This window comes from Xanthomonas citri pv. citri (genome assembly GCF_000961215.1).
GTDB lineage: Bacteria > Pseudomonadota > Gammaproteobacteria > Xanthomonadales > Xanthomonadaceae > Xanthomonas > Xanthomonas cissicola.
In genome coordinates, this window is record NZ_CP008998.1 from 2243594 (window position 1) to 3166339 (window position 922746).

Below are 922746 nucleotides of genomic sequence, written 5' to 3' on the forward strand. Positions count from 1 at the left end.
TGCACGCGAGACCTTCGCTGGCGAGCGGCGGTTGCGTTGCTGACGTCCCAGACGTGTCTTGGCATAGAGCACCAGACGGCAATCGAGTGGATCACTGCGATTGGCCTGCATCGGTGGCAATTCGCATGCACGGTTGGACGCCAATGCATGCAGGCGTCGGCTATCGATCCATTGCGCTGCATCATCGGGCACGTCTTGCGGTTTGACCTGCGTGCGTCCGCGAAGACGCCCGACCCAATCCCAGCCCATCGCCGACACCGCGCGAAACCATGGCGTGCGGAATCCGGCGTCCGTGACCAGGATCGGACGCACATCGTCTGGAATCATTCGCCTGAGCTGTTGCAAGAAGCGTTTTTCCGCGCCGGGCGATCCCTGCTGTTTCCCGGCAACCACCATGTCCAGCAAGGTGAGTGTGCGTCCACCGATCGGCACGGCTGCGCGCAGCAGACACCATGACTTGTCCGGCCTCAAATCGCTCCAGTCGATGACGATCACCGGCTGGTCGCCGCGCAACAGCCAATGCGCCATGTCCCGCTCGATCATGGATCGCTCGGCCTGCAACGTGCGATTGCACAGCAGGCGGTCGCATGCCTTGAGGGGCGCACGTACCCGCGTCGCGCCAGGCCACGCGCGTGCGATGTCGATCAGCGTCAGTCGGCCCCCGTGCACTAGCGCTTCAACCGCGCCCAGCAAGGTACGTTGGCGTAACGCATGCATCCCGGAGAGTGAGTTAGACAGGCACTTCTGCAATACTTCGCTGGCGCGCATGGTCGGCACTCTTCTCTGGCTTAATCACCTTGAAGCGTGCCCCATGCGCGCACCTTCTTCCACCGCCTGGCCCACCAAGCGCTTGATCTCGCAGGAAGAAATGTGGGGAAACCTCAGTTCCAGGTTCACTTGCACGGCAGCTTGACCGTCACCAAACCATCGCGCCCATGCCTGCGCGCTTGGCGACATAGATCGGCAGCGATGCCGGTAGTGAAACGACAACGGCCGCAGTACGCGGCCGTTGTCGTTAGATCAGGCATCCTGGATCGTCTTGACGATTCCCGATTCCCGATTCCCGATTTCCCAATCCCGAATCCCGAATCCCGAATCCCGAATCCCGAATCCCACAAATCAATGATCGCTGGAACGCAGCCCATCCACATCCAGGATCAGCGCCATGCGGCCGTCGCCGATCAGGGTGGCGCCGGCGTAGCCGGGTAGGCCGCGTAGGGCGCGGGGCAGGGGCTTGATCACCACTTCCTCGCGGCCGCGGACCTGGTCCACCACCAGGCCGAAGCGGGTTTCGCCGGCCTGCAGCAACACCACGGTCAGCAGCGGCGGTTGTTCGGCCGGTACGCCCAGCCAGCGGCGCAGGTCGATCAACGGCAGGGTGTGCGAGCGGCGGTCGAGCACGGCGCGGCCGTCGAACCAGCCCAGCGAGGTCTGCGGTGCGTGCAGCACTTCGACCACGCGGGCCAATGGCAATGCGTAGACCGCTTCGCCGGCCTGCACCAGCAGGGTCGGCAGAATCGCCAGCGTCAGCGGCACGCGGATCATGAAGCGGCTGCCACGGCCCAGTTCGGACTGGATCTGGATCTGCCCGCTGAGTTCGCGGATACGCGACTGCACCACGTCCATGCCGACGCCGCGGCCGGAGATGTCGGTGACTTCCGCCTTGGTCGAGAAGCCCGGCATGAAGATCAGATGCAAGCACTCGTCAGTGCTCAGGCGGGCGGCGGCTTCGGCGTCGATCAGGCCCTTGTTGCGGGCGATTTCGCGCAGGCGCTCGGGGTCGATGCCGGCGCCGTCGTCCTGGATTTCGATGCTGACGTAGTCGCCTTCCTGCTGCGCCGACAGGCGCACATGGCCGCTACGCGGTTTGCCGGTGGCTTCGCGCAGGGCCGGCGATTCGATGCCGTGGTCGATGGCGTTGCGCACCAGGTGCACCAACGGGTCGGCCAGGGCTTCGACCAGATTGCGGTCCAGCTCCGTTTCGGCGCCGATCAGTTCCAGTTCCACTTCCTTGGACAAGGTGCGCGCCACATCGCGGGCCACCTTGGGGAAGCGGGCGAACACCTTGCTGACCGGTTGCATGCGGGTGCGCATGACCGCGGTCTGCAGGCGTGCGGTGGCGATGTCCAGCGTGCTGACTGCGCGGTCCAGTTCTTCGTCGCGCAGGCGGGTGCGCAAGGTCTTCAACCGGTTGCGCGAGAGCACCAGTTCGCCGATCAGGTTGACGATGGCGTCCAGGCGCTTGGTGTCCACGCGCACGGTCTGTTCGGCTTCGGCGCCGGTCTTGGCCGCGCCCTTGCCGGCCGCCTTGGGGGCGGGCGCATGCGCATCGTCGCCGTGTGCGGCAGCAACCGGCTTGGCAGCGGCCGCCTGCGGCGCGGCCTTGATCGCCGGCGGGGCGCTCTTGGCGTCGAACTGCGCGATCAACGTGGCCGGCGCGTGCGGCACGGCTTCGCCCGAGCCCATGGCGTCCAGCATGGCCTGCAGATAATCCAGCGATTGTTGTGCGGCATCGAAGTGATGCGCCTGCAGCACCGCCTGGCCCGAGCGCGCCATGCCTAGGGTTTCTTCCGCGGCGTGGCACAGCTCCACCATCGGCTTGATTGCCAGGAAGCCGGCGCCGCCCTTGAGCGTGTGGAAGCCGCGGAACACCGCGTTGAGCTGGTCGGCTTCTTCTGGCGCCTGTTCCAGCGACACCAGCTGTTCGCCGAGGCGATCCAGGATTTCCTGGGCCTCGACGATGAAATCGGCAGCAATATCGTCTGGAACAGCACTCATGGTTACAGCCCCAATCCGGACAGCAGGTCGTCGGCATCGTCCTGCGACACCGCGTGACGGTCCAGGCCCTTGACTGCAGGACCGGCAAGACCGCCGTCGTCTTTCTTCGGTTCGATGTTCTTCGGCGGCAGGCCGAGCGCACCGAAGCCTTCGTGCACGCGCCGCACGATACCGGCCACGCGCCGGATGATCTGGCCGCTCAGGTCCTGGTAGCTCTGCGCCAGCGACAGCTCGGTCAGGTTGTGGCGCATCTTTTCCAGCAGCGCGCCCTGGTCCTGATTGAGCCCGCCGTTGCGCAGCTGGTTGGCCAGCTCGCGGCATTCTTCGACCAGATCCAGCGTGCGATGGCTGGCCTTTTCGGTCATTTCCACCACGTGGTCCAGGCGCGAGCAGGCATCGTCCAGTTCGCCGGCTTCTTCAGGGATGGTGGGCAGCTCGCCCAGCGCCTGGCCGAGTTCGCGGGCGAGCCGGCTCAGGCTCTGCATCATCGGGCGCGTGCGCAGGGCGGCGAGATGATCCACCTCGCGACGCCAGGCGACCTGGTCACCGCTTTCCAGTGCATCGAGTGCGTTCTGCAGGCGCTCGATCAACGCGGCACGTTCGGCATCGGTTTCCATGGTCGCGTTCATCAGGCGGTCGCCGCCAGACGTTCGAACACCTTGCCCAGCTTTTCTTCCAGCGTCTGGGCGGTAAACGGCTTGATGATGTAGCCGTTCACGCCGCACTGGGCCGCTTCGATGATCTGCTCGCGCTTGGCTTCGGCGGTCACCATCATCACCGGCAGGTGCTTGAGCTTGGCGTCGGCGCGGATGTTGCGCAGCAGGTCGATGCCGGTCATGCCGGGCATGTTCCAGTCGGTGACCACGAAATCGAACGGGCCGGCACGCAACGCCGCCAGGGCGCTGTTGCCGTCTTCGGCCTCTGCGGTATTGGTGAAGCCGAGATCGCCCAACAGATTCTTGACGATACGTCGCATCGTCGAGAAGTCGTCCACGATCAGGATCCGCATGTTCTTGTTCACATCAAGCTCCTAACACAAAAAATTAGTCGTCAATTTCGACACCGGCATCGGCCAGTTCGAAGACTTTGAGGCGGCCACGCAAACGCACCACCGCCTGGCCGTGGATCTGGCACACGCGCGATTCGCTGACGCCCAGCACGGCGCCGATTTCCTTCAGGTTCAATTCCTGTTCGTAGTACAGCGACAGCACCAGTTGCTCGCGCTCGGGCAGTTGGCCGATGGCCTTGCCCAGCTCGCGGCCGAATTCGCCACGCTCCATCATCTGCTGCGGATTGGGGCCGCCCTTGGCGGTGGTGTCCAGCTCGCCGTGGTCTTCGATGCGCGATTCCAGGCTCAGCACCTGGCCACGTGCCGCATCTTCCATCAGGCGCAGGTAATCGGGCAGCGGCATTTCCATGGCGGCGGCCACTTCGGTGGCGGCGGCGGCGCGGCCGGTGTTCTGTTCGATCTTGCGCACGGCGGCGGCGGCATCGCGGGCGCGGCGGTGCACCGAACGCGGCACCCAGTCGCCCCTGCGAATCTCGTCGATCATCGAGCCGCGGATGCGGATCGAGGCATAGGTTTCGAACGACGCGCCCTGTTCGGAGTCGTAGCTGCGCGAGGCTTCGATCAGGCCGATCATGCCGGCCTGGATCAGGTCGTCCACTTCCACGCTGGCCGGCAGACGCGCTGCCAGATGGTGGGCGATGCGGCGGACCAGGTCGGCGTGCTGGGTCACCACGTCGTTGGCGTTGTTGCGCTGCACGGCGCGGTACTGGGCGCTGGCCGTGGTTGCGGTAGCGGTGCTCATGCGGCCACTCCCCGTTGGATGATGCGTTCGACAAAGAACTCGACGTTGCCGCGCGGCACGGTCGGGGCCTGCCAGCGCGAGGTACGGCGTGCGATTTCCGCGATGGCCTGCGCCGACGGACTGGCGGGGTAGGCCTTGATGACCGGTTGCTGGCGCTGCACCGACAGGCGCAGCCAGTCGTCCTGCGGCACATGGCCGAGATAGTTCAGCGAAACATCGCCCAGGAACTTTTCGCACACGCGCGAGAGCTTGTCGTACAGCAGGCGACCTTCGTTGGGGTCGCGCACCATGTTGGCGATGATCTGCAGGCGGTCCACGCCGCGTTCGCGCGAGAGCACCTTGATCAGCGCGTAGGCATCGGTGATCGAGGCCGGCTCGTCGCAGACCACCACCACGGTGTCCTGGGCGGCCTGGCAGAAGGTCAGCACGCTGTCGGTGATGCCGGCGGCGGTGTCGATGACCATCACGTCCAGGTCGCGTTCCAGTTCGGAGAACACGTTGACCAGGCCGATGTGCTGGGCCGGGGCCAGTTCGGCCATGTGGCGGCGACCGGAGGCGGCCGGCACCACCAGCACGCCGCCGGGACCTTCGATGATGACTTCATCGAGCGTGCAACGGCCGGCGATCAGGTCGGCCAGGGTGTACTTGGGCGCCAGCCCCAGGACCACGTCCAGGTTGGCCAGGCCGAGGTCGGCGTCAAGCAGCAGCGTGCGTTTGCCCATGTCGGCAAGCGCCACGGCCAGGTTGGCGGAGATGTTGGTTTTCCCCACGCCGCCCTTGCCACCGGTCACGGCAATGGTGCGCACCGGGCCCAAAGGCTCGGGACGGGTCGCCGACAGGGGGAAGGCGTTGGTCAGCTTGGCGTATTCACGCGACTGCATGGTTGTGCTCCGGAGTACAGGGCTTATCGGCAGCGCGCCGCAAATCTTCAAGGCGAAGAACGAGACTGGCGGCATTGGCGCGGTGCAGGTCGTCAGGGACCCGCTGTCCGTCAGTCACCCAGGTGATGGGCATTTGGTGATCGACCACCACCGACAAGGCGCTGCCGAAGCGGCCGGTCTCGTCGAGTTTGGTCAGCACCACGCCTTGGGGTTTGGCGTGGGCGAAGCGGCGTACGACCTCGTCGAGGTCGGAAAAATGGGCGTTGGCGGGCAGCACCAGCAGCGAGGTGACCTGCTGGGCGGCGCGCAACCAGTTCAGCTGGGCGGCCAGGGCGCGGTCGCGCTGGCCCATGCCGGCGGTGTCGATCAGCACCAGCTTGTAGTCGCGCAGGCGCTCGAGCAGGTCCAGCAGGCTTTCGGCGCTGTCGGCCTCGTGCACCGCGATGCCGAGCTGGCGGCCGTAGCTGTGCAGCTGTTCGCGGCCGCCCACGCGCTGGGTGTCGGTGGTGACCAGGGCCACGTCGCGCGGGGCGTGCTGGGCGGCGAAGCGCTGGGCAAGCTTGGCGATGGTGGTGGTCTTGCCGGCGCCGGTCGGCCCGACCAGGGCGATCACGCCGCCACGTTCCAACGGGTCGACCGGGGCCACCGGCAGACGCTTGGACAGCAGGCCCAGCATCAGGCCGCGGCCACGGTGCAATTCGGTATCGGCCGGGATCTGCAGGGCGATATCGCGGGTCAGGCCGGCGTCGAAACCGTAGTCGTCCATCAGTTCCAGCGCCTGGGCGCGCACCGGCGAGCCACGCAGGCGCTCGTCGGTGAGGCGGTTCATCTCGCGCTCGATCATCTGCCGCATCAGCGCCAGTTCGCCGCGCAGCTGCTTGAGTTCTTCGTCGTTCTGCGGCGCGGGCGTGGCGGCAACCGGCACGGCGGCCAGGGCCGGCGGGGCGGGCGGGGCGACCACGATGGGCGGCAGCGCGGCCGGCGGCAGGATCTGCGGCAGGGCATCGTCCAGATCGAAGTCGGCTTCATCGGCGAAGGCGTCGTCGTCCCGGCCTGCGGCAGCGAAGGCCGGGGCGTTGGCCATTGCCACCGCGACCGGCGCGGGTGCCTGCACCGCCGTGGCCGGGACGGCCGGGCGCTGCACCGGGGCAGTCGTCAAAAAGTCGGCGAACAACTGTTCCGGCACGGCCGACAGCGCGTGTTCCTGGCGCGGCGCAGCGGTGACGGCAACCGCGTGGGCGAGTGCCTGGGCAGCGGGCGAAGGAATGCTGGCGGTGCGCACCGGAGCGGCGACCGGCGCCTGGCGCGGCACGCTGACCGGCTGGCGCAGCGCCATGGCGGCGATCATGTCGTCGGCGGCGCTGGCCACGCGCTGGCGCTGGCTGGCCTCGGCGTCGGCAGACGGCTTGAGCAGCGCGTGCACCGGTGCAGCGGGCTTGGCCGGGACTTGCGGGGCCGGCGCCTGCTGCGCGGGAGCCTGCTGGTGCTGTGCGGAGGCCGGGGTGTCCGAGCGCGCGGTTTCCAGGGCGCGCTGCACGAGCTCTTCGTCGTAATTGCTGGCAGCGACGATCTCGATGCCTTCGGCGGTGCGACGGTTGGACAGGATCACCGCGTCCGGGCCGTGTTCTTCACGCACCATGCGGAATGCGGTGCGCATGTCCGGGGCGACGAAGCGTTTGATTTTCATGCGAAGTGCCTCCAGGAACGGGACCCGCCGGACGCCGGACGGGTATGCGATGAATGTGGGTGTGTTGCCAGCGTCATGAGTTGCCTGTCCCGTTCGTTCGTCCAGTTCCGCAGCGGTGGTGCTGGCTGTGGTCTCGGCAGAGCTAATGCATGCGGTGTGCCAAAACGCGGTGCCGGGGTTCCGGCGCGTGGAGCTGGAGCATTGGGGCAGGGTGGGCGCTGTGCGTGTGATCCGGTCCGAACGTTTCAAGTCGATGGATTGATTGACGTTTTTCCGGAAGGGCCAGGCGCAGACGCCTTCGGGCGGGCGGATGCGCTCGCAGGCCGGAGGCCGAGCCGGGCGCGCCTGGAACGCCCCGAAGCGGCCGGCGCCACGCAATCGATTGGAGGTCCGGGCCGGTGGCGGCTTTCCGACGCCGGCTAGGGTCGTCGGTTGCCGGCAGGTATCCATCGCTGACCGGCATGCGGCCGGGCGCGGGAATCGCTTGGTAGGAGCGCACCTGGGCGCGATAGGCCGTTCCGGTAACGCCGGTCGCGCCCAGGCGCGCTCCTACGGGGGTGTCGCGTGGGCGGCATTGCCTTCAATGTCGTAGGAGCGCACCCGGGCGCGACGGGCGGCCCCGGCAAACCCGGCGCGCGACGGGTGCGTGGTTGCCGGGGCGGTCTCAGCTGATCGTGCCCACCAGCTTCAGGCGCTTGTCTTCCGGGACTTCGCTATAGGCCAGCACCGATAGGCTGGGCACGCTGTGGCGGACCAGGCGGGCAAGTGCGGCGCGCACCTGCCCGGGGACCAGCACCACCGCCGGTTCGTTGCGGGCTTCCTGCTTGCCCACGCAATCGGCCAGGCTTTGGTGCAGGCGTTCGGCCAGCCCGGGCTCCAGCGCCACGCCGTTGCCGTGGGTGGATTCCTGCAGGACGCGCTCCAGCTGCGGGGCCAGGGTGAACACCGGCAGCTCGGCCGACATGCCGGCGATTTCCTGCACGATGAAGCGGCCCAGCGAGGTACGCACGGCGGCGGTGAGGGTGGCCGGGTCCTGGCTATGCGGGGCGTGTTCGACCAGCGCTTCGACGATCTTGCGCAACTGCCGCACCGGGATTTTCTCGATCAGCAGGTTCTGCAGCACGCGCACCACCACCGACAGCGGCAGCGCCTTCGGGGTGAGGTCTTCGACCATCTTCGGCGCGGTCTTGGCCAGGGTCGCCAGCAACTGCTGGACCTCCTCGTGGCCGAGCAGTTCGGGGGCATGCTCGCGGATCAGGTGCGACAGGTGGGTGGCGACCACGGTCGCCGGGTCGACCACGGTGTAGCCCATCGATTCGGCATAGGCGCGCTGGTGCGGCTGGATCCAGGTGGCGTCCAGGCCGAATGCCGGGTCCTTGCCGGGGATGCCGTCGAGCTGGCCGAGCGCACCGCCCGGGTCCAGCGCCAGTTCGCGGTCGGAATAGATTTCTGCGGTGGCCACCGGCACGCCATGCACCAGTAGCCGGTAGGCATTGGCCGACAGTTCCAGGTTGTCGCGGATGTGCACCGGCGGCACCAGGAAACCGATGTCCTGGGTGAGCTTGCGGCGCACGCCCTTGATGCGCGCCATCAGCTCGCCGCCCTGGTTCTTGTCCACCAGCGGGATCAGCCGATAGCCCACTTCCAGGCCCAGCGGGTCGATCGGGCGCAGTTCGTCCCAGCTCAGTTCGGCGCTGGCCTGGGCGGCGGTCGCAGCGGCGGCCGCCTGCGGATCGGCCGCCGGATCGCCGGACGCCGGTTTTGCCAGGCTGCGCTTGTACAGCTTCCAGGCGATCACGCCCAGGACCAGGCCCAGCGTCAAAAACGCGACGTTCGGCATGCCCGGCACCAGGCCGACCAGCCCGAGGATGGCCGCAGCCACCGCCAAGGCGCGGTGCTGGCCGAACACCTGGCTGACCATGGCCCCGCGCATGTCCTGCGCACGCGAGGCGCGGGTCACCAGCAAGGCGACCGACGAGGAGACCAGCAAGGCCGGCAGCTGCGCCACCAGGCCGTCGCCGATCGACAGCAGGGTATAGGTGGAGGCGGCGTCCATGAAGCTCATGCCGTGCTGGAGCATGCCCACCGCCATGCCGCCGATGAGGTTGATGAACAGGATCAGGATGGCGGCGATGGCGTCGCCGCGGATGAACTTGTTGGCGCCGTCCATCGCACCGTAGAAGTCGGCTTCCTCGCGCACTTCCTCGCGGCGGGCCTTGGCCTCCTCGCGCGTCAGCAAACCGGCGTTGAGGTCGGCGTCGATGGCCATCTGCTTGCCGGGCATGGCGTCCAGGATGAAGCGCGCGGTCACTTCCGACACGCGTCCGGCACCCTTGGTGATGACCACGAAGTTGATGATGGTCAGGATCGCGAAGACCACGATACCCACGGCGTAATTGCCGCCGATCACGAACTGGCCGAAGGCCTCGATGACCTTGCCGGCGGCGGCGTGACCGTCCTGGCCGTTGATCAGGATCACGCGGCTGGAGGCGACGTTCAGCGCCAGCCGCAGCATCGTGGTCATCAACAGCACGATCGGGAAAATGGTGAATTCCAGCGGGCGCTGCACGTACACCACCGCCAGCAGCACCATCAGCGAGATGGCGATGTTGAAGGTGAACAGCGCATCCAGCACCGGCGCGGCCAGCGGCACCATCAGCATGGCCAGCATGGCCATCAACGCCAGCGGGGCGCCCAGGCCGTTGCGCAGCAACTCCATGACGCGGCGGGCATTCATCGGCGCTGGGCGGGCGCTCATGCGCTGGCTCCCTTGCCGAACTCGTCCACCTCAAGCGACGGCAGTTCCGGCATCGGGCCGCCGTTCCAGCCACGCAGCTGGTAGACGTAGGAGAGCACCTGGGCCACGACCGAATAGAGTCTCACGGGAATTTCCTTGCCGATTTGCGCTTCCCTATACAAGGCGCGTGCCAAAGGCGGCGCGGTGACGATCGCCACCCGGTGCTGTTCGCCGGCTTCGCGGATGCGGAAGGCCATTTCGTCCACCCCCTTGGCCACCACGATCGGGGCGCGCATCTTGCCGCCTTCGTACTTGAGCGCCACCGCGTAGTGGGTCGGGTTCATCAGCACCACGTCGGCCTTGGGCACCGCTTCCATCATCTGGCGCTGCGACATCTGCATCTGCATCTGGCGGATGCGGCCCTTCACTTCCGGGCTGCCCTCGCTTTCCTTCATCTCGCGCTTGATCTCTTCGCGCGTCATCTTCAGCTTCCGCAGCCAGTTCCACTTCTGGTAGGGCGCGTCGATGGCGGCCAGCAGCACCAGCGCGCCGGCGGTGTAGAACAGCAGGCTCTTGGTGAAGTCCAGCCCGTTGCCGATGGCCTGTTCCAGCGGCTGGTTCACCAGCGAGCGCAGGCCGTGCAGGCCCCTGGAAATGCAGAAGCTGGCGGCCAGCCCGACAAACAGCAGGCGCAGCACCGACTTGATCAGCTCGGCCAGGCTATTGCTGCCCCACATGCGCTTGATCCCGTTGGCGGGATTGAGCTTGGTGAGGTCGGGCATGATCGCTTTGCCGGAGAAGCGCAGGCCGCTCATCATCAGCGGGCCAGCCAGCCCGGCAGCCAGGCAGATGCCGATCAGCGGCAGCATCACCCACAGCAACTGCAAAAGCAGATCGCCGAAATGGCCGAACAGCGCCATCGGGTTCTCGCGCATCTTCGGGTCCGGGCTGAGCGCGGTCTTCATCCACACCGCAGCGCCATCGCCGATGCCGCGGGCCAGCACCATCAGCGCGAACACGCCGGCACCGAACACCGCCGCGGTCGACAACTCGCGCGACTGCGGGATGTTGCCCTGCTCACGGGCCTCGCGCAGGCGTTTTTCGGTGGGAAGCTCTGTACGCTCGCCGCCGTCTTCGGACTCGGACATGGAGGTGCCGGTGGGGGATCAGCCCAATCGATGCAAGCGGCGTTCCAGTTTGTGGAGCTGGGAATCGGGATTGGGCATGGGGGAATCGGCACAGCGGGGGCCGCGGTGAACCGGTGGCGCGAAGTCGGGGCGGCAGTGAGCGGCTCAGCTGGCCAGGCGGCGCGGGCCGTCGCGCTGGGCGACCACGGTGGCGATGAAGCGTTCGGCGTCCATCGGGCGGCCCAGCAGATAGCCTTGCAGCTGGTCGCAGCCCAGCCGTTCCAGGGTGTTGCGCTGGGCGAGGGTTTCCACGCCTTCGGCCACCACTTGCAGGCGCATGGTGTGCGCCAGCGCGACCACGGCCGCCACGATGGCGATGTCTTCGGCGCTGCCATCCATGGCCTGGACGAAACTGCGGTCGATCTTGAGCTCGTGCGCCGGCAGCTTGCGCAGGTAGAGCAGATTGGAATAGCCGGTGCCGAAGTCGTCGATGGCGATGCGCACGCCCAGCGCATTGAGCTGGCCCAGGGTGCGCAGGCAGGCCTCGGCGTCGCGCATGGCCATGGTTTCGGTGATTTCCAGGGTGAGCTGGCCAGGGGCCAGCGCATATTCGCTCAGCGTGGTGGCCACTTCGTCCAGCAGGCTGGGCGAGGCCAGCTGGAGGGCCGACAGGTTGACCGCCACCCGCCAGTCGCCGTGCCCGGCCTGCCGCCAGTCGCGCATCTGGCGGCAAGCCTGCCGCAGCACCCAGCTGCCGAGCAGGCCGATCATGCCGCTGCGTTCGGCCAGCGGAATGAAGCTGTCCGGCGGCACCAGGCCGCGTTCCGGGTGCTGCCAGCGGATCAGCGCTTCGGCGCCGATCGGGCGGCCGTCCTCGGCGCAGTACTTGGGCTGGTAATGCAGCACGAACTGTCCCAGTTCCAGCGCGCGCGGCAGTTCCTGCAGCAGCTGCAGGCGGTCGCGGGTGGTGGCCGTCATCGAGCGTTCGAAAAAGCTGTAGCGGTTGCGGCCGGCATGTTTGGCATGGGTCATTGCCGCATCGGCATGCGTCAGCAGCTGGTGCTCGCTACCGGCGTCTTCCGGGTACAGCGCAATGCCAATGCTGCTGCTCAGGCGCAGCTCGTGGTTGGCAACCAGGAACGGTACCGCCAGCGCCTGCACCAGATGCGCGGCCAGCGCAGCGGCATCTTCCGGGTCTGCGATGTCGGCCACCAGCACGAATTCGTCTGCGCCCAGCCGCGCCAGGCTGCCATGCGCGCGCCGGTGTGCGTTCAAACGCTCGGCCACCACCACCAGCAGGCGGTCGCCCAACGCATGACCATAACCGTCGTTGATCACCTTGAAGCCGTCCAGGTTGATCAGCATGACCGCGAAGCGCTGCCCCTGGCGCTGGGCGCGTTCGATGTTCTGCACGAGATGCTCGTGCAGCAGGATGCGGTTCGGCAGCCGGGTGAGTGGGTCGTGCAGCGTCGCCAGTGCCAGTTCGGCATTGGCCTTGGCCAGCGATTGCGCCAGCACATCGGTGCGCTGCTGAAAGCGGCGCGACAGCAACGAAATGACCAGCGCCAGCATCAGCAGGACCAAGGTCACCAGCACCACCACCGCCGTCAGCCACGACAACGGTAGATGCGTCTCGGCAACCGCGCCGCACACGCTACCGGGCGCGAACCGGGCGGCGGCCATGCCGGTGTAATGCATGCCCACGATCGCCACGCCCATGATCGAGGCGGCGATCAGGCGCAGGCTGGAGCGTTGCCCAGCGTGGCGCAGCCGGAACGCGATCCACAACGCGGCGCCGGAGGCGCCGATGGCGATGGCGATCGACAGCCCGAACAGCAGCGGGTCGTAGCGAATGGCCGGCACCATGCGCAGCGCATCCATGCCCATGTAATGCATCAGCGCGATGCCAAGCCCCATCAACAGCGCACCCAGGCCCAAGCGGAGCAACGGCAGGTTCGCGCGCGAGGTCAGCCAGAGCGCCAGCGCCGAGGTCAGGATCGCCGCCAGCATCGAATAACACGTCAGCGCCAGGTCGTAGCCCACCGGAATCGGCAGGCGGAACGCCAGCATGCCGACGAAGTGCATCGACCAGATGCCGATGCCCATGGCAATGGCGCCGCCCATCAGCCAAGCGGCCGCGATGCCGCCGCCACGGGCAGTGGTGCGTGCGGCCAGATACAGCGCGGTGTAGGAAGCCAGCACGGCCACCACCAGCGACAGCATCACCATGCCAGGGTTGTAGGTTCCGACCACCTATCCAGTTCCTACGTCGAAAGACGCGTTGCCCAAGACCTAGCGACCCCTTGCGCGACTTCTTGAGCGCGGGGAAGCGGCCAATGCCATCAACCCCGCGTTGCCGCCAAAGACGGCACGCTTCAAGGTCCTGCGGCCGCCCGCGTACGCAGCCGGCGTACGCAATCGCGGCATGTTCGCCCACATCGACTGCCGGCGCGCCGTGGCTTGCCAATGGGACGCGTGCGCTTCCTCCCTGCGCGCGCCGGCATGGCCTGGCCGCCGGCGCGACTCATGCCACCGAACTTTCCGGTTCCTCCGGTTCGATGCGGTTACGGCCCGAGCGCTTGGCCCGATACAGCGCCTCGTCCGCACGCGCCAGCAGCGAGGCGGCGGTGTCGCCGACGCGGAACCAGGACACGCCCACCGAACAGGTCACCTGCAGCGGGCGTGCGGCACCCACCTCGTACGGAGCAAGGCTGAGCGCTTCGTGGATGGCGCGCAGCCGGTGCTGGCTCTGTTGGCTCATGCCTGGCAGCAACAGCAGCAATTCTTCGCCGCCGTAGCGGCCAACCTTGTCCGAATCGCGCAGGCAGGCCGTCAGCCGCGCGCCCACCTTGGCCAGCACCGCATCGCCGACCAGGTGCCCATGTTCGTCGTTGACCTGTTTGAAGTGGTCCAGATCGATCAACACCACCGCCAGCGGATGCTCGCCGTGCGCGCAGCCCTGCAGTTCTTCGGCCATCGCTTCCAGGATGCCGGAGCGATTGAGCAGGCCGGTCAGCGCGTCGTGGCTGGCCTTCAAGGCCAGCGCCGCACGCGCGTTTTCCAGTTCGCGTTTTTCGCGCTCCAGTTGGTAAGTGCGCTCGGATACCAATTCGGCCAGCATGCGTTCGCGCGCCACCAGATGGCGGTGCCGCCAGCGCCACAGGCCGATCAGCAGGCCGCCGCCGATCAGCACATACAGCGCGATCGCCGGCGGGCTGCGCCACCACAGTGGCGCGACCGCGAAGGGCAGGTCGACGATCGGCGAAGCGGTGCGACGGTAGCGGTCCAGCACCTGTACCTGCAGACGGAAATGCCCGGAGGGCAGCGGTGGCTGGTCGATGGACAGGTTGTCGCTCTGGATCCACTGGTCGTGCAGGCCGAGCAGGCGATAACGCACCGTCAGGCGGGTGGGGTCGTCGTAGACCTCCATCGTCGACAGCTCGATGTGCAAGGGCTTGTCGCTCCAGCCCAGCAGCTGCCCGCGCTGCACCGGCATGCCGCCGCGGCTGACGCTGTCGATGCGCACGCTGGGCTGGCGTTCGTCGAACAGGCGCGCCGGGTCGCTCACGTGGCTCACGCCGCGTGCGGTGCCGATCCACACCGAACCATCCGGATCTTCGGCAAACGCAGCCTCGGAAACGTCATCCCAGATCAGCCCCTGCGACTGCGACAGATGCGCCCAGCGCTCGCCGTCGTAGACCTCGACGCCGCGTGCATGGCCGACCCAGACCCGGCCGACGCTGTCGCCGCGCAGCAGGTACACGCCGACATCGCGCAGCGCCTCGTCGCTGATTTCCTGCAGGTCAAGGCCGTCGTGCAGCAACATGCCGTGCCACAGGCCGGGGCGATAGAACGCCAGCCACACCTCACCGCTGTCGCTGATGTGGAACTTGGCGATCCATGGCTCCGGCGTGCCGCCGTTGACCTTGACCTTGACCTTGACCTTGGACCACTGCCCATCGCGCAGCCGGAACAAGCCGTTGGAGCTGGAAATCCACAGCGTGCCGTCGGCGGTTTGCTGGATGTCGGTGTAGGCGATGGCAGGCACGTCGGCCACCTCCTGCAGGCTGCCGCCGTCGAGCGGGCGTTCGATCACGAACAAGCCGCCGACGCTGAGCATCCACAGCCGGCCCTGGCGGTCGATCAGCAGGCGACGCGCAGTGCGCGGCAGCTTGGCGATCTGCGCGCTGTGCCCGTCCGGCCAGGTGCGGCGCAGGATACCTGCCGAATTCAGCGTCCACAGGCTGCCGTCCTGGCTGCGCTGCATGCCCACCACCTGAATGCCCGCGCTGTGTAGGGCTGGGACGAAGCGCTCATCCGGTTCGGCCTGGCGGCCGATGCCGTGCTCGTTGCCGACCAGCAGCGCGCCTTGCGCGTCGCGGGCGATCGACCAGGTCGGCGCGGCCGGCATGCCTTGCGAGGCGTCCCAGTTTTCGATCCATTCGTAGCCGGCCCAGCGCACCAGCCCTTCGCCGTCCACGGTCATCCAGATATCGCCATCGCGGTCCACCAAGATCGCATCGCTGCTGCCGGGCGGTAGTCCATTGTCTGCGCCGAACGTGCGCCAGTGGCCATTTTCCCAACGCGCCAGGCCGTCGTTACGACGCACCAGCACGCGTCCTTCGCGGTCCATCACCAGCGATGCCGGCCGCCCGACCGTGCTGCCATCCAGCAGCGGCAGCGAGCGAACACTGAAGGCGGTCGTCCCGCGCGCGCGATAGAGCACGGTGCCCGCACCGCGCACCCACAGCCCGCCATCGTGGTCGCGCAACACGCTGTACCACCGGTCGTCCGGCACTCCGTGTTCGGGCCCGAACACCTGCACCTTGCGCTGCGCATCGATGGCGCACAGCTTGCGTGCGCAGCCCACCCACAGCGTGTCGCCGTCCACCGACAGGCTCAGCGACTTGGACAACTCGGGAACGCGTACCCGGGTTGCCGTGTCCAGCAACGGTTCGCTGTGCCAGCGATCGTTGGCGCGGCCCTGGAGGATTTCCAGCGTGCCGCCATTGGCCAGCACCGTGCCCCAGGGCAGGCTGGCGAGCTGCATCTGCTCCCCGAGGTGCTCGGCTTCATCCGGCCGCAGTTTGCGGAAGCCGTGCTCGTCGCCGACGAACAAGGCCTGGAAGCCGGCCACCCATAACCGCCCATCGGCGGTTTCGGCGATCGAGGTGGTGGGCTCGTTGCGCAGGCCATCCAGCGGGACCTGTTGGAAGATGCGCCCGTTGTAGCGATACAGCCCGCTCTCGGTGCACACCCACAGCAAGGTGGCGCGGGTCTGCAGCAGGCAGGTGCCGGCAAGACCGAGCAGGCCCTGGTCGTGGGCATAGCGGCGGATGCTGGCGCTTTGCGCACCGGCCAGATCGGCCAACGACAGCAACGCAAACAGCAACACCATGGCAAACGGTGCACGCCGGTGCGACGACCTCCATTGGCGGTGCTCAAACCCCACGGACGTTGCAGTCTCCCACGCATCGGCAATGCGGTCCGCGCCCCTCGCGCGGTGTCTCAGGCTTGCCTCGGCAACCCCCCATCGCAGGCTGCATTGGAACAACTAGCGGCGGCCGACGCGTATTTCTTTAATGCTTCAGCGAGCATGACGGCGTGAGGATCTGGCGAACGCGGTTGTTTGCTCGCGTGTTGTAGGACGCTGGTCACACGTTTGCGCAAGCACGATTCACCTGCAATCCCTGCAGGGCTTTCCGCGCGTGGTCATTGGCAGGAGCAGCTGGTGTTGATCGAAGGCTGCACTCGGTTGTCAGCGCTCAGGTGCCTTCAGCGTCCGCATTGAACGGGTGCGGCGCGCGGCTTAAGTCACCTGCGCTGCCGTCACACCTGATCGAGCGTGTCCAGCGGCACGTGGTCGTAATCGACACGATTGCGGCCACTGCGCTTGGCCCTGTACAGCGCCGCGTCGGCGCGCGCCAGCAGTTGCTCAAGCGTTTCGCCACGCTGAAACCAGGCCACGCCGACCGAACAGGTGACATGCAGCCAGCCGCCATCGATGGGGTAGTCGCCGCAGATGCCGCGGTGCAGGGCGTCCAGCCGATGCGTGGCATCCAGGTTCAGGCCTGGCAGCAGCGCCAGCAATTCTTCGCCGCCGTAACGGCCGATGCGGTCGTCGCCGCGCATCAGCGTGTCCATACGGCGGCCGACCCCAGCCAGGACGGCGTCGCCGGCCAGATGGCCATGCTGGTCGTTGACCAGTTTGAAGTGGTCCAGATCGATCAACACCACCGCCAGCGGACGCCCTTGGTGTTCGGCATGCAGCAGCATCTCGCGCAACGCGGCCAGGATGCCGGCGCGGTTGAGCAGGCCGGTGAGTTCGTCGTGGGTGGCCTTGAGCGAGAGTTCGGCGCGCGCCGCTTCCAGATCGCGCTTGTCCTGTTCCAGCTCGGCGGTGCGCTTGGCCACCAGCTGCTCCAGTTCGCGCTTGCGCCGCAGCAGTTTGGCGGTGCGCCAACGCAGCAGAGCGATCACCGCCGCGATGCTCAGCAGCACGTATCCGACAATGGCCGGAACGCCCCGCCACCACGGTGGCACCAGCTCGAACCCGAAGCGGGTGATCGGGCTGCTGCTGCGCTGGTAGGCATCCATTGCCTGCACTTCCAGCGTGTAACTGCCTGGCGGCAGCAGCGGGTAGGTCAGGTGGCTGAGCGAGGTGCTGGTCCAGCTGGCCTGATGGCCTTCGACCCGGTAACGGAAGCTGACGCGGTCCGGGCCGCCCTCCGCCCCCGGGGTGCTGAGTTCCACATCCAGCGGCACCCGCGACCACGCCACCCGGGCTTGCGGCAGCAGCGGTTGGCTGCCGCGGCGCACATGCAGGATGTCCACCCGCAGCGGCGCCGCGGCGAACACGCGCATCGGATCCAGCAAGTGGGTCAGGCCACGGCTGCTGCCGAGCCAGACGCTGCCATCGGTATCTTCGAAAAATGCATTGGCCGACATGTCGTCCCACAACAGCCCTTCCGTGCGCGTGGCCCGCGCCCAACGTCCGTTTTGGTACACATCCAGGCCCTGGCTGCTGCCCAGCCACAGCCGGCCCCTGCTGTCGTGACGCAGGATGAAGGGCATCACCCGTGCCACCAGCGGGTCGTCCACGGCGGCAAGCGTCAATATGCCGTCGGCCTGCAGCCGGCCATGCCACAGCCCGGTATCGCGCAGCGACAGCCAGACCTCGCCATCGGCGCTGAAATCGAGCAGGAAGAAATCCTGGCTAGGCAGGTCGCCGCGCACCTGCACGCGCTGCCAGTGGCCGTCTTTTGCCTGCAGGAACAGGCCTTCGCGCGTGCTGGCCCACAGCCGCCCCTGCGGATCCAGGTCGATATCGCCTACGAAGGCCGCCGGCAGCGCCGTTTCGCGCTCGGCTCTCGGCGGGGTGCCGCGCTGTACGCGGTACAGCCCGCGCGGGGTAGTGATCCACAAGGTGCCGGCCGTATCGAACATCAGCCTGTTGATCGGCAGGTCGAGCTGCAGCACATCGGTGGTCTTGCCGCTGCGCGGGTCGCGCCGCGCCACGGCCCCGGACGAGCGCGCCACCCAGGCCGCACCATCGTCCGGCGACAGCGCAATGGAAATGGACTGCAGCAGGGGTTGGCCGTTCTCCAGCGTCCACGGCTGCATGCGCCCGCTACGCGGATCGAGCACATTGGATCCCGCATCGCCACCGACCAACAGCTCACCGCTGGGCAGCCGCTGGCTCACCCAGGTCGGCGCTTCGGCCAGGCCCTGGCTTTCGTCCCAGTGTTCGATGGCGCCGTAGCCCAGCCAGCGCTGCACGCCCAGGCCGCGCGTGCCGATCCACAGCTGGCCGGTGCTCTGCATCATCAGCGGGCCGACCATGGGGCTGATCTGCAGCCCCTGGCTTTGGCCGAAGTAGCGCCAATGGTCGCCTTCCCAGCGCACTAGGCCGCGGTCCGAGCGCGTCAGCAGGCGGCCCTGCGCATCTTCCGACAGCGTCGTGGCACCGGAGAGGGTGTCGAATCGGGTGCCCGCTGGCGCCGGACGATTGCGGAACACGTGCTCGCCGGCAGCACGTGAGAGCACCAGCCCGCCACCGCGCAACCACAGGGTGCCCAGGCGATCGCGAAAGATCGCGCGCCATTGCCGTTCGGGCACGCCGTCGTTCTCGGCCAGCAAGGTGATCTTGCCGCCGGCATCGATCCGGCAGACGTGCTGGCCGCAGCTGGCCCATAACGCGGTTCCATCGGCCAGCAAGGCCCTGCCGGCCGGCAAGAGGCGTCCATCGTCCAACTGCAAGGGCAGGGGGTGGACCGACCAGCCGCCTGCGGCACTGGGCGACAGCCGCAGCAGGCTGTTTTCGCTGACCACCACCACGCCATCGGCGTAGGCGGCAACGACATTGCCGCTGTCGGCGCGGATCGGCTTGCCATCGCGCAGCACCTGCACGAAGTCGTTACCCTCGCGCACGAACAGGCCATTGGCGCTGGACACCCACAGGCGTCCGGCCGCATCCAGCCCGAGCGCGCGGATATAGCGCGCATCCAGCCCGCTCTCCTTGCCGACCGGGGTAAAGCGTTCGCGTTCGAAACGGTGCAGCGCCAGCTCGGTGCCGACCCAGACCACGCCCTGGCGGTCTTCGAGCAAGCTGTTGACGGTCATGCCCTGCAGGCCATCGGCCTGGGCGTAATCGCGGAAGCTGTAGGTTTGCGCCCAACTGGTGCCGCAGATCAGCACCGCCGCCAGCAACAGCCACGCCCTTGCATGCAGGCGAGCGCCTTGCAATCGCATCGGGGCCAACAGCGCAGGCACAGTAAGCATCGATTTCCGTGGATGGGTAAGTGTCGGACGACGATACGCAGCGTCAATCGTGTAGGGGCTTTAACGGCTGCGCGGCCAGAAAATTGAGGTGTGTCACGGTTTGGGGGTGCAGGATGGGGAGGCCCGTCGTAGTGGCGTCGGCGCCGGCAACTTGGCGGCCTGCCGTGCTTGCAGTGGTCGACCGTTGTCTAGTGTGGATCAGGCCGTCAGCTCTCTTGCGGCATCGAAGGCGGTATCGAACATGCGTTGCACCGGCGGGGCGAACTCGCTGGCGAAACTCGACAGCAGGAACAGCCCCAGCAATACCGTCAGCGGCAGGCCCAGTTGCATGGGGTTCAATGCCGGCGCCGCCTTGGCCAGCGCGCCGAAGGCCAGGTTGACCGCCAGCATCGCCACCATCATCGGCAAGGCCAGGGTCAACCCGCCGCGCAGGATCTGCAGGAACAGGGTGGGCGCCACTTCGGCGAATGCGCCGGCATCGGGCAACGCGGTCCCGATCGGCAATGCCTTGTAGCTGTCCACCAGCAATGCGATCACCGCCAGATGCCCGTTGGCCGCGAAGAACAGCAGCCCGAAGCCGATGTAGAACCACTGCGCGATCACCCCCGACGTCACGCCGCGCATGGGGTCGGACATCTGCGCGAACGACAGGCCGGTGGACTGCGACACCAGTTCGCCGGCCAATGCGCCGGCTTCGAACATCAGCTTCAGCATGAAGCCCATGCTGGCCCCGACCGCCAGCTCGCGCGCAATGCTCAGCACCGCCTGGGCGGTAAAGCCGTCCCACTCCGGCACCGGCGGCAGGATCGGCGCCAGCACCATCGCCAGCGTTCCGGCCAGCATCACCCGCACCCGTCCGGGCACCGCCCGCGTCCCGATCAACGGCATTGCAGTCAGCAACGCACCGGTGCGCAGCATGGTCCACATGATCGCTCCGACCATCGCGAACGCGCGCTGGCCATCGATCACCATCTGGGTTGCAGAATCCATCCGCTCTGGCCCGCTAGCCGATCAGATGCGGAATGCGCTGGAACAGCGCAATGGTGAACTCCACCAGATGCCCCAGCAGCATGCTGCCGGTGGCGAACAGCGTGGCCGTCAGCGCCACTGCCTTGGCCACGAAGGCGATGGTCGGTTCGTTCAACTGGGTGGCGGCCTGCACCACGCCGATCACCACGCCGACCACCAGCACGGCCAGCAACATCGGTCCGGCAATCCACAGGACGGTGACCAGGCCACCACGCAATTCAGTCAGGGCGATTTCAGGGCTCATGGGAGGTGCTGATGCAAGTGGGATGCCAAAGGTGTGGGATTGGGGATTGGGGATTGGTTGGCGAACGGGGATCTGAGTTGCCTCGTGTTGCACTGGCTGTCGCTGTCGCTGTCGCTGTCGCTGTCGCTGCGCTCTGGCTTTAGTTTGCTGTTGCTCTGCTTTCGGCTTTTCGGGCCCCCATACCGCAGCGGCAGGCCACGTGGGTCAAACCCCGAAGGGGCGGCGCGCAAGGATGCGCGACGTTTTTCTAAGGGACATGGATGTCCCTTAGAAAAATTCCCACGTGGACTGCGTACCCGGAGCGCCTTGGCGCGGAGGGGCGCGAGGACGGGGTGTGTTTCTTTGGTTACTTTCTTTGCACAAGCAAAGAAAGTGACTCGTTCCCCGAAGGGGAGCGAAAGCCCTGTACTTGCGTTTGCTCGGTTTGCAGTTTCGTTTTTAGTGTGAGACAGAGAAATCAACGGCTTTCACGCCCTGCGGGCGCGAGTCACTTTTCTTTGCTTGTGCAAAGAAAAGTAACCAAAAGAAAGCACACCCCGTCCTCGCGCCCTCCGCGCTACGCGCTCCAGGTCCGCAGGCCATCCGGGAATTTTTCAAAGGGACGTCCATGTCCCTTTGAAAAACGTCGCGCATCCATGCGCGTCGCCCCTGCGGGGTTTGACCCGAATGGCCTGCCGCTGCGGTATGGGGCCCCTGAGAAGCAAGAACCTAGAAGCAAGAAGCAAGAACTAAGCACTAAGCCGCAAGCGCCTGGGCACTACAGCTGTGCTGTGCGGCGGCTCCAACAAACACACTCAACCGGCTGGCAAGTGCTACAGCGCGCAACGCACGCCACCCCTACGACGCGTTAAAGCTCGCAGCCAGCGTCCCCACCACCAGCACCCAACCATCCACCAGGATGAACAACAGAATCTTGAACGGCGCGGAGATCAGCATCGGCGACAGCATCATCATGCCCATCGACATCAGCACGCTGGCCACCACCAAGTCGATGATCACGAACGGGATGAAGATCAGAAAGCCGATTTCGAAAGCGGTCTTCAGCTCGCTGGTCACGAACGAGGCCACCAGCACCGGGAATGGTACCGCGTCCGGGCCGGCGTACTTGCCGTCGCCGGCCATGCCGGCGAAGGTCATCAGATCGGTCTCGCGGATCTGCGCCAGCATGAAAGCGCGCAGCGGCTGCGTGGTGAGCGTCCAGGCAGTGGAAAAATCGATCTGGTTGTTGAGGTACGGCTGTAGCCCGGCGCCCCACATCTTCTGCCACACCGGCATCATCACCAGCGCGGTCAGGAACATCGCCAGGCCCAGCAGCACCTGGTTGGACGGGGTCTGGCCGGTGCCCAGCGCCTGGCGCAGCAGGCCCAGCACGATGGTGATGCGGGTGAAGGCGGTCAACACCAGCAGCATCGACGGCAGCAGGGTGATCGCCGTCATCAGCAGCAAGGTCTGCAGCGGCAGGCTCACGGGCTGGTCGCCGATGCGGCCCACGCTCACGTTCGGCAGCGACGGCAACTGGTTGGAACCGGCCGGTACCGCGGCAGGGGTCGCCGCCGGTGCCGCGGCCTGCGCCATTGCCGGCAGCGCGGCCGGGCTGGCCGCGGCCAGCAGCGGGCAACTCATCACCAGCAGGATCAGCACCAGGCGCACACTGCGCCCCCAACGATTCCAACGGCTCAACATGTCACGGGTCCTTGCGCAGCTTCTGGGCGAGCAGCTGGGCGAAATTGGGAAGTTGCTTGAAAGCGGGCAGGGTGGGGGCGGGCGCGGTCGGCAGCGGCTCGGGCAGGGTGTGCAGGGTGCTGATGCCGCCGGCGGTCACGCCGAGCAACAACTGCTGGCCGTTCACCTCCACCACCACCACACGTTCCTTGGCACCGACTGCCAGGCTGGTCACCACACGCAGGCCCTCGGTGCTGCGGAATCCGCTGCCGGGCATGCGCTTGAGCAACCAGCCCAGGCCGACGATCAGCGCGAGCACCAGCAGCAATGCAAAGACTGCGCCAAACAGGCTGGGCGAGGACGGCGCCTGCGCGCCGACCTGGGTCGCCTTGGCCGCGACCGGCGCGGCAGCGGCCAGCAGGCCGATCACCGCAGCCTCCGGATCCGCTCGCTGGGGCTGACCACGTCGGTCAGGCGAATGCCGAAGCGGTCGTTGATGACGACCACTTCGCCGTGCGCGATCAGGGTGCCGTTGACGTAGACGTCCAGCGGTTCGCCGGCGCCGCGTTCCAGTTCCACCACCGAGCCCTGGTTGAGCTGCAGCAGGTTGCGGATCGGAATGCGTGCGCGGCCCACTTCCAGCGACAGGGTCACCGGCACGTCCAGGATCACGTCCAGGTTGAGGTCGGCCGCGTTCTGGTCCTGCTCGGCCTGCAGGCTGTCGAAGGTGGCAGGCGAGGCGTCGAGGATGTCGGAGTTGATCATTTGCTGGAGTCCTGGGAGGGAACGGCGCGTGGGGCTTGCACGCCGGGCGGGCGTACGGCGGTGATCTTGACGGCGTTGTTGCCATTGGAAACGCCGAATTCGCCGGTGAATAACGGGATGTCTTCCACGCACAGCGGCACCTGGGCGGGCAGGTCGATCGGCAGGATGTCGCCGACCTTCAAACCGGTGAGCTGGCGCAGGCTCATGCGCTTGCTGGCCAGCACGCTGGACAGGGTCACCTCGGCGGTGTCCAGCTGCTCGCGCAGCATCACGTTCCAGGAGTCGTCGCGGTCGTTGCGGTCGCTCTGGATGCCGGCATCGAGCAGTTCGCGGATCGGCTCCAGCATCGAATACGGCAGGGTGATGTGGATCTCGCCGCCGCCGCCTTCCAGCTCCACATGGAACCGGCACACCACCACGTACTCGCGCGGGGTGACGATGTTGGCGAAGTGCGGGTTGATCTCCGAGTTGATGTACTCGAAGTCCACGTCCATCACCGGCGCCCAGGCTTCCTTCAGGTCGGCGAAGGTCTGCTTGAGCATCAGCTGGATCACGCGCATCTCGGTGGCGGTGAATTCGCGGCCTTCGATGCGGGTGTGGAAGCGGCCGTCGCCACCGAAGAAGTTGTCCACCACGGTGAACACCAGGGTGGGTTCGAACACGATCAGGCCGGTGCCGCGCAGCGGCTTGAACCGAATCAGGTTGAGGTTGGTCGGCACGTACAGCGAGTGCATGTACTCGTTGAACTTGACCAGGTCGATGCCGCGCACCGACAGGTCGGCCGAGCGCCGGATCAGGTTGAACAGGCCGATCCGCCACAACCGCGCGAAGCGCTCGTTGACCATCTCCAGGGTCGGCATGCGCCCACGGATGATGCGGTCCTGGCTGGACAGATCGTATTGGCGCGCCTCGCCGGGCAGCGGCTCCGGCTCGGTGTTGACCGCGCCCGAATCCACGCCGTGCAGCAGGGCATCGATCTCGTCCTGGGAAAGCAGATCACTGACGCTCATCGGGCAGGCCTTACTGGGTCACGAAACTGGTGAACAGCAATTCTTCGACGCACTTCTTGCCGGTCTCGCTGGTCATGACCTTCTGCGCTTCGGCCAGGGCAGACTTCTGCAGCTTCTGCTTGCCGGCCAGGTCGGCCACGTCGGTGGCCTTGACCTGCGACAGCAGCATCAGCAGGTGCGCGCGGATGGCCGGCGCGTTCTCGGTGATGAGCTTGAGCTCTTCGGGGTCGCGGGTGACCAGCTGCACTTCGACCTGCAGGTACTGCGGGCCATCGCCGGGGTCGGCCAGGTTGACCACGATGGCCGGGTCCATGGGGAAGTACTGCGCCGGCTTGGGCACTTCGGCCACCTTGGGGGCATCGTGCTTGCCGCCCTTTTCCTCGCCCTTGTGGCCCAGGAAGAACCAGGCGCCGCCGCCAGCGGCTGCCAATACCACCACGCCGATGGCGATGAGCAGGATGGGCTTCTTGCCGCCCTTCTTCTTCTCGCCCTTGTCGTCTTTATCGTCGGTCTTCTTGGGTTTTTCAGCCGCTGCCACAGTCTGCTCCAGGGGAATGCTTACCCTGTCGATGCAACTGGCATGCCAAAACCGCGTCGGTTTCCTGGCGCAGGCGGTGTGGAAACCAAAAAGCCCCCGCAGCCCTTGCGCTGCGGGGGTGGAGGGGCGTCATCGGCTACCGGCCGAGCGCGCGGATCGGCGGCGCCGGGGTATGCCCGGTACGTCGTTTCAGGCGTAGGCGTCCAGCAATCCACGCTGGCGTAACACCACCGACGGAATTCCGACGGGCGGGGCGTCGTCCAGGGTCAGGCCGTTGCCGTTGTCGTTGCCGCCATTGCGATTGCCCGCCGAATTCTGCTGTTGCTGACCGACATCGGCCTGGCCAAGTTGAAAGCCGTTCTGGCCGAGCATTTCGCGCAGCCGCGGCAGGCTCTGTTCCAGTGCCTGGCGGGTGTCGGCATTGGCGGCGGTGAAGCTGGCATTGACCTTGTCGCCCTCCAGATGCAGGCGCACCTCGACCGGACCCATCTCGTTCGGCGTCACCTTGATGTGGGCATGACCGATCTTCTGGTCGGCCAGCCAGCTCATGCGCGCGCCGATGGCGTCGTCGAAATTGTCGCTGCCCAGGTCCGGGGTGGGCGTGGGCGAGGCGCTGAAGATCGGTGCCGCTTCCTGCAGACGGGTCAGCGCCGGTGCGGTAGTGGTCGGCAACACGAACGCCGGGGCATCCGGCGTTGCCGGGGCGGCGCTGTCGTCGGCAGCCGGTTCCAGCGCCTTGGCGGCCATGCTCATCAACGCGGCGGTCTGCGCGTCGCCGCTCACGGCGGTGGTCGAAGTCGGCTTGGCGCCTGCGACGGCAGTCGGCACCAGCGCTCCCAGCGCGGGCAGGGCGGTGCCAGCGTTTGCAGTGGCGGCTGCGGTTGCATCGGTGGGCAGTGCGGTGGCCGTCGCGGTAGCGCCGTTGGCACCGGCCATGCTGGCCGTCAGTGCCGCCGCTGCGGCCGCCAGCACATCGCCACCCGGCAGCGCCTGTGCCAGCAGGCCCATGCCGAAGCCACCCAGCCCAGCCGGCGGCCAGCCGGCATCGGTCGCGGTGGCTGTCTCTGCGGGCGCGTCTTCGCTGGTAGCGGTGGCCTTGGCGGGTTTGCCCGTCTTGGTGGCGGTGGCCGCCGTGCTCTTATCGGTCGTTGCCGCGTCCTTGGCGGTACTTGGCTTGGCCTGCTTGGCATCGCCGTCCTGCGCCCGCGGCCGGGCGGTGGCATCGCCGGCCGCATCGTCGCGGGTGTCCTCGTCGCTGCGGTTCTTGTCGGACTGGTTGGGCTTGGGCGCGGACTGCTTGGCAGGCACGCGTTCGGGTGCCTGCGGCGGGGCCTGGTTCGGCGTGTTGGCCGGATTGAGCATGCGCGCAAACTGGTCCTGGCCTGCGTCCGGTTCGGACGACGGGTCGCTGTAGCTGGATTTCTTGCCGGTGCCGGCAAGCGCACCAAGGCCGGCGGCGAAGGCGGACAAGGGATTCATGCGGATTCTCCGTGGGTGTCTTGGCTGCGGGCCAGGCGCGAACGACGCGCGCCGAGATCGTCCATCTCACGCTGGTCGCGGCGTTCGATCACTTTGTTTTCCTGGGCGCGGTAGCTGGCGGCCAATTGCTCCAGCACCTGCTTCTCGCGGCTGGCCAGCAGCAGGCGGGTGCGCTCGGCTTCGACCTTGGCGATATTGCTTTGCACGGTCTGCGCCTGCTGCAGCACGGCGCTGTCCAGCCGGTCCAGGAAGGCGCGGCGGTTGCTCAGCGCCACCGCGCTGGTGCCGGCCATCTGGCTGTTGGCGTATTCCTCGGCGTAGCGGCGCAATTCTTCCAGGCGCGACTGGTGGGTTTCCAGGACGCGCTGGCGCTCGGCCAGATCGCGGGCGACCTTGTCTTCCTGTTCCTGCGCGCGGCGCAGCAGTGGGTCGATCCGTTTGGACTGCATCATGGATTAGTTCTCGGGTTCGACCAGTTGTTGCAGGGCGGACAGGCTGTCGCTCAGGAGCGAGGCCTTGTGCACGTCCTGGCCGAGGAATTCGACGATCTCCGGCCAGCGCGCCAGCGCTTCGTCGGTGGCCGGGTCGCTGCCGCGCTGGTAGGCGCCGATGGCGATCAGGTCGCGGTTGGCGGTGTAGGCCGAAAGCAGCCGCTTGAGCTTGCGGATGCGCAGGCGCCAGGTGTCGTCGGCGATGTCCTGCACCACGCGGCTGACCGAGGATTCCAGGTCGATGGCCGGATAAAGGCCGCTGTCGGCAACCCGACGCGAGAGCAAGATGTGGCCGTCGAGAATGGCGCGGGCGGCGTCGGCGATCGGGTCCTGCGGGTCGTCGCCTTCGGTCAGCACGGTGTAGAAGGCGGTGATCGAACCGCGGCCCTTGGCGCCGTTGCCGGCACGTTCCACCAGCGCCGGCAATTTGGCGAACACCGACGGTGGGTAGCCGCGGGTGGTCGGCGGCTCGCCGACCGACAGGCCGATCTCGCGCTGCGCCTGGGCGAAGCGGGTCAGCGAATCCATCAGCAGCAGCACGTTCAAGCCCTGGTCGCGGAACCATTCGGCGATGGCGGTAGCGCGGTAGGCGCCATGCAGGCGTGCCAATGGCGGGCGGTCGGCCGGCGCCGCCACGACCACGGCGCGGCGCAGGCCTTCTTCGCCCAGGGTGGTTTCGACGAAATCGCGTACTTCGCGGCCACGTTCGCCGATCAGCCCGACCACGATGACGTCGGCCGAGGTGAAGCGGGTCATCATGCCCAGCAGCGTCGATTTACCGACACCGGAGCCGGCGAACAGGCCCACGCGCTGGCCGCGGCCGATCGGCAGCATGGCGTTGATGGCGCGCACGCCGACGTCCAGCGAGGTGGTGATGGGTTCGCGCGCCAGCGGGTTGATCGACACGCCCGCCATGCCGATGCTGCCTTCGGCGCGGATCGGGCCCTTGCCGTCCAGCGGGGTGCCGTCGCTGTCGATGACGCGGCCGAGCAGGCCTTCGCCCACTTCCACGCCGCCGCGGCGCCGCGAGGGCACCACGCGCGCATTCGGCAGCAGGCCATGCAGTTCGGCGCTGGGAATCAGGTAGGTACGTTCGCCGGCGAAGCCGACCACTTCGGCATCGACCCAGCCGCCATCGACCTCGACCTTGCAGGTGGCGCCCATCGGCGCCTCGCAGCCGGTCGCTTCCAGGGTCAGGCCGACCGCGCGTCGCAGGATGCCTTCGCGGATCAGGGTGCGGCCGGCGGTGGGCTCCAGGCCGAGGGTGCCCAGGCGCGTGGCCAGGCGCAGATTGCGTGCATCCAGCCAATCGGCCGGGGTGGCGCCGAACAGGGCGCTCACAGACCCGCTCCGGATTTGCGCATGACCGTCTCCAGCGCAGCTCGCAGGCGTGCGTCCAGGGTGCCGTCGATGCGCACGCTTTCGGCGTGCACACGCAGGTCGCCGCGGCTCAGGCTCATGTCCGGGGCCACGCGGGTGGTGCTGCTGGGCGCCAGATGCGGCAGCAGCGCGGTGATGTCGTCCGGGTGCAGGCGGACTTCGACTTCGCGGCCGGCACCGCCAACCGCATCGACTGCCTCGCCGACCAGGTCGGCCAGCAGCTGCGGGTCGGCCTGGTAGGCACGGCCGACCAGCTGGCCGGCGATGCGCACGGCCAATTCGCCGAGCGCGCCGACCACTTCGTTTTCCAGCCGCGCCAGCGGGCGGGTGAAGTTGTCCAGGATGCCGTCGATCTGCGCGGTGAGCCGGCGCACTTCCGACTGGCCCTGGGCGAAGCCTTCGGCATGCCCGCGCGCGAAACCTTCGTGCTGGGCGGCATCTTCGATGGCCTGGATCGCTTCCAGGGTCGGCGGGCGCAGCACCGGCTCGAGCATGGCCGGTTCTTCGTAGTCCGGCTCCGGCAGGGCCGGGGCAAGCTGCAGGTCCGGGGCCAGCCAGCGGGTGACCACCTCGTTCATACCATGGCCTCCGCACCGGCGCCGCCCAGGCTGATGGCGCCCTCGTCAGCCAGGCGGCGGACGATGGTGAGGATTTCCTTCTGTGCCGCTTCCACGTCTGCAAGGCGCACCGGGCCGCGCGCTTCCATGTCCTCGAGCAGGATTTCGGCCGCGCGCTGGGACATGTTGCGGGTGATCTTTTCGCGCACCTTGACGTCGGCGCCGCGCAAGGCCAGGCCAAGGCGCTCGCCGGAGACTTCGCGCAGCAGCGTCTGCAGGCCGCGGTCGTCCAGGTCCACCAGGTTGTCGAACACGAACATCAGGTCCTGGATCTTGCCGGCCAGGTCGGCGTCGATCTTGCCGATCTCGCCCAGCACGCCCTGATCGGCGCCGGTGTCCAGGAAGTTGAGGATGTTGGCCGCCACCTTGATGCCGCCCACGTTGGACGACTTCAGGTTCTGGTTGCCAGCGAATTGACGCTCCATGATGTCGTTGAGCTCGCTCAGCGCATTCGGCGGGATGCCGTCCAGGGTGGCGATGCGCAGCAGCACGTCGGCGCGGGTGCGCTCGGGCAGCAGCTTCAGCGCCTCGGCGGCCTGGTCGCTGTCCAGATGCGCCATGACGATGGCGATGATCTGCGGGTGTTCGTTGCGCACCAGGTCGGCAACCGCACGCGGGTCCATCCACTTCAAGGTGTCCAGGCCGGTGGTGTTGCGGCCCAGCAGGATGCGGTCGATCAGGCCACCGGCCTTGTCGGCGCCCAGCGCCTGGATCAGCACATTGCGGATGTAGTCGTCGGCGCCCACGCCCAGCGAGGTCTTGCCCGCCAGTTCGCCGTTGAACTCGTCCATCACCTTTTCGACCTGGTCGCGCGAGATGCCGGTCATGGTGGCCATGGCGATGCCGATCTTCTGCACCTCCTTGGGATCCATGTGCTTGAGCACTTCGGCCGCGTCGCTCTCACCCAGCGACAGCAACAGCACCGCGGCGCGCTGTACTCCGGTCATCGGTTGTGTATCAGGCTTCACTGGCGACCCATCCCTTCACGACTTGTGCGACACGTTTTGAATCGGCTTTGACTGCCTCGCGCGCCAGGCGCATGCGCTCTTCGTAGGCGTCTGGCAGAGCGATCGGGGTCTTTTTGTCCTGACCGATCTGCGCGGTGTCTTCTTCCAGGCGGGGCATCAGGTCGTCATCGTCGTCGACCATCCGCACGTCGGCGCTCTGTGGAGTGCCATCCTTGCCAGCCTTGCCTTGCTTGTCCTTGACCGCGGTCACGCCGGTGAGCTGACGCAGGGTGGGGCGCACCACACCGAACAGCAGCGCCAGCACCACCACCGCGCCGACCAGCAGGCGCAGACCGTTCTGCACGCGCGGATCTTCCCACCACTTCGGACCTTCTTCACCAGCCACCGCTTCGCGCACGAACGGGGCATTCATCACCGACACCGTGTCGCCGCGTGCCGCGTCGAAACCCACTGCCTGCTTGACCAGGCCTTCGATACGGGTGAGCTCGGCGGCGGTGAGCGGCTGTTCGACCATCTTGCCCTTGGCGCCCGGGCGCGGGACGTTGTCCAGCAGCACCGCCACCGAGACGCGCTTGATGCGACCGGCCGGCTGGCGGGTGTGTTGCAAGGTTCGGTCCAATTCGTAGTTACGGGTGGCGCTCTTGGAACTTTCGGTGGGCGTGGCTGGGGCGGCGGCCTGGCCGTTGGCGGCCGCCGGAGTGCCCGGCGCGCCGGCGACTGCCGGTGCCGGCGGCTGGCCGGGGCTATTGCTGGTGGCGCCCGGAGGGCCCTGCGGGCCGGTAGCGCTGGTGCTGGTGTCGCTGACCTGCTCGCTGCGCAGCTTGGCCGGCTCGCCGTTGTAGAGCTCGCGGGCCTCTTCGACCACCGAGAAATCCATGTCCACGCTGGTTTCCGGATTGACCCGGCCCGGGCCGGTCATCGGCTCCAGCAGTTCGCGGATGCGCTGGTTGTAGGAGCTTTCCTGGCGGCGCACCTGTTCGAACTGGGCAGCGTGCTGCGCCGCATCGCTGTTCGGGTCGGCGATGGAGAGCATGCGGCCGCTCTGGTCGACCACGGTGACGCGTTCGGGGGTCATGTCCGGAATGCTGGAGGCCACCAGATTGACGATGGCATCGACCTGGTTGCGCTCCAGGCCCTGGCCGCCGCGTAGTTCCAGCACCACCGAGGCGCTGGCCACATCGCGCTGGCGGGTGAAGGCGCTGGGCTTGGGAATGGCCAGATGCACACGGGCCTCGCGCACCGGGCGCAGGGTGCCGATGGTGCGCGAGAGTTCGGTTTCCAGCGCGTGCTGGTAGCGGGCGTTTTCCACGAACTGGCTGACGCCGAAGCCCGGGTCCTTTTCCATCAGTTCGAAGCCGCCGCCGGTTTCCTTGCCGGTCAGGCCGGAGCCGGCCAGCTTGAGGCGGGCGTCGTACAGACGGTCCTGCGGCACCGAAATGGCGCCGGTGCCCTGGTCGATCTTGTAGGGAATCTGCGCGGTGCGCAGCAGGTCGGCCGCTTCGGCATTGCCCTTCTCGTCCAGGCCGGTGTACAGCGATTGATAGCCAGGCTTCTGCGACCAGAAGAACACCGCCAGACCGGCCGCGACCGCCAGGGCGATCATCGCCATCATGGTCAGCTTGCGGGTGATCTGCAGGCTGCGGACACGGTCGAACCATTGCCCCGCCTTTTCGGCGTTCTGGTTCATGTTTTCTTTGCTGATCGCGAGTGCCATGTGTCGTCAACCTTTACAGCGGCATGTTCATGACGTCCTGATAAGCCTGGACGAGACGGTTGCGGACTTCCACGGTGGCGCGGAAGGCCACCTGGGACTGCTGGGAGGCGACCATGACCCGTGCCAGATCGGCCTTGGGGTCGCCCATTTCGAATGCTTTGGACAGTGCGCCGGCCTTCTGCTGGGCCTCGTTGACGCCGCCGATGGCGCCGCGCAAGGTCTCGCTGAAGCTCGGTGCCTGCGTCGCCGGTGTTCCCTGCGTGCCGGCCAGTCCCTGGATCTGGTTGCCACGCGCCGCATCGCCTACCGCGCCCATCGAGCCTTGGCCCATCTGCGTCTGGTAGCTGCGGATCTGCGAGAGGATGGAGGTAACGGAGTCGCTCATGGGTGCGGTCAGCCAGGGAGGCAGTGACACCAATGCAAGCGGCGTGCCGAAATGGCGCCGGGATTCCGGCGCGGGTACGTTTCTGTCGCGCCTGTCGTGGCCGGGGCGCAGCGTGATGGCCCCCGTCCTCCCTTCGGGCACCTTCCCCCGCAAGCGGGGACGGGAGCCGGTGGATGGTCAGTTGCAGTGCAACCGACAGATCAAGCGCAGCCGGGCATTTCTTCACGCGGCGCCAGCGTGCGGACCCACGCGCCCATCCGCCCTTCTGGCACCTTCCCCCCGCAAGCGGGGGACGGGAGCCGGTGGATGGTCAGTTGCAGTGCAACCGACAGATCGCGTGCAGCCGGGCTTTTGCAGTACACCCTGAAAATCAAGCGCACCCAGGCTTTCCTTCTCCCGCTAGCGGGAGAAGGTGGCGCGCAGCGCCGGATGAGGGCAACACCGTCAAAACCAGCGTAACCGCGCGCTAGCCCGGCAACCAGGCGGCGCGCCAGGTATCCAGATGGCTGCCGCTCAACATCCAGTCGCGGTGCACCGCCTCGCGCAACGCTGCGCCTTTCGCCGCTGACGCGTCCGGGTCGGCCAGATGCTCGCGAATGGCGCCGATCCAGTCGCGGTAGCGGTTCTTCACCAGCGTCACCGGCAGGCTGCCCTGGTAGCAGCGCACGTCGCTGGCGATCACCGGATACCCGCAGGCCCCATATTCGAGCAAGCGCAGATTGCTCTTGCACTCGTTGAACAGGTTTTGCTCCACCGGTGCCAGCGCCAGATCCAGGTCCAATGCTGCCAGCGCGGCCGGGTAGCGGTCGATCGGCACGCCGGGCTGGAAGTGATGGATGTGCTGGCGCAGCGCGAATGGGTACATCCCCATGAACACCCATTCCACTTCGTCGGCCAATTCCCGCACCACATCGGCGATCAGCTCCAGGTCGCCGGTATGGCTGGCGCCGCCGGCCCAACCCACCCGCGGCTTGCCACCCTGGCGCTCGCCTCGCGCCGGCAGATGTTCCCACCAATGGGGCGGCAGGCGGTTTTCGGCCACCCGGATATCGCTGTGCAACCCGGCGAACGCCTCGGCCAGGGCAGGGGTGGACACCACGAAACGGTCCACCATGCTGAGCCCGCGCCGCACCGTCTTCAGGATGTCCTTGGGCATGTGCTCGCGGTGCGCGTTCTTCAGCGGCAGATTGGGCAGGTAGTCGTCCAGTTCGTACACCTTGAACGCGCGCGACAACGACTTCATCCGCCGCATGGCGTCCAGCCGCGCTTCGCCGACCTGGCGTTGCAGGATCACCACGTCCGGATCCTGGCGCGCCAGCTCGCTGATCTCCAGGTAGCCGTTGAACAACACCCCTTCGGCCATTCCGGCCTCCCGCAAGGCGCGCAGTGGCTGGATCACCCGGTAGTGGCCGCAGCCTTCGATATCGGCCGGCAACGCGATCACGCTCGGCAGCGGTCGCCACGACTGCAACGGCCGCCAGCTCGCGCGCGGGTCGGCCAGCGCGAAGCCGGCACCGGGGTCCAGCGAAAATCCCGGGTTATAGGCTGGGTCGTTGGCCATCATCGGCAGCCACCGCGCGTACATCGCTTCCTCGTCGAGTGACGTGGCGGGCGTGGTGTCGAACGGATCGATCAACAGCTGCGCACGTGCCGCGAAGACATTGAGATAGCCGGCCTGCTGCAAGCGCAGGCACAGGTCGACATCGCTCCACTGCGCCAGCGCCGGCTCCAGGTCGAAGCCGCCTGCGTCCACAAACAGCTGGCGCGGCAGCATCAGGCATTCGCCACTCAACGCGCTGTAGTTCTGGTCCAGTTGCAGACGCTGCAGATAGCCCGATTCATCGAATGCCGCACCTTCGAACGCGCGCGCTGCAGGTGCCCCCAGGCCCAGTAGCAGTCCGGCGTGATGCACGGTGCCGTCGCCGCGCAGCAGCTTGCCCGCGACCGCACCGATCTCCGGGCGCAGCGCGTGGTTGAGCAATTGCTCCAGCCAATCGGCCTTCATCACCGCCGCACCCGCTGCCAGCCACAACACCACCTCCCCACATGCGTGCTCCACCGCGGCATTGCATACCGCCTCACGCGGTGGTTCGGCGGCAAAGCGCAGCACGCGAATCTGCTGCATGCCCAGATTCTCGATGCCGCTCAGCCAGCCATGCAGATCCGGCTCGGTGGTGCCGCGATCCAGCAGCAACACCTCGTAATGCGGATAGCTGGTCTTGGCAAGAATGCTTTCCAGGCAGCGCTGCACCTGCAGCAGCCGGCCATCGACCAGCACCATGATGCTCACCAGCGGTTGCTGCGCATGGCGGTAGTCCACCGCATGCCGGCCGGGACCGGCGCTGTGCACCACGGCGTCCACGTAACCGCGTTCGGCGAGATGGCGCGCAATCGCCCGGCGTTCGTCTTCGTCGTCGTGCTGCGGCGTGGCCGATGCGATCAGGATGGGTTCTGCAATATGACGGATGCAGGCCAACCCGTAACGCTCGATCAGGCCGAGCTGGTAATCCAGCTCGAATGCCGCGCCGGGCCCGGTGGGAAAACCGCCATCGGCCAACAGCGCGCGGTGCCGGAACGCCCAGTGCCGCGAAAGCGTCGCCGGTGCGCTCAACAGCATGTCCAGATACAGCGCCGGCCGCAGCGCCAGCCCCAACTGTCCGTTGTCCAGCGCCATCACTTCATCGGCGTAGACGGCTTGGCAGTCGTCGGGTAACGCCAGCATTTCCAGCGCCAGCATCATCAACCCGCTGGCGGTGAACAGGGTGCCGGCAGCGACCAGCAGCACCCAATCGATCGCATCCTGTGCGGCGATCACCCGGTTGAGCGTTGCTGCCAGGCCGTGCGCCTCGATCAGCACACCACGCTCGCCGTGCGCGGCAACCTGCTGCGGCGAGCTGCTGACGACCCAGGTTCGATGCTGTTGATAGCAAGCGACCGCCTCCAGGCTGTCGCGCGTTGCAGCGACCGCTGCGGCATCGCCGTGACGGTCGATCAGCAGCACCGCGATGCGCGGCCCGCCGGAATGCGCCCGCAGGCGCGCCTGGATCAATGCACGTTGCACCGTGCTCGGATGGCGCACGCCCAGCCAGGTCGTCGGCGACACGCGCTCGGCCATGCCGGCGCTTTGCATCAACGCATTGACCAGATCCACCGGCTTGAACACGCGCGCCTTGTGCGGACTGAGCGGGGCCACGCGCACCTGCCGGTTATCGCCGCTCTCGCGTCGCCAGCCGAGCTGGCGGATGCCCTGGCGCAAGTCTTCATGCCCCTGATCGCCGATGCCGGGCTGGTCGCGCCCCCCTTGACTGAACTGCGCACTGGAGACCCGAAACTGCGTGAGCGGGCTGGCCAGCATCGCCAGGTTGCCGTGGCGCAGCAGCTTGACGTAGATCGCCAGATCGCCGACCCAATGGATGGCCTTGCCGTTCAAGGCCATCAGGTCGTTGCCCAACGCCAACAGATCCGCACGCCGCGCGAGCACGCAACTCGGCTCACCGATGAAATTGATGGTGTGGTCGGCCAGAAACGACACCAGCTCCGGCCCGTCGATCAGCACGTCGTCGGCAAACGGGAAGCAGGTGGCCAGAATGTCCGGCAGCGGCTGCCCGTCGTCATCGATGCGCACCCGTCGCGACGATGCCATCGCCGTGCCCGGGTTGCGCTCGATCGCCTCGACCAACTGCGCAATGCAATCGGACTGCAGCACATCGTCGTCATGCAGGAACTTGATGTACTCGCCCTGCGCCAGGCCAATCCCCTTGATTTTGCTGCCGAGCTCGCCAAGGCGAACTGGATTGCGGAAATAGCTGATCGGAAAAGGACATTTCAGCGAATGCCCTGCGACGCACTGTTCGATCAACGCATCGGCACTGTCGTCGCAGACGATCAGTTCGAGCCTTGGGTAAGACTGCAGAACTACGCTCCTAAGCGCTTCATCGAGATAGCGCAGCTTGTAGGCAGGCATCACGACGCTGACAAGCGCATAGTTGGCGGAGCGATCTTCTGGCTGGTGCATCACAGCTCAATGAGTAGTTCGAAACATAAGGGGCTTAGCAGAATCAGTAGCGCGCATGGCAAAAAATATCCGGACACGCAGTAGCGGTCTACATCATGGCGTGGAGGCGATTTGGCGCCTTCCACCATTGCCTTATCTTCCTGGTAGTGAATTCTCCAGGACCTACTCCGCCCAAGGCGGCGGTGCGGCACCGGCGACGGGGGATGCATACAACACGAGATCGTAGTAGTGGCCGGGAGAGTGCTGGCGTAGGCGGAAATGATAGCCCTCCACCAATTTATCCAGTTGTTCCACGATATCCAATAAATCCTGGGCGTAGTGGTAGACACAAATAGCCATGCGGGGGAGCTGGGTACGGATGAGGTGAGATGCGCCTTCCAGTGCCCTGGCTTCAAATCCTTCGATGTCCAACTTCAGCAGCGTCAGCTTTTCCAATTCGTCGTCCAGGCGTGTGGTCGCCACGGAGATTCCGCCATCCGGCGATACATGGCTGGAGACGGTGCCTGTCTCCTCGAAGCGCAGCGTTGTCTGTTCGTTGGAGATGGCTTTTTTTAGTGCCTTGAAATTGTGTGGAGGAAGGGGGAGGGCGCTCGCAATGCTCTCCAATTTCTGAAAGTTGATGCGATCGGGTTCAAAGGCGGTGATGCTTTCGTAGCAGTGGCGGGATGCCTCGAGAAACTTGTGCACGATGGGTCCCTGGAAGGCACCGCCATCGCAGAAATGTTCACGCTGGCCAAGCTGGAACGTGCTGGTGTCTGCGTATTCTGAAAAGTACTCGTTGATCGGCGTCGCCCAGCAGTCCAGCAGCAAGCTGGAATCGTAAGTCAGGCGGAACAACAGGTTGCTGTAGAGCGTAAAAACGCTGAGATCGTCGTCCAGTCGATCCGCAATACGCAGAAATTCGTCCAGGCGCAGAAGCGTCCGCTGACGGTATACCTGGGCAGGCTCGTATACGGCGGGAAGCCCGCAGTGCGCAACGGCAAGGCAGGCACCGACCCTTTCAATGCCTGCTTGTTCGCAGAGCTTGCGGGCCAAGCCCGACTCTCCGGGGCTGTAAGAAAAATCGATGGCCAATGCCTGGGAATGCTGGGCCGCTTGTTCGATGAACTGGCGCGAACTCCAACGCGGCACCCCATGAACGGTATCGCTGTCGCTTGGCTCGTCATCAATGGCGGCAATGACATGACTGGAGCGCTGGACAATCTGTGGGCCATAAATGTTGCCAAGGCCCGAGCGCGGCTGAAGCAGAAACAGGGGGCGCTGTTCGAAACCTGGGATCGGCGGATCCACGGAAGGCGCAACGCTCAATTGCTCAATGTCCGCGCTTGCGCACAGGTCATTTGCAAACGCCCGTCCGCGCGGACTGCAAGAGAAATCGATAGCGATTGCATCGGCATACTGGCCTGCCTTGGCCAGGAACTCCTGGCTGCTCCAGCGCGGCGCGCCGTGGATGTGGTCCAGATGGATGCTTTGGTCATCAATTGCGGCAACAACATGGTGCAGGTCGGCAACGACCCGGGGACCGTGCACCATGCCGACATGGGACTCGGGAGCGACGAGGAACACGGGGCGGTTGGCGATCGCGGGTAGGCGCGCAATGACATCCTCGAGTGCAGGGCGCTCCTGCTCCGCAATACGTAGAATCCGTTGGCGAAGCTGCTCATTTCTTGAGTTCATGAACGTCATGTCCCGAAGGTATGAATGGGGTTGTGGTAACGGGCGTCGAAATAGGTTTTGGCAGGCACGTCCTCGCAGTAGACACGCGGCCACCCAAGTTCGCAGCTTCGTCCCACCTTGATGCCTCCGCGCACGATGGCGCCGGTTCGCAGGATGCTATTGCCGCCGATCTCGACGCCCGCGCCGATTTGCACACCATTCTCGATCCAGCATGACGATTTGATGCGGCATGCCGTTCCGAGGTGCGCGCCGGCATGGATGACGGTGTTGTAGTCGATCTTGCACCCGTGCCCGACGACAGCATGGGCACCCACGAATGTGTTGAGCCCGATGACTACGTCAGTGCCGATAGCTGCGCTGGAGTGGATGTAGGACTCCAGCTTGAAGCCGCGTTCCATCGCTGCCTGCATCAGTTCTACGCGCTTGAAGTTGCCGAAGCGTTCGTCGAACGCCACGAACATCGCCCCGTCGGTCGGATTCAATCCATCCAGCACGCCAAGATCGAATTCATGTTCGGAGTCTTGTGGCACCTCGATCCTGATGACCGTCTCGTCCTGACGCGCCTGCTTCCAGGCGTGAAAGGCCAGGTCGAGGTATTCGCTGCGGCCGATGATCCACCTAGATTTCATGTTCGGTCTCCATCAGCAGCGTGTACCAGCGTTCGACCAGTCGATTCATGGATTCGTAGGCACCCTGGGTTGGCAGGGGCGCGTCTGTGTGCAAGGCCGCCTGCACCCGCTCCATGATGTCAACGTCTTCGCCCACTACCACCCTGCTGCCGTGCATCTGTGCCAGTAGCACTTGGTTGGAAGAAACATAAGGCTGTTTCTTCCGTGCGCTAAACCAATAAATTTCAAGGTCGGTGCGGTCCGGCGCGACGGGGATGTGGTGTTCCAGCGTGAAGGAATAGCCGCCGTTGGAACTGGCGATATGCATGTTCGGAAAGGCCAACCAGTTGAAGTAGGCATTCTGCTCGCCCCAGCGTTCCACTTTATCGTGCCAGCCGAAGTGTTGAAGGTTGGGAATGGGTGCTTCCGGGCCGCCGAAACTGAAGCGGCGCATCTCGTGCCTCAAGGCAGCGGGTGAGCTGTCTTGCAAAGCTTTCATGGACTCCTTGGCTTGTTCCTCGTCTACTTGGGGAACGAAGCTGACGTTCTTGGCCAGGGTCTTGGGGTGGACAAAGCGCGGGTGGTTCGCGTCCCGCAGATTCTCGTAGGCCAGCTTCCAGTTGTACCGGCCATGCCAGGTAGTCACCATGACCTCGGTGTCATAGGCGTTGGAACTACTTTCGAGCAAGGCGATGAAGTCAGGCGAAAACTGATCCTGAATCGGCATCGGGTCGGGATCGAGGTTGACGAACACCAGGTTTCCCACCTCATGCAAGGCGAACTCCCGCAGTTGGAGGCCGCGTCTTTCCTCCTCGCCGAAGCCATAAACGGCATCGCATTCGGGGATGTTCTCGACCCGACCGTCGGCATCGTACTTCCATGCATGGTAAGGGCAGACCAGCGACCGCTTTCCCACCGGCGCTGTCTGGAGCAGTGCGCTGCGGTGCAGGCAGACGTTCTCGAACGCGCGCAGGCGACCCTGGAAGTTCTGGATCAGTACCGGAATGCCGGCAAGGCTGCGGGTGATGAAGCAGTTGTTATCGGGCAGCAGCGTCTTGAGGCCGGCGAACAGCCATACCTTGCGGAAGATCTTGCGCTGTTCGCGGGCGAAGATGTCCGTGGACAGGTAGTAGCCGGGGTGCATTCGCGATCGCATTGGCGGGCTTCCTCAGGAATCCTTGTGGTAAATGACCCGCGCAGGGTTACCGAATACGCTGGCACCGGCCGGCACGTCCTTGACCACGACCGAACCGGCACCGACCACTGCAGCGTCGCCGATATGGATGCCGGGCAGGATGGTGGCGTGTGGGTGCACGATCGCATGCTTACCGATGCGCGCGCCGCCGCCGACGAAGGCCATTGCCCCGATGTGCGCGTAGTCGCCGACATGGACATCGTGCCCGAGCATGGTGTTTGCCTGCACGTTGACAAAGTCGTCCAGCCAGACGTTGGGGCTGAGCTGCACGCGGTGGCACAGGAAGCAGCCCTGGCCGATGTGCACACGCGGGCTCAAAAACGCGCCGGTGAGGATGGGGATGAACTGCGCGCCTTGTTCCAACAATGGCTGCGCATAGCGCTGGCGCGCATGCGGATCGCCGATCGCGCAGACGAAGCGTTCTTCGTCCTGCGGCTGATATGCGAGCGGGCTGCCGACGATGGTCAGATCGCAGTCCAGACCATCCAATATCTGCGGGCGCGTGTCGAGAAAGCCCACCGGATACCACTGCGTTCCGCATGCTGGATCGCCCTGCATCTGCGCCAGGACCTCGCGCCCCCATCCGCCGGCACCAACGATCAACACCGGGTGGATCATAGGATCGAGCCGCCGTCCATCACCAGGCTAGTCCCGGTGACCCAGCGGCTGGCATCGGCTAGCAGATAGATCGCGGCGTTGGCCACGTCCTGCGGCTCGCCCAGGCCTAGAGGATGCCGTGCCTTCTGCGCATCGAGTTGATCTGCGCCCCACATCGGCGTGGCCACAGCGGATGGAGAAATGCCGTTGACCCGAATCCTGCGTTTGGCTTGTTCTAGCGCCAGGCATTTGATGATGCCGATGAGGCCCGCCTTCATTGCTGAATATGGCCCTACGCCGCGCGTGCCGAGGTGTGCGGCAGTGGAGAGCATGAACACGATCGATCCCTGTGAAGCGATGGCATTTGCGTGCAGCAGGCGCTGCGTCAGCATCACAGGAGCGAGAAAATTGACCGTGTACATCTCGGTCATCGCCGCTTCGGTCAACTGCCGGATCGGGCAATGCTTTTGCATGCCAGCGCAGTGCACCAGACCATGTAACGTCGCACCCGCTGCAGCAGCCAGTGCTTCGCGATCGGCGGTACCCGTGAGATCGCCGAGCACGCTAACGTGGCCCGTGCCCTGCAGCTGCGCCTGGGTCTGCGCGAGACGGTCTTTGTCGCGGCCGGCGAGAACGATGCGGGCACCTCGCTGTGCGCAGGCGATGGCGATTTGCCGGCCCAGCCCCGACGACGCTCCCGTCACCAGGATCGTCTTTCCGTTGAGCGAAAACGCACTGTGAGCCGGCGTGTTCATGCGTAGATGTCCATCGGCACGGTGAGGCCACCATCCACCACGAAATAGTTGCGCGTGATCCAGCGACTTGCATCGGCCAGCAGGAACGCGACGGCGTAGGCGACGTCCTCCGGCTCGCCCATGCCGAGCGGTGTCAGTTCGAAAAGCCCTTCCATATTGCCGCCGCTGCCTTGTAGGCCGTCCAGCAGCGGCGTGCGCACGTAACCCGGCGCAATGCAGTTGGCGCGGATGCCGTTCTTGGCAACTTCCTGCGCCAGCGATCTCACCATACCGAGCAGCGCGCTTTTGCTGGCCGCATACGCGCTACTGGCCATCGGCCCGATATGCGAGGCGACCGAAGCGACGAACACCAGCGAGCCTTGCGCGGCGATGCGTTTTTTTGCCAGCAGTCCCCGGGTCAGCAGCATCGGCGCGAACGTGTTGCTGGAGAACATGTCGTCCAAATGCGCCCGATTGACCAGGCGCAGCGGAACCAGCCGAGAGATGCCAGCCGCGTGCGCCATCCCATCCAACACGCCAACGTGGGCGACCAAGTGATCGATGTCCTCCTGCCGGTCAAGGTCTGCCGCGATCGTCACGTGTCCTTCGCCTGCCAACGCCTCTAGGGTCGAGGCCAGTCGCGCGCGGTCGCGCCCGCTGATTGCCACCTGGGCACCGAGCTCGGCGCAGGAAATGGCGATCTGGCGGCCAATACCCGAGGATGCGCCAGTGACGAGGATGCGCTTGCCGGCAAGCGAGAAAGGGTCGGGGGGGATACTCACGATTCGATCAGATCCGGAAAAACGGCCCCTTCGATGTCGAGCAGACAGCTGCCCCACGACAAGCCAATGCCGAAGCCGCACAGCAACACGCGCTTGGACCCGGATTCGAGCTCCTTGTTGATGCGCGCGGTCATGGTCACCGGCAGCGAGGCGCCGCTCGAGTTGCCGAAGTCGCGCAGCGTCGAAGGCACTTTTTCCACCGGCAGGCCGAGTTTCTTGCGAATGGTCTCGTTGATCATGCGGTTGGCTTGGTGGAACACAAAGTAGTCGATCTCATCCTTGGAAGCGCCGGTGTAGTCGAGCAGTTTCTGTACCGCTGGCGGAATGCGCTGAGTGGAGAAGCTCAACACCGCCACGCCGTCCAGGATCAGATCCGTGCCGCGTCGCCACGGGCCGTTGGGTTCTTCGCGGAACGGCATCAGATGCTGTATGGCAACCGGTTCGCGTTGGCCGCCGACCGGCAAGATGATTGCCTTATAGCCGCTGCCGTCGCTATTGAGGTCGAAATACATCGGCGGCGCGTCGGCGCTGAACTCCAAAGCGGTGGCAGTGCCCGAGTCGGAGAAGATCGGGTCTTCCAGGTTCGCGCTACGGTCGCCGACCAGTAGCAGGCCTTTCTTGACGCCGCCGGCGGCGATCATCGAGCCGAGCAGGTTGATGCCGAACGGGTAGGCCGAGCAGCCCAGGTTGACGTCGAAGGCGACGGTGGCATGCGACAGCCCCAGCCTGTCTTGCAGGATGATCGCGGTGGCAGGAATCGGATAGTCCGGCGACTGCGTCACCACGATCAGTGCATCGATCTCCTCGCGCTTCCACTGCAGACGCTCCAGCAGCACCTCGGTCGCGTCGAAGGCCAGATCGGAAAAACATTGCCATTCAGAGGCCATGCGGCGGGTCTCGATGCCGATGTTGCGCACCAGCCGCTCGCGCTCGGTGCGGATTTGCGGGCGGCAATCGGTGAGATTGGACACCACGCGCTTGGGCACGCAGGTCGCCATACCGGCAAAGCGGACGTTATGCAGCGTGGAGGTCGGCATGGTGCTTACGCCTCGGTCAGTTTGTAGAGATCGCCGACGGTGATGGCAGCGTTGAGATCTTCGCCGGTGATGGTCTTGCCGTATTCCATATCGAACATCACGATCACGCCCAGCGCAGCCAGCGAATCCCACTCAGGCAAGTCGGCCAGCGCGGTGTCCATGGTGACCTCCACCGGCTCCTGGAAGTCGGTGGCGGAGAGGAAGTTCTCGATAAATGTTGCCTGGGTCATGCGAGCTCGCCTGGGTGCCTGTTGTGGAGATGTGAGGTTGAAATGCAGGTGCAGCGTTGTACGGTCATGTCGCCTGTTGGCCGGCGATGAGATCGGCGATGGTATCGACCTGATCGCGACTCAAGCCAGGAAAAATCGGCAGGCACAATACCTGCGCCGCCACTGAGCGCGCCACCGGCAACCATGCCGGCGCCGACGAGGGCAGAGCACGGTACATCGGGAAGTCGCTGATCAACGGATAGAAATAGCGCCGCACCAGAATGCCGTGCTCGCGCATCAGTTGGTACAGCGCATCGCGCGACAGCGGGTAGTCGTCCTGCACCAGTACCGGGAAATACGCATAATTGGGGCGGGAATGTGAGGGCCGCGCAACGCAGCGGATGCCGCGCACATCGCTCAACCGTTGGCGGTATTGCGCATCGATGGCGCTGCGCTGGGCGATGGCGTCGTCGATGTGCTGCAGCTGCAGCAGGCCGAACGCCGCGCTGATCTCGTTCATCTTGCCATTGATGCCCGGTGCCACCACCGTGGTTTCGTCGACGAAGCCGAAGTTCTTCAGATGCCCGATGCGCTGGTAGCTCCTTTCGTCGGGACAGACGATCGCGCCGCCTTCGAAGGTATTGAAGACCTTGGTCGCATGGAAGCTCAACACGCTCAGGTCGCCATGGCGCAGGATCGAGCCGCCGTCGTCGCGCACACCGAATGCATGCGCAGCGTCGTAGATGACCTTGAGGTTGTAGATGTCGGCGATACGCGTGATGGCTGTCGTATCGCAGGCAGTGCCGTAGCAATGCACCGGCATGATCGCGGTGGTCTGCGGGGTGATGGCCGCTTCGATCTTCGAAGGGTCCATGTTGAGCGTCACCGGGTCGATGTCCACGAACACCGGCGTGATGCTTTTCCACAACAGCGAATGCGCGGTGGCAACGAACGAGTAGGGCGTGGTGATCACTTCACCGGTGATGCGCAGCGCCTGCAGCGCGGTGATCAGGGCGGTAGTGCCGTTGGTCAGCAATGCCAGGTGCGGCACCCCCAGGTACTCGCACAGTGCGCGTTCGAGTGCATGGTGCATCTCGCCACCGTTGCTGACGATGCGGCTGGTCCATATCCGCTCCAGATAGGGCAGAAATTCTTCCAGCGGCGGCAGCAGCGGACTGGTGACGGGGATGGGCATCAATGCCTCGGCAAGTGCTGGTGAAGGTCGGGATTCCGTTCGCAGCCGGCGGCTGCGAACGGAGTGATCCTGCTGAAGCAAGCGCTATGCCAGCGAGCCGAACCTGAGCGCGTGCTGGCTCAGTTGGCCAGCTCGGTCTGCTCGCGATCGATGCCGTACTTGCGCAGCTTCTCCACCAACGTGGTGCGGCGCAGGCCCAGCAGCTGAGCGGCATGCGCCACCACGCCCTGCGTGCGCTCCAATGCTTCGTTGATCAACGCCAACTCGATATTGGCCATATGCCCACGCAGATCGATGCCGTCGTCCGGCAGGCTGGACGTCGCCGCCGGCTCGGCATCGGCGGTCTTCGGTTGCAGCGTCACCACATTGCTCGGCAGTGCGCTGACCTCCACCGGTGCGGCCACCAACTCCGGCTCCGGCGGCAGCTCGACCGGAATGGCCGAAGCGAAATCGCCGCGATAACGCGCCGGCAGATCCTGCACCCGCACCAGCCCGCCGGGATGCAGCACCGCCAGGCGCTCGACCAGGTTGGTCAGCTCGCGCACATTGCCTGGCCAATCGTAGCTGCGCAGCGCCTGCAGGGCCTCGTCGGCAAAGCGCACTTCGCCGCGACCGGTGCGTGCCAGCTGGCCTGCAATGGTCTGCACCAGCATGGCCAGATCGTCCACGCGCTCGCGCAGTGCCGGCATTTCGATCGGAAACACATTGAGGCGATAGAACAGGTCCTCGCGGAACTGGCCATCGCTGATGCGCGATTCAAGATTGCGGTGGGTCGCGGCGATCACGCGCACGTTGCAGCGGATGGTCTGCCCGCCGCCGACGCGCTCGAAGCTGCGCTCCTGCAGCACGCGCAACAACTTGACCTGCATCGGCAGGCTCATGTCGCCAATTTCGTCCAGCAGCAGCGTGCCGCCTTCGGCCATCTCGAAGCGACCCTTGCGGGTGGTCAGCGCACCGGTGAAGGCGCCTTTTTCGTGGCCGAACAATTCGCTTTCCAGCAGATCCGGCGGGATCGCGCCGCAATTGATCGCCACGAACGGCCCGTCGCGCCGCGGCGAGTGCTGGTGGATGGCGCGTGCCACCACTTCCTTGCCGGTGCCGGATTCGCCCAGCACCAGCACTGTGGTGTCGAATGCGGCCACCTGGTCGATCAGCCGGCGCAGGCGGGTCACCGCCTCGCTGTTGCCGGTTGGGCCGGAGTCCTGCTGCACGCCGGCCTGATGCTCGGCGTCCAGCCGCTTGAGGCTTGCGCGGCGCAGCAACGCTTCCAGCTGCGCATGACGCAGGGGAGTGTCCAACGCCCACACATTGGCTTCGTGCAGGCCGTGGGTCTGCGCAAACGCGCTCGGGCTGCCCTCCATCAGCAACACCGGTGGCGGCAGCTTGGCATCGGCCAGCCAGTCGAAGAATTTGTCGGCCTGTGCGGCGTCCTGCGCCGAGCCCACCATCACCGCCATCCACTCATCGTGGCGGTGACGGCCAGGATTGATGTCGGCGCCGTCGGTGACCCAACGGGGATTGAAGTCCATGAACTCAAGCAGAGACACGGTGCGCTCGGCGCGCACGGCGTCACTGTCGATCAACAGAATGCGGGACTCACTCATTCCTGGCTCCTTCCGTCAGGCCCTCCAGGATTGGCATGACTTCCTGGATATAGGACAGCTTGCTGACAAAATTGTCAGCACCCGCGCGAAGAGCGTGTTCACGATGCTCGGCATCGTCGAAGTGGCTCGCGATGACAATATACGGCGGATCGTCCTGCGTCTTGATCAGACGCGTGGCCTGCAGCCCACCCATCTCCGGCATGGCCAGGTCCATCAGCACGACATTGGGGCGCAGCGACTCAGAGCGCTCGATCGCTTCCAGCCCATTGGCGGCACTGCCCACGATATTGAGCCAGTCGACCTTGCGAAAATGACGCATAGCAGCGTTGATGAAGCCCTCGTGGTCATCGACCAGCAGCACGGTGAGTTTGCTCATAGTAGTCCTTATCCTGCCCGGGCAAGCAGCGGTTTAGTGGTGCGGCGGCGCTCGCGTGCCGGTGCGATATCAAGTTGTTCGCGATATTTGGCCACGGTGCGGCGCGCGATGTTAACGCCTTGCCGCGACAGCAATCCGGCAATCGCCTCGTCGGCCAGCGGCCGGCCGGCCGGCTCGCTTTCGATCAAGCGGCGCACCATCGCCTTGACGGCCTGGCCGGAGACGCTGGCGCCTTCCAGCCGCACGGCGAAGAAGTGCTTGAGCTCGAAGGTGCCGCGTGGGGTCTGGATGTACTTGCCGGTGGTGATGCGCGAAATAGTCGATTCGTGCATGCCGATCTCGTCGGCGATTTCCTTCAGCGTCAGCGGTGCCATCGCTTCTTCGCCACGCGCCAGGAAGGCGGCCTGGCGTTCGACGATGGCGCGCGTAGCGCGCAGCAGGGTCTCATAGCGCATCGACAGCCCGCGGGTCAGCCAGCGCGCTTCCTGCAGCATGTCGCGCAACGGCTGCGCGGCCTCGCCGGCGTCGGCCAGCGCGCGTTCGTGCACCGGGTTGATGCTGACGCGATGGGTGGTGGCCGGGTTGAGTGCGACGCGCCAGCTGTCGTCGGCATGCCAGGCGAGCACATCCGGGATCACGCTGGCATTGCTTTCCTGCAGCAGGTCGTCGCCCGGGCGCGGTTGCAGCGACAGGATCAGCCGCACCGCTTCGCGCGCATCGTCCACTTCGGCATCGTGCGCGCGCGCCAGTACCGTGTAGTCGTGCGCGGCCAGCAGCTCCAGATCGCCGTCGAGGATGCGCGCAGCCAGATGGCGTGCCGGCACGCGGCCGGGCAGGGCGCTCAACTGGGCCTGCAGACACTCGCGCAGATCGCAGGCGGCCAGACCGGCCGGGTCGCCGTGCAGCAACCGCTGCCGGATCGCTTCCACCGCCTGCGCGGTCATGCCCAGACGGGTGGCGCCCAGCTGTTGCAGCGTCGACAGCGCTTCGGTCAGATAACCGGCGTCGTCGGTCTGCTCCAGCCAGAACGCAGCGGCCCCCAACGCCGCCTCGTCCAGGTCCAGCGCCAGCTCGCGCAGGATGCGCACATGCGGGTCGGTCGACTCGCCGGCCGCCACGCGCTGCATGCGATCGTCGTCCCCATCGTTCCAACTGCTGCCCTGCACGTCCCACATCGTGCTTTCCGGCAGCTCGTCGAACGCGGCGATATCGCTGGCGCCATCGTTGTTGGTGGCGGTCTCGTCCCCGTTATCGGCCAGCTCTTCCAACTCCAGCAACGGATTGGTTTCCAGGGCACGACGGATTTCCAGTTCCAACTGCATGCCGTCCAACTGCAACAGACGGATCGACTGCAGCAACTGCGGGGTGAGGTGCAGTTGCTGGCCAAGCTGGGCGGAAATGGTCGTCTTCATGGAAGCGCTTCCGATGGGCGCTGCACACAGCAGCGATGGAATGCATCTTGCAGGACAACGCGACGGGTTTCTAATCAGGGAGTCGGGTGAGGTGACTCGTGATTTTCCTGACAGCCTGTCGGGAACTTCCCGACGTTTCCGGCGGGCTCAAGCATGCCCGCCGGAATCCCGTCACTGTTTTAACCGTCGCTGGCCCACGCGTGCCCGGCGGGAGCGTCAGACCAACTCGTTGTGATGTTTGGCGGCCAGGAGCACCAAGTCGTTGGCGCGCCGGCACCCGAGCGACTCCATCATGCGGGCGCGGTGGGTTTCCACGGTCTTGACGCTGATGCCCAAATCGGCCGCGATTTCCTTGTTGCTCTGGCCGCGGCCGATTTCACGCAGGATCTCGCGCTGACGCGGCGACAGTGCGGCAATGCCGACCGGCTTCTCGCGGCCCAGCATCGGCGCAATCATCTTGGACGAGATCTGCGGGCTCAGGAACACCTGGCCAGCGGCGGCAGCGCGCAACGCCAGCTCTAGTTCCAGTGGCGCGGCGTCCTTGACCACGAAGCCGACGGCGCCGCGATCGAGCGCGTCGCGCACATGCACCGGGTCGTCGTGCATGGACATCATCACCACATGCGTACGCGGCGCGGCGCGCAGCACGTCGGTCATGGCATCCAGGCCGCTGCGGCCGGGCAAAGACAGGTCCATCAGCACCAGATCGGGCCGGTGCAGGGACGTCATGTCCAGGGCTTGTTGCGCGTTGCTGGCTTCGCCCACGACATCGATGCCGGCGAAGGTTTGCAGCAGCCTGGACAGGCCGGCACGGACAAGGGTGTGATCGTCGACGATGATGACTCGCACGGCGCAGAAGAGACCTTTTTCAGTAAAGGGCACCTTAGCCGACCCGGCGCCCCGCGCCAACCATCGGATCAACGCTGGCGGCGGGCGTCGGCGATCTGACGGCGGTGCAAGCGAAACAGGTGGCGTTCCAGGGCGTCCTGCAGTCCCGGGGCGAGCGGTGCAAACCGCAGCCACAACCAGACATCATGGCCATCGCTCGCGTTCGCCAGCACGGTGGCAGGAAGCTGTACAAGTTCAGGAAGCCAGTCGGACGGCTGCAGGCAAACGCTGCCGGTTGTGCCCGGTGGGTGGCTGGTTGCGCAACTCAGGCGGATGCCGCGTACCGACCAATGCACCATGCCCTGGCTCAGCCCGCTGTCGCCCTGGCGCACCAGGCGGCCGATCAGCGCCAGCATCAAATCCAGTTTGGCGTCCATGCGCTGCACCAGCAGCGGTAGTTCGCCGCGGTCTTCGCCGGTTTCTTCGCTACGCAGGTCTTCGACCTGGCCGAGACTGCGCAACAGGGTTTCTGCGGCGCTTTGCGCGCCTGCATCGCTCCCGGCGCGGAAGCCGGCCGGTAACTGCAATTGGCAACTGAGCGTGTCGGCAAACAGTTCGGCATCGGCGGATGGCGCGAGTGTGCCGAGCGCGCTCATCAGATCCGTCCGACCCGCGCGTAGGCGCGGCTGGCCGACGATGAGGTGCGCTGTGCGCGGATCAGCTCCAGCAGCTTGCGCTGCCGCTCGCGCATCATCCGCATCAAGTCCTGATGCATGGCGAGCAAGGCCTGCAGCGCGTCGCGGTCCTGCTGGATGTCTACCTGCTGCGCGTATTCGCGCAGGTGCAGGTCGTGGTTGTCCAGCATTTGCGGCATTGCCTCGAATTCCTCTTGCGCCATGGCCAGGCGGAGGTCGGCGATTTCTGCTTGAAGGCTTTGCACGCTATGCATGGCAGGACTCACGAAACGGCGGTAAGGCCGCGTTGTTCGAGGGGGATGGAGTTCCACGCCGAGTCGATTTCGCTGAGCAATCCCAGCGCTTCGGTCAACGCGGTCTCGTCGTTGTGCAGGTTGGCCGCGGTCAGTCGCTGCATCACGTAGTCGTACAGGGCCGAAAGGTTACCAGCGATCTCGCCACCGGCTTCGTGATCGAGCGAGCCGTTCAAATGACCGACGATCGCGCACGCCTCGCCAATGGCCTTGCCCTTGCGCGCCTGGTCGCCCTGCGCCAGGCAGGCCTGGGCCAGACGAATGCGCTGGCAAGCACCGGCAAACAGCAGCGAGACCAGCTTGTGCGGATCGGCTTCGGTCACGCTGGTGGACACGCCGACCTTGCGATATTGCTCGGCATACTGACGATTGGAACCGTACATGGATGACTCCTCAATGGGCTGACCTTCGCTGGTCCCGGAGCGCTGCGCTCCTGCGACGACGCTCCTGCCGGAAGGCAAGGCCGAAATCACGATAGGCCTTACTTGTATCGGCAATACCCTGACAGGACTTGAGGATCGTCATCACGGAAATCAGCTTGTCAGCAGGCTGCTGAGCGAGCTGGTGCTGCTCTGCAACTGGGTGATCATGGTTTCCATTGCGGTGAATTGGGCGGTGTAGCGGTCGCTGAGTTTCTCCATGCGCGCATCGAGATCGTCCAGCTCCGACTCATAGCCCTTGATGGTCTTGTTCAAGCTGTCCGAACGCAGGGTCAGCGTGCCGTTGGTGACATTGACGTTGCTATCCAGCACCTTGCTCAGGGTGCCGCTGAACTTGCTGTCCTTGCCGAACACCTCGGCCGCGGCGCCACCATCCGACGCGATGGCGGTGTCGAACTTGGCGCCGTCGAAACTCATCACGCCATCCTTGTCGATGGTCAGGCCCAGGGCCTTGAGTTCGTTGACGTTGCCGCTGACCTGGCCGCGCAGTTGTTGCTGCAGATTGCGCACCAGCGAATCGCCGGTCAGCGCCGAAGCGGTCTTGGTAGTGGCGTCGTAGCTGCTGCTCTTGGCCAGCAATGTGTTGGCGGTGTTGTAGGCCGCGGCGAACGCGGTGAGGTTGCCCTTGAGGCCGCTGGTGTCGGCTGCCACGCCCAGATTGAACTTGGTGCCTTCAGCGGCCTTGGTCAGGGTGAGCACCACGCCGGGCACGAGGTCGCTGACGGTGTTGGAGCTGGACGTGCGCTCGAAACCGTCAACGCGTACCAGCGCGTCGGCGGCGGCGACGGTCTGGTTCAGCCCGCCGGTGACGCCGGGGCCGTAGCTCAGGCTGCTCAGGCTAGGGTCGCTGGCGCTGATGGTCAGTGCGCCCTTGGTGCCGGAATCGACCGCATTGAAGACCAGGTGCTGGCCATCGTTGGCGGTGACCACGCTGGCGGTCACGCCCTTGCCGCCGGCAGCTTTGTTGATGGCCGCGGCGATGTCGGTGAGCTTGTCGGTGCCGCTGATGTCTACGGTGACGCTCTGATCGCCATAGCCGATGGTCAGCGTGCCGCTGCCCACCGTGGCATCGGCAGTGAACGCACCGGAGGCCAGTTTCTGCGAGGTCGCCAACGAGACCACTTCCACCGAATAGTTGCCCGGCACCGCCGAGCTGGTGGTGGTGGCGGTGAAGCCGGCATCGGTTGGCACCGTGGCCTTGTAGGCGTTCGTGTCGGCGCTGCTGATCACCTTGTCCAGCGCAGACTTGAGCGTGGTCATGCTGCTCTTGATCTGGCTGATCGCCGACAACTGCGTGGTCGCGGCGGTGCCGGCCTTGTTGATGCGTGCCTGCTCGGGGTCTTTCTGCCGGGACACCAGCGTGGACACCACGGTAGGGATGTCCAATCCGGAGCCAGAAGTGCTGATCACCGATGCCATGTTGCATTCCTCGTCTGGGCGCCCGAAACAGACGGACGCATGGGATTACGTGACGGGTATCGGCCGCATCCGCGAGGACTTTAGCGGCAGCGACGGGTCACGCACGACGGCTATCGATGCAAGTTCCATGCCTGCCGAATCGGCGGCGCGCGTCAACAATCCGTCCAAGGCTGGCGCGGCCGGGCTGCGGCCACAAAAAAGCCCCTCCGAAGAGGGGCTCTGGACTTGCTGCGGAGCGCTGCCGCATTGCTGCGGCAGGTAACTGCCAGTTACTGCAGCAGGCTCAGCACGTTCTGCGGAACCGACTTGGCCTGGGCCAGCATCGCGGTACCGGCCTGCTGCAGGATCTGCGTGCGGGTCAGTTCGGCGGTTTCCTTGGCGTAGTCGGTGTCGCGGATACGGCTACGCGAGGCAGACAGGTTTTCCGAGGTTGCGCTCAGGTTGGCGATGGTGGAGGTGAAGCGGTTCTGCACCGCACCCATGTCGGCGCGCGATGAGTTGACCGCGGTCAGCGCCTTGTCGACGATTTCCAGGGCCTGCTGCGAGCCTGCGAAGGTGGAAATATCCAGGTCGGTCAGGGTCACGGCGGTGGAGCCGGAGGCGGCCGAGGCAGTCTGCAGGCCTGCACCGACGGTGACGCCGGTAGCGCTGGAGGTGCCCATGGTCAGGGAGGTGAAGTCCTGGCCGGCCTTCAAGGATTCCAGCTTCAAGTTGCCGCTGGTGTCGATGGAGGCGTACATGCCGGTCTGGTCCAGCTTGTCGTTGATCGCCGATGCGACCTTCTTGTTGATCGTCGCTGCGTCGTCGCCGTTGGCGATCTTCACGTCGCCAATGGTGACGGTCTTGGCGGTGCCGCTTGCGTCATTGAAGGCCAGCGAGATGCCGGTGATCGAACCCGAAGCGGTGGCGGTGCCGGTGACGCCGGCGCCGGAAACGGCGGCAGCGAAGTTGGCCTTGCCCAGCGAATCGACGTTGGCGTCGACGATGCTGTTGATGCCGATGGTCTGGCCGGCGTCGGCGCCGACCTGGAACAGCGCGCCGGAGAACGAACCGTCCAGCAGCTTGGTGCCGTTGAAGTTGGTCTGGTTGGCAACGCGGTCGATTTCAGAGGTCAGCTGCTTGACTTCCGAGTTCAGCGCCTCGCGATCGGTGGCCGAGTTGGTGGCGTTGGACGACTGCACCGACAGCTCACGAATACGCTGCAGGTTGTTGCCGATTTCCACCATCGCGCCTTCGGCGGTCTGGGCCAGCGAGATACCGTCGTTGGCGTTGCGCGAGGCAACGTCCAGGCCGCGGATCTGCGTGGTGAAACGCTCGGAGATCGCCAGACCCGCGGCGTCGTCCTTGGCGCTGTTGATGCGCAGACCAGACGACAGACGCTGGATGCTCGTCGACATGCTGGCGCTGCTGGTGTTGAGGTTCCGCTGAGCGTTCAGCGACATTACGTTGGTGTTGATTACCTGTGCCATTTTGATTTCTCCTAAGCGATTTTTCCGGCAAGGGGGACTTGCCTGGAGCCTCCGCAGGGGGGCCATCAAGTTGGCCGTTGCCGCTGCTGAGATGAATAACGGCGTTGCGTCGGGAACCTTTAGCGAAATTCAGTATTTTTTACTGTCTTTCTGCGTCGGGACGAAATACGTAAGCGTTGCGTATCAAGGGGTTTGGTTTATTCGGCAGCACCCCGCCAATCTTTAGCGTTGGTATAACTCTTCGAAAAATAAACTCCGTCCGCCTGCGCAAGTGCGCACCCGCAGGAGCGAAGAAAGCCCAAGTTTTCTGCGGCAAAATCAGCGGATGATGTTGAACAACGACGACGACTGCATCTGCTGAAAAATCGTTTGAGCGGCCTGCAACGAGGCCTTCTCCAGTTGGTACTGCCCGATCGCCGAGGCGTAATCCAGGTCGCGGATCGACGACAGGCTGGTCTTGAGGGTGACTTCGTTGGATTCGAGCAATGAGTTGGCATTGTCGATGGCCGACAACTGAGCGCCGCCGGAGGCGCGCGCATCGATCATCTTCGAGGACGCCTGCGTGATGTCGCGCATCGACGACTGCAGCGTGTTGATCATCGCTGCCTTCTGCGGCGCGGTCAGCGTGTCGGAATTGAGCGCGCCGACCAGGTCGTCGATGGTGGAGAACACATCCTTGGTACCGGAGGCGCCAATCTGGAAACTGTCGCCCACCGCCGGTGCGCCGCTGATGCGCATGCGCACGCCGGCGGCGTTGATGTCTTCGCCCTCTTTGTACGTGCCGGTGCCGACCACCGTATTGGTGCTGTCGCGCACTTCATAGGTGTCGGCGGCGGTGAACTGCACGCTGTAACTTCCGCCGTTCCAGCTGCCGGTGCTGGCATCGCGGCTGAAATCCAGCAGCAAGCCGGTCCCCGTGTTGGCGGCGTTGGCGTGCGCATCCACGGTGCCGTCGCCGGTGCGGATGCGCATGAAGATTTCGCTGCCGGGCAGGGTGTCGCTGACGAAGGTGTCCGGCGCCACTTCGACCTGCTTCTGGGTCTGGTCGCCGTTGTAGGTGACGCTGCCATTGCTCTTGATGAAAGGCGCACTGCCATCGGCGGTGCCGCCGAACAGGTAGCGCCCGGTGCCGTCGGTGCTGTTGGCCAGGCTCACCATGCTCTCGCGCAGCGCAGTCAGTTCCGAGGCGATCGCCTTGCGATCGTCGGGGCTGAGCGAAGAATTGCTGGCCTGCACCGCCAATTCGGTGACGCGCGCCATTTTGTCGCCGGCTTGCGAAAGCGCGTTTTCCTGCAGCCCAAGCCGGTTCTGCACGTTGTTGGCGTTTTCGCCGAAGCGCGTGATCGCCGCCAGGGCGCGGTCCAGGCCGACCGCCGTGCCTGCAGCCACCGGGTCGTCCTTGGCGGTGACCAGGCGCTGCCCACTGGAGAGCTGCGATTCGAGCTGGTTCAGCCGCGACTGCTTGGCGCCCATCGAGGCGACCGACTGGCTGTACATCATGCTGGTGGAGATACGGTCGGTCATCAGCGTACGGCACCCAGGATGGCTTGGAAGATGGTGTCGGCGGTAGAGATCATCTGTGCGGCGGCCTGATAGGCCTGCTGCAGTTTCAGCATGTTGGCGGCTTCCTCATCGAGGTTGACGCCGGAAATCGAATCGCGGCTGGCCTGCGCCTGGTCGTTGATGACCTTTTGCGCATCGGCCGAATAGCTGGCCGCACGCGCGGCCGAACCCACCGAGGTGGTCAAGCCGGAGAGCGCGCCATTGAGGGTCACCGTGCCACCGCTGAGCGCCTTGGCATCGTCGATGTTGGCCAGCAATTTGGCATTGCCGTTGTCGCTGGAGCCGGCGCCCATCGGGCCGACGCCGAAGGTGTCGCCGGCCTTGGGTGCGCCGTCCAGCGCGAAGCTCCAGCCATTGGCGCTGATGGTCTGGCCGGCGGTATAGGCGAACGGGCCGGCGCCATCGATGGTGTACTGGTTGGCGTCGATGAACTCGATCGACGAAGGGGTCAGCAGCGCGGGGTTCTGCGCATTGGTGACCTTGACGTCGCTGATCTTGCCGGTGCCCAGGTTGGCGACCGTGGCGGTGGCCTTGACCGGAGTGGCCGCGGCGATGCGCGAGGGATCGGTAATGGCGACCGACAGGCTGCCAGCCAGCCCGGCGGTGGGCTGCAGCAGGAACTTGTCGCCGCTGGCCGGCGTGCCGCCCACCACCATGCTGACGCCATTGAGCACCAACGGGTCGGCGGCGGTGCCGGTACCGGTCATCGGCACGGCAGAGCCGGTACTGGCGTTGATGGCCTTCCAGTTGGTGCCGTCGAAGCTGAGGGTGACGTTCTGGCCGTCCACGGCACTGACGTTGCTGAAACTGGCGCTCAGCGATGCGCTGCCGGCATTGCTCGGATTGGCGGCAACGGTGGGCGAACCGATATTGAAGAAGTTGCCGCCCATCGCGCCATACAAGTCCATCCCCTGGCTGTGGCCGGCATTGAAGGTGCTGGCCATGCCCACGGCCAGCCGGCCGAGTTCGGCCTGGGTCGGCTCGAGCACGCTGCTGCGGAATTCCAGCAGACCGCCAATCTGGCCGCCCAGCGAACTGGCGCTGAGGCTGACGTTCTGGCCTTGGGTCTGCATCGCCACCTGCAGCTTGGTCGGCTGATAGGGGTCGGCAACGGTGGTGAGTTTGGAAGAGGTGGTACCGACCACCAGCGGTTGGCCGCCGGCGGTGAAAACGTTCATGAAGCCGCCATCCTGGATTACCGCGGTACCGCCGGTAAAACCGACCAGCTTGCTCACCAGCGCGTCGCGCTGATCCAGCATGTCCGGCGCTGCCGCCTGGGCACTGCTGCCGATGGTGCCGTTGAGCTTGGCGATCTGCTGCGTCAAGCGATTGACTTCGTCCACCGAGGAGGTCAATCCGCTGTTGACTTCGTTGCTCAGGCTGTCCATCTGCCCGTTGAGCTGCTTGAAGCGCGTCGCCAGCGAATTGCCGCTGTCGAGCATGCTCTGGCGCTCGGCGGTGGAAGAGGCGTTGGACGACACCGCGCTGGTGGAATCGAAGAAATTCGACCACAGCCCGGCCACGTTGGTGGCGGTGTTGGAGTACAGCGCGTCGACGCGGTTGGACAGCGAGGACAGCTGCTGCAGGCGCGAGAGTTCGCCGCCGCTGTCGAGCAGGCGCGAGATGGCCAACTGGTCGGCCACCCGGCCCACATCGGTGATCTTGGCGCCATTGCCCACGAACGCGTAGCCCATGTCGGTGGGCGTGCGCGTTGCAAATTCCACACGTTGGCGGCTATAGCCTTCGGTATTGATGTTGGCGACGTTATGGCTAACGGTCGACAACGCCCGTTGGAAGGCGATGAGCGCGCTGGTCCCGGTGGACATGATGGACATGAGCGTTTACCTCAGCGACGGATGGTGCCGAGTCCGGCCGGCTCGGCGGTACTGGCATAGCGGTTGGACAGATCGGCCGCCGCGTTGCCGATGGCGGCCACCGCACGGTCGATGGTCGGGCCGTTGGCGATCGCCGCGATCTTGGCCGCATAGCCCGGATCGGTGGCGTACCCGGCTTGTTGCAAGCCGCGTGCAAAACCCTTGATATCGGTGCCGGCCTGCAGCGCGGTCTGGTAACGGCTGTTGTTCTTCAGCAGCCGCACGTAGTCGGCAAAGCTCTCCTCGGCCGAGCCATAGGCGCGGAAATCGGCGGTTTCGGTGGTCTTGACGCCGTTGACGTATTCGTGGGTGCCGGTGGTGACCTTGTCGCCGCTCCAGCCGGTGGCCTTGATGCCGAACAGGTTGTTGGAGTCGCCACCGTTGCCGATGCCGCGACGGCCCCAGCCGGTTTCCAATGCGGCCTGTGCCACCAGCGCGCGCGGGTCCACCCCCAGTTCGCGCGCGGCTTTTTGCGCATGCGTCCAGATCTTGGCGACAAAGCCTTCCGGCGTGCGCTCGCCCAGGCTGGCAGCGGCGCTGCTGGCGGCACTCGCATTCACCGCGGCATTGGCATCGGCCGCATCGCTGGCGGCTACGTCGGCCCAGCGATCGTTGGCCGACGGCCAGCTCAGCGCGGCAGCATCGTCGCTGCCGGCTTCGCCAGCGCCGGTACGCCCGGCAATCAGATCCAGCACCTGGCTCATGCCGATGCCGCTCAGGTTGCCTGCGCCCAGGGCCGCCTTCGCCACGCTGCTGGTCGTGGTGCCGGTGGCCGCACCATCGCGGGCGGGCAGCGGCAACGAGGCATCGCGCTTGCCGGCGACCAGGGCGTACGCCTTGGCCGCTTCAGCGGTGTTCAACGAAGTGTTCAAGGCCGGGCCGCCCGTGTCGCCACTGAGCTGCTTGGAAATCATCGCCGACAGACCCAGCCCCTTGCCGTCGGTCAACGCCTTGGCCATCTGCTGGTCGTACATTTCGCGGAACATCTGGTTCTGGCCCGGAAACATCGGGTCGCCGGAGCTCGCATCGCGCATGCTCTTGACCAGCATCTGCGCGAACTGACCTTCGAGCTGACGGGAGACCTTGTCGATCTTTGCGGGATCGGCCTTGGTGCTCGGGTTGAGATCAATGGGCGAGGCTGCGATACGCATGTCAGATCACCTCTAGCTCCGCGGTGAGCGCACCGGCTTGCTTGAGCGCTTCCAGGATGGCCACCAGGTCGCCGGGCGCGGCGCCCACTTCGTTGACTGCACGTACGATCTGATCGAGCGTGGTGCCGCCTTCGAACTTGAACATGCGGCTGCCTTCGGAGGTGGCCGTAATCGTCGATTGCTGGGTCACCGCGGTGCGGCCGCCACTGAAGGCGCCCGGCTGGCTGACGTTGGTGTTTTCGCTGATGGTGACGGTCAGCGAGCCATGCGCGATGGCGGCCGGCATCACCCGCACCAGCTGGCCGATGACCACGGTGCCGGTACGTGCATTGACCACCACCTTGGCCGGTGCATCGCCAGGGGAGAGTTCGACGTTTTCCAGTCGCGACAACAGGCCGATCCGCGCACCCGGGTCGGTCGGCGAGCGCACCGCCACGGTCACGCCGTCGACCGCACGCGCGGTGCCGGCGCCGAAGCTGCTGTCGATCGCCGCGACCATGCGCGAGACGGTGGTGAAATCGTTCTGATGCAGGTTGAGGGTGATCTCGCCGGTGCCGGCGAACACGTCCGGCAACGCACGTTCGACGGTGGCCCCGTTGGGAATGCGACCGACGCTGGGCACATTGACCGAGACGCGCGAGCCGTCCTTGCCCTGCGCACCGAAGCCGCCGACCACCAGGTTGCCCTGGGCCATCGCATACACCTGGCCATCGGCGCCTTTCAGCGGCGCCATCAGCAGCGAGCCGCCGCGCAGCGAGACGGCATTGGCGATCGAGGAGACGGTGACGTCGATCGGCTGGCCGGGTTTGGCGAACGGCGGCAATTCGGCATGGATGGCCACGGCCGCGACGTTTTTCAGCTGCGGGTTGACGTTCGCCGGAACATTGACGCCCAGTTCGCCAAGCAGGTTTTTCAGGCTCTGCACGGTAAAGGGCGCCTGGCTGGTGCGGTCGCCGCTGCCGTCCAGGCCAACCACCAGGCCGTAGCCGACCAGCGCATTGCCGCGCACGCCGCCGACCTGGGCAAGATCCTTGATGCGCTCGGCGCTGGCCGGCGCGGCAATCGCGCACAGCGCGACGGCGGCAGCCAGCAGACGGAAGGGCAGGGAAGACAGGTTCATGGTCGCAGGCTCAGTAGGGCGACAGACGGGAATTGAAGAAGCGGCTCAGCCAGCCCATCGCATTGGACTGCGCGATTGCGCCGCGGCCGCCGTAAGCGATGCGGGCGTCGGCCACCTTGCTGGAGGGCACGGTGTTGTCCGGGGCGATGTCGGCGGCGCGCACGATGCCTTGCACCTGCACCAGTTCGTCGCCCTGGGTCAGGCGCAGGTTCTTCTGCCCCTGGATCACCAGGTTGCCGTTGGGCAGGCGTTGCATCACGGTGACGGTGACGCTGCCCTGCATGCGGTTGCTCTGCGCGGTGTTGCCCTTGCCGGCAAAGCTGCGGTCGCCGCTGGTGCTGTTCTCAAGCACGTTCAAGCCACCGACGGTGAGCGGCGCGCCCAGCAAGGTCGGCGCGGCCATAGTGGTGGCGTCCTTCTTGCTGATGCTGGTGTTGGCGGTGGACGAGGCGGTGGTGCTTTCGACCAGGTTCACCGTCAGCAGATCGCCGACATCGCGGGCACGGCGATCGCCATACAGGTTCAGGCCGGGGCCGGCGGCGTAGATCGCACCGGCCGTCGGCTGCGCCACCGGTGCCACGACCGGCACAATCGGCGCCATTTCGGCGAACGGACGTACATCGCCGGCGGCCACGCAGCCACCCAGCAGCGCGCTGCAGGCAATGGCGAGGCACGGGCGGGAGAGAGAAGGCAGGCGTGACATGGCGTTGATTCCTGAGAGGGCGAGGAGCGGCGAGCCGATCAGACGTTGTTGTTCAAGTAACCGAGCATCGAGTCGGTGGTGGAGATGGCCTTGGCATTCATTTCGTAGGCGCGCTGCGTCTCGATCATGCTCACCAGCTCTTCCACCGTATTGACGTTGCTGCCTTCCAGTGCGCCCTGCACGGTGGTACCCAGGCCGTTGAGGCCGGGGGTGCCGTTTTGCGCGGGGCCCGAAGCGGTGGTTTCGACGAACAGGTTCTCGCCCTTGGCCTGCAGGCCCGAGGGGTTGATGAAGTCGGTCAGCGTCAGTGCGCCGATTTCCTGCGCGGCGGCCTGGCCGGCGAGGGTCACGCTGATAGTGCCGTCGTTGCCGATGGTCAGCGACTGCGCGCCTTCCGGCACCTGGATGCCGGGCTGCAGCGGGTAGCCGCTATTGGTGACCAGTTCGCCCTGGGCATTGATCTGGAAGGTGCCGTCGCGGGTATAGGCGGAGGTGCCATCGGGCATCTGCACTTCGAAGAAGCCGCGGCCGTTGACCATCACGTCCAGCGCGCGGCCGGTCTGCTGCTGGCTGCCCTGGTCGAAGCCCTTGAACGTGGACACCACGCGCACGCCGGTACCCAGTTGCAGGCCGGTCGGCAGCTGCGTCTGCGCGGAGGTCGAGCCGCCGGGCGCACGCACCTGTTGGTACAACAGGTCTTCGAACGCGGCACGGTCGCGCTTGAAGCCGGTGGTATTGGTATTGGCCAGGTTGTTGGAAATGACCGACATGCGCGTCTGCTGCGCATCCAGTCCGGTTTTGGCGACCCACAAAGCCTGATTCATGACCCGATTCCTCGTTAGACCCGGGGATGTGTTCCGGGCACGGCTGGGTATATGCACGTGCCGTGCCAAACCCGCGTCGAATTTCTGCCGGGTGTGCGGTGGGTCACGTGGAGTGGGGTTGCTGCGGGCGCGTAGGGCAGGGGCGGCAGCTGGGAGCAGGTGTCAGCGGCAGCGGTGGGGCTGGGCATGGATCCGCTTTGAAATCTGTTGCCGGTTGCGCGCCCGATCAGGGGCGGACGCGCGCTTGGCGGCAAGCGGGTGCGTTGTTGGCCGTGTCTTGCTTGAGCTTGGTCCGGGCTTGAGGCAAAAGCTGGGTCTGTCGAGGGCGCGGTGCCCTCACCGTTTGCGGGACACACCGTGAACCCATCCATGGGGGCGCGATGGCGGCATCCATGCCGCCAACGGTCCCGCAAGCAGCAAGGGCACCGCACCAGACAGTTGGCTGGTGGTTCTACCGAAGAACGAAGACACCGCGTTGCACGGTTTGCCTACTGCTTTGTTGAAAGCTCGACCCATCGACCAACTGACTGGTCCTTGCCCGCCCACCGTCGTGGGACCCTTGGCGGCTTGGATGCAGCCATTGAGCTTGTAGGGACCTACTTGCCGCGTGTCTGGCGATGGTGGGCGGGGGCAAGGGCCCTGCAGCGAGGGCGAAGATCAGCTCGTCTGCAGCGTAAGCCCAGATCATTCGCTCTGCAGAAAACCTGCCAAGCTGGCTTTCGATTGCCAACAGCGCTGGCTGGCACGAAGGCGCAGCCCGCATGAGCTGCGCTTAGCCGCTCACCCGCAACAGCGAATTGGCCGATTGCGCGTTGTCGTCGCCGTTCTTGATGATCTTGACCTGCATTTCGAACTGCCGTTGCAGCTGGATCATTTCCACCAGTGCGCCGGCCGCGTCCACGTTGCTGCCTTCCAGCATGCCGCTGTTGATGGTCTTGCCGGTGGCTACCGCAAATGCCTGCGCCGGGTCGGTGCTGGTGTTGCGCATCAGCCCGTCGGGGCGCCGCGTCAAACGGTCGGCGGGCGCATCCACCACCTTCATCTTGCCGACGATGGCCATGGTCTGCGGGCCTTCGCCCTGCGGAATGATCGAAATACTGCCGTCGCTGCCGATCTCCATCGCCTGGTGCGGCGGGATCGTCATCGGGTTGCCGCCTTCGTCCAGCACCGCATGCCCGTTGGCGGTAACCAGTTGGCCATTGGCGGTAAGCGCCAATTCGCCGTTGCGGGTGTAGGCCTCGCTGCCGTCGGGCGACTGCACCGCCAACCAGCGGTCCTGCTGCAGCGACACGTCCAACGGGTTGCCGGTGACCTTCTGATGGCCCTGGCTACGATCGAAGCCCTGGTCCACATGCAGCGCATCGATCCGCGACGGATAGCCCTTGCCCTGGATCTTGAACGCCTCGGTGTTGGCCAGCGCGGCCTTGAATCCCACCGTATCGACGTTGGCGAGATTGTGCGAGACGGTGCCTTGCGCCTGCAGGGAGGCGCGGGCACCGGTCATCGCGACGTAGAGGGCTTTATCCATGGGACACCGGGAATCGGGAATGGAGAATCGGGAATCGCAAAAGCGGGATTGCGGGGGCTGGGAGGGTAGGGGAAGACCGGCATCGGTGACGCGCGACGCCGGCTCTTACGATTCCCTACTCCCCATTCCCCATGCCCGGCTTTTAACGAATATTGATGATCGTTTGAGTGACCTGGTCCTGGGTCGAGATCATCTGCGAGTTGGCCTGGAAGTTGCGCTGGGCCACGATCATGTTCACCAGCTGCTCGGTCAGGTCCACCGTGGAGGCTTCCAGCGAGCCGGATTCGATCTGGCCCAGGTCCGAGGTGTCCGGCGCGCCGGTGCGGGCGGCACCGGAGGTGTAGCTCTCGGCCCACATGTTGTTGCCCTGCGACTGCAGGCCCTGCGGGTTGACGAAGCTGCTCAGCGCGACCTGGCCCAGCGGTTTGTCGGCGCCGTTGGAATAGCGTGCGAACACCACGCCGCTGGTGTCGATGCTGATTTCGTTGAGCTTGCCGCTGGCGTAGCCGTCCTGGCGCGTGTCGCGCAGGGCGAAGGCTTCGCCGTACTGGGTGGAGCCAGTGACGTTGAGCTGCATGTTCAGCACGCCTGCGCCGGTGCTCGGGGTGAACGGGTCCATCGCGATGATGCCGTTGGCCGGGGTGGTCAGCGCGCCGGTATCGGAGAACTGCAGGGTGGTCGGGGCGCCGACCGCAGCGCCGTCCACGTAGTTGTAGACCTGCCACTCGTTGGGGTTGGCGGTCTTGACGAAGTAGGAGGTCTGCACATGGCTGACGCCCAGCGAGTCGTAGACATTGATGCCGCCGGTGGAGTGGCTATAGGTCTTGTCGTCGGCCGGATTGAACGGGGTCACCGTCGGCGCGGTGGCATTGCCGGGCAGGGTGAAGGCCAGGTTGACCGTGGAGGTGGATTTCGGCGGGCTGTCGGTGGTCAGCAACTGCAGGTCCGACAGGCGGCCCACGTCGAAACCGTTGCCGCTGGGGTTGGGTGCGAATACCTGCAGGCGTGCGCCCTGCGGGTTGACCACATAGCCGTTGGCATCGGTCTGGAAATTGCCGGCGCGGGTATACATCTTGGCGCCGTTGGACGAGACGGTGAAGAAGCCTTCGCCGGAGACCGCCAGGTCCAGGCTGCGTCCGGTCGGGTCGATATTGCCCTGCGAGAACTGCTGGGCCACGTTGCTGACGCGCACGCCCGAACCGACCGCATTGCGCGACAGGCCGTAGCTGGTGCTCTGGAACATGTCGGCAAACTCGGCGCGCGATTCCTTGAACCCGGTCGTGTTGACGTTGGCGATGTTGTTGGAGGTGACGTTCAGATCGGCATTGGCTGCGTTGATGCCGGACAAAGAGGTATTGAAGCCCATGGACGAGTTCCTTTAGGTGTTGGTTGCCGGCTCAGCTGACGCGGAGCACGTTGGCGAGCGGGGAAGTGCCTAGCCCGGTCAGGTTGAGATACAGACCGTCCGAGCCGATCGTGACGCTGTCCACCGGTGCCTGGACATAGGTAGACAACTTGCTTTTGGAGCCGGCGGTGTCGGTCTGGGTGGCAGTCACGCCGTACTTGCCGGCCGCCATGCGATTGCCGTTTGCGTCGGTGCCATCCCAGTCAAACGACACCTCGCCGGCAGCGCTGGCCGGCACGCTGATCTGTTTGACGAAGGTGCCGTTGGCGTCGGTGATTTCGAAATTGACGAAACCGGCCGAGGTCGCGGCGACCACGCCCTTGGCCGAGCCGGTGGCATCGATCGCGACCTGCGCCGAGGGCACCAGCACGTTGTGGCCAACCAGCGCTGCGCCCTTGAGCACCTGGTCGCTGTTCATCGAGTCGGAGAAGTTGCTGACCTTGGTATTGAGGTCGCCAATGCCCTGCACGGTGGAAAACTGCGCCAATTGCCCGAGAAACGCGCTGTTTTCCATCGGTTTGAGCGGGTCTTGATGCTGTAGCTGTTCGGTCATCAATTTGAGGAAGTCGGCCTGGCCGAGTGCATCCTCCTTCTTGGCGACGGTGCTGCTGGTACTCAGGCCAAGGCTTTTGTAGAGATCGCTGCCGATCGTGCTCATGTGGAGTGTTCCGTTGGTGAGGGTCAGCTAGGAAGGGTCAGCGACCCATGGTGAGGGTCGCGAGCGCCAGTTCCTTGGCGGTATTGAGCATTTCCACGCCTGCCTGGTAATTGCGCGAGGCGGAAATCATGTTGACCATCTGCGAGACCGGGTCCACGTCGGGCGAGAACACATAGCCCTCGGCGTCAGCCAGCGGGTGGCCGGGTTCGTAGCGGCGGATCGGCGGCGCATTGGTGGTGGTGATCTCTTTGACGTTCACCGAGGTCAGGCTGGGGTCCTGGCGGCTTTGCTGGGCCTGGAAGATCGGCTCGATCGGCTTGTAAGTGGCCTCGGCCGAGCCTGCGACCGAATCGGCATTGGCCAGATTGGACGCGATGGTGCTCAGGCGCACCGACTGCGCGTGCAGGGCCGAGCCGGCCACATCGAAGATGGGAAGATTGCTCATGACTTATTGGCCCGTGATCGCGGTGAGCATCGAGCGCACCTTGGATTCGAGGAAGCTCAGCGACGCGCGGTATTCCAGCGCGGCGCGGCCGTAGGCGGCGCGTTCGGCATCGGGATCGACGGTATTGCCGTCAAGGCTGGGCTGATCGGCTTCGCGGGTGAACTGGAAGGGGTTGAGCCCGGCGCCGCCGCCTACTTCGTAATGCTTGGCGTCGGTGGTCTGCAGCAGACCGCCATCCTGCTCGCCCTGCGCCGACTTCAGCGCCGCCTCGAAGTTCAGGTCCTTGGCCTTGTAGCCGGGCGTGTCCACATTGCTCAGGTTGCTGGCAATGAGCTTCATGCGCTGCTCGCGCAGCGTCAACGCGTCGCCATGGACGCCGAGGAACGAAGAGAAGGGACTGGACACGGTGCTCTCCCGCGAAGTGTTGCCAGGGAGGAAGCAATGTTTGTGCCAAATCGAGGGGGGGCAGGGGCCGCGCCGGGAGAGCACCCGAACCAGCGGAAAAACGGGCTTGGCAGGCAGAGATCGCGACGTAGGTCGCCCGCTAGGAAGCTGCAGGTGTTAGCTGGGCAATTTGCAGGCCGACCAGACTGTCTGGCAGGAATCAGGACCTAGCGAGGGGGGCTCACGCCGCCGCAATTCCGCCACCAGGCGCCCTTGTGCGGGGAACAGGCGCGGGAGATGTCCGCCCGCGGCTCAGCGACTGCACGGCCCGAACGTATGATCAGGCCGCTTCGGCGACCACTTTCAGGCGGGCCAGCACATAGTCGGCCAGTTCATGGGCGCTGTACTTGGCCACGAAGGCGTTCGCGCCCACCTGCTCGACCATGGCGTTGTTGAACACGCCCGACAAGGAGGTGTGCAACAGCACATACAGGCCTTGCAGGCCCGGGGTGCGCCGGATTTCCGTCGTCAGCGTATAACCGTCCATTGCCGGCATCTCGATGTCGGAGATCACCATGGCGTAGCGGTCGGCCGGGTTTTCGCCCGAGGCAGCCACCTGCAGCAGGTGGTCCAGCGCCTGGCGGCCGTCCGACAGCAGGGTCGCCGAAACGCCCAACTGGTCGAGCACGCTGCGGATCTGCTGGCGCGCCACGCGCGAATCGTCCACCACCAGCACCTGGAACTGGCGGTCGTAGGCCACCAGCTGCAGCGAGGGATCCAGTTGCACGTCCTTGCTGACCTTGGCGATATCGGCCAGCACGCTCTCCACGTCGATGACCTGGATCAGTTCGCCCTGGAAGCGCGTCACCGCCGTCAAATAAGTGGCTTCGGCGCCCAGTTCCGGCGGCGGGTGGATATCTTCCACCGCGATATTGACGATGCGCTCCACTCCGCTGACCAAGAAGCCCTGGACCGAGCGGTTGAACTCGGCAACGACCAGATAGCCGGGACCGTTTTCCGAATGCGAGTCGCGTTCCGGGTGGCCGATGGCCAGGCCCAGATCCAGCACCGGCACCGAGCGCCCGCGCACGTCGGCCACGCCGGCGAACTCGGTCGGCAAGCCAGGCACCTGGAACAGTTCCGGCCGGCGCAGCACTTCCTGCACCTTGAAGACGTTGACGCCAAAAAGCTGGCGTCCGCCCAGCCGGAACAGCAGCAGGGCCAGTCGATTGTGGCCAGCCAGTCGGGTGCGCTGGTCGATGCGGTTGAGCAGATCGTGGGTCATGGGGCAGATATCGACAGCGCCCTTGGAAAACTTGAGTGGTTTTACGGTTGGCGTGGGGCGCTGTCGGGAATGGGGAATGGGGAATCGCAAAGGCATTAGGACTTCCCGCAGCGAGCCCGAGGCGAAGGGCCGTGCTCTGACGTCCTTACGGTGTTCGCTAAGCAAATCGCACAGCAGCAACGAAGGCCGACCCAGACCCAGTCCCCCCGACCGCTTCCCGCTTCCCGCTTCCCGCTTCCCGATTCCCGCTTCCCGATTCCCGATTCCCGATTCCCGATTCCCGATTCCCGATTCCCGATTCCCGATTCCCGATTCCCAAACAGGCACACCCCTTGCATCACAGCTCCCGTCTTCTTCCGGATCCGGTCCCATGCGCCTGCTCCTGCTTGTCATCTTGTTGGCTGCCGCTCCGGCCTGGGCCCAGAGCTATCAGTCCGTCGATTCCATCCGTGCTGCGGCGCTGGCGACCGTTGGCCCGGACGCCGAAGCCGAGGCCACGCTCGATCCGGGCCTGCGCATGCCGGCGTGTCCGGTCGCGCTGCAGGCGCAGCCCACCGGCACCAATACGGTGGAAGTGGCCTGCCCGCAGCCTGCCGGCTGGCGCTTGTTCGTGCCATTGAAGGTGCGTCGCAACCAGGACGTGCTGGTCTTGCGGCGCGGCATCGGCGCTGGAGAAACCATCTCGCTGGCCGATATCAGTATCGAGAAGCGTGACGCCGCGCGCATCGTCGGCGCGGTGCTGGCCGACCCGGTCGCTGCCGTGGGCAAGACCGCCCGTCGCATCCTTCCGGCCGGCTCGCTGCTTTCGGCCAACGATCTGGTCACGCAGCGGCTGGTCCGGCGCGGCGACACCGTGCCGCTGGTCTCGCGCAATGGCGGGCTGGAGGTGCGCATGACTGGGCGCGCCCTGTCGGACGCCGGCGAAAACGAGCGCGTGTCGGTGGAAAATTCGTCCTCGCGCCGGGTGGTGCAGGGCATCGTTGAAGCGAGCGGAACCGTTGTGGTCTCCAGGTAAAAAATTTCTATAAAGTTTTTTTTCTGGGTGCCGTTATCCCCTACGACCTGTAGAGGAGTTCCTGACATGACCCAGAAAATCGAAGGCAATCTACCGACCGCTGCCACCCTTCGCACCACGGCCACCAGCAGCAAGATCGCTTCGGCCGGCGAAGATCGCGCGTCCCCGGTTGCCGCAACCCCGCCGACCGACAGCGTCAAGTTGACCGGCGAAGCCACCAACCTGCAGAACCTGCAGCGCGAGCTTTCGCAGTCCTCGGCGATCGACACCGGTCGCGTCCAGGCGGTGAAGGATGCATTGCAGAACGGCAGCTATTCCATCAACCCGGACGCCATCGCCAGCCGCATGATGGATCTGAATCAGCAACTGGCGGGTTGATCCCCGACTGAAAGGATGAACGTGAACGAGTTCCTGCAACGTCTCAGCGATGCGCTGGCCGGCGAACGCCAGGCATTACTCGAGAACGACATCGACGGGCTGATGCGACACACGCAGGACAAGCTCTCGGCGCTGCAAGCGCTGGAAGCGGCGATGCCTGCAGGCGAAGAAGAGCGGCTGCGTGAGCTGGCCGAAGCCAATCGCGCCAATGGTGCGCTGCTGGCACGCCGGCGCCGCGAAGTGAACTGGGCGCTGCGCCACCTCGGCCGCACCGAAAGTGCGCCGTCCTACGATGCCAAGGGGCAATCGAGCGTACTGCGCGGCGGGCGTTCGTTGGCCGTGGCCTGAGTTGCACGCTGTTTCGTGGCACACCCGGTGGCAGATGGTGAGGCAGGCTTAGGCGAGCAGGCAGGTGCCGTTCGCTCTGCGACGCGCCGCCGGCTAATGCAAAACGACAATACGGAGCGTCAATGGTTCGGCGTATATTGAGGCATCCTCTACGCCGCCTGCTCCCGTGACCGCCAAGTTTTTTCTCAATCAAGCCTTATTGCCGTCCCCGGATATCCTGCGCGCCTTCGGCGACCAGATGATGGAGGGGCTGCTGCTGTTCCGCGCAGACGGAAAGCTGATTCTGGCCAATGCCATCGCACGCCAGAGCCTGTGCAAGGAAGACCCCACCGACGATCGCAATCTGGGCGAGCGCATCTCGCAGGTATTGCCATCGGACGCACTCAATCAAGCGCGCAGCAAGGGCAGCTGGACCGGCAGCCTGCCGGTCGCCGACCGGGTGGTCATTGCGCACCTGTATTACAACGAAGAGTGCGGGCCCGGGCATTTTCTGGCGCTGTTCCACAACATCGAAGGCCAGCAGGATTACGAGCGCGAGCTGCAACAGCGCCACGCCGAATTACGCCAGGCCTATCTGCGCTTGAACGGTGCGCAGGACAAATTGCTGCAATCGGAAAAAATGGCGTCCATCGGCCAGTTGGCCGCAGGCGTGGCGCACGAAATCAATAATCCGATCGGTTATGTGCACTCCAATTTGGGCAGCCTGCAGGAATATCTGCGCAGCCTGTTCACCCTGATCGAAGCGTATGAGCGCGCGCTGCAGGCGCCGGACCCCAAGGCGCTGATTCCGGAAATCGACGAGATCCGCAACCGCGCCGACATCGACTTCATCAGCCGCGATCTGCCGCAACTGATGGCCGAATCGCGCGAAGGCATCGAGCGGGTGACCCGCATCGTGCGCGACCTCAAGGACTTCTCGTACTCGGACCGGTCCGAGTCGTGGAAGATGGTCGACCTGCATGCGGGCCTCGAATCCACCATCAACATCATCTGGAACGAGCTCAAGTACAAGGTCACGCTGGAGCGCAACTACGCCGAGCTGCCGCTGGTGGAGTGCCTGCCATCCGAGCTCAACCAGGTCTACATGAACATGCTGCTCAATGCCGGCCAGGCCATCGTCGAGCGCGGCACGATCGCCGTGACCACCGGTCGCGACGAAGCAGAAAACGTCTGGATCCAGTTCCAGGACAGCGGCGCCGGCATTGCCCCGGATCTGCTGCAGCGCATCTTCGACCCCTTCTTCACCACCAAACCGGTCGGCAGCGGCACCGGCCTGGGTCTGTCGATTTCCTACGGCATCATCAACAAGCACCACGGCCGCATCGACGTGGAAAGCACGCCGGGGCAGGGCGCCAGTTTCAGGATCACGCTACCGATCCGGCAGCCGCGGTAGCGCTGACGCGCTGGGAATGGGGAGTTGGGAAATGGGGAATCGGGAATCGGTAAAGCAGCTTTTCGCTCGCTTGATCTGGCTGCGTGTCTGAGAAGCAACAAGACGCAGAGGTCTGCTCTACCGATTCCCCAATCCCGATTCCCTATTCCCGGCCGTTACGCAACTCATCATGCGTGCGGAACGCCTGGCGAATATGCTCGCGCAGTTCGTCGTCATTCCAGGGTTTGGTCAGGAAACGGTAGATCGCGCCGCGGTTGATGGCCTCGGTGACGGTGGCCAGGTCGGTGTAGCCGGAGAGCACCAGGCGCACCGTGTCGGGGTAGAGCATCTTGACCCGTCCCAGGAATTCGGTGCCGCTCATGTCGCTCATGCGCTGGTCGGACAGGATCACCTGTACATCGTTGGTGGCCAGCAGGTCGAAGGCGTCGCGCACGTTGCCGGCCGCCAGAATCCGGTAACCGTCGCGGCGGAACAGGCGCACCAGCGAGCGCAGCACGTTTTCTTCGTCGTCCAGCAGCAAGAGCGTGCGGTCGGGGCGGCTCTCGGCGAACGATTCCGGGCGCAGGTAGCGCCGCCGTAGTGCCATGCCCGCCGACTCGGCCGACATCGGCTCGCCGAACAGGTAGCCCTGGAAGATGTCGCAATCGTTACGGCGCAAAAAGCCCAGCTGCGCCTGCGATTCCACGCCATTGGCAATCACCGTCATGCCGAGCTGGTGGCCCATGGCGATGATGGCGCGCGCGATCGCCGCCTCGCGGCTGCCGGCCGGTGCGCTCTTGATGAAGCTGCGGTCGATCTTGAGCCGGTCCACCGGGTAGCGCACCAGCGCGCTCAGGCTGGAATCGCCGGTGCCGAAGTTGTCCAGGCTCAGGCTGATGCCTTCGTTGCGCAGGTTGGCCATCGTCTCGTGGACGAAGTTGACGTTGTTGGTCAACGCGCTTTCGTTGATCTCCAGCGTGACGAACTGCGCCGGTACACCGGCAGTCTGCAGCATCGCCATCACTTCGTTGAAGAAGCCCGGGCGCAGCAACTGCAGCGTGGAAACATTCACTGCGATGCTGAAATCGTCGAAACCCTGGTCGCGCCACAGCCGCGCCTGGCGCACCGCGTTCTGCAATACCCATTCGCCGATCTGCACGATCACGCCCAGGCGCTCGGCGGTACGCATGAAGCGCTCCGGCACCAGCATGCCCAGGGTGGGCGATTGCCAGCGCAGCAGCGCTTCCATGCCCACGATGCGGCCATCGCGCGCACTCACCAGCGGTTGGTAGCGCAGGCGCAATTCGCCGTGCGGAATCGCATCGACGATCTGCCGCGCAATGATGCTTTCGCTATGCGCGTTGGTGGCCGAGTTGCGCGTGTACAGCCGCACCGTGTTGCCGCCTTCGCGCGCGGCCTGGTAGCTGGCTTCTTCGGCGTAATCCAGCAGCGTGGACAAGGAGGTGGAATGTTCCGGACACAGGCTGATGCCGACCTTGCCGGTCATGAACAAGGTATACGGCAGCACCGACAGCGGCAGTTCCAGTTGCTGGCGGATTTCCTCGGCAAAATCTTCCGGCAAGGGCGTGTCGTCGCGGCGCACCGCCACAACCACCATTTCATCGCTGCCGTGGCGCCACAGCTTGCCGCGCGCGCCTAGAAATTCCTGCAGCCTGCGCGCTGCCAGCGTCAGCGCCTGGTCGCCGACCTCGCCACTCATGTTCTCGTTGATCGAGGCGAAGTGATCGATATCGACGTGGAAGATCATCAGCGGCGGACCGCCGGACGCGGCCGCATCCACCAGGTGCAGCAATTCGGGATTGCCCGCGCCAAGCCGGGTGGGCTTGACGATTTCCAGTCCGGGCGGGATTACGGGGCTCCACATGACTCAACGTCCACCATCGTCGTGGACGGACTCGCCGACCGGGTGATAGGGCAGGCGCAACGTCACGCGCGTGCCTGCTCCGGGAGCCGATTCTATCGCGAGCGTGCCGCCGACGGTTTGCGCACGCTCACGCATCACGATCAGCCCCAGCCCACGCGGACCCTCCGGCTCGAAGCCATCGCCGTCATCGCTGACTTCCAGGCGGAAACTGTCGCCGTCGATCGAATGCAGACGCAGGTGCACTTCGCCGGCGCAGGCGTGCCGCAACGCGTTGGTCAGGCTTTCCTGCGCGATCCGGAAGCAGGCCTGTTCGATCTCGTTGCCCGGCCGTTCGTCGAGCGCCTGAATATCCAGCTCCAGCCGCACTTGCGAGGCGCGGAACAGCATCGACGCCTGCCAGCGCAGCGCTGCCTCCAGGCCCAGGGCATCGAGTTGTGGCGGGCGCAACAGCATCGACAGATTGCGCAGCTTGGTCACCGTGGTATCGGCCAGCGACACCACTTCCAGCAAGTCCTCGCGGCGCGCGTCCGCGTCCGGCTCATCCAGGGCCGCATGCGCGGACAACTTCATCGCGGTGATCGCTTGCCCAATGTCGTCATGCAGGTCGCGCGAGATGGCGCGCCGCTCATCTTCCTGCAACGAAAACAGACGTTTGGCCATCGCCTGCAGCTCGACATTGCTCTCGGCCAGGGCATCGCGCATGCGCTCGGGTTCGCCCAGATCGCGCACCACCAGCAACTTGCAGCTGCGTCCGCCATAGCGGATGTCGCCGGCCGACAGACCTGCGTAGAAGGTGCTGCCGTCGCGACGACGCATCGCGCGTGCGCTGGAGACCGGCTCATTGCGATCGCTGCCTGCGCGCAGGTAGTCGCGCACCACCGGCAGGTCGTTGTCGCCCACCAGGGTCTGCAGCGGTTCGCCCAGGATGGTTTCGCCCTGGAAGCCGAACTGGGCCGAGCCGGCCGCGTTGGCGTACATCACATGCTCGTCGGCGAGAATCAGCACCCCGTCGGGCAGCACGCGCACCAGTTCGCGAAACTGCTCCTCGCGTTCGCGCAGCAGCCGGCGCGATTGCTCGCGTTCGCTCACATCCTGCAAGGTGCCGTGCACATGGCGCACGCCGCTGGGGCTGGTCACGCTTTCGGCGCGCAGATGCACCGTGCGCGGTTGCGAATCGCCACCGGTCAGCGGCAGCAGCACATCGATCTGCACCTGGCCACCGGTACACATGTCTTCGATCATGCGTTCGATGCGCGCCTGGGTCGCGCTGTCGGAGGCGGTCAGCAATTCTTCCAGCCGATGCTCGCGACGATGCATCGGTACGCTGCGCCCCAGCAGGCGGTAGACCGCTGGCGAATAGCGGCCCAGGCCGGTCGTGCGATCCAGTTGCCAGGAGCCCAGCCGCGCGATGCTCTGCGCCTCCTCCAGCCGTTCGAGTGCCTCGTCGCGCAGATCTTGCGCCTGGCGCTCTTCGCTGCGGTCAACGGTGACGACCAGGCGGGCAGGGCCGCTGGCCAGATGCAGCTGGTTGCTCCGCACCTCGACATGCCGCGTGCCGCTGCGCGTCATCAGGTCTTCGTTCAACACGCAGGTGGCATCTCCCTTGCTGCGGATCTGCGCAATGATCTCTTCCAGCCGCTCGCCATCGGCATTGGGCCAGATCGCCTGCAGCGTCTGCTGCAGGAACTCGTCGCGTTCCCAGCCGAAGAATTCCAGCGCCGCCGGATTGGCGTCGAGGATGCGCATGGTGGCCAGGTCGTAGATGAAGGCCGGGCTGGGCAGTGCCATGAACTTGGCTTGCAGCAACGCCTCGGACTGCGCCAGCTGGGCGTACTCGTCCACGATCAAGCCCGTGAAGCGGCGCAGCACCAGGTGGATGACGATGCTGGACAGCACCAGAAAGCTCGCATCAGACCAGCGCTCCGGCATGGCGGCGCCGGCCAGGTAGAGCAACCGGTTGCCCAGCAGCAGCCAGATCACGCCAACCAGCAGATACAGGCCGGTCAGGGTCCACAGGCCTTGGTGCAGGCGCTCGGCGAGACGAAGACAGGAGACGGGGGCTGACGAAAATGCGGGCGCGGCGACGGGCTGTTGCATGGATCCGCGGACGACCTTGAGTGCTGGCGATGCGGCCATCTTAGCCGTAACTCGGGCCGGTTCGGTCCAGCTCGCAACAGGTGGCTCAACTATTCGCCGGCACTGCCGTTATCCATTGCGACCCCGAAGGCCGGGGTCGATTCTTCGGAGTGTTCCAGAGTGGACTCAGGCGTCATTGCAAGCATGCTGCAGCACCCGCTGACCTCGGCGGTGGTGTTGTTGGATGCGCATGGCCAGCCTCTGGCGGCCAACCGCGTTGCGCAATCCCTCGGATTGCCGGCAACCCTTGGCGCATACGCCGATGTGTTGGAAAGCAGCCGTGCCCAGCTGGCCGACAGCGGGGGCATGGCGCCCTGCGTGTTGCCGGGCAGCGGCGGCGGGCGGCTGGAGGGCTGGCTGCGCGCGGTCTGCGACGAGCAGGGCCAGATCATGGCGTTCACCTTGAGCATTCCAGAACCGAAGGGTGCCGATGGCACCAGTCGCTGGGAGATGGGCCTGGACAGCGCCGACCACGGCTTGTGGGATTGGGATATTCCGGCCGATGTGGTGTATCGCTCCGAGCGCTGGACACGCATGCTCGGTTATTCCGAGCAGCCGCTGCCGAACAATCTCACTGCCTTGTCCGGGCTGATTCATCCGGAAGACCACGCGCATGTCAGCGCGGCGGTGCAGGCGCATCTGGAAGGCCGCACCGATACCTATGTGGCCGAATTCCGGCTGCGCCAGCACGACGGCCAGTGGCGCTGGATCTTGGATCGCGGCCGCGTGGTATCGCGGACCGCGGACGGACGTCCATTGCGCATGGTCGGCACGCATACCGACGTGCACCATCAAAAATTGCTCGAGCAGCAGCTGCGCGATCAGCAGGCACAGCTCGAAGAAGCACAGCGCATCGCCAGCATGGGGAGCTGGAGCTGGGATTCGCATCACGATGCCCTGTGGGTGTCGCAGGATTTCCTGCAACAACTGGGCATGACCCATGTTCGTCTGCAAGGCATCCGCGACATCCTGCGCCTGCTGGCTGGGCCTTCGGTCGCGCAACTGCGCAGCGCCTGGCGCAAGATCAAGCACGAAGGCATGCCGGTGCATTTCGAACTGGAAATCAACGGCCTGCTCGGTGCCAACCCGCATCATCTGCGGGTGTGGGCACAGCCGGTGTTCGATGGCGACGGCAGCATGGTGCGCGTGCTTGGCCAGCTGCAGAACGTCACCGAACAACGCCAGACCGACGCGCTGATCCGTTGGCGCACCGAATTGCTCAATCGCGTGTCCGCGCTGGGCAAGATCGGCGGCTGCGAGATCGAGGTCGACACCCGGCGCATGCAATGGACCGAGGAGTGCTATCGCATTCACGGCCTGCGCAAGGAAAACATCACCCTGGAGCAGGCGCTGTCGCTGTATACGCAGGATTCGCGCGACGCCTTCGAGGCGGCGCTGCTGCGGATCTCCGATGGCGGACTGCCCGAACAGCTGGAGCTGTGTTTCTATCGCAACTCCGGCCAGCGTGTCTGGGTGCAGGTACTGATCGAGCTGGATCGTCGTGAGGGCTTGCCGCCGCGGTTTGTTGCCTTGTTCCGCGATATCACCCGCGAACGCGAAGCCAACGAGCGCATCGAGCTGCTTGCCCATTACGACCGCCTGACCGGTTTGCCGAACCGCTTCCTGTTGCGCGAGCAGGCAGAAAACGCCATTCGCGAAGCGAACGAGCGCGGCCAGACACTGGCGATGCTGTTGATCGATCTGGATGGCTTCAAAAGCATCAACGATTCGTTTGGCCATGCCACCGGCGACAACCTGCTCAAGCTTGCCTCGGCGCGCCTGCATCAGCATCTGCGTAATAGCGACCTGTTCGGCCGCTTCAGCGACGACGAATTCATCGTGCTGCTGCGCGATATGTCCGAGCCCGAAGATGCCGGCCACGTGGCGCGCAAACTGATTGCTGCGCTCGGCGAGCCGCTACGCAAGGAGCACGTCACCCTCAAGCTCGGCGCCAGCATCGGCATCGCGCTGCAGGGCGAAGGGCTATCGGATTTCGACAGCCTGCTGCGCGCCGCCGACGCGGCGATGTACGCAGCCAAGGAGTCCGGGCGCAATACGTACCATTACTACAGCCAGGACGTGCTGCTGCGGGCGCAGCGCCGCCTGGAGCTGGAGCATGCGCTGCAAGGCGCGCTCGACCGCGAAGAATTCACGCTGGTCTATCAGCCGCTGGTCAACACCGTGGACGATGCATCGCCGGCGATCGAAGCGCTGATGCGCTGGAATCGCCCTGGCCATGGTCCCTGCAGCCCGGTCGAATTCATCCCGATTGCCGAAGAATGCGGCGAGATCGTGCGTCTGGGCGAGTGGGTCATCGGCGAAGCGTGCCGTCAGGCCGTGGTCTGGGATCGTGCCGGCCTGCATTTCAGCCGCGTTGCGGTGAATGTGTCTGCCGTGCAATTGCGCGAGCGCGGTTTTGCCGAGCGCGTGCTGGAAATCTGCCGCGACAATGGCTGGCCGCCGTCGCGCCTGGAGCTGGAGCTGACCGAATCTGCCCTGATTCGCGACTCCGATTCGCTACGCCGCTGCTTCGAATTGTTCGAACAGAATGGCGTGTTGCTGGCGGTGGACGACTTCGGTACCGGCTTCTCGAATCTGCATTACCTCAACCGGTTCCCGGTGCAGCGTTTGAAGATCGACCGCAGCTTCGTGCAAGGCATGCTCGACGACGCCAATACGGCCGAAGTCACCCAAGCCATCGTGCATCTGGGGCATGCCCTGGGCATGCAGGTGGTCGCAGAAGGCGTTGAAACCGTGCAGGAAGATGCGTTGCTGCGCCAGCAGGGCTGCGACGAAATCCAGGGCTATTTCTACTCACGTCCGTTGTCGCCACGCGACATGGCGCAGTGGTTGCGCGAAGCCGACGCCGGCATCCGGTTGGGCGCGCGTCTGGTCATCGCCAACTGACGCAGTGTGCAGCGTTGCGTGCTTTGAGCCGCAGCGCAGTCGTCGTGCAAGTCGTCGGTGTGTACTGCCCAATGGCTTGAAGACATCAGAGCTGGCGAGCCGTAGCGGCGTTCGAATGCCGCTCATCACTTGTTGGGTCGAGCACGCAGCGCCTCACCAGCGACGGGGCAAACCATGAGGGCGTCCACACATGGTTTGTGGCGGCATCAACGACGCCCAAGCTGACGCTAGCTGCAGGACCATCAACAACGTACTAGCGTCGAAGGCGGCGCTTGGCCTCACCGCGCGCGGGACCCGGTGTGGCCCATCTATTGAAGCTCAATGGCCGCATCCATGCCGCGCCGGCGGTCCCGCACTGGGCGAGGCATCGCACCGGAGAGTTGGCTGGTCGATAAGTGAAAAGCAGGGATCGATGCCACGCACATCGCGCACCGACCATCTCGATAGTCGCTGCCCGCCCAGCGTTGCGGTACCTCGAACGGCATGGATGTCGCATGAGCTCTACAGGGTGTAGTTGCATCTGTCCTGCGATGAGGCGCGCAAGGACCCCGAAGCCAAACTACGAATCAGCGTCGCTGCAACCGACGGGGCCACGTCCACCGCTGGACTGATTCGGGTCGCTCAGGCGGCAAAGACGCACTTCGAGTGTGCACCGCAATAGAGAGAAGGAGTTCTGCAGCCACGTAGCAGACGCGCAATTCCCTTGCACATGCTCATTCCAATATTGCCGTACCGATCGAAGACTCACGTCAGTCATAAGAATCGCTGAGCAGACGGGCAGGGGAGAGCTCACCTTGACGCTGCAGTCGATCAGTGCCGCGCGCGCAGGGCACTGCTTATCGGTACGGCATGATGCAGAACCACCTTGGCGGCAAGGCGTGGCGCAATCGCATCACTCTCGGGCAGTGGAGACAACCAGCGGGGCGCCTGCCGAGGCACGCCCCGCTGTACGGCGCTGGGCTTACCGCGCCGATCCGCTGACCGCGGCACCATCCAGACCCAAATCCCAGGCCACCGTGGCGAACAACAGCTCCTCTTCGCTGCATGCGCGGCGCGGGTTGATCAATGCCAGCAGCTCTGCGCGTGCGCTGCTTTCCAGCCGTTCCAGCGCGGCCGGTATGCGCACACGTCGCAGTGCAGGCCTGGCCGAATCGCTTTGCGCGATGCGCTCGGCCTGTGCGGCTGCCAGGGCAGCGGCCTGCAGTGCGGCGGTAGGGGCGTCGATGGTCGGGGCAAGAAGTGTCATGGGCGGAACACCAGGTCGTAACGGAACGACAAATCCCCGGAAGGCCGGGGAATGTCGGAATCAGCAGCTGCGTGGCGGCATCGGTCTCAGAACAACTCGACCGTGCCGGCGCCCATGCCCTGCTGTGCCACCGGCTTGTGCGGCGGGCGTTCCCACTCCACGCGCATGTCGCGCAGGCGGTTGGACACCTTGGCCAGCGCGGCGACCAGGTCGCTGTCGTACACGCCGCCATTGCGATGCAGCAGTTCCTGCAGCGCCACCGCTTCGCGGTTGATCGCGGTCAGGCGATCCAGGTGGGTGTGGATGCCACTGAGCGTCTGGGTGGCGATGTCCTCGAACTGCAGGGCACGCACCGCTTCTGCCACGCTGCCATCGATCGAGCGTGCGCATTCGGAGATCTCGCGCATGCCATCGCCCAACGAGGCGTTGATCTGGGCGACGTTCTCCAGCATGGCGGCCGATTCATGGCGCGCCTCGCGGGAGCGGTCCATATGGCGCGATGCCAGCTGCGAGACCGTTTCACGCACCTTGGCGATCGATTCCTTGGAGCTGTGTGCCAGCTTGCGGATCTGCTCGTTGAAGGTGGTGGAACGCTCGGACAGGTTGCGCACTTCGTCGGCAACCACGGCGAAGCCGCGACCGGCTTCACCGGCACGCGCTGCTTCGATGGCGGCGTTCAGGGCCAGCAGGTTGGTCTGGTCGGCGATCGACTTGACATCTTCCAGCAGCGCGAAGATGCCATCCAGATGCTGAGCCATCTCGTCGATGTGATGGACGGTATTGGTGCTCTGGCCGCTCACCTGTTCCAGCGCTTCCACCAACTGCTCCATGCGGGAGCTGGCATGCTGGGCGAAGCGGGCGACGTCGACGCCGGCGCTGCCATCGTCGCCGGCGCGGTCGACGATGCGGGCCAGTGCCTGGCTTTGCTGACGCGATTTGCGATTCATCGCTTCGAAGCTGCCACCCAGGCCGGACACGGCCTGGCGGATCAGTTCGCGGGCACGCTCGACTTCCGAGCGCGATCCGTCGACTTCGTTGCTGACGAACGTACGCAGTTCGTTGAGCAGTTGGTCCTGCTCGCGCAGGATGCGGGCCTGGTCCGGATTAGGCCGGAACTGGGAATACGTCACCCAGGCAGCGAAACCCAACCAACTGAGGGTCATGGTCGCCAGGATCGCCCAGCGCACCGAAGCGGGCCAGTCGAATCCGACAGCGAAGGGGAACAGCAAGGTCAGAGCCAAAGGAGCGGCTAGACGGATGAGTGGACGTGAATACATGGGCGTTCTCGGCAGAGTCACGGTTGCTGTATCGGCACTGCCCCCATTGTCTTTAGCGACGATCGCCACATCGCCTGGTCCATTCGACCGCCGTTGGCGCGCCTCAGCGGCCGCCAGCGCGCAGATGTAAGCGGTTTTTCGCGCCGATTAGCGCAGCGCGCGGTCCACCGCCTCGATCATCGCGCGTTTGGCGAACAGGAAATCCCACAGGCTGCCGCCCATCTGCCGCCACAGCACCGCCGAGCGCAGTGCCGCCAGCAACAGTGCGCGGATCTCCGCGACCACGCCAGCCTGGCCCAGGTAGTGCGGGTTGCCTTGCACCATGACCTTGGGCCGCAAGTGGCTGATGGTCTGCGCGTACAGCCCGCCGAGCGAACCCAGCACGTCGGGATGGCTGCTGTCGCCCAGCTGCTGGGCCTGACGCGCTGCCGCGTCGATTCCGCTGGCAACAGTGGCGACGGTGCTGGCATCGCGCACGAACCGGCGCTCCAGCTGCAGCACGGCCAGTGCCAGACGCGGCAGCACCTCGTCCTGGCCCTGATTGCGGAAGTAGTTGTGCAGCAGGCGCAGGCCGGGCGCCAGCGCCGCTGCCGAGCCATAGACGGCCTCTGGCGAGGCGGCGTCCACACGGAACACGCTGTCCATGGCAGTGCGCACCGTCGCAGCTTCCGAATGCCCGGTCTCGGCGATCCGCCGCACCTGTTGCAGGGCCTGAGCGACGCCGGCAAGCGCCAGCACACGATGATCCATGGAAACACTCATCAAGCCACTACCTCAGAGGAAAAAGAAGATCCCGCCAACTGGCGTTCCAGCGGCGCGTCGGTGGCGGCGATGACCGCGCCGCCCAGGCACTCCTCGCCGTCGTACAGCACCAGCGACTGCCCCGGCGTCACCGCCCGTTGCGGCCGTTCGAAGCGCACCTGCACGCTGCCATCGTCCTGCACATCCACCGTGCAGGACTCGTCGGGCTGACGGTAGCGCGTCTGCGCGGTGCAGCTGAACCGGCGCGCCGGCGGCGCCCCGGTCACCCAGTGGGCTTGTTCGGACTGTAGCCAGCGCGATTGCAGCAGCGGGCTGTCGCGGTCCTGGTCCACATACAGCACATTGTTCGCCACATCCTTGCCGACCACGTACCACGGCGCGGCCGCCCGCCCGCGCACGCCGCCGATGTTCAGCCCCTCGCGCTGGCCCAGTGTGAAATAGAACACCCCCGGATGCTCGGCGATGCGCTGCCCCTGCGGGTCGCGGATCTCGCCGGTGCGCGCCGGCAGGTAGCGGCCCAGAAACTCACGGAAATCGCGCTCGCCGATGAAACAGATGCCGGTGGAATCCTTCTTGGCATGGGTCGGCAAGCCGGCATCCTGGGCGATCCGGCGCAACGTGCTTTTTTCCAGGTCGCCGATCGGGAACAGGGTGGCGGCCAACTGCGTCTGCCCCAGTTGATGCAGAAAATAACTCTGGTCCTTGCCGCGGTCGGCGCCACGCAGCAGGCGCCACCGCCCACCGCGATGCGCCACCTGCGCGTAATGGCCAGTGGCGATGCGCTCGGCACCCAGCGCCTGTGCTGCATCCAGAAAATGCTTGAACTTCACTTCGCGGTTGCACAACACGTCCGGGTTGGGCGTGCGTCCGGCCGCATATTCGGCCAGGAAATGCTCGAACACGTCGCTCCAGTATTCGCCGGAAAAATCGCGGAAATGAAACGGGATGCCCAGCACGCCGCACACCGCCACCGCATCGCGGCGATCGTCTTCGGCGCGGCAGTCGCCGCTGCCGTCGTCGGCCCAGTTCTGCATGAACAGCCCCGCGATTGGCTCGCCCTGCTGCGCCAGCTTCCACGCCGCCACCGACGAATCCACGCCGCCGGACACACCCACCACAATGCGCGGCGTACTCATGCGACGTGCCGCACCAGGGAGAGTGGATGACGCTGCCCGGCCAGGTAGTCGGCAACCACCTCCCACACCAACGGGCTGCGCAGGCGCTCGATCGAGGCGCGTAGTTCATCCGGGGTCATCCACAGCGCGCGCACCACGCCGGTATCGAGGCTGCGATCGGGGTGATGGGTCAGCGCATCGGCAACGAACGCAAAGCGCAAGAAGCACTGCCCATTGGGCGCAACCCATTGGTAGGTGCCGATGAACTGGGTCAGGCGCACGTCCCAGCCGGTCTCCTCCAGGGTTTCGCGCACGGCCGCGTCCAGCAGGCTTTCGTTCGGCTCCAGATGTCCGGCAGGCTGGTTCAACAGCAAGCGGCCGCCGATGGCTTCTTCCACCTGCAAAAAGCGTCCATCGCGCACCACAACTGTGGCAACCGTCACATCGGGATGCCAGCGTTGCTCGGTGACACTCATCAAATTTGCTCCAGCGCGAATGGTGGCGTGTGTGCTGCCTCTGCAGCGGGACTAGCACCGCGGTGCCACCCTGGCACGGTTGCGCCGTCGTCTGCCGTGCGCGTCCGGGCATCGGCGGTAGACGGCGGCGCCAGCAGCGGCGCGGTCATAGAATCGGTCATCAAGGGCCAGCCAGGAAATTGGACACAAATTGTGCGGGGCACAGCGCAAATCGTCCAATGCATGCAAGGTTGAACCGTATAATGGCCGGATGCCTCGGAATACCTCACACGAACACGACCACGGCCTGATGGTCGAAGCCAGCAAGCCCGAAGTGGCGCCACCGCCGCGCTACCAGGTGCTGTTGCTGAACGACGACTACACCCCGATGGACTTCGTGGTGACCGTCCTGGAGCAGTTTTTCAACCTGAACCTGGAGCAGGCCACGCAGATCATGCTGCACGTCCACACCCGCGGGCGCGGCGTGTGCGGGGTCTACAGCCGTGAGGTTGCAGAGTCGAAGGTGGCCCAGGTCAACGAATTTTCGCGCATGAACCAGCACCCGCTGCTGTGCACGATGGAACAGGCCTGAGACGCGCTGTAGATCATTCCAGCAGCGCAACAGTGTGGCTGCGATCACGTGCTAACGCTGTCTGAACATGCCTATCCGATAGGGTTGTGGAAAATCCCAACAAAAGCCGCATATTGTTGGCAACAGCCGTGCGGAGTTACCAATGTTCAGCAAAGACCTAGAGCAAACCATCGGCCAGTGCTACAAGCGAGCACGCGAGGCGCGTCATGAGTTCATGACCGTCGAGCACCTGCTGCTCTCGCTGCTGGACAATCCTTCCGCCCAGGCCGTGCTCAAGGCCTGTGGCGCAGACCAGGTGCGCCTGCACAATGACCTGGAGCAGGCAATCGAGGCCTCGGTCTCGCGCCTGGCCGAGGACGACGGGCGCGACACGCAGCCTACCCTGGGATTCCAGCGGGTGTTGCAACGCGCCGTCTACCACGTGCAGTCCTCGGGCAAGAAGGAAGTCACCGGCGCCAACGTGCTGGTCGCCATCTTCGGCGAGAAGGACTCGCACGCGGTGTACTTCCTGAACCAACAGGACATCACCCGTCTCGATATCGTCAATTACCTTTCGCACGGCATTGCCAAGCTGGGTGAAGACGGCGAACAGCCGTCCGCGCCGGACGGCGAGTCCAAGAGCGAAGGTGGAGAGGGCGAGGCCAAGGGCGACGCGCTGGCCGAGTTCGCCAGCAATCTCAACGAGCAGGCGCGCAACGGCAAGATCGACCCGTTGGTCGGCCGCAGCGACGAGATCGAGCGCACCATCCAGGTCCTGTGCCGCCGGCGCAAGAACAATCCGCTGTACGTGGGCGAGGCCGGCGTCGGCAAGACCGCGATTGCCGAAGGTCTGGCCAAGCGCATCGTCGACAACGACGTGCCGGAAGTGCTTGCCGATGCAGTGATTTACTCGCTGGATCTGGGCGCACTGGTGGCTGGCACCAAGTATCGAGGCGATTTCGAAAAGCGTCTCAAGGGCGTGCTGGCCGCGTTGAAGAAGGTGCCGAATGCGGTGCTGTTCATCGACGAGATCCACACCATCATCGGTGCCGGCTCGGCGTCGGGCGGCACCATGGACGCCTCCAACCTGATCAAGCCCGCGCTGTCCTCGGGCGAGCTGCGCTGCATCGGCTCGACCACGTTCCAGGAATATCGCGGCATCTTCGAGAAGGACCGTGCGCTGGCGCGTCGGTTCCAGAAGATCGATATCGTCGAGCCGACGGTGGGCGAAACCTTCGAGATCCTGCAGGGCCTCAAGCCCAAGTACGAGGCGCATCATGGCGTGACCTACGCCGACGACGCGCTACAGGCGGCCGTTGACCTGTCGGTGAAGCATATCGGCGACCGCTTGCTGCCGGACAAGGCGATCGATGTGATCGACGAGGCCGGTGCGCGTCAGCGTCTGCTGCCGGAAGGCACGCGCAAGGAGCTGATCGATATCGAAGAGATCGAGACCATCGTGGCCAAGATGGCGCGGATTCCGGCCAAGCAGGTCAGCGCGACCGACAAGGACGTGCTGCAGCACCTGGAGCGCAATCTGAAGATGGTGATTTTCGGGCAAAACCCGGCGATCGAAACGCTGGCCGGTTCGATCAAGCTGGCACGCTCGGGCCTGGCGAACCCCGAAAAGCCGATCGGCAATTTCCTGTTCGCCGGTCCCACCGGTGTCGGCAAGACGGAGGTCACCAAGCAGCTCGCGCTGCAGCTGGGGATTGAACTGGTGCGCTTCGACATGTCCGAGTACATGGAAGCGCATTCGATCAGCCGTCTCATCGGTGCTCCCCCGGGCTACGTCGGTTTCGACCAGGGCGGTTTGTTGACCGAGAAAATCGTCAAGACGCCGCACTGCGTGCTGCTGTTGGACGAAGTGGAGAAGGCGCACCCGGACATCTTCAACATCCTGTTGCAGGTCATGGACCGCGGCATCCTCACCGATACCAACGGGCGCGAGGCCAACTTCAAGAACGTGATCCTGGTAATGACGACCAATGCCGGCGCCACGCAGGCGTCGCGGCGTTCGATCGGCTTTACCAAGCAGGATCATTCCACCGATGCGATGGAATCGATCCGTCGCGGCTTCACGCCCGAGTTCCGCAACCGTCTGGATGCGATCGTGCAGTTCCAACCGCTGGCGTTCGACCACATCCTGCGGGTGGTGGACAAGTTCATCATTGAGCTGGAAATGCTGTTGCAGGAAAAGCACGTCTCCCTGTCGGCCACCCCGACCGCGCGCGACTGGCTGGCACAGCATGGCTTCGATCCGCTGATGGGTGCGCGGCCGATGTCGCGGGTGATCCAGGAAAAGATCAAGCGCCCGCTCGCCGACGAACTGCTGTTCGGCAAGTTAGTGGACGGTGGCCGGGTCAACATCGACGTCAAGGATGGCGAATTGGTGGTCGAGGCGCATCCGGAACCGGAGCGCCTGCTGCCCGCGACGGTGGACTGATCGCCATAGGATGTTTGGCAGGTAAGAAAAGCCGCTCGAGAGAGCGGCTTTTTACGTTTTCAGCGGCCCTCGCAATCACGCGTGCCGACGATGGCAGTGCTTGACGCGAGTGCCGGATGCGGGACGCAGCACATGGTGCAAGGCACCGACCGAAGAACCGCCGCCCTGTCTCGCACCGGTTGCTCTGCGGAACTTGCCGGCAGTAGAAACGCATCACTGCTCGAATTATGGGCACGACAAAAAGCGGCCAATGGCCGCCTCGCGCCTCGGCACCAGAACCGCTTACTTCATGCGGTAGGTAATACGACCCTTGGTCAGGTCGTAGGGAGTCATCTCAACTTTGACCCGGTCGCCGGTCAGGATGCGGATGTAGTTCTTGCGCATACGGCCGGAGATGTGGGCGATGATTTCATGCCCGTTCTCCAGCTTGACCCGGAACGTGGTGTTGGGAAGCGTCTCGCTGACGCTGCCTTCGAATTCAATGGAGTCGTCTTTCGACATGTAATCCTGTGCAATCACGGCTGGCCCGGCAGGGCCGTAAGGGACGGCATTTTACGCGCCATCTCCCCGTGGTGCAAATTTTATGTTAAGCGGGCTTCACCAAGTGAGCTGGCGGGGCGTTGTCCGTAGCGTCCGGACCACGTGCCGGGCAGGGCGGGGCGGGCGACCTGCAACTGTACCTGTTGCAGAAACTGCGCGCGCGGCAAGCGCTGCGCTCCCAGGCTGAGCAGGTGCGGGTTTTCCACTTGCGCGTCGAGCAGCGGCCAACCTTCGGTGTGCAGATGCATCGCTAGCGCGGCCAGTGCCACCTTGGAGCCGCCGCTTTGGGCGCTGAACATGCTTTCGCCGAAAAACATCTGGCCGATCGCCACGCCGTAGATGCCGCCCACCAGGCGCGTGCCGTCGAACACTTCCAGTGAGTGCGCATGGCCCAGCTCGTGCAACGCGATGTATGCCTGCTGCATCTGTGCGGTGATCCAGGTGCCGTCCTGGCCAGCGCGCGGAACCGACGCGCAAGCGTCGATGACTTGTTCGAAGGCGGTGTCGGCACGTACGGTCCAGCTGCTGCTGCGTAGCTGACGCCTGAAACGCGACGACAGGCGCAGCGCATCGGTGCGAAACACCATGCGCGGGTCCGGACTCCACCACAGGATCGGCTGGTCCTGCGAAAACCACGGGAAAATGCCATGCGCATAGGCATTGAGCAGCCGCTGCGGCGCCAGGTCGCCGCCGATGGCGAGCAGGCCGTCCGGGTCGCGCAGGGCCTGTGCGGCCGGCGGAAACGGTGCCGTTGGATCGGCATCGAGCAGAAAGGGGAGATGGCGCGCCATCTGCGCAGTGTAGGGCAGCTGGCAAGCCGACTGCGCTGACCGCGGCACGAGCCTGCCGCAAGGTGAGTCTGCGACCGTTTCACGGAATCGGCGTGCACCGGAGCGCAGACTCCGGTTCCTGCGCACCGTCCGCGTCCACCTGGCGACTGCCCACGCGGTTTGTCGGTCGCTCCAGCGTGTGCGCTGCTCGACGATTGCGCCGTGCATGCACGCCGCAATCGTCGAGCATTCAATCAACGTCGCTCATACCGCCTGACTTGGATCAATCGCGAAAAGGGCTGCGCTCGGACAGTTCCCGTGCATGTTGGGCCACAGCATCGCGCTCGTCCGCACACCACTGTGCCAGGGGTTCGCGAAAGCCCGGGTCGGCGATCCAGTGCCTGCTGCGCACCAGCGTTGGCAGAAAGCCGCGCGCGATCTTGTGCTGGCCTTGGGCGCCAGGCTCGAAGCGGGTCAGGCCTTCGCGCAGGCAATATTCGATGCCCTGGTAATAGCAGGTCTCGAAATGCAGGCCGGGCAGCGCTTGTCCGCCCCAATAGCGGCCGTACAGCGTGTCCTGTCCGCGCAGGCATAGCGCGCCGGCGATGGGGTGCCCCTCGAGCTCGGCCAGGAACATCACCAGCTGGCGCGGCATGGCCGTCGCCAAGTGCTGCAGGAACTGCGGCGTCAACGCGGGCGAATTTCCGTATTCGTTGAACGTCTTGAGATAGAAGCCATACATCGCATCCAAATCCGCATCGCTGGCCTCATCGCCATGCACCACGCGCAGTTGCACGCCAGCGCGTTGCACCTTGGCGCGTTCCTGGCGAATGTTCTTGCGGTGCTTGTGATCCATCGCCGACAGGAACGTCTCGAAGTCGTTCCAGCCGCTGACGTTGTGCCAGTGGTACTGCAGGTCGTTGCGCTCCAGCCAGTCGGCATCGAAGCCGGCATCTTCATTTGCAGGATAAAAGTTCACATGCGCCGACGACAGCCCGCTGCGCTCCACCAGCTCGCGCATGGCAGCCAGCAAGTGGCCGCGCCACTTGGGTGCACCGAGCAGACGCGGGCCGGTGACGGGCGAGTAGGGCACCCCGCACAGCCACTTGGGAAAGTATTCCTGGCCATAGCGCTCGTACGCATGCGCCCAGGCGTGGTCGAAGACGAACTCACCGTGCGAATTGTTCTTGAGGTACCCGGGGGCCGCGGCTACCAGGGTGTCGCCCTCCCACAAGGTCAGGTGCAGCGGGTTCCAGCCCCAATCCGGGCGCAGGCAGCCCTCACGTTCGAGGCCTTGCAGAAATGTGTGGCTGATGAAGGGATGCGTGCCATCGTGCAGCGCATCCCAGGCGCCGGCCGGCAACTCGTCCAGCTGGCGACACCAGCGGGCGGTTATGCCCATGCCGGCAGCCCTTTGGCGATGCTGGCCGCGTGGCGCGGCCGGCAATCAGGCGCCATCTCAGGCGCTCTTGTCGAGGAAGCGTTCGGCATCCAGCGCGGCCATGCAGCCGAAGCCGGCCGAGGTGATGGCCTGACGGTAATGCTGGTCGGCCACGTCGCCGGCGGCGAACACGCCGGCCACCGAGGTTTCGGTCGCCGCGCCGTTCAGGCCGGAACGAATCTCCAGGTAGCCGTTGTTCATTGCCAGCTGGCCATCGAACAACTGCGTATTCGGGTGATGGCCGATCGCCACGAAGAAACCATGCGCATCGATATCGCGGGTGCTGCCGTCGATGGTGGACTTGACCCTCACGCCGGTGACCCCGGCATCGTTGCCCAATACTTCGTCGATGGCATGGTGCCAGACGGTCTCGATCTTGCCGGCGGCCACCTTGGCGAACAGCTTGTCCTGCATGATCTTTTCCGCACGCAGGGTGTCGCGGCGATGTACCAGGTAGACCTTGCGGGCGATGTTGGACAGGTACAGCGCCTCTTCGACCGCGGTGTTGCCGCCGCCGACCACCACCACATCCTGGTCCTTGTAGAAGAAGCCGTCGCAGGTGGCGCAGGCGGAGACGCCGCGGCCCTTGAAGGCTTCTTCGGTGGGGATGCCCAGGTACTTGGCGGTGGCGCCGGTGGCGATGATCAGTGCGTCGCAGGTGTACTCGGCACCGTCGCCGATCAGCCGGAACGGGCGTTGCGACAGGTCTGCCGTGTGGATATGGTCGAAGATGACCTCGGTCTCGAAGCGCTCGGCATGCGCCTGCATGCGGCTCATCAGGTCCGGGCCCATCAGGCCATGGGGGTCGCCCGGCCAGTTGTCCACTTCGGTCGTGGTCATCAGCTGGCCGCCTTGTTGCAACCCGGTGATGACCACCGGCTTGAGGTTGGCGCGGGCGGCATAGACCGCGGCGGTCCAGCCGGCCGGGCCGGAGCCCAGGATCAGCAGGCGGGAATGCTTGGCGGGGCTGGCAGAAGAGGCGCTCATGTATACTCGCGATCTAGGAATTGGTGGGGAAGGCGAAGTCATTCGCGTCCCCGTGGCGGCATAGAGTGGCGGTCCCCACCTGGTGAATCAAGGCGGCGCGATGGAACTGCTTGAACCGCAGATGGCATGGTCCGCTCAAACCACGTGCTCGACGCCGCCTTGTGCGGCGTTTTTCGTTGAGCCGCGCCTGGCTGCATGACCAGGGGGCATGCAACTGCTGAAACCGTGGCTCCGGTCGTTTATTATCAAACACTAACAGCATTTTTCTAAGGTCTGGCTACAGGTGGCAAAGCAGGTTCCCGAACGCAGCAGCAAGCCCGCAGAGGGCAAATCGTCGTCGCGCAAGACGGCGGCGGCGGACAATCCGCGGCGGCAGAAGCTCTGGCGCGATCTGGCCTTGATCGCGGTGGCGCCATTGCTGCTGTATCTGCTGGCCAGCCTGTTCACTTATTCGGCGACCGATCCGGGTTGGTCGCGCACCGGCAATCTGGTCGCGCCCATCCACAACATGGGCGGCCGATTCGGCGCGCTGGCGGCGGATGTGCTGCTGCAGCTGTTCGGGTATGTGGCCTTCCTGCTGCCGGTACTGTTGGGGGCGGTGGCCTGGATCGCCTTGATCGGTGACCGCGAAGAGCAGACCCAAAGCGATCTGGGGCCGGCGCTGCGCCTGGTCGGCATGGTGGGGTTCCTGATTTCGTCGACCGGCTTCCTGCACCTGCGCCTGTTCCAGGGCGAGGTGGCCGAGGCCGGCGGCATCCTGGGCAAGTTGGTCGCCGGCTCGCTCAGCTCCGGCTTCGGTGCCTTGGGCGCGAACCTGTTCGTGCTGGTGCTGCTGCTGGTCTCCATCACCCTGGCGACCGGCTTGTCGTGGTTTGCGGTGATGGAGCGCATCGGCAAGTGGGTGCTGGCGCTGGGGCCGCTGATGCAGCGCAAGACCCATCAGGCCACCGAGTGGCAGCAGACCCGGGTGATGCGCGAGGAACGCGAGGAAGTGCGCAAGGTCGATGCGGTCAAGCAGGCCAAGCGCGAACCGGTGAAGATCGAGCCGCCGCCAGCGCCGGTAGTGGAAAAAAGCGAGCGCGCCAAACGCGACACCCAGATTCCGATGTTCCAGGGCGTCAGCACCGACGGCTCGGACTTGCCGCCGCTGGCGCTGCTGGACGACCCCAAGCCGCAGACCAAGGGCTATTCCGAAGAAACCCTGGAAACGCTATCGCGGCAGATCGAGTTCAAGCTCAAGGACTTCCGCATCGAGGCACAAGTGGTCGGCGCCTATCCGGGACCGGTGATCACCCGTTTCGAGATCGAGCCGGCGCCGGGCATCAAGGTCAGCCAGATCAGCTCGCTGGACAAGGACATCGCCCGCGGGTTGTCGGTGAAATCGGTGCGTGTGGTGGACGTGATCCCTGGCAAGTCGGTGATCGGGCTGGAAATACCCAACGTCAGCCGCGAGATGATCTTCCTCTCCGAATTGCTGCGCTCCAAGGAGTACGACAAGTCGGCCAGCCCGCTGACGCTTGCCCTGGGCAAGGACATCGCCGGCCGGCCGACCGTGGCCGACCTGGCGCGCATGCCGCACTTGCTGGTCGCAGGTACCACCGGCTCGGGCAAGTCGGTGGCGGTCAATGCGATGGTGTTGAGCCTGCTGTTCAAGGCCTCGCACAAGGAACTGCGGATGCTGATGATCGACCCGAAGATGCTCGAGTTGAGCGTCTACCAGGGCATCCCGCACCTGCTGGCGCCGGTGGTCACCGACATGAAGGAGGCCGCCAACGGCTTGCGCTGGTGCGTGGCCGAAATGGAGCGCCGCTACAAGCTGATGAGCGCGGTGGGCGTGCGCAACCTGGCCGGCTTCAACAAGAAGGTCAAGGACGCCATCGACGCCGGGCAGCCGATGATGGACCCGCTGTTCAAGCCGAACCCGGAACTGGGCGAAGCGCCGCGGCCGTTGGAGACGCTGCCGTTCATCGTCATCTTCATCGACGAATTCGCCGACATGATGATGATCGTCGGCAAGAAGGTCGAAGAACTCATCGCGCGCCTGGCGCAGAAGGCGCGCGCGGCCGGCATCCATCTGATCCTGGCCACGCAGCGGCCGTCGGTGGACGTTATCACCGGCCTGATCAAGGCCAATATCCCAACCCGCGTGGCGTTCCAGGTCAGCTCCAAGATCGACTCGCGCACCATTCTGGATCAATCCGGCGCCGAAGCGCTGCTGGGCAACGGCGACATGCTGTATCTGCCGCCAGGCACGGCGCTGCCGGATCGCGTGCATGGCGCCTTCGTCAGCGACGAAGAGGTACATCGCGTGGTCGAGCATCTCAAGGCGAGCGGGCCGGTGTCCTACGTCGAAGGCGTGCTGGACGAAGTCCAGACCATGGGCGATGGCACCGTGGTCGGTGCGACCGGCTTGCCGGAAAGCAGCGGCGGCGGTGGCGACGAGTCGGACCCGTTGTACGACGAAGCCTTGCGCATCGTCACCGAGACCCGGCGTGCCTCGATTTCCGGCGTGCAGCGGCGTTTGAAGATCGGCTACAACCGCGCCGCGCGTCTGATCGAAGCGATGGAAGCGGCCGGCGTCGTCAGCCCGCCCGAGCACAATGGCGACCGTACCGTGCTGGCACCGCCGCCGCCCAAGTAGGCGCCGGCGATGTCGTGACGCGTTTCAGGTGCAGCCCCCGGTTGGGCGCCTGCAGCAATGCCGCATTGTTGGAAGTCCGTGCCTGTCATTGCCGGGCACAACGGCTACCCTGTGGGCGAGGGCCGCTCCGGCCCGCCGTGATCGAGACCCATGTTGCATCGTCCCTCGTTAGTGCTCGTGCTGCTCCTCTGTATTCCGCTGCTTGCCCAGGCACAGCAACGGCCCGCACCCGCTGCCAGCGCTGCAACACGCACGCAGGCCGACACCAATTACAGTTTCGTGCGCTACCGCGCCGACTACGAGGTGCGCGCAGACGCCAGCAGCGTTGAAACCGACGAGTACGAGATCCTGCTCAAGACCAAGTCGGCCGTGGAGCAGTTCAGCCAGGTCCGGTTGAGCTATAGCGAGAAGATGGAAACGCTCGAAGTGCTGCAGGCGTATACCGTCACGGCCGAAGGGCTGCGCCAGGACGTGGCGGCCGACAAGATCTATACCCAGGAAAGCTATTCCAGCGCCTCGGCAGCGATGTATGCCGACCGCAAGGTGAAAGTGGTGGTGTTCCCGAATCTGGCGCCGGGCGCGCGCATTGTGTACCGCGTGCGGCGGGCGCAGAACACGCCGTATTTCCCCGGTTACTTCAGCCTGTGGGAGACCTTCAGCGTGTTCGCGCAGTACGACGATGCCGTGATTACGTTGGTCGCGCCCAAGGGTCTGCCGATGCATCTTTCTGCACGCGGGCTGCAGGGCGGCACCAAGCCAGTGGTGCGCGGCGACCAGGCACGCTGGGAGTGGCGCTACCAGCGCAGCGCGCCGATGAAGAACCAGAACTGGAGCGCGGCCACCTGGGAGTTCAGCCCGACCTTGATGGCCAGCACCTTCGATAGCTGGTCGCAGATGGGCCTGGCTTACCACGTCAAAGGCGGGCGCGCCGCGGCGGTGACGCCGGCGATCCAGGCGCTGGCCGATGAGGTCACGCGCGGTATCGATGCGCCGCGCGCGCAGGCTGCCGCGCTGTATGCATGGGTGGCGCGCAATATCCGCTATGTGGCGGTGTATCTGGGCAATGGCGGGCTGGAACCCAACAGCGCAGAGAGCATCCTGGCCAACCATTACGGCGATTGCAAAGACCACACCGTAATTCTGGAGGCCCTGCTTGCGGCCAAGGGAATTGCCAGCACACCGGTGCTGATCGGGGCAGAGGGTGGCCCGACCTTGCCGGAAATCCCGGTGCTGGGCCGCTTCAATCACGCCATCACCTACATTCCCGCATTCGATCTGTACGTGGACTCGACCAACCCCTACGCGCGCTTCGGCCAGTTGCCGGCCGGCGATCTCGGCGCGCCGGTGGTGCATACGCGCGATGGCAAGGTCACGCAGACGCCGCCGAACGACCGCAAGGTCAATCGCTATGTCGCCCGCACCGACTACCGGTTCACGCCGCAGGGCGATCTGCAGGGCACCACCACGCTCGACAGCGGGCAGACCGGCGAAGTGGGCTTGCGCGCGATGTTCGTGCAGCTCAATGCGCAGAATCGCAACCGGATCGAAGGGTCGATCCTTGCCCAGTCCGGTTTCGACGGCACCGGCGATCTGCTGATTCAGGGCGACCCGCTGGATCTGGATGCACCGTTCAACTACCGCTACACCTTCCAGGCCAAGGACGCGGTGGATTTCTCGGTGGTCGGCGGCATGACCTTGCCGGACATGCCCGGCGCCGAGTCAACGCGCGCCATCTACACCACCACCTCGGCCGAAAACAATCTGACCCCGTTTTACTGCAACGACAGCGTGCGCGAGGAAACCTACGTGGTGACCTTTCCCGAGACGGTGCCGATCATCGCCATTCCGCGCAGCAGCACCTTTCGCAATGCCGCCGGCCAATACCAGGCTGAGTGGACACGGCAGGGACAGACGGTCACCGCCGTGCATCGCCTGCAGCGCGCCGCCGTGCGCGGGCCTCAGGCGCTGTGCCAGCCGCAGGATTACCGTGCGTTTCGCGAACTCTATCAACAGGTGAGGCGCGGCTTTCGTGGGCAGATCGTCTATGGCGATCTGACCAGGGTGCAGACGGCACAATGAGGCGGATTGCCGCGCACACGCTGCCATCTGAACACGTCGTGCGATAGCGCTCGCCCATTCATCTATGAAGTATCAGAATCTACGCATTCCCTTCTGGAAGACCGCGATGCATCGCCAGCTCCGTTATGCCGTCCTTGCCACTGCTCTGTTCGCCAGCACTGCGTTTGCCGGTGCGCGCCAGGAGCTGGATACCTTCACGCGAGGGTTGAAGGGTCTGGATGGGCAGTTCAGTCAGCGCGTGACCGACGCGAATGGCCGGGTCAAGGAGACCTCGAGCGGGCGGGTTGCACTGGCAACGCCGCGCCAGTTCCGTTGGGAATACGCCAAGCCCTACAAGCAGCTGATCGTGGCCGATGGCAAGAAGGTCTGGGTATTCGACCCGGATCTGGAGCAGGTCACCGTGCGCGCACAGGGCAGCGAAGAACAGAACAGCCCGCTGGTTGCGTTGATCGACCCGGCGCTTCTGGACAAGAAGTACGACGTCAGCGAAGAAGCCGCGCCACGCGACGGCCTGCAGTGGCTGTCGCTGACGCCCAAGGTAGACACCGACGCCAGCTTCCAGATCGCCTCGCTGGGGTTCGGCAGGGAAGGCCTGGCCAGGATGGAAGTGGTAGACGCGGTCGGCCAGCGCACCGCGATCGGCTTTAGCGGCTGGAAGCGCAATCCGGCGTTTGCTGCAGACACCTTCCGCTATACGCCGGCCAAGGGCGTGGATGTGGTGGGCGACGCGCAGTAAAAGCGTCTGCGGCACGCTCGGATGAAGGCATGGCGTAGCGAGCGGCGGCTGTGCCTGTGAGGGCCGCGGCAGTCGCTGTGGCTCGACCGAGACGCCCTACACAGGGGCGATGCCGGCAGCGCTACGGGACTGGCTCGTACGGGATCCACTGACCGACCGTCCGCATCGCCTCCGCTGCCTGGTTGGTCTGGCGTTTGATGAAGAAATCGATGCCACGCTCGCGCTGGCGTTTGCCCTTTTCGCGCAGGATCAGGATGGTCGGTTCCCAGATGCCTGGGTGGCTGATCAGCTCATCGAAGGCGCGATCGGCCTCCGCCGCCTGCGCTTCGCATCCGGCGACCCGCAATAGCTGGGCCTGCGCGCGCAATGCGTCCAGGTGCGGTGCAGCCTCCGCCTGCAGCACCCAGTCCACGATCAGCGAGGCGAACTTGTTGTCTTGCATGTGGAGGCGGACCCGGTCGATGAAGTCCTGTAACTGGCGCTCGGCCACCATATAGAGCCGCTGCTCGTCGACCTTGCCCTGCAGTTTGGAGATTCCGTAGTGGGTCCATAGCTGCCAGTTGCGTTTCACCTCGCGTTCGAATGAGGCGAAGTTGAAGAATTCGAAGCCACGATCCGTGCGCACAGGATCGATTTCGTTGTTGAACATCCACAAGGTGGAGAACGTATTGCTGCCGGCCGAGCGCAGTTCCCTGCTATAGCCGAGATCGAGCGTGGCCATGGACAGCCGCGCCACTGGCGTGGGCGGCGCATTGCCGGTGCTTGGGTGCGTCCACTGCTGGGCGACGAGACTGGCCGATGCGCGTCCTGCAATCTCCACCCTGGATTGCGCGCTCGAATCCTTCAGCACCATCGTCATGTAGCCTTCGATCGGCGTCTGCGAACGGGAGGTTTCCCGCCGTGCTTTCAGGCCGAGCGATGCCCCCAGGGTGGCGCGGCGCGGTCGGCCGTCCATGTTTCCCACGCGCACGCCGGCAGCGACGCTGAGGCTGGATTCGGTGGCCGTAGCGTTGCGCTCGGCATGGCCGATCAAGCCGACGGTGATGCTGGGGTGGTGCGCCAGCAGCTCCCCCAGAAAGTCGCGCTCGCTCAACTGGCCTGCATCGCCGCCGGATTGCTCGGCGAGTTGCAGCAAGTGTTCAAACATGGCCAGGAATTGCGCGCGCTGCTCCAGCTCCTGGCCCTTGCCCCGCCGTGGTACGCGGATCTGCACGCCGTGCTCGATGCCCGATTCCTTTTTCATGCGCCACTCGGCTGCGCCTGTGATGCCCACCGGTGCGTGTTCGGTACCCGGCAGCAGCACGCCTGCGCTAATGCCGGTGCTGGCGTTGAACTGCCGCGCCTTCTGCCGCCCGATCTGCAGCGACAGCCCGGTTCGCCCCATGTAAATCTCCACCGAGCGATCGGAACTGGTCTGGCCGCCCGCGGAGAGTTTCAGTCCCAGGCCGCTGGGGATGATCGCAAGCGCAGCCGACAGCGGCGTCGTATTGAGTCCGATCACACGTTGCTCGGTGAGACGCAGCTTGTCGCGCCATTCCAACCGTTCCATCAGGTTGCGCAGGCATTCGAATAGCGCGCGTGGCGACTTGACGCGGGAGGTGTCGCCTTCATGCAGAAAGCGACTGGCATGACCCACGGCCCGATGAAAGTGGTCGCGCGCGACCGACGCCAGTTCTTCGTCCAACGGCGCTGCACCGACCGGCAGGTCGCTCGGCTGTCCGGCGTGGTCGAGCAGGCCGCGTTGGATCAGACGCAGCGTTTCCGGCAGACGCATGCGGCCCGCGCGTAATGCAGCCCAGGCGGACGCGATCGCTGGATGGCACGCCGCCGGCTGCAGGTCGTCGGCCTCGTTCACGGAGGCAGCCACCGAGCGCTGAAGCTCCTGGGCACGCCGTTCGATCGTGCCCAGCACCTTGGCAGTGAAGGTCAGGTCGGTCGCGTTCTGCTCGTGTGGGAGCCATTGCGCGTATTCCAGTAGCGCCTGCATTGCCAGTTCGTCCTGCGACGGCATTCGCCCGCCCGCCCGCTGGATCTGGCGGCGCGCGACGAGCCAACTGGTCAAGTGGCCGGCCGCCTCTCGGAAAGCGTCGTTGGCACGCCGCTCAGCGGTAGGAAGCGCTTCGGAGGCCCCAACCTTCATTCCCAACGCAAGTGCGTTGAAGGGATTGAGGGCGCGCTTGCCGCGCGGTGCGCTGCCTGCTACCGCCCATTGCGCAAACATTTGCAGGCATGCGTTGACGCGCGCATAGGGTGAACCTGCTCCGGTGGTTTCGTAGCCGTTGCGGAACGCATGAAAGGCGCCGCGCTGGGCATCGGTTGCAGACTGCAGGCCCTGCAGCGGCGAGTCTCCATGCACGGCATGGCGCGCTCCCATTTGCGCATCGCCCAGCCAGGTGCGTTCAGCCTGTTCTGCGTCCGGGGTGAGTGCAAGCCGGTGGCTTGCACGCAGGTGGATCTGCGCCGCCTCCAACCATTCCCTGGAGGGGGGCGTGGGTTCTTCGCGCAGCATGTGCGAAAGAACCTGCATGCCGCGCGGAACGCTGGCCAACAGGCCGACGCAGGCGGTGACCGTCTCCATCGTCGGGACCGCCTCGGCAGCGATGGAGACCTGTGGCGGCGGGATCAGCTCACGCAACTGCACCACGCCCAGGCGTTGCAGCGTGCTGGCCGCTGCCGTGGCATCGCCGTCGCTGGCGATGGCCAAGGCTTGCAGGGCGATGCGCAACGCGTCGACCGGCTGCAAGGCGTCGCTCCCGAACGCAGCGCTGCGGCCATGCAGACCGTCAGCCCAGGCGCGTAGTACCTGTCGATTCACGGGGTCGATGGTTTGCTCGCGAAAGCCGGGTAGGGCCTCGAGCAGTGCCTCCATGGTGTCGGCGACGATATCGGCAGCGACGGGCAGGGCCTCATCGGCCGGCGGATGTGCGGCTGCATGTTCCACCACGCGCTGCATGTCGCCGTTCGCTGCTTCCAGCGCGCTGACCGTCTGTTCGTACTGCCACAACTCCTCTGTGTTGATTCGCGACGAATGCCGCGCCTGCTGCAGTTTCGCGTCGACCTGGGCGAGGCGCTCCTGTAGGCGCCGCGCATTTCGCTGACAGCGCTCGGCATGCGTGCGTTGCAGGGTCAGCATGTTCTCGTCGCGTCCCAGCCGTGTGCGCAGTGCCTCGATTTCCCGGTTTCGCTCTGCAGCAAGGTGCGAGCCGAGCGTGCGAGGCGCCGGCCTGTTGGCAGAGCTGCTTGCTTGATCCGACTGCAACGCATCGCGCGCTTGCGCATACGCGCTCCGCAATTGATCGATCTCCGCGTTAGCATCCGCAAGTGCTTGCTCTGCTTGTGCTGCCTGCGCCGAGCCGCGGCCGAAAAAGACCGCTTTGGCCAGCGTATCGCCGCGCGCGCGCGCCTGCTGCACTGCGTGTTCGAGCCGAGTGCAGGTGCGCCGCAGCTGTAAGCGATCGACGCCTTGCTGCGCGTCGGCCGAGGATGGGCCCGCGTGCGCTGCGACAGCGCGCGACGGCTGATCGTCCGGTAGCGCGTTCAATGTCGCGCGTGCGGAGAGGATGTCCGACTCGAGATCGTGGATTGCGGCCGCCACTGCATCAGTTTGCAGATGACATCCCTGCAGCTGTCGCAGCAGTTCGGCGCGTTCGCGCGTCAGCACGTGGATGCTGTCGCTGAGGTTGGCGGCGCGCCGGGCTCTCAAGGCCAACTGCCCGCGTGCAGCCTGTAGCGTTTGTGCATGTGCGTAGATCAGTTCGTCCTGGCGACGCCGGGAGATGCGTGCGGCCAGGTCGTTGTTGGATTGCGCCAGGCGGGCGATCAGCGCCTCATTGAGATCCTGGGTGGCATTGGACAGTAACGGGGCTGCTTGCAGATCACGGGCGGTAGTGGCGTTGCGATCCGATTGGCCGGCTGGTGTGTCCCGCTCGTACTGCACCGAGGAATAGCGCAGCAGGCTCGTATGTGGTTCTGGCGAACCGCTACTGAGCCCCAATTGCTCTGCGGCCTTCCTGCAGGGCCGCAGGAGAGCGTGTTTGCGTTTGGGAGCGGCTTTCAATCCTGGGTCGACGACACTTGGCTGTCTCGCTTGCTCAAGCAGCGTCGCGGACCAACCCAGCGGATCGTCCTGGGCCTGGATCAGTTCCGCCTCGAACGCGCATGGGTCCGGAGTCGCCAATTTGTTGTGCGTCTGCCGCCGCGCAGAAGGCTTGGATGGATGCGAGATGGTCTCGGCCATCCCTGGAAGGCAAGCGGTGATGGCAGAGGGGCGAAGCGGAATGCGGGGCATGGTGAAATCCGTACGCTGAACGTGCCGCTTGCGCTGGCGCAGCTCGTGGCCGATGCGAGGTGCAGGCAAGCGATGACATGCGATGACTCGTTACTCAGTAACAGTATTGCGCTGCGCAGTCGATGCGGTGCACCTGCGCGAAGTGGTCGCTTGGAAAGAGAACGTCGACGTCCCTGCCAGCGACGGCCGAACACTGCGTTGTGGAACGTCCATCAGGCGCAGGCGGTAGAATAAAGGGGTGAGCAAAGCCAAACGTCCCGACTCGATCACACCCGATCTGCTGCATGTCGATCGCAGCGCCATGGGGCCCCTGGCAGAGCGGATGCGGCCGCGCACGCTTGACGAGATGGTGGGGCAGAAACGATTGCTGGCTCCCGACAGCGCCTTGCGGCGCGCGGTCGAATCCGGGCGCGTGCACTCGATGATCCTGTGGGGTCCGCCGGGATGCGGCAAGACCACATTGGCCTTGTTGCTGGCGCACTACGCAGACGCCGAATTCAAGGCGATCTCGGCCGTGCTGTCCGGCCTGCCGGACGTGCGGCAGGTGCTGGCAGAGGCCGCGCAGCGTTTTGCCGGTGGCCGCCGCACCGTGTTGTTCGTCGATGAGGTGCATCGCTTCAACAAGGCGCAACAGGATGCGTTCTTGCCGCATATCGAACGCGGCACGATTCTGTTCGTCGGTGCGACCACTGAAAACCCGTCCTTCGAGTTGAACTCAGCGTTGTTGTCGCGCTGCCGCGTGCATGTGCTGGAAGGCGTGTCGCCGCAGGACATCGTCGAAGCCTTGCAGCGTGCCTTGCGCGATGCCGAGCGCGGCTTGGGGGCCGAGACGATCCAGGTCAGCGAAGCATCGCTGCTGGAAATCGCCAGCGCCGCCGACGGCGATGTGCGTCGGGCCCTGACGCTGTTGGAAATTGCTGCGGAACTGGCGGCAGGCGAGGGTGGCGAGATTACGCCGCAGACGTTGCTGCAGGTGCTGGCCGACCGTACGCGCCGCTTCGACAAGAACGGCGAGCAGTTCTATGACCAGATTTCGGCGTTGCACAAGTCCGTGCGCAGCTCCAACCCGGATGCAGCGCTGTACTGGCTGACGCGCATGCTCGATGGCGGGTGCGACCCGGCGTATTTGGCGCGTCGCTTGACCCGCATGGCGATCGAGGACATTGGCCTGGCCGATCCGCGCGCGCAGAGCATGGCGCTGGAAGCCTGGGACATCTACGAGCGCCTCGGCAGCCCGGAGGGCGAGTTGGCATTCGCACAGCTGGTGCTGTATCTGGCCAGCACTGCCAAATCCAACGCCGGCTATGCTGCCTTCAATCAGGCCAAGGCCGAAGTGCGCGCCACCGGCACGCAGGAGGTGCCGCTGCATCTACGCAACGCACCGACGAAGCTGATGAAGACGCTGGGTTACGGCCAGGATTATCAGTACGACCATCATGCCGAGGGCGGTATCGCGCTGGATCAGACCGGCTTCCCGGATGCGATGGGCGAGCGCGTGTACTACAACCCGGTGCCGCGCGGAATGGAGATCAAGCTGAAGGAAAAGCTCGATCGGCTGCGCGAGGCGCGCGCGCAGGCACGGGCTGACAAGGCCGGCAAGCCCACGGCATAATCGGCCGCACAGGAGATGGCATTCCTCCTCGAACCGCACGCACCCGCGCGCTGATGATGCCTGCCCACCCCGCCGGGGCGGCAGGTCTGTGCCCCGGCATCGCTCTTGACTCAGGAAGGATGACGCCGATGTCGCACACTATTTTTTCGAAAGCACGCTCCGGTCGCGGGGTGCGCGCATGAATGCACCGGTGTGGTGGCAACAGCTGTTGCTGGCGATGACCGGTGGTGCGCTGGGATCCGGTTTGCGTTTTGCGATCGGTGCCTCGTTGATCCAGCGCTTCGGTAACGTCTTCCCGTGGGGAACGCTGACGGTGAACCTGCTCGGGTCGTTCGTTGCCGGCGTGTTGCTGGTCTGGCTGGATGCACGCGGGCCATCGAGCTGGCCGCTGCGGGCCTTGTTGATCGTTGGGGTGATCGGTGGGCTGACCACGTTTTCGTCGCTGATGATGGAGTGCCTGGTATTCGCGCGCACCGACCGCTCGACGATGATCGGCATCTATCTGGCGGTGACCTTGCTGGCTGGACTGGCGCTGGTCTTCGCAGGTGCGCGGACCGGTCAATGGCTGGTGACGCGCTGAGCGCGACCGCCTGGTCGCGGTGTGTGCGGCGTGCCCATTGCCGTATCTACATCGCCAGCTTCAATCGCCGCGGCGAGATGACCGATGCAGCAGAATGCAATGCATCGCGTTTCAATGACGCGGGGGGATATGCGTTGGATCGCCTCGCCGCGACGTTGGCGAGACCGCGTTGACCGGCAGAGCAAAGGGCGTGCTTGCGCACGCCCCTTTGGCGACAGCATGGAAATTTGATCGCTGACCTGATATCCGCAGGTCGATGACACCGATGGAGACACCAGATCGACCCGGAAGGCCGACCCGGCGCTCCAGCGCGCCTTACAGCGCTTCGATGATGCCCGCAGCGCCCATGCCGGTCCCGATGCACATGGTGACCATGCCGTACTTCTGCTGACGACGGCGCAGGCCATGCACCAGCGTGGCCGCACGGATCGCGCCGGTGGCGCCCAGCGGGTGGCCAAGGGCGATTGCGCCGCCCAGTGGGTTGACCTTGGATGGATCCAGCTCGCTGTCGCGGATGACCGCCAACGCCTGTGCCGCGAAGGCTTCGTTGAGCTCGATCCAGTCCAGCCGGTCCTTGGTCAGGCCGGCCTGCTTGAGCGCCTTGGGAATGGCGGCGATCGGTCCGATACCCATGACTTCCGGGCGCACGCCAGCGACCGAGAAGCTGACGAAGCGGGCCAGCGGAGTCAGGCCGTAATCCCTGATCGCCTGCTCGGAGGCCAGCAGCACCGCGCCGGCACCATCGCTCATCTGCGACGAATTGCCGGCGGTGACGCTGCCGCCGAACTGGCCGTTGCGGAACACCGGGCGCAGCTTGGCCAGGCCCTCGAGCGAGCTGTCCGGACGCGGACCTTCGTCCGTATCGACCAGCTTCTTGCGCAAGGTGATGACGTTGCCGGCCAAGTCGGGCTGGTGCGAGTGGATTTCGTACGGGCTGATTTCGTCGCGGAACTCGCCGGCCGCAATCGCCGCGATCGCTTTCTGGTGCGAGGCCAGCGCGAACGCATCCTGGTCTTCGCGCGACACCTTCCACTCTTCTGCGACCTTCTCGGCAGTGATGCCCATGCCGTACGCAATGGCCACATGGTCGTCGGCGAACACGCTTGGCGACATCGCCACCTTGTTGCCCATCATCGGCACCATCGACATCGACTCAGTGCCGCCGGCCAGCATCAGGTCGGCATTGCCCAGACGAATCTGATCGGCCGCCATGGCGATGGCCTGGATGCCGGACGAACAGAAGCGGTTGATGGTCTGACCGGCCACCGAATTGGGCAGGCCCGCCAGCAGCACGCCAATGCGCGCCACGTTCATGCCTTGCTCGCCTTCGGGCATCGCGCAGCCGATGATGGCGTCGTCGATGCGCGAGGTATCGATGCCCGGCGCCTGCGCGACCACGGCGCGCAGCACGTGCGCCAGCATGTCGTCGGGGCGGGTGTTGCGGAACACGCCCTTCGGCGCCTTGCCTACCGGCGTACGTGTGGCGGCGACGATGTAGGCTTCTTGAATCTGTTTGCTCATTTGGCTATCTCCGAAAGCCGGGAATGGGGAGAGGGGAATCGGGAATCGCAAGTGCGGATTCGCCTGGGTTCGCCATCTTCATCACCCGGCAGATAATTGGGAGAAGCGGGGAGTAGGCTGGGCTTTTACCCATTCCCGATTCCCCGCTCCCGATTCTCAGTTCCTCAACGGCTTGCCCGTCTTCAACATGTGCCCAATCCGGGCCTGGGTCTTTTCCTGCTGGGCCAGTTCGACGAAGTGCTTGCGCTCCAGCTTGAGCAGCCATTCTTCATCGACCAGCGCGCCGCGATCGACTTCGCCACCGCACACCACCGTGGCGATGCGGCTGGCGATTTCATAGTCGTATTCGCTGATGAAGCGACCTTCCAGCATGTTGACCAGCAGCATCTTGAAGGTGGCGATGCCGACGTCGCCGGCAACCTGGATATGGCGTGCCGGCAGCGGGGCGCGGTAGCCGCCCTCGGCCAGTGCGCGCGCTTCGGCCTTGGCGATGTGCAGGCTCTCGTAGCTGTTGAACACCACTTTGTCGGTGGCGCGCAGCAGGCCCAGTTCCTTGGCATTGACCGCCGAGTTGGAGACCTTGGCCATTGCCACGGTTTCGAAGGTCTTTTTGAGCTCGGCAAACACGTCGCCGCCCGGGCCTGCGGCGATCGATGCACGTACCGCGATTTCCTTCAGGCCGCCGCCGGCCGGCAGCAGGCCGACGCCAGCTTCGACCAAGCCGATGTAGCTCTCCAGCGAGGCCACCGTCTTGGCGCTGTGCATCTGGAACTCGCAACCGCCGCCCAGTGCCAAGCCGCGCACGGCCGAGATCACCGGCACCTGCGCGTACTTGATGCGCTGGCTGGTGGCCTGGAAATTGGCGACCAATGCTTCGAAGGCATCGACCTTGCCAGCCTGCAGCAGGCCGAGCGCGCCGGCCAGATCGGCGCCGGCGGAGAAGGGCTCCTTCTGCTGCCAGATCACCAGGCCAGCGAAGTCCTTCTCGGCGCGGCCAACGACGTCCTGCAAGCCGTTGAGCACGTGGTCGGAAACGGTGTTCATCTTGGTCTTGAAGCTGACCACCGCGATGTCGTCGCCGTCGTGCCACATGCGCACGCCGTCGTTTTCGAACACGGTTTCGCCCGGCGAGAACTGCTCGCCAAGCAACGGATCGGGGAAGCGCTGGCGTTTGTACACCGGCAGCGACGAGCGCGGCAGCTTGGCGTCGCGCGCCGGGCTATACGAGCCTTCGGCGCCATGCACGCCATCGCGACCGTCGAACACCCAGTTAGGTAACGGTGCGCTGCTCATGCTCTTGCCGTTGGAGATGTCTTCGGCGATCCACTGCGCCACCTGCTTCCAGCCGGCTGCCTGCCAGGTCTCGAACGGGCCCAGCGACCAACCGTAGCCCCAGCGAATCGCCAGATCCACATCGCGTGCGGTCTCGGCGATATCGGCCAGATGGAAGGCGCTGTAGTGGAACAGGTCGCGGAAGCTCGCCCACAGGAACTGCGCCTGCGGATGCTGGCTCTCGCGCAGCTTGGCGAACTTCTCGGCCGGATTCTTGATCTTTAGGATCTCGACCACTTCCGGCGCGGCACTGCGATCGGCGGCGCGGTAGTCCTGCTCGTGCAGGTCCAGCACCACGATGTCCTTGCCGACCTTGCGGAAGATGCCGGCCCCGACCTTCTGGCCCAGCGCGCCCTTGGCGATCAGCGCCTCCAGCCACTTCGGCGACTTGAAATACTGATGCCACGGGTCGTCCGGCAAGGTGTCGCCCATGGTCTTGATGACGTGCGCCATGGTGTCCAGGCCGACCACATCGGAGGTGCGGTAGGTGGCCGACTTGGGACGGCCGACCAGCGGGCCGGTCAGCGCATCGACTTCGTCGAAGCCCAGGCCGAATTCCTGCGTGTGATGGATGGTGGACAGGATCGAGAACACGCCGATGCGGTTGCCGATGAAGTTCGGCGTGTCCTTGGCATACACCACGCCCTTGCCGAGCGTGGTGACCAGGAAGGCTTCCAGGCCCTCGAGCACGGCCTTGTCGGTGCCCTTGGCCGGAATCAACTCGGCCAGGTGCATGTAGCGCGGCGGGTTGAAGAAGTGCACGCCGCAAAAACGATGGCGCAGCTGCTCGGGCAGCACATCCGACAGCTTGTTGATGCCCAGGCCGGAGGTATTGGATGCCAGCACTGCATGCTCAGAGACGAACGGGGCGATCTTCTTGTACAGGTCCTGCTTCCAGTCCATGCGTTCGGCGATCGCTTCGATGATCAGATCGCAGTCGCGCAGTTGCTCCAGACCGCTCTCGTAGTTGGCTGGCGTGATCGCCTCGGCCAGCGCCTTGCTGGCGAGCGGGGCTGGGCTCAGCTTGCCGAGATTGGCGATCGCCTTGAGTACGATGCCGTCGGCCGGGCCTTCCTTGGCAGGCAGGTCGAACAACACGGTGTCGACACCGGCATTGGTGAGGTGGGCGGCGATCTGCGCGCCCATGACGCCGGCACCGAGCACGGCGGCACGACGGACTAGCAACGGGTTGGACATAGCGATAGGCCTCTTGTGGAACGTTTACGGTGTGGAATGAGCACGGAAACCGGGTTCCGCGAAACGAATGAGTTCTCGCGCCGCGCGCGCGCGGTGGTCGGCCTCGCTGACGCCCGCAGGCCGCTTGATGAGTCCGAAGTCGGCCATGGCATAGGTCAGTGCGCCGGCAAGAAAGTCCAGCCGCCAGTACAGCTCTTCCTTGCTCAGGCCCGGCACGCAGCCGGCAATGGCCTTGCCGAATTCGCGCAGGACATGCCCGTAGTGGTCGGACAGGAACTTGCGCAGGTTGTCGTTCTTTTCGGCATACGCGCGTGCGATCACGCGTACGAACGCGCCGCCGTTCTGGCGGTCCTGCGCCATCGCCAACGCCGGCTCGACGAAGGCAGCGAGCACGGCCGTCAGCTCGCCGGGCTGCGACTTCTTCGCCGTTTCCAGCTGCTGCAGGCGCGCTGCGGTCATTTCGTCCATGCGCCGGCGGAACACCTCGTTGACCAGGTTTTCCTTGGAGCCGAAGTGATAGTTGACCGCGGCGATATTGACGTCGGCCTGCGTGGTCAGCTGGCGCAGCGACGTGCCTGCAAACCCGTGCTGGGCGAACAGCTCCTCGGCCGCACCGAGAATGCGGTCCTTGGTGGAGAAGTGGGCGGGCTTGGGCATGCGCGAAGACAGGACTCAATCAAACGATTGTTTGAGTCTACGGGCTCGCCCGCTGGCAGGTCATGTCGCAACGCAGCACGATTCAGGAGGCGGTGTGCAAACGCGGCGTTGACGAGATAGAATTGACCATCGCAAAGAAGCCTAAGCCCGCGTTTTGTCGCGGGTTTTTTTCATGATAACCTCGGGCCTTCAGTGGCCCGCCCAACGGAGAACTTCCCATGGCGCTGGAGCGCACCCTGTCCATCATCAAGCCCGACGCCGTTGCCAAGAACGTCATCGGCGAAATCTACAGCCGCTTCGAAAAGGCTGGCCTGAAGGTCGTGGCCGCCAAGTACAAGCAGCTGTCGCGTCGTGAAGCCGAAGGCTTCTACGCCGTTCATCGCGAGCGTCCGTTCTTCAACGCGCTGGTCGAGTTCATGATTTCCGGCCCGGTGATGATCCAGGCGCTGGAAGGCGAGAACGCCGTCGCCGCACACCGTGACCTGCTGGGCGCGACCAATCCCAAGGACGCTGCGCCGGGCACCATCCGCGCCGACTTCGCCGATTCGATCGATGCCAATGCTGCCCACGGCTCGGATTCGGTCGAGAACGCTGCCAACGAAGTCGCGTATTTCTTTGCCGCCACCGAAGTGGTCTCGCGCTGAGGCCGAGTGAGTCGAATCGTGAATGAGGTCGTGATCCCTTCCGTGCTGCAGGACGGCTCCGTCCGTACCCCGGAGCCGCGCAAGCAGAACCTGCTCGACCTCGATCGCGAGGGGCTGGAGCGCTTCTTCGCCGATACGCTTGGCGAGGCGCGTTACCGTGCCCATCAGGTGATGAAGTGGATCCATCATCGCTACGTCACCGATTTCGACCAGATGACGGACCTCGGCAAGGCGCTGCGTGCGAAGTTGCACCAACACGCCGAGGTCCTCGTCCCGAACGTGGTGTTCGACAAGCCTTCGGCCGACGGCACCCACAAATGGCTGTTGGCCATGGGCACCGACGGCAAGAACGCCATCGAAACCGTGTACATCCCCGACAAGGGCCGTGGCACGCTGTGCGTGTCCTCCCAGGTCGGCTGCGGCTTGAACTGCAGCTTTTGTTCGACCGCTACCCAGGGCTTCAACCGCAACCTCACCACGGCCGAAATCATCGGCCAGGTGTGGGTGGCGGCGCGCCATCTGGGCAATGTGCCGCACCAGCAGCGCCGTCTCACCAATGTGGTGATGATGGGCATGGGCGAGCCGCTGATGAATTTCGACAACGTCGTGCGCGCGATGAGCGTAATGCGCGACGATCTTGGCTACGGGCTGGCCAGCAAGCGGGTCACGCTGTCGACCTCCGGCCTGGTGCCGATGATCGACCGGCTCTCCACCGAAAGCGACGTCTCGCTGGCGGTCTCGCTGCATGCAGCCAACGATGCCCTGCGGGAAAGCCTGGTGCCGTTGAACAAGAAATACCCGATCGCCGAGTTGATGGAGTCGTGCGCACGCTACTTGCGCGGCAGCAAGAAACGCGATTCGGTGACATTCGAATACACGCTGATGAAAGGCATCAACGACCAGCCGGAGCATGCGCGCCAGTTGGCCAGGTTGATGCGGCAGTTCGACAACGCCGTGCAGTCCAAGGACGCCGGCAAGGTCAATCTGATTCCGTTCAATCCGTTTCCTGGGACGCGCTATGAGCGCTCGGGCGAGACCGAGATTCGCGCGTTCCAGAAGATCCTGCTCGATGCGCAGGTGTTGACGATGGTTCGCCGCACCCGTGGCGACGACATCGACGCCGCATGCGGGCAGCTCAAGGGGCAGGTCATGGACCGTACCCGTCGCCAGGCGGAGTTCCGCCGCACATTGGAAGGGCAGGCCGATCGAGATGCGGCAGCGTGAACTCGCGTTAATGGCGGCCGTGGCGATCGCGCTGAGCGCGGTCGGTTGCGGTGGTCGCAATGCCAAGGCCGGCTCGGCCAAGAGTGTGGAGGAAGTCGCGCCGGTGTATTCGTTCCGCGACGACAAGGCCACCAAGAATCGCCTGGCCGTCCAGGAGAAATTGGGTCTGGCCCGCAACCGGCTGCAGACCGGCGATTACGCCAGTGCCGAAGAGCAGGTGCGCGCCGCCTTGAAAAAGGACCCGCAGTCGGTGGATGCCATCGGCCTGCTGGCGCTGATTCAGGGCGCCAGGGGCGATGCGGCGGCAGCTGGTGCGTCGTACCGGCGGGCCGCAGAAATCGCGCCGCAACGCGGCGACGTGCTGAATAACTATGGCGCCTGGTTGTGCGCGAATGGCTCGCCCAGCGAAGCGTTGACCTGGTTCGATCGCGCACTGGCCGACCGGACGTACGCTTCGCCTGCGTCTGCATTGGGCAATGCCGGCGGTTGCGCGCTTAAGGCAGGACAGCCTGAGCGAGCAGCAGGCGATCTGCGCAAAGCGCTCGATCTAGACCCGAATAATCCGTATGCGCTCGAATCGATGGCACGTCTGGAAGCCGGGCGCCGCAATTATTTCGAAGCCCGCGCTTTTATCGAACGCCGCCTTGCGGCTGCACCGGCAACTGCTTCCGTGTTACAACTCGCCATTCAGATCGAGCAAGGGCTAGGCGACAAGGTAGCTGCCGGCCGTTACCAACAGCGGTTGGTCAAGGAATTCCCTGACGCAGCGACCGCTACTCCCGGGGCCAATGCATTGTGATCAGTGATTCCAATCCGAACCTTTTCGAGCAGGAAAAGGGCTGCGGACAGCATTTGCGCGAAGCGCGCGAGGCGGCAGGCCTGAGTGTGGACGAGGTGGCCGGCAAGTTGCGCATGCCGGCACACGTGGTGCACGCGTTGGAGCAGGAGGACTGGCAGCGGCTGGGCGCGCCGGTGTTCGTACGCGGGCAGCTGCGCAGCTATGCGCGCTTGTTGCAGGTCGATCTGGAGCCGCTGTTGCGGCAGGCCACGATTGCGCCGATCGAGCCGGTCAAGCTGGTGAGTCACACGCATACGCCGCGTGCGCGGCGCATTCTCGAAAGCACCGCGCGCAAGGCCATGTATGTGGTCATTACCGGCGTGTTTGCGGTACCGGTCTGGTATGCGACGCGCTCGCATCTGGATGGCAAGGCGCCAAGCACGGTGTCCTTGGACAGCATGCCGGAGGCTGCAAAGTCCGCTGCGCCACGCAATCCAGCAACGCAGGCCGCCGCAGCGCCGCGCGAACAGCCGGCGCCGTATATCGCATCGATGACCCCGGTGCCGCGTGCTACCGCCGACGTCCAGGCGCCTGCGGAGGCAGTTGCTCCTGGCGGCAGTTTGTCGTTGAGTTTCAGCGGCGACAGCTGGGTGCAGATCCTGGCGCCGGATGGCAGTGCGGTCGAAAAAGCCCTGATACGTGCCGGTGAACAACGCACGTATTCGCCCGGTCAGGTGGGGCGCATCGTGCTCGGCAATGCTTCGGCGGTACAGGTTCAGCAAGGCGGCAGTATCGTCGACGTGAAACCGTTCCAGCGCGCTAACGTGGCCCGTTTTGCGGTATCCTCCGACGGCTCCGTGGTACCTGCTTCCGAGTGAAGCGGACTGCGGTTTTTCATTTATCCCTTTTGATGTTCCGCGCCTCCGGGATGACGGAGCGAGAGTACGCATGGCGATCGACGATCTGCTGGACGAACACGAACAAGGTGAACGCGTTCGTTCCTGGTTGAGAAAGAATGGCGCGGGTCTGGTGGGCGGTGTCCTGCTTGGTCTGGCGCTGATCCTGGGTTGGCAGTGGTGGCAGACGCGCACCAACACCGCATTGGTCGAGGCCAATGGCCGCTACGAGGCGGTGGTGAAGTCGATTCAGGCCAAGGACCTGGACAAGGCCGCCAAGGACATCGTGGCGCTGGACGACGGCAAGGGCGGCATTTACGCCGAGCTGGCGGCGCTGCGGCTGGCCAAGGCCCAGGTGGATGCCGGCAAGAATGACGAGGCGATCAAGACCTTGCGCGACGTGCCCGCCGAAGGCGAGCTCAAGCAGATCGTGCAGCAGCGCCTGGCGCGCCTGCTGACTGAAAGCGGCAAGCCCGACGAAGCGATCAAGCTGCTGGCCGATGCGCAGGATCACGCCAGCCTGGAGATCCGCGCCGACGCGTTGGTCGTGCAGGGCAAGCCGGATGAGGCGCGAGCGCTGTACGCCAAGGCCCTGACCACGGTGGATGTGGCCTCGCCGCAGCGCCGGTTGCTGGAAACCAAGCTGATGGATGTGGGCGGCAAGGTGCCCGATCCGGCGGAGCAGATTTGATGAAGCAGGTTGATATGTACAAGCGCATTGCGTTGATTGCCGTGATGGGTCTGTCGCTGGCTGGCTGCAGCACCGTCAAGGGCTGGTTTGCCGGGAAGGATGCTGCCGCCAAGAAGGCGCAGGAACCTGCCGAGTTGGTGAAGTTCGAGCCATCGGTCAAGGTCGAGAAGATCTGGTCTGCCGGCGTCGGCAAGGGTGAAGGGCATATCGGCGTCCGTCAGCGCCCGGCAGTGGCCGACGGCAAGGTATATGCAGCGGCGATCACCGGTGGCGTGGAGGCACTCGACCTGCAGACCGGCAAGCGCGTCTGGGAATACAAGCCCAAGAAAGAAGAGCGTAACGACCGCAAGTTCAAGCAGCGTCTGTCCGGTGGTCCCGGTGTGGGCGAGGGCCTGGTGGTGATTGGTAGCCTGTCCGGCGATGTGATCGCCCTGAACCAGGCAGACGGCACTGAAAAGTGGCGGGCCAAAGTGCCGAACGAAGTGATCGCTGCGCCGGCCATCGCACAGAACCTGGTGCTGGTGCGTAGCAACGACGGTCGGGTGACCGCGTTTGATGCCGCAACCGGCGAGCGTCGCTGGTTCCACGCCGAAGAAGGCCCGACCTTGTCCGTCCGCGGCAATGCGCCGATCGTGACCGGCCCGGGCGTGGTGTTCGTCGGTAACGACAGCGGTACCTTGAGTGCGCTGGCGCTGCAGGACGGTCGCCCGTTGTGGGAGCAGGCCATCGGCGTGCCGGAAGGCCGTACCGAGCTGGAGCGCATGTCCGACGTCGATGGCGCGCCGGTGCTGGATGGCACCACGCTGTACGCGACCAGCTTCAAGAATGAAACCCTCGCACTGGAAGGCCCGAGCGGCCGTCCGCTGTGGACGCGCGATCATGGCGGCGCCGGCGGCGTTGGTGTGTCGTCAGCGGTCGTGGTCGTATCGGACAATGCCGGATCGGTGTGGGGGTTGGACAAGAGCAGCGGTGCGGCGATGTGGTCGCAGGCTGCGTTGGCACGCCGTTCGCTGACCGGTGTGGCCATCCAGGGCGATTACGCCGTGGTCGGCGACTACAAGGGCTATCTGCACTGGCTGAAACTCAGCGACGGCGCACTGGCTGCGCGCGCACGTGCCGGACGCGATACGCTGCTGGCGCAGCCGCAGGTGGTCGACGGCATTTTGCTGGTACAAAACACCGACGGCGATCTCACCGCCTTCCGGTTGGCACAATAAGGACCTTGCGATGCTGCCCCTGGTCGCCCTGGTTGGACGGCCCAATGTCGGCAAGTCCACCATCTTCAATGCGCTGACGCGCACCCGTGACGCGCTGGTTCACGACCAGCCAGGCGTCACTCGCGACCGCAACTACGGGGTCTGCCGTCTCGACGAGCAGCAGCCGTTCATCGTCGTCGATACCGGTGGTATCGCCGGCGACGAGGAAGGTCTTGCCGGGGCCACGGCCCGCCAGGCACGGGCCGCCGCCGGCGAAGCCGATCTGGTGCTGTTCGTGGTCGATGGCCGCGAAGGCGCGTCCTCGCTCGATGACGAGATTCTGGCCTGGTTGCGCAAATTGGCGCGGCCGACCGTGCTGGTGATCAACAAGATCGACGGCACCGACGAAGAAACCGTGCGCTCGGAATTCGCGCGCTACGGCTTCTCCGACGTGGTGGCGTTGTCTGCTGCGCATCGGCAGGGCATCGACGAATTGCTTGACGAGGTGGGTGCGCGCTTGCCCGAGGAAGGGGCCGGCGAGCTGCTGGACAACGACCCGGCGCGCGTACGCATCGCCTTCGTGGGGCGCCCGAATGTGGGCAAGTCGACCCTGGTCAATCGCCTGCTGGGCGAAGAACGCATGATCGCCTCGGAAGTGCCGGGTACCACGCGCGATTCGATCGCCGTGGACCTGGAGCGCGATGGCCGTCAGTACCGCCTGATCGACACCGCCGGCCTGCGACGGCGCGGCAAGGTGGAAGAGGCGGTCGAGAAATTCAGCGCGTTCAAGACGCTGCAGGCGATCGAACAATGCCAGGTCGCGGTGCTGATGCTGGACGCCACTGAAGGCGTGACCGATCAGGACGCGACGATTCTCGGCGCAATCCTGGATGCCGGGCGTGCCTTGGTCGTGGCGATCAACAAATGGGACGGGCAAAGCGATTACCAGCGTGCGCAGGCCGAAGATCTGCTGTCGCGCAAGCTGGGCTTCGTCAACTGGGCCGAGGCGGTGCGGATTTCCGCATTGCACGGCTCGGGCATGCGCGAGCTGTTCCAGGCGATTCACCGCGCCCATGCATCGGCCACGCATGAGTTCAGCACCAGTGAAGTGAACCAGGCGCTGGAAATCGCTTATGAGACCAACCCGCCGCCGAGCATTCGCGGGCATGTCTCCAAGCTGCGGTATGTGCACCCGGGCGGCGCGAATCCGCCGACCTTCATCGTGCATGGCACGCGCCTGAAGGTGCTGCCGGAATCGTACAAGCGCTATCTGGAAAACTTCTTCCGGAAGCGTTTCAAGCTGGTTGGTACGCCGGTGCGTTTCATCTTCCGTGAGGGCGCCAATCCGTACGAGGGCAAGAAGAATCCGCTTTCCGATCGTCAGGTGGCCCGCAAGCGGCGCCTGATGCGGCATGTCAAAGGGAAGTAACGGCGCGCAGGCCGCCTGAGGCGTGATGTCCAGGCGGTGCGGGAGGCGTGTGGCTCTGTGGCCTGTGCGCGGTAAGTCGTTCTTAGAGCCCGGGATTTGCACGTTCCGTGCATCTTCCTGAGCGTCCGATCGAGGCCGTATGCAGTCCTGCCGCATGCACGCGGTCGTTTGTGGGCACGGGTGGCGGCGCGCGTGCAGGTGCAAGCGAAAGTCGCTCGTAGCGCAGCGCGTCATTAAGGCCCATCTCCTGCTTCGGCGGCCGAGTGATGCCGCCATCCTTCGCGTTGGCGATGCGCTGGTATCCTGCGCGGCATGACCGATTATCCTTCCCGCATTCCGTACGCGCAGGCGCTGCAGATTCTGCACAGTGTGGCGACCAGCAACCGTTCGCCCGATGAAAACATCGCCATCTCGCGTGCCGATGGGCGGATCTCTGCAGGCGACCTGATCGCACCGCTGGCGCTGCCGCCATTCGCCAACAGCGCGATGGATGGCTTTGCGCTGCGGCACGCCGATATTGCGGCCGGCGACGCGTCGTTGCAGCTGGTTGGCGAACAGTTTGCCGGCGAGCGCTGGGCTGGCACACTGGCTGCCGGGCAATGCCTGCGTATCACTACCGGCGCGCCACTGCCCGATGGCGCCGATACCGTGATTCCCAAGGAAGATGCCGACGAACGCGACGGCATGGTGCGGTTTCAGACCGCGCCTGCACCGGGCGCAGCTGTGCGCCTGGCCGGCAGCGACGTACGCGCCGGCGATCTGGTGATCCAGGCCGGGCAGGTGCTGACGCCTGCACGCATCGGTCTGGCTGCTGCGCTGGGGGTGTCGCGGCTTGCGGTCGCGCCGCGCCCGACCATTGCGGTGCTGGCCACGGGCGATGAGCTGATCGAACCAGGCATGCCGCTCGGCCCGGGACAGATCTACAACAGCAACCGCGACATGCTGATGGCGCAACTGCGTGCATTGGGTTACGCGCCGACCGCCTGGCCGACATTGCCGGACGACCCGCAACGTATCGGCACCATGCTGGAAGATGCGGCCGCGGCGTTCGATGTGGTGATCACCTGCGGCGGCGTTTCTGCTGGCGAAAAGGATTATCTGCCGCGTCTGATCGGCGAATTGGGGCGCATCCATTTCTGGCGTGTGCGAATGCGCCCGGGAATGCCGGCGGTGTTGGGGCAGATTGGTCGCTGCCTGGTCTTGGGCCTGCCGGGCAACCCGGTCTCGGTGCTGGCAACGCTGATTGCCTACGGCGTGCCGTTGCTGGATGGATTGCAGGGACGCAGCGAGCCGCACCCGGTCTGGCATGCGGCCTTGGCAAGCCCATGGGAAAAGCGCCATGAGCGGCTGGAATTCCTGCGTGGGCGATTGGAATGCGGCGAAGATGGGCGGCTGACCGCACTGCCGCACCGCGGCGACGCCTCACATCTACTGCGTGGCGCGGCCGACAGCAATGCATTGATCGTGCTGCCCGAGCAGGCGCGGCGCTTCGAGGCCGGCGAAATCGTGCGGGTGATTCCGTACGCGTTGTGAGCGCTTGCTTGATCGATAGTGCCCGGCAGGATGACGCGCGCCTGGTTGGAGTGTTTACGCAATGCGCAGGGCATGCGACGTGCGGGCGCGACGCGTCAACGTGCAGGATAGTTGCGTAAGCGTTTTGGTCACGGCGTAAAAGCGAACGCTTCGAAAAAGCGAACGCCTCGACATTGAGAGCGAATCGCTCGATAGCCGCTCTCGGCAGGAGAAGGGTCGGGTGAGGGGACGGCGAAAGACAGCCGTCCACGCCCACCTCGCCAAATACTCAACGCAGCGATACACCTCGTTGCTTCGGTGGCAAGGCAATCGGCCAACCGACCGACACCACGCCACCGCTGTGAGCTGAACTCAACCGACCGCACTACCGCAGAACGCCGCGTAATCCGCATAACCGGTAAACACAGCGCCAGGCGCACAGACCGGGCAGTGCGGGTCCGGCGGCAAGCGGATGTCGCGGAAGCGCATCGCCAACGCATCGAAACTGAGCAGGCGGCCAGTGAGGCCGTCGCCGATGCCGAGCAGCAACTTGATCGCTTCGGTCGCCTGCAGGAGTCCGATCACCCCGGGCAGTACGCCGAGCACTCCAGCTTCGGCACAACTGGGCGCGAATTCCGGCGGCGGCGGTTCGGGAAACAGGCAGCGGTAGCAAGGCGCATGACCACGGTGGCGGCCGGCATCGAATACGCTGACCTGTCCTTCGAACTGCTGCACGGCGCCGTAGACCAGCGGTTTAGCGAACTTGACGCAGGCATCGTTGAGCAAATACCGCGCGGGAAAATTATCTGCGCCATCGACCACCACATCCACGTCCTGCAGCAGCGCTTCGACATTGTCGGCCGCCACGCGCGTTTGCACCGCCTCGATGTCCACGCGCGGGTTGAGCGCGGCGATGCGCCGTGCGGCGGAGTCGACCTTTGCAGTGCCGACGCTGTCTTCGGTGTGCAGAATCTGGCGTTGCAGGTTGCTGCGGTCCACCACGTCGTCGTCGGCTATGCGTAGATACCCCACACCGGCTGCGGCGAGGTAGAACGCTGCAGGCGAGCCTAGTCCGCCTGCGCCGATCAGCAACACCCGTGCACGTGCCAGGCGCCGCTGACCTTCCAGGCCGACCTGCGACAGACGCAGATGGCGTGAATAACGCTCAAGAAAATCCTGCTCGTCCGCCGGCAATGTCGGGCGTACCAGGGGCAGGCCGGCGCTGGCCCATGCGCTGGTGCCGCCGGCCACCGATGCCACGTGCGCATAGCCGTGCGTGCGCAAGATGGCGGCCGTATGCGCCGAGCGTTTGCCGCTCTGGCAGATCAATACGATTGCGCGGGTTTGCTCGGGCAGATGGACTGCAGGCTCCGTTTCCAGGGAGTTCTGTGCGATCGCCAACGCGCCTTCGGCCTGGCCGCTGGCGCGCTCATGCAGTTGCCGGATGTCGACCAGCAAGGCGCCCTGCAGGGCGCGAGCACGGGCGTCGGCGGGAGAGATGTCGTGGCTGCTCATGCGGCCATTGTCGCGCAAACGCAGCAGCTGCGATGTGCAATCTTGCCCACGACACGCACGCACCTCGCTGCCGATGAAAGGCGCGTCATGATCGCGGCGCGATGGCGGATGCGATCACGCTGCACTGCGAGCGGCACCGCTGTAATTCGGCCTTGTTCAACACCTCGCGGCTCGTCCGGCCCGGTTTGCCTGTCTTGCGCAGCGCGCCCAGCCGCGTCGTCGCAGTGCCTGCCTCAGGAGGCCATGATGCTTATTCCATCCCAGCACGCGTACGTTGCGCGACGTGCCAACACGTATCGACCGCTGGGTTTGTGCATCGGACTGGCCCTGAGTTGCAACGCGGCGGCGCAACAGGCCGCGTCCAACGCCGATGGCGCGGCGCCGGCCACGTCCACGTTGGAGACGGTGCAGGTCAAAGGCGTGCGCAGCAGCGTGGAAAGCGCCATTGCGATCAAACAATCGAATGCGGAAATCAGCGATTCCATCGTGGCCGAAGACATCGGCAAGCTGCCCGACAACAGCGTGGCTGCGGCCTTGCAACGCGTGACCGGCGTGCAGGTGGCGCGCGCTGGCGGCGAAGTGGGGCAGGTGCTGGTGCGCGGCTTGCCGAACGTCATCACGACCCTGGATGGGCGCAACGTCTTCACAACGGTGGGGCGCGACATGGAGCTGGCCGATGTTCCGGCCGAATTGCTGCGCAGCGTGGAGGTGTACAAGACCACCGGCGCGCAATTTCAGGAAGGTGGCATCGCCGGGGTGGTCGATGTGCATCTGCGGCGACCGTTCGATTTCGATCAGGACAGCACGATTGCCGGCAGCGTAAGCGCGTTGCGGGGCGATCAGTCCGGCAAGACCGTTCCCAATGGCAGCCTCACCATCAGCCAACGCCGCGACACCGCGATGGGCCGCATGGGCTGGATGGGGAGCGTGTCCTATCAACGCCGCCCGTATCAGGAATCCAACACGTTGTATGGCACTTACGATGCGAAGCCGAACCCGCTCGATCCGGCCCAGCAGATTTACGAGCCTTACAGCGCAGGGGGATTGATGGCGCGTGGGGATCGCAAGCGCAAGTCGGCGAATTTTTCGTTTCAATGGGCGCCGAGCGAGAACAGCGAGGTGTATTTCGACACGCTGTACATCGGTTACGACAACCGGCCCCAAGTGAATTACTGGTTGCCATTCCCGGGGCTGGCGACGCCAGAGAACACCGAATCGGTCGGTCTGCGGCCGGGCAGTGATGTGCTGGCCGGCCTGGTGGCGCGCGACATGCGCACGCTCTCCAGCACGCAGGCGCACAAGAACGCATCGGACACCTACCAAGCTGCGCTGGTCGGGCGTTGGAGTGGCGAGCGCATGCGTGCGAGCAGCGAGCTCGCCTATACCTATACCACCGCCGAGAACCGCTCGTTCACGCTGGACATGAACACGCAGGCGCCGCGATTGAACATGCGTTCGGCGGGAGGCGCTGCAGATGTCTGGATTACCCAGGCCGATGGCAGCGCGTACGACATCACCGCGCCAGGCAATTGGGAACTGAGTCAGTACTACGACAGCTGGAACGCCCAGAAAGGCGAGGAGTGGGCGTGGCGGGCCGATGCCACCTTCGATCTGGAGCTGGGGCCGTTGCGATCAGTGGACGTGGGTGCGCGCGCAAGCAGGCGGACGGCGACCAATCATTCCGGGGATACCGGCGCGCGCGACAATCCGAGCGGCGCACCGATCTACTTGAGCGACGTGCCCGGCCTGGCATCGGTAACGCCCGGCAACATGCTCGACGGTGCGCGTGCATTCACCAGCGATCGCTGGGCATCGGCCAACCAGGATTTTCTGCTGCAGCAAAGCATCCAGGTGCGTACCTCGATGGGGCAGCCGCCGGGCCCGCCCGATGAAAACCCTGACTTGTTCTTCGACGATCGCGAAGACAGCTATGCGATCTACGCGCAGGTGAATTACGGTTTCTCGCTTGGGTCCATCCCTGTGGATGGACGTGTCGGCGCGCGCGCGACGCGATTGGATTCGCAATTGCAGGGCAGCCAGTCGCTGGATGGCGTGCTGAGCCCGGTCAGCATCGATCGGCGTATCGACAAGGTGTTACCCAACTACAGCGCCAACCTCAGCTTGCATGAAAACCTGATGCTGCGGCTCGCCGGCAGCACGACGATCACGCGACCGGAATTTGCCGATCTCAATCCGCAGCTGGCCTTGTACCAGTCCACCGAATCGTTGCCGGCACGCGGCAATGGCGGGAACCCGCAGCTGCGTCCGGTGGAATCGCGCAATGCCGATGTGTCGCTGGAATGGTATTTCCGCCCCGGCTCCTTGCTGTCGGTTGCCGGCTTTCATCGCAAGATCGATGGCTATATCCAGAATTACGCAGCCGATGAATCCATCGATGGCATCGTCTATTCGATCAGCCGACCGCGCAATACCGGCGAGGGCAGCTTGAAGGGCGTGGAGGTGGGGTATACGCAGTTCTACGACTTTCTGCCGGGTTGGTGGTCCGGCTTCGGCAGTCAGCTCAACTACACGTATCTCTCGGCCGAGGCCGATTCGCCCGAGGGTATCGGCCAGCCGTTGACCAACGTGTCCAAAAATTCCTACAACGCGATCCTGATGTACGAATACGCGCGGTTCTCGGCGCGGGTCGCCTACAACTGGCGCGGCGACTATGTGGTGAGTTTCAACAGCTCAGGCGATCAGCCCGAGCAGATCAGTCAGGGGCGGGAGAAGTGGCTGGATGCGGCCTTCAATTACGAGCTCAACAAGCATGTGACCTTGTTCGCCGAGGCCACCAATCTGCTCGGCACCACGACCAACAATTATTTCGGTCAGCGGCATGGCGACTTCCCGCGCGAGATCGCATCGCCCGAACGCACTTACACGCTGGGTTTTCGCTTCCGTTTGTGATGCGGATAACGCGGTCTGCGCGAGACGTTGGCATCAGGCTCACCGGCGCAACGGTAGCGTGAGCCCAGCAGAGGAGACCGTGATGACACCTGACATCGATGCACAACTGAAACAGCTTGCCGAAGGATTGCCGGACATGCGCAGTCAGCACCCGGACGACTTCTGGGATGTGTTCCGAGCCCGTTCCGAGAAAATCACCGGCGCGGCGCAGTCGCAGGAGCAGGCCGCGCAGATCGTCAAACGTATCGACGAGATATTGGCCGCCAACCAGCTGGGACCGGCCGATCCTGGGGCGTGACGCGGAACTGCTGACGGGATGCGGTAGGTCGAGCGAATGCCGTGAAGTCGACGTTGCAGCGCTGCAGCGCGAGGTTCACTTGAGGTGGCTGTGCAGGTGATGCGGGGCAGGCCGGCTCGTGGTGCGCATGCAAGCGATTACGTCCTTCCGGAACAGGATCTTCGTTACCCGATGACGCGTTTCCCGCGTTGCCGCGCGGTGGCGTGTTAGTCCGCGAATTCAAGGCTGGAGAAAAAACGTCAGCTGCACGACCTTCGCACAATGTGACGATGCGTTGCGCTGCAGCAGGCGTCCTTCGCCAGGTCTCGACGCTGGCGCGACGATCGAATCACGCAGCGAAGCCCAGCATCGAGCCACATCATCCAGCTGGAGACTTCCATGAGCACGCGCCGCCCGATCATTCTTGTCCTGGCCTTGTGCGTTGGCGTTGGCGTATCTGCGCAGGCGCAGAACGCGACACAGTCTGCAATGGCCGCTGGGCAGCAAACCGCAGGTGCAGCGACACCTGGCGAGCGCGAGGCGCTCGGCATCTTGAGTGCCATCAACACCAGCGAAGTCAACGCGGCAAATCTGGCATTGCAGAAGCAGGTGCAGGGCGGCGCGCGCGACTACGCCACGCGCATGGTCAAGGAGCATACCGACAACAACCAGAAGATCGCCAAGTGGCAACCGGACACGTCCGCCACGGGGGCAAAGCTGCAAATGACAAAGGGCAAGGCGGAATTGGCCAAGCTGCAGAAGCTGGACGGTCATGCGTTCGAAACCGCCTATATCACCGCGATGGTGAAAGACCACAGCGATGCATTGACGGCGCTCGACAAGAAGCTGATCCCGCAGGCGAAGACTCCGCCGGTGCTCGAACACCTGCAGACCACGCGCCATCACGTCGCCGATCACCTGAGCACTGCCAAGGCGCTACAGGCCACCGGCAAGAACGTAGGAGCCCTTTGAGCCATGGCTGCTTTATCGATCAATCCGGTACGCACCGACGATGAAGGCACGCACATCGTGCGCAGCATGACCATTCGTGCCGAACCTCACCAGATACTGGATGCCTGGTGTGATGCAAATGTGCAGCAACGCGTGCTGGAAGGCGCCGCCGAGCTGGTCTCCGGCGACGGCCAGGCGTCACGCTGGAAGCTGCATGCACCACTGCATCAGGATGTGGAGGTGACCCTGCGCCGCGCCGATGCGCGGCTGGGCGAGTCGGTGCGTTACGACGCCGAGGGCGAGCATGGGCTGCAACTCACCATCGTATTGCAGGTGCACCCTGCACGTGGGCGCAAAGCCAGCGAAGCGACGCTAAGTCTGCACTACGCGGTTGAAGGCGTGCTGGCGCAGGTGTTGACCAAGCTGGTGAATCCCGCGCCGTACGTGCTGGCCGGCAAGGGACTACGGCGACTGCGCGCATGGCTGGAAGCCGGCGAGGTGCCGACCTTGTTGCATACCCCAGCGGCGCGTGCGTCGACGCACGCGCATTCTTAAGGAGGGCTTTTCCATGCGAGCACTTTGCTGGAATGGCGTTAACGATTTGCGCGTGGAAACCGTGCCCGACCCGGCGCTGGTCAACCCACGCGATGTGATCCTGAAAGTCGGGCTTACCACCACCTGTGGTTCTGATCTGCATTTCATCGACGGCTACCTGCCAACCATGCGCGAGGGCGATGTCATCGGCCACGAATTCATGGGTACGGTCGTGGAGATAGGCACCGCGGTGAAGAACGTGCGTGTGGGTCAGCGCGTGGTGGTACCGTCGTTTATCTCCTGTGGCGGTTGCTGGCATTGCGAGCGCAAGGAATTTTCGCTGTGCGACAACACCAACCCTAACTGGGAGATGCAGGAGCCGCTGCTTGGGCATCCAACTGCCGGCATTTACGGCTATACGCACGCCTTTGGCGGCTACGCAGGGTCGCACGCCACCTACATCCGCGTGCCGCACGCGGATGTCGGGTGTTTCGAGGTGCCTGATGGTGTGTCCGATGAGGACGCGCTATTTCTGTCGGATGCGGGGCCGACCGGTTTCATGGGCGCAGACTTCTGCGATATCCAGTCCGGCGACACGGTGGCGGTCTGGGGTTGTGGTGGGGTGGGGCTGATGGCGCAGCAAAGCGCACGCATCCTGGGCGCAGAGCGGGTGATCGGCATCGACCGGTTACCTGAGCGTCTGGCGATGGCGCGCGATGTGTTAGGTGTGGAAGTGATCGACTATTCGGCGGTCGACAGCGTGGTGGATGTCCTGCGCGAAATGACCGGAGGGCGTGGTCCGGATGCGTGTATCGATGCGGTCGGCATGGAGGCGCATGGCACCGGCATCGGCCACACCTACGATCGGGTCAAGCAGGCCTTGCACTTGCACACCGATCGCGGCCAGGCGCTGCGCGAGGCCATCCTCGCCTGCCGCAAAGGCGGCATCCTGTCGGTTCTGGGCGTGTACGGGGTGATGGACAAGTTTCCGCTGGGTGCGGTGATGAACAAGGGCCTGACGGTACGGACCGCGCAGCAGCATGGGCAGCGATACGTGCCCAAGTTGCTGGACCTGGCGCAGGCTGGACGATTGAAATCCGGCTTTCTGCTGACCCATAAGATGCCGTTGGAAGACGCCGTGCGGGGCTACGACATGTTCAAGCACAAGCACGATGGGTGCGTGCGCGCGGGGTTTGTTCCCTAGCGCCAGAGGCCTTGGCAGCACCGAGTTGCCCTGCGAGCGCGGCAGGGAATCGCTTGCCATCTGCGTGCGTAACAAGCGCATGGTGCGCGCATGCTGCCAGCTGCATCGCGAGTTCTTCATGACTTGAATGCATTGCCAAGCACGTGCACCACGTCTGAGCCTGCTGCACGTGTGCAGCAGGGCCTCTTCTGGGCTCAAGGGTGGTTGCCCCTTGCGTCCGTGACGCCAGGAATGGGTTGGGCATCTGGAAAATGTGCATGCAATGCATCCACGCCCTCTTGTGGCTTTGCCAGCGGCACAAGATCTTGACGGTTGGCGCGGCGTTCTGCGGTGGACACCGAGACGGCCCGGTCGCGTTGTGCAACCAACGGCTGCTGCAGTTCCCCATCGCGATTGAACGACCACGCCAGCATCGGCTCGCCCAGCGGCAAGGTGTCGCCGGGCGTGGTGCCCTTGCGCGAATGCCAGGTGTGCCAGGTCTTGCCGTAGCTATTGATCTTGCTGCGCATCAATTCCTTCTCGGCGAACTGCGGCAGGTTGGGGGCGGAAAGCTGGCCAGAAAGGATTTCCCCGTTATGCGGATGCCAGAAGCTGCGCTCGTGTTCCGGCAACTGCGCAAATGACGTCTCCGAGATGATGTATTCGATACCGGTGAGGTTGGCGCGGTCGGTGTTGCCGTCGTAGAGCGCGCATTGCGCAAGATCTTCGTTGACCTGCTGGCAATAGTGATGGGCCTGCATTTGCTCATCTGGTGCGTCCTTCATCGGATGAAAGCCAACCAGGTAGATGTCCAGCTTGCCGACCGGGCCGCTGGGTTGCAGCACTTTCGCGCCGGCTTCCAGCACATTGGTCTTGGCACTTTCCGGTGCGCCCGGCGGGGTGACCGACGGCGGGCTGCGCGAGCAACTGGCGCAGAGCGCAACGCAGATCAACAGTGCGGAATGTCGCATGGCGCTTCCCATCAATGAGTGTGCTTCAAGCTAAGATCGCGGGCGGTCTGCCAGGCGTGAGCGCGGGCCGTGTCACGCAGTGCAGCTTCACCTCGCTTGAGCATCGGCTTCATCAGGCGGCGGTCATGCTGTTGCACCACGGAAGCGGCCCCTTGCATGCCCATGTCAGGCACCTCACGTAAGATCGCGACGTTCAACGTCAATGGTATCGCCAGCCGTCTGCCGCACCTGCTGGAATGGTTGCAACGCGATCAGCCGGACATCGTGGGCCTGCAGGAATTAAAGTCGACACAGGTTGCGTTTCCTGAGCAGGCGATTCGCGATGCCGGGTACGGTGTGATCTGGCAGGGCGAAAAGTCCTGGAATGGCGTGGCACTGCTTGCGCGGGGTATCGAGCCAGTGGAGATTCGCCGCGGGTTGCCCTGGGATCCGCGCGACACGCAAAGCCGCTATCTGGAGGCGGCGATTCATGGCGTGGTGGTGGCCTGCCTGTATTTGCCCAACGGCAACCCGCAGCCCGGGCCGAAGTTCGACTACAAGCTTGCATGGTTCGAGCGCCTGATCCGGCACGCGAAAACGCTGGTGGACCTGCCGCATCCCGTGGCGCTGATCGGCGACTTCAATGTGGTGCCGACCGATGCGGATATCTACGACCCCAAGGGCTGGCGCAAGGATGCCCTGCTGCAGCCGGAAAGCCGTGCGGCCTACCAGACCCTGCTAGCGCAGGGGTGGACCGATAGCTTGCTGGCAATCCACGGCCAGACGCCGATCTATACATTCTGGGATTACTTCCGTCAGCACTTTGCGCGCGACCGTGGGTTGCGCATCGATCATCTGCTGCTCAATCGCACGCTGGCGCCCGGCTTGCAAGATGCCGGCGTCGACAAGTGGGTACGTGCGCTGGAGAAGGCCAGCGATCATGCACCGACCTGGATCAGCGTGCGCGTGCCGGATGCGCCCGCTGAAGCGGCGCCGGATACCACGCCTATGGCGAAGGTGCGCAAGCCGGGCGCAGCGAAAAAGGCGGCCGTGCCCAAGGCGGCGGCCAAGAAGACGTCCAGTGTCACTGCAAAAAAAGCGGTGAAGAAGATCGTCGCAAAGAGGGCCACAGCCGGATCGGCGACACCACGCAAGTCGGCGAAAAAGAACAGCTGACTAGCTCACCGGCCGGCCGGAGTCGACGCAGCCTATCTACGCTGCGCGTTCGAGCTTGCGGCGCTTGACCCGCTGCAATGCGTAGCCGGTCAGGGCCGTCAGCAGGATCAGCACGTTGCTGACGATAAACACCGCGTTGCCAACCAGATAGCTGTAGAGGATGAACAACACCGAGGCGCTGATCTGGCCGAGGAACAACCAGCGCGAGACGCCCTGCGCGGCATCGGAGCGCCATTGTTTGTAGATCTGCCGGATCAAGGTGGCGATCAGGATGATGCTGGCGAGCCAGCCCAGGACGTCGACGACTTGCATATGTGCGGTTGATCAGTGACGGCCTGCAACCTTGCAGCGCACACTGTCTGCGTACCGTTCGAGCAGCTTCAAGCGTGGTGCCCCGTGATGCACACCACGATCGCTAGATACACGACGGCGCCGCATTAGCCACGCCTGTACCTGCTGCGCCAGGGGCCGGTATCCTAGCCGGGTCATCCATTGGTCGGCACTGTCCTGCACATGATCAGCTATGCCGAAGCACTCGCGCTGGTCCACGCGCACGTCGCAACCCTGTCCAGCGAGTGGGTGGCAAGCGACGATGCCGAGGGCCGCGTGCTCGCCGACGCCTTGTCGAGCCAGGCAGAGTTGCCGCCCTTCGACAACAGCGCAATGGATGGGTTTGCACTGGCGACCGCGGGCATGGGTGCGTTGGCAGACAGCGAGCACGTGGTGAGCGGCACCGTTGCGGCAGGGCAGGATGCCGGTGCGGCCGCGATCGGCGCGGCCTGGGAAATCATGACCGGTGCCGGCGTGCCCCCGGGTGCCGATGCGGTGGTGCCGATCGAGCAAGTGCAGATCCTCGAACACGACGGCGAGCGCCCCAGCCGCATCCGCCTGCATCGGCCGGTGCGTGCGGGCCAGCACATCCGTCGTCGCGGCGAAGACGTGCGCTTGCACGATCGCGTGATCGATGCCGGCACCGTACTGCGCGGTGCGCATCTGATGCTGCTCGCCGGCCTGGGCTGCGCGCAGGTGCAGGTGCTGCGGCGACCGCGCGTGGCCTTGATTGCCACGGGACGCGAGCTGATCGGCGACCCCGCACAACCTCTGCAGCCGGGCCAGATCCGCGACGGCACCAGCAGTTATCTGCTGGCTCGGTTGCGTGCCGCCGGCGCCGATGTCGTGTGGCGTGGGCAGGTGGGCGACGACGATGCTGCCTTCGATGCGGCACTGGCCCAGGCCCGCCATGCCGGTGCCGATCTCATCCTGAGCACCGGCGCCGTTTCGCGCGGTCGTTACGATTTCATCCCGGATGCGTTGGCACGCCACGCTGCGGAAGTGCTGTTTCATAAGGTCGCGGTGCGACCGGGCAAACCGGTACTGTTTGCACGCTTCGGCGATGGCGCGCTGTACGCGGGCTTGCCCGGCAACCCGATGGCCAGTGCGGCCGGGCTGCGCTTTTTTGTCGAGCCGGCATTGCGCGGTTTGTTGGGCATGCCGGTCGAGCGTGGCTTGCGCGTCGCGTTGGAGGCGCCGATGCAGGCCCGGCCGCTCTGGCGGCAGCATCTGCGGGCACGGCTGCTGTGCAGCGTGGCCGGCGAGTTGTCGGTGCAGATCCTGCCGCAGCAGGAATCCTTTCGTGTGGCGCCGTTGCTGCAGGCCAACGTCTGGGCCGTGCTGGAGCCGCAGGACGAAGGCGCCGCAGCGAGCACGCATGCCGAGGTCTTCGGCTTGGGCCATCTGCAACCGGCCGCGCCGGCCATCGCGCCATGAACCTGCCTGTGCGTGCCATCCATCCTGGGGCTGTTGCATGACGCTGCTGCGGCCGTGGACGGGCGTAGTGCTGGCCGGTGGACGTTCGTCGCGCATGGGGCAGGACAAGGCGTTGCTGCCCTGGCATGGGCGCCCGTTGCTGGAACAGATGCAGGCGTTGCTACGCCGGGCCGGTGCGCAGCACGTGGTGGTCAGCGGCAACCGGCCTGAGTACGCCGGCATTGCCGACCTCCAGCCCGATCTGGGTCCACTCGGCGGGCTGGCGAGCGTGATCGCGGGCGCGAACGACGCGACCACGCTGGTGGTGGTGCCGGTGGATATGCCGCTGTTGTCGGCCGCGTTGCTGGGCAAGCTGCTGGCGCCGTCGCAGCACCGCTGTGTGGCCTTCGAGGACCAGATGCTGCCGATGTGCCTGCGCCTGGATGCCGGCGTGCGCGAGGCGTTGGCGGTGTTGATGGCGGGCGCTGCATCGTCACGCTCGCTGCGCGCCTTGCAGCATTCACTGCAGTGCCATCGCGTGACTGTCACTGCCAGCGAACGCGCCGCGTTCGTCAATTGCAATACGCCCGAGCAATGGAGCCGGCTGATCCATGAAAATCCAGATTGAAGGCCAACATCTGCGCTTTCGTATCGACGAAGACGAGCTGGCCAACCTGCTGGCCGGGCGCAGCGTCGACAATCTCAGCCGGTTGCCGAGCGGGCAGGGCGCACGATTGGTCAGACACAGCGTGAGCCTCACCGGCGGTCACGCCGCGTGCAATTGCGCGACCGATCATTGGCAGCTGGCGATCCCGCGCGATGCGCTGGAGGAACACGCACGCCAGTTACCGCGCCGCGACGGGCTTCAGTTCAGATTCGATGCGGGCGCTGGGCATGCCGAGGCGATGACCTTGCAGGTCACCTTCGACGTGGATGTGCGCGACAGCACGCGCAAGCGATTGCCGCGGGAGTGATGACTTGAGGCGTCGCTCCGCGCTCCGGCGATCGGTGTGGCGAATGCACGCGCCGGCAGCAGCGCACGGCGCGCCGAGCGTTGCTCGCGAGCCGTGCGCAGTCGCGTCCAAGCGCGTCGAACCCGGATCTATCAACTGCAAGGTGCAGATATGAGCGCACCGTCGATACGGCCAGACAACAAGCTGTCTGAGTGCGTGAGCTGTTCTTGTACGATCCCTAACGCCAGATCAAAAAAGGCCGGCTCTCTCGAGCCGGCATCTCGCTGATCCATTCAACCTCGATCAGGCTTTTGCGAACGCCAACAGATCCTTGTTGAACTGGTCCGCATGGGTGACGGTCAGGCCGTGCGGCGCGCCGGCATAGATCTTCAATTCTGCATTCTTGATGATCTTGGCCGACATCTTGCCGGACGCATCGATCGGCACGATCTGATCGTCGTCGCCGTGTACCACCAGCGCCGGCACATCGATCTTCTTCAGGTCGGGCGTGTAATCGACTTCGGAAAATTCCCTGATGCAGTCGTACTGGCCCTTGTGCCCACCCAACATGCCTTGCAGCCAGAACGCATCGCGCATGCCCTGGGTAACCTTGTTGCCATCGCGGTTGGCGCCGAAGAACGGCGTGGTCAGGTCCTGGTAAAACTGCGACCGATCCTTGGCCACACCGTCGCGAATGCCGTCGAACACGCTCATCGGCAGGCCGCCCGGGTTGGTCGGGCTCTTGACCATCTGCGGCGGCACGGCGCCCACAAGCACCACCTTGGCCACGCGCTTGCTGCCATGCCGGCTGACGTAATGCGCCACTTCGCCACCGCCGGTGGAATGGCCCACCAGGATTGCGTCTTTCAGGTCCAGCGCCTCGATCACCGCAGCCAGATCGTCGGCGTAGGTATCCATATCGTTGCCGTCCCAGGTCTGCGATGAACGGCCGTGGCTGCGGCGGTCATGCGCAATCACGCGATAGCCGTGCTGGCCCATGAACAACATCTGCGCATCCCAGGCATCGGCGCTGAGCGGCCAGCCGTGCGAAAACACGACCGGTTGGCCCTTGCCCCAGTCCTTGTAGAAAATATTGGCGCCGTCGGGACGTTTGACGAAATTGGACATCTGCTTGACTCCGTGAGTGGACGAGTGGGGCGGCGAGGTGGATGGCATGCGCGTGGCCGCGGCAGCGCTGGCGAGATGTGGCAGCGATAACGCTGCCACGGCTGCCGTGCCGGAAATGAGAAAGTGGCGGCGCCCGGCATCGGCCGGATGCGCCTCGAACGGATCCATAAGAACTCCTGCGGGCGAGGGCATGCAGCCCGGCGGTCGCATGCGCGCGTTGGCGCGTCATGTCAGGCATGCCCAAGCAGCGCAAGGCCACTGCAGACAACGGACAGACCGGTGCATGCGCCAAGTAGAGCGCGTGAGGCACAAGGCAGATTGCACGCGCGTGCGCAGTGCACCCACTAGCGCAGAATGTAATCGATTCGCGCGATGCGCGGCCGTAATGGAAGAAGCGTAAACATGCGCACAGCGCTTGCAGCTGCCTCAAGCAAGTCCGGCGCGGTACTTCGCTCTTCAATAAGGTCACCGACACTTGTCTGGTTCGGCGTGCGCGCTGCTTGCAGGACCGTTGGCGGCATGGACGCCGCCATCGCGCCTACACGGACGTACCTGCGGCGTGTCCCGCGAGCGGCGATGGCACCGCGCCCTGAACTCAGTCGAGTTCGCTGAAGAGACCTTGCTCACCCATCCTTGCAGGACACGTTTTGTAATCTCTCAAGCATCACCAATAGCGATCGTGCGCGTTGAAGGGAAGAAAGCGCGACATCGTCTTCCACTTGTCCGGGCGATACGAAACAATTGATCGAACGCTGGCGCAATACCCGCGCCGATGCCGCATCTCAATGCAGCGCGGTATCCCACAGCAGCTTCAGATTGAGGCATACGATCACCGCAGCGATCACCCACGCGATGCGTACCAGCCATGCTGGCGCTACCAGCGCGCCCATCAACTGCCGATCGGACACGAAGCGCACCAGCGGAATCACCGCAAACGGCAGCTGCATCGACAACACCACCTGGCTGAGTACCAACAACCGCGCGGTACCGGCTTCGCCATACAGCCAGGTCACGATGACCACCGGCACGATCGCGATGCCGCGGGTGAGCAAGCGCCGTATCCATGGCGGCAGGCGTAATTGCAGGAAGCCTTCCATCACGATCTGCCCGGCCAGCGTTGCGGTCACGGTGGAGTTGATGCCCGAGGCGAGCAGCGCCACCGCAAACAGCGTCGAGGCCAGGCCGACGCCCAGCATCGGCGCCAGCAACGCATGCGCCTGTTCGATCTCCTGCACGTCGGTGCGGCCCTGCGCATGGAACACCGCCGCGGCCAGGATCAGGATCGAGGCATTGATGAACAGCGCGAACATCAACGCCACCGTGCTGTCGGTGACCGCCCAACGCAGCGCGGATTTCCGGCCGACATCGGTCCGTGGATACGCGCGCGTCTGCACGATCGACGAGTGCAGATACAGGTTATGCGGCATCACCGTCGCACCGATGATGCCGATCGCCAGATACAGCGCCTGCGGGTCGGTGACCACCTGCGCACGCGGGATGAAACCGCCCAGTACCGCCGCGATCGGTGGCGCGGCCAACGCGATCTGGATCCCGAAACACGCGAAGATGATCAGCAGCAGCGCGATCACGAAGGCTTCCAGCGCGCGGAAACCGCGGTTCATCAGCAACAACACCAGCACCACATCCACCGCGGTGATGATCGCGCCCATGGTGAGCGGAATCCCGAACAACAGCTTCAACGCAATCGCGGTACCGATGACCTCTGCCAAGTCGCAGGCGATGATGGCCAGCTCGCAAATGCCCCACAAGGCCAGATTGACGCCACGCGGATAACGCGCGCGACAGGCCTGCGCCAGGTCCAGCCCGGTGGCGATACCCAGCCGCGCCGACAGGCCTTGCAGCACGATCGCCATCAGGTTCGACAACAGGATCACCGACAGCAGCAGGTAGCCGAACTGCGAGCCGCCGGCCAGATCGGTGGCCCAGTTGCCCGGGTCCATATAGCCCACCGACACCATGTAGCCCGGTCCCAGGAAGGCCAGTAGGCGGGACCACCAATGGCCGCTGTTGGGCACAGAGACGCTGGCTTGGTGGTCGCCCAGACCGCCGATGGCGGTGGTTGACGATGGCGCTGAGGCGGCGGTGTCGGCGGACATGCACTCGGGTCGAAACGGGTTAAGCGCATGATATAGCAGTTGCTATGCTGTTGAGCATTGGCAATTTCAATCGTATTGATCTGCTGTGTGCTTCAAACTATGCGTCCCGGCATCGACGCCGGCGACGATGACGAGGAAGAGGGTGGGCAAGAGCGAAAAGGTGGAAGCGGCCGCGCCGGTCCTGATCGATGCGCAGGTGCACATGGAGAGCTTCCGTCAGGTGCGCGAAGCGCGCCGCGCCGAGCTGGTCGAAGACTACGTAGAGCTGATCTCGGATCTGCTGGTGGATGGCGGCGAGGCACGTCAGGTCGATATCGCTGCGCGCCTGGGCGTAGCGCAGCCCACCGTGGCCAAGATGCTCAAGCGGCTAGTGCGCGATGGTTGGGTCGTGCAGCGGCCCTACCGTGGGGTGTTCCTGACCCCGGCCGGTGAGGCGCTGGCCGCATCCAGCCGGCAGCGCCACCAGATCGTGGAGCGCTTCCTGCTTGCGCTGGGCATCGATGAAGCCACCGCGCGTCGCGACGCGGAGGGCATCGAACACCATGTCAGCGAAGCCACGGTTGCCGCGTTCGCCGCGTTCCTCGACCGCCAGGGCGGTTCGGCCACGTGAGCATGCCCACCGATGCGCCGACCGATACGCCGCACGCGGCGATCGACGTGCACTGGATGCAGCACGCCTTGCAATTGGCCGAGCGTGCCGAGCGCGACTATGACGAAATCCCGGTCGGCGCAGTGCTGGTCGATGCGCAAGGCAACGTGCTCGGCGAAGGCTGGAACTTCAATATCGCCAGCCACGATCCCAGCGCGCATGCCGAAATCGTGGCGATGCGCGAAGCCGGGCGCCGGCTGGCCAATCACCGCCTGATCGGCTGCACGCTCTACGTCACCCTGGAGCCGTGCGCGATGTGCGCGATGGCGATGATTCATGCGCGGATCGCGCGCGTGGTGTTCGCCGCCAGCGATCCCAAGACCGGCGCCTGTGGCAGCGTCTTCGACCTGCTGGCCGACCCGCGCCACAATCATCGCGTGCAGGTGTGCGGTGGCGTGCTGGCGGCCCAGGCGAGCTTGCGGCTGACCAACTACTTCAGGGCCAAGCGCGGCAAGCCGCCACTTGCGCCCTGAGCGACGTGGCCGCGGTATGATGCGCGCCCTCTTCAGCATCCGGCCGGCGACGGCCTCCACAGGACGGCGATATGGCAGAGAACCTTGCAGGCAACGACCGACTGATCTGGATCGATCTGGAAATGACCGGCCTGGATACCGATCGCGATTCCATCATCGAGATCGCCACCATCGTGACCGATGCGCAGTTGAACGTGCTTGCCGAGGGACCGGAACTGGCCATTGCGCATCCGCTGGAAACCCTGGAAGCGATGGACGAATGGAACCGCAATCAACATCGCCGTTCGGGTCTGTGGCAGCGCGTGATCGACAGTCAGGTGACCCACGCGCAGGCCGAAGCGCAGACGGTTGCATTCCTGAGCGAGTGGATCCGTGCCGGCGCCTCGCCGATGTGCGGCAACTCGATCTGCCAGGATCGCCGCTTCCTGCACCGCCAGATGTCGCGCCTGGAGCGCTATTTCCATTACCGCAACCTGGACGTGTCCACCATCAAGGAACTCGCGCGACGGTGGGCGCCGACGGTGGCCAACGGGTTCGCCAAGAGTTCGGCCCATACCGCCCTGAGCGATGTGCGCGATTCGATCGACGAGTTGCGCCACTATCGTCAGTTCATGGGTGCGCTTGGTGGCGATACCGCAGCGGGTGTGGAGAACTGAGAATCCGCAGGCATGTGTTGCGCACTGAAGTTCGAGCAGCAGGGTGGATCGTGTCGTCGGATGAAGTGTGCAGTGGGCGCACTTGAAGCACTCTCAGCATCGCTCTGCGCATTCCCGCACATACGAGCCTGAGCTATCCACACTCACAAAAAGGCCGCATCAATCGATGCGGCCTCTGTTTTTTCTACTGCGGTAATGCTGGGGACGCCGCATCAACGCGCCAGCGACGGCCCCTTGCTCAGGTCGCCATCGTCGGCGATGCCTTTCAGCAACAGGCCGGAGATCGGCTTGCCATCGGCATCGTGGTGATACACGTGCAGGTCGCGCTGCGGGTAGGGGATGTTGAGTCCGTTTTCCAGCAACTGGTTGCGGATCTGCTCCAGCGTGGTGCTCTTGGCGGCGCCGAAGTTGCCGTTGGTCGCATACGCGAACAACATCAGGTCGACCGTACTCTCGCCCAGGTTGGTCACCTGCACGAATGGTGCAGGCGACTCCAGGATGTTCGGGTTGTCCTTGGCGATCTGCAGCAACAACTGCTGCGCTTTCTTCAGATCGTCTTCATAGCCCACGCCGACCGTCACTTCCAGGCGGCGGTTGGGCAAAGTGCTGTAGTTGACGATGGGGGCAGTGGTAATCGTGCTGTTTGGCAGGGTGATCATGCGTTCGTCGAACGAACGGATCCTGGTCTGGAAGATCCGGATCTCGTCGACGATGCCTTCCTGGCCGGCAATCAATACGTGGTCGCCATCGCGCATCGGCCGCAGCACGATGAGCATCACGCCAGCAGCGATGTTGGACAGCGAATCCTTCAGCGCAAGGCCGACCGCCAGGCCTGCTGCGCCGAGCACTGCGATCAGTGAGGTCGGTGGCACACCGATCTGACTCAACGCGCTGACGAACACCAACACCAGCAACAACGCGTACATCACGTTGCGCAGGAAGTTGGTGAGCGTGATCTCGACGCGTGCGCGGGTAAGCGCGCGGTGCAACCACTGACTGAGTTGCCGGGCCAGCCACATGCCGACCACGACGATCAGCAGTGCCACCCCCCAATTGACCGCGTACTGCGCCCACGGGATGGCGGCCCAATTGAAGGCCGGCTCGCTGGTCGCGGCCGGCTTCGCGGCTGCCGCTCCTGCTGCCGCAACCGGTTTTGCAGCAGCTGCTCCTGCAGCTGCCGCCCACATTGCACCCATCGGTCCCATCAGCCCTCGCTCTTGAGCTTGGCCAGACGCAGCCAGGTGTCGACCACGGTATCGGGATTCAACGACACCGATTCGATTCCTTCCTGCATCAGCCACTCGGCCAGCTCCGGGTGGTCGGACGGCCCCTGGCCGCAGATACCCACGTACTTGCCCTTGGCGCGCGCCGACTTGATCGCCATCGACAGCAGCTTCTTCACCGCCGGGTTCCGCTCGTCGAACAGGTGCGCGACGATCGACGAATCGCGATCCAGGCCCAGGGTGAGCTGGGTCAGGTCGTTGGAGCCGATCGAGAAGCCGTCGAAGATCTCCAAGAACTCGTCGGCCAGCAGCGCGTTGGACGGCAGCTCGCACATCATGATGATCTTCAGCCCGTTCTCTCCCTGCTTGAGCCCGTTCTGCTCCAGCACTTCGATCACCTTGCGACCTTCTTCCAGCGTGCGCACGAACGGGATCATCACCCAGAGGTTGTCCAGGCCCATCTCGTTACGCACCTTCAGCACCGCCTTGCACTCCAGCGCGAACGCCTTGGTGAAGGAGGGATCGACATAACGGCTGGCGCCGCGGAAGCCGATCATCGGGTTTTCTTCATGCGGCTCGTAACGCGAACCGCCGATCAGGTTGGCGTATTCGTTGGACTTGAAGTCCGACAGACGGACGATCACCGTATTGGGCGCAACCGACGCGGTCAGCGTGGCGATACCTTCGGCCAGGCGATTGACGTAGAAGCTCACCGGATCGCCGTAACCGGCAATCTTGGCGTCGATCTTCTTGCGGACGTCGGCGTCCTGCTTGTCGTATTCCAGCAGCGCGTTCGGGTGGATGCCGATGTGCGCGGCGATGATCATCTCAAGACGCGCAAGACCAATGCCGGCATTGGGCAACTGGCCGAAGTCGAAGGCCCGCTCCGGGTTTGCCACGTTCATCATGATCTTGAGCGGGGCAGGCGGCATGTTGCCCAGATCGGTGGTGGTGCGCTCGAACGGCAGCAGGCCATCGTAGATGAAGCCGGTGTCGCCTTCGGCGCAACTGACCGTCACTTCCTGGCCGTCGCTGAGCACGTCGGTGGCATTGCCCGAGCCCACCACCGCCGGCACGCCGAGCTCACGCGCGATGATCGCTGCATGGCAGGTGCGGCCGCCGCGGTTGGTGACGATGGCAGAGGCGCGCTTCATCACCGGCTCCCAATCGGGGTCGGTCATGTCCGCGATCAACACATCGCCAGCCTGGACGCGATTCATGTCGTCCAGCGAGCGCACCACGCGTGCCACGCCGCTACCGATCTTGGCACCGACGGCGCGGCCTTCGGCCAGGATCTTGGCGCCCTTGGCTTCCAGCGCAAACCGTTCGATCTGGGTCGCATGACTGCGCGACTTCACCGTCTCCGGACGCGCCTGCACGATGAACAGCTTGCCGCTGACCCCGTCCTTGGCCCACTCGATGTCCATCGGGCGGCCGTAATGCTTTTCGATCACCAGTGCCTGCTTGGACAGTTCCTGCACGTCTTCGTCGCTGATCGAAAAGGTGCTGCGCAGTTCCACCGGCGTGTCTTCGGTGCGCACCCGTTCGCCGGGCACATCCGAATAGACCATGCGAATGGCCTTGCTGCCGAGCGAGCGGCGCAGGATCGCCGGCTTGCCTGCAGTGAGCGTGGGCTTGTAGACATAGAACTCGTCCGGGTTGACCGCGCCCTGCACGACCATTTCGCCCAGGCCGAAGCTCGATGTGACGAACACCACGTCGCGGAAACCGGATTCGGTGTCCAGCGTGAACAACACGCCTGCCGCGCCTACGCCCGAGCGCACCATCAACTGCACGCCGGCCGACAGGAACACGTCTTCATGCTTGAAGCCGTGATGCACGCGATAGGCAATCGCACGATCGTTGTAGAGGCTGGCGAACACTTCCTTGACCTTGTGCACCACATCGTCGGCGCCGGTCACATTGAGGAAGGTCTCCTGCTGGCCTGCGAACGAGGCGTCCGGAAGGTCCTCGGCGGTTGCCGAGGAGCGCACGGCCACGGCAACGTCGCCGCCGCCGTTCTCGGCGCACAACTGGGCGTAGGCGCTTCGGATGTCGCGGTCCAGGTCCGGCTGCAGTGGGGCATCGATCACCCAGCCGCGGATTTCCTTGCCGGCCAGCGTGAGTGCATTGACGTCTTCGACATCCAGCGTTGCCAGCCTGTCGAAGATGCGCTTGGACAGATCGTTGTGCGCGATGAAGTCCTTGAAAGCTTCCGCGGTGGTCGCATATCCACCAGGAACCGAGACGCCCAACCCAGCCAGGTTGCCGATCATCTCGCCAAGCGAGGAATTTTTACCGCCCACGCGGGCCAGGTCGGCCAGGCGTAGCTCATGCAACCACAGGATATTCTCGTTCAAGCGCGATGCTCCGTAAGGCCATCGCCCGAGCGGGCTGAATGGCCGCGACCGTAGGAAGAAGCCGCTATGATGCAGTGCACAGCGGAACCTGCACAAGCATGAATCCGTAAGTTTTGGACACCAGTTCAAAGAGGTGGTCTTGATGTCAACAATTCGGCCGGTGTTTTACGTCTCCGATGGAACCGGTATCACCGCTGAAACGATTGGGCATAGCCTGCTCACGCAGTTCAGCGGTTTCAACTTCGTCACCGACCGCATGTCGTTCATCGATGATGCAGATAAAGCGCGCGATGCGGCCATGCGCGTGCGCGCCGCAGGCGAGCGGTACCAGGTGCGCCCGGTCGTGGTCAATTCGTGCGTCGATCCACAATTGAGCATGATCCTGGCCGAAAGTGGCGCGCTGATGCTGGATGTCTTCGCACCCTTCATCGAGCCGCTGGAGCGCGAGCTCAATGCGCCGCGTCATTCGCGTGTGGGCCGCGCGCACGGCATGGTCGACTTCGAAACCTATCACCGCCGCATCAACGCAATGAACTTCGCGCTGAGTCATGACGATGGCATTGCGCTCAATTACGACGAGGCCGATGTGATCCTGGTGGCGGTGTCGCGCGCGGGCAAGACACCGACCTGCATCTATCTGGCCTTGCATTACGGCATTCGCGCCGCCAACTATCCGCTCACGGACGAAGATCTGGAAAACGAGCAGTTGCCCCCGCGGTTGCGTAATTACCGCAGCAAGTTGTTCGGCTTGACCATCGATCCTGAGCGGTTGCAGCAAATTCGTCAGGAGCGGCGCGCCAATTCGCGCTACAGCGCGGCAGAGACCTGCCGGCGCGAAGTGGCGATCGCCGAGCGCATGTTCCAGATGGAGCGCATTCCCTCGCTCAGCACCACCAATACCTCGATCGAAGAAATCTCCAGCAAGGTGTTGTCCACTCTGGGCTTGCAGCGCGAGATGTTTTGATCGGGGATCAGGCTTGGCAGCCGCCTCGCGGGTCTTGCGAGCGTGCGCATCGGATGGAGATCTAAAGATGCCATTGCGCGGCGGCTGGGAGAGCAAAGCGGGCGGGGCAGTGCTCCACCAAGGTAGGCCTGTCGTTGGGCCCCCGTCAATGCTGCCCGTGCGGCGGCGCAGCGTGTAGGATCGGTCCATGGCGCAAGCACTGAGCAAACTCGAACGTATTCCCAAACTGAGCCGCTTCGGCTGGCTGATGGGCTTGTACGCAGAAAACTTCCAACATCTGACCCGGTTATTTGCCCCGGCCGATCTGGCGCCGGGCTCCTACGTGTCCTCGATCGGCGATGGCCTGAACCTGCGGCTGGACGTGATCGAGTGCCACCGCTACACGGTGGAACTGCGCCTGACTTACGACCTGTGCGACCCGGTCACCGGCGAGCCGGACCCGTCGGCGTATGTGAGGCTGTACCGCGATGCGCGCCAGGCCGAGACCACGCATTGCTATGTCGGTCGGCGCTGGCAGGACGTGATGGGCATGTTCCCGCCGCCGGCCGAGCTGATCAGCCACCGCATGCGCATGAATACGTTCCTGGGCAAGTGGCTGGAGTACCTGGCCGAACGCGGACACGGCGTTGCGACCCTGCACCTGGATACCGATCGCGTGGCACCGCCGCGCCCGAACCCGCGGGCCGCCGTCGGCTGAGCCGGCGTTGCCGCCGCGTGCGGCGTGCCGCTTCAGTCATACTGATGCGCTTCGTGTCAGATCGCATGCCATGCCCTATACCCCGATTGTCGCCACGCTCGGCTACCTGTTGTCGCCGGACGGCACCCAGGTGCTGATGATCCATCGCAATGCCCGCCCCGGCGACCAGCATCTGGGCAAATACAACGGCCTGGGCGGCAAGATGGAGCCGGACGAAGACGTGCTGGCTTGCATGCGCCGCGAGATACGCGAGGAAGCCGGCGTCGACTGCGGCCGGATGCAGTTGCGCGGCACCATCAGCTGGCCGGGCTTCGGCAAGCAGGGCGAAGACTGGCTGGGCTTCGTGTTCCTGATCCACAGCTTCGAGGGCACACCGCACACCTCCAATCCGGAGGGGACGCTGGAGTGGATCGCGATCGAGCGGATGGATCAGGTGCCGATGTGGGAAGGCGACCGCAATTTCCTGCCGCTGGTATTTGATGGCGACCCGCGCCCGTTCCACGGCGTCATGCCGTATCGCGACGGGCGCATGCAGTCGTGGACATATTCGCGGATCTGATCGCTGCACGTGCACGGCACGTGGAGTGCGTGCCGCCGGCACTGCGCCGGCAGATATCTAGCCGGGCCCGACTGCTGTAGATCGACGTCCTCGGTGCGGGAGATAGATCGGCGCACCAGCGCTTGACGTCCGATCGGCGAGCCGTGCTGGCTGGCAGCGCAGCACCCAATGCCAGCCAGGCTCAACCTTGCGGCGTTGAACATTGAGCGTCGGGGAGCCTCTCGGTTTTCCGCGGAACGGCAGGCCTCGCCCACTTCTCCACACCCCCTGTGGATGGACGCTGCGCAAGTCTGTGGACAAGTGCGCGGCCCCCTTATGCCATCTGGTACGCGTGGCGGCTGGTCAAAATTTCGCCAGCGTGATCATTGTGCCGTCCAGCCCCCATCGATGGCGAGGGCTTGCCCGGTGATATTGCGGGCGGCATGCGACATCAGAAACGCCACGGTGCCGGCCAGCTCGTCGTAGTCGATGAAGGCGCCCTTGGGCATCGGCTTGAGCATCACATCGCGCACCACGGCGTCCTCGGTGATGCCGCGGATGCGCGCCTGATCGGCAATCTGCCGTTCCACCAGCGGCGTACGCACATAGCTGGGGCAGAGCGTGTTGACGGTGATGTCGCAATCGGCGGTTTCCAGCGCGATGACTTTGGCCAGGCCGACCAGGCCATGCTTGGCGGCCACATACGCACTTTTGTATGGGCTGGCCACCAGCGAGTGGATGCTGCCGATATTGACGATGCGGCCATAGCCGGCCGCGCGCATGCCGGGCAGCACGGCGCGACTGAGGCGTGCGGCGCCGGTGAGCATCACATCCACCAGCAGCGCCCACTGCTGCATCGGGAACTCCTCAAGTGCGGCCACATGCTGCAGGCCGGCGTTGTTCACCAGTACCTGCGGGGCGCGTGATGCACTGGCCAGTGCCTGCGCGATGCTGTCTGCATCGGTCACGTCCAACGCCAGCGCCTCCGCCGAGCCGCCTGCCTGGCGCAACGCATCCGCCGTGCGCTCGGCGGCCGCCAGCTGCACATCGCTGACGAGCAGATGATGGCCGTCGGCCGCCAGTTGGGTGGCGATACCGGCGCCAATGCCGCTGCCCGCGCCGGTGATCAGGATGCTGTGCATCGGATGTCCTCGTGAAGTCGTGCGCGGCCGGGAGCGGTCACGCGGATCGCCAGCCTAGCCGAGTGCAGCGAAACGGTCGCCTGCATGGCGCGCGCGCGTTACCCTTTGTGTCTTGCTCACCTTAGGTTCCGCATGAAACGCCATTTTTCGATGCTGCGCGATTTCCAACTCGCGGACTGGTTCACGCTTGCCAACGCGTTCTGCGGCACCGGCGCGGTGTTTGCGGCCATGCGGTTCCTGCAAGAGGGGCATCGCGGCGATCTGCTGCTTGGCATGGCATTGATCCCGCTGGCGTTCGTGTTCGATGCGCTGGATGGGCACGTGGCGCGCTGGCGCAAAGCGTCTTCCACGCTGGGCCGCGAACTGGATTCGTTGGCGGACGTGGTCTCCTTCGGCGTGGCGCCGGCGGCGCTGGGCTATGCCTGCGGCATGCGCGGCGGTTGGGACTGGCTGGTGCTGAGCTATTTCGTCTGCTGCGGGGTCAGCCGGCTGGCGCGCTACAACGTCACTGCCGAAGAGATCGCTGGCGAGGCCGACAAGGTGCCGTACTTCGAAGGCACGCCCATTCCGACCAGCCTGGTACTGGTGATCCTGCTCGCGGTTGCCGCCAGCAGCGGGCATATCGGCGACACCTTGTGGTGGGGCCAATGGCAGCTGGGGCCTTGGCAGTTGCATCCGCTGGTGCTGCTGTTTGCGGTGTCCGGCTCGCTGATGATCAGCAAGACGCTGCGTATCCCCAAACCCTGAGCGGCACACCGCTACGCACGCGGTAGGATGGCTGGGTAGAGGTCACTGGATGGGATGATGGCAAGCAGCGGTTCGGACAACGGCAACTTCGACGACAAGGCGCGCCAATACTGGGCTGCCTGGGGAGATGCCATGCGCCACGGCCAGGCCGGCGCCGCTGCGCAACAACCACCGCCCACGTCCGGTAGCGACGCCCCGCAGGATTGGCGCAAGGCCGTGGATTGGTGGTCGCAATTGCTGCCCACCCAGGCCGCCCCGCAGGCGCAGGAGGCCATCGACCGCTTTCGCACCCAGGCCGGCGACTGGTTTGGCACCATGCAGCAGGTGGCCGCGCAGTTTGCCGGGCGCGACACCTCGGCCAATGAAGTCGCCGATGCCTGGCGCCAGGCCGTACAAGGGCAGGGTGAGCAGCTGATGCAGTGGACGCTGGGTTCGCTGCGCGGCGGCAGCCCGGGCGGGTTCGACCCGTGGCTGCAGGACGCGGCGCAAGCGCTGCAAAAGTGGCGCGAGGAAAATGCGCCTTGGCTGGACATGCCGGCGTTCGGGTTGAACCGCAACCACCAGTCGCGCCTGCAGAAACTGGCACGCGCGCAGCAGGAGTTCCAGGCCCAGTCGGAGGCCTATGGCGAGCAACTCAAGGCGGCGATCGAGCAGGCGTTTGCGCGCTTCGCGTCCAGGCTGAGCGAGCACGAGAGCAGCGGCAGCCAGTTGACCAGCGCCCGCGCCCTGTTCGATCTATGGATCGAAGCGGCCGAAGAGTCCTATGCCGATGTTGCCTTGTCGGAGCAGTTCCGCAAGGTGTACGGCGGCTTTGCCAACGCGCACATGCGCCTGCGCGCTGCGCTGCAGGAAGAGGTCGAGCAACTCAGCGAACGCTTCGGCATGCCCACACGTTCGGAGATGGACGCCGCGCATCGCCGCATTGCCGAACTGGAACGCCTGGTCAGGCGGATGCTGCGTAACGCAGCTTCGCCGGCGAGCAAGCCCGCTGCAGCGGCGCAGCCTGCACCGGTGACACCGGCAGCGGGCAAGCGCGCGTCGTCCGCCGGGGCCAGCGCTGTTGCGCGGCCGGCCGGGGCAGAACGGGCAGTCAAGCAGGGTGCATCGAAGAAGGCACCCGTCGACAAGACCGCGACGAAAAAGGCGGCTCCGAAAAAGGCGCCAGCCGTTTCTAAGCCGACGAAAACGACCTCGCCCAAGAAGCATGGTGGCGCGACATCCTCGCCCGAGCTTGCGGCCCGCAAACCCGTCGCAGCTAAAAAACGTGGAGCGCAGGCATGAAAGGTCCGTTGGGATTCAGCGCCGAAGACCTGATGCAGGAAACCCTGTCGATGCAACGCAAGTTGCGCGAAGGACTCAAGCTGCTGCCGGGCGTGGACGATGTGGATTACGGCGTCACCGAGCGCGAAGAAGTCTGGCGCGACGGCAAGGTGGTGCTATATCGCTTCATCGGCGAGCAGGCGCCGGTGGCCAAGACGCCGCTGCTGATCGTCTATGCATTGGTCAATCGCCCCTACATGGTCGATCTGCAGGCGGATCGCTCGCTGGTGAAAGGGCTATTGAGTCACGGCCAGGACGTCTACGTGCTGGATTGGGGCTACCCGGACCGCTCCGAGCGCTACCTTACCCTGGAAGATTATTTGCTGCGCTACATCGACGGCGCGGTGGATCATCTGCGCGCGCAGTCGGGGTTGCAAGCGGTGGATGTGCTCGGCATCTGTCAGGGCGGAACGTTCTCGTTGTGCTACGCCGCGCTGCAGCGCGACAAAGTGCGCAACCTGATCACCATGGTGACGCCGGTGGATTTCCATACTCCCGACAACATGCTGTCCAACTGGGCACGCATGGTCGATGTGGATCTGTTCGTGGACACCATGGGCAACGTGCCCGCGGATCTGATGAACGCCAGTTACCTGATGCTCAAGCCGTTCCGGCTCAACCTGCAGAAATACGTGGGCCTGCTCGACATCCTCGACGACAAGCAGGCGCTGGAAGATTTTCTGCGCATGGAAAAGTGGATTTTCGATTCGCCCGACCTGGCGGGCGAGGCTTTCCGCGAATTCGTCACGGTGTTCTATCAGCGCAACGGGCTGGTCACCGGGCAGGTGAGCATCGCGGGGCAGGCGGTCGATCTGCAGGCGCTCGACATGCCGGTGCTGAATATCTACGCCGAACACGACCACCTGGTGCCGCCGGACGCTTCACGGGCGCTAGGAGGACTGGTCGGCAGCGACGACTACAGCGAACTGAGCTTCCGTGGCGGGCATATCGGAATCTACGTCTCCGGGCGTGCGCAGCGCGAGGTTCCAGTGGCAATCCATCGCTGGCTGCAGGCACGTGGCGGCAATGCCTGAGATCGCTGCCTGCACGCCGTGCAGGTGACGCTGCGCTGAGCAGGCCAGACGGCCGTCACGATCCGCAGCGGCCGCGTTTTCTAGACTGTTGGCTACGTTCTGCAGGAGGCTTGCCATGTCTACCACCACGCTGTCCCGCTCCCTCAACGACCGCATGATCGCCGGCGTCGTTGGCGGCATTGCGCGCCGTTTTGGCTGGAGCTCCACGCTGCTGCGCATTTTGTTTGTGATCGTATCGATCGCCTCGGCCGCGTTTCCCGGCATCCTGGTCTATCTGATCCTGTGGCTGCTGATCCCCAACCAGGCCGATTGAAGCCGGTAATGCGCGGGCTGCCTGCATTGCAGGCGCTTGGCGCGGTATGGACGCTGCCCAATACCTTGATCGGGCTCGCGATCGGCGCGGCCGGGTGGAGTTTTGGTGCGCGTCCCGTCTGGTCGCCGCAGGAACGCGCCGTGGTCTTCCACGCCTGGCCATGGGGCCCGGGTGGCGCGATGACATTGGGCAACGTGATCCTGCTGAAAGGTGCATCGCTCGACCTGCAGTGCAGTACCTACGCGCACGCTGCAGGCCGTTGCCAGCATCCACCGGTGCGCTTGGGCGACCACGAGCGCGCGCATGTCTATCAGTACATGCTGCTGGGGCCACTGTTTTTGCCCGTGTATTTTCTGTGCGGCGGCATCCACGTGCGCAACCCGCTGGAGCGGGCTGCCGATACGTATGCGATGCATGGCCATGGTTGGTGGCCGTGGGGGCCTCAGCCCAGGCGCGAGAAGCCGAACAATCCGGACAGCGCATGAGGCGTGCCCTCCAGTTGTGCGCGCAATAAGCCCGCACCAATGGCGCTATAGGTAATTCCGTTGCCGCCATAGGCCATCGCGAACGACACGCGCGGCCCGAGTTCGGCATGCGGCCCGAAGAACGGCAATCCATCGGCAGTCTCTGCGAAAGTGCCGGCCCATGCGAACGCTGGGCGCAGTCGCATATCGGGCATGGTCTTGCCAATTTTCTTCAGCAGCGTCTTGAGCTTGCTCTGCACGCGTGCGTCGCGGCGCGCGGGAATGTCGATGTTGTCGTCTTCTCCGCCAGCGACCACGCGCCCGTCCGGTGTGCTGCGCACGTACAGATACGGGCGCGCGGTTTCCCACATCATGGTGTGCTTGAGCGCGCCCATGTCGCTGTCGTGCAGGGGGTCGGTCACGAAGGCGTAGCTGCTGCGATTGCGCGCCACCGGCTGCGAGAGCCAGCGCTGGTTGCCATAGCCGGCCGCCAGGATCACGTGACGGGCACGCACGCTCACACCGTCTTCGGTGCGCAGGTCGACGTGCGGGTCGTGCGGTTCGATCGAGGCGATGGCGGTGCGGTCGTGGATGCGTGCGCCGTACTGCTCGCACTCGGAAAACAGGCGGTAGCAGAGGCGGTACGGGTCCACGCTGGCGGCCAAGCGGCTCAGGATCGCGCCATCCGAATGCACGCCGTAGTTGTGCCAGAGCGGCTCGCGTTCGATCCATTCCACCGGCAGTTTGTGCGCCTTGCGGGTCTCCAGCTCGTTGCGCAGGTCTTTTATGTCGCGCGGGCGGCTGGCGTAGTACAGGCTGTCCTGGCGCGTGAAGTCGGTGCCGCCGAGGGTATTGCACAGGCCCTGCAGGTCGAGGATGGCTTGCGCGCAGGCGCCATACGCCAGCGCCGCGGCGGACATGCCGTACTGCTTGGCCAGTTCGATCATCGGCGTATCGATTTCGTACTGCAGCAAGGCGGTGCTGGCCGAGGTGCTCCCCCAGCCGATGTCGCGCTGTTCGATCACTACGACTTCATGGCCGTGGCGCAGCAATTCGTGCGCGATCAGCGCGGCGGTGACGCCACCACCGACGATGGCGACCTCGCATTGGGTGTCTTGCTCCAGGCGCGGGTAGGCGCGCATCAAGCCGTTGCGGATCGACCAGAACGGGTAGCCACTTTTGAGGTCCATGCGGTGTCGATCAGCGAGCAGGCGGATGGCGATTGACGGCCAAGCGGGGTGAAGCGGCCGTGAGGCGAGCCCGGCCTTGCCGCCGTCACCAAACGGCAAACAGCCGGCGTTAACGTGCGTGGAAAGCTCCTCACGGCGAGCTGGGTATCCTCCCGCCACAACGCAGCAACAGCAGCAGAAGAGGGTGTGGGTATGTCGATTGTCCTGTACGTCGGTGGCAGTAAAGATGGCGACAAGGGCGTGGTGCCTTACGGTTTCAGCAAGTCGCGTGCGATGACCGATGCTGGCCCGGAGGTGTATGTCGAACGCATGGTGCCGCTGAAGGATATGGGCAAGGTGCGCGTGATGGCGCTGGAATCGCTGCAGGAAAGCATTCTGGTCGAACGTGCCGCCACCCATTACGCACGTCAGGTCAGCTGAGCGCGGCTGCATAGGTTTACGGCGGCGTTGTCAACGGGTTTCCGTGGCGGGCCGGCACTGCGAAAATGCATTTTTCAGTGAAGCGGTTCACGCCGCGCCGTCATGCACGATAGCCAGCTTGCCCAGCAGATTGCTCGCACCATCGCCGATGAGATCGGTGCCCAACCCGCACAGGCGCACGCCGCCATCGCCCTGCTCGACGAGGGCGCCAGCGTCCCCTTCATCGCCCGCTACCGCAAGGAAGTGACCGGCGGCCTGGACGATACGCAACTACGCAATCTGGAAATGCGCCTGACCTATCTGCGCGAGCTGGAAGAGCGCCGCGCGGCGATCCTGTCCAGCATTGGCGAGCAGGGCAAGCTCAGCGACGAATTGCGCAACGAGATCGTGGCGGCCGACACCAAGTCGCGGCTGGAAGACCTGTACCTGCCCTACAAGCCCAAGCGCCGCACCCGCGCACAGATCGCGCGCGAAGCCGGGCTGGAGCCATTGGCCGATGGCCTGTTGGCGGACCCGACGCAGTCCCCGGACGTGGCCGCAGCAGCCTTCATCGATGCCGAAAAGGGCGTTGCAGACAGCAAGGCGGCGCTGGAAGGCGCGCGCGCCATCCTGATGGAGCGCTGGGGTGAAGATGCCGCACTGGTCGGTGAGCTGCGCAGCTGGCTAGGCGACAACGGCGTGATCCGCGCACGGGTCGCCGAGGGCAAGGAAGAGGCCGGTGCCAAGTATCGCGATTACTTCGATCACGCCGAAACGCTGGCGAAGATTCCCTCGCACCGCTTGCTGGCGCTGTTTCGCGCACGCCGCGAGGAAATCCTGTACCTGGATCTGGATCCGGGCAGCGACGCCGAGGCCGGGCACCAGTACGCCGAAGGCCGCGTGGCGCGCAATGCCGGTATCTCCAACGAAGGCCGTCCGGCCGATCGCTGGTTGCTGGATGCGTGCCGGCTGACCTGGCGCGCCAAGCTGCATATGCACTTGCTGTTGGACCTGTTCAATCAGGCGCGCGAGAAGGCCGAGGCCGAGGCGATCGCGGTGTTCGGCGACAATCTCAAGGACCTGATGCTGGCGGCGCCGGCAGGCCCGCGCGTGGTGCTTGGGCTGGATCCGGGCATCCGTACCGGTTGCAAGATCGCCGTGGTCGATGCCACCGGCAAGCTGGTGGCCACCGAAACGATTTATCCGCACGAGCCGAAGCGGCAGTGGGATCAGTCGCTGCAGACCATCAAAAAATTGTGCATGCAGCACAACGTGGAGCTGATCGCGATCGGCAACGGCACCGCCAGCCGCGAGACCGACAAGCTGGCCGGTGAGGCGATTGCGCTGTGCGGCGCGGCCAAATTACAGAAGGTGGTGGTGAGCGAGGCGGGCGCATCGGTGTATTCGGCCTCGGAGTTCGCGGCCAAGGAATTTCCGAATCTGGATGTATCGCTGCGTGGTGCCGTGTCGATCGCGCGCCGTCTGCAGGATCCATTGGCCGAACTGGTGAAGATCGAGCCCAAGGCGATCGGCGTGGGCCAGTACCAGCACGATGTGGATCAATACCGGCTGGCCAAGGCATTGGAAGCGCGGGTGGAGGACTGCGTCAACGCGGTCGGTGTGTACGTCAATACCGCCTCGGCGGCGTTGTTGTCGCGCGTGTCCGGGTTGTCGGGCACGGTAGCGGAAAATATCGTGCGTCACCGCGACGACAATGGCCCGTTCAAGCGTCGCAAGGACTTGCTCAAGGTGCCGCGGCTGGGCGACAAGACCTTCGAGCAATGCGCCGGTTTCCTGCGCATTGCCGATGGCGACGAGCCGCTGGACGTGTCGGCGGTGCATCCGGAAGCGTATCCGGTGGTCGAGCGCATCGTGAGCAGCACCGGCAAGCCGATCAAGGCATTGCTGGGCGACGGCAGTTTTCTGCGTGGCCTGAAGGCGGAGATGTTCACCGACGACCAATTCGGTGTGCCGACGGTGCGCGACATCCTCAAGGAGCTGGAAAAACCCGGCCGCGATCCGCGGCCCGAGTTCAAGGCGGCGCAGTTCGCCGAGGGCATCGAGGACATCAAGCACCTCAAACCGGGCATGGTGCTCGAAGGTGTGGTCAGCAATGTGGCCGCGTTCGGTGCGTTCGTCGATATCGGCGTGCATCAGGATGGACTGGTGCACATCTCGGCGTTGTCGGAAACCTTCGTCAAGGATCCGCGCGATGTGGTCAAGGCCGGCGACATCGTCAAGGTCAAGGTGCTGGAAGTGGATGTGGCGCGAAAGCGCATCGCGCTGACCTGCCGTTTGTCCGATACGCCGCCAGCGGCGGGTGGCTCTGCGCAACCGCGCGACGCTCGCGGCAGCGGTCCGGGGCAGGGCAGGCGCGATGGTGGTGGACGCGGTCAGGCGCAGGCCAACAGCAAACCGCGGATCACCGCACCGCCGGCAGACAATGCGCTGGCAGCGGCATTCGCGCGTGCCAAACGTAGCTAAGTCGCGCTTTTGATGGTTTGGTTGATCGGCGTGGTTCGGTGGCGTGGCATGGATCTAACGTCGTAATGGGCTGATCTGCGGTTTGGCTTAGATGTCTTAGCCGCAGATCATGATGAGATAGGTGTCGAGCCCCCCTAGTTGGTTTCTTTGGTAGCGGGTATGCCGCCCAAGGTCCTTGGGGGGATCTGCGGCTTGGCTGCAGGGCCCTTGCCCGCTCACCATCGCAGGACACGCTGCAAGTACGTCCTTGTAAGCTCCTTGGCGCATCCATGCCGCCAAGGGTCCCGCGACGGTGAGCGGGCAAGGACCAGTAGAGTTGGTCGGTATGCAGAGTTTTCAAAGCAGCTAACAACCAACGACGCGGTGTTCCTCGCTTTTCAACAGGCCCAGCAAACTGTCTGGTGCGGTGTCCTTGCCGCTTGCAGGACCGTTGGCGGCACGGATGCCGCCATCGAGCCCCCAAGGACGGGTTCACGGCGTGTCCTGCGAGCGGCGAGGGCACCGCGCATTCGGCCAAGCAAGCTTTTCACTCTCTCAGCGCTGTAGAAAGTGAACGTACCCGATGCCGCGAGGTTTCGTTGATTTGGTCGATCAACGACAAGGTGCTGGCCAGCCATGCTCTGGCGCTATCAGGCCTCATCTCGTACTGCGCGTCGGCAAGATCACGCGTTCGATCAGATCGACCAGGCCGGGTGGTTCCACCGGCTTGCCCATGTGCGCATCGAAGCCGGCCACTACCGCGCGGTCGCGGTCTTCTTCGCGGACATAGGCGGTGAGGGCGACGGCCGGAATATGCCGTGGCAGATCGGCGCGGCCCGAACGCACCGTGCGGATCAGATCGTAGCCATCGCGCAACGGCATCGCGATATCGCTGACCAACACATCGAAGTGCGCGCTCGCCAGGCAGTGCTCGGCCGCGTCCACCGACCCGGCAGCCTGCACCTGCGCGCCGGCCAGCATCAGGAACTGCATCACCGCTTCGCGCGAATCCTGATCGTCGTCGACCAGCAGGACGCGCACACCAGCGAGGCGGTCGCGGCATTCGTCCGGCAGCGCGCCCACGTGGGTGGTATCTGCCGAGGCAGGGCGCAGGTCGCTGACCCCGTGCTGGAACGGCAACACGATGGTAAATAGCGCACCCTGGCCTTCGCCCGCGCTGGAGGCGCCCAGGCTGCCGCCATGCAGGTCCACCAACTGACGCGAGATCGACAGGCCCAACCCCAGGCCGCCCACGCGCCGGGTAGTGCCTGCATCGGCCTGACGAAAACGGTCGAACACATGCGGCAAAAAATCCGCCGCAATGCCGATCCCGGTGTCCTGTACGCACAGGCGCAGGCGCTCGTCTTCGACGTCCATCGTCACTCGCACCGTGCCGCCGGCAGGGGTGAACTTCAGCGCATTGCTGAGCAGGTTGGTCAGCACCTGCTGCAGTCGCCCGGCATCGCCGAAGAACCACAATTCGCCATCGCAAGGCGCATCCAGCTCCAGTGCGATCTTGCGCGTCAACGCGGCCGGCTGCATGAGTTCCAACACGCTGCGCACCAACCCTGCGATATCGAAATGCTCGGCCTGCAGGCGGATCTTGCCGGACAGGATCGCGCTCATATCCAGCAGGTCGTCGATGATCTGCGTCTGCGCGCGCGCACTGCGTTCGATGATCACCAGGCCCCGGCCCAGATTGGCCGGATCTGCGATGTCCGATTGCATCAACCGGGACCAGCCCAGGATCGCGTTGAGTGGCGTGCGCAACTCATGGCTGAGCGTTGCCAGGAATTCGTCCTTGACCCGGTTGGCATGCTCGGCCTGCGCGCGCGCGGCGGTTTCCGCCTGCAACGACAGCTTGAGCTTGGCATCCACCCGGGTGCGTTCGATCACGATGCCGGCCAGGTGCGAAGCCGAGCGCGCCATTGCCTGCTCGCGCAAGGACGGTAGGTGAGGGCGGTCGTAATAGATATTGAGCGTGCCCAACACCTGTCCGTTGCTGGCCAGGATCGGGGTGACGCAACACGCCGCGATGCCCATCGCCGCCGAGATCGCATGGTGGGCGCTGAAGCTTGCATCGGCCTGGATATCGCTGCAGATCACCTGACGACCCAGATGTGCAGACAGGGCGCAGGGCGGACCCTCCGGCCCGATTGGCGAGGGCTCGAAGTGCCCGCGGTACTCGATCGGAAAATGCGGTGCCGAGCCGAAACTCAATGTATGGCGGACCTCATCGCGCACCATCACCGAGCAGTACAACGGGATTTCACCGCGCGCCTCCACGCTCAATGCGATCGCATCCAGCACCACCGGCAACGGCGCACCGGTGGTGATCAAACTCAGGATCGCCCGGTCGGAGGCGGTGGCATCTTCGATGTGCTTGCGTTCGGAGATGTCGGTGAGCGAGCCGATGTGTCCCAGAAAACGTCCGTCGCTGGCGAAGTGCGGCGATGCGGTGTCGATGCACCATCGGTATTGCCCGTCGTGGCGGCGCACGCGGTATTCGGCGAGGAATTCGCCGCGTTGCTCGAGTGCCTGTTCGAAGGCATGCCGCACGCGTGCTGCATCGTCGGGATGCATCACATCCCACCAGCCCTGGTCCAGTGCCTGGTCTTCCCCCTGTCCGGTGAAGTTGTACCAGCGCGGATTCCAGTACACGCAATCGCCTTGCGCGTCGGCCATCCAGATCATCGCTGGCACCGTCTCGCAGAGCGCACGGAAGCGCACTTCGCTTTCGCGTAGTTGCTGCTCGAATGCGCGCCGGTCATGAATGTCGGTGTAGGTACCGATCCACTCGCTGATGCTGCCATCGTCGCCGCGCACCGGTAGCGCGCGCACCAGGTGCCAGCGCGATTGCCCATCGTGACGCAGCAGTTCGCACTCCACCTCGAGAGCGCGCTGGCCCTTCAATGCCAGGCTCCAGGCGTGCTCGGACAGGCGCAGACCATCGGCAGTGTGCGCGCGGTGCCAGGCGGCATCTTCGTTGTTGGAAGGATCCAGGCCGGTGTACTCGTACCAGCGCTGGTTGAAGTAGTGCGGCCGTCCGTCCGGATCGGCGATGAAGATGATCTGCGGGAGCGTATTGGCGAGGCGGCGCAGGCGCGCTTCGTTGGCCGCGAGTTGCTGCTGCGCCTTGGCCCGTTGCATCGATTCCCAGCAGCGTGCCACAACCAATCGCACCAGTTCGATCTCCGCCGACAGCCAGCGCCGCGGTGCGCGTTGATGGACGCCGATCGCTGCCACCAATCGGTCGTGCTTGTGCAACGGAATGGCCAGCGAGGCGCGCAAGCCCGAGCGGCGGTACTGCTCGGCCACATAGTCTGGCGCACCCGGCGCCAGCGCATCGGTCGTGAACCAGGGGCGGTTTTCCAGCAGCGCATCGCGCAGGCCCCGTGCCGCCTCCAGTGGGAAATCGCCTTGCAGGCTCGGCATGTCCTGCACATGGTCGCTGATGACATGCATGGTGCTGCCATCGGCAGCGACCAGGCCGAATGCGCAACGGTTCGCCTGCAGATGCTCGCCGAGCAAGCGCACGCTGGTGTCGATGATCTGCCGCGGATCGGACACGTGCTGCAGTGCGTCTTCGAGCATCAATAAAAAACTGTCGCGGCCATCGCTGCGGCGTTGTTCGTCGACATCAGCCGTTGAAACAGCAACCCCGATGTAGAGCGCGCCCAACTGCTCGCCCGTTTGCAGCACTGGGCTGCATGACCAGCTTGCCAGATCCAGGGCGATTGTCGCTGCTGGCTCGCCATCGCCATCGGATGCACATGTCAGCGCCGCAAGCGGCTGCCCGAAGGCCGCCGGATGGCGTGGCCCCAGTCGTGCAATGCAGGCATCGTTGTAGATGCAGCGGTCGTCGCGGCCCCATACGAGCAGCATCGGAACTTGCGCATGCAGGCAGATCGATAGTGCTGTGCGTAGCGCAGGGCTATCGCCCAGCAGCGCGTCCGCAGGATGCACTGACGCGGCTAGCATTGCTGCGGTTTCGCTCGTCTCCGGCAGCAAGCCGGCCAACGGCGACACGGCGATATCCATCCAGCGACCCGCCCGTCATTCTTCGATGGCAAATTCTAGTAGCAACCGGCCCGGCGCCGCTGATACCGCGCAAACGGCGATTCAGCTAATCGCTGCCCGTACACCCAAAACAGCGCGTCGGTGGCAGGATGAGGGGGTGTTAGAGACGGCATGCGTGCCGCACCGGGCGGTGGCACCTGGGCGGGCTGGCAGGTGCGCCCGTGCTGCTGCTCAGCCCTCAGCGCCGCGCGACTCGCGCGCTTTGGACAATGCGCCAACCAGTTCTTCGGACAGATACGGCTTGATCAGGATGACGCCACGTTCGAAACCGCTCGGGATGCTGCCGATGGCAACGCCGGTCGCCAGTACGAACGGAATACCGCGCTCCGACAACAGGCGTGCGACCGGTTCGCTGGTTTCGCCATTGCCCAAGCGATAGTCCAGCACTGCGATATCCGGTGCGTCGTCGGCGATCAGTTGCAAAGCATCGCGCACCTCGCCGACCGGGCCCATGACGACGGCACCCGCCTGAACAAGCTGCAGATCGAGCAGCATGGCATTCATGTCATCGTTTTCGACCACGAGTACCCGAACTCCACGCAACACCGACATTGCTTACTCCTTCACTAAGTCGGCCAGTATATCGGGACTGCCTGGACACAGCGCTGCAGACCCCGCTTGCACCTGAATTCGTCAGGCGCAAACTGACACTGTTCGTTTCAACAACAAGTCGCTATACTGCGCAGCCACGCCGAAGTGGCGGAATCGGTAGACGCAGCGGACTCAAAATCCGCCGCCCTTAAAAGCGTGTGGGTTCGAGTCCCACCTTCGGCACCAAGTTGTTGCAGCACCAGCGAAAGCCCTTCTGGAGAAGTCCGGTGGGGCTTTTTGCTGTGTGGCGTTTCGGCGGGGTGTGGGGCTTGATCGCGGCGCGGACAGCGAGGCTGGCGACCGTCAGTGCGGTCCAGCTGAGCGCCAAGGCGGGACGTGATCGGCGCGCGGTGCAGGACTGGCTGGCGCCGGGGGCGATTCGCTTGCAAGTGCACCTGCGTGGCGCAGATGCCTGATTGTCCGCACGCCCACGCATCAGGCACACAACTGCCGTGCGCCATGCGGTGCGCAGGTCACGGATGACGTTGCAGGCACGCGACCATCACGCCGCTTGCGTACCTTGGGAGTTTCTTTTGAACAGGTGGCCCCATGGACTTCGATGCTTCGCAACAGCTACGCATCCTGCGCGACATCCACGACACCAAGCCGGTAGCCGACGAAGAGGGAAACTGGGCGGTACGCGCCGGCTATGCCACGCAAGCCGAAGATGGCGACATCGACCTGACGCACGAGGGCCGCAAGGCGCTGGATAGCGGGCAGACCTGAGGTGTTCGGCAGAGTGCACTGCATGGCTGGCTTCGAAATCGAACAGAAACTCTACTCATCTCATCGCAATAGCGTGCGATGGGCCCTGCGCCGCACTCGGAACGGATTGCGAGGTGGCGATGATTGGCTAGCGATGTAGCGGCTTGCGAGTGCGTAGAGAAGTGTTGCATGCGGGCTTCATCAGCGAGAAGCGCTCGCACGACTACTGATCCCACTTCGCAATGGACGCGACATACGTCGTAGACGCAGGTCAGGGACAGGCAAGAAAAAACCCCGGCAGTGCCGGGGCTTTAGATGATTGGCGTCCCCACGGGGATTCGAACCCCGGTGTCCACCGTGAAAGGGTGGTGTCCTAGGCCTCTAGACGATGGGGACGCGTATCAAAACCTCGTTATCCACTTGAGACGGCCTAATGTCTGAAATGGTGGAGCCAGGCGGGATCGAACCGCCGACCTCCTGCATGCCATGCAGGCGCTCTCCCAGCTGAGCTATGGCCCCGCGTTGCTGCGAGCCGGCAATCATAGCGACATCGCCACGCGATGGGAAGTGGCTGGGCAAAAATTTGCAGCAAGAGCGCATCTGCCAGGGCAACTGCAAGGCCGCCCGCGTCGGGTGCGGCGATTGAACGGCAGTGGCGCGCACCCGGAACGCTTCAAGCCGTCAGTCTTTGGTGTTCGCGGCGCAATGAATCGCTGTGACAGCGATATCGGCGCACTGGATGCGTCGATGCCAGTGTGCGCGTGATTCGACAGCTGTCGATTTGCGAGCCAACGGCTCTGACGGGCCGGGCGTCAGGTTCGCTGCATCTGGTTTACAAGCAACACCCGATCTCGCGTCCCTCGCTCGTCGTCATCGACGGCATGCGTGAGCGCGATCATCGCGCACACTGCGCTTTCGGCGTGGCGATCCTTAGCGACGCCGCTGGCAACGTCGCAACGTGGCAACCGCGATGGCGGGCAGAGACATCTCCGGTAGCAAAAAAATCCGCGTGCGAACGCTCATCGGTTTGAGTAACACCGCAACTCGTCAAGCGCTGTGATCGAGCAGGCGTTGGCAAGGGCGGTAATGGTCCGCCGAATGGCCGTGCGCGCGTACCGATGTGTGCACCAGGCGCTACGCTCGCCGCGGCATGGATTCAGCTCTTCTATCCGCTGCATGATGCCAATGAGCCAGGGCATGCCCAACGTTGCGCACAACTGGATTCGGCCCGCTGACAGGCAAAAAAAAGCCCCGGCAGTGCCGGGGCTTTCAGATGATTGGCGTCCCCACGGGGATTCGAACCCCGGTGTCCACCGTGAAAGGGTGGTGTCCTAGGCCTCTAGACGATGGGGACGCATATCAAAACCTGAGTTGTCATTCAGACGGCCTAATGTCTGAAGTGGTGGAGCCAGGCGGGATCGAACCGCCGACCTCCTGCATGCCATGCAGGCGCTCTCCCAGCTGAGCTATGGCCCCACGAAACTGAGAACGAAATGATAGCGGCCTGTTAATGTTCGCGCAAGCGCTTTTTCATTCCGAATGAGACGGTGTGGCGTCGCCTCAGACTCAGTTGACGCCGTGCAGATCGCGCAACTGCGTCTGCCGCGCGCCGAAGTACGCTGCCAGGTCGGCGATGTCCTGATCGCTCAGCGCGGTGGCCTGGGCGGTCATCAACGGATGCTGACGGTCGCCGCTACGGTAGGCCTGCAGCGCATGCGCAAGGTAGTCGCCGTATTGGCCGCCCAGTTTGGGATAGCTGGGATCGATCGGCGCATTGCCATCGGCACCGTGGCAGTCCACGCAGCTCTGGCCGGTCGCCTTGCCCTTGGCATGGGCGAGTTTGTCGCCGGCGTCGGCGCGGCCGGTGGGCAGACCTGCCGACGAGCCGGAGCCGTGTTCGCCGCTGGCGTGACCGGGATCGCCAGCGGAGTGATCGGTGGACTCAACCTGGGATTGGGAGCAGGCCGCCATCATCAGGGCAGCGACCAGGGCGATGGCTAGACGCGGAGCGTGCAGGGCGTTCGGCATGTGGGCGCTTACTTGAGGGTGGACAGAAAGGCGGAGATGTCGGCGATGTCCTGCTCGGAGAAGCTCTGCGCCTGTGCCTGCATGGTTGGATGTTTGCGCTTGCCCTGGCGATATTCGGTCAACGCCTGGGTCAGATACTGGCTGGTCTGGCCGCCAATCTTGGGCACCCGATAACTGGGGTAGGCGTTCTTATAGCCGGTGACGCCGTGGCAGCCCTGGCAGGTATAGGCGAGCAAGCGCCCATTTGACGGATTGCCGGTCGGCGCGGCAGGGGTTGCCGCCGCGGCAGCAGGCACCGGGGTGGCCGGAGCTGCGGGTGTGGCTTGCGGTGTTGCTGATGCGCCCCCAAACGGCAGGAAGACGACCAGAGCGATACAAGCGGCGAGCGGCTGCGGGCGCATGGTTTCGTATCCGGAAGACTGATTGAGCGTCCGCACGTGGGGGCGTGGCGGAACCGGACCGAGTATGCCTGCGATTTGGCGCGGCGCAAACCGGGTGAATAGGCCAACTTGAATAGACCATGACCTTTGGCGCATTGGCGGCATGTGCATTTGGGTGGTCTACTTGCCTACAACACCTGTTCACGCATCCACTAGGACACGACGATGTCGCCATTCTCCTTCTTGCCGGGTCGCAGCGGAACCTGCGCCGCTGCATTGTTGATCACCACGAGCCTGCTGCTGGGCGGTTGCAAGGCAGGAGAGGGGGAGGCCAAGGCGGCCGAGGAAAAGAAGGCGGTGGATGCCGTGCCGGTGGAAATCGCCAAGGCCGCGCGCCGTGCGGTAGCCGCCAGTTACACCGGCACCGCTGCGCTGGAGCCGCGCGCCGAGGCGCAAGTGGTGGCCAAGACCTCGGGCGTTGCGCTGTCGGTGATGGTGGAAGAAGGCCAGAAGGTGTCGGCGGGCCAGGCGCTGGTGCGCCTGGATCCGGATCGCGCGCATCTGGCGGTGGCGCAGAGCGAAGCGCAGCTGCGCAAGCTGGAAAACAGCTATCGCCGCGCCACGCAGTTGGTGGGGCAGCAGTTGGTCAGCGCCGCAGATGTGGACCAGCTCAAATTCGATGTCGAAAACAGCCGTGCGCAGCACCGGCTTGCAGCGTTGGAGCTCTCTTACACCACGGTGCAGGCGCCAATCTCCGGCGTGATCGCATCGCGCTCGATCAAGACCGGCAACTTCGTGCAGATCAACACGCCGATCTTCCGCATCGTCGACGATTCGCAGCTCGAGGCCACGCTCAACGTGCCCGAACGCGAACTGGCCACGCTCAAGTCGGGCCAGCCGGTGACCTTGCTGGCCGATGCGCTGCCTGGCCAGCAATTCGTCGGCAAGGTGGACCGCATCGCGCCGGTGGTGGATTCAGGCAGTGGCACGTTTCGTGTGGTCTGCGCGTTCGGCCAGGGGGCCGAAGCGTTGCAGCCGGGCATGTTCGGGCGCATCCGCATCGATTACGACCAACGCAAGGACGCATTGGTGATTCCGCGCCTGGCGTTGTTGGACGATGGCGAACCGGCAGTCTTCGTGGTGCGCAACGGCAAGGTCAGCCGCGTGCCGGTGAAGCTGGGCTATGCCGAAGGGCCGTGGCTGGAAGTGCGGCAGGGCCTGAAGGAAGGCGATCAGGTGGTGACTGCCGGCAAGGTGGCGCTGCGCGACGGCACTGCGGTGCAAGTGATCGGCCAACCCGATCGCAAGCCGGTCGCGGCCAAGGCCGCTGCGCCCGCACATGCTGAGACGCACGCATGAGCGAGAACGGCAACCCGCACGGACCCGTGCATGATCCGCACGCGCCGCTGCCTGGCGGCGGTGGTCTGGTGGCCTTCGCCACGCGGCGGCGTGTGACCATCGCCATGATCACCGTGACCATGCTGCTGTTCGGGCTGATCGCGTTACGCAGCCTCAAGGTCAATCTGCTGCCCGATTTGAGCTATCCCACGCTCACCGTACGCACCGAATACACCGGCGCGGCGCCGGCGGAAATCGAAACGCTGGTGACCGAGCCGGTGGAAGAAGCCGTCGGCGTGGTCAAGAACCTGCGCAAGCTCAAGTCGATCTCGCGCACAGGGCAGAGCGATGTGGTGCTGGAGTTCGCCTGGGGCACCAATATGGACCAGGCCAGCCTGGAGGTGCGCGACAAGATGGAAGCCTTGTCGCTGCCGCTGGAAACCAAGCCGCCGGTGTTGCTGCGTTTCAATCCCTCTACCGAGCCGATCATGCGGCTGGCGTTGTCCCCCAAGCAGGCGCCGGCCTCCGATACCGATGCGATCCGCCAGCTCACCGGCTTGCGCCGCTATGCCGACGAAGACCTGAAAAAGAAGCTCGAACCGGTGGCCGGCGTGGCGGCGGTGAAGGTCGGCGGCGGTCTGGAAGACGAGATTCAGGTCGACATCGATCAACAGAAGCTGGCCCAGCTCAACCTGCCGATCGACAACGTGATCACCCGGCTCAAGGAGGAGAACGTCAACATCTCCGGCGGCCGGCTGGAAGAAGGTTCGCAGCGCTACCTGGTGCGCACGGTGAACCAGTTCGTGGATCTGGACGAGATCCGCAACATGCTGGTGACCACGCAGAGCAGCAGCGGCAGCGCGGCCGAAGCGGCGATGCAGCAGATGTATGCCATTGCGGCGTCCACTGGTTCGCAGGCGGCCCTGGCGGCAGCGGCTGAAGTACAGAGCACCTCCTCGTCGTCCAGCAGCAGCATCGCCGGCGGCATGCCGGTGCGGCTGAAGGATGTGGCGCAGGTGCGCCAGGGCTACAAGGAGCGCGAGGCGATCATCCGCCTGGGCGGCAAGGAAGCGGTGGAGCTGGCGATCTACAAGGAAGGCGATGCCAACACCGTGTCCACGGCGGCGGCGCTGCGCAAGCGCCTGGAGCAGCTCAAGGCGACCGTGCCGGGCGATGTGGAAATCACCACCATCGAGGACCAATCGCACTTCATCGAGCATGCGATCAGCGATGTCAAAAAAGATGCGGTGATCGGCGGTGTGCTGGCGATCCTGATCATCTTCCTGTTCCTGCGCGATGGCTGGAGCACGTTCGTCATCAGCCTGTCGTTGCCGGTGTCGATCATCACCACGTTCTTCTTCATGGGCCAGCTCGGACTGAGCCTCAACGTGATGTCGCTGGGCGGTCTGGCGCTGGCCACCGGCCTGGTGGTGGACGATTCGATCGTGGTACTGGAAAGCATTGCCAAGGCGCGCGAACGCGGCTTGAGCGTGCTGGACGCGGCCATTGCCGGCACCCGCGAAGTGAGCATGGCGGTGATGGCGTCCACGTTGACCACCATTGCGGTGTTCCTGCCGCTGGTGTTCGTCGAGGGCATCGCCGGGCAGTTGTTCCGCGATCAGGCATTGACGGTGGCGATCGCGATCGCGATCTCGCTGGTGGTGTCGATGACGCTCATTCCGATGCTGAGCTCGCTCAAGGGCGCACCGCCGATGGCGTTCCCGGACGAGCCGAGCCATCCGCAGTGGCAGCCCGAGCAGCGCTGGCTCAAGCCGGTGGCGGCCGGCCGGCGTGGTGCAGGTGCGAGCATGCGCTATGGCTTTTTCGGAGCGGCATGGGCCGTAGTGAAGGTGTGGCGCGGGTTGAGCCGCGTGGTGGGGCCGGTGATGCGCAAGGCCAGCGACCTGGCGATGGCGCCGTATGCTCGTGCCGAGCGTGGCTATCTGGGGATCTTGCCGGCGGCGCTGCGGCGCCCCTGGTTGGTGCTGGGACTGGCCGCGGCGGCGTTCATCGGGACGGCGTTGCTGGTGCCGATGCTGGGCGCGGATCTGATTCCGCAGCTGGCGCAGGATCGCTTCGAAATGACCGTCAAACTGCCTTCCGGCACGCCGCTGGCGCAGACCGATGCAGTGGTGCGCGAGTTGCAGCTGGCGCACGACAAGGACCCGGGCATCGCGTCGCTGTACGGCGTCAGCGGCAGCGGCACGCGGTTGGACGCCAACCCCACCGAGAGCGGCGAGAACATTGGCAAGCTCACCGTGGTGATGGCCGGCGGCGGTAGCCCGGCGGTGGAAGCGGCAGCGACCGAGCGGCTGCGCAGCAGCATGGTCGGGCACCCAGGCGCGCAGGTGGATTTCGCGCGACCGGCGTTGTTCAGTTTTTCGACGCCGCTGGAAGTGGAACTGCGCGGCCAGGACCTGGGCGAGCTGGAACGCGCCGGGCAGAAATTGGCGGCGATGTTGCGCGCCAACGGCCACTACGCCGACGTCAAATCGACGGTGGAAGAGGGCTTCCCGGAGATCCAGATCCGTTTCGATCAGGAGCGCGCTGGCGCTTTGGGGCTGACCACGCGCCAGATCGCCGATGTCATCGTCAAGAAGGTGCGCGGCGATGTGGCCACACGCTACAGCTTCCGCGATCGCAAGATCGATGTGCTGGTGCGTGCGCAGCACAGCGACCGCGCCAGTGTGGACGCGATCCGTCAGCTGATCGTCAACCCGGGGAGCAGCCGGCCGGTGCGCCTGGCGGCGGTTGCCGAGGTACTGGCGACGACGGGGCCGAGCGAGATCCATCGCGCCGACCAGACCCGCGTGGCAATCGTGTCGGCCAGCCTGAAGGACATCGACCTGGGCGGTGCGGTGCGCGAAGTGGAGACGATGGTGCGCAAGGACCCGCTTGCAGCCGGCGTAGGCATGCACATCGGTGGGCAGGGCGAGGAACTGGCGCAATCGGTGAAGTCGCTGTTGTTCGCGTTCGGGCTGGCGATCTTCCTGGTCTATCTGGTGATGGCTTCGCAGTTCGAGTCGCTGCTGCATCCGTTCGTCATTCTGTTCACCATTCCGCTGGCAATGGTCGGTGCGGTGCTGGCCCTGCTGATGACCGGCAAGCCGATCTCGGTGGTGGTGTTCATCGGCCTGATTTTGCTGGTGGGCCTGGTGACCAAGAACGCGATCATCCTGATCGACAAGGTCAATCAGCTGCGCGAAGACGGCGTGCCCAAGCGCGAGGCGCTGATCGAAGGTGCGCGCTCGCGCCTGCGGCCGATCATCATGACCACCTTGTGCACCTTGTTCGGCTTCCTGCCGCTGGCGGTGGCGATGGGCGAGGGCGCTGAAGTGCGCGCGCCGATGGCCATTACCGTGATCGGTGGATTGCTGGTCTCGACCTTGCTGACCCTGCTGGTGATACCGGTGGTGTACGACCTGCTGGATCGCCGCGCCGATGCGTATTACCTGGGGCGTGGCCGGCGCATGGCCGGGCAACGCGCGCAGGCGGCAGGCAACGCCGACGGGCTGGAGGCGCTATGAGCGTTGCCGCCTTCAGCATCCGTCGCCCGGTCACCACCATCATGTGCTTCGTGTCGCTGGTGGTGGTGGGCTTGATCGCGGCGTTCCGGCTGCCTTTGGAGGCGCTGCCGGATATTTCCGCGCCATTCCTGTTCGTGCAATTGCCCTACACCGGCTCCACGCCGGACGAGGTGGAACGCAACCTGGTGCGGCCGGCCGAGGAAGCGCTGGCGACGATGACCGGCATCAAGCGCATGCGCTCGACCGCCACCGCCGACGGCGCGAACATCTTCATCGAATTCTCCGACTGGGACCGCGATATCGCCATCGCCGCATCCGATGCGCGCGAGCGATTGGACGCGGTACGCGACGATTTCCCGGAGGATCTGCAGCGCTTCCAGGTCTTCAAATGGTCCAGCAGCGACGAGCCGGTGCTCAAGGTGCGCTTGGCCAGCCAGACCGATCTGACCGGCGCCTACGACATGCTCGATCGCGAGTTCAAGCGGCGCATCGAGCGCATCCCGGGCGTGGCCAAGGTGGAAATTTCCGGTGCGCCGCCGAACGAGGTCGAAATCGCGATCGCGCCGGATCGGCTCACCGCGCACGACCTCAGCCTCAACGACCTGAGCGAGCGCTTGGGCAAGCTCAATTTCTCGGTGTCTGCAGGCCAGATCGACGACAACGGCCAGCGCATCCGGGTGCAGCCAATCGGTGAACTGCGCGACCTGCAGGAATTGCGCGAGCTGGTGCTCAACGCCAAAGGCGTGCGGCTGGGCGACATTGCCGAGGTGCGGCTCAAGCCGACGCGCATGAATTACGGGCGGCGCCTGGATGGGCGCCCGGCCATCGGCCTGGATGTCTACAAGGAGCGAAGCGCCAATCTGGTGGAGGTGTCGAAGGCGGCGTTGAAAGAGGTTGAAGACATCCGCGCCCAACCGGCGCTGCGCGACGTGCAGGTCAAGGTGATCGACAACCAGGGCAAGGCGGTGACCTCCTCGCTGGCCGAACTGGCCGAAGCCGGCGCGGTGGGTCTGCTGTTATCGATCACGGTGTTGTTCTTCTTCCTGCGGCATTGGCCATCGACGCTGATGGTGACCTTGGCGATCCCGATCTGCTTCGCCATTACCTTGGGTTTCATGTATTTCGTCGGGGTCACGCTCAACATCCTGACGATGATGGGGTTGCTGCTGGCAGTGGGTATGTTGGTGGACAACGCCGTGGTGGTGGTGGAAAGCATCTACCAGGAACGCGAGCGCATGCCCGACCAACCGCAGCGTGCCGCGCTGCTGGGAACGCGCAGCGTGGCCATTGCGCTCAGCGCCGGCACCTTGTGCCACTGCATCGTGTTCGTGCCGAACCTGTTCGGCGAGACCAACAACATCAGCATTTTCATGGCGCAGATCGCCATCACCATCTCGGTGTCGTTGCTGGCGTCGTGGCTGGTGGCAATCAGCTTGATTCCGATGTTGTCGGCACGCATGAAAACGCCGCCGATGGTGACCTCCGAGCACGGCGTGATCGCGCGGCTGCAGCGTCGTTACGCCACGTTGCTGGCATGGACGTTGGCGCATCGCGGCTGGAGCGTGGCCGGCATCATTCTGGTCAGTGCGATCAGCCTGGTACCGATGAAGCTGACCAAGATCGACATGTTCGGTGGCGACGGCGGCAATGAGGCCTTCATCCAATACCAGTGGAAAGGCTCGTACACGCGCGAGCAGCTGGGCGAGGAGATCGGCCGTGTCGAAAACTATCTGGAAGCCAATCGCGCCAAGTACCACATCACGCAGATCTACTCATGGTTCAGCGAGGTGGAAGGCAGCAATACGGTGGTGACCTTCGATGCGAGCAAGGTCAAGGACCTGCCGCCGCTGCTGGAAAAAATCCGCAAGGAGCTGCCGCGCTCTGCGCGTACCGATTACAGCATCGGCAACCAGGGCGATGGCGGCAATGGCAACCAAGGCGTGCAAGTGCAGTTGGTCGGCGATTCGACCGATGCACTGAAAGCGCTGGCCGACGATGTGATTCCGCTGCTGGCGCGGCGCAAGGAGTTGCGGGATGTGCATGTCGATACGGGCGACCGCACCAGCGAGCTGGCGATTCGCGTCGACCGCGAGCGCGCAGCTGCATTCGGGTTCAGTGCCGAGCAGGTGGCCAGCTTCGTCGGGTTGGCATTGCGCGGTACGCCGCTGCGCGAGTTCCGCCGCGGCGACAACGAGGTGCCGGTGTGGGTGCGGTTTGCCGGCGCCGAGCAGAGCAAGCCTGAAGATCTGGCCAGCTTCACCGTGCGCACCAAGGATGGCCGCAGCGTACCGTTGCTGAGTCTGGTGGAGGTGCAGATCCGTCCGGCCGCCACGCAGATCGGGCGCACCAATCGGCAGACCACGTTGACCATCAAGGCCAATCTCGCCGAGAAGGTCACCGTGCCGGAGGCGCGTGCGGCGATGGAGGCGCCACTCAAGGCGATGCGTTTCCCGGCCGGCTACAGCTACACCTTCGACGGCGGCGATTATCAGAACGACGGCGAGGCGATGGGCCAGATGGTGTTCAATCTGGTGATCGCGTTGGTGATGATCTACGTGGTGATGGCGGCGGTGTTCGAGTCGCTGCTGTTCCCGGCGGCGATCATGAGCGGGGTGCTGTTCTCGATCTTCGGAGTGTTCTGGCTGTTCTGGATCACCGGGACCTCGTTCGGCATCATGTCCTTCATCGGCATCCTGGTGCTGATGGGCGTGGTGGTGAACAACGGCATCGTGATGATCGAGCACATCAACAATCTGCGCCGCCGCGGGATGGGGCGCACGCAGGCCCTGGTCGAAGGCTCACGCGAGCGCTTGCGGCCCATCATGATGACGATGGGCACCGCGATCCTGGCGATGGTGCCGATTTCGCTGACCAGCACCACGATGTTCAGCGATGGCCCGCCGTACTTCCCGATGGCGCGCGCCATCGCCGGTGGCCTGGCGTTTTCGACGGTGGTGAGCCTGCTATTCCTGCCGACGATCTACGCGATCCTCGACGACATGAGCAGTGGTGCAGCTGCCCTGGTGCGGCGCGCGCGCGGTGTGCCGAAGACGAGGCCGTCGAGCGCTGCGTTGGAGTCTTGAAACCACAACAGCGCTGAAGTCCCAAACGACATAAGGCGCGTTAAGCCCCTCTCCCCTCGGGAGAGGGGTTGGGGTGAGGGTTAGGTTTCGCCGGCCGGTACAAAGCGCCACCGTGTCAAAGCACCTGTCCATCGGTCGCCGGCTTCGGAGAGTAGGAGCGGCAGCATGGCCGGGAATCGGCTCTTCGGCGCGACAGACATCCTGTCTGACGCGCCGTCGCGGCACATCCCTGTGCCGCTCTCCGCCAATCCCAGGCCGCGCTGCCGCCTCGGTATGTCGTCGCCATGGCTTCGAGTAGAAAAGCCGCGCGTTCAAGGATGCCTGGAAAGATTTTTTCTCGGGCCTACGAGCGAACACTGCAGTGATCGCCGTCGTGCAGGATTACTCGATCTTCATGCCGTCATCGGCGAATCAGCACATCTGTATCGACATGCAGATTCGAAGCCATCCAACGATCGACCTGCCGGATATGGCGCCCAGCCAATCAGCCCGCCCGCACCTGCCGCACGATCGCCGCCGCCTTGGCCGAACTTTCCTTGACCTTGTCCCATTGGCCCTGCGCCAGCCAGTCCTTGGGGACCATCCACGAACCGCCGATGCACAGCACATTCGGCTGCGACAGGAACTCGGCCGCGTTGGACTCGCTGATGCCGCCGGTGGGGCACAGTTTGAGCTCGGACAACGGGCCAGCCAGGCCCTTGAGCATCTGCAGACCGCCCACGGCGGTGGCCGGGAACAGCTTGCAGACGCGGAATCCCAGGCCCATCAGGGTCAGCAGCTCGGTCGGCGTTGCTGCGCCAGGTACGGCGGGAATCGGTGCGTCGGCCAGCAGGCGCGCCAGCGGCGCGGGCGTGCCCGGGGTCACCAGGAAGTCTGCACCGGCATCCACCGACTGACGCAGCTGCAATTCGCTCAGCACGGTGCCCGCGCCGATCACGATGTTGGGCAACTCGCGCTTGAGCATCGCCAGCGCGTCGATCGCAACCGGCGTGCGCAGGGTCAGCTCGATCGCGGGCAGGCCGCCTTCGAGCAGCGCATCGGCGACGCGGCGCGCCTGGTCCAGCGTGTCCACGGTGACCACCGGCAGGATGCCGGCATCGCGCAGCAACTGTTCGGCGGTGTTCTGGGTCTGGGCAATCGTCATTGCAACTCCGGGTGACGGCGACCAACGGAGCGGTCGCAGAGAGGGAAGGGGATCAGGCGTCCTTGGACTCGTGCGGTGCCGCGGCGGCTGCGGCATCGGCACCGAGTTCGTACTCGGCGTCGTAGCTCCACAGCGCACCGTCCGGATGCGTCGGGCCGCATGAAATCGAGATCGCGCCCTGGTCGGCGGGGCCGACGACCTGGCGGTTGATGGCGAACAGATTGCGGCCCAGGTCGTTGCCGGCGACGGACGTATTGGGTGCAACCTCGCGCGATGCCCATTCTTCGGCCGAGACCAGCACTTCCAGGGTGCCGGCTTCGCCGTCCAGGCGCACGATGTCGCCTTCGCGTACGCGGCCGATCGGGCCGCCGCGCGCCGCTTCGGGCGTCAGGTGGATTGCGGCCGGGAACTTGCCCGAGGCACCGGACAGGCGACCGTCGGTGACCAATGCCACGCGCCGGCCCTGGTTCTGCAGCAGGCCCAGCAGCGGCGCCATCGAATGCAGCTCCGGCATGCCGTTTGCGCGCGGGCCCTGGTAGCGCAGCACCACCACGAAATCGTGCGGCAACACGCCGGCGGCGTGCAGTTTGTTGAGCACCTGCGGTGTATCGATCACCACGGCCGGCGCCTGGATGCTGCGGTGCTGCGGCTTGACTGCCGACAGCTTGATCAACGAGCGGCCGAGGTTGCCGCGCAGCAGGCGCAGCCCGCCTTGCGATTCGAAGGCATCGCCGACCGGACGCGCCACGCTGTCGTCGGCGGTGGTGGCGGTGCCCGGCACGTAGGTCACCTTGCCGTCCTGCAGGCGCGGCTCATTGATGTAGGCGCGCATGCCGCCTTCCACCACGGTCGGCAGGTCGTCGTGCATGTAACCGGCGTCCATCAGCTCGCGGAACACGAATGCCGTGCCGCCCGCGGCCTGGAAGCGATTCACGTCGGCTTCGCCGTTCGGGTAGATGCGCGTCAGCAGGGGCACCGTCTGCGAGATCAGGTCCATGTCGTCCCAGGTCAGTACGATGCCGGCCGCACGCGCCACTGCGATCCAGTGGATGGTGTGGTTGGTCGAGCCACCGGTCGCCATCAACGCGACCACGGCATTGACGATGGCGCGCTCGTCGATCAGGCGGCCGAACGGACGGAAGTCCTCGCCCAGCGCGGAGATCGCCAACGCGCGCGCGGTGCCTTCGCGGGTCAATGCATCGCGCAACGGCAGCTCCGGATTGACGAACGAGGCACCGGGCAGCTGCACGCCCATCGCTTCGAGCAATACCTGGTTGGAGTTGGCCGTGCCGTAGAAGGTGCAGGTGCCGGGCGAGTGGTAGGACGAGGCTTCGGCTTCGAGCAGCTCGGCGCGGGTGGCTTCGCCAGCGGCGTAGCGTTCGCGCACTTCGGCCTTCTGCTTGTTCGGGATGCCCGGCGTCATTGGGCCGGCCGGCATGAAGATCGCCGGCAAATGGCCGAACGCCAGCGCACCGATCAGCAGGCCCGGCACGATCTTGTCGCATACGCCCAGGTACACCACGCTGTCGAACATGTCGTGGCTCAGGCCGATGGCTGTCGCCTGGGCGATGTTGTCGCGCGAAAACAGCGACAGCTCCATGCCGGCGCGGCCCTGGGTCACGCCGTCGCACATCGCCGGCACGCCACCCGCCACCTGTGCGGTAGCACCGAGCGTGCGGGCAGTCTCGCGAATCAGCTGCGGGTAGTGCTCGAACGGCTGATGCGCCGACAACATGTCGTTATAGGCAGTGATGATGCCCAGGTTGGGCGTGGCCGCACCGCGCAGGCGCGATTTGTCGCCCGGCTCGGACGCAGCGAAGCCGTGCGCAAGATTGCCGCAGCTCAACCGGCTACGGAACGGGCCCTCACGCAGGGCGGCATCGAGACCGGCCAGATACGCCGCGCGCGAGGGAGCGCTGCGCTTGCGGATACGGTCGGTGACGGCTTGGATATTCGGATGCAGGCTCATTGGCTACCGGCTATGAGAAACGGGGGAAGAAAGCGTTTTTCTTAAATCCCCGCACAAGGATGTGCGGGCTCTTGCGAGGGACTCGCACTCAAGCGCACCAATGCACCCGCAACCGCGGACCGGGCTGCTGCAGCGCCACGCGGATCGGATACTCATTGATGTCGTCGCCGGCCAACGCGGCCTGCAGCACGTCCAGCTTCTGCTTGCCACGCAACAGCAGCAGGCGCGTTGGAATGCTGGCAAGCCCTGCGGGCGTCAGGGTGATGCGCAACGGCCATTGGTTCGAGCCCGGGCAGCCGGTGGCATCCAGCGATGCGTACGGCTGCGGGCTGGCGAGCGCCTTCGGCAGGTCGGTGGCACCCGGGAACAACGACGCGGTGTGCCCGTCGCCGCCCATGCCCAGCACTGCCAGGCAGGCCGGTTCGGCATGCCTGGCCTGCAGGTTGGCGGTGTGCACGCATTCGGGCAGTTGCTTGCCCGGACGGACCAGCGGAATGAAGGTCGCGGCCGATGCGTGGGTCAGGAAGCTGTGATTGACCAGCCAGGCATTGCTGTCCTGATCCTGCGGCGACAACCAGCGTTCATCGACCAGGCCCACTTCCACCCGCGACCAGTCCAGCGGCCGGTGGGCGAGGGACTCGTACACCGGCGCTGGCGTGGTGCCGCCGGACAGCAGCATGCGTGCTTGGCCACGCCGGGAGATCTCCTGTTCCAGCAGGTCGGCCATTTCGCTGGCCACCGCCTCGGTCCATTCGGCCGGGTCGTCGTAGCGCACCAGGGTGATGCGCGGGTTGTCCTGCAGATTCATCGCTGCTCCCCGGGGTGCTGACGTTGTGCATCCACCGCGTAGGCGGCGGCGCCCAGCAGGCCGGCATGCGGGTGCATGACCGCCAGCGATGGCACCTTCGACATGATCGCGGAGAAACGGCCCTTGTGTTCGAAGCGCTGGCGAAAGCCGGAATGCTGCAGCGAATCCAGCACCTTGGGCACCAGCCCGCCGGTGAGGAACACGCCGTCCCAGGCGCCCTGCATCAGCACCATGTCGCCGGCGATCGCACCGAAGATGGCGCAGAACAGATCGATGGTGCGCGAGGACCGCGGGTCGCCCGCAGCCGCGCGTGCGGTGATGTCCTTGGGTTGCAGCGGGCCCGGATCGACCCCCGCGATCTCGCTCAACGCGCGATGGATATTGACCAGGCCCGGACCGCAGATCAGCCGCTCGTTGGAGACCCGGCCGAACTGCTCGGACAGGATTTCCAGGATGCGGATTTCTTCCGGCGTGCCGGGCGGGAAGCTGACATGGCCGCCTTCGGTTTCCAGCGGAAAGCAGCGCCCGTTGCGGATGATCAGGCCGCCCACGCCCAGGCCGGTGCCCGGGCCGATCACGCCATAGTTGCGCGCTTGATCGATCGGTGCCGGACGCCAGCTGGCGCCGCCTACCTGCACCACGTCCTGTGGACGCAGCAGGCTGATCGCCATCGCCTGCGCGGCAAAGTCGTTGATCAGATGCAAGGTACTGAAACCCAGCATGGTGGCGGTGCGCGAGCGCGAGATCACCCAGGGATGGTTGGTGATGCGTGCCTCGTCGCCGTCCACGCGGCCCGCCACGGCGAACACGCCCTGGGTGGCCTGCACGCCGATCTGGTCCAGGTAATAGCGCGCCGCTTCGCCCAGCGAACCGAAATCCACCACCGCAAATTCGCGCGAGGTGTCATCCAGCAACGGCACCGAGGCGTCGACATCGGCCAGCGCGAAGCGCGCATTGGTACCGCCGATATCGGCAACCAGCACCGGCTTGGAAGGAGCGGTCATGCGTTGTTTCCCTGTGCGTCGGTGGCCGGGGGCAGGAAGTGGGCGGCCGATTCGGGACCCCAGCTGCCGGCCGGGTAGGGCTGCAGCGGCAGCGCGGCGTCTTTCCAGGCGTCGCTCACGCTGTCGATCCACGACCACGCCGCCTTGACCTCGTCGTCGCGCACGAACAGCGCGGGGTTACCGTTGAAGGCGTCGACGAACAGACGTTCGTAGGCGATACGACGGTGCAGGCCGGTCGGCACCGACAGTTCCAGTTCCAGCGGCTGCAGTTCGATCGCACCCCATTCCGGGCCAGCCAGGCTGCTCATCAGGCCGAGCTCGATGTTTTCCTGCGGCTGCAACTGGAAGGTCAGGCGGTTCGGCACCGCGTTCTGGCGGTCGGGGCGTTCGAACAGCCAGTGCGTCACCGGCTTGAGCGTCACCACGATGCGGGTGGAGCGCTCGGCCAGACGCTTGCCGGTGCACAGGTGGAACGGCACGCCGGCCCAGCGCCAGTTATCGATATGCGCGGTGACGGCGACAAAGGTTTCCACGTCGCTGCCTTCCGGCGGGTGGTAGGCCTGCGCCGGCTGGCCGTTGATGCTGCCGGCGGTGTAGCGGCCGCGCACGCAGTCGTGCGCGGCGTGCTCGGCGGTCATCGGGCGCAGGGCGCGCAGCACCTTGACCTTCTCATCGCGGATGCGGTCGGCTTCCAGCGAGGCCGGCGGCTCCATTGCCACCAGGCACAACAGCTGCAGGATATGGCTCTGCACCATGTCGCGCAGGGCGCCGGAGCGGGCGTAGTAGGCATCGCGCCCGTCGACGCCTTCGCTTTCGGCGACCAGGATCTGCACCGACTCGATGTAGGTCCGGTTCCAGACCGCCTCCAGCAGCGTGTTGCCGAAGCGCAGCGCGATCAGGTTCTGCACCGCTGCCTTGCCCAAGTAATGGTCCAGGCGGAACACGCGGTCTTCGTCGATCAGCGCGCCGATCGACTGCAGGATGTCGCGGGCGCTGTCCGAGTCGTGGCCGATCGGTTTTTCCAGCATCAAGCGATGCGGTGCCGCCAGGGCGCCACCCAGCGCCAGGCCCTGGCAGGTGCTGATGTACAGGCCCGGCGGGATCGCCAGATAGCTCACACACCGACGGCTGGCCAGTTCGCGGACCGCGTCGGCCACCGAATCGGCATTGCGCAGATCCACCGAGCGATAGTCGACCCGTTGTAGCAGCGTGTCGATCTGTTCGGCGGTCGCGATCGGCAGCGCTTCGGTCAGGCGCGGCCGCAGCACGTCGCGAAATGCATCGGTGTCGTGCGGCGACAGCGCCAGCGCACGGATGCGGAAGTCCTCCGGCAACAGACCGTCGATGAACAGACGCAGCAGGGAAGGAAAGAGATAGCGCTGGGCAAGATCGCCGGTGGCGCCGAACAGGATCAGGGTGTTGTGCATGGACCGCGTTTCAGATTCTGGAGACATCGTTATCAGCAGCTTGGCGGAAAGGCGCCGGTCGGCCGGCGGTCGGTACGTCTGTTCCTGAGCGACACTTGCGTGCGCGCAGCGGGGGATGGACGCTGACACCCAATCCCGGATTGTTGCAGCAACTGGCGATCAGCGGTTAGCGCCATGGCGGCATAGCTGCACTTGCGTGATGGCATGCCATGCTGCGTGCGGCGAGCTGCACTGCAGGCAATGGCGTCATGACTGAGTGGTGGCATGCTCCTCCGGCGATCGATGTTGCCATGTGAAAACGATTACATGTCAGAATAAACCAATGCATTCGTTTGCAGGAAGTTCCTTGCAAGCGCATGCGGCGTCACCGCCATCGGGAAGGCCGAGGGCAGGGCGCACAACTTACGTTGAGGCCGAACGATGGCGAAAGTGCAGTTGGAAGGTGTCCGCAAGGTCTACGACAATGGCCAGGTGGCGGTGCAGGGCGCGAGTTTCGAAGTGGCCGATGGCGAACTGATGGTGCTGGTGGGACCGTCCGGCTGCGGCAAATCGACCCTGTTGCGCATGATCGCCGGTCTTGAAGACATCAGCGCCGGCACGCTGAAGATCGGCGAGCGCGTGGTCAACGACGTGGCGCCAAAGGATCGCGACATCGCCATGGTGTTCCAGAGCTACGCGCTGTATCCGCACATGACCGTGGCCGAGAACCTGGCGTTCGGGCTCAAGCTGCGTGGGCATCCGAAGCAGGTCATCGCCGAGCGCGTCAACAACGCCGCAGAGTTGTTGGGCCTGACCCCGATGCTGGACAAGCTGCCCAAGGCGATGTCCGGCGGTCAGCGTCAGCGCGTGGCGCTGGGCCGGGCGATGGTGCGTGAATCCTCGGTGTTCCTGCTCGACGAACCGCTGTCCAACCTGGACGCCAAGTTGCGCCACAGCGTGCGCACCGAGATTGCGCAGCTGCACCGCAAGCTTGGCACCACCATGATCTACGTCACCCACGATCAGGTCGAAGCGATGACGCTTGGCCAGCGCATCGTGGTGCTCAAGGATGGCGTGATCCAGCAGATCGACAGCCCGATGGCGCTGTACGACCGTCCGGCCAATCTGTTCGTCGCCGGTTTCCTCGGCAGCCCGGCGATGAACGTGCTGCAGGGGCGTTTGGACCCGCACGACGGCCTGCACCTGGTCATGGCCGATGGTTGGCGCGTCCCGCTGGGCGCGGCGCGGGTCGATGCGGGTTGGTTCGGCCAGGACGTGATCGTCGGCGTGCGCCCGGAGCACTTGCAGCCGTCCGACGATGCGGTGCTGGGCTTCGATGCGCGTGTCGATGTGATCGAGCCGGTCGGCAACGAGATCTTCCTCAATCTCGACCGTGGCGGTCAGCCGCTGGTGATCCGTGTCCCGCCGCAGAGCTTGCCGGCGGTGGGCCAGCCGTTGCGCCTGGCATTGCGCAGCCAGGCCTTGCACTTTTTCGATCCAGCCACCGGGCAGCGGCTGGAGGCCGCGTAGGCCGACTGGTCAAACAGCGACGCCGCCAGACGGGCACGGCGGGCGTTCGGAATCGGTGGGTGTCGCTTTGTCACTGAGGTGCTGCACGACGTCGACGCCCGCCTGGCACGGCTCGCGACGGTTTTCGCTGCTAGCGCTCCAGCCCCGTCGTAAGTGCGCGCGGCCGGGCGCCATGCCTGCCCGCCTGCAACGCGGTACCGGCGTCCAGCGTCAACTCCAACGGCAATACCGCCAGCGCAAGGTTCCCGGCCACGCTCACCACTGTGCCGATCGCGCTACCGTCCAACGCGACGGCATCGCCTGCATCCACGGCAGCATCGGTTTCCAGCAACTGCAACGCGCGCTTGGCCTTGCCCAGGAAGTGCGTCCGCGCCACGATTTCCTGGCCCGGGTAGCAGCCTTTCTTGACGCTGTACGCCTGCAGGCGGTCCAGTGCCAACTGCTGCGGCGTCCATTGTTCGCGCTGGCCCTCGACCAGGCGGGCGAGCCCCAGTTGCAGATCGGTCGTCCGCCACTGCGCATCTGCACTCGGCAGTTCGATAGGCGTCGCCAATGCATCCGCGCTGTAGAGCAATAACGTGCGCGGCAGCGCGGTGCTGCCCAGATCCAGCTCGATACGCTGCGTTCCGATCTCGGCCCGTGCGGCATGCGCGTGCTCCGGTGCTGCGAAGCCGCCGTAGGCAAACAGCGTGGCAATACCGATTTTCAGCTTGCGGCGGAACACGAAACGGCTGAGTTGCGTGGCGATCTCGGCCGCGTTGCCGTCCGGCAACAGCATCAGTAAGTGTGCGTCGTCCTCACGCAGGAGTGCGAAGATGGCAATCACGCGCCCTTTCGCCGTCAGCCACGCGTTCCACTGCCACTGCCCGATCGCCAGCGCCTGTACGTCGTTGGCAAATTGGGCATGCGCAAACGCCACTGCATCCGTACCGGCCAGTCGGACGTATTGCATGTCGTGCAGGGAGCCAAAACCCTGCGGAATAAGATTCAGGTTGTCAGCCACGGAAGGGGAGGACTAAAATCGCCAAGTTGTGAGAGCACTATGATAGGCCATCCAACCCCCACCCCAGCGCAGGATTCCGAGACGCAGCCTTCTTCTCAGGAGCATATTCCCGAGAAAAAGCCACTGCCGAAGGAGATTGGTGGGCGCGACGGCCCCGAGCCAACGCGCTACGGCGACTGGGAAAAAAATGGACGCTGCATCGATTTTTGAGCAGCTTTTAGCCACAGCGGCCTAGTGCCGCCCAGCCGAGAAAACGAGCCCAGCGAATGGCGATCCGCGAACGTCCTCTCTCCCCGCATCTCCAGGTATACCGTTGGCAGATACAGATGGTGACCTCGATTCTCAATCGAGCCACCGGCATCGTACTGACCGTCGGCGCACTGGCGATTGCCGCCGCCTTGCTGACCTTGATGCTTGGCCCCGACCATTGGAATTGTTTCCGCGCTCAGGCTGCAACCTGGTATGGGCAGGTCTTCCTGTTCGGCTGGACCTGGTCGTTCGCCTTCCACCTGTTCGGTGGCCTGCGTCACATGCTGCAGGACTTCGGGCAAGGCTACGCCGTGCGCTCGTTCATCAGCATGGGTTGGTTGTCGGTGGTTCTGAGCCTTGTGCTCACCGCTGCCATCTGGGCTTACGTACTGCTGTCCGGAGGTGCCGTATGAGCCGCTACCGTACCCCGCTGAAGAATGTGCGCGGCCTGGGTGCCGCCAAGACCGGTACCGAACATTTCGTGATCCAGCGCTTGACCGCGGCCGCATTGGTGCCGCTGTCGATCTGGTTCCTGGTCTTCGTGCTGAGCCTGATCGGTGCCGATCACGCTGCCGCCAGCGCGGCAGTGGCCAAGCCGTGGAATGCGATTCTGCTTGTCGCCTTCCTCATCGCCTCGTTCTGGCATGCGCAGCTGGGCATGCAGGTGGTACTGGAAGACTACGTGCACGACTCGTTGCTCGCGCTGATTGCGCAGACCCTCGTGCGTTTTGTTGCCGTGCTGGGCGCCATCGTCAGCGTGTTTGCCGTGGCGCGTATCGCGCTGGGCATGAGCTGAGTCGTCAGCGACCAAACAGGAACCCATAATTCGATGTCCGCTTACAAGATCACAGAACACAAGTACGACATGGTCGTGGTGGGCGCCGGTGGCGCCGGCCTGCGCGCCACGTTCGGCCTGGCCCAGAAGGGCCTGCAGACGGTCTGCCTGACCAAGGTCTTCCCGACCCGTTCGCACACCGTGGCAGCGCAGGGCGGTATTTCCGCAGCGCTGGGCAACATGGGCGAAGACGATTGGCGTTATCACTTTTACGACACCATCAAGGGTTCCGATTGGCTGGGCGACCAGGACGCGATCGAGTACATGTGTCGCGAGGCGATTCCGGCCATCATCGAACTCGAGCACTACGGCGTGCCGTTCTCGCGGACCGAAGAGGGCAAGATCTACCAGCGCCCGTTCGGCGGCATGACCACCAAGTATGGTGAAGGCCCGTCCGCGCAGCGTACCTGCGCCGCAGCCGATCGTACCGGCCACGCCATGCTGCATACCTTGTATCAGCAGTCGTTGGCGCACAACGCACGCTTCATGATCGAGTACTTCGCGCTCGATCTGATCTTCGACGAAGAAGGCGTTTGCCGTGGCGTGCTCGCACTGGACATGGCCGAAGGTTCGCTGCATCTGTTCCGCGCCCACGGCGTGGTGCTGGCGACCGGCGGTTACGGACGTGCCTACTTCAGCGCCACCTCCGCACACACCTGTACCGGTGATGGCGGCGGCCTGGTGATGCGTGCGGGCCTGCCTGTGCAGGACATGGAATTCGTGCAGTTCCATCCCACTGGCATCTACGGTGCGGGCTGCCTGATCACCGAAGGCGTGCGCGGCGAAGGCGGCATCCTGCGTAACAGCAATGGCGAGCGCTTCATGGAGCGCTACGCACCGCATTACAAGGACTTGGCTTCGCGCGACGTGGTGTCGCGTTCGATGACGGTGGAAATTCGCGAAGGCCGCGGTGTAGGCGAGCACAAGGATCACATCCTGCTCGACCTGACCCACCTTGGGCCGGAAGTGATCAACGAAAAGTTGCCCGGCATCGCCGAAAGCGCACACATCTTCGCCGGTGTGGACGTGACCAAGCAGCCGATCCCGGTGCTGCCGACGGTGCACTACAACATGGGCGGTATTCCGACCAACTTCTACGGCGAGGTCGTGCGCAAGCGGGGCGACGATGCGGATGCCGTGGTGCCGGGCCTGTATGCCATCGGCGAGGCGGCGTGCGTCTCGGTCCATGGTGCAAACCGTCTGGGCTCGAACTCATTGCTGGACCTGGTGGTGTTCGGTCGCGCGGTCGCCAACCGCTGTGCCGAAACGGTCAAGCCCAATCAGCCGCACAAGACCTTGCCGTCCGATGCCTGCGACAAGGCCCTGGGCCTGCTGGACAAGCTGCGTCACGCCAACGGCTCCACGCCGACGGCCGTGATCCGCGACAACATGCAGCGCACCATGCAGTCGGACGCCGCCGTGTTCCGCACCAGCAAGACGCTGAAAGAAGGCGTGGACAAGATGGCCGAGATCTTCGCCACCTTCGAGGACGTCAAGGTGTCGGACCGCTCGCTGGTGTGGAATTCGGACCTGATCGAGACCTATGAATTGAACAACCTGCTGCTCAACGCGGTGGCGACGATCAATTCGGCCGAACAGCGCAAGGAAAGCCGTGGCGCGCATTCGCACGAAGACTTCCCGGACCGCGACGACGTCAACTGGCAGAAGCACACGTTGGTGACCGTCGACGACAAGGGCAAGTGCGAGTTCGACTACCGCCCTGTGCACATGTACACGCTGAGCAAGGATGTGGACGTGGTCCCGCCGAAGCCGCGCGTTTACTGATCGATGCGCATGCAGCGACCCACCGTTGCCTTGTCATGGCTCGCCATCGCCTCTGCGCGTGGCAGCGAGCCGGTGCAGCAGTTTGGTCGTCGCATGACCCTGGAGCAGCGCCGGCAGGTGGCCGGCCGCTGCGCGACTGTTTCGGCAGTGGCATCCGTCATCTTTACCTTCATGCGCACGGTGCGGTTGTCGTCCGCACCGCGCATCGCCTGAGCCAACGAGAGCAGCTATGGCAGAGTTCACCCTCCCCAAGAATTCAAAGATCGGCAAGGGCAAGCATTACCCTGCAAAGGGCGCCAAGAACACGCGCACCTTCAAGGTCTACCGCTGGGATCCGGACGTCGACGCCAACCCGCGCACCGACAGTTACGAGATCGATCTGGATAAATGCGGCCCGATGGTCCTGGACGCGCTGATCAAGATCAAGAACGAGATCGACCCGACGCTGGCGTTCCGTCGCTCCTGCCGCGAGGGCATCTGCGGCTCGTGCGCGATGAACATCGACGGCACCAATACGCTGGCCTGCACCAAGGCGATTGCCGCGTGCGGCAAGTCCGAGGTGCCGATCTATCCGCTGCCGCACATGAGCGTGATCAAGGACCTGGTGCCGGACCTGACGCACTTCTATGCGCAGTACGCGTCGATCAAGCCGTGGATCCGCACCCAGACGCCGCCGCCGCCGGATCGCGAGCGCCTGCAGTCGCCGGAAGACCGCCGCAAGCTGGATGGCTTGTACGAGTGCATCCTGTGCGCCTGCTGCTCGACCAGCTGCCCGAGCTACTGGTGGAATGGCGAGCGGTATCTTGGCCCGGCCATCCTGCTGCAGGCCTACCGCTGGATTATCGATTCGCGCGACGAAGACACCGGTGCGCGTCTGGACGATCTGGAAGACCCGTTCAAGCTGTATCGCTGCCACACCATCATGAACTGCGCACGGACCTGCCCGAAGGGCTTGAATCCAGCGCTGGCGATCGCCGAAATCAAGAAGTTGATGATGGCGCGTCGCGCCTGATCGCACGGCATTGATTCCCCGCCACGGGGATGTGGTTCGCAGCGGCACCGGCCCTTGGGTCAGGTGCCGCTGTCGTTTTCGGACCGCCATGCGGTGCGGTGGAGAGTGAGATGGACGAACAAACCCTGCTGAAAAAGTTGCGCTGGCGTTGCCGGCGCGGAATGCGCGAACTCGATCAATTGTTCGGGCGCTACCTGGATCAACGCTGGGCGCAGGCCCCCGACGCCGAGCGCGCGGTTTTCCTACAGCTACTGGATTGCGAAGACGATAAGTTGTGGCGCTGGTTCATGGGATACGAGGCCTGCCCCGATGCCGCCAACGCCGCACTCATCGCCGATATTCGCGCCCTGCCGGCTTGAGTGGCGACCCTCGCGCTGGCTGATCTGCGCATTCGGCGTGTTGGTGGCGCTCGCCGTGTGGGCGGTGTGGCGCAGCGGCGTACCGCTGTGGTTGGCCCTGTTGTTGTCTGCCTACGCGGTGCTTGCAGGCGGGCGAGCAGTGCGTCAGCTGTTGCGTTCGCCAGTGAGGCAATTGCTGGTGCCATGGACGCAAACGCCCGCCAGCATTGACGGTGTGGAGGTGGAAGAGCTGCAGGTACGCTGGCGCGGGCCGCTTGCGGTGGTGTCTTGGAAGCGGGCGGATGGTCGGCGCGAGCGCCTGCATTTCTGGCCGGACACCTTGCCGGCGCCGCAACGACGTGAACTGCGTCTGGCCGCTCAGGCCCACGCCATTTCGTCCGGGCGGCCGCTAGTGGCACCATAGCGTCCCTTTCCCGGTTGAACCGCATGTTCAAACCTATTCCGGTTGCCATCGGCTTGCGCTATCTGCGTGCCAAGCGGCGCAATGGCTTCATCTCGTTTATTTCGATGGCGTCGATCCTGGGCATCGCCCTGGGCGTGACCGTGCTGATCACCACGCTTGCAGTGATGAGCGGTTTCCAGAAGGAGATCCGCGACCGCCTGCTGCAGATGGCTGCCCACGCGACCGTCAGTGCAGAAGGCGCGCCGATGCGCGATTGGCAGCATGCGGTCGAGGTCGCCATGTCTGATTCGCGCGTGGCCGGTGCCGCGCCCTACATCGAAACCGAATCCTTATTGCAGGGCCCGCGCAAGCAGCCGGCCATCGTGCGCGGCGTGATTCCTGCCGAAGAAGGCAAGGTGTCGGTGCTGGCCAAGAAGATGCAGCAGGGTTCGGTCGACAGCCTGACGCCTGGGTCGTACAACATCGTCATCGGCAAGGAGCTGGCGTTGTGGCTTGGCGTGGATGTTGGCGACAGCATCGTCGTGTTGCTCAGCGACACCCAGGCGACGCCGCTGGGCGCGATGCCGCGGCTCAAGCGCTTTACCGTGAGCGGTATTTTCGAGGCCGGATACAACGAAATCGACCGCGGCCTCGCCGTGGTGAACATGCAGGACCTGGCGCGCGTGCTGCGCATGGATGGCGTCACCGGCGTGCGCCTGCGCCTGCATGACATGGATCAGGCCTGGCCGGTGGCGCGCGATCTGGCGGTGAGGTTGCACGGCCCGTATCGGGTCAGCGACTGGACCCAGGAAAACGCCAACCTGTACCACTCGTTGAAGATGGAAAAGACGGTGATGGGCATCCTGCTGTCGCTGATCGTGGCGATGGGCGCGTTCAACCTGGTGTCCTCGCAGGTGATGCTGGTGACCGATAAACAGGCCGATATCGCCATCTTGCGCACCCTCGGGCTGTCGCCGGCCGGGGTGATGCAGGTATTCATGGTGCAGGGCTCGTTGATCGGCTTCATGGGTACCTTCATGGGCGTGATCGGCGGCATCGTGCTAACGCTCAATCTTGAACGCATCCTCGGCGTGATCGAAACGATTTTCAGCGTCAAGTTGCTACCCGAAGACGTGTACTACATCACCGGCCTGCCGACCGATATGCAAACCCAGGACGTGGTGGTGATCACCGTGGTGGCATTGGTGATGAGTTTCCTTGCGACCTTGTACCCGGCGTGGCGCGCTTCGCGCACCCAGCCGGCGGAGGCGCTGCGTTATGAATGAGATCCGGGAAACGCTCGTGCAAACACCAAAAAAGGCAACTGCGGTGATCCGCGCCGAAGCGCTGGCCAAGACCTACGCCGAAGGCAAGATGCGCACGCCGGTATTCGATGGCCTGGATCTATCGGTGGCCACCGGCGAAACCGTGGCCATCGTCGGCGCCTCCGGTGCCGGCAAGAGCACCTTGCTGCATCTGCTCGGCGGGCTGGATATTCCCACCTCCGGCGAAGTGTATGTGGCCGGCGAGCGCATGTCGGCGCTGTCCGACGCGCAGCGCGGCAAGCTGCGTAACCAGGCGCTCGGCTTCGTCTACCAGTTCCACCACTTGTTGCCGGAATTCACCGCGTTGGAGAACGTGATGATGCCGGTGCTGTTGTCCGGCGAGGATGTGGCCGTTGCCAAAAGTCAGGCGCTGCAATTGCTGGAATCGGTCGGGCTTGGGCATCGCGTCGAACACAAGCCCAGCGAACTCTCCGGCGGCGAGCGTCAGCGCTGTGCGGTGGCGCGTGCACTGGTCAACAAGCCGGGCTGCGTGTTGGGCGACGAGCCCACCGGCAATCTTGACGACAAGACCGCGGGTACCGTGTTCGAGCTGATGCTGGAACTCAACCGCGCCCAGCGCACCAGCCTGGTACTGGTGACGCACGACCGCGGCTTGGCACGGCGCCTGGACCGCGTGCTGGAGCTGCACCAGGGCAAGCTGCGCGAATTGGCGCCGTCTGCGGTGTAAGCACATGGCGACGCGGTCGATCGGCAGACCGATCGCGTTGCGGATGAGCGTGGCATTTGCAGTGGACCCTGGTGCCGTGCCCGGTAGTCGAAATGGTGGCGCATTTTGAAGTGCAGTGGCAGCGAACGATCGCATGCAGCGCGACTGCCAGGGCACATGCCGCACGATCTCCGCAGGCCAGTGCGGCCTGCGGAGATGCCACAGCATCGGTCAAGGAATGATGCGCAGTGCCCGCAGGCGGGTAAACAGTTCGAAGAACGAGGCGCGGCTGTCGTAGAAGTCGAGGAAGCCCAATTCACGGCTCTTGGTCATGTCGTTGACGCACTCGATCTCGCGGCCCAGGTCGGCATCGGTATGCCACCACGATGCAAGCCGGTTGACGTCGGACTCTACCAACGTGTGTTGCGCGGCCACCTCTGCCCACAGGGCAGGTGCGGTCTGGCTCATGCGTGCTTCCAGCGGTTCCGGCACAGCGGGGCAGGGCGCAGCGTCGAGCTCGAAGAACTTCGCAATCTCACCCCACATCCAGCGCCAGCGGAATACATCGCCATTGACGGTGTTGAAGGCCTGATTGCGCGCCGCGGGGCTAAGCCCGGCCCAGGCCAGTTGGCGGCCAAGCAGCCCGGCATCGGTAAGGTCGGTGAGGCTGTTCCATTGCGCTTGCGACCCTGGGAACACGAACGGTTGCCCGGTGTGCTTGCACAGCGATGCATATACCGCCAGCGTCACGCCCATGTTCATGGCATTACTGCCGTTGGCCATGCCGACCATGGTGTGCGAGCGATGGACGCTCCAGCCGAAACCATGCTGCTCGGCATGCGCGAACAGCAGGTCTTCCAACGTGTAGTAGAAATTTTCGCCCGGCTGGCGCGGCTCGCTTTCGCGAAACGGCGTCTCGGCCTTGCCGCTGCCGTAATTTTCGAACGCGCCCAGGTAGTGTTTGGTGCCGGTGACCAGCGCCATGTGCTGCAGCGGCGCATCGCTGAGCGCATCGCACAGGTGCCGCATCATCGCGCCGTTGGCCTGGACGTTCTCGCGCTCGGTATCGCGACGCGTCCAGGTGCAGAAGAACACGTGGGTAATCGGTAGACCACGCAACGCGTTGTTCGTGCTCTCGGCGTCCAGCAGATCGGCGGCCACCGGAATGACACCGTCGTGGGGCAGTGGCCGACGTGCAAGGCCGTACACGGTCCAGCCGTCGGCGAGCAGCACGTTGGCAAGGTTGTAACCGGAGATGCCGGTCACACCGACGATCAATGCAATGCCTTTACGCATGGGGGAGGCTCCTGAAAAAATGGATCTCACCATAGCGGTGACACCATGAAATCGGGGCGAACGCTGGGCCAGAGGGCGTGCTGCACCGTTGACCGCTCGATCTGCCGCGGCATGCATCTTCACGTGTGCACTGTGCTACGCACCGCATCAAGTGATTGCGGCGTGCCGCAGGACGTCGCTCGTATTCATAATCAGCGACCGCCGCAGCAGTGTTCTTCCTACCCAGGCTTGGGTAGATCTCCGCTGTGCGTGGAAGGTGTCGCGATCTAAGGTGAAGACGTTGATCGATAGGGTCCATGATGGTGACCGACAGCATGGAGGTGTCAGCGCACACGGCACCGCCGCAGATGGGATCGGCGGTGGTCATCGCGGCCGCGTTATTGCTGGGCGTGGTGGCGTGCGCCTGGTCGCCCATACTGCTGCCGCGCATGGTTTATGTCGGCTGCGTGTGCGTTGCGTTGCTGGGCAGCGGCGCGACGGTGTGGCTGCGCCCGTGCTGGAGTGCGCTATTGCTGGCCGGCGCTGCGGCACTTCTTGGATTCGGAGCGATGGGATGGCAGGTGACTGGCGCGCTGCAGGCGCAGTTGCTTCCGCAGGATGAAACACGCGATGCCACCGTGCGCGGGCAGATTGTCGGGCTACCGATCGCCGAGCAACGCCGTACCCGCTTTCAGCTGCGCGTGGACGAGGCTCCGGCCCAGCCGGCGGCACTGCGTGGCAAGCTCCTGCAGGTGGCCTGGTACGACGACTTTGATGCCGAGCGCATCGGCCCGCGCGCGGCGCTACATGCAGGTGCGCGCTGGCAGCTGCGGCTCAAGCTGCGTGCGCCACGCGGCTTGCGCAATCCCGGAGGCTTCGATGCCGAGCGCCAGGCACTGGCGCAGCGCATCGCTGCGACGGGCTATGTGCGCATCCCTGCAACCGCACACCAGACCGTACCGCCGCAAGGCGTGGATGCCTGGCGCGAACGGATGTCGCAACGCATCGCCGAGCGTGTCGGCGGCCCCTCTGCGCCGTACCTGCGGGCGCTCGCGCTCGGAGATACCCGGGGGCTGGACGATACGGCATGGGCAACGTTGCGCGCGACCGGGCTCAGCCATCTGATCGCCATCTCTGGATTTCATGTCGGGCTGGTCGGGGCATTCTTCGCGCTGCTGATCGCTGGCATATGGCGCTGGCAGCCGCGACTGGGCACATTCATGCCGCGTCTGCATGCGGCATCGATTGCCGCGCTACTCGGCGCTGCGGCCTACGCGCTACTGGCTGGCCTGGCGCTGCCGACGGTACGCACCGTATTGATGATTGCGGTGGTGGCCCTCGCCAGGGTGCTGCGGCGACGCGCCTCGACCGCGCATGTGCTTTCGCTCGCCTTGTTGGCGGTGGTGCTGTGGGATCCGCTCAGCGTGCTGGTTGCTGGCTTCTGGCTCAGCTTCGCCGGCGTGGCATGGCTGGTCTGGTGCCTGCCGTCTGACGATCGCGCCATCGTGCGCGGCTTCCTGTCTGCGCAGACCGTGGCCACCGTTGGCCTGCTGCCGTTGACGGTCAGCTTGTTCGGGCAGGCGTCGCTGGTCGGGCCATTCGCCAATTTGGTCGCCATTCCGTGGTGGACTTTCGTGGTGGTACCGCTGTGCCTGTTGGGGACCGCACTTGAGGCGATCTACCCGGGGACCGGCATGTGGGCATGGCAGCTTGCGGGCTGGTGCTTTGAGCTGACCTGGCCGGGGTTCGTCTGGCTTGGGCAGACCGCGTTGGCGTTGTGGTGGGTGCCCGAGTCCGATGGGGTTGCCCTGATCGCCGCCTTGCTCGGTGCGTTCTGGCTGTTGCTGCCGCGCGCGACGCCGGGTAAATCGTTGGCGGCGCTGCTGTGGTTGCCGCTGCTCTGGCCGGATCGCGAGCTACCGGCCGCAGGCGAGGCGGAAGTGCAGGTGCTGGATGTGGGTCAGGGCTTGGCGGTGCTGGTGCGCACGCAACGCCATGCGCTGTTGTTCGATACCGGTCCGGCGGTGCGCGACGGCTTCGATGCCGGCGAGCGCGTCGTGCTGCCGGCGTTGCGCGCGCTTGGTGTGCGCCGGCTGGACGCCATCGTGCTCAGCCATGCCGATGCCGATCATGCTGGTGGCTATGCCGCAGTGCGCACGGGGCTGCCGGTGGCACGCACGGCTGCGCCACCGGGTGCGCCGTTGGACGTCACCGCACGCTGCCGCGCCGGGCAGCAGTGGGAGTGGGACGGGGTGCGCTTTCGCTTCCTGCATCCCGGCGCGGGTTTTCCTTACCTGCGCAACCAATCCAGCTGCGTACTGCGGGTCGAAACCGCGTATGCGAGCGCACTGTTGCCGGGCGATATTGGCGACATCGTCGAGCGCCGCCTGCTGCGCGGGCACGCCGCGGACCTGCGTGCCGAGCTGGTGATCGTCCCGCACCACGGCAGCGCCGATGGCTCGCAAGCCGGTTTCATCGCCGCCACCGGAGCACGCCTGGCGTTGGTGTCGTCCGGTCATGGCAACAGATTCGGGCATCCGCGCGCCGAGGTCGTGCAACGTTGGAAGTCAGGCGGGGCAGAGGTGTTGGACACCGCCCAGGCGGGAGCGATCCGGGTTTGGCTCGGTGCCGCGGGCCTGCAACTGCGCGAGCGACGGCGCTGGCAGCCGCGGCTATGGGATGCTGCGGAACGGCGGCGGTCGGCTGCTATCCTATCGGTCAGCGAACAGGCGGCCGCGTTGCCGGAGGAATCGAATCGTGTTGGAGCTGGTCAAGGCAGGCGGTTGGCCGATGGTGCCGTTGCTGTTGCTGGGCGTGATCGCCCTGGCGATCGTGCTGGAGCGTATGTGGAGCCTGCGCCGCAATGAGGTGACGCCGCCGGGCCTGGGTGAAGAAGTGCGCAATTGGGCCGCGCGCGGCAATCTGGATCCCACCCACATCGAGTCGCTGCGCCGCAATTCGCCGTTGGGCGCCTTGCTGGCCGCGGCGCTTGACGTTCGTGGCCGCCCGCGTGACGTGATCCGCGAACGTATCGAGGACACCGGCCGGCATGTGGTGCATCGCATGGAGCGCTATCTGAACGCGTTGGGCACGATCGCATCGGCTGGGCCATTGTTGGGTCTGCTCGGTACCGTGGTCGGCATGATCCAGATGTTCATGGGCATCCTCGATCACGGCGTAGGCGATGTGAATCAGCTCGCCGGCGGCATTGGCAAGGCGCTGGTGTGCACTGCCACCGGCATGATCATCGCGGTTCCGGCATTGATGGCGCATCGCTTCTTCAAGGGGCGGATCGCCGGTTACATCGTCGAGATGGAGCAGGAAGCCATCTTGTTGCTGGACACCATGGATGGCCGAGTCGTGCCGGCAGCCTTCGCGCCGGCTGCAGCGGGCGGCAAGCCTGTCACGGCAAAGGGTTGACGGATGCGCATCGGCAGCGACCGAAGCCAGGACGAGCCGCATATCGACCTGGTGCCATTGATTGACGTCATCCTCGTCCTCATCATCTTTTTCGTGGTGACCACGACCTTCGACGCACGCTCCACGCTGCAATTGCAGCTGCCGACCGCCAGCGACCAACACAGCAGCACACCGCCACGTTCGCTGAGCGTGCTGGTCAATGCCGATGGGCGTTATTTCATCAACGATCAGGAAGTGCTGCGTTCGGACGTGGGCTCGCTCAAGCAGACCATCGCCCAGATCGCCGGCGATGACCGCGAACAGACCGTGCTGATGCGCGCCGATGCGCGGACCCCGTATCAGGCCGTGGTGACCGCGCAGGATGCGCTGGGCCAGCTCGGCTTCCGGCGCATCGCCATCGCCACCGCGCCTCCGGCCAGCGCCACCGGTACGACTGGCAAGACAAGCACCAACGGAACCCGCCAGTGACCATCTCCATCGACCGCCCGGCGCCAGTGTCTTCCTGGCGCACGTACCGTCGCCTGCTGGCGTTTGCCAAGCCGTATCGTTTGTTGCTGGTGGCCGCGCTGATCGCTGCGTTGATCGAAGCGGCCGGCACCACCGGTTTTCTGGCGTTGATGAAGCCAATCACCGACGAGACCTTCATCTACAAGAACGCCGAGGTCAGTCGCTGGTTGCCGGTGCAGATCATCCTGCTGTTCGTGGTGCGCGGCGTGGCCGGCTACATCACCGACATGGCGATGGGCAAATCCGCACGCAGCATCGCGCGCGATCTGCGCATCAAGGTGATGGCCAAGTATCTGCGCCTGCCAGGGTCACGCTTTGATTCGGAGCCGGTGCCGTCGATGTTGATACGCCTGGGCTCGGATTCGGACCAGGTTGCGCAGGCCGCAGTGGATGCGGTCAAGGTCATGATCCAGCAATCGCTGCAGGTGATCGGTGCGCTGGCGCTGATGCTGTGGCATAGCTGGCAGGTGACATTGACCATCCTGGTGCTGGCCCCGGTGCTGGCCTGGGTGATGGACAAGGTGGCGCGGCGCTACCGGCGTATCAGCCACAGCATCCAGGAAAGCGGTGCGCAGCTGCTGCAGGCCGCCGACCAGACCTTGTCCAGCCATCAGGAGGTCAAGATCTACGGGGCTCAGCAGACCGAAATGGAGCGCTATGGCGCGCTGGCCAATCGCAACCTGCGCCTGGCGATGAAGGTCGAATCCACCCGCGGCATTTCCACTGCCACCGTGCAGATGATCGGCGCGATCGGCTTGTCGGCATTGCTGTTCGTGGCCGGTGCGCAGGCCTTGGCCGGGCGACTGACGGCCGGCGATTTCGTCGTGCTGATGACCTCGATGCTGACGATCATTCCTGGCCTCAAGCAGCTGACCAATGTGCAGAACATGGTGCAGCGCGGCCTGGCATCGGCCGAGCGTCTGTTTTCGGTGCTCGACAGCCCGGACGAGCCGGATCAAGGTACCGTGCCGCTGACGCGTGCCAAGGGCTTGATCGAATTTCGCGATGTCACGGCGCGCTACCCCGGCCAGGTCAATCCGGCGCTGGCAGATGTCAGCTTCGTTGCGCAACCGGGCACCGTCACCGCCATCGTCGGGCGTTCCGGGAGCGGCAAATCCAGTCTGATCAAGTTGATTCCGCGTTTTTACGAAGCCGAGGCCGGGCAGATCCTGCTCGACGGGCATCCGGTGCAGGCGTATGCGTTGGCGGATCTGCGTCGGCAAATTGCGCTGGTCGGCCAGCAGGTGATGCTGTTCGACGGCAGCATCGCCGATAACGTGGCGTTCGGCGAAATGCGCAACGCCGATGCCGGCAAGTTGGAGCGCGCGATTCTGGGAGCCAATGCAATGGAGTTTGTCGCGCAGCTGCCCGAAGGTCTGCAGTCGCATGTCGGCACCAAGGGTGGGCGCCTGTCCGGCGGCCAGCGCCAGCGTCTGGCGATCGCACGCGCCATGCTCAAGGACGCGCCGGTCCTGATTCTGGACGAGGCCACCGCAGCGCTGGACAACGAGTCCGAACGACTCGTGCAAGATGCGTTGCACAAGCTGATGCCTGACCGCACCACGCTGGTCATCGCGCATCGTCTATCCACCATCGAGCATGCCGATCAGGTGCTGGTGATGGACCAGGGCCGGATCGTCGAGCGTGGTACGCATCACCAATTGCTGGCGCAGGGCGGCTTGTATTCGCACCTGCACGGCATGCAATTCCGCGAACGCCAGGCATGAGCAAGCGCGGCACCCGCACCCCGGGTTACTGGTACGACAACACGCCGATTCCGCTGCCGGCGCGCATCCTGGCACCGGTCTACGGCGCTGCGATCGCGTTGCGACGGGCGCTGTATCGCCGCGGCTGGCGCAGGCGCCACGGTGTGCCGGTGCCGGTGATCGTGGTCGGCAATGTCACCGCCGGCGGCACCGGCAAGACGCCGCTGACGATTGCCTTGGTCGCGAAGCTGCAGGAAGCCGGCTGGACCCCTGGCGTCGCCAGCCGTGGCTACGGCCGCGATGACGCCGGTACCGCCCGCTGGGTCGAAGCGGACACGCCGGTGGCGCTCGGCGGCGACGAGCCGGTGTTGATCGCCTGGAAGACCGGTGCGCGCGTGCGCGTCGACAGCGACCGGCTCGCTGCTGCGCGGGCGCTGGTCGAGGCGGGCTGCGACATCGTGATCTGCGACGATGGCCTGCAGCATTACCGTCTGGCCCGCGATGTCGAAATCGAAGTGGTCGATGGCCAGCGGCGCTACGGCAACGGACGCCTGTTGCCTGCTGGGCCGCTACGCGAACCGGCCGCGCGGGCGCAGGATTGCGATTTTCGCGTGGTCAATCTCGGCCAGGCCAGTGCAACTGCCACACCGCAGGCGCCGGATGATGCCGGTTTCGGCAAATGGCAGATGCGTTTGAGCATCGACAGCGTGCAGCCAATGGACGGCAAGCGTGCGCAGCCCTTGAGCATGCTTGCCGGACAGCGCGTGCATGCCGTGGCGGGCATCGCGCATCCGGAACGTTTCTTCGCCATGCTGCGCGCGCGCGGCATTGGCGTGGTGCCGCACGCGTTTGCGGATCATCACGTCTATCGCGCCGCGGATTTCAGCTTCGGAAGCCGCCTGCCGGTGCTGATGACCGAAAAGGACGCGGTGAAATGCCGTCCGTTCGCCGACGAGTGGCTGTACAGCGTGCCACTGAAGGCGGAACTGCCGGCCGCGTTCTGGGTGAGCCTGCTGGACCGATTGAACAAATTGGCGAGCCGGCAGGGCGTGTGAGCGAGTCAGCTTGCAGTTGGACGGTTGCTGGCCAAGCATCCCGAGCCAGGCGTTGAGTGCGCTCTTGCGGCTGCGATGTGTCATCCATGCTGGATGACACATCGCACCACTCGGGTAAAGGTCTACCCGAAAATATTGGTGCGCATCGGTGCAATCAGGGCGCGCGGCGCGGTTTGATGTCGTGCAGCGCAGCGCCAACTGAATACCGCCACTTCGCTCAATCACACATCGGCATCAAGCGATTCGGTTCTCTCGCTTCCCCTACTTCCTACTGCATCCAGAGCGCGCACGTATGACACCCACCACGCCTGCCGATTTCGTTGTCGCCATTCCCGCCCGTTACGCTTCCACGCGGCTGCCGGGTAAACCGCTGCAACTGATCGGCGATCGACCGATGATCCAGCACGTGGCCGAGCGTGCATTGCTGGCGGGTGCGCGCGAGGTGTGGGTGGCCACCGACGACGCGCGTATCGTAGCGGCGATCGAGCATCTGCCAGGAGTGCATGTGGCGATGACCGGCACCGCGCATCTTTCCGGCACCGACCGCCTTGCCGAATGCGCGCGCATTGCCGGATGGGACGACCAGGCCTGCGTGGTCAATCTGCAAGGCGACGAGCCGTTTGCGCCGGCTGCGGGCATCCGCGCTGTTGCAGATCTGCTGCAGCGCTCCGGTGCCCAGATGGCCACGCTGGCCGCGCCGGTGGACAACGCGCACGACCTGTTCGATCCCAACGTGGTGAAGCTGGTGCGCACGGCCGGCGGCGACGCGCTGTATTTCAGCCGTGCGCCGATTCCCTGGCACCGCGACAGCTTCGCCAGCCAGCACGATAGCGTGCCTGCAGAAGGTCAGTGGCTGCGTCACATCGGCATCTACGCCTATCGCGCAGGCTTCCTGCAACGCTTCGCAGCCATGCCGCCCGGCATGCTGGAGCGCACCGAATCGCTGGAACAATTGCGCGTGATGGAAGCCGGCTATCGCATCGCCGTGGCGGTGACGCCTGAGCCGTTTCCGCCAGGCATCGATACCGCGGACGATCTCGTTCGCGCGCAGATGCGGGTGGCTTCTGCATGAAGGTGCTGATCGTCTGCCTGGGCAATATCTGCCGGTCACCGATGGGCGAGGGTGCCTTGCGTGCGCAACTGGACAAGGCACGGCTGTCGCGGCGCATCGAGGTCGATTCGGCCGGGACCGGGGATTGGCATGCCGGCGATCCGCCGGACCCGCGCGCGATCCGCTGCGCGGGCGGTCACGGCGTGGATATTTCGGGTCTTCGCGCGCGCCAGGTGAAGCACTCGGATGTCGAGCATTTCGATTGGCTGCTATGCGCAGACGGCAGCAATCTGCGCGATCTGCAGCGGCTGGCCCCGGCAGCGCAGCGCGACAAGCTCGCCTTGTGGCTGCCCTGGGCCGGCATCGACGCGCGCGATGAAATCCCCGACCCGTATACCGGCAGCATGGATGACTTCGAGCAGGTATGGCAGCTGGTCGACACTGCCGCGCGCCTCACCGTTGCCAGACTCACCCGCGGCTAATCGCGCTTGGGCATAATCACCGCATGAACGCCCAGCTCACCCAGGAACTGCCGGAATTTCCCACCTGGCTCAATGCCAGGCCCTCCACCTTGCAGGAGCATCGCGGGCGTGCGCTGGTGCTGGCGTTCGTCAACGCCAGCTCGGTGTGGTGCGCAGAACGCCTGGCCGAGCTTGCCCACTGGCAGGCGCGCAGCCCTGGCCGGCTCCAGGTGATCGTGGTGCAGGTGCCGCGTTTCGACAGCGAACGCCTGCCGCAACGCTCGCTTAAACAACTGCGCGGACACGGCGTGAGTGCGCCGATCCTGCTCGACAAGGACTGGGAAACCTGGCGTCGCTTCGGTATCGAATCCTGGCCCACGCTGGTGCTGCTGGATGCCTACGGCCGCGAGCGGCAGCGCCTGGTGGGCGTCACCGGCGATCTGGACAAGGCCCTGACTGCCCTGTGCGAAGGCCAGCCGCCGCCGTCTGACGCCGACCTGCACGGCGTGGCCGAGCGCGAGCCCGAGCCGCATCTGGCATTGCGCTTTCCTACTGGTTTGGCGGCGACCGAAGACCGGTTGTATGTCGCCGATACCGGCCACCACCGCGTGCTCGAGTGCACGCACAGCGGGCGCGTGCTGCGCCAGTTCGGGCATGGCAATGCTGATCTCATCGACGGCGGTGTCGGCGAGGCGGCATTTAGGCGTCCGCAAGGTTTGGCGTTGGAACGTGATCAACTGTATGTCGCCGATACCGGCAACCATGCGCTGCGTCGTATCAACCTGCGCAGCGGGCAGGTGGATACCTTGTGCGGCACCGGTCGTTCCGGCGAGCCGGTCGAAGGCCCGCTGGCGTCGCCCGGTGGCTCTGCGCTGAACTACCCGCAAGGTCTGGCCATCGCCGACAACCAGGTGTTGATCGCCATGGCCGGCGATAACCGGATCTGGAGTTATCACCTGGGCCGCGCCGCGCTGACCGCGCGCGCAGGCACCGGTGCCCTTGAAATTCGCGACGGCAGCGGCCATCTCGCTGCTTTCGCACAGCCGGCCGGCTTGGCGTCGGTGCAGCAAGTGGCCTATGTCTGCGACGGACTGGGCTCGTCGATCCGCACCATGCAACTGCGCGGCGATCTGGTGCAGACCTTGGTGGGCGGGCAGGGCACCTGGCAATTTGGAGATCAGGACGGCCCGCGCAGCACGGCGCGTCTGCAGTTCCCACAGGCCATTGCATTGGCGGCCGATTCGCCGCTGCTGTGGATCGCCGACACCGGTAATGGCCGCCTGCGCTGCCTACGCCTGGGCGGCGGCGAATTGACCACGGTCGCGCTGCCGCGTCGTCTGCATGGCCCTGCCGGTCTGGCGGTCGCCGCCGGTGCGGTCTGGATCGCAGAAACCGATGCACATGCCATCTTGCGGTACGACCTTGCAAGCGGCGCACTGAGTGATGTTTCGATAGACGAATGAGCGTCAGACCCCAAAACGATTTCGATGGAAAAGCGTTTGCTGCGCAACTGAGCACCGCGCCTGGCGTCTATCGCATGTATGCGGGCGACGACACCTTGTTGTACGTCGGCAAGGCGGGCGCGCTGCGCAAGCGCGTGGGAAGCTATTTCAACGGGACGCCGAAGAACGCCCGGTTGACCTCGATGCTGTCGCAGGTCGCGCGCATGGACGTCACCGTCACCCGCAGCGAAGCCGAAGCGCTACTGCTGGAAAACCAGCTGATCAAATCGTTGTCGCCGCGCTACAACGTTTCGTTGCGCGACGACAAAAGCTACCCATACGTGTTGCTGACGCGCGAACAATGGCCCCGTATTGCCTTGCATCGCGGTCCGCGTGCGGTGCAAGGGCGTTATTTCGGCCCTTACACGGGCGTCACCGGTGTACGCGAAACGCTGAGCCTGATGCATAAGCTCTTCAAGCTGCGCAGTTGCGAGGACAGCGTGTTCCGCAACCGTTCGCGGCCATGCCTGCAGTATCAGATCGGGCGTTGCAGCGGCCCGTGCGTGGATTTGGTGGCGGCTCCGGATTACGCCGAATCGGTACGCCGCGCTACCATGTTTCTCGAAGGCAAGAGCGATCAGCTCGGCGAAGAGATCATGCACTCGATGCAGCAGGCCAGCGAGGCGCTGGAATTCGAGCGCGCCGCGCGTTTGCGCGATTTGCTCTCGTCGCTGCGCAGCATGCAGAACCGTCAATACGTCGACGGCCGTGCAGCGGATCTGGACGTGCTGGCCTGCGCCACGCAATCCAGCCAGGCGTGCGTCCTGTTGCTGAGTTTTCGCGATGGCCGCAATCTCGGCACGCGCTCGTTCTTTCCCAAGACCAACGGGGAAGATAGCGCCGACGAAATTCTTGGCGCGTTCGTATCGCAGTACTACGCCGAGCACTCTCCCCCGCGCGAAATCCTGCTCGACCGCGAGATTCCGGAAGCCGAGCTGATCGAAGCCGCGCTCAGTACGGCCGCCGAGCACAAGGTGGCGCTGAAGTGGAACGTGCGCGGCGAGCGTGCCGGCTATCTGCTGCTGGCCACGCGCAATGCGCAGCTGACCCTTGTCACCGAGCTCACCAGCCAGAGCGCGCAGCATGCACGCAGCGAAGCCTTGCGCGAGCTGCTTGGACTTGCCGAGCCGGTCAAGCGCGTGGAGTGTTTCGACATCAGTCACACCATGGGCGAAGCGACCGTCGCCTCGTGCGTGGTATTCGACGCCAGCGGCCCGGTGCGTGGCCAGTACCGGCGCTTCAATATTTCCGGCATCACGCCGGGCGACGACTACGCAGCCATGCGGCAGGCGATCGAGCGCCGCTTCCGTCGCGCCGTGGAAGAGAACGGCGTGATCCCCGACGTGCTGCTGATCGACGGTGGCGCCGGCCAGCTGGCACAGGCCCAGGCCGCGTTGGCCGATCTCGGGGTCGAGAACGTGTTGCTGGTCGGCGTGGCCAAGGGCGAAGAGCGCCGGGCAGGGCACGAAGCGTTGATCATGGCCGACGGGCGCGAGCTACGGCCGGGCGCGGCGTCGCCTGCGCTGCAATTCATCCAGCAAGTGCGTGACGAAGCGCACCGCTTTGCGATCACCGGCCACCGCGGGCGCCGCCAGAAGGCGCGCATGACCAGCAAGCTCGAGGATATCCCCGGCATCGGCCCTCGGCGCCGCGCGAGCCTGCTCAAGCATTTCGGAGGACTGGTCGGGCTCAAGGCCGCTGGCGAGGCCGAGATTGCACGGGTGGAGGGGGTCAATGCCGCACTTGCCGCGCGAATCTACGCTAACCTGCACGGGCTGGCGCTTCCCGATGCGGCAGGCGAGGCAAGTCCGCAATGAAGTTGACCATCCCCACGTGGCTGACACTGCTGAGGATCGTGATGATCCCGGTGTTGGTCGTGGTGTTCTACCTGCCCTACACGTGGACGAACTTCGCGTCCGCCGGCGTGTTTGCGCTGGCCGCCATCACCGACTGGCTGGATGGCTGGGTCGCGCGGCGTTATCACCAATATTCCGCATTCGGCGCATTTCTGGACCCGGTCGCCGACAAGTTGATGGTCGCGGTGGCGCTGTTCCTGATTGTGCAGGGCCATCCCACGCCGTGGATGGCGTTCTGGGCGGCAGTCATCGTCGGACGCGAGATTGCCGTCTCTGCACTCCGCGAATGGATGGCCGAGATCGGCCAGCGCGCCAAGGTGCGCGTGGCGGCCATCGGCAAGATCAAAACCACCGCACAAATGGTGGCGTTGCTGTGCCTGTTGTATTCGGTCACCCCAGGGCAGATGCCTACGCATGAAATCTGGCTGGGCAACCTGATTTTTCGTGCGGGCTACTGGACGCTGGCCATTGCGGCCTTGCTGACGCTGTGGTCAGGGTTTCAGTATCTGCAGGCCGCGTGGCCAAGCCTGCGCGCCGACGAGAAAGCAGCGATCAGCAACAAGCCGAAAAAAATCGAAAGCAACAGTTGACAGCTATCCCGTTCACTGTAGAATTTCGCCTCCCAAGCGGGAATAGCTCAGTTGGTAGAGCGCAACCTTGCCAAGGTTGAGGTCGCGAGTTCGAGTCTCGTTTCCCGCTCCAGATGTAGACAGGATCCCGCGTCAGGGGTCTCGTTGTTTCAAGGCAGGATGCCTTGGGTTTGATGTTTCGGCCTGGTGGTAGAGTGGTTATGCAGCGGACTGCAAATCCGCGTACGCCGGTTCAATTCCGGCCCAGGCCTCCACATCGCATGCGGTATTCCTGCCATTGATAACGACGACAGGGCTAGCGCAACGAAGTAATACGCTGTACAATTTTGCTCCACGCGGGAATAGCTCAGTTGGTAGAGCGCAACCTTGCCAAGGTTGAGGTCGCGAGTTCGAGTCTCGTTTCCCGCTCCAAATTCAAGGTGCCGTTCAATGCATCTTCAAAAAAGGACCTTCGGGTCCTTTTTTGTTTGCTGGTGGCAGGCGCTAGGACGGATGGTGTGGCTGTTGCGCGATTCGCGGATCAGCGAGCGCGTCATGCGTGTCGCAGCAACTGTGCTGAGTGCATCAGGGAAGGAGACATCCGTGCAGACGCCTCCTGGCGGGATGACGATGCGGTCCAACGGCAGGCCGCCTGCAGTGTTTTGGTTTTGGGCTCATGCCGTCGTGCTCAGTCGCCGTCTTGATTGCGGGGCCGGGCCGTCGAGGTGTCGCTAGCCGGCGGTCTGCCTGCATGGCAGATCGACCTGATGGCTGTGTGCAGTGGAGGCTAGCTGGAATCGCAATGATTCGGTTGTAGCTATAACGCTAGCATTGCGTTCAATACCTCTTTGCACTTGGGTGCAGGAACGGGCGGTATCGCGCGATTACCGTAGTGTGGGACACGTCCGATCTACAGCAACTGCATCAACGGTCGTTGATGCGTTTGCAAGAGCCAGCAAGTCTCGTCCACTGGCGCCGATGCACGTTTACGCGTGCCGTCAGCTCGGCACTGGGATCAGGTGCTTGAGGAACGCACCTGCGTGGCTCTCTATGCCGAGACCTGCATACGATTTTTTGGCTGCCCTTCGAAACGATGGGTGCACTGTCTTTGCTGCGCCGTGCGGCTATGTGTGGCATCGCTGATGGCGCTAACAGTGGTCAAGCGTGACGCACGAAGAATATGCGACGGTCGTGACGAATGGTGGGAGCTGAATGGGTGGGGCGCTAGACCCTGCGTCCAGTGAGTAATCTTGTTATCACATCGGCAATCGCTCGACCGAGATCTCCAGCCAATCGAGATAAGTTTTGCGCAAAGCGGCCTCGCACGATGGCGCGGTCTGCGTCATACATGCTTGCTTATTATGATTGAGTTTTACCAGACATCATTAATAACAATACGTCGGCCATCCGTACCCCTCGGAAGACAGATCTTCTTCTGATTGCCAGTCGAGCAAAAATGTGACGAACACACAACCATCTATGCTCAGATCTACGCGATGGCCATAAAAATCCGGTGCGAAGCAATCTGATTGATGGCGCAAAGGATTTTCCTGGAAATCGATAAGAAATAAGAAGCACCGGTGGAGTGTGCTTGCGCGACGTTTTTTGTCATTGACGTGCTATCAATGGCGCCGCTCGACACGTGCGATACCCGCCACCGAATCCTTTTGAAGATGCGATTACCATGATCGATACATCGATGGCATTGCCCGCGCCACTCGATAAAGTGAAGTTTTCCAATAGAAAATAAGGGAATGACCTCTCGATGGTGCCAGATCTCGTTCTGGGAGGGTAACTGTGCCTCAATCAAATGGGCAGGCTGGAATATAAAAAAGTAGCGCCCATCATCTCCCCTATCACTTGGGCAACAGTATTCGGTCGCCGCATTCTTCATGCGGAGCGTCACGGGACGAACTGTACCCATCATCAAGGACTATGCAATGCAAACGACCGATCGGTCTGTCTTTCCGCTGAGCAGTCCTCAGAGAGAGATCTGGTTGGAACAACTGATGCTCGGGCAGTCGGTTTCTTCCAACATCGGTGGCTATATCGAGATCGATGGCGATATCGATGTCGGATGCTTGCAGCATGCGGCACAAACATTAGTCGATCAATGCGAAGTCCTGCGGATGTGCATAACGGAAGACGTGGACGAGGAGGGAATCCCGCTGCAGTGCTTCGCTGAGACGATGCATCTGCCCGTGCCATTCGCCGATATTACGTCTGTGCAGGACCGTCAGGGATGGCTGGAGCAATGGATCCAGGAGCACATGGAGACGCCGTTTCAGTTCGACGGCACGCCGCTGATGCGCCTTTCGTTGTGCCGCTTCGATGCTGGCAAGTGGTATCTGATGGTGAGCCTGCACCACATCCTGATGGATGGCTGGTCCTTGTTCCTGACGATAGAAACTCTGGGCCGCCTCTACAGCGAAATGCGTGAGGGCCGTCCGGCGACAGTGGACGTCAGATCCTACCGTGACTTCATCGAGAGCGATCGTTCCTACCAGCACTCCGCGCAGTACGAGACCGATCGTCAATACTGGCTGGCAAAGTATTCCGTGCTTCCAGAACCCCTGTTCTCCACTGCCCCGGGGGCAATGTCCACTGCGGAGGTGTCGGGTGTCAGCGTCAACCTTGTTCATGAATTTCCTGCCGATCTGCTGGATCGACTGACACGGCTAGCCACCGATCACGGCGTATCCCAGTTTCAGATCCTCCTTGTCCTTCTCTATGCCTACTTCTCTCGCACGCAACAGCGTGAAGAGTTGGTCGTCGGCGTGCCGATCCTCAATCGTGCCGGTCACCAGTTCAAGAATTCGATTGGACTGTGCGCACAGATAAATCCGGTGCGCATGCGCTTCGACCCTGCGATGCCTTTCATTGATGCGGTGCGACTAGTGTCGCGAGAATTGCGCAAGGACTACCGTCATCAGCGCTTTCCTGTCAGCGAGATGGGGCGTGCCTGTGGATTGTGGAAGAGTGGTGCGACGCGCTTTTTCGAGATGGTGTTTTCCTTCGAGCAAACCGGACACGTGTATCGCTTCGGAGTCGCGCGAGGAGTTTTTGTCAAGGCATCCAATAATCGCGAATACAATCCGTTGTCGTTGTACGTCAGGCGCAACGCCAATGACGATATTGCTTGGCTCCATGCGATCTACAACAAGGGCTATTTTGCTGCCGACCAGGTAGCACAAATGACGCAGCGTCTGGTCCAGCTCATGATGCAGGTGGTGGCGCACCCGAGCCGTCCTTTGAACCAGATCGAACTATGTACCGCCGATGAGCTGGCATGCCTGGATACCTGGAGTCGCGGCAGGAAAACGCAGATGCCGGTGGCGACGCTGCCTGCGATGTTCGAGGCGCAGGTAGAGCGGACACCGGATGCGATAGCAGTGGCCTTTGGTGACTTGCGCCTGACCTATGCCCAGCTCAATGCAAGGTCGAATCAGCTTGCGCATCACTTGATTGCACTTGGGATTGGGCCGGACCAGCGCATCGCCTTGTGCATGGAGCGCTGCCCCGAATTGGTGGTGGCGTTGCTTGCGGTCCTGAAGGCAGGCAGTGCCTATGTTCCGCTGGATCCGCGTTATCCGTCCGAGCGTCTGGCTTACATGCTGTCCGACAGCACACCGCGTGCGCTCATCGTCCATTCGGCAACGCGCGATCTGTTGGAGGACACAAACGCCATCCTGATCGATGTGGATACGCCTGAGTGGCTGCATCGGCCCACCGATACTCCGCTGGTCGCAGGGTTTGCGCCGTGCCATCTGGCGTATGTGATCTATACCTCCGGCTCCAGCGGTCGTCCGAAGGGGGTGATGGTTCCCCACGACGCCCTGAGCAACTACCTGCATTGGGCGATCGACCACTATCACCCCCGGCAAGGCGCAGTGGTGTCGTCGTCGCTTTCGTTCGATGCAACCGTCACCAGTCTATACCTGCCTTTGCTATGTGGCGGTACCACCGAACTGCTTCCTGAGCGGGACGAGATCGAGGCCTTGTTGAAGCGAGTCTGCGCCGATCAGCCACTGTGCTTGGTCAAGATCACGCCGGCCCACCTGGATGTCTTGACGCAGCAGCTGGCTGCCTGTGGCGGTACTCCGTCGGTGTCGTTGTTTGTAGTCGGTGGCGAGGCCTTGCACGCATCGACGGTCAAGCGATTGCGTCAGCTTGCACCTCATGCGCGCGTGGTCAATGAGTATGGGCCGACCGAAACGGTGGTCGGATGCGTGGCGTATGAAATCCCACTGGATTGGGACGCAGGCACATTAGCCACCATTCCGATCGGGCGGCCGATCGACAATATGCGTGTCTATCTGCTGGATGCGAATAGGCAGACGGTTCCTGCTGGTGTGGCCGGAGAACTGTGCATCGCTGGCAGCCAGGTCACGCGTGGCTATCTCAATCGTCCAGAGTTGACCGAGCAACGCTTCGTGGTCGATCCATTCGGCACTGGGCCGGAGCAACGAATGTATTGCAGCGGCGACCTGGCGCGCTGGATGCCCGACGGAACGCTCGAGTACCTCGGGCGTAACGATGACCAGATCAAATTGCGCGGTTTTCGGATCGAGCCTGCGGAGGTGAGCTCCAGGATCCTGGACAACCCGTTGGTGGCCGATGCGGCGGTGGTGATTCACACTGCCGCATCGGGAGAAAAATGTCTTGTGGCGTACTACGTGAGCGACGCGCCCGAGGTGACTGCCGAGCGTCTGCGCGAGCAGCTGCAGCAGCGGCTTCCCGATTACATGGTGCCTGCGGTTTACATCCGCATGGACCTATTGCCGATGACACCCAATGGCAAGTTGGATCGTCATGCCTTGCCTGCGCCCGATGCACAGGCGTATGCCCAGCAGGGGTATGTGTCGCCTGAGGGACCGACCGAACAGTTGCTTGCCGTTCTATGGAGCGATGTCCTGAAGATCGAGCAAGTCGGTCGATACGATCACTTCTTCGAGCTTGGCGGGCACTCCCTTCTAATCGTCGCGTTATTGGAGCGGATGCGACAGCATGGCCTTGAAGCCAATGTAAAGTCCCTGCTTGCTCGACCCACCGTGATGGGGATGGCGGCGGCGGTTGGCGCCAGTCGCGACGAGAAGATTCCCGAGCCGCGCATTCCAGAAGGGTGCGACCGCATCACGCCGGATCTGCTTCCGCTGGTGGAGCTGTCACAGCAAGCAATCGATACCATCGTCAGCACGGTGCCCGGTGGTGCGCGCAACGTGCAGGACATCTATCCGGCGGCACCACTGCAGGAAGGCATTGCCTACCATCATTTGACAGCGACTCAGGGCGATCCCTATCTGCAATATGCGCTGTTCGTTTTTTCGGATCGGGCTCGCCTGGATGCATTCGCAGCCGCGCTCCAGTGCGTGGTCGCACGTTACGACATTCTGCGCACTGCGTTGATCTGGGAGCAGTTGGATGCGCCGCTCCAGGTGGTCTGGCGGCAGGCGACCGTGCCGATGATCGAGATTGCGGTGGGTCCTGCTGAGGAGGATGTCCTACAACTGCTGCGTGCCCACCTGGATCCGGCGCGCCAGCAACTCGATCTGCGGCAAGCTCCCTTGCTGCGTCTGTGCTATGCCTACGATGGCGTCGGCCAACGTTGGGTGGGCGGGCTACTGTTCCACCATTTGGTCGGAGACGCTGCGTCCCTGACAGGGTTGCTGGAAGAGATCGACAGCCATCTGCGCGGAGACGGCGCACGATTGCCGCCGCCGTTCCGGTATCGCACCTATACCATGCATGCCCGCCGCGATCAGCACGCAGAGGAACACGCGCGCTTTTTCAAGGAAATGCTCGGCGATGTGTGCGAGCCGACCATTGCATTCGGGTTGCAGGATCAAGGTGTGGTTGACCAGCAAGTGCGCAAGGCAGTCATCCAGATCGACGCCTCGATTGCGCAGCGGTTGCAAGTACAGGCGAGGCGATTGGGGGTTAGCGTTGCCACGTTGTGTCACGTCGCCTGGGCGCAGGTGCTTTCCGCAGCGTCGGGGCAGCAGGACGTGGTCTTCGGCACCGTCATGCTGGGGAGAACGCAGGGAAAGGAGATCGAACGTGCCATCGGAATGTTCATCAACACGTTGCCGATCCGGGTTCGCTTGGGTCGGGCCAGCGTGCGTGCCGTCATCAAGCAGACGCATGCCTGGCTGAGTGAGCTGTTGGCGCATGAACACGCTTCGCTGTCGCTGGCGCAGCGTTGTAGCCGCATGTACACACAGCGCGTGTTGTTCAATGCATTGTTCAACTATCGCCGGCTGAGTCGGGCCAATCTCAATGGCACCGTGCTGCAGGCGTGGCCGGGGATTGATGTTCTGGGGGGAGAAGAACGTAGCACCTATCCGGTGAGCCTCTCCATGGATGATCTTGGCGATGGTTTCCAACTGACGGCGCAGGCCTCGGCAGACGGCGTGCCCGCCAGAATGTGTGCCTACATGCAAACCGCATTGCAGCAGCTGGCCGACGCGCTCGAGCATGAGCGGGAGACGCCGATCAGCCAGCTGTGCGTGCTGCCGCCAGCAGAGCGCCAGCGTTTGCTGGGCTTCAACCTGCAGCATCGCGCGGCTGAGGCAGTGGATTCGTTGGCGCCGTGACCAGGTATCACCGTGTTGCAGACGCAGGGAGTCAATCACTACCCGGTGGTGCTCGACGTAGAGGAAATGGATGACGGGATTCGCCTGACGGGTTATTTGCCAACTGGGTATAGCGCGCTACGGCTGTGCACCTACATGCGATCGGCATTGCAGCAGCTGGCCGACGCGCTCGAGCATGAGCGGGAGACGCCGATCAACCAGCTGTGCGTGCTGCCGCCAGCAGAGCGCCAGCGTTTGCTGGGCTTCAACCTGCAGCATCGCGTGCCGGAGCGGATGGACACCGTGCACGGGCTGTTCGAGCGGCAGGTCGCGGCGACACCTGAGGCGGTGGCGCTGGAGTGCGACGGCCAGCGCCTGCAGTACCGCGAGCTCGATACGCGGGCCAACCAGCTGGCGCATCGGTTGCTGCAACTGGGCATCGGGCCGGACGAGCGGGTGGCGATCTGCGTGCAGCGCAGTGCGGAGCTGATCATCGGCCTGCTGGCCATTCTCAAGGCGGGCGCAGCCTATGTGCCCCTGGACCCGACCTATCCGGCCGAGCGGCTGGCGTATCTGCTGCACGACAGCGCCCCGCGCGCGGTGCTGGTGCATGCGCCCACCCGCTCGGCGCTGGGCGCTGCGGCGCTGCCATTGATCGACATCGACAATGCCGCCGCAGGCGAGCTGCCGTGCACCAATCCGCAGGTTCCCGGCCTGACCGCCGCGCATCTGGCGTATGTGATCTACACCTCCGGTTCCAGCGGCCAGCCCAAGGGGGTGATGGTCGAGCATCGGCAGCTGGCGCAACTGGTGGCCTGGCACACGGCGGCCTTCGGGGTGGGCGAGGGGACGCGCAGTTCCAGCCTGGCCGGTCTGAGCTTCGATGCGGCGGCCTGGGAGATCTGGCCAAGCCTGTGCAGCGGTGGCGTGCTGGTGATGCCCAGCGCCGCGCACAGTGCGGATGTGGCATCCCTGCTGCAGTGGTGGCGTGCGCAGGAGCTGGATGTGAGCTTCCTGCCCACGCCGATCGCCGAGCATGCGTTTGCCGCCGGCATGACGCCCCAGCGTCTGCGGTGTCTGTTGGTCGGTGGCGATCGTCTGCGGCAGGTGCCCGAGGGCCTGCCGTTTAGCGTGTACAACAATTACGGTCCGACCGAGACGACGGTGGTGGCCAGCAGCGGCGTGGTGCCCCCTGGGGTGCCTAACCCGTCCATCGGTCGACCGCTGCCGTACCTGCGCGCGTATGTGCTCGATGCCCAGGGGCAGCTTGCGCCGTTGGGTGTGGTGGGTGAGCTGTATCTGGGCGGTGCAGGGGTGGCCCGCGGGTATCTGGGGCGTGAGGCACTGACGGCCGAGCGCTTCATCGGCGACCCGTTTTATCCGGGCGCGCGGATGTACCGCACCGGCGATCTGTGTCGCTGGCTGGACGATGGCCGGCTGGACTATGTCGGCCGCAACGATGCGCAGGTCAAGATCCGTGGCCGACGCATCGAGCTGGGCGAAATCCAAGCGCATCTGCTGGCCCATCCACAGGTGCGCGAAGCGGTGGTGCTGGCCCGCGAGGACGTGGCGGGCGAGCGGCGGCTGGTGGGGTATGTGATCGCCACCGCCGAGGCGCCGACAGCGGCCGAGCTACAGCGGCATTTGCGCGTGCACTTGCCGGAGTACCTGGTGCCCGAGGCTTTTGTGCCAGTGGACGCGTGGCCGCTGACGGCCAACGGCAAGCTGGATCGGCACGCATTGCCTGGGCCCGATGCCGCGCAACGCAACCTGCAGACGTATGAGCCGCCTGCCAATGCGCTGGAGCAGCAGCTGGCCGAAATCTGGCAGGCGGTGCTGGGGGTGGAGCGGGTCGGGCGCCACGATAATTTCTTCCAGCTCGGCGGGCACTCCCTGCTGGCGGTGACGCTGGTGGAACGGCTGCGCCAGCAGGGTCTTGGCATGGATGTGCGGGCACTGCTGGGACAGCCCACCTTGGCGGCAACGGCCGCAGCGCTTGGCCGCAGCCAGGAACTGGAGGTGCCGCCGAACCTGATACCGGCCGGCTGCGCACGCATTACCCCGGAGCTGCTGACACTGGTGGAGTTGTCGCAGGCCACGATCGATCGCATCGTGGCCACAGTGCCGGGTGGGGCGGCAAACGTGCAGGACATCTATCCACTGGCACCGCTGCAAGAGGGGGTGTTGTATCACCATCTGATGGCGCGCCAGGGCGACCCCTATCTGCTGCAGGCACAGTTGGCCTTCGACGACAAACCGTGCCTGGACGCGTTCGTCGCACTCCTGCAGCGCATGGTCGATCGACACGACATCCTGCGTACCAGTGTGGCCTGGGAGGACTTGGCTGCGCCGGTGCAGATCGTCTGGCGACAGGCACGTGTAGTTTGCGATCCGGTGCAGTTGAACCCGGACGATGGAGATGTGCTGGAGCAACTGCAGGCGCGATTCGATCCATGCCAGTACCGTCTCGCTCTCACCCATGCACCCTTGCTGCAATTGCATTACGCGCAGGATCCGCACAATGGCAGGCTGGTGGCGTTACTGCTGTTCCATCACATCGTGCTGGATCACAGCGCACTGGCGGCGATTCGCGAGGAAATGCAGCACCTGTCCGCAGTCGGTGACGCCGGCCTGCCAACGCCCACGCCCTACCGTACGTATGTGACCCAGGCGCTGCGGGGCAAGACCCAGGAGGAGCACGAAACCTTCTTCAGGCAATGCCTGGGAGACATCGATACGCCAACGCTGGCTTTCGACACAGAAGATACGCCCGGCCATCTGCAACCGCTGCAGCAGTCCGACGTACTGCTCGATCCCATGCTCGCCAGTCGGCTTCGCCGGCAGGCGCGAGATCTGCATCTGAGCGTCGCAAGCCTCCATCACCTGGCCTGGGCGATGGTGCTGGGATCGGGCGTGGGTCGCGATGATGTCGTCTTCGGCAGCGTCTTGCTCGGGCGCATGCAGGGCGGCCCCGCTGCCGATCGCGCCTTGGGCATGTTCATCAATAGCCTGCCGATCCGGGTCAGACTCGACGCGCCTGCCGCGGCCGCCGCGCGGCGCACGCACGATGCCTTGACGGCGCTGATGGCACACGAACATGCATCGCTGGCATTGGCGCAGCGCTGCAGCAGCATTCCCGCTTCGACGCCGCTGTTCAACGCATTGCTCAATTATCGGCATAGTCCGCCGCTACCGGCAGACGCGACGACATCCGCTGCCTGGCATGGCGTGCATGCACTTGGCAGCAGCGAGCGCACCAATTATCCGCTGCTGCTGAGCGTGGATGATCTTGGAGACCAATTCGCGCTGAGCGTGCAAACCCGTGCGGACATCGGTGCCGAACGCATGTGCGCTTTCATGCAACGCGCACTTGCGCAGTTGGTCGATGCGCTCGAGCAGTGCTCGGACCTGCCGGTCGGTCAGCTGTGCGTGCTGCCTGCCGACGAACTCGGACAGCTGCTGGACACCTTCAACGCCACCGATCGCGACTATCCACATGCACAGACCGTGCATGCGCTGTTCGAGCAGCAGGCGGCACTGACGCCGGAGGCGCCAGCCGTGATCGATGGAGCGCATCGGTGCAGTTATGCAGCGCTCAACCGCAAGGCCAATCAGCTTGCGCATTACCTGATCGGCCTGGGAGTAGGGGCGGGCCAGTACGTGGGCATTCGCCTTCCACGTTCGCTGGAGTTGGTGGTCGCGCAATTGGCCATCAACAAATGTGCCGCAGCGTATCTGCCGCTGGATGTGCAGTCGCCAGACCAACGTTTGCAGCAGATTCTCGATGAAAGCGCAGCGCGCTGGGTCGTCAGTCGTAGCGACCAGCCGCTTCCCGATGGTGCTGCACGATTGGACATGGATCTGCTCGACTTGAGCGCATCGCCCACGCACGATCCGCAGTTGTCCCAGTCCAGCGCGTCGGACGCCTATGTGATGTACACCTCCGGCTCGACCGGTGTTCCTAAAGGCGTGCGGATCGCGCATCGGGGCATCAATCGGCTGGTGTGCAACAACGGCTATGCCAAGTTCCAGCCCGGCGATCGGGTGGCCTTCGCTGCCAATCCGGCCTTCGACGCCAGTACCCTGGAAGTGTGGGCGCCGCTACTCACCGGCGGCTGCGTAGTGGTGATTGCGCAGGACATCGTGCTGTCGCCAGACCGGCCGCGGGAGTGTTTGCAGAACCAGGCCGTCAACGTGCTGTGGCTGACGGCCGGGCTGTTCCATCACCACGCAGCCGTGTTGCTGCCGGCCATTGCGCAGCTGCGTTATCTGATCGTGGGCGGTGACGTCCTCGACCCGGCAGTGGTAGCGCGGGTGTTGGCCGAAGGGGCGCCGCAGAGGTTGCTCAACGGATACGGGCCGACCGAGACCACGACCTTCGCAACCATCCACTGCATCACCGAAGTCTCCGGCCCCATTCCGATTGGCCGCCCCATCGGCAATACCCGTGTCTATGTGCTGGATGCGCATGGCACGCCGCTGCCGATCGGCGTGGCGGGCGAGTTGTACATCGGCGGCGATGGTGTGGCGCTGGGATACCTGCATCAACCGACGCTGACCGCCGAGCGGTTTATTGCCGACCGCTTCAGCGGCAAGGCGGATGCGCGCCTGTATCGCAGTGGCGATCTGGTGCGCTGGCGGGCGGACGGTGTGCTCGAATACCTGGGCCGCACCGATGGGCAGGTCAAAGTGTGCGGTTTCCGTGTTGAATTGGGAGAAATCGCGTCCGCGCTCCAAACGCATCCGGCGGTTGCGATTGCGGCGGTTGTGCAGCGTGAAGATGTGCGGGGGTCGAAACAGCTGGTGGCTTACTACCAGGTAGACGTGGCAGCGAACCTCGCTCACGATGCACAGGCGTTACGCATGCATCTGTTGACCCGCGTACCGGATTACATGCTGCCGTCTGCGTATGTACAGATGGAGCAATTGCCACTGACCGCCAACGGCAAGCTGGATCGGCATGCCTTGCCGCTGCCGGCACGCAATGATCATGCTGGCCACGACGACACGCCGCCACAAGGCGAGCTGGAAACATTGCTCCATACGCTGTGGTCGCAGTTACTTCGCATCGATCGCATCGGGCGGCACGACGATTTCCTCGCACTGGGCGGTCATTCGCTGCTGCTGGTACGCCTCAATGGCCTGCTGAAGCGGGCAGGGACGGCGGTGCCGTTATCTGTGCTGAGTGCGCATACCAGTCTGGCGGCGATGGCGACAGCGATCGAGCGGTGGCGGGAGACCTCAACGCCACCGGGCGTGGTCACCGTGCGGATGGGCGGCGACAAGCGCCCGCTGTTTTTGGTACATGACTTCAGCGGTCTGGATCTGTATTTTGCGCCCCTGGGCGAGCACCTTGCTCCGGATGTGCCGGTCTATGGGCTGTCCGCTGTTGCGTTGGGCGCGCCCCAGCCACGTACCGTGCAGGAACTTGCGGCGCGTCTGTTACGTCATCTGCGCGCGGTGCAGCCGCACGGACCTTACCGGGTTGCCGGCTGGTCATTCGGCGGGCTGTTGGCGTACGAGATTGCCACCCAATTGCTCGCTGTAGATGAGCTGGTCGAGTTCGTTGGTTTGATCGATACCTATCATCCCTCGCAACTCGATCTCGGTCCAGCCTACATCGATCCTGCGCACGCGCCGCAGCGCCTCCTGCTGCAGCACTGCCTGGCCGCGCTGCCGGATGATGAGCAACGTGCCTCTGCCCAGGCCAACCTGCAGGCACTCGCGGCGCAGGTTGGCCAGTGGGAAGACACGGCATTGATCAGACTGTGCCGCTCGCGCGGCTGGTTGCCGTCCGCGTGGGCCGACCAGGACGACGCCAGCCTGCCGCAATCGCTGGCGCGCGAGTTCGCACACGGCTATGCACAGCGACACTACCTGCCGATGGCCATCCATATGCCGGTCCATCTGTTCGCTGCGGCGCAGGCCCTGGCGCCCCGGTCGGCCAGCGATGCAGCGCTGGCATGGCAAGCGTTGCTTGGCGCAGACATGCTGACCTGCATCACCGTGCCAGGGGATGGTAATCCCCCCACTTCTAGCGGTCGCCAGAAGTGGAGCTAAGCGGCCATCGCCAACTTCATGGCAGGCGTGATGCCGCCGAGCGCCATATTCGGGCGCTCGTGGTTGTACGTCCATAGCCAGCGGGTGGCTTTGTCCTGCACCTGGTCGATGGTGTCGAACAGGGTGCGGGCGAGCCAGGCGTAGCGGATGGTGCGGTTGTAGCGTTCAACGTAGGCGTTCTGCTGTGGCTTGCCCGGCTGGATGTGCTCGACCCGGATGCCAAGCCGCTGTGCCCAGGACAGCAACGCGCCACTGATGTATTCAGGGCCGTTGTCGCAGCGGATCACGGCGGGCTTGCCGCGCCACTCGATGATCTGCTCCAGCGATCGGATCACCCGGGCTGACGGCAGCGACAGATCCACCTCGATCCCCAGCCCCTCGCGATTGAAGTCGTCGAGCACATTGAACAGCCGGAAGCTGCGGCCGTCGGCCAACTGGTCGTGCATGAAGTCCATCGACCAGACCTGGTTGATGGCCTCCGGCACCGCCAGAGGCTCGGGCCGCTCACGCACCAGCCGCTTCTTCGGCTTGATCCGCAGGTTCAACTCCAGCTCGCGGTAGATCCGGTAGACCCGCTTGTGATTCCAGCCAAAGCCCTTCACGTTGCGCAGGTACAGGTAGCACAGGCCAAAGCCCCAGTCGCGATGGGCGCTCGTCAGGCGGACCAGCCAGTCGGCGATCCGGGCGTTCTGCTCGCTGGCCTTGGCCTGGTAGCGGAAGCAGGTCTGGCTCACCGCGAAGGTCTGGCAGGCGTGGCGGATGTTCGTGCGCCCGCTCGTGACTGCCGATTGGGCCATCTCGCGTCGCTGAGATGGCCTCACCATTTTTTTGCGAGCGCTTCCTTCAGCAGGTCGGTACTGAGCTGCGCCTCGGCGTACATCTTCTTGAGCCGGCGGTTCTCCTCCTCCAACTCCTTCATGCGTGCGACCATGGACACGTCCATGCCGCCGAACTTGCTACGCCACTTGTAGAACGTGGCCGAGCTGATGCCGTGCTCGCGGCACAGCTCCGGCACGGGCGCACCGGCCTGGGCCTGCTTGAGCACGGCGATGATCTGGCTGTCGGTAAAGCGGGACTTCTTCATGGAACCTCCTCGGGAAAGGGTACGAGAAAATTCCACTTCTGGCGTCTGCTAATGGGCGGGGGGATTACCTAGACAGACCCCTGGTCCGAATGAACCAGGCAACCAGCGCTGGGTTTGCGCCGCCACACCGCCGACAGCAAGGCCTGCACGACCAACTCGGTATCGGCTCGATCGCGCATCGCCCAGCCGACGACCTGCCTGGAAAACAGATCGATCACCACAGCCAGGTACATCCAGCCTTCATGCGTACGGATGAAGGTGAAGTCGCTCGCCCAGGCCGTGTCCGGCTCGGTCACGTCGAACTGTCGATCCAGCAGGTTGGCTGCCGCCTTGCACGGCGTTCCGCCATGGAAGCGCGGCTTGCGGCCATAGCCCACCTGGGCACGCAGTCCCTCGGTGCGCATCAATCGATGCACCCGATGGCGACTGCAACGCTCACCCAGATCGCGTAGATCCTTGGCAATCTTGCGATGCCCATAGACACTGCCGCTGGCCAACCAGTGGTGCTTGATCAGCCCCAGCAGGCGTTCGTCTTCCTTGGCGCGTTCACTGTCGGGCGACTTTAGCCACGCGTAGTATCCAGCCCGGTTCACCCGCAAAACCCGGCACATCGCGCACACCCTGAATTCTTCGCGGTGGACTTGCATGAAGAGGTACTTTGCCTTTACCCCTTGGCAAAGTACGCGGCGGCCTTTTTTAGGATGTCGCGCTCCTCCGTCACCCGGCGCAACTCGATCTTCAGCCGCCGGACTTCGGCGCTCTGGTCCGCCTCAGCGCGCTGTACTACGCCGGGCTTGCCGAACTTGCGCAGCCAAGCGTACAGGCTGTGCGTGGTGACACCCAGTCGCTCGGCGACCTCTGCCACCTTGAACCCACGATCGGTCACTTGCCGGACCGCCTCGATCTTGAACTCATCCGTATACCGCTTACTGCTCATGGACACCTCCGAATCAGCCATTTTCCATGGCCTTGAGATGTCTAGGAAATCCTGGGCGTATCAATCACCTAATCCCGCCGACACACACGCTGCGCGCCATGGCTTATCGAGCATAGGACCAGTGATCGGAAAGATTGGACCGGTTGTGCGAGCCATGGCCTGAAGCATTTGCGTAACACCGGTAGCTAACGGAACCGTCCTGTTCTCTCCATTCTTGGTGTCGATGAAGCGCGCGGTACGCCTGTCAAGGTCCACGTGTTCCCATTGCAGTCCTAGTAGCTCTCCACGCCTTGCACCGGTAGCCAACGCCAGCCGGACCAAAGGGGCGAGGGGAGCGCAATCCGACGCGTCGCATGCTGCCAACAGCGCCAATCGCTCCGGCTCGCTAAGAAACCGCTCGCGTCCCTTACTCTCCTGCATGCGGGTGACGTTGGGTACTGGGTTCTTGGTCAGCCAGCGGATTGCGGCAATCTTGGCGGGAGTCAATCCAACAAGCGGCACATCGCCGATTTCAGCTTTCCACCAAGCCAGCATCTGAACTTGCTTGGCTGCATCCTTTTGACGCTTGGCAGGCAGTGTCACTTCTAGGTAGCGATCAATGGCATCGCCGACAGTGCGCTTTCGAACTTCTGTAGAAGGTACGAAATCGCCCACGTCTAATTTGTGTTCGATACCGCGTGCCCACTCTTGTGCGTCTGCCTTCCGATCAAACGATTTCGTGAGCCATGGGCCGGACTGCCGCCGCACGCGCACGCGCCAAGTGACCTTGCCACTTGTGCCGGTACGTTTTTCAAAGGTTGCCATTGCCTACTGTCCCAAAGTGTCCCAATGGGGAGTGACGATAGCTCTGCACTTGACTGCACACAAGCGCAAGTCGTTGATTTTCGTGGTGCCCGGGGCGGGGGTCGAACCCGCATAGCCTCACAGCTGAGGGATTTTAAGTCCCTTGCGTCTACCAATTTCGCCACCCGGGCATTGCGATAGCGTGCCTGATTGCGCGGCGATTGTGAATCTTTGCAGCGTACTTCCTGCACTGCCTGGCTCATGCGGCCTGCGTTATGCTGCCGCCGCATAGCGCGCCGCCACCGGCTGCGCACCATTCCAAGGAACCGCATGTCCGGCACCACACTTCTCGGCCCCGCACAGGGGCGCATCGCCGTCATCGGCTTAGGTTACGTCGGCCTGCCATTGGCGGTTGCATTCGGGGAGCAACGCGACACCGTGGGCTTCGACATCGATGCGCAGCGCGTTGCGCAACTGCGCGATGGCCACGATGTCACGCTGGAACTGGACGATGCCGAATTGGGTGCCGCAACGCACTTGCGCTACAGCGCAAACGCTGCGGATCTGGCTGGGTGTCGCATTTTCATCGTGACCGTGCCGACGCCGATCGATAGCTTCGAGCAACCGGATCTGGAGCCGTTGCGTAGCGCCACGGCCTTGATCGCCGCCGCCCTCAAGCCCGGCGATCTGGTGATCTACGAATCCACGGTCTATCCAGGAACCACTGAAGAAGTTTGCGTGCCCTTGCTCGAAGCAACCTCCGGGCTGCGTTTCAACCACGACTTCTTTTGCGGCTACAGCCCCGAGCGCGTCAATCCCGGCGATCGCCAGCGGCGTCTGCGTGATATCCGCAAGATCACCTCGGGCTCGACGGCAGACGCCGCCGATGCCGTCGATGCGCTATACACCAGCATCATCACTGCCGGCACCTGGCGCGCTCCGTCGATGCGCGTGGCCGAAGCGGCAAAGGTGGTCGAAAACATCCAGCGCGACGTCAATATCGCGCTGGTCAACGAGTTGGCGTTGATTTTCGACAAGTTGGGAATCGACACCCTCGATGTGCTCGAGGCCGCAGGAACCAAGTGGAATTTCCTGCCATTTCGCCCTGGCCTGGTCGGCGGGCATTGCATCGGGGTGGATCCGTACTACCTGATGCACAAATCCGAAAGCGTGGGCTATCACCCGGACCTGATCCACACCGCGCGGCAGGTCAATAATCGTGTCGGCCGACATGTAGCCGAGCGCGTGTGCGGCATGCTGGCCATGCGTGGCGTCGCGCTTGCGCAGGCGAGGGTGCTGGTACTGGGCGCGACATTCAAGGAAAACTGCCCGGATCTGCGCAACAGCCGCGCCCTGGAATTGGTGCAGTTGCTGCAGGCCGCGGGCGTGCAGGTGGACACCTGCGACCCGTGGGCAGACCCGGCTGAAGCGCTGCAGCACGGCGGTGTGCGCTTAAGCGAGATGCCGGAAGATGGCGCCTACGATGCCGTCGTGCTGGCTGTGGCGCACGCGCAGTATCGCGATTACGACGTGGAGCGGATCGCCGCGCTCGGCAAACCGGGCGCGGTGGTGTACGACGTCAAATCGGTGTGGCCGCGTGCGGCGGTCAGCGATCGCCTGTAGCGCGTACGTCGCGCTGCGCTAGCCATTGCACAGCGCCGCGTGCGGCGCGTCGGCCGCTGGCGAAACAGGCGGTGAGCAGATAGCCGCCGGTTGGCGCTTCCCAATCGAGCATTTCGCCGGCGCAAAACACGCCAGGTTGCGCGAGTGCCATCAGCTGGTCGTCCAGCGCTTCCAGTCGTACGCCGCCCGCCGAACTGATCGCTTCGGCGAGCGGACGCGGCCGCAACAGGCGCAGCGGCAACTGCTTGAGCGTGCGTGCGACCAACGCCACATCGTCGCCCGCCTGCTTGCCGAGTTCTTCGTAAAGGAGAGCCGCCTTGACGCCATCGATGCCGACCTGTCGGCGCAGATGCTCGCTGAAACTGCGTCCCTTGCGCGGTTGGGCCAGTTCGGCATGCACGCGTTCGAACGAGCGGCCGGGAATCAGATCCAGCACGAGTTCGGCAACGCCGTGCGCATCGATCTGCGCGCGCAGGTCCGCGGCCAAGGCATAGATCAAGCTGCCCTCGATGCCGTTCGCTGTGGCCACGCATTCGCCCTGCAATGCATGCTGCATGCCGTTGCTGTCCTGCCAGTGCGCAACGACCGGTTTCAGCGGCGCACCTGCATGACGCTGCACGAAGTGCGCACTCCAATCGATATCGAAGCCGCAGTTGGCCGGCACCAGGGGCGCTACCGCGATCCCGCATCGCTGCAATGAGGCTTGCCACTGCCCGTCGGAACCAAGCTGCGGCCAGCTGCCGCCACCAAGCGCCAGCACGACTGCCTCTGCACTGCACTCCACCGTGCCGGTGGGTGCGTCGAAACGGAGTGCGCCGTTTTCAGACCAGCCCAGCCAACGGTGCTGCACATGAAACACGACGCCCTGTTCCTTGAGCCGGCGCACCCAGCCACGCAGCAGGGGGGCCGCCTTGCGATCCATCGGAAAGACCCGGCCGGAACTGCCGACGTAGGTCTCGACACCGAGCTCTCGCGCCCAATCGCGCAGCGCATCAGCATCGAAGTCCTGCAACCATGCGGAAACCGGTTGTTGACGTTCGCGATAGCGTTGCGCAAACAGCGGCATCGAATCGGAATGCGTGAGATTCAAGCCGCCTTTGCCAGCGATCAGGAATTTGCGTCCCACCGAACCCTTGGCATCGTACAGATCCACTGCCAGGCCCGCCGCGCAGGCCACTTCCGCCGCCATCAAACCGGCCGGCCCACCGCCGATCACGGCCAGCCGCTGCCTGCTCAGATCAGTCATCATCAGGCACTCAACGCGGCTGCACGCCCAGCAATTCCACATCGAACACCAGCGATGCACCGGGCGGTATCACGCCACCGGCGCCGTTGTCGCCATAGCCGTAATCGGGCGGGATCATCAAGGTGCGCTTGCCGCCGACACGCATGCCGGCCACGCCATCGTCCCAGCCGCGGATGACCTGGTGGCCGCCCAATACGAATTGGAACGGCTCGGCGCGATCCAGCGAGCTGTCGAACTTCTTGCCATGTTTGTCGGCGGCTTTTTCGTCGTACAGCCAGCCGGTGTAGTGCACGGTGACCATGGCCCCTGGTGTGGCCTCTGCGCCGGTCCCCAGGTTGCGGTCGATCCGCTCGAAACTGGCGATGGTCCCGCCGGAGGGCGGCAGGGTGGGTGCGCAGCTTGCGAGCAACAGGGCGGCGACGAGCGTCAACAAAAGGCGCATGGCAGGGTCCATGAAGAAAGGCGGCCATTATCGCACCTGGCTCCCGGTATCATCGCGGCATGGCCAAGCTGCTGCTCAATCTGCGCAATGTTCCCGACGACGAAGCCGACGAGGTGCGGGCGCTGATGCGCGAGCAGCGGGTGCAGGTCTACGAAACGCGCCCCAGCAACTGGGGGATTTCCGCCGGCGGTATCTGGCTTAGCGACGATGCCGACTATCTACGCGCCAAGGCGGCGATGGATGCCTACCAGGCGCAGCGCGGCGCGATTGCGCGTGCCCAGCGACAGGAAGAACTTGCAGCCGGCACTGCGGAGACCTTTGGCGCATTGCTGCGCAGGCGACCGGTGTTCGTGATCGTGACGCTGATCGGCATGCTGATCGTCGCCTCGCTGGTGTTGCTGCCGTTTGTGCTGTTGCGCGGCTGAGTGCGCAGCAGGACGCGGTTGCAGGCGCGCTGCTGCACCGCGTTGGGCGCCCCGCTCACGGCGCTCGCTAGGGGCTGCCCGCGGCTCTAAAATAGCCGCATGATGACCAATACCGCCGCCTACCAGTTCGTGACCATCCGGGATCCGCAGACACTTGCCGCCAGCGTGCTCGCGCAAGCCGAACAGCACGCGCTGAAAGGATCGGTGCTGGTGGCCGAGGAGGGCATCAACCTGTTTCTGGCAGGCGCTGCCGAGCAGATCGGCGCGTTCTATACCTGGCTGCAGGCCGATACGCGGTTTGCGCAGATGCGCATCAAGTACAGCGAAAGCAAGCATCAGCCGTTTGCGCGGCTCAAGGTCAAGATCAAGCGGGAGATCATCAGTTTTCGGCGCGACGATGCATCGCCGCTGCAAGGTCGTGCGCCTTCGGTGACGCCTGCCGTGCTGCGCAAGTGGCTGCGTAACGGGCAGGATGATCGCGGCCGCCCATTGGTGTTGCTGGACACGCGCAATGCGCAGGAAGTGAGATACGGAACCTTCCAGGGGGCGTTGACGCTGCCGATCGACAAGTTCACCGACTTGCCTGGCGCGCTGGAACCGCATCGTGCTGCGTTGGCCGACGCCACGGTGGTCAGCTTCTGCACCGGTGGCATTCGTTGCGAAAAGGCCGCGCTGTGGATGCAGGCCGATGGCATGGACAACGTGCTGCAACTGGAGGGCGGAATCCTCGGCTACTTCGAAGAGGTCGGCGGCGAAGGCTACGACGGTCGCTGCTTCGTCTTCGACGAACGCGTTGCGCTGGATCCCGAATTAAACCCCTTGGTGGACGCCGACCGTACCGCCTAGCCAGTGAAAATCTGACCGAGCGCGACTGCATTGCCCGATGCAACGCTCGCCCAGGCCCCCGCATCATCGGCACACGTTGCAGCATCTTGCCTTGAGACATCGCGCCACGCGCACGTCATGCATGCTCTATTGACGCTGCATAACGCTCTAACTTGGGCGTAATACGTCGCATCGAGCTTGCCCTGAATTATTCACGGAGATAGGCTGCACCAGCCAGCCGCTAGCGAGGAAAACAAGGATGACCATCAGAGTTTTTCTGATCGACGATCATGCACTCGTGCGTACAGGCATGAAGATGATTCTGTCCAAGGAAGTGGATGTCGATGTGGTGGGTGAAGCAGAGAGCGGCGAAGCTGCATTGCCGCAGATTCGTCAACTCAAACCGGACATCGTGCTGTGCGACCTGCATTTACCCGGCGTCAGCGGCCTGGAAATTACCGAGCGCATCGTCAAGGGCGACTACGGCACGCGGGTCATCATCGTCTCCGTGCTCGAAGACGGCCCATTGCCCAAGCGTTTGCTCGAGGCAGGCGCCTCCGGTTATGTGGGCAAGGGCGGTGACGCGCACGAGTTGCTGCGCGCGGTGCGTGAAGTCGCATTGGGACGGCGTTACCTCGGCAACACGATCGCGCAGAACCTGGCTCTGTCCAATCTGGAAGGTGGCGGTTCACCGTTCGATGCATTGTCGCCCCGCGAGCTGGAAGTGGCGTTGCTGCTGACCCAAGGGCTGCGCCAGGAAGACATCGCCAAGCGCCTGAACCTCAGCGCCAAGACCATCAACACGCACAAGGCACGCCTGTTTGAGAAGGTCGGCATCCAGGACAACATCGCGCTGGCGCGGCTGGCCAATCAATACGGTCTGACCGATCCCTCCCGGGTGCTGTGAACCGTTACCTTGGGTGCGCCGCACTGGCTGCGCTGCATCGCAAGGTCGGGGCGAACAACATGGCAGAGAGAGGGCTCATAGCGTGCTCAGAAGCGCGCTTTACGTCGGAACCAGGCGGCGTGCGTCCTGAGGTCCCATGCAATGAGCATGAACACAGGTCTCGCACAGGGATCTTTCCGCGACGATGGTCTTCATGTGCCAGCAAGTTCTGGCGTCGTCGCAATTCCTGGTCGAAGGGTTTTTGCAACCGCTAGGCACGAGCGGCGAAAAACGTCGACCGCTCATGTGGAAGAACGTGGAGTAGATGCCTCACCGGGATCACAGCCGGCGGATGCGGCTTCGCGTTAGTGCAGGTGGCGCATAAAAAAACAGCGGCCCGAAGACCGCTGTTTTCGATGTTGACATGGCCTGCTATCCAACCAGGCCAGCCGATCGGGTCACCTGGCGATCAGTGATCGCCACGCGGCTTGTTGCTGTCGTCATCCCGCGGCCGGTCGGCTTCGGCCGATGGAGCAACTGGCTTGACTGCTTCGGACACAACCACCGTCGGCTTGGGCTTGTCTGCCTGCGATTCCTGCGCTGCTGCAGGGGCTGCCGGAGGCTTGCTGGCCGAGGAGGCCGCTGGCGCAGCCTCGTTCGGGCTCAGCGCATCGAGCATGGTGGTCTGCACCGGAGCATATGGCCTGCGCACGGGCGCGGTGTCTGCACTCGGGCTTGCCTGCACAACCGTCGAGGTAGAGGTCGTTGCCACCTCGGAAGATGGCGCCTGTGAAGCAGACTGCTCGGCGTGCGGCGAAGTGACCGTGACCACCGCGGCCTGCGACGCCGGGGAAGCTGCCGCAGGTGCCGATAGGTCCTCAGCAGGCGTTGCACGTGCCGGCTGCACCGGAGTGGCTTGCACCGAAGGCGTTTCGACGTCCGCCGACGCAGCGGGTTGCTGTTGGTCGGGCTTCGCGGCCTGGGCAGCGGCAGGCGGAGCCGCACTGGCCGGCGCCGAAGGCTGCTGCGGGCTGCTTGTCGCCGCATTGCTGGTCACAGGCGATGCGACAGCCGGTGCCGGAGCCACGGCAGCCGCGACCGGTGCCGTCCCGGCGGCGGGAGCCACTGCAGCTGCCGGAGCGGATACCCCTGGTGCGGGAGCGGCAATCGGTGCCGGGGTAGCGGATGCCTGCTGAGCGATCGTTGCGGGGCGCTGTTCCGCAGCCTGCGCTGCCGCACCCTCGGTGCCGGCAACCGTCGACGCTGTGGCAGCTGGCGCGGGTTTGGCAGTTGCGTCCGTAGCCGCGACGGGCGCAGCAGGGCGCTCGCGGGCGGCGTCAGCGTTGGCAACGGGTGTTGCTGACGGCTGCGATGCCGGCACGGTATTTGAAACCGGCGCAGTGGTCGAGGCCGTATCACTGCCGACCTGTGGCTCTGCACGCTCCTTGGGAACCGGACGCGGCTTGGCGGTTGCCTGGACCGCGGGTTCTGGCTTGGCGCGCACCGCGGGTGCCGGTGCGTCGTCGTCGAAGTCGAATTCCGGCTGGCCAGCGCGCGGTGCGGCCGAGGCATGCGCATGCATACCAGCGTCGTCACCTTCGCTGTCGCCATCGAGATCGTTGTCGGCATCGCTGTCCAGATCGTCGCCCTCCAGACCATCGACGCTGGCACCACCTTCTCCGTTGGCGCCAGCGCCACGACGACGACGGCGGCCACCACGACGACCGCGGCGACGGCGGCTTCCGCCTTCCCCATTGGCTGCATCGTCGCCTGCGGCCTCCTGAGCCGGTGCAGCCGCATTCGCGTCGGCACCGCGATCAGCGGTGGATTCGCTCACTGTGACATCGACCGGATGCGCCTGCGCCGCTTCATGAGCGTTGGTCTGCGCATTGGTGGGTGGAGCGGCAGCGGCATCGGCAATGGCGGACACCACGCTCGACGTGGTTGCCGTTGCGGCAGTGGGGGTCGGGGTCTGCGCCGCTGCCGTGCCTTCATCCTGGCGTGCCGGACGCGGCTGACGCTCGGCCGGCGCGCCATCCTGCTGTGCAGGCGCACGTGGCGGACGCGGGCTCTGGTTCTGCGGCTTGGGCTTCTGCTGCTGCGGCTTTGGCGCCTGCGCTTCGTTGCGCGGCGGCTTGGGCACCTGCACCTGCTGCTGTGCCTGTGCGCCATTCTGCGCGCCCTGGGCGTTGGCAGGCTGACGACGCTCGTCACGGCGTTCCTTGTTGGCGCCGTTGCCGTTGCCGCCATTGCCACGTTGCTGGTTGCCACTGTTGCCGCCGTTGCGGGCATCGCGGCCATCGCGGCGCTGACCGCCACGCTCGCCGCGCTCGCTACGGTTATTGCGGCCGGCATCGTTCTGGCGCGGACGCGGGGTCGACTCCGGGGCCGGGGCAACCGGTTCGACGCCGCCGAAGATCCGCTTCAGCCAGCCCACCACGCCAGTGACCGGTGCCGGAATGGGCACGGTCACCACCGGCACCGGAGCAGCGACGGGCGCGACCGGGGCAGGGGCTTCTTCGCGCACCGGTGCCGGTTGGCTCGGCTTGATCGACGTGACCGCCGGAGCGGCAGGAATGTTCAACTGCGCCTTGGTCAGTGCATGCACCGGAAGCTTGCGCGGGGTGCCTCGCTGGTAGCTCGGCTTGCCGCTCTCTTCGCCCAGCTCGTTCTCGCGCAGGCGCGTGACTTCGTAGTGCGGGGTGTGCAGTTGCTCGTCGGCGACGATGATGATCGGCGACTCATGGCGCTGCTCGATTTCACGCAGCGCACTACGCTTTTCGTTGAGCAGGTAATTGGCGATTTCCACCGGCGCCTGGACCAGCACCTGCCCGGTGTTTTCCTTCATGGCGTGTTCTTCGGCCACGCGGATGATCGACAGCGACAGCGACTCGACGCTGCGCATGCGGCCATGGCCGTCGCAACGCGGGCAGACGATCTGGCTGGATTCGCCCAGGCTCGGACGTAGCCGTTGACGGCTCATTTCCATCAGGCCGAAACGCGAGATACGGCCCAACTGCACGCGCGCACGGTCGTACTTGAGCGCGTTCTGCAACCTGTTTTCGACTTCGCGCTGGTGCTTGGACGAGGCCATGTCGATGAAGTCGATGACCACCAGGCCGCCCAGGTCGCGCAGGCGCAGCTGGCGTGCGACTTCTTCTGCCGCTTCCAGATTGGTCTGGAACGCGGTTTCTTCGATATCGCTGCCCTTGGTGGCGCGCGAGGAGTTGACGTCGACGGCGGTCAGCGCTTCGGTCTGGTCCACCACGATCGAGCCGCCCGAGGGCAGGCGCACGTTGCGCTCATAGGCGCCTTCGATCTGCGATTCGATCTGGAAGCGGTTGAACAGCGGGATATCGTCGGTGTAGTGCTTGAGCTTGCGCAGGCTCTGCGGCATCACCTGCTTCATGAACTCCTGGGCGTCGGCGTACAGCTCCGGCGTATCGACCAGGATCTCGCCGACATCGGCCCGCAGGTAGTCGCGCAGGGCGCGGATGATCAGGCGCGATTCCTGGTAGATCAGGAACGCGGCCGGCTTGCTCAGCGCAGCTTCGGCAATCGCCTTCCAGGTCTGCAGCAGATAGTCCAGATCCCACTGCAGTTCTTCGGCATCGCGGCCCACGCCGGCGGTGCGGATGATCACGCCCATGTCGTCAGGAATGTCGAGCTTGTCCAGCGCTTCCTTCAACGCGGCGCGGTCTTCACCCTCGATGCGGCGCGAAACGCCACCGGCGCTCGGCGAATTGGGCATCAGCACCATGTAGCGGCCGGCCAGCGAGATGAACGTGGTCAGGGCGGCGCCCTTGTTGCCACGCTCTTCCTTGTCGACCTGCACCACGATTTCCTGGCCTTCGCGCAGAAGCTCGCGAATGGTCGACTTGTTATGGTCGACGCCGGCCTGGAAATAATCGCGGGAAATTTCCTTCAACGGCAGGAAGCCATGACGCTCGGCGCCGTAGTCCACGAACGCCGCTTCCAGGGAAGGCTCAAGCCGGGTAATACGGCCCTTATAGATGTTGGACTTCTTTTGTTCCTTGGACGGCTGTTCGATGTCGATGTCGTACAGGGTCTGGCCGTCCACAATCGCCACGCGCAGCTCTTCGGCCTGCGTTGCGTTGATCAGCATTCGCTTCATTGTTGCGTTCCTCACGCGCTCTACCGCGCGGAACGCCGTGACGTTTCGCCTCTGGAACAGCTTGTCGGCCCTTCGCGCAACGCGCGGACAGGCCTGACCAGAGTTTCCAGCGCTGCAACACCACGGCAGGCCGCGGGAGCGCTTGTTTAAGTTTTATAGGTGTTTCAGGGCCGGCAGCCGCGTCCGGACGAACCGGGGCAGCGCACGGGACATGTTCAGCGCAGCGGTCAAAAACCGCCGGCGATGGCCGGGTAGGCCGGTGAGCCGCTAACATGGCCGCCCCGGGGGCGGTGGTCGCGCACTGTGCCGGAATCATCGGAAGTCAGGCTTCTGGCCAATCAACTTCCAACAAAATCAAACCCTTATCTCGCTCGCCGAGTGTAACAGAATAAAGAGCCGGATGACCGACCCCCAGCCCCCCAAGCCGCCGGCCGACCGCGTCGGCGTGCGCATTCTCAAAGTTCCGGAAGACCGTGCTGGGCAGCGGCTGGATAATTTCCTGCTTGGCCAGCTCAAGGGCGCCCCGCGCAGCCTGATCTACAAGCTGGTCCGCAGCGGCCAGGTACGGGTAAACGGCGGGCGGGCCAAGGCCGAGCGCAAGCTCGAAGGCGGCGAAGAGGTGCGGATTCCGCCGGTACGCATCAACGACGAGGACGACAAGGCAGCGCCACCGTCCTCGTTCATGGCGCGGCTGGAAGCGGCGATCGTGTTCGAGGATGCGCGCCTGCTTGCCCTCAACAAGCCGTCCGGAGTCGCCAGCCATGGCGGCAGCGGGATCAGTTTTGGCGCTATTGAGACGCTGCGGGCGCTGCGGCCGAACCAGAGCCTGGAACTGGTGCATCGGCTCGATCGCGATACATCGGGCCTATTGATCGTGGCCAAGAAGCGCTCGGCGCTGACCGAGCTGCAGGCCCTGATGCGTGAAGACGACCGCGTCGAAGGGCGCGGTATCACCAAGCGCTACCTGACCCTGCTGGTGGGCCGCATGCCCGACGGCGTGATGACCGTGGACGCGCCGCTGCACATCGGCCTGCGCCAGGGAGGCGAGCGGCATGTGCAGGTGAATGCGATCGGCAAGCCGTCGCTGAGCCATTTCAAGTTGCTGGAACGGCGCGGCGGGCATTCGTATTGCGAAGTGCGCATCGAGACCGGCCGCACCCATCAGATTCGCGTGCATGCCCAGCACCTGGGGCACCCGGTGGCAGGGGACGATAAATACGGCGAGGCGGACGTCAACAAGCGCCTGCGCGACCAGCTTGGATTGAAGCGGCTGTTCCTGCATGCCGCATCGCTGGAGTTCGCGCTGGATGCCGGCAAGACGCCGTATGTATTGAGCGCGCCGCTGGCGCCAGAGCTGGCCGAGGCGCTGGACCAGCTCGGTCGCTGACGCAGCCGTGGCGGCTGCGCCAGCGCGCTGGTTCAGCCCTCGTGGCGGTGGTCGTGATGTTGCGGCTGCGCCGACGGATGCGGGCGTTGCTGGTGCATATCGGCCTGATGTGTCGGAGCGGCGCGCGGCGGGACGAAGGACGCCATCCGCTGCATGTGCTGCTGCGGCTCTGCCTTCATGACCGGGCGCGGTTCGTAACGCGGCTGCGACTGCTGGGCATGTTCCACACGCGGCAATGCTGCGGATGCGAATTGCTGATGGGGCGGCAGCTGCCGTTGCTCTTGCACAAGCGGCTTCCATTGCGCAGGTTGGGCTTGCGCTCGGAACTGGCTGTCGCGGGTGTCGCGGCTCGCGAATGCATCGTGCGGCGGCATGCCGGCATGTGCGCGGGTGGCTGCAGCTGCTTGCTCCTGCGCTGCCCGCGAACCTGGGTGCATCTGCGCCACGCGCTGCTGTGCGGCCTGCAGGTCATTCACCCGCGCAGGCGCTGCAGCCGATGCGAATGCCGGCGCTTGCACGCGCGGCGAACGCATCCCAGAGGGCAATGGCTGCATCGGACGGGCCGCAGTTATCAGGGGCCCAGCATGCGGCGACTGCGACGCGTTCAGGGCTACCGGGCGGCCTGGCTGCAGCATCTGCGCACTGAAATGCGGTGCTGCCAGATGCGCATAGTCGGGCGGGCGATGCAGCTGGGCGGGCGAGGGCGCCGGCGTGGTGGCTCCTGCAAACCCACCAGGCCCACGTGCGTTGGCAACCGTTGCCGGTAGAGCGGCCACCTGCGCTGCGTGGAAGCTGGCCGGAGACATCCCGGCCGCAGGCGCGGATGTCGGATTGGACCAATGGCGCCGATCCTGATTCACATAGGAGCGCGTATCGATATAGGTATTTCGGTTATTGATGATGGTGGTGCGCGGCGCATAGACATGGTTCTGGTAGACCACGTAATGCGATGCGGCCGGCGGCGCGTTCCAATCCACACCCCAGCTGTTCCAGCCCCAGCGGTGCCAGACAGGCGCCGGCTCGACCCAGCCGAACCAACCGTGATGGTGCTCGAGTGCGCCGCCCACCAACACGCCGACGCCGAACGACACCAGGCCGGTGGTGACGACGTCGCCTTCGTCGTACCGGCGGACCGGGCGGTAGCGATACTCCCGATAGACATCGACCGGCGTGCCGTAGACCACGCCGGGATCGTAGCGCGGTACGTACACCACGTCCGGCTGCGCTGGTTCGATGGTGATCACCTGCGCGGGCGGCGGGATGCGGCCCTCATCCAGAATGGGCGTCACCACCACATGGCGCGCCACCTGCACCTGCTGTTGCGGGGTACTGCGCAGATGGCCGCTGGCCTGAGCGCGTTGGCGCATGATCTGCACCGCGTTGAGCACATCGTTGGGGTCGTGGGCATAGGCATCGCCGAGCGCACGCGTCCAATCCAGATTGCCGGCCAGTTGGGCCACCACATCAGGAAAGGCGGTCAGTGCCTTGATACTCGGATCCCACGATTGCGACACCGTGGCCTGCGCGCGATCGGCAGCACTCAAATCGCTATTGCTGCGTAGCCATTCCTGCGCAGTGGCCACTTGATCGGGATAGACCGACGCCGCCAGCGTTTGCGCCAGCAACTTATCTGGAAACAGGGCAATCGGCGCGACCAATTGGTAAAGCTGGTCCGCCGTGGGCGGCGTGTAAGCCGGCGTTGCCATCGCGCTGGGAGGCGGCGGAGGCTCGGCGGCGGCCGGCGCCGGTGAGTCAGTACGTTGGCACCCGCCAAGCGCGATCAGTCCGGTGGATGCGATCGACAGCGCCAAGGCAAGGCGCCCTTGTGACCATGTGCGTTGCATACGGCACCTCGCTGTGTGCGCGTTGATGACGCGCGTACCATGCGCCGGTTTGAATGTCTGGAACCTTTCTAAAACTGCGCTTCAGTCGACCAGGCGCGACGGTGTTCAGCAGAAGTGCGGGAAGCCATCTGCCACGAAGGTGCGCCGAAACGCACGCGGTTGATTTCAAGCAGGCTGCGCGCATCGACTCGTCATCGACAAGACAGCGATGGTGTCGCTGAAGACGGCTGTCAGCCCCTGGCGCAGCAGACTTTGCGGCCAGGTCATCATGAGATGCCAGCGCACGACGCGCTTCACGGCGTTGCGAAGCGGAACAACACCAGGCTGATCGCCAGCGTTCCCATGCCCGAGACCAAGCCGTACACGGTCTCGTGACCCTGGGCGTAACGCTTGGCAGCCGGCAGTAACTCGTCCAGTGCCAGAAACACCATGACCCCGGAGATCAGCCCGAACACGGTGCCGAAGACCGCGTCCGAGAGCACGCTGAACAAGGCCAGATATCCGATGCCTGCACCGACCGGTTCGGCCAGCCCGCTGAGCAGGCTGGCGCCCACCGCATAGAACTTGTTGCGCGTGGCGAAATACACCGGCACCGCGATCGCAATGCCTTCGGGAATATTGTGGATGGCGATCGCGAACGCCAGCGGCATGCCGACCGCCGGGCTTTCGAGCGTTGCGAAGAAAGTCGCCAATCCTTCCGGAAAATTGTGCGCGGTGATCGCGACGGCGGTCATCAGGCCAACCCGGCGGATATAGGCCCGGTTGTCTTCGCGAAACTGCGGATCGTCGCTGGACAAACTCTGGTGCGGATTCGGCACCAGGCGGTCGATCACCATGATCAGCAGCATGCCGCCCAGAAAGGTCAGTGTGCCGAAGGTAAAGCCGAGCTTGTCGTTGTAGGCCTGGGAAAACGCGGCGATCGACTTGTTGAGGATCTCGGTGAGCGACACGTACACCATTGCGCCGCCGGCGAAGGCCAGACCGAACGCCAACAGCCGCGGATTGGGCTTTTTGGCGAACACCACCATGAGGCTGCCGAGCCCGGTCGCCAGCCCGGCGGCCAGCGTGACCGCAAGCGCGATCCAGAGATTGTGCGATGACACTGCAAGCATGTGGCGCGACGTCCTGGTGGAATGAAGAACTTCCTGCGGAGAGCGTGGCAACTGCAGCTCGCGAGATACGCACGACCTCCGGGGAAGCAGGATGGCCATGCCGCGATGACGAAGACGTGGTGTTGAAGACGAAAAGTAGCGCATCTGCGCCAGCGTCACCCAGGCGCGAAACTCAAGCGCGCCCGAACAGGGCGCTGGCGCTCATGCATTTGTGCCGGTGCGCTCGTGCCGTGCAGAAACGAGGCGTCAGCGACCTGCGCGGTCCTCAGCCGCCGCGGCGTGCGCGTTCCTCGATGGCGAAACATTCGTTTGGACGCGGCACCGGCGGCTTGAACGAGACCGGCACCTGGATGGTCTGCGACACGGCCTGGCCATTGCGGGTGGCAGCCTTGAACTGCCATTCCCGCACGCGCTTCTGGGCCGCTTCGTCGAGCACGGGCTGGCCGCTGCTCTGTGCCACCGACACGTCGGTGGGGGTGCCTTGAGCGCCGACCACGACTCGCAGCACGGTGGTGCCGCCGATACCGGCGCAGGCCAGCTGCGGCGAATATTCCGGCGGTGGCGTCTTCAGGGCAGCCAGTTCGGTGGGCGCGACGGTGGGAGCAGAGGCCTGCTGTGGCGACTTGCCGCAGCCGCCAAGGCCGGTGGCGACGATGAGACCGGCGAGCGCAGCGCGATACATGTTCATGCAGTGATTCCCTGATCGTAGAGCTGCGCGGTCTTGGCCGCGCAGATGAAGTCGTTCTCGCTCAGCCCGCCCACGTCATGGGTGGAATAGCGCACCACGACGCGGTCGTAATGCACGCCCAGGTCGGGGTGGTGGTCTTCGCGGTGGGCGATCCAGGCCAGCGCATTCACAAAGGCCAGGGTGCGGTAATAGTCGGCGAAGCGGAACGTGCGCGTGAGCGCCATGCCGGCCTCGGCCAGCTCCCAGCCGGGCACCTGCGGCAGCAGCTCGGCCAGGCGCGCCTCGCCCAGCTTGTGGTCGCTGCCTTTGCGCGGGAGGCAATGCGCCTGCTCCAGGGGAATCAGATCGGTCATGACGGTCTCGCAGGGGTGGCGGACGGTGCGCCCACCAGGATCACGGTGTTCCATGAGCGAGGGCGCTTTGAGCGGTAGAATAACCCGCATGATCCAGATATCCGACAAAGCCCAGACCTATTTCCGCAAGCTCATCGAACGCGAGGGCGTGCCCGGCATGGGCGTGCGCCTGAGCGCGGTGGATGCGGGCACCCCGCGCGCCGATGCACGGCTTGAGTTCGCCGAACCGGCGGACCTGAGCGGCGACGAATGGGCGATCGACTGCGACGGCTTCACCTTGTATGTCGTCGCCGCCAGCGTGCCCTGGATGGATGGCGCCGAAATCGACTACGTCACCCAGTCCACCGGCAACCAGCAGCTCACCATCAAGGCGCCCAAGATCAAGGGAGAAGCGCCCGCAGAGTCGGCTTCGATGGTCGAGCGTGTGCGCTGGGTGGTGGAAAACGAGATCAACCCGCAGCTGGCATCGCATGGCGGACGCGTGGCTGTGCAGGAAGTCTCCGCCGAGGGCGTGGTGTTGCTGCGCTTCGGCGGCGGTTGCCACGGCTGCGGCATGGCCGACGTGACCTTGAAGCAGGGCATCGAAAAGACCCTGATGGGGCGCGTGCCCGGCGTGACTGCGGTGCGCGACGCGACCGACCACGCCACCGGCGACGCCCCCTACATTCCGCGCGACAGCGCGGCCTGATTCCGCACCACCGGTGACAACGGCTGCCGATCTGCTGCAGGCACTGCGCGCGCGCATGCCCGGCAAGCTCATTGTGGATCGGCGCACCGGCCTTCCGTATGGCTGGGGCATCTGGATGGGCAACCGCAAGCACGTGGCTGCGCCATTCAACGACGACCAGGTCATGGATGTGCTGTTGGCGCGTGGGCAGCCGGCCCGGGGCGGTGTGGCCGGCGTCTCTCTCCTGTCGCCATTCCAGGCGTTCCGCAGCCTGTGGTGGCAACACTGGGACCCGCGCCCGAAGGATCAGCGTCGGCAGCACTGGTTGGCGATGCTTGGCAGCTTTCTCATCCACCTCGGGTTTATCGCGCTGCTCGTCTGGGTGGTCACCGTGCGCTGGGCGCCGGAGGAAACCACGCCCGGCGACGATTCGCGAGTCCGCATGACCTTGATCGGCGATGGGGCGGAGGAGCAGGGCGGCGGGGAAGGGCAACCTGCGGCTGAGGCATCGACGCAGGCGGCTGCAGCTGCGGCGTCTTCGCCAGCGCACGCGGGTGCATCGGCGGCGAAAAGCGAGCCAGCTCCATTGTCGACACCGACACCGACACCAGCGCAGCCAGCGGCCGATCCTGTCGAGCGCCCCGACACGGCCCAGGCACCGGAACATGCGCCGGAACCGGTGCAAGCTGCCAGCGAAACCGTCGCCGCGGATATTCCGCAGGTGACGGTACAGGTGCCGTCGGTGACGATCGAATCGCCGCTGCAGGTCACCGAAACCCAGGTCGCCACCACCGACTTTGTCGTACCACCGCCGCCAACGATCACGCTGACGCCGCGTGCGATCGAACGCGCAGCACCGCAGGTCGAGGTGCGTCAACGCGACATCCAGACGGTGACCGAACGTCCGCAGGTGCGCGAACTGCAACGTCCGGCCACGGATGTAGCGATGCGCACCGCCACGGCCCCAACGGTGCGCGAGCGCGACATCGTCATCCCCGAGCGCCCGCAAATCGCCGCGCCGGCTGCACGCCTGCGTGAGATCTCGCCGACGGTGCGCATGCCTGACGTCGCGGTGCGTCCTGCAGAGCTGCCGAACGTACCGGATCCGACGCCTGCGCCAGTGGCGACACCTGTCGTGCCAGCGGCGCCTGCGCCTGCGCCTGCGACTCCCGACCCGCAGCCGGCCACCGTGGCGGCGCCATCCGCGCAAGCAGCCGCGCAACCTGCGCAGTCGCGGGCCAGTCCTGCTCAGTCCGAGCGTTCCAGCAGCGCGGCGGCCGCTGCATCGTCGCCCGTCAAGCCCGCCGCCAGCAGTCATGCCGGCCCGACGCCTGCCGATCGCAGCGGCGGGTGGGACGTGGCCGCCAACGCCGACGACTGGAGCAAATCCGACCGCAATCGGCAAGGCGACACGACAGGTGCCAACACCCAGCGCAACGGCATGTTCAATGCCGATGGCAGCGTCAAGGTGGCCACCGGAACCGGTGATGCCGGCAAGGCGACAGGTGACCGCGGACCACCAGGCAGTGAGACCGATACCTGGACCCGCGACCAGATTGCGCAGGGCGGCACCTGGCTTAAACGTCCGCCGTACGGCTACACGCCGACATCGCTGGACAAGTACTGGATGCCGAACCAGACGCTGCTGCAGGAGTGGGTGCGGCGCGGCCTGAAGAAGATCGAGATTCCGATTCCGGGCACGACCACCAAGATCAGTTGCGTGGTGTCGCTCCTGCAATTCGGCGGCGGTTGCGGCCTGAGCGACCCCAACCTCAACGATCAACCGGCAACCGCACGCCCACCACCGGACGTGCCGTTCAAGCGGGAGCTGCAGGAAGACAAGGGCGCGCTGCCCCATAACGGCGGGTGAGCGTGACGCACGATGAGGTGCGGCGCTGTCTGCCTGACCGCAGAGATTCGGTGCCTGCGACCCTTCACTCGACGGTGTGCTGGCTCGTCTCGGTGCGCCAGCTGGATTGGATTTCGCAGTGGCGATCCAGTGCATTCGGCCTGCGATCAGCGCAATTTAAAGAAAGTAGGGCAGGCAACTTCGAGCCCGCTGGAAGTGGTCGCTGACGCAAGATGCGGATCGTAGCCTTCAGGGCCTGCTTGACTAGCGACCGCCTTGGAATGTGAAGGTGAAGCGTGCCGCAGCGCGTGCGGCGGTTTCCGGGGCGATGGGCGGGGGCGTGGCATCCACCAGCGTCAATATCCCATCGGCAATCGGGACCGGGATGCCTAATGTGAGGTCAACCTGTTTTGACCATCCGCCACCCAGGACCGTCGCACTCACGATCAGTCGACCTTCCACGATGCATCGAACATCGGCAGGGCAGCGGCTGTCTTCCACCACTCGATCTGGCCGCACTCTGGGACCATCGACCGCCGCAATCTCCCCTAGGCGCACAGGGCCTTCAATGAGATGACCCGTCGCCCGGGGCGTTGTGGCGCATCCGCCAAGCGACATGACGGCGAGCACTGCCAGAGGCAGTAAAGGGACGCGATGGAGGTCATCCTTGCCGACGTTCATCGTCTGGCGTGATTGAGGGTGCGGGTAGCCTTGGAGCGATGCGCGCATTTGTCGACTTCCTTCAGGTGAAACCGCGGTCACGTCTTCGGCCAGCCACTGCTTCAGCGTCAGCGTCTTCGCGCGCCGTCCATCGGATCCACGGGCCTGCCAGCATGGCACTGCACGAGCCGAGGCGGGTGAGCATGCTGGCCCATGGACGCACATCGCCGCTATGTATAATCAAATTGTAATTCCTCCATTGCCAACCGGTGTGTCGCGCCCCGATACTGGCGCTCGCAGCGACTTCAGGAGGAGCCGGCGCTGACGACTCTGCAGCAATGGATCTTGGATCAGATCACCTATCGAGATGGGTTCTTGGCAAATCCACCGCTGCAAGCCATCGTTTACGTGAGCGAGGTGCGTCGTCCCATGTCGATGGGGGAGGTCGACCGACTGCTTGTCTCTTCCAGTGCACACAACTCGCTGGCCGCCATCACTGGTGTCCTGCTCTACGACGGCGATCGATTCTTCCAGTATTTCGAGGGCCCACCTGCCGGAGTGCAGCACACCTATGATCGCATCAAGCGGTCTTCGCGCCATCACCTGATTGCGGAGGTCTACAACGGTTCCATCGTCGAGCGTTACTTTCCCGACTGGCAGATGGCGTGCCGGAAAGTGCTCCCCGGGTCGATCGTCGAGCTCAGTGCGCAACGCTGGTCGCGCACCCGCCTTGCGCTGTCGTCTGCGGGAAACAAGCCAGAGCCTGTGTGCCGGTTGCTGGAGTTCTGGGAGGGGGCCATGCCGCCGGCAGCTGATGTATGACCAGGCGCGCGTAAACGGGCTGTCGCATCGCCAGGGCGCCCAGCCTGGGAGATTCCTGCAGCTGGCTTGCGTGCGCCATGCCTGCAGTGCTCTTGAGGCAAGCGATATCGAAAGCGACGCAGAGCGTTATTTTCGGCGAATAGCAAATAGCGAATAGCGAGCACTCTGTATCAGGCAGGCGCGTCGCGCATCCGGTTCGCTCGCATCACGGTGCAGTGCACTAGGCGTTGAATGGCGATGCCAAGGCCATGGCACACACTGCATCAATCAACAGACGGTCAAGGCATGCGCACGTTGCGGGATTTGAAAGAGGAACTGTCGCGCTTCGGGGCCGACAACGATGCGGTGGAAACCGCGCGTGGCAAACGCATGTTGAATATCACCCCAGAAACCGGCGAACTGCTCGCCCTGCTCGTGCATGCGACGGGGGCGCGGCAGGTGGTAGAGGTGGGCACTTCGAATGGCTACTCCACGCTATGGCTGGCCGAAGCTGTCATCGTCGTCGGTGGACACGTCATCACGCTGGAACATGCCGAGGACAAGGCCGCCCTGGCGGCTGCGAACTTCGTGCGTGCCGGACTACGGGCACACATCACACAGGTGCTGGGCGATGCAGGCGCATGGTTGGAGACTGTCGACGATGGCAGCGTCGACCTGTTGTTCTTGGACGCGGACCGCGGTGCCTATGCGCGGTGGTGGCCGCAGCTGCGCCGTGTGCTCAAGCGCGGTACTGGCCTGTTGGTGGTGGACAACGCCACCTCGCACGCGACGGAGATGGCAGCTTTCATGCAGGCTGTCCGTGCCGACATATCCTTCCGATGCAGCGAGCTGCCGGTCGGCAACGGACAGTTCATGGCAGTGCGCGTCGCAGACTGAATGGCTAGCGGCGTCCGCACGGCGGCTAAGTGCTCGATGATTCCAACCGGTGCTGTTGCGTGGTTGTTCTGCTGAGGGGCAGTCCGTCGATTCTTTGCGGCTCGAAGCGACATTCGGTAGCACGATCGATCATCCGTCTCGGATGAGTCCGGTGACGACGCGTCGCAAAAACTCTGTTCGCTGCCCTTAAACGAACGCAGACACGGCGTGACATTTCTTACGCGCGGTATTGCGATCGGTGCTGATTGTTGAAGCCACGCTCGCATCGTCGACTCGCGTCCCTCGCCAAGCAGCCAAGCACTCTTCCCATCCGGCTGCGGTCGCGGTGAGGGAATTGGTCATCGGCTCACTTGGGATTGACGAGCGATCGCCTAGGTTGAGCTATGTATCAATCAGCACTCGCCCGCGACGATCTGCCGGGCACACCTTCGATATCGCCAAGTCCAGCGCTCGCGCAATGCGTGCGTGAGTACTTGCGACTGACGCCGCAACTTCCCAACCCTGGCGCAGGACGCACGTACGCTCGCTGGCAGGCGCTGAGCAGGCTGGGCGCTGCGAGCTTGCCGCTTGCCAAGGTGCTGGAAGCGCACTACGACGCGGTGTCGATTTTTTCCGAGGCCGGCCAGCCATTGCCTTCGAATGGAGACGTGTGGGCAGTGTGGGCAGCGGGTGGGCCGCATGACACCGTGACGTATGAGGCGAGCTCAAGCACCGTGTCCGGTATCAAACCGTGGTGCAGCGCAGATTTGGACGTTGTGACACACGCACTGGTGACCGTCAGAAAAGGTGATCGGCAGCCGCTTGCCGCAGTGACGCTAGGGCGGGGATGCTTCGAGCTCGATGCAAGTCAGTGGCACGGACCAGGCATGCTCGGCATTCCAACTGGCAACGGCCATTTCGCGAGTGCGCCGGCAAGTTTGCTGGGTGAGCCGGAATTCTATTTGCAGCGGCCGGGTTTTTGGCATGGCGGGGCAGGCATCGCGGCCTGCTGGTATGGCGCCGCCGCAGCCATTGCCGAGCATGTCCGCCGCTCGTTACGCGTGGCAGGCAACCCCTTTGCCGCAGCACACCTGGGTGCCATCGACGAACAGCTGACGGGTGCACGGCTGATGTTGCAAGACCTGGCGAATGCGATCGACAACGCTCCAACCCAAAGCCATCAACTGGCTGTCATTCGGTTACGGAGCGTAATGGATCGCATCTGTCGGGACGTAATCGAACGCGCCGCCTTGGTCCTGGGGCCTGCCTCACTGTGCTGCGATGCCGTGCACGCGCAACGGTGCGCCGACCTGGCTGCCTTCATCCGCCAGTCCCACGGCGAAAAAGACGAGCAGTGGCTGGGGGAGCAGCTGCACGCACGCGAGGTCAACCCATGGCTGCTGTGAGGGGCGAGCAGATCGCAGGGCAAGGCGTCAGCGAACAGCGCTGGCATGCATCGCGTCAGTTGAATGCGCTGCTCACCAGCAGCCTCGAACAGTTGCTGGGCACCGCGACACGTGTGGTGGTGGTTTCTCCGCATCCCGATGACGAGGTGCTGGGGTGTGGCGGGCTGCTTGCGATGGCGATCGCATCGGGAAGGCAGGCCCTGATCGTTTCCGTTACCGATGGCGAAGCGGCCTACCCGCAGGACGACGCATGGCCGCCCGCGCGGCTAGCAGCTGCGCGTCGTGAGGAGTTGCGTGATGCGCTGGCGCGCCTGGGCATCGATCCATCCAGCATCGTCAGGCTGGATGCGGGAGATGGCCAGGTACGTGCGGGAGTCGACGCACTTGGCGCGCGGCTGGCCGATCTGCTGCAACCACGCGACGTGGTGCTGGTGACGTATGCGCGCGATGGACACCCCGACCACGAAGCTTGCGCTGATGCGGCGAGCAACGCAGTTGCACAATGCGGAGCGCGGTTGATCCAGTTTCCGATATGGGCATGGCACTGGGACGACCCCGACCACAGTCAGATGCTGGCATCGGCCACGCGTCTGGTGCTTTCTGCCGATGCTTACGCTGCAAAGATGCAGGCGATGTCCGCGTTCAAGACGCAGACCGGTCACCTCACGCCTGCGCTGCGCAATCCCATCCTTCCCGACTGGGCGCTGGCCAGGTTTCAGCGCGACTTCGAGGTCTTTCTCCCATGAACGCCCAGGCCAACGCCGATTATTTCGACAGCATCTACCGGCAGCTCGATCCGTTCGGCTATGGGACGCGTTGGTACGAAAAGCGCAAACGCGACATCCTGCTGGCAACCTTGCCTCGGCAGGGATTTGCACGGGGATGGGAACTGGGGTGTTCCAACGGCGAAGCAACCTGTGGACTCGCTGCCCGCTGCGAACGCTTGCTGGCAACCGATATGTCGGCAGCTGCGGTGCAACAGGCAAAGCAACGCGTAGGAGAGCGAAGCAATGTCGAAATCGTGCAGGCTTGCCATCCGCAGCAGTGGCCGGAGGGAAGTTTCGACCTGATCGTGCTGAGCGAGATCGGCTACTACCTCGCCGCGTCCGAACTCGACGAGCTGATCGCGCATCTGCAGCAGGCGCTTACGCCGGAGGGACTATTGGTGGCCTGCCACTGGAAGCATCCTTTCGAACAGGCACATCAAGATGGAATCGCGGTCCATGCCGGTATCGCCCGACTGCTCACCTTGCCGCTGAGTTATCGCTATGAAGACAGCGATTTCCTGTTGGAAGCGTGGACCGCGCAACCGTTGTCGGTGGCGCAGCACGAAGGCTTGCGATGATCGCCGTCATCATTCCGGCGCATAACGAGGCCGAATGCATGGCCGCCTGCCTCGCATCGGTCTTTCTCGCCGCGTCGCACCCCGAACTGCGCGAGCCTGTGGAGGTGATCGTCGCAGTGGACCGTTGCACGGATGCAACAGCAGCGCTGGCACAGGCGTTGGGCGCGCGCGTGATCGATGTACCCGTTCCCGGAGGCGTCGGCATTGCGCGGGCCGCAGCAGCCTCCAAGGCCATTGCACTGGGCGCCGATTGGCTGGCCGTGACCGACGCTGATTCCCGCGTTCCCGCCGATTGGCTGGTTGAGCAGCGCAGGGCCGACGCGGATGTGTTCTGCGGTGTCGTGCAGGTGGAGGATTGGCTGGACTATTCCGATGAAGTGCGTTGCAGGTTCGAGCAGACCCAGGCAACTGGACAAGGCCATGGTCGCATTCACGGCGCCAACCTCGGTGTGAGCGCCGCGCTCTATCAACAATGCGGTGGGTTCCCTGCCGTGACCTGCAGCGAAGACGTTGCGCTGGTGCACGCGCTGCAGGCGATCAACGCGTCGATCGCCTGGTCGCCACGCTCGGTGGTGTGGACCAGCGCCCGCAGGCAGGCACGGGCAATTGGCGGTTTCTCGGATTTTTTGAAAAAGCTGGAAGCCTCGACCTGTGTGCCTGCGTAGACGGTAGCGCAACGCTTGGAACTGTCCTTTAGGATGTCATGGCCATGCCGCTTGTATTTGATTCGCTCAGCAGATGCCCTTCAGCCAAAAGGGGCTTCGCTTCAACGACTGCAGGGCTACGGTCTTGCGAGACCGCGATTTGAGTTGCATCCGCGCCGTGTCCATCGCCGCAGTTGAACCACGGCATCTGGCCAACTAATGCCTGACAACTGCTAACCGGCTGTCGACCTCATCTGCACGGGGCGTGGACGAAGCGTGCGCCACCATGCCGAACCGACACACAAGGTGCGACATGGCCAAGCCAACGTTGTTCTTCCTGCATGCCCTCGGCGCCAGCCGGCATGAGTGGAGCCATGTCATCGCACAGTTAGGTACCCGCTTCGACTGTATTGCCCTGGACATTCCTGGATTCGGCGATGCGCCTGCGCTGAGCCACTGCAACACGAACGCGCTTGTTGACTGGTTTAGCGCTGAAGTCATCAAGCGGCAACCGGCATGCTGGTTTGCAGTAGGGCACAGCATGGGCGGGAAGATCGCCACCTTGACGGCGGCTCGGGCGCGCGACGGTGTGGCGGGCCTTGCCGGTTTGGCGGGCGTGGTGCTCGTTGCCGCGTCGCCCCCGGCACCCGAACCGATGCAGGAGTCGCGGCGCCGCACCATGCTTGCCTGGTTCGAAACAGGGCAGCCTACGCGCATGGAGGCTGCACAATTCGTGGATGCCAACTGCGCCGCTCCGCTGCCTGATGAACGCAGGGACGCCGCGATCAACGACGTTCTGCGCACCGCCGCCAGTGCATGGATGGCATGGCTCACCCGCGGTAGCCGCGAAGACTGCACCGCGCAGGCCGGGTGCATCGGCGTGCCGGCAGTGATTGTCGCAGGTGGCCAGGATGGCGATCTGGGCGAGGCTGCGCAGCGGCGCTTGAATGCGCCGCACTACGCGCATGCGCAGCTCGCCATCGTGGCCAACGCCGCGCACCTGATTCCCTATGAGCAGCCGCAGGAACTGGCGCAGTTGGTCGCAGCGCACGTGCACCGCTGCATTGAGAACTGCCTGCCTGAGGACTTCATTGCCCTGCTGAACTCCGAGCGCGTCGCGCCGCGCATGCGCAAGACCTTGCTCGCCCGACACGCGGGTCCACCGGCCTCCGGCAAGGGCGTGTTGAACCCGCGGCAGATGAACGTGCTCGCGGCCGTGGCTGCACGCGTGCTGGATGGCGCGGGCGATGCGGCGCAGATTGCGCGGCGTATCGACCTGCAGCTCGCAGAAGGCGCGGGAGATGGATGGCGGTACGCAGACTTGCCAGACGATCGCCTGGCGATTGCGCTTGGCCTGGATGCACTCGATTCACTGGCCGGGGGTTTTGCCGAACGGTCGGCAGAGGAACAGGACCGTTGGCTGCAGGAGATCGCGTACGCGGTGATGGGCAACACCTCTGCGCACGACCTGGATGCTGGGCAACTGGCGCATTGGTTCGAGGATGTACGTGCCGATGTGGTGCGCACCTGGACCAGCCTTCCCGCCACCATGGCCGCGCTGGGCTACGACGGTTTTGCTGTCGGCAACGACACGGGCAATGGCCCCGTGGGCTATGTAGAGACGGCAGCGGGTCGGGATGAGCACTGGCAATTGCGTGCGCCCGAGACTGCCCAATGAGCAACGCTGGTGGTCAGGACAGCGTCGATGTGGTGGTGGTCGGCAGCGGAGCGGGGGGAGGCCCGCTCGCAGCGCGGCTTGCGCAAGCCGGCGTTTCGGTGGTCGTACTGGAAGCCGGCGCGGCATTTACGCCGGATTCGCACATTCCCGATGAGTTGACCACCGGCATCTATTGGATGGACGAGCGCCTGAGCGGTGGGCAAACGCCCACTGCGTTCGGGCCGAATAATTCGGGCTCCGGGCTCGGTGGTTCGACGTTGCATTGGGGCGCTTTTTGTCCATGGCCGGACAAGCGCGATCTCAGCCTTCTGACCCAGACAGGGCAGGGCACCGACTGGCCGATCCCGCATCATGAGTTGGTCGCTTACGTTCGTCGCGTGGAGACCTTCATCGGGGTCTCCGGTCCCATGCATTATCCGTGGGACCCCGAGCGCAGCTATGCGTATCGGCCACCACAACGCAATGCGTCGGCCACGGCCATGGAACGCGGTTGCGGCGCACTTGGCATCCGGACCACCGATGCACCCGCCGCGTTGGTCACCAGGCCGCATCAGCAGCCGCATTGGGGCCAGCGTGCGGCTTGCAACAACTGTGGTGCCTGTCACCAGGGCTGCAGCAACGCCGCCAAGGTGAGCGTGGACATCACATGGCTGCCGTTGGCCAAAGCGCATGGTGCGCAATTGCGCACCGACAGCCGGGTAGTCGATCTTGAACGCGACAGCCACGGCGCAGCGACTGCGGTGACCTATCGCCAGCATGGGCAGGAGTATCGCCAGCGCTGCAGCACCGTCTTCCTGTGCGCAGGAGGTGTGGAGACACCGCGCTTGTTGCTCAACCTGGGGCTGGCCAACTCCAGCGGGCAGGTGGGGCGCAATTTCATGGCGCACGTGGCGACCCAGGTGTGGGGTGAGTTCGACGCAGACATGCGCATGAATCGAGGGTATCCATCTTCGCTCATTACCGAAGACATGGTGCGCCCGGCGGATGCCAGCTTCATCGGCGGCTATCTGGTGCAGAGCCTGGGCGTACAGCCGGTCACGCTCGCGAACACGCTGGCGCGCGGTGCCGGCCTGTGGGGCAGGGACCTGGTCGCAACGCTGCTGCGCTACAACCGTCTGGCAGGTATCGGCATCAATGGCGAATGCCTGCCGCAGGACGCCAATCGCCTGACCTTGTCCGACGAACGGGACGCCTTCGGGCAGCGCAAGGCGCGCATCGATTTCAGTTACGGTCCCAACGAGCAGGCCATCGACGCCCATGCGCGCGCATTGCTTCAATCGGTCTGGCAAGCCGCAGGCGCCCGCAACATCTTCGCGGCTGCGCGCTCGGCGCATACGCTCGGTACCTGCCGCATGGGGACCGAACCTGCACAGGCCGTGGTCGATCCAGATGGCCGCACCTTCGACGTGCCGAACCTCTACATCTGCGACAACTCGGTGTTTCCCAGCGCACTGGCAGCCAATCCGGCACTGACCCAGATGGCACTCGCGCTGCGCACCGCAGAACGTTTCCTTGCGCGCTAGCAGCACTGCGCCACCACGTACTCAACGACCAGGAGCTCAATATGGATCTCGGAATCAAACAGCGGATCGCCCTCATCAGTGGCGGCGACTCCGGCATGGGCAAGGAGACTGCGCGCCAGCTGCTCGAAGCCGGCGTGCGCGTGGCGATCACCGATCTTCCCAATGGCACGCTCGACCAGGCAGTGGCCGAGTTGTCCGGCCTGGGGGAGATCATCGCCATCGAAGGCGATGTGACGCAGGAACAGGACGTCATCCACATCTGGACCCAGGTGCGCGCGCAACTGGGGGAACCGGATATCTACGTCAACGCCGCCGGCGTCACCGGCGATTTCCTGGAGGTCAGCGATGCCGGCTGGCTCGAAACGCTGGACATCAACCTGATGGGCGCGGTGCGCATGTGCCGCCAGGCCATTCCTGCCATGCGTCGCAAGCAGTGGGGGCGGATTGTGTTGTTCGCGTCCGAAGATGCAGTGCAGCCGTACGTGGATGAGTTGGCCTACTGCGCGTCCAAGGCCGGCATCCTGAGCCTGGCCAAGGGGCTGTCAAAGGCCTATGGCGCCGACAATGTATTGGTCAACACGGTGTCGCCCGCGTTCATCGCAACGCCGATGACCGACAAGATGATGCAAAAACGCGCACACGAGAACGGAACCAGTGTCGAAGAAGCCATTGCCTCGTTCCTGGATGAAGAACGCCCCGGCATGGCGCTGAAGCGGCGCGGCCGGCCAGAGGAAGTGGCCTCCGTCGTCGCATTCCTGTGCTCGGAGCGCGCAAGCTTCATCAACGGCGCCGGCGTGCGCGTGGACTCGGGCTCGGTATTCACCATCGCTGGCTGAGGCGGGCGGCGCGGTGCAGCGGCAAGTGAAATCAAAGAGAAGCACGAACAATATTTGACATAATATACATTATGCGAAGCTCCGAACTGGATCGTCAAAGCGCCTGTGTCTACCAGGTGTCTACAGGGTGTCGACACATCCGGGACCTTTTCACCGGCTGGGCCGCTCAATAAGAGCTCCGTTGTCCTCGATCACCGCACGACCTTCGCAGCTGCAGCCGGCCGACCGCCGGTTGGCCCGAGCAGTAACACGGGCCAAAAGTCTCACCGGAGCCAGGCATGACCGCCGAGGCCCCTACCTCAGCCCGAAAGACCGCTCCCAACGTCCGCTTGGTCGAGCCGCTGAAGAGCGAGGCGTCAGCCAAAGCCAAGTCGCTTGGGATCTCGCTCAACGCGCTTGTCTCGATGGCTGTCCGGCAGTACCTCGATGGCCAGTCCGGCGACCCTGGGCGTGATCCTCTTGTAGCTGCGCTGCTGGCTGAAGTCGACAAGGAGCTTGCTAAGGCACCTGCTCCTCAAAACCGGGCGCCGCGACTGGTCCCTGGAGGGACGATCGGGTCCGGGCGCGGCGCGCGGCCCATCAGAAAGCCACGTAAGGGCGTCTACATCTGTTCACCTCGTCAGGGTTCCCGCCTTGAAATCTTCCTCACCTGTTCCGCTCGCTTCGTCCCGGGCGGCATCCTCGGTGCCTCTTTTCACGTCGAGTACCTCAGAGCCTGGTCGTACTCCGAGCGCCTATGGAACTCCAAAGGCGGCGGCCCCGCTCTTCAGCGTCACACTATCCGTTACGGCACCGACGTCTGATTCCGTGACGCATCACTAAAGGGGGAATCATGCATCCGCGCACCCGATTTCGCGCTCGTTGTCATCGCCGCTTACGCAACTATCGCTATGGTGTTTTGGGCTTCTACGGCTCAGTCACGTTCCCTATCCGCAAGCCTCATTGGTGGGCAATGTGCAAGTTCACGCGGATCTTCTTTTTCTTCTACAAGACGGCCGGTCGACCAGACCTGGCACTTAGCTTCGGTCGCATCTGGCCAGCCAAGCTTGAGATGTGCGTCAAGGTGCTCAACGACGACGGCGATCACCGCGTCGTATTTTTCTGACGCGTCACGAAATTATCTACTCTGGGGTGCGGGGTTCCCCCGCGCAAAGCAGGTCTAAATCCCAATGCCCGCCTCGGCAACGACGCGGGCATTTTCTTGGGCGAAGCACTGGCAAAAACCCGCACCCTGCAGACGTATTTTAATTACGTGACGCGTCACGATAATGCCGATTAAGTGACGCGTCACGAAATTATTTACTCGGAAGATTTTGCATGTGTCGACACTTTGATTTACTCTCAATCCCGCCAAGGGGTTAACCGATGCGACCTATAACTTCCAGATATACATTATGCGAGATTGGCCGTGTTGACGCTCCTGTGCGCCCTGGCGGCCTATCACTGCTGGTCCCTCCACAGGAAGCGGACCGGACAATGACGCTTGATTGCCGCGCAGGAAATGCCCCCGTTCCCGCAGGCATACACCCCATTTGCCGCGGACATACGCCGCACATTTCTCGGAGCCTGGACAAGTCGCCACAGCTTTGATGGAACGACGGAAAAAACGCCCCGGAGTTGACCAGAACAACCGCCAGTACTGAAATCTGGACCTTAAGTTCCAGTTCCTGCAGCTCTGGACCTGGTTCATCAGCGAGCTTCTATCGCTTCGCGGCGGCTTCGATCGCAGCGTGTGCGCGCCATCACTTGGTCGTGCGAAATCGTCGGCCGCGTGTCGGCCACGGCGCGCTCGATCTTCGCCCGGAACTACCAGTCGTAGTCCTCGGCGGCTTCGGTCGACTCAAATTCGGAAACAGGTGGTCGAGTGATACGCCCAGGGTTCCGTAGACACTCAAGACCCTCGTTGCGCGTAGCGCCGTTCAAACTCTACAGGGGACAGGTCGCCAGTTGAACCATGACGGCGTTGTGGGTTGTAGAACATCTCGATGTAGTCGAACACCTCGGCGCGTGCGGCGTCCTTGGTGGGGTAGATCCGCCGCCTGATCCGCTCGCGTTTGAGCAGACCAAAGAAGCTCTCCACCGGTGCGTTGTGCCCCAAGGGCAGGCTTCGCGCTCGTGGCAGTTGCCACGCCGACTCATGCTGCACACCAAGCCATGGGACGCCAGGAAACTGCGCCAGTCATCGCTGGTGTAGACAGACCCCTGGTCCGAATGAACCAGGCAACCAGCGCTGGGTTTGCGCCGCCACACCGCCGACAGCAAGGCCTGCACGACCAACTCGGTATCGGCTCGATCGCGCATCGCCCAGCCGACGACCTGCCTGGAAAACAGATCGATCACCACAGCCAGGTACATCCAGCCTTCATGCGTACGGATGAAGGTGAAGTCGCTCGCCCAGGCCGTGTCCGGCTCGGTCACGTCGAACTGTCGATCCAGCAGGTTGGCTGCCGCCTTGCACGGCGTTCCGCCATGGAAGCGCGGCTTGCGGCCATAGCCCACCTGGGCACGCAGTCCCTCGGTGCGCATCAATCGATGCACCCGATGGCGACTGCAACGCTCACCCAGATCGCGTAGATCCTTGGCAATCTTGCGATGCCCATAGACACTGCCGCTGGCCAACCAGTGGTGCTTGATCAGCCCCAGCAGGCGTTCGTCTTCCTTGGCGCGTTCACTGTCGGGCGACTTTAGCCACGCGTAGTATCCAGCCCGGTTCACCCGCAAAACCCGGCACATCGCGCACACCCTGAATTCTTCGCGGTGGACTTGCATGAAGAGGTACTTTGCCTTTACCCCTTGGCAAAGTACGCGGCGGCCTTTTTTAGGATGTCGCGCTCCTCCGTCACCCGGCGCAACTCGATCTTCAGCCGCCGGACTTCGGCGCTCTGGTCCGCCTCAGCGCGCTGTACTACGCCGGGCTTGCCGAACTTGCGCAGCCAAGCGTACAGGCTGTGCGTGGTGACACCCAGTCGCTCGGCGACCTCTGCCACCTTGAACCCACGATCGGTCACTTGCCGGACCGCCTCGATCTTGAACTCATCCGTATACCGCTTACTGCTCATGGACACCTCCGAATCAGCCATTTTCCATGGCCTTGAGATGTCTAGGAAATCCTGGGCGTATCACCTTCATCCATGCGCAGTTTTCCGGGCTCGGCTGGGAGTTCCCACGCATCATCCAAGCGATGGAAAAGGTGGACGATTTCTACTTCGATGTGCTGCGTCAGGTACGGATGCCACGCTGGTCAAACGGACGAGTGGTGCTGACCGGCGACGCGGCTTGGTGCCCCACCGCCCTCTCGGGCATCGGCACGACGCTTGCGCTCGTGGGTGGCTATGTTCTTGCCGGAGAGCTTTCCAAAGCGGATACGCCGTCAGCCGCATTTGCCCGCTACGAGCAGATCATGCGACCGTTCGTCGAAGAGGGACAGAACATTCCCAAGCTGCTTCCACGCCTGCTGTGGCCGCACACACGCGTTGGGCTGGCGGTGCTGCGCGGTGCCATGCATATTGCTGGCAGTCCGGTCTTCAAGAAATTCATCAACGACCGATTCTCGCGGGACTCCAGATCGATCGTGCTGCCGCGCTATGAGTAGATCGCTGCGGATGGCCTGACCAGGGCACATCGGCCTCAGCAAACAGCCGCGGTGCGCCTGCTGCCTGATCGGTGATGGCATCGGGATGGCGTCTTTGAAGATCGCGTGCAGAGGCGCCGTGGCCCCCCTGTCGAAACAGGTAACACACGACCATCTCAGCGCGTTGTCGACCTGCCTTGGCCGCTCACAAACACGCGATCAATCAAGATTGGGCTTGATTCGTATCATGCTGCTGTCACCGACTTTTTCCCAAGGCTGCCCTTGACCTATTTCTCGCTCTTTGTCGTGTCGCTGATTGCCGCTACCCTGCTGCCGGCGCAATCGGAGGCCGTGCTGGTGGCATTGCTGCTGGACGGCGGTTCCGCGGTTGGCCTGGTGGTGGTTGCAAGCCTCGGCAACGTCCTGGGGTCGTTGATCAATTGGTGGATCGGGCGGGAGGCGGTGCGTTTCCAGGGGCGCCGGTGGTTCCCCATCAAGCCCGACGCCTTGCTGCGTGCGCAAGCCTGGTACCGCAGGTATGGCAAGTGGTCGCTGCTACTGAGCTGGATGCCGGTCATCGGCGACCCGCTCACGCTGGCTGCCGGGGTCATGCACGAGCCGCTGCGTGCGGTGGTGCCGTTGCTGGTCGTTGCCAAGACCACGCGTTATGCCGTGGTTGCATGGGCGACCCTTGCGGTTGCCTGATGACTGGCTGCCTTTGCAGATGCTGCCTGACCTGAAAGCGCCGGATTCCGGTGCCCACGAGCGCTTAACGCAAACCACCTATGCTGTCGGCGCTGCGGGGTAGCTGCAGCGCATGAGCGGCACGACAAAGGAGATTGTATGAAACAGCGACAGACGATGATCCTGGCTGGTTGCCTGATGGCGTCAAGCTCGATCGCCTACGCCGAGGTTGCCAACCTGACCAACAGCGCCGAAGGCGCCAATCGCGATGCGGGCATCGCGGCGGTGAAGAAGAAATTGCAGGAGGCCTGCACATCGCGTAACGGCACGCCGGATCTGGGCTCGTTTGAAGTGGTGTTCGAGAAGACCAGCAAGAATCCGGATGTTCCCAAGCCGTATTACGTCGACGGCAAACTCAAGTGCGATCTACCGCAATAACTTCGGCGCCATTTGCTTGCCCCGTAACGCTGGCTCACTGGAACGTGCAACTGGACTGGCGCCCCTGTTTTGGTGGGGGCGCCTTTTCATGATCTTGACATGCGGGACATGCGCGAGACGCTCTCTCGGACGAAAGATTCATGCTTGTCGCACGAGAATAATCACAGGCCGTTCTACAATTTTCTTGGAAGAAACAGCCGATGCATGCGTGCAGAGCATTACGCATTGGTCGGAGATGCTCGCTTCAATCCTGTCTCCGAAGGGCAGCGGGTTCCTGGATAGATGGCCGCCCTGCCCCATGCGTCGGCGCAGCGGGTTACGGCCCTACACCATCCCTAGCTGCGACCGCGCCACGTCCAATGTCGTCGTGATCTGTACGATCTCGTCGAGCGGGTGCAGCGGCGATTCCATTAGGCCCTGGCCGATATAGCGAGCAGCCGCAGTGGCTTGCCAGGAGAGCGCGCGATAACCACTAACGCCGGTGGGGTCGGTCCAGAGCAGTGGCTCGGTGGCGTAGTCGTTGCCGACCAGACGTAGCGTGGTCGGGTTATGGAAATCGCCTGCCAGATCGATACGGCCAGCGCTACCGGTGACATAGGCGGTGGAGCTGCTACGGGCCACGATGGAACTGATCAGGGTGGATTGCGCGTGCCCGCCATGCGACAGCACCACGGTCGAATAGGCATCGACACCGGTTTCGGTGAGCGCGCCCACGGCCGTGATTGCGCTGGGCGCGCCCAACACCATTGAGGAAAACTGCACGGTGTAGACGCCCAGGTCGAGTAACGCACCGCCACCCAGTGCTGCGTTGCGTTGCCGATGCAATGGATCGCGAGGCCCCGATTGACTCAGGTCTGCGAACACGTGCCGGACTTCGCCCAACGCTCCATCGGCCAGCAGCTTGCGCACTACCGAGATGTGTGGAAGATAACGGCTCCACATGGCCTCCATCAGGAACAGTCCGCGCGCGCGCTTCCTGCACCAGGATGCGGGCATCCTGCGCGCAGGTGGTCATGGGTTTTTCGATCAGGACATGCTTGCCCGCGCGAAGTGCGAGCAGGCCATGTTCCAGATGTTCGCTGTGTGGGGTCGCAATGTAGACGATGTCGACGTCCGGGTGGCGGACGAGCGCCTCGTAGCTGTCGTAAGCGTGTTCCATCGCCCAGGTGTCGGCGAACGTCTGCGCACGTTCGCGGCTGCGCGAGGCTACCGCGAATGGACATTGGCGGGTATTGCGACGCAAGGCATCGACGAATGCGGATGCGATCTTGCCAGGCCCCAGCACACCCCAGCGCAATACAGGTTCGCCGTGGCCTGGCAAGAACAAATCCGGCGTCGGGAATGTCGTCGGCAGCATGATGATGTGCTCTGCATCGGTGATGTTGCGATGCTAGCAAAGTGCCGATGATGTCAACGACGAAGCACCGAGGATGCGTTGCTTACAGGCCATCGATGCCTGCGCGAGCGCCTAGTACCTCAAGGTATGACGATGCATGAAATCGACATCGTGACCTGTTGGAAGCAGCAACCAAGGTTACCGACTGCAGCGACGATCCCCGAGCGTGCACACCGGGATCGTCCCTGCACGGCTGGTCCCGCCTACTGCGGCGCAGCGGCCGTAGTGTCTGGTGTGATGCGCCAGACGATGTTGGCCAGATCATCGGCAACGATCAACGCACCACGCGGGTCGACCGTGACACCGACCGGCCGGCCGCGGGTCTTGCCATCTTCGCCATGGAAGCCGGAAACGAAGTCGATCGGGTCGCCTGCCGGGCGACCGTCGCGGAACGGCACGAACACGACCTTGTAGCCAACCGGCGGATCGCGGTTCCAGCTGCCGTGCTCGCCGACGAAGACACCATCGGCGAACTTGGCGCCCATCGCGCTGGAGGAAAACGCAACGCCAAGTGCGGCGACATGCGAGCCCAGGGCATAGTCAGGCACGATCGCCGATGCCACCTTCTGCGGATCTTGCGGCATGACGCGCGTGTCCACGTTCTTGCCCCAATAGCTGTAGGGCCAACCGTAGAAACCGCCTTCGCGCACCGAGGTGAGGTAGTCCGGCACCAGATTGGGGCCGATTTCGTCGCGCTCGTTGACCACTGCCCACAACGCACCGCTACCGGGCTGGATGGCCAGCGCCGTGGGATTGCGGATACCGGTCGCGTACGGCTTGTGCGCGCCGGTCGCGGCATCTACCTGCCAGATCTGCGCGCGATCGAGCTCGACCGCCATGCCGCGTTCGGTGATGTTGCTGTTGGAGCCGATGGCCACATACAGATAGCGGCCGTCGGCGCTGGCAGTGAGCGCCTTGGTCCAATGGTGATTGATGGCCGACGGCAGGTCGGTCACTTTGGTGGGCGCCCCACTCGCCTGGGTCTGGCCCTCGCGATAGTCGAAGCGCACCAACGCATCCTGGTTCGCCACGTACAGCGCGTTGCCAATCAGCGCCAGCCCATAGGGCGCGTTGAGCTTGTCGGCGAACACCGTTTTCAATTCGTAGGTGCCATCGCCATCTGCATCGCGCAGCAAGGTCAAGCGATTGCCGCTCTTGGCCTTGGAGGTACCCTTGGCCTTGATCGCACCGGCAATGACATCCTTTGGCTTGAGGTTCGGCGCGCCGCCGCCACGGCCTTCTGCCACCAGGATGTCGCCGTTGGGCAACACCAGTGTCTGGCGCGGAATGCCCAGATCCTTGGCGATCGCGGCGATGCGATAGCCTGCCAGCACCGTGGGCTTGCGCTCATTCCAGGCGGTTGGCTCGGCAATCTTCATGTCGGGCAGCAGACCGCGATCCGGCTCCGGTAGTTCCGGCGTTGCGCCGCGCTGACTGACCTCCGGTGCCTTGCCGCACGCGGCCAGCGCTGCAGCAAGAATGGAGACGGTGATGAGGCTGGTGGCCTGACGCTTCATCGTGCACCTCCTACACGTAGACCGGACAATCCTGCCCAGGTCGCAACCAACGCGAACAACGTCGCAATCGCGGACAGCGCCAGGGCTGCCGGCATGACGGCCCATGCGTCGCGGGCATGATGCAAGGCGTCGAAAAAGCCCACGATCCACGCAGCGATCAGCGCAATGATGTAGATCAGGTTACGGCTTCCGCGCACAAGCGCGACGATGGCGCATACCAGCGCGATCGTGGTCAATACCATCGCGCCGACCAACAGCCAGGACGCGAAGTTGCTCCACTGGATCTGATAGCTGCTCCAGTAGGCGTAATCGCTCAGCAACGCGCCGAGAAACAGCGGCCACACACCGCCGAGCACGGCTGCGTGGAATGGGTGGACGGCCCATGGACGGGCCGGAACGGTCGTTGAATTCATAGCGGACTCATTGGGGCAATGGCGAAACGTGCCCCGATGCTGACAGCTTGCATGTGATGAGCGGCGTGATATTTGCGCGATTCATGCGCCTGCAGATGACGGTAGCTGGCGCTGCCTTGTGCCTATCGCACGAACGCAGGGCTGCTCCTGTTGTCGCGTTCGATCCCTGGGCAGCCTGTTGGCAGGACAGCGGCAGCATGCAGGGGTGCACCGCACGCACCTGTAGCGCCCACACCCTGACAACACGCGATGCCCGGCCACGTGCAGCGCAGACCTCCGCTCACGGCGCCTGCTCATCCGCTCCAACGACCGTTCGATGCCCGTCCCGACCGCACGTCATGCATCGCTGGGCGCTGCGCGGCTCCGCTCCCAAGCTGCGCTCCATCCACTGAAGGAGCAGGTTTATGAAGACAATTGCGATGATGCTGCTGGCCACCGCGCTGAGCATGGCTGGCACGGTCCGCGCGACGGAGACCACACCGCCGGCATCAGCCACGGTCGAATTGGCGCGCGAGGCCGCGGCGTTTTTCAAGGACAGCCAGCCCGGCGGCGTGGTGCTGGTGACGCGCGCTGATCAGGTACTGCTGCGCCAGGCCTACGGCATGGCGGACATCGAAAATGGCGTGGCCATGCAACCGGACGCGGCATTGCGACTGGCCTCGGTCAGCAAGCAGTTCACCGCCTTGGCGGTCCTGCAGCTGGTGCAGGCGGGCAGGTTGCAACTGGATGCCTGCTTGGAGTCGCTGGACCCGGCGCTGAGCGGCCCGCTCGCCAAGGTCACCGTGCAGCAGCTGCTCACGCATACCTCCGGCATCAAGAATGTCAGCAGCATCGCCGCCTCGCGCGCGGCGCGGCGGGAGGACACCGATGCGCGGAGCCTGATGAACTACTTCAAGGACCTGCCGCTGGAGTTCGCTGCGGGCACGCGCTTTCGTTACAGCAACTCCAACTACATCGTGCTGACCTATCTGATCGAACGCATCACCGCTCAGCCCTACCCCTTCTACATGCAGCGGTCGGTCTTCCAGCCGTTGGGCATGCTGCATACCCGCTACGATAACCATCTCACCGTGATCGCCAAGCGGGCGCATGGCTATCGCCGCGCCCAGGGCCAATTGCAGAACGCGGACTTCATCAGCATGTCGCAGCCGCAAGGCGCGGGCGGTCTGATCAGCACGGTGGACGATCTGGCGATCTGGCACCGCGCATTGCGCGACGGCTTGCCGGTGTCGGCATCGCTGCTGGCGCAAGCGATGCGCAAGACCACGTTGGCCGATGGCAGCGCCTCGCCCTACGGCTTCGGCTGGATCATCGGCCAGGTAAACGGCATGGCCGACGTAGAGCATGGCGGCTTCATCAACGGCTTCAACAGCTATGTGGTGCGCGTGAGACAGCCGGACGTCTTCGTGACCGTGTTGACCAATGCCGAGTTCCTGGATCCGACCAACCTGAGCGTGCGTCTGGCCGCCATCGCCGCCGGGCATGCCTATGCGGCGACGGTTGCACTGCGCAGCCAGGACCGCGCATGGCTGGGCCGTTACCACTTTGCTGCAGACGATGTACGCGTGCTTGCAGAAGTGGACGGCGCACTGCAACTGCAGCGCGAGGGAGAAGACCCGGTTGCAGTGCTGCCGCATGCCGACGGCCGTTACTACCTGGGCGAGAGCCTGGATGCGTTGAGCTTCAAGAACGGCGGCGATGGCAAGGCAGTCATGACAATGCACGATCGCTTGATGGGTGACAGCAGCGGCACCCGCGAATCGAACAAGGGCAACTGACAAACCAGTGCACAGCTGTCCTCCGGCGTAACCGGTGCCCGGAGTCCGCATATGCCACACGCATGCTCGGTGGTTCCTGTGCGCCATCCACCCTTAGCTGGGCACTGGCAGTTACGTTTGCCAGCCACTGAGAAGCGGCTGGACGCTAAAGGCTAAGCAGCTCTCTGAAGCGCACGCTCTGGCGGCGGGACACGTCCACTTCCAGCCCACCGCGCAGGGTCAGCATCAGGCCACCGTTGCTCCACGGTGCGACCTGCTCCACGAAGTCGAGATTGACGATGTACTTGCGGCTGGCGCGGAAGAATTTGTCCGGCGCCAGTTGCGTTTCAATCGCGCCGAGCGGCCGGTACAGCAATGGCGCATGGTTCTGGAAGTACACCCGGCTGTAGTTGCCGACCGCCTCGATCAACCGCACATCACGCGGCTTGACCAGGAAGCAGTGCTCGCCGTCCTTGATGAAGATGGCACTGTCCATCGCGCGCCGCACCGGGGGGGTGGCAACCGCGTCGCCTAGTTTCTCGATCGCCTGGGCAAGCCGCTGCGGTTCGATTGGCTTGAGCAGGTAGTCCACCGTGTTGTAACCGAACGCCTTGAGCGCATGCGCGTCGAAGGCGGTGGTGAAGATGATGCGCGGTACCCGGCTCAGGCGCTCCAGCACATCGAACGCGTTGCCGCCGGGAAGGTCGATATCCAGAAAGACCACCTCCGGCGTAGCCGATTCGATCAACTGCACCGCACTGTCCACATCATCGGCGTGGCCCAGCACACGCAGCTGCGGGTAGCCCTTGAGCTGGTGCTCCAGTTCGAAGCGGGCCAGCTCAGAATCTTCCACGATCACCGCTTCAATCACGCGCCTTCTCCAATCCATACATGTGCCACCACCCACGTGCCTTCTTCATGTAATTCCAGACCGGCACGTGATCCGAACGAGAGCCGCAGGCGTTGCCGCAGATTCGCAAGACCCGTGCCTCCGCTGCAGCCGGCTTGCAATCGCCCGCTGTTACGCACACGGAGATGCAGCGCATCATCTTGCACCGCAATGCCTACCTGCAGGTCGCCAACGCTGCTGCTGAGTCCCAGGCCGTGCTTGATCGCGTTTTCCACCAGCAGTTGCACACAGAATCGTGGCACCCGTCGCAGCAATGCGGCTGCGTCCACTTGTTCGGCATAGCGCAGGCGCTTGCCGAGTTGCATGCCGACCAAGCCCAGGTAGTCGCGCACGACCCCCATTTCTTCGTCCACGCTCACCAGGGCTTCTTCGCCGCCGGTGAACTGGTAGCGCAGCGTGCCGGCAAAGCGGGTGATCTGTTCGCGTGCCAGCGCTGGATCGATGAGGATGAGCGCTCGAATATTGTTGAGCGTGTTGAAGGTGAAATGCGGGCTGATATGGCCGAGCAGACGTTGCAACTGCGCCTCCTTGAGCGCCAGCCGCAGATCGTTCTGGTGGCGGGTCGCTTCGGCTAGCCGCGTCTGTCTGCTGATCGACAGGTACAGCAGGCTCCAGGCGATGTAGGCCGGCCATAGCAAGGCCGTGCCCGAGATCATCGGCTGCGCCTCGGACAGCGCCATCCACCCCGGCGAGAATCCGCGCAAGCCCAGCAGCACGCTGTGGACCGACACATCCACGCCCAGCGCCGCCAGCAGGCTGGCAACCAGCAACAGGCCCAGCCAACGCACTTGGCCATAGCCATCGGCTTGCAGCGTTCGATAGAGCCGGCGCAGCAGCAGGCTGCCCAACAACCCGCCCACGCTAAAGCCAGCCACTGCGGCCAACTGCAGCCCATCGGGCACCGCGTCCTCGCTGGGCCGAGCCACGTAGGCAATCGCCAGGAACAGCGACCAGCCCAACGTCTGCATCAGCCAGAACATGGGCCCTACTCCACGCATGCCGGGTCTTTCCTTGTCTCTGTCACGCGGCCTCATCTCTGTCCGGCATGCCAGCGACGCATTGCCGCTGATGCCGAGGCCGAGGCCGAGAATAGGGCCGAGTGAAGGCGATTGCACGAGGTGGATGACTGCCGATGCGTTGCTCACCGCAGCGCCGGTCAAACCGGTCGCCAACGCAGTCGCCGTATGCTGGCGTTTGCGCGCTAACCCTGTACGTGATTGGGCGAGGTCGAGCGCGGGCGCGTTTGCTTCTTCAGCAATTCGCCGATGTATTGCTCGGCCAGTTTGCTGCCGATGTCCACGGCGGCCTGCAGCGAACCGAAGGTGGGCGAGCCCAGCAACGGCACCGACTGCCCGCCTACCTGCAAGGTATCCAGGACCACGCGCTGGCGCTCGAGCTGACGGGCCACCACGGCATAGGCAATGCCATGCAGCGTGCCTTCCATCGTCAGCAGATCCTCGGGCGATGTGGTGCTCATCCGCATCGAGCATAACGACGATCGGCCCGGGTGGCAGCAGCACACTTTGAACCGTTTACACGATCGCAACCCGCGCTGCAGCGAGTGTCGCAACCTGGCGCCGGCACAGGTAGCGCTGCGGCGATCGGCCTTGCGTGATGTAGAACCGCGATGGGGCGAGGCAACACTCGGCCGCCAGCGTGCGCCGAACGGCGACACCGGACGCAGCCGCGCAGCGGCAGGCGATGCGCTCCCAGCCCATAACGGCAAGCGCCATCGCTGGCGTTTGATCCAGTCTGCCGTCGGGGAATGGACCTGCGCGTGTCGGAATTTAAATCCACACGTGGAAAAAAATACGCGCCATTCAGCTGCGTCTCCGTCTGAAATATCAACGACCTACAGCTGCTCGCTTTATTTGAAATTCCCGCCCGATCTTTAATCAGAGTGGCGAACTGGTGAATTTGACCCGCCTAACGCACCGGATTACGCACAATGGGCGTCTGCACCTGACCTCGCTTGGTATATTCCCAGAAATATATTGAATGAAACAAAAAAGGGAAATGAGCAAATTAGTATAATTTTGCGGCCAGCAATCTCGCCGCGAAGGCGCAGCGCTAGAGTCCGTTAGATCCGCTAACCTGCGCTTGAATTCGCTACCAGCGTAGTGATTTCACTGACAACGCTGATGCCATTCCCTGATTCACGAAGACCGCAGTCGCATTTAGGATAGCCGCCCCCCGAGATTTGTGATGCCTTATTGTTGAGTACGCTCCCACACCAATCTGCGAACTGACCTGCCAGTGCACTCCTAATTCGTTTTGGCTATGGATTAAATCGGCAGAGCCTATGTGCGCGAATTTTCTCTGAATAGCAACTGTCCATTCACATTTTAGAGAACGTGGACAGCGCCGTTAAACAATCCGCAAGCACTCGGCTAATGCCGAACGCAATATCCGATGCTCCGCGAGCGCATTCCGTAGGAACGAAGGCGCGGCGGTCGAGAATGAATAACGCGTGAAATTAACGCCTTCGCTGGCGATCGTCGGCGCGGGGACCTTCTGCGCCAAATTTGAATCACCAGCAGTAGCGGCGCACTCAATAAACTGGAATCGACAAACCAATGAATCGCTCGCTACTCGCAACCACCATCGCCTCTTGCCTCATCCTGACCGCCTGCGGCGGCGGTGGCGGTGGCGGCAACGTCCGTAGCGACGCGCCGCAGACCACCGTGATCGCACCGACACCGACGACCCCGCCGCCGGCAGCGGATCCGCTGCCCGCGCCCGCACCCGCACCGACGCCGGCCCCGCCACGCTACCAGGGCGTGGGCAGCAATCTGCTGGTGCCGACCAATGCGGATCTGGCGCAGCAGGCTGGCGCGCGTGGCCAGGGCGTGAAGCTGGCGGTGCTGGACGACAACCTGGTGCCGAGCTACGCGCCGATCAGCGGCAAGGTCGACAGCTTCAACGATTACACCGCCAGCCCGGGCACGCCCGAATCGTCGGCCAATGCCCTGCGCGGCCATGGCACGATTGTGTCTGCGCTGGTGCTGGGCTCCGCGCAGGACGGCTTTGCCGGTGGCGTCGCGCCGGATGCGGACCTGTTCTACGCGCGCATCTGCGCCGAAAATTCCTGCGGCACGCAGCAGACCCGTCGCGCGGCGGTGGACCTGGCCGCGGCCGGCGTGCGGATCGCCAACCTTTCCATCGGTGCCTCCTACCCCGATGCCGCCGCCAGTGCCAACGCTGCGCTGGCCTGGAAGTACGCACTGACCCCGTTGGTGCAGGCCGATGCGCTGATCGTGGCCTCCACTGGCAACGAAGGGGCGGCAGAAGCCTCCTACCCGGCCGCAACGCCGGTGCAGGAAGCCAGCGTGCGCAACAACTGGCTGGCCGTCGGTGCGATCAATATCGATAGCGCCGGCAATGCCGCCGGCCTGACCAGCTATTCCAATCATTGCGGCGCCGCTGCGCAGTGGTGCCTGGTCGCGCCGGGCAGCTATACCGCCCCGGCCCTGGCCGGCACCGAATTGCAGGGCCAGATTGCCGGCACCTCGTTCTCCACCGCCGCCGTCAGCGGTGTCGCTGCGCAGGTGCTGGGCGTGTATCCGTGGATGAGCGCTTCCAACCTGCAGCAAACCCTGCTGACCACCGCCACCGACCTGGGCGACCCGGGCGTGGACGCGCTGTACGGCTGGGGCCTGGTCAATGCGGCCAAGGCGATCAAGGGCCCGGGCCAGTTCGCAAGCAACTGGGCGGCCAATGTGACCGCTGGCTACGACAGCACCTTCAGCAACGACATCTCCGGCGCGGGCAGCCTGACCAAGAGCGGCGCAGGCAAGCTCACCCTGAGCGGCACCAATACCTATAGCGGCGGCACCACGATTCAGGATGGCGTGCTGTCGCTCACCGGCAGCCTGCGTTCGGATCTTCTGGTGGCCAATTCGGCCACCTTCGAATCGCGCGGCGGTGTCGTCAACGGCAACTACAGCCTGGTCAACGCGACCGGCACCACGGCCATCGAACTGGGCAAAGGCCTCGCCGTCACCGGCCAGGCCAGCCTGAAGGGCAATCTGCTGTTGCTGCCGGAGGCGGCCGGCTACACCGTCGGCAGCACCGAGAAGATCGTCAAGGCGGGCGTCCTGCAAGGCACGTTCGACCGCGTGCAGTACGCCAACAATTTCTTCTGGACCGCGGCACTGTCTTACGACCCGACCACCGTCACCGCGACCCTGACCCGCAATGCCTCCGCGGCCAGCGCACAGGCGGCCGGTGCGCCGCAGTCGGTGGTCAACGGTGCGAACCAGGCCGACGCGCTGGTCAAGGTGCTGGATACGCGGGTCGCCTCGGGCGACACCGACAACCTGGGCGGCCTGATCAGCGCCACCGGTTCGCTGATTGCAGCATCCGATGCGCAGGTTGCTGCATCGCTGCCGACCCTGACCGGCCAGGTGCACGGCATCGAGCGTACGCTGGGCTTCCAGTCTGCGCTCAACGACGCACGTGTCGCCGCCGACCGCCTGCCCTACCTGGCCGATACCACCACGCTGACCACCTGGATGCAGGGCAGCTACCTGGACGGCGATCTGGGCCGTAGCGGTTTCGATTCGGCCGATTACACCCAGCAGGCCACCACCTTCGGCGTGGATCTGCCGATGGGCAACGCCGGCACCATCGTCGGTGCGGCCGTGACCTCCGGCCAGGACCGTGCGCACATCGCGGCGTCTTCGAGCCGACTGCGCTCGGACCGGTATGCGATGACCGCCTACCTGTACCAGCCGATCGGCCGGGCGTATCTGTCGGCGACCGGTTCGTACGGCATGAGCAACGTCGAAACCGAGCGCAACGTGCAGGCCGGCAGCATCGGCGAGCGCCTGCAGGACCGTCGCCACGACACCAACTGGTCGGCACGCGCGGAAATCGGCCTGATGCCGCAGGCCGGGTTGTCGCCGTTCGTGGCCGCCGGTGTGGTGAGCCAGACCCAGGATGCCTTCAGCGAAGCCTCGGTCACGGGTCTGGGCTTGAGCGCGAACAGCGACACCCTGCGCGCAGGCTATGGCGAGGTGGGTGTGCGTGGCCATCTGGCACGCGGCAAATGGGGCTTCGATGGTCTGGTGGCGTATCGCTCGCTGCTGGGCAACCCGAATTCCGACTTCTCGGCGTGGTTCACCGGCTTGCCGGAAGCGCGTTTCAATGTCGCCGGCGAGCCGGTGTCCAAGCAGTCGCTGCGCGCCTCGGTCGGCCTGCGTTACCAGCTCAACGATGCGTTCTCCATCTACGGCAACGTGGGTGCCGAGCGCGGTCGTTCGGACACCAACAGCATCAATGCCAACGTCGGCCTGCGCTGGCAGTTCTGATCGCAGCCGATGCAGCGGTGCTGCAGGTGACGCACGTGATGATGTCGCGCCCACGGCTGCGCGACAGATAGAAGAAAGGCCCCGGCATGTCCGGGGCCTTTTCGTTGACGGCCGCATGCGAATGCCGAACTGCCAAGCGCTTGGCTGACACGGCGTCCTGCGTGCCGACCGCGCGCAGGCGATACGAAGGTATATCGATGCGATGTCCATGGACTGGCGAAAACGCCCAAAAACCCCTGGTTTCGCGCACTGACGGCTGGCACCATGCACGCCATCGACGCGGCTGCAGCACGCGTTGCAACTGCCCCAGCCCCGATGGCTGGCGCGCAACCTCACACCTGTGGCGATGCGCCATGGGTGCCAGGCGATGCCGATGGACGCCGCTGCCGGCAGCGAGCGTAGATCCCTCGCCGATGCAACCGCGCCCTGCGTTCGCGCATCGCCGACCGCGGGTGCAAGGCCTTCCCTCTCCCCGTTCGAGTCATCGCATGCCGTCCCCCTTCCCGCGTTCTACGCTGGCAGCTGCCTGTGTGTGCAGCTTGCTCGCTGGCTGCGGAGCAACGCCGCCGCCGGCCGCTCCCTCGCCGCTGCTGATCCACACCAACATGCAGGTGATGGTGCCGGCGCACTCGCCCTTGCGTGCCAGCCTGCGCGTGCAGGCGGTGCGCAGCCAACCCATCGCACCGCTGCTGCAGATGCCGGCCGTGATCGAGGTCTTGCCCGAGCGGCTGGTGCGGGTCGTGCCGCCGTTGGCCGGGCGCGTGGTCGCACTGCCCAAGACCCTGGGCGACACCGTGCGTGCTGGCGATGTGCTGTGCGTGCTGGATTCTGCCGAACTTGCCAGTGCCTACAGCGATGCCGGCAAGGCGCGCGCCACGCTGGAACAGGCACGTCTGGAACTTGCCCGGCAGAAGGCGCTGGCAGCGGACAGCATTTCCGCTGCACGCGATCTGCAGGCAGCGCAGCAGGCCTTCGACAGCGCGCAGAACGATGCACGGGCGGCCAGCGATCGCCTGGCCCAGCTGGGTGTTGCTGCGCAGGCGAGCTCGCACCGGCGCTATGTCGTGCGTGCGCCCATTGCAGGCCGCTTGGTGGACCTGAGCGCTGCGCTGGGCGGCTTCTGGAACGACACGTCAGCGTCACTGATGACGGTGGCCGATATCTCGCAGGTGTGGCTCACCGCCAGCGTGCCGGAACGCGAGATTGGCCAGGTCTTCGAAGGTCAGCCGGTCACTGCCAGCCTGGAGGCCTATCCAGCCCAACGCTTCGTCGGCCAGGTGCAACACCTGGATGATTTGCTCGACCCCGCCACCCGCACATTGAAAGTCAGGGTGGCCTTAGAGAACCGCGATGGCCTGCTCAAGCCGGGCATGTTTGCGCGCGCCCAGTTCCACTCGCGTCCCCGACAGGCCCTGCTGGTGCCCGACAGCGCGCTCTTGCAGATGGGACTGTACACGCGGGTGTTCATCGAAACCGCGCCGTTCGCTTATCGCTCGCGCATCGTGGCCACCGGCCGCGCGATGGATGGGTATACCGAGATCCTGTCCGGCCTGAAGGCCGGCGAGCGTGTGGTGATCAAGGACGGAGCCTTGCTCAATGATTGAGGCGATCACCACCACCTGCTTCCAGCGGCGCGGCATCGTCTGGCTGGTCTTCGTACTCATTGCGTTATACGGCACATGGAGCTGGACGCAGCTGCCGGTGGAGGCTTACCCGGACATCGCCGATGTCACCTCGCAGGTGGTCACGCAGGTCCCGGGCCTGGGTGCGGAAGAAGTGGAACAGCAGATCACCGTGCCGCTGGAACGTGCGTTGATGGGCACGCCCGGCCTGCATGTGTTGCGCTCGCGCAGCCTGTTCGCTCTTTCGTTGATCACGCTCGTCTTCGACGATGGAACGGAAGGCTACTTCGCGCGGCAGCGCGTGCTGGAACGCATACAGGCGGTCACCCTGCCCTACGGCGCGATTCCCGGGCTCGACCCATATACCTCGCCCACCGGCGAGATTTATCGCTACACGCTGGAATCGAAAACACGCAGCCTGCGCGAGCTGTCCGATCTGCAATTTTGGACGGTGATTCCGCGCCTGCAGAAGGTGCCAGGCGTGGCCGATGTGACCAACTTCGGCGGCCTTACCACGCAGTTTTCGCTGGCGCTGGAGCCGGACCGCTTGACCCGGTACGGGGTGTCGCTGCAGCAGGTCAAGAGCGCCATCACCAGCAACAACGCCGATGGCGGCGGCAGCGTGATGGACCGTGGCGAACAAAGCTACGTGATCCGCGGCATCGGCCTGCTGCATTCGTTGCAGGACATCGGCAACGTGGTGGTGAGCAGCGGCAATGGCGTGCCGGTCCTGGTCAAGGACCTGGGCGAGGTGCGCTACGACAATGTCGAGCGACGCGGCATTCTGGGCAAGGACGGCAACCCGGACACGATCGAAGGCATCGCGTTGCTGCTCAAGGACAGTAACCCCTCGGTGGCCTTGCAAGGCATCCACAGCGCCGTGGAGGAACTCAACAACAGCGCGTTGCCCAAGGACGTCAAGGTGGTGCCGTATCTGGATCGCACCGCGTTGATCGACGCCACAATGCACACGGTGAGTGCCACGCTGACCGAAGGCATGCTGCTGGTGTGCGTGGTGCTGTTGATCTTCCTGGGTAGCCCGCGCGCGGCGGCGATCGTGTCGTTGACCATCCCGCTGTCGTTGTTGATCGCCTTCATCGTCATGCACCACCTCAAGATTCCCGCCAATCTGTTGTCGTTGGGCGCGATCGACTTCGGCATCCTGGTCGATGGCGCAGTGGTGCTGGTGGAAAACGTCTTGCGCCTGCGCGAAGAAAACAGCCAGCGTGCATTGACGGCGCGCGATGCCATCGACGCCACCCTGCAGGTGGCGCGGCCCATCTTCTTCGGCATGGCGGTGATCGGGTGTGCGTACCTGCCGCTGCTGGCATTCGAGCGCATCGAATACAAGCTGTTTTCGCCAATGGCCTACGCGGTGGGCGCGGCCTTGATCGGTGCGCTGCTGGTGGCGCTGGCACTGATTCCTGGCCTGGCGTGGCTGGCGTTCCGCAAGCCGCGCAAGATGCTGCACAACCGCGTACTGGAAGAACTTGGGCAGCGCTATCGCGCAGTGCTGGAACGCAGCGTGGGCCGACGCGGTTGGCTGCTGGCTTGCGCCGCGCTGGCGCTGTGCGTGCTGGCATTGTTGGGGGGCAGCATCGGCCGCGACTTCTTGCCCTACATCGATGAAGGATCGCTTTGGCTGCAGGTGCAGATGCCGCCGGGCATCACCCTGGACAAGGCCGCCACCATGGCCAATGCCTTACGCAAGGCCACGCTGGAATTTCCAGAGGTGTCGTACGTGGTCACCCAGACCGGGCGCAACGACGACGGCACCGACTACTGGACGCCTTCGCATATCGAAGCGAGCGTGGGCCTGCGTCCCTACAAGGAATGGCCCGCCGGCATGGACAAGCAGGCATTGATCGCTGCGCTCGGCGCACGTTATGCACGGATGCCCGGTTACACGGTGAGCATGATGCAGCCGATGATCGACGGCGTGCAGGACAAGCTCTCCGGCGCGCACAGCGACCTGACCGTGAAGGTGTTCGGCGACGATCTGCAGCAGGTTCGCGGCGTTGCCGACCAGGTGGCCTTCGCCTTGCACAAGGTGCCCGGGGCTGCGGACATCGCCGTGGATGTAGAACCGCCCCTGCCCAACCTGCAGGTGCGTTTCGACCGCGAGGCGGCAGCGCGCTATGGCATCAATGCGGCCGATGTGTCGGATCTGATTTCCACCGGCATCGGCGGCAGCCCGATCGGGCAGATGTATCTCGGTCAGAAGAGTTACGACCTTACCGTGCGCTTTCCGCAACGGTATCGCAACGATCCGCAGGCCATTGGCGCGTTGCGCCTGCGCACCGCTGCCGGCGCCGAGATACCGCTCTCGGCGGTGGCCAACATCGCGACCACCAGCGGCCAGAGCGTGATCGTGCGCGAGATGGGCCGGCGCAACATCATCGTGCGGCTCAACGTGCGCGGCCGCGATCTGTCCAGTTTTCTGAGCGATGCGCAGGCCACGCTCGCGCGGCAAGTGCACCTGGACCCGCAGCACATGCAGCTGGTGTGGGGCGGCCAGTTCGAGAACCTGCAGCGCGCCCAGGCGCGCTTGCTGGTGGTGCTGCCGACCACCTTGTGCATCATGTTCGTGTTGCTGTTCGGCGCGTTCGGCAACCTGCGCCAACCGACATTGGTGCTTGCCGCCGTGCCGCTGGCCATGATCGGCGGATTGGCTGCACTGCATCTGCGCGGGATGACGCTCAATGTCTCCAGCGCGGTAGGTTTCATCGCCTTGTTCGGGGTCGCGGTCCTGAACGCGGTGCTGATGCTCGCGCAGATCAACCGGCTGCGCCAAGACGTGGGCATGTCCTTGCGCGAGGCGGTGGTGGCCGGCGCGGTGAGCCGCATGCGTCCGGTCCTGATGACCGCGACGGTGGCAGCGCTCGGCCTGGCACCGGCGATGCTCGCCACTGGCCTGGGCAGCGATGTGCAGCGCCCCTTGGCCACGGTGGTGGTTGGCGGCTTGGTCACCGCCACGCTACTCACCTTGGTGTTGTTGCCATCGCTGTACTACCTGATGGAAGCCTTCGTCGCAACGCGCCAGGGCCGTCAGGGGACGACACCATGACAGACGTTCGCAACGCATTGCTCGCCAGTGCCGTGGCGGCATCGCTCGCCGCCTGCGCAGTAGGACCGGACTTTCAGCGCCCCGCTGCGCCTGCTGCCGATCGCTACACCGCCAACGCGTTACCGGTAACGACCGCAGCCGCCGACGTAGCACATGGTGGTGCGCAAGAGTTCGAGCCTGGGCAGGAACTGCCGGCCGCCTGGTGGCGCGCATTCGGCTCGCCGCAACTGAATGCTGTGGTGGAGCGGGCATTGCGTGCCAATCCGGATCTGCAAGCCGCCGACGCAGCGCTTCGCCAGGCGCAACAGACGCTGGCCGCGCAACGCGGTGCCTGGCGACCGCAAGCGGATCTGCGTGTGGATGCCAGCCGGCAACGCGACTCGGTGGTGCCGGCGCCGGATGCCGGCATCGACACACCGTATGCGCTACGCACCGCCCAACTCAGCGTCAGCTATACGCTGGACGTGTTTGGCGGCACGCGGCGGCAAGTGGAAGCGGCGGGTGCGCAGGCACAGGCGCAGCGCGATCAGCGCGATGCGGCGTACCTGAGCCTCACCGCCAACGTGGTGAACGCGGCCATCGGCGAAGCGGCCGTGCGCGCGCAACTGGATGCGGCGCGCGCGCAGGTCGCCATCGCCAAGCAGCTCTGCACGCTCACCGCGCGCCAGCAGGCGCTTGGCGCACTCGGCGCAGCGCAGGTGCTGGCCCAACGCACTGCGCTGGCACAGGCGCAGGCCGCGGTGCCGGCACTGGAAAAGCAGCTGGAACAACAACGGACCCTGCTCGCGATTCTGGGCGGGCAACTGCCTGGCGACGCTGCGGGTGAGGCATTTACGCTGGATACCTTGCAGCTTCCGGCGCAACTGCCGTTATCGTTGCCCTCGCGGTTGCTCGATCGCCGCCCGGACATCCGCGCCGCCGAAGCGCAGGCGCATGCTGCCAGCGCATTGATCGGCGTGGCGGCGGCTGCGCGCTTGCCGTCCATTAGCTTAAGTGCGGCCAGCGGCGGCTCTGCATCCGGTGTCGGGCGCATGTTCGCGGCCGGCAATACGCAATGGTCGGTGGCCGGCGGCCTGCTGCAGCCACTGTTCCATGGCGGCGCACTTGCGCATCAGCAACGGGCGGCCGAAGCTGGCTACACGCAGGCCATGGCGCAGTACCGCAGCGTGGTGTTGAACGCATTTGGCGAGGTTTCCAACGCGCTCACCGCGCTGCAGAGCGACGCGCAGAGCCTGCACGCCTGTGCCGATGCGCAAGCGCTGGCGGAGCGCACGCTGGCGCTGGTGCGACGTCAACAGGCGGTTGGTGCGGTGGGCATGGCGGATCTGCTGCAGGCGCAGCAGGCCTACCAGAGCACGCAGGCCGCCACGGTCCAGGCACAGGCCGCGCGCTACACCGACACCGTGGCGCTGTATCAGGCCCTGGGTGGCGGGCCGTGGTGGTCGCCAGCGGCCCGCACGCCCAAGCCCGCGGTTCCATGAATCACGCGCTGCATCCAGCGCCGGTTGCGTAACGGCGGCGCCGCCAGCTGAGACAATCGCCGCCATGCGCATGACCTCTCTCTTCCGCTCGCCACCCACGCGTACCGACCTGCTTGGCATGGTCGGGCTGGTGGCGGGCATGGCGGCGATCTTCGTGGCCGATACCTTCACCGACTATGCGGTGGCGGCTGCCTTGTTCTATACGTTGGTGGTGCTGCTGTCGGTACGTCTGCTGACGCGCACGGGCGTGGTGCTGTTGGCGGGCACCTGCCTGGTGCTGATCGTGCTCAGCTTCCATCTCACCCCGGCCGGCAGCTACCGGGTGGGCGTGATCAACTCCTGCATCAGCGCGGTGGTGGTGGCGGTCACCACGTATCTGGCGGTGCAGATGGAAGCGGCCAAGGCCAGCGCACATGCCGCACAGGCGCGGCTGTTGCGGCTCACCCGCAGCGGCAGCATGGGCGGGCTGGCCTCATCGATCGCGCACGAAGTCAATCAACCCTTGGCCGCCATCGTGACCAGTGGCAATGCCTGCCAGCGCTGGTTGGCGCAGCAACCGCCCAACCTGGCCAAGGCCGCTGCCGCACTGGAACGCATGCTCGCCGACGCCGGCCGCGCCAGCGCCATCATCGCGCGCATGCGTGCGCTGGCGCGTGGCGAAGCCAGCCAACGCCAGCCGCTGGATCTGAACCGCACCGTGCTCGACATGATCGCCCTCACCCGTGGCGAAACCGAGCGTCATGGCATCGCGCTGTCGCTGGAGCTGGACCCTGCCCTGCCCGCGGTGCTGGCCGATGGCGTACAGATCCAGCAGGTCATCGGCAATCTGTTGCTCAACGCAGTGGAGGCACTGGCCACCTTGCCGGACGAGGCGCGCAGCATCCAAATACGCTCGCACATCGATGGTGCGTGGGCATGCCTGTGCATCGACGATACCGGCCCGGGGTTGTCCGACGACGCACTGGCGCATGTGTTCGAGGCATTCTGGAGCACCAAGGACGATGGCATGGGCATTGGCTTGAGCATCAGCCGCACCATCATGGAAGCCAACGGCGGGCAGATCTGGGCCGAGCCGGCCGGTGTACGCGGCGCGCGCTTCGGCCTGCGTTTCCCCTTGGTCGCGACGGAGCGCAGGCAATGAGCGAGCTGGCTCCGGTGGTGTATCTCATCGACGACGATGCCTCGATGCGCGCCGCGCTGGAGGATCTGTTCGCCTCGGTCGGCTTGCAGGTCTATGCGTTCGGTTCCACCGATCAATTCCTCGCGCATCGGTTGCACGAGGCACCCGCCTGCCTGGTGCTCGACATCCGGATGCCGGGCCAGAGCGGGATGGAGTTCCATCGGCGCATGGTCGACTCCGGCTTCGCCCTGCCCACCATCTTCATTACCGGCCATGGCGATATCGCGATGAGCGTGGAGGCGATGAAGAACGGCGCGATCGAATTCCTGACCAAACCGTTCCGCGATCAGGCCTTGCTGGACGCGATTCAGGACGGCATCCGCCGCGACCGCGTGCGTCGCCAGAACGAGGCGGTCGCCGCAGAACTGCGTGCACGTTGGGAGTCGCTGAGTAGCGGCGAGCAGGATGTCACGCGATTGGTGGTGCAAGGCCTGTTGAACAAGCAGATTGCCGCGCGCCTGCATCTGAGCGAGATCACCGTGAAGGTGCGGCGTGGCCAAGCCATGCGCAAGATGCAGGCTGGCTCGTTGGCCGAACTGGTGCGCCTGGCCGAACGCATCGGGCTGTGATGCGCGCGATGTGACCGGTGTGCGAGCGTGCTGTGCTGCATGCCCGCGCACGCGCCATCGGCGGGCATCCCGCCGCCGTGACGGCCTGCGTGCTCCCGGATGACAGCGCGCCATGAAGCGGCACCCACGCAGCGTTTTTTCGGCTCTCGATGTCATGCATTGACCTGGTCACCGCAACGCACACGAATGTTCCGGTGCGCATCTTGCGACGCGCGCGACAGGCACAGGAATGCAGGCAAAAAAACGCCCCGGCATCCGGGGCGTTTTTCTCATTTCCAGTGTCAAGCACGCCGCAAGACAAGGCTCAGAAGCTTACTCCCCAGGTCACCTGACCACCGTACGCCGTCTGCCCGTCGCCGCTGAGTCCTTGCAGCGACAGTGCCAGCCGGCTGCGGGGCGAGGTGATCAGGCTCACGCCCAGCTCGCCGATGGCCGCGTTCTTGGCCAGGGTGACGCTTTGCACCGAGAACTCCGAGGCGGTGCCGACGAAGCCGGCCGAGCGCTGCACGGAACGGTCGCCGAAGGCATGCCGCCAACCTGCCGACGCATACAACGCCGCCTTCTGGCCGAGGTCCCAATGACCACGCATACCCAGCGTGGCGGTACTGAAGGTGTCGCTGGCACTATCCACCGAGAGCCCGGAAATTCCGCCGCGTTCGGTGAAACCGTCGGTCTTCAGGCGGGTGTAATCGGCCGCGATGAACGGGCTGTACACCGCGCCGTTGGTAAGCAGATTCCAGGCCGCTTCCACCGACACCGTCACCGCGGTGGCGTCGTAGCTGCTATCCAGGCGCTCTTCGAGCACGCCGGGCAACATCACCCGGCGCGTGCTGTCGACGCGATAGCTGGCGTAATCCACCGCACCTCGCAGCGAGAACGCAGACCAGTCGGCCCAGCCATACACGCCGGCATGCGTGCCGTCCACGTCGGCACGGTCGCCCCATTCGCGCGACCAGCTCTCGATATCCTGGTTGCCGACCGCAATGCCCACCACGCTGCGTTCGCCGAAGCGACGTTCCGCACCGGCCATCACGCCGTTGTCCTCGCGACGTACCGACACCGCATTGGCATCGCCATCGACGCGGTTGGGCAGGCTGCGCCCGGTGATCCACACCGTGGTGTCGCCGACCAGCGTGTCCTGGCTGTCGCCACGCAGATGGTTACCGATGCCGCTGTTGAGGAAGCGGCTGTCCAGCAACGCGGTTGCGGTGCTGGCATGGCTTTCGCCCGACAGCGAGGCGAACGCGGTGCGCACCGCTTCCGGGTCGTCGGGCAAGCGCACGACGGCCTGATAGATCGGGCTGGTGTTCGGCAGGCCGTCCACAGCCGCCGCAGCGGACTGCTGGTTCGGCGTGGTGACCGCGTCCACCATGCCCACCGTATTGCGCCCGAACGTCACCGACAACGCAGTGGCGGTGGTGCTCACATTCGGCTCGATAAACGCGTAGTCGGAAACGACGTTGGTGAACTGCCCGGTTAGGCCACCGCCGGCGCTGATCACCGGAATCTCCGTAAACAGCGGCAGGTCGGTCGCACGCACCAACGCCAGGGTGGTGCCGGTGGCCACGGTGGCTGCGCCACCGACCGTCACCGGCGTCACCACACCGCCGTCGCCGGGCGTCACCTGCAACGTAGAGCCTGGCGCAAACGTGGCGTTGCCGCCGACGCTGATGGTGCCACCGGCACCGCCGATGGCGACCGTGCCCGACGACACCAGGCTGCCCACACTGCCGCTGCCGGTGAGCGTGCCGCCCGGACCCACCGTCACCGGTCCGCCCAGCGCGGCGCCCGGGTTGGCGGGGTTGCCGACACTCAGGGTGCCGGCATTGACCTCCGTCGGGCCGGTGAAAGTGCTGCTGTTGGCGGTGAGCAACAGCGTGCCGGTCCCCAGCTTGATGAAGCGACCGACACCGAACAATCTGCCTGCATAGCTGCCGGCACTGTTTTGCAGGAAGGTCAGCGTGCTGTTGTTGGTGATGTCGCCCTGCAGGCTGGCGGTGTTGCCAACCAGCGTGCCCGCGTTGACGGTCGTACCGCCCAGGTAACCGTTGACGCCATCCAGGGTGAGCGCACCGGTGCCGTTCTTGACCAGCACGCCGCTGCCAGTGACGTTGCCGGCGTAGGTCCCATCGGTCGCCTGATCGAACACCAGCACTGCGTTGTCGACAATGTTGCCCTGCAGGCTGTCGGTCGTGCCGATCAGGCTGCCACTGGCGATGGTGGTGCCGCCGCTATAGGTGTTGGGCGCCACCAAGGTCAACGCGCCGGCGCCTTGCTTGATCACGCTACCGGTGCCGCTGACCACGCCGGCGAACGCGCCGTCGCTGGCCTGATCGAAGATCAACGTCGCGTTGTCGACCACATCGCCCTGCAGGCTGGTGGTGTTGCCGACCAGGCTGCCGGCGCTGATGACGGTGCCGCCGGTATACGTATTGGCGCCAAGCAATTGCAGCACGCCACTGCCAGTCTTTTCCAGCGAGCCACTACCGCTGACCGCGCCGGCATACACGCCGCCGGCGGCCTGGTTGAACACCAACGCTGCATTGTTGGTGATATCGCCCTGCAAGCTGGCGGTGTCGCCGACCAGGGTGCCGGCCGCAATGGTGGTGCCACCGGTGTAGCCATTGGCGCCGTTGAGCAGCAGTGCGCCGGCACCCTGCTTGATCACAGTGCCAGTGCCGGTGATCGAACCGGTAAACACGCCATCGGCCACCTGGTTGAACGCCAAGGTTGCGTTATCGACGATGGCGCCTTGCAGGCTTGCGCTATCGCCCACCAGCGTGCCGGCGGCGATCGTGGTGCCACCACTGTAAATATTGTTGCCGTCGAGCGTCAGCACGCCGGTGTTGGTCTTGATCAAGGTCCCGCTACCGCTGATGTTGCCGGCAAGCGTGAGGTCGGCCGGGTTGTCGACGGTAAGCGCCGCGCCCAGCGTGACCGCGTTGCCCAATGCCGCGGCAACCGCATTGCTCAGCACCGAATCGCCGGTGACCGACAAGGTGCCGCTCCCCAGGGCGCTGTTGCCGGACACCGCCAAGCTGCCATCGCTGAGCACCGTGCCCCCGGCATAGCTGTTGTTGCCGCTGAGCGTGAGCGTGGACGTGCCGTTCTTGATCAAGCTGCCTGCACCGCTGATCGCACCGGTCAATGCCAGATCGTTGCTGCCCGGCAGCGTCAGCGCGCCATCGAGCACCACCGCGTTGCCGAGCGCCAATGCTTGGTTGGTATCGAGCGTGGTGCCCGCTGCGGCAGTCAGCGTGCCGGCGCCCAGCGCTTGCGCATTGCCCAACACCAGGCTGCCGCCGCCGAGCGCGGTGCCGCCGGTGTAGGTGTTGGCGCCAGACAGTACCAGCGTGCCGGTGTCGAGCTTCTGCAGGGTGCCGGTGCCGCCGATGGCGACATCGATGGTGCCGGTCACGCCGGGGTCGACACGGATGATGGTGTTCGCTGCATTGGCGCTCAATGCGCCACCGCCTGCATCGCTCAGCACATAGCCATCGGTGATGAATTGCATGCCGGTGATGCCCTGGGTGCCTTGCACGCCCACGTTGCCCGCGGCGCCTGCGAAGACCGCAAAGCTGTTCTGCCAATCGCTGTTGGTCAGCCCATCGACCGACGTCCAATTGGTGGCGCCGGCGGTCCACACGCCGGTGCCGCCATCGGCGCTGCCGTTGGCGACGGTCTGCGCGCCATCCCAGAACTGCACGTTGCTGCCAGAAGCCAACAACACCACATTGACCTGCTGCGCCAACGAGGTCTGCAGCGTGAGCTGGGTGGGATCGACCGTGCCCGGCAGTGTGCCGAAACCCATGCCATTGTTGGTCAAGGTGCCGGTGTAATCGATCAGGCGATACACGCCAGTGCCGAAGCCGCCGATGTCGGTGATGTTGAGCGTGCCCCCCAGCGTGAGGTCGCCGTTGACCGCAAGTACCCCGGTCTGGCTGGGAATTCCCAGGAACGCATCGAGCGTGGCATTGGACGCCATGCTCAGGCTGCCGGTGGTCAGCAGCGCACCGCTGGTCACCACCAGGCGGCCACCGTCATTTACCGTGACCGCGGCGTTGACCACGCCGCTGCCGCTCAACGTGCCGCCGGTGCCCACGGTGACGCCACCGGCACTGCCCAGCGTGCCGTCCACATCCAGCGTGCCCGCCGTGATCTGCGTGGTGCCGCCGATCGCGCTGGTGCCGGTGAGCTGCACGTTGCCGGTGCCGACTTTTTCAAGATTGCCGGCGTCGTTCAACCCACCTGCGAAGGTGCTGCTGACGTTGCCAACGCCCAGTTGCAAGGTGCTGCCACCCTGGATCGCGACATTGCCCAGGCCGGTCAGGCTGCTCAACGCGGTATTGCTGCCGAGCGACAGCCCTGCCCCTGCCGCAACATCCACGCTGGCGGTCGTCCCCAACGTGCCGGTGGCGGTGGTGGCAAGCACGCCGCCCTGCACCGACACCGGGCCACTGAACAGGTTGCTGCCAGACAAGGTCAAGGTACCCAGGCCCGTCTTGGTCAGCGCGCCCGCGCCACTGAGCACGCCGGTCAACGCCAGATCATCCGCACTGGCGATGGTCAGGTTGGCGCCCAGGTTGACGTTGTTTCCCAGGGCCAGGGCGATGGCATTGATCAACGTCGCGTCGCCCAGCACCGACAGGCTGCCTGTGCCGAGTGCGGCGTTGTTGCCCACCGCCAGCGTGCCGGCATTCAACACGCTGCCGCCGAGATAGCTGTTGCTGCCATCCAGCGTGAGCGTGGAGGTGCCGTTCTTGATCAAGCTGCCGGCACCGCTGATGGCGCCGGTCAGTGCCAGATTGTTGCTGCCGGGCACGGTCAACGCACCATCGAGCACCACCGCGTTGCCGATCGCCAACGCTTGGTTGGTATCGAGCGTGGTGCCCGCTGCGGCGGTCAGCGTGCCGGTGCCCAGCGCTTGCGCATTGCCCAACACCAGGCTGCCACCGCCGAGCGCGGTGCCACCGGTGTAGGTGTTGGGACCACTCAGCACCAGCGTGCCGGTGTCGAGTTTCTGCACGCCGCCGGTGCCGGTGATGGCCACATCGATGCTCGCCGTGGCACCCGGGTCGACGCGGATGGCGGTCAACGGGTCGATTACCGCCAGTGCACCCGCGCCGGCATCGGTCAGCTGATATCCATCGGTCACGAACTGCAAGCCGCCGATGTTCTGCGTGCCCTGCACGCCCACCGTGCCCGCCGTACCGGAAAACACTGCGAAGTCGCCTTGCCACGTGCTGTTGGCGCTACCGTCCTGGCCGGTCCAGTTGGTGGCCGCACCCCAGGTGCCGGCGCCGCCATCGACAGTGCCATTGGCCGTGGTCTGCACACCATCCCAGAACTGCACGATGCTGCCCGGCGCGGTCACCACAAGATTGAGTTGCTGACCGATGGCGGTCTGCAGGGCGAGCTGGCTGATGTCCACGCTGCCCGGAAACAGGCCGATCAGCATGCCGTTATTGGTGAGCGCGCCGGTGTAGTCGATCAAGCGATACACGCCGGTGCCGAAGCCGCCGAGATCGGTGATGTTGAGCGTACCGTCCAGGGTGAGATCGCCATTGACGGCCAGCAAGCGGGTTGCGCTTGGCGCGGCCAATGCCACATCGACGAATGCGCCGGGTGCCAGCGTCAACGCGCCCACGCTCAACGACGAACCGCTGGTGAGTGCGAGCCTGCCGCCATCGCTGACGGTGACCGCCGCACCCACGTTACCGGCGGCGCCGGTGCCGGTCAGCGTGCCGCCCGATGCAACGTTCAAGACGCTGGTGCCGAGACTGCCGACCACATCGAGCGTGCCCGCACTGACCTGCGTGCTGCCACCGATCGCACTGCTACCGAGCAAACGCACGGTGCCGGTCCCCACCTTGTCCAGGTTGCCGCCACCTCCCAGGCTGCCGGCGAAATCGCCGCCGCCCAATTGCAGCGTGGCGCCGGTAGCGGTATCGACGTCGCCCGCACCGCTGAGCGCGTTGATCAGGCCGCCGTTGGCCAGATTCAACAGCGCGCCTGCCGCGACATCGACAGTGCTGGCGTTGCCCAATGAGGCCGAAGTGCTGGCCACGACGGTACCGGCCTGGATCGCCAGCGGGCCGGTGTAGCTGTTGTTGCCGCTCAAGGTCAGCGTGCCGAGGCCGGTCTTGATCAGGCTTCCGCTTCCGCTGATGGCACCGCTGGCCAGCATGTCTGCGGCGTTATCCACGGTGAGCGCGGCGCCCAGCGCGATATCGTTGCCTAGCGCCACGGCGACGGCATTGCTCAATACCGAATTGCCGAGCACCGACAGGCCGCCGGTACCGAGCGCATTGTCGGCTCCCACCGCGATGGTGCCTGCGGTCAGGCTGGTGCCGCCGCTGTAGCTGTTGTTGGCAGTGAGCGACAGTGTGGTGGCGCCATTCTTGATCAGGCTGCCGGTGCCGCCGATGCTGCCGTTCAAGGCCAGATCGTTGCTGCCGACCAGCGTCAGTTGATCGTTCAACACGACGTTGTTGCCTACCGTCAACGCGGCAGTGGCATCCAGTTCGGCAGGGCCGTTGACCAGCACGTCACCCGCGCCAAGCGCCGCATTGTTCCCAAGCACCAGCCTGCCTGCGTCCAGCGCAACGCCGCCGGTGAAGGTATTGGCGTTGCTCAACGTCAAGGTGGCGTTGCCCTGCTTATCGATGCCACCGATGCCGCTGACCACGCCGTTGAGCGCAATATCCTGCGTGCGTGGCAGGGTCAACGTGCCATTCAAGGCGACTGCATTGCCCAGCGCCACGGCGGTGCTTGCATCCAGTGCGGTACCGCCTGCGGCGGTCAAGGTGCCCGCGCCCAACGCCGTGTTGCTGCCAACCAGCAACGAACCGCTCTGCAATTGCAGCCCTCCGCTCCAGGTGTTGTTGCCGTTGAGGGTCAGTGCTTGCGCGCCTGTCTTGATCAAGCTGCCGGCGCCATCGATCGCGCCGTCGAGCGTGAGGTTTTGTCCATCGATCGTCAGCGCACCGTTGGTGGTGAGCGCGTTCTGCAAGGTCACCGCAGCCGCTGCGGTGAGCAGCGTGCCGTTGGCGGCAGTGAGTGCCCCGCTACCGAGCGCGGTATTGCTGCCCACGACCAGGGCGCCGTCGTTCAACACGGTGCCGCCGGCGTAACTGTTGTTTCCGTTGAGCGTGAGCGCTCCGGTGCCTTGCTTGACCAGGCTGCCAGTGCCGCTCACGGTGCCGGTCAAGCCCAGGGTGTTGTTGCCGATCAACGACAACGCACCATTCAGCACCACATCGTTGCCAAGCGTGGTTGCCGCGGTGGCCTGCAGTTGCGTGCCGCCGGCTGCGGTCAACGCACCGCTGCCCAGTGCCGCGCCGCTGCCGATCGACAAGCGACCCGCGTTGAGATCCATACCGCCAGCGAAGGTGTTCGCGCCGGTCAGCGTCAGCGCTGCAGCGCCGTCTTTGATCAGGCCACCGATGCCGCTGATGCCACCAGTGAGGGTCAGGTCCTGGCTGCCGCCAAGTTGCAGATCCGCATCCAGCACCACGTTGTTGGCCACCACGCGTGCAGCGGTGCTATCGAGCAGGCCGCCACTCACGTTCAGGCTGCCCGCCCCGAGTGCGCTATCGCTGCCCAGAATCAGACTGCCTGCCGTCAGACGGGTGCCGCCCAGATAGCTGTTGTTGCCGCTGAGGGTCAAGCTGGCAGGGCCGAGTTTGTCCAGGCTGCCGGCGCCACCGATGCCTCCGGTCAGCGTGAGCGCGTTGCTGCCACCCACAGTGAGCTGCCCTGCTAGTGCAATTGCATTGGCGAGCGTGCTCACTGCTGCGCTGTCCAACGTCGTGCCGGCCGCCGCGGTCAAGGTCCCGCTACCCAGCGCGGTATTGCTGCCCACCGTGAGCCTGCCGGTGTTGAGCGCGGTGCCACCGGTATAGGTGTTGTTGCCGCTGAGCGTGAGATCGCCGCAGGCCTTGACCAGGCTGCCGGCACCGCTGATGGCGCCGCCCAAGGTCAACGCTTGCGCGCCATTGAGGGTCAGCGCACCGGTGCTCAGCGTCACTGCGTTGCTCAGCGCGGCAGCGGCGGTGTTTTGCAAGGTCGCAGAACCAGTGACATTCAACGCACCGGTGCCCAGTGCGGTGCCGCTGGCCACCTGCAAGGTGCCCGCGTTGAGGCTGGTGCCGCCGGTGTAGGTATTCAGACCAGCCAGCGTCAGCGTCCCGCCGCCGAGTTTGTTCAATGCGCCGGCGCCGCTGATGGTGCCGGTGAGACTCAAACCGTTGCCGCTACCGCCGACGCCCAAGGTTCCGGCCAGCGCGATCGCGTTGCCCAGCGTGGACGCGGCCGTGGCATCGAGCTCACCACCGCTGGCGGTGAGCGTGCCGGTGCCCAGGGCCGCATTCGAACCGACCACCAGCCGCCCGGTGCTGAGCGTGGTGCCGCCGGTGTAGGTGTTGGCGTTGGTCAGCGTGAGATCGCCGGTGCCGCTCTTGATCAAACTGCCGGCACCGTTGATGGCACCGCTGAGCGTGAGCGCTTGTGTGCCGGTCCAGTTCAACGGCGCAGCAAGGCTGATGCCATTGGTCACCGTCAATGGCGCAGTGGTACTCAAGCTGGATGCGCCGGTGACATTCAATGCGCCCGTGCCGAGCGCGGACGCGGTACCCAGCTGCAGCGTGCCCGCTGCGAGCGTGGTGCCGCCGCTGTAGGTATTGGTGCCGCTGAGCGAAAGCGTCCCGGTGCCGGTTTTATTGACACCGCCGACGCCGGCCAGCGTGCCGCTCAAGGTCAATGCGTTGCCGCTGGTACCCAGGCCCAGCGTATTGGTGAGCGCAAAGTTGTTGGTCAAGGTCAGCGGTGCAGTGTTATCCAGCAAACCGCCTGCCGCAGTGACCGTGCCAGTGCCGAGCGCACCGGAGGTCTCCAACAGCACGCTACCGGCACCCAGGGTGGTGCCACCGCTGTAGGTATTGCTGCCGCCCAAGGTCAGCGTGCCGGCGCCAACCTTGTTGAGCGTCCCGGTGCCACTGACCGTCCCTCCGATTCGCAGCGCGTTTGCGCCTCCAATACCAACCGTGTTGCTCAGCGAAAACGCATTGGCCAGGTTCACTGCGGTACCTGCCAATACGCTGCCGCCGGATGCGGTGACCGTGCCGGTGCCCAAGGCGCTGTTGGTGCCCACCGTTAACGCACCACTGACCAGATTGACGCCACCGCTGAACGTGCCGGTACCGGTCAGCGCCAGTCCGCCGGTGCCGGTCTTGGTCAACGCACCGGTGCCGGTGATTGCACTGCCGACGGTCAGGTTGTTGGTGCCCTGTACGGTCAGGCCGCCCGCGCCAAGCGCAACGCCATTGCTCGGCGCAAGGGTCAGGCCCGCAGCCGTGGCTTCGAGCGTGCCGCCGTTGGCGGTGATGGTACTGCCCAACTGCGCAGCATTGGCGAACTGCAACACGCCGCCATTGAGCGCGCTGTTGGCGAAGTTGCTCGCGCCGCCCACCGACCAGGTGCCGCTATTGACGCGCAAATTGCCGAAATTGATGTATTGCGCAGTGCTCAACGTCCCGGTGCCGGTGCTGCCGCTGCCGGTACCGACCGCAGAATTTTGCAGGATCAGCGTGTTGTTTCCGCCCAGGCCTCCATCCACCACACCGGTTTGCGCGAAGCTCAGCAAACCGCCGGGGCCGAGCAATTCCAGGGCAAGGCCTCCCGCGCTGTTGACGCTGCCACCGGTGACTGCGGTGAAGCTGTTGGTGCTGCCCGCCCCCATCGAAACGCTGCCGTTGATGGTGCCCGAGTTGACGAACGTATTGCCGGTGGCCGAACTCTGAAAGCCCACCCGTCCGTTGATGGTGCCGGTATTGACCGCATTGACGATGCCTCCACCGGTCACCGCGATCACCGGCGTGTCCGACCCCAGAATCGAAAGCCCTGCCAAGGGGCGACTATCGATCACGCCGGCATTGTTGATCTGCACCGTCCCGTTGCTGGCCGACGTCAGCCCCAGTGCCATGCCGTCGAGATTGAGCAGATTGGCGCCGAGCAGGCCGCCAGTGCCGTAGAGCGTGCCGCTGGCAAGATTGTTGACGGTGACTGCAGTGGAGCTGGCATTGCCCATGGTCACGCCGCTGCTCAGTACCGAGAGCAGTCCAAGCACGGAAGGGTCGATGGTGCCGGCGTTGTTGAGTGTGGAATTGGTACCGCTCAGGGCAATGGCGGTGCCGCCCAACAAGCCTGCGGTCATCTGGCTGCCGGAGGCGACATTCACGGTCAGGTTGTTGGCGCTACTGGAAAAGCTGTTACTGGTGACCGGCGTACCCGAGCAGGTGACCGTTGCGCCTGCCGCGGGGACGGCCGGCGTGCATGCGGCCCAGGCCAGCATCGGTGCGGCGGCCCCCACCGCAAGGACCACCAGGGCCGGCAATTGACGACGGGTAGAGCCAGGCTTGCGACGCCGACGCACCAATTCATGCGTCACCACCCAATTGCCAATGGCTGCGTTCCAGACCAGCGCAAATGCACGATTCATTTGAATTCCCCCTGATTGCCGAGCAGAGACCAGCGCGCACCCATGCACGCGCCTCCAAAGACGGGATTGGAATGACGGTAGATCCGGTTTAAATAATCCAGGCCAGTTCAACAGTAAGGCCGGTAGACAGAAGCCCCTATACAAGGAAGAGCGCGGTTAATACCAATACTGAGTTACTGCGACGCTAGATTAATAGGCGAATCAATCAGCCTAAAACTGTGTCGAATATCACCAAGCTTGAACTCATCCATGGCACACGCCGATTCTGTGAACTGATTTGCTCGTGCCCGTTAATTGCATTTCGCGACCTCATCAGTAAGAGCTCACGATGTCCGAAGTAATTGCTTCACGATCAAAACAGTAACTTACCGAATTTTTTAAGGGAACAGATTGGATGAGGCTGGATTATTAAAAGCAGACTGATGCGTTATTACGATCCGGCATTGCATTGCCTTATAACAATCGTTTTCAGTGAAACTTGCTGCGTCGCAAAAGTCCGATACATGCACTCGCAGACGTCCCGCCAATTTATGAGCTCGCTCTCATGAGTAAGACCACTTCACCAGTCGACAGCGACGGAGGAGTGCGATATTTGTATATCTCAGGCGTAGCGGCAGCAGTTATTGTCGGGGCTGTCAGCTTGTTTACCGCTTGGAACCACCCAGACGCTGATAGGGAATGTACGAATCGTGCAGACCTCATCACCTATCGATGACCCCGGTTTGTTTCTAGTAGAGGTGCAGTGTGATCTTCGACACGGAACCTGACGCCATGACGCTAGCCCCGGACGACAAACCGCAGGATCGCCACTTCGACTGGTCAGGCGTGCCGATCGACCTGGGTGGCATGGAGCCACTCGAGCAAATCGCACGATTGCTTTGCCATGCCCTGGTTGCGCCGGCTGCTGCGCTGACCATCACCGAGGGCGGGCGCCTACGCGTGCTGGCAGCGCGTGGTATCAGCAGCAGTCATGTCGAGCAGGCCATGGAGTTGTGCAAGCAGGTTCCGCCAGCGCCCAATGGCGTGACCGAGTTGATCGAGCATGCAACGCTTGCGCAAATCAAACTGGGCGATGCCGCCTTCCCCGGCTTGCCTGCGCGTTTTATCGCCTGTGTGCCGGTGGGTGCTCCGCAGACAGGTATTTCCGGCACCCTGTGCGTGATCGACACACGCGAGCGCCGGCTGGCGAGCCAGGAGCACCAGCAACTGCTGATGTTCGCCAACGTGGCTGCCGCACAACTGGAATTGCAGTTCGGTGCAGGCAGGCGCGAACCGCATAGCGGCTTGCTCAATACGCGCCAGCTGCAATCGGATCTGGACGCCCTCGCCTTCGGCAGTCATAGCGTGCCCACCATTGCTGCATTTATTGAGGTCTACGATACCCAGGCCGCCAACGAGGCGCGCCAGGCGCTGGGCATGCAGCCGTTGGAAGAATTGGTTCGCCACGCCAGCTATGTGTTGACGCGCGCTTTGCGCGGCAAGGCCACGGTGTACCACGTGGCCTCGATGCGCTTTGCGTTCTTCCTGCTCAACTCCGCGCCGGACGAGATGGAAGACCTGCTGCTGGATCTGCGCGACATGCTGCACAAGCCGGTGGATGCCGCCGGCGTACCGATGTCGCTGACCTTTCATGCCGGTGTGGTGCGCTTTGCTCCGCAGCAGCCGGACACAAACGACGTGATGCGCAAGGGCCTGGTGGCGCTGGGCGATGCCATCAATAACCATGCCATCGTGTGCTGGTATAGCGCTTCGCACGACGATGCGATCCAACGCTCCTACCGCTTGGCACTGGATGCCGAACAGGCCCTGGATGCCGGTGATTTCCGGCTGGTGTTCCAGCCGCGCATCGATCTTGAAGACCTATCGGTGACCGGCTTCGAGGCGTTGCTGCGCTGGAATCACGCCAGCATGGGCCCGATCGGTCCCGACGAATTCATCCCGCTCTTCGAAAAAACCGCACTGATGTGCACGGTCACCAATTGGGTGATCGAAAGCGCCTTGGTACAGCTGGCGAAGTGGCGTGCCCAGGGCTTGGATTTTTCCATGTCCATCAACCTGTCCTCGCGCGATTTCGGCAACATCAATCTGGCAGCCGATGTGATCAACCGCTGCAAGGATCTGGCGATTCCCACCACATGCATCGAGCTGGAGATCACCGAAGGCCGCTGGCTGCGCAGCAATGTCGAAGCGGTGCCGCGGCTGCGGGCGTTGCGCGATGCAGGCGTGAGCGTGGCCATCGACGATTTCGGCACCGGTTATAGCAATTTCGGCTATCTCACCGAGTTGCCGGTCAATGTGCTCAAGCTGGACCGGTCGCTGGTGACTGGCATCGCCACCAAAACCGGCATGCAGATGCGCGCCGAGGCGGTAGTGCGCCTGGCCAACGCATTGGGTTATCGCACCGTGGCCGAGGGCATCGAGCACGCCGATGAGATCGCCTTGCTGCGGAGTTGGGGATGCGACGAGGCGCAGGGGTATCTGCTGGCCAAACCCATGGAAGCGCACCTGGTGGCCGATTACGTCAAACAAACCGCGGCGCTGCGGCGCCTGCCGTAAAGCCGCGGCGGCGCGCGGAGCCTGCCGGGCAGGCAATCGCACCGCGCCGCTGTGCGGTTGCATGCGCGATGCCTTGTGATGCGATGCACGTCCGAACTCTTGCCTGCAATGCAGCAAAGCCCCGCTCAACTGAGATCGTGCAGGTCCTTGGCTAGCGGCGCACTCAGTGCCCAATCGGAGAACCGCACCTTCAGCCCGGCGCGCTCGGGCGTACAGCACATCGGCCCGACCAGATAGACGCTTGCTGGCGGGAATGGGCACAGCCGCACCAACGGCCAGCGACGGCCGTCCGCAGAGACCTGCAGGCGTAGCACACCGTCGGCAACCGTGGCACGGATCCAGAAATCCTTGGGGTCGGCTTCGTAAGGACCAGTTGCCCAATCCGATACCGGGTTGGTCAACACGCTGCTGAGCATGGCACGCCCGTCGCTGAGTTCGATCCCGGCCTTGACCCAGTGCTGCTCGTCAACGCGCACCATGATGCCGGCCTGATCGTACAAGGCTTCGTACTGCGCGCGCGCACGCAGCTGCGCGGTGAAGCCTGCGCCGGCCCTGATGCCCAGAAAGTGCCCGCTGTCGCGGGTGAATCCGTAGTGCGTCTTGCGCCAGAAGTCGGTCGCCTGGTCGGTCACCACATCCAACGTGTCGCCGTTGATCGCGAGTGTCTTCGGCCGGTTGAGCCAGGTTCCTGCGTGCCAGCTGCTGTCCTGCGCCATGGTGTTCCTCGGGTTGGTCTGTTGTGCACACGCGCCACCACTGAGCGTCATCCCGACCACGCCAGCCAACACGCGCCTGCGTGCGCCATGGAATGCATCGTGTTGCATGGATCTGCGCTCCTGCGACTTATGAAAGCGAAGTTTACGTGCTGTACGCGCAAGGCCGCGTGCGTGCGGCGCGTCCTCTGTTCGCCATGCAGGCAACGCGCCAGTCCGTGCTGCGACGATGCGCGGCCGTGCAGACGCGTCGCATCATGCGACGTCGCCGCAGAACCCAGACCGAAATCCGCACGCGAGCAATGGCTGTACTCGGCGTATAGATATTTGCCGGCCAACCCTGCGGTTCACGCGCCTAAGAGCGGCTAACAAACCGTAGCGAGCAGTCGCCAGGTGGGTGCGGACGGCGCGGAGGAACCGGAGTGTACGCGTGGTCCATGCCGACTCCGAGCACCGGCCGCGCCCGCCTGGCGGCTGCACAATCGTTTTGTCAGCCGCTCTAAGTGCCCTGCCCTCAGTGCTGCGCCAATGCGTAGTCGATTGCCGCGCAAATTGCCGCGACCTGCGCAGCATTGCATTGGTCGGGTGTGGCGCGCGGGCTATCCGGATAGACCTCGGTGGTCGTGCGATACCGCGCATCGGTGACGCCGGCGCACAGGCCCAGTCGCCGCACCGGATAATTGATGACCCCGTGCCCCACCACCGATGCACCGATAAGCCGCCCATCCGCATCGGCGGGCGCGATATGCGTCACCTCGGCCACCGCCGCGATCACCGCCTGCTGGAAGGCGGGCTGCGGATCTTCACTGTCGCCGACCAGATAAAACCCGTCCGGAATGCTCCCCGGCACAAACACCGCACCGTCGCGCGCCGCCAACGCGGGGCGAAACTCGCTCTCGTCGCTATCGGTGGTTTCGTGCAGGTCGATATGCACCAGCATTCGTCCGGAAGTCGCAGCCACCACCCGCATCAGCGCAGCCGACTCTTCGGCCGGGCTGTTGTTGCGAAACGCGCGATTCGGATCCACTGCATCGGCATTCCAACGCTGGATGCGCTCATAACCCCAGGGATTGATGCACGGCGCCACCAGTAGATTGCATCTGCCTGCGTAGTCGAAAGCACGCTGCTGCAGAAATTGCAGCGCACCTTGCACGCCACTGGTTTCGTAGCCGTGTACGCCTCCAGTGACCAACACGCATTGCAGGCTGTCGTCCCACTGCGCGCTGCGTAGTGCCAGCAGGGGATACTCCCCTTGCGCATGGGCAATGGTGCCGTACTGCACGCGCTGGTACTGCTCGGCCAGTGTTGCGATCTGCTGCACGACATCGTCCGCATAACTGCGCTGCTGCAGCTGGCGTGCGCGCCACATGGCGCGTTCCGGCTCGCCCCACGGTTGCCCGGGCGTGCCGATCGGATACGTTAGGTTGGTCGTCATTGCAGGTATCGGTGCGAGGAAGGCGCCAAGGGTAAGCGCTCTGGACGCAGAAGCAAAAAGGCCCCGCACTGCGGGGCCGATGAAACCTGCGCAGCTGACGTTTACTTCTTTGCGGTGACCCCTGGGGTGGCGTCGCGGACCAGGAACTCTTCAGTCAACTCCGGCAGATGCGCCAGCAGCCAGTCGGCCATGGCCTGCTCCTGGGGCAGGATCTGCTCGCACACGCGCTGCGTTTCGGTATCGCCCACCGTCTTGGCGGCACCCAGCAACGCGGTGTAGGTGGCGATCTCCAGGTTCTCGAACACGTAGCTGGCCATCGCGCCCTTGACGATTTCGTCGGAGGTGGTCATGCCGCCCATCGCCTGCCCGAATGCGGCCATCTTGCCCATGGCGTCCTTGATGATCGACGGCGAACCGCCCAGGCGCTCGATACACGACTCGACCAAGCGCTGTTGCCCCAGCGTCTCTTCCAGATGCTGCTCGATGCGGGCTTTGAGCTGGGGGTAGTGCTCGATGCGTGCGGCCTGGGCCTTGAGCATCTGCTCGGCCTGCTGCTCCATTGCATGCGCATCGCGCAGCCAGTCCATCAGGTTTTCTTGGGGTTCGGCCATGGGGTTCTCCTGTTTGTTTGCGATATGTCCAGCCTGCAGCGGCGCGGATGAAAGATGTGACTGTTCCAAGTGAACGCTGCGTGCGCCGTCTACGTGCCATAGACATGGCGTGGAGGGACTGCGACCCCGCCATCCACAGACTGTTTAGATGCGGTCACAACAAACTGAGGACCTTTCCCGGCGATCTCTCGGGACCCGCATACAACGCTGCGCCGCTGACCGCGCGGACCACCTGAGGTCGAATGCGTCCGGCTACCGGTCGCGGGGACTATGCATGCTGCGGCGGTGCGGTGAGCCCGCAATCCAGAGGGCTGCAAATCCTGCCGAGGTTAGGAGCTGCAGCATGGCTGGAGTGAAATTTTTCCATGCAATCGATGTCGGACGTCATGCACGACTGCAAAAATTTCTCGCCTGCGCTCGATGCATTGCACAGCAGGCGCTCGTGGATCTTTCAAGGTGCACAGAACATCACGCACGATGATTGCGTGCAAAAATTTGCAATCGATTGTGCCTCATCGCGTGCACCAATCGGTTTGCTTCGACCAAAAACAGCACAGGCGCTCGGCCGCATGGGCGTAGCGCCTGTGTCCAACCTCCGGCAAGACTCGCTCCCGAACCGGCGCACCATAGCACGCCGATGGCTGGATTAAGCGGATTCTTCCTGCGGCTTGGCCTGCTTGGAACGCCCGCCCTTGCTGCCGATGCGCGACATGTGGTCGCGATCGCGGCTCACGGCCTGGCCGCCCTTACGGCCAGCTTCGCGCGCTTCGTCGCTAGTAAATTCGTGCGCATTGCCGCTGGCATGCGCGGCCTTGCCACCGCTACTCGCCAACAGGCGGCGCTTCTCCGGATCCAATGCGGCAAAGCCGCGCCGGCTACGGGTCGTGTTTTGTCCGTCTTCCACTGTGCCTCCTCTCGATGCTTCGGTTACGCCTGGGTGATGGGCTAACCGCAACATTCGTGCCAACCTCAAAAGGCAGGCCCCACGGTGCACTGCGGATGGATGCAGGAAAAAACGGCTGCGCTCGCTGTGCAAATCTTGCACACCTTCCCATCGCCGGACGATTCGGCCTACCTCCTAGGTGGATAGCGCTATCACGGGGCGCAGCTGCGGTCTGCAGCCGCTAGAGAGATTGCGCAGGCGTCGCAGGATCAGCTGCGGTGCCTGGATCAACCGCCCGCCGCTACTGCAGGCGTGTTCCGATCTCGCGTAGTCTGATTGCCACGCACGGCGAGGAATCAGCCGTCAGCGTTTGGCCCACCAGATCGCCTGCATGAGGCCATCGCCTCGGTGACGGCGTGCGCCGCGCCTCGCAAGGCGCGTGCTGTCGATACCGCAGATCGCTCGGCCGATTCGCTACGGGCAGCTCAGACAGCGGCGCAGCCACAGGTCGAAACAGGCAATGCACGCACACATAACTGCGCACGGATCTGGACGCGCACTGACGCGCCTTCAGTCGCCACGTCGATACACCCTGCGAAAGACTTTGCGGTTGTGTGCAGGCCGGTACCACCGGCCGACGTCGACACTAGGCCGTAACCATTACGCATGCATGCCGTCCACGCGCGGATGCGGCTGGCCCAGAGGCTCGGCAAGGAGTCTTCGGGATGCGCACGCATCATGTCACACGGAAACCGTGAGCCCGAGTGGCCCTGCCCTGCAGCCGCGTCATCGGTGGTGTGCTGTCCCCACCCCACTGCCTGCACCGCCATCGGCCCATCGCGGTCGTCGCACGCTGCAGCAGCTTCGGACAAAGCATCGCCCACCAGCAACAAGGTGGGCAGACCCGGTGGCAGCGCGGCGGCTGTCGTCCCAAGGTCGCCCAGGGCGGTGAGGCGACGTTGCTGCTCCGGCCGCGTGGCGGCCTGCACGATGGCGGCGGGTGTGCCGGCCAGCAATGCAGCGGCCAGCGCATCTGCGCGGCGCAGGCCCATGTAGATACCCAGCGTCGTGCCGCTGGCCGCAAGCGCGCCCCAGTTCGGCTCGCCGTGGTCGTGCGTGTGCGCGGTGACGAAGGTGATGCCGTGGCAGTGGCTGCGATGGGTCAGCGAGACGTCCAGTGCGGCCACCGCAGCGAATGCCGCACTCACGCCGTCGATCACCTGCACACCGACACCGGCACGACGCAGGAAGGCGATCTCTTCGCCAGCGTGGCCGAACAGCAGCGCATCGTCCCCTTTCACGCGCACCACGCGCCGGCCCTGCAACGCGTAGCGACGCATCAGCCGGCAGATGAACTCCTGCGGTGTCGAACGGCATCCGCCACGTTGTTTGAGTTGTGCAACGTGGCGCCGTCGTCGATGGCGTCGTGCATCGCTGCGGCCGAGACATGCATGCAGGTGCACACGATCGGATCGCCAGGCGCTGTGGGTATGCGTGAAGACCGACAGCCGCGCACCACGCCACGGCTTGCCAGCCAATGCGGTCGCAAGCAACGATCGATTGGCGTCGCTGGGTTGCGCGGCCGTCAGCAGCACGCCGTCGATATGGCGATGCCCGTCGTGCATGCGCCAGCCAACGCGGCGCATCGGCCCGCGGCGCAGGTCGCAGTACTCCAGCACATCCGCGCCGGCCGGCAGATGCAACGCGGCGACCAGGCGATCCATCCACATGGCATCGGGCGCGCGTTCGCAGGCGGCATGCAGCACGACCCAACCCCGGCTGTATTCGGCCATGGCCACGATACGGCGCGCCACTTCGGTCAGTTTGACGCCCTGCTTCATCGCCTGCTGGCGTAATGCCGCATAAGCATCGGCCTCGCTCAGGCCACGTTTTTCCATCAGCAAGCCCTTCGCGCGGTCGATCTGCTTGCGGTCCTGCAGCGCCTGCTGCTTTCCTGCGCAAAACGGGCCAGCGCCACCTGCACGATGGGCGCAACCGCGCGGGCGCCAGACCATCCACCACATACGCCGTCACCCCCGCGCCGACCGCTGCATGAATCAACGCATCGTCGCCATCCCCAAAGAACATCACCACCGGCCGCGGCGCGTGCGCATGCAACATCGACAGCTGCTCCAAGGTATCGCGGGAAGGCGAATCCACATCGATCACCACTACATCCGGCTGCTGGCGTTGCACGGCATGCAGCAGTGCAACGACCGAGGCCACGTCATCGAGCATCTGGTAGCCGGCGCGCGTCAGTGGCTGGCGCAGTTCGCCGATCGGCTTTTCGGTATCGTTGACCAGCAAAACACGCATTGACGGCAGCGAGGCATGGACGTGGCCCGATGGGGCCATGCAACATGCTGCTGCGAGCCATCTTTTCGGAGTGTGTCCGATGCCGTTGTTCCCGTTGTTCGCCAACCTGCAGGGGCGCGCCGTGCTGGTCATCGGTGGCGGCGAAGTCGCCACACGCAAGGTGCTGGCGCTGCTCAAGGCGCAGGCGCACATCCGGCTGTATGCGCACGCGCTTTCGCCCGAACTTGCCCAGCTGCTGCAGGCCGGGCGCTTTGAACAGATGACAGGCGAGTTCGATCCTGGCTGGATCGACACCGTGTGGCTGGTCGTCGCGGCCACCGACGATGTGGAGCTGAATCAACGTGTCGCCGCAGCGGCCGGCGCGCGCCAGCGCCTGGTCAATGTCGTGGACGATGCCGAGCTCTCCACCTACCAGGTACCGGCCATTGTCGACCGCGATCCGCTGGTGGTTGCGATTTCGTCGGCAGGCGCGGCGCCGATGCTGGCGCGCCGACTGCGCGAGCGACTGGAGCGCGAACTGCATGCGTCGGTCGGTACGCTGGCGGCCTTGTTCGCCCAGCACCGCGAGCGCATTCGTCAGCAGTTGCCGGACATGAACCGGCGGCGCCGCTGGTTCGATCAGGTGATCGACGGCCAGGTGCCGCAATTGCTGCAGGCCGGCGATACCGCCGCCGCCGAAGCCGCCTTTGCCGCCGCGCTGGAGGCGGTGGACAGCGTTCCGGCGCGCGGCAGCGTGCAATGGGTTGGTGCCGGCCCGGGCGATCCGGGCCTGCTTACGCTCAACGCCTTGCGCGCCCTGAACCTGGCCGACGTGCTGCTGCTGGCGACGGACGTGCCCACCGCGGTGGTGGAACTGGCGCGCCGGGACGCGCAACGGCGCGCCTGGCCGCAGACGCTGGGCGCGCAGCAGGCCGTCGTAGTGGAGTTGGTCGGCGCCGGTCTGCAGGTTGTGGTCCTGCGCATGGGCAGCGGCGATGCCATCCCGGCGGAGCTGGAAGCCGCCCTGCACGCGCAGGGCATCCTGTCAGTGGGGGTGCCGGGGTTGCCGCTCCGCTAGGTTTTGCCAAGCGCGTTGCCGGGTTCGCACACGGCCATGTCTGCCTGATGGTGACAGTCGTTGCTGTTCGCTGCGCTTCGCAGACTTGGTCGAGATCTTGGTTGGCTGAGGGCATCACGCGCTTGCCGCTTGCAGGACACGCCGCGAGCCCCCGACACCGTGCCGCTTCAGCGCAGCACCCAGTCAGCCAGCAGGAACCCGCCGCTCATCGCCACGACGAGCAATGCACCGGTCAGACGTGGCGGAGCGGGCAGCGGCAAGTCGAGCAACCGGCAGCCGATGCCGATCGCCAATGCGAGCAGTACTTCGAGCACTGCCAGGCTCATGCGTCGCCCCGCCGGCCCACGCGGCCGCTGGGCCCGCCGCAATGCCCCAGATTCTTGGCGGCACGCTGGGCCAGAAAGCGGTCGGCCAGTGCATAGCCGCACGTCATTGCCAGCACCAGCAGCGCGCCGACGAGAGCCGTCGGAGCAGGCGATGGAATGCCGGCCATGCGGCAGCCCAAGCCGATTGCCATACCCAACGCGACACCGCTGATGAACTTCCAGTTCATGGGCATCAGATATCCGAGTGCGCGTGCGGCGGCAGCGCAGCACCGCCGCCACCGACGAAGTGGCGCACCACCGGCGCGCGCTCGCCGTGATGCAGGGCGCGGATCTGTTCCTGTAATTGGCGGTCGTCGCCGGTGACGCGTTCGTGCTGCCGCAAATGCTCCAGCCAGGAGGCGAGGATGAAGTATTCCAGTTGCACACCCGGCGTTGCAGCGTCTTCGGCGATGCCCCAGACCACGGCGCCATCGCGGCGGCGCGCATTGCCCAGTTGCGTCATCAACTGCAAGAACGCGACGCGTGCCTCGGCAGCGATACGGTATTCCACTGTCACCAGCACCGGGCCGCGGTCGTGCTCGACGCGATCGACTTGCGCAGGTGCAGGCCAATGCCCACCGGGGGCGAGGTCCAGCTGTTCGGTTCCGGCAATCCGCGCGCGTTTGACCACTAGCGCGGCGATCACTGCACCGGCGGCTGCGATCTGCAGTGCTGTGGCAATCGACGTGCGTTGGGCCAACGCACCCCATAACAGCGAGCCACTGGCCATGCCTGCGGAAAACACCACGATGTATAGCGACAATGCACGGGCACGCACCCACGCAGGGACGGCGGTCTGTGCGGCGATCTGCAACGACGACAGCACCGTGATCCAGGCCAGGCCGTTCACCACCATCACCACGCACAACACGCCAAGCAGCCGCGACAACGCCAACCCCAGCAGCGATGCAGCGCACACCAGGGTGGCAACGAACACCAACAGATCGCGGTCGTAGTGCGCACGCAGGCGCGGCAACAGCAAGGCGCCGCTGATCGCTCCGACGCCGATGCAGCCCAGCAAAACGCCGTAGCTGCCGGCGCCCAGCTGCATGTCGCGGCGGACCACCAACGGCAGCAGCGCGGTCAACGCGCTGGCGAACACAAAAAAGCCGGCGGCCTTGATCAGCACCGCCTGCAGGCGACCGGCGCGCGCGGCGTAGCGCAACCCTGCGCGCAGGCCTGCGCCAAAGCTCTCCGGCGGCAGCGCCGAGGTGTGCACATCGCGGCGCCACCGCCACAGCACGTACAGCATCATGCCAAAGGTCAACCCGTTGAGCAGAAAGGCCCACGGCGGGCCGAATTGCGCCACGATCAGCCCACCCACGGCCGGGCCGATCGATCGCGCGATGTTCATGCCGATCGAATTGAGCGCCACCGCCGAAGCCAGCATCGGGCTCGGCACCAGTTCCGACACGATCGCCGCCTGCGCCGGCATCGCCATTGCCGCGCCCACGCCCATTGCAAAGGTGAGCGCCACCAAGACCCAAGGCGCCAGCAACTGCAGATGCGCCAATAACGCGAGCGTACCGGCCACCAGCAGCATCCAGAGCTGGGTCAACAGCAGGTAGCGACGACGGTCGACGATGTCGGCCAGCGTGCCGGCGACCAGTGCCAATAACACCACCGGCAAGGTGGTCGCCGACTGTACCGCCGCCACCATCAATGGCGAGCCGGTCTGTTCGGCCATCACCCAGGACGCGGCGACATCATTGATCCAGGTACCGATATTGCTGCCCAGGATCGCCAGCCACAAGGCGCGGAAAACCGGCTCACGCAGCGGCGCCCAGGCACCACCTTCGGCAGGTGCGGCAGAAACACTCATCGCGGCAAGACTCCAGCCAATGGGATGAAACAAACGACGCAGAAGTGTGCCGCGTGCAACATGCAGGCACGAAGATGTACCGGCGATACCGCCATCAGAACGCGAAGCACGCGCATCCCAAGGCACCCCAGAAGCGACGTAGATCATCGGTGGGGACAGCATGCAGCCCCGCATGCGCGTGCGCGCCGTGGGCTCGACACGCGTGGCCGCGCGCATGCGCGTGCGGCGCAGCGGCTAGCCCGCTCATCCCGCCTCCAACCTGGTAGCCGCCGAACCGATTCACCGGCGACCAATCCGGCATGGCAGGCGGCAGCGTGGGGGCGAGCGCGGCAAAGTCGCCCTCGCCATGCACGACACGCCCGCCCAGGACGGTCAGCACGCTGGTGATGTCGGAGATGGCCGCGTCGTCGATGCGGAAGTAATCGTCGGACAACACGATGAAGTCGGCCAACTGCCCGCCGCCAGGGTGCCCTTGTTGGTCTCGTCACCGGAAAACCAGGCGCTGCCCTGCGTCCACAACCGCAGTGCCTGTTCGCGATCGAGCAGATTCTCGTCGCCATACAGGGCCAGACCGCCCACCGTGCGGCCGGTGACCAGCCACGACAGCGCCACCCACGGGTTGTAGCTGGCCACGCGGGTGGCATCGGTGCCTGCGCCGACCGGAATTCCCGCTGCGAGCATGCGTCGCACTGGCGGCGTCTGCCTTGCAGCCTGCACGCCATAGCGCCGCACGAACGCCTCGCCCTGGTAGGCCATGCGATGTTGCACGGCGATGCCGCCGTTCAAGGCGCGAATGCGCTCGATATTGCGCGGGGTAATCGTTTCGGCATGGTCGATGAACCAATGCAGGCCATCGAACGGGATGTCGGCGTTGACCTTTTCGTAGACATCGAGAATGCGCGCGATGCTTTCGTCGTATGTTGCATGGATACGGAATGGCCAGCGCTTTTCCACCAGCAGCCGCACCACTTGCTCCAGCTCGGGTTCCAGCTCCGCCGGCAGCTCCGGGCGCGGCTCGCTGAATTGTTCGAAGTCTGCAGCGGAAAATACCAGCATCTCGCCGGCGCCGTTGTGACGCAGCAGGTCATCGCCCTTGCGTAACGGCAGTACTTCGGTCCAGCCGCGGAAGTCTTCGACCTCCCTGCCCTTGTTCTGGGTGAACAGGTTATAGGCAATACGCACGCTCAGTTGATCGGCCGCGTGCAGCTGTTCGATGACCTGGTAATCCTCCGGATAGTTCTGGAAACCACCGCCGGCATCGATCACCGAGGTGACCCCGAGCCGGTTGAGCTCGCGCATGAAATGGCGAGTGGAGTTGGCCTGGTATTCCAGCGGCAGGCGCGGGCCTTTGGCCAGGCTTGCGTAAAGGATCAACGCGTTGGGCTTGGCCAGCAGCAGACCCGTGGGGTTGCCCAACTTGTCGCGCTCGATGCGCCCGCCCGGCGGATCCGGAGTGGTCTTGTCGTAGCCGCAGGCTCGCAGCGCGGCGCGATTGAGTAAGGCACGATCGTACAGATGCAACAGAAACACCGGCGTTTCCGGCGCGATGGCGTTGATCTCCTCAAGCGTGGGCAGGCGTTTTTCAGCGAATTGATACGCAGTGAAACCGCCGACCACGCGCACCCACTGCGGCGCTGGCGTGCGATCGACCTGCGCCTTCAGCATCGCCATTGCATCGGCCAGCGAGCGCACGCCATCCCAGCGCAGCTCCAGGTTGTAATTCAGACCACCACGGATCAGGTGCGTGTGGCTGTCGTTGAGGCCGGGCAGCAGACGTCGCCCCTGCGCATCGATGGTGCGCGCGCCCTTTGCCAAGGCCATGATCTGCGCATCGTCGCCGACTGCCACGATGCGCCCATCGGCAACGGCGATGGCAGTAGCGTTGGGCTGGCGCGGATCGAGCGTGGTGATGCGCGCATTGCGAACGACGAGATCGACCATTGAAGACTTCCCTGATGCAGACGAAGCAGCCGGCAATGCACCCAACGCAAGACCGGCTGCGGCGCCCTGCATCCACAAGCGCCGTCCGGCATCGTGCTTGCCTGGCATGCGGCTCATGCCACACGCCTACGCAGGCGATCCAGCGACCAGTCGCCACCACCGGCTGCAGCGAGTGCCAGCAACACCAGCATCCACATCAGCGGGTATTCCATTCCGCCGTGCATCCAGAACCAGCCCTTGGGCACGGCAACCAGCACGGTGGTTGCGATGAACAGCGCTGCCAGTGCGGCGCTGGCACGCGTCCACACCGCCAGCAAGACCGCCAGCCCGGAGAGGGTCTGCACCAGGGCCAGCAGCAGCGGCAACGGTGCAGCGGATGGAAAGCCGAACTGATGCAACTCAGCGGCAAATCCGGTCAAGCCCGGTCCACCGAACCAGCCCAGCAACTTGCCCAATCCATGCGGCAGCAGGAAGCCGCCGCCAGCGATGCGCAGCATCAGCAACGCTGATGAAAGTCCGGCGGTGCCACGTGGTGCCGATACGTTCAATGCCCGCCTTCCTGCGCAGCGAACATGCTCTTGGCGTACTGGATGCCGATGCCATAGCCACCGGCATGCGCGCGTGCGATGCCGGTGGTCAGCGCATAGGTATCGCCACGTGCCCAGTCGCGCTGCAATTCCAGCAGGTACTGCACACTGGTCATGGGCGCAGCGCCGGCCTGCACCATGCGCGTGACTGCACGTTCGTGCGCTTCATCGCTCACGTCGCCGCAAGCATCGGTGATGACGTACACCTCGAACCCTTGTTCGATCGCCGACAGTGTCGGGCCGACGATGCACACACTGGTCCATAGACCGGCGATCACCAGACGCTGCTTGCCGATTGCGTTGATGCGATCGATTACCCCCTGGTCTTCCCAGGCGTTCATGCTGGTGCGATCGAATACCGGCTCGCCGGGAAAGATGTCCGGCAACTCGGGGAACAACGGGCCGGAGAACGACTTTTCTGCGACGGTCGTCAGGATCACCGGCACCTTGAACCCTTTGGCGCCCTTTGCAACCAAAGACACGTTGTTGCGCAGCGCCGAAATGTCGATGGTGTGCGTGGCGAACGCCATCTGCGATTGATGGTCGATCAGAATCAGGGTGTGATCGCCGGGCGATAGCAAGGATGTGCCGGGTACGGCAGTTGCAGTGGTCATGCAGGTTGCTCCATGGAAAGTGAAACCGATTCACCGCCGCGCCGCTGCGACGAGGGCATGAGGGCAGCGCCGCACGGCTCCATCGCCATCTGCGCGGCGAAACGTGCCGGCGTGCAACCGGTGGCGTTGCGAAAGCTGCGAACGAAGTGGCTTTGATCGAAGAAGCACAGATCGGTCGCGATCTGGCTGATGGTGTGGCCGCCCTCGCGCAACATCGCCTGGGCACGTTCGAGCCGACGAAGACGCAGGTACTCCATTGGACTGGCGCCGACCGCATCGCGGAACACGCGTGCGAAATGGAAGCGGCTCATGCAGGCCGCTTGCGCAAGATGCGCCACGCTGACAGGTTCGTACAGATGCGTGTCGATGTACTGCATTGCGCGCGCAACAGCGCGCACACGCGATGCCTGTATGTGCATGCGCCCTGCAGCACGCGTATCGGGGCAAGCAACGGCAATCAGAGGTGCCATGGGGCGTCTCCGGGGGGAATGACCGTATGGTGCCGGGGACGGCTTTGCTGCCCTACCCCTGATGGTGAGGCGAATCGTTCCCTCTTTCGGGGGAGTGCTTGCACCTGTTCGCCATGGGCAGCAGTTTGGATGTGATGCGCGTTCGATAGAGCGCTGCGTCATGCCGATGCAGTGCCAGTGGAATCGAGAGAACGCAAACGCATCGCCGAACATCGCGCTGATCAGACAGCGCGCAGCTGTTCAATGTCGCGATCACCACGAAACGGCGCATCGAGGCGAGCGGGAAGCAAACGCAACCGCAATGGGGTGCAGTCGAGCTGCAGCATGTCGAGGCGTTGCGCGCTGCCCGACAGTTCCCGCATCACGCGCGCGGCGTGCATCAGTCGCTAAACCAATTCGGCCTGCACGTGCCTCCCCCGAAAGAGGTGGTGGTGCTTCGCCCGATCCCGCCCGACAATGATGCGATGCCGCATGAGCCCGTCATCCGTTCGCTTTGCTTGTCGCGCTTGCGCGCGGCAGCGGTCGTGGCGCTATGGTGGCTACTGATGCTCTGTCGTCCCGCCTGCGCAGCCGGCATTGCCGCGACCCGCGACGGACTGCTGCAGTTCCACCACACCGCCTGGAGCATCGAGCGTGGCGCGCCGGCCGACATCTGGGACATCCAGCAAGCCGATGGCGGCGCGCTGTGGCTGGCGACTGGCTTTGGGCTGTTCAAGTTCGACGGCGAACACTTCACCAGGCAGGCGGCGCCGGAGGGCGAAGCCTATGCATCGCACAATATGACCGCGCTGTCGCTGACCACGGACGACGGCGCGTGGATCGGCTATTTCAATGCCGGCATCGATCGCCTGGCCGACGGCCATCTCACTCATTTCGTGCCTGGCAAGGATGTGCCGGATGGGATGGTGTTCCGCATCGAGCGCGATGGCAGCGGCCGCCTGTGGGCCGCCATCGATGGCGGGCTGTGCTGGTTCGACGGACGGCGCTGGCACCGCGCCGGTGCCGACTGGGGCTATCCGGAATCCAGCGCGCAATGGCTGCTGCGCGATCGCCGCGGCATCCTGTGGGTGAGCGATGGCAGCCGCATCCTGTCGCTGCAACCGGGTGCGCGACGCTTCGAATCCAGCGGCCAGCAGGTCGGGCACTTCACCACCATGGCCGAGCACCCGGACGGCACGGTCTGGGTCGCCGATCCGCACCGCGGCGTGTTCGCGCTCACCGATACGCATGGCACGGTGTTACCTGCTCTGGTTCGCAGCCGGCTGCGGTTTCCCGGCTTGTTCGCCCATCGCATCCGTTTCATGCGCGACGGCGCGCTGTGGGGCAGCGACTACGTCGCAGGCGGGGTGTTCCGTGTCGCCCAGCCCACATCGCCGACGCCGGTACTCGAACGCTATGGCCCGCTGCAGGGTCTGACCTCCTCCACTGCCGGCCCGCTGCTGGAAGACCACGAAGGCAATCTCTGGGCCGGCACCAACCTGGGGCTCAACCGCTTCCGGCATCGCGCCCTGCTGCCACTGGCGGCATTGCTGCCGGGCCATCCCACGGCCGTGGCGATCTTCGCGACCGTCGCCACGCCAGGCGCACCGGTGTTGCTGGCGGTCCTGCGCGACGAGCGTCAGCTGGCCTTGACGCGTACCGGCATCCAGGCCCTGCAACGCGGCGCGCCCGCCAGCGCCCTGCAGGTGCCCGCCAGCGCCAACGGCTGGTTGCTCGGCGACAACCGCCTGCTGCGCCTGCACGCAGGCCGCACGCACGCCTTGCCCCTACCGCAGGACGTGCGCACCGGATCCATCCGCGCGTTTGCCGTCGATGCCCAGGACACGCCCTGGGCGTGTCCCGATGCCAGCGGCCCGCAGCGCTGGGATGGTCATCGCTGGCAGGCGATTGCCAGCTTGCTGGACCAACCCTGTTCTGTCCTGCTCGCCGCGCCGGACGGCGCGCTGTGGGTAGGCAGCGTCACAGGTGAGCTCAGCGTGCTGCGCGGCGGGCAGGTGCGGCACTACACCGCCAACAACGGCTTGTCGGTCGGCCCGATCACCGCCATTTGGCACAGCGCGGCCCTCACCCTGGTGGCTGGCGAAAGCGGGCTGGCAGTGCTCCGCAGCGATGGCCGCTTCCAGCAGGTGGCCGATCAGGCCAATCCGGTGTTGCAGGGCATCACCGGCATCGTGCGCGACCGTCACGACACCTTCTGGTTGAACGGCAATCGCGGCGTCGTGCAAATCGGCAGGCAGGCACTGCTGCGCAGCCTGCGCACCGGCGTGGTCAGCCCCACGCTGCGCCTGTACGACATCATGGATGGCCTGCCCGGCGTCGCCCAGCAGGCCAGCCCGGTGCCTACCGCGATCGCCGCGGCCGATGGCCTGCTCTGGTTCACCACCAACCAGGGCCTGGCCTGGCTCGATCCCGAGCAGACCTACCGCAACCCCACCGCGCCGAAGGTCTTCATCACCGACGTGGTCGCCAACGACCGGCCTTACCCGCGTCAGGACGGCCTGCACCTGCCCGAATGGACCGACCGTCTGCGCATCGGCTACGACGCGATCAGCCTTACCCGCCCGGAGCGCGTGCGGTTCCGCTACCGGCTGGAAGGGGTGGATGCACGTTGGCAGGACGCCGGCAACCGCAACGAGGCCTTCTATACCAACCTTGCGCCCGGGCGTTACCGCTTCCGTATTGCGGCCGCCAACAACGACGGCCTGGAGAATGCGCGCGGCGACACCCTGGACTTCGTCATCGAGCCGGCCTTCATCCAAACCTGGCAATTCAAGGCCTGCTGCGCGCTGGCGTTGCTGCTGGCGCTCGGCATCGCCTGGCGCATGCGTACCCGGCAGGTGGCCGCACGCCTGCGCGCGCGTCTGGAAGAGCGTTACCGTGAACGCGAACGCATCGCCCGCGAATTGCACGACACCTTGCTGCAGGGCACCCAGGGGCTGATCCTGCGGCTGCATGCCGCCAGCCGCTCGCTCCCCTGGAACGATCCCCGCCGGCTGGAGCTGGAACAGGCGGTGGATCTGGCCGAAAACGCGCTGGCCGAAGGCCGCGATCGCGTCAGCGGCTTGCGCGACAGCCAGTCCCTGCACGAAGACCTGGCCGCCGCCCTGCAGCGGGCGCGTAACGCCACCATGCCGCCGCCAACGGCCGCACTGCAGGTCGCTGTCGAAGGCCGGCCCATGCGCTTGCGTCACCTGGTGGCCGACGAACTGTTCCAGCTCGGACGCGAAGCGCTTGCCAATGCCGACCGGCACGCCAATGCCACCGGCATCGCGCTGGAACTGCGTTACGGTTCTCGTGACTTCACGCTGCGCATCCGCGACGATGGCCGCGGCCTGGATCCGGATGTGCTGCACGGCCACGCCCGCACTGGGCATTGGGGCCTGACCGGCATGCAGGAACGCGCGCAGCGCATCGGCGCCAAGATGCAGCTGTGGTCGCGTCCCGGCAGCGGCACCGAAATCCAGATCACCCTGCCCGCGCGTGCCGCCTACCTGCGCGCCAAGCGATGGTGGTGGCCATTTCACACCGCACGATCCACGGAGACTTCCAATGGCTGACATGGTCCGACCAACCGACGTGCTGGTGGTAGACGACCATCCGCTGCTGCGCGATGGGCTCAGTGCCATGCTCGCCGCCGAGCACGACATGCGCGTGGTCGGCGAAGCGGAAGACGGCGAACAGGCGGTGGCCTGCTACACGCGCCTGCGCCCGGACGTGGTGCTGATGGATCTGCAGATGCCGCGCGTGGACGGGGTCGAAGCCATCCAGCGCATCCGCCAGGTCGACTCCGCCGCCAAGGTCATCGTGCTGACCACCTACACCGGCGACGTGCGCGCGGTACGCGCCCTCCAGGCAGGCGCCTGCGGTTACCTGCTCAAGAGCGCGTTGCGCCGTGAGCTGGTCGACACCATCCGCGACGTGCGCCGCGGCCAGCGCCGGCATGTGCCGGCCTCGGTGGCCGAAAATATCGCCGCCCATGTGCTCGATGATGCCCTGTCCGCCCGCGAGACCGAAGTGCTGAACCTGGTCGCTACCGGCTGCTCCAACAAGCAGATCGGCAGTGCCTTGAGCATCTCCGAAGAAACCGTCAAGGCACATATGAAGAACATCCTGGGCAAGCTCGGCGTGCGCGATCGCACCCATGCGGTCACCGTCGCGCTGCGGCGCGGGATCCTGTCGCTGGAGACCTGAGCGGCGGCTTGCCACTCCTGCGCGCCACCAAGGGGGTGGCCTTTGCTATACGGTCGACCATTCTTGAACGCGAGGCGACACGCGCGATAGCCGCGCGCGCTCAAACCGATCGGCTTACGCTATCGTATGCACCGCCAAGCGGCATGGGGGCCGCTTTAGCATCTGGTTCGGCAGCCGATAACGGCTACGTCCAACCGTCGCACTGCGCTGCGGCGGCACTCGACTCAATCATTTAAACGCGTTCAGGGGAATTGCGATGCTTCGTCACTCTTTGCGGGTGCGCCTGCTGTTGCCGGTGCTGGCCTTGGTGCTGGTCGTGGTGGTGGCACTGACGGTCATTTTGGCCATTACCGAAGCGAACCGGGTCAAGTTCGAAACCGGCGACGCGATCGAGCGCCAGTCGGTGTCCTTGCAGACCTTGTTCGCGGTCACGCGCGCGATGATGCTCGACCGCGTCAATTCCTCCATGCGCCAGCTGCGCAGGGAAGCCAACAAGGAGGGCGCGCCCAGCATTGGCGGCGACGTCCGCGTTGCCGATCGCAGCGCCAACGACCTGCTGCTGGGCCAGCGCTCGCAGGCCAATGCCTTCACCTTGGTCGACGAGGTCACCGCCATCCACGAAGGTACCGCAACGCTGTTCTCGCGTACCGGCGACGACTTCGTGCGTATCTCCACCAACGTCAAGAAGGACGACGGCAGCCGCGCCATCGGCACCGTGCTCGATCCGAACGGCCAGGCCGCCGCCAAGCTGCGTAACGGCGAAAGCTTCTACGGCGTGGTCGACATTCTCGGCAACCCGTACGTCACCGGCTACGAGCCGATCTTTGCCGGCAACGACAAGCGCGTGATCGGTGCGTGGTACGTCGGTTACAAGGCAGACACCCAGGCGCTGGAAAACGTGGTCAGCAGCCGCCGCGTGCTCGACTCCGGTTTCATTGCCGTGTTCGACAGCAAGAACAAGCTGCGCTTCCAGTCCACCACCGGCGCCACCACCGATACCGCCACCATCGAGCGGATCGTCAAGGACACCCCGGATGATTGGGTCGTCACCAAGGAACAGGTACCCGATTGGGGCTTCACCCTGGTCTCGGCCTATCCCAGAAGCGACGTCAATGGCGTGATCGTGCGCCAGTCGCTGTGGATCGCCGGCATCGGTCTGCTGGTCTGCGCCTTGTTGCTCGGCCTGCAGTGGGCCCTGATCTGGAGCCGCGTGTTGCGCCCGATCCAGCACTTGACCACCGTGGCCGAAGAACTGAGCCTGGGCAAGTGGAACCACACCATCGCAGAGGTCAACCTCAAAGATGAAATCGGTACCCTGGCGCGCGCCATTTCCCGCTTGTCCAACAGCGTCCGGTTGGCCATGGAGCGCCTCAGCAAACGCTGAGTCGCTGTCACCCATTCCGTACCTGATGCTGCAAGGAAGACGCCATGTCCACTGAATTCCGTCCGCTGATCGAGATCCTGCGCGAGCTCAAAGCGCTGGCATTGAAGAAGGCGTCCGGCTTTCTGTTCATCGTCACCGAGGAAAACCACTCCTGCATCGTCCGCATCAACAGCGGGCAGATCGAAGAAGTGGTGTTCCGCATGCTGCGTAATGATGGGGCGGTACAACGCCTCACCATGGTCAACGCGGCGAAGGCGCGCTTCCAGGTCGACCCCGGTGCCGGCCTGGGCAAACCCTCGCTGTTGAGCGACGACTCGCGGCAGTGGTTGATGGGCGGTTTTGAACAGGATCTCGGCGGCGCACCGTCGCCGGTGCGTGCGCCGGTCGCGCCGACACCCGCACCTGCCGCAGCTGTCGCAAGCGCGAGTGCTGCGCCGGTTGCCACTGGCGCGGGGCCCGACGACAGCGTCCGCGATGCACTGGAAGCGGTCGCACTGAACTATCTCGGCCCAATCGCCGGCATGCTGTGCGATGAAGCCTGGGATGCCTCCAGCGACATCGAGCAGGTGCTCAGCCAGCTCGCCGCCAACCTGGCCACGCCGCAGGAAGCACAGAAGTTCATGGCCGACGCCCGCGTGGCATTGGCCAAGGTCCGCTGAGGAGCATCTTCAGTTCGGCTCATGCATCAGGCCGCGCACTGCGCGGCTTTTTTGTCGGCGCGTCAGTGGCGCTGGCCATGCCTTGCAACTTCAGACCATGTCGACGCAGGCCGGACATCGACTATGCGTTGCTGGTCTGCGAAGCATGCCCAGTGGCCAGCGTGGCGATAGATCATGGGATCCGACGCAGGCTCAGCACGTCGGCCATCAGCAAACGCGCAGCTCTTGCAGATCGCAATGCGCGACGAAGCGCTGCAGATTGCCCGACAGACGTTTGCCGGTGCTGGATCCGGTAGAAGCGCCGCGTCGCGTGCGGGTCTACAGCGCGCCACGCCTTGGACAACCGGGTGGCATTACGGACTGTCTGGCCTGGTCGGGGGCTGAAGCAGAAGCTTGAGCAGAGGATTCGGGAAACGTCGCGACATGGTCACCGCATGGAAGGTCTCCACGATGTCCGGCAATTGATCGCCTTCCATCAGTGCGCCAGCTGCGATCTCGTCCTTGACCACGATCGGCGGCAGAACCGCCAGGCCGATGTCCTCGCGGGCAAGCAGTCGCATCATCGCCATGTCTTCCACTTCCGCCACGATCTGCGGCCGCACGCCCAGGCGGTCGGCCAACGCGTCGAAGCCGATGCGCACGCTGCTATCCACCGTGGGCAGGATGATGGGGTGGCTGCGAAGGCGGTCGGCGAAGCTGGCCGCATGGCCCAGCCGATCCGGCGTGCCCACCAGGCTGACCGGGTACTCCGCGAGCCGGTGGGTGACGAAGGGGGACAGCGCATCGCCGGCAGGTGCCCGATTCAGCAGCACCACGTCGAGATTGAGCGCCTCCAGCGCGCGCAGCAGTTCACCCGCGCTGCCCGATCGCAGGATGAGGTCGATGTCGGTGCGGCCCAGCAGCGGCCGCAGGAACTCCATCTGGAAGTTGCGCGAGAGCGTGGCAAGCGAACCGACCCGCAGTGCCTGCCGCGCCGCACCCGTCTGCCGCAGCGTGCCAAGCAACTCATCGCCGGTGGCAAAAATCGCATCGGCATGGTCGAGCACGATTTGCCCGGCCTCGGTCAGATACAGTTGCCGCCCGCGGCGTTCGAACAGCGCGTGGCCCAGGCGCTCCTCCAGTTTGCGGATTTGCACCGAAAGCGCCGACTGGGTGAGGTTGAGACGCTCGGCAGTACGGGTGAGGTTCCCCTCGTGCGCGACCGCCCAGAAGTAGCGCAGATGGTTGTAGTTCAAGGCGGCCATATCATTCGATAATAACGAACGAATCTGCAATGACAATGAATTTTTATTCAACCCCACCGGTCGTTATCGTGGCGCGGCCCGCCACCACGTTCGTTCTTAGGGGATCGCCTTGTCGCTCTATCTACTCCCACTGTTCGCACCACTCCTGCTGCTGACCGCCGCTGTCGTCGCCCTGGTTCGCGGCGGTCGCCGTCCACTCAAGATCCCCCTCCTCGCAGAAGGCGCCGCGCTCGGCGCGCTCTGCATCGCGATCGCATCGCTGGCGCTGGTGCTGTCGCGAGGCACTGGCGACAGCCCACTGATCGGATGGGGCGACATCGGCCTGTCCGCGCGGCTCGACGCGGTCAGCGTGACGATGCTTTTGCTGGTGACCTTCGTTGGTTGGATCGTGGTGCGGTACGCACGCACCTATCTCGACGGCGAGGCTCGCCAGGGCTACTTCACCGGCTGGCTATGCATGGCACTGGCGGCGGTGCTGCTGCTGGTGCAGGCAGGCAATCTGATCCAGGTCGTCATCGCCTGGATTGCCACCAGCATCGCGATGCATCGCCTGCTGCTGTTCTATCCCGAGCGCGTGGAAGCGCAGCGCGCCGCACGTAAGAAGCGCGTGTTCTCCACCACCGGCGGTATCGCCCTGACCTGCGGCGCGCTGCTGATCTGGAAAAGCATGGGCACGACCGATATCGCCACGATCAACGCGATGGCCGCGCGCGGGCAGCACTCCTGGTCGCTGGTCGCGGCGGCCGCTCTGCTTGCACTTGCTGCGGTCTTGAAATCGGCGCAGTTCCCGACCCACGGCTGGCTCACCGAGATGATGGAAGCGCCCACGCCGGTATCGGCCTTGCTGCACGCCGGCGTGGTCAATGGCGGCGGCTTCCTGCTGATCCGCTTTGCCGACCTGATGCTTGCCGCCCCCGGCGTGCTCGCCGTGCTGGCCATGCTGGGCGGGTTCACCGCCTTGTTCGGCGCGCTGGTGATGCTGACCCAGCCGGCGGTCAAGACCTCGCTCGCCTGGTCCACGGTCGCGCAGATGGGATTCATGATGCTCCAGTGCGGTCTGGCGCTGTTCCCGCTGGCCCTGCTGCATATCGTGGCGCACTCGCTCTACAAGGCGCACGCGTTCCTGGCCTCCGGCGGCGCGGTCGAGCAGGTGGCGGCCATTCGTCGGCCCGGGCCGGTCGCCGTTCCGGATGGGTCGGCGGTCGGCCGCGCATTTTTGATCGCACTGGCGATCTATATCGGCATCGGCACTGGCTTCGGGTCCGCCTTCGGCTTCGAGCACAAGTCGCCGCAGGCGCTGGCGCTGGGCGCGATCCTGATCTTCGGGGTCGCCTATCTGCTGGCCCAGGGCCTTGCCGACGCCGCGCCGCGCCCCCTCACCCGCAGGACGGCGATCTACGCCAGCGCCGCGGCGATCGGCTACTTCGCGCTGCAGACCACCGCCGAATGGCTGACCGCCGGCGTGCTGCCGGCAACGCCGGCGCCGGGACGCCTGGAGTGGACCCTGATGGCGCTCGCGGTGCTGAGCTTCGGGCTGGTGGCGGTCGCGCAAGCGCTGTTTCCGCTCTGGGCATCGCACCCCGCTGCCGCCGGGCTCCGCGTCCACCTCTCCAATGGGCTGTACGCCAACGCCACGATCGATCGCCTGCTTGGCGGCTGGTCCGTTCGCAAGACCTCCTGAACCCCTTCACGCCAGGCCCCCATGCTGATGACCACGACGACCACCGCCATGTCTGTGTCCCTGTCCCACGATGTGATCATCGCCGCCGCCCAACGTGCGGCACGCGCCATCCCGCCGCTGTGGCCGCTCGCCTCCAGCGTTGCGGTCAACCCCTTCCTCGGCCAGGCCAGCGAGCCCCTGGAAATGGCGGCGGCGCGACTGCGACGCGCGTCCGGTATCGCCGTCACCATGCCGCGGCATTGGTACGCAGAACGGCTCCAGTCCGGCGAAATCACCGAAGACGATCTGCGGGCGCCCTTGCAGAACGCGCCGGCCGCGCTGCGCCCGCCGAGCTTGTCCGCGCTCAGACACGCCATCGCAGCCACGCGCCCTTCCCCGCAGGCGATCCCCACGGTCGCCGAGCTGGCCCGCGACACAGCCGCGGTCGACTGGCCCGGCATCGTCAACGAACGCATCGGTCACTGGGCAGCGGGCTATTTCGACCAGGGCCAGGCGCTCTGGGCGGTCGGCCGGTCCGGTGGTGCCTACAGCACCTGGCGGATCATCGCGACCCACGATCTGACCCCGGAAATCGCCGGCCTGGCAGGTTTCGCACGGTATGTGGCGGATGCGCCAGCCAATGCCGAAGACGCAATCGTCGACTGCGTCGCTCGCCTGGGACTTTCGCAGGACGCGCTGGACGGTTATTTCCACCGCTTGCTGACCACGTTGGGCGGCTGGGGACAGCTCGGCCGGTATCGGCTCTGGCAGGCGGAGTTGAGCGGCGCAACCGATGCATGCGTCACCGACCTGCTCGCCATCCGCATGCTCTGGGAGGCCGCGCTGCTGGGCAACGGCGGCTGCGCGCTGGTGCCTGGCTGGCGGACGGCCATTGCCGCCTACGCCGAGCCGGTCGCTGCAACCTCGGACGATGTCATCGACAGCATCCTGCAGGAAGCGGCCGAACGTGCAGCGCAGCGAAAGCTCAACGCCGTGCTGGCCGCGCCATCGCCGGCCCAGGTCGCAGCTGGCCGTGTGAAGCTGCAAATGGCGTTCTGCATCGATGTGCGCTCGGAAGTCTTCCGCCGGGCGCTGGAAAGCCTCGATTCGGGCATCCAGACCCTCGGGTTTGCAGGGTTTTTCGGCTTGGGCATCGGCCATCGCCGGTTCGCCTCGGACGTGGTCGAAGCGCGCCTGCCGGTGCTGCTCGCTCCAGGCGTGATCACCTGCGCAGGTGACGCGACGGCGTCGGCAGCCGCCTCCGACCTCAGCGCACGGATCGCGGCACGTGCCAAACGCGCCTGGGGCCGCTTCAAGCTGGCGGCCATTTCCTCGTTCGCCTTCGTCGAGGCCACCGGCCCGATCTACGTCGCCAAGCTGCTGCGCGACGGGCTGGCGCTCGCCCGCCAGCACGCACCGAACGAGCCTGCGCCACGCCCTGCCGACGGGCTGGACCTGGAGACCCGGCTGACCATGGCCACGCGCATCCTCAAGGCGATGTCGTTCACCGGCGGCTTCGCGCGGCTGGTGGTACTCGCCGGCCATGGTGCGAAAGTGGTCAACAACCCCCATGCGAGCGCACTGCACTGCGGCGCATGCGGCGGCTATTCCGGCGAAGTGAACGCGCGGCTGCTCGCGTCGCTGCTCAACGATAGCCAGGTGCGCGCCGGTCTTGCCGCACGCGGCATCGTCATTCCCGCCGACACGTTATTCCTGGCCGCACTGCACGACACCACGACCGATGCGGTCACCCTCTACACCGCCGATCACCCTTCGCCCGGGCATGCCGAAGATCTCGCCCAAGCGGCGCAGTGGCTGGCCGCGGCCGGAGCGCTGGCGCGGGCGGAACGTGCCGCGCGCCTGCCCCGCGCGCACCGCAGCCAGGACATCGCACATCGCGCCCGCGACTGGGCCGAGATTCGCCCCGAATGGGCACTTGCCGGCTGCCAGGCCTTCATCGCCGCACCGCGCTCGCGCACTGCCGGGCGCGACCTGGCCGGGCGCGCCTTCCTCCACGACTACGACTGGCGCTACGACGACGGCTTCGGCGTGCTGGAGTTGATCCTGACCGCACCGGTCGTCGTCGCCAGCTGGATCAGCCTGCAGTACTACGGATCGACCGTCGCGCCCGAGAGTTTTGGCGCCGGCAACAAGCTGCTGCACAACGTCACCGGCGGCATCGGCGTAGTCGAGGGCAACGGCGGGATCCTGCGCACCGGATTGCCGTGGCAATCGGTGCATGACGGCCAACGCCTGACCCACGAGCCGCTGCGCCTCTCCGTGCTGATCGAAGCGCCGCCCGAAGCGATCGCCAACATCCTCGAACGTCACCCGCAGGTCCGCGCGCTGTTCGACAACCGTTGGCTGCATCTGTTCGCCCTGGACGACGAGGGCCTGATACGCCCAGGGTTCCGTAGACACTCAAGACCCTCGTTGCGCGTAGCGCCGTTCAAACTCTACAGGGGACAGGTCGCCAGTTGAACCATGACGGCGTTGTGGGTTGTAGAACATCTCGATGTAGTCGAACACCTCGGCGCGTGCGGCGTCCTTGGTGGGGTAGATCCGCCGCCTGATCCGCTCGCGTTTGAGCAGACCAAAGAAGCTCTCCACCGGTGCGTTGTGCCCCAAGGGCAGGCTTCGCGCTCGTGGCAGTTGCCACGCCGACTCATGCTGCACACCAAGCCATGGGACGCCAGGAAACTGCGCCAGTCATCGCTGGTGTAGACAGACCCCTGGTCCGAATGAACCAGGCAACCAGCGCTGGGTTTGCGCCGCCACACCGCCGACAGCAAGGCCTGCACGACCAACTCGGTATCGGCTCGATCGCGCATCGCCCAGCCGACGACCTGCCTGGAAAACAGATCGATCACCACAGCCAGGTACATCCAGCCTTCATGCGTACGGATGAAGGTGAAGTCGCTCGCCCAGGCCGTGTCCGGCTCGGTCACGTCGAACTGTCGATCCAGCAGGTTGGCTGCCGCCTTGCACGGCGTTCCGCCATGGAAGCGCGGCTTGCGGCCATAGCCCACCTGGGCACGCAGTCCCTCGGTGCGCATCAATCGATGCACCCGATGGCGACTGCAACGCTCACCCAGATCGCGTAGATCCTTGGCAATCTTGCGATGCCCATAGACACTGCCGCTGGCCAACCAGTGGTGCTTGATCAGCCCCAGCAGGCGTTCGTCTTCCTTGGCGCGTTCACTGTCGGGCGACTTTAGCCACGCGTAGTATCCAGCCCGGTTCACCCGCAAAACCCGGCACATCGCGCACACCCTGAATTCTTCGCGGTGGACTTGCATGAAGAGGTACTTTGCCTTTACCCCTTGGCAAAGTACGCGGCGGCCTTTTTTAGGATGTCGCGCTCCTCCGTCACCCGGCGCAACTCGATCTTCAGCCGCCGGACTTCGGCGCTCTGGTCCGCCTCAGCGCGCTGTACTACGCCGGGCTTGCCGAACTTGCGCAGCCAAGCGTACAGGCTGTGCGTGGTGACACCCAGTCGCTCGGCGACCTCTGCCACCTTGAACCCACGATCGGTCACTTGCCGGACCGCCTCGATCTTGAACTCATCCGTATACCGCTTACTGCTCATGGACACCTCCGAATCAGCCATTTTCCATGGCCTTGAGATGTCTAGGAAATCCTGGGCGTATCAGATTTGCGGAAATCCGTAGTCTCGTACAGACGAGAGCCAACGAACTATGAGCGATGAGTTAAATATAACGTGGTTTTAATTTTCATGGGAATCGACGCTTCTGTCTATGCAGAAGCAACCCATGCAACGTGGCCGGCCTGTCGGCTCTACAACCTTTGATGCCGAACTGGCGCAAGCCTTCGGTGCCGCTGTGCGTGCGGCCAGGACAGAGCAAGGGATAGGCCAGGAGACACTGGCCAACCTGGCTGCGGTCGAGCGGTCTCATATGGGCAAGATCGAGCGTGGCGAACACTTGCCCACGCTGGCGATCATCTTCAAGATCGCCAGGGCGCTCGGGTGCAGTGTGGCCGAGCTGATGGCAGCCACCGAAAGCCTGCTCGTTGTATCCAGGCCGCAGGCTTGAGAGTTGAAGCGCCCCGCCATGCGCGGGGCGCGGTGGGCGGCCGTCAGGCCGCCTTGGGCTTGCTGCGCGACCAGATCAGGTCGTGCGTGCCGTCCGCGTTCTCGATCAGACGGGCATAGACCGTCGCCGGGAACGAAGGATCGTCGAGGCTCATGGACAGGTAATCCCGCCCGCCCTCGCTGGTCTTCTTCCACGCCGCGCCGACCTCGTGGCCGGCCGCCTGAAGGTGGAAGTCGAGGGCATTCTCGCTGTCGCCCTTGTCGTTGGGCACCAGCTTGACCTTGACGTTGAGCGTCAGGGTGCGGAGAGTGCCGGTGTAGCCGTCTTTGTCTGCAGTGAAGATGCCGATGTTGAATTGAGCGACTGGGTGGTGGCCCCTCTCGGGGCAGCATCGTTTCTAATCGCTGGGTATTGGGGCATGGCAGTAGGCGATGTTCTGCCGGAACTGGTCTCGGTGACGAACCGACATGGCCTGACCTGGTTCGGAGCCGCTGCCTTCGTGTTGCTCGGCATGATGGGCGTCACCATTTGGTTCCACGCTCATCTCGCGGCACGCTGCAACGCCGTGTTGAAGCAGCGGCACTTCAGTTGGTAGCGCAGCAGCCCGCAGTGCCGTGCCTGGGCTACCTGGCGCAGCAAAAAGGGGGCCGAAGCCCCCGAAGTCAGAGCAGACCGCGCTCTGCAAATGATGTATTAGCACCGCCAGCGACGATGATGTGGTCCAGCGTGCGCACGTCCACTAATTCCAACGCTGCCTTAAGCTGCCGCGTCAGCGCCCTGTCCGCAGTGCTGGGCTCTGGATGCCCACTGGGGTGGTTGTGTGCCAGGATCACCGCCGCTGCATTGGTCCGCAGCGCCTCCTTGACGACCTCGCGCGGATGCACGGATGCGCTGTCGATGGTGCCGCGGAACATCTCGGTGTACTCGATCAAGCGATGCTGTGTGTCGAGGAACAGGACGGCGAACACCTCATGCTCGAAGCCTGCCAGTTTGGCGCGTAGGTACTCCTTCACCACGGCTGGTGAACTGAACTCGGTACCGCGCTGCATCTTCTGGTCGATAGCCTCGCGTGCCGCTTCAAGGATCTGTTCGACAGAGGCCAGCCGATAGCGGCCTTGGGTATCGCGCACGTGCAGCAGCGAATCGAAAGAGGAAAAGGACAGTTGCGACATGATCGTGCTTCGGTTGCTCGGGCGGAATTGCCCGGAACCGGCGCCTCACGGTGCAGCGCAAGCAGTCAGGGATCGCAGACGGCCGACAGGCCGCAAGCGTGCCAGCACGCGCAGTCATTGACGGCGAGAACGCCGTGATACGGTAAAAGGAACAGCAATCCCGCCCCTCCATCTCCAACGAAGGGACGCTAGGCAAGCGCAGCGCGCAGGCCCGGATCGGCGATCCAGGCCGAAGGCATCAGGGATCAAAGCCGGATGGCCGCGACTCGCAGAGGCGCGGGGCACAGCCCGCGAGCCCGACGGCGGAACGCCGGGATGTTCCTTTCTACGCCCGGCCTTGCTGCAGCAAGTTGTCGTGATCGCTGGCGATAGCCACCATGACGTTCATTGCGAACTCCATGGAATCTGGACGATGGCTGCCGACTTAGAACCGCTCAGGCCCCCAGCACAACCCAATGCTTCCCTGCCCCACCCTGGCACCGAGCGGTACGCCGAGCTTCCGCAGTTCCCGAAGGGCTCGCTACTGCCTTTCCGCCGCACGATCCGCCGCCGTGAGCTGCATCAGATCGTGCCACTGGCGGAGACAACCATCTACGAAATGGAGCAGCGCGGCGAGTTTCCCCGACGCTTCCGGCTGACGCCGCGCTGCGTGGTCTGGGATCTGGAAGAAGTCGAGGCCTGGATCGAAGGCCGCAAGCAAGCCTCGCGATCCGCAGAGACCGACATATCGCCCGGGCCGGACGTGAGGTTGCGTCGGCACCGCCCTGTTCGATGAAACCGCCATCCGACGGCCACAGCGACTACCCGGCATCCACTCGGATCAGTTCCGCCCCAGGCAGCACCTGTGCCCTCTGGGCCGCAGCAAGCGTGACTGCCGCATCGCGATCCGACGCCTCCCGACTGAAGGCCAGCGCGACGTGCCCAGGCCGCCCCCGGCCCACCGTGGCATCGGCACAGTCGCTGACGGCCAACCGGCGCAGCACCTCATCCGGGGAATCCAACTCGGGATTCAGCGCATATATCAGTGTGAAATCGTGAGCCATCGCGATCACCCCATCGCCTTTGTATTACTCGCTGCGTCAGCGCGCCTTGATGCGCGCCAGCACGTCCGTCAACTGCCCACGATCCGCAGCGCGTTTAGCCACCGTGCGCTGCGCCAGGTTGTGCAGCTTGCGCCGCACACCGGGCAGATCGGCCGCATGGGCAAGACCGATCAACCCGAAATCCGGCTGCTCATCCTCGACCGATTGCAGAAAGGCGCTCGACGGCTCGTCCAGCCAATGCGCCACGCGCGCCAACAGACGCTCGCGGCTCTCCAACAAAGCCGTCGCTTCAATGGGCTCAGCCGTCATGCCCATGAAGTGAGCCTCGAAGGTGGCCTCGAAATCCGCAGGTACACGCGGCGCCAGCATTTCCCATGCTGGCTTAGGACTGCATGTCAGGTACACGAGAAAGGTCCGCCAGAGACCTGCATCCGCCCGCTCATCCTCCAGCAGCAAGCCCACGTCGAACAGATCGCGCGGATGCTGCCGCGACAATGCCGCCGCCAGCTTTCCGGCATATAGGTCGGCGAAATCCAGCACCTGGACTTCGGCGAAGCCGAACGCCTCCTCCACCCGTGGCCGCACGACCATGGTTCGCACCGGATGCACCGTCCCGCGCATCACCGGCGTCGTCTCGATCTGCACACGCGCTCGGCCGCGACTGGCTACTAGCCGCGGAACCACCCCACCCTCGCCCACCGAGGCCTGCACCTGCAATTGCAAAGGCCGGGCGCGCATCGCGTCGGCCAGTCGTCCGAGTGCTTCGGCGATCAGCTTCGCATCCTCGGCGTAGTCGTGCACCGGCAGCCAGGCCAGGTCGATGTCCACCGACAGACGCGGCAGGTCATGCTCGAACAGGTTGATGGCGGTGCCGCCCTTGAGCGCGAAGCGCGGCTCCTGGGCCAGCACCGGCAGGATCTCGACCAGCAGCCGCACTCGGTCGGTGTAGCGCCGGTCCCACCGATCAAGCCAGGTGCTCATCGAGGTCTCCTGGCAAGGTGATCTGGTAGGTCGGATGCAGGCGCCCGCCGGGCACCAGCGCACGCTTGCCCCCGCCCAGATCGACGCCATCCAACGGCACATGCGCCAGCCACGCATGCCGATGGCGATCGGCCAGCGCCAGGAACAGCCGCTTGGCCTTGATGCTGCCGCAGTGGCGCAGCAGCAGAGCGACGCGCTGTGGTCGCAGTGTGGTCATGGCCTGCATCAGCGCATCGGTCTCGTAGACCCCAGCCGCATCCGATACGCCATCGCACAACTCCAGCATGGCCCGCTCGGGCGTCGAGCAGACCAAGGCATCGACACCAGGTGCAGCGGAATGCAGGGCCAGACCCACCTTGGATAGTGCCGTCTCGGAGACTTCCGCCGTGAAGGACACGGCCGGCAGATCGAATGGCCCCTTGCCCTGGTACTCGAAGCGCTGCTCCATGGACAGCTTGCCGACCCAGCCCGGCGGCGGCACCGGCCCGTAAAGCGTGATCGTCCCTGCATCGCCCAGCCGCAAGTAGTGCTCGTGCCCTTGCAAGGCCAGCGCGAAGCGTCCCCCGACATGCAGTGGCATGCCCTCCCCGACCTGCAGGCTGCGGACCACCCCATCCCATTGCAGCCGCCCGCCAGCGCGCATGTACACGCCACGCGCCGGCGACACCAGCCAGCCGCTGCCCACATAGCGCGCAACCAGGCTGTTGGAGTAGTCATGCGCGCGCAGCCAGCGGCTGGACACAAGGCGCGTATCGCCCATTTCGGCCAGCAATCGGTTCAGTTTTCCCGAATTTTGAGCATCCATAGTGCTCAAAATATCAGTTTTATAAACCTCCGCCAAGGGCCATGAGTTTGCAAATGCAGGAAAAAGATCATCCAGAGTGATCTTTTTTTGATAAACAAAAACCCCGGGCGACCCACCAAAAGCGTTCCCAGCCAAGGTCATCATGCGCTCCTCCCTCACAAAGCCGGACTGAGCACCGGGACCGACACGTCCTCCGGCACCAGCTTCGGCACATGCGTGCGCCCATCGAGCCACGCCTCCACCATGTCGGCCCACTCCTGGAGCATGTGCCGCCGAGGCCCGGCGTACTCGGCCTTGTTGTAGACCGACCGCGACGTCCGGCTGCCTTCTTCGTGCGCCAAGCACTTCTCGATCCAGTCGCCGTTGAAGCCCACCTCGTTAAGCAGCGTGGACGCGGTGCGCCGCAGGTCGTGCACCGTGAAAGGATCCAGCGGCAACCCGGCTTCCTTCGCGCGCGACCCAATGAGCTGCGTCACCCGGTTAAGCGTTGCATGCGACATGCATCGATCGGGGTCATAGCGCGACGGCAGCACGAACCGCGATCCCGCAGCGCAAGTGTGCAAGGCCACGAAGATGTCCATCGCCTGCCGCGACAGGTAGACCACGTGCGGCTTACGCCCTTTCATCCGCACCTTGGGGATCGTCCAGGTGGCATTTTCGAAATCCACCTCGTTCCACGTCGCTTCGACGAGTTCGCTCTTGCGCACCATCGTCAGCAGGATCAGGCGCAAGGCCAGCCGGATGGTCGGATAGGACGCGATGGTCTCCAGTTGGTGGAAGGCCAGCCGGATCTCCGCCGGCGAGAGCGCCCGGTCCTTGGGAACGAAGGTCGCAATCGAGGCCGCCTTCACATCGTCGGCCGGGTTGGCGAGCCGTTCGCCATGCAGGATGGCGAAGGCATAGACCTGCTTCACGATGTCGCGGACGTGGATGGCCGTGGCCGGTGCGCCGCGCGCCTTCACCTTATTGCACAGCGCCCGCAGGTCGTCAGGGGTGACTTCCTTCAGCTTCCGGTTCTGGAAGACCGGCAGGATGTCGCGGTCGATGATGTGCTTGCGCATCGCCCGGGTGCTGTCGGCCATGCGGGCATCGGCCAGCCAGCGTTCCATCATCTCGCCGAAGGTCCTGGCGGCCGTCAGTCGCCGCTTGGCCCGCTGCTTCTCCAGCGCAGGGGAAAGGCCCTGAACGACGGACCGCTTGGCATCGAGCAGTCGCTCTCGCGCCATGGCCAGCGACATGCCGGCCGGCCCGTACCGTCCGAGCGTGAGCGTCTCGCGGCGCCCGTTGAGACGGTAGTCGTAGCGGAAGGTGATGGTACCGGCGGTCGATACCGCCACGTACATGCCATCGCGGTCAGAAACCTTATAAATCTTGGACTTAGGCTTGAGATTGCGCAGTGCTGTGTCGGTGAGCATTGAGGGTGTTCCTCCTGTTCGTGACGGCTTTTACCGTCAGGGACTTGGAGACCCGTTGATGCTCGGAAAGCCGCATGAAACAAGCTTTCCTCAGGAGTTTTTTACCGTCAAAGACCGGTTCGGTCTCAATAGTAAACAGGAAGGTCTGGATCCGACCTCCGGGGACTTACCGTCAGTTCTGTCGCCGACCCGTTCTGCTGGCCGACGATAGCCACCGATAGAAAACGCAACTTATACTTTTAAGATCAACAATTTAAGTCACTTCTACCGATACCTGACGATAGCCCTCGAAAGACGCTCCGTCATTCCCACTCGATTGTATTTAGTGCGAAAAAGTCATTTAAATTCAACAACATACCAAAAATCATGACAGCAGAACCATGAGAAATACCATCTTCAGACCTAGATGTCTTTCTAGGGCGAAAGGGGGAGCGGGGCTGTCTTGACAGTGACGCAGAATGATATGGGTATGAACAGCCTGTGACTCAGGCTCGGGGCGGGGGTGCTTGCTGCCAGCGAGCTTGTAAGTTGTCACTGCGTCGACTTTTGCCAGCGCCGGGTGAATTCGTAATCGGCGTTGGCAATGCGCATCCCAGCCCAGGTAGGGAAAACGGTCCCTCGCTCGCCTCTTCACTCTAGACAGCGCACAACACGTTCGCCAATCACCAAGGAAGCTACGCCCGCCGAGGATGGCGCCGGCTTCCCATCCATTCCTACGGCGCCCCCCCCCGGACCAGGCATGCAGCTTCGCAGTAAGACCAATAAAGACAGCAGTGCAGAAACAAGACGGCCGAAACGGTGCATCACCGCCGGCTCAGTTCCACCACATCCAGGCCAGACAGGCCAGGGCCATCAACCCGACGCAGATCCCGCGCACGCGCCTGCGGGACGTGCACAACGCATGGGTACCCTGGGTCAGCAGAAGCAACACCAAAATGCCGATGGTCACGATGCGCGCATCTCCGTTGCTCGCGAACGCGTCAGCGGAAGTTTGCGGATCGATGTCCTCCACCCACCGGTATGGGTTGTCCGAGATGACATAGAGCAGCAGCATCCCGGTGGCGTAGCTTCCCCAAGACAGGACGGCGCACGCGATCCAGACCGCTTTTCTCAGACGGGACATCGCCAGGACTCACTTGCACTCGAACGACGCGCCGAGGATGGCCTCGTGCGCCGCGTCTTTCCTCGCCTCTCCCGTGCACGCAGTCACTGGATCGCCAACGCGCTTATAGACCTGGACGCTCCCGACGGGACCATACGCGCACACCAGGTATTTGCCGTAGGGATAAGGCCCTTCGAATCGCCAGATGGAGATCGATCTTCCACGGGGTTTCGGCTCGCCCTCATTGCTCGGAATCAACTGGGCCATGTCCCGCGGATGCCCCGAATACACCCCCATCGAGAACAGCCGCAGCGACCCGTTGCGCTCCAAATCGATGCTGGTCCCAGCCGGCAGGTCCGGGCTCTGCAACACCGCATCGGAAACGCGCAGCGTATCGGGACACTGCAGTGTCTCCTTGGCCGCAACAGGTGTGCAGGTGCCAACCAATGCGAGTGCCCACAGCAGCTTCATTGCAGATCCATCCATACCTTGCTCCCTCATGGTGGTCGCGGGTTTTGCGTCACCGACAAGCCACACCCGGCGCTCTTCGCTTCGCGTCTTGGCGCCACGCGTGGAGGCGTCATCGCCGCACGCCGCACGCCGCAGCGCGCACAAGCTGCCAGCGCTGGCGGTCAACGTCAACGGGCCGGATCAACCCCACGGAAACCCACGACCTTGGCTTTCCCTGCGCGCGCTCCTCGGCACGACCGCGAGTTGCTACGTTGATTCCGATATAGGAAAAAACAGCACCTGGAATCGGATTGAAGCCACGCCCCGACTTTGAGCACAGACTGCACGAGCACCCTACCGCCCGTTCGGGCCGCAATCCCGAACGCATCTCCCCGCCACCCAGGCCAGCGCCCAGGCAGCCCCTTCACCATCCTTCCTGGAAGCGGTGCATACCGCCGCGACCGGATCCTGCCATCGAAGGAGCCACCCTGATGACATACCACCTCCCCCCGCGCCGCTTCCAGCGCCGTGCGCTGCGCACCACGCCCATTGCGGCCATCGTCATGGCCGGCGCGTTCACCACGCCCAATGCGGCAGCGCAAACGCAGGCCACGGCACCCGCGGCTCCCACGGCCCTGCCCACCGTAACCGTGACTGAGCACTCTGATCCAACCCAGCGCAGCTCAACCGGGACCAAAACCGACACACCTTTGATCGAGACGCCCCAGTCCATCTCCGTGATTCCTGCCGATCGCATGGCAACGCAAGGCGCGACCAACGTGAAAGAAGCGCTCAGCTACTCCCCGGGCGTGATTCCCACCCGCTTCGGCGCCGACTCGCGCTATGACTGGATCTCGCTGCGCGGCTTCGATGCGTATGCGCCGGGCTTCTACCTGGACGGCATGCCGCTGCGCAACAACGGCAACTGGGGCATCTGGCCGATCGAGAGCTACGGCGCCGAGCGCATCGAACTGCTGCGCGGCCCGGCATCGGTGCTGTATGGCCAGAGCGGCCCCGGCGGCCTCGTGAACGCGGTGAGCAAGCGCCCGACGGCCGAGCCCCTGCGCGAGGTGCAGGTGCAGGTGGGCGACCACGGGCGCAAGCAGATCGCGGGCGACTTCTCCGGCCCGCTGCGCGAGGACGGCACCCTGCTCTACCGCCTCACCGCGCTCACGCGCGATGCCGAGCTGCCGGCCGGCGGCATGAAGGACGACCGCACGTTCATCGCGCCTTCGCTCACCTGGAAGCCATCGAGCGACACCAGCCTCACCCTGCTTTCGCAGTTCGGGCGCACCCGCGCGGGCGTGTTCTCGCGCACGCGCCCGGCCGTGGGCTCTCTCGTGCCGACGGCCATCGGCACGTTCATCCCGAGCGGGCTCTTCGCCAGCGACCCGACGCACAACCGGTTCGACCTCGACACCTCGATGGTCGGCTATCTGTTTGAGCACCACATCAACGACGCCTTCACCGTGCGCCAGAACGCGCGCTACGGCCACCTCGACGTGGACTACAGCGCCGTCCAGGGCCGCAACTTCATCACCGAGAATCCCGCCAACCCGCGCGATCCGGCCAACTTCACGACGCTGCGCCGCACCGTGTCGGGCAGCAACGAGCGCATCCGCGCGCTGAACCTCGACAACCAGCTGGAGACGCGCCTGCGCTCGGGCGACGTGCAGCAGGCGGTGCTCGTGGGCCTGGACTACCAGCGCACGCGCATCGACCAGACCAGCTACAGCGGCGGCTCGGCCAGCTCGCTCAACATCTACAACCCCGTGTACGGCGGCGCGGTGCAGATCCCGGCCCCGTGGTATGACGGCGTCGCCACGCTGGCGCAGACCGGCTTCTACGTGCAGGACCAGATCAAGTGGCGCGACCGCTGGCTGCTGACGCTGGGCGCGCGCTACGACCGCGCCAGCAGCGAAGTGGACAGCCGCCTGGACGGCCGCCATACCAAGATCTCGGAGAGCAAGGCCACCAAGCGGGCCGGCCTCACCTACCTGGCACCGAACGGCTGGGCGCCGTACGTGAGCTACACCGAATCCTTCGTGCCCACGGCCACGCGCAATCCCGCCACGGGCCAGCCGTTCAAGCCCGAGACCGGCCGCCAGTACGAAGCGGGCGTGCGCTACCAACCCGAAGGCGGCAAGCAGAGCTACAGCGCGGCGATCTTCGATCTGCGCCGCAAGAACTACCTGACCGCCGACGACAACTTCGTGCCGCGCCAGACCGGCGAGGTCCAGGTGCGCGGGCTCGAGCTGGAAGCCTCGGCCGAAGTGCTGCCACGCCTGAACCTGGTGGGCTCCTACACCTACACGCCCACGGCCGAGATCACGGCCAGCAGCACCGCGCGCGAGATCGGCAAACCGCTCACGGCCGTGTCGCGCAATGCCGCCGCGCTCTGGGCCGACTACCGCTTCCCGAACCGCATCAAGGTGGGACTGGGCGCCCGCTTCACGGGGTCGAACTACGGCGACCTGAACGCCGCGCCGGGCAAGGTGCCGTCCTTCACGGTGTTCGACGCGATGATCGGCTACGACATCGATCGCTGGACCTTCGCGCTGAACGTGCGCAACCTGACCGACAAGACCTACATCGGCAACTGCGACCAGTACGGCAACTGCTACTACGGCGACGAACGCCGCGTGATCGCGACCGCTACCCATCGCTGGTGAGTGGCAGGCGCACGCTTCGCCGCCGACCGCAACCCGATTGACCCGAGTCCGGTGGATGGAGCCTCCACCGGGCCAACCTGCATATCGGCCACATGCCACCCGGCCAAACAACGCAATGCGGTTCCGCGTCCGCGCCTATTGCCTGGCGCCCGCCCGTGCTTCGGCCCCCATCATGGCGCGCTGGTCACGAATGACGCCCGAGGCTCGCATGACGCTCTACACGACGGACTACCTGGAGTACTACCTCACCCTCGTGGGTTGGATCGTCCAGAATGGCATCTGGAACATCCTCGTGGCGAGCGGCGCGTTCGCCCTGCCCTTCGTCGCCATCGTCATCCAGGAATGGCTGCGGGCACGCGGGGAAGGCGCGGACGAAGGCAACAAGGGGGTGCTGTCGGCGGCGCGGATCGAGAACCGCGTGTGGGTGGCCGTGGTGGTCATCCTGTTCGCCGGCATCCCCTTCATCGATGTGGACCTCCAGACGATCCAGTTCGACGCCAGCCGCTCCAAACAGTGCAAGGTCGACGTGGCGACACCCCAGGACACGCGCTGGTCGAATGCCTTCACCACGCTCAACAACCAAAGTGCGCGGGTGCCGGTGTGGTGGTTTTTCATGCATGCGATTTCCAAGGCCGTGACCGGCGCGGCCGTCGCGGCCATCCCTTGCGGAACCGACCTGCGGCAGATGCGCATGGACATCGATAGCACGCGCATCAACGACCCGGTACTGGCCCAGGAGGTGGCCGACTTCACCCGGGACTGCTACGGGCCCGCGCGCGCGAAGCTTTTCATGGCACGGCCCGACCTCTCGGGTGCCCAGATGGACGATGTGACCTGGATCGGATCAACGTATTTTGTGGGGACGGGCGGCTTCTACGACAGCTACCACTCCCAGACACCCCGCACCGCCTGGCCCTATGACACGACCCGCGATGCGGGACTGGCACAGGCAACGAATGGTGGCGGCTACCCTACCTGCAGGCAATGGTGGAACGATGGCGAGCGGGGCCTGCGCAGCCGGCTGCTGGCGCAGTTGGACTCGGGGCTCCTCGCTCGTGTGGGCCGCTGGGCAAGCTTCGTGTCCCGACAGCAAGCCGACGACGCGATCATTCGCGCCATCGCCGCGCCCCGCCAGCAGATGATGAACCAGGGTCAGGCATACGCAGACTACGGCGGCCAGGTCGATATGACCCTGCCCAATATTGTCACGCGAGGTGCTGCGGATGTAGGCCTCGCCGCCGGCTCTGTCGGGTTCTTCCCGGCCATGGACGTCGTGCGCCAGGCCCTGCCGATGGTGCTGTCGTTTCTCAAGATGGCCATGGTGATCTGCGTGCCGCTCGTCCTTTTGTTCGGCACCTACGACCTCAAGGCCGTCGTGACGATGAGCTGCGTGCAGTTCGCACTCTTTTTCGTGGACTTCTGGTTCCAACTGGCCCGCTGGATCGACAGCACGATACTGGATGCCCTCTACGGCTGGAGCTCACCGCACAGCAACTTCAACCCCTTGCTGGGACTGAATAACGCGTTCGGCGACATGCTGCTCAACTTCGTGATGGCCATGATGTTCATCGTGCTACCCAGCTTATGGATTGCCGCTTTGGGTTGGGCCGGTGTTCGTGCGGGCAATATCGCTCAGATGCTCACGACTGGTACTGAGGGTGCTCGATCCTCTGGAGGCAAGGGCGGCGACATCGCAATCAACGCGACGAAATCTCTACGTTAGTAATGACCGCCACAGTCATGGTTCTTCTTCCTCGCCTGGATCGATCCGGACTTCGCCCCTGTACAGGCCGTATCCTGCGACGCCATCTCTCCACCGAGCTTCCTCTGTGGTGTCAAGCACATCAATGCGTGTAACAACCCAACTAACGGCCATTGCTGTGACCACCACAGCGCCCAGCCAGAAAGCTGCATAGAGCAGAACACCGACCACCAGCAGCAGAACAAAGGCGCCCACACCTTTTGCCAAACCGGCAGATGCGCCTGCCGCAACCAGCCTTTCCGTGAACTGCTTATTCCGGAAGGTCAGCCAGCGCCATGCCCGTCCAGTCGCCCGCCCTGCCCTGCGGCTCAGTGGTATTTTCGGCTGAGATGTAGGCATGTGGCGCCTCCTGCAGTTCCTCGAAATCAGACGTTGAACGGGTTCCGAATCGACAGGCTCTCTTCGATGATGAGGCCGTGGTGCATGTCTTCGGAGTAGAGGGTCTGGCACCCTTCGATGGCGGCCGCCGCCACGATGCACGCGTCGTAGAACGACAATTGGTGCCGCTCCGCCAGCTGGCGCGCACGGTCGTGAACATCGACCGTCAGAGGCACTATCTTGCAGAACGATCGCACCAACGCAAGGAACTGCCCGACTTCGTCCCAGCCCATCTTGAGCTTGCGAACGCAGACGTGGGTCACTTCATTGAGCACCTGCACACTGATGACGGGCCTGCGCTGCAGCAATGCCTCCGCGCCGTCCGCCTTCACCGCATCCTCCGACAGCAGGTAGAGCACCACGTTGCTGTCGAGAAACACTTTGCCCTTACCCGCGGCCATTGGCCTCGTCCCGGTTGAACTTGAAATCTGCGGGCAACTTGCCCCGGAAGGCACGCAGCCGCTCCAACATGGCCTCCGGACCCGGCTTCTTGCGCACCGCGAACAATCGCGGATCATCGACGACGATCTCGATGTCGTCGCCCTCGCGCAGTTCCAGCGCTTCCACCAGACTGGACGGCAGGCGCACCGCCAGGCTGTTACCCCACTTCGCGACTTGCATGGCCACACCTCAAGATATACAAATCAATGTATATCCTACACCCCTTGCCGACTGGTGCAAGCCGGCCCCGCCGGGCATGAAGGAAAAGGGGCAGCTTCGCCGGTGCATGCAAAGGGAATGGAAGGGGCATCAAGGGGAAAGGCCCTATCCGCAAAAGGCCAAAAGGCTGGAGTCCGGCGCAAGGTGAACGGATTGCCTGAGTGCGCCACAATCCATCCAAACAGGGCCGTACGAGCAACCAAAGGGAGGAACCCGAAGTGCCACATCCCATTGAGCAATGGATGCAGATCGCACCCCACTACCACCGAGGCACGATTCTGCTGGGCAACGGTGCGAGCATGGCAGTCTCTCCCAGCTTCGGGTACGGCTCGCTGCTGCAGCATGCTCAGCGAGAAGGTCTGATCACAGAAGATGTGGATCGCTTGTTCCGCTTTTTCGGGACACCCGACTTCGAGCTGATCCTTCGCCTGGTCTGGCAGGCGTCCAACGTCAACAAGTCGCTGCGAATTCCCGACGATCGCACGCACCAGGCCTATGTGCATGTCAGAGACTGCTTGATCCAGGCCGTTCGCGATGTGCATCCCGAGTACGAGCCGGTGAGCGGCCTGCTGCCCAGCATGTACCAGTTTCTGAAGGGGTTCGACACGGTCATTTCGTTGAACTACGACCTGCTGGTCTACTGGACGATGACCTATGGGCTCAACGTACAAGACGGTCATCGTTTCAAGGATTGCTTCCTCGGAAACGGCACGCACGGTGAGTTCGATGACGAGTGGCAGAAATTCCGTGGGCTCTATCGGGAACAGACCAACACACTGGTTTTCTATCCGCACGGAAACCTGGCGCTCTGCCGTAATAGGGTCGAACAGGAGTTGAAGATCCATAGCGCTGGAGCAGGGTTGCTGGAGGCCATTCTCGAAGCGTGGCGCAGTGAGCGGTTCGTTCCGCTTTTCGTCAGCGAAGGGACGATGCAGCAGAAAGTGTCGTCGATCCAGAACAGCTACTACCTCGCCACCGTGTACCGGGAGGTGCTGACATCGCACCGATCGACGCTGACGCTGTTCGGCTGGGGAATTGGGGAGCACGACCGGCACCTGCTGAAGCGGATGTATGGGACCGGAATTCAGCGCGTGGCAGTGTCTGTCTTTGGCGGCAGCCAGGCCTACTGCAATTACGCATACCAGGTCATTCAGGACGATCTCGGTCCTGTTCGGGTCGATTTCTTCGATTGTGAAAGTCAGGGATGCTGGATGCGTGCGACGCCCCCGCCCCTCCAGGCCTGGGCATGACTTTCGACAAATGGGGTTCTATTCGATTCGGGCTGTCGCCAAACTAGAAGCATCCTTCGGTTGAGAAGTGATGGCGGCGGCGACCGCGAGGCACGGTCGCCTTTTGCAGCCAGCAAGACTCCGCTGACGCTCCTACGGCTTGCCCTGCTGCTCATAATCCGTCAGGTAGTGCTCGGGATTGCTCTGCCCGGAAAGGTACTCGTCGTAGCGCACCCACGCAGGGTTCGGGGATCCGGGAACATAGAGCTCGCCGGCACTTCCACTGAGGATCAGCAACACGTACGGGCGACCATTGAGCTGCACCGTGTAGCGGGTGTCCTTCTCCGTCGCGGTGGTGGTCGCCAACAGAATCTTTTTGTCGATCGCGCTGTCGGAGTCCGTGACCTGGATCAACGCCTGATTCTTCTCGCGCGGTCCATACCGCAGCGTCGATGCCTTGATGCCATCTTTGGACGCATAGGTCTTCACCTGCGTGGCGATTTCGGCGCGCGGCGTGTCCGCGTGTGCGGATGCGACGGCACCGCCGAACAACGCGGTCAGGAGCACAGCCGCTGCCGGGATTTGACGCAGACGATAACGAAGTTTCATCGATCTCTTCCTTGGTGGGATGGGTCAGGAAACACGTGGGCAGATTCAGAGAGGCAGGCTGCGCAGGCCAGTTCGAACTCCAACGGCCGCGCCATGCACTCAGCCGCCCTGCCTGTATCAAGACGAATGAAGAGCCGACTTCCCCACCGCATGCTGCGGGCGATGTGCCCAACCTGCCGCATTCCAGCCGCTCCCACCGATGCAGTAGCGTTGGAAAGCATCACCGTTCCTCAAGGGAAGGATTCCTTGGCAATCCGTTCCGAAAATTCTGCTTGACCCTCTCCCGCAACAGAGCGCCCTAGCGACCAGCGTCGAACGAGCGCGCCATTTCCCTACCCTCCATCGGTGCGCGGACGGTGCTGCCAAGCGCAGCCGTTTGGGCTAATCTGGCCGAATGTCCAGCGCCGTCGACGAATGGTTTGTCCAGCACATCCTCATCCACGAGACCGCCCTGGTCGCTTATCTGAGGCGATGCTGGCCCAACCCCGATGACGTTCACGATCTCCGCCAGGAGGTCTATGCGCGTGTCTACGAGTCGGCCAGCCGCCAGCTTCCCGACATCCCCCGGGCATTCCTTTTCAGCACCGCCAATCACTTGGTCACCGATCGCATCCGGCGCAGCCGGGTGGTCTCCATCGAAGCAGTGGGTGATCCGGACGCCCTGCTCGTCTTAGTGGAGGAGTGCACCCCGGAACGCTGGATGGGAGGGCGCCAGTTGCTCGCCCGCCTGACCCATGCCTTCGATCGGTTGCCGGACCGCTGCCGCGAAGTGGTGTGGCTGCGCCGTGTGCAGGAACTGTCGCAGAAGGAGGTCGCCGTGCATCTGGGTATCAGCGAAAAAACCGTCGAGAAACACATGGCCAAGGGCATACGCCTGCTGGCCGATTATTTCCACGGCTCGGCGGCTCCACCGCTTGCGGCGCCCGCCACGGCACTCAAGTCGACGCGCGATGGACAGCAGGCAGATTGAGCACGCCGCCGCGCAGTGGCTGGCGCGGCGCGAGAGCGAGCCGTGGGATGCGAGCGACCAGCTGCAACTCGACGCCTGGCTGGCGCAGTCCACGGCACACCGCGTTGCCTTCCTGCGCCTGGAGGCTGCGTGGCGCGAGACCGGGCGCCTGAGCGCGATCGCCGCCGGCCTCCCGAGAGGCGGGCCACCTGCGCGTGGCCGTTTCACGGGCCGCGCCCTCCCCGCCGCAGCCCGTGGCAAGTCGGCGCACGCCCGGCCAGCCTCCCATGCCGTCCAGCACAAACGCCGCTGGAAGCTTTCGCTCGCCGTCGCACTGGCCGGTGGCATCACCATTGCCGGCGCGCTGTTCCTGGACCACGCCCCATCCGCACAACGGCAGCAAGCGCATGCCTACCAGAGCCCGCCGGGGGCGCTGCGATCGCTGTCCCTGGCCGATGGCTCGCGCTCCACTCTTGGAAGCGACACGCGTATCAGCGTCGAGTTGGGCCGCCATGAACGGCATATCGCGCTACAACGAGGCGAGGCGTTCTTCGAGGTCGCCAAGGACCGCCACCGCCCATTCGTCGTGCAGGTTGGCGCGCGCCGCGTCGTGGCCGTGGGCACGCAGTTTTCCGTGCGCCGCGATGCCGACGAACTGCGGGTGGTCGTCACCGAGGGCACGGTGCGCCTGGATGCCGACCCGAAGGATGGCAAGCCCCAGCCTCCGGTACTCGTCGCCGCAGGCGGCATCGCGGTGGCCGGCCCCCATGGCGTGCTGGTGCGCAGCAGCACCATCGCGGAGGCAGAGCAGCAGGTGGACTGGCGATCGGGCTACCTCAGCTTCACCGACGCACCACTGCGCGATGCGGTGGCCGAGTTCAACCGGTTCAACACGCGGCCCCTGGTGCTGGCCGATGCACAACTGGGGGAGTTGCGCATCGGCGGGCGTTTCAGCTGGCGCAATACCGAGGGGTTCGCGCGCTTGCTGGAGCACAGCTATCCAATACGCGCCGAATCCCGCGCCGGACAGATGATCCTCCACGCCCGCTGACCGACAGCGGGTGACAGCGGCGCGGTGTCCCGCGTCCCGGATGGGGGATGCGGCGCATTCGTTCGTCTTTACTAGCGGGCGCAACGGAGCGCCGTGATCGTCAGAGAAGGACTGGATGCCGCTGCGTGCGTGCCCGCGATGGCTTGGCTTGATCTGCGGTGCGGTTGCCCTGCAGGCCGTCGCGGCGACCGCCACGATCGACATCCCGCCAGGCCCGCTGGGCACGGCGCTCGATACCCTTTCCCGACAAGCCGGGCTGCAGTTGCTCTACCAGCCGCGGCAGATCCAGGGCATCTCCAGCCGCGGAGCCCACGGGGCATCGAACGCCGATCAGGCGCTGGAGCAATTGCTGCAGGACACCGGCCTGGTGGCGCACCGCGACGTTTCCGGCGCGATCCTGCTTCAGCCGGCACGCCCGAAGGCACCCGCTCGCGCGCAGCCACCGCAAGCGGCGAACAGCCTTCCGCCGGCACCGGTCGCGCTGGAACCCGTCCAGGTCACCGGCTCGCGCATCGCACGCGCGCAGGTGGAGGGATCGGCGCCCCTGGCGGTCATCACCGCCGAGCAGATCCAGGCCGGCGCGTTCGCCACCGTGCCGGACGTGCTGCGTGCCATGACGCAGAACATCGGCCAGACGCAGAGCGAGCAGTCGTTCGGCAGCGCGGACTACAGCCCCGGATCGCAACAGGTGAATCTGCGGGGGCTGGGGCCGAACCACACGCTGGTGCTGGTCAACGGCCGACGCATCGCCGACTTCCCGATGCCCTTCCAGGGCCGCAGCAACTTCGCCGATGTCTCCAACCTGCCGCTGGGCCTGGTCGATCGCATCGAGATCCTGACCGGCAGTGGATCGGCGGTCTACGGCTCCGATGCCGTTGCCGGCGTCGTCAACATCCTGCTCAAGCAGCGGGCCGACGGCACCACGGTGGACGCGCGCGTGGGACAGACGGACCGGGGCGATGCGCAGTCATCGCAGTTGGCGATCTCCAGCGGCTATTCGCACGGCGCCTTCGATGGCGTGTTCGGCCTGGCGGCGGTCTCCCAACAACCGCTGTGGGCCTATGAGCGCACCCGCCAGGATTCGACCCGCGACGCACCGGCCGAACGCGCCGCGGCGCCGCGCCGCACTTTCCTGCGCACCGACGCCAGCGGCACCTACCTGGATCCGGGCGAGGCGGCCTGCGCGCCGCTCGCGGAACTCAATGGGGGCAGCACAGGCTATAGCGCGCGCGCCGGACAAGGCGCCCTCGATCCGGCGACCGGCCAGCGCGGCCCCGGCCACTACTGTGGCAGCTCCACATCGATCGGGTACGGCACCGTCGTGAATCGGCGCCGGGGTTTCAACGCCCATGCCTCGATGCGCTACACGTTCGGCGATTCACTGCAATGGTTCGCCGACCTGCAACTGGGCGTGCATGCGGTTTCGCTGCTTCGCGATGTCCCCGGTTGGTCCTACATGGCGGCGGACGGCAACGAGCAAGGCGAGTTCTACAACCGCGCGACGGGCCAAGTCGAATACTGGAGCCGGCAGTTCACGCCGGAAGAAATGGGTGGACTGAACCGCAACATGATCGAGACGCGGCAGAAGACACTGGGAATCACGACCGGCTTCAAAGGCGCGTTTGGCGAGGCATGGTCCTACGAAACGGCCCTGAGCCATGCCCAGTACCGTGCCCGCATCAGTTGGCCGCGCATCGTGGCCGCGCGCGCGAATGCACTGTTCCTCGGCCAGCCGGCCGGCACGGATCCGGACTCGGGCCACGCCGCGTTCGATGCCGATCCCGCACGCCTCTATACGCCCTTGCGCCGCGCCGAGTACGACGCCATCGCCGCCCGCACGGAGTACGCGCCACGCTCGCGCACCGACACCCTGTCGGCCACGCTGACCAATGCGCAGTGGTGGAGCTTGCCCGGCGGGCAGGCGGCCCTGTCGATGACGGCCGAAGTCGGCGGACAATCCTACGACCTGCGCCCCGATCCCCTGGCAACGCAGTATTACTACTACAGCTGGCGCGATGCCGATGGCAGCGGGGACCGCGACCGCTGGGCGATCGCCAGCGAGTTGCGCCTGCCCGTGGCCGAACGGGTGAATCTCGGCATGGCCGCGCGCTTCGACCAGTACCGCTACGCCGGGCGTCGCACCGGACGCTTCACCTGGAACGCGGGATGGGAATGGCGGCCGCGCGACAGCCTGCTGTTGCGGGGATCCTATGGACCGGGCTTCCGTGCCCCGGACCTGCATTACCTCTTTGCCGGCGAAGGCAACGACGAAGCCACGGGCGTGGACTACTACCGCTGCGCCACGCAGGACGGCCAGGCGAGCATCGCCGCATGCCGCTTCAACGACGAGGCGCTGGTGCGCCGCCGTCGCGGCAATCGGGCCCTCCGGCCAGAAACGAGCACAGCCTGGACCGCCGGTGTGGTGTGGTCCCCGCGGCAGGGCCTGGACCTGTCGGCGGACTACTACGCGATCGACATGCGCGACCAGGTGCAGGATCTGAGCGTGGACCGCGTCCTGCGCGATGAGGCGGATTGTCGGCTGGAACAGCGCGACGCGGATTCCATCGCCTGTCGCGAGGCGATGGGCCGCGTCGAACGCAGGGCGGACGGCGCGCTGTCTGCCGTCTCGGTGGCGCCGATCAACATCGCGCGCGAGACCACCAGCGGCGTGGACGCCGCCCTCCATTACGAGACGCAGACACGTTGGGGTGCGTTCGATCTCCTCATCAACTACACCTGGGTGCATCGTCATCGGATCCAGCGCGATGACGGCGCAGCGCTCGAAAGCGCGTTCGCGGTCAACAGCGGCTACGACGCGCCCCGCACGAAAGCCAACGCCGCACTCCGCTGGTCGCGCAATGCCTGGTCGGCCAGCCTGCAGGGCCAGCGCCTGGGCCGTCTGCCCAGCGCGGACTCCTACCTGGAAATCCAAGCACCGGACAGCGAGACCGGTCCGTGGATCGCGGCGACCTACCGCTTCAACGGCACACTGCAGTATCGCGTCACAGACCGCGCGCAGGTGTCGCTAGCGGTGACGAATCTCCTCGACGCCATGCCGCCGGTGGACCGCAGCGCGACGATCTACCCGTACTACGACGCGTCGTGGTTCGACACGACCGGGCGACGGTTCGCCCTCCAGTACACGCACAAATTCGGTGGCGCGCCTGGGCACTAGCGGCCCGGCGCTCGATTCGCGCCGCTCCAGTGCATTCCCATGCTACTCCACCCGCACCACCCGCCCCGAAAGGGCGTTCATTCACGCCACCCCAAGGAAAGGAAATGAAAGTACCCCGTCCCACCTCCCTCACCGTGATCGCCTGGTTGTTGATCGTCTCCTGCGTCCTGACGGTCGCTTCCTTCGCGATGGCCCATGGCAATCCCGCGGCCGAGGACGTCATGCGCCAGGGATTGCTGCCCCTGTGGGCGCAGTACGCGATCGGGTATTTCGGGCTGGCGGTGCAGTTCGCGTGCGCCCTCGCCTTCCTCAAGGGACTGGCCTGGGGACGCACGCTCTACATCGGCTGGGGCGCCATCGGACTGGTGATCGGATTCGCGACCGCCCCCATGAAGCTGGCCCTGGTTCCGGGCGCCATCTTGTTCGGCGTCGTCGTGTTCTTCCTCCTGCGGCCCGCGGCCCGTGCCTTCTTTGGCAAAGGCGGCCGCGGCGCGGGCCTCAACCACGCCTGAGGCGCTGAGGCCGACGCCCATGCGATGGGCGTGGTTTCCCACCCCGCCCAGCACACACGACGCCCCGTGCGGCCTTGGCGCGCTCCTTCGCTTGCCGCGGCACGGGTACCTGTCGATGAACACCGCCCCCACCCACCGCCCCATCCACTCCACCCGCAGGACATGCACCGATGAATGACACAACCCAAGACTATTCGCAGTACAGCCCCAAATGGCAGTTCCGGTTCGATTTCTACGACCGCTACGGCGAGCCCAAATCCTCCACCTTCAAAACCGCCATGCGCTCGTTGCCGTTCGGCCAGAAGGTCAAGCTCAACATGAACTTCTATGCCTTCTTCTTTGGCTTCATCTACTACTTCATCCTCGGAATGTGGCGCAAGGCGCTGGTCTTGATCGGCGTGTCGTTCACGGTCGGCATCATCTGCTCCTTCTTGCCGGAATACGTGCTGCGCTCATTCGGTCTGGCGTATTCCCTTCTGGTGGGCATGACCGCCAACTACGCCTACTACCTGCACAAGATCAAGGGCAGCACCAGCTGGAATCCGCTGGAAGGCGTGCGCTGGTAGGCCGAACACCGGCAACGGACGCCGGCAACGGACGCCGTGGCGAGCGTCCGCTGTCACGCCAGGTGCCGGTGACCACGCGCTTTCGTGGCGATGGCCGCGGCACCCATCACACCGGGGAGACCAGGGCCACCGCCATCGCGGTGCCACTGGCTGCCCGATTCAGGACTGACGTCGCGGGCGCGTTGCGCGAACCTTCGGTGCCGCGCGCCGTCCATGCCCATGGAAGCGGCGAGCATGCGGGCCACACCGGACGATCCAACGACCGCCATTCCATGTTCCGGCCATTCCAGTTATTCCAGCGCGCGGGCAGGCAGGCGTCCACAATCGCCACGACGTGCTCCCCGGAGACGGTGCCAGACCGTGGCTCCGCGCCGGGCTGGAGGACGCCGCTCTCGGCCTCCGAGTTGCTGGCGCCCGTGCGCCGGCAGCAGCTCATCGAGCACATCTGGCAGCGCACCTCGCTGTCGCGAGCGCAGTTCGATGCCCTGTACCTCGCCCCGATCCAGCGCTACGCCGAAATGGTGCAATTGTTTCCGGCGTCCGAAAGCCACCACCACGCACACCCCGGTGGCATGCTCGACCACGGCCTGGAGATCGTGGCCTACGCGCTCAAGCTGCGGCAGTCGTACCTCTTGCCGGCGGGTGCGACACCCGAATCGCAGGCCGCGCAGGCAGAGGCATGGACAGCGGGGGTGGCCTATGCGGCGCTCCTGCACGACATCGGCAAGATCGCCGTCGATATCGACGTGGAGCAGGAGGACGGCAGCGCTTGGCGCGCATGGCACGGCGTGCTGCGGCAGCCCTATCGCTTCCGCTACCGCTCCGGGCGCGAATACCGGCTGCACGGCGCCGCGGGCGGCCTGCTGTATGCGCGGGTGCTGGACACGGGGATCCTGGATTGGCTGAGCGGCTTCCCCGACCTGTGGTCGCCGCTGCTCTTCGTGCTGGCGGGACAGAACGAACACGCGGGCGTGCTCGGCGAGCTGGTCGTCCAGGCGGACCAGGCCTCGGTGGCGCAGTCGCTGGGCGGCGACCCCGCCAAGGCCCTGACGGCGCCGCGCCACGCGCTGCAGCGAAAACTGCTGGAAGGGCTGCGTTACCTGCTGCGCGAACAGCTTCAAATCAACCAGCCCCAGGCTTCGGACGGATGGCTGACCCAGGATGCGCTGTGGCTCGTGAGCAAGACGGTCTCGGACAAACTCAGGGCGCACCTGCTCGGCCAAGGCATGGACGGCATTCCGTCCAGCAATACGGCGGTGTTCGATGTGCTGCAGGACCATGGCATCGCCCTGCCCACGCCGGAGGGCAAGGCCATCTGGCGGGCCTGCGTGGCGAGCGAAAGCGGATGGTCGAACACCTTCACCTTTCTGCGCCTGTCGCCCGCGCTGATCTGGGATGCGGGAGAGCGCCCCGCACCGTTCGCGGGAACCGTGCGGGTGCTGCAGGACGCGGAGTCGGCTCCGCCACCACCGGCCACCCCGCCCCCAGACAACGACCAGGGCGCCATGGTGGCCGAGGGCGCCATGGCCGATGCCACGCCAACGCCATCTGTGCGACAGGATGGTGTCGACGCGCTGCTCTCATTGCTGCAGCCGGATTGGCCCGCTCCACCTTCGGCAGACCACGCCGGCACCGCACCTGCGGAAGTGCCTGCGCCGCGGAGTCCGCCATGCGAAGCAGCGGAGGAAGAGACTGCGACCGCGACGCGTCCACCCTCCGGCGCTCCGTCCGGACAGGACTTCATCGCGTGGCTCAGGCACGGCCTGCAGCAGCGCCGCCTCATCCTCAACGACGCGAAGGCGCTGGTGCATACGGTGGCCGATACCGCTTATCTCGTGAGCCCGGGCGTGTTCCAGCGCTACGCGCAGGAGCATCCGGCCGTCAGGGCGCTGGCGAAAGGCGAAGACCTTGCCGAGTGGCAATGGGTACAGCGCCAATTCGAGCGGCTGCGTCTGCACCGCAAGCAGGACAACGGGTTGAACATCTGGACCTGCGAGGTCGCGGGTCCCCGAAAAACCCGCCGTCTCCATGGCTACCTGCTGCGCGACCCTCTCTCGGTGCTGTCGGAACCACCGGCCAACAATCCGTATCTGCGCCTGAAGGACGCCCCGCAGAGCGCGCAGGCGCCACCTGGCGGCGCCCGTGGGGATGCACCCGACGCCTCCGGCTCCTGAAGCCAGGAGGCGTCGGGTCACCTCGACTCACTTCCAGTTCGCGGCCAACGTGGTCTCCAGGCTGCTCTGGTAGTTCGCCGGCAGGCTGGTCTGCCCCGCCGCGGGCGGCGAGAACGACGCCATCGCCTGCACGAGGCTCTGCACCTGGTTGGCCTGCAGCGCCTTGCCATCGCCAGCCTGGAAGCGTTCCACTTGGTACTGCGAACCCGCATACCAGTTGCTCATTACCAGTTTGTCGCTCGTACCGATGATGCTCACCTCCAGGTTGTTCCCGCTCTTGCGGAACCACAGTTGGCGCGACGACACATCGTTTGCGAACTTGGCGATGTCGAGGTTGCCGCTGGTGGTGTCGTTCTCCTGCACCGTGTCCGTGCCGTACCCACGAGCGAGCCAGTAGGTGTCGTTGCCCAAACCTCCCGCCAACGTGTCGGTGCCGGCGCCGCCATCCAGGTAGTCAGCCCCCGCGCCCCCCGTGAGCACATTGGCGCCTGCATTGCCCGTCAGCCGGTTGTTCAGCTCATTGCCGGTGCCGTTGATCGCTCCCGAGCCCGCGAGCACGAGGTTCTCCACGTTGGCCCCCAGCGTGAAAGACACGCTGGACATCACCGTGTCGGTCCCGGCGTTCGCCGCTTCCACCGCCTTGTCACCCGTGTTGTCCACGATGTACGTGTCGTCGCCCGCCAGACCGGTCATGGTGTCGGCGCCTGCCAGGCCGTCGATCGTGTCGTTGCCGGTCGTACCCGTCAGGGTGTCGTTGCGGGACGTGCCCGTAATGGTGGACGACTGCACGGTGACGGCAAACTTCTGGGTCGCCTGCGCTCCCCAGGGGTCCTTGGCGCTGACCGAAATCTCGTAGGTGCCCAGGGGTGCGTTCGCTGCGGCCTTGAACGTCTGCGACTGCGCATCGAAAGTCAGCCAGGCCGGGAGCGCCGCGCCATTCGCGAGCGTCGCACCGTAGACCAACGCGTCCTTGTCATCGTCCACGAAGACGGTCGTCGGCACCTTGAAGTTCCAGGCACCGCCCTGCTTGAACGATTGCGCCGCGATCGTCTGCCGCGCCTCGGGCGCCTGATTGACGATCAGCGCGAAGCCGATGTCCATCGACGCGCCCGATGTATCGGTGGCCACGACCTCGAAGTTGAAGAGCTGTCCGCCCACACTGCTCGGCGGCGTGCCCGTGAACGTGCGGGTGGCCGCATCAAAGGAAATCCAGGCCGGCAGCTTCCAGTCCGCGCTGGCGGGATAGCGCACGCTGAACTGCAGCGCATCGCCGTCCGGATCCGAAAACAACCCATCGGGCACCGTGAACCGGAACGCGGTCTGCTCCGTGAAATACTGCGTGCCGATCCAGCCCTCCGCGACTGGCGCGCGGTTGCCCTTGTCCACCACCAGAGAGAACGTGTCCGACACGGCCGCGCCCAACCCATCGGTCGCCGTGACCTGCACGTCGATGGCGCCGACATCACCCTGGGCCGGTGTACCGCTGAACGTGCGCGTGGCGGCGTCGAAACCCAGCCACGACGGCAGCGCACTGCCGTCGGCACGCGTGGCGCGGTAGGTCAACGTGTCGCCCGCGTCCTCGTCCTTGAAAGCCTCCACCGGTACCGTGAAGCTGAAGGCCGCGCCCGTCGACGCGCGGGCATCGGCCAGCGGGGCCGCCAGCACCGGTGCATGGTTCACCGCATTCGGATCCGCGCGGCGCAGCAGGGTGTCGCGCTCCCAAGCCGTGCCATCGGCGAACTCGATGCGCCGCACGCCGCTGGCCGCAGCGTCTTGGTAGAAGGACTTCACGGTGACGGCATCCTGCGAGCCGCGCAGGGACACCTCCAGGGAGTCCCCGTCTCGCCTCAGCACCACGTCCTGTGCCGTGACGCCCGACTTGAACCGCAGCGTCTGGCTGCGCTCGCCGCTCACCCGGCCCGTCCATGATTCGATGACATCGCGGCCGTCGCCGCGACCGAACAGGTAGATGTCGCCGCCCACCAGTACATCGTTTCCGGCACCGCCGTCCATCGTGTCCAGGCCCGCATAGCTCACCAGGCGATCGTTGCCAGCACCGCCCTTCAATTCGTCACGGTCCTGGCCCGCGGACCAGAGCGCCGCGGCGGGGCGGATGGCCGCATATTGGTCTTCCACGACGTCGTCGCCATCGCCACCTTCCACGATGTCGTCCTGGAATGAGCCGCTCACTGTGTTGTTACCGGCATTGCCGATCAGGTGCACGCCTTGCGCGGGATCGCTTCCGCGCAGTCTGCCGTTGGCCGCGAGGTTTTCCACGTTCGCGTAGTCGTCCAGGCGGAAGACCTTGCCGTTGGATCGCCATGCGGCCTGGCCCATCGCCACCACGTCGAGAATGACCCGGTCCGTTCCCCCGCCCGCCACCTCCACCACCACATCGTTGAGTCCCACATAGTAGGTGTCGTCGCCGCCCCTGCCGGTGAGCACGTTGCGCGCGGTGTTCCTGGACGCCCGGATCTGGTTGGCCTGGTCGTCGCCAGTGGCGCTCAAGGTCTGGTCGCCCAGCAGTTCGACATGCTCGACGTTGGCGACGGCCGACAGGTCCACGGAGACGCTGGAGGAAACGATCGTGTCGTTGACTGGAACCTGTTTCCCATTGGCATCGACCCCCGTCTCGACTACCTTGTCGCCCGCGCTGTCCACCAGGTAGAAGTCGTCTTCCACGCCACCGATCAGCGTGTCGTTGCCGCCAGCGCCATCCAGCACGAGGCCGCCGAACGCATCGGAGCGATCCCGCATCATCATGGTGCTGATGCGACCTTGATTGGTGGCGTCGATGACGTTGTCCAGGGCATTGCCCGACAGCCGCACCCGGGTGTCGTCGGACCGGCCGTCGTACAACAGAGAGGAAGACTGAAAACCGTAGTAGGAGTCCACCGGTACGACGCGCGTGGTGTTCGTCCAGTCCACCAGCACGAGGTTTTCGACGTTGTCCGCGAGGGATCGGCTCTTGGCGTCGAGCAGCAGCGTGTCGTTGCCGCCATTCGCCTGCTCCACGATCTCGTCCTTGTTGATGGCGTAGGCATCGCCCGCCATGTCCACGTAGATGTCGTCGCCCGCACCGCCTTCCAGCCGCTCCAGGCCCTCCTTGCCATCGAGCACATTGCTGCCCGCGTTGCCCACGATCACGTTGTTCGCGCCGTTGCCGACGCCCGCGATGTCGAGCGTGCCGGTGAGCGTGAGGTTCTCGACGTCGGTCGGCAGCACATAGGAGACCGCGCTGCGGATGGTGTCCGTGCCCTGACCCGCGCCCTCGGCCACGGTATCGCCGGGGTGGTCGACGGTGAAAGTGTCGTCCGCAGCCGTGCCCTGCTGGGCACCGGCCGCGCCGCGCGCGTCCACGATGCGGCCCTGGATATCCTGCGCATTCCAGCGCGTGCCATCGCTGAATTCGAAGACCTCCACGCCGCCATCCGCGCCGAAGAAGCCCGGAATCCACACCTGTCCGGCGCCGGGCACCACCACCACGAGCGAATCCGTGGCCCCATAGGCCGCGGCACGCCCCGTGGCGTCCGCTGGAGCACTGGAGGTACGGACCAGGCGCACGTCCGCCGCCGCGATGTCCGCACCAAAGCGCAGCGTGTCCGAGCCGCCCGCTTCCGTGATCACGTCGCGGCCGTCGCCCCGGCCGACGAGGTAAGCGTCATCGCCCGCGCCACCCGCAAGCGTGTCGAAGCCCGCACCGCCCGACAGCACGTCGTTGCCGCCCCGGCCCGATAGCACGTCATCGCCCGCCCCGCCCACCAAGCGGTCGTCCGAGAAGTCGAAGCCCGTGAGTCGGTCGTGCCCCGCCCCGCCCACGAGTGCCTGACGCTGCAGATCCTGCAGCGTCCAGACGGTGGCCGGATCGCCCGCGAAGCGCACCTGCGCAACGCCCCCCGGCTGCCCGCTGGAAAACAACCCCGACAACACGACCGTCGTCTTGAGTGCTCCAGTGGGCACATCCCTCACGCTCAGAACCGCCGCGCCGTCCATATGCGCCACCGACACCTGGCCCGGCGTGATCGCGGCATCGAACTCCAGTACGTCCCGGGCCTCGGCATCGTCGCGCACGATGGTGTGCAGACCGCCCGAGGGTCCGATGCGGAAGGTATCCCCCCCCGCGCCGCCGGACAGTTGAGACGGACCCGTCAGCGACGCAACCAGGATGTCATCGCCGGCGTCGCCGTACAGCGTGTCGCTGCCCGCGGCACCGCCCTCTCCCGCGATCAGCACATCATTGCCGTCACCACCGCGCAGGGTGTCCGCACCGGCCCCGCCATCCAGCATGTCGTTGCCGGCCAAGCCGTCGATGGTGTCGTTGCCCGCCAGTCCGCGCAGTTCATCGTCGCCCGGCGTGCCCCGGAGCGCGTCGTCGCCAGGCGTGCCGGAGTTCGCGCGGTTGAACACGTCGCCCCAGCTCCACAAAGTCTGCGGCGCATCATCGAACACGAACCGGAGGCCGCGCTGGCCCTCGGCGAAGTCCATGAAGCCGAGGATGCGCAACTCCTGCGTTCCCGCATTTCCCTCACCAGCCCAGGTGACCAGCAGATCCTTTCGGCCGCCCTCGCCCGGCACGCTGGAAATGCCCACCTGCGCCGGGGTGAGGCCCGCGGCGAAGCGGACCGTGCGGCCAGAGCCGTTCTGGGTCTGGCCGTCCACCAGCAAGGTAGCGCCCACCGGACCGGCCGACCTGCGCACCACCAGCGTGTCGCTGCCCGTGCCGAGCTTCACGCGTGCGCCCGGCACTTCCACCACGTCGTCGCCAGCGCCCGCGTCCACGGAAGTGCCCATGCCCGTGATGCGGTCGTTGCCATCGCCAGCATCGAAGGTGTTGTCTCCGCGCGCATCCGTCAGCGCGTCGTCGCCCGCACCGCCGTACAACATGTCGGCTCCCTCACCTCCATCGATGGTGTCGTTGCCCACGCCGCCGTAGACCGTGTCGCTGCCGGCCAACGCGTCCACCGTGTCCCCCGTGGGCAGCAGATGGATTTCCGAATCGTTGCCCGCGGTCGCCTGGGCCTGGCCCGGCGTGAGGGCAAGGTCCGCGAACGCCACAGCGCGTCCGTCACCGAACTCGATGCGCGACAGCGGCTGCGAGGTAAATGCCGCCTTTACCGTAAGGCGGTCCTGCGTGCCGATGACCCGCACCAGCAGGTCGTCCTCCACGCGCGAGAACATCAGGTCGGACTGCGCGAGCCCTTCCTTGAACCGGATGACATCGCCATCCGCCGGTGCGGCCATTCCGGCGGAATAGCGGTCGACTCCATCGCCCCGGCTGTAGAAGAAGGTGTCGCGGCCTTGGCCCGAATCGACGGTGTCATTGCCCGCTCCGGCATCGATGGTGTCGTTGCCGAGGTCACCCCATATCTGGTCGTCGCCCGCCCCGGCCGTCACCACATCGTCCCCGGCGCCCGCGTAGATCCGGTCGGCGCCGTCGCGGCCCGTGATGAGGTCGCGGTAGGGCGTGCCATCCCCTCGCCCCGCATTGCCGTCGGTGCGCTCGCGCATGTCCAGCACGATGCCGCGCGCGACCAGATCGGTCCACGCGAGTTCACTGCCATCCGCGAACCGTGCGAGGTCGAACGGCCGGTCGTCGCTGCCCGAGAGTCCGTCCAGGCGCACCATGTCGTCGCCGTCTCCATAGCGCAGGTACAGGGCCATGCCTTGTCCATCGAACTTGCGCACCAGCGCCACGCCGTCCGCCGCGATGCCTTCGCCGAACTCGAACACATTGGCAGCGCGAGCGGCCTGCGTCTGCGCGCTCACCGCGCCGGTCACGGTATCCAGGCCGTCGCCCCGCTCGAAGGTCAGCACGGCGCCGCCAGAGTCCCTCGCCTGGGCGATGTCGAAGATGTCGTTGCCCGCGGCGCCTTGCAGCATGCCGCCGCCCGCGCCCAGGCTGAGGCGATCCGCTCCACGCCCGCCGTAGGCCTTGCCGCCCGCTTCGGCCGTGAGGTTCTTGTCCTCCGTTACGTTGGCCCGGATCCACCGCGCGGTGGACACCTGCACGCCATTGACCACCAGCGTCTCGAACGCGCCGGTGAACCCGTTCTCCAGCACCAGCCCCCGCCGCTCGGACACTTCGCCCATGCGCATCGCGAGGTCCTGCCCCTTGTCGGTCCGGGAGGACGAGACCGCGCCCGAGAGCATGACGGTGTCGTCGCCGCCCGCGTCCCGCAGCAGTTCCGCCGCGTCCGACGACCCCTCGGGCAGATCGGCCGCGTCGATCACGTAGGTGTCGTTGCCCAGCCCGCCGTCCAGCAGGTCCGCGCCCGCCCCGCCGATCAGCGTGTCGTGGCCAGCGCCCCCGTAGAGCGTGTCCCGGCCTTCGCCGCCCATCAGCGCGTCGTTGCCGTTGCCGCCCACCAGCGTGTCGTTGCCCACCCCGCCATCCAGTGTGTCGTTGCCCGTGAGCGTGGACACCGCATCCACCGCGTGCTCGTCCTCCCCGGCCAGCCAGTCGTCGCCTTCGCCGCCAGCCAGTCGTCGCCTTCGCCGCCAGCCAGCACGTCGTCGCCGCCGCCTCCGTACATAGAGTCGTTGCCCGCCCCGCCGTCCAGCCGGTCGGCACCATGCCACTTCGCATCCACCTGGTCCGCCGCATCGTCGCCTTCGAGGATGTCGGCCCCCGCGCCGCCCAACAACACGTCCGCGCCGCCCCCGCCCACCAGGGTGTCGTCGCCCTCGCCACCGTCCAGAAAATCGTCACCCGTCTCCGGGCCGTTCATGCGGTCCTGGTCACCAAAGATCTCGTCGTTGCCCGTTCCGCCATAGAGGATGTCGTCGCGTCCGCCCCCCCGCATGCGGTCGTTGCCCGCGCCGCCATCCAGCACGTCGTTGCCGTGACGCGAGGCCTCCAGCACGTTGCGCACCACCATCTGCGCACCGTGGATCGTCAGCGTCTCCACCGCCTGCTGCCCGGCGGCCGGCACCACGTCGTAGTCGCCGTCCAGCCAGTCGTCGCCCGCTCCGCCGTCAATGAAGTCGTCGCCGTCGTAGCCCGCCACCATGTCGTTGCCGGTGCCCGCGAACACGGTGTCGTCGCCCGCGCCGGCATTCACCACGTCGTCACCCGCGCCCGCGTAGATCGTGTCCGCACCGGCCCCCGCAGCCTTGCCCACGTTGCTCATGAACGCCTCGCTGCCGTTCAACTGCGCGAACGTCTCCTGCGAGCCCGCCACGTATTGGGTCGTGTCACCCTCCAGCGGCCGGATGTCCTGCGCCCGCATCGCCAGCAGGCCCGAGGCGTCCACCTCCGACAGCGGGTTGACGCCGAACGTGCGCAGGTCCGTCTTGCGGATGCGCTGGCCCAGGCTGTCGTAGGGGGTCGTTCCGATCTGCGCCAGCGCCATGCTCGCCATCAGCAGCCTCGGCTGGCCCGTGGCCGGGTCGTTCGCGCCCGTGCCATGCGCGTCGGCGGCATTGCCCACCACCAACGCTTCACCGTTGCCGTCGGCCAGGATGATGTCCGCGCCTCCCCCGCCCACGAGGGTATCGTCACCCGCCCCGCCGTACAGCACGTCGTCACCCCCGCCGCCCAGCAGCCGGTCGTCCCCGCGCCCGCCCGACAGGCTCGCGAAGCCGTTGCCGCTGCCCGCCTGCGTCTCCCCGGCCGCGATGGCCGCGGACAGGTCCACCGGCGCGCCCACGGTCAGCACGTCGTCGCCCGCCTCGCCATACAGCCATTGCCGCGAGGATGCCGCCGCCGTGCCGCCCTCCAGCATGTCCGCGCCCGCGCCCCCGGCCGCTCCGTGCCGGTTGCCGCCGGCCTGGAAGGCGCCCGTCACCCGCAGACCGACATCCTGCTGCGCCTGCGTGAGGCGGTCGTAGGCGTCGCGGCCCGCCGAGGTGGCAAGGTTGTAATTCGAGGCTGGCTGTGTCGGTGCCGATGCGACCAGCGATACATCCCAGCGGTTGGAGGCCGCCTGCTGCGGAGTACCTTCGTCGTCCTGGGATTTGCCTTTGTAGGTCGCTTCGATCCGTGCCGCGCCACCCGTCGCTGTGTCTCCTGTCTGCATCAGCGCGAACACGATCTCCGTCTGGCCTTCCACCAGATTCAACACTGCGGGTCCGACAGGCAGGACGGCTCCGGCAGATACGAAGCGGAACTGGTCCTGCATGGCACTGAGCGAGAGCGTCACCGTGTCGCCCGCTTGCGCGGGTCGGTTGAGGTGGACGGACATTACTTCACCGCCACCGTCCTTCACTGTCGAGAGGCCCGCCAGCGCCTGCGGCTCGAATCGAGGGTCTTCGAATGGGCTAGCGCCCGCCTTGTCGCTCAAGGCCAGCCGCATCTTGGATTCCAGCTTGATGCCGAGATAGCCCGCGTCCGTCTTCGCCTTGGTCAGGTCGAAGTTGTCGATCGTGATCGTGTCAGCCACGTTGCCCGCGCGCGTGATGACCAGCTTCTTGCCGGTGGTGGAGGCCGCGTCGTTGTACACGGCCAGTCCGACGCGCTGGCCGTCCAGGTCGGCCACCCATACGTCGGCTTTGCCGGCGCTTTTGGCATCGCCCAGGGTCTTGCCGTCGATCTGGATCGCGCCGAGCCCGTCCTGGTCCAAAACATAGTCGCGGCCGAAGCCGCCAGTGAACTGGTAGGTATCGGAACCCAGTCCGCCCAGCAGCGTATCGTTGCCATCGCCGCCGGCCAGTATGTCGTTGCCTCTGCCCGCGAAGATGAAATCCTGCCCCGCGCCCGTGTTGAGCACGTCGGCACCGTCCGCCCCCAGCGCCAGGTCGCGCTTGTCGTCGGCAACGCTCTGGTAGTTCAGCGCCCCGCTGGTCGCCACCGCCACGCGTTCCGACAGGGGCACGTTCCCTCGTACCAGCGCCGCATAACTGCGGTTGTCCAGTTGGGGAATGGTGGTCTGGGTTTCTCCCAGGATGCCTTGCACGAACGAACCCCAGGAACGGTAAGTCCCCCCCGAAGCCTCCACATCGGCCACCTTGAAAGACACGCCGCCCGCCTCCGATTTGAGCAACGGCTTGAGCGCCCCACCTTCATAGCGATCCGGCGTGGCATCCGGGCTCGTGGCGCTGTAGTAGTGCCGCAGCACACTGGCCAGAACCCCTTCCTGGAAATGCTGGACGAACCCTCCATTGGGCACGCCCAGTTTGCCGACATCCTTGCCAAGGGCATCCAGCATCTTGTCCGCAACCACCGCTTGCGCGCTGTTCGGACTGCCCTGCGATACGCCGAACTGGTGGCGCAGGATGTGCTCGGCCAATGTCGCGTTGGGTTGATCCGTGCGTTGAATACCCAACAAATCCGCATTGGAGAACAGCCCCAGAAACGGCTTGTACCGCTGCGCCGCCAGATAGAAGCCCTGGTCAGCAGACCCATCGCGGCTCTCCAGCATCAGCGTCAGCAATGCCTGCGAGTGCAGCGCCACCGCACTCGCATCCGAGGCGTTCTCCACCAGATCAAGGCCGCTGCCGTAGATGCGCATCGCATCGCGCACCGACACGTCCACCCCTTCGCCCGTCAGCATCTCGCCCTTGAGCGCGATGGCGCGCACGTTCGCTTCCCGCGCCACCGTCACGGGCACCATCACCACGCTGGGCAGGCCGGCGGCCGTGCCCGCCCCGGCCGCCGCCGGACCCAGCAGCCGCAACGCCAGGCCCACCGGCACCGGCACCTGCCCCGAGGTCGTGTAGCTCGCCAGCTTGGCGTCCGGTGCCAGCCCCTGGCGCTCCAGATGGGCGTTGAGCGCTTGGGCGTTCTCCATGCTGGCGGCCGCTCGGAACGGCGCCGGGTCGAATGTCACCGCCTGCACGTCCAGCATCACGCCGATGGCCGAGGCCAAGCCCCCGCCCAGCGAATGCCCGGTCAGCACCATGCTCTTGCCCGCCATCGCGGGATTCTGTTTGAGCCGCACCACGAACTCCGCCGCCTGCCTGAGCTGGTCCGTCAGCTTGCCTCCGCCCAGCGGCACGTTGTTGTCGAACATGTCGGGCTTCAGTTCGCCCTCGAAATACGTGCCCGCGAAGCTGACCACGACCTCGCTGCCTTTTACATATGCCGCCGCTTCGAAGCCAGTCGTGCTGTCTTGCCAGTAGACGCGGCCGGGCACGTTGGTTTCTGGTCGGCGCTGGCTGCCATAAGGCCAACCAGCGATATTCAAGGAGACCCACCCCTCCGGAACCAATATTTTGTTGATATCTGCGCGACTGGATTCATAGCTGGCACCTGCCAGCAAAGCAAGTTCTACGTTGCGATTCATTTATTACCTCCCTCTTTTTTTACCGCTGGATATGCCTGGCAATCGATTGGTCGACCGTGATCGTTCTTCTGCACTAAGCGCCACGTAGTTCCGTACGAACCCGCAGCCTTTCTTTTCTTCGCCTCAATTATTTCTTTAATCTGCTCGGCAGACAGCAATTTCTTCGATCTTCTCAAATCAGGCGAATCGGGACCGTAATCTGTAGCCATGTTTGGTTTATTGAATTCTTTCGGCAAAGCCGAATAACTCACACTTCGCCAAACGCCATTTACTTGAGTAAATGTTTCGTAGGAGCCGATGGGACAGTCTGTGTCCACACTGAATGGCCCAACACTGACGATCAACCAGGGAACACCGTTATCAAAATCAAGCAGCAGATAATTACTGCTGCCGGTAATCTGATGGGTGTATTTCTTCTTGGGGTCATCCGGATCGGAAAAATTAATCGTTCTTTTCTGCGTCGATCCCGATTGCCCCGGCTCCGTCCAGCCGCCCGCCACGTCCTTGCGCTCTGCGATGATCTTGCGGCCGTCATGCAGCAGAATTTCCTCCTTCCACTCGAAGGTGTTCGGCGTGCAGCCCGCCAATGCGGGGAGCAAAAGCGAAACGGACAGGCATCCGTGCACTATGGATTTCATGACTCAACTCCTTTGAACTTATGCTCGATACCTTGAGCGCTCGACAGCTACGCATCGACAAGCCTTGGTCGCTCACCCCAGTGGATTCGCCACCACCGCGCCGAGCGCATCCCGGAAGGCGTCGGAGGCAATCAGCGACTCCCCCGCGCCCTGCGGCGCGAATCCCGCCATCGCCTGGACCAGCTGCTGCGCACTGATTTCTAGTGCAGCCGTGCCCCCACCGATGCGGGCCGTGTCCTGCGCGGAGGTCGTGAGAGACAGGCCTCCATTGCCGCCGATACCGGCCGCCGTCGCCGTCAACACCGCCGCGAGATCCACACGCCCGCTCAGCGCCTGGGCAGCCGCAGGAACGGCATCGCTGCCCTCCTCCACCCTCCAGGGTTTGGCCTCGACCACGACGGGTTGCCCGTCATCTCCGTCTTGCTGAAACAACTCGGGCCGCGTATTGCCCCATCCGTCTGTGATGTCGGCCATGGCCATCGGCTTGGCGTAGCCGATTTCCGCCTCATCCGGCGCGGGAAGGCTGGACGCCTGCGGCAGTGCCTCCATCGCCGCGGCGAATGCGCTCCGCAGCGAACCGTGCAACCCATTCGGGTCGTTGGTCCCGGGTACCGCTGTCTCGTCGTCCTTCCCGGAAACCTCGCCGATTCCGGCCGCGCGCAGCGCGGAAGCGAGGGTGGTTTGTGCGTTGCTGTCCTTCATGCTCTTCTTCCATTCCTTGGTGTTTAAAACTCGTGTGCTCGTGTGTCCTGCCGGACCATTGCCTCAGCGCTCGCGCAGGCTCTCGCTGCCCGCCTTCTGGATGGGACTCAACAGGTAGTCGATCACCCGGCGCTGGCCGGTCTTGATCTCGGCTGTCAGGTTCATGCCGGGGGCAAGGCGGATGTCCTTGCCGTCCACGGCGATGTGGCCCGTACCCAGCCGCAACAACGCCGGGAAAATCGCCCCGCGCTTCTCGTCGTTGACCGCATCGCGCGTGACGGTCTCCACCTGGGCGGGCACCGTCCCATACCGGGTGAACGGGAAGGTCTCCAGCTTGATCGTGACGTCCTGCCCCGGCTCGACGAAGCCGATGTCCTTGTTCTCCAGCGTGACCTCGGCGCTCACCTGGGCGCCGTCGGGCACGATGACCATGAGCACCTGCGCCTCCGTCACGACACCGCCCTCGGTGTGTGCGGCCAACTGCTGCACGGTGCCGCTCACGGGCGCGGCGAGGGTCGCCAAGCGCTCGCGCCGCTCCGCCTTGGAGAGTTCTTGCGCGTTCTGCTCGCGTTTGAGGTCCGCCTGCGCTTGCCGCTCGCTCAAGGCGCGGCGGGTTTCAGCGAGATAGGACATGCGCGCCTGCCGCGCCTCGGCCAGCGTGGCGAGGGCTTCCTGCAGGCGGGCCTGCTGGGTGGCCAGGTCGCGTTCCATTTCCACGCGCTCGCGCATGCGGTCCTGGGTGGCGTGGCCGGACATGAAGCCTTGCGCGGCGAGGGTCTGGAAGTCCGCTTCGCGCTGGCGCACCACGGGCAGCGTCGTTTCGAGCTTGGCGACCATGGCGCGCACCGTGGCGATCTCGGCCTCCCGGCGTTGGCGCTCGGCGTCCAGGCGGGCCGTGCGCGCGGTGATGTCGCTCCATTCGGCCAGCAACTGCGCTTGCGCGTCCGTACGTTCGCGGGCACTCCACGCGGCGGGGATGTCTTGCGGGGACCAGCGGGGCAGTTTCGTGCCGGGGCCCGCCTCACCTGCCAGTGTCGCCTGCAGCGCCCGCACGCGAAGCGACTCCGATTCGGCCGCACGATGCGCCTCGCCGAAGCTGGTGCGATCGGCGTGCGCGGCGGTGGGATCGAGTTCGAGCAGCGGCTGGCCCGCCTCGACGTGATCGCCTTCTCGCACGAGCACGCGCCGCACGACGCTGTTTTCCAAAGGCTGGACGAGCTTGGTGCGGTCGCTGACGATGATGCGGCCCGGCGCCACTGCGACGATGTCGATCCTGCCGAAGATGGACCATACCAGCGCGATCGCGAAGAGCGCCATGACCAGCCAGGCGAGGCGCCGCGGCGCGGGATGGACGGGGGTTTCCTGCAGGCTTAGCGCGGCCGGCAAGAAGGCGCGTTCGTCGGCGAGCCACGGCGGACCGGCCAGCGCCGCGCGTTGCGCCCAGGCCGCGCGGAAGATGTCCGCGTAGCGCTGCAGGAGCAGGTGCGCGGGGTGCCGCGATTCGGCCGCGGCGGGCCCTCTGGGCGTGGAAGCGTTCATGCCACCACCTCCTCGGTGCGCGGACCAGTGCGAGTCATTGGAACCGTGCCGCCGCCCCCGTCCTGCATGCGCCACAGGTGGGCGTAGAGCCCCTGCGGGCGCTGGATGAGCGCGTCGTGCGGGCCGGCCTCCACGATGCGCCCCTTGTCCATCACGATGATGCGGTGGGCCTGGCGCACGGCCGAGAGGCGGTGGGCGATGATGAGCACGGTGCGGCCCTCGCAGATGTGCGCCATGTTGCGCTGGATGATGGCCTCGCTCTCGTAGTCGAGCGCGCTGGTGGCCTCGTCGAGGATGAGGATGCGCGGGTTGGTGAACAGCGCCCGCGCGATGGCGATGCGCTGGCGCTGGCCGCCCGAGAGGCTGCCGCCCTGCTCGCCCACGAGTGTGTCGTAGCCCTCGGGCAGCTCGCTCACGAAATCGTGCGCGCCCGCCAGCCGCGCCGCATGCACCACGGCCTCGATGGGTGCTGCAGGATCGGCGATGGCGATGTTCTCGCGCACACTGCGGTTGAAGAGGAGGTTCTCCTGCAGCACGACGCCCACCTGCCGCCGCAGCTGCGCGGCATCGATCAGGCTGATGTCGATGCCGTCCACCAGGATGCGGCCCTGCTCGGGCACGTAGAGGCGCTGCACGAGCTTGGTCAGGGTGCTCTTGCCCGAGCCCGAGCGGCCCACGATGCCGATGACCTCGCCGGGGCGGATGTCCAGTTGCACGCCGCAGAGCACCGGCACGGCCTCGGGCCGGTAGCGGAAGTGCACGCCATCGAGCGTGACGCGCCCGCGCAGGGCTGGCAACTGCGCGGCGCTGGTGGCGGGCACCTCGGTGCGGGTATTGAGGATGTCGCCCAGCCGGGCCATGGAGATGCCCGTCTGCTGGAAGTCCGTCCATAGCTGCGCCATGCGCATGATGGGCTGCGCCACGCGCTGCGCGAACATGTTGAAGGCGACGAACTGGCCCACGCTGAGCTGGCCGTCCATGACCAGGTGCGCGCCCCACCACAGGGTGGCCGCGTTCACCAGTTTGCCGATCAGGTTCACGCCCTCGTGCGCCCAAGCGGCCAGGTTCTGGGTTTTGAAGCTGGCGCTGACGTAGGCCGCGAGCTGGTTGTCCCAGCGCCGCGCGAACGAGGGCTCCAGGGCGCTCGCCTTGACGGTCTGGATGCCGGTGACGGTCTCCACGAGCATGGCCTGGTTCTCGGCGCCGAGCGCGAACTTCTGGTCCAGGCGCCGCCGCAGCACCGGCACCACGGCCAGGCTCAGCCCGAAATACAGCGGAAGGCTCGCGAGCACGATGAGCGTGAGCGGAACGCTGTACATCACCATCACCGCAATGAAGACCACCGAGAACAGGACATCCAGCACCACGGTGAGCGCGTTACCGGTGAGAAAACCCCGGATGTTCTCCAGCTCGCGCATGCGCGCCACCGAGTCGCCCACGCGGCGCGACTGGAAGTAGGCAAGCGGCAGCTGCACGAGATGCCGAAACAGCTTCGCGCCGAGTTCCACATCGATGCGGCTGGTGGTGTGGCTGAACACGTAGCCGCGCAGGCCGTTCAGCAGGCTCTCGAAGACGACCACCACCACGAGCCCGCCGACCAGCACGTCCAGCGTGGTGAGTCCTCGGTGCACCAGCACCTTGTCCATCACGACCTGGAAGAAGAGCGGGCTCACCAGGGCGAAGAGCTGCAGCATGAAGGAGATGAGCAGGACCTCCCCCAGCAGTCGCCGATGCTTGATGAGGCTCGGGATGAACCACGAGAAGTCGAAACGGGCCAGTTCGCCCGCCAGGCTCGCGCGGCTGCTCACGAGAATGAGATCACCCGTCCAGCGCTTGGCGAACTCTTCGACGGGCTCGATCACCGGACGTCCGGCCGACGCGCTCTCCCCGGGCTCCTGCAGCAGCACACGCTGGCCATCGCATTGCGCGAGCACGGCGGTGCGAACGCCATGGCGAGGGGCGTCGTTGCCCTCGCCCGCAACCCCTGGCTCGCGGTCGGGCTCTCGCATGGACTCTCGCAGCAAGGCCAGCGCGGGCAAGGGTGTCAGTGCCAGCCGCTCCACGCCGCACGACACTTTGCGCGCCTTCAGTCCCAGGCTCTTCGCGGCCCGCAACAGATCCGGCACGTCCACCGGCTCGCTCGGCGACAGGCCCAGCTGGTGCGCCAGCGCCGCCGGGTCCGCCGCCACCTGGTGCAGCCTGGCGATCAGGCAAAGCGATTGCAGTGCCTGCAGCCCCGGCCCGCCCTGGGCCTGAGGAACGATTTTCCCTTCCGACATGCGGATTTCCCCTATTTTTCCTGCTCCGCACGCCATTGGCGGTTCGCTCCTGTGTTAGGGGCGCGATGGTACGAGGCCCCATACACGGGCCAACGTGCCAGTTGCAGTTACCGGACAGAAATATTGTGTTTTTTTGTAACCAGCCCGCAGCGGGCATGGAGCACGCAAAAAATCGAAGGCCGACTCCGTGACGCCTTCCGTAAAGGAAAGGCGGAGCCACGGAGTGAGCCCTCCAGCGGCGCCATTTCGGCTCCATCCATGAAAGACGAGCGAGCGACCGGATTACCCCATGCCGTGCAAGGCTGCATGGAACTGAACCCGGAAAGCCTTTCGGCCCGTCCGACCCGGGTGCCACCTCGCCCAGCGTGGATGGGTCGCGTACGGGATTCCCGGTATGACCGAGAGCACTTCGAAGACGCTGCTTCGGGTCGTCATGCGGGAAAGACCGGTTGCCACATCGGTATACCGAACACGCCACGACCGCCAAACTCGTTTTAAAGGCGTCTTACAGAGCACTGCCTTTCACCGCAGATATTCGAACGCGTGTGGGTCATCGATTCTGTACAAATCTCCCGCGCGAAACGAAACGGTGGGTTCATTCACGCCATTTCATCCGCGCCGAGGATGGACCTGTGCTCCATGACAGGGTGCCCAATCCCGGGGAAAAACCGGTTCCAAAAAGGGATCGCTGCAGGAAATCAGCGGGGGAATTGCCGCACCCGTCCGTCTTCATGGGAAGAGCCCGTGACGGACGGAAACACATGCGCTGCAAGCCCACCGATCGCTCGCCACCGATGCGAAGCAACTCGACAGCAAGCCGTTACAACGCTCCCACCACCGTGGGGTGTTCGGTGCATCCAAATTTTACAATTCTATCTAGCGGAATAAACGACGCCGATGTGCTAGGAGTGTCGATATCCACGCAAACAGAATCATCAAAATTATTATAAATAATACTTATTGATTAGATAAAAGAAGCTTGGCGTCGATCGCCATGCTTTACCGGACGGAGTACGTCTCGCAGATGCCTGTTTTCGGGTTTCGAATATCGGGCGGCAGAGAGGCGCAGGGGGGGAAGTCTGGAGTTCGCATAGGAGTTGCGGATGCTCCCGGAAACACGCGCATTGCAAGAAATACCGTGCACCACCCAAGACCTCGCCCTCGATGTAGCCCCCCGGTCCCTCGCGCAGAATAGCGCCGCCGCTGCGACCGCGCCTATCGCCCCTATGCCGGCCCGGACAGGCGCGGACTCTCGCGGGCTCATGCGCTGCTGCCCACGCGCCCACGCTACCCGCGCTTCTCGCGGTCTTGTATGCAAAGCATCTTTGCGTTGCCGCGCGAACCGGATTGCCGGTGTCCGCCCCGCGCCGGGGCGGGTTCACTGTCGCTGTCCATACAGCGCCAGCGAGCGTCAGGAATGACCACCATGTCGTCACCGGCCACCCCGCCCACCGCCCGGCAAAAAGAGGCGCCAGCCAACCGCCGCGTCCTGCGGCGCGCTTTGGTCGAGGAACGCACGGGCTTCAAGCGCGCGCACATCTACAGCCTGATGAAGGAGAAGAAATTTCCGCAGCGCGTGCGCCTGGGCGTGCGCGCGGTCGGCTGGTACGAGGACGAGATTGACCAGTGGCTGGCGGATCGGGAGCGGGCATGAGCGATACGTCAGCGCGCCGCACCGAGCCTCCCATCGTGGTGTCCATCATCTCGACCAAGGGCGGGGTCGGCAAGACCACGACGGCGGCCAACCTGGGCGGTTTCCTCGCCGACGCCGGCATGCGCGTGCTGCTGCTGGACCTGGACATCCAGCCGACGCTGTCGAGCTATTTTCCGCTGGAGCGCCGCGCGCCGGGCGGCATCTACGAAATGCTCGCCTTCAACGAACAGGATCGCGGCCAGCTCATCTCCACGACAGCCATCGGCGGGTTGGATCTGCTGCTGTCCAACGATGCCCATGGCCAGTTGAACACGCTGCTGCTGCACGCGGCCGATGGCCGCCTCCGGCTGCGCAATCTGCTCGGCATGTTCCGTGCGCACTACGACCTGCTGCTGATCGACACCCAGGGCGCGCGCAGTGTGCTGCTGGAGATGGCGGTCCTCGCCTCCGATGTCTCTCTCTCGCCGGTCACGCCGGAGATCCTGGCCGCGCGGGAATTGCGGCGCGGCACGCTGAGTTTGATGGAGGAGATCGCCCCGTACCGGCGCCTGGGCATCGAGCCCCCGCCCTTGCGCCTGCTCATCAATCGGGTCCACACGGTGTCGGTCAATGCCCGGCAAGTCCAGCAGGCGCTGCGCAGCATGTTCCAGCCGGCCGCGGACGTGCGGGTTCTCGACACCACGATCCCGGCGATCGAGGCCTATCCCGCCGCGGCGCTGCGCCGCCTGCCGGTGCATCGCGTCGAGTACCGGCAGCCGCGTGGCCGGCTCGCTCCGGCAGCGCTGGAGAGCCAGCGCGCGCTCGCGATCGAATTGTTTCCGCAGTGGCGCGACCGCCTCGACCTCGTGACCGGGAGGGCCACGCATGCCGACCCGCATTGAAACGCCCGCGTTGCGGCGCCTGATCGCCTTCGCGCGCCGCGAAGGCTGGCGGATCGTCGTCGCGAACGGGCAACTGCGCAGCCTGCGCAAGCCAGGATTGCCCGCCATCCACCTCGGCACGCCCGATCCATCCGGCGCCCTGACCGCGGACGCGGCATCGCTGCCGGGGCCGCGGGTGGACAAGCGGCACGGACACGACGGGAGCATTTGATGCCCAGGGGCAGCGATCCGGACATCGCCCGCCAGCTGCTGGCGGACACCTTCCAGCGCAGCGGCCCCGACGCCGGGGCCTTGAGCGATCCGATCGCCGACACGCCGATGGTGGTGACGCTGGAGCAGCTGCGTCCCTACGAACTCAATCCCCGCGTCACCGTCAATCCGCTCTACGCGGAAATCAAGGCATCCATCCGCGAGCGCGGACTCGATACCGCCCCGGCGATCACGCGGCGCCCGGGCGAGTCGCACTACATCATCCGCAACAGCGGCAACACACGGCTCGCGATCCTGCGCGAGCTCTGGGCCGAGACGAAGGACGAGCGTTTCTTCCGCATTCCCTGCCTGTTCCGCCCCTGGCCCACGCAAGGCGGCATGCGCGGCGAAATCGTCGCCCTCACCGGCCATCTCGCAGAAAACGAGTTGCATGGAACCCTCACGTTCATCGAGCGGGCGCTCGGCGTCGAGAAGGCACGGGAGCTGTACGAGCAGGAAAGCGGCGGCAAGCCGATGACTCAGGTCGAGCTCGCGCGGCGGTTGGCGGCGGATGGCTATCCGGTGCCGCAGCCGCACATCAGCCGGATGCGCGACGCGGTGCAGTACCTGCTGCCCGCGATTCCCTCGGTGCTCTATGCGGGCATGGGCCGCCATCAGGTGGAGCGTTTGTCGATGCTGCGCCGGGGGGCCGAGCAGGTCTGGTCGCAGCGCGCGTCCGCGGAGGCGACGGCGTTCGCGGACATCTTCCAGGACGTGCTCGCGGGATTCGACACGGCGCCCGCGGAATTCTCCTTCGAGCGGGTGCGCGATGAGCTGGTCGGCCAGATGGCGCAAGCGCTGGGCGCCGACTACGACGTGCTCGCGCTGGACATCGCGGGCCTGGAAGGCCGGCAACGCGTGCTGCACAGCACGCCGACGCAGCATCCGGCACCTGTGCCCCATCCTTCGATGCCGGCAAGCGACGCGGCGGCCGTCCGGCCAACAGTCCCGCCTGCGGCCGCGGGCACGCCCGCCGCTATTCCATCCGCTAGCCCGGCTACTTTTCCGGGCGACGCGCAGCCCGTGGCCATGCGTACCGGCAGCAGCGAAGCGACCGCTTCGCAAGCCTCGCTGCCGCCCGCATCCGACCCGGTCAAAGAACACACCGCCTCGCCGGCCGCGACCACGGAGCGCCTGCAGTCCATCCAGAAGCTGGTGGCGGACCACCACGGCGAGCCCCTGCCCTCCTTCGCCGACAACGTGGTGCGGGCGATACCCGTCCAGGCGGGCGGCCTCTACCCCATCTCCGATGTTTGGCACATCGAACCGGGACTGGACACGCCCGACCGGCTGCGCGCCCACATCGTGCAATTCGCGCGCGAGATCGCGAGCGAGGTGGGCGAAGCCGGCCGCATCGCCGCCACGGACCATGGCGGCGTGGGCTACGCCTGCGACGCGCCTTCAGCAACGGGCGGCGAAGAGCCGCGCTCCCCCGCCCTGCTCGCGCTGCTCAACGCCCTGGGAGACACGGCGGATGCGGGACCACTCGCCGAAGCGCTCGAACCCTTGCTGCGCAACCAGGGCAGCATCCCGCGGCTCAGCGACAGCGGCCTGGTGAAGCTGTTTCGCCTGCTGCGCCTGGCACGGCGTCTCTTCGAACTGCAGGCCGGCACCGGTAACGGCACCGGCGCAATGCCATGACCACGCCGCACCCGCTCAACCAGGCCGTGATCGCCCAGGCGCTGCACGATCTGCGCAACGGGCAGCTGCGCCGCGCGCGTTCCATGGGCTTCGGCGATGCGGAGCTCGCGGCGCTCAAGCGACCGGACCTGGTCAGCGTGCTGCTCAACGCCTCCGTGTCGTGGTGCTCCGTGACCGTGAATGGCGAGGTCGTGCGCCGGCTGCTGGGGCAGACGCAGGATGTGGAGCGAGAAATCTCCACTGTCGACCGCATGCTGCGCCTGGGAGCGAGCACCGAGATGGTCAGCACGTTCTACGGCCTGTCGCACCAGGAGGTGGCGCTGCGCCGCGAGATCCTGGCGCTGCCCAAACGCAAGGGCCGCCACCCCGTGCTGAGCGAAGCCCAGGACGCCGAGCTCTGGGCCCGGTGGAAGCCCGCCGCGCGCGAGCGCGGCATCGATCTGCAGGACGATATGGCGATGCTGGATCTGGCGATGGACTTGTCCGAGGAGATGTCCCTCCCCCTGTCGGTCGTCTGGGCCGCTATTCAAGGCTGGATCGCGCAGGGACTGGTGTAGTCCCATGGCAACCTCCGGGGCGCAGCGGCCGCACGGTCCACGGTCGCTGGCGGAGGTGCTCGATGCCGCGTGGGAACAGGCACCGCCCCCCGCGCAGTCCGCGCCGCGGCCCACGGCTCCCGCGCCCGGCAAACCCGCGTCCCACGACGGCTTCCTCTACAGCGGCAATCGGCACGAGAGCGTTCCGCGGGCGCTGTTCCTGGACCGCCGGCTGACCCCTCTGGAGCGCAACGCCTGGCAGGTCATCCGGATGCAGCTGCATGCCGACGGTCTCACCTCGCTGCCGACCTACGAGCAACTGCGCCCCTTGTTGGCGGGCATGCCCTGCGGCCCCGTGGCTTCCACCGAGACGATCGCGCGCGCCCTGACGCTGCTGCGGCTCACGCGCTGGCTGAGCCTCGTGCGCAGGCGCCGCGATCCGCGAAGCGGCCGCATCCTCGGCAATCTCTACGTCCTGCACGACGCGCCGCTCACCCCGTTCGAGGCGATGCAACTCGACCCCGACTATCTGGGATTGGTCAGCCAGGCGCTGACGCATGCGAGCAAGGCCGTGCAACACGTCGGCCAGCACACCTTGCGGGAGATTGCCGAAGATCCCTTGCTGCGCGGCGGGGTGTTGCCCACGCGGCTGCAGGTGCTCTCGGAGCAACTGGCCCGCGGAGTGCCGCAGCCTTCGCAGGAGGAAGAAAGTTATGCACAGGATGCGCACATCGGCGATTCCGAAGGCGGCCCCGACGACCGGCTTCGGATTCCTTCGCCGCTGTCTTCGGATTCCGAATCGGGCCGGAAACCCGCGCCAAACCACAGTCTTCGGAATCCGATGCAGGGCCGTACCGTACGTAGTTCCGTAGTAGAAGAACGTACGGTACCGCGCGCGAGCGCGCACGGCGGCTTGCGCCTGCCGGCACAGTTCATCGGCTTGAAGGATGAGCAGCAGGCAGGGGCCTTGGTCGCTCTGCAGCAGGTCGCTCAGGAACAGCGGCAAGCCGTGCTGGACGAGTGGGCCGCGCGGTGTCGCGACCGAGGCGTGCGCAATCCAGCGGGCTACCTTTTCGGGATCATCCAGAAGGCCATCCGCGGCGAATTCAAGGCCACGGCAGGCCAGGCGCCGGCGCCGCCACCCCATCCACCGCCATCCCCTGCACCGGCACCGCCGCCCAAGCCCGCGAGCAAGGAAGTGGCGCGAGCGCATCTGGAGCGGCTGCGCGCCATCTTGCGAGGTGCCTGAGCACTGGGTGTTCGTCGGGTGCTCCAGGGGCGCCAGCGCCAGTCGACCACAGCGCTGCGCGGATCTTTATACCCAGGGTATAGCTGGCCGGTCGCTGCTCGCTTCTGCGCCATGCGATCGACTGCGCAGGTGTCCGTCGCGGCGCGCCCCGATGGATAGACCCGCGATCCGGCCGGCCAACGAAGGTCTATACCCAGGGTATAGCCGCCAGCGGGTCAATCAGGCGGCTTCCTGCTGCGGGTTGTTGACGGACAGCCTTCCCTTCGGGCGGCGACGCTCGCGTCTCGTACAGCCCCTTGCGAGTCGCCCATGGCCGAAGATCCCAAACCGCCCGCCCTGCAGCTCAATCTCGGATCGCTGCGCAGCGCGATGTCGCTGACCCTGCACACCCACCACGCCTCCCGCATCTGGCACGGCCGCGCGCCCGCCGACGGCCGGCCCGGCATCGTCGGCCTGAACGGCTATATCGCCGTGATGAACAAGATGAAGCGCGTGCCGAGCAGGACGATCCCTACTCGGATTGGTGGATGCTGCGCATCGAGGAAAAGCTGTCGCAGACGGACACCGCGCTGCGGCAGCTGCGCGAGCAGGTGGACCGGGCCCTCACCGAGGTGCCCGCCGCGCTGTCGCTGGGCGACAACCTCAACGTGCAGCCCATTCGCCTGCCGCTCTTCGTCAATGCGCAGTTGGGCTTCATGGCGGTCTACCTGCTCGCGGACTACGACGAGCTGGCCCGCAAGCTGATCCTGGCGCACCACACCGCACTCATCGACCGCTCCACGCTGGAGCGCTGGCTCAACGAAGGCGCCCACGCCCTGCGCAGCCTGTTCTCGCTCGCGCAGCAGTACCGCTACTCCGGTTGCACGCGCGACGATTTCGCGGCCAGGAACGCCGCGGCCCGCGCGGCGCTGGAGAAGTTCGGCGAGCTGCCGCAGGAAGTGCTCGAAGGAACCCGCCGCTCGCGCTATGCGCCGCCCATCGTGCGCAGATCAGCCCTCGGCCGGACCGCGGGAGCCAGCGACGATACGGGTGGTGCGACCACGCCGGCACCTGCCGCCATCGATGGTGTGGACGCTGTGGACGGTGCGGGCGAAGCGCGCTCGCCCGATGGGAACGAAGACGCGGGCGGGATCGACGTGCCATGAGGGAAACAGCACCACGGCCCGTCACGGCAGGCGGGCGTTTCGTGCCGCTGGAACAGGCGGACTTCCGCAGCCTGCGACAGGCCGCCTCTCTATAAAGGCCTTTTACAGCCCTTTAAAGGTAAGGGGCCTCTGGAGGCCTGGGCCAGCGAGTGCCATGCGCTGCGGGACGACCTCATGGATCTGGCGCAGCAGCGCATCCTGGCGCAGGCGAACCAGTACCCCTTCCTGCTGCTGCCCATCCACCTGGCCCTGCAGAACACCGGCGCGGGGACGGGCTTTCTGCGTTGGCGCAGGCACGATCGCTCCGCGATGGGCGTGGCGCTGTGGCGGGAGCTCATGGAGAGTGCCGCCACGCCGCACAATTTTCTTGAAGATCTGCACGCCATCGAGGTCCAGCGCGTGGTGATCAACATGCAGGTGAGCCTGCTGCACACGCTGGGGCGGCAGGCCCGGGACTGCGCCGTCAAGCTGGAGGATGCCGATGCCTACCTCCTGCGCCGGCACGCGCCTCCCGCCGACCGATCGCAGCCATGACGCTGCGCACAGATGACCGACCTCGCATGCGCGGCGCACGGGCGCATCGCATCCGCGCCGGCGATGCCAGGCAACCACCACGGCTGCAAGCGCTCGCCCGAAGCAGCCTTCCTCCCCCCGCAACGCAACAGGAGATTCCGCATGAGCACCCACTTTCATGGCGAAGGCAACATCGGCTCGCCCCCGAAGTTCGACGAGTATCCCAATGGCAACGAAGAGCCGCGGCGGGTGCTGCGCCTCAACGTTTATTTCGATAATCCTGTGCAGAACAAGGACGGCGCCTACGACGACCGCGGCGGCTTCTGGGCGCCCGTGGACTGGTGGCACCGCGACGCGGAGCGTTGGGCCACGCTGTTCGCCAAGGGCATGCGCGTGGCGGTGCGCGGGCACCTGGAACGCGACGACTGGACCGACGGTGATGGCGAGCCGCACACGACCTACAAGGTGGACGCGCGCAGCGTGGGTATCCTCCCGTACCGCCTGGACGCGGTGCATCTGAGCCCCAAGCCGGGCACCACCGGCGAGTAGGCCACCGCGGCAAACCGGAGCCTGCCGCATGCGCGTTGTTGGCGGCGCCTCCGAGGCATCCCCGCGATGCTGACGGCCATCTGATAACCGTCATGCATTTCCTGGAGGTGGCTTCATGCGCGTGGTTCTGTGCGAGAAGCCGTCCCAGGGCAAGGACATCGCCCGGGTCCTGGGCGCACACCGGCGAGAAGCCGGCTGCCTGGGTGGGCCGGGCATCACAGTCACCTGGGGCAGCGGCCACCTGATCGAAGCCGCGCCCCCGGAGGCCTACGGCGAGCACTTCCAGCGCTGGACGCTGCCGATCGTTCCCCCGCGGTGGCAGTGGGTCGTCAAGGCACGCAGCGCCGCGCAGTTCAAGGTCGTCAAACGGCTGCTCGGCGAGGCCTCCGAGCTCATCATCGCCACCGACGCCGATCGCGAAGGCGAGATGATCGCCCGCGAGATGATCGACTACTGCGGCTACCGCGGCCCGGTCCAGCGTCTGTGGCTGTCGGCGCTCAACGATGCGTCGATCCGCAAGGCGTTCGGCGCACTGCGGGCCTCCAGCGAGACGCTCTCCCTCTACCACTGCGCGCTCGCGCGTTCCCGCGCCGACTGGCTGGTCGGCATCAATCTGACCCGCCTGTTCACGCTGCTCGGGCGCCATGCCGGCCACGACGGCGTGCTCTCCGTGGGGCGCGTGCAGACGCCCACCCTCAAACTGGTCGTGGACCGCGACCGGGAGATCGCGGCATTCGTGCCGGTTCCGTTCTGGTCCATCGATGTGTCTCTTTCCGCGGCAAATGTGCCGTTCTCCGCCCATTGGCTTGCGCCCCGCACCGCAACGGACGATGCGGGACGCTGTCTGCGGCAGTCCGTCGCACGCCATGCGGCCGACGCCATCCGCGCCGCCGGCACCGCGCAGGTCGTGCACACCGAGACCGAGCGCGTGCGCGAAGGCCCGCCCCTTCCCTTCGATCTGAGCACGTTGCAGGAAGTCTGTTCACGGCGCCTCGGCCTGGAGGTGCAGGAAACCCTCGACATCGCGCAAGCCCTCTACGAGACGCACAAGGCGACGACGTATCCCCGCACCGATGCGGGTTACCTGCCCGAGAACATGCTCGCGGAGGTTCCCACGGTCATCCAAAGTCTGGTGAAGACCGACCCCGCGCTGCAGCCGCTGATCGACCGCCTCGACTTCCGCCAGCGTTCCCGGGCCTGGAACGATGCGAAGATCACCGCGCACCACGCCATCATTCCCACGCTGGAACCTGCCGATATTTCTGCGATGTCCGCGAAGGAGCTTGCGGTGTACCGGCTCATCCGCGCCCACTATCTCGCGCAGTTCCTTCCCCATCACGAGTTCGACCGAACCGTCGTGCGCTTCCGATGCGGCGGCGAGACGCTGCAGGCGGTCGGCAAGCGCATCGCCGTTCCGGGCTGGCAGCACGCATTCTCGGCACCGTCGCTGCCGCACGTCGCGGCCGATGGGGCTGACACCGAAGGCAGCGACGAAGCGCCCCGCGAGCAGATGCTGCCGGTACTGCAGGAAGGCATATCGTGTCAGGTGAGCGCGCTGGATCTGAAGTCGCTGAGCACCAAGCCGCCACGGCCCTATACCCAGGGCGAACTCGTCAAGGCGATGAAGACGGTCGCCCGGCTCGTGACCGATCCGCGCCTCAAGCAAAAGCTCAAGGACACCACCGGCATCGGCACGGAGGCAACGCGCGCGAACATCATCAGCGGGCTGCTTTCCCGGGGATTCCTGATCCGCAAGGGCCGCGCCGTACGGGCATCGGACACGGCGATGATGCTTATCGACGCCGTTCCCGCGGCCATCGCGGACCCGGGCACCACGGCGATCTGGGAGCAGGCCCTGGACATGATCGAAGCGCGCCAGATGGGACTGGAGTCCTTCGTCGAGAAGCAGGCCGCCTGGGTCACGCAGCTGGTGCGGCAGCATCTCGGCACCACCCTCGCGATACGCAGTCCCGAGGGCCCGCCTTGCCCGCTGTGCGGCGCGGCGACGCGCCAGCGCACTGGCAGGAGCGGGCCGTTCTGGTCCTGCAGCCGCTACCCGGACTGCAAGGGAACGGCCCCGGTCGCACCCGCGCAAGCGGGCCCGGACGGGCAGAAGCGATCCAGGAGCCGCGGCGCTCGCGCGCAACGCTAGCCCCTCCCTCTGGCGTCCTTACTCCCGTATCGCGTTTCAAGCTTTCCCGCACGCACCCCGGGTGCGGCACACCCTCGCCCACCCGCGAGGTCCCCCAGCATGCACAGCCTTCTGCGAAGCGTGCCCCACGGCCGGGCGAAGCCCCGCCGGAGGGAAGGCGAACTCCTCGACAACGCCCACGACACGGCGCGCACTTGATCGCGTGTTTCCGTCGCCGACGGGTCTCCCGGCGCCTTGCCCCAAGCGGGCCGCCCGGAGACCCGCCGGGTCGACGGCAGTCCTTGCCGGCGCCTACCGGCGAAACCACAGGCTCCCTTTGTGCGCGGATGCGTGCCAGGGATGTTTCGGCCCCAGCCACGACACGGGCCGGGTGATGAGCGGGCAGCACGGGGTTCTTACCGCGACCGCGTGCGTTGTCCCCCCACGGGTGGCCTCTTTCTCGCGAGCCGAAGACCGCGCGGTCTTCGGACCGCGCGGTCTTCGGCGCCTTCCTCCTGACGTCATCCCCACGAACAGGAGCCCCCATGAACCCCTCACCCCCAACGAGCAACGATATCGCGTACGGCAGCGTGTGCAGCGGCATCGAGGCCGTGAGCCTCGCCTGGGAGCCGCTCGGGCTCAAGCCCGCCTGGTTCTCCGAGACGGATGCGTTCGCGAGCGCCGTGCTCGCGCACCGCTACCCGCACGTCCCGAACCTCGGCGACATGACCCGGCTGGCGCAGCGCATCCGTGACCGCAGCGTCCCGGCCCCTGACATCCTGGTGGGCGGCACGCCCTGCCAGTCCTTCAGCGTCGCCGGCGCCCGCCAGGGCCTGGCCGATCCGCGCGGCGCGCTCACCCTGGCCTACGTGGAGATCGCCAATGCCATCGACCAAGTCCGCAACCGTGCCCACCGCCCACCGGCCACGCTCGTCTGGGAAAACGTCCCCGGCGTGCTCAGCGACCGCGGCAACGCCTTCGGCTGCCTGCTGGGCGCACTGGCCGGCGAAGACCATGCGCTCGAACCGCCAGGGAAGCGATGGACGCACGCTGGTTGTGTGTCTGGCCCCCGGCGCCGCATCGCCTGGCGCGTGCTGGACGCCCAATACTTCGGCGTGGCCCAGCGCCGCAAACGCGTGTTTCTTGTGGCAAGTGGTCGAGGGGGCGTCGATCCCGCCGAAATACTTTTTGAGCGGGAAGGCCTGCCGCGGGATCCTTCGCCGGGCGGCGCGCCGTGGCAAGGCGCTGCCCACGCTACTGGAGCAGGCGCTCCGGCAGCAGGCCGATCGTCCGGACTGATGTCCCCCTACGGAAAGGTCTCCATCTCCGTGGGGTTCGGCAACGCCCAGGGGCCCGCCGACGTTGCTGCCTGCCTGCTGGGCGCGCCGCCGCGCTTCGACCTTTCCACCGAGACGATGCTCGTGCAGTCGGTGGCCGGCGCCATCAGCCATACCCTGGATACCGCCAACGGCGGCAAAGGCTCCGGCGAGGACGGCACCGGGAAGGGAGTTCCGATCATCGCTTTCACCGCCCAGGGCAGCGGCGCCGATGCGGACGTGGGACGGTCGCCGACGCTGCGTGCCGACGCACATCGAGCGAGCCACGCCAATGCCGGCGTCGTTCCGGCCATCGCCTTCGCCCAGAATTCGCGCAGCGAATTGCGCTGGGAGTCTGGCCACGGCCAGATCTCCGGCACCCTGTCAACCGGTGGCGGCACGCCGGGACAAGGCCGTCCCATGGTGCTGCAGGCCGCCGCCTACGAGGACCATTACGTCTGCGCGCCGGAGGGTGCCGACACGGCGTGGGGAATGCAGTGGCGCGTGCGCCGCCTGATGCCGCGGGAATGCGAACGCCTGCAAGGCATGCCCGACGACCACACGCTGGTGCCGTACCGGGGCAAACCGGCCGCCGACGGGCCGCGCTACCGAGCCATCGGCAACTCGATGGCCGTTCCCTGCATCGCCTGGATCGGTGAGCGCCTCAGACGCAGCATGGTAGGGAAGTCCTGACGCGCTGGCGGGAGATTCCGCGACGAGCGGCGTACGGATTTCCGATGGCGTGTGTCCCTGCGAGCGCGCGACGATAGCCATGCCGACCCGGGGCCATGAGGCCGCTCGACCCGGGGGCGCCCGAGCAGCGCCGATGCGGCATCCACCGATTCGGCCGGCATCTCAGCCCGTGAGATGCCGGTCGGTAGCATGCCCGCATGGCGCTTTCGGACGACTTCGCGTGGGACACGGACCATTGGGGCACGGCTTGGCTGAAGTGTCGCTGCGCCATCGTCGATGCGTCGGTGGAGCTTATGGTGCCGGGGATGCAGATTAAGCAGCATCGATCCATGACTGAAGCTTTGTGTGCTCAGCCAACGCACTCATCAAAACGGCTGTCCAGTGGTTCCGTCCGTGCACGATTGTTCGGTCGGCAGCGCGGCCGCAGAGGAATATCCGCACCTGAGACCCTCCGGCCTCCTGATGTGTCTTGCAGTCCGAGAGGATCTCCGCAATTTCGTCATTGCCCAATTCATCATACCGGGCAATCAGTTGGAGGCGCCGGAAGTGCACTTCGATGAGACGTCGCTGGGCTGCGGGCACGCTGGCTGGAATGTTTAGGGAGAACGTCGCCCCGACGCCCCGCATTGCGGGATGCTCGTGTAGCGTTACGTGCACGAACTGCACGTCTGGAAGCGCGTCGACATAGGCGTGCAAGTACTGGCGTTCACCGGCGGCACTTAGCCAGTCGTCGTCCTTGATCGAATTGCACAGAGCGCAGCATGGCACTAAGTTCAGCGGGTGTACGGCGAACTCTGGGAACTCTACCGCGGGAAGGTAGTGGTCGTACGTCTTGGGCAACGTTGTGCCGCACATCGGACAATATTTGAGTTGGCGCTGTGGTTGGGCGCCCTTGATGTCCTTCTTGAGCATCTTCAGCGGCTTGGTGGCGCCGCCGTAACAGGCCCGCAGTGGCACGCTCAACTCGATAGCTTGAAGGTTCTTTGTTAGGCTTGACAAGGTACCCAGAGCGATCGCCTCTGCATGATCCTGGTAGCGCTGTGTGAGGAGCGCGTGGGCAGCGACCAACGGCTCACGAGTTTCCTTGTGCTTCTTGTCGCGGATGGCCACATAGCGATCAAGGTAGGACGATGGTATTAACGGCAGTGGAGTTAGGGCCTTCATGTGCGTCCCCCCGCCTTCTTGCTGTACTGAGCTAGCAGGTAGGCTTGCGCCGACAGGCTAAGACCCAGTTCGAATCTTGCCAATACGTCCTCTACCGTGTCCTCCGCAGCTAGTTCCCGCAAGGTGCGCTTGTAAAGGCTCTCTACCTCGCCTGTCTCGAAAACATGGCGTGTCAGCTCTGTCACGCTCTCGCCAAAGCTCTCCAGCAGTAGCGGCTCAGCTATCGTCACATTTCCTTCGCGCCGAAACACGAGAACTCGCTTGGCAGGAATTTCCTGGATAACCACGGGCGAGTGCGTGGCGATAACGGCATAGGAGTCGAATTCCTGCAAAACCTGAGACAGCACCAGGAACAAGCTTGCAACTGCGTTGGGATGTAGATGCGTCTCTGGTTCGTCGAACAGCACCAGAGAGTTGGGCTGGATCCAGGCCAGGAGAGCGGTGACGAAGTGAGCGAGGATCGACTGTCCCGAGCTAAGTGACGAAAGGGCAGAGTCATCGGTCGAGTCGCTGCGGATCTCTTCTTCGAGGCTGGCGGTAAGTTGAGCGCCTTGATCTCCCAGGATGGTCTTCATATGACGCATCCAACTGCGCTGCTCGCCTCGCTCGCGGATGCGAACCTGATTCAGCCGATACCTATCGATCAAGGCGCTACGTGACAGGCCGCCCCTGTCGTTGCGAATACCGCAGTACACGTAGCTGCTGGAACTATCCATCGGCGGGCGCTTGAATCGGTCGAAGGCCGAGTAGGAGATCGCGATAATGCGCGTAAACAGGGGACGGCCGCCCGGAAACCGGGCCTCTCGGGCCTCTAGGGCTTCGGCCGATCTACGGGAGATCTGTGCTAGGTCCGATCCCAAGCTGGCTAGGTAGCGGGTCTTTCCGACTGCGTTGCGCCCGATAAGGCCGACGATGCGACCAGGCACCGGATCAGTTGCGCTGAAGTCGAACTCGCCTTCGACCTTGATATCAGCCCCCTCGATCGTGCCGACATAGTCAAACGCTGGCCTCTCGGTGATCTGCTCGCCCAAAGCCCAGGCTCGACCGAAACGGCGGGCCCGCTGTGCGCCGTTTTCCCGCATCATTGCGTTTCGGAACGCAGGCGTCGGCTCGAAGTCGGAGGCGAAGGCCGGGCGCCAAGCGATATCACGCAGCGCGTCCAGCACCTCACCGGCGCGATCACCGAGCGCTTCGTGCAGTTTTTTGTAGAAGTCGTCGTCCTGACCGAGAGACACGAAGGTGTCATCGAGCTCGACGAATTTGGAGGGCAGTTCGGTGTCAGTGGCCACCATCATCGCCTCGCCCTTATCGCTGGTGCGCTGAAGCACTTTCAAGCTCCCGATTCGCTTCTCTGGGGCTCCAGATACGATGAGGATCAGGTGGAACTGAACTCGATGGCCGAAGTCATCCCAATTGTCCGTTCGGAGTACAAAATAGGGCGCGACCGCGCGAGGTAAGGCAGCGCCTCGGCCCAAGACGTGGAATCGTAGTGTGGATGACAAAAGCCAGCCCCCCTTGTGTTATTAGGCGGGCTCTAAGTGCCCGACGAGTGTGGAGCCTGGTTCGCCTCAGCCCCTCGCTGACCAAGCCCGGTTTTTACATGAATCGGCTGTGAAGCGCCAGGTGCTATCAGTGAGGATGAGAGGTATATCTGTATCCGTCCTGCATGCCGCCGTTCGCCTTTTCGGAGGCACCACGGACTTACGATGTCCCCCCCTCTGCACGGGGTACAAGCTGTTCGTTACCGCGAAAGCGTGCAGCGTGACGAGGCTGGTCAGCGACTACATCGTCGACGATCGCTACGACGAAAACCGCGAAGACGAAGACGAAGACGCAGAAACCATCAGGACTTTCATCGCCATTGGCAGTTCCTCATCGCCGGCCCCTGTGGTTGAAACGCTGCTGCCCCATGCCCTGCGCTATGGGAAGCAACCCAAGCTGGCCGACGCCAGCGTGACCCTGACGTTCGATGCAGAAGGGAAACTGGCGTCGGTCACATCCACCTGATCGCCTCCAGCTACAGCGAACCCGCCATGGCCCCCACTTCGGTGCGGGGCCATTTTTTTGCCCGCAATACGGACTGCGGCGGCATCGGATTCCCCTACCACTCCGAGAACTGCTGGCGAGATGCTGCGCGCATGTGTTGCTGACGTCGTCAGCGCCATGCCAGCAGCCGGGATCCCTGGGCTGCCGCGGGATACGTCCCGCGCGATCCACCAGTCCGCTTCGCATCGGTCCGCGGACGAGCGCCTTTCTGGCGCCGATGCCATTTCATCCACCGCCAGCGGGAACTTCCATCCCACGCGGGCTGGACTGCCTCGCGTTTTCAAGGAGTTTGTCCATGTCCCAGCCATCGCGCTTCGGCCAGTTGGCCCTCGCCTATGCCGGCAAGTTGCTGCCGCTGCAGGTGCTGCACAGCGCCGCCGGTCACTACATCGGCACACGTGACTTCGACGGTCCAGTGTCCCGCGAATCGAACGAGTATTTCCGCAGCGAAGCCACTGCCAAGCGTGCGCTGGAGCGCGGTGGATGGTCCCAAATGTCCAATCCCTGATCCGCAGAAGGAGCCTGTCATGAATTCCACTCTCCCTCCGGAGATCGTCGAGCAGCTGGTTCAAGAGCAACGGCATTTCACCGCGGCGCCCGAAGCGTTTTTCCAGGCATGGAAGCGTGGCGCGGAACTTGCCGGCCCCGAATGGTTCGGCGACGGTACGCAGGCAGGGCTACAGCAAGCCACCAGCAAGTGGGAGTTGCGCCCCAACCTACTCGCCGTCGGCGATGCCCTTGGCGTGTTGAGCGGCGGCCAGCGCATGTTCCTCTCCGCGATGGTGAGCTTCTACAACGCCCGCGAGGGTGCCGCCATGCTGAGGCGGTGCAGGTTCGAGGGCCTGGCCGATTTCGGCGGCCTCGATCTGCCACGTCGGCAGGTCCTTGCAGACCTCGTGCTGAACTATGTCGGATGGTAGGCCTGCTCAGCCGCTGCTCCATGGCTTTCTGCTACCACCCCGAGCGCCATGTGTCCTGCCAAGGACCATGGCCCTCTTTTTTTTGAGCTCACCTTTCATCTCCTGACCGACGCCTGACAGCGTCGGTCGCTTCCTTGCGGATGCCATGTCCGCAAGGGCTGGCTCCGCGTCCAACACCAGGAGCCAACCCATGGCAAACAACCACTACGAGGCCACTGGCGTCCTCGTCCTCGACCGGGTGACCCCGGTCATCCGAGCACTGTTCGGCGGATTCCAACTGGATGCCGACTATCCCGGCAATGGCGATGCTTACATCGCTCTCGTTGCCAGCAACCCTCCAAGCTGGGACGACCTCCGCGAGGAACTGGTCGAACTAGCCAAACCCTTGGGCTACACATCTTCCGCCCAGGCTATCCCAGCGGTCGGCGACGTGCTGCAAGTGCTTGCCCGGCACTTCGGCGCTGAAGGCAACATGGCGTTGATGTCCCTGATCGGGCGGGAACAGTTCGATGATGCCGCCGATCTCCATGCGCTGTTCCTGCTCGCCACGTGCTTCGATGACGGGCACCACCTGCGCGAGATCCGCTTCGAGGGCTGCTGGCGCTGCGACAAGCCGCGTCTGTTCGAGTTCGGCGGCGAAGGCCAGTACCTGAGCCGCGAATTCGACGCCCACAGTGCCTCCGGCCATGCCCTGCAACTGGGCCACCTGGTCCGGGAGGCGTTATCGAGCGGCGACTTCGACCAGGGCGCCACCGTCATCGCGCGCGAAGCGAGTCGACTGCTTGCCGGCATCCACAACGCCGCCCATCGCAGGCAACTGCAACGTCGTGTCGTCTGGCATCTGATCGAGGGCCTTTGCGCTGACGGGGAGCAGTAACCCCAAAGATTGCGCCTCCGATTCGCCGTCGGCATTTCCCCAGCAGCCATGACCTACCAGGCTGCGGTGCGGCTCGCCGCACAGGTCATCCCTCATCGGGCGCGTCCTGCGTCCTTCCACGCCAACCCACAAGGGATCTTCCTCCCTTGCGGGCGGAAGTCCCTTGGATTTCTCAAGGAGTCTTTCATGGATACCCAAGCCATCCGCGCACAGATGCCGACACTGGTGTGTGGCCACGTGCCCTCCAACGTCCACCGATTCAAGTTCCAGATCTTCGACGGCGAACCCAAGGTCTCGATCCTGGGTCTTGCCGTCGATCCGAAGCCCTTCGATGGCAAGGTCATTGCTAGGACCGACGAGGCGATCGTTGTCAAAACGGGCCGTGCCGAGTTCGCAGTGCTCGACCGGACCCTGGTGACCGAAGTGCCCGATGAAGGCGCCAAGGTACATGTCGAGCCCTACGCCAGGCGCCGCTTCGATGGCCTTCGGGCAGACACACCGCAAAAGCGGATCGAACAGACATCCGACGGACACGTCTATTCGGTTGAAACGACGGTACTGGGCTCCGCGCCGGCACCTTTGCCCATTCCGAAGCCCCGCTGCCCAGAGCTGGCCGCGCTAATCGAACAGCTGGAGCAGTTGCCGGCACCGGGCGGGTTTCGTCGCATCACGCACATGCTGGTCGATGCGGGTGCCCGGGACTTCACCTGGGTGGATCCAACGCCCGCCCACATCATCCAAACGCCGCCGGCCATCGGCTTCACTGTCTCCACGGGGAAGTTCGCGGGCGACGTTCGGGTGCTGTACGACCGAGCCGCGGACCAGTACGTGATCGAACTGCACCGTGATGGCGAATGCGTCGATCGCACCGAGGACGTGTTCTTCGACGACCTCGGCCAGGTTCTGGAGCGGCTGATCGACGACGGCAGTTGGCGCCGCATTCAAGTGCGGCGACTGCCTTGATCCCCACCCCACCGGTCGGGGATGGCTTCCTCGCTTCCATTTTCAGGAGTCCAGCATGTCCATTCGATTCCGGGGCACCGATCTGCGCCCTGTCCTTACCGAAGCCCTCGCTCAGCGCTGCAAGCTCGTTCTGGTCAAGGACCAGGGAGTGTACTGGCTCGCGGAGCACGGTGAACGCTGCGCCGATGGGCGCCAGAAGCTGCTCGCCTACGCGATCGGCTGCCACCCCGACGTCGACGACTTCGACGCGTGGTGGCACCTGGCGCAGGGTGAACTCGGCGGCGACGACTTCGCCGAGTTCTTCGATCCCGGCCATGCCGTATTCAAGCAAGTCCTCCACGGCGACTTCGATCTGAGTCTCTCGGCCACAGACCAGCTGCTGTCCGTGCGGGCGATCCCGTCGACCGATCCCCACCGCTGACACAGCGCATCAACCCAGCCCCCGCCATGCGGGGGCTTTTTTTTTTTCACGATGACTCCAGTACCGCAATTCGCTGGACTACGCCAAGGCTCGATACAGCAGGTTTATCAATCACTTAGGCGAGTTCAAGATATGCCGGTGCTTTCCGAAACTTGACCCGGCTTCCCCTCGCGTGGCTCCCATGCGGCTCCCGGAAACCGGGCTTTCCGAGGAGTCATCATGGCGAAGATCAAGCTCACCAAGTCCGCAGTCGATGCGGCACAACCCCAAGACAAGGCCATCGAACTGCGGGATACCGTGGTGCCTGGCTTCCTGTGCAAGATCACACCGGCGGGCCGCAAGGTGTTCATGCTCCAGTACCGCACGAACGCCGGCGAGCGCCGCAAGCCCGCCTTGGGCCAGTACGGAGAACTGACGGTCGATCAGGCGCGCACGATGGCGCAGGAGTGGCTGGCCGAGGTGCGCAAGGGCGGCGACCCCAGCGCAGCCAAGAACGCCGCCCGCAAGGCACCGACCATGAGGGAGTTTTGCCATACCTTCATGGAGGACTACTCCAAGCAGCGTAACAAGCCCAGCACGCAGCGCGGCTACCAGGGCGTCATTGACCGTTGCATCATCCCGATCATGGGCCGGATGAAGGTGCAGGACGTGAAGCGCCCGGACGTGGCCGCGCTGATGAAGAGGCTGGCCTACAAGCAGGCCGAGGCGAATCGCACCTTTGGCGTGCTGCGCAAGATGTTCAACCTGGCCGAAGTGTGGGGGCTGCGCCCTGACGGCACGAATCCGTGCCGCCACGTCCCGATGTACCCGCCCGGCAAGGAAACTCGGCTCATCGTGGATGACGAGTTGGTACGGATCTTCCGTCACCTGGAGCATCTGGAAGCCGAGGGGCTGGAGAACTACGTCATCCCGCTGGCGATTCGCCTGCAATTCGAGTTCGCCGCCCGTCGCTCCGAAATCTGCCCGCTCGAATGGGCATGGGTTGATCTGGAAAACCGCCGTGTCGTCTGGCCCGACAGCAAGACCGGCGGCATTTCCAAGCCTATGAGCGAGGAAGCCTATCGGCTGCTGTCCACAGCGCCGCGCCGGGAAGGTTGCCCCTATGTCCTGCCGTCGCCGAATGACCCGACCCGGCACATGACCCACGGCGAACACTACGGCGGCTGGACGCGCGTGCTGAAGGCTGCTGGCGTGCCGCACGTTGGCACGCACGGTATCCGTCACCGAGCGACGACCGATATTGCCAATTCGGGCGTTCCAACCAAGGTGGGCATGAAGCTCACAGGCCACAAGACTGTGGCGATGTTTATGCACTATGTTCATACCGAGGACAAGCCGGTGCGGGATGCGGCCGAACTGGTGGCGAATCGGCGGCTGGCAATCACCGGGGCTTCCCGCTCTATGGAGGCAACAGCATGAAAAGGAAGATGCCTACGGCGGCGGGGAAAAGCGCCGCCTTACCGGCTGGCTATGCCGGCATCCACGGCGGCATCGTGGAACTGCTGGATGCGGCGCGCCAGGCAGCGGCGCGCAGTGTCAATGCGCTGATGACGGCCAGCTATTGGGAGATTGGCCGCCGGATCGTCGAAGCCGAGCAGAAAGGCAGGCGACGGGCCGGTTACGGTGAACAGTTGATGGAGCGGCTGTCCGCCGATCTGACGGCCCGGTTCGGGCGTGGGTTCGGCGTCAACAACCTGGAGAGCATGCGACGTTTCTACCTCTCATACTCCCAGCCCGAGATTTCCCAGACAGTGTCTGGGAAATTGGGAAATGAGTCGCCTACCGAGAAATCCCAGACAGTGTCTCGGAAATTCGACCTCTCCGAACTGGCCCAGGTCTTCACCCTGCCGTGGTCGGCCTATGTTCGGCTGCTCTCGGTCAAGGATGACCATGCCCGCCAGTTCTACGAGACCGAGGCGCTGCGCGGCGGCTGGAGCGTGCGCCAGCTCGACCGGCAGATTGGAAGTCAGTTCTACGAGCGCACGGCCTTGTCCAAGGACAAGGCCACGATGCTGGTCAAGGGTTCGGTGGCCAAGCCCGAGGATGCGGTCACACCCAGTGATGCGATCAAAGACCCGTATGTGCTGGAGTTCCTCGACCTCAAGGACGAGTATTCAGAGTCTGATCTGGAAGCGGCCTTGATTCAGCGACTGGAAGATTTCCTGCTGGAACTTGGGGAAGGCTTCTGATACGCCCAGGATTTCCTAGACATCTCAAGGCCATGGAAAATGGCTGATTCGGAGGTGTCCATGAGCAGTAAGCGGTATACGGATGAGTTCAAGATCGAGGCGGTCCGGCAAGTGACCGATCGTGGGTTCAAGGTGGCAGAGGTCGCCGAGCGACTGGGTGTCACCACGCACAGCCTGTACGCTTGGCTGCGCAAGTTCGGCAAGCCCGGCGTAGTACAGCGCGCTGAGGCGGACCAGAGCGCCGAAGTCCGGCGGCTGAAGATCGAGTTGCGCCGGGTGACGGAGGAGCGCGACATCCTAAAAAAGGCCGCCGCGTACTTTGCCAAGGGGTAAAGGCAAAGTACCTCTTCATGCAAGTCCACCGCGAAGAATTCAGGGTGTGCGCGATGTGCCGGGTTTTGCGGGTGAACCGGGCTGGATACTACGCGTGGCTAAAGTCGCCCGACAGTGAACGCGCCAAGGAAGACGAACGCCTGCTGGGGCTGATCAAGCACCACTGGTTGGCCAGCGGCAGTGTCTATGGGCATCGCAAGATTGCCAAGGATCTACGCGATCTGGGTGAGCGTTGCAGTCGCCATCGGGTGCATCGATTGATGCGCACCGAGGGACTGCGTGCCCAGGTGGGCTATGGCCGCAAGCCGCGCTTCCATGGCGGAACGCCGTGCAAGGCGGCAGCCAACCTGCTGGATCGACAGTTCGACGTGACCGAGCCGGACACGGCCTGGGCGAGCGACTTCACCTTCATCCGTACGCATGAAGGCTGGATGTACCTGGCTGTGGTGATCGATCTGTTTTCCAGGCAGGTCGTCGGCTGGGCGATGCGCGATCGAGCCGATACCGAGTTGGTCGTGCAGGCCTTGCTGTCGGCGGTGTGGCGGCGCAAACCCAGCGCTGGTTGCCTGGTTCATTCGGACCAGGGGTCTGTCTACACCAGCGATGACTGGCGCAGTTTCCTGGCGTCCCATGGCTTGGTGTGCAGCATGAGTCGGCGTGGCAACTGCCACGAGCGCGAAGCCTGCCCTTGGGGCACAACGCACCGGTGGAGAGCTTCTTTGGTCTGCTCAAACGCGAGCGGATCAGGCGGCGGATCTACCCCACCAAGGACGCCGCACGCGCCGAGGTGTTCGACTACATCGAGATGTTCTACAACCCACAACGCCGTCATGGTTCAACTGGCGACCTGTCCCCTGTAGAGTTTGAACGGCGCTACGCGCAACGAGGGTCTTGAGTGTCTACGGAACCCTGGGCGTATCAAAATGAATGATTATATCATTCATCTATGAGAACTTTTGAATCGCGTTTCCTACGCAAGTCTGGGCCTTGGACCGGGGTCGCTGCTGTCCTGGTATCACTGATAGTCCAGAATATTGGTGCGGCTTTTGCCAAGCAGCTTTTTTCGACCGTCGGTGCGGCGGGCATGACCGCCTTGCGCATTGGTATCGCTGCATGCCTTCTGATCGTTATGAGGCGGGCTTGGAGGCGAATGCCCACAGGCAGGCATCTGCCTGTGCTCCTCGTCTATGGCAGCATGCTCGGGCTGATGAACGTTCTGATCTACCAGGCGTTCTCACGAATCCCCATTGGCATCGCTATCGCTATTGAGGTCCTGGGACCTCTGTCTGTGGTGCTTTGCGGTGCTAGGCGTCCGCTGGATCTGGCGTGGCTTGTGGCGGCTGGTCTTGGCCTGTGGCTGCTGTTGCCCATCAGCACCAACTCGGTTTCGCTGGACCCTGTCGGCATCGCTTTTGCCGCGGGTGCTGCTGGCGCCTGGGCGCTATATGTTGTGTACGGCAAGCAAGTTGCCCGCTTTCCCGAGATGGATGCCGTTGCATGGGGAATGGCTTTGGCTGCTGCCATCACCGTTCCGCTCGGCGCATGGTCGGCCGGTTCCATGCTGCTAGTCCCATCAGTTCTTGCAATCGGACTGGTCGTGGCAGTCTTATCCAGCGCGGTGCCTTACACCTTGGAAATGTGGGCTTTGCGTCGGCTCTCAACAAGTCTGTTTGGTGTATTGCTCGGCTCGTCTCCTGCCGTTGCTGCTCTTGCGGGTTACATCATATTGGGTGAGACATTGTCCAGTGTGCAATGGATGGCAATTGCGTCAATCTCGATTGCCGTCATGGGCAGCACATTAACTACAGGCGAAAGAGATTAGCTTTGTCTCAGAGGCACTACGGCATTGGGCTCTGACCGATCTCGCAAAAGGTACTTGTATTGCCCGCGATCGAGGGATTTCGGAAGGTCACAGCAACTCGGAACACATCATAGAGGTCACCGAAGTAGCGTCGCGCACTATGCCGCAGCGTCAATCGTACGTGCAGCACTTGGGCTGCGCGTTGCGAGCCAGCACAGGATCGAGCCAGCGCAGACCATTGTCGCACCTTGCCAAAAGGTCAGCGGCAACGGCGTGCGCAACACCAGTGCGGCCAACGCTGCCGAAAACACCGGGATGAAGTAGGATGCGCCCACCAGAATCGTCAGGTTTCCTCGCAGGATGCCCACGTTCCATGCGGCATACCCGAAACCCATCGCGGCTGCCGCAAGCACCAGGTAGATGATTGCCTGCGAGCTGAACGTCATGGTCTCCCCGCCTATGAGCAGGAACTTGAGCCACAGGGTCAGTGCCGTGAGCATGAAGAACAGCGTGACGGCATTCTTGCCTTCGGCGATCCGAACAGTGACGGTGCAATAGCCGGCCCAGATCAGTGCGCCTGCCAAGGCCAGCCCATAGCTGAAGGGGTTGGCCTGGACGTTCCCGAGCATTCCCACGAGATCCAGCCCCTGGTTGCCGCCGAGCACCCAACAGATGCCGGTGATGGCGACAGCGAACCCAGGAATGATCAGCCAGGTCGCCTTCTGCCTGTTGAAAAGGATGGCAAAGACTAACGTCAGCGCAGGCCACAAATAGTTGACCATGCCTACCTCGATGGCCTGCCGGCCAGTATTGGCGTAGCCGATTGACAAGGCCAGGCACAGCTCGTAGGCGACGAACAGCACGCCGCCCCAGAGCAGGTAACGCCGCGGAAGCGTGCTGATTCGGGTTGGTCCGATGGTGCACCACATCAGCACAGCCGCCACGCTGTAGATCATGGCGGCTCCGCCGGTCGCGCCAAGGTGTTGGCTTACACTGCGGATCAGGCCGACGACAGCGCTCCACAGTAGCACGGCCATCAGACCAATCAGGGTGGCATTCTTTCTAGTCACTGCAATCAACTCAGCTAGGTTTTGATGGCCGCTTGCTGCGCTGTACCAGAGAGAGAATGACCTCGTACAACTCGTCGCAGGCTTGGTGGTGCGTGATCTCGCCGGACACGGCCGCGGCCGAGAGTGTATCGGCCGCGCCGAGCATGGCCCACAAGCCTGCCAGCGGCAGCCCCTTGGGGCCGGCGACTGGTGCCAGCGCCGTCCGGCACTTTTCCAGGAAGTCCTGCTGGCATTGCCGCTTGAGCACCGCCAACTCTGGCGAACCGTCCAAAGCGGCCAGCACGCCCGGGATTTCCCGGCCTTCGGCCAGCACGCAGTCGATGTAGCTCCGTGCCAGTACGCAGGCCTTGTCTTCCAGACGGGGTTTACTGGCGGCAATAGCCGCGTCGATGACCTGCCGTTGGCGCAAGTCGAAATCCCGATACAGCGCGGCCAGCAGCCCCTGCCGCGTGCCGAAATGGTCATAGACCGTGGGCTTGGTGATGCCGGCCGCCTCGGCCAGCCGACCCAGGCTCAGTGCATCCGTGCCTTCCTGGTGGGCCAGCTGTCTCGCTACATCCAGTAATTGCGCCAGCCGCTGCTCCTTCGTCAGACGCTTGCGTGGGCCGGTTTCAGGACTCATGGTGCTTGCTGGTCCGTCTGTTCGGGAAGCTCGCGTCCGACGCGGCGGGCCGTATCGAAATGCGTCTGAGGAAAACCCTCGTCGGCTTCGGTCAGCAAGTGGGAGGACACCACGCGTGCGCCACAGTAGCCGAAGATGCCGTGCTCGATCTGCGTCTTCATCGCCGTGGCATAGCCATGCTTGTCGTAGGTAGGTTTGCCAGAGGCACCGATGGCGACCAAGTGCACCGGTAGGCGTTTCAGCAGGCCGCCGCTCGTTTCGCTGTAGGCCCAGCCGCCGGTGAACACCCGGTCGATCCATCCCTTGAGCGTGGCGGGGAAGGACCACCAATACACCGGAAAGACCAGCACCAACGCATCGGCGCGTTCGATCCGTGTCTGCTCTGCCAGCACGTCGGCGGGGGGCTGCCCCTGGTTTCGAAACAGTGCGAGGTCGGCCGGGTTGTAGCGCGGATCAAAGCCTTCGGCAGCCAGGTCTGCGACTTCGAAGGTGTGTGCAGCGCCGGCGTCCGCGATGCTCTTGGCGATCTCGGCGGCGACTCGATGGGTGAGTGATCCCGGTTCGGGATGCGATACGACGATCAGTGCATGCATGGTGTTTTTCCTTTCAGCAAAGCGAATGACGATTCTTGATTCGATTCATGTGAGGCATCGGCAGGACGCTCAAGCGGCGCAGGCCACGCCGCTTCTGGGGGCTGTCTCGACCTTGAGCGCGGTGCGCACGGCGGGGCGCTCGGCGATACGCGCCAGGTACCGCTGCACGATCACGAAATCCGACAGATCGAGGTCCACCAGCCTGGCCCAGTGGGTGACCGTGAACAGGTACGCATCGGCCACGCTGAATTGCGCTCCGTTGAAGTACGGCTGCTGGGCCAGGATGCTTTCGATGTAGGCGTAGTGCTTGCACAGCGCCCGCGCAGCCTTGTCCTTGGCTTCCTGCGTGGCGGTTGAGCTGAACAGATAGTCGTAATTCTTGGGCAGTTCGGTGGCGATGAAGTTGAGCCGGCTTTGCAACTGGTAGCGCTCGAAAGTGCCGTTGGCAGGTGCGAGCTGTTTCTCGGGAGCTTGATCGGCGATGTACTGGATGATCGCCACGCCTTCGGCCAGGCGCTGGCCTTCGGAGGTCTCCAGGAAGGGTACATAGCCCAGCGGGTTGATCGCGTAGAAGTCGGCCCCATCGGGCAGTGTGTGCGTCTTCAGATCGACCACGACCAGCTCGTGGTCCAGGCCGGATTCCAGCAGAACGATATAGGGGGAAAGAGCGCAGGTGACGGGGCTGTAGTAGAGCTTCATGGAGTTCTCATGGATGACCAGACGGCGTTGATGTCAAGCGCAGAACTGCACTCGATGCACCTTACATACCAATTGTAGAATACTTTTGGTATGTAATCCCTTGCTGGTTGGCCGGTCAGGACGCCATGCCTTTCTCCTTGGACGCTATGCCAATCTGGTGATTGGTATTTCTGCCAGTCCTCTCTATGGGGTTGACCGCGATGCCCGCTGCAACGGCTCACCGTTTAGCTCAATGCCACGCCCTGCGTGCTTCACCTATCCGCAAGAGTGAACCCCTCCGCGTAGGGATCGGAGGGATCCAGGCCGAGCTGGCTCAGGCCGGAAATCCAGGCTTGGCCGGCGATGCTGGGCACGACTGCGGGATAGTCGCCGACATTGCTCATATCCTCGATTCCGCACTCGAAGCGGCTACCGATAATGGATTCGTGCACCAGGGTGTCGCCCTTTGCAAGCACGCCTTTGGCATGCAGTGCGGCAAGGCGGGCAGAGCTTCCTGCGCCACATGGCGAACGGTCACAACGTCCTGGCGACACGATGGTCGTGTTTCGAGAGAAGAACTTTCCGTCCGCACGACTCAGCGGGCCGGTGAACTGAGTCATCGTAATCCCCGGCATATCGGGGTTGCCTGGAAAGGCGACATCCAGTTGCTCCGCGGCGGCTGCTTTGATCTTCTGACCGTATTCACACAACTCGCGCGCTTCGGCAGGAACGATCTCGAAACCCAATGACGACGCATCGACCAAGGCGAAGGTCATGCCACCGAATGCGATGTCGGCGCTCACGGTGCCAATGCCCGCCACTTCCACTTTCGCATCCAGGTGGTAGACGAAAGCAGGCTGGTTCACCAGTTTCACGCGGGTGACTTTGCCATCTTTGCAGTCGCAGCGAACCCGGATCAGGCCAGCAGGCGCTTCGAGCACCAAGTCCGTGATGGGCTCCTGCATGGGCAAGATTCCGGTTTCCAGAAGCACGGTCGCCACGCAGATGGTGTTGGAGCCGGACATCGCGGGGTATTCCGTGGCCTCCAGGATCACGAATCCCATCGACGCCTCGGGATGGCTGGGGGGAAGAATGATGTTCGCGTTGTGCCAGGTGGCGCCGCGTGGCTCTTGCAGAACCAGCTTGCGGATATCGTCACGGTGCTGTTCGAGATAGAGCTTCTTCTCGAACATCGTTGTACCGGGGATGTTCCCGACTCCGCCGACGATGACCTTGCCCACTTCCCCTTCCGCGTGGCAATCCACGACGGAAAACTGCTTACTCCAGCGCATGACGTCTCCTTTCCAGTCTTCGGTTATCTCTACTTCCGCTGCCTCTATGCCTGCTACTCGACCTCGAAGATCGCTTGGATCTCCACGGGCGAGGCCACTGGCAGCGAGGCGGCGCCCACTGCGGCCCGGGCATGCTTGCCTCGTTCACCAAAGACCTCGACCGTTAGGTCCGAGGCCACATTCAGCAGCTTGGCGTGATCGGCATAGTCGTTGGTGGTGTTGAACAGGCCGGTCAACTGAACCGTGCGCCGAACTCGGTTCAGATCGCCACCCACGGCATCTTTCAGCACCGCCAGCACGTTGAGCATGGTGACGCGGGTAGCTTCCTTGGCTTGATCATCGCTAACGCCCGCGCCAACCTTGCCCGCATGCACGATGGCACCATCCTTCAATGCCACCTGATTGATGAAGACCAGATTGCCAGAGCGTGCAAAGGGGGTGTAATTACCCACAGGCGCAGGTGGCGGCGGAAGAACGATGCCTTTCTCGCTGAGAGCAGTGTTGATATCGACGCGGCGAGATGCCTCAGTGCGTGCCGTCGGCTGGGGACGAACGCATCTCAGTGCGAGTGCTACCTTCGCGAAATGGCTGCCTTGCAGCCGCGCGACCTGGCGCTCGCTGGGACTCGGCCTCGGACTGCCTTTGAGTCCGGCAAGGCTGGTCGCGCCAAGGATGGTATTGCCCTGTGGAATCGTGTTGTCGACCGCTTCGGCGCCACGAATCCCGTTGGGAACCAGCACCATGCCGTGGGCCGCCAGGCTGTTCCTGAAGGATTGAATCGCCAGCTCGTTGCCAGCCCCGCTACCGGCAGACATGAACACGGTTGCGGGCACGCCTTCGAGTGCGTGGCGGGTCCACAAGTCCACTGTTCCCGCAAGAAACGCTCCGATGGCAGGACTGGGATTGGCGAAGTAGACGGGGGAGCCGAATGCAATGCCGTCGTAATTCGTCAACTCCTGCGTGGTGGCGACAGGGATGTCTTTCAAAGCAGGCTTGTCGGAGGCACGCACCTGCTTGATGACAGACTCGACCTCTCCGATGCTTTGGATTCCCGCCGCAACTTCCTTGGCCAGTTCATAGGTTCCTCCGTTCTCGGAATGGATCAGAACGAGGATCTTTGCTTTTTCTTGCGCCATCGCGGTCGCTCCCATGAAAATCAGCGCAACCAGCAGCATCAAACGCTTCATATTTGATCGTCCAAGTGACCGGCCAAACCGCGCCATAAAGGATGAAGCCACGCCTCTTTCGGGGCTCGGCATACCGAGCGCGTTTTGGCATGGGCAGACGGATTTCAGTTGTCGCGCGTCCAACCGATCCGATAGATGCGGCCGGTCTGCGCGCCCTCTACGCTCTTGGCGTAGCCCAGCGCCGCATCAGCGGCGGGTGCGGCTTTGACGCCACGGAAAAACGGCGCGTAAGAAGGCAGCGCCTCCTCGATCACGGTCGGACTGACGGCATTGATGCGAATCCCACGCGGCAACTCGATGGCGGCGCTGCGGATAAAGCCGTCGATGCCGCCATTGACCAACGCCGCGCTCGCGCCTTGGCGAATCGGGTCATCGTTGAGCAGCCCGCTGGTGAGCGTGAACGACCCCCCATCGCGCACCTGCTTCAGGCCGAAGAGCACGAGGTTGACCTGGCCCAGCAATTTGTTGCGCAGGCCGATCTCGAGTTGTTCGGCCGTGAAGTCCTCCAGCGGCCCGAAGTGGACCTTGCCCGTCGCGCTGACCAGCGCATCAAAGGAACCGACTTCCGCGTAAAACCGGCGAATCGAATCGGGATCGGCGATATCGACCTTCACATCGCCGCTGTTGCGGCCGGCGCGGATGATTTCGTGGCGCTGACCAAGTTCGGCGTCAATCGCTTTGCCGATGGTGCCCGTGGCGCCGATAAGGATGATCTTCATGGATAGCTCCTTTACTCTAAGTTGACGTTTCAAAATGGATTCTGGCTTGGCATCATGCGCGGCCGATCTGGCGGTCCCGGCCTGCCAGCAGGCCCATGAAGACGGCGATCAGAGCGAGGACGACGCATACGCCCAAGGGCACACGCCATCCACCGAGCGCATCGTGCAGGGCCCCCATCGCCATTGGTCCTGCTGCGGCCAGCAGATAGCCGATCAACTGCGACATGCCGGACAGCGTGGCCGCTTGGCGCGCATCCCCGGTACGCAGGCCAATGAAGGTCAGGCCGAGAATGATGCCGGCCCCAGTTCCAAGCCCGAACAGGATCGACCAAACCAGTGCCAATTGCGGTGCCACCATCAGGCCCAGCAAGGCAACGACAGAGAAGCCGGCCACTGCCGCTGCTGGAAGTCTCTGGTCGCGCCTGCCACGCAGCAGCACGGCCAAAAAGAGTCCGGGTACGGCCGTCGCCAATTGCAGGACACCGTGCAGCGAACCGGCTTTCGCCGGCGACATTCCCGCCTCAATGAGGATCGTGGGCAGCCAGCCGATGGCGATGTAGTAGATCGTCGAATTCAGACCGAGAAACAGCGTGACCTGCCATGCCAGCGCGGAGTGCCAGACCGCGCCACCATGCGGTGGCGAGGGCGTACCGGGAGGGGGAGCCGTGTGGCGACCCAACTGGGTCGTCCACACCGCCAGCGCCGCCAGGGGCAGTACCAGCAAGGTGGCGAGCGCACCGTTCCATCCCAAGGAATGCGCCAGCGGAACGACCACAGCCGAGCCGAGCGCGGCCGCGATTCCCATGGCCAGCGCATAAGCGCCGGTGAGTGCAGCGATGTTGTGGGGGAAGTCGCGCTTGACCAGACTGGGCAGCAGCACGTTGCCCGCCGCGATTCCCATGCCGATGAGGGTCGTGCCGACGTACAGGCACCAGACGGCACCGGCAGAACGCAGGGCAATGCCAAGAGCGATCGTCACGAGGGCGCCGAACAAGGTGCGTTCCAGCCCGTACTCGCGGGCAAGTAGTGCACTGACGGGGGACAGCAGCGCGAATGCGAGTAGCGGCAAGGTGGTGAGTGCGCCCGCTGCCGTGGTGCCAAGGCCGAAATCCGCTTGGATCTGTGCCAGCAGCGGTGGCATCGCCGTGATCGGGCCACGAAGGTTGGCCGCGATGAGCAGGATGCCAATCAGGAGGGCCGCTTGGGTAGCGCCGTTGGAGCGGGACAAGGTATGCATTTCACAACGTCTATCGGGGCAAATACGGGAATACCCTCAATCTACGCTGCCGGCTTAAGATGTAATAGAGAAGGAAAGACAGATGATCGCTAAATTATGACAATCAGCGTTGCCCTCAACCAATCGGTATGCCAATTCGACCCCGACGCGGACGAGCGTCCGGCCGTTGCACTATTGCTGGACATCGAACAAAACGATGTGGAGCAACCAGTGCACCAGCACAGAAAGGGGCAGTTGGTCATGGCCTTGCGTGGTGGTGTCGTGTGCGAGGTGCCCAAAGCGATGTGGATGGTCCCGCCCCATCATGCCGTGTGGATTCCGGGCGGCATGCCCCACAGCAACCGTGCAACCGACAACGCGCGCATTGGCTTCTTGTTCGTGGAGCCTGGGGCCACTTTGATGCCGGAGACATGCTGCACGATTGCGATCAACCCGATGGTGCGCGAACTTATCCTTTATCTCGCCGGGCAGCCTCCAGCCTATCCACATGAAAGTCCAACGGCCCGCGTGGCAGCCGTGGTGCTCGAACAGCTGGCGACGGCACCCATCGAACGATTGCACCTGCCCGTTTCGGACCACCCGAAAATCCGTCATATCACGAACGCATGGACGGCCGATCCTGCGGACCGCCGCACACTTGCGCAGTGGGCCAGTCAGTTGGCCATGAGTGACCGGTCTCTAGCTCGGCTGGTGCAACGAGAGACCGGGTTGAGCTTCGGGCGGTGGCGCCAGCAGTGGCATCTGATCGTCGCCCTGCGCCAACTTACCGAAGGCGCAGCGGTGCAGCAGGTTGCTGGCAACCTCGGCTATGACTCGGTGACGGCGTTCATCACCATGTTCAAGAAGATGTTGGGCAAGCCGCCTGCCCAGTACTTCGCGTCGTTGCGCTGACCCGGTGCATATGGCGTGCGCGAGGTCGGCCGATGCACCTTCTAGTCCACCAGATTGTGAACCTTGGCGATCTGCCCGCTTGCAGGCCAAAGTCGAGCAGGGTGACCGCGAACACCAGAACCAGCAGCGAGAAGACGCCCACCCAACCGCCCAAAGCGTCGGCGCCAACACCGCGCCATACAGGCCAAACATGCCCGCCGCCGGGCCTTGGCCGAAGACAGTAGTTCGGTACTGAGTCAAGAGCTTTCGAACGAGAATTCGTAAATCGAAATAGGAGGCTGCTCAGTCATCCCTCTGTTTCGTTCTGTAAGACAGAGTCCGATGGGCTAGGATCATGCAGGCTAGACGTTCTCTGGCACTCCCAGCACGACCAATTGCGATCCAGCTTTCTCGCCCGACGCTCCTAATTGGCTCCTAGTCCACGAAGCCGCAGCCTCGCAAAGCGGCCCGAAGTAGAGCTAACACCTTGTCCCGTATAAGCTTTTGAGCCCTCGACGATTTCCACTTGGGGCTTGACGCAGGCACTTTTTTGGGCGCATTTTCGTGTGCGCAACGGGTGCAGTGGGCGCAATACGGTGGGCCGGCCGGTCGGGTTGTCGCTGGTACGCCGGTCGCGCATGCGGGACGCTCACCGCATGCCTGCCGAAAGATTTCGGCGACATGCCAGGCAACCTCCGGTCTTCGAGGTTGCGCGCGGCCCGCAAACTGCGTGACCGAACCAGTTCGCTTCGCATCCTTCGCGCGAACGGCCGCCGGTTTTCCCGGTGGCGGATGCTTTTCGCCAACCCAACCCACCGCGGGGTTACGCACTCTCCCCGCATGCTGGGGTCGGTGTGTCTCAGCTTTCGTCCTATGGAGATCCACCATGAATACCCCATCCCCAACGAAGTCGTACTTCGACCTGCACACGTCCGGCATCGGCTACCTGCAGGATGTCCGCGAAGTCCCCGTCCGGGGCGGCCGGCGCGCCCAGCCGTTCCTGGCCTGCAAGATCGCAGCGCTGGTCGGATCCGCGAATGATCCGGGCTACCGCTATTTCGACATGCGGGTCTCCGGTGCCGAGGCCAAGAAGCTGGTGGAACGCTACCTCGGCGAGAACGATCGCCGCAGCCGACCGCTGGTGCGCTTTCGCATCGGCGACATCTGGCCCGACGCGTACCTCCGCACCAGCGGCGAGCGCAAGGGCGAGGCCGCCGCGAGCATCAAAGGCCGCCTGCTCAAGGCCGAACTGATCGATCGCGCCGAGTTCAATGCCATCGAGACGCACGAGATCATCACCCGGGGCATCGGCTACCTCAACCGTCCCGAGGACGTGCGTCCGAAGGACAGTGACCCATTCCTGTCGTGCAGCATCGCCGCGCTCGCGGGCCCGGTCGACCAGCCCGCGTACCGGTACATCGAGACGAGGGTCGATACGGAAGAAGCCTGCCATCTGGTGCGACGTTGCATCCAGGCCGTGGAGTCCGATCGCAAGGTGCTGATCGCCTTCCGCCTGAACGACATGACGATCGATCCGTACATCCGCACCAAGGGCGAACACGCGGGCGAGCCCGCCGCGGGCCTGGAGTCCAACCTCGTCCATATCGGCCTCATCAAGATCGATGGGCAGAAGGTCTACCCGGCCGGGGAACCCGACCGCGGTGCATCGCCGGACCAGCAAGCGCCCGGGTCCGACAACGCGGACGCGCCCACGACCGACGACCACGCCACCGGGCCCGCCACGTGCGAGCCGGACGGCGAGGCACGGGAGCGGGAGCCGGCTCTGGCCGATTCGTATTGATCCCACAAGGGCCCCTCGCGGGGCCCTGTCTTCTCGTCCCGATACCCAAGGAGAACCACATGGCAACCACCACGGCACACGAGCCACCATCGGTGTCGCCCATCGTCGTCCCAGGCCAGCTCACGCTGCGCACCATCCGCGGCCGCAATGGCCCCTTCACCGTCGGCCGGCTCGCCACGCACCTCGGCGTGTTCGAGGTCAAGGATCCGGAGCTGGAGCAATATCCGGAGGGCAAGTACGACGGGGAATTCGTCATCCGCTACATCTTCCCCAAGTCCTACCCGGTCGGCGGCGGCATGCGATTCGAGATCCGCGCCAGCCTGGATGGCATGGCGCTGCACGGCATCGACAAGCTCAGTCGCGACGATGCCCGCAGCTTTGCGCCGCAGGACGTCGATCCGCTGGACGAGGAACCGGGAGCACCGGCCACGACCGCATCGGCACCCGCTCCCGGGCCGAGTCCCGCTGCTCCCAAGCCCGCACCCGAGCGGGCATCGAGAGACCCACTGATCGATACCACGCCGTTCGGCGTGGAAGCGCTATCCGCTCCCGCGACCGAAGCCGCCACCGCCAGCGGTGCCGACAGCGAGGACGCTGCGTTGTTCGGCGTGCTGTGGCCCCTGGGTGAGTCCGTCAAGCTGGACTCGACCATCGACCGCCGCACGCTGCGCATGCAGATCGCTCGCCTGGGCGCACTCGGCTATGCGCTGGATTTCAGGTCACAGGAATGGCAACGCCCGCCGGAACCCCAGGCGGCGTAGGTCTGTGCACCGCATCCGCGGTGATTTCCTTACCCGCTGGAGCGCTTTCCCGTGCGCAAGCGCACTCCGGCTTCTTTTTGGAGATCTTCACCATGTCCACGATCCATTGCAGCACCGCCTCACCGCACCCTGATGGCATGCCCCACGCGTTCGATGAATCCTCGTGGCGCACGGTGTGCGACGAAGTCGCCACGCGCGCCAACAAGGGTTGCGGCTTGTCTCACGACTACTACGTCGCATGCTTCAGTTCGACCATCGATGCGCTCGCCGGTCGATTGCCCGAAGACCAGCGCGAACAGGCTCTGAAAATCGCCCGGGAATGGGACTACGCCACACCTGCCGAGCGGCGGGAATCCCAGATGTGGAATGCCGAGAACGGCTATTGCTCGCACGGCATCGAACTGGGTTGCTGTCCCGCCGGTTGCGGTTCGGACTGACGAAGGGCCACTCGCTCCAATTGCCGCACACGCGGCGTTTTCACCACCCGCCGGGGGTTCTTCCCCGCGGGGGAGACCTTCGGTCCTTTTATTCCAGGAGGCCTCTCATGGGCTGGTATTTTTCATCCCAATCGCGGTCTGCACTGATCGCGCAACTGATCGCACCACAGGAGACCGAGCGCGCCAGCGTGAAGGTCGTCGCCCATGCGCTGCGCGGCAATGTCCTCTGGTCCGTATCGGAAGTGACCGCCAAGGCCGAAGGCGTGCATCGCGACCTCGCGCCGGGCCAGTCCCTGCGCAGCATCCGTTGCGATCTGCTGGAGCGCAGCGGCGACCAATGGGGTCACAAGCCCTTGGAAGAATGCATGCACCCTTACTACTACTCGTGCCCCCTGTCCTATCTGGACCTCGCGCCAGAACAGTCCGCCGACTGGCGTGCAGGCGTTCGCGCCTACCACGCGCGGCGTCGCACGCCCACGGTGGCCACGGCATCCGCCGCGGCGCCGACCGCCTGAGCGATGGAGCCGACATGGACGCGATCCTGGCGGCGCTTTCGCCCTCGCTGTTGGCACTCGTCGAAGGGAGTTTGTCCAACGACGAAGTGTCCGGCGACGAGGAAATGCGGGAGCACTTCATTCGCCACGGCCTCACCGAGGAACAGGCACGGCAGGCACTGACCTACCGCGACCAGTACCTCCGCCACATCTACCTGGAAGGTTTCACGCCGATCACCTCGGCAAAGGAGGTGCTTCGCTTCGATCCGCACACCCGGCGGTTCTTGCCGGGCTGAGCGGCTTTCTTCCATCCCCTGGGGCAGTGCTTGCCCCGGCGGGCGGTGCTGTTCCCGTTTCATCCTAGGACACAACCATGCCCGCAAACCCTTCTTCCACCCCGCGTCTGTACCCCATCGACGAATGCCCCGACCTGATGGCCGATGCCTGCGTCTGCGGCGCACAGGGCGAACTCGTCTTTCTGTCCGTCTGGGCACGCGATACCGCCATCCAGGAGTTCCTGGCGCGCCTGACATTGCCAGGCGACGCCCAAGGCCTGGACCAGTTCCATCTGGTCACCGGCGACGGTGCATCGCTTCCCGTGTTCGTCGGCAACGCCGAACAGTTGGAAAAGCGCACGACCCGCGCCTACCGCCGCACCCTGTTCGGCTCCATGGTCCACCTGTGGCTGTTCGATCGCCGCTGCGTGCAGCCCGACAAGGCGAACGCCAGCGCGCTCGCACTGATCCCCAAGGCCGATGCCGCATCCACCGAACGGTTGTGGACGCTGGTGCGGCAGACCTGCCCGCTGCCCCTGCTCGACCACTGGCGCGACACCGTGCTGGAGCTGCTGTCCGCCCACGCGATGCTGAGCCGTCTTCCACTGGCCCTCGGGCCGCTCGAAGGCCATCGGCTGGCCCTGGACGTGCCCGTGCTCACCCAAGCGCTTGGCGATTTGATCCGCCGCGGCGTTCTGCGCACCTGCGCGCAGGACGTCCTCCCGGCAGAGCCGCTTGGGCGACGCGCCTGACGCCTTCGATGGGCCTGCGATGCAGGCCCCCTTCCCTTTTTTCTCACCGCACCAGGAGCATTCCATGGCACTCATGTTTCCGCGCCTCGCGCGCAATTTCATCAAGGCCGGCTACTTCCCCACCGACGAGTCGACGCTCGCGCGGGTGCTGTCCGCCCTCGCGCCCGACAGCGGTCCGATGTGCATCCTCGATCCCTGCGCCGGCGAAGGCGTGGCGATCGCCGAGGCGGCCCACGCCCTCGGGCGCGCGCAGGTCACCGCGTATGCCGTCGAGTACGACGGCGAGCGCGCGGCCCACGCGCGTTCGCTGGTGGACCACTGCCTGCACGGCGACCTGATGGACACGATGGTCTCCCGCCAGGCCTTCGGCCTGCTCTGGCTCAACCCGCCCTACGGCGATCTGTCCAAGGATGCCAACGGCAACATCGGCTACCAGGGCCAGGGCCGAGCGCGCCTGGAGAAGCTCTTCTACCAGCGCACCCTGCCCCTGCTGCAGTACGGCGGCGTGCTCGTCTTCATCGTGCCCAGCTACGTGCTCGATGCCGAACTGGTCGGGTGGCTCACGCGCCACTTCGACGGCCTGCGCGTCTACCGGGCGGTGGAGACGCAGTTCAAACAGGTGGTGGTCTTCGGGCGCCGGACACGCCAGCGCGAGCTGGTCTCCGAGCCCGCCGCCGCGGCGCGCGATCTGCTGCTGCGGATCGGGCATGGCGACGTGCAAGCCGACGAACTGCCGATCGACTGGCCGTTTCTTCCCTACTGCGTTCCCACCAGTCCGTGCGAGCCGGAGCATTTCTACCGCGTGACGATGGAGCCCGGGCAGTTCGCCGAGGAAGTCGGACGGCTCCGTGGGCTGTGGCCGATGCTGGACACGCACCTGGGTGCCGCGCAGCAGTCGCTGCGCCCGCCGGCTCGGGCATTGTCCGCATGGCATCTGGCGCTCGCGCTGGCTGCTGGCGCGATCTCCGGCGTGGTGCGCTCCAGGAGCGGCCGCGTGCTCGTCGTCCGAGGGGATACCCACAAGGACAAAACGCTCCAGCGGGAGTTCACCGAGCGCGATGACGGCTCGGTGGCCGAAACCCGCATCCTCACCGACAAGTTCGTGCCGGTCATCCGGGCCTGGGACATGACTCCAGGCTCCGCGACCTTGGGCGAAGTTCTCACCATCCGCTGATCGGTTTGTTTTCAGGGCAGCGCACCGCCGCCCACCGCAGTCGTTCCACGGGGCGCCACCGCCCTGCTCTTCCTCACCATGTCGGCGGACCGCCGATCTTTCTTCCCAGCCGGGGCATGCCATCGCCCCGCAGGGGAGGTGCATGCCCCATTTTTCATGGAGCATCACCATGTCCTTCGAAATCGATACCGCCGCGGACAACGCACCCGTGCAGGGCGACCTGCTCGGCGCGGAGCCTTCTCCCCTGGAGCTGAGCCTCACTGAGTTCGTCGCCGAGTTCGGCGACGAACTGCTGGAGTCCCTCAACCGCGCCAACCCACCGGTCTACAGCGGCCAACCCAGAGCCCATCGCCAGCGCATCGTCGCCGGCCTCAAGCGCAGGCTGTTTCCCGCGCAGGCCGAGGTGGTCCATGCCGCCGCCGAACTGCTGATCGACCGCGGCGAGCGTGCCGCGATCGTCAACGGCGAAATGGGCTGCGGCAAGACGACCGTGGGCATCGCCACGGCCGCCGTGCTGCACGCCGAAGGCTACCGCCGCACGCTTGTGCTGTCGCCGCCGCACCTGGTCTACAAGTGGCGGCGCGAAATCCTCGAAACGGTTGCCGGTGCCAGGGTCTGGGTGCTCAACGGCCCGGATACCCTGGTCAAACTCATCAAGCTGCGCGAGCAGTTGGGCGAGCGGCCCACCGGCCAGGAGTTCTTCGTCCTCGGCCGGGTGAGGATGCGGATGGGCTTTCACTGGAAGCCCGTCTGCGCGGTGCGGCGCACCCGCCACGGCGACGTGGCGACGTGCCCCGACTGCGGCCATGTCGTCACCGACCTCGACGGCGAGCCGGTCCATCCGGCCATGCTGGACGAGGACGAGCACCGCAGAAAGTGCGGCCACTGCGCCGCGCCCTTGTGGACGCTCATGCGGCCCGAGAGCCTGTCCGGCAACGCCCAGTCCTCGGCCGTCGCCAAGGCGCTCCAGCGCATTCCCACGATCGGCGAAGCCACCGCGCAGAAGCTGATGCGAAAGTTCGGCGACGGCTTTCTGGCCTCGATGCTGGGCGACAACATCCACGAGTTCATCAACCTGATGGACGCCAATGGCGAACTGGTGTTCTCTGACCGGCAGGCCACGCGCATGGAGCGCGCCATGGCGAACATGGAGTTCGGTTTCGGCGAGGGCGGCTACCAGCCCACGGAGTTCATCAAACGCTACCTGCCGCAAGGCACGTTCGACCTGCTGATCCCGGACGAGGCGCACGAGTACAAGAACGGGGGCAGTGCCCAGGGCCAGGCGATGGGTGTGCTGGCCGCGAAGTGCCGCAAGGCATTGCTGCTCACCGGCACGCTGATGGGTGGATACGGCGACGACCTGTTCTATCTGCTGTTCCGCGCCCTGCCCGGGCGGATGATCGAAGACGGCTACCGGCCGGCGAAGAATGGCTCGATGACCTCGGCGGCGATGGCGTTCATGCGTGACCACGGGGTGCTGAAGGACATCTATTCCGAGAGCGCCGGCACGGCGCACAAGACCGCCAAGGGCAGCAAGACCAGTGTCCGAACGGTCAAGGCACCGGGCTTCGGTCCCAAGGGTGTGCTGCGGTGCGTGCTGCCGTTCACGATCTTCCTCAAGCTCCGGGACCTCGGGCGTGACGTGCTGCCCCCGTACGACGAGGAGTTCCGCGAAGTTCCGATGGCGCCCGCGCAGGCCAGCGCCTACAGCGCGCTCTCGATCGCGCTCACCAGCGCGTTGCGCCAGGCCCTGGCCCGTCGCGACACGACGCTCCTCGGTGTGGTCCTCAACGTGCTGCTGGCCTGGCCGGACACGTGCTTCCGCGCGGAAAACGTCGTGCATCCACGCACACGCGACACGCTGGCTTTCGTCCCCGCCCAGTTCCACGACGCGCAGGCGATGCCCAAGGAACGGGAGTTGATCGACATCTGCCGCCAGGAGAAGGCGCAGGGCCGCAAGACGCTCGTCTACACGGTGTACACCGGAACGCGCGACACGACCTCGCGTCTCAAGCGGCTGCTCGAAGTCGAGGGCTTCAAGGTGGCCGTGCTCCGCGCCAGCGTGGACGCGAGCCGCCGCGAGGACTGGATCGCCGAGCAGCTGGACCGCGGCATCGACGTGCTCATCACCAATCCGGAGCTGGTCAAGACCGGACTGGATCTGCTGGAGTTTCCGACCATCGTGTTCATGCAATCGGGCTACAACGTGTACTCGTTGCAACAGGCAGCACGGCGCTCATGGCGCATCGGCCAGACGCAATGCATCAAGGTGATCTATCTCGGCTACGCCGCTTCTTCGCAAATGAGCTGCCTGAAGCTGATGGCCCAGAAGATCATGGTGGCGCAGAGCACTTCGGGAGACATCCCGGAGAGCGGGCTCGATGTGCTGAACCAGGACGGGGATTCCGTCGAAGTCGCGCTCGCGCGGCAACTGGTGAACTGATCTTCGTGGCAATCGTTGGCGGCTCCTTCGGGAGCCGCTTTTTTTTTTTGCGCGCATCTCCTTACCAGGGGTTACCTCGGCAATGGACGCTGCCATACACACTACCCGGCTTGTCGAGCCACTTGGAGAGCAGCATGACTTCTTCGCGCACACCACCGACCACCTCCGATCGGGACGCGCTGCCGAGCGCACGGCCCCCGACGCCCGGCCAACCGCTTCCCGATGATGAAATACCCTTCAAGGCCGATGTCTGGAGGGAAAACGGTCGCGTGATCGGGGCCACCTTCAGCGGCCAGATTTCCACCACGAGGTTCAACGGTCGGGTGAAGACCGGTGGCGCCGAAGTCAATGTCGAGCGAGGCAATGCCTTCGGCTCCGCTTCCACCAACGGAAGCTCCATGGATGGCCGTGTGGGTTTCAGGACCGGCATGGAGAACTTCGAGTTGAGCGCATCGTTCGCCCCGGGCGGAGAGCTCAGCGGATCCGGCAGGGTCACCGTGGGCGATGCGTCGTTCTCGTTTTCGAACGACTCCATAGGCACCGAGTTCAAGTTCGCCAGCGGCGCCAGCGCCGCGCTCAGCAGGAACGCTGACGGGGCATGGAACGCGAGTTGGAATTCCCCGACGGCGGGCAGCTTTCAGACGGCGCTGAGCTTCGGCAACAGCGGTGGCAGCTGGGCGATTAACGCCAACTTCACACTCAAGATCGAGTGACGCCATAGCATCGATCCAGCGCGCAAACTGGCGCGCGCAGAGGTTTTCCGGAACCCAGGATGGGCGCAGATGCCGCAGCAATCACTCGTCGCTCGGGCATTCCTGGTCGCGCTGACCCTGGCCTTGGCCGGTTGCGCTTCGGTGGACCGCGGCATGCATCGCTTCGACGATTGGCTGGGTTCCTTCAAGAGCCGCGAGGACGGCAGCTACCTTGCCACCTGCAACGAGCCTGGCAATACGTTCGACGCGACGACCGCGCCTCCTTGCGAGAGCGATCTAAGGCGGCATTGCCCGAACGGGTTCACCGTGGCGAGCGTCGGCGCCACGGTGAACCCCAACCCCAGCAGCTTCACCGAGAAGTACCGGGTGACGGCGCTGGCGTACTGCAAGTGACTCACCTCAGGCGTTTCGCTCGATGAGAACGTGATCGGAATCCCAGCATTCGGTGACTGCGGTGCTTCCCCGCACACAGGCGGACCTTTGCAAACACGGTGACTCGCGTGGTCGAGCTTCCTGCGGGTTTGTGGCAAGCTGACTGGACAACCGGACCTCTGCCTCTGGAGATTTCTTTCATAACGGCTCGCACCGAGACCACCACTGGGGCGAAGACGTTGAGATCGTCAACTTTTCAAGAGGGCGCGACTGTCTTTCGAGGAAGAACCCATCGGGAGCGCACATGTTTTCAGAATGGGAGAAAGCCTTCCGGCGTGGGGTGCGACCGCGTCATGTACGAAGCGATTCGGGGCGCAGGAATCGGAGTGAAGCACAGCTCCGATGGCTTGTGGCGGTCGGATGCCGCTGACTCCAGAGGATAGGAATTGAACGCGGAAATCGCTCAGGTCATTACAAAGGTCAATACCCGATGACGATGAAAAATAAGCCGAAGGTGGGCGAGTTTTATGTTCTCAGCTCCGACGTGCGCGGTGGTGGGCCCGGCCATGGAGTAGTGTTCGAGAACGAGAAAGAACTTCGCCCCGCCGGACAGGGAATCATTCGCCCTAGCAGCGGCGGATTTCCGCCTTTGAGCGAGAAGCCGCGGTTGCGCTATGAAAAACGCCAGGGACGGATGCCGGAGGATCTGCAAGGAGGATTCAGCGGCTATTGGCTGACTTCAGAGCCCTTGAAACAGATCCTCGAATCTGTCGATCCCGATGGATTTGCATTCGTGCCTTGCGAGTTCGTTATGGAGGACGGATCCCAAGGTCCGCCCTACTTCCTATGCGATGTGGTCAGAACGCTGGATGCGCTCGATGAGGCTGCATCCACTCTGAAGATCCTGACGGAAGGTTACCCGGCCGGCAAACACTACAGCCTAGCTGGTGGCGCGAGCCTGGCGTTCATCCAGGACGTGGTCGGAACGGCCCATGTCTTCCGTACGCCATACAACAGCCGACTCATCGTGTGTGATCGCGTGCTGCGCGATGCCCTACTGGAAGGCGGCTTTGGAAAAGCCCCTCGTTCGCGCGGCGTCTGGCTTGAAGACGCCGCGAAATACTGATCCGTCTGCTATCGCCCCCCTTCGGAGCCGAGGCGCATGCCGGCCAACGATGCCATCCTGCAAAGTCATCATGTCATTGAGCAAAGTGTTTTTCGTGACCATGATTTGCTCAAAAAATTGGTGGAACATGGGCTGATCGATGAACACACATCAGCGAATCGTTTATATCTTCCAGTAGACGGTGGACTGGCGGACGCGCTTGAAACCTCACCGCACAGAGGTCGGACTCGCAGTTCTTACACCAAAGGAATTCGGCAAGAGCTCGATAGCATCGCCGATACCGGCGATGGTGTTGCCGCGCTAGCTGACGACCCTGCCGCGCTGCGAAGGGTCAACGCCAGAGTCGCCGAACTCCAAGACACCCTCAAGGTTGCGCTGGTCAACGGCGATGCTCTAGCAACGACGCCGGACAGCCTGACTAAGGACCAGGCGAATGCGCGGAACAACAGAACCTTTTCCGACCTCGACCACTACCGGGCAACGCATGCCGATCAACTGAAAGCCCTTCGTTCCATGGGCTCCGTGGAGTCCGAATGGGCGGCCGTCACCCACTCGGAGCATCGCATTGTGCGGGTGATCGATGCTGCGCGCGCCACCGGCAGCAATCTGGTGGCGGCCCCCTACGAGCCTGCGGTCCGGGAAATCGTCGGACGGGAGGAGTTCCGCCTTGCGATCGCCCACGCGCAGGACGCCGGACGTGTGACGTTATCCGAATCCAATGCGGCCTTGATCCAGCAGGTACTGGATGACACGCCGACGGCCATCGGAGGTGCCGCACGCGGGATTCGCCAGGTAGCTGGCGCATCACCGCCCCCCTACACCCCTCTCTCGCAACGCGGCTTCGCCACCGCCGAGTTGCTGGCAGGCGACCTGTCGGCGGGCCAGGCGCTGCGCAGTGCCGGGCTGCTCGTCACCGCCGCCGACGCGGTGACCTCCGGTCAACGCTCCGTACGCTTTCTCGGCCAGGACAACCCGCTGGCTGCGCAATCGGAGCTGGCGCACTTTGCCGGCCGCAATGCGGGTGGCTGGGCCGGCGGCACCGCTGCCGCCTACGCGTTGGGCAGCTCCGGCGCCGGACCGATGGTGCTGATCGCGGCCGACGCGTACTTCATGAGTGTCGCCGGCGAGAAAGCCGCCGCCCTGCTCGACAACCGCGCCATCTACCACCAGACCGATCGCGACGGAACTGCATGGTCGTTCGATGGCCGTGCCTGGTCGCGGGGCGGCATGGCCGACACGACCGGCGACGGGATCGACAACCCCGCCGCCATGCCGATCGTCGCCAGCTACGCGAAGTCCCGTGAACTCAACTACCACGCCACCAATGCCGCCGCCGCGCTGGCACTCAAAGACGCACCCGCGCCCACAGATCCCTATCGGCAACCGGCCAATGCCGGCGACCGACCGAGCCTAAACGCTGCCGACTGGAGGCGCGATACGGCGGACGGGCAATGGCACCGCCTGGTCAAGACCGAGATCTCCGGTGCCAACGATCGGGGCGGCTATGAGCAGGAGACCGCCTCGCCGCCACGCGCGGCGGAACTGGATGCGCAGGCGCAGGCAGTCATCGCCCACAACATCGCCAACAGCCCCGGCGCGATCGCCGCGCGTTATGAACTGACCTACCACCGAAGCGGCTGGGCCGCCGAAGGTTTGCCGATGTCGCCCGCGGTCCAGCAGGCGCTGCCAGACCCGGATGCCCTGATCGCCTCGAACGGCCAGCGGTACTACCGCAACATGGAGGGCCAGTGGACCGGCCAAGGCGCTCCGCCCGATGCCAATCGCGTGCTGGAACTGGAGACCACGCGCGCGATGCTGCAGCCAGCACTCGCCGAGCAGGCACAGGCGATCGCCACCATCCAGCAATCGCCGCCGTCGCCGCAGGACGTGCAGCGCGAGCAGACGCTGTACCAGTACCGCATCGTGGGCACGGAACTGCAGCCCCAATGGCAAGAGGCCATCGAGCTGGCGACGCAGCGCACCCGCGAAGCGGAAGGACTCGCGGGCGATGGCGCCATGCAGCTGCAACGCGGGCCGGGCGGTCAGTACGGCGCCGACAGTCCGATCACCCATCTCCAACGCGGCCCCGATGGCGTGGAGCGCATCGCAGCGGTCACCAGCACCGAGGACATTCGCCAGGCGCTGCGGGAGGTGCAGGCACGACAGCATTCGGCCGTGCCCATGCAGCAGGTGGCCTCCGCGCAGCGTCCCTCCGAAGGCTCCGCGGATACGGACACCTCGGACGCTTCTCCCTCCAACCAGCACGCGCTCGATGTGCAGGCCCGCGGCCAGGCGGCCAATGCCGCGCAGGAACGCCAGGAGCGGCAGCAGGAGGACCGACAGGCGCAGGAACAACATTTGGCGCAGGTACGCGCGCACGCGCTGCAGGAGCAGGCATCCCATGACGATCGGGCACAGGCCGCTGCGGCGCTGCAGGCGCATGCGGTTTCGGAACTCCGCCAGCAAGAGTCGCAGCAGTTGCAGCAGTTGCAGCAGCAAGAGCAACACCAACAACGGCAGGCCCTCGACGCGCAGCAGGGCGAACAACGTGAGCAGCAGGCAGCGCACGACGCCCGGCAGCAAGAAACCTTGGATCGATAAGCCCAGCAGACTGAGCTACGAGAGGAGGAAGCACGCCGCACCCAGGACGCCGACCAGCGCACGCAAGAACGCCGGCAGGCGCAAGACGCCCAGCATCCAGAGCAAGCCCTGCAGCCGCACCGGGCGGTTCTACGGCACGAGCAGGAGCCGAGGCAGGAGGCCCCATCGGCGGAGCAGGCCATGCCCCCTGCTCACGACACCCAGCCACGCACCCTCGATCCGCATCCCACCCGGGACAGCCTCGCCCAGCATTCCGCGGAGCCACCGGCGGAACACGTGCCAGCCCCTAGCATTGACATCGCGCAGCAGCGGATACAGGACCGACACGCCCAGGAAGAGACTGCCCACAGCGTCCAGTCAGTGACGCTGCAGAGCGCTGCGATCTCGCCCGCATCGCCGGAAGCAGCGCGGCCAGTACCGGATCCGCAAGGGAGCCGATACCTGTCCACACCGCAAGCGCAGCAGCAGTCCGACGAGTCGTTGCACACGCCCACTACGCCCGTATCCGACGCTCCAGCCGAACGATTGCTGGCGGAGCATCCTGGCAAGCAGCACTCAGAGCCGACATCCGAGACTTCGGCGCCGGAAGTCTCCGGCATCACTGCAGCGTTGCCGGCCGTTCCACACCTCGCGCAGGCGCCAGAACTTCCCGTGTCACGGCCCACTGCCGGCCGCTCCGCCGGCGTGCCTGAGAACGAAGCCGATGCACCCCAGCCGCCGTCTGCGGCTCGATCGGATGAGCAGGCGCCTGCGGCCCCGGCTGTGCCGGATCCGGACTCCTGGGAAGAGATTACGCGAACCATGCGCGAGCTGCGCATCCGGCTCGAACAGGAGCTCGAAACGGAAGATCGCATCGCACAGGCCCGGCAAGCGCGCGTGGAGCGCGGCGAGCAGCCATTTACGGATCTGGAGCTGCGTGAAGGGTATGACCCGGATGGCCCTTCTGCACTGAGGAAGCCCCCCTCCATGGCCGCAGAAGCTGCGCCGCCACCTCTGGCGGGTGCGCACCTTGCTGGCGAGCAAGACGAGGATCGTCCACCACCCACCCGCAAGACCATCACTGGTGATCCAGATGTCGATGACCTGCTGTACGCCATCGACAGCAAGAACGATCTGGCCATCGAGCAGGCATTGAAGCGCGTCGCTAACAGCGCGCACAGCGCTGCCCTGGCGGAGCAAGGACATGCGCATCTGGATGCCAAGGCGCAGCAGGAGGCGCAGGAGCAGGTGACGACGCGCCAGGCGCTGGGCATGGACGTCTCGGCCGAGATACAGACCAGCCGCGGTCCAGTGATGGTGATGACGCTGCCCCAGTTCGCCCACGGGCCCGCGATGCAGAGCGGGCCGCAGGGCGATGGAGGAGGAGGCGGTGACGGAGGTAGTGGTGGTGGAGGCGCCGGAGGAGGCGGTGGTGGTGGTGGTGGCGGATAGCGAGAACCCGGAAGGCGAATTGAATCCTCAAGAGACCACGATGGACATGCACAACATCTCAGCGGTGCCAGACGACGAAGGCGGAAAAAGCGCAGCAAAAGAATCGATCCAGGCCATGGCGGCGCTGATCGCGCAGTTGCAGCGGCGGGAACAGGTCCTGGAAGATCAGGTCCGCCAGCAGATGCAGTTGCTGCAGAACGCAGTCAACAACGCCGATCAGCGCGTCCATCGTGTCGTGGAGAACGCGCTTCCGCGGTTGACGCAGCTGACACAACAGGCGCTCTCGGTCGCGCTGGATCCCGCCGCCGAGCGGTTCGACCGCACGATGACCGCGACGAACCAGCAGCTGCAGCAGGCCACCCAGCGCTACGCGCAAGCGCAGCAATCGCTGGAAACCACGGTGATGCGCCGGATGTGGATGGGCACCATCGCGATGGGGGTGGCGGCCATCATGGGGCTGTGCGCCGTGGCATACGCACTCCAAAGCGCCCGCGCAACCCTCGCGGAGGCGAAACAGCGCCGGGCGGAAATCGCCTATCTGGATCGCGTGGCGCGGGCCAACCTCGTCGCCTGCGGCAACGACCGGCTCTGCGCGGACTTCGAGAAGAAGGGGCCTCGCTACGGCGACCGCGGCCAGTACCGTGTGGTCACCCTGCGCGAATCACAACCACACTGATTCCCGCCATCACAGCCGGGCGCCATTGCGGCCTCTTCGGAGTCCGCTTTCCTGCGCCTGGGCAACCGCGATCCGCGTCAAATTCGCAGCGCACGGTGCTTGCATTCAAGCCTTTGCCTGTTCTAGAAAACCCTCACACCCCACGGAAGGAGGAAGCATGAGATTGTTCAGCGCGGCCGTCATCGCCATGTCGGCCTTGTGTGTCCCTCCGGCCCACGCACAGCAGCAGCCCGTGAACACGGGACTTGGCGAGTGCGTGGATTTCGTGATTTTTGCCTCCAGCACGCTCACGGGCCAGGTCAACGGCACCACGTTCCCCTTCGTGTACGGTCCAGCCACCTATCTGGACAAGCCCGGAAGCACCGTCTACATCCAGAACTATTCGTGTGCCTCCAACGACATCCCGGGGCTGTACTCCAGGGTATCCATGGTCAGCCACGAGATGGGCCATCTGTACCTGGACCAGGGTTGGGTGCTCGGCACGCGGGAAGACTACATTGCCAAGGCCTGCACCAATGAAGGACGGGCCGTGCTCAACAACTCCACTGCGCGCAGCGAGATACTGGACACCTCCCAGGGAAGCGCCGACATCAGCCTGATCGCGGCGAATGCCTCGGCGCTGCTGTCCACGATCGCGGCCGGAGGCAACGATCTGGCCGAGCGTGTGGGGGATGCGTTCTGCGAGGCCAATGTCACGTCCACCACCGGTGAGAACTACAAGGTGTACTACGGCAACGAATACGACAAACTCAATCCCCCGTCGCAAGAGGAGCAGTAAGCCATGAAGACTCTCGTCGCCGCTCTGGGCGCGGTCGTCCTCGCGACGGCTCCGCTGGCACCTGCCGCAGCCGCACCGCGCGCTCCCGCCGCTGCCGAAAAACAGCTCTGGGCCTTCTCTGAAAAAATCGCCCTGGCCCTTCCGGGAGACGGGAGGGACGTCTTGAAAATCGTCTCGCCCCGCTCCGCCTCAACCGCTGCATCCAATGGGAAGGAGCCTCGCGGGAAGTCGACGGAAATCGCGCCATCATTGTTCGCGTCGAACGCCGTCGTGGTCATGGGAGCGGACAACCGCGCCGATTCGGCGTCCTTCGACGTGACAGGCAGCTGCATCTCTATGGCAGCGCTGCGGCGCCAGTATCCGAGCCTCATCGTGATGGACTATGCGCGCGGAGCCAATGAGCACGCCGTCTACACCTTGGGCGCGCAGGTCGGCGACGCGATCGTCGCGTACTCGTTTCCTGCCGGCAAACTCGATTGCATGAGCCGCGTGTCCATCACGCCTGCCAAGACGACGAAGAACAAGCTCGGAATTGGATAAGCATGTTGTGAACTACAGGCAGAAGCCAGCAGTCGTGCGGCTTTGGGCAGCATGATCGCTTTCTCTCTGGTTTAGCCTTGGTCCGCCCAAGCCAGCTCGACAGCGTGGCCCGTGGCCTACTGTACTGCGGCGCAGAGCTGGTCGACTTCGGCGTGTTCCTGTGCGTCTGCCGGCGTGAAGTGCACCGCCGGCTTTTGTCTAACTTTTCAAGGATGGAAAAATCCACCAGCGCGAACCGTGGTGGCTTGGTACAGCATCTGGAAGATCAGGTTACTCGTGCGTAGGTTTTTCCATCCAAGACTCGTTTCACTTGATTCACGTCTTTCGCCCCGATGCGCACGTAAATTTCCTCTGGCGTGTGGTTTTTGGCGAGCTCGCGTATCGCCTTGACTTGGACCACGGACAAGCGACCGTCCCGCCCGCAAATCTGCGCTACCGCCCAGTCGTTGTCCCTCCACTTTTCAGCGACCCATGGCGCCGGTAATCCCAAGCGGGGATGGTCATTCAGCCACTTGTGCACAATCTTGTTGCGGTCATCGGGCAGAGGAACGACGCCTTTCGAAAGCAATCCGTTTTCGCGGAGGTAGCGCAGGCCGCTCTTTCCGCCCGGCACCATGTTTAGCCGGCGCTCGTCATCCCAATGCCCTTCCACCAGAAACTCTTCCGCCTCATAGAGCTGCTCCAGATCGTCGGTGATAGCCATTACCTTGTGGTGCACGTACGTGAGACGCCCGCCCTCTTGCTCTTCTCGAAATCGGCGATGGAAAAGCAATGGACTGCCCGCCTCAATCGCGCGGCGGTGCTCGGACCAGCGCTTTTGCCAGCTACGGGTGGACACACCAACATAAAAGAACCCATCGTCGGGGTACGACGCACCAGCGCCGAAGATGTGCTGGTAAAGAACGTATGCGCGTTCGGGGTAGTGCTTGGGCGATAGTAGGAAGTGCGCAGGCACCGAAAATACAAGGCTAGGCCTCCTGATGGTGCTTTGGTCAATCTGCGTAGATCTGCGCATGGCCGCAACCAAGTACGCGGGGTCACTAACGACTTCCACCGAAATCGTAGGCGGGATAGCTAACTCGCCTTCGCTCAGGGCGCCGAGCCCATACGCAAGCTTGCGGTCCACCGTTCTGTGCCCATCCATGAGCTTCGGAGACGGAGAGGTGAATCCCAGACGGTCGCCTATGAAAATCATGTGCACCACAGGTATCACTTGACCTGGCTTGAGCCTAAACACGCCGTGGGGATTCGCAGCCACCCGCGCCCATTCCCACCCGTAGTCGGAGGACCGCACGAAGTCTTCAAGAAGCTGCTCAACCTCGCGCCGCCGTCCAATCATAGACTTCGGTGCCAGATGCTCCCACCAAGCCTTGTTTAGCTTCATCGCATCACCGCCTATCCTTCGAAAGCCGGCCGACCAAACCCATCGTTGGCTTGCCGTTTGATCGCCTAGCTTGCACGTCTGTGGATCCTACTTTCAAACCAGCGCCGAACCCGGCATCGCCAGCGGGAGCATCACTGCACTCTAGCCTCACTCCTATTGCGGCGCTCAAAGTTCAGAACATGCTCTAGTTACGCAGGCTTGAAATGCCGGCCTGCCAACGAAAGCGCATCACCGCAATCCCGTTTGTTGCCTGACCAGAGGAACACATTCCCGCATCGTCCGGCCATCCAAATGCCGGGATGCACTGAATGCCGCCTCCTATCCTGCCCGAGCCCCGCAGCCTTGGCCCTACCGCCACCCTCCTCGCTCTGGCCTTGCTGAGCGGCTGTACCGGTGCGCCGCTGGCGAGGCACATGGCGGCGCCGGCCGCATCGCCCGCTTCCGGCGTCAGCACCGCACCGTCGTTCCCCGCGGTGCCCGTTGTCCGGCAGGGACGCTACACGCTCGTGGAGATCGCCCCCATCGAGGGACAGCGCGACCTGCTGATGCAGACGATCGATATAACGCTACCCACCTCGGACCACGCCACCGTGCAAGACGGGCTGCAGTATCTCCTTCGGCAATCGGGCTACAGGCTGTGCCCGGCCGATGCCGACAGCGCCGTTCTGTACGCGTTGCCTCTGCCCGCGGCCCACGTGCACCTGGGACCGACCACGCTCCTCACGGCCCTTCTGGCGATGTCGGGCAACGCTTGGATTCTCGATGTAGACGAAGCCCATCGAGAGGTCTGCTTCCGCCGCGCCGAGTCGGTCGGCGCTGCCACCGCGACGCCAAGCACTCACCCGCCCGATGCGCGGATGCCGCCGATCAACGCTGCGCCCCGCCATTCGCCCTCGGAGAAGCTGCCATGATTTCCCTCCCACCGGGCGGACGCCCCCGCATGCGCTGGCCTTTGGTCGCCGGGACGGTGGCCGTCCTGGCGCTCGGGATCACGACGGCATTCAACACGGCCCGGCTCTCGCGCATGGAGCAGGAAACGCAGAGCGCCAACCTCGATGCGGAAATGCAGACCTTGGGGGACAGCTTGGCGCAGCTGCGCGGTGCGTTCGAGGCGGCGCAGCATCGACCGCCGTTCGTGAGCGAAGCGGCGTTCTCGGCGGCGCAGCAGGCCATCGGCGAACGCATCACGCGCCTGGAACAAGCCCAGGCCGGGGCGGCCAAAACCGAAGAGCTGACCGCGCTGGCCGCGCGCACCGACGCACTGCAGTCGCAGATGGCGGCACGCCCGTCCGCGGTCCGCAAGCCCCGCGCATCGGACGCATCGGTCCCGGAGCCCCTTCCGCCGAGCCCTCCGCCGTTCGCGCTCCTCGGCACCGAACTGCGGGGGGGCGTGCCCTTCCTGGCGATCGTGCCCACGAACGGTGCGTCGCCCGCCGAAGTCCGGCTCCTGCGCGAGGGCGACCAGGAACGCGGATGGCGGCTGGAGGCGATCGAGCGGGACACCGCGCAGTTCACCGTGGGCGAGCAGGTGCGCCGCCTGCCGCTGCGCTCGCGGTAGGCCGGCATGCGAGCGCCCGGCCCATCCCGCACGTCCCGCTTTGTCCTGCTGCTGGCCGGATCGGTGTGCACGCTGGGTGCAAGCCTGCCAGTCCATGCCCAGGCACTTCGAGGTGAGACCCGCATCGTCGAGAGCGAAGCACGCACAACCACGGACAAACGGGACAATGAGGCACGCGCCCGCGAGTGGAATCTGCGCGCCGAGGACTGGTCCCGCTATCGCACGCTCATGCAGGGTCCGCTCGGCACGTATTCGCCGAACCTCGATCCGCTGACCGCGCTGGGCATTGAAGCGCGCAGCGACGAGGAACGCCGCCGCTTCGCCGAGCTGCAGGTGCAAGCCGAGGCACGGCGTGTCCAGAAGACCCTGGACTATCAGCGCGCGTACGACGCGGCGTGGCAGCGCCTGCATCCGGACCTGCAGCGCGTGGCCCTGCCGGGCGGCCAGGCGGGTGGCGACGTACGCGGCGGCACCGGTGCGGCGGAGCCTGGACGGCTCGCGGTTTTCGTGAAGGAAGGCTGCGTTGCCTGCGACCAGCGGGTGCAACAGCTCCAGTCGGCCGGCACCGCCATGGATGTGTACGTGGTCGGCAGCCGCGGCGACGATAAACGCATCCGCCGCTGGGCACGGCAGGCGGCCATCGAACCCGCGAAGGTGCAGGCCAAAGCCATCACGCTCAACCACGATGGTGGACGCTGGCTCTCGCTGGGCGTGTCCGGTGAGCTGCCCGCGGTCGTGCGCGAGGTCGGCGGCCAATGGCAGCGCCAGTGAAGCCGCCGCGCGGCCCGCTGCTCGGGTCCGGCTTGGCGATCGCGGCGCTCGCAGCCACCTGCACCGCCGGCACCGCCTGGGGCCAGGAAACACCGCCGCCGGCCTACCAGATCGCGGCGGCGCAGGCCGGGGTGCCCTCCGCCGTGCTGTACGCGGTCGCGCTGCAGGAAAGCGGTACGCGGCTGCGGGGCCGGCAGATTCCCTGGCCCTGGACGCTCAACGTGGCGGGAGCTCCGCAACGCCACGCCACACGTGCCGATGCCTGCCTCGCACTGCGCCGGGCCCTGCGGGGCACGCCCGCGCAGCGCATCGACGTCGGGCTGGGCCAGATCAACGCCGGCTACCACGCGCATCGGGTAGCGCAGCCCTGCGCGCTGTTGGACCCGTACCGCAATCTGGCCATCGCCGCGGAGATACTGCGCGAGCAGCACACGCCCGGCGAGGACTGGATCACGGCGATCGGGCGCTACCACCGACCCGCCGGCGGCCCGCCCGCCACGCGTTACCGCGGCAGTGTGCAACGCCATCTTGCGCGCGTGCTGGGCCATCCACAGGCGACAGCCACATTGAACGGACATCGAGGCTCCCAGCCATGAACACCCGCGCATTCCACCACTGGGCCTGCGCGACCCTGCTCGCCGCGGTCTGCCTGTCCGCCGCCGCCTCGCGTGCGCAGACCGCCCCGCCCGGTCCGCCGCCGATCACCGCGCTGATCGTGGTCGAAGACCGTGGAGGCGTCCCCGCGCAGCCCTACTACGACGAATTGGGACTGCCGCCGCGGCGTCCGGTTAGCGGCATGCCGCCCGCATCCACGCCCTCTTCCCCGACGGGCCACGGGGAGGCTGCGCTGCTGCCCGCGCGTTCCACCCTGCTCTCACCCGGTCCCGTCGATGCCCGCCCGCTCGACGCGCCGGGCCTCCAGCCTTTCTTCCTGGTCGGCGACGATCCACGCTCGCGCGCGTGGCTGCGTCAGCGCCACGGCATGCTGCGCGGCCTGCAAGCCGCCGGGCTGGTGGTGAATGTGGAGTCGCCGCAGGCGCTGGATGCGCTGCGCGCCCTCGCCCCCGGTCTGGCGCTGTCGCCCGCATCCGGGGACGACCTGGCACGCCGCCTGGGCCTTCGCCACTATCCGGCCCTGCTGACGGCCACTGGCATCGAGCAGTGACATGGCACAGGCACACGCGATGGAGGTGCTGCTGCGCCCCGCGGTGGAGCTGTACACCGTGGCGGTCTGTACGGCGGCCGCGCTCGCCTGCGTGGCGGCACCGTGGGCGCTGGCGCTGAATCCGCAGCTGGGGCTCGCGAGCGCACTCGCCTTCGCGGTCTTCGGCGGGGTCAGGCTCCGACAGGCGTACGCGATCCTGCGCTACCGCCGCAACATCCGCCGCCTGCCGCGCTACGTGATGACCAGCCGCGATGTTCCCGTCAGCCAGCAACGGCTGTTCCTGGGCAGGGGCTTCCGCTGGGACCAGCGCCACACGCATCGGCTCATGCAGACCTACCGGCCGGAGTTCCGCCGCTACGTGGAGCCGACACCGCTGTACCGGTTCGCGCGGCGCTACGAGGAGCGCCTGGAGTTCGCCCCGCCGCCATTCTCGGGGCTAGCGCGCTGGACGGCGTGGGACCATCCGCTGAACCCGGTGCGCCCCTTGCCACCCGTGGGCGGCCTGCCCCATCTGCACGGCATCGAGCCCGAAGAGATGGACGTCACCCTGCCGCTGGGCGAACGGGTCGGCCACACGCTGGTGCTCGGCACCACGCGGGTCGGCAAGACCCGGCTGGCCGAACTGTTCATCACGCAGGACATCCGCCGCCGCGCGGCGGATGGCGGGCACGAGGTGGTGATCGTGTTCGATCCGAAGGGGGATGCGGACCTGCTCAAGCGGATGTACGTGGAAGCACGCCGCGCGGGACGCGAGAGCGAGTTCTACGTGTTCCATCTGGGCTGGCCGGACCTGAGCGCGCACTACAACGCCATCGGCCGCTTCGGCCGCATCTCCGAAGTCGCCACCCGCATCGCGGGGCAACTGTCCGGGGAAGGCAACAGCGCCGCTTTCCGTGAGTTCGCGTGGCGGTTCGTCAACATCATCGCCCGCGCGCTCGTGGAACTGGGGCAGCGACCGGACTACCTGCTGATCCAGCGGCACGTCATCAACATCGATGCGCTGTTCATGGAGTATGCGGCGCAGTTCTTCGCGAAGACCGAACCCAAGGCCTGGGAGGTCATCGTCCAGCTCGAAGGCCGGCTCAACGACAAGAACATCCCGCGCAACATGATCGGCCGCGAGAAGCGCGTGATCGCGATCGAGCAGTACCTCTCGCAGGTCCGCGTCTACGACCCGGTGCTCGACGGCCTGCGAAGCGCCGTGCGCTACGACCGGACGTACTTCGACAAGATCGTCGCGAGCCTGCTGCCGCTGCTGGAGAAGCTCACCACGGGCAAGGTCGCCCAGTTGCTGGCGCCGAATTACTCGGACCTCGCCGATCCGCGGCCGATCTTCGACTGGATGCAGATCATCCGCAAACGCGCGATCGTGTACGTGGGACTGGACGCGCTCTCAGATGCGGAGGTGGCGGCCGCCGTGGGCAACTCGATGTTCTCGGACCTGGTCTCGGTCGCGGGGCACATCTACAAGTTCGGCGTGGACGACGGCCTGCCGGGTGCGAATGCGAATTCCAAGGTGCCCATCAACGTCCATGCCGACGAGTTCAACGAGCTCATGGGCGATGAATTCATTCCCATGGTCAACAAGGGCGGCGGTGCCGGCGTCCAGGTCACGGCGTACACCCAGACGCTCTCCGATATCGAGGCGCGCATCGGCAATCGCGCGAAGGCGGGACAGGTCGTGGGGAATTTCAACAACCTGGTCATGCTGCGGGTGCGAGAGACGGCCACGGCCGAGCTGCTGACGCGCCAGTTGCCCAAGGTCGAGGTGTTCGCGACCTCGGTGATGAGCGGCGCCACGGACAGCTCCGATCCCACGGGCAACACCGCGTTTACCTCGAACACCCAGGACCGCATCGCCAGTACCAGCGTGCTGATGATCGAGCCCGCGCACGTAGTGGCGTTGCCGAAGGGCCAGGCCTTCGCGCTGATGGAAGGTGGCAACCTCTGGAAGGTGCGCATGCCGCTGCCCGCGCCCGATCCCGACGAGGCCATGCCGCGCGATCTGCAGGAGCTCGCTGCCGGCATGCGGTTGCACTACGTCGAGGCGGGCGCATGGTGGGATGGACAGATCGCGCCAGGGCTGCAGGACGCAACCTTGCCCGACGATCTACTGGCAGGTTTCGCGCCGCCGGAGGACGCAGGCGGAAACCCTGGAGCTGCGGCGCCATGAGCGATGTCGCCGCTACCGCGCAACGCCAGCAGGTCCGCCAGCAGGGACTGATCCTGGGTCTCGTCACCTTGCCCTTCCGTTGCTTCGGTGTGCTGTGCGGTTCGCTGTTCCTCTGCATCGTGATCGAATGCATCGGGATGGCCCTCTTTTGGCCGGACCAGGGCTGGCGCCATGCGCAGGCGATGCTGGGCCACGAGTTGGACCAGTTGTCTGACTACTTCGTTCGCAGCGCTCTGGTGCAGGAGCCGGGACGCACAGCGCACCAGTGGATCCAGCACGCCTACGAATGGGCGTTCGTGCGCAGCGGGCTGCTGGAGTGGATGCAGGATGCGTCGCGCCAGGCGCGCGCGGGTGCCTCCGGCCGCCCATGGAGCCTGCCGCAGGTCCTGGCCACGGTATCCATGCATGCCGAGGGTTACCTCATCGCCGCGGCCTACACCGTGCTGCTGTTCCTGGTGCGGCTGCTGATGCTATGCCTGACCTTGCCGCTTTTTGCCCTGGCCGCGTTTGTGGGACTCGTGGATGGTTTGGTTCGCCGAGACATCCGGCGTTTCGGAGCGGGACGCGAATCGGGATTCCTGTACCACCGGGCAAGGGCCAGCCTGGTGCCGCTGGCGGTGCTGCCCTGGGTGACCTACCTGGCGTTGCCGGTCAGGGTGCATCCAGTGGTCATCCTGCTTCCCAGTGCGGTACTGCTTGGGGTGGCTGTGGATATCGCGGCTGGCAGCTTCAAAAAATACCTGTGATTGTCAGCATTCTTTCCAAGGGGACACCGAATGGTCTTCGACGCAGATGTTAGATCAATCTCAATACGGCTGCGTCCCGAGCATTCCCTGCACGCTAAAGCCCTTCTTGAGAGGCTACTTTGCAGCGGTACCGTCGTCGCCTTCGGTGCCTCCAACGTCTGCATCGAATGCGAAACCCGACACCCGAGTTCGATGAGTGACCTGCTCAGACCTGCCCTAGTATTCACGCAGCCGAAATGAAAGCTCGCCAGTTGATTGGGCCGTTACGGCTGGGTGTTGATTTCCATCTGGAACTGACCCAGTAGCCACCAGGACAAAGCCCGCCGGGTCCAACCAGGCTTTGCGGGCGGGCCGATGTAGGCCTGGGCCTGCTGCACGGTTACGTCGCGATGAAGCCACGGTCGCGCCAGCGGTCGGCGACAAAGTCCTCGAAGTTGTAGCCCTCGCCGAGTTCCAGTCTGTCGGCATGGTCGCAGACGATGATTTGCGGCTTGTTGCCGACCTCCTGTGCCGTGTCATCACAGAACTTGGCCAGAACGGTGAACATCTTGGCGACGGTATTCAAGTCGTCATCGGCCGTCGAGATGCGTGTGTGCGTGTCCAAAGGCGAGTTCGCGGCGCGTGTCGCGGGCTCGTCCGCAGTCTCTTCGGACTGCGGGCTGCCGGGCACGCTGGCGGATGTGTCGTCCTGGTTCGCGCGCAATTGGGCTGCATTGAATTCCTTGCCGTAATCGGCGGAGGGGAAGTAGACCTGCGTCGGTTGGTCGAGAAACAGCACGGGCGGCAGCTTGCAGTCAGCGTAGGCCGCAAACTGGTAGTGCAGCGACAAGAACAGCGTCAGGTGCGAATACAGCCAGTTCGCTCCACTGCCCATCGACCGCAGGAAGACTTTCTTCTCCGGCGCACCGTTTACCCCCGGTGTCTCATGCCATAGGTCGAAGGAATCGATGTCGAACTTCAGGGATCCATTCTTATAGGAGTCCTCGAAGTCGAAATGTGTGCCGATGATCTCCAGGCTCCGGTTGATGTCGCGTTGCAAGGCCAGCAGCCGGGGCGCGACATCGAGCAAAGCCTTCTTCGATTTCAGGTCCGCCACCCGGTCATGGAGCAACTTCACCAACTCCGTAGTTTCCGTGGGCGGACTATCGATGCGGCGCTCAATGGCAAGTTCTAGCTTGATCTTGGCTTTCTGCGCTGCCGCATCGACAGACTTCGAGCGCTGCAGGCGGTCGGCTTCCTGGTCCAGTGGACGCAGTGTGCTTTCGACCTGCCGCAAGGCCTGGCGCGCCTTCTTGAGTTGCTCGTCAATGTCCCGACGCTCCTGGCCAAAGCCCTCGCGGGCATAGGCCGAGACCTTCAGCTCACCGTTGAGCCAGTGGATGGCCGCCGAGAGTCTGTTGGCCTCATCTTCGGCGGCTTCCGAGGGTGACGCACAGACCGGGCACACGGCATGGTCCAGATGGGTCGCCTTCGGGATGGGCAGATCCGTCATGGCTCCGGCGAATCCCTCGACTTGCTGTGTCGAGACGTCAAGCAGGTAGCGCGTGTTCAGGGCCTTCTGGATCTCGGCCATGATCTCGGCCTTGCGTGTGCGCAATTCCTTGCGGATCGCGTCGAAGGTATCGGACTGCCCATCGACCGTGACGGCGATGCCGGTCAAGCGTTCGAGGGCCTGCGCCGGCCGCATCCAGATTTCTTCGGCGCTCAACTCTGTCAGCGGCGTTCCCGCCAGGGCATGGAACTCCCGCAGGTAGCCCGCCATCTCTCCGATGCCGGCCGATTTGATCTGCTCCTGCTTAGGGATGACGGCCAGCGCACGTTTGAGCTCGGTTTCTGCTTCGGCGAGTTCCTTGGCCAGGTCGAAATAGTCCTCGCCCACGATCCCCATGAAGATCTTGAAGTGATCAATAGCCTGTTCGCGCTTTCGCTTTTCGTCGAAGCGGTAAAAGATCGCATGCCGGTTGGCCACCAGGTTTTGATGCTGGAGCATGAACGAGGCAAAACTGCGGATGGAGCGCGTCGGGCTTTTCTGACGCATGAGCTGCTTCTGCAGCGGGTCGGTGTCGATGTCGTCCATGGTGACGCCGAAGTAGCGCCCCAGGCTCTTGGAGAATTCGATCCGGCTAAGCTGGTATTGCGCGATGAAGAAGTTGTCCACGTCCTTGACGTAGGCCAGCACATGCTTGGCCTGCTCGCCACTGACTTCTCGCAGGAAACATTGGTTGGCGTTGCATGCTCTTCGGCCTGCGACCACAGCCATCCCGGAAAAGCGCCATACGGTAAAGAATATCTTCGCCCGCTGGGTGATGATGCCTTGCGGAATTGTATCTTCAGAACTGCCCATGCAGTAATCGAAGATGTCGAGAATGGCACTTTTGCCCTTTGAAGATTTACCGGTAATGATATTCAAGCCTTGCTTGAATTTCACACTGTGCGTCTCATTTTCCTGGTCTATCACGCCGATATATCGGACATAGCATTTCATAGCGACTTCAATCCCAGCATTCTATAAATGGTCACGACACTTTCATTTCTGAATACCATGGCGAGTTGACGCGCACAACGCAGCATCTTGGGGGCTGCATTCTCTGACTGTCGGTTTTCACTGGCGAGAACCGACAGGTCGTCGTTGAGTTGGAGGCTTTCATCCGAGCGCAGTATCACCAGCGCCTTGTTGGTGATGGGCTTATATTCCGAGATGCGAAGCTCCAAGCCGACCAAACGGGAAGAGTCGGATGTCATGGTCCGGATCGAACTGGTTCGATTGGCGGTATGCAAATACTCCTGCATCGCGGGAAAGGACACCAAGGGCAGGACTAAATAGCTCAACAGGATGTCTTTCTCCATTGGCTCCCAGTTCAGGTAGAAGCTCTGGATCACTGGCGCGAGCGCAAAGGCGTTGCGATGCAAGGTATAGAGATGATCGGCGGCGGTATTCATCATTCCCAGAGTTTCCAGTGAAATTCTTCGTCCTTTCTTTTGGGATTCTCGTCTGCCAGCATGTGATAAATGCCATTGCGAAATTCCGGCATGGTGTTGGCCATGGCACAAAAAGGTTCCGTCGAAGCTCTCAGACGTGCCAGGTAGAACCTGAGTGACGCCTTCTTGAGGGCCGCGACGTCCTGCAAGCCGTCGCAATCCAGAATGGCCGCTTCTCGCTCCACAAAATGGTTACTGCGGTGGTTGTGGAGATAAAGGTCAAGAGAGGGCTTGATGGGAATCTGATCCTTGAGGAGCCCGGAGATCGTGTCCTGCGCAAACAGGCGGTGCAGGGCCGCGTGCTTGAGATATTTTTCGCCCTCGATCTCTAGGATTTTCCTGGCGAAGAGCATGGGCCTGATTGCGTCGAGATCGACCTTTTCTTCTAGCGGCCGAAGATCTCTCAAAGGGAACTCTGCCGGATGCTTCATGCACGAGGAGTTCAGAGCAGTCAGCTTGGCGGTGAACGCTTCGTGGGTGATCTTCCAGCCGTTCAGGACGAGTTCGGTGCTGAACATAAAGCCTAGCAGGTCATCCAGGTACTGTTGCTGCAGCGACGGTCGTATGGCTTTGAGGTAGCGGGTCTTGTAGCTGTCGATGCGCTCAGGCAGGGCGTCTTCGTCCGGGATGATGAGCATGCGTTCCAGCACTTCCATCAGCGCCGCGCGGCTCCCGGACGCTAGCACCTCCTGCTGTAGTGCCCGCGCCTTGGACGGCTTGCGGGCCGTAGTTTCAGCAGATTGGACGGCCTCGTCCTGCGGCTCGGGTGGCTCATCCATTTGCGTCTGCGGTGCGCCAGCCCCGTCGCTGCCGATCTCCTGCATTCGCTCAAGCCGCTGCACAGCGGTCAGGATGTTCCAGTCCTTGAGGCGGCTCTGGGCGCCGAACTCCTGAGTCGTCAGGAGCACCAGAGACTTGTAGCTGCTGCGGTCAAACCGCTCATGCAGCCAGTTCCGGATCGTGTTCCAGAAGTTCTGATGGCTGTCGGTCAGCTTGTCGCCATAGTGCTTAACTTCGATCTGCGTCTTGCCCGGCACAGTGACATCGCCCATGGCTTCAATCCATAGGCACTCTCCGGGCATGAGGTAGTGGCACTGTTCTACGGCCACGAGCAACTGGTACTGCAGCGCTACGAAAAGTACAGTTGCATCGACGGGCAGAGCTTGCGTATCAGTCTGCAGCTGTTTGGACGGAGGTGGCATGGGCGGTGTCGGCTGCAACTCGAAGTCTCCTGTTTCCTCTGTCTCTGGCTGCTGGGTTGATAGGCATGCCCGCAGTCACCATCCGGCGCGGCTGCATAGGTCAGGAAACGGCCAGTGCTGCCATTGACTTTTGACATGTAAATAGACTGTATCGGAATGCTTGGGCTGTTGACCACGCTGTCTGCATCAGGTTTTCAGATAAGAGTAGCGAGCCCGGTTGCTCTCAAGTGTCTGCTCTTTCTGGCAGCCGTCATTCATTGGAAAGCGGCCGACTAGCGGCTCACAGCCTGCATCAGCCTTCAGATTCACGATCCTGAAGATCCGGCAGACAATCGGAGAAGTCGGGCTGAATCCTGGACATCGCACTGGCGATCAGGGAGTTGCCGGTTAGCACCGCCAACAGCATCCCGGTCATCGTCACCAAACCGTTCGAATTTCGCAGGATCTGCAGTGCCAGTGGCAGCGGAAACCCTTCCTCAAAACGCCGCAGCGGATGAATTCCGCCATGGACGAACGAGTTCATGGCCGACCAGGTCACGTCCTTGAAGTGCGCGAGCATCTCGTAGGCGCTCGCAGGGATCCCCTCCCCTGGGCCTCCGATGCTCTTTCGCAGCCCCTCCAGCATCTCGTTCACGCCGGGCAGGTTCTTGGCGGCCTTCTCGCTGTCCAAGGTAAGGGGCGACAACAGCTTGACGATCGTTGCCTCAGGAGCCGCATACAGCAGCCATGCCGCTCGCATCAGCGCTTCGAACTGGATCCGCATGAGACCCACGGCCGAATTGGCGAGCGCGAGTGCGATGAGGGAGCGAAGGCCCTGGGCGTGCTCCATGGCCACGAAACACATGCCTGTCGCCACCTGGGATCGGGGAGCACCATGGAAGCCCTCCTTGCCCAGGAGCTCCAGGATGCGCTCATGCATCTGATCGGAACGTGCAAGCGTTCGCGCGATATCCAAGGAGTCACCAGGCTGTACGGAGGCAGTAACCATCCAAGGATGGTAGGGCCAGCCCAACTTCGACAGCAATGCCACTGGCTCAGGAGTCGGCATCTGGCTGCATTCGCAGATCGGAGGCGAGGCCTTGAAGAGAAGGCCGCCAAGTGCGTGGCGGCCTGGGACTTCCCGACATTTTCCGAAGGCCGTCACAGTTGCCGGTGCCACCCGGCGCGATGGCAGGCACGCCTCGCTTACCATCTGCGCCCATAAAGGGGGAGCGAGCGTGGAAGTTACAAGTAAACCGGGACGGCCGGAGGCTCTGCCGACCGTGTCTATCAAGGAATCTTGGCGGGACGTGTGGTTTTGCTTGCGCAAGCCGTTGAGCCTGGAGATTTCCGCCAAAGCCGCGTCGATGGCAGGGCTGGAAGTTCGGTACTGGCAGTTGTCGGCGGTGCAGGATCGGGCGCCGTCGTGGTTCCTGCCGCGTTGGCTGGATCGCGGGCACGTCGTTCTGACCTACCGATCCGGCAAGGAAGAATACCAACGGTCCTTCGTCCTGCGTGGTGCAGCCCGCGCGCAAGCTCGCAAGGACATCCTGCAGCGCGCCCACCGGGAATTGACACGCGCGCTCGATGCGGCCGACCGGGCACTGGTCCCGATTCGATCCGACATCGAGCGCACATACCGGTCGGACCGCTACGTGCGGCATTCTCAGGCAGCGCGGATCACAAGCAACCATGCGGACATGGCTCGGAAGGTAGCGCCAGTCCTGGATGCGCTTCACCGGCACCCATTGCTTGCGCCGAGTGATAGGGAGTTGGCCCGGTCGTTGAAGGACGAACTGGCCGACCTCGCCAAGCGGGTCAACAAACCCGAAGCATCGCGCACGGAGCACAACGAGCAGTATCTCGCGTACCAGATCGAGGCCGAGGCCGATTACTTCAATGCGGTCGAAAGCAGCCCCCTGACCCCGGAGCAGACCGCAGCAGCACTGGTCTTCGAGGATGCGACGCTGGTGGTTGCCGCCGCGGGTTCGGGCAAGAGCTCGTGCATCGTCGGCAAGATCGGCTTCGCGCTCAAGTCCGGTCTGTTCCAGGACCACGAGATCCTCGCGCTGGCCTACAACAAGAAAGCCGCCAAAAGCCTGGATGAGCGGCTGTCCAAGAAGCTCTCGAAGGCCATCGGGCGGAAGGTCGCGGTGGCATCTAAAACCTTCCATTCTTTCGGTCTGTCCGTGATGGTCGAGGCCAATGGGGAAGGCATCCGTCCGCGCGTACTGAAGGAAGAGGCGGGGGAAGAAGGACGTTTCCTGCGCACGGTCATCGACCGGTTGAAGGATGAGGATCTCCCTTTTCAGCAGGCACTCGCCGATTGGCTCCTTTTCGCGCCCTTCGAGGACCCCAGTCCGTCCGGCATTGCTGGCAATCTGGAGGACTGCGAGAAGCGCTACGAAGAATGCTGCCGGCAGCGCATCAAGGCGAAGAGAGAAGAAGGAAAGAAGAGCTACGAACCCACCATTCCCACGCTGGACCCTGCGATCCACGTACGCTCCCTGGAAGAGCGCAGCATCGTGAACTGGCTGTTCCTGCGCGGCATTCCCGTCGGGTATGAAACGCCCGACTGGGACGGAGCCAAACTCCTCGGACTCGGCGTGTCCGAATCGACGAAGAGGCAGCGCCCTTACAAGCCGGACTTCACCTACTGCCAGACCCAGCAATTGAGCAATGGAACCCAGCGCGAGGTACGCGTCATCCACGAGCATTTCGCGCTCGACGGCAACGGCCGGGCACCGGCATGGATGGGCGGTGCCGAGTACGAGGCACAGGCCCGCAGCAAGCGTGCGATGTTCAAGAAGCGGGTGGCCGGCGGCCATCGCAACGGCAAGCCCGTAGTCTTTTTCGAGACCACCTCGGCACAGATGCGTGACGGCACGCTGTGGAACCATCTGGAGCACTCGCTCAAGGCGGCGGGTATCGCGGTGGGTCCACGCTCCCAGGACGTGTACCGCCGGGCCATCGCCAGCTTCGGGCCGATCGAAGGACTCGAGCAGCTCATCATGGACTTCGTGCTGCGCTTCAAGGACTCGGGCCTCACGGAAGGGGAGGTCTTGCAGGAAGCAAAGCAGCAACCCAACTCGTGGCGCGCACTACTCTTCCTGAAGGTGGCTTTCCCCGTGTTCCACGCCTACCAGCAGGCGTTGCGGGATGCAGGCAAGATCGACTACGCCGACATGCTGCGCGAAGCCCTGGCCGCACTGCGCGATGGCCGCGTCAAGACGCCGTACCGATTCGTGCTGGTGGACGAATTCCAGGACATCGCACGTCTGCGCGCGGACCTGGTGAAGTCCGTCCTGGACCAAGCGCCCTACGAATCGATCGTCTTCTGCGTGGGCGACGACTGGCAGACGATCAATCGGTTCTCCGGTTCCGACGTCGGCATCTTCAAGAACATCGGAAACCACTTCGGGCGCCACGAACGCCAGTTGATGCTGTCGCGCACGTTCCGCTGCTCCAGCGGGATCGCCACGCTGGCCCGCGAGTTGGTGCTGAAGAACGACAACCAGTTCGACAAGCCAGTGCAGGCGAGGCCGGACCGACTTTCCCACTGTGTGCGCGTGGTTCTCCACAAGCCCGGCGCCGAGCACCGGATGCCGGCGCTGGAGACGCAGTTGGCAGCATTGATCGAGACCGGTAAGGACCTCGGCATCGCGCTGCCGTCCGTGCAGATCCTCGCCCGCACGACCGTCAAAACGACGGCGCCGCTGGGCTTGGATTCAAAGGATGCGATCAATGCGCTGAAAGCCAGGTACACCGGCCAGTTGGAGGTGGAGGTCATGAGCCTGCATGGCTCCAAAGGGCTCGAGGCGGATTTCGTGGTGCTGGTGGGATTCGATTCCGGGTTCAGGGGTTTCCCGGACGAGCGCGCGCCGGAGCCGCTACTGGACCTCGTCTTGCCCAAACTCTCCCACGAGAACGAAGAAGAACGCCGCTTGCTCTATGTGGGCCTTACGCGGGCCAAACACCAGGTGATCGTCCTGGCCAACGGGGATGCACCGAGCGAATACGTCCTGGAACTATCAGCGCTCTCGGAGCACCACGCCTTCATCGACTGGATCAACCTGGGCGCCCAACGCACAGATTGCCCACGGTGCAAGGTTGGATCGCTACAGCCGCCTCGCAACAGTGAGCTCAAACTCGTCTGCTCCCGCTCGGCGCGATGCGGCTATCGAGGCCAGATCCCCCGGCGTCAGGCGCCGACGGTCAACTCCTGAAGGGTGGCGATCCTGCTGTAAACACCCTTCTGCCATTCGGCGATCACGGCGATGAGGTCCGTGCAGGGAGCGGTAGGGAGCGGGTCCAGGAAGTCCCGGCTCGGCAAGCCTCGCGGGGCTGCGGGACGCACGACGGCTTACGCTCCGGATCGCGGGGGATAGATCTTCTTGGAGCCGTCGCACCTCTTCCCAGCTCTTCTGGCGACGAGATGGATCTCGCATTGACTCCAGAATTGCTGGACCTCGAAGGATGGGCACCGTTGGAGTGCGTCGGTGATCTCCGAATAACCCCAAGCCTGTCCCTCGGGCGGGCGCACCGTCACTCGCGAGGGCAGGTGGCCTCCCCTGCGCATGACCAAATAGCCCCCAGCCGGGAGTTCAAAGCGTTGTGTCGATGCGGGACTTCTGCGATCCGAGTTCATCAACTTCACATGGTCGCGCAGCCTTTTGGCCAAACGGCAAATTTCCTTGAACGTCTCTTCGTTCCACAGGTTGCTCGTACGCCGGTTGATGGCCTCGATCGGCGTCTCTCCCGGATTCGGCTGCGCGGGATACCTCGCCTCCAACGTGACAGCGTTCTTCAGAAAACTCAGAAGATCCCGGGGCGCCACTGCTTCATCGATCTCCAGGTCGCTCGCCAAGCGCACGTAGTCGTGGCCGTACTGCCTGACATCCACATCCAGCAGCGCTTTCTCGCAGCCCACCAGCCACTTGGCCAGGCCCGCCTTGAGGTACATCTCGACGGCGTAGCCCATGAGAAGCACCGATGCGCGGGGATTTCCGGTCAGCGCCATCCACTCGGCATGTCGCAACATCGAGGGCCTGTCCACCCGGATTCGCCGCTTCTGCCGCAGCCACCGAGCCCAGATCGAACGCGCAGCGGCTTCCTGCCCCTCCCCCTCCTGCAGCCAGGCTTTCGCATCGCTGCTGTCCAGGCCGTTTCCGCCGGGCCGCTTGAACTCCGGTACCGATGCTTGATCCATTGCTTCGACCTGCATGCTCCTGGGCTCTCGATCTTCGCAGATCATTGCTGCACCGAGAACGCATGCACTCTACCCATGGGGCCGAGTATTTACGGCGGCTTGGTTCGGTCAGGAACCAGCCATCCGTCCCGAGAGCGCCGAAGGCTGAGGCCAGCGATCTCTAGGTTGCAAGCAGCTCACCGATCCAGGAACAGCGATCGCTTCATTGCTTGCATTGCGGCTGCGGGTACCGGCACGCAGGCGCGCACACGCACCAGGAGATCAGCGTCGCGCTACGGGAAACCGATCCTCGGGCGAGATCACTGGCAATCCCATGCGCCATTCTTCAGGGCGCAGGACCGCCCTGTCGGGCCGATGATGCTGGAAGGTCCGGACCGCTTGTAGAGCGCGCCTGCGGTGTCGTAGCAGAAGCCGGTGTCGCAGTGCGTGATCGTCACGGCCTGCGGCGCGACGACAGTGGGTGGCTCCTGCATCAACGGGGTGTTCGTGCCGCAACTGGCATTGACATGGGCGATGGCCGCGTTGGCACGCATGCGTTTTTCGTCCTGACCAATCGTGCGGATGCTCGTGACGAATTCCAGTTCCTTCTGCGCGGCGCGGCAGGCAGGCGAGTCGGATGCCGCGGTCGGCGGTCCGCCTTGGGCCACGGCCAACGGTGCCTCGTTGCGCTGCGACTGCGAGCCGCGCGCCCCCGATTCTTGCGGAGGCTGGATGGCGCTTTCGGCGGGGCGTGCGGCACGCACCCGGTTGGGTTCGGCGTCGCCCTGGCTGCGTTGGCGCTCCAACGTTTGTCCTGCCTGGTTCGCAGGACACGGCAAATCGGAATAGGCCATCTTGCCGGAAGCGTCGGTGCACCGGTGGACCTGCGCGTACGCCGGGGACGCACCGAGAGCGCACGCGGCAGCGATGGCGAGTGCCAAGAAAGGAGGCGTCATGTGTCGTTCCCCAAGAGTCATCAGGATCAACCCATTCAACGCGAGGACCGCACGGGCGGTTGGCTACCATACCGCCCACATTGCAACAGGGTATTACGGCCTTGTTGAACGTCCTGCTCCGCTCCAGCGCGGAGTCCATCTGCCAGACACCTCCGTCGATGTTGCATCCGGGCTGCTGTAGCACGCGCTACGCAGCCCGGTCGGGAATCACGGCATGTACCGGATGGTGAGCAGGCCGCCGGAGGAAAAGCATCCCGCCCTCTGCCCCACGATGACCCATCCCTCGGGGATCGGCGCCACGTTGCAGATGTCCATCGTGCCCCGTTCCGGCAAGGCCTTTTCGATGTACCAGTAGGCGTAGCCCGGCAATGCGCAGCCCTGCCTGACGTAGGTTGCAACCCATCCCTTGGGCATCTCGAAAGCCGGAACGTTGCACACCGAAAACGGCCCCGAACTCGGCCCCGCGTACTGGATCTGGTAGTACGGAACCCCAGCGACGCATCCGCCCTGGACCGACGTCACGCCCCACCCCTTCGGAATGGCGGTCACGGCGCACATCGCCATCGTGGGATAGCGATCCGGATCGACGCGGCGGATCTCGTAGAGACCGAAGCCGGTGCCACAGCCCGGTCGGATCGATACCACCACCCAGCCGTCGGGGATCGGAACGTTCGCGCAGATCTCCATCCAGTCGGATGCAGCAGGACGCACGGATGCTGACGCCCGAACGGCATTCGATTCGGCACCTCTTCCCTCATTGAGGGTGGACGCCATGGCCGGGGGGATGGCCATCAGGAAGCACAGCGCGATACGTATTGCACGATTCATCGGGATACCTCTTTTTCTGGGCGCGGACGGGTCGTGCGAACGACGCGTTGGTTTCCAACGACATCCTTCGCTGTGCGGCTGCCGCGGGAATCGCACACTGTTCAAAGACGAACAGTCGCCCGACCTCCCCCCAGCGCATGTGCACGCATGCGCCATTCCAAGGACTGCATCACAGGGCTGCGCACGAGCGCGCCCCGCGGCAGCGGTCGGCGCTCGCCAGTGCCTCGATCCACTGCCTCTCTTCCCACCCACCGACATCCACCGCCTCGCGCACAAAGCGGTCGGCACGTCTTCCCCATTGAAAGCGGCGCCCTTCGATGGGCCTCGCCAGCATCGAGTCTCCCCACAGCCCAAGGAGATTCGACATGACCTCGCGTGCCACGGCCAGCCGCGCCGCGCCCTCGCGCCTTCCCCCGTCCGGCGTGCTGGCCGCGGCACTTCTCTGGGTGACGGCATCGGCGCATGCCGCCGATCCCGCGCTGGAGCGCGAACGGCTGGCGGGCGCGGTCCGCCTGCTCGCCCAGGTGGAACGCGTGGGCTTCATGCCGAATACCCGCGCCGAGGATTCCGCAGATTCAACGTCTTCCCGATACCACTTCGACTACGCGCGCCTGCGGGACGACGTGGGCCGCATGCAGGCGGGCATCGCCCAGTACCTGGCGCCGAGGCGCGCGCAGCCGCGCGATCCGTCGTCCCTGGCCGGCGACTACACGCGCGATCCCGGCGGTCAGTCGAAGACCCAAACCAAGACGCAGACGCGGGAGCGATCGCGATGACCGCGACCGCGGATCAGATCGCGGCGTTCCAGGCCAACGGCGGCTTCACGCCCTCGGCCGTCTCGAATGTTGTGCTGAGTTTCGTCTTCGCCGTGTTGCTGCTGTGGGGCGTGTGGGCGATGCGCGCCGCCTATTCCGGCTGGGCGGAGCAACGCCTCTCCCAACGCCAGTTCGCCGCGGTGATCGTGCGCTTCCTCGCGCTGTACCTCGTGCTCGCCTTCCTCCTGCTTTCCTGATGAACCGAGGATCTGCCATGACCGTCCCCAACCCCTTCGGCCGCGGCGCATGGCGCGCCGCGTGCATCGCGATCGCTACCGCGTTGCCGCCCGTCGTGTCTCCCGCCATCGCGGCCGGCCTGCCCACGATGGAAGACCCCTCCCGCGGCGCCGGCAAGGGCATCCTGCAGACGCTGCAGAACTACGGCTACGACATCGTGCTATTGGTCGCGCTGCTGGTCGTCGCCTCGATGTTCGTGGGCGTCTGCTACCACGCCTACACGCGTTATTCGGAAATCCACACCGGACGCGCGACCTGGGGCCAATTCGGCCTGACGGTGGCCGTGGGCGCGATGCTGCTGGTGGTGGGCATCTGGCTGCTCACCAAGGCCACGGCCATCCTGTAAGGCCATGCCGATGGCGCCCCAGGACACGGCACGCGACGGCCTCGTCGCATTCCTCCCGCACCGCCTCAACCGCCAGCCGGTGGTGGTGCGCGGGCTGACGGCCGACGAGCTCTGGGTCTGCGCCGGGCTGTCCGCCGCCGCCGGCCTGCTCGCAGGCCTGCCGCTGGCCTGGATCACGCGCAGCATCGCGATGATGCCCACGATGATCGTCCTGGGCGTCGCCGCGGGCGTGTTCGTCGGCGGCGGCCTCCTGCGCCGCAAGAAGCGCGGCCGGCCCGACATCTGGCTGTACCGGCAGATGCAGTGGCGCCTGGCCCTGCGTTTCCCGCACGGGACGGGACGGCCCGGCACCCATCGTCTGGTGACGCGCAGCGGGTACTGGACGACACGCCGCACGCGGCCGCGGGGCCGGCCATGAGTTGCCACCCATGAGCCGCTTCAAGAACGAAGTAGCGCATCTGCAGGCCCACGTCGCGACGCTGCGGCGGGTCGGGGCGGCGCTGTTCGCACTCGCGCTGCTGATGGGCCTGGGCTGGTGGAACGCGCCGCGCCACCTCACCATCCACGTACCGCCCGATCTGCGCTCGGGCAGCACCCGCAAGTGGTGGGACGTGCCGCCGGAGAGCGTATACGCCTTCACGCTCTACGTCTTTCAGCAGCTCAACCGCTGGCCGACGAATGGCGAGGAGGACTATCCGCGCAACCTGCGCGCCCTGTCGGCCTACCTCACGCCCTCCTGCCAGGCCCTGCTGCAGCAGGACTACGAGACGCGCCGCAACAACGGCGAGCTGCGACAGCGCGTGCGTGGCCTCTACGAGATTCCCGGCCGCGGCTACGGCGAAGACCCATCGACGCGCGTCAAGGTGCTGTCCGAGCGCGACTGGGTCGTCACCCTCGACGTCAGCGCCGACGAGTATTACGGCGGCGAGCAGGTCAAGCGGGCGTTGGTACGGTATCCGCTCAAGGTCGTGCGCCTCGATGTCGATGCAGAGCGCAACCCCTTCGGCCTGGCACTGGACTGCTACAGCGGCACGCCGCAGCGCATCTCCGCTCCCACGCCCTCTCCCGCGCCGACGACGCCCGCCACACCGGCCGATCCACCCGCGGCCTTGCCCGGAGCCACGCCATGAAGCGCACCCATCCCTCTACTCCCCTGTTGGCATTCGCTCTGTGGGCGACGCTCTGGCTGGGCGATACGCCCACGGCCCATGCGGTGCAGATCCTGCGCTGGGAACGCATGCCGCTCGCGGTACCTATGCGCGTGGGCGAAGAGCGCGTGGTCTTCATCGACCGCAACGTGCGCGTGGGCGTGCCCAACGCGATCGCCGATCGGCTGCGCGTGCAGAGCGCGGGCGGCGCGATCTACCTCAAGGCGAGCGAGGCAATAGAGCCCACGCGGCTGCAGCTGCAGGACGCCGACAGCGGCGCGCTGGTCCTGATCGACATCGCCGCCGAACCGGCCCAGGACGGCCAGGCGCCGCTGGCGCCGGTGCGCATCGCCTTCGGCGATGCGCCCGGGCCGCGCTATGGCGCGGGCGACCGGGCATCAGACACCGACACAGGTTACGACGGGCAACCCGCCGATGCGCTCTCGCCCGATGCATCCCAGCGCCTGCGCCACGAAACGCCGGTCGCCGTGGTGCTCACCCGCTATGCGGCGCAGAGCCTCTATGCGCCGCTGCGCACCGTGGAGTCCGCGCGCGGGGTGACCCCGGCGCGCCTGCGCCGCGGGCTCGATCTGGACACGCTCGCGCCCGCCCTGCCGGTGCGCGCGCAGGCGCTGGCCGCCTGGCGCCTGGACGACCAATGGGTGACCGCGATCCGCCTGACCAACACCTCGCCGCGCTGGGTGGACCTCGACCCGCGCATGCTCATCGGCGATTTCGTTGCGGCCACGTTCCAGCACCCGGGACTGGGACCGGCGGGCGATGCGACCGACACCACCGTGCTCTATCTGGTGACGCGCGGCCGCGGACTGGGCGAGGCGCTGCTGCCGCGCATCAGCCGCATCGACGAGGCGCGGAACCTGCCGGCGCCCGCGACCGAGCACTCGACCGAGCCCGCGCCCGTTCCAGCGGTCGCACCGCAGCCGCCTTCGGGAGCCCCCCATGAAAAGTAACGGCCTGCTCAAGTGGCTGATGATTCCCGTGGCAGCGCTGCTGGTCTTTCTTGGCATCCACCTCACGTCCGGACGCTCGGACCAGTCCGCCGCGGGCGGAGGCACCGCCCAGCTCACACCCGAGGAAATGAAGGCGCTCGGCATCGACGGCGACACGCCGCGCGACACCGTGGCGACGCTGGTCGCGCAAGTGAAGCAGCTGCGCGGCGAATTGCAAACGGCCATGGGCGACAACAAGAACCAGCGCGCGGAGAATGAGCGACTTCGCCAGCGCGACAGCTCCATCGACCAGCGCATCCAGTCCGCGCTCGACGGCGAGCGCGGCCGCCTGCTGCAGGAACGCGAGCAGGCGGTCGGTGACAAGCAGCAGACGCAGGGCATGCTGCAGGAACTGCAGCACAAGCTCGACCAACTCGGCGGCAAGGGCGGCTCCACCGACCTGCCGGTCGGCCTCGGCCTGGAGGAAGGCGACGGCAAGGGCTTCGGTGCCCAGGGCGCCCCGGGCGTCCGCTGGGTGGAGCCCGACGATGCGCGTCCCGACGCCGGCAAGGGCCCTGCGGGGGCTTCGGGAAAGGGGGAACGATTTCCGATGCGGTTCGGGCCGGCCGATGGTGGCACTCCCGGCGGCGGCTCCGTATCGGCACCCGAATCCAAGGCCGGCGCGGAGCCTAAGCCCGCCAAGCCGGTCTTCACGGTCCCCACGAATGCGACGCTCATGGGGTCGGTGGCGATGACGGCTCTGATCGGCCGCGTGCCCATCGACGGCACGGTGAACGACCCCTACCCGTTCAAGGTGCTCATCGGCCCCGACAACCTCACGGCCAACGGCATCGATCTGCCGGAAGTAGCGGGCGCCGTGGTGAGCGGCACGGCCTCCGGCGACTGGACGCTCTCTTGCGTGCGCGGCCAGATCCGCTCGGTCACCTTCGTGTTCCGCGACGGCACCATCCGCACGGTCCCCGACGAGAAGGGCCAGGGCGGCACCAGCGGCAACCGTGGCAACGCGGGCAACGGCACTGCCGCCGATGGACAGGGCCCGATCCTTGGGGGCCTCGGCTGGATCAGCGATCCGCACGGCATCCCCTGCGTGAGCGGGGAGCGGCGCAGCAACGCGCAGCAGTACCTGGGCTCGCAAGCGCTCATCACGGCCGCCGGGGCGGGCGCGGCTTCGCTCATCAAGAGCGACAGCGGCAGCGTTGCGGTGGTGAGCAACGGCAACGGCTCGCTGGGCACCGTGGGCATCTCCGGCAACGAGGCCATGGGCCGCATTTTGGCCGGTGGCGTGCAGGAGATGTCGCAGTGGGTGAACAAGCTCTACGGCCAGGCCTTCGCCGCGGTGTACGTGCCGCCCGGCGCCCAGGTCGCCGTCCACCTCGAACAACCCTTGCAGATCGACCACGACGCCCAGGGCCGCAAGGTCCGCCACGCTACCGGAGGAAGCCATGCGATCGACCTGGACTGAGCGCCGCGCGCCCTTGTACGTGTTTTGCGTGCTTCGCGCTCTTCGCGTCCCGCACGGTCTTCGTGCCCTGCTCGCCAGCCTCGCCCTGCTCCTGGCGGGTTGCGCCACGCACAAGGACGACCTGCTGTCGCACGGCGACCGCACGATGCGCGACATCTGGGACCAGGAGACCGGCGGCGCCAGCGGGCCTGGCTCCCCGGTCGCGGGCGCGGCGGCACGCCAGCTGCTGGACGCGCGGCAGGTGCTGCGCCGCCCCCTCACCGCGGCGGACGTGCAGGCCATGCCCGCGGACAACGCGGCCTACACCCGCACGGCGCAAAACGAGATCTACCGCCAGTTCCGCCGGCTGCCCAATCCCGATCTCGTCATGTACGTTTTTCCGCACCTCGCGGGCACCGATCCCGTGCCCGTCCCGGGCTACAGCACGGTTTTCCCGCTGTACCAGCGCGTGCAGTACGCGATGCCCGGCGAACGCGTGGAGGACTACTGATGCCGCGGCCGCCGCGCTGGCGCTGGTCCGAACGCGCGGCGGGGGCGCTGCAGCGCCTGCGCAGCGGCGTCGCGGGGGCCAGGCAGACCTCCACCGGGCCTGCCGACCCCGCCTCTCCAGACGCCCCAGATGCCCCGGATGCCCCGGATGCCTGGGCCGCCCACATTGCCCGGCTTGCCGAGCACGGCATTCGCGCGCCCGGCGCCCACGCACGCCCCGCGGATTCGCCGCGTGCCACCGAGGACGACGAGCGTGCGCTCTACGGCGTATCGCCGTCCTTCGTGGACATGCTGCCCTGGGCGGAGTTCCTGCCCGGGTCGCGCAGCATGCTGCTGGACGACGGCGTGTCCGTCGCCGCGTTCTACGAGCTCGTGCCGATCGGCACGGAGGGCCGCGAGATGGCATGGCTGTGGCGGGCCCGCGACGCGCTGGAGAACGCGCTGCAGGACGCGTTCGACGAACTGGACGACCAGCCCTGGGTGGTGCAGCTCTACGCGCAGGACGAAGCCAGTTGGGACCGCTACCTGCGGGGACTGGACGCCTATGTGCAGCCGCGTGCGCGCGGCACGGCTTTCACGGCTTTCTACCAGCGCTTCTTCGCGCACCACCTGCGCGCGATCGCCAAACCCGGCGGCTTGTTCGAGGACAGCGCCGTGACGCGCCTGCCCTGGCGCGGGCAGGCGCGCCGCGTGCGCATGGTGGTCTATCGGCGCATTCCCGCTGGCGCCACCCGGCGCCGCGGCCTGTCGCCAGAGCAGGCGCTGGCCACGGTCTGCGATCGCCTGCAGGGCGGTCTCGCGAACGCGGGCGTGCGCGCCGAGCGCCTCGGCGCGGCCGACGTCCATGCCTGGCTGCTGCGCTGGTTCAACCCGTGCCCGACACTGCTCGGCGACACCGCCCTGGACCGGGAACGCTTCTACGAGCTGACGCGCTATCCGGAAGCAACCGAGGCAACCGAACAAGTCGAGGAAGGCGAGATCGAACTCGCGAGCGGCACAGATTTCGCGCAACGCCTTTTTTTCGGCGCGCCGCGCTCCGACGTCGCGCATGGGCTTTGGTGGTTCGACGGCATGCCGCACCGCGCGGTGGTGATGGACCGCCTGCGCAACGCGCCGGGCACGGGGCACCTGACCGGTGAGACGCGCAAGGGTGATGCGATCAACGCGCTCTTCGACCAAATGCCCGAGGACACGGTGATGTGCCTGACGCTGGTCGCGACGCCGCAGGACGTGCTCGAATCCCACCTCAACCATTTGGCCCGCAAGGCCGTGGGCGAGACCCTGGCGTCCGAGCAGACGCGCCGTGATGTGCAGGAAGCGCGCGGGCTGATCGGCAGCGCACACAAACTTTATCGCGGCGCCCTCGCCTTCTACCTGCGCGGCCGGGATCTGGAGCAGCTGGACGAGCGCGGCGTGCAACTCGCGAACGTGATGCTGGGCGCCGGCCTGCAGCCGGTGCGCGAGGACGACGAGGTGGCGCCCCTCAACACCTATCTGCGCTGGCTGCCCTGCGTGTTCGATCCGGCGAAGGACACGCGCCAGTGGTACACGCAGCTCATGTTCGTGCAGCATGCGGCCAACCTCGCGCCCGTCTGGGGACGCGGCCGGGGCACGGGCCATCCTGGCATCACGCTGTTCAACCGCGGAGGCGATGCGGTCACCTTCGATCCGCTCAACCGGCTGGACCGGCAGATGAACGCGCATCTGTTCCTGTTCGGCCCCACCGGCTCGGGCAAGAGCGCCACGCTCAACAACCTGCTCAACCAGGTGATGGCGATCTACCGGCCGCGTCTTTTCGTGGTCGAGGCGGGCAACTCCTTCGGGCTGTTCGGCGACTTCGCGGCGCGCCTTGGCCTCACGGTGAACCGCGTGCGGCTCGCCCCGGGCGCGGGCGTCAGCCTGGCCCCGTTCGCCGACGCGCGGCGCCTGGTGGACACGCCCAGCCAGGTCCGCACACTCGATGCCGATGCCCTCGACGAGGCACCGGAGTTACAAGGCGCCGCGCCGGAAGGCGACGAGCAGCGCGACGTGCTGGGCGAGCTGGAGATCACCGCCCGGCTGATGATCACCGGAGGCGAGGACAAGGAGGAAGCGCGCATGACGCGCGCGGACCGCAGCCTGATCCGCCAGTGCATCCTCGACGCCGCCCGCCAGTGCACTGCGGCCGGCCGCACCGTGCTCTCGCGCGACGTGCGCGATGCGCTGCGCGAGCGCGCGGGCGACCTCAACCTGCCGGACACCCGGCGCGCGCGCCTGCTGGAGATGGCGGACGCGATGGACATGTTCTGTCAGGGCGCGGACGGCGAGATGTTCGACCGCGCCGGCACGCCCTGGCCCGAGGCCGACATCACCATCGTGGACCTCGCCACCTTCGCCCGCGAGGGCTACAACGCGCAGCTGTCGGTAGCCTACATCTCCCTCATCAACACCGTGAACAACATCGCCGAGCGCGACCAGTTCCTCGGCAGGCCGATCATCAACGTGACCGACGAGGGCCACATCATCACGAAGAACCCGCTGCTCGCGCCCTACGTGGTGAAGATCACCAAGATGTGGCGCAAGCTCGGCGCCTGGTACTGGCTGGCCACCCAGAACCTCGACGACCTGCCCCGCGCCGCCGAGCCCATGCTCAACATGATCGAGTGGTGGATCTGCCTGTCGATGCCGCCCGACGAGGTGGAGAAGATCGCGCGGTTCCGCGAACTCAACGCCGCGCAGAAGGCGCTGATGCTGTCTGCCCGCAAAGAGGCAGGCAAGTTCACCGAGGGGGTCGTCCTCTCGAAGTCCATGGAACTGCTCTTCAGGGCGGTGCCGCCCAGCCTGTACCTCGCCATGGCGATGACCGAGCCCGAGGAGAAGGCCGAGCGCTTCGCGCTGATGCGGGAGCACGGCATCAGCGAACTGGATGCCGCGATCCTCGTCGCAGAGCGGATCGACCGCGCGCGCGGCATCGAGCCGCTGGCGCACCCTTCCCTGGACTGAAACGGAGACAGAACCATGCTTCGATTCACCCGGCATCTCGCCCGTTGGAGAGCGGCGTTCGCCACGACCCGTTGGTTCATCGCCGCCGCGGTCGTCCTGCTGGTCGCGGCGCTTTTACTCGCCATCTGGCCGAAGGAGACACAGGTACCGGCCGCGCCCGGCGACAGCGCGCAGCCCGCGCCGCCGTTGCTCCAGGGCCCACCCTGGACGCACGGCCGATCGGATGCGCGCTTCACGATCACGGTGTACGCCGACCTGGAATGCCCTTTCTGCCAGACCTACGTGCCCGAACTGGTGCGCTGGATCGACACCCATCCGGACGTCAACCTGCAGTGGCAACACCTGCCGCTCGCGATGCACGAGCCGGCCGCCAGCCGCGAGGCGCGACTGGCCGAGTGCGCGGGCGAGACGCAGGGCCATGCGGGCTTCTGGCAAGCCGTTGCGTGGATCTATTCGCACACCCAGGCCGAAGGCCGCGGCGTTCCCGCCGACGCCCGCTATCCCGGCGAGACACCTGCACTGCGGGCCTGCCTGGACAGCCCGCATTCGCTGGGCATCGTGCAGCGACAGGCGCAGCAAGCCCAGCGTGACGGGATCGGAGGTACTCCGACCCTGCGGCTGCGGGAGGGACGGACCGGCCGGACCATGGTCCTCAGCGGAGCCGTCTCCGCGGACGTACTGCTATCCGCGATCGATCTTCTTGCGTCGCAGGCGCCACTGCGCTGAGGTGGCCGGGACGTGCGAAGCGCTGGATTGCCGCCACCAGCATTTATTCCACCCATAAACGACGACCTCGATCCCATCGCGGTAATGCGCGCTGGACGCGATGAAATACGCGCCTACCACCACATGAGCGCGCCATGCTGCAGTTTCGTCAAATGGAAGTTTTCAGGGCAATGATGTTCACCGGCTCGGTCAAGGGCGCCGCATCGCTGATGCGCCTCTCGCCCTCAGCAGTCAGCCGCATGGTCGCCCAGTTGGAGTGCGACGTCGGCTATCCGCTCTTCGAGCGCGTGAAGGGACGGCTGGCGCCCACGGGCGAGGCGACCGCGCTGCTTCCCGAGGTGGAAGCCTGCTACCGGCATGCGCTGCAGCTATCCGAGTTGGCAGAGAACCTGCGGGTGGGCTCCGCGGGGACACTCAACATCTGCGCCAGCCATTGCCTGAGCCGAGGGCTCGTGCCCCGCGCGATCGCGCGCTTTCTCGCGCAATTCCCCAAGGTGCAGGTGCAGGTGCGCGCGAGCCTGCTCGCGGACATGCCTGGGGAGGTGCTGAGCAACCGCGCAGATCTGGCGGTGTCGGTGCTGCCGCTGCACCACGCAAACCTGCAGGTGACGCCCTTCACCGAGGGCCGCATGGTGTGCGTGGCTCCGCCCGGCCATGCCCTCGCCTCATTGCCGTCGGCGCAGTTCGAGGACATCGCGGCCTACCCGGTCATCACCCACCACCCGAGCATTCCGTTCGGACAACTGGTCACTGCGGCGTTCGAGCGTGCCCATGTCCACCTGCCCTCCCGCATCCACATCTACCACACGGATGTCGCCTGCGCCCTGGTGCGCGCTGGCACGGGCGTGGCGATCGTGGACGAGTTCACCGTCGATGGACTCGCCTGGGGCGGTGACCTCAGCGTCGTGCCGCTCGCGACCGGCATCGTGCTCACCCCGGCCGTGTTGCGCTCGATGCTTGCCGGCGGTCGTCCGCATGCCGATCAATTCGTTGCGGCACTGGAGGAAGAGGCACGGCGGGACCGCCGCGGAGGCGTGGCCGCAACGGCATGACGGGGCACCGCCGTTATTCCTCGGATAAACAGCCGTTCTGCCCCCCAGGCAGCACGGCATCGATTGACGAAACCGCAAGCGCCTCGGCGGATTTCGCAATCGCCAACGGCGCCCTCTGTTCCTAGCATCCGATCCATTGTTGTCGAGACAGGGAGCGGTACATGGACATCGGATTGGTCGGCATGGGAAACATCGGGCGTCATTTCGTGGCGCGGTGGCTGGCACAGGGGCATCGCGTCATCGTGCACGACACGCGGGCGCAAGCGCTGCAACAGGCAAAGGAGGCGGGAGCGACCACCGCGGCCGGCATGGCCGATGTGCTGGCGAACGCGGAGGTGATCGCCCTCAGCCTTCCGCTACCGTCGGTGGTGCTGGAGGTGGCCCGGACCCTTGCCGCGGCAGCCGCTGCGACCGAGATGCGGGACTCGCTGCTCGTCGTGGATCTGTCCACGACGGGCGCCCAAACCACCTCGGAGGTGGGCCATCTGCTGGAGCGCGCCGATGTGTCATTCCTGAGCGCGCCGGTGAGCGGCGGAACGGCGGCGGCCGCGCAAGGTGTGCTCACGGTGATGGCCGCGGGACCACTTGCGGCCTACGAGCGGGCAAGGCCCCTGCTCGATGCCGTGGGGCGCCATATCTTCTACCTGGGCGGGGATGTGCGGCTCGGCCAGACGCTCAAGCTGATCAACAACACCCTGTACGCCAGCGCGATGCTAGCGAGTTGCGAGGCGCTGGTGTGCGGCGCCAAGGCGGGACTCGACGCACGAACGATGCTTGACGTCATCAACCGCTCCAGCGGCCGGTGCTTCGCCACGATGGAGCGCCTGCACGGCGCGTTGGATCGGAGTTTCCCGGTCCGCTTCACCACCGAACTGCTGCGCAAGGACGTGCAACTCGGGCTCATGGCCGCGGACGAACTCGGTGTGCCCATGCACGTCGGCAAGGCAGCGCTGCAGTTGCTCGACCAGGCCGTCGCCGATGGCCTCGGCGAGGCGGACAACATCGCCGCGATCCAGTCTATCGAACGGCAGGCCGGCGCCGTGTTCGGAGCCGCGGCGCACTGATCGAGCACCCGCCGGCCGCTTTGCACTGCCGGCGGCGACAGCACAACAACCAACGACACCCGAGGAGAAACCATGAAACGAAGAATCATCGCATCGCTCATCGCCACCCTGCCCTTGCTGGCATCGGCGTTTCCGGACCGGCCGATCCGGCTGGTCGTGCCGCTGCCCGCGGGCAGCATCACGGACGTGGTGGCGCGCACGCTCGCGGAGAGCATGGCGAACCGCCTCAAGCAACCCATCGTCGTGGACAACCAGGCCGGTGGGAATGCCATCCCGGGCACGATGGCCGCGGTGCGGGCGACCCCCGATGGCTACACCTTGCTGATGGTCGGCGTCACCAACGGAGCAAGCAACCTCGCCACCGTGAAATCCCTGCCCTACGATCCCCGCAAGGATTTCGCGCCGGTGGGACAGATCGCCGAAGCACCGTTCATGCTGGTGTCCCGCAAATCCTTGCCCTTGACCCAGCTGAAGGATCTGATCGCCTACGGCAAGGCGCATCCCGACAAACTCTCCTACGGCAACGGGTCCGGCAGCATCCAGTTGTCCGCGGCACGGATGGTTTCCCAGGCGGGATTCACCGCGACCGCCGTGCCCTACAAAGGCGTGCCGCAGGCGATGACCGACCTCATCGGCGACACCATCGACTTTGCCGTCGTCGATCTGGTCAACGGACTGCAAGCCGCGCGCACGGGGCGTGTGGCGGCGCTGGGCGTCACCTCGGCCCATCGCACCCCGCTCGCGCCCGACCTCCCCACCCTCGCAGAGCAAGGTCTACGGGGGTACGACATTTCCGTGTGGTTCGGCATGGTGGCGCCAGCCAATACGCCTGCCGCCGTGATCGCGAAGGTCAACGCGGCACTGCGTGAAGCGCTTGCGGATCCGGCGATCAAGCAGCGCTTCGACCAGGCGGGGCTGACGCCCTCGCCGTCGTCGCCCGAGGCCTTCAGTCGGCTCATCGACAGCGACATCGCCAAGTGGACGACGATCGCTCGGGATGCCGGTATCGCGCCGCAATGAGTGGGGAGCACCCCCATGCTCAAGATCCGCAAGATCCTTCTCTCCATCGAACGCATCCACCATGAAGGCGGCCCGGCGCGCGCCATCCCCGTCACGATGGGATCGGTCGCGGCGCTGGTGCGCAACCCCTACGCGGGTCGCTATGTGGAAGACCTGTCCGAGATGGCGGCCGCTGCCCGGGAACTCGCCCGCTCGCTGGTGCCTGAACTGCTTGCCGCCCTGGGCGGGAAGGATAGGATCGAGGCCTACGGCAAAGGCGCCATCGTGGGCACCGAAGGGGAGCTGGAGCACGGTGCCGTCTGGCACGAGGCCGGCGGCTGGTCCATGCGCGAGGCGCTACCCCGCGCGAAGTCGCTCGTTCCCGCAGTGAAAGCGGTGGCCTGCGCCGGCACGCGGCTGCATGTCCCCATGCACCACATCGAGGCCTGCTACGTGCGCAGCCACTTCGCCGCGATGGAGGTGGGCGTGTCCGACGGGCCGCGCCCCGACGAACTGCTCTATGCGCTGGTGATGTCCACGGGCGCTCGCGTCCATGAGCGGCTGGGCGGCCTGCGCGCGGACCAGATCGCCGCGGGCGACGGCCAGCGCTGACGTCTCGCCCGGCGACTGTGCCGGGCATCCATTTCCCAGGACCGCATGCCCACGGGAGGCAGGAGCGGACTCGCACCCACCCCTGGCCTGGCAGCTCTCGTGCGGGCGACCGGAAGGAGACACGACGATGAACACCGACTCCGAAGTCCATGGGCTTCTGGCATCCGCCATGGCGCCGCTGGAGAAGACAGGCAGTTTCAAGGACCCGGCGACACGCCAGCAGATGCTGCACGTGGCCAAGGCGATGGAGGTGGTGCGCCAGACGCTGGAAACCCGCGCCCATGCCGTGGCCTTGTCCCGACTGCGCGTCCTGGGCGTCAGCGTGGTGCGGCTCGCCAAGCTCTCCGATCGGTTGAAGCGCGGCCCCTTGCTGGGACTGATCGTGGAGAAAGACCGCGCTGCGGCCCATTGGGCGGCCGGCATGCTAGGGCATGGCTGGCATGGCCTGTCCGCCACCTCCCGGGTCGCGTGCGGCATGGGAGTGCACCACGCCAGTTTCAGCGAAGCCGACGACGACCCGACGCTGCGCTGGATCGCGTCGGGAGAAGTGCCGCTCTACCTGCAGCGATCCTGGCAGGTGCTGGGCGGCGTGATCGACGCAGCACTGCTGCGGTCGTTGAGCGATCTGGCCCGGAGCATGCACGACCACCCCGGTTCGCGCAGCCCGGTCTTCGCCGGCGGCTACCGCGACACGGTGCACCAGCTGGACTGCATGGCGAGCGCCCTGCTGTCGCTCGATCTGCGCCTGCAGGAGTGCGCATGGATGCTGACACGGCTCTCGGACCGGCTCGACCCGCTGGCGCAACGGGTGCTTTCCGCGCTGGACACCCGCTACAGCGGCGCCCCGGGCGAAGCGCCCGCGGAGCACGTGTACGCGGAGTTCGACTCCGAACAGCAGGGCCGCATGCGGATGGGAGCAGGCGTGTTGCTGCAGCTGTCCAGGGCGCGGCTGCTGGACGACACGGGCGCGCTGTCCCTCCAGGGACACACCGCGGTGATCGAGGCACGCAGGCTGCTGCTGGGCGGCGCGCTGGCGCCCCCCTCCCGCCGCCCCGGCGCCATGCCCGTAATCGGAGTGCATGCTGGATCGGATTCCCGGTAGGCAACCGCGCGATCGGCCTCCATCCTGCGGCGCAGGCAGCGGGGACGTTTGCGTCTCCACTTCCCAGCACAGCCGCGGTCTTCGAGGCTGTGGCGCGGGCCACCGCGTCGATCGCTCCCGTCCGCACCGCATCCGACACCGCGGACGCCCAGCGCCCAGGCGCTGGAGGATGCACAACGTTTTCAACCCCAGGGGTCCATCCCCTCGGGGAGTTCCGGACCTCCTTCTCATCCACGCCGGAGGCACCATGGAACAACCTACATCCGATGTGCTGGCAAGCACCAGCACACCCGCCTTCTCCGTCCAGGAGAACCGTCTGATCTACCGCGCCATCGAGGTGCTGGAACGCAAATTGTTCCAGCGCGAAGCGTACATCCCTTCGCCTGAAGCCCTGTTCGATTACCTGCGTTTGAAGCTGGCCCGCGAGCCCAATGAAATCTTCGGCGCGGTCTTCCTCGACAACAAGCATCGGGTCATCGCGTTCGAGGCCCTGGCGCTCGGCACGATCAACCAGGCGATCGTCCACCCTCGCGTGGTCGTCAGACGCGCGATGGAATTGAACGCAGCCGCGGTGATCCTCGCGCACAACCATCCCTCGGGCGAGACCCAGGACAGCACAGCGGACCGGATGCTCACGGAACGACTGCGGAGCGCGCTCGACTTTGTGGACATCCGCGTGCTCGACCACGTGATCGTCGGGAAGGGCACGCCCTACTCTTTCGCCCAGGCGGGCTTGTTGTGATCCAGAGGCGCCCCGGCAACGGGGCGCGCTCTTACTCGAACAACACGGAGCGCCCCGCGTCCTGTTTTGCGATAGCGCCGGACAGGCGCATGCGTTCGACTCGCAGCCCACTGCATGCATCCGCATCGCGTCGGGAGTTTCTAACGTGCCGCTTCGCCTCCGCCCCACGGTCCTGCACACGGGCCGCCTCGCCACCGCGTTGGCAGGCCTGGCTTTGCAGCTCGCCACCACCGCGTTCGCCGCCGATGTTCAGGTGTTCACCGACCGTGCCCATCCGGTCGCCGCGGCCCCTGGCACGACCGTCGTTGAACTGGACGCCCCCGCACGCCTGATCGCCGAGCTCGGCGCGGACCTGCCGGCCGATCCCCGGCGCGCAGAATCCCTGCTGCGCCAGCGCCTGGCGTCTCCAAAGCAGCGGGACTTGCAATCGCGGATCGCCCAGGCGTACCAGCGCGTGGCCGACGCGTACCATCTGGGCGTCGCCAAGCTCCCCGCGGTGGTGGTCGATGGGCGTTACGTCGTCTATGGCGACGCGAACGTGGGGCGCGCCGTCGCCCGCATTGCCGGTCACCGGAATGCCCGGCCATGATGGGCCTGCGCAAACTCCGAGGGACCGTCGCCTGCGTTCTGCTGGCGAGCACCGGACCGTCCTTCGCGCTCAACACGGCGAGCATCGTGACCGCTGCCCTGTCGCCCGACTGCCTGGCCTATCGCATCGCGGGCATCTGCTACTGGCTCTACTGCACATCGAGCGGCTGCACCGTCCGCACGTCGGTCAAGGTACGGCACTACGTCCCGGATGCGGTCGTCTCCAGCTACAGCAACACCGGGGCCAACCCCTGGGTCGAAGTGCGCGCCATGAGTACGCCCAACCCCACCGCCCAGGCCGGCGGCGACGGCACGACGAACGAGGAGCATGAGAACAACCTTGCCAAGTTCAAAAACGCCGACGTGATCGGCCATCCGGCGGGCGCCGTTTTCAGCGCATTCGCCAGCCGCTCGGGATACACCTGCGAGGGGGCGGGAACGCCGTTCGTTCCCTACCTGCTCAGCACGTTCGACACGCTGGCCTGGCGGTACAACGTGCCGGAGGCGGCGTACCCCGAATCGCTCACGCCCGGCGTGCGGGAAATTGGCTCGCGGCTCACGGCCAACCTGTGGGGCAACGTCTATCCACGGGGTGGCTTCCTGCACCAGACCCACGACTACTGGAGCGGCGCCGTGGTTGCGCAACGGGCCGGGGACGTGGTGACGCGCACCGGGCAGCCCCACGTGTACCAGCCGCTGCTCGCGAGTTCCTATGCAGGCTATTGGCCCGCCGGGCCGCTGGTGGAGAGCAATCCCGATTCGGGCAAGTGGCAGGAGCTGACCCCTACCCTGTCGAGCCGCTGCGCGGTGTTTCCGCATTCCGGGCCCTTCGTGCAGGCGCAGCAGGGCGACTACGCCTGGGCGCTCTGGCGCCCGTACAGCTGCTGCCAGCGGCGCGGCCAGGTCTTCCTCGGCAGCGTGGATTTTTGACGGAGGCCCTGGATGAAAGACACCTCACACTCGCTGCGGCGTCGCCACACGCGTGCCCGCAGTATTGCCACGCTGGTCGTTCTGACGGCGCTCTGCACCACATCCACCGCACAGACACGCATCGACGAGGACGGCATCCGCTCGAGCGGCAGCGTCATCGGCAGCGATGTGCTCTACAGCATCGGCGGCGGCCGGGCGGTGTCGATGGGGCCTGCGGGGAACATGCAAAGCATCGGGGTCGGCGTGGGCTGGAACAGCAACCTGATCTGCGGCGACATGAGCATCACGACCACGCTGCGGAACCAGCTCAACGGGGTCACGAACGGCTTCCAGTCGATCATGAGCAACGTGATCCAGAGCGCCACCAGCGCCGTGGCCTCGCTGCCAGCGCTCATCATCCAGCGGGCCGATCCCGGCCTCTACAACCTGCTGACCAACGGCATCCTGCAGGCCCGTCTGGACTTCGACCGCTCCAAGATGACTTGCCGCGCGATCGCCGGGCGCATGGCGGACATGGCCGGTGGTCAGACCGGTTGGGATCAACTCGCGGAAGGCATGGCGCTCAAGCAGGCGGTTTCCAGCACAGACGCCGTCTCAGCGATCGAACGCGCCGAAGGCAACAAGGGCAACAGCGGCGTTCCCTGGGTGGGCGGTAGTAGTGCCGGCGGATCGGGCCAGTCGCCGATCAGGGTCGTGGGCGACGTGACGCGCGCCGGCTACAACCTGCTGAACGGACGCAATGCCACGGACACGTCCTCCATCGCCGCCAGCGCATGCAACGGACGCCTGACCTGCCAGACATGGTCCTCGCCCCAGGCCGCGGCCACCTGGGCGACCCGGGTGCTGGGCGAGCGCGAACAGCGCACGTGCCAGACGTGCACCAAGACCTTGACCACGCCCGGGGTGGGCCTCACGCCGCTGATCCAGGAAGAGTACGAGGTCAAGCTGAAAGCGCTGCAGGAACTCGTGACCGGTGCGAAGCCAACGACTGCGGCGAACCTGGACGCGGCCGGTAGCGCCTCCCTGCCGCTCACGCGCGCTGTGATCGAGGCGCTGCGCGACGAGCCCGACCAGGATCTGCTGGGCAAGCGGCTGGCGTCGGAGGTCGCGCTCGCCAGCGTGATGGAGAAGGCTCTGCTGCTGCAGCGCACGCTGCTGACTGGCCGGAAGGAACCCAACGTCGCCGCCAACGAACTGGCAACCAAGGCCGTGGACCAGGAAAGCGGCGCGCTGGAACAGGAGATCCAGAACCTCAAAACCGAGCTTGAGCTGCGGCGCGAACTCGCCGGCAACTCGCCGATGACCTTGATCCAGCGCTACAGCACGCGTGCAGCCGGCTCGCGCGGAATTTACCAGGGCGACCCTACCCGGGACCGCTTGCAGGAGATCCAGAAGCCGCGGAGCAACCCATGAACGCCGGCAGCCAATTCCGGCGCGTGCAGCATCTGGTGAACGTCTCCGGCGGCAAAGACTCCACCGCGACCTACTTGCTCGGCCTGGAGTCCGGGCGGGATTTTCGTGCGGTCTTCGCAGACACCGGCAACGAGCACGAACTCACCTACGAATTCGTGCGGCGGCTGCCGGAGCGCACGGGCGGCCCCGCGATCGAGTGGGTGAAGGCAGACTTCCGCGCAAGGATGGCGAAGCACAAGGCTTATGTACTGGAGCGGTGGCCGCAGATGGGCATCCCCGATGCACTCGTCCGCGAGGCTGCGGAACTGCACGAGCCCACAGGCAACCCCTTCCTCGACCTCTGCATCACCAAAGGGCGCTTTCCGTCGAGGATGGCTCAGTTTTGTACCTCCGAGTTGAAAGAACTGCCGATCACCGAACAGGTGGTGCTGCCGATGCTCCGGCGCGGCCCCGTCATCCAGTGGCTCGGGATCCGCGCCGAGGAAAGCCGGCACCGCGCCCGGCAGCCGCGCATCAACCGGCATGAATCCGGTTGTTATCTGTGGCGACCGATCTTCGACTGGAAATTGCAGGACGTTTGGAAGAAGCACGCCGACCACGGCATCGCTCCCAATCCGCTGTATGCCCTGGGCATGGGTCGGGTCGGCTGCATGCCCTGCATCCATGCCTGCAAGTCGGAGCTGCGTTCGATCGCCAAGCGTTTCCCGGGGCACATCGACCGCATCGAGCGCTGGGAGCGAGTCGTGGCCGCGGCCAACAAGCGCCATGCGGCGACGTTTTTTCCGGTGCGGAAGGATCCTACCGATGTGGATCGCCCAGGCCGATATTCCGGCATCCGGCACTTGGTCGAGTGGTGCCGCACGGCGCGAGGTGGCCGACAGTACGCGCTGTTCTTCGACGACCAGCCTGGAGGGGGCTGCTCGTCCGATCTCGCACTGTGCGAGCGGAGCAGCCTGTGACCAAGCCTGCTAAGCGCCGCGGCGCGATGTCGATCGTGCGATCAGTGGGTAGCGCGACCATCTGGATTGGCCTTTTGATCGCTTTGGCGGTCGCGATCAACGTGCTGGGGATTCGGGCTGTCGGCGGCGCCGCTGCCTGGGAGCAATGGCTTAGGGCGCACGCGGGCTTCTTCTTGGCTTGGCGCATCCTCCTGTACACGGTGGCCATTCTGTTCTGGCGACGCCTTAGTGTCCGGCTGCAGCAAGCTGGGGCGGGCGTGGAAGAGCTTGCTCGCATTCGCCGAGTGGAAATCGCGGCAGTGCTGGCTGTTCTTCTCCTCGAAGCGAGCAACCTCTGACAAACAGAAATACGGAGCTGGGCACCATCGCATTCTCATGGTGCCGGAGGTGCCCGAATAGCGGATGTACTTCTAGAACAACAGGGAACGCTTCGTATCCCGTTTCACGATGACTCTGAGCGCAAGCATGCGTTTGACTAATAGCCCAATGCACTCACCGCGTCGGAAGTTTTCAAGTGCTCCCCCTGAACAAGGCAGTGGAAGTGAAGAATGGAGCGCAAGAGAGAACTCAAATCCCTGGACACGCGGTGACCGCGGCTACGTCTGACTCAAACACCTGTTCGCGTGTGAATGAAGGAGGCGAAGGAATGCAGGCAGAGACAAGCAAGACACTCATCAACCGCAAAAAGCTCCTGGCGATGATTCCACTGTCTGAGCGCACGATTTTTAACATGGAGCAGCGTGGAGAGTTCCCACGTCGCATTGCACTCACCAGCCGAAATGTCGCCTGGGACTTGGCCGAAATCGAGGAATGGATCGAGACGCGCAGGTCATCCGGTACGCAGGCCATGCGACCTGGATTCAACTCTTCGGCCACCACCTGCGGCTCCGCCCCTTTAACGGATAAAAGCGCTGCGCTGCTCCGGCGACAATAGAACGAAGTCACGCATCGATGTACGGATAGCGTCCCAAAGTGCTCTCTTTGTTCAAGCACTCGGCCGCTTCATTGTCCATTCGTCGATCATGTTCGCCCAGTCCTGCAGCATAGCGGTGCGTTGCTCTCTGTACTCAGCCTTGTTGTAGACGGCCCTGACGCCTTTCTGCTCATGCGCCAGGCACTTCTCAATCCAGTCGGTGTTGTAGCCAGCCTCGTGCAATAGCGTGCTGGCCGTGCGCCGTAGGTCATGTGGCCCAAACTTGGGAAGCGACTTTCCTTCCTTTTGCGCCAGCCGATATGTGAGCGTCAATACTTGGTTGAGCGTGGCGCTGCTCATGGGTAGGTCTGAGTCATACCGCGACGGCAACACGTAGTCCGACCCGCCGGCAAAGGTTTTGAGGGCAATGAAAATGTCCAGCGCTTGGCGAGACAGAAATACCAAGTGCGGATTGCGTCGCTTCATTCGCTCCTTCGGGATCGTCCAAAGCGCGTCGCTGAAATTGATCTCGCTCCAGGTCGCGTTGGTCAGCTCGCTTTTGCGCACCATCGTCAGAAGCAGCAATTTGGCTGCTGCCCGGATGGATGGCGTCGTACCGATGCGCTCCATGTACTGATACATCAGGCCGATCTCATCGGGCGTCAGCGCACGGTCGCGCGGCTCGAACTTGGCGATGGTCGTTGGGCGCACCAGTTCTGCCGGGTTGGCGACCTTCTGGCCGCGTTCGATGGCCCAGCGATAGACCTGCGACATCACCTCACGTGCATGTACTGCGGTGGCCGGCGCGCCGCGCTCCACGATGGCATCGGTGAGCGCGCGCAAGTCCTCATGGGTGATCTCCACCAGCTTCTGATTGCCGAATTTCGGCTTTAACTCGCGCTCGTAGACCGAGCGGCGCATGTCTCGTGTGGAGTCAGCCATCTGGTAGCCGCGCAGCCACTTCTCCGACCATGCCCCAAAGGTCTCCGCATCCTTAACGCGTGCCTTGTCTCGCGCCTTCTCTTTGGCCGGCGACTTCCCGGCCGCGATCATCTTCTTGGCTTCCCCGAGCCGCTCTCGGGCTTCCGCAAGGGTAATTCCGCCAACACCGTAGCGGCCGAAAGTGATGGTCTCCTGCCGGCCATGGATCGAATAGTTATAGCGAAACGAGATCGCACCTGCAGGCGTGACGGCCACATAGAGGCCATCACGGTCGTTCTCCTTGTAGAGCCTATCCCTCGGCTTGAGGTTACGCAGCTTGGTATCGGTAAGCATGTTCTTCGCCCTCATTCGGCTCATATACCATGATCCAGATTCAGCCAAATTTTGCGCAAAAAATAAATGAAATCAAATACTTATGAAGATCTAGTACCATGATAGCCATGAAGATTGCCACATGGTATTGGCAGCATCTCATGGTATCTAAGCGCTCAATGCCATTCATCATGCCATGAAAAAATGGTGCTTGCAGATGCCAAAGATTGCCGGCGAGTGCCAGACGAAATCAAAAGAAAGCCCGCAGTTACGCGGGCTTAGCTGTGTTTCAGTGCTACTTGGTGCCAGTCGTTGCCAGACGTCGAATCACTCCCACTCGATCGTCGCCGGCGGCTTGCCGGAGATGTCGTAGACCACCCGCGAAACGCCGCGCAGTTCGTTGATGATGCGGTTGCTCACCGTGCCGAGGAAGTCGTACGGCAGGTGCGCCCAGTGCGCGGTCATGAAATCGATGGTTTCCACCGCGCGCAGTGCGATCACCCATTCGTAGGCGCGCGCGTCGCCGACCACGCCCACCGACTTGACCGGCAGGAACACCGCGAACGCCTGGCTGGTGGTGTCGTACAGGTCGGCCTTGCGCAGTTCGTCGATGAAGATCGCATCGGCCTTGGCCAGCAGCTCGGCGTACTCGCGCTTGACTTCGCCGAGGATGCGCACGCCCAGGCCAGGGCCCGGGAACGGATGGCGATACACCATGGTGCGCGGCAGGCCGAGCTCCACGCCCAGGCGCCGCACTTCGTCCTTGAACAGTTCGCGCAGCGGCTCGACCAGGCCCAGCTTCATATGCTCGGGCAGGCCGCCGACGTTATGGTGGCTCTTGATCACGTGCGCCTTGCCGGTCTTGCTGCCGGCCGACTCGATCACGTCCGGATAGATCGTGCCCTGCGCCAGCCACTTGGCATTGGCCAGCTTGTTGGATTCTTCGTCGAAGATCTCCACGAACAGGTTGCCGATGATCTTGCGCTTGGCTTCCGGGTCGCGCACGCCTTCCAGCTTGGCGAAATAGCGGTCGGCCGCGTTGACGCGGATCACCTTGACGCCCATGTGCTCGGCGAACATCGCCATCACCTGGTCGCCTTCCTGCCAACGCAGCAAGCCGGTATCGACGAACACACAAGTGAGCTTGTCGCCGATCGCCTTGTGCAGCAGCGCGGCAACCACCGACGAATCGACGCCGCCGGACAGCCCGAGAATCACTTCGTCGTCGCCCACCTGTTCGCGCACGCGCGCGATCTGGTCCTCGATGATGTTGGCCGCAGTCCACAGTGTCTGGCAGCCGCAGACATCCACCACGAAGCGACGCAGCAAGGTCTGGCCCTGCAAGGTATGCGTCACCTCCGGATGGAACTGCACGCCGTACCAGCGCTTGGCTTCGTTGGACATGGCCGCCACCGGGATGCGGTCGGTCGTGGCGGTAATGGTGAAGCCCGGCGGCACCTGCGACACGTGGTCGCCATGGCTCATCCATACATTCAGGCGCGAAGCGCCGGCATGGTCGGTGAGGCCAGCGAACAAGGCATCTGCCGCCACCACATCCACTTCGGCATGGCCGAATTCGCGCTGATCGGCGGCTTCGGTGGCACCACCCAACTGCGCGGCGAGCGTCTGCATGCCGTAGCAGATACCGAACACCGGCAGGCCGCTATCGAACACTTCCTGCGGCGCGACCGGTGCGCCAGGCAACGTGGTCGACTCCGGGCCGCCGGACAGGATGATGCCCTTGGCACCGAAACCGGCAATCTCCGACGGATCGTGATCCCATGCCCAGATCTCGCAATAGACCCCGATCTCGCGGATACGCCGCGCAATCAGCTGGGTGTACTGCGCGCCGAAATCGAGGATGAGGATCTTGTCGGTATGGATGTTGGTCATTGAGAGCCGGGAATCGAGAATCGGGATGAGGGAATCGCAACAGCAAACGCGGCGCCGGCCGCTATCGGACGAGGAAGCGGCGGGCTCTTACGATTCCCGATTCCCCATTCCCGGTTACCCGGCGCGATAGTTCGGCGGCTCTTTGGTGATCTGCACGTCGTGGACGTGGCTTTCGCGCTGACCGGCGCCGGTGATCTTGACGAACTTGGGCTTGCTGCGCATTTCTTCGATGGTGGCGCAGCCCACATACCCCATGGTCGCACGCAGGCCACCGATGAGCTGATGGATGATGCCGCCGACCGGCCCGCGATACGGCACGCGGCCCTCGATGCCTTCGGGAACCAGCTTGTCAGCATCGGAAGCATCCTGGAAATAGCGGTCCTTGGACCCTTTCTCCATCGCACCCAGGCTACCCATGCCGCGGTAGCTCTTGTAGCTACGGCCCTGGAACAGTTCGACCTCACCCGGTGCTTCTTCGGTACCGGCCAACAAGCCGCCGACCATCACCGTCGAGGCACCGGCCACCAGCGCCTTGCCGATATCGCCGGAATAGCGGATGCCGCCATCGGCAATCAATGGAATGCGGTCCTGCAGCGCCTCGGCCACCATATCCACCGCAGTGATCTGCGGCACGCCCACGCCGGCAACCACACGCGTGGTGCAGATCGAACCCGGGCCCACGCCAACCTTGACCGCGTCCGCGCCGGCATCCATCAATGCCAATGCCGCATCGCCGGTGACGATGTTGCCGCCGATCACCTGCAGCTGCGGATAGGTCTTCTTGACCCACGCCACGCGATCGATCACGCCCTGCGAATGGCCATGCGCGGTATCGACAATCACCACGTCCACGCCGGCCGCGGCAAGCAGCTCGATGCGCTGCTCGGTATCGCCGCCCACGCCCACCGCCGCGCCCACCAGCAAGCGTTTGGCGCTGTCCTTGGCGGCATTGGGGTTATCGGTCTTCTTCTGGATGTCCTTGACCGTGATCAGACCGCGCAGCTCGAAGCTGTCGTTCACCACCAAGACCTTTTCGATCCGGTTGCGATGCAGCAGCTCGAGCACTTCCTCATCGCTGGCGCCTTCGCGCACGGTGATCAGGCGGTCCTTCTTGGTCATGATGTGGCGGACCGGATCGTCGAGCTTCTTTTCGAAGCGCATGTCGCGGCTGGTGACGATACCGACCAGTTCGCTGCCATCCACCACCGGCACGCCGGAGATGTTGCGCGCGCGCGTCAGTGCCAGCACTTCGCCGATGGTCGTGTCCGGGCTGACGGTGAACGGCTCGGTGATCACGCCGGATTCGAACTTCTTGACCCGCGCCACTTCGCCGGCTTGCTGCTGCGGGGTCAGGTTCTTGTGGATGATGCCGATGCCGCCCAGCTGGGCCATGGCCACCGCAAGACGGTGTTCGGTCACTGTGTCCATCGCCGCCGACAGAATCGGCAGTTTCAGGCGCAGGTCGCGCGTCAGCCGGGTTTCCAGACTGACGTCCTTGGGCAGGACCATCGAGTGAGCGGGGACGAGCGAGACGTCGTCGTAGGTAAGAGCTTCAGCCTGGATGCGTAGCATCGGCGGACCCGAGTTTGGGGAAGCGCGGCATTTTAACGCATTGGGGCCGGGATTGGGGAGCCGTGATTCGGGATTCGCAACAACGTCGCGTTGCACCGCTCACCGTTTGCCTGTTTGCCGATTGCCGGCCGATCTCGGATGCGATCCGGATCAGCCGATGCAGGCACTTCGCCGTTGCCTTTAACGAATCCCGAATCCCGAATCCTGAATCCCGGCCGCATCAGCGGCCTCGATGGTGTTCTGCATCAGCGTGGCCACCGTCATCGGCCCTACCCCGCCCGGCACCGGGGTGATCCAGGCCGCGCGCTGCGCGGCGGCGTCGAAGCCGACGTCGCCCACCAGGCGGCCATCATCGAGCCGGTTGATGCCGACATCGATCACCACCGCGCCCGGCTTGACCCATTCGCCCGGAATCAGCCCCGGGCGGCCGACTGCCACCACCAGGATGTCCGCATTGCGCACGCTGGCTTCCAGCACATCGGGCGGGGTGAATTTGTGGCAACTGGTGACCGTGCAGCCGGCGATCAACAGCTCCAGCCCCATCGGCCGGCCAACGTGATTGCTCACGCCCACGATGGTGGCATTGCGGCCGCGCACCGGCTGGTCGGTGTGGCCGAGCAAGGTCACGATGCCGCGCGGCGTGCACGGGCGCAGCCCGAATTCGCGCAAGGCCAGATGCCCGACATTCTGCGGATGGAATCCGTCCACGTCCTTGCGCGGGTCGATGCGCTGAATCAGCCGGTTGGCATCGGGAATGCCCGGCAGCGGCAGCTGGATCAGAATGCCGTGGATCTTGGGATCGGCATTGAGCTCATCGATCAGCGACGCCAACTGGGCTTCGCTGGTGCCCTGCGGCAGGTCGTAATCGAAGGCTTCGATGCCGACCTTCTCGGCCGCGCGCCGTTTGTTGCGCACATACACCGACGATGCCGGATCGCCACCGACCAGCACCACCGCCAGCCCGGGGCGCGCCTTGCCGGCCGCCACCCGCGCGTCCACCCGCAGCTTCAATCCGTCGAGCAATTCCTCGGCAATGCGGCGACCATCGAGAAGGCGGGCCGAAGCGGAGGCAGCTGGCGCAGAAGCGGTCATGGGGCGTCAGGTGTAGAGTCGAAGGCCGTCTATTGTCCCCGATTCCGCCATGACCGACACCACCTCACGCACCGATTCGAGCACTACTTCGATCGAAGCGGCAGCATTTCGCCGTCTGCTGCAGCATCTCAACCAGGAACGCGCCGACGTGCAGAACATCGACCTGATGATTCTCGCCGGCTTCTGCCGCAACTGCCTGGGCGATTGGTACCGCGAAGCGGCCGAAGCGCAAGGCCGGGCCATGACCAAGGAGCAGGCGCGCGAAGCCGTCTACGGCATGCCATTTGCCCAGTGGAAACAGCAGCATCAAAGAGATGCCACGCCCGAGCAACTGGAAGCCTTCGCCGCCGCCCAGCGCAAGCATGGCTAGGCAGGCATCGGCGAGCGCGCCTGCCAAGATGTCCGGAGCAATCTGTGACTGGAGATGGGCGCGCTGAGAAGCCGGAGCGCACGCTCTAGTCGCGCGTCTGCGTCTCTACTTGCCCAGCCTGCGGTACCGCATCGGGATTCAGCGTGCGACTTCCGCGACGCGGCCGCGTGAACGGCGTGGGCCGGGGTGCGGTCGGCACGGTGTTGCCATACATCAGCCTGGCACCGGCGCGTGCATCGCCGGCAGCGATCTCCAGTTCGAAACGCTCTGCATCGCGGCGGCGGATCTCACGCGAAATCATGCCGGCTTCGTCCTCGTCCACACCCAGCTCCACCAGCGCCACTTTGCCGAAGATCACCGCCGACTCGAAGGTCTCGCGGATCTGGTAATCCACTCCCGCCGCGACCAACTGCAGCGAATGCTGGCGGTCGTACGAACGCACCAGCAGCTTGGCATGCGGAAACTCTCGCGTTGCCAGCTCGACGATGCGATTAGCTGCCTCTTGATTGTCGACGCACACCGCAATCGCACGTGCGCTGTGTGCGCCGGAGGCGTGCAACACATCGAGCCGGGTGCCGTCGCCGTAGTAGATCTTGAAACCGAATTCTTCCGCGCTTTGGATCATCTCGATGTCGTTATCGATGATGGTCACATCCACATCGCGCGCCAGCAGCGACTGACTGGCCACCTGCCCGAAGCGCCCGAAGCCGATGATCAACACGCTGCCGGTCTGGCCACTGGCTGCTTCCACGCCATCCAGCGAGACCGCCGCCGCAGGCGTCAGCCGCCGTTGCAGCAGCACGAACAACGGCGTCAGTGCCATCGACAACACCACAATGGCGGTCAGGCTGGCATTGACTTGGGCATTGATGACGCCCGATGCCGACGCGGCGGCAAACAGCACGAATGCGAACTCGCCGCCTTGCGCCATCAGCACGCCACGGTCCAGCGCCTGGCGATGGTCGCTACGCATCAGCCGCGCCACGCCATAGATACACGCGCCCTTGCCCACCATCAAGGCCAGCACGCCCGACGCGATCAAGCGCCAATCGGCCGCAACCACGCGCAGATCCAGGCTCATGCCGACACCCAGGAAAAACAGCCCCAGCAGGATGCCGCGAAACGGTTCGATATCCGCTTCGATCTGATGCCGGAATGTGGATTCCGACAACAGCACGCCGGCCAGAAAGGCGCCCATCGCCATCGACAGCCCGCCCACCTGCATCAACAGTGCCGCGCCCAGCACCACCAGCAACGCGGCAGCGGTCATCACCTCGCGCGCCTTGGAGGCAGCCAGGATGCGAAACAACGGATTGAGCAGCCAACGCCCGGCTACCAGCAAGCCAACGATGCAGGCCAGACCGATGCCGATGCCCTGCCAACGCTGCGATGCGGCCTGCGGGTCGCCGCTGGCCCCCATCCAGGCCACGATCGCCAGCAACGGCACGATCAACAGATCTTCGAACAGCAGGATCGCCACGATCTTCTGCCCCGGCGGCAAGGCGACGTCACCGCGCTCGGCCAACAACTGCATCACCACCGCGGTGGAGGTCAGCACAAAACCGGACGCCGCCACGAAGGCCACCGGGAGCGCAAAGCCGAGCAACATGCCGACGCCGGTCAACGCCAGCGCGCAAACCGCGATCTGCAGCGCGCCAAGTCCGAAGATTTCCTTGCGTAAACTCCACAGGTGCGAGGGGCGCATTTCCAGCCCGATCACGAACAGAAACATCACCACGCCCAACTCGGCCACATGCAGGATGGCCTGCGGCGCGTTGAACAGGCCCAACCCGAACGGACCAATGGCAAGTCCCGCTGCCAGATAACCCAACACCGAGCCCAGGCCGAGACGACGGAACACTGGGATCGCAACCACGGCAGCGCCGAGCAGCACCACCACGTTGATCAGTTCACTGGATTCGGCAGGTTGGCTCATGCCCGGATTCTAGCGGCACCGGCGCGGCCTCGGCCTGCATCAGGGTGCGCATCTTTGCCCGCGCTTGGCGTTGCCAAGCCGAGCTCTGCAGACGCGACAACGCGTACGACAAGCTCCCAAACGACGAACGACGCCAGCTGGCGTCGTTCGTAGAAACAGCGATCAGGCAACAATCAGCCGCGCACGTCGGCCTGGGCCAGTGCTTCGCGCAGGATTTCCTTCGCTGGGCCGCCATGCTTTTCGTGCTCGAGCGCAAAATGCACGGTGGCTTCGATCAGGCCGATATGCGCGCCGCAATCGAAACGGCGACCCTCGAAGCGGAAGGCATCGACCTGCTCTTCCTTCAGCAATTCGGCGATCGCATCGGTGAGCTGGATTTCGCCGCCTGCGCCTGCACCGGTGGCTTCGAGCAGGTCGAAGATCTTGGGGCTCAGCACGTAACGACCGACCACGGCCAGGTTGCTTGGCGCGACTTCCGGCTTGGGCTTTTCGACGATCGCGTTGATGCGGCCCTTGCGGCCGTCGAATGCGTCGGTGGAAACGATGCCGTAGCTGGCGGTCTTGTCGTGCGGCACGTCTTCCACGGCGATCACGCTGCCGCCCGAGGCTTCCGCCACGTTGGCCATCTGGGTCAGCGCAGCATCACCGCGGTTCCACATCAGATCGTCCGGCAGCAACACCGCGAACGGTTCGTTACCGACAACGGCCTTGGCACACAGCACTGCATGACCCAGACCCAGCGCTTCCGCCTGCGTCACAAAAATGGCGCGAACGCCGTCCGGCAGCGCATGGCGCACAAGCTCCAGCTGCTCCAGCTTGCCTGCACGCTCCAGCTTCTGCTCGAGCTCATAGGCCTTGTCGAAGTAGTCGGCGATGGAGTGCTTATAGCGGTTGGTCACGAAGATCAGCGTATCGCAACCAGCCTGGATGGCTTCGTCGACGGCGTACTGAATCAATGGCTTGTCGATGATTGGCAGCATTTCTTTCGGCACTGTCTTGGTTGCCGGAAGAAAGCGGGTCCCAAGACCTGCGACGGGGAATACGGCCTTGCGAATACGCTGGCTCATTACAGTCTTCTGACCTCACGTGCGGGGAATGGAACGACCGTATCAGATCGCGCGTCGACTTTCCGTCGAGCAGCCGCGAAATCCGGCATCAGGCTGCCCAATACAGTCTCCATCGCTTTGATGTCGTAGCGGTTAACGGCCTCGCGCAAGCGCATCACCAGCTGCAGCACCTGCTCATGCGAGAACTCGCGCACACCGGCCTCCAGGATCTTGGGGTGCGCGGTGGGGCGATAGGCCTCGTCGGAATAGAACAGCGTCTCGTGCAACTTCTCGCCCGGACGCAGGCCGGTATAGAGAATCGCCACGTCCTTGCCTGGCTGCTTGCCGGCCAGACGGATCATCTGCTCGGCAAGCAGTCGAATCGGCACCGGCTCGCCCATGTCCAGTGTATAGATCGCACCATGCGACGCAGATGCAGCCGCCTGGATGACCAACTGGCAGGCTTCGGGGATGGTCATGAAGTAACGCGTCACATCCGGATGCGTCACGGTTACCGGGCCGCCCTGGCGGATCTGTTCGCGGAACAACGGCACCACGCTGCCGGCCGAATCCAGCACGTTGCCGAAGCGCACGGTGATGAAGCGCGTCGGCGCATCGCGCGCGTCAAGGCTTTGGCAGATCATTTCTGCATAGCGCTTACTTGCGCCCAGCACGTTGACCGGCTCGACCGCCTTGTCGGTGGAGATGAAGACGAAGGTTTCGATACGTGCACGCTGGCAGGCGCGCGCCACGTTCTCGGTCGCCAGGACGTTGTTGCGCACCGCCTCGCGCAACTGCTCTTCCAGCAACGGCACCTGCTTGTACGCGGCTGCATGGAAGACCGCGTCCGGCGTGGCAGTGTTCAACGCATGCGCCACGACCGCCGGGTCGCCGCAATCGCCTAACACTCGCACCACCTCGATATCCGGGAACAGCCGGCGTAGATCCGAGTCGATGGTCAGTAGCGCCAGCTCGTCGATTTCCAGCAGCACGATCCGACGCGCGCCGTGGCGCGCGCACTGGCGGCAGACTTCCGAACCGATCGAGCCGCCGGCGCCGGTCACCATCACGGTCTTGTTGGTCAGCCAGTCGCGGATCAGGCGCCAGTCGGGCGTGACCGGCTTGCGGTTGAGCAGGTCCTCGATCGCGACCTCCTTCAACTCGCCCGGCAACGAGCGCCCCTCCAGCACGTTGATCAGCTTGGGCACCATGCGGAACGGCAGGCCGGTGCTTTCGCAGATCGCCACGACGCGCTGCATGCCGGAGGCGTCCAGCGACGGGATTGCGATCACCAGCAATTTGGCGGCGGTCTCCTTGGCAATGGCGGCGGCCTGATCCAGATTGCCCAGCACATTGAGACCCTGGATCTTGGCCCCATGCAGGTTATTGGCGTCGTCCAAATACCCGACCGGCACAAATGCGCCGGTGCGACGCAGATCGCGCACCAACCCTTCAGCAGCCCGACCAGCGCCAAGGATCAGCACGCGCTGCGCGGCATCGCCGGAGTGCGCAATCTGATAATCCTTCCATGCGCGATACAGCAGACGCGGCGTGCCAAGTAGCGCCGACAACGCAAATGGATAGACCACCAGCACCGACAGCGGCACGCCATCCAGACGGTCGTACGCCAGCGCCAGCACGATTGCGACGAGTCCAAGAAAACTCGCCTTGAAGATGTTCCACAGGTCCGGCACCGAGGCGAAGCGCCACAACCCGCGGTACAACCCCATCTTCCAGAACACCAGGCCCTGCGCCACCAACACCACCGCTGTGCGCCAGTCCCACAGCGGCAGATTCGGCGCGTCGCGTAGCATCGAGTAGCGGCCGGCATGCAGCAGCTGCCAGCACACCCACACCATCAGCAGGTCATGTACCACGACCGCTATCTGCGGCAGCGCCTTGGTCAAACGGTCACGCCAGGAAATCATAAAAGTCCATTAGTCAGGAATTGCGCAATCCATCGCGCAGAAAATGCCAGATCGCAGTGGCGCCCATGCCCCATACCAGCGCGCCGGACACCTGCAGCCAGAACGGATCATGACGGATTAACAGGTACAAGCAGACGGCAATGAGGCTGAAAGCGAAATAAACGCCCGTTACCGGAACGTGCGTCTCAAGACGACGCGCCAGTCGTTGGTACACGTGCTGGGCATGCGGCTCCCACCAGCGTTGCCCGGAGAGCATGCGAGCAAGCAGTGTGAAGCCGGCGTCTACAAGAAAGGCCGTCAACGGGAGCCAGCTGATCCACCAGCTCACCTGACCACCTGCGACGTTCAGCGCCAATAGCGCCGCCAGCACATAGCCGAGCGCACCGCTGCCGCCATCGCCCATGAAGATGCGCGCACGTGGGAAGTTGAACGGCACAAACCCGAGGCACGCTGCGGCAACCGCCAGACCTGCCCACGACCAACCGACAGGCGCTACCAGCGAGAATCCCAGGGCGGCCAATGCCGCCTGGGTGCTGGCCAGACCGTTGATGCCATCCATGAAATTCCAGACATTGATCAACATCACGGACGCAGCGGCAGTCAGCACTCCATCCCACACGCTGCCTGTGCCATGCCAGACCAAGGCGCCCAATGCCACCGAGGCAGCCAGGTGGATCGAGAACCGCAGCCTTGCCGAAAGCGGACGGTGGTCGTCCCACCAGCCCACCCCGGCCACTGCGACCAAGCCCGCCGCGAACCAGCAGACCGTCAGCCGAGATGTCGGCCATAGCGCGCAAGCTGCAACGCAGCCCAGCAAGATCGCCGCCACAATCGCCATGCCGCCGCCGCGCGGGGTTGCCACCACGTGGCTACGCCGTTCACCGGGATGATCGAGCAGGCGGCGGTGCAAGGCATAGCGCCGCAGCCCCCAGGTCCCCAGTGCCGCGACCAGCAGGTGCAGCACGCACCACAGCCACACCATCAGACCACCGCGTAGTTCAACAGCGGCTTGACCGTACCCCATTCCTTGCAGCTCGGGCATTGCCAGTGATGCGTCTTGGCACCAAAGCCGCAGCGTGTGCATCGGTAGCTCGGATTGCGCACCAGCAACTGGTCGGTGATGTGCTTGAGGTCCTGCAAGGTGCCGACCGGGTCGCTCCCCTCAGCCAGGGTGAGGTCGATCAACGCCGACTCACCACGCACCGACGGGCGATCCTTGAGCTGGCGGCCAAGATAGGCCAGCGCAGGTGCGACGCCATCCTGGGCTTCCATCAACTGGGTCAGCGCCAGCACCGGCGCAATGCCACGATAGTGCTCGGTCATCTCCGACAGGAAGTTGCGTGCGCCGGCGATATCGCCGACCCGTCGATACGCGGCCATCAATGCGGGAATGATCTCGGGCAGGTATTCCGGATCATGCCGGGCAGCACGTTCGAAAGCGCGCACCGCCGCTTCGTCGTGGCCGCGCTCGGCTTCGATGCGTCCTTCCAGAATGCCGGCGCGCACGGAGGTGCCATCGGCCTGGTAGGCACGCGCGATCGCTTGTAGCGCATCGTCGGTCTTGCCCAGGCCGCGATAGCGGTCAGCCAGTTCGCATTCGAATTGCGAGATCAGCTTGCCCATCGGCTCGCCGGTCACTTCTTCATAGCGGGTGGCGTTGTCGATCGCCTTTTCCCAATCGCGCTCGGCCTGATAGATGCCGATCAGGTGGCGCAGCGCCTGCGGCGCGCGCTGGTCCAGTTGCGCCAATTCGGTAAAGACCGTTTCGGCACGATCCAGCAGACCCGACTTCATATAGTCCTCGCCGAGCGCCAGCAACGCCTGGACGCGTTGCTGATCGGTCAGGTCGCCACGCTGCACCAGGCCCTGATGCAGGCGGATCGCGCGGTCCACTTCACCACGGCGACGGAACAGATGCCCCAACGCGACCTGGGTCTCGAAGGTTTCCTTGTCCAGTTCGGCGATATGCAAAAACAGCTCGATCGCCTTGTCCGGCTGTTCGTTGAGCAGATAGTTCAACCCGCGGAAATACGTGCTGGAAAGACGACTGACCTGCGTGTCGCCATGACGTTGACCGCCACGACGGCCGACGATCCATCCACCCAGGGCAGCCAGCGGCACGAACAGGAAGAACCAGATCCACTCGGTCAGAAAGTCCATACGTCGTTACAGTCCATCGATGGGGCGCGGCTCGACGGTCGCAGGCGTGACAGGCCTGGCGTCGGCGCGACTGACCGCAACAGCCTTGTTGGCCTGGCGCAGTTTGGAATAGAGGGGAATGACCACGCTGACCAGCACCATGCCGGCACCGATCAACACACCGACCAGCAGCGCGACGATGATCGCGACGACCGAACTGGTATGCACGCTGGAGAACAGGAAATCGAGCGTGACATCCTGGGAATTGACCGCACCAATGATCAGACCGACCAGCAGGAAGGCCAACATCACCAGCAAGCGAAGCACCTTCATGGCGAGACTCCGTCGGGAAGCGAACTAGCTTAACCGAGACGACATAAACGCAGCGCCAGAATGGCTTCAGTCTGCCGTATCGGCCACATCCACAGGCACCACGGAGCTCACGCGCTCACGCAATTCCTTGCCCGGCTTGAAGTGGGGAACATGCTTGCCCGGCAGCGCGACCGACTCGCCGGTCTTGGGATTACGTCCCAACCGTGGCGGACGGTAATGCAGCGAAAAACTGCCGAACCCGCGAATTTCGATCCGATCACCGTCGGAGAGGGCCTGCCCCATCATTTCCAGCAGCGACTTGACTGCCAGATCTACGTCGTCCGACTTCAGATGCGCTTGGCGTCGCGCCAGGATTTCAATCAATTCGGACTTGGTCATGGGAAGACTTGCTTTTTTCGACTGACACATCGGAATCGGCCCGGGCAAGCCCGGGCCGATCCATTACGCTCTTGCGAGCGCTACGCGCTTACTCGGACTTGTTGTTGTTCAACTGCGCACGCAGCAGCGCGCCCAGCTGAGTCATGCCGCCCGATGCGGAAGCGGACTGATAGTCCTCCAACGTTTCGCGCATTTCGGCATCGTCCTTGGCCTTGATCGACAGCTGCAGGGTGCGGCCCTTACGGTCCATACCCACGAACTTGGCTTCGATCTTGTCGCCGACCTTCAGGTGCTGGGTCGCATCGTCGACGCGCTCGTTGGCGATGTCGCGTGCAGCGACGTAGCCTTCGATGCCATCGGCCAGGTCGATCGTGGCGCCCTTGGCATCCACTTCACGGACCACGCCTTCGACCTTCGAACCCTTCGGGTTGGACGCCATGTACTGACCGAACGGGTCCTGCTCCAGCTGCTTGACGCCCAGGCTGATGCGCTCACGTTCCGGGTCCACTGCCAGCACGACGGCTTCCAGCGTGTCGCCCTTCTTGTAGTTGCGCACGACATCTTCGCCGGTGGTGTTCCAGCTGATGTCGGACAGGTGCACCAGACCGTCGATGCCGCCGTCCAGGCCGATGAAGATGCCGAAGTCGGTGATCGACTTGATCTGACCGGACACCTTGTCGTTCTTCTTGTGGGTGGCAGCGAAGGTTTCCCACGGATTGGCGGCGACCTGCTTCATGCCCAGCGAGATGCGGCGACGCTCCTCGTCGACATCCAGCACCATCACTTCGACTTCGTCACCCACCTGCACAACCTTGGACGGGTTGACGTTCTTGTTGGTCCAATCCATCTCGGAGACGTGCACCAGGCCTTCGACGCCCGGCTCGATCTCGACGAATGCGCCGTAATCGGTGACGTTGGAGACCTTGCCGAACACGCGGCTGTTGGCCGGGTAACGACGCGCGATGTTGTCCCACGGATCTTCGCCCAGCTGCTTCAGGCCGAGGCTGACGCGATTACGCTCGCGATCGAACTTCAGCACGCGCACGTCCAGCTCGTCGCCGACGTTGACGACTTCGGACGGATGGCGCACGCGCTTCCAGGCCATGTCGGTGATGTGCAGCAGGCCGTCGATACCGCCCAGGTCCACGAATGCGCCGTAGTCGGTCAGGTTCTTGACGACACCCTTCAGGATCGCGCCTTCCTGCAGCTTGTCCATCAGCTGCTCGCGCTCTTCCGAGTGCTCGCTTTCGACCACTGCACGACGCGAAACCACCACGTTGTTGCGCTTGCGGTCCAGCTTGATCAGCTTGAACTCCAGTTCCTTGCCTTCCAGGTAGGCCGGGTCGCGCACCGGGCGCACATCCACCAGCGAACCGGGCAGGAACGCGCGGACATCCTTGATGTCCACGGTGAAACCACCCTTGACCTTGCCGCTGATGCGGCCGGTGATGGTCTCGTTCTTTTCCAACGCTTCTTCCAGCTCGTCCCACACCATCGCGCGCTTGGCCTTCTCGCGCGACAACACGGTTTCGCCGAAGCCGTTCTCGATGGAATCGAGGGCAACCTTGACCTGGTCGCCGACGCCGACATCGATCTCGCCAGCGTCGTTACGGAACTGCTCGATCGGCACGATGCCTTCGGACTTCAGGCCAGCGTTGATCACCACCACGTCGCCGCGAACTTCCACGACGGTACCGGTGACGATGGAGCCCGGCTTCAGCTTCGCCAGATTGGCTTGACTGGCTTCGAACAGTTCTGCAAAAGATTCTGTCATTTGAATTTACTCAGTTGAACACACGGGCGCCGATCGTCGGAGTGCGACAGATGCGAACCGCCCAGCCTGTTGGTCGACTCCGGACAGCGAGTCGGTTGGAAGTCATAGAACCGCCACGCAGGATGCGCGACGGAGCTTTGGAACGCCTTACGGTCGGCGGGGCAAACCCGCTTGCGAAACGCTTACGACGGCGTGCGGCCTGCGAGCAACCCGACCACACGCTGGACGACATCTTCGATTCCCATTCCGCTGGTATCGATCAGCACGGCGTCTTCGGCCGGCCGCAATGGCGCCACCACCCGCTGCGCATCACGGGCATCACGGGCCATGATCTCGCGCAGCAGGTCATCAAAGATAACCGGAACACCCTTTTCCATCAACTGTTTATGGCGACGACCCGCACGTTCTTCGGCACTGGCGGTCAGAAACACCTTGTAGGCAGCATCGGGAAAGATCACCGTGCCCATGTCGCGCCCGTCGGCAACCAGGCCGGGCGCGCGCCTGAATGCGCGTTGGCGCTCCTTCAGGGCGCTGCGAACCTCGGGAATGGCCGCAATGGCCGAGGCCAGCGCGCCGGTAGTTTCCAGGCGCAGCTCACCGGTCGCGTCTGCGCCATTGACCAGCACGCGCAACCCTGCCTCTCCCGCATCGTCGAATTCCACCTTGGTGTCGAAGGTGCAGCGCACCAGCGCTGCCGGGTCGGAGACATCCAGGTCGGCCCAGCTCGCAGCGACTCCGACAGCGCGATACAGTGCACCCGAATCGAGGTAATGCCAGCCCAGCCGGGCGGCCACGATCCGGCTCACGGTGCCCTTGCCGGCACCGGAGGGGCCATCGATGGTGAGGACGGGCGACAGGTCGGTCATTCAGGTTTCCGGAAGGTCATCAGTCCGTAGTGTAGCGCCGCTCGCCGCGATCGCGCTGCAACCACTTGAAAGCACGACGAAAAGCCGGTTAGAATTGCCGGCTTAATTCCGGGTGCACCCTCGATTGCGGGCACTCTTCCATCGAATCCAACCGTTTACGCCGAGGTGTGCCATGAAAGTCCTGTCCTCCCTGAAGTCTGCGAAGACCCGTCACCGCGACTGCAAGGTGGTCCGCCGCCGCGGTAAGGTCTTCGTGATCTGCAAGTCGAACCCGCGCTTCAAGGCGCGTCAGCGCTAAGCCTTTGCGGCGCGTGCAAGACCCGAGAAAGCCGCCTCCGGGCGGTTTTTTCTTGGCCGCTGCTTCACGGCGGTGGTTGGCACACGCATCTGCCGCCGACCGCCGCCCAGCCAGAACATGGTGCCGCTGCACCGGGGCGCGCCTGGGCAATCGCGGCGGCGCCAGGTCAGCCGTGTCTCAGCAGCGCCTAGCGTCGTTTTTTTGCTGTAATCACCATCTGAAATCTTGTCCACTGGGGAGTAGATGACATGCGTAACCGTTTGTTTGTGATGCCGCCAGCCGTGCTGGCAATCGCGCTGATGGGGATCAGTGCCGTTGCTTCGGCCGATACACTGCTGGTCGACCGCGCACAGCAGAAGCCTGCCGCCGCCCTGCCTTTGCGCGGCGAGAGCATGAGCCAGGTCGAAGGCCGCTACGGCGCGCCACAGGAAAAGCTCGACCCGCGCGGCGGCCAAAAGCGCCAGTGGCCGACCATCCATCGCTGGGTGTATCCGGCCTTCACCGTTTACTTCGAAAAGAGCAAGGTGATCGACGTGGTGGCCAACAAGGCCGATGCCAACGAGATCGGGCCCAAGCCGCCGATCCGCTGAGGCGTTGGTGACGGCTCGGCCGCAGGTGCTGGCATCCGCCTCCGCACGCCGGCTGTACGAGTCGCATCGCAAGGTGTACCGGGTCCGTCAGCAGCCGGACATGCGTTGCTGCAATGCTGTCAGAAGGCCGGGCGCGGCGATCAGCGCCTGGATCGCAAGAGCCCGCATCAACGTGCGGGATATCGTTGAACGTGCGGGCGATGGCCCGCACACCAAGATGAGTATTTGCCTGGCATGACCGACCGTCTTCGCTTTCCCGCCGAGTGGGAACCCCAATCCGCCGTGTTGGTCGCGTGGCCGCATGCCGGTACCGATTGGGCCGAGCGCCTGGCCGACGTGGAAGAAACCTATATTGCGCTGGTCACGGCGATCTCCCGCTTCGAGCCGGTGGTCATCTGTGTGGCCGACGACGACCTGCAGATCTATGCCGAGGCGCGGCTGCGTTCGGCGCGGGTGGACATGACGCGCGTGCGTTTCGTGATCGCCGCCTACAACGACACCTGGCTGCGCGATTCGGGCCCGATCACACTGCGCCAGGAAGCCGGCTTCCGGTTGATGGATTTCCGTTTCACCGGTTGGGGCGGCAAGTTCGAAGCCAGCCTGGACGATCAGTTGGTGAGCTCGCTGGATGCCGCACAGGTGTTCGTGCCGGCGCAGGTGGAGACCGTCGACTTCGCCCTGGAAGGCGGCGCAATCGAGACCGATGGCGCCGGCACCCTGCTGACCACCTGGAAGTGCCTGCATGAGCGGCACCCGCAGCGCACGCGCGAATCGCTCAGCAGCGATCTGGCCACATGGCTGGCGCAGGAGCGCGTGCTGTGGCTGGATCATGGCTACCTGGAAGGCGACGATACCGACGCGCATATCGATACGTTGGCGCGCTTTGCCGGCCCGGATGCGATCGTCTATCAAGGCTGCGATGTGGCCAGCGATTCGCATTACGTCGAGCTGCAGGCGATGGGCGCCGAACTGGCAGCGCTACGCAAGGCCGACGGGCAGCCGTATCGGCTATTTGTGCTGCCGTGGGCACAGCCCATTCTCGACGAAGGCCGCCGGCTGGCTGCGTCGTATGCCAATTTTTTGATCGTCAACGGCGCGGTGCTGATGCCGGCCTATGGGGATGCGGCCGATGCAACCGCGCAGGCGGTGCTGGCGCAGGCATTCCCGCACCACGAGATCGTGCCGGTGCCGTGCCGTGCGCTGATCTGGCAGAACGGCAGCCTGCATTGCCTGACCATGCAATTGCCGGCCGGCCTGCTCGCGGCCTGAGCGCAGTTGCAAACCTCGCCTGCGTTGCGGCCGCACAGACCGCGCGTGGCTCCTGTTCCGGCCGGCAGGCCGGTGTTACGCCATGGCGCGCTACCTTAGTGCGTTACTTACGTTGGATGCTGCCATGACCCGTCATCTCCTTCCCGTCGCGCTGATCCAGGAGCGCAACCACGGCGACGCCGAGGCCAACCTGGCCGTCATCGCATCGCGCGTGGCCGAAGCCGCCGCGCAGGGCGCCAAGCTGGTGCTGCTGCAGGAACTGCATAACGGTGCGTATTTCTGCCAGCACGAGTCGGTGGACGAATTCAACCTGGCCGAGCCGATTCCCGGCCCCAGCACCGAGCGTCTGAGCGCGCTGGCCAAGCAGCACGGAGTGGTGCTGGTCGCATCGCTGTTCGAACGCCGCGCGGCCGGCCTGTATCACAACACCGCGGTGGTGTTCGAAAAGGACGGCCGCCTGCTCGGCAAGTACCGCAAGATGCACATCCCCGACGATCCGGGCTTCTACGAGAAGTTCTATTTCACTCCGGGCGATCTGGGCTTCACGCCGATCGATACCTCGGTGGGCCGCCTTGGCGTGCTGGTGTGCTGGGACCAGTGGTATCCGGAGGCGGCGCGCCTGATGGCGCTGGCCGGTGCGGAGCTGCTGCTCTACCCCACGGCGATCGGTTGGGATCCGGACGACCAGCAGCCGGAGCAGGAGCGCCAGCGCGATGCCTGGATCCTCAGCCATCGCGGCCATGCGGTCGCCAACGGCGTGCCGGTACTGTCGTGCAACCGGGTCGGCCATGAGCCCTCCCCGCTGGGCGCATCGGGCATCCAGTTCTGGGGCAACAGCCATGTGCTGGGGCCGCAGGGCGAGTTCATTGCCGAAGCCGGCCAGGACCCGACCGTACTGATCTGCGATGTCGACCTGCAACGCAGCGAACATGTGCGCCGCATTTGGCCATTCCTGCGCGACCGTCGCATCGATGCGTACGGCGATCTGCTCAAGCGCTACATCGACTGACGCATGCCACTCGAGTTGCGTGCGGTCCGCAATGCGGACATTCCGGCGATCACTGCGATCTATGCGGAGCAGGTCGCCGGGGTCAATACCTACGAATACAGGGCGCCATCGCTCGATGAGATGCGCGCGCGGGTCAGCGCGATCGTGGATGCAGGCTACCCCTATCTGGTCGCCGAGCTCGATGGCGTGGTCGCGGGCTACGCCTATGCAAGCGCATTTCGCGCGCGCGCCGGATATCGCTGGACGGTGGAGAACTCGATCTACCTGTCCGCAGCGATGCAGGGCCGCGGCATCGGCAAAGCGCTGCTGGGCGAGCTGATCGCGGTGTGCGAGCAGCGCGGCTTCCGGCAGATGATTGCGGTGATTGGCGATGCCGGCAATCTGGCATCGCGACACTTGCATGAACGTTTTGGATTTCGCACGGTCGGAGTCTTCAACGGAATCGGCCGCAAACACGGCCGCTGGCTGGACGGCGTGCAGATGCAACGCGCGCTCGGCTCCGGCGACACCGCCCCTCCTCCTGATGAAAAGACCCATGACTGAGCAGCCCCCCCACGTTCTGGACGATGCGCTGTCCGGCCAGCCGCATCGCATCGTCGAACGCGACGGCGTGCGCTATACCTTGCTCGGCACCGCGCACGTGTCGCTGGCCAGCGTCGCCGCCGTGCAACGGGCGATCGGCAGCGGGCGTTACGACGCAGTGGCGGTGGAACTGGATGCGCAGCGCCTGCAAGCGCTCAGCGATCCCGATGCCCTCGCCCGCCTGGATCTGGTACAGGTGATCCGCAAGGGGCGCGTGGCCTTGTTCGCGGCGAATCTGGCCCTGGCGGCGTATCAGCGTCGCTTGGCCAAGCAACTGGGCATCGAACCGGGCGCGGAATTGAAGGAGGCGGTGAACCTGGCGCGCGCGCAAGGCTTGCCGGTGCATCTGATCGATCGCGAGGTCGGCCTGACCTTCAAACGCGCATCCGGGCGCCTGGGATTTTTCGGCAAGATGAAACTGGCCGGCGGGTTGCTCGGCGGCCTGTTCGCTGCCGACGAGGTGGGCGAAGAGGAAATCGAAAAGCTCAAGCAAGGCGACATGCTGGAGGCAAGCTTCGGCGATTTCGCCAGCGAAAGCCCGGAGCTGTACGAAACGGTGATCGCCGAGCGCGATCAATACATGGCCACACGTTTGCGTGAAGAAGTCGGCGCAGACCAGCGCGAGATCTTGGCGGTAGTCGGCGCCGGGCATCTGGCCGGGCTCGCGCGCCATCTGGAACAGGACACCGCTGCCCCCGGCCCGCTGCGCGAATCGCTGGAGTACGTGCAGCAGCGCAAGCGTATCCCGTGGATCACGCTGGGCATCCTGGCGGTGATCATCACTGGCATCGGTATCGGGTTCTGGCGTGGTGGCCTGAGCATGGGCGCGGACCTGTTGTTGCAGTGGGCCATGTACACCGGCGGCATGGCCGCGCTCGGCTGCTTGCTGGCGGGTAGCCACCCGTTGAGCATTCTCACCGCCGCGGTCGTTGCGCCATTCAAACCATTCCGCCTGAGCGTGCCGACCGGTGCATTCGCCGCGCTGGTCGAAGTGCATATGCGCAAGCCGGCCTACGGCGATTTTCTATCGCTGCGCGACGATGCGCAGACGCTGCGCGGCTGGTACCGCAACCGCGTCTCGCGCGTGGTGCTGACATTCCTGCTGACCAATTTCGGCAGCATGGCCGGTGTGTGGCTGGCCGGGGTGCAGATCTTTAACCGTCTGCATGGGTGAGCGTGGCGGCGCTGAATCCGCCAGATCCAGACCGTTCGTAGGAGCACACCCGGGCGCGATGAGGCTTTACCGGTAAATCCCTGTCGCGCCCAGGTGCGCTCCTACGGCGTCCGGTTGATTGCTGGATGCTCCGGCGCGAGCTGCAGGCGTACCCACACCCCATAGTGATCCGATGCCCAGCGGCCTTCGGCATAAGGCGTGTCGAACAGGATGCGGGCTTCGCGGGCCAGCAGGCGGTTCTGCTGGAAAAACACATGATCGATGCGCGCAGGCCTGTCGAAGACGTGCATGTTCAAGGTGCTGACCGTGGCGTCGCTATTGCGATGTACGCTGCCGTAGCTGTCGCCGTAGCCCTTGCGTAGCGCTTGCAGATCGAGCGTGTCGGCGGCGGTGTTGAAATCGCCGGCGATCACCACCGGCGCCTGTGCGCTGTTGGAGGCGATGAAGTCCAGCAGATCGGCCACCTGGCGCGTGCGTATGCCGGTACCGCGTGCGTCGGCGCGTTCGTTGAGATGGGTGACGTAGACGTTGACCGGTTGACCGTCGACATCCACCTGCAGATGCGCGGCGACACGGTAATCGTCCAGGGGCTGCAGCAGGCGCTGCTGCGTGGCGAGCACCCTGCGGCGGCTCAACACGGCGTTGCCGTAGCGTTTGGGGGCGCCGACCGGATCGACCGAGGCGAAGATGTAGTCATAGCCGAGCTTGCGCGCGAGCCAGGCGGCCTGATTTTCCACGCTGCCGCGGCGCTCGATCACTTCCTGCAACGCAATCACATCCGGCGCCAGTCGCTTGAGTTCCTTGGCGATATGCGCGCGTCGCGCCGGCCAGTCTTCGCGATCGTGATGCAGGTTGAGCGTGACCAGGGTCATTTCACGCGACGCTGCGGCGGGTGACTGCGCGACGTTCGCTGACTGATCACGATTGCCGCGCTGCACAGAGGAAACGCCCTGCCCGGCTTGTCCAGCCTGCACGCCGGTGGACAACAGCAGGAGGGCGACCAACATGAGCGGCCGTTCGGAACTTCGCCGTGCTGGCGCTGCCCGGGACAGCCGCCACGCCTGCCTCATTGCGTGGTGCGCTCGGCCCGCCGCACCGCGCTGGGCACATCGATTTGCACGTTCGCCGGCATCTGCTGGATGCGTAATTCGCCGTTCTGCCACTCAGCCGGTTCGCCGTTGATCGTGGCCTTGCCCGGGGTGCCCTGATACGGCCACGGCAGCACCACACCGCCCGGCGGCAGGATCAGACCGGGCTGCAACTGCAGCACCAACTGCTTGTCGGTGCGTTGCAAGGTGTAGCTGAGCCGCCCGTACGGCGTGCGCAGTTCGGCGATGCCAATCCCCTTGCCTTCGAACCAGCGCGTCGGCGTGCCGGCAGCGATGACCAGGCTGGCATCGGATTCGCGGCCGTAGGCGAACATGTCCAGCACCGAGCGTACGAAGTCCGAGGCGACCCAGGCATGCGGCAGATCGCCGACGAAGAACGGTGTGCGCGGCGTGCGCGAGACCACTTCGGCCCATTGGTTCCAGGGTTGTGGCGCGCGGTCCTTGAAGAAGAACGCGGTCGCGTCCCAGGCGCGGTCGCGCCAGCCCAGGCGCACGAATGCGGCCACGTTGCGCCACTCGTAGGGCGTGTAGTCCTTCCATTCGCGCTTGCCGTCGCGGCGGTCGGAGAATTCCTTCCAGTAACGCTCGAAGGTCTTGGTCAGCAGATCCTGCGGCAGGCGTTGCTGCTCGCCGCCTGGCGCCAACGCAATGGTGGTCGAGGTCGCATCGAAGTCGCCCAGTTCCGCCGAACCCGGCAGGAAGTCGAGGTTGTGCTGACGCACCGCCGCACCCAACGATGCGATCAGATCGCCGCTGAATTCATCGCGTGCGGTGCTGAAGCGGGCCACCTCCTCTGGCTTGTCCAGCGCACCGGCCAGCATCGCCGCGTCCTTGTAGCCGCGCAGTGCCCAGAAGTTGTCCCAATACGAATGCACCGGCTTGGCCGAATAGCCTTCGTGACTGATCGACACCGGCATCATTCCGTAGAAGGCCGGGTTACGCATGAAGTTTTCTTCGGTGCGCTCGCTGGCGCGCAGCGTTTCCATGTAGTCGTAGGCACCGGTGACATGCGGCCACATCTTTTCCAGGAAGGCCTTGTCGCCGGTATAGCGGTAGTACTCGGCGATGTTGTAGATCAGCTCACCGTGGCTGTCGTTCTCCGGCACCGGGTCGCTGCCGCGGTCGTCCACGCAGCACGGCACCATGCCGTCGGCGAACTGATACGGCGCAAACCAGTCCACATAGTCGCGCACCACGTCTTCGCGACCCAGCCGCAACAGCCCTTCGGAAATCATCGCGCCGTCGCGGATCCAGCTACGCGAATACGAGCGCGTGCCCGGCTGCAGGCGCGGGCCGATGCGCGAGATCAGCATGTGCGCCAGCGCGGTGCGCAAGGTATCGACCACCGGCTTGCCTTCGGCCGGCACACTGATGCGCACGCGATCGAGCTTGCTGCGCCACTGCTGCGCCACCCGCTGCTGCGCGGTGTCGGCATCGAAGCCCGCCGGCAGCTGCGCGGCGCCGGTTTGCGGAATGACCAAGGCCACTTCACGGCGTTGGCCAGGCTCCAACTTCCAGCGATACAACAGCACGCCCGACGCCAGCCCGGTTTCGTCCTTCACCTGGGTGACTGTCGGCGGCGTGGCCGCAGTGAGATGGCTGACGTCCATGCCGCTGTCGAAGGCGCTCGCAAAGCCGGCATCCGGCCGCTGTGCAGCGAACACCCGCGGCTTGCCGTTGACGCTGACCTGGCCACCATCCACCGCGAGTTGCTCGATGCGGCTGATGCCACCCAGGGTGTTGAGAAACTGTGCCGGCGGGTTGACCTGAAACGGACGCACGGCCAACGCCAAGGTGAACTCGCGCGCGTCCTTGCCGGTGTTGTGCAGTTGGTAACGCGCGACCAGTTGCGCCTGATCGGGGGTGCCCTGCACGAAGGCAGTGACGCGCAGATTCATCAGGTCGTGGTGCCAATCGACGCTGGGAATCGGCAGGTAATCGTCCTGCAGGCTTTGCTCGCTGCTGACATCGGACCAGTGCAACACCTTGCCGCCGGTCACTACGAACGGCTCGATGCTGAAACCGCCCTTGCCGACTTCCACCGCACCGTCTTCGCCAATGAGGCCCTGTTCGGTGCCGCCATCCAGGCCCAGGATGGTCCAGTACGGTTGCTCGCCGGAGAAGCCGCGCGGATAACTCCCGCGCGGTAGCTGCGCGGCCAGCGACTTGACGAAGTCGTTGGGCGTTGCGGCGAATGCCAGCGGCTGCAACTGCACTTCCTTGATGCCATAGCGCCAGTTGGGGCCGTCCTTGAGATCGAAACGCAGGTAGCGTGCCTCGGTATCGGGAAGCGCCAGCCAATCGGTGCCGCCCGCGCCGGCAGTGACGGTACGCAGGTCGCGCCAGCTCCGTCCGTCGCTGGACGAACGCACCACATATTGCGAGGCCTGCAGTCCCGGAACCCACTGCACCACCGCACCGCCGAACTCGCGCACCTTGCCCAGATCCAGCGTGACCGTCTGTTGCTTGACCGCGCCGCTGAGCCAGAACGTGTCCGGCTTGCCATCGGCCAGGCGCTGTTCCAGCGCAGGCGCGGTGTCGGTGATGGCCTTGGCCTGGAGCGGCGAGGTGTCTTCGGGTGGCAGCGGCGTGAGCGTGAGCCGGTCCAAGCACACCGTGCCCTTGCCGCCGACCTTGTTGTAGATGGTGAACTCCACATCGGCGCTGCTGCGCAGCTGCTTGTCCTGACCTGGGCCCCAGGCTTTTTCGATATTGCGCTTACGGTAGCTGACCGTGGTCCAGTTCTTGGGGAAAGCAAAGCCGGGGCGGTTGACCCACCACACGTTGTCGCCGCTGGCATCGATCAGCTTGAGCTGCAGATCGTTGGAAGGCGATTCGCCGCGCAACGCAAACCCGAGCCGGTAATTGTCCGGGTACTCGATGGGCAGATTGCGGCGAATGCCGACATAGCCGGAGACGCCGTTGAAGTTGTAATCCAGACACAAGGCATGCCCACCGGAGGTGGTGGCTACCGGCCGCAGCGAGCCGCTGACCTGGTTGGACACCACCAGGCGCCAGGCACCGATGTCGTTGAAGCCGTCGAGCACGCGCTCCTGCGCCTGCGCCGCGCCCGCAGACGTAACGAAAGCGGCCATGGCACACAGTCGCAGGAACACTGGTTTCACCCCTTCACACTCCCCAGCAGAAGACCTTGGATGTAGTAACGCTGCAGCGCCAGGAACAATAGCAGCACCGGAATCACCGTCACCACTGCACCGGCCATCATCAATTCCACGTCCATGATGTGCTCGCGCGACAGCGCAGCCAGCGCCACCGGCAAGGTGTAGTGCTCCTGGTCGGTCAGCACGATCAGCGGCCACATGAAATCGTTCCACGAGCCCATGAAAGTGAAGATGGTCAAGGTGACCAGCACCGGTTTGAGCATCGGCAACACGATCTGGAAGAAGATGCGCATCTCGCTGGCGCCGTCGATGCGCGCAGCCTCGATCAATTCGTCCGGAATGCTGCGCGCGTACTGACGCACCAGGAAGATGCCGAATACCGTGGCCAACGCCGGCACCACCACCCCGCCGATGTTGTTGACCAGATGCAGCTGCTTCATCAGCAGGAACAGCGGCAGCATCGCCACCTGCGCCGGGATCACCAACGCCGCCATCAGGATCTTGAAGATGCGCTCGCGGCCGACGAACTGCAGCTTGGCGAACGCATAACCGGCCATGGTGTTGACCAGCAACGACCCGAGCGTGATCAGCCCGGACACCAACAGGCTGTTGGCGAAGTTGCGCGCCATGCCGGTGCGCGCGAACAGCTCGTGATAGTTGGCCGTGGTGAACGCCGAGGGCAGCATCGGCGGCGGAAACCGGCTGGCCTCGCCAGTGGGCATGAACGACACCGACAGCATCCACAGCAGCGGCGCCAGGCTGATCACCGCCAGCACCAGCAGGCCGCCGTTGATCAGCACGGCATTCCAGCGTGATTGGCCAACTTCACGGCTCATATCAGGTCCTTCTTGCGGCCAAAGCGCAGCATCACGGTGGTCACCGCCAGAATGATGAGGAACAACAGGAACGCCACCGCCGAGGCGCGGCCGAGGTTCCACCACTTGAAGCCTTCCTCGAACATGAAATACAGCACGCTGACGGTGCTTTGCAGCGGGTCGCCGCGGGTCATCACGTAGGGTTCGGCGAACAGCTGGAAGTAGCCGGAAATGGTGATCACGCCGACCACCATCAGCACCGGGCCGAGCATCGGCACGGTGATGTGCACGAACTGCTTCCAGCGTGAAGCGCCATCGATGCGCGCAGCTTCGTACAAATCCTGCGGGATCGCCTGCAGCCCGGCCAGGAAGATCACCATGTTGTAGCCGAAGTTCTTCCACACCGCGAACAGCATGATGGTGGGCATCGCCCAACGCGGGTCGCCCAGCCAGTCGATTGGGGCGATCCCCAACTGGGCCAGGCCGAAGTTCACCAGGCCGTACTTGATGTGGAACAGGTAGCGCCAGATCACCGCCACCGCCACCAACGTGGTCACCACCGGCGCGAACAAGGCGGTACGGAACAACGCCTTGAAGCGCGAGGCCTTGGCGTTGAGCAACAGCGCCGCGCCCAGCGACACGCCGATCGACATCGGCACGCCCAGCAGCACGAAATATGTGGTGTTCCACAGCGACTTCCAGAACAGCGGCGTCTGCAGCAGGTCGATGTAGTTGCCCAGGCCGACAAAGCGCAGATGGCTGCTGTCGGCCAATGCATACAGGTCGAAGTCGGTCACGCTGAGCACCAGCGCGGCGAACACCGGCACGCCAAAGAACATGCCCAGCACCAAGATCGACGGCGCGGCGAACACCCAGCCGGCGACGGAATTACGCTTCATCATCGTGCGGCTCCCTGGTCCGATGCGGCGGCTGGCGCGGTGGTGTCTGCAGCAGCTGGCCTCACTACCGGCTGGGCCGTGTCACCGGCCGGGCCGACATGCCCGCCCTCCTGCTCGAAGATCCAGCGGCGCTTGGCCAGAATTTCGTCCACGCGTTGATCCAGTTCCTGCACGGCGGCGTCGTGCGACTGCCCGCCGCGCACCACGCGCTCGGTCACCAGACGCATTTCCTGCACGATGCGCTCCCACTCCAGCACCTTGGGCGTGGCCTTGACCCGCTCCAGCTGGTCGCCGAAGGCATGCGCCAGTGCGTCGTTGGCCAGCGAGGGCAGCTTCCAGGTACTGCGACGCGGCGGCAGGTCGCCGATGATGGCGTGGAAACGCGCCTGCACCTGCGGCTGCGACAGATATTCGATCAGCTTCCAGCTGGCGTCCTTGTGTTGCGAGGACTTGAAGATCACCAGGCTGGAACCGCCGGCAATGCCGGCACCCAGGCCATTGGGCCCCGGCAATGGCGCCGTGCCCCAGTTGCCTTCCATGCCCGGCGGCTGGCGCAGCTTGAACTCGCGCACGTTCCACGGGCCGGACAGATAGAACGCGTAATAGCCGTTGAAGAATTCGTACCAGACATTGGAGACCTGGGTCTCTGAGACCTTGGGCGCCCAGCCCTGCTGATACATGTTGTCGTAGAAGCCCAGCGCCTTGCGGAAACCAGCGCCACGGAAATTGCCGTAGTTGTCATGGTCGCGCAGCAGGCGGTCGTCCTGCTGCAGCGCGAACGACAACTGCTGCTCGAATTCGTTGAGCGGCATCAGGATGGCGTAGCGGTCGGGGCCGACCTTGCGCTTGATCGCGGCCATCACCTGTTCCATCTCGGCCCAGGTCTTGGGCATCTGGCTGTAGCCGGCCTCGCGCAGCAGGTCCTTGCGATAGAACAGCAACCGCGTGTCCACATACCACGGCACGCCGTACAGCGTGCCGTCGACCAGATTGGTGTCCCACACGCCAGGGAAATAATCGGCCGGGTCGACGATCTTGGAGCGCGCCACGTACGGCTGCATCGGCTCCAGCGTATCCAGCAGCGCAAATTCCGGCAGCCAGGTGTTGCCGAGCTGACACACGTCCGGCAGGCCGTCGGCGGCAAAGGCGGTCAGCAGTTTTTCGTGCGCCGCGGTCATTGGGATGTTCTGCACATCCACATGGATGGTGGGGTTCTGCTTTTCGAAATCGGCCACCAGCTCGGCGACCACTTCGGCCTCCTTGCCCATCGCCCAGAACCGCACCGTGGTCTTGCCCGGATCGGAGCGTTCGCATCCCGTCGCACCTGCACACAAGGCGACGGCCAACATCAACAGTTTCAAAAGGCGCACGGATTACTCGGGTTTTTGGCGTTGCGAGGGGTCTTGCTGGGCCTGGGCGGCGGCGGCACGCGATTCGGCCATGCCCAGCGCGCGCGCGGCGGCTTTCTGCTCGTCCTTCTGCGGCGCCGGCTGCGGCTCGCCCTCCGGAGTGAGCCAGCCGCCGGTAAAGCCGGCGCGTTCCAGACCCGCACGGATGTAGGGATTCTTCTTCATCACGTTCCAGACGAATTCGTTCTGGTAGTTGGCGATCATCGCCAGGATCGGGCCCTGGTCGATGGCGATGTAGTCGCTGGCCACCCAGCCGCGATCCGGCACCATGCGCCCGGTCTTGAGCGGGATGTCGTAGTTGAAGCTGGGATTGAACGAATCCAGGAAGCCATAGCTGGAATACAGGAAATCGCCATAGCGCTTGTGCATTTCTTCGGTGGCCGGGATCACCACTTCCGGAGCGAACACGATCGAAGAAATCGCCGCCGAGGGCACGATGGTGCCGTCGTCGAAATTCTCGCGCAGGCCGGCGCCGCGCGAAGAGTAATGGCGGAATTGACGCTGCTCGCCGCGGTATTCCTGGCTGGTGTTCTGCGGGCCATCGCTGGCGGTGAGGCCCCAGACGTTCTCGCCGTAGTCCTTCCACTTCATCGGGTTATCGATGGCGTAGTCGCGCTGCGCCAAGGTGGCGCGGCGGCTGTTGAGGAAGTAGTCGATGCCGCGTTCGCGCATGTACTGGTCCTGGATATCGCGGAAATCGATCCAGACATGGCTGTATTGGTGGCCGAACAGCGGGCCGAACGACAGGTATTCCTGGCCCTGGTACACGCCCCAGTCGTTGTTGTAGGTGCGGGTCCAACTGGTCCATGCGTCCGGATCGACCCCATGCGTCGGCGAGCCCAGGGCGAGGATGTACAGCATCATCGCCTCGTTGTAGCCCATCCAGTCGTGGTTGATGAAGCCGCTTTCGGGGAACCAGCCCATCGAGATCAGCGGCGCGCGCTGTTGCAGCCAGCGCCAGTCCACGCGCTTGTACAGCGTGTCGGCGATCTGGCGGATCTCCTTTTCGCGCGGGTCCTCGCCGTCGTAATACGACTGGGTGAACAACACGCCCATCATCAGCAGTGCGGTGTCCACGCTCGACAGCTCCACCCAGCTGTCGTAGCGGTTGCCCTGCTGCATGTCCAGAAAATGATAGTAGAAGCCCTTGTAGCCGGCCCGGCCGGTCTTCTGCGGCCCCATCGGCGCGTCGCGGAAGAATTTCAGCGTGGTCAGGGTGCGGTCGATCGCCTGATTGCGACTGACCCACCCGTTTTCGATGCCGATCGGATAGGCGGTCAGCGCGAATCCGACCGACGCAATGCTGGCGAACGGGCGCGACGGAAACCGGTCCGGAGACAGGCCGTTGACCTCGTTGGTGGTGTCCCAGAAAAACTGGAAAGTGCGGCGTTCGATGTCCGAAAACAACGGCGGCAGCGGCGGCTTGACCGGTTTGGGCGGCAGTTGCGCCTCAACCAGGATGACTTTCACCGGTGCCTTCTTTTCGGCCACCTTGGGTTCCTCGGCTTGCTTGCACGACGCCACGACCAGCGCGCCCAGCAAGAGTGGAATCGTCAACCATCGCGACGTGTTGCCCCTGTCCATCCGCCCCCCACGTGTGTAATCGATTACATCTGACACGCCAACCTACCCTATCCAGGCGCCGAGTTCGACCGCCCTGGCGTTGCGGCCAGGGCGGTCGAGCACCTCACCAGTTCAGGCCGAAAGCCAGACGGAAGGTGCGCATCGGCGACGCCAGCACACCGGTCGGTGTGCCGTAAGCCGTGTTCAAGTCCTGCAATGTTCCGGTATCGCCGTTGAAGGTGGCGTAATTAACCCAGTTGAACACGTTGAGGATATCCGCACGCACATTGAATTTGACACCACCGCCGGTGTCCCACTCTTTATTGGCGGCAATGCTGAATTCCTTGTAGCCCAGCGTGCCATCCGGCTTGAACTGGATGATCTGGCACTGGTCGTTGCCGGCCAGGCAATTCTGGCCATAGCGCGCGGTCTGGCTGGCCAGCGACAGCTTGCCGGACAGCTTGATCTCATACGGCAGCTCGTAGATGCCGGTGACCACCAGGCGGTTCTTCGGGATGCCGCCGGCCTCACGCCAGCCGTAGTCCTGGATGCGTTCGCGGTCCAGCGCATAGTGCTCGCCGAACTGACGGTTCTCCTTCGCATCGGAATAGGTGTAGGCCACGGTCAGGCCCCAGCCGGACTCTTCGTCGAAGGGCTTTTCCACCTGCAAGGCCAGCTGGTTGTTGCGGGTCTCCACGCCATTGGTGCCCAGCACGATGGCGCTATAGCCGTTCGGGCCGTCGGTCGGCACGCCGGAGGTGGTGCCCGGCTGGAAGAACGAACCGTCCGGCAGGCGGTTGCCGCGCACGAAAGCAAAACCGTCGTGGCTCTCGATGCGGCTCAGGGTGACATCGGTGAACCAGTCCTGGCCCCACAACGGCACCATGTTGCGCATGCCGATGCTGAATTGGTCGGAGTACGGGGTCTTGAGGTTGTTGTCGATCAGGTAGACCTCACGTCCGCCACCGCCGGTGCTGTTGGCCGTGAGTGTGTTCAAGCCATCCTGGCTGTTGTACGCCGGATTCCAGGCCGTGCACGGGTCGCCCAGGCAAGTGGGGTTGTTGGCGCTGGTGAAGTAGTAGCTATACGACTTGAAGGAGTTGTTGAGCTGCTCCAGTGCAAGGTAATCGAAGATGTTGCGGTCGTACGCACGACCGGCACCACCATAGATCACGTGGGCCTGATCGCCGAACAGGTCGTAGGAGGCGCCCAGACGCGGCTGCCAGGCATTGTTGAACGCCTTGCGGTTGTTGCCGGTGCTGATGAAGTCGTTGATGTTGTAGTTGGCGTTGCGCAGATTGGGCCAGTTCTGCAGCGCGCTGGCGACATCCGAGGGGGTCACGAAATCCAGGAACGCCGGGGTTTGCTCGTAGTCGTAGCGCACGCCCAGGTTCAAGGTCCAGTGCTCGTTGACTTCCCAGTCGTCCTGCAGGTAGATGCCGTACTGCTTGTTCTTGGACACCACCGAGCCGCCACCTTCCACCAGCGGCGCACCGAAGCGCACGCGGTACGGCGTTTGCACGTCGGTGAGGATGTTGTAGTAGTACTGCGGGTTGGCCGGGTTGAACTGGGTCGAATCCAGGTCGATGCTCTTGAACTTCACGCCCATCTTGACGGTGTGCGCGCCATGCCATTCCAGGCTGTTCAAGGTCAGGTCGTCCTGGAAGGTCCAGCCCTTCTGCCCCTTGCGCTGGAAGCTGCTGCCGGCGCCCGCCGCCAGGATGTCGGTCTCGTTGCCGCGCACCGGCGCGTAGCTGAGGATGTAGCCGTTGCCGTTGTTGATCGGCGCCTGGTTCCAGAACGCGCTTTCGTAGCTCAGGTTGGCCTCGTTGAGGAAGTTGGCGCCGCTGTACTGCCAGCGCAGGTTGGCGCGCTTTTCTTCCTGACCGTTGATGCTGCCGTGCTCGTAGGTCGAGGTGCGGCCGACGTCGTTGAGCTCGTCTTCCTTGCGGTACTTGCCGGTCAGCTCGAACAGGTTGTTCTCGCCGATGGTCCAGTCGATCTTGCCGAAGTACAGGTCTTCCTTGAACGGCGTGCTGGAGGTCACCACCAACGGCTGCAGCTGTGCAGGCAACTGGTCGACGCGGTCCGAATAGATCGAGCCGGGGATCACCACGTTGGGGGTGGTGTACTCCTTGGCTTCATAGGCGATGAAGAAGTGCGCCTTGTCCTTGAGGATCGGGCCGCTGAAGGTGGCGCCGTACTGGGTTTCTTCGAAGTCGTCGCGCACGCCGGCCTTCTTCTCCAGCGGGCTTTCTTCGCGCCAGCTGTCGTTGCTGGTGTCCCAGAAGAAGCTGCCGTGGAAATCGTTGGTGCCGGACTTGGACGAGGCGACGATGGCCGCGCCGCTGACCTGGTCGAACTCGGCCTTGTAGTTGGAGGTGATGACCTTGTACTCGCCGATCGCCGACTGCGGGAACGGGTTGCCGCGGCTGGAATCCTGGCCGCTCACGCCACCGGTGAGCACGTAGTTCTTCTGGCTGACACCGTCGATGTAGACATTGGTGCCTTCGGCCGAGGTCGCGCCGGTGCGCACCTTGGTGGTGCCGTTGGCCTCACGGGTGAACTGCACGTTGGGCACGGTGTCGGCCAGCTCCAGGAAGTTGCGCGTGGCGCGCGGCAGGTTCTGGATCTGCACGTTGGAAATATAGGTGGCGTTTTCGGAGGTGCGCGTCTCCACCAGCACCGGCGGCGCCTTCACCTGCACCGCATCCAGCGTGGTGGCGTTACCACCCGCGGCCGTGGCGGCTTCGCCACCGACGCCCAGGTTCAAGGTCGCCGTCTGGCCGACCTGCACGGTGACGTTCTGCGAACTGGTCTGGCCATTGGCGGCGACATCGATGCGGTACGAACCCGGCGGCAGGCCGCCCACCGAATAACCGCCGTTGCTGACCTGCACGGTGCGGGTCAGGCCGGTGGCCAGATTGGTGGCGGTGACCTGCGCCTGGGCGGCAGGCGCAGCATCGACGGTGACCTGCCCGCGGATGGTCGCAGCGGTGCTTTGTGCGAAAGCCGGTGCGGCGCCGAGCAGCAGGCAGCTGGCAAGCGCGCAGCTGAGCAGCTTGCGCGCCGGACGGGCGGAATGTGGGTGGTGGTGGCGCATGGTCGTCCCTCCAGGGATCGGTACAGATTGTTGTTGTGGCAGTGCAGTGGTGCAGGAACAGCCGCTGCGGGGGCAGCGGGAGCGGACAGAACGCCCGCGAAAGGGTCGGCGGCCCAGAGACGCGTGGCCGGAAAGGTCAGTGAGCCGGTTCGCCGGCACCGCAGGAGGCGCGGATCACCAGCTCGGGCGTGAGCAATTGGCGGATGCCGTCGTCGCGGTCGGGCGTTTCGACCAGGCGCATCAGTCGGGTCATGGCCTGCTCGCCCAGCCGGGCGATGCTCACGCGCATGGTGGTCAGCGCGGGGTGGACAAAACGGGCCAGCGGAATGTCGTCGAAACCCGCCAGCGCCACGTCGCCCGGCACCGACACATCGGCCTGGGCGAACGCGTACAGGCAGCCCAGCGCAGTCATGTCGTTGGCGGCGAAGACCGCATCCGGCAACGCGCCGGCCGCCAGCATCGCCAGCCCGGCGCGGTGGCCGGAGGCTTCGTCGAAGTCGCCCGGATACTCCACGCCCTGCGCCTGCGCACCGAACGCAGCAAGCGCATCGCGGAAGCCGCGCAGGCGTTCGCGCGCGTCGAAATTCAGCGCCGGGCCACCGATGAAGGCGATGCGACGGTGCCCGGCACGCAGCAGGTGCTCGGTCATGGCCATGGCACCGGCGTGGTCGTCGATGCTCAGCACCGGATAGTCGGCACCGGGCAGGTGCGCATTGATCAACACCGTTGGCAGCGACTGCGGCAGGTTATCGGTGAGGAACCCCGGCTGCTCGGCGTAGGGCGAGAGCACCAGCAAACCATCGACGCGTCCGCGCATCGAGCGCAGCGCCCTGCCCTGGGCTTCCGGGTCGCCGTGATAGCTGGACACCAGCAGGTGCTGGCCCGCCACACGCGCCGCGCCGTCGATGCCGCGAATCAATTCGGAGAAGAATTCGCCATACAAGTCCGGCAGCACCACGCCCAGCGTCTGCGAGCGCCGGCTGCTCAGGCTACGCGCGGCCGCATGCGGGCTGTAGCGCAGCCGCTCGGCCACTTCCAGCACTTGCTGGCGCACCGGCCCGGCAACATTGTCGTGCCCGTTGAGCGCACGCGACACCGTTGCGACGGAGACCTGCGCTTCCCGAGCGACATCTTTGATGGTGACCGCACCCTTGGCCATTCGTGTCGCCCTCCGCGACCGACTTCCCAAAACTGGCGCGGACTGTAAGCGTTTTCATACAGAGGCGTAAACCCCTATCTTCACACGCGTGAAAACGCTTACAGATCAACTAGCTGCAGGTGAGGAGCGCGTGAAGCAATGTGCTGCGACGCAACAAATATGTTCCCATGCGTCCACAAGCCAAGCACGATGCAGGTCACGCTTAACAACGAATCGATCCGGCCTCGCCAGGAGTCGCACGACCGGCACCTATCGCCGGCACTGCCACGGCCTCGCCGGCCGCGCCCTGACCTCAGCTGGCGTGAAGGCGATTGCCGTTGTTGCCCGCGCCTCTGACACTGCGCGCATTCGGGTACGACCGTATCCCCTGCTCTACAACGTTCAGCCCACCTCGCCCGGCGCGAGGGCCTCGATCGACAAGGCATGAATATCGGTCTGCATCATCTCGCCCACCGCGGCATACACCGCACGGTGCCGTGCCAGTGGCGGCTTGCCGACAAATGCGGCGCTGACCACGCGCACATTGAAGTGCCCGCGCCCGTCGCGCGCACCGGCGTGGCCTGCATGCCGCGCACTGTCGTCGTCGACATCCAGCTCGGTGGGCGCCAGTGCCGCCTGCAACGCTGCGCGGATCTGGTCGACCCGGCTCATGGCAATACCCGGCGGAACGGCCGGACCTCGGTGCGCGTGTACACACCCGCTTCCACATAGGGGTCGGCATCTGCCCAGGCGCGCGCCTCGTCCAGAGCGTCGAACTCGGCAATTACGACGCTGCCGCTGAAACCGGCCGGACCCGGATCTTCGGCGTCGATGGCCGGGCACGGGCCCGCCACCAGCAATCGCCCGGCGGCCGCAAGTTCCTGCAGACGCGCCAGATGCGCCGGCCGCGCCTGCTGCCGTGCCGCCAATGCGTCCGGCCGGTCATACCCCTCGATTACGTACCACACACGCCACCTCGCCTAAGACTGGAAGATCACCGCGCTGATTCTAGCCGCGTCGGCGCTGGACACCGCCCCCGCGCACGCATTACCCTTGGCACCACTGCACACGCAACCGGACGCAGCGGCCCGTCGGCCCAGGCTCAACGCTCTTCCCGACGACCGATTCGCTGCCCACCGCCGGCCCGCGTAGACGACCTCCTCGCTGTTCCGTCGCCGCATGCCACACGGCGCCTGCTTGCATGTGGATTGGCGTATGTAGATTTGTGGGATCGTGCCGGCACAGGCATGACATTGATCGCAATAACTCAAGGCAAAGCCCTGCAGGCGCGGCTCAGACCTCCGCCGGCGACCGTAAGACCGATGTCGACCTGATGAATTCCGAACTCGCGCACGCCGCGACTCCGCCAGCCACGAGTGCGCCGCCACAGCAGCAGGAAATGCCGCTGGCGGTGGTGCATGGGCAACCGGTCCTGCAGATCCCGCAGGATCTGTATATCCCGCCGGATGCGCTGGAAGTCATCCTGGATGCCTTCGAAGGCCCGCTGGACCTGCTGCTGTACCTGATCCGCCGCCAGAATCTGGACATCCTGGACATCCCCGTCGCCGAGATCACCCGGCAATATGTGGACTACATCAATGTCATGCAGGAGCTGCGCTTCGAACTGGCAGCCGAATATCTGGTGATGGCGGCGATCCTGGCCGAGATCAAATCGCGCATGCTGTTGCCGCGCCCTCCCAGCCAGGATGGCGAAGAAGAAGATCCGCGCGCCGAATTGGTCCGCCGTCTGCAGGAATACGAACGCTTCAAGCAAGCCGCCGAGGATCTGGACACACTGCCCCGCATGGGCCGCGACAGCGCGCCGGTGCAGGCGCATCTGCCCGAGCGCGCAGCGGTCAAGCTGCCGCCGCCGGTGGAATTGAAAGAAATGCTGATGGCGCTGTACGACGTGCTCAAACGCGCCGAGCTGTTTACCGGCCATGCGATCAAGCGCGAGGCGCTGAGTGTGCGCCAGCGCATGGGCGATGTGCTGAGCCGCCTGGACGATGGCAAGTTCTACCGTTTCGAATCGCTGTTCACTGCCGAAGAAGGCAAGCTCGGCGTACTGGTCACCTTCCTGGCGTTGCTCGAACTGGCCAAGGAGCAGTTGCTGGACATCGTGCAGGAAGCGCCGCTGGCGCCGATCTACGTGAAGTCGCTGGCGTTGGGCAATACCAATGCGCCGTTGCAATTCTCCAGCGAATTCGACGACAGCGATGCCGCCAACGAACCTATCTGAAGCCGATCATCGAATGGATCAAGCGCTGATCACCCGCATTATCGAAGCCGCCCTGCTGGCCAGCAGCCAGCCGCTGACGCTGGCGCAGCTGCTGGGGCTGTTTCCGGAAGACGAGCCGGCGCCGCCCGGCAGCGTGGAGCGCGCACTGGAACTGCTGCGCGAGGCCTGTGCCGACCGTGGCGTGGAACTGGTCGAGGTGGCCTCCGGCTTCCGCTTCCAGGTCAAGGCCGACGTGCATGGCTGGGTTGCCCGGCTGTGGACCGAGCGCCGCACCAAGTACACCCGCGCCACGCTGGAGACCCTGGCGCTGATCGCCTACCGCCAGCCGATCACCCGCGGCGAGATCGAGCAGGTGCGCGGCGTGGCAGTGAGCAGCAACATCATCCAGGCGCTGGAAGAGCGCGAATGGATCCGCGTGGTGGGCCACCGCGACGTGCCCGGCAAGCCGGCCCTGTTCGGCACCACCAAGGGCTTTCTGGATTACTTCGGCCTCAAGCGATTGGACGAGCTGCCGCCATTGTCTGAGTTGAAGGACATCGCCGAGCTGGAACCGCAGCTGCCGCTGGACCGCGACGGGCAATTGGATGGCGCAGTGCCGGCCTCGGCAGCGATGGACGCGGCGCAGGATCGGGCGGATGCCGGTGACGCTGAAGGCGGCGATTCGGATGCAGCGGCTGACGCTGCTGGTAATGCGGACGCGGAAGCAGAAACCGACGCTGGCGCCGAGCCCGACGACAGCATCGGCGGCTCCGGCGGTTGGCAAGATGCCACGGATGCGGACGAGGCCGACACCTCGGCGACTCCGTCCCGCAACACCGATGCGCCGAGCGACCGCCAGACCAGCGCCGAACGCAATCCTGAAAGTGAAGCCGACAACGATGCCGATGCCGACCAGCATGCGCAGGAACCGGTCGGCGATGCCGGAATCGACCAGCAAGACCCCGATCTCGACCAAGCAATCGATACGCACGCGACCGACGCAGTAAACGACCAGACACCGCAACACCCCGAGCATGGCTCGGTGCACGAGAAGAACACGCAGGACCCAGACGACGCCCGTGAGGGCGACCCCGACACCGCGCCGGGAACGCGCGCGGATGCAGTGAACGAAGACGAAGACAACGCCGTCGCGACGACGACCGTGGCTGTTGACGAAGCCGATTCCGACCCAGAGGCCGACCCGCAACGCGGCGGCCGGAGCCAGACACATGAGTGACACCCCCCGCAAGCTGTCGTTGAACAAGCTTTCCCTCAAGCGCGACAGCGCGCCCGAAGCGCCCAAGCTGGAAGAGCGCCTGCACAAGGTGCTGGCCCAGGCCGGCCTGGGTTCGCGCCGCGCGCTGGAACAGCGCATCGCCGACGGCCTGATCAAGGTCAATGGCGCCGTTGCGCAGACCGGCATGTCGGTGCGCAGCGGCGACAAGATCGAGTTGGACGGCCGCAGCTTCGTGGCCAGCGCGCTGACCGAGCCCTCGCGCGTGCTGATCTACAACAAGCCCGAAGGCGAAGTGACCACGCGCGAAGATCCCGAAGGCCGCCCGACCGTGTTCGAGTCGCTGCCGGTCCTGAAGGGCTCGCGCTGGATCGCCATTGGCCGCCTGGACATCAACACCACCGGCCTGCTGCTGCTCACCACCGACGGCGAGCTGGCCAACGCGATGATGCACCCCTCCTACGAGGTCGAGCGCGAATATGTGGTGCGCGTGCGCGCACCGGAAGGCGAAGAAAAAGTCTCCGATGCCATCATCGAGCGCCTGTCGCGCGGTGTGCTGCTGGAAGACGGCGGCGCCAAGTTCGACGAGATCGAACGCATCGGCGGCACCGATTCGCACGACTGGTTTCGTGTGGTCGTCAAGGAAGGCCGCAACCGCGAAGTGCGCCGTCTGTGGGAATCGCAGGGTTGCCAGGTCAGCCGCCTCAAGCGCAGCCGCTACGGCAAGATTTCGCTGCCGCGCGAATTGCTGCGTGGGCACTCGGTGGAAGTGGCGCAGGACAAGGTCGACGCCTTGCGCGCCGAACTGAAACTGGAAGAAGGCGCGCCGTCGGCACTGACGCTGCAGCCGGTGATCGGCCAGCGCCGCGCCGCCAAGTCCACCGTGCACGTCTCGCGCGATGGCCGCAGCAATGCCTACGTCAACGGCCAGACCTCCGGTGCCGATGAAGGCCGCGAGCTGCGCCGTTTCGACAATCTGCGCGAAGATCGCGGCCGCGGCGGTCGCGGCAAGCCGGGCGGCTTCAAGGGTGGCCTGACGGTCAGCGGCGAAGCGGCCGCTCGGCAATCGCAGCAGCGCCCGTTCAAGCAGCGCGGCCCGGCCAAGGGCGACCGCGGCGCGTTGCCGGACGGCAATCCGGCCGCGTTCCGCAGCTGGTATGTGCCCGATGGCGTGAGCACCGGCCCAAGCGGTCACCGCAATGCCGGCCCGAGCGGCCCGGGCACCGGTCAGGCACGCCCGTATGCGAAGAAAGGACCAGGCGGCGCGCGTCCGGGTACCGGCGGTCCAGTTGGCGCCCGCTCGGGTGGTCCGGGGCGCGGCGCTGGCGGCGGACAGGGGCAGTCGCAAGGCCAGGGGCAGCGCAAGCACCCGTATGGGCACCCGGGCAACGCACCGAGCTTCCCTTCCGATCACGCCAACCCGGGTTTCAATCCGTATGGTGCGGCACGCCCTGCTGGCCGCCCGAGCGGTGGGCGTCCGGGACCGGGTGGCAATCGCGGCCCGGCATCCGCCAACCGCGGCCCCGGCGGTCCAGGTGGTGGCGCCCGCGGTCCCGGCGGCCCAGGTGGCGCACCGCGTGGCCCGGGCGGCCGTCCGCCGGGCGGCGGTAATCGTCGCCCTCCTGGCGGCGGCAATCGCGGTCGTTGAGCGTCAACTGCTCCGCACAATAGAAAACGGCCCTGCAAAGGGCCGTTTTCTATGGCGGACGGCATCGGCCATCTACTTAAGACCGGGAAGTTGCGGCGCATCCGCGCGTGCAGTCGTTTAACGAAGGCACTCCCTTACACGTCATCGCGATGCAAGGGCCGCACCGATTGGTTGTGCGCAACCCGGATGCTGCGACGTAGACCGGCAGGACGCCTGCGCAGCCGTCGAGTGGGCGCGCCTCGTGCCGGAGATCGACACGAATCACTTGTGCTCGCCGGTTCTGGAGGTGCCGTGCACGCCCACCCGGGCCTGCTCGCTCGGTTTGTCACCACTCTTACTTGCGACGCTCGATCACGAAATTACCGACGTTGACACCCAGGTCCACACCCTCGCCCGTGCCTGCCAGCGCGAGCGAGATATCGCCCTTGGTGACCACCTGCGCGGTGCTGGACTTCACGACGCCGGCATGCGCTTCGGCAGCGGCATAGGTGCCGAACAGGTCGTTGAGGCTATAGGCACCGCTGAAGGTGCCGCGGCCGCCGACGATCTTGGACTTACCGACGGTCAGGCCACCGCCTTTGCTGGAGATCTTGACCGGAATGACCGCACCGTTATCGCACTTGATGGTGCCGGTACCGCTGGCGGTCTTGTAGAACACCGACCAACCGGACAAGTTGAACGACAGCTGGCAATCGATGTTGCCGGCGGCCTGCGCCTGCGGAGCCAGCGTGGCGGCGCCGAGCAGCGCGATGAGCGAAAGTGACTTGATCATGTGAGCAGTGCCAGTGGTGGACGTGGCGCGAGACTAGCAGCGCCGATGTGGCAGCCGCGACAAGATTTCAGTGCGGCGCATGCGTTTGTTCAGCGAGGTCTTAGCTAGCCTCGGCAGGCAGCAGAGCTGCCGCCTGCAGCCGCGCCATGGGATGATTACCGCATGCCACGCACCGTCTACAGCCTGCTCGTCAGCGCACTGCTGCTGCCCACCCTCGCCCATTGCGGCGAGGCAATTCCCACCCAGGGTTACACGGTCGTCAGGACCTATCCGCACGACACCGCTGCCTTCACCGAAGGCCTGTTCTATCTGGACGGGCATCTCTACGAGAGCACCGGCGAGCTGGGCCAGTCCAGCGTGCGCAAGGTCGACCTGGACAGCGGCAACGTCCTGCAGCAGGTCAACACGCCGCCGCCTTTCTATGGCGAAGGCATCGTGGCCTGGAAGGACCGCCTGATCCAGCTGACCTGGCGCAATCAGCGCGGCTTCGTCTACGACCTGGCCACGCTGGCACCGCGTACCCAATTCACCTATTCCGGCGAGGGCTGGGCGCTGACCAGCGACGACCGCCAGCTCTACATGAGCGACGGAACGGCCAACATCCGCCGGCTGGACCCGCAAAGCCTGAAACAGGTCGGCACCATCAAGGTCACCGCCCGCGGCAGGCCGCTGGACAACCTCAACGAGCTGGAATGGGTCAAGGGCCAGTTGCTGGCCAACGTCTGGCTAACCACCCGCATCGCACGCATCGACCCCGCCAGCGGCAAGGTCATCGCCTGGATCGACCTCAAGGCACTGGTGCCAGACCCCGACACCTTGACCGATCCCACCAACGATGTCCTCAACGGCATTGCCTACGACGCCGAGCACGATCGCTTGTTGGTCACCGGAAAGCGCTGGCCGAAGATCTACGAGATCAAGCTGGCTCAGTAGCCGGGATTTGGGATTTGGGATTGGCAGCAGCGGGCTGGCAGGCATCTGTGCGGCAGCGCTTGTACCCATCTCGAATCACCAATCCACAATCTCGAACCGATCGGCATCCAGCATCGCGGGAAAACGGGCGCGGTGCTCGGCCAGCGCGGTGGCGCTGATGGTGGTGGTGACCACCTGCTCGCGTTCGCGGATTTCCACCTGTGGCTGGCCAAGGAAATCGATCACCGCGCTGTCGCCGGCGTAATGCAGTTGGTTGCCATCGATGCCAATGCGGTTGACCGCCGCCACAAAGCACAGGTTTTCGATTGCGCGTGCGCGCAGCAACGTCTTCCACGCATAGGCGCGGGCGGACGGCCAGTTGGCGACGAACACTTGCAGATCGAAATCCAGCTGCCCCGGGCGCTCCACGTCGAAGCGGTTGCGGCAGAACACCGGGAAACGAAGGTCGTAGCAGACCTGCGGATTGATCCGCCAGCCCTTCCATTCCACTGTCAGACGCTCGCGCCCGGCCGCGTAGCGCAGATGCTCGTTGCCGAAGCGGAACAGGTGACGCTTGTCGTAACACTGCAGTGCCCCGTCGGGCGTAGCCCATAGCAGCCGGTTGAATACACCGGCATCAGTGCGCACCTGCACGCTGCCGGCGACCGCTGCACCCAGACGTGCGGCCTGCGCGCGCGCCCACGCCACGGTCGGCCCGTCCATGCCTTCGGCCTTGTCGATGGCGTCGTTGGAGAACCCGCTGGTGAAGGTTTCCGGCAGGATCACCAGATCGGTCTGCCCGACCAGCGGCTCCAGCAGCGCAGCGTAATAGTCGCGATTACCGGCGGGGTCATGCCAGCGGGTGTCGCCTTGGATCAGGGAGATGCGCAGGTCGTGCATGGTGAGACTCGGGAATGGAGAATCGGGAATAGGGAATCGAACAGCGGTTTAATGAGGGCGTTATGTCATCGAGCCAGTGCGAATTCAGATCAAAAAGCGGCCGATCGCTCTTACGATTCCCGAATCCCGATTCCCGGCTCGTCAGAGCCTACGCAGGCGCTCGATCGCCGCATCCAGCGTCGCATCGTTCTTGGCAAAGCACAGCCGTGCCAGGCGCTGCCCTGCAGGCGCGTTCTCGTAGAACGGCGACAACGGGATCGCGGCCACGCCGTTCTCGATCGTTAGCCACTTCACGAATTCGGTATCGGGCAGATCGCTGATGGCCGAGTAATCCACCAACTGGAAGTAGCCGCCGGGCACAGGCAACGGCTTCAAGCGCGTGGCCAGCAATTGTTCGCGGAACCGGTCGCGCTTGGCTTGATAGAACGCGCCCAGTTGCTCGTCGTGTTCGGGTTCGTCGCGGATCATCGCAGCGAAGGCGTGCTGGGCCGGACCGAAGCTGGTGAAGGTGTTGTACTGGTGCACCTTGCGGAATTCGGCCGTTAGCGCCGGCGGCGCGATGGCGTAGCCGATCTTCCAGCCCGTGCAGTGGTAGGTTTTGCCGAAGCTGGAAATCACGAATGCGCGCTCGCGCAGTGCCGGCCAGCGCAGCACCGACTCGTGCCGGCGGCCATCGAACACGATGTGTTCGTAGACCTCATCGGACAGCAAAAAGATCTCGGTGCCGCGCAGCAGTTCGGTCAGCGTCTGCATGTCCTCGGCCGACAGCATCGCGCCGGACGGGTTGTGCGGCGAGTTGATCATCAACAGGCGCGTCTTGGGCGTGATCGCGGCGCGCAGCGCATCCCAGTCCACCGCAAAGGTCTGCGGGTGCAGCGCTACGTGAACCGCCCGCGCGCCGGCCAGATCGATCGCCGGCTCGTAGCAGTCGTAGGCCGGGTCCAGCACGATGACCTCTTCGCCGGCGCGCACCACCGCGTGGATGGCGTTGAAGATGGCCTCGGTGGCACCGCTGGTGACGGTGATCTCGGTGTCGGCATCGACCTGCGCGCCATAGCAGCGCTGCGCCTTGCCGGCGATGGCCTGGCGTAATGTGGCCACGCCGGTCATCGGTGGATACTGGTTGTGGCCGGCCGCCATCGCCTTGCTCAGTTCGTCGACCAGCCGCTGCGGCACCGCGAAATCGGGAAAGCCCTGGCCCAGATTGACCGCGCCGTGCTCGGCCGCCAGCTGCGACATGACGGTGAAGATGGTGGTGCCCACCTTGGGCAGCTTGGTCGTAAGGGGCATGGTGCCTGTCCGGACAAGAAACGGGGGGACCGCGAGTGTACGCAAAGCCGCCAGCAGGTTGCGCCCGGACGCTGCAAGACAGCGTTCCCTGACACACCGCGGCGCCTGCAGCGCTGCCGCAGACGTCCCCGGCATGCCACCATCGTCGCTACAATGCGCGCCCGGTCCGGCGCGCCCTGCCCCGGCCCTTCCCCATGCCGTCCTGCGACCCGAGCCCGCTGCACCGATGATCGAACCGCTGCACACCGCACCGCCGCTGCTGGCGGCGCACGACCTGGCCTTCAGCCGCAACGAGGAGCCGGTGTTTGGCCCGCTGGATTTCCATGTCGATGCCGGCGAGGCGCTGCTGGTGCAAGGCGACAACGGCGCCGGCAAGACCACGTTGCTGCGCGTGCTGGCTGGCCTGCTGCATGTGGAGCGCGGGCAGATCCAGATCGATGGCAAGAGTGCCAAGCGCGGCGACCGCAGCCGCTTCATGGCCTACCTCGGCCACCTGCCCGGCCTGAAGGCCGACCTCAGCACGCTGGAAAACCTGCACTTCCTGTGCGGCCTGCACGGCCGCCGCGCCAAGCAGATGCCCGGCAGCGCGCTGGCGATTGTCGGCCTGGCCGGTTACGAAGACGCGCTGGTGCGGCAGTTGTCGGCAGGCCAGCGCAAGCGGCTGGCCCTGGCACGGCTATGGCTGTCGCCGGCGCCGCTCTGGTTGCTGGATGAGCCGTACGCCAACCTGGATCTGGATGGCATCACCCTGGTTAACCGAATGATCTCCGCGCATTTGCGCGGCGGTGGCGCGGCGCTGGTCACCACGCATGGTGCGTATGCAGCGCCACCGGTGCGCACGCGCATGCTCACGCTGGAGGTTGCGGCATGAGCACGCATTCGCCGCAACCGTCGCTCTGGCAGGCGGCCCGCGCTCTGCTTGCCCGCGACCTGCAGCTGCTGTGGCGGCGCCGCAGCGATGCGTTGCAGCCGGCATTGTTCGCGCTACTGATCGTGGTGTTGTTCGCGTTGGGACTGGGCGGCCGCCCGGACCTGCTCGCGCAGGCCGCGCCGGCGGTGTTGTGGCTGTCGGTGTTGCTGGCTGGCCTGCTGTCGCTGGACGCCTTGTTCCGCAGCGATGTGGAAGACGGCTCGATGGAGCAATGGCTGCTGGCACCGGTGCCATTAGCCTGGTTGATCGCAGTGCGCGTGCTGCTGCATTGGGCGACCAGTGCGTTGCCGCTGATTGCAGTGACGCCGCTGCTGGGCGAATTGCTGCACCTGCCGCATGACCAACTGCCGGTGCTGCTGGCATCGTTGGCGCTGGGAACGCCGCTCCTGAGTCTGCTCGGCGCCGTGGTTGCGGCACTGACGGTGACGATGAAACGCTCTGGTATTCTCGTCGCGTTGCTGGCGCTGCCGCTGTACGTGCCGGTGCTGGTGTTCGGTGCTGGCAGCGTGGCGGCTAGCGGACAAGGGCAGGATGCGGGGGGTGCGTTGTTGTTGTTGGGCGCCGGATTGGTGATCGGTGTGGTCCTGGCGCCGCTGGCTGCAGCGGCCGCGATCCGCATTTCGTTGAGTTGAGCGCTGCAGTCGTTGCATTGTCGATAGCATGCCCCGCACAACGCGTTGTTGCTGTTTCGAGAGCCAATGCCATTCCAAAGGCTACTGCCATCGCATGAACGTCGTCGTCCGCTGGTTCCACCAACTCGCATCGCCCCCGATCTTCGACCGTTTTACTGCGCGCTGGGCGCCGTGGTGCTACGCGCTGGCCGTGTTGCTGCTGGGCGTGGGCATCTGGCAGGCCTTGTTCGCGGTGCCGGCGGATTACCAGCAAGGCGACAGCTTCCGTATCCTCTACATCCATGTGCCGAGCGCGTGGATGAGCCTGTTCGTGTTCGGGCTGATGGCGCTGTATGCGGCCATCGCGTTGATCTGGCGGATCAAGATCTGCGAGATTCTGGCGATGGCGTGCGCGCCGATCGGCGCTGCATTTACCGTGATCACCCTGCTGACCGGCAGCATCTGGGGCAAACCGATGTGGGGCGCCTGGTGGGACTGGGACCCGCGCCTGACCACCGAATTGATTCTGCTGTTCCTGTATCTGGGCGTGATCGGCCTGTACCACGCCATCGACGACCGCCGTCAGGCCGCGCGCGCGGCGGCGTTGCTGGCCATCGTCGGAGTGGCGCTGCTGCCGGTGATCCGCTATTCGGTGGTGTGGTGGAATTCGCTGCATCAGGGCCAGAGCATTCGCCTGCTTGGGCCGTCCACGATCGATGCCAGCATGCTGCTGCCGCTGTGGTTGATGGTGATCGGCACCAAGTTCTGGTTTGTCGGGTCACTGTTGACGCGCGCGCGCGCCGACAACCTGCGCCGCGAGGCCGGCAAGGCCTGGATCGTGGGCGATGCGCAGGAGAGTGCGGCATGAGCTACCTGCCTTACGTCATCGCCGCCTATGCGGTGTTCGTGCTGGTGCTGCTGTGGGACCTGATCGCCGGCCGTTGGCAGGTGCGTCGCGCACTGAAAACCGCCCAGGCGCGCCGCCTGCGCGAGCGCAAGCGCGCGGTGCCCGGCGATGCGGAGCTGATCCGGTGAACCCGCAACGTCGCCGCCGCCTGTGGCTGGTGCTGGCGTTGGTACTGGCCGGCGGGCTGGCAACCACGCTGGTGGCGATGGCCTTGCAGCGCAACGTGGCCTATCTGTACACGCCATCGGAAGTGCTGCGCGGCGACGCCGGCGCGCATTCCCGCTTCCGGCTCGGCGGCATGGTCGAAAAAGGCTCGTTCAAACGCGCCTCTGGCTCCTTGGAAGCGCAATTCCGCGTCACCGATGGCGATGCGCAATTGTCCGTCAGTTACGACCGCATCCTGCCGGACCTGTTTCGCGAGGGGCAGGCAGTGGTGGCCACTGGCCGCATGCAGCACGGCATCTTCGTCGCCGAAGATGTGCTGGCCAAGCACGACGAAACCTATATGCCGAAGGAAGTGGCCGACAAGATGGGCAGCGCGCACCGCAAGCACGATGTGCCAGCCGCGGCCGGTCAAGTTGGAGAGCGGCAGTGATGCCGTGCATCGGGACATCGGCATGCCGGCCGGCAGGTGGCTTGCGCGGTGCGTACGCAGCTAATGATGTCACCGCGCGTGGGCAAGCAGGTGCAACTGCTGCCGGAATTCGGACTCGGCAGTGCACTTGCCGTTGTGGCACCGGCCCATGCTCGACAACGCGCCGACCCGATGCTTCCTGAACTCGGGACGTTGCTGCTGGTGCTGGCCCTGCTGGTGGCGCTGGTGCAGGCCGTGGTGCCGCTGGCCGGCGCACAGCGCGGACGCAGCAGCTGGATGGCCGTGGCGCGACCGGCGGCGCTGGTGCAGCTGGCACTGATCGCATCGGCCTTCGCCGTGTTGACGCACGCCTTCTTGGTGCAGGATTTTTCGGTGCGCTACGTCGCCGAGAATTCCAACAGCCTGCTGCCGGTGATGTACCGCTATTCGGCAGTGTGGGGTGCGCACGAAGGCTCGCTGCTGCTGTGGACGCTGGTGCTGGGGTTGTGGACCGGCGCGGTGGCGATCTGGTCGCGGCAGCTGCCGGCGCATGTGATCGCGCGCGTGCTCGGCGTCATGGCGCTGGTCAGCATCGGGTTTCTGGCGTTCTTGCTGTTCACCTCCAACCCGTTTGCGCGGTTGTTTCCGGTGCCGCTGGAGGGTGGCGACCTCAATCCGCTGCTGCAGGATCCGGGGCTGATCGTCCATCCGCCGATGCTGTATTGCGGCTACGTCGGCTTTGCGGTGCCGTTCGCATTCGCCATCGCCGCACTGCTGGAAGGCCGCATGGACGCGTGCTGGCTGCGCTGGACGCGGCCGTGGACCAATGTCGCCTGGTCGATGCTCACCGTCGGCATCGCGCTCGGTAGCTGGTGGGCGTATTACGAGCTGGGCTGGGGTGGCTGGTGGTTCTGGGACCCGGTGGAGAACGCCAGTTTCATGCCGTGGCTGGTGGGCACCGCACTGTTGCATTCGCAGGCGGTGACCGAAAAGCGCGGCAGCTTCGCCAGCTGGACCTTGTTGCTGGCGATCGCCGCCTTTGCGCTGTCGCTGCTGGGCACGTTTCTGGTGCGCTCGGGCGTGCTGACCAGCGTGCATTCGTTCGCCGCCGACCCGTCGCGCGGACTGTTCATTCTGGTATTCCTGCTGGCCGTGGTCGGTGGTTCGTTGCTGCTGTATGCGCTGCGCGCGCCGCTTCTGTCGGTGGCGGACGATCCGCGTCGCGCATTCGCCGGCAGTTCGCGCGAAACCTTGTTGCTGTTGAACAACCTGCTGCTCACCTGCGCCTGCGCAATGGTGTTGCTGGGCACCTTGTATCCGCTGCTCGCCGATGCCTTGGGGCTGGGCAAGCTGTCGGTTGGCCCGCCCTACTTCGGCACCTTGTTCGTGGTGTTGATGGCGCCGCTGGTGGCACTGCTGCCCTTCGGCCCGCTCACCCGCTGGCAGCGCGAACAGGCCTCGCGGCCGGTGGCGCTGCTGGCGCCGTGGGCAGCCCTGGCGTTGGCTGCCGGCGTGCTGGCCTGGTTCGCCGCGCCGCAGGGGCAGTTGAAAGCCGCCTTCGGTGTCGCCGGTGCAGCCTGGGTGTTGCTGGGCACCGCGCGGTTCCTGTGGACGCGGCGGGCGGCCAAGGGGCGCAAATTCACCGCCGAGATGCTGGGCATGGTGCTGGCGCACCTGGGCGTTGCGGTGTTCCTGTCCGGTGCCATGCTGGTGGAGGGATTGAGCCTGCAGCGCGAAGTGGCGCTGGCGCCCGGGCAACAGGTGCAGATCGGCCGCTATGCACTGCATTTCGACGGGCTGGAAGAGCTGCGCGGGCCCAATTACGTGTCCGACCGTGCCAACCTGCAGGTGTTCAAGGACGATGCGCCGGCGGGCATGCTGCATGCGGAAAAGCGCCGCTACGCCAGTGGCGGCCAGACGTTGACCGAGGCGGCGATCCGCCCTGGCCCGTTTGGCGACCTGTATGTCGCCCTTGGCGAACCGCTGGGCAACCAGGCCTGGGCGGTACGTGTCCACCTCAAACCGTTCGTCCGCTGGATCTGGCTGGGAGCGCTGCTGATGGCGCTCGGCGGCCTGGTGACCGCGGCCGACCGGCGTTTTCGTCGTTCTCCGGAGATCCAAGATGGTTGAGTCACGTTCACCCCGCCTGCCCACTGCGGTTCTCGTGGGCGCCATCGTGCTGCTGCTCGCCCTGGCAGCGCTGCTGGTCTATGCGGTGGTGCGCTCCGGTCAGGACGATCGCGATGCCCTGCCTTCTGCACTGATCGGCAAACCGGCGCCGGAATTCGCGCTGCCGCTGCTGCACGACCCTGCCATCGTGGTGCATGCGCGCGAACTGCGCGGCGCGCCGTACATCATCAACGTGTGGGGCAGCTGGTGCCCTGCCTGCCGCGAAGAACACCCGGTGCTGAGCCGCTTCGCACTGACCAAGCGCGTGCGCGTGATCGGCTACAACTGGAAGGACGAGCGCAACGATGCGCTGCGCTGGCTCGAACAACTCGGCAACCCGTATCTGCTGGTGGTCGCCGATCAAGATGGCCGCACCGCCATCGATTTCGGCATCGCCGCCGCACCGGAAACCTTCCTGGTCGACGGGCGTGGGGTGGTGCGCTGGAAGTACAGCGGCATGCTGACCCAATCCATCATCGACACCCAGTTGATTCCGGCGCTGAGCCAGATCGAACGTTCCCCCACCGCCGCACCGGACCTGCACGCCAAACAATGACGCGCGCCTGGCTGCTGACGCTGCTGTTGCTGCCCTGGCTGGCATTCGCCCAGCCGGTCGGCGATCCGGCGCCGCTGCGCTATGCATCGGCCGAAGAGGAGGCGCGTTTTCACGCGCTTACCGCCGAGTTGCGCTGCGTGCAATGCCAGAACCAGTCGCTGGCCGATTCCAACGCGCAGATTGCGCAGGATCTGCGCCGCGAGGTGCTGGCGCTGATGCACCAAGGTCGCAGCGATGCGCAGATCCGCCAGTTTCTGGTCGCGCGCTATGGCGAGTTCGTGCTGTACCGCCCGCGCGTGGAGTCGCGCACCTGGCTGCTATGGTTCGGCCCGCTGCTGGTGTTGCTGCTGGGCGCGGGCGCCGTGGCGCAGATAGTACGCAAACGCAGCGTGGCCGCGCCTACCGCGCCTGCCGATGAGCAGGAGTGGTGATGGCCGGCTTTGTCATCGCGGGGCTCGTGATTGCGCTGCTGGCGCTCGGCCTGGTGTTGCGCCCGCTGTGGCGCGACGCGCGCGGCCTGGCTGCGAGCGTGGCGGTGTTGCTGCTGGCCGCGAGTGCGGCGTTGTACTGGCTGGTCGGAACGCCAGGCGCCATGACGCAGCCGACCAATCGCCTGCCCACGCCACGTTCGCTGGACGAAGCCATCGTGCAGCTGCGCGCGGCGTTGGTAAGCAACCCCGATCAGGCCGAGGGCTGGGTGTTGCTGGGGCGCTCACTGTCCAGCCAGCAGAAATTTGCCGAAGCCCGCGATGCCTTCGCACGCGCGGTAGCACTGCGTCCGGACGAAGCCGACGTGCTGGTCGCCGCAGCGCAGGCGCGCATGCTTGCCGACGACAGCGGCCGCCCGGATCCGGAAGCCATGCGCCTGCTCGAACACGCGCTGGCGGTGCAACCGGACCATCAACGCGCGCGCTGGTTCCTGGGGGTGGTGCAGCGCCAGGCCGGCGAGCCGGCCAAGGCCAGTGCGACGTGGGAGCCGCTGCTGAGCGTGGTCGATACCAAGACTCGCCCCGGCCTGCTCGAACAGATCAACGCCGCGCGACAGGAAGCCAGGCTAGAGCCGATCCAGGCACCGGCTGCGCCTACCGCCGCTGCAGCGAGTGGCAAACGCATCCAGGTGCGCGTGACGCTGGACGCCGAATTCGCCAAGCGCGCCGGATTGCCCGGCGATACCAGCGTGTTCGTGATCGCGCGCGCGGCCGACACGCCGATGCCGGTGGCGGTGGAAAAACACGCGCTGAGCGAGCTTCCATTGACCCTCACGCTGGACGATGGCGACAGCCCGATGCCGACGCGCACGCTGTCGTCGCTGGACCATGTACAGCTGCTGGCACGGCTGTCGCGCAGCGGCAACGCCATGCGCCAGGCCGATGACGTGGAGAGCGCACCGGTGACGATCGCATTGCCTGCAGCCGCGCCGGTGGAACTGGTGATCGGCCGCTGATGGCTGACGCAGTGTGAGTGACGGGCGACATCATCGCCCTAACTGACGCGGGCACGCACTTGATCTTCGCGCCGCCATGGCGCTGGACTGAAAGCGACATCACGCCGCGTATCGACGGAAGTCAAGCGGAGTTTGCGAAGGTAGGTGCGGAGCCGGATGCTCCGTTGTCTACATGGGGCATGCAGACGAACGTACGCAACGCCGGCCAGCACCATCGCGCAGTGCCAGCTAGAATTGGCCCATGACTGAATTCATCCCTGCCGGCACGCTGTACCACGCCCTGCCCTCGCCATTTCCGATGAAACGCGGTGGCGTGCTGCATCAGGCACGCGTGGCGTACGAGACCTGGGGCACGCTGGCCGCAGATCGCAGCAACGCGATCCTGATCGTCACCGGCCTGTCGCCCAATGCGCACGCAGCGGCAAACCAGGCCAACCCCGAGCCGGGCTGGTGGGAAGCAATGCTAGGGCCGGGCAAGCCGATCGATACCGCACGCTGGTTCGTGGTCTGCGTCAATTCGTTAGGCAGTTGCAAGGGCTCGACCGGGCCGGCCTCGGTAAACCCAGACACCGGCGCGCCGTATCGCCTCAGCTTTCCGGACCTGTCGATCGAAGACGTGGCCGATGCCGCAGCCGACGTGGTTCACGCGTTGGGCATCGCGCAGCTGGCTTGCCTGATCGGCAACTCGATGGGCGGCATGACCGCGCTGGCGCTGTTGCTGCGCCATCCCGGCATCGCGCGCAGCCATATCAATATTTCCGGCAGCGCGCAGGCATTGCCGTTTTCGATCGCGATACGCTCGTTGCAACGCGAGGCGATCCGGCTGGATCCACACTGGAACGGCGGCCACTACGACGATGTGCGCTACCCGGAATCGGGCATGCGCATGGCGCGCAAACTCGGCGTGATCACGTATCGTTCGGCGCTGGAATGGGACGGCCGTTTCGGCCGCGTGCGGCTGGATTCCGAGCAGGCAGCCGATGATCCGTTCGGGCTCGAATTCCAGGTGGAAAGCTATCTGGAAGGCCACGCGCGCCGCTTCGTGCGTTTTTTCGACCCAAACTGCTATCTGTATCTGAGCCGCTCGATGGACTGGTTCGACCTGGCCGAGTATGTCGAGGAAAGACCGGTTGCCGGCTCTGCCATCGACAATGCCCGTGCAGATGCACGGCCCGCTTCCGCCAAGCCACAGACCGGCGTCTCGACCGCCGACACCGTGCTTGCCGGCCTGGCACGTATCCGCATCGCGCGTGCGCTGGCGATCGGCGCCAACACCGACATCCTGTTCCCGGTGCAGCAGCAGGAACAGATCGCCGACGGCCTGCGCGCCGGCGGCGCCGATGCGCAATTCATCGGCCTGGATTCGCCGCAAGGCCACGACGCGTTCCTGGTCGATTTCGCCCGGTTCGGCCCAGCGGTGAGCGACTTTTTGCAGGACTGTTGAGCTCCTTGAAGCTCGCTCTGCGCTGCCGAATATCGGCCGATGTTGCTGCAATACGGTAACCATCACCGCTGTTTTGCCGGCTGAGCAATTGGTGCGTGATACGCGCGCAGACCGCACCGGCAAGCCACGCCATCCAACAGAGCGATGCGAATGCGCTATCAGGGACGTCTCAGCGACTGGAATGATCACAAGGGCTTTGGCTTCGTCACGCCCCATGGTGGTGGCGACCGTGCATTCGTCCATATCAGCGCATTTGCACAGCAGACGCGTCGCCCGCGCGATGGGGAGATCATCACGTATGCAATCGAACGCGATGCGCACAAGCGCCTGAATGCCACGCAAGTGCGTTGGGCAGACCGTACCACCGCCGCCAGAACCGAACAACGTCGCAGCGGGTTGCCGCGCAAGACGCTGGCTGCGGTGTCGATGCTCGCCTTGGCGGCGGCCACGCTGATGCACGTGCTACCGGTGATCGTCCCGCTCTGGTACGCGGCGGCCAGCCTGGTCACGCTGCTGATCTATGCGATGGACAAATCGGCCGCGCAACGCAATCAATGGCGCACACCCGAATCCAGCTTGCACCTGCTGGCGCTGATCGGTGGCTGGCCAGGTGCATTGCTGGCGCAGGAAATCCACCGGCACAAATGCAGCAAGGCGGCGTTTCAGCTGACGTTCTGGCTCACGGTTGCGTTGAATGTCAGCGCACTGGTACTGGCAGTGACCGAGACCGACCTGATGGCCACGCTTCCGGCGGTGTTTGATTGAACGCGATCAACAACGTGTGGTCAGGTGATCAACGCGCATCCCGTGACCACGTTCGAGGACCGCAGCGATTGACTACGCGTTCTGATCGAGCAGCTCCAGCGTTCCTTCACGCATCCGGTAATGCCGTTGCACGACACCGGGCGGTAGCGCGTCGTGGGTGATCATCGCCAGCGAGCGTTCGCCGAGTGCGGCGGCCAGGTCGCGCAGCAGCGCGTCGGCGGTATCCACGTCCAGACCATCGGTGGGTTCGTCGAGCAATAGGATCGGGGCATCGCGCAGCAGTGCCCGCGCGAGGGCGAGCCGGCGCGCCTGGCCGGCAGACAGCGTGGCGCCGTTTTCACCGACCCAGGTGTCCAGGCCGTCGTTCGCGCTCGCCCACGCGCCCAGGCGCACCTGCTCGAGCACCTGCCACAACGCGGCATCGTCGGCAGTCGCGTCGCCGATGAGCAGGTTGTCGCGCACGCTGCCGGCAAACACCGGCGCGTTCTGGGGCAGCCAGGCGATACGCTGGTACCATTGCGCCTGTGCGACGTGACGCAGGTCGATGCCGGCGTAGCGCAGCTGCCCGGCCTGCGGATCCCACAGCCGCAGCAACAACGCCGACAATGTGCTTTTACCGCTGCCGCTGTCGCCGCTGATGGCGATGCGCTCGCCCGGCGCCAGGGTCAGATCGAGCGCATGCAGCACCGGGCGCACGCTACCGGGCCAGGCAAACGACACCTGCTGCAATTGCAGCGTGCCGGTGCGCGGCACGTCGATTGCGTGCGCCGGATCGCTCACCGATGGCGCTTGATCGACGATGGCCTGCAGGCGCCCGGCGGCAACGCGTGCGCTTTGCAGCGCCTGCAACGCCAGCCCGGCACCGGCCCAGACTTCCAGCAACGCCATGGTCAAAAACACCAACCCCGCAGCAAGCTCGGCGGCGATCAGCCCGCGTTCGGCCGCGCCAAGTGCCAGCCACAGCATGCCGGCCAGCCCCAGCCCGCCGCAGAGCGCATGCAGCAGGTTGCCGGTGATCAGCCGTCTGCGCTGGATGTGATCGCCGCCGGTGACGGCGGCAGCGGCGGCGTCGCTGCGCTGCAGCCAGGCGCCCTGCGCATGCACCGCAGCAAGGTCGGCCGCGCCCTCCAGGCCTTCGAAGGCCTGCGTGCGCAAGGTGGTGCGCTGCTGCGCACGCAACTGCTCGCGCTGCGCGCCGCCGCGTGCCACCTGCCACGGCACCAGCCCACCGATCAGCACGCCGAGCACCAACAACAAGCATGCAGCGGGAAGATAGATCAGTGCAGCAGCGACGACACCGCCTAGCCAGATGCCGAGCAACGCGGCCAGCGGTGCCAATGCGCGCACGCTGAGGCCGTCGACCTCGCCGATGTCGGACATCAGCCGCGCCAGCAGATCGCCGGTGCGGGTGGCCGACAATCGCCCGGGTGCCAGCGGTAAGGCGCGACGAAAGAACCACACCCGCAGATCGCGGGCGATGCGCAAGGTGGCATCGTGCCCGATCAACTTTTCGCCGTAGCGCGACACGATACGCGCGAAGGTCAAGGCGCGAATGCCGGCCGACGGCGAGAAGAAATTGAAGCCGGTCCCCATACCGGCAACGCCTGCCAGCGCAGCGGCGGTCAGGAAGCTGCCGGACAAGCCCAGCAGGCCGACACCGGCAAGCATGGTGACCAGCACCAGCACTGCCGACAACAGCAGGCGCCAGGCATGCCGACCGAACACATCGCGCAGACGATCAGGCTGGGCGCGGCTCATGGTGCCTCCAGCGTGACCGTCGCGCCGCGCAGATCGATCACCGTGTCGGCCCAACGCATCACCGCAGCGCTGTGCGTCGCCAAAACGACCGCACGGCCGCGCGCAAAGATGCCCAGCGTACGCAGCAATTCCGCTTCGGTGTCCGGGTCGAGAAAGGCGGTGGGTTCGTCCAGCAGCAACACATCCGGCTCGCGCAACAACAACCGCGCCAACGCCACGCGGCGGGCTTCGCCACCGGACAAACCCAAGCCACGCTCGCCGATCACCGTGTCCAGGCCGGCCGGCAAGTGCGCGGCAAAGCGCAGCACTTGCGCCGCCTCGGCCACCGCGTGCAGGCGCGCATCGTTGGCCTGCGGGTCGGCCAGGCGCAGGTTGTCGGCGATGCTGCCGTGAAACAGGTAGGGCCGCTGCGTGGCATATCCAATGCGCGCACCCGGGTGCACGGCCACGCTGCCCGCCTCGGGTGCAAGCCAACCAGCGAGTCCTTCCAACAGCGTGCTCTTGCCGCTGCCGCTGGCACCGATCACCGCAACACGCTGCCCGGGCTCCAGCGTCAACGCAAACTCCTTGACCACCACCTGCGGCGCGCCGGCAGGACGCAGCGCCAATCCACGTGCCTGCAACAAGGGCGCATGCGCGTGTGCCGGCTCCAGGGCACGTGCGGGTGGCGCACCGGTGTCTGCAACAGCAGGCGGCTGGAAACCCTGCAGCAACCGCTCGGCCTCGGCCACTGCAGCCAAGGCGTTTGCGCGGTCATGGTAATGCGCGGCCAAGCGCCGCAGGGGCGCGAAGAATTCCGGCGCCAGCAAAAGGCAGAACATGCCCGCGCCCAGCGACGGCATACCGTGCAGATGGAGCATGCCCAAATAACTCAAACCGAAGTACAGCGCCACGATCGCCACGCTGACGGAGGCAAAAAATTCCAGCACGGTCGACGACAGGAATGCGATGCGCAACACTTTCAGCGAGCGCTCGCGCACGCCCTCGGCAGCGGCGGCAATGCCCTGCAACTCAGCCTGGCCGCGGCCATACACGCGCAGCAATCCCAGGCCCTTGAGGCGATCGGCAAAATGCCCACCCATGCGCGCCAACTCGCCGAGTTGTTCGCGCCCTGCGGCCTCGGCGCCCCACCCCACCAGCATCATGAAGAACGGAATCAGCGGCGCAGTAAGCAGCAACACCAGCCCGACCACCCAATCGACCGGAAACACCGCGATCAGGATCAGCGGCGGCACCAGCAACATTTCGATGCGCGCGAGCTGGTAGCCGACGAAATAGCCTTCCAGTGCATCGGTATGCGCCAGGCTCAATTCGCCCAGTTCGCCGCTGCGCTGCCGGCGCAACCATAGCGGTCCGTGCTGCACCAGGCGTCTGGCAATGCGCGCGCGCAGTTCGCGTTTGGCCACGTCGGCCGCTTCACCGGTCAGCGATTGCGCCCAGGCGTTGAGTAGCGCGCGCCCGATCAGCGCCAGCAGCAAGCCCGCGCCTACGTTGCGCAATTGCGCCAACGCCAGGTGCTGCACCAGCACCGCCTGTACCAGCCAGGCGATCGCAGCCGATTGCACGAGCAGCAACACACCCGACAACGCCACCGCAACCCCGGCAAGCCGCCGCGCACGCGTGGCAGATGCGGCAAGCGCATCCAGCCAGTGGCCGCGTTGACGGCGCCGGGCGGGCGTTTCGCTGGCTTGCACGCTGGGCTGGCTCACGTCGCTCTTCTGAAGACTGCGCATTGCACGCGATTGTAAGTCGCCGCCTCCCGGTCGGGGGATAGACAGTGTGACGCACCTGTCCAGGGCCGCATTGATTTGGATCAACGCGGCCGGCGCGATCGCGGCAGATGATCGCCACATTCCTTACCGACCCTCAACCAGGCCACCCGCCATGATCGACTCGACAGTTGTCGAATTGTCGCGGCTGCAGTTCGCAGTCACCGCGATGTACCACTTCATCTTTCCGCCGCTCACCATGGGTCTGTCGTTCCTGCTGGGCATCATGGAAAGCGTCTACGTCATGACCGGCAAGCAGATCTGGCGGCGCATGACCATGTTCTGGGGCGTGCTGTTCGGCATCAACTTCGCCATGGGTGTCGGCACCGGCATCGTGATGGAGTTCGAGTTCGGCATGAACTGGTCGTACTACAGCCATTACGTGGGCGACATCTTCGGTGCCCCGCTGGCGATCGAGGGACTGATGGCGTTCTTTCTGGAAGCCACCTTTTTGGGCCTGTTCTTTCTTGGCTGGAATCGCCTGAGCAAGGTGCAGCACCTGGTCACCACCTGGCTGGTGGCGCTGGGCAGCAACTTCTCCGCGTTATGGATCCTGATCGCCAACGGCTGGATGCAGAATCCGGCCGGCGCGGTATTCAACCCGGACACCATGCGCATGGAAGTGGTGGATTTCGTGGCGGTGCTGTTCAACCCGGTGGCGCAAGCCAAGTTCGTGCATACCGTCAGCGCAGGCTACGTGCTGGGCGCGGTGTTCGTGATGTCGATCAGTGCGTTTTATCTATTGCGCGGCAAGCATATTGAAATGGCGCGGCGTTCGTTTGCGGTGGCCGCAGCGTTCGGTCTGCTGTCGTCGCTGTCGGTGGTGGTGCTGGGCGACGAGAGCGGCTACGCCGCCAGTGAACACCAGAAGATGAAACTGGCCGCCATCGAAGCGATGTGGGAAACCGAAGCTGCGCCGGCCGACTTCACCGCGTTCGGCATTCCGAACCAGACCACCCATCGCAACGATTACGCCATCAAGATTCCGTACCTGATGGGATTGATCGCCACGCGTTCGCTGGACGAGCCAATTCCAGGCATTCTCGAATTGGTGGGCCGTGCCGAACACCGCATCCGCGGCGGTCAAATCGCCTACGGCGCACTGCAACGCATCCGCGCCGACAGGAACGATGCCCAAGCGCGCAAGGTTTTCGATGCGCATTGGCAGGACCTGGGCCACGGCCTGCTGCTCAAGCGCTACCGCGACGATATCGGCAATGCAACGCCGGAGCAGATTGCCCAGGCCGCGATGGACACCGTGCCGCGCGTGCTGCCGCTGTTCTGGACCTTCCGCATCATGGCCGCCATCGGCATGTATCTCATCGCGTTTTTCGCTGTCGCCTTCTGGCTTGCCTGCAAGCACAACTTCCAGGAAAAACGCTGGTTCCTGACCTTGGCCCTGTGGACGTTGCCGCTGCCCTGGATCGCGATCGAATGCGGTTGGTTCGTTGCCGAATACGGCCGCCAGCCGTGGGCGGTGGAAGGCGTGCTGCCCACGTTCTACGCCGCTTCCGGGCTGGATCTGTACGAGATCGTGCTGACGCTGGTGGGCTTCACCGCGCTGTACACCACGCTACTGGTGATTGCGATCAAGTTGTCGCTGAAGACCATCAACAAGGGCCCGGATGTGCTGTTCCCGCCGATGCTGCCCAACGCATCGCCCGCCGCCCTGCAAGACCATGCCCCGTCGCGTCACGCACCGCTGAGTCCCGGTGCCGTGGCCGGCAGCGCACCGTAAGCGAAGGAGAAACATCATGGATTTCGTATTGCTCGATTACACAACCCTGCGCGTGATCTGGTGGCTGCTGCTCGGCGTGCTGCTGTCCGGTTACGCGGTGATGGGCGGCTTCGATCTTGGCGTGGGCGCGCTGCTGCCGTTCGTCGCCAACAACGATGCCGAACGCCGGCTGGTGATCAATACCGTCGGCCCGGTCTGGGAAGGCAACCAGGTGTGGTTGATCCTGGGCGGCGGCGCGATCTTTGCAGCGTTCCCGCCGTTGTACGCAGTGAGTTTCTCCGGGTTTTATCTGGCGATGTTCCTGATCCTGTTCGCGCTGATCCTGCGCCCGGTCGGTTTCAAGTTCCGCGGCAAGCTGGCGAGTGCACGCTGGCGCAGCAATTGGGACTGGGCGTTGTTCGTCGGCGGTTTCATTCCGGCACTGATCATGGGCGTGGCGGTCGGCAATGTGCTGCTGGGGGTGCCGTTCCATTTCGACGACAGCATGCGCACGTTCTACACCGGCAACCTGTTGGGGCTGCTGACGCCGTTCGCGTTGCTCGCCGGCTTGCTCAGCGTGGCGATGCTGCTGGCGCATGGCGCCGCGATGCTGGTGCTCAAGACCGATGGCCCGGTGGCCGCGCGCGCGGCGCGGTTCGGCAGCAGCGCTGCGCTGTGTGCGCTGGCACTGTTTGCAGCGGGCGGCGCATGGGTGGCGCTGGGTCTGCCCGGCTATGCGGTGACATCGTTGCTGGCGACCGACGCGGCCACCAACCCGCTCGGCAAGACCGCTGCGCTCACCGCCGCGGGCGGCTGGTTGCACAACTACAGCAGCATGCCGGCCACGTTGATGGCGCCGCTGGTGGGCCTGGTCGGGCTTGCGATGAGCGCGGTGTTGTTACGCGTGCGCCGCGGTGGCCTGGCCTTCATCGCCTCCGGCAGCGCCATCGTCGGCATCGTGTTCACGGTGGGCTTTGCGTTGTTTCCGTTCCTGCTGCCCTCCTCCGCGGCGCCAAGCATGAGCCTGACGTTGTGGGATGCATCCAGCAGCCGTCTGACGTTGTGGATCATGTTGCTGGCCACTGCCGTGTTCATGCCGATCGTGCTGGCGTACACCAGCTGGGTATATCGCGTGCTCAAGGGCAAGGTCACCGACGATGCGGTCACGGCCAATCCCAACGCGTACTGAGCGCCGCGGCAGCGATCGCAATGCCTGCGCTGCCGTTGACGCACCGCGCGCGCCCATCTTTTTCAACGATTCGAGGAGCACACCAATGTGGTATTTCGCATGGATACTCGGCACCGGCCTGGCGGCATTGGCCGCGGTGCTCAACGGCATGTGGTTCGAAGCACGCGAGCCCGAGCGTGGCGAACCGTCTCAGTAAAATAATTTCATCAGATGCTTGCCGATTCCCCATTCCCTATGTAACATACGCGGCTCCTTCGGGGTGTAGCTCAGTCTGGTAGAGCGCTACGTTCGGGACGTAGAGGTCGCAGGTTCGAATCCTGTCTCCCCGACCAGTTTCAAAACACAAAACCGGCCTCGTGCCGGTTTTGTGTTTTCAGGCGTCGTTGCACGCACGTGCGCGACGCGGATGGTCTGTCATGTCCGTTGTCACTGCCGCGTCTTCTTCGTCCGCCCAGTTGCGTGGCCGCGGCCTGGTGCTGTCCGCGATCTTGCTGTCCGCATTCAACCTGCGCACCGCGGTGACGTCGCTGACGCCGCTGCTGGAACGCATCGCCGACGAGTACGCCTTCGGCGCGCCCACCATGGGTGCGCTCGGCATGTTGCCGACCGCAGCCTTCGCACTCACTGGCGTGGCGACGCCCGCGTTGCTGCGCCGTTTCGGCTTGCTGCGCGTGGCCCTGTTGTCGATGGCGCTGGCCACGCTTGGGTTGGTCCTGCGCCCGCTGCTGCCGGGCACCGCCGGGTTGCTGGTCGGCTCGCTGGTGGCGTTGGCCGGCATGGGTATGGGCAACGTGGTGCTGCCGCCGCTGGTGAAGCGCTACTTCGGCGACCGCGTGGGCCGTGTCAGCACGCTGTACATCACCGTGCTGCAGGTCGGCACGCTGCTGCCGGCGCTGCTGGCAGTGCCGGTGGCAGATGCGCTGGGTTGGCGCAGTTCGATGGTGGTGTGGGTGCTGCCGGCTCTGCTGGCATCGGCGGCGTGGGCACTTGTGCACGCCAGCCACCGGCGTATCCGCGCCACCGGCCCGGCACCGGTGACCCCAACCCCCGAGGCCGAAGGCCGCGTCGCGCGTACCGCGCTGGGTTGGAGCATGGCGGTGACCTTCGGCATGACCTCGCTGGTCACCTATTCCATGTTCACCTGGCTGCCGACGCTGCTGCGCGAAGCCGGCGCATCGCCTGCGTTCGGCGGCACCATGGTGGCGTTGTTCGCGGCATTGGGCATGGTCGGCGCGCTGACCATGCCGGCGCTGGCGGTGCGCATGCGTAACCCGTTTCCCATCGTGCTGCTATGCGCAGCCTGTCACCTTGTCGCGTTCGCCGGGCTGTGGTGGGCGCCGCTGGCCGCACCGGTCCTGTGGGTGACTTTGCTTGGACTGGGGCCGAGCACGTTTCCGCTGGCGTTGGTGTTGGTGAATCAGCGCAGCCGCACGGCGGCAGGTTCGGCCGCACTGTCCGGTTTCTCGCAGGGCGTGGGCTATGCGGTGAGCTGCCTGGGGCCATTCCTGTTCGGCTGGCTGCACGCGCACAGCGGCGGCTGGACTTCCCCGTTCGTGTTCCTGGTCATCTGCCTGCTGGTGCAACTGGCCGCCGCCTGGGTGGTCTGCCGCCCGCAGTTGCTGGAAGATGCGTGGGCGCCGCCGGCACGCGGTGCCCGCGCGCTCAACGTACCGGCAGACTGATGTAGCTGGGCTGCTCGGGGGACACGTACACCCGCTGCGTGGCCTTCTGATAATCGCCAGGCTTGGCGAAGAAGATATTGGGCACGTAGGTCTGCGGATTGCGGTCGTACAGCGGGAACAGGCTGGACTGCACCTGCACCATCACCCGATGGCCCGGCTGGAAGGTGTGGTTGGCGGTCGGCAAGCCGAACTGGAATGCCAGCGGCTGATTGGACGTCAGGGGTTTGGGCGTGCTGAAGCTCTCGCGGTAGCGGCCGCGGAAGATCGCCAGCGACACCGGCAACTCATAGCCGCCCATCTTCGGGTTCGACGCCATCTCCTCCGGATACACATCGATCAGCTTCACCACCCAATCGCTGTCGCTGCCGCTGGTGGAGGCCTGCAGATGCACGTCAGGCGCACCGGCGATCTGCAGCGGCTCGGTCAGCGGCTCGGTAACGAAGGTCAGCACGTCCGGGCGGCCATCGACAAAGCGCTGGTCGTGCACCAGCCAGGTGGTCCACATCGCGCGATCGGCAAAATCCACCGGGCGCGGCACGAACGGCACCGGCTTGGCCGGGTCGGACACGTACTCTTCAAATCCCGCCTGCCCGGCCACCGGCGGCTGGAACGACAGCTTGCCGCCGGCTTGCAGATACAGCGGCTTGCTGGTCGCCGCACAGCCCTTGTCGCAACTGCGCGGCCAAGCCTTGAGCCGATCCCAGTGGTTTTCGCCGGTGTTGTAGATGAACACTGGCGGCGTGTCTGCCTTGGGTGCGCCATCGACCAGGTACTGATCGAAGAACGGGCGCAGCACGTCATGGCGGAACTGGCGCGCGGTATCGCCTTCGAAATTCAGCGCACCCAACGCACTGCCGTCGTAGTTCACCTGACTGTGGCGCCACGGGCCCATCACCAGGTAGTTGAGCGTATTGCGCTTGTCGCGCGGCTCCATCGCCGCGTAGCTGTGGATCGCACCCCACATGTCTTCCTGATCCCACAGGCCTTGCAGCCACATCGTGGGCACCTTCAGCGGCGTGCGCGCCATCACCTTGTCGAGCGCCTGCTCCTGCCAGAACGCGTCATAGGCGGCGTGTTCGGTGAGCTTGTGCCACCACGGCAACTGCTCCAGGCCTGCGGCCTTGGCGAAGTCGCCGGCCGAGCCGGCCTGCAGGAAATTGCTGTAATCGTCGTGCCCCTGACGCGCGATGCCGGCGCCCTTGCCGCGCTTGCTGAGCTGGCCGGTGAAGTAATCGAAATTGACCTGGCGGAACGCACCGTAATTGAACCAGTCGTCGCCCATCCAGCCGTCGATCATCGGGCTTTCCGGCACCGCCACCTTCAACGCGGGATGCGGGTTGGTCAGCGCCATCACCACGGTGAACCCTTCGTAGGACGAGCCGATCATGCCGACCTTGCCATTGGATTCGCTGACGTTCTTCACCAGCCAATCGATGGTGTCCCAGGCATCGGTGGCATGGTCGACTTCGCTGGGATTGAGCGGCCCGCGCAGCGGACGCGTCATCACGTAATCGCCTTCGGAACCGTATTTGCCGCGCACGTCCTGAAACACGCGGATGTAGCCGCCTTCCACGAAGACGTCGTCGCCGGCAGACAGCAGGTCCTTCATATGCGGCGAAGCCAGCCGTTCGGTGCGGCCACTTGCGTCGTAGGGCGTGCGTGTCAGCACGATCGGTGCGTTCTTGGCGCCCTTCGGCAGCACGATCACCGTGTGCAGCTTGACCCCATCGCGCATCGGAATCATCACCTCGCGCTTGATGTAGTCGTTGCTCGCATCGGCAGCCACGAACGGCTTGCCGGTGATGTCCGGCGTCATCGGAGAGGTTTGCGCCCAGGCGCTGCCGCTGGCGGCGGCGATGGCGGTGGCGAGCAGGCAGGTGGCAAGGCGGCGCATGGACGACTCCGGAAGTGCGGGGGCAGTCGTCGACTGTAAGCAGGAGCGGGCTGCCGGGGGAGTGTCAAAGGTCGTGGTTGCCGCGGTAGGTGGCGCAGTGGCGGTGGGATGGTGGGCGACCAGGTGCTCAGGCCTGATGCGCGGTGTCGGCTGCTGGATACATGCGCGGCAGCTTGTGTTCGTCAGCAGCACACGCCAGACAACACGCGACCGCGCATCGCTCGACTAGCGCTTCCCTGGCCTGTCAACGCTCGTGGAAGGCCGCCCCACTGCAGGGCTGCTGTTGTGGTGCTGGCGAAGGTGCAGATGGATGCAACGCGCGCAAACCGGCGAGCGTGGTGTTGCGCCTTTACCGATCAGTGTCGAACCTGCCCTTCGCCGCGCACCACGAAGCGCTCGACGGTGAGCGCTTCCAGGCCCATGGGGCCATACGAATGCAGGCGCGTGGTGGAGATGCCGATCTCCGCGCCCAGGCCCAGTTCACCGCCATCGGAAAACCGCGAGGAGGCGTTCACCATCACCACCGCCGAGCGTAGCGCCTGCACGAAGCGCTCGGCGTTGTCGGCATCCTGCGTGGCGATGACTTCGGTGTGGTCCGAGCCGTGCTGGCGGATGTGCGCCAGCGCCGTGTCCAGATCCGGTACCACGCGGATGGCCAGGATCAGGTCGAGAAATTCCGCGGCATAGTCGTCGTCGCTGGCAGGCGCGATCTCGGGCAGCACCGCGCGCGTCGCCGCATCGCCACGCAGTTCCACCTTGCGTTCGCGCAATGCCTGCGCCGCAAGCGGGAGAAAGCGCTCGGCGATGTCTGCATGCACCAGCAAGGTCTCCAGCGAATTACAGGCGGCCGGCCGCGTCGCCTTGCCATCGATCAACAGACGTAGTGCAAGCGCCAGGTCCGCCGACGCATCCACAAACAGATGGCACACACCCTTGTAGTGCTTGATCACCGGCACGCGCGCGTGCTCGGCGACAAACCGGATCAGGCCTTCGCCACCGCGCGGAATCGCCAGATCGACGATATCGTTGAGCTGCAGCAGCTCCAGCATGGTCTCGCGGCGCAGATCCTCGACCAGGGTCAGCGCCGCTTCCGGCACATTGGCTTCGCGCAAGGCGCCCTGCAGTGCGCGCGCAATGGCGGTATTGGAATGGATCGCCTCCGAGCCACCGCGCAAGATCACGCCATTGCCGGCCTTGATGCACAGCGCGGCAGCGTCTGCCGTGACGTTGGGCCGCGCCTCGTAAATCATCGCGATCACGCCCAGCGGCACACGCATCTTCTGCACGCGAATCCCGTTGGGGCGCACCTCTTGGCGGGTGATCTGGCCCACCGGGTCGGGCAGCTGCGCCACTTCGCGCAATGCGGCCGCGATACCGGCCATGCGCTTGTCGTCCAGCGCCAGCCGATCGAGCATGGCACTGCCGGTGCCCTTGGCACGCGCGGCCTCCAGATCGCGCGCATTGGCGGCCAGAATCGCCGCGGCATCGGTTTCCAGCGCGGCAGCCATCGCCTCCAGCAAAGCGTGCTTGGCCTGTGCAGACAATTGCGACACCACCTGCGCGGCGTCACGGCATTGCAGAGCGAGCGTTTTGATGGTCATTGGAGAATCGGGAGTGGGGAATCGGGAATGGTAAAAGCACGCGGCATCACTTTACTGCGACAGAATCGGCGCTGGGAAACGCTCGGTGCGAAGCTTTTGCGATTCTCCATTCCCGATTCTCCACTCCCCGCTACAACACCACCAAATCATCGCGATGCACCACGTTTTCGCCGTAACTGTAGCCGAGCACGTTCTCGATCTCGCGCGAATGGCGGCCTGCGATACGACGGATATCCAGGGCCGAATACTGGCTGACGCCGCGTGCCAGACACTGTCCGTCGCCCGTGGTATCGCGCCGACGGATCTCCACCATGTCGCCGCGACGGAAATCGCCCTGCGCGCCGGCCACCCCGCCTGGCAACAGCGAAGCGCCCTTGCCGGTCAAGGCCGCTGCGGCGCCGTCGTCGATGAGGATCGCGCCCGCTTCCACCGGTGCGTGCCGCAGCCAGTATTTTCGCGCAGCGATGCGCGTGCGTGCGGCGTGGATCCGCGTGCCACGCAGGCGGTCCAGCGCCAGGGCGCGCACCACCTCGCCACTTCGGCCGTTGAACAGATAGGTTTCGATGCCGGCCGCGCCGGCCTTTGCAGCGGCTTCCAGTTTGGTGCGCATGCCTCCGGTACCCACATTGCTACCGCTGCCGCCGGCCATCGCCAGCACCTCCGGAGTGAGCTCGGGCACATCGTCGAGCGGGCGCGCCAACGGGTTGCTGCGTGGGTCGGCGCTATACAAGCCATCGATATCGGTGGCGATAAACAACGCGTCGGCATCGACCAGCGCAGCCACGATCGCAGCCAGGTTGTCGTTATCGCCCAGCTTCAACTCATCCACCGAGACGGTATCGTTTTCGTTGATCACCGGCAGCGCGCCCAGCCGCAGCAACTCGCCCAAGGTGGCACGCGCATTGAGGTAGCGGCGACGGTTGCGCAGGTCGTCATGCGTGAGCAGTACCTGCGCCACCGGTCGCTCGAAAAAGCGCTGCCACAACGCAATCAACTGCGCCTGGCCCAAGGCGGCCAGTGCCTGCCGTGCCGCGATCGGTGCGCCGACATCCATCGCTTTGGGCAGGATGGCACGGCCGGCGGCCACCGCGCCCGACGACACGATCACCAGCTCGCGCCCGGCTGCCAGATTGGCGGAGACGAACTGCGCCAGACCGAGCGCGAAGCGCGGGGACAGCCCCCCCCCATCGGCGGCGAGCAGGCTGCTGCCGACCTTGAGCACCGCACGGCGCCATGGCGGCAATGCCTGCTCGGTAAAGGGCGACGACGTGCTGGCAGGCGTGCTCATGGCAATGACGTCCTCAGTGCGTGTTCCACTCATACACGGTCAGTGCAGAGGCATCGCGCAGCACCAGCGGGTCACGCGCAACGATCTGCTGGGCGTCTTCGAGGGTGGCCACGTTGACCAGCACATACGCCCCACCGCTGCGATCGCTGAAACCACCGGTCAGCTCAAGCTGCCCGGCGGCGCGCAACGCATCGAGAAAGTCCAGATGCGGCTGCACCACATCGGCGGGAAACCCCGGCTTGCGCAGCGCAAGCACCAGGTAACGGGTCGTCATGCGCGCAGCGCCTGCCAGCGCGCCTGCAGCACATCCAGCTGCAGGTCGGCTGCCGCACCGGGCGAGACGCGCGCAGCCAGGCTGCCTTCCGGCGTGCGTCCCTGCCCTGCGGTCTCGGAGGCTTGCGCTGCCGCCTTGTAGGCCTCGCGGAACGGCACGCCGGCCACGGCGGCTTCCACTGCCACGTCGGTGGCGTACATACCCGAATCGATGGCTGCGCGCAGTTTATCGGGGCGCCATTCCAGATTGGCCAACAAGGCCGGCAACAGTTCCAGCGCCGCAAGTCCGCGGCCAAAGCCGTGCACGATCGCGCCCTTGCTACTTTGAAGATCGCGGTGATAACCCGACGGCAGCGACAGCAGCTGTTCGATCTCGGTGCGCGCTGCCGCCACGCTGGCATGCGTTGCGCGCATCAGCTCGATCACGTCCGGGTTGCGCTTGTTCGGCATGATCGAACTGCCGGTGGTGTATTGCGCCGGCAAAGCGACAAACGCGAATTCGCCGCTGGTGAACAGCGACAGATCCCAGGCGATGCGGCGCAGATCCAGCGTGGCGCTGCCCAGCGCTTCGAGCGCGGCCAGTTCGTATTTGCCGCGCGAAAGCTGGGCATAGATCGGCGAGACCAACAGGCGTGCAAACCCCAGTTCGGCGGTGGTATGCGCACGATCCAGCGGCAGATTCACGCCATAGCCCGCGGCCGTGCCGAGCGGATTGCTGTCGACCAAGTGGACGGTGTCACCGGCGCGCACGGCATTGTCGATGAAGGCTTCCGCCCAGCCCGCCCACCACATGCCGGCCGACGACACCACCGCACGCTGGATGTGCGTGTAGCCCGGCACTGGCAGCTCGGCCTCGGCCTGTGCGCGCTCCAACGCCACCTCGGCGATCTCCGCGCTGAGCGTGGCCACGCGCTGCAGCTTGTCCTTCAACCACAAGCGGGTGGCGACCAGAATCTGGTCGTTACGGCTGCGGCCGGTGTGGATCTTGCGGCCTGCATCGCCCAGACGCTCGGTCAATCGCGCTTCGATGGCCGAGTGGCAATCCTCGTATTGCGCATCGAGCACGAATGCGCCGCTGCGGAAGTCGGCCGCCAGCAGATCGAGCTGCTCACTCAAGCCACCCAGCTCCTGCAACGACAAGATGCCGATATGCTGCAGCCCCTGCGCATGCGCCTTGCTGGCGGCGATGTCGTACAGGAAGAATTCGCGATCCAGGATCACATCGTCGCCGGCAAGGAAACTCTGGATCTTGGCGTCCACGGCAACGCCAGGTTTTTGCCACAACAGATTGGTCATCGGAAAGCGTCTCGAGTAAGTCGTCCAGTTTCGATCCCCGCACATGGATGTGCGGGCTGTTGCGAGGGACCCGCATCGTTAAATCCCTGCACAGGGATGTGCGGGCTGTTGCGAGGGACTCGCATCGTTAAATCCCTGCACAGGGATGTGCAGGCTCTTGCGAGGGACTCGCATCAACGAATTGCCATCAACTCGTCCCAGCCCAGCGCCAGGTTGAGGTTCTGCATCGCCTGCGTCGCTGCACCCTTGAGCAGGTTGTCCAGCGTCGCCACCACCACCACGCGCTTGTTGCCGGGCGCCAGCGTCACCCCGCCAATCTGCACACCGTGCTTGCCGGCGATGCGGCTCACCCAAGGCGCTTCGTCGACGATCTCGATCAACGGCTCGTCGGCATAACGCTGCGTATAACGCGCCTGGATCTGCTCGCGCGTCAGCGGCTGCTGCAGCCACAGATTGACGGTCATGGTGATGCCGCGGAAATGCGGCGCCACGTGCGGCATGAACTCCACCGGCACGCCGAGCTGCGCAGACACCTCGCGCTCGTGCATGTGGTTGGTCAGCGCATACGGCATCAAATTATTGGAGAGCAACTCGGGGTTGTTCTTGTCCGAGGGCGTGGTACCCGCGCCCGAATACCCGGAGACGCCGAAACACTGCGGCGGCCCGGCCAACTGGTCGAGCAGTGGCGCGATGGTCAGCTGCATCGCGGTGGCATAACAGCCCGGGTTGCTGATGCGTCTTTGTCCGGCGTAGCTGCCGCGCGTCAGCTCAGGCAAGCCGTAGTACCAGGCCGGATCGAAGCGATAGTCTGCCGACAGATCGATCACCAGCGTCTGCGGCGTTGCTGCGTCGATCGCGGCGACGAAGGGCGCTGCCTTGCCATTGGGCAGCGCCAGGATCACCACGTCGGCAGCCTTGACGGCCACCGCGTCGGCATCCAGGTTCTCGTAGCGCAACTGCCCCTGGTAGGCATCGTTATGCTCGGCCACGCGCTGCCCGGCCAGCTCGCGCGAGGACACGAAGCTCAAGTGCAGCTGCGGGTGCGCCGCAACCAGTTTGATCAATTCCGAGCCGGTATGCCCGCGGGCGCCGACAATGCCGATGGTCTTTGGTTGAACAGTCATGCGTTTGCTTCCAGGCGGAACTGCAGGTGGCGTTTAACCCCTGCCCATTCCGTATCGATGATGGAAAACACCACGGTATCGCGCAGCGTACCGTCGGCGTGGCGGGTGTGGTTGCGCAGCACACCGTCCTGTTTTGCGCCCAGCCGCGCGATCGCCGTGCGCGAGGTGTGGTTGAACCAGCTGGTTTCGAACGCCACGCTCAAGCACCCCAATGTTTCGAAGGCGTATTGCAGCAGCATCAGCTTGGCTTCGGTGTTGACGCCGCTGCGCTGCATGCGCGGTGCGTACCAGGTGTAGCCGATCGACAGCCTCGGCACAGCTGCATCCAGCGCGTAGTAGCGCGTGCAACCGACGATGTCGCCGGCCGCATCGCGCACCGCAAATGGCAACGCCGCGCCATCGGCGCAGGCGGCCAAGGCTGCAGCGATATACGCATCGACCTGCTCCGGTGCGGGCACGCTGGTGTACCACAGCCGCGACAGCGCGCCGTCGCCCACTGCCTCACGCAACCCATCGGCATGCGCTGCCTGCAGCGGCTCCAGGCTCGCGTGCCGTCCACGCAGGCTGGGCTGTTCGCGCCAAAGGGGCGGCAAGCCGACGGCGCTCATCGCACTCAGCCCAGCAAAGTCGGCTGACGCGTCGCACAGTGCGCAACGCAATGCTGGATCTGCTCGAAATTTTCCAGCCCGTACCAGAACACCTTCCACTTCTCCTGCTTGATGCAACCGTCGGATTCGGCGTAGTAAAAGATATTGACCTGGTTGTTATGGCGCGAGCGCCAGAACAGCTGCGGGGTCTCTTCGCGCATCACATTCCACACCGCGCGGCCAAGACCTTCGCCCTGCGCGTCGTCGAGCACGGCGAACTTGTCCAGATAGGTCAACCTGCCCGCACCGAACTGGCCCTCGTCGGTCAGGATCACCGCCGCACGGTAGTTTTCGCTGACATACGCGCGCAGCAACGTGGTGGTGTCGAAATAGTCCGGCACCAGCGTGCGGCCGAAGCTGGATTCGATCAGCGACTTCAGGCGAGGCAGATCCAGTTCGTCCCAGGAGGTCGCGCGCAGCACGCGCTCGCCGCGCCGCACCAGCGTGCCCGAGCCCTTGTGGGTGAACAGCTCCTTGGCCAGGTCCGACGGCCGGGTGATCGACACCGACGACTCCAGCGGCAGACGATCGAGCAAGTCCTTGATCTGCTCGATCTTGACCCGCATGCCGCCATTGATCCACGGCTGCTGCATCAGGTGATCGAACTCGGTAGACAGGTTGATCGAGTCGATCAACTTGCCATCGGCATCCAGCAGGCCGCCGGTGCCGGTAAGGAAAATGATCTTGTACGGCTGCAGCTCCTGCACCAACTCGTTGGCGGCAAAATCCGCATTGACGTTGAGGATCTGCCCGCTGGGCGTTTCGCCCAGGCTGGTGATCACCGGGATGGAGCCGGCCTGCAGACTGGCTTCGATCGGCGCCAGATTCACCGCCTTGACCTCACCGACCAGGCCGTAGATGTCGCGATCCAGATACTCGGCCTCGAACACGCCACCGGTGATCGAGGTCGCACGCGCGCCGTTCTGCTGGAGCGCTTCCACCAGTTTCAGGTTGGAGGCCTGGAACACCTTGCGCACGATCGCCAACGCTTCCGGCGAGGTGACGCGCAGTCCGTTGATGGTGTGCTTTTCGATGCCGGCTGCCGACAGCTCTGCATCCAGCTGCGGGCCGGCGCCATGCAGCACGATCGGGGTCAACCCCACTTCCTGCAGGAACGACAGCGACGAGGTCAGCGCGTCCAGATCGTCGCGCAACACCGCGCCGCCCACCTTGACCACCGCAAAGCGCTTGGCATCGAGCTGCGAAAACCGCTTGAGGTACTGGCTGATTTCCTTCGCGCTGGCCATGCTCGAGAGCAGGCGCACGATGGTCTGGCGGGTCTGTTTGTGGGGCTGTGCGGAAGAGGACATTGCCGTGTTCGAAAGAGGAAAGGGGGCGCCAGGCGCGTGTCGGTTCAGTGGGAACCGTTGATGATGCGATGGACCGATTCGGCGTAACGCTGCAATTGCGCAAGCGTCACGAATTCGTCGGCGGTATGGGCCTGGGCGATGTCGCCCGGGCCATAGACCAGCGCGGTGTAGCCACCGGCCGAAAACAGCGATGCTTCGGTCCAGAAGTCCACTGCGTTGCCGATCGGCAGGTCCAGCGCATCGGCTACATCGCGTGCGGCCAGACGACGTTCTTCTGCGCGTGCGATGTCGCCGGATGGCAGGCTCGGCCCGCGAAAGGTTTCTTCGAAATGCGCTGCCGCCGGTTCGGCGAATCCGGCGAAGGTTGCCAGCAATCCATCCACATCCATCGACGGCAGCGGACGAAAGCCGAAGCGCACTTCGGCTGCCGGCGCGATCATGTTGGCCTTGATGCCGCCCTCGACGCGTCCGATGTTGAAGCGCAATCCGGTCAAACCACCGAAGCGCGCATGCGCCAGCGATTCGACATGGTCCAGCGCCTTGCCGCCCCAGCGCATTGCCTGATGCAAGGCGCTTGCAGAGGGGTCCTGTTTGCCCGAGGCGTGCCCGGCGCGCCCGGCAAACCGCATCAGCACCGAACTGATGCCACGATGCGCCAGCACCGCTTCGCCCATGGTCGGCTCGGCCACCACGACAGCTTCATACGGCACGCCACGCGCCAGGAACGCGGCGATACAGCGCGGATCGTTGGCTTCTTCGTCCGAAGAAAACAGGAACGCGGCATCGCCGTCACCGGTATTGGCCGCGGCAACCAACGCCGCCGCCGCGCCCTTGATGTCGCACACGCCCAAGCCCACCACGCGGTCGTCCAGACGCCGCATTACGTGCGGGTCGGCGCTCCAGTACGGCGAATCCGGCACGGTATCCAGATGCACATTGAACAGGTACTTCGGCGTGCCGCGCACCGCGTACAGGCTCACCGCACCTGCACCGTGATCGACCACCTCGGCCTCAAACCCCGGCAGCTGCGCACGCAGGTAATCGAAGATGCCGCCTTCGGCGGCAATCGCACGCGGCGGATTGCGGGTGTCGAACGCCACCAGCGCCTGCAGGTGGTCCAGCGTGGAGGTGAGCAGGTCAGTCATGTGTGTCAGGCAGCCGTGGTGGTGGTGGTGCGGTAGAGATCGGGATAGGCGATTTCCATCAACGCCTGCGGCCGCGCCGGCGCGGCGAAGCCGTGCTGTGCGTACAGCGCATGCGCATCGGAGGTGGCGAGCATGAGGCGGCGAAGGCCTTGCGGATGCGGATGGGCCATTACTGCCGCCACCAGTTGCTTGCCATAGCCGCGCCCACGGTGTGCATCAAGCACGAACACATCGGCGAGATAGCCGAAGGTGGCACCGTCGGTGATCACTCTAGCGAACGCCACCTGCCCTACGCCCTCGCAATAACCGCCGAAACACAGCGAGCCGTCGATCGCCCGCTGCACCGTGTCCAGCGGGATGCCCAGGCACCAATAGGCCTGCCCGCTGAGGAAGCGATGGATCAACGGCAGGTCGAGTTCCTGCTTGTCGGTACTGATGCGTAGTGCGGGCATGGGTTCCATCGCAGTGGCCCTCTTCTCCCCTCCCCATGGAAGAGAGAGGGGCCTTTTGCTCAGCGGTTGACCTGCGCGTACAGCGTGGAGCTCATCCCGAACAGCTTGATGAAGCCCTCGGCCTCTTCCACGCCCCAGTCGGCCGATTGCGCGTAGGTCGCACCCTTGGTGTTGAGCAGGTGCGGCGAACGCACCGCCACCGCATCGACGCGCCCCCCGCGGGTTTCCAGCGTCACCTCGCCATTGACCTTGGCCTGCGAGGACTTCAGGAACGCCTCGATATCGCTCTTGAGCGGGTCGTGATAGAAGCCTTCGTACACCAGCTCCACCCACTTGCGCGCCACGTCCGGCTTGAAGCGGTTCTGCTGCTTGGTCAGCACCGCATCTTCCAGTGCACGGTGCGCGGTGAGCAGCGAAATCAGGCCCGGCGCTTCGAATACGATGCGGCCCTTCAAACCGATCACGGTATCGCCGGTATAGACGCCGCGGCCCACGCCGTACTGCGCGAACAAGGTGTTGAGCTTGGCCAGGATCTTCGCACCCGGCAGCGGCTTGCCGTCCAGTTCCACCGCTTCGCCTTCGACGAACTTCAGCGTCACCGTCAGCGCTTCGCTCGGCCAGGCGCTGCGCGGCGCGCACCAGCCGCGCGCGCCCTCGCCCGGCGCTTCCCAACGGTCGATCTCGCCGCCGGACATGGTCAGGCCCAGCAGGTTCTCATTGATGGTGTAGGCCTGCTGTTTGGCACGCACGCCGAAGCCACGCGCTTCCAGATACTTCTGCTCATAGGCACGGGTCTGGGTGTGCTCTTTCTGGATCTCGCGAATCGGCGCGACGATCTGATAGTCGCCCAGCGCCTTCACTGCCAGGTCGAAACGCACCTGGTCGTTGCCCATGCCGGTGCAACCGTGCGCAATGATGCGCGTGCCCAATTCTTCGGCACGCTTGAGCGCAGCATCCACGATCAGGTAGCGGTCGGACACCAGCAACGGATACTGGCCCTGGTACCCCTCGCCCGCCCACACGAACGGCTTGACGAAGCCTTCCCAGATCGCCGGGCCACCGTCCACGGTGACGTGGCTGGCCGCGCCCAATTCGGCAGCGCGCTTCTCGATGAACTCACGTTCTTCGGCATCCACACCACCGGTATCGGCAAACACGGTGTGCACCGCGTAGCCGCGCTCCTGCAGATACGGAATGCAGAAGCTGGTGTCCAGACCACCGGAAAACGCGAGAACGATGTCCTTGGTGCCGGAAGTCGCGATGGGGAATTCGGGATTGGTGGAAGCAGCGCTCATCATTGTTCCTTAGTACGTAGTGTGGGGGCCAAGGTGTTGCTGTTGCGATTCTCTATTCCCGATTCCCGATTCCGGCTTGCGAAGCAAGCGCCGCCATGATCGCCTTCTGCACATGCAGGCGATTTTCGGCTTCGTCGATGGCGATGCAGTTGGGCGAATCCATCACAGCGTCGGTCGCCTTGACGTTGCGACGCAGCGGCAGGCAGTGCGAGAACACGCCATTGTTGGTCAGCGCCATCTTGCGTTCGTCGACGATGAAATGCTGGTACTGGTCGCGAATCGGCTTTTCCGGTTCCCAGTTGCCGAAGAACGGCAGCGCGCCCCAGCTCTTGGCGTAGACGACATCGGCGCCGGCATAGGCGCTGTCGATGTCATGGCTGACCTGTAGCGAACCACCGCTTTCGACCACGTTTTGCGCGGCCCAGTCCATGTAGCGCTGATCCAGGATGTAATCCGGCGTCGGGCACAGCAGGGTCACGTCCATGCCCATGCGGGTGGCGATGGTCAGCGCCGAGTTGGCCACCGCTGTGTTCAGCGGCTTGGGGTGGTAGGTCCAGGTCAGCACGTACTTCTTGCCGCGCAGATCCTGGGTACCGAAGTGTTCCTGCAGCGCCAGCGCATGCGCCAACTCCTGGCACGGGTGGGTGATGGTTTCCATGTTGATCACCGGCACCGGCGAATACTTGGCAAAGCTCTTGAGCACCTGGTCTTCGCGGTCCTTGGACCAGTCCACGAACTTCGGAAACGCGCGCACACCGATCAGGTCGACGTAACGCCCCAGCACACGCGCCACTTCGGCGATGTGCTCTTCGGTGTCGCCGTCCATGACCGTGCCCAGATTGAACTCGATCGGCCACGCATCCTTGCCCGGCTGCAAGACCACCGCATGCCCGCCCAACTGAAATGCACCCAGCTCGAAGCTGGTACGGGTGCGCATGGACGGGTTGAAGAACACCAGCGCAATCGACTTGCCCTTCAGCTCGCTTCCCAGCTTGTTGCGTTTGAACAACGCGGCCTGGGTCAACAGCGCGTCCAGTTCGGCGCGGCTCCAGTCCTGGGTGTTCAAGAAGTGCTTCAGTGACATCGATCGATCCTTTGCTGCGTGCTACTGCTGCGTTGGTCCGCCAGGAGCGACGGGGTGCGCGACATGCGCGTTTCTTGCGGTTGAAACTTTTGTGACGCCAAAACGAAAAAACCCAGCCTGGGAGCTGGGTCTTCGACGTCGGAACAGCAAACGCCCCGGCTTACCCAGCGAACATGTGGGATTCCGGTCGGCGGGCACGCGAGGTCATGCCGGAGGCCATCCGGGCGGCGCTGGTGTCGTGCTGAAAGGCGTTTGCTTGCATAGGGCGCGAATCCTCGCACGCATGTGGGCACGGCGCAACCGCTGCGCATCTCATCGCGGCGGCGCGACGATGGCGTCGGGAATGTACGGGGTCACCGAAACCCGGATGCGCAGCCGGTTACCCGGATCTTCCGGCAACCGCGAACGGTATTTGGTGCCCTTGTAGACATAGTCCACGTCGAAGGCGATTGGCCGGCGGAACTCGCGCGGCACTTCCACGACCTTGCAGTTGCGTCGCGTGCTGGTCGGGGGCACCGCAGCGGACGCGGCCGGTTCGGGGCGACGCGAGAACATTTCCTTGACCGAATCCACCATGCGGTTGATGCGGCTCTCGTCCTCGGACGGCGCTGCAGCAGCCTGTACCGCCTGTTCGGATTCACATTGCTCTTCGATACGCGTGGCGCGAAGCGTCTGGTAGACCGGCTCGACGTTGAGCACCTGCGCATAATCCAGCTTCACGTTCTCGATGACCACGACCCGATTCTTGGGGTCGGGCTCTGCCGCGTACGCCGGAATGAGGTGCCCGGCGAACGTACACAGCAGCATGAAGAACGGAGAAGGTCGCATCAGTACCGGGAACGCGCAGCCAGGCAGTACGTAAGTGTATGGAGCTTGCGGCCGCGTGGGCTGAACGCAACCCATCCGGTCGCCATTGTCAGGCTGGCGATTCGCCATCGCGCCACAACGGGCTAGAATCGCGCGATTGCCCTTTTTCGGATGCCGATGAGCCTGCGCCTGCACAACAACCTGACGCGGCGGGTCGAGCCGTTCGCGCCGCTCGATCCGTCCAGCCCCACCCTGTATGTCTGCGGTCCCACCGTCTACAACTACGCGCATATCGGCAACGCCCGCGGCCCGGTGGTCTTCGATGTGCTTGCCGCATTGCTGCGGCGACGCTACGGCGCGCTGCGCTACGCGCGCAACATCACCGACGTGGACGACAAGATCAACGCCGCCGCGCAGGCGCAGGGTGTGCCGATTTCGACGATCACCGACCGCTTCGCGGCGATCTACCGGCAGGACATGGCGGCGCTTGGCGTGGTTCCACCGGACATCGAACCGGAGGCCACCGCGCATATCCCGCAGATCGTGGCGATGATCGAGCAGCTGATCGCCAATGGGCATGCCTACGCCGCAGAAGGCCACGTGCTGTTTTCGGTTTCCAGCTTCGATGGCTACGGCAAGCTCTCGCGGCGCGACCCGGACGAAATGCTGGCCGGCGCGCGCGTGGACGTGGCGCCGTACAAGCGCGACCCCGGCGACTTCGTGCTGTGGAAACCCTCCAGCGCCGACCTGCCCGGCTGGGAATCGCCCTGGGGCCGCGGCCGCCCGGGTTGGCATATCGAATGCTCGGCGATGGCTGCGGCGCATCTGGGCCCCACCATCGACATTCATGCCGGCGGCGTGGACCTGCAGTTTCCGCATCACGAAAACGAGATTGCGCAGAGCGAGTGCGCGCATGGCGGCGCCACCTTTGCGCGGTTCTGGCTGCACAACGGCATGCTCAATTTCAGCGGCGCGAAGATGAGCAAGTCGCTGGGCAATATCGAAACCGTGCACGAGCTCATCGCCAGGCATCCGCCCGAAGCGCTGCGCTATGCGCTGTTGAGCGCGCATTACCGTCAGCCGCTGGATTGGTCGGATGGGCTGATCGAGCAGGCGAAAAACACGCTGGACCGGTTGTATGGCACGTTGCGGGATCTGGCTGCGCTGCAAGCCGATAGCGGCAACGATGTCGCGCCATCGAGGACGATTCCCGTCGAGGTGGAGTCCGCGCTCGAAGACGATCTCAACACGCCGCTGGCCTTGTCGGTTATCGCCAGCATCGCCTCGGAAGCGCGCGCGCTGCGCAATGAGTTGGTTCATGGCGGCGAACCCTCGACGCGTATGAGCGACCTTCATGCGGTGCACGCGAAGTTGCTGGGCGCCGGCTTGGCCTTGGGACTGCTGCAGCAAGATCCGGCCGCCTGGTTCTCGCGCGGCACTGATGCCGGCGACGATGCACGCATCACCGCCTTGGTCGAAGAACGCAGCACGGCAAAAAAAGCCAAGGATTTTGCCCGCGCCGATGCCATCCGCAAGCAACTGGCAGAAGAAGGCATCGTGCTCGAAGACACCCCGCAAGGCGTGCGCTGGAAACGCGCTTGACCTCCTCCCTTCTCCCGCCGGGAGAAGGTGCCCCGCAGGGGCGGATGAGGGTACGGGCGAAGCCACATGGGAGAAGTTAATGCACGTGGCTCCGCCCGTACCCTCACCCCAACCCCTCTCCCATAGGGAGAGGGGCTATCACCGACTGATTCTGGATGTTAGATGACCACCTCCCCCTTCCCGCTTGAACCTACTGCCACCGAGGCGCAGGCCGCCATTGCCGAGGAATTCTCCTTTTTTGGCGACTGGTCCGAGCGCTACCAGTACCTGATCGATCTTGGCCGCAAGTTGCCCACCTTCCCGGAACAATGGAAAACCGAAGAGCACCGCCTGCACGGCTGCCAATCGATGGTCTGGATCGTGCCGGAAGGCAACGCCGAGCGGCTGGATTTCCATGCCGTCAGCGATTCGGCCATTGTCTCCGGGCTGATCTACCTTGCGCTGCGCGTGTATTCGGGGCGTAGCGCGCAAGAGATACTGGCCACCGAGCCTGACTACATCGCCGGAATCGGCCTGGCCAAGCATCTGTCGCCGACCCGCAGCAACGGCGTGGCGGCGATGCTGGCCTTCATCCGCGATACCGCGCGCGCGCAGCAGTGAGCACGCCCGCCCCGTCGCCCGCCGATTCGCTGCGGACGCTGCTTGCCCATCCAGGCTTCGGCCTGGTGCTGCTCTACCGCGTGGCGGCGATGCTGTCCTACCAGATCGTCGCCGTGACGGTCGGTTGGCATATCTACGAAATTACCGGCAACCCGCTCTCGCTGGGGCTGATCGGCCTGGCCGAAATCCTGCCGTTCTTCTGCATCGCCCCCTTCGCCGGCTATCTGGTCGATCACCTGCCGCGCCGCCGGCTGGGCATGGTCGCCGTGCTGGGTTTGGTCGCGACCGCGCTGCTGCTGTTGGCGATCACGCAAGGCTGGCTGCCCGTCGAAGGCGTGTGGCCGATCTATGCCGCCATCTCGCTCACCGGCGCGGCGCGCTCTTTCTTGTCGCCGGTCTACAACGCCTTGTTCGCACGGGCGCTGCCTCGCGAGGCATTCGCGCGCGGTGCCAGCATCGGCAGCGTCACCTTCCAGGCCGGCATGGTGATCGGCCCGGCGCTGGGCGGTGTGCTGGTCGGCTGGGGCGGCAAGGGCCTGGCCTACGGGGTCGCCGCCAGCGTGGCGATGCTGGCGATCCTGGCGTTGGCACTGCTGCGTGTCAGCGAGCCGGTCAGCGAGGGCCCACGTGCGCCGATCTTCCGCAGCATCGCCGAAGGCGCGCAGTTCGTACTGTCCAACCAGATCATGCTGGGCGCGATGGCGCTGGACATGTTTTCGGTACTGCTCGGCGGCGCGGTATCGATGTTGCCGGCCTTCATCCACGACATCCTGCACTACGGCCCCGAAGGCCTGGGCATCCTGCGCGGCGCGCCGGCGCTGGGTTCGATCGTGGTTGGCGTGTGGCTGGCGCGGCACCCGCTGCAGCGCAATGCCGGACGCGTCCTGCTGCTGTCGGTGGCCGGCTTCGGACTCTGCACCATCGCCTTCGGACTGTCGCGCCATTTCTGGCTGTCCGCTGCAATCCTGCTGGTGTACGGCATGTGCGACGGCGTCTCGGTGGTGGTGCGCCAGACCATCCTGCAGCTGGCCACCCCCGATGCCATGCGTGGCCGGGTGTCTTCGATCAACGGCATCTTCATCGGCTCGTCCAACGAGCTGGGCGCGTTCTACGACGGCGTCATGGCGCGCCTGGTCGGCCTGGTGCCGGCGGTGGTCATCGGCGGCTGTGTCACCCTGGGCGTGGTGGCCACCACCGCCTGGAAGGCGCCGCGCCTGCGCAAGCTGGACCTGCGCGATCTGCAGTGAGCTGCGCGATCGCGCGTGATTGCCTGCCCACAGCGCCGCTGCGGTGCGAAGGTGTTCGAGCTGCGGGCCGCAGTCACGTGCCGCCACGCAGCTGCGTGCGACGGCGTCCCACAAACGGCGCTGACTGACCAAGCGCTAATTCGACGTATCAGGCGCCCATAAAAAAAACCCCGCACATGGCGGGGTCTTTCGGCGAGCCAGGCGGACGGTCAGTCGCCCTGCTGCTTCTGCAAGTGCTCCCAACGCTCCTGGGCGTCGATGGTGCGCTCGGCGGTCAGACGCGCTTCCAGGCGGTCCAGGCCAATCTCTTCGCCGGTGTCCACGCAGTAACCGTAGTCGCCGTCTTCCAGACGCTTGAGCGTGCTGTCGATCTTGGAGATCAGCTTGCGGGCGCGATCACGGGCACGCAGTTCCAGCGAGTTTTCGGTCTCGCGGGTGGCGCGTTCGGCTTCGTCGCCGATGTCGCGCACTTCTTCGCGCAGGTTTTCGATGGTCTGCTTGGATTCCTCCACCATCTCGTTGCGCCAGCTCTGCAAACGCTGGCGGAAATATTCCTGCTGCAGCTTGTTCATGTACTCCTCGTCCGCGGCAGGCTTGTAACCCTGCGGCAGGATCGGGCGACCGGTGGCTTCGTCGGTCTTGTACTCGACCACCTTGTACTTGGTCTTGGGCGCCGAGCTGGACGGCTTGGACGTCACGGCCACGGCCACCTTGCCGACCGGACGGGTCGCAGCAGGCTTGGCGGGGGCTTCGGTTTTGGTTGGCGTTTTTGCGGAAGATTTCGAAACGGGCACGGGATTCTTAGATGACGGGGTCGCAGGCTTTGCCGGCTTCGCAGGGACGGCCTTGGGGACCGGTGCGGGCGCGGGCTTCTCGGCCTTGACCGGGACTGACTTGGCCGGAGCCGGCTTGGTGGCCGGCTTCGGTACGGACTTGGACGCCACCGGCTTGGCAGCCGGTTTGGCGGCAGCCGGAGCTGCCTTTTTCGCCGCCGGCTTGGCAGCACTCTTGGCGACGGGTTTCACTGCCTTGGGGGCTGCGGACGCGGTGGGCTTGGAAGCCGGCGCCGGCTTGGCGGCGGCCTTCTTCGCAGGCGCCTTTTTCGCGGGTGCCTTCTTGGCAGCCGGCTGCTTGGTCGCCGGCTTTGCGGCCGGTTTCGCAGCAGCAGACGTCGCTGCCTTTTTCGCAACGGGTTTGGCGGACTTCTTGGCGGCCTCTACGGCCTTTTTTGCAGATTTTTTAGCAGCCACGAAACGCTCATCCTTGGTTCCCCCGGGGCCCGGGAAAGCGGGCCTTTATAACGTACCCCGCGGACCCCCGGCAACCACCTATTAATGCAAGTGGCATATCATTGGCAAGTGATCTCACGCCTGCTCATCGCGCTGCTGCGCGTCTACAAGCTCGTCATCAGCCCCCTGCTCGGGCCGCGTTGCCGTTTTGCACCAAGCTGTTCGGACTACGCGATGACCGCCATCGGCCGCTTCGGCCCGCTGCGCGGCAGCTGGCTCGCCGCACGCAGGCTCGGCCGCTGTCATCCCTTCCATCCGGGCGGATTCGATCCGGTGCCCGATGCGCCCACCTCGCCCTCCCCGTCTTCTTCCTGCAGCTGCAAAGGACCCCATCCATGAGCCGAACCGTCATCGTCAATGCCCGCCTGGTCAATGAAGGCAAGGAGTTCGACGCCGATCTCCTGATCGAGGGCGGCCGCATCGCCAAGATCGACAGCAAGATCGTCCCTGCCCCTGGCGATACCGTGGTGGACGCCGCCGGACGCTGGGTGCTGCCAGGCATGATCGACGACCAGGTGCACTTCCGCGAGCCCGGCCTGACCCACAAGGGCGACATCGCGACCGAATCCGGCGCCGCTGTCGCTGGTGGCCTGACCAGCTTCATGGACATGCCCAACACCAATCCGCCGACCCTGGATGCCGCCGCACTGCAGGCCAAGTACGACGCCGCCGCCGGGCGCGCCTGGGCCAACTACGGCTTCTACATGGGCGCCAGCAACGACAACCTGGCCCACATCCAATCGCTGGACCCCAAGACTGCACCAGGCATCAAGGTGTTCATGGGCGCCTCCACCGGCAACATGCTGGTCGATAACCCCGAAACGCTGGACGCCATCTTCCGCGACGCGCCCACGCCGATCATCACTCACTGCGAAGACACCCCGACCATTGATGCGACGATGGCGCAGTACAAGGAAAAATACGGCGATGCGCTGACACCGGAGATGCACCCGGACATCCGTTCGCGTCAAGCCTGCCTGAAGTCGTCGCAGCTGGCGGTGTCGCTGGCGCGCAAGCACAATACCCGCCTGCACGTATTGCACATCTCCACTGCCGACGAGCTGTCGCTGTTCGAAGCCGGCCCGCTGGTCGATGCCGACGGCAAGCTGCGCAAGCGCATTACCGCCGAGACCTGCATCCACTTCTTGCGCTTCGATCGCAGCGATTACGCGCGACTGGGCAACCTGATCAAGTGCAACCCCGCGATCAAGGACGCCGAAGATCGTCTGGCGCTCATCGATGCGCTGGCCGAAGACGTCATCGACGTGCTCGCCACCGACCACGCCCCGCACACCTGGGAAGAAAAGCAAAAGCCCTATGCGCAGGCGCCCTCGGGCCTGCCGCTGGTGCAGTACGCGCTGGTCGCGGCACTGGAGCTGGTGCACGAAGGCAAGTTGCCGATCACCCGTATCGTGCAGAAGTTCGCGCATGCGCCGGCGCAGTTGTTCGATGTGGAAGAACGCGGCTTCCTGCGCGAAGGCTATTTCGCCGACCTGGTGATGATCGACAACACGCCGTTCACCGTGAAGCGCGAGCAGGTGCTGTCCAAGTGCGGCTGGTCGCCGTTCGAAGGCACCACCTTCCGTTCGCGCATTGCCGCAACCTGGGTCAACGGCCAGCAGGTTTGGGATGGCGAACAGCTGGTGGGCAGCGCTGCCGGCCAGCGCCTGACCTTCGACCGCTGATGCGCGCAGTCCTGTTTGGCGCCTGGTTGATCCTGGCGCCAGTCGCGCTGGTTGCAGGACGCGCCGATGCGCAGAGTGCGGCCGTCGCAACTGATGTCGTGTTTCCGCAAAGCGCTTCGCAAGGTGCGCTGGTAATCGGCAAGGTGCCGGCTGATAGCAAGGTGCAATACGCCGGCCGCAGCTTGCGTGTGAGCGGTTATGGAAGCGTCGTGTTCGGTATCGGCCGCGATGCGACCGGGCCTTTGCAGGTGCAGGTCACCCAACCCGATGGCAGCACGCGGACCGTGAGCATCGCAGTGACGCCGCGCGACTGGCCGGTGGAACGCGTCAATGGCGTGCCGCCCAAGACGGTCAACCCGCCGGCCGAGATTGCTGCGCGCATCAAACGCGAACAGGCGCAGGTCACGGCGGCGCGCGACCGCGATGACGCACGCACCGATTTCGCCCAACCCTTCATCTGGCCGGTGCAGGGACGCATCAGCGGCCGCTTCGGCAATGCACGCGTGTACAACGGCCAGCCCGGCGCCGGCCATTCGGGCATGGACATCGCCGTACCCACCGGCACTCCGGTGAAGGCACCGGCTGCCGGCGTGGTGACGTTCGCGGCGCCGGACCTGTATCTCACCGGTGGCACGGTGCTGCTGGATCACGGCTTCGGGGTAAGCTCGAATTTCCTGCACTTGTCGCGTATCGACGTGAAGGTGGGCGACCGGGTCGAGCAAGGCCAGGTGATTGCCGCGGTTGGTGCCACCGGGCGCGCCACGGGGCCGCATCTGCATTGGGGGATGAATTGGTTCGACACCCGCATCGATCCGTTGCTGGTGCTTGAGCGGACGAAGTAGAGCGTTCGAAAGATCGCCTCTTTGACGCGCGGTGGCATGGAAGACGCTGTTATACGCTTCCTGTAAGAGCCTGCTTGGCCAGCCCGGTCTTCTGCTGACTCGAGTTCCGCTCACACAAATTATCGCGTCTCGGACGTACTGGAACGGAGCCGCAACAGTGGATAGCAATGCAGGCGTGGCCAACGTTGATCACATCGGGTTTGCCGTTTCATCTCTTGACGAGGCTATCCGGTTCTGGACCGAGGCCCTGGGGTTTACGCTCGAACGACAGGCAGAGATGGGCGGCGATTTCCTGCATCAGGTCACCGGCGTGGATGATCCGAGCGTGCGAACGGCAATCGTGAAGGCTCCGGACGGATTCATCGTCGAGTTGCTGCAATATTCCAAAGGTCGTCGGAATGGGCAGTCGCCGGACAGCGCGGGTGCGATCGGGGCTGCCCATCTGGCGCTGACCGTCCGGGACATCCATGCGGCCATCTGCCGTGTCGAGGCGGCCGGATGGAAGGCGAAGGGCAAGCCGCTGCCGATTCCGGGAGGTCCGAGAACAGGAACGCTCACCGCCTACGTGTCTGGTCCCGACCATATTTCCATCGAGTTCATGCAACCCGCTGGACCGCGACAGAACCGGCGCGCCCCAACGACCGGCGCAGTCGTCGGCGGGATGACACCGAATGGTCGCATCCCCGCCCCGTTGATGGACCATGATCCCGATCCGCCTTAGCGTGCGGCTGCAGAGTCATTCTGCGATGACCCCACTATTTGATGCATCGCGACCACTGGATCAGGCCCCCTCAATTTAACAACGGGCCACACCCTGCGGCGCCAGAAGAAAAACGCAACCCACGACCATTGCGCCGGAACGCTACATACCCGGTCGGCGGCGACCCACCCGTCGTGCTTGTGTCCGCCAGCGGGCTTTGGGGTATAACCGAGGCGACCGTCGCGCGTCGCTGCAGCTGAACGCTTGAGTTGCTGACGGTCGGTCCGTCGCTTCGGCGTCGGGCGTGCTTCATCTCCCCTCCCCCGACTGCAGGAGATGTGCGACATGCGCAACGAGCACCTCAAACCGACCCTGGGCACCTGGCAGCTGTGGGGCATCGCGGTGGGGCTGGTGATTTCAGGCGAGTATTTCGGCTGGAGTTACGGCTGGGGCACCGCCGGTACGCTCGGGTTTCTGGCGACCACGCTGCTGGTCGCCGTGATGTACACCTGCTTCATCTTCAGCTTCACCGAATTGACCACCGCCATTCCCAATGCGGGCGGGCCCTTCGCCTACAGCCTGCGCGCGTTCGGCACCTATGGCGGCATGCTGGCGGGCCTGGCCACGTTGATCGAATTCGTCTTCGCGCCGCCGGCCATCGCGATGGCGATCGGCGCGTATCTGAATGTGCAGTACCCCATGCTCGATCCGCGCATCGCAGCGATTGGCGCCTACCTGGTCTTCATGAGCTTGAACATCGTGGGCGTGGCGATTGCAGCGACCTTCGAGCTGATCGTGACCTTGCTGGCGGTGATCGAGTTGCTGGTGTTCATGGGTGTGGTGGCGCCGGGTTTCAGCGTGGCGCGCTTCGCCGCCAACGGCTGGGCCGGCAGCGACGTGTTCGGGCCGGCGGCCATTTCCGGAATCTTCGCCGCGATTCCGTTTGCGATCTGGTTTTTCCTGGCGATCGAAGGGGCAGCGATGGCGGCCGAAGAAGCCAAAGACCCCACGCGCACGATTCCGCGCGCCTACATCGCCGGCATTCTCACCCTGGTGATCTTGGCGCTGGGGGTGATGGTGTTTGCCGGCGGCGTCGGCGACTGGCGCCAGCTGTCCAACATCAACGACCCGCTGCCGCAGGCGATGAAGGCGGTGGTCGGCAACAGTTCCAGCTGGTTGCACATGCTGGTGTGGATCGGCCTGTTCGGGCTGGTGGCGAGTTTCCACGGCATCATCCTGGGCTATTCGCGGCAGTTCTTCGCGCTGGCGCGTGCCGGCTTCCTGCCGCATGGGCTGGCCAGGCTGTCGCGTTTTCGCACGCCGCATCGCGCCATTCTGGCCGGCGGCGTCATCGGCATTGCGGCAATCTGCAGCGACAGCGTGGTCAAGATCCAGGGCATGTCGTTGACCGCAGCGATGATCACCATGTCGGTGTTCGGGGCGATCGTGATGTATGTGATGAGCATGCTCAGCCTGTTCAAGCTGCGTCGCGCCGAACCGGGGTTGGAGCGTAGTTTCCGCGCACCGGGGTACCCGGTGGTGCCGGCCATTGCGCTGCTGCTGGCGCTGGTGTGCCTGGTGGCGATGGTGTGGTTCAACCCGATTGTGGCGTTGATCTTTCTGGGCCTGCTGCTGTTGGGCGCGGCGTGTTGCGTCCTTAGCCTGCGCACCCAGCACACGCCCGCGGCCCGCGCCGGATGAGCGGCTTTGCCTTCACCGCAGGCGGCGAGCGTTTTCGGTTTGCCGATCTGAAGCAGCTGCTGGCCAAGGCGACGCCGGCACGCTCCGGCGACCAGCTGGCCGGCCTTGCCGCCGACTCCGGCCTGCAGCGCGTCGCCGCACAGATGGCGCTGGCCGATCTACCGCTGCAGCATTTCCTGCAGGAGGCGGTGGTGCCTTATGAAGCAGACGAAGTCACCCGGCTGATCATCGACCAGCACGATGCCGTTGCATTTGCCGCTGTGGCGCATCTCACCGTGGGCGGCTTCCGCGATTGGCTGCTGAGTGCGCAGGCCGACGAAGCCGCATTGACCGCATTGGCACCCGGCCTGACGCCGGAAATGGTGGCCGCGGTGTCCAAATTGATGCGGGTGCAGGACCTGATCCTGGTGGCGCAGAAAACCCGGGTCGTCACCCGCTTTCGCAACACGCTGGGGTTGCGCGGACGCCTGTCGACGCGCCTGCAGCCCAACCACCCCACCGATGACGCCACCGGCATTGCCGCCAGCGTGCTCGACGGCTTGTTGTACGGCAACGGCGACGCGGTGATCGGCATCAACCCGGCCAGCGACAGCCTGGCCGCAACCACGGCCTTGTTGCGCATGCTCGGTGCGGTGATCAGCGGTTATCGGATCCCCACGCAATCGTGCGTGCTAGCGCACATCACCACCACCATCGAAGCGATCGGTCGTGGCGTGCCGGTGGATCTGGTGTTTCAGTCGATCGCCGGCACCGAAGCGGCCAACGCCAGCTTCGGCATCAATCTGGCCTTGCTGCAGGAAGGTTACGAAGCGGGCCTGTCGCTGCGCCGCGGCAACGTCGGCGATAACGTGATGTATTTCGAAACCGGCCAGGGCAGCGCGTTGTCGGCCAATGCGCACCACGGCGTGGATCAACAGACCTGCGAGGTGCGCGCCTATGCGGTGGCGCGCCACTACAAACCGCTGCTGGTGAACACCGTGGTTGGCTTCATCGGGCCGGAATATCTCTACGACGGCAAGCAGATCATCCGCGCCGGGCTGGAGGATCACTTCTGCGGCAAGTTGCTCGGCGTGCCGATGGGCTGCGACATCTGCTACACCAATCATGCCGAGGCCGATCAGGACGACATGGATATGTTGCTCACCCTGCTCGGTACTGCCGGCATCAATTTCATCATGGGCATTCCCGGCTCGGACGATGTGATGCTGAACTACCAGACCACCTCGTTTCACGATGCGCTGTATGCACGCCAGGCGCTCGGCCTGCGCGCTGCGCCCGAGTTCGAACAGTGGCTGGAGCAGCACGACATCCTGCAGCTGCGCGATGGCCGCTTCGAACTTGGTAGCGACGTACCGGCGCCATTTCGGCGTGCATTGGCACAGGCCAGCGGTAGAGCGGCGCCATGAGCGTACCCTCCACACCGCCACGCGATGCCTGGGCGCAACTGCGCCAACTGACCCCCGCGCGCATTGCGCTGGGCCGGGTGGGGACCAGTTTGCCGACGGACGCGCACCTGGAGTTCCAGCTGGCGCATGCGCAGGCACGCGATGCGGTGCATCTGGCATTCGACCCGGCACCGCTTCAGGCCGCACTGGAGCAACGCGGGCGCAGCAACATCTTGCTCCAAAGCGCTGCGGCCGATCGTCATCAGTATCTGCAACGTCCCGATCTGGGACGGCGCCTGGCCGAGGAAGCCGCCGCCCAGCTACGCGGCCTCACGGCCGTGCACGGCGGCAGACATGACGTTGCGGTGGTGGTCGCTGACGGGCTGTCGGCGCTGGCCGTGCATCGGCACGCGGCGCGCATGCTCGACCAGATCGACGCACTGGCCTCGCAAGAAGGCTGGTCACTCGCCCCGGTGGTATTGGTGAGACAAGGGCGCGTGGCGATCGGCGATGAGGTCGGCGAGCTGCTCGACGCGCGTACCGTGATCGTGCTGATCGGCGAACGCCCGGGCCTGAGTTCGCCCGACAGCCTGGGCCTGTATCTCACCTACACGCCCCGCGTCGGGCTCACCGATGCAGCGCGCAACTGCATTTCCAACATTCGCGCCGAGGGACTGAGCTACGCCGAGGCGACGCACAAACTGGGATATCTGCTGCGCGAGGCATTCCGCCGAAAACTCTCTGGCGTGCAGCTGAAGGACGAAGCCGAGCAACCCGCGCTGCTGTCAGGCCCTGCCGATGTTGCGCCGCGCACGTTCTTGCTGCCGGACTGACCTGCGCGGCGTGTGCGAACCCGGAATCGACACCGCTCAGCAAGAAATCCATCCGTTACTTCAACGCACCATCCTGCATATTGCTGGCGGCATAGGTGCTGGTCTGCAACTCGTTGTCATGCGGATGACGCAGGGCATTGCGTACATCATCAGGAAGCTTGTCGACATCCAGCATCACCTTGCCCGAATGCACATCGCGCACCACCGATGCAGGCAGCACGAAGTCGCCGCCATTTTCGATATTGATGACCAGCTCGTCCCCCTCGTTGCGGATGTCGCGGATGGCACCGACGCCGACTTCGCCATCGCGTAAAAACACCATCTGGCCAATTTCAATCTGCTGCATGTTCGATCTCCTGGAATGGCGTCATCACGCAAGCGCGCTGTGCCGGTGGCAGATCATCGCGCTGCGGTGCGTTGGCGCGCGGTGAAGCGCAGATCACTGTGGCGTGGGTGCGTGCAGCAATGCGCCGCTCGGCAGACGGGCCGGCTGCCCGGCAACGCGCTCGAACTCGCTTGCATCGTGCGAACAGAACACTTCCACCTCACCGCCGTGCTGTTGCCGTAGAGCGCGCAGACGCTGCTGGTTGGTCAAGCGCGCGGCCCGGTCCTTTTCCAACATCCATTGGTAAGCACGCAGCCCTGGCGTGCAGTAAGGCGCATCTGCATCCATTTCGCGATGGAAGAAATATGCATCACCTGCCAGCAGCAGCCATCGCTCCGGCGTATGCACCGCAACCGCGGCGTGACCCAGAGTGTGACCGCGAAGCGGCACCATCAGCAGTTCTGGCGGTAGTCCATGCAGGTCGCGCACGCACTCCAGCCCCATCCAGTGCTCGCCTGCTGCGCCATCGTAGGTGCGCCACTGCCCGCGCGTAGACCACTGTTGCGGACGAAAGCGCTGGCGATCCATCCAGGTGCGCTGTGCCAGTGCGGCATCGCGCTCGCTCGTCATCAGATGCACCCGCGCATGCGGAAAATCGTCCAGCCCACCGGCGTGGTCGAAATCCAGATGGGTCAGCACGATGTGCCGCACATCGCGCGGATCCAGCCCGAGCCGTTGTATCTGCCGGATTGCGGTCATGTCCTCGCGCAAGTCTGGCTTGACCAGCGCCAGAAAAAATCGACTCAGACGCGCGCGTGGCTCCGCGACATCGCGCAGGCCGAAACCGGTATCGATCAGGACCAACCCGGCGCTGGTTTCCACCAGCAAGCAATGGCAACACAGATGCCCGCGTTCCAGTACGCCCGGCGTACGGCCGTCCATAAGATGGCCGCCCAACGGGCAGGTGGAAATGCAATTGAGGTGATGCACGCGCATCGGCGCGCTCCGCTTGGCGGGCCAGCATTGCAACGCGGCCGTCGCACAGCGGTGAGCGGTACCGATCGCGCAACCAGCGCGCACACGCCACCTTGACGGTGGCGTGTGCGAGGCAGGTTTCAGCGCAGCGGAACGTCCGCCACCTTGTCTTGATAATCCTTCTTCGGGTCTACGCCCAACAACACCTTGATTCCTGCCAGCAGGCTCGACTCGTTGAGCCAGATCTGCGCATGGTCGGCGTCCAGGCGCAGCAGCGCCAAGTTCGGATCGGTCTTGCCGCCTTCGTACCACGCGGCGACATACGGATTCCACAACCGGTCGACCATGGCCGGGTCGGTGTCTTCGCGCAGCGAGCCGCTGATGCTGGCGAACAAATCGTGCCCCTTGCTGCTGAAGGCGCCGATGACGCGGCGGCCCTGCCCCAGCATGGCGATCAGCGCGTTGTCCTTGGATGTAAAGAACCAGATCGGCCCACCGCTATCGCCTTCGATCTGTGCGGTCATCGGACGCGCGTGGCCGTCTTCGACACCGTCCAGGCCCAGCATCACGGTGCGATCTGATTTGAGCGCCTTCCAGAATTTTTCCTGCAACTCTTTGGTGTCTGCCATTTCGATTCCTGACATGCGCGTGGTACGCGGGTGAGCCAGTCTGGAACTCGCTCTGACCACAGCATGTGACGATGCGCACTCTCGTTCTACACATTGCGACAACGCAATTCTGCTTGGGCACCAATACCAACATACCAACATCGTCACCAGCGCGCGCCTTGGCAGAGGATGGTGGCGAACTTCGCACACGCACCCTTGCATTCGCAAAAAAAGAATCAAATAAGCGGATCACGGTTATAGTACAAACGCTACTGATGCAGCGCATCTGCGCGCGAAAGAAAAAACAGTAGCGCCGATGGTAGAAGCGACGAAAATCAGCCATAAACATGGGCACACACTGCGATTTAATCGTAAATTATTTATTTTATATAATTTTAATTAATCCACTCAGATCGCCCAACTCCAAGCAAAACATACAGGTTAAGATAATAATGACATATATGCCTAAAATTACATTCCTGCGTGCTTCCTGCGCGGCCCTAGCCTTCCTAGTGATTACCGACGTGCCTGCAAGCACAAATTCGGTCAACCTCTCCGCCGGCACCATCGTGCAGCACGTTGTTCCGACTGCTCAGCGAGATGAGAGTGCTTCCTACTGGACCCTCGGACGGATGCAAGCTGCTGTTTCCGCATTATTCGTGGATGCCAACCCGGTCGACGGCGACCCGCCAGAGTTGCAGAATTCGGCATTGGCCCATGGGAAAAACCGGAGCGGAAAGTTGAAGTTGGTGACAAGATCGGTGCCAACGCCGAAGACGGTTCCGTCCGTGCCGGTTCCAGGATTCTCCCCCGCAGCCCACCTCGGCGTGGTCTTCTTTCGAGCGAACGGCATAGATCAGCGCTGCACTGGCAATGCGGTCGTCTCCGATTCCGGGAACGTCGTAGCCACCTCGGGGCGATGCGTCTCTGCCCTAGCAGGCAAGTTTGTGTCGGACTTGGTGTTCGTGCCAGCCTACAACGGTACCGCCCCCTATGGTGTTTGGCCTGCGGCGACCATCACGGCCGATGATCGCTGGGTCTCAGAGCGAGCCGTGGACTACGATACGGCCTTCTTCCAGGTGCAAGCTCCCATGACAATGAAGCTCTCTGGCGCCACTTTGTCGAATACTGTAGGAGCGTCTGGCGTTCGCTTTGACGGTCAGCAGGACGACAACGAATATCGGGTAACTGGCTACAACACCGACCCTGGCGCCAATGGGAACACGCCTGTCAGCGTGACCAGCACAGCAGAGCCGAACCCATGGATGAACAAGGACTATGCCATTGAAGGCCTGGAGTGGGACGCACGCTCCGGTGTCAGCGGCTCACCGTGGGTTTCGACCGACGAGGATCCCGTGCAGGACGTCGAAGTCGGCATGACCTCATTTGCCTATAAGCAGTTCACCCACGCTTCGTTCGGTCCTCAGTGGACGTCAGCAATCCGTAACCTGTATCAGACCGCAGCAGCCTCGAACTAAGGAAGCTCTGAACAACGGACCACAGATACGCGACACGACCCGCCTCATGTTGAGGAGTGATCCATGCAACTGACGTTCGGTGACGCTGAGGGCCTAGGCAAGCGCAAACAGACCTTGGGAAGGCGACGCTTTGCAGCGCGGCGTAGGTTGAGCTTCATGGCCTTGTAAACGCGATAGATGCGTTTGGGGTTCCAACCTAGTTGCTGCTTGCGAAGGTAGTCGCTGCACTTCCAGAAGCCACGACTGGGGTGCGCTTCAACGTAACGCGCGATCTCGGCAATCAGCTCGGCATCGCGCACCGTCCAGTCCAGAGGCGGTGCATACCAAGCGGCACGCGACAGCCCGACGCATGCACAGGACCGGCGCAACGGCCGCGCGTGGACCTCGATAAGGAACCGCACCGCCTCGCGTTTACGCGCCGGCCCTAGAGTTTTTTTGCGATCAGGTCCTTCATCGCCGCGTTGTCGAGCGCCAACTCGGCGTACATCCGTTTGAGCTTGGCGTTCTCGGACTCGAGCTCCTTGACCCGCCGCAGCTCGGACGCCTCCAAGCCGCCGTACGTGCTCTTCCACTGGTAATAGGTCGCCGTGCTGATGCCGACTTGGCGACAGATGTCTTTGACTGGAACGCCTGCGTCGGCCTGCTTGAGCGTGGCGATGATCTGTGTCTCGGTGAACTTCGATGTGCGCATGGAACCTCCTGACTTGGGAACGATGCCAGAAAGATCTACTTATGCGGTGTCTGCGGATCGGGGGAGCTTACGGAGTCGACACTGTGGATGAAGCGAAAGCAGTTACTGCCTGCTATGGGGAGCGTGCGCCTGTGATCCGTGGAACTCCCACGCAAAGCGCCAGAAATGGCGAAATTCCGAGGATTCAAACGCCACTCTTCGGAACGACGCGACATCCCGCACTCTCAGGCCTCGTTGTTCAGACCCTCCCTAGAGATTCTACATACATTTTTCTCTTTGCAATAAAGATCCGAATTTTGCATTTACATTTACCTACTATCTCGCTGTTTTTTGCCATTTTTATCACACAGGCTGGTATCGCCAATGCTGATACCGGAGGATTTTCTTCTGCATCTGTATCTGGCGAAACTGCCATTACAGTGACAACACTTGCAGAGCTGCAAACGGCACTCAATGCCAAAAATCACCATATCATCATCCGTGGAAAGATCTACGGCGGCCCCAAATTGACTACCCTGAATTTCTCCAGCACTATTTGGAACAACATAACAATCGAGGGTGCTGCAGGCGGTGGAGCGGCCTTGCAGAATATCCAATTGAAATTTAGCGGCGAGAACTTGCCCGCCGGGATAAACATTCAGAATGTGGTTATCAGAAACATCTCATTCTCTGGCAATATCGGCGACTTGCAAGCCCTGCCTGACCAGGTCAAAGGAACGTCCAACAACACTGGCATCAACTACGTAGGCGTATCATTGCGGCGTATATCCAATGCTTGGATCGACCATTGCGATTTCTATGATATTAGCGATGACCTTTTATCAGTCGGCATGTCATCTAATTACGTCACGCTGTCGTACAATCACTTTTACTTCAGTAACAGCTGGGTCAACATGAATCCGGATCCGGTATGGAACTGGGTCGAAAAAAATTACCATGACCTCGCAAATGAGCGCTTAGCAATCCTTATTGGTCACAACAAGAAAGATTCATATGTATATGGCGGCAATAAGCTGCACGTAACGCTGCACCACAACTGGTTTGGCCCCAATCTTGCCGGGCGCCCCTTACTGCGTGGCTGGGTGCATGCCTATAATAATTACTTTGACAATAGCACATCACCTAATGGTGAGCGAACCGCTGCCGATGGTCGCGGCTATGAAAAGCAGCAGTACAACGCTTTGCAGGTAGGTAGCGGCAGTATTGTTTTTTCCGAATCAAACTATTTCTACAAAACCAACAATAGCAACCAGATTCGACTAGAATCAGACGGTGACATGTACAATTTTTACGAAAAAGAAAACGTTTATGACGCAGTAACAGGCAATTCGGCGATCGGCTCAACCTTCAATAATGCACCAGTCAAATACAGCTACGAGCCTGATGATTCGGCAAGAGTCCCCGGAATCGTTCGGTCCTCTGCGGGGCCGCACTAAACACGATTTCTCCAGCATTCACCGCGCACCAGAAAGAGGCGCCTAAAGAATGTTTGAGGGGCCCCATATATTCAAGGCCAGGGAAGGCATTAACAACTCACCGACCTTTCAATCCTGCTTCTTGTATGTCAATGACTGGCAAAAATGTGAGTAGGGTGCAATTTCTGCAACGCTCTGTCGGTTTTCGCTGCGGCCAGGCAGAGTTACCAGCGGGCCGGCAGCAATTGCCGGCGCACCATCCACAGGTTCGCTAGCTGTGATACAACGTGACCGAAAAACATGTAGGTCGGCCTACATCACGAATGTTTCAAAAATAGCTCGTCCAGCTCTCTTTTCTATGCACGCGATCGATCGACTGCACAGTTCGTCGCGGCGGGCATCTGCAGCACGCGGGAGTCCTGCAAAACACTTGTACTACCTTCGGCGCTGCGGTGCTGAATTCGTGCTGGCACCATCGAACTTCTGCAGGGCTCGCCAAGCTTGCATCCCGTTATCGCTGGTCGACACAGCAACGCAGAGACCACGCATGTGGCAGGGCACCGATGTTCGCAGCGCCTCATACAGGTGCATCTCGCTGCGCTCGTTTATCTGGCGCGCCTGTCGCATAACCGGAGAAAGACCTATGCCGTACCATCGCCTTGTTCCCGCCGTCGCGCCACTGCCCCTTGCCCTGCTCGGCCTGTCCACGTTTCACGCCAGCGCGGCGCTACCGCACGGGCAGGATGCACCCGATACCGCGCACAGCATTTCCACCAGCTGGGGGGAGATCCAGCAGCCAGCATTGCCGACCAAGGTATGCGCCACGCTCAAGGCTGCGCTGACCCCGGTGGGTGGTTCAGTGGATATGCTCGACCAGAACCCTGCCCACTCCAAGCGCGATACCGCGCGCCTGCAGGCGGCCATCGACGATTGCCCTGCCGGCAGCGCGGTGCGTCTTGCCCCCGGCGATGCCGGCGAATCCGGCGTGCTCAGTGGGCCGCTGACCATCAAGAGCGGGGTCACGCTATGGATCGACCGCGGCGTCACCTTGTTCGGCTCGCGCAATCCGCAGGACTACGACAACGGCCTGGGCACCTGCGGCACCGCCACCAGCGACAAAGCCAAGTCGTGTCGTCCGCTGATCCATCTCTCCGACACGGCCAACAGCGCCATCGTCGGCGCCGGCAAGATCGACGGCCGTGGCGGCAGCACGCTCACTGCCGGGCCCAATGCCGGCAAGGCCAGCTGGTGGGATCTTGCCTATCTCAACGTCACCAAGGGCTTGAGCCAGCACGTGCCGCGCCTGTTGCAGATCGACGACAGCGCCGACGTCACCTTGTACGACATCACCCTGGAGAACTCGCCCAATTTCCATGTCATCAGCGACAACGTGGTGGGCCTGACCGCGTGGGGCATCAAGATTCTGGCGCCCAGCCTGGTCTATTCGCGTCCCGGCTACCGATGCCCGGCAGGCAGCACCCCGGACGTCAATCCGCACGCGACCTGCTTCACGCCGGAGACTGCCAAGAACACCGACGGCTTCGACCCGGGCCAGTCGAAGAATGTGCTGCTGGCTTACTCGTACATCGGCACCGGCGATGACGGTGTGGCGATCAAGGCGCACGCCAACAGCAAGCGCAGTATCGCCTCGGAAAACATGCTGTTCGCCTACAACCAGTTCTACTACACCCATGGCTTTTCGCTGGGCAGCGAAACCGATTCGGGCATGCGCCATATCGCCGTGCGCGGCTTGAGCATTGACGGCTTCAACGCCAACGATGTGCAGCGCGATCCCTACTCGGCCAATGGCCTCCGCATCAAGTCCGACGCCTCCCGCGGCGGCCAGGTCTACGACATCAGCTTCGAGAACATCTGCATGCGCGGGGTTGCGCGGCCACTGGTGTTCGATGCCAACTACGCCAATCCCGCCACCCGCGCCGCGCCGCCGCAGTTCAACGGCATTTCGCTCAGTCACGTGCATTCGCTGGGTTCGACCACCCTGGGTGGCGGCGAACTGAGTTTCTATGGGTATCGCGATGCCGGCACCACCCGGCCAATCACCATCTCGCTGGACAATGTCGTGCTGGAAGGCGGCAAGGTGAGCTTCGCGCAGCCGCATTTCGGCGGGCCCGCGAGCAACCCGGGCGCGACGCACTTCACCTTCAAGGGTGGCCCGGTGAGCTTTTACGATCAGCTGACCGAATCGGTGCCCAACGATGTGCAGCTACAGGGCAAACCCGGCCCGGGCACGCCACTGCAATGCAATGACGCCTTCATTGCCTATCACTCGGTACTGCCGGATTCGCCGATTTGAATCCAACGTGCTGAGCGCTAAGGAAATCACATGCGATGCAACGCTTGCTGCAATCTGCCGGTCGCAGCAAGCCATCGGTCCAAACCCAACAATGCAACGGGTCTGTCCGGCAGCCCGCAGGACACACTAGTGCGCTTGCACGTTGCGGCCATGCGGCCGTATCGCTTGCGCTCAGTCCGCGCCGCTGGCAGCACGCCAGCAATGCCAGAGCTGTTGCATCGGCGGTGGGTACGCGGGCTTGCCCGCCAGCTCGCGCTGCAAGCGCAGCCGTGCCAGACGCGACCACACCCGGTGCGGCCGTGCCAAGGCGACTTTGCGCGGCCAGGCCTGCAACAGCTGCGAGCGCCAGGCGGGCGTGGCGATATCGCCCGGCGCTGCGCCGTCGCCGGCCACGCGTTGGCGTGCATCCAGCCATTGCACCGCCACCGCAGTGGCATCGCCAGGCCGCGCCCGTGCGAACAGCACCGCTTCCACCGCAACCACCGCCTCGGCGAACGTGCGCAATGCCCCTAGCGCGTGCTGCAGCGATTGCGGCTGGACGCGTGCGGCCTGCATGGCCGGCAAGGCGTCGGCCAGCTGTGACCACGGCGCACGGACCGGCTCAAGCACGCGCCCCAACGGATGCCGCGAGCGCTGGCTCGACCAGTCACGCAGCTCCTGCTGCCACCACGCCAGCTTGGCATCGGCCGGCAACGGGTCGCCGGCGATATTCATGATGTCTTCCCATTCCTGCAGCAACGCGAACCAGGCAACGGCCAGGCGGCGTTGCGGCTCGGGCACGAACGGTTCGGCAACCGACCATTCCGGCCAGCGGGTTGCCCACTTGTTGAGAAAACTGTCGAGGGCGCTGGATTGGCTCATGGCGGGTCCAGAAAAATACGAAGAAGGATCAGATCTGCGGCCACGTTGCCGGATTCCAGAGCGCCTGCGGCCGCTCGACCAGTACATCGGCCTGCCAGCGCGACGGGTCGTCGTCGTCCATACGATAGCCCCACAATGCCGCGACCGATGGCATCGCCGCCGCGCGCGCAGCCACGATGTCGCGCTCATCGTCGCCGACATACACGCATTGCGCAGGTGCAACGCCGATGCGTTCTGCGGCGACCACCAGCGGCAACGGATGCGGCTTGCGCTCGGCCAGCGTGTCGCCACCAATCAGCACCGCGCAGCGCTGCTCCCAGCCCAACTGCGGCAGGATCAGGCGCGCCAGATATTCGGGCTTGTTGGTGACGATGCCCCAGACGCAGCCGGCATCCTCCAGCCGCATCAGCATCTGCTCGACACCATCAAACAGCTGCGACTGCGTACCAATCAAGCCCTCGTAGCGCTGCAGGAATTCCGGCACCAGCGCAACGCACGCCACGGCATCGAGCTCGGCAAAGGCCACGCCGAGCATCGCACGCGCACCTTTGGAGACCACCGGACGCAACGAAGCCAACGCAACTGGCGCACGCCCACGCGCATCCAGCATGGCGTTAACGGTCGCGAGCATGTCCGGCGCGCTGTCCAGCAAGGTGCCATCCAGATCGAACAACACCGCACGCGGGAAACCCACAGCATCACCTGTCGTCAATTGCGTAGCGCCCGGCACGCCACCGAGATCATCAAGACCCCAACCAACGGCCGTTGCGAATCCCAAATCCCGAATTTCGAACCCCGGCTGCTCACGGTTTCACCGCATACGCCAGGTAATTCACCTCGGTACGCGAAGACAGGCGGGCGCGATTACGCCACGGCTCGTACAGCATGCCGCTGACGTCTTCGAGCTGCAGCCCGGCGTTGCGCAACCATGCCGCAAGCTCGGCCGGCTTGATGAAATCCTTGTAATGATGCGTGCCCTTGGGCAGCAGACGCGCGATGTATTCGGCGCCCACCACCGCCAGCGCGAACGCGGCCGGGGTGCGATTGAGCGTGGACAGGAACAGCTTGCCGCCCGGCTTGAGCAGGCTGGCGCAGGCACGGATGATCGCGGTCGGATCCGGCACGTGTTCGAGCATTTCCATGCAGGTCACCGCATCGAAACTGCCGGCCTGTTCGGCGGCCAGGTCTTCCACCGATTGCACGCGATAGTCGACCTGCACGCCCGATTCCAGGCTGTGCAGACGCGCCACCTTGACCAGTTCCGGCGCCAGGTCGATGGCAGTCACCTGCGCGCCCAGGCGCGCCATCGACTCGCTGAGCAAGCCGCCACCGCAGCCGACGTCGAGCACGCGCGCACCGGCAGGTTCCAGCCGCGCGGACACATACTCCAGACGCACGGGATTGAGCGCATGCAGCGGCTTCTGCGGGCCATCGGCATCCCACCAGCGGTTGGCCAGTGCGGCGAATTTATCCAGCTCGCTCTGATGGAAATTGCTGGATTTGGCGTGCGTATTCGAATTCATGCGGGGGGCTCCGTGATGCGGTAACGCGCGCTCAGGCGCGGACGGTGCGGATGCGTTCGCGCCATTGCCGCGCGTTGGCGACCAGGGCGGCGGTATCCATGTCGATGAGCTCGCGCTGCACCAGTTTGGGCTTGCCGGCGATCCACACATCGGTGACCTGATGGCGGCCGGCCGCGTAGATCAACTGCGACAACACATGGTGCAGCGGCTGGGTTTCCAGTGCAGACAGGTCCACGCAGACCAGGTCGGCCTGCTTGCCGACCTCGATCGAACCGATGGTGTCGCCCAAGCCCAAGGCGCGCGCGCCGCCCAGGGTGGCCGCGCGCAAGGTGGTGGCCGCATCCAGCGCGGTCGCATCGTTGGCCACGGCCTTGGCCAGGATCGCGGCGGTCCGGTTCTCGCTGAACATGTCCAGGTCGTTGTTGCTGGCGCAGCCGTCGGTGCCGATGGCCAGATTCACGCCCGCGCGCTGCAGCGCGCATGCCGGGCAAAAACCCGAGGCGAGCTTGAGATTGGATTCGGGGCAATGCACCACGCTGACGCCGCGCTCGGCGCACAGATGGATTTCCGCATCGGTGAGCTGGGTCATGTGCACCGCGATCAGGCGGTCGTTGACCAGGCCCAGGCGATCCAGCCGCGCCAGCGGGCGCTGGCCGTACTGCTTGATCGAATCGGCCACTTCCTGCGCGGTTTCGTGCGTATGCAGATGCACGGGGATGTCGAGCTGGTCGGCCAGCATGCGCACGCGTTCGAAGTTGGCATCGTTGACGGTGTACGGCGCATGCGGGGCGAACGCGGTACTGATCAACGGATCGTCGCGCCATTGGTCGTGCAACTCGCCGGCACGCGCGAAGTATTCATCGTCCGACGATGCCCATGCAGTCGGGAAATCGATGATCACCGCGCCCACCAGCGCGCGGAAACCATGCTGCTTGTAGACGGCCGCCTGCACATCGGCGAAGAAGTAGTTTTCGTTGACGCAGGTCGTACCGCCGCGCAGCATTTCGGCAATTGCCAGCGTGGTGCCATCAGCTACGAATTCCGGCCCGATCACCGCCGCTTCCACCGGCCAGATGTGCTGCTGCAACCACACCATCAGCGGCAGGTCGTCGGCGACGCCGCGCAGCAGCGTCATCGGATTATGCGTATGCGCATTGACCAGGCCGGGCATCAACGCAGCATCGGGCCGCGACACGGTCTGCTTGGGCGCAAAACGCGCGCTCGCGTCGGCAATCGGCAGCACGGCAACGATGACGCCGTGACTGACGGCCACCGCGTGGTCTTCCAGCACCACCGCATGCGGTTCGATCGGCACGACATAGCCGGCCTCAATCAGCAGGTCGCAGGGTTCGGGCGGGGCATTGGTCATGAGTGGATCCATTGAAGTTAGTTGCCGAACGGCCAGGAGTCGTCGGAGCGTGACACAGGCACATACCGCGTGCCGTCGTAGCGCAGCAGCTGGCGCTGGCGGTGCGTGCGCTCGATATCCTCTGCATCCTCGACCGTGGTCGAAGTCACCAGGTTGGCAGTGAGTGCGATGCCGGCATGGCCCGCATGGACCGGCGCGTCCATCGACAGGGTGAGCGTGCCGCGCTCGGTCACCACACCCGTCGCGCCCCAGTTGCATGGTTCGCCTTGCACCCGCCGCCACACGGTCAGATCCCGCTGCAGCACCGGGCGCAACCGGCGCTGTTCGCGCACCAGCAAGGTCAATGCGTCGTTGCTGTCGAAATCCGGGCAACTGGGCCCGCGCGCAACGCTGTGCACTACCACGCCAACCGCGCGCACGCCCGGCGCCAGGTCATAGCGTGCGGTGTCCAGGCGCAGACTGTCGGCAGCAAGTTCGAAGCCGGCATCCTCGCCCATGTCCTGCGAGTACAACGCGACGACCTGGGCAGTGCGGACATCGAGCATGGCAACCCGCAACTCAAGGTTGCGTTCGCCTGCCTCGGTGGTGGCATCGCCGGCGAACGCAATGGCCGCCAGCCGTATCGATGGGTCGTACGGCCACGGCTTGCAGGTCTGTGCCACCGCATGTTCGACCGGCACCGCCCCTGCCGCGCCGGACGCCGCACCAGCTGCAACCGCCGCCACGCTCTGCGCGTCGCAGGCGGTGGCGGTTTGCGCAAGCACCGGGCAGGCGGCCAGCATGCCGTTCAGCCCGGCCAGCAACGCAAAGCGAACGCCCGTCAGGTGGGTGCGGACGGCGCACCGGACCTGCGGCGTACGCATGCTAGGCGCCGATTCCGAACACGGGCCGCCCGAGCCTGGCGACTGGGCAGTCGGTTTGTCAGCTGCTCCTAACGCCATCAGGACACTGGCACTGCGTACCGCTCGAGCGGACCGGCGTCCCAGGCGCATCTGGATTACTTGACGCGCGCCGAGTATTCGCCCGAACGGGTGTCGACCTTGATGATTTCGTCCTGGTTGACGAACAGCGGCACGCGCACCACCGCGCCGGTTTCCAGCGTGGCCGGCTTGCCGCCGCCGCCGGAGGTATCGCCGCGCACGCCCGGGTCGGTCTCGGTGATCTTGAGTTCGACGAAGTTCGGCGGCTGCACCCAGATCGGCGTGCCGTTCCACAAGGTCACGATGCAGTCTTCCTCGCCCTTGAGCCACTTGTCGGCGCCGCCCATGCCGGCCTTGTCGGTCTGCACCTGCTCGAAGGTGTCCGGGTCCATGAAGTGCCAGTACTCGCCATCGCTGTAGAGGTAGCGCATGTCGGTATCGACAACGTCGGCCACTTCGACATCGTCGGTCGCCTTCATGGTCATTTCGACCACGCGCCCGGACTTGATGAAGCGGTACTTCATGCGGGTGAAGGCCTGGCCCTTGCCCGGCTTGACGTATTCGGTCTCGGTGATGACCGCCGGCTCGTTGTTGACCAGGATCTTCATGCCGTTCTTGACGTCGTTCATGCCAACAGTGGCCATGGTGCAGCTCCTCGATAAGACCACGACCCGCCACGCGGTGGCAGGTCGGATTAGAATGGGGCGCCCGCCGCAACCGGCGGGCATTTGGTTTTGTGACCGCACATGATAACCGCAGCCCCCCTCGCCTTACAGCCATCCCCGCTCCCCGCCCTGCCGCCTTCGCGCTGGCAACAGCAATGGCGCGACGCCGTGCGCGATCCGCGCGTTCTGCTGCAGCTGCTGGGCCTGGATGCGCAGGCGGCGGCGATCAGCGATGCCGCCGCCGCGCAGTTTCCGCTGCGGGTGCCGCGCGCGTTCGTGGCGCGGATGCGCCATGGCGACCTGCATGACCCGTTGCTGCGCCAGGTGCTGCCGCTGGATGCGGAAATGCAGCCGGCTCCCGGCTTCGGCCTGGATGCGGTCGGCGATGGCGCCGCCAGGACCGCTGCCGGGGTGATCCAGAAATACCGCGGCCGCGCCCTGCTGATCGCCACCGGCAGCTGCGCGGCGCACTGCCGCTACTGCTTCCGCCGCCACTTTCCGTATGCCGAGGAGACCGCTGCGCGCGATGGCTGGCGCGACGCCGTTGCCGCGATCGCCGCCGACCCAAGCATCGAGGAAGTGCTGCTGTCCGGCGGCGACCCGCTCTCGCTGGCCACACCCAAGCTGGCCGAACTCACCGACGCCCTGGCCGCTGTTCCGCACCTCAAACGCCTGCGCATCCACAGCCGCTTGCCGATCGTGCTGCCGGAGCGCGTGGATGCGCCACTGCAGGCCTGGCTGCGCAGCCTGCCGTGGCCGGTGGCGTTCGTCCTGCATGCCAACCATGCCAACGAATTCGACTCCGCGGTAGACGCCGCCGCGCAGGGGCTGCGCGAGACCGGCGCACAACTGCTCAACCAGGCCGTGCTGTTGCGTGGCGTCAACGACAGCGTGGATGCGCTGGCGGCGTTGAGCGAGCGCAGCTTCGCCGCCGGCGTACTGCCCTACTACCTGCATCAGCTCGACCGGGTCGCCGGCGTGGCGCATTTCGAAGTGGACGATGCCCGCGCGCGCGCGCTGCATGCCGAGCTGGCAGCGCGCCTTTCGGGGTATTTGGTGCCGCGATTGGTGCGCGAAATTCCGGGCGATACCGGCAAGCGGCCGTTGTAACCGCCCTTACCTCAGCCCAATCCGAAGTAGGAGCGCACCCGCGCGCGATGAAGCTTTACCGGTAACGCCCAATCGCGCCCAGGTGCGCTCCTACGCTGTTATCGGGCACTGCGCGAAGTCCCCGGGATGACCGCTGCAACGACCCAGACACGCGCTTCGTAGGAGCGCACCCGGGCGCGATGAAGCTTTACCAGGAAAGCCCGTTGCGCTCAGGCGCGCTCCCACGGCACTCACCCTGCAGCGATCAGCTTGACCATGTCGGTCGGGCTCAACGGCCTGCTGAACCAATAGCCCTGCCCCAGGTCGCAACCGCGCTCGCGCAACAGATTGAACTGCGCTTCCTGCTCGATGCCTTCGGCAACCACGGTGATTCCCAGCGAGTGCGCCATGTTGATGATCGCGGTGGTCAGCGCCAGATCGTCCGGGTCGCGCTGCAGGTCGGCAATGAAACTCTTGTCGATCTTGACCCCGTCCACCGGCACCTGACGCAAATGGCTCAAGCCGGAGAAGCCGGTACCGAAGTCGTCCAGCCACACCTTCACGCCGGTGCGATGGAGTTGATCGAGCAGGCTGGCAGCCATCATCTCGTCGCCGATCACGGCGGTCTCGGTCAGCTCCAGATGCAGGCGAGCGGCAGGCAGCCCCGACTCGGCCAGGCACCCGGCCACGGTGTCGATCAGCGCACCGCTGCGCAGTTGCCGCGGCGAAACGTTGACCGACACGAACAGGCCCTCGCCCACCACTGGCCACTGCGCCGCCTCCAGGCAGGCCGCGCGCAGTACCTTGGGGCCGATCACTTCGATCAGGCCGCTCTGCTCGGCAATATCGATAAAGGTGGACGGCGCAATCGTTCCCAGCGCCGGATGCTGCCAGCGCAGCAGCACCTCCACCCCCACCAGCACCCGGTCGCTGGTGCGGTAGATCGGCTGGTAGACCAGACGCAACTCGTCGCGTTCCCAGGCCCCGCGCAATTCGTGCTCCATGTGCACGCGGCGCTCCACCGCGTGATCGGCGGCGCGGCTATAGAAGCGATGGCAGTTCTTGCCGGCCACCTTGGCCTGGTACATGGCGATGTCGCCATTCTTCAGCAGCGCGGTGGCATCGCGCGCGTCGTCGGGGAATAGCGTGATGCCGATCGAGGTCCCCAGGAACACTTCGCGGCCCTGCACGTTCAACGGCCGGCTCAGTTCGTGCACCAGCCGGTCGGCCAGTTGCGCCGCCAGCAGGCTGACATCGCCGCTTTGCAGCAGGATCACGAACTCATCCCCGCCGAAGCGCGCCAGAATCGCATCGTCGCCGCCCAGCGCGGCAACTGCGCGGCTGATGCGGCTGGCGAACTGCAGCAAGGCTTCGTCGCCGGCCTCATGGCCAAGCGTGTCGTTGACGCGTTTGAAGTCGTCGATATCGGCGAACAGCAAGGCCAGCTTGCTGTCGGTGCTGCGCGCGGTGTGGAGCAGATGATCCAGACCCTCGCGAAAGCCTAGCCGGTTGGTCAGCCCTGTCAACGCGTCGGTGTAGGCCATATGCCGCACTTCGCGGTCGTGCCGGGCGATGCTTTCGCTCATGCGCCCGAACGCGGAAATCAGCTCGCCGATCTCGTCGTTGCGCGGATGCGGCGGCAGCTGCACCGCGTAGTCGCCCCGTTCGATCTGCTTTGCCGCCGCCGCCAGCAACCGAATCGGCGCCACCAGCGTGCGCTGCACGTAGATGGCCAGCAACACGCCCAGCCCGACCAGCGCGGCCAGCAGGACCAGCAACCAGCCCAGATCGCGCTTGCCGATGGCGTTGAGGTTCTGCACCAGGGTGAGATTGGCGCCGGATTCGATCTTGCGCACCCGCTCGCGCGACATGCCCACGCGCACCCCACCGATGCGCTGGTCGCCGATCTTGATCGGCACCGTCACATCCAGCACCTCCGGCGAGGACTGCAACACCATCGCCTGCGCCGCCAGCGCCTTGGCGGCGAGCGGATCGGTCATGGCCTGCCCGTAACGCTGCAGGGACGGCGTGCCGTCATGCACCAGCCGGCCATGGCGGTCGAACACCAGTACGTAGCTCACCACCTGCTGGCGCGAAGCATTGCGCACCAGCGCCCCCACCGCGCCCAGATCCGAGTAATACAAGGGGTTGGCCAATCCGGAAGCCAGTTCGGTCGCCAGCGTTTCGCCGCGCGTGCGCAGGCTACGATCGAACAGCTCGTGCAGGATTTGCGCACTCAAGCCGCGCACTTCGCGCTGCATCGCGCTTTGTCGCTGCAGCAGCGAAGCCAGAATCGCACCGACCAGCAGCAGCGTCAGCGCCATCACCAAGAGAAAGCGTGCCTGCAAGCCGAAGCGCACCTGAGTCATTCCACGTGATCCCTGACGCGTTGCACGCCCGCGCTCAACTCCTGCAGACGTCGGCGGCTAGTGGGATCCAGCGGACGGAACCCGGTGGTATCGAAAAAGCGCTTCAGCGCCGGGCCCGCCTTGGGGTCGGAGGCAGCCTGCAGCAACACCACCCGCAGACGCTGCTCCACGGCCGGGTCCATTCCTGTGCGCACCATTTCCACCGCGCGCGGCACCGGCGCAGTGCGGTGCACGATGCGGAAGTCGCGCTTGAACACCGGTGGCATGTGGCGCTCGTCGTCCCAATCGACGTTGCTGAGCGCGCCCACGTCGATCAGGTGTTTGTGCACGAACGCGGCCACGTTCAATTTCGACCCCACCATCAGATAGCCGGCCGATCCGCGCGCCGGGGTGTCGTCGGCCGACAGCAGCACATCGCACGCGATGCCGTTGCGCAGCAGTTCGAGCATCGGTAGCAGGTAGCCGCTGGTGGACGAGGCGTTCTGCAATGCCAGGGTGTGGCCGCGCAACTGCGACAGCGAATGGATCGGGCTGTCGCGGCGCACGAAGAACAGCGTGTGGAAGTCGCGCAGCCCGCCACGCTCGGTCATGAGCAAGGGGTGCGCGCTGCCGCGCTGTTCCAGCAGCATCGCCGCACCGGTCGTCTCGCTGACCCAATCGACCCGCCCACGCCGCAGATAGCTGGACATCTGGCGCGCATCGGGCGCCATCAGGATTTCGCCGCGGCGAATCCCGACCTCGCGCATGCGCGGCACCACGTAATCCAGCAGGGGCTTGAGCTGCTCGTAATGGCTGGCGGGATCATCGCTGATCCGTCCAAGCACCAGGACCGAGGAAGGCGCTGCCGCAGCCGTCACGGCCAAGCCCGCCCCGGCAATCAGCCAGCAGGCAATCAGACACCATCGTAGACCGCGCAAAACGGACACTCCCCTAGAGCCGCGGACAGCCTAGCCGAATCTTCGGAGATGTGACAGACGTCAGTTTCCGGCCTGCCTGGCAAGCATGGCCATGCGCTGCGCATCGGACAGGATGCCGCGAATCAGCCGCACCTCCTGCTCGGTCATCTCCGCGCGCAGCAACAACCGGCGCAACTTGCGCATCGCCGACTCCGGCGCACGGCCCTTGTGGAAGTCGATCTCGTCCAGCGTGTCGCCCAGCTGGCCAAACATCCCTTCCAGCTGTGCGTGGCTGGCCGGTCCGTCGCGCAAGCCGGAAGCCGCTGCCGGAGCGGGTTCGGCCTCGCCTACCGCCAGTTGCGCCAGTCGTACTTCATACGCCAGCACCTGCACGGCCGCAGCCAGATTCAGCGAACTGAACTGCGGATCGGAGGGGATATGGACCGCGGCGTGGCACAGCTGCAGCTCATCGTTGGTCAGACCGGTGCGCTCGCGGCCGAACACGAAGGCCACCTCGGCCGGCTCGCCCGCCTTGGCGAGCGCACGCTGCGCGCCCTCGTCCGGCAATAGTTCTTCCAACGCGACCCGGCGCGCGCGCGCAGTGCAGCCAATCACCAGCGTGCAGTCGGCCACCGCTTCGCCCAGCGTCGCGAAGATCGGCGCCTGGCTCAGCACGTCTTCGGCGCCGGCCGAGCGCCGGTAGGCATCTTCATCGAGTGCGCGCTCGGGTGCCACCAGCACCAGGCGCGAGACCCCCATGGTCTTCATCGCACGCGCCGCAGCACCGATGTTGCCTGGATGCTGGGTCCCCACAAGAACAAATCGGATGCGCTGGCTGACGGACATGAACGGAGATTGGGAAGCTGTTCGGCCGTAGATGGTAAACTGCGCGGCCGGCTTTCGCGCCGGACCGCTCTTTTACCTTCGCCATTGTCCGATTCTGCCTTCACGGGAGCTTTAACCATGCAGAAACCCGCCGTCACCGTCATGGTCAAAGCCGCCCGCCTCGCCGGCAATGTGCTGTTGCGCGGTATCAACAAGCTCGATGCGCTCAATGTGGTGCAGAAAGGCCGTATGGACTACGCCAGCGAAGTCGATGCCGATGCCGAGAAGGTCATCATCAAGGAACTCAAGCGCGGCTACCCCGAATACGCCGTGTTCGGCGAAGAAGGCGGCGTGCAGGGCGGCAAGAGTGGCCGCTACACCTGGGTCATCGATCCGCTCGACGGCACCAGCAACTATCTGCGCGGTTTCCCGCATTACTGCGTGTCGATCGCGCTGGTGGAAAACGGCGAACCGACCGATGCGGTGATCTTCGACCCGTTGCGCAACGAGTTGTTCACCGCCAGCCGCGGCGCCGGCGCGGTGCTCAACGATCGCCGCATCCGCATTGCAGAGCGCAAGGATCTGGAAGGGGCCATGGTCCACACCGGCTTTCCGCCGCGCGAACGCGCGCGCGCCAGTGCACAGCTCAAGTGCGTGGATGCGCTGCTGGTGCAGGCCGAAGACGTGCGACGCACCGGCTCGGCGGCGCTGGACCTGGCGTATGTCGCCTGCGGCCGCGCCGATGCCTATTTCGAAGCGGGGGTCAAAGCCTGGGACATCGCCGCTGGTGTGTTGCTGGTGCGCGAGGCCGGTGGCCGCGTCTGCGACTACAAGGGCGCCACCCCGCCGCGCATGGACAACATGGGCCCTGAGACGCAGCAGATCGTGGCCGGCAACATCAAGATCAGCGATGCATTGCAAAAGGTCATCGTCAACACCGGCTACGCCCGCGAGTTCGACGCCAAGTTCTGATCGCCCCCACCCCGGGTTCTAATCGACGCCTGCACAACGTAGGAGCGCGCCCGAGCGCGAGGAGCGTTCCTTGCAAAGCCTCTCGCGACCGGGATCGCTCCCACACGGCGCAATAAACGCACAAGGCCGGGATCGCTCCCGGCCTTGTGCTTTCAATTCGATACCAGGCCAATCCGCGCCGCAAATGTAGGAGCGCGCCAGAGCGCGAGGAGCGCTTCCTGCAAGACCCCTCGCGACCGGGGTCGCTCCCAAACGGCGCAATAAACGCACAAGGCCGGGATCGCTCCCGGCCTTGTGCGTTGGGTGCCGCTGTGACAGCACTAAGCAGTGCCTAGCGCCGATGCAGCACCTCAGGCGATCGCGGCGTGGTAGCGGCGCTCGACTTCTTCCCAATTGACGGCGTTGTAGAACGCGCCAATGTATTCCGGGCGACGGTTCTGGTACTTCAGGTAGTACGCATGTTCCCACACGTCCAGACCCAGGATCGGAGTGTTGCCTTCGAACAGCGGGCTGTCCTGGTTGGCGGTACTTTCCACCACCAGCTTTTTGTCCGGGGTCACGCTCAGCCACGCCCAACCGGAGCCGAAGCGGCTGACGGCGGCCTTGGTGAAGGCTTCCTTGAACTTCTCGAAGCCGCCGAGATCCTTGTCGATCGCCTTGGCGACCTCGCCCTTGGGCTCGCCGCCACCGTTGGGCGACAGCACGGTCCAGAACAGGGAGTGGTTGGCGTGGCCGCCGCCGTTGTTGCGCACCGGGCCCTGCAGGTTTTCCGGCAGGCTCTTCAGCTTGGAGACCAGTTCTTCGATCGGCAGATCGGCGTACTCGGTCCCTTCCAGCGCCGCATTGACGTTGTTGATATAGGTGTGGTGATGCTTGGTGTGATGGATTTCCATCGTCTGCGCATCGATGTTCGGTTCCAGCGCGTCGTAGGCGTAGGGCAACTGCGGAAGGGTGTAAGCCATGCGTATCTCCTGGACTTGCCGCCCGGCGAAGACCGGGCGTTGCGGGGTAGATGGTAAGGACGGCGGCAGCGCTTACCAAGGGTGGTGGCAGGGAAACTTCATCCCATCGCATGCCGCACGACGTTCGCCGCACACCTTGCACCATGTCCCGGTTACTTGGGCGTGAACCGTCCCGGTACCGGCCACGTTCAAAGTCGACACAGTCGCGCATCGGCATACTTGCTCTGCCGTACCCACCTTCGGACCGTCTTCATGCGCAAGCCCGCTTTGCTCATTGTCGCCATCGCGCTGCTCGTTGCCGGCCTGTGGGGCATGCGCGCGATGCAGACGCCCAAGCCGCAGTTCGCGCCGCAACTCAATGCACCGATCGCTGCGTCCGCACCGACGCGCGAGGTGCCGCGTCTGCCCGCCTTTCTGCCGACCGAGGCAATGGCCACCATCGTGCTGATCCAGCGCGGCGGCCCGTTTCCACATCCGCAGGATGGCGGCGTGTTCGGCAACCGCGAGCATCGCCTGCCCGAGCGCCCGCGCGGCTATTATCGCGAATACACTGTCGATACCCCCGGCAGCCCGGATCGCGGCGCGCGGCGCATCGTCACCGGCGGCACCCCGCCCGAGGCGTGGTACTACAGCGACGATCATTACCAGAGCTTCAAAGCCTTCGATGGCCCGACCCCGGACCAGGCACCATGAGCGCTGGCGACTTCGCGCTGGATCTGTCCGATCCGCAGCAATCGGGTGTGTATCAGGCCGAGACCGACGATCTGGACACCATGGCCGCGCTCGCGCGCGATGCCGGCTTACGCATCTTGCGCGTGGATCTGACCACCTGCAGCGACAAACGCATGCTACTGATGCGCCTGGCCACGCAACTGGATTTCCCGGCCAGCTTCGGCCGCAACTGGGACGCGCTCAGCGATGCCCTGCGCGACCTGGCGTGGCTGCCTTCGCCAGATGGCTATGCACTGCTCATCGACGGCGCCCAGGCGCTGGCCAGCACGGCACCCAACGACCGCGACACCTTGCTGGACATCCTCGATGAAGTCGCCAACGCCTGGGCATCACGCGGATTGACCTTTGCGGCGTTCGTTGCGCCCGCAAGCGCCTGCGACTGAGAGCAGCCAGCAGAACGCCTGCGCAGCCGGCCCGAGCGGACACGCCTGGCACCGGCGCCACGCCCATTGCAGAAGCCCTGGCTTCATGCATGCCGCCGCAGACCTGATGCGCGCTTGCGATGTTTCGTAGGTACCGTGCGGCGCTGGCGGTCAGCGATGGTATTTCTGGCGAACACGGATCGCTGCATACCCGCATCCATCTGCGCCTGGGCGCGATCGCACACCACCATCGCCCTGCCCAGCGCCAGAGCGCCACGCGTTAGCGTGCCGGCCAAAGATCAACTATCCAGCTCGCTCCAGCGCGCGTACGCCGCATCCAGTTGCTTTTGCGCATCGCCCAATGCTGTGGTGTGGGCCGCCATCGCTGCACTGTCGCGCTGATAGAAGGCCGGCTCGTTCATCGCCTCAGTGAGCGTGGCCACTTGCTGCTCCAGCGTCTCGATCAGGGCTGGGAGCTGCTCCAGCTCGCGTGCATCCTTGTAGCTGAGCTTGCGCTTGGCAGCAGCGTCCGCCGGCACTGCAGCCACGGGCGCGGTCGCCACCGCGGTAGCCGACGCCTTGGCCACCGCCATCGCATTGCCCATCGGCGTACGGCGCTGGCGCAGCGAATCGCTGTAACCGCCGATGTAATCGCCAATCAGGCCGTCGCCCTCCATCACCAGCGTGGAGGTCACCACGTTGTCGAGGAAGTCGCGGTCATGGCTGACCAGCAGCAAGGTGCCGGTGTATTCGCCCAGCAATTCCTCCAGCAGCTCCAACGTTTCCACGTCCAGGTCGTTGGTCGGTTCGTCCATCACCAGCAGGTTGGACGGCTGCGCGAACAGACGTGCCAGCAACAGGCGATTGCGCTCGCCGCCGGAAAGGCGCGTGATCGGCGCGCGGGCGCGCTCGGGCGTGAACAGGAAATCCTGCAGATAGGCATGCACGTGCTTGCGCTTTCCGTTGATTTCCAGGAAATCGCGGCCCTCGGCCACGTTTTCGATCGCGCTCCAGTCTTCGCGCAGGGTGGAACGGTATTGGTCGAAATACGCAATCTGCAGATTGGTGCCGATGCGGATTTCGCCCTGCTGCGGCTGCAGATCGCCCAGCAACAGCTTGAGCAAGGTGGTCTTGCCGCTGCCATTGGGGCCAATCAGGCCGATGCGGTCGCCACGCTGGATGATGGTGGAAAAATCCTTGACCATCGTGCGCGCACCGAACGCGAAGCCAACCTCCTTGGCCTCGATCACCTTCTTGCCGGACGCCTCGCCTTGCGAGACCTCCATGCGCACATTGCCGGTGAGCTCGCGGCGCTGCACACGCTCGTTGCGCATCGATTCCAGACGCCGCACGCGGCCCTCGTCGCGGGTGCGCCGGGCCTTGATGCCCTGACGGATCCAGATCTCTTCCTGTGCCAGCAACTTGTCGAAGCGCGCATTCTCCTGCGCCTGCGCATTGAGCCGTTCCTCGCGGCGTCGCTCGTAGTTGGCCCAGTCGCCTGGCCAGCTGGTGACCTGGCCGCGATCGATTTCAACGATGCGGGTGGCCAACGCGCGCAGGAAGCGCCGGTCGTGGGTAACGAACAGCACGCTGCCGCTCCAGCCCTTCAGGAAGGTTTCCAGCCAGTCGATGGCTTCGATATCCAGATGGTTGGTCGGTTCGTCCAGCAGCAGCACATCCGGCGAGGACACCAGCGAACGCGCCAACAACACGCGGCGCTTCATGCCACCGGATAGCCGCGCGAACTCCGCATCGCCATCCAGTTCCAGCTTGGTCAGCGTCTCGGTGACGCGTTGATCCAGCGCCCACCCGTCGGCCGCATCGATCTTGGCCTGCACCTTGCCGAACGCATCGGCGTCGAACACATCGGCATGGCTGAGCTGATGGAATTCGGCCAGCCAATGGCCCAACTCGCCCAGACCATCGGCCACCACGTCGAACACGCTGCCGCCGGTCCCCTGCGGCACCTCCTGCTCCAGCCGCGCGATACGCACACCCTGTTGCACGCGCACTTCGCCATCGTCGGGCTTGAGCTCGCCGGCGATCAATTTCATCAAGGTCGATTTGCCGGCGCCATTGCGGCCGATCAAGGCGATACGCTCGCCCGGCTCGATTGCGAGGTCGGTTTTTTCCAGCAACAAGGGGCCGCCGACGCTGTAGTCGACGCTTTGCAGAGTGATTAAAGGCATGGGCCAATTGTACGGGAATCGGGAATGGTGAATCGGGAATGGAAACGCCCTTGCCGCTGCGATTCCCGATTCCCCACTCCCGATTCCCGCTAAAATGCCCCATGAACGAATTCTCCGCGCTGCCGCTGTCGCCGGCCCTGGCCCCCGGCATCGACGCCCTTGGCTACACCGTTTTGACTCCCATCCAGGCGCATAGCCTGCCGCCGATCCTGCAGGGGCTCGATGTCATCGCGCAGGCGCCGACCGGCAGCGGCAAGACCGCCGCGTTCGGACTGGGCCTGCTGCAAAAGCTCGACCCCGCGCTCACCCGCGCACAGGCGCTGGTGCTCTGCCCCACCCGCGAATTGGCCGACCAGGTCGGCAAGCAGCTGCGTAAGCTCGCCACCGGTATCCCCAACATGAAGCTGGTGGTGCTCACCGGCGGCATGCCGCTCGGGCCGCAGCTGGCCTCGCTGGAAGCGCACGACCCGCAAGTGGTGGTGGGTACGCCCGGGCGCATCCAGGAGCTGGCCCGCAAACGCGCCCTGCACCTGGGCGGCGTGCGCACGCTGGTGCTGGACGAGGCCGACCGCATGCTCGACATGGGCTTCGAAGAACCCATCCGCGAGATCGCCAGCCGTTGCGACAAACATCGTCAGAGCCTGCTGTTTTCGGCCACGTTTCCGGACAGCATCCGCACGCTCGCACGCGAGCTGTTGAAAGAGCCCGTCGAGATCACCGTGGAAGGCGCCGATAGCGCACCGGAGATCGATCAGCAGTTCTTCGAGGTCGACCCGACCTATCGGCAAAAGGCCGTCGCCGGCCTGCTGCTGCGCTTCAATCCCGAATCCAGCGTGGTGTTCTGCAATACCCGCAAGGAAGTGGACGAGGTGGCGGGTTCGCTGCAGGAATTCGGCTTCTCTGCACTTGCCTTGCATGGCGACATGGAACAGCGCGACCGTGACGAAGTGCTGGTGCGCTTCGTCAACCGCAGCTGCAACGTCCTGGTGGCCAGCGACGTGGCCGCACGCGGGCTGGACGTGGAAGACCTTTCCGCCGTGGTCAACTACGAGCTGCCCACCGATACCGAAACCTATCGCCACCGCATTGGCCGTACCGCACGCGCCGGCAAGCACGGGCTGGCGCTGAGCCTGGTTGCCCCGCGCGAAACCGCCCGCGCGCAGGCATTGGAAACCGAACAAGGCCAGCCGTTGAAATGGTCGCGTGCACCGCTGGCCACTGCGCGTCCGGCGCAACTGCCGCAGGCGGCAATGACCACCTTGCGCATCGACGGCGGCAAGACCGACAAGCTGCGCGCCGGCGACATCCTGGGCGCCCTGACCGGCGAAGCCGGGCTCTCGGGCGCGGCAATCGGCAAGATCGCCATCTACCCTACCCGCTCCTACGTGGCCATTGCCCGCGCGCAGGTCGCCAAGGCGCTGGCACACCTGCACGCAGGCAAGATCAAGGGACGCCGGTTTCGGGTCAGCAAGCTCTGAACGCAGCGCGGCCGGCGTCGTGCCGGCCGCCGATGTTCAGCAGGAGCAATCCTGGAGGCAGGCGCTGCCACGCACCCAGGGTCGCTTCCAGAGCTTGGACTCAGTAAGAAAGCGTCGCCAACAGCGGTACATCGTTCGCCCATTTCTGGCGACCCTGCAGTCCCTGCAACTCCACCAGCACGGCTGCGCCAACGACTTCAAGTTCGAGTTGGGCAGCAAGTCCCAAGGCCGCACGCAGCGTGCCGCCGGTGGCCAGCACGTCGTCGACAATCAGCACGCGCGCCCCCCGCGGCAGCGCATCCTCATGCATTTCAATGCGATCGGTGCCGTATTCCAGCGCATATTCCTGGATCAGCGTGCGCCCCGGCAGCTTGCCCGGCTTGCGCACCGGTACGAAGCCGGTCCGCAGTTCGCGCGCCAGCGCCGCCCCCAGAATGAAACCGCGCGCCTCGATCCCCAGCACCGCATCCAGCGGCGTGGTCCGCCACGGCTGCGCCATTTCGTCCAGCGCAGAGGCGAAATCCGGACCATCGGACAGCAACGGAGTAATGTCCTTGAAGACGATGCCCGGCTTGGGGAAATCGACGATGTCGCGAATGCGCTCCGGCCAATGGTTGGGTCCGGAAGTATTGGTGCCGGCGCAGCGGCTGCAGTCAGTCATGAGGGCGGTGGCGTGGTGGCCGGTGGGGTTGCGCCTATTCTAGGCTGCGTACGCCATCCACGCCGGATTTACGGCATACCTGCATCTGAGCGCGTCAGGAACTGCACGACAGCATCGAACACCCAGCGCGATCGCGTGCCCATTCCGGCCGCCGCGCCGCAAATGCATCGCGCCCGGGCTGATCGTCGTATGGGTGGCGCATGACCTCCAGCAACTCCTGCACCCCGGACGGGTCCCCTTGTTCGGCGCGGTCGATCGCCTGCTGCGCCAGATAATTGCGCAACACGTAGCGCGGGTTGGCCAGGCGCATGCGCGCGCGGCGCGCGTCCGGCGGCAATGGATCCTGCTGCAGGCGCGCGGCGTAGCGCTGCAGCCATTGCTGCAGCTGCGGCGCATCCGCAACGCGTTTGTCTTCGTCGTAAAAGGCCTCGCGCAGCTGCGCGGGGTCCGGATGGTCGGGCGACAGGTCGATCAGGCCACGGAAGGTCAGCGTCATGTCCATCTCGGATTCGCGCATCAGTGCGCGCAGCGCATCGATCAGCTGCAGATCCTCGTCGCGACACTCTGCCAACCCCAGCTTGGCAGCGGTATCGTGCCGGTCGCACGCCAGGTAGGTATCGCGAAAACGGTCCAGCCCGTGTTGCAGCGGGGCCTGGTCGGGAAACAGCGGCGCCAGCGCCTGGGCAAGCCGGCCCAGGTTCCAGTAGGCCACTTGCGGCTGGGTGCCGAAGCGATAGCGCCGCCCCTGCGCGTCGGTGGTATTGGGCGTCCAGTCCGGGTCGTAGTCGTCGACCCAGCCATACGGGCCATAGTCGATGGTCAAACCGAGGATGGACATGTTGTCGGTATTCATCACCCCATGCACGAACCCGACCCGCATCCAGTGCGCCACCATCACTGCGGTGCGCTCGCAGACCTGCGCGAACCAGCCGGCGTAGAGCGCCTCGCCGGCACCGGCCAACGCCGGGAAATCGCGGGCGATGGTGAAATCCACCCACTGCCGCAGCAAGGCGATATCGCCGCGTGCGCTGGGCAATTCGAAGTTGCCGAAGCGGATGAACGAGGGCGCCACCCGGCATACGATCGCGCCCGGCTCGCGTTGCGGGTGGCCGTCGTAGAACATGTCGCGCACCACCGCATCGCCGGTGCCGACCAGGCTCAAGGCACGCGTGGTCGGCACGCCCAGATGATGCATGGCCTCGCTGCACAGGAATTCGCGGATCGACGAGCGCAACACGGCGCGCCCATCGGCGCCGCGCGAATACGGCGTCGGGCCGGCACCCTTGAGTTGCAATTCGTAGCGACCGCCGTCGGTTCCGATCGCCTCACCTAGCGAGATCGCCCGCCCGTCGCCAAGCTGCCCGGCCCAATGCCCGAATTGGTGCCCACCGTAGTTGACCGCCCAAGGCTGCATTCCCGGGTACAGCGCATTGCCGCCGAACACCTGGGCGAACTGCGCACTGGCGATCTCGGCTGCATCCAGGCCCAGCACCTGCGCCATCTCCGCCGAATGCGCGATCAGGGACGGAGCAGCGACCGGCGTCGGCAGGACTGCCGACCAAGCAACGCTCACCTCGCGCCGGCGCGAACCCTCTTCCGGGTCGCCAGGCAGCTGTTGACGCAGACGATTATCGAAGCGCAGGTGTGTCATGCCGGCAAGCCTAGGCCACCGGCGGTGAACCTGGCATGGGCGATACCGCATCCGGCGCTGCCCGCGCACCGTATCTTCACTCGATTGGCGTGTGCCGAGCGGGCTCGTCCTGCACATGCTTGCGACGTGCGATAGCCGCTAATAGCCGCCGGCTGCGGATCGGATGCGAACCAGATAGCGGCGAACGTTGCCGGCTCGCCACAGTCTCGTCTGCACTTGCCAGCCTGTTGCGTCCGTACCTGATACCCCTTCCCGCCCACCTAACGATATTGCCCATGCCCTCGCGCGCTTCCCGCTGGTTCCGTCCTGCCATCCTGTTGCTCGGTTCGTTGACCATGACGGCCTGCAGCAGCGTCTTCTTTGGGGGCATCAATGCTGCATCCGGCCGATCGGGCATCGTCGAGCATCGCGACCAGGTGTTCGATCCCGCACACGGCCTGGCGCTGGATGTCTACCAGCCGCGCGGTGCAGTCGACGCGCCAATGGTGGTGTTCTTCTACGGCGGCACCTGGAAGCGCGGTTCACGCGCCAACTATCGCTGGGTGGGCCGCGCACTTGCGCGCCAGGGCGTGGTGGCGATGGTGGCCGATTACCGCAAGTATCCGCAGGTCGGGTTGCATGGGTTCATGTCCGACGCGGCGGGCGCCACCGTTTGGAGCTACCGCCATGCGCACGAGTACGGCGGCAACCCGAACCGGCTCGCGGTAATGGGCCATTCGGCAGGCGCGCATATGGCCGCGTTGCTTGGCACCGATGCCCGCTGGCTGCAGGCGCAGGGCCTCAAACCCCACCAGCTGTGCGGCGTGGTGGGCCTGGCCGGGCCATACGACTTCATGCCGATGACCGATCCCGAATTGGTCGAAATCTTCGGCGATGCGCCGGCAGCGCAACGGCAATCGCAACCGGTGCGCTACGTCGGCGGCGACGAACCGCCCATGTTGCTGCTGCATGGCGATGCCGACTGCGTGGTCGAACTACAAAACAGCATCTCGCTGCAGCAGGCGCTCAAGCGCGAAGGCGGCAGCGCCGAACTGAAGGTCTACCCGGGCATGGGCCATCTCGGCATCCTGCTGGCGCTGCGCAAATCTCCCGAGCGCTCGCAGGTGCTGAGCGATACGCTGCAGTTCGTGCGGCAGTGCCGGGCGCCTTGAGCCGCAATCCGCCCTGACGTGTTTGAGTGCCTGCTGCGAACGACTGGCTCCCTGCTCCCCAAAGCCATCATTTGGCCGGCTTGCTTCCCATCAGTTCGAACGGGCCGCCCTTCTTCAGCGCAGCCTGATACGCCGGACGCGCCTGGATCCGTTCCAGAAACGCGTGCAGACGCGGGTATTTCTCCAGACCGCCGCCGCGTGCAGCAGCGGCCTGTACCGGGAAGCTCATCTGGATGTCGGCGGCGGTAAAGCGTTCGCCAGCGAACCAGTTGCCGGCCTGCAACGACTGCTCCATCCAGTTCAGATGCAAGGTGAGCTGCGGCCCGACGAAGCCCGACATCGCCTTGTCCACGATCGCACGCGCGATGGGCTTGGCGAAGAACGGCATCGGCGCGCTGCGGATGCGACCGAAGATCAGCGTCATCAGCAACGGTGGCATCGCCGAGCCTTCGGCGTAATGCATCCAATAGCGGAACTGCAGGCGCTCGGGCGAATCCAGCGGCCGCGGCGACGGCGACAGTGCGCACTCGGTGTCGTAGCGCTCGGTCAGGTATTCCAGGATCGCCCCCGACTCGGCCACCACCAGATCGCCATCGACGAGCACCGGCGACTTGCCCAGCGGATGGATCGCGCGCAGTGCCGGCGGCGCCAGCATGGTCTTGGGGTCGCGCTCATGGCGCACAATCTGATAAGGCAGCGCCAGTTCTTCCAGCAGCCACAGCACGCGCTGGGAACGGGAATTATTGAGATGGTGAACAGTGATCATGAGATGGCTGCGCGCGGAAAGCGCACATCCTACCGATCCAGGCGTCGTCGCTGTGCGCAAGCAGCGCCAGGTAAACGCTCCAGCGAGGCTCACGCCTGTCTTGCAGGCAATAAAAAACGCCAGTCGCTTGCGCGACCGGCGTTTTTGGCAACCCTACGGTTGCAGACGGATTAGACCGCCTGCACCTGGTCAGCCTGCATGCCCTTCTGGCCCTGCACGGCGACGAAGGTGACCTTCTGGCCTTCCTGCAGCGACTTGAAGCCGGTGCCCTGGATGGCACGGAAGTGCACGAACAGGTCCGGGCCGCTTTCCGGGGTGATGAAGCCGAAGCCCTTGGCATCGTTGAACCACTTCACGGTACCGCTCTGACGCTCTGACATTTACTAACTCCTGAACTATTGATGGATAAATCGCAGCGTCCGAAAAGCCGGAGCTGAGACTGAGTTGCAGGCGTTGGTAAAGCGGAACGATGAAGCGAGATCTGTAACGATCCGGCTGCACCAGGCCACGATTCACGGTGACCCTTGCAAACACAGTGCGTGCACAGTACTCGTGTTTTCTGCAAAAAGCGACACCCTGCGTCAAATCTTTTGCAGTCGGGTCCAATCCGACGGTCTGTCGGGACTGCCCCCATCCCAATTGGCCGGATGACAACGCCTGGCGCTCCCATAATTGCGCAGATCATGGGGGCGTTACCGACATCTGCCGGACCGTAGTCCGCGATGTCCTGGCCCGCGCCTCAGCGCCTGTCGCCCCGCCGTGACCCTTGCGGCCAACCGCTCTCTGAGCCAGGCCCACCCTGCCCATGGTACTACTACCAACCAGGTGTCAGCCGGCCCAGACACGGCCGACGACGCACCCCCGCCAGACACGGCGACACCCGGCGCATGAACCGGGCGCGTATCATGAGCGCCCTTTGCAACCGGCATCCAGATGGCCCTCACCGCCACCGTCCGCAGGGCGGAACTTCAGATCAGCGACATGGACCGCGGCTATTACGCCAACCATTCGCTGACCCTGGCCCAGCACCCTTCCGAGACCGACGAGCGCCTGATGGTGCGGCTGCTGGCGTTCGCGCTGTTTGCCGACGACCGTCTGGAATTCGGCCGTGGCCTGAGTAACGACGACGAGCCGGACCTATGGCGCCGCGACTACACCGGCGATCCGGATCTGTGGATCGACCTCGGCCAGCCTGACGAAAGCCGCGTGCGCAAGGCCTGCAATCGCTCGCGCGAGGCGGTAGTGATCGGCTACGGCGGCCAGGCCACCGAAACCTGGTGGAAGAAACACGCCAACGCCATGGGCCGGTACCGCAATCTGCGCGTGATCGAGCTCGACTCGCAGGCCACCGAAGCGCTTGGCGCACTGATCCAGCGCGGCATGCGTTTCGACGTGATCATTCAGGACGGCGAAGTGCAGATGCTGGCCGACCACGGCAGCGTCACCCTGACCCCGATGGTGCGGCAAGCCCCGGCCGAATGAGCATGCGTTGCGACGTGCTGGTCATCGGCGCCGGCGCTGCCGGACTGATGAGCGCCCTTACTGCCGGCCAGCGCGGCCGCAAGGTGCTGGTGATCGATCATGCCAACAAGGTCGGCAAGAAGATCCTGATGTCCGGTGGCGGGCGTTGCAATTTCACCAACACCGGCACCACGCCTGGCAACTTCATTTCGGCCAATCGGCATTTCTGCAAATCCGCACTGGCGCGCTACAGCCCGGCGGATTTTGTGGAGATGGTCCAACGTCATGCCATCGCCTATCACGAGAAAGAGCTGGGCCAGTTGTTCTGCGACATCTCCTCCAAGCAGATCGTGCGCATGCTGCTGGACGAATGCGATGCGGCCGGCGCGCAGATCCGCACCCAGTGCGATGTGCTGTCGGTCCAGCGCGGCAGCGAGGGCTTCGAGGTCCAGACCAGCCAGGGAGGCGTGCAGGCGCAGTCGTTGATCGTGGCAACCGGGGGGCTGTCGATCCCCAGCATGGGGGCCAGCGGCTTCGGCTATACCTTGGCCAAGCAGTTTGGCCATGCGCTAGTGCCCACCCGCGCCGGGCTGGTGCCACTCACGCTGAGCGGCACGCATCAGGAGCGTCTGCAAGCGTTGTCCGGGCTGGCGTTGCCGGTCCAGGCGCAGTGCAATGGGGTCAGCTTTCGCAATTTCATGCTGCTCACCCATCGCGGGGTCAGCGGCCCGGCGATCCTGCAGATTTCCTCGTATTGGCAGCCGGGCGACGACTTGCGGCTGGATCTGCTGCCCGGTCGCGATGCAGCGACATGGCTGCGCGAACAAAAGCAGCAACGCGGCGCCACCGAGCTGCGCAACGTGCTGGCCGACGTGCTGCCGAAACGGTTTGCACAACGCTTGTGCGAGATATGGCTGCCAGACAAGCCGGTGCGGCAGCTGGATCCGCCGCAGCTGAAAGCCGCCGCCGACCTGCTCGGCAGCTTTCCGCTGATCGCCAGCGGCACCGAAGGCTATCGGACGGCTGAAGTCACCCTGGGCGGGGTCGATACCCACCAAGTCTCCAGTGCGACCATGGAGTCGCGTCTGGTGGCGGGCCTGTACTTCGTCGGTGAGGTGCTGGATGTCACCGGCTGGCTGGGCGGCTACAACTTCCAGTGGGCGTGGGCGTCCGGCCATGCAGCGGGGAGCGTGGCGTAACGCCGATGGCGAGGAGTTGCTGGTCGCCCACCGATCACGTCAGGCGCCTTGAACGCGCGGTCGCGGCATGGGCAGCACGCGGTGAAAACGGTCGATGCTCCCGCAAGGCACTTCCACCGTAAATATTGCTCTACGTCTCACACTTGATGCGGCATGCTCCACACACATGGACGTGCCAAACCCCTTCGTGTATTAAAGCCCGTCTCTAGGGAGCCGCGCATGCAAAAAGGCAAAGATCTCACCCTCCGCCTGATGATCGTCGACGACAGCGTGGAGAGTGCAGAGACCATCGTCACCGCGCTGCGCAATGGCGGCATTGCGGTGCGTCCATCGCGACCGCAAAGCCAGGAAGAACTGGCCAGCATGCTGTCGGGCCAGATCGATCTGGCCATCCTGGGTCAGGCGCAGCAGATCCCCATGAGCGCCTTGCAGACCCAGATTGCAGGCAGCGGCAAGGACATCCCGATCCTCTTGCTGGCCGAGCGGATCGAAGAGAACGCCCTGGTCGAGGCCGCTTCGCACGGGGTGCGCGCCATCGCATTGCGCCACCGCCCCGCACACTTGCTTGCATTGGTGCGCTCGGAATGGGACGACCTGCAGGCCCGCCGTGGACTGCGCCGCATCGAAGCACAGATGCGCGAGACCGAGCGCCGCTGCGACGCACTCATCGCGTCCTCGCGCGACCCGATCGCCTACGTGCATGAAGGCATGCATATCCGCGCCAACGATGCCTATCTGGAAATGTTCGGCTTCGAGTCGTTCGACGATGTCGAAGGCATCTCGCTGCTGGACATGATCGCCGCGCAGTACGTCGACGATTTCAAACAGCTGCTCAAGGCGATGTCCAAGGGCGAGCCGCCGCCGGCGCAGTACAAGCTCGATGCACGCCGCGTGGAAGGCGACACCTTCCCGGCCACGATGGAGTTCGCCACCGCCACCTATGAAGGCGAGCCATGCATCCAGGTGGTGTTCCGGCGCCGCGAGGAGTTCGACCCGGAACTGGCGCGCGAGGTCGAAGACTTGCGCCAGCGCGACCAGGTCACCGGCCTGCTCAATCGCCCCACCTTCATGGTGGCGCTGGAACAGGCCGTGGCACAGGCCGGCCGCAGCGAGGGCCAATCCGGCTTCCTGTTGATCGAGCCGGATCACTACGCACGCATCCTGCCGGAGTTCGGGCTGGATTCGGCCGATGCGCTGATTGCTGCGCTCGCCGCGCACGTGGCGAGCGTACTGGACGACAGCGTGTTGGCCGCGCGCTTCGGCGAACACAGTTTCGCCCTGCTGTTGAACGGAAATTACGCGCGCACGCATGCGCTGGCGGAAACCGTGCGCAATGCGTTCGCGCAGCACGTGTTCAGCGTGGGGACGCGCTCGGCCACGGTGACGGTCAGCATCGGCGGCGTGCAGATCGGCGAGAAGATCGCCAGCATCGGACAGGTACTCAATCGCGGCACCGAGGCGGTGCGCACCACTGCCGAGCTCGGTGGCAATGCGGTCAGCATCTACGATCCGGCTGCGGCGGATCGGGCCGAGGAAGAACGCATCGAACGCTGGGTCGAGCAGTTGCGCGAAGCGCTGGTCGGCGACGGTTTCCTGCTGCATTACCAGCCGGTGCTCAACCTGCAAGGCGAGCCGCTGGAGCTGTACCAGGCCTTCCTGCGCCTGGAACGCAATGGCGAAATGATGTCGCCGAACGCGTTCATGGCCATTGCCGAAGAGCACGACCTGGTCACCGAAATCGATCGCTGGGTGGTGGCGCGGGCAATCCGGCAACTGGGCGAACGCCAGCGTGCCGGGCACAAGACCCACCTGCTGGTGCGCATCGGACCGAACTCGTTCTCGGACCCGCAGATGATCGACACCATCCGCGAGCAATTGGCGGTCTACGGCGTTCCCGGTGAACGGCTGTGGCTGCAGACGCCGGAGTCGAAGGTGTTTACGCACCTGCGCAACGCGCAGCAGTTCCTGGCGGCGGTGTCGGCGATGGATTGCAAGGTCGGGCTGGAGCAATTCGGCTCGGGCCTGGACTCCTTCCAGTTGCTGGCGCATTTCCACCCGGCCTTCCTCAAACTGGATCGTGGCATCACCGGCGACATCGCCTCGGCGCGGGACAGCCAGGAAAAGATTCGCGAAATCACCTCGCGCGCGCAACCGGCCGGCATTCTGACAATGGCCGAATTCGTCGCCGATGCGCAGTCGATGAGCAGCTTCTTCAGTGCCGGGGTGGACTACGTCCAGGGCGATTTCGTCGCACCGACCGGGCCGTTGATGAATTACGAGTTCGGCTGAAAGCCTGCAGCGCCCGCTCGTTCGCACCATCGCTGGGCAACAAAAAACCCGCATTGCGCGGGTTTTTTGTTGCCTGCCAGGCAGCCATACACTCGGCAACTTACCTGGCGCTACCGCTGGCCGCGCGCAGCGCAGCGATGCGTTCTGTGAGCGGCGGATGGCTCAGGAACAGGCGGCGCAAGCCCTCGCCCACCCCGCCGGAGATGCCGAACGCCTGCACTTGCGAGGGCAAGGTGTTCTGGCCATGGTTGAGCGACAGCCGCTCCAGTGCAGCGATCATCTTGCTGCGGCCGGCCAGCTGCGCGCCACCGGCATCGGCGCGGAATTCGCGGCGTCGCGAGAACCACATCGCAATCATGGTCGCGAACAGGCCGAACACCATCTCCAACGCAAACACGATGATGTAGTACGCAAAGCCACGACCGCCTTCGCGGTTGCCCGACAAGGTGCTGTCGATGATGCCGCCGACCACGCGGGCGAGCACGATCACGAAGGTATTGAGTACGCCCTGCAGCAGTGCCATGGTGACCATGTCGCCATTGGCAACGTGGGCGATCTCGTGGCCAAGCACCGCTTCGGCTTCATCCTGGTCCATGTTCTGCAGCAGGCCGGTGGACACCGCCACAAGGGCGTTGTTGCGGTTGGCGCCGGTGGCGAACGCGTTGATTTCCGGTCCCTCGTAGACCGCTACTTCCGGCATGCCGATACCGGCAGCCTGGGCCTGACGGCGCACGGTCTCCAGCAACCAGCGTTCGGTCGGCGTGCGCGGCTCGGTGATGACCTGCGCACCGGTGCTGCGCTTGGCCATGAACTTGGACAGCAGCAAGGAAATGAACGAGCCGCCGAAACCGAAGATGGCGGCCATCACCAACAGGCCACTCATCTGCGCGGGATTGACGCCAAGCAACGACATGACGATGCCGGCGAGCATCAGCACCGCAAGATTGGTCAGCAGGAACAGGAAAATGCGGTTGAACATGGCGCGATGGCTCCACGGATGCGGGGTGAACTGTTGCGGATCTGCGGGTGTTGCGGCTTGAAATCAAGCAAGCACCTGACCGACGATTCAGCTGCCCATGCCTTCGCCCCCTTATCTCGGCCGCTTCGCGCCCTCGCCCACCGGCCCCCTGCACTTCGGCTCCCTGCTGGCTGCATTCGGCAGCTGGCTGCTGGCCCGGCATGCCGGTGGGCAGTGGTGCGTGCGCATCGAAGACATCGATCCGCCGCGTGCCGAGCCCGGTGCCTGTGAACGTCAGCTGCGCACGCTGGCCGCATTCGGGCTGCACTCGGACCTGCCGGTAATTCGGCAGTCCGAGCGCGATGCGGCCTACACCGCGGCAATCACCCGGCTGCTGCAGACCGGCCAGGCATTCGAATGCAGCTGCAGCCGTGCCGATCTGGCCGGCATGGGCGGCATCCACCACGCCTGCGTTGCGCCGCTGGGCGAGCGCCGTGCGGTGCGCCTGCGGGTGCCGCCGCAACCACCGGTCGGCTTCGACGACGCCTTACAAGGCCCGGTACTGCAGGATGTCTACGCCGAGGTGGGCGATGTGGTGTTGCGCCGCGCCGATGGGTATTGGGCGTACCAACTGGCGGTGGTGGTGGACGATGCGGCGCAGGGCATCACCGACGTGGTGCGCGGCGCCGACCTGCTCGACTCCACCCCGCGCCAGATGGTGCTGCAGCGCGCACTGGGCCTGCCGCAGCCGCGCTACTTGCACCTGCCGCTGATGCTGGATCGCGACGGCCGCAAGCTGTCCAAGTCACACGATGCACCCGCGCTGGACGACGCCGATCCACTGCCGGCCCTGCACGCCGCCTGGGCGGCCCTGGGTCAAGAGTCCGACGCGCTGCCGCGGCATGCAGCCGTGGAAACCGTGCTGCAGCACGCCGTGCAGCATTTTTCGCCACGGCTGCTTCCGCGCCAACGCGAGCTGGACCTCGATGAGCGCGCATCCGGCCTCCAGCGTGACTAGAATTGCGGCCCAGCAACGGCATCCGGGCGCAGCACCCCGCGCCCCAATCGCCCTCAGCCTCACTTGTTGATTGGAGTCGTCATGACATCTCGCGTCGCATTGGTCACCGGCGGCACCGGCGGTATCGGTACTGCCATCTGCAAGCGCCTGGCCGACCAGGGCCACCGGGTCGCCAGCAACTTCCGCAACGAAGAAAAGGCACGTCACTGGCAGCAGCGCATGCAGGCGCAGGGGTATGCATTCGCCCTGTTTCGCGGCGATGTCGCCTCCTCCGAGCATGCGCGCGCGCTGGTGGAAGACGTCGAATCCTCGCTGGGGCCGATCGAAGTATTGGTCAACAACGCCGGCATCACCCGCGACACCACCTTCCACCGCATGAGTGCCGAGCAGTGGCACGAGGTCATCAACACCAACCTCAATTCGGTCTTCAACGTGACCCGCCCGGTGATCGAGGGCATGCGTAAACGCGGCTGGGGTCGGGTGATCCAGATCAGCTCGATCAACGGGCTCAAGGGCCAGTATGGCCAGGCCAACTACGCCGCCGCCAAGGCTGGCATGCACGGCTTCACCATTTCGCTGGCACGGGAAAACGCGGCATTCGGGGTCACCGTCAACACGGTCTCGCCCGGTTATGTGGCCACCGACATGGTGATGGCGGTCCCGGAGGAAGTGCGCGCCAAGATCGTGGCCGATATCCCCACCGGACGCCTGGGCCGCCCGGAAGAGATCGCCTACGCGGTGGCCTTCCTGGTCGCGGAAGAGGCTGCCTGGATCACCGGATCGAATCTGGACATCAACGGCGGCCACCACATGGGCTGGTAACGTTTGCTGCAACTTTGCGGTGCAGCATGGATTTTCCGCAAAAACCATGCTGCGCAACATTTTTAATGTGTCCGCTTAAGCAAATAAGGCGTTTTGGCTGTTGCAAGCGCTGCTGCGGTGCGCCATCCTGCGCGCATTATCAGTGTGGGTGAACGTTCCATGGCCGGACTTCGCATCATCAAGAAGTATCCCAATCGCCGTCTCTACGACACGGAAATCTCCAGCTACATCACCATCGAAGATGTGCGCCAGTTGATCATCGATGGCGAAGAATTCGAAGTACGCGACGCCAAGAGCGGCGAGGACCTCAGCCGTGCAGTGCTGCTGCAAATCATCGCCGACCGCGAGCAGGACGGCGAGCCGATGCTCTCCACCCAGTTGCTAAGCCAGATCATCCGGTTTTACGGCGATTCGCTGCAGGGCTTCATGGGTAATTACCTGGAGCGCAGCATGCAGGTGTTCCTGGATCAGCAGCAGCAGTTCCGTCAGCAGATGGGTAACCTGCTCGGGCAGACCCCGTGGGCGATGATGAACCAATTGACCGAGCGCAACCTGGAGTTGTGGCAGGAGTTCCAGCGCAACTTCGGCGCCGGCTTCGGTCGTCCCGGTGGCCCTGGCGCGCCGCCGAACCCACCCGGCGCGGGCGGCCTGGGCAGCGGCCCGATGGGAACCGGCACGCATGGCTCGGCCGGTGGCAATCACGGCACGACCGGCAAAGCCCGCAACCGCGGCTGAGAGCGCCCACACTATTGCGCAGCCGCAAGGCAGATGCGGCCGGTGCCGGAATCCTCATGTGCTACTCGTACACTCCGGTTCCGCTGCGCGGGCAATGCCAGCTGACGGCTGGTCGCTCTGTGGTGTCGACCCTTCCAAACATCGAACGCTGCGCCAGGAGCGTCACGCTCCCAGGCGCAGCCGATCAGTGGCCGGCCTGCGTTGTGCAGGCCGAGCAGATGCGCTCCACGTGGTAGCCGCGAACACGCAGACGCTCCACTACCCCGTCATTGCCTAGTAAATGCAGCGCACCGACCACCACCAGCGTGGTCCCGCTGCCTTTGCCGAGCCGCTGTTCCAGCCGCGGCACCCAGCGCGCATTGCGCTCGACGTTGATGTCCTGATACAGCGCCGGATACTGGCGGCGCATGTCGTCGGCCATCTGCGTGGACAGCGTATGCACATCGCCATTGCGCCAGGCTGCATGCAGCTGGCGTAGCTGGTCGGAGGCATCGGCCTCTTCCAGCGATTCTTCCAGCAACTGATGCTGCTCGGTCGGCGACATGCCATCGAGCAAGGCGATTTGCTCGGCGGCGCGTTCCAGGCCGTCGGCCGGTTTGCCGCGCGCCTGCGCCTGTTCCATCAGGTAATGGTCCAGCCCCGCGTTCGGGTCCATGCCTTGCCGGGTCATCTCCGCCAGGCTGATCGTCAGCGCCACGAACCAGGGCTCGAGCGGCTGCAGGCTCGCCAGCGACATGCCGTACTTGCGCGCGTAGGCGCTCAGCGCCTGCCAAGTCTTCGCATCCAGCGTGTCTTGCAGCGTACGCCCGTCGGTGCGCCGCGCCGCCTGCAACATGCGACCGGCCAGCTCGGGCGATTGCGCATCGTCAGGCGGCAACTCGAACAGCAGGCGGTCGGCCCTGGCGAAGGCCTGCATCACATCCGGCGATAGCGGATAGTCGCTGGGCTTGAGCACATGAAACGAGCCCAGCAGATACAGCGTGCCACCCTTGCCATCGACCTTCCACAGCAGCGGCACCGGCGGGCCCGCCGGCGCGTCGCCGGCACCGCGCGCCCACACCGGCACGAGCGCCCCGCTCCACAAGGCCAGGCCGAGCAGCGCGCCGCCGCACCAGGCGGCAACCCGTTGGCGTTTCGACGTCGTCCGTCGCCCGGTCAAGAGGCTTCTCCGCGCGTGTGAATGTCGCGCATGTCAGTGCGGCACCTTGTAGGCCTTCTCGCCTGCCGACACCGCCAGATCGATGCGGTTTTCCGGTGGCGGCAGTGGACAGGTGGCGAACGGAGTGAACGCGCATGGCGGGTTGTAGGCGCGGTTGAAATCGACCATCACATGTCCCGAGGCATCGGGCACGTCCAGATCGAGAAAACGTCCGGCCGGATAGCTGCCGTGGCCGCTGGTACGGTCGGCGAATACCACGAACATCGCCCTGCCTGGCTCGCCGATGGTTTCCAATCGGAAGGTCTTGCCGTCGCGTTCGAACTCGATCGCGCCCGCGTTCGGCTGCTCGCTGCTGATCCCGACGATGTCGACGATCGGGATGGTCTTGCCCACAGCGTTGGGCACGTAGCGGGCGTTGATGCGCCAGGACGCATCCAAGGGCCAATAGTCCAGGCCAGCGAAGTGCGTGCGCGAACTCGCGTCGGCATGCTTGACCCGTAGCGCATACCGGTCGCCGCGATGGATCAGGCTCAACACGCCCTTGCCGTCGTCGAAATGGATCAGGGTGGGCTGCGGATCGCGGTCGGACTGGAAGCGGATCCGGCTGGTCAGCGGCTTGCCATCGAGGGTCAGCGCCGCACCACGCTCGGGCACGAACCAGACCGCGTTGTTCTCGGTGGACACCATGCCCATCTTCGGCGGGCCTACCGCGAGTTTGATACCGCTGTCGGCGCTGCTGCCGATGTAATGCGCCTTCAGCGACAGCCAGTGCAAGCCGACCAGGCTGGTCCAGCCATCGGGGGCGCGCAGTTCTTTCAGCCGCGCTTCGCGCCAGGCGGCGGTGTCGGCAAGAAATGTCTTGTCGAGTGCGACCGGCGCAGCCGGCGGTGGTGCATCGCGCCCGCACCCGACCAATATTGCCGCCACTAACATGCCGAGCAGCCAGCCCTTCCCCCTGTGCACTGCCATCAACGCCCCCTCAAAAACCAACGATCGATATCGCTCAGCGTAAACCGCGCCCAGGTCGGTCGGCCATGGTTGCATTGGCCCGAGCGTTCGGTGGCTTCCATATCGCGCAGCAACGCGTTCATTTCGGGCACGGTGAGGCGGCGGTTGGCGCGCACCGCGCCGTGGCACGCCATGGTGGAGAGCAGCTCGTCGCGTGCGCTGGCGATGCGGCGGCTTTGACCATGCTCGCGCAGATCGCTCAGCACATCGCGCAGCAGCGCCTCCGGTTCGGCATTGGCCAGCAGCGCGGGAATGCTGCGCACGTGCAGCGACTGCGGGCCGGCGCGGGTGATCTCGAAGCCCAGCGTGGCCAACGTCTCCGCTTCGCGCTCGGCGGTGTCGGCTTCGCGCTCGCCTACTGCCAGCGTCATCGGCACCAGCAGCGGTTGCGCGTGCAGGCCGATGCTGTCATGCGCATGTTTGAGCCGCTCATAGCCGATGCGCTCGTGCGCCGCGTGCATGTCGACCACGATCAAGCCTTCGGCGTTCTCGGCCAGGATGTAGATGCCGTGCAACTGCGCGATGGCATAACCGAGCGGCGGCACACCGCTGTCTTGCGCAGTTGCCGGCAATCCGGTGCCGGCCATGTTCGGCATGCCTGCCGATTGCTGCGCGCTGCTCGGCGGTGGTGCATACAGCGCGCTGTAGGCGGCGCGCGCCTCGTCCACACGCAGCCCCAGCGGCGTTTGCGAAGGCGTCCAGCTGGCGTAGCTGTAAGCGCCACCGCTGCCAATGGATGCGCCGCCATTACCTGGAACGCCGCCACTGGCGATGCCGCCCATTCCGCCAGACGTGGCGGCCGTGTAGCCGGTGCCGTCGCCGCCGATGCTGTTCGGCGTCGCGCCGGCGCGGGTGTGCGCCAAGGCATCCTGCAAGGTGCGATAGACGAAATCGTGGATCAGCCGCGCTTCGCGGAAGCGCACCTCGTGTTTGGCCGGATGCACATTGACGTCCACACGTGCCGGGTCCAGCTCCAGAAACAGCACATACGCCGGCTGGCGGCCATGGAACAGCACATCGCCGTAGGCCATCTTCACCGCATGCGCCACGCTGCGTTCTCTGACCGAACGGCCGTTGACGTAGAGGTATTGCTGATCGGTGCTGGCACGCGAGTAATGCGGTTGCGCAACCCAGCCGTGCAGGCGCAGACCGGCGCCGCTGTGGTCCACGCGTAGGGCCTGGCGCGCAAAATCGTCGCCGAGCGTTTCGCCCAGCCGCGCATCCGAATACAGATCGCCCGGCTTGTAACGCCGCGACGGCTTGCCGTTGTGCGAGACGCGCAATTCGACATCCGGCCGCGCCAGCGCCAGCGAACGCAACCACTCTTCGATGTGGCCGAGTTCGGTGCGTTCGGCACGCAGGAACTTGCGCCGTGCCGGCACATTGAAGAACAGTTCGCGCACTTCGACCGTGGTGCCTGGCGCATGCGCGCGCGGCACCACCTCGCCCAGGCGGCCGCCGTCGATTTCCAATGCGGAGCCGTGTTCGGCGTCGTGGCGGCGCGAGGTCAGGGTAAAGCGACTGACCGAGGCGATCGACGGCAAGGCTTCGCCGCGAAAGCCAAGCGTGGCGACAGTCTCCAGGTCGTCCAGCGAAGCGATCTTGCTGGTGGCATGCCGCGAGACTGCCAGCGGCAGTTCGTCCGGGGTGATACCGCCACCGTTGTCGCGGATACGGATCAGCCGGACGCCGCCCTCTTCGAGCTCGATATCCACGCGCGTGGCACCGGCATCGAGTGCATTTTCGACCAGTTCCTTGACCACCGATGCGGGCCGCTCGACAACTTCGCCGGCAGCGATCTGGTTGATCAAAATCTCGGGCAACTGGCGGATCGCCATCAGCGCACGCTCCAGTGCGGCACGCGCGAAACGCGGTAGATCGGCGGTGTGACAGACAAGACGGACATCGGCACGGCAATCCGGCGGCGCGCAGACGCCGTCATCTAAGGAATCAGTGCGGAATGATAGCCGAGCCGGTCAGCGGCTGCCGCCGGCCACGGTGCCGACTGCATCGGCTTCGGCCTGCGCACGCGCGGCGAACAAGGTGCCTGGCGGCGGTTGGCGGGTAAAGAAGGTATCGATGCCGTCCAGCACGGCGCTGGCAATCCTGCGCTGGTAAGCCGGATCGATCAGGCGACGTTCTTCATCCGGATTGGAGATGAAGGCAGTTTCGACCAGCATCGCCGGCATGTCGGAGGTCCGCAGCACCGCGAAGTTGGCGCGTTCCAATTGCGGCTTGTGATTGTTGCCGATGCGCTTGAGCCCACCCAATACATGGCCAGCGGCATCTTCGGAGGCCTTCATGTGGCCGCTCTGCGCCAGGTCCAACAACACGTTGGCCAGGGTGCTTTCGGTTTGCTGCAGGCGCACGCCGCCAACCAGATCGGCGGCGTTTTCCTTGTCCGCCAGCCAGCGCGCCCGTTGCGACGAGGCTCCCTTGGTCGACAGTACGTACACGGAGGAGCCAGTGGCGCTGCGGTTTTCGGCGGCGTCGGCATGGATGGAAATGAAGATGTCGGCCTTGGCAGCGCGGGCTTTCTGCGCACGCATCGGCAATGGAATGAACACGTCGGTATCGCGCGTCAGGTAGGCCTTCATGCCTGGCGTGGCGTTGACCTGGCGTGCCAGTTCACGACCCACCGCCAGGGTGACGTCCTTCTCGCGCTTACCGGTGGGCCCCATGGCGCCCGGGTCCTGGCCGCCGTGGCCTGGGTCGATCGCCACGACCAATGGCCGCATGCCCGGTGCCATCTTGATCCGCGAGGCTTCGCTGGGCAGTACCGGACGCGGCGGCAGGTCGTCGTCGCCTGCGGCAGCCACCACGCCCGAAGCACTATTGGGGGCGATTGCTCCGGCATTACCGGACGTTGCACCCATCGGTGCGCTGCCGCCATTCAAGATCGCAGCTGCAGCTGCGCTACTGCCCGCCACCACTGCGCCAGACGGTACGGCAGCGGCGGCCCCGGCGGCACGGTTCGGCGTGTTGCCGGCAACGCCAGTCGGCGCTGGCGCACCGGTGGTCGCGGAGGTGGCAGGCCGAGGTGTCGGCACACCAGTGGCGATGGTGGTCGGTACCGGGGCCTGAGTGACAGTGGGCATCGCCGATGCCGGCACAGACGGGGCAGGCGGCGGCGTCGACGGCTGAGGCGGCGGCACCGACGAGGCACGTTGCGCAGATGCGGCCAAGGCTGCAGTCGCGCGTGCCGCTTCGGCCTGTGCATTGAGCGGGCGCGGCGCCGGGGCTGCCGTCGGTGCAGCCGCAGCCACTGCGGAGGCCGCCGCCGGCGTCGGATCGCCGGGCCATTCGATCACCAATGTCGACGCGCTGCCCAGCGTCTGCATCTGCGGTTTCAGCGGGGTCACCGGCGTTGCCAGTTCGAACACCACACGGAACGTGCCAGGCACCGGCTGACCGGTGCGCACCGAGGTCACCAATCCGGCAGCAGCCGGCAGCTTGAGACCGCGCACGCCCGAGGATTCTGGAAAATCCACGACCAGGCGCGTCGGGTTCGCCAGCGACAGCGTTTTGAAGCCGCCGCTGCCGGCCAGTTGAATCTCCGCACGGGTCCCGGTGGCTCCGGTACTGACGCCGACCCCCTTGATTTCGCCGCCCCAGGCAGCAAAAACCGCCAGGCTCAAGCTGGCGGTCAGGGCGGAAAGACAGAAGTTGCGGATCCCCGGTGTCATGGCGCTGGATTCAAGCATCCAACTGCGTGAATTGCAAGGCAACTTCCCTTAATAATCCATAACCTGGCGTTCATTCTTCTCGTGAGGCGGCAAAAAGGACCTGCAACTGGGGTTGCCGTGACAGTCTGTCCATCCAGGCATGCCCGATCGCACTTCGGCCCAGCAACCGAACGCTGCGGCCTTCGCCGGCCACGGCCAGTTCAACGTCCAGATCGACCGGCGGCAGCACGCCAGCACCGCGCTCCGGCCATTCGACCAGCCACAAGCTCGCACTGCCCTCGTCGAGCCCGAGAAAGTCCAGCTCTCCTGCATGGCCAATGCGGTAGAGGTCCAGATGCCAGGCTTCATCGCCAGTACTCAGCGGATAGCGTTCGACCAACGTGTAGGTGGGGCTGCGAATCGGCCCGGCGACACCGAGTGCGCGCAGCAGCGCGCGCGCGAGCGTGGACTTGCCCGCGCCCAGGTCGCCATGCAACTGCACCACCGCGCTGACCGGTCGCGCTGCGGCCAGCGCTTGGCCCAGGGTCTCGGTGGCCTGCACGTCGTGCAGTTGTCCGTTGAGGTCGATCATGCGATGGCTCCAGCATTGGCAAGGCGGCGCAGCTCGGGAAGCAGGTCGGTGGGCAACAGGCCGCGCTCGCCTGCGTGCGCGGCCGCATCGCCGGCACATGCGTGCAGCAAGGCGCCAAGACTGGCGGCATCGAATGGCGAGAAGCCCTGCGCCAGCAATGCCGCGATGACGCCGGTCAACAGATCGCCCATGCCGCCGACCGCCATGCCGGGATTGCCTGCGTCGATGATGCGCGGCAAGTTACTTGGCGACGCGACCACGGTGCCGGCGCCCTTGAGTACGACCACTGCGTCGTAGCGTGTTGCAAGTGCAGCAGCAGCGGCCGGACGATCGCGCTGAATCTGTCGGGTCGACAGGCCCAGCAGACGCCCGGCCTCGCCCGGGTGCGGCGTCAAGACGCGCGGACCATGCACTGGAACGTCGTTGGCGGCCAGCAGATTCAGCCCATCGGCATCGAGCACCACCGCCGTAGCGGCGCCCAGCGCTGCGCGCCACAATGCCTGCGCCCAGTCGTCCTGCCCTAACCCGGGCCCGAGCGCAACCGCATCCGCCGCCTCGGCCAGAGTGGCGATGTCGTCATCGGCCTGCACGGCACGCGCCATCGCTTCGGGGCAGCGCGCCAGCAGCGGCGTGACATGCTCGGCGCGCGTTGCGACCTGCACCAACCCGGCGCCGCTGCGCAACGCCGCTTCGGCGGTCAGCATGATCGCGCCGCCGCTGCCGAGATTGCCGCCCACGCACAGCACCCGCCCGGATTCGCCCTTGTGCGTGTTGCGGCGACGCGGGCGCAATTGCGCCGCCAGGGCATCGCTGTTCCAACTGTGTGCGACTGGCGTGAGCCCGTCGAATGCTGAAACCGGCACCTCCAGCGAAGCCACTTCACGCTCGCCGGCATGTTCCAGCGCATCGCCGGTGTAGAGTCCCAGATGCGGCACGATGAACTGCAAGGTCCGCGCTGCGCGTACCGCCGCACCGAAAGCCACCCCATGGTCGGCATCGATGCCGCTGGGCACATCCAGTGCAAACACCGGCACGCCCGCCGCGTTGATGGCGTCGATCAAGGCGGCGGTCGCATCGTCCGGTGCGCGATTCAGGCCGATGCCGAACAGCGCATCGACGATTACATCGGCCTGTCCCAGCGGATACGGAAACAATTCGATTGCACCACCGACGGCGAGGTAGTCGGTACAGGCGCGCTGCGCCAGGTCCGAGCCCGGGCCGTGTTCGGGCAGGTGCACCACGCGGACCTGACGCCCTGCGCGGTGTGCCAGGCGCGCCAGCACATAGCCGTCGCCCCCATTGTTGCCGGTGCCGCATACCACCACGAGGCGGCGCGCCTGCGGCCAGCGTTCCAGCGACCACTGCCAGGCCGCCTGCCCGGCGCGTTGCATCAGGGTGTAGCCGTCGCCGCCGAGCAGCGTGGTGGCCTGCGCATCGAGCGTGCGCGCGGCGGCAGTGTCGTAAAGAGCGAGCGGTGCGTACATGCCGGGAATTCTATACTTGTCGCCATGTCTGCCGTTCTTGCCCGCCCCGACCCTGCCGATGCCGCTGCGCGCATTCGCGTGCTTGCGCGCGAAGCCGGCTTTCAACGCTGCGGCATTACCGGCATTGAGCTGGGCGAGGACGAGGTGCATCTGCGCAGCTGGCTGGAAGAAGGCCTGTACGGCACCATGCACTGGATGGCCCAGCACGGCGACAAACGCTCGCGCCCGCAAGAATTAGTGCCCGGCACCCTGCGCGTGTTGTCGGTCGGCATGGATTACGGCCGCAAGGACGACACCGAGGCCTGGAACACCTTGCACGACGGCAGCCGCGCCTATGTAGCGCGCTACGCGCTGGGGCGCGATTACCACAAGCTGATGCGCAACCGGCTGCAGAAGCTGGCCGAGCGCATCCAGGGCGAAATTGGCGCATTCGGTTTCCGCGTGTTCGTCGACTCGGCGCCGGTGCTGGAGCGCGCGTTGGCACGCAATGCCGGCCTGGGCTGGATCGGCAAGCACACCTGCCTGATCGATCGCAACGGCGGCTCGTGGTTCTTTCTCGGCGAGATCTACCTCGACCTGCCACTGCCGATCGACACGCCCGCCACCGCGCATTGCGGCACCTGCACGCGCTGCATCGATATCTGCCCGACCCAAGCCATCATCGCGCCCTACCGGCTGGATGCGCGCCGCTGCATCGCATACCTCACCATCGAACACGACGGCGCAATTCCCGAAGACATGCGCAAGCCGATCGGCAACCGCATCTTCGGCTGCGACGACTGCCAACTGATCTGTCCCTGGAACAAGTTCGCCAAGCGCACCGACGAAGCCGATTTCCGCGCCCGCAACGACCTGGACGTGGCCACGCTGCCGCAACTGTTCGCCTGGAATGAGGACGAGTTCCTGGGCCGCACCGAGGGCAGCCCGATCCGCCGCAGCGGATACGAGCGTTGGCTGCGCAACATTGCCGTGGGCCTGGGCAATGCGCCTGGTACGCCAGAAGTGCTGGCCGCACTGGAAGCACGTCGCTACGACGACTCGGCACTGGTGCGCGAACACGTTGGCTGGGCGCTGGCGCAACACGGTCTTTGACCGGCACAGGCCACGTGTGAGCGCGTTGCGCATGCGGCAGCTGCAACCTGCACGTGCACGCGTTGGCCAACGCTGCGGCTCTGTTGCCATCGGCGTTCGCCGGCCCATCACCCATCACCGTCGTCGCTACGGGATAATGCAGCGATGGCCGACCGCAACGAACAGATCCTCACTCCCAGCCAGCTCAATTCGCTGGCGCGCGACCTGCTGGAAGGCGGTTTCCCGCTGGTGTGGGTGGAAGCCGAACTGAGCAGCGTCACCCGGCCGGCGTCGGGACATCTGTATTTCACGCTCAAGGACGCGCGCGCGCAGATCCGCTGCGCGATGTTCAAGCCCAAGAGCACCTGGCTGAAATTCCAGCCGCGCGAAGGCCTGCGCGTGCTCGCGCGCGGGCGCCTGACCCTATACGAAGCGCGCGGCGACTATCAGCTGGTGCTCGACCATATGGAAGAAGCCGGCGAAGGCGCCCTGCGTCGCGCCTTCGACGAACTGCGCGCGCGTCTTACCGCCGAAGGCCTGTTCGATGCCGAGCGCAAGCAGGCACTGCCTGCGCATGTGCGGCGGCTGGCGGTGATCACCTCGCCCAGCGGCGCGGCGGTGCGCGATGTGCTCAGCGTGCTGGCGCGGCGTTTTCCGCTGCTCGAAGTGGACCTGCTGCCTTCGCTGGTGCAAGGCGACAGCGCTGCCGCACAGATCACCTCACTGCTGCAACGCGCCGATGCCTCCGGGCGCTACGACGTTATCCTGATCACCCGCGGTGGCGGCTCGCTGGAAGATCTGTGGGCCTTCAACGACGAACGCCTGGCGCGCGCGATCGCCGCCGCGCAGACCCCGGTGGTATCTGCAGTCGGCCACGAGACCGACTTCAGCCTCAGCGATTTCGTCGCCGATGTCCGCGCACCCACGCCCTCGGTCGCGGCCGAATTGCTGGTGCCCGATCAACGCGAGCTGGTCGCGCGCGTGCGGCGTGCGCAGGCACGCATGACCCAACTGCAGCAACACGCCTTGGGCAATGCCATGCAACGCGCAGACCGGCTGGCCCTGCGGCTGCGTGCGCAGAGCCCGCAGGCGCGCTTGCAACTGCTCCATCGCCGCCAGGAAGACGCCGGTCGCCAGCTGCGTGCGCGCATGATGCACGTGCTCGAACGCTTGCAGGCGCGCGTACAGCGTGGGCAAGCACAGCTGCAATCGCACAACCCGCAACGCCATCTGGCCGGCTTGCAGCAACGCCTGCGGGCACTGCATCCGCAGGCGGCGATGCAACGTCGCCTGCAGCATGATCAGCTGCAACTCCGTCGCATTGCACGCTCGCTGGAAGCGGTCAGCCCGCTGGCCACAGTCGCACGCGGCTACGCCATCGTGACCCGTCCTGCCAATGGCAGCGTGGTGCGCAGCGCTGCCGAGGTGGTCACGGGCGAACGCCTGCGCGCGCAGCTGGCCGATGGCAGTATCGAGGTGCGAGTGGAGTCTGGCGAAAGCTGACCGCAAGCCATGCGCGACACCGTGGTTCCTGCAGCAATGCCGGCGCTCCAGCGCTGACATTAACTCTTCGAAGGTGCCCATTCCACGGGGCGCCGGAGAGTGCCTTCGAAGCACGCCACGGGGTCGGGCGAATCCGGGATTTCGCTGAAGCAGGGCCGCCAGTCGCGCTTCAGCGTCGAGCACCTTCGCATGGTGGAAGGTGGTCAGTGGCGATCATTGCTTGTCGCTCTAGAACACGTTACGCAACGCTTTGCGGGTTGCAAGCGGCATTAGGAGCGGCTCGCCGTCTCCGCGATCGGCGTCTGCGCTGCATGCTGCCAGCCCTGCATCAGCAGATTGGCCAGCACCACCGGATCGTGGTCGAAGTGATGCCCACCGGGGCGCGCCAGCACCTGCACGCCGCGTGCGCGCAGCTCCGGACACAGCGTGTCCTTTTCTTCGTCGCCGTAGATGCATTGCAGGCGGTGCGCGTCCAGCGCCTGGATGGCCGGCTCCACATCGCGCTCGGCGTCGTTATGCCAGCCCAGCCAGCCACCCACGCGCACCTTGAAGTCAGCCTCGTGTCCCAGGCCGAGCAGGCTGACGAACTGCACCGAGGCGCGTTGCTGCGGCGACAGTCCTGGATAGGCGAACGGCAACACATCGGCACCGAACGAATACCCCACCAGGGCGACGTGCTGGATATGCCAACGCTGGCGATAGCTGGCAATCACCCGATCCAGATCCGCACCAACCTGCTGCGGCGTGCGGCTGCCCCAGAAGTAGCGCAGGCTATTCCAGCCCACCACCGACACGCCCTGTTGCTGCAGCTGCGCGGCAATGCCTTTATCCAGTTCGCGCCAGCCGCCATCGCCGGACAGCATCACCACCAGACGGTCGCTGCCGGGCGCGTGCATTTCCACCAGCGGCAAATCGCCCAGGCCTTGCGACTGCGCAGCCAGGAAGTGCCCGCGTGTGGCCGCTGCGATCTGCATCGGGCTGGATGCGTCGGCCAGATCGTCCAGGAAGCCCTGACTGGCATTGGGCAGATCGCGCGAGCACGCCAGGCCAGGATCCTTGGTGCCGGCATCGGCAACCACCGCACCGCCCAGCACGTCGGGCGCGGCCGAGGCCACTGCCTGGCGCGCCAGCACCGCGCCATCGCCCTGCCCCACCAACACCGGCGGCAGGAACGCATCGACATGTTCGGCGCGCAACAATTTCTTGCCCAGTCGCTCGGCATCGTCGGCCAGCGAGCTGCAGGCGGCTTGGTGCGAGCGCACGCGTTCGCGATAGTTGGCGGTGTCGACCACTGCCACCAGCGCGCCATCGTTGCTCAGCATGTCGGCCAGCTTCTGGCTGTCTTGAGGATGATCGCCGTCGGGCAGCAGGATCACCATCGCCTTGGGCGTGCCCTCCGGGCGGATAACTTCGACCGAGCCGTAATGCCCAGCCGTATTACTGTCCTGCAGATGCCGCGCCACGGCATAGCTGCTGCCGCCGATCAGCAAGATCGCAATCATCCAACGAAACATTTTGATCCCCATGCCCATGACGGCAGTCCCCGGTTAGCGGTTGCGATTTGACCACAGCAGACACGACCGATTTCACCGCGATTAGACACGGCGTTCGTTGCTGTTAAGTCATCTGAACCCTACCTTGCACACGACGCATGATCGGTGCAGCGCGTGCCCTGCGGGCGCCCGCGGCACGGCTGACGGTCGGGAATTGCCGCCTCGGAAACTTCCGCACTCAGCGGTCGTCCTGGGAACGTTGCTGGATGGACATGGGGGATCCAGGCGCAGTCCGCGCGCACTCGATCACCAAAGGCACTTGCGCGACTGCAGCGCAGTTCTGGCAATCCTCCCGCGTCGTGCAAGAGAGATGCCTGGCTCGTCCAGCCGCGCCCCGCCCGGCCGCCTTGTCGGAGCGAACACGCCCCCGCCGAGACCTCCCCCAGGTCGCAGGGCCGATCCGAAAGCGTTCGCGGCGACAGCGACGGCAAGCAGAAGGCGGCAGTCGCGCAGGACGCGATCGACGCGCCCATCCGCTGCCGGTCGTCGCTAGATTCCGCGTGCGACGCGAAAGCCGATACGGGCACTGGTGGTGTCCGAGTCCTGCGACTGCCGCCAGGCCGCGCGCGTCTGTTGCGGCGAATTGGCCCAGCTGCCGCCGCGGATCATGCGTTGCCGGCAGCCCGGGTTGTACCAGGCAGCGCCATCGGCCGGTGCACGGCGGTAGCTGGCGTGCCAGCAGTCGGCCACCCATTCGCTCAGGTTGCCGCCCATGTCGTGCAGACCCCACGCGTTGGCGCGAAAACTGCCGACCGGCGCCGGGCCCCAAAAGCCATCGCCGTAGCCGACGAAGCCGTTGTTCCAGTGCCGGCCGCTACGCGAGACGTCGTTGCCGCCGGTGAAATTGCCGGCGTCGGCCGGCGGCGAGCCTGCGTTGCCCCACGGGTAACGTCCGGTGGTGCCGGCACGCACCGCATACTCGAACTCGGCCTCGCTGGGCACGTGGTAATGGCGGCCGGTCTGTTCCGACAGCCAGGACGCATACGCTTCGGCGTCGCGAATGCTCACGTGCATCACCGGGCTGTTGGGCGCGGCCTGGGCGCCGTTGTAGTCGGACTGCCAATCCACACCGCTGCGACGGATGAAGTTGCCGCTGCGCTCGTCGTAGACCACCGAATGCCCGCGCCGGGTGGCACGCGGGCGCGCGCCGGTGGCTTCGACGAACTGGCGGAACTCGGCAACCGTGACCTCGGTGATCGACAACGCAAAGCCGCGTGCGAAGCGCACGTAATGGGCGGGGCGCTCGTTGTCGGATGCGCCCGGCTCGGCATCACCAGCTCCCATCTGGAATGCGCCATGCGGCACCACGATCATCTGCGGCCCGCGCCCGCCGACCTTGAGCCCGTCGGTGAATACCTGGCCGGGACGGAAGCTGCCGTAATGCGTGGCCAGCTCCAGCCGGCGGCGCAGATCGCCGGCCACCGGATCTCCGGGGTCGGCGATGCGCAGCACTTCGGCAAGCTTTTGGCCGGCCGCCTTGAGCCCGCGCGGCGAGGTGAGATCGTGCAGACCGGCGTCGTGCAACCCAGCGATCTGCGCCCGGCGCACGCGTTCGACCCGCGCGCGCGCATCGGCGATGGTGGGCGCACGGTCGCGTACCTGCCCGGCCATCTGCAGCCAATAACGGGCACCGATGAAGTCGCTTGCCTGTGCCGCCTGTTCGGCGCGCTCCAACAGGCCGCTTTCCACGGCGGCCAGGCCCTGCCGGGTGCGCGGATTGTCGGGATCCAGTTGTGCGGCATCGCGAAAATTCACCAGCGCGCCATTGCCGTCCTCGCCCAGCCGCCCGCCGCGCAGGTCTTCCTCGCCGGCGCGGTTGAACGCAAGCACGCGCTGCGCGGTTTCCACCTCGCGCTGCAGTGCGCGCACCTTCGGGTCCTGTGGGGCAAGGGCGAGCGCCACGAAGGCCACTTCACGCGCCTGCTCCAACGCGTCGTCCTGGCGCTCGGTTTGTTCGATCAGCGCCGCGCCGCGTTCAAGCAACCGGCCACGCGCCTGCTCCAGGCCGCGACGGCTGGCCGCATCCTTGCCACCGGCGCGCTGCTGGATCGCCAGATACAAGGGGATCGCATCGCCGGCATCGCGATACAGGCGGTCTTCCCGCAATGCCTGGTCCGCGCGTTTGCGCACCTGTGCCGGGGGCTCGTCGCCCAACTCCACCGCCGGCGGTTGCCATTGCGCCACGGTTTCGGCGGATTCTTCGCCACCGATGGACACGTTCGGCTTGCTCGGCACGGTGGCAGGCGCCGGTTGCGGGGCGACCGCAGGCGCGGGCGTCGGTGCGCGCGAACAGGCGCACACACTAAGGGCAGCCAAAAGGGCGGCCAAAAAAACGTAAAGAGCAGCCCTCAGGCGGGTGTGGCCGGCGCGCAGGAACCGGAGTGTATGCGTGCTACATGCCGAGTCCGCACCCTGGCCGCGCCCGCCTGCTGGCTGCGCAGGCGTTTTGCCAGTCGCCCTCAGCGCAACCATTGCCCACGTTGCCATCCGGTCACCGCACTCACCCACCACCTGCTCCTTCCAGTGCTCTGCCGCACGACAGGCGATCGCGACGTTAGGCTATTCTGCGCGCTCTGCGCAAACCCTTGCCGCCGACGGAAATCACGTGCCCCTTTGGATCACCCACCCCTCCGAGCTGACTGACCGCCTGCAGGCAGCGCGACCATCGCGCATCGGCCTGGATACCGAATTCATTCGCGAACGCACCTACTGGCCGCAACTGGCCCTGGTGCAGATGGCCATCGGCGAGGAGATCCTGCTGATCGACCCGCTGATCCCCGGCATGAACGCGGCGCTCAAGGAGTGGTTGATCGCCACCGACATCGTCAAGGTGATGCATAGCGCCAGCGAAGACCTGGTCACGTTCAAATGCGCGTGCGGCGCATTGCCGCGGCCGTTGTTCGACACCCAGATCGCCGCGGCACTGGCCGGTGTCGGCGGCGGCATGGGATACCAGAAACTGGTGCAGGAAGTCACCGGCACCTTGCTGACCAAGGGCGAAACACGCTCGGACTGGATGCGTCGCCCGCTGTCGCCTGCGCAGCTGGAATATGCCGCCGATGACGTGCGCTATCTGTTTGCGATCCACGACGAGCTCACGCGCCGCCTCGCCGAGCAAGGCCGTCTGGAGTGGCTGGCCGAAGATGCCGACCGCCTGCTCGCCACGGTGGAGCACGACGATGGCGAGCGCTGGCCGCATGTGAGCCTGCGCGCAGCACAGTTCCTGGAACCGGCCGCGCAACGACGGCTGCTGCGCTTGCTGCGTTGGCGCGACCTGCAGGCGCGGCAGAGCGATCGCCCGCGCAGCTGGATCCTGGAAAACGAACTGGCCAGCCAGCTGGCGCGGTTCCCGCCCGCCGACCTGGAGGCCTTGCTGCGCCAGTTCGACAAATTCCCCAAGGCGCCGCGCAAGCTCGCCAACGCGGTGTGGGATGCACTCAACACCCCGCTGCCGGACGAAGAGCACGCGCCGCTGGCGCAGGCCGCCACCGACGGCAACAAGGCCGTACTCAAGCGCCTGCAGGACACCGTGGCGCAGCGTAGCCGCGAACTCGGCCTGCCGGACGGCCTGCTGGCCTCGCGCCGCCACCTGGAAACCTTGATGGAACAGCGCAGCTGGCCTGCGGCGCTGGGCCAATGGCGCCGTGCCCTGCTGGAAGCACAGTTGATGCCGCTGCTGGAAGGCACAGCAGCGTAGGATTGCGGCGGTCATGGCGCCAGCGCCCGCAGCGATGCGGCCCTTCGTCAGGTGCACGCGAGTGGCCCCGCACCGGCGCATGCCGCCTCGCAGGCAGTGGTGCAATGGGTCAGGACAATGCGAAGCGCCTGCGTCGCGCGGGAATTTCGACGATCGACCACGCTTGCGCAGCGATGATGCCGGCATTCTTGCCATCGCACCGCATCAGTCCTCGTCCTGCTCCGCCCAGCGCGCCAGGTTCTGCCGAATGCGGTCCATGTCTGCCCAGGGGTCCTTGCGCCGACGGCGCAGCTTTTCCGGCACATCGCGCAAGGTGAATGCATCGGCGCGCTGCAGCTTGGACAGGTCCGACCACGCCAGCGGCAGCGCGACTGGCGCCCCCGGGCGGCCGCGTAACGGATAGGACGCGACCGCCGTGGCGCCACGGCCGTTGCGCAGGTAGTCCACGAAGATGCGCTTGTTGCGCAGCCGCTTGGTGGCAGTGGCGATGAACCGCTGCGGCTCGGCCTGCGCCAGGGCATCGGCGAATCCCTTGGCGAAACGCTTGGTCACCTCCCAGTCGCAGCCGGGATTCAGGGGCACCACCACGTGCAGCCCCTTGCCGCCAGACACACGCAGGAACGACTCCAGCTCCAATTGCGCCAGCAGCTTACGAATATCGTTGGCCGCACGTTTGACCTCGGCGAACGGCACGTCCGGGCCCGGGTCGAGATCGAAGACCACCCGGTCGGCCACATCCGGGCGGTCGGCATGCGAGCCCCAGGGATGGAATTCCAGCGCATTGAATTGCACCAGCTCCAGCAGGCCGGGTGCGTCTTCGATCACCAGGTAATACGCATTGGTGCCGGTCTCTTCGGTCAGTTTGACCGAGCTCACACGCTCGAGGCCGGCGGTGTGGTGCTTCTGGAAGAAACACGGTTTTTCGGCGCCGCTGGGGCAGCGAATGATGGACAGCGGGCGTCCCACGATCTGCGGCAACAGGTGATCCATCACCGCCTGGTAGTAGTCCCAGACATCGCCCTTGGTCGCGCGGATATCCGGGTAGATCAGCTTGGTCGGGCTGGACAGCGTCGGCAGCGCAGCCGAGGAAGGTGTGGCAACCGCAGATTTGCGCGCAGGCGCTGTTGCCCGCGTCGCTGCACGTTTCGCTACCTGGGTTGCCGCGTTTTTGGCAGCACGTGTTTTTGCCGAACGCTGGGTAGACGACGAAGTAGACCGGCCATTTCCGGCATCGCTGTCGGCCAGATCGGCAATGCGTTTATCCGGACGCAGCGCCTTGAACGATGCCTGGCGCAATAACTGTTGCCCACCGATGCCGCGATAGAACACCTCCACCACAAAGCGCGGCGCAAACCAGGTGGCGCCGCGCAGGTCGGTGTCTGGGGTGGGAATATGCGCGGTGGGTTTGCGCCCACCGCCTTCCAGTTGCTGGGTGACCTCGCGCATCAAGGCATCGGAGAAACCTGAGCCCACACGGCCCACGTATAACCAGCCGTGCACCGGGTCCGGCGTGGCCAGCAACAGCGAGCCAAAACCACTGCGGCTGCCCTTGGGCGCGGTGTAGCCGACCACCGCATATTCCTGGCTGGCCAGTTGCTTGGTCTTGCGCCAATCGTCGCTGCGCCCATCGCGATACGGGCGATCTGCGCGTTTGGAAATGATGCCTTCGAAGTGCTGTTCGCCGGCCACCCGGAACGCCTCGGTGCCGTCGCCCTCGACATGCGAGCTATAGGCCAGATGCATGTGGGGTGCAGCCTGCAGCACCTGCTGCAACAGCTGCTTGCGCTCGCGCAACGGTGCCTCACTAATGTCCACCCCGTCCACATGCAGCAGGTCGAATACCGCCAGCGCCAGCGGCACCTGGCGTTCGCCGGACAAGGTGGCCTGCAGCAGGTTGAAGTCTTCCTTGGTGCCGCGTCCGGCGATCAATTCGCCATCGATCTGCGCATTGCGCAGGCCCAGCGACTGGATGGCATCGGCAATTTCCGGTGTCTTGTCGGTCCACTCCAATGCATTGCGCGACCACAGCCGCACCTTGCCATTGGTCACCGTGGCCAGGATGCGATAACCGTCCCATTTGATTTCATGCAGCCACTGCGCGCCTTCGGGCGGGGACTGCACCAGCTTGGCCAGCTGCGGCGCAAACGGGGCATCTTCCATCTCGGCGCGACGTGCGCCGCTCAGCGCCAGCGCCTGTTTCGCCCAGGTGCCACGTTTTTTCGCCGCTGGCGGCGGTACGGTCGTCAGCCCCTTGCGCTGGGTCTTGCCGGCGCCCGCGCGGCGTACATCGTCGGCAGGTGTGGCAGCGACGTCGGCCAGTAGGTCGTCGGCCTCCAGCGTGCCAGCGTAGGCATCGTCCTCTTTGAACAGCAGCCACTGCGGCTGCCGCGCCGGCTTGCCCGAGCGCACCAGATGCCAGCCGCCCTTGAGCTTGTTGCCGAACAACTCGAAGCGCAGATGCCCCTTGGCCAACTGCGCTTCGGGGTCGCCTGCGGTGGCCCACACGCCATGATCGAACTGCGCCACGTGCCCGCCGCCGTATTCGCCCCTGGGAATCTCGCCCTCGAAGCTGGCGTAATCGACCGGGTGGTCTTCCACCTCCACTGCCATGCGCTTGACCTTGGGGTCGTAACTTGGCCCCTTCGGCACCGCCCAGCTCTTGAGCGCATCGCCCACCTGCAGGCGAAAATCGTAGTGGCGGCGGCTGGCGTGGTGCAACTGCACCACGAAGATCGCACGCTGCCCCGGCGGCAGGGTCTTGCCCGGCTCCGGCTCGCGGGTCTTGTCGAAGCTGCGCTTGCGGCGGTATTCGCTCAGGCTCATGGCAGACCTTCCCGCTTATTTGCCCAGGTGCTGGCGTACGCTGACGGCCAATGGCCCCACCTTCTGCACGGCCGCTTTCAGTTCATCGGCACCGACGCCAAGGGTCTTGGTCCAGTACTGCAGCTCATAGGCTTCATTGACGTTGATGCGGTCGCGGTCTGGCGATCCGACGTTGCGTTTGTCGTCACTCATGACATGCTCCTGTATCGTCGTGGTCGGGTCTGCTAACGTGAGCCTTCGGCCCGGCAGCGCCCGTAGCGACAATGCGAAAGCGTTCGAACAGGCGTCGTGAAAGGCCTGTTCACGCCATGTGCAAGCCCCTGCTCCATAACGGCCGTTCCCGGGCCACATGCCATAATGCCGCGCGCCCTTCGGGCGGCGTGTCCACTCTTATTCCGAGGCCATACCTCTGTGAGCAATACCTCTTCGAAACTGGATTCCATCGCGCAAGCCAAAGCCAAGCTGCTGGACGAACTGCAGAAGCTGGAAGAACAGGAGAAAACCGAGCGCGCCAGCGAGGCATCCTCTGCGCATGCCACCATCGTTTCGCTGCTCGAACAGTTCGCCGGCCACTTCAACACCAAGCAGCGCAACGACATCGCCGCTTACCTGGGCACCACTGCCGCGCGCAAGGAAGTGGTCAAGAGCGGCCGCAGCGAAGTGAAGCCCAAGTACGAGCTGCCGCACACCGGCGAAACCTGGTCCGGTCGTGGTCGCACGCCGAAGGCTTTCGCCGCCTGGGAAGGGTCGGTGTCGTACAAGGAATGGAAGGCCAAGAATCCTGACCTCAAGTTTCCGCTGGTTCGCGAGTAAGGCGAAAGCCCGCACGACGGTGCCGCTCCGCACCGTCGGCCGCCTCCTTCGCTTGGCGAACCGCGCGGCTTGTGGGTAGAATCGAAGCACGTGGGGCGGTAGCTCAGCTGGGAGAGCGTCGCGTTCGCATCGCGAAGGTCGAGGGTTCGATCCCCTTCCGCTCCACCAATAAAATCAGGGGCTTAGCCGATGACTAGGCCCTTTTTCTTTGGTAGATTCAATTTATTGCGCCAATTTTGCGCCACTCGGGCTGTCGAAGCCTTGGACGCAACACTTGAGGAGCAGTGAATGGCATCTATCACCCGTCGAGGCGATCTTCAGTGGCAGGCTCGCGTTCGGCGCAAGGGCTACCCCGTACAGATCAAGACGTTCAATACGCGCTCGGAAGCGGAAGCTTGGGCGCGTCAGGTCGAATCCGAAATTGATCGCGGCGTGTTCGTGAGCCGAACAGAGGCAGAGTCAACGACTCTTTGCGAGGCGCTTGATCGATACGAGCGCGAAATCGTCTCCTTGAAGAAGGGGAAGGCCCAAGAAGTTTCCCTGCTGAAGACGTGGAGGGCAACGCCGGTCGCGCAACGATCGATGGCGTCGGTACGCAGTTCGGACATAGCCAAATTGCGCGACGACTGGCTGAGGCAGACCAACCCGGCATTGAAGCCGGCGTCAGTGCTTCGACGCTTGGCCATCCTCTCCCACGTTTTCAGTATCGCCCGCAAGGAATGGGGGATGGAAAGTCTTTCCAATCCCCTCGAGCTCGTGCGCAAACCGCCCGCGAACAATGCTCGCACCCGGCGAGTCAGAGAAACCGAAGGTGACTCTCGGGACGACCGACGCGCGCCCGATGGCGAACTGAAGCGAGTCGTCTCGGCAAGCAGCTCCGACGTGTTGCCGACAATCATTTCCCTCGCGGTGGAGACTGCAATGCGCCGTGGCGAAATTGTTGATCTTCGGTGGGAACATGTAGATCTCAAACGCCACGTAGCCCACCTGCCCCACACCAAGAACGGGAGCTCGCGGGATGTACCACTTTCGCCCCGCGCCGTTGAAGCCCTCAAAGAGTGGCGAAAGGTCGTCGGCAAAAATCCGGGTGACGGGCGCGTTTTCTCAATTCGCGGAGATGCGGTGACGAGAGCGTTCGAGCGCGCGGTAGATCGAGCACGAAAAACCTACGAGCAAGAATGTAGGGATGCGGGTCGGACGCCGGATGCAAAATACTTAATCGACCTTCGCTTTCACGACCTGAGGCACGAAGCCACGTCCCGGCTGGCATCGATCTTTCCGATGCACGAGCTGGCCAAGATTACCGGCCATCGCGATCCGCGGATGCTAATGAGGTACTACCATCCCAGCGCAGAAGACTTGGCAAAGCGGCTTCGATAGTGATCCGGTGCATACGTACGGAATTACGTACATACGTATGTACGCAGCAAGTTGCGCAGCAATGATGCTTGACGCGTATGGAGGATCACTCTAAATTCTTCAATGCAATTCGCGACACTGACTTGCTGCCAGTGTCACGATGACGTTGGTGCCGCTGAGTCAAGTCAGTGAAGGGATAGCTCAGAAAGCGGCTACGCGACCCAAACGCGTAGGAAACCGATAAAGCGTTGCGATAAGCGCGACCTTGCATCGCCTCGTCGGTTCGGAAGTTCGCCAGCCACCCGCAAGGGGCCCTCACACGTGGGGAACGACACCCCACACGCGCTTTTGCTCGTCTGTGAGAGGTAGACGTGCGTCCCTTACCCGCCTCAGATCGCGGATCTCCGCGTGTCATATTCATCGAACAGCTTGCCGAGCTGATCGGCAAGACCCCAGCCACTATTCGCACCTTCGTTTCGAAGGATCGGTATCGGCACCTCATTCCCGAGCCGTTCAAGATGCCACACAGCCGCAGGCTGTGCTGGTACGAACACGAGGTTGTTGCTTGGATTGAACAAAACCGTCGGGGGCTGCAATGACACAGGTTCCCAAACCAAAATTGGCGGCTGATCAGCTTTCCACGAAGAGAACGGTTCTCTTCTGGCTGCTCTTCTCAGTCGTGGGGCTCGTATATGGATGGCCGTTCGCGGCGCCTTCCGTGCTATCAATCCTGCAATACAGAACGACCTGGGCTTTGTTCACGGCGACGATGCTCGTGTGCGCGATGGCCGTCGACGGGCACCTTTGGATGTTGCGAAACCCTGGGAAAACGCAAGCGGACTACTATCGCCGCAAACACTGGTGGCTCCATGCCCTTGACTGGGAATTTCGGTCCGGCAAGGCAAAGAGGGAGGGCCAACAATGAAGTACTCGAAAGTCCTAAGCGGACTATGCGTTGTCATGACCTGGGCCATATCGCTTCCTGCATTCGGGGAAGGCACGACGCTGGGGGAGATCAGTCAAGCAGCCCAGCGCTCCGGCGACAAGTCGCGCCAGGCGCTCGTCGCGATGTACGGAAACGTCGTCAACAATCCCCTTGCGACCGGTAGCGCAGGTGGGGGCGACACGATCTTGGCCAGCCTGTTCCAGGTTACGAACGGCGCACTGCTGGTCATCGGAGCGATCTTCACCTGCTACATGATGTTCCTGAAGGTATCGCAGACAGCGCACGACGGGGCCGTATTCGATCGCGCAAAAAACACGATGTGGGGGCCGATTCGGATCGTTTGGGGCCTTGCGTCCCTCGTGCCGACCGCGAATGGCTGGTCACTCTCGCAGTTACTGATGCTGTGGGCTGCGTCTGTGATGGGCGTGGGTGTGGCAAACATGGGCGTCGATGTCGCTGTCTCGGCGTTTAACGACGGCAAGGCAATGGTGTTACAGCCGGTCATGCCGAGCACCAATGAACTGGCCCACAAGATATTCGAGATGGAGCTTTGCCGTCATGGAATCAACGCGGGCTTGGCCACAGCCTCTAGCGAGGGCGGGTTGGTTGACGAAAGCGGATACGTGCAGACGCAATCGACAGATACCGGCTTCATGCTCGCCAACAAAAGCTTTGTATGCGGCGGTGCCAACGTCGACCCGAATCTCGAATCGCAACCGAGCTCGACGAGATGGTTCTCGAACACGATTGATGTTGCCGAAGTCCGCAAGGCTCACCTCCAAGCGCTCTCAGGCATGGAAAAATCGCTGAGTACGGCGGCGATCGAGTTCGTCAATGCTGTCACGGTGCGGAGCACCGACGGCAGCACAACGATCCCTGACGCAGAAGTAGCGATCCAGGCAGCAGCGCAGCAGTACGAAAACACCGTCAATTCGATCGCCGCTACGAAGCGGGGGAACATTGAGGAGCTGTCCGGTCAACTCAGCTCATCCATCAAGGAAGGCGGATGGTGGACGCTCGGCGAGTGGTATCAGACCTTCGCCGCAGCCAACACGAGGCTTTCTGATGCGGTAGCTGGCAAGGCAACGACATTCGGGCCGTCGATCGCCGGTGACGCTGCCATGAAGAGCGTCTACCAGACGGCGTTGACTGCATATCAGGCACAACAGGGGCGAGCAACGACGACGCACGCTACCCCTCTCGGTACGAAGCAACAGAATGACGGCGGTAACATCATCGCGAAGCTGTTCAGCTCGCCAGGACAAGCACTAACGGAGGCGATCACCAACATCAACGACGGCGGCGAATCGCGCGGCCAAATCAACCCGCTGATCAAGATGAAAAACCTGGGCGACCATCTCACTGGTGTAGCCGAAATCGGTCTTGCAGGATACCTCACAGCCAAGGGGCTCGAGGCGACCAGCGAAAGTTTCAGCATCGCCGGCTTGGCATCACGGGTGGCCGACGCCAGTGGCGCGCTCAGCTTCGTCCGAGGTGCATTGGACGGGGCGGGACCGATCATCATGATGATCATCATCGCCGCCTTGCTACTCGGCCTCGGGCTGTCGACCTATCTACCGATGGTGCCATTCGTTGTGTGGTTCGGTGCGGCCGTGAACTGGCTCGTCGTTGTCGGAGAGGGCGTGATCGCAGCCCCGTTATGGGCGATCACGCATCTCGGCGGAGAGGGCGACGGCCTCGGCCACAAAACCGCCCACGGCTACATCTTCCTCTTGGAGATGATGGTGCGTCCTGTGCTCATGGTGCTCGGTTTCTTCCTGGGAGGCGTGGGAGTCATCGCAGGCGGAACGTTGCTGAACGAGGGGTTCGACATTGCCCTTGCAAACGCTCAGTTCGACTCGCTGACCGGCATCGGTTCGATTCTGGCCTATTGCACGATTTACTTCTCTATGTGTCTCAACCTTGTGCATAGCTGCTTCAACCTGATCTTCCTGGTACCGGACAAGGTGATCAACTGGGTCGGAGGTCACTCGCCAGCTATGATCGGCACTGACCACAGCGATCGGACCAAAGCTGCGGTCAATACCCTGCTGGCAAAATTCGATATTCGCCCGTCAGGTGGCAATGGCAGGCGCCCGCTGGGCGGGACGAATCCTTCGTCCAACTCCGATGGCATCAAGGAATAGGAGAATGCAATGCGATTGCTGAGACTTGCATCCGAGCTGTTCTATATTGCGACGTCCTTGCTGGCCGCGCTCCCCGCATTCGTGTATTCGGCGTGGGGCGGGAAATTCCTGCACTCAGGCGCGGCCCTTGCGGCAATGGTTGCATCTATCGCGTGGGTGGCGGGCGGTGCTCTATTGCTATCGAAATGGCGCCGATCGCGCAACCGCGACATGCGCAGGCTAATCGCCTCGATCGCACCGAGCTTCCGGCCGCAGGTCGAGGTTGCCGACTATCTCAGCACGCGGTATGTCGGCATTGATGCCGTGATGGGCAAAGCCGTGGTCATTGACAGGGAGAAGAACGTCGCAAAGTACGAGCCGATCGCTTACATCCAAAGCGCCGAGGTGAGCGACGCTGGAGACTCGATTCACTCCGCATTCACGTTCAACTTCCGGGACTTCTCCAATCCTTCAATGGAGATTCGCGTCAACAGGCTTCAAGCTGAAGATGCCGGCGCTCGCATTCGCTATGCTTTGGAAAATGCTACGTAGCAGCCGGCGAAGCCGACCAACCGGGTCTGTCGGCCCGGTCTTGCGCCAAATACGAAGCAGTGTCGAATCTCGCGCGGCGCGACGACCTCCCATGCAGGCGGCGAACGTTGCCCCCTAAGCTGTCGTTGGCTGGCAATAGTGCAGTGGCAGCGAAGGCAGGAACGGACTGCGGTAAATTGTCGAACAGACTGGCTCTCGTGACCAGCCATACTTGAGTGGGGGCACTGTCGTCGAGTTCGACCCCCGCCGCCGCCCTAGCGTGGTTCCCCGCCCTGCTCCGCCGGCGGCGCAGAGCCAGCTCCGGGCTACGTCGGTTGCTGCAAGGGTTGCGCGTCACGTTGGCCGCGCTACTTCCGGCCTGGTATTCGCCCTCGCGCCAGCTCAGGATGTAGTGATTGATCGGGTTCGCGCTGCGCGGGGCATCCAGCGCCAATGCGATCATCTCGCCTTGCTGGCCGGCGTGATCGTCGCAAAGGAACCCGCGCGCACCGGTGTACGCGACCTTTCATCCGGGTTCGTCTTCTCTGGATCGCGGATGTAGTCGGTCAGGTCGCGAACGTGTTTCGCTTTCGACTTCACGCGGTCCGGCCACCTTGTGTGTTGCTTCACGTCGCTCGTTGATGGTCGCCGCTATCGACTCTCGGCATTCCGTCCGAACCAACCGGCCGGGCGATGCTACACGCCGAAGGATGGGGGCATTGATTTTTCACGCCCAGGGTTAGACGGGCAGACGTTTCAGATAACGATCGGCAGGACGACAAAAGGAAGCGCCACATGGCTCGCGGCGGAATTCGATGAATAGTCGCACAAGGCACGCAGTAACGCGTGGACTGCTGCGAGACGTAGAGAAACCCGACAGACGCTTTACACTTTGGTCAGGGGAATACCACGACACACTCGATGTTGCCAACAAAAAGGAAAAACGGAATGCATCCTGTCATCGCAAAGACCTTCGGCGGCCTGTCTGGCCAATACTATGTTCGTCAGTTCCTCTTCGGCCTGATCTTCCCGGCGCTTATCCTGTTCGCGCTGAGTCACGGCACCACGCCCCATCCGGTAGCGTTCAGCACCTATGCCCTGCTCGCCGTGAACACGCTGCTCTACCCGTACTCCCGCTTCGTCTATGAGAGCATCGTCGGCTACATCATGGGCGGCAACGTCTTCTTCGTGAACGCCATCCTCATGCTGTCCGTGAAATTGATGACGATGGCGATCTGCTGGTCCTTCGCGATATTCATTGCGCCGATCGGCTTGCTGTATCTGTACGTTCATCACAGCCGACGCTCCGCAAGCTGAAACGCAAAGCATCGGTGAAGTACGATCAGCGTCATCCTTTTTTCTGAGTCCCACCCTTCGCGCTGGCCGGCGGAACGTCCCCGGCCGGCGGCGGCGTAAGACGCGCCAATAGTGCTGCATTCTGAGCCTGCACCGCCTCCAATTGGCCAGCCAGTTTGGCCGCGTTTTCGCGAGCATCTGCGGTTGCTTTAAGCGCCTCATCGCGCTCTGCCGGTGCGCCTCGGTCGCGGCGGCCTTGCGCTGTTCCTGCTGTGCTTGCTCGGCAGCTTCGGCCTTGGCCTGCGCCTTCACTAGCTCGGCGCAGGCGGCGTCGCGCTCGGCCAGCGTGGTGGCGTGTTCCTGGGCCGCAGCCTTGGCCACCTGCTCGGCGACCTCAGCCTTGGCCTTCACGGTCGCCAGATCGGCGCGTGCTTGGTCGCGCTCAGCTAGCGCGACAGCCTGCGCCTGGTGTGCGGCCTGCACATCGACTAGCTTCGATTGCAGCACTTCGGCTTCAGCCTTGGTCTCGTCCAGCTTGCTTTCCAAGTCCTCGACCGTCTGCGAGGCGTCGGCAAGCTCGCGCTCTGACTAGTCGCCCCTGAAAAACTACTCTCAAGCACCAAATGCCATGTTTGCGAGCCACGGGGGGCTTGAGGACGTTGAGGAACGCGCCCGCACCACCTGCAACCAGGCACGCAAAAATGCGATCCAGCGCAGCAGCCACCGCAGGTTGTAGCCGGCGGCGCAGCCGAGCACGTGCAGTGCATCGCCTTGGGCGCCGTTGAGATGGCAGCGATTCAAGCGGCAGTCCTGTTTCAGATGTCCGATCACCGGCTCTACCGCTTGCCTTCGTTTGATCCAGCGCCATTGCCGTCGCGTCAGCGTTCTGGCTTTGCCCCGATGCAGGATCTGCACACCCTCCACCTCGCGCCCGCGATACCCCAAGTCCACGATGGCCATCTGCGGGATCACATTCACATCCTGGAGCAGCCCGCGCGCCTGTTCCAATTGCTCGGCCAACGTGTCGCCGTCGTAGGGATTGCCGGGAAAACTGCGCGCGCCCACGATCAAGCCCTTGCGCGCACTCACCGCAATGCCGACCTTGACGCCGAATTCGTACGGGTTCCTCGCCTTGCCCTTGCTGATGCATTCCACTTCCGGCGCGTGCAACGCGTAGAGTTTTTGGTTGTCCTTGGGACGCTGTGTCAACAACCGGTGTGCGCGCTCCAACCAGACACCGATGCGCTCACGCACCGACGATTCCCGCTGGGCCAGCTTGCGTTGCAGATCGCGTAATACGCGTCCCAGGATCGTGCGTTGGCGTCGCAGCACCTTGCGCATGCGCTTGAACTGGCGCGCATGCGCATAGCGCCCGGACTTGCGGCTCAACGCCGGACCTTGCCGCGCATAGGTCTGTCGCAGTGCGATGCCGTGTCGCTTGGCCAGCAGCACCAGCTTCTTGCGGGCCACCTCCAGCAGCCGGTTGTCGGTGGGATGGGCGATCGCTTTTTCTTGCACGGTGGTGTCCACGATCACTCGCGACAACTCGCGCGCATCCACTGCTTTGACCGCATGTGCGGTGTTGATGGTGTGCGCCAACAGCTCTTCCATCCCGGCTTCGCCCAGGCGCTGTCGCCACCGTGTCAGGGAGCTGGGATCGCACGGCAAGCAGGTCTGGAACACCACCTCGCCGGTGAAAAACTGCCAGTACGGATTTTCCAGCCAACGTTCGCACACCGCTTCATCGGGTAATCCCCCCGCTTTTAGCGTTCGCCAAAAGTGGAGCTACGCGGCCATCGCCAATTTCATTGCTGGGGTGATACCGCCGAGCGCCATGTTGGGGCGCTCATGGTTGTACGTCCATAGCCAGCGCGTGGCCTTGTCCTGAACCTGCTCGATGGTGTCGAACAATGTTGTGGCCAGCCAGGCGTAGCGGACGGTGCGGTTGTAACGTTCGACGTAGGCATTTTGCTGCGGTTTGCCCGGCTGGATGTGCTCGATCCGAATGCCGCGCTGCTGTGCCCAAGCTAGCAGCGCGCCGCTGATGTACTCCGGGCCGTTGTCGCAGCGAATGGCGTTTGGCTTGCCGCGCCAGTCGATGATCTGATCCAACGAGCGGATCACCCGGGCCGATGGCAGCGACAGGTCGACCTCGATGCCCAGACCCTCGCGATTGAAGTCGTCGAGCACGTTAAATAACCGGAAGCTGCGACCATCGGCCAACTGGTCGTGCATGAAATCCATCGACCAGACCTGGTTGATCGCCTCCGGTACCGACAACGGCTCTGGCCGCTCACGTACCAGTCGTTTCTTTGGCTTGATCCGCAGGTTCAACTCCAGCTCCCGGTAGATGCGGTACACCCGCTTGTGGTTCCAGCCGAAGCCCTTCACGTTACGCAGGTGCAAAAAGCATAGGCCGAACCCCCAATCACGATAGGTCGTGGTCAACCGGACAAGCCAATCGGCAATCTGGACGTTCTCCTCGCTGGCCTTGGCTTGATAGCGGTAGCAGGTCTGGCTGACCTCAAACGCCTGGCAGGCGTGCCGGATGCTCATCGCCTTGTTCGCCACCGCCCATCGGGCCATCTCCCGGCGTTGAGATGGCCTCACCATTTTTTTGCCATCGCCTCACGAAGTACTTCGGCAGTCATTTGCGATTCGGCGTACATCTTCTTCAGGCGCCGGTTCTCGTCCTGCAGCTCCTTGAGCTGGGACATCAGCGACGCATCCATGCCGCCGAACTTGCTGCGCCACTTATAAAACGTTGCCGAGCTGATGCCGTGTTCTCGGCACAACTCCGGCACTGACGCGCCGGCCTCGGCCTGCTTGAGGACGGCGATGATCTGGCTGTCGGTGAAACGGGATGTCTTCATGGAACCTCCTCAGAAAAGGGTACGAGAAAATTCCACTTCTGGCGTCAGCTAACCTGTGGGGGGATTACCTCCGCCCGCCAGAAGCGATCCATGGGAATCGGCAGGGCCGACATATGCATTCCTCCATGTATAGCTGCGATCGATATGCCGTTCACCCGCTACCGGGATCGACGTCCCCACGGCGGCCTCAGTGGACGGCGGCCGGGCAAGCTTCAGGTCATATAAGGCTCACCAATCGACCGCAAATGGGTGATCGCCCGCGTGTTGTTGCGGATCGACGTCGATGGGAAACCACCATTCGCCTCCAATTCGTCGGCGTGTTCGATCGAGAAGCCCATATCGTTCAGGGCTGCTTTATCGCCCTTCGCCAGCGCTTTGTTGGCCGCACGCATGAGGGCATTCGCCCATTGAAGGCGAGCGATCTCGAGCCGGATTGCATCCGAGCTGATACGATGTTTAGTTGCCATGTCATCACCTCTATCCAGGTGGTGTAGTGGAAGTCCTGCCCGCGTGTTCCAGCACACGGGCGGGGCGCCTAGAGTAGATCAGTAGACCGTGAGGCCTTCTGATCCGACTGCTGCTCGCCGAGTTCGGCGAGAATATCGGGCCGCAATTCGAGCTCGCCGGTATAGACCAGCGGTGTGCCGCAGCGGACGTAGTTGTCATTCATTGCCTTTTCCGATCCGGGCGAGCAGTTCGGCTCGCTGTCTGGCATGGCTTTTCCGCGCTTCATCGTCAGATATCCATTTCGTATTCGGATAGTGGGCTTCCTCCAACCCCTCTCGAACCTGCTCCCGAAACCATCGATCATGCGCCGCCGTCTCGGCTAGCAATCGCAAAGTCGGCTCATCCCGAACCGTGACCTGCTCGAGCACCAGACAGTAAGCCTGCAGGGGCGACAGCCCCTGCTCGGCCAAGACCGCCGCTGCGTCGTCGTAGAGCACTTCGATCCGCGCTTTGGCCTCGTCATCTGTCATGATCAGTACCCCGCTTCCTTCTGGTGTCGCACGGCCAAAATCGTGACGGTATCGCCAGCGTGGCGGTACCGAGCCACATAGCCACTATCCCCAAAATCGATAAGCCACTCCCGATACTGTTCAGGCAGATCTTCTATGAGCCGCCCCATTCGAGGGTGGGCACCGAGAGCCTGGACGCCGCGCCTAATCGCTTCACCGGCCCGCCTCGCGGCATCGGGACTCTTCGGCTTCAGGAATTCGCGCAGCCGTTGCATGTCCCCGATCGCCGCCGGCGCAAAGATTACTTGTGGCATTCTGGCGGAGGCAGTTCGTCGTCTGTTCCCCAGCTCGCGAGCCACTTGTCCACTTCCTCAGCGGTCACGCGCAGGCCCGTCGCCTGAAATTCATCCCATGCCTTGAGCGTGTCCCGGTTCAACGCCTCACGCTTTTCCTCGCGCTCGACGTACTGCTCAATGGCTTCGCGCATGATCCAATGCGGGGTACGCCGGCGCGCCTCGGCCAAGTGCTGAACCCGCCCTTTCAATTCATCATCAAGCTTGATGGAAGTTGCCGTAACCATGACACGGCCTCCGTAGCAAAAGGTAATCCCTGAGACTACTATAGACCGAAACGCTGACTCCGTCCATGGCACCCCAATATTCAACGCGACGGACTGCCCCTTCGGGGTTTACCGGGACGATGGAGCGTTTGGGGGATGTAAGCCGGAACCCCAGAAAATTCCGTCCCCCTCACCCCAATTCCAACCCCGCCACGAGCGCATCCAGATCGATCAAGTTGCCGTTACTTTGGAAGGTGTAATGCCCGTTCAGCAGAATATGCCGCCATGCCGCTGGCGACATCTGCGTAATCAGCAGCACGGCTTTGGCGTTGCCGCTGGCCTCATACTTCGTCAACAGCCGCGACAGGATCGCCGAGTTGTAGTAAATGATGGCGTTGGCCATCAGCCGTGCGCATTGGTTGCTGATTTCGATTTCGATGTCGGTGTGCCCGGTCAGCTCCTTCTTGCCGCCGACCTGGGCGATGGTCGAGCGTAGCTGGTGGTAGGACTCAATGCGATTCTGCGAGCGGTGCACGCTGCGTTCCCGTTGCGGGTCGCGCAGGTAGCGCAATGTGTAGATGCTGCGCACCAGCTTATCGAACTCGAAGATGGCGCGCCGTGTCGGGTTCGGCGCGGTGTACGTGCATAGCTTGCGGATCAGCGTGCCCTGAGTCATTTCCTTCAGGCCCAGCGTGGCGACGATCCGGTCGATGTTGCTCTTCTCGCTGACGATGAGTTGCCGATCGATTTGGCCGACCGGTCGGATCAAGCACGTCTCGTACAACGCCGGTTCGTCGGCGCAGTACAGATCCTGCAATTGGGCGTCCAAATCGGTGAAGCGCGGCTCGAAGCGCAGTCCGAACCAGTGCAGGATGGCGAAGTTGGCCTTGTTGACGCTGTGCATATCGCCAGTAATCGCCGTTGGCACGATATCTGACGTGTTGCGATACCAGATGTCGAATACGTGATGGGCCTCGTAGTCGTGCGCGCCGATCAGGTAGCCGTTGAGCGGCACGTGGTTGCACAGCAGCGTGTAGGCGACCACGCCTTTCCCGCGCCCGAAGTATTTACGCGAGTAACGCGCTTTCACGGTCGGCCGCTCGACGCCGAATTTCTGGCCATCGACTGCACCGTACAGCGCGCCTAGGTCGAACGAGTAATGCGGGAAGATCGGCAGCACGGCGATGGCGTTGCTGATGCAGTCGTTGGCCGCGTGCAGCGATGCTTGCCGTAGGTATTGCTGGTAGGTGCTCTCCAGCACGTGGTACGGGATGTCGCTGGTACGCGCCATGACCAGATTGCCGTGGTTCATTGCCTGGGCAATGATGACTGCCATCAGGCTGTCAGCGTCGGCCACCTTCTTCGCATAGCGTGGTTGTAACGGAGTGAGCGCCGACAAGAATTGACACTGACCGTTGACATAGCGGAACACGTCGGCCACGTCGCAAAATGGCAGTTGTGAATCGCCCCGGTTTTAGAGGAGGCTCCTTCGTTTGAGAATGGAGCTATGAGGAAGTCCCCGAAGTTTTCCCCGGAAGTTGTAGAGCGCTCGGTGCGCATGGTCTTGGAATCGCAGGGCCAGTACGAATCGCAATGGGCAGCCATCGAGTCCATTGCATCCAAGATCGGCTGCACGAGCGAAACGCTGCGGCGCTGGGTTCGCTAGGCAGAGACGGACCAGGGCCTGCGCCCGGGAGCGACCACAGCCGAGCAACAGCGCATCAAGGAGCTAGAGCGCGAGGTCCGCGAACTGCGCCAGACCAACGAGATCCTGAAGCTGGCCAGCGCGTATTTCGCCAAGGCGGAACTCGACCGCCACCACAAGAAGTGATGGGCTTCATCGACGCACAACGCGAGCACTTCGGGGTCGAGTCGATCTGCAAAGCCTTGCAGGTTGCCCCGTCGGGCTATTGGCGCCGTGCTGCACGCCGCAGCAACCCGGCGTTGCTGCCGGCTAGGGCCAAGGGCGATGCCGAACTGGTGCCGCAGATCGAGCGCGTGTGGACCAGCAACCTGCAGGTCTACGGCTACCGCAAGGTCTGGCGACAGATGCTGCGCGAAGGCACGGCCGTTGCGCGCTGCACGGTCGAGCGGCTGATGCGGCTCAAGGGTTTGCAGGGCGCGCGACGCGGCAAGAAGATCCTAACCACGGTGCCGGATGCCAAGGCGCCGTGTCCGCTGGATCGGGTGAACCGGCAGTTCAAGGCCGACAAGCCGAACCAGTTGTGGGTCAGTGACTTCACCTACGTCTCGACCTGGCAGGGCATGGTCTACGTGGCCTTCGTCGTGGACGTGTACGCGCGGTTCATCGTGGGTTGGCGGGTCAGCCGTTCCATGCGAACGGATTTTGTGCTCGACGCGCTGGAGCAGGCGCTGTACGCGCGCAAGCCCGAGCGCGATGGCGCCTTGATCCATCACTCGGACCGCGGCTTGCAATACGTCAGCATCCGCTACAGCGAGCGGCTGGCCGAAGCGGGCATCGAGCCCTCGGTAGGCAGCAAGGGTGACAGCTATGACAACGCCCTGGCCGAGACCATCAACGGCTTGTATAAGACCGAACTGATCCACCGCCGGGCGCCCTGGAAGAGCAAGGAAGCCGTTGAACTCGCCACGCTCGAATGGGTCTCGTGGTTCAACCATCACCGGTTGATGGAGTCCCTCGGCTACATCCCGCCGGCCGAAGCCGAGGCTAACTACCATTGGCAACTCGCAGGTCAGGCCATGTCGGTCTGACTCACACCAACTGGCCTCCACGAAAGCCGGGGCGATTCAAAAGCGCTTATGTCCGTCTAGACATGGACGAGCAAATTGCGCGCTCGGCTGCTACAAAGCTGATAGACGTCTTGGTCAACACAAAGTGAGCAGACAGCAAAAAGCCCGCGTTAGCAGGCTTTTTGTTAACAGCATCGTAGTGCGGGCCGGAGTCTCTTAACCCCACTCTGGGTGGGACCTTCTTTAGAAGGTGGCCAGCTCCCCCTATACACCGGGTCGGGAGAGCCTGTAACTGCTCAAGGGCAGTGACGCTATCTTGGCCACTCCTGACGCTCCCGTCAACTACAAATGACGCAAACATCAACAAGCGATTCAGGCTCCAGGCTAGCTAGTATCAAGGTAGGTGAGATGCATGCCGCCATAAGCGCATGCCCCCCCCCTACGGAGAACGCCTCACCCGCAGACACGCGGCTTCAGGGCCGAGGACAACGCTCCCGCCGCCGGCAGGGAGCCGCCCTCCCCTGCAAACCCGCTTTTGATGGCGCTGTGAATGGTCCATTTAGGCTGGCCCATTTCAGCTGGTCCGTTTAAGTCCATAAAAATATTGGGCCACCCGCAAATTTGATGGTACGTTTAGGTATGCTCAAAGGAGCCGGCATGAGCAGGATGAAGCCCGCAACCGCACCAATGGTGGCACGGGTCTATCTGCGCGTTAGCACGGACGCGCAAGACTTGGAACGCCAGGAAGGGATCATCACGGCCACGAAGGCCGCCGGGTACTACGTCGCCGGCATCTACCGCGAGAAGGCATCCGGCGCACGCGCCGACCGGCCCGAGCTTCTGCGCATGGTGGCTGACCTGCAACCGGGCGAAGTGGTCATCGCCGAGAAGATCGACCGCATCAGCCGTTTGCCACTGCCCGAGGCCGAGCGCCTGGTGGCCTCGATCCGAGCAAAGGGCGCACGCCTGGCCGTCCCTGGCGTTGTCGATTTGTCCGACCTGGCGGCCGAGGCCCAGGGCGTTGCCAAGATCGTCCTGGAATCTGTCCAGGACATGCTTTTGAAGCTGGCCCTGCAGATGGCCCGCGACGACTACGAGGACAGGCGCGAGCGGCAGCGCCAGGGCATCTATCTGGCGAAGAAGGCTGGCCGCTATAAGGGCCGACGGGCTGATCCGAAGTTGCGCGCCCAGGTCATCGCGTTGCGCTGCATAGGCCGCAGCATCGCGGATACGGCGAAACTGGCCGGGTGCAGCATGGCCCAGGTCAAAAGGATATGGGCCACCCGTGATGTAAGCCAAGCCGAGGCGGCCAGGCACGGCGCTTTCGTGGAGGACGCTTTGAGCGAACCGGATGCTAGAGCGGCGACCGACGTGGAGCAGGGTGCTGCCGAGCTTCCTGAGCCTGCATTCGTGGATGATGAGGGCCCAATGGCCCCTCCGGCTCATGTGTCCACTGTGCGTCTGCGCGACGTGCTGGCGAGCCTCACTGACGCCGAACTCGCGGCCTTGCCCGGTCGAGTGTCAAAGGAGGAGATAGAGCGTCGTCGACACCGTGTGGGAGCACAAAGAGAAAGCGCCCCCGCGCTTTTCCGCTAGCTGGGACGTGGTGATAGGTGAGGTCTCGCAGGATGTCGGCATTTCTGATACTAACGTCTTGAGTCCAAGTGTAAGCACGTTAATATCTGTTTGAACGCTTCCTATGGTCGCTCTGCCAGACTCTTCCGACGGTTGAGTCTTGAGCAAATCAGTGTGCTTGTTTTTATCAATGCTAAGGAGAGAGGGGTTATGGCTGTGTATTCGGTTCAAATAAAAAACTGCAACAGTATCGAGAGCGCAGACGTCTCTATCTCCAAAGGGACGTTGAATATAAAGTATGGCCCCAACGGGCTAGGCAAGAGTTCAATAGCAAAGGCGATTCTTGCATCCGTGGCTGGTGACGGCTCTCTCCAAAGGTTAAAACCTTTTAAGTATCGTGCACTCGATGGGCAGAATGAGCCATCGGTGACGGGCGTGCAGGATATCAATTCGATTTTGGTTTTCGACGACTCCTATGTTTCCCAGTTCGTTTTTCAGAGGGACGAGGTTCTCAAAAACAGCTTTGAGATATTCATCAAGACAGATGCTTTCCTATCGGCCATGCAGGAGATTGAGGCCCTCTTTATAGGGATTAAGTCGGCATTCGATGATAATGAAGATTTAAGTGGGGCCATATCCGACCTGAAAGAGCTTCGCGATGCATTCGGGGTTACGAAGGCTGGGGCGCTTTCAAAGTCGAGTAAGGGCTATAAAGCTTTTGGGTCTGGAAACAAGATTGAGAATATCCCGGAACATCTTAAGCCATTTGAAAATTTCATCAAAAGTGATCAGCCTGCAACTTGGATAGCTTGGCAGGCAAAGGGGAATTCATTTTTGGAGTTGTCAGATAACTGCCCCTATTGCTCCTCCGATTTTCAGAATTCAGATAGAAAGACTGTGGCGCAATCTGTCGCAAAGGAGTATGACTCGAAGGCTGTCGAGCATTTGAGTGCACTTCAGGCAATCATTAGAAGACTAGGCAAGTATTTTGAGCCGGAGTGTCAAGAGAGCTTGGAAAAGATTACAAAATCCAAGATTGAGCTTTCACCAGAGGAAACGAATTTTCTCAGTGCCCTTAGAGGTGACGTTGAAACACTCCTTGCCAAACTCGAAGGGTTACGCTCGATATCTTTCTTTGCGCTTCGTGATGTCGAGAAGATCGAAGATGAAATCGGTAAGCTGAAAATCGACCTCGGCCTCCTTGCGAAACTTAATTCGGCGGATACCAAATCGGTTGTTGATCCCATAAATGCAAGGCTCCAGGAGTTGGGTGAAAAGGTTGGGGAGCTAAAGGGGAAGGTCAATAAACATAAGAAGCAGATCGAGAAATCTGTTGCCGACAATCAAGATGGAATCAATGGTTTCCTGAGGTCGGCCGGTTATAAGTACAGTGTTGTTATTAAGCCTGAGGCTGACTCTTATAAAATGAAGTTGGTCCATCAGGATTTTAATGAGCATATCGAAACGGCTGCTCAGCATCTGAGCTATGGCGAAAAGAATGCCTTTGCTCTTATTCTTTTCATGCACCAGGTTCTGCGGGAAAGGCCGTGCTTGGCAATTTTGGATGACCCTGTTTCTAGTTTTGATAAGACCAAGAAATTTGCAATTTTAAATGAGCTGTTTAGAGGTAAGGCAAGTCTCCGTGATACAACAGTTCTCATGCTGACTCACGATATTGAGCCTGCTACCGATGTTATCCGTGGTGTTAAAAGATTATTCCAGCACCCTAAGCCAACGGCATATTTTCTAGCATCCAAGGCGGGAGTTGTTTCCGAGGTTGAAATTAAAGAAGACGATATTCAGACGTTCGCTCAAATATGCGGTGAAAATATTCGCGGCTTGGCGGATGAGGTTATTAAGTGTATATATTTGAGGCGGCATTTTGAGATCATTAATGATCTCGGCATGGAGTACAATTATTTGGCAAATCTCTTGCATGCGAGAGATGTGCCTATTTTGAAATCCACCTCCGGCGAGGCTCCTATGAGTGCTCAAGAGATCGCTCAAGCCGAAGCTGGGATCAAGAAATTAATTCCTGGATTCGATTACTCTGCGGTACTCGCGGTCATTAAAGATAAGGCGGAGATGAAGCGTCGATTTACGGGCGCTACAGCCGGGTACGATAAGATCCAGCTATTCCGAATTTTCAAAGAAGTGCACGCTTCGCCAGGCGGGGATCAAGACAGCATCCTTCAGAAATTCGTGAATGAGTCCTTTCATATCGAAAATGAATATGTGATGCAGCTAAATCCGCACAAGTTTGACAATGTGCCGGAATATGTTGTCCTGGAGTGTGATCGGGTCATTTCGACAAGCTGACCCCAGCACAGTGGATACACAATGTGTATCCACTGTGCTATCCTATGCCTATGTCACTCAAAGACTCTGGGATGCGCATCAGGGTGGAGAAAGAGCTGCGCGAGGCGTTCGTGCAGGCTTGCCGTGCCCAAGATCGACACGCCTCTGACGTGCTGCGCGACTTCATGCGCACCTTCACGGAGAAGCAGTTGCAAGGCCAGGCTGACCTGTTCGCCGGTTCCAAGGGAAAACAGAAATGAACGTGCAGACAGAACAAGAGCTAGTAGCCTTCTGCCTTGCCCTCATCGGAGGACATGGCGGCCTGTCTGCGGCCGAGCGCAAGCTCGTAAAGACCGCGCCGGCATCGGCGCTCAAGCTTCGGGACATCGAGGCGATCCGCAAGGCGATCTCGCGCGGCACCGACCCGCTCGGCGAAGCCTTTTCGTCGATTCGCTCTGCGGCTGAGCGTCGTGCGGTAGGTGCCGTCTACACGCCTGCGCCAATCGTCCGCTCGATGATGACTTGGCTGGCCAGCCAAGGAACGCCGGCCCGCATCGTCGATCCTGGGGCGGGGTCGGGTCGCTTCATCCTGGCCGCGGGCCTTGCCTTTCCTGACGCGCAGCTCGTGGCTGTGGAGATGGACCCCCTGGCCGCGCTGATGCTGCGCGCGAACCTGAGCGCTCGCGGCTGGACCGATCGGGCGACCGTGCTGGTCAAGGACTATCGGGAGGTCAAGCTGCCGCGCTGCGCCGGCATGACGGCCTTCATCGGCAATCCGCCCTACGTGCGACATCACGACATCGCCGAGGACTGGAAAGCCTGGTATGCCTCGAACTTCGCCGACTTCGGCATCAAGGCGAGTGCGCTGGCCGGCCTGCATCTGCACTTCTTCCTGCAAACGCGCTTGCTCGCCAAGGCGGGCGACGTGGGTGCATTCATCACCTCGGCCGAGTGGATGGATGTGAACTACGGTTCGGCGCTGCGCCGGCTGCTGCTCGACGAGCTGGGCGGGATCGCCCTGCACGTGCTTGAGCCAACCGTCGAAGCCTTCCCCGGCACGGCGACAACGGCGGCGATCACCTGCTTCCGCGTCGGCGAGACGGCCGAGCCGGTTCGAGTGCGCGCCGTCGACGAGCTGGAACGCCTCAACGGCTTGACCAAGGGAACCGACATCCCGCGCGAACGGCTGCATGCCGCGCCGCGCTGGTCGATCATCGTCCGCCCGTCCGAGCCAGCAGCGGCTGGCGACATCGAGCTTGGGGAGCTGTTCCGTGTGCATCGCGGCCAGGTCACAGGCGCAAACGACATCTGGATCGCTGGTGAGCATGCGAACGGCTTGCCCGATCGCGTCAAGCTGCCGGCCGTCACTAAAGCCAAAGACTTGATACAGGCCGGTGCGCATCTGCACTCGGCCGAGGTTCTGCGCCGTGTCATCGACCTGCCGGCCGAGCTGGACGACTTCACCAAGGAAGAGCGGAGACGCATCAGCGCTTTCCTGTCCTGGGCGAAGATCAATGGCGCGGATCAGAGCTATATCGCACAGCACCGCAAAGCTTGGTGGTCCGTGGGCCTCAAAGCCCCGGCCCCGATCCTGTGCACCTACATGGCCCGCCGGCCGCCTCAGTTCACGCTCAACGCATGCGACGCGCGACACATCAACGTCGCGCACGGCCTCTACCCTCGCCAGCCGCTGGCCGATGGAGTGATGGCCCGCCTGGTGACGTGGCTCAACAAGAACATCAACACCGGGAGCGGCAGAACCTATGCCGGCGGCTTGACCAAGTTTGAGCCCAAGGAGATCGAGCGCCTGCGCATCCCAAGCCTGGAAACACTTCTTGCATGACAAGCGCACCGCCTCGATGGACCACTGCCGAACTGGCTGAAGACGCCGCAACCTCCGCCGCGCAGTTCCGGACCGAGCGCCTGGCCGTCACTGACTCCTGGGCAACCCACTACAACCAGGCGCGCGGTAAGTTCGAGTTGCTGTTCAAGAAGCTGAGCGACCTCAACCCTGGTGCGATCACCGATGACAACCTGGCCGAAGCCTACGGCCTGGGACTCGGCGAAGCGCTGCGCTACCTGGCCGGCCCGCCGATCTCCGATGACGATCTTCAAGTCATCGCCGATGTCGAGTCGATCGCCCCGGGCGTCTTGAAGAAAAACTCCGAGGCGCTGCGTAAGGTGTTCGAGGTCATCGAACGCGTGATTGATCCGCATCGGTTCCCGTGGATGGAGGCCGGCGGCGCACCGACCGATCAGCAACGCGAAGCGGCCTTGTTGGCTTCGTCGGTGCTCCTGGCCGCGCAGCGCATCGCCACCGAGCGACGCAACGAGGGCAAGGAGAACCAAGAGACGACGGTGAAGGACTACCTTCGCAGCCTGGGCTTCACCGAGGCCCCGGCCGTGGCGATCAACACGATCGTCAAAGGGCCGCAGGCCATGCAGTTCTGCGCTGAATGCCAGCTCGGTGAGCGTAAGGCCGATGTTGTCGTGCGCTTGCACGACACGCGCCTCATGGCGATCGAGTGCAAGGTGTCGAACAGCGCAACCAACAGCGTCAAGCGTCTGAACAACGACGCGGCCGTCAAGGCCGAGTACTGGATCAAACAGTTCGGCACTGCGCAGGTCGTGCCGGCCGCTGCGCTGGCCGGCGTCTTCAAGGTGCTGAACCTTGAACAGGCACAGGCGCGCGGCCTCTCCCTTTTCTGGTCGCATGATCTCGACAAGCTTGGTGCGTTCATCGACTCCACGAAGTGAGGCAAAGCATGCAGCTTGGAAGAGTCCCTCAGCACGATATTTCCCTTGGCGCCCACCAACGTGTGGACGGGCAGAAGTTCAAGCTGACGGCACGACTGTTCGAGTTGCCTGCGGAATACGACTACTGGCAAGCGACCTATGATGCGGAGCATGACCAGTGGGGCCACATGCGTTTTGTTCTCACGGTCCCCAAGAAGATCGCCGTAACCGTGGATTTTGCCCGCGCCATCGTCGTAGGAGATGCACTTGACCAGGTGAAGTCATGCCTCAATACCGCGACGGACAACGGGCGAGACATGGCCCCGTGCTTCGCCTTAGATGGCTGGGTGTTGATCTAAGCGACCTGCAAAGTTATGAGAAATGGCATTTTTCATGGCATCCATGCTGAGCTATTTTGCAAGTCATTGATTTAATTGGTTTTTTCACGCAAAACACAATCGAGTGGGCGTCATGGGCTGGGAACTAATGCACCTATTCTCATACCAGGACGGGCGCGGCTACGGTAGTCAGATCAGTAGCGAGTTGCGGTTGCGCGATGTATGCCGCGTCGGTGACGCGCTTACCTACACCTACGACTTTAGCGACAACTGGCAGCACCGGGTGACAGTCGAGAAGACAATGGCAAGGCCGACGGGAACCTACCCGCGCGTGATTGCCGGCAAATATGCCTGCCCACCGGAAGATTGTGGCGGGCCGTGGGGTTATGGGGACATGCTCAGGGTACTCGCTGGTCACCGCAACGCCCGCCGACGCGAACTCGTCGAGTGGCTAGGCGGACCGTTCAATCCCAAGACGTTCGATATGGATGAAGCCAGGGAGCGCCTGGCTGAGTACGTCGCGGCGTCTGGGTGACGGAATTTTCTGGGGTTCCGGCTTACATCCCCGTTTGCTTCGCTGCTGCCGCTGCTTTGGCACGCCGCAACGCTCGTTGCTCGGCGTCTCGAAGCCGGGCGTCAATTCCATGTTCCACCATAAGGGCGATCGCGCGTCGCTTGAATTGTTCGCTGCCGGTAAGCTCGAACGCGCCCCCGTAGCTGGCCGATAGCCGCACTATCGCTGGTGGCCGCCTGTTGCTCCACCCATTCGCGATATGACAGCCTACGATTCGTCGTATCAGCGTACAGTGCCTGACACTTCTTTGCGGATCTCGCGCCGCAGTCGATCGCGCTCCCGCAGCGTCTCGGATACGACGACGCTGTACAGCACGTTCCGGGCGGCGGCGTCCGTGCCGGTCTCTTGGATTTCACGGCGCTTCCGCCGAGCGGCTTCGTGGAAAGCCGCCGAGCCTGCGAAGCTCATTGAGAATGTGTGTTTCGATCTTGGTGCGCGTGCGGCGGCCAAGCGCGGCTGCGAGCACAAATTGCCCGACGCTCATACCGCAATCACGTGCCCTTTCGCAGACCAAAGCCTCCTCGTCCTCATAGCACCGTATCGGCGGAAGCATGCCCGTCCTTCGTCACTGTTCGCTCGTACTCACTGTTACGCCAATCTCTCTCGAATTCGGGGTCTCGGGGCGAAGCCCTGAGCAGGGACGGTAGGCTGCGCGTAGGGAGTGAAATGACTGGTGCGCTGCCGGTTGCTAGGACGCCATTTATGGCGGTATAGCAAACCCTACCCTGTCCCCGAAGTTACGCTGTGGTTGTTGGAAGTTTGAAGGTAGCTTGCGTGGACGATTTTTTTCAATCGAAATCGAAGGATGCAAAGAGGAGCTCTGAATAGTTCAAAGCAACTCCTTTCGGCGCACTACTCGTCGGCTGGGAGTGTGTTGTTTCTCCCAGACATGTGCCAATCGATAAGACATTTTTCGTTCATCAAAACGGCACTCTCTCACTGCTCACGGGCTGCATGTAAAGTGCGCAGCCTTAGGAGCAAGCAACGCCGATCGATGGACGATGGGAAGACAAGCGTGACGACGATGGAAGCTCACTCGGCAAGGTCGGCAGATTGTGAAACAAAGTCGATCGTGACAGGCTTTATGAATCGACGAGGACGAGAGGCGATGTGATGACCTGGACGGATGATCAACTGGCGGACTACGAGACGGCACTCGAGACGATCGGCAACGCGATCGCGGTCGCATCGCGCGACATTAGCAAAGAACGGGAAAAGTCACGGCCGGACGTGCGTCGAATTGACGAATTGCTTGAGCTGCAAAAGCGGCTCAGCGACGAGCGCCGGAGCTTGCGTATCGACGATGATGCGGCCGTTCAAGAAGCCATCGAGACTTACGGTCAAATTGTGCGTTCGGGCGAGCTCGTCAGGTAGCTTCCTGGGTGGAGACAAGGTGAGCAGAGCCGTCGATGCTGCCGCTTTTATTGCCGATCGTACGTATCGATAGCTGGGAAAGCGGAATGTGGGCAAAGGCCCGAAGGGGCGGTGCGCGCAGCGCATTGTCCACATGTAGCGAATAGGCCGGTGGACCCTGTGGGCAAAGGCGTCGAACTGTGGGCAACCGCTTGCGGTTGTCCACGGGCCGTCGCTGGTGCGCGAAGCGCATTGTCCACAAGTCCACGGGCACCAACTACCAGAAGAAGTTACAGGAACCTTTACAAGCAAACCTTACAGGTTTAGGGGAGGTCCGATTTAACGCGCCAATGGGGGCTGATTTAACGTGGTAAGCCCCTTGTGAAGGGGGCCGATTTAACGTCTTCGCGGGGGCCGATCTAACGTGGATAATTTGTAGAGTCCACAGGCTTGCTAACAGCATGCACAGCGGGTCGAATCGGTGGTGGTGATGCCATCAATAGCAGGCCGCCTGTTATGCGCTTGACCTTGGCCTGTGGGTAGACCGCCATCACGGCTTGCAACGCTGTCAGGAATTTTTTCTTGAAGTCCTTGTCCGGGTCCTTGCCCTTGTATTCTTGGCCGAATTGCTCACGTAGATTTCGCCAGTAAACCTTCGGCCCGCGCCCCTGTATCTGATGCAGGCGATAGGCCAGCCAAGCGTAGACATCAAGCGCCAATGCTGAACCTTTCAAGGCCATCAGGGCGCGGTTGTCCAGCGGGACTCCTTTCTCCATCAACTCTTGGAAGTAGCTCTCCGACAGCAGCATGACGCCAGGCCACAAAGATCGTTGCCTAGCATCCCGGTTGCCAAGCCAAGCGTCGAATTGCTCGATCGGCTCACCGTTGAACGTGCGCCCTTTGTATCCGAGCTGCAGCCGACACGCCGCCAGTGCATGCATTTGTTTGCGCAGCGTGACGTACCGATTTCCTTGCGAGTCCATTCCAACCAGGCGAAGGAACTCCGCGGCGCTGTCGCCGATCGGTATCTCGCGTGTCTTGTGCCGTTTTGCATAGGTGGACACCCACGCGAGCGCGAGGCGCGGCATCGCTCCATACGGAATGGGCTGGACCACCGGTCCGTTGCCTTCATCGAGGAGCCCAGCCTGCACGCTTAGCCAGACAGAGCCGGATTGCCGCACAAACTCCCGTCCCAGCACCTTGGCTCGCGGAAGACCGACTTGGCAAAAGACGGCATGCGTGAAGGTCATATCGTGGCCACTGGGTGGTTCCGACTCAATTGATAGGCCAAACTTGATCAGCCGTTCTTCCCGCGACGTCGTCGTTGCGTGAGCCGGAGCTGAAGCGACTTGACCGTAGGTAACGGGCTCTTCGCTAGGGCGCTCTTCCAGTGCATCGTGGGCTACCCGGAGGCTCTTCATGCAGCACCTCCAAGGCTATGCTCGAACCCCTGTCTCTTGGCGTCGCCCTCGATCCATCCGGAAAAGTACGAGAACGGGTCAAGATTCTGCGGGCACGGAGTCATGGGGTGACCTGCTTCGCCGGCATCAAATCCGGCTTGCCATGCCGATGGGTCGATTCGAGCCTTCACGTTCATCGCGCCCCCCCTACCAACCCGGATGAGTGGGGCGATTGCGGGGCGCTCGGCCGCGCTTGCAGTTTCGCTACCTGCTGGACCTTCGTCGGCCGGCCGCGTCGGGCTGGCCGATTGGCCGGATTGGACGGGTCAACGGCAATTTGCTGATCGATAAACGCGGCAACATCGATGAGCCGAAAGACGCGCTTCCGGCCAGCCTTCCAAGAGAATATTGGGTACGTGCCTTTGCTGAGGCGATTCCGGATGGTTTGCGGCGCTTCGCTGGTAATCTCCGCCACCTGCGCAATTGACAGGGCGGGAGGGTACAGCGATGACAAGTACGGAAGTGAGCTGCCGGCATGCCCGGCAAAAAACGGAGGTTTGGAGCGTTGCATGGACGTACGCCTTCTGCAATCGCCCCATCGCCTGCCGTACGGGTCAGGTGGCAAAAGGAAACGTACGTATTCGTCAACGGTGCCCCCGCGCCCAGGGGTATGTACAGATGTCGCGGTGTGCGGCGCTGTGTGTTCGTTCCGGTCTTGCAGCTATCCTCTCAGGGAAGCGTCCGCGCGCGCATCTGTACATCGAGTCGGTACTCGCCATCGATCCGTCGATTCATCGATGGTTTTCCTTGCAGGTTCTTCTTCGCTCCGCCGATGCCTGCTCGATCGGTAGAGCGGCCTCAAAGAGGCATCAGTGCTCTGTCGCTGGCTCTGCCCGGAAACGTCAACCGGGGTTATTTCCGGTCTGACGGTCTGCCTATGCAGCCCGAGAAAAAGCTGGCCGTCTAGCGACAGGTAAAGCGCTGACTCGGCCGATTGTACCGGGCTATACTGATATAATCCACTGGGTGCACAGGTCAGGTGCTGATAGCGACGGGGGCGCAGACATGAGTGGCGGAAAAGAACAAGACCAGTTCGAAAACACTCTGAAGGTCAGGGACGATCATCGACCGATATGCTTTGGACCGACTAAGAAGATCAATACTTTTAAGCGTACCCCGGACTCCGATGCCTCTTGGGTAACCGGTCAAGAGTTCGGGCTTAACGACCTCCGAAATCGGGTCGAGCCTTGGCTAACCTCTTTATTTCAATCAGAACATCTATCGCTATTGGCAGGATCGGGTCTGACTCATGCGGTGCATTATCTAGCGACCAGCAAAGCAGCTGCTGGCATGGACGCTGTTAAATTCTCCCGCTACCAAGACGAAATTGACGGCGCGGCTCAGGATGCTGCTAAGGGAGCTGGACGCGCGAAAGGTAATCTGGAAGACCAGCTGCGTGTTGCCAACGAGCTACTGCGTGGTTTGCAAATCCTTGGCATTAGCGACGAAGCCGAAGCGTTGGAGCAGGACCTCACCGGGATCTTAAATGCCTTTTCAAAGTCGATTCTGCAAAGTGAAAGAGGGATCGCGACTGCTGAGGAGGCTAGACGCGAGCAGGCTCTCAATACGCTTGTTGCATTTCTAATGAGCTTCGCGAGCCGAAGCGGCGTACGTGATCGACTGAACATCTTTACCACCAACTATGACAGGCTAATCGAAGCTGGTGCTGAGTTGGCTGGGCTGCACCTGCTGGATCGCTTCCTCGGCAATCTCACGCCAATCTTCCGTTCATCGCGGTTGGATTTGGACATGCATTACAACCCGCCAGGCATTCGTGGCGAGCCACGGTATCTGGAAGGCGTTGCCCGCTTCACCAAGCTGCATGGCTCTGTCGATTGGGTGCAAACGGGCAGTGACATACGTAGAGTCGGCTTGCCCTTTGGCGCAGAAAGTGTCCAACCGTACTTGGAAGCTCCGGGGCTTGAGAGTGCGAGTGCGCACGAACTGATGATTTATCCAAATGCGGCCAAGGACAGGGAGACCTCCGACTACCCGTATGTGGAGCTATTCCGCGATCTCGCAGCGGCGATTTGCCGCCCGAACAGCACACTGGTCACCTACGGATATAGCTTTGGCGATGAGCACATCAATCGCGTGATTCGCGACATGCTCACGATTCCGTCCACACACCTTGTGGTGATCTCCTTCAACGACCCGCTCGACCGAATCATGAAGACCTACGAGGAGCTCGGGCGTCCCCCGCAAATCAGTTTGATGATCGGTCCGGCCTTGGCTGACCTGCAGAAGCTGACCGAGAACTTTCTGCCCAAGGCTGCGATCGATAAGACGACGTTCCGAATGAGTGAGTTGCTCAAACAGCGCTGGCATACCGCGCCTCCTGTGCAGAAAGCGGAGGGGGACGGCTCCAAGGACGATCTTGGCATAGAGGATTTGCCATGACACTGTCGCCGCTCGCATATGCTGATTCACTTCGGATCGAGAACATCGATTTCGTTTCGCCGGATGAGATCAAGGTGCTTCTGGACATTGAAGCCCCAGATAATGTCGCGCTAAATACCGGTACGCCGCGCCCCTTTCCCCGCATTAACGGCTACGTGCTGGTGCCCAGTGACGAAGGCCATCTTGTTGCCCAAGTGGAATGGATCACGGTAGAGCGATCTCAGTACTCGAAACGCAAGGGCATGCAGGACTTCGGACTGGTGGACCTGCCGTACCCATTGCGCAAAATGAGCCTCAATCCCTTGGGCCGCTTGACTTACGAGGGAACCCATGGAGGCACGGAGCGCTACAGCTTTCGCCGTGGCGTAGACGCTTATCCCTCGGTCGGGGCTCCGGTACTGTTACCAACACAGAATCAACTGCGTGCCATTGTCGAGTCCGGGGATAACCGCAGAGTCATGATCGGTATAAGTCCGTTGGCTGCGAACGCCAAGGTGATGATTGATCCTGACCGCTTGTTTGGTCGCCATCTAGCCGTGTTGGGCAATACAGGCAGTGGCAAGTCCTGCTCCGTAGCCGGCCTGATTCGTTGGTCGATGGCGGAGGCGAAAAAGGTCCGTGGCGATGACGATCCCAATGCTCGCTTTATTGTGCTTGACCCGAACGGAGAGTATGCGAATACCTTCCGTGACATGAGCAAGGTTCGCGTGTTTGCCGTGGAGGCCGACCACGACGGCGGGATCAGTCAGTTGAAGGTGCCGCTTTGGTTTTGGAACAGCGCTGAATGGAGCGCTTTTACACAAGCGAGCGCCAAGGCGCAGAGACCTACGCTGATTCAAGCCCTTCGCTCGGTGCGAGATGGCTCAGTCGACACCGCCTCTATGCCGAGTCATGAGATGCGGCGCTTTCTGCGGACACTCGTGAGCATAATTCAAATTGAACGAAACGCAGGAAGACCCTGGGCGAACTTCCCACACCCAAAGAACTTTCTTCAGGGGGCTCTAGTCTGGCAGGAGAGCCTGTCGAATGACGGCAGCTTTACCCCGGACGAGAGCGCGGCATTGGGAGCACTGCGACAGAAAATTTCAGATTTCGAGCAGGCCCGCAAGGCGCAATATTCGGAGCAAAAGTTCACCACTCAGGAAGTCGACGAGTTCCTATCACTTGCTCGTGCGGCGCACGCTGCGTTTGGCGGCAGCGATGCCGATACTTTACCGATCGACGCCGATGTTCCCCGCGCGTTTTCCGGCGATCAGCTATTGCGCAGCGTAGAGGCCAACGCGGAGTTGTTGAATGTGTCCGAGTACGTCGAGACGATGCTGATGCGCATCCGAACGATTCTCTCGGATAGCCGCATGAAAACCATCAGCGGTGACGACGACGGGGTGACGCTGGCCGGTTGGCTGGCGGACTACATAGGCGACGATCGCGGCTCCAATGGCTCTGTGACAGTAATTGACCTATCGCTCGTGCCGGCAGATGTCGTTCATATCGTTACCGCCGTGATTGCCCGCATGACCTTGGAGGCCTTGCAGCGATACCGCAAACTCAGCAAAGGAAAAACGTTACCTACAGTCTTGGTGATGGAGGAGGCACACACCTTCATCCGTCGATACAACGACAATGCCGAAAACCAAAATGCTGCTGCAATCTGTTGCCAGGTGTTTGAGAAAATCGCCCGTGAGGGTCGCAAGTTCGGCCTTGGGCTGGTGCTGTCCTCCCAGCGCCCCAGCGAGCTGTCGCCCACGGTCCTGTCTCAGTGCAACAGTTATCTATTGCACCGCATCAGCAACGATCGCGACCAAGAGTTGGTACACCGATTAGTACCTGACAATCTGCGCGGTTTGCTTAGAGATCTTCCGTCGCTTCCGTCACGGCATGCGATTTTGATGGGCTGGGCCTCGGAGCTGCCCGTGCTGGTGGAGATGAACAAGTTGCCTGAATCGCAACGGCCAAAATCCGACGACCCGGATTTTTGGGCGGTATGGTCCGGCAAGGGGCTGAACGACGTAGGGCAAGAGGTCGCAGTGGAACGGCCGATCAACTGGAAGAAGATCGCGGACGATTGGCAGCAGGTGGAGGCGGCGGACGACTCAGCAGGAGAAAATCTCTGAGTGCGCAGGATGCCTGCTCCAAATCTGCGCCACTCCGGGACGAATTTTTTCGGTAACATGCGAAATCCCGGCGCATACCGGAATCTACCGAAAAACGAAGTGCCCGACGCTTTTGGTGTAACTTCTTGATTTGAAAGGGGTTCGGGTGCGATCGGAAAAGCCCTTTCGAATCAAAACCTTCCGTCAGTGGCGGTGGAAGAAGTCGAACCTCATTCGCATCGCGAAGGTCGAGGGTTCGATCCCCTTCCGCTCCACCATCGAGTCAAACGCACGAGCCCTGGAAACCTCATGTTTCCGGGGCTTGCGCGTTTTGAGGGGGACTGTGGGACCACCTGCGGTGCAGGCGGGCCGGTCGCCGTGGCGTGGGGATCACATCGCGCGCGCTAACGTCCGGCTTCACTCCACAGCGGACCCACACCATGAGCAAGAAAGACCAACAGCCCGACGAGGTCGCCGACGATGCGCACGGCGTGACCGAGAGCCAGCAAGACCGCCGGCACGACGATGCCGCCAAGCAGCGCCCGGGCCAGGAAGATCTGAAGGTGCACGACGAGCAGAGCCGTCGCCCATCTGGCAAGGCTGGTCAGGGAAAGTGAGTTGGCCAAACCTGCAGCCTGGCACCGGGCAGCGCCGCGGCAACGCTGATGCGGGGAACCCCCGTGCTGCATCGCCGGCGGCGCGTTGCACCCTATTGCGCAGCTGAGAATGCTGCGTCTGCGGAACTGGAAGCGGGCGCCGGCCAGCCACGCCGCTCCTGTGGCAAGATCCTGCCAGGCGCTCGCCGGTATGCCGCTGCCCTGGGAAGCAGTGCATTGCCAAGGTGGCGATCGCATCGGCCAGTGCCTTGTCGCATTAACCCTCATCGCCTTGATGGCGCCTTGTTCCCGGTGGTGTTTTGCATGCAGATACCCGACGCACCCGCGTTGAACCTGATCCACGCAACGTTGCTGCCAGGCGGCGTCAACGCCACGATCGGGGCGCGCCTGCCGGCCAACGAAGATGAGCGCGTGGAGGCACTGCATGCTTACCGCCTGCTGGACACCTCACCGGAGCCGAGCTACGACGCGTTCACCTCGATCGCGGCCGCGGTCTGCCGGATGCCGATGGCGCTGATCTCGCTGGTCGATACGCATCGCCAATGGTTCAAGTCCAGGATCGGCATGCAGCAGAACGAGACGCCGCGTGAGCTGTCGTTTTGCGCGCATGCCATTCTCGAACCCGATCAGGTGATGGAAGTCGGCGACACCCATCTGGACGAGCGGTTTGTGGGCAACGCGCTGGTGACAGGCGAGCCGCAGATCCGCTTCTATGCAGGCGCGCCGTTGTTGACCCCGGACGGCATCGCGCTGGGCACCCTGTGCGTGCTGGATCGCGTTCCGCGGCGACTGTCGGTGGCCGAGCGCGACGCGCTGCAAGCATTGGCCAGGCAAGTCGTCAGCACCCTCGAACTGCAACAGGCCGCGCGACTGGTGGAGCTGGATGCACTGCGCGATGCGCTCACCGGGCGATGGAATCGCGCCGGGCTGGAGCACGCCTTGCACGCGCTTGCCGATGCGCCCAGCTCTGCCGCGGATGCGCCACTGGGTTTCATGCTGCTCGAACTGGATGGCTTCAAGCGGCAAAAATTGCAGGCCGGCGCGCCAGCGGCCGATGCCACCTTGCTGCAGGTCGCTACATTGCTGGAAGCGCAGCTTCCGCCTGCCGCAATCGTGGCGCGCCTGGCCTGCGATCAATTCTGCGTGGCGCTGCCGGCGACCGCAGCATCTGCAGCCCTTGCTGCTGCCGAAGACTTGCGCAAGGCGGTGGAAGACGCGCACTGGCCGACCGGCCCGCTGACGCTCAGCGCAGGTCTGGTGGATGTTGCCACGCCAACCTCGCTCGACAGCGCTACCTTGCTGGCCCGTGCGCGGCACGCGTTGCAGCGGGCGCGTGACGATGGCCGCAACCGCGTGCATTGCTTCGACGGGTGGCAGCTGCGGGCCTGATCGACGCAGCCCGCGCCGATCGCCCTGCGGCACGGCTGTCGCTCAGGCCGCCAGTGCGTCGGTGTTTCCGGCGATCTCGTCCACCTGCAGCACCTGCTCCATCTCCAGCAGTACCACAAAGCGCTCGCCGACCTTGCCCATGCCGCGCAGCAGATCGCGGCGGATATGCGTGCCGAACGACGGCGCCGCTTCGATGTCCTGGTCGGCCAGTTCGATCACTGCATTGACCGCATCCACCAGCACCCCAATCACCTGCGTGCCCTGCGCCTGCTCGGTGGCCAGAATCACGATGCAGCTGCGTTTGCCGATCGCGCTGCCCGCGCGCCCCAGCCGCGATTGCAGGTCCACCACCGGCACTACCGCGCCGCGTAGATTGATCACCCCGCGCACGCAATCCGGCATCGACGGCACCGGTGTGGGAGCGCGGTACTGAATGATCTCGCGAATGCCGAGAATGCTGGTGGCGAAGGTTTCGCCATCCAGTTGAAAGGTCAGATATTGCGCGGCGACATCGGCGTCGCCGGGCATCACATCAAGCGTCGGTGCGGTCATTGGTCGCTCTCTCAGAAACGCGCGAACTGGCCTTCGTCGGGGCCCTCGGACATCGCATACGCCGGCGCTGCGTTGCTGCGCCAGCCACGCGTGCCCGCCGCACGCGCCGGTCGCGCGGCGACCTGCTTGCCGCGCTTGGGCGGCGCAGTCGGCGCGCCCTGCCCGCCCAGCCGGAAGAACGCCATGCTCTGCTGCAGCTGTTCGGCCTGCGCGCTCATTTCCTCGGCAGTGGCGGCCAGTTCTTCGGATGCGCTGGCGTTCTGCTGGGTGGTCTGGCTCAACTGCACGACCGCCGAATTGATCTGGCTGACGCCGGAAGATTGCTCCTCGGAGGCAGCGGATATTTCCTGCACCAGGTCGGAGGTGCGCTTGATGCTGGGCACGATCGAATCCAGCAAACGGCCCGCGCGGTCCGCCAATTCCACGCTGGAACTGGCCACCTCGCCAATTTCCTGCGCGGCCACCTGGCTGCGTTCGGCCAGCTTGCGCACCTCCGCGGCGACCACGGCAAACCCCTTGCCATGTTCGCCGGCGCGCGCGGCTTCGATCGCGGCATTGAGCGCGAGCAGATTGGTCTGGTACGCGATGTCGTCGATGATGCCGATCTTCTGCGCGATCTGCTTCATCGCCTGGGTGGTGGCAACCACCGCTTCGCCACCCTCCACGGTCTCCTTGGCGGCCTGGGTGGCCATGCCGTCGGTGATACGCGCGTTCTCGGTGTTCTGGCTGATCGATGCGGTCATCTGCTCCAGCGAAGCACTGGTCTCTTCCACACCGGCGGCCTGTTCGCTTGCCGCCTGCGACAGCGACTGCGCGGTGGCGCTGACTTCTTCCGACGCGCTGGCAAGGGTTTCGGCGCTGGTATTGACCTCGCCGACCACCTGCGACAGCTTCCCGACCATGGTGCGCATCGCTTCGAGCAATTGCGCGGTTTCGTCGCGGCCGTGCACATCGATACGCATGGTGAGATCGCCTTCCGACAAGCCGTTGGCCACCGCCACCGCGCGGCGGATCGGCCCGGTGACGCTGCGGCTGATTACCACACCGAGAATGGCGCCGAGCAACACGCCGCTGCAGATGATGGCGACCAGCAGCCTGGAACTGCGCGCGTGGATCGCACCGGCTTCCGCGTTGGCCGCCGCGGCGCTGCGCTCGCGCAGGCCGCTCAGGTCGGTCATCAGGTTATCCACTTCGTCCGAGCTGGCACGGACCGCGCGCGATAGCGCGGCCAGTTCCGGATTGGCCTCGCGCAGCGCTTCGCGGTTGGCGACCTCGATGAAGCGGCCGCGCTCGTCCAGATACTTCTGCCAGGCGCGATCGAATTGCGCCAGCTTGTTCTTGCCTTCCTCGCTCTGGAAGCTTTCCCGCGCACGGGCCATGTGATCGACCACCTTGGCGGTGTATTTGTCGATGTTCTGCACATGCGACTGGCGCTCTTCTGCACTGCTGGCCAACAACAGGTTGGCGCGCGCGCGGCCGGCATAGATGAGGTTGATGTTGGCTTCCTTGACGTGGGACATGCCGAGCAACTCGCGCTCGTACAACGAGCTCGACAGCGCACTGATGCGGCTGGAGTTGGAATAGCCCACCCACCCGATGCATGCGCCGATGGCCGAGACGATCAGGAATGCCACGATCAGTCTGGTTCCGATTCTGAAGTTGCCTAACATTGGGGAGTTCTCTCAAAAAGGGTGCGTGGGCGACATGCGCTGCAGGATGGCGATGGCGCTGCGCGTATCGCATGGCGCTACGGCTGGTCTAACCCATCGCTAATGGCTATCGGCGACGACAAAACCCGCTTGAGATGCATCCAGGGCCGGAATGCCTATTCATCCAATCGAATCTGCGCTTTTGTGACACATCACGCGCTCGTCACAGCCCATATTCGGAAAAACCCTACCCCCGCCCGTGCGCTGTCCAGGCCAATCCGCTGGGACATCACGTCCACGCAGCTATGCTTTGGCCATGCCTGCAAAGCCCTTGCCCCGCACGTTCTATGCCCACGACGCCCGCCAGGTCGCGCCGCGATTGCTCAACAAGGTGCTGGTCAGTGCTGACGGACGCTGCGGGCGCATCACCGAAGTGGAAGCCTACTGCGGTAGCGACGACCCGGCCGCGCACTCGTTCCGCGGCATGACCCCGCGCACGCGGGTGATGTTCGGTGCGCCCGGGCACCTGTATGTGTATTTCATCTATGGCATGCATTGGGCAATCAACGTGGTCTGCGGCGGTGCGCCCGGGCATGCGGTGCTGATCCGTGCATTGGAACCGCTGGACGGTATCGACCGCATGCAGGCCGCGCGCGGCGCCGCCCCGTTCACTGCGTTGACCACCGGCCCAGGCCGCCTGGCGCAGGCGTTCGGCGTGACCGCTGCGGACAATGGGCTGGATCTCAGCACCGCGGCCGCGCGGCTCTGGATCGAAGACGACGGCGCGCCGCCTCCGTCCAATCCAGTGGCCACGCCGCGCATCGGCATCCGCAAGGCCGTGGATGCGCCATGGCGCTGGGTGGTTGCAGATAGCCGCTATTTATCGCGTCCGCTTCCGCGCGTGACCGGAAAAGGCACGGTGCTTGCCGGCGATTGAGCCAACAAGCGCTCCATCGGCGATTGTTCTGCCGCGCCCGGTCCGCGCTGCAGCAGACGCAGCGCCTGCTCGGCTTGCTCGGGCGTAAGCTCCTGCAAGGCCTGGAAGCGGTCTGCCGCCCAGACCGCCATGGGCAGCCCATCCAGCGAAACGACACGATTGCCCGGCACGCGCGCGACCCGCTCGCCCGGCAGCAGACTGCCGAGCAGATTGCTTGGGTCGCTGGCACTGACGCAGATCCACTGCTGCGGCAATGGCTGCGCGCGCACACGGCGCAAGGCCGCAATCGCGTCCGGCAACGCAAACTGCTCGCCGGACAGCCCGGCGATGAACCGCCCGCCGCGGATTTCGCCGCGCGCTTCCAGCCGTTGATACATGCGCAGCAATTCCCGCCACGGCGGCAGCCATGCGGCCTCGCGTTCGAGCAGCCGCCAGCACACCACGCCGTAGCGCCGCAACAGCGTGCGCGCGAGGTGTTCGAGCGTGTCCTGATGGCGCTGCGCGGCTTCGGCAAGCGGCAAGTCGGGCAGCGCCCGCGCCGGCGCCCAGCGACCCGCATCGCGGATGCCCAGCGCGCTGGCGCGGCGACGCTGCCGCGACAGTGCCGACGGCCGCTTGGACGCCGGCACCAGCAGCGCGCGCAGACCGGCATAGCTGTCGCAATGCGCGCGGCCGCGCATCACCAGCTCGCTTAATGCATCTTCCAGCTCGGTGTTCATCAGATGCGCCGCGTCGGCGATTTCATCGAAGAACAGCGCGCCTTGCTGCTGCAGCACCTGCATGACGCGTTGCGCGCGGGAGCCCAATGGCGCGTCGTCGGCATCGCGCGCCAATGCGCTCCAACGCTGCGCTTCGCGCCGTGGCAGCAGCACGATCGGCGTGCTGCGCAGTGCGCCGCCGCCGCGGCCGCTGCCGGGCCGCAAGCGTGCCCACAGCGTGCGCCCGGCGGTGCACAACTCGTCCAGCCAGGCCGGTTGATAGTCGCGGATGCGCGCCGGCAATAGCTCGCTCTCCCACAGCACCGCAGGCGCCTCGAAGCCTTCGAGCTGCCCCACCACGCCGGCCAGCGCATCCGGCCCAGCCACCCGGCTGCTGCTGTCCACGTGCTGCCACTCGAACAGAAAACGCGCGTAATCGCGCTGCGATACCGGTTCGATCTCGCGGCGCAGACGCCCCAACGTGTAGCGGTGGATGCGTGCCAACAGATGGCGCTCGCACCACTCTTCGGCCTGCACGTGCGCACTGAACCGCCCGGCCATGACGTAGCCCTCGCGTTGCAAGGCCGCCAACGCCAGCACGATCTCTGGCTCGGGCACCTGCAACGCATTGGACAAGGCCGGCACCTGTGCCGGGCCAACGGCGGACAAGCGCCCGCGCAGCAGTTCGCGCACCGCCCAGTCGCGCTGCCAGTCGGCAACGCGGCAATCGGCCGGCGCCTGCAGCGGCGGCTGCGCAGTTGCTTGCCGATACAACGGCAAGAACCAGTCGATGCGCTCGGCGCTGATCCACAGCGCCGGGATGCCATGCATGGCAATGCAGCTGGCACGACCAGCTGCGGCCAGCGCGGCCAACCATGCCTGCCACCGCGCATCGGTGGCCTCTGCGACCGGCAACACGCCCAGCCCCACCAGTGCCTCGTGCATTTCTTCGGCATCGCGCGGCTGTGGCCAGGCTTCTTCGCACACTGCGGCAATCGCTTGCGGATCGAGCTGTCCCAGGTCGTCGCTGGTCTGCGGCGTATAGCGCCGACTTTGCACGGCCTGAGTACGGCGTTCTTCCAGGGGCGCATCGTCGAGAAATGCATAGGGACGCGCGTTCAAGGCTTCGGCGGCCAGCGGCGACGGCGCCGCCAGGTCGCGCGCGACCAGCGTCACCGCGCCCGATTCCAGGCCGCGCAACACCTGCAGCCAGCCTTCGCTATCCATGGCGTGGTGCAGGCAATCTTCCAGGGTCTGTGCCACCAACGGGTGGTCGGGCACCTCGCGTTCGCCGACCAGATTTTCCGCACAGGCCACCTGGTCCGGGAATACCGTGGCGAGCAAATCTTCGGACTTCATTCGTTGCAACTGCGGCGCCACCTTGTTGCCGCCACTGAAGCGCGGCAGCGCCATGGCGTTGGTGGCGTTCCAGCGCCAGCGCACGCCGAACAGCGGCGCATCCAGCAATGCCTGGATCAGCACATGCTCGGCCGACGACGAATGCAGGTAACGGCCAACTTCTTCCAGCGCAAAGCTATGACTGGTCGACAGCGACAGCACAATCGCATCTTCGGTGGCTGCAGCCTGCAATTCGAAATTGAAGGTGCGGCAGAAGCGCTTGCGCAGCGCCAGCCCCCACGCACGATTGATGCGGCTGCCGTACGGCGAATGGATGACCAGCTGGGTACCGCCGCTGGCATCGAAGAAGCGCTCCATGACCAGGCACTGCTGGGTCGGCATCGCGCCCAATCCGGTGCAAGCGTTTGCCAGATAATCCACCAGTTGTCGCGCCGCTTCGGCGGACATCTCCAGCTCGCGCTGCAGCCAGTCGCGAGCCGCCTGGTGCGGCGCGGTGTCCAGCCGCGCGGCAATCTCGCCACGCAGGCGCGACACCGCCGCAGACAGCTCATCGCTACGACCCGGCGCTTCGCCCAGCCAGAACGGAATGTTCGGCGGCGCGCCCTTGGCATCTTCCACGCGCACGCGCCCGGCCTCCACGCGCAGGATGCGGTAACTCGCATTGCCGAGCTGGAACACATCGCCGGTAAGGCTTTCGACGGCGAAATCCTCGTTCACCGTGCCGATCTTTTCGGCCTGCGGTTCCAGCACCACGCTGTAGTCGCCGGTTTCGGGAATGGTGCCGCCGGAGGTGAGCGCCGTCATGCGCGCACCGCGCCGTGCGTGCAAGCGCCGATGCACCGCATCGCGATGCAGATATCCGGCGCGCGGACCGAGCCGAGTGCTGAAGCCATCGCACAACATGCGCACCACGCTGTCGAAGGTGGCACGGCTCAACCCGGCGAACGGCCACGCGCGCCGCACCAGCGCGAACAGCGCATCTTCGTCCCAGTCTTCGCATGCGGCTTCGGCAACGATCTGCTGCGCCAGCACGTCCAGCGGCGCCGGCACAATGCGCAAGGCATCCAGTTCGCCGCGGCGGATGCTGTCCAGCAGCGCGGCGCATTCGACCAGTTCGTCGCGGGTCTGCGGAAACAGGCGCGCCTTGGGCGTACCGCCGACCTTGTGTCCGGAACGCCCGGCACGTTGCAGGAAGGTGGCGATCGAGCGCGGCGAACCGAGCTGGCAGACCAGATCGACATCGCCGATATCCAGCCCCAGTTCCAGCGAAGCGGTCGCCACCAACACGGTGAGATCGCCGGCCTTGAGCCGTTGCTCGGCCAGCAGGCGCGTCTCGCGCGACAGGCTGCCGTGATGCGCCGACACGCGCTGTTTGCCGAGCAGATCGCCCAGATGCCGCGCCGCGCGTTCGGCCATGCGCCGCGTGTTGACGAACACCAGCGTGGTGCGATGTTGCTGCGCCAGTGCGGCCACATCGGCATACACCTGCAGCCACTGGTCGTTGGACATCACCACGCTCAGCGGCGTGGGCGGCAACGCCAGGGCCAGATCACGCCTGCGGGTGTAGCCGATATCGACGATCTCGCACGGCGGCGGCACGCCGTCTGCGTCGACACCGACCAGGAATTGCGCCACCGTTTCGATGGGCTTCTGCGTCGCCGACAGCCCCACCCGCGTGATCGGCTGCGCGACCAGCCGCTGCAAGCGCTCCAGCGTCAGGCTCAGGTGGCTGCCGCGCTTGTCCGACGCCACCGCGTGGATTTCATCGACGATCACGGTGCGCACCTGCCGCAGCGACGTGCGCCCGGATGCCGACCCCAACAGCACGTACAGCGACTCCGGGGTGGTCACCAGAATATGCGGCGGCGTGCGACGCGCCTGCGCGCGCTCGCGCTGCGGGGTGTCGCCGGTACGCACCGCGGTACGAATCGGCACATCCGGCAAGCCGCCGGCGACCAGCGCCGCACGGATGCCCTGCAAGGGCGCGTCCAGGTTGAGGTGGATGTCATTGGACAAGGCCTTTAACGGCGAGACGTAGACCACACGGGTTTCGTCGGGCAACGCACCGCCATTGGCCAGCCCGTCGCGGATCAACGCATCGATGGCGGCGAAGAACGCCGTTAGCGTCTTGCCCGAGCCGGTGGGCGCGGCCACCAGCGTGTGGCGTCCGGCCTGGATCGCCGGCCACGCAGCGATCTGCGCCGGTGTCGGCGCAGCGAAGGTCTGCGCGAACCATGCAGCGACCACAGGATGGAAGTGTTGCAGGACAGGATGCATTGGCAATGCCCGACACCATTGCTCATCATGACGGCAAGGGCTCATCATGACGGCAAGGCGCGCGGATGTAACTCGGTGGGAACCACCATCAATGGGGCTACGCAGCGGTCCAGACAAGCCACGGGCCAGGCCGGTAGTGAACGATTTAGAGCGGCTAACAAAACGACTGCGCAGCCGCCAGGCGGGCGCGGCCGGTGCTCGGAATCGGCATGTACCTCGCGTACACTCCGGTTCTGAGCGCGCCGTCCGCGCCCAACTGACAGCTGCTCGCTACGTTTTGTTAGCCGCTCTTGGCGCAATGGTGACGGCCTCTGCCGTCGACAAGACGACGCCTTCGCAACGCTGCGGCGCCGGCCCGGCGATTGTCCGTCGGCCACGTGCCGTGGCACATTGACGGCATGCCCAGCCTGATTCTTTTCATGATCGCCGGCGCCGCGCTGTTCGCGTTCTGGAACTCCTCGCGCGCGGCTGCCGAACGCGCCGACATTCTTGGCCGCAATGCCTGCCGCGCGGCCGACGTGCAATGGCTGGACCAGAGCGTGCATTCCACCAATATCCGCGTATGCAGGATGCCCAGCGGCTGGCTGGGCTTCGAGCGCACCTTCCGCTTCGACTATTCCTACGACGGCGTGGATCGCCATAGCGGCAAGCTGGTGCTGCGCGGCGATCAACTGATTGCCTTCACCGGGCCGCAGGTCGCTACCGTCAGGGCATTGCACCCGGAGCATGAGCGTCTGGAGTGAGGCGCGCAGTTGCAGGTCACGTGCGCGCTGACACCTGACATACCTGCAGCTTCACATGTCCCGGTTACAGCGATTGGCCCACCAGCTTCCCTGTGGATTCCAGCAATCGTCGAGCTGTCGCTGCGCGCTGTCGCCGTCTGTGCACGCGGCTGGCCGTTGCATCAGTCGGCGGCACTCCACACAGCCGGCCACTTATTCCAAAGACGTCGAATCCGCGGGAACGGGCTCGTAGCCATTGTCCCTGCCGTTCAGCCAGCACAACTGCAGCTTGCCCTCTCGACGCAGCTGCGCCCGGGCGAACAGCCACACCGGATCCGGCAGGTCGGCATCCCTCAATAGACGCGACTTGCCGGCAATTTCGATGCTGAGAAAATGCGCCTCACTCGGCGTGTCGATGTAGCTGCGCGCAATCAGACAACGCTCGCCGTCCACGAAGCGATAGATGTCGTACTCGTACTCGTACGCGTCCTCGAGTGCGCCGGACGCATCCGGCGCGCTGCAATCGACATGACGGGTGCGCTCCACGTGCAATCGAACCCTCCACTTGGCGAGGCTGCAGGTCATATGCTGGCCGCTTTCACCGCAGCCAGCAGAACCTGGGGCGCCGTCACCGTTGACCGTGGACGGCACGCGGGAATCGTCAGTTTACTGGGGCACCTGCCGATTCCGAACACCGGCCTGCACTCGCCTTGCGGCGGCGCAGGGGGCGGTGCGCTGTCCTTACTTCACCACGCGAAGATGCGGGCGCTTGCCACCGCTGGGCGGCTCGTCCGGCGTCGGCGCGCTCGGCGGTGGCGAGCCCGGATCCGGTGGCTCGCTGCTGGTGCCGGGGATGTCGTCCGGCAGCGCCATGCCCTGCCCGGTTTCGCGCGCATAGACCGCCAGCACGGCAGCCATCGGCACCATCACCGGATGGCTCACGCCACCGAAGCGTGCAGTGAAGCTCACGCTTTCGTTGTCCACCTGCAGGCCGACCACGGCACGCTCGGCGATATTCAAGACGACGCGACCGTCCTTGACGGCACTGGCAGGCACCTGCACACCGGGCAGGCCGGCATCCACCAAAACGTGCGGCGTCATGCCGTTGTCGTTGATCCATTCGACCAAGGCCCGCAACAGGTACGGGCGATGGCTGGTCATGCGGGGGAAATCTTCGCTCATTGCGTCATTTTACCCGTACATGGCCCGTCGCGGCGGCCATGCGATCGGAAGTCGGTCTGTTGGCATACAGCCGTCGCATCAGCCCGGCAGATCGCGCAGCTTCTTTTCCTGATCGGTCAGGCTGCGGATAAAGCCCGGGTTGCGGAAGATCCGGTTGCCGTAATCCTCGATCGCCTTGCCGTCCTTGGGCAGGCTGATTTCCAACGCGTCCAGTCGCCAGATGATCGGCGCCATCGCACAATCGGCCAGACTCATTTCCGGATTGAGGAAGAATTTGCTGGCCTTGAACAACGGCACCGATGCGGTGAGCAGTTCTTTCAGGCGCTTGCGGCCGGCCTCGGCCTGCGTCTTGTTGCCGAGCTGGATCGCCTGGACTTGCGGCACCCAGTCATGCTCGATGCGCAACATCGCCAGGCGCAGACGCGCGCGCGAGAGCGGGTCGACCGGCATCAGCGGCGGATGCGGATAGCGCTCGTCCAGGTATTCGCTGACCACCGACGCGGCGTACAGCACCAGGTCGCGTTCGACCAGCGTCGGCACCGAATGATAGGGATTGAGATCGATCAGATCTTCGGGAGGATTTTGCGGGTCGACCGGCACCAGGTCGTAGGTCACCCCTTTCGCCGCCAGGACCAGACGAACCCGGTGGCACAACACGTCGTCGTTGGACGAAAACAAAGTCAAGGTATTCCGCATACGCACACTCGTCGCCATTCAAGGCTCTCCGACGACCGGAATCCGCCGGCCGCATCGGCGCGGCCGGCCCAACGCCGACAGTCACCACGGTCTATCGAGTGTGCAATCACGTCACGCAAAAGCCAAGAGTGATAGGGCTTATTAATGTTCCGATAAGCCGGCTGTTGCGCTGCTCCCAGAGAACCGCAGGACGTGTGGGCGCTGCAACACGGTCGCAGGGATCTACCTGGCCTGGGTAGACGGACTGTTCGCCTGCCAACCATCGCCCTGCCCCCTCTCTCCGCACGGGAGAGGAGGCAAGCGCTTTCCCGTTGGGAGCGGCGCAAGGCTCGGCGATCAGCGAGGTCTCCAAGCACCTGGCGATGCCCGCCCTGCACTGCAATTGTTCGCTCCCGCAGCCGATGACGGCCTACGCAGCGCTCAATGCACGTCCTTCCAGTATTCCTTCTTCAGCAAATAAGCGATGAAGGTGAGCAGCGCCAGGAACAGGACCACCCACACGCCCATGCTCTGGCGCTTCAATGCGGCTGGTTCGCCGGCGTACTCGAGGAAGTTGGCGATATCGCGCACGGTCTGGTCGAATTCCACCGGCGTTTGACGCCCCGGCTGCCCAAGCTTCAATGCCTCTACCGGCTTGTCGCCGGTGGCCTTGTCGGCCGGGCCGAACTGCGCCTGCTGCAGGCCTTGCAACTCCCATAGCGGGTTGGGCATGGAGGCGTTCGGAAACAGCTTGTTGTTCCAGCCCAGCGGGCGGGTCTGATCCAGATAAAACGACTTGAGATAGGTGTAGACCCAGTCCGTACCGCGCACGCGTGCGATCAAGGTCAGATCCGGCGGCGCCTTGCCGAACCACTTGGTCGCCGCATCGTGCGGCATGGTGCCTTCGATGTGTTCGCCGACTTTGGCGCCGGTGAAGTTGAGGTTGGTCATGACCTCCTCTTCGCTCAAGCCCAGATCGCTGGCCATGCGCGAATAGCGCAAATACTTCAACGAATGGCAGCCGGAGCAGTAGTTCATGAACAACTGCGCACCGCGTTGCAGCGATGCGCGATCGCTCAGGTCGTTACCTGCCTGCTGCACCGCCCCGCCTTCGGCCGCCACCGCACCGCCAGCGACCATCAGGCCGCAGAGCAAGGCGACCACGCGCGACTTCCATGACGTCACGTTGGGATTAGTCATGGGTCGTCACCCGCTCCGGCACCGGCTTGGTTTTGTCCAGCCGCGTCCACACCGGCATGGTGATGAAGAAGGCGAAGTACAGGAAGGTCAACACCCGCCCGACATAGGTTTCGTGCGCGTCGGTGCCGGGGCCGGAACCGATCACGCCCAGCCAGACGAAGCACACCACCAGCACGCCCAACGCCAGCTTGGAAATCCAGCCGCGGTAGCGCACCGAGCGTACCTTGGCGCGATCCAGCCAGGGCACCAGGAACAGGATCGCGATGGCCGAGAACATCACCAGCACGCCACCGAGCTTGTTGGGCACCACGCGCAACATGGCGTAGTACGGCGTGTAGTACCACACCGGCTTGATGTGCTCCGGCGTCACCAGCCGGTTGGCTTCGGTGAAGTTGTCGTGCTCCAGGAACAGGCCGCCGAACGCCGGCGCGAAGAAGATGATGAAGGCAGCGATCAACAGCAGGAATCCGACGCCGACCAGGTCCTTGACCGTGTAATAGGGGTGGAACGGAATGCCGTCGGCCGGCTTGTGCGCATCCCAGCGATTGCCCTTCGGACCTTTCTTGATGTCCACGCCGTCCGGGTTGTTGGAGCCTACTTCGTGCAGCGCGCCGATGTGCAGCACGATCAACAGCAGCAGCACCAACGGCAGTGCGATTACGTGCAAGGCGAAGAAGCGATTGAGCGTGGCATCCCCGGGCAGGTAGTCGCCCATGATCCACTCGGTCAGCCCATTGCCGATCACCGGAATGGCGCCGAACAGCGAGATGATCACCTTCGCGCCCCAGAACGACATCTGTCCCCACGGCAGGACATAGCCCATGAAGGCTTCGGCCATCAGCACCAGGTAGATCAACATGCCGAGAATCCACACCAGCTCGCGCGGCTTCTGGTAGCTGCCGTACATCAAGCCGCGGAACATGTGCAGGTACACCACGATGAAAAACAGCGAGGCGCCGGTGCTGTGCATGTAGCGGATCAGCCAACCCCACTCCACGTCGCGCATGATGTATTCGATCGACGCGAATGCATCGGCGGCGCTGGTCTTGTAGTGCATCGTCAGGAAGATGCCGGTGACGATCTGGTTGACCAGCACCACGATAGCCAGCGAACCGAAGTAGTACCAGAGATTGAAGTTCTTCGGCGCGTAGTACTCGCTGACGTGCTTGCGATACATGGGCATCAGCCCGGGCGCGCGCTCGTTGACCCAATCGAACACGCCGTTGGCGGTACGGACCAGAACATTGCTCATCAGGCAGCCCCCGTGGTTTTGGTCGACGCACCGGCATCATCAGGATCGACGCCGATCACCAAGGTGTTGTCGTCCACGTAGTGGTGTGGGGGCACCAGCAGATTGATCGGAGCCGGCACGCCGTCGAAGACGCGGCCAGACATGTCGAAGCGCGACTTGTGGCAAGGGCAGAAATAACCGCCCTTCCACTGCGGGTCGTAAGGCTCGGGGCGGATTTCGGCGACCATCTCCGGCGAGCAGCCCAGATGCGTACATAGCCCGACCAGCACCGAAATGTCGGACTTGATCGAGCGATATTCCGGGTTTTTCAGCACGTACTCCGGCTGCTGATCCTTGTTCTCGGACTTGGGGTCCTTGAGCCGGTCGTCCAGCGACGGGAGTGCGTCGAGCATGGCCTTGGAGCGCTTGACGATCCAAATGGGCTGACCGCGCCATTCAAGGACCATGCGCTGGCCTTCCTGCAAGGCGCTGATGTCGGCGGTGACCGGTGCGCCGGCCAACTTGGCGCGCGCACTGGGATTCCACGACTTCACGAATGGAACTGCAACGAATCCTGCTCCGACCGCACCGACCACGGCCGTTGTCGCGGTTAAAAACCGACGACGCCCGATATCAGCAGGTGCGTTAACCCCATCGTTGGCCATCCGGCTCTCCGATCTTGATTAGGTAGCGTGAGGCTGCCAACGGCTGGCGGGGGGTCCAGCCGCGATGAATCGACCGCAGTGTAGCGGAACGCTTAATGCACAGACAACGCAATGTACGCAGTCGGCCCTATGCGATGCAACGGCCGATGCAGACGGCAGCCGATCAGATGGAGTTCAAGGAGCGTGGGAGACGGATGGCTGTGACGTAGTGCTCTAGCATGGGCTGCAACGGCAATGCACGCGTGCGGTGGATGCGTGGGCATGGTGCAAGCGCAGCAATCACGATCGTCCACGACTGGCTGTGGGCGCTGCAACCGATGTCGCCGATACGGAAGCACTCGCCCAGTCGCACGCTGCGCAGCGCCGTGGCGAATATTCGCAAGAGCGGCGACCCATACGTCAGCAGTGGTCCGGGGAGTGGATCGCGCCGACGCCGCGGCGCTTGCGCCATGTCCGGAGTACCGGCCGCGCCCGCCGACCGGCTGCACGGTCATCCATCAGCCGCTCTAGTTGGCTGCAGTCGCCTGGCCACGATAGCGGCCGGCCAATACGCCCACGCGTTGCACGTACCGCTGGGTCTCGCTATACGGCGGTACGCCGCCATAACGGTCCACCGCGCCCTCGCCGGCGTTGTAGCCGGCAGCGGCCAGGGTGAGGTCGCCATTGAAGCGTTTCAGCAGCCAGGACAGATACTGCACCCCGCCGCGAATATTTTGCGCTGCATCATAGGCATCGCTAACGCCGAACCTGCGTGCCGTGCCCGGCATCAACTGCATCAGGCCTTGCGCACCGGCGCGACTGAGCGCGAGCGGGTTGTAGGCCGATTCGGCGTGGATGATCGCGCGCACGATCGATTCTTCCACTCCGAACTCGCGCGCCGCCGCTGCGATTTCCTGCTGGTAGGCGTTGGTGTTGAGCCGGATCGCACCGAAATTAACCCCGGGCTTGGCACCGCAGGCGTAGCAGGTTTCGATAAAGCTGTAATGGATGGTGCGCAGGCCTTCGATGCTGGCGACCTGGCGCGGACGGGCGCTGGTGTAGTGGCGCACGCCGTCCTTCATATAGGAGTACACCTGCCCGCTGACGACCCGGCGCGGATTGGCTGCTGCTGGCGCTGGCGGCGTGACGACCGAGACGGACGACTCCGTCAACGCACGCGGAGCCGGCGCCGAAGCGACCTCGGCGGCATGCCGCGGCGGCTGGCTGACTGGCTGGCTGATCATGGTGGCCGGCGCGCCGCTGTCGATATTGGCCATGCCGGGCGCGGGGCTGACGGCCAGACGCCCGGCCGAGGGAGATGAAGGCGGGCGGCGGGCCGAACGGTCGGGGGTATAGCTGCTGATGACGCTGCAGGTGGCGCCGCTCTGGCGCTTGCTCAGGTAGCTGGTGATACCGTCAGCGCCGACGCACTTGTACAGCGTGCCGGCGCTGACCGGCGCAGCCGACAACGTGACGAGCATCAGCCCCAGCAATCTTGACATCCCCTTCATGCGCGGAGTGTCCCAGCTTGCCCAGGGCTTGCCAAGTGTCGGCCAGCGCTGGAGCAACCACCGAAGCGCCTGCGCAGCCACCAGGCTGGCGAAACCGGCGCTCACATCCTTGAGTGCCGATCGCGCACTCCGACTCCGACTCCGATCACTAGCGCGCCGCCGCCGACCTGACCACCGCTCGCTGCGGCTTGTTGGCCGCCCTCACTGCGGCGGGCGGTCCAGCTGCGTGCGCAACGTGTCCAGCGCCTGCGTCAAGGTGGGGCGGACTTCGGCCGGCGCAATCGCGTCGAACGGCAGGTCCAGCAACAACAGGTTGGCTGCCAGCGCGGGCAAGCTCGGCGCGCCAAGACCCAGCCAGCAATGTGCGGGACCATCGGCCTGCAATGCACCCAGCCAGGGCGGGATGCGCGCTGCCAATGCCTCGACCGTGCCGGCCAAACGCACCCGCGCCCGGCACGGGAACGGTGCTTCGCCGATCGCCTTGCGCAACAGCTGTAGCGGCTCTTCGGGCAATGCGCGGGGAGCGAACCGCGCGCCGGTGGCGAGCGCCTGATCGATCCGGTCCGCGCGCAGGCTGCGCCAGTCCTGGCGTTCGCAGTCCCAGACCAGCAGGTACCAGCGCCGCCCGTAGTTCACCAGCAGCGCCGGCTCGACGTTACGGGTGATGGCCGTACCCGAATGGCGCCGATAGTCCAGCCGCAGCGTGGCCCGGTCGCGGCAGGCGGCCGCCAACTGGCCGAGCAGGTCCGCATCGACCAGCGATTCCGTTTCGGCAGCCGGCATGCTGGCCATGGCGGCATGCGCGGCACTGGCGCGCTGGCCGCTGCGGCGCAGCAGCAGGGGATCCAGCTTGGCCATCACGCGTGCCGCGGCGGCGTCCATCCCGCGCACCGCTGGCGCGGCGGCGCGCAAGGCGACCGCCACGGTCAGCGCCTCGTTTTCTTCCAATAGCAGCGGTAATGCCGCAGCGCCCTGCCCCAGCCGGTAGCCTCCGCCGCTGCCGGGCGTTGCATGCACCGGGTAACCCGCTTCGCGCAGGCGTTCGATATCGCGTCGCAGGCTGCGCGGATGGATGCCCAAACGCTCTGCCAGCGCCACACCGGACCAGCTCCGGCCACCTTGCAGCAGGGAAAGCAGACGCAACAGGCGGGCAGCGGTGGAAGACATCGCGCCACCGTATTGCGGACAGGAACTGTCCGCAAGTGGCCCGTACAGTCGTGATACCAGCCATCACACCACCCGCTCGCCACCGCAGCCACCTGGAGACCGCAATGTCCGACGACCGCCACGTCACCCTCTTCCACAACCCCCGCTCCCGCTCGCGCGGAGTGCTGGTCTTGCTGGAAGAACTGGGCGCACGCTACCGCCTGCAGCCCATCGATCTGGAAAAGGAGCAGCAGCGCACGCCGGAATTCCTTGCGATCAACCCGATGGGCAAGATTCCAACCATTGTTCATGGCACCAGCGTGGTCACCGAACAGGGCGCCATCTATCAGTACCTGGCCGAGCTGTATCCGGAAGCCGGTCTGTCGCCGGCGCCGGGCGATACCGACCGTGGCGCCTACCTGCGCTGGCTTGCGTTCTACGGCTCTGCCTTCGAGCCGGCGATCATCGATCTTGCGCTCAAGCGCAGCGCCCCGCCGCGCTCGCTCTCGCCTTATGCCGACGCCGACACCGTGCTGCAGGTGGTGGATGCGCAGCTGGCCAAGGGCGATTACCTGCTGGGCGAGCGCTGCAGTGCGGCCGATGTGCTGTGGGGCGGCGCCTTGGCGTGGATGGTGGAGTTTGGCCTGATCGATCCGCCCGCCCCGACCCGCGCCTATATCGCCCGGATGGTCGCGCGCCCGGCGGTGGCGCGCGCCGAAGCCGTCGACGCCGGGCGCGCGCCCGCGGACGGCGCCAGCGCAAGCGGGTAAACTGCGCGGCTCTCTTCTACCCGCCTGGAATAAGCGCCATGCCCGGGACACCCGTTTCCGACCTGTCCGCGGCCACTGCCGTGGACGCAACCGCCCTGTTGCCCTTGCCCGTCGCGCGCCCATCGGCGCCTGCCATGGTGCGCGGCAAGCTCTATATCAAGACCCACGGATGCCAGATGAACGAGTACGACTCGGCCAAGATGGCCGACGTGCTTGCCGCCTCCGAAGGGCTGGAGCTGACCGACGATCCGGAAGAAGCGGATGTGGTGCTGGTCAACACCTGCTCCATTCGCGAAAAGGCGCAGGAAAAGGTCTTCAGCCAGCTGGGTCGCTGGAAGGCGCTGAAGGCCGGCGGCAAGCCGGTGATCATCGGCGTCGGCGGCTGCGTGGCATCGCAGGAAGGCGAAGCCATCGTCAAGCGCGCGCCCTACGTGGACCTGGTGTTCGGTCCGCAAACGCTGCATCGGCTGCCGGAGCTGATCCGCGCGCGGCGCGAATCGGGCAAGTCGCAGGTGGACATCAGCTTCCCGGAGATCGAGAAGTTCGACCGCCTGCCCGAGCCGCGTGCCGAGGGCCCCTCGGCGTTCGTGTCGATCATGGAAGGCTGCTCCAAATACTGCTCGTTCTGCGTGGTGCCCTACACCCGTGGCGAAGAAGTCAGCCGGCCGTTCGAAGACGTGCTGGTGGAAGTGGCGCAATTGGCAGCGCAAGGCGTGCGCGAGATCAACCTGCTCGGCCAGAACGTCAATGCGTATCGCGGTGCGTATGGCGCCGATGCCGGCGACGCCGCGCAGTACGCCGATCTGGGCCTGCTGATCCGCACCATCGCGCAGATCGAGGGCATCGGCCGCATCCGCTTCACCACCTCGCATCCGCTGGAGTTTTCCGATTCGCTGGTGGATGCCTACCGCGATGTGCCGCAGCTGGCCAACTACCTGCACCTGCCGGTGCAGGCCGGCAGCGACCGCATTCTGTCGGCGATGAAGCGTGGCTACACCGCGCTGGAATTCAAGTCGAAGATCCGCAAGCTGCGCGCAGTGCGCCCGGACATCTCGATCAGTTCGGACTTCATCGTCGGCTTTCCTGGCGAGACCGAAGCCGACTTCGAAAAGACCATGAAGCTGATCGAAGACGTAGGCTTCGACCAGAGCTTTTCGTTCGTGTATTCGCGTCGCCCCGGCACCCCGGCATCGGACCTGCAGGACGACACGCCGGAGGCAGTGAAGCAGGCGCGTCTTGCGCGTCTGCAGGCGCATATCAATGCGCACGCGGCGAGCATTTCGCAATCGATGGTGGGCAGCGTGCAGCGCGTGCTGGTGGAAGGCCCCTCGCGGCGCGATCCGAACGAATTGACCGGCAAGAGCGAAAACATGCGCCCGGTGAATTTCCCGGGCAACCCACGTTTGATCGGACAGTTCGTCGATGTGTTGATCACCGAGGCAATGAGCAATTCGCTGCGTGGTCGGATTCAATTGGACGACAGCGCACATTGATGGCGCGTGGGCGCTGCGCAATGCGGCGCTCCTCCAAGCAAGGCAACCACGCGCCGAAGCGTGTCGCGCGAAATGGTCAAGATTTCACCACACAGCTGTCGCGCCTTGCGGCGCAAGGCCTCGTCATACTTACCCACAGGCTTTGCGGAATTCGATCCACATCGCGTGTGGACAACCCTGGCGACACTGGCGATTTTTTCACCACCGCCCCGGCAAACCTTGCGCGAGTAAGCGCGACGCGTTTTATCCACAGGTTAGTGATGCGTGACTCCACAGCGCTTGTGGAAAACCTGCACGCGACTGCGGACGGTTGCATGGCCGGGTGCCGCGCCGTCCGCTGTGTTGGTGGGATCACATGCCGCGCGCTACCCTTTCGCTCCCGCCCTACCGACGCGCACCCAGGTGCGCTGTCCGATCCAACCATGAACGCACCCGCACATCGCGATTTCACCCTGGAACCCGAGGACATCGAGCGCCTGGCCAATCTGGCCGGTCCGTTCGATACGCATCTGCGCCAGATCGAACTCAAGCTTGGCGTCGAGATCGCCAACCGTGGCAACGTCTTCCGGGTGACCGGACCGGAGCCGGCCATCGCCGCCGCCCAGTCGCTGTTGACCGCGTTGTACGAGGAGGCCGCAACCACCACCTTCGACACGCACGCAATCCACCTGCGGCTCAACGAGGCCAACCTCGAACATGTGGCCGAGCGCGCGTACCAGGCCCAGGATGTGGCGATCAAGGTCAAGCGCGGCACCGTGCGCGGCCGTGGCGCCAACCAGGCCAAATACCTGCACGCGATCGCCACCCACGACATCAATTTCGGCATCGGTCCGGCCGGGACCGGCAAGACCTTCCTGGCGGTAGCAAGCGCGGTTGAAGCGCTCAACGAGTCGCGTGTGCAGCGGCTGATTCTGGTGCGCCCGGCAGTGGAAGCCGGCGAAAAACTCGGCTTTCTGCCTGGCGATCTCAGCCAGAAGGTCGACCCGTACCTGCGCCCGCTCTACGATGCGCTGTACGAGATGCTCGGCGTGGAAAAAGTGGTCAAGTTGCTGGAGCGCAACGTCATCGAAATCGCGCCGCTGGCCTATATGCGCGGCCGCACGCTCAACGATGCCTACGTGATTCTGGACGAAGCGCAGAACACCACCATCGAACAGATGAAGATGTTCCTGACCCGCCTGGGCTTCGGCTCCACGGCGGTGGTCACCGGCGATCTCACCCAGATCGATCTGCCCAAGCATGTCAAATCCGGCCTGCGCGATGCGATCGAAGTGCTGCGCGATGTGGAAGGCACCAGTTTCACCTTCTTCGAAGCGCGCGACGTGGTGCGTCACCCATTGGTGCAGCGCATCGTGACCGCCTATGACAAGCGCGATCTGGCCGAAAAGCCTGCCGAACCTGCGGCATGAAGCAGGCTGGCGGGAGGTGACCGCGGATGCCCTGCTCGGCACGACCCGGTGCAACGCGGGACACGCCGGGAAACCTCCAAGTAGCGCGGTCATCGCACAGCGCCTCGCGCCGGTTGGTCTGCAGCGGCACTGAGCCAGACACGCCAACCCGCCGCTTCAGGGCGATACACTTGCGGCATCGTTCTGCACAGGAGGTGCACATGGTCGGTTGTCGCGTGTTGTTCTTCGCCTGCATGCTGGGTGGTGCCCCAGTTGCGTTATCGGCCACGCCGGATGGACCACCGGCATCCTCGCGCGCTTACATCGAGACCAGTTACCTGGCTGCACCGAGGAACGTTGGTCCGTTTACGCTCGCCCGCAGCTCCTACAACCCGGCAGCCAAGGTCTCGGGGGCTGGATTCCATTACGCGATGGCTGAGCATCCGGAATTGAATATCGATGTGTTCGTTTATCCAGCCGGGCAACGCGCTCAAGCCGAGGCCATCGAGCACGGCATGATCGCCTTTCGCGAGGACCTCGCCGCGGCGCGCAAACAAGGCACCTATTCGCGGCTGGACGAGCTGGACCAGAGCAGGTTCGTATTGACCAGCGAGGGTGTCCCGAAAAGCATCCCGGCTAATGCCGTGGATGCCAAGGTGATCGCGGCCATCGCGGACGCCGAACGCATCGTTGGGGAAAAGCTGCAGCTCAGCATGGACCTGTCGTCGTCCGGCATGCCGCTACTGTCCAACGGCTACCTGTTCTACAAGCAGCTGTACTACATCAAGGTGCGGGTATCGGCAGCGCAGCAAGCAGTCGCGCAGAGCAGGTTCGACGCACTCGCCGACCAGGCTGCGCGCGCGCTCGTACCGGCCATCCAAGTCAGCAATGTTGGCGGGTGCACGGACCTGACCGTCCACCTCGATGCCAAGGCCACGCCCGATCAAGGCGCCGTTGAGATGGCGCGCCAAATCAAGACGCATCTTGGCCTCAATTGCCGCGGCTCGACCAAGCAGGCCGGCATCGAAGAGCTGGTCGAGACAGCCGAGGTGATCGAAATCGCCTACGATCCCAGCGAGTGGAAGTCGCAGTGAGGCAACACACGCGCGATACTGTGGCTCCTGTCTGAGCTCAATGCTGGTATCGCCATGACCAAAGGCCCTGTCCGCCTCGACGTTGCCGTCAGCTATGCGCTGCCGCGCGCCGGCCTGCCGTCGGCGGTGAGTTTTCGCAAGTGGGTGGCCGCAGCGTTGAAGGGGCGCATCCGCGAGGCCGATCTGGCAGTGCGCGTGGTCGACGAGAAGGAAGGCTGCTCGCTCAATCACCACTACCGCGGCAAGGATTACGCCACCAACGTGCTGAGCTTCCCCGCCGAACTGCCGGAAGGCCTGCCCAAGGGCATCAAGATGCCGCTGCTGGGCGATCTGGTGATCTGCGCGCCGGTGGTGGCGCGCGAGGCCGCCGAGCAAGGCAAATCGCTGGCTGCGCACTACGCGCACCTGACCGTGCATGGCACCTTGCACTTGCTTGGCTGGGATCACGAAGACGACAAGGAGGCCGAGGCGATGGAGCAACTGGAGCGCGAGATCCTGGCCGACCTCGGCATCGACGACCCTTACGCAGGAGAACACTGATGCGTTTTTGCATTGCCGGCGCCCTGCTGCTGTTGAGCGCGCCCGGCGCCTGGGCACAGACCGCGCCGGTGCGCCCGGACCTTGCCGCCTTGATCGAATGCCGCCAGCGTATCGGCGATTTCAGCGCGTTGGCCCCGGTACTGGCCGACCCGCTCAAGGCGGTGGCGCTGGGCTGGACGCCACTGGATCAGTCCAACCTGTTCATGACCGAGTACACGCTCAATACGCCCATTCGCGTGTTCGGCCACAGTACCGATCACATCGCGTTTTCCGGCGCCAGCATCATGGCGATCCTGGACCTGCCCGACCCGCGCCCGCTCGCCAAGCAGTTGGATCTGGAACTGGGCGTGGACAACGCCGAGAAGGTCATGTACGGGCGCGAGCTGGTCAGCGAAGACACCACCAACCCCAAGACCGGCGAGGCGATGATCGAATCGGTCGTACTGAGCGTGACCAACGTCAAATCGCATCCGGGCAAGACCGTGGTCGGCTGCGGCTACAGCCTGGATCTGCCCTGAGCCGGGCCAGGCAACGGCGCATCCACAGCGCCGTGCCGGCTTCCTGCTAGACTGATGGCTAACGCCTGTTTGCCGGGTGCCCTTCCCCGTCACGATGTCCGAAGACGACAGTAGCCAATCCCTAGAAACACCGGAAAAACGCCGTAGCTGGCTCGAGCGCCTCAGCGCTGCCTTCTCCGGCGAACCCCATACCCGCGACGAACTCGTCGCCTTGCTGCGGACCGCCGAACAGGACGGTCTCATCGCCGCAGACACCTTGCGCATGATGGAAGGCGCGATCTCCGTGTCCGAGCTGACCGTGGGCGATGTGATGATCTCGCGCTCGCAGATGGTCTCGCTGCCGGTGGAAGCGCGCTTCATCGACCTGATGAAGCAGGTGGTCGAATCCGGCCATTCGCGCTTCCCCGTCCACGGCGAGAACAAGGACGAAGTGCTCGGCATCCTGCTGGCCAAGGACCTGTTGCGCGGCGTGGTGGCCGACAACGGCCCTGGCAACGTGCGCGAACTGCTGCGCCCAGCGGTGCTGATCCCCGAGTCCAAGAAGCTCAACGTCCTGCTCAAGGAATTTCGCCTCTCGCGCAACCACATGGCGATCGTGGTGGACGAATACGGCGGTGTTGCCGGGCTGGTCACCATCGAGGACGTGCTGGAACAGATCGTCGGCGAGATCGACGACGAGCACGACGATGCCGAAGAAGAGAATTCGCTCATCGCGATCCAGGCCGATGGACGCTATGTGGTCGATGCGCTGACGCCGATCGAAGACTTCAACGAGCGCTTTGGCGCCGAGTTCCCCGACGACGAGTACGACACCGTCGGCGGGCTGGTCACCGATGCGATCGGGCACCTGCCCGAAACCGGCGAAGAGTTGACGCTGGGGCGCTTCGCATTCCGCGTGGCCAAGGCCGATGCGCGACGCGTGCACGCCTTCCACGTCACCATTCTGCCGCCCGATCCGCAGGACGACGCTTGAACCAGCTGAGCCGCAGTGCCTGCACGGCGCCGCAGCGCGGTGGCGCCTGGCAGTGGATTGCCTGCTGGGCACTGCTCCTGTTCACGCTGCTAGTCGCCCCGCTCGCAGCGGCCCAGGCTGTCCAAGGCAATGCTTCGCAGGAAGCTGCGCTGACCGTTGCACCGGCGCCACGCGTCGGCGTAGTCACCATGCAGCCGGGCGAGGTGTTTTTCGAACGTTTCGGCCACGATGCCATCGTGGTGGTCGACCCGCGCACGCAGCAGGCCACCTCGTACAACTTCGGCTTCTTCGACCCGAGCGAGCCGGACTTCGTACCGCGTTTTGCGCGCGGCGACATGATGTACTACCTGGTCGCGCTGCCGCTGGAAGAAGACCTGTCGCAATATCGCGATGCCGGGCGCGGTGTCAGCGTCCAGTGGCTGGATCTGCCGCCAGACCAGGCGCGCGCGCTGGCCGAGGGTCTGGCGGTACGTAGCCAACCGGAAAACGCGCGCTACCACTACGACTACTTCATGGCCAACTGCGCCACCATGGTGCGCGACACGCTGGACCGTGCGATGGGCGGCGCGCTGAAATCGCAGCTGGCCGGTCGTTCGCGTGGCAATACCTTCCGCAGCGAAGCGGTGCGCCTGGCCTCCCCTGCCCCCTGGATGTGGCTGGGCTTCGACCTGGGCCTGGGGCCGTACGCAGATCGTCCGCTGTCGCGTTGGGAAGAGGCCTTCGTGCCGATGCGGCTGGCAGACAGCCTGACCCAGGTGCACAACAGTGCCGGTCGCCCGTTGGTGCAATCCACGCAGGTGCTGCTACCGCATCGCATCGCGCCGGAGCCCGCCGAACAACAGCGACACTGGTGGCCGTGGCTGTTGACCGGCCTCATCGTTGCAGCCGGCGTACTGGCCCTGGGCCGCAGGCAGCGCTTGTTGGCTGGACTGGCGTTGCCATTCTGGCTGTTATGCGCCATCGGCGGCGGCCTGCTGGTGTATCTGTGGGGATTCACTGCCCACGCGTCGGCGTGGGGCAACCGCAACCTGCTGCTGGTCAACCCGCTATGCATGCTGCTGTGGTTCGGCGGCATACGGCTGCAGCTGGGCCATCGGCCGGGCCGCTGGTTCAACGTGCTTTCCTGGGTTGTGGCGGCGTGCGCGCTGGCGGCCCTGGTGATCCACTGGCTGTCCTTCCAGGCGCAGGACAACCTGCAATGGGTGATGCTGCTGCTGCCGATCCACACCGCACTTGCCATTGCCCTGCGACTGCGTGACCTGCCCGTCCGTACGCGCTGATTGAAGGATGCGCTCATGAACAGCCAAGGCCATCATCCCGATAATCCGTCCTGCGTCATCACGTGCGCTTACTACGACGGCGAAGGCAAGCGCCACGACATCAGCCTGGAGCACATCAGCGATGTGCTCCAGCAGCCGGATGGCTTCGTCTGGGTGGGGCTGTACGAGCCGCAGGAATCGGTGCTGCGCAAGTTGCAGGACGAATTCGGCCTGCACGATCTGGCGATCGAAGACGCGCTCAAGGCGCATCAACGCCCCAAGGCCGAGAGTTACGGCAACTCGCTGTTCGTGGTGGTCAACACGGCGCAGCTGGTCAACGAACGCATCCGCTATGGCGAAACGCATGCCTTCCTGGGAAGGCGCTTCCTGTTGACGGTGCGGCATGGCGCGTCGCTGTCGTACGCGCCGGTGCGGCATCGGGTCGAGCGCGAGCCGGCGATGCTGCACATGGGCGCGTCGTTCTGCCTGTACGGCGTGCTCGATTTCGTGGTCGACAATTACCTGCCGATCATGGACGAGTTCCGCGACACGCTGGAACGCCTGGAAAAAGACATCTTCGCCGACGACTACAAGCGCGAGACGGTGGTGCGCCTGTATGAGCTCAAGCGCGAACTCAACAAGATGCGGTTGGTGGTGGCGCCACTGCAGGACGTGCTCTCGCACCTCAAGCGCAACCCCGGCTCACTGATCCACGAAGAAGTCGGCATCTACCTGCGCGACGTGCTCGATCACGCGGTGCGCACCAGCGATGCCATCGACACCCTGCGCGAAATGCTGGGCACGGCGCTCAGCGTCAACCTATCGATGGTGACGCTGGCCCAGGGCGAAACCGTCAAGCGCCTCGGCGCCTGGGCCGCCCTGCTGGCCGCCCCTACCTTGATCACCAGCTGGTACGGCATGAACTTCGCCCACATGCCCGAACTCGATGCCCGCTACGCCTACCCATTGCTGGTCGCCGGCGTCGTGGGCTCGTGCCTGGTGCTGTATCGCCTGTTCAAGCGCGCCAAGTGGCTGTAGGGCCGCGTTGCGGCCAGGGATTGTGGAATCGAGAATCGTAAGAGCGGTTTCCTTCATCTCCCAGATGTAGGCGGAACGGAGAAAGTGCGGTTGTGCATTCACGCCAACGCCCTAGCGAGCCGCTCTACCGATTCCCGATTCACTATCCCAACTCTCAAGCCACATAGATCGTCTTGACGTTCATGAACTCATGGATGCCGTGCTCGGCCAGCTCGCGGCCGAAGCCGGAGCGTTTGATGCCGCCGAACGGCAAGCGCACATCGCTCTTGACCACTGAGTTGACGAACGCCGCGCCGCACTGCAGCTGCTGCGCCACGCGCTCGCCGCGCTTGGCGTCGGCCGTCCATACGCTACCGCCGAGACCGAAGGTGGTGTCATTGGCCACGCGCACCGCTTCTGCCTCGTCGGCAACCCGGATGATCGAGGCGACCGGGCCGAAGAATTCTTCGTCGTATGCCGGCATGCCGGGAGCGACAGTGTCGAGAATGGTCGCCGGATAGCCGGCATGCGAGCCGGCGACCGGTTCGCCGCCCAACAAGACCTTGGCGCCCTTCGCCACGCTGGCCTGCACCTGCTTGTGCAATTCGTCGCGCAGGTCGGCACGCGCCATCGGCGCCAGCGTGGTGCTGTCCTGCTGCGGGTCGCCCACGACGCGCTGGGCTGCCGCCGCGACGAAGCGCTCGATGAACCGGTCGGCGATCGCATCCACCACGATGAAACGCTTGGCGGCGATGCAGGTCTGCCCGCTATTGTCGAAGCGCGACTGCACGGCCGATGGCACGGTGTGCGCCAGATCGGCGTCTTCGAGCACCACGAACGCGTCGCTGCCGCCGAGCTCCATCACGCACTTCTTGAGCTGGTCGCCTGCATTGGCGGCCAGCGAGCGACCGGCGCGTTCGCTGCCGGTCAGCGTTACTGCAGCAATGCGGTCATCGCGCAGTACATCGGCAGCCTGGTCGTTATCGATATGCAGCACATCGAACACGCCCGGCGGAATGCCGGCGGCGTCCAACACCTCTTTCATGGCGTCAGCGCAGCGCGGCACGTTGCTGGCGTGCTTGAGCAGCGACACGTTGCCGGCCATCAGGCTTGGCGCCAGAAACCGGAACGCCTGCCACAACGGAAAATTCCACGGCATGACCGCGAACACGCAGCCCAGCGGTTCGTAGCGCACATAACTGGATTGCGCTTCGGTAGGAATGTCGCGCGGCGCCAGGTAGTCGGCGGCGTGTTCGGCGTAATAGGCGCAGGCCTGCGCGCACTTGTCGATCTCGGCCAGCGCCTCACGGCGCAGCTTGCCCATCTCGGCGGTCATGATGCGTTGCAGGTCCTCGCGGCGCCTGGTCAGCTCCTCTCCGATGCGGCGCAGCAAGGCGCCACGCTCGGCCAGCGGCAACGCGGCCCAGGCCGGAAATGCCTTGGCGGAAGCAGCCAGACGCGCTTCGATGGCAGCGGCGTCCAGGGTCTGCTGGGTATGCTCGACCTGGCCGTTGGCGGGGTTGACGGTGTCGTAGGACATGACGGTCTCCTGTTGCGAGGCGGTCATGCTAGACGCCGGCAAGTTCGGGGCGCGTCACAATCGCCTGAAACTGCTGCAACACTGTGTTCGCAAGCACCGGCCGCCGGCGCCACCTGGTGCATGCAGTCGCACTGGTTTCGGAAGCTGCCCTGCCCAACGGTCACCCGCCGCTGCACGCATCTACGCCTCGCGCCTTCCTGTCTCGCTCAACCTTCGCGTTGCAGTGCCAACTGCGCATCGCGCAGGCGACGTTTTTCGCTGCGCGCCAGCAGCCACCAGCCGATCAGCGCGGCTACCGACACCGCCAGCACCATAAGCGTGGCCAGCGCATTGATCTTCGGACTGATGCCCAGACGCACCGACGAAAACACCTTGATCGGCAAGGTGGTGGAACTGGGCCCGGCCAGGAAACTGGCAATCACCACATCGTCCAGCGACAGCGTAAAGGCCAGCAGCCAGCCCGATGCCAGGGCCGGCGCGATGATCGGCAAGGTGATCTGGAAAAACACTTTCAGCGGCGTGGCACCGAGATCCATCGCGGCTTCTTCAAGCGAGCGGTCCAGTTCCTGCAGCCGCGAAGAAATCACCACGGTCACGAACGATACGGTGAAGGTGACATGCGCTACCCAGATCGCTACCGCGCCGCGCGGCGCGATGCCGAGCACGCCACCCATCGACACCAACAACAGCAGGATCGACAGACCGATGATGACTTCGGGCATCACCAACGGCGCGGTGATCAGTGCGCCGAACAGGGTTTTGCCGGGAAAACGCCGCATGCGCACCATCGCCATGGCGGCCATCGTGCCCAGCACCGTCGATGCGCAGGCCGTCCAGAACGCCACCTCCAGGCTGACCCAGGCTGCGTCGAGCAATTGCCGGTCGCGCACTAATTCGCCGTACCACCTGGCCGAGAACCCGCCCCACACCGTCGCCAGGCGCGAGGCGTTGAACGAATACACCATCAACAACAGGATCGGCAGGTACAAGAAGCCGAAACCCAGCGCGAGCACGCTGCCGCCGAGCAGGCGCCCACCGCGCGACGCGCGCATCATGTCAGGCGCCCTTCCAGCTCACGCTGCTGGTAACGGTGGAAGATCACGATCGGCAGCAACAGCAGCAGCAACATCACCGTGGCCACTGCCGCTGCCACCGGCCAGTCGCGGTTATTGAAGAACTCGCCCCACAGCACGCGCCCGATCATCAAGGTGTTCGGCCCGCCCAGCATTTCCGGGATGACGAACTCGCCGACCGCCGGAATCATCACCAGCATGCAGCCGGCCACGATGCCGTTGCGCGATAGTGGCAAGGTGATGCGGACGAATGCCTGCCATGGCCGCGCACCCAGGTCGTAGGCTGCTTCGAGCAGGCGCTGATCGTGCTTGACCAGGTTGGCGTACAGCGGCAACACCATGAACGGCAGATAGCAGTACACGATGCCGATGTAAGCGGCGATCGGCGTGTACAACAATTGCAACGGCTGCTCGATCACACCCAGCGCCAACAGCGCCTGATTGAGCACACCATTGCCATCGAGAATGCCGATCCACGCGTACACGCGGATCAGAAACGACGTCCACGACGGCAGCACCACCAGCATCATCGCCACGTTGCGTGTGGCCAGCGGTAGCCGCGCGATCACGTAGGCCATCGGGTAGCCGATCAACAGCGCCAGTGCGGTGGAAATGGCCGCGATCTTGATCGAACTCAGGTAGGCAGCCACGTACTGGCTATCGCGCAGCAAGGCCAGATAGGCGCCCAGATGCAGTTTGAGGCTCACCGCACCGTCGGCAGCAACCGCCAATAGCGGCGTATACGGCGGCATCGCGGTGGCGCGCTCGGCGAAGGAAATCTTCAGCACGATCAGGAACGGAATCGCGAAGAACACCAGCATCCACAGATATGGTGCGGCGATCACGCCCCAGCGCGCGCCCGCTAACCCGCGTATGAACACGCGTTTCATGCGGTGAACACCACGCCGTCGTCTTCGCCCCACCCTACCCACACGGTGTCGCCCCAGGTCAACGCTTCGCTGGCCCAACGCTGGCGATTGGCGAAATTGGCCATCAGCTTGACCCCGCTGGGCAAGCGCACGTGGTACACCGAATGGCTGCCGAAATAGGCGATGTCTTCGATCACGCCCTGCGCCTTGTTGCAGGCCTGCGCCGGCTCGTCCTTGCCGATCGCGAGCTTTTCCGGGCGCAGCGCGAACGCCACCGCCTGCCCTTCGAAGCCGGTGATGCCGTGGCCGATGCGGATGCAGGCATCGAACGCAGGCGTTTTCAAGGTGACGTATTCGGGCGCGTCGTCGGCGATGAGCGCGTCGATCAGATTGACCGAGCCGATGAACTCGGCCGCAAACCGGTTGGCCGGCTGCTCGTAGATTTCATCGGGCGTGCCGACCTGCTGGATCCAGCCCTGGTCCATCAACGCGATCCGCGTGGCCATGGTCATGGCCTCTTCCTGATCGTGGGTGACCATAACGCAGGTCACGCCGGAGGTTTCGATGATGTTGACCAGTTCCAGCTGCATCTGCGAGCGCAGTTTTTTATCCAGCGCACCCATCGGTTCGTCCAGCAACAGCAGCTTGGGCCGCTTGGCCAGCGAGCGCGCCAGGGCCACGCGCTGCTGCTGCCCGCCGGAGAGCTGGTGCGGCTTGCGCCTGGCCAGCGCGCCAAGCTGCACCAGCGCGAGCATCTCGCCGACGCGGGTGGCGATCGCAGCCTTGGACAAGCCTTCCTGCTTCAGCCCGAAGGCGATGTTCTGCTCCACGCTCATATGCGGAAACAGCGCGTACGACTGGAACATCATGTTGATCGGGCGCTCGTACGGCGGCAGCGCGTCGATGGGTTGACCATCCAGGACGATGCGCCCCTTGGTCGGCCGCTCGAAGCCGGCAAGGCAGCGCAGCAGCGTGGATTTGCCGCTGCCCGAACCACCGAGCAACGCGAAGATCTCGCCCTTGCGAATCTGCAGGCTGACGTCGTCGACCGCGACGAAGCCGTCGAACTCCTTGCGGACCGCGTCGATGCTCAGGTAGCCGCCGTCGCCAGCGGTGAGGTGGGGCTGCGGGGTGGCCTCGGGGGATGCCATTCAACCTCTCGATTGCGCAATGCATGCGCCACAACGGCCAATGCCGACCATGATGGCAAAACCGGGACGCGGCCGCGCATGAGCTGCCGCGTCAACGATTGCCTTGGCTGGTCTCAGCGCGCGTCCTGCGCCGGTTCGCTCCAGCCCAGCCCCAGACTCTTCTGCAGGGCCACGTAATTCACCAGCAACTGCACCTGCGCCTGCGCGGCGGCGTCCTGCGCCGACAACTGCTGGCGCTGCACATCCAGCAGATCGATCGATGAGGTGGCGCCGGCATCGCGACGTTGCTGCATCAGCCCGGCCGAACGCGTGGCCGAGGCTTCGGCCTGGCGTGCGACCACCAATTGTTTGCGTGCCGAACCGAAGCGCGCCAAGGCCGAATTGGCATCCTGCAAGGCCGCCAACACGGTCCCTTCGTACGCCGCCGTACGACCGGCATTGCCGGCGCGCGCCTGCTCCACCTGCGCGCGGGTCTTGCCGAAGTCGAAGATCGACCAGCGCAGCATCGGCACCGCCAATGTGGTCCGCGCATCGGAATTGAAATCGCTCGGCGAGCCGGCGACCCAGCTCAACCCGCCCAGCAGACTCACCTGCGGGAAGTAGCCGTTCAACGCTTCGCCGATCTGCGCGCTGGAGGCGGCCAACTCGCGCTCGGCCTTGCGCACGTCCGGGCGCCGGCGGATCAACGCACCGGCATCGTCCACGCGGACCTGTGTCGGCAACATCGGCAAAGGTTGCGGCGCGCTGAGCTGCGCATCCAGCGCGCCGGGCTCGCGCCCGACCATCAATGCCAGCTGGTCCAGCGCCTCCTGCGATTGCATTTCCAGCGGCAGGCGCTGGGCTTGCTGTTGCTGCACCTGGGTGGCGATCTGCTCGACCTGCAGGTCCGAGGCGGCGCCCTGCCCGCGGCGTTGCTGCACCAGCTGCAGCGACTGGCGGATCTTGTCCAGGTTGGCATCGGCAATGGCCAGGCGCGCCTGCAAGCCGCGGTAGTTGAGATAAACCTGCCCGACTTCGGCGGCCAGCTGCACTTGCGCATCGGCGAGCTCGGCCTCGGAGGCCTGCGCCTGCGCCAGCGCACCTTCGGCGGCGCGACGGCGGCGGCCGAAGAAATCCAGCTCCCAGCTGGCATCGAAACCGGCGCTGTAAATCTCGGTCTTTTCCAGATCCAACGCCTGGTTGCCGGCCGCCGGCGGCTGGCCGGGTTGACCCTGTTGCAGCCCGCCGAGCGTATCGACGATGGTCTGCGGCGGCTCGGCGTAGGCATACACCGCGCTGGCGTTGAGCTTGGGCAGGCGTTCGGCGCGGCGTTGCTGGGCCAGCGCGCGGTTGGCGCGCAGCCGCGCCTGCGCCGCGCGCAGGTTGGGGCTATCGGCCAACGCCTGGGCGACCAATTGTGTCAGGAGCGGATCGTGCAGTTCCTCCCACCAGTGATTCAGGGGTGCGGCGGCAACCACGTCCGCGCCGCTGGCGCGGTGCAGGGCGGGTGCTCGCATCGCCGCGTCGGCAACCGCTGGCGGCTTGGTGTAGTTGGGGCCGAGCATGCAGCCGCCAAGCAGCAGCGTACTCAACGCCGCAGCCAGCGGCATGCGGATCAGGCGCATGGAATCAGTGCATTGCAAGGTGCGCCCCCTTGGGTAACGGCTTGAGCAAAAAGGCCAGCGGAATCGTGCAGACCACGATCACGCCGAAGATCCAGAACAGATCGCTATAGGTCATCACCAGGGCCTGCTGTTGCACGACGCGGGCGAACTGGGCGATCGAGCGGGCCGCCGCCTCGCCGCCGGCACTGCCCTGCATCTGTGCGGTCAGGCCGGCCAGCGCCTCCTGCGCACGGCTGGCGTTGGCGGTGATCGAACTGCCGATGGTTTCGGTGTGGAAGGTCATGCGGCGCTCCTGAAAGGTGGAGATCAGCGCCAGCCCGACCGAGCCGCCCAGGTTGCGGCCGGCATTGAACAGGCCCGAGGCATCGCCTGCCAGTTCCGGCGGCACCGACGAAATCGCCGCCTGGTTGAGCGACATCATCGCCAACGCCAGGCCGCAGCCCTGCAGCAGCTGCCCGGCGACGAAGTGCGTGCCCACGGTGTCGGCAGTGAGCGACAGATTGACGAAACAGGCAGCGGCAAAGCAGATCAGCCCGGCAATGACCAAGATGCGCACGTCCACCGTTTCCAGCAGCTTGGGCATCATCGGCATCAGCAACACGGTCGGCAGGCCGGACAGCAGCAGCACGTATCCGGCCTGCTCGGTGTTGTAGCCGGAGATCACTGCCAGGAACTGCGGAATCATGTACATGACGCCGAACAGGATCATGCCCACCGCCATGACCATGATGAAGACCGCGCCGAAGCTGCGCTGCAGCAGCAGCGACAGGCGGATCACCGGAGGGCGCCGCCGGAACTGGCTGATCACCAGCGCAATGAATCCGCTCAACGCAATCAGGCTCAGGGTATTGATCTCGCTGGACTCGAACCAGCGCTCGCGCTGGCCTTCTTCCAGCACCACGGTCAGCCCGCCCAGACCCGCGGTCAAGCCGTAGATGCCCAGCCAATCGGCGTTGAGCAGGCCTGCCCAGTCGCCCTTTTCGTGTTTGAGACCGAGCAGCAGCAACGCGACCAGGCCAACGCAGATCGGCACGTTGATGAAAAACGCGTAGTGCCAGCTGACGTTTTCGGTCAGCCAGCCGCCGAGCAGCGGGCCGATCACCGGACCCATGATCACGGTCATGCCAAACAAGGCGGTGCCCATGGTCTGCTGGCTGGGCGGCAACCGCGTGGCGACGATGGTCAGCGCGGTCGGAATCAAGGCGCCGCCGGCCAGGCCTTGTCCGACGCGGCCGATGATCATCATCGACAGCGACGTCGACAGCCCGCACACCACCGAGAACGCGGTGAACATCACCGCACAGATCAGCAGGAAATTGCGCAGGCCCAGCGTGCGCACGAACCAGCCGGTCAGCGGGATCATGATGATCTCGGCCACCAGGTAGGCGGTGGAAATCCAGGTACCTTCGGTGCCGCTGGCGCCGACCTCGCCCTGGATGGTGGGCAGCGCGGCATTGACGATGGAAATATCCAGCGTCGCCATGAACGAGCCGATGGTGCCGGCCAGCACCGCCAGCCAGGCGCCCGGCTCGGCCTTCTCGCGCTGGGCGCTGCCGCCGGCACGCGGGCCGGTGGCGGCCGCTGCACTCATCGCGCGCGCTCCTGCTCCTGCACGCGGTCGGATTCTTGTTCGGCACGCTGCTTGGCGTCCTTGGCCGAGCGCGTGTCGACAGTGACTTCCACCGACATGCCCGGCACCAGCACCTTGCGCGCCTCGTCACCGGCCAGCACACGGATGCGCACCGGCACGCGCTGGACCACCTTGGTGAAATTGCCGGTGGCATTTTCCGGCGGCAGCAACGCGAACTGCGAGCCGGTGCCCGGCGACAGGCTCTCGACTTTGCCGTGCAGTTTTACGCCCGAAAGCGCATCGACCTCGATCTCGGCCGGCTGGCCGGGACGCATCAGGCCGACCTGGGTTTCCTTGAAATTGGCAACCAGATACAGCGATTCCTGCGGCACGATGGTCATGGTGCGGGTGCCGGCGCCGAGGAACTGGCCCACCTGCACGGTCTTGTCGCCAACCCGGCCGTGGATACGGCTGGTCAGACGGGTGTCTTCCACCGCCACGCGCGCCTGGTCGGCATCGGCGGTGGCCTGTTTCACGCCGGCCTGTGCCTGTTCCAGTTGCGCGCGGCTGGCCTGGATCTGGCTCTCGCCGGCCTTGGCCTGCGCCTGCGCGGCGTCGTACTGGGCGCGTGCGCGTGCCAGATCGTGCTGCAGGCTTTCCTGATGTTCGTGGGTGTCTGCACCGGAGGCGGCCAACGGCGCGAAGCGCTTCACTTCGGCCTGGGCGAACTTGAGGCTGGCAGCAGCTGCGGTGACCTGGGTGCGCGCCTGCAGCAGCGCCGATTCCTGTGCGGAGACATTGGCGGTGGCCGCGACGATATCGGCCTGGCGTGCGGCAATGGCGGCTTCGGCCTGCTGCAGCGTGGCCTGGTAGGTGCGGTCGTCGATCTGCAGCAGCGGCTGGCCAGCCTCCACGATCTGGTTGTCGCTCACCAGCACCTTGGTCACGTAGCCGCTGACGCGCGGTGCCACGGCCACCGAATCGGCCTGCAGATAGGCGTTGTTGGTGTCCTGCATGTAGCGGCCCTTGATCAGGTAATAGGCCACCCACACCACCAGCAGGATCAGCACCAGCACCCCGACCAGGATCAGCGTCCACTTCACCTTGGGGTTCTTCAACGGCGAGGGTTTGGGCGGCTCCTGCTCGCCGCGCGCGCCTGCGCCCTGCGCATCCGTGGCCGAGGACTGGCCGTCATTGGACTGATGGTCGTGGTTGCTCAAAAGGATGCGTCCTGTGTGATGGGCGAGGCGCGCCAGGCAGCGGCCGTCTCGGCGGCGTCGGCAGTGGCGGCGCAACCATACAATTATTTGAACTGCCCGGTACAGATTGCGTGATGGGCCAGTCAGCTGGCAATCGGCCTATCAGGTCCCGACGGTGCACCCCTAGGCCGCGCGCCGGGTCCGTGGCATGGGCCGTTGCACGAGGCAGCACTGCGCTCGGGCGCAGCATCCACCGGCAACGCAGCAGCTCAATGCCCGGTCTTGATCTCGGTCCACAGCCGCGTGTACAGCCGGTCCACGTCAGGCGGATTGATGGCATAGGTGAACATCTTGGCGGTCACTTCCGGCGGCGGGTAGATGGTGGGGTCGTTGCGGATCGCCGCATCCACCAACGGGGTGGCGGTGCGCACCGGGTTGGCGTAATGGATGAAGTTGGTATTGGCCGCGGCCACGTCCGGCTTCAACAGATAATTGATGAAGGCGTAGGCGTTGTCCGGGTGCTTGGCATCCTTGGGAATGGCCAGCATGTCGAACCATTGCGGCGCGCCCTCCTTTGGAATGGCGTAGGCCACCTTGATGTTGTTGCCGGCTTCCGCGGCACGGTCGCGCGCCTGGATGATGTCGCCGGACCAACCCACCGCCAGGCAGGTATTGCCGTTGGCCAGCGAGGTCACGTACTGGCTGGAGTGGAAGTTCTGCACGTACGGGCGAATGGCCTTGATCAGCGCGGCGGCCTTTTCGATCTCGGCCGGCGTGGTGCTGTGCGGATCGAGCCCGAGATAATTGAGCGCGATGGGAATCATGTCCGAAGGCGTGTCCAGGATGGTCACGCCACAGTCCTTGAGTTTGGACAGATTCTCCGGCTTGAACACCAGATCCCAGCTGTTGGCGACATCGGTGTTGCCGAAGATCGCCTTGAGCTTGTCGACGTTGTAGCCGATGCCAGTGGTGCCGATCATGTACGGCACGCCATAGGCGTTGTTCGGGTCCTGCGCGGCGATGCGGCGCATCACGTCCGGATCCAGATTGACCAGATTGGGGATCTTGCTCTTGTCCAGCGGCAGGAAGACGCCGGCCTGGATCTGCCGGCCGAAGAAGTTCAGCGTGGGCACCACCACGTCGTAATCGCTGCCGCCGGCCAGCAACTTGGTTTCCACCATTTCGTCGCTGTCGAAGACGTCGTAGGTCACCTTGATGCCGGTGCTCTTTTCGAACGCGGGAATGGTGTCTTCGGCGATGTAATCGGAATAGTTGTAGACGTTGAGCACCTTGGCCTGCGCGTCGGCGCTGCCGGGCGCGCCAGCGCCGCCACAGCCGGACAACAGGGTGATGGACAGCGTCAGGGCGAGCAGTCGCAGCGTCATGTGGGTCTCCAGGCAGCGCGATGGGGCGGCCGGTCTCGAATCCGGGCTCTTCCCAGCCTACCCACCACGCCCGGATTTGCCCAGCGCAGCGAGGCCGGCACAGAGAGGCCTTGCCGGCTGGCGAGCGCGGCAGCCGCCGCGATGGCACCGATGTGTGCGCATGCTTGGTCGTACTCGTCCTCGTCCTCGTCGCGGCCCGCTGCCGTGCAGTGGGACCGGTTGTGCGGGAGCTATCGGCCCAGCGCCTGCGCAGTGTCGTCCAGCGCGGCCCAGGCCTTGTCGAACAATTCATCGACCTGCGCGGGGGTGATGATCAACGGCGGCGACAGCAGCATGGCATCGTAGGTCGCGCGCAGGATCAGACCGCGGCGCAGCGCGAAATCGCGACACATCGCCCCTACCCGCCCGCGTCTTGGGAAATACGCACCGCGACGCTGTTTGTCCGGCACCAGTTCCAGCGCCCCGACCAGCCCGGCGATGCGTGCCTCGCCGACCAAGCGGTGCTCGCCCAGCGCGGCCCAGCGCTGCGCCAGGTATGGCGCAACCTGTGTGCGCGCGGTCTCGACAATGCCCTCGTCCTGCAGCAGGCGCAGGTTTTCCAGCGCCACCGCCGCGCACACCGGATGCCCGGCGTAGGTGCCACCGTGCGCCAGCTCGCCGCCTTGGGTCTTGAGCACACCGGCCACGCGGTCGTTGAACATGGCTGCCGCCAACGGGATGTAGCCGGAAGTGATGCCTTTGGCCAGCGTCATCACGTCGGGCTGGAAGCCGAAATACTCCGCACCGAACCATTCGCCAGTACGCCCGAAACCGCAGATCACTTCATCGGCGACCAGCAAGACGTCGTAGCGCCGGCAGATCCGCTCGATTTCCGGCCAGTAACTGCGCGGTGGGATGTAGACGCCGGTCGCGCCCATGATCGGCTCGCCGATAAAAGCGGCGACGTTATCCGGCCCGAGTTCCAGAATCTTGTCTTCCAGACGACGTGCCGCCAGCAACCCGTATTCCTCCGGATCCATCTCCCCGCCATCGCCGAAGTGATACGGCGGTGCGACGTGGTGGATATCGGCAATCGGCAACCCGCCCTGCTGATGCATTCCCCTCATGCCTCCCAGGCTGGCGCCGGCCATGGTGGTGCCGTGATAACCATCATGGCGGCCGATGAAGATGCGTTTTTGCGGCTGCCCCTGCACGGCCCAGAAATGCCGCACCAGGCGCAGGATGGTGTCGTTGGCCTCGGACCCGGAGTTGGCGAAGAACGCATGATTCAGATCGCCCGGCGCCAACTCCGCCAGCTTGGCCGCCAACTGAATGGTGGGCTCGGTGGTGCACTGGAAAAAGCTGTTGTAGTACGCCAGCTGCTCCATCTGCCTTGCCGCTGCCTGCGCCAGTTCCTTGCGCCCATAGCCGACATTGACGCACCACAATCCGCCGAACGCATCCAGCAACTGGTTGCCATCGGCATCCCACACGTACACGCCCTCACCGCGCGTCAGGATGCGCGTGCCCTTCTGCGCCAACGCCGCATTGTCGTTGAACGGATGCAGATGATGGGCGGCGTCGAGCTGCTGCAACGCCTTGAGCACCGAAGGATCCACGACCTGCTCCGCGCATGAGGAGTTACCAGCATACCCAGGCCCTGTTGCCGGACCGTGGATGGCTTTGCAGATCGCCCGGCCAATCCCTTGCACGCCGGGCAAACAGGTAGGCCTCGAGAACTTCAACTGCCGCCAAAGTCGCCCTCATCCGCCCTTCGGGCACCTTCTCCCGACGGGAGAAGGAAACCGCTCGGCACGGGTCTCAATCACGCAGCTCACACATTCAACAGCAGGAACTCCCGTTCCCACGAACTGATGACCCGGAAAAACGTCTCGTACTCTTTTCGCTTCACCGAGATGTACGCACGCACGAACCGCCGCCCCAACATCTCCTGCAACGCCTGGCAGCCTTCCAGCTCATCTAGCGCCTCGCCCAGCGAGCGCGGCAAATCGTAGCCTTGCTCCTTGCCATTGCTGCTGATCGGCGCGGTCGGCTCGAGCTTTTCGCCGATCCCCAATAACCCGCAGGCCAGCGTCGCGGCCATGGCCAGATACGGGTTGGCGTCGGAGCCGGCGAAGCGGCTTTCCACCCGCATGTTCTGCGGCACATCGATGGGCACGCGCAGCCCGCAGGTGCGGTTGTCGAAGCCCCACAGCACATTGCTCGGCGACACCTCGCCGAACATCAACCGCCGGTAAGAATTGACGTTGGGCGCCAGCAGGCCCATCGCCATCGGGATGTATTTCTGCAGGCCACCCAGATAATGCGCGAAGGTATCGCTGAAACCGCCCTCGCGCTTGCCGCTGAACACGTTCTTGCCGGTGCCGGCATGCAGCAGGCTCTGGTGGATATGCATCGCACTGCCTGGCTCGGTTTCCATTGGCTTGGCCAGGAACGTGGCATACACACCGTGCCGCAGCGCGGCTTCGCGCATGGTGCGCTTGAACAGGAACACCTGGTCCGCGCGCGACATCGGGTCGGCATGGGTGAAGTTGACTTCCAACTGCGCGGCGCCGGATTCGTGGATCAGCGTGTCCACGTCCAGTTCCATCGCATCGCAATAGTCGTACATCAGGTCCAGGATGGGGTCGAACTCGTTGACTGCGTCGATCGAGTACGACTGCCGCGCCGTTTCCGGCCGCCCCGAGCGCCCGGCCGGCGGCAACAGCGGGAAGTCGGGGTCGGTGTTTTTCTGCACCAGGAAGAATTCCAGCTCTGGCGCCACCACCGGTTGCAGCTCGGCCTGGGCATAGGCATCCAGCACGCGGCGCAGCACGTTGCGCGGGGCAAGTTCGTGCGGCTGGCCATCCTTGGTATAGCAGTCGTGGATGACCTGCGCAGTGGGGTCTGCCGCCCACGGCACCATGCGCACGGTGCTGGCGTCCGGGCGCAGATGCATGTCCGAATCCGATGGCGAGGTCAGCGCGTAGTAGTCGTCCGGGAAATCGCCGGTCACGGTAGTGGCGAAGATGCCTTCCGGCAGGCGCGTGCCGTAATCGTGCGAGAACTTGTCGGCGGGAATGATCTTGCCGCGGGCGTTGCCGGTGATGTCCGGCACCAGGCATTCCACCTCGGTGATGCTGCGCTCCTTGAGCCAGCGGCGCAGCGCGCTCTCCGGCTGCGTGGACGTGGTCTTGCGCGAACGTGTGCGGATGGACATGCAACCTCACTTGCCGCGTCGCGCGGCGTATTGGCGACAGGCCTCGCCGAAGGCCTGAAAGATGGCACGGTAGAACGGATGCTGTGTGACACGCCATTCCGGATGCCATTGCACCGCCAGCAGAAAGCCCGGGCCGGGGCCGTGGAACGCTTCGATCAGACCGTCCGGCGCGGTGGCTTCGATCAGCAAGCCCTCGGCCAGCGTGGCAATTCCCTGCCCGTGCAGGGAATTGACCCACACCTGGGCGCTGTCGCTCATGCCCGCCAGCCAACCGCCGGGATGCAGGTGCACCACATGCGCCGGACCGTATTGCGTGTCTATCGGTGTGCCCGGGTCCTCCCGGTGATCGGCCAGGCCGGGCACGTCGTGCACGCGCTGATGCAGGCGCCCGCCCAAGGCCACGTTGACTTCCTGCAGCCCGCGGCAGATCGCCAGCACCGGCAGGCCACGCGCAAGCGCCTGCGGGATCAGCGCAAGGCTGGTGGCATCGCGCGCCGGGTCGTGCGGGTTGCCTTCCCAACTGGGCTCGTCGCTGTAGTGATGCGGCTCCACATTGCTGACCGCTCCGGTCAACAGCAGCCCATCCAGCCGCTCCAGCCACGCGCCCGCATCCAATGCCGGCTGCAGGCTGGGCAACAGCACCGGCATCGCACCGGCCGCCTCGACCACCGCGCGGATGTACTTCTCGCCGGCGGCCAGGAACGGATGAGGCCCTTGCAGGATGCGATCGGTCGGCAGGCCGACCAGCGGAACGACAGCCATGCGCAAAGATCCGATGCGTTGGGTGGAACGTCGATACGGTCGAAGTTACCGCGCCATCGCCGGCATTGCCAGGCGCGCCAGTGCGCTTGCGATTGCTCACGCGCGCTTTGCTACGCTGCGCGGCGACTTCGCAGGTGTTGCCCATGGCTTCCGAGACTTCCGTCGCGTCCCTGCCCGCTGCCGATGCCCACACCCTCTCTCGCATCGCCGGGTGCGAGTCTGTCGATCTGTTATTGCCCGACACCAATGGCGTGCTGCGCGGCAAGCGCGTAACCGCCGATGCGCTGAGCAAGGTGTATCGCGACGGCGTGTGCCTGCCGATGTCGCTGATCGCCACCGACATCACCGGCAACACCGTGGAAGAAACCGGTCTTGGCTACGCGATCGGCGACGCCGACCGCATCTGCCGGCCGATCGAAGGCTCGCTACGACTGGTGCCCTGGGCGCCACGGCCGATGGCGCAGCTGTTGCTGGCGATGCACACACCCGAAGGCGGGCTGTTCGAAGTCGCCCCGCGGGCGGTGTTGCAGCGCGTGCTGCAGGGGTTTGGCGCACTCGGCCTGACCCCGGTCATCGCCGTAGAGCTTGAGTTCTATCTGTTCGATGCGGTGGCCGATGCGCAGGGGCGCCCGCAAACCCCGCGCGACCCGATCACCGGCGAACGCAGCGACAGCACGCAGGTATATTCGCTGCAGGATCTGGACGACCAGCGTGGCTTCACCGATGCGGTCACCGTCGCTTGCAGACAGCAAGGCATTCCGGCCGACACCGCCGTGGCCGAGTACGCACCCGGCCAGTTCGAAATCAATCTGCAACACCGTGCCGATGCGGTGGCCGCCTGCGACGAGGCGGTTCTGCTCAAGCGCACCATCAAGGCCATTGCGCAGCAACGGGGCAAGCTAGCCAGTTTCATGGCCAAGCCTTTCCCCGGCCAGGCCGGCAGCGGTTTGCATGTGCATGTGAGCCTGCTCGATGCCGCCGGGCACAACGTGCTGGCCAGCGCCGCCGACGCGCCTGCGCAGTCGCTACGCCACGCCATCGCCGGGCTACAGCGGCATGCAGATGCCTCGCTCTTGATGTTCGCCCCGCATGCCAACAGCTATCGCCGCTTCGTCAGCAATGCGTTCGTGCCGCTGGATGCGAGCTGGGGCTTCAACAACCGTACCGTGGCACTGCGCATCCCGCACAGCGATGCGCACAACACCCGCATCGAACACCGCATTGCCGGCGCCGATGCCAACCCATATCTGGCCGCTGCAGCCGTGCTGGCCGCGATGCTGGACGGCCTGCGGCAGCCGGCCGAACCCACCGCGCCGGTCACCGGCAATGCGTACGCACAGTCGGTGTTCGCCCCACGCAGCTGGCAAGGCGCGGTGGATGCGTTCCTCGGCAGCGACTTCATCGGCGAGCAGTTCGGCACGCAGTTCCAGCACGTATTCGGCCAGCAGAAACAACGCGAGCTGCTCGACTACCAGGCGCAGGTACCGGACCTGGATTACGCGCGGTACCTGCGCACCGTGTGATGGCTCGCCCGCACGCGCCACTGCCGCACAGCAACTCGCCGGGCAACGGGTATCCGGACAGCTGGTACGCACGCAGCACGCCAGCCCTACCCCAACAATCGCGCCTGCAAGGCGCCGAGCACGCCGACGTCTGCATTCTCGGCGGTGGCTATACCGGCCTCACCGCTGCGCTGGCGCTGGCCGAGGCCGGTTACGCCGTCACCGTGCTGGAAGCCCGGCGTGTGGGCTGGGGCGCGTCAGGGCGCAATGGCGGCCAGGCCATCGTTGGCTACGGGTGCGAGCAGGAAACGCTGGAAGCGCTGGTCGGCAACGACGATGCTCGCCTGTTGTTCGATTTCTCGCGCGACGGCATGCGCCTGCTGCGCGCACGCATCGCCGGCCATGCCATCGCCTGCGACTGGCGCGACGGCCACGCGCATGTGCCGCTGAAGCCGCGTCAGGTACGGGCGCTGCAGCACGGCATCGTGCGCATGGCCGAACGCTACGACTACCCGCTGCAGTGGTGGGACCGCGCACGCACCCGCCAAATGCTGGACAGCCCGCTGTACCTGGGGGCCATGTTCGACCCCGCCAGCGGCCATCTGCATCCGCTGGCCTATGCATTGGGCCTGGCACGGGCCGCGCTGGCCGCCGGCGTGCGCATCTACGAAGATTCGGCCGTGACCAGGCAGCAACCCGGGGCGCGCGTGGTGATGCATACCGCCCACGGCAGCGTGACCGCCGCGTTCGGCGTGATCGCCGGCAATGCGCTGCTGCACGGCATCGCCCCGCCCCTGGAGCAGCGCATCATGCCGGTCGGCACCTATGTCGGCGCCACGCCGCCATTGGGACAAGCGCGTGCGCGCGCCCTGATCGCCAACGACATGGCGGTAGCCGATACCAACTGGGCACTGGATTACTATCGGCTCAGTGCCGATCACCGCCTGCTGTTCGGCGGGCGTGCCAGTTACTCCTCGCGTCCGCCTGCGGGCTTGCAGCGCCTGATGACCCGGCGCATGCACACGGTATTTCCGCAGCTGCACGCTGTGCCGCTGGAAACGCTGTGGGGCGGCTACGTGGACATCTCGCGCAACCGTGCACCGCACTGGGGCCGGCTGGCGCCCAACCTGTACTTCGCACAGGGCTTTTCCGGACATGGCGTGGCTGCCACCGGCCTGGCCGGCCAGGTCATTGCCGAGGCCATCGCCGGCCAGAGCCGGCGCCTGGACGTGTTCGAACGCATCGGCCACCGCCCGTTCCCTGGCGGGCAGCGGCTGCGGACCCCGCTGCTGGTGGCGGCGATGAGCTGGTATCGGCTGCGCGATGCGCTGTGGTGACCGCCACGCTTTGGAACGTGGTGCTCAAGTTTTGGCGAGCAGGGCCGTTAGCTGACCTGACGGTTCGATCCAGACGGCCAGCCGATGTCCCCAGGTACCCTACATCGCAATAGTGAAAGTGCAGTCCTACCGCAGCGGGTGCTGTTGGTGGAGAACTCGCGCACGTTCACCAGCATGCTGCGCGAAGCCATCGAGCAACGCGTGGAACTCCCGGTCACGGTCGTCTCGACCCTGGCCGAAGCGGCGCGTGTATTGGACGAAGAGGACGGCTGGTTTCTGGTCCTCACCGGCCTGGTGCTGGTCGATGGCGACCGCGACAAGGTCGTGGAATTCTTTCTCTCGCGCAAACTGCCCACCGTGGTGGTCAGCGGCGTGTACGACGAAGACCTGCGCCAGCGCGTGCTGCAGCAGCAGATCATCGATTACGTGCTGAAAAATGCACCGGGCAGCATCGAGTACCTGGCATGGCTGGTGCAGCGCCTGGAGCGCAATCGCCGGATCGCCGCCCTGGTGGTGGACGATTCGCTGTCGGCACGCACCTATGCCGGCGCCCTGCTGTCGATGTACGGCTACCGCGTGGTGCTGGCGGCCGACGGCGCTGCCGGGCTGGACGCGATCGAACGCGACCCCGACATTCGCCTGACCATCGTCGACCAGGAAATGCCTGGAATGGATGGCGTGGAATTCACCCGCCGGCTGCGCGCGATCCGCTCGCGCGACAAGGTGGCGGTGATCGGCATATCCGGCAACAGCGATTCGTCGCTGATCCCGCGTTTCCTGAAGAACGGCGCCAACGACTTCCTGCGCAAACCCTTTTCGCGCGAAGAATTCTTCTGCCGCGTGTCGCAGAACGTGGACCAGTTGGAACTGATCGGCACGCTGCAGGATCTTGCCACCCGCGACTTCCTCACCGGCCTGCCCAACCGGCGCTATTTTCTGGAACAGAGCCAACGGGTCATTCCAAAGCTGTTGTTGGAGGACCAGACGGTGACCGCCGCGATGGTGGATATCGACCATTTCAAGCACATCAACGACACCTGGGGCCATGAAGCCGGCGACCAAGCGTTGCGTGCGGTGGCCGCGTCGGTGTCCGGGCATGCGCGGCCGCAAGATCTGGTCGCACGCTTCGGTGGCGAAGAATTCTGCCTGTTGGTGCCCGGGCTGGATGCCGCCAACGCCACCAGCTATTTCGAAACCCTGCGCGAGCGCATCAGCGCCCTGCGCGTGCGCGTGGGAGACGAGACGTTGAGCATGACGGTGAGCATCGGCGTATGCATCGCCAGCGAAAGCGACCAGTCGCTGCATTACCTGCTGAACGAAGCGGACAAGCACCTGTATCTGGCCAAGGCCGGCGGCCGTAACCAGGTGCGTCTGGCAAGCTGATCCCGCATCGTCTGCAGGCCCAAGCGGCGCGTGCGGATGACGCGCCTGCCGACATGCCTTGATCCAGATCAACGCCCGGCCGGCGCGCGTGGCTTACCGTATGCCCATCGCATTGGGCAAGGGACTTCGATGGCACTGCTGGTCTGGCAGGACGACCTCAACACCGGGATCGAGGTGATCGATCATCAACACCGGCGCATTGTGGACATGATCAATCAGCTGCATGTTGCGCAGACCAGTCTGCAGCAACTGGCAGTGGCGGAGGTGATCGACGAACTGATCGATTACACGCTCTCGCACTTCGCCTTCGAAGAAGAATTGATGCAGGAAGCGGGCTATCCCTTCAGCCAGGCGCACCAGCGCGTGCACGCGGTATTCGGCAAACGGGTCGGCGAATACCGCCTGCGCTTCCAGGCCGGCGAAGACGTCAGCGACGAGCTGCGCAACATGCTCTCGCGCTGGCTGTTCAACCATATTCGCGGCGACGATCAGGCCTACGCACCGCAGGTGATCGCACACCTGGACCGGTTTTCGCGCACCCATCAGCACGGTGGCTGGCTGGGCCGCACGCTCAAGCGGATCTTCGGCTAGAAGCCAGATCAGCAGCACGGCGCTGCGGCAGCGCACTGAGGCGTGCCTGGTATCGCGTCATCGTGCGCCGCCGTGCTGCTGCACGATCCGGACACTCCATAAACCGTCGCGATCTCCGGTCAGCGACGCCAGCGCCGCGCCACTACCAGCGCGACCAGGCTCAGCACCGCCGCCCCGCCCAGGTAATACCCCACCGATTGCACGCCGTAACTGGCCGCCAGTTGCGTGGCCACGTAGGGCGCCGGCGCCGCACCCAGGATGCTGGCCAGATTGAACGACAGCGACGCGCCGGTGTAGCGCACCTCGGTGGGATACAGCTCGGCCAGCAGCGTGCCGCAGGGACCATAGGTCAGGCCCATGAAGAAAAACCCTAGCGACAGGAACGCCAGCACCTGCAACGGGTGGCTGGCCTGGAACAGCGGCGCAAACGCCAGGCCGAATGCCACGATGGCGATGCTGGCCAGCATCATCGCCAGCGGCGCGCCGTGCCGGTCGCCAAACTTGGCCGACAACGGAATGCCCAGCGCAAAAAACACGATGCCGGCCATCTGCAACAACAGGAATTGTTCCTTGTCGTAACCCAGCGTCTTGGTGCCATAGCCCAGTGCAAAGACCGTCATCAGATAAAACAGCACGAAGGTGGCGAACGCGCCCAGCGTGCCGACGATCAGTGCCGGCCAATGCTGCCAGACCACGGTGCCCAGCGGCAGCCTGACACGCGTCTTGCGGTCCAGCGTCCTCTGGAAATCTGGCGTCTCGGTGATGCTCAGGCGTACCCACAGCCCCGTCAGTACGTGCAAGGCACTGGCCAAAAACGGCACGCGCCAGCCCCACTGCATGAACTGCGCATCGTCCAGCACTGCGCCCATGCCCAGAAAGGTGCCAGTGGACAACAAAAACCCCAGCGGCGCGCCCAGTTGCGGAAACATGCCGTACCACACGCGCTTGCCCGGCGGCGCGTTCTCGGTGGCCAGCAGCACGGCCCCGCCCCATTCGCCGCCCAGCCCCAACCCCTGGCCGAAGCGGCACAGCGCCAGCAATGCGGGCGCAAATACACCGATCTGCGCGTAACTGGGCAGCAGGCCGATCGCCACGGTGGACAACCCCATCGTCAGCAGCGCCGCCACCAGCGTGGCCTTGCGCCCTACCCGGTCGCCGAAGTGACCGAACACCGCCGATCCCACTGGCCGCGCGACAAACGCCACCGCAAAGGTGGCCAACGACTGCAGCATCGCCGCACTGCCATCGCCGGCGGGAAAGAACAGTGTGGGGAACACCAGCACTGCGGCGGTGGCGTAGATATAGAAATCGAAGAACTCGATGGTGGTGCCGATCAGGCTGGCGAACAGCACGCGCGCGGGTGAATTGGTGGGTGTGGCGAGCGGCGCGGCGGCAGTCATCGTTGATCGACATCCAGAAAAACAAGACGGCCGATTCTGGCAGATCACAGCACTGCTTTGCGCAGGCGAACCGGGTGGTGAAAAGTTACAGGCGTGACTGACGGTGCTGTAGATCGTGTCCCACTCGTCTTGAACCAGATGTTCGCAGCAGTGTCGGCAAATCGTAGCCGGAGATCGTCGACTGCTCAGCCTGCAAGGTGTGGGGCCTTCGCGTTTGCTGCAGGGCCTTGCCCGCCCACCATCGCAGGACACGCCGCACGTACGTCCTTGTGGCTCCGTGGCGGCATCCATGCCGCCAAGGATCCCGCGACGGTGGGCGGGCAAGGACCAGTTGAGTTGGTCGGTCTACAAAGCTTCCAATAAGGCAAGCAGCGACACGCTGCCCCCGTTCTTCAACAAGCACACCGCGCACTCGACCGTCGAAGCTTTCGACCTTCGCCCGTCAATGGATGCCAAATCCGTAGACCGCCAGATCCTCATCAAAGCGGCAATGACTCGCGCAGCCGCCCTACGGCGCCTGCGCCGCGGCTTGCCGCGCATGCTCGGCCAAACCAACTGGCGTCAGCACCGCACATTGCCGCTCGCCGCGATCTTCCACGCGCACCCAATCCGGACCCGGTTGACCGTCCAGGTTCGCCGTCCCCAACCAGGCGAGCGTGCGCAGCAGCACGCTCATCCGCACGCCCAGGTGCTTGCATAGCCGCGCCAGCGACACGCCATCGGGCGCGTCGGCAAGCACACGCAGCAGCTGCACGGTGAGCTGTGGATCAGCGGACAAGCACCGCTCCGATATCGCGCGGTGCCGCATCAGCGGTTTCGGCGCGGTGCGGCAGCACGATCACCGGAATCGACTTGGAGGTCGGCGTACGCGCCTCGTCGGCGAAACTGGACAACGGCACCAGCGCGTTGGTTTCCGGGTAGTACGCGGCCAGGCAGCCGCGCGGGATGTTGTAGTCCACCAACAGGAAACGCCGCGCCTCGCGGCGCACGCCGTCCTCGCACAGGCTTTCCAGGTCAACCCAATCGCCCGCCTTCATGTTCAATGCCGCGATGTCCGCCCCATTGATGAACAGCACACGGCGCTCGCCGAACACGCCGCGATAGCGGTCGTCCAACCCATAAATGGTGGTGTTGTATTGATCGTGCGAACGCGTGGTGGCCAGCGTAAACACCATCTGCTCGGCGTGGCCACGACGCGCGCGATGGATGGGGTTGTCGGTGGGCACCGCATGCGGCTTGAACACCGCGCGTTGTTCCGGCGTCACCCACTGGCGATCGCGGGCGGTGTTGGACAGACGGAACCCACCCGGCGTACGCACGCGCTCGTTGAAACCGGCAAAGTCCGGGAACACCTGCGCGATGAGATCGCGCACGCGGTCGTAATCGCCTACCAGCCAACGCCAGCGGATCGCGCTGCGTGCGCCCAACGTGGCTTCGGCCATGCGCGCCACGATCGCCGGCTCCGACAGCAGGTCCGGCGAGGCCGGCGGATTGATGCCGGCCGACAGGTGCACCATGCTCATCGAATCTTCCACCGTCACGCCTTGCGAGCCGGCATCCTGGATGTCGATCTCGGTGCGCCCCAAACACGGCAGGATCAACGCATCGCGCCCATGCACCAAGTGGCTGCGATTGAGCTTGGTGGTGACATGCACGGTCAATTCGCAGTTGCGCAACGCGCGGTGCGTGGCATCGGTATCCGGCGTGGCGGCAGCAAAGTTGCCACCCATCGCGAAGAACACCTTGCCGCGCCCATCCAGCATCGCCTCGATCGCACCCACGGTATCGAACCCGTCTGCGCGTGGCGGCGCGAAACCGAACACCGATTGCAGCTTGTCCAGGAACGCGGCCGGCGGCTTTTCATAGATCATCATCGTGCGGTCGCCCTGCACGTTGCTGTGCCCGCGCACCGGGCAGACGCCCGCGCCGGGACGGCCCAGGTTGCCGCGCAGCAGCAGCAGGTTGGTGATCATGTGGATGGTCGCCACCGAATGCTTGTGCTGGGTGATCCCCATGCCCCAGCAGGCAATCACGCGCTCGGCATTGAGATAGATCTCGCCGGCTTTGCGCAGCGCAGTTTCGTCCAGCCCGGATTCTTCGACGATGGTGTCCCAGCTTTCCGCATGCACGTCGGCAGCGAAGGCCTCGAAATTGGCGGTGTGCGCCTGGATGAACTCCAGGTCCAGCAAGCGCGGCGTACCATCGCGCTGCGCCTGCGCATCGCGCTCCAGCACATGCTTGATGATGCCCTTCACCGCAGCCAGGTCGCCGCCGATCTTGAGCTGGAAATAATCCGAAGCGATGCGCGTGGAACCGTTGTGCAACATCTCCAGCTTGTCCTGGGGGTCGGCGAACTTTTCCAGCCCGCGCTCGCGCAGCGGGTTGAACGCCGCAATCGCCGCACCGCGCTTGGAGGCCTGACGCAACTCGCCCAGCATCCGCGGGTGATTGGTGCCCGGGTTCTGCCCGAAGATGAAGATGGCGTCGGCCAGCTCGAAATCGTGCAGCGACACCGTGCCCTTGCCCACGCCGATCTGCGAACGCAGCGCCGTGCCGGAGGGCTCGTGGCACATGTTGGAGCAATCGGGGAAGTTGTTGGTGCCGAACTCGCGCACGAACAACTGATACAAGAACGCTGCCTCGTTGCTGGTACGCCCGGAGGTGTAGAAGATCGCCTCATCCGGCGTTGCCAGGCCATTGAGATGCCGCGCGATCTGCGCAAAGGCATCGTCCCAGCTCACCGGCACGTAGTGATCGCTCGCAGCGTCGTAGCGCATCGGGTGGGTCAGTCGACCCTGCCCTTCCAGCCAGTAGTCGCTGTATTGCGACAGCAGGCTGACGGTGTGCGAAGCGAACAGCTCCGGCCCGGCGCGACGTGCGGTGGACTCGGCCGCCACGGCCTTGGCGCCGTTTTCGCAGAATTCGAAGGTGGACGTATGGTCGCGATCCGGCCAGGCGCAACCGGGGCAGTCGAAGCCGTCCGGCTGGTTGGCGTGCAGCAGCGTCTTGGCGCCCTGCACGGCGATGTCCTGTTCCATCAGGTGCTTGGCCACCGAGCGCAATGCGCCCCAGCCGCCCGCGGGATTGTCGTACTGCTTGATGGTTTTCTTGCTCATGCGGGCTCTCCCACGGCAACGCCCAGATCCAGGCGCTGCGGATGGCTGTAAACGACACAATCGTGATCGCGGGCAAACCCGATCAGGGTCAGTCCCGCACTTTCGGCCAGGCTGATCGCCAGCGCAGTAGGCGCCGAAATCGCTGCGAGCAGCGGAATTCGGGCCTGCGCGGCTTTCATGGCCATCTCAAAGCTGGCGCGGCTGGTGACCACCGCAAACCCGTGCGATGCATCGATGCGCGCGCGCGCCAATGCACCGATCACTTTATCCAAGGCGTTATGCCGGCCCACGTCTTCGCGGACCAGCTGCACATTGCCCTGCGCATCGGCCCAACCGGCCGCGTGCACGGCGCCGGTCTGCGCGGCGATGGGCTGCCGTGCGTGCAGCGCATCCAACGCATGCGCCAAGGCATCCACGTCGATCTGCAGGGACGATTGCAGCACCGGCGGCACACGCAGCACCGCTTCGATGGACTCGTTGCCGCACACCCCGCAACCGCTGCGCCCGTCCAGATTGCGCCGCCGCTGGTGCAACGCGGCTGCCCGCTCGGGCGGGATTTCGATCTGCAGCGAAGCGCCTTCCAGAAACGTCTCCACCGCGATCACGCGCAAGTCCTGCGCGTGATCGACGATGCCTTCGCTCAATGAGAACCCGAGTGCGAAATCCTCCAGGTCCTCCGGCGTGGCCATCATCACCGCGAACGGCACGCCGTTGTAGATGAAGGCGACCGGCATTTCGGCCGCCACCATATCCTGCACCGTGGCGCTGCGGCCGCCGCGATGGCGACGGACCGTGCGCACCACACTGCCGGGACGCACGGAGCGGGAAGACGGACTGGTCATCTCATCTCAATGGAACAGCACGAAGGCTTTTTGCAGCGTGACCCAGATACCGAACAGCATCGGGATACCCACCGCCAGCCACGCAAACGCGACCAGGACGGGATTGCCGCCATGACCGATGCGTGCCATTTGTTCCGGTGGAATCACCCCGTGCCCGGTGCGGTCGACCTTTTCGTGCGCCAGCTGCTTTTCGCGTGCCAGTTCGTCGGGCGTCATGAAGTGACGCGCGGCCACCGGGCGCACCAACAGATTGCAGATCAGGCCAAGCACGAGCATGCCGGCAAGGATGTACATGGTGGTGTTGTAGACCTGTGACGGCGGGCTGCCATGGGCCAGCTGGTATTCGCGCATGTAACCCACCACCACCGGGCCCAGGATGCCGGCGGTCGCCCAGGCGGTCAGCAGCCGGCCGTGGATGGCACCGACCATCTGGGTACCGAACAGGTCGGCCAGATACGCCGGAATGGTGGCGAAGCCGCCGCCGTACATCGACAGGATGATGCAGAAGATGCCCGCGAACAGCGCGATGCCGCCGATGCCGCCAGCCGACGGAGCCGCTGCGTACAGGCAGATGCCCAGTACGAAGAACAGCGTATAGGTGTTCTTGCGGCCGAGCTTGTCGGACATGCTGGCCCAGAAGAACCGGCCGCCGATGTTGAACAGGCTGAGCAACCCGGTGAAGCCGGCCGCGATGGCCGCGATGCTGGCCAGTTGGGTCGGATCCAGGCTGGCGAAGCCCACATCCACGCCGATCAGACGGCCACCGAACACTTCCTGCAACATCGGCGAGGACATGCCGATCACACCAATACCGGCCGAGACGTTCAGGCACAACACGCCCCACAGCAACCAGAACTGGGGGATGCCCCAGACCTTTTTCACGTGCACGTGGTTGGCGGTGATCATGGCATTGCTGCTGGCCACCGGCGCGGTCCAGCCGGCCGGGGTCCAGCCGCTCGGCGGCACGCGATAACCGAACGCGCCTGCCATCATGAAGACGAAGTACAGCGCCGCCATCACCAGGAAGGTTTCCATCACGCCCACCGAGGTGGGGGTCGCAAAATGGCGCATCAGCGCATCGGCCAACGGGCTGCCGATCATCGCGCCGCCGCCAAAGCCCATGATCGCCATGCCCGTCGCCATACCGCGACGGTCCGGGAACCACTTGATCAAGGTCGACACCGGCGAGATGTAGCCCAGACCCAGGCCGATACCGCCGATCACACCCGAGCCCAGCCACAGCATCCAGATCTGATGGAAGTGGATGCCCACCGCCGAGATCACCAGCCCACCGCACCAGCACAGCGCCGAGACCACGCCGGCCTTGCGCGGGCCGGCCCGTTCCAGCCAGCCGCCCCAGATTGCTGCCGAGCAACCCAGCAACACGAAGAACAGCGTGTACATCCACTGCAGTTCGCTGATCTTCCAGTCGCAGGTGGTGGCCACCATGCGCGCGAACAGGCCCATATCGGCCGGGCACGCGATCGACTCGGTGATGCCCAGCGCCTTGGACAACGGCAGCCAGAACACGCTGAAGCCGTAAGCCATGCCGATGCACAGGTGGATCGCCAATGCTGCCGGCGGTACCAACCAACGATTGAACCCCGGCCGCGCAATGATGCGCTCCTTGGACAGTAGACCGGCGTCTGCGCCGCTGGCTGTCGCCACGGTGGACCCTTGCGTCATTCTCATTTCCCCCAAAAAGACAACGATGAACTGCGAAAGCACGGCTGACAGGACTCACCACCAACGCCTGGCGGGCGATGGCGACGTCCTGTCGGCCGTTCCGAATACGATTGATAGCTGCAATCAAATAACGCGTTGCGATATGGGCAGCGACACCGACCAGGCCCAACTGGCGGTCGTCTGGCGCATCATCGGCGATCCTTGCCTGTTTGCAATGCTCTCCAGCGCCTTGCAGTGTTGCAAAGCGCCGCCGATACCCATGTCGCGTAAGCGTGCCTTGGGGTTAGCGGCCGCAGCTGCGACTAATTGACTAGTCCGTCCGCACTTCGCCAACCGCGTCGCGAAACCGCTCCCGGCACCGGCTGTACGCGCAGCACTGCGGCACGTGCTGGCATGGTCCAGTCCTGGTGTCGCTCGACCGGGGGATGCACGACGCGCCTGCTTGCTGTGCGTCTGCGGGCGTCTCAGGTGACGGCCCAGGCGCCAGCTGCGTACAGTCGGGCGATCCCGAACGACGGAGCCTGCCATGCCCGACCACCTTCCCAGCGATGCCGCCGATGCGCTGCAGGCACCGACGCAGCTGGATGCCTTCTGGATGCCGTTCACCGCCAATCGCCAGTTCAAGGCACGGCCTCGCCTGCTGGCCTCGGCGCAGGGCATGTATTACCGCGATGTCCAAGGACGCCAGATTCTGGACGGCACGGCAGGCCTGTGGTGCTGCAATGCAGGACATAGCCGCGAGCGCATCGTGGCAGCCATCCGCGACCAGGCCGGCACGCTGGATTTCGCGCCGACCTTCCAGATGGGCTCGCCGCTGCCCTTCGTGCTGGCGCAGCGGTTGGCCGCAATCGCCCCGCCGGGCCTGGGCCATGTGTTCTTCACCAACTCCGGCTCGGAAGCGGTGGATAGCGCGATGAAGATCGTGCTTGCCTACCACCGGCTGCGCGGCGAAGGCCAGCGCACCCGCTTCATCGGTCGCGAGAAGGCCTACCACGGGGTCGGCTTCGGCGGCATGTCGATCGGCGGGCTGCCCAACAACCGCAAGTGGTTCGGCCCATTGCTGGCCGGCACCGACCATTTGCCGCATACGCTGGATCTGCAGCACAACGCCTACGCGCGCGGGCTGCCTGTGCATGGCGCGGAACTGGCCGACGATCTGGAACGGCTGATCACCTTGCACGATGCGTCCACCATCGCGGCGGTTTTCGTCGAACCGGTGTCCGGTTCGGCCGGTGTGATCCTGCCGCCGGAGGGCTACCTGCAGCGGTTGCGCGCCATCTGCGACCGCCACGGCATTGTATTGGTGTTCGACGAGGTGATCACCGGCTTCGGCCGCGTGGGCGACGCCTTCGCCGCACAGCGCTTCGGCGTCATCCCGGACATCATCACCGCCGCCAAGGGCCTGACCAGCGGCACCGTGCCGATGGGCGCGGTGCTGGTGGCCGATGCGATCCACGATGCCTTCATGCACGGGCCGCAAAACGCGATCGAGCTCTTTCACGGCTACACCTATTCCGGCCATCCGCTGGCCTGTGCAGCGGCGATCGCCACGCTGGACACCTATGCCGAGGAAGAGCTGTTCACGCGCGCGATCACGCTTGGCCCGCAGTGGGAAGACGCATTGCACGGCCTGCGCGGCTCGCCGCATGTGATCGACATCCGCAACATCGGCCTGATCGGCGCGATCGAACTGGCACCACGCGACGGCGCCCCGGGCGCGCGCGGTTACGACGTCTTCGAGCGCTGTTTCCACGAGGGCGGCCTGCTGGTGCGCGTCACCGGCGATGTCATCGCACTGTCACCGCCGCTGATCGTCACCCCGGAGCAGATCGGGCAGATGGTGGAGACGCTAGGCAAGATTCTTCGCCAGGTGGACTAAGCCCGGCTGGCCACGGGCGATGACCACAAACTGCGCTGGCGACGGGCGCCCGCGTGTCACGCATGCAGGCACCCGTCAAGCGCGCAAAGCCGGGGCAGGCTCACTACAATGCCCGCCCCGTACCCCAGCAGTTGCCGTATGAACATCGTTGTCAAAGAAGAACTCAAGGCCTATATCGACCCGCTGACGCCCGACGAACACGAGGCGCTGGAACGCAGCCTGCTGGCCGAAGGGTGCCGCGATGCGTTGGTGCTGTGGGGCGATGTGCTGGTGGATGGCCACAACCGCTACGGTATCTGCCAGAAGCACGGCCTGCCGTTCCAGACGGTGCAGAACCCGCGCTTCCAGTCCATGCAGGACGTGCACCTGTGGATGATCGAACAGCACCTGGGCCGGCGCAGCGTGTCCGACTTCCAGCGTGGCGTACTGGCGTTGCGCAAGCGCGAGATCCTGGCCGCGCGCCAACGCAGCCAGCGCGACGCCGACGCCGCTGCCGAAGCGCCGGCCGTGGCCGACGACCAGGCCGACACTGGCCTGGACCAGAGCAGCGCACACGCCGCTGACGACAACGACAGCCCGCCGTGGGAAGAAAGCTCCAGCCCGGTGAGCCGTGCCGAGCTGGCACGCGAAGCGCGCCTGAGCAGCAACCAGGTGGTGATGATCGAACGCATCCATAAGCAGGCCGCGCCGGAAGTGGTGCAGGCGGTCAAGGCGGGCGAGATTTCGATCAGCGCCGCCGCTGCGGTGGCCACGCTGTCCGAGGACGAACAACGCGCCGCCGCGCAGGCCGGCAAGGCCGAGCTCAAACAGGCCGCCAAGCGTGTGCGCGACGCCAAGCGCAAGCCCAAGGCCGACGAAGCCGAAGGTGGCGGAGCCGAACGCCGCGACATCAAGGCCCTGCAGCGCCGCGTCACCGAACTGGAAGACGAAAATGCCGCGCTGCAATCGAAGGTGACCGCACTGCAGGCCCAGTTGGAACGCCTGCGCGGCTGAGTGCACCCGACAGTCGACGGCAACACGTAGGAGCGCACCTGGGCGCGAAAGGCATTCCCCGATAAAGCCCGTCGCGCCCAGGCGCGCGCCAACGGCAGCAACAGCCGCTGGGTCGCCCCAACCCACGCGCAGCTGGAGCACAAGGCACGCAAGACGCGGCCACCAACTTGGGCGCGCAATGACGCCAGCTGCCGTGGACATGCCCTGGTCAAACGACTGGGTACACTTCACTGATGGAACCCAGTCTCAGCATTCCCCGTCCGAACGATCCTCGTCGTGCCCAGTTGCAGCGCATGAAGCTGTTGGCGGTGGCCTTGTTGCTGGCGATGTTCGCCGGCTTCGTCGTCAGCCACCTGATGGGCGAACACGGCATCTGGGCCTGGGTGTCGGCCTTCTGCGAAGCGGCCACGGTGGGCGCATTGGCCGACTGGTTTGCAGTGGTGGCGCTATTCCGCCGCCCAATGGGCCTGCCGATTCCACACACGGCCATCCTGCCGCGCGGCAAGGAACGGCTGGCCGATGGGCTGGCAGTGTTCGTGCGCGACCAATTCCTCGCCCCGGATGCGTTGATGGAAAAACTGCGGGTATTCGATCCCGCCAGCCGGCTGGGCGATTGGCTGGCCAAACCTGAGCAGGCACGCATGCTGGCGCAGATGACGCGCGGCTGGATGTTGCAGGCGCTGGAACTGCTCGACGAGGCAGCCGTCCGCCGCGCGATTCAAGGTTTCGTGGTCGACCGCCTGCGCAAATGGAACGCCGCTGCCACCATCGGCGATGTCATGGCCCTGCTCACCACCGACGGCCGCCATCAAAAGCTGCTGGACGAAGTGTTGCTGCGGCTGGGCGAATGGCTGGACCAGGAGCAGGTCAAGACGCGCGCTTCTGCATTGATCGTGCGTTACGCGCGGCGCGAATGGCCCAAGCTGGTCGGCACGGTGAATTGGGTCAAGCCGATCGAAGAGATCGGCGACAGCCTGGCCGACCGCATGGCGCGTGCGGCGATCGAAGAACTACAGGACATCCTCACCACGCCCGAGCACCCCATCAGGCTCGACTACGAAGTGTGGCTACAGCGTTACATCACGCGCTTGCGCGACGAACCGGAAATGGCCGTGCGCGTGGAAGAACTCAAGCAACGCGCCATCGAACACCCGGCGCTGCAGGACTATGTGCAGGGGTTGTGGGGCGAAATTCGCGACGCACTGCGCAATGATCTGGCGCGCGAGCAATCGTCGATGGCCGCACACGTGGAGCGTTCCATGCAATCGCTCGGCCGGGCCTTGTCGCAGGATCCCTCGCTGCGTGACGCGCTCAATCAACATATGTTGCAGGCTGCCGACAAACTCACCGCGCGCCTGCGCACATCGGTGACCGACCATATTGCATCGACGATGAAAAGTTGGGACGAACGTCACCTCGTCGAACAATTGGAATTGGGGGTGGGACGCGATCTGCAATACATTCGGTTCAATGGAACATTGGTCGGTGGACTGATCGGACTGATTCTTCACGCGTTGTCGATCTGGCTGTCGTTTTGATGCGGGAACGTTGATCGCCTATCCCGAAAATGACGTGCAGGCTTAGGGGACTGCGCACAGCCGTCGCATGTCGGGCGGTACCACGGGGTCGACGCAGGTCGGCCAGCACTCTGGGCACGTAACAGGCAAGGCGAAGGGACGAACATGCCGAAGGGCCGCTGGGATTTGCGCAGGACATACGGGCGGCGCGCATTCTTTGGTGCACTGCTGATTCTGAGCGCCGGCCTGGTTGCCGCCATCGTCACCGGCGTATGGCTGCAACGGCAAAACGAGCTCGAGCGCCAGCAACGGTTCGACTACGTGGTGCGTACGCTGGCGCGCAACATCGGCGAGCGCATGTCCACCTTCGAGCATGGCTTGCGCGGCGCACGCGGTGCGGTGATCGGCGCAGGCAGCGACATCATCAGTCGAGAACGCTTCACCTTGTACAGCCGCTCGCGGGATTATCCACGCGAGTTTCCCGGGGTACTGGGTTACGGCTACATCCATCGGGTCGCCCCGGCCGACGAGGCCGCATTTCTGCAGGCCGCGCGTGCCGACGGTGCGCCGGACATCCATCGCCGGCCGTTGGCGCCGTGGGATGGCGAGCGTTACATGGTGCTGTATTTCGAGCCGGAATCCTCCGGCAACCGCCCGCTCGGCATCGATATCGCCTCCGAGCCGCGCCGGCGCGCCGCCGCCCTGCAGGCCGCACGCAGCGGCGAGCCGGTCATGACCTCGCCGATCTCGCTGTCCGGTTACCGCATTCCCAACGAAAGCGGCTTTCTGGTGCTGTTGGCGGTCTATCGGGAAGGCATGCCGTTGCAGACCCCGCAGCAGCGCATGCTCGCCACCAGCGGCTGGGTGTATGCGCCTTTCAGCGTCGAACAGATGGTACGAAGCGCATTGGGTGAGCGCGACGACGTGGCGCTGGACCTGTCCGATCGCAATGAGCCGACCCACAATTTCTATCGCAGCGGCACGCCAGCCAGCGACAGCGCGCTGCGTCCGCCGGTGGTGCGGCTGTTGCCGATCTACGGCCGCACCTGGGTCATTACCGCCCACCCCACCGCCGGCTTCGTCGCCTCGCTCAACCAGAGTTCGCCCTGGTTGATCGGCGGGCTGGTGATGGCCGCCTCGGTCCTGTTCGCCGCCCTGCTGGTGCTGTATTTCAGCAACGGGCTGCGCCGCGAGGAAGTACTGCGCAAGCAGATGGAGCTGGCCGCGCTGGTCAGCCATTCCAGCGAAGCCATCGTTGCGCAAACCCCGGATGGACGTATCACGCACTGGAACCCGGCCGCCGAGGCGATGTTCGGCTACACGGCCGACGAGGCGATCGATCAGGACCTGACCACGCTGCTGTCGCCGCAGCCGTATGCGATGTCTGAGGTCGACCATGCCGATGCTGCACTGGCGGGCAACGCATCGGCGGCGCAGACCATGCGCCATCGCGACGGGCACCAGGTGCATGTGCTGGCCAGCAAGGCGCCGATCATCGAGAGCGAAGGCACGCTCAGCGGCCATTCGCATTTCTTCCGCGACATCTCCGACCGAGTGCGCTCGCATCAACGCATCATCGACCTCAACGCCTCGCTCGAACACCAGGTCGCCGAACGCACCAGCGAGCTGGTGAAGTTCTCGGTGCTGCAACGCGCGATCCTGGCGCACGCCGGCTATGCCATCATCGCCACCGACTCCGGCGGCTTCGTCACGCTGTTCAATCCGGCCGCCGAAAAACTGTTGGGCTACAGCGCGGCAGAAGTGATCGGGCGACGCAAGGCCAGCCAGTTCGTCGAGCAGGAGGAACTGCAGGAGCGCGCGCACATGCTGGCCGAGCAGACCGGCACACAGGTGGCGCACACGCTGGAAGCGATCGCCGCGCTCACCAGCCTGGGGCGCAGCGACACCAGCGAGTGGACCTACGTGAGCCATGACGGGCGTCGCCTGCCGGTGCTGCTGACCTTGAGCACCCTGCGCGACGACCACGACCAGGTGATCGGCTATCTCGGCGTGGCGGTGGATCTCACCGAGCAGAAGCTGCACGAAAAACAGCTGCGCCTGGCGATGGATGCGGCCAAGAGCGCCAACCAGTCCAAGTCCGATTTCCTGGCCAACATGAGCCACGAAATCCGCACGCCGATGAACGCCATCCTGGGCATGCTGTACCTGCTTCAGCGCAGCGAACTGCCCGGCGCAGCGCAGGACATGGTCGCCAAGATCGATCGCTCCGCTCGCACGTTGCTGGAAATCATCAACGACATCCTCGACTTTTCCAAGATCGAGGCCGGGCGTATCGACCTGGAATGCGCACCGTTCGATCTGAACCAGCTGTTCGACAACATCGCCGACCTGATGCGCTCCTCGCTCAGCGCCAAGCCGGTGGAAATGATCGTCGAACCCCTCCCGCGCGACAGCCGTTGGCTGCTGGGCGATGCGCTGCGCATCAACCAGGTGTTGGTCAACCTGGTCGGCAATGCGATCAAGTTCACCGAACAGGGCGAAGTGGTGCTGTCGGTACGCCGTTTTCCCAGCGGCGACCCCAACAAGTTCAAGCTGCTGTTTTCGGTCCGCGACACGGGCATCGGTATTTCCAAGGAAAAGCAGAGCGTGATCTTCTCGCCGTTCCTGCAGGCCGACACGTCCACCAGTCGGCGTTACGGCGGCAGCGGCCTGGGCCTGACCATTAGCAGGCGCCTGGTCGAATTGATGGGCGGCGAACTGGAAGTGGAAAGCGTGCCCGGCCGCGGCAGCGAATTCTATTTCGTGGTGACGCTGGAAAAATCCGCGCCACTGCAGGCACAGCGCGAATTGCCGGTCTTGCCGCCGGAAGCGATGCCGCGCGTACTGATCGCCGACGACCACGATGCAGCGCTCAACAACCTGGTGCGCATCGCCACCGAACTTGGCTGGCGCGTGGATGCCGTAGCCAGCGGACAGGCCGCGCTGCAGGCCATCGAACACGCTGCAGAGCCCTACGATATTTTCCTGCTCGACTGGCGCATGCCCGATATCGACGGGGTGGCCATTGCACGCGAGATTCGTGCACGCGCCACGCCCGGCCCGCATCCGGTCATCGTGATGGTCACCGCCTACGAACGCCGCCTGCTGGAACAACATCCCGAACAGCAGGATCTGGATGCGGTGATGACCAAGCCGGTGACCGGCGCGGCCCTGCACCGGCTGGTCGAGCAACTGCTCGAGGAACGCCCGGGTGCCCGCCCTGCCACGCCGACGTTTGTTGCGCGACGTCTGGAAGGCGCGCACCTGTTGCTGGTCGACGACAGCGACATCAATTGCGAAGTCGCCCAGCGCATTCTGGAGGGCGAAGGCGCCATGGTCACCGTCGCCCACGATGGCGAACAGGCGGTGAGCACGCTCAAACGCGCGCCTAACCTGTTCCATCTGGTGCTGATGGATGTGCAGATGCCGGTGGTGGACGGTTATGAAGCCACGCGCCGGTTGCGCCAGATCCCGGCTCTGGCCAGCCTGCCGGTGATCGCGCTGACCGCCGGCGCCTTCCGCCCCCAGCAGGAAAAAGCGCTGGAAGCGGGCATGAACGGCTTTATCGCCAAACCATTCAACGTCGAAGAACTGGTCACTGCCATCCGTCATTTCTTGCAGCCGGGCACGCGGCGCATTCCCTCGCTTCCGCACGAGGCGCAGGCGCACGCCGGTCCCGAATGGAAATACAGCGACCCGGAATTGCTGGACGCCGCCCGCGCGCGCAGCCTGTGGCGCGAGCGCGAACCCTATGCGCGCTATCTGATCAAGCTGCTACGCGACAACCCGGACCCGGGCGAGATAGCCGCCGAGCATCTGCGACGCAACGAACTGCCGGCCATCGGCGCGATGGCCCACAAGCTGCGTGGCGCGGCTGGATCGCTCGCGCTGCCGGCCCTGGCAGGTGCGGCCGGCGACCTGGAGACGCGTATCGAGGAAGGACACGACATCACCGGATCGCTGATTGCGTTGAAGGACGTCATGCAGCGCACCGCCGAAGCGATCCGGGCATTTTTGCAGCATGGCGACAGCGACGTTGCCGCCGACGAGGATGGCGCTGCGTTGGATGCAGACAGTGTGCAGATCCTGACATCGGCCTTTGCCAGCGACGATGCCGACCGGATCGATCACGCGCTATTGATCTGCGCGCCACGCTTACCGCACGCACTGCAGGAAGCCTTGCAACGCGCGGTCGAAGATTTCGACTTCCGCCGCGCCGAAACCACGTTGCGCGAGTGGCAAACCACCCACCCGCACTAATCGCGCTCCCCGAGCGTTTGGCAAGGATCGACGATGCCGTCCCGCCCCCTGCTGTGTGTCGACGACGAGTCCAGCAACCTGGCCACCTTGCGCCAGCTGTTGCGCGACGACTTCGCACTGGTCTTCGCCAAGTCCGGCGGCGAAGCCCTGGATGCGGTCAGCCGCCACGCCCCAAAGCTGATCCTGCTGGATGTCGAATTGCCCGACATGGACGGCTACGCGGTGGCGCGTGCGCTCAAGCAACAGCCGTCCAGCAACGCCATCCCCATCCTGTTCGTGACCTCGCGCAACAGCGAACACGACGAACGCCTCGGGCTGGAAGCGGGCGCGGCCGATTACGTCAGCAAGCCCTACTCGCCGGCGCTGCTCAAGGCACGCATCGGTACCCAGTTGAAGCTGGCCGAAAACGCACGTCTTGCCCAGCAATACCGCGACGCGATCCATCTGCTCGGCACCGCCGGCCAGGGCCAGGACGCCGACACCGGCGCGCATATCTGGCGCATGGCGGTGTATGCGCGGGTCCTGGCCGAAGCGGTGGGCTGGTCGCCGCAGCAGGCGCAGACCCTGCAGGACGCCGCCCCGCTGCACGACGCCGGCAAGATCGCAGTGCCCGGCAGCATCCTGCAAAAGCCCGATGCGCTGGACGAACACGAACGCTCGGTGGTGCGCCAGCACCCGCAAGCCGGCCATGATCTGTTGCGCCACGGCCGCGGCCCGGTGTTTCGGTTGGCAGCGGAAATCGCACTGCATCATCACGAATGCTGGGACGGCAGCGGCTATCCCCAAGGCTTGTCAGGCGATGCGATTCCCGAATCGGCGCGCATCGTGGCGGTGGCCGACGTGTTCGATGCACTGTGCGGGCGACGCGCCTACAAGGCGCCGTGGACGGTGGAGGACGCCATGCGCAAGCTCGACAGCATGGCAGGCAAACAACTGGAACCGCGCCTGGTGCAGCATTTCCACGAGGCATTGCCGCAGATTCTGCAGATCAAGGACGCTTGGGACAGCCCAGTGGCGTAGCGCTGATCCGGGCAGGTCCCCGCGCTGATGCAGGCAGGCGAACGATCGCGAAACGCGATTTGATGTCGGCGGTCCTTCGCCGCAGCCTCATCCAAACCCTTTTTACAGCAGGAAGGGGCTCAGCAAGGCGCCCGCCTGATGCCCTTCTCTCATTTGGAAGAAGCCTCGAAGGGACGGATAAGCGTGCGCGCGCCGCGGCCGCGTTCCCCGGCATGTACGTTTCCTCACGGCCGTCCCTCGCAGCGCACAACGCCTGGCCTGCCCCCAACAAACGTACGCAGCGTTGCTGCCATTGGCTTGAATGCAACGCTGCAGAGGCAGACAATGGGCATGTTGCGCCGCACAACACCGTGCGACGCGGGCCGACCCTGCAGTCGTCTGCGACGCAGGCGGCGCGGCCCCGCAACCGAGAGTCCGATGTCCTCCAGCGTGTCCGAGGCCGGCGCTACGCCGCCGCGTTATCCCGATTACCGCATCATCTCGCTGATCCTGGCTTGCGCCATTTTCATGGAGCAGATGGATGCCACCGTGCTGGCCACCGCGCTGCCGACGCTGGCGCGCGATTTCGGCGTGGCGGCGCCGGCCATGAGCATCGCCATGACCAGCTACCTGCTGGCCCTGGCGGTGCTGATCCCGGCCAGCGGCGCCATCGCCGACCGCTTCGGCCTGCGCCGCGTGTTCGGCGCCTCCATCTGGGTGTTCGTCGGTGGTTCGATCCTGTGTTCGCTGGCCGACAGCCTGCCCACCATGGTGGCCGCGCGCGTGCTGCAGGGCGCAGGCGGCGCCATGATGGCCCCGCTGGGCCGGCTGATCCTGCTGCGCACGGTGGAACGCCGCCATCTGGTGTCGGCGATGGCCTGGACGCTGGTGCCGGCCTTCATCGGCCCGATGCTCGGCCCGCCGCTGGGCGGCTTTTTCGTCTCGTACCTGGATTGGCGCTGGATCTTCTATATCAACGTGCCGATCGGTATCGCCGGCTTCCTGCTGGTGCGGCGCTTCATTCCCGAGATTCCCACCGAATCGGGGCCAGCGCGCTTCGACCTGCGCGGCTTCGTGCTGTGCGGCACTGCGCTCGGTTGCCTGCTGTTCGGCCTGGAAATGGTCAGCCAGCAAAACGGCATCGGCACGGCCAGCTGGTTGCTGGCGATCGGCGGCAGCGCTGCGCTGGGGTATCTCTGGCACGCGCGTCACCACCCTGCTCCGCTGCTGGATCTGAGCTTGCTGCGGATCGACTCGTTCCGGTTGTCGGTGATCGGCGGCGCATTGATGCGCATCACCCAGGGCGCGCATCCGTTTCTGCTGCCGCTGCTGTTTCAGATCGGCTTCGGCATGAGCGCTGCGCACAGCGGCCGCCTGATCCTGGCCACCGCGCTCGGCGCGTTGTTGATGCGCAGCATCACCCCGCAATTGCTGCGCCGCTTCGGTTATCGCAACAGCCTGATCGGCAACGGTGTGCTCGCCAGCCTGGGCTACATGGTGTGCGCGTTGTTCCGCCCCGATTGGCCGCCGGCGCTGATGTTCGGCCTGTTGCTGTGCTGCGGCGCCTTCATGTCGTTCCAGTTCGCCGACTACAACACCATCGCCTACGAGAACGTGCCTGCCGCGTGCATGAGCCGCGCCAGCAGCCTGTATACGACCTTGCAGCAACTGATGCTCTCGGTGGGCGTGTGCGCCGGTGCGATGATCCTCAAACTGGCGATGCTGGCCGGCGATCACAGCCAGCCTGCGCAACGCGATTTCTCGCTGGCGTTCTGCGTGGTCAGCCTGATCTCGCTCAGCGCCACCTGGTGGCATCTGCGCTTCGACAAGCATGCCGGGCAGGAAATGAGCGGGCATCGGGCGTGAGGTAAGGGGAGATATCGCTGACGCTCCAGCCGAGCCGCTTCGGCTGTGTGACGAACCCAACTCCAACCTCTTCTTGCGTGCTGCATCAAGCAGACGACTATCGGTCGGATGGGCGATCGCCTTCTCCTGCACCGTGGTGTCCACGTTCACCCGCGACAGCTCGCGCCGATGCCGTGATCGGGCTAGCCTGGTTTTTTTTGGAGACAACTAAAATGAATACCCTCCAAATTTATCCAAGCCAAAAAGAATCCACTTTTCAGTGGACCCTTTTAAAAGCTAGCAGGTAATTACCGACATCAGGCTCCCCCCGTACCGCAACTCCTTGTTCGGTTGTACGTATAAGAAGTCAACACCCAGCCACCACCGCTGCCGTTAGCGCCAGACTGCCACGTATATGACCATGTCCTAGAGACGCCGCCCGCACAGCTGGAAATTCCAAATGTTTGACCATTAGAACCACTTGCAGGAAGCGGGACAGGTGGCGCTTCCTGAAGAGCGCGGATTCCACCGCTATTGACACTGGCAAGACGCACGGTGACATCCCCGGAAAATGTCACATTCGAATCGAAAGATTTCCCTGCCCCTGGTGCTGTTGATAGCCACTGCGCAATCTGTTCCGCTTCAAGCGAGCCTGCCGCATAGGTAATTTCGCTGGTTATTGACGTTCGGGAATGATTTTCCTGAGCGAAACCCAGTACCGGGAAGGAAACAGAAGTAAAAAGCAATAATTTAGCTGCGAATGCAAATGCCTTTTCCATAAATTCTCCATGAGTGCTTTACCGCAACGCAACTATTTCCCTATAAAAATTAACGAAAGCTGAACAAAATATAACAGATAAGATCAGGGATTTTATTTGTTTGATTTCGTAATTTAATTTATTCAAGTTACACGCAACCGCAGCTAAAGACCGCGCTACTATGCCACCACCCGAGTTGCTTCAATAATTGATTTTTATACACGAAAAAAGGGCAGCCATGGCCGCCCCTCTTCGTCAATATTGCATCTACATAGCCGCCCTGAAAAATCCCGTTCCAGGAGCGACTAAAGAGAACCGCGACGACGGGTTTTACGTTCCGTCAGCGCGGTTCGATCAGCACTTACACCCCGTGCGCAGCCAACTGCCCAAGCCGCTGCACCGCCACCGACACGGTCGGGTAGTCCAGGGTCTTCTGCTCGGCGACATCGGCAAGCATGGCCAGGGTGAAACGCAGGCTGGAATCGTCGCGCTGCATCCAGTTGGCCACCTTGGCCTCGGCACTGCTGCCGGACATGGTCAGCACCTGGCCGACCAGCGCGCGTTGGTGTGCGGCCAGTTCGTCGCGCAGCACGCCACGCGCCACTGCATGCCAACGGCCGTTGACCTCCAGCGCGTCGATCTGTTCGAACAGCCACGGCAGCCGCAGCGCTTCGCCCAGGCGGAAATGCACCTTGGAGACGTCCACCGGTTTGAGCTTGCGGGTGCGCGCGGTTTCGATGATGTCGAAGGCCGGTTCCAGATAACGCAGTTCGGACAACTGCTGCGCCAGTGCCGGGGTCAGGCCCTTGTCCTGCCACTCCTGCACGCTGGCTTCGTACTGCGGGCGCTGTGCATCCGACAGCACGCCCGACGCCACACGGATGTCGTTGAACGGGCCGTGGTAACGCTCCACCGCCGCGGTGATGCCGGGCATCTGGCCGGGGCGCAGCAGCAACCAGCGCACGAACGAGCGCTGCAGACGCCAGATCACTTCCAGCGCGTCGATCTGCACCGACTCGGGCACCTTGCCGTCCAGCGCATCGATCTGCGTCCACAGCGCGCGCGCATCCAGCGTTTCGCGGCTGATGGTATAGGCCTTGGCGACCTCGCCGATGCTGCGGCCGGTATCTTCCTGCATGCGCATCAGGAAGGTGGCGCCCATGCGGTTGATGGTGGTGTTGGTGACCGCGGTGGCGATGATCTCGCGCTTGAGGCGGTGACGCTCCATCGCATCGGCGTACTTCTTCTGCAACGGCTGCGGGAAGTAGCGCTGCAATTCCTTGGACAGGTACGGGTCTTCGGGAATGTCAGATTCCAGCAGCTGCTGGAACGCCACCAGCTTGGAGTACGACAACAGCACCGACAGCTCCGGCCGGGTCAGGCCCTGGCCGCGCGCCTTGCGTGCCGACAGCTCGGCATCGGAGGGCAGGAACTCGATCTGCCGATCCAGCAGGCCCTGGAGTTCCAGCGTGCGGATGAAGTGCTGCTTGGAGCCGAGCCGCTTGACGCTCATGCGCTCCATCAGGCTGATGGCCTGGTTCTGCCGGTAGTTGTCCCACAGCACCAGGTCGGCCACTTCATCGGTCATCGACGCAAGCAGCTTGTTGCGTGCGTCATAGGTCAGCTTCTTGGCCTGCACCATGTCGTTGAGCAGGATCTTGATGTTGACCTCGTGATCGGAGGTGTCCACGCCGGCCGAGTTGTCGATGAAGTCGGTGTTGAGCAGCACGCCGGTCTGCGCCGCTTCGATGCGGCCCAGCTGGGTCAGGCCCAGGTTGCCGCCCTCGCCCACCACCTTGCAGCGCAACTCGCCGCCATTGACGCGCAAGCCGTTATTGGCGCGGTCGCCGACATCGGCATGCGACTCGCTGGCCGCCTTGACGTAGGTGCCGATGCCGCCGTTCCAGAACAGGTCCACCGGGGCCTTGAGGATGGCGTTCATCAGTTCGTTCGGTGACAGCTGCTTGACGCTGGCGCCCAGGCCCAGCGCTTCACGCACCGGTGCACTGATGTCGATGGATTTGAGCGTACGCGGATAGATGCCGCCACCAGCGCTGATCACCTTGGCGTCGTAGTCGGCCCAGCTGGAACGCGGCAGCTTGAACAGGCGATCGCGCTCGGCGAAGGACAGCGCTGCCTCCGGGTTCGGATCCAGGAAGATGTGGCGGTGGTCGAACGCGGCCAGCAGGCGGATGTGCCTTGAGAGCAGCATGCCGTTGCCGAACACGTCCCCGGACATGTCGCCGATGCCCACCACGCTGAAGTCCTGGCTCTGGCAATCGCGGCCCATGGCGCGGAAGTGGCGCTTGACCGATTCCCACGCGCCGCGCGCAGTGATGCCCATGCCCTTGTGGTCGTAACCGACCGAACCGCCGGAGGCGAACGCATCGCCCAGCCAGAAGCCGTGGTCCAGCGCCAGGCCATTGGCGATGTCGGAGAACGTGGCAGTGCCCTTGTCGGCCGCGACCACCAGGTACGGGTCGTCCTGGTCATGACGCACCACCTGCGGTGGCGGCACGATCTTCCCGCCGACGATGTTGTCGGTGATGTCGAGCAGGCCCTGGATGAAGAGCTTGTAGCAGGCGATGCCTTCTGCCTGGATGGCATCGCGGTCGCCGCCCACCGGCGAGCGCTTGACGTAGAAACCGCCCTTGGCGCCAACCGGCACGATGACGGTGTTCTTGACCATCTGCGCCTTGACCAGGCCCAGCACTTCGGTACGGAAATCCTCGCGGCGATCCGACCAGCGCAGGCCGCCACGCGCCACCGCGCCGAAGCGCAGGTGCACGCCTTCCACGCGCGGGCCGTAAACGAAGATTTCGCGATACGGACGCGGCTTGGGCAGATCCGGCACCCGCGCCGAATCCAGTTTGAAGCTGATGCAGTGTGGGTGCTTGCCGTTCTTGTCGGTCTGGTAATAGTTGGTGCGCAAGGTCGCATCGATCACATCGATGAAGCTGCGCAGGATGCGGTCTTCGTCCAGGCTGGACACGCGATCCATCAACTTCAGCAAGGTGGCGCGGGTAGCGTCCTGCTGCGCGTTGCGATCGCCGCCGCGTGCTTCCAGCACGGCTTCCAGCGCCTTGAGCGTGGCCTCGTCGCCGCCTGCCAATGCAAACAGTTCTTCGCGCAGGCGCTCCTGGCCGGCGAAGATCTGTGCCTTGGTTTCAGCGCCGGTGGACGGATCGAAGCGTGCTTCGAACAATTCCACCAGCAAGCGCGCCAGCAGCGGATAACGGGTGAAGGTGGCTTCGACGTAGGCCTGCGAGAACGGCACCGCCGTCTGCAGCAGGTATTTGCAGTAGCCGCGCAGCAAGGCCACCTGGCGCCAATGCAGGCCGGCCGCCAGGATCAGGCGATTGAAGCCGTCGTTTTCGGCGTCGCCGTTCCAGATGCGCTCGAACGCTTCGCCGAAGCTGGCATCGGCGTGTGCGGCATTGATCTTGCCGGAGGTCGATTCGACCTCGAAATCCTGGATGTAAACCGGCGTTTCGCCGACCTGCAGCCGATACGGCCGCTCGGAAATCACGCGCAGGCCCATGTTTTCCATCATCGGCATCGCATCGGACAGCGGAATATCGTCGAGCTGGCGGTACAGCTTCAGGCGCAGGCCTTCGCCCGCGTCCAGACGCACGCCATCGTCGCGACGGATTTCCTGCAGGCTCAGATGCAGATCGTCCGGGCCGTCCAGCGAGGCGAGATGCTCGACGTCGGACACCGCCGATTCGATCGACGAATCTTCGATATAGCCGGCCGGCAATGCGCGGCCGAAGTTGGCCGCCATACGCAGGCCATTGGCCTCGCCATGCCGCGCAACCAACGCTTCGCGCAGGGCATCGCGCCAGTTGCGCAGCAGGTGCGCCAGCCGCGATTCGAGTTCGGTGGTGTTGAACTCCAACGCCTCGCCGCTCTTGGGACGCACGATCAGGTGCAGCTGCGCCAGCGGCGATTCGCCCAGCACCACGCTGGAGTCGATGTATTCGCCGTGCAGCGCGTCCTTCAACAAGGCTTCGATGCGCAGGCGCACATCGGTGTTGAAGCGTTCGCGCGGGATGTACACCAGCGCCGAGATGAAACGCCCGTACTTGTCGCGGCGCAGGAACAGGCGGCTACGCACGCGCTCCTGCAGCCCGAGGATGCCCATCGCGGTGCGGTACAGCTCTTCTTCGTTGGACTGGAACAGCTCCTCGCGCGGCAGCGTTTCCAGGATGTGGCGCAAGGCCTTGCCGCTATGGCTGCTCGGAGTCAGCCCCGACTTGCTCATCACATATTCGTGGCGCTGACGCACCAGCGGAATTTCCCATGGGCGGCGGTTGTAGGCGCTGGACGTGAACAGGCCCAGGAAGCGCTGCTCGCCGACGATGCGGCCCTTGGCGTCGAATTCCAGGATGCCGATGTAATCCATGTAACCGACCCGATGCACGCGCGAGCGTGCATTGGTCTTGGTCAGGATCAACGCATCCTTGAGCTTGGACGAGGCGTTCAACCCATGCGCGGCCAGCGTGGTCACCGGGCGCGCCGGCGAGGTGTCGCGTCCGCGCAGCAGGCCCAGGCCGGTCTCTTCCAGCGGCGCCAGCACGTCCTGGCCATCCTGCTTCTCCACCCGATACTCGCGGTAGCCGAAGAAGGTGAAGTGGTCGGCCGCGGCCCAGCGCAGGAACTCCTGGGCCTCATGCCGGCTGATGTCGTCGATCGGCAGACGGCGGGTCGCCAGATCGTCGGCCAGCATGACCATGCGCTCGCGCATCGCCGACCAGTCCTGCACGATGGCGCGCACCTCGGCCAGCACCTTGCGCACTGCCGCTTCCAGCTTGGGCATTTCTTCCGGCGGCTGGCGGTCGATCTCCAGCACCATCAGCGATTCGCTCTTGCCCTCGCCCACTGCGGTGAGCTTGCCGGACTTGTCGCGCGCGATGCGCAGCACCGGATGGCCCAGCACGTGCACGCCGATGCCCAGGTCGGCCAGGGTCATGCTGACCGAATCCACCAGGAACGGCATATCGTCGTTGACGATCTGCAGCAGGGTATGCGGCGACTCGTAGCCGTGGCTCTTCAAGGTCGGGTTGAACACCCGCACGTTGACCGTGCCGGCCTTGCGCGCGCGCGCGAACTCCAGCATGTCCGATGCCAGCGCCGCCCACTGCTCTGGCGGATGGTTCGGGAATTCGTCCTCCTCCATGCGCCGGTAGAAGTCGGCGGCGAACGCCTGGACTTCGGCCTGACGGGCGGCCGGGTAGCGCTTGCGCAATGCGGCAAACACCGGCTCGAGGGTCACCGCCTGCGGTTCGGTGGCAAGCACGGGGACGGCACGTTCGGCGACCGGTTTGACCGACGTCGTGGACGATTTCGAAGCGGCTTTCTTGGCTGTCATGAGTAGAGCTGGAATGCTCGGTGGAAAACCTGAATTGTACCGGTGCGCCGTGACGACGCCTTGCTGCATAGCGCAAATGTGTGGGCTGCGATGGCCTCTGGCGGCATGCAAAAGCGCTACATGTCTGTATGGACGAAGACGCGACTGCAGGAAGGCGGGGCTGGATCGCCACAACCGGCAAAGTCCGGCCAAAGGCTTGGCACACAAGGTGTTGTGCAGACAACGCTGCGGCCGTCAAGCCTGTTTAAAAACTAAACTGGACGGTATAGTCTACCGCCATGATTCCTCGTTCCCACCGTGCTGCCCGGCGTTCGGACTGCGACCGCCGCATCCATGCGGCCGTGCATGCGCTGCTTGCCGAGCGTGGCATGCGGCTGAGCATGGATGCGGTGGCCGAGCGGGCCGGCTGTTCCAAGCAAACCCTGTACAGCTACTACGGCTGCAAGGAAAACCTGCTGCGCGATGTACTTCAGGACCACGTGCGCCTGGCGGCCGGGCCGCTGGGCACGGTCTCGGGCGATCTCCACGCCGATCTGCTGGCCTTCGCGCTGGCCCATCTTGACCGTCTGAACAACCCCGATGTGTTACAGACCTGCCGTCTGGTCGAAGCCCAGTCGCACCGGTTTCCCGACCAGTCGCAGCAGATCTTCCACGACGGCGTGGTCGGCATGCAGCAGCGCCTGGCGCATCGCTTCGAACAGGCGATCGACGCCGGCCAACTGCGGCATGACGATCCGCACTTCATGGCCGAACTGTTGCTGAGCATGATCGTCGGGCTGGATTTCGACCGCCAACGGTTTCAAGTTCCCCATCGCGCCGGCCTCCCCGCCAGGCAGCGGTGGGCGCAGTTCGCCGTGGACACCTTCCTGCGTGCGTTTGCTCCGGCTCCTGCCGCGCCGACGCCGCCACCGCCTTCTCTTCTCACTTCAAGACCCTAACGGAGTTCCTCCTGATGATTGCCCCGCTCCGCACATTCGGCCTGGCCTGTGCCATCACCGTGGCGCTGGCTGCCTGCAGCAAGCCCGACCAACAGCAGGCACCGCCGCCGCCGGAAGTGTCGGTGCTGGAGATGAAGCCGCAGACGCTGCCGCTGGAACGCGACCTGGTCGGCCGCCTGTCGGCGTACCGTTCGGCGGACGTGCGCGCGCGCGTGGACGGCGTGGTGCTCAAGCGCCTGTACACCGAAGGCGCCAACGTCACCGAAGGCCAGCCGCTGTTCCAGATCGACCCGTCGCAGCTGAAGGCCACGCTGCTGCAGGCGCAGGGCCAGCTGGCCGCCGCCGAAGCGACCTATACCAACGCCAAGATCGCCGCGACGCGTGCGCGCAGCCTGGCGCCGCAGCAGTACGTCTCGCGCGCCGACATCGACACCGCCGAAGCCAACGAGCGTTCGTCCGGTGCCAACGTGCAACAGGCGCGCGGCGCGGTCGAGGCCGCGCGCATCCAGCTCGGCTTCGCCACCGTGACCTCGCCGATCACCGGCCGCGCCGGCATTCAGCGCGTGACCGAAGGCGCACTGGTTGGTGCCGGCGAAGCCACCCTGCTGACCACCGTCGACCAGATCGACCCGCTGTATGTGAACTTCGCCATGAGCAGCGAAGAACTGGCCGCCCTGCGTCAGGCGCAGAGCAGCGGCAACGTGCAGCTCAGCGGCGACGGCAAGTCCTCCATCAACGTGGAGCTGGGCAACGGCACGCAGTACCAGCACCCCGGCACGCTGGACGTGTCTGCGGTGACGGTGGACCCGAGCACCGGTGCGGTGTCGCTGCGCGCCACCCTGCCCAACCCCGAACAATCGCTGCTGCCGGGCGCGTTCGTGACCTTCAAGGCCAGCCTGGGCCAGCGCAACAATGCCTACCTGCTGCCGCAGCAGGCGGTGCAGCGCGATGCCACCGGACCCTATGCCCTGGTGCTGGGCAAGGACGGCAAGGTGGTCCGCAAGAACCTCACCGTCGACGGCCAGCAGAAGGGCCAGTGGATCGTCACCGGCGGCATGACCCCGGGCGACCAGGTCATCGTCGATGGCGTGCAAAAGGCCAAGGAAGGGCAGCCGGCCAAGGGCGTGCCGTGGGATCCGAACAAGCCGGCACAAGGCGGCCAGCCCGGCGCAGCGGGCGCGGCGCCCGCCGCGGCACAGGGCGGCGACGCGCAAGCTGCACCGTCGGCCGACAAGGCCGATGCAGCGGCGCCGGCCGCCCAGCAACAGCCCAAGCAGGATGCGGCCGCGCAGCCGGCCGACTCCCAGTCCAAGCAGCAGTGACGGAACCCGGACATGCCTAAGTTTTTTATCGAACACCCGGTCTTTGCGTGGGTGGTGGCGATCCTGATCTCGCTTGCGGGCGTGATCTCGATCCTGAATCTGGGTATCGAGTCGTACCCGACGATCGCCCCGCCGCAGGTCACCGTCACCGCCAACTTCCCCGGCGCCAGCGCCGACACCGCCGAGAAGGCGGTGACCCAGGTCATCGAACAGCAGCTCACCGGCATCGACCACCTGCTGTACTTCAACTCGTCCTCGGCCGCCAACGGCCGCGTGACCATCACCCTGACCTTCGAAACCGGCACCGACGCGGATATCGCCCAGGTGCAGGTGCAGAACAAGGTGTCGCTGGCCACGCCGCGCCTGCCCTCGGAAGTGACCCAGCAAGGTGTGGTGGTGGCCAAGGCCAACGCCGGCTTCCTGATGGTGGCCGCGTTGCGCTCGGACAACCCCTCGATCAACCGCGACGCGCTCAACGACATCGTCGGTTCGCGCGTGCTCGAGCAGATCTCGCGCGTGCCCGGCGTGGGCAGCACCAACCAGTTCGGCGCCGAGTACGCGATGAACATCTGGTTGAACCCGGAGAAGCTGCAGGGCTACAACCTGTCGGCGACCCAGGTACTGACCGCGGTGCGTAACCAGAACGTGCAGTTCGCGGCCGGTTCGGTGGGCGCGGACCCGACCCCGGAAGGCATCAGCTTCACCGCCACGGTGTCGGCGGAAGGCCGCTTCAGCTCGCCCGAGCAGTTCGAAAACATCATCCTGCGGACCGACAACAACGGCGCCACCGTGCGCTTGAAGGACGTTGCACGCGTGACCGTGGGGCCGAGCAACTACGGCTTCGATACCCAGTACAACGGCAAGCCCACCGGTGCCTTCGGTATCCAGCTGTTGCCGGGCGCCAACGCGTTGAACGTCTCCGAAGCGGTCGGCGCCAAGCTCGACGAACTGCAGCCGACCTTCCCGCAGGGCGTGACCTGGTTTGCGCCGTACGAATCGACCACCTTCGTGCGCATCTCCATCGAGGAAGTGATCCACACGCTGGTGGAAGCCATCGTGCTCGTGTTCCTGGTGATGCTGCTGTTCCTGCAGAACTTCCGCGCCACCGTGATTCCCACGCTGGTGATTCCGGTCGCGCTGTTGGGCACGTTCTTCGGCATGTACATGATCGGCTTCACCATCAATCAGCTGACGCTGTTTGCGATGGTGCTGGCGATCGGCATCGTGGTGGACGATGCGATCGTGGTGATCGAGAACGTCGAACGCATCATGAGCGAGGAACACCTCGAGCCGAAGGCGGCCACCCAGAAGGCGATGACCCAGATCACCGGCGCGGTGGTGGCCATCACCGTGGTGCTGGCAGCGGTGTTCATCCCCTCCTCGCTGCAGCCTGGCGCCTCGGGCGCGATCTACAAGCAGTTCGCGTTGACCATCGCCATGTCGATGGGGTTCTCCGCCTTCCTCGCGTTGAGCTTCACGCCGGCCTTGTGCGGCGCGTTCCTCAAGTCGACCCACTCCACCAAGAAGAACTGGGTCTACCGCACCTTCGACAAGTACTACGACAAGCTGGCGCATCGCTATGTCGGCGTGGTGGGCCATACCCTCAAGCGCTCGCCGCCATGGATGATTGCGTTCGTGGCGCTGCTGGTGCTGTGCGGCTTCCTGTTTACGCGGATGCCGGGCAGCTTCCTGCCGGAAGAAGACCAGGGCTTTGCGGTGGCCATCGTGCAGCTGCCGCCGGGCGCGACCAAGATCCGCACCAACGAGGCGTTCGCGCAGATGCGTGCGGTGCTGGAGAAGCAGCCGGCCGTGGAAGGCATGCTGCAGATCGCCGGCTTCAGCTTCCTGGGCTCGGGCGAAAACGTCGGTATGGGCTTCATCCGGCTCAAGCCGTGGGAAGAACGCGACGTCACTGCCGAGCAGCTGATCCAGCAACTCAATGGCGCTTTCTATGGCATCAAGGGCGCGCAGATCTTCGTGGTCAACCTGCCCACCGTGCAGGGCCTGGGCCAGTTCGGCGGCTTCGACATGTGGCTGCAGGACCGTTCCGGTGCCGGCCAGGAGGCGCTGATCAATGCGCGCAACATCGTGCTCGGCAAGGCCGCGGAGAAGCAGGACACCCTGGTGGGCGTGCGTCCGAACGGCCTGGAAAACTCGCCGCAGCTGCAGTTGCACGTAGACCGCGTACAGGCGCAGTCGATGGGCCTGGATGTCAGCGATATCTATAGCTCGATCCAGCTGATGCTGGCGCCGGTGTACGTCAACGACTACTTCGCCGAGGGCCGCATCAAGCGCGTCAACATGCGTGCCGACGATCAGTTCCGCGCAGGCCCCGAGTCGCTGCGCAACTTCTTCACTCCCAGCGCCACCGCCACCGGCACCGACGGTCAGCCGGCCATGATCCCGCTGAGCAACGTGGTCAAGGCCGAGTGGAACTACGCCTCGCCGGCCCTGAACCGCTACAACGGCTATTCCGCCGTGAACATCGTCGGCAACCCGGCTCCGGGCGGCAGTTCCGGCCAGGCGATGAGCGCGATGGAAGATATCGTCAACAACGATCTGCCGCCGGGCTTCGGTTTCGACTGGAGCGGCATGTCGTACCAGGAAATCATCGCCGGTAATGCGGCCACGCTGTTGCTGGCGTTGTCGGTGGTGGTGGTGTTCCTGTGCCTGGCCGCGCTTTACGAGAGCTGGTCGATTCCGGTGGCGGTGCTGCTGGTGGTGCCGATCGGCGTGCTGGGTGCGATCACCTTCTCGATGCTGCGTGGGTTGCCGAACGATCTGTACTTCAAGATCGGCATGATCACGGTGATTGGCCTGGCGGCGAAGAACGCGATCCTGATCGTGGAATTCGCAGTGGAGCAGCGGGCGGCGGGCAAGACCCTGCGCGAGGCCACCCTGGAAGCGGCGCACCTGCGGTTCCGCCCGATCCTGATGACCTCGTTCGCGTTCATCCTGGGCGTGTTGCCGCTGGCCATCTCCACCGGTGCCGGCGCCAACTCGCGTCACTCCATCGGTACCGGCGTGATCGGCGGCATGGTGTTCGCCACCGTACTCGGCGTGATCTTCATCCCGCTGTTCTTCGTGGTGGTGCGCCGCATGCTGGGCGACAAGCTGGACGAACAGTCCAAGGAATACCTGGCCGTGCAGAACGAGGGTGGCACCCACCGCCCGGATCGCTGAGTCAGGCAGTCGTTGCAAACAAAAAGCCCCGGCACTGCCGGGGCTTTTTTGTGCGGCATCGTTGAAACCATTGCGAAATCCGCCACTTGTAGGAGCGCACCGGGCGCGAACGCATTCCCGATAACGCCCGTCGCGCCCGGGTACGCTCCTACGAAGGTGCGATGGTCGGCAGGTTGCGGTGATCGGCGCGATGGCGTGAACAATCACGCCCAGTGACACCTCCGGCTCACCGACATCGTGCAGGTCCGCAATGCGCGGCAGACGGCCATCCTTGTAGGAGCGCACCCGGGCGCGAACGCATTCCCGATAACGCCCGTCGCGCCCGGGTGCGCTCCTACGAAGGTGCGATGGTCGGCAGGTTGCGGTGATCGGCGCGATGGCGTGAACAATCACGCCCAGCGGACACCCGGTTCGCCGACATCGTGCAGGTCCGCAACGCGCGGCAGACAACCATCCTTGTAGGAGCGCACCCGGGCGCGAACGCATTCCCGATAACGCCTGTCGCGCCCGGGTACGCTCCTACGAGGGTGCGATGGTCGGCAGGTTGCGGTGATCGGCGCGATGGCCTGAATAATCAAGCCCAGTGACACCTCCGGCTCACCGACATCGTGCAGGTCCGCAACGCGCGGCAGACAACCATCCTTGTAGGAGCGCACCCGGGCGCGAACGCATGACCGTTAAAGCCACCGCACCCAAAAGCCACCGCCCTACACGCCCGCAATACGCGCGCCGGTCGACCCACGCACCACGCAGCGTCCTGTCATCACCATGCGGCGGATCGGCAATTGCGGATTGCTTAGCCGTTCCAGCAGCAGCGACATCGCCGCCCGGCCCATGTCTTCCACCGGCTGCTCGACCACGGTGATGCCCGGCTCGACCAGATCGGTCCAGCGCTCGTTGTCGAACCCGGCCAGGGCCAGATCCTGCGGCAGGCGCAGGCCGGCGGTGCGTGCGGCCTTCAGTGCGCCCATCAGCAGCAGGCTGTTACTGGTGACGATGGCCTCGGGCCGCCGGTCGTTGGCCAGCCATGCCCCCAGCTCGGCGATCGCCGCCTCGGCGGTAGGCGCCACTTCGCGGTAATCCGGCTGCAGCCCCTGTGCGCGCATCGCTGCCAGGTAGCCGTCGCGGCGCTCGGCCGCGGTGGTGCTGGTGCTGCCGAACAGCCCGCCGATGCGCCGATAGCCCTGCGCCTGCAGATGCGCCACCAGCTCGGCCATGGCCGCGCCGTTGTCCAGCACGACGCTGTCATAACGGCTGCCAGGGCCGGCGCGGTCAACCAGCACGGTGGGGTAATCCAGCGCCAGCTCGTGCATGCGCCCCACCGTGACGCGGGTCGGCGCAAAAATCAGCCCGGTGATGCGTTCTTCCTGCATCAGCTCCAGGTATAACGCCTCGCGCTCGGGATCTTCATCGGTATTGCACAGGGTCACGCGCATACCGGCCTTGTAGGCGACCTCTTCCACCGCACGGATCAGCGCCGTGAAGTACGGGTTGCGGATGTCGGCCACGATCACCCCCAGGATGCCGGATTGCTGGGATCGCAATCGACGCGCCATCAGGTTGGGCCGATAGCCGGTCTGGCGCACCGCCGCTTCCACCTTGGCCCGTACCTCGTCGCTGACAGGGCCGCTGCCCAGCGCGCGCGACACCGTGGACTTGGATACGCCGGCCACGCGGGCCACGTCATTGATGCTGATACTCACTGGGACCGTTCCCGCTCCATTTTGCGCACCTTGACCCAGGCGCGGTGTCGGCCCTGATGCTAACCCGAAAGCACTACAGCGTTTTTGTGCACCGCACATTGACCTGAATCGTGGGAACGTTCCCACTATACTTCCCAGCCCCACCTCATCCGGAGCCCGCCTTGTCCTCTCCGTCGCCCGCCCCCGTCACCCCCGACCTTGTGCGCCTGCGCGCCTCAGCCCGCGACAAGGACGACGCCATCGCCCAGGCCGCCCAGTTACTGGTCGCGGCCGGCTGCGTCGCGCCGGGCTACGAGGCCAGCATGCGGCGGCGCGAAGGCCTGGCGAACACCTTCCTGGGCCACGGCCTGGCGATCCCGCACGGCGTCGGCGAAGACCGCCACCTGGTGCGCCGCGACGGCATCGCAGTGCTGCAGCTCCCCGACGGCGTGGAATGGAACCCCGGCCAGATCACCCGGCTGGTGGTCGGCATCGCCGCGCAATCGGACACCCACATCACCTTGCTGCGCCGGCTGACCCGGTTGATCCAGGATCCGGCGCAGCTGGAAGCGCTGTTCAGTACCGACGACCCCAGCGTGATCGTCGCCGCACTCACCGGCGACCGCGCACCCGAGACCAGCGCCGCGCCGGCCACCGACCTGGCCGAAGCATTCGAGTGGACCATCGCCTACCCCAGCGGCCTGCACGCGCGCCCGGCCACCCGCTGGGCCGAGACCGCACGCGGCTTCTCGGCACGCGCGCAGGTACGCGCCGGCGACCAGGCCGCCGATGCCAAGAGCCTGGTCGGCTTGCTGCAGCTGGGCCTGCGTGCCGGCGACAGCATCACCGTCTCGGCCGAAGGCAGCGACGCAGCGGAGCTGCTCAAGCGCCTGCGCGCCGTCATGGACAGCCTGACCGCGCAGGAAAAGGCCGATGCCGAGCGCGCCGCGCAACGTCGCGCCGCCCCGGTGGCCGGCTGGACGCCGCCGCAAGCGCAGCCGGCCATTGTCGGCATTGGTGCCAGCCCGGGCGTGGCGATCGGCATCGTCCATCGCCTGCGCGCCGCGCAGACCGAAGTGGCCGATCAACCGGTGGGCCTGGGCGATGGCGGCGCGCAACTGCACGACGCGCTGACCCGCACCCGCCAGCAGCTCGCGGCGATTCAGGACGACACCCAGCGCCGGCTCGGCGCCTCGGACGCGGCCATCTTCAAGGCCCAGGCCGAACTGCTCAACGACACCGACCTGATCACCCGCACCTGCCAACTGATGGTCGAAGGCCATGGCGTGGCGTGGTCGTGGCACCAGGCGGTGGAACAGATCGCCTCCGGCCTGGCCGCACTCGGCAACCCGGTGCTGGCCGGTCGCGCGGCCGATCTGCGCGATGTCGGCCGGCGCGTGCTGGCCCAGCTCGACCCGGCCGCGGCCGGCGCCGGTCTCACCGACCTGCCCGATCAGCCGTGCATCCTGCTCGCCAGCGACCTGTCGCCGTCGGATACCGCCAATCTGGACACCGCGCGCGTGCTCGGCCTGGCCACCGCGCAGGGCGGCCCAACCTCGCACACCGCCATCCTCTCGCGCACGCTCGGCCTGCCGGCGCTGGTCGCGGCCGGCGGCCAGTTGCTGGAAATCGAAGACGGCGTCACCGCCATCATCGACGGCAGCAGCGGGCGTCTGTACATCGACCCGTCCGAGCAGGATCTGGACGCAGCACGCACGCATATCGCCGAGCAGCAGGCCATTCGCGAACGCGAAGCGGCGCAGCGCGCGTTGCCGGCCGAAACCACCGACGGCCACCACATCGACATCGGCGCCAACGTCAATCTACCCGACCAGGTCGCGATGGCGCTGACCCAGGGCGCCGAGGGCGTTGGCCTGATGCGCACCGAATTCCTGTTCCTGGAAAGCGGCCGCACCCCCAGCGAAGACGAACAGCACGCCACCTACCTGGCAATGGCGCAGGCGCTGGATGGCCGCCCGCTGATCGTGCGTGCGCTGGATATCGGCGGCGACAAGCAAGTGGCGCATCTGGAATTGCCGCACGAAGAAAACCCGTTCCTGGGCGTGCGCGGCGCGCGCCTGCTGCTGCGTCGCCCCGACCTGCTGGAGCCGCAACTGCGTGCGCTGTATCGCGCCGCCAAGGACGGCGCGCGGCTGTCGATCATGTTCCCGATGATCACCTCGGTGCCGGAACTGGTCGCGCTGCGCGCCATCTGCGCACGCATCCGCGCCGACCTCGACGCACCGGAAGTGCCGATCGGCATCATGATCGAAGTGCCGGCCGCCGCCGCGCAGGCCGACGTGCTGGCGCGCCACGCAGACTTCTTCTCGATCGGCACCAACGACCTCACCCAGTACGTGCTGGCGATCGACCGCCAGAACCCGGAACTGGCGGCAGAAGCCGACAGCCTGCACCCGGCGGTGCTGCGCATGATCCGCAGCACCATCGAAGGCGCACGCATGCACGACCGCTGGGTCGGCGTCTGCGGCGGCCTGGCCGGCGATGCGTTCGGCGCCAGCCTGCTGGCCGGCCTGGGCGTGCAGGAATTGTCGATGACGCCCAACGACATCCCGGCGGTCAAGGCACGCCTGCGCGGCGCCGCGTTGAGCCAGCTGCAACAGCTCGCCGAACAAGCGCTGGCCTGCGAAACCGCCGAACAGGTGCGCGCATTGGAAGCCAAGCGCGAGGACAAGGCATGAGCCTGCAGGCCATCACCGTCACGCTGAACCCGGCGATCGACCAGACCATCCAGCTCGAACACCTGCAGCCTGGCGCCGTGCACCGCGCCAGCAGCGTGCGCAACGATGCCGGCGGCAAGGGCATCAATGTGGCCGCGTGCCTGGCCGACTGGGGCAGCGAGGTTGCTGCGCTGGGCGCGCTCGGGGTCGGCAATGCCGGCGTATTCGAAGCCCTGTTCCGCGAACGCGGCATCGCCGATCACTGCCAGCGCGTGGCCGGCGAAACCCGTACCAATCTCAAGTTGGTCGACGCGCGCAGCAACGACACCACCGACATCAACCTGCCCGGCCTGCGCTTAGGGCCTGCGCATCTGCAAGGCGTGGCCGATCATCTCGCCCCGCTGCTGCGCCCCGGCCTGCCGGTGGTGCTGTCGGGCAGCCTGCCGGCCGGGCTGCCGGACGACAGCTGGGCGCAATTGCAGGCCCAGGCCAGCGCTGCCGGTGCGCGCGTGCTGCTGGACACCAGCGGCATGCCGCTGGTGAGCGCGCTGGATGCCGCGCGCGAGGCGCTGCCGTATGCGGTCAAGCCCAATCGCGACGAACTCGCGGCCTGGACCGGCCGCCCGTTGAACGACCGCGGCGCACTCAGCGCCGCCGCGCACGAACTGATCGCACGCGGCATCCAGCTGGTGGTCATTTCGATGGGCACCGAAGGCGCCCTGTTCGTGCAGCGCGACCAGCGGTTGATTGCCCGCCCGCCACGCCTGGCGCACGGCAGCAGCGTGGGCGCAGGCGATGCGATGGTGGCCGGTCTGGCCGCCGCCTCGCTCGATGCCGCGACCACGCTGGAGCAGTGCGCACGGCTGGCCACGGCGTTTTCGATGTGCCGGCTGGAAAGCGGCGACGCGCGCCGGATGACCCCAGAGGGCGTGCGCCGCGCCGCAACCGACGTCGTGATCGAAATGCTGTCATGAGCCGCCATTGGCCACTGCCGATGCATGCACCCAGGTGGCCGTCGGGCCGGCAGTTGCAGACAGCGGCAGATCGCGCGCATCACCGCCACGCATAACGCTTGAAATTCCCCCGCCGACAACACCGGCGACCGCAACACAGCAGGAGTTTTGCCATGTCCTCTTCCATCGTGGTCATCGCCGCTGGCGAACGCAGTACCGAAGCCGTGCTGGCGGCCGAAGCGCTGCGCCGCGCGGCCACTGCCGCCGGCCGTCGCGTGACGATCGAAATCCGCAGCGACCAGGGCGTACTCGGCGCCTTGCCGGGCGAACTCGCCAGCGGTGCCGCCCAGGTCCTGGTGGTCGGCGACGCCGATGCCGACACCACTCGCTTTGGCGATGCGCAACTGGTGCGCCTGAGCCTGGGCGCGGTGCTGGACGACCCGGCCGCTGCGATCGGCAAGCTGGCCGCCCACGCCGACCCGGCCGTCGCCGGCAGTCCCGGTGGCGCCGCCAGCGACAGCAAGCGCATCGTCGCCATCACCTCCTGCCCTACCGGCATCGCGCACACCTTCATGGCCGCCGAAGGCCTGCAGCAGGCCGCCAAGAAGCTCGGCTACCAGATGCGGGTGGAAACCCAGGGCTCGGTGGGTGCGCAGGACGCGCTCACCGACGATGAAATCCGTGCGGCAGACGTGGTCATCATCGCGGCCGACCGCGAGGTCGACCTGGCCCGCTTCGGCGGCAAGCGCGTGTTCAAGAGCGGCACCAAGCCGGCGATCAACGATGGCCCGGCGCTGATCAACAAGGCCCTGGCCGAGGCCAGCGTGCAGGGCGGCGCCATGCCCGCCACCGGCAGCGCTGCCAGCGCCGCGGGGAACAAGGGCAATGGCCGCACCGGCGCCTACAAGCACCTGATGACCGGCGTCTCGTTCATGCTGCCGTTCGTGACTGCCGGCGGCCTGCTGATTGCGCTGGCCTTTGCGCTGGGCGGCATCTACGCCGGCGACGATGCGCACCAGGGCACGTTGGCCTGGTCGCTGTTCCAGATCGGCGCCAAGGCCGGCTTCACCCTGATGGTGCCGGCCCTGGCCGGTTACATCGCCTACTCCATCGCCGACCGCCCCGGCATCGCGCCCGGCATGATCGGCGGCCTGGTGGCGGCCAATCTCAATGCCGGTTTCCTCGGCGGGATCATTGCCGGTTTCATCGCCGGCTACGGCGTGGCTGCGCTCAACCGCTACGTCCGCCTGCCGCGCAACCTGGAAGGCCTCAAGCCGGTGCTGATCCTGCCGGTGCTGGGCACCCTGCTGGTCGGGCTGGCGATGATGTACGTGTTCGGCCAGCCGGTGGCCGACCTGCTGGCCTGGCTCACCGCCTGGCTGCGCGGCATGCAGGGCAGCAGCGCGTTGCTGCTGGGCCTGCTGCTCGGCGGCATGATGGCCTTCGACATGGGCGGGCCGGTCAACAAGGCGGCCTATGCGTTTTCCACCGGCCTGATCGCCAGCCAGGTCTATACCCCGATGGCCGCTGCCATGGTGGCCGGCATGACCCCGCCGCTGGGCATCGCGCTGGCGACCTGGGTGTTCCGCAACCGCTTCACCGCCGAAGAACGCGGCTCGGCCACTGCCGCCGGCGTGCTCGGGCTGGCCTTCGTCACCGAAGGCGCCATCCCGTACGCTGCGCGCGACCCATTGCGCACCATCCCGGCGCTGGTGATCGGCTCGGCCGTGGCCGGCGCCATCTCGATGACCGCCGGTGCCGAATTGAAGGCGCCGCATGGCGGCATCTTCGTGCTGCTGATCCCCAACGCCGTCACCCACCTGCTCAACTACGTGCTGGCCCTGGCGGTCGGCGTCGTGGTCACGGCCATCGCGCTGCGCCTGCTCAAGAAACCGGTGACCGACGTCGTCGCCTGATCCAGCAACGGCGGCACGGACCTGCCGCCGCACCTGACGCGCCCGAGTGTTCCCGCGCGCCCCTGACCTGCTTCACCGCTGCGCTGCGCCCCCAGGTGCGCCGCCAGCGGCTTGCCCACCCACTTGTTGTCGCGTTCGCCACCACGGCCACGCCCTTTTGTCCGGAGTCCTGCCATGACCGCCCTCGCCCCCCGCCGTGCCCGCCCCCGCCTGTTGTGCCTGTCGCTGACCCTGGCACTCACCCCGCTCGCCCACGCGCAGGACGCCGCCGACGCCTTCAAGCTCAAGCTGGGCTACACCGGCGAAGCCGCCTCGATGATCGACGGCGGCCGCAAAAGCGGCGACGCCTACGCAGGCCAGTTGATGGTCGGCACCGATGTCGACATGGACCGCCTGTTCGGCTGGAACGGCGCCACGGTGAAGCTGTACGTCACCAACCGCCACGGCACCAACCTGGCCAACAGCAGCATTGGCAACAGCACCTCGGTGCAGGAAATCTACGGCGGCCAGGGCACGCGCCTGGCCAACTTCACCCTGCTGCAGAAGCTCTTCAACGACCGTCTGGAACTGGAAGCCGGCCGCAGCGTGGCCAACATCCACTTCCTCGGCTCGGACCTGTGCCAGTACTTCCAGGGCAACTCGGCCTGCGGCAACCCCACCTTCGTCTTCCGCACCAGCAACTTCACCTACTGGCCGGTCTCCAGCTGGGCCGCGCATGCTACCGCCTGGGTCACACCGAAGGTCTATCTGCATGTCGGCGCCTACGAGGTCAACCCAATCCAGGCGCAGGACGGCCAGCACGGCCTGAACTGGAGCACCAACGACACCACCGGCGTGGTGGTGCCCTATGCCGTGGGCTACAAGAACAAGGGCGGCGACGGCAGCATGGCCGCCATGTACGAACTGGGCGGCTGGCAGGACAACTCCGACTACTCCGACCCGCTGCGCGACCGCAACGGCAACCCGGCCGTACTGAGCGGCTTGGCGTATGAAAACAAGCAAGGCCGCTCGGGCCTGTTCGCACGCTTCGAACAGCAGGTGACCAATCCCGACCCGTCGGGCACACGCGGCCTGACCGTGTTCGGCGCTGTGCTGCAGAGCACCGGCGGCCAAGCGATCGAGGACCATTTCATCCAGCTCGGCCTGGTGCAGAAAGGCACCTTCGCCAGCCGCCCGCAGGACAACATTGCATTTGTGATCACGCAGCAGAAATACAGCGACGAAGCGATCGAAAACCTGCGCCTGGCGCGCGCCTCCGCCGGCGGCACCGGCACCCCGGCCGACAACCAGATCATGATGGAGCTGAGCTACGGCATCCAGGTCACCAAGCGCCTGCGCATCGCGCCGAACCTGCATTACGTCATCAACCCCGACCAGTTCAACGAACCGACCCGCACCACCGATCTGAAGAACGCGCTGATCGCGGGCATGCGGATCGACTGGAATCTGTGACCCGTCAAGAAGCTGCGCGCGTTGCGCGCATGCTTGCCTGCCACCATTGTTTTAAAAGAGTGGCGCGTGCGTTGCATCTGACTGCAATGCAACGTATTGCGTCGGCTCGGTTTTGTTGGGCAATGCCGGATGTAGCCGACGGGTTCGATGAGCCGCTTAGGCGCGACCGCACGCAAGGTGGCTTTTTCGGCCGCCCCTGTCGCGCGCAAGCCAGTGGCTGTAATGACGACGTCGCATCATTGCGAATCTGATGTTGCGCGCAGATTGATCGCTCTGTATTGCCGCTGGTTGCCGTAACGCGGCCCATTCTTCTCGAAGGTGGCACAGAGCCGGCCTTCGCCACAGGGAGCCAAGTCGGCACGGGACACGCGATCCAGGTAGTCGATGGACGCTCGAAGCTGCGCGAGTTCGGTTCGCTTTTCGGTGATCATGCCAACCGAGTAGGCCACCGCACCCAGGCCCAACACGCCGGCCACGAGCATCGTGGCCGATGCAATGCCCATGCGTCGCGTGATCTTTGTTTCCAAGGACTGCTGGGCATGCGCGTAACGGCGAGTGGCTTGCTGCAATGTCTCATCCGCAGTCGCCATTTCTTTGTTGAATCGCTTGGCGGCTGGCTCCAGCGTCTGCGTCAACGCCTGATTGGTCAGTTGCGTTAGCCTCGGCAATGCATTCTCCAGCACCCGATTGACCTTGGCATCGGCGCTGCTGGCCGCGTGTTGGACTACCTGAAGTTGCTCGGCAACCACATCGCGCAACCGTTGTTCGCGCTGCTGCATGGATGCCACCAGCGTCGTCAGCACTTTGACTGTCTCTTGCAACGAGGCGTTCGATGCATTCAACGTGGCCATCATTTCCGCCATTGCGGCCGCGTCTTGCCTGTCCATGAAGTCTCCTGAGCTCGGCTGGTCACGGAAGCGATTTTGACTAACCGCCGCCTCCACCACCACCTCCTCCTCCCCCGCCTCCACCGCCGTCTCCACCCCCACCGCCATCCCCTTGAGGACCGCTCTGCATCGGCCCCTTGGCGAACTCCGGCAAGGTCATCACCATCACCGGCCCGCGGCTGGTGTTGATCTCCGCTGAGACATCCATCCCCAACGCCTGGCGTGTAGCGACGTGCTCCTGGGCCTCCTGCTGGGCCTGCGCTTCCAAGAAATCGTTGCCTCTTTTGATGAGCGCCTGCGTTGCTGCGCTGTTGGCGACTCGGTTCAGCGCTTGCTCGATCGCCAACTCGTTCTTGCTGTCGAGCGCGTAGAGCACTTCGTCCACGTCCGGGTCGCCCGTGATGGATTTGCGCTCAGCTTTCGACGAATCGTTTGGTGTATCTCCTACCCGTGGCCCGCTGGAACGCTGAGCTAGAAGCGGAAAGGACTCGGCTTGCTCAGCCGCTTCACTGGGCGAGCGTCCACTTGGTTGGTGCGCGCTGAATGTATCAATGCTGCCACCCTCCTGGTCTAGCGCCCTCTTTTGAGCGAAGGGATAAGGTTCTCCACGCTCGCGATACTCCCTCCATTCCTTGTGGAAGCGTTCGTCTTCCCGATCCGCCGCCTCGATCTCCTGTTGCAGCTGGCGCAGCGAGCGCATGGTCTCTTCCAGGAACAGTGCGCCGCCCGGGTCTGCGGCACTGCGGTCCTGTGTCGGGGTCGATTGGGTGCGCAAGTCCTCCACTTCTGCCGACCCTGCGGGGAAGCGATTCACAGCGCTGGCTTCCAAGGACTGCTCGTGTGCCTGCGCAAAGTGTTCTGCTGGCCGCACATCCGCTCCATGCTCAGTGAGCGAGCCATCGGAGGGACGGGGCTGCTCGGCCTTGGTTTCTTGCTCAGGATTTGTAAGCGCTGCGGCCTGCGATGCAATCAACGGGTCTGCTGACGCAATCGTTGTTGGGGCCATGACGCGAACCGGCGCTGCCTCCTGCTCACGCGCCACGTCTTGCTGAAAGACCGACGCTTGTTGCATCTCCGCTTGCTGTGTTTGCACATGGTGATGCAGCGCTGGCGGCACCGCATCGGCCTCCGCGTTTTGTGAAGGCTGGCTGCCGAATTCCCGCCCCCCAGAGGGAGGCACTTGGAGGTGCGCAGCATCGCGACTCTCCAACGCATGCGTTTCCAGCGCGCGTGCCGCTTCTTGTGCTTGATGCGGCTGCGCGTCGCCTGGACGAGGCGACTGCGTCCGTGGGTCAAGCGTAGTGTGAGCCGCGCGTTCGCCTACCTGTTGGTTATTCGCCTCGAATCGCTGGTGGGCGTCTGCCTGCTGCAACTCGGGCTGCGGCGTTTGCTGAGCCGGCGCCGTAGTCGGAGCGTGCGGCTGAGGATCGGCTTGTTGCAAGGCGTGCTGGCTGGGGTCTTGCTGCTGCGCTTGCTGAGCCTGATGCTCCTGGACCTCAGTTCGCGTTGCTTCTTGAGCCTGGCGCTCGTGTTGCTCCCGCTGCTGGTTGTCGGCCTGGCGCTCCTGCGCCTGACGTTGCTGGACCTCCCTTTCCTCACGCTCCTGCAGCTCGCGTTGCTGGGTGGTCTGTGCCTGCTGCTCCTGCAGTTGGCGTTCTTGCTGTTCGCGTTGTTGCCCTGCTTGGCGCTGACCTTCCAACAGCGCGTGCGCCTGGACTGCTTGTTCGCTCTGCGAATGATCTTCGCGCTCCGGCTGTGCCTGCTGGAGGTGCTCGCGCACCTGTGCGACGTGTTGCTCTTGCGCAACACGATCCTGCTGTTCGCGTTCTTGTCGCGCCTGCGCCGCGACAGAGGCTTGCATTTGCGCCTGGAGGTCGAGCACTTGCTGCGGACTAGAAGAATCGGAGGTCGAGCTGTCTGCATCTCCCGTCGCTCCGGGCGCCCGAGCAACGGTTGCCGATTCCTGTCGGTGGCCTTGCGCCTCACTCAACGCCTGCCGGATGTCCTCGCTGCTGGTCACGGCCACCACGCGAGTCACCCCATCGCTGCCGCGCTGGAGGTGCGCGATGGGACTGTCATACCCGTATTGCCCCGACGCATTGCGTTGTAGCTGCTGCATGGTCGGCCCGGTGATGCCGTTGGCCTCCATGGTCCGCTGCGAAGCCAACTCCACGGCCTGCTGAGTGTCTGGATTGACGTTCAAATCGACGCCTGCGGCCCGGTAACGGTGTAGCAGTTCGTTGTGCTCCATCTGCACAGCCTTGGGCGCGGGAAGCGCCTGGATCGCTGCCAAGGCTTCCTGAGAGCGCTCGATTGAGGGCTCCCGCAGTTGGTCGGTCAGTTCTAGCTCCACCGCCAGATTGCCACTGGCGACGCCATCCTTGCCGGCCCACTGTCCTGACTCGATGCGCTGGTAAAGCTGAGCGTCCGAACCGAGCACAGTGCCGGGCTTGGCCTGGGCGGCTTGGACGGCCATAGGCACTTCGACACCGTAAGCCGGGGCCCGTTGCGCGGCATGGTTTTCCAGGTAAGCGGCGGCGATGGCTTCGCGCCCCGTGGCGATGTTGCTTTCGATGCGGCCCAGGGCTTCTTGGTTGAGCTGTTGCGCGCGTTCAGGAGAGGCGGTTTGGTGTTCGTAGCTACCCCGGTCGTTCGCACCGGACACGGCGGTTTTGACTTGGCGTTCCCATGCCTGGCTCTCGGGATTGCGCCGCCAGTTCTGGTTGTCTAGTCCAACTTGGTCGCTGGCCCGCGCAGGAAGGTTGAACGGGTCCTGTGGTGGTGGAGCTTTGCCCAGTGCCAACTCCACTGCCTTGGCGCTGGCAAGCGCGCCCAATTCCTGAGACTTTTCGTAGCTCGCCACCACAGGCTGCTCGCCCGGCGTGCGGCGGCCATCCTGGGCCAAGTCGATGGCCGCTTCGCGCTGCCAGTTGCGACCGTTGAACTGCCACTCCACGCCAGTTCTGTCTGTCTGATGATAGATGGCGCGTTTGTCCAGCAAATCGGCGCCCTTGTCGAACGCCTTGCTCATCAACAGCGCGTCGCCAACCACCAACGCCGCAGGCACGAAGCCGCTTCCGCCCCATGCTGCCGCAGTAGACGCACCACCGGCCCAGCCGCCGACGTTGCGCGCCAATGCATGGGTGACTTCAGACTGCGTGGCGGTGGCATTGCCTTGTTCCAGCAACTCTGCCGAACGGCGCGCGGTCAGCACTGCGTCTGCACCTGTCGCCAACAAGCCACCCGAGCGCACCAAGGTACTAGCCGACGCATTGCCCAGCAGCATTTCCATGGACGCGGCACCGCTTTGACCGCGAGGAATTCGCAGCGGTCTGGCGGCTTCTTCGCCCAAGGTGTTCTCAACAACAGCAATACCCCCCGGCGATATGGTCAAGCGTCCACCGTGGTAAGCGTTTGAAATAGCCTGAGACAAACCATGCCGCTGGAGTTCGACTGCACCACCGCGGGTCAGAGGATTGGGGACGCTCTGGATATGTTGGAGTGTGCCCACCACACGGCCTTCGGTATGTGTCACCGCCGCCCAGCCGTTATCCACCGCCGCATAGCCCTTCAGGCTCTGGAGTTGCGCAACATGGGCCTGTCCATAACCGACTTCGTTGCGAAAGAAATTCTGGACGTTTGGGCGAATATCGTCGGCGCGAAGGCCAAGTGGCGCATTGGTGTGCAAATCGCCATTAATGAGACCCACACGAACCGTGTCGCGGAGGGTCTCTACGCGTGCTGCAATCCGATCTAGGGCTTCTGGGTCGCCGCTCCGTGCGTCAATGTAGTCAGTGCTTCGTTGCAAACGCCGCAAGTTTTGCTGGAGCCCGATCTGGTAATCCGAGATAGGACCACCGCTATGCGGTGTGATGCCCAGTGTTTGTGCGAATGCAGGATCGGCTGGCAGGAATATCCGGTTTTCCGGGGCATGAATATCGAATTCCCCCTTTTCTGCCAGCATCTCCAAAAGTGGGCTTCGTTCAAGTGTCCTTTGCTCGATGGCATGGTGGTCTTGAAAACAGGTCCGTTGCGAGGCATGAAGCAGGCTCCTTACTTCTCAGCGTTACCGCACTGCTAGATGTCCGAGGCGTCGATAAACCACAGGCCGTCGGCATCGGTGTCGGTAGCAATACCTGCGGCAGCAGCCGCATCCTTGAAGAACCGATCGCAGAAAACCGTGTCGTTATAAGGGGTCTTGAAAACATGTGCGGCACCTAGCCGGTCATGCTTAAACGTGACGCTTGTGCCACCAGTCAAATCGTAAAACTTACCGTTGATGAACTCTTCGCCAGTCTCGATGGAGAGCATGGAAGTCGACTCGTCCAATGCGTCAATCTCTTGAACCACGTCACAGAGGTAGTAGCGCGGCCCCTCCGCTCCATCGGCGAGGCGGTAGTCTACTTCCGCAAAAGCAAAGGCTTTGGAATCGACCGAGAGCATGACTCGATGAAGCCTCTCAGACACAAGCCAGTAGCCACTAAAACCAGCTTCCAAATCCCGCGGAGGAACACCTTTGCTTGGACTGTAGATCAATTGAGGCTTCTCCCGTAGCGCAGGAAAGCCGCCCCCTTCTGGCAAAAGAATCAAGCGCGGCGGCGTCAGCAATCTATCTAAGTTCACAAAGACGACGCCATGCCCGGGGCCGTTGATCGCGCCCGCTTCGAGGATGAAGAATTCACCAGCCTTAGGCTGATTGGCTGTTGTCGTTTCCATGGGTTGTATCCGTCGTTGATTTATGTCACCGGGATCATTGCGGCACAGTCTAGCGCCGCAGCCTCATTTCCGGAAAGACGGTGCAACGGTAGTGTTCTGTCGACGTCCCCCGATTTTGAGTAGCACCTCAGTTTGGAGTCCAATTCCCTTGTCGACTCTCCGCAATTCAGTGCCAGCCAAAACTAGAGGTCTGCGGCTGATGTTGATCACGGAACTCGGCGGGCGTTAGCCCGCCCACGCTGTCGTGCGGGATCTGCTGGTTGTAGTCGGCCAGCCAGTGTTCGGTCTGTTTGTCGACTCCCCGCAACCCACAACGGTGATGACTGCTGTCCGGAGCCGATTCCCTGCATGCCAGCGAACCGACCGAAGCAGGACTGACAAACCGACTTGCTCCACCACCGCCTAACGCCTGAATTAAGCCGCACCGCGAAGCGGCGTCGGCTTGAATGAATTATTAGGTGTCGTACTTTGCACCAACAATCCCCGCAATCTCACAGAGCGCCAAGCCAAGCTGTTGACCGTGGCACTCAAAGATCTCTTGGACACATTTGCCGTGAGCGTTAGCGATGAGGTCAATTTGATCTTGGCTCAATCCACATGCGGGTATGTCCATAGCGAAATCAACTTTTCCGCCGAGATACTTCTTGAAGATCGGTGTGATCTCCTCGATTGCAGCATCTGATGCGGATTGCGAGAGGCCCGCTGTAGCGTAGTGCCCGCGGATAACCTGCAAGGCATTAGCAAGAGCGTCTTTGCCCCATGTTGGAAATGGAATGATGTTGTCCATAGACACCTAACGCCTGAATTAAGCCGCGCCGCGAAGCGGCGTCGGCTTGAATGAACTGTTATGCCCCTGTCACTGAAACCTTGGGGAATGAATGCTCGTACACGTTTGAATAGACGCTATTCCACAGCTTGTCCTGTGCTACAGCCATAAGCATTGTGTTTCCCGTGCGCTGAAAAATCTCCTCGAGGGTCGACTCCGGGACCAGCACATGATGAGAATTACGAGCCTCAATCGCCACTGGGCACCCGTCAGGTATCTCATAGTTGGACAGCGACGAATAGACCCAGCCGAGCCTGCGCGGGATGCGCTTGAACTCCCATGCATGGCGTAGCCACTCCTTCCAGGTTGGTGGGCGATCACGGTAAAGAAGGGAGATGTTGGAGAGATGCACTGTATGCGGGGATCGGTTCTGAACCGATATGTGAGCGCCTACGGTCTGCTTCTCAATCCCAAATACGATAAGCACCTTGAGACGAGGCCGACTTTGGAAAACGTTCCACGCGAAAACAATCGTTGAAAGGATCGCAGCATAGATCGCAAGCCAGTCTGTTGCCTTCATTTTGGACCTCCGTCGTGACTGGCTGCATGGGCATAACTACTATTGGACCGCCGAAATGCGGTGTTGCACGAGTATCTGCGATCGGTGGCGCTTTGTGAATGGGGGAAATCCTGGCCGCGATCACGGGATAGCACGGTGGAGAGCGGCCTCGCGATCAAGTGCGCAACCGCCTGCGAGCACGACAGCTCCGAGCAGGCCTATCCGAACTGGATACGGCGCTTCATCCTGGCCGGCGGCAAGCGCCATCCGGCGCAGATGGGCCAGGCTGGGGTCAAGGCGTTCCTCACCCGCTTGGCGACCGATGCGCAGCTGTCTGCGGGCACGCAGAACCAGGCGTTGGCTATGCTGTTGTTTCTTACCGCAACGCACTGCGTATCGATCGGCATCACGTGTCCGACAAAATCCCTGGTTTTCACAATCTTGAGTCGTGACATCACAGTGCATAACCGTGAACTAGGCACCCAACGCCAGAAACGAAAAAACCGCGCAATGCGCGGTTTTTTCGTCACACCTTTTGCCAACCGATCAAGGACGACGCGCCAGCGCCTCCACGTCCTTGGCCTTGGGCAGCAGGTCTTGCTTGGTCACCGCGAACGGCCCGATGCTCAGCATCGGCACGGCCACGATTACCGAGGAGATCACCACGATCACCGCACCGATCATGTGCGTCTCGGCCAGGCCTTCCATCGACTCGCCGCCGTAGATGTACAGCGCCAACGCCGACAGGAAGAACATCACCGCGGTGATCACCGTGCGCGAGAGCGTCTGGTTGATCGAACGGTTGAGCACTTCCAGCGGCTCAACGCGCAATGCGCGGAAGTTTTCGCGCACGCGGTCGAACACCACGATGATGTCGTTGATCGCAAAGCCCATCACCGACAGCAGGCCGGCCAGCACGGTCAGGTCGAACTCGCGGCCGGTCAGCGACACAAAGGCCACGGTGACCAGCAAATCGAACAACGCGGTCAGGCTGGCGACCACCGCAAACTTCCACTCGAAGCGGAATGCGATGTAGATCAGAAAGCCCACCAGCATGAACACCGTGGCATACACGCCGTTCAAGGCCAGATCCTTACCGACCTGCGGGCCGACGAATTCGCCAGGCTGCACGGTGGCCGGATTCTCATCGCTGCTCACCGCCTTGCGCACATCTTCGGCAACGGTGCGTGCAGCGTCGTCACGATTATTGTTCTGGCCATGCGGCTGCAGGCGAATCATGACCTCATTGCCGCCGCGCGCGTTCTGCACCTGGGCGTTTTCGAAGCCGGCCCTGGACAGCTTTTCGCGCACCTGATCCACGTCCACGGTCTTCTGGAACGAGGCCTGCACCAGCGTGCCGCCGGTGAATTCCAGCGCGTAGTTGAAGCCCTTGCCGACGATGATGCCGACCGAGGCGACTGCCAGCACCAGCATCAAGATCAGCACCGGCTTGCGCCAGCTCATGAAATCGATCTTGGTGTCGTTCGGGATCAGGTGAAGCGGAAAAATTTTCATCGAAAGATCTTCCTAAAAAGTCCGCACATGGATGTGCGGGCTCTTGCGAGGGACTCGCATTACAGACGGGCTCTTGCGAGGGACTCGCATTAAATAGCGACAGACTTCAGCTTCTTGCGGCTGCCGTAGATCAGCACCGCCAGCGCACGCGAGACCGTGATCGCGGTGAACATCGAGGCGAAAATACCGATCATCATGGTCAGCGCGAAACCCTTCAGCGGGCCGGTACCGAACGCGTACAAGGCCACCGCCACGATCAGGCCGGTCAGGTTCGCATCGAGGATGGTGCCGCCGGCCTTTTCGTAACCGGCCGCGATCGCCGATTTGGCCGGCACGCCGAGCCGCAACTCTTCACGGATACGCTCGTTGATCAGCACGTTGGCGTCCACCGACAGACCCACCGACAGCGCAAGGCCAGCGAAACCCGGCAGCGTCATGGTGGCGCCGAACAGCGACATCACCGCCACCACGATCAGCAGGTTGAACAGCAGCGCCACCGAGGTGATCGCGCCGAACACGCGGTAGTAGATGGTGAAAAACACCAGGGTGAACAGGAACGAGTAGACCACCGCCGTGACGCCACGCTCCACGTTCTCCGCACCCAGGCTCGGACCGATCACGTATTCCTCGACGAAGTCCATCGGCGCGGCCAACGAACCGGATTTCAGCAGCTTGGCCAGATTTTCGGCTTCTTTCTTTTCCAGGCCGGTGGTACGGAAATTCTTGCCAAATACACCCGCGATACGCGTCGAAGGCAGTGCTTCTTCCTTAACTCGTACACTTCGAATTTCCTTGCCGTCAACTACGGTCACAGTTGGAACTCGCTCAATGAAGACCACGGACATCAGCTTGCCGACGTTCGCACTCGTATAGTCAAACATACGCTGGCCTGCAGCATTATTGAGCGTCACATTCACTGCCGGCATTCCGTTTTCGTCATTACCCACCGTGGCATCGACCATCTGGTCGCCAGTCACCAGCGCGCGTTTGTTCAACAACACCGGAGCGTTGCTGTCGCGCAGGCGATAGACCTTGGCCTCCGGCGGAATGTTGCCGCTACGCACGGCATCGTCGGCGTTGCCGTCGACCACGGCGCGGAATTCCAGCGAGGCGGTGGCACCGATCAGGCGCTTGGCTTCGGCGGTGTCCTGCAGACCGGGAAGTTCGACCACGATGCGGTCCTCGCCCTGGCGCTGGATGGTCGGCTCGGACACGCCCAGTGCGTTGACGCGGTTGCGCAAGGTGGTGAGGTTCTGCTCGATCGCACCGCTGGCGATCTGCTTGAGTTCGGCCTCCGGCACCTTCACGGCGATGTTCTGGCCGCTGACGTCGTAGGTCAGGGTCGGCTGCGCCTTGGCCAGCGCCACGCGCGCGGCGTCGGCACTGGCGCCCTCGCCCAGGTTGACCTGGATACTGTTGTCGGCGCGACGCTCCACCGAGCGGTACGGGATACGCGCATCGCGCAAGGTGGTGCGGATGTCTTCGGCAAACCCGTCCAGGCGCTTTTCCAGCGCGGCCTTCTGATCGACCTGCATGGCGAAGTGCACACCGCCCACCAGGTCCAGACCCAGCACCATCGGTCGGCCGCCCAGCTTGGCCAGCCAGTCCGGCACGGTGGAGGCCAGGTTCAGCGCCACGGTGTAGTTCTCGCCCAGCTGCTGACGCAACACGTCGTTGGCGCGTGTCTGCGCCTGCAGCGAAGGCAACCGCACCATCAGGCTGTCGCCTTCTTTCGTGATCGCCTTCGGGGTGATGCCGGCGCTCTTGAGCTCACCGTCGATGCGGCTGCGCAGTGCGTCGTCGAGCTGCGCACCGCGGCTGGCGGTGATCTGCACGGACGGGTCCTTCTGGTACACGTTGGGCAGCGCATACAGCGCACTGACGGCCAGTACCAGCAGGATCAGGAAGTACTTCCAGCGAGGAAATTCGAGCATTGCGACAGTCCCGCGTGGCACCATCCCGGCGCCGCGCCTAGCAGTGAGAACGACTTCAAGCGACCGGTACAACGTCGCCAATGGTCTTCAGATGGATACGGGCGGTACGGTGGAACCAGCGGTTCACGACCTCCGGTTCGACCTGGCGACTGCGCCTGCCTGACAGCGGCGCAGCCATTGCAGGACGCGTTTAGCTCGCCGACTTCAGCGTGCCCTTCGGCAGCACATGGCCCACGGCGCTCTTCTGCACGCGGATACGCACGTTGTCGGCCACTTCCACGCTGATGAAGTTGTCGCCGATGTCGGTGATCACGCCCGCAACGCCGCCGGAAGTGATCACTTCATCGCCGCGCGCCAGCTTGTCCAGCAGCGCCTTGTGCTCCTTCTGACGCTTCATCTGCGGGCGGATCATCAGGAAGTACATCACCGCAATCAGGATGATCGGCAGCGCGAAGGTGGACAGGCCTCCCATCGGGCCGGGTGCCGGCGCGCCGCCAGCGGCCTGCGCCTGGGCAGCGGGGATCAGGAAATCGAGCAGGTTCATTCAGTGCATCCTAGTTTGGTGCCAGCGCGCCCATGGGCCCGCTCGCTATTCAGGTACCGCCGGGGCGGAACAGCCGGGAATTATGCCACGCAGGTTCCACGCCGTCCGCGCCGGGGCGCGGGCGGCCGGTCTCAGCTGGTTTCCCCCGGCAACGGCGGTGTGGTGGCGCCGCGTGCCGCATAGAAGGACCGCCGGAACTCCACAAAGGTTCCCGAAGCGATCGCTGCGCGCATGTCGGCCATCAGTTTTTCGTAGTACCAGAGGTTGTGCAGGGTGCCCAGCATCGGCGCCAGCATTTCGTTGCAGCGGTCCAGATGGCGCAGGTAGGCGCGCGTATAGCCGCTGCTGCAGGCATGGCAACCGCAGCCCGGCTCGATGGTGTCCAGGTCGCGCTCGTACTTGGCATTGCGGATGCGCACGGTGCCGAACGAGGTGAAATAGTGGCCGTTGCGCGCGTTGCGGGTGGGCATGACGCAGTCGAACATGTCCACCCCGCGGGCCACGCCTTCGACCAGGTCTTCCGGGCGGCCCACGCCCATCAGGTAGCGCGGGCGCTCGGCCGGCAGGCGCGGATGCAGGTGTTCGAGCATGGCATTGCGTTCGTGCTCGGGCTCGCCCACTGCCAGCCCACCGATCGCATACCCATCGAAACCAATGGCTTGCAGGCCGTCCAGCGAGCGGCTGCGCAGATCCGGATGCACCCCACCCTGCACGATGCCGAACAGCGCCGCATCGTTGCCCAGCCCGTCGTGCGCATCGCGCGAGCGCTGCGCCCAGCGCAGGCTCAGCTCCATCGAGCGGCGCGCGACGTCCTCGGTGGCCGGGTACGGCGTGCACTCGTCGAAGATCATCACGATGTCCGAATCGAGCACCTTTTGAATTTTCATGCTCTCTTCGGGGCCCAGGAACACCCGCGCGCCATCGGTCGGCGAGGAAAAGGTCACGCCCTGCTCGGTGATCTTGCGGCGATGCGCCAGCGAAAACACCTGGAAGCCGCCGGAATCGGTGAGGATGGGCCCATCCCAGCGCGCAAACCCGTGCAGCCCGCCGTGATCGCCGATCACCTCCAGACCCGGGCGCAGATACAGATGGAAGGTGTTGCCCAGGATGATCTCCGCACCCAGCGCGCGGATCTGCTCGGGCAGGATGCCCTTGACCGAGCCATAGGTCCCGACCGGCATGAACGCAGGCGTTTCGACCGTGCCGCGCGGAAAGGTCAGGCGCCCACGCCGGGCATGCCCGTCGGTGGCTTGGAGTTGGAACTGGAGTCGGGACATTGAGGGGCCGGGAATGGGGAGTGGGGAGTGGGGAATCGGGAATGGGAAGAGCGGTTGGCAGGTGGCTGATCGTTCGGCGGGTCCCGCCTTACGATTCCCCATTCCCGAGTCCCGATTCCCGGCCCCACAACAACATCGCATCGCCGTACGAAAAGAAGCGGTAGCGCTGCGCGATGGCGTGGTGGTAGGCGGCGAAGATGCGCTCGCGGCCGGCGAAGGCAGAGACCATCATCATCAAGGTGCTTTCGGGCAGATGGAAGTTGGTGACCATCGCATCGACGCTGCGGATGCGGTAGCCGGGCAGGATGAAGATCTGGGTTTCGCCGGCGAATGGCTGCAATTCGCCTTCGGGCGCGGCCTCGGTCTTGCGCCAGGCGCTTTCCAGCGAGCGCACCACCGTGGTGCCCACCGCGATCACGCGGCCGCCGCGGGCACGCGTGCGGCGCACCTGTTCCACCAGCGCCGCCCCGACGTTGAGCCACTCCTTGTGCATCACATGCTGGTCGAGCTTGTCCACCCGCACCGGCTGAAAGGTGCCGGCACCCACATGCAAGGTGACGTGGCCGAACTCCACCCCGCGCTCGCGCAAGCGTGCCAGCAGCGGCTCGTCGAAATGCAGCCCGGCGGTGGGCGCGGCCACCGCACCGACTTCGCGCGCGAACACGGTCTGATAGCGTTCGCGGTCTTCCACGCCCGGCTCGCGGCGGATGTAGGGCGGCAGCGGCAGGCGGCCAGCCTCCAGCAGCCAGTGCTCCAGCGGGGTCGGGATCTCGAAACGCAGCAGATAGAACTCGCCATCGCGGCCCAGCACCTCGGCCTGGCCACCGGCATCGAGCGCGATCAGGCTGCCGGCCTTGGGCGACTTGCTGGCGCCGATCTGTACCCGCGCCTGACGCTCGCCAAGCAGGCGCTCGATCAGGATTTCCACCCGCCCGCCGCTGGCCTTCTGCCCGAACAAGCGCGCCGGAATGACCCGGGTGTCGTTGAAGATCAGCAGATCGCCGGGCTGCAGCAGCTCGGGCAGGTCGCGCACCTGGCGGTCGGCCAGCGCCTGCGGCGATGGCGGCACCACCAGCAACCGGCTCGCCGCGCGCTCGGCCAGCGGCGCCTGGGCGATCAGTTCGTCGGGCAGGTCGTAATGGAAATCGGACTTCTTCAAGGCCGCGGGATCGTTGTCTGGGTAGCCGCATAGTGTAACTGCGGCCGGGAATCGAGAATTGGGACTGGGGAATCGGACGGGCGGCAGCGCTTCCGATTCCCTATTCCCGATTCTCCATTCACCGCTCGAATTTGGTCGACAGGATGATCGCGCTGGTCGTGCGCTCCACGCCGTCGATGGCGCCGATGGCGTCGGTGAGCACGTCCATCTCGTTGACGCCGCCGACCACCCCCAGGGCGACCAGGTCGTAGGCACCGCTGACCGAATGCAGCAGGCGCACTTCCGGAATATCGCGCAGGGCCTTCACCACGGCAGGCATTTTCTTGGGCAGCACGGTGATCAGGATGTGCGCGCGGATGCGGCCCTGCTCGTAGTGGTCATGCGTGCGCACGGTGTAGCCGCTGATCACGCCGTCGCGTTCGAGCTTTTCGATGCGGCTCTGCACGGTCGTGCGCGAGAGCCCGAGCCGCCGCGCGATCTGGGCGGTGGAGGCGCGTGCGTCCTCGCGCAGCAGCGATAACAGGCGTTCGTCGGACGGGGTGATCTTCACATTGCGCATTCGTTTCGGCGAATCGCCGAAAATATCGTACTTCTTGCCCAGATTCACGCTGCCAAACGCCGATCTTCTGCCGATAATAGGAAGGGAACGCCACCTTTGAAGGAGATGCGCCATGTCCGTCCTTGCCCCGCTCGCCCCGCTGCGTGCCCATAGCGGCCGCCGCCTGACCGAAGGCCTGGACGACGCGACCATCGCGCGGCTGGCCGTCAGCCACCCTGACCTGCAGCAGGCCATCCATGCGGCGGCAGCCGAATACGCGCTGGTGCGCGATGACGCCGCCGACCTGCTGGACCTGGACGAAGAGGCGCAGATCGGCGCAGTGCAGGAAGGTTTCATCAATTTCTACGCCGACGATGCAGTGACGCCTTACGTGGCACTGGCCGCACGCGGACCATGGGTGGTCACGCTCAAGGGCGCGGTGCTCTACGACGCCGGCGGCTACGGCATGCTCGGCTTCGGCCATACGCCGGCCGCGGTGCTCGAGGCCATGGCGCGCCCGCAGGTGATGGCGAACGTGATGACGCCCAGCCTGGCGCAACGCCGGCTCGATCGCGCCCTGCGTGCCGAGATCGGCCGCAGCCGCGGCGGCTGCCCGTTCGCACGCTTCATGTGTCTCAATTCCGGCTCCGAAGCGGTGGGCCTGGCCGCCCGCATCGTCGATACCAACGCCAAGCTGCACACCGACCCCGGCGCGCGGCACGCCGGTGCCACCATCAAGCGCCTGGTGGTCAAGGGCAGCTTCCATGGCCGCACCGATCGCCCGGGCCTGTATTCCGATTCCAGTCGCAAGACCTATACCAAATACCTGGCCAGCTATCGCGACGAGGATTCGGTCATCGCGATCGCCCCGTACGACGTGGCCGCATTGCAACGCGCCTTCGATGAGGCCGCGCGCAATCACTGGTTTATCGAAGCGGTATTCCTGGAGCCGGTGATGGGCGAAGGCGACCCGGGGCGTGCGTTGCCGGCCGAGTTCTACGCCGCCGCGCGCGCGCTCACCCGTACCCATGGCAGCCTGTTGCTGGTCGATTCCATCCAGGCCGGGCTGCGCGCGCATGGCGTGCTCTCGGTGGTGGACTACCCGGGGTTCGAGCAGCTCGACCCGCCGGATCTGGAGACCTATTCCAAGGCGCTCAACGCGGCCCAGTACCCGCTGTCGGTGCTGGCGGTGACCGAACACGCCGCGCAGGTGTATCGCAAGGGCACCTACGGCAACACCATGACCACCAACCCACGCGCGCTCGATGTGGCCTGCGCCACGTTGGCCTTGTTCACGCCGCAGGTGCGCGACAACATCCGCATCCGCGGTGCGCAGGCGATTGCCAAGCTGGAAGCGCTGCAGGCCGAACTCGGCGGCTTGATCACCAAGGTGCAAGGCACCGGCCTGTTGTTCTCCTGCGAACTTGCACCGCAATTCAAGTGCTACGGCGCCGGTTCCACCGAGGAGTGGTTGCGCCATCGCGGCGTCAACGTGATCCACGGCGGCGAGAATTCGCTGCGCTTCACTCCGCATTTTGCGATGGATGAAGACGAGCTCGATCTGCTGGTCGGCTTGATCGCGCGTGCGCTCAAGGAAGGCCCACGCCAGGTGCAGGCCGAGGCGGCCTGATTCGCTCAACGCGGCATGCCGGCGCGTATGGCGTCGGTGTGCTGCAGATGGCTGATAGGTCTGCTACCAGTTCTCTGCGGTGTGCCTTGGAACCCTGATCGGTGTCAGCGACAGTGGCGCAAGCCTCGGTTGCGTCCACCGATCCAGGCTGGGCCATCAGCCATTGTCCGGCCTGCGTTGCCTGGTCCGAATTCGCGCAACACCTGCAACACACGATGCGAAGCGAATTGAACATGCAAGCTTGCGCTCGCATAAATCGCCGGCGGCATGCAGGGAAATGACCTCACTCAGATTCGACCCGAGCGGCCCTGCCCCAGGCCGATTGCCCTATCACGCGCACGCTGCCACTCAAATCGGCACAGCGTTCAACTTGCGGCGCAGGTAGTTGGTCAGCGCACGCCGCGGCGACTTGCCGCGCCACGAAGCCCAGCACAGGTGCGAGCCGACCGCGCTCTTGCCGCCACGATGGCCAAGCCCGAACCAGGTGCGATCCGGGTGGAAGGCATCGCGTGGCGGGAACAGGATGTCGGCGAACTGCCCACCGTGCGCGTTGTAGAAACGCGTCAGTCCACGCGGGCCCGAAATCATCGGAATCTCGCGGTGGTCCTGCAGCGTTTCCGGGGCATGCGCGGTAAAGATGTGCTCGATGAACGCGCGCCAGAACGGATGCCCGGGCTCGGAGCCGAACACGGCATTGCCGATCTTGAAGTCTTCCTGGCCCGGCGCACCTTCCTCGACGGGCAGCACGCAATGCTGCGACAGCACCTGCGCATCGAGCGGTCGTAGCAGTTTGTAGTCGGTGTCGAAGTAGAAGCCGCCATGTGCGTGCATGTACGCGCAGCGGGCGATATCGGCTTTCATCACACCGAAGCGAATCTGCTCGTAGCGCTCGGCAAACTCGGGGAACGCACGTCGCATCAGCTGGGAGTTATCGGCATCGTCCCAGACGTAACAGGTCCATCCAGGCAACAGGCGCTGCAGGCGATCGCAAATCCTGCGCTCTTCCCATAGCAGCTGCTTGGTGGGCGCGGTCAGGTGAATCAGTTGGGGAATCATGGGCGCGACTCTGGCTGTGGGGGAACCGAGCCGCCACCGCAGTGCCGCATCGATTCGGCTACCTGGTCGCTGGCCCGGCCGCACCAACCGTAGTCGCACTATCGACGTGACATAAATCGCACTCGCTGATGATCAAACGCGCGCCCATAGAAACAAGCTATGCAGATGCGAAGTCCCGAAACAACGCGTAACTGCCGTCGAAATCCGGATTAAACCGCTTGCTGCCTTGTCATATTCAAGGCGGCAGCGGGTACGTCGAAGAAGCTAGCGGAGGACACACCGCTAGGTGCACCTAGCACGCAGAAACTCTGCGCACTGCTGGCTCTGCCCACCAGCAGCACGGCATTGCGGACAGGCTGTTGCCTGCCCTCGCTCATTCCCAGCATCGATCCGCACGCCCCTTGAGCGTTGCACTGCGCGGGCAATTGCGCGGCGCAATGCGTCCGGCCTCGCGTTCGATCAAGCGTTTGCTGCCGTTGCTGTCGCGTTGCAGTTCGAACGCGTCGTAGAGACGTCCGGTGGCCGTGCGCGATTCGTACACCAGATGTTGGCTATCCAGACGCAGCACCTGATAGAGCTGGGTGTCTTCGCCCACCGGGCGCATGGTGGTGCGCGCCATGTCCGACAGGCGGTACTGCTTGGGCCCGGCGACCGAGACCACGAATACCGGTGTCGCCTGCCCGGCCGCATCGCCGCGCCGGCCATAGGTGTGGTCGTGGCCCTGCAACACCAGATCCACCTTGTGGCGGCGGATCACCGGCAACACCTGTTCGACCAACTTTTCGTTTTCGCGATCGGCGCGCGGCGAAAAGAATGGCTGATGGATCAGCACGATCGACCAGGGATGCGGGTTGTCGGCCAGCACCTTGTCCAGCCACTGCGCCTGCGCGGGGCCGGTGCCCAGATCCAGCGCCGAGGTGCCGTCGAGCACGGCAACGCGCACGCCCTGGTAGTCGAACCAGTAGCTGGTGCGCGCGGCGGCCGACGGTCCGTTGCGCGGCAATGCAAAGGTCACCGGCCAATGACTGCCGAGAATGCGCGTTGCCTGCGGCGTGTCCTCGCCTTCTTCGTGATACTCGTGATTGCCCGGCGCTGGCGCCACTGCAGTGCCTTCCAGCAGCCAGCGCCCGGCCTCGAACCACTCGGCCCATTCGTTGTCGTCCTGGCCGTCCTTGCCGCTGACCAGGTCGCCAGCGAACAAGGCCAGCCGCGCGTCCGGTGCCGAGCGCCAGGCCTGACGGATCACCCGCGAGACCAGGCTGAGGTTCTTGTTCTGGGTATCGCCGAAATACAGCAAGGTCAGCGGCGTGGTGGCTGTGGCAGCCGTGCGGAAGTGATTCCACGCGCCCCAGGTTCCCTGCCCCTGCACGCGGTACGCGTACATCGTGTCCGGCTGCAGCCCATCGACATCGGCGCGATGGTGATGCGAGCTGCCGTTTTCGCTGGCGAGCGTCAGCGTGCTCGCCCGAATGCGTCGGGGCGTGCCCACATCCGGCGAATCGCCGGCGACCACCAGTTCCAGCCAGGGCCTCTCGACGCTGGCATCGGTGCGCCAGGCAACCGCAAACCCGGTGGCCGCGTCCTGGGCGGGGGTGGCAACGATGCGGTCCGGGAAGCCGTCGGCAACATAATGCATGGAACCCGCCGGCACCTGCGTATTGGGTTCGGCAGCGCGGTCGGCCGCCGACGCGTGAATGCTCGTGGTTGCGATCGCTGCCAGCAACGCGTAGATCGATGCGCGCCCGGCCATCATGGCGTGCACTCCTTCAGGCGCAATGTCCGCGCGATATCGCGCCAATCGAACGCGGCCACCGCCTGGTCGTCATGCAACGCGTAGAACACGCCACCCGGAAAGCGCGCATCGCCGCGTTGATCCAGCCACACGCCATCGGTGTTGGCGGTCACGCGGCCGGCAAAGGCGCCGACATGCGCCAACGTCTTGCGATCGAAGACCTGGAATACGCTGCGGTCCTTGAACTGATCGGTGGCGATCCAGTAGCCACTACCGTCGCTGCATGCGAACAGGCCGATGCCCTCGGCCTGCGCCTTGAACAGCCCGGCGCCGACGTCGCGGCCGCGATACCGCCCGTCCATGCCGTAGTCGCGCAACTGCGTGCCCACGGCCACGTCCTCTTCGGCAATCATCAGCCGCGCATTGGCTTCATCGCCGAACACCGATTCGGCAATCCGCACCGCGCCGGCTTCGCTGGTGTCGCCAAAACTCTGCGTCAGGCGTGCCTGCCAGCCCTGCCCTGCAGCATTGAGCTGATAACGCCGAAAGCGCTGGCCAAGTTCGGCCAGCGGCGGCGGCAAATCCTTGTTGGCCGGCGACATGTAGTTGTCGCTGACCACCACCTCGTAGCCGCCATCGTGCTTGCGTACCCACAGGCCGTAGGGCTCGCGCAACTCGTTCTGGCCAAACGCCGTCACCGGCGTGAGATCGGGCAAGTGGAAGACCTGCACGCGCCGGTTGTCGCGCTCCACCACGAACACCAGGTCATCGACCACCGAGATGCCATTCGGCCGGTCGAGTTTGCCCAGGGCCTTGCCCTTGCCGCCGACCACGTGCAGCCGCTTGCCGCTGTCGCCGTCGAACACCACCAGCGCATGCGTGCCCTTGGCCGTGGCGATCACCCAACGGCGGCCATCCGGCGCCAGCCAGCTGGCCGGCGAATCCAGGTTGTCCGATGGCGTCAGCGCGGTGATGAAGGCTTCCGGCACCACGTCGTGCGCCACCTTGGCCTCGCTGAGCAAGGGATCCTTCAGCAGCGCTTCGTCGGCTTCGCGGCCGGCCGGGGCGCTGGCGCAACCGACCAATGCGGCGGCGGACAGCAGCGTGATCTGCACGAAGGTGCGTGGTGCGATCACAGCGCCACCTTCAGGCCAAGCGCGTAGGTGCGGCCGTACTCTTCATTCTGCAGGGTGCGCGAGCGGATGCCCTGATACAGCTCCAACGGCTCATCCAGCAGGTTCTGCGCTTCCAGATACAGGCTGACGTGGCTGTTGAATTGATAGTTCATGCTGAAATCCAGCTGCGTGTGTGGGGCGACGTAGATATCGTACGCACGGCTCTGCCCGATGGTGTCCAGATATTGGCTGCGATACACCGCCGCCACGCGCGCGCTGAACCCGTATTTTTCGTAGCCCAGGTGGCCGCTGTAGATGCGCTTGGACGCACGCGGCAGGGTGAAGTCATCGCCGGCACGATTTTCCAGGCCCGGGTTGAAATCGCTGTCCAGCACCGTGGCGCTGGCACCCACCAGAAAGCCATTCCAGCCCTCGGGCAGGAAGTCCAGGGTCTGCTGCCAATTGAATTCCGCGCCGCGCACCTTTGCGGTGTCGCCATTGATCGAGCGTGTGACCTGCAGGCCCGGAAATTCCGCATCATCGGTATTGATGATCTGCACGATGTAGTCGTCGATCGACTTGTGGAACACGCCCAGCGAGATCACGCCGGTGCTGCCGATGTATTTTTCGAACGACAGGTCCAGATTCTGCGAGCGGTACGGATCGAGATCGGGGTTGCCCAGACTCACCTCGTTATCGCCACGGTTGATGCTCACGCGCGGCGACACATCGCCGAACGCCGGGCGCGACAAAGTCTTGTTGGCCGCAAAGCGCAGTACCCAGTCATTGCCACTGTCGTAACGCAGATGCAGGCCGGGCAGCACGTTGGTGTAGCTGCTGGAGGCCTCGCGCGGCGTCACCGTGGCGGTGCGGCCATTGGCTGCCACGTCAACCTGGTTGCCGGTGGCATTGAACTGCGTATTTTCCACCCGCACGCCGGCGATCATGCGCAGCGCGCCGATGTCCCAGGTGCCCATCGCATAGGTGGCGAAGACATCTTCGGTGGCCGTGTAATCGTCCTGCAGCGAGGTCTGCAGATTGCCGCCCACATCTTGCGGGCGCGCACTGTACAGATCGCCGGAGGTGTTCCAGTAGCGGCGCATGCCGTCCGAGCCAATGCTCTGGCCCAAGGTACCGCCACGGTGTTCGGGCGCGGCGGTGGTCCAGTCGCTCAGGTCGATGGCCGGCCCACGACGCAGCTCGCTTTCGTCCACGTTGACCCCGCGCTCGCGCCAGCGGCCGAGCACGCCCATCTTCAGGCTGGAACGCTCGCCGTCGAAGCGCACATTGATCTGCGCGCTGCGCTCGCTGTCGTCCACCTGCGTGGGCGCAATCACGAAGCGATCGAATACGAAATCATCGTTGCTCTGCCAACCGTTGTCGGAAAAGCCCAGCTTCGGAATGCCACTGCGCTGATCCACCGTGGCCGCCAGATCGTCGCCGTCGTAATTGAAGCGCGCTTCCTTTTCATCGTTCACGCGTTCGCGGGTCTTGGTGTAGCCCAGCTTGTAATCCACGGTGGCAGCGCTCAGGCGGTTTTCGCCGCCCACGCTCAATGCCATGGTGTCTTCCTTCTTGGTGCGGTAGCGCACGCGCTTGGAAATGCTGTCGGCCGGCAGGTTGGCCACGGTATAGGTGCCGTCGCCATTGGCACTGACCTCGCCATCGCTCAAACCGAAGATGGTGCGCTGACGCGTTTCGGCATCGTCGAAGCGGCTGTAGAGCGTGCGCAGGTAGTAGCGGTTATCCGCGTCCGGGCGCCAGTCCAGATTGAGGTTCGCACCCATGCGGGTGCGTTCGATGAAGTATTTGCGGCGCTGCACTTCGCCGGCGAACAGATCGTCGTCCGCGCCGCCGTCGAAGGTGTCGTAGGCCACTTCGGTATTGTCCGATTCGAACTCGCGGTCCTGGTAGTTCGCACCCACCGCCACCCCGAAGGTGCCATTGAAGATGTCGCTGTAGTTGAACGCGCCCTTCGGGCTGGTCTTGCCCGACAGCGATTGGTGGCTGGCTTCGATGGAGCCGCGCAACGTGCGTCCGTCGCGATCGAAGGCGGAGGTGGATTCCACCTGGATCGCCCCGCCGATGGAATCGCCCGGCATGTCCGGGGTCGGCGACTTGACCACCTTCAGGCGCTCGGTGGAATCGGAGGGAATCACGTCCAGCGGTGCCGAGCGCGTGCCGTCTTCCGGCGTGCCCATGGTCATGCCGTCGATGGTGACGCTGTTGAGCGACGAATCCAGGCCGCGGATGACCACGAAGCGGCCTTCGCCCTGGTCGCGCGTGACGCTGACGCCGGGCAGGCGCTGCAAGGATTCTGCAACATTCTTGTCCGGATAACGTCCCATCGCATCGGAGGCGACGGCATCCTGGATGGCATCGGAGGCACGCTTGAGATCGACTGCGCGCTCCTGCGCTTCCAGCTGCGGGCGCACCTCCAGCCGCTCCAGGTCGATTGCCGCAGCGCTGGCGGCGCCGCCAGTGGCCGCACCCTCGGCCGCATGCGCCAGCGGACTCCACGTGGCCGCAGCCAACGTCAGCGTGATCGCCAGGCAGAGCGGAGTCTTGTTCTACACGGGTGCTTCCCCAATCGGTTAAGAATGGGTGGGCACACTATGTCTACGACGTTTCACTGACATGACATATGCATCGGCGATCACACCCGAAATGTGGCGACACACCGCGCGGCTGCGGCACACTGTGCCTCTCTCCCGCCTGCCCCCACCCATGAAAATCGTCGAAGTCCGCCACCCCCTCGTCCAGCACAAGATCGGCCTGCTGCGCGATGCCGCCTTGAGCACCAAGGGCTTCCGCGAACTGGTTACCGAACTGGGCACGCTGCTGGCCTACGAGGCCACCGCCAACCTGGACACCGAATCGCACACCCAGCCGGGCTGGGCCGGCCCGGTGACGGTGCAGCGCATTGCCGGCGCAAAGATCACCTTGGTACCGATCCTGCGCGCCGGTCTGGGCATGCTGCCCGGCGTACTGGCACTGATTCCTGCCGCACGCGTGAGCGTGGTCGGTCTGCAGCGCGATGAAGAGACCCTGCAACCGGTGCCCTATTTCGAACGCCTCACTGGCCGCCTGGAAGAACGCGACGCACTGATCCTGGATCCGATGCTGGCCACCGGCGGCACCCTGATCGCCACCATCGACATGCTCAAGCGCGCGGGCGCACGGCGCATCAAAGGCATCTTTCTGGTCGCTGCGCCGGAAGGCCTGAAGGCGCTGGAAGCGGCGCACCCGGATGTCGAGGTCTATACCGCGGCCATCGACGACCACCTCAACGACAAGGGCTACATCCTGCCCGGCCTGGGCGATGCAGGCGACCGGATCTTTGGGACGCGGCTGGAGTAAGTTTAAGCCCCTCTCCCCCGGGAGAGGGGTTGGGGTGAGGGTACGGCATGCCAGTGTTCTTGCTGCCGCCCTACCCTCATCCGGCGCTACGCGCCACCTTCTCCCGACGGCAGAAGGAAATGCCGCAGCGCGTCCGATCTCGATCATGTTGCTGGTTATAGCTAAAAGCGTCATTCAGAGATGCAGGTGACCGAACCTTTGGTACGCAGGCAGCATGAATTGCAGCAGCTCTAAGCCCCTCTCCTGCGGGAGAGGGGTTGGGGTGAGGGTACGATGTGTCGGTGTTCCTGCCGACGCCGTACCCGCATCCGGCGCTACGCGCCACCTTCTCCCGGAGGAAGAAGGCAAGCGTTCTGTCGCGCTGAAAACGCCCGCCTCAGCGCGTCGACGCCTCGATCGCCGCGCTCACATACACCAGCGGCGCATTCCAGTTGATCGCCACCTCGTTGGTGGAGTAGCTGCAGAAGTTGTCCAGGTACGACAACGCCGGCCGTTTGGAGGGATACGGCACCTTGCACTCCTTGGCATCCTGCTGCCCCGGCTGCGGGCCGCCGACCAGCCAACCCGGTACCGGCGCTTCGATACCATCGGCCTCGGAGGGGCGGTGATGGATATGCATCGGGGTGCGTTTGCCTATTCCCGTAACGAAGGACAGCCCCAGCGGATTGCGGCCCAGGATGTAGTCCAGCTGCGATTGCGCCGCATCCAGAAATTGCCGCTGCTGCGTCAGCCGGTAGCCCTGTAGCAGCATCATCGCGCGGTTGAGCCCCCCTGCGTTGCTGCCCCACACGAAATCGCCATCGTTCATCGCCAGCCGCCATGCCGATGATTGCCAGGTGTCGGCCAACTGCTGTGCCAGGCCGGTGATCTCCCGTGCGATCCGCGCGCGATCGGCATGCGGCGTGAGTTGCTCGCGATGCCCGGCCAACGACATCCAGGCCAGGCCACCGACATTGCCCCACGACGGCACGGTGGCCGGCACGTTGCGCGCGATCATCGCATCGTAGAACCCATCCTCGCCGGTGGCGATGTACAACTCGGCCGCCGCCCAGGCGAATTCGTCGTCCAGGTGCGCATCGTCGTAACCGCCGGTGCGCACGTCGCTGGGCTGCTGGTAGATCACATCCGGATGCTGCTTCGCCCACGCCCACGCAGCACGCGAGGCTTTCAACATGCGCGCCGACAGACCCGGATACTGCTGTTCAAACGGCGCATACACGCGGCTGGCCACGGCCATCACCGCAGCGAAGTCCAAGCTCGCGGCAGTCGTCTTCATCACCACGTAGCGCTGCTGCGTGGCCTGATCCGGCATCACCAAGCCATCGAACTGCTTGTCGGTGAGCTTGTGGTACACGCCGCCATCGGCCGGGTCCTGCATGGCGAGCATCCAGTCCAGATTCCACCAGGCCTCCTGCAGGATGCCGGGCACGCCGGGCACATCGTCGGGGATGGTCAACGGTTTGGATTTGAAGAACGCCGGATACTGCTCGTAGGCCGCCAGCAAGGTGTAGGTGCTGATGCCGGAATTGACGACGTACTTGTTGTAGTCGCCCGCGTCGTACCAACCTTTGGGCGCGCTGATCACGCTATCGGTTGGACGCGTCGCAGACGCTGCGGACCGATGGATGCGCACCTGCGTATCCGGGTGCCCGGCCGCGCGCGCATAGCGCCCGGCGTAGCGTGCCGGCAGTGCGGTGCTGGCACGGTTGAAGTAGAACGCCTTCAACGCTGCATCGACCAGGGGCTGGTAGGCATGCGCGTTGATGGCGAAGGTTTCCGATGCCGGCAGCCCGTCGACCTTCAACCGATAGGTCCCGGCCGCACGCAGCCCGGAAAAATCCGCCACCCGCGCCTGCTGACCGGCCGGCGACCACAGCGCGGCCGGCTGCAGGATTCCCTGCAACACGCTGCGTCCCTGTGCATCTTCGACCGTGAAGCGGTCCGAACGGTTCGCGGCGCCCTGCGGCGGCAGCCCGACGATCGCCAGTTTTGCCGAGCCCGGCAGATAGCCCAGCTGGTTGACGTGGATGGCGTCGCTGGCCGCCATGGCCTCCTGCCTGCCGGGCGTCTCGGCAGCGCAGGCGAGCACTGGCGAAACGACCATCAGGCTGGTGAGCAGAGTCTTGAAGATAGTCATGCCGCGATGGTCGCCGCATTATCTTGCAGCGACAAGTCCAATGCCGGCATAGCCGATGCGTCAATCCGCATCGCTGCGGTAATGCGCCCGATGCACGGATCGCCTCGCACGCAGCCATGCCGCGCTCATCATCACTGCATGCCGCCGATCAACTGCATGCCGGGCTGGCGGCAAACGCGCCACCCCGGGCAACCACGGTCGCATTGCATCTGCGGCGATCGATCGAAACAACGGACAACGCCCGGCCGCGTTGCCGGCTACCGGGCGTCAACGCAATGGGCTTCACACCTTAGTGTGCCGCAGTGTCCAACTGCACTTGCGCCTTGCCCACCGGGTTGCGCGGGTCGCTGCCGCCGCTGAGCACGTTGCTGCGCTTGTCCCACTCCACCGTTTGCAGGTTGCCCCACACATGGCTGGAGCCGCGGCCGCCTTCGGCGGTGTCGCCTGGCAATTCCAGCGCATGCCCCATCGCTTGCAGGCCCTTGGCGGTCTGCGCCGAAAACGCGTCGGTCTCGGCATCGATCACGTCCGGCAGCCACTGGTGGTGATAACGCGGCAAGGCGCTGACCGCCTGTGCATCCAGGCCGGCGTCATAGCCCAGGATCCCCAGCAGCACCATGGTGATGATGCGGCTGCCGCCCGGGGTGCCGAGCACGATCGCCTTGTCGGCCGATTCCATGAAGGTGGGCGTCATCGAGCTGAGCATGCGCTTGCCCGGCTTGGGCGCGTTGGCGGCGTAGCCCATCACGCCGAAGGCGTTCGGGGTGCCGGGCTTGAGCGCGAAGTCGTCCATCTCGTTGTTGAGCAGCACGCCGGTGCCCTTGGGAATCAGGCCCGAGCCGTACAGCAGGTTCACGGTCTGGGTGGCGCCAACGCGGTTGCCTTCGCCATCGATGATGGAAAAGTGCGTGGTCTCGTCGTCTTCCAGCGGCGTGGGGTTACCCGACAGCAGATCGCTGGGGGTGGCCTTGTCCGGGTTGATGGTGGCCCGCAGGCCTTGCGCGTAATCCTTGCTGGTCAGCACACGCTGCGGCACGTCCACAAAGTCCGGGTCGCCCAGGAAGAAGGTGCGATCCCGATAGGCGCGACGCATCGACTCCACCACCAGATGGGTGCGATGCACGTCATCGAGCATGTTCAAATCCCAGCCTTCCAGAATCTGCAGCATCGCCGCCAGCGCAATACCACCGGACGACGGCGGCGGCGCAGTGGTGATCTTCCAGCCGCGGTAGTCGAACTGGATCGGCGCGCGCTCCTTGACACGATAGCCGGCCAGCTCGGCCGCGCTCCACTGGCCGCCGGCCTGCTTCACGCCGGCCAGCAGCTTCTTGGCCGTTTCGCCCTTGTAGAAGCCGTCGAACCCCTTGTCGCCGAGCAGCTGCAGCGTATGCGCCAGCTCCGGCTGCTTGAAGATCTCGCCTTCGGCAATGGGCTTGCCGCCGCGCAGATACACCGCGCGCGTACCGGGGTAACGCTCCATCACCTCGCGTCGCGAGGCATAGCCCTTGGCCATGCGCGCGTAGACCGGGAAACCTTCCGTGGCGATGCGAATCGATGGGGCCAGCGACTGCTTGAGCGGCAGGCGGCCGTGCTTGGCAGCCAACTCCACCAGCGCTGCGGGCAGGCCCGGGATGCCCGCCGACCACGGGCCGTTGACCGAGCGGTCGCGGTCCAGCTCGCCCTTCTTGTCGAGAAATTGCGCTTCTGTGGCCGACGCGGGCGCGGTTTCGCGCGCGTCCAGCATCACGTCCTTACCGGTCTTGGCGTCGTGCAACAGGAAGAAACCGCCGCCGCCCAGCCCCGAGCTGATCGGCTCGACCACCGCCAGCGTGGACGACACCGCCACCGCGGCATCGAATGCATTCCCGCCTTCGCGCAGGATCTGCAGGCCGGCATCGGTGGCCAGCGCATGGCCGCTGGCGATCGCCGCGCCGGGCGGATGCGCGGCAACCGTTGCGGTGGTGGCCGTCGCCGGCTTGGCGGCATCGGCGCACCAGGCCGCTGGCGCCAGCACAAAGGCCAGCAGCAACACGCCGCGCGAAGAAAAACGTCGGGAAAAAGTGCTCACGGGGCGGGGGGCTCCTGTTCGTACAATTCGGGGTGATCGCGCTGCAACTGCATCAGCTTGGCCAGCAACTGATCATGGGTTTCCGGAATGGCCGGATCCGGGTCGATGCATTCGACCGGGCACACCACCACGCACTGCGCTTCGTCGAAATGGCCCACGCACTCGGTGCAACGTGCCGGATCGATGACGTAGATGGTTTCGCCCATCGAAATGGCCTGATTCGGGCACGCCGGCTCGCAGACGTCGCAGTTGACGCAGAGCTCGTTGATTTTCAGAGACATATCGGCACTACGATGCGACGCGACACAGCGCGCTGCAACCGCAGGCGCTGGAACGCAATGTACTGCCGCAGCCCGGCGTACGTGGCGCGCAGGGGCAGGTGGACAACGCCGTGGGCGCTGTCGGATACCGGCCTGACGCGGCCGGCTCCGGTGGACTGCGAACTCGGCAGCATGGTGCATTCCCAGGCTGCGGCCGGATGCGCCCTCCCGCGCACCCGGCCTGGTACGGCATTACTTGGCTTCAACGAAGATGTATTCCGCGCCCTTGGGCTGGACGATGGTCTGCACACGGGCGTTATCGGCGGCGTTGCCGATGAACAGCACGCGCACACCCTTCATCGAGTCCGGTGCCACGTCCTTGAACGCTGCATCGATCAGGTCGGCCATCTTGCTGGACGCCGACGAACCGAAGGCCAGCATGTTGCCCGGCTGCACGCCGCGCGCCAGTGCGGTCTTGACGCTTTCCAGCTGACGCTCGTAGCTGCCGGCAAATTCGGCATCCGACTCCGGCGGCAAGTAGTACAGGAACGGGCTGTTGGTGGTGGTGCCCAGGTTCTGGCCGACCACTTCCTGCAGGTACTTCTTCCAGCCGGCGTTGTCGTCCTTGGCCGGTGCGGTCAACGGGGCCGGTGCGGCGGCCGCGGTCGGCGCCGGCTCTTCCTTCTTGCAGGCGGTGACCGCCAGAGCGGCGATCGAAGCGAGCGCCAGAGCGCGCATGGTGTGTTTCATGAAACTCCTCCCTTTGAAATGCGTGTGGTGATGTAACTGCAGATGATCAGGCCTGCGCGCGGGACTGCCGCACCTGCCGCAAGGCCTCGACAACCGATGCCGGCACGAAGCCGGACACATCCCCGCCCAGCCGCGCGATTTCGCGCACCAGCGAGGACGAGATGAAGCTGTATTGCTCGGCCGGGGTGAGAAACAGCGTTTCCACCTCCGGGATCAGATGGCGGTTCATGCTGGCCATCTGGAATTCGTATTCGAAGTCGGACACTGCGCGCAGGCCGCGCAGCAGCACGCCGGCGCCCATCTCGCGCACGAAATGCGCCAGCAAGGTATCGAAGCCGCGCACTTCCACATTGGCATGCGCCGCCAGCGCTTCCTGGGCCAGCGCCACGCGGCGCTCCAGCGACAACGCCGGGCCCTTGGAGGGGCTGTACGCCACGCCCACCACCACCCGCTCGAACAACGGCGCGGCGCGATTCACCAGGTCGATATGCCCATTGGTGATCGGGTCGAAGGTACCGGGATAGACGGCGGTGCGGCTATTGGCAACGCTCATACGGAGACTACCGGGGTCGGATCGCTCTTCAGTGTAGCAGCGGCCCGGCGGTACAGCGCATAGCGCACCTCACGGGTGGCGCCCTCGCGGTGCAGGTGCCAGCCGGCCGGCAGCAGCGGCGGCGCATCGGCGGGCGCTTCCAGGTAGAGCCAGGCGTCGGCAGCCACATGCGCCGGCAGGCGCTCCAGCACAGCCGGCCACAGGCCGGCCGCGAACGGCGGGTCGACGAACACGATATCGGCCAACGCTGCGGGCGCACGCTCCAGCCAGCGCACCGCATCCTCCTGCAGCACCTGGACCTGCGTGGCGGCATCCAGCCGGGTCACGTGCTCGCGCAGCCGCTGCACCAGGCCGGGGTCGCGTTCGATCAGGGTGGCATGCGCGGCGCCGCGCGACACTGCCTCCAGACCCAGCGCGCCCGAGCCGGCGAACAGATCCAGCACGCGCGCGCCGGGCAGGCGCGGCATCAGCCAGTTGAACACCGTTTCGCGCACCCGGTCGCTGCTGGGGCGCAGGCCAGGCAAGCTGGGCACTGCCAGCCGCGTATTGCGCCAGCGCCCGCCCACGATGCGCACCTGCCCTTCCGCGCCACGCGGCGCCGGACGCTGCGGGCGGCTCATCGCCACGCACCTGTCGAGGGCGGGCGGGTACAGCACGGCAGCAGCGCAGTTGGCGACATGGCTCAAGGCAGGACGAACGGCCGGCCATGATACCGCCGCCATCGCCGCGGCCGCCCTACCCCGCGCCAGCCGCCGCGCGCGGCACATTCGCGCAGGCCCGCCTTGAAAAATCGGTAGACGGCCGCATCCCCAGGCCATCGGCCGCGTTGCGGCCTGGACCACCACGGAGCACGACCCCAATGACCGTTGAAACCGATAAGCAGACGCTCGGCTTCCAGACCGAGGTCAAGCAGCTGCTGCAGCTGATGATCCATTCGTTGTACTCGAACAAGGAAATCTTCCTGCGCGAGCTGGTCTCCAATGCCGCCGACGCCGCCGACAAGCTGCGCTTCGAAGCCCTGGTCAAGCCCGAGCTGCTGGAAGGCAGCGGCGAGCTGCGCATCCGCGTCGACTACGACAAGGACGCGCGCACCGTCACCATCGACGACAACGGCATCGGCATGAGCCGCGAGGATGCGGTCTCGCACCTGGGCACCATCGCCAAGTCCGGCACCGCCGATTTCCTCAAGCACCTCAGCGGCGACCAGAAGAAGGACGCCAACCTGATCGGCCAGTTCGGCGTGGGCTTCTATAGCGCGTTCATCGTCGCCGACCAGGTGGACGTGTATTCGCGCCGCGCCGGCCTTCCGGCCAGCGAAGGCGTTCACTGGTCCTCGCGTGGCGAAGGCGAATTCGAAATCGCCAGCGTCGACAAGCCCGAGCGCGGCACCCGCATCGTGCTGCACCTGAAGGAAGGCGAAGAATCGTTCGCCGATGGCTGGACGCTGCGCGGCATCCTCAAGAAATACTCCGACCACATCGGCCTGCCGATCGAGATGCGCAAGGAGCATTACGGCGAAGCCGCCGACAAGCCGGCAGAGCCGGAGTGGGAAGCGGTCAACCGCGCCAGCGCCTTGTGGACGCGCCCCAAGTCCGAGATCAAGGACGAGGAATACCAGGAGTTCTATAAACACGTCGCGCACGACGCGGGCAACCCGTTGGCGTGGAGCCACAACAAGGTCGAAGGCAAGCTGGAATACACCTCGCTGCTGTTCGTGCCCGGCCGCGCGCCGTTCGACCTGTACCACCGCGATTCGGCCAAGGGCCTGAAGCTGTACGTGCAGCGCGTTTTCATCATGGACCAGGCCGAGCAGTTCCTGCCGCTGTACCTGCGTTTCATCAAGGGTGTGGTGGATTCGTCGGACCTGTCGCTCAATGTTTCGCGCGAAATCCTGCAATCCGGCCCGGTGGTCGATTCGATGAAGTCGGCGCTGACCAAGCGCTCGCTGGACATGCTGGAGAAGCTGGCCAAGGACAAGCCGGACGACTACGCCACGTTCTGGCGCAACTTCGGCCAGGCATTGAAGGAAGGCCCGGCCGAGGATTACGCCAACCGCGAAAAGATCGCCGGCCTGCTGCGCTTCTCCTCCACGCACGACACCACCGGCGCGCAGAGCGTGGGCCTGGCCGACTACGTAGGTCGTTTGGCCGACGGCCAGGACAAGCTGTACTACCTCACTGGCGAAAGCTATGCGCAGATCAAGGACAGCCCGCATCTTGAGGTGTTCCGCAAGAAGGGCATCGAAGTGCTGCTGCTCACCGATCGCATCGACGAATGGCTGATGAGCTATCTCACCGAATTCGACGGCAAGTCGTTCGTGGACGTGGCACGCGGCGACCTGGACCTGGGCAAGCTGGATTCGGAAGAAGACAAGAAGGCGCAGGAAGAAGTCGCCAAATCCAAGGAAGGCCTGGCCTCGCGCATCAAGGCAGCGCTAGGCGACGACGTGGCCGAAGTACGCGTCTCGCACCGCCTGACCGACTCCCCCGCGATCCTGGCGATCGGCCAAGGCGACCTGGGCCTGCAGATGCGCCAGCTGCTGGAAGCCAGCGGCCAGGCGGTGCCGGAAAGCAAGCCGGTGTTCGAATTCAACCCCACCCATCCGCTGATCGAAAAGCTGGATGCGGAGCAGGATATGGATCGCTTCGGCGACCTGAGCCGTGTGTTGTTCGATCAGGCGGCGCTGGCTGCAGGCGATAGCCTGAAGGATCCTGCGGCCTATGTGCGGCGGTTGAATAAGTTGTTGTTGGAGTTATCTGCTTAATCTTAATCAGCAGCGGTGATATGCAAACAAAGACCGGCCTGATGGCCGGTCTTTGTATTTGAGTATCTTCATGGGCCTTTAAAAATCATCTGTCTCGCCAATCGCTCCAGGACCAAATCTCGCCGCTGAATAGCCTCGTTCTGACGAATGGCTGCCGTCTACTCTGCTCCAGCACTGGACGCTGTGAGAACGAGAGCGTAGGCTCCGACGCGACTGCATGGATCGTTGCGTCAAACAGGAAGTGCTCCCGCCGGCCAAGCCGACAGGAGACTTAAAGGCTCATATCAAAGGAAGATTGCATGGATAAGGTTTCCCAGGGAAACAATTCCGCATTGCACTGGTGTCTTGCCAAGCTGCCCATCGTCATGGCGAGAGTGGTAGTCTGTTCGATCGCCTATATTGCATCAGTTCCAATCGAGCCAGTTCGCGCGCAGGCGTTGCCACCCGCCGAATTCTGCATCTCGGGAGGATGCTATCCGACTCAGGTGGAGGCACTGGCAGCGTTGGCGGCCAGCACGCGATACGCCGGCGTCGGACAGTATCTCCAACACACATTCACATCTGTGACCAATCCGCTTACGGGGCAGCTTTCGCTCCGTTACGACGTTTTGGACCGTCCAGCGAAACAAATTGCCGATCCGATCTATACGGTTGACATGGGTGTCCATGGCCAAGGCAATCCTGGCTGTGCCGCGCCGCAGGATCCAAATTATTCGACATATTGCACGAACGAGGGTGAGCTGATTAGCGCTGCGTTAGCGCATCTTCGTACTCGCATCAAAAGTGGATGCAGCCTCGACCTCGGAAAAACAACCCGCGACTACAACACCACCAACCTCGGCTTGAGCGGAAATGCCATCCGCTACGGTCAAAAAGACTTCAGCAGCGAGACCACCTGCACCGCATCTAACGGCGCGGTGACGAAGGGAAAGCTCAATTGGTCGATCTACAAGCGACGCCTGATTTCGTGTGAGTCTGGACTTTCCCCCAACTTCGGCGGCGGCTGGACCGATAGCGAGCTTCCGCAGGCGCTGATGTGCGGATCTAGCGCGGATTTCTCGTTCATGTCCGCCAGAGCGAGCCAGGTCTCGAGTTGCTCCACCGCAAACCCCTGTCACCCCACCACTGGCGACAAAACGCGGACCGAAACCGACTTCATGTTCGCGGGGAAACCCTTTTCCAGGTACTACCACTCACTCGCTCAATTCCACGATCGCGACAATCCTTTTGCGCTTGGCTGGTCGCATAGCTACAGCGACTATCTGGTCTCAACCGACACGTACTCTCCCGTCTTGATAGATGCGCAGGGGAACTACGAAAACTTCGTCAAAGTGGACGGAAACATTTATCGAGGAGCAAACTCGAATCGCATTATGATTTATCTAAATACGCCAGAGGCGCAGTATCGGCTCTTCGAGGCTTCTGGTGAGACTCGGGACTTCAACCGCGACGGTGCGCTGCTATCCGTACGAAATGCAGCAACCCCCTCTAATGACGTCACACTCTCTTACATCGAAGAACAATTGACTTCGGCGACCGATGCGTCCGGCAGAAAGATCCAATTCAACTACGCACTTGATCGCCTTCGGTCGATCACACTTCCCGATGGCAGCCTGATCAGTTATGAATATGATCGCGACTCAAATCTCACCGCAGCAGATTATGGCGATGGGAGCGTAAAGCGCTATCACTATCACGAGCAAGGTCTTGCCGACCCTAAATTGATACATCACCTCACCGGCATAACATCGGAAGATGGGCGTCGCTATGGCACGTTCAATTACGAACCCTATGGCCGCATCATTGGTAGTGCTTTGGAGTCAGGAAGCGAACAGGTGGACGCCGTCTCGCTTAGCTATGATAGCTCGACGACAACCAGCGTGACCTATGCACTTGGCGAAAAGAAGATATTCAGTGCAGGATCCGGCCTGTATCGATCGCTGGAGAACCTCGCCAGTGAAGCTGGCAGCGACAAGAATACTTACCTTGCCGACGGACGCTTGCAATCGAAAACCGATCGCGCGGGAACCGTCACGAAGTACGAGTACCAGCCGACATATCTATCCGCAATCGTCAAGGCTGCGGGGACCGCACAGCAACAACGCGAGGAGTTCGTTCGCGATGTTGCCAAAAACGCACTGCTCGAACACCGGATTTACGACCCCAAAGGCAAGTTACGCCAGTCCACCGTCCTTACCTACAATGGACGTGGTCAGCAAATTGCCCGGACACAAACAGACGCTGTCACCGGTGTAGTGAGAACCTTACGCAATGAATACTGCGAACAAGCAGCTCTCGATGCGGGTGGCTGCCCTATCCTGGGGCTGATCACAATGTCCGATGGCGCCCGCACAGATGTACCGGATACGACTGCCTACACCTACTACGGAAGCGACGATAGTTCGTGCGCTGGAGCGCCCACAACTTGCCCGCATCGCAAAGGCGATCTTTGGAAAGCCACCAATGCACTTGGACAGGTGACAGAGTATCTCGCCTACGATGGCGCAGGCCGTCCGCTTTCCATCAAGGATGCAAACGGTAACATTACCGACTACAGCTACCACCGTCGCGGCTGGTTGACGGCAACCAAAGTGCACGGAACCGATGCAGCGAGCGACTTGGACGACCGTATCACCCGCATCGACTACTGGCCCACCGGCCTGATCAAGCAAGTCACGCAGCCTGACGGCGCATTCGCTGCTTTTACGTATGACGGTGCGCATCGCCTGACCGATATTGCCGACAATGCCGGCAACACGCTGCACTACACCTTGGATAACGCCGGAAACCGAATCAAAGAAGACACTCGGGATGTCGCCGGAATGCTGAAACGTACGTTATCGCGCGTCTACAATCAGCTTGGGCAACTCAAGACCCAAGCGACCGCTGCAAGCGATCCAACCGACTTTGCTTATGATGCGAAAGGCAACACCGTCGCAGTGAACGACGCCCTGGGCACCGCCGCGCTGGGCGATTATGACCCGCTGAATAGGCTCTCACGCACGTTGCAGGATGCCAACGGCATCAAGGCAGAGACTAAGTTTGCCTATGACTACCAAGGTAAACTAGCCAAGGTCACCGATCCGAAGGGGTTGGGCACCACGTACGAGTACAATGGATTCGGCGACCTGACAAAACTGGCAAGTCCAGACACCGGCGTAACCGCTTACACTTACGACAGCGCTGGCAACCGCGCCAATCAGACTGATGCGCGTGGGGTTATCACGACTTACGGCTATGACGCGCTCAATCGCCTGACCAAGCTGACCTATCCAAAGCCAACCGATGGCCTGGATATCAATTACACCTACGATATCGTGCCCACCGTCTGCGCGCCTGGCGAAGCATTTCTCATTGGCCGCCTGGCTCGCATGAGCGATGGCAGTGGGACCACCGAGTACTGCTACAACGCGTTTGGCGATGTAACCCGCAAAGTGCAGACCAGCAACGGCAAGACATTAGTGCTGCGCTACGACTACACCGTCGGCGGCCAGCTGCGGCGCATGACCTATCCGGACGGCGCGGTGGTCGATTACCTGCGTAACGCGCAAGGCCAGACCACCGAAGTCGGCGTTACCCCGGCTGGAGGCGGCCGGCAGGTGCTGCTGGGCAATGCCAGCTACTACCCGTTCGGCCCGGCCGCCGGCTGGACCTACGGCAATGGCCGCAGCCTCGCCCGCCAGTACGATCTGGATTACCGCCCGCAGGCCATCCAGGACACCCGCCCAGGTGGGCTGGAAGTGGGCTTCGGCTTCGACCCGGTGGGCAATCTCACCGCGCTCACCCCAGCAGGCAATCCCACGCCGGAGATCGGCCTGGGCTACGACACGCTCGGCCGCCTCACAGCCCTCACCGACGGTGTCACCGGAACCGTCATTGACGGCTATAGCTATGACGCCACCGGCAATCGCCTTAGCGCCAAGGTTGGCAGCGTTACACAGGCTTACACCTATCCAGCGACCAATCATCGCCTGAGTGCCGTAGCAAACGTGGCGCGAACTTACGACAAAACGGGAAATACGCTGACGATCGGCGGCAAAGCGAGGGAGTTCTCCTACGACGCATCCGGTCGCATGAGCATGGCCAAGCGTGCAGGCGCGCTGGTGATGAACTACCGCTACAACGGCCGTGGCGAGCAGGTACGCCGCTTCTTAGGCACCACCAACGCCTACACGCTCTACGATGAAGCTGGCCATTGGCTGGGCGACTATGACAGCAACGGCGCCCCCAAGCAGCAGGCGATCTGGCTGGATGATCTACCAGTCGGCCTGCTGGCCAACGCCAACGCGCTGCACTACATCGAACCCGATCACCTGGGCAGCCCGCGCATGGTGATCGACCCAACCCGCGATGTGGCGGTGTGGACATGGAGCTTGAAGGGCGAAGCGTTCGGCAACACCGCGCCGAATCAGGATCCTGATGGAGATGGCGCGGCGCTGGTATTGGATATGCGCTTCCCGGGGCAGCGGTTTGACGCGGCGAGCGGGTTGAATCAGAACTACTTCCGGGACTACGACACTGCTACCGGACGGTATGGACAGAGTGATCCGATTGGATTTAACGGAGGTATCGGCACTTATGTTTATAGCCTCTCAAGTCCATTCCGTTGGTCGGACAAATTTGGCCTGCTTCCAGGTGATTGTTACAGGACAGAAAATTTGGCAGCAGCTCAGGCGCTTAAGGACATCCTCCCGGCATCGATAAGAGAAGATTTGGAATACGGCGGCTGGGTATATCAGAAACCGAACGGGTACTATAGTTACACGGCGCCACAACGCGGTCTGACATCTTCAGTGAACCCTGGCCCGCGGCCAGATGGAGCAACTGGCGCGTACCACACACACGGAGATGTAACTCCGGGCTATTTGGGAGAAGCGTTCTCAAAGGCTGACACAAGAATACCCTATGGGGATGCGGCCTACTTAGGAACTCCCTCGGGCAAGTTATTGAGATTTTCCACTTCAGGCTCGCCTTACAGTGATCTCCCTGACGCGATTTCGAGCTCCGGCTGTGGATGTGACGGCAACAACAATAAGCTCCTGGAATTTCTCAGCAATGCATTCGGATGGCAATTATGAAATTCAAATTCTTCATGCTATTTTTATCTTTATTCTTAGCCGGCGTTTCTGGCGCCGAACCCAATGATGCAGAAACCATTAAAGCGATTGAAGCGGCAAGCAAAGATTTTCAAGATCGAATCATAGCCATGTATCCGCCCAGCGGCGAGTACTCAACACTGAGAGAGCTTGACTCATACGCCATGGGAATTTCCCAAACACCTTCAAAAATAGTAGTCGTCTTTTTAGTGGACAGGCGTTTAGGAATCATAGGCGGCGGCGGCGAATACACGCTAAGTAAAAAAGACGCGAAAATTCTAAGCTTCAAGGGGTACGAATAAATTCGCCCCCCTCTTCCTGCTTCCCGATGTCTCGTAGCAGCTCGTCATACGAATAACATGCGCTGGCTGCAACACTCAAACCGACTCCAACACCCAACACCCAAACGCAGGCCCGGCCGAGTAGCCTTTCTCCGGTTCGATTCGGATCTGCAAGGTGGCGCGGCCGGCCACTGCTGCCGGCAAAGCGTAATCCACATCGACGAAATCCAGGCCGCGGTTGCCATCCAGGCGTTCGTTGGCGATGAGTTCGCCGTCGGCGAGGATGCGGAAGCGGCGGCGGGTTTCGTCGCCCCAGTAGCGCAGGCGCAGGATGCGGGCCTGGGCGGTATTGCGCAGGGTGAAGGCCATGAAGCCGCCGGTACGCACGTCGCGGCCGGGCCGGCGGCGGTAGCTGAGCGGGTTGGAATTTTCCCCCTGCAGTGCATGCGCCTTTTCGGAGGCTTCATCGCCCAACGCGATGCGATCGAGTGCGCGGGTGTCGAGTGCGTCTTGCTTCGCCTCTGCTGCCGCCTGTTCGGCCTGGCGTTGTTGCCATGCGGCGGCGTCGCGGTGTTCCAGGTAGACCGCGCTGCGGCGGTCGAACTGGGCGTAGAACGGCGAAAACTGCCACTGCTGCGCGCCATCGGTGTAAACGAAGGCTGGCTTGCCCGGCGCTGGCTGCAGGCGTTGCAGAACTTCCTGGCCGCCGATCAATGCCGGGGTCTTGCCCGACCACGGCTTGGCGGCATCTCCCAGATCCACGGCGAGCACCAGCGGGCCGCGCAGCACCGAGACCCAGGCGGGATCGTCCGGGGTGGATTCCAGGCGCAGCGGCATATCGAACGACAGGCTCAGGGTATCGCCGGGCTGCCAGACGCGCGTGATGCGTAGATAGCCATCGCTGGCGCTGCCATCGACAGGTTGGCCATTGAGTTGCAGGTGCGGTTGTTGCGCCCAACCCGGCACGCGCAGTGCGAGCGTGCGTTGCGCTGGCGGCGCGCCATCGATGCGCAGCGAGGCGCTGCCCTGCTCCGGCAAGGCGCTGTGCAAGGTCATGTTTAGCCCGGCGGCGTCGCGCACCGTGGAGGGCACGTATAAGTTGACATAGACGCCCTGCCCGTCCTGCCAGTAGATGGAATCGCCGAACTGCGCGTGCGCTTCCATGCCGCTGCCGACGCAGCACCAGAAATCGTCGAACGGCGACGACCAACCACGCGCTTCGCCGGCCAGCAGCGGCGTCATGTAGGTAAACATGCCGGTGCGTGGATGCTGCTGTGCCATCACATGGTTGAGCAGCGTGCGCTCGTAGTAATCGAACAGCTCCGCCTGCGGGCCCCATTGATACAGGTGGCGGGTGAGCTTGAGCATGTTGTAGCTGGCGCAATGCTCGCAAGTCTGTTCGGTAAGGAATTTCGAGATGCTGTCCGGCTGCTGAAAATATTCGCGGTCGCCGTTGCCGCCGATCACATAGGTGTGGTGGTCGGCGACGGTGTGCCAGAAGAAGCGCGCTGCGGCGCCCGATGCGGCATCGCCGGTGACTTCGTACTCGCGCGCCAAACCGATCAGCTTGGGGATATTGGTATTGGAATGCTGGTGCACCAGTTCGTCGCGCTGGGCGATCAACGGGTCGAGCACGGCGTGATGATGCAGGCGCTGCGCCAGTGCCAGCCACTGCGCATCGCCGGTTTGCACATGCAGTTCGACGAACGATTCGTTGAGGCCGCCGAATTCGCACGACAGCACCTTTTGCAATTGCGCGTCGTCGAGCGCAGCGAAGACGCCCTGGAGGTAACCGGCCAGAGCCACCGCGACCTGCAGCGCCTGCGCATTTTCGCAATGCGCATGCACGTCGAGCAGTCCGGCGAACAATTTGTGCCAGGTGTACAGCGGCGCCCAGCTGCCGTTGAGATAGAACGGCGCCGGGTCGATCTTGCCGCGCTTGAGCTCGTCGAAGACCGCGCGCCCGCTCTCGATCTGCCCGGCTGCGTTCTTGCGTGTGAAGCCGGCCACATAGCCATCGCCGGCATGCGCCTGGCAGCGCGCCAATTCGCTGACCAGATACCCGGTGCGCGTGCGGCACTGCGTATCGCCGGTTTGCGCGTGCATCAGTGCCAGCGCACTGAGATAGTGGCCGAGCGTATGCCCGGCGATGGTGTCCGCTTCCCAACCGCCATAGGCTGGCGCCTTCGGGTCGAGGCCGGCGTACAGCACGAAGTTGTGCAACAGCCGGTCCGGCTGCAGCCGCATCAGGTAGCGCCGGTTGGTGTGCAGCGCATCCAGGAACAACGATGGCGTGAGCCGGACCTGGGCAAGCGGCACCGCGCGCACGCTGCCCGGTTGCGCAGCGTTGGCCTGGGCCGGAAAGCGCAGGAAGCCTGCAGCAACTGCCAGGCTGCTCCAGGCCAGAAAGCGCCGCCGCGACAACGATGGCGTGTGGTTGCAGGTCGGTTCGGGTGCATGCGTTTCCGTCATGGGATCAGCTTAACTCCTGAAAGCGCGCACGCATGCGCGCGTGGTCGCGACAACGTGATCGCAGCTCCCCTGGCAATGCTGGCCGTGGCATGGCATCTGCGCGACCGATCGCACCCGGCCGCGCAGCGCCGCAACAACGGCGCACTCAGAACTTCACCGTCGCACGTGCCCAATAGAAGCGGCCGAGCAGATCGTAGGTGGCCACGTCGGTGTTCGCATTTCCCACGTTGTTGGAGTAATACAACGGCGGCTGCTTGTTGGCGATGTTGTCCACACCAACTTCGAAGCGCGTATGCCATGGCTCCACGTTATAGCCAAGCTGCAGGTTGTTGTAGACGTAGGCGCCGATATTGCGTACCACGGTCGGTTCGCTGGCATCGGCCGACAGGCTCTGGTCCGGATCCGAATTGCCGATGGCGGTATGCCCCACATAACGGATGCGCCAGGTGGCGCTCCAGTCGTCCAGTGCCCAGTTCACCGTGCCCAATGCGCGCCAGCGCGGGAAATTGCCGTAGGCCTGGGTGTAGCGGCCCACGTTGTGGATGGTGACCGAGCTGGGGTCGGTGGTGTCGGGCAGCACGTCGTAACGGGTGAGATAGGTGCCGTTGAGGCCGGCGGTGACATTGCCCCATGCCATCGCAGGCAAGCGATAGGTCAGGTTGAAGTCCATGCCCTTGGCCCATAGCTTGCCCAGATTGACGGTGGGCTCGGCGATGTAATTGATGGTGCCGTTGCCGTTGCGATGGATCAACGCGCAGAACGCGCTGGCAGAGTTGGCGAAGCACTGATTCAGCACCGTCTGCGCCGACACCGTGGTGATGGTGTCTTCCAGATCGATGCGCCACCAGTCCGCGCTCAGCGACAGGCCGTCGATCCATTGCGGGTCGTAGACGAAGCCGACGTCGTAGGACTTGCCGGTTTCCGGCTTGAGCTGGTAGCCCGCCACTGCCGCGCCGGAGACCTTGCCCGACACCTGCCCGTCCGATTGCTGGTAGCTGCCATCGGTGGGCACATTGGCGCAGGCCACCGTGTTGCCGCCGGTGTAGCCGTTGCACGGGTCGTTGACGGTGGCCGCGTCGCCGGCCACGCCGGCATACAGCTCGTTGATGATGGGTGCGCGAAATACCTGCGAGACGGTGCCGCGCAACAACAGGTTTTCGATGGGGCGGTATTCCAGCGAGAGCTTGCTATTGGTCTTGCTGCCCACCGAGCTGTAGTCGGAAAAACGCGTGCCGATCGTGATGTTCAGCGCATTGATGCCAGGCAGATCCTTGAGCAGCGGGAACAGTGCTTCGGCATAGGCTTCCTTGACATCGAAACTTCCGCTCAAGCTGGACGAACAGAATTCGATCACCCCGCACAGGCCGTTCTCATCGCCGGTCCACAGCGGGTCCGAGGCAGTGGTGGAGCGTTCCTTGCGGTACGACATGCCGGCCGCCAGGCTGGCCTCGCCGGCCGGCAACGCGAACAGCGTGCCGTTGGCATTGGCCTCGAATTGCTTGACCGTGTACACGCTGGTGACGATGGGGTTGACCACCATGCCCTGCAACGTGGCCAGGTTGGAGCTGTCGTTGAGGTTGAAGAAATTCAACGGCGTGCAGCCGGCAATCGCTGCGCCTGCACTGCCGCACTTGACCGTGCCGTCGCTGTCCAGGAACGATGGGCCGATGGCCTGATTGAACGCGGCATAGTCGAGAAAGCCGTTGTTGATCGACTTTTGCTTGACCTTGCCGTAATTGAAGGTGGCATCCCACTGCCAGGAACTGTCGCCGAAGCGGCCGCGCAAGCCGGGGCTGATCTGGAAGTTGTAGGTGTTGTACTGATAGCGGCGATTGCCCAGCACGGTGGCGCGCGTGTTGAGGTCGTTGTAGGAGGTGCCGGTGCTGCGATCGGTGCCGAAATTGACGCCGAACGGGTTGTAGTAACTCTGCGCCGACACCAGGATGTTGTCGCCATTGGAGAAGATCGGAATCGGCGCAATGATCGATGCCGATTCGGTTTTACTGAACCAGGTGTTGACGTAGCCCTCGACGCTGTCGCTGAAGCGGTACGTGCCCAGCAAAAAAGCGTTGGTGCGTTTTTGCGGGGTCTGCAACAGGTTGAATGGCTGGTAGTTGTACGAGTCTGCGCTGGCGTTGTAACAATGGAAATCGCCCGGGCCGGCGCGGCCGCTGACACCGCTGTTGAGGGTGACGCGCCCGCAGCCATTGGATTGTGCAAGCAACTGCGATTGATCCGACCCATCATTGAAGTTGACCGAGCCGGTGGGCGTGGCGGAGGAGCCCTGCTTCACCGGTTGGCCATTGGTCAGCGCGAGCGCGTCCTTGGAGTAATCGCGCGCCGCTGCCGAGACGGCATCGATGTTGTGATACGACAGGCCGCCGATCAGGCTGCCGCGCTCCCAGGTCTTGCCGGCGGTCAAGGTGAAGTTACGGCGGTTGCCATCGCCCTCGCTGCTGGTGCCGAAGTCGCTGCTGAACTGCACGCCGTCGAAGCGCGAGCGCAGGATGAAGTTGACCACCCCGCCGATCGCATCGGACCCGTACACCGCAGAGGCGCCGTCGCTGAGCACCTCGATGCGTTCGATCATGCTGGAAGGAATGGCGTTGACGTCGTTGTAAGCCAGGCGGATGCCGTTGACCAGCACCAACGTGCGCTTGTCGCCCAGGCCGCGCAGCGAGATCGCCGAGGCGCCGGTGCCGCCGCCGTTGTTGGTATAGGGATTGGTGGCATTGCCGGCGATGGATGGCAATTCCTGCAGCAGATCGCCCACGGTCGCCTTGCCGGTGGCAGCGATCTGTTCCTGGCTCACGGTGACCACCGGATTGGCGGTTTCGGTATCCACGCGACGCAGGCGCGAGCCGGTGACGACCACGCTGTCCAGCGTCTGCGTCGCATCGCCACCAGCAGCCTGCTGCGCAGACACCGGCGCAACGGCACCTGCCGACAGCACCAGCAACAGCGCGGTAGTGAGCATGCTCGGTAACGGCCGCGTGGTGGCGCTGATCGTGCGGGAGAGAGGCAACGGCAACATCGGCATGCAGGGCTCCTGAGTGTTACGAAAGACAAACCGTGGGCAATACCTGCCCGTGCCGGCGTACAGCGGCGCAGGGCGACATAGATGGCAGACGCACGCTGCAGCGAAACCGCTGGCAACGGTCGTGTTGCAGACACGCAGACAACATGCGACGCAGGCGACCGAACAGTCGCGCGGCAACGCGTGTTGCAGGAAGGTGGTGCATTCCACACTGGATGCGCTTATGCGCTCCAGTTTTCATCAGTTGGTCACAATGTGCCTGTGCGCAGACGCTACGTCTTGTCGCATTTGGCGAACGCGCATGCGGAAAACAGCATGGTTCGCAACTGAACGATCAAGCGTGGCGGCAGGAGCGCGCTCGAGCCCGCACGCAATGCGCACGGCTGTGCGCGATTACGGTGCGGATGAAGCCGACAAGGATTCGCGCGCGAACCGGCGCATCGAGCTCGGATGCGCCGGTTCGCGCGATCAAATCGACGGATGCCACCCGCAGCGCACGTGCATCACGGCGCCGGCGCGGCTGGCGCGGCTGCGGTGCGATTCCACTCCGGCGTTGGCGCTTGCTGCATCCAGCGCAGGAAGAAATCCAGCAGGCGGCGCCTGCCGTAGTCGCCACCGGCACCGTGATCGCCACCGGGCACGACCAGCAGATCGAAGTCCTTGCCGGCCTTGATCAAGCGATCGGCCACCTGGAAGGTGCTGGCCGGGTCGACATTCATGTCCATGTCGCCGGTCACCAGCAACAGATGCCCCTGCAGGCGCGCGGCATTCTCCACGTTCGACGATGCGGCGTACCACGGGCCGACCGGCCAGCCCATCCACTGCTCGTTCCACCAGATCTTGTCCATGCGGTTGTCGTGACACCCTGAATTGGCCACACCCGCCACATAGAACTCCGGATGAAACAGCAGCGCCCCCAACGCGTTCTGCCCGCCCGCCGAGGTACCGTACACACCGACACCGCCGTCGATGTCGTACCACGGGTACTGCGCCGCGGCGGCCTTGTGCCAGGCGATACGATCCGGCAACCCGGCGTCCTTGAGATTGCGCCAGGCCACATCGTGGAAGGCGCGCGAGCGGTTGTTGGTGCCCATGCCATCGATGGACGCCACCGCAAACCCCATCCCGGTGAGCGACGGTGTGGTGGTGGTAAAGCTCTTGGGGACGAACGAGCCCTGCGGGCCGGCATAAATGTCTTCGACGACCCGGTAGCGCTGCTGCGGATCGAGCTGCTGCGGGCGATGGATGACGCCCCAGATCTCGGTCCTGCCATCGCGCCCGGTGGTGTGGAACGGCAGTGGCGCCTGCCATCCTGCGGCCAGCAGGCGGCTCAGGTCGGTGCGCTCCACCGTGCGTGCCACGCTGCCATCTGCGCTGCGCCGCAGCTCCAGCACCGGGCCCAGATCCACGCGCGAATACAGATCCAGTAGCCACCTTCCATCCGGCGAATAGCGCACCTCATGATCGGCAGCCAGCGGCGTCAAGGCGGTGAGCCCGCGGCCATCCAGGCCGATGCGATAGGCATGGCGATAGTACGGGTCCTCGCCAGGCTGCATGCCCGAGGCGGTAAAGTACACCTGCCCTGCCGCTTCGTCGATGCGATCGAGCTTGCGCACCACCCAGTCGCCCCGCGTGATCTGGCGGATCACCTCGCCGCTGCGCCCGTCGTACAGATACAGGTGCTCCCAGCCATCGCGCTCGGATGCCCACACGATCTGCGCGCCATCGTCCAGGTCCTGGCGTGCGTGCTTGCCGCCGTTTTCATGCTCGCCACTGAGCTCGGAGTATTCGATGAAGGTGGGCGATGTCTCTTCGATCAGCGTGCGCGCGGCGGCCGTCCGCGCGTCGACTTCGATCACCCGGTACAGCTGGTGACCGCGTGCGTTGTATTCGAAGGTGAAGCCGCGGCTGTCCTTCCACCAGACCATCTCGCTCAAGGCAAAGGCATTGGGCAGCAAGGTCATCGCCACCGGATGGGCTGCGTGCGTGGCGACGTCGAACAAGACCGGCTGCATCATCGGCAGCACATCGCCCGGCTTGGGATAGACCTGCTGATGCAACTTCGGCTGCACCTGATCGGCGGGCGCCGACTCGATGTAATAGACCATGCGCGGCGGCGGTGCCTTGACCCGATACGCAGCCAGATGCTGCGAATCCGGGGACCACACCACGCTGTCGAGCGCGTAGTAATCATCCGTGCTGCCATCGTGGCTGAGCACGCTGCGCTCGTGACTGCCGACCGGCGCGATGACCAGATTGCCCTGCTCCACCCAGGCACGCCAGCGGCCATCCGGCGATAACATGGCCTGGCGTTCGCCCTGCTTGAGCGGCAGGCGCATGTCCATCGATTCGGCCGGCAGGTTGCGTTCGGGCAGATGCGCGCAGCGATAGCGCAGCAGATCGCACTGCCAGCCGAGCTTCGCCAACTGGAAGCTCAGGCGCTGCTGTTCCAGGGTGGGCTCGTCAAGCTGCAGTCGCGCTGCGTCGACCGCCTTGGCACCGGCCTGCGTCAATGCTGCGGCCAGCCGCGCGTGATCGAAGGCCAGTGTGTTGCGGCCACTGGCCGCCTCCACCAGGCGGTATTCGATCGCCGGCAGCTGCTTGCTGCGCGCCACCCCACGCCGATAGAGAAAATGCCCGGCATCCACCCACACCGGCGCCGTAGGCTGCCGGTCCACCAGCGAGGCATAGTGATCGGACAAGCCCATTGCCTGCGTGTACTGCGTCGGCGTGGGAGCGGGGAGTGGCGCCGCCGCCACCGGCACGATGTGCGCCAGTGCAAGAGACACGCACCAGATAGGGATGGTGCGTAAGCGCATGGCGGGGATGTGTGGCATCTGTGACCTCACGGAAGGTTTGAGAAGACAGCATGGCGTTGATGGACGATGGCCGAGCCGCTGACTGCAACCGAAGCGACAGACACACACCAAGGACGGTGCGGCAGGCCGCCAGGGAGAGCAGGCGCGCCTGCGATACGAATGCGAAACCTCTCCTGGCCATGCGGGGTCAGGCGCATCAGCGCGACTGAAACACCTAGGACACGTTCGCAAGGCACGCGCGGCCAGTACGCGGAAGCCACTTCGTCAGACTCCAACAGTGCACTCCACCGCCTGCGCACCGTCCGCCATCGTTCCACTGCCGCACGCAGCGCTTGGTCAGCTGCGTCACGGCGCATCGCACCGCTTGCTGTCAGCGGCCGTGGCAGATGGCAGGCGTTGTGGCTGGGGGGCCAGCACTTCCCATTCCTGTACTGCCAGCGCGGCGTAGCTGGCAGCACCGCCAGAGGCGTCCATGACCACACGTACGCAACGTGTCGTCACCGGCGCGAACGACACCGCTTCGTCGTGGTCGGGACGCGTGCCATACCGATCGCGCGGCTGCACGGGCTGCCATCGCCCAGCATGACGGTATTCCAGATGCCAACGCGCTGGCGGGGCCACGCCGACATCGGCGCCTGCCGGGTGATCGGCCCAGAACACGATGCGCGTGCGATCCACGGTGATCGGTTGCGCCCAGCTGTATTGCAGCCATTGCTGCGGTGGATTGTTCTCCGTCCAGCTGGCCCACATCTCCGGTGGCAATGGATTGGCCTTGACGACGCCATCGTTGAGCGCGGCGATCCAGTACTGCACCGGAATATCCGGGCCATTGGACGCGGTTGCGTAGGCCGATGGCGCTTGATTGCGCACGGGCGGCGCGGGAGGCGTGGGACGCCGCGTCGGCACCACCGTGCGGATGCTGGCCGGTTGGGTGCTGTCGTCCCATTCCAGCCGGTCGATCGCCACGCTGCGGCGGAAATGCCCGCCGCCCTGCGCATCGGCGGTGTGATACACCAGATACCACTGCCGATGAAATTCGACGATACCCGGATGCGAGGTGGTGGAGGACACCGGCGGCAACACGATGCCGCGGTACGTCCACGGCCCCAGCGGTGTCGGTGCGCTCGCGTAGGCGATGCAGGCGTGATACAGCGTGGGCGTGCAAGGCGAAAGACGTCCGGCATTGTTGGCCGCATACGCCAGGTAGTAGGTGCCGTTGCGCTTGAACAGCCAGGGCGCTTCGAAATAACCGTCCAGCGTGTCCACCAGGACCGGCGCGCCCTTGAAAGTGACCATGTCGCGCTGCAGCTCCACGCCGTACAACGCGCCGAAGGTACCCCAATACAGATACACCCGCCCATCGTCGTCGACCATCACGGTCGGATCGATGTTCTGGATGTCGTTGCGGCCCGGCACCGATTGCGAGACCACCGGACCTTGCGGGTGCGCATCGGTCCACGGGCCGAGCGGACTGTCGGCCACCGCCACGCCGATCGCGAATGGGTCGGCATTGGGCGAATCGCGCTGCTGCACCGGCGCATACAGGTAATAGCGCCCATCCGGGCCCTGCACGATCTGGGACGCGTAGGCATACCGCTTGTCTGCCCAGGCAAAGACCTGCCGGGGCCGCAGCAGATCGCGGTAGTGGGTCCAGTCGCCGCTGGCCGGATCGCTGCTGACGAACAGTTGCCAGCCAGGCATGACGAACGCATTGAGATTGGGAGCCGCGGTGTCGCGGCCGGCAATGATGTACAGCTTGCCATCGGCCACCAGCGGCGCAGGGTCGGCGGAATATTCGCTGCCATCGGCGAGGATGGGGTTGCCGGGCGCGTGCAGCCGCGTTCCCTGCGGCGGCTGCATGGCACAGGCCGGAACGCTGGCCAGCAACAACCCGCAGGCCAGCACCGGCAACCGTGAGAACGTACGCATCATGGCGCTGCCGCCTTGATCTGGATCACCAGCGGCACCGACACGTGACCGGTAGGTGCACGCCCCTGCGCCGTGCCGGTGAGCTGGATCTCGCCAGGCTGTGCGTAACGCGCAGGCTGCAAGGTGGGCCATTGCACCGGCAAGCGTTCACGCGAGCCGTCGTTGTATTGCACCGTCACGAAACCCGGCAGCGTCGGTGCATGCCCGACCACCGCGCTCACCGTCGGCAACGGCTGCACGGTGTTGATCTGCCCGGGCGGCGTTGCGCGTACCCAGATGGTGGCCTTGACGGGAATCGCGCCTTCGACCAAGCCTTGCAGTTCCACCGCACCTTCGCGGCCCAGGCGGCTGGCGGCGAGCTCGGACCATTGCACGGCCACCGGCAGCACACTGCCATCGGCAAAGAATGCGGTGATCTCTTGTGGCAGCGTCGGCGCCTGCCCGGGGGCCGTGCGTAGATCGATGGCCTCCGTCTGTTTGGGCAGCTCGGACAGCGCCTGCCACTCGTCCACCCCAATGGCGGCATGTCCGTTGGCCGTCGTCTGCGTCGTCAACACCACGCGCAGCGCGGTGGTGACTACCGGTGCAAAGCTGGCGGTGCTCGCCGCGCCGGTCGCCGCTGCGGCAATCGGGTAGCCGCTCTTGCTGACGATGTCCTGCCAGCGTCCGGCCTGCAGCATCTGCAACTTCCAGCTGGCAGGCGCGGCCACTCCGCCGTTGGGCTGGTCGTTCCACAGGTAGAGCGCACTGGACGACAGCCGCACCGGGCGCGGCCACTGGTACTGCAACCACACCGTTGCCGGCTGGTCGAGCCCATAGCTGCCCCAGCGCAAGCTACCACTGGGAAAACTGCCTGCCTGTGGGATGAACCCATCGTTCAAGGCCTGCACGCGGTACTGCATGCCGGTGAGCTGCGCGCTGACACTGGCCACGGCCTGCAATGGAATGCTCTGCAGCGGGCGCGAGGCCGGTGCGTTGACCTGCACATCGGCATGCCCCATCAGCGCCCCGTCGTTTGCAGCCAGACGCAAGGTGTATTGCCCGGCACGGGTAAAACGCACGGATGTCTGCAGCGCGGCGGCATCGGCAAACACGGCATCGCCGCCTTCCGGCGCCTGCTGCACGCGCCAGCGCACCTGCAGCGTGCCATTGGGCAAGCCGTCATCGCCAACGCGCCCTTGCACCACCACCGCGCCATCGGCGCCAGGCGTGTCCAGCTGCCATGCCTGCACCTGCGGTGGCGCATTGCCCACGGACGCCGGTGCCGGCAGACCACTGTCGAACAGCTGGATTTCCTTGATGCCGGTGCGCGCCGTGCCGGCGTGCGTCACCACCACGCGCAACGCTGCGGCATGGATTGCCGGAAAGCGCACCCGATTGCGATTGCCCTCCGCCATCGTGGCATCGCGTACCTGCCCGGGAACGTTCTTCCACGCACCGCTGCCATCCTGGTATTGCACGGCGTAGATCCACGGTGCCGCGTAGCCAGGCTGCGTTCCGGACGGAAAGCCGTTCTGATCGCCGCCCGGCGACGAACTGCGATAGAAGTACAGCACCACCTGATCCAGCGTGCGCGTGCCGCCCAGGTCCAGCGCGATCCAGTCGCTGGCCGACGGCGAGCCTGCGGTGCCCCAGAACGGCGTACCGGCGGTACTGCCATCCACCGCCGCCGTCGCCGGCAACCCGGCAGCGGCAAAACTGGCGCTGACACGCGCACCCTGCGCCAGGTTGCGGCTACGCGCTGGCGGCAGCGTCACATCCACGCCGGCCTTGGCCAGGATCTGCGCCACCCGCGTGCCAGCGGCGAACGCTACCTGCGTCATCGACGCCAGTGCCGCGGGACGGGCTTGGAGCACGTGCGCTGCGCCATTGCGATTGACCGCATCCGGCGCGGCACTGACCTGCCCGCTGGCCGGGTCGTAGATCACGTGTGCCAGCCGATCCACGCAGAACGCCAGGCGACCATCCAGGTAGACGCTATAGCCCTTCGGCACTCGGCCACCGTAGTGGCTGCCATCGCGATCCCAGACGATGCTCAGGTTGCGGTCGCGATAGCGCAGATTGTCGGCGGCGAAATGGTCCCAGCCGATATCGATCGGATACAGCTCGATCTTGCCGTCGCTGCGCGGGCGAAATCCCATCGCATCCTCGATCATGCTGAAGTTGGTCGCACCCAGCTGGGTATGGTGGATCCAGGAGCGATAGCCGATCTTGCCGCCGCGGCTGGCACTGCCCTTGGCCCAGAATTCGTTCTGGTCCGGATAGCGGTTGTCGCCGTTGATAAAGGGCGCCCAGGCGTTCCAGTAGAGCAATTTGCGATAGCTCTGCGCGTTCAGATACGGGCTGGGGTAATCGCGCAAGACCGAGCCGAACAGACGAAACGCCACGGTCGCATTGATGGTGGAAAAATTATTGCTACCCACATCGGCGCCGCTGCCGCGCGCCTGCATGTCCACCTGGTTGGCGGTGTAGAACGGAAACAGCGGGTATTGCGCTGCGTCGGCGAACAGCCGCAACGCGCGCACGTACTTGGGGTCGTAGTCGGCATCGCCCTGCCTGGGCATCAAGCCCATGCTGAAGGGATAGTAGTTGTTGGTTTCCTTCCAATCGACCGCGAGTCGCGGCCCGTCGGCCTGGCGATGCTTGAGCAGATCGCCGTACAGGCCGACCGAGTCGGGGGCATCGCTGCGATCCTGCCACAACACCTCCAGCACCGCCTTGCGGATGCGGCGCGCGGTGGCCTGCATGCGCTGCGCAGTGGCAACATCGCCCGCGAGCGTCGCGGCCTGCGCCGCCGCCTGCGCGTTGGCATAGACGTAGGCGCTCTCGGTGCGGTCCATGCGGATCTGGCCGTGCTGGTCGGCCCAGTCGAACGACACCGCATCGGCGTCGTTGCCGGTCATCGCCGCCCAGTCGTACTCGATCAGCCCATTGTGGTTGAGATCGTAGGCCGCCAGCACGCCGTCCACGTCACCGCTGCCATAGCGCGCCAGCTTGCCCGCCAGCGTCGCCGGCCCGCCGTGGATCTGCATCGACCGCCATGCCGCGGCCGTGATGTATTGCGCGTAGGAATTGGACCAGTTCTCCGGCGAGCCAGGGTTGTCGGCGTACTTGCCACCGCCCGCGGTCTCGCCCGCGCTGAGCCAGGTGCCATAGGCATACAGCGGATTACGCAGGTATTTGAGATCGTCCAGGAACATGCCGGCGGTCAGCACGATCGCGTTGTCGTAGCCCAGCACGCCTTCGATGGCGACCGGGAACTGGTAGTCGTTGCCAGGCACATCGGCATCGAGGAAGTTGAAGCGCAGTACCCACCAGCGATAGAACAGGCTCTTGCCGATGTTCTCGTTGGGCGTGTCCAGGTATGGCAGGTTGTCCACCCACCAGCGGTTGTAGCTGGCCACATGCTGCTGGTAGGCCTGCTGCGGCGTTTGCGCGGCAATGCGCGTGTACTCGGCGCGGGCGTCGGGCAACTCGCGGGTGAGCATGCCGAGCTGCAGCTTGACTGGCGCGGTTTCGCCGCTCGCGGGGATGTCGATATCGCGCACCAGGCGCTGTCCCTCGACATGGAAGCCATCGCCGGACAGACGGGGAAAGACCGTCGTGATGTGGTTGTACGCGTCGAATGCGCCGGCCAGCTCATTGCCGTCGGCGTGCTGGGCGATCGGCGAGACTGCTTGCAGCGATACCGTGTGCGCCGCGCCGTCCAGGCTGGACAGCACGACGCTGGCGACTGCCACGTTCTGCTCGGTGATGTACTTGACCAGCCGCATGCGCACGCCCGCGCCGGCATCTTCGAACACCGTCGTGAAATAGCTCGGTGTCTGCCGCCGCTGCTGCGCACGTTCCTTCCATTGCACACGACGCTTGCCCAGCGTGGCGTGGATGCGGAACAGCGCGTCGTAATCGGTGGCGTGCCAATACGCCACCTGCCCAACGAATCCCGGCGCATCGGGCGCGTGATAGCTCAGATACGCGGCGCGACCACGCGTAAACAACCAGTCGTTGTGATCGTCGAAGCCACCGCCAGTTCCCTCGCGGGCCAGCATACGGTCGATCCAGAAATCATTGCCTGGTGCCTGCCCCGCCCCATGCGCGATATCGGCCGCGTAGATCCGTGCCAATTGCCCGCCGGGCGCAAACGGCACCGCGGTGGCAGGCATCGGGTGGTCCAGGCCGCGAAACAGCGGCTCGCCGACCATCGCGTTGGGCTGAGCGATCGGCGCTTCCTGTGCGACTGCAAGGGGCCAGCCCAGCACGATGCATGTCCACAACAGCGCAGCAGCGCCGGTGCGTCGGGTCAAACGCAACCAGCGCCGGTGCCGCGCCAGGAACGATTTCCAGCGTAAATCCCTCATGACATCCATCCCATTGACGTGCAAGACAGCGCGATCGATGCGGCGGCTGCGCGCATCGACGATAAACAGCTGCGATCCTCCCCACTGCATTGCAACCGATGCAATGCAGCCGCCTCACCATAGTTGTTTGCGCTGGCGACACCTGCGCCAACACGAAGTGCAGCGATGCAAAGCGAACCGCGCTGTGCGTCCTTCGCCACCACACGCAGCGACTGTCGTAGATGACGCGAACGGCCGGCCGCGAGCCTACCGGCTGACGCAGGCCATGCAGCGCAACTAAAGCGCTCTGCAAGGCAGGCGCCCCCTTGCTCGGTGCGGCACGTGCCGCGCGTCCACTGCGTTCCAAGTGCGCTGTCTACTCCGCCCGACACCTGCTTGCTGTCTTTTTTGCCGCTCTAAAACTCCACTCGCAGCCGGCTCCAGACATAGCGCCCGAGCGTGTCGTAGGTGCTCGCTTCGGTATTGGCAGCATTGGAGTAGCTATAGAACCGTGGCGGCTTGCGGTCGCCAAGATTGTCGATGCCCACCGCCAGCGTGCTATGCAGCGATGCGATCTTCCGGCTCAACGAGGCGTCGTGGTACACCACCGAGCCAATCCGGAAATACGCGCAACTGCCGTCGGCATTGGTGTCCGCGCAAAAATCTTCGTACTGGCTACCGTTGACGGTGCGGCCCAGATAGCGGGTGTTCCAGCTCGCATGCCACGGGCCGTTGTCCCAGGCCAGATTGGCCACGGCGCGCCAGCGCGGCATGTTGCCCCAGCTGGAATTTTCGCCGACGTAGTTATGCGGATCGCCCGCAAAGCGATAGCTGGAGAAGAACGTTGCATCCAGTCCCATCGCAAACGTGCCCCAGGCGGTGTCGGCCAGCGTGTAGTGAATGCCAGCGTCGTAGCCGCGAATATCGACCTTGCCGCTGTTGTATGCGAACGGCACCGACACCCGCGTCAGCTGTCCGTTGGCATCGCGTTGAATCAGCGGGCAGAACGCGGCTTCGCTGCCGTCGAAGCAATCGCTGACGACCTGCTGCAAGCCGACACCGGTCAGCATGTCGTCCAGCACGACTCGCCAGCTGTCCACGTTGAGCGATAGCCCGCGCACCCGATCCGGGTCGTAGACCAGCCCCACATTGTAAGAGCGGCCACGCTCGGGCTTGAGCTTGAAGCCCACGTTATTGGCGCCGGAGGTCACCACGTTGAACTGCGCGGTGTTGGTGTAGCTGCCATCGTTGGGCACGTTTGCGCAGGCCGGATTCGGCGCGCCGGTAAAGCCCGTGCACGGGTCCTCGAAGTCGCCCGTGTTGTCGACCACGCTGTTGTAGGGCGAGCCATACAAATCACCCAACGCCGGCGCCCGGAACACCTGCGAGCCGGTGGCACGCACCAATAGATTCGCGATCGGCCGCCATTCGATCGCAACCTTGCTGTTGGTGGTATTGCCCCAGGCGTCGTAGTTGGAATAGCGCGAGCCCAGATTCAGGTTCAACACATTGGCGAACGGCGCATCCCTCAACAGCGGCACCAGCAATTCCGCATAGGCTTCCCTGACCGACTCCTCGCGCCCCTGCTTGAGGATGCAGCCATCGTTGTAGTCGCAATTGCCATCGGCATCGGCAGCGGCCACATCGCTGGTCGTCCCCTGCGCGAACTTGTTGGTGCGATACACCAGGCCGACGGCTGCCTGCACCATTCCGGCCGGCAGTTTGAACAGATCGCCATTGGCGCTGATATCGACAAAGCGCATCTGGCTTTCGTCGATCAGGTCCACCGGTCGCTGCGTGTCTCGCAATGCGGCGATGGTGGCCGGGTCGTTGGGGTTGAAGATATTGATCGGCGTGCAGCCGGCGATCACGGCGCCCGGCGCGCCGCACTTCACCACCCCATCGCTGTCCAGGAACGAAGCGCCTACCGCGTTATTCAACGCCGAGGTGATCGAAAAACCGGTGCGCACCAAGGTGTCCTTGTAGCGTGCATAGCCGGCCGCCGCATCCCATTGCCAACTGCTGCCGTCCACGCGCCCGCGCAAGCCGGCCACGACATTGGTCTGGAACATGGTGGAGGTGTAGACGCGCGTATTGGCCTGAGTGGAGCGCAACAGGTAACGGTCCAGCGCATCGCCGAACGGGTTGTAGTAGTTGTCCACTGCGTCCTGCATCTCCATGGCGTACGCATCCAGCCGCGAGATGGTCTTGCTGCGGGTCCAGAACACGTCCATGTAGCCCTGCACGCCGGGAGTGAAGTCGAAACTGCCGTGCAGCGAGGCATTGGTGCGTTTGATCGGAGTGATCAGGTACTGCGCATCGTAGACGTTATAGCTGTCTGTGGCCGGTTGATACGGGCGGAATGCGTCCTGGCCCACCGGCCCGGGCCGCACGCCATCGACCGGGGTCACCCGGCGCCCATCGGTCAGGAAGGCGCGCGTATTGCCGCCGCGAATCTCGCTGACCTGCCCATCGAGATATTCCACCGCCTTGGCGGCGTAACTGCGGTCGCGATTGAACACCGGGTTCATCGAATTGCGGCTGAGCCCCAGGATCAGCCCGCCGCGGTCCCAGGTCTTGCCCCATTCCAGCCCGAGCGTGCGTCGATTGGCATCGCCATGGGTGCTCTGCGCGTAGTCCACGGTGGCGGCGAATCCGTCGTATCTGTCCTTGAGGATGACATTGACCACCCCGCCGATCGCATCGGAGCCGTACACCGACGACGCACCGTCGGTGAGCACTTCCACGCGCTCCACCATCGCTGCGGGGATTGCATTGACGTCCACGCCGGGCGCCGACGCCACGCTGCTGGCAGGCCCTGCCATGCGATGGCCGTTGACCAGCACCAACGTGCGCTCTGGCCCGAGATTGCGTAGCGACACCAGCGCGCGGCCGTGACTGAAACCGGAATTGAGTGCAGGCCCGGCCTGGAAGCCGGCCATCATCGGCAAGCGCTGCAGCAACTGCCCCAGCGTGTTCTGCCCACTGTCTTCGATACGCTGCCGGTCGATCACCACGACCGGGCTGGCGGTTTCGGCGTCGACACGGCGCAGATGGGTGCCGGTGACGTTGACCTGATCCAAGGTCTGGGTGGCATCGTCTGCGCCATCGCCACGCTGTTGCGCGGCGGCCGGCACGGCGGCGACCGCCAGTGCAAACGACACAGCAGTGACGAGCCTGGTGGTCTGCAAGACACCTCGTTTGGGAACAACAGCAGTGCGGCTGGACGACATCGGAAATCCTTGTGCTGACACAGGGTACGGCCCACCTTCCTGCACGGCCGCGCACGGCCAAGCCGCACCGGCACAACGCACAGACGGAGGGATCGATCACGACGGAGACTGCACCGGCCCGCCGTCTCAACGGCAGGTCTCTACGCATGCAAGGAAGGCGACTGCAACGACACCGCTCTCCGCTGAGAGCGCATGGCTTGACACACGCGTTACGTTAAAAAAATCTTGCGGTAACCCCACTGCGCCGTCTTGACGAATTTAGTCGGGACGCGTGCGGAAAATTGCGTGCTTGCGCCTGCATTCGGGCATGCCTGCATTGCCCAAGCAGCAGCATATCGGCACGATCATCCGATGTGCCCTGGTCTCCGTGATCGACCACAGCACCTGCATGCGAACAGCAAGGCGGCACTGCGGTGCGCGATGTCCGGCAACACTGCAGCAACGGCGGCGCTCGATCATCGCGGCGCCGTTGTCAGGCGTACCACGCCTGCACCTTCACCAGTGCAGCTGCGCCCGGCAAGGCCACGCGATCTGTATGCGGCCCCTGCGCTTTCGCCGGTTTGCCATCGACCAGCACGCGCTGCAGGCGAGTGCCTGCGGGTGCACGCAGGGTGAGCCAGGTGCGGGCGGGCGCGCGCTCCGGCAACTGAACATCGGCATTGATGCAACGCGCCACCGTGTCGGTGCGCAGCGTCAAGGCGACCGTGCCCCATCGCGTTGGGGCCGCGCTGATGCCCACCGGTGCACCGCTGCCCAGCCAGGCGCGCGGTACCGCACGCGCGAGAAACAACTGCTCGCCGGCGCTGTCGTCGCTGACCAGCATCCAGCGCAGCAGCAAGGGGATGGTCATCTGTGCCGGTATGCAGAACAACGGCATGCCGCCGGTGATGCCGCTGACTTCCCCAGCCGTCCAACTGCCGCGCGTGTGCACCTGATAACGATGCGCGTAGACGAACAACAGATATTCTTCGATGCGATCCAGCCGCAACAACTGTTGCGCATAGCCATAGGAAATGAAACCGAGCAGATCGCGGCTGCCCGGCTCCGGCGGTGCGATGTTGGCCACCACGCCAATGCTGGTGCCGCCATGGCCACGCAGGCAATCGATCACCAAGTGGGCCAGGTCGTGCGGCAACACATCGGCCTGCAGCAGTTCGGCATATGCACGGTGCGGCCATTGCTGTTCGCTGGGCTTTTCCTGCAGCAACGATTGGCGAAAGGTCAATGTGGTGCCGGGCAACGGGCCCACGTATGGCGGCGAGAGGTCGCGACGCACGTTGGTACGCAGGCTGGCTTCCAGTCGCGCACGCAGTTGCGTGGCGCGGCGTTGCCATTGCGTGGCCTGGCCCGCATCGCCACCGAGCGTGCTCCACACCTGTGCGATATCTTCCCAGCCGCGGATGGTCAGCGCGCTGTTGGCGTAATACGGTTTCCACCATAGCGAAGGATCGGGAAACAGGCAGGCATCGGATTCGTTCCAGCCGTGCAGCAACCCATGGCCATGCGCCGTGCGCGGCAGTGCCAGCGCCTGGTCGTGCAACGCGCACAACACCTGCGCGGTGGCGACGATCTTGGGCAGCACGCGGCGCAGCCGTGGCGCATCGCCGGTGTAGCGCAGATACCGCGCCAGCAACGACAAGGTGAGCCCGAACTGCCCGACTTCCGGCCCGCGCATGTTCGGCAGGCCATCGTCCTGCACGAACGCGTCGAAGTAGTTGTCGAGCACCGCCGCAGCTTGTGCAAAACGTCCCCACTCCAGGTTGGCGTAGAACGAGCTGGTAAACGTGTCCTGGAAACCGTCGTATTCGTTGCCGTAGTAGTCGCGTTCCACCGCGCCATACTTCGGGTAATCGCCGCCGGGGCGCACCACCAGCTCGCGCGCGAACGCGAACTGCACCATGTCGTTCCAACTGGCATCGGGAAACTGCGCCTGCACGGTGCCGTCCAGCGCCTGCTGCCAATACGCAGCGAAATCGATCAGTGCCGCGTAGAACTGTTCGGCGGTGGCGGCGCTGCGGGAGGGCGCAAATTCGGGGTAGCTGTGGGTGTAGTGCACCGCGACGACGGCGCCGGCCTTGACCTGCATCGTGCGGTGCCAGGTTTGCACCACAAAGCGATCGCGTGCCCGCACGTCGGCAAACACCAGTACGTCGTACCAGCTGTCGGGCTCGCCCTCGCGGCGCATCACCTTGCGCACCGCGGGCATCCAGCCGCCGAGCATGCCTTCTTCGCGGCGTTTGATCAGCGCCTCTTCGCCCAACTCCCTGAACGCGTGCTCCGGCCGCGAGGTGCGGCTGCGGCCGTTGGGCAGGATGGGCATGGTGTCCAGGCTTTCGCGTGTTCCGACAAAGGTGGTCCACGGCCAGCGCCCGCCATTGTCCTTGGGGTCGAGCAAGGAGGCCGCCGGCGGCGCCACGTCGCGCACCTGCGCCTCGTCCGGGTCGCCGTCGCGCAGCAGGCGGTCGGCCAGCAGGTCGGCTTCGGCCATGGCCACCTGCGCCAGCGGCAGCCCGAAGTACGGCGTGCCCGCGGCCGGATAGACCGGCTCGGTGCGCTTGTCCAGCCGCAGCATGCCGCTGTCGCTCCACAACGTGAGCTGGCCTTGCGCATCGTCCAGATGTTCGTAGACGGTCCAATGCTGCTGCAGGTGGGTGAAGCTGCACAGCGTGCTACCGACATGCGCGGCCGAAGGCAGCGGTTCCAGGCGGGGCAGTGTCGGCGCCGGCAGCGTGCTCGCAGCCGACGCCGCGGCCGGCGTTGCCAGCGCGGCACCTGCACCGACCGCCGCGGTGGCCGCCATGCCCTGACGCAGAAAGGTTCTACGGTCCATCGTTGCTCCCTCGAATGATCGTGGCCCATCGTGCGCGCGTTCATGCACGACGTCTTGTGACAGCGGTCAGACACCCGTGCGGAAATCTGCACATCTCGACGGGGCAGTGACTGCCTGCCGTCGTACGCGCCGTCGCCCTGGCTGCGTCAGGCCGTCAGCACGATCAACCACGCGGCGCGCTGTCGCAGGATCTGAGGCGCGCGCGGGCGATGCTGATCTTGCTGCAAGCGCTTGCCGTTGCGTGCCATTGACCAAGAGCCCACCAATCGATGCGTGCGCGCTTCGTATTGCCGTCCATCGCACGCGGTACCCCGCTACACAGACAACCCGCGCATGGCATTAGAATGCACACTGCCGTGCCGCTGGCAGCCGTGCGTATCGCGGTGGGTCGCGCAGCACGCGACGGCTGGATTTGGATCTGTACCAACCCACTTTGACTCACCCACTTCGATGGAGTTCTCCCCAGCATGCACACGATCCTGGCCGGCAGTGAGCGCCGTACCGCTCCCTCCACCATCGAGGCCGGACAACCGCCGCAGGACGAACGCCTGCGCGTCCTGCTCGCGGTGCGGATGCCGGCATTGAATGCCGCTGCCGATGCGCTGCTGCAATTGCAGCCCAATACGCTGCCGGTTGCGTTCACGCGTGCGGAGTTCAGCGAACGCTTCGCCGCCGGTGCGGCAGATCTGCAGGCCGTTGCCGACTTTGCTGCCAGTTATGGCTTGAGGATCGAGCACGCGCACGCAGACAGCGGCAGCGTGATCCTGGAGGGCACCGTGCAGCAGTGCGAGGCCGCATTCCAGGTCAGCTTGCGCGACTATATCGATGGTGCGATGCGCTATCGCGGACGCACCGGCCCGGTATCGATTCCACAGGCCCTGGGCGGCATCGTCACCGCCGTGCTCGGGCTGGACGCCCGCCCGCAGGCTCAGACCCTGCCCAGCGCGCCCGAGGCGAGCGCATCCTTGCCGCCTGCGATACAGCCCACTGCACCGGCCGACAGTCGGGATGGTCCGATCATGCAATACACGCCGCCGCAGCTGGCGCAGCTCTACGGCTTTCCCGAGCATGACGGGCACGGTCAATGCATCGGCATCATCGTGCTGGGCGGCGGCTATGCACGCGACCAGATGACCGCCTATTTTGCGCAGCTACGCGTCCCCATGCCGACACTGGTCGATGTGCTGTTGCCCGGGGCAACCAACGCCGTCAGCCGCGGCAATGCAGATGCCGATGTCGAAGCGCAGATGGATATCCAGATCGCCGGGGCAATCGCGCCGGGCGCGAAACTGGTGATGTATTTCGCGCCCAACACCGACAACGGTTTTCTGGAAGCGATCAATGCCGCCATCCACGATGCAGAGCACTCACCTGGCATCATCGCCATCAGCTGGGGTTTCACCGAATCGCAATGGACGCCGCAATCGCGCCAGGCCTACGACTGTGCGTTTCGGGCCGCTGCGTTGATGGGCATCACCGTGTGCATTGCCGCTGGCGACGATGGCGCCAGTGACGGGCAGCCAGGATTGAATGTCTGCTTTCCCGCATCCAGTCCGTTCGTGCTCGCCTGCGGCGGCACTCGGCTCCAGGTAACGGCGGACAGCGCCAACGAACAGGCCTGGGCGAGCGGCGGCGGCGGAGAAAGCAGGTTCTTTGCACGTCCTGCCTGGCAGAACAATCTGCGCCTCACCGATGCACAGCACCAGTCACGCCAACTGCGCATGCGCGGCGTCCCCGATGTGGCGGCCAACGCCGATGCGCAGACCGGCTACTACCTGTCGATCAACGGGCAGCCCGCCGTGATGGGCGGCACCAGCGCTGCCGCACCGTTATGGGCGGCCTTGCTGGCACGCATCTACGGCGCAAACCGCATGCAACCCCACTTCGTGTTGCCGCGCCTGTACGGCCACCCGGAGGCATTCCGCGACATCGTTGCCGGCGATAACGCTGGCTTCCGCGCAGCCACCGGCTGGGACGCCAATACCGGGTTGGGCGTGCCCGACGGTGCGCGCTTGGCTGAGGCATTGCGGCACAACTGAGCAGAGCGCCCGGTGCGAGCGTCCGTCGCGACACGTTGGACGACTTGGAAACCGATGTGCAAGCCGGTAGGGCGCTACTCCATTGCACGCTCGCTTGGCATAGGTGCATTGCGTGTGGGTATGCCAGGCGCTGTGCCTGAGACATCTGCATCAAGCGAGCGCATTGGCGTGCGCATTCGCCAACGCCCCTGCCATTTGACGCATGACTTTCAGGCCAGGCCCGATGCCTGCAGTCTCGCTCACACTCGCCGCACGTCTACCGCCGCAAGGATGCGCTTACGGCGGCGCGGATGGAAACATTCCACAAGGAGCGTCATGCAGGTTCCAGTCCTGCACGAACCAGAACGCGTCGACACTGCCGGTGCGCCTTCCGCAGTCTCGCCGTGCGCGCGCGCCGTGCTGCGTAGTGCGTGTTGTGGTCGGCGTTGCTGCTGCTCACGCCCTGCATCGCGCAGGCGCAAGTGGACCTGTCGCGGTTGGATGCAGAGATGGCCGCGCCACGCACGCAGGTACTCGTTCTTGGCAGCGTGCATCTGTCGCAGTTGCCCAAGGGCAGTGACATCGGTGCAGCACGGTTGCAACCGCTGATGGACCGCTTGGCCGCTTACAAGCCCACCATCATCTGCGCATGGTATCGAACGTGCGTGCCAGCTTTGCCGAGCAGCCCGGTGCACGGGTGCTAGCGGTGGTCGGCGCCATGCACAAACCCTGGTTCGATCACTGGCTAGGACAACTGCAGGGCGTGGATATCGTGGACGCGGCGCAGGTGTTGGGCGATGACGGGCACTGACGGCCGAGGGTAAAGCGATTACGGCACGACGCGCCAGGTCGAAGCCTGGTTAGGGAGTACGTGATGCCCTCTTCGTGTCTGCATTGTAAAAAACGCGACACTTCGAGTGCGCGGCGCCCTCGCCAGCTCGCGGGACGCGCCGTGAATCCATCACTGGGGCTCGATGGCGGCATCCATGCCGCCAACGGTCCCGCAATCGGCGAGGACACCGCACCCAACCGTTGGATGGTGGTTTTGGCGAAAGCGAAGGAAAGGGCAAAGCCCTCTGCCGGTTGCTTTGCCGAACCATGCGCACCGACCATCTCGATTGGTCCTTGCCCGCCCACCCTCGCGGGTCCCTTGGCGGCATGGATGCCGCCAAGGAGCTTAGATGGACGTACTTGCAGCGTGTCCTGCGATGGTGGGCAGGCAAGGACCCTGCAGCAAACCCGCAGCGTGGACGGCGCGGTGCACCGATCGCTCGCCAGACACGCCTTGCACCCGATGCAACAGGTCGAAGACCGTCGTCGTGTAGGCCGAACCGCTCAGGTCGACACGTCCAACAAGCTCCCCAGCATCTGGTCGGAGCGCCGCAACACATTGGCATTTGCCTGGAACTCGTTGCGTGCCGATAGACCTTCGACCAGATCGGTGGCCGGCGCAGATGGATCGGGGCTGGCATTCACCACGCGGGCCGCCACGCCGCCGTTGGCCTGGGTAGCGGCCGCGACAGACTGACGCGGGCTGCCGTCCACCGGCTGGCGGGCTACATTGCTGGCCGCCACCTGTTGGCGCAGCGCGGCGACCTGCATTCCGGAACTGGCGATACTGCTGATGCTCATGATGGCTCCGGCGTGGCGGCGAGTGGATTCGAACAAGGCTCAACTCATTGCAGACAACAGGCCGAAGGCGGCAAGGACACGATCAGCAAGGCTCAGTAAGTACCCACCCGCACCCGCAACACCACAGGCACCTTGCCGTTTGCATCCACACGCCCGAAGTTGAGGCCGTAGTCGGTCTGGTCGCCGTTGAGCTGCTTTTCCATCTGCCAGCGCCCGTCGACATACCGCCCCTGCTCCACCCGCAACAGTTGTCCACGACGGGTATCGGCCGCCTCGCGGAAAAATTCAATGCGTGCAGCCATACCGGTCACCAGAAACTCCTCCGGCCCCAGTTGGGCCACGAGCAGCCGGCCGGCGTGGTCGTCGTTGCCGGGCAGAATGGGCGGCGCATCGCCCCACATGGGCGCACCAAACGACACCTTGGCCTGCCACTCGCCGAAGCGTAGCGTCCGCTGCGGCGCGCCGGGCTGCTCGGCCACCGCCTGCAGCCGGCCGTCAAAGGCGGCCTGCGCCAGAATCCGCTGCATCGGCGCGAGCAGCTTGAAGTTGGCGGCGTGCGCAGCGATCGCGTCGCGGTTGGCCTGGCTGTCCTGGTTGCCATCCATGCCGAACACCGAAAAGCCGATCCCACCCTGCCCCAGCACATGGAACAGATACGGCGCAGTGGCAGCTTCGAAGCCGGTTTCCGAGACCCAGGCCGGGTTGTCGGGCCGCGCGTATTGGCCGATGACCTTGGTGTATTCGTTGTAGTCGCTGGTGTAGATGTCGGTACCAATGAAATCGATCGACGGCGTGGCCGCGCGCCACAGCGCGAATACGTTCACTGTCGCACCGCCGGACGGGTAGTCCATGCCCGGATAGCGCTTGCCCTTGTAGCGCAGCCAGGTGTTGACGTAGAGCGGCAGCCGATACGCACGCTTGCCGGCGGCAGCCACCTGTTCGATATACGCAGCGGTTGCATATGCGTTGAACGCTTCGGCAGCTTCGGCGCCGAACAGTTGCTGCCAGCTGCCCTGCGGTTTACCCAGTGCGCGCGCAATCTGGGGCGGCACCGGTTGCGCGAACGCCGCCTCCCCTGCGGGGCCGTGATCGCGCACGGTACCGATCGCGCCTGGCTCGTTTTCCACCTGCACCAGAATCACGGTATGGCGATCGCCATCCACCTTGCGCAGGTGCTGCATCAACGCGGTGAACGCACGCGCATCGGCCTGCATGTTTGCGGCCACATGGGGCGACAACACATCCACCGGCTCACCGTTGGCATCGCGCATGCGCGGGTAGGTCGCCTCATCGCGCTTGATCCATTCCGGCACGTAATGCATCTGGCCGTTCTTCCAGCTGCCGAACCAGAGCAAGGCCACGCGCAGGCCGCGCTTGCGGGCGCCGGCAATCAGCGCGTCCACATTGGTGGTGTCGAAGCGGCCCTGTTCCGGCTCGAACTGCTCCCAATACACGGGCGCCTCCACCGTGTTGGCATGCAGGGCCACCACGTCGTCCAATGCCTGGGGCAATACCGCCGGCCATGCGCTGGAGTTGTGCAACTGTGCGGCCAAGATGGTGTACGGCGCACCATCGACAAACACCGCATGGCGGCCATCCTTGGTGACGAAGCGCGGCAGTTCGTCGGCGGCCGCAAGCAGCGGTGTGCTACCAGCCAGCAACGCCAGCGACCACAGCAGACCCGCCCCCCGGCTGCGCCGCTGTGCCTTGAATCGAGCAGACAAACGCATCATTGCGCCTCCGACGGCAGGGAATTCCAGGGCGGCGTGGGTTCGTTGCGCAGGTGGCGCACGAAGAAGTCGTACTGGCGACGTTGCACGTAATCGATCGGCCCGCTGGAGCGGCCAACCGAATGTTCGCCACCCGGCACATTGAGCAGGTCGAACTCCTTGCCGGCCCTGATCAGGGCATCGACGACCTGTGCGGTGGACGCCGGATCCACATTGCTGTCCTGCTCGCCGACGATCAGCAGCAGGTCGCCCTGCAGCTTGCGTGCATTGACCACGCCAGACGCCTCTGCATAGTGCGCATCCACCGGCCAGCCCATCCACTGCTCATTCCAGCTGATCTTGTCCATGCGGTTGTCGTAGCACCCGGCAAACGCAACGCCCACCTTGTAGAACTCCGGATGACGCTCGAGCGCCCCCAGCGTGCTCTGCCCCCCCGCCGAGGCACCATAGATGCCGACGCGACTGATGTCGTAAGACGGGTCTTTGGCGGCCAGCGCACGATGCCATGCAATGCGGTCGGCAAACCCGGAATCGCCCAGGTCTTTCCACGCGACATCATGAAACGCCTTGGAGCGGTTGGCGGTCCCCATGCCGTCGATCATCACCACGATGAAACCCAGATCGGCCTGCGCCTGCATGCCGATCTGCTTGTCGCCGCCGGAGTGATAACCGAACGGCCAGAACGTCTTGGGCACGAAGGAATCGTGCGGCCCGGCATAGATGTTTTCGATCACCGGATAGGTCTTGCGCGGGTCGTAGTCGCGCGGTCGCACCACCATGCCCCAGATGTCGCTGGTGCCATCGCGGCCCTTGGCTACGAAGGTCTCCGGCGCGCGCCAGCCGGCGGCCTGCAGCCTGTCGATCGTGCCACGCTCCACGGTATGCAGCAGTTGGCCATCGATGGCGCGCAGCTCCATCACCGGCGGCAGGTCTGGACGCGAATAGACGTCGACGTAATGCAGGCCATCGTCGGCAATCGCCACGTCGTGGTCGGCCTCGGCGTGGGTCAAGCGGGTCAACCGGCGGCCGTCGAAATCCACGCTGTAGAGCTGCCTGTCGTACGGGTCCTTGCCTGCGTCCATCCCGCTGGCCGTGAACCAGATGCGGCGCTGCGCATCGTCCACGCGCAGCACATCGCGCACCACCCACGGCCCGCGGGTGAGCTGGCGTTTCACCTTGCCGCTGCGTCCATCGAACAGATACAGGTGCCGCCAGCCATCTCGCTCGGAAATCCACAGCACCTCATCGCCACGCCCATCCACGTCGTGGCGAAAGCTGCGGTCGGCATACACGAAGGTGCGCGCGTCTTCGCCGACTGCCACGCGCGCGCGCCCACTGATTGCATCCACCGCAATCACGCGCATGCGCTGGAAGCCGCGCTGCACATACTCGAACGCGACACTGCGCCCGTCGCTGCGCCACTGCAGCGGCGACAACGAATACGGGTTGTCGAACAACGCCGTGTCCACGTCGCGACGCGTGCCGTCCAGCGCAAACAGTACCGGGCGCTCCACATCCACCGCATCGCCCGGCTTGGGATACAACTGGGTATGCACCACCGGTTGCCCACCGCCGGCAGGCGCGGCTTCGACGCGGGTGATACGGCGAGCCAGCCCCGGACGCACGCGATACACCGCCAGCTGCCGCGAGTCCGGCGACCAGGCAACGCTCTCCGGATCGAAATAATCATCGGCACGGCCGTCGCTGCTGAGCCGTGTGACCTGCCCATCGGCGAGATGACGCAATACCAGGTTCCAGCCATCGGCCAGCACCTCCCACTTGGCATCCGGCGAACGACGCGGCGTGGTGTCGGCCGGCACCAGCGGGTCGCGTACCACGCCGAAGCCGCGTGGGCGTGAGGTCGGCTGCAGCCGTGCATCGGGCGCGCAGCGGTAGGTGGTCAGCGTGCAACGCCAGGGCGCATCGTCCAGTGCGAAGACAATGGCGCCATCGCTGCGTTCGCCCTCGGTTGAAAACGAAAACTGCTCGAACGGCAGACGCAGCGGCGCATACGGTTTCCCGGTTGCCGCACTCAGGCCCTGCGCCAGGCGCGCCTGATCGAAGGCCGGCTGCTTCTGCAAGGTGGCCACATCGGCACTGACAAACGCAAAGCCGCCCGGCACTGTCTTGCGGTAGTAGAACCTTCCGTCGTCCTGCCACTGCGCCGGCCAGGCGACATTCTCTGTCAGCGTGATCCACTGCTCGCGCAAACCCAGCGAGCGTTGGTAATCGGCAACGCTGGGCGCAGCCTGCACAGCACCCGACAACACCAATCCGTAGGCGACCAACGCAGACCACCGACGTAAACCAAATGCGCTGCGGCGCGCATCACTCACCATCGTCCTCCTCCAGCGCAAGCTCGTCGCTGCGCAAACCGCTGCGTGCGCCCCAGTGATAAATGCACAACGCGATGACCGCCACGCCCAACGTATCGAAGGGATGCGCAATCCAGCCATGTCCGCCGAACGTACCCGCCCACGACACCAGCATCACCAGCACGAAGAACACGATCAGCCACAACGACGCGCGCACCTGCCGCACCAGGCGCGCGCGGCCCTGGCGCGAAGGCAGGCGCAATAGCACGTACAGCACGAACGCCAGCACCTGCAAGCCGAGCAACCACGACAAGGTCGGCCAGGTGGACCAGTACACGATCAACGCCGCCACCATGAACGACAGCGGCCCAAATACCGGCAGGCCACGCACGAAAAATGGGCGCGGCAAGTCCGGCGCGCTGCGGCGCAGAGCCGCCACCGTGATCGGCGCCACCGCATAGCTCAGCACCAAGGCGGCCGACACCACGCCGATCAGCGTTTCCCAGGAGGGAAACGGCAGCGTCCAGAAGATCGACAAGCCCAGGCTCAACCACAGTGCCGGACGCGGGATGCCCGACGCCGGATCCACCCGCGTCAGCACCGGCAAGAACCCGCCACTGCGTGCCCAGCCATACACCACGCGCGGCGTGGCATTCATGTAGATGTTGCCGGTGCCGCTGGGCGACACCATCGCATCGCAGATCACCAGCGCGGCCAGCCACGCCATGCCCAAGGCCAGGGCGATGTCGTGGTACGGCAGCGAGAAGGCCTTGTCGATGCCCGCCCAGCCTTGCGCGAGTTGCGCGGCCGGGATGCTGCCCAGGAACGCCAGCTGCAGCAGCACGTAAATCGCCGTGGACAGCGCCACCGACAGGATCAGCGCAATTGGAATATTGCGCTGCAGGTCGCGCACCTCACTGGCCACCGACACGATCGGGGTCAACCCCAGATACGCGAAGATGATGCCGCCGGCCGAGATCGCCGCCTCCACGCCCGCCATGCCCGATGGCGCGAACCCATGCACGCTCAGATTGCCGGCATCGAAGTGCTGCATCAGCAGCACGATCACCAGGATCGGCACCAGGAACTTGAAGATGCTGACGATGTTATTGGCCAGCGCAAAGGTCTTGACGCTGAAATAGTTGAGTACGAAGAACAGCACCAGCAAGGCCAGCTGCACCAGCCAACCCACGACGCTGGGATGGGTGCTGTTCGGCTGGCTCAACCACGGGAACCACGCCGCTGCGTATTGCCGCGCCGCTTCCACTTCGATCGCGATCAGGCTGGAGAACGCGATCAAGGTGATGAAGCCGGTCAGCGAACCGAGCAAGGCGCCATGCGAATATTCCGGGTAGCGCACCACCCCGCCGGCGCGCGGCAATGCCGCGCCGAGTTCGCAATACACCAGCCCAAGCAGCAGCACCGCGATCCCACCGAGGATCCACGACACGATGCCGGCCGGCCCCGCGATCGATGAGACGTGGCTGGCCGAAAACAACCACCCGGAACCGAAGATCGAACCCAGCCCGATAAAGGTCAGGTCGGTCAGGCTGAGGCGCTTGTGGAACTTGCCTTGCGTGGTCGCAGCGTGTGTGGTCATACGTCGCCCCGAAATGTGGAAAGCGCGGTACTGCTCTTAAAGCCATCACGTGCGCGCACGTGTCAGTCGCTGGCGGAGGCCTTCGCCTCTGCCGATGCCTCTGCCTGGTCATCCTGTGGGTACGGCGACACGCCGCCATCGGCGATGAAGCGGTCGATGCGCGCTTCCAGCACCGGCAAAGGCACCGAGCCGGTCTGCAGCACCGCATCGTGGAAGTTGCGCAGGTCGAACTTTTCGCCCAGCGCGGCTTCTGCCTTGCGGCGTAGCTCCAGTATTTTCAGCTCGCCCAGGTAGTACGACAGCGCCTGCCCCGGCCAGGCGATATAGCGGTCTACCTCGGTGGTGACTTCGTGCTCGCTGAGCGCAGTATTGTCGCGCAGGTAGGCCTGCGCCTGCTCGCGCGTCCAGCCCTTGTGGTGGATGCCGGTATCGATCACCAGGCGGCAGGCGCGCCACATCTGGTAGGTCAGGTAGCCGAAACGGTCATAGGGCGTGTCGTACATGCCCATCTCCTGACCCAGATACTCCGAATACAGCGCCCAACCTTCACCGTAGGCGGAGATGAAGCCGTAACGGCGGAACTCCGGCAAGCCTTGCGCTTCTGCCGCGAGCGGCATCTGCAGTGCGTGACCGGGCGAGGATTCGTGCAAGGTCAGCGCGGTCAGGTTGTACAACGGCCGCGACGGCAGGTTGTAGGTGTTGACCAGATAGATGCCCGGCCCACCGCGACCGCCGGTGTAGAACGGCGCCAGCTCCGGTGGCACCGGTTCGATCGCGAAGCGACGGCGCGGCAGCCGGCCGATGTAATCGCCCACCTTGGCGTCCACGCGCTTGGCGATCCACGCCGCCTGCTTGAGCAACTCTTCCGGCGTCTTGGCATAGAACTGCGGATCGGTACGCAGGAAGTGCAGAAACGCCGGGAACACGGCCTGCCCGGCCGGCGGCTTGAAGCCGCTGGCCACGATGGTCTGGTCCATCTGCGTGCGCAGCTTGGCCACCTCCTGCAGGCCGATCTGATGGATCTGATCGGGGCTCAGGTCCAGCGTGGTGAACTCGCGAATCTGCGCACGGTAATACGCCTGCCCGTCCGGCAACGCTTCGCCGGCCAGCGTGGTGCGTGCGCGCGGCTGGTACTCGTTGCGGATGAAATCCAGCAGCTTGGCGTATGCCGGCACCACCAGTGTATCGATGGCCTTGACTGCCTGCTGGCGCAGTTGCGCCTGCACATCGGCCGGCAGCGTCGCCGGCATCTGCTTGAACGGCGCGTAGAACGGGTTGGCCTCGCCTTTGGCCTGCGCCACATCGGCGATGGATTGGTCGCGCCCGGTCATCGTGACCCGCGGCTGGGTGAAACCGCGTGCCAGCCCGGCGCGCATATTGTCGGTGTGCTCGGCGAAATAGCGCGGGATGTCGGCCAGCATCTTGAGATAACGCTGGTAATCCTCGCGCGTGCGCAGCGTGGCCTCGGCGCTGAAGCCCAGATCGCTCCAGAACGCCGAGTCGCTGTTGAACGGCATCTCCCAGGCGCGAAAATGCTGCTGGTCCAGCAACACCTGCAACTGTTGCCGGTACACCTGGTAGCTCACCTGATCTTCGGCCGACAACTGCGCCTGCGGGATGGCATCCAGTTCCTTCAACACCTGTTGCCAATACGCCGTGCGCTGGTTCTGCGTCGCGACATCGACCTTGGGCAGATGGTCGGCCTGTTGCTCCTGCGTGGCCTGGTTGTCTTCATCCACCGCGCCCGACGCCTGCGCCTGGCGCCAGCGCCACTCGCGCGTGTACAAGGCCTTGAAGCGTGCCGCTGCGGTATTCTGCGTGGCCGCAGCCGCAGCCTCGGCTGCGTGCACGGGCAAGGCCAAGCCGCCCAGGCTGGCGGCAATCAACAGAGTCAATGTGCTCGCGCGTAACGCGCTGGTGGTGCTCATGGGTGTGCCTCCGGCGCCGCCTTGGCCTGCGTAATCCACTGCCGCACACGTTGCTGCAACAGTGCCAGCGGCATCGCGCCGCCGCCCAGCACCGCATCGTGGAAGGCGCGCACGTCGAAGCGCTCACCGAGTTCTTTCTCGGCTTCGGCACGCAACGCCAGGATCTGCAGCTGGCCGAGCTTGTACCCCAGCGCCTGGCCCGGCCACACGATGTAGCGATCGGTTTCGGACTGGATGCTGGGCTCGTCGTCGGATGGATGTGCGTGGAAGAAATCCACCATCTGCTGGCGATTCCAGTGCTTGTAGTGCACGCCGGTGTCGAGCACCAACCGGTTGGCGCGCAGCAATTCGCCGGACAGGCGCCCATAGTCGTTATACGGATCCTTGAAGAAACCGATCTCCTTGCCCAGGCGCTCGGCATACAGCGCCCAACCTTCGATATAGGCGTTGTAGCCGGCCTGCTGGCGGAACGGCGGCAACGGCAATGTCTGCGCAAGCGAAATCTGCAGGTGATGCCCGGGCACGCCTTCGTGATAGGCGGTGGTTTCGATATTGATCAACGTGCGGCTGGCGAAGTCGCTGGTGTTGACCTTCACGATCGCCGGCTTGGTGCCTTCCGGATTGCTCTGCCAGTATTCGGCGCCCGGTGCGGTACGCCGGAACGCCGGCATCGCCTGCACTTCCAGCGGGGTCTTGGGCAGATGGCCGAACAACTTCGGCAGCTCCGGTTCCATCGCTGCGATGTATTGGCGGTACTGCTGCAGGATCTGCTCGCCCGAGGTGGCGAAGTGCCGCTTGTCGGTCTCCACGGCCTTGCGGAAGCTCGCCAGATCGGCAAAACCCTGCGCCTTGGCGATCTGCGTCATCTCGCCTTCGATGCGCGCCACCTCCTTCAGGCCGATCTGGTGGATTTCTTCCGGCGCCATGTCGGTGGTGGTCTGGGTATGGATGGCATAGCGATAACGGCGCTCGCCATCGGGCAGCGACCAGACGCCTTCCTGCGCGCGTCCCTGCGCGGCGTATTCGTCGCGGACGAACGCGGCCAGCTTTCCGTAAGCCGGGCGTACCTGTTGGTCGATCGCTGCGAGCAGCTGTTTGCCCAGCACATCGCGCTGGTCGGCGGGTACGGCGGCGTCGAGCTTTTTCAATGGCGAGGCGAACGGGCTCTGCTCGCCGGTCAAGGCCGCAATCTTGTCGATCTGCTCGGGTAAGCGCTCCAGCAGATAACGCGGCTGGGTGAGGCCGTCCTTCGCGCCCTGACGCGACACCGCGATCACCTGGTCGATCACCGTCGGAATCGTCTGTAGCCGCTTGATGTAGTCCTGGTAATCCTTGGCGTTTTCGAACGGAAAGGCATCGCCGTACCCGGCCAACGCCAACTGTATGCCGCCGATCGGTTCCAGCGGCATTGCATAGGTCTTCAGGTCGATGCCTTCCAGTTTGTCGCGCAACTGGCCCAGCATCATCTGCAGGCTGAGCTGGCGTTGCTCGTCCAGCGTCTTGGCATCCACCGCTTCGAACTGCTTGAGCAGGTCGGCCGTTGCGGCGCGCTCTGCTTGCACGGCCGCCAGCGAGTAATCGCTCCAGCGGTCGTTGTAGCGCTTGTCGCCGATGATGCTGGCGAACTCCGGGTTGTGCTGCAGCTGGTACTGCCACTGCTTGTCCAGCAGCGCATCGAAGGCCTTGGCAGCCTGCTCGCCGGTTGAGGCGGAGCCAGGCGACGCCGCCGGCTCCGCTGCGGGCGGCGCCGGCTTGCAGGCGGTGAACAAGGCGGCGGCGAGTAGACCGATGGCGACGGGACGCAGGTGTTTCATGCATTCACTCCAAGATGCAAGGACAGCGGTAGGAGCGCGCCTGAGCGCGAATGGCTTCACTCGGGAATGCCCGTCGCGCCCGGGTGCGCTCCTACGCGCGCGTGAACCTTCGCAGACTCACGCAAACGGTTGATCGATCGCCACCGACGGCGGCGTGAACCACTGCGCACCATCGTCGGTCACGTAGAAATGGTCTTCCAGGCGCACGCCGAACTGCTCCGGCACCACGATCATCGGCTCGTTGCTGGCACACATGCCCGGCTGCAACGCCAGCGCATTGCCGCGCACCAGGTAAGGCGCCTCGTGAATCGCCAGGCCGCAACCGTGACCGGTGCGATGCGGCAACCCGGGCAGCCGATAGTCGGGCCCGAGCCCGGCTGCTTCCAGCACCTTGCGCGCAGCCTGATCCACCGCTTCGCATGCCACGCCCGGGCGGATCGCTGCGAATGCCGCCGCCTGCGCGGCCTGCTCCAGGTCCCAGATGCGCTGCTGCGCGTCGTTGGCCGCACCATAGATCCAGGTGCGGGTGATGTCGGAGTGGTAGCCCTGCACGGTGCAGCCGGTGTCGATCAACACCAGTTCACCTTCGCGCAGGTGCTGCACACCCGGGATGCCATGCGGAAACGCAGTGGCGTGACCGTACTGCACGATACAGAAGGTCGATCCGTTGTCGGCGCCCAGCGCGCGATGCGCCTCATCGATGAAACGCACCAGTTCATCGGTCCCGATCCCGTCGTGCGCGATACCGGCCGCCAGCCGCTGTACCAGCAAGGTCATATCGCAAGCCTGCTGCATCAATGCCAGCTCGGCTGGCGACTTGCACATGCGGCAGCCATCGATGATCGCGCCGGCATCACGAATCGCCTTGCCCAGATGCGCACGCAGACCGGTGTGCACGGCGAACGCGATGCCGGGGTCCAGCGCCAGGGCGTGCGCATGGCGCTCATCCATGGCCTGTACCACCAGTGCGTACGGGTCGTCGTGCTCTTCCCACAGGTATTTGGTCGCCGGGATCTTCAGTACCGCATCCAGCGAGCCTTCCTCGAACACGGGGCAGATCAACACCGGATCGCCATCCAGCGTCAGCAGCAGTGCCACCAGACGCTCGCTCGCCCCCCACGGCACGCCGGTGAAATAGCGCAGCGACGTGCCGGCGCCGATCAACAGCGCATCCACGCCATGCCCGCGCATGAGGCTGCGTGCACGCTCGATGCGGCGCTCGTATTCGTCCGCGGCGATCGGCGCGGCGCGTTGTGTCCACGGCGCGAGTTGCGCACGCGCTTGCTCCAGCGACAGCCCGCCGATCTGTCGCTTCATGCGCCGGCTCCAAGATCGGCCGTGCTCCATTGCCCGTCGACCAGACGTGCCACGCCGCCCGGATTGCGCTGGCGCAGTTCGGCGGGCAGCAGTGCATCGGGCACCGCGTCGTAACTGTGCAAGGCGGCAAAACGGCGGATGGCGCCGGGCATGCCCACCGCCGTGAAGCCCGGATGCCCGGTGCTCGGGAACGGGCCACCGTGGTTTTGCGCAGCGCTCACGGCCACGCCGGTTGGCATCTTGCTGTTGATCAAGCGCCCTACCCGCGCACGCAGCACCGGGGCGATGGTCTGCCACGCGGCATCGTCGCGGCCGTCGGCCGCGCGGTACAACGTGCCGGTCAGATTGCCTTCGAACGCAGCAGCCACCTGTGCCATCTGCGCCACATCGGCTGCGCGCACCAGCAGGCTCACAGGCCCGAAGGCTTCGGCCTGCAGGGCGTGCGGATTGGCGAGGAAGGCTTGCGCATCCACGCTCAACAAGGTCGGCGCATAGCGGTAGCCATCCTCGCCGGTGTGCCCGCCGGCCAGCATGCCGGCGCCGGCCGCACGTAGGCTCGCCACGCCGCGTTGCACGCCTTCTACACCAGAGGCGGAGAACAGCACCATCGGCATGGCCGCTTCGAAATGCGCCTTGCTGGCCGCAACGAACGCATCGCCAGCCGCGCCATGCGGCACCACCACCACACCGGGATTGGTGCAGAACTGCCCGCTACCCAGCGTGCAGGAGGCGAAGAATTCCTGCGCAAGCGCATCGCCGCGTTCGGCCAGCGCGCCCGGCAACAGGAAGACCGGGTTGACGCTGGAAAGCTCGGCATAAAACGGCACGCCCGCCGCGTCTGCGGCGGCCTTCAGGGCCAGCCCACCGGCACGGCTGCCAGTGAATCCGATCGCGCCCAGCCGCGCATCGCCCGCCAATCGCAGGCCGATGGCATTGTCGAAGTGATACAGCAGTTGCACCGCCGCCGCAGGCAGACCGGCCGCGAGCAAGGCCTGATGCGCGAGCTGCGCCATGCGCTGGCTGGTGGCCGGATGCAACGGATGCGCCTTGGCGATGACCGGGTTGCGCGCGGCAATCGCCGAGGCGAAATCGCTGCCGGCAATTGCATTGAACGCGAACGGAAAGTTGTTCGGGCCGAATACCAGCACCGGTTTGCCCAGCGGCGCCAGGTGCGAACGCAGATCTGCCGCGCTGTCGATGATGGGCTGGGTCCAGCTGTAGCTGCGCACGGCCCGTGCGGCCTGCCGCAGTTGGCCGCTGGTGCGCGGCAGTTCGTTACCGCGCAAGCGTGTGGGCGCCGGTAACGCCGTCTCGGCATGCGCCAGCGCGACCAGGGTATCGGCATCGGCATCTAGCGCATCGGCATAGGCTTCCAGAAAGGCCGCGATCCGCTCGACCGGTGCGGCCGCCAACTCCGCCGCCACTGCCTGCGCCGCAACCACGGCCGCTTCCACATCGTCCGCGCCACTGACCGGAAAGTAGGGCCCGATTGGTTCGCCGGCGGCCGGGTCGGCAGCACGGAAGCTGCCGGTGGCGGCGCGGCTGGCTTGCCATCGGCCTGCCAGCAGGATCTCGGCTGCTGCCGCGGGAATGGAGTGGTTCGTATCGTTCATTGCGGCACCTTCGGTGACAGGGAGGCAGGTCCGGCGCTCGGTGCGCTGGCGGCCGACCAGAAAGACGATGAGGATGCGGCACTGGATGCCACATCCGCATCGGCCGACGCATCGCCCCGCGCGCAGGCAAGGCGCGTGGCACGAACCCGCACGACTCGCACCCTGCGCTCACCCGCAGGCGCAACAGACGATGGCAGCATCATGGCGCCATCAAGACAACTTGGGCGCGGTGGCGATGGCATGGTCGATGACCTTCAACGCGGCATCGCGCTCGGCACCGGCCACCACCAGGCGCGGCGCACGCACCTGCTCGCTGCCCATGCCGACCTTGGCCTGCACCAGTTTGATCAGCTGCACGAAGGTGGGCACCGTATCCAGGCGCAGCAGCGGCAGGAACCAGTGGTAAAGCTCCCTGGCCGCCGGGTAACCGCCATCGCGGGCGAGTTCGAACAGGCGCACCGATTCCTTCGGATACGCATTGACCAGGCCGGCGATCCAACCCTTGGCGCCCATGCTCAGGCCTTCGACGATGGCATCGTCCATGCCCACCAGCAGCGCCAGGCGATCGCCCAGCAATTCCTGCAGTGCGGCGAAGCGGCGCACGTCGCCGGACGATTCCTTCACTGCCTGCAGGTTCGGGAATTCGGCGGCCAGCTCGGCGATCTGCGCCGGGCCGAAATCGGTCTTGTAGGCGACCGGGTTGTTGTACAGGATCACCGGCAGATCGGTTGCGCCGATCACCGCGCGCACATGCGCGCCCATTTCGCGCCAATCGGTGGAGTACACGTACGGCGGCAGCACCATCAAGCCGCCGCAGCCGATGTCCTTGGCCGCCTTGGCCAGCGCGACCGCTTCGCCGGTGGCCAGGCTCGCGATGCCCGGCACCACCGGCACGCGACCGTTCAAGGCGGTGACCAGCGTGCGCAGGATCGCCAGCTTGTCTTCCACGCTCAAGGTCGCAGCTTCGCCCAACGAGCCCAGCGGCACGATCGCGGTGCAACCGGCATCCACCAGTTGATTGGCGTGCTTGCCGAGGAAGTCGTGGTCGATGTCGCCGTTAGCGGTGAACGGAGTGGTGATGGCCGGCAGCACGCCGTGCCAGAACGCAGCATTGCTCATGGGTGTTTCCCTTGCGAGTCGGAAGTGAACGAGTCGGCCAGCGCCGCGAGGCGGACCGGGAACAACGGCGGCCGGCGGCCGGCGTCGGTGGAAAGATCGGGCGGGCAACGCCCCAGTTCGGCCAGCGCCGCACCGCAGATGCGGCCCTGGCAGGCGCCCATGCCGCAGCGCGAGACGAGCTTGGCGTCGCGTGCATCGTTGAAGCTGTCCAGGGCGGCCAGCGGTACGTCTTCGCAGCGGCAGATCAACGTGTCCGCCTGCGCCAGCGTGCGGATGCGCGGATCAAGCGCGAATTGCTGCTGCAGCAGATCGGCAAACGCACGCGCGGCGTGACGCCGTGGCTGCAGGCGCAGCGCCGCCTCCGGTGCATCGGCCGCCATATGTCCGGCCATCGCACCTTCAATCAATGCGCAGTCGCGCCCGCCGATGCCGCAGACTTCGCCGGCGGCAAAGATCTGGGTGACGCTGGTACGCAACAGCGCATCCACCTGCACCTGCTGGTGCGCGCCGTACGCTTGCAGCTGGCAACCCAGCAATTGCGCAAGCTCGGTATTGGGCACCAAGCCATAGCCCACCGCCAGTTGATCGCAGGCAAGACGCGTGCGGCCGCTGGGCCCGGCGAGTTCCACTTCGCGCAACTGCGTGTCGCCGTGCGCGGCAATCACCATGCTGCCGGCGCGATATGCCACTGCACGCAGCTGCAGGCGCAGCGCCACCGCCTGCGCGGCCTTGCCCGGCCAGCGCCACAGCTGCAGTGCGAACTGGCGCAAGGCGGCCGGCGAGGTCTGTTCGTGAATGCCGAGCACGTGCGCGCCATGCCGTTGCAACGTGGCTGCACTGGCCAGCAACAACGGGCCACTGCCGGCCACCAGCACGCGCTTGCCAGCCAGCGGCCAGCCCTGCTTGGCCAGCGCCTGCGCCGCGCCGGCACCGGTGACGCCGGGCAGGGTCCATCCCGGGAATGGCAGCAGCAATTCGCGCGCACCGGTGGCCAGCACCAACGCGGCGTAATGCAGCTGCAATGTGCCGGTGGGGCCATCGGCCAGGAGCCAGCCCGGTTGCGCCAGCAAAATCTGCGTGCGCGTCAGCACGGTGATCGATGCATTGCCCGCCACCTGCTGCAGCAATGCGCGCGCATCGGCCGGCGCGCCGGAGTGCACATCGCTGCGCCACACCTGACCGCCGGTACGTGGCTGCATGTCGACCACGCCCACGCGCACGCCTTGGCTGACCGCCGCCCGCGCCGCCGCCAGCCCGGCCGGGCCGGCGCCGATCACCAACACATCGAAATGCAGCACGCGCTCAGCCATCGGTGCGTACCTGCATGCCATCGCATGCGTCCACCAGGCACGCGCGTTGCTGTCCCACGCCATCGATGCGCACGCGGCATTCGAAACACACCCCCATGCCGCACAGGGGGGCGCGCGCTTGCCCACTGCTCGATTGCCGAAACTGCAACGTCGCCTGCGCCACTGCCGCCGCCACGCTGGCACCGGCCGGCACCTCGACCATGCGCCCATCCACGTGCAGACGCACCGTCGCGCTCATGCGGGCGCTCCTTGCGCGGCACGCGCCGGTGCGTAGGGCGCCGGGTCGATGGCCGGGGTGCGCCCGAGCAGGCTGTCCACGATCACCCGTGCGCTCCCCAGCGCCGTGGTGACCCCAAGCCCCTCGTGACCGGCGGCCACCCACACATCGCGCCGGCCGGGCACCTTCCCCAAATACGGGCGCCCGTCCGGCGTGGCCGGTCGCAAACCGGTCCACACGCGGATCGCTTGCAGTTCGCGCAGCACTGGCAGGTACGCGAAGGCGCGCTGCAGCATCTGCTGCAGCACCGGCATCGACAAGGCGCGGTCGTGCTCGCCGAACTGGCGCGAGGAGCCGATCAGAATCTGCCCGGTGGGCCGCGGCTGCACATTGAAGGCCACGCTGGTGTCGTCGGCTCCATGCGCCGAATCCGCATAGCCCAGTTCCAGCAGCTGATGCCGGATCAGCCCCGGGTGCCGGTCGGTAATCACCAAATGGCCCTTGCGCGGGCGCAGCGCCAGCTCGGGCAGCAACTGCGGCAAGGCCACACCGCTGGCCACCAGCACCGGCCCGGCGAGCGTCTGCCCATCGTCCAGACGCACCGCATGCTCCTGCAGCTGCACCACGCGGCGGCCGGCGAACAAGCGCGCACCGGACGTGCATGCCGCGCCCACCAAATGCCGCGCGACCCGCGGCGGATACACCACGGCTTCATCGGGCACGCGCATGCCGCCAGCCAGCCCGGGCACCAGCTGTGGTTCCAGCGCGTACAGCTGCGCGGCATCGATCGCTTCGGCATGCAGGCCGGCCGTTGCCAGGCGTGCGATCTTGGCTGGCACCGCCGCCAGTTCGCGCGCATCGCGGGCCACCCACAGCGTGCCGCAGCGGCTGAATTCGGCTTCGCTAAGCGTGGCGAAGCGCTCCCACAGCCGCAGCGAATACGCCGACAACGCCAGCTCGGCCGGGTCGTCGTCCATCGCCACCAAATGCCCCATCGCCGCTGCGGTGGAGCCGCCGCCGATCGGTCCCGGCTCGACGATCGCCACACGAAGGCCCTCGCCCGCCGCCGCTTCCGCGCACGCGGCGCCCACAATGCCGGCGCCGATCACGATCAGGTCGTAACTGCGTCGCGTGCCTGCGGCAGACGCGGCGGACCCGGATTCGGTCACCGCATCCAATCCAGGCGCCGATACCGACGCAGGCGTTGCAGGGGCAGTCCCTGTCATCGCAGCAGACACTGCTGCGCCAGACGGCGTGACCGACGCAAGCACCGGCGCGGGCCGCTGGGGTTCCATCAGGCCACGATGCCCCAGGCGAACGGGTCCGCCGGGTCGATCACCAGTTGCGCGCGCGCGGTGATGTACGCCCGCCCACTGATGCGCGGTGCGATGCCGCGCCCGCTCAGCCGATAATTGCCTTCGAAGGCGCTGCCCAGAATGCCTTGCTGCACCCAGCGCTCGCCTTCGGCCAACTTGCCGTCCGCCGCCAGGCAGGCCAGCTTGGCGCTGGTGCCGGTGCCGCACGGCGAGCGGTCATAGGCCAGCCCCGGGCACAGCACGAAATTGCGCGCCACGCCGCTACCGTCGGGCGCAGCGCCGTTGACTTCGATATGGTCGATCTCGCCACCGGCCTCGCCAGTGATCCCGGCCGCTTCCAGGGCCAGCCGAATCGCCTCGGTATACGCGGTCAGCTCGCGCTGGTGCGCCAGGTCCAGCGCGCACGGCGCATGCTCGGTGATGAAAAACCAGTTGCCGCCCCAGGCCACGTCGCCGCACACCCGGCCATGCCCCGGCACCTCCACCTCGACCCCGCTGGCAAAACGATAGCTCTCGACATTGTCTACCGACACCGTGCCGTCGTCGGCCAGCTCCACGCCCACCGTGCCGACCGGTGTCTCGATCCGGTGCTGGCCCGGCGCGATGCGCCCCAGTTCGGCCAGCGTGCGCACCACGCCAATCGTGCCGTGCCCGCACATGCCCAGGTAGCCGACGTTATTGAAGAAGATCACCCCGGTGCAGGCGCTCGGGTCGCGCGGCGGCAGCAACAAGGCGCCCACCATGGTGTCCGACCCACGCGGCTCGCAGGCGATGGCGCTGCGCCAGTGGTCGAACTCGCTGCGGAAGCGTTCGCGGCACTGCGCCAGATCGCCATCGCCCAGATCTGGAAAACCGGAAAGGACCACGCGGGTAGGCTCGCCTGCCGTGTGGGAGTCGATGACGTCGATGGTGTGCATGGCTCATGCTCCCACTGCCGACCCGCGGACGACTAGCGTTCAATGCCAAGTGAAAATGCGGAAATCCGCACAATCACCCACCCGAATCACAACCGCGCGTTTGCGCTAGGATCATTGCTGGGCTGCACCGTCGTGCAACCGTCTAATCGTGACCGCTACCATGACCCTGATGGACCTCAACCTGCCCGCCCTGGAAATGCAGACGCTGTTCGATGCACTGCCGGATGTGGTGTTCTTCATCAAGGACAGCGAGGGGCGCTACACCCATTGCAACCTGACCCTGGTGCGCCGGTTGGGACGCAAGCTGCGCAGCGAGATCATCGGCCGCTCGCCGCTGGAAGTGTTCCCGTTGCCGCTGGGCGGCAGCTACATGATGCAGGACCGCCGCGTGCTGTGTGGCGAGCTCATCGACAACCAGCTCGAAGTGCATCTGTACCCCAACCGCCTGCCGGGCTGGTGCCTGACCTTCAAACGCCCGCTGTGCGAGGCCAATGAGGTGATCGGTGTGGTCGGCATCTCGCGCGATCTGGGCCAGCCCGACAGCCGTCATTCCGCCTACGAACGCTTGAGCCAGGTGATGGAACACATGCAGACCAACTTCGGAGACAACCTGCGCGTGCAGAGCCTGGCCGACCTGGCCGGGCTGTCGGTGGCGCAGCTGGAACGTCACTTCCGCCGCGTGTTTCAGGTCACCCCGCAGCAATTGCTGACCAAGTTGCGCATCGAATCGGCGATGCGGCTGCTGTACGGCGACGACAGCATCGCCAGCATCGGGCAACGCTGCGGCTTCGCCGACCAGAGTGCCTTCGCGCGCCAGTTCAAGGCCACCGTCGGCATGACGCCGCGTGATTACCGCGCGCTCAAAGGTCAGTTATAAAGACACAACTTCGCGTTGACACATCGCTGGCAAAAATGCCGAATTCGGCAGGATTTGCCACGCGCTAGCGCACCCAGGTGAGCCGCCATACCGACGGCAGTGCGATGCATGCGAGACGCCCGGGCGCGGAGCTGCGCTAAAGGCGGCGTCAAGGTGTCAGGAGGCCCGGATGATAGAATTTCGGGTTTCCCCTACTGCGTTGCCAATGGCCAGCTTTTTTCGCCGTAACAAGCCAACCACGCCCGACAGCTCGCGTACCTCGCGCTACAGCCTGGAAGAACTGGCAGCCGCATTCCCCACCGCGCCGTCTGCCGCCACCCCGGCATCGCCGGTCGAGGCGGTGCCGAATGCCGAGCCAGAACGCGAAGCGGCCGCAACGCCGGTTGTTGCGCCTGTCACGCCTGCTCCGGCAGGCGGCGAGCCTGCAGCGCCCGCGGCGCCGATACCGCCGCAGATCACCGCCGCGCCAGCCGACCAGCTGGCGCAGGAGATCGCTGCACGCACTGGCCAGGCGCAGAGTATTGCCGCCGTCCCGAGCGCGCCCGCAGCTCCTGCGGCGCCTGCGCCGACCGCATTGCAGGCACTGCCAGACCCGATACCCGCCAGCGCCCCCAGCGCGCCGGTCGTGGTGCCGCCGCCGGTCGTAGCGCAGCCGCAGACCGTCCCGACGCCGCCTCCTGCCGTGCCTGCACAGCCGGTGTCGCCCCTGCAAAGCGCAGCGCCTGCCGTGGTCGCACCCCCGGTCGCCGCTCCGCCGGCCTCGACGCCTGCACCGGCTGCTGCAGCTCCAGCCGGCGCGCCGCCCATCAGTGCCGCGCCGACGGTCACCGCGCCGGCGATTGTCAGTGCACCGCTGCCGAGCACGCAGGACGACAGCATCGTCGGCCAGCGCGAGGCCCTCCCCGCCGCGCCGGCGGGAAAACCCGGCTGGCGCGAGCGGTTGCGCAACAGCACCTTCGCTCGCAGTTTCGGCGGCCTGTTCTCGCGCAATCCCAAGCTCGATGACGACCTGCTCGACGAGATCGAAACCGCGTTGATCACCGCCGACGTCGGCATCGGCGCCACCACGGCGTTGATCGACGGCCTGCGCAAGCGGATGAAGTCGCGCGAATTCGTCGACGCCCAGGCGATGTTCAAGGCCTTGCGTGCCGATCTCATCGCGCTGCTGCAGCCGGTCTCCAAACCGCTGGTGATCGACCGCTCGCTCAAACCGTTCGTGGTGCTCACCGTTGGCGTCAACGGCGTCGGCAAGACCACCACCATCGGCAAGCTCGCCAAGCGCTTCAAGGACGAAGGCAACAGCCTGATGCTCGCAGCCGGCGACACCTTCCGTGCTGCCGCCGTGGCGCAATTGCAGGCCTGGGGCGATCGCAATGGCGTGGCCGTGATCGCGCAGGGGCAAAACGCCGATGCCGCGTCGGTGGCGTTCGACGCGCTGCAGGCCGCCAAGGCGCGCGGCACCGATGTGTTGATCGCCGACACCGCCGGCCGCCTGCATACCCAGACCGGGCTGATGAACGAGCTCGGCAAGATCCGCCGCGTGCTCGGCAAGATCGATGCCGCTGCGCCGCACGAAGTCTTGATGGTCATCGACGGCACCACCGGCCAGAACGCCATTTCGCAGCTGCGCCAGTTCCACGCTGCCGTGGGCGTCACCGGCCTGGTCGTGACCAAGCTCGATGGCACTGCCAAGGGCGGCGTGGTGTTCGCGCTGGCGCGCGAGTTCAATATTCCGATCCGCTTTGCCGGTATCGGCGAGCGCCCGGAGGATCTGCGCGTCTTCGACCCGGTTGCCTTCGTCGACGCGCTGTTGCCGGACGCGTTGGGCGGTTGATCGGAAGATGCCTGTCCGCATCTGCAACCGCTGTGCGCGCAGGCGCGACAGGCAGGTTGCACCGTGCGGCAGGCGTCACGCGATTGGTCCCAGGCAAGACGCGTACCGGAGTTTGCCCAGCCCTCGCCCGCAGCACTCAGAAAGCAATGTCGCGCGGATGCATCAGTGGCCGACGCCCATGCGCCGGCAACACCGCATCGACCTGGCGATGAAGGATGGTTCTGCGAACGGTGCCTGGTCGGAATGACGTTTCCGCTGCGGTGAATGGACGCGCCGCACGACGTACGCAGCAGACCCGCTTCGCGTCCCGCCACCCTCGCCCCGCCCTCCATCGCCAGCAGCGCTCATGCCAGCCGACCACGCCACTCCCTCCGCTCATGCCTTTGTCGACCGCCTGTTGCACTGGTTCGACGGCCACGGTCGCCATGATCTACCCTGGCAGCATCCACGCGCGCCCTATCGGGTGTGGCTGTCGGAAATCATGCTGCAGCAGACCCAGGTCGCGGTGGTCATTCCGTATTTCCACAAGTTCATGGCGCGCTTCCCTGCGCTGGCCGATCTGGCTGCGGCCGACAACGACACGGTGATGGCGCAGTGGGCCGGACTGGGCTACTACGCCCGCGCGCGCAATCTGCATGCCGCCGCCAAGCAATGCGTCGCGCTGCACGGCGGGCAAGTTCCGCGCGACTTCGATGCACTGCTTGCGTTGCCGGGCATCGGCCGCAGCACGGCAGGGGCGATCCTGAGCCAGGCCTGGAACGATCGCTTTGCGATCATGGACGGCAACGTCAAACGCGTGCTCACGCGCTTCCACGGCATCGCCGGGTATCCCGGCCTGCCGGCGATCGAAAAACAGTTATGGCAACACGCCATCATCCATGTTGCGCACGTCCCCGCTGGCCGCCTGGCCGACTACACCCAGGCGCAGATGGATTTCGGCGCCACCCTGTGCACGCGCGCCAAGCCCGCCTGCGTACTGTGCCCGCTGCAGACCGATTGCATCGCACGCCGCAATGGCCTGGTCGACGCGTTGCCCACCCCCAAACCCGGCAAGCAGCTACCCGAACGCGAGGCCACTGCGCTGCTGCTGCAGAATGCCGAGGGCCACATCCTGCTGCAGCGACGCCCGCCAACCGGCATTTGGGCCTCACTATGGACGCTGCCGCAGGCCGAGACCGAGAGCGGCATGCGCGCCTGGTTTGCGGCGCATATCGACGGCAACTACGAGCGCGCCGACGAGATGCCGCCGATCGTGCACACCTTCAGCCATTACCGCCTGCATTTGCAGCCATGGCGCCTGCGCAAGGTCGCGCTACGTCCGGCGGTGCGCGACAATGACGACCTACGCTGGGTAGCACCTGCCGATCTTGCATCGCTAGGCCTGCCGGCGCCGATCCGCAAGTTGCTCGACGCGTTGTAAGCGCGTCTTCCAAAGGAATCCGCATGTCCCGCACCGTGTTCTGCCACTACCAGCAAAGCGACGCCGAAGGCCTGGATTTCGTGCCGTATCCGGGCGAGCTCGGCCAGCGCATTTTCGCGCAGATCGGCAAGAACGCCTGGCAAGCGTGGTTGGCGCACCAGACCATGCTGATCAACGAAAACCGGCTGTCGCCGCGCGACCCCAAGCACCGCGCCTTTCTCGAAGCCGAGCTGCAGAAGTTCCTGTTCGAGCGCAATGCCGACAAACCCGAAGGCTATGTGGCGCCGGTGGGTGACTGAGCGCGCGGATGTGGGATTGCGGAGTCGTGAGTTGCACCAGTAGTGGCAGCCTTTGCTGCATCCAATGCGTCTGAGAAGTAATGGGGTGGCTGCATCTGCTGAAAAGAGCGAGTGCCGGAACGGCCAGGCCGTTCACCGACGTGGCGTGGTGTTCCCGTCGCAAAATAAGCTTGGCGATCCGCCCATATCCCGCGCACGACGTGGGTGATCTGGCGGATGCGCCATGCGTCGAGCTCCGCGGGCCTCATGGTCGCCAGGCAGCGCCCGATGCCTGCTGCTCCGGGCGCTGCGCTAGCGGACTGCCGCAATCTTGAAGCTCAACGGCGATTGCAGTGCGATGCCGCAGCGGCATCGCAGTGGCGATCTGTCGGACTCAACCAACCCCGGTCGGCCCATCCAGCAACATGCGGATGCGCTTGAGCAATTCCTTCTGCGTATAGGGCTTGTTCACCACATCGAACTCGGCGCCGCCCACATCGGTACGCTGGATGCTGGCATCGGCGTAGCCGGTGGTGAGCAGGATCTTGATCTTCGGCAACATGCGGCGCGCCTCACGGGCGAGCATCACCCCGTTCATACCGCCGGGCATGATCAGGTCGGTGAATAGCGCATCCACTTCCGGGTTCTTCTCCAGGATCTCCATCGCCTCGCGTCCGCTGGACGCAGACAGGATGCGGTAACCGGCATTTTCCAGAAACATCCGCGCCACCACCGCCACATCCTGCTTGTCTTCCACCACCAGGATGGTTTCGTTGCCACCCTTGTCGATGGCGCGACTCTTGGCTATCTGCAAATCGTTTTCGAATTCGCTGGAGGCGGGGAAATACAGCCGCACCGTGCTGCCCTCGCCCACCTCGCTGTAGATGCGTACGGTGCCGCCGGACTGCTTGACGAATCCATACACCATCGACAGGCCCAGGCCGGTGCCCTGGCCTTCCTCCTTGGTGGTGAAGAACGGTTCCATCACCCGGCTGACCACCTCCGGCGGCATGCCCGAGCCGGTGTCGGTCACGGCAATGCTGACGTAGCGGCCCGGTGCCAGCTGGTGGTACATCGCCAGATCGTGGCCGGTGATCTCCACGTTCTGGGTCTGCACCGTCACTTCCTTGCGTTCGGCCTGGGCCATCGCGTCGCGCGCATTGATCAACACGTTCAACAGCGCCACCTCTGCCTGGGTGGTGTCGATCTGGCAGTTCCACAGCCCTTCTTCCAGCGACTGGCGCAGAGTGACTCCGCCTCCCAGCGCGCGCTCGGCCATGTTGGTCATGCCGGCCACCAATCCGTTGAGGTTCACTACCCGCCCGCGCAGTTTCTGCTTGCGCGAAAACGCCAGCAGTTGCTGGGTCAAGGTGGCCGCCTTGGCAGCCGCTGCCGCCGCGTGTTCGGCACTGAAGGCAATGCGCTCGGCACTACTGCCGCCGGCGCTGGCCATCGTCTGGATCACTTCCAGATGGCCAGACATCACCTGCAGCAGATTGTTGAAATCGTGCGCGATGCCGCCGGTCAGCTGGCCCAGCGCTTCCATCTTCTGCGCCTGGCGCAGCGCATCTTCGGCATCGCGGCGCCGGCTCACATCCAGCTGCGAGCCGAAGAAATACACCAGGTTGCCCTTGTCGTCGAACACCGGCGAGATGAAGAGCGCATTCCAGAACGAGGAGCCGTCCTTGCGGTAATTCAGCACCTCGGTGGCAAATTCGCGACGGCTTTCGATCGATTCGCGCACATCGCTGATGCTGGCCGGATCGGTCTCCGGCCCCTGCAGGAAGCGGCAGTTGTTGCCGATGACTTCATCGGCGGCATAGCCGGTCATCTCCAGGAACGCGCGGTTGGCGAACACGATGGGATTATCCGGAAGATGGGGGTCGGTCACCGTCATCGGCATGCGCGTGGTTTCCACTGCGGCAAAGAAGATGTCCGAGCGGTGCTTCTCGACAGGCAGGCTGCGAGATTCGCTGATGTGAGGCGCTCGCAGCTCTCCGTGACCGGGATCGTTCAAGTGATGTTCTCCGCGGGGCCATTCCCGTGGCCACAGTCTAGTTGGGTCCGGTGAGGCGATTCGTCACATCCATGAGCATTTCCCGTACGGCCGCGCCTGCCGCTAAACCAGTGCGCTGCGATTGCAGCTGCGCACCCGTGAGCGCTGGGTGTCGTCCGCCCCTCGTTTGGCGGCGTTCCCAGCCCGACGGCGCTGCGCCCACTGCGCTCACTCAGTGCGATACCGCCGGCTCGACCGGGACACCGGCGCGCCGCGCACTGACACGTTCGCCATGATCCCGGCACTACACGCAGAACCGGCGACGCGCGGGCGAATGAACGCACAGCGACGCCATCACGTTGCAGGCGTATAGGCAGATAGCAGGACCGGCTTACCCGGGTCGGCGGCAATTTCTTTGTGCTCGCTCAGGCGCAGCGCGTCGGCGTCGGCATCGGCGCGTCCTGGGTGTTCATTTCCCATACGTCGATCACGCGCTTGTGGAACACGACAGCGCCGCGGTGGCGGTCGTAACGAAAGGTGATGCAGTCCGTCCAGTGTTGTCCGCACGCCAATCCGTCTTGCACGGTGAAATACGCGCCCTTGGCGACCAGGCCCTGGTCGCTGTCCAGAAACGGATCGCACTGCCCGCCTTCGTCGGCTTTGAAGATCACCCGCGTGTTGCGCACGACTTCGACAAACCCACCGTCCGCGTTTGCAAGCAGCACCAGCAAGGTACGCGGCGGTGCCGCATGTCCATTGCCACGCAGCGTCTGTTCTGCGGATGCACGCAACGCAACCACGTCGTCCAGCCGGCCACCTCGGTGAGATCTGCGCTAGCGACACCCATCCACCGACAGTAGGTAACGATTCGGCAGCGCCTGCAGGTAGCGTTGCGACGCTGGCTGGCATGGCGAGCGTCGCCGTCATTGCCGGCACTGTTGCCCACCATCCGCATGGTGTCGTCATCGCGGTGTCCTGGTCTGCGTCGGGGCTGCCTGCATGGCCGGCCGTCGTTGTCGCGCGCGCCGGCATCGGATTGCAGGACCTAGGACCGTGCGGCGCACGTGCATGGTTGAGTCGACATACTGTCGAGCGTCTGCAGGATTGCTTCGCCACACCGCGTTTTTCGGCAGTGAAGATCGCTCGTCAAGCCCGCTTGCCGGCTCACGCCTAGCTGTCGAAATCCCCACGTCCGATTGATGCCTCCACCGCGATGCTGGCCTCGCACCACGGCGTCCAGTGGTGCATTCCCCAACTGACGAAACGAGAATCCGCAATGGCAAATCAGAACGACAACAAGGGTGGCACCAGCAACCGCGGCTTTGCTTCGATGGACGAAGACAAGCAGCGCGAAATCGCATCCAAGGGCGGCAAGGCGGCCCATGAAAGTGGCAATGCCCACGAGTTCACCTCGCAAGAAGCGCGCGAAGCCGGCAAGAAGGGCGGCCAGGCGAGCGGTGGCGGCAACAACCGCTGAGCTGCACAACACTGCAGGTACCACGGCGCTTCCGGAAGAGCTGAAGCTCTTTCGGAAGCGCGTTCTTTTCATGCGGCGTCTCAGCTGATGCGACAGCACATCGGCACGCTACTGCCCGATGACAACGATTTTCCAGGCATTCCCACATGCCACCGTGCATACAGCAGCGCCGCGCCATGTGGGTGGTTGCGCACGAGTCGATACGCTGACGCAGCAGACCAAGGTCCGCCGTGGCCCGCAGTGAACGCGTTCGCCGCGCGCTCGGCGCGGTCGAATACGCCTACCCCGACCATTTGCGCAGCACGCTCGCGACCTTGCCGACGACTGCCGGGGTGTATCTGTTCCATGGCAAGGACAGCGGACTCCCCTTGTACATCGGCAAGAGCATCAACCTGCGGATGCGGGTGATGGATCACTTCCGCACGCCACGCGAAGCCTCGTTATTGCGCCAGACCCGGCGCATCAGCGTATTCGAAATGGCCGGCGATCTCGGTGCGCAGCTGCTGGAATCCCAGCTCATCAAATCGATGCGCCCGCTGTACAACCAGAAGCTGCGTCGCGTACCGCGTCAGTTTTCGATCCGCCTGTATTGCGGCGAGGTGTCCATCGTGCATTCGGCCGAGCGCGATCCGGCGGTAACACCATGGCTGTATGGGCTCTATTCCAGCCCACGCGCCGCCAAGGAGGCGTTGCGGCGGCTGGCCGATCGCGACCGCCTTTGCTACGGGCTGCTCGGCCTGGAACGCGCCACCGATGGTCGCCCGTGTTTCCGCGCCATGTTGGAACGCTGTGCCGGTGCCTGCCATGGCGCCGAGTCGCTGGGCGACCACGAGACGCGTCTACGCGCTGCCCTCCAGCACCTGGAACAGGTCGTATGGCCGTTTCCTGGCGCGGTCGCACTCATGGAAGAAGGTAAGCAGTTGCGCCAGTTTCACGTGCTGCGCGACTGGCACTATCTGGGCAGCGCCACCTCGCTGGCCACTGCCCGCAAACTGCAGTCCACACCCGGCGACTTCGATCGCGATTGCTACCGGATTTTGCGCAAGGGCCTGCAAACGCATCTGCACAACGTGGTGTTGCTATAAGCGCGACATGAGTGGGCGCGCCCACTTCGGCACTCGCAGTACGCACCGAGTTCATGCGAGGCATCGCGCGACTTGCCGCCGGTCTTCCCTGTTCCCCGCCAACCACGATCTCGCCGCCTGCACGCTCGAAGCGCACGCAAGAGTCCGCGATTCTTCAGCCGCTCTGCCTTTCGCAGCTGCGGTATTCCTTGGGGTCCAAAAACTCCGCCAGACAAGAACCTACGCGCAGCGCCTGCTCGCGCGCGTCGCCCCGGTACTCGCCCTGCCCTGCGCCCTCGATCGTGGCCACGGGGGCGGCGCGGTCGCGGTGGTAAACGAACGCAGTCGAAAGCCACAACGTCGCGCCAGGCGCCTGGCTTTCCAGGGTCTCCACGCGGAATTCACCGCAGTAACCGTGGATCAGGGTGCGTCGGAGTGTCTTGTGCGTCATGCGCGCAGTATCGCCATGCACATTTGAAGATCACGTCGAAATCGATTGCATCGGGCGCACGTAGCACCTACGCGCACGACCGGAAGCCGAACCAACGCGCAAGTCTGTGTCCATGCTGGATCAGATCAGAATCAGCGCGCGCGCGCGCAACACGCATCACTGCCCACCGCGTGTGCAATCGAGAAAGTGACAGGGAGAGCGACAGATCCGGCGATGACCGGGAAGCCTTGCGAACGAAGGCTTGGAATATGGTGGCCGAGGACGGAATCGAACCGCCGACACGGGGATTTTCAATCCCCTGCTCTACCAACTGAGCTACTCGGCCACTTAACCTGCAACACGATGCCTGCGTTGCGAGGACGCGCACTATAGCGAGCAGGCGCAGTTTGGGCAAGCGTTGCGAGCAACTTTGTTGCCGGCCGCTCTCGGCGCCGGCGTTTCTTGCGCCGGTTCACGCCGCGCGGCCGGGTGCATGGCCTAGCCTGCGCGCGTCCACCGGAGATTGTCATGCGCCTGCCCCGCCTGCTGTTGTCGTTCGTCGCCCTGCTGCCGCTGACAGCGCTGGCGCAACAGCCGGTGCGTGCGGTGCCGCAGCTGGACATCTCGCGCTACGCGGGCCAGTGGCACGAGATTGCGCACCTGCCGGTGTCGTTCCAGAAAAAGTGCCGCGGCGACATCACCGCCAGCTACACCTTGCGCGACGATGGCCTGGTCGGCGTGCGCAATGGCTGCCGCACCGCCGATGGCAGCCTGACCCAGGCCGACGGCGTGGCGCGCCCGGTCGATGGCCAGCCCGGGCAGTTGCAGGTGCGCTTCGCTCCCGAGTGGCTCGCTTGGTTGCCGCTGGTGTGGGCCGACTATTGGGTGATCGCGCTCGACCCGGATTACCAGTGGGCGATGGTCGGCGAGCCGGATCGCAAATACCTGTGGATCCTGTCGCGCTCGCCGCAGATGCAGCGCGCGCAATTGGAACGGCTCAAGGCGAAGGCGGCCGAGATGGGCTACGACCTGTCGCCGTTGATTGTCGCCGCGCCGTTGTTGTGAGGCCTGCCCGCGCCCCGGCCTAGATCCGGCGCCACCGCTTCGCGCTCAGGAGCGGCGACCGTACTGCGTAGTATTCTTGGCGCCGCCTCATTCCCGCCAAGGACCCGAGTCCATGCGTCGTGCCTCTCGCCTTCTTCTTGTATCGCTGGCCTGCGGGCTGCTGCTGAGCGCCTGTGGCGGCGCAGTCCGCCGGGTGTCCGAGCCGGCCGCCAGCATCCAGCAACTGACCGTGCGCGCCGACGGCTCCTGGTCGCTCGACCTGCGCCTGCAGAACTACAGCAGCATCCCGATGCAGTTCGAACGCGTGGCACTGGAGATCTCTGCCAGCGACCAATTGGCCGGCAAGCTCGACCAGGCAGTGGGCATGTCGATCGGCCCGGAAACCGCCGATGTGGTCACCGTCGCCGTGCAACCCACCTCGCTGGGTCGTATCACCGTGGCCGACGTGCTGGCCGGCGGCCGCTCGTTCCCGTATACGCTCAAGGGCACCGTCTGGGCGACCCCGCAGGACAAGAAGCAGCGCCAGTTCAGTGTGGAATCGCGCAATACGCTCAGCCCGGCCCCCGGCCTCAATGGCGTGCTGCGCTAAGAGTGGCTAACAAAACTACTGCGCAGCCGCCAGGCGGCGCGGCCGCTGCTCGGAATCGGCATGTACCCCTCGTACATTCCGGTTCTGAGCGCGCCGTCCGCGCCCACCTGACAGCTGCTCGCTACGTTTTGTTAGCCGCTCTAAGGCGCACGCCTCCCGTCCCCGCTTCCAAGGATCCCGCATGAGCAGCTACACCGCCCCGCTGACCGATTTTCGCTTCGCCCTGCACGATGTGCTCGGCGCGCAAGCCCTGTTCGCCCGGCTCGGCTATACCGAGGCCAGCACCGACATCATCGACGCCGTGCTCGAAGAGGCCGGCCGCTTCACCTCGCAGGTGCTGGCGCCGCTCAACAGTGTGGGCGACGAGATCGGTTGCGCGTTCGACAAGAGCACGCACGCGGTGACCACTCCGCCCGGCTTCCGCGCCGCCTACGATCAATTCGTGGAAGGCGGCTGGAACGGGCTCACCGCCGAACCGCAATTCGGCGGCCAGGGCATGCCGCACACGCTGGGCGTGCCGCTGAGCGAAATGATCAATGCCGCCAACCTGGCCTGGGGCAACTTTCCGCTGCTGTCGCATGGCGCAATGGAAGCGCTGCGCCAGCACGGCGAGACCTGGCAGCAGGACGTCTTCCTCAAACCCCTGATCGACGGCCGCTGGACCGGCACCATGTGCCTGACCGAACCGCATTGCGGCACCGATTTGGGCCTGCTCAAGACCCGTGCCGAACCCAATGCCGATGGCAGCTATGCCATCACCGGCACCAAGATCTTCATCACCGCCGGCGAGCACGACCTCACCGACAACATCGTGCACCTGGTGCTGGCCAAGCTGCCGGACGCACCGGCCGGCGCCAAGGGCATCTCGCTGTTCGTCACTCCCAAGTTCAAGGTGGACCGCGACGGCACCGTGGGTGAGCGCAACGCGCTGCATTGCGGCTCCATCGAGCACAAGATGGGCATCAAGGGCTCGGTGACCTGCGTGATGAACTTCGAGGGCGCACAAGGCTACCTGGTCGGCCAGCCGCACAAGGGCCTGCAGGCGATGTTTACGATGATGAATACCGCACGCCTGAGCGTGGGCCTGCAAGGCATCGGGTTGTCCGAGCGCGCCTACCAGAACGCCCTGCGCTACAGCCGCGAGCGGTTGCAATCGCGGGCGCTCAGCGGCGCCAAATCCCCGGACAAACCGGCCGACCCGATCATCGTGCACCCGGACGTGCGCCGCATGTTGCTGACCGTCAAGTCGCTGACCGAAGGCAGCCGCCTGCTCGCGTTGCATGCGGCCAGCCTGGTCGACGTCGCCCATCGCGGCGAGAGCGAACGCGAACGCGCCGACGCCGAGACCCTGGTGAGCTTCCTCACCCCGATCTCCAAGGCCTGCCAGACCGAATGGTCGATCGAGAATACCTACCACGCGCTGCAGTGCTTCGGCGGCCACGGCTACATCCGCGAGTACGGCATGGAGCAACTGGCCCGCGACGCGCGCATCACCACCATCTACGAAGGCACCACCGGCATCCAGGCGCTGGACCTGATCGGCCGCAAGACCGCCGCCAGCCAGGCTGCCGGGCTGAAGCTGTTCCTGGCCGATGTGGAAACCTTCGCCAACGCGCAGGACGGCAACGCCGCGCTGGCCGAGTTCATCAAGCCGTTGCGCGACAAGTGCAGCGAATGGGCGATGCTGACCCGCGATGTGCTCGATCGCGCCGCGCGCAACCCGGACGAACTCGGCGCCGCCAGCCATGACTATCTGTTTTATTCGGGCTACGTGGTGCTGGCGTACTGGTGGGCGCGCAGCGTGGCCGCTGCCGACGCATCGGCGCACGGCGAGGACTTCAGGCGCGCCAAGCGGGAGACGGCGCGGTTCTACTTCGCCCGCATCCTGCCACGCACCCTGACCCATGCCGCCGCCATCCGCAGTGGCGCCGCACCGCTGATGACGCTGGAAGCGGAACTGTTCGGCGAAGGCTGAGCGCCATCATCACGGCGCTGCCGCTGCCGTAGGAGCGGACCTGGCCGCGACGGGGCGGTGTCGCTCGGCAAGGCGTCGCGCCCGGGTGCGCTCCGACGGGTAACGCCGCGAGATTACACCGCTGTCGTAGGAGCGGACCTGGTCGCGACGGGGCGGTGTCGCTCGGCAAGGCATCGCGCCCGGGTGCGCTCCGACGGCTCACCAACGCCATCACTGCGTTCGAAGGGTGATCCCGCAGCGCGGCGGCACGGCATCGCGGCCAACAGTACTTACTGAGCCATACTTTGGAGACACGTGCCGACGCCGTTCGCTGTGATACACAAACTGTCAACGATCGGGTATAAGCTGTTTTCCCGATGGAGACAGACACGCACGTTCGTGATGTGATCGTCCCCGGAGGCAGCTATGCCCCGGACGCGGGCGGCGCTGTCGCTGCAATCCACCAACTTCCCACGCTTCGCCTGCTGTCGCTCGATGCGCACGGCCGCGTGCTGGATTGGATCAACTGGCAAGACGCGGCCTGCCTGTACGCCCGCGATGCGGTGTCGTGGACGCTGGGCGAGCCTTGCATGCAGATCCACGGCGGCATCTCGCGGCTGACCGGCGAGCGCAGCACGCTGGAACTGCACCCCATCATCGCCGCGCGCGGGCATGCCCGTTCGCGCGCGCTGGACCCGACCCCGACCCTCAGCAACACCGCGCTGTTCGCGCGCGATTCGCAGCTGTGCATGTACTGCGGCCAGCATTTCAGCCGCCCGCACCTGACCCGCGACCACGTCATGCCGGTGTCCAAAGGCGGTCGCGACAGTTGGGAGAACGTGGTGACCGCCTGTTTCCAGTGCAATTCGCGCAAGGCCAACCGCACGCCGCAACAGGCGCATATGCCGCTGCTGGCGGTGCCCTACCGGCCGAGCTGGATCGAGCACCTGATCCTGTCCAACCGCAACATCCTGTCCGATCAGATGGCCTTTTTGCGCGCGCAGCTGCCCAAGCGCTCCAAGCTGTCGTTGTAAGCCGACTGTCCATTTGTTGCGGCTGCTGGCTGGTCAGTGGCACGCAAGCTTCCAAGAGTGCCAAGACAGCCGCAGGTGGTTGAGCCTGGACGCGCGTGCCGTTGCCCACTCGGGCAGCAGCGTTGGCGGCTTCACTGACGCACCGGGTGTCCGAGGTGACATCGAACCCGGCCACCGCGATCCAACGCATGAGACGCCTGATACGGCGCAGTGTCGGCCCCCTACGCAGAGGCGCGGAGCCAAGTGCTCGCGGAGACACGGCGCAGCCAGCACATCGCCAGGTGCGGCAGATTGCCGCAGGTGTCGGGCGAGCGTCGCGCGCGCCAGGCGTCACGGTGCGCGCGTCCATCACTTCCCGCTGACAGCTGAACCGGTTTGCTTGCCGGGCCTTCGCATGGGGAGGACAATACGGCTTCAGAAGATTGACACGATGATGATCGACACCACCCGCTATCCGCGCCTGTCCCGCATCCAGACTCCCGACGATCTGCGCCGCTTCGACGAAGCCGAGCTGACCGCGATCGCCGAAGAACTGCGCTCCTATCTGATCGAATCGGTGGGCAAGAGCGGCGGGCACTTCGCGGCCGGCCTGGGCGTGATCGAGCTCACCGTCGCCCTGCACTACCTGTATCAGACGCCGGTCGATCAGCTGGTGTGGGACGTCGGGCATCAGACCTACCCGCACAAGATCCTCACCGGCCGCCGCGACCAGATCCACACGGTCAAGCAAAAGGACGGCGTGGCGCCGTTTCCCAAGCGCGAGGAAAGCATCTACGACACCTTTGGCGTTGGCCATTCGTCGACCTCGATTTCGGCCGCGCTCGGCATGGCCATCGCCGCGCAGCGCAACGGCGACGACCGCAAGGTGGTGGCGGTGATCGGCGACGGCGCGATGACCGCCGGCATGGTCTACGAAGCGCTCAACCACGCCGGCGGCATGGACCCGGAACCGAATCTGCTGGTGATCCTCAACGACAACCGCATGTCGATCTCCGAAGCAGTGGGCGGGCTGACCAAGATGCTGGGGCGCGCCAGCGGCAGTCGCACGCTCAATGCGATCCGCGAAGGCGGCAAGAAGATCCTCGGCGACAAGAAGAACAACCCCACCGCGCGTTTCGTGCGGCGTTGGGAAGAACACTGGAAAGGCATGTTCGTGCCATCCACGCTGTTCGAGGAAATGGGCTTCCATTACACCGGCCCGATCGATGGCCACGACCTGCCCAGCCTGGTCGGCGCACTGAAGACTCTGCAGACGCTCAAGGGCCCGCAGCTGCTGCACGTCATCACCACCAAGGGCAAGGGCTACGAACTGGCCGAAGGCGATCAGATCGGCTACCACGCCGTTGGCCCGTTCGATCCAAGCAAGGGCCTGGTCGCCAAGACCGGCGCCAAGAAGCCGACCTACACCGACGTCTTCAGTGACTGGGTGTGCGACATGGCCGCCGCCGAACCCAAGCTGCTGGTGATCACGCCGGCGATGCGCGAGGGCTCGGGCCTGGTGCGTTTCAGCAAGCAATATCCGCAGCGCTATTTCGACGTAGCCATTGCCGAGCAGCACGCGGTCACGCTGGCCGCCGGCATGGCGACCCAGGGCGCCAAGCCGGTGGTCGCGATCTATTCCACGTTCCTGCAGCGCGGCTACGACCAACTGGTGCACGACGTGGCGGTGCAGCAACTGGATGTGCTGTTCGCGATCGATCGCGGCGGCGTGGTCGGCCCGGATGGCGCCACCCATGCCGGCAATCTGGATCTGAGCTTTTTGCGCTGCGTGCCGCACATGGTGGTGATGGCGCCTGCCGATGAGGCCGAATGCCGTCAGATGCTGAGCACCGGCGTGCAATACCAGGGTCCGGCAGCGGTGCGCTACCCGCGTGGCACCGGTCCCGGCGCAGCACTGGACGCCTCGCTTGCCACGCTGCCGATCGGCAAGGCGCAGCTGCGCCACAGCGGCACCCGCATCGCCCTGCTCGGCTTCGGCGCGACGGTGGATGCGGCCGAGGCGGTCGGGCGCGAACTGGGGCTGACGGTGGTGAACATGCGCTTCGTCAAGCCGCTCGACAAGGCGCTGCTGCTGGAGCTCGCAAAAACCCACGATGGCTTCGTCACGATCGAAGACAACGTGGTTGCCGGCGGCGCAGGTTCTGGCGTGTCGGAACTGCTCAACGCCGAAGCCATCACCATGCCGCTGCTGCATCTGGGCCTGCCGGACAGCTTCCAGCATCACGCCAGCCGCGAAGACCTGCTTGCGGAAGCCGGCATCGACCAAGCCGGCATTCGCGCCGCCTTGCTTAAGCGCTGGCCGCAGCTGATGATCAGCCTGCCGCCTGCGTTGAACGCTGCGACAGGCTGATCGCGCCTGCCAGGCTCCTCGTGGCGCGTGCCGCCTTACATCGGCGGCGCCGCGCCAGTACGCGCAAAACCTTCCACCAGGTGCACGATGCGCGCCTGCGATTGGATCAGTTGCAGCTCCGCCTGCAGGCGACGCACGCCGTGTGGTACCTCGTCAGCACCGAGCGCCTCACGCAGCAATGCCGGCAACCCATCCAGATCGCGCACCCACCAGCCAGCACCTGCCACCTGCAGGCGCGCGGCGTGGTCGAACTGGTCGTAATCCAGCGGGTAGACGATCGCCGGCAATCCCACGGCAAGGCAGGCGTAGAGAATGCCGGCACCGCCGTGGTGGATCACCAATGCGTAGCGGTGCAGGTGCTTCGCGTAATCCACGTACGGCAGCCGCTGATAGTTGCCCTGCCCCGGCTGCAGCGGAGCGCCGGTGTCGCCGTCGCTGAAATGGAAGACCACCTCCGGGAACTGCGGCGCCAGCGCACGCAACACGCCATCCATGCGCTGCTTGACCCATTGCAGATGCGTGCCCAGCGTCACCAGCACATGCCGGCGACCGTCGATGAAGGTGGGCGCCGTCACCGACGACGGCGGCGTGCACAACTGCGGCCCGACAAAGCGCACTGCCGTCGGCCAACGCTGCGCCAGCTCGAACGACGGGACTCCCAGAGCCAGGATGCACTGCGGCGAATACACCGCCTCGCTGCGATCGCTGCGATAGATCGCCGGCAACCCGCAAGCGCGCATCTGGCGCCGATAGCAACGGTGCAGGGTCCGTTTGAAACCACGCGTGAGCCCGCGCACCGCTGCATGCCAGACACGCTGCAAGGGCGTGGTCGCAGGCAGCAACCCACCAAAGTAGGCGGGCGGCCCATCCGTGGTTTCGATCACGCACGGCGACGGCATGCTGGTCCACCAGGCAATGCCCATCGTCTGTGCGGCCAGTCCTGCGCTGGGCAGGGTGAAGTCGACGATCACCAGATCCGGCCGCCGCTCGCGCCAGCGCTGCTGTAGCGCTTCGCCAAGCTGCGCCATGAGCCCGAGTGCGCTGTGCAGCTGCCGACGCAGGCGCACGGGGTTGTGGCCCACTGCATGCGGCGGGTTGGCGATGGAAAGCAGCACGCGATCGGCATGCGCATCCAGCACGCTGGCAGCGGTGAGCCCACATGCCTCGATGCGCGCCTGCGCGGCAGGCGTGCTGATGACGCATACCGCGTGCTGCGCAGTGAGTTGTTGCGCGATCGCCAGGATGGGATGCAGATGGCCGCTGTATGGCGGTGCGATCAGATCAATGCGCATGCGCTACGCCCTGTCGCGTCCGTTCGATCTGCGCGACAAAGCGCTGGCACTCGGCAAGCACCTCGGCGTTATGCAGGTACGCCATGTGTCCGCACGCAGGCCTTGCATCGACCCGCCCATCGAACAGTGCGCGAGAGATCCAGTCGCTGCGGCCCTGTACCACGCGCAGCTGGCCGAACACGGCGGGCGCATCACACACCGGGCCGTACGCAAAAACCGCCAGACGCGCGCGCAGCGCATCCGGCAACTGCAATGCGGTCAGTAGCTGCAGCCCGCAGCTGCCGGCAAGAAGCAGCGTCATCGGCCTCTGATCCAGCAGTGCATGCACACGCTTGCGGTCGGCCTCGGCAAGGCGGGCATGTCGGGCCGCAAGATACTGCCGCGCATTGGACAGGCTGGCGCGCCACAACGGCGTGCGCCGGTGCGGCGCGCTATTGCGGCGGTACGGATAATTGCAATCCACCAACTGCCGGCCTGTGCCCTGCAGCTGTCGCAGAAATGCGCCCTGTTCCGTACTCAAGGCGCAGCTTGCCGGATCGCTTTGCCCGGTGAGAAAGGCGATCTGCAGCGGGCTCGACTCACTCCGCACGAAAGCACCCGTCGGGTAACACACGGTAACGCCGCGTGCGCCAGCGGATCGTGCGCACCAGCGCTGCGTGCAGCAGATGCAGCGGCTGCAGACATTCGGCGCATAGCGACAGCAGCAGGCGATGGCGAACGGCGCCGGTGACGCGCCATTGCACACCGCACAGCAGCAGCGCGCGTGCCAGCAAAACGATCAGCACGCAGAGTGCAGCCGGCCAGGTGTGCTGCACGCAAGCGCAGACCAGCATGGCCAGCAGCAGCACCGGCGGCAGCCCCTGCAACACGCCGATGGCACTGCGTACACGCAGGCGTTGACGGCCTAGCAGGATCGATGCGAACAGCATCCAGCGATGCATCTGGCGTACATATCCACGCAGGTCGGGCATGTCGGTACGCATCGCCACCGGCGCAGTGGATTGCCAGAGCCGCCCGCCGCGGTCGCGCACCAGGGTGGCGAAGGCCAGATCGTCGGTCAGTTGCTCCAGCAATGCAGTAAAGCCACCCCAGCGGCGCAGTTGTTCGGTACGCGCGGCATAGCACATGCCGTTGATGGTCAGCGGCGCTGCGAATGGCAGCCAGCCCAAGTACGTGAGCGCGGCATTGTTGTTGACGAACTGCGCCAACAAGCGCCCGGCCAGCGTGGCGCTGTCGCGGTAATACGGCAGTGCGGTGACCACATCGGCATGCGCGAGGTCCAGCAACAGTTGCGACAGCGCACGGTCGCCAAGGTGCGCATCGTCGTCGAGAATCAGGCTGACAGGCGCATCGATGTGCGGCAGCGCGTAATCGAGTTTCCAGGCCTTGGGGTTGATGCCAGGTGGCGCCGGGGGCACCAGCATGCGCGCGATACGCAGCTGCGGATATTGCGCAACGACTGCATCGGCAGCGGCGTTTCCCGGGCCATCGTCGGTATCCAGCAACCAGATGAACTGCGCCTGCGGCAATGCCTGCACGTTGGCGGCAAGCACCTCTTGCAAATGCGCATCGCCACCAAGAATAGGCTGCAGGATCGCCACGTCGGCCGGTGTCGCAACGGCACTGCGCGCTGGCCTCAGCCGTTCGCCGCGCACGACCCACAGCGCGGCCGCCGTCTTGACCAGCAGCACGGCCAGATACGCCGCTGCCAGGATTGGGACGATCAGCTCCACTGCGCTGCCTGCCAGCGCACGAAGGCGTCCACACCCTCGTCCAGGCCAACACTGGGCGGGCCAAGATCGGCAAGCGTGCGGCGCGGATCGAAGGTCTTGGAATACGCGAACACGCCAACGCCGAAGCGCGTGATTGGCGGCTCGCCCCGCAGCCGCAGCCCGCGATACACCGCCTCCACCGCGCTGGCCATGCGCAGTGCGGTGCCGATGCGTACCTCGCGCCGTGGCAATGGCAGCTGCAGGCGCGCCAGCACCTCCAACAACACGTGCTGCAGGTCCACCGGTTGTGCGTTGGTGAGATTGTAAGCAGCCTGCAACTGCGGCGCGGTGGCCGCGCGGTACAGGTAATCGCACAGCGTATCGATATAGATCAGGTCGCCGATCACCGGCTGGGTCTGGCCGACGAAACGTGGCAACGCGCCCTTGCGCGCCGCGGCGATCACGCGCGGAAACAGCACCGTGTCGCCGGGCCCGAACACCGCACGCGGGCGCAAGACGCACTTCTGCCCCGGGTAGTCATCGAGCAGGGTTTCGCCAAGATATTTGGTTTCTGCGTAAGTATTGACGAACGCCGGGCCGATCGGGCTGTCTTCGTCCAGGTCGTATTGATGCGCTTCGCGATAGAACACCGAACTGGAGGAGACATACAGCAGGCGCGGGCAGCCGTTGCGTTTGCAGAAGTCGATGACATTGGCGGTGGCCTGGACGTTGTGCAGCTGAAACTGCGCACGCGTGCCCCACGGCGAGGCCAACGCAGCTGCATGAATCACCACATCCGGTTGCCAGTCCAGCGAAAACGCCCGGCTCAGATCGAGGCGATGGTAGTTGGGCAGATCGCTGGCGCGACGACCGATGCCGCGAATCTCGACAGCCGGCTGCCCCTGAAAGCGCCGCAGGAACGCACCACCGACAAAACCGGACGCGCCGGTCACGAGAATGCGCAGGCTCATCGCCACTCCGGTTGATAACGGTCAAGACTCGGCTGGCAATGCGAGGGCAGGATCGCCAGCTCCGGATGGGCGTGCGACAAGGCGTGCAAGCGATGCACGGTGCGCTGGAATGCGTGCCAGTCGTGCATCAGCAGGCGCGTGGGCCAGGCCGGCCATTGCAGCGTGGCCCAGGTGGCCGAGGACCACACAGCGTCCGCACACAGCAACACCTCGCGGTCGTGCTGGTCGCGAACGCGTAGTCCCATCTGGCCGGGCACGTGTCCGGGTAGCGATACCGCGAGCACGCTGCCGTCCTCGAACAGATCGTAAGCCGGGCCTAACCCCTGCCAGGCTCCAGTCAACGCGCGCTGCGGAGCCTGGTCGGCAAACTGCAGCCGCTGGTCGAAGTCGTCGGGCAGCAACTGCGGCAGCAAGGCGCGGCGCAACCCGCCCACGCGCGAGCAGCTGCGCAGCTGCTGGTGGTCCGCACGCGAACACATGAAGCGCGCATTCGGCAGATCGCGCAGACCGCCGACATGGTCGGCGTGGAAATGCGAAATCAGACACCAGGCGATGTCATCCAGCGCTACGCCGCGTTTGCTCAGCTGGGCGCCCAGGGTTTCGTGAGCGGGCAGGCGCACTGGCGTGGTCAAGCGATACAAGCGCTCCGGCCAGGCATCGGTGGCACGAAAAAAATGCGCCGCGTAGCCGGTGTCGTACAACAGCGCGCCACGCTGCGGATGCCGGATCAGCACGCTCAATGCGGGGAATTCCACCGCGTGCCAGTGACCATCGGCGCGCACCATGCGTTCGCAATGGCGACAGTGGCCTACGCGCAGCAGCTCGAGCGACACGCGTACCGGCATCAGTAGCGCAACACCATGCCGCCGATGGCAAGCCCTGCCCCGGTGCCAAGCAGCGCGACCAGATCGCCGCGCTGCAGGCCCAGGTCGACGCGTGCCTGATGCAACGCATGCGGCAACGACGCGGCAACCTGATTACCGGTGGTCTGCAGGATGCGCACCACCTGATCGGGGCGCAGTCCCAAGGTCTGCACCACATGATCCAGGCCGCCACCGGAGGCCTGGTGCGGTACCAGGCAGCGCAACGCTGCGGCGGCGATGCCGGCCTCGTGCAGCAGCTGTTCCCAGAACGCTGGCAGATGCCGCGCGGCGAAACGGTAGGCGCCGCGTCCGTCCATGCAGAACACGCGCGAAGCATCGGGCGCGCTGTCTTCGCCGTGCGGATAACGCGTGCCGCCGCCGCGAATGCGGCACAGCTCCGCGCCATTGCCATAACTGGACAGCCGGCTGGAGAGCAGCGCCGAGCCCTGCCCTGCGTCGCTGCGGCCAACGACCACCGCGGCTGCGCCATCGCCGAACAAGCCGGCCGTGGCCGGCGTCGCTGCGTCCAGCCCGGCCGATGCGACTTCGCTGGAGACGATCAGCACGCACTCGTACCGGCCTAGCGCCAGTGCGTTGGCCGCCATATCCAGGGCAACCAGGAAACTCAGGCAGGTGGCATTGACGTCGAATGCGGGGATGCCCGAATCGCCGAGGCCGAGCGCGCGTTGGATCAACACCGCCTGGCAGGGAATCGGCTGCTCCATGACGCTGCAGGCGGAGATCAGGCAATCGATCCGACTGGCATCGAGCCCGGCGCTGGCCACGGCCTGTTGCGCAGCGGCTGCCCCCATCGACGATGCGGTTTCGCCCTCGCCCACGTAATGGCGCGTCTGCACACCCAGACGCGCGAACGTTGTTCCGGCCGGCAACTGCCAGCGCTCGTCCAACTGGTGCGATGTCACTTCCGTCGCCGGAACATGGCGCCCGGTGCCCAGGATGCGCAGCGGCAATGCGTTCAACGCGCAGCTCTCAAAACGTGAAGGCGCGCAGCATACCGTGGCCGCATCGGCAGGCCCACCGCCATGCATGCCGATACACATCTAAGCGCAAGCACCGCGACGCACGCCGCGCAATAGCCGCCTGCCGCATCCACTGGATCGATGCCAGCTCCGGTGCTCGCGCGCAGCATGACGCGCCAGGCGCACGCGGCGGCATCGGCTCAAGGCGCTTCCACGGCATAGCCCAACGCCTGCAGGCGTGCCAGATAGCCGTCGGGCGCGGTCAGCCGGCTGATCGGCAGCACCGCGAACGTGCTGCGATTGCGTTGCAACGCGGCGGTGGCGATGCCCAGCCAATGCTCGCGCATGCGCCGCTCCAGGTCGCCGATGCCGCGTTTTTTTGCGGCACCAGAGCTGGCCATTGCGCCCATGCAGGCGGCCTGCGGGTCTTCGCGTGGCAGCTGACGCAAGGCCTCGATATCGCCCACCGACCAGGCATTGGCGCGCTCCACCATCGTCGGCAGATCGCGTTCCACCGTGACCAGAATGCTGCGGAAACACGCGGTATCGTCCATTCCGCCCGCACGGAATTCCTTGAGCGCCTGACGTGGATCCTTGATTTTGTAGTCCAGCGCGGTCGGGGTCGGCTTGATCCCCGCGCGCTTGGCCGCGCGTTCCACCACGGGCCAAACCACCGGCGCACGGGCCAGGCCGGAGCGCTTGATTGCCGCCTGATACAACTCGCCGGCGGCCAGCATCGGACGCTTGCGCTCCACGCCGCGGTCGCTGCCGAGATAGCGCGCCTTGGACACGCTCCAGCGCGCATACAGGTCGGCCGGCAAGATGTCGCGCAGCTCGCGCCCGTCTTCATTCTTCATCGCCTTCATGGCCGACGGCAGCAAGGTCAGCTTGCCGAAAAATCCCATGTCCGCATCCACCTGCACGGTTGGCGCTTCCAGCACCTGCTGGGACTGGCCGATGATGGTCTCCACTTCGGTCGCCTGCCACTGCAGTCGCTTTGGCAATGGCGACAGGGTGCCCAGGATCCACAACACATGATCGCCCTTGCTGACCTTCCACAAGCCCGGCCCGGGCTGCACGCCGCGCACGACCATGGCCTCCAGATCCACCACTGCCGGTGCCGGTGCCGGTGCCGGCACCGCCACCTTGGGCGGCGCGGCTTCACTGGCGGTCGCCAGCAGCGACACCAGCGTCAAACCCATTCCCCATCCTGCGACCTTGCGTTGCATGGTGTGTCGCCCCCTGTTTGAGGCGGACAGTACGCCAAGCCGGCAGCAGCCGCGTTAGGGAAGCGTTCGGAACCGCAAGCGCCGTCGATGATTAGCGTGGCAGCAGCGTCGCCAGGTGTGCGGCCAACGGCGAGGCCTTGTCGAGCAGCGCAAATCCTTCCCAGACAAATCCCGGCGATACCGTGCAGCCCACCAGGGTGAAATCGCCGAGCGAGCGTGCCGCTTGCCAGCAGCCTGCCGGCACCACATGCATCGGCTCGCCGCGTTCGGCGGCATCCACGATCACATGCTGCACTTGCTCGGTGCAGGTGTCATAGATCAGCAGTTCCAACGCATCGCCCAGCTGCCAATGCCAGGTTTCTTCCGCATCCACGCGGTGCCATGCACTGCATTCGCCTGCACTCAGCAAGAAGCGGATGGCGGTCATTGCCGGACGGGTATGGCCGTTGCCGGTCACCTGACGTGCAGAGGCGTAGACGCGGCGATAGTGCCCGCCTTCCGGATGCGGGGCGAGGTCCAGCGAGCGGATCAGGGCGGCGGCGGTCGGATGCATGCGTGCATGCTAGGCCAGACGCATCCCCCCTGCATCAGGGCAGCTGCTTTCCTGCGCGCAGGCAGGTGCGGAAGAACACCAGCAGATCCCAGCTATAGCGCTTGAGCAAACGGCGTGGCTCGTTGAGCAGCCGATACATCCATTCCATATGCAGGCGTCGCACCCACTCGGGCGCACGCTTGGCGGTACCGGACAAGAAATCGAGCAACGCGCCCACCCCGAACACCAGCGGCACGCTCAGCGCATGGCTGTGGTCCAGGATCCAGCGCTCCTGCAGCGGGTTGCCGAACGCCACCAGCAGCACATCGGCACCGGAGCGATTGATGCGCTCGGCCAGGCCCTCGCCCGCCGCCGCAAATTCGCCATAACCATCGCACATGCCGACCACCTGCTGCCCCAAGGTCCCGGTCAGCGTGGCCGCAGCGGTCTTGCCCACGCCCGGACGGCCGCCCAGCAGAAAGAACTTCAGCGGTTGCGCACTCTCGCTGCACAGATACGGAATCAGGTCGGTGCCATTGAGGTTGCCGGCAAAGCGGCGGCCGTGGATCAGCCGCGCAGCCAGATCCAGGCCGATCCCGTCGTTGACGATACGCACGCTGGGCTCACGCATGCGCACCCGCAGCGCCTGGCACTGCACGATGAAATTGGTATTGGCAAAGAACACCCGCCGCGGCTGGCGGGCGGCCAGTGCATGAAATAGATCCAGCGCGAGGGCTTCCTGCGTAGTGGACAACACCGGAAAGCCGCCCAACGGAATCACCACACCCGGCGGCGTGACCCCGCTGGCAATCCCCGTTGTTTCCACATCCACGCGCTGGCCCTGCATCATCGAATCACCAAAGGTCGTAAGGGAAGGCAGCCAACAGTCCAGCCTGCAGCCTTTCCAGATCGAAATCGCCGTTGCCGCCCAGCTGCAGACACTCTTCCACGCTGTTGCCGGAATGCCACTGCATACGCCCGGTGCCGTTGTAGTAGTCGTCGTACTTGAAGCGATCTTCGCCGTTGCCCCAGTCCAGGTACACCGCCGGGATTCCATAGGCTTCGGCAAGGATCAGGCCGTGCAGCAAGCTACTGATCACCAACTCAGCGCCAAGCAACGCGCTCATGAAGGTTGCGGGCTTGACATTGGGAAATACCAGGTGGTCCTTGTACGCGCTGTACTTTTCGACCGGTTCGTTGAAGTGCGGAACGATGGCGAACGGGCGCTTGTTGATCGCGCCGAGCGCATCGGCCGGGAAGAACATCGGCGTCAGCAGCCCGGGATCGCCATACACTTCCGGCACTGCGATGCCGCGATCGAGCAGAAACTTGCGCGTCTTCGGCCCACGCACCGCACGGACATCGAGCGTACTGAAGGTGTTGCGCTCGGCAGGAATCTTGCCGTTGATACCACTACCCCAGACGGTGTCGCCGTCTTTGGCGAAGTGCAGCACCGAGCCGATCGCGATCAGCTTCTTGCTCAGATCCCGCTTCTCGATCAGCGTTTTGTCCTGCAACGACAGCACGCAGGAGACGATCACCTTGGACAGGTGATCTCCCATATTCACGCCAGCGTTCTTGGGCTGCCACCAGAACAGCGCACGACGTTCTGCATGTTCTATCCATTTCTGCAGCAAGGCGTTGGCCATAACGTATGAGTCTCCTAAAGAAAAAATGTGCGCCGCATCAGTGCGAGAGCGCAGCCTCCGACGAGGTATGCACCGCTGCGCTTTGCTGTGGATACAACCGGGTTTCCGGATACGCACTGGGATCCAGCACGCGATCGGTGGTGTCGGACCAATTCAGGCACTGGCGATAACGCACGCGTGGCGCTTCCAGGGCGCGGCCGATTGCCGCAACGACAGAATCGGCGTTCCCCGGAGTGTAGCCGAAACGCGACTGATACGGCCCCACCACGGCATTCGGACACACCGCAGGCAAGCCGAAAAAGTCGTATTGCAACAACTTCATCGAACTGTCCGCCAGGTAGACCGGCACCTGCTCGGAGGCATACGGCGCAATCCCGAACCGCGCGTGCTTGATGTAGCCAATGGTCTCGGCGTGCTTCATCTCGCCGTAGACCACCACGTTATCGCCGTATCCCGGATGCCGCCCCATGCCCGAGCCGATCACATGAAACGTCACCTGCGGGAAAGCCTTGCTGGCAACCACGAAGAATTCCGGATCGAACAGCATCGAACCGACGGCCACTGCGTGGATGCCCTCGCCGTACGGCGACGGGTCGCCGAGTTGATCCAGGTTGTGATCTACACCATGGCCAACGTGATAGACATTGTCACGGCTGGCGATTTCTTCTGCCATTGCCGGCGATACCAGTGCAATCACATCGAGCTTGGGTGCCACGCGGTCGAACTCGCGTTCGATATACGACGCAACATTGATCGTGCTCAGTCCGTCTGACGCGCGGTACACCAGCTTGGCTGCGGGATTGACGCGCTTGGCCAGTTCGATGAAAGCGACCGCAATGCCGCTTTCGAACACGATCACATCTGCCTCGCGCATCCAGTCGAGTAACTGGCGCGGCGGATGCGCGGCATACCAGCGGAACATCGCATCCTCGACCGACCGCAGCCACGGACGGCGCGTATTGAACGGATGCACGGTCGTGCGCCACAGGTAGCAGTCGACGCCCTTGTGCGAGACGACCGCGTTTGCGGTCTCGTCGAGCGGCAGACGCATATCCCCCTTCATGCGCGACAACCGGCTGTAACGCAGCGAGAAGAACCGCGTGGTCCCGCGCAATGCCAGTTGATCGGTGATGAAGTGGATATTGGCGCGCCGGGGCGTGCGGTAATCGTGGGCGGACAAGACCAGGTAGCAAGGCCGGCGGATGCCGGAAGCGGCGGCGGGTGTGTCGCTCATGGGCCGTGTCCTATGAATGAGTGAGAGAAAGCATGACCGACTGCAGGCGAAGACGATGTCGACTCATCGACGTGCCTTGGCCTGCGTCAGCAGCTTGCGAATGTTGACGATGGCAATCACATCGCGGCGGAATGCAGGCCAGATCGCCAAGGCAAGCAGGCAAACGGCAAGCATCGTCACAGCGCCGACAGCCAGTTGCTCCCACAGCGGGCCGCCAACCGTGATGGAGGCATAGTACGCACAGCCACCCGCTACCCCGTAGGCGACCATGGCGCGCAGCGCATTGGTGAAGAGAGCTCCGACCGGCGCGTCTGAAATCTTGCCGATCCATAGCAGCGACAGCGGCCAGGTCAACAACAGACCGAACGAATAGCCGATCGCCACCCCCATCGCGCCCCAGCGCGAGCCGACGAAAATGCAGGCAATCAGCAGCACGCGGCTGACCAGCGAATACACCAGCTGCGCGCGCATCAGTCCCCGCGCAAGGAATACCCAATACGTTGCATAGGCCGCCGTCTGGAAGATACCGCCAAGTGTCAGCACCTGGAACAGCGGCACCGCCTCACGCCACTGCTCGCCCAGTACCAGCACGATCAGCGGCATCGCCAGTGCGCAGGCGAACGCGAACAGCGCGAAGATCAGGTGCACCATCACGGTCTGCCCGCGCAGCAGGAACGCGCTGAAGCGCTCGCGGTCGTCCTGCAGCTGCGACAACACCGGAAGCGCCACGCTGGTGGCAGGCGCATTGATCTGGTTCAACGGCATCATCAGCAACTGGAATGCGCGGTTGTACAAGCCCAGCGCGTCCGGTCCGGTCCGCCAACCGATGATCACCTGGCCCACGTTGCGACTGGCATATCCGAGCAACTGCGCAGCCATCAGGTTCCAGCCGAAACTCATGAAATCGCGCATCGGCGCCGAACGCTGGTAGCCACCCGGCAACCAACGCGCGCAACTCGCGGCGATGATGAAATTGACACCGGCCTGCACCACCTGCTGTACCACCAGCGCCCAGTAGCCCCAGCCCAGCAGCGCAGCAGCAACCGCTGCGCCAAGACCGAGCACCTGCGAGCCGACATCGCTTAGCGCCACCTGCCCGAAGCGCAGCCCGCGGCTCAGATGCGCGCGGTACTGCGTGGTCATGCCATTGATCAGGAAGGTGACCGCCAGCGCCTGGGAAATCGTCACCAGGGCCGGCTCTTTGTAGAAGTTCGCAATCAGATGCGCCGAGGCGAACACCGCCAGCGACAGCGCCAGACCAATGCCGCTATTGATCCAGAACAGGTTATCGCGCTGCTCGCGACTCACTTGCTTGGCTTGCACCGCTGCGGCCGACAGGCCGAAATCGCGCAGGATCTCGGCGGCGCCGACGATGGCAGTGACCATTGCCATCAGACCGTAGTCGTAGGGCGTCAACAAGCGCGCCAACAGAATGATGCCGCCGAACTGCACCACCATCTTGGCCGACTGGCCAAGCATGGTCACCGCTGCGCCGCCAGCAGCGCGCGAGCCCAGACTGCGCTGTGGCGGTGGCGGCGGTGTGGAAGATGGCATCGTAGGTGTCTCTGCGGTCACAGCGCGGCATCTCCATCCTTGCCCAACGCTTCCAGATAGGTGCGGTAATGCAACTGCCCGATCCGCGGCCAGTCGCGCTGCGAGAGATCCGGCGCCGGGCCGCGTGGCGCAGCACGCACCTTGTCCAGCATGCCCGTCAGGAGCGCGGCATCGAACTCGCCTTCATACAGGAACACCCAACCGGGGCCGACTTCCTCGGCGATGGCCGCGTTGGATTCGCTCCACGGCGCCAGCACCGGACGCGCCAGCGACAACGCCAGCAGCAACGTGCCGGAGTTATGCATCTGCCGATACGGCAACACCACCAGTTCGGCCGCGCTGACTTCGCGCGCCAGCACCGGCTCTTCCACATAGGCCAGCAAAGCGCTGATCCGCGGATCCTGCGCGCAGGCGTCCTCCACCAAGGTGCGCATCTGCGGCGTGGCCGGGCTGCCGACGATACGCAGGCTGAGACGCGCATCGTCCACCCCGCGCATGACCTCCAGCAAGGTTTCGACGCCTTTGTACGGGCGAATCAGGCCAAAGTGCAGCAGCCGTCCGGGCACCGTGCTGCCCTGCTCCATGCTCGCGAACCAGTCGCGATAATGGCCGTGCAGAATCGTATCGGTGAACGGCGGACGTGACGGCGTGGTCGCATTGATGCGAATCCAGCGCCGCGTCAGCCGGTCGATCCAGCGCAGCAGGCTACGTTCGCGCCAGCCGCGGTCCTCATGCGGCGCAAGATTGTGCAGGGTGCGCACCACCGGCGTGCCGGTCAGCTGCAGCTTGAGCAACAACAACGCAGCGCAGACCTGCTTGGCCAAGGTGCCGGCAGTGCTCGGATGGCGTAGCAGGTATTCGGGCCAATGCAGATGCAACACGTCGTAACGCGACAGCAATGCATCGCGCATCGAGAAGAAACGCGGATGCACTGCGGCAGGCAGCGCGTCGTAGAGCTGGGTCAGGTACGGGTTGGTATTGGCATTGGGCTTTTCGGTGGAAAACAGCACCGTCACCTGCGGCTGTGTTGCCGCATGCGTCATTGACGCAGAAGCTGGCGCGCTCATCGCACAGCCTCCTGCACGCGCGGAATGCCCAACGCGTCGTGGTATTCGTCGACGTAGCGCCCGACCACGTGCTTCCAGTCATAGCGGCTCACATAGGCCATGGACGCCGAGCGACGGGTGTCGAAATCGCTGTCGGACTGCAAGGCAAGCGCCTGCACCTGATCTGCTGCCGCTTCGATCCTGTCGCGGTTGACGATCACGCCCTGGCCCGATTCGCTGGCAAGCCGCACGAATGGCGGAATATCGCTGAGGATCGGGATCAGGCCCGCGCTCATCGCCTCCACCGCCGCGATACCAAAGCCTTCATGCCGCGACAGGCACACAAAGAACTGCGCCTGCTGCATCAATGCGCGCAACTGCTCCTGCGAGGGCGACATGCTCAGCTGCACCTTGTCCTGCAGCCCGCGCTCGGCGATCGCTTTGCGCAGATCCGCTTCGTTCAGATCGTATTCGCGGCCGGCAATGATCAACCGCCATTGCGGGTCGCGCTTGAGCGCCGCCTGCAACAACTCCAGGGTTTCGATCAGCCCCTTGTTGACCGACCAGCGCCCGAAATACAGCATGGTCCGGCCGGGCGTGGTCGCCCCCTGCCCTGCATATTTTTCTACGTCCACACCGTTTTCGATCACCCGCAGCCGCGCCGGTGCCACCACCTTGGCGAACAGATCGCCATCGTTTTCGCTGGTGGCGATCACGCGTGCATAGGCCAGTGCCGAGGTGCGCGTGAGCGTCTGGAACCACAGCTGCTTCATGCGCGATGCGTAGGCGGTATGGAAAAACCCGCCGTGCGTGGACACCACCATCGGCTTGCCGTGCAACGGCTTGGTCAATGCCAGATAGTCGTAAAAAAAGTCGATGCCATGCAGATGCACGACATCGGCCGAACGAATCGCACCAAGCACCGAGGGCGCCAGCGGGTAGCGCGACGAGCCGCGATAGCCAATCCGCCGGATCGACAGCCCTTGATGCGTGTCCTGCGCCGCAAGTTGCGCACCCGGATCGGTGAACACACGATCGAGCGTCACGACCTCGACCGTATCGGCGCTAGTGGCTTGATGTTGGCGGGCAACATTGAGAACGACCTCTTCCATGCCCCCGATCGAAGGATGGAATTGGCGGACGACATGCACCACTTTCATTACGCCACTCTCCTTTGCCAGCGGCGCGCACTCAGTTGCTGCGACGGCTGATGATTCTGAAAACTCGTCATTTGCGTTTCAACCCCAACATCCACGGCGCGATCGGCACCAGCACCGCGCGCATCGGCACGCTTGCCGCAATCGCGAACGCGCTCAGCCCCAACGCCCAGGCAGGTGTGCCGATTGCGCTGCGTGCGATCAGGCCCGTACGCGCCACCACGCTGGTGGTCACCAAGAAAACCAGGGTATGCGTGCACAGAATCAGCAAGGTGTTGGTACCGATCCATTGCACCCAGCGCAGACGCCGAATGAAATAGGCGACGCAAAACGTCATCGCCGTTCCGAGCAGACTGACCAGCAGGAAGATGGCAGCCGACTGCCCGAACTGCAGGTTGTTCACGTCCACCTGCCCGTTCCACCCGGCCAGCCACCACCACAGTGCGGCTAGCGGCAACAAGGCAAGCGCCCACACCTGCGCGCGCAGCGATCGTAGCGCATCGGCGAACCGCGATAGCCAACCGCCAAAGGCAATGAAGAACAGCGCGACCGGCAGCACATCCAGCGCGAGCGGCAAACGCTGCTGCAGCGAAGGAAACCACCCCGCCCATGCCAGCGCTAGTGGCAGACTGATCGTCGCCACCGCGGCCGCACTCAATCGCGCACGCAACGCAATGTAAGCCAGCGTCGTGACAAATAGCGCGGGCAAAAACCACAGCGCGGGAAGCACATACAGGCGTGACCCATTGGCCCACAGCAGTCCCGTGAGCGGGTGCCACCACGGGCGCGTCTGCGGATGCCCCGCATGCCCATCGATCGCAGCAGTCAACAGCCACAGCGCATAGGCGACCATGAAAAAAGCGAGATACGGCACCAGCAACGTGCGCGCCAGCTTTGCGACGGATGCCGCCGTCAATGCCCGATGTCCAAAACGCTCGCCAACCCAGCCCGACAACACGAAAAACAGCGGCACATGGAAGCTGTAAGCGAACATCTTGTACGCTGGCGGCATGCCGCTGGCATGGCCCAACACCACCAGCGCGATGGCCAGCGCTTTGGCGGCGTCGATCTGCCAATCGCGCGTCAGCGCAGGCGCCGTGTTGGCGTCCGTGAGGTGATGCGCACGCATGTCGTGTAGTGAAGAGAATCCGCTTGTCATGCCAAAACGCCGCTCATGCCGCCACCGGGCGCGCACCCAGCGCCCACGGGGCGAAGCGCATCAGGATCCAACGCAGCGGCACGCTGGCGGCCAATGCGAACAGCGTGACGAAGACCGCCCAACCAAGCCCCGGACGCGCGCCGCCGAATCCACCAGCCAAGGCCGCAACACCGGACAGCACGAAGAACACCAACATATGCGTACAGAGAATCAGCAAGGTGTTGCGGCCGATCCACTGCAGCCACGCCCAGCTCTGTACCAGCCGCGCCGCGCAGATCACCATCAACGAACCAAGCAACGCGCTAACCAGGAACAGCGCGTGATCGTGTCCGAATTCGAGCATGTTGACGTCGATTCGCCCATTGGCGACGGCCAGCCAGGCCACCGCCAATGCCAACACGACCGTTGCCAGGGCGCTGCCGGCCAAGGATGTCGGCAGGCGTGGCGAAAGGTAGATCAGCAAGGCGCCCAATGCGTAAAAGCACAGCGACACCGGTAGCACGTCCAAACCGAAAAAAATCCGCACGTACTGGGCCGGGAACCAGTTCATCCAGAACCATGCCACGATCAATGCCAGCCCTGCGATCAGGATCGGCGACATCAGGCGGCGCAAGACCAGGTAACTCACCACGGTCGCCAACATGACCGGCAGAAACCACAGCGGAGGTTGCACGTACAGGTCCGGGCCGATACCGGTGAACATCGCCACGATGGGCTCCCACCACGGGTGACTTCCCCAGCGCGCAGCCTTTTCGCCGATATTGCGGGTCAGCAACCAGTAGGCATAGCCCAACAGATAAAAGGTGACGTATGGCAGCAGCAGGCTACGTGCCTGCTTGCTGATCGTCTGCGTCAAGCCGGTATTGCGCGACGCATAACCGGCAGCCAGCCAACCGGATACCAAGAAAAACAGCGGCACGTGGAAACTGTAGGCGAACAAGGTCATGCCATGTGGGACGCCCTTTGCATGACAGAACACCACCAGCAAGATCGCAATGGCCTTGGTGGCATCGATGCGCGGGTCGCGGACGCGACCGCTGGTTGCAACCCGTGCGTTGGCGGCGGGCAAAGCCGACGGCGATGCCGGCATTGCCGACACGCTCATCGTGCCGCTCCCGCAGGCAATGGCAACTGCGCGCCATCTGCCGTTGGATCGTCCTTGATCAAGACAGCCTGCGTGCCGGACGCAGACCAGGTCGGCAGCATGTGCCACATGCAACCACAGACGAACCACCACAACGCCGAGGTCTTGATCGAAAAGTAGCCGTTGGAGACAAGCAGGCTCAATGCGAACGCAAAGATCGCCAGGTTCTTGAACAGCTGCCCTTCCTTGCTCGGCATCAGCAGCAGGAACGAATAGGCCAGCAGGAAGGCCAGCACGCCTACGATCGATTGCGATGCGATGAAGTACGAAATGCCGCTGTCGAAGTAACGATACGCCTGTGCAAAATCCAGCCCCATCCACGATTCGAACGACAGGTTATTCATCGAATAAACGGTGAAGAACACGCGCCCCATCGTGGTGTCCTGGTACGCGGTGATGCCAGTGACCCAGACAAGCAGCCATGCGCTCATGATCACCAGCAGAAACACCAGGAAGGCCAGCCGCTGATCCAGCCGTTTCAATAGCGGCGTCAGCAGCACCATCAACACACAGGTGCCCGCCGCCAATCGCCCGTCTGAGGCGACAATCATGAAGCCGATCAACCCCACCGACAGGATCAGCGCCGCCGGTCGCATCCAACGCCAGAACACCAGCACGATCGCGGTGAAAAAGCAGATGTAATTGCCCATCGTCACCGGTTCGATGAACATCGAGGAGGCACGCGGCAGATTGGAGCCCGGCAGGAAGTTACGCTCGCCCGGTCGGGTGGCGCTGACGAACAGATTACTGTCTTCGTTCCAAAAGCCTTCGGCGCTCATGCCGCGCGCATTGACAAAGAAGCTCTTTGGATTGATCAGATCGCCGTATTTGACTGGCATCGCCAGCTCGAACGCGGCAACCAATGAGACGATGATGGTCATGCGGATGAACAGCTTGGGCACCGAGCCGGTGTAGGCAGAGCCAAGCACGACGAAGGCGAATACCACCAGGGCGTCGCGGAAGAACTTGGGGTCGATCTGCCAGTTCACCAAAAACCGCACGAACATCAGCGTGACGATCAACCCGAGTCCACTGACGATCAGGGCAATGCGCTTGCGGCTCAACGAACCCATGCCAAGCAGGAAGCACGCCGCGTAGACCATGAACTCGACCGCGTAGGTGATCACCGGCCGCACGGTGAACACGTTCGCGTTGATGAACGCCAGCACCAGGTTGTAACCCACGCCGACCAGCAACGTCAGCTCGATCAGCAGGTTATGCCAGCGCACGCGAGTTTCCTCGCTCATTCGAATCAGCATGCAGATGCCCGCTTGAAAGGAGCGGCTGCAATGCAGCCGCCCGCGGCGCCGGACGCGCCAGCTCGCACGCTCCCCACCATCATCAGTACGCGGTCTTCTGTCCGAGCACGCGTACAGCGGTCAGCACGATGATGCGGATATCCAGCCACAACGACCAACGGCGGATGTAGTCCAGGTCGTACTGGATACGCTTCTTCATCGTCCGCAGTTCCGGGGTCTCGCCACGGAAACCATTCACCTGCGCCCAACCGGTGATGCCCGGCTTGACGTAGTGACGCTGCATGTAATGGTTGATCAGCTTTTCGTAGTGCGTGTTGTGCTGAGCAGCATGCGGACGCGGCCCGACGATCGACATGCTGCCGCCCAGCACGTTGAAGATCTGCGGCAATTCGTCCAGGCTGCTGCGGCGCAAGAACGCACCGAAACGCGTGATACGTGCGTCGTTCTTGGTCGCCTGCTGAATCGTCGTGCCATGGTCGTCGTGCACACGCATCGAGCGGAACTTGAACATGTAGAACTCACGGCCACCCAGCCCATGACGGCGCTGGCGGAAGAACACCGGACCCGGCGAGCTCAACTTGACGCCCACTGCAATGGCGGCCATCAGCGGCCACAGGCCAAGCAGCGCGATGACGGCCAGGATCTTGTCCTGCAGCGCCTTGGCCACCACGAAGTAATTGTCGCGGTCCACACCACCCTGACGCAGATTGATCACCGGCACATTGCCGATCTGTTCGCCAGACTGATTCAGCAGACCGAAATCGAACAGGTCAGGTACCAGCTTGACGTTGATCGGGTAACGGTCCAGGCGCTGCAACAGCTGCTTGATGTGGTCGCGTTCGCCCAGCGGCAGCGAGATCCAGACCTGTTCGACCTGGTTTTCCTTCAGATAGTCGATCAGCGCGTCCGGCTCGCCCAGGCACGGCAGCGACTGACGCTGTTCGGTCACGGCAATGTCGTATGGGGTACGGAAATAACCGACCAGGTTCATGCCGACCCACGAGTTACGGCTCAGGTAGTGGTTGATTTTCATCACCGGGTGGCGCAGCCCCACCACCACCACACGTTGCACGTCCACGCCTTGGGTACGCAGATGGTTCAGAAAGCCACGCAGCACCGTGCGTGCCGCCACCAGCGAGGCCAGGCCACCGACGAACCACAGGCCGATCCAATCGCGCGACACCTGCTCGCCCACCTGCACGATCAGCGCATGCACGGCAAACAGCGCGAACACGCCGCCGAACGCACCGCCCAGCACCATCAGTTCGCTCAACAAGCCACGGCCGCGCCAGCTGCGGTACAGCGGGAACAGCGCAAAGCAGATCACCGAATACAGCAGCGTGGTGGCGATCGCCAGCCGATACGGCGCCGCCGGCACCCAGGAACCAAACACGATGCGGTAAGCGACCAGACCGGACACCACCACCATGGTCAGGTCGAACACGCGCAGAACCAGATCGGCCGCAGCCGAATATTTGGACAACAATCGCGGCGAGGAAGTTGTGTAGGTCGCGCTACTCAAGTCTGCCAAAAGCATGGGGATGTCCTCCAAACTCGATACGACGCATGCGGGGGAACATTACGAATCGCACGCGAGCTTTCAATCATCTCCGCCAAGCGATCACCGCGGTAAACCTACCGACCCCAGATCACTCGACAGCCCTTTGTTTCAACAGAGACAAACTTTCAAACGAAGGAGCCCGAAACATACGGGATCCCACCTTTTCCACGCTGAATCAGTTGTCACTTTAATTAACCAACGTTTTGCAACATCACGATGTCAGTTCAGCCGCGTTTCCTGGCCATTGACGCGCAAGAAGTACCGCACGAGCGCCACAGCCAAACCTAGGAATACGCCAAAGATCAGGCCCAAGGCGAGGTTCAATTTCAGTTTCGGCGAAGTCTTCGACGTAGGCACATCTGCGGTATCGACGATGGTCACGTTGTTGGCGCCAACATTGCCTGCCACGCCGATTTCCTTGTAGCGCTGAAGAAGCGCATCGTAGAGCTGGCGGTTGGTGTCGACGTCGCGCTTGAGCATGTTGTAACGAATGCTGCGGCCCTGCAGATCCAGCTCGTTGTTCCGCAAACCGGCGATGCGCTCGTTGAGCAACTGCTCTTGATGCACCGACGCATCGTAGGTCGCCTTCAGCGACTGGCGCACATTGACGACCTCGCCGTTGATCTGCCGACGCGACTCTTCGATTTGCGCCTTCAGACGCTGCATTTCCGGGTAGTCCGGCTTGAAGGTCGATAGCTTCTGTTGGTATTCGGCGGTGAGACGCACCTGCTCGCTACGCAGGCTCTGGATCAACGGACTGCTGAGCACCTGCGGCAACGACATGCCATCGCCACTGGCTGCCTGGCGCCAGGCGGCCTCGGCCTTGATGCGGGCATCCTGCGCAGAAGCGAGCAAGGCGTTGAGATCGGTCAGGTTCTGAGCCGGCAACGAAGGTTTGTCGTCGCCCACCGACACAATCTGCTCGTCGGTCGAGTATGCAACCAGCGACTTTTCCGAGTCTTCGACCTTGCTGCGCAACTGCTCCAGTCGCTCGGCAAGGAACTTGGTCGCGAACGAGGACGCCTTCATGCGGCGTTCCTGCGTACTGATGATGAACATCTTTGAGTACGTGTTGGCGATCTTGGCCGACAGCACCGGGTCCGGGGAATCGTAATTGACGTAGACCAGGCGCGAATTGAGGATAGGCTCGACCACCAGACCGGCCAGCAACGTGTCGGTGAGGCTGCGCTCGACGATCGCCTGACGCGAATCGACCGATTTCCCCGCTTCGGGATTCTTCGCCGCGGCCTTCTCCAGCGCCTCGTCCACCTGGTCCTTGAACGCCGGCTCCTTGTCGAGCTTGGCTTCGCGGATCACGGCACGTGCCAACGAACGGCTCTGCAGCAACTGATACTGGGTCTGGTAGAAGTCGCGATCCTGCGGCGACTCTACCGGCATCAGGTTGTCGACATTCACCACGTTCAGCGAATCGCGTTCGATCTGCAGCGTGCTGGTCGCGCGGTACTTCTCCGGCATGAGCAACGTGATGGCCAGCGCCAGCAACAATGCCGCCAGTGCGATCGCGATAATCAACCAACGCTGCGATACCAGGGCGCGCCAGTAATCGAGCAACCCCACATCGGCAAGTTCGAGATGCCCATGACGCTGCGACGAAGAGGAACGATTGTCGGAATTCATGCTCATCGGTAAGCGCGCCACACCATCACAAGAGGAGTCAGTTCCAGCATGGTGCGCAACCACACGCGCGCATCCGAGCGGTACACCACGACGATGTCGCCGCCATAGATCTCAGGATCCGGATTGGTGCCCTTCTCGATTTCGGTCAGGTCGAACCGCGCGAGCATCTTTTGCCCGTTGACCATGCGAAACACGATGACATTGCCGCGGCTGGCGACCGTACTCACACCCTTGGCCTGCGCAATGGCTTGCTGCAAGGTCAGATTGGCGCCGATCACCGGATAGATGCCCGGCTCGTCGACCGCCCCGGTCACGGTGACGCGACGGCCGTTGGATTCCTGCACGAACACCGACACCTGCGGATTTTGCAGATAACCGTTGCGATACCGGTCGGCCACCATCTTTTCCAACTCACCGACGCCCATGCCGGCCGCATTCACATCGCCGATGAGCGGCAACGAAATATGGCCGTTCTGATCGATACGGACCTGCCGCTCCAGATCGTCGATCTGGAAGACCTTGACCAGCAACAGGTCGCCTGGCGAAAGCCGATACTCGGGCTGCACTGCCGACATTGCGAGCGGGTCAGGCAGCGGCAACGAGGTCGCCATGTCCTTACCGGTGCTGCAAGCGCCCAGTGTCATCGAGCAGATCAACGCCAGGCTGAGCGCTTGGCAAAATCGTCCGATCAGTTTCTTCATGCGTGTGGCTGGCTGCCTCGGTTGGGTGGGACAGGAGCTCGCGCAGCATTCAACCGGCCAAACGCGCCAGCACGAACGTACGACAGAGGATTCATCCCAGGACATCGGGATCACGACAGGTAACGCGTGTTGCACTGCACTATCGCACAGAAAAATCGCACCGCAAGAGACCGCACGCCATTTTTTTGACAGCGTTGGCCTATTTATTCAAGTTCGTCGATATCGCGTTAACGAACCGTGATCCACGTTTGAATCTGGAGAAAATGTTTCGGAGTGTTTTCGGACACTTAGCACCATTGCGTGATCCAAGTCCATAGCGAACCGGACTGCAGAAAGTGGACGCTAGTGCGCCGTTCATGCTGCATCGCGATATGCCGATATGCATATCCGCCCAAGAGGTCGCAGCCACAAAAATGCAATGTTGCGGCGCAACAAAAAAGCCCATGACAGGACGTCATGGGCTTGATGTTTGGTCGGGGTAGCCGGATTCGAACCGACGACCACTAGTCCCCCAGACTAGTGCGCTACCAGGCTGCGCTATACCCCGAAGATGCCGCGTTCCGCCGCGAGGCGGCCTGCGATTATAGCGGCTTTGTGAAACGTTTTCCTAGCGGCGCAGCAGTTGCAGGACTTCTTCCAGCTCCATCCGCACCTGCTTGATGATCTGATTGCTCAGCGCCGACTCGCTCTTGGCGCCTTCGCCTTCCAGACGCAAGCGCGCACCACCGATGGTATAGCCCTGCTCGTACAGCAGCCCGCGGATCTGACGCACCATCAGCACGTCATGGCGCTGGTAGTAGCGCCGGTTCCCGCGCCGCTTGACCGGCTCCAGGCTGGGAAACTCGGTTTCCCAATAGCGCAGCACATGCGGCTTGACGTCGCATAGCTCGCTCACCTCACCAATGGTGAAATAGCGCTTGGCCGGGATCGGCGGTAGCTCGCGATTACTGCCCGGATCCAGCATAAGCCTCCACCCGTTCCTTGAGTTTTTGGCCAGGGCGGAACGTCACGACCGTCCGTGCCGAGATCGGAATTTCTTCGCCAGTCTTGGGATTGCGACCGGGCCGTTGGTTCTTTCGCCGCAGATCGAAGTTGCCGAAACCCGACAGCTTCACCTGACGGCCCTGCTCCAGCGCATCGCGCAGCACATCGAAGAACGCGTCGACGAATTCCTTTGCCTCACGCTTGTTCAGACCGACCTCGTCGAACAGACGTTCGGCCATCTCCGCTTTCGTCAATGCCATGCCAACCCCCTGGTTACCGCCTCAACTCCGGATCCGGGCGCGATGCTCGCGCTCGATCACGGCCACCACATCGGCGACGACCGCATCGACGTCCCGGTCGGTGAGAGTGCGCGAGTTATCCTGCAAAATCAAGCCCATAGCAAGACTCTTGAAACCTGGCTCGACCCCTTGCCCGACATAGCGGTCGAACAATTGCACCTCACGCAACAATGGCCCGACCGTGGTGCGTACGCTGGCCGACACTGCCGCCCAGCTCACCTCGTCGGGCACCAGGAAGGCCAGATCGCGGCGCACCGAGGGGAAACGCGACAGCTCGCCGGCGCGCGGCAAGGTCCGCTGGACCAAGGGCATTAGCTGCAACTCGAACGCGATCACGTCCACGTCGATGTCCAGCGCCTTGGCCAGACGCGGATGCACCTGCCCGATCCAGCCGATACAGACGCCCTCGCGATAGATATCGGCCGACCGGCCCGGGTGCCCGAATGGCTGCGTCGACGGCTGGAACTCCAGCTGCGCGCCACTGGCCGCAGCCAGTGCCATCAGGTCGCCCTTCAAATCGTGGAAATCCACCTTGCGCGCTGGTTCGCCCCACTGCAGCGCCAGCGCATCGCCGCACACCGCCGCGGCAACGTGCTGCGATTCCCCAGGTGCTGCACCGGTATCGGCCGCAGCCGCGAACACCTTGCCCAATTCGAACAAGCGCACCCGCCCAGCCTGACGTGCAGCATTGCGGCCCAAGGTGGCGACCAGTCCCGGCAACAGGCGCGGACGCATGATCGCCAACTCCGCACTGAGCGGATTTGCCAGCGGCACCAGCCCTTCTGTGAGCTGCCAACGCTCCAGCAAGGCGGCATCGACGAAAGCGTAATTGATGGTTTCCTGCAGCTCGCGCGCCACCAGTTGGCGCCGCACGCTGAGCTCGTCCAGCTGGGTTTCGCTTGGCATCGCGATGCGACTGGCGCCACCAGGCAGCGTGGTCGGCACCCGGTCGTAACCGTGGATACGCGCCAGCTCTTCGATGAGATCTTCTTCGATGGCGATGTCGAAGCGACGGCTCGGCGCCATCACTTCCCAGCCTTCGGCAACCGCCTCGACGTGCATGCCGAGCGCACGCAGCATGCGCACGACGTCGGCATCGTCGATCTGGATACCGAGCACGCGTGCAATGCGCGCGCGGCGCAAGCGGATATGGACCGGCTGCGGCAGATGCTCCGGCAGCTGCGCATGCACCACCGGGCCAGGCGTACCACCGGCCAGTTCCAGCACCAGGCGCGTGGCCACTTCAATTGCCTGCGGCGGCAATGCCGGATCCACGCCACGCTCGAAGCGATGCCCGGCATCGGTATGCAGGCCGAGTTTGCGGCCGCGCCCCATGATGGCCGCAGGGTCGAAGTACGCCGACTCCAGGAAGACATTGCGCGTGGTTTCGGTGACGCGCGTGTCCAGCCCGCCCATCAAGCCGGCCAAAGCAACCGCACGCCCGGCATCGGTAATGGTCAGAAAACTGTCGTCCAGCGTGACCTGGCGCCCGTCCAGCAGCGCCAGCTGCTCGCCAGCGCGGGAACGGCGCACACCGATCGGGCCGTGCAAGGTCTCCAGGTCGAATGCGTGCATCGGCTGGCCCAGCTCCAGCATCACGTACTGGGTGATGTCCACCAGCAACGACACCGGACGCACGCCGCTGCGGCGCAGCCGCTCGGCCAGCCACACCGGCGTCTTGGCGGCCGGGTCGATCCCTTCGATCACACGACCGCAATAGCGCGGCGCATCCTTACCGGCGTCCAGTTCCACCGCCAGCGAGCGCGTGGACACCGGCGCCACGGCAACGGCGTCGAACGCCACCACTTCGCTGGCGCACGCGGCGGCCACGTCGAAGGCGATGCCGCGTACGCTGAAACAATCGGCGCGATTAGGGGTGAGCTTGATCTCGATGCTGGCATCGGGCAGGCCCAGATACTCGGCCAGCGCCTGCCCAACCGGCGCATCGTCCGGCAACTCGAACAGGCCCGACGCATCGCTGTCCAGACCCAGTTCCTTGGCCGAACACAACATGCCGTTGGACGCCACACCACGCAGCTTGGCCGCAGTGATGGTCAGCTCGCCGATCTTCGCGCCGACCAGCGCCAACGGCGCCACCAGACCCGCACGCGCATTCGGCGCGCCGCACACGATCTGCATCAGCTCGCCCTGCCCGGCATCGACGCTGCAGACCTGCAGACGATCTGCTTCGGGATGACGCACCGCCTCGACGATACGCGCCACCACCACCTGACCAAGCGACTCGCCCAGCGGCGTGACCTCTTCGACTTCCAGACCGATCGCCGTCAGCGTCGCGGACAGTTCATCGCGCGTGGCCTGGATCGGAACGTGGCTGCGCAGCCAATTTTCAGAGAATTTCATGAGAGGCCGAGAATCGGGAATGGGGAATGGGGAATCGCAAAAGCGGGGTTGTCAGGCCTTGGGGAGCGAACCGATGGAGCACATGGCTCTTACGATTCCCGATTCCCAACTCCTGATTCCCGCCATCAGGCGAACTGCCTAAGGAAACGCACATCGTTCTCGAAGAACGCACGCAGGTCGTTGACGCCATAGCGCAGCATCGCGAAGCGCTCCACGCCCAGGCCGAAGGCGAAGCCGGTGTAGCGCTCAGGGTCGATACCGACGCTGCGCAGCACGTTGGGGTGCACCATGCCGCAGCCCAGCACTTCCAGCCAGCGCGTGCTGCCGTCAGGCTGCTGCCAGGCGATATCCACTTCAGCGCCCGGCTCCACGAACGGGAAATAGCTGGGGCGGAAACGCATTTCGAAATCGCGTTCGAAGAACGCACGCACGAACTCGGACAAGGTGCCCTTGAGGTCGGCGAAGTTGGAATGCTCGTCCACCAACAGGCCTTCGACCTGATGGAACATCGGCGAGTGGGTCTGATCCGAATCGGAGCGATACACCTTGCCGGCCGCGATCATGCGCAGCGGCGGTTTGTGCGCATCCATGTAGCGCACCTGCACGCCCGAGGTATGGGTGCGCAGCAGGCGTCCGTCGCCGAAATAGAACGTGTCGTGCATCGCGCGCGCAGGATGGTGCGGCGGGAAATTCAGCGCTTCGAAGTTGTGCCAGTCGTCCTCGATTTCCGGGCCGTCCGACAGCTCGTAACCGAGCCGGGCGAAGATTTCGACGATGCGCTCCAGCGTGCGCGTCACCGGGTGCAGACCGCCGCGCTCGCTGCGGCGGCCCGGCAAGGTGACATCGATGCGCTCGCCGGCAAGACGGGCATCCAGCGCGGCGGTTTCCAGGGTGTGTTTGCGTTCTGACAACGCCGCGGTCAGCGCATCGCGCGACAGGTTGATCGCCTCGCCAGCCGCCTTGCGCTGCTCTGCCGGCAACGTCCCGAGCTGCTTGAGCTGGGCGGTAATGCTGCCGCTCTTGCCCAGCAATGCGACACGCAAGGCTTCCAGTTGGTCCGGCGTCTGCGCCGCGGCAACATCGGCCAGCGCGCGCTCGGTCAGGGATTGAATCTCACTCATTGCACTTGCGCCTCAACTGCTAGCCGAACGGTGTTTCCGGATACACCGGAACGCATTGTCACTGCATCGCTCTGTCATCGCCCGCTTGGCGACTTCGCAAAAACGCAAAAGGGGAAGGACTCGCGCCCTTCCCCCTGCATATCTGCTTTGTCCTCATCAGAAGCCGGCACAAGAATGTGCAAGCCCCTACGAGAAACTACCCTGTCAAAAGTCCGCACATGGATGTGCGGGCTCTTGCGAGGGACTCGCACTATGCCGCCAGCGCGCCCTTTGCCTTCTCGGCCAGCGCGGCAAAACCGGCGGCGTCGTGCACGGCGATATCGGCCAGCACCTTACGGTCCAGGGTGATGCCAGCCTTGAGCAGGCCATTCATGAAACGGCTGTAGCTCAAGCCGTTGATGCGGGCAGCCGCATTGATGCGGGTGATCCACAGCGAGCGGAAATTACGCTTCTTCTGCTTACGGCCAATGTAGGCGTACTGCTGTGCCTTGATGACCGCCTGCTTGGCAACGCGGAAGACCTTGCGGCGAGCGTTGTAGTAGCCCTTCGCCAGGGTCAGAATTTTCTTGTGGCGGCGGCGCGCCTGCACACCACGCTTTACTCGTGCCATGGTTCAGTCCTCAGAGATAGGGAAGCATACGATCGAGACGGCCTGCGTCCTCGGCACGGACGTGATTCGTCTGCCGCAGGTTGCGCTTCCGCTTGGTCGCTTTCTTCGTGAGGATGTGGCTACGGTTTGCGTGGCCGCACTTGTACTTGCCGGAGGCGGTCTTGCGGAAACGCTTGGCCGCCGCCCGGTTGGTCTTGATCTTGGGCATTGCAATGTCCTTGATGGTGTTTTGTCACTGACACGGGCGGCAGTCTTGCGACCACGCTTTCCATCCTTGCCCTTGCCTGCTTGTAAGTCCTTGATCGAACACGATCCGGACAGGTCCTGGTGCCACTCGCACGGCGCCCCGGTAAAACCGGGCCGCGCAGTCTACCCGTTAACGGGAATTGTTGCAAATCGTTGAGCTTGCGACGCAACGGACCGGCCGGGCCCGTTGCAGCGCCGAATCGGACCCTCAGACCTTCTTCTTGGGCGCGATCATCATGACCATCTGGCGCCCTTCCAGGCGAGGACGCGACTCGATGACGATGTCGTCGCCCAGATCGGCCTCGATCCGCGCCGCCATTTCGCGACCAAGCTCCTGGTGGCTCATTTCACGGCCACGGAAGCGGATGTTGACCTTGACCTTGTCGCCCTCTTCCAGGAAGCGGCGCATGTTGCGCAGCTTTATCTGGTAGTCGCCCTCGTCGGTGACCGGGCGGAACTTGAGTTCCTTGATCTCGACCTGCTTGGTCTTTTTCTTGGCCTCGTTGGCCTTTTTCTGCTGCTCGAACTTGAACTTGCCGAAATCCATGATCTTGCAGACCGGCGGATCGGCCTGCGGCTGGATTTCGACCAGATCCAGGCCTTCTTCTTCGGCCTTGGCGAGCGCTTCGTCGCGCGACAACACGCCGACCATCTCACCGTCGCTGCCGATCACGCGAACGCGCGGCACACGGATTTCTTGGTTCTTGCGGTTCTGTTTGTTGTCAGGGGTACTGATATTGCAATCTCCCAGAGGAATCGAACCGGCGCATCCGGATCATCCAGACCGGCCGGGGTTGGCTCACGCTGCCTGCTCTGCCTGCAGACGTTCGATGAAGGCCGAGACCGTCATGGTCCCAAGGTCCTCGCCTGAACGGGTCCGCACGGCGACAGCGCCATTTTCCTTCTCGCGGTCGCCGACCACGAGCAGATATGGCACGCGTTGCAGCGTATGCTCGCGAATCTTATAACCGATCTTCTCGTTACGCAAATCGGCGCTGACACGGAAGCCTTGATTTGCAAGGGTTTTCCGCACAGAGTCGACATATTCAGCCTGAGCATCGGTGATGTTGGCGACAACGACCTGCACCGGGGCCAGCCAGGACGGGAAGGCACCGGCGTGGTGTTCGATCAAAATGCCGATGAAACGCTCCATCGAGCCGACAATGGCCCGGTGCAGCATGACCGGATGCTTCTTCTGGCTGTTCTCGTCCACGTACTCGGCGCCGAGACGGCCCGGCATCATGAAATCGACCTGCATGGTGCCCAGCTGCCAGGTGCGACCGATGGCGTCCTTGAGGTGGTACTCGATCTTGGGGCCGTAGAAGGCACCCTCGCCCGGCAGTTCCTGCCATTCCACCCCGCACACGCCCAGCGCGCTGCGTAGCGCGGCCTCGGCCTTGTCCCAGGTGGCATCGTCGCCCAGGCGCTTTTCCGGACGCAGCGCAATCTTGATCTGGATGTCGTCGAAGCCGAACGCGGTGTAGACCGCCAGCGCCTGCTGGTGAAAAGCGGTGACTTCGGATTCGATCTGCGGTTCCAGGCAGAACACGTGCCCGTCGTCCTGGGTGAAGCCGCGCACGCGCAGGATGCCATGCAGCGCGCCGGAGGGCTCGTTGCGGTGGCAGGCGCCGAACTCGCCGTAGCGGATCGGCAGGTCGCGGTAGCTATGCAGGCCCTGGTTGAACACCTGCACGTGGCCGGGGCAGTTCATCGGCTTGACTGCGTAGGTGCGCTTCTCCGATTCGGTGAAGAACATCGCGTCCTGGTAGTTGTCCCAGTGGCCGGATTTCTGCCACAGCGACACGTCCAGGATCTGCGGGCAGCGCACTTCACCGTAGCCGCTGTCGCGGTAGACCTTGCGCATGTACTGCTCGACCACCTGCCACAGCGACCAGCCCTTGGGGTGCCAGAACACCAGGCCGGGCGCTTCTTCCTGCAGGTGGAACAGGTCCTGCGCCTTGCCGATGCGTCGATGGTCGCGCTTGTCGGCTTCTTCCATGCGCAGGATGTAGGCGTCCAGCTGTTTCTTGTCGGCCCAGGCGGTGCCGTAGATGCGCTGCAGCTGCTCGTTCTTGGCGTCGCCGCGCCAGTAGGCGCCGGAGATGCGGGTCAGCTTGAACGCCTTGAGGAAGCGCGTATTCGGCACGTGCGGGCCGCGGCACATGTCCACGTATTCCTGGTGGTAGTACAGGCCCATCGCGGTGATGTCCTCGGACATGTCCTCGATCAGGCGCAGCTTGTACTCCTCGCCGCGCTGGGCGAATACCTCGATCACTTCCGCGCGCGGAGTGACCTTCTTGATCACGTCGTAATCCTGCGCGATCAGTTCCTGCATGCGCTGCTCGATCGCGGCCATGTCTTCGGGCGTGAACGGGCGCTCGCTGTAGATGTCGTAGTAGAAGCCTTCGGCGATGACCGGGCCGATCACCATCTTGACCTCGGGATACAGCTGCTTGACCGCGTGCCCGACCAGGTGGGCGCAGGAGTGGCGGATGATCTCCACGCCCTCGGCGTCCTTGGCAGTGATGATGCGCAGGCTGGCGTCGTGGTCGATGACGTCGCTGGCATCGACCAGCTGGCCGTCGACCTGGCCGGCGATGGTGGCCTTGGCCAGGCCGGCGCCGATCGACTGGGCGACCTGCATCACCGAGACGGGGGATTCGAATTCGCGGCGGCTGCCGTCGGGGAGCGTGATATTGATCATGGGCAAGAATGAGGTCTGGTCTGGCTGCAGCGGTCGGCTGCCATGGGAGATCTGGCCATTGCTGGACAGGATCGGAGGAGAATGCGGGACGTGAGGCAAGACGGCGCCATGCAGGCGCTCTGCGCGCTGGCGCAGGCAGGGATCAGCGGTGGGCGGTGGTAGTGCTCATGTCGCACGCTGGGCCGGCGCGGGGCGCGGGCCACCTTCTCGCAGGGGGTCTTGGGCATGAATGGTAAACCAATCAGACGCCCGCTGCGTACGGCGGCACGGCGCTGGCAGGCGCATGGCATGATGCCGGCCACCTGTCCTGCCGTTGCCAATCATGACCATCAAGGGTAAAGCCACCTCGCTGGATATCGCCTACCTGGCCGGCGTGTCGCAGCCGACCGTGTCGCGCGCACTCCGCGGCAGCCCGATGGTCAACGAGGAAACCCGCAAGCGCATCCTGCGCATCGCCCGCGAGCTGAACTACAAGGTCGACAAGAACGCCTCCTCGCTACGGCTGCGCAATGCCGGCACGCTGGCACTGCTGTTCTTCGAAGACCCCACTGCCGACGACTCGCTGATCAACCCGTTCTTCCATTCGATGCTGGGCTCGATCACCCGTGCCTGCGCGCTGCAGGGCTACGACCTGCTGGTGTCGTTCCAGCAGTTGTCCAAGGATTGGCAGGCCGATTATGAAGACAGCAACAAGGCCGACGGCATCATCCTGCTGGGCTATGGCGACTATCAGCAATCGCGCCAACGGCTGCAGCTGCTGGTCGAGCAAGGCACCCACTTCGTGCGCTGGGGCGCGGCCCTGCCCGGCCAGCCCGGCATTTCGATCGGCAGCGACAATTACCAGGGCGGGCTGGACATTACCGACCATCTGCTGGCGCAGGGCTGCCGGCGCATCGCGTTCCTCGGACACGCGTCCAACCACTACCCCGAATTCGAAGAACGCTACCGCGGCCATGCCACGGCGCTGGCGCAGCACGGCCTGGTAGCCGACCCGGCGCTGCAGTTCGATGCGATCACCACCGAGTTGTCCGGTTACTCCGCGTGCCTGGCCCTGCTGGACAGCGGCAATGCGTTCGATGCGGTCTGCGCAGCCAGCGATCTGATCGCGATCGGTGCGATGCGCGCCCTGCGCGAGCGCGGCCTGCGAGTGCCGCAGGACGTGGCGGTCAGCGGCTTCGACGATATTGCGTTGGCGGCGTCGGTTGCGCCGGCGTTGTCGACCGTGCAGCAGGACACCAAGCAGGCCGGCACACTGCTGGTGGAAAGTCTGGTTGCCTTGATTCGCGGCGAAGCGGCGCAGAGCCGCACGATTCCGGTGCGCCTGGCGCTACGCGATTCCTCGCGCAGCAGCGGGCTGCAGCCGCCACTGGGTTGGGCGCCGTCCGGCGCAGAGGCCGGCGATGCGATGACGGGTCGAGCGGCGGATGGGGCGGTCAGGGGCTGATTCGGGATCGGGACCCGGGACAGCGCGCCGGTTGGGTTGCGAGATCTCGCAACCCGCTGGGTGCGTCGTAGGAGCGCCCGCGGGCGCGACGCGTTACCGGTAATGCCTGATCGCGCCCAGATGCGCTCCTACCTGTTGCGCGCGTCGCGCGCGGCCTGCTCGGCCATCTGCAGGTCGAGCTGCTGGCGCAGGGCCGGGTCGGTGATCGGCGCATCCGACAGCAACACGCGCACGCCATGCGCCGGCACCGCTGTTGCGAAACCACGCTGCACCTGCAACTGCTCGCCATTGATCGCATCGCGCCATGCGCCGGGCTGCAGGAAGCGCGTCACTTGAATGGTGGCTGCGGTATCGGCCTTGTTGAGCAGCACCAATGCGGTTTGGGTTGTGCCAGCATGCTGATAGACGCGCAGGAACGCGGCTTGATTGCCGTGCAACTGCACATCGACCTGCACGCCACGCTGCAATGCCGGGGTGTTGCGACGCACCTGGGCGATGCGTTGCAGCGGGCCGAAGATCGGGCTCTGCGGTGCGGTACGAATGCGCTCGACGCCGAAGTAATTGCGGTTGCCGGCATGTTCGGCACGCCCACGCATGAAGCCGATTTCCGAGCCGTAATAGATCACCGGAATGCCGCGGGCGGTGAACAACCAGTTGTGCGCATCGATAAACCCGTTATCGCTGGCATCCAGACGCGCCATGTCGTGGTTGTCGTAGAAGCTCATCAACGCGTAGGGGTTCGCATAGGGCCCTTGACGCAGGAACAAGGGCGCGGCGAGTTTTTCGAAGCCGGCCTGTTCATGACCGAATACCGCGGCAAGCTGCTGTTTCAGCGGGAAATCCAGCACGCTGACGCCGGCATTGCGCGTCCAGGTATGCCCGGCGATCTTGTTGGCGTCGTAATCGAAGGCTTCGCCGAACATGAAAAAGCCCGGGCGTTTTTCACGTATGCGCGCCACGAAGGCATGCCAGAAGCGATCCGGCATCCAGCCGATGGTATCGATGCGAAACGCATCGGCGCCCTGCTCCATCCACTGCAGGTATGCGCCGGCCAGATAATCCAGCACCGCCGGATTGTTTTCGTTGAGGTCGGACAATTCCGCCAGGCCGCCGCCGGTGTTGTAGAAGGCATGCAATGGGTTGTGCTGCGGATCCAGTTGCGCGGGCGCAAGGTTCTGGTGGTCGGCGACCAGCCGCCCCTGTGCATCGTAGAGCTTGCCAAAGCCGGGCTGCGCCTGCGGCATGGTGTAGGCCGGCGAACCATGGTTCCCCACGATGTCCAACACGACCTTCAGCTTGCTGGCGTGCATGGCACGGGTAAAGCCGGCGAAATCCAGGCCCGGGCTGGGCAGATGTTCGTCGAGCGTGTAGAAGTTGACGCCCCAATAGCCGTGATAGCCGGTCTTGCCATGGTCGCTGAGCGTGCTGCCGCAGGTGATCGGCTTGCCGCCGGTAAACGCTTCGTCGGGGTTGTCGACGATCGGGGTGATCCACACCGCCCCGAAGCCCAGGTCGCGGATGTAATCGGCATGCTCGACGATGCCCTTGAAGTCGCCACCGAGATAGCCGATGTTGTCCTCGCTGCCGTCGGCGCATGGTGTGGGCACATCGAAGGTGCGATGCGCACCGCCCTGATCGCGATGGTCGTTGCCGGTATCGCCGTTGACGAAGCGGTCGGTCACCACGAAGTACACCGCCTCGGCGGCGAACGGCTCCAGGGTGCCGTAGTAGTCCTTGGCTGCAGGCGCCGCCATCGCCACGCCTGCGTACATCGTCAACGCTACATACATCGCACTGCGCATCATTGCCCTCCCGAGGCCACTGGAACCCGCACCACGCACACCCCTGCAATCAACAGGCTGAGCCCGCCAATGGCCAATGCATAGATCGGCTGCCCGCCCAGCCATACGCGCAGCACAAAGCCCAGCGCGCTGGCCGCGACCAACTGCGGAATCACGATAAAGAAATTGAAGATGCCCATGTACACGCCCATCTTGGGAGCGGGCACGCTGTCTGACAGCAAGGCATATGGCAGCGACAGGATCGAGGCCCAGGCGAAGCCGACACCCAGCATCGACAGCAGCAACCACTGCGGGTCGCGGATGACCAGCATCGACAACAAGCCGGCGGCACCCAGCCACAGATTGCACAGATGGCTCCAGCGCAAGCCGATCGCACGCACCAGCAGCGGGATTACCACTGCAGCCAATGCAGCAAACCCGTTATAGGCGCCGAACAACACGCCGACCCAGTTTGCGCCATCGTTGTAGGCCGCCGAAGCGGTGTCGCTCGCACCGAAATGCACCTGCGTCACCGCGGCAGTGGTGTAGATCCACATCGCAAACAAGGCAAACCACGAGAAGAACTGCACCCAGGCCAGGCGACGCATCGTCATCGGCATGCTGCGCACGTCCTGCACGATCGCCACCAGCATGCTGGTGGCGGGCAACATGCGGGCCAAGGCAAGCAAGACGCCGTAGGCGAAACACAACCCGGCCAGCACATACAGCATGCGGTCGCCGTGCTGCCAGGCGATGGCCGCGGCGAGCAACACGCCCAGACCGCACCACAGCACGCTCGCCATGGATGTCGGCACCATGCCAGTGCTTACCGCCTGCGCGAGAGGCGGATGCGCATCGTCAAAACCGGCAAGCTGCTCTGGGCTGTACTCGCGCGTGCGCAGCACCGTCCAGGTGATCGACAGGAACAGCACCGCTGCACCGAGGTAGAACGCGTAGCGCACGCTGTCGGGCAACTGGCCTGGCGGCGCGGTGTTGGCAATGCCCCAATGGGTCAGCAGCCAGGGCAGAAAACTCGCGACGATCGCGCCGATGCCGATGAAGAAGCTCTGCATTGCATAGCCGGTCGGCCGTTGCGACGGCGGCAACTGGTCGCCCACCAGCGCACGGAAAGGCTCCATCGAGATGTTGATCGATGCATCCAGCACCCACAGCGTGCCGGCGGCCACCCAGAGCATCGGCGCGTTGGGCATCACCAGCAAGGCCAGCGTGGTAAAGACAGCGCCCACCATGAAATAGGGACGCCGGCGACCCCACGGAGTCCAGGTACGATCGGACAGGTAACCGATGACCGGTTGCACGACCAGGCCGGTGAGCGGTGCAGCAATCCACAGGCCGGGCACGTCGTCGACCTGCGCGCCCAGGGTCTGGAAGATGCGGCTGGCATTGGCGTTCTGCAGTGCGAAGCCGAACTGGATGCCGAGAAAGCCGAAGCACATGTTCCAGATCTGCCAAAAATCCAAGCGTGGCTTGGCGGTCATGGCGCAACCTCCACGCGTGCTGCAGGCCCGACCAACAACGCACTGACCTGCGCAGCGTTGACCACGCCATCGCGGCCGCCGCGACCGCCGTTGTACCGCGCAAAGTGCGCCAACGCGCTCATGTTGAAGCCGTTCTCTAGCCGGAACGTGCAGGCCTGCCCCGCCACCGCATCGAAAGTGACCTGCGTGGAGAGCTGCTCGCCCACGCTATGCGGCATCACGATGACCTGCGATTGCGCGGGTTTGCCTGGGCATTCCAGCACCAGCTGTTTGACCGCGGCGGTGACCCCGGTATTGATCGGGCCGTTGTCGTTGCGGTACCGCAGCGACACCCGATGCACGCCTGCACGTGCGGGACGCCAGCTCCAGCGCTGGCTGCCTGGCAACCGCTGCAGTGGGCCGAGCGTCAACGATGGGCTATGCAGCGACTCCAGACCATCGCGCCGCCGGGTCAGGCTGAGCATATGCAACACGCCATCGTCGGGAAGATCCCAGTGCGCGCTGGCATCGAGTGCGCGGCCGTCCAGATACAGCGTTGTTCCTTCCGGAATACCGATGCGATACGTGTTGCCGAGCTGTTGCGCGACCGGCGCCTGTGGCGTCTGCGGTGCGAACACCTGCTCCGGTCGCGGCGGCGGCGTGAGGTCGGCATTGCGCCCAACCAACTGCACCAGCGTGGTCTGACCCTGCCGTTCGATGCGTCCTGCCACCAGCAACTCACCGGTATCGTTCGCCGGGCGCTGCAGCACGTAACGGCGTGCGCCCTGTTCCAGCACGATCTGCTTGGCCTCGCCAAACAACAGGGGTAGCAAGGACCGCGGCAACTTCGGCTGTACGTTGCCAGCGGCCGACAGGCCGAACACACCCTCCCGCACTGCAGACAGATAGCCCGCCACCGACCACAGCTGGCGTGGCGAGTTCACCACCGGACCACTGCGTGCGCCCTCTTCCACGTGCACCGCAAGGCTCTGCATCTCGTAGTTTTCCATGTTGGAGCCCGCCAGCGCGCTACCGCGCATCAGCGATTGCAGCTCCAACGCGATGCGTGGCGCATCGTCCAGCGCGCGTGCGGCGCGTAGCGCATAGGCACTGACGAACGGCCAGACAGCGCGGTTGTGGTAGATCGGCTGCGCGGCCTCTTGCGGCCACACAACCGGGCTGCCACCCGCGACCATCGGGTAATTGCGCAACGCAAGGCGTGCCCGCTGTGGCGGAAACACATCGGCCAGCACGCCTAGCGAGAGGCCGAGCAGATCCACCTTGGCGTAGCGCACCGGATGCGCTGCGCTGCCGAGATAGCTGACGTATTGGCTGCTGCGCGCATCCCAGAAACGCCCGTCGATGGCCTGGCGCAGTGCATCGGCCCACTGCGCGTACTGCGCAGCGCGTGCATCGCCATGCTGGCGCGCCAACTGTTCGGCCAGCCGCAATGCCTGGTAATGCAGCACGTTGGTGGAGAGCGCAAAGGATTCGGCAATGAAGCGCACGTCCTCGCGCGTCCAGTCCGGGTAGGTCTGTTCTCGCCAATCCAGAAACGAGGTTTCGCCGCGGTAGAGGCCGATCTGCGCATCGAACACGGCATGGCGGTCCTGCGCGATCGTTGCCTGTAGCGCCTGCCAGACCTCTTCGGCAAACGGTTTGTCGTCCAGCAGGCCGCGTGCGGCAAAGAACCACACCACTCGGTCGCTACTGATCGGCCAACTGCCGCCGGAGCCGGTGTCCTGCGCCACGAACAGTCCCGGCGTGCGCCCATCGCGTGCGGCAGAGAGCTTGAAGCGCAGTGCGTTGCGCGTGCGCTCCGGCTCCAGCTGCGCCAACGCAAGATCGGCCGCAAAACTGACATCGCGCGTCCACACGTAGGGCCAGCGCTCGCCGGTTTCGAAGCAGGCGCACGGCACCGGCTTGCCAGCGTTGAAGGCGGGGTCGCGGATCGCCTCGACCCGGTCATCGGCCATTTCCTGCTGTGCCAGCGCGAACAAGGCGTCGAACAGCGGGCTGGCGGTGTGCGTGCGCATCGGTTGTGCCGCAATGCGGCGTTCGCCTTGCGGCCAGCGCAACACGAAGCTGCCATCGTCCAACGCCTGCGCTTGGGCCCGGCGTCCTTGAAATTCCAGTTCGTCGGCCAGTGCCGGCGAGCTTGCCGCAACGCCCAGCGTTGCAGCCATGCAGATCATCTTCAACATCGAAGCGGCAAGACAGCTTGCGCCGTCGGCCTTCCTCCCTCGTTGCACGCGTTGTGGTGCGCGGCACGGACGTGCCACGGGCGCGGACCCTCCCAAGTGCCGTCCGCCATGGTAGACGCGCACTTCGCTGTTCCGCACCACTGCATACGTATTCATGGGTTTCCAGCAGTGCGCACCACGGCGTATCCACAGCGATGCACTGCATAGTCACTGCTTGCGCAACGGTCACCTTGGGAGGTGTTATGCCGCTGTCTTCACGTCGAGCGCACTCGACACTGGGCGCCGCATGGATCGCCCAGCTGCTGGTCCTCACGCTGTTCGGCGGTGCTGCGCCGCAGCTGCATGCCGAAGTCACCACCGTCAGCGTGGAGTCGCCGAACAAGGTGTTGCAGGTCAGCCTTGACGTGGATGGCGGCACGCCTTATTACCGCGTGCAGCGCCTGGGCGAGGCGGTGGTGCAACGCTCGCGACTGGGCTTCGAGCTACGCGACGGCCGGCTGGACCGCGGCATGGTCGTACTTGCACAGACACGTCAAAGTCACGACGACACCTGGGAGCAGCCCTGGGGCGAAACGCGGCTGGTGCGCAATCACTACAACGAATTGCGCGTGAGCCTGGGCGAGCGCGACGGTGCGCAGCGCACCTTTGACGTGATCTTCCGCGTCTACGACGATGGGTTGGGCCTGCGCTACCACTTCCCCAAGCAAGCAGGCATACGCGAGGCGATCATCGACGAGGAAGTGACCGAGTTCGCCATCGCGCAACCCGCCGATGCCTGGTGGATTCCCGCAGGCGAGCCGATCCACTACGAATATCTGTATCGGCACACGCCGTTGAATCAGGTTGCGCTGGCGCATACGCCGCTCACCCTGCGCACCGACAGCGGGCTGCACATCGCACTGCATGAAGCGGCGTTGGTCGACTACGCCGGCATGTGGCTGCGCCGCACCGACAACCAGCGCCTGCGCGCGCAGCTGTCGCCGGCTGCCGAAGGCTGGAAGGTGCGCCGCAGCCTGCCCTTCGATACGCCATGGCGCACGCTGCAGATCGCCGATCAGGCCACCGGCCTGGTGGAATCCAACCTCATCCTCAACCTCAACGAGCCCAACCAGCTGGGCGACGTGAGCTGGATCAAGCCGTCCAAGTACGTGGGCGTGTGGTGGTCGATGCATCTCAATCAACAGACCTGGGCCACCGGGCCCAAACACGGCGCAACCACCGCGACGACAAAACGCTACATCGATTTCGCCGCCGACCACGGCTTTCGCGGCGTGCTGGTCGAAGGCTGGAATCCCGGCTGGGACGGGGAATGGTTCGGCAATGGCGGTAGCTTCGATTTCACCCGGTCCACGCCGGATTTCGACCTGCCAGCATTAACCAGGTACGCCGCCGCCAAGGGCGTGCATCTGATCGGCCATCATGAAACCGGGTGCGCAGTGGACCATTACGAAGATCAGATCGCCGAGGCGATGGACTTGTATGCGCGCTTCGGCGTGGACTCGGTCAAGACCGGCTATGTCTGCGACGACGGCCAGGTGGAACGTCGCAACCCCGCGGGCGGCAACCCGCTGCGCGAATGGCACGACGGGCAATGGATGGCGCGTCACCACCTGCACGTGGTGCAGGAGGCGGCGCAGCGCCACATCGCGGTCAATGCGCACGAACCCATCAAGGACACCGGGCTGCGCCGTACCTATCCCAACTGGATCTCGCGCGAAGGCGCGCGCGGCATGGAATACAACGCCTGGGGCCAGCCGCCCAATCCGCCCGAGCACGAAGTCAACCTGGTGTTCACCCGGCTGCTCGCCGGGCCGATGGATTACACGCCCGGCATCGTCAGCCTGAAGGGCCGCAACGGCCAGGCGGTTCCCAGCACGTTGGCGCGTCAGCTGGCGCTGTATGTGACGCTCTACAGCCCGATCCAGATGGCCGCCGATCTGCCCGAGCACTATCTGCAACACCGCGATGCGTTTCGCTTCATCGAAGACGTCGCGGTGGACTGGGACCAGACCCGCGCGCTGAATGGCGAAGTGGGCGATTACGTCACCATCGCACGCAAGGACCGGCACAGCCGCGACTGGTTCCTGGGCAGCATCACCGACGAGCACGGCCGCCTGCTGCGGGTGCCGCTGGGCTTTCTCGAACCTGGCGTGCGCTACACCGCGCAGATCTATCGCGATGGCGACGGCGCGGACTATGCCAGCAACCCGTTCGCCTTCGTGCGCGAAGAACGTCAGGTCGGTAGTGCCGATACGTTGGAGCTGCGTCTGGCACCGGGTGGTGGTCAGGCCATTCGCTTTGTTCCGGTGGGTGGCAAACGCTGATTACGACACCGCTTTGGCGCCAACGCGCACAGCCAGCACGATCGATCGCACGGCGCAGCAGTCCCAGCGCCGTTGCGCATCGCGCATCATGTCGTTGCTGAGCGCAATCACCGCGCTGTTGTCGGCATGGCCCTGGATGGAATCGATTTCATCGCGCGACGCCGCAGTGAATACGTATGCAGTGCACGTTTGCACCCAGGTGCGGTGTCTACCATACGTCGCAGTCGTGACGTCCATCGTGGCACGCGACGCATGACATCCAGGCATCTGCCGGATCAAAAATCAAAAACAACATGTACCTGGGAGGGGAAAATGTTGAAGCACAAGCGCTCTGCGCTGAGTATCGCCCTGGCCGTTGCCATGGCACCGACATGGGCCGCCGCGCAAACGGCAGCGCCTGCACACGCAAACGACACCCCACAAGGCGCGTCCGAACAGACTGCTGGCGCGGTCACCGACTTGGACAAGGTCCAGGTCACCGGCTTGCGCCGCGCGATCGAAGGCGCCATCTCGGTCAAGCGCGATTCCACTTCGATCGTGGAAGCCATTTCAGCCGAAGACATCGGTCGCCTGCCTGACGTCAGCATCGCCGAATCGCTGGCGCGCCTGCCCGGCCTGGCTGCGCAACGCGTTGCCGGCCGTGCGCAGGTCATCAGCGTACGTGGCCTGTCACCGGACTTTTCCACCACGCTGCTCAATGGGCGCGAAGTGGTCAGCACCGGCGACAACCGCAGCGTGGAATTCGACCAATATCCATCCGAACTGGTCAGCGGCGTCACCGTCTACAAGACCCCCGATGCCGGCCTGGTCGGTCAAGGCTTGTCGGGCACCGTGGACATGCAGACCGCCCGCCCGCTGAGCTACAACGAGCGCGTGATCGCCATCGGTGGCCGCTATCAGCGCAACTCCTTGGGCAAGGCCGCCAACGTCGACCCGTACGGCAACCGCTTCAATGTCAGCTACATCGACCAATTCGCAGACCGCACCATCGGCCTGACCATCGGTTACGCGCACACCGACATGCCGATCCAGGAAAACCAGGTGGGCCTGTACGAACCGTGGCAGCAGGTCAACGCGCAGCGGCAGCGTCCTGGCGTCGCAGATGGCGTGTATTTCTCCGATGGCATCAAGGCCCTGCGACGCACCGGCAATCAGAAGCGCGACGGCGTCATGGCCACGCTGCAGTATCGCCCGTCCAATGCCTGGACCAGCACGCTCGATGCCTTCCACACCGAAGCCGAGCAGATCGACACCGCCAACCAGTTCGAGCTCAACCTGAGCAACTACAACGGCGGCTACACGCCCGGCCTGAACATCAGCAACGTGCGCGTCAACGATCGCAATACCTTCGTCGGCGGCGATGCCAGCGGCGTCTATCCGTTGGTGCGTGGCATGTACAACAAGCGCGAAGACAAGATCGACGCCTTCGGCTGGAACAACGAAATCACAGCCGGCTCCGTCAAGATCGTCGCGGACCTGAACTACTCCAAGGCCACTCGCGACGAACTGAACCTGGAAAACAATCTTCAGCGCGCCCCCATGCCGCAGCTGGACACCGTGGGCGTGTCGGTTGTCGGCAACGGCTTCTCGCAGCTGTCGCCGGGCATGAATTATTCCAATCCGGATGAGCTGTTCCTCACCAACACCATCTACGGCTCAGGCTACGGCAAAGTGCCGCGCGTGGAAGACGCGCTCAAGGGCGCGCGCCTGCAGGCCAGCTTCCCGATGCCCGAAGCGCTGAGCTGGTTCTCGGATCTGGATGTGGGCGTCAACTACGCCAATCGCGAAAAGCAGAAGACCCAGCCCGAAGGCAATATCACCCTGGGCGCGCAGGGCGAGGCCACGGTGGCGGCGGACCTGCAATACGCACCGGTCAATCTCGGCTTCGCCGGTCTCGGCTCCCTGCCAGCATGGAATGTGCCGGCGACAGTGGCGCGCTACATGTTGTTCAACCCCAGCGACGACGCCTCGTTCCTGGTATCCAAGGCCTGGACGGTGGAAGAAAAAATCACCACTGCCTGGCTGCGTGCGAACATCAATACCGAATGGGGCGAAGTGGGTGTGCGCGGCAATATTGGCGTGCAGCTGCAAAGTGCAGACCAGTCCTCGCAGGCCAACTACTGGGACGCCTCGCAGCCGGCCGGTAGCGAAGTGCGGCCCATCGACGATGGCAAGACCTACCGCGACTGGCTGCCCAGCTTGAACCTGGCCTTCCAGTTCCCGTACGAGCAGACGTTGCGCTTTGCGATGGCCAAGCAGGTCGCACGCCCGCGCGTGGATCAACTGCGTGCCTCGCTGGAATTCGGTGTCGACACCTCGACCGGGCGCCCCGGCGCCAGCGGCGGCAACCCCATGCTGGATCCGTGGCGCGCCAATGCCCTGGACATCTCCTACGAGAAGTATTTTGCCGACCGTGCTTACGTGGCCGCGGCGTTCTTCTACAAGGACCTCAAGAGCTACATCTACACCCAGAGCCGCGACAACTACGATTTCTCCGCACTGGTGGCCGGCTACGTGCCGTCGCCGGGCTCTGCCCCGGTGCTGACCACCGGCACCTTCAGCGCCCCGTTCAACGGCAAGGGCGGCACTTTGCGCGGTGTCGAACTCACCGCCTCGCTGCCGCTGGAGCTGATCTTCGCGCCGTTGGAAGGCTTCGGCATCCAGGCCAGCGCCACCTTCAACGACAGCGACGTCAAGATCCGCGACCCGGAAAGCGCCTCCAGCGTGGGCGACGGTGAAATCAGCCTGCCCGGCTTGTCCAAGCGCGTCTACAACCTGACCGCCTACTACGAGCACAAGGGCTTTGAAGCACGTGTCAGCCAGCGCCGGCGCTCGGACTTCATCGGCGAAATCGGCAATTTCAACGGCAACCGCACGCTGCGCTACGTGGTCGGCGAAAACATCACCGACGCACAAATCAGCTACAACTTCAGCGAAGCCAGCAGCCTGTCCGGCCTGACCCTACTGCTGCAGGCCAGCAACCTCAGCAACTCGCCGTATCGCACGTACGCAGAAACCAAGGACCGTCCACTGGAATACATCGAGTGGGGCCGCACCATTGTGTTGGGTGTGAATTACAAGTTCTGAGCCATTGCAGGAACAGATAGCGGGCTGTTTGCCCCTCTCCCTCCGGGAGAGGGCTTGGGGTGAGGGTACGGATTCCACGCCAATTCCCTCAGCATCCAAGAAGCCCTGCTTTCACCTGTTGGTAGATCTCCCGTCAGGAGCGATGGTCTATTACGCGGAATGCAGTCAAAATGTCTCGCTCTAGAACCTCAAAATCTCCAACGAAGAAAAGCCGCCGGCTAGACACCGGCGGCTTTTCTTTGAACCGCATCTCCCATTCGGGTCGAATCTTTCGGTACAGGTTGGAAGGATCGGGCGCAATGCCGACACACGCACACTTTGCTTCCTGCAGTTCCTAGCGCAAGACATCCTCTGGAAATTCAGCCACGTCATCGCCCCAGAGTGTCGCTTTTGCAATCGATCTTCATCAGGCAGCCGCTTCCCTGAAATTGATGAACCGAGAAGAGATACATCACCATCTCCTGCGGCGGCACCACTCCATAACCTATCTTGACTTGCCGACCAGGCACCGCGCGTCGCATGCACGCTAACTCGGCTCTCACAACCCACCACAAAAAGCGAGGCATCCGGCCGTCGCGCCAGGGTGTGGGTCAGCCAGCCGTTGTTCGACGATGTCTCGCCGGTATCAATCAAACATGCTCATAAAGCTCTCTGTGAAGCGACCGCGTCACTGCCCGCCCATTGCGCAAACCACAGCATGCCCCGGCAAGCGCACGCGGCCATGCTCGATCACGCCACGCTCCACCCCCGGCACATCGATCTGGCGCCATGCACCCGCAGGCAGTGCCAGCTCGGTGATGTCTGCAGACAAATTGAACGCCAACAGCATGACCTGGCCCGCATGCTCACGCCGGAACATCAGCACCGGCTCTGCGATGTCGTAGAACGCGATCGCCCCTTCGAGCAGGGCCGGCATGCTCCTGCGCCAACTCAGAAATGCCCGCACTGCGCGCAGCACAGACTGGGCATCGTCCTGCTGCACACTCACTGCAGCCAGACGATGCGGCTCGGACAACGGCAACCACGGCTTGCCGCTGGTGAAACCCGCCGACGGCGCATCGGTCCACGGCATCGGCGTACGGCATCCATCGCGGCCCTTGAAGGTCGGCCAGAACGTGATGCCGTACGGATCCCGCAGATCCTCGAACGCCACATCCGCCTCGCCTAGCCCAAGCTCCTCGCCCTGGTACAGGCAAACCGAGCCACGCAACGAACATAGCAGCGCAACTACCATGCGAGCGAACGCAGGCGACGCATCTTCACCGCCCCAACGCGTCACCGCACGCACCACATCGTGGTTGGAAATGGCCCAGCACGGCCATCCTTCCAACATGGTGGCCTCGAGCCTGCTGACCGTTCCGCGGATGTACGCCGCGCTGTAATCCTGCACCAACAGCTCGAAGCTGTAGCCCATGTGCAAGCGGCCCTTGGCGGTGTATTCGGCCGTGGTCGCCAGCGAGTCTTCCGAAGAGATTTCGCCCAGGCTTACCGCATCCGGATAGCGATCGAGCAGCGCACGCAGGCGCTCCAGGAACGCCAGGTTCTCCGGCTGCGTGTTGTTGAAGTAGTGGTACTGATAGGCGTACGGATTGTCCGCGCTAAAGCCACGCCCCACCCGCTTGTCGGCCGGCTTGGCCGGGTTATCGCGCAGCTGCGCGTCATGGAAGCAGAAGTTGATCGCGTCCAGGCGAAAGCCATCTACTCCACGATCCAACCAGAACCGCACATTGTCCAGGGTTGCCTGCTGCACCTCCGCATTATGGAAATTGAGGTCCGGCTGATCGACCAGGAAGTTATGCAGGTAGTACTGCTCGCGCCGCGGCTCCCACTGCCACGCCACACCACCGAACAGCGACAACCAGTTGTTGGGCGGCGTTCCGTCCTCGCGCGGATCGGCCCACACATACCAATCCGCCTTCGCATTGGTCCGGTCCTGCCGGCTTTCCTGGAACCACGCATGTTCGATCGAGGTGTGGCTCAACACCTGATCGATCATCACCTTCAGGCCAAGCGCATGCGCCCTGTCGAGCAGACGGTCGAAATCGTCCAGCGTTCCGAACAACGGATCCACCGCACGGTAGTCCGCGATGTCATAGCCGAAATCTGCCATCGGCGACTTGAAAAACGGCGAGATCCAGATGGCATCCACGCCCAGCCCAGCGATGTAGTCGAGCTTGGCGATGATGCCCGGCAGATCGCCGACCCCATCGCCATTGGAATCCGGAAAGCTACGCGGATAGATCTGATAGATGACGGCCCCGCGCCACCATGGTGTCTGCAACATGCACGCCCCTCCCGGGCCACTGCTGGCAGCCAACACGGCCACCGACTAAGGGCGTTAGCCTAGCGGCGTGGCACTCTTTGGGCGCGGACGTGCATACGTATTCATTGCTCTTGCGGACAGATCGCGAGGCCTTGGTCAAAATTGGGTGGCGTCGCAGCGACACCACAACCTGGTATTCGGCGTCGGTGAGCTTGAGCCCTTCCATGTAATCGTCGCGAGTGGCCGTCTGCTCGATCAATGCGTAAGCTCCCCCGATCCGCATACACCGCATAAGTAGATCTTTCTGGCATCGTTCCCAAGTCAGGAGGTTCCATGCGTACATCGAAGTTCACCGAGACACAGATCATCGCCACGCTCAAGCAGGCCGACGCAGGCGTTCCAGTCAAAGACATCTGTCGCCAAGTCAGCATCAGCACGGCGACCTATTACCAGTGGAAGAGCAAGTACGGCGGCTTGGAGGCGTCCGAGCTGCGGCGGGTCAAGGAGCTCGAGTCCGAGAACGCCAAGCTCAAACGGGTGTATGCCGAGTTGGCGCTCGACAACGCGGCAATGAAGGACCTGATCGCAAAAAAACTCTAGGGCCGGCGCGTAAACGCGAGGCGGTGCGGTTCCTTATCGAGGTCCACGCGCGGCCGTTGCGCCGGTCCTGTGCATGCGTCGGGCTGTCGCGTGCCGCTTGGTATGCACCGCCTCTGGACTGGACGGTGCGCGATGCCGAGCTGATTGCCGAGATCGCGCGTTACGTTGAAGCGCACCCCAGTCGTGGCTTCTGGAAGTGCAGCGACTACCTTCGCAAGCAGCAACCAGGTTGGAATCCCAAACGCATCTATCGCGTTTACAAGGCCATGAAGCTCAACCTACGCCGCGCTGCAAAGCGTCGCCTTCCTAAGCGTGAGCGGGTGCCGCTCTACGTGCCGAGGCTGCCAGACACGGTCTGGTCGGTCGACTTCATGAGCGATGCGCTGGCATGCGGACGACGCTTCCGCACCTTCAACGTGGTGGATGACTTCAATCGCGAGGCGCTGCACATCGAGGTTGACACCTCGATCAACTCGCAACGGCTTGTGCGTGTTCGACCAGATCAAACGCGATCATGGCTTGCCGCAGGTGGTGCGCTCGGACAACGGCCCCGAGTTCCTGGGCGAAGCGTTCACCAGCTGGCTCAAGACCAATGGCGTCGCACTGCAGTACATCCAGCGGGAAAGCCAAATCAGAATGCCTTCATCGAGCGCTTCAATCGTACGTTCCGCGAGGAAGTGCTCGACCTGAATCTCTTCGCCTGCCTCGACGAGGTGCGCGAAGCCGCCCACTGGTGGATGATCGACTACAACCAAGCAAGATCCCATGATTCGCTCGGCGGAATGACCCCGGTCGAGTACCGCAACAAGTACGCCGAAAGCTCTACTTTTGAAGTGCCTGCTTGACGGGGGAGCTTACGGATCCAAGTACTCTCGTAGAGAGCCTGATTTAGAGGAAAGCTGATAAGCCCCGTAAGAAACGCCGCCGTGGTCTCCCTTACCCGTAGAGATTGTCTCTACACCGCGCCGACCACTTTCATGCCGCGCAGACGTCATACCCAAATGCCATCCATCCATAGTTGCCATCGTTAAACCCTCGCATTTGACCAGTTCATTATAAAACCGGATGATTAGCGCTTCTCCAGTTCTTCGGCGCGTTGCGCGGTCGCATTCAAATTACAAGAAGTGTCTTCCAATTCTTCCGCCTGCCCGCCACCGAGCGCACCATTCGATTTGCAAAGTGTGTCCCGCCACTTTATCCAATCGCGCTCCTCTTGCTTTAGCCGATCTTTCTTTTCTGCCGGCCATCTGTTCAAGAGGCGTTTATAAGCCGCATTCAGGCGAGCATCCTGATAAGCATATTCTTGACTATTGCACTCCATCAATGCCGGAACGACCGCGCCTGCATTTTTAACGCATTGAACGTATGAAGATCGCAGCTTTATATCTTTCGCTAGGTCACCACGTTGCCGTTGCTGGTCGCTGTTAAGTGCCTGCTCCAGGAGCTCATCTTGTTGGCGGGCAATACGCTCTTGCTTATCCGTGATGCTTTCAGCACCTTGAGCATGACTCACAGAATCTACATTCTGCCCCAAATTTCGAGAGTGCTTGGAAATGTCATCAGCCACTTCCGACATGGACTCTTGCTTGCAAGCTGCAAAAAATAAAAACACAGCTCCCGCGAAGACCAGATTTACCCTTCTGAAAAAAATAGGCATCAAAACCCCGCCAAGTTAGGTCAAGCTAGCACTTCAAAGAATGGATCAGGAAAATCAGTACACCTAACCATAAAAGGACAACACCTTCACTTTAAAAAAGATAAAATAATTTTTTCCGAATAAATATGGCGCTCACACTAAAAACCAGCCATTTATTCTAAATAATAATCCATCTTACGCTTTTGGATTAGAATTTCCTAAAAAATGGCTTGGAACAATCCGTACCTCTGACGTAACACTTAGCACCAGATTCTTTTAAACACTCATCAAGAGCATCTTTTTTTGCTATCTCTTCAGTTGCTGCACTGATAATTTTCCCACCAGTCCGGCCCTTTGCAGCCTGCACAACAGCGACACACTGATTCTTGTACGTGAAATTCACCTTGCAATCAGAATTTCCAAAGTCTGAGCATACCTTTAAGGCTTCCACTCTGGCTTCATTCTCGGAAAGCTTGCCAGTGCTACTTCCGATGTCTCCATTATCCGAGCTAGCAATGGCTCCCCATGTTTTGAGCCACTCACCGGTGGGCCTAGGAGGCGGTTGAGGGATATCACCTCTCGATGTACCAGAATCTGGCCCACACTGAGGGCTTCCAGGAGCCACACCGCTTGGGCAAGCAGTCTGTCCCCAGGCAGCTGAGGAACTAAACAGAAAAATTAGTAAAATAAATAATTTCATAAAACCCCGATTCTAGTCTTTATGAGCTACCTGAAACTTTATGGACTAACTGATCAGGAAGTTGAATTAGCTTTACCAAATCTTCCGCTAGGAGCAGTGTCGGTATCGTTATTTGCATATTGAGATTGCCTAGATCCCTGTCCAGACGGATTGAATTGATCCCTCCCTTTATTAGTGTCAGGAGCCGGCGCCCCCGGCTCATAAGGCCGCCCAGCCGCCGGAGCTGACTGACCGCCTCGATCCAGCTGCCCCAGGGCAGAATACGCCGTGAACTGGCCCAGCGTACCCTGGAAGAAGGCAGCGGCCATCGGCGGGGCGGTGATGATCAATGTCGTTAACACCAGTCCTAATCCTCCCTGCTGCAGCGCCATGCTGCTGATGCCTTCGCCCGTAAATCCGTTCATCGCCCACTTTGCGACGAAGGCAGCACCCACTGCGCCGACCACCTTTGTCGCCAAGCTCACTGTGAAGGTCAACACCGACAGCGAAAACACAGTGCCCAGTCCGTATAGCAGCCATTTGCTGAACAACGACTTCGTCGCTTGGAACAGCAGACACAGGATGAACAGAGGCCCGAAGCCCACCACCAGCGCCATGGCCAGCTTGTTGAGAAGCAGCATCGAGCCTGCAACGACGCCCGGACCGGCCATGCCCAGGCCGGTGAACCACCGAGCCCGGTCTTGATCTGATCCAGAGCCGACATGGCCACTTGCATCAACATCAAGTTCTTGTCGATCGCTTCATACGGGCTCTTTGAGCTGCCCGTCACTGTCTTGGTGATCGCCTGGCTGACTCCATCGGTCAGCGTCCAGTACAAGCGGGCCGAGCCTTGTGCCATGCTGGTCGCCACCCCGATGATCAGCGCCGCGCGCAGCGCCGTCACCACCAGGCCCATGGCCGCCTCGCGCGACTGGCCGGTCACGATGCTGTAGCCCTGGAGAAAAATCCAAAGCGTCAGCACCATCAATGACACCATACCTACCCAGGCCGTGGTGCGTTGTAACAACTCCCACTGCAAGATCGCAATCTCATCGCGCAGGTCGTTGCAAGTAGAGCCAAGGCGGACTTCCTGACCGCCTTGGCGATGTACCAGCTCGCTGAAGTGCAACGACCAACACGCCCGACTTACATGGACATTGAGCGCGAAGCACTTTCCTGGGTCTGCACCTGGATTGCCTGACGCTGGCTTTCCTCGGCCGCTTGCCGGCTGCTGTTTTCCAACGGCTGATTCTGCGCTTGATTGCGATCCACAAAAACCCGCTGCATTGCCGGGTCGGTCAGCTCGCCCTGCACTGCGAAAAAGCCGTCGCCGCTCTTGTTGGGTACCACATGATCGATGCGTTGCAAACCACTGACCTTGGACTCGAACACGATTTGGCCGGCTGCCTGCTCGAGTTCCTTGCGGTTGGCAAAGCCGCCACGTTCACCCAGCGCCTCGAGCTTGCTCACTGCGCCGTTGTACATCGCGTTGTCGGGATGGCGCGGATCAGACAACAAGGGGCTGGAGGCTGCCTGTGCCGGCGCAGCAGGCGCGGCCGTGTGCTCAGGTTGCTTGGGTGTCGCCTGGGCCAACACCTTGGCCAAAGCGGCCTGGGTCTGCTGACCTGCGACGCCATCTATCTGCAACCCGTGCTCGCGCTGGAATTGCTCGACCGCATATTTGGTGTTGCCGCCGAAATCGCCATCCGCGCGCAACGGCTTGCCATCGCGACCAACGGCGCCAAGCTGAGCAAGCTGGCCTTGGAGTTGCTTCACCTGCTCGCCGCGCTCGCCTTGTTCGAGCTTGCCATCATTGGACTTCGAAACTTGATGGGATGTCGAACCAGACGTCACGCTGTGCTTGAGATCGACACCATCGCGCTTGACGCTTTCTATCAAATCGGGAACGCGACGTTCCCAATTGCCCGCATATTCCTCGCATTCCTTGGCTGCCTTCACGCTCCAGGGTTTGCTAGGAGTAACTCCGTTGACAACGCGTCGCGCGTTGTAGACGTCGTGGCTATCATGATCGATGTAGCGATCAAGAGGCTTGCCTGTAAACAAGCCGTCACGCATACCTACAACTAGAACTTTTGCAGCGATTTCCGGTTGCTTGGCCATGTCCGGGTTGCGGACCATTTCACCGTTAAGGCCTAGCAACTTATCGAACTTCGCATAGTTGTAGTCGTGGGTAAGATGCACGTAACCACGCCCATAGAACTCCTCGCCGCCGCTATATCCAAGCTTGCGCGCTTGGCTGCGTCCGAAATCTTCTTCAGGCGCCTGAAAATTACGCGTCTCATGTTGAGCCGTCGCCAACATGTACGATATTTGCTTTGGATCTGTCACACCGTTCTCAAGAGCGGTTTTGACGATCAACCTAACAGAAGACTCCCGATCCACACCAAAGCCTTCAGTGCTCCGACCACGTCCATCGCTCATAGTATTCTCCGTACGTGCATATCATTAGAATTTGTTGTTGCATCTACCGGCATTGCAGACCCGAAGATGCGTTGCATGTACTCACTACCAATTACCACTCACTTCTAGTTGGACACCTCCTTCATTTCACCGTCTTGAAGCCGCTCGATCTTTTTCTTCGGATTAGCCGGATCATTCGTGTCTTCGGTTAACCGCTCTATCAGCACTGCCTCGTTATTCTTAAGCTCGTAGGTATCGAAGACGTGGATACAACATCCATCACCAGAAGTAGACGTCAGCATATTTCCTTTCACGGAGAATAGACCGTTGGCCATTACCGTAATATCGGATAACGACTGATTGAAAACAAGGGTTTTCTGCGCAGCATCGAAAAGATAGACACTGTAAGAGGGACCACCATAATTACCCTCTTTTCCAGACCACACCACTACATCTTCGTGCCCATCGCCATTGATATCGGTCAAAATGATTGAGTGGCGGTTCTTCTTGTAAGTGTCGTCTAGCGGACCATGATAGAACGTGGAATTACTATCCACGTACAAAGCCTCAGGCTCCAGTGCAATCGGCTTGGCTCCGGGGAATGTCACCTCCACGACCGGCGAACGGTTACATAGCATGATCCCCGGGCTATCTTCGGTGCAGCTCTGCGCATGAACTGAAACGGCAATTCCACCGATATCTGCGCTTATCTCGCCCTGCTCGTTGAGTTTTGCATTAGCAGTAGATGGCATTTTCAAATCCTTTTGCAACTCGTATTCAGGTTTTTTGCTAGCTTGATTTTTAGCAGGTGATTTTTCTCCGTCAGCCTCTGCGGATGGAGCATTACTAGGACTGCAAGCTGTGATCGAGACGACGCAAATCAAATAAATCACCCCGGCTACGGCCCTTGCTAATTCGCGCGTCAACATGGAAAATCCTTCTAACTCAAATCAATATTTCTTGAATATTGGATCAGAACAGCCCGAATACAGCACCTTGCATTCACCAGATCTGCTTTTTTTACAGTTTCCGATCGCTAAATCAATAGCGCGCTCCTTGGTCGCAGATCCCTGATAAAAACTATCCGACTGCGTAGAAACCAAAGCTGCACACTGATTACGATAAACCAAGTTTATCTTGCAATCGCTTGCTCCGTTTACAGAACATCGACGAATAGCAATATCCTTCGCCTTATCTTCCGACAACTCCCCTGCCGCAGTTCCAGCCTCACCGGTGGAATCGGAGCCAGCGATTGCCCCCCAGGTCTTAATCCACTCACCCGTCGGCCTCGGCGGAGGCGTGGGAATATCATCTCTTGAAGTACCAGAGTCAGGCCCACATTGCGGGCTCCCAGGGGCCACACCTGCCGGACAAGCCGTTTGAGCGAAAGCAGGGGCAGTCCAACTTACAAGAAGAATAATTGAAGCCAAGCGGATAATAATCATTTTTCACCACATCAGCTGAAAAGGCGACAAGTTACTTTTGTGCAAGCCCACGATTACCTGAACTAGGCTCTTGGGATGAAACGTCAGAAGAATTAACGGTATTTATTCCACGTGCCCTTTGAGGAGAAGTATCCTGCGTTTCTCTAGCCGGCGCCCCCGGCTCATAAGGCCGCCCAGCAGCCGGAGCTGACTGACCGCCTCGATCCAGCTGCCCCAGGGCAGAATACGCCGTGAACTGGCCCAGCGTGCCCTGGAAGAAGGCAGCGGCCATCGGCGGTGCGGTGATGATCAATGTCGTTAACACCAGTCCTAATCCTCCCTGCTGCAGCGCCATGCTGCTGATGCCTTCGCCCGTAAACCCGTTCATTGCCCACTTTGCAACGAAGGCAGCGCCTACTGCGCCAACCACCTTTGTCGCCAAGCTCACTGTGAAGGTCAACACCGACAGCGAAAACACAGTGCCCAGTCCGTATAGCAGCCATTTGCTGAACAACGACTTCGTCGCTTGGAACAGCAGACACAGGATGAACAGAGGCCCGAACCCGACCACCAGCGCCATGGCCAGCTTGTTGAGCAGCAACATCGAGCCTGCAACGACACCCGGACCGGCCATGCCCAGGCCGGTGAACCACCGAGCCCGGTCTTTTTCGTCCTTGCTTTCCTCGTCACCGCCGGTCTTGATCTGATCCAGAGCCGACATGGCCACTTGCATCAACATCAAGTTCTTGTCGATCGCTTCATACGGGCTCTTTGAGCTGCCCGTGACTGTCTTGGTGATTGCCTGGCTGACTCCATCGGTCAGCGTCCAGTACAAGCGGGCCGAACCTTGCGCCATGCTGGTCGCCACCCCGATGATCAGCGCCGCGCGCAGCGCCGTGACCACCAAGCCCATCGCCGCCTCGCGCGACTGACCGGTGACGATGCGATAGCCCTGGATAAAGATCCAAAGCGTCAACACCGTCAGGGACACCATCCCCACCCAAGCCGTCGTTCGCTGCAACAACTCCCACTGGAAGATCGCGATCTCATCGCGCAGGTAGTTGTTGATCAGACGAAAAAATTCGTAGTTGGCGATGTTCGTCAAAAAATCCATATGTCACCACATCCACTAGACGGCTGCGCCGTGGGGCAGTCGATGCCCCGGGTTTGAGTATGTTGCCTAAACAGGTAAACCAGCTCCATCAGTCCTTGTCGATCTCTAATCTTTCCATACCGGCTGGCGTGTCTGATTTAATAGCCTCGAACGCACCTTTCATCACCGCCCCTGCGACAAGCGTCTTACCGATGCTCAACAGATCGGCTGGAATCCAGGATGGCAACCACGAACTGCTTCCATCTCCCTTCGGCGGCTCCTTCCCCGCCATCGCGGCCTTCGCAGCGCCGGTTTGCAGCTCGGTCAAGAATGCCAAGCGCTTTTCGTAGGCGAACATTGCCGACTCCATCTGCTGGCGATCGATATCCATCATCGCCTTCAGCGCCAGAAGCTTATTGGTGTTGCTTTCCAGCTCGCCAATCTTCTGGTCGCCGATCTTCTTGCGCTCTTCCTCGATCGTGCGCAGACGCTCCAGGCGCTTGGTGGTGATCTCGTACATCGCCACCATGTAGTTGAACTGGGAATTGCGCGTGCGTTGGATCAGCTCGCAGGATTCCCTCTGCGAATCAGAGACAGGTGTTCCAGACGTGGACGCCGAACAGGCGGCCACACCCTCATCATCTGCCACCTTCTTCAAGGTCTCCTTGGGCTTCTCGACCTCCTTGCCGCTGGATTCCTTGCCCTCGCCCTTGCCCACCGTCTGATTGTCAAGGATCTCCTTGGTCGTTCCATTGAGCTTGTTGTCGATAACTTCCCATTGCGCACTGGCCGCTCCCGCCATGCTGAGCAGCACCAGTCCCATGAAGACCCGGGAAAAATGTCTGAACTTGATTGCCATGGTGTTCTTCGCCTCCTGTGACACAAATAAAGATGGTGCGGTGTGGAACCGCTTCGCGTGCCTGGACTGACTATGCATCTTCGACCTCCTTGTCCTTGGCCGACTTGCGCTTACCGGAGCCCTTGCGGTTGGCATAGAAATCGGCCAACCATTGCTCCGGCGTCAGTTGGTCCACGGTGACGCCCAGCTTGCCGGCCTTGCCCGCCAGAATTTGGTGCATGATCTCGATATTGTCGGTGGACGAGGAAATCACCGACAGCGCGTCATCCATCCCGCGCAGGTTGAGCTGGCACACCGCCGACGCGTGGCCCTGCTTGACCAGGAAACAGCGCGAGCGCTCATCCAACGACACCACAACCTGGTATTCGGCGTCGGTGAGCTTGAGCCCTTCCATGTAATCGTCGCGGCTGGCATTCGGGTTCGGCAGCAGGATCATGGTGGCCGTCTGCTCGATCAATGCAGCGGCAATGTCACTGGCCAGCGCGTCTTCGGGGCTCTGTGTGGCGAAAATCCCTAAGCCATTCTGCTTACGGATGGTCTTCTGTTTGTTCTTGGCAAATTCCTTCAGGCCACCCTTGCCGTCCAGGATCTTCCAGAATTCGTCCATCACGTAGATCAGCGGGCGGCCGTCGATCAGCGCTTCCAGGCGATGCAGCAGGTAGTTGATCACCGGCACGCGCACTTCAGCGTTGTCGATCACGTCGGTGTAGTCGAACCCGATGATCGACGCCCGCGTCAGGTCGATCGTGTCCACCGGATTGTCGAACACCCAACCGAGCGAATTGCCAGCGGTCCAGCGGCGCAGACGCGCATACAGACCGTCGTCGCCCATGTTGGGCAGACTCTTGCGGAAATTGCTCATGCTGCGCAGGTGCATCGGCGTGTCCAGCATGCCTTCCACCGCGCGATAGATGTCCTCTTCCTCACGGGCGCTGTATTCGGCCTTGCCGCCCAGCACCTTGATCAACTCGGCCAGGAATTGGGTGTTGGCTTCATTGCGCTCGCATTGGAAAGGGTTGAAGCCAGTCGGAGACCCATTTTCCAGCGCCAGGTAGTTGCCACCGCACGCGCGCACGAAGATCTCCGCGCCGCGGTCCTTGTCGAAGAAGAAGATGGTCGGAATCGGGTCGAACTTCTGCACCTGACTCAACAGGAAGTTGATCAGCGCCGTCTTACCGGTACCCGACTTGCCGATCACCATCGTATTGCCGATGGCCTTCTCTCCCAATGAGTTCTCGGACGGATGCGTCGCATGGAAGTTGAAGTAGTACGGCTGCCCATTGGTTGTCTGCAGGGTGGTGACGCAGTCACCCCATGGATTGTTGTGCTGCTTGCCCTGGGCAAAATTGTGCAGCGGCGACAAGCCAAGGAAGTTCAGCGAGCTCAGGTTGGCGATGCGCGTACGGAAGCGCCAGTTACCTGGCAGCTGCGAATAAAACGACGAGGCGATCGCAAGATCTTCCTTGGCCGAGACGAAGCCGGCATTGGACAATTCGGCTCGGGTGGTTGCGATCTGCCTAGCCAGCTTCTCCTGGCTGTCGGCATAGACCGCCAATGTGAAATGGTATTCGCCGAGCACGAAGTTTCCCGAGGCAACATCGTCCATCGCGACATCGAGATCGCGGATCTGGGTCGACGATTTGTCGCCTGAAGAAACCATCATCCCCTTGGTGCGTTCCAACACCTTCAGCGCATCGTGTCGGCCGACCGGGCTGAACGAGTGGGTCATGACGTATTCAGAATCCAGGTACTTCAGGCCATTCAGAATGCCCGGATAGGTTCCATCCGCATATTCCTTGATATTCAAGATGGCGCCAAAGTGATTGATTCCGTCTGGAGTACGAATGACGAAATCGCCGGTCTTGTTGGCGAACATGTGCTTACTGACGGGCAAATACGCGGGCACCGGAGCTGGCAAGACCGGCACAGGCTCATCGATTCGGTTCAACAAGTAGCCCAGAAACTCCAAGGTCTCGGAGAAAACCAGGCCGTTCTTTGCCTCGTACATACCGAGACGGTACGGCGCATAATCCTTGAGCACGGCTTCGACATTAGTAGCCAGTTCGACAACTTTCGCGACAGCCTGTTCTTCCTCGGCGCGAATCTTGTCCGGGTTCGCGGATTTCTCCACCAAGCGACGTCCCGTGACTACCGGCCTGTAAATCATGCTGAAATACAGCTCGTTCTGCATGATCTTTTGCGATGAAAGCGCTGTGTAATATTCGTCAGACAGAGTTTGATTGAATGCCTGCTTGAAACGTCCGCCTGCACCGATTCTGCGCCGACGCCGTACATCGTGGACCCAGAATGCAACGTTGGCGAAATCCGGGGCGCGCAGAGTCTGCAGAAGACGGTTGAACGTGTTGTGCCGCTGTTCGAGCTCGAATTCGTCTCGCCCCACGAACGGCAAGCCGCCCAGATGCCAGATCAACAGGTAGTCGCCGGCGGTCGTCTTGACGACGGACGGCGCAACATGCGTCGAGATGGAAACAAACTCGCTGATCGGACTGTCTGGGCTGAACATGGTCTTACCAAATTTAGAGAGGAAGCATCACACCAAGCGACCATCGCAAACACCAACCCCACGCGAGTTGTATGCGTGGGGTTGGTAACGGCTACGTGCTCATCGCGATTTTCCCGGGGGATTCTTGCGATATTCATTTGGGCTGAAGACCCACATCCCTGAATAACGCTGAAGGTTTCGCGCACGCATTCGGAACAGCCAACGTAATCCCAGCAGCCTGAAAATCATCTCATCACGCTTTGCCATCTGCTGCATGGCAAAGATGATGACCGGAATGGTCAACAGGTACCAAAGATCGATGTACATCCCCAACAGCAAGCCACCGCCCGCACCAATGAAGAAGGGGATGTAAGGCACCCCCAAAAACATGGCGGGGCGGGTGCATCCGCGGAAGAGTACGTCTTTATGCATAGTATTGAGCGATCTGCATCAGTGAACCGGTGATCGTCGAGCAATCACCCGAACTGCCGTTTTTATTCTGAAGGATCATGTTGGCGATCTGGCCAGCAGCACCGATGAGAACGCCACCAATGAGAATTGGCGAGACCTCGGAGATACGCTTGTGTGCGAAAGCGATCTGGTAGCCGGCCACGATGACTGCGATGGTGACCACTGCGATCGAGCCCATGTTCAACAGCTTGGTCACATTATTCAAAAAGCCACACACGCGGGTGTCGGTGTCTGCAAGACCATTGCCGTCTGCGGATGCACCGCCGGCCACCATCAGCAACGAAATGAATAGCAATGCCTTTACTGCCTGGGTGCCGACCATTTTGGCATCGGCGATCGTCTTGTTATCGATTTCAAACTTCATGTCTAACTCCTTGGGAACAGAGGGGGTCCAGCAGCCATATCCTTGGCAATTTCCATCCTAAAAAACGAATGCGCTATCCACTTGCGGAACTGTCTGCGGTGCTCGCTGCATAGAAGCCGGTACAGATTGGTCGGTCGGCGTCAAGGCCTGCGGACCGGGGGCTGGTACCGCCACCCCACGCCCCTGCCCGGTTGCCTTCACCACATACAGTTCGTTTTCTTCCGGAGCAGCTGCAGGAGCCACAGGCGCCACCCGACTCGGCAAGGAATACGCTGGTGCAGGCTGGGATAGCATAGGCCCTGGCGGTGAAGCCGCTGTGTGGCTCGCCCCGGAAAATTCCTGAATGCGACGAGCCACAATCGCGTCTGCCAACTCGGCTGCAGCCTGTCGCAGGGGATTTGCGGGCTTCAATTGCACCTGGCGGGTTGGCACGACCGCGATGGGCTCTGCGCCGGAAGACGCGACCGACTGACGAATGGAGGCATAGATCTTCTGCACGTAGCCATGTTTGAAGCCGGTTTCAAAATTTCCGGAGTAGTAGCAGCTAAACGACTTCCCCCAATTGGCGCCAGAACGCGAGTGGCATTCGGCCAGAATTTTTGACGCAGCGACCAAGTTAGGGCATTTGTCGAATGCCATCTCATAGGTAGCCAAACCGTACTTCTGCAGGTTGTACCGATTGACCTGACCTAGACCCAGCGAAAAGTTGTAACCCTTCTGCTCCAGCATCTTCGCTGTGGCGACGGCCTCAGCCAGACCGCGTGGCTCGCGCACCAGGCGTCCACCAACGACACCAATGGCGTAGGGATTACGCGACGACTCGATACGGACAACGTGCTGCATTACCTCGCCGGGGACGGCCAGTCCAGTGCACCCCATCAGTTCCATGCCAGGCAACATGTCAGTACTCCTTCCAAAACCAGATCAAAATCAGCGACGAACTCGATGCCCTAGCCGCCGCGCAGGGTGCGAAGAGGATCGAAATCGATACCCGTGATGAAGCGCCGTCCAGCGTGCGCCTTGATGTGAACCACGATGTCGATGGTCATTCTCAACAGACGTTTGATCACCTCGAACTCCAGACCGGAGCCCTCATTGGAGGCCTTCACCATCAACGCAAGCTGGTCCCAGGTCTGCTCAACACTTCCGGCATGGCAACTGGTGATGGAGCCAGGATGGCCCGACGCGCAGTTACGAATGAAGTAGAACGACTCATCGCCGCGCAACTCGGCAAGGATGATGCGGTCTGGCTTCATACGCAGGCAGGCCTCCATGCAGCTCTTAGCAGTCACGTTGCTGGCGCTTTGACCGCCCTTGGAATAAAGCAGGTGCACAGCGTTCGGCTGACTAATGAATAACTCCCTGGCGTCCTCAATCGTCACCAGGCGCTCTTCGTTCGGAATGTGGTTGACCAGCGCCTTCATGAAGGTCGTTTTGCCGCTACCTGTCGCCCCGGCAACAACGACATTTTTCTTGTAAAGCACGCACTTCTTGAAAAACTCTGCGTAATCGCGCTTGCGGCGCAGCTCAAGCAGTTCCTGGTCGTGATCGCTGACATCCGCCGATTGCTCAAGCACTTCGTCGAAGAAACCGTCGTGCTTGTACTGCTCAAGCGACTTTGTGTGCTTCGAAGGAAGTCGGATCGTGATGGACACCTTGCCCGCATCGCAGGCAGGAGGCATCACGAACTGCGCACGTTGCCCGGTCGGAAACGTTAGCGATACGACAGGGTCGGCATCGGTGATGCGTTGCCCGGTGTTGCTCTCATTGACGACCGCCGTACAGAACTGCCGAGCGCGGTCGTAGGTGAGGGATGGCACGTCGACTCGCTGCCATCCATGGATCGTCTCCAGGTACAGCTCACCAGGACGATTGATGCAAATTTCGGTCACGTCAGGCGAATTCAGATAGTCCAGAATTCCCAGCACGGAGTACTGGTAATCCAGAAAGTCATTGGAAATACGCGCTGTCGGGGAGTCATCGATCGTCATGGCAACCATTTCATTCACTTCGGCAGGACAGCCGAGAAATCGACGTCCTTGGCAACGTAGACGTTCAACACCGTTCCTTGGTTGATCGTCAGTGTGGCAGGACGACGTCCCGACTTTTCAACCGCCTGCTCCGCAAGCTGCTGCATGCTACGCGCGGTATTACTCTCAAACGGTTGCTGGGTAACGATGCCGGAGCCCACGCCAATTGTTGTGGTCTCGGGGCCATATTCCGCTGCTGCATACTTGAATGCGTCGCTCAGCAGACTGATGAACAGGGCTGAAGCAATTTTGTTACCCCAATGTGCGTTGTAGTTACCCGGATGACCGGAGCTCCCGAGCGTATCGATGCCTGGACCCATGAGCGTGACATCCAAACCGGTAGGCGTAGTAACGCGGTCCCAGACAACTTGGAGACGATGAGAGGTCGGCTCACCGGCGCTGTACTGACCCAGCATCTTGGACCCTTTCGGAAGAAGCAGGTTGTGCCCATTGATGGAGTAGACCGGCTCGGTGACGATGCACGATGTATAGCCGCCGAAATCGGAGATGATGCGAGTCTCCAGGATGCAGCGAATATAGGTACCGCGCACTAGCAGACCGTCCGGGTTGCTGATCGGCTTGGCGAGCGTGACCGGACCATCTTCCTGAGTAGGCGCAGGCTGTGCCCCAAGTTGACCGGGAACCCCACCGCCATTTGCAGCAGACTCGGCAAGGATGCGACGCTCCAACAGCGTTGGCCCGCGCTGACGTTCCGGTGCGGAGCTGACCTCTTCGCTATTGTCGGTCGGCATTGGCGGCAGTGGCGGCAAACTGGGCTGCTGAGCTAGCGGGACTGGCGCTTCCTCAACCGGCGCAGTCATGCTCTGCGGCAACGCAGGTGCGACCACCGTCTCGGTACGCGGCTTCGGGGGCGCGGAATCCTCCCCGCTTTGCGTCGCTAGCCAGAAGATGGCGAGAATCAAGAGAGCTGCAATGGCTGCAAGAAACACCAGGGCCTTGCGATTAAGTCGCTTGATGTCGCTCGATCTTAAGATCGGCTCATTGGCATCCAGGTCCGGTTCCGCACTGGCCTGCTGGCGCGCGAAGTAAGGATTGTTGCGCTCGTTGTGGTCGCCGTTGTGCTGCTCATCGCCGCCATGGTTCTGGATGCGCTCATCAGGGCTGTTTGGAATATTCGAATTCACTTTTGCTTGTTCCTTCGCAGACCGACGACGTTATCGCCATGACGAACCACCAGGAAAGGGTAGGTTCCGTGCACGATCAGAGTATTTCCCTCCACCGTCGTATTAACGAGAAAATCTTCGGCGTGCTCTTTCTCGCGAGCGAAGACCGCAGGAAAATTTCCAGTCGGAAAACGCGTCAGATCCATATTGATATAAGTGAATTTACCGTCATCATAGACACGGCTTGGAATCAACCAGGACTTCTTGGTCCGTGTCGCATAATCGTAATCGTAATAGTAACGACGATCCTTCAAGATCTTGGCATTCAGTAGCGGGCCGTTCTTCGAAGTATCCGCATCCGCGACATTATTGAAGCTTGTGTCCTTCGGGTAGGTAAACACAACCTTATATTGGACACCCGCTTGCTTCGCCTGCTCGAGACGTTGCCAATCTGTTGCCACCACCTTGAGCTCAAGAATATAAGAATGCGTCGCGGTACGAATCATCATGTTCGTATCGACGTCGACGTTTTTAGGCTTGAGATAAAAAACATTCTCTCGCCGCGTGAGCTCCCATCCACCAGTGAAACCGGTGCTGTAATCCAGAATTTTTTCGTTCGGGCTCAGCTCCACCTGAGTGGTAATGCCAAGGCCTGTGCGCACCTGATAGATACGATCGGGTGCATACTCATATTCCTGTACCACCTGAGCAGCTGCTAACAAGGCACACAGCGCAAGTGGTAGCGCTGACAACAACGCAACCCTATATCGGTTAAAAAGTTTCATCGACCACTTGCTCCATTGACATTCTTGGGCATCCCTTGGGGTTGCATTGCAGGCTGCGCTTGCAGCTGACCGGCCGGCTGCATTTGATCAGGAAATGCTGGCTGCGCCTGTTGCTGAGGCGCGCCACCTTGTTGCTGCATGCCTTGTTGCAGCGGAACGCCCGCTTGAGGTGCAATGGCGGCACCTGCCGCATTTGGATCGGCCATCCCAGGCATCGGCTGCTGCATGACCTGCTGCTGCACTGCTGCCTGAGGCTGAGCATTGATAACCGCGCCAGCCGCTGGGGCAACGGGCAGCGCGGAGTAATCATTATCCACGCGGTAATCAGTGACCCGAAAGCCCAGAGGATTTTCCACCCTCAGGCTATCGCTCATCTCAAGATTATCCTGGTAGACGAACCCCATCGTGGCGATCTTGTTGTCCAGCAGCGTCGAAACCGTGGAGTTCTTGTCATAAACGGTTCGCTGGAAGCGCACGGTTGCCCCGGTATATGCCTTCCCGTTGCCGCCAATCAAGGTAATACTCAAGATATTGACGCGAATTGCACGGAGCTTGCCGTACGAATTCAGCGGCCTCGACGGGTTGTTGGCGGAGTGCAGCGCGCGATATTCGCTCACTACATTTGTCGACCCCATTGCCGAGACCGTGTTCCAGTCACGCTGACCAATGATGGAGAGATCAAACGACTCACGCGCAATAATGAAACGCGCGATATTGCTACGCGCCAGCGCCTCGCTGGTGCTGATTGCTCGACCACCGAAGTTGGGCTCAAGCTTGGCGATGGTGCTAGTACCCGAATACGCATCTGCCATGACGAGATACGGCACTTTCTCCTTCAGCGGCAGCATGTAGTAGTAGCCGCCCGCTGTCATGACGGTGACGAGCATCGACAGGGTCGCCACGATCCAGGCACGCTTTTCGCTGCGGCGCGCGAGGTCGGCAATGCTGACCTCGTAATTCACCGCTTTTTGAACGGCCGCGCCTACTTGGGCGGAACCGTCCTTTTCACTGACCTTCTTACGCAACATGTCTAGATCCGTCACCGTGAGGCCTTGTCAGGCCTGAAACTATCGCCGCAACGCGTCGCGGGTACTTGAGAAGGTAGGAATACCGAAGCCTCGATGCCCGAAGGCATCACGCAGACGGCAGCCCTTAGAGCTTGGCGCCAGACGACACCGGCACTGGTTGGACCAGCAACTTGTTGGCAGAAACCGACACCGAGACTCCTTGGGCTGCGTACACGGCACTCAGCTCGGTGGCAGCCTGTTGGACGCTGGTCGTGCTGATTGCGGAAACTGGCCCGATCAAGGTGTAGTCCGATGGCAAGTTGTAGGACAACTGCATATTGGAATCCGCCGCCCAGCGCTCCAGCATGGTCTTCAGCGTGCCGTCCATGGGCGTGGCCTGATACGTGTACGAGGTGTAGAGCGGGATTTCGGTGGGCGCCTCGTCAAAGTGGTTGACGTGCTTCCAACGACCACCAAAGTCAGGAGCAGGCTTGGTCGCGCACGCGCCTACCAATGCTGCAGCCACTAGCACCAACGACAGCTTGGACACATACATCGGATTCACTCTGACTTCTCCAACTCATGAGATTTCGGGCTTAAGACGGACAGCACTAAGCCTCCGCGCACCAGTGGGTACCGGAGGAAACTTGTTATTGATGCGTTTTTCGCAGTCCTACGACCCGCTGGGTCGCCCCAGTTGCAAGTGTGTGCTGCTGGAAAAAATGAATACGCTGACAAACCATCCATAGCCTTACTCCAGTACGGCCCCATCCGGCGCCGCTCCCCTACGACCATCGATCTAAACCGCAGACTCTTGCTAACTTTGCCCTTAACAAGCAGATCCGTCAAGAATTGCGCGCTAAGCCCTGCGCTGCAAACGAGACACAAATCACATTCTGATGGTAAGCGTCTTCACTTCGGTTTTCGGCAACAAGCGCGCAGTGAAGTGGCGATCCTCGTAGTAGCGGATCTTGTCGCACTTCACCGGGTGCGGGATTCCCTCGTACAAGAACACTTCCTTTTCATTGCCCATCGCCTTGAGCTCCTGCGGCAACATCAGCGCCCGGCGTTCTTCTGACACGCTATGGGTGGTCTCCCGCCCTCTGGTGACGTTCTTCTTCTTGATGGTGGTGTATCCCAGCATCTCGGAATAGTCGTTGGCGTCCTGCTGTTCGCGTGGTGCGTAAAGGATCTGCAGGGCGTGATTGGTGATGATGGTGCGTGACAGATCTTTGCCGTAGGTCGCGTCCAGCTGGGCCATGCTTTGGATGATGGGCAGCAGGCGGATGTTGTAGCCGGCCATGTAGGCTACCGCGGTCGCGATGATGTCCACCTTGCCGATCGAGGTGAATTCGTCCATCAGCAGCAGGCACTGGTACTTGAGCTCGGGGTTGGATTTGGGCAGTTCGCGGGTGTTGAGGTTGATGATCTGGCTGAAGAGCAGGTTGATGATCAGGCGGCTTTCGGCCAGCTTGTTGGGCTGGATGCCGATGTAGATGGTCATCTTCTTCTTGCGAAGGTCCGTGAGCACGAAGTCGTCCGCACTGGTTGCAGCGTCCAGAACCGGATTGATCCACGCATTGAGCGGCTCCTTCAAGGTGCCCATGATCGAGGCGAAGGTCTCATCCGCCTGTGACAGCAGGTTGGCAAAGGCCGACTTGGCGTTGCTGCTGAGGAACCGCCGCTCGGACAGCGACTTCAGATATTTCTTGAGATCGGTGCCGTCACCCGACGAAAGGCGATAAATTCCGCCCAAGGTGGGTGCTCCTGCCCCACCCGGAAAACCGAGCGAGAGCTCCTCGTCCCAGTTTTCGAACAGGTACAACGCGAACGCCATGAAGGCGTTGCGCGCCTGGCTCACCCAGAACTTCTGGTCGTCGGATCCGTCCGGGTACAACATCGCTGCGATGCTCATCAAATCCGAAACGCGAAATGCGGGATCGTTCGACACATAGGTCAATGGATTCCAGCGATGCGTGCGACGGTCTTCGGCGAACGGATTGAACAGGAAGACCTCGTGGCCCTGGCTGGCACGCCAGCCACTGGTCAGGTCGAAGTTCTCCTGCTTGATGTCCAGGACCACGACCGACTCTTGATACTCCAAGAGGTTCGGGATGACGACACCGACGCCCTTACCCGAGCGCGTCGGTGCAGCAAGAATCACGAATTGCTGGCCGCTCAATCGCACCAGCTTGCCGTTGAACTTGCCGACGACGATGCCGTTTCCGCTGGGCTTGAACAGCCCGTGCTTGGAGAGATCGGCGGCGCCGGCGAAGCGCGCGTCACCGTGCAGGGCGCGCGCCTTGGGCTTGACGATGAGCACAACGGCAATCGCCCAGACCAGCACCGGCAGCCCGAATCCAAGCACGCCCGCAATCTTGATCTTGGTCGCGTAAGGCGCCACTTGGGGCAACCCAAGCGCGCTGAAATAGCGGTAGTAGGTGTCCCACCCGTACAGACCGGTGTCGAGCCGCAGCAACAGCAGGGTCAGATAGCCGGACAGGCAATATCCGGCTAGAACCGCCACCAGCGTGGCAATTGCGATGATTTTGGGTTTGGACATGCGCCCTTCTCCTTAGGCTTGCATCACGATGGCGGGCTAGCGACGCACGACCGGCTTATGGTCGACAAGGCCGGACTTGCGCCCGCCACTCTCGCTCTCCACCAGCGAATCGATCCAGACCTTGGCCTGGTCGAGGGACAAATCCGGAGTGATTCGCGTACCCGCGTCGGTCACAACGGCGTATGCCACGACGGCGTCGGGTGCGTACACCTCGTCACGCGTAATCGCCACAACACGGTACCCCCCCCTGGTCAGCACAGTGTGCTGATATTCGTCCATCGCCAGCCTTCCTTTCCGTCAGCGCGGTGGCGATGCTAAAGCAAGACGTGTGACGGTGAAAGCGGTATCGGCGGACTGGGCTGCGGTAGGCAGCGCTGACCCGCAGAACAACCGCGCTGAGCGCGTATTTCCCACAGCCGAGGCACTCTCGGTGCGCTTTCGAAGACGCGTACGGGCGGCCGAAGACCTGGACTGCCTACCGCCTTCGCGCGGAAAGGCACTGCGATAGCCTGGCTTACCGCACGAAGCGCCCCCTTTGCGGTGAACGCACCCACCAGCCCCGGCGCTCAACTGACATCCGGCGAAGATCGATCAAGCCACTTTTTCAAGATAGGAGGAAGAGAACGGCATCGGGACTTCACCCGTCAGATAGGGGCAAGAAGTCGCTAGCGTCACGCATCATCCGCAACGTGTAGATCAGACAGGTGGCGCGGCACGATTGGCACCGCTCGAGCATCGCCGCGTACCTGGCCGGCGACGTTTTGACCGCCACCAGCCAACTTCCATACACCAGTGCCGCGTCTCCGCATCGCCAGTCGATACGCAACGCGCAGCGCAGGCAGATATGTAAGCGCAGGAAGGTGGGGATTCCGTTGCAGCAGGCCCGAGCTGACACATGCCCACGCTGCAAGGACTTTTGCGCGGGGTCACTTTGGTGTCAGTGGCAAACGTCGCTGCCGATCTTGAAACCACTCAAGCCCCTGTACTATCTGGACTTGGAGTGGTGGGCGGTACAGGGTTCGAACCTGTGACCCCTACCATGTCAAGGTAGTGCTCTACCGCTGAGCTAACCGCCCGTTCGCTGCATTAGCATTGCGCTGTGCAGGGCGCGCATTCTAGCGCAGGGATTTAAGGACCACAAGCCCTCCCCGCGCCCCAAGACTACCCTGCCCTAGCCCAGACTTGCCGCTTTCAACTTCTGGATCTGGTCGCGAATCTGGGCTGCGGCCTCGAACTCCAGATCCTTTGCGTGCTGATACATCTTCTGCTCCAGGCTCTTGAGCTTGCCAGCGATTTCCGCAGGCTTCATGGCACGGTAATCGGGCGTCTCCTCGGCTACATGGCGTGATTTCGAACGGCCCTTGCCCGACTTCTTCTCGGCCGCATCGTCGCGCGCGCCTTCCATGATGTCGGCGATCGGCCGCTCGACGGATTTCGGAGTGATGCCATGTTCCAGGTTGTACTCGACCTGCTTCTCACGGCGACGATCGGTCTCGTCGATCGCCGCCTGCATCGAACGCGTCATCTTGTCGGCATACAGGATGGCCTTGCCGCGCAGATTGCGTGCGGCACGGCCAATGGTCTGGATCAGCGAACCGGTCGACCGCAGGAAGCCTTCCTTGTCGGCATCCAGGATCGCCACCAGCGAGACTTCCGGCATGTCCAAACCCTCGCGCAGCAGATTGATGCCCACGAGTACATCGAACTTGCCCAGACGCAGATCGCGAATGATTTCCACGCGCTCGACGGTGTCGATATCCGAATGCAGGTAGCGCACCCGAATCCCGTGTTCGCCCAGGTACTCGGTGAGGTTTTCGGCCATGCGCTTGGTCAACGTGGTCACCAATACGCGATCGCCAAGCTTGATGCGCTCGTGGACTTCGGACATCAGGTCGTCGACCTGTGTGCCGACCGGGCGGATCTCCACGACCGGGTCGATCAACCCGGTCGGGCGCACCACCAGCTCCGTGACTTCGCCAGCCGACTCGCGCACCTCGTAAGGACCGGGCGTTGCCGAAACGTAGATGCTGCGTGGCGAACGCGCCTCCCACTCTTCGAAACGCAAGGGACGGTTGTCCAGTGCGGAGGGCAGCCGAAAACCGAACTCCACCAGCGTTTCCTTGCGCGAACGGTCGCCCTTGTACATCGCACCGATCTGCGGGATCGTCACATGCGACTCGTCGATGACCAGCAGTGCGTCGGGCGGCAGGTAGTCGAACAAGGTCGGCGGCGGCTCTCCCGGCGCCTTGCCGGTGAGATGCCGCGAGTAGTTTTCGATACCGTTGCAAAACCCAACCTCGGCCATCATTTCCAGATCGAATTGCGTGCGCTGCGCCAGGCGTTGCGCCTCGACCAGCTTGTTCTGCGAGTAGAGTTGCTCCAGGCGCTCTTTCAGCTCTTCCTTGATGGTGTCCACCGCACTCAAGGTACGCTCACGCGTCGTGGCGTAATGGGTTTTCGGGTACACGGTGTAGCGCTGCAACTTGCGCAAGGTTTCGCCAGTGAGCGGATCGAACAACGTCAGTTGTTCGATGTCGCCATCGAACAACTCGATGCGCAAGGCTTCGGTATCCGACTCGGCCGGGAACACATCCAACACCTCGCCGCGCACGCGAAAGGCGCCACGCGTCAGTTCGAACTCGTTGCGGGTGTATTGCAAATCGGTGAGATGGCGGATCAACTGGCGCTGATCGATGTGCTCGCCAACCGACAGGATCAGCCGCAGCGATAGGTAGTCCTCCGGCGCGCCAAGGCCATAGATCGCCGACACGGTCGCCACCACCAGCGAATCGCGCCGAGACAGCAGGGTCTTGGTCGCCGACAAGCGCATCTGCTCGATGTGTTCATTGATCGAACTGTCCTTCTCGATGAAGGTGTCAGACGATGGCACATAAGCCTCCGGCTGGTAGTAGTCGTAGTAGCTGACGAAGTACTCGACTGCGTTATGCGGGAAGAACGACTTGAACTCGCCGTACAGCTGCGCCGCCAACGTCTTGTTCGGCGCCATCACCAGCGTCGGCCTCTGCACCTGCTGGACCACATTGGCAATGGTGTAGGTCTTGCCCGAGCCCGTTACACCCAACAAGGTCTGCTTGGCCAAGCCAGCCTCGAAGTTGGCGACCAGCTTGTCGATGGCTGCAGGCTGGTCGCCCGCTGGCGAATAAGGGGATACGAGCTGAAAACGGTCGGTCATGGAGCGCACCTTCGAACGACCAATAAGTATAGCGATGGCGGATGACGGCGATGTTTGCGGTTTCCCTACCTTCTTACGGGCTTTAGGCCGATCGCGGAAACGTCAGCCGCGCCCGATGCTAGGGCTCACCGAGAATCGAGGCTTGGCAAGGATATGCACCAACCCCACAGAGGATTCAGCCTCATTGAGTGTTCTATTGCGGTGGCAGCATTCGCGGTGGCGCTATCCATCGCGCTACCGTCCCTAACGGCATTGCGACGAACGCATCAGGTTCGGTCAGCGATGCTTGAGCTTGCTGCACATTTGGCACTGGCAAGGTCGACCTCAATTACCCGTGGGGATCCGGTAGGAATGTGTCCTCGCGAGTCATCAGACGCTTGTGCAGCTGGTCACGATTGGACGCACGGCTGGCTGTTATTCGCAGATCCGGACGGAAATCGCCGACCCGATGGTGCGCATGACATCATCGCGTCGGGGACAAGCAAGGTTGATGAGAAGATAAGCGTCCGTACCACTTCCGGGCGTACGCATCTGCGCTTTGGCCCACTCGGGACAATGCTGGGGACTAATGTGACCTTCAACATCTGCCGAGATGGAGGCCTTGAGGGTCAGGTCATCGTCAGCATGACTGGTCGGCTTCGCTCCTTGCGGCCGCGCTTACCTCAACCTTGCCCCTCTTAATACTTGCGGCGCGACAAGGGGCTTGCACATGCAGCCAACCCTCCCTATAATTTGCCTCCCCGCCCGAATAGCTCAGCCGGTTAGAGCACTTGACTGTTAATCAGGGGGTCGTTGGTTCGAGTCCAACTTCGGGCGCCAAAAACATCAAGGGCTTGCGATTTATCGCAAGCCCTTTTTTGTTGCGCCGGGAAAATTGCCGGGAAAATTCGCGCCCTCACGTGTCTGATGGCTTGACCAGGTCAACGAATGCCAACGCCCCTGCAAGTGCGTCATCGGTAGGCAGCGCTGGTGGCGCGATCACCTGCAGCTCGTGATCGTAGCGGTGCGTCATCTGGGAGGTGACATGCCCTGCAGCGTCTTGCTTGTGCGCCCGCGTACCGCGCGTGTCAGTGATGCCCCGATGCTTGAGGCCATGGAGTGTAAAGCGAGACTCTTCCGCGATCACGCCGGCCTCGATCGCTGCTGTTATCAAGCGCTGCCAGGCCGTCTTCAGTGTTGATCGCGCCAAGCGCGTGCCGGTCTGGGTGACCAACAGGCCGCGCTGTTCCGGTCGCAGCGGAACCGGTCGTCTATGCGCCTGGATCCGCTGAGCACGGTAGTCCCGCAGCCAGATCCATGCCCATCGCAGATCGTCGTTCCACGCGGTGATGTTGTCGCGAGAACCCTTACGGCGCGTACAGCGTACTCCCTGCTGTAGCGCGTCCGCGTCTGTCAGGTCGGTTACCTCAACACCGCGCAGACGTGCGTTGTAGGCCAGTACCATCACCGCCGGCATGTAAGGCGGGACCGATCCCTTCGCGTGCAGCGGTAACGCAGCGCGTGACTTGGCGAACTCAAGCACAGCCATGAACGATTGCGGATCCGGCATCTTTGCATCCGCGCGCTCTTTCGCACCACGCACGCCGCTGGCCGGGTTGGTCTTGCAATGGCCGATGCGTATGCCCCAGGCAAACAGGCGATGCAGATACCGCAGCGTGTGGTTGGCGGTGGACGGACGCGCAAGCAGCGCCGGCTGGACGGCGCTTGCTTCTCGCCCCTTCGCGAGCGCTTCGACCAGGCGCTGCACCAGGGGAACGGACAGACGGTCTACCAGCAGGCGCCCGAACAGGCTGCCGTCTTTCAGCACGTAGCCACAAGCCACCTCGGCATGGCGATCGTAGTCATCGCGGGTGCTGCGAGAAAGGTCCCGGTACTCGGTGGATAGCTTGAACGCGTTGGCCAGGTACTGCAGGGAGCCGACCAGGCCGGCACCACGGGATGCCTCTCTGGCTGCGTGGAGGTCGGAAAGCCTCGCATCCGCATAAGCAATGGTGCGTTTCCTCGTGGTACCGCCCTCGGGGTGCGGTTCGATGATGTACCAGCGCCCATCTGCCCAGTAGACGCCTTTCGGGAGGGCGTCTTGGTCGATATGCCTGGGGATATCCGGATTGAACTTGCGCTTTCTGCCGCGTCCCATCAGATCAGCTCCTTGTTATGTGGCTCAGCGGCTTTCGGGGCCAGCCCCACTGCAGCGTTGAGCGCGTCCAGGGTTGTCCAGATGCCGCCCCTTCCGTCGTACCTGTAGAGAATTCCCTGTTCTCGCGCCCAGCGCACAACCGTGGATGCGCGTGGAGCAGAACCGACTGGCGCGCAAAGGCGACGTAGATCCTCGAACGTGATCACCGGGCTGCTCACGCGCCTTTCCCCTCGATCCACTTCCGCCTGTGCCTCCATTGCTCGCGCATTTCCTCGACGAGCAAGTCAGCAGCTGCGTAGCCGCGCTGAGTAGCGATGCGGAGCCGTAGCTCTTGCACCTTGGCTGCATCCGTGTAGCCCTGCCGGAGCCAGTGACGCGCCTCGCAAGCCCTGCGGAACCCTTCCGTATTTGCGCCATCGATCATCGCTGGTGCGTGCCGGTGAATCGCAGGCCGAGCTGCACAACGTTATGGGTGCTGGGCCGTGGTTGACGGGGCGCGCGGATGCGATGCGCACGCCGCCACTCGGTCATGGCCAACTCGAAGCTGGGGTGCTTCTGCGTGCGCCCACACACGCACTCGATGAAATGCCCGCCGCCCGCCTCGGGGCGGCGGGCGTCGAGCATGTGGCGAGCGAGGTGGCCGTTCGTGCACGGCGGCAGAGGACTGTCGTGGTTGACCTGACGTTGCGTCACGGTACCTCCAGGCGCAGCACGCGCTCGGCGTCCCGAAGATGTTGCGCGGTGTCGGAGTCGATCCGGTCCAACGCTTGGGCGATGGTGTAGCCCAGTTCGGCCAGCCAGTCGTGGCGATTCAGCACCAGAGCGGCTGTGAGCGCCTCCCCGGTGGACAAGGGGCCAGGCTCTCCCAAACGCGCTGCGGCGCGCGCAATCTCGATCGTGCGCTGCAGGTTCATGGCTGCATCCTCCACGCGTCGCCGAGCTGGGCACGTGCTTCCTCGACACGCATGAGGCGCAAGCCCCAGCGTACCGACCAGGTGCGGGCCTGCTGCTCGTTGCAGGTCAGGATCAGCTGCCCGGAAGACTCCAGGCGATCAGCGCGGAACGCGAACAACAGATCGTCCAGCTCGATGAACTCCTGCAGGCCGAGCTTTTGACACAGAGCCTCGGCGTTGAGCGATTTGCAGCTGCCCTGCGGGCCGAGAAGAATGACCGACTCAGCCATGAGCAGCCTCCCGCCGCACAGCCATGCGGGTGCGGCGGCGCAGGCGCTGCGGCACCTGTCCGACAGCCAGGCCGGTCTGAGTCAGGCGCGGACGGCGCGTCGTCCACAGCTTGTAGACCAGCGCGCCACCGGCCACCGGCGCCAGGACCGCCACAAGCGCGAGTAACTCAACCATGCGCCACCTCCCGCGCGGCCTGCGCGACCGCAGCTGCAGCCGCCGCAGTCGGCCTGCGCGGCAGCATGTTGGCCAGGTCAAAGGGAAAGTGATACGCCCAGGATTTCCTAGACATCTCAAGGCCATGGAAAATGGCTGATTCGGAGGTGTCCATGAGCAGTAAGCGGTATACGGATGAGTTCAAGATCGAGGCGGTCCGGCAAGTGACCGATCGTGGGTTCAAGGTGGCAGAGGTCGCCGAGCGACTGGGTGTCACCACGCACAGCCTGTACGCTTGGCTGCGCAAGTTCGGCAAGCCCGGCGTAGTACAGCGCGCTGAGGCGGACCAGAGCGCCGAAGTCCGGCGGCTGAAGATCGAGTTGCGCCGGGTGACGGAGGAGCGCGACATCCTAAAAAAGGCCGCCGCGTACTTTGCCAAGGGGTAAAGGCAAAGTACCTCTTCATGCAAGTCCACCGCGAAGAATTCAGGGTGTGCGCGATGTGCCGGGTTTTGCGGGTGAACCGGGCTGGATACTACGCGTGGCTAAAGTCGCCCGACAGTGAACGCGCCAAGGAAGACGAACGCCTGCTGGGGCTGATCAAGCACCACTGGTTGGCCAGCGGCAGTGTCTATGGGCATCGCAAGATTGCCAAGGATCTACGCGATCTGGGTGAGCGTTGCAGTCGCCATCGGGTGCATCGATTGATGCGCACCGAGGGACTGCGTGCCCAGGTGGGCTATGGCCGCAAGCCGCGCTTCCATGGCGGAACGCCGTGCAAGGCGGCAGCCAACCTGCTGGATCGACAGTTCGACGTGACCGAGCCGGACACGGCCTGGGCGAGCGACTTCACCTTCATCCGTACGCATGAAGGCTGGATGTACCTGGCTGTGGTGATCGATCTGTTTTCCAGGCAGGTCGTCGGCTGGGCGATGCGCGATCGAGCCGATACCGAGTTGGTCGTGCAGGCCTTGCTGTCGGCGGTGTGGCGGCGCAAACCCAGCGCTGGTTGCCTGGTTCATTCGGACCAGGGGTCTGTCTACACCAGCGATGACTGGCGCAGTTTCCTGGCGTCCCATGGCTTGGTGTGCAGCATGAGTCGGCGTGGCAACTGCCACGAGCGCGAAGCCTGCCCTTGGGGCACAACGCACCGGTGGAGAGCTTCTTTGGTCTGCTCAAACGCGAGCGGATCAGGCGGCGGATCTACCCCACCAAGGACGCCGCACGCGCCGAGGTGTTCGACTACATCGAGATGTTCTACAACCCACAACGCCGTCATGGTTCAACTGGCGACCTGTCCCCTGTAGAGTTTGAACGGCGCTACGCGCAACGAGGGTCTTGAGTGTCTACGGAACCCTGGGCGTATCAAAGCTACTGCAGTCACGCTGGACGAAAGGCGCGAAGGGTTCGCCAGGCGGCGCTGGCCTGTGGCGCTCTAGTACCACATACCACTCGCCCGTGACTTTCTGAACCATCCTGGCCACCTCTTCACCCTCTAGAAAAAGCGCTGTGGGCGGCCCCTTGGCGTTCTGCCAAGGCTTGTCCCACCGGAAGCCAGGCGGCAGCACAGGCTCATCGCCGGCATCGATCGCGCTCATGCAGCAGTGATCGACATATATAAGGTGTGCTGCTGACCACTGCGCTTGTTGGCCAACCGGATTCCGCGCTTGGGCATGGCCACGGCCTGGTCTACCACCCACCAGCGCTCCCCGCCCGCCGCGTCGACGGGATCGAGGTTTGCCTGCGGAGCATCGTGGGGCAGCGACATTGCGGGCGGAACCGGCGGTAGTGAGTGGTGTGGCAACCCACTCTAGCGCGCCCCAATCTCAATTTTTCAGATGACCACGGGAAAGAGGTAATCTAGGTAATCGGTTCCCAGGAATGCAGATATTGCCATACTTATCAATGACTTATAAGAGAATATCAAAGGTAATTAAAGGGTAATTGAGAGGTAATGGGATTACCTTTTGGGGAGGTAATCCCATCCCCAAAAAATACCCTTAAATTTCAATCACATAACTTTTCTATGGGGTGCCGATTACCTTAGATCACCCCAAAAGGTAATCCCGAACTTCCTAACAAGATCAGTCGCTTAGACCCCGTTTCAGGTCTCGGATTACCGATTACCTGATTCCGATGGTCATCTGCCGAAATGCGCCGGGAGGCCCAGCCATAGGAACGCATCCATGCCTCCCTCAAAGCCGCCTGGGCGCGCAGGGATCTGAAGGGAAGAGAGGCCACCCTGAATCGCACGGATCGGTAACAGCAGCGAGGCCTAGGGCCACACTGCGGGGGTGCAGCGAAAACCACGTATGAAGACCGCAGGCGTGGCGGGGCGACGATTGCGCGCGCAGGGCGGCGCATCACAGCTGCAAACGATCAGACTTCCCCTACTGCCTTCCCGGGCGTTATCAGGGCACCATAGGACAAGCTCGGAAGTTCAACGAGCCTGCTGACCAGTAACATCGCTGCAACCTGCCGTACCAGCGAGGGAGACAGATCCTGATGACAGTTCAAAGCACGCCAGAACAAGGCGAGTTCTATTTTTTGATGCCTAGTCTCGAATATGGCCCTGAACTCGGGGTCGTCTTCGAAAACGTCAAACAGCTCCTTGTCCCTCCTCGACTAATCTTGAGGCCCAATGAAGGCGGTTTCCCAACGCTATCGGAAAAGCCGCGCTTGATATATGACCCATCAAAGGGCGTTATGCCCAAAGACTTAGAATCTGGCTTTAGCGGCTACTGGCTAGTATCCGAGCGATTACACCAAGTATTCTCAGCTATAGACCCTGAGGGCTTTAGCTTTGTTGAGTGTGATTTCCGAATGGCAGACGGTAGTGAGGGGCCTCGCTATTTCCTATGCGATGTGGTTAGAGTGCTTGACGCGCTCGACGAGGAACACTCAGAAGTCGAAATAGAGGTTAGCGATGACTTCATTGATGGAAAGTTTTATGACTTTACTGGCGGAGCGAAGTTAGCTTTTCGGAAAGAAGTCACGGAGGGCTCGCATATATTCATTTTAAAGTATTCCGGTGACTGTGTTTTCTGTGACCACACAATGAGAAGTGCAGTAAAAGAAGCCGGAGCCGGACCGGATGGAGATTTAAGCGGGCTCTGGTTTAGAGATGCCTCAAACTGGAAGAGCGCTTAATTTTTAGAAGGTAATTCCGCTATGGCTAAGCGAACAATTTTTCAAGAGCATCATATTGCTGAAAGACAAACGTTGCGCAATAGCCGGCTGCTTGAGGTTCTTCAGAAAGCGAATTATTTTGAAATTGATGCGCAACGCAATCTGATTTATATGCCGAGTGATCCGGCACTAGCACAGGAAATCGGCATATCCCCGCATAGTGGCGGCCCAATACGGGATTACCAAGATGGAACGATCGCTCGACTGAGGCGTTTGTCGCAGACCATAGACGGTCAACTGGCGATCTCGGGTGATCCAGACGCTATCGCAAGAATCGCGCCAAAGGTTGATCGACTCGTTGATACAATGAGAGTAGGCCTGGTTAATGCAGATCTCCATACCAATGCCCCGATCGGCATGGTTGCTGACGACATCCGTCCTGGCATCAATGCGTTTTTCAAGGGTGCCTCGAGCTACGATCAGAAGCTTGCATCTCAGATCGACGCAGTTCCAACGCTACAGAGACCCGAACTCGGCTGGTCGTCAATCGTCCACTCCGAGCAGCGCGTCATATCTACACTTCAGTACGTAGAGCAATCCAGCAACAACCTCACCAAAGGTGGTGATCCAGAAATTGGGAGAAATTCACTTTCACAAGCCATCGCACAAGCTCATGCAAATGGCCGCCTGACGCTTTCCGACCAAGGCATCCTGAAGGTCGAAAATGTTCTCGGCGAAGAAGCAGCCCGACCATTACGCATTCCGCCAGGTCAACGCGGCTTTGCCACCGCAGAGCTACTGGCCGGCGATCTATCTGCAGGCCAGGCACTGCGGACTGCCGGCATACTCGCCACCGCCGCCGACACGGTGATGACCGGCCAGCGCGCCACGCAGTTCCTCGGCCAGGACAACCCGCTCGCCGCGCAATCGGAGCTTGCGCACTTTGCCGGCCGCAACGTCGGTGGCTGGGCCGGCGGTACTGCCGCTGCCTACGCGCTGGGTAGCTCGGGCGCCGGGCCGATGGTGCTGATCGCAGCCGATGCGTATTTCTTGAGTACCGCTGGCGAGAAGGCCGCCGCGTTGCTCGACAACCGCGCCATCTACACCCAGACCGATCGCGCCGGCGCGCAGTGGTCGTTCAACGGCAGTGCCTGGACGCGCGAGGGCAAAGCCGACACCACCAACGACGGGGTAGACAACCCGACCTCCACCCCTATCGTCGCCAGCTACGAGAAGGCACGCGAACTCAATTACCAAGCCACCAATGCCGCTGCAGCGCTCGCCCTCAAAGATGCGCCCGCTCCGCAGGATCCGTATCGGCAGCCAGCCAATGCCACTGACCGTCCCAGCCTGAGCAACGCCGACTGGCGACGCGATGCATCGGACGGTCAATGGCATCGGCTGGTCAAGGCCGAGATCTCCGGCGCCAACGATCGCGGCAGCTACATGCAGGAAACCGCCCAGCCGCAACGCGCTGCCGAGCTGGAGGCGCAAGCGCAGCACACCATCGCCCGCAACATCGCCAACAGCCCCGGGGCGATCGCTGCGCGCTACGAACTGGCGCACCACCGCAACGGCTGGGCGGCCGATGGCCTGCCGATGTCGCCAGCGGTGCAGCAGGCGCTGCCCGATCCGGATGCCTTGACCGCCTCGAACGGCCAGCGCTACTACCGCGACATCGAAGGCCAGTGGACCAACAACGGCGCACCACCCGACGGCAACCGCGTACTGGAACTGGAGACCACGCGCGCGATGCTGCAACCGGCACTGACCGAGCAGGCGCAGGCGATTGCCGCCATCCAGCAATCGCCGCAAGACATACAGGGCGAGCAGACGCTCTACCGCTATCGCATTGTCGGCACCGAGCTACAGCCGCAATGGCGTGAAGCAATCGAACTGGCGACGCAACGCACGCGCGAGGCAGAGGGACTTGCGGGCGATGGCGCGATGCAGTTGCAGCGTGGCCCTAGTGGACACTTTGGCGCCGATAGCCCGATTGCGCATCTGCAACGCGGCCCCGATGGCGTAGAGCGTATTGCAGCGGTCACCAGCAGCGAGGACATCCGCCAGGCGCTGCGGGATGTGCAGGCGCGGCAGCAACCGGCCGCCCCCACACAGCAGCTGGCCGCTGCGCCTCGCTCGTCGGACGGATCCGCAGATGCGGACACGTCGTCTTCCGCCCCTTCCAACCAGCATGCCCTCGACGTGCAGGCGCGGGGCCAGGCGGCCAGCGCCGCGCAGGAGCGTCAGGAACGGCAGCAGGAGGACCGACAAGCGCAAGACCAACAGCTGGCGCAGGCACGCGCGCACACGCTGCACGAGCAGACCTCACACGAAGACCGAGCGCAGGACGCTCAGGCGCTGCAGGCGCATGCATTGCAGGAGCTTCGCCGGCAAGAGTCGCAACAGCTGGAGCAGCAAGAACGCCAGACACAGGCTGTCCAGCAACGCGAACACGTCCAGCAGCAGGCACACGACACCCAGCAGCGCGAACAAGCGCAGCAGCAGGCCCAGCAGACGCAGCAGCGCGAGCAGCAAACACGCCAGGCACAGGACGCCCAGCAGAGCCAGCAGGAACGCCTGCAAGCGCAGGATGCGCAACATCCCGAGCAACAGCCGCTGCATGCCCAAGCGGCTCCACAACGCGAGCAAGAGCCGGAGAATGAGGCCGTCTCGCACGAGCCGTCTTCGCTCCATGCGCAAGACACATCGCCGCGCCAGCCCGAGCAGCGGTCTACCCCGGATGACCTCGCCCAACGGCCCCAGGCGCAGTTGGCAGAGCCTGCGCAAGCACAGGCATCCGACGTAGCGCAGCAGCGGCCGCAAAGCCAACACGCGCAAGAAGAGCGCCCGCAGGAAGCCCAGCAGCAGACAGCGCAGAGCGCGGCGATCGCGCAGTCAGCACCGGCAAATCAGCAGCAGGTTGCGGACCTGCACAGCGGCCAACGGCCGATGACGGCGCAAGCCTCGGATGCGCAGCAAAATGCACCTGCTCAGCAGCCCGAGCAGCCGGCGGACGCATACCTGGCCCAGGCGGCGCTCCCGCCTTCCGCGCCATCGTTCGCCACCGCGGTGGCCGCAGAACAGCGCGACGAGCAAGAGGCGCGCACGCCACAGGCTCAAGCACTGGAAGCACCAGATCCCGCGGCAGCGTTGCCAGTGTCCGCACACCTCGCGCAAGCGACAGGGCCATCACTGGACCTACCGAGCGCTGGCCGCTCCGCCGAGGCCCCCGAGGGCGCGGCCGATGCGCGCGAGCCGCTTTCCGCGTCCCTGGCAGATGAGCACGACCGTCCTGCCGCTGTGCCCGCCGATCCGAACTCCTGGGAGGAAATAGAGCGCTCCATGCGTGAGCTGCGCATCCAACTCGAACAGGAGCTCGAAACAGAAAACCGCGTCGCAGAAGCGCGGCAGGCGCGCGTGGACCGTGGTGAGCGGCCGTTTACCGAGTTGGAATTACGTGATGGGTACGATCCGGATGGCCCCTCTGGACTGAGACCACCCCGCGCCCCGCCGGCCGACACCGCGCCACAGTCTCTTGCCGCTGGCGAGCAGGAAGATCGGCCGCAGCCCCAGCGTAAAAGCATCACTGGCGATCCGGATGTGGACGAGTTGCTGTACGCCATCGACTGCAAGAACGAACTGGCGATCGAACAGGCCTTGAAACGGGTCGCCAACAGCCCCTACAGCCAGGCCCTTGCCAAACAAGGGCATGAGTTTCTGGATGCACAGGCGATGCAGGAAGCCCAGGAGCAGGGAGTACGCGCCAGGCACTGAACATGGACGTCTCGACAGAGGTGCAGACCAGCCGTGGCCCGGTGATGGTGATGACACTGCCGCAGTTCGCCAACGGACCGGCGATGCAAGGTCCGCAGGGTGATGGCGGTGGCGGCGGCGGTGGCGGCGGTGGAGGCGGTGGCGGCGGTGGAGGCGGTGGAGGCGGCGGCGGCGGTGGTGGTGGATAGCCGGAACACGTGTAGCAAGTTGAATCATCGAGAGAACACTATGGACATGCAGAACACCTCCGCGCTGCCCGATGTCAACGGGTCGGAACGCACCCTAAAAGAATCGATCCAGGCCCTGGCGGCGATGATCGGGACGCTACAGCGCCGCGAGCACGCATTGGACGATCTGGTCCGGGAGCAGCTGCAGCTTCTGCAGAGCGCCGTCAACAGTGCCGATCAGCGCGTCAACCGCGTCGTGGAAAGCGCACTTCCCCGGCTGACGCAATTGAGCAATCAGGCGCTGACGCAAACGTTGGAGCCGGCGGCCGAGCGATTCAACAAGAAGATGACAACTGCGGAGCAGACGGTCCAGCAGGCGACCCAGCGTTACGCGCACGCACAGCACTCACTGGAAACAACGACAACGCGGCGCATGTGGATCGCATCGATTGCCCTGCTGGTGGCGGGTGTCATCAGCCTGGTCGTGGCCGGCTATGCGCTCTACAGCACAAAAGCGGCTGTCGCGGAAGCCGCCCAGCTCAGGGCGGAAATCACTTTTTTACGTCGTGTTGCTCATGCCAATCTCGTTACCTGTGGCAAGGACAGGCTCTGCGCCGAGATTGACAAGAAAGGGCCACGCTATGGCGATCGTGGCCAGTATCGCGTGATTGCCTTGCGCCCATCCCCCGCGCAATGAAAACCGAGCCGCTAGGGGCGGCCCGGTCGTCTGATTACAGCGCTGTCAGCCGGTCGCGGGTAACGGTGGCGTACTGATCCGTCATCTCAATCCCGACCGCCTCGAATCCTTCCAGCTGCGCGGCCACCAATGTGGTTCCGCTGCCAGCAAACGGATCGAGCACGCGCCCACCTGCCTCGCAGATCCGCACCAGCTGCCGCATCAATTCGGTGGGCTTGCCGGTCAGGTGGTGCTTGTCAGCCTTGCGTACGGACTCGCGGATAACACCTGGCAGCACCGGCGCGCGGCGATCCAGCGGCATGTTGCCCTTGCTGCCCCACACGATGTACTCGGCCTGGTTGCGGAATCGGCCCAACTGCGGCCGCACGCCTTCAGTCTTGTCCCAGACAGTGATGCCGCGCCAGGTAAACCCCGCGATCTGTAGCGCGTCGGTGGTCAGCGTCAGCTGTCGCCAGTCGGTGAACAGCAGCACCGGCGCGCCGTCCTTGAGCACGCGCGCGCACTCGGACAGCCACAGGTGCATCCACTTCAGGTGCGAGCGCTGGTCGCGTTCGTCGCCAACGAAGTCGGCGTGCCCTCCATCCCGGCAGTACTTGGTCGAGGGCGGCCGCGCACGGGCAGCGGCGGTCAGCCCACCGCTGGCATATGGCGGGTCAGTGATCAGCGCGTCGAACGAATTCGCTTCGAGCGTGGGTAGGATGGTCAGGGCGTCGCCCTGCAGGAGCTGATTTTTCATGGTGAGAGCCTTCTTGGATTCGCTCGCGGCGATCGGAGGTGAGGCTCTCGGCCTTCAGGTGATTGAGCGTGCCGCAGCGCGGACACTTGATCTGAATTTCATCGAAGGCGCCGGCCTTGCATAGCAGGCGGGCGCATTCGCCACAACGGAGGTTCTTGAGCATTGCGTGGTCTTGCAGTGGGAAAGGATTACGCGGCCGCTGGTGGCGCGTAGGGGGTGAAGGCGATCACCTCATCGCCCACCCAGTCGTTGATCTTCAACATGCGCGCCTGCAGCGGTTCCAGCTCGTTGGCAGCCCAGACGGCAGCGGCCTCACGGATGGACCCGAAACCGCCAGCGTTCTGCGGCACGATGCCCATGAGTTGCGGCGGGATGCGCAGCGCGGCCAGCATGTCGTCGCGGGTGATGCCCTTGATGCCACTGAACTCGTCCTTGGCCGCCACTTCGCTGACCGGGATCAGCTTCAGCCCGTCCTTGTTGCCGCCTGGCGAGTACAGGAACAGGTTGCGGAAGTTGCCCGGCCCCTTGGCGCCCTTCATGGCGTTGCGCAGCGCATCGACGTCTTCCTGGCTTTGCTGCGGGTCCGTCAGGTACAGGATGAAACCGGCATGCGAGCCGTTGTTGTAGTACTTGCGGCGGAACAGCGTGGCCGACTCGTTGAGTAGCGCGGATTGCATCGCCGGCATCCACTCCGGCAGGCCATAGAGTTCCTGATCGACATCGGCTTCGCGCAGCTGGAACACGCTACCCGGCTCGAACACGTGCTCGTCGTGCCAGGTGCGCACCTGGAAGTACTCGCCCTCGGCGATACCGCGCCGCATGTACTTGGACAGCGGCGCACTCAGCGACAGCGCACCGCCCATTCGGTTGCGGCGGCGCTCAAGGTAGCCATTGCCCAGCGTGATCCAATCCAGTGACAGCTGCTCGAAGGCCTCGCGGGGCAGCAGCCGATGCGGCTTGAAGGTGCGCGCCAGCATGTTGCGCTTGAAGATCAGCCCGGACTGCAGGAACGGATTGCTACGCGTGGTCTTGGACAGGCCATCCAGTGCCACCGGCGGCTCGTACCAGCGCCCGTTCTGCCAGCACTCCAGATAGTCCAGCACACCGCGCCCATCGAGCACCGGTGTCGGGTCGCCAAAGGTAAACGCCTCGGCGCGTGTAGGCACGGCGGGCGCTGCAGGCGCGGTGGCGGGCAGCTGGTCGGTCAACATCAAGAGATCTCCATGAAGCCGGAGTTGCGCGCGGTGCGCCCTTCCAGCGGTTCGTTCTGCAGCGCGTGGAACAGCGCCCACGCCAGGTCCGCGTGGCCGGTCTCTTCCGAGCGGCCAGCGGTGAAGGTGGATTGCCGGCCGCTGGCGGTCATCGTCTTGCGGATGGCCATCAACGACTGCGCCACGTCGGTCCAGCCGGCATCGAACTCCAGCCGTTCGTTATGGATGACGTCGAAGGCCTTGAGCACCAGCCGCGTCTTGACCTCCGGCGAGTAGCTGAAGGTGACCAGATTCGGGAAGAACTGCTTCACCAGCTGCGCCACGCCGCTGCCCATGCCGGTGGTGTCGATGCCGATGTAGGTCACCCAGTAGCGGCGCGTGATGCGCTCGATTTCGGCGGCCTGCTTGGCAAAGTCCATGCCGCGGAATTGGATGCGCTCCAGCAGCCGGAACTTGCCGCCAGGCTGCTGCGGTGGCGCCAGCACGACCAGGCCAGCAGTGTCGCCGGTTTCAGCTGGGTCGTAGCCGATCCACACGGCGCGATCGCCGTAGGGGCGCGCGGCGAACGGTTTGTAGTCCTGACCCCACTCCACCCAGCTGTCGACCATGCACGGCTGCAGCATCGCCAGCGGGAAGATGCTGGCGCCGTCGTCGACGAAGTCGCACATCAGCAGATTGGCGAAGGCGTCCGGGCTGTACTCCTCGCGCAGTTCCTCGATATCGAACAGGTCGCAGCCACGGCGCTGGGCGTCGAGGATGTTGACGATCTGCCGCCAGGCGCGGTCCTGGCAACGGCGCCCGCCAGCGAGCGCGTCATGCGACACATCGATCTGGATCCGCTGCGCAGCCGGCTTGCCCTTGTTGCGGCGCTCGCCGGTCCAGAACGTGTAGGCCTCATGCGCCATGCTCGATGGCGTGCTGAAGTAAGTCTTGCGCCACTTCTTGTGCATCGCCATGCCGCTGGCGACCTTGTTCAATTCGTTGAACCCATAGGTCCAGAAGAACTCGTCGAAGTAGAAATTGCCGTGGTAGCCCTGCGCGGTGCGTGCATTGGTGCCGAGGAAGAACAGCTCGGCGCCGTTGGGAAACACAATGCTGTCGCCGCCGGAGAGCGTCTCGTCGATCGTCTCGCGCACGAACTGCTGCATGTAGCCACGGAACAGATGCGCCTGTGCCTTGGACGCACTGAGGAAGATCTGATTGCGCCCGGTGGTGAGCGCATCGATCAGCGCCTCGCGGGCGAAGTAAAACGTTGCACCGATCTGACGCGACTTGAGAATGATGCGGGTGCGCTCGTTGCCTGCCCGATACCAATCGCGCTGATAATCGAAGCAGCCGTCGACAAATGCCGTGGTCAGCTGCTCGACCTGTTCCTCGGTGAAGTCGTTGCGCTTGGGCTTCTTCTTCGGCGCGGCGTTGCGATTGGCAACAGCCGGGTTCAGATCGGCCTCGTTGCCGCCACCTTGGTAGCGCTGGATGCGCGCCTGGCGCTCCAACTGCCGATGCAGCAGATCAATTTCCTTGAAGTCACCGCCGGATTTTTCCGGCTTCATGATCAGCACGACCAGGCGCGCTTCCAGTGCACCACCGATGCGCTCAACGTTATCTGCGCGATCCCACTCGTCACGCGACTTCCAGCTGTGTACAGTCTTCTCGTTCTCGCCGATGGCCTGCGCAATTTCGATCACGCGCCATCCCATCCAGTACAGGAACTTGGCCTGTCTGCGGGTGTCCATCGGGAGCTGGGTGGCAACGCTTTGCATGCCGATCAGGGTGCAGCACACCTCTTAATCCCGACAGTTGAGCAACGCGTAATCACCTTGTTTACACGGTGTTTTCGTTGCTGCGCTATGCGTTGCGTTTGACCATGGGTCATCGCAAACGCATCCAGCGCAGAGGACACCCATGTCGGCCAAGGCCAAGAAGTTTCGTTCCAACTGGTTCCGCGTGGCCGTCGAAGGCGCCACCACCGATGGCCGCACGATTCAGCGCAGCTGGATCGATGACATGGCCGCCACCTACAACCGCGAGACCTACAACGCCCGCATCTGGATCGAGCACATGCGCAGCCTGCTGCCGGATTCGCCGTTCCGTGCGTATGGCGATGTCACCGCCGTCAAGGCCGAAGAGGTGGAGATCGATGGCACCAAGCGTCTGGCGCTGTTCGCACAGATCGAGCCGACCGCCGATCTGATCACCATCAACAAGTCCAAGCAAAAGCTCTACACCAGCATCGAAGTGCAGGAGAAGTTCGCCAACACCGGCAAGGCGTATCTGGTCGGCCTGGCCGTGACCGATTCGCCGGCCAGCCTGGGCACTTCCATGCTCAGCTTCGCGAGCCAAAACCCCGACGCCAATCCGCTTGCCGACCGCAAGCAGTCACCGGGCAACCTGTTCACCGTTGCCGAAGAAACCGCGCTGGAATTCAGCGAAGTCAGCGAGGGGCCGGTCGCCAGTCTGTTGAGCCGGATTCGCACTGCGCTCAAGAGCGAAGACGCCACCGCCATCACCGCCGAGCAGTTCGCAGACCTGGGCGAAGGCATCGAACAGATCGCCGAGCACGTGCGCGGCCAGGACGAACGCTTCGACCGCCTGCAGGCCGAACACAACGAGCAGGCGACCAAGCACGCGCAGCTGGCGGACGACCTGGCGCAGCTGCGCGCCTCGCTCTCACAGCAGCCTGACCCCGCACAACCCGCACGCCCGGTGGTCACCGGCGGCGGCGCGGCCGTGCTGACCGACTGCTGATCCCACACCACACAAACGCCGCAGCGCCACATCCTTCGGAGCCACCATGCAAAACGCCACCCGCCTGCAGTTCACCCAGTTCGCCGAACAGATCGCCAAGCTCAACGGCGTCGCCTCGCCATTCCACTCCTTCGCTGTCGATCCGACCGTGCAGCAGAAGCTGGAATCGCGCATGCAGGAATCGAGCGAGTTCCTGTCCAAGGTCAACATCATCCCGGTGGACGAATTGTCCGGCCAGAAGGTTGGCATCGGCGTCACCGGCAGCATCGCCAGCCGTACCGACACGGGTGCAGGCAAGACCCGCACCCCGCGCAACGTGGCCGCGCTCGACAAGAACGAGTACCTGGCAAAGAAGACCGACTTCGACACCGCCATCCCGTATGCGTTGCTCGATTCCTGGGCCAAGTTTCCGGACTTCCAGGCACGCCTGCGCGATGCCATCGTCAAGCGCCAGGCGCTGGACCGTCTGCAGATCGGTTTCAACGGTACGCATGCGGCCGCCGACACCGATCGCGCCGCATTCCCGCTGTTGGAAGACGTCAACATTGGCTGGCTGCAGCAGTACCGCACCAACGCCGCCCAACGCGTGCTGGCGAGCGGCAAGACGGCCGGCAAGGTCGTGATCGGCGGTGCCGGTGCCGACTACGGCAACCTCGACGCGCTGGTGTATGACGTGGTGAGCAACCTGCTCGACCCGTGGCACCGCAAGGATCCGAGCCTGGTCGTGGTGCTGGGCCGCGACCTGATGCACGACAAGTATTTCCCGATGGTCAACAAGGATCAGCCGGCGAGCGAGAAGATCGCCACCGACCTGATCTTGAGCCAGCGCCGCGTCGGCGGCCTGCAGGTGGCCGAGGTGCCGTATCTGCCGGACGGCGCGCTGATGGTGACCTCGCTGGCGAACCTGTCGATCTACTACCAGACCGGCGGCCGTCGCCGTTACATCCAGGAAGTGCCCGCACGCGATCGCATCGAGAACTACGAGTCCTCCAACGATGCGTACGTAGTCGAAGACTACGGCCTGGGCTGCGTGGTCGAGCACATCGAGATTGAGGCTTAAACCATGGCCGACAGTCCCGCCAAGCGTCACCACAGCCGCGTGCTCGCCGAGCTGGAAGCCGCCCAGCGCGCACCGCACCAGCTGATGGCCGGTGCAACGGCCTACGAGCAGCACATGGCACAGCTGCAGAGCGATTGCCTGCGGTTGAAGCAGATCCAGTCGACCCAGGGCAAGGCGGCGCTCAAGGTGCAGCTGTTGCCAACCTACGTGCCGTATCTGGCCGGCGTGCTGGCCGGCGGCCAGGGCGCGCAGGACGAGATCGTCATGACGTGCATGGTCTGGCGCATTGATGCCGGCGACTATGCCGGCGCGCTGGAGCTGGGCGCCTATGTGCTCAAGCACAACCTGCAGATGCCCGATCGCTTCTCCCGCACGGTGGGCTGCGTGTTGGCTGAAGAAGTGGCCGACGCCGCGTTGTCGGCGCAGAAGACCGGCCAGCCGTTCGATGCGGCCATCCTGGCCGACACCGCCGCGCTGACCGCCGAGCAGGACATGCCCGACGAGGTGCGCGCCAAGCTGCACTTGGCACTGGCCCGTTCGTATCTGGCCGGCATCACCGATGAAACGCCCGCCGACCAGGCGCAGCCGATTGCCGCTGCCGCTGTCGCCGACCTGCAGCGCGCCATCGCACTGCACGGCAGCTGCGGTGGCAAGAAGGATCTGGAGCGCGCCGAGCGCCTCTTGAAGAAGTTCAGCGCTGAGCCTGCGGGCACCAGCGCCTAACCGAGCGTCCCCGCAACCCTCGCCGGCTCGGGGCTGATCCACAGCACTCCATCGCTGCGGTGACGCCCCGACCACCGGCGATCTCTTCCGAGCCATCCATGAGCGGATTCACTGCCACCGGCAGCACCAGCGCCACGCCTGATGCGATCGCCAACGCACCGTTCTGGCCGGCGATCGCACCGGCGAGTGTGCGGGCAAGCATGCGCCTGGATGGCACCATCACCGATGCGCGCCTGCGCCAGGCCATCGTCGCCGCCATGTTGGCGGTCAACGATGAGCTCTAGACCTGGGCGCAGACACAGCAGGCTGCCGGCTGGGCTGCGTTGGCCGATGTACCAAGCACCACCGTCGACGGTCTCTCGCGCCGCGTACAGCTGTATTTGCGCGCCGTTGCGTGTGCCACCGCCGTCGAGGTGGCCGAGCGTTACCGCAGCTTCGACGCTACCGACAGCGCCAACCAGCGCGCCGATGACTTGTCACCCAGCATCACCGAGCTGCGCCGCGACCAGCGCTGGGCTGTGCGCGATCTTCAGAACCTGCCGCGCAGCACGGTGGAGCTCATCTGATGCGCGTGCACGCCATGCAAGGCGACACCGTCGACCTGCTGTGCTGGCGCCACCTGGGCAGCACGGCCGGCCTGGTCGAGCGCACCTATCTCCTCAATCCCGGCCTGGCCGAACTGGGCGCCGTGCTCCCGCATGGCACGCCGGTGGAGTTGCCCGAGGTAACCACCACCACGGCGGCGATGACGCCGCTTGTGCAGCTATGGGACTGATCTGATGACCGAACCCACCTCCGTATCGAGCGGCTTCTTGATCGCCACCGGTGTGGGCCTTGCCTCCGTGCTACCTGGCATCGACGGCGATGCGCTGATCGGCGCCTTCGCGGGCGGCGCGTTGTTCGTGGTGTCCGCCGCCAAGCAACCACTGCTGGCGCGACTGATCTATTTCCCGGTGAGCGTGATCGCAGGCTACCAGCTGGCGCCGGAGCTGCTGCGCTGGTTGCCGATCAAGTCCAGCGGCGTGGCCGCCTTCGCTAGCGCGGCGTGCGCTATCACGGTCACGCTGGGTCTGATCGAAAAGAGCAAGTCATTCGACTTTTCCTTCCTACGTCGTGGAGGTCCGCCCAGTGCATAGCCTGGTCACCGTCCTGACGTTGATGGCCTCGCTCGCCATCTGCGTCCGCCTGCTTACCTACCACCGCCCGGTCGATGCGCGTCATCGACGCGGCGCGGGCTGGTGCGCGTGGTTGCTGATTGCCAGCACCGGCGGTCAGGCGCTGCACATCCTGCTTGCCGGCGCCGGCTCGCAAGTCAGTCTCTGGCACCTGGGCACGTTGATCGTGCTGGCGGTGCTCACCTACCGCGCCCAGGGCAATGTGGCGCGCATCCTGAAGGTCGATTGATGTTCACCGATACCCAGCTCGCCTCGATCATGCAGTGCTCGCCGCAACGCGCACAGCGCTGGCACAGCCCGCTGCTTGCCGCCGCCAACCGCTTCGGCATCACCACCAAGCGCCGCGCCGCGCACTGGCTCGGCCAGGTTGGCCACGAAAGCCTGAGCCTGTCGCGCATGGAAGAAGGGCTGACCTACACCACCAGCGCACGGCTGTTGGAAGTGTTCGGCGCACGCATCACGCCCGCACAGGTGCCAAAGTTCCTGCGCAACCCGGTCGGCCTGGCCAACTTCGTCTACGCCAACCGCCTGGGCAATGGCAACGAAGCCAGCGGCGACGGTCATTTCTTCCGGGGCCGTGGTCCGATGCAGCACACCTTCCGGGGCAACTACCGCCGTATCGGTGGCCTGATCGGCTTGTCCGTGGAAGAGCAGCCGGATCTGCTGCTGCAGGTTGAACCCAGTGCACTGGGCGCGGCCGCGTACTGGCACGACAACGGGCTCAACGTGCTGGCCGATGCCGGCGATGTGCTGGGCCTGGGCCGCAAGATCAACCTGGGCAACGCACGCGCCAAGCGCTTGCCCGAAGGCCACAGCGATCGCGTCACGCGCACGCAGCGCGCCCTGCAGATCCTGGGCGTGCCCTGATGGTTACGCGCCTGATCATCCTGCTGGCGCTTATTGCAGTGCTCGTCGGTGGCTGTGTTTGGCAGGAGCAGCGCGTCAGCGCCGCGCAGAAAAACCGCGATGCCGCGCTGCAGGCAAAGCGCCAGGCCGAAGCCGAACGCGACAGCGCCAAAGGCTCCACCACTGTCGTGACGCAGTACGTCGACCGCGTGCAGATCGTGCGCGAAGCCGGCGCCACCATCACCCGCGAGATCCCGATCTATGTCACCCAGAAAGCCGATGCTGCTTGCGCTATCCCTGCTGGCTTTGTGCGGCTGCACGACGCCGCCGCCACGGGCAACCCTGCCGGGCCGCCCACCGGAGATCCTGATGCGCCGGCCGCCGGTATTACGCTCTCTGGCATTGCCGGTACCGTCGCCGACAACTACACCAACTGCCACGCCACCGCCGCGCAGCTGAGCGCGCTACAGGACTGGGTCGACCTGCATGCACCGGAGCCGGCGTCATGATCAAGCCCGCCAACCTGCGCGCGCATCTGGTCGCGGCGCTGCCGGATCTGGCGCGCGATGCCGACCGGCTGCTGGTGTTTATCGACGCAGGCAGCCTGATCAGCACATTCCAGCCAGGGCTCTCATTCGAGTACCAGTACACACTCAACCTGATTTTGACCGACTACGCAGGGCACCCGGATAGCGTGATGCTGCCGCTGCTGGAGTGGGTGCAGGTCAACCAGTCCGAGCTACTCTCCAACCCTGCGCGCCGTGGCGACATCGCCTTCGAGGCCGACATCCTCGCCAACGACGCAGTGGATCTGTCGATCAAGTTGCCGCTCACCGAACGCGTGGTCGTGACGGCGAAGGATGGCGGCGGCTACGACATCACCCATGCACCCGAGCCGCAGATCGATCCCACATGGATGACCTGACCGCACTGGAGACCTGGGTCGCACCGCTGCTGGCACGCCTGCAGGAGAGCGAGCGGCGCAAGCTGGCCCGCAAGATCGGCACCGCGTTGCGACGCTCGCAGAGCCAGCGCATCGGCAAGCAGCAGGCGCCCGATGGCACACCGTATGCGCCGCGCAAGGAACAACTGCGGGATAAGGCGGGCAGAGTCAAACGCAAGAAGATGTTTGTAAAGCTGCGGCAGGCCAAGTACTTCAAGGTCAGCGCCAGTCCTAACCAGGTGAGCGTGGGATTTGTGGGGCGCGTGTCACGAATCGCGCGCGTGCACCAAGAAGGCTTAAGCGAAAGCGTACGACCTGGTGGTCCAAGGGCACGTTACGAGAGGCGCGTGCTATTGGGACTCACTGAGCAAGACCGGCACCTCATCCGCGACCAACTCTTGAGTCACTTAGGCTAGACCGGGATTGTCGAGACGCTATGAGAACGTTCCCCCTGTTAGATGCGCCTGTTGAGGGCGCTTCAGCAAAATGCTGCGGTGGGATCGCAGTCGCACATAACATCGACGGCCCATTTTTTAAAAATAGATTTTGAGTGATTTTTATTTATATTTGAATATATTAAATATTTGCCCAGGGCGCTGTTCTTGCTTGGACCAACAACGAATATCGGTTGAATGCAATTTTCATAGTTACATCCCTCCCGCCAACCGTACACCTGCCATTGGGGCAACGGCCAACAACGATTACGTCAATTGTACTGGCAGTGCAGGAATGCTTAACTGGCGTAGAAATGCAGCGCATGCGATAGCGCCTCCCACAAGAAGCACCGTTATCCCACAGACCATCCGAAACCGTCACTACCTGGTAGTTTCGCCCGCTGACTTGATCTTCCGGTACATTGCAACCCTGGACAAGGTCTGCGGGACGACGAGCGTTATTTCCATAAAAACTAATTGTACCGATGTCTGCAAATGCGGCCGAAGAAAAGAGCAAACCGATTGCTGCGACACTAAAGCCTAGTAAAATTTTATGTTTCATGACTATTCCCATGTGGACGTAAAGGCTCTCAGGTCGCGCAACTCAGCTGCATCAAATATGCGAAAATTTGTTGCTGTTTGCGATTTTTTTTTTGGGGGGGGGAACCATCATTTTTTTGTAGAACGAGAGCCAACAATTCGCTGCCTGCAGATTTTCCGAGGTGGCACGAGATCATTGCGTACCGTTCGACGCAATCATCTAATGGCCTCCTTCACTGCTGTAGACCTGTCCAAACTTGAAGCACCAGCTCTGATCGAAGAGTTGGACTTTGAGACGATCTTCGCCGAAGCGCTGGCCCAGTTCCGGCGCCTAATGCCGGAATTCTCCGCGCTCACCGAAGCGGATCCGGTCTACAAGCTCCTGCAGCTGTTTGCGGCCCGCGAGCTGCTGATCCGCCAGCGCGCCAACGACAAGGCCCAGCAGACCATGCTGGCCTTCGCCACCGGCACCAACCTCGATCACCTGGGCGCATTGTTTGGCGTCGCGCGCCTGGTGCTCGATCCGGGGCAGCCGGAGAACGGCATTGCACCGACCCGTGAGTCGGACGTGGACTTCCGCCGCCGCATCCAGCTGGCGCCGGAGGGCTTCAGCGTGGCAGGCCCGGAGGGCGCGTACATCTATCACGCGCTCAGCGCGTCAGCCGATGTCATGGACGCCAGTGCCACCAGCCCCGCACCTGGGCAAGTGCTGGTCACCGTGCAATCGCGCAAAGGCGATGGCACCGCCCCGCAGGAACTGCTCGACGAAGTGGCGGCCGTGCTCACCGATGCCGACGTACGCCCATTGACCGACGAGGTAGCGGTCCAGAGCGCGCAGATCGTCCCGTACGCCATCCGTGGGCGCGTCTACACCTACGCTGGCCCCGACTCGGCGGTGGTTATGCGCGAGGCCCTGCGTAGCCTGCAGGCCTATCTCGCCGAGGCGCACCGCATCGGCCGCGACGTCCCGGAATCCGCAATCAAGGCCAAGCTGTTCGCCGATGGTGTGCAGCGCGTCGAGCTGGACTCGCCTGCAGCCGACATCCGGATCAGCCGCACGCAGGCCGCCTACTGCACCGCGATCGACATCGTGCACGCCGGCATCGATGAGTAACCCTCTGCCGCCCAACGCCACGCCGATAGAGCGCGCCCTGGCGGCCGTCACCGCTCGCCTGGAAGCGATCCCGCTGCCATACCCGGATCTGTGGAATCCAGACACGTGCCCGGCCGGCCATCTGCCGTGGCTGGCCTGGACGCTGTCGGTGGACGACTGGAAGGCCGACTGGAGCGATGCAGTCAAGCGCTCGCGCCTGCGTAGCGCCATGGCCATCCAGCGCCGCAAGGGCACGGCCAACAGCGTGCGCATGGTGGTCGAGTCGTTCGGCGGCGCGGTGGCTATCCGCGAATGGTGGCAGACCGAGCCGCGCGGTCAGCCGCATACCTTCGAGCTCACGCTCACGCTGACCGGCACCGATGGTCAAACCGCCACATCTCGCTTCGTCAATGAAGTCATTGCCGAAGTCGAGCGCACCAAGCCTGTCCGTTCCCACTTCACTTTCACCCAGGGATTCCAGGCAGAAGCCCGCATCGGCGTACTCGCCGTTGCGCGGCCAGCCGTCTATCGACGGTTGCTGATGGAAGCCCAGTAACTGGACACCGAAATGCCCGGTCTCAAGCTCCAAGTCACCACCGCTGGCCGTGCCGCGCTGGTCAATGCACCCAACACCGGGACCAATCCGGTGCTGATCAGCCATGTTGGCCTTGCGAACGCGCCGTTTAGCGCCTCTGCCGCGTTGACCGCGCTGCCAAGTGAGATCAAGCGGCTAGCCGCCGTGGGCGGGACCGTCACCGCCGATGACACGATCCACGTGTCCATTCGTGATGAGTCCGACGCCGTCTATGACTGCTACGGGTTCGGCCTTTACCTGTCCAATGGCACCCTATTCGCTGTCTACAGTCAGCCAGCCCTTTTGCTGGGCAAGGCGGCCGCCGCCATGCTGCTGCTCGCCCTGGACGCGGTCTTTGCCGACATCGATGTAAAGCAGATCGCCTTCGGTGCAACCAACTTCACTGACCCGGCCGCCACGACTGAAGTGGCCGGGATCGTCGAGCTGGCGACTGAAGACGAAGCCGCTGCAGGTACCGACAAAATCCGCGTCATCACCGCATGGCTGTTGAAGAAGATCTTGGATGCTCGCCTGGGAGCCGGTGCGCCATCAGCGTTCATTCGAGGACTACTGGGCCTGACCAGCGCCGCGCTGCTGCGTACTGCCCTGGAACTGAAGGGAGCCGCCCTCAAGGACGAAGGTGCCGGCAACAATCTGGATGCCGACAAACTCGATGGTCAGCACGGCACTTACTACCGGGCCTGGGAAAATCTGACTGGCATACCTGCCACCGCAAGTGCGTGGCCGTCCTGGGATCAAGTCGGCAACAAGCCGCAAACCTTCACACCTAGCGACCACTCGCACGCCAACTACTTGGTCAAGGCCGGCGATGTCATGACTGGGCAACTCACGGCGCCGCGCCTGGGGATCAATATCAGCGGCGGCGCACAGGGTGCGTTTGACGCCCTCGTCTCAAGCGCCGGGCGCGTGCTCATGCGCGACTACGGCAACGGCACGCCAGTGTTGGATTTCGTCAACGCAGCGAACAACGCTTGGGTCGCCGGTCGCATCCGAACCGGTGGCAACCCGCTCCACCTCGAAACCACACAGGTCGCAGTCTCGGGTGCAGGCTCGTTTGCTGGATCCCTGCATGCAGATAGCCTCGGCTCCGCATCGGGCTATTTCATCAGCAAGAGCAACGTGACCGTCCTCGGTGCCGAGGGCGGCGCGAGCATCTACCTCCGCCCCAATGGCGCTTTTAATTCCACCGCAGAAGCAGTACTGAACACAGCAGGCAGCCTGCTACTGCGCCCAACAGTGAGCCAGCCCGGCAATGGCATCAACAGCTTTGCGCACCTGAGCTCCGGCAGTTTCGGCGGAGGCTTCGGGCTGATCGATGGCGCCTACAACATCGGCTTCTGGAGCGAGAACGGCTATCTTCGCATCGGCATGGCAACCAACAACGGGGCGTTGCAGCAGCGCATGGGGCTGACCCCGTCTGGCGCGCTGTCGGCGGTTGGCGGCTTTGACTTCGGGTCTTCCCGCAAACTCAAAAACATCATTGGCGCGTTGCCGTATGGCTTGGCCGAGGTGGAACAGGTCACTACGTTGCTGGGACGCTACAAAAAACAGTACAACCCGGACGGCCGCGTGCGCCTGTTCTTCGATGCAGAGCAGCTATTGGAAATCATGCCCGAGACGGTAGATGCACGCGGCGTGAGCTTCGAAGGCGAGCTGGTCCCAGCGGTGCACATCGACCAGCTCTTACCCGTCGCGTTCAACGCCATCAAGCAGCTATCCGCCGCCGTTCGGCGTCTGCAGGCAGACCTCGCTGATCTACGTCCCACTCACTGACCAAATAGGCCGACCCATGACTAATTCTCGAATCCGCACACTCGCGCCAGGCGTTGACGTTGAGCGCATCGCGGTGGAATCGCATTTCTTCTACGACCCGCTGACCGGCGTGGCAAACGTGGTGTTTCAAGGCATGGAGTTCCTGCTGCTGGATGGTGCTGTCAACAAGATGCTGGACGGCCGGGAGCCCCTCACCATCACTTCCGATGCCATCGCGACTCGCACGTTTGCATCCGGCCTCATGGATCCTGTAACCGGTCAGGATCTGTCCAATGTCAGCGCTGCCGGCGTGGTCGTGTATTTGAAGGCCGTCTATGACCAACTCCACAACGAGGCTGCAGCAGTCCAGACGCCGGCGGTCGCCTAATTCATGGCGACGGGTTACCGCACGGGCGCAGGACTCGACTTCGACGACATCTTTGACCTCTACGTGCAAGGCGAAATTGGCAGCGTGACGGGCTATCGTTCCAGTGATGGCAATGATCTGCATCGGCGGTATGCACCCTTGGCGTTTGGCAGCAGGGCGGCGGACGTCGGCTACCGCGACAATGCCGGCTCCGATCTCAGCAACAAATGGTCGAGAAAAGGCAGTGCCGTCTATTCGCTCTCCAACAACGGCGTGCACTACTACGCTGGCAGCCAAGCAGTTACGTCCGAGGGCGGCAGCCAGACGGCAAGCGTTTCGTTCTCGATTCGAGCCAATGGAACCTGGGCGCTCGGCCTCTCCGGGAAAGGGGTGAGCGGCTCGCCAACTTCCGGAACATGGCTGCCCAACGGTCAGCCGGCGAGCAACTATTCTGTGCAGCTGGATTTTTCCGTCTCATGGCTGCGCGGCAATCGCAACGGGACATCGTCCAACTCGGCTGCGAATTACTCGCCGATGACCGGCGACTATGCCTGCAGCATCACATCCAGAGCGCTCTCGGGATCGGGCAACGAGTGCTATGGGGAAGGCAAGCTGACGATTCGGATCCGCAACAATGCCACTGGCTCTGTCTCGACCACCGCTATTTCACTGGTCGCAGAAGCGGTAGGCTTCGCCTGACGCTTGGTCCAGCGCATACTGGTTCGTATAGCGCCGGACGTCACCTTCGCTCGATTGGATGCACCCGACTGCGCTCCGTGTAGCCAACCGTTATACGCATCAATGCAAGTGCGCCACAACATGAAGCCACTGACCATGGCTGCATGGGCAACGCATCCTCCGCACTGAGTAACGCCATTCGTCTCGGCACCGTGGCCGAGGTGAATCTCGCCAATGCGCGATGCCGATTGCAGGTCGGCGAAATGCTGACCGACTATCTGCCCTGGGTGGTCACCCTGGCCGGCACCACCATCATCTGGTCGGCGCCGGCAATCGGCGAACAAGTCGTGGTGTTTGATACGCCCAGGGTTCCGTAGACACTCAAGACCCTCGTTGCGCGTAGCGCCGTTCAAACTCTACAGGGGACAGGTCGCCAGTTGAACCATGACGGCGTTGTGGGTTGTAGAACATCTCGATGTAGTCGAACACCTCGGCGCGTGCGGCGTCCTTGGTGGGGTAGATCCGCCGCCTGATCCGCTCGCGTTTGAGCAGACCAAAGAAGCTCTCCACCGGTGCGTTGTGCCCCAAGGGCAGGCTTCGCGCTCGTGGCAGTTGCCACGCCGACTCATGCTGCACACCAAGCCATGGGACGCCAGGAAACTGCGCCAGTCATCGCTGGTGTAGACAGACCCCTGGTCCGAATGAACCAGGCAACCAGCGCTGGGGTTGCGCCGCCACACCGCCGACAGCAAGGCCTGCACGACCAACTCGGTATCGGCTCGATCGCGCATCGCCCAGCCGACGACCTGCCTGGAAAACAGATCGATCACCACAGCCAGGTACATCCAGCCTTCATGCGTACGGATGAAGGTGAAGTCGCTCGCCCAGGCCGTGTCCGGCTCGGTCACGTCGAACTGTCGATCCAGCAGGTTGGCTGCCGCCTTGCACGGCGTTCCGCCATGGAAGCGCGGCTTGCGGCCATAGCCCACCTGGGCACGCAGTCCCTCGGTGCGCATCAATCGATGCACCCGATGGCGACTGCAACGCTCACCCAGATCGCGTAGATCCTTGGCAATCTTGCGATGCCCATAGACACTGCCGCTGGCCAACCAGTGGTGCTTGATCAGCCCCAGCAGGCGTTCGTCTTCCTTGGCGCGTTCACTGTCGGGCGACTTTAGCCACGCGTAGTATCCAGCCCGGTTCACCCGCAAAACCCGGCACATCGCGCACACCCTGAATTCTTCGCGGTGGACTTGCATGAAGAGGTACTTTGCCTTTACCCCTTGGCAAAGTACGCGGCGGCCTTTTTTAGGATGTCGCGCTCCTCCGTCACCCGGCGCAACTCGATCTTCAGCCGCCGGACTTCGGCGCTCTGGTCCGCCTCAGCGCGCTGTACTACGCCGGGCTTGCCGAACTTGCGCAGCCAAGCGTACAGGCTGTGCGTGGTGACACCCAGTCGCTCGGCGACCTCTGCCACCTTGAACCCACGATCGGTCACTTGCCGGACCGCCTCGATCTTGAACTCATCCGTATACCGCTTACTGCTCATGGACACCTCCGAATCAGCCATTTTCCATGGCCTTGAGATGTCTAGGAAATCCTGGGCGTATCATGGCCATACCTAATTGCAGTCGACTAGTCTGGCTCAATCTTTCGCGACAGAAGGTCCTTGAGCGCGTGATGATCAAGGCCAGCTCGGCATACATGCGCTTCAGCCGGGCCAGCTCGGCTTCCACGTCCTTCAGATGCCGCCACTGCGGCCCCCTCCTTGCCTGCGTATTTAGATTCCAGGCGTAATAGGTCGGCTCGCTGACTCGTGCTTGCGATAGGTCTCGCCGACCTTTGCACCGGCCTCGACCTCTTCGAGGACCCGAACCATCCGCTCTTCGGTGAACTTCGACTTCTTAATGCAGAGTTCTGTAGGGAGTAACTCTACTTCCAAGTGGATCGAATTATCGAGACGCTTCACTGTCTATGTTTAGAGCTATACCAGCCAATACACAAAACATAGCCTTAGCCACTGGCTCTGCTCGCCTGCACTATCGCAAGACAAAAACGCGCGCAATCACCAACAATCGCTGACAGACGTGGCAGTACCACTTTCTCGGCGCTCGCCCGATTGGAGAATCGAGAGAGCGGCACACTTCGTATCGGCTCTTGCCTGCTGGTTAATTGGCGTGGCAGTGATGGTGTAGCTCCTTCCATCTGCTGAAGGTGCAAGTGCCACCGTATAACTGCTTGCGACCCCTGAATCACACTGCGGCAGCGCTGGCGGAGTGCCGGCATTGTTGTAAGACATGTAAGTCGTGTAGTAACGCTCCATATACTGTGCGCCGCTCTGTAGACAACTCGTCGCCGCCGAGCGTTTAGCACGCACCACTGCGGCTTGGTAGTTGTACATCGCGATACCAGCTAGGACCGCAATAACAGCGACCACGATCATCAGCTCAATCAAGGTAAAGCCTGCAGACATACGTCGTTTGCCAACTGCTTTCATGTTCACATCTCCTTCAATAATTCGCGCCAAGAGACGCGAGATGTACGGCGCGCCTCACGAATGCGCTGGCACTCTACCGTCGCATTCGACAGGTTCGTACAGATGAGTCCGCCACCGCCGCTACCGCCGCCAGTCAAGATGTTGCCGGTTGTACCCATTCCTCCGAGGCCAACCGACCCAGTCGCTGCCGGTGTCCCAGGCGAACCAGTACTACCACCCACTGGCACTGTCTCGTCTGCGAATGACCCATCACCATTGATGTCGAAGAACGACTCGGACAAGCTCGCCCCCGTAAACGCATTTAATGCGTTCTGAAAACCAGTGCCACCCGGCAGACACGGATCGCTGCTGGGGATGATGCTCGAAAAATTCAGTACATCGTTGACCACCTGAGGATCGCTGACAACACGCTCGCCGATCGGAGTGCCGGGAGGCGTGGGCGGATTTACCAAATCGATATACCAGCCATTACGACCAGCCGGAAGTGCTGAAGGCAGCTCGAAGGCACGTACCGTGCGTCCAGTATCGCTGTCGGTGGCAACCGCCGCGATAGTTCTCTGTTGCAGTGTGTTTTTCGCGACCGTAGCTGTGCCGTCTTTTAATCCATAAAAGGTCTGAACACTTCGATCTGCTGTATCACCAGTTTCCATAAAACGACCGGTGCCAAAAAAGACCCAGAGCTGGAACGTTGAAGGATCACGAGCGACTACCGGGGACGAGGTGATGGGTTGGACCTGACCGGTCGGACTGGTTGCGGTGAACATACGAAGACGACTGCTCGCATTGCTCCAGGCAGTGCGGCTAGCGGAACTAATATCGAACTTCCACATGTTTCCTAGCATGTCACCCGCGTATACGAAGTCCGCAGTCCCGTTACCATCTACGTCGCGAATAGTCGGCGCCGACATCCCGTTCGGATTAGTGGCGGATCCCACCCCAGTGTCCATTTCGGCCAGAAGAGCCCCATCACTAAGTCGGTAAATGAGCACAGCCGCGCGGTTGCTCGTGCTGTTTACACCATTAGGGACAATTAGACCCATGTCGCCGTTGTTGAGCTTGGCAATGATGGGCTGCCCAAGAATCAAGCCCATGTTATTAAGTGGCGTTTCAGTCCTTTCCCATTTGACGCGGCTAGCAACAAAGTTGTCCGGGTTGGTAACGTCAAGCGAATACAGACCCTTTCCTCCCCGCCCAAGTGTTCCTACCAGAATGCTCGCGTCCGGCGTCTGGTCGCGGCGCGACAGAATGACTGGACCATCCACGAAATATCTATGCTCGTAGTCAGGCCGGCTCAATGTGCTTAAGTCATTGAAGTTGAGGGCCGCCGGAACGTAAGCAAAATCCTCGGCGCCATTGCTCGTGTCGAAGGCATGTAGCATGCCGTCATTGGCACCTACGTAAACAGTATTTGTTTGCGCATCAAACACAGGTGAGGAACCGACAATATCTCCAAGCACTGTTGTGCGATTACGCAACGTTCCGCCATTGGAAAGCTCCCTCGTGCGAGAGCCTGCAATATATGCAGCATTGTCGGCACCACTCACTGCAGGAGCGGCACTCCGGGCCAGAGGCACTAACTGTGCTGCGGTGGGAAACGTGGCACCGGCCGTACCGTTGAATGTGAAAATCTTGCGACCTGTCGTCGGGATCCCAGCAGAAGCGCTCCAACTTGGAGTCGCCGAGGTACCTGAAGCGGTAACTGGAAATGCGCGCAACTGCCCGGACCAGATGCCGGACACAAAGCTTGCCTGAAAAGCGAGCGTCGCACTGTCCACCCGGGTGGAGTTCGCGGATAGATTGGAAAATGCGCCGGCACGTTCGATAATAGATGCCAGCGATGCCTTTAACGCTTGAGTGAACTCATCGGGATTACTTGCAACAATAAAATCCCCCCTACCATTAACAGAGGCATGCCACAGATCGTCCACGTTAACGATCGTGTTATTTCTCGGGGTAGGCCAGTTCAGAGTTCCCGCAGTCAGCGCCGGCAGATCGGTCTCCGGATTTAAGGTGCCCGATGCGCCAATAGAGATTGCATACGTCACCATGTGCTGCCAGAAGCCAGGATCACGACTGGAAGTGGGCACGTTATTTACAAGATCAGTACGAAGATCATTTTTCCAAAACCGCATTGCTACGTCAGCTAGCGTATCCGAATCTGAACTAGCATACGGACGTTCTGGCCTGTAAGTATATGTATCACGCGTGGGACTAGTGATTGTTTGCCCAGCTACGTTATCCTGCTCATTGGCAACATCCGTGTAGTTATCTTTGCCGTTCCAGTACCCGTCTGTCGTTAAAATAGTAAAATTTTGCCGACAAGAAAACTGCGCGCTCCCAGCCTGCGGACCGTACGGTCCGTTGGCAGCCGCACTGCTGTAGTACAGCCCAGCATCGGTCAACGCGCCATGAAGCGGCGTTGCGCCCGAGCCAGAGGCACCATACAGACGGTCATACCAAATCGTCTTATTGTTGTTCGCACCCGAGCCACCGTTAGGATCATCGAACAGTCCATCGTTGCGACCAATTGGAATTGGATTATCTTGTGTGATTATATTTCCGGTTTTGTTTCTGCGCCAAATTGTCCGAAAGCCAACTCTCGCCGAGGTATTGAGGTCAGAAAAAGCCTGGCCCGCACTAGCTTTCGCCACCTTCATTCTGGTACGATAGTATGAATACCATATTGCAAAATTGGCCCGCTCTGAACTTTCACTACTGCGGAGAGCAGGATTCGGCAAGGCAAATGTACAATTCTTCCATTGCCAGCCCGAACCACTGGAATCACAATCTCGCCCTGCAAGTCCCTGCTGACCCGATACGTTCTGCAAATACTCGCTTCTTACGATACGTCCATCCGTGTGGATCTGATAGCGCCAATAGTTGTTAACATTGGCAAGCTGTGCTGCAGAAGCAGCCAGATTTTTTGGCACATAGAATGTGCGTACGGCAGACTGCAGATTCGCCGATCCGGTCAAGAATGAGTTATCCGTATACACACTTGAATAACTAAGGCCACCAGTCATTTGGCTACCGTCTGGATTTAACCACGGCTTGTAGTCAAACGCAGGATTATAGTAAATGGTATTTCTACTATAGGCCTGCTCTGCAATATTGATGGGCGTGGTCCCCGGCAAGACATCCGGCATGGAGTCCTCACTCATCGAGCCAGAATCATCCAGAATGAACAAAATATTGGGTGAAACACGACCACTGGATTGCAGTGGCTCATCTGGCAAGTCAACTGCCGCTGCGGGAGCTGCTAACAATGTTGCTGCCAACGCCATGCAGGCGCAGCGCATCTGGTCAGCCAAGGCGGATCGCTTGAAGGGGACCGATGTGGACGAATTCATGGCAACAACTCCCTAAGGAACGATAAAGTTGGATTGAACAATCACGCTGGCTCGACCTGCCGCTTCACTTCGTGCGGTGACGCGATACACAGGGCGCAAGCAGATATCGCTGCCTGTGTAGCGAGGATCGAGATTGCATTCCAGCCACGTCTCCGATGTACCCATGTATTCGATAAAAAATTGCGGAGCCGACGCGATTGAGCCGACACTCGTAGTTGCTGCGCGCCAGCCACCAAAATTTGTGTTTTTCCATCGCTCAACTGCTGTCGCATCCGGCCTTGGGCAGACGCCATTGGCACACGCCCCGCCCGCTGCAGCCGCGGCAATCGCAGCGTGCTCGGCGTTGGTACGACTTGCAGCAAGTGCCTCACCTTCACGAAGCGCTGCTTCAGCCGCCTGAAAGCTGAGATTGCGATCCACCAAATTTGCGCTCATGCGCTCTTCAAGGACAGTGCTCCGCAAGACTGCTGATCCAAGCAGCGTCATGATGAGCAGCAGAATGAGCACAACAACCAGCGAGACGCCCTGTTGTCGCAGCGGACGTGAAATTGAAGGAGATCCGCTCATGGAGCCCTATTCCTGAGAGTGATGACCTGGCTTACTGTGCGTGACAGCGCTGCATTGTCCACACCGTTACGATCGGTTCCCGCCAGCGTCAAAGTGATTCTGACTGCCGTCACCTGGCTCCAACGGCCTGCAGTGCTCGCCGCATCTCCATAACTTGCGGTTCCGTCAACTAGATAGGTCATCGCCATGTTCTGTACACCTTCTGCAACTTCCTGCGCCTGGACACTTGCGACTCCACCTGTATTGATCAGGGTGGACTGGTAAAGCCCTCTGGTACGTCCATTGGTACCGATATACCAAGCTGACGCATTGAGACGGGTAATCGTGGCGTTAGGGCCGAAGGTAAACAGAGAACCACCCAGGCCGAGGCGATTGGTGGCATTCCCAGGCGTACCACTCGCGCCGTGAGCAATTGAGACGGTACCTGCCGCACCTGTCATCTGGAAAATAGCCCCCAGACGCATCACACCGCCTGTTTCGGCATTGGGTCCACACACCATCAATAAGTCACCAGGCATCAAGCCGTGAGATGCGGTATTGACGGTAAATGTTGCGGCGGCCGGGGCATGCGCCGTCACGACCGCTGTGGCATCCCCGGATGACAACAGCGATAGCGCGTCTGTACCGGCAATCCGTTGGCCTGCGGTTGTTGTGCCAAAACTGATTCCCGGAATCGCGGTGGCCCCGTCATATCCTTGAAGGGTTCCGTTTGTTGTACCGACGTTCCAGTTGGTCCACCAACGCGAGGTCGGCGCATTCAGCACGTTCACCATCGCCATATTATTGCTACTGTTACAGGGATTACCTCCAGCTTCTCGAATATCGCGCGCCATCAACTCAAAGGCGATACGCGCATTTTCTTGAACACGGCTAAGACTATCGGTAGCAGCTGCAGTGCGACGACTCGTTAGGAACAGGCCGATAGCAGCCAATGTCACCAACAATCCCAGCACCAGAGAAATCAGCAGCTCAATCAGCGTAAAACCACGCACTGGTTTGCGCAAAGAGTAAACCTTGCTCATAGCCTGGTAACCACGCTGAATTCGCGCTGTGCCGAGTTATCGCTGGACCCGAGCGCAGTTGCACGACTGTCGTCCCAGCGCACCGAGACAGTGCAACGCACTCCATTGGCCTCGCACTGGATAGAACCGCAGGCCGTTGCTCCCATACTCGACTTCAAGGCCGTGATCCAATCTCGTCGGTCATTGGCAGCAAGATTGCCTCCAGCAGGAACGTTACATGTCATCGCGGTGTTGTATGCCCCCGCGCGCGCAGCGGTCAGATTGGCGCGCATAGCGTCCAGAATCGCGTACGACTGAACGACCATCTGACTACGCTCAAGGGAACTGCTGTTGTTCTGAAGTGCACGGGCCTGCATTGCTGCAATTCCAAGCATGCCGATGCCTAGGATCACAACTGAAATCAAAACCTCGATCAGGCTTACACCGGCCTGACGTCGGCGACTTTCTATCGCTGGCGTTCTCATCTGCCTTTTCCTCAATTCAAAGCTGGTGCATCGGCGGGCGTCTGGCACTGCGGGTCTGTTCCGCGTGTTATTGCTACACGGCTGCCCCCTGCTATTGACACGATGCGCTGGTTCTCTGGCGGCCGCGTGGTCGCCATACAGATGGACACGGCCCCCACCAAGAGCCTCGCACCAGTCGAGTCACGCGCAAGTCCGTCAGGGCGAAAGACGATCCGCGCGCTAGCGGAAGAGATCGCAGGGCTTACGCTCACCTGCAGCTGCGGCCTGACCTCACTGACACGCAGGACTTCGGTGCCACGTAAAACGATCCAACGTGCCCAGTTGCCGCCATTCGCGCACGTTGCGCCGTCACTGGATGGGCACAGGGTCACACTGGCGTTACTACGTACCGCCTCAGAACGGGCGAGCTGGAGTGATGCGGACAGCTCGTTTGCCGCAGCCGACAGCCGATTGCTATTGATAAGCGCTGTGAAGTTTGGAAACGCGATTGCCATGACGATCGCCAGCACGATGATCGTCACCATCATCTCGATTAGCGAGAAGCCGAGCTGCGCCTGGAATGCCGGGCGCCGAATGTAGGTCATACGGCAGCCTCCCCAGGCAGCCAAATACATGAGTGCACCCTACCCAAGGCTTGTCCCAGCTACCAATGCTTGACGACGGACGGCCACTGCGGATGCGTGAAAGGCAGTTTCCCAAACCGCTCAAGACACGGGCATGATGTGTAGCAAGCCTCCGAGCCCCCTTACCGATGCCAACCGCTACCGGCGAATCATTCTTGCAAGCCCTGTGGGACTCTCGTACTCTGGTGTGCGTCGTGCTCGTGGCGGAAGCAATCGCGGCAGCACTGAGCCTAGCGCCAGGCACACAGATCGGCTGGATCAGCTTCGGAATCACATCATTCATGACGCAATGGACGGCACTTCTGACTTTGGCCGGCCTGTATGTTTTTCGCCATCACCTTAGGAATGCACGCCCAGTCATGATAGCCAAGGTCACCCTTGCGCTTCTCCTGATTGCCGCAGCGTTAGTACTATTTATTGCAATGGCGGTGGTCGGTGGCGCGTGGTCGATGGGTACACGCAACTGGCTGGAACTGCTACTGCGGACCGAAGGCATCGCGCTGACCGTCGGATTGTTGGGAATGTGGGCCTTCCACACACATTGGCGCGCGCGCCAATATGCAATACGTGCGAAGCAGTTCGAGCTGGAAGCGTTGAGGGCGAGAATCCAGCCGCACTTTCTGTTCAATACACTCAATACGGGGGCAGCGCTCGTACGCCTGAATCCAGCGCGTGCCGAACGCTTGTTAATGGATCTGGCAGAACTATTTCGAGCGACATTGGCTGGGCCAGAGCACATACTCCTCTCCAAAGAACTAGACATCGCAAAGCACTATCTGGATATCGAGCAAATCCGCTTCGGAGAGCGCCTGAGCATCGTGTGGAAGGTTCCTGATGAAATCCCGCCCGTGACAGTTCCTTCTCTATCTATCCAGCCCCTTGTTGAGAATGCAATTCGCCATGGTGTGGAACTCCGTTCAGAGGTATCGCAGATAGTTGTAGAAGTCCGCCAAACATCGGAAACGATTGTCGTAGAAGTCAGCAACCCCCTGCCGCCTGACAAGACGACAGCGCGCACCGGGCACCAAGTAGGACTTGCCGCCGTCCGTGCCCGGCTACACGATCTTGACAGCAGAATGGGACTTCAAACTACGACGCAGGGCAACCAGTTTCTGGCTACCCTGCATGCCCCGCTCGCAGAGATACCGTCTCGCTAATCTAGGTCACCACCCGATAACAAGGCCGATAGTCCCCAGAGATCTTCATCCGGCGCTGCTCGACAAAGCCGCGCAGGAGTTCGTCCAGGGCCTGCATGATCTCGGGGTCGCCGTGGATTTCGAAGGGGCCGAATTCCTCGATGCGACGCATGCCGTCTTCCTTGACGTTGCCGGCCACGATGCCGGAGAAGGCGCGGCGCAGGTCGGCGGCCAGGGCCGGCGCCGGGCGGCCGTGGTGCAGGTCCAGTGCGGCCATCGCTTCGTGGCTGGGCTCGAACTGTTGCTGATACTCGAGCGGGATGTGCACGGACCAGTTGAAGTAATACGAGTCTTTCTGGTCCTTGCGGTGCGCGCGCACTGCGTGCACCCCTTCGGCCATGCGGCGCGCCACGGCGACTGGGTCGCCGACGATGATCTCGTAGCGCGAGGCGGCAGCGTCCCCCAGGGTGAGGCGAATGAAACGGTCGATCTGCTCGAAGTACGGCGCGGCGATGGTCGGGCCAGTGAGGATCAGCGGGAACGGCACGTCCGCGTTTTCTTCGCGTAGCAGGATACCGAGCAGGTAGAGAATTTCCTCCGCGGTGCCGACGCCGCCCGGGAATACCAGGATGCCGTGCCCGATGCGGACGAAGGCCTCAAGGCGCTTCTCGATGTCCGGCATGATCACCAGATGGTTGACGATCGGGTTCGGCGATTCGGCGGCGATGATGCCGGGCTCGGTGACCCCGATGTAGCGGGTATTGTGCTTGCGCTGCTTGGCATGCGCGATGGTGGCGCCCTTCATCGGACCCTTCATGGCGCCTGGGCCGCAGCCGGTGCAGATATCCAGCCCGCGCAGGCCGAGCTCGTAGCCGACCTGCTTGGTGTACAGGTATTCGTCGCGCGAGATGGAATGGCCGCCCCAACACACGACCAGGTTCGGGTCCAACGGCTGCAGGATGCGTGCATTACGCAGCTGACCGAACACGGCATTGGTGATGCCTTCGCTGGTGTCCAGATCGGCGCGTTGCGCTTCGAGCTCGATGGCCATGTAAGCGAGGTCGCGCACGACGGCAAACAACAGCTCCGCCACGCCGCGGATGATCTCGCCATCGACGAAAGCCATTGCCGGCGCGTTGGTCAGATCGATGCGGATGCCGCGATCCTGCTGGTTCACCTGGATGTCGAAATCCGGGTAGAGATCGCGCGCGGCGCGCGGGTCGTCCGATGCGCTTCCGCTGGTCAGCACGGCCAGCGCGCAACGGCGCAACAGCTCATGCATGCCACCACTGGATGCGTCCCGCAACCGGGCTACTTCTGCCTTGGACAACACATCCAGACCACCACGCGGGTAGATCCGCGCATCCACCACCGGCAGCGCCCGTGCTGCCGTACTGCTGAGTTCCATAGCATGCTCCTGTCGTATGCACGGAACTTTAGCGTACTCACCCGCACAAAAGAAAACGGCCGGGAGACCCCGGCCGTTTTTGCAAACATCGACACGCTAGCCGGCTTTAGAACTGGTAGCGGAAGCCCAGCTGCAGCGCCCAGCGGGAGATGCCCTTGTCGTCGTAGATGGTCGCTGCATCCGGCTCGTTGAAGCGGTAAACGTACTTGCCAGTTGCTGCATCGATACCGCCGTATTCAGCAACGCCCTTGAAGCCCGGGAATGCGTACTCATCGACGCGACCCCATTTTTTGTTGAGCAGATTGCCGACATTCATGACGTCGACCCAGATCTGCGCCTTGTTGCCATCGAAGAAGCCAGGAAGCTCCTGCTCAATGTGCAGATCGAATTGGTTGACCCACGAATTACGTACCGCATTGCGGCCGGCAACCTGGCCCTTGTGCGTGGACAAGTACTGGTCGTTGTTGACGTAGTTCCAGAACGCGTTTTCTTCAGCCGCGTTACGGAACAGCACATCGCCACGCGCCGCCGGGATGTACAACAGGTCGTTGGAGCGACCGTCGCCATTGGCGTCGTTGTCGAACGTATAGCTGTAGGGACGACCGCTGCGGCCTTGATACACAAGACCGACCTTCGTTGCAAAATCCCCGAAGAAATTATGCTTCCACTGCAGCGTACCCAGGAAACTGTCCTTAATTTCGTACGCGGAGGTTGCATTGACCTCTTCATTCGCCTGGAAGGTTGCGGTGTTGAGCAACTGCGAACTCGAAGTGGAACTGGTCAGACCACTGACTTCCTTCGCGTTTGAGTAGGTGTAAGCCAAACTCCACGACCAGTCGCTGTCATTGAACGGCTTGTTCAAGCCGACAGTGAAACTCTGCGAGCCACCCTGATCGGTGGAGCGCGCGATGATGGCATCGTTGAAGCTCGTGTTGCGACCAGCACGGATATCGGTACCGCTGTTCACACATGACGAACCAGCCGCCACGCCGGTCTCACGAAGACAGGCATTACCGAGGGAATTCCAGTTAGCCGGATTGCGGCCATTGGCATTCCAGTAGATATCACGACCATCCTGGCCAACTGCCGTCGGATTACCAAGATTGAGCTGCTGGTAATAAATCGCTTCCTTGACCTTGGTCACCACACCTTCCATCGAGGCGACGATGCCGTACCACGGCAACTCGGTATCGAACGCGAGGTTTGCTTTCCAAACGGCCGGCTGACCCAGATCCTTGTCAACAAAGTCGACCGACTGCGTGGCGCCCGATGTTCCGCGCGGCTGGTTGTTGATATCCGGCGTGAAGCGGATACCACTGTTGGACGCGTTGTTGAAGTTGTAATCGGTATAAGCCAAACCAGTGTTGGAATACGGGTTGGACAACCAAACCGACGCGGCAGCACCCTGGAACAGACCAACGCCGCCACGCAGCTGGGTAGGACGATCTGCATCGAAGGTGTAGTTGAAACCAAAGCGCGGCTGCCACAAGCCGTTGCCGTCAATGGTTTCATCATTGCGGAGACCGAATGCGTTGAACGCAGCCTGGTTGAACTGCGGTGAGTTCTTCACCATCGGCTCGTCATAACGCAGGCCGAAGTTCATTGTCAGGTTGCTATTGACGGCCCAAGAATCCTGCAAGAACACGCCCACGTTCCGCATGCCCCACTTCGCAGCGATATTGTCGATCCCGGTGGGCGAATACGAGTAACGATACGCGTTCGGCAAATTTGCCTGGTAATTGGCAACCGAATTGAAGGTGTAGCTACCGAAGACACGCGGCCCATACAAGTTGTAGATGTCGTTGTCTTCGTAGTCGAACCCGAACTTGACCGTGTGGTCGTTCAAGAACAGCGTGCCGGCGAAGAACGCGTTCCAGGTTTCGGTGCGCAACTCGTTAGCCTGGGTATTGGCCTCAGTACCGAGGTTTAAGGTGTTGTTGCCGAAACGCACAGCGATAGCCGGCAACTGCGATGCCGCAGTACGAACTGCCGAGTAATCGCGATACGACACCTTGGCTTCGGTCGAGAAGGTATCGGTCCAGTCGCTGAACAACTGACCGGTGTAGGTCTCAAGTTCGAAGTCGCGCACATAATGGTACGAGTTCAACGCCAGCTGGTTGTTGCCGAAACCGTTGAGATTGGCCGTGCTCTGCTCGGACTTGCCATAGCGGAACGAACCACGATGCTTGTCGCTGATGTTCCAATCCAGCTTGAAGCCCTTCTCTTCCGAATCAGAATCCAATGCCGGCAAGGCCAGGGTCCCTGGGTCGAAGCCATAGACATTGCGCGAGATATCGATCACCTGATCGACCTGCGCCTGGGTAATACCGACTTCATTGCTGGCACCAGAACCGGTCGGACCGTAGCCACTGTTACCGGTAAACACGCCCTTGCCCTTGTACTTCTCGTAGTTCGCGAAGAAGAACAATTTGTCCTTGACGATCGGGCCACCCAGGGTCAGACCATACGTCGCTTCGTTGTCGAACAGCTGCGGGCGGATGTTGTTCTGGTTCTTGCCCGACCAATCGTTCTCACGATAAGTGCCGTAGACCGAGCCGTGGAATTCGTTAGTACCCGACTTGGTGACGGCATTGATCACGCCACCGGTGCCGCCACTGATCGTCACGTCGTAGTTCGCCACGTCCACCGAGATTTCATCGATGACGTCCATCGAGAACGGCTGGCGCGGGGTCGGCAGGCTGTTGGATTCCAGGCCGAAGGCATCGTTAGTGCTGATGCCGTCGACGCGGATCGCGTTGTAGCGCGGGTTCTGGCCGGCGATGGAGATTTCGTTGCGCGCCTTGTCGGTTTGCGCGACGCGCGGATCCAGGCGCACATAGTCCTGCAGGTTACGGTTGATCGACGGCAGCGACTCGATTTCTTCGCGGGTCACGTTGGTACCGGTGCCCATCTTGTTGGCGCTGAAAATGGCCGAGCCGTAGTTGCCGGCGATCGCCTGCACGGTGCCCAGCGTCGCCAGATCGCCGCCCAGGGCGGCATCGACCTGGTTGACCTTGTCCAGATTCAGATACACACCTTCGCGGGTGGTGTTGCCAGCGCCCGAGGCGGTGATGGTGATGGTGTACGGGCCGCCCACACGCAAGCCGCGCGCGTTATAGCGTCCGCTGGCATCGGTGGTGGCGCGGCTGACCGTTCCGGACTCCACGTGCGTAATGGTGACTTCGGCGTTCGGGACGGGCTGGCCGCCGCTGCCGGTCACCAGGCCGGCGACGCCAGCCGAGGTGCTTTGCGCAAACACAGGAGCGGCGGCGAGCGCGGCGACAAGGCCAAGCGTCAGCTTGGACATGCGGAGATAACGGGGGTGGGTCATTTCGGTAGCCTCGATACAAGTTGGGCAGTGACAAAAAGGCGCAGTCAGCCCAACCGTTCCCGGGGGTGGGCTGCCGATGATCTGGGATCCCTTGCCGCGCGACTGGTTGCTGCCGCAACGGTTAACAACAGATTAACACGCTAAGGCCTGATTGTGACGGCGGCGTGACAAACTTCGCGCGCTGCTACATGAATTGCGAAGGTAAAGGCGGAGTCGCCAAATCGTGCAAGATCGCAACCGGAGCGAGACGCACGTCGCGCCTTTGGAGCTGCCGCGTCGGCAGATACGATCAACAGGCCCAAACGCCTGCCTTCGGCCAATGCATGCGTGCTGCACATGGGGTTGCCACATGGCCATGCACTCCGCCGACTATGACACTCCACTTGCCGTCTTGCTTCACTGACCGATCGACCTCAAGACAGTCGCCAGCGGCCAAGGGCGACCCGTCCCCATCGTCCAGAAACCATCACGTGGCACCGCGACTGTCTGGGCGCCATGTTGCGCTAGTCAGTCGCTGGAACCATGGGCCGCGAGCACGTAAACCACGCCAGTGCGGGTTGAGACCTAGCCCATCGGCGCACATTGCGGCCATACCCCGAGGTAATCGGCAAGCCGCCGAGAGCTGCGCTAGATCGACACCGGCAGCTTGAAGTACGTGCCCAGGCCGTCCAGGAACATCTGTACCGAGATGGCGACCAGCAGCATGCCCATCAGGCGCTCGATGGCCGTCAGGGCGCGGTGGCCGAGCAGTTTGTACAACAGCGGCGCGGCGGCCAGGATCGACGAGGCGCCGATCCAGGCAATCATCAGCGCAAGGCTCCAGTCCCACAGCCGCGTGGGCTCGTTGCTGCCCATCAGCATCACCGCGGCCATGCCGGACGGGCCGGCCACCAGCGGGATGGCCAGCGGCACGATGAAGGGCTCGCCGTCGGGGATTTCGCCCATCAGGCCCTCGGGCCGCGGGAAGATCATGCGGATGCCGATCACAAACAGCACGATGCCGCCGGCAATGGCCACCGATTCCTGCCGCAGGTGCATCAGCTCCAGCGCGTACTTGCCGCCCCACAGGAACGCCATCAACACGCACAGCGCGATCAGCAGTTCACGCGCAAGCACGAAGCGCTGGCGCTTGGGCGGCAGCGGCTTGAGCACGCTGAGAAACACTGGAATGTTGCCCAGCGGGTCGAGAATCAGGAACAGCAGCAGCGCCGCGGAAAGAATGGTCATACCGGCGGACTCCAGATCGCACCGCGATGCATCGCCCCCGCGGCTGACAGTACGCCGACGCACGCAGGGGCGTAACGTGCGGCCTCGACCGCGTCGTTGTCTTCGTGATGGGTGAAAGCGCGTGCGCGCAATGCGGTGCGCATCGGGCCGGGCTGCAGGCCGCTGACGCGCACCGGGCCGGCGGCGGTTTCATGATGCAAGGTGGCGATCAAGCCGCGCTGCGCATGCTGGGCGGCGCCATACGCTCCCCAATAGGCCTGACCCACACGCGCGGGGTCGTCCACCACGAAGACGACTGCCGCATCGTCCTGCTGCCGCAACAGCGGCAAGCATGCCTGGGTCAGCCAGGCGCGCGCGGTCAGGTCGACGTGCAAGGTGCGTGCGAAATCGGTAGGTAAGACGAGTTCGGTTGGCGTCAGGCCGGAAAAGTCGGCGGCGCAGTGCAGCAGGCCATGCAGGCCACCAAGCTCGGTCTGCAACCGTTGCGCAAGCGTGGCGTAGTCGTCCGGCGTGGCGCCGGCCAGATCCAGCGGATATAGCAGCGGCTCGTCACCCAGCGCTGCAACCGCGTCGTAGATGCGTTCCAGCGGGCGCACCTTGCGACCAAGCAGGACCACCGTGGCGCCTGCCGCCGCGCATGCCTGCGCCGCAGCGGCGCCAAGGCCACCAGCGGCGCCGGTGATCAGCACGACACGTCCCGACAAGGCAGCCGACTGCGACTGGGCCTGCACCGAACTCACGGCTGGTACGCCTCGCTGACGATGCGCTTGAGCTCGCCGGCTTCGAACAGCTCCAGCGTGATGTCGCAGCCGCCGATCAGCTCGCCATGGATGAACAGCTGCGGAAACGTGGGCCAGTTGGAGTAGCGCGGCAGATTGGCGCGCACTTCGGGTTCTTCCAACACGTTGACCGTGCGCAGTTGGTCGGCACCGGCGGCGACCAGGGCCTGCACGGCGCGACTGGAAAACTCGCACATCGGAAATTGCGGGGTGCCTTTCATGAACAGCACGATCGGGTGTTGTTCGACTTCGGCCTGGATCCGTTCCATCACCGGCATTGGACTCTCCTGACTGGGAGCGGCAGGCCCGACCGCCGGGTCGGATAGACTTCCGCAAAGGCGCGCATTGTAAGCCTTCAGCGCGACCTATCGCCGCACTCCCTTCGCTGCCACTGACATCATGCCGATCGAACACGTTGCACTGCCCTACTCCCGCGCTGCCCTGGAACCGCATCTTTCGTCTGCGACACTGGAAGCGCATCACGGCGTCTGTCACCGCAGCGAGGTCGAACAGCTCAACGCGCGCCTGGAAGGCAGCGAATTAGCCGAGCTGACGCTGGAAGAAATCATCGCCCAGGCGCAGGGCACGTTGTTTCATCTCGCCGCGCAGGTGTGGAACCACAATTTCTATTGGCAGTGCCTGCGTCCGCGCGCTGGCGGGGAGCCGCTTGGGCGGCTGGGCGAGGGCATCGCCAAATCGTTCGGCGACTTCGTGCATTTCAAGCAGGAGTTCAATCGTGTGGCCTTGACCAGCTTCGGCTCGGGCTGGGTGTGGCTGGTGCAGCGCCCGGACGGCGCGTTGGCGGTGGTCGCCACACCCAATGCCTCCACCCCGCTCACCGGGCCGGACGTTCCGCTGCTCGCCTGCGACATCTGGGAGCATGCGTATTACCTTGACTACCAGCAGGATCGCGCGCGCTACCTGGAGGCTTTCTGGAAGCTGGTGAACTGGGATTTTGTCGCAAGCCGACTGGGCTGACCTGCCCGCTCAGCTTTCAGTCGCAGATGCAGACTGGCTCATCTGCTGAAACATTGCAGGACGGGTCCGCGTCCGACACCGACTTGCCTCGCAGACGGCGCGTGACGTCGCACGTCATGGCCACCGACATGCTGCGCCCATCACCCTTCGTTCAAACGCGCAACCACCGGCCGGGCTTGCGCATCGCGCTGCAGCGCCGCGCCGGCGTCGCTCACTGCCAGCGCAAGCGCCTGCGCCGTCTCCGCGCGCAGCGTTGCGTGCCCCACCTTGCGTCCATCGCGGGCTTGCTTGCCATAGTCGTGCCAATGCCCACCGGGCACCGCCAGAAACGCCCTGGCGTCTGGCATCGCACCCAGCCAGTTGAGCATGCAGGCGTGGCCACGCATCGCAGTACTGCCCAGTGGCAAGCCAAGGACCGCCCGCACATGATTTTCGAATTGCGAGGTCTCGGCGCCTTCGATGGTCCAATGCCCCGAGTTATGCACGCGCGGCGCCATTTCGTTGGCAAGCAACTCACCGTCGCGCATGAACAGCTCCAGCGCAAATACGCCGACGTAGTCGAGCTTTTCCGCCACGGCACGCGCGTGCGATTCGGCCGAGGCTTGGAGTGCCGCCTCCACGCTGGCCGGTGCCAGGCTGGCCGACAGCACACCGTCCACATGCCAGTTTTCGGTCAATGGCCAGGCGCGGAATTCGCCATCGCGCCCACGCACTGCAACCACGCTGACCTCGCGCTGGAACGGCACGAACGCTTCCACGATCAATCCGACGTGCGCCGCCTGTGCGCCCAGCGCGTCCCACGCTGCATCGGCATCGGCGAGCGACTTGATACGGAACTGGCCCTTGCCGTCGTAGCCGAAGCGGCGCGTCTTCAGCACGCAGGGCGTGCCGATCCGTGCGAGCGCTGCATCCAGGCCGGCGCGGTCGTCGATCGCGGCAAACTCCGGCACCGGAATGCCGAGCTCGCGGAACAAGGTTTTTTCGCTGAGCCGGTCCTGCGCAACCGCAAGCGCAGCCGGACTGGGAAACACCGGCACCTGGGCGGCAAGTTGCTGCGCGCTGGTGGCCGGCACGTTTTCGAAATCGAAAGTGATCACATCCACCTGCTCGGCGAATGCGGCAAGGGTCGCCACGTCATCGAACGCGCCAACCTGCAGCGGTGCCACCTGGCCAGCGCAGGCATCGGCTACCGGATCGAAGACCGCAAAGCGTATGCCGAGCGGCGCACCGGCAAGTACCAGCATGCGCGCCAGCTGGCCGCCACCCAGAATGCCGAGCGTGCTCATTGGCGCGGGTCGTCGCTGGCCATGACATCGTCGGTCTGCTTGGCGCGGAACTGCGCCAGCGCCTGACCGATCTGCGTCTGCTCCGGCGCCAGCATGGCCGCCGCAAACAACGCCGCATTGGCCGCACCCGCATTGCCGATGGCGAAGGTGGCCACCGGAATGCCGGCCGGCATCTGCACGATCGACAGCAGCGAATCCATGCCGTTAAGCGCCTTGGACTGCACCGGCACACCAAGCACCGGCACTGCAGTCTTGGCAGCCAGCATGCCCGGCAGATGCGCCGCGCCGCCGGCGCCGGCGATGATCGCGCGCAGTCCACGGGCGCCCGCCTGTTCGGCGTAGGCGAACAAGACGTCCGGGGTGCGGTGCGCCGAGACCACCTTGACTTCGTACGGCACGCCCAGCGCGTCGAGCTTCTGAGCTGCGTGTTGCATGGTCTCCCAATCCGAACGGGAACCCATCACGATGCCGACCAGCGGCGCGGAGTGGTTGGAGGTCATGGCCCTGCCCTGCGGTAAAGACGTATTCTAGCCAATCTCCACGCAAGACAAGACTTCGATGGATCGCAAATTGCTCGACCTGCTGTGCTCGCCCGACACCCGCCAGCCGCTTTCGCTGCTCGACGGCAAGGGCCTGGAAGCACTCAATGCCGCCATCGCAGGCGGAGCCCTTCAGCGCGCCGACGGCGCCGCACAAACCCAGCCGCTGCGTGAAGCGCTGATCACCCGCGACCGCAAGCAGATCTTCCGCGTCGACGACGGCATTCCGGTGCTGCTGGCCGAAGAAGCCATCGCCACTGCACAAATCGCCGACTTCCCCGAGAAGTGAGCCTGCCCGTGCGCACGAACGTGCCGGACGCGCCACCCGTCGAATCGATCGAGGCGGATGTGGCGCGCGCCCTGGCCGAAGACATGGGCAGCGGCGATGTCACCGCCGCGCTGCTGCCCGACCAGGCCGACAGTGCCTACCTGCTGTGCAAGCAGGATGCGGTCATCGCCGGCCGTCCCTGGTTCGATGCCACCCACCGCGCGCTCGACCCGCAGGTACGCATCGACTGGCAGGTGCACGAAGGCCAGCACGTCGGGGCCGGCACGGTGCTTGCGCTGTTGCAGGGGCGCAGCCGTAGCCTGGTCAGTGCCGAACGCACCTCGCTCAATTTCATGCAGACGCTGTCTGCCACGGCGACCACCACCGCGGCGTATGTGGCTGCGGTGGCCGGGACGCAAGCGCGCATTCTGGACACACGCAAGACGCTGCCGGGCCTGCGCGCCGCGCAGAAATACGCTGTGCGCTGCGGTGGTGGCGACAATCACCGCATCGGCCTGTTCGACACGGTGATGCTCAAGGAGAACCACATCCGCGCCGCCGGCTCGTTGAGCGCTGCCGTGCATGCCGCACGCGCGCGGCAACCGCAGTTGCCGCTGGTGGTGGAAGTGGAAACGCTGGAGCAACTGCATGAAGCACTGCAGATTGGCTGCACGCGCATCCTGATCGACGACTTCGACCAGCCCATGCGTCGAGAAGCGGTGCGTATCGTTGGCGCATTACCGCCAGAACGGCGCATTCCGCTGGAAGTTTCCGGCAGCGTGGATCTGGCCGGCATTCGCGCGATTGCCGAAGACGGGGTGGACTGCATTTCGATTGGCGGGCTCACCAAGCATGTGCAGGCAGTGGATCTGTCGCTCAAACTCGGCCCGCCGCCAGCGCGCTGATTTCACGCGTGCGCGCAGCCGGCTCTGGCAGCCTGCTGCGATGTTTCCATGCAGGACCTGCAATGACCGTCAAACCTTGGCCGTGGATCTGCTTCTTGCTGGCAGGTATCGGAAGTAGCGCTGCGGCTGCGGAGGTGTGCGATATCCCGCCACGGTTCGGAACGAGTCCCGCCGCGACCGCCATCGTGCGCAGCGCCTGCAATGAGCACCGGCTGTGGCAACGTCCGTTTATCGATGCCAAGGGGCGCCTGGCCAGCCTGGGCGTCACCGAAGCCGAATCGGGCTATCTGGCCGATCACGGCGTGGTCGCCTGGCAACGCGTTGCAGGCTACTGGCGCGACAGCGGCACGCTTGCGTCGATGGGCGGCAGGCCTGGCGCATCGAGCTGCGTGGCATTGGATGGCACGCGCTACACCGCCAGCGACTGCCGTGCATTTCTGATCGACAACCCATGGTCGGCCGCTTTCATTTCCTGGGTGATGACGCAGTCGGGGCTGAGCGGTTTTCATCGCTCCGCGCGGCATCTGGATTACATCCGCAGCGCCTACAACGACGGCGCTACCGGGCCGTACCGGTTCACCGATCCGGCAGCCGAGAAGCCGGCGCCCGGCGATCTGCTGTGTCTGCTGCGCGGCCGCAGCACCGCGATGGGCTATGCCGGCCTGAAGGCCGCGTTGGGCGGCAGCGCACCGATGCCATGGCAGTCGCATTGCGATGTGGTGGTGGCCGCCAATGTCGGCGGCGATCGCACGCTATACCTGATCGGCGGCAACGTGTTCAACACGGTGATGATGCGCAAGATGCCGTTGGATCGTGCCGGCCGCGTCGTGTTGCCGACACCGCAGTCGGACAGCACCCAGGACCAGAACGAAGACAGCCTGGGCATCGCCAGCGAATGCACGCCGGCGCACGAAGAATTGTGCGACTTCAATCGCCGCGACTGGGCCGCACTGTTGAAACTGCGTCCCGATGCAGCAGTGGCTGCGCCGCCGCCGACGGCGCCGCTGCCGACACCCGACACCGCGCCTGCAGAACAAACGATGCCGCCGGGCTTCCCGCGGGTCGTACCGCCGCGCCCGGAAGCACAGCCTTCGCCGACACAACAACCTGAGTAAGGTGAGATAGCCCTTGTCCTGTGGGAGAGGGGTTGGGGTGAGGGTACGTGACGGAGGCTTCGTTCAGCTCACAGCACGAGGCTCCGCCCGTACCCTCATCCGGCGCTGCGCGCCACCTTCTCCCGATGGGAGAAGGAATTAATACCAATCCCACACAACAAAAAAGCGGGCCGAAGCCCGCTCTTTCGTCATGCATCACGCGTGATGCATCAGCGCGCAGCGATTACTCGGCCGACGCCTGCACGCCTTCGCCTTCTTCCACTGCCTTGATCGACAGGCGGATGCGGCCCTGCTTGTCCACTTCCAGCACCTTGACGCGGACCAGATCGCCTTCCTTCAACTTGTCGCCGACCTTCTCCACGCGCTCGCTGGAAATCTGCGAGACGTGCACCAGGCCGTCCTTGCCCGGCAGGATGGTGACGAACGCACCGAAGTCCATGATCTTGGCGACCTTGCCTTCGTAGATGCGGCCCGGCTCCACGTCCGAGGTGATCTGTTCGATGCGCGACTTCGCAGCCTGCGCAGCGATGGCATTGACCGAGGCGATGATGATCGTGCCATCGTCCTGGATGTCGATCTGCGTGCCGGTTTCCTTGGTGATGGCCTGGATGGTCGAGCCACCCTTGCCGATCACTTCGCGGATCTTGTCCGGGTGGATCTTGATGGTGAGCAGGCGCGGCGCGTAGTCGCTCAGCTCCTGACGCGGGGTGGTCAGCGCATGCGCCATCTCGCCCAGGATGTGCAGACGGCCAGCCTTGGCCTGCTGCAATGCCTGCTTCATGATCTCTTCGGTGATGCCTTCGATCTTGATGTCCATCTGCAGGGCGGACACGCCTTCGGCAGTACCGGCCACCTTGAAGTCCATGTCGCCGAGGTGATCTTCGTCACCCAGGATGTCGGAGAGCACGACGAAGTCGTTGCCTTCCTTGACCAGGCCCATTGCGATACCCGCGACCGGCGCCTTGATCGGCACGCCAGCATCCATCAGCGCCAGCGAGCTGCCGCAGACCGATGCCATCGAGGACGAACCGTTGGATTCGGTGATTTCCGAGACCACGCGGATGGTGTACGGGAATTCTTCCAGGGTCGGCATCACTGCCAGCACGCCGCGCTTGGCCAGGCGGCCGTGGCCGATTTCGCGACGCTTCGGCGCACCGAAACGACCGCACTCGCCCACCGAGTACGGAGGGAAGTTGTAATGGAACAGGAAATTTTCCTTGTACTCGCCCGACACCGCGTCGATGACCTGACCGTCGCGCGCGGTGCCCAGCGTGGTGATCACGATCGCCTGCGTCTCGCCGCGGGTAAACAGCGCCGAGCCATGGGTACGCGGCAACACACCGGCCGTGGCGCTGATCGGACGCACGGTATCCAGTGCACGACCGTCGATACGCACCTTGGTGCTCAACACCGAACCACGCATGGTCTGGTATTCCAGCTCGCCGAATTCCTTGGCCAGATCACCGGCAGCCCAGCCTTCGATGGTGGCGCGCGGCGCCAGTGCGCCCAGCACGTCCTTCTTGATCGCGGAAATCGCATCGCGGCGCTGCAGCTTGTCGCGCACCTGGAACGCCGACGCCAGCTGGTCGCCCACCGCTTCCTTCAGGGCAGCGATCATGCCGTCGTTCTTCGCCGGGGCCACCCAGTCGGACGGCTTGGTGCCGGCCTCGACGGTCAGCTCGTTGATGACGTTGATGACCTTCTGCATCTCGCGATGGCCGAACGTCACTGCGCCCAGCATGACTTCTTCGGACAGCAACTCGGCTTCGGACTCGACCATCAGCACCGCGTTGGCGGTACCGGCCACGACCAACTCCAGCTGCGAATCCTTCAGCTCGGTCACGGTCGGGTTGAGGATGTATTCGCCGTTCTTGTAGCCGACCTTGGCGGCGCCGATCGGGCCCTTGAAGGGAGTGCCTGCCAGCGACAGTGCAGCCGAGGCGCCGATCAGCGCGGCGATATCGCCGTCGATGTCCGGGTTCATCGACATCACGGTGGCGATGATCTGCACTTCGTTCTTGTAGTCCTCCGGGAACAGCGGACGGATCGGACGATCGATCAGGCGCGAGATCAACGTTTCCTTCTCGGTCGCGCGTCCTTCGCGCTTGAAGAAGCCGCCCGGGATGCGGCCGCCAGCGTAGAACTTCTCCTGATAATCGACCGTCAGAGGAAAGAAGTCCTGCCCTTCGCGCGCGCTCTTGGCGGCGACGGCGGTGACCAGCAGTACGGTGTCGTCGACCTTGACGATCACGGCGCCGCCTGCCTGGCGAGCGATTTCGCCCGTCTCAAGAGTGACGGTGTGCTTGCCGTACTGGAAGGTTTTGGTGATTTTTGCCACGGAGGTTTTTTCCCTTAGGTATTGCTGTCTGCGTTGGACCGTCGTCGACCCATGCCGAGAACGGGCGGCCGGGAGGCTCCGGCCCAAGAGTGCGTATTGCTTGAAACGTCGTGCGATTGAACAAAACAAAACCGCGGCGCATCGCTGCGCCGCGGCGGTAGGACTCGATTAGCGGCGCAGGCCGAGCTTCTCGATCAAGGACTTGTAACGCTCGTTGTCCTTCTTCTTCAAGTAGTCGAGCAAGCTGCGGCGACGGTTGACCATCTGCAGCAGACCACGACGGCTGTGGTGATCCTTCTTGTGGGTCTTGAAGTGGCCGGTCAGCAGCTCGATGCGCGCGGTCAGCAGAGCGACCTGCACTTCCGGCGAACCGGTGTCCTGGGCGCTGCGCTTGTTGTCTTCAATAACTTTCTGGGTGTCGACGGACATGATGTTTTCTCGATAGATGCGTGGTCGACAGGAACGTGCATGACGCACCGTCGGACTCGCCGTTTGCTTAGGATGAGCGCGCTTGGCGCTAAGGTGCCCCGATCGGGGCCGCGAAATTGTAACGTCGCCCGGCCCAGGGAACAAGTTGACAAAATCTTAACAGGCCGGAATTTCGTTCAGTCCATTGAATAATCGTTGTGGCGACAAGCGCCCGTCGGCGTCCACCAGGCCTAGTCCGGAGGGGGTTCCGTCAGGTCCGAATACGGCCACCTGCCCCGTTGGAAATGCGGCATCACGCAAGCGCTGGCCCATGCGAAAACGCGCCGCGCGGGTTTGATCGAGCACGATTCGCGCAAAATCGGCCAGGCCGGCCTCGATCGGCAGCAATAGTGTCTGCGCCTCGGCACCCGCTTCCAAAACTGCCGACAACGCCTCCAGCGTGATCATCTGCGGAGCGCGAAACGGCTCCACCCACAGCCGACGCAGCGAGGCGATGTGCGCTCCACATCCCAGCGCCTCGCCCAGGTCACGCGCCAGGCTGCGGATATACGTGCCCGAACCGCAGGTCACGCGCAGGCGCAGACGTGGGGCGCCGTAGCCCAGCACCTCGATCGCCTGCACATCCACCTCGCGCACCGGCGCTTCGATACGTTCGCCGCGTCGCGCCTTGGCGTACAGCGGCTCGCCGCCCTGCTTGAGCGCGGAATAAATCGGCGCCTGTTGCTGGATACGGCCGATGAAAGGCGCCAGCGCCGCCTGGAGATCGGCCTCGCTCAGATCCGGCACCGCACGCTCGCGCAGCGACTCGCCGTCGGCATCGTCGGTGTCGGTGGTGACGCCCAACACGATCTCGGCGTCGTACGCCTTGGCTGAACCGAGCAGCAGTCCGGCGATCTTGGTCGCTTCGCCAAAACAGAGCGGCAACAGGCCGGTGGCCAGCGGATCCAGGCTGCCGGTATGGCCGCCCTTCTCTGCACGCAATAACCGGCGTGCGGCCTGCAGTGCATTGTTGGAGCTCAGCCCCGACGGCTTGTCCAGCAGCAGGATGCCGTGCAACGGGCGGTAGACGATGCGGGGTTTCAAAGGATCGGTGCTCGAATCAGGCGCAGTGCGCGCCCGCGGGAATCAGGGCCGCGGCAGAAGCGGCAGGCCGTGACAGCGCTCAGCGCTGTTCGGCATCTTCGTCGCTGGACGTGGCCTCGGGGCCAACGTCGTCAAGGTCACGCAGCAGATTGTCGATGCGTTCGCCGCGATCGACCGAATCGTCGTAATGGAAGTGCAGCTCGGGTACGTGGCGCAGCTTCATCGCGCGCGCCAACTGCGTACGCAGCTGGCCGGCGATTTCCTTGAGCCCCTTGACCGCTTCGGCCGAACGCTCCTGCTGCAGCGCGGTGACGAAGACCTTGGCGTGCGCCAGGTCGCGACTGATTTCGACGTCGGACACGCTGACCGACGGCAGGCCATTGTCGCGCACGGCCGCGTGCACGATCGTGCCGAGGTCGCGACGCACCTGCGCAGATACGCGGTCGGTGCGATGGAATGATTTGGTTGGCATGGTCGTGGACCTGGTTGATTCGGAGGGCCAGTAGGCACCGAAGCCAAAAACAAACGCGGGCGGCCATGCCGCCCTCGCCTTGCAGAACCTGCACTGGACAACGCAGGGCGGAGTCCGGGGCCCGCGGGCCCCGGCAGCCGTTACAGCGTACGGGCCACTTCGATACGCTCGAAGCACTCGATCTGGTCGCCGGCCTTGACGTCGTTGTAGGCCTTCACGCCGATACCGCATTCGGTACCGTTGCGCACTTCGTCGACGTTTTCCTTGAAGCGACGCAGCGATTCCAGCTCGCCTTCGAACACCACGACGCTGTCGCGGAGCACGCGGATCGGCTTGCTGCGCTTGACCACGCCTTCGATGACCATGCAGCCTGCAACCGCGCCGAACTTCGAGCTGCGGAACACATCGCGCACCTGTGCGATACCGATGATCTCTTCGCGGATTTCCACGCCGAGCAGACCGGAGGCCACCTGCTTCACCTGATCGATCACGTCATAGATGATCGAGAAGTAACGCAGGTCGATCCCGTTGGACTCGACGATCTTGCGCGCCGAGGCATCCGCACGCACGTTGAAGCCGATGATCGTCGCCTTGGAAGCAGCGGCCGAATTCGCGTCGGATTCGGTGATGCCGCCCACGCCGGAGTGGATCACGTTGATGCGGATGTCCTCGTTGGACAACGCCACCAGCGACTGCTTGAGCGCTTCCACCGAGCCCTGCACGTCGGCCTTGATCACCAGGTTCAACACCTGCTGGCCTTCGCCCTTGCCCATCTGGGCCAGGATGTCTTCCATGCGGTTGGTCGCCGAGGCAACCAGACGCGACTCGCGGCGCTTGGTTTCGCGCTGCTGCGCCACGTCCTTGGCCAGACGCTCGTCGTCGACGACCACGAAGTCGTCGCCAGCTTCCGGCACGCCGGACAAACCCAGGACCTGCACCGGAATCGACGGGCCCGCCGAGGCCGGCTGATGGCCGGTTTCGTCGAACAACGCACGCACGCGACCGTACTGGATGCCGCACACCAGATAGTCGCCACGCTTCAGCGCACCCTGCTGCACCAGCACCGTCGCAACCGGGCCGCGGCCCTTGTCCAGCGAGGATTCGATGACGGTACCGCTGGCGCGGCCCTCGGCCACGGCCTTGAGTTCCAGCACTTCGGCCTGCAGCGAAATCGCGTCCAGCAGCGTGTCCACGCCGGTACCGAGCTTGGCCGACACTTCGATGAACTGGGTGTCGCCACCGAATTCTTCGGCCACCACGTTTTCGGCCAGCAGCTCGTTCTTGACCCGCAGCGGATCCGCGCCGGTCTTGTCGATCTTGTTGACCGCCACGATCAGCGGCACGCCTGCCGCCTTGGCATGCGCAACCGCTTCCTTGGTCTGCGGCATCACGCCATCGTCGGCGGCAACCACCAGCACCACGATGTCGGTGATCTTGGCGCCACGGGCACGCATCGAGGTAAACGCGGCATGGCCGGGCGTATCCAGGAAGCTGATGACGCCACGACCGGTTTCGACGTGGTACGCACCGATGTGCTGGGTAATGCCGCCGGCTTCGCCGGAGGCGATCTTGGTACGGCGGATGTAATCCAGCAGCGAGGTCTTGCCGTGATCGACGTGACCCATGATGGTGACCACCGGCGGACGCGACGTGGCCTCGCCCTGCGCATCCTCGGCATGCGCCAGCAGCGCATCCTCGAAGTCGGCATTGTCGGCACGCACTGCTTTATGGCCGAGCTCTTCGGTCACCAGTGCCGCAGTGTCGTGATCGATGCTCTGGGTGATGGTCGCCATGACGCCCATCTTGAACAACGCCTTGACCACGTCGCCGCCCTTGAGCGCGAGTTTCTGCGCCAGGTCTGCAACGGTGATGGTCTCGCCGATCGCCACTTCACGCACCACCGGTGCGGTGGGGCGCTCGAAGCCGTGCGGGCCGCTGTTGGCCTGGCTGCCGCCACGGCCGCTGTCGTTACCGCGGCGCGAGGACGACGAACCCGGGCGACCGGTCGGCTTGCCGCGCACATTGGAACGCCGTGCGCGATCGGCCGCGGACAGATGCAACTGCCCGGCGAAGCGCTTGGTCGCATCGTCGTCCTCGACCCCGGCCACCATGACGTGCGAACCGCGCGTCTTGTGCTTGGCGGCATTACTGCGGTCGTCCGCACGTGCCGGCGCTGCCGGACGCGAGGCCGGAGATGCACCCGCCGGGCGTGCCGCACGCGGTGCGGAGGACGGCGAAGAAGGCAAACGCGCAGCCGGCGCCGCGGCAGACGGCTTCGGCGCATCAGCAACCGGGGCCGGCGCACTGGCAGCCGCAGCGGCTTCCTCGGCAGCCTTGCGCTCGGCTTCTGCACGGTCCTTGGCGGCCTGCTCTTCCTCGCGCTTGCGCTGAATTGCTTCGTCGCGCACGCGGTCGCTTTCGGCCAGGCGCTGCTGCTCTTCGAGGTTGCGCTGACGCGATTCCTCGAGCTTGCGCAGGATATCGGCGCGTTCTTCGTCCGGCGTCATCGGCGCGGCGCGGCCGCCACCTTCGTTCTCGGACTTCACGTAGGTGCGCTTCTGCCGCACTTCCACGTTGACCGTGGTCTTGGTGCGGCCGGCGTTGACAGTGACTTCCTGCAGCTTGCGCCGGTTGAGCGTGATTTTCTTGGCTGCTTCGCTCGCCGCTTCGGCAGACGTTTCGGCCTTGCCGTGCGTGCGACGCAGGAAGCCAAGCAGTTTCATCTTCTCGGTGCTGGTCACGACCTGGTCGGGACCGCTGAACTTCATTCCGGCCTCGGCCAGTTGAACCAGCAGTTTATCGACCGGCGTATTGACCAGTTCGGCAAGCTTGCGGATGGTGGTTTGCTGCGACATTCGGATCCTATGATCTGGTTGGCGCCCCCTCGCCCAGAGCAAGGGATACGCTGATTCTAAGCCCTGATGGGGTCAGGGCGCGGTTCATTGCCGGCTCATTCGCCGCGCTCCAAACGGGCGATCTCCTCGGCGCGGGCCGCCAGGATCAGCGCCGCAGCGCGCTCCTGGGTCATGCCCTCAATGCCGAAGTCGACGATCTCGTCCGCTGCCAGGTCGGACAAGTCCTCGCTGGTGCGCACGCCGTGCTCGGCCAGCGCAAAGGCCGTTTCCTCGTCCATCCCCTCCAGCGCCAGCAGGTCCTCGGTGGGCTGAGTTCCTTCCAGGCCCTCCTCCTCGGCCAGCGCGGCGTTCAGCAGCGCATCGCGGGCACGGGCGCGCAGTTCTTCAACGATGTCTTCGTCGAAGCCCTCCACCGCCAGCAACTCGCCGACCGGCACGTAGGCGATTTCTTCGACCGTGTTGAAACCTTCGGAGACCAGGATCGCGGAGATTTCCTCGTCCACTTCCAGGCGGTCCATGAACAGCTGGCGCGCCGCGGCCTGCTCGGCCTCGGACTTGGCGGCCACCTGGTCGGCGGTCATCACGTTGAGCTGCCAACCGGTCAGGCGGCTGGCCAGACGCACGTTCTGGCCGCCCTTGCCGATCGCCTGCGCAAGGCGGTCTTCCGCCACGGCCAGGTCCATCGAGTGCTTGTCTTCATCGACGATGATCGACTGCACTTCGGCAGGCGCCATTGCGTTGATGACGAAGTTGGCCGGGTTCTCGTTCCACAACACGATGTCCACGCGCTCGCCATTGAGTTCGTTGGACACCGCTTGCACGCGCGAACCGCGCATGCCGATGCATGCGCCGATGGGGTCGGTGCGGGCGTCGTGCGCGATCACGGCAATCTTGGCGCGGTCGCCCGGATCGCGTGCGCAAGCCTTGATCTCGACCAGGCCCTGGCCGACCTCCGGCACTTCGAGCTTGAACAGTTCGATCATGAATTCCGGTGCGGCACGGCTGACGAACAGCTGCGGGCCACGTGGCTCGGAGCGCACTTCGGCCAGATAACCGCGCACGCGGTCGCCGGGACGCAGCACGTCGCGCGGAATGCCCTTGTCCTTCGGAATGAAGGCTTCGGCGTTGCCGCCAAGATCGACAAAAATATTGCCGCGCTCTGCGCGCTTGACCACGCCGGTGATCAACTCACCCACACGATCCTTCCACGCATCCACCACCTGCTGACGCTCGGCCTCGCGCACACGCTGCACGATCACCTGCTTGGCGGCCTGCGCGGCGATACGGCCGAAGTCGGGATTCTCGATCTGTTCTTCGATGTAATCACCCACTTCCACGCCATCGGCTTCGTCGATGGCATCCATCAGACGCACCTGGCGGTCAGGGGATTCCATCACCACATCATCGGCAACCACTTCCCAGCGACGGTAGGTTTCGTAAGTACCGTCCTTGTGATCGATGGTGACGCGGGCCAGCACGTCCTGGTCGGGATAGCGCTTCTTCGCTGCGGAAGCCAGTGCGGCCTCGATCGCTTCGAAGATCACCTCGCGCGGCACGCCCTTCTCGTTGGCGACCGCATCCACTACCAGCAAAAGTTCCTTGCTCATTTCGTCACTCCGCGCGCGGCTTGCCAGCCGCCGACTCGTTGGATGGTTTCTTCTTTTCGTGCCCGGGTTTTTTCGGGCCGGGCTTGTTCGGTTTCTGCGGTGCCAGACCCAGCGCAACCCAATCCGGCACGATGCGCGCTTTGTCGATATTGTCGTAGCCGATCTGCACGTCCTTGCCATCGACGGCGAACACCACCGCAGCTGCCTCGGCATCGATGCGCAGGATCTGGCCCTGGAAGCGGCGCCGACCATCCTGCGCCAGCTTCAAGACGATCTTTGCCGACTCACCGGTGTGGCGCGCGAACTGTTCAAGCGTGAACAGCGGACGATCCACACCCGGAGATGACACTTCAAGCGTGTAGTTGCCGCTGATCGGGTCTTCGACGTCGAGCTGAGCGGAGACTTCACGGCTCACGCGCTCGCAGTCGTCGACATTGATGACACGCTCGGGCTGTTCGGCCAGCGGCACATCGATATATAGGCGCAAAGTGGCGCCGCCTGGAGCGGGAAGATATTCCACGCCCAGCAGTTCCAAGCCCAGGGACTCAACCGTTGGACTCAGCAGATTCGCGATTTCGGTCGCTTTTTCGCTCACAGACTGCCCTGATCAGATGATTGCCAGTAGAACCCCGGCAACCGGCAGCAAACTTTCCGGTTCCGGAAAAAACAAGGGGCCCGATGGGCCCCTTGCGTGAAAAAAGCCCGACCTCTCAGGGTCGGCGTAAAGACGGGAACATGCGTCCTTACGATCCAAGAAGCTGAATCACTGCGATGAAGCAACAATTCGAAACTTGGTAGCGGGGGCAGGATTTGAACCTGCGACCTTCGGGTTATGAGCCCGACGAGCTGCCAGACTGCTCCACCCCGCAGCAGAAGCGGAATTATGAAGAACTTGAGCAACAATTGCAAGCCCTAGTTTTTCATCTGTTGGACAGCGTGGCGGCTGTTCAACGTCGCGGCGAATAATACCCGCAATGCAACAAAAACGAAACAGTAAACACGGTTTATTTCAGTGCGATGCCAACCACACGATGTGGCACTGCGAGACCCAGCGTTGCGTAGAGGCCTTACGCGAGGCCGGCGAACGCGCGCTGGCACCACACCATGATCGGACTCCAGGCCAGGCCAAGTGCAAGCAGGGCCAGCGCATTGACGCCGAGCACGGTACCCAGCACACGATCGTTATTGGCCGGCAACGGCTCGCCTACCGGCTCGTCGAAGTACATGACCTTGATGACGCGCAGGTAGTAGTACGCGCCGATCACTGCGCAGATCACGCCGACCAACGCCAGCCACAGCATGTCGCCCTTCACTGCCGCGCCCAGCACCGCCAGCTTGGTCCAGAAACCGAGGAACGGGGGGATACCTGCCAAAGACGCCATGATGCACAGCACCAGGCCAGCCATCCACGGATTGCGCGCGTTGAGTCCCTTGAAGTCGTCGATGTTTTCCGCTTCGAACCCGTTACGCGACAGCGCGATGATGGCGCCGAACGAAGCGGTGGACATGATCGTGTAGCTGACCGCATAGAACATCGCGGCCGCGTAGCCTTCTTCCCCGCCGCCAGCCACGCCCATCAGCAGGAAGCCGATATGCGAGACCGTCGAGTACGCGAGCATGCGCTTGAGGTTGCTCTGCGCAATGGCCATCAGGTTACCGACCACCAGCGACACCGCCGACAAGCCGCCGATCAGCAGATGCCACTGCGGCGACAACGGACCCATGCCGACTTCCAGCAGGCGATAGGCCATACCGAACGCTGCAAGCTTGGGCGCCGAGCTGATGAACAACGCGATCGGTGCAGGCGCACCCTGATACACGTCGGGCAGCCACATGTGGAAGGGCGCAGCACCGAGCTTGAAGGCGACGCCGGCGATCATGAAGATGGTGCCGGTCAGCAGCAACGTGCGCTCGTTGGAGCCTTCGATCGCATCATGGATGCCGGCCAGGCTGAGCGTACCGGTGGCGCCGTAGACCAGCGACATGCCGTACAGCAGCAGACCCGACGCGAGCGAGCCCAGGACGAAATACTTCATCGCCGCTTCGGTGGCCAGGCCATTGTCGCGGTTGGAGGCGACCAGTGCGTAGGAGCACAGCGCCAGCAGCTCCAGACCCAGATACACCATCAGCAGGCTACCGGCCGATGCCAGCAACATCATGCCGGCGGTGGCGAACAGTACCAATACCGGGATTTCGCCCTGGTAGAGATTGCGCTCGCGCAGGTAGGTCCAGCCGTAGACCAGGCTCAGCCCGCTGACCAGCACGATCACGGTCTTCATGACATCGGCCGCCGTGTCGCGGACGAACATGCCGTTGAAGATATCGCCCTGCCCGCCCGTGCCGGTCGCAAGCAACACGAGCACCACGGCAAGCACGGCAACGGAGGACAGGTGGGTCCAGACCTTGTTCCGCTGGCTCACGAACAGGTCGAGCATCAGCAGTGCGAAGGCGCCGCCGATCAGCACCAGCTCCGGTACGAGCGGAGCCAGGTCAGCGGTGGTCAACGGCGCGAGCGTTGGCGTGGTCATCATTAAATCCTGGAAATCAAAACGTACGAGCGGTCAGAGCTTGGTCGCGGCAATCTGGGTTGCCAGCTTGGCGATCGAGGGTTCCATCAGATCGGTCAGCGGCTTCGGATACAGGCCCAGGGCGAGCACGCCGGCGGCGAACACCCCCAGCACGAACGCTTCGCGGCCATTGATGTCCTTCAGCTCGGCCACGTGTGCATTGGCCACTTCGCCGAAGAACACGCGCTTGTAGAGCCACAGTGTGTACGCCGCGGTGATCACCAGCGTGGTGGCTGCAGCGAAGGCAACCAGCGGATGCTTCTGGAAGCTGGCCAGGATGACCATGAACTCGCCGACAAAGCCACTCGTTCCAGGCAAGCCGGCATTGGCCATGAAGAACAACATGGAGAACGTGGCGAACCACGGCATCACGTTGACCACGCCGCCGTAGTCGGCGATGCGACGGGTATGCATGCGGTCGTAGAGCACGCCGATGCATGAGAACATCGCACCGGATACGAAACCGTGCGAAATCATCTGCACCATCGCGCCCTGCAGGCCCAGACGGGCAGCATCGGTGCTGCCATACTCGCGCACCAAAGTGAAGGCGATAAAGGTACCGAGCGTGACGAAACCCATGTGCGCGATGGACGAATACGCCACCAGCTTCTTCATGTCGTCCTGTACCAACGCCACCAGGCCGACATAGATCACCGCAATCAGCGACAGCGTGATGACCAGCCAGGCGAACTCATGACTCGCATCCGGCACGATCGGCAGGTTGAAGCGCAGGAAGCCGTAGCCGCCGATCTTCAACGCAATCGCCGCCAGGATCACCGAACCGGCCGTCGGCGCCTCGACGTGCGCGTCCGGCAACCAGGTGTGCACCGGGAACATCGGCACCTTGACCGCAAAGGCGATCAGAAACGCAAAGAAGATCCAGGTCTGTTCCTTGGCGGTCAGCTGCAGCGCGTAGAGATCGGCGAGCTGGAAGCTGCCGCCCTTCAAATACAGATACACCAGGCCCACCAGCATCAGCACCGAGCCAAGGAAGGTATACAGGAAGAACTTCATCGCCGCGTAGATGCGCCGCGGGCCGCCCCAGACACCGATGATCAGGAACATCGGGATCAGCATGGCTTCGAAGAACACGTAGAACAACATCGCGTCGGTGGCGGCGAAGATGCCAACGGTGACACCTTCCAGGATCAGGAAGGCAGCGACGTACTGATTGACGCGCTTGTCGATCGAGCGCCAGGCACCCATCAGGGCCAGCACCGTCACCAGCGTGGTCAGCACGATCAACGCGACCGCGATGCCATCCACGCCCAGGTTGTAGCCGATGTTATAAGCCGGGATCCAGGCATGCAGTTCGATGAACTGCATGGCGTCATTGGCCGTGTCGTAGCCCAGCAGCGGCAGACTCAGCGCAAAGGTCGCCACCGCTACCGCCAAAGACGCCCAGCGGGCAGTCTCGGCGTTGCGCAACGCAAGGATCAGGGCGCCACCGATAATCGGCAGCCAGATCAAGATAGACAGTAAAGGCCAGTTCGACACGTTTTCTTATTCCGTACAGGTCAACGCCAGAAATGCATCAGTACCGCCAACAAGGCGATCAAACCGATGATCATTGCGAAGGCGTAGTGATAGAGGAAACCGGATTGCGTGCGACGCAGCAGATTTGCAGCCAGGTCGATCAGTCGGGCAGAACCGTTGACGACAGCGCCGTCGACCACATGGGTATCGACTGCACGTGACGCCTTGCCAAGCACAACGCCACCACCGGCGAAGCCATTGATCCAGAGCTTGTCGAAGCCGTACTTGTTTTCCAGCAACCACACGATCGGCGCGAATGTCTTGCGCGACTTGGTGGCCAGTTCCGGCTTCCACAGGTAGAACAGCGCTGCCAGCAACAGCCCGGCTACCGTCAGGAAGAACGGAGCGGCCAGCATGCCATGCAGTGCGAATGCGACCGGACCATGGAACTCTTCGGCCAACGCACCAACGGTATCGCGTGCCGGATCGTAGAAATCGACGATGCCAGTGAAGAACGAAACTGCCTGGCCCTTCATGGCGTGCACTGCATGGTGGCCCTGCCAGTCCGTCCCGAACAACATCGGACCGATCGTGAAGAAGCCGATCGCGATCGAGGGGATTGCTAACAAGACCAGCGGCAGCGTTACCACCCACTTGGACTCATGCGGCTCGTGGGCGCCATGGTGACCATGTCCGTGATCGTCGTGGGCATGCGCATCGTGCGAGTGAACCTGCGCTTCGGCATCGGTATGCGCACTGTCGTGATGCGAATGCACGTCGTGCGCATGGGCGTCGCGGAAACGCTCCTTTCCATGGAAGGTCAGGAACAGCAGACGGAAGCTGTAGAAACTGGTCACCAGTACGCCGCCGAGCACGGCCCAGTAGCCATAGGTTGCGACCCAGTTATGCGACTCATGCGCATGATGCGCGGCCGCTTCGATGATGGTGTCCTTCGAGTAGAAGCCAGAGAAGAACGGCGTACCGACCAGTGCCAGCGTACCGATCACGCTGGTCCAGTAGGTCACCTTCATGTACTTGCGCAGGCCACCCATCTTGCGCATGTCCTGCTCGTGGTGCATGCCGATGATCACAGAGCCGGCAGCCAGGAACAGCAGTGCCTTGAAAAAGGCGTGGGTCATCAGGTGGAACACGGCTGCCGAATACGCCGACACGCCCAATGCCACCGTCATGTAACCCAGCTGCGACAGCGTGGAGTAAGCGACCACGCGCTTGATGTCGTTCTGCACGATACCGATCAGGCCGGTGAAAAACGCCGTGGTCGCACCGATGAACAGGATGAAGTTCAACGCCGTTTCCGACAGTTCGAACAGCGGCGACATGCGCGCCACCATGAAGATGCCGGCGGTCACCATCGTTGCTGCGTGGATCAGCGCCGAGATCGGCGTGGGGCCTTCCATCGAGTCCGGCAGCCACACATGCAACGGCACCTGGGCCGACTTGCCCATCGCACCGATGAACAGGCAGATGCAGATCAGCGTCATCACGCTCCATTCGTGGCCCGCGAACAGCTGCACCTTGGCACCGGCCATGGTGGTCGCATTGGCGAACACGGTGGAGTAATCCAGCGAGCCGAACCACAACAGCACACCGGCGATACCGAGGATGAAGCCGAAGTCGCCGACGCGATTGACCAGGAACGCCTTCATGTTGGCGAACACGGCCGTCGGACGCTTGAACCAGAAACCGATCAACAGGTACGACACCAGACCCACCGCTTCCCAGCCGAAGAACAGCTGCAGGAAGTTGTTGCTCATCACCAGCGTGAGCATGGAGAAGGTGAACAACGAGATGTAGCTGAAGAAGCGCTGGTAGCCCGGATCTTCTTCCATGTAGCCGATGGTGTAGATGTGCACCAGCAGCGACACGAAGGTCACCACCACCATCATCATTGCGGTCAGGCGATCGACCATGAAGCCGACATGCGCAGAGTAATTGCCGACATCAAAGAACGTGTAGAGGTTCTGGTTGAACGGGCTGGCGCCCTGCTCGACCAGCTGATACAGCGTCACGCACGACAGCACGCAGCTCACCGCAACACCGAGGATGGTGACGTACTGCGCGCCCTTGCGCCCGACCTGGCGCCCGAACAGGCCGGCGATGATGCTGCCGAGCAGCGGTGCAAGCACCACCGCGATCAACAGACTCTTGGAGAGAGTGATTTCCATCTACAGGTCAGCCCTTCAACGTATCGACTTCGGCCACATTGATCGTGCGGCGCGTGCGGAACAGAGTCACCAGGATCGCAAGGCCGATCGCAGCCTCCGCAGCGGCAACCGTCAGAATGAAGAACACGAACAACTGACCGGCGGTATCGCCAAGCTCGCGCGAGAACGCAATGAAGTTGACGTTGACCGACAGCAGCATCAACTCGATCGACATCAGCAGCACGATGACGTTCTTGCGGTTGAGGAAGATGCCGGCCAGCGAGATGCAGAACAGCACCGCGCCCAATCCAAGCAGGTGGCCCAAGGTAATCAAGACTTCGCCTCCTGTCCGTCGGCCGCGTCGATCTGCGGCGCAACCTGTACCGGCTTTTCAACCGCCATTTTGACCATGCGCAGACGGTCGCCCGCCTTCACCCGCGACTGCTCGCCGGCATTCTGCAACTTGATGCCAGTGCGCTTGCGCAGGGTCAGCATCACTGCAGCCACCACCGCCACCGTCAGGATCACCGCCGCAAATTCGAACGGCAGCAGAAATTCGGTGTACAGGCTCTTGGCCAACCAGGTCAGGTTGGAACTGTCTGCAGCTTGCGCAGCTGCGTTGTCTGCAGGGAACGGCGTGGCGCTACGCGCCTTGACACCGATCAGCGTGACCATCTGCGCGAGCATGGCAACCGCCACGATGACGCCGAGCGGCATGTACTTGACCCAACCCTCGCGCAAGCGGCTGGTATCGATGTCCAGCATCATCACCACGAACAGGAACAGCACCATCACCGCGCCGACGTAGACCAGCACGAGGGTCACGCCGAGGAATTCGGCCCCGACCAGCAACCAGATGCATGCCATCGAGAAGAACGTGAGGATCAGGCACAACACGGCGTACACCGGGTTGCGCACGCTGATCACCGCACCGGCGGACACGACCGCGACGGCGGAGAAGGCGTAGAAAGCAATAGTGACCCAGTCCATCATGACCTCAACGGAAGGCGGCATCGGCAGCGCGACGCTCGGCGATCTCGGTTTCTAACCGGTCTCCGATCGCCAGCAGCTGCGGCTTGTTGACAATGTTTTCGCCACGCTTCTCGAAGTGGTACTCGAGGATGTGCGTTTCGACGATCGAGTCCACCGGGCAGCTTTCCTCGCAGAAGCCGCAGAAGATGCACTTGAACAGGTCGATGTCGTAGCGCGTGGTGCGGCGGGTGCCGTCTTCGCGCTTGGCCGAGTCGATGGTGATCGCCAGCGCCGGACACACCGCTTCGCACAGCTTGCAAGCGATGCAACGCTCTTCGCCGTTGGGATAGCGGCGCAGCGCGTGCAGGCCACGAAAGCGCGGCGACTGCGGGAATTTCTCCATCGGGTACAGCACGGTGTACTTGGGCTTGAACGTGTATTTCAACGTCAGCCACAAACCGCCGAGCAATTCGAGCAGCAGCAGGCTCTTGAAGTAATGGGTGATCTTGTTCATCGATTACACGCCCTTCTGGATCACGCCGTAAAACACCATCAACGCCGTCACTGCGATCCACACGATCGTGAGCGGAATGAAGACCTTCCAGCCCAGACGCATGATCTGGTCGTAGCGGTAACGCGGGAAGCTGGCGCGGAACCAGATATAGGCGCTGGCGAAGAAGAACACCTTCATCAGCAGCCACGGCCAGCCGCCCTTCCACAACCAGTCGATCCACGGCGAAATGTCCGCATTGACCCAGCCCTGGATCGGGCTCAACCAACCGCCGAGGAAGAAGATCGAGATCAGGAAGCTGACCAGGATCATGTTGGCGTATTCGGCCAGGAAGAACAGTGCGAACGCACCGCCCGAATATTCCACCATGTGACCGGCGACGATTTCCGATTCGCCTTCCACCACGTCGAACGGCGCGCGGTTGGTTTCGGCGACGCCAGAAACCCAGTACACGATGAACAACGGGAACAGCGGAATCAGGAACCAGTCGAAGAAGCCGGAATTGCCGGCCTGAGCGAACACGATCTGGCTCAGGTTGACGCTGCCGGAGGCAATCATCACACCGACCAGCGCAAAGCCCATCGCAATTTCGTAGCTGACCACCTGCGCGGCCGAACGCATCGCGCCCAGGAAGGCGTACTTCGAGTTCGACGCCCAGCCGGCCAGGATGATGCCGTACACGCCCAGCGAGGTCATCGCCAGCAGATACAGCAGGCCGACGTTGGCATTGGACAACACAAGCTTCGCATCGAACGGCACCACCGACCACGCGGCGAAGGCCGGCGCCAGTGTCAGCAGCGGTGCGATGATGAACATCGCCTTGTGCGAGCTGGCCGGTTGCACGATCTCCTTGAACAGGAGTTTGAACACGTCGGCGAAGGCCTGGAAGATGCCCATACCCACGTACATGGGCCCGTGGCGCACGTGCATCCAGCCGATCAGCTTGCGCTCCCAGACCACGTAGAAGGCCACCGTCACGATCACCGGCACGGCGATCAGCAGGATCTTCAATACCGACCAGAGCACTGCGCCGCCATCGCCCAGTCCCAGGAACCACTGGTGCAACGGGTCGACCAGGTTCAACAGCAATTCGTTCATGCAGCCACCACCGTTACACGACCGGCACCGAGCGGTGCGGTTGCACCATGGCCGGATTCGATCCACACCGTGCCCGGTGCGACGCGCTTGTCCAGCACCACCGGCAACGTCGCCTTACCGGCATCGGTACCGACCTTGACCATCTGACCAGCCTGGACCTGCAACTGCGTCGCCTGCTCCGGATGCATCGCCACGCACGGCGCAATATTGAGCGGATGCGACTGCAGCGCGGCAGCCCGACGCACCACCGCGTCGGTGCGGTAGATCGCCGCAGTTGCAGCGACTTCCAGCCCGTCGCTGGCGGCCGCTGGCTGCGCCGACGTCGTCGGCGTCACGCTGCGGTTCTGCATGCCGGCGCGCAGACCGACCAGGTCGATGAATTCGAAACCGGCCAGACCCAGTTCACCGCCAAGTGCACGCAGCACGCGCCATCCCTCGCGCGCTTCCACCGGCAAGCGGCCGGCAGCGCGTGCAGTCTGCACACGACCATCGAGATTGGTCAGCGATGCATCGATTTCCGGCAACGCACCGATCGGCAGGATTACATCGGCCACATCGCGCGTCGACGCACAGGCAAACTGACTGAAGGCAACCACCTTGGCACCTGCCAGCGCGCTGCGTGCAGCGGCGGCGTCGGCAAAATCCAGGCCCGGCTCGATGCCATACAGCACGTAGGCCTGACGCGGCTGGGCCAGCATGCCGGCGACACCGCGCGCGGTGGGCAGCACGCCCTGCGAGACCAGACCGACGGCATTGGCGCCCTGCGGGATGCGGCACAGCGACGCGCCGGTTGCGGCAGCAAAATCGCGTGCGGCCGCGCGCAACGCGGCAGCCTGCGGATGATTTTCGGCCAGCGCGCCCACCACGATCGCGGCGCGGCTTGCAGCCTTGACCGTATCGCGCAGCGCCGCATCGCTCAGTGCATCCGCCAACTGCGAGGGCGCCACCACGGTGCGGCTTGCCTGGACGAAGGCGAAATCGAAGTCGACCGGGTTGACCGAATGAATCTGCGTACGGTTCTGGATTTGCGCCTTGCGCAGACGTGCGTGCAGCAACGGCAGTTCGTGTCGCACATTGGTGCCGAACAACACCACCACATCGGCCTGCTCGATCTCGGCCAGCGGCGTGGCGAAGGCTTCGGCCACCGCAGCGTCGGAGAAATCACGGTTGAGCAGACGGTGGTCCAGATTGCCGCTGCCCAGACCCTCGGCCAGACGTGCGAGCAATGCGCCTTCTTCGTTGGACGTGGACGGATGCACGAGGACGCCAAGCGAATCGCCGGCGTTTTCGCGCAGGATTTGCGTGGCAGCGGCCAGGCTTTCGGCCCAGCTCACTTCAGTCCACTGCCCGTTGACCTTCTTCAGCGGCTTGACCGCACGGTCTTCGGCATACAGGCCCTGGTGCGAATAACGATCGCGGTCGGACAGCCAGCATTCGTTGACCGCTTCGTTCTCGCGCGGCACGGTGCGCAGCACTTCGCCACGACGCACGTGCAGGAACAGGTTCGAGCCCATCGCATCGTGATAGCCCAGCGATTCGCGCGCCATCAGTTCCCACGGACGTGCGCGGAACTGGAATACCTTGTTGGTCAACGCGCCCACCGGGCAGACGTCGATGACGTTGCCGGAAATCTCGGTGGTCAGCGGCTTGCCGTCGTAAGTGCCGATCTGCAGATTCTCACCACGATACATGCCACCCAGCTCATAGGTGCCGGCAATGTCTGCGGTGAAACGCACGCAACGGGTGCACTGGATGCAGCGAGTCATCTCGGTGGCGACCAGCGGACCGATGTCCTCGTCCGGCACCACGCGCTTGCGCTCGTTGAACCGGCTCACCGAACGGCCATAGCCGAGCGAGACGTCCTGCAGCTCGCACTCGCCGCCCTGATCGCAGATCGGGCAGTCCAGCGGGTGGTTGATCAGCAGGAACTCCATCACGCTGCGCTGGTACTTCAGCGCCTTCTCGCTACGCGTGGTGACCTTCATGCCGTCCATCACCGGCGTGGCGCAGGCAGGCGACGGCTTGGGCGACTTTTCGACATCGACCAGGCACATGCGGCAGTTGGCCGCGATCGGCAGCTTCTCGTGATAGCAGAAGCGCGGGATCGGGATGCCGGCCTTGTCGGCCGCCTGGATGATCATCGAGCCCTTCGGCACCACCAGGGATTGCCCGTCGATCTCGACGGTGACATGGTCCGGTGGCACGTTCGGGTTCACTGGTTGGGCGCTCATGCAGCCACTCCGACTTGCGTATCGACGATCGAACGACCGTTGACGATGTAGTACTCGAACTCGTCCCAGAACTGGCGCAGAAAGCCCTGAATCGGCCATGCCGCCGCTTCGCCGAACGCACAGATGGTGTGGCCTTCGATCTGGCCGGCGACGGTGCGCAGCTGATGCAGGTCTTCCATCGTGGCCTTGCCGGCGACGATGCGCTCCAGCACGCGGTGCATCCAGCCGGTGCCCTCGCGGCACGGGGTGCACTGGCCGCAGGATTCCTTGTGGAAGAACTGCGAGATGCGGCAGGCAAAGCGGACGCAGCAGACGCTGTCGTCCAGTACCACGATGGCACCCGAACCCAGACCGGTGCCGAGCGCGCGCAAGGTGTCGTAGTCCATCTGCAGGCCCGCGACCTGGTCGGCCTTCAGCACCGGCATCGACACGCCGCCGGGCACCACACCCTTGAGCTTGCGACCCGGGCGCAGCCCGCCGGCCATTTCCAGCAGTTCGTCGAAGGTGGTGCCGAGTGGCACCTCGAAGTTGCCGCCCTTCTGCACGCAGCCGGACACCGAGAAGATCTTCGGGCCGCCGTTCTTGGTCTTGCTCAAACCGAGGAACCACTCCGGGCCGTTGCGAATGATCGCCGGCACCGACGCGTAGGTCTCGGTGTTGTTGATGGTGGTCGGCTTGCCGTACAGGCCGAAATTCGCCGGGAACGGCGGCTTGTAGCGCGGCTGGCCTTTCTTGCCTTCCAGCGACTCCATCAATGCGGTTTCTTCGCCGCAGATGTAGGCGCCGGCACCCAGCGCACCGTAGATGTCGATATCCACGCCGCTGCCGAGGATGTTCTTGCCCAACCAACCGTTGGCGTACGCGTCGGCCAGCGCCAGCTCGAAGTTCTCGAACGGCTCGTGGTGGAATTCGCCACGCAGGTAGTTGTAGCCCACGGTCGAACCGGTGGCGTAGCAGGCGATCGCCATGCCCTCCACCACCGAATGCGGGTTGTAACGCAGGATGTCGCGGTCCTTGCAGGTGCCCGGCTCGGATTCGTCCGAGTTGCAAAGGATGTACTTCTGCATCGTGCCCTTGGGCATGAACGACCACTTCAACCCGGTCGGGAAGCCTGCGCCGCCACGGCCGCGCAGGTTGGACGCCTTGACCATCTCGATGACATCGGCGGGCGGGATCTTCTCTTCGAGGATCTTGCGCAGCGCGGCGTAGCCACCGGTTTTCAGATAGCTCTCATACGACCACGGAGTGTCGTAGTGCAAGGTCGTGTAGACGACCTGATGCGGCTGCGGCGCCGGACCGACCGGGCCTGAGGGTGCGTGATGATGTGCCATGTCTTACTCCAGCCCGTCCAGCAGCGCGTCGACCTTTTCTTTCGTCAGGTGCTCGTGATAGTGGCCGTTGATGACCATCATCGGCGCTGCGGAGCAGGCAGCCAGGCACTCTTCTTCGCGCTTGAGGTAGACGCGGCCATCGGCCGTCGACTGGCCCAGCTTGCAACCCAGCTTCTTTTCCGCATGGGCCAGCAGGTCTTCGGCGCCATTGAGCCAGCAGCTGATGTTGGTGCAGAACGCCACGTTATGGCGACCGACGCGTTCGGTCTCGAACATCGAATAGAAGCTGGCGACCTCATAAGCCCATACCGGTGGCAGCTCCAGGTACTTGGCCACGCCCACGATCAATTCGTCGGTCAGCCAGCCCTGGTTCTGTTCCTGCGCAGCATGCAGACCCTGCAGCACCGCCGAACGCTTGCGGTCCGGCGGGAACTTGGTCAGCCAGTGATCGATGTGCGCGCGCGTCTTGTCGCTCAGCACCACCTGCGGATCGACGTCGCGCGCCGCTTCGAAATTACCCGTCGCCTTCATCGGTCAACCTCACCGAAAACCAAATCGTAAGTACCGATCATCGCCACGACGTCGGCCAGCAAATAGCCTCGCACCACTGCGTCCATCGACGACAGATGCGCAAAGCCCGGCGCGCGCAGGTGCACGCGGAACGGCTTGTTGGCGCCGTCTGACATCAGGTAGCAACCGAACTCGCCCTTGGGCGCTTCGACCGCACTATAGGTTTCGCCGGCCGGTACGCAGTAGCCTTCACTGAACAGCTTGAAGTGATGGATCAGCGCTTCCATGTCGTCCTTCATCCCTTCGCGGCTGGGCGGGGCGACCTTGAAATTCGTGACCATGACCGGGCCGGGGTTGGCCTTCAGCCACTTCACGCACTGCTTGATGATGCGGTTGGATTCGCGCATCTCGGCCACACGCACCAGGTAGCGGTCATAGCAGTCGCCATTGGTGCCGACCGGGATATCGAAATCCACCGCGTCGTACTTGGCGTAGGGCTGCTTCTTGCGCAGATCCCACTCAATACCCGAACCACGCAGCATCGGACCGGTCATGCCCCAGGCGCGTGCCAGATCCGGGCTGATGATGCCGACGTCGACGGTACGCTGCTTCCAGATGCGGTTATCGGTCAGCAGGGTTTCGTATTCGTCCACGCGTGCCGGGAAGGTATTGGTGAACTCCTCCAGGAAGTCCAGCATGGTGCCTTCGCGACCGGCATTGCGCTTCTTCAGCGCCCCGCCCTTGTGCCAACGCGACTCCTTGTACTGCGGCATGCGATCGGGCAGATCGCGATAGACGCCGCCGGGACGGTAGTAGGCAGCGTGCATGCGCGCGCCACTGACCGCCTCGTAGACGTCCATCAGTTCTTCGCGCTCGCGGAATGCATACAGCATCACCGCCATCGCCCCCAGATCGAGCGCATTGGAACCGACCCACATCAAGTGGTTCTTGATGCGGGTGATCTCGTCGAACATGGTGCGGATGTACTGCGCACGCTCGGGCGCTTGGATCCCCATCAGGGATTCGATCGCGCGCACGTAGGCGTGCTCGTTGCACATCATCGAGACGTAATCCAGACGATCCATGTACGGAACCGACTGGTTGAACGGCTTGGACTCGGCCAGCTTCTCGGTGCCACGGTGCAGCAGACCGATATGCGGATCGGCACGCACCACGGTCTCGCCGTCCATTTCCAGGATCAAACGCAACACGCCGTGCGCCGCAGGATGCTGCGGGCCGAAGTTCATCGTGTAATTGCGGATTTCCTGCTTGCTTTCGACAGGATTGCTCGCGAAGGCATCGGTTGCCTGGCGGAACTCACTCACTTGGCAGTCTCCGACTTGCCCACTTCACCAGCGGCAGTCTCATAACGGGCATCGTCGCGAATGACGCGCGGCACGCCGACGCGCGGCTCGACCGAGGTCACCGGCTCGTACACCACGCGCTTGCGCTCATCGTCGTAACGCACTTCGACGTTGCCGATCAGCGGGAAGTCCTTGCGGAACGGGTGGCCGACGAATCCGTAGTCGGTCAGGATGCGGCGCAGGTCCGGGTGCCCGTCGAACACGATGCCGAACAGGTCGAACGCCTCGCGCTCGAACCAGTTCACGCCCGGCCAGATATCAGTCACCGACGCCACCACCGGCACCTGCTCGTCCGGTGCGTAGCAGCGCACGCGCAGACGCTGGTTGTGCTGGTAGGAAATCAGCTGCGCGACCACCGCAAAGCGCTGCTTGGGCAGCTGCTGCGGCTGCGCGCCAGCGGAGCTTTCCTGGCTGGGGAATTCGCCCCAGGCGAAACGGCCGACCGCCTTGCCTTCGACGCCGCGACTGAAGCCCTGCGACGACACGTCGGCGGTATCCCACTCGTCGCTGCCGTAGCCGAGGTAATCGACGCCGCACAGGTCGCTGAGCTGCTCGAAACCGAGCTCGTCACGCAGTGCAAGACAGGTGGCGTGCCAATCGGCGGCAGCGACTTCCAGCGTCACTTCGCCGCGCGGCAATGCCACGGCAATCTGCGCACCGGCGAAACGTGCCGCAAGTCGGTCAGTGAAGGAGGATGCTTGCTCTGCCATGGGGGCTTGGCTGCTCTCGGTAGAAGAAGACGGGTGTCAGCGCGCGATCGTCTGGGTACGCCAGATCTTCTTCTGCAGCTGCAAGATGCCGTAGACCAGCGCCTCGGCGGTCGGCGGGCAGCCCGGGACGTAAATGTCCACCGGCACGATGCGGTCGCAACCGCGCACCACCGAATACGAATAGTGATAGTAGCCGCCGCCGTTGGCGCAGCTGCCCATCGAGATGACCCACTTCGGATCCGGCATCTGGTCATAGACCTTGCGCAGCGCCGGGGCCATCTTGTTGACCAGGGTGCCGGCCACGATCATCACGTCGGACTGGCGCGGCGACGGGCGGAACACCACGCCGTAGCGGTCCAGATCCAGGCGCGAGGCGCCCGCATGCATCATCTCGACGGCGCAGCACGCCAGGCCGAAGGTCATCGGCCACATCGAGCCGGTGCGTGCCCAGTTCAGCAGCGCATCGACGCTGGTGGTCACGTAACCCTTCTCGAGCAACGGGTTTTCGCCTTCCGGGCGCAGGATGTCTTCCACCCGGCCTTCCGGCATCGGGTTGGTCATCAGACTATCCAGGGTCTGAATCACTCCCATTCCAGCGCTCCCTTCTTCCACACGTAGATAAAGCCGAGGAACAACATACCGACGAACAGCCCCATGGTGACCAGCGAACGTGCGCCGATCTCCATGAACACCTGCGTCCACGGCACGATGAAGATGATTTCCAGATCGAACACGATGAACTGGATCGCGATCAGGTAGTAGCGCACATCGAACTTCATGCGCGCGTCTTCGAAGGCCTCGAAGCCGCACTCGTAAGGCGAGAGCTTGCGCGGGTCCGGGCTACGCGGACCGAGGAATCGACCGACCAACATCAGCACGATGCCGATACCGGTGGCGACGATCAGAAACAGCAGACTCGGCAAATATTCGGCCAGCACAGCGATTCTCTCTTGCCTCTGCCCGCACGCGCCGCGTGCCGGCATGGGGTATAGGCAGACCCCGCGCGCGACAAGCGATGCGCAGGAACTGCAGCCAAACAATGGTGCCCAAGAGGGGACTCGAACCCCTACGACCTAAGTCGCTACCACCTCAAGGTAGTGCGTCTACCAATTCCGCCACCTGGGCATACGTTGCGCAGCTGGGCATCCCAGTGCGCAGCGTATTGTAACCGGCTTCAGCGTTTTTGTGCTGGTTCTGAAGCGTTTTCTTCGCTTGCTGCAGGCGCTGGCTGCGCCGGCGCGGGCTGTGCAGGCGCGACTGGCGGAGCGGCGGCCGGAGCCGGCTGCGACGGAGCAGTCGGCACGGCACCTGCGGCCGGAGCCTGCGGCAACGGCTGGGTGAGCTCGCCGGCGGCGGCAGGAGCCGGGGTTGCCGACTGCGACATCACACCCAGGTTCTGATCCGTGGGACGTGCGCCGTGCGTGGCGTACCACGCCATGAACAGGCTGATGCTGAAGAACACCACCGCCAGCCACTTGGTCGACTTGGACAGGAAGTTCGACGCACCCTGCGAACCAAACACGGTGCCCGACGCCCCGGCGCCGAAGCCGGAACCAGCAGCAGCGCCTGCGCCACGCTGCATCAGGATCAGCGCAATCATCGCCAGGGCGACCAGCACGTAGACCACATTGAGGATCAACATCAGCATTTCGAAATCCGTCCCCGGACAAAACTTAATGGGTTAGCACGCGGCCGCCGCGCGTGCGATGGCCAGGAAATCTTCGGCGACCAGTGATGCGCCTCCGACCAGCCCGCCATCGACGTCAGGCTGTGCGAACAGCTCGCCGGCGTTGTCGGGCTTGACACTGCCCCCGTACAGGATGGGCAACGAATCGGCGATTCTAGCATCCGCCTTCGCGACTTCGCCACGCAGGAAAGCGTGCACCGCCTGGGCCTGCTCCGGGGTGGCGGTGCGGCCGGTGCCAATGGCCCAGATCGGTTCGTAGGCCAGCACCGCGCCCGCAAAACCGGCACTGCCCACCAGCGCCAGGACCGGGTCGAGCTGGGCACGTAGGATTGCCTCAGTCTGACCGGCTTCACGCTGTTCCAGCGATTCGCCCACGCACAGCACCGGAATCAGCCCGGCATGGAGGGCGGCGGCGAACTTGCGCGCTACCAGTTCGCTACTCTCCTGATGGTATTGGCGGCGCTCGGAGTGGCCGACCAGCCCGTAGCCAGCACCGACATCGACCAGCATCGAGGCCGATACCTCGCCGGTGTAGGCGCCCTTCTCGTTACTGCTGACGTCCTGGGCTCCGAACGACAGGTGATGGGCCTCGAAATCCTCGATCAGGTCGCCGAGGTAAGGCAGTGGCGGCAGGATGACGACTTCGACACCCTCCAGGGGCATGTGCGCGGCCACCTTGGCCACCAGTTCGGTGGCGAAGGCGCGGCTGCCATGCAGCTTCCAATTTCCGGCAACGATCTTTCGACGCATCAGGCGCAGGTTCCTGAGTTGAAGACAGGCGACAGAATAGCCCAAGGCCTGTCGGCAACCGGCACACTTCTGTCCGCCAGATGTCCTCCCGCTCCCCTTACAGGAACCTGCCATGTCCGTTTCGCCTGTCTTCGCCCTGATCACCGGCGCCTCCAGCGGCATCGGCCGCGAGATTGCGCGCGCATACGCCAGGCGCGGCATGCCGTTGATCCTGACCGCACGACGGGTGGACCGGCTGCTGGCATTGGCCGAGGAATTGCGCAGCACGGTTCGGGTGGAAGTGCTGCCGGCCGATCTGGCCGACCCTGCCGCGGCCGAAGCGCTGGCAACGCAGATCCAGCGCAACGGCTGGATGGTAGGCACATTGGTCAACAACGCCGGTTACGGCGTGCCGGGCCGCTATCTGCACAACGACTGGGCCACGCATGCGCGCTTCCTGCAGGTGATGGTAGGCGCGGTGTGCGAGCTGACCTGGCGACTGCTGCCAATGATCCGTGCCAGCGGCCAGGGCCGCATTCTCAACGTGGCCTCGTTCGCCGCACTGACGCCCAGCGCCGATGGGCAGACCCTCTATGCGGCCAGCAAGAGTTTCATGCTGCGCTTCAGCGAATCGCTCGCGCTGGAAAACGCCGATTGCGCGCTCAAGGTGTGCGCGCTGTGCCCGGGCTTTGCCTGGTCCGAATTCCACGACGTGACCGGCACCCGCGAGGCGATGTCCACCCTGCCCGCCTGGGCCTGGCTGCAGGCCGATGCAGTGGCCGAATATGGAATCGCCGCACTGGAGCGCGGCCAGGTGCTGGCGGTGCCGGGCTGGCGCTATCGGCTGGTCAACGCAGCACTGCGGCTGTTGCCGCATGCGTTTGCCCTACGCCTGATGGCGCGCGGCTCGCATCGGGTGCGGCCGCTGGATTGACGCGCCGGCAGACTGCGTATGCAGGAGCGATCGCCCGTGCTCGGCAGCGCTTCGTGCGTGACTTCAACCTGGGCGACCGCAGGGCTTGCGATGACCACGCAAGCGCATGTATCGAGCGTCGGTGATTTGGATGCAGCGCATGCCCGTCCAAATCGACATCAGCTCACGCGCCCTACCGCCAGCGCTAACGCCACCCGCTGGCTTCAGTGATTGACGATCTCGCCGTGCATGGCCGCCAGGCGCGCCAGCAGGCGGTTTTGCGTGCGGCGCGGAATCTTGCGCTGATCCATGGCCCAGTTCAGATCCTCGACCAGGGCATTGAAGTCGCCTTCGCGGATGGCCAGGTGCGCGTGCGCCTGCTGCATCGACTTGGCCGTATCAGGGCATGGGCCGTCGGCGACATGGCAGAACTTCTGCACCAGGCGCTCGTTGAGCATGACGATATTGACGCGCGCGAATTTATCGACGATGCGTGGGTCGTCGGCGATGCGCGAGAGCATGGTTTCCACCAGTGCTTCGATGCCGGCCTGCCCGCCAAGTTCGTCGTACAGCGTCTGCCGCGACTGCGTGCTGGCGCAGGCGCTCGTCAGGCCCAGCATGCAGAGCAACGACCAGCGCAGCCATCGGTTCATCAGAACGCCACCTGCAACGAGAGATAAGGGCCGCGCTGATCGGCAAGCGTGGCGATATCGCCAAGATCGGCCCAGGCGGCGGTCAACGAAACATGCTTATTGGGGAACCAGGCGACGAATGCATCCGCCCACGCTTGCTCGCGCGCGAAACCGAGGTTATTGGGTTTGTCGCGATATTCCACACCCACCGCCCAGGACGGCGACAGCACCACTGCAGCACTGACCTCGGGCACCAGACGATAGCTGTTGCGGCGATCGCCGCCAAAGCCGAGCAAACCGGCCTGGTTGGCGCGGGTAGCGCGCAAGGTGCCGTTGAGCAGCAGCTGATATCCCGCGGCGCCCTGCAGCAACAAGCGGCTCGCGCTGAGGTAGATGTCGGTGCCGTGGTCGTCGCGCGCACCGATCGCCAATGGCAAGGTGCCGTTGCGCAGGCGTTTGTATTGCACGCCCAAGCTGACTTGCGGCGCATTTCCGTACACAAGATCGCCGGCCAAGCGCACCTTGGCGCCGAACACGTCCTGGCCAAGCGCATTCCACGGCAAGCCGAGCCGGTCCTGCAGAGTGCCCAGATCCAGACGCTGGCGGGCAAGCGACAGCTCCAGCCGGTTGCCAACCGTGAGCGCGGCGCCCTGCACGTCGAGACGGTAATCGCCGCTGTCGACGTGGGTTGCGAACGCGACGGTGCCAAGCTCGTCGCGCGTGCCGTACCCAGACAAGGTGGCCCACGGCACGATGCCGCCGCCACTACTGCCTTCGATCATCGATACGCCGCCGGTGGCGAGCAGGCGCCCGTCGCCGGCCAGGGCATGCAGCGGCGCGAACACCCCGGCCACCGCAGCAGCAAGCAGCGCGACACGCAGATGCCCGCTCATCGCTGCACACCTGCATGTGCTGGCGTGGTCATGCCGAGTTGGCGCATGCACCAGGCCACCAGCGGCGCTTCTTCCAGCGGTGGCGAATACAGATAGCCCTGCACCATGTCGCAGCCGTAGCCGCGCAGCAGCGCGAGGGCGGCGGTGTTTTCGACGCCTTCGGCAATGACGCTCAGCCCCAGGTTATGCCCCAGATCGATCGTGCTGCGGACGATGAAGGCATCGTCGGTGCCGTCGGCCAACTGCATGACGAAACTCTTGTCGATCTTCAATTCGTCCACCGGCATGCGCTTGAGTTGTGCCAACGAGGAATAGCCGGTGCCGAAATCGTCGATGGACAGGCGCACTCCGGCACTGCGCAACTGATGCAGCATGTGCAGCGCGAATTCGACATCGCGCATCAAGGCGCTTTCGGTCAATTCCAGTGTGACCGACTGCGCTGGCACGGCGTGATGCTCCAGGCAGCCGCGCACGAAGTCGGGCAAACCGGGATCGGACAGATCCAGTGCTGACAGATTGATGGCCATGCCCAGCTGCAGCCCCTGCTTGCGCCATTGCGCCTGGCAGCGCAGCGCTTGGTCCAGCACGAAGCGGGTGAGCGGATGGATCACGCCGGAGTGTTCGGCAAGCGGGATGAATTCGTCCGGACCGATCGGCCCGAGCACCGGATGATGCCAGCGCACCAGCACTTCGACCTGTTCGACATGATCGGTGCGCAGACAGATCTTGGGCTGGAAGCGCAAGGTGAGTTCATTGGCGCCGATGGCCTGACGCAGATCGCCGGTGAGGCGCAAACGCCGCAGATGCTGTTCGTCCTGGCCCATGCGGTAGACGCTGGCGCCGAAGGTGGCTGTCGTACCGACTTGCCGCCGTGCGATGTCGGCCCGGCGCAACAAGGTGTCCGGATCGGCGCCGTGCTCGGGAATCAAGACGATGCCGATGCTGGCTTCGAGCTGGATGCGCGCCTGCGGCAACACCAGCGGGCGGCGCAACTGCAGCAGCAGGCGCTGCGCATCCTGCTGCACGCTGGCCGCATCCGCTTGCGCCACCACCACCATGAATTCATCGCTCCCCAGCCGGCCCACCAGATTGGGCTCTTGCACGACATCGACGAGCCGGCGCCCGGCTTCCACCAGCACCTGGTCGGCGAAGTCGTGGCCCAGGCTGTCGTTGAGTTCCTTGAAGCGTTCCAGATCCAGGATCAGCACCGCGGCGGTGCCACCGGATGCGACGGTCTGATCCACCACGTCCTTCAGGCGCTCCAGCAACCAGATGCGGTTAGGCAACCCGGTCAAGGCGTCGTGGCGGGCCTGATGCAGGATGTGCTGTTCGCGGCTGGCGATCTGGTGCTGCATGCGCCCGAAACTGTCGGCCAGTTCGGCGAGCTCGCGGCCCGGCGGCACCTGCACGGCGGTGCGGTAATCGCCGCGCTGAATGCGCCGTGCGGCCTGGACCAGTTGGGCAACCGGCTTGCTCACGCTGCGCGCAAGAACAATCGCCACGCCCAATGCCGCGACCGTGGCCAAGCCTGCCAGCAGCAGGATACGCAGCTTGAGGCTGCGGTACGGCGCCATGGCACGATCCAGCGATGCCTGCAACGCCACCCGCACCTGGCTGTCGCCCTGGATCGATTGCAGCCTGACCAGATAGCGCGACTGGTCCAGCGTCAGCGGGATCGATGCAGCCTGCACCTTCGCTGCCAGGGGCAGTTGCTGCGCGAATTGGGCGCGCGCCGAGGGCTCCAGGGTGGAGGCCAGCACGCGCACCGGTGGACCATCGGTGAAGAAGGTCGCATCCAGCCCGGTGGTGGTGCGGAAATCCTGCGCCAGGCCATCGCCGGATTCATTGCCGATCCCAATCCAGCCGACCCGGTTCGGCGCCAGCACCTGCACCACTGCCAACCGCACGATGTGCTGATTCAGCGCCACCACACCGACCGCGCGTCCATCGCGCTGCGCTTGTTGCAGCAAGGCCTGCACCGCACGCAATTGTTCGGCCTGCGGTACGTCGGCCAGGCCGGTCAGGAATTCGCCATCGGGCGACAGCAACAGCGCGGTTTGCGCCGACATGCGCGCGGCGTGATTGCGCAGGGCCGATTGCATGGTGGGCACGTCGCCACTGGCCACGGCCGCACGAAACCCGAAATCGTCGGCCAGCACCGACGCCGACTGCAGCAGCTGTTCGTCGCGGCGCATGTTGATGCGTTGCCAGACGCGCTGCCCGATCTCCAGCTCTTCGCCAAGCTGCGCCTTGACGCTGCGCTCGGTCGCCACCTGCACGGCAAGGAATGTCAGCGCCTGCGTGGCAAGCACGACCAGCACGAGCAAGGCCGCGATGCGGGTATGCAGACGCATCGACCTCATGGGCGCGGCTTCTTCGGGTCGGCGTTACGGAACTTGTCCTGCAGCGCGCGCACGCGCGCATCCGGTGGCGCCGCGGCCGGCGCGGCGCCGGTGGTCTGCAGGGTCACGCGGCGCTGCACTGGCTCGCGCGCGATCACCAACGGCTCGCTGCTGGCAGCGCCCTTGATGCGCGGGTGCCAGACCCGCAGCGTGTAACTGCCCGCAGGCGCCTCAAGCTGGGCGCGACCATCGCTGCCGGTCTTGCCGAAATACGGGGTCTCCAGCACCACGATGTACCCCAGCATCCAATCGTGGATATTGCAGCCGATGGTGACCACGCCCGCCTGATCGAAACGCACCGGCGTCGCGGTGGTACCTTGAAACAGCGGCAGCTCGAAGCGCTTGGCCGGAGAGAACGAATACACCTGATGGCGAATCTGATCGTTATTCGGAAAGCGCACCAGGGTACCGGTTCGCACTGCCAGCACGGCAGGCACGAACTGCGAATTGACCTGATCCATTTCCGCGGTCCTGGTCGCGGTCGGCGGAGCAGGCCGCGCCGGCTCCAGGCTCACGACCGCATCGACCAGCACGCCGCTTGCATCGGCGACGGTCACATTGACCGCTGTCGCCGACACCGATCCTGCGGCGGCACAGGCCGCCAGCACCGACACGATACCCAGCCATTTGATCCATCGCATGCGCACGCCCCCAGCCCTGTGCAATCGGCAGCGGGCGCCAGGCGAGTCCGACGTCGCGCTAGCGATTAGCCTCTGTTATCGGCCCGAGTGAACGCAAGCTTTAACCAGGCGCGTGCGGAATTTTCTGAACAAAAGTGCGGCGCCGGTCACCGGTCGTGTTGCGGGCGCGGCTATTGGCGCCGCGCAACGCGTCCCGACACGCCGGATTACTTCAGCTTGATCTCGCGCAGACGCTCTTCCAGGAAGCCATGGGCCGTGATCGGCTCCGGATAACGGCTGGGATTGTCCGCGCTGATGCACGAAGGCAGCACGTCGATGAGGAAATCCGGATTGGGGTGCAGGAAGAACGGCACCGAATAGCGCGGTTGGCGCGCCTGCTCTCCCGGTGGATTGACCACGCGGTGGATGGTGGACGGATATACATGGTTGGTCAGGCGCTGCAGCATGTCGCCGATGTTGACCACGATGGTGTCGGCGTCGGCCGTGAACGGCACCCACTCGCCCTCGTGGGAACGCACTTCCAGGCCGGCGGCACTGGCACCCACCAGCAAGGTGATGAAATTGATGTCGCCATGCGCGCCGGCACGCACGTTGGGGATGTCGTCGCTGGTGATCGGCGGGTAATGGATCGGCCGCAGGATCGAATTGCCGTTGTTGGTCTTGTCGACGAAGTAGTCCTGCGGCAGGCCGATATGCAGCGCCAGCGCCGACAGCACGCGCGAACCCAGTTGATCCAGTTGCTGGTACAGCTGGTGGCCGCGCTCGCGGAAACCAGCCACTTCGCTGGGCCACAGGTTCGGCGGCATCACTGCGCGGTACGGCGAATCGTCCGGAATCTCGCGGCCGATGTGCCAGAACTCCTTGAGATCGAAGTGCTTGGAATCCTTGGCGGTTTCCACGCCGAACGCGGTGTAGCCGCGCGCGCCGCCGCTGCCTTCCACGTGATAACGGCGCTTGGTCGCTTCCGGCAGCGCGAAGAACGCCTTGAACACTTCGTAGGCGGCGTCGATGTCGGCCTGGGCGATGCCGTGATTGCGGATGCCGGCAAAGCCCCACTGCCGATAAGCCGCTCCGAGCTCGGCGACGAAGGCCTCGCGATCGGTGTCGAAACGGGTGATGTCCAGCGTGGGGATGCGCGCGCTCATACGGATGTCTGCAGTCAAGGTCGAAAGGGTCGAGAGAAACCTGCGGGTCAGATCAGCAGGCGATACAACAGGTAAAACGTCGCGGCCTTGGCGATGACCACGCAGATGCCAATGACGATCGACTCACGCCGCGTCACGCACTGCACCCGAGAGCCGGTCGAGCGTGTCCTGCATCAGGCCGGCGTCGTCGGCTTCCACGGTCACCCGCACCACCGGCTCGGTGCCCGACGGGCGCAGGAACGCGCGGCCACGGCCTCGTACGGCGGCCTGCGCCTGTTGCAACGCCTGTTGCACGTTGGCCGCTTCCACAATGGCCTTGGCGGCGCCACCATCCAGGCGCACGTTGACGGTCTTCTGCGGCACCTTGCTTAGGCTCGTCAGCGCGTCGCGCAGGCTCTGCCTATCGCGACCCAGCGCTTCGAGCACCTGCAGCGCACTGACGATGCCATCGCCGGTGCTGGCACGGTCCAGGCACAGCAGATGGCCGGACGTTTCGCCGCCCAACGTGCCGCCGCCTTCGACCAGGGCCTGATGCACGTAGCGGTCCCCGACCTTGGCGCGCTGGAACGGGATGTGCAGCGCGGCCAATGCCTGTTCCAGACCGTAATTGGTCATCAAGGTGCCGACCACGGTACCCGTCAGCCGGCCGCTGGCCTGCCACGAGCGCGCGAGCACGTACAGCAGATCGTCGCCATCGACCGGGTTGCCCTGGTCGTCGGCCATCAGCACGCGGTCGCCGTCGCCGTCGAAGGCGATACCCAGGTGCGCACCGCACTCGCGCACCTTGGCGGCGAGATTATCGATATGGGTCGAGCCCACGCCGGCGTTGATGTTGAGCCCATCCGGCGCGGCGCCGATGACCACCACCTCGGCACCCAGCTCGCGGAACAGCATGGGTGCGATGTGATAGGTGGCGCCATGCGCGCAATCCAGCACCATCTTCAGCCCGTGCAGGGTGAAACCACGCGCCACGCTTGCCTTGCAGAATTCGATATAGCGGCCGATGGCGTCACGCGTGCGGATGGCCTTGCCCAACCGCTCCGATTCCACCGTGTGGAACGGCTCGTCCAACGCCGCTTCGATCGCCGCTTCGGTGGCGTCGTCGAGCTTCTCGCCTTCGGCGGAGAAGAACTTGATGCCGTTGTCGTAATGCGGATTGTGCGAGGCGCTGATCACCACCCCCGCGTCTGCGCGCAGCGTGCTGGTCAAGAAGGCGATGGCCGGGGTCGGCATCGGCCCGATCAGCTGCACGTCGGCCCCGGCGGCAACCAGGCCAGCTTCCAGCGCCGCTTCGAACATGTAGCCGGAAATGCGGGTGTCCTTGCCGATCAGCACCAGCGGCCGCTTGCTGCGGCCCTGGGTCAGTACACGGCCGAGCGCATTGCCCAGGCGCAGCACGAAGTCGGCCGAGATCACGCCCTGCCCGACCCGACCGCGGATGCCGTCGGTGCCGAAATACTTGCGTGCGCTCATGCGGCGTCGGCGTCTTGCGGATGCGGCTGACGCATCATCATCGCGGTGAGCTCGGCGATGCGGTCGCGCATCTGGCGGCGGTCGCAGATCTGGTCGATGGTGCCGTGGTCGAGCAGGAACTCCGAGCGCTGGAACCCTTCGGGCAGCGTTTCGCGCACGGTCTGTTCGATCACGCGCGGGCCGGCAAAGCCGATCAGCGCATGCGGCTCGGCGATGTTGATATCGCCGAGCATCGCGAACGAGGCCGACACGCCACCGGTGGTGGGATGGGTGAGCACCGAGATATACGGCAGGCCGGCTTCGCGCAGGCGGCCGAGCGCGGCCGAGGTCTTGGCCATCTGCATCAGCGAGAACAGGCCTTCCTGCATGCGTGCGCCGCCACTGGCGGAAAAACACACGAACGGGCAGCCGACTTCCAGCGCCACTTCGGCCGCACGCGCAAAGCGCTCGCCGACCACCGACCCCATCGAGCCGCCCATGAAGGCGAAATCGAACGCAGCGGCGACCAGCGGATTGCCCTTGAGGGTGCCGCGCATGGCGATCAGCGCGTCGTATTCGCCGCTGGCCTTCTGGCTGGCCTTGATGCGCTCGCCATAGCGCTTCTGGTCCTTGAACTTGAGCGCGTCGACCGGCCCGAGTTGAGCGGCGATTTCAGTGGTCGCGGTATCCGGGTCGAACAGCGAATTCAGGCGCGCGCGGGCGCGGATCGCCATGTGGTGATCGCATTTCGGGCACACCTCGAGGTTTTCCTCGAGTTCCGGGCCGTACAGCGCACTCCCGCAATTGCTGCACTTTTCCCACAGGCCCTCGGGGACGCTGCGCTTCTTGGCCGGGGTGTTTTCGGTGCGGATGCCGGAGGGCATCAATTTGCTGAGCCAGCTCATGCGTGTATGACAATCCATGCAGGGCGGCCTGGCGGGCCGCAGAGGGGCGACAGTCTAACGCGCCGTGGGAATGCCAAGGTAGCCGGCGTCATGAATGCGGGGTCTGGCGCAGAGACTTCCGGGCTTGGGCGGCGGTATGTGTCTGCAAGCGATGGCCGCGAATGGATCGCGGCGGCTGCCGTGGCGCGATGCGGCGCAGGCACTGGCTACGCCTGCGCCCGCCCCTTCGCCTCAATCCCTCTAGCGCTGGGAGAGACGCTCGGTTCTCATCCCTGGTCGAGCGCCTGGCGCAAGGGGGCCAGGAACGCTTCGGCGCGTTCACGGGCGCTACGCACGTCGTTCACTTCCGCCAAAGCAGCGACCAGGGCACTGCCCACCACCACGCCGTCGGCATCCACGGCCATGGCAGCGGCGCTGGCCGCATCCTTGATGCCGAAGCCGGCCACCACGGGCGCGCCGGCACGCCGACGCAGCTGGCGCAGGCGATCGCTGGCGGCGTGGGTGTCGAGCAGATTGGAGGCGCCGGTGACGCCGGCAAAGCTGACGTAGTACAGATAGCCCTGCGCGGTGCTGCACAACATATCCAGGCGCTGCTCGCTGGTGGTGGGCGAGGCCAGTGCGATCAGCGCCAAGCCGACCTCGGTGAAGATGGTGCGCGTCTCGCCGGCTTCCTCCGGCGGCAGGTCGACCAGCAGCACGCCATCCACGCCCGCGGCGACCGCGGCCTCGGCGAAGCGTCGCGTGCCATGGATCTCGATCGGGTTGAGGTAGCCCATCAACACCACCGGGGTGGTGGCATCTTCGCGGCGGAACTCGTGCACCGCTTCCAGCACATACGCCAGGCCAGCGCCACGAGCCAGCGCGCGCTCGGAGCTGCGCTGGATGGTGGGGCCGTCGGCCATCGGGTCGGAGAACGGCACACCCAGCTCGATCACATCGGCACCGGCGCGCACGAGCGCGTGCATCACCGGCACGGTGGCTTCCAACGATGGGTCGCCGGCGGTGATGAAAGGGATCAGTGCCTTGCGCCCATTGGCACGCAGCTCGGCGAAGCAGGAATCGATACGACGCATGAAATCACTCGAACAAGGGAGGAAAGCCGGCCGCCATCTGACCTCAGGCGGCAAAGAAATACCGCATCAGCGCAAAGCACAGCGCAAACAGGTAGCCGTAGGAAAATCGATCGATGCGGAACACCGGGTCGCCGCGGCGCGCACGCCACGCACCAAGCGCGGCCATCAAGCCACCAGCGACCAGCGGCGCGATCATTAGCGCTGCCAGTCGCGCGCCAAAGGTCGCAGTGAGATGCTGCGGCAGCAGCCAGAGACTGACACCGCCAAGTAACGCACCCACGATGGCGTAGCCGACTGCCGCCAGTCCTGGCGAGGGCCTGCGCTCGAACGACTCGGCGACAGAGTGCAGGCCAAGTTCGATCAGCAGCTCGGCCAAGGCCTGCAACAGCACCTCGGCCACCAACTGGAGCATTCCTTCGATCATCGCCGCGTCCCTGCATCCGGATAGAGAAGTCGCCGCCGCCACTCCTAAAGAGCGATCCCCTCGCGCGCCGCGATGGTGTGCACATCCTTATCGCCACGCCCCGACAGATTGCATAGCACCAAGGCATCCCTGGGCAGCTCGCGCGCAAGCTTGATC

748 protein-coding genes, 17 tRNA genes, 6 other RNA genes, 32 pseudogenes, 1 riboswitch and 1 other annotated feature (2 of these 805 only partly in view) are annotated in these 922746 nt (G+C 64.2%); of the genes and pseudogenes, 352 read left to right on the forward strand and 451 right to left on the reverse strand.

The features are described from left to right. The 44 genes from AMD14_RS10265 to fliD all read right to left on the reverse strand — a co-directional run. A protein-coding gene (locus AMD14_RS10265; RefSeq protein ID WP_011051238.1) for an IS4-like element ISXac1 family transposase crosses the window boundary here: on the reverse strand, positions 1–768 show its 5' portion. The gene continues 447 nt to the left of window position 1, outside the view; only the first 768 of its 1215 coding nucleotides appear in the window; it begins with the start codon at positions 766–768; its stop codon lies beyond the left edge, outside the window. Between the two features lie 351 nt (positions 769–1119). Then, positions 1120–2778, reverse strand: coding sequence for a chemotaxis protein CheA (locus AMD14_RS10270; protein WP_011051239.1), 1659 nt, complete (start codon positions 2776–2778; stop codon positions 1120–1122). 2 nt (positions 2779–2780) lie between these two features. Beyond that, positions 2781–3407 (reverse strand): protein phosphatase CheZ, encoded by a 627-nt coding sequence (locus AMD14_RS10275; protein ID WP_005918195.1) that lies wholly within the window; start codon positions 3405–3407, stop codon positions 2781–2783. Further along, on the reverse strand, positions 3407–3799 hold the full coding sequence (gene cheY / locus AMD14_RS10280; RefSeq protein ID WP_002813536.1) for a chemotaxis response regulator CheY: 393 nt from the start codon (positions 3797–3799) through the stop codon (positions 3407–3409). Before cheY ends, AMD14_RS10275 begins: the two co-directional genes overlap by 1 nt. 22 nt (positions 3800–3821) lie before the next feature. Further along, on the reverse strand, positions 3822–4589 hold the full coding sequence (locus AMD14_RS10285) for an RNA polymerase sigma factor FliA (RefSeq protein ID WP_005918198.1): 768 nt from the start codon (positions 4587–4589) through the stop codon (positions 3822–3824). Continuing rightward, on the reverse strand, positions 4586–5470 hold the full coding sequence (locus AMD14_RS10290; protein WP_005918202.1) for a MinD/ParA family protein: 885 nt from the start codon (positions 5468–5470) through the stop codon (positions 4586–4588). Before AMD14_RS10290 ends, AMD14_RS10285 begins: the two co-directional genes overlap by 4 nt. Beyond that, on the reverse strand, positions 5457–7157 hold the full coding sequence (gene flhF / locus AMD14_RS10295; RefSeq protein WP_011051240.1) for a flagellar biosynthesis GTPase FlhF: 1701 nt from the start codon (positions 7155–7157) through the stop codon (positions 5457–5459). Before flhF ends, AMD14_RS10290 begins: the two co-directional genes overlap by 14 nt. A gap of 664 nt (positions 7158–7821) precedes the next feature. Next, positions 7822–9894 carry a flagellar biosynthesis protein FlhA gene (gene flhA, locus AMD14_RS10300; protein ID WP_029828960.1) on the reverse strand — a complete coding sequence of 691 codons (2073 nt, stop codon included), beginning with the start codon at positions 9892–9894 and terminating at the stop codon, positions 7822–7824. 17 nt (positions 9895–9911) lie between these two features. Then, the gene (flhB, locus tag AMD14_RS10305; protein WP_005921357.1) at positions 9912–11042 is read right to left on the reverse strand and encodes a flagellar biosynthesis protein FlhB; all 1131 of its coding nucleotides are present in this window, start codon (positions 11040–11042) and stop codon (positions 9912–9914) included. Between the two features lie 144 nt (positions 11043–11186). Then, positions 11187–13274 carry a putative bifunctional diguanylate cyclase/phosphodiesterase gene (locus AMD14_RS10310; protein ID WP_011051241.1) on the reverse strand — a complete coding sequence of 696 codons (2088 nt, stop codon included), beginning with the start codon at positions 13272–13274 and terminating at the stop codon, positions 11187–11189. Between the two features lie 271 nt (positions 13275–13545). Then, positions 13546–16473, reverse strand: coding sequence for a ligand-binding sensor domain-containing diguanylate cyclase (locus AMD14_RS10320; protein WP_075150005.1), 2928 nt, complete (start codon positions 16471–16473; stop codon positions 13546–13548). A 377-nt stretch (positions 16474–16850) separates the two neighbouring features. Next, positions 16851–19802 (reverse strand): diguanylate cyclase domain-containing protein, encoded by a 2952-nt coding sequence (locus AMD14_RS10325; protein ID WP_015463141.1) that lies wholly within the window; start codon positions 19800–19802, stop codon positions 16851–16853. A gap of 198 nt (positions 19803–20000) precedes the next feature. Continuing rightward, complete coding sequence (gene fliR, locus AMD14_RS10330) at positions 20001–20792, reverse strand: flagellar biosynthetic protein FliR (protein ID WP_005917965.1); 792 nt, start codon at positions 20790–20792, stop codon at positions 20001–20003. Between the two features lie 13 nt (positions 20793–20805). Then, positions 20806–21075 carry a flagellar biosynthetic protein FliQ gene (locus tag AMD14_RS10335; protein WP_005917968.1) on the reverse strand — a complete coding sequence of 90 codons (270 nt, stop codon included), beginning with the start codon at positions 21073–21075 and terminating at the stop codon, positions 20806–20808. An 837-nt stretch (positions 21076–21912) separates the two neighbouring features. Next, on the reverse strand, positions 21913–22758 hold the full coding sequence (gene fliP, locus AMD14_RS10340) for a flagellar type III secretion system pore protein FliP (RefSeq protein WP_005921349.1): 846 nt from the start codon (positions 22756–22758) through the stop codon (positions 21913–21915). Position 22759: 1 nt separating this feature from the next. Then, the gene (gene fliO, locus AMD14_RS10345) at positions 22760–23167 is read right to left on the reverse strand and encodes a flagellar biosynthetic protein FliO (RefSeq protein WP_005921346.1); all 408 of its coding nucleotides are present in this window, start codon (positions 23165–23167) and stop codon (positions 22760–22762) included. Beyond that, positions 23164–23502 carry a flagellar motor switch protein FliN gene (fliN, locus tag AMD14_RS10350; RefSeq protein ID WP_007969679.1) on the reverse strand — a complete coding sequence of 113 codons (339 nt, stop codon included), beginning with the start codon at positions 23500–23502 and terminating at the stop codon, positions 23164–23166. Before fliN ends, fliO begins: the two co-directional genes overlap by 4 nt. Further along, positions 23499–24512, reverse strand: a complete 1014-nt coding sequence (fliM, locus tag AMD14_RS10355) for a flagellar motor switch protein FliM (RefSeq protein ID WP_005917976.1) — start codon at positions 24510–24512, stop codon at positions 23499–23501. The genes fliN and fliM overlap by 4 nt, the downstream gene beginning before the upstream one ends. A 10-nt stretch (positions 24513–24522) precedes the next feature. Continuing rightward, entirely contained in the window at positions 24523–25050 is a 528-nt protein-coding gene (locus AMD14_RS10360; RefSeq protein ID WP_011051248.1) for a flagellar basal body-associated FliL family protein, read from the reverse strand. Between the two features lie 189 nt (positions 25051–25239). Further along, a complete protein-coding gene (locus AMD14_RS10365) occupies positions 25240–26529 on the reverse strand; it encodes a flagellar hook-length control protein FliK (protein ID WP_015463142.1) in 1290 nt (429 codons plus the stop codon). Then, on the reverse strand, positions 26526–26981 hold the full coding sequence (gene fliJ, locus AMD14_RS10370) for a flagellar export protein FliJ (protein WP_005918178.1): 456 nt from the start codon (positions 26979–26981) through the stop codon (positions 26526–26528). The genes AMD14_RS10365 and fliJ overlap by 4 nt, the downstream gene beginning before the upstream one ends. Positions 26982–26984: 3 nt before the next feature. After that, the gene (locus tag AMD14_RS10375) at positions 26985–28361 is read right to left on the reverse strand and encodes a FliI/YscN family ATPase (RefSeq protein WP_011051250.1); all 1377 of its coding nucleotides are present in this window, start codon (positions 28359–28361) and stop codon (positions 26985–26987) included. After that, positions 28358–28978 (reverse strand): FliH/SctL family protein, encoded by a 621-nt coding sequence (locus AMD14_RS10380; RefSeq protein WP_015463143.1) that lies wholly within the window; start codon positions 28976–28978, stop codon positions 28358–28360. The genes AMD14_RS10375 and AMD14_RS10380 overlap by 4 nt, the downstream gene beginning before the upstream one ends. Then, complete coding sequence (gene fliG / locus AMD14_RS10385; protein ID WP_005918162.1) at positions 28975–29964, reverse strand: flagellar motor switch protein FliG; 990 nt, start codon at positions 29962–29964, stop codon at positions 28975–28977. Before fliG ends, AMD14_RS10380 begins: the two co-directional genes overlap by 4 nt. Positions 29965–29974: 10 nt before the next feature. Next, positions 29975–31699 carry a flagellar basal-body MS-ring/collar protein FliF gene (gene fliF, locus AMD14_RS10390; RefSeq protein ID WP_005930339.1) on the reverse strand — a complete coding sequence of 575 codons (1725 nt, stop codon included), beginning with the start codon at positions 31697–31699 and terminating at the stop codon, positions 29975–29977. Positions 31700–31712: 13 nt separating this feature from the next. Continuing rightward, entirely contained in the window at positions 31713–32084 is a 372-nt protein-coding gene (fliE, locus tag AMD14_RS10395; protein WP_015463144.1) for a flagellar hook-basal body complex protein FliE, read from the reverse strand. A gap of 466 nt (positions 32085–32550) precedes the next feature. After that, positions 32551–36048: a glycosyltransferase gene (locus AMD14_RS10400; protein ID WP_040107753.1), complete on the reverse strand. Its 3498-nt coding sequence runs from the start codon at positions 36046–36048 to the stop codon at positions 32551–32553. 213 nt (positions 36049–36261) lie between these two features. Further along, positions 36262–37785, reverse strand: a complete 1524-nt coding sequence (locus AMD14_RS10405; protein WP_015463146.1) for an FkbM family methyltransferase — start codon at positions 37783–37785, stop codon at positions 36262–36264. Further along, positions 37782–38405, reverse strand: a complete 624-nt coding sequence (locus AMD14_RS10410; RefSeq protein WP_011051256.1) for an LbetaH domain-containing protein — start codon at positions 38403–38405, stop codon at positions 37782–37784. Before AMD14_RS10410 ends, AMD14_RS10405 begins: the two co-directional genes overlap by 4 nt. Then, positions 38395–39540: an aromatic ring-hydroxylating oxygenase subunit alpha gene (locus AMD14_RS10415; RefSeq protein ID WP_011051257.1), complete on the reverse strand. Its 1146-nt coding sequence runs from the start codon at positions 39538–39540 to the stop codon at positions 38395–38397. Before AMD14_RS10415 ends, AMD14_RS10410 begins: the two co-directional genes overlap by 11 nt. A gap of 12 nt (positions 39541–39552) precedes the next feature. Beyond that, positions 39553–40197, reverse strand: coding sequence for an acetyltransferase (locus AMD14_RS10420; protein ID WP_011051258.1), 645 nt, complete (start codon positions 40195–40197; stop codon positions 39553–39555). Next, positions 40194–40931 carry an SDR family NAD(P)-dependent oxidoreductase gene (locus tag AMD14_RS10425; protein ID WP_015472045.1) on the reverse strand — a complete coding sequence of 246 codons (738 nt, stop codon included), beginning with the start codon at positions 40929–40931 and terminating at the stop codon, positions 40194–40196. The genes AMD14_RS10420 and AMD14_RS10425 overlap by 4 nt, the downstream gene beginning before the upstream one ends. Then, positions 40928–41692: an SDR family NAD(P)-dependent oxidoreductase gene (locus AMD14_RS10430; protein WP_011051260.1), complete on the reverse strand. Its 765-nt coding sequence runs from the start codon at positions 41690–41692 to the stop codon at positions 40928–40930. The genes AMD14_RS10425 and AMD14_RS10430 overlap by 4 nt, the downstream gene beginning before the upstream one ends. After that, on the reverse strand, positions 41689–42729 hold the full coding sequence (locus tag AMD14_RS10435) for a ketoacyl-ACP synthase III (RefSeq protein ID WP_015463148.1): 1041 nt from the start codon (positions 42727–42729) through the stop codon (positions 41689–41691). The genes AMD14_RS10430 and AMD14_RS10435 overlap by 4 nt, the downstream gene beginning before the upstream one ends. A 5-nt stretch (positions 42730–42734) precedes the next feature. Then, positions 42735–42959 (reverse strand): acyl carrier protein, encoded by a 225-nt coding sequence (locus AMD14_RS10440; protein ID WP_011051262.1) that lies wholly within the window; start codon positions 42957–42959, stop codon positions 42735–42737. A 64-nt stretch (positions 42960–43023) separates the two neighbouring features. Continuing rightward, positions 43024–44133: a DegT/DnrJ/EryC1/StrS family aminotransferase gene (locus tag AMD14_RS10445; protein ID WP_003482996.1), complete on the reverse strand. Its 1110-nt coding sequence runs from the start codon at positions 44131–44133 to the stop codon at positions 43024–43026. A 119-nt stretch (positions 44134–44252) separates the two neighbouring features. Further along, on the reverse strand, positions 44253–45737 hold the full coding sequence (locus AMD14_RS10450) for a sigma-54 dependent transcriptional regulator (RefSeq protein ID WP_007962152.1): 1485 nt from the start codon (positions 45735–45737) through the stop codon (positions 44253–44255). Next, entirely contained in the window at positions 45730–46113 is a 384-nt protein-coding gene (locus AMD14_RS10455; RefSeq protein WP_003482992.1) for a response regulator, read from the reverse strand. The genes AMD14_RS10450 and AMD14_RS10455 overlap by 8 nt, the downstream gene beginning before the upstream one ends. Positions 46114–46121: 8 nt before the next feature. Next, the gene (gene rpoN, locus AMD14_RS10460) at positions 46122–47525 is read right to left on the reverse strand and encodes an RNA polymerase factor sigma-54 (RefSeq protein WP_011051263.1); all 1404 of its coding nucleotides are present in this window, start codon (positions 47523–47525) and stop codon (positions 46122–46124) included. Positions 47526–47741: 216 nt separating this feature from the next. Beyond that, a complete protein-coding gene (locus tag AMD14_RS10465; protein WP_003482986.1) occupies positions 47742–48374 on the reverse strand; it encodes a response regulator transcription factor in 633 nt (210 codons plus the stop codon). A 68-nt stretch (positions 48375–48442) separates the two neighbouring features. Beyond that, positions 48443–49009, reverse strand: a complete 567-nt coding sequence (locus tag AMD14_RS10470) for a PilZ domain-containing protein (protein ID WP_003482980.1) — start codon at positions 49007–49009, stop codon at positions 48443–48445. Beyond that, positions 49009–49302 (reverse strand): hypothetical protein, encoded by a 294-nt coding sequence (locus AMD14_RS10475; RefSeq protein ID WP_005932695.1) that lies wholly within the window; start codon positions 49300–49302, stop codon positions 49009–49011. Before AMD14_RS10475 ends, AMD14_RS10470 begins: the two co-directional genes overlap by 1 nt. An 8-nt stretch (positions 49303–49310) precedes the next feature. Further along, a complete protein-coding gene (gene fliS / locus AMD14_RS10480) occupies positions 49311–49724 on the reverse strand; it encodes a flagellar export chaperone FliS (protein ID WP_003482976.1) in 414 nt (137 codons plus the stop codon). 150 nt (positions 49725–49874) lie between these two features. Then, positions 49875–51200: a flagellar filament capping protein FliD gene (gene fliD / locus AMD14_RS10485; RefSeq protein ID WP_011051264.1), complete on the reverse strand. Its 1326-nt coding sequence runs from the start codon at positions 51198–51200 to the stop codon at positions 49875–49877. Between fliD and AMD14_RS24630 the strand changes: the two genes are divergently transcribed. Continuing rightward, positions 51181–51462, forward strand: a complete 282-nt coding sequence (locus tag AMD14_RS24630; protein ID WP_125459530.1) for a hypothetical protein — start codon at positions 51181–51183, stop codon at positions 51460–51462. The two genes, fliD and AMD14_RS24630, sit on opposite strands and share 20 nt — an antisense overlap. Before the next feature lie 7 nt (positions 51463–51469). Here AMD14_RS24630 and AMD14_RS10490 read toward each other — a convergent pair whose 3' ends face one another. The 13 genes from AMD14_RS10490 to AMD14_RS10550 form a co-directional block, all read right to left on the reverse strand. Beyond that, the gene (locus tag AMD14_RS10490; protein ID WP_003482972.1) at positions 51470–52669 is read right to left on the reverse strand and encodes a flagellin; all 1200 of its coding nucleotides are present in this window, start codon (positions 52667–52669) and stop codon (positions 51470–51472) included. Positions 52670–52987: 318 nt separating this feature from the next. Next, positions 52988–54193, reverse strand: coding sequence for a flagellar hook-associated protein FlgL (gene flgL, locus AMD14_RS10495; RefSeq protein ID WP_003482970.1), 1206 nt, complete (start codon positions 54191–54193; stop codon positions 52988–52990). Beyond that, a complete protein-coding gene (flgK, locus tag AMD14_RS10500) occupies positions 54193–56067 on the reverse strand; it encodes a flagellar hook-associated protein FlgK (RefSeq protein ID WP_011051266.1) in 1875 nt (624 codons plus the stop codon). The genes flgL and flgK overlap by 1 nt, the downstream gene beginning before the upstream one ends. A gap of 11 nt (positions 56068–56078) precedes the next feature. Next, positions 56079–57257 carry a flagellar assembly peptidoglycan hydrolase FlgJ gene (gene flgJ, locus AMD14_RS10505; protein ID WP_011051267.1) on the reverse strand — a complete coding sequence of 393 codons (1179 nt, stop codon included), beginning with the start codon at positions 57255–57257 and terminating at the stop codon, positions 56079–56081. Between the two features lies 1 nt (position 57258). Next, positions 57259–58377 (reverse strand): flagellar basal body P-ring protein FlgI, encoded by a 1119-nt coding sequence (locus tag AMD14_RS10510; protein WP_005921309.1) that lies wholly within the window; start codon positions 58375–58377, stop codon positions 57259–57261. A gap of 10 nt (positions 58378–58387) precedes the next feature. Continuing rightward, entirely contained in the window at positions 58388–59080 is a 693-nt protein-coding gene (flgH, locus tag AMD14_RS10515) for a flagellar basal body L-ring protein FlgH (RefSeq protein ID WP_003482963.1), read from the reverse strand. A 38-nt stretch (positions 59081–59118) separates the two neighbouring features. Next, positions 59119–59904, reverse strand: coding sequence for a flagellar basal-body rod protein FlgG (flgG, locus tag AMD14_RS10520; RefSeq protein ID WP_003482961.1), 786 nt, complete (start codon positions 59902–59904; stop codon positions 59119–59121). A 772-nt stretch (positions 59905–60676) separates the two neighbouring features. Further along, positions 60677–61432, reverse strand: coding sequence for a flagellar basal-body rod protein FlgF (gene flgF, locus AMD14_RS10525; RefSeq protein ID WP_005921307.1), 756 nt, complete (start codon positions 61430–61432; stop codon positions 60677–60679). 142 nt (positions 61433–61574) lie between these two features. Then, positions 61575–62798: a flagellar hook protein FlgE gene (gene flgE / locus AMD14_RS10530; protein ID WP_003482957.1), complete on the reverse strand. Its 1224-nt coding sequence runs from the start codon at positions 62796–62798 to the stop codon at positions 61575–61577. Between the two features lie 31 nt (positions 62799–62829). Further along, positions 62830–63495, reverse strand: a complete 666-nt coding sequence (locus AMD14_RS10535; RefSeq protein ID WP_003482955.1) for a flagellar hook assembly protein FlgD — start codon at positions 63493–63495, stop codon at positions 62830–62832. Between the two features lie 37 nt (positions 63496–63532). Further along, complete coding sequence (gene flgC, locus AMD14_RS10540) at positions 63533–63940, reverse strand: flagellar basal body rod protein FlgC (RefSeq protein WP_003482953.1); 408 nt, start codon at positions 63938–63940, stop codon at positions 63533–63535. Between the two features lie 3 nt (positions 63941–63943). Beyond that, positions 63944–64345 carry a flagellar basal body rod protein FlgB gene (gene flgB, locus AMD14_RS10545; protein ID WP_003482950.1) on the reverse strand — a complete coding sequence of 134 codons (402 nt, stop codon included), beginning with the start codon at positions 64343–64345 and terminating at the stop codon, positions 63944–63946. Between the two features lie 319 nt (positions 64346–64664). Further along, positions 64665–65609, reverse strand: coding sequence for a chemotaxis protein CheV (locus AMD14_RS10550; protein WP_003482947.1), 945 nt, complete (start codon positions 65607–65609; stop codon positions 64665–64667). 370 nt (positions 65610–65979) lie between these two features. Here AMD14_RS10550 and flgA point away from each other — a divergent pair, with 370 nt between their 5' ends. The 4 genes from flgA to AMD14_RS10570 all read left to right on the forward strand — a co-directional run bounded on the left by flgA (position 65980) and on the right by AMD14_RS10570 (position 68743). Further along, entirely contained in the window at positions 65980–66624 is a 645-nt protein-coding gene (gene flgA / locus AMD14_RS10555) for a flagellar basal body P-ring formation chaperone FlgA (protein WP_005914452.1), read from the forward strand. Between the two features lie 66 nt (positions 66625–66690). Further along, positions 66691–67002, forward strand: coding sequence for a flagellar biosynthesis anti-sigma factor FlgM (flgM, locus tag AMD14_RS10560; protein ID WP_003482943.1), 312 nt, complete (start codon positions 66691–66693; stop codon positions 67000–67002). Positions 67003–67017: 15 nt separating this feature from the next. Next, positions 67018–67350: a flagella protein gene (locus tag AMD14_RS10565; protein WP_003482942.1), complete on the forward strand. Its 333-nt coding sequence runs from the start codon at positions 67018–67020 to the stop codon at positions 67348–67350. A gap of 166 nt (positions 67351–67516) precedes the next feature. Continuing rightward, a complete protein-coding gene (locus AMD14_RS10570; protein WP_003482941.1) occupies positions 67517–68743 on the forward strand; it encodes an ATP-binding protein in 1227 nt (408 codons plus the stop codon). Between the two features lie 142 nt (positions 68744–68885). On the opposite strand, the gene AMD14_RS10575 is transcribed toward AMD14_RS10570, so the two are convergent. Both AMD14_RS10575 and AMD14_RS10580 read right to left on the reverse strand, forming a co-directional pair. Continuing rightward, entirely contained in the window at positions 68886–70607 is a 1722-nt protein-coding gene (locus AMD14_RS10575) for an EAL domain-containing protein (RefSeq protein ID WP_003482940.1), read from the reverse strand. Between the two features lie 3 nt (positions 70608–70610). Continuing rightward, positions 70611–72743, reverse strand: a complete 2133-nt coding sequence (locus AMD14_RS10580; protein ID WP_011051270.1) for a sensor histidine kinase — start codon at positions 72741–72743, stop codon at positions 70611–70613. A gap of 120 nt (positions 72744–72863) precedes the next feature. On the opposite strand from AMD14_RS10580, the gene AMD14_RS10585 reads away from it, so the two are divergent. Beyond that, complete coding sequence (locus AMD14_RS10585; RefSeq protein ID WP_170914522.1) at positions 72864–75650, forward strand: sensor domain-containing protein; 2787 nt, start codon at positions 72864–72866, stop codon at positions 75648–75650. A 961-nt stretch (positions 75651–76611) separates the two neighbouring features. Here AMD14_RS10585 and AMD14_RS10590 read toward each other — a convergent pair. The 5 genes from AMD14_RS10590 to AMD14_RS10610 form a co-directional block, all read right to left on the reverse strand. Continuing rightward, complete coding sequence (locus tag AMD14_RS10590) at positions 76612–76896, reverse strand: hypothetical protein (RefSeq protein ID WP_003482934.1); 285 nt, start codon at positions 76894–76896, stop codon at positions 76612–76614. Between the two features lie 86 nt (positions 76897–76982). Continuing rightward, positions 76983–78173, reverse strand: coding sequence for a methyl-accepting chemotaxis protein (locus AMD14_RS10595; protein WP_005914458.1), 1191 nt, complete (start codon positions 78171–78173; stop codon positions 76983–76985). 147 nt (positions 78174–78320) lie between these two features. Continuing rightward, on the reverse strand, positions 78321–78935 hold the full coding sequence (gene hflD / locus AMD14_RS10600) for a high frequency lysogenization protein HflD (RefSeq protein WP_007964280.1): 615 nt from the start codon (positions 78933–78935) through the stop codon (positions 78321–78323). Further along, on the reverse strand, positions 78935–80071 hold the full coding sequence (gene mnmA / locus AMD14_RS10605; RefSeq protein WP_011051272.1) for a tRNA 2-thiouridine(34) synthase MnmA: 1137 nt from the start codon (positions 80069–80071) through the stop codon (positions 78935–78937). The genes hflD and mnmA overlap by 1 nt, the downstream gene beginning before the upstream one ends. Then, positions 80068–80526 (reverse strand): NUDIX hydrolase, encoded by a 459-nt coding sequence (locus AMD14_RS10610; RefSeq protein WP_003482927.1) that lies wholly within the window; start codon positions 80524–80526, stop codon positions 80068–80070. Before AMD14_RS10610 ends, mnmA begins: the two co-directional genes overlap by 4 nt. A gap of 250 nt (positions 80527–80776) precedes the next feature. On the opposite strand from AMD14_RS10610, the gene clpS reads away from it, so the two are divergent. Next, positions 80777–81097, forward strand: coding sequence for an ATP-dependent Clp protease adapter ClpS (clpS, locus tag AMD14_RS10615; protein WP_005914463.1), 321 nt, complete (start codon positions 80777–80779; stop codon positions 81095–81097). Positions 81098–81239: 142 nt separating this feature from the next. Further along, positions 81240–83522 (forward strand): ATP-dependent Clp protease ATP-binding subunit ClpA, encoded by a 2283-nt coding sequence (gene clpA / locus AMD14_RS10620; RefSeq protein ID WP_003482920.1) that lies wholly within the window; start codon positions 81240–81242, stop codon positions 83520–83522. A gap of 282 nt (positions 83523–83804) precedes the next feature. On the opposite strand, the gene infA is transcribed toward clpA, so the two are convergent. From infA to trxB, 4 genes are all read right to left on the reverse strand, one after another. Then, positions 83805–84023: a translation initiation factor IF-1 gene (gene infA, locus AMD14_RS10625; RefSeq protein WP_002813418.1), complete on the reverse strand. Its 219-nt coding sequence runs from the start codon at positions 84021–84023 to the stop codon at positions 83805–83807. A gap of 80 nt (positions 84024–84103) precedes the next feature. Beyond that, positions 84104–84853 (reverse strand): leucyl/phenylalanyl-tRNA--protein transferase, encoded by a 750-nt coding sequence (aat, locus tag AMD14_RS10630; RefSeq protein WP_011051273.1) that lies wholly within the window; start codon positions 84851–84853, stop codon positions 84104–84106. Positions 84854–85115: 262 nt separating this feature from the next. Continuing rightward, a complete protein-coding gene (locus AMD14_RS10635; RefSeq protein WP_005929190.1) occupies positions 85116–86234 on the reverse strand; it encodes a GNAT family N-acetyltransferase in 1119 nt (372 codons plus the stop codon). A gap of 57 nt (positions 86235–86291) precedes the next feature. Then, positions 86292–87260, reverse strand: a complete 969-nt coding sequence (gene trxB, locus AMD14_RS10640; protein ID WP_003482910.1) for a thioredoxin-disulfide reductase — start codon at positions 87258–87260, stop codon at positions 86292–86294. Positions 87261–87543: 283 nt separating this feature from the next. On the opposite strand from trxB, the gene AMD14_RS10645 reads away from it, so the two are divergent. From AMD14_RS10645 to lolA, 3 genes are all read left to right on the forward strand, one after another. Next, positions 87544–89901 (forward strand): DNA translocase FtsK, encoded by a 2358-nt coding sequence (locus AMD14_RS10645; protein WP_003482906.1) that lies wholly within the window; start codon positions 87544–87546, stop codon positions 89899–89901. A 171-nt stretch (positions 89902–90072) separates the two neighbouring features. Beyond that, positions 90073–91980 (forward strand): DUF3857 domain-containing transglutaminase family protein, encoded by a 1908-nt coding sequence (locus AMD14_RS10650; protein ID WP_171843859.1) that lies wholly within the window; start codon positions 90073–90075, stop codon positions 91978–91980. Between the two features lie 64 nt (positions 91981–92044). Beyond that, complete coding sequence (gene lolA, locus AMD14_RS10655; protein WP_015472033.1) at positions 92045–92716, forward strand: outer membrane lipoprotein periplasmic chaperone LolA; 672 nt, start codon at positions 92045–92047, stop codon at positions 92714–92716. Positions 92717–92837: 121 nt separating this feature from the next. Here the strand turns inward: lolA and xopZ are convergent, their stop codons facing one another. Next, positions 92838–97073, reverse strand: a complete 4236-nt coding sequence (xopZ, locus tag AMD14_RS10660; protein ID WP_040107613.1) for a XopZ family type III secretion system effector — start codon at positions 97071–97073, stop codon at positions 92838–92840. 169 nt (positions 97074–97242) lie between these two features. Between xopZ and AMD14_RS10665 the strand changes: the two genes are divergently transcribed. Both AMD14_RS10665 and crcB read left to right on the forward strand, forming a co-directional pair. Continuing rightward, positions 97243–98616 (forward strand): replication-associated recombination protein A, encoded by a 1374-nt coding sequence (locus AMD14_RS10665; protein WP_011051277.1) that lies wholly within the window; start codon positions 97243–97245, stop codon positions 98614–98616. Between the two features lie 2 nt (positions 98617–98618). Beyond that, positions 98619–98686, forward strand: a riboswitch (Fluoride riboswitch). Between the two features lie 108 nt (positions 98687–98794). After that, positions 98795–99196: a fluoride efflux transporter CrcB gene (gene crcB, locus AMD14_RS10670; protein WP_011051278.1), complete on the forward strand. Its 402-nt coding sequence runs from the start codon at positions 98795–98797 to the stop codon at positions 99194–99196. Between the two features lie 315 nt (positions 99197–99511). Here the strand turns inward: crcB and AMD14_RS10680 are convergent, their stop codons facing one another. The 3 genes from AMD14_RS10680 to AMD14_RS10690 form a co-directional block, all read right to left on the reverse strand. Continuing rightward, positions 99512–100717 carry an acetyl-CoA C-acyltransferase gene (locus AMD14_RS10680; RefSeq protein WP_045720661.1) on the reverse strand — a complete coding sequence of 402 codons (1206 nt, stop codon included), beginning with the start codon at positions 100715–100717 and terminating at the stop codon, positions 99512–99514. A 156-nt stretch (positions 100718–100873) separates the two neighbouring features. After that, on the reverse strand, positions 100874–103246 hold the full coding sequence (locus AMD14_RS10685; RefSeq protein ID WP_011051280.1) for a 3-hydroxyacyl-CoA dehydrogenase/enoyl-CoA hydratase family protein: 2373 nt from the start codon (positions 103244–103246) through the stop codon (positions 100874–100876). 24 nt (positions 103247–103270) lie between these two features. Beyond that, entirely contained in the window at positions 103271–103903 is a 633-nt protein-coding gene (locus AMD14_RS10690) for a TetR/AcrR family transcriptional regulator (protein ID WP_003482890.1), read from the reverse strand. A 218-nt stretch (positions 103904–104121) separates the two neighbouring features. Here AMD14_RS10690 and ndk point away from each other — a divergent pair, with 218 nt between their 5' ends. The 8 genes from ndk to AMD14_RS10730 all read left to right on the forward strand — a co-directional run bounded on the left by ndk (position 104122) and on the right by AMD14_RS10730 (position 112294). Next, the gene (gene ndk / locus AMD14_RS10695; RefSeq protein ID WP_002812972.1) at positions 104122–104547 is read left to right on the forward strand and encodes a nucleoside-diphosphate kinase; all 426 of its coding nucleotides are present in this window, start codon (positions 104122–104124) and stop codon (positions 104545–104547) included. Positions 104548–104565: 18 nt separating this feature from the next. Then, a complete protein-coding gene (gene rlmN, locus AMD14_RS10700; protein WP_005921296.1) occupies positions 104566–105771 on the forward strand; it encodes a dual-specificity RNA methyltransferase RlmN in 1206 nt (401 codons plus the stop codon). A 10-nt stretch (positions 105772–105781) separates the two neighbouring features. Then, positions 105782–106570: a type IV pilus biogenesis/stability protein PilW gene (pilW, locus tag AMD14_RS10705; RefSeq protein ID WP_003482886.1), complete on the forward strand. Its 789-nt coding sequence runs from the start codon at positions 105782–105784 to the stop codon at positions 106568–106570. After that, positions 106567–107427 (forward strand): helix-turn-helix domain-containing protein, encoded by an 861-nt coding sequence (locus tag AMD14_RS10710; RefSeq protein WP_003482884.1) that lies wholly within the window; start codon positions 106567–106569, stop codon positions 107425–107427. The genes pilW and AMD14_RS10710 overlap by 4 nt, the downstream gene beginning before the upstream one ends. 70 nt (positions 107428–107497) lie before the next feature. After that, positions 107498–108136 (forward strand): YfgM family protein, encoded by a 639-nt coding sequence (locus AMD14_RS10715; protein WP_011051283.1) that lies wholly within the window; start codon positions 107498–107500, stop codon positions 108134–108136. Continuing rightward, positions 108136–109353 carry an outer membrane protein assembly factor BamB gene (gene bamB, locus AMD14_RS10720; protein ID WP_011051284.1) on the forward strand — a complete coding sequence of 406 codons (1218 nt, stop codon included), beginning with the start codon at positions 108136–108138 and terminating at the stop codon, positions 109351–109353. Before AMD14_RS10715 ends, bamB begins: the two co-directional genes overlap by 1 nt. A gap of 10 nt (positions 109354–109363) precedes the next feature. Then, complete coding sequence (gene der, locus AMD14_RS10725; RefSeq protein ID WP_003482878.1) at positions 109364–110761, forward strand: ribosome biogenesis GTPase Der; 1398 nt, start codon at positions 109364–109366, stop codon at positions 110759–110761. Between the two features lie 312 nt (positions 110762–111073). Next, positions 111074–112294 (forward strand): molybdopterin molybdotransferase MoeA, encoded by a 1221-nt coding sequence (locus AMD14_RS10730; protein ID WP_011051285.1) that lies wholly within the window; start codon positions 111074–111076, stop codon positions 112292–112294. A gap of 351 nt (positions 112295–112645) precedes the next feature. Here AMD14_RS10730 and moeB read toward each other — a convergent pair whose 3' ends face one another. Beyond that, positions 112646–113851, reverse strand: coding sequence for a molybdopterin-synthase adenylyltransferase MoeB (moeB, locus tag AMD14_RS10735; RefSeq protein WP_171843839.1), 1206 nt, complete (start codon positions 113849–113851; stop codon positions 112646–112648). 183 nt (positions 113852–114034) lie between these two features. Here moeB and AMD14_RS10740 point away from each other — a divergent pair, with 183 nt between their 5' ends. The 5 genes from AMD14_RS10740 (at position 114035) to AMD14_RS10760 (ending at position 119664) form a co-directional block, all read left to right on the forward strand. Further along, a complete protein-coding gene (locus tag AMD14_RS10740) occupies positions 114035–116698 on the forward strand; it encodes a TonB-dependent receptor (RefSeq protein WP_015472029.1) in 2664 nt (887 codons plus the stop codon). Positions 116699–116780: 82 nt separating this feature from the next. Further along, a complete protein-coding gene (locus AMD14_RS10745) occupies positions 116781–116996 on the forward strand; it encodes a hypothetical protein (RefSeq protein ID WP_003482865.1) in 216 nt (71 codons plus the stop codon). A gap of 378 nt (positions 116997–117374) precedes the next feature. Continuing rightward, the gene (locus AMD14_RS10750; protein WP_011051289.1) at positions 117375–117947 is read left to right on the forward strand and encodes a DUF4142 domain-containing protein; all 573 of its coding nucleotides are present in this window, start codon (positions 117375–117377) and stop codon (positions 117945–117947) included. Between the two features lie 3 nt (positions 117948–117950). Continuing rightward, entirely contained in the window at positions 117951–118481 is a 531-nt protein-coding gene (locus AMD14_RS10755) for an SRPBCC family protein (RefSeq protein ID WP_011051290.1), read from the forward strand. Between the two features lie 13 nt (positions 118482–118494). Beyond that, positions 118495–119664 (forward strand): zinc-dependent alcohol dehydrogenase, encoded by a 1170-nt coding sequence (locus AMD14_RS10760; RefSeq protein WP_011051291.1) that lies wholly within the window; start codon positions 118495–118497, stop codon positions 119662–119664. Positions 119665–119858: 194 nt separating this feature from the next. Here AMD14_RS10760 and AMD14_RS10765 read toward each other — a convergent pair whose 3' ends face one another. Further along, the gene (locus AMD14_RS10765) at positions 119859–120629 is read right to left on the reverse strand and encodes an OBAP family protein (RefSeq protein WP_033480545.1); all 771 of its coding nucleotides are present in this window, start codon (positions 120627–120629) and stop codon (positions 119859–119861) included. A gap of 147 nt (positions 120630–120776) precedes the next feature. Between AMD14_RS10765 and xth the strand changes: the two genes are divergently transcribed. After that, positions 120777–121769 carry an exodeoxyribonuclease III gene (gene xth / locus AMD14_RS10770; protein WP_011051293.1) on the forward strand — a complete coding sequence of 331 codons (993 nt, stop codon included), beginning with the start codon at positions 120777–120779 and terminating at the stop codon, positions 121767–121769. A 36-nt stretch (positions 121770–121805) separates the two neighbouring features. Here xth and AMD14_RS10775 read toward each other — a convergent pair whose 3' ends face one another. Then, positions 121806–122081, reverse strand: a complete 276-nt coding sequence (locus AMD14_RS10775; RefSeq protein ID WP_011051294.1) for a PQ-loop repeat-containing protein — start codon at positions 122079–122081, stop codon at positions 121806–121808. A gap of 180 nt (positions 122082–122261) precedes the next feature. Between AMD14_RS10775 and AMD14_RS10780 the strand changes: the two genes are divergently transcribed. Genes AMD14_RS10780 through AMD14_RS10790 form a run of 3 tightly spaced genes read left to right on the forward strand, consistent with a single transcriptional unit; the run spans position 122262 to position 124489 of the window. Beyond that, positions 122262–123536: a molybdopterin molybdotransferase MoeA gene (locus AMD14_RS10780; RefSeq protein ID WP_015472027.1), complete on the forward strand. Its 1275-nt coding sequence runs from the start codon at positions 122262–122264 to the stop codon at positions 123534–123536. Between the two features lie 37 nt (positions 123537–123573). After that, on the forward strand, positions 123574–124143 hold the full coding sequence (gene mobA, locus AMD14_RS10785; RefSeq protein ID WP_011051296.1) for a molybdenum cofactor guanylyltransferase: 570 nt from the start codon (positions 123574–123576) through the stop codon (positions 124141–124143). Beyond that, positions 124127–124489, forward strand: a complete 363-nt coding sequence (locus tag AMD14_RS10790; RefSeq protein WP_011051297.1) for a hypothetical protein — start codon at positions 124127–124129, stop codon at positions 124487–124489. The genes mobA and AMD14_RS10790 overlap by 17 nt, the downstream gene beginning before the upstream one ends. 282 nt (positions 124490–124771) lie before the next feature. Here AMD14_RS10790 and AMD14_RS10795 read toward each other — a convergent pair whose 3' ends face one another. Together AMD14_RS10795 and AMD14_RS10800 are read right to left on the reverse strand one after the other, a co-directional pair. Next, the gene (locus AMD14_RS10795; RefSeq protein ID WP_011051298.1) at positions 124772–125596 is read right to left on the reverse strand and encodes an alpha/beta fold hydrolase; all 825 of its coding nucleotides are present in this window, start codon (positions 125594–125596) and stop codon (positions 124772–124774) included. A gap of 782 nt (positions 125597–126378) precedes the next feature. Continuing rightward, the gene (locus tag AMD14_RS10800; protein ID WP_011051299.1) at positions 126379–127713 is read right to left on the reverse strand and encodes an Nramp family divalent metal transporter; all 1335 of its coding nucleotides are present in this window, start codon (positions 127711–127713) and stop codon (positions 126379–126381) included. Between the two features lie 142 nt (positions 127714–127855). On the opposite strand from AMD14_RS10800, the gene mntR reads away from it, so the two are divergent. The 3 genes from mntR (at position 127856) to orn (ending at position 129491) form a co-directional block, all read left to right on the forward strand. Beyond that, complete coding sequence (gene mntR / locus AMD14_RS10805) at positions 127856–128323, forward strand: manganese-binding transcriptional regulator MntR (RefSeq protein WP_003482839.1); 468 nt, start codon at positions 127856–127858, stop codon at positions 128321–128323. Next, entirely contained in the window at positions 128320–128835 is a 516-nt protein-coding gene (tadA, locus tag AMD14_RS10810; protein WP_015463158.1) for a tRNA adenosine(34) deaminase TadA, read from the forward strand. The genes mntR and tadA overlap by 4 nt, the downstream gene beginning before the upstream one ends. A gap of 71 nt (positions 128836–128906) precedes the next feature. Continuing rightward, on the forward strand, positions 128907–129491 hold the full coding sequence (gene orn, locus AMD14_RS10815) for an oligoribonuclease (RefSeq protein ID WP_003482835.1): 585 nt from the start codon (positions 128907–128909) through the stop codon (positions 129489–129491). Positions 129492–129703: 212 nt separating this feature from the next. Here the strand turns inward: orn and AMD14_RS10820 are convergent, their stop codons facing one another. Beyond that, positions 129704–130696 (reverse strand): mechanosensitive ion channel family protein, encoded by a 993-nt coding sequence (locus AMD14_RS10820; protein WP_005915721.1) that lies wholly within the window; start codon positions 130694–130696, stop codon positions 129704–129706. Beyond that, entirely contained in the window at positions 130696–133074 is a 2379-nt protein-coding gene (gene ppsA, locus AMD14_RS10825) for a phosphoenolpyruvate synthase (RefSeq protein WP_015463160.1), read from the reverse strand. The genes AMD14_RS10820 and ppsA overlap by 1 nt, the downstream gene beginning before the upstream one ends. A 142-nt stretch (positions 133075–133216) precedes the next feature. On the opposite strand from ppsA, the gene ppsR reads away from it, so the two are divergent. The 3 genes from ppsR (at position 133217) to AMD14_RS10840 (ending at position 135294) form a co-directional block, all read left to right on the forward strand. Further along, positions 133217–134038, forward strand: coding sequence for a posphoenolpyruvate synthetase regulatory kinase/phosphorylase PpsR (gene ppsR, locus AMD14_RS10830; RefSeq protein ID WP_003482830.1), 822 nt, complete (start codon positions 133217–133219; stop codon positions 134036–134038). A gap of 187 nt (positions 134039–134225) precedes the next feature. Then, the gene (locus tag AMD14_RS10835; RefSeq protein WP_003482827.1) at positions 134226–134735 is read left to right on the forward strand and encodes a DUF1249 domain-containing protein; all 510 of its coding nucleotides are present in this window, start codon (positions 134226–134228) and stop codon (positions 134733–134735) included. 70 nt (positions 134736–134805) lie between these two features. Next, positions 134806–135294 (forward strand): NUDIX hydrolase, encoded by a 489-nt coding sequence (locus AMD14_RS10840; RefSeq protein WP_005915716.1) that lies wholly within the window; start codon positions 134806–134808, stop codon positions 135292–135294. A 362-nt stretch (positions 135295–135656) separates the two neighbouring features. Here AMD14_RS10840 and AMD14_RS10845 read toward each other — a convergent pair whose 3' ends face one another. Beyond that, positions 135657–136415 (reverse strand): 3-hydroxybutyrate dehydrogenase, encoded by a 759-nt coding sequence (locus tag AMD14_RS10845; RefSeq protein WP_005933499.1) that lies wholly within the window; start codon positions 136413–136415, stop codon positions 135657–135659. A gap of 84 nt (positions 136416–136499) precedes the next feature. Here AMD14_RS10845 and AMD14_RS10850 point away from each other — a divergent pair, with 84 nt between their 5' ends. From AMD14_RS10850 to AMD14_RS10870, 5 genes are all read left to right on the forward strand, one after another. Next, on the forward strand, positions 136500–137162 hold the full coding sequence (locus tag AMD14_RS10850) for a CDP-alcohol phosphatidyltransferase family protein (RefSeq protein WP_171843840.1): 663 nt from the start codon (positions 136500–136502) through the stop codon (positions 137160–137162). A gap of 54 nt (positions 137163–137216) precedes the next feature. Next, positions 137217–138443, forward strand: coding sequence for a class III poly(R)-hydroxyalkanoic acid synthase subunit PhaE (gene phaE / locus AMD14_RS10855; RefSeq protein ID WP_015463162.1), 1227 nt, complete (start codon positions 137217–137219; stop codon positions 138441–138443). Beyond that, positions 138440–139516 (forward strand): class III poly(R)-hydroxyalkanoic acid synthase subunit PhaC, encoded by a 1077-nt coding sequence (locus AMD14_RS10860; RefSeq protein WP_011051304.1) that lies wholly within the window; start codon positions 138440–138442, stop codon positions 139514–139516. The genes phaE and AMD14_RS10860 overlap by 4 nt, the downstream gene beginning before the upstream one ends. A gap of 115 nt (positions 139517–139631) precedes the next feature. Next, the gene (locus AMD14_RS10865) at positions 139632–139829 is read left to right on the forward strand and encodes a PspC domain-containing protein (protein WP_005915706.1); all 198 of its coding nucleotides are present in this window, start codon (positions 139632–139634) and stop codon (positions 139827–139829) included. An 8-nt stretch (positions 139830–139837) separates the two neighbouring features. Further along, positions 139838–140314 (forward strand): hypothetical protein, encoded by a 477-nt coding sequence (locus AMD14_RS10870; RefSeq protein WP_015463163.1) that lies wholly within the window; start codon positions 139838–139840, stop codon positions 140312–140314. On the opposite strand, the gene AMD14_RS10875 is transcribed toward AMD14_RS10870, so the two are convergent. Further along, positions 140272–141483: an NAD(P)/FAD-dependent oxidoreductase gene (locus AMD14_RS10875; RefSeq protein ID WP_011051306.1), complete on the reverse strand. Its 1212-nt coding sequence runs from the start codon at positions 141481–141483 to the stop codon at positions 140272–140274. The genes AMD14_RS10870 and AMD14_RS10875 overlap by 43 nt on opposite strands. 192 nt (positions 141484–141675) lie before the next feature. Here AMD14_RS10875 and AMD14_RS10880 point away from each other — a divergent pair, with 192 nt between their 5' ends. Further along, a complete protein-coding gene (locus AMD14_RS10880) occupies positions 141676–141903 on the forward strand; it encodes a hypothetical protein (protein ID WP_003482809.1) in 228 nt (75 codons plus the stop codon). A gap of 102 nt (positions 141904–142005) precedes the next feature. Next, positions 142006–144366: a Tex family protein gene (locus AMD14_RS10885; RefSeq protein WP_011051307.1), complete on the forward strand. Its 2361-nt coding sequence runs from the start codon at positions 142006–142008 to the stop codon at positions 144364–144366. A gap of 636 nt (positions 144367–145002) precedes the next feature. Here AMD14_RS10885 and AMD14_RS10890 read toward each other — a convergent pair. Both AMD14_RS10890 and AMD14_RS10895 read right to left on the reverse strand, forming a co-directional pair. Then, positions 145003–148386: a PAS domain S-box protein gene (locus AMD14_RS10890; protein WP_011051308.1), complete on the reverse strand. Its 3384-nt coding sequence runs from the start codon at positions 148384–148386 to the stop codon at positions 145003–145005. A 210-nt stretch (positions 148387–148596) separates the two neighbouring features. Further along, positions 148597–148977 (reverse strand): response regulator, encoded by a 381-nt coding sequence (locus AMD14_RS10895; RefSeq protein WP_003482806.1) that lies wholly within the window; start codon positions 148975–148977, stop codon positions 148597–148599. A 138-nt stretch (positions 148978–149115) separates the two neighbouring features. Between AMD14_RS10895 and AMD14_RS10900 the strand changes: the two genes are divergently transcribed. Both AMD14_RS10900 and AMD14_RS25030 read left to right on the forward strand, forming a co-directional pair. Then, a tRNA-Leu gene (locus AMD14_RS10900) sits at positions 149116–149202 on the forward strand. 363 nt (positions 149203–149565) lie between these two features. Beyond that, entirely contained in the window at positions 149566–149742 is a 177-nt protein-coding gene (locus AMD14_RS25030; protein WP_003482805.1) for a hypothetical protein, read from the forward strand. A 299-nt stretch (positions 149743–150041) separates the two neighbouring features. Here AMD14_RS25030 and AMD14_RS10910 read toward each other — a convergent pair. Next, positions 150042–150117 (reverse strand) — tRNA-Glu (locus AMD14_RS10910). Positions 150118–150164: 47 nt separating this feature from the next. After that, positions 150165–150240, reverse strand: a tRNA-Ala gene (locus AMD14_RS10915). Between AMD14_RS10915 and AMD14_RS24865 the strand changes: the two genes are divergently transcribed. Beyond that, on the forward strand, positions 150208–150486 hold the full coding sequence (locus AMD14_RS24865) for a hypothetical protein (protein ID WP_075150010.1): 279 nt from the start codon (positions 150208–150210) through the stop codon (positions 150484–150486). The two genes, AMD14_RS10915 and AMD14_RS24865, sit on opposite strands and share 33 nt — an antisense overlap. Before the next feature lie 513 nt (positions 150487–150999). On the opposite strand, the gene AMD14_RS10920 is transcribed toward AMD14_RS24865, so the two are convergent. The 4 genes from AMD14_RS10920 to AMD14_RS10935 form a co-directional block, all read right to left on the reverse strand. Continuing rightward, positions 151000–151075: transfer RNA gene (locus AMD14_RS10920), tRNA-Glu, on the reverse strand. 46 nt (positions 151076–151121) lie between these two features. Beyond that, positions 151122–151197: transfer RNA gene (locus tag AMD14_RS10925), tRNA-Ala, on the reverse strand. Positions 151198–151287: 90 nt separating this feature from the next. After that, positions 151288–151749, reverse strand: coding sequence for a c-type cytochrome (locus AMD14_RS10930; protein ID WP_005915693.1), 462 nt, complete (start codon positions 151747–151749; stop codon positions 151288–151290). A gap of 8 nt (positions 151750–151757) precedes the next feature. After that, complete coding sequence (locus AMD14_RS10935) at positions 151758–152150, reverse strand: c-type cytochrome (protein WP_011051309.1); 393 nt, start codon at positions 152148–152150, stop codon at positions 151758–151760. A 204-nt stretch (positions 152151–152354) separates the two neighbouring features. On the opposite strand from AMD14_RS10935, the gene AMD14_RS10940 reads away from it, so the two are divergent. Genes AMD14_RS10940 through AMD14_RS10950 form a run of 3 tightly spaced genes read left to right on the forward strand, consistent with a single transcriptional unit; the run spans position 152355 to position 160077 of the window. After that, complete coding sequence (locus tag AMD14_RS10940) at positions 152355–153488, forward strand: efflux RND transporter periplasmic adaptor subunit (RefSeq protein ID WP_015463165.1); 1134 nt, start codon at positions 152355–152357, stop codon at positions 153486–153488. After that, on the forward strand, positions 153485–156994 hold the full coding sequence (locus tag AMD14_RS10945) for an efflux RND transporter permease subunit (protein ID WP_015463166.1): 3510 nt from the start codon (positions 153485–153487) through the stop codon (positions 156992–156994). The genes AMD14_RS10940 and AMD14_RS10945 overlap by 4 nt, the downstream gene beginning before the upstream one ends. Beyond that, positions 156991–160077, forward strand: coding sequence for an efflux RND transporter permease subunit (locus AMD14_RS10950; RefSeq protein ID WP_011051311.1), 3087 nt, complete (start codon positions 156991–156993; stop codon positions 160075–160077). The genes AMD14_RS10945 and AMD14_RS10950 overlap by 4 nt, the downstream gene beginning before the upstream one ends. A 484-nt stretch (positions 160078–160561) precedes the next feature. Here the strand turns inward: AMD14_RS10950 and AMD14_RS10955 are convergent, their stop codons facing one another. The 5 genes from AMD14_RS10955 to zwf form a co-directional block, all read right to left on the reverse strand. Then, on the reverse strand, positions 160562–161221 hold the full coding sequence (locus tag AMD14_RS10955) for a bifunctional 4-hydroxy-2-oxoglutarate aldolase/2-dehydro-3-deoxy-phosphogluconate aldolase (protein ID WP_003482798.1): 660 nt from the start codon (positions 161219–161221) through the stop codon (positions 160562–160564). A gap of 52 nt (positions 161222–161273) precedes the next feature. After that, a complete protein-coding gene (gene edd, locus AMD14_RS10960; RefSeq protein WP_003482797.1) occupies positions 161274–163190 on the reverse strand; it encodes a phosphogluconate dehydratase in 1917 nt (638 codons plus the stop codon). Between the two features lie 88 nt (positions 163191–163278). Next, entirely contained in the window at positions 163279–163998 is a 720-nt protein-coding gene (gene pgl / locus AMD14_RS10965; RefSeq protein WP_005916768.1) for a 6-phosphogluconolactonase, read from the reverse strand. Then, entirely contained in the window at positions 163995–165002 is a 1008-nt protein-coding gene (glk, locus tag AMD14_RS10970) for a glucokinase (RefSeq protein WP_005929801.1), read from the reverse strand. Before glk ends, pgl begins: the two co-directional genes overlap by 4 nt. Continuing rightward, the gene (zwf, locus tag AMD14_RS10975) at positions 164999–166429 is read right to left on the reverse strand and encodes a glucose-6-phosphate dehydrogenase (RefSeq protein ID WP_005923374.1); all 1431 of its coding nucleotides are present in this window, start codon (positions 166427–166429) and stop codon (positions 164999–165001) included. Before zwf ends, glk begins: the two co-directional genes overlap by 4 nt. Before the next feature lie 420 nt (positions 166430–166849). Between zwf and AMD14_RS10980 the strand changes: the two genes are divergently transcribed. After that, positions 166850–167938, forward strand: a complete 1089-nt coding sequence (locus tag AMD14_RS10980) for an ABC transporter ATP-binding protein (protein ID WP_005916757.1) — start codon at positions 166850–166852, stop codon at positions 167936–167938. A gap of 130 nt (positions 167939–168068) precedes the next feature. On the opposite strand, the gene ygfZ is transcribed toward AMD14_RS10980, so the two are convergent. Then, a complete protein-coding gene (ygfZ, locus tag AMD14_RS10985) occupies positions 168069–168941 on the reverse strand; it encodes a CAF17-like 4Fe-4S cluster assembly/insertion protein YgfZ (RefSeq protein ID WP_011051312.1) in 873 nt (290 codons plus the stop codon). Between the two features lie 39 nt (positions 168942–168980). Here ygfZ and AMD14_RS25290 point away from each other — a divergent pair, with 39 nt between their 5' ends. The 10 genes from AMD14_RS25290 (at position 168981) to lolD (ending at position 175576) form a co-directional block, all read left to right on the forward strand. Continuing rightward, positions 168981–169151: a DUF1674 domain-containing protein gene (locus tag AMD14_RS25290; protein WP_005929790.1), complete on the forward strand. Its 171-nt coding sequence runs from the start codon at positions 168981–168983 to the stop codon at positions 169149–169151. A gap of 56 nt (positions 169152–169207) precedes the next feature. Then, positions 169208–169603, forward strand: a complete 396-nt coding sequence (gene sdhC / locus AMD14_RS10990) for a succinate dehydrogenase, cytochrome b556 subunit (protein ID WP_011051314.1) — start codon at positions 169208–169210, stop codon at positions 169601–169603. Further along, complete coding sequence (sdhD, locus tag AMD14_RS10995) at positions 169600–169986, forward strand: succinate dehydrogenase, hydrophobic membrane anchor protein (RefSeq protein WP_011051315.1); 387 nt, start codon at positions 169600–169602, stop codon at positions 169984–169986. The genes sdhC and sdhD overlap by 4 nt, the downstream gene beginning before the upstream one ends. 33 nt (positions 169987–170019) lie before the next feature. After that, positions 170020–171810, forward strand: a complete 1791-nt coding sequence (sdhA, locus tag AMD14_RS11000) for a succinate dehydrogenase flavoprotein subunit (RefSeq protein WP_011051316.1) — start codon at positions 170020–170022, stop codon at positions 171808–171810. 9 nt (positions 171811–171819) lie between these two features. Continuing rightward, the gene (locus AMD14_RS11005; RefSeq protein ID WP_015472017.1) at positions 171820–172023 is read left to right on the forward strand and encodes a hypothetical protein; all 204 of its coding nucleotides are present in this window, start codon (positions 171820–171822) and stop codon (positions 172021–172023) included. Positions 172024–172039: 16 nt separating this feature from the next. Continuing rightward, complete coding sequence (locus tag AMD14_RS11010; RefSeq protein WP_003482787.1) at positions 172040–172822, forward strand: succinate dehydrogenase iron-sulfur subunit; 783 nt, start codon at positions 172040–172042, stop codon at positions 172820–172822. A 110-nt stretch (positions 172823–172932) separates the two neighbouring features. Then, positions 172933–173181 (forward strand): FAD assembly factor SdhE, encoded by a 249-nt coding sequence (locus AMD14_RS11015; protein WP_003482785.1) that lies wholly within the window; start codon positions 172933–172935, stop codon positions 173179–173181. Beyond that, a complete protein-coding gene (locus AMD14_RS11020; protein ID WP_040107614.1) occupies positions 173132–173584 on the forward strand; it encodes a YgfX family protein in 453 nt (150 codons plus the stop codon). The genes AMD14_RS11015 and AMD14_RS11020 overlap by 50 nt, the downstream gene beginning before the upstream one ends. Positions 173585–173607: 23 nt before the next feature. Further along, entirely contained in the window at positions 173608–174849 is a 1242-nt protein-coding gene (locus tag AMD14_RS11025; RefSeq protein WP_003482780.1) for a lipoprotein-releasing ABC transporter permease subunit, read from the forward strand. After that, entirely contained in the window at positions 174842–175576 is a 735-nt protein-coding gene (gene lolD / locus AMD14_RS11030) for a lipoprotein-releasing ABC transporter ATP-binding protein LolD (protein WP_015472015.1), read from the forward strand. The genes AMD14_RS11025 and lolD overlap by 8 nt, the downstream gene beginning before the upstream one ends. A gap of 210 nt (positions 175577–175786) precedes the next feature. On the opposite strand, the gene AMD14_RS11035 is transcribed toward lolD, so the two are convergent. Beyond that, positions 175787–176851 carry an SDR family oxidoreductase gene (locus AMD14_RS11035; RefSeq protein ID WP_015463169.1) on the reverse strand — a complete coding sequence of 355 codons (1065 nt, stop codon included), beginning with the start codon at positions 176849–176851 and terminating at the stop codon, positions 175787–175789. Positions 176852–177150: 299 nt separating this feature from the next. On the opposite strand from AMD14_RS11035, the gene AMD14_RS11040 reads away from it, so the two are divergent. The 13 genes from AMD14_RS11040 (at position 177151) to AMD14_RS11100 (ending at position 189389) form a co-directional block, all read left to right on the forward strand. Further along, complete coding sequence (locus tag AMD14_RS11040) at positions 177151–179697, forward strand: DNA internalization-related competence protein ComEC/Rec2 (RefSeq protein WP_015472014.1); 2547 nt, start codon at positions 177151–177153, stop codon at positions 179695–179697. Further along, a complete protein-coding gene (locus AMD14_RS11045; protein ID WP_011051322.1) occupies positions 179588–180250 on the forward strand; it encodes a MotA/TolQ/ExbB proton channel family protein in 663 nt (220 codons plus the stop codon). The genes AMD14_RS11040 and AMD14_RS11045 overlap by 110 nt, the downstream gene beginning before the upstream one ends. A gap of 3 nt (positions 180251–180253) precedes the next feature. Beyond that, entirely contained in the window at positions 180254–180718 is a 465-nt protein-coding gene (locus AMD14_RS11050) for an ExbD/TolR family protein (RefSeq protein WP_011051323.1), read from the forward strand. Then, positions 180715–182484, forward strand: a complete 1770-nt coding sequence (gene msbA, locus AMD14_RS11055; protein WP_011051324.1) for a lipid A export permease/ATP-binding protein MsbA — start codon at positions 180715–180717, stop codon at positions 182482–182484. Before AMD14_RS11050 ends, msbA begins: the two co-directional genes overlap by 4 nt. Beyond that, complete coding sequence (gene lpxK, locus AMD14_RS11060) at positions 182481–183518, forward strand: tetraacyldisaccharide 4'-kinase (RefSeq protein WP_011051325.1); 1038 nt, start codon at positions 182481–182483, stop codon at positions 183516–183518. The genes msbA and lpxK overlap by 4 nt, the downstream gene beginning before the upstream one ends. A gap of 292 nt (positions 183519–183810) precedes the next feature. After that, on the forward strand, positions 183811–184590 hold the full coding sequence (kdsB, locus tag AMD14_RS11065) for a 3-deoxy-manno-octulosonate cytidylyltransferase (RefSeq protein WP_003490553.1): 780 nt from the start codon (positions 183811–183813) through the stop codon (positions 184588–184590). Beyond that, entirely contained in the window at positions 184587–185051 is a 465-nt protein-coding gene (locus AMD14_RS11070; RefSeq protein ID WP_011051326.1) for a low molecular weight protein-tyrosine-phosphatase, read from the forward strand. Before kdsB ends, AMD14_RS11070 begins: the two co-directional genes overlap by 4 nt. A gap of 23 nt (positions 185052–185074) precedes the next feature. After that, positions 185075–186493 (forward strand): hypothetical protein, encoded by a 1419-nt coding sequence (locus AMD14_RS11075; protein ID WP_003490549.1) that lies wholly within the window; start codon positions 185075–185077, stop codon positions 186491–186493. Next, entirely contained in the window at positions 186490–188349 is a 1860-nt protein-coding gene (gene uvrC, locus AMD14_RS11080; protein ID WP_005923353.1) for an excinuclease ABC subunit UvrC, read from the forward strand. Before AMD14_RS11075 ends, uvrC begins: the two co-directional genes overlap by 4 nt. Continuing rightward, positions 188346–188978 carry a CDP-diacylglycerol--glycerol-3-phosphate 3-phosphatidyltransferase gene (gene pgsA / locus AMD14_RS11085; protein ID WP_005916703.1) on the forward strand — a complete coding sequence of 211 codons (633 nt, stop codon included), beginning with the start codon at positions 188346–188348 and terminating at the stop codon, positions 188976–188978. Before uvrC ends, pgsA begins: the two co-directional genes overlap by 4 nt. Before the next feature lie 36 nt (positions 188979–189014). Further along, positions 189015–189090 (forward strand) — tRNA-Gly (locus tag AMD14_RS11090). 68 nt (positions 189091–189158) lie between these two features. Then, positions 189159–189232 (forward strand) — tRNA-Cys (locus tag AMD14_RS11095). Positions 189233–189313: 81 nt separating this feature from the next. After that, positions 189314–189389 (forward strand) — tRNA-Gly (locus AMD14_RS11100). 26 nt (positions 189390–189415) lie between these two features. Here the strand turns inward: AMD14_RS11100 and AMD14_RS24870 are convergent. Beyond that, on the reverse strand, positions 189416–189598 hold the full coding sequence (locus tag AMD14_RS24870) for a hypothetical protein (protein ID WP_015471928.1): 183 nt from the start codon (positions 189596–189598) through the stop codon (positions 189416–189418). A 1299-nt stretch (positions 189599–190897) separates the two neighbouring features. Between AMD14_RS24870 and AMD14_RS11105 the strand changes: the two genes are divergently transcribed. Both AMD14_RS11105 and AMD14_RS11110 read left to right on the forward strand, forming a co-directional pair. Then, positions 190898–195550 (forward strand): non-ribosomal peptide synthetase, encoded by a 4653-nt coding sequence (locus AMD14_RS11105; protein ID WP_040107615.1) that lies wholly within the window; start codon positions 190898–190900, stop codon positions 195548–195550. A gap of 12 nt (positions 195551–195562) precedes the next feature. After that, a complete protein-coding gene (locus AMD14_RS11110) occupies positions 195563–201589 on the forward strand; it encodes a non-ribosomal peptide synthetase (RefSeq protein ID WP_011051329.1) in 6027 nt (2008 codons plus the stop codon). Here the strand turns inward: AMD14_RS11110 and AMD14_RS11115 are convergent. From AMD14_RS11115 to AMD14_RS11140, 4 genes and pseudogenes are all read right to left on the reverse strand, one after another. Next, positions 201586–202673 (reverse strand): IS3-like element ISXac2 family transposase gene (locus tag AMD14_RS11115; RefSeq protein ID WP_087943923.1). Its coding sequence is split into 2 segments (ribosomal slippage): positions 201586–202421 and positions 202421–202673, totalling 1089 coding nucleotides; the frame shifts between segments, so codons are not numbered across the junction. The two genes, AMD14_RS11110 and AMD14_RS11115, sit on opposite strands and share 4 nt — an antisense overlap. A gap of 74 nt (positions 202674–202747) precedes the next feature. Further along, positions 202748–203610 (reverse strand): annotated as a pseudogene (locus AMD14_RS11125) (IS3-like element ISXac3 family transposase); the annotation flags it as partial. A 60-nt stretch (positions 203611–203670) separates the two neighbouring features. Beyond that, positions 203671–204414, reverse strand: coding sequence for a site-specific integrase (locus AMD14_RS23325; RefSeq protein WP_015471922.1), 744 nt, complete (start codon positions 204412–204414; stop codon positions 203671–203673). A gap of 83 nt (positions 204415–204497) precedes the next feature. Then, a tRNA-Leu gene (locus AMD14_RS11140) sits at positions 204498–204584 on the reverse strand. 139 nt (positions 204585–204723) lie between these two features. Between AMD14_RS11140 and AMD14_RS11145 the strand changes: the two genes are divergently transcribed. After that, positions 204724–206016: a nucleotide sugar dehydrogenase gene (locus AMD14_RS11145; protein ID WP_011051334.1), complete on the forward strand. Its 1293-nt coding sequence runs from the start codon at positions 204724–204726 to the stop codon at positions 206014–206016. On the opposite strand, the gene AMD14_RS11150 is transcribed toward AMD14_RS11145, so the two are convergent. Together AMD14_RS11150 and AMD14_RS11155 are read right to left on the reverse strand one after the other, a co-directional pair. Beyond that, positions 206000–207262, reverse strand: coding sequence for a TIGR03862 family flavoprotein (locus tag AMD14_RS11150; RefSeq protein WP_011051335.1), 1263 nt, complete (start codon positions 207260–207262; stop codon positions 206000–206002). The two genes, AMD14_RS11145 and AMD14_RS11150, sit on opposite strands and share 17 nt — an antisense overlap. A gap of 10 nt (positions 207263–207272) precedes the next feature. Continuing rightward, a complete protein-coding gene (locus AMD14_RS11155) occupies positions 207273–207704 on the reverse strand; it encodes an FKBP-type peptidyl-prolyl cis-trans isomerase (RefSeq protein ID WP_003489230.1) in 432 nt (143 codons plus the stop codon). A 59-nt stretch (positions 207705–207763) separates the two neighbouring features. Here AMD14_RS11155 and AMD14_RS11160 point away from each other — a divergent pair, with 59 nt between their 5' ends. The 3 genes from AMD14_RS11160 to AMD14_RS11170 all read left to right on the forward strand — a co-directional run bounded on the left by AMD14_RS11160 (position 207764) and on the right by AMD14_RS11170 (position 209861). Further along, a complete protein-coding gene (locus AMD14_RS11160; protein WP_011051337.1) occupies positions 207764–208129 on the forward strand; it encodes a DUF6164 family protein in 366 nt (121 codons plus the stop codon). A gap of 99 nt (positions 208130–208228) precedes the next feature. Then, positions 208229–208975: a sulfurtransferase gene (locus AMD14_RS11165; RefSeq protein ID WP_011051338.1), complete on the forward strand. Its 747-nt coding sequence runs from the start codon at positions 208229–208231 to the stop codon at positions 208973–208975. A 238-nt stretch (positions 208976–209213) separates the two neighbouring features. Next, complete coding sequence (locus tag AMD14_RS11170) at positions 209214–209861, forward strand: response regulator (RefSeq protein WP_003489223.1); 648 nt, start codon at positions 209214–209216, stop codon at positions 209859–209861. A gap of 448 nt (positions 209862–210309) precedes the next feature. Here the strand turns inward: AMD14_RS11170 and AMD14_RS11175 are convergent, their stop codons facing one another. Beyond that, positions 210310–213966, reverse strand: a complete 3657-nt coding sequence (locus AMD14_RS11175) for an Rne/Rng family ribonuclease (protein WP_040107616.1) — start codon at positions 213964–213966, stop codon at positions 210310–210312. A 409-nt stretch (positions 213967–214375) separates the two neighbouring features. On the opposite strand from AMD14_RS11175, the gene AMD14_RS11180 reads away from it, so the two are divergent. Beyond that, the gene (locus tag AMD14_RS11180; RefSeq protein ID WP_003489220.1) at positions 214376–215362 is read left to right on the forward strand and encodes an RluA family pseudouridine synthase; all 987 of its coding nucleotides are present in this window, start codon (positions 214376–214378) and stop codon (positions 215360–215362) included. A 32-nt stretch (positions 215363–215394) separates the two neighbouring features. Here the strand turns inward: AMD14_RS11180 and AMD14_RS11185 are convergent, their stop codons facing one another. The 4 genes from AMD14_RS11185 to AMD14_RS11200 form a co-directional block, all read right to left on the reverse strand. Then, positions 215395–217206, reverse strand: a complete 1812-nt coding sequence (locus tag AMD14_RS11185) for a DUF3300 domain-containing protein (protein WP_045714579.1) — start codon at positions 217204–217206, stop codon at positions 215395–215397. Positions 217207–217499: 293 nt separating this feature from the next. Then, complete coding sequence (gene zupT / locus AMD14_RS11190; RefSeq protein WP_003489216.1) at positions 217500–218318, reverse strand: zinc transporter ZupT; 819 nt, start codon at positions 218316–218318, stop codon at positions 217500–217502. A gap of 265 nt (positions 218319–218583) precedes the next feature. Beyond that, complete coding sequence (locus AMD14_RS11195; RefSeq protein ID WP_005931423.1) at positions 218584–219006, reverse strand: energy transducer TonB; 423 nt, start codon at positions 219004–219006, stop codon at positions 218584–218586. Beyond that, complete coding sequence (locus AMD14_RS11200; protein ID WP_003489213.1) at positions 219003–219359, reverse strand: 4a-hydroxytetrahydrobiopterin dehydratase; 357 nt, start codon at positions 219357–219359, stop codon at positions 219003–219005. Before AMD14_RS11200 ends, AMD14_RS11195 begins: the two co-directional genes overlap by 4 nt. A gap of 88 nt (positions 219360–219447) precedes the next feature. Between AMD14_RS11200 and AMD14_RS11205 the strand changes: the two genes are divergently transcribed. Beyond that, complete coding sequence (locus AMD14_RS11205) at positions 219448–220047, forward strand: NfuA family Fe-S biogenesis protein (RefSeq protein ID WP_003489210.1); 600 nt, start codon at positions 219448–219450, stop codon at positions 220045–220047. Between the two features lie 13 nt (positions 220048–220060). Further along, a complete protein-coding gene (locus AMD14_RS11210; RefSeq protein ID WP_040107617.1) occupies positions 220061–221896 on the forward strand; it encodes a hypothetical protein in 1836 nt (611 codons plus the stop codon). 243 nt (positions 221897–222139) lie between these two features. On the opposite strand, the gene AMD14_RS11215 is transcribed toward AMD14_RS11210, so the two are convergent. Next, positions 222140–222556 (reverse strand): hypothetical protein, encoded by a 417-nt coding sequence (locus tag AMD14_RS11215; RefSeq protein WP_040107618.1) that lies wholly within the window; start codon positions 222554–222556, stop codon positions 222140–222142. 321 nt (positions 222557–222877) lie between these two features. Here AMD14_RS11215 and AMD14_RS11220 point away from each other — a divergent pair, with 321 nt between their 5' ends. From AMD14_RS11220 to AMD14_RS24635, 11 genes are all read left to right on the forward strand, one after another. Next, entirely contained in the window at positions 222878–223357 is a 480-nt protein-coding gene (locus AMD14_RS11220; RefSeq protein ID WP_040107619.1) for a BLUF domain-containing protein, read from the forward strand. Between the two features lie 285 nt (positions 223358–223642). Continuing rightward, entirely contained in the window at positions 223643–224233 is a 591-nt protein-coding gene (locus tag AMD14_RS11225; protein WP_015463181.1) for an O-methyltransferase, read from the forward strand. 866 nt (positions 224234–225099) lie between these two features. After that, on the forward strand, positions 225100–225618 hold the full coding sequence (locus tag AMD14_RS11230) for an acyl-CoA dehydrogenase family protein (protein ID WP_015463182.1): 519 nt from the start codon (positions 225100–225102) through the stop codon (positions 225616–225618). Then, complete coding sequence (locus tag AMD14_RS11235) at positions 225606–226364, forward strand: PIG-L deacetylase family protein (RefSeq protein WP_015463183.1); 759 nt, start codon at positions 225606–225608, stop codon at positions 226362–226364. Before AMD14_RS11230 ends, AMD14_RS11235 begins: the two co-directional genes overlap by 13 nt. Next, positions 226361–226963, forward strand: a complete 603-nt coding sequence (locus AMD14_RS11240; RefSeq protein ID WP_003490411.1) for a class I SAM-dependent DNA methyltransferase — start codon at positions 226361–226363, stop codon at positions 226961–226963. The genes AMD14_RS11235 and AMD14_RS11240 overlap by 4 nt, the downstream gene beginning before the upstream one ends. Then, positions 226960–227628: a glycosyltransferase family 2 protein gene (locus AMD14_RS11245; protein WP_040107620.1), complete on the forward strand. Its 669-nt coding sequence runs from the start codon at positions 226960–226962 to the stop codon at positions 227626–227628. Before AMD14_RS11240 ends, AMD14_RS11245 begins: the two co-directional genes overlap by 4 nt. A 292-nt stretch (positions 227629–227920) precedes the next feature. Beyond that, positions 227921–229285 carry an alpha/beta hydrolase gene (locus AMD14_RS11250; RefSeq protein WP_015463185.1) on the forward strand — a complete coding sequence of 455 codons (1365 nt, stop codon included), beginning with the start codon at positions 227921–227923 and terminating at the stop codon, positions 229283–229285. After that, positions 229282–230808 carry a GMC family oxidoreductase gene (locus AMD14_RS11255; RefSeq protein WP_011051350.1) on the forward strand — a complete coding sequence of 509 codons (1527 nt, stop codon included), beginning with the start codon at positions 229282–229284 and terminating at the stop codon, positions 230806–230808. The genes AMD14_RS11250 and AMD14_RS11255 overlap by 4 nt, the downstream gene beginning before the upstream one ends. A gap of 41 nt (positions 230809–230849) precedes the next feature. Continuing rightward, on the forward strand, positions 230850–231644 hold the full coding sequence (locus AMD14_RS11260) for an SDR family NAD(P)-dependent oxidoreductase (protein WP_011051351.1): 795 nt from the start codon (positions 230850–230852) through the stop codon (positions 231642–231644). A 278-nt stretch (positions 231645–231922) separates the two neighbouring features. Continuing rightward, a complete protein-coding gene (locus AMD14_RS11265; RefSeq protein WP_015463186.1) occupies positions 231923–232447 on the forward strand; it encodes a hypothetical protein in 525 nt (174 codons plus the stop codon). 29 nt (positions 232448–232476) lie between these two features. Continuing rightward, complete coding sequence (locus AMD14_RS24635) at positions 232477–232749, forward strand: hypothetical protein (RefSeq protein ID WP_015471900.1); 273 nt, start codon at positions 232477–232479, stop codon at positions 232747–232749. Positions 232750–233333: 584 nt separating this feature from the next. On the opposite strand, the gene AMD14_RS25685 is transcribed toward AMD14_RS24635, so the two are convergent. Beyond that, complete coding sequence (locus tag AMD14_RS25685) at positions 233334–233426, reverse strand: hypothetical protein (RefSeq protein WP_327237550.1); 93 nt, start codon at positions 233424–233426, stop codon at positions 233334–233336. A gap of 109 nt (positions 233427–233535) precedes the next feature. After that, positions 233536–234703: pseudogene (locus AMD14_RS23340) on the reverse strand (IS3 family transposase). Between the two features lie 65 nt (positions 234704–234768). On the opposite strand from AMD14_RS23340, the pseudogene AMD14_RS11285 reads away from it, so the two are divergent. The 3 genes and pseudogenes from AMD14_RS11285 to AMD14_RS11295 all read left to right on the forward strand — a co-directional run. Then, positions 234769–235236 (forward strand): annotated as a pseudogene (locus tag AMD14_RS11285) (Rossmann-fold NAD(P)-binding domain-containing protein); the annotation flags it as partial. A gap of 261 nt (positions 235237–235497) precedes the next feature. Then, positions 235498–235920 (forward strand): YqaA family protein, encoded by a 423-nt coding sequence (locus AMD14_RS11290; RefSeq protein ID WP_011051354.1) that lies wholly within the window; start codon positions 235498–235500, stop codon positions 235918–235920. A 138-nt stretch (positions 235921–236058) separates the two neighbouring features. After that, a complete protein-coding gene (locus AMD14_RS11295) occupies positions 236059–236337 on the forward strand; it encodes a hypothetical protein (RefSeq protein ID WP_005916019.1) in 279 nt (92 codons plus the stop codon). Between the two features lie 324 nt (positions 236338–236661). Here the strand turns inward: AMD14_RS11295 and AMD14_RS25555 are convergent. The 3 genes and pseudogenes from AMD14_RS25555 to AMD14_RS11315 all read right to left on the reverse strand — a co-directional run bounded on the left by AMD14_RS25555 (position 236662) and on the right by AMD14_RS11315 (position 239663). Beyond that, positions 236662–237694: pseudogene (locus AMD14_RS25555) on the reverse strand (Gfo/Idh/MocA family protein). A gap of 242 nt (positions 237695–237936) precedes the next feature. Beyond that, on the reverse strand, positions 237937–239250 hold the full coding sequence (locus AMD14_RS11310; protein ID WP_011051357.1) for a PQQ-dependent sugar dehydrogenase: 1314 nt from the start codon (positions 239248–239250) through the stop codon (positions 237937–237939). Then, positions 239247–239663, reverse strand: coding sequence for a hypothetical protein (locus AMD14_RS11315; RefSeq protein WP_005916026.1), 417 nt, complete (start codon positions 239661–239663; stop codon positions 239247–239249). Before AMD14_RS11315 ends, AMD14_RS11310 begins: the two co-directional genes overlap by 4 nt. A 404-nt stretch (positions 239664–240067) precedes the next feature. Between AMD14_RS11315 and AMD14_RS11320 the strand changes: the two genes are divergently transcribed. Together AMD14_RS11320 and AMD14_RS23350 are read left to right on the forward strand one after the other, a co-directional pair. Beyond that, entirely contained in the window at positions 240068–241441 is a 1374-nt protein-coding gene (locus AMD14_RS11320) for a serine hydrolase domain-containing protein (protein ID WP_011051358.1), read from the forward strand. A 49-nt stretch (positions 241442–241490) separates the two neighbouring features. Next, positions 241491–241567, forward strand: a non-coding RNA gene (locus tag AMD14_RS23350) — sX9 sRNA. Between the two features lie 19 nt (positions 241568–241586). On the opposite strand, the gene AMD14_RS11325 is transcribed toward AMD14_RS23350, so the two are convergent. From AMD14_RS11325 to AMD14_RS11335, 3 genes are all read right to left on the reverse strand, one after another. Next, a complete protein-coding gene (locus AMD14_RS11325) occupies positions 241587–242291 on the reverse strand; it encodes a LytR/AlgR family response regulator transcription factor (protein ID WP_015463190.1) in 705 nt (234 codons plus the stop codon). Next, entirely contained in the window at positions 242288–243310 is a 1023-nt protein-coding gene (locus AMD14_RS11330) for a sensor histidine kinase (RefSeq protein WP_015463191.1), read from the reverse strand. Before AMD14_RS11330 ends, AMD14_RS11325 begins: the two co-directional genes overlap by 4 nt. A gap of 221 nt (positions 243311–243531) precedes the next feature. Continuing rightward, the gene (locus tag AMD14_RS11335; protein ID WP_005916037.1) at positions 243532–243807 is read right to left on the reverse strand and encodes a hypothetical protein; all 276 of its coding nucleotides are present in this window, start codon (positions 243805–243807) and stop codon (positions 243532–243534) included. Between the two features lie 1099 nt (positions 243808–244906). On the opposite strand from AMD14_RS11335, the gene AMD14_RS11345 reads away from it, so the two are divergent. From AMD14_RS11345 to AMD14_RS11370, 6 genes are all read left to right on the forward strand, one after another. Then, the gene (locus AMD14_RS11345) at positions 244907–247642 is read left to right on the forward strand and encodes a S8 family serine peptidase (protein WP_011051362.1); all 2736 of its coding nucleotides are present in this window, start codon (positions 244907–244909) and stop codon (positions 247640–247642) included. Between the two features lie 488 nt (positions 247643–248130). Further along, complete coding sequence (locus AMD14_RS11350) at positions 248131–249246, forward strand: efflux RND transporter periplasmic adaptor subunit (protein ID WP_040107623.1); 1116 nt, start codon at positions 248131–248133, stop codon at positions 249244–249246. After that, a complete protein-coding gene (locus AMD14_RS11355; RefSeq protein WP_011051365.1) occupies positions 249239–252331 on the forward strand; it encodes an efflux RND transporter permease subunit in 3093 nt (1030 codons plus the stop codon). The genes AMD14_RS11350 and AMD14_RS11355 overlap by 8 nt, the downstream gene beginning before the upstream one ends. Beyond that, the gene (locus tag AMD14_RS11360) at positions 252328–253812 is read left to right on the forward strand and encodes an efflux transporter outer membrane subunit (protein WP_011051366.1); all 1485 of its coding nucleotides are present in this window, start codon (positions 252328–252330) and stop codon (positions 253810–253812) included. The genes AMD14_RS11355 and AMD14_RS11360 overlap by 4 nt, the downstream gene beginning before the upstream one ends. A gap of 118 nt (positions 253813–253930) precedes the next feature. Beyond that, positions 253931–254953: a sensor histidine kinase gene (locus tag AMD14_RS11365; RefSeq protein WP_040146818.1), complete on the forward strand. Its 1023-nt coding sequence runs from the start codon at positions 253931–253933 to the stop codon at positions 254951–254953. Then, positions 254950–255561: a response regulator transcription factor gene (locus AMD14_RS11370; protein ID WP_005916054.1), complete on the forward strand. Its 612-nt coding sequence runs from the start codon at positions 254950–254952 to the stop codon at positions 255559–255561. The genes AMD14_RS11365 and AMD14_RS11370 overlap by 4 nt, the downstream gene beginning before the upstream one ends. A gap of 304 nt (positions 255562–255865) precedes the next feature. Here the strand turns inward: AMD14_RS11370 and AMD14_RS11375 are convergent, their stop codons facing one another. Further along, on the reverse strand, positions 255866–266059 hold the full coding sequence (locus AMD14_RS11375) for an autotransporter-associated beta strand repeat-containing protein (protein ID WP_040259479.1): 10194 nt from the start codon (positions 266057–266059) through the stop codon (positions 255866–255868). Between the two features lie 744 nt (positions 266060–266803). On the opposite strand from AMD14_RS11375, the gene AMD14_RS11380 reads away from it, so the two are divergent. Then, complete coding sequence (locus AMD14_RS11380) at positions 266804–268615, forward strand: EAL domain-containing protein (RefSeq protein WP_011051369.1); 1812 nt, start codon at positions 266804–266806, stop codon at positions 268613–268615. Between the two features lie 125 nt (positions 268616–268740). Here the strand turns inward: AMD14_RS11380 and AMD14_RS11385 are convergent, their stop codons facing one another. From AMD14_RS11385 to AMD14_RS11405, 7 genes and pseudogenes are all read right to left on the reverse strand, one after another. After that, positions 268741–269439 carry a DUF1349 domain-containing protein gene (locus tag AMD14_RS11385; protein ID WP_015463195.1) on the reverse strand — a complete coding sequence of 233 codons (699 nt, stop codon included), beginning with the start codon at positions 269437–269439 and terminating at the stop codon, positions 268741–268743. 252 nt (positions 269440–269691) lie between these two features. Next, positions 269692–269767, reverse strand: a non-coding RNA gene (locus tag AMD14_RS23360) — sX9 sRNA. A 75-nt stretch (positions 269768–269842) separates the two neighbouring features. After that, a complete protein-coding gene (locus AMD14_RS11390) occupies positions 269843–270763 on the reverse strand; it encodes a M14 family metallopeptidase (protein WP_011051371.1) in 921 nt (306 codons plus the stop codon). 101 nt (positions 270764–270864) lie between these two features. Beyond that, the gene (locus AMD14_RS11395; protein WP_008575404.1) at positions 270865–271374 is read right to left on the reverse strand and encodes a ferritin-like domain-containing protein; all 510 of its coding nucleotides are present in this window, start codon (positions 271372–271374) and stop codon (positions 270865–270867) included. A gap of 646 nt (positions 271375–272020) precedes the next feature. After that, positions 272021–272278: a KGG domain-containing protein gene (locus AMD14_RS11400; protein ID WP_005916070.1), complete on the reverse strand. Its 258-nt coding sequence runs from the start codon at positions 272276–272278 to the stop codon at positions 272021–272023. Between the two features lie 788 nt (positions 272279–273066). After that, positions 273067–273645 (reverse strand): annotated as a pseudogene (locus AMD14_RS23370) (uroporphyrinogen-III C-methyltransferase); the annotation flags it as partial. 396 nt (positions 273646–274041) lie between these two features. Next, a pseudogene (locus AMD14_RS11405) lies at positions 274042–274573 on the reverse strand (ANTAR domain-containing response regulator); the annotation flags it as partial. Between the two features lie 79 nt (positions 274574–274652). On the opposite strand from AMD14_RS11405, the gene AMD14_RS11410 reads away from it, so the two are divergent. Further along, complete coding sequence (locus tag AMD14_RS11410; RefSeq protein ID WP_011051374.1) at positions 274653–275630, forward strand: NAD(P)-dependent oxidoreductase; 978 nt, start codon at positions 274653–274655, stop codon at positions 275628–275630. 167 nt (positions 275631–275797) lie between these two features. On the opposite strand, the gene AMD14_RS11415 is transcribed toward AMD14_RS11410, so the two are convergent. The 8 genes and pseudogenes from AMD14_RS11415 to AMD14_RS24640 form a co-directional block, all read right to left on the reverse strand. Further along, positions 275798–275956, reverse strand: a complete 159-nt coding sequence (locus AMD14_RS11415; RefSeq protein ID WP_015463198.1) for a XapX domain-containing protein — start codon at positions 275954–275956, stop codon at positions 275798–275800. Continuing rightward, the gene (locus AMD14_RS11420) at positions 275953–276183 is read right to left on the reverse strand and encodes a DUF1427 family protein (protein WP_015463199.1); all 231 of its coding nucleotides are present in this window, start codon (positions 276181–276183) and stop codon (positions 275953–275955) included. The genes AMD14_RS11415 and AMD14_RS11420 overlap by 4 nt, the downstream gene beginning before the upstream one ends. Positions 276184–276188: 5 nt before the next feature. Then, entirely contained in the window at positions 276189–277817 is a 1629-nt protein-coding gene (locus tag AMD14_RS11425) for an MFS transporter (RefSeq protein ID WP_011051376.1), read from the reverse strand. 94 nt (positions 277818–277911) lie between these two features. Further along, positions 277912–279758, reverse strand: a pseudogene (locus tag AMD14_RS11435) (amidohydrolase). 113 nt (positions 279759–279871) lie between these two features. Continuing rightward, the gene (locus tag AMD14_RS11440; protein ID WP_011051379.1) at positions 279872–280306 is read right to left on the reverse strand and encodes a DoxX family protein; all 435 of its coding nucleotides are present in this window, start codon (positions 280304–280306) and stop codon (positions 279872–279874) included. Continuing rightward, on the reverse strand, positions 280303–280959 hold the full coding sequence (locus AMD14_RS11445; protein ID WP_040259481.1) for a hydrolase: 657 nt from the start codon (positions 280957–280959) through the stop codon (positions 280303–280305). The genes AMD14_RS11440 and AMD14_RS11445 overlap by 4 nt, the downstream gene beginning before the upstream one ends. Next, positions 280956–281429: a helix-turn-helix transcriptional regulator gene (locus AMD14_RS11450; RefSeq protein ID WP_005922657.1), complete on the reverse strand. Its 474-nt coding sequence runs from the start codon at positions 281427–281429 to the stop codon at positions 280956–280958. Before AMD14_RS11450 ends, AMD14_RS11445 begins: the two co-directional genes overlap by 4 nt. Before the next feature lie 221 nt (positions 281430–281650). Continuing rightward, positions 281651–281809 carry a hypothetical protein gene (locus AMD14_RS24640; protein WP_155400523.1) on the reverse strand — a complete coding sequence of 53 codons (159 nt, stop codon included), beginning with the start codon at positions 281807–281809 and terminating at the stop codon, positions 281651–281653. 84 nt (positions 281810–281893) lie between these two features. Here AMD14_RS24640 and AMD14_RS11455 point away from each other — a divergent pair, with 84 nt between their 5' ends. From AMD14_RS11455 to AMD14_RS11470, 4 genes are all read left to right on the forward strand, one after another. After that, complete coding sequence (locus AMD14_RS11455) at positions 281894–284986, forward strand: sensor histidine kinase (protein WP_040259483.1); 3093 nt, start codon at positions 281894–281896, stop codon at positions 284984–284986. Then, positions 284979–285620, forward strand: a complete 642-nt coding sequence (locus AMD14_RS11460) for a response regulator (RefSeq protein WP_005915741.1) — start codon at positions 284979–284981, stop codon at positions 285618–285620. Before AMD14_RS11455 ends, AMD14_RS11460 begins: the two co-directional genes overlap by 8 nt. 256 nt (positions 285621–285876) lie before the next feature. Further along, positions 285877–287004 carry a Cache 3/Cache 2 fusion domain-containing protein gene (locus tag AMD14_RS11465; RefSeq protein ID WP_011051381.1) on the forward strand — a complete coding sequence of 376 codons (1128 nt, stop codon included), beginning with the start codon at positions 285877–285879 and terminating at the stop codon, positions 287002–287004. A gap of 44 nt (positions 287005–287048) precedes the next feature. Next, positions 287049–287663: a DUF8082 domain-containing protein gene (locus AMD14_RS11470; protein WP_045714581.1), complete on the forward strand. Its 615-nt coding sequence runs from the start codon at positions 287049–287051 to the stop codon at positions 287661–287663. Positions 287664–287870: 207 nt separating this feature from the next. Here the strand turns inward: AMD14_RS11470 and AMD14_RS24645 are convergent. Both AMD14_RS24645 and AMD14_RS11480 read right to left on the reverse strand, forming a co-directional pair. After that, positions 287871–287979, reverse strand: a pseudogene (locus AMD14_RS24645) (LysR family transcriptional regulator); the annotation flags it as partial. Between the two features lie 37 nt (positions 287980–288016). Next, positions 288017–288907 carry a LysR family transcriptional regulator gene (locus AMD14_RS11480; protein ID WP_015463203.1) on the reverse strand — a complete coding sequence of 297 codons (891 nt, stop codon included), beginning with the start codon at positions 288905–288907 and terminating at the stop codon, positions 288017–288019. A gap of 109 nt (positions 288908–289016) precedes the next feature. On the opposite strand from AMD14_RS11480, the gene AMD14_RS11485 reads away from it, so the two are divergent. Both AMD14_RS11485 and AMD14_RS11490 read left to right on the forward strand, forming a co-directional pair. Then, positions 289017–290588, forward strand: a complete 1572-nt coding sequence (locus AMD14_RS11485) for a proton-conducting transporter transmembrane domain-containing protein (protein ID WP_011051383.1) — start codon at positions 289017–289019, stop codon at positions 290586–290588. Between the two features lie 21 nt (positions 290589–290609). Then, positions 290610–293048 (forward strand): YbcC family protein, encoded by a 2439-nt coding sequence (locus tag AMD14_RS11490; protein WP_015463204.1) that lies wholly within the window; start codon positions 290610–290612, stop codon positions 293046–293048. Here AMD14_RS11490 and AMD14_RS23375 read toward each other — a convergent pair. After that, positions 292989–294156 (reverse strand): annotated as a pseudogene (locus tag AMD14_RS23375) (IS3 family transposase). The gene AMD14_RS11490 and the pseudogene AMD14_RS23375 overlap by 60 nt on opposite strands. Positions 294157–294325: 169 nt before the next feature. On the opposite strand from AMD14_RS23375, the gene AMD14_RS11505 reads away from it, so the two are divergent. Further along, the gene (locus tag AMD14_RS11505; RefSeq protein ID WP_011051385.1) at positions 294326–294622 is read left to right on the forward strand and encodes a helix-turn-helix domain-containing protein; all 297 of its coding nucleotides are present in this window, start codon (positions 294326–294328) and stop codon (positions 294620–294622) included. Positions 294623–294665: 43 nt separating this feature from the next. Here the strand turns inward: AMD14_RS11505 and AMD14_RS11510 are convergent, their stop codons facing one another. Continuing rightward, positions 294666–294971: a DUF736 domain-containing protein gene (locus AMD14_RS11510; RefSeq protein WP_040107626.1), complete on the reverse strand. Its 306-nt coding sequence runs from the start codon at positions 294969–294971 to the stop codon at positions 294666–294668. Positions 294972–294977: 6 nt separating this feature from the next. Between AMD14_RS11510 and AMD14_RS24650 the strand changes: the two genes are divergently transcribed. After that, complete coding sequence (locus AMD14_RS24650) at positions 294978–295217, forward strand: hypothetical protein (protein WP_129545196.1); 240 nt, start codon at positions 294978–294980, stop codon at positions 295215–295217. A gap of 67 nt (positions 295218–295284) precedes the next feature. Here the strand turns inward: AMD14_RS24650 and radC (AMD14_RS11515) are convergent, their stop codons facing one another. Next, positions 295285–295794, reverse strand: coding sequence for a RadC family protein (gene radC, locus AMD14_RS11515; protein ID WP_011051388.1), 510 nt, complete (start codon positions 295792–295794; stop codon positions 295285–295287). Here radC (AMD14_RS11515) and AMD14_RS25690 point away from each other — a divergent pair. Continuing rightward, complete coding sequence (locus AMD14_RS25690) at positions 295793–295915, forward strand: hypothetical protein (RefSeq protein WP_123137236.1); 123 nt, start codon at positions 295793–295795, stop codon at positions 295913–295915. The two genes, radC (AMD14_RS11515) and AMD14_RS25690, sit on opposite strands and share 2 nt — an antisense overlap. 291 nt (positions 295916–296206) lie before the next feature. Continuing rightward, positions 296207–296569 carry a helix-turn-helix transcriptional regulator gene (locus tag AMD14_RS11520; RefSeq protein WP_011051389.1) on the forward strand — a complete coding sequence of 121 codons (363 nt, stop codon included), beginning with the start codon at positions 296207–296209 and terminating at the stop codon, positions 296567–296569. A 304-nt stretch (positions 296570–296873) separates the two neighbouring features. Here AMD14_RS11520 and AMD14_RS11530 read toward each other — a convergent pair whose 3' ends face one another. The 5 genes from AMD14_RS11530 to AMD14_RS24665 form a co-directional block, all read right to left on the reverse strand. After that, positions 296874–297818, reverse strand: coding sequence for a nucleotidyl transferase AbiEii/AbiGii toxin family protein (locus AMD14_RS11530; RefSeq protein ID WP_011051390.1), 945 nt, complete (start codon positions 297816–297818; stop codon positions 296874–296876). After that, a complete protein-coding gene (locus tag AMD14_RS11535) occupies positions 297802–298623 on the reverse strand; it encodes a type IV toxin-antitoxin system AbiEi family antitoxin domain-containing protein (protein ID WP_015463207.1) in 822 nt (273 codons plus the stop codon). The genes AMD14_RS11530 and AMD14_RS11535 overlap by 17 nt, the downstream gene beginning before the upstream one ends. Before the next feature lie 155 nt (positions 298624–298778). Continuing rightward, positions 298779–300038 carry a tyrosine-type recombinase/integrase gene (locus tag AMD14_RS11540; RefSeq protein ID WP_045714583.1) on the reverse strand — a complete coding sequence of 420 codons (1260 nt, stop codon included), beginning with the start codon at positions 300036–300038 and terminating at the stop codon, positions 298779–298781. Between the two features lie 814 nt (positions 300039–300852). After that, positions 300853–301161, reverse strand: a complete 309-nt coding sequence (locus AMD14_RS24660) for a hypothetical protein (protein ID WP_015463208.1) — start codon at positions 301159–301161, stop codon at positions 300853–300855. Positions 301162–301170: 9 nt separating this feature from the next. Next, on the reverse strand, positions 301171–301611 hold the full coding sequence (locus tag AMD14_RS24665) for an STY0301 family protein (protein WP_125459528.1): 441 nt from the start codon (positions 301609–301611) through the stop codon (positions 301171–301173). A 716-nt stretch (positions 301612–302327) separates the two neighbouring features. Here AMD14_RS24665 and AMD14_RS11555 point away from each other — a divergent pair. Further along, positions 302328–304262 carry a TonB-dependent siderophore receptor gene (locus AMD14_RS11555; protein ID WP_230598900.1) on the forward strand — a complete coding sequence of 645 codons (1935 nt, stop codon included), beginning with the start codon at positions 302328–302330 and terminating at the stop codon, positions 304260–304262. 208 nt (positions 304263–304470) lie between these two features. Beyond that, positions 304471–305985, forward strand: coding sequence for a conjugal transfer protein TraG N-terminal domain-containing protein (locus AMD14_RS11560; RefSeq protein WP_015463210.1), 1515 nt, complete (start codon positions 304471–304473; stop codon positions 305983–305985). 15 nt (positions 305986–306000) lie between these two features. Here AMD14_RS11560 and AMD14_RS23385 read toward each other — a convergent pair whose 3' ends face one another. The 3 genes from AMD14_RS23385 to AMD14_RS11570 are packed head-to-tail and all read right to left on the reverse strand — an operon-like array spanning position 306001 to position 307023. Further along, positions 306001–306363, reverse strand: coding sequence for a DUF3742 family protein (locus AMD14_RS23385; RefSeq protein ID WP_015463211.1), 363 nt, complete (start codon positions 306361–306363; stop codon positions 306001–306003). Between the two features lie 26 nt (positions 306364–306389). Beyond that, on the reverse strand, positions 306390–306803 hold the full coding sequence (locus tag AMD14_RS11565) for a PIN domain-containing protein (RefSeq protein ID WP_015463212.1): 414 nt from the start codon (positions 306801–306803) through the stop codon (positions 306390–306392). Further along, on the reverse strand, positions 306790–307023 hold the full coding sequence (locus AMD14_RS11570; protein WP_015463213.1) for an AbrB/MazE/SpoVT family DNA-binding domain-containing protein: 234 nt from the start codon (positions 307021–307023) through the stop codon (positions 306790–306792). Before AMD14_RS11570 ends, AMD14_RS11565 begins: the two co-directional genes overlap by 14 nt. 281 nt (positions 307024–307304) lie before the next feature. Here AMD14_RS11570 and AMD14_RS11575 point away from each other — a divergent pair, with 281 nt between their 5' ends. Continuing rightward, on the forward strand, positions 307305–308312 hold the full coding sequence (locus tag AMD14_RS11575) for a DUF4917 family protein (protein ID WP_015463214.1): 1008 nt from the start codon (positions 307305–307307) through the stop codon (positions 308310–308312). A gap of 132 nt (positions 308313–308444) precedes the next feature. On the opposite strand, the gene AMD14_RS11580 is transcribed toward AMD14_RS11575, so the two are convergent. Continuing rightward, positions 308445–308900 carry a hypothetical protein gene (locus AMD14_RS11580; RefSeq protein WP_015463215.1) on the reverse strand — a complete coding sequence of 152 codons (456 nt, stop codon included), beginning with the start codon at positions 308898–308900 and terminating at the stop codon, positions 308445–308447. Between the two features lie 394 nt (positions 308901–309294). Here AMD14_RS11580 and AMD14_RS11585 point away from each other — a divergent pair, with 394 nt between their 5' ends. The 6 genes from AMD14_RS11585 (at position 309295) to mobH (ending at position 317327) form a co-directional block, all read left to right on the forward strand. Beyond that, positions 309295–309870, forward strand: a complete 576-nt coding sequence (locus tag AMD14_RS11585) for an RNA polymerase sigma factor (protein ID WP_011051400.1) — start codon at positions 309295–309297, stop codon at positions 309868–309870. After that, positions 309851–310900 carry a FecR family protein gene (locus AMD14_RS11590; protein WP_011051401.1) on the forward strand — a complete coding sequence of 350 codons (1050 nt, stop codon included), beginning with the start codon at positions 309851–309853 and terminating at the stop codon, positions 310898–310900. The genes AMD14_RS11585 and AMD14_RS11590 overlap by 20 nt, the downstream gene beginning before the upstream one ends. A gap of 115 nt (positions 310901–311015) precedes the next feature. Continuing rightward, on the forward strand, positions 311016–314075 hold the full coding sequence (locus AMD14_RS11595) for a TonB-dependent receptor (protein WP_015463216.1): 3060 nt from the start codon (positions 311016–311018) through the stop codon (positions 314073–314075). A gap of 104 nt (positions 314076–314179) precedes the next feature. Then, positions 314180–314587: a hypothetical protein gene (locus AMD14_RS11600; RefSeq protein ID WP_011051403.1), complete on the forward strand. Its 408-nt coding sequence runs from the start codon at positions 314180–314182 to the stop codon at positions 314585–314587. 170 nt (positions 314588–314757) lie between these two features. Then, positions 314758–315153 carry a DUF2628 domain-containing protein gene (locus tag AMD14_RS11605; protein WP_011051404.1) on the forward strand — a complete coding sequence of 132 codons (396 nt, stop codon included), beginning with the start codon at positions 314758–314760 and terminating at the stop codon, positions 315151–315153. 272 nt (positions 315154–315425) lie between these two features. After that, a complete protein-coding gene (gene mobH / locus AMD14_RS11610; RefSeq protein WP_011051405.1) occupies positions 315426–317327 on the forward strand; it encodes a MobH family relaxase in 1902 nt (633 codons plus the stop codon). 27 nt (positions 317328–317354) lie between these two features. Here the strand turns inward: mobH and AMD14_RS25305 are convergent, their stop codons facing one another. The 6 genes from AMD14_RS25305 to AMD14_RS11635 all read right to left on the reverse strand — a co-directional run bounded on the left by AMD14_RS25305 (position 317355) and on the right by AMD14_RS11635 (position 332708). Beyond that, the gene (locus AMD14_RS25305; RefSeq protein WP_272913820.1) at positions 317355–323750 is read right to left on the reverse strand and encodes a putative Ig domain-containing protein; all 6396 of its coding nucleotides are present in this window, start codon (positions 323748–323750) and stop codon (positions 317355–317357) included. Continuing rightward, positions 323666–327550, reverse strand: a complete 3885-nt coding sequence (locus AMD14_RS25490; RefSeq protein ID WP_011051407.1) for a Tle-like phospholipase domain-containing protein — start codon at positions 327548–327550, stop codon at positions 323666–323668. Before AMD14_RS25490 ends, AMD14_RS25305 begins: the two co-directional genes overlap by 85 nt. Beyond that, entirely contained in the window at positions 327547–328188 is a 642-nt protein-coding gene (locus AMD14_RS23395) for a hypothetical protein (RefSeq protein WP_011051408.1), read from the reverse strand. Before AMD14_RS23395 ends, AMD14_RS25490 begins: the two co-directional genes overlap by 4 nt. 72 nt (positions 328189–328260) lie before the next feature. Then, positions 328261–328890: a hypothetical protein gene (locus tag AMD14_RS11625; protein WP_011051409.1), complete on the reverse strand. Its 630-nt coding sequence runs from the start codon at positions 328888–328890 to the stop codon at positions 328261–328263. A gap of 63 nt (positions 328891–328953) precedes the next feature. Continuing rightward, on the reverse strand, positions 328954–330429 hold the full coding sequence (locus AMD14_RS11630) for an HlyD family type I secretion periplasmic adaptor subunit (protein WP_011051410.1): 1476 nt from the start codon (positions 330427–330429) through the stop codon (positions 328954–328956). Further along, positions 330426–332708, reverse strand: coding sequence for a type I secretion system permease/ATPase (locus tag AMD14_RS11635; protein WP_011051411.1), 2283 nt, complete (start codon positions 332706–332708; stop codon positions 330426–330428). The genes AMD14_RS11630 and AMD14_RS11635 overlap by 4 nt, the downstream gene beginning before the upstream one ends. A 1426-nt stretch (positions 332709–334134) precedes the next feature. Here AMD14_RS11635 and AMD14_RS11640 point away from each other — a divergent pair. From AMD14_RS11640 to AMD14_RS11690, 11 genes and pseudogenes are all read left to right on the forward strand, one after another. Next, a complete protein-coding gene (locus tag AMD14_RS11640) occupies positions 334135–334362 on the forward strand; it encodes an AlpA family transcriptional regulator (RefSeq protein ID WP_011051413.1) in 228 nt (75 codons plus the stop codon). Next, positions 334359–335243 carry a ParA family protein gene (locus AMD14_RS11645; RefSeq protein WP_015463221.1) on the forward strand — a complete coding sequence of 295 codons (885 nt, stop codon included), beginning with the start codon at positions 334359–334361 and terminating at the stop codon, positions 335241–335243. The genes AMD14_RS11640 and AMD14_RS11645 overlap by 4 nt, the downstream gene beginning before the upstream one ends. Then, positions 335227–335454, forward strand: coding sequence for a hypothetical protein (locus AMD14_RS11650; RefSeq protein WP_015463222.1), 228 nt, complete (start codon positions 335227–335229; stop codon positions 335452–335454). The genes AMD14_RS11645 and AMD14_RS11650 overlap by 17 nt, the downstream gene beginning before the upstream one ends. Then, complete coding sequence (locus tag AMD14_RS11655) at positions 335454–337133, forward strand: ParB family protein (protein WP_015463223.1); 1680 nt, start codon at positions 335454–335456, stop codon at positions 337131–337133. Before AMD14_RS11650 ends, AMD14_RS11655 begins: the two co-directional genes overlap by 1 nt. Then, a complete protein-coding gene (locus tag AMD14_RS11660; protein WP_011051416.1) occupies positions 337130–337690 on the forward strand; it encodes a DUF2857 domain-containing protein in 561 nt (186 codons plus the stop codon). The genes AMD14_RS11655 and AMD14_RS11660 overlap by 4 nt, the downstream gene beginning before the upstream one ends. 4 nt (positions 337691–337694) lie before the next feature. Further along, positions 337695–338918: an STY4528 family pathogenicity island replication protein gene (locus tag AMD14_RS11665; RefSeq protein WP_011051417.1), complete on the forward strand. Its 1224-nt coding sequence runs from the start codon at positions 337695–337697 to the stop codon at positions 338916–338918. A gap of 309 nt (positions 338919–339227) precedes the next feature. Beyond that, positions 339228–340063, forward strand: a pseudogene (locus AMD14_RS11670) (PFL_4669 family integrating conjugative element protein). Continuing rightward, a pseudogene (locus AMD14_RS11675) lies at positions 340060–340597 on the forward strand (DUF3158 family protein). Before AMD14_RS11670 ends, AMD14_RS11675 begins: the two co-directional pseudogenes overlap by 4 nt. 141 nt (positions 340598–340738) lie before the next feature. Further along, complete coding sequence (locus tag AMD14_RS11680; RefSeq protein WP_011051420.1) at positions 340739–341125, forward strand: single-stranded DNA-binding protein; 387 nt, start codon at positions 340739–340741, stop codon at positions 341123–341125. 115 nt (positions 341126–341240) lie between these two features. Next, positions 341241–343277, forward strand: coding sequence for a DNA topoisomerase III (locus AMD14_RS11685; RefSeq protein ID WP_011051421.1), 2037 nt, complete (start codon positions 341241–341243; stop codon positions 343275–343277). Between the two features lie 524 nt (positions 343278–343801). After that, a complete protein-coding gene (locus AMD14_RS11690; RefSeq protein WP_011051422.1) occupies positions 343802–345265 on the forward strand; it encodes a DNA cytosine methyltransferase in 1464 nt (487 codons plus the stop codon). Between the two features lie 312 nt (positions 345266–345577). Here AMD14_RS11690 and AMD14_RS11695 read toward each other — a convergent pair whose 3' ends face one another. Beyond that, positions 345578–346375, reverse strand: coding sequence for a hypothetical protein (locus AMD14_RS11695; protein WP_223293119.1), 798 nt, complete (start codon positions 346373–346375; stop codon positions 345578–345580). A 50-nt stretch (positions 346376–346425) separates the two neighbouring features. Then, complete coding sequence (locus tag AMD14_RS11700; RefSeq protein WP_015463226.1) at positions 346426–347757, reverse strand: AAA family ATPase; 1332 nt, start codon at positions 347755–347757, stop codon at positions 346426–346428. A gap of 433 nt (positions 347758–348190) precedes the next feature. Here AMD14_RS11700 and AMD14_RS25315 point away from each other — a divergent pair, with 433 nt between their 5' ends. The 10 genes and pseudogenes from AMD14_RS25315 (at position 348191) to AMD14_RS11760 (ending at position 356000) form a co-directional block, all read left to right on the forward strand. Then, positions 348191–348436: a hypothetical protein gene (locus AMD14_RS25315; protein WP_015463227.1), complete on the forward strand. Its 246-nt coding sequence runs from the start codon at positions 348191–348193 to the stop codon at positions 348434–348436. Positions 348437–348770: 334 nt separating this feature from the next. After that, complete coding sequence (locus tag AMD14_RS11710; RefSeq protein ID WP_015463228.1) at positions 348771–348983, forward strand: hypothetical protein; 213 nt, start codon at positions 348771–348773, stop codon at positions 348981–348983. A 19-nt stretch (positions 348984–349002) separates the two neighbouring features. Beyond that, complete coding sequence (locus AMD14_RS11715) at positions 349003–349395, forward strand: hypothetical protein (protein WP_011051427.1); 393 nt, start codon at positions 349003–349005, stop codon at positions 349393–349395. A gap of 190 nt (positions 349396–349585) precedes the next feature. Then, positions 349586–350272 carry a hypothetical protein gene (locus AMD14_RS11720; protein ID WP_015472214.1) on the forward strand — a complete coding sequence of 229 codons (687 nt, stop codon included), beginning with the start codon at positions 349586–349588 and terminating at the stop codon, positions 350270–350272. A 186-nt stretch (positions 350273–350458) separates the two neighbouring features. Continuing rightward, positions 350459–351235, forward strand: coding sequence for a hypothetical protein (locus tag AMD14_RS11725; RefSeq protein ID WP_015463230.1), 777 nt, complete (start codon positions 350459–350461; stop codon positions 351233–351235). A gap of 55 nt (positions 351236–351290) precedes the next feature. Then, positions 351291–351656, forward strand: a complete 366-nt coding sequence (locus AMD14_RS11730) for a DUF3085 domain-containing protein (protein WP_011051430.1) — start codon at positions 351291–351293, stop codon at positions 351654–351656. 219 nt (positions 351657–351875) lie between these two features. Next, positions 351876–353075, forward strand: coding sequence for a tyrosine-type recombinase/integrase (locus tag AMD14_RS11735; RefSeq protein ID WP_011051431.1), 1200 nt, complete (start codon positions 351876–351878; stop codon positions 353073–353075). Then, positions 353072–353845, forward strand: coding sequence for a PDDEXK nuclease domain-containing protein (locus AMD14_RS11740; RefSeq protein WP_015463231.1), 774 nt, complete (start codon positions 353072–353074; stop codon positions 353843–353845). The genes AMD14_RS11735 and AMD14_RS11740 overlap by 4 nt, the downstream gene beginning before the upstream one ends. 60 nt (positions 353846–353905) lie before the next feature. Continuing rightward, positions 353906–355073, forward strand: a pseudogene (locus tag AMD14_RS23400) (IS3 family transposase). Between the two features lie 51 nt (positions 355074–355124). After that, positions 355125–356000: an EamA family transporter gene (locus AMD14_RS11760; protein ID WP_040107628.1), complete on the forward strand. Its 876-nt coding sequence runs from the start codon at positions 355125–355127 to the stop codon at positions 355998–356000. Between the two features lie 137 nt (positions 356001–356137). On the opposite strand, the gene yddG is transcribed toward AMD14_RS11760, so the two are convergent. From yddG to AMD14_RS11800, 8 genes are all read right to left on the reverse strand, one after another. Continuing rightward, complete coding sequence (gene yddG, locus AMD14_RS11765; protein ID WP_015463234.1) at positions 356138–357016, reverse strand: aromatic amino acid DMT transporter YddG; 879 nt, start codon at positions 357014–357016, stop codon at positions 356138–356140. Positions 357017–357059: 43 nt separating this feature from the next. Then, on the reverse strand, positions 357060–357671 hold the full coding sequence (locus tag AMD14_RS11770; protein WP_011051435.1) for a TetR/AcrR family transcriptional regulator: 612 nt from the start codon (positions 357669–357671) through the stop codon (positions 357060–357062). Beyond that, positions 357668–358264 carry an NAD(P)H-dependent oxidoreductase gene (locus AMD14_RS11775; RefSeq protein ID WP_011051436.1) on the reverse strand — a complete coding sequence of 199 codons (597 nt, stop codon included), beginning with the start codon at positions 358262–358264 and terminating at the stop codon, positions 357668–357670. The genes AMD14_RS11770 and AMD14_RS11775 overlap by 4 nt, the downstream gene beginning before the upstream one ends. A 69-nt stretch (positions 358265–358333) precedes the next feature. Beyond that, positions 358334–358963, reverse strand: coding sequence for a glutathione transferase GstA (gene gstA / locus AMD14_RS11780; protein ID WP_011051437.1), 630 nt, complete (start codon positions 358961–358963; stop codon positions 358334–358336). Positions 358964–359214: 251 nt separating this feature from the next. Beyond that, a complete protein-coding gene (locus AMD14_RS11785) occupies positions 359215–360234 on the reverse strand; it encodes a proline racemase family protein (protein WP_011051438.1) in 1020 nt (339 codons plus the stop codon). 53 nt (positions 360235–360287) lie between these two features. Next, a complete protein-coding gene (locus AMD14_RS11790) occupies positions 360288–361421 on the reverse strand; it encodes an NAD(P)H:quinone oxidoreductase (RefSeq protein WP_045714585.1) in 1134 nt (377 codons plus the stop codon). 104 nt (positions 361422–361525) lie between these two features. Next, positions 361526–362140 (reverse strand): short chain dehydrogenase, encoded by a 615-nt coding sequence (locus tag AMD14_RS11795; RefSeq protein ID WP_015463237.1) that lies wholly within the window; start codon positions 362138–362140, stop codon positions 361526–361528. Positions 362141–362192: 52 nt separating this feature from the next. After that, complete coding sequence (locus AMD14_RS11800) at positions 362193–363377, reverse strand: MFS transporter (protein ID WP_011051441.1); 1185 nt, start codon at positions 363375–363377, stop codon at positions 362193–362195. Between the two features lie 96 nt (positions 363378–363473). Here AMD14_RS11800 and AMD14_RS11805 point away from each other — a divergent pair, with 96 nt between their 5' ends. The 17 genes and pseudogenes from AMD14_RS11805 to AMD14_RS25560 all read left to right on the forward strand — a co-directional run bounded on the left by AMD14_RS11805 (position 363474) and on the right by AMD14_RS25560 (position 380621). After that, complete coding sequence (locus tag AMD14_RS11805; RefSeq protein ID WP_011051442.1) at positions 363474–364268, forward strand: AraC family transcriptional regulator; 795 nt, start codon at positions 363474–363476, stop codon at positions 364266–364268. 865 nt (positions 364269–365133) lie between these two features. Continuing rightward, positions 365134–366048: a DUF3577 domain-containing protein gene (locus AMD14_RS11810; protein ID WP_011051443.1), complete on the forward strand. Its 915-nt coding sequence runs from the start codon at positions 365134–365136 to the stop codon at positions 366046–366048. Positions 366049–366107: 59 nt separating this feature from the next. After that, positions 366108–366809 carry a DUF3275 family protein gene (locus tag AMD14_RS11815; protein WP_011051444.1) on the forward strand — a complete coding sequence of 234 codons (702 nt, stop codon included), beginning with the start codon at positions 366108–366110 and terminating at the stop codon, positions 366807–366809. Between the two features lie 92 nt (positions 366810–366901). Then, on the forward strand, positions 366902–367246 hold the full coding sequence (locus AMD14_RS11820) for a hypothetical protein (RefSeq protein ID WP_011051445.1): 345 nt from the start codon (positions 366902–366904) through the stop codon (positions 367244–367246). Between the two features lie 107 nt (positions 367247–367353). Further along, positions 367354–367761 (forward strand): hypothetical protein, encoded by a 408-nt coding sequence (locus tag AMD14_RS11825; RefSeq protein WP_011051446.1) that lies wholly within the window; start codon positions 367354–367356, stop codon positions 367759–367761. A gap of 14 nt (positions 367762–367775) precedes the next feature. Then, positions 367776–368036, forward strand: coding sequence for a hypothetical protein (locus AMD14_RS11830; protein WP_011051447.1), 261 nt, complete (start codon positions 367776–367778; stop codon positions 368034–368036). Positions 368037–368113: 77 nt separating this feature from the next. Beyond that, positions 368114–368767, forward strand: a complete 654-nt coding sequence (locus AMD14_RS11835) for a hypothetical protein (RefSeq protein ID WP_011051448.1) — start codon at positions 368114–368116, stop codon at positions 368765–368767. Positions 368768–368831: 64 nt separating this feature from the next. Further along, positions 368832–369941 (forward strand): DUF6094 domain-containing protein, encoded by a 1110-nt coding sequence (locus AMD14_RS11840; RefSeq protein WP_011051449.1) that lies wholly within the window; start codon positions 368832–368834, stop codon positions 369939–369941. A 169-nt stretch (positions 369942–370110) separates the two neighbouring features. Continuing rightward, the gene (locus tag AMD14_RS11845; RefSeq protein ID WP_015463239.1) at positions 370111–372384 is read left to right on the forward strand and encodes a helicase-related protein; all 2274 of its coding nucleotides are present in this window, start codon (positions 370111–370113) and stop codon (positions 372382–372384) included. Between the two features lie 134 nt (positions 372385–372518). After that, the gene (locus AMD14_RS11850) at positions 372519–373097 is read left to right on the forward strand and encodes a hypothetical protein (RefSeq protein ID WP_125459527.1); all 579 of its coding nucleotides are present in this window, start codon (positions 372519–372521) and stop codon (positions 373095–373097) included. A 69-nt stretch (positions 373098–373166) separates the two neighbouring features. Next, positions 373167–373490, forward strand: coding sequence for a hypothetical protein (locus AMD14_RS11855; RefSeq protein ID WP_011051452.1), 324 nt, complete (start codon positions 373167–373169; stop codon positions 373488–373490). Positions 373491–373959: 469 nt separating this feature from the next. Further along, complete coding sequence (locus tag AMD14_RS11860; protein WP_011051453.1) at positions 373960–374595, forward strand: DUF1629 domain-containing protein; 636 nt, start codon at positions 373960–373962, stop codon at positions 374593–374595. Between the two features lie 36 nt (positions 374596–374631). After that, a pseudogene (locus AMD14_RS25320) lies at positions 374632–374829 on the forward strand (hypothetical protein); the annotation flags it as partial. A gap of 87 nt (positions 374830–374916) precedes the next feature. After that, positions 374917–378627 (forward strand): annotated as a pseudogene (locus AMD14_RS24670) (hypothetical protein). Then, positions 378551–379303 carry a hypothetical protein gene (locus tag AMD14_RS11880; protein ID WP_015463244.1) on the forward strand — a complete coding sequence of 251 codons (753 nt, stop codon included), beginning with the start codon at positions 378551–378553 and terminating at the stop codon, positions 379301–379303. Before AMD14_RS24670 ends, AMD14_RS11880 begins: the two are co-directional and overlap by 77 nt. Before the next feature lie 157 nt (positions 379304–379460). Beyond that, complete coding sequence (locus AMD14_RS11885) at positions 379461–380081, forward strand: hypothetical protein (RefSeq protein WP_040155627.1); 621 nt, start codon at positions 379461–379463, stop codon at positions 380079–380081. Between the two features lie 276 nt (positions 380082–380357). After that, positions 380358–380621, forward strand: coding sequence for a hypothetical protein (locus AMD14_RS25560; RefSeq protein ID WP_306345873.1), 264 nt, complete (start codon positions 380358–380360; stop codon positions 380619–380621). A 265-nt stretch (positions 380622–380886) separates the two neighbouring features. Here AMD14_RS25560 and AMD14_RS11895 read toward each other — a convergent pair whose 3' ends face one another. Next, on the reverse strand, positions 380887–382005 hold the full coding sequence (locus AMD14_RS11895) for a hypothetical protein (protein WP_011051459.1): 1119 nt from the start codon (positions 382003–382005) through the stop codon (positions 380887–380889). A gap of 308 nt (positions 382006–382313) precedes the next feature. Here AMD14_RS11895 and pilL2 point away from each other — a divergent pair, with 308 nt between their 5' ends. From pilL2 to AMD14_RS11930, 7 genes are read left to right on the forward strand one after another with little or no spacing between them, the layout of a single operon-like run. Then, the gene (gene pilL2 / locus AMD14_RS11900; protein WP_011051460.1) at positions 382314–382916 is read left to right on the forward strand and encodes a PFGI-1 class ICE element type IV pilus protein PilL2; all 603 of its coding nucleotides are present in this window, start codon (positions 382314–382316) and stop codon (positions 382914–382916) included. Then, entirely contained in the window at positions 382913–383563 is a 651-nt protein-coding gene (locus AMD14_RS11905; RefSeq protein ID WP_040146965.1) for a hypothetical protein, read from the forward strand. The genes pilL2 and AMD14_RS11905 overlap by 4 nt, the downstream gene beginning before the upstream one ends. Before the next feature lie 6 nt (positions 383564–383569). Next, positions 383570–384334, forward strand: a complete 765-nt coding sequence (locus AMD14_RS11910) for a TIGR03759 family integrating conjugative element protein (protein WP_011051462.1) — start codon at positions 383570–383572, stop codon at positions 384332–384334. Next, positions 384319–384930: a transglycosylase SLT domain-containing protein gene (locus AMD14_RS11915; RefSeq protein ID WP_011051463.1), complete on the forward strand. Its 612-nt coding sequence runs from the start codon at positions 384319–384321 to the stop codon at positions 384928–384930. Before AMD14_RS11910 ends, AMD14_RS11915 begins: the two co-directional genes overlap by 16 nt. After that, positions 384927–385499 carry an integrating conjugative element protein gene (locus AMD14_RS11920; protein WP_011051464.1) on the forward strand — a complete coding sequence of 191 codons (573 nt, stop codon included), beginning with the start codon at positions 384927–384929 and terminating at the stop codon, positions 385497–385499. The genes AMD14_RS11915 and AMD14_RS11920 overlap by 4 nt, the downstream gene beginning before the upstream one ends. Before the next feature lies 1 nt (position 385500). After that, positions 385501–387672 (forward strand): type IV conjugative transfer system coupling protein TraD, encoded by a 2172-nt coding sequence (gene traD, locus AMD14_RS11925; RefSeq protein WP_015463249.1) that lies wholly within the window; start codon positions 385501–385503, stop codon positions 387670–387672. Further along, positions 387669–388418, forward strand: a complete 750-nt coding sequence (locus AMD14_RS11930) for a TIGR03747 family integrating conjugative element membrane protein (RefSeq protein WP_011051467.1) — start codon at positions 387669–387671, stop codon at positions 388416–388418. The genes traD and AMD14_RS11930 overlap by 4 nt, the downstream gene beginning before the upstream one ends. Positions 388419–388797: 379 nt before the next feature. Here AMD14_RS11930 and AMD14_RS11935 read toward each other — a convergent pair whose 3' ends face one another. The 4 genes from AMD14_RS11935 to AMD14_RS11950 all read right to left on the reverse strand — a co-directional run bounded on the left by AMD14_RS11935 (position 388798) and on the right by AMD14_RS11950 (position 393554). After that, entirely contained in the window at positions 388798–390903 is a 2106-nt protein-coding gene (locus AMD14_RS11935) for a DUF3732 domain-containing protein (protein ID WP_011051468.1), read from the reverse strand. After that, positions 390900–391358 (reverse strand): three component ABC system middle component, encoded by a 459-nt coding sequence (locus AMD14_RS11940; RefSeq protein WP_223293121.1) that lies wholly within the window; start codon positions 391356–391358, stop codon positions 390900–390902. The genes AMD14_RS11935 and AMD14_RS11940 overlap by 4 nt, the downstream gene beginning before the upstream one ends. Next, positions 391358–392599, reverse strand: a complete 1242-nt coding sequence (locus AMD14_RS11945; protein WP_015463251.1) for a hypothetical protein — start codon at positions 392597–392599, stop codon at positions 391358–391360. The genes AMD14_RS11940 and AMD14_RS11945 overlap by 1 nt, the downstream gene beginning before the upstream one ends. 292 nt (positions 392600–392891) lie before the next feature. Next, on the reverse strand, positions 392892–393554 hold the full coding sequence (locus AMD14_RS11950) for a DUF6988 family protein (protein WP_040107764.1): 663 nt from the start codon (positions 393552–393554) through the stop codon (positions 392892–392894). A gap of 307 nt (positions 393555–393861) precedes the next feature. Here AMD14_RS11950 and AMD14_RS11955 point away from each other — a divergent pair, with 307 nt between their 5' ends. Continuing rightward, positions 393862–396804, forward strand: coding sequence for a UvrD-helicase domain-containing protein (locus AMD14_RS11955; protein ID WP_125459526.1), 2943 nt, complete (start codon positions 393862–393864; stop codon positions 396802–396804). Between the two features lie 137 nt (positions 396805–396941). On the opposite strand, the gene AMD14_RS11960 is transcribed toward AMD14_RS11955, so the two are convergent. The 4 genes from AMD14_RS11960 to AMD14_RS11975 form a co-directional block, all read right to left on the reverse strand. Continuing rightward, positions 396942–397802, reverse strand: a complete 861-nt coding sequence (locus AMD14_RS11960) for a HEPN domain-containing protein (protein WP_223293124.1) — start codon at positions 397800–397802, stop codon at positions 396942–396944. A gap of 284 nt (positions 397803–398086) precedes the next feature. Then, positions 398087–398707: a DUF4124 domain-containing protein gene (locus tag AMD14_RS11965; RefSeq protein ID WP_158256333.1), complete on the reverse strand. Its 621-nt coding sequence runs from the start codon at positions 398705–398707 to the stop codon at positions 398087–398089. 222 nt (positions 398708–398929) lie between these two features. Then, positions 398930–399550: a hypothetical protein gene (locus AMD14_RS11970; RefSeq protein ID WP_015472072.1), complete on the reverse strand. Its 621-nt coding sequence runs from the start codon at positions 399548–399550 to the stop codon at positions 398930–398932. Between the two features lie 169 nt (positions 399551–399719). After that, the gene (locus tag AMD14_RS11975) at positions 399720–399917 is read right to left on the reverse strand and encodes a hypothetical protein (RefSeq protein WP_015463256.1); all 198 of its coding nucleotides are present in this window, start codon (positions 399915–399917) and stop codon (positions 399720–399722) included. Here AMD14_RS11975 and AMD14_RS11980 point away from each other — a divergent pair. The 22 genes from AMD14_RS11980 (at position 399916) to AMD14_RS12085 (ending at position 419121) form a co-directional block, all read left to right on the forward strand. Next, the gene (locus AMD14_RS11980) at positions 399916–400326 is read left to right on the forward strand and encodes an integrative conjugative element protein, RAQPRD family (RefSeq protein WP_015463257.1); all 411 of its coding nucleotides are present in this window, start codon (positions 399916–399918) and stop codon (positions 400324–400326) included. The genes AMD14_RS11975 and AMD14_RS11980 overlap by 2 nt on opposite strands. Continuing rightward, the gene (locus AMD14_RS11985) at positions 400323–400562 is read left to right on the forward strand and encodes a TIGR03758 family integrating conjugative element protein (protein ID WP_015463258.1); all 240 of its coding nucleotides are present in this window, start codon (positions 400323–400325) and stop codon (positions 400560–400562) included. The genes AMD14_RS11980 and AMD14_RS11985 overlap by 4 nt, the downstream gene beginning before the upstream one ends. 17 nt (positions 400563–400579) lie before the next feature. Further along, a complete protein-coding gene (locus tag AMD14_RS11990) occupies positions 400580–400948 on the forward strand; it encodes a TIGR03745 family integrating conjugative element membrane protein (protein WP_015463259.1) in 369 nt (122 codons plus the stop codon). Positions 400949–400958: 10 nt separating this feature from the next. Further along, positions 400959–401366: a TIGR03750 family conjugal transfer protein gene (locus AMD14_RS11995; protein WP_015472074.1), complete on the forward strand. Its 408-nt coding sequence runs from the start codon at positions 400959–400961 to the stop codon at positions 401364–401366. A 10-nt stretch (positions 401367–401376) separates the two neighbouring features. Next, positions 401377–402078 carry a PFL_4703 family integrating conjugative element protein gene (locus AMD14_RS12000; RefSeq protein ID WP_015463261.1) on the forward strand — a complete coding sequence of 234 codons (702 nt, stop codon included), beginning with the start codon at positions 401377–401379 and terminating at the stop codon, positions 402076–402078. Continuing rightward, positions 402075–403067 carry a TIGR03749 family integrating conjugative element protein gene (locus AMD14_RS12005; RefSeq protein WP_011051479.1) on the forward strand — a complete coding sequence of 331 codons (993 nt, stop codon included), beginning with the start codon at positions 402075–402077 and terminating at the stop codon, positions 403065–403067. The genes AMD14_RS12000 and AMD14_RS12005 overlap by 4 nt, the downstream gene beginning before the upstream one ends. Beyond that, complete coding sequence (locus AMD14_RS12010; RefSeq protein WP_011051480.1) at positions 403057–404529, forward strand: TIGR03752 family integrating conjugative element protein; 1473 nt, start codon at positions 403057–403059, stop codon at positions 404527–404529. Before AMD14_RS12005 ends, AMD14_RS12010 begins: the two co-directional genes overlap by 11 nt. Further along, positions 404510–405019, forward strand: coding sequence for a TIGR03751 family conjugal transfer lipoprotein (locus AMD14_RS12015; RefSeq protein ID WP_015463263.1), 510 nt, complete (start codon positions 404510–404512; stop codon positions 405017–405019). The genes AMD14_RS12010 and AMD14_RS12015 overlap by 20 nt, the downstream gene beginning before the upstream one ends. Beyond that, positions 405019–408000, forward strand: a complete 2982-nt coding sequence (locus tag AMD14_RS12020; RefSeq protein WP_011051481.1) for a conjugative transfer ATPase — start codon at positions 405019–405021, stop codon at positions 407998–408000. Before AMD14_RS12015 ends, AMD14_RS12020 begins: the two co-directional genes overlap by 1 nt. A gap of 15 nt (positions 408001–408015) precedes the next feature. Next, positions 408016–408726 (forward strand): DsbA family protein, encoded by a 711-nt coding sequence (locus tag AMD14_RS12025; protein ID WP_011051482.1) that lies wholly within the window; start codon positions 408016–408018, stop codon positions 408724–408726. Positions 408727–408860: 134 nt separating this feature from the next. After that, positions 408861–409778, forward strand: a complete 918-nt coding sequence (locus AMD14_RS12030) for a LysR family transcriptional regulator (RefSeq protein ID WP_011051483.1) — start codon at positions 408861–408863, stop codon at positions 409776–409778. 161 nt (positions 409779–409939) lie between these two features. Then, positions 409940–410842 (forward strand): NAD(P)-dependent oxidoreductase, encoded by a 903-nt coding sequence (locus AMD14_RS12035; RefSeq protein ID WP_011051484.1) that lies wholly within the window; start codon positions 409940–409942, stop codon positions 410840–410842. Between the two features lie 72 nt (positions 410843–410914). Further along, on the forward strand, positions 410915–411862 hold the full coding sequence (locus tag AMD14_RS12040) for a Bug family tripartite tricarboxylate transporter substrate binding protein (RefSeq protein WP_011051485.1): 948 nt from the start codon (positions 410915–410917) through the stop codon (positions 411860–411862). Positions 411863–411877: 15 nt separating this feature from the next. Next, on the forward strand, positions 411878–412453 hold the full coding sequence (locus AMD14_RS12045; protein ID WP_011051486.1) for an amino acid synthesis family protein: 576 nt from the start codon (positions 411878–411880) through the stop codon (positions 412451–412453). Positions 412454–412580: 127 nt separating this feature from the next. Further along, positions 412581–413555 (forward strand): hypothetical protein, encoded by a 975-nt coding sequence (locus AMD14_RS12050; RefSeq protein WP_011051487.1) that lies wholly within the window; start codon positions 412581–412583, stop codon positions 413553–413555. 247 nt (positions 413556–413802) lie between these two features. Then, positions 413803–414297 carry a RadC family protein gene (gene radC, locus AMD14_RS12055; protein WP_011051488.1) on the forward strand — a complete coding sequence of 165 codons (495 nt, stop codon included), beginning with the start codon at positions 413803–413805 and terminating at the stop codon, positions 414295–414297. Positions 414298–414442: 145 nt separating this feature from the next. Beyond that, positions 414443–414886 carry a TIGR03757 family integrating conjugative element protein gene (locus AMD14_RS12060; protein WP_015463266.1) on the forward strand — a complete coding sequence of 148 codons (444 nt, stop codon included), beginning with the start codon at positions 414443–414445 and terminating at the stop codon, positions 414884–414886. Continuing rightward, positions 414883–415815: a TIGR03756 family integrating conjugative element protein gene (locus AMD14_RS12065; protein WP_011051490.1), complete on the forward strand. Its 933-nt coding sequence runs from the start codon at positions 414883–414885 to the stop codon at positions 415813–415815. Before AMD14_RS12060 ends, AMD14_RS12065 begins: the two co-directional genes overlap by 4 nt. Positions 415816–415827: 12 nt before the next feature. Beyond that, positions 415828–417228 (forward strand): integrating conjugative element protein, encoded by a 1401-nt coding sequence (locus AMD14_RS12070; protein ID WP_015463268.1) that lies wholly within the window; start codon positions 415828–415830, stop codon positions 417226–417228. Further along, positions 417225–418187 carry a phosphoadenosine phosphosulfate reductase domain-containing protein gene (locus AMD14_RS12075; protein WP_011051492.1) on the forward strand — a complete coding sequence of 321 codons (963 nt, stop codon included), beginning with the start codon at positions 417225–417227 and terminating at the stop codon, positions 418185–418187. Before AMD14_RS12070 ends, AMD14_RS12075 begins: the two co-directional genes overlap by 4 nt. Beyond that, on the forward strand, positions 418184–418525 hold the full coding sequence (locus AMD14_RS12080) for a hypothetical protein (protein ID WP_015463269.1): 342 nt from the start codon (positions 418184–418186) through the stop codon (positions 418523–418525). The genes AMD14_RS12075 and AMD14_RS12080 overlap by 4 nt, the downstream gene beginning before the upstream one ends. Positions 418526–418833: 308 nt before the next feature. Beyond that, positions 418834–419121: a helix-turn-helix transcriptional regulator gene (locus tag AMD14_RS12085; RefSeq protein WP_015472080.1), complete on the forward strand. Its 288-nt coding sequence runs from the start codon at positions 418834–418836 to the stop codon at positions 419119–419121. Positions 419122–419172: 51 nt separating this feature from the next. Here the strand turns inward: AMD14_RS12085 and AMD14_RS12090 are convergent, their stop codons facing one another. The 4 genes from AMD14_RS12090 to folD form a co-directional block, all read right to left on the reverse strand. Further along, a complete protein-coding gene (locus tag AMD14_RS12090) occupies positions 419173–420375 on the reverse strand; it encodes a tyrosine-type recombinase/integrase (RefSeq protein WP_015463270.1) in 1203 nt (400 codons plus the stop codon). A 306-nt stretch (positions 420376–420681) separates the two neighbouring features. Next, the gene (gene guaA, locus AMD14_RS12095) at positions 420682–422247 is read right to left on the reverse strand and encodes a glutamine-hydrolyzing GMP synthase (RefSeq protein ID WP_011051494.1); all 1566 of its coding nucleotides are present in this window, start codon (positions 422245–422247) and stop codon (positions 420682–420684) included. A 114-nt stretch (positions 422248–422361) separates the two neighbouring features. After that, the gene (gene guaB, locus AMD14_RS12100) at positions 422362–423819 is read right to left on the reverse strand and encodes an IMP dehydrogenase (protein WP_005913202.1); all 1458 of its coding nucleotides are present in this window, start codon (positions 423817–423819) and stop codon (positions 422362–422364) included. A gap of 180 nt (positions 423820–423999) precedes the next feature. Beyond that, the gene (folD, locus tag AMD14_RS12105) at positions 424000–424911 is read right to left on the reverse strand and encodes a bifunctional methylenetetrahydrofolate dehydrogenase/methenyltetrahydrofolate cyclohydrolase FolD (RefSeq protein ID WP_003489637.1); all 912 of its coding nucleotides are present in this window, start codon (positions 424909–424911) and stop codon (positions 424000–424002) included. Between the two features lie 49 nt (positions 424912–424960). Here folD and AMD14_RS12110 point away from each other — a divergent pair, with 49 nt between their 5' ends. Then, positions 424961–425281 (forward strand): DUF1244 domain-containing protein, encoded by a 321-nt coding sequence (locus tag AMD14_RS12110; protein WP_003489638.1) that lies wholly within the window; start codon positions 424961–424963, stop codon positions 425279–425281. 85 nt (positions 425282–425366) lie between these two features. Here AMD14_RS12110 and AMD14_RS12115 read toward each other — a convergent pair whose 3' ends face one another. The 9 genes from AMD14_RS12115 to cmk form a co-directional block, all read right to left on the reverse strand. Continuing rightward, positions 425367–427217 (reverse strand): monovalent cation:proton antiporter-2 (CPA2) family protein, encoded by a 1851-nt coding sequence (locus AMD14_RS12115; RefSeq protein WP_005922500.1) that lies wholly within the window; start codon positions 427215–427217, stop codon positions 425367–425369. 173 nt (positions 427218–427390) lie between these two features. Continuing rightward, on the reverse strand, positions 427391–428284 hold the full coding sequence (gene galU, locus AMD14_RS12120) for a UTP--glucose-1-phosphate uridylyltransferase GalU (RefSeq protein WP_005922502.1): 894 nt from the start codon (positions 428282–428284) through the stop codon (positions 427391–427393). Further along, positions 428284–430191, reverse strand: coding sequence for a polysaccharide biosynthesis protein (locus AMD14_RS12125; protein WP_005913197.1), 1908 nt, complete (start codon positions 430189–430191; stop codon positions 428284–428286). The genes galU and AMD14_RS12125 overlap by 1 nt, the downstream gene beginning before the upstream one ends. Positions 430192–430204: 13 nt before the next feature. Continuing rightward, the gene (locus AMD14_RS12130) at positions 430205–431173 is read right to left on the reverse strand and encodes an MraY family glycosyltransferase (RefSeq protein ID WP_011051495.1); all 969 of its coding nucleotides are present in this window, start codon (positions 431171–431173) and stop codon (positions 430205–430207) included. Further along, a complete protein-coding gene (gene lapB / locus AMD14_RS12135; RefSeq protein ID WP_003489647.1) occupies positions 431173–432351 on the reverse strand; it encodes a lipopolysaccharide assembly protein LapB in 1179 nt (392 codons plus the stop codon). The genes AMD14_RS12130 and lapB overlap by 1 nt, the downstream gene beginning before the upstream one ends. A 6-nt stretch (positions 432352–432357) precedes the next feature. Continuing rightward, positions 432358–432663 (reverse strand): lipopolysaccharide assembly protein LapA domain-containing protein, encoded by a 306-nt coding sequence (locus AMD14_RS12140; RefSeq protein WP_011051496.1) that lies wholly within the window; start codon positions 432661–432663, stop codon positions 432358–432360. Between the two features lie 66 nt (positions 432664–432729). Next, complete coding sequence (locus tag AMD14_RS12145; RefSeq protein WP_003489651.1) at positions 432730–433041, reverse strand: integration host factor subunit beta; 312 nt, start codon at positions 433039–433041, stop codon at positions 432730–432732. Positions 433042–433129: 88 nt separating this feature from the next. Continuing rightward, complete coding sequence (gene rpsA / locus AMD14_RS12150) at positions 433130–434815, reverse strand: 30S ribosomal protein S1 (RefSeq protein WP_003489652.1); 1686 nt, start codon at positions 434813–434815, stop codon at positions 433130–433132. Between the two features lie 182 nt (positions 434816–434997). After that, the gene (gene cmk, locus AMD14_RS12155) at positions 434998–435681 is read right to left on the reverse strand and encodes a (d)CMP kinase (RefSeq protein WP_011051497.1); all 684 of its coding nucleotides are present in this window, start codon (positions 435679–435681) and stop codon (positions 434998–435000) included. Positions 435682–435853: 172 nt separating this feature from the next. On the opposite strand from cmk, the gene ykgO reads away from it, so the two are divergent. The 6 genes from ykgO (at position 435854) to AMD14_RS12185 (ending at position 440603) form a co-directional block, all read left to right on the forward strand. Beyond that, positions 435854–435979, forward strand: a complete 126-nt coding sequence (ykgO, locus tag AMD14_RS12160; RefSeq protein WP_005913193.1) for a type B 50S ribosomal protein L36 — start codon at positions 435854–435856, stop codon at positions 435977–435979. Positions 435980–436227: 248 nt separating this feature from the next. Beyond that, a complete protein-coding gene (locus AMD14_RS12165; RefSeq protein WP_015463272.1) occupies positions 436228–436569 on the forward strand; it encodes a hypothetical protein in 342 nt (113 codons plus the stop codon). A 234-nt stretch (positions 436570–436803) separates the two neighbouring features. Next, the gene (locus AMD14_RS12170) at positions 436804–437838 is read left to right on the forward strand and encodes an agmatine deiminase family protein (protein WP_011051499.1); all 1035 of its coding nucleotides are present in this window, start codon (positions 436804–436806) and stop codon (positions 437836–437838) included. A gap of 124 nt (positions 437839–437962) precedes the next feature. Next, positions 437963–438847 carry a carbon-nitrogen hydrolase gene (locus tag AMD14_RS12175; RefSeq protein ID WP_003489660.1) on the forward strand — a complete coding sequence of 295 codons (885 nt, stop codon included), beginning with the start codon at positions 437963–437965 and terminating at the stop codon, positions 438845–438847. A 3-nt stretch (positions 438848–438850) separates the two neighbouring features. Then, positions 438851–439390 carry a GNAT family N-acetyltransferase gene (locus tag AMD14_RS12180; protein ID WP_011051500.1) on the forward strand — a complete coding sequence of 180 codons (540 nt, stop codon included), beginning with the start codon at positions 438851–438853 and terminating at the stop codon, positions 439388–439390. Beyond that, positions 439371–440603, forward strand: a complete 1233-nt coding sequence (locus AMD14_RS12185; RefSeq protein ID WP_005913176.1) for a TraB/GumN family protein — start codon at positions 439371–439373, stop codon at positions 440601–440603. Before AMD14_RS12180 ends, AMD14_RS12185 begins: the two co-directional genes overlap by 20 nt. Before the next feature lie 101 nt (positions 440604–440704). On the opposite strand, the gene AMD14_RS12190 is transcribed toward AMD14_RS12185, so the two are convergent. The 10 genes from AMD14_RS12190 to AMD14_RS12235 all read right to left on the reverse strand — a co-directional run bounded on the left by AMD14_RS12190 (position 440705) and on the right by AMD14_RS12235 (position 454729). Then, entirely contained in the window at positions 440705–441610 is a 906-nt protein-coding gene (locus AMD14_RS12190) for an endonuclease/exonuclease/phosphatase family protein (RefSeq protein WP_015463273.1), read from the reverse strand. A 59-nt stretch (positions 441611–441669) separates the two neighbouring features. Continuing rightward, positions 441670–444807, reverse strand: a complete 3138-nt coding sequence (locus AMD14_RS12195; RefSeq protein ID WP_015463274.1) for a discoidin domain-containing protein — start codon at positions 444805–444807, stop codon at positions 441670–441672. A 26-nt stretch (positions 444808–444833) separates the two neighbouring features. Further along, complete coding sequence (locus AMD14_RS12200; protein ID WP_003489668.1) at positions 444834–445670, reverse strand: carbohydrate ABC transporter permease; 837 nt, start codon at positions 445668–445670, stop codon at positions 444834–444836. Next, a complete protein-coding gene (locus AMD14_RS12205) occupies positions 445667–446551 on the reverse strand; it encodes a carbohydrate ABC transporter permease (RefSeq protein ID WP_011051503.1) in 885 nt (294 codons plus the stop codon). Before AMD14_RS12205 ends, AMD14_RS12200 begins: the two co-directional genes overlap by 4 nt. Then, a complete protein-coding gene (locus AMD14_RS12210; protein ID WP_011051504.1) occupies positions 446548–447918 on the reverse strand; it encodes a sugar ABC transporter substrate-binding protein in 1371 nt (456 codons plus the stop codon). Before AMD14_RS12210 ends, AMD14_RS12205 begins: the two co-directional genes overlap by 4 nt. Positions 447919–447921: 3 nt before the next feature. Further along, positions 447922–449541 (reverse strand): glucoamylase family protein, encoded by a 1620-nt coding sequence (locus AMD14_RS12215; protein ID WP_011051505.1) that lies wholly within the window; start codon positions 449539–449541, stop codon positions 447922–447924. A gap of 103 nt (positions 449542–449644) precedes the next feature. Then, positions 449645–452623, reverse strand: coding sequence for a TonB-dependent receptor (locus AMD14_RS12220; protein ID WP_003487035.1), 2979 nt, complete (start codon positions 452621–452623; stop codon positions 449645–449647). 136 nt (positions 452624–452759) lie between these two features. Further along, positions 452760–453782, reverse strand: a complete 1023-nt coding sequence (locus AMD14_RS12225) for a LacI family DNA-binding transcriptional regulator (RefSeq protein WP_003487033.1) — start codon at positions 453780–453782, stop codon at positions 452760–452762. Positions 453783–454163: 381 nt separating this feature from the next. Further along, entirely contained in the window at positions 454164–454433 is a 270-nt protein-coding gene (locus AMD14_RS12230) for a BolA family protein (protein WP_005922517.1), read from the reverse strand. After that, positions 454430–454729 (reverse strand): YciI family protein, encoded by a 300-nt coding sequence (locus tag AMD14_RS12235; protein ID WP_005922519.1) that lies wholly within the window; start codon positions 454727–454729, stop codon positions 454430–454432. The genes AMD14_RS12230 and AMD14_RS12235 overlap by 4 nt, the downstream gene beginning before the upstream one ends. Positions 454730–455094: 365 nt before the next feature. Here AMD14_RS12235 and AMD14_RS12240 point away from each other — a divergent pair, with 365 nt between their 5' ends. From AMD14_RS12240 to AMD14_RS12250, 3 genes are read left to right on the forward strand one after another with little or no spacing between them, the layout of a single operon-like run. Further along, positions 455095–456000: a segregation and condensation protein A gene (locus AMD14_RS12240; RefSeq protein WP_005913161.1), complete on the forward strand. Its 906-nt coding sequence runs from the start codon at positions 455095–455097 to the stop codon at positions 455998–456000. 13 nt (positions 456001–456013) lie between these two features. Further along, complete coding sequence (gene scpB, locus AMD14_RS12245) at positions 456014–457216, forward strand: SMC-Scp complex subunit ScpB (RefSeq protein WP_015463277.1); 1203 nt, start codon at positions 456014–456016, stop codon at positions 457214–457216. Continuing rightward, a complete protein-coding gene (locus tag AMD14_RS12250; RefSeq protein ID WP_005922523.1) occupies positions 457209–458861 on the forward strand; it encodes a pseudouridine synthase in 1653 nt (550 codons plus the stop codon). The genes scpB and AMD14_RS12250 overlap by 8 nt, the downstream gene beginning before the upstream one ends. Before the next feature lie 334 nt (positions 458862–459195). On the opposite strand, the gene AMD14_RS12255 is transcribed toward AMD14_RS12250, so the two are convergent. Beyond that, positions 459196–459633 (reverse strand): hypothetical protein, encoded by a 438-nt coding sequence (locus tag AMD14_RS12255; RefSeq protein WP_003487019.1) that lies wholly within the window; start codon positions 459631–459633, stop codon positions 459196–459198. 162 nt (positions 459634–459795) lie between these two features. Between AMD14_RS12255 and AMD14_RS12260 the strand changes: the two genes are divergently transcribed. Then, positions 459796–460566 carry a glutaminyl-peptide cyclotransferase gene (locus tag AMD14_RS12260; protein WP_003487017.1) on the forward strand — a complete coding sequence of 257 codons (771 nt, stop codon included), beginning with the start codon at positions 459796–459798 and terminating at the stop codon, positions 460564–460566. Positions 460567–460641: 75 nt separating this feature from the next. Here the strand turns inward: AMD14_RS12260 and AMD14_RS12265 are convergent, their stop codons facing one another. Continuing rightward, positions 460642–461445 (reverse strand): amidohydrolase, encoded by an 804-nt coding sequence (locus AMD14_RS12265; RefSeq protein WP_011051508.1) that lies wholly within the window; start codon positions 461443–461445, stop codon positions 460642–460644. Positions 461446–461586: 141 nt separating this feature from the next. Next, positions 461587–462735: a pyridoxal phosphate-dependent aminotransferase gene (locus AMD14_RS12270; protein WP_011051509.1), complete on the reverse strand. Its 1149-nt coding sequence runs from the start codon at positions 462733–462735 to the stop codon at positions 461587–461589. Positions 462736–462961: 226 nt separating this feature from the next. Here AMD14_RS12270 and ccmA point away from each other — a divergent pair, with 226 nt between their 5' ends. The 11 genes from ccmA (at position 462962) to AMD14_RS12325 (ending at position 472136) form a co-directional block, all read left to right on the forward strand. Beyond that, a complete protein-coding gene (gene ccmA / locus AMD14_RS12275) occupies positions 462962–463606 on the forward strand; it encodes a heme ABC exporter ATP-binding protein CcmA (protein ID WP_003487011.1) in 645 nt (214 codons plus the stop codon). Further along, the gene (ccmB, locus tag AMD14_RS12280; RefSeq protein WP_011051510.1) at positions 463603–464298 is read left to right on the forward strand and encodes a heme exporter protein CcmB; all 696 of its coding nucleotides are present in this window, start codon (positions 463603–463605) and stop codon (positions 464296–464298) included. Before ccmA ends, ccmB begins: the two co-directional genes overlap by 4 nt. 94 nt (positions 464299–464392) lie before the next feature. After that, positions 464393–465145: a heme ABC transporter permease CcmC gene (gene ccmC / locus AMD14_RS12285; protein ID WP_011051511.1), complete on the forward strand. Its 753-nt coding sequence runs from the start codon at positions 464393–464395 to the stop codon at positions 465143–465145. Further along, positions 465142–465312: a heme exporter protein CcmD gene (locus AMD14_RS12290; protein ID WP_003487005.1), complete on the forward strand. Its 171-nt coding sequence runs from the start codon at positions 465142–465144 to the stop codon at positions 465310–465312. The genes ccmC and AMD14_RS12290 overlap by 4 nt, the downstream gene beginning before the upstream one ends. Continuing rightward, complete coding sequence (gene ccmE / locus AMD14_RS12295; RefSeq protein ID WP_011051512.1) at positions 465309–465779, forward strand: cytochrome c maturation protein CcmE; 471 nt, start codon at positions 465309–465311, stop codon at positions 465777–465779. The genes AMD14_RS12290 and ccmE overlap by 4 nt, the downstream gene beginning before the upstream one ends. A 171-nt stretch (positions 465780–465950) precedes the next feature. Then, entirely contained in the window at positions 465951–467888 is a 1938-nt protein-coding gene (locus AMD14_RS12300; RefSeq protein WP_011051513.1) for a heme lyase CcmF/NrfE family subunit, read from the forward strand. Continuing rightward, positions 467881–468483, forward strand: coding sequence for a DsbE family thiol:disulfide interchange protein (locus tag AMD14_RS12305; protein ID WP_007964622.1), 603 nt, complete (start codon positions 467881–467883; stop codon positions 468481–468483). Before AMD14_RS12300 ends, AMD14_RS12305 begins: the two co-directional genes overlap by 8 nt. Next, a complete protein-coding gene (locus tag AMD14_RS12310; RefSeq protein WP_011051514.1) occupies positions 468480–468914 on the forward strand; it encodes a cytochrome c-type biogenesis protein in 435 nt (144 codons plus the stop codon). Before AMD14_RS12305 ends, AMD14_RS12310 begins: the two co-directional genes overlap by 4 nt. Next, positions 468914–469927, forward strand: coding sequence for a tetratricopeptide repeat protein (locus AMD14_RS12315; RefSeq protein ID WP_015472085.1), 1014 nt, complete (start codon positions 468914–468916; stop codon positions 469925–469927). Before AMD14_RS12310 ends, AMD14_RS12315 begins: the two co-directional genes overlap by 1 nt. Positions 469928–470168: 241 nt before the next feature. Continuing rightward, a complete protein-coding gene (gene metX / locus AMD14_RS12320) occupies positions 470169–471371 on the forward strand; it encodes a homoserine O-acetyltransferase MetX (RefSeq protein ID WP_003486990.1) in 1203 nt (400 codons plus the stop codon). A gap of 150 nt (positions 471372–471521) precedes the next feature. Continuing rightward, positions 471522–472136, forward strand: a complete 615-nt coding sequence (locus tag AMD14_RS12325) for a DUF1294 domain-containing protein (RefSeq protein ID WP_015463280.1) — start codon at positions 471522–471524, stop codon at positions 472134–472136. A gap of 72 nt (positions 472137–472208) precedes the next feature. Here the strand turns inward: AMD14_RS12325 and cydC are convergent, their stop codons facing one another. Then, positions 472209–473894: a thiol reductant ABC exporter subunit CydC gene (gene cydC / locus AMD14_RS12330; RefSeq protein WP_011051517.1), complete on the reverse strand. Its 1686-nt coding sequence runs from the start codon at positions 473892–473894 to the stop codon at positions 472209–472211. Further along, on the reverse strand, positions 473891–475627 hold the full coding sequence (gene cydD, locus AMD14_RS12335; RefSeq protein ID WP_015463281.1) for a thiol reductant ABC exporter subunit CydD: 1737 nt from the start codon (positions 475625–475627) through the stop codon (positions 473891–473893). Before cydD ends, cydC begins: the two co-directional genes overlap by 4 nt. Before the next feature lie 151 nt (positions 475628–475778). On the opposite strand from cydD, the gene AMD14_RS12340 reads away from it, so the two are divergent. The 5 genes from AMD14_RS12340 (at position 475779) to AMD14_RS12360 (ending at position 480251) form a co-directional block, all read left to right on the forward strand. Further along, positions 475779–477401: a cytochrome ubiquinol oxidase subunit I gene (locus AMD14_RS12340; RefSeq protein ID WP_003486983.1), complete on the forward strand. Its 1623-nt coding sequence runs from the start codon at positions 475779–475781 to the stop codon at positions 477399–477401. Positions 477402–477417: 16 nt separating this feature from the next. Further along, on the forward strand, positions 477418–478569 hold the full coding sequence (cydB, locus tag AMD14_RS12345) for a cytochrome d ubiquinol oxidase subunit II (protein WP_011051519.1): 1152 nt from the start codon (positions 477418–477420) through the stop codon (positions 478567–478569). A gap of 85 nt (positions 478570–478654) precedes the next feature. Beyond that, complete coding sequence (gene cydX / locus AMD14_RS12350; protein WP_005922536.1) at positions 478655–478765, forward strand: cytochrome bd-I oxidase subunit CydX; 111 nt, start codon at positions 478655–478657, stop codon at positions 478763–478765. A 59-nt stretch (positions 478766–478824) separates the two neighbouring features. Continuing rightward, positions 478825–478901 (forward strand) — tRNA-Pro (locus AMD14_RS12355). 123 nt (positions 478902–479024) lie between these two features. After that, positions 479025–480251 (forward strand): CynX/NimT family MFS transporter, encoded by a 1227-nt coding sequence (locus AMD14_RS12360; RefSeq protein ID WP_015463282.1) that lies wholly within the window; start codon positions 479025–479027, stop codon positions 480249–480251. Here the strand turns inward: AMD14_RS12360 and AMD14_RS12365 are convergent. The 13 genes from AMD14_RS12365 to AMD14_RS12425 all read right to left on the reverse strand — a co-directional run bounded on the left by AMD14_RS12365 (position 480232) and on the right by AMD14_RS12425 (position 494467). Beyond that, positions 480232–482145, reverse strand: a complete 1914-nt coding sequence (locus AMD14_RS12365; protein WP_011051520.1) for a CocE/NonD family hydrolase — start codon at positions 482143–482145, stop codon at positions 480232–480234. The genes AMD14_RS12360 and AMD14_RS12365 overlap by 20 nt on opposite strands. Positions 482146–482501: 356 nt before the next feature. Then, positions 482502–483746, reverse strand: coding sequence for a glutamate-5-semialdehyde dehydrogenase (locus tag AMD14_RS12370; RefSeq protein ID WP_011051521.1), 1245 nt, complete (start codon positions 483744–483746; stop codon positions 482502–482504). Between the two features lie 130 nt (positions 483747–483876). Then, the gene (gene proB / locus AMD14_RS12375) at positions 483877–485034 is read right to left on the reverse strand and encodes a glutamate 5-kinase (RefSeq protein WP_011051522.1); all 1158 of its coding nucleotides are present in this window, start codon (positions 485032–485034) and stop codon (positions 483877–483879) included. Positions 485035–485047: 13 nt separating this feature from the next. Further along, positions 485048–485308 (reverse strand): YciI family protein, encoded by a 261-nt coding sequence (locus AMD14_RS12380; RefSeq protein WP_003486965.1) that lies wholly within the window; start codon positions 485306–485308, stop codon positions 485048–485050. Continuing rightward, positions 485305–486603, reverse strand: coding sequence for an argininosuccinate lyase (locus AMD14_RS12385; RefSeq protein WP_003486963.1), 1299 nt, complete (start codon positions 486601–486603; stop codon positions 485305–485307). Before AMD14_RS12385 ends, AMD14_RS12380 begins: the two co-directional genes overlap by 4 nt. A 173-nt stretch (positions 486604–486776) precedes the next feature. Beyond that, entirely contained in the window at positions 486777–487727 is a 951-nt protein-coding gene (argC, locus tag AMD14_RS12390; RefSeq protein ID WP_005913120.1) for an N-acetyl-gamma-glutamyl-phosphate reductase, read from the reverse strand. Continuing rightward, positions 487724–488335: a GNAT family N-acetyltransferase gene (locus tag AMD14_RS12395; protein WP_003486958.1), complete on the reverse strand. Its 612-nt coding sequence runs from the start codon at positions 488333–488335 to the stop codon at positions 487724–487726. Before AMD14_RS12395 ends, argC begins: the two co-directional genes overlap by 4 nt. Positions 488336–488340: 5 nt before the next feature. Beyond that, positions 488341–489684, reverse strand: a complete 1344-nt coding sequence (locus tag AMD14_RS12400; protein ID WP_011051526.1) for an acetylglutamate kinase — start codon at positions 489682–489684, stop codon at positions 488341–488343. 44 nt (positions 489685–489728) lie between these two features. Further along, positions 489729–490829 (reverse strand): acetylornithine deacetylase, encoded by a 1101-nt coding sequence (locus AMD14_RS12405; protein WP_015463284.1) that lies wholly within the window; start codon positions 490827–490829, stop codon positions 489729–489731. Positions 490830–490834: 5 nt separating this feature from the next. Beyond that, positions 490835–491290, reverse strand: a complete 456-nt coding sequence (locus AMD14_RS12410) for a GNAT family N-acetyltransferase (protein ID WP_015463285.1) — start codon at positions 491288–491290, stop codon at positions 490835–490837. Between the two features lie 50 nt (positions 491291–491340). Then, on the reverse strand, positions 491341–492579 hold the full coding sequence (locus tag AMD14_RS12415) for an argininosuccinate synthase (protein ID WP_003486949.1): 1239 nt from the start codon (positions 492577–492579) through the stop codon (positions 491341–491343). 49 nt (positions 492580–492628) lie between these two features. Next, positions 492629–493660 (reverse strand): N-acetylornithine carbamoyltransferase, encoded by a 1032-nt coding sequence (locus tag AMD14_RS12420; RefSeq protein WP_003486947.1) that lies wholly within the window; start codon positions 493658–493660, stop codon positions 492629–492631. Positions 493661–493972: 312 nt separating this feature from the next. Further along, positions 493973–494467 (reverse strand): hypothetical protein, encoded by a 495-nt coding sequence (locus tag AMD14_RS12425; protein WP_045714587.1) that lies wholly within the window; start codon positions 494465–494467, stop codon positions 493973–493975. Between the two features lie 177 nt (positions 494468–494644). Between AMD14_RS12425 and cysS the strand changes: the two genes are divergently transcribed. The 3 genes from cysS (at position 494645) to AMD14_RS12440 (ending at position 497916) form a co-directional block, all read left to right on the forward strand. Then, a complete protein-coding gene (cysS, locus tag AMD14_RS12430; RefSeq protein ID WP_015463287.1) occupies positions 494645–496069 on the forward strand; it encodes a cysteine--tRNA ligase in 1425 nt (474 codons plus the stop codon). 162 nt (positions 496070–496231) lie between these two features. Continuing rightward, positions 496232–496669, forward strand: a complete 438-nt coding sequence (locus AMD14_RS12435) for a SufE family protein (protein ID WP_011051530.1) — start codon at positions 496232–496234, stop codon at positions 496667–496669. Then, positions 496666–497916, forward strand: a complete 1251-nt coding sequence (locus AMD14_RS12440; RefSeq protein WP_003486939.1) for an MFS transporter — start codon at positions 496666–496668, stop codon at positions 497914–497916. The genes AMD14_RS12435 and AMD14_RS12440 overlap by 4 nt, the downstream gene beginning before the upstream one ends. A 209-nt stretch (positions 497917–498125) precedes the next feature. On the opposite strand, the gene dksA is transcribed toward AMD14_RS12440, so the two are convergent. Beyond that, entirely contained in the window at positions 498126–498614 is a 489-nt protein-coding gene (dksA, locus tag AMD14_RS25325; protein ID WP_011408725.1) for an RNA polymerase-binding protein DksA, read from the reverse strand. 58 nt (positions 498615–498672) lie between these two features. Between dksA and AMD14_RS25330 the strand changes: the two genes are divergently transcribed. The 8 genes and pseudogenes from AMD14_RS25330 to eutC all read left to right on the forward strand — a co-directional run bounded on the left by AMD14_RS25330 (position 498673) and on the right by eutC (position 506351). Next, positions 498673–499251: a hypothetical protein gene (locus AMD14_RS25330; RefSeq protein ID WP_015463289.1), complete on the forward strand. Its 579-nt coding sequence runs from the start codon at positions 498673–498675 to the stop codon at positions 499249–499251. Then, the gene (yidD, locus tag AMD14_RS12455) at positions 499251–499544 is read left to right on the forward strand and encodes a membrane protein insertion efficiency factor YidD (protein ID WP_005913106.1); all 294 of its coding nucleotides are present in this window, start codon (positions 499251–499253) and stop codon (positions 499542–499544) included. The genes AMD14_RS25330 and yidD overlap by 1 nt, the downstream gene beginning before the upstream one ends. After that, entirely contained in the window at positions 499541–500890 is a 1350-nt protein-coding gene (locus AMD14_RS12460) for a dihydroorotase (protein WP_003486932.1), read from the forward strand. Before yidD ends, AMD14_RS12460 begins: the two co-directional genes overlap by 4 nt. Continuing rightward, the gene (locus tag AMD14_RS12465; protein WP_011051533.1) at positions 500890–501732 is read left to right on the forward strand and encodes a M23 family metallopeptidase; all 843 of its coding nucleotides are present in this window, start codon (positions 500890–500892) and stop codon (positions 501730–501732) included. The genes AMD14_RS12460 and AMD14_RS12465 overlap by 1 nt, the downstream gene beginning before the upstream one ends. 118 nt (positions 501733–501850) lie before the next feature. Continuing rightward, a pseudogene (locus tag AMD14_RS12470) lies at positions 501851–502348 on the forward strand (VOC family protein); the annotation flags it as partial. Between the two features lie 420 nt (positions 502349–502768). Next, a complete protein-coding gene (eat, locus tag AMD14_RS12475; RefSeq protein ID WP_011051536.1) occupies positions 502769–504133 on the forward strand; it encodes an ethanolamine permease in 1365 nt (454 codons plus the stop codon). Further along, positions 504130–505539: an ethanolamine ammonia-lyase subunit EutB gene (locus AMD14_RS12480; RefSeq protein ID WP_011051537.1), complete on the forward strand. Its 1410-nt coding sequence runs from the start codon at positions 504130–504132 to the stop codon at positions 505537–505539. Before eat ends, AMD14_RS12480 begins: the two co-directional genes overlap by 4 nt. Then, a complete protein-coding gene (gene eutC, locus AMD14_RS12485) occupies positions 505536–506351 on the forward strand; it encodes an ethanolamine ammonia-lyase subunit EutC (RefSeq protein WP_011051538.1) in 816 nt (271 codons plus the stop codon). Before AMD14_RS12480 ends, eutC begins: the two co-directional genes overlap by 4 nt. A gap of 55 nt (positions 506352–506406) precedes the next feature. Here eutC and AMD14_RS12490 read toward each other — a convergent pair whose 3' ends face one another. The 3 genes from AMD14_RS12490 to AMD14_RS12500 all read right to left on the reverse strand — a co-directional run bounded on the left by AMD14_RS12490 (position 506407) and on the right by AMD14_RS12500 (position 508295). After that, positions 506407–506697, reverse strand: a complete 291-nt coding sequence (locus AMD14_RS12490; RefSeq protein ID WP_003486922.1) for a hypothetical protein — start codon at positions 506695–506697, stop codon at positions 506407–506409. A gap of 93 nt (positions 506698–506790) precedes the next feature. Next, positions 506791–507672 (reverse strand): MBL fold metallo-hydrolase, encoded by an 882-nt coding sequence (locus AMD14_RS12495; protein WP_011051539.1) that lies wholly within the window; start codon positions 507670–507672, stop codon positions 506791–506793. Between the two features lie 119 nt (positions 507673–507791). Further along, on the reverse strand, positions 507792–508295 hold the full coding sequence (locus AMD14_RS12500) for a pyridoxamine 5'-phosphate oxidase family protein (protein ID WP_008573434.1): 504 nt from the start codon (positions 508293–508295) through the stop codon (positions 507792–507794). A 416-nt stretch (positions 508296–508711) separates the two neighbouring features. Between AMD14_RS12500 and AMD14_RS12510 the strand changes: the two genes are divergently transcribed. Beyond that, positions 508712–509737: a hypothetical protein gene (locus tag AMD14_RS12510; protein WP_011051541.1), complete on the forward strand. Its 1026-nt coding sequence runs from the start codon at positions 508712–508714 to the stop codon at positions 509735–509737. A 92-nt stretch (positions 509738–509829) separates the two neighbouring features. On the opposite strand, the pseudogene AMD14_RS24680 reads toward AMD14_RS12510, so the two are convergent. Then, positions 509830–510428, reverse strand: a pseudogene (locus AMD14_RS24680) (transposase); the annotation flags it as partial. A 296-nt stretch (positions 510429–510724) separates the two neighbouring features. Between AMD14_RS24680 and AMD14_RS23425 the strand changes: the two are divergent. Next, the gene (locus tag AMD14_RS23425; RefSeq protein WP_015472092.1) at positions 510725–511864 is read left to right on the forward strand and encodes a pectate lyase family protein; all 1140 of its coding nucleotides are present in this window, start codon (positions 510725–510727) and stop codon (positions 511862–511864) included. Between the two features lie 622 nt (positions 511865–512486). Next, the gene (locus tag AMD14_RS12520) at positions 512487–514157 is read left to right on the forward strand and encodes a glycoside hydrolase family 28 protein (protein WP_011051545.1); all 1671 of its coding nucleotides are present in this window, start codon (positions 512487–512489) and stop codon (positions 514155–514157) included. 171 nt (positions 514158–514328) lie between these two features. On the opposite strand, the gene AMD14_RS12525 is transcribed toward AMD14_RS12520, so the two are convergent. The 6 genes from AMD14_RS12525 to efp all read right to left on the reverse strand — a co-directional run bounded on the left by AMD14_RS12525 (position 514329) and on the right by efp (position 519474). Then, entirely contained in the window at positions 514329–515018 is a 690-nt protein-coding gene (locus tag AMD14_RS12525) for an isoprenoid biosynthesis enzyme family protein (RefSeq protein ID WP_011051546.1), read from the reverse strand. Between the two features lie 28 nt (positions 515019–515046). Next, positions 515047–515748, reverse strand: coding sequence for a phosphoglycolate phosphatase (locus AMD14_RS12530; RefSeq protein WP_162010800.1), 702 nt, complete (start codon positions 515746–515748; stop codon positions 515047–515049). A gap of 73 nt (positions 515749–515821) precedes the next feature. Beyond that, positions 515822–516541, reverse strand: a complete 720-nt coding sequence (gene ubiG / locus AMD14_RS12535; RefSeq protein WP_003486071.1) for a bifunctional 2-polyprenyl-6-hydroxyphenol methylase/3-demethylubiquinol 3-O-methyltransferase UbiG — start codon at positions 516539–516541, stop codon at positions 515822–515824. Positions 516542–516572: 31 nt separating this feature from the next. After that, positions 516573–517910: a TRZ/ATZ family hydrolase gene (locus AMD14_RS12540; protein WP_015463296.1), complete on the reverse strand. Its 1338-nt coding sequence runs from the start codon at positions 517908–517910 to the stop codon at positions 516573–516575. A gap of 17 nt (positions 517911–517927) precedes the next feature. Continuing rightward, the gene (locus AMD14_RS12545; RefSeq protein WP_015463297.1) at positions 517928–518773 is read right to left on the reverse strand and encodes a PA3715 family protein; all 846 of its coding nucleotides are present in this window, start codon (positions 518771–518773) and stop codon (positions 517928–517930) included. Between the two features lie 134 nt (positions 518774–518907). Beyond that, positions 518908–519474, reverse strand: a complete 567-nt coding sequence (gene efp, locus AMD14_RS12550; protein WP_003486066.1) for an elongation factor P — start codon at positions 519472–519474, stop codon at positions 518908–518910. A 102-nt stretch (positions 519475–519576) separates the two neighbouring features. On the opposite strand from efp, the gene epmB reads away from it, so the two are divergent. Beyond that, positions 519577–520605: an EF-P beta-lysylation protein EpmB gene (gene epmB / locus AMD14_RS12555; protein WP_011051550.1), complete on the forward strand. Its 1029-nt coding sequence runs from the start codon at positions 519577–519579 to the stop codon at positions 520603–520605. 230 nt (positions 520606–520835) lie between these two features. On the opposite strand, the gene AMD14_RS12560 is transcribed toward epmB, so the two are convergent. Genes AMD14_RS12560 through AMD14_RS12570 form a run of 3 tightly spaced genes read right to left on the reverse strand, consistent with a single transcriptional unit; the run spans position 520836 to position 524695 of the window. Further along, positions 520836–522953 carry a putative bifunctional diguanylate cyclase/phosphodiesterase gene (locus AMD14_RS12560; protein ID WP_003486063.1) on the reverse strand — a complete coding sequence of 706 codons (2118 nt, stop codon included), beginning with the start codon at positions 522951–522953 and terminating at the stop codon, positions 520836–520838. Next, positions 522950–523879, reverse strand: coding sequence for a phosphate/phosphite/phosphonate ABC transporter substrate-binding protein (locus AMD14_RS12565; RefSeq protein ID WP_011051551.1), 930 nt, complete (start codon positions 523877–523879; stop codon positions 522950–522952). The genes AMD14_RS12560 and AMD14_RS12565 overlap by 4 nt, the downstream gene beginning before the upstream one ends. 51 nt (positions 523880–523930) lie before the next feature. After that, positions 523931–524695, reverse strand: coding sequence for an RNA methyltransferase (locus AMD14_RS12570; RefSeq protein ID WP_003486059.1), 765 nt, complete (start codon positions 524693–524695; stop codon positions 523931–523933). A 117-nt stretch (positions 524696–524812) separates the two neighbouring features. Here AMD14_RS12570 and AMD14_RS12575 point away from each other — a divergent pair, with 117 nt between their 5' ends. Then, a complete protein-coding gene (locus AMD14_RS12575; protein WP_005913068.1) occupies positions 524813–525646 on the forward strand; it encodes an inositol monophosphatase family protein in 834 nt (277 codons plus the stop codon). A gap of 350 nt (positions 525647–525996) precedes the next feature. On the opposite strand, the gene AMD14_RS12580 is transcribed toward AMD14_RS12575, so the two are convergent. After that, positions 525997–526608 carry a superoxide dismutase gene (locus AMD14_RS12580; RefSeq protein ID WP_015463298.1) on the reverse strand — a complete coding sequence of 204 codons (612 nt, stop codon included), beginning with the start codon at positions 526606–526608 and terminating at the stop codon, positions 525997–525999. Positions 526609–526860: 252 nt separating this feature from the next. Here AMD14_RS12580 and AMD14_RS12585 point away from each other — a divergent pair, with 252 nt between their 5' ends. Both AMD14_RS12585 and AMD14_RS12590 read left to right on the forward strand, forming a co-directional pair. After that, positions 526861–527301 (forward strand): guanyl-specific ribonuclease, encoded by a 441-nt coding sequence (locus tag AMD14_RS12585; protein ID WP_005913061.1) that lies wholly within the window; start codon positions 526861–526863, stop codon positions 527299–527301. Further along, positions 527298–527723 (forward strand): barstar family protein, encoded by a 426-nt coding sequence (locus AMD14_RS12590; RefSeq protein WP_003486050.1) that lies wholly within the window; start codon positions 527298–527300, stop codon positions 527721–527723. Before AMD14_RS12585 ends, AMD14_RS12590 begins: the two co-directional genes overlap by 4 nt. A 278-nt stretch (positions 527724–528001) precedes the next feature. Here AMD14_RS12590 and AMD14_RS12595 read toward each other — a convergent pair whose 3' ends face one another. After that, a complete protein-coding gene (locus AMD14_RS12595; RefSeq protein ID WP_003486047.1) occupies positions 528002–529891 on the reverse strand; it encodes an ATP-binding cassette domain-containing protein in 1890 nt (629 codons plus the stop codon). 101 nt (positions 529892–529992) lie between these two features. On the opposite strand from AMD14_RS12595, the gene dbpA reads away from it, so the two are divergent. Further along, complete coding sequence (dbpA, locus tag AMD14_RS12600; RefSeq protein ID WP_011051552.1) at positions 529993–531369, forward strand: ATP-dependent RNA helicase DbpA; 1377 nt, start codon at positions 529993–529995, stop codon at positions 531367–531369. A gap of 100 nt (positions 531370–531469) precedes the next feature. On the opposite strand, the gene AMD14_RS12605 is transcribed toward dbpA, so the two are convergent. Together AMD14_RS12605 and AMD14_RS12610 are read right to left on the reverse strand one after the other, a co-directional pair. Then, the gene (locus AMD14_RS12605) at positions 531470–532030 is read right to left on the reverse strand and encodes an adenine phosphoribosyltransferase (protein WP_003486043.1); all 561 of its coding nucleotides are present in this window, start codon (positions 532028–532030) and stop codon (positions 531470–531472) included. 94 nt (positions 532031–532124) lie between these two features. Further along, entirely contained in the window at positions 532125–533681 is a 1557-nt protein-coding gene (locus AMD14_RS12610; protein WP_011051553.1) for a protein adenylyltransferase SelO, read from the reverse strand. Between the two features lie 275 nt (positions 533682–533956). Between AMD14_RS12610 and AMD14_RS12615 the strand changes: the two genes are divergently transcribed. Next, on the forward strand, positions 533957–534832 hold the full coding sequence (locus tag AMD14_RS12615) for an alpha/beta hydrolase (protein WP_040107633.1): 876 nt from the start codon (positions 533957–533959) through the stop codon (positions 534830–534832). A gap of 67 nt (positions 534833–534899) precedes the next feature. Here AMD14_RS12615 and AMD14_RS12620 read toward each other — a convergent pair whose 3' ends face one another. Together AMD14_RS12620 and AMD14_RS12625 are read right to left on the reverse strand one after the other, a co-directional pair. Continuing rightward, positions 534900–535598: a glutathione S-transferase gene (locus AMD14_RS12620; protein WP_005931521.1), complete on the reverse strand. Its 699-nt coding sequence runs from the start codon at positions 535596–535598 to the stop codon at positions 534900–534902. A 170-nt stretch (positions 535599–535768) separates the two neighbouring features. Further along, entirely contained in the window at positions 535769–535978 is a 210-nt protein-coding gene (locus tag AMD14_RS12625; RefSeq protein WP_008576153.1) for a cold-shock protein, read from the reverse strand. Positions 535979–536531: 553 nt separating this feature from the next. On the opposite strand from AMD14_RS12625, the gene AMD14_RS12630 reads away from it, so the two are divergent. The 3 genes from AMD14_RS12630 (at position 536532) to AMD14_RS12640 (ending at position 540547) form a co-directional block, all read left to right on the forward strand. After that, complete coding sequence (locus AMD14_RS12630) at positions 536532–537080, forward strand: YaeQ family protein (protein ID WP_005923173.1); 549 nt, start codon at positions 536532–536534, stop codon at positions 537078–537080. Beyond that, complete coding sequence (locus tag AMD14_RS12635; RefSeq protein ID WP_011051555.1) at positions 537077–538258, forward strand: BaiN/RdsA family NAD(P)/FAD-dependent oxidoreductase; 1182 nt, start codon at positions 537077–537079, stop codon at positions 538256–538258. The genes AMD14_RS12630 and AMD14_RS12635 overlap by 4 nt, the downstream gene beginning before the upstream one ends. A 219-nt stretch (positions 538259–538477) precedes the next feature. Continuing rightward, positions 538478–540547 (forward strand): GGDEF/EAL domain-containing response regulator, encoded by a 2070-nt coding sequence (locus tag AMD14_RS12640; protein WP_005913050.1) that lies wholly within the window; start codon positions 538478–538480, stop codon positions 540545–540547. Between the two features lie 100 nt (positions 540548–540647). On the opposite strand, the gene htpX is transcribed toward AMD14_RS12640, so the two are convergent. Further along, positions 540648–541526, reverse strand: a complete 879-nt coding sequence (gene htpX, locus AMD14_RS12645) for a protease HtpX (RefSeq protein WP_011051556.1) — start codon at positions 541524–541526, stop codon at positions 540648–540650. Between the two features lie 97 nt (positions 541527–541623). On the opposite strand from htpX, the gene gluQRS reads away from it, so the two are divergent. The 4 genes from gluQRS to AMD14_RS23440 all read left to right on the forward strand — a co-directional run bounded on the left by gluQRS (position 541624) and on the right by AMD14_RS23440 (position 544211). Continuing rightward, positions 541624–542523 carry a tRNA glutamyl-Q(34) synthetase GluQRS gene (gene gluQRS, locus AMD14_RS12650; RefSeq protein ID WP_011051557.1) on the forward strand — a complete coding sequence of 300 codons (900 nt, stop codon included), beginning with the start codon at positions 541624–541626 and terminating at the stop codon, positions 542521–542523. A gap of 81 nt (positions 542524–542604) precedes the next feature. Further along, entirely contained in the window at positions 542605–543345 is a 741-nt protein-coding gene (gene phbB / locus AMD14_RS12655; RefSeq protein WP_003486018.1) for a beta-ketoacyl-ACP reductase, read from the forward strand. Positions 543346–543504: 159 nt separating this feature from the next. Further along, positions 543505–544080 (forward strand): polyhydroxyalkanoate synthesis repressor PhaR, encoded by a 576-nt coding sequence (gene phaR, locus AMD14_RS12660; RefSeq protein ID WP_003486016.1) that lies wholly within the window; start codon positions 543505–543507, stop codon positions 544078–544080. A gap of 56 nt (positions 544081–544136) precedes the next feature. Beyond that, a non-coding RNA gene (locus AMD14_RS23440) (sX9 sRNA) lies at positions 544137–544211 on the forward strand. A 53-nt stretch (positions 544212–544264) separates the two neighbouring features. On the opposite strand, the gene AMD14_RS12665 is transcribed toward AMD14_RS23440, so the two are convergent. The 6 genes from AMD14_RS12665 to AMD14_RS12690 all read right to left on the reverse strand — a co-directional run bounded on the left by AMD14_RS12665 (position 544265) and on the right by AMD14_RS12690 (position 551988). Continuing rightward, positions 544265–545239, reverse strand: coding sequence for a TraB/GumN family protein (locus AMD14_RS12665; RefSeq protein WP_011051558.1), 975 nt, complete (start codon positions 545237–545239; stop codon positions 544265–544267). Positions 545240–545272: 33 nt separating this feature from the next. Then, complete coding sequence (locus AMD14_RS12670) at positions 545273–546208, reverse strand: DUF1684 domain-containing protein (RefSeq protein ID WP_005913042.1); 936 nt, start codon at positions 546206–546208, stop codon at positions 545273–545275. After that, positions 546208–548085, reverse strand: coding sequence for a DNA mismatch repair endonuclease MutL (gene mutL, locus AMD14_RS12675; protein ID WP_011051559.1), 1878 nt, complete (start codon positions 548083–548085; stop codon positions 546208–546210). The genes AMD14_RS12670 and mutL overlap by 1 nt, the downstream gene beginning before the upstream one ends. A 138-nt stretch (positions 548086–548223) precedes the next feature. After that, positions 548224–549933 (reverse strand): N-acetylmuramoyl-L-alanine amidase, encoded by a 1710-nt coding sequence (locus AMD14_RS12680; protein WP_015472102.1) that lies wholly within the window; start codon positions 549931–549933, stop codon positions 548224–548226. A 70-nt stretch (positions 549934–550003) separates the two neighbouring features. Then, positions 550004–550504: a tRNA (adenosine(37)-N6)-threonylcarbamoyltransferase complex ATPase subunit type 1 TsaE gene (gene tsaE, locus AMD14_RS12685; RefSeq protein WP_005913023.1), complete on the reverse strand. Its 501-nt coding sequence runs from the start codon at positions 550502–550504 to the stop codon at positions 550004–550006. Beyond that, positions 550501–551988, reverse strand: coding sequence for a bifunctional ADP-dependent NAD(P)H-hydrate dehydratase/NAD(P)H-hydrate epimerase (locus tag AMD14_RS12690; protein ID WP_011051561.1), 1488 nt, complete (start codon positions 551986–551988; stop codon positions 550501–550503). The genes tsaE and AMD14_RS12690 overlap by 4 nt, the downstream gene beginning before the upstream one ends. Before the next feature lie 24 nt (positions 551989–552012). On the opposite strand from AMD14_RS12690, the gene queG reads away from it, so the two are divergent. Together queG and xseA are read left to right on the forward strand one after the other, a co-directional pair. Further along, positions 552013–553080, forward strand: a complete 1068-nt coding sequence (queG, locus tag AMD14_RS12695) for a tRNA epoxyqueuosine(34) reductase QueG (protein WP_011051562.1) — start codon at positions 552013–552015, stop codon at positions 553078–553080. A 144-nt stretch (positions 553081–553224) separates the two neighbouring features. Then, on the forward strand, positions 553225–554562 hold the full coding sequence (gene xseA, locus AMD14_RS12700; RefSeq protein WP_011051563.1) for an exodeoxyribonuclease VII large subunit: 1338 nt from the start codon (positions 553225–553227) through the stop codon (positions 554560–554562). Between the two features lie 269 nt (positions 554563–554831). On the opposite strand, the gene AMD14_RS12705 is transcribed toward xseA, so the two are convergent. The 3 genes from AMD14_RS12705 to AMD14_RS23445 all read right to left on the reverse strand — a co-directional run bounded on the left by AMD14_RS12705 (position 554832) and on the right by AMD14_RS23445 (position 558513). Beyond that, entirely contained in the window at positions 554832–556094 is a 1263-nt protein-coding gene (locus tag AMD14_RS12705; protein ID WP_011051564.1) for a virulence factor, read from the reverse strand. Between the two features lie 510 nt (positions 556095–556604). Next, the gene (locus tag AMD14_RS12710; RefSeq protein WP_432816492.1) at positions 556605–558443 is read right to left on the reverse strand and encodes a formylglycine-generating enzyme family protein; all 1839 of its coding nucleotides are present in this window, start codon (positions 558441–558443) and stop codon (positions 556605–556607) included. Then, positions 558438–558513: non-coding RNA, sX9 sRNA (locus AMD14_RS23445), on the reverse strand. The genes AMD14_RS12710 and AMD14_RS23445 overlap by 6 nt, the downstream gene beginning before the upstream one ends. Positions 558514–558720: 207 nt before the next feature. Between AMD14_RS23445 and rnd the strand changes: the two genes are divergently transcribed. Further along, on the forward strand, positions 558721–559812 hold the full coding sequence (gene rnd / locus AMD14_RS12715) for a ribonuclease D (RefSeq protein ID WP_011051565.1): 1092 nt from the start codon (positions 558721–558723) through the stop codon (positions 559810–559812). Positions 559813–560016: 204 nt separating this feature from the next. On the opposite strand, the gene ligD is transcribed toward rnd, so the two are convergent. Both ligD and AMD14_RS12725 read right to left on the reverse strand, forming a co-directional pair. Beyond that, positions 560017–562635: a DNA ligase D gene (gene ligD / locus AMD14_RS12720; protein WP_011051566.1), complete on the reverse strand. Its 2619-nt coding sequence runs from the start codon at positions 562633–562635 to the stop codon at positions 560017–560019. 15 nt (positions 562636–562650) lie between these two features. After that, a complete protein-coding gene (locus AMD14_RS12725; RefSeq protein ID WP_011051567.1) occupies positions 562651–562827 on the reverse strand; it encodes a DUF3606 domain-containing protein in 177 nt (58 codons plus the stop codon). A gap of 219 nt (positions 562828–563046) precedes the next feature. On the opposite strand from AMD14_RS12725, the gene AMD14_RS12730 reads away from it, so the two are divergent. From AMD14_RS12730 to AMD14_RS12755, 5 genes are all read left to right on the forward strand, one after another. Further along, a complete protein-coding gene (locus AMD14_RS12730) occupies positions 563047–563448 on the forward strand; it encodes an H-NS histone family protein (RefSeq protein ID WP_003485983.1) in 402 nt (133 codons plus the stop codon). A 92-nt stretch (positions 563449–563540) separates the two neighbouring features. Continuing rightward, positions 563541–563616 (forward strand) — tRNA-Ala (locus tag AMD14_RS12735). 120 nt (positions 563617–563736) lie between these two features. Beyond that, on the forward strand, positions 563737–564828 hold the full coding sequence (locus AMD14_RS12740) for a site-specific integrase (protein ID WP_015463304.1): 1092 nt from the start codon (positions 563737–563739) through the stop codon (positions 564826–564828). 900 nt (positions 564829–565728) lie between these two features. Continuing rightward, positions 565729–567900 (forward strand): DotA/TraY family protein, encoded by a 2172-nt coding sequence (locus AMD14_RS12750; RefSeq protein WP_011051569.1) that lies wholly within the window; start codon positions 565729–565731, stop codon positions 567898–567900. Between the two features lie 9 nt (positions 567901–567909). Further along, on the forward strand, positions 567910–568431 hold the full coding sequence (locus AMD14_RS12755; RefSeq protein WP_011051570.1) for a hypothetical protein: 522 nt from the start codon (positions 567910–567912) through the stop codon (positions 568429–568431). 864 nt (positions 568432–569295) lie between these two features. On the opposite strand, the gene AMD14_RS25050 is transcribed toward AMD14_RS12755, so the two are convergent. The 9 genes and pseudogenes from AMD14_RS25050 to AMD14_RS12800 form a co-directional block, all read right to left on the reverse strand. Beyond that, on the reverse strand, positions 569296–570252 hold the full coding sequence (locus AMD14_RS25050) for a hypothetical protein (RefSeq protein ID WP_011051571.1): 957 nt from the start codon (positions 570250–570252) through the stop codon (positions 569296–569298). Positions 570253–570318: 66 nt separating this feature from the next. Then, a pseudogene (locus AMD14_RS12765) lies at positions 570319–571458 on the reverse strand (IS5 family transposase); the annotation flags it as partial. A gap of 33 nt (positions 571459–571491) precedes the next feature. Next, positions 571492–572579 (reverse strand): IS3 family transposase gene (locus tag AMD14_RS12770; RefSeq protein ID WP_223293126.1). Its coding sequence is split into 2 segments (ribosomal slippage): positions 571492–572327 and positions 572327–572579, totalling 1089 coding nucleotides; the frame shifts between segments, so codons are not numbered across the junction. A 212-nt stretch (positions 572580–572791) separates the two neighbouring features. Next, positions 572792–573046, reverse strand: a complete 255-nt coding sequence (locus tag AMD14_RS12780) for a hypothetical protein (RefSeq protein ID WP_223293127.1) — start codon at positions 573044–573046, stop codon at positions 572792–572794. 68 nt (positions 573047–573114) lie between these two features. Beyond that, positions 573115–573249, reverse strand: a complete 135-nt coding sequence (locus AMD14_RS25495) for a hypothetical protein (protein ID WP_011051575.1) — start codon at positions 573247–573249, stop codon at positions 573115–573117. Continuing rightward, positions 573242–573556: a hypothetical protein gene (locus AMD14_RS12785; RefSeq protein WP_015463310.1), complete on the reverse strand. Its 315-nt coding sequence runs from the start codon at positions 573554–573556 to the stop codon at positions 573242–573244. The genes AMD14_RS25495 and AMD14_RS12785 overlap by 8 nt, the downstream gene beginning before the upstream one ends. 2 nt (positions 573557–573558) lie before the next feature. Further along, complete coding sequence (locus AMD14_RS12790) at positions 573559–573849, reverse strand: type II toxin-antitoxin system RelE/ParE family toxin (RefSeq protein ID WP_011051576.1); 291 nt, start codon at positions 573847–573849, stop codon at positions 573559–573561. Beyond that, positions 573837–574115 (reverse strand): CopG family ribbon-helix-helix protein, encoded by a 279-nt coding sequence (locus AMD14_RS12795; RefSeq protein WP_040259533.1) that lies wholly within the window; start codon positions 574113–574115, stop codon positions 573837–573839. Before AMD14_RS12795 ends, AMD14_RS12790 begins: the two co-directional genes overlap by 13 nt. A 169-nt stretch (positions 574116–574284) precedes the next feature. Further along, positions 574285–575553: pseudogene (locus AMD14_RS12800) on the reverse strand (Tn3 family transposase); the annotation flags it as partial. A gap of 48 nt (positions 575554–575601) precedes the next feature. Here AMD14_RS12800 and AMD14_RS12810 point away from each other — a divergent pair. From AMD14_RS12810 to AMD14_RS12845, 8 genes and pseudogenes are all read left to right on the forward strand, one after another. Beyond that, positions 575602–576827: pseudogene (locus AMD14_RS12810) on the forward strand (IS3 family transposase). After that, positions 575880–575996 (forward strand) — a sequence feature (AL1L pseudoknot). (Overlaps the previous pseudogene by 117 nt.) A 645-nt stretch (positions 576828–577472) precedes the next feature. Next, positions 577473–578096 (forward strand): annotated as a pseudogene (locus AMD14_RS12815) (recombinase family protein); the annotation flags it as partial. A 495-nt stretch (positions 578097–578591) separates the two neighbouring features. Next, positions 578592–580700: an AAA family ATPase gene (locus tag AMD14_RS12820; protein WP_011051581.1), complete on the forward strand. Its 2109-nt coding sequence runs from the start codon at positions 578592–578594 to the stop codon at positions 580698–580700. 50 nt (positions 580701–580750) lie between these two features. Beyond that, the gene (locus AMD14_RS12825; RefSeq protein WP_011051582.1) at positions 580751–580939 is read left to right on the forward strand and encodes a hypothetical protein; all 189 of its coding nucleotides are present in this window, start codon (positions 580751–580753) and stop codon (positions 580937–580939) included. Next, on the forward strand, positions 580936–582522 hold the full coding sequence (locus AMD14_RS12830) for an Eco57I restriction-modification methylase domain-containing protein (RefSeq protein ID WP_011051583.1): 1587 nt from the start codon (positions 580936–580938) through the stop codon (positions 582520–582522). Before AMD14_RS12825 ends, AMD14_RS12830 begins: the two co-directional genes overlap by 4 nt. Then, positions 582519–583436: a XamI family restriction endonuclease gene (locus AMD14_RS12835; protein ID WP_011051584.1), complete on the forward strand. Its 918-nt coding sequence runs from the start codon at positions 582519–582521 to the stop codon at positions 583434–583436. Before AMD14_RS12830 ends, AMD14_RS12835 begins: the two co-directional genes overlap by 4 nt. 8 nt (positions 583437–583444) lie before the next feature. Further along, on the forward strand, positions 583445–583774 hold the full coding sequence (locus AMD14_RS12840; protein ID WP_015463316.1) for a hypothetical protein: 330 nt from the start codon (positions 583445–583447) through the stop codon (positions 583772–583774). A 106-nt stretch (positions 583775–583880) separates the two neighbouring features. Next, positions 583881–584288 (forward strand): annotated as a pseudogene (locus tag AMD14_RS12845) (plasmid pRiA4b ORF-3 family protein); the annotation flags it as partial. Positions 584289–584310: 22 nt separating this feature from the next. Here AMD14_RS12845 and AMD14_RS25695 read toward each other — a convergent pair. Both AMD14_RS25695 and AMD14_RS25500 read right to left on the reverse strand, forming a co-directional pair. Further along, positions 584311–584487, reverse strand: a complete 177-nt coding sequence (locus AMD14_RS25695; RefSeq protein WP_015463318.1) for an LPD7 domain-containing protein — start codon at positions 584485–584487, stop codon at positions 584311–584313. A 192-nt stretch (positions 584488–584679) separates the two neighbouring features. After that, complete coding sequence (locus AMD14_RS25500) at positions 584680–584811, reverse strand: hypothetical protein (RefSeq protein ID WP_108722281.1); 132 nt, start codon at positions 584809–584811, stop codon at positions 584680–584682. A gap of 629 nt (positions 584812–585440) precedes the next feature. On the opposite strand from AMD14_RS25500, the gene AMD14_RS12855 reads away from it, so the two are divergent. Beyond that, the gene (locus AMD14_RS12855; protein WP_015463320.1) at positions 585441–585701 is read left to right on the forward strand and encodes a hypothetical protein; all 261 of its coding nucleotides are present in this window, start codon (positions 585441–585443) and stop codon (positions 585699–585701) included. A 398-nt stretch (positions 585702–586099) separates the two neighbouring features. On the opposite strand, the gene AMD14_RS12860 is transcribed toward AMD14_RS12855, so the two are convergent. Next, positions 586100–587101, reverse strand: coding sequence for a replication protein RepA (locus tag AMD14_RS12860; protein WP_011051588.1), 1002 nt, complete (start codon positions 587099–587101; stop codon positions 586100–586102). Positions 587102–587333: 232 nt separating this feature from the next. Between AMD14_RS12860 and AMD14_RS12865 the strand changes: the two genes are divergently transcribed. The 5 genes from AMD14_RS12865 to AMD14_RS12885 all read left to right on the forward strand — a co-directional run bounded on the left by AMD14_RS12865 (position 587334) and on the right by AMD14_RS12885 (position 593639). Continuing rightward, positions 587334–587567, forward strand: coding sequence for a hypothetical protein (locus tag AMD14_RS12865; protein WP_040107635.1), 234 nt, complete (start codon positions 587334–587336; stop codon positions 587565–587567). Positions 587568–588145: 578 nt separating this feature from the next. Then, the gene (locus tag AMD14_RS12870; RefSeq protein ID WP_011051590.1) at positions 588146–589540 is read left to right on the forward strand and encodes an SIR2 family protein; all 1395 of its coding nucleotides are present in this window, start codon (positions 588146–588148) and stop codon (positions 589538–589540) included. Next, entirely contained in the window at positions 589537–591654 is a 2118-nt protein-coding gene (locus AMD14_RS12875; RefSeq protein ID WP_015463321.1) for an ATP-binding protein, read from the forward strand. The genes AMD14_RS12870 and AMD14_RS12875 overlap by 4 nt, the downstream gene beginning before the upstream one ends. A 419-nt stretch (positions 591655–592073) precedes the next feature. Next, positions 592074–592250, forward strand: a complete 177-nt coding sequence (locus AMD14_RS25060) for a hypothetical protein (RefSeq protein ID WP_003485979.1) — start codon at positions 592074–592076, stop codon at positions 592248–592250. 282 nt (positions 592251–592532) lie between these two features. Then, complete coding sequence (locus AMD14_RS12885; protein ID WP_016849926.1) at positions 592533–593639, forward strand: sensor domain-containing diguanylate cyclase; 1107 nt, start codon at positions 592533–592535, stop codon at positions 593637–593639. Positions 593640–593681: 42 nt separating this feature from the next. On the opposite strand, the gene AMD14_RS12890 is transcribed toward AMD14_RS12885, so the two are convergent. Both AMD14_RS12890 and AMD14_RS12895 read right to left on the reverse strand, forming a co-directional pair. Next, a complete protein-coding gene (locus tag AMD14_RS12890) occupies positions 593682–594191 on the reverse strand; it encodes a chemotaxis protein CheW (protein ID WP_011051594.1) in 510 nt (169 codons plus the stop codon). An 11-nt stretch (positions 594192–594202) separates the two neighbouring features. Beyond that, a complete protein-coding gene (locus AMD14_RS12895) occupies positions 594203–595861 on the reverse strand; it encodes a methyl-accepting chemotaxis protein (RefSeq protein WP_011051595.1) in 1659 nt (552 codons plus the stop codon). Between the two features lie 310 nt (positions 595862–596171). On the opposite strand from AMD14_RS12895, the gene AMD14_RS12900 reads away from it, so the two are divergent. Then, positions 596172–596777: a DNA-3-methyladenine glycosylase gene (locus tag AMD14_RS12900; RefSeq protein ID WP_170914521.1), complete on the forward strand. Its 606-nt coding sequence runs from the start codon at positions 596172–596174 to the stop codon at positions 596775–596777. Here the strand turns inward: AMD14_RS12900 and AMD14_RS12905 are convergent. Further along, positions 596717–601111, reverse strand: coding sequence for a DEAD/DEAH box helicase (locus AMD14_RS12905; RefSeq protein WP_045714592.1), 4395 nt, complete (start codon positions 601109–601111; stop codon positions 596717–596719). The genes AMD14_RS12900 and AMD14_RS12905 overlap by 61 nt on opposite strands. 209 nt (positions 601112–601320) lie before the next feature. On the opposite strand from AMD14_RS12905, the gene AMD14_RS23470 reads away from it, so the two are divergent. Together AMD14_RS23470 and AMD14_RS12910 are read left to right on the forward strand one after the other, a co-directional pair. Beyond that, positions 601321–601397, forward strand: a non-coding RNA gene (locus AMD14_RS23470) — sX9 sRNA. Positions 601398–601473: 76 nt separating this feature from the next. Continuing rightward, positions 601474–601854 carry a DUF3301 domain-containing protein gene (locus tag AMD14_RS12910; RefSeq protein WP_011051598.1) on the forward strand — a complete coding sequence of 127 codons (381 nt, stop codon included), beginning with the start codon at positions 601474–601476 and terminating at the stop codon, positions 601852–601854. Positions 601855–602046: 192 nt separating this feature from the next. Here the strand turns inward: AMD14_RS12910 and AMD14_RS12915 are convergent, their stop codons facing one another. The 8 genes from AMD14_RS12915 to AMD14_RS12950 all read right to left on the reverse strand — a co-directional run bounded on the left by AMD14_RS12915 (position 602047) and on the right by AMD14_RS12950 (position 609443). Further along, positions 602047–602385 carry a hypothetical protein gene (locus AMD14_RS12915; protein WP_015463326.1) on the reverse strand — a complete coding sequence of 113 codons (339 nt, stop codon included), beginning with the start codon at positions 602383–602385 and terminating at the stop codon, positions 602047–602049. 189 nt (positions 602386–602574) lie between these two features. After that, the gene (locus AMD14_RS12920) at positions 602575–603015 is read right to left on the reverse strand and encodes a ClpXP protease specificity-enhancing factor (RefSeq protein ID WP_005915263.1); all 441 of its coding nucleotides are present in this window, start codon (positions 603013–603015) and stop codon (positions 602575–602577) included. Positions 603016–603093: 78 nt separating this feature from the next. After that, positions 603094–603729 (reverse strand): glutathione S-transferase N-terminal domain-containing protein, encoded by a 636-nt coding sequence (locus AMD14_RS12925; RefSeq protein WP_005915265.1) that lies wholly within the window; start codon positions 603727–603729, stop codon positions 603094–603096. Between the two features lie 402 nt (positions 603730–604131). After that, positions 604132–604890, reverse strand: coding sequence for a cytochrome c1 (locus AMD14_RS12930; protein WP_016849999.1), 759 nt, complete (start codon positions 604888–604890; stop codon positions 604132–604134). After that, entirely contained in the window at positions 604883–606142 is a 1260-nt protein-coding gene (locus AMD14_RS12935) for a cytochrome b (RefSeq protein WP_011051600.1), read from the reverse strand. The genes AMD14_RS12930 and AMD14_RS12935 overlap by 8 nt, the downstream gene beginning before the upstream one ends. Continuing rightward, a complete protein-coding gene (gene petA, locus AMD14_RS12940; RefSeq protein WP_003485955.1) occupies positions 606142–606786 on the reverse strand; it encodes a ubiquinol-cytochrome c reductase iron-sulfur subunit in 645 nt (214 codons plus the stop codon). The genes AMD14_RS12935 and petA overlap by 1 nt, the downstream gene beginning before the upstream one ends. Before the next feature lie 506 nt (positions 606787–607292). After that, the gene (locus AMD14_RS12945) at positions 607293–608276 is read right to left on the reverse strand and encodes a lytic transglycosylase domain-containing protein (protein ID WP_011051601.1); all 984 of its coding nucleotides are present in this window, start codon (positions 608274–608276) and stop codon (positions 607293–607295) included. A gap of 201 nt (positions 608277–608477) precedes the next feature. Next, complete coding sequence (locus AMD14_RS12950; protein WP_011051602.1) at positions 608478–609443, reverse strand: helix-turn-helix transcriptional regulator; 966 nt, start codon at positions 609441–609443, stop codon at positions 608478–608480. A gap of 104 nt (positions 609444–609547) precedes the next feature. On the opposite strand from AMD14_RS12950, the gene AMD14_RS12955 reads away from it, so the two are divergent. The 9 genes from AMD14_RS12955 (at position 609548) to AMD14_RS12995 (ending at position 618495) form a co-directional block, all read left to right on the forward strand. Further along, entirely contained in the window at positions 609548–610192 is a 645-nt protein-coding gene (locus AMD14_RS12955) for a glutathione S-transferase family protein (protein WP_003485951.1), read from the forward strand. A 38-nt stretch (positions 610193–610230) separates the two neighbouring features. After that, the gene (miaB, locus tag AMD14_RS12960; protein ID WP_011051603.1) at positions 610231–611685 is read left to right on the forward strand and encodes a tRNA (N6-isopentenyl adenosine(37)-C2)-methylthiotransferase MiaB; all 1455 of its coding nucleotides are present in this window, start codon (positions 610231–610233) and stop codon (positions 611683–611685) included. A 422-nt stretch (positions 611686–612107) separates the two neighbouring features. Continuing rightward, positions 612108–613094: a PhoH family protein gene (locus tag AMD14_RS12965; protein ID WP_011051604.1), complete on the forward strand. Its 987-nt coding sequence runs from the start codon at positions 612108–612110 to the stop codon at positions 613092–613094. Positions 613095–613504: 410 nt separating this feature from the next. Next, the gene (locus AMD14_RS12970; RefSeq protein WP_011051605.1) at positions 613505–614167 is read left to right on the forward strand and encodes a hypothetical protein; all 663 of its coding nucleotides are present in this window, start codon (positions 613505–613507) and stop codon (positions 614165–614167) included. Between the two features lie 54 nt (positions 614168–614221). Next, the gene (gene ybeY, locus AMD14_RS12975) at positions 614222–614707 is read left to right on the forward strand and encodes an rRNA maturation RNase YbeY (protein ID WP_003488340.1); all 486 of its coding nucleotides are present in this window, start codon (positions 614222–614224) and stop codon (positions 614705–614707) included. After that, on the forward strand, positions 614707–615225 hold the full coding sequence (locus tag AMD14_RS12980; protein ID WP_003488338.1) for a hypothetical protein: 519 nt from the start codon (positions 614707–614709) through the stop codon (positions 615223–615225). The genes ybeY and AMD14_RS12980 overlap by 1 nt, the downstream gene beginning before the upstream one ends. Before the next feature lie 94 nt (positions 615226–615319). Next, positions 615320–616198 (forward strand): CorC family transporter, encoded by an 879-nt coding sequence (locus AMD14_RS12985; protein ID WP_003488337.1) that lies wholly within the window; start codon positions 615320–615322, stop codon positions 616196–616198. Further along, a complete protein-coding gene (locus AMD14_RS12990) occupies positions 616195–617478 on the forward strand; it encodes a lipoprotein N-acyltransferase Lnb domain-containing protein (RefSeq protein WP_011051606.1) in 1284 nt (427 codons plus the stop codon). Before AMD14_RS12985 ends, AMD14_RS12990 begins: the two co-directional genes overlap by 4 nt. A gap of 15 nt (positions 617479–617493) precedes the next feature. After that, entirely contained in the window at positions 617494–618495 is a 1002-nt protein-coding gene (locus AMD14_RS12995) for a magnesium and cobalt transport protein CorA (protein ID WP_003488333.1), read from the forward strand. 154 nt (positions 618496–618649) lie between these two features. Here the strand turns inward: AMD14_RS12995 and AMD14_RS13000 are convergent, their stop codons facing one another. From AMD14_RS13000 to AMD14_RS13055, 11 genes are all read right to left on the reverse strand, one after another. After that, complete coding sequence (locus tag AMD14_RS13000; protein WP_015472127.1) at positions 618650–620041, reverse strand: NAD-dependent succinate-semialdehyde dehydrogenase; 1392 nt, start codon at positions 620039–620041, stop codon at positions 618650–618652. Between the two features lie 179 nt (positions 620042–620220). Next, on the reverse strand, positions 620221–621069 hold the full coding sequence (locus AMD14_RS13010) for an ABC transporter permease subunit (protein ID WP_011051608.1): 849 nt from the start codon (positions 621067–621069) through the stop codon (positions 620221–620223). Then, a complete protein-coding gene (locus tag AMD14_RS13015) occupies positions 621066–621977 on the reverse strand; it encodes an ABC transporter permease subunit (protein ID WP_011051609.1) in 912 nt (303 codons plus the stop codon). Before AMD14_RS13015 ends, AMD14_RS13010 begins: the two co-directional genes overlap by 4 nt. Continuing rightward, a complete protein-coding gene (locus tag AMD14_RS13020; RefSeq protein ID WP_011051610.1) occupies positions 621974–623107 on the reverse strand; it encodes an ABC transporter ATP-binding protein in 1134 nt (377 codons plus the stop codon). Before AMD14_RS13020 ends, AMD14_RS13015 begins: the two co-directional genes overlap by 4 nt. Before the next feature lie 113 nt (positions 623108–623220). After that, positions 623221–624711, reverse strand: coding sequence for an efflux transporter outer membrane subunit (locus AMD14_RS13025; protein ID WP_005922976.1), 1491 nt, complete (start codon positions 624709–624711; stop codon positions 623221–623223). A gap of 4 nt (positions 624712–624715) precedes the next feature. After that, positions 624716–626302 (reverse strand): MDR family MFS transporter, encoded by a 1587-nt coding sequence (locus AMD14_RS13030; protein ID WP_003488321.1) that lies wholly within the window; start codon positions 626300–626302, stop codon positions 624716–624718. Continuing rightward, positions 626299–627501 carry an HlyD family secretion protein gene (locus tag AMD14_RS13035; protein WP_011051612.1) on the reverse strand — a complete coding sequence of 401 codons (1203 nt, stop codon included), beginning with the start codon at positions 627499–627501 and terminating at the stop codon, positions 626299–626301. Before AMD14_RS13035 ends, AMD14_RS13030 begins: the two co-directional genes overlap by 4 nt. Positions 627502–627749: 248 nt before the next feature. Next, positions 627750–628865 carry a polyamine ABC transporter substrate-binding protein gene (locus AMD14_RS13040; protein WP_011051613.1) on the reverse strand — a complete coding sequence of 372 codons (1116 nt, stop codon included), beginning with the start codon at positions 628863–628865 and terminating at the stop codon, positions 627750–627752. Positions 628866–629095: 230 nt separating this feature from the next. Beyond that, on the reverse strand, positions 629096–630463 hold the full coding sequence (locus AMD14_RS13045) for an aspartate aminotransferase family protein (protein WP_011051614.1): 1368 nt from the start codon (positions 630461–630463) through the stop codon (positions 629096–629098). Positions 630464–630678: 215 nt separating this feature from the next. Then, a complete protein-coding gene (locus AMD14_RS13050) occupies positions 630679–632064 on the reverse strand; it encodes a glutamine synthetase family protein (RefSeq protein ID WP_003488314.1) in 1386 nt (461 codons plus the stop codon). Positions 632065–632070: 6 nt separating this feature from the next. Continuing rightward, a complete protein-coding gene (locus AMD14_RS13055; RefSeq protein WP_003488313.1) occupies positions 632071–632826 on the reverse strand; it encodes a gamma-glutamyl-gamma-aminobutyrate hydrolase family protein in 756 nt (251 codons plus the stop codon). Positions 632827–632969: 143 nt separating this feature from the next. Between AMD14_RS13055 and AMD14_RS13060 the strand changes: the two genes are divergently transcribed. The 4 genes from AMD14_RS13060 to AMD14_RS13075 all read left to right on the forward strand — a co-directional run bounded on the left by AMD14_RS13060 (position 632970) and on the right by AMD14_RS13075 (position 637639). Beyond that, the gene (locus AMD14_RS13060) at positions 632970–634349 is read left to right on the forward strand and encodes a glutamine synthetase family protein (RefSeq protein ID WP_011051615.1); all 1380 of its coding nucleotides are present in this window, start codon (positions 632970–632972) and stop codon (positions 634347–634349) included. Then, the gene (locus AMD14_RS13065; protein ID WP_171843841.1) at positions 634346–635665 is read left to right on the forward strand and encodes an NAD(P)/FAD-dependent oxidoreductase; all 1320 of its coding nucleotides are present in this window, start codon (positions 634346–634348) and stop codon (positions 635663–635665) included. The genes AMD14_RS13060 and AMD14_RS13065 overlap by 4 nt, the downstream gene beginning before the upstream one ends. 84 nt (positions 635666–635749) lie before the next feature. Then, positions 635750–637048 carry a diguanylate cyclase gene (locus tag AMD14_RS13070; RefSeq protein WP_005915311.1) on the forward strand — a complete coding sequence of 433 codons (1299 nt, stop codon included), beginning with the start codon at positions 635750–635752 and terminating at the stop codon, positions 637046–637048. 129 nt (positions 637049–637177) lie between these two features. After that, a complete protein-coding gene (locus AMD14_RS13075) occupies positions 637178–637639 on the forward strand; it encodes a bacteriohemerythrin (protein ID WP_005915313.1) in 462 nt (153 codons plus the stop codon). A gap of 119 nt (positions 637640–637758) precedes the next feature. Here AMD14_RS13075 and AMD14_RS13080 read toward each other — a convergent pair whose 3' ends face one another. The 5 genes from AMD14_RS13080 to AMD14_RS13100 form a co-directional block, all read right to left on the reverse strand. After that, a complete protein-coding gene (locus tag AMD14_RS13080) occupies positions 637759–639039 on the reverse strand; it encodes an MFS transporter (protein ID WP_040107636.1) in 1281 nt (426 codons plus the stop codon). Positions 639040–639547: 508 nt separating this feature from the next. Then, entirely contained in the window at positions 639548–639817 is a 270-nt protein-coding gene (locus tag AMD14_RS13085; protein WP_015463329.1) for a hypothetical protein, read from the reverse strand. Further along, a complete protein-coding gene (locus tag AMD14_RS13090; RefSeq protein WP_011051620.1) occupies positions 639807–642155 on the reverse strand; it encodes an FdhF/YdeP family oxidoreductase in 2349 nt (782 codons plus the stop codon). The genes AMD14_RS13085 and AMD14_RS13090 overlap by 11 nt, the downstream gene beginning before the upstream one ends. Next, a complete protein-coding gene (fdhD, locus tag AMD14_RS13095; protein WP_005915322.1) occupies positions 642152–642997 on the reverse strand; it encodes a formate dehydrogenase accessory sulfurtransferase FdhD in 846 nt (281 codons plus the stop codon). Before fdhD ends, AMD14_RS13090 begins: the two co-directional genes overlap by 4 nt. Positions 642998–643003: 6 nt before the next feature. Further along, positions 643004–644683, reverse strand: a complete 1680-nt coding sequence (locus AMD14_RS13100) for an OFA family MFS transporter (RefSeq protein ID WP_005915324.1) — start codon at positions 644681–644683, stop codon at positions 643004–643006. Positions 644684–645209: 526 nt separating this feature from the next. On the opposite strand from AMD14_RS13100, the gene aptA reads away from it, so the two are divergent. The 6 genes from aptA (at position 645210) to AMD14_RS13135 (ending at position 656197) form a co-directional block, all read left to right on the forward strand. Next, positions 645210–646562 (forward strand): omega-aminotransferase AptA, encoded by a 1353-nt coding sequence (aptA, locus tag AMD14_RS13110; RefSeq protein WP_003488289.1) that lies wholly within the window; start codon positions 645210–645212, stop codon positions 646560–646562. A gap of 138 nt (positions 646563–646700) precedes the next feature. Further along, positions 646701–647555: a hypothetical protein gene (locus tag AMD14_RS13115; protein WP_015463331.1), complete on the forward strand. Its 855-nt coding sequence runs from the start codon at positions 646701–646703 to the stop codon at positions 647553–647555. 233 nt (positions 647556–647788) lie between these two features. Beyond that, positions 647789–649093, forward strand: a complete 1305-nt coding sequence (locus AMD14_RS13120; protein WP_011051622.1) for a DUF445 domain-containing protein — start codon at positions 647789–647791, stop codon at positions 649091–649093. A gap of 144 nt (positions 649094–649237) precedes the next feature. Further along, positions 649238–653332, forward strand: coding sequence for a CHASE domain-containing hybrid sensor histidine kinase/response regulator (locus AMD14_RS13125; RefSeq protein WP_011051623.1), 4095 nt, complete (start codon positions 649238–649240; stop codon positions 653330–653332). Positions 653333–653365: 33 nt separating this feature from the next. Next, the gene (locus tag AMD14_RS13130; protein ID WP_005930803.1) at positions 653366–654352 is read left to right on the forward strand and encodes an HD-GYP domain-containing protein; all 987 of its coding nucleotides are present in this window, start codon (positions 653366–653368) and stop codon (positions 654350–654352) included. Positions 654353–654769: 417 nt separating this feature from the next. Further along, entirely contained in the window at positions 654770–656197 is a 1428-nt protein-coding gene (locus AMD14_RS13135) for a DHA2 family efflux MFS transporter permease subunit (RefSeq protein WP_015463332.1), read from the forward strand. A 296-nt stretch (positions 656198–656493) separates the two neighbouring features. Here AMD14_RS13135 and AMD14_RS23485 read toward each other — a convergent pair whose 3' ends face one another. Further along, positions 656494–656955: a hypothetical protein gene (locus tag AMD14_RS23485; protein WP_011051625.1), complete on the reverse strand. Its 462-nt coding sequence runs from the start codon at positions 656953–656955 to the stop codon at positions 656494–656496. Positions 656956–657295: 340 nt separating this feature from the next. Continuing rightward, positions 657296–662305 carry an NAD-glutamate dehydrogenase gene (locus AMD14_RS13140; RefSeq protein ID WP_011051626.1) on the reverse strand — a complete coding sequence of 1670 codons (5010 nt, stop codon included), beginning with the start codon at positions 662303–662305 and terminating at the stop codon, positions 657296–657298. A gap of 278 nt (positions 662306–662583) precedes the next feature. Between AMD14_RS13140 and AMD14_RS13145 the strand changes: the two genes are divergently transcribed. From AMD14_RS13145 to AMD14_RS13155, 3 genes are read left to right on the forward strand one after another with little or no spacing between them, the layout of a single operon-like run. Then, positions 662584–663243, forward strand: a complete 660-nt coding sequence (locus tag AMD14_RS13145; protein WP_005917360.1) for a TetR/AcrR family transcriptional regulator — start codon at positions 662584–662586, stop codon at positions 663241–663243. A 14-nt stretch (positions 663244–663257) separates the two neighbouring features. After that, entirely contained in the window at positions 663258–664565 is a 1308-nt protein-coding gene (locus AMD14_RS13150) for an efflux RND transporter periplasmic adaptor subunit (protein ID WP_011051627.1), read from the forward strand. Between the two features lie 12 nt (positions 664566–664577). Next, complete coding sequence (locus AMD14_RS13155) at positions 664578–667748, forward strand: multidrug efflux RND transporter permease subunit (RefSeq protein ID WP_011051628.1); 3171 nt, start codon at positions 664578–664580, stop codon at positions 667746–667748. 707 nt (positions 667749–668455) lie between these two features. Here the strand turns inward: AMD14_RS13155 and AMD14_RS13160 are convergent. Next, the gene (locus AMD14_RS13160; RefSeq protein WP_005917351.1) at positions 668456–669451 is read right to left on the reverse strand and encodes a LacI family DNA-binding transcriptional regulator; all 996 of its coding nucleotides are present in this window, start codon (positions 669449–669451) and stop codon (positions 668456–668458) included. 161 nt (positions 669452–669612) lie between these two features. Between AMD14_RS13160 and ptsP the strand changes: the two genes are divergently transcribed. The 4 genes from ptsP (at position 669613) to AMD14_RS13180 (ending at position 676429) form a co-directional block, all read left to right on the forward strand. Beyond that, positions 669613–672129, forward strand: a complete 2517-nt coding sequence (gene ptsP, locus AMD14_RS13165; RefSeq protein ID WP_011051629.1) for a phosphoenolpyruvate--protein phosphotransferase — start codon at positions 669613–669615, stop codon at positions 672127–672129. Next, positions 672126–673082: a 1-phosphofructokinase gene (pfkB, locus tag AMD14_RS13170; protein WP_011051630.1), complete on the forward strand. Its 957-nt coding sequence runs from the start codon at positions 672126–672128 to the stop codon at positions 673080–673082. The genes ptsP and pfkB overlap by 4 nt, the downstream gene beginning before the upstream one ends. 152 nt (positions 673083–673234) lie before the next feature. Continuing rightward, positions 673235–674977, forward strand: coding sequence for a PTS fructose transporter subunit IIC (locus tag AMD14_RS13175; RefSeq protein WP_011051631.1), 1743 nt, complete (start codon positions 673235–673237; stop codon positions 674975–674977). A 174-nt stretch (positions 674978–675151) separates the two neighbouring features. Further along, positions 675152–676429 (forward strand): carbohydrate porin, encoded by a 1278-nt coding sequence (locus AMD14_RS13180; RefSeq protein WP_005933852.1) that lies wholly within the window; start codon positions 675152–675154, stop codon positions 676427–676429. 236 nt (positions 676430–676665) lie between these two features. Here AMD14_RS13180 and AMD14_RS13185 read toward each other — a convergent pair whose 3' ends face one another. The 6 genes and pseudogenes from AMD14_RS13185 to AMD14_RS13205 all read right to left on the reverse strand — a co-directional run bounded on the left by AMD14_RS13185 (position 676666) and on the right by AMD14_RS13205 (position 683378). Beyond that, entirely contained in the window at positions 676666–677316 is a 651-nt protein-coding gene (locus AMD14_RS13185) for a hypothetical protein (RefSeq protein ID WP_011051633.1), read from the reverse strand. A 40-nt stretch (positions 677317–677356) separates the two neighbouring features. Beyond that, on the reverse strand, positions 677357–681280 hold the full coding sequence (locus AMD14_RS25505; protein ID WP_052456244.1) for a ribonuclease E domain-containing protein: 3924 nt from the start codon (positions 681278–681280) through the stop codon (positions 677357–677359). A gap of 113 nt (positions 681281–681393) precedes the next feature. Next, complete coding sequence (locus tag AMD14_RS13195; RefSeq protein WP_011051635.1) at positions 681394–682032, reverse strand: DUF1629 domain-containing protein; 639 nt, start codon at positions 682030–682032, stop codon at positions 681394–681396. Between the two features lie 166 nt (positions 682033–682198). Continuing rightward, positions 682199–682339 (reverse strand): annotated as a pseudogene (locus AMD14_RS24685) (integrase core domain-containing protein); the annotation flags it as partial. A gap of 147 nt (positions 682340–682486) precedes the next feature. Beyond that, the gene (locus AMD14_RS13200) at positions 682487–682819 is read right to left on the reverse strand and encodes a hypothetical protein (protein WP_015463336.1); all 333 of its coding nucleotides are present in this window, start codon (positions 682817–682819) and stop codon (positions 682487–682489) included. A gap of 58 nt (positions 682820–682877) precedes the next feature. Then, entirely contained in the window at positions 682878–683378 is a 501-nt protein-coding gene (locus tag AMD14_RS13205) for a hypothetical protein (protein WP_011051637.1), read from the reverse strand. Positions 683379–683536: 158 nt separating this feature from the next. Between AMD14_RS13205 and AMD14_RS23490 the strand changes: the two are divergent. Then, a pseudogene (locus AMD14_RS23490) lies at positions 683537–683735 on the forward strand (phage integrase N-terminal SAM-like domain-containing protein); the annotation flags it as partial. 168 nt (positions 683736–683903) lie between these two features. Here the strand turns inward: AMD14_RS23490 and secF are convergent. From secF to AMD14_RS13235, 6 genes are all read right to left on the reverse strand, one after another. Further along, a complete protein-coding gene (gene secF / locus AMD14_RS13210) occupies positions 683904–684872 on the reverse strand; it encodes a protein translocase subunit SecF (protein WP_011051638.1) in 969 nt (322 codons plus the stop codon). 89 nt (positions 684873–684961) lie between these two features. Beyond that, positions 684962–686806, reverse strand: coding sequence for a protein translocase subunit SecD (secD, locus tag AMD14_RS13215; protein WP_011051639.1), 1845 nt, complete (start codon positions 686804–686806; stop codon positions 684962–684964). Between the two features lie 190 nt (positions 686807–686996). Beyond that, positions 686997–687350 (reverse strand): preprotein translocase subunit YajC, encoded by a 354-nt coding sequence (gene yajC / locus AMD14_RS13220; protein ID WP_003489768.1) that lies wholly within the window; start codon positions 687348–687350, stop codon positions 686997–686999. Between the two features lie 131 nt (positions 687351–687481). Further along, entirely contained in the window at positions 687482–688627 is a 1146-nt protein-coding gene (gene tgt / locus AMD14_RS13225) for a tRNA guanosine(34) transglycosylase Tgt (RefSeq protein ID WP_003489770.1), read from the reverse strand. Positions 688628–688715: 88 nt separating this feature from the next. Further along, on the reverse strand, positions 688716–689786 hold the full coding sequence (gene queA / locus AMD14_RS13230; protein ID WP_011051640.1) for a tRNA preQ1(34) S-adenosylmethionine ribosyltransferase-isomerase QueA: 1071 nt from the start codon (positions 689784–689786) through the stop codon (positions 688716–688718). Between the two features lie 118 nt (positions 689787–689904). Further along, positions 689905–690336 (reverse strand): Lrp/AsnC family transcriptional regulator, encoded by a 432-nt coding sequence (locus tag AMD14_RS13235; RefSeq protein WP_003489775.1) that lies wholly within the window; start codon positions 690334–690336, stop codon positions 689905–689907. Between the two features lie 121 nt (positions 690337–690457). Here AMD14_RS13235 and AMD14_RS13245 point away from each other — a divergent pair, with 121 nt between their 5' ends. Further along, positions 690458–691954, forward strand: coding sequence for an aminotransferase class III-fold pyridoxal phosphate-dependent enzyme (locus tag AMD14_RS13245; protein ID WP_011051642.1), 1497 nt, complete (start codon positions 690458–690460; stop codon positions 691952–691954). A gap of 348 nt (positions 691955–692302) precedes the next feature. On the opposite strand, the gene AMD14_RS13250 is transcribed toward AMD14_RS13245, so the two are convergent. The 4 genes from AMD14_RS13250 to AMD14_RS13265 form a co-directional block, all read right to left on the reverse strand. Beyond that, positions 692303–693010: a glycosyltransferase family 32 protein gene (locus AMD14_RS13250; RefSeq protein WP_011051643.1), complete on the reverse strand. Its 708-nt coding sequence runs from the start codon at positions 693008–693010 to the stop codon at positions 692303–692305. 373 nt (positions 693011–693383) lie between these two features. Continuing rightward, positions 693384–694763 (reverse strand): purple acid phosphatase family protein, encoded by a 1380-nt coding sequence (locus AMD14_RS13255; protein WP_011051644.1) that lies wholly within the window; start codon positions 694761–694763, stop codon positions 693384–693386. After that, entirely contained in the window at positions 694760–695878 is a 1119-nt protein-coding gene (locus tag AMD14_RS13260) for a phytase (RefSeq protein WP_015463337.1), read from the reverse strand. Before AMD14_RS13260 ends, AMD14_RS13255 begins: the two co-directional genes overlap by 4 nt. Continuing rightward, positions 695875–698391, reverse strand: a complete 2517-nt coding sequence (locus tag AMD14_RS13265; protein ID WP_011051646.1) for a TonB-dependent receptor — start codon at positions 698389–698391, stop codon at positions 695875–695877. The genes AMD14_RS13260 and AMD14_RS13265 overlap by 4 nt, the downstream gene beginning before the upstream one ends. Positions 698392–698584: 193 nt before the next feature. On the opposite strand from AMD14_RS13265, the gene upp reads away from it, so the two are divergent. Further along, on the forward strand, positions 698585–699217 hold the full coding sequence (gene upp / locus AMD14_RS13270) for a uracil phosphoribosyltransferase (RefSeq protein WP_003489787.1): 633 nt from the start codon (positions 698585–698587) through the stop codon (positions 699215–699217). Between the two features lie 376 nt (positions 699218–699593). Here upp and AMD14_RS13275 read toward each other — a convergent pair whose 3' ends face one another. The 6 genes from AMD14_RS13275 to rsmD form a co-directional block, all read right to left on the reverse strand. Continuing rightward, the gene (locus AMD14_RS13275; RefSeq protein WP_011051647.1) at positions 699594–701354 is read right to left on the reverse strand and encodes a glycoside hydrolase family 9 protein; all 1761 of its coding nucleotides are present in this window, start codon (positions 701352–701354) and stop codon (positions 699594–699596) included. A 289-nt stretch (positions 701355–701643) separates the two neighbouring features. Next, positions 701644–703422 carry a gamma-glutamyltransferase gene (gene ggt / locus AMD14_RS13285; protein ID WP_011051648.1) on the reverse strand — a complete coding sequence of 593 codons (1779 nt, stop codon included), beginning with the start codon at positions 703420–703422 and terminating at the stop codon, positions 701644–701646. After that, on the reverse strand, positions 703419–703703 hold the full coding sequence (locus tag AMD14_RS13290) for a YfhL family 4Fe-4S dicluster ferredoxin (protein ID WP_003489796.1): 285 nt from the start codon (positions 703701–703703) through the stop codon (positions 703419–703421). The genes ggt and AMD14_RS13290 overlap by 4 nt, the downstream gene beginning before the upstream one ends. A gap of 231 nt (positions 703704–703934) precedes the next feature. After that, entirely contained in the window at positions 703935–704432 is a 498-nt protein-coding gene (locus AMD14_RS13300; protein ID WP_005931897.1) for a hypothetical protein, read from the reverse strand. Between the two features lie 46 nt (positions 704433–704478). Then, complete coding sequence (gene coaD, locus AMD14_RS13305; RefSeq protein WP_005917071.1) at positions 704479–704985, reverse strand: pantetheine-phosphate adenylyltransferase; 507 nt, start codon at positions 704983–704985, stop codon at positions 704479–704481. Continuing rightward, positions 704982–705671, reverse strand: coding sequence for a 16S rRNA (guanine(966)-N(2))-methyltransferase RsmD (rsmD, locus tag AMD14_RS13310; protein WP_029829133.1), 690 nt, complete (start codon positions 705669–705671; stop codon positions 704982–704984). The genes coaD and rsmD overlap by 4 nt, the downstream gene beginning before the upstream one ends. A gap of 173 nt (positions 705672–705844) precedes the next feature. Here rsmD and htpG point away from each other — a divergent pair, with 173 nt between their 5' ends. From htpG to AMD14_RS23495, 3 genes are all read left to right on the forward strand, one after another. Then, the gene (htpG, locus tag AMD14_RS13315) at positions 705845–707749 is read left to right on the forward strand and encodes a molecular chaperone HtpG (protein ID WP_015463341.1); all 1905 of its coding nucleotides are present in this window, start codon (positions 705845–705847) and stop codon (positions 707747–707749) included. Between the two features lie 299 nt (positions 707750–708048). After that, on the forward strand, positions 708049–712827 hold the full coding sequence (locus AMD14_RS13320; protein WP_011051651.1) for a DUF4329 domain-containing protein: 4779 nt from the start codon (positions 708049–708051) through the stop codon (positions 712825–712827). Beyond that, positions 712824–713147: a hypothetical protein gene (locus AMD14_RS23495; RefSeq protein WP_015463343.1), complete on the forward strand. Its 324-nt coding sequence runs from the start codon at positions 712824–712826 to the stop codon at positions 713145–713147. Before AMD14_RS13320 ends, AMD14_RS23495 begins: the two co-directional genes overlap by 4 nt. Positions 713148–713222: 75 nt before the next feature. Here the strand turns inward: AMD14_RS23495 and AMD14_RS13325 are convergent, their stop codons facing one another. The 7 genes from AMD14_RS13325 to AMD14_RS13355 form a co-directional block, all read right to left on the reverse strand. Further along, on the reverse strand, positions 713223–715598 hold the full coding sequence (locus AMD14_RS13325; protein WP_011051652.1) for a glycoside hydrolase family 127 protein: 2376 nt from the start codon (positions 715596–715598) through the stop codon (positions 713223–713225). Positions 715599–715743: 145 nt separating this feature from the next. Next, complete coding sequence (locus AMD14_RS13330; protein WP_011051653.1) at positions 715744–718638, reverse strand: TonB-dependent receptor; 2895 nt, start codon at positions 718636–718638, stop codon at positions 715744–715746. A gap of 500 nt (positions 718639–719138) precedes the next feature. Next, positions 719139–721454 carry a S9 family peptidase gene (locus AMD14_RS13335; RefSeq protein WP_015472142.1) on the reverse strand — a complete coding sequence of 772 codons (2316 nt, stop codon included), beginning with the start codon at positions 721452–721454 and terminating at the stop codon, positions 719139–719141. A 345-nt stretch (positions 721455–721799) separates the two neighbouring features. Then, a complete protein-coding gene (locus AMD14_RS13340; protein WP_015463345.1) occupies positions 721800–723386 on the reverse strand; it encodes a family 43 glycosylhydrolase in 1587 nt (528 codons plus the stop codon). Beyond that, entirely contained in the window at positions 723383–727741 is a 4359-nt protein-coding gene (locus tag AMD14_RS13345; protein ID WP_011051656.1) for an Ig-like domain-containing protein, read from the reverse strand. The genes AMD14_RS13340 and AMD14_RS13345 overlap by 4 nt, the downstream gene beginning before the upstream one ends. A gap of 395 nt (positions 727742–728136) precedes the next feature. Continuing rightward, positions 728137–730953, reverse strand: a complete 2817-nt coding sequence (locus AMD14_RS13350) for a TonB-dependent receptor plug domain-containing protein (protein WP_011051657.1) — start codon at positions 730951–730953, stop codon at positions 728137–728139. A 472-nt stretch (positions 730954–731425) separates the two neighbouring features. Then, the gene (locus AMD14_RS13355) at positions 731426–733783 is read right to left on the reverse strand and encodes a glucosidase family protein (RefSeq protein ID WP_011051658.1); all 2358 of its coding nucleotides are present in this window, start codon (positions 733781–733783) and stop codon (positions 731426–731428) included. A gap of 467 nt (positions 733784–734250) precedes the next feature. On the opposite strand from AMD14_RS13355, the gene AMD14_RS13360 reads away from it, so the two are divergent. The 3 genes and pseudogenes from AMD14_RS13360 to AMD14_RS25705 all read left to right on the forward strand — a co-directional run bounded on the left by AMD14_RS13360 (position 734251) and on the right by AMD14_RS25705 (position 736612). Beyond that, positions 734251–735822, forward strand: coding sequence for a S53 family peptidase (locus AMD14_RS13360; protein ID WP_011051659.1), 1572 nt, complete (start codon positions 734251–734253; stop codon positions 735820–735822). A gap of 410 nt (positions 735823–736232) precedes the next feature. Then, positions 736233–736445 (forward strand): annotated as a pseudogene (locus tag AMD14_RS25700) (hypothetical protein); the annotation flags it as partial. 5 nt (positions 736446–736450) lie between these two features. Beyond that, positions 736451–736612, forward strand: a complete 162-nt coding sequence (locus AMD14_RS25705) for a hypothetical protein (RefSeq protein WP_015472145.1) — start codon at positions 736451–736453, stop codon at positions 736610–736612. Positions 736613–737136: 524 nt separating this feature from the next. On the opposite strand, the gene AMD14_RS13370 is transcribed toward AMD14_RS25705, so the two are convergent. From AMD14_RS13370 to AMD14_RS13430, 13 genes are all read right to left on the reverse strand, one after another. Then, a complete protein-coding gene (locus tag AMD14_RS13370) occupies positions 737137–737433 on the reverse strand; it encodes a flagellar basal body rod protein FlgC (protein WP_011051661.1) in 297 nt (98 codons plus the stop codon). A 92-nt stretch (positions 737434–737525) separates the two neighbouring features. Further along, complete coding sequence (locus AMD14_RS13375) at positions 737526–739163, reverse strand: DUF5597 domain-containing protein (protein WP_011051662.1); 1638 nt, start codon at positions 739161–739163, stop codon at positions 737526–737528. Then, a complete protein-coding gene (locus AMD14_RS13380; RefSeq protein ID WP_011051663.1) occupies positions 739163–741502 on the reverse strand; it encodes a S9 family peptidase in 2340 nt (779 codons plus the stop codon). The genes AMD14_RS13375 and AMD14_RS13380 overlap by 1 nt, the downstream gene beginning before the upstream one ends. Next, positions 741492–743078 (reverse strand): APC family permease, encoded by a 1587-nt coding sequence (locus AMD14_RS13385; protein WP_011051664.1) that lies wholly within the window; start codon positions 743076–743078, stop codon positions 741492–741494. Before AMD14_RS13385 ends, AMD14_RS13380 begins: the two co-directional genes overlap by 11 nt. Before the next feature lie 62 nt (positions 743079–743140). Beyond that, positions 743141–745006 carry a DUF885 domain-containing protein gene (locus AMD14_RS13390; RefSeq protein WP_015463352.1) on the reverse strand — a complete coding sequence of 622 codons (1866 nt, stop codon included), beginning with the start codon at positions 745004–745006 and terminating at the stop codon, positions 743141–743143. Continuing rightward, positions 745003–746820, reverse strand: a complete 1818-nt coding sequence (locus tag AMD14_RS13395; protein WP_015472149.1) for a DUF885 domain-containing protein — start codon at positions 746818–746820, stop codon at positions 745003–745005. The genes AMD14_RS13390 and AMD14_RS13395 overlap by 4 nt, the downstream gene beginning before the upstream one ends. A gap of 117 nt (positions 746821–746937) precedes the next feature. After that, positions 746938–748137, reverse strand: a complete 1200-nt coding sequence (locus AMD14_RS13400) for a M24 family metallopeptidase (RefSeq protein ID WP_003484921.1) — start codon at positions 748135–748137, stop codon at positions 746938–746940. Continuing rightward, positions 748134–749750, reverse strand: coding sequence for an aldehyde dehydrogenase family protein (locus AMD14_RS13405; RefSeq protein ID WP_003484920.1), 1617 nt, complete (start codon positions 749748–749750; stop codon positions 748134–748136). Before AMD14_RS13405 ends, AMD14_RS13400 begins: the two co-directional genes overlap by 4 nt. 210 nt (positions 749751–749960) lie before the next feature. After that, positions 749961–750869, reverse strand: a complete 909-nt coding sequence (locus AMD14_RS13410) for a dihydrodipicolinate synthase family protein (RefSeq protein WP_005929129.1) — start codon at positions 750867–750869, stop codon at positions 749961–749963. Then, a complete protein-coding gene (locus AMD14_RS13415) occupies positions 750866–752179 on the reverse strand; it encodes an FAD-dependent oxidoreductase (RefSeq protein ID WP_015472151.1) in 1314 nt (437 codons plus the stop codon). The genes AMD14_RS13410 and AMD14_RS13415 overlap by 4 nt, the downstream gene beginning before the upstream one ends. Further along, positions 752172–752417, reverse strand: coding sequence for a 2Fe-2S iron-sulfur cluster-binding protein (locus tag AMD14_RS13420; RefSeq protein WP_005914068.1), 246 nt, complete (start codon positions 752415–752417; stop codon positions 752172–752174). The genes AMD14_RS13415 and AMD14_RS13420 overlap by 8 nt, the downstream gene beginning before the upstream one ends. After that, positions 752414–753574 carry an NAD(P)/FAD-dependent oxidoreductase gene (locus tag AMD14_RS13425; RefSeq protein ID WP_005920331.1) on the reverse strand — a complete coding sequence of 387 codons (1161 nt, stop codon included), beginning with the start codon at positions 753572–753574 and terminating at the stop codon, positions 752414–752416. Before AMD14_RS13425 ends, AMD14_RS13420 begins: the two co-directional genes overlap by 4 nt. 116 nt (positions 753575–753690) lie before the next feature. Further along, entirely contained in the window at positions 753691–754629 is a 939-nt protein-coding gene (locus AMD14_RS13430) for a proline racemase family protein (RefSeq protein ID WP_005914064.1), read from the reverse strand. A 160-nt stretch (positions 754630–754789) separates the two neighbouring features. Here AMD14_RS13430 and AMD14_RS13435 point away from each other — a divergent pair, with 160 nt between their 5' ends. From AMD14_RS13435 to AMD14_RS13450, 4 genes are all read left to right on the forward strand, one after another. Then, a complete protein-coding gene (locus AMD14_RS13435; RefSeq protein ID WP_003484914.1) occupies positions 754790–755506 on the forward strand; it encodes an AraC family transcriptional regulator in 717 nt (238 codons plus the stop codon). Between the two features lie 205 nt (positions 755507–755711). After that, positions 755712–757340: a signal recognition particle-docking protein FtsY gene (gene ftsY, locus AMD14_RS13440; protein ID WP_015463355.1), complete on the forward strand. Its 1629-nt coding sequence runs from the start codon at positions 755712–755714 to the stop codon at positions 757338–757340. 346 nt (positions 757341–757686) lie between these two features. Continuing rightward, the gene (mutY, locus tag AMD14_RS13445; protein ID WP_011051671.1) at positions 757687–758760 is read left to right on the forward strand and encodes an A/G-specific adenine glycosylase; all 1074 of its coding nucleotides are present in this window, start codon (positions 757687–757689) and stop codon (positions 758758–758760) included. A gap of 23 nt (positions 758761–758783) precedes the next feature. Then, on the forward strand, positions 758784–759059 hold the full coding sequence (locus tag AMD14_RS13450) for an oxidative damage protection protein (protein ID WP_005914056.1): 276 nt from the start codon (positions 758784–758786) through the stop codon (positions 759057–759059). 373 nt (positions 759060–759432) lie between these two features. Here the strand turns inward: AMD14_RS13450 and AMD14_RS13455 are convergent, their stop codons facing one another. Together AMD14_RS13455 and AMD14_RS13460 are read right to left on the reverse strand one after the other, a co-directional pair. Then, a complete protein-coding gene (locus AMD14_RS13455) occupies positions 759433–761055 on the reverse strand; it encodes a hybrid sensor histidine kinase/response regulator (protein WP_011051672.1) in 1623 nt (540 codons plus the stop codon). A gap of 333 nt (positions 761056–761388) precedes the next feature. After that, positions 761389–761961, reverse strand: a pseudogene (locus AMD14_RS13460) (hypothetical protein). Positions 761962–762310: 349 nt separating this feature from the next. Here AMD14_RS13460 and AMD14_RS13465 point away from each other — a divergent pair. Then, the gene (locus AMD14_RS13465; RefSeq protein ID WP_003484886.1) at positions 762311–762511 is read left to right on the forward strand and encodes a KGG domain-containing protein; all 201 of its coding nucleotides are present in this window, start codon (positions 762311–762313) and stop codon (positions 762509–762511) included. 293 nt (positions 762512–762804) lie between these two features. Next, entirely contained in the window at positions 762805–763596 is a 792-nt protein-coding gene (gene cho / locus AMD14_RS13470) for an excinuclease Cho (RefSeq protein WP_230577978.1), read from the forward strand. A gap of 154 nt (positions 763597–763750) precedes the next feature. Here cho and AMD14_RS13475 read toward each other — a convergent pair whose 3' ends face one another. Together AMD14_RS13475 and AMD14_RS13480 are read right to left on the reverse strand one after the other, a co-directional pair. After that, entirely contained in the window at positions 763751–764026 is a 276-nt protein-coding gene (locus tag AMD14_RS13475) for a hypothetical protein (RefSeq protein WP_005914051.1), read from the reverse strand. A gap of 249 nt (positions 764027–764275) precedes the next feature. Beyond that, positions 764276–764351, reverse strand: a tRNA-Phe gene (locus AMD14_RS13480). 182 nt (positions 764352–764533) lie between these two features. Here AMD14_RS13480 and AMD14_RS13485 point away from each other — a divergent pair. From AMD14_RS13485 to dxs, 6 genes are all read left to right on the forward strand, one after another. After that, positions 764534–765070 carry a lipocalin family protein gene (locus AMD14_RS13485; protein ID WP_003484872.1) on the forward strand — a complete coding sequence of 179 codons (537 nt, stop codon included), beginning with the start codon at positions 764534–764536 and terminating at the stop codon, positions 765068–765070. Positions 765071–765182: 112 nt separating this feature from the next. Next, positions 765183–765659, forward strand: a complete 477-nt coding sequence (locus AMD14_RS13490) for an LEA/WHy family protein (protein ID WP_011051676.1) — start codon at positions 765183–765185, stop codon at positions 765657–765659. 60 nt (positions 765660–765719) lie between these two features. Next, a non-coding RNA gene (locus AMD14_RS23515) (sX9 sRNA) lies at positions 765720–765796 on the forward strand. Between the two features lie 44 nt (positions 765797–765840). Next, positions 765841–767634 carry an acyl-CoA dehydrogenase C-terminal domain-containing protein gene (locus tag AMD14_RS13495; protein WP_005914047.1) on the forward strand — a complete coding sequence of 598 codons (1794 nt, stop codon included), beginning with the start codon at positions 765841–765843 and terminating at the stop codon, positions 767632–767634. A 356-nt stretch (positions 767635–767990) separates the two neighbouring features. Next, positions 767991–768647, forward strand: a complete 657-nt coding sequence (locus AMD14_RS13500) for an HNH endonuclease (RefSeq protein WP_003484866.1) — start codon at positions 767991–767993, stop codon at positions 768645–768647. A gap of 433 nt (positions 768648–769080) precedes the next feature. Then, a complete protein-coding gene (dxs, locus tag AMD14_RS13505) occupies positions 769081–770997 on the forward strand; it encodes a 1-deoxy-D-xylulose-5-phosphate synthase (protein ID WP_011051677.1) in 1917 nt (638 codons plus the stop codon). Positions 770998–771032: 35 nt separating this feature from the next. On the opposite strand, the gene AMD14_RS13510 is transcribed toward dxs, so the two are convergent. The 29 genes from AMD14_RS13510 to thrS form a co-directional block, all read right to left on the reverse strand. Beyond that, a complete protein-coding gene (locus tag AMD14_RS13510) occupies positions 771033–772289 on the reverse strand; it encodes a glycosyltransferase (protein WP_003484861.1) in 1257 nt (418 codons plus the stop codon). Next, positions 772279–772878, reverse strand: coding sequence for a hypothetical protein (locus AMD14_RS13515; protein ID WP_005920322.1), 600 nt, complete (start codon positions 772876–772878; stop codon positions 772279–772281). The genes AMD14_RS13510 and AMD14_RS13515 overlap by 11 nt, the downstream gene beginning before the upstream one ends. Further along, entirely contained in the window at positions 772868–774022 is a 1155-nt protein-coding gene (locus AMD14_RS13520) for a glycosyltransferase family 2 protein (RefSeq protein WP_011051678.1), read from the reverse strand. Before AMD14_RS13520 ends, AMD14_RS13515 begins: the two co-directional genes overlap by 11 nt. Then, positions 774013–774972: an NAD-dependent epimerase/dehydratase family protein gene (locus AMD14_RS13525; RefSeq protein ID WP_003484858.1), complete on the reverse strand. Its 960-nt coding sequence runs from the start codon at positions 774970–774972 to the stop codon at positions 774013–774015. Before AMD14_RS13525 ends, AMD14_RS13520 begins: the two co-directional genes overlap by 10 nt. After that, the gene (locus AMD14_RS13530; RefSeq protein WP_011051679.1) at positions 774969–775817 is read right to left on the reverse strand and encodes an MBL fold metallo-hydrolase; all 849 of its coding nucleotides are present in this window, start codon (positions 775815–775817) and stop codon (positions 774969–774971) included. Before AMD14_RS13530 ends, AMD14_RS13525 begins: the two co-directional genes overlap by 4 nt. Beyond that, positions 775817–776815 carry a 3-oxoacyl-[acyl-carrier-protein] synthase III C-terminal domain-containing protein gene (locus tag AMD14_RS13535; RefSeq protein WP_005920316.1) on the reverse strand — a complete coding sequence of 333 codons (999 nt, stop codon included), beginning with the start codon at positions 776813–776815 and terminating at the stop codon, positions 775817–775819. Before AMD14_RS13535 ends, AMD14_RS13530 begins: the two co-directional genes overlap by 1 nt. A 200-nt stretch (positions 776816–777015) precedes the next feature. Beyond that, on the reverse strand, positions 777016–778044 hold the full coding sequence (locus tag AMD14_RS13540; RefSeq protein WP_011051680.1) for a TraB/GumN family protein: 1029 nt from the start codon (positions 778042–778044) through the stop codon (positions 777016–777018). Between the two features lie 91 nt (positions 778045–778135). Next, complete coding sequence (locus tag AMD14_RS13545) at positions 778136–778597, reverse strand: cupin domain-containing protein (RefSeq protein ID WP_011051681.1); 462 nt, start codon at positions 778595–778597, stop codon at positions 778136–778138. 34 nt (positions 778598–778631) lie between these two features. Further along, on the reverse strand, positions 778632–779426 hold the full coding sequence (locus AMD14_RS13550) for a WecB/TagA/CpsF family glycosyltransferase (protein ID WP_040107641.1): 795 nt from the start codon (positions 779424–779426) through the stop codon (positions 778632–778634). A 4-nt stretch (positions 779427–779430) separates the two neighbouring features. Beyond that, on the reverse strand, positions 779431–780225 hold the full coding sequence (locus tag AMD14_RS13555; RefSeq protein ID WP_011051683.1) for a polysaccharide pyruvyl transferase family protein: 795 nt from the start codon (positions 780223–780225) through the stop codon (positions 779431–779433). A 37-nt stretch (positions 780226–780262) separates the two neighbouring features. Then, on the reverse strand, positions 780263–781459 hold the full coding sequence (locus tag AMD14_RS13560; RefSeq protein ID WP_011051684.1) for a GumK N-terminal domain-containing glycosyltransferase: 1197 nt from the start codon (positions 781457–781459) through the stop codon (positions 780263–780265). 63 nt (positions 781460–781522) lie between these two features. Beyond that, the gene (locus tag AMD14_RS13565; protein WP_015472160.1) at positions 781523–783013 is read right to left on the reverse strand and encodes a lipopolysaccharide biosynthesis protein; all 1491 of its coding nucleotides are present in this window, start codon (positions 783011–783013) and stop codon (positions 781523–781525) included. Between the two features lie 17 nt (positions 783014–783030). Then, the gene (locus tag AMD14_RS13570) at positions 783031–784080 is read right to left on the reverse strand and encodes a glycosyltransferase (RefSeq protein WP_011051686.1); all 1050 of its coding nucleotides are present in this window, start codon (positions 784078–784080) and stop codon (positions 783031–783033) included. Beyond that, positions 784077–785219: a GDP-mannose:cellobiosyl-diphosphopolyprenol alpha-mannosyltransferase gene (gene gumH, locus AMD14_RS13575; protein WP_005920309.1), complete on the reverse strand. Its 1143-nt coding sequence runs from the start codon at positions 785217–785219 to the stop codon at positions 784077–784079. The genes AMD14_RS13570 and gumH overlap by 4 nt, the downstream gene beginning before the upstream one ends. Before the next feature lie 67 nt (positions 785220–785286). Beyond that, positions 785287–786345, reverse strand: a complete 1059-nt coding sequence (locus AMD14_RS13580) for an acyltransferase family protein (RefSeq protein WP_015463357.1) — start codon at positions 786343–786345, stop codon at positions 785287–785289. Positions 786346–786388: 43 nt separating this feature from the next. Continuing rightward, a complete protein-coding gene (locus AMD14_RS13585; RefSeq protein WP_005930218.1) occupies positions 786389–787480 on the reverse strand; it encodes an acyltransferase family protein in 1092 nt (363 codons plus the stop codon). Then, positions 787477–788766 (reverse strand): hypothetical protein, encoded by a 1290-nt coding sequence (locus tag AMD14_RS13590; protein ID WP_016848778.1) that lies wholly within the window; start codon positions 788764–788766, stop codon positions 787477–787479. Before AMD14_RS13590 ends, AMD14_RS13585 begins: the two co-directional genes overlap by 4 nt. A gap of 94 nt (positions 788767–788860) precedes the next feature. After that, complete coding sequence (locus tag AMD14_RS13595) at positions 788861–790315, reverse strand: undecaprenyl-phosphate glucose phosphotransferase (RefSeq protein ID WP_011051689.1); 1455 nt, start codon at positions 790313–790315, stop codon at positions 788861–788863. Between the two features lie 243 nt (positions 790316–790558). Beyond that, a complete protein-coding gene (locus AMD14_RS13600) occupies positions 790559–791998 on the reverse strand; it encodes a GumC family protein (protein ID WP_016848777.1) in 1440 nt (479 codons plus the stop codon). Beyond that, the gene (locus tag AMD14_RS13605; protein WP_003484841.1) at positions 791980–792678 is read right to left on the reverse strand and encodes a polysaccharide biosynthesis/export family protein; all 699 of its coding nucleotides are present in this window, start codon (positions 792676–792678) and stop codon (positions 791980–791982) included. The genes AMD14_RS13600 and AMD14_RS13605 overlap by 19 nt, the downstream gene beginning before the upstream one ends. Positions 792679–793148: 470 nt before the next feature. Next, positions 793149–793225 (reverse strand) — tRNA-Pro (locus AMD14_RS13610). Positions 793226–793285: 60 nt separating this feature from the next. Continuing rightward, positions 793286–793642, reverse strand: a complete 357-nt coding sequence (locus AMD14_RS13615) for a MerR family transcriptional regulator (RefSeq protein ID WP_005914014.1) — start codon at positions 793640–793642, stop codon at positions 793286–793288. Next, entirely contained in the window at positions 793623–793922 is a 300-nt protein-coding gene (locus tag AMD14_RS13620) for an integration host factor subunit alpha (protein ID WP_002811076.1), read from the reverse strand. Before AMD14_RS13620 ends, AMD14_RS13615 begins: the two co-directional genes overlap by 20 nt. 21 nt (positions 793923–793943) lie before the next feature. After that, positions 793944–796322, reverse strand: a complete 2379-nt coding sequence (pheT, locus tag AMD14_RS13625; RefSeq protein ID WP_011051692.1) for a phenylalanine--tRNA ligase subunit beta — start codon at positions 796320–796322, stop codon at positions 793944–793946. A 125-nt stretch (positions 796323–796447) separates the two neighbouring features. Next, positions 796448–797443, reverse strand: a complete 996-nt coding sequence (gene pheS, locus AMD14_RS13630) for a phenylalanine--tRNA ligase subunit alpha (protein ID WP_005930228.1) — start codon at positions 797441–797443, stop codon at positions 796448–796450. Between the two features lie 250 nt (positions 797444–797693). Next, complete coding sequence (gene rplT / locus AMD14_RS13635) at positions 797694–798053, reverse strand: 50S ribosomal protein L20 (protein ID WP_003484828.1); 360 nt, start codon at positions 798051–798053, stop codon at positions 797694–797696. A gap of 10 nt (positions 798054–798063) precedes the next feature. Beyond that, the gene (gene rpmI / locus AMD14_RS13640; RefSeq protein WP_002811096.1) at positions 798064–798261 is read right to left on the reverse strand and encodes a 50S ribosomal protein L35; all 198 of its coding nucleotides are present in this window, start codon (positions 798259–798261) and stop codon (positions 798064–798066) included. A 246-nt stretch (positions 798262–798507) separates the two neighbouring features. Continuing rightward, positions 798508–799050 carry a translation initiation factor IF-3 gene (gene infC / locus AMD14_RS13645; RefSeq protein WP_077708941.1) on the reverse strand — a complete coding sequence of 181 codons (543 nt, stop codon included), beginning with the start codon at positions 799048–799050 and terminating at the stop codon, positions 798508–798510. A gap of 48 nt (positions 799051–799098) precedes the next feature. Beyond that, the gene (gene thrS / locus AMD14_RS13650) at positions 799099–801003 is read right to left on the reverse strand and encodes a threonine--tRNA ligase (protein ID WP_011051693.1); all 1905 of its coding nucleotides are present in this window, start codon (positions 801001–801003) and stop codon (positions 799099–799101) included. A gap of 322 nt (positions 801004–801325) precedes the next feature. On the opposite strand from thrS, the gene AMD14_RS13655 reads away from it, so the two are divergent. After that, the gene (locus AMD14_RS13655; RefSeq protein ID WP_011051694.1) at positions 801326–802447 is read left to right on the forward strand and encodes a LacI family DNA-binding transcriptional regulator; all 1122 of its coding nucleotides are present in this window, start codon (positions 801326–801328) and stop codon (positions 802445–802447) included. 128 nt (positions 802448–802575) lie between these two features. Here AMD14_RS13655 and AMD14_RS13660 read toward each other — a convergent pair whose 3' ends face one another. The 3 genes from AMD14_RS13660 to AMD14_RS13670 are packed head-to-tail and all read right to left on the reverse strand — an operon-like array spanning position 802576 to position 807910. Beyond that, positions 802576–804201: an alpha-amylase family glycosyl hydrolase gene (locus tag AMD14_RS13660; RefSeq protein ID WP_011051695.1), complete on the reverse strand. Its 1626-nt coding sequence runs from the start codon at positions 804199–804201 to the stop codon at positions 802576–802578. Between the two features lie 47 nt (positions 804202–804248). Beyond that, on the reverse strand, positions 804249–805727 hold the full coding sequence (locus AMD14_RS13665) for an MFS transporter (RefSeq protein ID WP_011051696.1): 1479 nt from the start codon (positions 805725–805727) through the stop codon (positions 804249–804251). Beyond that, entirely contained in the window at positions 805724–807910 is a 2187-nt protein-coding gene (locus AMD14_RS13670; RefSeq protein WP_011051697.1) for a glucosidase family protein, read from the reverse strand. The genes AMD14_RS13665 and AMD14_RS13670 overlap by 4 nt, the downstream gene beginning before the upstream one ends. A gap of 242 nt (positions 807911–808152) precedes the next feature. On the opposite strand from AMD14_RS13670, the gene AMD14_RS13675 reads away from it, so the two are divergent. Continuing rightward, on the forward strand, positions 808153–810234 hold the full coding sequence (locus AMD14_RS13675) for a glycoside hydrolase family 97 protein (protein WP_011051698.1): 2082 nt from the start codon (positions 808153–808155) through the stop codon (positions 810232–810234). Here the strand turns inward: AMD14_RS13675 and AMD14_RS24875 are convergent. Then, a pseudogene (locus AMD14_RS24875) lies at positions 810235–810529 on the reverse strand (hypothetical protein). It lies immediately after the preceding gene. A gap of 17 nt (positions 810530–810546) precedes the next feature. On the opposite strand from AMD14_RS24875, the gene AMD14_RS13685 reads away from it, so the two are divergent. Then, a complete protein-coding gene (locus AMD14_RS13685) occupies positions 810547–813321 on the forward strand; it encodes a TonB-dependent receptor (protein WP_015463361.1) in 2775 nt (924 codons plus the stop codon). A gap of 667 nt (positions 813322–813988) precedes the next feature. Here AMD14_RS13685 and AMD14_RS13690 read toward each other — a convergent pair. Further along, on the reverse strand, positions 813989–815605 hold the full coding sequence (locus tag AMD14_RS13690) for an alpha-amylase family glycosyl hydrolase (protein WP_011051701.1): 1617 nt from the start codon (positions 815603–815605) through the stop codon (positions 813989–813991). 312 nt (positions 815606–815917) lie between these two features. Between AMD14_RS13690 and AMD14_RS23520 the strand changes: the two genes are divergently transcribed. Next, a protein-coding gene (locus tag AMD14_RS23520; RefSeq protein WP_087943924.1) for an IS3-like element ISXac4 family transposase occupies positions 815918–817029 on the forward strand; the annotation gives its coding sequence in 2 pieces (ribosomal slippage) (positions 815918–816170 and positions 816170–817029; 1113 coding nt in all). Positions 817030–817038: 9 nt separating this feature from the next. On the opposite strand, the gene AMD14_RS25565 is transcribed toward AMD14_RS23520, so the two are convergent. The 22 genes and pseudogenes from AMD14_RS25565 to uvrB all read right to left on the reverse strand — a co-directional run bounded on the left by AMD14_RS25565 (position 817039) and on the right by uvrB (position 838336). Then, positions 817039–817209, reverse strand: coding sequence for a VgrG-related protein (locus AMD14_RS25565; RefSeq protein WP_327195659.1), 171 nt, complete (start codon positions 817207–817209; stop codon positions 817039–817041). 44 nt (positions 817210–817253) lie between these two features. Continuing rightward, a complete protein-coding gene (locus tag AMD14_RS23525) occupies positions 817254–817841 on the reverse strand; it encodes a lysozyme inhibitor LprI family protein (protein WP_234336731.1) in 588 nt (195 codons plus the stop codon). A 187-nt stretch (positions 817842–818028) separates the two neighbouring features. Then, the gene (locus AMD14_RS23530) at positions 818029–818520 is read right to left on the reverse strand and encodes a DUF4189 domain-containing protein (RefSeq protein WP_011051705.1); all 492 of its coding nucleotides are present in this window, start codon (positions 818518–818520) and stop codon (positions 818029–818031) included. Between the two features lie 53 nt (positions 818521–818573). Further along, positions 818574–819484 (reverse strand): annotated as a pseudogene (locus AMD14_RS24695) (TrbL/VirB6 family protein). A gap of 161 nt (positions 819485–819645) precedes the next feature. Further along, positions 819646–820941 carry a peptidoglycan-binding protein gene (locus tag AMD14_RS24700; protein WP_011051708.1) on the reverse strand — a complete coding sequence of 432 codons (1296 nt, stop codon included), beginning with the start codon at positions 820939–820941 and terminating at the stop codon, positions 819646–819648. 104 nt (positions 820942–821045) lie between these two features. Beyond that, on the reverse strand, positions 821046–821849 hold the full coding sequence (locus AMD14_RS13720) for an XAC2610-related protein (protein WP_011051709.1): 804 nt from the start codon (positions 821847–821849) through the stop codon (positions 821046–821048). Between the two features lie 21 nt (positions 821850–821870). Continuing rightward, a complete protein-coding gene (locus tag AMD14_RS23545; RefSeq protein WP_011051710.1) occupies positions 821871–822365 on the reverse strand; it encodes a DUF4189 domain-containing protein in 495 nt (164 codons plus the stop codon). Positions 822366–822396: 31 nt separating this feature from the next. After that, positions 822397–823458 (reverse strand): TrbL/VirB6 family protein, encoded by a 1062-nt coding sequence (locus tag AMD14_RS13725; RefSeq protein ID WP_015463368.1) that lies wholly within the window; start codon positions 823456–823458, stop codon positions 822397–822399. Between the two features lie 88 nt (positions 823459–823546). Beyond that, positions 823547–824374, reverse strand: a complete 828-nt coding sequence (locus AMD14_RS13730) for a hypothetical protein (RefSeq protein WP_011051712.1) — start codon at positions 824372–824374, stop codon at positions 823547–823549. After that, complete coding sequence (locus AMD14_RS13735; RefSeq protein ID WP_011051713.1) at positions 824367–826820, reverse strand: VirB4 family type IV secretion/conjugal transfer ATPase; 2454 nt, start codon at positions 826818–826820, stop codon at positions 824367–824369. Before AMD14_RS13735 ends, AMD14_RS13730 begins: the two co-directional genes overlap by 8 nt. A 99-nt stretch (positions 826821–826919) precedes the next feature. After that, positions 826920–827231, reverse strand: coding sequence for a VirB3 family type IV secretion system protein (locus AMD14_RS13740; RefSeq protein WP_005920266.1), 312 nt, complete (start codon positions 827229–827231; stop codon positions 826920–826922). Next, complete coding sequence (locus tag AMD14_RS13745) at positions 827224–827634, reverse strand: TrbC/VirB2 family protein (RefSeq protein WP_011051714.1); 411 nt, start codon at positions 827632–827634, stop codon at positions 827224–827226. Before AMD14_RS13745 ends, AMD14_RS13740 begins: the two co-directional genes overlap by 8 nt. 57 nt (positions 827635–827691) lie before the next feature. After that, positions 827692–828522 (reverse strand): lytic transglycosylase domain-containing protein, encoded by an 831-nt coding sequence (locus tag AMD14_RS13750; protein ID WP_040107773.1) that lies wholly within the window; start codon positions 828520–828522, stop codon positions 827692–827694. A gap of 62 nt (positions 828523–828584) precedes the next feature. Continuing rightward, a complete protein-coding gene (gene virB11 / locus AMD14_RS13755) occupies positions 828585–829634 on the reverse strand; it encodes a P-type DNA transfer ATPase VirB11 (RefSeq protein ID WP_015472269.1) in 1050 nt (349 codons plus the stop codon). 5 nt (positions 829635–829639) lie between these two features. Continuing rightward, positions 829640–830809 (reverse strand): TrbI/VirB10 family protein, encoded by a 1170-nt coding sequence (locus tag AMD14_RS13760; protein ID WP_011051717.1) that lies wholly within the window; start codon positions 830807–830809, stop codon positions 829640–829642. Then, entirely contained in the window at positions 830806–831573 is a 768-nt protein-coding gene (locus AMD14_RS13765; protein ID WP_040259570.1) for a TrbG/VirB9 family P-type conjugative transfer protein, read from the reverse strand. The genes AMD14_RS13760 and AMD14_RS13765 overlap by 4 nt, the downstream gene beginning before the upstream one ends. Continuing rightward, positions 831570–832601 (reverse strand): VirB8 family type IV secretion system protein, encoded by a 1032-nt coding sequence (locus AMD14_RS13770; protein ID WP_005914236.1) that lies wholly within the window; start codon positions 832599–832601, stop codon positions 831570–831572. The genes AMD14_RS13765 and AMD14_RS13770 overlap by 4 nt, the downstream gene beginning before the upstream one ends. 124 nt (positions 832602–832725) lie before the next feature. Continuing rightward, on the reverse strand, positions 832726–833136 hold the full coding sequence (locus AMD14_RS13775) for a TcpQ domain-containing protein (RefSeq protein WP_005914237.1): 411 nt from the start codon (positions 833134–833136) through the stop codon (positions 832726–832728). 333 nt (positions 833137–833469) lie between these two features. Continuing rightward, positions 833470–835143, reverse strand: a complete 1674-nt coding sequence (locus AMD14_RS13780) for a type IV secretory system conjugative DNA transfer family protein (RefSeq protein WP_011051719.1) — start codon at positions 835141–835143, stop codon at positions 833470–833472. Positions 835144–835179: 36 nt separating this feature from the next. Next, complete coding sequence (locus tag AMD14_RS13785) at positions 835180–835422, reverse strand: hypothetical protein (RefSeq protein ID WP_005920251.1); 243 nt, start codon at positions 835420–835422, stop codon at positions 835180–835182. Positions 835423–836144: 722 nt separating this feature from the next. Next, positions 836145–836219, reverse strand: a tRNA-Val gene (locus tag AMD14_RS13790). A 95-nt stretch (positions 836220–836314) separates the two neighbouring features. Further along, on the reverse strand, positions 836315–838336 hold the full coding sequence (gene uvrB / locus AMD14_RS13795) for an excinuclease ABC subunit UvrB (protein ID WP_011051720.1): 2022 nt from the start codon (positions 838334–838336) through the stop codon (positions 836315–836317). 153 nt (positions 838337–838489) lie between these two features. On the opposite strand from uvrB, the gene AMD14_RS23550 reads away from it, so the two are divergent. Then, positions 838490–839017: a GspH/FimT family pseudopilin gene (locus AMD14_RS23550; protein WP_011051721.1), complete on the forward strand. Its 528-nt coding sequence runs from the start codon at positions 838490–838492 to the stop codon at positions 839015–839017. A gap of 61 nt (positions 839018–839078) precedes the next feature. Further along, positions 839079–839155, forward strand: a tRNA-Asn gene (locus AMD14_RS13800). 76 nt (positions 839156–839231) lie between these two features. On the opposite strand, the gene AMD14_RS13805 is transcribed toward AMD14_RS13800, so the two are convergent. The 7 genes from AMD14_RS13805 to AMD14_RS25065 form a co-directional block, all read right to left on the reverse strand. Continuing rightward, a complete protein-coding gene (locus AMD14_RS13805) occupies positions 839232–840473 on the reverse strand; it encodes a site-specific integrase (RefSeq protein WP_011051722.1) in 1242 nt (413 codons plus the stop codon). Between the two features lie 214 nt (positions 840474–840687). Next, positions 840688–840897: a DUF7696 family protein gene (locus tag AMD14_RS25345; protein ID WP_015463372.1), complete on the reverse strand. Its 210-nt coding sequence runs from the start codon at positions 840895–840897 to the stop codon at positions 840688–840690. Continuing rightward, positions 840894–841166 (reverse strand): hypothetical protein, encoded by a 273-nt coding sequence (locus AMD14_RS13815; RefSeq protein ID WP_015463373.1) that lies wholly within the window; start codon positions 841164–841166, stop codon positions 840894–840896. The genes AMD14_RS25345 and AMD14_RS13815 overlap by 4 nt, the downstream gene beginning before the upstream one ends. Next, the gene (locus AMD14_RS13820) at positions 841163–841387 is read right to left on the reverse strand and encodes a hypothetical protein (protein WP_015463374.1); all 225 of its coding nucleotides are present in this window, start codon (positions 841385–841387) and stop codon (positions 841163–841165) included. Before AMD14_RS13820 ends, AMD14_RS13815 begins: the two co-directional genes overlap by 4 nt. Then, the gene (locus tag AMD14_RS13825; protein WP_011051725.1) at positions 841384–841656 is read right to left on the reverse strand and encodes a hypothetical protein; all 273 of its coding nucleotides are present in this window, start codon (positions 841654–841656) and stop codon (positions 841384–841386) included. Before AMD14_RS13825 ends, AMD14_RS13820 begins: the two co-directional genes overlap by 4 nt. Further along, entirely contained in the window at positions 841649–841831 is a 183-nt protein-coding gene (locus tag AMD14_RS25350; RefSeq protein WP_040259576.1) for a hypothetical protein, read from the reverse strand. Before AMD14_RS25350 ends, AMD14_RS13825 begins: the two co-directional genes overlap by 8 nt. Then, on the reverse strand, positions 841824–841985 hold the full coding sequence (locus AMD14_RS25065) for a hypothetical protein (RefSeq protein ID WP_015463376.1): 162 nt from the start codon (positions 841983–841985) through the stop codon (positions 841824–841826). Before AMD14_RS25065 ends, AMD14_RS25350 begins: the two co-directional genes overlap by 8 nt. Here AMD14_RS25065 and AMD14_RS23570 point away from each other — a divergent pair. After that, positions 841984–843151: pseudogene (locus AMD14_RS23570) on the forward strand (IS3 family transposase). The gene AMD14_RS25065 and the pseudogene AMD14_RS23570 sit on opposite strands and share 2 nt — an antisense overlap. A gap of 252 nt (positions 843152–843403) precedes the next feature. Here AMD14_RS23570 and AMD14_RS25070 read toward each other — a convergent pair. Continuing rightward, complete coding sequence (locus tag AMD14_RS25070; protein WP_162829062.1) at positions 843404–843577, reverse strand: hypothetical protein; 174 nt, start codon at positions 843575–843577, stop codon at positions 843404–843406. 737 nt (positions 843578–844314) lie between these two features. Here AMD14_RS25070 and AMD14_RS23575 point away from each other — a divergent pair. The 3 genes and pseudogenes from AMD14_RS23575 (at position 844315) to AMD14_RS13855 (ending at position 849579) form a co-directional block, all read left to right on the forward strand. Beyond that, positions 844315–844959 (forward strand): DUF1629 domain-containing protein, encoded by a 645-nt coding sequence (locus tag AMD14_RS23575; protein WP_011051727.1) that lies wholly within the window; start codon positions 844315–844317, stop codon positions 844957–844959. 612 nt (positions 844960–845571) lie between these two features. Continuing rightward, positions 845572–848903 (forward strand): annotated as a pseudogene (locus AMD14_RS13850) (coiled-coil domain-containing protein). After that, a complete protein-coding gene (locus AMD14_RS13855) occupies positions 848818–849579 on the forward strand; it encodes a hypothetical protein (protein ID WP_045714597.1) in 762 nt (253 codons plus the stop codon). Before AMD14_RS13850 ends, AMD14_RS13855 begins: the two are co-directional and overlap by 86 nt. A 34-nt stretch (positions 849580–849613) precedes the next feature. Here AMD14_RS13855 and AMD14_RS13860 read toward each other — a convergent pair whose 3' ends face one another. Genes AMD14_RS13860 through AMD14_RS13870 form a run of 4 tightly spaced genes read right to left on the reverse strand, consistent with a single transcriptional unit; the run spans position 849614 to position 853289 of the window. Beyond that, the gene (locus AMD14_RS13860) at positions 849614–850315 is read right to left on the reverse strand and encodes a DNA-methyltransferase (protein WP_011051731.1); all 702 of its coding nucleotides are present in this window, start codon (positions 850313–850315) and stop codon (positions 849614–849616) included. Continuing rightward, on the reverse strand, positions 850233–850478 hold the full coding sequence (locus AMD14_RS23585) for a Com family DNA-binding transcriptional regulator (RefSeq protein ID WP_011051732.1): 246 nt from the start codon (positions 850476–850478) through the stop codon (positions 850233–850235). The genes AMD14_RS13860 and AMD14_RS23585 overlap by 83 nt, the downstream gene beginning before the upstream one ends. A 25-nt stretch (positions 850479–850503) precedes the next feature. Then, positions 850504–851526: a phage portal protein gene (locus AMD14_RS13865; RefSeq protein WP_011051733.1), complete on the reverse strand. Its 1023-nt coding sequence runs from the start codon at positions 851524–851526 to the stop codon at positions 850504–850506. After that, the gene (locus AMD14_RS13870) at positions 851526–853289 is read right to left on the reverse strand and encodes a terminase ATPase subunit family protein (RefSeq protein ID WP_015463380.1); all 1764 of its coding nucleotides are present in this window, start codon (positions 853287–853289) and stop codon (positions 851526–851528) included. Before AMD14_RS13870 ends, AMD14_RS13865 begins: the two co-directional genes overlap by 1 nt. 142 nt (positions 853290–853431) lie before the next feature. Between AMD14_RS13870 and AMD14_RS13875 the strand changes: the two genes are divergently transcribed. The 11 genes and pseudogenes from AMD14_RS13875 (at position 853432) to AMD14_RS13925 (ending at position 859437) form a co-directional block, all read left to right on the forward strand. Beyond that, positions 853432–854274, forward strand: coding sequence for a GPO family capsid scaffolding protein (locus AMD14_RS13875; protein ID WP_011051735.1), 843 nt, complete (start codon positions 853432–853434; stop codon positions 854272–854274). Between the two features lie 46 nt (positions 854275–854320). After that, positions 854321–855334: a phage major capsid protein, P2 family gene (locus AMD14_RS13880; RefSeq protein ID WP_011051736.1), complete on the forward strand. Its 1014-nt coding sequence runs from the start codon at positions 854321–854323 to the stop codon at positions 855332–855334. 3 nt (positions 855335–855337) lie between these two features. Beyond that, on the forward strand, positions 855338–856057 hold the full coding sequence (gene gpM, locus AMD14_RS13885) for a phage terminase small subunit (protein ID WP_011051737.1): 720 nt from the start codon (positions 855338–855340) through the stop codon (positions 856055–856057). A gap of 98 nt (positions 856058–856155) precedes the next feature. Further along, a pseudogene (locus AMD14_RS13890) lies at positions 856156–856623 on the forward strand (head completion/stabilization protein). Beyond that, complete coding sequence (locus tag AMD14_RS13895; protein ID WP_005917735.1) at positions 856623–856832, forward strand: tail protein X; 210 nt, start codon at positions 856623–856625, stop codon at positions 856830–856832. The pseudogene AMD14_RS13890 and the gene AMD14_RS13895 overlap by 1 nt, the downstream one beginning before the upstream one ends. A 4-nt stretch (positions 856833–856836) precedes the next feature. Continuing rightward, positions 856837–857193 (forward strand): phage holin family protein, encoded by a 357-nt coding sequence (locus tag AMD14_RS13900; protein WP_005917737.1) that lies wholly within the window; start codon positions 856837–856839, stop codon positions 857191–857193. After that, positions 857186–857461 (forward strand): phage holin family protein, encoded by a 276-nt coding sequence (locus tag AMD14_RS13905; protein ID WP_005922189.1) that lies wholly within the window; start codon positions 857186–857188, stop codon positions 857459–857461. Before AMD14_RS13900 ends, AMD14_RS13905 begins: the two co-directional genes overlap by 8 nt. Beyond that, positions 857461–858099 (forward strand): glycoside hydrolase family 19 protein, encoded by a 639-nt coding sequence (locus AMD14_RS13910; RefSeq protein ID WP_015463381.1) that lies wholly within the window; start codon positions 857461–857463, stop codon positions 858097–858099. The genes AMD14_RS13905 and AMD14_RS13910 overlap by 1 nt, the downstream gene beginning before the upstream one ends. Then, positions 858099–858587, forward strand: coding sequence for a hypothetical protein (locus tag AMD14_RS13915; RefSeq protein WP_011051740.1), 489 nt, complete (start codon positions 858099–858101; stop codon positions 858585–858587). The genes AMD14_RS13910 and AMD14_RS13915 overlap by 1 nt, the downstream gene beginning before the upstream one ends. Then, on the forward strand, positions 858584–859003 hold the full coding sequence (locus AMD14_RS13920) for a phage tail protein (RefSeq protein ID WP_011051741.1): 420 nt from the start codon (positions 858584–858586) through the stop codon (positions 859001–859003). The genes AMD14_RS13915 and AMD14_RS13920 overlap by 4 nt, the downstream gene beginning before the upstream one ends. Then, complete coding sequence (locus tag AMD14_RS13925) at positions 858991–859437, forward strand: phage virion morphogenesis protein (RefSeq protein WP_011051742.1); 447 nt, start codon at positions 858991–858993, stop codon at positions 859435–859437. Before AMD14_RS13920 ends, AMD14_RS13925 begins: the two co-directional genes overlap by 13 nt. Before the next feature lie 160 nt (positions 859438–859597). On the opposite strand, the gene AMD14_RS23590 is transcribed toward AMD14_RS13925, so the two are convergent. Then, positions 859598–860017 (reverse strand): RlpA-like double-psi beta-barrel domain-containing protein, encoded by a 420-nt coding sequence (locus tag AMD14_RS23590; RefSeq protein WP_223293128.1) that lies wholly within the window; start codon positions 860015–860017, stop codon positions 859598–859600. A gap of 201 nt (positions 860018–860218) precedes the next feature. On the opposite strand from AMD14_RS23590, the gene AMD14_RS13930 reads away from it, so the two are divergent. From AMD14_RS13930 to AMD14_RS13955, 6 genes and pseudogenes are all read left to right on the forward strand, one after another. Next, the gene (locus tag AMD14_RS13930; protein ID WP_011051744.1) at positions 860219–861109 is read left to right on the forward strand and encodes a baseplate assembly protein; all 891 of its coding nucleotides are present in this window, start codon (positions 860219–860221) and stop codon (positions 861107–861109) included. After that, positions 861102–861644, forward strand: coding sequence for a phage tail protein I (locus tag AMD14_RS13935; RefSeq protein ID WP_011051745.1), 543 nt, complete (start codon positions 861102–861104; stop codon positions 861642–861644). The genes AMD14_RS13930 and AMD14_RS13935 overlap by 8 nt, the downstream gene beginning before the upstream one ends. Positions 861645–861656: 12 nt before the next feature. Continuing rightward, positions 861657–863456 (forward strand): hypothetical protein, encoded by a 1800-nt coding sequence (locus AMD14_RS13940; RefSeq protein ID WP_015463383.1) that lies wholly within the window; start codon positions 861657–861659, stop codon positions 863454–863456. 16 nt (positions 863457–863472) lie between these two features. Beyond that, entirely contained in the window at positions 863473–863823 is a 351-nt protein-coding gene (locus AMD14_RS13945; RefSeq protein ID WP_011051747.1) for a hypothetical protein, read from the forward strand. 3 nt (positions 863824–863826) lie between these two features. Next, complete coding sequence (locus tag AMD14_RS13950; RefSeq protein WP_011051748.1) at positions 863827–864501, forward strand: hypothetical protein; 675 nt, start codon at positions 863827–863829, stop codon at positions 864499–864501. A 143-nt stretch (positions 864502–864644) separates the two neighbouring features. Beyond that, a pseudogene (locus AMD14_RS13955) lies at positions 864645–864833 on the forward strand (phage baseplate assembly protein V); the annotation flags it as partial. 28 nt (positions 864834–864861) lie between these two features. Here the strand turns inward: AMD14_RS13955 and AMD14_RS13960 are convergent. From AMD14_RS13960 to AMD14_RS14000, 7 genes and pseudogenes are all read right to left on the reverse strand, one after another. Further along, a pseudogene (locus tag AMD14_RS13960) lies at positions 864862–866029 on the reverse strand (IS3 family transposase). Between the two features lie 516 nt (positions 866030–866545). Beyond that, on the reverse strand, positions 866546–866977 hold the full coding sequence (locus AMD14_RS13975) for a type IV pilin protein (protein WP_011051752.1): 432 nt from the start codon (positions 866975–866977) through the stop codon (positions 866546–866548). A 2-nt stretch (positions 866978–866979) separates the two neighbouring features. Further along, on the reverse strand, positions 866980–870327 hold the full coding sequence (locus tag AMD14_RS13980) for a pilus assembly protein (RefSeq protein ID WP_011051753.1): 3348 nt from the start codon (positions 870325–870327) through the stop codon (positions 866980–866982). A 12-nt stretch (positions 870328–870339) separates the two neighbouring features. Beyond that, positions 870340–870894 (reverse strand): pilus assembly PilX family protein, encoded by a 555-nt coding sequence (locus AMD14_RS13985; RefSeq protein WP_011051754.1) that lies wholly within the window; start codon positions 870892–870894, stop codon positions 870340–870342. Further along, positions 870891–871916 carry a PilW family protein gene (locus tag AMD14_RS13990; protein WP_011051755.1) on the reverse strand — a complete coding sequence of 342 codons (1026 nt, stop codon included), beginning with the start codon at positions 871914–871916 and terminating at the stop codon, positions 870891–870893. Before AMD14_RS13990 ends, AMD14_RS13985 begins: the two co-directional genes overlap by 4 nt. Beyond that, positions 871913–872380 carry a type IV pilus modification protein PilV gene (gene pilV / locus AMD14_RS13995; RefSeq protein WP_011051756.1) on the reverse strand — a complete coding sequence of 156 codons (468 nt, stop codon included), beginning with the start codon at positions 872378–872380 and terminating at the stop codon, positions 871913–871915. Before pilV ends, AMD14_RS13990 begins: the two co-directional genes overlap by 4 nt. An 11-nt stretch (positions 872381–872391) precedes the next feature. Continuing rightward, a complete protein-coding gene (locus AMD14_RS14000; RefSeq protein ID WP_011051757.1) occupies positions 872392–872964 on the reverse strand; it encodes a GspH/FimT family pseudopilin in 573 nt (190 codons plus the stop codon). A gap of 167 nt (positions 872965–873131) precedes the next feature. Here AMD14_RS14000 and AMD14_RS14005 point away from each other — a divergent pair, with 167 nt between their 5' ends. After that, positions 873132–874160 carry a sensor histidine kinase gene (locus AMD14_RS14005; RefSeq protein ID WP_011051758.1) on the forward strand — a complete coding sequence of 343 codons (1029 nt, stop codon included), beginning with the start codon at positions 873132–873134 and terminating at the stop codon, positions 874158–874160. Between the two features lies 1 nt (position 874161). Here the strand turns inward: AMD14_RS14005 and ppnN are convergent, their stop codons facing one another. From ppnN to grxD, 5 genes are all read right to left on the reverse strand, one after another. After that, complete coding sequence (gene ppnN / locus AMD14_RS14010) at positions 874162–875547, reverse strand: nucleotide 5'-monophosphate nucleosidase PpnN (RefSeq protein ID WP_015463386.1); 1386 nt, start codon at positions 875545–875547, stop codon at positions 874162–874164. 106 nt (positions 875548–875653) lie between these two features. After that, a complete protein-coding gene (locus tag AMD14_RS14015) occupies positions 875654–878878 on the reverse strand; it encodes a TonB-dependent receptor (RefSeq protein ID WP_011051760.1) in 3225 nt (1074 codons plus the stop codon). A gap of 627 nt (positions 878879–879505) precedes the next feature. Beyond that, positions 879506–880105: a YhgN family NAAT transporter gene (locus tag AMD14_RS14020; RefSeq protein WP_003485603.1), complete on the reverse strand. Its 600-nt coding sequence runs from the start codon at positions 880103–880105 to the stop codon at positions 879506–879508. Continuing rightward, positions 880102–880845, reverse strand: a complete 744-nt coding sequence (locus AMD14_RS14025) for an SDR family NAD(P)-dependent oxidoreductase (protein ID WP_015463387.1) — start codon at positions 880843–880845, stop codon at positions 880102–880104. The genes AMD14_RS14020 and AMD14_RS14025 overlap by 4 nt, the downstream gene beginning before the upstream one ends. Continuing rightward, complete coding sequence (gene grxD / locus AMD14_RS14030; protein WP_003485599.1) at positions 880842–881162, reverse strand: Grx4 family monothiol glutaredoxin; 321 nt, start codon at positions 881160–881162, stop codon at positions 880842–880844. Before grxD ends, AMD14_RS14025 begins: the two co-directional genes overlap by 4 nt. A gap of 121 nt (positions 881163–881283) precedes the next feature. Between grxD and AMD14_RS14035 the strand changes: the two genes are divergently transcribed. Then, positions 881284–881862: a superoxide dismutase gene (locus AMD14_RS14035; RefSeq protein ID WP_003485595.1), complete on the forward strand. Its 579-nt coding sequence runs from the start codon at positions 881284–881286 to the stop codon at positions 881860–881862. A 140-nt stretch (positions 881863–882002) separates the two neighbouring features. Here AMD14_RS14035 and AMD14_RS14040 read toward each other — a convergent pair whose 3' ends face one another. Continuing rightward, the gene (locus tag AMD14_RS14040; RefSeq protein WP_011051762.1) at positions 882003–883148 is read right to left on the reverse strand and encodes a 5-(carboxyamino)imidazole ribonucleotide synthase; all 1146 of its coding nucleotides are present in this window, start codon (positions 883146–883148) and stop codon (positions 882003–882005) included. Further along, positions 883145–883648 (reverse strand): 5-(carboxyamino)imidazole ribonucleotide mutase, encoded by a 504-nt coding sequence (gene purE / locus AMD14_RS14045; protein ID WP_003485592.1) that lies wholly within the window; start codon positions 883646–883648, stop codon positions 883145–883147. Before purE ends, AMD14_RS14040 begins: the two co-directional genes overlap by 4 nt. Before the next feature lie 58 nt (positions 883649–883706). Between purE and AMD14_RS14050 the strand changes: the two genes are divergently transcribed. The 3 genes from AMD14_RS14050 (at position 883707) to AMD14_RS14060 (ending at position 885975) form a co-directional block, all read left to right on the forward strand. Then, a complete protein-coding gene (locus AMD14_RS14050; protein ID WP_003485590.1) occupies positions 883707–883976 on the forward strand; it encodes a Trm112 family protein in 270 nt (89 codons plus the stop codon). Then, a complete protein-coding gene (nadC, locus tag AMD14_RS14055; RefSeq protein WP_015463388.1) occupies positions 883973–884860 on the forward strand; it encodes a carboxylating nicotinate-nucleotide diphosphorylase in 888 nt (295 codons plus the stop codon). Before AMD14_RS14050 ends, nadC begins: the two co-directional genes overlap by 4 nt. A gap of 62 nt (positions 884861–884922) precedes the next feature. Further along, a complete protein-coding gene (locus AMD14_RS14060) occupies positions 884923–885975 on the forward strand; it encodes a DUF2272 domain-containing protein (RefSeq protein ID WP_015471879.1) in 1053 nt (350 codons plus the stop codon). A 223-nt stretch (positions 885976–886198) separates the two neighbouring features. Here the strand turns inward: AMD14_RS14060 and pnp are convergent, their stop codons facing one another. The 25 genes from pnp to tpiA all read right to left on the reverse strand — a co-directional run bounded on the left by pnp (position 886199) and on the right by tpiA (position 912131). Next, a complete protein-coding gene (gene pnp, locus AMD14_RS14065) occupies positions 886199–888313 on the reverse strand; it encodes a polyribonucleotide nucleotidyltransferase (RefSeq protein WP_005920229.1) in 2115 nt (704 codons plus the stop codon). Positions 888314–888481: 168 nt separating this feature from the next. After that, positions 888482–888742 (reverse strand): 30S ribosomal protein S15, encoded by a 261-nt coding sequence (gene rpsO, locus AMD14_RS14070; RefSeq protein ID WP_003485583.1) that lies wholly within the window; start codon positions 888740–888742, stop codon positions 888482–888484. Between the two features lie 156 nt (positions 888743–888898). Further along, positions 888899–889825, reverse strand: coding sequence for a tRNA pseudouridine(55) synthase TruB (gene truB, locus AMD14_RS14075; RefSeq protein ID WP_003485581.1), 927 nt, complete (start codon positions 889823–889825; stop codon positions 888899–888901). Between the two features lie 79 nt (positions 889826–889904). Beyond that, positions 889905–890297 (reverse strand): 30S ribosome-binding factor RbfA, encoded by a 393-nt coding sequence (rbfA, locus tag AMD14_RS14080; protein WP_011051765.1) that lies wholly within the window; start codon positions 890295–890297, stop codon positions 889905–889907. Positions 890298–890437: 140 nt separating this feature from the next. Continuing rightward, positions 890438–893152, reverse strand: coding sequence for a translation initiation factor IF-2 (gene infB, locus AMD14_RS14085; RefSeq protein ID WP_011051766.1), 2715 nt, complete (start codon positions 893150–893152; stop codon positions 890438–890440). Positions 893153–893247: 95 nt separating this feature from the next. Beyond that, a complete protein-coding gene (nusA, locus tag AMD14_RS14090; protein ID WP_011051767.1) occupies positions 893248–894759 on the reverse strand; it encodes a transcription termination factor NusA in 1512 nt (503 codons plus the stop codon). 4 nt (positions 894760–894763) lie between these two features. Continuing rightward, positions 894764–895354: a ribosome maturation factor RimP gene (rimP, locus tag AMD14_RS14095; protein ID WP_011051768.1), complete on the reverse strand. Its 591-nt coding sequence runs from the start codon at positions 895352–895354 to the stop codon at positions 894764–894766. A 197-nt stretch (positions 895355–895551) separates the two neighbouring features. Further along, positions 895552–895628, reverse strand: a tRNA-Met gene (locus AMD14_RS14100). 198 nt (positions 895629–895826) lie between these two features. Beyond that, a complete protein-coding gene (gene nuoN / locus AMD14_RS14105) occupies positions 895827–897287 on the reverse strand; it encodes an NADH-quinone oxidoreductase subunit NuoN (RefSeq protein ID WP_011051769.1) in 1461 nt (486 codons plus the stop codon). A 33-nt stretch (positions 897288–897320) separates the two neighbouring features. After that, positions 897321–898823 (reverse strand): NADH-quinone oxidoreductase subunit M, encoded by a 1503-nt coding sequence (locus AMD14_RS14110; RefSeq protein WP_011051770.1) that lies wholly within the window; start codon positions 898821–898823, stop codon positions 897321–897323. Between the two features lie 20 nt (positions 898824–898843). Then, positions 898844–900988, reverse strand: coding sequence for an NADH-quinone oxidoreductase subunit L (gene nuoL / locus AMD14_RS14115; RefSeq protein ID WP_011051771.1), 2145 nt, complete (start codon positions 900986–900988; stop codon positions 898844–898846). A 7-nt stretch (positions 900989–900995) separates the two neighbouring features. After that, entirely contained in the window at positions 900996–901301 is a 306-nt protein-coding gene (nuoK, locus tag AMD14_RS14120) for an NADH-quinone oxidoreductase subunit NuoK (RefSeq protein ID WP_005914274.1), read from the reverse strand. Further along, a complete protein-coding gene (locus AMD14_RS14125) occupies positions 901298–901960 on the reverse strand; it encodes an NADH-quinone oxidoreductase subunit J (RefSeq protein WP_011051772.1) in 663 nt (220 codons plus the stop codon). Before AMD14_RS14125 ends, nuoK begins: the two co-directional genes overlap by 4 nt. A gap of 4 nt (positions 901961–901964) precedes the next feature. Then, positions 901965–902453: an NADH-quinone oxidoreductase subunit NuoI gene (nuoI, locus tag AMD14_RS14130; RefSeq protein ID WP_003485557.1), complete on the reverse strand. Its 489-nt coding sequence runs from the start codon at positions 902451–902453 to the stop codon at positions 901965–901967. Positions 902454–902456: 3 nt separating this feature from the next. Then, positions 902457–903548, reverse strand: coding sequence for an NADH-quinone oxidoreductase subunit NuoH (gene nuoH / locus AMD14_RS14135; RefSeq protein WP_045714598.1), 1092 nt, complete (start codon positions 903546–903548; stop codon positions 902457–902459). Further along, entirely contained in the window at positions 903545–905779 is a 2235-nt protein-coding gene (gene nuoG, locus AMD14_RS14140; RefSeq protein WP_011051774.1) for an NADH-quinone oxidoreductase subunit NuoG, read from the reverse strand. Before nuoG ends, nuoH begins: the two co-directional genes overlap by 4 nt. Next, positions 905776–907110, reverse strand: a complete 1335-nt coding sequence (gene nuoF, locus AMD14_RS14145) for an NADH-quinone oxidoreductase subunit NuoF (RefSeq protein WP_003485551.1) — start codon at positions 907108–907110, stop codon at positions 905776–905778. Before nuoF ends, nuoG begins: the two co-directional genes overlap by 4 nt. A 3-nt stretch (positions 907111–907113) precedes the next feature. Next, positions 907114–907641 (reverse strand): NADH-quinone oxidoreductase subunit NuoE, encoded by a 528-nt coding sequence (gene nuoE / locus AMD14_RS14150; RefSeq protein ID WP_003485548.1) that lies wholly within the window; start codon positions 907639–907641, stop codon positions 907114–907116. Then, positions 907638–908945 (reverse strand): NADH-quinone oxidoreductase subunit D, encoded by a 1308-nt coding sequence (locus AMD14_RS14155; RefSeq protein ID WP_003485545.1) that lies wholly within the window; start codon positions 908943–908945, stop codon positions 907638–907640. The genes nuoE and AMD14_RS14155 overlap by 4 nt, the downstream gene beginning before the upstream one ends. Further along, positions 908942–909694, reverse strand: coding sequence for an NADH-quinone oxidoreductase subunit C (locus tag AMD14_RS14160; protein WP_005927494.1), 753 nt, complete (start codon positions 909692–909694; stop codon positions 908942–908944). Before AMD14_RS14160 ends, AMD14_RS14155 begins: the two co-directional genes overlap by 4 nt. 36 nt (positions 909695–909730) lie before the next feature. Further along, positions 909731–910285, reverse strand: coding sequence for a NuoB/complex I 20 kDa subunit family protein (locus AMD14_RS14165; RefSeq protein WP_005914280.1), 555 nt, complete (start codon positions 910283–910285; stop codon positions 909731–909733). Beyond that, positions 910276–910632 (reverse strand): NADH-quinone oxidoreductase subunit A, encoded by a 357-nt coding sequence (locus AMD14_RS14170; protein ID WP_003485539.1) that lies wholly within the window; start codon positions 910630–910632, stop codon positions 910276–910278. Before AMD14_RS14170 ends, AMD14_RS14165 begins: the two co-directional genes overlap by 10 nt. Before the next feature lie 102 nt (positions 910633–910734). Beyond that, positions 910735–910819, reverse strand: a tRNA-Leu gene (locus tag AMD14_RS14175). Between the two features lie 49 nt (positions 910820–910868). Then, positions 910869–911342 (reverse strand): preprotein translocase subunit SecG, encoded by a 474-nt coding sequence (secG, locus tag AMD14_RS14180; RefSeq protein WP_003485537.1) that lies wholly within the window; start codon positions 911340–911342, stop codon positions 910869–910871. Positions 911343–911375: 33 nt separating this feature from the next. Continuing rightward, a complete protein-coding gene (gene tpiA, locus AMD14_RS14185) occupies positions 911376–912131 on the reverse strand; it encodes a triose-phosphate isomerase (protein ID WP_003485534.1) in 756 nt (251 codons plus the stop codon). A 112-nt stretch (positions 912132–912243) separates the two neighbouring features. Between tpiA and AMD14_RS14190 the strand changes: the two genes are divergently transcribed. Then, a complete protein-coding gene (locus tag AMD14_RS14190) occupies positions 912244–913044 on the forward strand; it encodes an SDR family NAD(P)-dependent oxidoreductase (RefSeq protein WP_003485532.1) in 801 nt (266 codons plus the stop codon). Between the two features lie 203 nt (positions 913045–913247). Here the strand turns inward: AMD14_RS14190 and AMD14_RS14195 are convergent, their stop codons facing one another. The 10 genes from AMD14_RS14195 to trpB form a co-directional block, all read right to left on the reverse strand. Then, positions 913248–913676: a group I truncated hemoglobin gene (locus AMD14_RS14195; protein WP_005914286.1), complete on the reverse strand. Its 429-nt coding sequence runs from the start codon at positions 913674–913676 to the stop codon at positions 913248–913250. Further along, positions 913676–914548: a DUF3034 family protein gene (locus AMD14_RS14200; RefSeq protein WP_015463393.1), complete on the reverse strand. Its 873-nt coding sequence runs from the start codon at positions 914546–914548 to the stop codon at positions 913676–913678. Before AMD14_RS14200 ends, AMD14_RS14195 begins: the two co-directional genes overlap by 1 nt. Then, complete coding sequence (locus AMD14_RS14205; protein ID WP_011051778.1) at positions 914545–916911, reverse strand: putative bifunctional diguanylate cyclase/phosphodiesterase; 2367 nt, start codon at positions 916909–916911, stop codon at positions 914545–914547. The genes AMD14_RS14200 and AMD14_RS14205 overlap by 4 nt, the downstream gene beginning before the upstream one ends. Continuing rightward, positions 916908–917591 carry a methylamine utilization protein gene (locus AMD14_RS14210; RefSeq protein ID WP_003485525.1) on the reverse strand — a complete coding sequence of 228 codons (684 nt, stop codon included), beginning with the start codon at positions 917589–917591 and terminating at the stop codon, positions 916908–916910. Before AMD14_RS14210 ends, AMD14_RS14205 begins: the two co-directional genes overlap by 4 nt. Before the next feature lie 206 nt (positions 917592–917797). Continuing rightward, positions 917798–918736, reverse strand: coding sequence for an isopenicillin N synthase family dioxygenase (locus AMD14_RS14215; RefSeq protein ID WP_011051779.1), 939 nt, complete (start codon positions 918734–918736; stop codon positions 917798–917800). Between the two features lie 123 nt (positions 918737–918859). Further along, a complete protein-coding gene (glmM, locus tag AMD14_RS14225) occupies positions 918860–920209 on the reverse strand; it encodes a phosphoglucosamine mutase (protein WP_011051780.1) in 1350 nt (449 codons plus the stop codon). Then, positions 920206–921093, reverse strand: a complete 888-nt coding sequence (gene accD / locus AMD14_RS14230) for an acetyl-CoA carboxylase, carboxyltransferase subunit beta (RefSeq protein ID WP_011051781.1) — start codon at positions 921091–921093, stop codon at positions 920206–920208. Before accD ends, glmM begins: the two co-directional genes overlap by 4 nt. A gap of 266 nt (positions 921094–921359) precedes the next feature. Beyond that, on the reverse strand, positions 921360–922166 hold the full coding sequence (gene trpA, locus AMD14_RS14235; protein ID WP_003485519.1) for a tryptophan synthase subunit alpha: 807 nt from the start codon (positions 922164–922166) through the stop codon (positions 921360–921362). 43 nt (positions 922167–922209) lie between these two features. Further along, positions 922210–922590 carry a hypothetical protein gene (locus AMD14_RS14240; protein WP_015463395.1) on the reverse strand — a complete coding sequence of 127 codons (381 nt, stop codon included), beginning with the start codon at positions 922588–922590 and terminating at the stop codon, positions 922210–922212. Between the two features lie 44 nt (positions 922591–922634). Further along, positions 922635–922746: the 3' end of a tryptophan synthase subunit beta gene (trpB, locus tag AMD14_RS14245; RefSeq protein WP_005914297.1), read on the reverse strand. Its footprint extends 1106 nt past the window's final position; the window shows 112 of its 1218 coding nt (coding positions 1107–1218); its start codon lies beyond the right edge, outside the window; it ends in the stop codon at positions 922635–922637.

Coding starts and splice junctions, on each gene's coding strand:
- AMD14_RS13175 (WP_011051631.1), top strand. CDS start 673,235: ATGTCCTCTTCCATCGTGGTCATCGCCGCTGGCGAACGCAGTACCGAA.
- AMD14_RS13385 (WP_011051664.1), bottom strand. CDS start 743,078: ATGACCACACACGCTGCGACCACGCAAGGCAAGTTCCACAAGCGCCTC.
- AMD14_RS23590 (WP_223293128.1), bottom strand. CDS start 860,017: ATGAAACATAAAATTTTACTAGGCTTTAGTGTCGCAGCAATCGGTTTG.
- crcB (WP_011051278.1), top strand. CDS start 98,795: ATGAATGCACCGGTGTGGTGGCAACAGCTGTTGCTGGCGATGACCGGT.
- AMD14_RS14015 (WP_011051760.1), bottom strand. CDS start 878,878: ATGACCCACCCCCGTTATCTCCGCATGTCCAAGCTGACGCTTGGCCTT.
- AMD14_RS10420 (WP_011051258.1), bottom strand. CDS start 40,197: ATGATCCACCCGGTGTTGATCGTTGGTGCCGGCGGATGGGGGCGCGAG.
- AMD14_RS10840 (WP_005915716.1), top strand. CDS start 134,806: ATGCCCTATACCCCGATTGTCGCCACGCTCGGCTACCTGTTGTCGCCG.
- AMD14_RS10455 (WP_003482992.1), bottom strand. CDS start 46,113: ATGAGCAAACTCACCGTGCTGCTGGTCGATGACCACGAGGGCTTCATC.
- AMD14_RS11160 (WP_011051337.1), top strand. CDS start 207,764: ATGGCCAAGCTGCTGCTCAATCTGCGCAATGTTCCCGACGACGAAGCC.
- AMD14_RS12290 (WP_003487005.1), top strand. CDS start 465,142: ATGAGCTACCTGCCTTACGTCATCGCCGCCTATGCGGTGTTCGTGCTG.
- AMD14_RS11880 (WP_015463244.1), top strand. CDS start 378,551: ATGGAGGAGGAGGCGGTGACGGAGGTAGTGGTGGTGGAGGCGCCGGAG.
- AMD14_RS12795 (WP_040259533.1), bottom strand. CDS start 574,115: ATGGTTACGGCAACTTCCATCAAGCTTGATGATGAATTGAAAGGGCGG.
- AMD14_RS12520 (WP_011051545.1), top strand. CDS start 512,487: ATGCCGTACCATCGCCTTGTTCCCGCCGTCGCGCCACTGCCCCTTGCC.
- AMD14_RS13130 (WP_005930803.1), top strand. CDS start 653,366: ATGCCGTCCCGCCCCCTGCTGTGTGTCGACGACGAGTCCAGCAACCTG.
- sdhA (WP_011051316.1), top strand. CDS start 170,020: ATGTCCGCTTACAAGATCACAGAACACAAGTACGACATGGTCGTGGTG.
- AMD14_RS12945 (WP_011051601.1), bottom strand. CDS start 608,276: ATGAAGGGGATGTCAAGATTGCTGGGGCTGATGCTCGTCACGTTGTCG.
- AMD14_RS11725 (WP_015463230.1), top strand. CDS start 350,459: ATGGATACCCAAGCCATCCGCGCACAGATGCCGACACTGGTGTGTGGC.
- AMD14_RS13100 (WP_005915324.1), bottom strand. CDS start 644,683: ATGACGCAAGGGTCCACCGTGGCGACAGCCAGCGGCGCAGACGCCGGT.
- AMD14_RS11375 (WP_040259479.1), bottom strand. CDS start 266,059: ATGAATCGTGCATTTGCGCTGGTCTGGAACGCAGCCATTGGCAATTGG.
- AMD14_RS25065 (WP_015463376.1), bottom strand. CDS start 841,985: ATGGACACCTCCGAATCAGCCATTTTCCATGGCCTTGAGATGTCTAGG.
- sdhD (WP_011051315.1), top strand. CDS start 169,600: ATGAGCCGCTACCGTACCCCGCTGAAGAATGTGCGCGGCCTGGGTGCC.
- AMD14_RS13525 (WP_003484858.1), bottom strand. CDS start 774,972: ATGAGCCTGCGCATTCTCGTGACCGGCGCGTCCGGTTTTGTCGGTGGT.
- AMD14_RS13325 (WP_011051652.1), bottom strand. CDS start 715,598: ATGACGGAAACGCATGCACCCGAACCGACCTGCAACCACACGCCATCG.
- AMD14_RS11825 (WP_011051446.1), top strand. CDS start 367,354: ATGGGCTGGTATTTTTCATCCCAATCGCGGTCTGCACTGATCGCGCAA.
- AMD14_RS12575 (WP_005913068.1), top strand. CDS start 524,813: ATGCAGAAACCCGCCGTCACCGTCATGGTCAAAGCCGCCCGCCTCGCC.
- AMD14_RS10490 (WP_003482972.1), bottom strand. CDS start 52,669: ATGGCACAGGTAATCAACACCAACGTAATGTCGCTGAACGCTCAGCGG.
- AMD14_RS10935 (WP_011051309.1), bottom strand. CDS start 152,150: ATGCGCCCGCAGCCGCTCGCCGCTTGTATCGCTCTGGTCGTCTTCCTG.
- fliM (WP_005917976.1), bottom strand. CDS start 24,512: ATGAGCGTCAGTGATCTGCTTTCCCAGGACGAGATCGATGCCCTGCTG.
- AMD14_RS13805 (WP_011051722.1), bottom strand. CDS start 840,473: ATGGGACGCGGCAGAAAGCGCAAGTTCAATCCGGATATCCCCAGGCAT.
- AMD14_RS10760 (WP_011051291.1), top strand. CDS start 118,495: ATGCGAGCACTTTGCTGGAATGGCGTTAACGATTTGCGCGTGGAAACC.
- AMD14_RS13485 (WP_003484872.1), top strand. CDS start 764,534: ATGCGCCTGCCCCGCCTGCTGTTGTCGTTCGTCGCCCTGCTGCCGCTG.
- AMD14_RS24665 (WP_125459528.1), bottom strand. CDS start 301,611: ATGAAGCTGCTGTGGGCACTCGCATTGGTTGGCACCTGCACACCTGTT.
- AMD14_RS11185 (WP_045714579.1), bottom strand. CDS start 217,206: ATGCAACGCACATGGTCACAAGGGCGCCTTGCCTTGGCGCTGTCGATC.
- AMD14_RS11860 (WP_011051453.1), top strand. CDS start 373,960: ATGACGATGAAAAATAAGCCGAAGGTGGGCGAGTTTTATGTTCTCAGC.
- AMD14_RS12970 (WP_011051605.1), top strand. CDS start 613,505: ATGGCTGAGCATCCGGAATTGAATATCGATGTGTTCGTTTATCCAGCC.
- AMD14_RS12310 (WP_011051514.1), top strand. CDS start 468,480: ATGACGCGCGCCTGGCTGCTGACGCTGCTGTTGCTGCCCTGGCTGGCA.
- AMD14_RS10535 (WP_003482955.1), bottom strand. CDS start 63,495: ATGAGCACGATCGGCAGCGATCTCTACAAAAGCCTTGGCCTGAGTACC.
- AMD14_RS12625 (WP_008576153.1), bottom strand. CDS start 535,978: ATGTCAGAGCGTCAGAGCGGTACCGTGAAGTGGTTCAACGATGCCAAG.
- AMD14_RS23575 (WP_011051727.1), top strand. CDS start 844,315: ATGACAGTTCAAAGCACGCCAGAACAAGGCGAGTTCTATTTTTTGATG.
- AMD14_RS13140 (WP_011051626.1), bottom strand. CDS start 662,305: ATGACAGCCAAGAAAGCCGCTTCGAAATCGTCCACGACGTCGGTCAAA.
- nuoE (WP_003485548.1), bottom strand. CDS start 907,641: ATGAAGGCGACGGGTAATTTCGAAGCGGCGCGCGACGTCGATCCGCAG.
- nuoI (WP_003485557.1), bottom strand. CDS start 902,453: ATGAACAAGATCACCCATTACTTCAAGAGCCTGCTGCTGCTCGAATTG.
- AMD14_RS13430 (WP_005914064.1), bottom strand. CDS start 754,629: ATGCACACCATCGACGTCATCGACTCCCACACGGCAGGCGAGCCTACC.
- AMD14_RS24635 (WP_015471900.1), top strand. CDS start 232,477: ATGCATCCGCGCACCCGATTTCGCGCTCGTTGTCATCGCCGCTTACGC.
- pheT (WP_011051692.1), bottom strand. CDS start 796,322: ATGAAATTCTCTGAAAATTGGCTGCGCAGCCACGTTCCGATCCAGGCC.
- AMD14_RS11450 (WP_005922657.1), bottom strand. CDS start 281,429: ATGGCACCTCTGATTGCCGTTGCTTGCCCCGATACGCGTGCTGCAGGG.
- AMD14_RS10930 (WP_005915693.1), bottom strand. CDS start 151,749: ATGCCGAACGCCCTGCACGCTCCGCGTCTAGCCATCGCCCTGGTCGCT.
- AMD14_RS13495 (WP_005914047.1), top strand. CDS start 765,841: ATGAGCAGCTACACCGCCCCGCTGACCGATTTTCGCTTCGCCCTGCAC.
- AMD14_RS13940 (WP_015463383.1), top strand. CDS start 861,657: ATGCCCGGTCTCAAGCTCCAAGTCACCACCGCTGGCCGTGCCGCGCTG.
- AMD14_RS12680 (WP_015472102.1), bottom strand. CDS start 549,933: ATGACACCGGGGATCCGCAACTTCTGTCTTTCCGCCCTGACCGCCAGC.
- AMD14_RS11970 (WP_015472072.1), bottom strand. CDS start 399,550: ATGAATCGTGCAATACGTATCGCGCTGTGCTTCCTGATGGCCATCCCC.
- AMD14_RS11365 (WP_040146818.1), top strand. CDS start 253,931: ATGGTCGGGCTGGTGGCGGGCATGGCGGCGATCTTCGTGGCCGATACC.
- kdsB (WP_003490553.1), top strand. CDS start 183,811: ATGACACCCACCACGCCTGCCGATTTCGTTGTCGCCATTCCCGCCCGT.
- AMD14_RS11050 (WP_011051323.1), top strand. CDS start 180,254: ATGCGCATCGGCAGCGACCGAAGCCAGGACGAGCCGCATATCGACCTG.
- AMD14_RS12855 (WP_015463320.1), top strand. CDS start 585,441: ATGACCTGGACGGATGATCAACTGGCGGACTACGAGACGGCACTCGAG.
- AMD14_RS13740 (WP_005920266.1), bottom strand. CDS start 827,231: ATGCATAAAGACGTACTCTTCCGCGGATGCACCCGCCCCGCCATGTTT.
- pilV (WP_011051756.1), bottom strand. CDS start 872,380: ATGAGAACGCCAGCGATAGAAAGTCGCCGACGTCAGGCCGGTGTAAGC.
- AMD14_RS13245 (WP_011051642.1), top strand. CDS start 690,458: ATGTCCGTCCTTGCCCCGCTCGCCCCGCTGCGTGCCCATAGCGGCCGC.
- AMD14_RS13375 (WP_011051662.1), bottom strand. CDS start 739,163: ATGCGTTTGTCTGCTCGATTCAAGGCACAGCGGCGCAGCCGGGGGGCG.
- AMD14_RS12340 (WP_003486983.1), top strand. CDS start 475,779: ATGATCGACTCGACAGTTGTCGAATTGTCGCGGCTGCAGTTCGCAGTC.
- AMD14_RS11225 (WP_015463181.1), top strand. CDS start 223,643: ATGCGCACGTTGCGGGATTTGAAAGAGGAACTGTCGCGCTTCGGGGCC.
- AMD14_RS13025 (WP_005922976.1), bottom strand. CDS start 624,711: ATGCGCCTGATCCGCATGCCGCTGGCTGCGGCGTTGAGTACGCTGCTG.
- AMD14_RS11560 (WP_015463210.1), top strand. CDS start 304,471: ATGACGCTCTACACGACGGACTACCTGGAGTACTACCTCACCCTCGTG.
- AMD14_RS23525 (WP_234336731.1), bottom strand. CDS start 817,841: ATGCCTATTTTTTTCAGAAGGGTAAATCTGGTCTTCGCGGGAGCTGTG.
- sdhC (WP_011051314.1), top strand. CDS start 169,208: ATGGCGATCCGCGAACGTCCTCTCTCCCCGCATCTCCAGGTATACCGT.
- AMD14_RS12020 (WP_011051481.1), top strand. CDS start 405,019: ATGCCGCGGCCGCCGCGCTGGCGCTGGTCCGAACGCGCGGCGGGGGCG.
- AMD14_RS11940 (WP_223293121.1), bottom strand. CDS start 391,358: ATGAATACCGCCGCCGATCATCTCTATACCTTGCATCGCAACGCCTTT.
- AMD14_RS12250 (WP_005922523.1), top strand. CDS start 457,209: ATGAGTGACACCCCCCGCAAGCTGTCGTTGAACAAGCTTTCCCTCAAG.
- AMD14_RS13980 (WP_011051753.1), bottom strand. CDS start 870,327: ATGAATTCGTCCACATCGGTCCCCTTCAAGCGATCCGCCTTGGCTGAC.
- queG (WP_011051562.1), top strand. CDS start 552,013: ATGTCTGCCGTTCTTGCCCGCCCCGACCCTGCCGATGCCGCTGCGCGC.
- AMD14_RS13975 (WP_011051752.1), bottom strand. CDS start 866,977: ATGAAAGCAGTTGGCAAACGACGTATGTCTGCAGGCTTTACCTTGATT.
- upp (WP_003489787.1), top strand. CDS start 698,585: ATGAAAATCGTCGAAGTCCGCCACCCCCTCGTCCAGCACAAGATCGGC.
- AMD14_RS13560 (WP_011051684.1), bottom strand. CDS start 781,459: ATGAGCGACACACCCGCCGCCGCTTCCGGCATCCGCCGGCCTTGCTAC.
- AMD14_RS10750 (WP_011051289.1), top strand. CDS start 117,375: ATGAGCACGCGCCGCCCGATCATTCTTGTCCTGGCCTTGTGCGTTGGC.
- AMD14_RS12630 (WP_005923173.1), top strand. CDS start 536,532: ATGGCCCTCACCGCCACCGTCCGCAGGGCGGAACTTCAGATCAGCGAC.
- AMD14_RS10885 (WP_011051307.1), top strand. CDS start 142,006: ATGCACGATAGCCAGCTTGCCCAGCAGATTGCTCGCACCATCGCCGAT.
- AMD14_RS10380 (WP_015463143.1), bottom strand. CDS start 28,978: ATGAACGAGGTGGTCACCCGCTGGCTGGCCCCGGACCTGCAGCTTGCC.
- mutY (WP_011051671.1), top strand. CDS start 757,687: ATGCCAGCCGACCACGCCACTCCCTCCGCTCATGCCTTTGTCGACCGC.
- AMD14_RS10425 (WP_015472045.1), bottom strand. CDS start 40,931: ATGAACACGCCGGCTCACAGTGCGTTTTCGCTCAACGGAAAGACGATC.
- AMD14_RS13320 (WP_011051651.1), top strand. CDS start 708,049: ATGGATAAGGTTTCCCAGGGAAACAATTCCGCATTGCACTGGTGTCTT.
- AMD14_RS13985 (WP_011051754.1), bottom strand. CDS start 870,894: ATGAGCGGATCTCCTTCAATTTCACGTCCGCTGCGACAACAGGGCGTC.
- AMD14_RS11760 (WP_040107628.1), top strand. CDS start 355,125: ATGAGAACTTTTGAATCGCGTTTCCTACGCAAGTCTGGGCCTTGGACC.
- AMD14_RS23530 (WP_011051705.1), bottom strand. CDS start 818,520: ATGAAATTATTTATTTTACTAATTTTTCTGTTTAGTTCCTCAGCTGCC.
- AMD14_RS11165 (WP_011051338.1), top strand. CDS start 208,229: ATGATGACCAATACCGCCGCCTACCAGTTCGTGACCATCCGGGATCCG.
- flgF (WP_005921307.1), bottom strand. CDS start 61,432: ATGGATAAAGCCCTCTACGTCGCGATGACCGGTGCCCGCGCCTCCCTG.
- aptA (WP_003488289.1), top strand. CDS start 645,210: ATGCCCGACCACCTTCCCAGCGATGCCGCCGATGCGCTGCAGGCACCG.
- AMD14_RS14165 (WP_005914280.1), bottom strand. CDS start 910,285: ATGGGAGTGATTCAGACCCTGGATAGTCTGATGACCAACCCGATGCCG.
- AMD14_RS13990 (WP_011051755.1), bottom strand. CDS start 871,916: ATGAGCAAGGTTTACTCTTTGCGCAAACCAGTGCGTGGTTTTACGCTG.
- AMD14_RS13080 (WP_040107636.1), bottom strand. CDS start 639,039: ATGACTGCCGCCGCGCCGCTCGCCACACCCACCAATTCACCCGCGCGC.
- AMD14_RS11795 (WP_015463237.1), bottom strand. CDS start 362,140: ATGAAGATCATCCTTATCGGCGCCACGGGCACCATCGGCAAAGCGATT.
- gumH (WP_005920309.1), bottom strand. CDS start 785,219: ATGAAAGTGGTGCATGTCGTCCGCCAATTCCATCCTTCGATCGGGGGC.
- AMD14_RS13410 (WP_005929129.1), bottom strand. CDS start 750,869: ATGAGCAATGCTGCGTTCTGGCACGGCGTGCTGCCGGCCATCACCACT.
- AMD14_RS11235 (WP_015463183.1), top strand. CDS start 225,606: ATGGCTGCTGTGAGGGGCGAGCAGATCGCAGGGCAAGGCGTCAGCGAA.
- AMD14_RS11155 (WP_003489230.1), bottom strand. CDS start 207,704: ATGCGCCTTTTGTTGACGCTCGTCGCCGCCCTGTTGCTCGCAAGCTGC.
- AMD14_RS13530 (WP_011051679.1), bottom strand. CDS start 775,817: ATGCCGGTACGCGTGTCGCTCGAGCTGCTGCGCGTAGGCCACTGTCGC.
- AMD14_RS11770 (WP_011051435.1), bottom strand. CDS start 357,671: ATGAGTCCTGAAACCGGCCCACGCAAGCGTCTGACGAAGGAGCAGCGG.
- AMD14_RS11505 (WP_011051385.1), top strand. CDS start 294,326: ATGCAGAAGCAACCCATGCAACGTGGCCGGCCTGTCGGCTCTACAACC.
- AMD14_RS13450 (WP_005914056.1), top strand. CDS start 758,784: ATGTCCCGCACCGTGTTCTGCCACTACCAGCAAAGCGACGCCGAAGGC.
- AMD14_RS23395 (WP_011051408.1), bottom strand. CDS start 328,188: ATGAAATCCATAGTGCACGGATGCCTGTCCGTTTCGCTTTTGCTCCCC.
- dxs (WP_011051677.1), top strand. CDS start 769,081: ATGATCGACACCACCCGCTATCCGCGCCTGTCCCGCATCCAGACTCCC.
- AMD14_RS10400 (WP_040107753.1), bottom strand. CDS start 36,048: ATGCCTGCCTACAAGCTGCGCTATCTCGATGAAGCGCTTAGGAGCGTA.
- AMD14_RS13125 (WP_011051623.1), top strand. CDS start 649,238: ATGCCGAAGGGCCGCTGGGATTTGCGCAGGACATACGGGCGGCGCGCA.
- glk (WP_005929801.1), bottom strand. CDS start 165,002: ATGACCGCTCCTTCCAAGCCGGTGCTGGTTGCCGATATCGGCGGTACC.
- AMD14_RS12560 (WP_003486063.1), bottom strand. CDS start 522,953: ATGACTCAGGTGCGCTTCGGCTTGCAGGCACGCTTTCTCTTGGTGATG.
- AMD14_RS14160 (WP_005927494.1), bottom strand. CDS start 909,694: ATGGCAGAGCAAGCATCCTCCTTCACTGACCGACTTGCGGCACGTTTC.
- trxB (WP_003482910.1), bottom strand. CDS start 87,260: ATGAGCGCCTCTTCTGCCAGCCCCGCCAAGCATTCCCGCCTGCTGATC.
- AMD14_RS13555 (WP_011051683.1), bottom strand. CDS start 780,225: ATGGCCAACGCCTTGCTGCAGAAATGGATAGAACATGCAGAACGTCGT.
- AMD14_RS13580 (WP_015463357.1), bottom strand. CDS start 786,345: ATGCGTGCGCATCACCTCACGGACGCCAACACGGCGCCTGCGCTGACG.
- AMD14_RS11710 (WP_015463228.1), top strand. CDS start 348,771: ATGTCCCAGCCATCGCGCTTCGGCCAGTTGGCCCTCGCCTATGCCGGC.
- AMD14_RS12145 (WP_003489651.1), bottom strand. CDS start 433,041: ATGACCAAGTCCGAATTGATTGAAATCCTGGCGCGACGCCAAGCGCAT.
- galU (WP_005922502.1), bottom strand. CDS start 428,284: ATGAGCCAGCGTATTCGCAAGGCCGTATTCCCCGTCGCAGGTCTTGGG.
- AMD14_RS11040 (WP_015472014.1), top strand. CDS start 177,151: ATGGTGACCGACAGCATGGAGGTGTCAGCGCACACGGCACCGCCGCAG.
- AMD14_RS11600 (WP_011051403.1), top strand. CDS start 314,180: ATGAAAGTACCCCGTCCCACCTCCCTCACCGTGATCGCCTGGTTGTTG.
- AMD14_RS10275 (WP_005918195.1), bottom strand. CDS start 3,407: ATGAACGCGACCATGGAAACCGATGCCGAACGTGCCGCGTTGATCGAG.
- cydB (WP_011051519.1), top strand. CDS start 477,418: ATGGATTTCGTATTGCTCGATTACACAACCCTGCGCGTGATCTGGTGG.
- AMD14_RS12195 (WP_015463274.1), bottom strand. CDS start 444,807: ATGGCCGCTTTCGTTACGTCTGCGGGCGCGGCGCAGGCGCAGGAGCGC.
- AMD14_RS12225 (WP_003487033.1), bottom strand. CDS start 453,782: ATGGCCAAGGGTGCGGTCACCATCAAAGATGTCGCTCGGGAAGCGCAG.
- AMD14_RS13895 (WP_005917735.1), top strand. CDS start 856,623: ATGCGCGTGCACGCCATGCAAGGCGACACCGTCGACCTGCTGTGCTGG.
- fliE (WP_015463144.1), bottom strand. CDS start 32,084: ATGAGCGACTCCGTTACCTCCATCCTCTCGCAGATCCGCAGCTACCAG.
- pgsA (WP_005916703.1), top strand. CDS start 188,346: ATGAAGTTGACCATCCCCACGTGGCTGACACTGCTGAGGATCGTGATG.
- flhB (WP_005921357.1), bottom strand. CDS start 11,042: ATGTCCGAGTCCGAAGACGGCGGCGAGCGTACAGAGCTTCCCACCGAA.
- AMD14_RS14050 (WP_003485590.1), top strand. CDS start 883,707: ATGGATCGCAAATTGCTCGACCTGCTGTGCTCGCCCGACACCCGCCAG.
- fdhD (WP_005915322.1), bottom strand. CDS start 642,997: ATGACCAGTCCGTCTTCCCGCTCCGTGCGTCCCGGCAGTGTGGTGCGC.
- ndk (WP_002812972.1), top strand. CDS start 104,122: ATGGCGCTGGAGCGCACCCTGTCCATCATCAAGCCCGACGCCGTTGCC.
- AMD14_RS12780 (WP_223293127.1), bottom strand. CDS start 573,046: ATGGCAACTAAACATCGTATCAGCTCGGATGCAATCCGGCTCGAGATC.
- AMD14_RS13185 (WP_011051633.1), bottom strand. CDS start 677,316: ATGGACAGGCAAGACGCGGCCGCAATGGCGGAAATGATGGCCACGTTG.
- AMD14_RS14035 (WP_003485595.1), top strand. CDS start 881,284: ATGCCGATCGAACACGTTGCACTGCCCTACTCCCGCGCTGCCCTGGAA.
- AMD14_RS23550 (WP_011051721.1), top strand. CDS start 838,490: ATGCACCAACCCCACAGAGGATTCAGCCTCATTGAGTGTTCTATTGCG.
- AMD14_RS13910 (WP_015463381.1), top strand. CDS start 857,461: ATGTTCACCGATACCCAGCTCGCCTCGATCATGCAGTGCTCGCCGCAA.
- ccmB (WP_011051510.1), top strand. CDS start 463,603: ATGAGCACGCATTCGCCGCAACCGTCGCTCTGGCAGGCGGCCCGCGCT.
- AMD14_RS11295 (WP_005916019.1), top strand. CDS start 236,059: ATGAAACAGCGACAGACGATGATCCTGGCTGGTTGCCTGATGGCGTCA.
- AMD14_RS12215 (WP_011051505.1), bottom strand. CDS start 449,541: ATGGACAGGGGCAACACGTCGCGATGGTTGACGATTCCACTCTTGCTG.
- AMD14_RS12640 (WP_005913050.1), top strand. CDS start 538,478: ATGCAAAAAGGCAAAGATCTCACCCTCCGCCTGATGATCGTCGACGAC.
- AMD14_RS11390 (WP_011051371.1), bottom strand. CDS start 270,763: ATGACGACCAACCTAACGTATCCGATCGGCACGCCCGGGCAACCGTGG.
- AMD14_RS13090 (WP_011051620.1), bottom strand. CDS start 642,155: ATGAGCAAGAAAACCATCAAGCAGTACGACAATCCCGCGGGCGGCTGG.
- dbpA (WP_011051552.1), top strand. CDS start 529,993: ATGAACGAATTCTCCGCGCTGCCGCTGTCGCCGGCCCTGGCCCCCGGC.
- AMD14_RS11975 (WP_015463256.1), bottom strand. CDS start 399,917: ATGTCGAATCTCCTTGGGCTGTGGGGAGACTCGATGCTGGCGAGGCCC.
- AMD14_RS11665 (WP_011051417.1), top strand. CDS start 337,695: ATGGCAACCTCCGGGGCGCAGCGGCCGCACGGTCCACGGTCGCTGGCG.
- fliD (WP_011051264.1), bottom strand. CDS start 51,200: ATGGCATCGGTGATCAGCACTTCTGGCTCCGGATTGGACATCCCTACC.
- AMD14_RS13255 (WP_011051644.1), bottom strand. CDS start 694,763: ATGATGGCCGGGCGCGCATCGATCTACGCGTTGCTGGCAGCGATCGCA.
- AMD14_RS11465 (WP_011051381.1), top strand. CDS start 285,877: ATGCTTCGTCACTCTTTGCGGGTGCGCCTGCTGTTGCCGGTGCTGGCC.
- AMD14_RS10865 (WP_005915706.1), top strand. CDS start 139,632: ATGTCTACCACCACGCTGTCCCGCTCCCTCAACGACCGCATGATCGCC.
- AMD14_RS11105 (WP_040107615.1), top strand. CDS start 190,898: ATGCAAACGACCGATCGGTCTGTCTTTCCGCTGAGCAGTCCTCAGAGA.
- AMD14_RS11855 (WP_011051452.1), top strand. CDS start 373,167: ATGCCGCAGCAATCACTCGTCGCTCGGGCATTCCTGGTCGCGCTGACC.
- AMD14_RS11445 (WP_040259481.1), bottom strand. CDS start 280,959: ATGACCACTGCAACTGCCGTACCCGGCACATCCTTGCTATCGCCCGGC.
- hflD (WP_007964280.1), bottom strand. CDS start 78,935: ATGAGTGTTTCCATGGATCATCGTGTGCTGGCGCTTGCCGGCGTCGCT.
- AMD14_RS12035 (WP_011051484.1), top strand. CDS start 409,940: ATGGACATCGGATTGGTCGGCATGGGAAACATCGGGCGTCATTTCGTG.
- AMD14_RS24700 (WP_011051708.1), bottom strand. CDS start 820,941: ATGAGCGATGGACGTGGTCGGAGCACTGAAGGCTTTGGTGTGGATCGG.
- AMD14_RS13335 (WP_015472142.1), bottom strand. CDS start 721,454: ATGCGCTTACGCACCATCCCTATCTGGTGCGTGTCTCTTGCACTGGCG.
- proB (WP_011051522.1), bottom strand. CDS start 485,034: ATGAGCACGCCTGCCAGCACGTCGTCGCCCTTTACCGAGCAGGCATTG.
- AMD14_RS11885 (WP_040155627.1), top strand. CDS start 379,461: ATGAGATTGTTCAGCGCGGCCGTCATCGCCATGTCGGCCTTGTGTGTC.
- AMD14_RS12015 (WP_015463263.1), top strand. CDS start 404,510: ATGCGATCGACCTGGACTGAGCGCCGCGCGCCCTTGTACGTGTTTTGC.
- AMD14_RS25500 (WP_108722281.1), bottom strand. CDS start 584,811: ATGAGCGTCGGGCAATTTGTGCTCGCAGCCGCGCTTGGCCGCCGCACG.
- AMD14_RS11835 (WP_011051448.1), top strand. CDS start 368,114: ATGCCCGCAAACCCTTCTTCCACCCCGCGTCTGTACCCCATCGACGAA.
- AMD14_RS13920 (WP_011051741.1), top strand. CDS start 858,584: ATGATCAAGCCCGCCAACCTGCGCGCGCATCTGGTCGCGGCGCTGCCG.
- AMD14_RS11905 (WP_040146965.1), top strand. CDS start 382,913: ATGATTTCCCTCCCACCGGGCGGACGCCCCCGCATGCGCTGGCCTTTG.
- AMD14_RS11490 (WP_015463204.1), top strand. CDS start 290,610: ATGCTGATGACCACGACGACCACCGCCATGTCTGTGTCCCTGTCCCAC.
- AMD14_RS12635 (WP_011051555.1), top strand. CDS start 537,077: ATGAGCATGCGTTGCGACGTGCTGGTCATCGGCGCCGGCGCTGCCGGA.
- pheS (WP_005930228.1), bottom strand. CDS start 797,443: ATGAGTGAGATTCAATCCCTGACCGAGCGCGCGCTGGCCGATGTTGCC.
- AMD14_RS11930 (WP_011051467.1), top strand. CDS start 387,669: ATGAGCGATGTCGCCGCTACCGCGCAACGCCAGCAGGTCCGCCAGCAG.
- AMD14_RS11820 (WP_011051445.1), top strand. CDS start 366,902: ATGTCCACGATCCATTGCAGCACCGCCTCACCGCACCCTGATGGCATG.
- AMD14_RS12840 (WP_015463316.1), top strand. CDS start 583,445: ATGCAGCTTGGAAGAGTCCCTCAGCACGATATTTCCCTTGGCGCCCAC.
- AMD14_RS10285 (WP_005918198.1), bottom strand. CDS start 4,589: ATGAGCACCGCTACCGCAACCACGGCCAGCGCCCAGTACCGCGCCGTG.
- radC (WP_011051488.1), top strand. CDS start 413,803: ATGGAACAACCTACATCCGATGTGCTGGCAAGCACCAGCACACCCGCC.
- AMD14_RS12995 (WP_003488333.1), top strand. CDS start 617,494: ATGAACAGCCAAGGCCATCATCCCGATAATCCGTCCTGCGTCATCACG.
- nusA (WP_011051767.1), bottom strand. CDS start 894,759: ATGAGCAAGGAACTTTTGCTGGTAGTGGATGCGGTCGCCAACGAGAAG.
- AMD14_RS12870 (WP_011051590.1), top strand. CDS start 588,146: ATGAGTGGCGGAAAAGAACAAGACCAGTTCGAAAACACTCTGAAGGTC.
- AMD14_RS11605 (WP_011051404.1), top strand. CDS start 314,758: ATGAATGACACAACCCAAGACTATTCGCAGTACAGCCCCAAATGGCAG.
- AMD14_RS10715 (WP_011051283.1), top strand. CDS start 107,498: ATGGCGATCGACGATCTGCTGGACGAACACGAACAAGGTGAACGCGTT.
- AMD14_RS13180 (WP_005933852.1), top strand. CDS start 675,152: ATGACCGCCCTCGCCCCCCGCCGTGCCCGCCCCCGCCTGTTGTGCCTG.
- AMD14_RS12725 (WP_011051567.1), bottom strand. CDS start 562,827: ATGAGTGACGACAAACGCAACGTCGGATCGCCAGACCGCGACCGCATC.
- flgK (WP_011051266.1), bottom strand. CDS start 56,067: ATGTCCATCATGTCCACCGGGACCAGCGCGCTCATCGCCTTCCAACGG.
- AMD14_RS10950 (WP_011051311.1), top strand. CDS start 156,991: ATGAGCGTTGCCGCCTTCAGCATCCGTCGCCCGGTCACCACCATCATG.
- AMD14_RS13660 (WP_011051695.1), bottom strand. CDS start 804,201: ATGGCGGCGCCTGCAGCCAAGGACTACTACGGCACCCTGGAGCCGTTC.
- AMD14_RS11145 (WP_011051334.1), top strand. CDS start 204,724: ATGTCCGGCACCACACTTCTCGGCCCCGCACAGGGGCGCATCGCCGTC.
- gstA (WP_011051437.1), bottom strand. CDS start 358,963: ATGAAGCTCTACTACAGCCCCGTCACCTGCGCTCTTTCCCCCTATATC.
- AMD14_RS11520 (WP_011051389.1), top strand. CDS start 296,207: ATGGCTGCCGACTTAGAACCGCTCAGGCCCCCAGCACAACCCAATGCT.
- AMD14_RS12460 (WP_003486932.1), top strand. CDS start 499,541: ATGAGCCGAACCGTCATCGTCAATGCCCGCCTGGTCAATGAAGGCAAG.
- AMD14_RS10415 (WP_011051257.1), bottom strand. CDS start 39,540: ATGCGATCGCGAATGCACCCCGGCTACTACCTGTCCACGGACATCTTC.
- AMD14_RS10745 (WP_003482865.1), top strand. CDS start 116,781: ATGACACCTGACATCGATGCACAACTGAAACAGCTTGCCGAAGGATTG.
- AMD14_RS13685 (WP_015463361.1), top strand. CDS start 810,547: ATGTTGAAGCACAAGCGCTCTGCGCTGAGTATCGCCCTGGCCGTTGCC.
- AMD14_RS12610 (WP_011051553.1), bottom strand. CDS start 533,681: ATGACACACCTGCGCTTCGATAATCGTCTGCGTCAACAGCTGCCTGGC.
- AMD14_RS11480 (WP_015463203.1), bottom strand. CDS start 288,907: ATGGCCGCCTTGAACTACAACCATCTGCGCTACTTCTGGGCGGTCGCG.
- AMD14_RS13775 (WP_005914237.1), bottom strand. CDS start 833,136: ATGTATGTGTCCAAGCTGTCGTTGGTGCTAGTGGCTGCAGCATTGGTA.
- AMD14_RS12935 (WP_011051600.1), bottom strand. CDS start 606,142: ATGAGCAATGTTCTGGTCCGTACCGCCAACGGCGTGTTCGATTGGGTC.
- rpmI (WP_002811096.1), bottom strand. CDS start 798,261: ATGCCCAAGATCAAGACCAACCGGGCGGCGGCCAAGCGTTTCCGCAAG.
- accD (WP_011051781.1), bottom strand. CDS start 921,093: ATGAGCTGGCTCAGCAAATTGATGCCCTCCGGCATCCGCACCGAAAAC.
- AMD14_RS12510 (WP_011051541.1), top strand. CDS start 508,712: ATGACATATATGCCTAAAATTACATTCCTGCGTGCTTCCTGCGCGGCC.
- AMD14_RS13590 (WP_016848778.1), bottom strand. CDS start 788,766: ATGAGCGAGGAAACTCGCGTGCGCTGGCATAACCTGCTGATCGAGCTG.
- gluQRS (WP_011051557.1), top strand. CDS start 541,624: ATGCCTTCGCCCCCTTATCTCGGCCGCTTCGCGCCCTCGCCCACCGGC.
- AMD14_RS11575 (WP_015463214.1), top strand. CDS start 307,305: ATGCAGATCGCACCCCACTACCACCGAGGCACGATTCTGCTGGGCAAC.
- fliF (WP_005930339.1), bottom strand. CDS start 31,699: ATGGCACTCGCGATCAGCAAAGAAAACATGAACCAGAACGCCGAAAAG.
- AMD14_RS13540 (WP_011051680.1), bottom strand. CDS start 778,044: ATGCAACGCAAGGTCGCAGGATGGGGAATGGGTTTGACGCTGGTGTCG.
- AMD14_RS10610 (WP_003482927.1), bottom strand. CDS start 80,526: ATGAGTGTCACCGAGCAACGCTGGCATCCCGATGTGACGGTTGCCACA.
- AMD14_RS14195 (WP_005914286.1), bottom strand. CDS start 913,676: ATGAACCGATGGCTGCGCTGGTCGTTGCTCTGCATGCTGGGCCTGACG.
- AMD14_RS13250 (WP_011051643.1), bottom strand. CDS start 693,010: ATGATTCCCCAACTGATTCACCTGACCGCGCCCACCAAGCAGCTGCTA.
- bamB (WP_011051284.1), top strand. CDS start 108,136: ATGAAGCAGGTTGATATGTACAAGCGCATTGCGTTGATTGCCGTGATG.
- AMD14_RS11010 (WP_003482787.1), top strand. CDS start 172,040: ATGGCAGAGTTCACCCTCCCCAAGAATTCAAAGATCGGCAAGGGCAAG.
- AMD14_RS12790 (WP_011051576.1), bottom strand. CDS start 573,849: ATGCCACAAGTAATCTTTGCGCCGGCGGCGATCGGGGACATGCAACGG.
- AMD14_RS13730 (WP_011051712.1), bottom strand. CDS start 824,374: ATGCATAGTCAGTCCAGGCACGCGAAGCGGTTCCACACCGCACCATCT.
- AMD14_RS12065 (WP_011051490.1), top strand. CDS start 414,883: ATGATGGGCCTGCGCAAACTCCGAGGGACCGTCGCCTGCGTTCTGCTG.
- ubiG (WP_003486071.1), bottom strand. CDS start 516,541: ATGAATTCGAATACGCACGCCAAATCCAGCAATTTCCATCAGAGCGAG.
- AMD14_RS10835 (WP_003482827.1), top strand. CDS start 134,226: ATGGCGCAAGCACTGAGCAAACTCGAACGTATTCCCAAACTGAGCCGC.
- AMD14_RS11215 (WP_040107618.1), bottom strand. CDS start 222,556: ATGAACGTCGGCAAGGATGACCTCCATCGCGTCCCTTTACTGCCTCTG.
- AMD14_RS11385 (WP_015463195.1), bottom strand. CDS start 269,439: ATGCAACACGATGCATTCCATGGCGCACGCAGGCGCGTGTTGGCTGGC.
- AMD14_RS12255 (WP_003487019.1), bottom strand. CDS start 459,633: ATGATCAAGTCACTTTCGCTCATCGCGCTGCTCGGCGCCGCCACGCTG.
- AMD14_RS14125 (WP_011051772.1), bottom strand. CDS start 901,960: ATGATGGACTGGGTCACTATTGCTTTCTACGCCTTCTCCGCCGTCGCG.
- AMD14_RS25060 (WP_003485979.1), top strand. CDS start 592,074: ATGAGCAAGAAAGACCAACAGCCCGACGAGGTCGCCGACGATGCGCAC.
- AMD14_RS12085 (WP_015472080.1), top strand. CDS start 418,834: ATGCAGGCAGAGACAAGCAAGACACTCATCAACCGCAAAAAGCTCCTG.
- AMD14_RS11915 (WP_011051463.1), top strand. CDS start 384,319: ATGGCAGCGCCAGTGAAGCCGCCGCGCGGCCCGCTGCTCGGGTCCGGC.
- secF (WP_011051638.1), bottom strand. CDS start 684,872: ATGAAAATTTTTCCGCTTCACCTGATCCCGAACGACACCAAGATCGAT.
- AMD14_RS25495 (WP_011051575.1), bottom strand. CDS start 573,249: ATGAATGACAACTACGTCCGCTGCGGCACACCGCTGGTCTATACCGGC.
- AMD14_RS13595 (WP_011051689.1), bottom strand. CDS start 790,315: ATGCTTTTGGCAGACTTGAGTAGCGCGACCTACACAACTTCCTCGCCG.
- AMD14_RS12890 (WP_011051594.1), bottom strand. CDS start 594,191: ATGACCGCACCGACGCTTGATGTGATGCCCGGCGACGCCGATGTCGCC.
- AMD14_RS25070 (WP_162829062.1), bottom strand. CDS start 843,577: ATGTCGCTGCCCCACGATGCTCCGCAGGCAAACCTCGATCCCGTCGAC.
- AMD14_RS11150 (WP_011051335.1), bottom strand. CDS start 207,262: ATGACTGATCTGAGCAGGCAGCGGCTGGCCGTGATCGGCGGTGGGCCG.
- rpsA (WP_003489652.1), bottom strand. CDS start 434,815: ATGACAGAATCTTTTGCAGAACTGTTCGAAGCCAGTCAAGCCAATCTG.
- metX (WP_003486990.1), top strand. CDS start 470,169: ATGACTGAATTCATCCCTGCCGGCACGCTGTACCACGCCCTGCCCTCG.
- der (WP_003482878.1), top strand. CDS start 109,364: ATGCTGCCCCTGGTCGCCCTGGTTGGACGGCCCAATGTCGGCAAGTCC.
- flgA (WP_005914452.1), top strand. CDS start 65,980: ATGCGCCTGCTCCTGCTTGTCATCTTGTTGGCTGCCGCTCCGGCCTGG.
- AMD14_RS11395 (WP_008575404.1), bottom strand. CDS start 271,374: ATGGCCGAACCCCAAGAAAACCTGATGGACTGGCTGCGCGATGCGCAT.
- AMD14_RS13345 (WP_011051656.1), bottom strand. CDS start 727,741: ATGAGGGATTTACGCTGGAAATCGTTCCTGGCGCGGCACCGGCGCTGG.
- zwf (WP_005923374.1), bottom strand. CDS start 166,429: ATGCACAACACCCTGATCCTGTTCGGCGCCACCGGCGATCTTGCCCAG.
- AMD14_RS12315 (WP_015472085.1), top strand. CDS start 468,914: ATGGCCGGCTTTGTCATCGCGGGGCTCGTGATTGCGCTGCTGGCGCTC.
- AMD14_RS23325 (WP_015471922.1), bottom strand. CDS start 204,414: ATGGCAACCTTTGAAAAACGTACCGGCACAAGTGGCAAGGTCACTTGG.
- AMD14_RS11945 (WP_015463251.1), bottom strand. CDS start 392,599: ATGCCACCTCCGTCCAAACAGCTGCAGACTGATACGCAAGCTCTGCCC.
- AMD14_RS11810 (WP_011051443.1), top strand. CDS start 365,134: ATGAATACCCCATCCCCAACGAAGTCGTACTTCGACCTGCACACGTCC.
- AMD14_RS12030 (WP_011051483.1), top strand. CDS start 408,861: ATGCTGCAGTTTCGTCAAATGGAAGTTTTCAGGGCAATGATGTTCACC.
- AMD14_RS10820 (WP_005915721.1), bottom strand. CDS start 130,696: ATGGGACCGATGGGTGCAATGTGGGCGGCAGCTGCAGGAGCAGCTGCT.
- AMD14_RS14210 (WP_003485525.1), bottom strand. CDS start 917,591: ATGCGATGGATCAAATGGCTGGGTATCGTGTCGGTGCTGGCGGCCTGT.
- AMD14_RS23585 (WP_011051732.1), bottom strand. CDS start 850,478: ATGCTCAAGAACCTCCGTTGTGGCGAATGCGCCCGCCTGCTATGCAAG.
- AMD14_RS10365 (WP_015463142.1), bottom strand. CDS start 26,529: ATGAATCCCTTGTCCGCCTTCGCCGCCGGCCTTGGTGCGCTTGCCGGC.
- AMD14_RS13205 (WP_011051637.1), bottom strand. CDS start 683,378: ATGAAGGCAACAGACTGGCTTGCGATCTATGCTGCGATCCTTTCAACG.
- AMD14_RS11315 (WP_005916026.1), bottom strand. CDS start 239,663: ATGAATTCAACGACCGTTCCGGCCCGTCCATGGGCCGTCCACCCATTC.
- aat (WP_011051273.1), bottom strand. CDS start 84,853: ATGGCGCGCCATCTCCCCTTTCTGCTCGATGCCGATCCAACGGCACCG.
- ppnN (WP_015463386.1), bottom strand. CDS start 875,547: ATGGAACTCAGCAGTACGGCAGCACGGGCGCTGCCGGTGGTGGATGCG.
- htpX (WP_011051556.1), bottom strand. CDS start 541,526: ATGTTCAACCGCATTTTCCTGTTCCTGCTGACCAATCTTGCGGTGCTG.
- AMD14_RS10445 (WP_003482996.1), bottom strand. CDS start 44,133: ATGCCCATCCCCGTCACCAGTCCGCTGCTGCCGCCGCTGGAAGAATTT.
- AMD14_RS11075 (WP_003490549.1), top strand. CDS start 185,075: ATGAACGCCCAGCTCACCCAGGAACTGCCGGAATTTCCCACCTGGCTC.
- AMD14_RS24660 (WP_015463208.1), bottom strand. CDS start 301,161: ATGTCCCGTCTGAGAAAAGCGGTCTGGATCGCGTGCGCCGTCCTGTCT.
- AMD14_RS13765 (WP_040259570.1), bottom strand. CDS start 831,573: ATGAAACTTTTTAACCGATATAGGGTTGCGTTGTTGTCAGCGCTACCA.
- AMD14_RS11240 (WP_003490411.1), top strand. CDS start 226,361: ATGAACGCCCAGGCCAACGCCGATTATTTCGACAGCATCTACCGGCAG.
- pfkB (WP_011051630.1), top strand. CDS start 672,126: ATGAGCCTGCAGGCCATCACCGTCACGCTGAACCCGGCGATCGACCAG.
- glmM (WP_011051780.1), bottom strand. CDS start 920,209: ATGAGCGCACGCAAGTATTTCGGCACCGACGGCATCCGCGGTCGGGTC.
- AMD14_RS11360 (WP_011051366.1), top strand. CDS start 252,328: ATGACAGACGTTCGCAACGCATTGCTCGCCAGTGCCGTGGCGGCATCG.
- AMD14_RS11640 (WP_011051413.1), top strand. CDS start 334,135: ATGTCGTCACCGGCCACCCCGCCCACCGCCCGGCAAAAAGAGGCGCCA.
- AMD14_RS10680 (WP_045720661.1), bottom strand. CDS start 100,717: ATGAGCAAACAGATTCAAGAAGCCTACATCGTCGCCGCCACACGTACG.
- AMD14_RS14040 (WP_011051762.1), bottom strand. CDS start 883,148: ATGAGCACGCTCGGCATTCTGGGTGGCGGCCAGCTGGCGCGCATGCTG.
- AMD14_RS10955 (WP_003482798.1), bottom strand. CDS start 161,221: ATGACGATTGCCCAGACCCAGAACACCGCCGAACAGTTGCTGCGCGAT.
- AMD14_RS23545 (WP_011051710.1), bottom strand. CDS start 822,365: ATGATTATTATCCGCTTGGCTTCAATTATTCTTCTTGTAAGTTGGACT.
- AMD14_RS13750 (WP_040107773.1), bottom strand. CDS start 828,522: ATGGAACTGATGGGGTGCACTGGACTGGCCGTCCCCGGCGAGGTAATG.
- mobA (WP_011051296.1), top strand. CDS start 123,574: ATGACGCTGCTGCGGCCGTGGACGGGCGTAGTGCTGGCCGGTGGACGT.
- AMD14_RS11420 (WP_015463199.1), bottom strand. CDS start 276,183: ATGAACTGGAAGTTCATCAGCGGTGTCGCGTTGGGTATGGCAATCGGC.
- AMD14_RS10575 (WP_003482940.1), bottom strand. CDS start 70,607: ATGTGGAGCCCCGTAATCCCGCCCGGACTGGAAATCGTCAAGCCCACC.
- AMD14_RS10550 (WP_003482947.1), bottom strand. CDS start 65,609: ATGACCCACGATCTGCTCAACCGCATCGACCAGCGCACCCGACTGGCT.
- AMD14_RS12410 (WP_015463285.1), bottom strand. CDS start 491,290: ATGGAACCCATGCCCGCACTACGCATCAGTACCGACAAGCAGGAACTC.
- AMD14_RS13780 (WP_011051719.1), bottom strand. CDS start 835,143: ATGTCCAAACCCAAAATCATCGCAATTGCCACGCTGGTGGCGGTTCTA.
- tsaE (WP_005913023.1), bottom strand. CDS start 550,504: ATGATCGACCTCAACGGACAACTGCACGACGTGCAGGCCACCGAGACC.
- AMD14_RS10440 (WP_011051262.1), bottom strand. CDS start 42,959: ATGACCCAGGCAACATTTATCGAGAACTTCCTCTCCGCCACCGACTTC.
- AMD14_RS12380 (WP_003486965.1), bottom strand. CDS start 485,308: ATGACGACCCGTTACCTGGTGCTTGCGCTGCGCAAGCCGGGGTTTCCC.
- AMD14_RS13675 (WP_011051698.1), top strand. CDS start 808,153: ATGCCGCTGTCTTCACGTCGAGCGCACTCGACACTGGGCGCCGCATGG.
- AMD14_RS14190 (WP_003485532.1), top strand. CDS start 912,244: ATGTCCGTTTCGCCTGTCTTCGCCCTGATCACCGGCGCCTCCAGCGGC.
- AMD14_RS13350 (WP_011051657.1), bottom strand. CDS start 730,953: ATGTCGTCCAGCCGCACTGCTGTTGTTCCCAAACGAGGTGTCTTGCAG.
- AMD14_RS11025 (WP_003482780.1), top strand. CDS start 173,608: ATGTTCAAACCTATTCCGGTTGCCATCGGCTTGCGCTATCTGCGTGCC.
- cmk (WP_011051497.1), bottom strand. CDS start 435,681: ATGACCGACCTGTCGCCCGTCCTCACCATCGATGGCCCCTCCGGTGCC.
- flgL (WP_003482970.1), bottom strand. CDS start 54,193: ATGACCGACCGTATCTCCACCAGCATGATGTACAGCCAGTCGGTCGCC.
- AMD14_RS24640 (WP_155400523.1), bottom strand. CDS start 281,809: ATGCACGCCGCGCGCGTGATGCGGGAACTGTCGGGCAGCGCGCAACGC.
- AMD14_RS12000 (WP_015463261.1), top strand. CDS start 401,377: ATGAGCCGCTTCAAGAACGAAGTAGCGCATCTGCAGGCCCACGTCGCG.
- AMD14_RS23485 (WP_011051625.1), bottom strand. CDS start 656,955: ATGGAAAAGGCATTTGCATTCGCAGCTAAATTATTGCTTTTTACTTCT.
- AMD14_RS12875 (WP_015463321.1), top strand. CDS start 589,537: ATGACACTGTCGCCGCTCGCATATGCTGATTCACTTCGGATCGAGAAC.
- AMD14_RS13000 (WP_015472127.1), bottom strand. CDS start 620,041: ATGACCGCCTCGCAACAGGAGACCGTCATGTCCTACGACACCGTCAAC.
- AMD14_RS13820 (WP_015463374.1), bottom strand. CDS start 841,387: ATGAACCTGCAGCGCACGATCGAGATTGCGCGCGCCGCAGCGCGTTTG.
- lapB (WP_003489647.1), bottom strand. CDS start 432,351: ATGGACTTTCTGACCGAGTGGATCTGGTTCTTCCTGTTCGTGCCGCTG.
- fliN (WP_007969679.1), bottom strand. CDS start 23,502: ATGATCAACTCCGACATCCTCGACGCCTCGCCTGCCACCTTCGACAGC.
- AMD14_RS12370 (WP_011051521.1), bottom strand. CDS start 483,746: ATGACCATCAAAACGCTCGCTCTGCAATGCCGTGACGCCGCGCAGGTG.
- AMD14_RS11260 (WP_011051351.1), top strand. CDS start 230,850: ATGGATCTCGGAATCAAACAGCGGATCGCCCTCATCAGTGGCGGCGAC.
- AMD14_RS11330 (WP_015463191.1), bottom strand. CDS start 243,310: ATGTTCTGGCTGATGCAGACGTTGGGCTGGTCGCTGTTCCTGGCGATT.
- tgt (WP_003489770.1), bottom strand. CDS start 688,627: ATGTCCCGACTCCAGTTCCAACTCCAAGCCACCGACGGGCATGCCCGG.
- AMD14_RS10890 (WP_011051308.1), bottom strand. CDS start 148,386: ATGGATATCGCCGTGTCGCCGTTGGCCGGCTTGCTGCCGGAGACGAGC.
- ccmC (WP_011051511.1), top strand. CDS start 464,393: ATGAACGTCGTCGTCCGCTGGTTCCACCAACTCGCATCGCCCCCGATC.
- AMD14_RS10565 (WP_003482942.1), top strand. CDS start 67,018: ATGAACGTGAACGAGTTCCTGCAACGTCTCAGCGATGCGCTGGCCGGC.
- AMD14_RS11805 (WP_011051442.1), top strand. CDS start 363,474: ATGACAATCAGCGTTGCCCTCAACCAATCGGTATGCCAATTCGACCCC.
- htpG (WP_015463341.1), top strand. CDS start 705,845: ATGACCGTTGAAACCGATAAGCAGACGCTCGGCTTCCAGACCGAGGTC.
- AMD14_RS13330 (WP_011051653.1), bottom strand. CDS start 718,638: ATGCCGATGTTGCCGTTGCCTCTCTCCCGCACGATCAGCGCCACCACG.
- AMD14_RS11180 (WP_003489220.1), top strand. CDS start 214,376: ATGACCGACCCCCAGCCCCCCAAGCCGCCGGCCGACCGCGTCGGCGTG.
- AMD14_RS14200 (WP_015463393.1), bottom strand. CDS start 914,548: ATGAGCGGGCATCTGCGTGTCGCGCTGCTTGCTGCTGCGGTGGCCGGG.
- AMD14_RS13880 (WP_011051736.1), top strand. CDS start 854,321: ATGCAAAACGCCACCCGCCTGCAGTTCACCCAGTTCGCCGAACAGATC.
- AMD14_RS10870 (WP_015463163.1), top strand. CDS start 139,838: ATGCGCGGGCTGCCTGCATTGCAGGCGCTTGGCGCGGTATGGACGCTG.
- AMD14_RS13720 (WP_011051709.1), bottom strand. CDS start 821,849: ATGTTGACGCGCGAATTAGCAAGGGCCGTAGCCGGGGTGATTTATTTG.
- AMD14_RS12025 (WP_011051482.1), top strand. CDS start 408,016: ATGCTTCGATTCACCCGGCATCTCGCCCGTTGGAGAGCGGCGTTCGCC.
- AMD14_RS25705 (WP_015472145.1), top strand. CDS start 736,451: ATGGTATCGAACGTGCGTGCCAGCTTTGCCGAGCAGCCCGGTGCACGG.
- eat (WP_011051536.1), top strand. CDS start 502,769: ATGTGCGACATGCGCAACGAGCACCTCAAACCGACCCTGGGCACCTGG.
- AMD14_RS12830 (WP_011051583.1), top strand. CDS start 580,936: ATGAACGTGCAGACAGAACAAGAGCTAGTAGCCTTCTGCCTTGCCCTC.
- AMD14_RS13115 (WP_015463331.1), top strand. CDS start 646,701: ATGAACATCGTTGTCAAAGAAGAACTCAAGGCCTATATCGACCCGCTG.
- AMD14_RS11740 (WP_015463231.1), top strand. CDS start 353,072: ATGAAAAGGAAGATGCCTACGGCGGCGGGGAAAAGCGCCGCCTTACCG.
- AMD14_RS13855 (WP_045714597.1), top strand. CDS start 848,818: ATGGCGGTGGCGGCGGCGGTGGCGGCGGTGGAGGCGGTGGCGGCGGTG.
- trpA (WP_003485519.1), bottom strand. CDS start 922,166: ATGCGTCGTATCGATTCCTGCTTCGCCGAGCTGCGTGCCAATGGGCGC.
- AMD14_RS11685 (WP_011051421.1), top strand. CDS start 341,241: ATGCGCGTGGTTCTGTGCGAGAAGCCGTCCCAGGGCAAGGACATCGCC.
- AMD14_RS11645 (WP_015463221.1), top strand. CDS start 334,359: ATGAGCGATACGTCAGCGCGCCGCACCGAGCCTCCCATCGTGGTGTCC.
- AMD14_RS11370 (WP_005916054.1), top strand. CDS start 254,950: ATGAGCGAGCTGGCTCCGGTGGTGTATCTCATCGACGACGATGCCTCG.
- AMD14_RS11895 (WP_011051459.1), bottom strand. CDS start 382,005: ATGAAGCTAAACAAGGCTTGGTGGGAGCATCTGGCACCGAAGTCTATG.
- uvrC (WP_005923353.1), top strand. CDS start 186,490: ATGAGCGTCAGACCCCAAAACGATTTCGATGGAAAAGCGTTTGCTGCG.
- secG (WP_003485537.1), bottom strand. CDS start 911,342: ATGCTGATGTTGATCCTCAATGTGGTCTACGTGCTGGTCGCCCTGGCG.
- AMD14_RS11565 (WP_015463212.1), bottom strand. CDS start 306,803: ATGGCCGCGGGTAAGGGCAAAGTGTTTCTCGACAGCAACGTGGTGCTC.
- AMD14_RS11410 (WP_011051374.1), top strand. CDS start 274,653: ATGCCGTTGTTCCCGTTGTTCGCCAACCTGCAGGGGCGCGCCGTGCTG.
- AMD14_RS10895 (WP_003482806.1), bottom strand. CDS start 148,977: ATGTCGGTGTTGCGTGGAGTTCGGGTACTCGTGGTCGAAAACGATGAC.
- AMD14_RS11660 (WP_011051416.1), top strand. CDS start 337,130: ATGACCACGCCGCACCCGCTCAACCAGGCCGTGATCGCCCAGGCGCTG.
- AMD14_RS12595 (WP_003486047.1), bottom strand. CDS start 529,891: ATGCCTTTAATCACTCTGCAAAGCGTCGACTACAGCGTCGGCGGCCCC.
- AMD14_RS11595 (WP_015463216.1), top strand. CDS start 311,016: ATGCCGCTGCGTGCGTGCCCGCGATGGCTTGGCTTGATCTGCGGTGCG.
- AMD14_RS12400 (WP_011051526.1), bottom strand. CDS start 489,684: ATGTCCTCTTCCGCACAGCCCCACAAACAGACCCGCCAGACCATCGTG.
- AMD14_RS13925 (WP_011051742.1), top strand. CDS start 858,991: ATGGATGACCTGACCGCACTGGAGACCTGGGTCGCACCGCTGCTGGCA.
- eutC (WP_011051538.1), top strand. CDS start 505,536: ATGAGCGTACCCTCCACACCGCCACGCGATGCCTGGGCGCAACTGCGC.
- AMD14_RS12500 (WP_008573434.1), bottom strand. CDS start 508,295: ATGTCAGGAATCGAAATGGCAGACACCAAAGAGTTGCAGGAAAAATTC.
- AMD14_RS25505 (WP_052456244.1), bottom strand. CDS start 681,280: ATGCTGGCAGAAAAGGGGGAATTCGATATTCATGCCCCGGAAAACCGG.
- AMD14_RS13550 (WP_040107641.1), bottom strand. CDS start 779,426: ATGATGCAGGGCCAGCGCGTGGATGTGGAAACAACGGGGATTGCCAGC.
- AMD14_RS12180 (WP_011051500.1), top strand. CDS start 438,851: ATGCCACTCGAGTTGCGTGCGGTCCGCAATGCGGACATTCCGGCGATC.
- AMD14_RS12300 (WP_011051513.1), top strand. CDS start 465,951: ATGCTTCCTGAACTCGGGACGTTGCTGCTGGTGCTGGCCCTGCTGGTG.
- fliS (WP_003482976.1), bottom strand. CDS start 49,724: ATGTACGGTTCCAATCGTCAGTATGCCGAGCAATATCGCAAGGTCGGC.
- fliR (WP_005917965.1), bottom strand. CDS start 20,792: ATGGATTCTGCAACCCAGATGGTGATCGATGGCCAGCGCGCGTTCGCG.
- folD (WP_003489637.1), bottom strand. CDS start 424,911: ATGACCGCTTCTGCGCCAGCTGCCTCCGCTTCGGCCCGCCTTCTCGAT.
- AMD14_RS12965 (WP_011051604.1), top strand. CDS start 612,108: ATGAACGCACCCGCACATCGCGATTTCACCCTGGAACCCGAGGACATC.
- AMD14_RS12270 (WP_011051509.1), bottom strand. CDS start 462,735: ATGCCCCTTACGACCAAGCTGCCCAAGGTGGGCACCACCATCTTCACC.
- AMD14_RS13135 (WP_015463332.1), top strand. CDS start 654,770: ATGTCCTCCAGCGTGTCCGAGGCCGGCGCTACGCCGCCGCGTTATCCC.
- AMD14_RS11460 (WP_005915741.1), top strand. CDS start 284,979: ATGGCTGACATGGTCCGACCAACCGACGTGCTGGTGGTAGACGACCAT.
- AMD14_RS11845 (WP_015463239.1), top strand. CDS start 370,111: ATGTCCTTCGAAATCGATACCGCCGCGGACAACGCACCCGTGCAGGGC.
- AMD14_RS14240 (WP_015463395.1), bottom strand. CDS start 922,590: ATGATCGAAGGAATGCTCCAGTTGGTGGCCGAGGTGCTGTTGCAGGCC.
- AMD14_RS13415 (WP_015472151.1), bottom strand. CDS start 752,179: ATGGCTGAGCGCGTGCTGCATTTCGATGTGTTGGTGATCGGCGCCGGC.
- AMD14_RS11345 (WP_011051362.1), top strand. CDS start 244,907: ATGAATCGCTCGCTACTCGCAACCACCATCGCCTCTTGCCTCATCCTG.
- AMD14_RS11245 (WP_040107620.1), top strand. CDS start 226,960: ATGATCGCCGTCATCATTCCGGCGCATAACGAGGCCGAATGCATGGCC.
- AMD14_RS10795 (WP_011051298.1), bottom strand. CDS start 125,596: ATGTCCAATTTCGTCAAACGTCCCGACGGCGCCAATATTTTCTACAAG.
- AMD14_RS12740 (WP_015463304.1), top strand. CDS start 563,737: ATGGCATCTATCACCCGTCGAGGCGATCTTCAGTGGCAGGCTCGCGTT.
- AMD14_RS11630 (WP_011051410.1), bottom strand. CDS start 330,429: ATGAACGCTTCCACGCCCAGAGGGCCCGCCGCGGCCGAATCGCGGCAC.
- AMD14_RS10980 (WP_005916757.1), top strand. CDS start 166,850: ATGGCGAAAGTGCAGTTGGAAGGTGTCCGCAAGGTCTACGACAATGGC.
- AMD14_RS13150 (WP_011051627.1), top strand. CDS start 663,258: ATGATTGCCCCGCTCCGCACATTCGGCCTGGCCTGTGCCATCACCGTG.
- AMD14_RS11680 (WP_011051420.1), top strand. CDS start 340,739: ATGAGCACCCACTTTCATGGCGAAGGCAACATCGGCTCGCCCCCGAAG.
- AMD14_RS13395 (WP_015472149.1), bottom strand. CDS start 746,820: ATGAAACACCTGCGTCCCGTCGCCATCGGTCTACTCGCCGCCGCCTTG.
- infB (WP_011051766.1), bottom strand. CDS start 893,152: ATGTCGCAGCAAACCACCATCCGCAAGCTTGCCGAACTGGTCAATACG.
- purE (WP_003485592.1), bottom strand. CDS start 883,648: ATGACCTCCAACCACTCCGCGCCGCTGGTCGGCATCGTGATGGGTTCC.
- AMD14_RS12220 (WP_003487035.1), bottom strand. CDS start 452,623: ATGCGCCACCACCACCCACATTCCGCCCGTCCGGCGCGCAAGCTGCTC.
- orn (WP_003482835.1), top strand. CDS start 128,907: ATGGCAGAGAACCTTGCAGGCAACGACCGACTGATCTGGATCGATCTG.
- AMD14_RS10690 (WP_003482890.1), bottom strand. CDS start 103,903: ATGCCCAAGCCCGCCCACTTCTCCACCAAGGACCGCATTCTCGGTGCG.
- flgG (WP_003482961.1), bottom strand. CDS start 59,904: ATGAATCAGGCTTTGTGGGTCGCCAAAACCGGACTGGATGCGCAGCAG.
- AMD14_RS11935 (WP_011051468.1), bottom strand. CDS start 390,903: ATGAAATGCTATGTCCGATATATCGGCGTGATAGACCAGGAAAATGAG.
- AMD14_RS10470 (WP_003482980.1), bottom strand. CDS start 49,009: ATGAGCGCGCTCGGCACACTCGCGCCATCCGCCGATGCCGAACTGTTT.
- AMD14_RS14000 (WP_011051757.1), bottom strand. CDS start 872,964: ATGACCTACATTCGGCGCCCGGCATTCCAGGCGCAGCTCGGCTTCTCG.
- clpS (WP_005914463.1), top strand. CDS start 80,777: ATGCCTCGGAATACCTCACACGAACACGACCACGGCCTGATGGTCGAA.
- uvrB (WP_011051720.1), bottom strand. CDS start 838,336: ATGACCGACCGTTTTCAGCTCGTATCCCCTTATTCGCCAGCGGGCGAC.
- AMD14_RS11995 (WP_015472074.1), top strand. CDS start 400,959: ATGGCGCCCCAGGACACGGCACGCGACGGCCTCGTCGCATTCCTCCCG.
- AMD14_RS12620 (WP_005931521.1), bottom strand. CDS start 535,598: ATGATCACTGTTCACCATCTCAATAATTCCCGTTCCCAGCGCGTGCTG.
- AMD14_RS12075 (WP_011051492.1), top strand. CDS start 417,225: ATGAACGCCGGCAGCCAATTCCGGCGCGTGCAGCATCTGGTGAACGTC.
- AMD14_RS12585 (WP_005913061.1), top strand. CDS start 526,861: ATGCGCAAGCCCGCTTTGCTCATTGTCGCCATCGCGCTGCTCGTTGCC.
- AMD14_RS12305 (WP_007964622.1), top strand. CDS start 467,881: ATGGTTGAGTCACGTTCACCCCGCCTGCCCACTGCGGTTCTCGTGGGC.
- cysS (WP_015463287.1), top strand. CDS start 494,645: ATGAGCCTGCGCCTGCACAACAACCTGACGCGGCGGGTCGAGCCGTTC.
- yajC (WP_003489768.1), bottom strand. CDS start 687,350: ATGAACCTGCTCGATTTCCTGATCCCCGCTGCCCAGGCGCAGGCCGCT.
- AMD14_RS13785 (WP_005920251.1), bottom strand. CDS start 835,422: ATGGACGAATATCAGCACACTGTGCTGACCAGGGGGGGGTACCGTGTT.
- tpiA (WP_003485534.1), bottom strand. CDS start 912,131: ATGCGTCGAAAGATCGTTGCCGGAAATTGGAAGCTGCATGGCAGCCGC.
- AMD14_RS12950 (WP_011051602.1), bottom strand. CDS start 609,443: ATGTCTTCCACCGCTGCCCGCCTGTTGCGTCTGCTTTCCCTGCTGCAA.
- AMD14_RS13570 (WP_011051686.1), bottom strand. CDS start 784,080: ATGAGCGCGCCAGCTTCTGCGTCAATGACGCATGCGGCAACACAGCCG.
- AMD14_RS10510 (WP_005921309.1), bottom strand. CDS start 58,377: ATGAACCTGTCTTCCCTGCCCTTCCGTCTGCTGGCTGCCGCCGTCGCG.
- AMD14_RS25565 (WP_327195659.1), bottom strand. CDS start 817,209: ATGGCAACTATGGATGGATGGCATTTGGGTATGACGTCTGCGCGGCAT.
- fliP (WP_005921349.1), bottom strand. CDS start 22,758: ATGTTGAGCCGTTGGAATCGTTGGGGGCGCAGTGTGCGCCTGGTGCTG.
- AMD14_RS12045 (WP_011051486.1), top strand. CDS start 411,878: ATGCTCAAGATCCGCAAGATCCTTCTCTCCATCGAACGCATCCACCAT.
- AMD14_RS13155 (WP_011051628.1), top strand. CDS start 664,578: ATGCCTAAGTTTTTTATCGAACACCCGGTCTTTGCGTGGGTGGTGGCG.
- AMD14_RS13040 (WP_011051613.1), bottom strand. CDS start 628,865: ATGACGCTGCGACTGCTCGCCCTGACGCTGTCCATCACCCTGTTGTCC.
- coaD (WP_005917071.1), bottom strand. CDS start 704,985: ATGAGCGTTGCCAATAGCCGCACCGCCGTCTATCCCGGTACCTTCGAC.
- AMD14_RS12925 (WP_005915265.1), bottom strand. CDS start 603,729: ATGGCGACGAGTGTGCGTATGCGGAATACCTTGACTTTGTTTTCGTCC.
- mutL (WP_011051559.1), bottom strand. CDS start 548,085: ATGGCGATCCGCCAGTTGCCCGAGATTTTGATCAACCAGATCGCTGCC.
- AMD14_RS12070 (WP_015463268.1), top strand. CDS start 415,828: ATGAAAGACACCTCACACTCGCTGCGGCGTCGCCACACGCGTGCCCGC.
- AMD14_RS11175 (WP_040107616.1), bottom strand. CDS start 213,966: ATGCTGATCAACGCAACGCAGGCCGAAGAGCTGCGCGTGGCGATTGTG.
- AMD14_RS11205 (WP_003489210.1), top strand. CDS start 219,448: ATGATCCAGATATCCGACAAAGCCCAGACCTATTTCCGCAAGCTCATC.
- AMD14_RS13510 (WP_003484861.1), bottom strand. CDS start 772,289: ATGCGCATTGATCTGATCGCACCGCCATACAGCGGCCATCTGCATCCC.
- AMD14_RS12185 (WP_005913176.1), top strand. CDS start 439,371: ATGAAAAGACCCATGACTGAGCAGCCCCCCCACGTTCTGGACGATGCG.
- AMD14_RS11775 (WP_011051436.1), bottom strand. CDS start 358,264: ATGCATGCACTGATCGTCGTATCGCATCCCGAACCGGGATCACTCACC.
- flhF (WP_011051240.1), bottom strand. CDS start 7,157: ATGAAAATCAAACGCTTCGTCGCCCCGGACATGCGCACCGCATTCCGC.
- AMD14_RS11840 (WP_011051449.1), top strand. CDS start 368,832: ATGGCACTCATGTTTCCGCGCCTCGCGCGCAATTTCATCAAGGCCGGC.
- pilW (WP_003482886.1), top strand. CDS start 105,782: ATGGCGGCCGTGGCGATCGCGCTGAGCGCGGTCGGTTGCGGTGGTCGC.
- ykgO (WP_005913193.1), top strand. CDS start 435,854: ATGAAAGTCCTGTCCTCCCTGAAGTCTGCGAAGACCCGTCACCGCGAC.
- virB11 (WP_015472269.1), bottom strand. CDS start 829,634: ATGGTTGCCATGACGATCGATGACTCCCCGACAGCGCGTATTTCCAAT.
- AMD14_RS13390 (WP_015463352.1), bottom strand. CDS start 745,006: ATGAGCACCACCAGCGCGTTACGCGCGAGCACATTGACTCTGTTGATT.
- AMD14_RS10880 (WP_003482809.1), top strand. CDS start 141,676: ATGTCGATTGTCCTGTACGTCGGTGGCAGTAAAGATGGCGACAAGGGC.
- AMD14_RS25290 (WP_005929790.1), top strand. CDS start 168,981: ATGATAGGCCATCCAACCCCCACCCCAGCGCAGGATTCCGAGACGCAG.
- AMD14_RS13075 (WP_005915313.1), top strand. CDS start 637,178: ATGGCACTGCTGGTCTGGCAGGACGACCTCAACACCGGGATCGAGGTG.
- radC (WP_011051388.1), bottom strand. CDS start 295,794: ATGTCGCAACTGTCCTTTTCCTCTTTCGATTCGCTGCTGCACGTGCGC.
- AMD14_RS13145 (WP_005917360.1), top strand. CDS start 662,584: ATGATTCCTCGTTCCCACCGTGCTGCCCGGCGTTCGGACTGCGACCGC.
- AMD14_RS10335 (WP_005917968.1), bottom strand. CDS start 21,075: ATGAGCCCTGAAATCGCCCTGACTGAATTGCGTGGTGGCCTGGTCACC.
- AMD14_RS13585 (WP_005930218.1), bottom strand. CDS start 787,480: ATGAGCGTGTCGGCAATGCCGGCATCGCCGTCGGCTTTGCCCGCCGCC.
- AMD14_RS11990 (WP_015463259.1), top strand. CDS start 400,580: ATGACCGTCCCCAACCCCTTCGGCCGCGGCGCATGGCGCGCCGCGTGC.
- AMD14_RS25345 (WP_015463372.1), bottom strand. CDS start 840,897: ATGATCGATGGCGCAAATACGGAAGGGTTCCGCAGGGCTTGCGAGGCG.
- AMD14_RS13620 (WP_002811076.1), bottom strand. CDS start 793,922: ATGGCATTGACGAAAGCGGAGATGGCCGAACGTCTGTTCGACGAGGTC.
- AMD14_RS10325 (WP_015463141.1), bottom strand. CDS start 19,802: ATGCTTACTGTGCCTGCGCTGTTGGCCCCGATGCGATTGCAAGGCGCT.
- AMD14_RS13435 (WP_003484914.1), top strand. CDS start 754,790: ATGACCCTGATGGACCTCAACCTGCCCGCCCTGGAAATGCAGACGCTG.
- epmB (WP_011051550.1), top strand. CDS start 519,577: ATGATAACCGCAGCCCCCCTCGCCTTACAGCCATCCCCGCTCCCCGCC.
- AMD14_RS25560 (WP_306345873.1), top strand. CDS start 380,358: ATGGGAGCGGACAACCGCGCCGATTCGGCGTCCTTCGACGTGACAGGC.
- AMD14_RS12175 (WP_003489660.1), top strand. CDS start 437,963: ATGACCCGTCATCTCCTTCCCGTCGCGCTGATCCAGGAGCGCAACCAC.
- AMD14_RS12980 (WP_003488338.1), top strand. CDS start 614,707: ATGCGTTTTTGCATTGCCGGCGCCCTGCTGCTGTTGAGCGCGCCCGGC.
- AMD14_RS13670 (WP_011051697.1), bottom strand. CDS start 807,910: ATGTTGAAGATGATCTGCATGGCTGCAACGCTGGGCGTTGCGGCAAGC.
- pilL2 (WP_011051460.1), top strand. CDS start 382,314: ATGCCGCCTCCTATCCTGCCCGAGCCCCGCAGCCTTGGCCCTACCGCC.
- AMD14_RS10945 (WP_015463166.1), top strand. CDS start 153,485: ATGAGCGAGAACGGCAACCCGCACGGACCCGTGCATGATCCGCACGCG.
- AMD14_RS12425 (WP_045714587.1), bottom strand. CDS start 494,467: ATGCTGCTGTGTACGTTCGCCGGGCACCTCATTCCGGCGTACGCGGCA.
- AMD14_RS12040 (WP_011051485.1), top strand. CDS start 410,915: ATGAAACGAAGAATCATCGCATCGCTCATCGCCACCCTGCCCTTGCTG.
- AMD14_RS12755 (WP_011051570.1), top strand. CDS start 567,910: ATGCGATTGCTGAGACTTGCATCCGAGCTGTTCTATATTGCGACGTCC.
- AMD14_RS11170 (WP_003489223.1), top strand. CDS start 209,214: ATGACCATCAGAGTTTTTCTGATCGACGATCATGCACTCGTGCGTACA.
- AMD14_RS12705 (WP_011051564.1), bottom strand. CDS start 556,094: ATGGGCATGGGGATCAAAATGTTTCGTTGGATGATTGCGATCTTGCTG.
- AMD14_RS10290 (WP_005918202.1), bottom strand. CDS start 5,470: ATGCAGTCGCGTGAATACGCCAAGCTGACCAACGCCTTCCCCCTGTCG.
- edd (WP_003482797.1), bottom strand. CDS start 163,190: ATGAGCCTGCATCCGAATATCCAAGCCGTCACCGACCGTATCCGCAAG.
- fliG (WP_005918162.1), bottom strand. CDS start 29,964: ATGACCGGAGTACAGCGCGCCGCGGTGCTGTTGCTGTCGCTGGGTGAG.
- AMD14_RS13055 (WP_003488313.1), bottom strand. CDS start 632,826: ATGGCTGTCGTTCCGCTGGTCGGCCTGCCGACCGATCGCATCCTGCAA.
- AMD14_RS12860 (WP_011051588.1), bottom strand. CDS start 587,101: ATGAAGAGCCTCCGGGTAGCCCACGATGCACTGGAAGAGCGCCCTAGC.
- cydD (WP_015463281.1), bottom strand. CDS start 475,627: ATGCGCAGTCTTCAGAAGAGCGACGTGAGCCAGCCCAGCGTGCAAGCC.
- AMD14_RS12365 (WP_011051520.1), bottom strand. CDS start 482,145: ATGCGCCGCCTTGCCACCTGCCTGCTCGCCACCGCCATCGCCGCCGCC.
- xseA (WP_011051563.1), top strand. CDS start 553,225: ATGGCCGACCGCAACGAACAGATCCTCACTCCCAGCCAGCTCAATTCG.
- AMD14_RS13380 (WP_011051663.1), bottom strand. CDS start 741,502: ATGGTGAGTGATGCGCGCCGCAGCGCATTTGGTTTACGTCGGTGGTCT.
- AMD14_RS10635 (WP_005929190.1), bottom strand. CDS start 86,234: ATGGGCATAACCGCCCGCTGGTGTCGCCAGCTGGACGAGTTGCCGGCC.
- lolA (WP_015472033.1), top strand. CDS start 92,045: ATGAAGTATCAGAATCTACGCATTCCCTTCTGGAAGACCGCGATGCAT.
- flgE (WP_003482957.1), bottom strand. CDS start 62,798: ATGGGCTTCAATACCTCTTTGTCCGGCATCAACGCAGCCAATGCCGAT.
- AMD14_RS13735 (WP_011051713.1), bottom strand. CDS start 826,820: ATGTTCAGCCCAGACAGTCCGATCAGCGAGTTTGTTTCCATCTCGACG.
- xth (WP_011051293.1), top strand. CDS start 120,777: ATGTCAGGCACCTCACGTAAGATCGCGACGTTCAACGTCAATGGTATC.
- AMD14_RS13770 (WP_005914236.1), bottom strand. CDS start 832,601: ATGTTGCGTAAGAAGGTCAGTGAAAAGGACGGTTCCGCCCAAGTAGGC.
- AMD14_RS11415 (WP_015463198.1), bottom strand. CDS start 275,956: ATGAGCCTGGCAGTGCTCGAAGTACTGCTCGCATTGGCGATCGGCATC.
- nuoH (WP_045714598.1), bottom strand. CDS start 903,548: ATGAACGAATTGCTGTTGAACCTGGTCGACCCGTTGCACCAGTGGTTC.
- ccmA (WP_003487011.1), top strand. CDS start 462,962: ATGATCGAACCGCTGCACACCGCACCGCCGCTGCTGGCGGCGCACGAC.
- secD (WP_011051639.1), bottom strand. CDS start 686,806: ATGCTCGAATTTCCTCGCTGGAAGTACTTCCTGATCCTGCTGGTACTG.
- AMD14_RS10405 (WP_015463146.1), bottom strand. CDS start 37,785: ATGACGTTCATGAACTCAAGAAATGAGCAGCTTCGCCAACGGATTCTA.
- AMD14_RS23385 (WP_015463211.1), bottom strand. CDS start 306,363: ATGCCTACATCTCAGCCGAAAATACCACTGAGCCGCAGGGCAGGGCGG.
- AMD14_RS12670 (WP_005913042.1), bottom strand. CDS start 546,208: ATGGCAGTGCACAGGGGGAAGGGCTGGCTGCTCGGCATGTTAGTGGCG.
- AMD14_RS13400 (WP_003484921.1), bottom strand. CDS start 748,137: ATGAAGCGACAGATCGGCGGGCTGTCGCTGGAGCAAGCGCGTGCGCAA.
- guaA (WP_011051494.1), bottom strand. CDS start 422,247: ATGACCAACATCCATACCGACAAGATCCTCATCCTCGATTTCGGCGCG.
- AMD14_RS13195 (WP_011051635.1), bottom strand. CDS start 682,032: ATGGAAACGACAACAGCCAATCAGCCTAAGGCTGGTGAATTCTTCATC.
- AMD14_RS10685 (WP_011051280.1), bottom strand. CDS start 103,246: ATGTCCAACCCGTTGCTAGTCCGTCGTGCCGCCGTGCTCGGTGCCGGC.
- AMD14_RS13690 (WP_011051701.1), bottom strand. CDS start 815,605: ATGTTGCAGACACCATGGTGGCGCGGGGCCGTCATCTATCAGATCTAT.
- AMD14_RS10270 (WP_011051239.1), bottom strand. CDS start 2,778: ATGAGTGCTGTTCCAGACGATATTGCTGCCGATTTCATCGTCGAGGCC.
- AMD14_RS14060 (WP_015471879.1), top strand. CDS start 884,923: ATGACCGTCAAACCTTGGCCGTGGATCTGCTTCTTGCTGGCAGGTATC.
- AMD14_RS11230 (WP_015463182.1), top strand. CDS start 225,100: ATGCTCGGCATTCCAACTGGCAACGGCCATTTCGCGAGTGCGCCGGCA.
- rplT (WP_003484828.1), bottom strand. CDS start 798,053: ATGGCACGAGTAAAGCGTGGTGTGCAGGCGCGCCGCCGCCACAAGAAA.
- AMD14_RS10775 (WP_011051294.1), bottom strand. CDS start 122,081: ATGCAAGTCGTCGACGTCCTGGGCTGGCTCGCCAGCATCATCCTGATC.
- AMD14_RS13900 (WP_005917737.1), top strand. CDS start 856,837: ATGACCGAACCCACCTCCGTATCGAGCGGCTTCTTGATCGCCACCGGT.
- AMD14_RS10580 (WP_011051270.1), bottom strand. CDS start 72,743: ATGGCCGCATCGCCAGCACTCAAGGTCGTCCGCGGATCCATGCAACAG.
- AMD14_RS11790 (WP_045714585.1), bottom strand. CDS start 361,421: ATGAAGCGTTTGATGCTGCTGGTTGCGCTGATTTTCATGGGAGCGACC.
- AMD14_RS12190 (WP_015463273.1), bottom strand. CDS start 441,610: ATGTTGGTCGCCCTCCTGCTGTTGTCCACCGGCGTGCAGGCTGGACAA.
- AMD14_RS13360 (WP_011051659.1), top strand. CDS start 734,251: ATGCACACGATCCTGGCCGGCAGTGAGCGCCGTACCGCTCCCTCCACC.
- yidD (WP_005913106.1), top strand. CDS start 499,251: ATGCAAGTGGCATATCATTGGCAAGTGATCTCACGCCTGCTCATCGCG.
- AMD14_RS10860 (WP_011051304.1), top strand. CDS start 138,440: ATGAAAGGTCCGTTGGGATTCAGCGCCGAAGACCTGATGCAGGAAACC.
- AMD14_RS13930 (WP_011051744.1), top strand. CDS start 860,219: ATGGCCTCCTTCACTGCTGTAGACCTGTCCAAACTTGAAGCACCAGCT.
- AMD14_RS11255 (WP_011051350.1), top strand. CDS start 229,282: ATGAGCAACGCTGGTGGTCAGGACAGCGTCGATGTGGTGGTGGTCGGC.
- miaB (WP_011051603.1), top strand. CDS start 610,231: ATGCCCGGGACACCCGTTTCCGACCTGTCCGCGGCCACTGCCGTGGAC.
- AMD14_RS10730 (WP_011051285.1), top strand. CDS start 111,074: ATGACCGATTATCCTTCCCGCATTCCGTACGCGCAGGCGCTGCAGATT.
- AMD14_RS11625 (WP_011051409.1), bottom strand. CDS start 328,890: ATGAAGGACAGCAACGCACAAACCACCCTCGCTTCCGCGCTGCGCGCG.
- AMD14_RS11250 (WP_015463185.1), top strand. CDS start 227,921: ATGGCCAAGCCAACGTTGTTCTTCCTGCATGCCCTCGGCGCCAGCCGG.
- AMD14_RS12010 (WP_011051480.1), top strand. CDS start 403,057: ATGAAAAGTAACGGCCTGCTCAAGTGGCTGATGATTCCCGTGGCAGCG.
- AMD14_RS13420 (WP_005914068.1), bottom strand. CDS start 752,417: ATGAGCGCGACGGTGCGTCTGCACGTGGATGGGCGCATGGTCGAGGTG.
- AMD14_RS12200 (WP_003489668.1), bottom strand. CDS start 445,670: ATGAGCCGTGAAGTTGGCCAATCACGCTGGAATGCCGTGCTGATCAAC.
- AMD14_RS11200 (WP_003489213.1), bottom strand. CDS start 219,359: ATGACCGATCTGATTCCCCTGGAGCAGGCGCATTGCCTCCCGCGCAAA.
- flgH (WP_003482963.1), bottom strand. CDS start 59,080: ATGTCACGCCTGCCTTCTCTCTCCCGCCCGTGCCTCGCCATTGCCTGC.
- AMD14_RS13725 (WP_015463368.1), bottom strand. CDS start 823,458: ATGGATTTTTTGACGAACATCGCCAACTACGAATTTTTTCGTCTGATC.
- AMD14_RS10475 (WP_005932695.1), bottom strand. CDS start 49,302: ATGCATAGCGTGCAAAGCCTTCAAGCAGAAATCGCCGACCTCCGCCTG.
- guaB (WP_005913202.1), bottom strand. CDS start 423,819: ATGCTACGCATCCAGGCTGAAGCTCTTACCTACGACGACGTCTCGCTC.
- AMD14_RS10450 (WP_007962152.1), bottom strand. CDS start 45,737: ATGAGTGAGTCCCGCATTCTGTTGATCGACAGTGACGCCGTGCGCGCC.
- AMD14_RS13050 (WP_003488314.1), bottom strand. CDS start 632,064: ATGTCCATCCGCACACGTTCGCGCAAGACCACGTCCACGCAGCCGGAG.
- AMD14_RS14020 (WP_003485603.1), bottom strand. CDS start 880,105: ATGACCATTCTTTCCGCGGCGCTGCTGCTGTTCCTGATTCTCGACCCG.
- efp (WP_003486066.1), bottom strand. CDS start 519,474: ATGGCCACTGTTGGCATGAACGACGTCAAGAACGGCATGAAGATCCTG.
- AMD14_RS14215 (WP_011051779.1), bottom strand. CDS start 918,736: ATGAGCGCGCGCATCCCCACGCTGGACATCACCCGTTTCGACACCGAT.
- AMD14_RS11650 (WP_015463222.1), top strand. CDS start 335,227: ATGCCGACCCGCATTGAAACGCCCGCGTTGCGGCGCCTGATCGCCTTC.
- AMD14_RS12385 (WP_003486963.1), bottom strand. CDS start 486,603: ATGACCAATCTGTTGTGGCAAAAACCTGGCGTTGCCGTGGACGCCAAG.
- AMD14_RS12090 (WP_015463270.1), bottom strand. CDS start 420,375: ATGCTTACCGATACCAAGCTGCGTAACCTCAAGCCGAGGGATAGGCTC.
- AMD14_RS24865 (WP_075150010.1), top strand. CDS start 150,208: ATGCAGGCGCTCTCCCAGCTGAGCTATGGCCCCGCGTTGCTGCGAGCC.
- AMD14_RS12825 (WP_011051582.1), top strand. CDS start 580,751: ATGTCACTCAAAGACTCTGGGATGCGCATCAGGGTGGAGAAAGAGCTG.
- AMD14_RS11635 (WP_011051411.1), bottom strand. CDS start 332,708: ATGTCGGAAGGGAAAATCGTTCCTCAGGCCCAGGGCGGGCCGGGGCTG.
- AMD14_RS14205 (WP_011051778.1), bottom strand. CDS start 916,911: ATGAGGTCGATGCGTCTGCATACCCGCATCGCGGCCTTGCTCGTGCTG.
- AMD14_RS11800 (WP_011051441.1), bottom strand. CDS start 363,377: ATGCATACCTTGTCCCGCTCCAACGGCGCTACCCAAGCGGCCCTCCTG.
- AMD14_RS13340 (WP_015463345.1), bottom strand. CDS start 723,386: ATGATGCGTACGTTCTCACGGTTGCCGGTGCTGGCCTGCGGGTTGTTG.
- AMD14_RS13545 (WP_011051681.1), bottom strand. CDS start 778,597: ATGCATCCGACCGCCGCCGCCCTGATCCGCTCGCTGGACCTCGCCCCG.
- AMD14_RS13865 (WP_011051733.1), bottom strand. CDS start 851,526: ATGTTGACCGACCAGCTGCCCGCCACCGCGCCTGCAGCGCCCGCCGTG.
- AMD14_RS12905 (WP_045714592.1), bottom strand. CDS start 601,111: ATGCATCCTGTCCTGCAACACTTCCATCCTGTGGTCGCTGCATGGTTC.
- AMD14_RS12405 (WP_015463284.1), bottom strand. CDS start 490,829: ATGACTGACCTGCTCACCTCCACGCTGGACCACCTGCAGGCGCTGGTG.
- AMD14_RS25030 (WP_003482805.1), top strand. CDS start 149,566: ATGGACTTCGATGCTTCGCAACAGCTACGCATCCTGCGCGACATCCAC.
- nuoF (WP_003485551.1), bottom strand. CDS start 907,110: ATGGCACATCATCACGCACCCTCAGGCCCGGTCGGTCCGGCGCCGCAG.
- nuoN (WP_011051769.1), bottom strand. CDS start 897,287: ATGACCACGCCAACGCTCGCGCCGTTGACCACCGCTGACCTGGCTCCG.
- clpA (WP_003482920.1), top strand. CDS start 81,240: ATGTTCAGCAAAGACCTAGAGCAAACCATCGGCCAGTGCTACAAGCGA.
- ybeY (WP_003488340.1), top strand. CDS start 614,222: ATGACCAAAGGCCCTGTCCGCCTCGACGTTGCCGTCAGCTATGCGCTG.
- AMD14_RS13370 (WP_011051661.1), bottom strand. CDS start 737,433: ATGAGCATCAGCAGTATCGCCAGTTCCGGAATGCAGGTCGCCGCGCTG.
- AMD14_RS10590 (WP_003482934.1), bottom strand. CDS start 76,896: ATGACACTTCTTGCCCCGACCATCGACGCCCCTACCGCCGCACTGCAG.
- mnmA (WP_011051272.1), bottom strand. CDS start 80,071: ATGAGTACGCCGCGCATTGTGGTGGGTGTGTCCGGCGGCGTGGATTCG.
- AMD14_RS23495 (WP_015463343.1), top strand. CDS start 712,824: ATGAAATTCAAATTCTTCATGCTATTTTTATCTTTATTCTTAGCCGGC.
- AMD14_RS12490 (WP_003486922.1), bottom strand. CDS start 506,697: ATGCAGCAGATTGAAATTGGCCAGATGGTGTTTTTACGCGATGGCGAA.
- lolD (WP_015472015.1), top strand. CDS start 174,842: ATGAATGAGATCCGGGAAACGCTCGTGCAAACACCAAAAAAGGCAACT.
- flhA (WP_029828960.1), bottom strand. CDS start 9,894: ATGAATGCCCGCCGCGTCATGGAGTTGCTGCGCAACGGCCTGGGCGCC.
- AMD14_RS11980 (WP_015463257.1), top strand. CDS start 399,916: ATGACCTCGCGTGCCACGGCCAGCCGCGCCGCGCCCTCGCGCCTTCCC.
- AMD14_RS11035 (WP_015463169.1), bottom strand. CDS start 176,851: ATGCGTAAAGGCATTGCATTGATCGTCGGTGTGACCGGCATCTCCGGT.
- AMD14_RS11720 (WP_015472214.1), top strand. CDS start 349,586: ATGGCAAACAACCACTACGAGGCCACTGGCGTCCTCGTCCTCGACCGG.
- AMD14_RS12240 (WP_005913161.1), top strand. CDS start 455,095: ATGAATTCCGAACTCGCGCACGCCGCGACTCCGCCAGCCACGAGTGCG.
- AMD14_RS12110 (WP_003489638.1), top strand. CDS start 424,961: ATGACCGACACCACCTCACGCACCGATTCGAGCACTACTTCGATCGAA.
- AMD14_RS13875 (WP_011051735.1), top strand. CDS start 853,432: ATGTCGGCCAAGGCCAAGAAGTTTCGTTCCAACTGGTTCCGCGTGGCC.
- AMD14_RS11425 (WP_011051376.1), bottom strand. CDS start 277,817: ATGAGTGTTTCTGCCGCACCTGCCGAAGGTGGTGCCTGGGCGCCGCTG.
- ligD (WP_011051566.1), bottom strand. CDS start 562,635: ATGAGCCTGAGCGAATACCGCCGCAAGCGCAGCTTCGACAAGACCCGC.
- yddG (WP_015463234.1), bottom strand. CDS start 357,016: ATGGCCGTGCTACTGTGGAGCGCTGTCGTCGGCCTGATCCGCAGTGTA.
- AMD14_RS12495 (WP_011051539.1), bottom strand. CDS start 507,672: ATGCGCGTGCATCACCTCAATTGCATTTCCACCTGCCCGTTGGGCGGC.
- nuoG (WP_011051774.1), bottom strand. CDS start 905,779: ATGAGCGCCCAACCAGTGAACCCGAACGTGCCACCGGACCATGTCACC.
- AMD14_RS13290 (WP_003489796.1), bottom strand. CDS start 703,703: ATGTCTCTGAAAATCAACGAGCTCTGCGTCAACTGCGACGTCTGCGAG.
- AMD14_RS13950 (WP_011051748.1), top strand. CDS start 863,827: ATGGCGACGGGTTACCGCACGGGCGCAGGACTCGACTTCGACGACATC.
- AMD14_RS13200 (WP_015463336.1), bottom strand. CDS start 682,819: ATGGACAACATCATTCCATTTCCAACATGGGGCAAAGACGCTCTTGCT.
- AMD14_RS12750 (WP_011051569.1), top strand. CDS start 565,729: ATGAAGTACTCGAAAGTCCTAAGCGGACTATGCGTTGTCATGACCTGG.
- AMD14_RS12835 (WP_011051584.1), top strand. CDS start 582,519: ATGACAAGCGCACCGCCTCGATGGACCACTGCCGAACTGGCTGAAGAC.
- lpxK (WP_011051325.1), top strand. CDS start 182,481: ATGAGCAAGCGCGGCACCCGCACCCCGGGTTACTGGTACGACAACACG.
- AMD14_RS12785 (WP_015463310.1), bottom strand. CDS start 573,556: ATGACAGATGACGAGGCCAAAGCGCGGATCGAAGTGCTCTACGACGAC.
- AMD14_RS11335 (WP_005916037.1), bottom strand. CDS start 243,807: ATGAGCACCACATCGCCCGAGGATCTGCTGACGATGGAAGGCACGCTG.
- mobH (WP_011051405.1), top strand. CDS start 315,426: ATGTTCCGGCCATTCCAGTTATTCCAGCGCGCGGGCAGGCAGGCGTCC.
- zupT (WP_003489216.1), bottom strand. CDS start 218,318: ATGCTTGCAGTGTCATCGCACAATCTCTGGATCGCGCTTGCGGTCACG.
- AMD14_RS13405 (WP_003484920.1), bottom strand. CDS start 749,750: ATGAACGATACGAACCACTCCATTCCCGCGGCAGCAGCCGAGATCCTG.
- flgC (WP_003482953.1), bottom strand. CDS start 63,940: ATGAGCAATCTTCCCATCTTCGATGTGGCCGGCTCGGCCCTGCACGCG.
- AMD14_RS11320 (WP_011051358.1), top strand. CDS start 240,068: ATGAAGACAATTGCGATGATGCTGCTGGCCACCGCGCTGAGCATGGCT.
- AMD14_RS13825 (WP_011051725.1), bottom strand. CDS start 841,656: ATGGCTGAGTCGGTCATTCTTCTCGGCCCGCAGGGCAGCTGCAAATCG.
- AMD14_RS11920 (WP_011051464.1), top strand. CDS start 384,927: ATGAACACCCGCGCATTCCACCACTGGGCCTGCGCGACCCTGCTCGCC.
- AMD14_RS13355 (WP_011051658.1), bottom strand. CDS start 733,783: ATGGACCGTAGAACCTTTCTGCGTCAGGGCATGGCGGCCACCGCGGCG.
- AMD14_RS25350 (WP_040259576.1), bottom strand. CDS start 841,831: ATGGTTGAGTTACTCGCGCTTGTGGCGGTCCTGGCGCCGGTGGCCGGT.
- AMD14_RS12545 (WP_015463297.1), bottom strand. CDS start 518,773: ATGCGTACGCCGCAGGTCCGGTGCGCCGTCCGCACCCACCTGACGGGC.
- AMD14_RS13605 (WP_003484841.1), bottom strand. CDS start 792,678: ATGAAGAAACTGATCGGACGATTTTGCCAAGCGCTCAGCCTGGCGTTG.
- phaE (WP_015463162.1), top strand. CDS start 137,217: ATGATGGCAAGCAGCGGTTCGGACAACGGCAACTTCGACGACAAGGCG.
- AMD14_RS11570 (WP_015463213.1), bottom strand. CDS start 307,023: ATGCAAGTCGCGAAGTGGGGTAACAGCCTGGCGGTGCGCCTGCCGTCC.
- AMD14_RS13615 (WP_005914014.1), bottom strand. CDS start 793,642: ATGCTGGATCCGGGCAGTAATCGCGAGCTACCGCCGATCCCGGCCAAG.
- AMD14_RS11470 (WP_045714581.1), top strand. CDS start 287,049: ATGTCCACTGAATTCCGTCCGCTGATCGAGATCCTGCGCGAGCTCAAA.
- AMD14_RS10740 (WP_015472029.1), top strand. CDS start 114,035: ATGCTTATTCCATCCCAGCACGCGTACGTTGCGCGACGTGCCAACACG.
- AMD14_RS10875 (WP_011051306.1), bottom strand. CDS start 141,483: ATGGACCTCAAAAGTGGCTACCCGTTCTGGTCGATCCGCAACGGCTTG.
- AMD14_RS11005 (WP_015472017.1), top strand. CDS start 171,820: ATGCAGCGACCCACCGTTGCCTTGTCATGGCTCGCCATCGCCTCTGCG.
- AMD14_RS10845 (WP_005933499.1), bottom strand. CDS start 136,415: ATGCACAGCATCCTGATCACCGGCGCGGGCAGCGGCATTGGCGCCGGT.
- AMD14_RS11985 (WP_015463258.1), top strand. CDS start 400,323: ATGACCGCGACCGCGGATCAGATCGCGGCGTTCCAGGCCAACGGCGGC.
- AMD14_RS12115 (WP_005922500.1), bottom strand. CDS start 427,217: ATGAGCCAACCTGCCGAATCCAGTGAACTGATCAACGTGGTGGTGCTG.
- pgl (WP_005916768.1), bottom strand. CDS start 163,998: ATGAATCTGCAGGACAACCCGCGCATCACCCTGGTGCGCTACGACGAC.
- petA (WP_003485955.1), bottom strand. CDS start 606,786: ATGGCCAACGATGGGGTTAACGCACCTGCTGATATCGGGCGTCGTCGG.
- AMD14_RS12415 (WP_003486949.1), bottom strand. CDS start 492,579: ATGATGAGCGCTGCTTCCACCAATCCCGAATTCCCCATCGCGACTTCC.
- ftsY (WP_015463355.1), top strand. CDS start 755,712: ATGGCCAGCTTTTTTCGCCGTAACAAGCCAACCACGCCCGACAGCTCG.
- AMD14_RS13500 (WP_003484866.1), top strand. CDS start 767,991: ATGGAGACAGACACGCACGTTCGTGATGTGATCGTCCCCGGAGGCAGC.
- AMD14_RS11265 (WP_015463186.1), top strand. CDS start 231,923: ATGACCGCCGAGGCCCCTACCTCAGCCCGAAAGACCGCTCCCAACGTC.
- fliJ (WP_005918178.1), bottom strand. CDS start 26,981: ATGATGCAGTCCAAACGGATCGACCCACTGCTGCGCCGCGCGCAGGAA.
- AMD14_RS11070 (WP_011051326.1), top strand. CDS start 184,587: ATGAAGGTGCTGATCGTCTGCCTGGGCAATATCTGCCGGTCACCGATG.
- AMD14_RS12140 (WP_011051496.1), bottom strand. CDS start 432,663: ATGAAGGTGCTTCGCTTGCTGGTGATGTTGGCCTTCCTGCTGGTCGGT.
- AMD14_RS11590 (WP_011051401.1), top strand. CDS start 309,851: ATGGACAGCAGGCAGATTGAGCACGCCGCCGCGCAGTGGCTGGCGCGG.
- AMD14_RS12690 (WP_011051561.1), bottom strand. CDS start 551,988: ATGTACGCACCGCTCGCTCTTTACGACACTGCCGCCGCGCGCACGCTC.
- AMD14_RS12985 (WP_003488337.1), top strand. CDS start 615,320: ATGTCCGAAGACGACAGTAGCCAATCCCTAGAAACACCGGAAAAACGC.
- AMD14_RS13915 (WP_011051740.1), top strand. CDS start 858,099: ATGGTTACGCGCCTGATCATCCTGCTGGCGCTTATTGCAGTGCTCGTC.
- AMD14_RS12205 (WP_011051503.1), bottom strand. CDS start 446,551: ATGATGAAGCGTAATTCCGTCGCCGGCTGGGTGTTCGCCGCGCCGTCG.
- phbB (WP_003486018.1), top strand. CDS start 542,605: ATGACATCTCGCGTCGCATTGGTCACCGGCGGCACCGGCGGTATCGGT.
- AMD14_RS25490 (WP_011051407.1), bottom strand. CDS start 327,550: ATGAATCGCAACGTAGAACTTGCTTTGCTGGCAGGTGCCAGCTATGAA.
- AMD14_RS11455 (WP_040259483.1), top strand. CDS start 281,894: ATGCCGCATGAGCCCGTCATCCGTTCGCTTTGCTTGTCGCGCTTGCGC.
- AMD14_RS11530 (WP_011051390.1), bottom strand. CDS start 297,818: ATGAGCACCTGGCTTGATCGGTGGGACCGGCGCTACACCGACCGAGTG.
- AMD14_RS12570 (WP_003486059.1), bottom strand. CDS start 524,695: ATGTCCGTCAGCCAGCGCATCCGATTTGTTCTTGTGGGGACCCAGCAT.
- AMD14_RS12125 (WP_005913197.1), bottom strand. CDS start 430,191: ATGATTTCCTGGCGTGACCGTTTGACCAAGGCGCTGCCGCAGATAGCG.
- AMD14_RS12920 (WP_005915263.1), bottom strand. CDS start 603,015: ATGAGCGAAGATTTCCCCCGCATGACCAGCCATCGCCCGTACCTGTTG.
- AMD14_RS10850 (WP_171843840.1), top strand. CDS start 136,500: ATGGCGCGCGCGCGTTACCCTTTGTGTCTTGCTCACCTTAGGTTCCGC.
- AMD14_RS11540 (WP_045714583.1), bottom strand. CDS start 300,038: ATGCTCACCGACACAGCACTGCGCAATCTCAAGCCTAAGTCCAAGATT.
- AMD14_RS11785 (WP_011051438.1), bottom strand. CDS start 360,234: ATGCGCTGGAGTAAGCAGTTTTCCGTCGTGGATTGCCACGCGGAAGGG.
- AMD14_RS11830 (WP_011051447.1), top strand. CDS start 367,776: ATGGACGCGATCCTGGCGGCGCTTTCGCCCTCGCTGTTGGCACTCGTC.
- AMD14_RS13465 (WP_003484886.1), top strand. CDS start 762,311: ATGGCAAATCAGAACGACAACAAGGGTGGCACCAGCAACCGCGGCTTT.
- AMD14_RS11815 (WP_011051444.1), top strand. CDS start 366,108: ATGGCAACCACCACGGCACACGAGCCACCATCGGTGTCGCCCATCGTC.
- AMD14_RS10755 (WP_011051290.1), top strand. CDS start 117,951: ATGGCTGCTTTATCGATCAATCCGGTACGCACCGACGATGAAGGCACG.
- AMD14_RS13020 (WP_011051610.1), bottom strand. CDS start 623,107: ATGGCATCCCCCGAGGCCACCCCGCAGCCCCACCTCACCGCTGGCGAC.
- AMD14_RS11355 (WP_011051365.1), top strand. CDS start 249,239: ATGATTGAGGCGATCACCACCACCTGCTTCCAGCGGCGCGGCATCGTC.
- AMD14_RS13070 (WP_005915311.1), top strand. CDS start 635,750: ATGTCCCCAGGTACCCTACATCGCAATAGTGAAAGTGCAGTCCTACCG.
- AMD14_RS13015 (WP_011051609.1), bottom strand. CDS start 621,977: ATGAAACGCGTGTTCATACGCGGGTTAGCGGGCGCGCGCTGGGGCGTG.
- AMD14_RS12615 (WP_040107633.1), top strand. CDS start 533,957: ATGCCCTCGCGCGCTTCCCGCTGGTTCCGTCCTGCCATCCTGTTGCTC.
- infA (WP_002813418.1), bottom strand. CDS start 84,023: ATGTCGAAAGACGACTCCATTGAATTCGAAGGCAGCGTCAGCGAGACG.
- AMD14_RS13490 (WP_011051676.1), top strand. CDS start 765,183: ATGCGTCGTGCCTCTCGCCTTCTTCTTGTATCGCTGGCCTGCGGGCTG.
- AMD14_RS12325 (WP_015463280.1), top strand. CDS start 471,522: ATGCGCTATCAGGGACGTCTCAGCGACTGGAATGATCACAAGGGCTTT.
- AMD14_RS13060 (WP_011051615.1), top strand. CDS start 632,970: ATGGCTTCCGAGACTTCCGTCGCGTCCCTGCCCGCTGCCGATGCCCAC.
- AMD14_RS12170 (WP_011051499.1), top strand. CDS start 436,804: ATGACCGACCGTCTTCGCTTTCCCGCCGAGTGGGAACCCCAATCCGCC.
- AMD14_RS12165 (WP_015463272.1), top strand. CDS start 436,228: ATGCGTAACCGTTTGTTTGTGATGCCGCCAGCCGTGCTGGCAATCGCG.
- AMD14_RS11690 (WP_011051422.1), top strand. CDS start 343,802: ATGAACCCCTCACCCCCAACGAGCAACGATATCGCGTACGGCAGCGTG.
- cydX (WP_005922536.1), top strand. CDS start 478,655: ATGTGGTATTTCGCATGGATACTCGGCACCGGCCTGGCGGCATTGGCC.
- AMD14_RS11350 (WP_040107623.1), top strand. CDS start 248,131: ATGCCGTCCCCCTTCCCGCGTTCTACGCTGGCAGCTGCCTGTGTGTGC.
- AMD14_RS12395 (WP_003486958.1), bottom strand. CDS start 488,335: ATGAGCGCCGTCGGCTTGCCGCCCCTTTGGCGCGAACAGCCCAGCCTG.
- AMD14_RS11735 (WP_011051431.1), top strand. CDS start 351,876: ATGGCGAAGATCAAGCTCACCAAGTCCGCAGTCGATGCGGCACAACCC.
- AMD14_RS13945 (WP_011051747.1), top strand. CDS start 863,473: ATGACTAATTCTCGAATCCGCACACTCGCGCCAGGCGTTGACGTTGAG.
- phaR (WP_003486016.1), top strand. CDS start 543,505: ATGGCCGGACTTCGCATCATCAAGAAGTATCCCAATCGCCGTCTCTAC.
- AMD14_RS11910 (WP_011051462.1), top strand. CDS start 383,570: ATGCGAGCGCCCGGCCCATCCCGCACGTCCCGCTTTGTCCTGCTGCTG.
- AMD14_RS12605 (WP_003486043.1), bottom strand. CDS start 532,030: ATGACTGACTGCAGCCGCTGCGCCGGCACCAATACTTCCGGACCCAAC.
- AMD14_RS11730 (WP_011051430.1), top strand. CDS start 351,291: ATGTCCATTCGATTCCGGGGCACCGATCTGCGCCCTGTCCTTACCGAA.
- ppsR (WP_003482830.1), top strand. CDS start 133,217: ATGTCAACAATTCGGCCGGTGTTTTACGTCTCCGATGGAACCGGTATC.
- nuoL (WP_011051771.1), bottom strand. CDS start 900,988: ATGGAAATCACTCTCTCCAAGAGTCTGTTGATCGCGGTGGTGCTTGCA.
- rpsO (WP_003485583.1), bottom strand. CDS start 888,742: ATGTCCGTCGACACCCAGAAAGTTATTGAAGACAACAAGCGCAGCGCC.
- AMD14_RS13655 (WP_011051694.1), top strand. CDS start 801,326: ATGACCATCAAGGGTAAAGCCACCTCGCTGGATATCGCCTACCTGGCC.
- AMD14_RS13860 (WP_011051731.1), bottom strand. CDS start 850,315: ATGAAAAATCAGCTCCTGCAGGGCGACGCCCTGACCATCCTACCCACG.
- flgM (WP_003482943.1), top strand. CDS start 66,691: ATGACCCAGAAAATCGAAGGCAATCTACCGACCGCTGCCACCCTTCGC.
- AMD14_RS13010 (WP_011051608.1), bottom strand. CDS start 621,069: ATGATGCGCGCGTCGCGCGGTGGGCGCCTGCTCGGCGGCAGCGTGCTC.
- AMD14_RS13120 (WP_011051622.1), top strand. CDS start 647,789: ATGGAACCCAGTCTCAGCATTCCCCGTCCGAACGATCCTCGTCGTGCC.
- AMD14_RS12930 (WP_016849999.1), bottom strand. CDS start 604,890: ATGACTAATCCCAACGTGACGTCATGGAAGTCGCGCGTGGTCGCCTTG.
- AMD14_RS11850 (WP_125459527.1), top strand. CDS start 372,519: ATGACTTCTTCGCGCACACCACCGACCACCTCCGATCGGGACGCGCTG.
- AMD14_RS12265 (WP_011051508.1), bottom strand. CDS start 461,445: ATGCACGACCTGCGCATCTCCCTGATCCAAGGCGACACCCGCTGGCAT.
- AMD14_RS12955 (WP_003485951.1), top strand. CDS start 609,548: ATGTCCGACGACCGCCACGTCACCCTCTTCCACAACCCCCGCTCCCGC.
- AMD14_RS12465 (WP_011051533.1), top strand. CDS start 500,890: ATGCGCGCAGTCCTGTTTGGCGCCTGGTTGATCCTGGCGCCAGTCGCG.
- AMD14_RS12435 (WP_011051530.1), top strand. CDS start 496,232: ATGACCACCTCCCCCTTCCCGCTTGAACCTACTGCCACCGAGGCGCAG.
- AMD14_RS12580 (WP_015463298.1), bottom strand. CDS start 526,608: ATGGCTTACACCCTTCCGCAGTTGCCCTACGCCTACGACGCGCTGGAA.
- AMD14_RS10595 (WP_005914458.1), bottom strand. CDS start 78,173: ATGTATTCACGTCCACTCATCCGTCTAGCCGCTCCTTTGGCTCTGACC.
- AMD14_RS14005 (WP_011051758.1), top strand. CDS start 873,132: ATGCCAACCGCTACCGGCGAATCATTCTTGCAAGCCCTGTGGGACTCT.
- AMD14_RS12525 (WP_011051546.1), bottom strand. CDS start 515,018: ATGAGCCAATCCAGCGCCCTCGACAGTTTTCTCAACAAGTGGGCAACC.
- AMD14_RS11655 (WP_015463223.1), top strand. CDS start 335,454: ATGCCCAGGGGCAGCGATCCGGACATCGCCCGCCAGCTGCTGGCGGAC.
- AMD14_RS13745 (WP_011051714.1), bottom strand. CDS start 827,634: ATGAAGTTTGAAATCGATAACAAGACGATCGCCGATGCCAAAATGGTC.
- AMD14_RS12820 (WP_011051581.1), top strand. CDS start 578,592: ATGGCTGTGTATTCGGTTCAAATAAAAAACTGCAACAGTATCGAGAGC.
- AMD14_RS12050 (WP_011051487.1), top strand. CDS start 412,581: ATGAACACCGACTCCGAAGTCCATGGGCTTCTGGCATCCGCCATGGCG.
- rpoN (WP_011051263.1), bottom strand. CDS start 47,525: ATGAAGACGACCATTTCCGCCCAGCTTGGCCAGCAACTGCACCTCACC.
- AMD14_RS12590 (WP_003486050.1), top strand. CDS start 527,298: ATGAGCGCTGGCGACTTCGCGCTGGATCTGTCCGATCCGCAGCAATCG.
- rbfA (WP_011051765.1), bottom strand. CDS start 890,297: ATGCCAACCAAATCATTCCATCGCACCGACCGCGTATCTGCGCAGGTG.
- AMD14_RS13475 (WP_005914051.1), bottom strand. CDS start 764,026: ATGACGCACAAGACACTCCGACGCACCCTGATCCACGGTTACTGCGGT.
- AMD14_RS10800 (WP_011051299.1), bottom strand. CDS start 127,713: ATGTCCGCCGACACCGCCGCCTCAGCGCCATCGTCAACCACCGCCATC.
- AMD14_RS13870 (WP_015463380.1), bottom strand. CDS start 853,289: ATGCAAAGCGTTGCCACCCAGCTCCCGATGGACACCCGCAGACAGGCC.
- AMD14_RS12540 (WP_015463296.1), bottom strand. CDS start 517,910: ATGACCAATGCCCCGCCCGAACCCTGCGACCTGCTGATTGAGGCCGGC.
- thrS (WP_011051693.1), bottom strand. CDS start 801,003: ATGATCAATATCACGCTCCCCGACGGCAGCCGCCGCGAATTCGAATCC.
- AMD14_RS13565 (WP_015472160.1), bottom strand. CDS start 783,013: ATGCCATCTTCCACACCGCCGCCACCGCCACAGCGCAGTCTGGGCTCG.
- AMD14_RS11535 (WP_015463207.1), bottom strand. CDS start 298,623: ATGGATGCTCAAAATTCGGGAAAACTGAACCGATTGCTGGCCGAAATG.
- AMD14_RS12230 (WP_005922517.1), bottom strand. CDS start 454,433: ATGAGCCGGGTCGACCAGATCCGCGCAGCGTTGCAGGCGGCACTGGCG.
- AMD14_RS11015 (WP_003482785.1), top strand. CDS start 172,933: ATGGACGAACAAACCCTGCTGAAAAAGTTGCGCTGGCGTTGCCGGCGC.
- AMD14_RS10790 (WP_011051297.1), top strand. CDS start 124,127: ATGAAAATCCAGATTGAAGGCCAACATCTGCGCTTTCGTATCGACGAA.
- AMD14_RS12005 (WP_011051479.1), top strand. CDS start 402,075: ATGAAGCGCACCCATCCCTCTACTCCCCTGTTGGCATTCGCTCTGTGG.
- AMD14_RS13030 (WP_003488321.1), bottom strand. CDS start 626,302: ATGAGTGCAGCGGCCGCCACCGGCCCGCGTGCCGGCGGCAGCGCCCAG.
- AMD14_RS10410 (WP_011051256.1), bottom strand. CDS start 38,405: ATGAAATCTAGGTGGATCATCGGCCGCAGCGAATACCTCGACCTGGCC.
- argC (WP_005913120.1), bottom strand. CDS start 487,727: ATGACTGTTCAACCAAAGACCATCGGCATTGTCGGCGCCCGCGGGCAT.
- AMD14_RS11715 (WP_011051427.1), top strand. CDS start 349,003: ATGAATTCCACTCTCCCTCCGGAGATCGTCGAGCAGCTGGTTCAAGAG.
- AMD14_RS13935 (WP_011051745.1), top strand. CDS start 861,102: ATGAGTAACCCTCTGCCGCCCAACGCCACGCCGATAGAGCGCGCCCTG.
- AMD14_RS11195 (WP_005931423.1), bottom strand. CDS start 219,006: ATGAACATGTATCGCGCTGCGCTCGCCGGTCTCATCGTCGCCACCGGC.
- flgJ (WP_011051267.1), bottom strand. CDS start 57,257: ATGCGTATCGCAGCCTCGCCCATTGATCTCAACCCGAGCACCAAGGCC.
- AMD14_RS11585 (WP_011051400.1), top strand. CDS start 309,295: ATGTCCAGCGCCGTCGACGAATGGTTTGTCCAGCACATCCTCATCCAC.
- AMD14_RS11960 (WP_223293124.1), bottom strand. CDS start 397,802: ATGCAGGTCGAAGCAATGGATCAAGCATCGGTACCGGAGTTCAAGCGG.
- AMD14_RS11580 (WP_015463215.1), bottom strand. CDS start 308,900: ATGAAACTTCGTTATCGTCTGCGTCAAATCCCGGCAGCGGCTGTGCTC.
- scpB (WP_015463277.1), top strand. CDS start 456,014: ATGGATCAAGCGCTGATCACCCGCATTATCGAAGCCGCCCTGCTGGCC.
- AMD14_RS12260 (WP_003487017.1), top strand. CDS start 459,796: ATGCCACGCACCGTCTACAGCCTGCTCGTCAGCGCACTGCTGCTGCCC.
- AMD14_RS10435 (WP_015463148.1), bottom strand. CDS start 42,729: ATGCCGACCTCCACGCTGCATAACGTCCGCTTTGCCGGTATGGCGACC.
- gpM (WP_011051737.1), top strand. CDS start 855,338: ATGGCCGACAGTCCCGCCAAGCGTCACCACAGCCGCGTGCTCGCCGAG.
- AMD14_RS11020 (WP_040107614.1), top strand. CDS start 173,132: ATGCCGCCAACGCCGCACTCATCGCCGATATTCGCGCCCTGCCGGCTT.
- AMD14_RS13300 (WP_005931897.1), bottom strand. CDS start 704,432: ATGAAACACACCATGCGCGCTCTGGCGCTCGCTTCGATCGCCGCTCTG.
- AMD14_RS10940 (WP_015463165.1), top strand. CDS start 152,355: ATGTCGCCATTCTCCTTCTTGCCGGGTCGCAGCGGAACCTGCGCCGCT.
- AMD14_RS11310 (WP_011051357.1), bottom strand. CDS start 239,250: ATGAAGCGTCAGGCCACCAGCCTCATCACCGTCTCCATTCTTGCTGCA.
- AMD14_RS13275 (WP_011051647.1), bottom strand. CDS start 701,354: ATGACTATCTTCAAGACTCTGCTCACCAGCCTGATGGTCGTTTCGCCA.
- traD (WP_015463249.1), top strand. CDS start 385,501: ATGGCACAGGCACACGCGATGGAGGTGCTGCTGCGCCCCGCGGTGGAG.
- grxD (WP_003485599.1), bottom strand. CDS start 881,162: ATGCCGGTGATGGAACGGATCCAGGCCGAAGTCGAACAACACCCGATC.
- AMD14_RS25690 (WP_123137236.1), top strand. CDS start 295,793: ATGATCGTGCTTCGGTTGCTCGGGCGGAATTGCCCGGAACCGGCGCCT.
- AMD14_RS13665 (WP_011051696.1), bottom strand. CDS start 805,727: ATGACCGCCAAGCCACGCTTGGATTTTTGGCAGATCTGGAACATGTGC.
- AMD14_RS12895 (WP_011051595.1), bottom strand. CDS start 595,861: ATGTTAGGCAACTTCAGAATCGGAACCAGACTGATCGTGGCATTCCTG.
- AMD14_RS12480 (WP_011051537.1), top strand. CDS start 504,130: ATGAGCGGCTTTGCCTTCACCGCAGGCGGCGAGCGTTTTCGGTTTGCC.
- AMD14_RS12130 (WP_011051495.1), bottom strand. CDS start 431,173: ATGGTGTGGCTGTGGTGCGTGCTGCACCTGCTGGTCGCGGCACTGGGG.
- cydC (WP_011051517.1), bottom strand. CDS start 473,894: ATGAGCCGCGCCCAGCCTGATCGTCTGCGCGATGTGTTCGGTCGGCAT.
- AMD14_RS12420 (WP_003486947.1), bottom strand. CDS start 493,660: ATGTCACTGAAGCACTTCTTGAACACCCAGGACTGGAGCCGCGCCGAA.